Origin of the sequence: Ferrimonas sp. SCSIO 43195 (assembly GCF_023716685.1) — a bacterium.
In the GTDB taxonomy this organism is placed as follows: domain Bacteria; phylum Pseudomonadota; class Gammaproteobacteria; order Enterobacterales; family Shewanellaceae; genus Ferrimonas; species Ferrimonas kyonanensis.
Window position 1 is genome coordinate 2,513,793 of sequence record NZ_CP072679.1, and the last position, 922,746, is coordinate 3,436,538.

A 922,746-nucleotide genomic window follows, 5' to 3' on the forward strand; every position below is an offset into this window, starting at 1 on the left:
ACCGCCGTGGCGCTGTTCCGCTACCGCTTCAAAGGCAAGATTGCCCTCAACGGCATGCTGTTCGTGGTCATGACCTCTCCAGACATCGTGATGGCGGTGTCACTGCTGGCCCTGTTTGTCAGCCTGGGAATGGCACTGGGATTCTGGTCGCTGCTATTTGCCCACATCACCTTCTGCCTGCCGTTTGTGGTGGTGACCGTGTACGCCCGGCTAAAAGGCTTCGACAACGCCATTCTGGAGGCCGCACGGGATCTGGGCGCCAGCGAGTGGCGAATCTTTAAAAAGATCATCCTGCCGCTGGCCACCCCGGCCATTTTTGCCGGCTGGTTGCTCAGCTTTACCCTGTCACTGGATGATGTGATCATCAGCTCGTTTGTGACCGGTCCCGGCTATGAAATTCTGCCCCTGAAGATCTACTCCATGGTCAAAGTGGGCGTGTCGCCTGAAGTCAATGCTCTGGCGGCGTTGATGCTGGTGTTGTCGCTGCTGATGGTGGCACTGGCCCAGCTGATCCTGAAACGAAAATCGGCTTAAGCTTCGGCTTGAGTCATACTTGCTTTGAATCAATGAACAAGGAATCCACCGCCATGCTCCGCACTCTGGCAAAAACCGCCTCAGCCGCGCTGATTGGTCTGTGCAGCCTGACCGCCCACGCGGCCAGCGACGTCGTCTACTTCTACAACTGGTCCGAATACATGCCGGAAGGCCTGTTGCACGAATTTGAACAGGAAACCGGCATCAAGGTGATCTACACCACCTACGACTCCAACGAAGCGATGCACGCCAAGCTGAAGCTCACCGGCGCCAAGGGCTATGACCTGGTGGTTCCCTCCACCTACTTCGTTGCCAAGATGCGCGATGAAGGCCTGCTTCAGCCCATCGATCACAGCAAACTGCCCAACTTCAAGCATCTGGATCCGGTGATGTTGAATAAGGCCTACGATCCCAACAACCAGTACTCCATTCCCTATATCTGGGGCGCCACCGGCATCGGCATCAACACCGATTTTGTCGACGCCGACAGCATCAACAGCTGGAAGGATCTGTGGAACCCGAAATGGAAGGGTCAGCTGATGCTGATGAACGACCAGCGGGAAGTGTTCCACATGGCGCTGCGGATTCTGGGCTACTCGGCCAACTCCACCGACGAAGCGCAAATCAAAGAAGCGTACAAACTGCTGAAAAAGCTGATGCCAAACGCGCTGGTGTTTAACTCCGACACCCCTTCCCTGCCCTACATGGCCGGTGAAGTGCCCCTGGGTATGATCTGGAACGGCTCCGCCTTTGAAGCCAACAAGAACGATCCGGCCATCACCATGATCTACCCCAAAGAGGGTGCCATCTTCTGGATGGACAACATCGCCATTCCTGCCGGGGCTGAAAACGTCGACGCCGCCCATAAGCTGATCGACTTCCTGCTGCGCCCGGATGTGGCCGCCAAGGTATGCGAAGAGGTGGGCTACCCGACCCCGAATAAGACCGCCAAGGAGATGTTGGATCCGGAGTTTGCCAACAACCCCATCATCTTCCCACCTGCGGAAGTGATTGAAGCCGGTGAATTCCAGTCTGATGTCGGCGATGCCGTTCGCCTGTACGACAAGTACTGGCAGATGCTGCGCACCGGCAACTAAGCCGCTCGCACTTCGCACAAAGACAACGCCGCTTTTACAGCGGCGTTTTTTGTGGCCGCAACCTATCCCGCCGACTCAAACGCCGCCTCGTCTGCAACATCCGCAAAATGAGGTAACACCCCATTGCGGCGAACAGGTGTTTCAAGGTGTGGCCACTGACAACGCCCTGAGTACTGGAAAAAATCGCCTCATCGTAGAGTTCGGCCACCTTGGCCACCAGGTAGCAACCCCATGCCAGGACCAACACCCCCTGATGGGAGTAGCCGCTTGAAAACAGCATCATCAGCACAGGAATGGTCAACAGCGGCAGCAGTTGCACCCAGATATAGAGCCTCAGATCATCGCGCCAATGCCAGTACGCCACAGTGGCCGCCCCCAACAGCAACGCCGGACCCAGCAACTTCGGAATAAGCCGGCTCGCCAGGTATTCACTGGTCAGGGCGATGAACAGCGCCATAAAGCCAATGGTCATCGACAGCCGATCCCACACCAGAGTAGCGTTGGAAGGGTTGAGGTGATAATAGGCCGAAGTCAGCCCTACCAGGGCTACCCCCGCAAAAAGCCCCCACCAGGGCGGGTGAGCTGGACCGGATGGTGTCCGCAGGCAATAACGCAGGCCCAGGATTCCAACGATCAGGAACGGCAGGCTGGACAATACATTGAGCCCGTTGGCCACCCCAAGCAGGGTTCTAACATCGGCAAACGAATGGTAGGCCAGGCTCTGAGCGATGGGAGCCTGGGTCAATAGCGCGCCAAGAGGCCCAAACACAATGCCGAGCAGCACGGCGTGTCGCCAACTAAACCTTACTCGGTCGCCAGGGTAATCCAGTTTCGGTTGGGCCATCCTCGCTCTCCGGCTGACCAGACCACAGACTCAGAGAGTATAGGACGTTCCGCTACGACCATGGGCCGTCTCGGACGCTGAAAACTGCCACCCGAAGCACAAGCAATCGACGCTGACTCTGGCAGGCCACGACTCAGGATCAGGCTACTGTCAATCGTCACCTGAAGTCAGCGCCTGCCTGACCCTGGCTCTTAATGCCTTATGATCCGGGTTGGACTGCAGCGAACGGTGATACAGCATGGAGATGGGGGCGCTTTTCATCGGCATTGGGAATGACAGCAACTTGACGCCCAGCCGAACCGCCATCGACTGCAACCGTTTTGGCGTCACCGCAATGGCATCGGAGTTCGCCACATAGGCCAGCTGGGACGCATAGGAGCTGGCCCTGTGGGCGATGGTGCGAGGCCTGGGTTGCTCACACAACAGGGTAAAAATGTCCTGCTTATGCCTGCGGGTCGTCACCGCCACATGGCGTTCGCCATAGAACTGCGTTTCAGTGAGGGCATCGCCAATTCTGGGATGATCCTGGCGCACCGCCACCCTGACCTGCTCTTCCACCAACAGCTCGTTTACCACGCTGGCGTCGTTGATGGTCACCAGATCCAGCACCAGATCCACCTGGCGGTTTCGTATGTCGTCAAACAGTTGCTGCTGCTCATCCGGCGGAATGGACACATCGACATCCTCGTGGGCCAGATCGTACGCGTACAGGTCCGGCGCATACACCTTGTGCTGCACCTTAAACAGCGCCTCATCAATCAAGCCGAACGCCGGTTCCAGCTTGGTGGCCATGTAGTTGGCATGGGCGGTGGCTTCGATAGAGCGCCCCTTACGCACAAACAGTGGCTGGCCGATGCCCTGCTCCAGTTGCTTGATGCGCATGCTCACCGCCGCCTGGCTGATCCCCAGCTGCCCGGCTGCCTTGGTGTAGGAGTTCAGCCGGTACACCAGGGTAAAGGTATTAAGCAGATTCAGATCCATCGACGCCTCCCAACATAAGCTGTGCTTATGTATTTTATCAGCTGGCGCCCATTTATCACCAGTATGACTTATCTAATACTGAACTCATCCCGTCAACGACGCCAGCGAAGACTCCGACGGCCCCCAAGGGGTCCCCAGGCGAACTCTGCCTCGGAGCAAAGATGTAGCGATGGCCGTTGGTCTTCAAATGAGCGATGACTTTGAGGTGATTATGAAAAAATCCATTATTGCACTGTCGGTGGTGATCAGCATCAGCACTCCCCTAATGGCCGATCAACACGGCCATGGTGCGGGCAAAGACGAACACGCCCTGACCTCCACGTTTAGCTACCAGGGCAAGCCCGCCACCCAGGCCACCATCGACGCCAACCGCCAATTTGCCAAGCAGCTGGATTTCGCCAACAACAAGGGCTTTGAGGAGACCCGCAAGGGCCTGATCGCCGAGTTCGACCAAGAAACCGCCGCCATCATCTGGAACGACTACCGGTTCCTGGAAGGAGACACCCCGGATACGGTTAACCCCTCGCTGTGGCGCCAGGGCCAGGTAAACCACGAAGCGGCCGGCCTCTACCGCGTGACCGATCGCATCTATCAGGTGCGCGGCACCGATCTGGCCAATATGAGCCTGATCCGCAGTGACAGCGGCTGGATTGTGCTGGATCCTTTGACCACCCCCATGGCCGCCGAAGCCTCGCTGCGTTTCGCCCTGAACAACTTGCCCGAGGGTGGCAACCTGCCGGTGGTCGCCATGGTCTACTCCCACTCCCACGGCGACCACTTCGGCGGTGCCCGCGGGATTCAGAAACTGTTCCCCGACGTCAAAGCCTACGGCTCGAAGAACATCACCAAGGAGATCGTCGATGAGAACGTGCTGGCCGGCAACGCCATGTCCCGCCGGGTCTCCTACCAATACGGTACCGTACTGCCAATCGGCGAAACCGGCATCGTCGACGCCGCCCTTTCCAACGCGGTCACCAAGGGTGAGCTCAGCTATGTGAAGCCCACGGAAACCAACCACACGGCCAGCATCGAGTCCTGGGACATCGACGGCGTCGAGTTCATCTTCATGGACGCCTCCGGCACCGAGGCCACCTCGGAGTCGGTGGCCTACATCCCAGAGATGAACGCCATCTGGGGGGCAGAGCTGACTTACAAAGGGATGCACAACGTCTACACCCTGCGTGGCGCCAAGGTGCGCGATGCCCTGTTGTGGTCCAAGACCATCAACAAGGTGATCAACGAGTTTGGCGGCGATGCCAAGGTGCTGTTTACCGCCCACTCCGCCCCCATCTGGGGCAATGAGGCGATCAACACTTTCCTCAAGCTGCAGCGGGACAACTACGGATTTGTTCACAACCAATCCCTGCGCCTGGCCAACAACGGCGTGGTGATGCAGGACATCGGCTGGGAGATCCAGAAGATCATTCCCGACAGCATTCAGAAGGCGTGGCACACCAACGGCTATCACGGCACCTACAGCCACAATGCCCGTGCGGTGTACAACCTGTATCTGGGGTACTTCGATATGAACCCGGCCAACCTCAACCCTCTGCCCAGCGGCGAAGAAGCCAGCAAGTTTGTGGAGTACATGGGTGGCGAAGAAGCGATTCTGACCAAGGCCAAAGCCGACTTCGACAAGGGCGAGTACCACTTCGTGGCCACCGTCCTCAACAAGGTGGTAACCGCCAACCCGGACTTCAAGCCCGGCCGTGACCTGCTGGCCGATACCTACGAGCAGCTTGGTTACCAGAGCGAGGCCGCCGGCTGGCGTAACGTCTACCTCAGCGGCGCCTATGAACTGCGCAACGGCATCCAGAAGACGGTGCTTAAGGCCAACTCTGCCGACGTGGTCAGCGAGATGGACATGGGCATGATGCTGGACTACCTGGCGGTGCAGGTGGATGCCTCGGTCGCACAGCACAACAGCTTTACCCTGTCTGTGGTCCTGCCCGACATTAAAGAGACCTACTTCGTAGAGATGAGTAACGGCAACCTCAACAACATCCAGGTCACCGAGCCCAGGAAAGCCGATGCCACCCTGACCATCAACAAGGCCGACATCGACCGCATCAACCTGGGGCAGGCCAAGGCCACTCAGTTGCTCGAAAGCGGCAACGCTCAGTTAACCGGTGATCAGAGTGTGCTGGTCAAATTGCAGCGCTCCCTGACCAAGGCGGATTCGGCATTTTCCATTGTCCCTAGCCAGAGCCAGAGCACCGCTCAGCACTCACACCAGCACTGATTGGTACCAACAGAAAAGGTCGCTCCAGGGCGACCTTTTTCCGTGTCTAGGCGCGGCTCTGGCTAATTCAGTCCACGGTTCATTGCCGCGATGACGCCCGCAGCCTGGTGGTGAAGTTCTGTTGCGGGCACAACCTCAAACCCATGCCGGCGAAGTTGCGGCGACTCAATCCACAATCGAGGCGCCCTTCCAGGTTATCGACATGGACTTAGCCTAAAACCATGCTCTGGCTGCCATCGTGCCCCTTAGGGTTTGGGCTGATCATCGCGGCGCAATCCCTTCTTCGGACTAAAAAAGTCACACGCCAATCGCGTCGCCGTTGTCGGTTGCTCCCAGGCTCCGCACTGATCTCGTTGATGTTCCGGCATTCTGGTAAATTGCCGGCATTGTCCGCATCGATTCATGATCCCTCCCCGTAAAAAAAACCGCACCGTGGTACCCAGCTGTGAACCCTGCTGACTGCTCCATCAACAGCATCGACGCGAGTCAGTCAGGTTATCAGCCACAAGGTCAATAAATCGACAATTAAACAGCACCCGCTCGCTTCGGTGAGATCTGGCCTGCAAAAACAGCCCTTTCAGCTCGATGCCGACCCGCCAAGGTTACTGATTGCAGGGCAGTCAAACCGTCGGCCGCTTCAAAGCGGTAAAATTGCTACCCCAGAGGCGATAAAACTGCCATTACGGTCACGATATCAGCCATTGCATGTCAACTTACAAGCGGTTTATTTCGGAGTAACTAGCTGAATAACCGATATTAAGGTAAAATTGCGCCCCCCTTTGAGCCGCAAGGCTCCCCCTTCTTTTTGTAATGCGAGTAAAAATTGAAAACCCTGGGTTTTAAACGATCCATCATCTTATCCGTGGTGGTCCTGGTGACCTTGTGTCTGGTCGCCGCCAACTGGCTGTCCTATCTGAACCTTAAGAGCAGCGTCATCGACAGCGTAAACCGCCAGTCTGAAGCGGTCGTTCACTACGAAGCTCAGAATATTGAGACCTGGTTCGAATCCAAGCAAGAGGCGGTCTCCGCCATGGCCGAACACTACCAGCCTGGGCTAAGCGCGGAGGAATACGTCGAGGACGTACGAATGATGCGCAGTGCCAGCGGCGTCAGCGAACTGCTGGTCGGCCTGGAAGATGGTCGCGCCTTCTCCACGTTCGAGGGCGGCTACTGGCATGACGGTGTTGCCGATACCGCTCGCTACGATCCACGAGTGCGTCCCTGGTATCGCCAGGCGATGGCGGCGGGCGTACTGGACGTCACCGACATCTACACCGATGCCAGCAACGGAAACCAGGTGGTATCTGTGGTCAAAAAGGTCGCCGATGGCGTCATCCTTGGTGACATCGAGCTGAGTATCCTGCAGAAAACCGTCAACAGTGTGGACTTCCCCGGCTCCGTCGCCGCCATCATGGACGGCAAAGGTAAGGCGCTGGTCTCCACTTCACCGCTGCTGTCTCAGGGTACACGCTTCTCCGAACTGGGTATGGATAACGTCGGGGTTGCCATGCTCGGCAGCCAGGAGGCCACCACTGACTACGTATTGAAAGGCGTCGACAAGCTGGCGTTCACCCGCGAGATCCCTCTGATCAATGGTAAGAGCTGGTACTTGTTTGTCGGAGTGGAGAAAGCGGTAGCCTATGCCGCCCTGGACAAGGCGCTGCGCGATGCGCTCATCCTGTCTGTGGTACTGTTGGCCATCGGTGTGGCGCTGTCCCTGGCGATCCTAAACGTACTGTTCAGACCCATTCTCTCCCTCGATGAACTGGTGACCGAGCTTGGCCAGGGCAACGGCGATCTGACCCGCCGGCTACCGGTGGAAGGCGATGACCATCTGGCGCACATCGCCCAGGGCATCAACCGCTTTATTGGTAACCTGCAAACCATGATGCATGAGGTGTCCAAGGCCTCCGACCACATCACTCGATCGGTGGAGTTGGTGCAAGCCCAGACCGAATCAAACAACGGCGTGCTAAAGACCCACACCACCGAGACCGAGCAAGTAGTTACCGCCATCGAAGAGATGAGCGCCACCGCCAACGACGTTGCTCGAAACGCTGCCGAAGCGTCCCGTTTCACCACCGACACCAACGTCAAGGTCAACGACTCCAAGGCCATCGTTACGTCGGCTACCGAGACCGTGTCACAGCTGGTCATCGACGTCGACACCACCTCGGACAACATCACCAACATCGGCAAAGACACCGACGACATCACGTCTGTGTTGAAAGTGATTGGTGAGATTGCCGATCAAACCAACTTGTTGGCGCTGAATGCCGCCATCGAGGCAGCCCGCGCCGGTGAGCAGGGTCGAGGGTTTGCCGTGGTGGCCGACGAGGTGCGCGCCCTGGCAGCCCGCACCCAATCAAGCACCGCAGAGATCGAAGCCACCCTGGCCAAGCTGCATCAGGGTAGCGCCGCAGCCATCGAGGCGATGGGCATCACCAAGACCAGTTGCGAGCAGACCGCGACCGGAGCCAATGCGGTGTCCAGCGATCTGGATGACATCGTTCAATCGGTGGCGCGCATCAACGATCTCAACACCCACATCGCCACCGCAGCAGAGGAACAAAGCTCGGTCGCCACCGAGATCAGCCGCAACATCACCACCATTCGCGAAATTGTAATGGAGCTCTCCTCCAACGGCCGGGCGACGGAAGCGGAAACACTCAACCTTTCCGCGGCAAACAGCCAACTGAAAGCAGTCGTAGGCAAGTTCAAGCTCAGCTAACCCTCTGCCGGAATCACAAAGGCCGCAAATGCGGCCTTTTTTCTTGGCTACCGACAACCACGACCGATTCGCCCCCCATTCTCCCCCTTCAACGCCCCCATAGCATGACACCCATATTAATTTCATGCCCCTTCACATGACACCCAGAATACATACCATGACACCCATACCAGTCTGCTAGATGTCCCTTCACACGACACCCATAAAACCTTACATGACATCCATACCAATCTGGCTACATTGGTGTTCATCTACACTGTACTTTTGTGAGTTTCAAGGATGAGACCATGCCCAAAGCCAGAAGCCAGTTGATATCACTGCAGGATACGCCCTTCTACCATTGCGTCAGTCGTTGTGTTCGCCGCAGTTATCTTTGCGGTGTCGATGCCTACACCGGCATCAGTTACGAGCACCGCCGAGACTGGGTTGAAAATCGGTTACTCGAATTAAGTCAGGCGTTTGCCATTGAAATCTGTGCCTTTGCGGTGATGACGAATCACACCCATGTGGTACTGCACGTAGATGAGCAAAAGGCCAAGGCCTGGAGTACTCTGGAAGTCCTCACTCGATGGCACCGACTGTTTGCGGGTACGGATTTAACCCGACGTTATTGTGACGATGAATTACGCAACACACTCACCAGCGCTGAACTGAGTCAGGTGGATAACAAAGCCTCGCTGTATCGCAATCGCTTAGCTGATTTAAGTTGGTTTATGCGTTCGCTTAACGAGTACATTGCGCGCGAAGCCAATAAAGAAGACGAATGCACCGGTCGGTTTTGGGAGGGAAGATTCAAATCACAGGCGCTTTTGGATGAACAGGCGCTGTTATCGTGCATGGCTTACGTTGATCTCAACCCCATTCGTGCCGGCATGGCGAAGACGCCGGAAAAATCCGACTTCACCAGCATTCAGATGCGCATTCGAGCGGCCCTAAAAGGAAAGCAGCCAGAACGATTAAAACCTTTTAGTAGCAATGACCTAGGTACACATTCCTTGCCCTGCCACCTTAACGATTATTTAGAGCTGGTGGAGTTCACCGGCCTAGCCCTCAAAGAAGGCAAAGTCGGCGCTATTCCTGCTTGCAGTGGCACGCTGTTGCAGCGACTGAACATCGACTTGAGCAGCTGGATTGAATTGACCGAGGGCTTTGAAGATCAGTTCTGTCATCTTGCAGGGCGATTGCACAGCCTGCAGCACTGTCGACAAACTGATGGTTTGCACCGAATCCGTGGTTCTGGAAATGCAAGGCGCCTTTTTGGTGCATAGTCAGTTTAGTTCATCACCATTTTTTCAGAACTCTGTCATTCTTTAAGGAATACAGAGCCCTCCCCCTGTGCAGACCTTTCTTGAAACTCAACCAAGCGTCGCTTTTAAGTGTTGTTTCTGCTCGCGACAACTCGATACGGCGCCGCGCAAACTCCCCACCTGAAGTCAGCTAGCTCCGAGATTCATAGTGGTTATTGGGCTTAGAAGGTTGGGTGTCTTTTCATGTTCCGGTTGGGTGTCTTTATATGTTTCTGTGCCTGAAAGCCCGCTGCGGCCTGATTTTCCTCTCGATTTAACCTCCCAAGATACAATCGGTTACAGAGATGTAATTCGGCTGTGATTACACTTCGCAGCAACAATTACTCACTGCCATAGCGGCAAAGGCTGTAGGCCAACACGCCCCCGGGTTGAGGTACTTCCGCCCAGATTCATGTTTTAAAGGAGAGAGTTCACCATGCGGATACTACTATCGATGCTCATTGCAAGCTGCATCCTGCTACAGGGTTGTTCGTCCCACCCGGCCTTTGACGACAGCGGCTACACCCAAAGGTTGGATGCGGTTGTCGACAGCATCAAGAAGAATCCCTCCTACAAGCGGGTGCCCATCGACACCGATGCGCAGGTAGAACAGTTCACCGAACTCACTTATCAGCTGTATAAAAAGCAGATTTCAAACGATCAATTTGTCCAGCAGATGCTGCTCGAATACCCGGACTACCAAACATCGATTCGTTGGTTGGCCACCCAGTTTCAAAAATAAGGCCAACGCCGAAACCACACCCGGTGCCTTGGGGCGCCGGGATGCCCTCCCCCAATAACTAGCTATTGCCCCCGCAGCGGATTGCTCCCCCTGTTGACCGTGCGTCAATACGGCCCGGTCAACCGCCATCGCACTGCCACCGGCGACACCATGATTGTGGCCAGGGATAGCACGGCGGGACGGGGATGACCGCCACAAAAACCACCAGGTAGGACAGCCATGACAGAGATAACCTTTGATCGCGTAAACACGGTACCCCACCCCAAACTCGAGTTGCGCCTACTTCACCCCAAATACTGGTGTGTGTGGCTCGGTTTCGGACTACTGGCGTTGCTGGTCAATGTGCTCCCGTATGGAGCTCTTAGACGGATCGGCTTCTTGATCGGGGATCTTGCCAGGCAACTGCTGAAGAAACGAGCTCATGTCGCCAGGACCAATCTCAGCCTGTGCTTTCCCAACCATTCCGACGAAATTATCGAACAGTGGGTTAAACAGAATTTTCAAAATGCCGGCATGGCATTGATGGAGACAGGATTCGCCTGGTTTTGGCCATCGTGGCGAATTCACGCCCATACAGACTCTTTTGGCAAAGAGGAGCTATTGCAACAGCAGCAACGTCAGCGCGGCGTGCTTATTATTTGTGGCCACTTCTTTCACCTAGAAATGACCGCACGAATCTTCAGTACCTTTGCTCCGGGTTATGGCGTCTACCGCCCCCATTCCAATCCAGCCTATGAGTTTATCCAACACTGGGGACGAACTCGAAATGGCAATCAACTGGTCGATCGAAAGGACATAAAATCCATGATAAAGGTGCTGAAATCTGGTGAACGACTCTGGTACTTACCCGACCACGACTACGGCCCCAATGGTTCGGTGTTCGCCCCCTTTTTTGGTATCCAGGCCAGCACCGTTGCCGGCCCAGGGGTACTGATGAAGTTAACCGGCTGTGCGGTGGTATCTGCCGTTAGCATGAGACAGGAGGACACCTACATTCTTGAGGTCGACCCGGATTTTAGTCAGCAAATCCCCCCCAACCCGATAGAAGCGGCAACGGTAATTAACCGCCGTCTCGAAGCCATGATTATGAAAGGGGTGACTCAATGGATGTGGCTGCACAAACGATTCAAAACCACTCCGCCGGGAATAGAGTGTCGCTACTAGCCCCTCGAATCGCCATCCCCAAAAACGGCCACAGCTTAAAACGGGCCGCGATGGCGACCCGTGCTGTATTGCCAATTACTGATCGAGCTCCACCCAGGAGTGCCACTCGTAGTTGCCGGCAATGGGTTGAGAGTCTTTCGATTCCCAACGGGTCCGCCACAGCTTACCCTCAAAGATCACCACCTCACCTTGCTGATACAGTACGTCAGGGTGCCACTGCTGAACGCCCCCCTGCTCAATAAGATATTGAGTCGAGTACTTCTCGTCCTGATTGGCATACTGGCACTCAGTCAGCCAATACACACTCTGGCTTTCGTCGGCGTATTCCACGGGCGTCGCCCAACGATCCAGGCAGACTTCATCCTCAAACAACTCTGTCTGCCCTTTGATCGTGCCATTGGAGTCGATAGCCAATGCCGATTCGCTGGCTAAAAACAGCGATTGAACGTCCCCCGAAAGCGCCAGTGTGGTATTCAGCAGAGGCGCAACCTTGGTCCCCAGGTTGACCCAATAGCCCTCGCCGCTACCACAACCTTGCAGCGTAATGACTGCCCCTTCATTGAGTTCGCTTGGCGTTAAACACAAGCCGGACTCGGTATCCAGAAGACGAAACACACTGCGCTCATAAGGCACTGCATCGTCGGCCATCACTGCAAACGCACACAGCAAGCCAACTCCTATTGCTGCTCTTTTCATTTGACCCTTTCCTTATTATCAGATTTATCAAAACGAATGTGACTCGGAGTCACAACAGGGATGGGCGACCAGATTTTTAATAAGCTTCTGATTAAATGGGAAATCTGTGACATTTCGAGCAAAATTGACATCGCACTCAGACGGGCATTTTGACTGTGAACTACCGCTAGGCCTTACAGCGCCTGCCTTCGCCAACAACCGGAGTTACTGTAACGGCTTTTCGTCGCCCAAACAGTGGCAACATTGCCATTGATGTTGATTGTTGCTAGCAATATGGAACAAGGGAGCCACCGCTCGTGACAGTTAACTCAATGGACACAGCGGTATCCCGATTACAACCCGGTCGGCCAACTCCATGGCGGCTGATCCAGCATCGACTGCCCCATCACCTCTGTCTCGCCATAAGGCTTATGCAGCTGTATTGAGTGGCAATTATCGCTTTTCTCTAGGCTGGCAATGAGTCTGGGCGCATGCGAGATCACCCACACCTGGCTGTGAGCCGACGCCTCAATGATTAACTGCCCGAGAGCGGGCAGAAGGTCCGGGTGCAGGCTGGTTTCCGGCTCGTTCAGCACCATCAAGTTCGGCGGCCTGGGGGTCATCAACGCCGCAGTGAGCAGAAGATAACGCAGAGTGCCGTCCGAGAGCTCGGCGGCGGTAAGCGGCCTGAGCATGCCGGGTTGCATTAAGCTCAGGGTAAAGCGGTTGTCTGCGCTGATGTCGATATTCAATCGTGAGCCGGGAAACGCCCGGTCTATGGCCTGATCCAAGCCCCGCTCATCGCCCACTTCACGTATGGTCTGCAGTGCCGCAGCCAAATCACGGCCGTCGTGGTGCAGAACCGGGGTTCTACTGCCAATGGAAGACTGACGCGCCGGCGCCTCCGGGTCGGTGCGAAAATGGTCGTAGAAGCGCCATCGCCGCATCGATTCCCGCAACGCAAACAGCTCTGGCGTCGCCTGTATGTCCGCGACCTGATCAAACATGCTGTCGTAAGCCGGTAGATGCTGGCTGATCACCCTGAAACTGCGTCCGTCACGGCTTTTGACCATCGGCCCCTGCCGCCCCACCAACTCAGCGCCGGGACGCCAGCGCTGCCCGGCCCAAATCGCTTCCCGCTTCACTTCCGGATCCAGGTTGAACACACTGCCTGGTACCGGCTCCGGCATACCCAGTCCAATGGCGTAGCTAAAGGGCTCTCCGGTAAAGCCCAGTTTCAAGCGCGAGTGGCGATTGCGACCCGAGCCCTGAACCTCAACGTCCCCGCGTCGCATCGCTGCCGTAATTTCATCGGGTCCGGCCCACATGGTAGAGATCAACCCGCCCTCACGGGCCAAAGCGCTGACTACGCCGCCCTGAGCGGTTTCCGCCAGCAACCGCAATGCCCGGTAGAGATTGGATTTGCCACAGCCGTTGCCGCCGGTGATCAGCGTCAGCGGCCCCAACGGAATACGAAGGTTACGAATGGAGCGATAGTTCTCAATGACAAACGCGTTCAGCATACTCTGGATGATGTCGGTCGACTCGAAAGGCCTACCTTAACATCCCGCTTGTGCGAGGAAAAACCGCCAACCGCCGTCGATTGCAAATGCGATTAAGCCTTAGAAACCGGTTATGACAAAGACTTAGGCCATTTCGGCTTGGCCCCGGACTAATTAAAAGTGCCCCTTACCGGGTAATTTTTGTCTCGAATGAAATCGATGCCGCTTAACAGCACATCGATCTCTGGACGCGCGAACGGGCCATTGGAGATATCCAATATCTGAATCTCATTGCGGTCATTAATGATGAAAACACCCGGTTCGGAGTAGAAGTGATTGGTCTCGCCGGTTGAGAGCGGACGAGAGATATACAGCCCGAGTTCCCGCATCATCTCTACGGTCAAACCGTAGGTTACCGGGTAGTTTACTTTCAGCTGCATGAAGTGCTCCAGCGCCTGTGACTCGTTGTCCGCAGAGGTGGCAACAATATCCACGCCCAGCTTGGCAAACGCCGGCTTAGCCTCGCCGATTTTCTTCAGGTATCGAGTGCACATCGGGCAGTGCCCGCCGCGATACACCACCACCATTTTCCAGTTGGTCTTTTTTTCCGGAGCACCAAGATTAAGTCTACCGCCACCCAGCTTTGGCAGTTCGATAGAGGGAAACTGAGACCCGCCTTTGACCTTGTTTGACATCATCACTTTGTCTTTCCCCTGATTTATCAGCGATGAAATCACGGCCATTTCATCACTTGTCGATCATTCGCATCACCTGAAACCTCACTGTCCAAGGCAGCGATGCTCGGTAATGAGCGAGCGTCTCCCCCCCCTTGCAGATGAAAGTGCAGCCGATGCGACAGTCACATCAGAGTCGGGGAGTGAAACAACTGGCAGTGTAGGGCCAGACCAGAAACCATAATAGACACAAAAGTAGCGTATTTATGCATAACAGATGTACTGAGGAACTGGTATGATCGCGACCACCCGCTTAACTGTGATGATGATAAGAGGCTAATCCCGGTGAAAAAGTACGAGGAGCTGATCAAGCAGGTCCGCAGCCAAATCCAGAACGAGGTCTGGCAAACCGGAGACAAACTCCCTTCCCTCAGGAAGCAGGCCGAACTGTCCGGAGTAAGCCTGATGACGGTGGTGCACGCCTATCAGGTGTTAGAAAGCCAGGGCTGGGTGGTCTCACGGGCGCGGTCCGGCTATGTTGTTGCTCCCAAGATTGAAAACAGTGACTCGGTTCCCGCCAATGAACCGGTTGAAAAGACCGAGTCTGTAGACATTAACGACTTTGTTTTTGAAGTGCTTCAAGCCAGCCGTACCCCCAACATCACCGATTTTGGCAAGGTGCACCCCGATCCCACCCTCTACCCTCGCCAACACATCAACAAGTCGCTGATCAATACCGCTCGCACCCTGCCCGCCTCCAGTGCCATGGATAACCTGCCGCCCGGGAACCTGGAGCTTCGGCAGCACATCGCCAAGCGTTATGCCGCCCAAGGAATGACGGTGCACCCCGATGAAATCGTGATTACCACCGGCGCATTGGAAGCACTGAATCTGAGCCTGCAATCGGTCACTGAGCCGGGCGATTGGGTGGTGGTGGAGTCGCCCACGTTTTACGGCGCACTGCAGTCACTGCAAAGGCTGAACCTAAGGGCCCTGTCGGTAAGAACTCACGCAACGGAGGGCATTGATCTGGAGTCGCTTGAAAATGCCCTGCAATCCCATCCGGTGAAAGCCTGCTGGTTGATGACCAATCACCAGAATCCATTGGGGTTCACCCTGTCGGCGGACAAGAAGAAGCGGTTAATGGCCTTACTGGCTAAGTACGACGTCTACCTGATTGAAGACGACGTCTACAACGAACTCTATTTCGGCAGCGATAAGCCGCTGCCGGCAAAAGCCTTTGATCGCCACGGCAAGACGCTGCACTGCTCCTCCTTTTCCAAGTCGTTAGTGGCCGGATTTCGTATCGGTTGGGTTGCGGCAGGTAAAATGGCCGTTCCCATTCAAAAGCTGCAGATGATGAGCACCCTCTCCACCAGTGCACCAATTCAAATGACGCTGGCCTCCTACCTGTCCACTCGCAACTACGAAAGACACCTGCGCCAGTTACGCAGAACCCTGGAACAGAGAAAATTTGCCACCTGGCAGGCACTGCGAAATCACTTGCCGGCGCAAGTAAACATCAATTGTACCGAGGGTGGGTACTTCTTATGGCTGGAGTTGCCCGCCGATCTCGACGCCACTGAGCTCTATCGACGCGCGTTGCAACACAACATCTGCATTACGCCGGGCAAGATGTTCTCTGCCGGCGATTTTCACAATCACTGTTTCCGTTTAAACGTCTCTTTCGAACTCACCGATTCAAGGTTGAACGCCATTAAAACCCTGGGTGAACTCATTAAAAGCCTGTTGCCGACGCTGCCCCGGGCGGTCTGATGGCTCGGTAGCGTTCAACCGCCATTTAGGAACAAAAAAAAGCAGGAGGACCCGATAGGATCTTCCTGCGAAATGACTGCTTTCCAATTTTGAGCAGTAGGAAATCAGCCCGAGAGACCGCCCTTATCAGGGCGTAAAAAAGCTTGAGAGACTGAGATTAAAATTCAACTTTGATGGGCCACTCCTTCTGTACGCGCTCCTCCAGGAACGTTTTCTTCTGGGCATCGAGCTTGGCTTTGTCCAGACCTACCAGCACCTGAGCTTTTGCCTTGGTTGAGTAGTCAGGGAAGCTCACTTTGGCAACGCCATGCTTCGACAGAACAGTCTTAAGGGCTGCGCGAGCCTCTTTACCAATCTTCTTGGCTTTGGCCAACTCTTCCAGAGCGAGCTCCGGGTTGTGGGCGTGGATGCCGTGAGAGGCGATGGCGTAATCCCAGTACCACTGAGCATGACGGATAAGCTTGAGCGCGCCCTTCATTTCCGCTTCGGTGGCACCGGCTTTCCAGGCTTCACCCGCTTCGAAGTGGGCCTTAACGATGACATCTTCAGCAGCCAGTTGAGCCTTGTGAACCGCTTTCTTGTTCATGGCGATGGTGTCAACCAGCTCGGCCTTGGTGTCGTGGCAGTTAGAGCAGGTCTGATCGAAGTTATCGATGGCATTGCCGACGTTGTGCTTGGTGAACTCTTTACCGGAAGCACTTTCAACCTTTGGCATGTGACAATCGATACAGGTCACGTCCATCTCGGCGTGCGCCGTGGGCTGCCAGGTTTCCCACTCAGGGTGCTGCGCTTTCAGCATCGGCGCTTTGGAAATCTTGTGAGTCCAGTCTTTAAAGTTGAGCGCGTCGTAGTAGGCCAGCATGGCATCTGGGTTCTGACCACCGTTCCATGGGAACTTCACTTTCTTATGGTCGGTGCCATCGAAGTAGTACTCGACGTGACACTGGGCACAGGTCATGGCCGCCTGGATGTTGGGCTCCTGGTCTTCAAACTTCTGACCCGCCGCAGCAAAACCGCGCATGGCAAAAGGACGCGCCGGAGTCGGTTTGCCGGTTTCGGCGTCGTGACAATCGGCACAGCCTACGTTGTTGCCGATCTCGTGACCGGTGGCGCCCCACTTCTTGTCGGAGAAGTTGGCTTCGCCGATCTTGTCGTACATGCGACCAAGATCCGGAGTCTTACAGCCCCAGCAGGAAGCCGGCATTGGACCTTCAGAGTCGGTCATCGGGCCGCCGGTACGCAGGCTTCGGGTCAAGTCAGCAACAGCAAACTGGTGACCGCGAGGCTTGTTGTAGTCTTTGGCAAAACCATAACCGCCATAGAGAATCACGATCATTGGATCGTGCTCCAGAATGTCGCCCTGCTCGGTGGACTCGATGGTCGATGCCCAGGAAGCGTACTGTTCAGGGTACTTATCCTTCCAGGTAATGTTGTTGGCATCTTCCGGGGCGTTTTTGGCCAACGCCGAACCGCTAAGTACAGCAATGGCAACGGCTACAGCGAGTTTATTCAGTTGTTTCATATCATCCTCTCCGAGGTTTTTATTATCTTTCGAGAAGAATCATAGGCAGGGGATTGAAGCGCATGCATACCCCTTTGGGGGTATTGGCCGTGAAACCGATTTAGGATCACTGTATAGGCCACTTTTTGCTGAAATTAGTTTGAGTTTTTGAAAATATTTACCGCCACAGCGCCAAAAACAAGACGGAGCTGGAGGTTCTCTATAAGTCACGTTTTATCATAGAGTTAATAAAGAAATAACCATGCTGGATGAGGCAAAAACACCTACCTCAGAGCGTTTGTCATCGCCTTCCAACTCGCCTGATAGCACATCAAAATTGGCCTAGAAGATGCCATATGCCGCCATCACTTAAAGCCAAAACTGGGTGAAGCAACGTTGTAAATCACCAATCTTTCAACCCGTATAGATTTGTCGAGGTAATGAAAATGTACATAGCCAATGGCTACTCTTTAGTATGCGAATGCAGGATTTTGACCTCAAGAATCCGACCGCGACTAAGGGGTCACTTATCGGTGACTTGTTGCTTCAAAACGCAATGCATACGGAAACGCCCAAAGTTGTTAGCTTTGGGCGTTTCTTCTAGCAAACTGGGTTACGACAACCGAGCTTTAACGTGACATATGCAGAATTGGAAATGGTTTTCCCATATCATCAAGGGGTGAGCGTGAAACGACTTTAAATCCCATATGCTCATAAAAGCCTACAGCCAGTGGATTCTGCTCATTTACATCGACTTTGGTTGCCTCTAGCTGCTCAACTGCGTATTGCAGTAGAGTCTTGCCAGTGCCTCGCCCTCTTGCCTCATCTAAGATGAACAACATTTCAACCTTTGCGTCATGGACACCCACGAAGCCAAGGATTGCCCCCTGCTCATTCTTGGCGCACATCAGCGTCACAGCAGGAAACGCCTGCTCGATGATAACGGGTTTAAAAAACTCAATATCTTCCTCTGTTATGAAGCTATGAGTTGCTCGGACTGAGTTTTCCCAAACACTAAGCATTTCTACGTAATCTTCAGGAAGCACATTTTCTACAATCATCGTAGTTTCTCTTGTAGTGACTGAAATCTATGTGCAGCCGCGAGTTGCGCACTTTACCCTTTAGACATCCTACCCACAAGAGGTTTGATCACAGGAATGCTCAGGTTGATTGACCGCTATTGGCGCCCAAAGCGAACTGCCACTGTGGCAATGGCTCGCTGTCCAACTGACAGGCTCCTGTCGCCACATTGCGGTCATTGAGGCTTTCAATGACTCTGACCCTTTGAACCCCGTGTAGCTTGTGAAGAATAAGCTATTTCAAACCAGTATCTTAAGCCTGTTAGATGATGGTTTAATCAAGTCTGTGAGAGTACAATGGGTGGTCATTTTTCGAACGTGGTTGCCCTGATGATTGATGAAACCCCAAATAGAAGTGCTGCTGAAGTTTTTGGTCAAGTACCACCTCCGCCTCCGCAATTGCCTCCACGGCAGGATATTCTAAAAGGAGAATTGGCTGTAAGGCTTTCAGGTTCAAGCCTCTGGCTGCCTTTGAATGAGGAAACTATGACTAGGGTTCATCACAATCAGCCTTTGAATGATGACCTAAAAGGTTTACTTGCAAACAACCGCCAAAAGGCTCTTGAGTTCCTCTCTAAAGCGTTACAGCTTCCCAATCTTGCATTGTTCGCTGGTAGTGGAGCATCGCTAGTAGAGCCTAGGGGACCATCAATGTGGGACCTATGGGTTCGATGCCTGTTCACCAATGGAGAGTACAACTCTAGTATTCCTGCCATTGAACAGTTTCGGAAAGATGCTCAAGCTGTTTGCGAAAAGGTGAGGTATACGGATTTAGAATCACCCAATATCGAGCATTTCTTATCTGCTTGTGATGCGTACTTGGTGGTTTATCCAGAGGATGAAGAGGTGAAGCCCTTTGTAAGCAGTTGCAAGGCAGTCATTTTAGAAGCTTGTTCTGAGTTTTTGGATGATCCTCAGTCTGACATATCAGCCTATACCGAAATGTTGAGGAAGCTAGCAAGGCGACGCACGAGAGATCCTCGGCTGAAGGTTTTTACTACTAATTACGATATGTGCTTTGAAACAGCTTCTTCTGACTTAGGCATGATGGTTGTTGATGGTTTCTCATACACCAGACGAAGACGTTTCGATGGTCAATATTTCAACTTCGACGTAGTGAATCGAGCGAGTGAGGAACAGGCGTTTATCCAAGGGGTAATTCAACTCTACAAACTGCATGGTTCTGTGAGTTGGGAGCGTCGGGGCGATGGTATTTTTGAAGTTCAGCACCCCTCTCCTGATTCTGCTTGCTTGATATACCCAGCGAAAGGCAAGTATCAACAAGCATTTATACAACCGCATTTGGAACTGTTGTCACGATACTTGGAATTCTTACGATTGCCGAATGCGTGTCTAGTCGTTAGTGGTTTTGGATTCAATGATGACCATTTATCTGAACCTGTTTTGTCAGCGGTCAAGGCAAATCCTAGCCTGAAACTGATTGTCTGTGATTATGCTGCTCGTGAACAAATTGGCGGGGCAGGGAGTCACTACTGGCAGAAGTTGGCTTCTAGCGGAGCTGATGTGACTTTTATCAATGCGTCCTTTAAGCAGTTAGCTGAATTGATACCAAACCTCACCGCACTGAGCCCTGCTGAGCAGTTAGGCAATGATGTTCAGCGTTTACTGGCGGGGGCGAACAGGTGATTGATTCCTTGGAGTGTGGCGTACTCAACTCTGCTCTTAAAATAGGTGTGATAGCCGGAGTCAACGCTAAAGGTATCACACTGAATCTCACGAAGGCTGGCTTGAAGTCTGCGAGCTATCACAATGGTGGTCGATATGGCAGAGGAGAAGTCGGAGAGGTTGTCCTAATTGAGGGGCAAACAGGTTTGACTCTGGGTAAGGTACTGGATGTAAGGCTGCCTGAAAGGGAACGACAAGGCCTTACGGGAGGCAATCCCGAAGATGAGATTGATGCTATTGGTTATATGCAGGTACTGGGCTCTGTGTGTCTGAGTTCCTTAGCTGTCTCCGCTGGTGTCACGACTTATCCGAGAATTGGGGATAGTGTTTATTCAGCACCTTCCGAGTTCATAGCAAAGTTACCAGAGCTGTCAGACAGTAGTATTTCAAACGATAATCCTAGATTGATTAACCTTGGTGCAGTTGCTGATGGCATTGCGAGTGATGTAGCCATCAGTCCTGAGAAACTTTTTGGAAGACACTGTGCAATTCTGGGTTCTACTGGCGGTGGTAAGAGTTGGACTACAGCTCGATTGATTCAAGAGTGTGCAAAGTTTTTCAATGCAAAGGTGATCGTACTCGATGCGACTGGTGAGTATCGCAGCCTCCCAGAGGCATATACGATGCACCGTCACTTAGGAAGCCCACTTCATACCAATGAGGCTTCATTACCTTTTAAAATACCACCCACAGATTTCACTGAGTCTGATTTCTTAACGCTATTCGAACCGTCAGGGAAGGTGCAGGGACCCAAGCTCCGGGAGGCGATACGTAGTTTAAGGTTGGTTCATCTAGACCCGTCTGTAGGACAAGATGGTGTTCTAATGAAGGTCAACCAGTCTAAAGCAGCATTTAGAGCATCGATGCGTAAGAGGCACCCTCAAACTCAGGTACCGTTTTCTGCTTTAGTTGATTTGCCGTCACAGCCATTCAATGTGAAAAAGCTCATGAAGCAAATTGAACAGGAATGCTGTTGGTCAAATAATGATTCATGGGGAAATCCTACAAACGATCTGGGCTATTGCTCCTCGTTATTCACCCGCATCCAATCTGTACTCAAATCTCCTTCGTTTTCTGTGGTATTTGAAGAGGCTCAAAGCCCTTCATTAGGGGATATTTTGGATGATTTTTTACGCTCTCAAAGCCAAGTTCTTCGATTGTGTCTAAGTGCAACAAGTTATGAGTTCAACGCCAGAGAGATCTTAGCGAACGTGATAGGTCGTAAGCTCTTGTCTTACGCTAGAAGCGAGAGATTCACTGCGCGGCCTTTGCTAGCAGTAGTGGATGAAGCTCACAACTTTTTGGGGAAAAAGGTGGGCTTTGAAGAGTATGCGATACGCCTTGATGCCTTTGAAATCATTGCTAAAGAAGGGCGTAAGTATGGTCTCAACATTTGTCTTACTACCCAAAGACCTAGAGATATTACAGAGGGAGTGATCAGTCAGATGGGGACATTGCTTGTTCATCGTTTGACCAATAGTAATGATCGTGAACTGGTTGAGCGGGCATGTGGTGAAGTAGACAAGTCTATGATTGAGTTTCTGCCGAATCTTAAGCAAGGAGAGATAGCGGTTGTAGGTGTAGATTTTCCGATACCTCTAACGATCCAAGTCCATAAGCCTGAGCCGAGACCAAAGTCGGATAGCCCAAGTTATCAAAGCTACTGGTAGAAAACTTCGTTCAGGGGGGCTGAGTTGGGCAATTGAAATTGCGAACGACCGCTTTTGGCGCCGAAGCGATCTATAACGGGATCATGTCCTTAGGTGTAGGGTTGGAAGCGCAGCCTGGTTGACAGGCAGCGCACGCCACATTGCGGTCACTCGTGTCCACTATTGCGGGTCAACCTCAGTCCTTGCTTGAGCTTTTTGTTATATCTTTTTTAAACTCATCTTTAGTTGTATAAATCAGAAAAGCTAGAAATGAGATGGCTTTATACCCATTTAGCTTAGTTCCAAAATCTAAGTGTTTTCTACTACCATGAAGTATCCCATGTCGATTTGGCCCCTTGCTCTTAAATTTCTTACTACTTTTTGAAGACCCATTGGATAGTTGAAGTTTTGTCTTGAATGGCTCCAATAGAAACTGAGTGAAGAAATTTAATTTCACCTCTCCATCTTCAAATTTTTCCAAAATAGTATCTGAAGCTTTTTTCTTGGTGTTCGGGTCTGCAGAAAAGAAATATGTAAACTCTTCTCCGCATACTCCATCTGCTTGTGAAAATATCAATGGAATAGATGCGATATAGTTTCCTTCCTCGTGAAGCTTAAAAATAACCTCAAAAACATGAGCTCGATTTGGACAGAATTCAATCATCTTCTCTTTGATTTCATTCCAACATTCATCGATATGCAAGACCATTAGTTCATCAAGAGATTCTACTTCTTTATCTGGGCGATAAAAGAAGGTAAACCAATTAGGAAACCATCCATTTTCAGCCATTAATGAGACTTCTACTTTTCTTTCCTCTTGCCACTTCTGGGCTTGAGCAACGACTTGCTCAATAGATTTTTGGATTTCTTGAGCCACAGGCGCAAGTGCTTTCTGCGCTCTATCAATTTCAGTTGAAAAAGCTTCAGCTATTGGTCGATACTTTTCAGCGACACGATTCATCGCATCAACGTATGGAGCCATTGCTGCATTCATATTTTTGACTATTTTATTAAATTCTTTAGACATACTCTCTCAGAGACATAACGCCCTGTTAAGGGGTGAGCAACGCAATACTGTTGCCGCCGCATACCACCTTAATCACTAAAACCAATGCATAATGAAAATTCCACGTGTTGCGAATCCCTCTTAAACAGTTTGTTAAACGATTTTACTCAGAAGTTCATCTCGCAGATTAAATACGAATTCTCGAACATCGTCTTTAAGCCTTGTGTAGTGATCATTAGTCTCTACTATTTTATCCCCAACATTCCACCCATTGAATTTCGAAAGTTCTTTGTTTGCCCTACCACTATGTTTAATACAGTTATTTATACACCTTAGCTCATCATAAGATCTATAATTTTTCAAACCATCTAAAGCACAAACTTTTTTGGACACCTCCTTTTTTAAGGCTCCTATTCGATAAAAACTATCCAACTGCTTTTTTGTAAACAGCCCACTGTATTTCAGCATGTCTTTGATCGATATTTCCACACTTTTATAAAGTGCTACAATCTGCATTTCTTCCGCTAGCTCAACTGTTTGCCGACTTAGATAATGATCATCTGAATAGCTATCTATAATGAAATATTTTTCGTCCTCTGAAAGTTGTTCATCACTTTCAACTTCCTCAACTTTTTTACTCAAACACTGCTCTAAATTTGATTTAGCACTTAAGGCAGCGTAATACATTGCATCTATAACTTCTTCATCATAGTCGGCACTAAATTTAATTTGCAGTACCTTTAATGATTCTAACTGATTGCTTTTCATTTTCTTAAATGCTGACATTTTAACTACTCCAATCGTTTAACAGTATATTAGTGCGAATTCGCACTAAGCCCGAAATCCACACCTCAGCAATTGAGTTACTTTACTCTATTTTCTCACATACAAACAATAAGTTAGCGAAGAGTTGCCGAAATTTTCAACTAACAATTGGTGTGGAAAGTGCGCATTCGTAGTTACTGACGTTTTGGGTATGGAGCCAATGACTGCTTCTGGCGCCATTGCAGCCATTGAACAACCGCCACACCAGTGAGATTTAACAGGCACCAATCGCAGTGCGCCGTTAACGCTAGCAGGCCAATAGCCCCGGCCGAAGCATCAATGGTATAGTGTCGGCAAGAATCACCAATGAGAACGCCGATGGCCGTAATCCCTAAGAACTATGCCTCGCTGGAGCAAGGCTACCGTGATAAAGCCCTGAAACTGTTTCCCTGGGTGTGTGGCCGCTGTGCCCGTGAGTTTGTCTACTCCAACCTGCGGGAACTGACGGTGCACCACATCGATCACGACCACACCAACAACCCCAATGACGGCTCCAACTGGGAGTTGCTGTGCCTGTATTGCCACGATCATGAGCACTCAAAGTACACCGATGCGGCTCAGTACGGCTCCACCGTCGAAGCCGGCGCCGATCTCAAGCATGAGGCCGCCACCAGCAACCCCTTCGCCAATCTCAAGGCGATGATGGAAAAGAAAAACGGCTAACCGGCCGTTATTGCGGCGCGTTCAGTGGAATACGAACGCGCCCGTTGCTGCACAGCAGTCGCCGTGACGCCAGCAGCAACGACATCGCCGCCGATACCGACACCATCACCAGAATCGCCACCATGATGACAATCTGGTATTTGATCGCCACCATGGGGTCGGTGCCTCCCAGAATCTGGCCGGTCATCATCCCCGGCAACGACACCAGTCCGGTGGTACTGATGGTCGCCAGCAGCGGCGCCATCGACTGGCTCAGGGCCGATTGCAAAAATGGTTGCACAGCCTGCGCCGGTGTCGCCCCCAGCACCAACGCCCCCTGATACTCCCCCTGACGTTCGCCTAGCGCCGTTACAAACCGTTGCAGGGCCATGATGTTGCCACTGAGGCTGTTGCCCAGCAGCATGCCGGCCATGGGGATCAGGTACTGGGCATTATAAAACGGCTGCGGCCTCACCAGCCCCAGCACCATCACAAACAGCACCGGCACCAACGCCAGCCCCAGGCCCAATATCACCGGCATCAATGCCAGTGACCGCGGCAGGTGAGTCTTACTGACCACCGAGGACGCGCCAATGAGCACCATCGCCAGCAACCACAACAGGTTCAGTGCCAGACTGTCCAGATCAAACAGAAACTGCAGATACAGGCCCACCAGAACCAACTGAGCCACCATGCGCACCACCGCCCAAGCGCCCTCCCCGCCCATCGACAGCCGAAAGTGGCGATTGATCCACGCCGGCACCAGTAAGATGGAGAGAAACAGCAGCAGTTGCCACCAGGCAATGTCGATAACGCCGGCCATGTTAATCGGTTTCCTGTACGTATAAAGAGATAAGCGATGGGGAGGTCTTGGCTATTGAAGCAGTTGCCACAGGTAAAAAGCAATTGAATTTACACCAGCCTGACCCAAGATTAATAAAGTACCGACAGCAGGTTAGTGAAAGTCAGTTGCGACAATACCGGTCTGTATTGTAAGCATTCACGCCATTTTCTTAACCAGGAACGCCGAGTTGCCATGACCCGAGACTACTCGATACTGCAAAGCATTAAGATCAGCGTGTTGTTTATCACCGCCTTGTGGGGCGTGCTGGTGCTCGACAGCCTGTTCAGCCTGCACCTGGGTCACCTTGGGGTGTACCCCAGAGTCGAAATGGGGCTGATCGGCATCGTCACCGCACCGCTGATCCACGGCCACGCGGAGCATCTGGCGGCCAACAGCCTGGGGCTGCTGGTACTGGGGTCGGCACTGATCTATGGCTATCCGAGATCACGCTGGCCGGTGATCATCATCATCTGGCTGGCATCGGGGTTTGGCGTGTGGTTGTTCGGCCGTTCCAGTTTCCATTTTGGTGCCAGCGGACTCACCCACGGGCTGTTTTTCTACCTGTTCTTTATCAGCCTGCTGAGGCGAGACAGGCGCTCCATCGCCTTGATGATGATCGCCTTTTTCATGTTTGGCGGCATGCTGATGAGCATCTTTCCCAGGGATCCGGACATCTCATTTGAATACCACCTGTTTGGTGGGCTTGCGGGGTTAGGCTGTGCATTGGCGTTTCGCAATTGGGATCCCCTGCCCGAGACCAAACACTACTCGTGGGAAAAACAGACCGACGGCAACGACGACGATGCCATCGGCGATCTCTGGCAGCAGTCACCCGAAGAGGTTGCAGCCCGGCACGACGATGCCGACAAACCGGGCCCGAAGCCCTGACTAGGCGGGCTCTGCGTCCGTCTCCGGCGCCGGTTCTACCGACTTGGCATCGTCGGCGCCCAACCACTCCACCACCAAGTTGGTAAAGCGCTCGGGTTCTTCGGCCATGACCCAGTGGCCAGTGGGAAACGCCTCGACCCGGTTGCCCGCTTTGGCGGCCATCTCCGCCTCCCATTTACGGGAGTGGAAGGTCACCTTCTTGTCGGCGCCATAAATGAACAGCAGCGGGCACTCCACTTTAAGCGGCAACACCCCCAGCGGCTTTTTGGTCAGGGTATGGCTCCACTTCCACCAGTAGGAATAGGTCATGCCACTGTGAATGCTGGCCGGCTCTCCCGGTGCTTTCAGAATCGACGCCATCTTACGGGTCATGGCATCACCGATGCCGCCGCCGATGTTCCAGGCGGTCGCCAACCACAGTTGATAGCCGGCAATAAACAGCTTGGCCTTGGTGGGGATCTCGTGATCCCGGGAACCGGCGTCGCCGATGTCCACCGCCACGATGCGTTTCACCCGTGAACTATGGCGCAGGTAGTATTGATAACCAAAGACACAGCCCCAATCGTGAATCAGCAGCGTCACCGGCTTGTCCGGGCTGACGGCATCGACAATGGCGGCGATCTGGTCAATCAGCGCCTGCAGATCATACATCCTGCGAACGTGGGCCCGATCGTAGCCCGGTAAGGTAAAGCGAATGCAGCGATGATTCGCCTGCAGCGCCTCCACCTGACGGTCCCACAGCCTGTGGGTGTCCGGCCAGCCGTGGATCATCACCACGGTGTCATCGCCCTGCCCCTGTTCCAGCACTTCAATGCCATTAACGTGAATTCGTTTTTCCATTATTCCGTTCCCTGCGACACATTAGAGTTATTACTCTAATTCCATTGTAGCTACTAAACCTTGATCTGGATTAGATTCGCCAGTGAAAAAACACAACCAATATCACACCCTTACGCCAGATACAAAAAAGGCGGCCCGCGGCCGCCTGTTTGCATGACTGAGCCCTTAACGGGTCAAAAACCACTCAAAGTGGCTGTGACTCTTGAGCGCCTTGGTCGAGCCTTTCAGGCTGAAGGGATAGCCGCACAGCTTAAAGCTGCCACGGCGGGCAATCTGCCGAATCAAGATCTCGGTATCCATCGGCGAAAACGTCGCTAAATAAAAGCCGTCGGCTTCCACGTCCACCCGATAGGGGCGGTAGGCACTGTCGTCATTGAACACCAGTTCGGCGCAACTGGTATCGCCCTTTGCGGTTTCCAGCGACCACAGTTCGCCAACGGGAGCATCGTCCCCCTGCCAGCGTACGCTTAAGGTGCCGTTGTCCAGCCACAGCCAGTACTGATCCGGCATCTCCAGAATCGCCTCGGCTCTGGGTTTCACCACTTCCGGCTTAGGGGCGACTTCGGGCTGGCTGACGCTGTCGCTGCTCTGCTCCGTCTCCCAGTTCAGCTGGCCGACCCAAGGCACCAGCATCGCCGTCACCAGCAGCAGCGCCACTGCGGCTTTCAGTGCCAGTGGCAACTTCAGCAGCGCCCCTAAGGAACGGCGCCACAGTGTCAGATAGAGCTGATGGGCGTCTGGCAATTCATCCTGTACCGCAGCGGTAACCGACGGCGGCGTTTCCAGTGCCTCGCCGCCGATCAGCGACGGCTCAACCCGGCGGGAGTACAGGGCATCGCCACGGTCATTGGCCATCATCGGCCCACAATACCCCCCAACCATTGCGTCGCCGTCGCCCTTACCGGGACGAATCGCCAGTTGGGCGGTGGCCAGCAACCACACCAGCGCCATGATGATAAATACCGTCATGGTCAGGTAGGGCAACGCCACCAACAACACCATTGAGGTCGCTACCGGCGCCACCACCGGCCAGCCCGTTAGCCTGGCATCACGGCCCCGGCGCCAGGCAGACTCCTTGAGCACGGGGTACAGCAACAGGGCCACCGCCAGCGCCACATAGGGCGCCACCAGAGGCAATGCCAGAAACAGACTGATGATCACCAGAGACGCAAGCAAGCCGCCAGCCTGAATGGCGACAAATCGAAGCGGGTTGTCCTGACCCTGATGGCAAAAAAGAGTTTTCAATGAGGTTCCCAAAGCACTGTTCAAAACTACCCTACAAGGGTACCGAAATCTGGTAAAACTGTCAGTGCAAATTGTCACCAGTCAATGTTTCAGACCGCTGTGGCCACTTTCAGGGGAACAAATTCGGCAATTGGCGCCAGTGTGGTTTGAGCAACTACACTTACAACTTATTGCTTCATTGAGGATTTGTATGATCAGAGCCTGGCTTTTGCTCCTGTGTCTGCTCAGCCCGTCCATCGCCGCCGATCCACAGGTGGCGCCGCTACCGGCCACCCCCAGCGACGACACTTTTGCCGATGTCTGGCCCATCATGGCGTCGCCCATGACCGGCGACCTCGATGCCATGATCGCCCGGGGGGAGATTCGAATCCTGACCACCTTCAGCCTCGGCTGGTATTATATTGATGGTGGCCACCCGATGGGCATCACCTATGAAAACGGCCGCAATTTCGAAGCCTTTGCCCGCCGTATTCTGGGGGCTCCGGCCAAACTGCTGAAAGTCACCCTAATCCCGGTGCGCCGTGATCAGCTTATCCCCTACCTGATGCAGGGCTATGGCGATCTGATCTTTGCCAACCTCACCATTACCGAGCGTCGCCAGAGCCAGATCGCGTTCTCGGCCCCGGTCAGTGACGACACCCAAGAGCTGATCGTCACCACCGACCAGTTCGGCAAGATCGATTCGCTGCACCAACTGGCTGGAAAACGGATCACCGTACGCCGTGAATCGAGCTATTACGACAGCCTGATGGCCATGAACGAACGGCTAAAGCGTAAGGGGCGCCAGGAGATACAGATAGAACTGGCGGATCCCCGGCTGGAGGATGAAGACCTGCTCAAGTTCGTTAGCAGCGGTGTGTTAGGAGCCACCGTCATCGACAAGCATAAACTGCCGGTATGGCTGAAGCGCTACCCCAACCTGGTCACCCTCGACGCTGTGCCGCTACGCAGCGGCGGCCATGTCGCCTACGGCCTTCGCAAAAACAGCCCGCAGCTGCAATCCTTGATGGATCGTTATGCCACCACCTATCGCTCCGGCGGTCACACGGTCAACGTACTGCACCACCGTTTTCTGCAGAGTGATCGCTGGCTGACCCACGCCCGCTCCTCCAACAATCTCGACACCCTGGCCCAGTTGCAGACTTGGTTCGAGACCTACGGCGAACAGTATCATTTCGACTGGGTACTGCTGGCGTCCTTTGCCTATCAGGAGTCAAAATTCAAACAGACCGCACGCAGCAGTGCCGGTGCGGTGGGGATCATGCAGGTGCTGCCCTCCACGGCCGCCGACAGGCGGGTGGCCATCAAAAACATTCATGAACCAGAAAACAACATCCACGCTGGCACCAAGTACCTGTCGGTGATTCGCAGTCGCTACTTTGATGACGAGGCCCTGACCCCGTTTAACCAGATGATCTTTAGCATCGCCGCTTACAACGCTGGCCCCAACCGCATCAATCGACTTCGGCAACAGGCGGCCCAGCGGGGACTGGATCCCAATCGCTGGTTTGGCAATGTTGAGTATCTCGCTGCTGCCCGAATCGGTGCCGAAACCGTTAACTACGTGGCCAACATCTATCGCTATTACATTGTCTACAAGCGAGGCCTAAGCGAACTTGGGCAGAAGCGTCAATTGCAGCGCGCCATGGAGGGAACGGGCAACAGCGGCAATTTGCCCTAAACTGATAGACAGCATCACTGACAACAATAGTGAATAAAACCAATAAGGAGCGGCTTTGATTCCAGTTGGGGACGACAGCAAAGCGCCAGTGACATTCAAGCCGTGGCTACCCGGCTTGCTGCTGCTGTGCCCCGCTGCCCTGGCCTCCTCCGTTAACCCCAATCAATGCCAACCGGAACAGGTGGTAATCACCACCAACAATGTGTTTGAGCAGCAGGAAAGTGGCTTTACCTGGATTCACGAATGGGCCAACTGGCTGCACCCGGTTACCCGCACCGTTACCGTTGAGGACCAGATTCAAGGCTTCGACCTGTGCAGTGCCGACGAAGACCTCTATGAGGTGGAGCGCCACCTGAGAGAGCTGAGCTACCTGCGCAGCGCCACGGTCACCCGCAAGGTCGACGCCGGCGAAGAGCGGCTGGTGGTGGAAACCTGGGACACCTGGTCTTTGCTGCCCAAATTTGACTTCTCCCGTCAGGGGGGCGAGTCCAAGTTCGGCATCGGCATCATCGAATCCAACCTGCTGGGGTTCGGCGCCCAGACCGAACTGGCCTACTTCTCCGAGACCGATCGCACCGGCTACGTCTTCGATCTGCAGACCGGTTTGTTTCAGGGCAACCACCTCTCCGCCCGCATCACCCTGATCGACTCCGACGACGGCGAACGCCAGTTTCTGCAGCTGAAACGGCCATTTTACTCCATGGACAGCCGCTGGGCCGGTAACCTGTCTCTGGATCAGGAGCAGCGCGAGGATCAGGTCAAACAGGGGGGCGACACCATCAATGAGTTTGCGGTGGAACTGGACAACCACGACGTGTCTCTCGGCTGGTCTGACGGCCGGGTCGGCGATCATACCCTTAGATGGCAACTGGGATTTCACTATTGGGATCAACGTTTCGCGGCCATCGACGACACCACGCTGGTGCCCGATGACCGCAAACAACAGCAGTTGTGGTTGCAACTCGGGCTGCTGGAAGACCACTACGCCGAGGTGTATAACCTCTACCTCATCAACAAGGTGGAAGACGTCAACTTTGGTATCAACAGCTGGCTGCGTCTGGGCTGGGATTTTGAGCACGACGCGCCGGCACTGACCACCGGCTTTCAGCGGGGCCATCAGATAAATGGCCACCAGCGCTGGTTCTACTCCCTGTACCTGCAAACCGACCCCATCGACGGCGATCGCTATCGAACCCTGGCCAGTGCCCGCACCGAATGGTTTCATGCCCTCGCCGACCAATGGGCGTGGTTTAACAAACTGGAGTTAATCGCCAGCCACAACCAATATCTGGACGAGCCGGTGGCGTTGGGAGGAGATACGGATCTGCGCGGCTACCCGGTGCAGTTTCAACACGGCGACCATACCGCCCTGATGAGCAATGAGCTGCGCTACTACCCGGGCATCACCTGGTACCAGCTGCTAGAAGTGGGCGGAGTGGTGTTCTGGGACCTGGGCCGCACCTTTGGTGACACCCCCTATCAGGAAGAGAATACCGAGTTGCTGCAGAGTGTCGGCATCGGCATGCGCCTCTACTCCTCCCACTCCAGCAACAACGTCATTCACATGGACCTGAGCCACCCCATCACCGACCAACAGGGAGTCGACAACATCGAATGGCGGCTGCAGGTCCGCAGCTACTTCTAGTTCAGGCCGGACACCACTTCGGCGGCCTGTCGAATGGCACGCTTGGCATCCAGCTCTGACGCCAACTCGGCGCCGCCCACCAGAATGTAAGGGATCTGCGCCGCTTCCAGATCCGGCACCAGGCCGCGATTGGACTCCTGGCCGGTACACAGCACCACGTGATCCACCTCCAGCACCTTGTCCTGATCGTCGTGGCGAATGTGCAGGCCCTTATCGTCTACTTTCAGGTACTCCACCCCAGACATCATGGTCACGCCACGATCCTTAAGCACGGTACGGTGGATCCAGCCGGTGGTCTTGCCCAGCCCTTTGCCGGGCTTGGTGGTTTTGCGCTGCAGCAGGGTAATGTCACGGGCCGATTCAAAGGCGGTGCTGTCCCGTTCGGTCAGACCGCCGCCTTCGGTGTAATCCGGGTCTACGCCCCACTGCTTCAACCACACCTGGGGATGCAAGGTGGCAGATTCATGGGCCTCAGACAGGTATTCGCCCATATCAAAGCCGATGCCACCGGCTCCCATCAAGGCCACTTTTTTGCCCACTTCTACGTCGCCGCTTAACACCTGCTGGTAGGTCACCACCTTCTGATGATCCACACCCTCGAGTTTTGGCACTCGCGGCGTCACCCCGGTGGCCAGCAATACATGGTCAAACGCCTTCAGGGTGTCGGCGTCCGCAGGACAGCCCAGCTTCACCTCCACACCGAGGCGATTCAGGCGTTGACGGAAATAATCCAGCGATGCGGTAAATTCCTCTTTGCCCGGGATCTTACTGGCAAGATTGAACTGGCCGCCCAGGGTATCGCTCTTTTCAAACAGGGTTACACTGAAGCCACGCTCGGCGGCATAACAGGCACTGGACATGCCCGCCGGACCGGCGCCCACCACCGCCACCCGCTTACCAGAAGCGGTCGGCTCCAGTTTCAGCTCGGTTTCGTAACAGGCAAAGGGGTTCACCAGGCAGGTGGCCCGCTTCAGAGAGAAGGTATGATCCAGGCAGCCCTGGTTGCAGCCGATGCAGATGTTGATGTCTTCCGCTTCATCTCGGGCCGCCTTGTTAACGAACTCCGCATCCGCCAACAACGGCCGGGCCATGGACACCATGTCTGCCTGACCACTGGCCAGAATCCCTTCGGCCACTTCCGGGGTATTGATGCGGTTGGTGGCCACCAGAGGCACGCTGACCTCCTTGCGCATGCGTTCGGTGATGAAAGAGAATGCCGCGCGCGGCACGCTGGTAGCAATGGTGGGAATGCGGGCTTCGTGCCAACCGATGCCGGTGTTGATGATGGTGACGCCGGCTTGTTCCAGCCACTTGGCCAGTTGCACCACCTCCTGCCAATCATTGCCGCCTTCCACCAGATCCAGCATCGACAAACGGAAGATAATGATAAATTCGGGACCGACTGCCTCACGAATCGCTCGCACCACTTCCAGCGGGAACTTCGCCCGCGCTTCGATTTCGCCGCCGTACTCATCGGTACGCTTGTTGGTGCGGTTACACAAAAACTGGTTCAGCAAATAGCCTTCGGATCCCATCACCTCGACACCGTCATAACCGGCTTTCTGAGCCAATTTGGCCGAGCTTGCGTAGTCTTTTACCGTGCCTTTGATCTGGCGAACACTGAGCTTGCTGGGCTTAAACGGGTTGATGGGCGCCTTGATCTTGCTGGCGGAGACACTGAAGGGGTGGTAGCCATAACGGCCCGCGTGCAGTAACTGCATGCAGATTTTGCCCCCCTCCTGGTGCACGGCATCGGTGATTTTCCGGTGACGGGACACCTGCCAGGGGAACGACAACTGACTAGAGTGCGGTGCCAGACGACCGCGAAAGTTCGGGGAGATCCCCCCGGTAACGATGAGGCCTACGCCGCCTCGCGCCCGTTCTGCGAAGAAGGCAGCCAATTTATCGAAGCCGCCCTTCTCCTCTTCGAGCCCGGTGTGCATGGAGCCCATTAAGACGCGGTTTTTCAATGTGGTGAAGCCCAAATCCAGGGGCTCTAACATGTGCGGGTAAGACATCGCTCTACCTTTAAACATCCATTTAAAACAGGTGTCCAGATTACCTTGGGGTGATCAAGATCACAACACTTGTATAGGTGTTTGAATAAAAAGGGTTACAATTGAGTCATGCAACTCGCGGAAGGGTTTTGTAGCATACACACTGATGCTATCAGAACATTGTTCCGCCTGTCGGCAGCCAAACCAGCCCTGACAGGCGAAGCACAAAACCGGCCAGCACCATTTATTGGCCGTATTTTAGAAAAGGATTGCGACACCTATGTCTCAAAAACGACCGTTGTTGGTAAGAATATTCCGTTTTATCTGGTCCGCCTTTAACGGCATTCGCCGAACCATCATCAACATTGTGTTCTTCGGCCTGCTGGCCGCCATTGTCATTGGCATGAGCCAGGACAAGGCACCGACCGTACCAGAAGGCGCCGCGCTGGTGCTGAACCTGAACGGCAACCTGGTCGAGCAGAAGAAAGATCTCGACCCAATGCAACTGCTGGCCCGCCAGGATGACGACCAAGAGCAGGAGATCCTGCTCGACGACTTGCTGATGACCATCGACGAAGCCGCCAGTGACGACCGCATCTCCGCCATCGTGCTGCGTCCCGGCGGTGTGGCCGGCGGCATTGCCAAACTGCAACAGGTAGGCGAAGCACTGCAAGCCTTCCGTGCCAGTGGCAAACCGGTCATCGCCCAGTCCGGCTGGTACAGCCAGAACCCCTACTTCCTAGCCAGCTACGCCGATGAAATTCAGCTCAACCGCAGCGGCATGGTGTCCATCGAAGGCATGGGCATGTACCGCCTGTTCTACAAAGAGCTGCTGGACAAAATTGGGGTGAAAACCCACCTGTTTCGGGTCGGCAAGTACAAGTCGTTTGCCGAGAGCTATACCCTGAACGAAATGTCCGAACCGGCCAAAGAGGCCAACCGTGCCCTGCTTGGCGATATCTGGGGCCACTACAAATCCACCATTCACGCCAACCGCGACCTGCAAGACGGTCTGTTTGATCGCAACCTCGACCAGCTGGAAGCGGCCCTGAAGGCCTCCAACGGCGACTTCAGTCAGTACGCCTTCGACAACGGCCTGGTGGACTCGCTGATGACCTCGGTCGAGATGCGCGACGCCCTGATTGAACGCTTCGGCACCCTGGCGGAAGACGACAGCAAGTTCAACGGCATCGGCTGGCAAGACTATCTGAGCCAGATTCCACCAAAACTGGACCTGTTGACCAGCGACACTCAGGTGGCCGTAGTGGTGGCCCAGGGCACCATTTTGCCTGGCAACCAACCTCCGGGCACTGTCGGCGGCAACTCCATGGCCAAACTGCTGCGTGAAGCCCGGGAAGACGCCAAGATCAAAGCCGTGGTGATTCGCGTCGACAGCCCCGGCGGCAGCGTGTTTGCTTCGGAGCAGATTCGCCAGGAGATCCTGGCTCTGAAACAGGCCGGCAAGACCGTGGTCTCCTCCATGAGTTCGGTGGCGGCTTCCGGCGGCTATTGGATCTCGGCCAACACCGATCGCATCTATGCCATGCCATCGACGGTCACTGGCTCCATCGGCATCATCGGCATGATTCAAACCTTTGAAGACACCGCCGCCACCGTTGGCGTCAACATGGATGGTGTCGGCACCACCGAGATGTCCGGTTTGAACGTGTTCTCACCACTGCCAGAACAGTTCAAGTCCATCATGCAGATGAATCTGGATAAGGGCTATCGCGACTTCATCGAGCTGGTCTCAACGGCCCGAGGTCTGGATCTGGATCAGGTAGAATCACTGGCACAAGGCCGGGTCTGGAGCGGCATCGCCGCCAAAGAGCTGGGGCTGGTGGACGAGCTGGGCGATCTGGATGACGCCATTGCCGGCGCCGCCGAACTCGCCGGACTGGAGAGCTTTGATACCGTGGTGATCGAGCAACCGGTCAGCCCAGAGCAGGAGTTTCTGCGCGAGTTTCTCGGCAGTGCCGGTATCGAACTGCCCAGTGGCGGCCCCAGCCTGTTGTCTCAGCTGAAACAGCAGTTGCTGGCGCCATTGGAGCAGCGGTTGTCGCTCACCGATCCGGCCAACACCTACCTGTTGTGCCTGGAGTGCGGTGAGTTGTAATCACAATCTCAGCGTTTAACAAAGGCCTCCGTTCGGAGGCCTTTTTGCTATCTTGAAGAGGCGCGCTATAATCCGCCCATTCTCGCTAAGGCCTCTGACAATAATGACAAAAAAACGAATCTACATCGCCTATACCGGCGGTACCATCGGCATGCAGAAAACCGACCAGGGCTACGCCCCGACCGCCGGCTTTCTGACCCAGCGAGTCAAGGCCAACCCGGAATTTCAGCGCCCGGAAATGCCGGAGTTCGCCATTACCGAGTACTCAGATCTGATGGACTCGGCCAACATGACCCCACAAGACTGGCAGATCATCGCCGACGACATTCGCGACCACTATGACCAGTTCGACGGTTTTGTGATTCTGCACGGCACCGACACCATGGCCTTCACCGCGTCGGCGCTCTCCTTCATGTTAGAGGGGCTGACCAAGCCGGTGGTGGTCACCGGCTCACAAATTCCTTTTGCCGAATTGCGCTCCGACGGTCAGCACAACTTGCTCAATGCCCTGTACCTGGCGGCCAGCCACCCGGTGGGCGAGGTGTGCCTGTTTTTCAATAACAAACTGTTTCGCGGCAACCGTACCACCAAGGTCCACGCCGACGGCTTCGATGCCTTTGACAGCCCCAATTTGCCGCCATTGCTAGAAGCAGGAATTCACATTAAACCCAGCCCTGGCGTACAGGCGCTGGCCGCCAGTGGGCCTCTCAAGGTTCACCCGATCACCCCGCAGCCCATCGGCGTGGTCACCCTGTACCCAGGCATCGACTCGACGGTGATCGGCAATATCCTAAAACAGCCGGTCAAAGCGTTGATCCTGCTCTCCTTTGGGGTGGGTAATGCACCACAGCGCCCGGAGCTGCTACAGCTGTTCCGGGATGCTCGGGATCGGGAGGTGATTGTGGTGAACCTGACTCAGTGCCTGCAAGGTAAGGTCAATATGGCCGGGTACGCCACCGGCAATGCCCTGTCTCGGGCCGGTGTGATCAGCGGCTTTGATATGACCACCGAAGCCGCCCTGGCCAAGTTACACTTTCTGTTGAGCCAGCCGATGAGCTTTCAACAGCGACTGGACGCGATGGAGATGAGCCTACGGGGCGAGTTAAGCGACTGAGCCCTAGCCGACCGACAGCGGTCGCCTCGGTGACGGCGCCAATTCACTGGCCGGTACGCCGAGACTCAGTACAATCTGAGGTCGGCTTCCCTCCAGCAAACCGGACAGTTCATCGCGCAATTCAGGCACCTGAACCGCTTGATTCAAAAAAGACGCCTGATAGCCGTGATGGTTGGCGGCCAGCAGCAGTCGCTGCAGCGCTCGCCCGGTGTCGAGCCACAGCCGTGGCGTATCGGCGTCGGTGGACAAGGCCAGCAACAGCGGCGCCGACTGTGCCTGTTGACGGCTGGACAAGGCCAACAGCCGCCCCAGGTTAAACGTTCGTACCGCCCATCCAATTCCCCTACCCCAAGGCGAAGGCACCACCAGGCCGTCGCCTTCTGTGGCCGGTCGCATCCAGGCCGCCAGCTCCCGGCGCCAATCGACGTTGGCCCACAGTTGCCTATCACCTTCGGCCACCAACGCCGCCACCAAGGCGCGTCGACCGGGGGTGTTCAGGGACGTCAGGCTCACGCCCGTCCCCTGAATCGCCTGGTGCAAACGGGGAAACAGACGCGGATCCACCGCCGCCTCATTAAACCGGCCACGATGGGTATGCCGACGGCCGATGCAGCGGCTCAAGGGGCTCAGCGACCGAAGATGGCGACCGCTGCGGCTAAGGGTGACGGTCGCCAACAGTTGCGCTCGGTCGGGATCGGGCAAGGGCTGAACCTGCGCCGTCATGCCCGCCTCGTTGGCCGCCAACACCAGGGTTTCCAGGACGCAGCCGCAACTGATGGTCAGTTCGCGGTTGTGGGGGTCGTTGACCGGCAGCGCTCGGGAGTCATCCGCCAGCAATTCAATCACAGACTCAAACACCCTAAACCGCCATGGCTGTGTGTTGTGGCTGGAAGGGGCCAGGCAGGCCCGTTCCAGAATCTGAGTAACGCTGGCATTCCAGTGTTGCGAGTCGTCCATGTCATCGCTCCCGCTGATCAGTCCTGAGTAGACTCTGCGCTGGCCTGCTCCGCCGCCCGAATCCGATCCAGGGTATCGGGGTGGGTACTGAAGTAATCGTCCCAATGCACCTCGGGGCCGGCCTGGGCAGGCGCCTTAGTCGAGCCGGAGCTCAACAAGCGCATGGCGTCGGCAAAATGCCGCGGCGACAACCCCAGCTGCACCAGCTTGTCGTAGGCGTACTGGTCGGCTTCGGTTTCCATCTCTCGGGAAAAGGCATTTTCCACCAAGCTGGCTCCGGCGCCGATGATCATCTCGCCAGCCCCTTCAATATCCCCCAGCAGCACCGCAAACAGCAAGCTATTGGCGCTGGCCCTGGCCAGTAACTTAAGCCCATGCTGGTGCTGAACATGGCCCATCTCGTGCAAAAGCACCGCGGTCAGCGCCTTGGGGTGATCCTCCATCAGGGTCACGATGTCATCCAAGACCACCACGGTACCATCGGGCAGCGCAAACGCATTGGCACCGATGGGACCGCTGCGAAACTGCAGCCGATAACCGTTGTCTGTCATCGCCAGTGTCGACAGCGTTGAGTGCCAGTTCTGGATGACCGCGTGGCGCTGCTGCAGTGACAAGGCACTGGGCTTCAACATGGTTGTGTCCATCAGATACAACGTATGCTCACTGACGGTATCCGCAACGACTTCCGGCAGTAACGACACCGACGCGTCCGCCGCCGCCGGCACCGCCCGGGTCAACATCAGCCACAGGAACAGCGGTACCAGCACCACCGCCACCAGCACAGCGCTCCAATGGCCCTCCAGCCAATGAATCAGCCGCTGTGACGTCGCCATTCCCGGCCAGCGGAAATCGACGTCATCGGGGGTGAATCGGGCGCCATCGCTAAACTGCAACTCCACCGCCAGGCCGGGCAACAGATCGCCAATCTGGCACTGCTCCAGCATCGCCTGACGATGCACCTGCGTCTGAGCCTCCAGGGTCAGCACCACCTGGCCGTCGGCCACTACAACCCGGGCCGCCTGACAGACGTTGCTGTCTGGCGCCACATAACTCCCTGTGATGCTATCGACCATCGTTGCCCCGCTCAGGTAATGGACAGATCGAGGTCAAACACCCCGGCCGCCTCTTCGCCGAACGCCGAGTCGTCGCCGCTGACGGTATTGGTTAACGCCTGTGCCCCGGGATGCAGCGCCACCCCTACCGACTCGGTGATGAACGCCATCTTTCGTACCTGAGTCACGGGATAAGCCAGCCCCAGAGTACCCAGCAGCATCGCCGCATTGGTGGTCATCATGGCCACATAGCTCCCTACACTGATCTTCGGTTCGAAACTCACCACGTTGTCGATCTGTGTCTGCTCAAACACATGATTGAAGATCATGCCCTGATACAGCGAGCGCACCAGGAAACTCACCAAAAACGCGCCACTGTACATCAGCAATATCGGCAACAGCTGAATCTGCGCCTCTGCGTCTCCGCCAACCTGGGTGACCATCTCGTTGACCCCGACCAGGCTGAACAGCGCGATGAAGCCAACAATGGCCAGGCCCGCTGCGGCCAAGGATGCGCCGTAATAGGGGCCAGTGTCAGTCGTCACCTCGAACCGTTTGCCGCCAAAACTGCTGTTGCCGTACAGGTACTGGTCCATCTTCTTAAACACCCAGGGCATGGCCAGGTACAGGGTAAATGCGCCGACCATGGGCAGCAGCACAAAGGTCACCAGGGTGCCGAAGTACGATCCCTCAAAGGAGAAACGCACGTTCTTATAGGCGGTCATGCGCATTGAAAACCGCATTCCCTGCAGAATCAACCAAGGGGTGGCAACCAGCAGCCCCAGAGTCATCAGCAAGCCGGCAAAGGGCGACAACTGTGACACCAGGGTAAACAGCACCAGCACCACAACGGCAACTATGCGACCTTTGAGGATCTGCATCGGCTTAGCTAGGTAGCGAAACGGCTGGCCATCCAGTTTGGTGTGTCCCAGCATATACTGGCTGTTGCGAACCTTGGCCCAGGCGCTGTAGATCCCCAGGGTGACAATGCTCAGCAGCAGGTTGACTATCCACAGCTTAAAATACGCGCCTTTTTGACCGGTAAACTCAAACCTAACCAGGCGCTTAGCCGCGCTAGAATCGCGCTCTGCAGCTAATTGCTGATCGCGCTGGCACCGCAAATCAATCTCCTGCTGCAGGCGCTGCGCCCGTTGTGGATACTGAACTGAGTCGAGATGCTTTTGCGCATCCAAAAGTTCGGCCAGCGAATAAGCACTGTAGTTGGGTTCCATGGTGCCTCTCTTGTCCCTGGATAGAATAATCTTCGAAAAATCAGGCCTATAGACTACCTGCATCCACCTGTGACTAAAAGAGACGGAGTTTCAATTTTCTTAGTAAAATCAGTATATTTTGTCACTGTTACCGCAGTTTTGTTATCGCCACCACAGTCAGCACCAGCAGAGGCAGGTTGGAGAGCACAAACACCGCAAACCGCACTTCAATGCGGTTACCCAGCGCCTGCACCAAACTGTGGATCACCCTTAACACCACATAGCTCCAGGCCATGACCAGCACCAGAGGGCCATCGGCACCAACGCGCTCCAGTACCTACAGCAACACATAAAACAGCAGCGGTTGTTCCAGAAGGTGGTTGTAGTTGTCTGCTTTCCAGCGCACCGGCGCCGGTAATTCGGCCATCTGCTGCCCTCTGGGGGCATCGGGATCCAGCCGCATTTTGGCTCGCTGGATGGCGGGAATTCGAGTGGCGTACATCCACAGCCACATGACCAGTGTCCAGGCAACCAACACTGCCGCTGGCAACAGCAACGGCGAATGCGTCTCCATATAACCTCCCTGTCCGTTGTGATCCCATCTTCCGGTTGAGGGATGCCGCTATTACTCGATGCCAATCAACGCAAAGCCGGCAACGGCGGGCCATGTATCGAGCAAAGGCTCAGCGGTCAGACTCATCAATAAAGGTTAACCACTGTTCCAGCGCCTCAACCAGCATTCGCCGCTCAAACCGACACACCTCATCGCTGAACAGGCTCTCCAGCACCGCATCATCCCCATCGAGTAACAGGCAGTGGGCATTGCCACTGACCTCCCCCACAGAATGATCCGCCAACGCCAATAACTCCTTGGTGGCCACCACATCGGCCTGCACGTCGCTGGTAAGAAACTCCGCCAGCATGACGGGTTCATTGTCGACTTCGGCCCGGGCCGTCCCCTGTTGATCTCGATACAGCTTCATGACCACCCTCTACTGATAAATGGGGTACGCAGTGTTGATGTTGCCTTTAGGACAATGACTTTGCCCTTGATTACACATATAGCCTTCAATGGTGATCCCATCCACTACCCCGGACCATTTTCCGTATTCCGGTTGACTCGACGCCCCATGGGCCCGAAGGATGGCCTCCACCACCTGCTGGTGGCTCCAGCTGTCGGGAAAGAAGGTGCTGTTGGCCCGTTTATCGGTCCAGCCCTGGCCATGACACAACGCCACCTGGCCACGATAGATCCCATAACGATTGGCGGGCGCCGTTATCCTGATCAACCGGGCCCCCTGAGGATCCTTGCCGCCAGAGCGACTGTGAAACCCCACCGCCCGACCTCTTTTGTTGATCTCGCCGGTGATCACATGACCGAGGTTGACCGAAGGCTGGGTATCACTCCAGTGGGTGTAGTTCTGCTGACAGTGTTCGGCCCAGGCGGGGTGGACTGCCACCGCCACCCATGCCATCAATCCAACGAGCCATCCCTTTCTCATAACCTGTATCCTGTGCTGGTTAGGGGGGCGCCACTAACAATGGAACCCAAATCTCTTTAGTGCCAATGATGGGTTCCTCCCACTAAGGACAACCACCGGCCCAAGGCTAGATCAAAAAAGCGCGCCCGAAGACACGCCTTTATTGAAACATCGAGGACTGCCTATTTACCCTGCCGGGGGCACGTATGCCTCGGTGCCCCACAGAGGTACCGTAGACAAGCTGTGTTTATAGCTGCCCTTGGTTTCCTTAGTGCTGTAGGCAATGTACAACAGAGTCTGGGTTTTCTGATCCAGGATGCGGCGGATCTTCAAAGTCTTAAACAGCACGCTTTTGGACTTCTTAAACACCACCTCGCCAGACTTGCCGGTATCAATCTGACTCAGCATGGCCGAGGTAATGGGCCCGGTCTGACGACAGGCGATGCCCATGTCGCTGGGGTCGGCAAAGTCCAGATCCGCTTCGATGTTGGAGATGTGGCAGGTCACGCCGGTAACCACCGGATCCTGCAACACTTCGACTTTAATGTCTTTGGTGGTGAACAGGCCCAGAGACACATCCCCCACTTCGTTATTATCGCAGCCACTCAACAGCAGGGTTGCGGCCAGGGCCGCCCAAACTGGTTTCATCGATTACTCCGGTTTGATTCGAGCAATTTGCTGTTCATCAAACTGATGCTTCAGCACGTCTTTCGGCAGGTGGTTAATCTGACCGTCCTTACCGACGGTCAGATGCTGGTTATCGGTGTTGTGATTGGCCTGCCACACGATCAGCGCCTGCATCGCCGCCTCCCGTTGTTCGTCACTGACCAATGAGCCATCGGGCCACTTGCCAATCTCAACCGCCGTTTGCAGCCGCGCAGCCAGTTCGTCGTTCATGCCGGCGGCCAGTTGTTGCCAATCCATGCCTTAACTCCTCTTGTCCAATGCCAGGCGCACCCGGGTAACCAGGTAACCCACAAATCCTGCGGCCATCAGGCCGATGCCGGTGGGCTGGCGCCAGTTTGCGGCGGCCTCCCCGCCCCAGAACCACAGTGCAAACCCACCGACAAACGCCAGCAGTGCCACAAAGCTGTGATTCATCAGTTGGGTGCGTTTATTGATGGCAGAAATACGTTGCGCCGATTCAATGGACTCGGTGTCCGCGGTCAGATCCACCTTGCAGTGGGAGCAACTCTTAGCCTTATCGGAGATTCGTTTACCACAGGCGGGACAATCAATTAATGCCATTTCCACTCCTTTGTGTCTAAGTTTACGGCAATGGCATAACAGGGGGTAAGCCGTAAACAGCAGTGCGCCGCCTACTATTACAGAGGCGGCGCACAAGGTAAAGCCCTATGGCGGCAGATTCCGGCCTAGTCGTTGGCGGACTCGATCTTACTGGCCTTTGGCTTCACATCCGGCGACGTACGCCAGTATTCGGCCACGGTCTGCTTCATCTCCTTGGACAACAACAGCAACCCCACCAGGTTCGGCAGCGTCATCAACACGATGGACACCGCCGCCAGATTCCAGACAACGGTGGTATCGGCCACTGCGGCCACCATGAAGCCCGCTACATAAAACACCCGATAGGTGAGAATCCAGCGACTGCCAAACAGGTAGGTCACCGCCCGATCACCGTAGTAGGACCAGGCGATGGCGGTGGAGAAGGCGAACAGCAGCAGGCCGATGGACACCACGTACTGGCCGTAGTCACCGAAGTAGCCTCGAGTAAAGGCCTTGGTGGTCAACTCGGCGGAATGAATCAGCGATCGCCCTTCGATGGTCACGTCCAGATCCAACGGCTTGCCCTTGCTGATCTCCAGGTTGCCACTGAACGGGAACCCCTTGACCGTATAGCGCACGTCCTCGGCCACAGAGCGGGCGGCGATGAGGGTAAAGTCCTGGTTTACCGCCTCGCCATCGCGAATCACGATGACACCATTGTAGGCGTTCACCTCACTGTCCGCGCCGGTGAGATAGTGGAACAGTTCCGTCTTGTCCACATCGCTGCTGTCGCTGTAATGGCCACTGATGAATTCGAGGTCGGCAGTCTGGAAGCTGTTGTGATGCTTCTCGGTCCACACCCCGGAGGAGAGAATCACCATCCCGGTCAGGGTGCAGACGATGATGGTGTCGATGAAGGGTTCAAGAATCGACACCATGCCTTCGGAAACCGGCTCATCGGCTCGAGCAGAGGCGTGGGCGATGGGCGCACTACCTTGACCCGCTTCGTTGGAGAACAGGCCGCGGTTAACGCCACGGTTAAAGGCGTAGGCAAAGGTCGCCCCCAGGAAACCGCCGGTGGCAGCAGAGCCGGTAAAGGCGTCGGCGAACACCGACAGGAAAGACGGCACCAGGTTTTCGATATTGAAAACGATCACCGACAGTGCGCCGATGACGTACAGCACCGACATCGCCGGCACCAGGGTCGAGGTCACCTTGGCGATGCGGCTAATGCCGCCGAGAATCACCAGGGCCAACAGCACCGACAACACGCCGCCGGTCATTACCGGCGCGATGCCAAAGGTGGCTTCCATGCTGACGGCAATGTTATTAACCTGGGGCATGTTACCGGTACCGAATGAACTGACGATGGTCGCCAGGGCGAAGATCACCCCCAGCCACTTCATGTTCAGCGCCTTGTCCATGAAATACATCGGGCCACCGGCCATGGTGCCGTCATCGGTCTGTTCCCGGTACTTATGGGACAGGGTCACCTCGACGAACTTGGTGGTCATGCCCAAAAATGCGGTCATCCACATCCAGAACAACGCCGCCGGACCACCAAGGAAGATCGCCAGCCCTACCCCACCGATGTTACCGGTACCGACGGTGCCGGACAGCGCCGTCGACAAGGCCTGGAAATGACTGGTATCGCCGGGAGCACGTTTATGATCGTGCTTACCACCGACAATCTGCCAGGCGCGGCGGAAGTAGCGGATCTGCGGAAAACCCAGGTACAGCGTAAAGAACAGACCGACACCCAGCAGCACCCACGGGAACCATGGGGCCGAACCGAGTATGCCGTCGAGGGACAGCAGAAAGTTGTTGATTGCCTGCAAAACGAATTCCTTATTATTGTGTTCGGCCACTCCAGGCCATCAAAAGCTGCATCGGTTTCAGGGCTATCTCGGACAGAGGTTCTGACTGTCCTTGGGGGCAAAACGATCGAGTGCCGCTTAATTTGCCAATAGAAACACCCTGTTACAGAGCAGTTAAGACCCTACACTATCAACAACAAAAGGGCAGACTCAAGGAAGGGTCAACTCGGCAAAGCTGAGCATTGTGCCAGACTACCGCCATCAGGCAGCAGGTAGTGCTGGCCCCCGGTCTTTGAGGGCCGAATCCCTCGCTAAAGCCCGGCAAATGGCGGGTATTGCTCCAATTGCGACAATCTCAACTTTCCTGATCTGAAGCGGGATTATCCGCCGCCGCCTGCAGCATGAAGTCGCCGGCTGGCGCGGTATGACTCAACTTGGCGGCCACGTCGAGAATGCCGTCCAACAGTGGGCTGTCCTTGCGGTACGCCAGATACACCGGCCGCTCTATCAGGCTCTCGTGAGCCACCTGGTACAACTGACCACTGTCGACAAACGGCTGGACCATGGACTGCGGCAGGTAGGCCGCCCCGCCCCGGCTCAGCAGCACATCCAGGGCGATGCGGGCCCCGGAGGTGCGCATCGACGGCGCGCCGAGATTGGGGTGTCGGCGTGCGTGCTCCTGGGAAAACGCCACCCCCCAGTCCAGATACACGTAATCCTGATTCAGGGCCTGCTCCAGTTGCTGGCTGCGGGTACTGACCAGCACCAGTGGCAATGTTGTCATCTGCCGGCACTCCAGCAGTTCCGATTTCACCGGCTCAAACAGGATCCCCATGTCCAGGGTGCGTTGCAACAACGCTCGGTTCACCTGCTCCTGACTCAGGGTGTCGGCACAAAACGCGTAACCGGTCAGGGTCTCGGTGATCACTCCCAGGCAATGCTGCAGATAGGCATCCCAGATGTTGGGGGTACCGGCGATGGTAAGCTGAGCCTGCTCCTGATGAGTCAGCTTCAGGTCGTCTTTGGCCTGCTGCAGGGTGCTGACCATCACCTCGGCATAACGGACCAGCCGCTCTCCCGACGACGTTAGATGGATGTTGTTGCGTTGACGAACAAACAAGGTGGTATCGAAATACTCTTCCAGCTGTTTGATGCGGGCACTGACGGCAGCCTGAGTAATATTGAGTCGCTCTGCCGCCCGGCCAAAGTGGCGCTCTCTGGCCACTTCCAGAAAGGTTCTGAACCCTTTTACGTCCATTTTTCACCTCACACATTTGTGGTGAAATAGTAACAACCGAATTTTGTCGTGACGATAGAAATATACCGTTTTTCTTTTCTTGGCCGACGCCCTATCTTGCGCCGATTCTCCACATCGGAGCCACCCGGTAACCCATTGTAAGGGTTTCATTTAGATAGGGTCAGTTAGGCCAAATGTCTGCAGACGACGCCGATGACACCAAAGAGTGACGCAAGCTTCCCAACGCAAGCGGGCAAAAGCGACCATTTCACCCCACTCAAACGCTGGATACTGGGAAGATGGTCCGCTAAGCCAAGGAAGAAAGCCCTTGGGAGCGGCCTTCTCGATAATGAACTGCTCAACAACGCCGCGCCCTTCTGTACAGAAAGGTGGTCAAGAAACGCTCACGCTTTCGCCCTGGTGCATTGATGCCTACAACGGTGAGCCGTTCCAAGCTCCAGTTTTTTTCTTTAAAAATTATCGAATTAGCTAGAAAGATCTCTATCTATGTATTTTACTTAAAACAGGCAACCACGATTCACGGATGAGAAACATGGCGAACAAAAAAAGCGTCGGGGCAAGCGGGAAAAAAGCAACCAGCAAAGGTAAGAAGAGTCACGGGTTAGAACAAAAGCAACCAACAAAAAAAAAGAAGCTCAGACTGCATTCACACCTAAAGGTTAATATCCCACTTTTTCAATCACTCATGATGATTCTGCCATCATTGGCTAAACAGGTTGCTGCCGAGAGTGCAGGCAATTCCGCTGATAACTCAGATCAAGTAACCGCCGATAGGGTGACAGAAAAAGATGCTATCGACGACCATGGAAAAACGGACTTATCAGCAGTTACTCATCAAGAGGCTCAAACGAGTGACAACGACGTAAACTCAACCTTAAGTGCCAGTCACACTCCCCGTGGATCCCACGCTCACTTTGTTCCCTCTCATCATTTATCGGCGCTGTCTCACCCTCAAGTCCATTACATTCCTTCGGTATCGATGCCGACCATCTCATCAGGAAGCAACAGCCATCCCACTCATTCGAATGGGGCTACGACACCCGATTTACCCGTTACCTTCATGCCAGAAGTCATAAAAGGTACGTACGGAGAGCTCCATGTCGATGCCAATGGTCAATACACATTTGTATTGAATCCAGATTCACCTCACTACATCCTGTTGAATCAGCACCAACAAGGCACTGACCATTTCTTGTTGCATCTCTCTAATGGCTCGAGCGTCATTGTTCAAATTCCGGTCACGGGTAAGCAAGACACGCCAACGATTTCTGGTGATTTAACCGGTATCGTTACGGAAGATCATAATATTGATTCACAGGGCTTGTTACATGCGAACGGTAAAATTGATGTCATAGACCCTGATCAAAATGAAAGCTCGGTGAAGCCAGAGGTCATCTCTGGGAAGTATGGCTCATTGACGATCGATGCCGATGGACGCTGGAGATATCAAGTTGATAACTCGCTCTCTACTATCCAAGCGTTAACCGAAGCCACTTCATTGCACGAAAGCTTCACTATTCACACCAAAGACGGCACGCCTCAAACGATTGATATGACGATTGGCGGCAACGACGACAATGCCGTAATTACGGGTGTGGATGCGGGTGCGGTAACAGAAGATTTAACGACGCACGTTCAAGGCCAGCTTTCAGTAACGGACTCCGATCTTAGCGAGGATCATTTTCAGGCATCACAACTGACTGGCAATTTTGGTACGTTAGTTATCACGAAAAATGGAGCGTGGACCTACGATCTCGATAACACCAACCCAGCCGTACAAGCCTTGGGCAAAGGCGCGACGGCCACCGATACCATCACCGTTCACTCCGCAGACGGTACGCCCCATCAAGTGACGATTACGGTTAACGGCACTAACGACAAAGCCATCATTGCTGGCACAAGCTCCGGCGCTGTCACCGAAGAATCTCAATTGCAAACATCCGGAACGCTGACGGTCACTGACGTCGATACTGGCGAAGCGCACTTCTCCAATACCGATGTTGCAGGCTCGTTTGGTACCCTCCACCTCAAAGACAATGGCAGCTGGACCTACGATCTCGATAACACCAACCCCGCCGTGCAAGCCTTAGGTAAAGGAGTAACCGCTACCGATACCATCACCGTTCACTCTGCAGACGGCACCCCCCATCAAGTGACGATTACGGTTAACGGCACCAACGACAAAGCCATCATTGCTGGCACGAGCTCAGGCGCTGTCAGCGAAGAGTCTCAATTGCAAACATCCGGAACGTTGACGGTCACTGACGTCGATACTGGCGAAGCGCAGTTCTCCAATACCGATGTTGCAGGCGCTTTAGGTACGCTCCACCTCAAAGACAATGGCAGCTGGACCTACGATCTCGATAATACCAACCCCGCCGTGCAAGCCTTGGGCACAGGCGCGGCGGCCACCGACACCATCACCGTTCATTCGGCTGACGGTACCCCCCATCAAGTGACGATTACGGTTAACGGCACCAACGATAACGCTGTGATTGGTGGCACAAGCTCCGGCGCTGTCACCGAAGAGTCTCAATTGCAAACATCTGGAACGCTGACGGTCACTGACGTCGATGCAGGCGAAGCGCAGTTCTCCAATACCGATGTTGCAGGCGCTTTAGGTACGCTCCACCTCAAAGACAATGGCAGCTGGACCTACGATCTCGATAACACCAACCCAGCCGTACAAGCCTTGGGCAAAGGCGCGACGGCCACCGATACCATCACCGTTCACTCCGCAGACGGTACGCCCCATCAAGTGACGATTACGGTTAACGGCACCAACGACAAAGCCATCATTGCTGGCACGAGCTCAGGCGCTGTCACCGAAGAGTCTCAATTGCAAACATCCGGAACGTTGACGGTCACTGACGTCGATACTGGCGAAGCGCAGTTCTCCAATACCAATATCGTAGGCTCGTTTGGTACCCTCCACCTCAAAGACAATGGCAGCTGGACCTACGATCTCGATAACACCAACCCCGCCGTGCAAGCCTTGGGCGCCAACAAAACAGCTACTGACACCATCACCGTTCATTCTGCGGACGGCACACCCCATCAAGTGACGATTACGGTTAACGGCACCAACGACAAAGCCATCATTGCTGGCACAAGCTCCGGCGCTGTCAGCGAAGAGTCTCAATTGCAAACATCCGGAACGCTGACGGTCACTGACGTCGATGCAGGCGAAGCGCAGTTCTCCAATACCAATATCGTAGGCTCGTTTGGTACCCTCCACCTCAAAGACAATGGCAGCTGGACCTACGATCTCGATAACACCAACCCCGCCGTGCAAGCCTTGGGCGCCAACAAAACAGCTACTGACACCATCACCGTTCATTCTGCGGACGGTACCCCCCATCAAGTGACGATTACGGTTAACGGCACCAACGACAAAGCCATCATTGCTGGTACTAGCTCAGGCGCTGTCACCGAAGAATCTCAATTGCAAACATCCGGAACGCTGACGGTCACTGACGTCGATACAGGCGAAGCGCATTTCTCCAATACCGATGTTGCAGGCGCTTTAGGTACGCTCCACCTCAAAGATAATGGTACTTGGACGTACGATCTTGATAACACCAACCCAACCGTTCAAGCCTTGGGCAAAGGCTCGACTGCCACCGACACCATCACCGTTCACTCTGCAGACGGCACTCCCCATCAAGTGACGATTACAGTTAACGGCACCAACGACAAAGCCATCATTGCTGGCATTAGCTCCGGCGCAGTCAGCGAAGAGTCTCAATTGCAAACATCCGGCAAATTGACGATTACTGACGTCGATACTGGCGAAGCGCAGTTCTCCAATACCGATGTTGCAGGCGCGTTTGGTACCCTCCACCTCAAAGATAATGGCAGCTGGACCTACGATCTCGATAACCCCAACCCCGCTGTGCAAGCCTTGGGCAAAGGCGCGGCGGCCACCGACACCATCACCGTTCACTCTGCAGACGGCACGCCCCATCAAATCACCATCACTGTTAACGGCACCAATGACCGCCCTGTTGTATCTGGCACCTCAAGTGGCGCAGTCATCGAACAGGGCTTAAACACGGCAGGAACCCCTGATGCATCCGGGAGTTTAATCGCGACGGATATAGATAAGTCCGACACCATTACATGGGCAATCAACCAACCCCAAGGCCAATGGGGAACGCTATCGATTGATCAGCATGGTCAATGGCACTATCAGCTAGATAATTCAACCGGCGGTGCGGCAGATAAGCTAGCGACTGGTGAACATCAGTCAGAATCATTCTGGATTACCGCAACCGATTCAGCCGGGGCGACCGTCCCTCATAAAATTGTTATCGATGTGCAAGGTAGCAACGACAAACCAATCGTCAGTGCGTGGACTCAGCTTCCTGCGGGAAAAGAGGATCAACCAGTCACCATCAAGGCTTCTGACTTACTAACACATGCCAGCGATGTCGATACTCGCGATGTATTGCATGTGACGAATCTTCAAGCCACCCACGGTAGCCTGACTGACAACAAAGACGGCACCTATACCTTCACGCCAGACAAAGATTTCAATGGTGAAATTCGACTCACTTATGATGTGGTTGACGGGCATGGTGGTAGCGTCAGTACTCAAGCTAAGTTCGGCCTTACCGCCACTCCAGATAACGCGATTATTACCGACGCACAAACCAAGGCAGACTTAAGGGGAGTGACTGAAGATCGTGGTTACATCGATACCCACTACCAATTGCATTACGACGGCAGATTAAACATCCAAGACCCTGATGCGGGAGAAGCACAGTTTGATCCGAATATTGGTCCGCAAACCTATCAAGGTATTGGCTACGACACCAAATTAGGTGGGCACATACTGCTCATGCGTGACGGCCACTACACCTATACGCTCGACAACCGCAATATACAGAACTTAGCGCAAGGTGAAGTTAAACACGATTCAGCGGTTATACGTTCTGCAGATGGCACGACACACACCATTGAGCTAACAGTTCACGGAACCAACGATGCCCCAACCATCAATGCACAGTTCCACTCCGTGACCGAAGGTGGAAGCACTCTAAAAGGACAAATGGTTGGCCACGATATAGATACAGGTGCGACATTGACGTACAGCGCACCGCAGATTGATGGTTTGGTGGTTAATCCGGACGGCAGTTATAGCTTCAACCCTGCTCACTCGACCTATCAATCGTTAGCATCAGGTGTCACGAAAACCCTGACTGTTCCCGTGACAGTCACAGACGAACATAATGCGAGCAGCACACAAAACCTCTCAATTACGATTACAGGGGTTAATAACTCTGCCGTTATCGGCGGTGTCGACACTGGTGACGTAACCGAAGGTAATGCTGGACAGAACATGTCCCCAGATTATGCCCAACCAGGCATGGCGAAACTGGGACAGGCTGCATTAACAGCTGACGGTAAATTGAATATTGGCGACCCAGATAGCGATGAATCTCAATTCGATACTAAAGGCGGCGCTTGGAATAACTCTTATCATGGTCAGTACGGACATTTACTATTAAATACTGATGGCACTTGGCATTACCATGTTACCGCGGGAAGTGTTGATTGGGTTGGTAATCGCAAAACAACCGTTGGCACAACCATTGACCAGCTTGGTGAAAATCAAACCCTGACTGACACCATTACCGTGTATTCAAAAGATGGCACAACGCACGATATTGTCATTACTATTCACGGTAGCAACGACCGACCTTACTGCGCTTCTGAAGTACAGCTCAATTCAGGCAAAGAAGACCTGGCTCAAACCATTACAGCAACCGAGTTATTGGCAAATACTGTTGACGTAGACGCCAACGATACAGGTAAGCTCACCATCGCGAATTTGCATGCTGATCATGGCTCGATTCAAGATAACCACGATGGGACCTTCACCTTCACTCCAAGCCATAACTACAACGGCAGCGTCCACTTCACTTATGATGTGAAAGACGCTCATGGTGGTACCACACACACTGGCGCAAATACCTCTCTTGTAGCAACCCCAGACAAAGCCATTATCTCTGAGGTAACCACTGGAAGTGTTATTGAGGATGGATCACATGCGACCCACAACAACGGCACCACAACAGAGCTTGCCAATGGACAACTTCAAGTCATTGATCCAGATAGCGGCGAAGATAAGTTCCAATACAGCCAATTTGGTGAGACTCGCATTCGCGACCCATTTGGCGGCATGCTTCGAATTGATAGCGCGGGTAATTGGGGATATAGCGTCGACAACGCGGCTCTTCAACACCTAGCACAAGGGCAAGTTGAAACGGTCACCTATCGCGTACACAGCTTCGATGGTACCGCCTACGACCTGAACATCGATGTCATCGGTACCAACGACGCACCCACCGTCACCAGGGTGGTGCTCAGCAACGGCACAGAAGATACACACTATCAAATGCAGGCGAGTCAGTTCGGTTTCACTGATGTCGACACTGGCGATACGCTGCATTCAATCGCCATCACAGATCTGCCGCCAGCGGCTCAAGGTAAGTTTGTACTCGATGGACACGACATCACGGCAGGTCAAAGTATTGCTACTGCCGATATCGCTAAGCTTCAGTTTGTGCCTACAACGGATTTTAACGGTGACGTTCAATTTAAGTTCACCGTTAATGACGGACATGTCGATTCACAAAAAGCCACCAACACACTGCATATTGACGCGGTTAGCGACACTGCACAGTTCACTGGCAGCGATACTGGGGATGTTCAGGAAGGACATACCTATACGGCACCAGACGGTACAATGTCTGGCGGCTACGTCGATGATCGTTCACCAGATCATATGCATGGAAACATCGGTAAATTATGGAACGATGAAATACACACGGATGGTCATTTGAACATTGTTGATCCAGACTCCGGTGAAAGCCATGCTCAAACAGGCACTTACCAAGGTACACACGGACATGTGATACTTCAGAGTAACGGCGATTGGAGCTACTATGCGTCCATAGGCCAAGACGCAACGGGTAGAAAGATAGATCATCTCGGTCAAGGAGAGTCCATTACGGATACTGTCACCGTCAAATCGGCTGATGGCACTACTCACGACATTCATATCACCATTCATGGCGACAATGACCGCCCGTACTGCTCTTCAGAAGTTCAGCTCAACAGCGGAAAAGAAGACCTCGCACAAACCATCACAACAACCGAGTTGCTAGCCAATACCGTAGACGTTGATACTAACGACGCTGGGCAACTCTCTATCGCCAACTTACATGCGGATCACGGCACTGTCGTCGACAACAAAGATGGCACATTCACCTTCACGCCAGACCATAATTACAACGGTCAGGTGCACTTCACTTATGACGTAAAAGATGCACATGGTGGGGTTACTCATACAGGCGCTTCTACAACGCTGTTGCCGAGCAATGATGCTGCCACACTGCAATCGACACAAACGTCCAATTTTGTAACTGAAGACCATCTAAAATCAGGTACGAGCACCAATGGACTATGGTCAGGTTGGAAAAACCTTGCTATTCAAGACATTGACTCACCATCAGAGGCAAAAGTTACTCAAATAGAAGTCAACGGTGTTAAGCACAGGGTACCCGCAAATTTCGCTATGAATCTTGCAGGCGTGCACGGTACCTTCAACTTCACTCATTCAACCGATGGCCACGATAAATGGAGCTACAGTGCGAATAATAGTCACGCTGAGGTTCAATCACTGAGTCATGGCGAATCATTGACGGATACCATCACACTGATCACAGCGGATGGGACGCGAATCCCGCTGACAGCCAAAATCGTAGGCACCGATGATCATGTGATCATTGATACGCCTGATGCGTTAACGGCTGCATTAGGAACGGCCGTTGAAGATAAGATCACCTCTATTTCAGGCACCCTAGTCGCGCACGATTCCGACAGTAAAGATTCCGTCACGTTCAGCGCGGGCGATTCTACCGGCGCCTACGGTACGCTTCATGTGGATAGTAATGGCCAATGGCATTATGACCTGGACCACTCAAAGGCCAATGCGCTACAACAAGGTGAGACCAAAGCAGAGGGCTTTGATATCACAGCGACATCGACTGACGGCTCAACCGCAACCAAACATATTGAAGTGCTGGTTCAAGGAAGTAATGACCAGGCAACGATATCTGTTACATCGAATCCCGATGTCCATGAAGATGGCTCTTCAACGCCTGTCGAGATGATATCAGGTAAACTGAGTGCCCTGGATCCTGACCACGACCAATCTGCATTCTCACCGGATGTGGGCAAACGCCATGACCCATTTAACAGTGGTGTTCACGGTGGCCTTCATATAGCCAAAGATGGCTCTTGGACCTATACCGTTAACAACAGCCAAATTCAGCAACTCGCCGCAGGTCAAGAAGAACACGTTCAATACAACGTACATACTGTTGGTGGTGATTCGCATGTCATTGATATTAAGATCGTAGGGACCAATGATATACCAACCGTGTCGGCAACCACTCTTGCCCACGGCACAGAAGATACACACTATCAAATGCAGGCGAGTCAGTTCGGGTTCACCGACATCGATACCGGCGATACCCTGCACTCAATCGCCATCACTGATCTGCCACCAGCAGCCCAAGGTAAATTCGTACTCGATGGCCACGACATCACCGCCGGTCAGAGTATTGCTACTGCCGATATCGCTAAGCTTCAGTTTGTGCCTGCTACGGATTTTAACGGCGATGTTCAATTTAAGTTCACCGTTAATGACGGACAGGTCGACTCACAAGAAGCCACCAACACACTGCATATCGACGCGGTTAGCGATGCTGCACAAATCAGCGGGCAATTGACTACCGAAGACCGTTCTCACGTCACTGAGGATGTCAGAGTGAGCGGTCATATGTTGTCTTCCGATTCGATGACCCTGCACGTGCATGACCCTGATTCAGGTCAAAATTTCTTTATTCCAACAGGAGCATCAGGCACCACCAACGCACAATCAACCGGAACTTGGGTCAATGGTGACAACAATGTGGGCCAGTTCATTCTTCATGCCTCTGGACAGTGGCTATTTAGGGCAGATAACAACAATCCCAAAATAGACCAACTCGGTGCTGGGCAGCAAATCCAAGACACCATTACAGTGCAAAGTGCCGATGGTACAACTCAGCAGCTCATTGCCGTCATCCACGGAACTAATGACGCTCCAATTGTTTCGACACAGGTACAACTGGCTGCAGGGCAAGAAGATTCCGTTCAAGTAATCAGTTCAACAGCACTACTAGCGAATTCTAGCGACGTCGACCTCAATGATGTTGGCAAGCTGTTCATCGATAACTTACATGCTGATCATGGCACAATCGTCGATAATAAAGATGGCACATTCACCTTTACTCCAGATCATAATTACAATGGTCAAGTGCACTTCACTTATGACGTTAAAGATGCACACGGGGGAACAACGCATACAGGAGCAAACACTTCCCTAGCCGCAGTCAATGATGCTGCCACTATCACAGGTATTGACGCTGGCTCTGTCACAGAAGATAAAAATGTTCACCCTTCTGTACAAGGCAACTACTCCAGTAAATTAAAAGCTCAGGGGCAGCTTACGGCCATCGATCCAGATGCTGGAGAATCAGGCTTTGACTACCACACGCTTATCAACGCTCCCTCACATCCTAATTGGGCACCTTACCAATCCGTACTTGGTGGTGAGTTAGAAATCGATCAACAGGGCAGATGGCACTATTACATCGATAACCGTAAGCCTGAAGTACAGAGCTTAGGCGCAGGTGAGACCCTCACGGATAGCGTCACTATCCATTCCAAAGATGGAACGCCACATGTTATTACTCTCACAATTAATGGCACCAACGATGCCCCTGTTTTATCGGTAACTCAGACAACACCAACAACTGGTACGCTTACCGAGACCGATGTTGACGTGAATGACACTCACACCTTCTCTGTCGTCAGTTCAACCGGGCAATTCGGTTCGCTATCGGTCGACCCGGATTCAGGCGCTTATGTATACACGGGCAATGGTTCGGTTGCGGGAATGAGTTATAACTCAGCGACGCACACCTACCATGGCACCGATGTATTTGAAGTAAAAGTGGCCGACAATCATGGTGGTGAGTCGTCGAGGTTCATCACGTTTGATGCCAACGGTCACGTTTCCGTTGTACCAGGACAATCACCGACGATTTCAACTTCAGTGCCTGCCAATCCATTGGTCACCACCACGCAACCAAGTTTACCAACCGGGACAAACTCTCCGCCCACGAATGCAGTCACTGTCGACTTAGCAGCATCGAGTGACACTGGTCTCTCTGATACCGATAACCTCACTAAGGACAGCACACCAACAATCACTGGACACACGGATATTCCTTACTCACAAGTCACCGTTTATGATGGCTCCACACCTATTGGACATGCGGTGTCTGATGGCTCGGGGCAATATGGTGTAGCGGTGAGCAGTTTATCGAATGGCGATCATAATCTTTCCGCCAAAGCACTGGCTCCTTGTTCAGTTTTACCGGCAACATCATCAATCCTTTCACTGCATGTTGATACTGGCATTGCGCCACTGCAAGTGTCATTAACCCATGACACAGGAAGCAACTCGACTGATTTGGTCACTAACGATGGCTCGTTGACAATCACTGGGCAAGAGGCAGGCGCAACCGTTGAGTATTCGACGGACAACGGACACACATGGACGTCTAGCTTCACCCCACAACAAGGCTCGAATACAGTCAGCGTGAGACAGATTGATACCGCGGGAAATGTGTCGGCCGGCACTTCGATGAGCTTCACTCTAGATAATACGATAAACGCCCCCGCTGTCTCACTGCACAACGATACTGGGCGACACTCAATCAACACACCAGACTCGATCACCAAAGACTCACAGCTTTCCATTCAGACGGAAGCCGGTGCAAGAGTAGAATACTCGAATGACGGCGGACACACCTGGACAGCTGTGTTTAATCCAGTCGAGGGGGTGAATGACCTACAGGTAAGACAGACTGATATCGCTGGCAACGTATCTCCAGCAACACACTTTAGTTTCACCTTAGACACCACTCCAGGCACAGTCACGGTGAATCCAATATCACAAGATAATGCGTTAAACGCGGCCGAAAACAATCAGCCACTGGTGATCACCGGGACGACCTCTAATATAGCGCCTGGAGATGTTGTCTATGTCGTTGTAGGTAATAATCATTTTTATGATGCGACCGTAAAATCGGATGGTACATGGTCATTGACCTTAAATGCTTCTGAACATCAACGTATATTGGCGACTGATCGCGATTACCCAATCCAGGTGGGTACTGTTGATACGGCAGGTAATTCAACGCCTCGTATTTCGACCCATCTGCTAATTGATACGCAACGTCCGATCCCACATATTGCTGTTGACTCAGTGACACAGGATAACGTGCTCAATGCTCTTGAGTCTGGTCAAACTATCTCGATAACGGGCACAGTAACTGGCGATTACCACCCTGGTGACATAGTCCGTTTGAAGATAAACGGTGCAACCATTTCATCGCTTACCGGCTCAGTTGATGCGAGTGGACACTTTTCGATTTCTGTGGCTGGTAGCGTATTGGAACATGCCAATATTCATACTAGCTATGCAAATGGTCAGGCTGGCTCGATACACTCAATAGAAGCCACAGTAATAACAACCGATGCCGTCGGAAATGTTGGTAGTGCAACGACAGGTTCCCAGGTATTCAGCGTTGATACTCAAGTTAACCTACCGACAATTACCTTTGAAAACCCTGGACCGGATGGCCTTTACAGCAAGGCTGAAATTGCCCACGGACACCCCAATACAGTCACCGCGACAATTACCCCACCGGGCGATGCTAAGGTTGGTGAACACCTCGTTGTTAATGGACAAGATCACGTACTGGATGCCCATACGCTCCAGCATGGATTACAAATTGAGGTTAGCCCTGGCTCTCAAGTACAAGTCACCATGACTGACGAACACGGAAATACAGCGGGCAGCCAAGGTGTTGCCGCCAGTGCAATCCCAGAACCGATCGTTGTTAAACCGCCATCGGGAAGCCATCAAGTGTCCGCTACCCTTGGTGTTCCGCCTCTTGCCCCATCTCAAACGCCTGTTCCATCGGCACAAAACGGCTGGCGTATCCATCTAGCCAATGGTCAGTATGTAACAAGCCATCATGGGCAATATGGAACTTTAACCATTGATCCTCAAACCGGTCATTTACATTACCAGGAGCAAGCCCAAGTCCACACGGGACCACATGGTAGTGCTTCGGGTACTGGCCAGCATGAGGATAAATTTGAAGTCGCGCTTCAAGGGACAAATCAGGATGAAGTGGTTGCCCACGTAAATGTTCAGATACTCAGTCATGGACCAGGGCATAGCGGTAAACTTACGATTGGAACTGAGGTGGTTGATATGACGATCACACCTATTGTCCATACACCTCACCCTGCTCCACCACCACCGCCAGTTCAGCATGACGAGCCTGAAATTGCGTCTCACGAGGACTTTACGGTTACGCTAAGCGATGAGAGTTCTCTCGATCTCTCTCAGCATTCTCATCTAGAGCCAGATCAGAAAACTGACCGCCAAGGTTCAGCGGCTTATTTGGATGCTCTCGGTATTCAGCCGAATGCGTCACCTACCACTGGTCACGATCAACCCGCAGACATGGACATCGTGCTTGCACAAGTCGACCAACAGCATGCGCTAGATTACGACCAAGCGCACTTGGATACGTCGGATGCAATACAACACCATGATGCGACCACTGATCACAACCAAGATAGTGATAAACACCACCATAATGACTTAGATGGGCTACCCGACATAGACCCAAATAACTAATGGTTGGTAGTTAGTATTAATGGAGTAAAACAAAAGGGAGCACGCTATGTGCTCCCTTGTTAATGATGGTTACCCGCGCCGATTGGAACAGAGAAACGTCTGCAATTTTTTGAATTACCTTTCTCCAAAGGCAACGCTGATGTTGGTGTAGATCGGCTTCCAAAGGTATTGGAACACTGACTTCTCGCCGGTAGTGATATCCACCTCACCAGTCATACCGGGAAGAATAGAAAAGCTCTCAGGGTTATCACGGAAGTATGGCGTTTCAACAGACACCACCACTTCATAATAGATTTCACCGCGTTCACTTTGGCTTGTGGTCGGTGAAATACTTTCAACCTCCCCTTTTAACGCACCAAAACGGCTGTAATCAAATGCATCAATCTTGATTCGAGTTGGCTGGCCTACGTTCACGAAACCAATGTCTCTCGGTGATAAGCGAGCTTTAAAATCCGCTTTACCGCCGACAGGAACAATCTCAACCACTGTCCCGCCCGGTTGAATAACGCCACCGTTCTGTGTACTTGGCAGGCTTTGTACCAAGCCTTGTAGTGGCGACACTAACATGGTGTTGGTCAATTTCGCTTGGCTTGAACGCACCCTTGCATTCAGCGCAGATAAATCAGATACCGCTTTGGATCGATCGTCACTCACTTTGGCTTTTGCCTCGGCAAGAAGTTGGGCGATTTTTTGCTCATTGCTGTCTGCCTGCTTGATGAAAACCGACTTCTTACCGCGGGTTTCTTCTATTTTTTGCTCAATACTGGCCAGCTTTTGGCTCATTTCAAGCACACGTAAACGAGAGATGTTCCCGGCTTTGTAGCCTTTTTCCAACAGGTTCAGCTCTTGTTTAGTGGCATTCAGTTCTTTCTCATAGCTAGGTAGAGACTTTTCTACGACACGCAGCTGCTCAGCGATCTGCTCACTGTCCTTTTCCAGCACAATGCGTTTTTGATAGTAAAGCCCTTTCTGAGCATTCAGCTGCGCCTTTTGTTGGCTAACGATCTCTGGGAAATCAATTTCAAATTCCCCAAAATTCGGTTCACGGTTATCCAATAAAGCGTTCATACGCTCGATACTGGCAAGCAAGGTCACTTGTTGAGATTTCAATTCTTCAAGGGCCGTGCGCTGGAACGTAGCATCAAATTCAACAAGCGGTTGCCCTTTCTCGACCAATTGACCTTCTTTGACGAGAATTTGCTTTAACTTGCCACCGATTGCACTTTGTAATACTTGCTTTTCCCCTTCCGGAATCACTGCGCCCTTTGCTTTAGCGATTTCATCAACTTGAGTAACCACCGACCAGGTGACAAAAGCAGCGATACATAAGGCAACAGACCATGTCGCCAGTGCCAATGTACGAGCCGTATTTTGTGATTCAACAAGCTCACCGTAACGCTTGCCGGTCTCAATAGGGTGTTTAGCCATTAGCGACTCCTTGCTTTGACTCTGGTTTATCTGGTGCTGGTTGCTGCGCCTTAGATAACGATTGCCCCTGGGATAACGGTTGCTCCCGAGTCGATTGGGGTTCTGAAGGCTGCTCTAATGGGCCAGCATAAACGACTGCCCCCTCATCCAGTACCACGACCTTATCAGCAAGCTTAATCAAATCAGGATCATGCGATGAATAGATCACCGTTGCTTTTCCTTTTTTTGCCGCCAAAAACTCACCAAATACACGCTTGGCATTGGGATGGGCATCAGGCACCGGATTATCCATTAGGAACATTGGGTAGTCATAAACCAAGGCTTTCGCATCAATGAGAATCTGAGCGACTGTGCCTGATAACATATCAAACAGGCTATCCGGTTGAATGCTGCTTATCGAAGTATCCAGTCCATCTGGTAATGTGGAGAACCAGCGCTTACCTCCGACCATTTCGATCGCAGAGATCATTTTTTGCTCTTCAACTTTATGTCCATCGCTCAACCACTCTCGAATACTCAAGGTAAGCAAATCAGGATAAGCTGCTCGAATGAAACACCAGTGACGATAAAGCTGCGGGTCGTACTGAGCAAGATTTACCCCTTTCAGTTCTACCATGCCGTTTTGAATAGCCTGTAACCCCGACAACACTTCAATCAATGTCGATTTACCACTTCCTGAGGGGCCAGTGATCGCCACAATATCGCCAGCTTCAACATCAAAACTGACTCCGTTCAATGCAGGGCGACTCTGCTTAGGGTAACGGAGAGTCACCTGATCTAACTTCAAATTCGGTGCGACCGTTGGCAGTGGGTGATGCTGGTAGCTAAATTCACGTTCAGACGGCTGAGACAGAATGCGATTCACCTGCAGTTTGGATTGATTAAAGCTATTAAAACGCATCGCGCTGTTTGCCAACACCTGTGCAGGCCCCGTCACTTTGGATATCAGCATCATTGATGCAATCAAGCCACCCGGCGTCATCACTTGTTCAAAAATGAGCCCAATACCCAACCCCATCACGGCCAACGTTGAACCCACACCAATAAAGTAATACATCGAGGTATAGCGACTCTGCAGAACCGATTGATTGAACGCCACCTTAGAGGCAAGCAGGTTGGCCTTTTGGAATCGTTGGATCCAGTACTCTGAAAACCCAGCACTACGAATAAAGGTAAGCTTAGATGACAACTCATTGGTCATATTTTGACGATTAGTTCCTGCAACCGTCGATTGCATAGCGCATTTACCGCTTGAGCGTATCGCCCGCTTTGCTAACAGGTAATATAAAACTAAAGAAACGATAGGAACCAATACCAACCATCCCCCCAAAACACCTATTGCCAGTACAAAAATGGCAATGAAAGGCAAGTCAAACAACGCATTACCGAGTGGTCCAGATAACACTCCTGAAATACGTTCGGACAACATCACTTGGTTTTGCTGACTAGAGGAGGCCGTTTGCTGGTTTTGAGCATAACTATTTTTTAGTAGGCGTTGAACCAGAGATTGAGATATTTCACGACTGACTCGGTTGGATACTGACGCAAACACACGACTACGCAATGTTCTAAGCCAACCCATCATCACAAACAACAAGGCTGCCCCAATGGCAATGCCTTGCAGTTCGTGCCCAGCATCACCACCGATAACATGGTCATAGATCGACATCGTGATGAATGGCACTGCGAGAGCAAACAGATTGGTAATAAAGCTGACCAAGAGCAATTTAGGAATGATAGGACGAAAGGCGTGTAGCCGTTCACCGACCCAGTCAGGAGAGGCCTTCTCCAATGGCTCTCCTTCTATCACAATGCAAAATTGAGGAATGTCAGCAACCTCTGCATTGCCATCAACAGCAACAAACTGTTTTGACTCTAAATGGCCAGAAACCAATTCAGTTTCCCCAAGAACCAGCAAAACTAATTTGTGCTCGCCTACCTCATCGAGGTTAGCCACTAACCGATAGGGCAATGCAAGCCGATCAAACAGGGAAAACACATCGTCTAGTGATTCAATGCCATTCTCATCGACCCATTGCTGGGCAAACAGTTGGATATTCGCATTTACCTCCAGCTCCTTGAGAACAGAAAGGCTTTCAGCTTCCAGTCGGTTCATCGCCTCGTGTTGATTGTCTGTTTCTGTATGGCGACTCGCATCTAAACGATTCATGCAATAGCCTCCTGCTGATTTGTACTTACTTCGGTCATCGAACCGCTTTCCACAGTTATCGTTCGACTCGCCAATTCGCGAAGTTTGCCATGATAGCTCACCATCAGTATCGTGCGTCCTGCCAACACTTCGTCTTGTAACACTTTAACCAGATTACCGAGTGCATTGAGGTCCAGCGAAGAATCCGGTCTTTCTAGCATGATAACGGGTTTGTCACTCGCTAATTGAGCCGCGATATTGAGCATCTTCACGTTGCCCATACTCAACAATGACGCACTCGTATGGCCAATTTGTGTTTCTAACCCATCAGGTAAACGCGTAATTTCTTTGGTTAATCCCAAGCGCTTAGCATAATCATTGGCGCTTTGCGTTCTCTCAGGGTCAAAGCCACATAAGTTGTCCAAAATCGTGCCCGAGACCAATTGCCCTTTCACACCGCAGTAAGCTGTCACTTGAGCGACAGATGCAATGGAAACGGCTTTGCCATTAATTAGGCATTGACCCGCGGCCAAGTCATCAATCCCTGCTATCGAAGACAATAGGTGACTATTGGTATGGCGATCTTCACTCTCTAACAACACCAATTCGCCTTTGTTTAGCATCACATCCGCACGAGCGAGTTCACCGTATCGTTCAACCGTTGCTTGCTTGATTTCCAAAGTCTTAAAGTCAGACAAATTAAGCTCAGAACCTGAATACTCAGGTAGTGATAAATCATCCAACTTTTCTATGGCCTGGTTAGCACTGTGTATCGAATTAAGCTTTATGCGAATCCCAACCAAAGCGCTTAACGGTGCCACTGCTCTGCCTGATAAGATAGAACATGCCGCTAATCCACCAGTGGTTAATTGACCATCCAATACCCACAAGCTGCCGGTAATCACCAGCAAAACGGAAGTCGCAAGTGCCGCAAGCTGAATACACTCTTGAGCGAAAGCACTCTGCTCTTCTTCCCGAGCTTTAGATTGGGCGCGGACATTATTAAGCGATTTAAACTGATTAAAAATTCGAGACTCAACAGCCTGACGTTTAATACCCTGAATGGTCTGGCTAAGAATAATCAAGAAAGCTTTTCTCTCCTGTTCATCTTTAGACGCTTCTTCACTTAAGCTTTTAACGCGAACAGAAGAAAGCCAAACAATGCCGAGCGTGATGAGCCAAACTGCCAAAGGAATCGCCACTAGCTCACCGCCGATATAGGCCACCAACCCCAAAAAGATCAGTGCAAAAGGCAAATCGATAAAGCCAGAGATTATCCCACCAGAATACCAGTCCTTAACTTTGGATACCGATCCTAGCCCCTCTTCGACACCACCCACACCGAGCTGGCGAAGGTGAGCTGAAGATGCAGTCGTCACCCTTTCAACCAAGGTTTGGTAAGTCGCTTTTTCGGTATTGCTAGCCGCCGCTGACAAAAGCCAGGTACGAACAAAACGTATGAGCGCTTCCATGGCTACCGCGAGTGTCGCCCCTGCTAAAAGCAGTGTGGCAGTACCATAACTGTGATTGGGAAGAATGCGATCGTAGATCTGGAGAACCGTTAATGGAACGGCTAATGACAAGAGGTTAATAAGCAAAGAAGGCACTAAGGCTTTCCTCACTACCCCTTTGTTTTTTAATGACGTTACAGGCATACACAATCCTTATCCATGCTCATGAAATAAGATTGGTACATTCCACGTGGTTATGCAAGATAAGATGCTGATTTAATTTAATTTAAACACATCGCTAAATTTTGTTGTTTCGATCAAACCTTACCGCCAAAATCGCGTGTTATCTCTATTAAGGGCGATGTTGAACCACCCCCAGCAAACATCGGCCTGTTGGTTGATCTGATCCTGTGACCATCAATCGAGGAGTCGCGTTGGCTGGCAACAAAGCGATGAACAACGTCATAAGACTAGGTATGCCTGCGCACCAGATGATCAGCTAAGCCAAGGAAAGCCCTTGGGAGGGCCCTTGTCGAGATTCAATTGCTCACCACCTTGACCCACAAGCAAAGTGCTATCGAAATACCCCACCAGCTAGTTGATGCGGGCACTGACGGCTGACTGAGTAAAAGTGAGTCGCTCTGCCACCCGGCCAAAGTGGCGTTCTCTGGCCACTTCCACGAAGACTCTGACCCCTTTTACCTCCAGTGTTACTTCACACATTTGTGGCGAAATAGGAACAACCGAATTTTGTCGTGACGATAGAAATATATCGTTTTTCTTTTCTTTGGCGGCGCCCTATCTTGCGCCCATTCTCCACATCGGAGCCACCCGTTAACCCATTGTAAGGGTTTCATTTAGATAGGGTCTGACTATGTATGACAGTGAATTCAGAGCTGGCGTGCGCGACTTTGTCGACAGCCGCCGCTTTGGCCGCGGTTTTAGCCGCAGTGGTGATTTCACCATTAAGGAAAGCGAATTGCTCACCCGCTATGGCCACACCATGGCTCAGCTGGCCAGTGGCGAGCTGACACCAGTTGGCGAGCAGGAGCATCGATTTGTCGCCGTGGTGGCGGGGCTGCGTCCCCCCACCTCGGCATTGGAGAGGGTGTGGCTGAAATACCGCCAGCTTAGCGAGTGCCGTCGACGGCTGTTCTGTGTGCAAGACAGCCGGTCCGTGCCACCGCCCTCAGACCCTTATCTGTTTTATGACGACTGAATTGAGTAACCCATGAATATCTGTTTTTTGATGTACCCCTGGCACCGAATCGATCCGGCCTTTGACTCGACCCTGCGGCTTATTCACGAGTGCGTAGTACGAGGCCACACGGTAGCAGTCACCACCCCCAACAGCCTGACCATGCGCGAGTCCACCGTCTATGGGTTTTGCGACGTGGTCACCACGGGCAAAGGGGTTTCCGACAAACCGGAACGCTTCTACGCTCAGGCCCAGCTTAAACGGGTGAAGCTGCCAATGGCCGGATTTGACTGCATTTTTATGCGTGCCAATCCACCGCTGGATACTCTGGCACTCAATTTTCTGGACTCGGTGAAACAGGACACCCTGATCATCAATGATCTGGAGGGGTTGCGCATCGCCAACAACAAGCTCTATACCGCGGGCTGGAGTGGCGCAGCGGGTCAGTATATTCCGACTACCCATGTGTCAAAAAACAAAGAGTACCTGCAACAGGTTCTGGCGGAAAACCAGGCCGACAAGATGATTCTTAAACCTCTGAACGGTTTTGGCGGCCAGGGCGTGATTGTGATTGAAAAACGGGCTCAGCAAAGTGTCAGCTCCCTGCTGGACTTTTACATCGGCAGTGGCGACCGCACCCATTACGTGATCCTGCAGGACTACATCGAGGGCGCCGAAGAGGGAGACAAACGGATCCTGATGCTCAACGGCGAACCCATCGGTGCCATGCGCCGAGTGCCCGCGGCCAACGACGTGCGCTCCAACATTCACGCCGGAGGCAAAGAGGTAAAACACAGCCTGAGCAAAGAGGAGAAACGCCTGTGCGCCACCGTCGGACCACAACTGGTGCGCGATGGCCTGTATTTTGTGGGACTGGACGTCATTGGTGACAAACTGCTGGAGGTTAACGTGCTGAGCCCCGGCGGCATTACTCGGATTAACAGACTGAATCGCACCCGGCTGCAACGTCAGGTCATCGACTGGATGGAGAACATCGTCCATAGCCGAGAGTTGTTGTTGCAACGTAAGACCATTTATCGTCAGGCCATTAATGATGCAAACGTTATCGCTGTCTGAGGCTTTGAGCCTGATTGCGCGTCGCCAACCCTTCCATGCCGAAATCGATGGCGTTGCGCAGCTGAAAATTGAGGCTTACCTGCCTGTGGTCAGCTGCGCCATCCACGCCGGCCATCGGCTAAGCACGAAGCTTACCGACCAATGCCTGCTGAGTGCGGAAGAGCGCCGATTTGAAGAGGATCCGGCCACCGACCTCTTAATTGCCTCCCAGCCCATCACCCTGGTGGGGTGCGATTCCCGATTCGAATACGACCTCAATCGGGCTCAGGCGCTGTCGACCTATTTTAAGTCGGCCTGGAGCAAGCCAGTGTGGCGGCGACCGTTATCGGCCCGTAAACGCAACCAGTGCCAGCAGAAACATCGGCGCTTCTATCAGCTCTATGACGGGCTGATCGCGGCCTTGGAGCAGCAGTTTGGCCACGTGCTGGTATTTGACCTGCACAGTTATAACTACCAGCGGATTGAGCGCAAGGTGCCGGTGTTTAACATCGGTACCAGCCAGATCGATATGGAACGTTGGGGCCCGGTGGTGCAGCGGTTTAACCGAGAGCTGGGCCGAATTCGCCTGCCAAACCTGAGTGTGGAGTCCAGGCTGGACGAGGTGTTTCAGGGGCGGGGCTATCTGATTGCTCATACTACTGCCCGGTTTGATCGCACCCTGGTGCTGCCGACCGAAGTCAAGAAGGTGTTCATGGATGAACACAGCGGCGAGCTGTACCCCCAGGTAATGGCAGCGCTGGCCCTTGGGTTAAAAGAGGCGTTTACTCAAACCTCAGCCCGATTTGAGCGTCAGTTTAATCGCCGCCGTCAGGCCAGCAAGCACCAGATGCTGGCCTCGCGCATCGACCCGAACGTGGTGGCACTGGACAACGCGCTGTACCAACTGGCCAAGGGCATGGAAACCCTGCCCTACATCAACCCGGTGAACCTGCAGCAGGAGAAACAGCGGTATCTGGCAAACCCGAACCGCTATCGGCCTGACTTTCGCTACCGCCAGCAACGTCTGAACCCGTTTGCATTCCGGGAAGGGTTGTACCGGCTGCCATTTGACAGCGTTGCCGATGTGGGGGTACGCCAGTTGTATCAGCAGGTGGCTGACAACCTGTCGCTGCGGGTCGAACTGATCACCTCCGTGGGCAGTGACCGGTTCCGCTACAACAGCCTGAGGTATTACGGCAGGCCCGATGAACGCACGCTGAAGCAGGCAGGGTTTCTGTTGCAGGCCGCGACGATGCCCGAGGTCGATGACACCAGACTGACGGTAGACCAGGTGTGTGAACGGCTTAGAGGGCATGCCCGCGAGCATGGTATCGCCTGCCAGGTACAGACCAGCGGCACCCTGGCCGCTAAGGCGATGGTGATGAGCGAACAGGCCAGCCTGATGATCAACCGCCATGCTCGATTTAGCGAGCGTGAAGCGAAGGCGTTGGCCCATCATGAGCTTGGGGTACACATGACCACCACCATCAATGGTCGGGCGCAGCCACTGAAACTGCTGTCGCTGGGGTTGCCGGGGAATACCGAAACTCAGGAGGGACTGGCGATACTGGCAGAGTACCACGGTGGTTGCCTGACACTGGGCCGGTTAAGGCTACTGGCGGCGCGGGTGGTGGCGGTGGACTCCATGCTCAGGGACGACCACCTGCCGACCACGGTCAACCGGTTGATCGAGGAAGCGGGACTGGACCAGGACGACGCCTTTACCGTGGCAGCCCGTGCCTATCGCGGTGGCGGCCTCACTAAGGACTATCAATACCTGAGCGGGTTTTGCACCATGTTGTCACTGCATCAACAGCGAGATTTGAGTCCGCTCTACACCGGAAAGTGCGCCTTGGCCTACCTGGATATCCTGGAAGAGTTGTGTCAACGAGGTTGGTTGAATTCGGCGATGCCACTAACGCCTGCCGATTCCCCCGACAGTGAACCGGTGATGACCTTTGTGCTGAACAGCCTGACTCAGGCGGCCTGATCGATCTAATCCCCGTTTTCGGGCGGGGATTCTCTGGGCTTAACCCGGCGACTTGGTTATCATTCGGGTATGACTGACATTAAGGCTCCGCACATGATAATTAAGGACAACGCCGTCGTTTCCATCGCTTACACCCTGTACCTGGAAGATGGCCAGAAAGTCGACGTGGTGTCGGCCGACGACCCGGTGATCTACACCCACGGCAGTGGCATTCTGGCCGAAGGGTTGGAGAACGTGCTGCTGGGTCACAAAAAGGGCGACCAGCTGAAAGTGACCCTGACGCCGGATCTGGCGTTTGGTGATCACGACCCACAGATGGTTCAAACGGTGCCTGCCGACATCATCAAGGGGGCCGACGAGCTGAAGGTGGGCATGCAGATCGCCGCCGATACCGATCAAGGCCCGATGGAGTTAACCCTAACCGCCATCGAAGGGGACACCATTACCCTGGATGCCAACCATCCGCTGGCCGGTAAGACCGTCATCTTTGATGTCAAAGTATGCGACGTGCAACCGGCACAAGAGGACGACAGCGCCTCGCTGCAATAAACACTGCAAGACCGAAGTGAAGCGAGCCTTAGTGCTCGCTTTTTTCTCTTCTGCACCATGGCAACGACTACACTGATAGTGTTCCGTCCTCACTCAGGAGGTGACCCATGGGTGTCGCTATCAGTGTCATCGATTATCTCGAGGAGCTTGGGGTGCAATACCAGCTGGTTCCTCACGCTCACAGCCAATCATCCATTCAATCTGCCCTTTCCGCCGGCGTTTCCGCCAGGCAAACCGCCAAGTCGGTCATGTTGGAAGACAATGAAGGCCGGCGAGTAATGGCCGTGATTCCTGCCGCCAACCGGGTGGTGATTCAACAACTGAGTCAACAGCTGAAACGGGAATTACACCTGATCCCCGAGTCCAAATTAAAGGGCCAGTTTGACGACTGCGAACTGGGCGCCCTACCCGGCGTCGGTGATCCCTACAATGTGCTGGCGGTGTACGACGATGCCCTGGAAGGGGAAGACCATGTCTATTTGGAAGCCGGTGATCATGAACACCTGATCCGCATCAGCAACCGGGGCATGAAGACGCTGATGGCCGACCACCCCCACGGTCGCTTCAGTGCCACCGCGGTCTACAACGAAAAGCCCCGCCGCGCCTGGGACTGGCAATAACCCGAGGGCGGCGCCTGGCGTCGCCCGTTGATTCGTTGGCGTTGTGAGCCTGGCGCAGGCTCACAAGGCTCGTACTAACGTCATTACCCGATGATCACTGCCACCAAACCGGGCATTGATGGTCGACTGCCAGTACAACTCGTAGCCACCTCGGCAGATCTCCTCCCCGCCCTGCTGAGCACACACCAGCGTCACCGGCTGTTCCAGCCACCAGCTGACATCCTGCTGAATGCGGCCACTGACACTGAGCTTCTTAATGCCACACAGATCGACTCGGCTGGGCTTGCCGACCTCATCCAGCATCAACCGACAATCGAAACGCGCTTGCGGAGCGAGTATCGACAGCCGCAACTGACCGCTGACCTCCAGCGCGATCTCCACCGGTGCCAGCCTCGCCCGCTCATGATAATGCCCGGTCACCGCGCCCGGCGACATCCAGCCCGCCTCATCATCGCCTGCCACCGCCCCGGAGCACACTCCCTGAACAATCAGGGCTATCAGCAGCCTTACCGAGTTTCTGTTCATATCCGTCACTCTTATGGTTGTAGCGACGACCGGGAATCGCCCCGACCAACACCGAAACAGCACCAGAGGCGCAAGCACCGCTGGCGCTCACTTTCCTTCCATGAAAGTAAAGCGACAGAATCGGCCATAAATGGTAAAAACAACGCCGTCATTGAGGCTCAGAATAGAACGGCGACGGTGGATTCCGTCGCCCTTGGCGCCGAACTCAGCCTGAGGTCTGGTTTCCAGGCTGATGGCAGCGTTGCAGCAGGTCTTCAAAAAAAGCACTGCCCTTGCGGCGGGCAAAGGCAACATTGCGCTCAGGAATGGTCTCGGGTTGTTGGTAAGTCTGCAGCGCCTGCTCCATGCTGGCCTCGCGAATCAGGTGGATCAACGGCAGTGGCGAGCGATTGGTGTAGTTGGAAGGATCGTCCATAGGTTCGCCGTCGAAGCAATAATCCGGGTGAAAACTGGCGAGCTGATACCGGCCCTCGTACCCCTGCTCGACCAATAGCGCCTCTGCCAGTTCCACCAGGTCCAGGTAGGCATAAAAACCCTCGAAGCCCCGAGGCAAAATGCACAGCGTGGTCTCGGTTTGCGGGTGAGAATCCAGGTGCTCGCATTCCGCCACCAGTCTGGCCAACACCGCTTTTACCTTGGTCTGTTCAATCACCGCATAACGGATGCTGTTTCGCTCCACTTCACGGCGGGCAAAAGGGCACAGGTTATACTTCATGATCACCCGTTCTACCCAATGCCGAGTGGCAACTATCGATTCTGTGTCTGGCACCCTCTGCTCCCTTGGAATTGACGCGGCAGCCGAGCTGCCTAAGCGGCGCCAGCATAGCACAGTAGGGTGATCCTGATCACACCGTTACAGCACCAGCATGCCCCCATGGCTGACAACGGCCACCGAAGTCAGACTGAGCCGCAGGGTTCGATACCCCGGTGGCTGCCTGCCAATCCAGCGGTCGGCGGCCATCATCACTGCAAACGCCAGTGCCAAAACCCCTAATGCCACCGGAATCGGCGCCAGCACCAATGCCAACCAGCCGACAATACTCGGCCACATGGAAAAATGGATCTGCCAGTTACCGGAGCCGGCTAACAGCCCCTGGTACCAATGAATGCCACCGAGAAAGGACAGAATGATGGCACTGTATTGCACAAAGCCAATCTGAGCCTGAACGGAGTCGATCACCCCGGCCATCAGCAACAGTGGCAATGTAACGAAAGGAATCAGCCCGGCGATACCGAGCCAGAGAGCGTGGCGGGACATAAGCGGCTCCTGATGGCAATAACCTTAATCAGTACGAACGCCGCTTGGAGCTGGATCGGTGTTACTGAGTCACCATTTTGGCGATTGCCTCGGCCTTTTCCTCGTCGGTCATCTGCGACGGTGGCGGTGTCATGATGCCTTTCTGATAAGCGGGCCGAGCCGCCAATTCCGTCATCCAACGCTGCAGATGCACCAGACCGTCTATCTCGATGCCGCTCCATTCATGAGTCCGCACCCAGGGCCAGGTGGCAATATCGGCAATGCTGTATTCCCCCGCCAGGTAAGGCGTCTTGGCCAATTGCGTGTCCATCACCTCAAACAGGCGACGCCCCTCTTTTTGATAGCGCTCGATGGCCGCTGGAAGGGTTTGCGGGAAATAGCGATAAAACACGTTGGCCTGCCCCATCATCGGCCCCACTCCGCCCATCTGGAACATCAGCCATTGCATCACCACCGACCGCTGCTTGGCATCACTGGGTAAAAATAGGCCACTCTTTTCTGCCAGATACAGCAGGATGGCACCGGATTCAAACACCGCGAAATCATCATTACTGCGATCGACAATAGCAGGAATACGGCCATTGGGGTTGATGGCAAGGAATTCAGGCTGCTTCTGCTCCAAGGCACTGAGGTCCAGAGCATGGACCCGATACGCCAACCCCATCTCCTCAAGAGCAATGGAAATCTTATGGCCATTTGGGGTGGCGGCAGTATAAAGATCAATCATCGAACGCTCCTTATTGATTAAACGCCGGGCGACGGCCAACACGCTGGTACCATCGCTGAATATTGGGCCACTGATCGTCCAGGGTAATGCCCAGGTTGGCAATGAATCGAATGAACACAAAGCCACTGATGTCTGCCACGCTGAAGCCAGGGCCCGCCAGGTGCAACGACTCGCCCAGCCGCTGCTCCAGGGTCGGCAGAAACTCCTCTACCCTCAACCGACTCTCCTCACCCCAGGCTTTGACGCAGCGCTCCCGATCCTGGTACACGCCGGTCAGATTTCGAAATGCCTGAAACCCCACCATCAATCCCTGCAACTCCACCATCCGCAACCACATCTCCACCTGGCCTTTTTCCAGGGCCGTGGTGCCAAACAGGGAGTGTTCTCCGGGATGCAGGGCATCGAAGTAACGGCAGATGGCAATGCTCTCGCACAAACTGGTGCCGTCATCCAGCTGCAGTACCGGTATTCGGCCATTGGGGCTCAACGCCATGAACTCATCGGACAGATTCTCGCCGCCGCGAACATCCACCTGCACCCGCTCGACCTCCAGGTTCATCTCTGCCAAAAACAGGCTGACCCGTTGAGCGCTTGGGGTCATTGAGGCTTCGTAAAGTTTCATAGTGAATCCTTTAACAGAACGATCGTTTAGATTAGAATCTACCCATAACAGAACGAGCGGTCAAGAATTAACTCATACGGAGGTCCCGTGGCCAGACAGTGTCAATTTGAACGTCACCAGGTGCTGGAACAAGCGATGCAGCTGTTCTGGAAACAGGGCTATGAAGCCACCTCGGTGGCAGACCTGGTGTCACAGTTGCAGATCAACCGGTTCAGCCTGTACAACAGCTTTGGCGATAAACAGCAGCTCTATCACCTGTCACTGCAGCACTACCTGAACGAGCATTCGCTGCCACGACTGAAGCCTCTGTTTGACGCCAATGCGGACCTGACCACGCTGGTCGAGTTCATCTCCGCAATGGCGGCGGATCCCGATAAAGCCAGCCTGGGCTGCTACGTTCAGGCAGCCCTACTGGAGCGGCGACATCAGGATCCTCATGTCAAAGCCCTGGCCGATCAGTTGTTTGCCACCTTGAGGGAGGGGTTTGAACATTGCCTCGGCCAGGCGCAGCAGCGGCGACAGATTGCCGCCTCCCACAACGTCAAGGAGCTGTCGGCCTGGCTGCTGCTGCAGATGCAAGGGATTCGAGTACTGCTGCGAGCCGGCCAGCACCAGGCCCTGAAACTGGCGGTGAAGCAAATTGTTACGTTTTTAACCCATTGCTGAAATGACTCATTCAGGTGCAGTTAAGTGGTTGCCGGTCTATCCTGTTAACCATCTGATTCCTTGCAAGGAACTCCCTATGCGAAACACACTGCTCGTCGGCGCCGCCGCGCTGGCCGCCACCCTCTCCGGCTGTAGCACCACACCGGATACGCAAACCCTTGACGGTGAGGTGTTCTACCGGGAACGCATTGCCATCCCTCAGGACTCCGTCGTCAAGGTGGCCCTGCAGGACACCTCCAAGATGGACGTGGCCGCCGAGACCCTGGCCAGTACCGAGTTTCAAGCCCAAGGCGGCCCCCCTTATGCCTTTTCACTGAGCTACCCGGCCAAAGCCATCAAGGCGGGAATGCGCTACACCATCAGTGCCCGCATCGAGTCGGCGGATGGCCAGTTGATGTTCATCAACACCGAGTCCGTCGCGGCCTTCGGTGACCAACCTCTGAGCGTACTGGTGAATAAGGTTGCCGCCCCAGCCACCACGGCCCTGACAAAGACTCAATGGCAACTGACCGACATCGACGGCCGCCAGGCGGAACTCGGTATGGGGGACAAGGCGGTAAGCCTGATGCTCAGCGACGACGGCATCGCCTCCGGCTTTGCCGGCTGTAATCGCTATCAGGGCCGTTTCGATATCAAGCCAGACGGCATTCAAGCCGGTCCGTTTGCCGTCACTCAGATGGCATGCCCCACTGGCATGGAGTTGGAACAGCACTACCTGAGCACCCTGGATCAGGCCGCCGCCACTAAGGTGGTGGGCAACAGCCTGCTGTTGATGGACAGCGACGGCAAGGTGCTGATGAGTTTTCGCGCCCAATAATTCGTTTCGTCATTGCTGCCACCGTTCCACTGCCTGGTGGCAGCAGTGACTTTTTCCACCCCTAGCCCCGCAATTTTCCTTATTCCCCTAAGTCCGTATACTGACCACTCCCCCCTGCATGGAGTGCTGAAGATGTCTCTCTCCCCCCTTGAAGGTGGTTGCCAGTGTGGCGCCATTCGCTACCGTACCTCGGCCGCCCCCTTTGCCTCGGAATATTGCCACTGCGGCCAGTGCCGCAAAGCCGTGGGCGCAGTAGCGGTGGCCTGGATGGACTTTAAACGGGATCAGGTGCACTGGCTGGGGCCAGTCCCCACCGAATTCGCCTCATCGCAACACGTATTGCGAGGGTTTTGCCCTCAATGCGGCACCAGCCTGAGCTTTCGGGATGATCGCCACCCGAACTTCCTGACCCTGTCGGTAGGCTCGCTGGACGACGTGAATCGGGTCACGCCCAGCTATCACATCTACACCGATGACCAACCGCATTGGCTGCACATCGACGACGACGGCCCCCGCTTTGGCCAGAATCGCGGCGCCCAATAGCGAATGCCAAAACGACCTGCGCTTGGCGCCATCCTCAGGTACCATGACCGGGATAAAATCAGAACTCAAGGAGACACGATGAAAACCACCCTGATCACCTTAACCATGCTACTGATGCTAGGCGGTTGCAGCCCGGAAGTGGGCAGCGAAGCCTGGTGCAAAGCGATGAAAGAGAAACCCAGCGGTGACTGGACCGCCACCGAGGCTAAGGATTACGCCAAGCACTGCGTATTCTAAACGGCTGAACTGACCAGCAGGTTGCCGTCAAAGTCCAGTCTCTTTGTCGGCCACCCCAGAGCAATCAAATCGCACCAGAGTGGATTAAAATCCCCTGCCGGATACTATAGAATTCAGTGTTCTCAAAGAGATCCCCGGTATGAATTGGTCCTTGTTTACGATTCTGGTGCTGTTGGTGGTTCTCGGCATACAACAGATTCGATATCGACAAGCGATAAAACAAAGCCAACGGTTTGGCTATATCCTCGATCACGTCGAAGCCTTCATCTACGTTAAAAATCGCCACCGACGCTATACCTACGCCAATAAACCGACTTTGACCCTGTTTGACATTACCAAATGCCAATTGGCCGGCTTCAAAGATCAGGACTTCTTCTCCCCAGAAACCGCAAAACGAATCGAAACCCTTGACCTTAAAATTTTAAACCGGTCGCCATTAACCCATGAAGAGGTGGTTTCAAAGGAAAATGGCAACACCACGGTGTATCTGGATACCAAGCGCCCTTTGCTCAACCGAAAAGGAGACGTTGAAGGGATTCTTGGAATTTCCACCACTGTCACCGAGACTTGGAACCTTCGTAAGACTCTGGAACATCAAGCACATATCGACCCATTGACTCAACTCTGCAATCGGCAACAACTCGACAAGGTCTTTGCCGTGGAGATGCAGCGCTGCCAGCGGTATCAGCATCCGCTGAGTATCATCATCGCCGACATCGACCACTTTAAAGAGGTCAACGACAACCACGGTCACCAGGCCGGCGACGCCGTCCTAAAGCAATTTGCCAGACTGCTAGAATCACACTGTCGCGTCAATGACTGCCTGGGCCGGTGGGGAGGCGAGGAGTTTTTGCTTATCTGCCCGCAAACCCATTTGCAGCATGCCAGCCAACTGGCAGAGCGCATTCGCCATCAGGTCGAGCTGTTTTCCTTTCACGGTATTGGCCGGCGTACGCTTAGTCTGGGAGTCTCAGAATTTAAGGCCAACGATACCCCGTCCAGCCTAACGGCACGGGCCGATGAGGCGCTTTATCGCGCGAAACAGCAGGGACGAAATCAGGTCTGTACAGAGACGTCAGCGCTGACGCCGGTGTAAATCAAACCGGTTGCTCATGGGTCACCACGCAGTTGCGCCCTTGTCGCTTTGCCTGATACAGCGCCACGTCGGCGTCCTTAAGCCACTGCGCCACTTCGGTATGGGCGAAACTTGACTGAAGACCGGCGCTGATGGTTACAGACACCTCACTATTGAAGTGTTCAGACTCGATTGCTCGACGAAGCTTATCGATGATCAGGGCGGACTGAGCCACATCGGTGTGGGAAAACAGAATCAAAAACTCATCACCGCCGAGGCGAAACACCAGATCGCCTTGACGCGTATGCCGGTTGATGCAGGCCACCACCTCGGTGATGACCCGATCGCCAACATCATGGCCATGGCGGTCGTTAATGGCCTTAAAGTTATCGATGTCCAACATGGCGATGGTGGCCTGTCGCTCATACGCAAGGCTGCTGGACAGAAACGACTCCAATTGGGTTCGGTTGAGGGCCTGGGTCAGCGCATCTCGAGTGGACAAACTCAACAATTCGGTGTGCAATCGAACCACGGCGTTCATGACAAAATGGGCCACACAGACGCAGATAATCAATGCCACCATCATCCTCAGCGCCAGCAATGGCGGCATTTGCGAAAAGCCAATTACCGCGCTGCCGGCGATAATCCACAGGTTCGCGGTCAGCGACACCCGTGGCGGGGCGAAAAACACCAGTCCCATGGCAATGGGAAACAACCAATAAGAACCCAAAGGGCCCAGGGTATAGAGAGTCAACAAGGTCAAGGCCACCAGCAACATGGCTGGAATGGGATACCCCAGCAGGCCTTGATTTCGCTTCAGCACCGACAACAACTCCGCCGACAGCACCACCCCAAACAACAGGCAACCTGAGGCCAACAGCCACTCGCCAATCAGCAGATTCTTAATGCCCAGAGGGTAAAATGTCAGCAAGGTGACCAGCAGCAGCAGTTTTAACGCTCGAGTACGGGCGCTGTTATTGACCAAGCCGTTAAAGTGCACCTGCCAGAACGGCGAATGTTCCGGACCGCCACTTTTTGCCAGCAGCAATTGTCTGCCGCGAGACAGCGCACGGCCAACACCATGGCTTAGGGTTTTCCAATCCATTCCCCCCCCTTCTCAGACCGAAATGGCATCGGTCTCGGATGGTTAATCCCCTGTAATAATTAACTTAATCATAGTCAATTCTCACCGTCCCTACACACCGTTGGCCCAAAGATACAGCGACAGCAACCACTCCGGCATATAGCCCACCCGTTTCGATACCACGGTACCCTGGTCGTCGACGATCAAGTAGGTAGGAAAGGCCACCACATCCAGATAGCGGGACAACTCGGCACTGCCAAGCAACACCTGCTGAGGGGCCTGATCGGCAAACGGGGTCAGAAAATCGGAAACCTCATCAAGATCCGCATAGGACAATGCCACCGGCACCACATTTTTTCCCTGCCCCTGCCACTGAGCCAGGTGCGGAAAGGTGACCTTACAGATGGCGCACCAGGGCGCAAACAGATACACCAAGCGGCGATCACTACCGCTGAGATTGGAAAATTCACCACTCGGCTGCCAGCGCCCTTGCTGCTGGCTGATTTGCGGCAGGGTCAGCGACGGCAGTTGATCCGATACCGGCTCCATCATCAGACTTCGAATCCAGCCCCCTAACCACAAGGCCAACAGCAACACTACGACCAGTTGCACGCCTTGCTTTATCCATCCAATGCCTTTTTCCACAGAGATCCTTAAAAAAACGGCCCATATCCTAATGATATAGACCGTTCATTGACGATGAAATTTCACCGGTTCAATCCGTTTTTCCCAACCCGAAATGCAGGAAGGTCTTATCGGTGGCCATTCGCCCCCGGTGGGTGCGCTGAATGAAGCCCTGCTGAATCAGAAACGGTTCGATGACGTCCTCGATGGTTTCTTTCTCCTCACCGATGGCGGCGGCCAGGTTGTCCAGCCCTACCGGCCCGCCGGCAAATTTCTCGACGATGGTCAGCAGCAGTTTGCGATCCAGAAAATCAAAGCCCTCACTATCGACGTCGAGCACCCCAAGGGCTTCGGCAGCCACCTGTTTGTCGATGTTGCCCTGGTATTTCACTTCGGCAAAATCCCGTACTCGTCGCAGCAACCGGTTGGCAATCCGCGGCGTGCCGCGACTGCGCTTGGCCACTTCCACCGCCCCTGGCTGGTCCAGCTCCAGGTTCAGCACCTGGGCGCTGCGGCTGACAATGGAAGTCAAATCGCCAACATTGTAGAACTCCAGCCGCAGCGGAATGCCAAAACGCGCCCGCAGCGGCGACGTCAGCGCCCCGGCGCGGGTGGTAGCGCCAATCAGCGTAAACGGCGGCAGGTCCAACTTAATCGAGCGGGCCGCCGGGCCTTCACCGATCATGATGTCCAGCTGATAATCTTCCATGGCGGAGTAGAGGATCTCTTCCACCGCCGGGCTGAGCCGGTGGATCTCATCGATGAACAGGACATCGTTAGGTTCCAGGTTGGTTAACATCGCCGCCAGATCACCGGCTTTCTCCAGCACTGGTCCCGAGGTGGACTTAATGCTGGCATCCATCTCATTGGCAATAATATTGGCCAGAGTCGTCTTACCCAGCCCCGGAGGGCCAAAAATCAGGGTGTGATCCAGCGCTTCTCCGCGCTGGCGGGCGGCGGCGATGAAGATCTCCAGCTGGCTGCAGACCTCCTTCTGACCGGTGTAATCGGTGAGTTTCTTCGGCCGCATGGCCCGATCGATGACCGATTCCTGAGTGTCCTGCTCTTGTGGGGCAATCAGCCTGTCTGCTTCAATCATCCACGGGCTCCTACATCATCGCCTTGAGGGCGTCTTTAATCAGTTGCTCGGAGCTGGCTCCCGGGGCATGGACCTTATCCACAGCCTTTTTCGCCACCGTGGCTTTGTAGCCCAGGGCCTCCAGCGCGGCAATGGCGTCTTCAGTGGCATCCGGTGCGGTGATGAAGGTGTCCTCCACCGCGTTGCCCAGGGCAAAGCTGTCGGCGTTGGGAGTCGCCAGCGACGCCGCAAAATTCTTCATTCTGTCGCGCATCTCCACCACCAGTCGTTCGGCGGTTTTTTTGCCGACCCCAGGAACCTTGGTGATACCGGTAATGTCTTCCCGCTGTACTGCCGCCACAAACTGCTCCGCCGACATGCCGGAAAGGATGGCCAGGGCCATCTTGGGGCCGATGCCGTTGGTCTTTATCAATTCACGAAACAGGGCCCGCTCCTGCTTGGACGCAAAGCCGTACAGCAGCTGTGCGTCTTCACGCACCACAAAGTGGATAGACAGCACACAGGGCTGTCCCAAATCCGGTAACTGGTAGAAGCTGGTCATGGGCAACTGCACTTCATAGCCAACGCCATTGCAGTCAATCAGCACTTCCGGTGCTTGTTTTTCAATCAGAATTCCGCTTAGTCGTCCAATCACATCGTGTCTCTTTATCGTAACCGGCCGCGCACTCGGGCCGTAACTTTTCCTGCCATGGCTACCATACTCTCTCGGGTATGGCTGTGGCAAAGGGCGATGGCCAGGGCATCGGCGGCATCGGCTTGCGGGGTGGCTGGCAACTTGAGAATGCTCTTCACCATATGCTGAACCTGGGATTTCTCCGCCCCACCGGTACCCACCACCGCCTTTTTGATCTCGGTAGGGCTGTACTCGCTGATGGGCAGGCCCAGGTTGGTGGCAGCCACAATGGCCACTCCCCTCGCCTGCCCCAGCTTCAGCGCCGAGTCCGGGTTGCGCGCCATAAACACCCGCTCGATGGCGAACTCATCGGGCTGAAACTGGCGCACCAACTCACTGACGCCGTCGAAGATGCACTTCAGACGCGCCGGCAGTTCACCGTCCGGGGTGCGAATGCAACCGCTGCCCAGATAGGTATGGCTGCGACCCACCTTGCGAATCACCCCGTAGCCGGTAATTCGAGAGCCCGGATCGATGCCCAGGATGATGGTCATTCGCCGAGCTGCTCCATGATGTCATCGGCGATGTCGGCGTTGTGGTACACCTCCTGGACGTCGTCGTGATCTTCCAATACGTCGATCAGGCGCAGGAACTTGGGCGCCGTGGCGGCATCCAACTCCGCCTTGGTAGAGGGAATCATGGTCACTTCGGCGTTGACCGATTCCAGTCCGGCCGCATCCAGAGCGTCTTTTACCGCCCCGAATTCCACCGGGGTGGTGTACACATCGATGCTGCCGTCGTCGTTGGTTTCAACGTCATCGGCTCCCGCCTCAAGGGCAATCTCCATGATTTGATCTTCATCGGCACCCTCGCCGTAGGAGATGACCCCCTTCTTTTCGAACAGGTAAGACACCGAACCGTCGGTACCGAGGTTGCCGCCAGACTTAGTGAAGGCGCTGCGCACACCGGAGACGGTGCGATTGCGGTTGTCGGTCATGGTTTCCACCATCACCGCGGTTCCACCGGGTCCGTAGCCTTCATAAATGATGGTTTCCAGCACCTGGCCATCCAGCTCACCGGCGCCGCGCTTCACCGCCCGATCCACGGTATCCCGGGTCATGTTGTTGGACAGCGCCTTATCGATGGCGGCACGCAGACGTGGATTCGACGCCGGATCCGAGCCGCCCTCGCGGGAAGCCACGGTCAGCTCACGAATCAGTTTGGTGAAAATCTTACCGCGCTTGGCATCCTGTGCCGCCTTGCGGTGCTTGATGTTGGCCCATTTACTGTGACCTGCCATAATTTCTCTCCTGTTACCGGAATTCACTTCCGGCCTGAAACAATAAAGCTGCCCGCAGGCAGCTTTGTTATTCGTCTTACTGGTCCTGCTTCGGTTCCTGTTTCACCAGGTCGATGGCCAACTCCTCCAGCACATCCGGATTGGCCGGGCTGGGGGCGTCGGTGAGCGGACAGGCCGCCGTGGTGGTCTTGGGGAAGGCCATCACGTCGCGGATGGAGGTGGCACCGGTCATCAGCATCACCAGACGATCCAGACCGAAGGCCAGGCCGGCATGCGGTGGCGCACCGTAGCGCAACGCTTCCAGCAGGAAGCCGAACTTCAGTTGTGCCTCTTCGTCATCGATGCCCAGAATGCGGAACGCGGTTGCCTGCATCTCCTGGTCGTGGATACGCACCGAACCCCCACCCAGCTCACAGCCGTTCAACACCATGTCGTAGGCGTCAGAGATCGCCCCTTCAGGGTTGGCTTGCAACTGTTCTGGCGTCATGTTTCGAGGCGCGGTAAACGGGTGATGCAGGGCGTGGAAACGACCGTCGATCTTCTCAAACATCGGGAAGTCCACGACCCACAGCGGCTTCCACTCGTCCACGGTCAACCCGAAGTCTTCGCCGGCCTTCAGGCGCAGCGCGCCCATGGCATCGGTCACTACCGAGTAGCTGTCGGCGCCAAACAACAGGATGTCGCCGGCTTCGGCGCCGTTACGCTCGACAATGGCATTGATGATGTCGTCGGTCAGGAACTTGGCCACCGGAGACTGAACCCCGTCGATGCCGTTGCCCGCTTCATTGATCTTGACCCAGGCCAGACCCTTGGCACCGTAAATGCCGACAAACTTGGTGTAGTCGTCGATCTGCTTACGGGACAGCTTGGCGCCACCAGGAATACGCAGAGTGGCAACACGCCCTTCAGGATCGTTTGCCGGGCCGTTGAAGACCTTGAACTCCACCTCTTTCAGCAGATCGGCTACGTCAACCAGTTCCAGCGGGTTACGCAGGTCCGGCTTGTCGGAACCAAAGCGGCGCATGGCATCGGCGTAGGTCATGTGCGGGAACTCGGGCAGGTCCACGTCCAGCATCTTCTTGAACAGAGTGCGAATCATCGCCTCGGTGCTGGCCATCACCTGCTCGGCGCTCATGAAGGAGGTCTCGATGTCGATCTGAGTAAACTCAGGCTGACGATCGGCACGCAGGTCTTCATCACGGAAACACTTGACGATCTGATAGTACTTGTCCATGCCGGACATCATCAGCAACTGCTTGAAGATCTGTGGCGACTGCGGCAGTGCGAAGAACTCGCCCTTGTGAGTGCGGCTTGGCACCAGGTAGTCACGAGCCCCTTCCGGAGTGGCCTTGGTCAGAATCGGCGTTTCCACGTCCAGGAAGCCGGCATCGTCCATAAAGCGGCGTACTTCGGAGGTCACCTTGGCACGGAAGATCATCCGTTCGGTCATCTCGGGACGACGCAGGTCCAGGTAACGGTACTTCAGACGCAGGTCTTCGTTAACGTCGGTGTTGAAATCGATGGGCAGCGGCGCCGCCTTGTTCAGGATGGTCAGTTCTTTACCCAGCACCTCGATGGCACCGGTGGTCATGTTGGCGTTAACCTGACTGTCGGGGCGGGCACGAACCAGGCCTTTAACCTGAACACAGAACTCACCGCGCAGGCTGGAGGCGGTTTCGAACACCTCTGGCAGGTCAGGATCGTAAACCACCTGAACTATGCCCTCACGGTCACGCAGATCGAGGAAAATCACACCACCGAGATCACGGCGGCGGTTTACCCAACCGACCAGGGTAACTTCTTGGCCCACCAGGGCTTCAGTAACGAGTCCACTATAATGGCTGCGCATCGACGGATCCTATCTAAGTTGTTGGCAGTACGGGAGCCTTGCGCCATCGCCAGGCCCATACAGGAAAAATTCGGCAAAACCGGGATTATAAAGAAAAGTCACCACTTTAAGAAGTCGTGGTCGCCTTTGTTTCGACTCAGTTGCTCAGTTCACAAGCAGATGAGCAGATTTACAGCAGTTTGCAGGGGAAAAGCAGCGTCTATTATCAGTTTACTTGCTGGCGTCAGGCGTCGGCACTACAATCGGCGCGTCACCTGAAGAGAACCGTTCCAAGATGCCAAAGCACGATAAGATTTTTGCGACCCCTCAGCAAGATATCCCTGACTTCAGTTTCAATGAGCAGGTCGTTTCCGTTTTCCCCGATATGATCTCCCGTTCCATTCCCGGCTACGGCGCCATCATCGATGGCATCGGCGCCATCTGTGCCCGAGTGGCGCAGGATCACACCCGGCTCTATGATTTGGGGTGCTCACTGGGCGCAGCCACCCTGTCCATGCGCCGTCATGTGGGCGAAAACCACTGCCGCATCATCGCCGTCGACAACTCCGAAGCGATGGTCAGCCGGGCCCAGGAGCACCTGAATGCCTTTGTCAGCGGCACCGATGTGGAGTTGGTGTGCGCCGACATCCGCGATGTGGCCATTGAAAACGCCTCGATGGTAGTGCTGAACTTCACCTTGCAGTTCTTGCCACCGCAGGATCGCGCCGAGCTGATGAACAAAATCTATCAGGGGCTGGTGCCCGGTGGTGTGGTCATCGTCTCTGAAAAACTGCGTTTCGAAGGCGAACGTCTGCATCAGTTGCTGGATGAGATGCATCTGGACTTTAAACGGGCCAACGGCTACAGCGAACTGGAGATCAGCCAGAAACGTACCGCGCTGGAGAACGTGATGAAACCCGACAGCAAGCAGCAACACTACCAACGCTTCAAGGACGCCGGTTTCAGTGAATACAGCAGCTGGTACCAGAACCTGAACTTCACCTCGCTGATGGCCATCAAATGATCGAGTTTAAACAGTTCTTCCAACGCATCGCCGATTCCAAGCTCAGCCACTGGCTGGAGACCTGCCCGACCCAGTTAAGCCAATGGCGCAAGCTGCACGCCCACGGCGATTTCCCCAAATGGGAAAAGGTGGTGGCGAAGATGCCGATCATGGAGCTGGACCAACAGGACATCAAGACCCAGGTGATGTTTGGCAGCGGTGCCCAGCTGGACGACGGCCGCACACAGAAACTGCACAACCTGCTCAAGTTCTTCCATCCCTGGCGCAAAGGCCCCTACCACCTGCACGGCATCCACATCGATACCGAGTGGCGCAGTGACTGGAAGTGGGATCGCCTGCTACCCCACATCAGCCCACTAAAGGGCCGCACCGTGCTGGACGTGGGCTGTGGCAGTGGCTACCACATGTGGCGCATGCTCGGCGAGGACGCTGAACTGGTGATCGGCATCGACCCATCGGATCTGTTCCTGGCCCAGTTCGCCGCCATTAAAGCCATCGCCGGAAATCCGGACAGCATCCACCTGCTGCCTCTGGGCATTCAACAACTGCCTGAGCTGCGAGCCTTCGATACGGTGTTTTCCATGGGCGTGCTGTATCACCGCACCTCCCCCATCGATCACCTGTTGCAACTGCGCAACCAATTGAACAAAGGCGGGGAACTGATTCTGGAAACTCTGGTCGTAGAGGGGGACGAAAACACCATACTGGTGCCACCAGGGCGATACGGCAAGATGAACAACTGCTGGTTCCTGCCCTCCTCAAAAGCCTTGAAACTGTGGCTGGAAAAGTGCGACTTTAACGATGTCCGCATCGTCGATGAGGCCGACACCACCCTGGGCGAACAGCGGCAAACCGACTGGATGACTCACCAATCGTTACAAGATTATCTGGATCCGACCGATTCCAGTAAAACTGTCGAGGGACATCCGGCCCCCAGACGTGCCATACTGATCGCCACAAAATAGAACAAAATCATGAATATCGACCTTACCCAAGGATAAGGAATCAGAGATGAAGATGAACCACCTGCTCGTACCCCTCGCGACGTTGTCCCTGCTGGGCGGCTGTGCGAACCTCAACGGCGACAACGAGGCCGCCAAGCAAGCGCAACTGGATCAGCTGGTTAACCAGCAAACCGAACAGCTGCAAACTCTGATAGTCGATACCTGCACCCCTAAGGCAGACCCCAACCAACCCTACATGGAGCAGTTGGTCACCGAGATGGCCGGGGTCAATGCCCAACTGACGGCACTGGTAGAGAAACAGGCGGTGCCAGTGGTGACCTGCCCGGAAGTCAGCACCGAATCCCCCATCGGGGACAAACTGATTCTGGGTGAAGTCGAGCGTACTTATGTGCAAGAGGTGGGCATGGAGTTTGAAACCCGGGTCGACACCGGCGCCGAGTCCTCCTCCATCGACGCCCGTAACATCACCCTGTTTGAGCGCGACGGCAAGCAATGGGTGCGTTTCGATGTGCCGAACCGCGAAGCGCCGGACACCGAAGCCAAAACCATTGAAGCCAAGGTTGAGCGCATCGCGCAGATTAAAAAAGGTGCCGCCGACGGCAAACAGGAACGTCCGGTGATTCGGGCCCGCCTGAAGATTGGCGACTACGTTGCCGACACCGAACTGAACCTGAACGATCGCAGCCATCTGGATTACCCACTGCTGCTGGGGCGTAAGTTCATCAAAGACATCGCCGTGGTGGACGTCAGCCGCAGCCATGTCCAAAGTAAAAAACCGGCCAAAAAGCCTGCTAAACCCACTGAATAACGGACCTGTTCTCAATGGCCTCTAAGAAACCCTTCTACTTCCTGGTCGCGTTGCTGCTGTCCTTGGGCATCGGCTCCTCGATCTACCGCCACGTCGTCGACGGCATCCCCCTGTTTCCCGGCGCCCAGACCACCAACTGGACCGTAGAAGCGCGGGTTGCGTTTCAGGCGAATGGCCAGCCCATTGAGGTGTCCCTGGCCCTGCCTGAAGATCCCGGCTTTGAGATCCTGTCTGAAAGCGCCGCCTCTCCAGGCTATGGCCTGACGGTTGCCCGTCAACAGCAAGCCCGCCGCGCGGTGTGGACCAAGCGGGAAGCCATGGGACAGCAGGAGCTGTACTTCACCGCCAACCTGGTGGCCAGCGGCCGTTCCGGTCTGGCCGAATCAGTCCCACCGTCAGAGCCACAGGCAGAGACCTGGGCCGAAGGTGTGGACACCGCCGCCCAGGCCCTGATCGATCTGGCCTGGAGCCGCAGCGCCACCAACCTGTCCTACGCTCAGCAGATTGCCAAGATGCTGTCCGATACCGAACAGGCTCAGAATGTGGCCCTGCTGCTCAGTCACTACAAGCCGGAAGATCTGATGGTGCAGCTGCTGCACTCCGCCAAGATTCCAGCCCGGGTCGGCCACGGTTTGCGCCTGGAAGACGGTCGTCGCCGTCAGTCGTTGGTACCCATCGTCGAAGTGTATGACGACGGAGCCTGGCACCTGTTTGATCCCCTGACCGGCACCAGTGGCCGCGAAGAGAACATGCTGCTGTGGCAACGCTCCAGCGCCTCAGTTCTGGACATTACCGGCGCCGCCAACTCCACCGTGACCTTCTCCATCATTCGTGATACCCGTCCGGCAATGGCCACCGCTCTGGATATGATGAGCGCCAAAGGGCTGGCGTCGTTCTCGCTGTACTCGCTGCCTCTGGAAGAGCAGAGCCTGATTCGAGGCCTGATGCTGGTGCCCATCGGCGTGCTGGTGGTGGTGTTCCTGCGTGTGCTGGTGGGACTGAAAACCTCAGGCACCTTTATGCCGGTGCTGATCGCGCTGGCGTTCATCCAAACCACCCTGCTCACCGGCTTGATTGGCTTCTTGCTGATTGTTGCCGTCGGCCTGTACATTCGCGGCTACCTCTCCAACCTCAACCTGTTGTTGATATCGAGGATCAGTGCGGTGGTGATCGTGGTGCTGGGGATCATCGCCGGCTTCACCGTACTGGCCTACAACCTCGGATTAACCGAAGGTTTGACCATTACCTTCTTCCCGATGATCATCCTGGCCTGGACCATCGAGCGGATGTCGATCCTGTGGGAAGAGGAAGGCCCTAAAGAGGTCGCCATTCAGGGCGGCGGCAGCCTGCTGGTCGCCACCATCACCTACCTGTGCATGGTCGCGCCACTGGTGCAGCATTGGGTGTTCAACTTCCTGGGCATTCACCTGGTGATTCTGGCCGGGGTGCTGATGATGGGCCAATACACCGGTTACCGCCTGTTGGAACTGCGCCGCTTTAAGCCTCTGGCAGGAGACGACTGATGCTGTTTTGTCACCCATCCAAGCTGAAAACCAAAGGCATCATGGGGATGAACCAACGCAACATCTCCTACATCGGCCGCTATAACCCGCGCTCGCTGTACAAACTGGTGGACGATAAGCTGCGCACCAAACAGATTGCCATGAAGGGCGGCATCGACGTGCCTGATCTGATCTCGGTGATCGGTCAGCAGCACGAAATTAAAGACCTGACCAACCGCATTCGCGGCTTCGCCGGCTTCTGCATCAAGCCGGCCCAGGGTTCCGGCGGCAAGGGGATTTTGGTGATCACCAAGGTCTCGGAAGGCCGGTATTTCAAGCCCTCCGGCGACGAAGTCACCCTGGCCGAAATGGAACGCCATGTCTCCAACGTCCTGGCGGGGCTGTTCAGCCTCGGCGGCAAAAATGACGTGGCGGTCATCGAGGCCCTGATTCAATTTGACCCGGTGTTTGAAGGCTACTCCTTTGAAGGGGTGCCGGACATTCGGCTGATTGTCTTCAAAGGCTACCCGGTGATGGGGATGCTGCGCCTGTCCACTGCCGCCTCAGACGGCAAAGCCAACCTGCACCAGGGCGCCGTCGGGGTCGGCATCGACATCGCCACCGGACGAGCCCTGAGGGCGGTGCAGTTTGACCAACCGGTGACCCACCACCCGGACACCAACAAACGGTTGTCCGACATGGCGGTTCCCCACTGGGATCGGTTGCTGACCCTGGCCGCCGGATGCTACGAGATGTCCGGCCTGGGCTACCTGGGCACCGACATGGTACTGGACACCGAACGGGGTCCTCTGCTGCTGGAACTCAACGCCCGCCCTGGGTTGGCGATTCAGATCGCCAACGGGGAAGGCCTGTTACCACGGCTGCAACAAGTCGAATCACTGCCCGCCCATCCTGTGGATGTGGCCACTCGAATTGCCCGTTCCAAGGAGTGGTTTGGCCGTGAACGCCAATTGGATCAGACCGCCTAGCGCACTGATTCTGATCGGATTGCTGGTAAGCCCCTCGGGGCTTGCCGGCACTACCCTGGATCTGTGTCAACAACTGATTACCCCGCCCGAGTCCAACAGCGTCATTCAACAGCAGCGTTATCTGGCCCAACTGGTACAACTGACCGATCAACTGCGCGCCGCACCGTCGCGAGCGCAAGAGCTGGCTCAGTGTCATCACCTGGCCAGCAAAGCGCTGGCGACGCTGGACCACCAAGCCAGTCAACCGGTGACCCAATTGACCGCCGAGGCGGCCTACCTGAATCTGACCACCGCCAGCAAACGGCAACTGCGACTGGATCGGGTTGACTGCCAACTGGATGAAGCGACGGATCCGCAACCGGCACTGCTGCCACTGCGACGTCAGGATGTTGGCCGTTACCTGTACCAAAGCCCCGGCGAGCGCTGCAGCCAGTACGTATGGCTCGGCTGGGAGAATCGCGGCGGCAACGACACCCGACTGCTGCTGGATCGCATTCTGCAGGCCGCCAGCGACCATGCCAAGTCACAAGGCTACAGCGACAGTGTTGAGCATGCGCTGGCGGGTAACTACCTGGACTCGCCACAGAAAGTGTCGCGCTGGCTGCAATCGTTGCCGGTATCACAGGCGGAATTGCCCTGGCAACCCCATGCGGTCCCCCGCTACCGCAACCTCAATCCCGCTCAGCTGAGCCAGGCCGCGTTGCAAGCCCTGACCGCAACCCTGGGGCTGACTCTGGCCAAGCTCGATAATGGCAGCTGGCAAGTGTGGGATCAGCGCCGTTACCTGGGGGTGGTAACATTGACCCCGGGCAAGCGCACCGAACTGAGAGTGATTCAACGGCACATCGTCGGCCACCATTTTGGTGTCGCCGAGGTGGTCTATCGCAGCAAGACCAAGTGGCGCTTCAGCCACGTCGAGCAACTGCTGGCCCGCCAATCTCAGGCGCTGTATGCCCTGGCCGGCCAGCCATTGGCAACCCACCAGGGCCAACGGTGGGAAGCGGATCTACAGGGACTGACCGCCGCCCTTGGCGAAGCGCTGGCCCACAGCGCCTCGTTCAGTGCCCCATTGGGCCCCTTGCCTCCGGCGACGCCCCAGGGGTTTCAGGCCAGCGAATTGTTTGACGCCGAGATGGCGCTGGTGGTCTGGCGCCAGGATAATCTCGATGAAGCCGGGTTAATGCAGGCCCAATCCCGGCTGTTTCAGCACTATTTTCATCACCCGGCGCCGTCACACTGGCGCTGGTGGAACTCCCGTCCGCAACTGATCCGCCAGGGACCGCTGCTGTACCGCAAACAGCTGAGCCGCCAATTGGCGGCTCAGCTCATCAGTCGGTGGCAGCAGGGCCAACTCAGTGGCTCACAGCTGTGGCGGCAACTCTATGTCGACACCAATCACCAGCCCATGACGTCCACGTTGGACGCCCTGGGAGTGGGTTTACACCAGCGCCAGTAACTGCTCCTGGGCCTGGTCAACCACAGCGGCGTCCATGGCCACCCCGCCGGCAGAGACCAGAGATACATCGGTAATGCCAACAAAACCCAGTACCGTCTTCAGATAGGTGTCGTTGTGGTTCAGGTGCGCCATCGGGGTGCCATCGGCGTAGTTACCACCGCTGGAGGCGACAATCACCGCCTTGCGTCCGGCCAGCTCCCCTTTTGGCCCTTGCTCGGTGTAGTTAAAGGTGCGACCGACGCGACAGATCTGATCCACCCAGGACTTCATGCCGACCGTGACAGAAAAGTTGTGCATCGGCGAACCCAGAACCACTTCATCGGCGGCAAACAGCTCATCCACCAGCTCGTCGGATTGAGCCACGGCCTGCTGCTGCGCCTCGCTGCGCTGGTCTTCCGGGGTGTAAAAGGCGCCAATGGTATCCTGGCTCAGCTGGGCCACGGCATCGCCGCTGACATCACGGCGAATAACCCGGCTGCCCGGGTTGGAGGCCAACCAGGCATCGGCATAGGCGGCCGTCAGTTTACGGGTGTTGGACGTGGCAGAGTTAGGGCTGGCATCGACAATCAACAGGGTTTTCATGGTCTGGTATCCTTAATCGGTATCTCAATGGGATTGATGACTATATTAATTGCAAGAAACAGAAATAAAATTGCATAATATCGGTCAAACCTATCTAAGGATTAGAACTATGTACCGGCCTCATTCGACCCTGGAGCAGTGGCGCATCCTTCAGGCCGTGGTGGATTATGGCGGTTACGCCCACGCCGCCGCCGCCCTGAATAAAAGCCAGAGCTCCCTCAACCACGCCGTCGCCAAACTGCAACAGCAGTTGGGCGTGCAGTTGCTGCGGGTCAAGGGGCGTAAAGCGGAGCTCACCGATGAAGGTAAGGTACTGCTACGCCGTTCCAGGCAACTGACTCAACAGATCGAGCAGCTGGAGCAACTGGCCAATAACATGGAGCAAGGCTGGGAACATGAGCTGATCATCTCCCGCGAAAGCATCTACCCATCCCAGTACCTGTTTGATGCCCTGTCCCGCTTCTATCCGGAAAGCCGTGGTACTCGAGTGACCGTCATCGACAACATCATCAGCGGCAGCAGCGATGCCATTAGCAGCCGCAGTGCCGACCTGGTGATCACCGGCCATGTGCCCCCCGGCCATCTGGGCACGCCACTGGCGATGATCAAGATGATCCTCTGCTGTCATCCCAATCACCCGCTGACCCGGGAACAGGAAGTGGACTCCGGGCGACTGGAGCGCGAATTGCAGATCGTGATTCGGGACACCGGTACCGCCGCCCGCGACAGTGACAAAGATGTGGGCTGGCTCAAGGCCAAGGAGCGTTGGACCGTTAGCCATTTTTTCGATGCCATCGACATTCTCAAGCAGGGCGTAGGCTTCTGCTGGATACCGGATCACATGGTTGCCGAGGCATTGACCAACGGCGATCTGGTGTCGCTGCACTCCAGTGTGGAAAAACACCTGATTCCTCTGACTCTGGTGATCCCCAACCCGGACAACCTGGGGCCGGCCGGAAAACGCTTCGCCGAAATCCTACAGCAATGCAGCCCCCTGACCAGTTCTCACCCCATCGTCGGCACCCCTGTCTCGGCTCGAGGACCGGACTTTGGCCCCTGAGCCGCAGGGTTACACACCGAGCAAAACCGAGTCCTCACCGCTCTGCGGCTGATCGCCGAGGCCGTCAATCAACCATTGATGTAACTGACGCACCGCCGGGCTGAGGCGGCGGCGATCGGGACAGACCAGATTCAGCGGCGCCGGTTCACCGAGCCAGGGACCGGCTATCTCCAGCAATCGACCAGCGCGCAGATCCTCGGCCACATCCAGCCTCGACTTATAGGCGATGCCCGCCCCCATCAGCGCCCAGCGATGCACCACATCGCCGTCATCGCTGCTGCGATTACCAGAGACTTTGATCTCCCGTAACTGACCCTGCTGCCAAAACCGCCAGCGATCGTAGTGGGACTCGCCCAACATGAAACAGAGACAGTTTCTGTCTGCCAACTGCTCCAGACTCTGTGGCTGACCATGGCGACGCAGATACTCCGGTGAGGCGCACAACACTCGGCGGTTTTGCTTCACGACCGGCAACGCGACCAAACTGGAATCTTCCGGAATTCCGTAGCGAAGCGCCAGGTCCACCGGCTGCGCATACACATTGGCCAGCCGATCCGTCATCTGTATCCGCACCTGTAATTTGGGGTGTTCACGTTGAAACTGATCCAGCAGCGGCAGTAACCGGTTCCGCCCCAGGCCCGAGGGCATCGACAGCTGCATCAAGCCGCTAAGACCATGGGCTTCAGACTGTAACTCGGCGGCGGCGGCCTCCAGTACCTCGACCCCGTGCTGACACTGAATCAGAAACCGCTCTCCCTCCGGGGTCAGGCGCAGGCTGCGGGTGGAGCGAACGAACAACACGGTGTTGAGTTCAGTCTCCAACCGTTTGACCGCCGCACTGACTGCCGCCGGCGTTAATGCCAGTTGTCGCGCTGCCGCCGACAGGCTGCCCAGTTGGGCCGTTTTCATGAACAAGGTCAGATCCTGCAGAGCCTTCATTTTCAAATTTTATTTTAAAGAGATGATGGCCAATGCTAGTTTTTCAATCATACGGCGTCAAATAGACTGAGTTCAGCGTGCCGAAGCCCAGCGGCTACGGCATTAATTTGAATAGCGGAGAGCCCCCATGAAAGCCATCGGATACCGTCAGCCCCATCCACTGAGCAGCAGCACCCAGCTGCAATCCATTGAACTGCCCATGCCCGGCGCCAGCGGCGACGATCTGCTGGTTCGCGTGCACGCCATCTCGGTCAATCCGGTGGACACCAAGGTTCGCCAGCGGGCCGGCGGCGTCGACGGCCTCAATGACGGCTATAAGATCCTCGGCTGGGATGCTGCGGGGGAAGTGGTCGCCATTGGCGATAAGGTGACCGACTTTAAGGTGGGCGATCAAGTGTGGTACGCCGGCGATCTGACCCGCCCGGGCAGCAACGCCGAATACCAGTTGGTGCACCAGGAGTTGGTTGGTCGCAAACCCGCTAACCTCAGTTTTGCTCAGGCCGCCGCCCTGCCCCTGACCACCATCACCGCCTGGGAGATCCTGTTCGACCGGCTGAAACTGGATCCCAACGCCGATCTCAGTCAGCGGACCCTGCTGGTCATCGGCGCCGCCGGTGGCGTTGGCTCGATCCTGCTGCAACTGGCCAACCACCTAACCGACATTCGAATTGTCGCAACCGCGTCTCGGCCGCAAACCCAGGATTGGGTCAAGCGCTTAGGGGCGGATGCGGTTATCGATCACCGCCAGCCACTGTCCGAGGCACTGGCCGAGGCCGGCATCGACGGGGTCACCGACGTCGTCAGCCTGACCCACAGCGAACACCACTGGCCAGAGATTGCCAAGCTGATCGCGCCACAGGGACAACTGGCACTGATCGACGACGCCCCCAGCCTGGACATCATGCCCTTTAAGCAGAAGAGCATCTCATTGCACTGGGAGTTTATGTTTACCCGCTCGCTGTTTTCGACTGCGGACAGAGTCAAGCAACAACAGTTGCTGAACAAGGTGGCGGACCTGGTGGAGTCCGGCGCGGTGATCAGCACCGCCGATGCCCACTTTGGTTCCATCTCGGTGGCCAACCTGCACCGGGCTCATACCCTGCTGGAGTCGGGCACCGCCAAGGGCAAAATAGTGCTCGAGGGGTTTGAGGATTAAAGTTTCCTCAGACAAATGAAAAAGGCGCCCATGGCGCCTTGTTTTAATGTCCGGTCAACGCCCGGTCCCAATCCTTCCACACCGGCGTCAGCCCGGCTGCCTCAATGGCACTGGCCACCCGTTCTGGTGACCGGGCATCATCAATGGAAAACTGGGCCAGATCCTCGCTGGCGTCGGCATAGCCGCCAGGCCGGGTGCTGGACCCGGCACTCATGGTGGTCGGCCCCAGAGTCATCACGTTGTCCCTGAAACTGGCGGATTCCCGGGTCGACAGCGACAACTCCAACTCCGGACCAAACAACCGCAGGGCACAGATCAACTGCAACAACTCCCGCTCACCCACAGGACTCACCGGTTCGACACCGCCGGTACAGGGACGCAGTCTGGGGAAGGAAACCGAATAGCGACTGCGCCAATAGCGGCGCTGCAAATAGTCCAGATGCAGGGCGACCATGGCCGCTTCCACCCGCCAATCGGCCAGGCCATACAAGGCGCCAATGCCAATTTTGTCGACGCCCGCCTGCCCGAGGCGATCCGGCGTCTCCAGCCGAAAACGAAAGTCCTGCTTATTGCCCCGCAGATGATGCTGGCCATAGGTGGGACGGTGATAGCTCTCCTGGTACACCATCACCGCGTCCAGGCCCAGCGCCCTGAGCTCGGCATAGTGTTGGCTTTCCAACGGCTGTACCTCCATCATTACCGTCGAAAACCGAGCCTTGATTCGCGGCAGTACGCGCCGAAAATACGCCATTCCCACCTTAGTCTCATGCTCGCCGGTCACCAACAGGATCGCATCGAAGCCCAGCGCCTTGATGGCATCCACCTCCCTGTCCAGTTCATCGTCGGTCAACGTATGGCGCTTTATGCGGTTGCTCATGGCAAAGCCGCAGTAGTCGCACTCATTGGCGCACAGGTTGGACAGGTACAGCGGCACATACAACCCCATGGTGTTACCGAAACGCTGGCGGGTCAGAGCCTGAGCCCGCGTGGCCATCTGTTCCAGGAACGGCGTGGCCGCCGGTGAGATCAGCGCCATAAACCCCTGCCAATCCAGGCGTGGGCGTGCCAGAGCCTGCCGAACCGCCTGTTCGCTGGTGGCATGGATGCTCAGAGCCAGATGGTCCCATTGCTGCTGTTGCCACAGGTCATAAAAACTCATGGACTACCCCAGAAATCCGGTCAGCGGACTGGACGCGCTGGCCTGGAAGGACACCTGACCCAAGCCCGCCTCGTAGGCCTGACGGCCGGCCTGCACCGCCAGCTTGAAGGCCGTCGCCATGGCCACCGGATCCCGGGCAACGGCAATGGCGGTGTTCACCAATACTGCGTCGGCCCCCAACTCCATGGCGTCGGCACCCTGTGAGGGCGCGCCGATCCCGGCATCCACCACCACCGGCACACCGGCCTGTTCAATAATGATCTTCAAAAATTCACGAGTCGCCAGCCCTTGATTGGAGCCGATCGGCGCGCCTAGCGGCATCACCGCGGCACACCCTACCTCCTCCAATCGTTTGCACAGCACCGGATCGGCGTGGCAGTAGGGCAACACCACGAAGCCTTCCCGGCACAACTGCTCCGCAGCCTTGAGGGTTTCGATGGGATCCGGCAGCAGATAGCGGGGATCCGGGTGGATCTCCAGCTTAAGCCACTGGGTTCCCAGTGCTTCCCGGGCCAGGTGCGCCGCGTACACCGCTTCCTCCGCGGTCTTGGCCCCCGAGGTGTTGGGCAGCAGATTGACGCCCAGTTCACGAATGGGGCCATAGAGATCGCCCCGTCCGCCACTGAGATCGACCCGTTTCAGGGCCAGGGTGACCAGTTGCGAGCCGCTGGCCGCCAAGGCGTCAATCATCAGCGTCTCTGAAGCAAATTTTCCGGTGCCGCTGAACAGCCTGGAGTCAAAGGTTTTATCGGCAATGGTAAGCACATCAGCCTCCTGCAATTACACTGAAAATATCGACGCTGTCACCTTCCCGAAGTGAAGTCTGTGGCCAGCTGTTTCGTGGCACGATGCGGTTGTTTACCGCCACCGCCACCCCGGGCTGTTGTTGATTCAGTTGAGTGAGTAGCCCGGACAGGGCCATTGGGGCAATGGCCCGAGACTCACCGTTGACCTCTATCTTGATCATTGCGGTTCTCCACACACAGGGCAGTGCGGCACTCGTTCGAGATCGAACGAACGCCAACTCAGGGTTTGAGCATCAAAACGCTGCACCCGATCGCCGGGCACCGAAAGCCCCAGCAACCGACGAATGGCGATTAACGCCTGCATACCGGCTACCGATGTCAATACCGGCCCCGCCACACCGGCCTCGCGGCAGCTTCGGGGTGTGGCCTGATCGTTAACCGGGCTGAAACAGGCGAAACACGGCCCCTGACCATCTACCAGTTGCAGTTGCCCCTGCCAGCCCACCGCCGCCGCCGTAACCAAAGGCAGTCCCAGGGCGACACAGTGACGGTTGATGCAGTGACGGGCCTCGAGGTTGTCGGTGCAATCCAACACCAGATCCACCCGCTGAAGCAGCGCCGCCATAGCGCTCTCCTCCGCCATCGCCACCATCGCTTCGACCTGCAGGGCCGGATTGTGGGCCAGGGCCCAGGCCTTGGCCGCCTGCACCTTGGCCATCCCCTGCTGCTCTGGCCGGTACAACCATTGTCGCGGCAGGTTGGACAGCGACACGGTATCGGCATCGATCAGCCGTAACCGGCCGACGCCCGCCCCGGCCAGGTTGACCAATGCCGGCACCCCCAGGCCACCGAGACCGAAAATAGCAACGCACTTGTCCGCCAGCTGCTGCTGGCCTTGCTCGCCCCAGTTCGCCAGCAATATCTGCCGACCGAAGCGCAGGTAATCGGCATCATTCAGCATACAGCGCCTCCCGTTGCGGCCGCCCCTGCTCAAAGGCGTGATACAAGCCCTCCAGCGCCCGGTTGACGTCCGGCGCCTCGGTAACCGCCCGCACCACGGCCACACTGCCCACGCCACAACGGGACACGGGCTCGGCCCGGTGCAAATCGATGCCGCCGATGGCCACCGTGGGCCACTGGCCCGCGAGCAGGCGGTTGTATCGCCTCAATCGCGTCAATCCCTGGGGCTGAGAAGGCATCTGTTTGGTGGTGGTGGGAAAGATGTGCCCGAGGGCGACGTAGCTGGGATTCAGCTGCACCGCCCGCAGTATTTCGAAGTAACCATGAGTCGATAGCCCCAGTTTCAGACCCGCCCGGGCAATGGCTTCCAGATCCGCATCCACCATGTCTTCCTGCCCCAGGTGAACGCCGTAGGCGCCACAATCGATGGCCAGTTGCCAATAGTCATTGATAAACAACCGAGCCTGGCAGCGCCGGGCCAACGCCACCGCCTGTTGCACCAACGGCCGAGCCTGAGTCTCATCCAGGCCCTTGACTCGAAGTTGCAAGGTTCGAACTCCCTGGGCCAACAGCCGCTCGACCCAAGCGACGGAGTCCACCACCGGATAGATCCCCAGGGTCAAGGTATCGCAGCGTGCGAACGGGGTCAGAGGCTGACGAAACGGGCCCGCAAACCCAAACTGCTGCTCCAGTGCGTCCCCGGCCAATGGCACTCGAGGAAACGCCGCCATCTGCTCGGGCCAACCGGTGCGCGCCAATGGCCCCTGTCCCTGCCCAGGGCGATAGCTTTGAAGCAAGCCCTGATGCAGATAAGCCCGGGTCAACACCAGCGCATCCTCACGGTCGTAGCCCAATGCCAGGAAGCAGGCCAGAGCCGACGCCAGGGTGCAGCCGCTGCCATGGGTGTTGTCTACGACCAGACGTTCGCCATCCATCAGAAAATGCCGTTCTGCGTCCAGATAGAGATCGATGCAGCGGCCAGGGATCAGGTCGAAATGGCCCCCCTTTGCCAGCACTGCCGGCGCTCCCTGGGCCATTAGCGCCCGGGCGGCGTCGGTCATGGCCCGGGGCGATGGGATCGGTTGCCCGGTCAGGGCCGCCAGTTCATCGCCATTGGGTGTCACCACATCCACGAACGGCCACAGTGGGGTAAACCGGGGTTCGGCCCCCATGCGGCCGCTGAGCCTGGCGCCGGACGACGCCACCAGCACCGGATCCAGAATCACCGCCGGCAATGGGTCTCTGGCGGCCAACCAGTCGGCCAGCAACTGAATCTGTTCGTCGTCGGCCAACAGACCGATCTTGATGGCGGCCGGACGCAGGTCATCCCAGAGCGCATCAAGCTGGGCCACGAAGGTGGCATTGCTGACTCGCTCTACGGCGGTGACGGCCACCGAGTTTTGAGCGGTGATGGCCGACACCACACTGCAGCCGTGGCAGCCGAGATCGGCCATGGTCAGCAGGTCGGCCTGTAGGCCGGCGCCACCGCCGGAATCCGAGCCGGCAATGGTCCAGACGATGGGCCGCGGCCCCTGTTCGGCCCCGGTCACGACTGCGTCTCCAGGGTCTCCTCGCCGCCCAGGGCATGGTACAACTGCCCACCCTGGTCCCGAAACGCCTGGGATTGCTGAGCCATTCCCTTGGCAATCTCGGCGTCATCCTGAACTTCGACCACCTGGGCCAATGGATCTCCGCTGCCATTTTTGGCGGCGTAGTCACGCACCTCCTGGGTGATTTTCATCGAACAGAATTTCGGTCCGCACATGGAGCAGAAATGCGCCACCTTAGCGCTTTCCTGCGGCAGAGAGGCATCGTGATAGGCACGGGCGGTTTCGGGATCCAGTGACAAGTTAAACTGGTCTTCCCAGCGGAATTCAAATCGTGCCAGAGACAGGGCATTGTCTCGAATCTGTGCCCCGGGATGACCTTTGGCGATGTCGGCGGCATGGGCGGCAATCTTGTAGGCGATCAAGCCCTGTTTCACGTCCTCTTTATCCGGTAATCCCAGGTGCTCTTTCGGCGTGACGTAGCACAACATGGCGCAGCCGTACCAGCCAATCATCGCCGCGCCGATGCCGGAGGTGAAGTGATCGTAGCCCGGTGCGATGTCGGTAATTTGTGGACCGAGGGTGTAAAACGGCGCTTCGAAACACTCCTGCAACTGCTTGTCCATATTGACCTTGATCAGCTGCATCGGCACATGGCCGGGGCCTTCGATAATGGTCTGAACGTCGTGTTTCCAGGCGATTTTGGTCAGCTCGCCCAGGGTTTCCAGTTCGGCAAACTGGGCCCGGTCGTTGGCATCGGCCACGCTGCCAGGGCGCATGCCATCCCCGAGAGACAATGCCACGTCGTATTGAGCACACAGCTCACAGATAGCCTCAAAGTGTTCATACAGGAAGTTTTCTTTGTGATGAGACAGGCACCACTTGGCCATGATGGAGCCACCACGGCTGACGATGCCCGTAACCCGCTCTGCGGTCATGGGCACATAACGCAGCAGCACACCGGCATGGATGGTGAAATAATCCACCCCCTGCTCCGCCTGCTCAATCAAGGTATCGCGGAAGATGGGCCAGGTCAGATCCTCGGCAATGCCATTGACCTTTTCCAACGCCTGATAGATGGGCACGGTGCCGATGGGCACCGGACTGTTGCGGATGATCCATTCGCGAGTCTCATGGATGTGGCGACCGGTGGAGAGATCCATCACGGTGTCGGCCCCCCAGCGGCAACTCCACACCAGTTTCTCGACCTCCTCTTCGATGGAGGAGCTCACCGACGAGTTGCCGATGTTGGCATTGACCTTGACCAGAAAATTGCGGCCGATGATCATCGGTTCCGCTTCCGGGTGATTGATGTTGGCCGGAATGATGGCGCGGCCGGCGGCTACCTCACTGCGAACAAACTCGGCGGTAATGTTCTCCGGCAGGTTGGCACCAAAGCTCTGACCCGGCTGGGCCTGGGTCAGAATCTCATTACGCAACCGCTGCCGACCCAGGTTTTCCCGAATCGCCACGTACTCCATTTCCGGTGTAATAACGCCGTTTCTGGCGTAGTGCAACTGACTGACATTAGCCCCGGCTTTGGCCTTACGCGGTTTAGGTAACTGTTCAAAGCGCAGATGGTCAAAGCCGGCGTCCGCCAGTCGTTGCTGAGTATAATCCGAACTCACCGACGTCAGTTCTGTGGTATCGCCGCGCTCCAGTATCCACTGGCGCCGCAACGGCGCCAAGCCGACACGCACATCGATGTCACTGTCAGGATCGCTGTAGGGGCCGGCGGTGTCGTACACCGGAATGGATTCGTTATCACGGGTAATGGGGTTGGCGCGGTCGCCACCGATCACCGACGGTGTCAGGTGTACCTCACGCATGCCAACCCGCAGATCGTCGCGGCTGCCGGTCAGGTAGAGTTTTTCTGAATTGGGAAAGGGGTGGCCTTTGAGGCCATCGAGGTAACGCTGGGCGTGTTCACGATTATGACGTCTGTTCGACATGAGCAATCTCCAAAATAGGTAGGGGAAATTGCTTGTCGGACGGGTTCCTGAAACGAGAATTGAGCCAGGGCAATGCCCGAAAAATCCACGGTCACTTGTAAGGGATCTCGGGCACACTCTGGCTGTAGCTTGTTTTCCTACGCAGGTACTAACCTGTTCAGGTTCCACGGATTCCGCAACGCGGTCTCAGCCCTAAGGCACTCCGACAAGACCCGAGCAGTATAGGAACTTGATCCAGGGGAAACAAGCCCCTGATTTCAGGTTTATGGCAATCGCGGCGTCGATGCCCTGTGGCCGTCACAACACTCAACGGCCGTGCAGGAGGCGCCAGGGCAAAGGAATCGAACTCAGCGGGTCGCTGCCGACGCCTGCAGCAATTCGGCCATTTTCTGGTGCACCAGGTTGATGGCCTTTAACGGACGAATCATCACTTTAAATTCGGTGATCTGGCCGTCATCGTTGCAACTAATCAGGTCAACACCGTTGATCTCGATGCCATCGATCTCGGTAACAAACTCCAGCGACAAGCGGTTGCCGCCGTCGATTTTGTTGACGTAACGGAACGACGGCGTCATCAAAATTGAAAATGCCGCCTGCAGGTAGGCGGTGGTGATCGCCTTGCCTCGCTGCGGGGTGTGTACCACCGGGCTGTAGAAACACACCTCATCGGCCAGAAGTTGTGGCAGGCTCGATACGTCGCCGCTGCTGATCAGGGTATTCCAGCGCTCCATTGGGGTCATTGTTTGCTCTCCATCCATGCGATTGATTCAAAATCCAGTCACCAAGATTACCGAAGATAGCCCATAGTTCAAAACAGATGGCGACATATCGCTTCATCATCATCCTGCTGGGGTTAGCGAAAATATGCGGTAAAGGGCAACTGCGGCAGTGATTTCCCGTTGCCATTTTTACTCCGGTCACAGCCAATCTCTTGAGAGCGGGCCATAGACGGTATATTCTACCCGGCTAATTATAAGGAGTTTGCCATTGAGCCCCCTGCAAGAACGCCCCGTTTTTCTGTTTGATCTCGACAACACCCTGTACCACCCCGATGCCGGAATCCTTGATCAGGTCGGCTCGCGCATGAAGCACTACGTTGCCGACAAGCTGGCTCTGAGCCCGGAGCAAGCCACCGAACTCTGTTTTGGCTACTACCACAAGTACGGCGGTACCCTGCGCGGATTGCAGCAGCACCATCCGGAAGTGGATCTGGACGATTTCAGTGTCTACGCCCATGACGTCGACACCAGCAAACTGCATCATAATGCGGATCTGGCCGAGCAGTTGAACGCCCTGCCGCAAAAGCGCTACATCTTTACCAACGCAGCGCTTCCCTATGCCCGTCGTCTGATGGGCATCATCGGCATTGACCAGTGCTTTGACGGCATCTTCTCCGTCGAAGATACCGGCTTTAAGATGAAGCCGGACCCCCATGCCTATGAGCAAATCGCCGCCAAGTTTGGTTTTCGAGGCTGCGACGCGGTGATGTTTGACGATCAACCGGCCAACCTGGACACTGCCCAAGGTTTTGGCATTCGCACCGTGTTGGTAAATCGGCCGGACGTGCGCCAGCATAACGCCTGCTATGCCACCAGCTCGCTGACTCACTTCCTGCGCAAACTGAACCAGTCTCACTCCTGACCCGGTCATCAAAGCGCTCCATGGAGCATGGTTTAACATTGCCGTGTGATGCCACTATGCCCTATGCTCAATGAGGCACTAAGACTCACCCCAATGAGGGTGGACACCGACTGATTTCACCTTCTGGGATCGCACATGGACAGGCAGAGACCGAGACAACCGTTACCGGCCCCCTACCACTGCCCCCCGCATCATGAGCCGGGGACAGGCTCATGAGCACACTGCAGCAGGATCTCAGCCGCCGTTTTCAGCAACAATACGGTCGGGATCCCCATGCCTGTTATCACGCCCCCGGCCGGGTCAACCTGATGGGCGCCTCCACCAGCAACCAGAACGGTCTGGTGCTGCCCTGCGCCATTGAGTTCGGCACCACCTTAATGCTGGCCCCAACCCGAGGCAACATGGTTCACGCCAGCCTAAGCGACGACCTGTCACGTCAAGCCAACTGGAATCCGGACCACTTCCCACCGACCTCGGACAAAGATCCCATGTGGATCAATCACATTCAGGGGGTTTTGATGGCCCTCAAAGCCCGGGGCTATCGGCTCAACGGGCTGAACATCATGGTGCATGCGTCCTTACCCCCTGGGGTCGCCCTCAAAGACAGTGCCTCTCTGGGCGTTGCCCTGACCTATGCCCTCAATGACCTGTTTCACCTCGGACTGTCGCCACAAGGCATCGCTCAGGTCAGCCAACAGGCCAAGCGCGAGGTTAATGCCCGTCAGGACAGTCTGGTGGATCCGTTGATCAGCGCCATCGCCACCGAGGATCATGCCACGCTTATCGATTGCAAAAGCCTCAGCTGGCAAGGCATTCCCCTGCCCGATTCGGCACAACTGGTGGTGTTCAATATTCAGGGCGGCACCAGCCCCCACTGGCAAAAGGAACTACAACGACAGGGCCAGTGCCGGCAAGCCGCCCGCTTCTTTAACCAGCCCACTCTGCGGGAAGTCACCATAGACCAGCTCAATGGTGCCCGTCAGCAGATGCACCCCGAGTTGTATCAACGGGCCCGACACGTGGTCAGCGAGAATCAACGGGTACTGGAGATGGCCGATGCCTTGGTGCAGCAGGATTACCCTGCCATTAGCCGCTTAATGGCCAGTTCACACCAGTCTCTGAGTGATGACTATGCCCTGGCCAGCCCGGCCATCGATGCCCTGGTCAGGGTGGTTCGCTCTGCTCTTGGGGAGCGAGGCGGGGTTCGAATGAATGGCATAGGCTGCTACGGCGACGTGGTTGCACTGATGCCTGCGGCTATAAAATCAGCAGTTATTAAGCAAGTTATGCAAGAATTTTCCCAACAATCCGGGCTTTATGCTACCTTCATCAGCACAAGAGCCAGTTCAGGAGCCTGTCGTGTCCGTTAAGATCACCCCCCTGTCCCCCTGGGAGCATTACCGCGTCGGTGAGCTGCCAAGAATTCAGATTGAAAATGATCACCTTCGCCTGGAAGTACTGGCGTTGGGTGGCATCGTCCGCAAGCTGGAGTTAAAGCGACCGGATGGCCGCTGGCAAAACCTGGTTCTTGGATGCGACAGCGCCGGCGATTACCTGTCTCAGAAAGCCTGCCTGGGATCGGTGGTGGGTCGCTGGGCCAACCGCATCGCCAATGGCCGCTGCCTGGTGGATGGCTACGAACTGGAGCTGGATGCCAACCTCTATCCCCACCACCTCCATGGTGGCCTGGCGGGATTCCATCACAAGGTGTTTGCCCTGACCCCCATCGACGATGGCATCAAGCTCAGCCTCAGCAGTGCCCACGGAGAGGCCGGTTTCCCAGGTAACCTGCAACTGGAGGTGTTCTACCGTCTCAAAGGCAGCCAATGGCTGGTAACCATGAACGCCGAAGTGGATCGCCCCTGCCCGGTCAACCTGACCCAGCACAGTTACTTTAACCTCGGCGGGCCAATCACCGGCTATCAACTGCACAGTGACGCGCCTTACATTGTCATGACCGACAAAGAAGGCATTCCGGTCACTCTGGAAGAGACCAGCCGTAATCCCCTGGATCTCAACCCCAACCCCAGCATCGGCGAGCTGATGGACCAACCATTGGAAGCACTGCGCCAGGTGGGCGGTCTCGACCACTGCTACCTGTGGCCCGACGACGATGCCCAGCTCAAGACCCGGGCACAGCTGCTGTCGCCGGCCTCCGGCATCAAGCTGACGCTCCTCAGCGATCAACCTGGCCTGCAGTTGTACACAGGTAACCATCTGGGAGGCACCCCCGCCTATGACGGCAAGTGCTACAAGCACCACCAAGGCATGGCGCTGGAGCCCGGCCTGTGGCCCGATGCCCCTAACCAACCGGGGCACACCAAGGGGATTTTACGCCCCGGCGAGACCTATCAACACCATACGGTCTACCAATTCGACAACGTCTAAGTCCCTATCCATATTAAAAAATCCGCCAGCTGGCGGATTTTTTTTGCCTAATTAATTGTACAAGACTTGCAAAGCTGTACAACTATGGTCTAGCTTTATCGTTAAAGTTATACATGAGGAAAGGCCATGTACAAGTTTAACCAACACCGCATTCAAGTGGGGATCAGTGCCTGCCTGCTGGGAGAGAAAGTGCGCTTTGACGGCGGCCATAAGCAGAGCCGCTTCTGCCAGGACGACCTGGGCCAGCATGTGCAGTTTCGCCCCATCTGCCCCGAGGTCGCCATCGGCATGGGCACCCCGAGGCAAACCATTCGCCTGGTGGCCGCCGACAAGGTGCGGGTTAAAGCCTCCGACGGCAGTTTCGACGTCACCGAGCCGCTGAACGACTTCTCCCGCGCCACTTCCGCCACCCTGGGATACCTCAGTGGTTACGTATTCTGCGCCAAATCCCCCACCTGCGGCATGGAGCGGGTTAGCCTGTACCAGCCAGACAGCAACAATTCGGTCCGGGAAGGGATCGGTGTCTTTGCCCGGCGCATCATGATTGACCATCCCAACCTGCCGGTAGAAGAGAACGGCCGCCTTAATGATCACAACCTGAGAGAGAACTTTGTCACTCGTGTGTTCGCCTACCACGACTGGCAGCAACTGCGTCATCAAGGCCTCAGCGCCGACGCCCTGTACCGCTTTCACGCCAGATACAAATACCTGTTGATGGCCCACGATCTGCAGGTGTACAAGAGCCTGGGCAAGGAGCTGGCCAACGCCGGCTCCGACCTGACCACCTTTGCCGACCGCTATGAATCTCAGTTTATGGGGGCGCTGAAACGGCACGCCAGCCGCAAGGCCCATACCAACGTCCTACAGCACATTCAGGGCTATTTGAAACGGGAACTGAGCAGCCAGGAGCGAGTCGCCCTGGCCGAGTGCATCGATAAATATCGCCGCGGCCTGCTGCCTCTGCTGGCGCCAATCGCGCTACTGAAGCACTACATGACCCTGTATCCCAACCCCTACATCAACGAACAGGTTTACCTGAATCCTCACCCGGAAGAGATGCAACTGCGTTATGAACACTGATTACACCTTGGCGAAATACCCGATCCGTGAGGTCTCGGCCCGCACCGGCGTCAACTCGGTCACCCTTCGGGCCTGGCAGCGGCGCTTTGGCCTGCTGAATCCGCAGCGCACTGCCAAAGGCCACCGGCTCTACAGCGAGCAAGACATCGACACCATTGAGACCATCGTCGGCTGGTTGGAAAAGGGGGTGGCCATCAGTCAGGTCAAGCCCCTGCTCGACACCCCGAATGCCGACGTCGATGCCGATCACTGGCAGCAACAGATCGATGGCTTAATGGCTCAGGCTCTTAACCTCAATGGCGAGGGATTGCAGCAGCAATTGGATCACCTGACGGCCATGTACCCCTTTTCCCTGGTCAGCAACCGGGTGCTGCAGCCCTGGCTGTCACAATGGCACAAACAGATTCAAGCACGGGCGGATGCCGAGGGGCTGGACAGCTGGCTACTGACCCAACTGTCACTGCGGCTGTCGACCCGGTTTACCCTGACCAACCAGAATAATCCCGGCCCCGCCGTCGCCCTGATTCACCTTGGCATAACGCCTGCCATCTCCCGGCAACTGCTGGATCTGGAGTGGACACTGGCCGGCGTCAGGGTACAGCCCCTGCCCCTGACCACCCTGACCAGCCTGCCGCTGATACTTGATAGGCTACTGCCGCGGCCACTGCTGCTGAACCTCGGGGCCAAGCCGGCGGCCAGCGACCTCAACGTTATTCGACAACTGACTCAGGCCGGCCACAGCCTGCTGTTGACTGGCGAGTTCGCCCAGATGCACAGCCAGAAGCTGGAGCTGGCGGCCGTTCCCTGCCACAAGGAGGCGTTGCAATGACAGTGATCTGGTTTCGGCGCGATCTGCGCATCGAGGACAACCCCGCTTTAACGGCCGCGGTGGCCAGCGGCGCTCCGGTAACCGCGCTGTACATCAGTTCACCGGCCCAGTGGCAGAGCCACCATGTGGCGCCGATACAATTGGATCTGACCAAACGGGCACTGAACCTGCTAGGCCGGCAACTGGCGGCCATTGGCATACCCCTGCACCACCTGGTGGTGCCCTGGTACCGCGACATTCCGGCGGCACTGAAACAGTTCTGCCAGCAGCAGCAGTGTCAACGGGTGTTTGCCAACCGCGACCACGAAGTCAACGAGCAGCAGCGGGATCAGCGGGTGGCCGACAGCGGCATCGAGCTGTCCCTGCACCACGGCGACTGCCTGGTGCCGCCTGGCAACGTCACCACCGACAGTGGCGACATGTACCGGGTGTTTACCCCGTTTCGGCGCCGCTGGCTGCAACAGCTGCGGCAAACCCTGACGGCGCCACTGCCGGCCCCAAGCGCCGGGCCCGCCCTTGCGGCTCCGGTACCGATTCAATTGCCGGTCCACACCACAAGCAGCGGCGCCTGGGAGGTGAGCGAGTCAAACCTTCGCACCATGCTGGCCGAGTTTGTCGACCAGCGGGTCAACCTGTACCACCTGCAGCGGGACCTTCCCGCGATCGACGCCACCAGCCGTCTGTCTCCCTATCTGGCTTTGGGAATGATATCGCCGCGACAATGCCTGCACCAGTTGCTGCTACGAGCCCCCTGGGCTCTGGAGCAAGCCGAGTCCGGGCCCTTCACCTGGCTCAGTGAATTGGCCTGGCGAGAATTTTACCGGCACCTGATCGTAGCCTGGCCTAAACTCTGTAAAGGTAAGAATTTCAATCCTCTGGGTGACAATATTCAATGGAATGATCGACCCGATCTGTTTGATGCCTGGTGCCAGGGACGCACCGGCTACCCGCTGGTGGACGCGGGCATGCGCCAACTGCAACACAGCGGCTGGATGCACAATCGCCTGCGCATGGTAACCGCCAGCTTCCTGACAAAAAACCTGCTGATCGACTGGCGTCACGGTGAGCGCTGGTTCTCACAACACCTAGTCGACGGCGACCTGGCTGCCAATAACGGGGGCTGGCAGTGGTGTGCCAGCACCGGCTGCGATGCGCAGCCTTACTTTCGCCTGTTCAATCCGATTCGGCAGAGCGAAAAATTCGATCCACAGGGTGACTTCATTCGTAAATACGTCCCAGAGTTATCTGATTTAGATAACAAAATGATTCACATGCCGAACGATGAACGGCGCCCTGACGATTACCCGGCACCGGTGGTGAACTACCGTGACAGCCGGGCACTGGCATTGTCGCGCTTCTCGGTGATGAAAAAAGGAACTTAACTTATGAGCTCAGCGGTCACGTCCATCAACGACACCACCGACGCGTCACTGGTTCAGCGGTTTGTCGCCCTGTATCAGCACCTGGACTACGACTCGCTGTCGCAACTGGCCGGCGTCTACGCTGACGACATCGAATTCGTCGACCCGCTGCATCAAGTGCGCGGCCTGGCTCAGCTGACCGATTATTTTTCCGGCCTCTACAAAAATCTCCACCACAGCAGTGTCGAGATCACCGACGTCATTCAAGGGGCCAATGAAGCGGCCCTGTATTGGCGCATGACCCTGATCCACCCCAAACTCAACGGAGGACGAGCCGTCGTCATCGACGGGCACAGCCATCTGAAGTTTTCTAACCGCATCCACTACCACCGGGATTACTTCGATGCCGGTCAGATGCTGTATGAGCAGTTGCCTTTGTTGGGCCCGGTGATCCGGGCGGTAAAACGCCGGGCCAGCCAATGAAACGGGTAGTGATCACCGGCGCCACCTCCGGCATCGGCAAACAGTTGGCCAAGGATTACGCCAAAGACGGCTGGCAGGTGTTTGCTTGCGGGCGCAACGCCGCCGCACTGGCAGAGTTAGACCAACACCCAAACATCAGCGTCCGTCAGTTCGATCTGACCAATGCCGAGCAAACTCAGGCGCAACTGGCGAACCTGCCCGAGCTGAATCTGGCGATTCTCAACGCCGGTACCTGCGAGTACATCGACGATGCGCGCCAATTTGACGGCGCATTGCTGGCGCGGGTAATGACCGCCAATGTCATTGGCGTCGGCTATTGTCTGCAGGCGCTGTTGCCTCAGCTGGCTTCAGGCAGTCGCTTAGCGTTGATGGGGTCCATCGCCAGCACCCTGCCGCTGCCCCGGGCCGAAGCCTATGGTGCCAGTAAAGCCGCCATTGCTTACCTGGCCCAGACCCTGGCCATCGACCTGGCCGGTTCCGACATCGGCGTCAGCCTGATCACGCCCGGGTTTGTGCGCACACCACTGACCGACAAAAACCAGTTCGACATGCCCATGCGCATCGAAGTGGAAGACGCCAGCGAGCGGATCAGGCGGGATCTGGCCCGAGGCCGTCGTCAGATTCACTTTCCAAAACGATTCACTCTGGCACTGAAACTGTTTGGTGCCCTGCCACAAAGACTGTGGCACAGCATCGCCTTAAAGGGACTTAAGCAATGAGAAAACGGATCGCCATCATCGGCAGCGGCATCTCCGGACTGACCTGCGGCCACTTGCTGCACCGACAGCATGACATCACCTTGTTTGAAGCGGCCGACACACTGGGAGGCCACACCGCCACCGTCGAGGTAAACGTCGGCGGCCGCACCTGGGCCATCGACACCGGCTTCATCGTGTTCAACGATCGCACCTACCCCAACTTCCGTCGCCTGATGGCGCAGTTACGGGTACCCAGTCAGGCCACTGAGATGAGTTTCAGTGTCCACAACCCTCTTTCCGGGCTGGAATACAATGGCCACAGCCTGTCGACGCTGTTTGCGCAAAAGCGCAACCTGCTGAGTGTGCAATTTTTGACTTTTCTACGAGAGATTTTGCGCTTCAATCGCCTGTGTAAAACCGAACTGCGTGACAACACCCTGGGCAGCGACGAAACCCTGGGCCAGTTCCTGGCGGCGCATCAATTCAGCGACTACTTCGCCGAGCATTACATTCTGCCCATGGGGGCAGCCATCTGGTCCTCGAGTCTGACCCAGATGCGCGACTTTCCACTGCTGTTTTTCATTCGATTCTTCGACAACCACGGGCTACTCAACGTCAGCAACCGGCCCCAGTGGTACGTCATTCGCGGTGGCTCCAGAGAGTACATCGAGCCGATGGTCAAAGGCTTTGAGCAACAGATTCGATTGGCGACGCCGGTAACCGCGGTGACTCGCCTGGATGACGGTGTGGCCTTGACCCTGGCCGATGGCAGTAAGCCACAGTTTGATGAAGTGATCTTTGCCTGCCACAGCGATCAGGCCCTGGCGTTGCTCGCCGATGCCAGTGAGCAGGAACAGCACATACTCGGGGCCATTCGCTACAAAGACAACCAAGTGGTGCTGCACACCGACACCAGCCTGCTGCCGCAACGACGCCCAGCCTGGGCCGCCTGGAACTATCGTTTGAACCGTGATCCCGGCCTGCCGGCACAGGTCACCTACAACATGAACATCCTGCAGCAACTGGACGAGGCCGCCCCGACGTTTTGCGTGACGCTCAACCAAAGTGGTGACATCGATCCTGCCAAGGTGCTGCGTACCTTTACCTATGCCCACCCGGTCTTCGACCGAGACAGCCTGGCCGCACAAGCACAGCGTGAGCAGATTTGTGGCCAACGCCACAGCCACTTCTGCGGCGCCTACTGGTACAACGGTTTCCACGAGGATGGGGTCAGAAGCGCCCTGGACGTCTGTGCCAGGTTGGGAGTGACGTTATGACCCTGCACAGCGCCCTCTACCACGGCTGGGTCAGCCATCACCGGCTCCGGCCGGTGAGCCACCGCTTTCGGTACCGGCTTTTCACTCTGGCCATCGACCTGGACGAACTGCCACAGCTGACTAATGCCAGCCGTTGGTTCGGAGTCGATCGCTGGGCGCCGCTGAGCTTCCACCACCAAGATTACCTCGACGGTCAGGGGCTGACTCGCACGGCGCTGTGGCAAAAGGTGGAGCAACTGGGTGGGGAAAACCTGGGAGGCCGAGTGCTGTTTGTGGGCCAGGGCCGCTGCTTCGGCCTCTATTTCAGCCCGGTGAACTTCTTCTACTGTTACGACCAGAATTCTGAACTGAGGTATCTGTTGGCCGAGGTCAGCAATACCCCCTGGGACCAGCGCCACTGCTACCTGGTGGATCTGGCCCAGCAACGCCCGACCCCGAAAGCCTTTCACGTGTCACCGTTTATGCCGCTTGAGATGGAGTACCACTGGCGAATACAGCCGCCCGCGGAGCAGCTCAGGCTGGAGATGGAAAATCATCAACAGGGCAAGGCATTCGTGGTCAGCCTGAAGATGCAACGACGGGCGTTCGATGCCGCCGAACTGCGTCGTACCCTGCTGGCCATGCCGATGATGACCCTAAGCATGCTGGTCTCTATCTACTGGCAGGCACTGAAATTGTGGTTAAAACGCGTTCCTTTCATTCCCCATCCTGGGCAAGCTTCGGAGAAATAACATGGACAATACCCTGACTCAGGTGCCGCCCAGCTGGCTGGACACCACAGCAAAACGCACCCTGTTTGCCCTGCTGCCGCGCCTTCAGGGCGGCTGCCTGGTGATTCAGGATCAGCAGGAGCACCAATTTGGCGATGGCAACAGCCCGCTCAAGGGAGTGATTCGAATCCACCACCCCAGGGCCTATCGGCAAATTTTGCTGGGCGGATCCATCGGTGCCGGAGAAGGTTACATTCAGGGCCACTGGAGCAGCCCGGATCTGGTGGCGGTCATTCAGGTGATGGCTCGAAACCTAAGGGTGCTGGAAGCGCTGGAGTCACGACTGTCCTGGCTGACTCGCCTGTCCAACCTGCTGGTGCACCGGCGCAACCGCAACAGCAAGGCCGGTTCCAAGCGCAACATTGTCGCCCACTATGATCTGGGCAATGACCTGTATCAGACCTTCCTGGACAAGCAGATGGTTTACTCCAGTGCCATCTACCCGAATGACGACGCCAGTCTCGACCAGGCTCAAACCCACAAGCTGGATCTGATCTGCCAGCGTTTGCAACTTAAGCCCGGTGAAACCCTGTTGGAGATTGGAACCGGCTGGGGCGCCCTGGCCATCCACGCCGCGCGCCACTACCAGGTTCAGGTCACCACCACCACCATCTCCGACGCCCAGTACGAATACGCGCAACAACGGGTGCTGCAGGAGGGGCTGTCGGATCGCATCACCTTACTGAAACAGGATTATCGGGAGCTGCAGGGACAGTTCGACAAACTGGTGTCCATTGAGATGATCGAAGCCGTGGGCCACGAGTACCTGAGCACCTTCTTCAGCACCTGCCGCGCCCGCCTGCATGAGCATGGCCGCATGCTGATTCAAGCCATCACCATTAGCGACCAGCGCTACGACGCCTACCGCCGCGGGGTGGATTTTATTCAGCGCTACATCTTTCCCGGTGGTTGCCTGCCATCCATCGAACGGCTCAGCCGCCACATCGCCGCCGACACCGACATGGTGATCAGTGCCCTGCACGACATCGGTCAGGATTATGGCCGTACACTCAAGCACTGGCACCAGCGCTTCAATCAGGCGCTGCCGCAGGTTCGTAAGCTAGGCTATCAGGAAGACTTCATTCGAATGTGGCAGTTCTATCTGGGTTACTGCGAAGGCGCATTCTACGAACGCACCATCAGCACCGTGCATCTGGTGGCCAATAAGCCGCTGTATCGCGGCCACCCCTGAGCGGCAACAACTTCGGCGCTGGTTACAGCCAGCGTCGAACCCGTTGACAATACTGGCGGTAGGCATCACCAAACAGCTCGGTCATCACCCGCTCCTCCGGCCCTATCTGGAATCGGTTCATATACAGGACAAACAGCGGCACCGCTGCCAGGGCCAACCCGTCCGCCAACACCAGGCTCCAGGCGCACAACCACAGCAACAGCGCCAGATACATGGGGTTACGGCTGAATCGATACACCCCAGCGGTCACCAAAGTAGAGGCATCACCGGGCCGAGTGGGGTTGACCGTGGTGCGCTGTCGGCGAAAGCCCAGCACCGCCATCACTCCAAACACCAGCCCTAAGAATACCAGCACCAGCGGCACAGCCAGCGCCCCTGCCCCGGCCAGAGCCATCGGCATAAACGCACACTGTGCCAGCCACCAGGCGGCAAGGCCGTGCAGCAACACCACCACCACCGGCGGTAATCTAAGTTCCAATTCCTGCATGTTTCATCCTTGAACTCGTACCGGGTTGACTCGGGCTCAACGCCGGGTTTGTTTCTTCTCCAGTCGACTCAGCTCGGCATCGAACTCGTCGGGGAACAACACCACCCCTTCCTCCTGTTGATGAGGAAAGGCGATTACGGCCAGCTGATCCTGCTCCAGGCCGTTGGTCCAGCGGCTGTGCCATTTGGCCAGTGAGATCGGCTCCGCGGTGCAGTGAGACCACTCACCGGTGGCCCATTGCTCCGCCAATTGCTGATGGGGCCAGACCGGCACCCCATCCTCATCGTCGGTATTAAACATGACCGAGCCATATTCATCAATCAGTAACCACAGACGACGGGTGTCTACGGCGGTTTTCAGCAGATACTGCAACCGCTGCTCGGCATCAAAGCCATTCAGTTGTTGCAGCAGTTCGGCATCGATGACATTGGACATCGTTCTCTTTCCTTACAAAAAATGCCACCGGCCCTCGGCCTGGTGGCACAGATTAAACATGACAATCGCCATGACCGGCGGCCACGGACGTTATTCGGCCTCGTAAGCAGACAAGGCGGCTTCCAGGGCGTCGATGTCGTTGCTGCACAGCAACGGTTTCAACGCCTCAAACTTGTCCTGGTCCCACTCATAAATTCCCAGCGCCAGCAAACGATCAATGACCGACTGGTCAAAGCGGGTTTTGATCACCTTGGCCGGCGATCCCCCCACCATGGTGTAGGGAGCCACCGAGCGGGTCACCACACTGTTGGCCGCCACCACCGCGCCCTCCCCCAGAGTGACGCCGGGCATGATCATCGCCCGCATTCCAATCCAGGCGCCACTGCCAATGTGGGTGTCGCCCTTACCCTGATAGGCCTCGGTTATGTGTTCCATAAAGGGGTACAAACAGAACCAATCGGCCCTGTGGGTATGATTGCCCCCCATCAGAATCACCGCTTCGGCGCCGATACAGACGCAATCGCCGATGTACAGTTGATCCACCGGCCAGGGCGGCAGACGATCCCGAGTCTGTTCATCGCCATGAAGGTAACGCACCACACTGCGCTCAAAGCCCTCATCCCAGTAATCGCTGTAATAACTGCGGGTACCGGTAATATGAATATGGGGATTCTGAACCGTCTGGTGGAGTAACTCAAACCGGGTCCAGTGTTTTTGATTGTTGGTCATCTGATTCTCTCATTACACTCATTCTGAAAGGTTCCCGTGCGGGAAAGTTCAACACAGAGCAAGAGAGACGCTAACCAATTCTGGGCTGTTTAAGACGAGGGTTCATCGACGATCACTGCAAGTTGCTTACATTCAAGATCGCCAGTCTAACACCTATGGGATCAGGCAACCATTATTCTGTCCCGCCAATGACGCTGACGTCCACCTGAACGCCGGACAACTGCAGTGAGGAGGGACGCCCCGGTGACACCAACACGCTGGTCGACAGTCGATTGGTGCCGGACAGCATCTCGGTGCTGACCTTGATGCCGCCGCTGCTGCTCTGGGTTAACGCCATAAACGCCAGGCGGCCACCGTGGCCGAGCTCAATCACCTCCGGCTCGCCGCTGATCAGGCCGATGTCATAATTGCCATAGTCAGAACTGATCTTCACCCGGGCGCAAGGATCGTTCGCCATCGCCGCTATCGGCACCATCGCCGCCAAGAGTACACTCCATACACTCATCGTTACTCCTTGTGAATACTCAGTGTGTTCACCACTCGTTTATCACCCTAGCGCAAACCGCCACCGATGCCTATGGCAACCGAATGAGACCATGGTCGAATTGCCGTGAAGACGATTCATCGCCGCTAATAAAGGGATATGAGACGTGGTAAACGAAGGGGGCGCGGTGGCCTTCAGGCACACCGCAATCAAGGCTATTTCTTGTCGTCGTTGAGCAAGGTGACATGCCGCTGCGGGAACGGAATATCAATGTTGTTAGCCTTTAAGGCTTTAAACAGGGCCAGATTGGTCTGAAACTTGATTTGGTAGTACTGGGTATAAGGCACCCAGTAGCGTACCCCCAGGGTAATGGCACTGTCGCCAAAACCGTTGATGCCAACCTGAGGCACCTGGTGCTTGTCCACCAATGGGCTGTCACCGAGCACCTCCAGCAGACAGCCGATGGCCTGCTCCGGATCACTGCCATAGGCGATGCCTATCTCGGTCTCAACCAACAGCGTCTCGAACGAGTTGTACAGCACTTCACCGACAATGTGTTTATTTGGAATGCTGATCAACTGGCCATCTTCATTGGTGAGCATGGTCAACCCCAGTTGAATCTCTTTCACCACCCCGCTGACCCCTTGCACCGTGATGGTATTGCCCACCACAAACGGCCGGGTAATGATGATGGTGATGCCGGCGGCGTAGTTGGACAGCATCCCCTGCAATGCCAGCCCGGCCCCCAGTGACGCGGCACCGATGGTGGCCACCAGCGGCGTTACACTGATTCCCAGTTTGCCCAGGGCGATGATGCCAATCAGCACAATCACCAGCACTTTGACGATGTTGGCCACAAAAGTCGACAGGGTGACGTCGATCTCGTGGCGGGTCATCAGCGCCAGTACCGCCCTGGAGACCTTACCACCGATCCACACCCCCAGCAGGAAGATGACCACCGCCCCCAACAACTGGAAGCTGTAATTCACCAGAAACTCAGTGACCAACCGGTACACGGTTTCCATTTGGGCCAGTTCCTGGCCCAACATGCTTTCATCCATTCGCGGTTTCTCCCTTACTCGTTGCCGCTGACCCTGTCTTTATAGATTAGCCAACGCATTCCACTTCCCCAACCTCGGTAACCCGATAGTCTGCCGCCAATCGACTGACGCCCAGGCCATTGACCTTACTCACTTTGATCTGCACCCCGATGCGCTCTTTCATCGCTTCGATGTGGCTGATGACGCCGATCATCTTACCGGACGCATTTAGCGCATCCAGGGCATCCAGGGCGGTATCCAGAGTTTCACCGTCGAGGGTGCCAAAGCCTTCATCCAGGAACAGCGAGTCGATGCTGGTCTTATGGCTAACCAGATCCGACAACCCCAGTGCCAGCGCCAGGCTCACCAGAAAACTCTCACCGCCGGACAGCGTACGGGTATCCCGAACCACGTCCCCTTGCCAGGTGTCTTTGATCTGCAGCGCCAGATCGTCACCGAGGCGACGACTGAGCTGATAACGGCCATGCAGCCGCTGTAACTGCAGATTAGCCAGATACACCAGATGATCCAGGGTCAGCCCCTGGGCGAACTTGCGGAACTTGTCGCCCTCGCGGGAGCCAATCAGGCTGTTGAGGTGGGCCCAGTCATCGACACTGGCTTTGCTGGCCTCGATCTCTGCCAACAGATCCGACAGCGACTCCCGTCGACGGGCGTCCTCATCCAACTGCTGCTTAACTTCGCCCATGGCGCTGATCAGCACTCGACTGGACTCACTCAGTTCAGCCATGGTGTCGTTGATCTGTGCCAGGGTTAACGTCGCAGCCAGAGCCTGCGGCCGTTGTTCCTGGTGGGCCTTCAACCGCAGCTGGGACTCCTTCACCAGAGCGTCACAGCCGGCCTGATCTCGCTCCAGTTGCTGTTTCAACTGCTGCAATTGTGCCTTTTGCTCCGGCTCCAGCAGCGCTTGTTCAAGCTGGCTTTGACTGGCGAACATCGACAGCGCCAACTCGCCCTGCAGCGCTTTTCTGGCTTCGGTCCAGCGGTCGGTCAGCTTGTGGCCGTCCTGCTTAAGCTGCTCGCATTGCCCCTGCAGCTGGGCGCTCTGTTGCTGCGACTGCTGTTGCAACTGTTGCTGCTGCTGCAATTGCTCGGCAGTCGCGGTCAACGCCTCGGCCACACGTTGGCGCTCGGCCTCCACCTCGGTGTCGCCGAACAGCTCGGTACGCTGCGCGGTGAGCTGCGCCTGCTGCTCGACAATCGCCGTTACAGCCGCCTCGGCGCCCTGTTGTTCCAGCGCCTGCTGCTTAAGCTGCTCCTGTGAGGCGGCCAGTTTCTGCTCCAACCCGGTGCGCTCGGTCACCAGTTGCTGCTGAGTCTGACTGGCCTGCTGCCAGCGCTCCCAAGCTTGGGTTTGCTGCGCCAGCCACTGGTCAAAATCATTCCCTTCTGGCAGCGTCAGTCCCACCCGTTGCAGCTGTGGCTCCAGCGTCTGTAACAGTTGGTCACTGTCGGCCTCAAGCTGTTGCAGCTGAGTCTGCAGAGTGTGTTGCTGCTGCTCCAGGGAAGCCACCGAGGAGCGAGCCTGATTCAGGGCCAACTCCTGCCGGTGTTTGGTTTCGGCGGCGCTAGCGGCCTGCTGCTGCGCCTGTTGCTGTGCCTGTTGCAACTGGGCCAGCTTGGCCAGTTGCGCCTCTATCTCGGCCTTATGCTGCTTACAGCGCAGCAGGTAGGTCTCCAGGCGCTGGCTGTCGCGAATGCTGGGGCCACTGGCGATTTTCAGCTCCAGGCATTGCTGCTGCCACTGCTGCTCCAGCTCCGCCAGGCGCTGACTGGCCTGCTGATGCTGCTCCTCGGCGGTTTTCAGAGCCTGCAGCCCATGCTCCTGGCGGGTTTTCAGCTCGACGCCGGCACTGCGCAAGGCTTCGACCTGTGTCTGCAGCGCATCCCGGCGGCGTTCGGTGTCACTGATCTCGATGGCCTGGTACTCGGCAATGGCCGGATGCTCGGTGGCACCGCACAGGGGGCAAGCCTGGCCGGACTGCAGCTGTTGCCGCTGTGCCTCCAGCGAGGCGATCTTCCGCTCCTGCTCCAGCAGCGTGGTCACATCTTTAAGCTGCAGCGCTTGAGCCTTGTAGTCCTGGCGCTTCTGCTTTAACTGGGTCTCAATCTCGGACTGGGCCTGCTGCAGGCTGTTACGACTGGCCTCCAGCTCATCGGCCTGTTGGCTCTGCTCGATAAACTGCCGGTTTAACTGGGTCAACTGCGCCCGGCCATCGACCCCGTCATCGAGCTGAGTCAGCTTGTGCCGCAGCGCCGGCTCGTCCATTTCGGCCTGCGCCTGGGTCAGTGCCTGTGAGGCTTGCTCAAGCAGCGTCTGGGCCTGCTGCCAGTGTGCCTGGCTTTGCTCACACTCGGGGGCCAGTGCCTGGGCGGCCTGCTGCTGTTCCGCCAGACCGGCGGAAACGCCAGACAGTTCTGGTTTTAGCTTGTTTTGCTGCTGCTGCCACTGCTGCAATTGAGTCAACTGAGTCCGCCAGGCGGACAGATGGCCGCCCAACTCACTGTGGTGTTGGTGGGCCTGCAGATAGGTTTCGCTGTCACTGAGCTGTTCCAGTAACTGGCTCAGGCTGAGCTCACTCTGTTTTACCCGCTCCTCAGACTCCTGCCAGGCAAGGTGACGTTTCTCCAACTGCGCTTTGGCCTGCTGGTGCTGGGTATCGAGCTGGGCCAACTGGGTATCGATAGGAATCACCTTGGCCAGCAGCGATTCACACCGCTCTTTATCGGCCTGGGCCGCCGCCTGCGCCTGCTGGGCCGCTAGGTACGCCTGCTGGGCCTGTTCGCCCTGCAGTTTCCACTGCAACAACGCTTTCTTACGACTCTCTAGCTCACGATTGTGCTCTGCCACGGCCAGCTCATGCTGACGCACCTCATTAAGACGGGGTCGCAACCGTTCGGCGGGTTCGCTGCGAGCCAGGGTGGTTAACGCCGGTTGCTGCCGCTCGGCCTCATCCTTACTCTTTTGCAGCTGCGCCAGCGCCTGCTCTTGGGCGACTTCCAGATCCGCCTCAGTCTGCAGCCAGCGCTGCTGACCTTTGAGCTCGGTGATCTGCACCTGCAGCCCCTGCTCCTTGAGACGATCGGCACCGCGGCGCGACTGCAACTGCTCGCGTTGCTCCTCGTCGAGCAGATTCACCCCTTCGGCCCGAGCCTTAAGGGTCTCCAGCTGCTGACGCGCCTGTTTATGGTTATCAAACACCTGCTCTGAAATGCGGCCGTAGATCTCGGTGCCGGTCAGCTCCTCCAACAATTCGGCCCGCTCGTTGGCACTGGCGTTGAGGAAGGCGGCGAACTGCCCCTGGGACAGCAACATCGATTTGGTAAAACGGGCAAAATCCAGGCCAGTGAGGCTGGACACCAGCTCCAGCTTATCTTTGATCTTCTCAGCCAAAATGCTGTCGTCGGCCACCCGCGCCAATTCCACCATTGGCGGCTGCAGTTTGCCATCGGCGGCCAGGCGGGCGCGGCGCTGACTCCAGTAAGCCCGGTAGGCCTCGCCTTTGACTTCAAACTCCACCTCCGCCAGGCATTCACCACAACCGCGGGTCATCAATTCATTCTGGGTAGGCGACACCGACAGCCTGGGTGTCTGGTGGTACAGCGCCAGACAGATGGCATCCAGCAAGGTGGTTTTACCGGCGCCGGTGGGGCCGGTAATGGCAAACAGGCCATTGCTGGCAAAGGGCTCCTGGGAGAAATCAATTTTCCACTCGCCCTTAAGGGAGTTGAGGTTTTTAAACCGCAGCGACAAAATTTTCATGACGACGCCTCCTGCTCGGTATCGGTGTGTTGCAGCTGCTCGACCACCTGAGCAAACAAGGTATTAAGCCGCTCTTTTCTAACCTCACCCTGATCGCCATCAAAGGTTTCATTCTGGAGCCGGCGGGCAAACACTTCATCGATGCTGAGCTCCGCCAGCGTCTCCTTCTGTTGCTGCGCCAATGTGCCCCTAGGCTGGCTTCGAGCCCGTCTGAGCAACAGCACCTCCACCGGCAGCTCGGCAATCATCGCTTCGATGCGCGGCTGAAGATCATTCAGGTAATCGTCACTGACCACCTCGATATCCAGCCACACCGGCGCGGCGCCGTCATGATCGGCAAACTGCTGCAGCGATTCCTGTATCTGTCCCAGATCGCCTTTCACCACCGCCATGGGCTGAAAACGGGGGATCTCCACCGGCGTGACCGACCCCAGACGCCCCTGCTCGAACTCCACCATCAACACCGATTTGGCACTGGAGAGTTCATCGAAACTCAGGGGAATCGGCGAACCGCTGTAGCGAATGTGCTCCGACTCGGTAACCCGCTGACTGCGGTGAATGTGGCCCAGAGCCACGTAATCGGCCTGTGGAAACTGACTGGCAGAAAACGCATCCAGAGTGCCCACATAGATGTCTCGCACCGAGTCACTGCAGGAAGCACCGATGGTGGTCAGGTGGCCAGTAGCGATGATTGGCAGCGCCCGATCCAGTTCGGCGCGGCGCTGCTGCGCCAGCGCAAACACCTGCTGATAGTGATCGGCAATGCCCTGTTGCAGCGCCTGACGCTTTTGCTGATCGTCCAGCCCGGCACTGCTGCGCATCACATCACGGGGACGCAAATACGGCACCGCGCACACCAGCGCCCCAACCTGGCCCTGCTTGTCTTTTAGCTCAAGCACCTGCTGACTGAGATCATCGGCGGGCGCCGCGACCACCTGAGTGTTCATGTACGCCAGCAACTCCCGGCTCTCATTCAGCGTGGCGACCGAGTCGTGATTACCGGCCAATACCACCAACTGGCAGCCTTGTTTCTGCATGGCGACCACCAGCGCGTTGTACAACTCGCGGGCATAGGAAGGCGGGGTACCGGTATCAAAGATGTCTCCGGCGACAATGACCGCGTCGATACTCAGTTCATCAATCTGGCCCATCAGCCAATCAAAGAAAGCGAAATGCTCGAGTGCCCGGCTTTTATTATAAAAATGCTGACCCAGGTGCCAGTCAGAGGTGTGGAGTATGCGCATCAGGTTGGTCGCGAAGCATAATGGAAAAACAAAAGGATACCCCTAATCCGGACTCGGATACAGGGTGCGACGGGTCAATATTTCGGACTCATGACCTCCATGAGCCCGATTAACCTGTTACAGCAGTTTTACGAACCGAGCCCCATCCAGAGCCCGCTTTGGAGTCACCTTGCTGACCGGGGTACCCAGATACAAAAAGCCAACAATCTGGTCCTCGCCGTCCACATTCAGCGCCCGGCGCACCACAGGATCGGTGGCGTAACTGCCAGTACGCCAGATCCCGCCCAATCCCTGAGCCTGAGCCGCCATCTGCATCGCCATCACCGCACAACCGGCGCTAAGGTGCTGCTCCATGGCCGGTACTTTCGGGTGCTCCGATAATCTCGACACCACAATGACCACCACCGGCGCCCGGGTCGGCAACAACCGGGCCCGCGCCAGTGCTTCGCCCTGCTCTCCCCTGGCCTGGGCGGCATCGAAGAAAATCTCACCCAGGCGGTTTAAGCCTTCCTCCTGGGCCAGAATGAATTCCCAGGGCGTGAGGCCGGCGTGATCCGGCACTCGGGCGCCGGCATCGAAAATCACATCCAACTGCTGGGGCGTCGGCGCAGGAAACGTCAGGCGGGGGGTGGAGTGTCGAGTGGTCAGGAGTGTCAGGGCATCCATTGCCTTTCCTTATTGAGAATCAGTTACCGGAGTACTCTAGCAAAATCCGGCGGCGTTTCCTAAATCGATGAGGCACTTTGGCAACGCCCTTGGCGGTTCGCCCATCCCCTTTTCGGCAATCAACAGAGGCACTGGCACTGCGCCAACACCATCAATCGGTCAAACGACCACAAGGCTCGGGTTCAAGCCCGTTTCCTTAAAGAAAAATGGAAGGAAAACCTCACCGACTGATGCGATTAAACGAATGTAACCACCGATGCCACACTTTGCCCCGCATGTGCTTTAAACCATTCACCTAAGGGTGTAGCGTTAACGCCCATAAAAATCAGCTAGATAGCTGAGAATACAGTCACTATGGGGTGAAATCATCGTCGCCCTACGGCGGAGCTCGGCCAAAAGACCCATTTGCGAATGCCATTACCCCTATATTTCATTAAGTTACAGGTTTGCGGCCGCTAACGAACGGTTTTGACTGTGCACCCACACCGTTCCAGTAAACCGCCGCTTTTTATCAAGCACAATCCGCCTTTGGTGCTGTGGCGACAACAGCCAAATTCCGTGTAAGGCATTTAAGAACAAGCCGTTGCCCCTGAACGCCGCAGATCCACCGGGAATGATAGACGGCAAGATTTCGAAGGATGATAGGCGCACAAGCGCCGCATAGTAGATGTTAAATTGAGAGGCATAGTATGGAAACTATGGCCATAAACATCATAGTTTGTGGATCTATGGTTTGGCTTTTATTCTTCTGGCGGCATTACTGTTTGATGTTTTAGATAGTTCTACATTGGCAGTAATGAGCATCGAGGCAAAAGAGGAGGCAGTAGCTAAAGAGTTAAAAGAGGTTAAATCAAACTTAGCAATTTGGACCTATATCGGTCCAGCGGCTATTGCTGCTATTGGTGTTAATCTTATTAGCGAGTTCTTATAGAGAAAGAAGCCTAAGAGCTAGAGTCTCCAATTTAACAAGGCTCTGTAGACGGACTTCATCCAGACCGGCTTCGCTCGTTCCTCGCTGAGTATCGCCGAGCGGTCTGCTTCCGCTAAGAGGAGCGTTATAACTCGATGTCATTCGCAAAATTCGTTTACATACTGGCAGCCATTCTAGGCTAATACACTGTTAATCATTCATGAATTAAATTAGGTGAAATAATGAAAATTAAGCTATTTGTATCATTGGTGGTTTTATTTGGTTTGGCTGGATGTGCTTCTAAACAAGATATTGCAAAAGCTGAATTTGAGTCAGTGTTAAAGGATTCAGGATACTTCCAGTGTTCCTACGAAGATTTCAAGCTTCAAGGTGGAAAGTATGTCAAACATATCGCACACCAGGCTCTAATATTTGACAAATTTAATCATGAACTCACGGTTCTTAGTTTATCGAAACCGTCACCGAATGGTCAAGTTGAAGAATCTAATATTACCGATTCTTTTGTAAGCGGTTATTCCGTTAGAGGAGATAGAAATAGAGGCTTTGATATTAAATACTATCGAAACACTGCAAATATGCACTTTGATTATATATTTAGAACTAATGGCAAAGGTGAATCAGAAAGCTGTATTTTTATCGATAAATAGAGTTATGACAAAGCATTTAAGACAGATACCAAACGCATGATCCTTTTCATTTCATCGATAGAATCTGTATTTATTAAATTAAATAACCACCCATTTTAAGATCGACCTTAGCCCACTAGAAAATCCCATTTAGTGGGCATTATGCATCAACTGAGAAATCGTTATGACTCTTCGTTTTAGCTATGAATGGAACCCGCGACCTAAAATTCATTTGGCTATTGCAGTATCAATAGCTTTGTTTACAGGCCTTCTTTCTTTCTATCTATATTTTGATACGATTAAAAATTTGTCTGCTTCAACTGTAACTAAGGGTTTGGTAGTCGAGTCAAAAATAAGCGCTAGCGGCATGCATACACCGATAATTACTTTTCAAAGAGGGGAAGGTGAAACAGAGCAGTTTGTATCAAGTTTATCATCGAGTCCTCAAAAATATTTTATAGGAGACACCGTTGATGTCATCGTTAGTGAAGAAACAGGAAAACCTAGATTACTGAATTTCTTCTCTATATATGGGCTAACCTCTTTTGCTGCTTTGTTTTCGACAGTCTGTTGGCTAGGCTCGTTGAGTATTTATTTTTTAAGAGTCCGCAATGCGTAAGATGCGGTAGCTTTAGAGCTCCCTCATAAGGGATGTCTGATTGAAATATTCCTTATGGTCAGAACTCTTCGAATAAGTTGGCTCGATGCCGCTTTGCACCATACTTTATCCAACTGCTAATCACCGCTTACGGCGGCATTAAGCACCTACTAAGATTATGAAAAAAATTATAATTTGGACTCTAGGTTCGTGCCTTCTGGGGTTGTCAATTCTAATGATGCTGCGTATTGCATTAAGCAGCTTCGTTGGTGAATGCGATAATATTGAGTATGCCTCTATTCCTAATCCAGACGAAAGTTATCGAGCGGTTATTTTTCAAAGAGATTGTGGTGCCACTACTGGCTTCAATACACAAATTTCAATCTTACAGTTTAATGATGACTTAACCGACTCCGCTGGAAATATCTTTATCATAGATGGTCACCCAAAGGACGTTGCTCCTACAGTAAGCTGGGCTTCTGAAAATACATTAATCATTCATCATGTGCTAGACGGATCTGAGTACAAGTCAGAGCGAGTGTGGGGCTGGTTTGGCTCAGTAACAGTAAATTACAGCACAAGTGGTAGTTAACAAGCCACCGTAGGAGATTTTCAGCCAGCCCGGCTGCATTCGTGCCTCGCCGAATATAGCCGGACAATCGGCTCCAGCTAAGTGGAACGTTATGTGTCAGGAGGTAATTTGAAACCACTGAATTATCTGATAGTGTTTTTTCTATCAGTTCCTGCATATGCCGAAATACCTAAGTCTATTCTTGGGCATTATGAGAGCTCAGCACCAAGTTCATGTAATCTAACGATTGAGTTGTCACAAGGTAGCAATGACAACCTTTATAAGGTTACAACAGATGCACGCTCTATTACTGGCCATGCCATCCTAAAAGAACAGTATATGTTTTTTTCTGGTTTAGTTTCTTCAGAGTCTGTCGGTAATAAAGAGATAAGCGCTTTGATGGAAGATGGAATTTTGCTGATTCAAAACTATGGCAATAGCATTAACCCATATACGTTTTTTGCTGAGTGCGAGGAGAAGTATCTAGTGCTCGAAAAAGTTCACACTCAACAATCACTGACACCTGACAGTGAAGCCGACCCGTTTTAGTGGACACCAAAATTCAAGGAAGTAAATATGCCCCAACTAATAGAACATATAGATAAAATTGCAAGGATGAAGAACAGAGATGTTCTTTACCTTGTCTTCACCAATGAAAACAAGTGTGAAGACGACTCTATTTTAGGTGATTTACTATTTGATTACGAAGATCATGTAACTAGAGCAAGTGTTATACGATGGTTAGAGGAAAACAATATCCCTTACCAACCCTGTGCCGGAGAAGCCAGTGAAAATGGTTACTCGTCATACAGTGGTTCCTTGTATCTAGATGTACCCTATGATGAAAACAATAGCGATTTTATTAAACTATCCGAATATCTGGAAAACCCAGATGGAACGATGAAAATAAAATATGTTTTATTCGGATATTTCACACTGGAAATGGCTAATAAGAACAAGCATCACGATGAACCTGGCTTTTGGTCGAAATGGGCCGAAAATCTTTAGGAGTAAACAGGCGTAGCATTTCTCACTTAATGGGTTAATTGTAACCGACCCGACAACTACAGAACGGATTTTAAAGCTAAGAACTCTCTTAGGCTTCAGAGGCAGATTTAGCCTCCTAAGCGGTCCTGGCTTTGACCTTACTTAATTAAAACAATATTTACAAGGTAATAAACAGAGAGAAAAAATAGATTACAGACTCTTAATGAATAAGATTAATCTGTTCTTTAATATGGATTTTTAAGTAATGCGTAAACTCTTTATATCAATGTTCTTTGTCATGCTACTATCTGGCTGTGACTTAGATGTGGCCATTCCTGTTCCCAACAAGATTTTTGGTACTCAGAATTTTGTTTCTGCAGTTTCAATCATTGAGCTCCATAAAGTTAGAAATGGTTCATACCCTTCTAATTTAGATGAGCTTGAATTTTTAGGACAATGGGACAGCATCTGGCTGTCTGCAGTTCGCTATGAAAAAACAAACAATGGTTATAATTTGTTTGTTGAACGTGGTTGGGTCGGAAAACCCAACTTAACGTTTCCAGAAAAATTTAAACAGGGGCTTGGTATCGAGAAAACCAATGTGACCTGGATAGAACCATAATTGTTAAAAGTACTCCTGGCTGAAATTGAAGTTGTCCCTTGCAATAATCCATTAACTGTCAGTGCCCTGCCCCATTCGAACTCAGAACCGGCCATGCTATGATGCCGATTCTATTCCAGCCACCGAGGCCCCTTATGCCCCACTTTGTCATGGACTGCTCCGCCGAGGTCCTGCATCACTATGATGAGGCCAGCGTCCTCGTCGACTTACACCGGGTTGCCGTTGATAGCGGTCTGTTTAATGAAGCCGACATTAAGGTACGGGTTCGCCCCTTCTCCAGCGGTTTGGTGGGTGGTTCTGACGCCACCTTCATCCACGTATTCGCCTCTATTATGAGTGGACGCAGCACCGAGCAGAAAGCGGCGCTGTCGCGAGCCGTAGTTAGCCTGCTGAGCCAGCGCTATCCAGAGGTTGCCAACATCGCCATGAACGTGTCTGAATTTGAAAAAGCCAGCTACTGCAATCGGCGCATGCTGACCTGACCCAGGGTCAGGCCGAACGGCGCGGATTCAGATAGGCCTCTACGTCCACCTCATCAATCTGCGCCTCAGACAGATACTCACGGGCGTATGTCAGGTACACGCCACTGGACAGGAACAGCGAAAATACCTTGGGATCCACGTGCTCATCCAGCACCATCTTATGCAGAATGTCGATAGCGACACTCAGTGGCTTGGCCTTTTTATAGGGCCGGTCGTCGGCGGTTAACGCCTCAAACACATCCGCCAGCACCAAGATGCGTTCGCCAATAGACAGATCTTCGGCCTTTAACTGTCTGGGGTAACCAGTGCCCTTCAGGGTTTCATGGTGGGTTGAAGCAAACCGGGGCACATTGGCCAGCTCCGGAGGAAACGGCAGGCTCTCGAGGATCTTGATGGTGCCCACCATGTGCTCGTTGATACGGAAACGCTCTTCGCTATTGAGCGTGCCCTTGCTGACACTTAGGTTGTACAGCTCACCCAGTTGATTCTGCAGTTCTGTTGGCTCCAGGGTAATCCCCAGTTTCGGGTCATACTCCGGCCGACGTGGCCAGGAAATGCGGTGTTCCGGCTTGTCTGCCAACAACCTTTCAGTCACCGGCAACCGCTTATTTGCCGACACCGGAGGCTGAAGACGCCGCTCTTCCGCTGGCGACAACCCGAGCCGGTCGTCGAAATGGCGAGTCCAGGTGCGGTCACCGATGCGGTGCAGGCGCTGCACTTTGTCCTCACCCATAAACTCACTGCCGACGTTGCAGTTGGCCACAAACTCAAACTCCTGCTGCAGCGTGTTCTGTTCACTGAGCTTGCGGGCCAAGGCGGCCTGGTGGTCATCGGGGCGCTCAAGGCAGGCATTCAAATAGGCAATCTCACAATCACGCCACAACACCTCGAACCGAGTCCGAATCTCATGGATGCGGTTGTAGTTAGTCTCCAGCTTACTGCCCTTATCCACCACGTGTTCCGGCGTGCTGATCTTGCCGCAATCATGCAACCAGGCTGCCAGCCTGAATTCTCGGTATTTGTCTTTGTTGTCGATAGAAAAGCCGTCAAACGGTGGCGCGACGCTGCGGCTGGCTTGTTCAGCCAGCATCAGCCCGAGCTCCGGCACCCGCCGACAGTGTCCGCCGGTGTAAGGGGATTTGTCATCGATGGCCTGAGCAATCACCTCAATGAAGGAGTCCATCAACTTTTGTTGCTGGGCCTCATGGGTGGCTATGGCGGTGGACATGTCCACCAAGGAATCGGCCAGATCATCAATTTCCTTAATCACCGAATGGCGCTTGCTGACCAGATGATACTGACGCCGTTTAATTTTGCGGTTTTCTGCGGCCAAATCCCGTATCGGATTAACGATGGGGTTCGCCAGCACGTAGCACAGCGGCAACATTAGCAGGATGATCAACGAGCTGACCGCGATAGACAGGTACACCTCCTGACGGCTGGCCGCCAGCACATCATCGGCATCGAGCACCAAGCCAAAGTAGCTGTCATGGCCATAGCCCAGAGGAGCGATCAGCACAAAGCGATCTCGCCCATTGATGGACATCTCCACTAACGTCTCCTGGCTGTCCGGAGCAGCGGCCAGAGCCGTCAGCGCCTGATACGGCACGGTGTTGGACAGGCTGGCTTCGGTGGCGTCATCGGGGTTAAGCCAACGATTTTCCAGGTAAGCACGATCCTGGTCGCTCACCCGAGCCAGGGCGCGATTCATCAGTGGCGCCAAGGGCGCCAATTCAGGCTGAAATACGAACCTCAGGTCGGAATCAAACGCGATGTCGCCAACATCGATGCCGGTATGAATCGTTAACCCGGACAGGTAAAACACTCGTTGGTGGTAAGTCAGGGTGACTTCGGTTTCCAATGCCGCCTCGGCGTCGCCCTCAATCACCGCCCGCATAGCTTCGGCTACCGAGGCCACCTCCAAAATCCCGATCTGTGGATGATGGCGGCGAATCTCCGGCACGATGGACCACCCAGCCGGCACAGCAATGATCCGGCCACGCAAGTCGGCAAGGCTGGTATAGGCCGGTGCGTCACTGCGGGTTGCCAGTGCCATCGGCATCGCCACCAACGGGTCGGAAAACACGCCCCAGCTTCGGTTTTCATCGGTGCGGTACACCGGCGCCAGTACATCGATGTGGCCGGCATCAAAGTGCGCAGTTAACTCAGACCAGGACACGCCATTGATGTATTCCACATTCAATCCCAGGCTGGCGGCCAGCATTTGGGTCAGCTCCACCACGTAGCCTCGAGGCTGACCGGAGATGGCGTAGTCCAGCGGCGCCCAGTCACGCTCGTTGGAGACGGTCACCGGGTTGATGGATTTCAGGTAGGCGCGCTCGCTGTCCGTTAGCGGTACCGGCGCCAGAGTTCGCCGCTGCTCAACCGCCACCGCCTGATTAGAGGCAAACAGACGACCGTCGCCGGCAAACAGGAAGGCTTCCCCTCCGTGAATGGGCGTGCCGTTGTTCAATTGTGACGATAGGAAAGCCGACATGGTCGACAAGGCAATGTCGACCGCCACCACTACCCCGCTGTCGGCATTCTTCATGGAGAACGTCTGCCCCGGGGCTTGAAGGTGCTGAAACAGGTAGGGTTCGGTGCGCTTGGCCTGATAGGTTGAGGCGATCTGATACCAGGGCCGGGTGCGGGCATCGTAGTCTGACACCACTTCTGTGCGGCGACTGACTCTAAGGCCGTCGTCCAGAAACAGGGTCTGCTTAACGCGCTGGCCCTGACGGTCCTGAATGATCACTTTGACGAATCTGTCCACCAAGGATGCGCCCAGCCGCTGCCGGATCTGAGGGCTGGCTTCCAGGTTAATCAGCTCATAGAAATCGCCATTGGCCAGCCCCAGATAGACCGCGTAAAACTCCCCGTTATTTTCCAGCAAACTGGCAAACAACGGGTCCACCTCACCCACCTGAACCTGACCGTTATCAATCAACGCGGCATTGTGGGCCAACAGTTCGACACTGTGAGCGGCTTTGGTGCTGACGTCATTCACCCGATCCCGAGTGGTATTGGCCAGCATGGTTGCTTGCGTGGTCACCGCTTCGGTAGCCAGTTTGGAGGCGAACAGATACTGCAGCCCAATGGCACAGGCGGCGGTGATCAGGGTGCCGATAACAAACACAAACACCACGGTAACCCGAATGGACACGCCTTTGGGCGCAGTATGGGACATAGAACCGTCTCCCTCTCCGTTAGTCCTTTAATCGAGGGTGTGACGCAAGCCATCTAAGGGGACAGAATGAAGGAACGATGGCAATCCACTGCCGGCGCCCATACCTGCTCACAATCTCTTGTCTATGGTTCTAAAACTAACTGGATTTGGGTGGCATGAGAAGAGATAAATGCCCATTAAATAGACAATTATTGATTTTCGGGAATCGGCGAATCGATGCTGGCAGCACTCGAGTGCACCGCGCCCGCTTGCCGCGGGCACGGCCTAGGAGAAGCTAACGCTGTTTAGGGCCAAAGAAATGATCCAGGCTGGTGTATTTGCCACCGCCCAGGAAATAAAGCGCCAACAGCATCACGAAATAGGTAATGGAAAACTCGATGCCGTTATTGAGAATCACCAGCTTGCCAGAGGACGTCAGCCAGTCGTAGTTGCCGTACTCCTCAAGAATCGCCTTGGCCCGATCGAGTTTTTCCGGGGCCGCCATTACCTGCTCATTGGCCAGCCAGCTGGAGGCATCGGCAATGGCCAACCAGCCATTTTCCCAGTGCACGGCAAACGCCGCCACCAGCATGGTCACCATCAACGGCAAGCTAATGAGCCGGGTGAACAAACCCACAATCAGCAGAATGCCGCCAAAGAACTCGGTACCGGCCGCCAGACCGGCCATCAACTCCGGAAACGGCAAACCCAATCCCCACTCCGGATTACCGAACCAGGCGGCGGTGTCTTCGAAATGACTGAGCTTGTTGTAACCGGCCTGAATAAAGATTGGGGCCAGATACAGCCGAAGGGCCAAGGGCGCCAGCCCTTCCAGAGATTGGGTTGCGCGAAAGAATCCTTGCCACAGGGAGATCAGAGCCTGCATAACCGTGTTCCTTTAACTTTGACTACTGACAGGGTAGACCGGTACCGCGCTCTCCGGCTTTCAAAAAAAGCTATTTTTTCGATAAATCAGCGAGATCATCTATCAAGGATCCTAGTTGACGATTCAGTCTTTTGCGCTGTTTTCCTGTCAGGCTGTTGTTGATCTCCACCAACGACTCGGCGAACAGGTGCTGATTGACGCTCAGCTGGTCTTTGTATTCCTGCGGCCGCACGCTGTCCGGGTTCACCAGCAGCACCGCCAGTTCGCGTCGCAGTTCCGCCCCATCGGCTCGATTGAGCATCGCCTGATGAAAGCGCTCCTGCCACGCTTCCCGATAGGCCACCCACAAGTCCATCGATTGATGGCGCTGACGATTAAAGTCATCCACCGCCTGCGCCTGCATCGGTGTCAACTTACCCACCCAGCGCTTCAGGCTCTTGGCCATGCGCTTGTTGGAACTGACAACCCTGTCGTCCAGATCCCGCTTCAGATACCGGTCGATGTCCTTCTGATTCTCCTCCCTGATCACCGTCATCATCTGTTGCACCTGAGCGTCGCTGAACGACTGCAGCAGCGGCACCAGCTTGGGCATCAGATGATCAAAGATACCAAACCAGTGTTGTTCGAGCTGAGTCAGGTGCGCCTGGGCATCCTCGGCGCTGAACCCCTGATCCAACTGGGTGCGGAGCTGGTGCAGTTGGGCATGGTATTTAGGCAGCTCATCGTATCGGTGCCACTCCAGCAAATCGTCGATCATCCGCTGCAACTGGCGTTCCTGATCACGATCGAGATCGACGTAATCCTCGACCTGCCACTCGATGATCCAATCCAGCCAGTTATAGACAAACTTGGTGCTGCAGCCGCTCAACACTACCGCCAGAGCAACAATCACTAACCCTCGTGCCTTCACTCACTTCTCCCTATTGGTGCCACATCGTACTCCTTCGATGCCAATCATCTATCAGTTGGAACCATCAGATTCCTCAAAAGTTCCATGGCGGCCGGCGCCTTGGCGAAAGCGACGCGCTCCTGCCAGCCCTTCCTGCTGAAGTACGGTCGCCGCACAGCGGCCCTCAGCCTCCAAGGCACGCTCCAACGGCAACGACCACTGCGCCAGGCAACTGAGTCGATCGGCCTTCATGCATTGCTGAGGAAACTCGGTCAGCGACGCCGCCAACTGCAACGCCTGTTCCAGCGCCTGGCCCTCGGGCACCACCCGGCTGACCAGGCCCCAGGACAAGGCTTCGGCCGCGGCCACCGACCGGCCGGTTAATATCATGTCCAGGGCCCGGCCCTGACCAACCAAGCGTGGCAACCGCACGCTGCCACCATCGATAAGTGGTACCCCCCAGCGGCGGCAAAACACCCCAAATTGAGCCGTGTCGGCGGCCACTCTCAAGTCGCACCACAGCGCCAGCTCCAACCCTCCGGCCACAGCATAGCCCTCCACAGCGGCAATCACTGGCTTACTGAGCTGCATTCGAGTGGGCCCCAGAGGCCCACTCCCCTCAGGTTCGATGCGATTACGGCGGCCAGGATCGTCTACCGCGTGCAGATCCGCACCGGCACAGAATTGGCCGCCGGCACCGGTCAGCACCGCCACCTTAAGCTCGGCTCGGGAGTCAAATTCGATGAAGGCGTCCTGCAGCGCCGTGGCTGTGGGGCCATCTACGGCATTCCTGCATTCGGGTCGATTGAGAGTCACGACCCAGATTGAGCCATGACGGGCGGTGTGTACCGCGGTTGCAGTGGTGTCCATGGCATCCTGCCTGTAAGGTCCGCAATCCTTTACCCTAGCGGATTCCAGAGATGAATCAAGCCAGGGGTTCAGTACCGATCTTGATCAAGCAGACCCTGGTAGCGACTCAACCACGGTTGCAACTGAGCCTGGTCTCCGCCCTGAGCCAACGCGTGTCGGCACCAGTCGATAGCAGTAGCCAGGTACAAACGGCGAGCACCGGCCAATGCCCTCAATTCGGTGTCATTCAGCGGCTGGCCCACTGCGACGTAATACTCTCGCCACAGCGGAGTCGCGATCTGCGGTCCCCACTCCACCTCAAGGCAAGCCAGGTCCCACAGCGGGTGGCCCCAGTCGGCATACTCAAAGTCGATGAGTCGATATTCACCGTCCTGGCTCAACCAGTTGCCCCGACCGGGGTCGTGATGGCACAGACCGGCGGGCAACGCGCTGGCCAGCAGCTGAGCCTGCCACTGGCGGGCCATTGGCCAGCGCTGGGCACACAGTCCTGCGGCATAATCCCAGGGCTGTGGCGCTGCGGGCAGGCGGTGAAACGCCAGCAGCACCGCCGTGGCGTTGGCGGCGACCAGGGTGCCTGCCGCCTGGCCCCAGCGCTGCATCAGACAAAAGCGGTGAGCCGAATCCCAGTGAATCAACGTTGGCGCCAGCCTCTGTTGACCGGCCAGCTGCCACAGCCTCGATTCCCGTTTGCGATCGACCCCCATGGTGGCCCAGGCATCGTGGACCCGCATCAAGGTAGGCTGCGCCGGGCCAACGACCTCAAACAGATTGTTGGCACTGCCGCGGGCAAACGGCCGCAGACTGAAGCCCTCATAGCCCTTCAGTTGATGGAGCAATGCTTCAGGCCGCAACGGCATTATCCTGGCTGCGATAGGCACTGCGCCAGCTGAAATAGCTTGCCAGTGCCAGACCGACGTAAATCACGAACAAGCCACTGGTCAGAACCAGCCCCTTGCTCATGTACAGATAGATGGACACCAAATCGATCACCACCCAATAGAGCCAGTTCTCAACCACCTTGCGGGCGGTCATCACTGTACCCACCACCGCGAAACAGGTGGTGGCCGAATCCAGGTAAGCCAGGTCCGCGTGGGTGTAGTTGTCCATCACGTACCCCAGTCCCAGCGCCGTCAGCGCAGTCAACCCAATCAGACGCACGTGGGTACTGGCCGACCAGGTCTGGTAACTCAGACCATCACCGCGACCGCCGTAGCGCCACTGCCAGAAGCCGTACAGTGCCATCAACAGGTAGTAGCCATTGAGCACCGACTCCATCAGCAGCGACACCTCCCAAAACAGGACGGTGTAGATTAGGGTGCTGAAAAACGCCGCTGGCCAGCACCACAGGCTGCCACGCATGGCAAACAACAGATAGGCCAGGGCCAGCACCACGGCCACCCCCTCCCACAGGTTCATGGCACTGGCCTGAGCCAGTGCCTCGGTCAGGGCATCACTCACTGTGGTCAAGATCGACACCGCCAGGAATGAATTTACACACAAACACCCCCTTGCCCCACTGCTGATGGGCGGCCTTCATCTCGGTGGCTAGCAGCGCCATCACGGTATCGTAATCGCCGCCAATCTGGGTGCTCATGGCATTGGTTTTACGCTGAATCTCAGGATAGGAGTCCAGGCGGCCGATGAACCATTGAATCGGTGCCAAATAGTTATCCTGAAGCGGGTAAAGGCTGATTTCTACTGACAATTGCATTGCCAACTCCTTAGAAATAGTCGTAGTTAAAGGTCACGCCGAACTGCTGAGGATCGCCGTAACGGATGTACTGTTTGTCGGCCCAGTCCTGATCCGGCTCGTTACCGAAGTAGAAGCCACGCACGCCGTATTTTTCATCGGTGAGGTTACGCCCCCACAGGTACAGCGACCAGCTGTTGGCTTCGTAGCCAATTTTGGCGTCCAGCACCTGGTAGGGGGCGGACACCGAATCGTTGCTGTCGGAGTAGTAGAATTCGTCTTTACCGGACAGGTTCACATTGGCAAACCAGCCCTGGTCGTGACGGTAGGTGGCGCCGACGGCAAACTGATAGTTGGGCGCATGGGCCAGCTCGCGGCCACTGAGATCCCGGAAACTGTCTTCTCCCAGCTGCAGCACGTAGTCACCGTACTCGGTTTCCAGCCAGCCGACACTGCCGTGCAGCTGCAATGACTCCGTCACCTGGTAATTCAGCTCCAGTTCGGCGCCGTAGTTATTGGAGTCGGTGGCGTTGCTGGTGTACAGCACAAAATCGCCACTGCCCGGCTCCTGAACCGACGCTTCCACCTGCTGGTCCTGACGGTCCATGTAGAACAGTGCCAGCGCCGACGTCAGCGCCCCGTCCAGCCAACGGCTTTTCAACCCGATCTCATAGTTATACAGGGTCTCGGTGTCGTACTGGGTCTTGTCAGACAGAAACTCCGGCAGCCCCATGTTAAAACCACCGGCCTTGTAACCTCGGGCCACCCGTACATAGCCGTTATGGTCGGCATTGAACTGATAGCTGGCCGACAAGTGACCGCCCCACATCGACTCGTCGGTGTCGAAGGCCTCACCTTTGCTGTCGCGGTAGCTGGCATCGCGCTGTTCTAGGCGCAGGCCAGCGGACAGGGTCCAGCGACCCAGGCTGCTGTCCAGCTGACCAAACACCGCTTGGCTGTCGGCGTCGTAGTCGGAGCTTTGATCCGAGAAGTAGCTGCCGCTGGCGTCGTAGGCTTCGGTAATGGCCAGGTAGTTCGATTCTTGCAAATCGTTGGCATACACCCCCACCAGCCAGTCGGTGGTACCGGCAAAGATGCGTCCCGCTTCGCGGGAACTGAGGCGCAACTCCTGGCTTAGGGTGTCGCGTTTCAGAGCCTTGCTCCAGTTATAGACATAGACACAGGGCTCGCCATAGCAGGTGCGGTCGGCCCAATAGTCGTCGTTGGCCCAGTCACCGTCGTAGGCGTGAGTGGCGTGAGTATTGCTCCAGCTGGTAATGGCCCGCAGCGCCAGCGCCTCATTGATGTCGTAGTTCAGGTTCAGCGATGCGCCATTGGTGCGCTGAGAGTCCTCTCCCGGGTTGTCGGTGATGGTGTCAAAACCATTGTTGTCCAGGGTCCAGGCGTCGTAGCCGTTATCCAGATCCGCGTGCAGGAAAGTCAATTTGGCCTGCAGTCGGTCGCTGGGTTGCCACAGTAACTTGGTTCTCAGGGTCAGTTCATCGCGGGCGTTGGTGTCGTCCCGGCCCAGATAGAGGTTGTCGCGAAAGCCATCCTGCTGGTTAGAGTGCACCATTACCCGGTAGTTGAGGGTGTCGGTGGCCGCGCCGGAGACATAGCCACCGTAGGTCTGTTGGTTGTCTTCGGCCAGGGTGGCGGTCAGGCCAGACTCAAATTCGTCGCTGGGATCCATGCTTTTCACATAGATAAGCCCCGCCAGGGCGTTGGCACCGTACTGAGTACCCTGAGGGCCACGAAGCACCTCTACCTGCTGCAGATCATACAGACTGGCAGCCATTCCCAGCCCGGACAGATCGATGTCATCGACGATAAAGCCGACCGAGCTGTTGGGCGCCCCCTTGTAGTCCTCCTGCTCACCGACACCACGGATCTGGAAGTAACGGGGACGGGAGGTGGCACCGGACCAGTTCAGGTTCGGAATCGAGTCCAGTATCTGTTCGAAGTGTTCACCACCTTCATCTTTGATGGCCTGGCTGTCGACCACGGTGGCTGAGCCAGGCAACTGCTCCAGCTCGATGTTGCGAAGATCGGCATTAACGGTGATGGTTTCGATCTCTTGGGCATGAACCGCAAAGGAGACCGCAAGGGCAATCAGGGAAACTTTGGTACGCATGACTTTTAGACGTCTCTTAAAAACTAAAAGGGATACGACCGGATTTTGGGCAGGGATATCAAAGGTTAGACCTTTCCTACGCCGGTATTATCCGGATCAGGTTCGCGGGTTCTCCAGTTGGAATCTCAGTATCTGTCGTGATACACCCCGAGGCAGTCGCCAGTATATCAGAGTTGTAACAACAACGAACTCTGAATCGAGCCTGAACCGGCTTTCCGGCCAATATTTCCGCAACAAGCCACCTCAGAGCGATAGCCGCTGACGATTCTGATCCAATTCAGTGTTGTAAATTTCACTATTATTGAATAGCTTGAAACTCAAAGTGCGAATACGGCCGCTGGGGTTCGGTAAAGGAGTCTGAACCCGGCCGGAAGAGTGCAGACGCACAGGCTCGGCCTGTCGTGACACCAAAAAGGATGCTCGCTGATGAAGATAGGGATTGTCTGCCACCCCAGTATTGGTGGCTCGGGCCTGGTGGCCACCGAGCTCGGCCATGAATTGGCCCGTCTTGGCCACGAGGTGCATTTCATCTCCAGCGCCCCACCGTTCAAACTCAGCCGCAACCAACCCAATGTGCATTTCCACCTGGTTGAGGCCATTCACTACCCGCTGTTTCAGGACCCGCTGTACACCTTTGCGTTAACGGCCAAAATCGTCGAGGTGGTCAACCAGTACCAGTTACAGGTGGTGCACGCCCACTACTCCATTCCCCATTCCTTGTGCGCCTACCTGGCCAGTGAGATCACCGACCAGCCGTTTCCCGTGGTCACCACCATTCACGGCACCGATGTCACTGTGGTCGGGCAGGATCGGCCGCTGTACCCGCTGAACCAGTTCAGCATCAACCGCAGCACCCGGGTAACCACGGTGTCGAATTTTCAGCGCCACTACATCCATCGCCATTTTCAGGTCGATGCCCCCATCGAGGTGATCCACAACTTTATCGACCTGCAACGATTCAGCCCGGATAACCCGGCGGTAGTGGCCCGGCACACCCTGGCGAAGGGCGAAGAGAAAATCGTCATGCATCTGTCTAACTTTCGGCCGGTAAAAAATACCCAGACGGTGATCAATGCCTTTGCCCGGCTCAGCAGCGCCCTGCCCGCCCGGCTGGTGCTGTTGGGCAGCGGCCCCAGCCTGGAGCCTTGTCAAACCCTGTGCCATCAACTGGGGATCAGCGAACGGGTCCACTTCATCGGCGAAGTGCGCAACGTCGAGCACTACCTGCCACTGGCCGATTGCGTGATTCAGCCCAGCTACCGGGAATCGTTTTGCATGGCGCTGCTGGAAGCCATGGCCTGCGGCGTTCCCACGGTCAGCAGTGACGTGGACGGCATTCCGGAGGTCGTCGAGCATGGCGTCAGCGGTTACATGGCCCCCGCCGACGACGTCGAGGCCCACAGCCGTCACCTGCTGGCGATACTCACCGATCCGCAGCGCCAACGGCGCTTTGGCCAGGCCGGCCGTCGCCGCGCCGCCGAACGCTTCCATCCCGCCGAAAAGGCGGAGCAGTACCTGGCGTGTTACCGCCAGGCCATCAACGCTTGCCTTCTGCCAACAGGAAATCACTAAGTTATGACTACCGCCACCGCCCAGGCCCCCACCGCCAAACCCGGAATGAGCATGTCGACCCTGGTGCTGCTGTCCTTTGCCGCCGGCATCGGCGCCGGGTTGTTTTTCGGCGAAACTCTGGCCTGGATGTCCTATATTGGCGATGCGTTCGTCAAGCTGCTGCAGATGACCATCATTCCGTACATCATGGTGTCGCTGATCTCCAGCCTCGGCAACCTGTCCTATCAACAGGCTCGCAGCCTGGCGATGCATGTCGGCAAATTGATGGTGGTGATCTGGGCCCTGGGATTGCTGGCCATGTACCTGATTCGCTATACCTTCCCCGAGTGGCAGGCGGGCGACTTCTTCAGCTTATCGGTATTGCAGGATCCGCAGGCCGTCAGCTTGATGGACCTCTACATTCCCGCCAACCCGTTCTTTTCTATGTCGAACAGTTACATTCCCGCCATTGTGCTGTTTTGCGTTGCCACCGGCATCGCCCTGATCGCCATCGACGATAAAGAGGCGCTGCTGAAACCGATGCAGTTGCTGGGCGAAGCCTTCAATAAGGTGACTCAATACATCGTCAAGCTGATGCCACTGGGGATCTTTGCCATGACGGCGTCCACGGCCGGGACCATGGAGATCGACGAATTTCAACGCCTGCAGGTCTATTTCGCCGCCCATGTGGTAATGACGCTGATCCTAACCTACTGGGTGTTGCCCGCCATCGTGGCGGTGATGACGCCTTTTTCCTACCGTGACATCGCCGGCATCGCCAAAGACGCCATGATCACCGCCTTTGCCGCCGGCAACATCTTCATTATTCTGCCGTTGCTGATTGAGCGAACCAAACAGCTGTTCCATAAATACAACATCGGCAGCGACGAGACCGACGACTACGCCAATGTCATCATTCCGGTGGTGTTCAGCTTTCCCAACCTGGGCAAACTGCTTACCCTGGTGTTTGTGCTGTTCGCCGCCTGGTTCGCCGGCAGCGACCTGGATTTCGTGACCTACCTGCCCATGGCCATCAATGGCCTGATCAGCCTGTTTGGCAGCGTCTATCTGACAGTGCCGATGCTGCTGGACTCGCTGGAGTTGCCGTCGGATCTGTTTCAGCTGTACATGGTGTCCAGCCTGTTCACCAGTCGCTTTACCTCGCTGCTGGCGGCCATGAACCTGTTTATTCTGGCCGTCGGCGGGACGGCGATGCTGGCCGGTCACGCCCGCCTAAACCCGGTGCGGCTGATGCTATACGCCGGCTTAACCCCGGTGGTGGTCGGGGCGGTGTTGATTGCCACCGCCGTCACCTTGGATAAGGCGGTAAACACCGACTACGTCATGGATGAGGTGGTGGCACAGATGCGCTCCGCTCAAAGCCTGCCGGAGGAGGTGAAAAACTACCAGCCGGAGCAACTGGATTCGACCTCGGCACCACGAACCCTGGAGCAGATTAAAGCCAGTGGAGTATTGAGAATCGGCTATAACCCGTTGCAGGTGCCGTTTTCCTTCTACAACGCCAACAACGAGCTGGTGGGGCTGGATATCGAAATGATGAAGAAGCTGGCCTCAGAGATGCAGTTGGACATCGCCTTTATCCCTTATGCGTCCAGCACGGTATTGGACAACATCAATCGTGGCACCTTTGACATCGTGGTCTCCGGACTGCAGATGACCACCAAACGCATTCAGCACGTGGGCTTCACCAATCCGGTGCTGACCCTGCATTACGCCTTTGTCGTCAAAGACCATCGCGCCGACGAGTTCGACCGCGATGAACTGATCCGCCGCGCCGGGGCGCTGAAAGTCGCCTCGGTCGGTGAATACGCCATCATCCCGGCGCTGGAAAAGAAGTTTCCCAACCTGGTGTTTGAACGGATCGAATCGGATCGGCTGTTCTTTGAAGATGACGGCCAGAACTACGATGCGTTGATGATCAGCCTGGAAGCCGGGACCACCTGGACCATGCTCTACCCCAGCTACACCACCCTGTACAATCGAGAAGAGGTCAAATCCTTCCCGGTGGCCTATGTGGTCGCCCGCAACAACATTGAGCTGCAGCTGTTCCTTAACAGCTGGCTGGAGATGCAGCAGGCGTCCGGCTACGTCGATACCCTCTACAACTACTGGATTCTGGGTCAGAACGCCAAACCGAAACAGCCGCGCTGGTCGGTGCTCAAAGACGTTCTGGGGTGGGTAGAGCCGGCGCCCTAAACAACACCGCCGCGACAAGGCGCGGCGGTAATGGCAAATCGGGCAACGGCCGTTATTCGTCGACGATGCGACGCACCGCCACTTCAAACTCCACCGCCTCGCCGCTGAGCGCCAAGGCGCTGATCTGGCGACGCTCTCCACCGGCCAGGTTGAGCTGCTGCCAGCCATCGGTGGCCGACTCCAGCTCCTTACCTGTGGCATCGAAGAACACGAAACGGTATTGAAGATACAGGTCGCCGGACGCTTTTGAGGTCAGTTCCGCCCTGGCCTGCAACCGGCCGCCAACCATGGCTCGATTCAGACCAGACAGGGACAAATCCCGGCCCAGGGTGCGGTTGTTCACTTGCACTTCGGTGTCATTGGAGCGAGCCATCAGGCCGGAAGTGGTAGTAGTGCAACCGGCCAGTACCAGTGCAGAAACGACTATCAGGGTCCATGGGCGCATCGACGATCTCCTAATCTATCAAAAAATGAGCGCGGGCAGTCGAAATGGGCTGCTTACGATTGGTCTGCCAACAGCTTACCGAAACATTGGCGACACGGCGACCCTGGCGGGTGATCTTGCACTCGGCGTAGGTCTCTCTGGCGTAGCCGGCGCGCAGATAGTCAATGGAGAAATCGACAATCTTAGGCACTCGGGAGGTGTGCAGCGCCACCATTAACTGCACCATGGCCGACATCTCCATAAAGCCGGCAATCACACCGCCATGCAGCGCCGGCAACATCGGGTTGCCCATGTTGTCGCCGCAATTGGGCAGACGGAAAACCAGCTCCTCTCCCAACTGGTCGCAGTTCATGCCCAGGTGTCTGGCATAGGGGATAATGGCCAGCAGCTCGGTGTAATCCCGATCGGCAATCGCCTGTTCAATAACCGGTTTAATATCGACCATTAGCCTTGCCCCTCACCCATCAGTGCAGTACGAAACGACTCCGTGACCAGTTCCGGACCGATGCGCATAAAGGAGCACACCACCTGGGCAATGGGATCATCGATGGAGTCCTGGTAGGCCATGCCCCGAGTAAAGGCTACCGACGACGTCAGCTTAAAACACTCCACCATGGCAAACACCGGCTCACCGGGCTTGGCCGCTTTCATGTAGTCCACTCTCAAGTCCAGGGTCGGACACAGCTCAAGCTGCTTTTCCTTGGCAAAGATGGAGCAGATCACCGCCGCCCCGGAGGCAGTATCCATCAAGGTGGTAATCACCCCGCCATGGAGCACCTGGGTTTCCGGGTACCCCACCAGAGATTCGTGGTAAGGCAGTTTCAGTAACACATGGTGTTCACTGGCCTCCAGCGCCTCGATGTTGAGCTTTCGACACTGGGCCAGCTCATCGACAAAGCGACCGGCTAAATCGGTCAAGGGGAAAAATTCGGGGTTCACCGGTTGCATCACGCGGCTCCTCGTTGTTGTACAAGGTGGAGACCATCCTGATGGGCAGATTCAGCATACATAGTGCCAACAATTCCTTATCGTTTGCCTGATACTTCAGGTGCCTGTGGCACCGTCAAAGCAAAATACCTGTTGCGTGTTACTCCCGACCAAGGCGGCCGGATTGGACGTCAAAGAATATCATTACTGCCTGAGTCAGGCCACGTCACCAGTGCACAAAGCCGATGCCGGCTCGGCCCCGGCTGGCAAGCTAACGCTACGCTTCGGCGCTATTCCGCCAGATTGCTTAACACTTGCTGGCACAAGGATTTGAGCTGCTGAGCCTGCTGCGGTGACAACTCGACCTTACAGCCCACCTGCTGTGGAATGGCGGCCGCCCGTTGCTTGAGCGCCATCCCGGCCTCGGTTATGGAGATGATACGAACCCGTTCGTCCTGCTCGCTGCGACGTCGCACCACCAGCCCTTTTGCTTCCAATCGCTTCAACAGCGGCGTCAGCGTACCGGAATCCAGGTGCATCCGTTGTCCCAGGGACTTCACGTTTAATGATCGTTGCTCCCAAAGCAGCATCAACACCATGTATTGCAGGTAGGTGATGTCCAGCTCCGCCAACGCCGGACGATAGGCCCGCACCACCGCATTGGCGGCGCTGTAGAGTGGGTAGCAAACCTGATTGTCAAAATTAAGCTGTGGCAGATCATCGTTACCAGTGGCCATAAGCACTCCGAAGCATAAAACATTGTGCACAATATACTTGTCATCATGACAAGTCTCAATTAATATTGCGCACAATCTAATTGCGAAAAACCAAAGCGCGGAGTCATGTCATGTTTGATCACTACTTTTATACCCAGGCCGGTTTGCTGTTGATGTTAGCCACCATGTTCGCCCAAACCACCATCGCCATTGTCGCTCACCGGCGCCAGAGCCGGTGCGTTCCCGGCGTAATGGATGAATCTCTCGGGCATGAGTCCTTTGTTTTTCGCAGCCATCGCACCTATCAAAACTCGCTGGAAAACGTGCCGATGATGGCCGCCACCGTGTTGCTGGCGATGTTCATGGGACTGAATGCGGTAACCCTGGCCATTGTGGTGTGGGTGTATGCCCTGGCACGACTGGCGCACATGGTGTTGTACTACGCCATCGCCACCGAGAAAAACCCCAGTCCAAGAAGCTATTTTTTCATCATCGGTTTTATCACCAACCTGGTGCTGCTGGTAATGGTTGCCCTGCAACTGCTGAAATAAGGAGTTAAAATGCGAACTGCGCTGATGCTGCTGGCACTGGTTGCCTGCAGCCCCTTCACCCAGGCCGGTGACAAGTTTGAGGTCAAGGCCGAGGATTTCAAATGCATGCTGGACATGACCCCGGTACGGGGCTTCTATGTGGACAACCTCGATCCGCACCAGCTGGCACAAACCGTGGCGATAGCCGAACAGGAATCGGGCCGCTACCCGCCCGGCTCGGTGGTGCAACTGGTGCCGCTGGAGGTGATGGTGAAACAACCCGTCGGCAGCAACCCGGCCACCAATGACTGGGAGTTTTTTGAGCTGGACGTCTCTGCCGACGGCACCGTCATCCGCAACCGGGGCGTCGAGGAGGTGGTGAACCGGTTTGGTGGTAACTGCCTGGAGTGTCACCAAAAAGCACGACCGGAATACGACCTGATCTGTGAACAGAGCCACGGTTGTGATCCGATTCCTCTGACCCCGCAGATGACCACGCTGTTGCAAAACACCGATCCACGATGTGGGGGGCGCTACCAGCCCAGCGCCGACGAACAGGCACTGCTGCAACAGCTGTCGAAGATACTGACCCCGGTTCAATAATCGACCACAGCGCCTTTAACATTAAAGGCGCTTTATTTTTCATTTTAGAAACAATACAGTCGCTTTATCAGGGTAAAATTTAAACTCCGTCGCCCCGTCGGTGACACAGACCCAGGCCAACGCTCATGATTCTGCACCACTATTCTCTCTCCCCGTTCGCGGAAAAATGCCGCCTGATGCTCGGCTATTCCGGCATCAAGTGGCAATCGGTGCTGACTTCTCCCATGCCCCCACGCCCGGTGGTTGATGCACTGGCCGGTGGCTACCGACGAATCCCTGTGGCTCAGATCGGAGCCGACATCTTCTGTGATTCGCGGTTGATCGCCGAAGAGATCGCCGAATTGGCAGGAAAGCCGGAACTGAGCACCAAGGAGATCACCGATAGCCAATGGCGGTTTATCGACCATGTGGAGAAAGAGGTGTTCTTTGCCGCCATTGGGTCTCTGCCCCCCAAGCGAATGATGAAAGTGCTGCTAACCCACCTCTCGCCCCTACAGACGATTCGATTTCTCTGGGACAGGCTCGGCATCGCCCGGGAAACCACTGCCGATGGCGACAAACCGTCGGCCCGTCAATTTCGCGGCCATCTGAGAGAGCTAGACCAGCAACTGCTGTATCCATTTTTCTTTGGCAACACCGTGCAACATGCCGATTTCGCCCTCTATCACGCCCTGTGGTTTGTGGTCGAAGTGGGCGGAATGCCCCTGCCATCGCGGCTGCAACGCCTGGGCAACTGGTATCAGCGCATGCAGAAGTTTGGTCACGGACACGCCGCCGCCATTGGCGGCAAAGACGCCTTAGCCATGGCATCGGCGTCACAGCCACGGCTGATTCCCCAATCACACACCGTCGACCCGTTGATTGGCAAAGCCGTCAGCCTGGCCCCCAGCGATTACGCCAAAGATGCCGTTCGCGGCATACTGGTAGGCAGCAGCCGTCACCGCTGGATCGTCAAACGAAACAGCGGCAAATACGGCACCTTGCATGTGCACTTCCCCAAGCGCGGCTACCAACTTAACGAACTGGATTAACTGATTTTTCGACAAATCCGCCAACGCCAGCTATACCCTGTTAGGGCGAAATGACCTCCCTGCACCGTCAGCGAAGTCACGCCCGGTATGCGTCAACGGGCTGGCATTCACCTCGAAAGATGGATTTTGGTTAAGTGTCTGTTTAGCTAATGTGCACTAGCCTTGCTGACCCATTTTGTTCACGCCTTGAGCAATCGTCACTCATCAGGAGGCAAACATGCACTTTAGTTCACCCAGGTTACTGGCCTTGACCCTTAGCTCAACGCTGCTGTGGGGCTGTGCCACCGGGGATACGCCCCAGGCTAAAAAGGCCAACGCCCACAAAGAGACCCAATCCGCCCTGTCGGAGATCTTCACTCAGCACCCCGAAGCACGCGACGACCTGAATCGCGGCATCGCTCATCTGGTCTGTACCGGCAGCGACAGCTACCTGTTTGCTCTCTCCAGCGGTGGTGGCATCTGTGAGCTCAATGAAGGCGGGGGCCTCTCTTATTGGCGTTTCGCATCCGCTGGCGCGGGTGCCGGCATTGGCTGGAAAAAGGTGGCTTACGTGCAGATTTTCCTCAACCAGGATGCCCTGAATCGATTCAAGGAGGGCGGCTTTGACGGCCAGGCCCGAGCAGAGGCCAGTGCCAATGTGGACGACACCAACAGCCAGGCTTCGGCCAATCAATCGGTCGACGTGGATGGCATCATCACCTACCAGGTCAATTTGATGGGGGCCGCCGCTCAGGCCACGGTGCAAGGCTTTAAGTACTGGCAAACGGATTTTACCGAAGACTTTGTTGAAAACGACGGCTAATGGCCGTCGGCACTTGGCCATAGTCACTCGCCTTTACCCCCAAAAAAAAGAAGGAGCCTGGGCTCCTTCTTAAATCAACATCGATTGGGAAAACACCGGTTACAGTGACAACATCGGCCCCAGGGGTTGACCGCCCACCAGGTGCATATGGATGTGAAACACCTCCTGGCCGCCATGCTGGTTGCAATTCAGGATCACCCGATAACCGTCCTCATCGATGCCGGCCTCTTTCGCCAATTTCGCCGCAACGGTCATCATTCGGCCCAATGCCGCTTCATCGGCCGCCTTGACATCGTTGAGCGTGGGAATCAGGGTATTGGGAATGATCAGGACGTGAGTCGGTGTGCGTGGATGAATGTCTCGAAACGCGGTCACCAGATCGTCCTGATACAGAATATCCGCAGGGATTTCGCGACGGATAATTTTGGAAAAGATGGTTTCCTCAGCCATTACCGGCCCCCAAGTTGTTCAGATTTGTCTAAGTGTGTCAGTATACTTGCCAATACTGAGTTAGGGAAACCGACGTTTCAATTGCGCCTGTCGCCGACGCACGGCCCCGGACGCCCGCTCATAGCCTAAGGCCATCATAACCCCAACCAAATAGATGGCGATAATGGCCAGAAACGGCGCCGCCAGAGGACCTAAAGCGTCTAATAAATCAAACAAAGCCGGATCCTGCCCTTGTCAAACTCGGGAAATTACCCAGATACTATTGAGAATGGGTCAGTAATACTCCGATGATGATCAAAAATCGCGGAATCGTCCCATTTTCGTTTTTTATGCACTGTAAGGAAGTCAGTACACCATGATCCAGTACCGCATCTGCCCCATCGATCCCCTGGCCCACCTTTTTGAAGTAGAGCTTCTCATCGGCCAATCCCACAAAGGGCAACGGCTGTCGCTGCCCAGCTGGATTCCAGGCAGCTACATGGTGCGCGACTTTTGCCGTAACCTGATTGCTGTCAGCGCCTACGATGACCACCAGAGCATCGAGCTAAAACAGCTGAATAAGCAACGCTGGGAAGTACAGCAGGATTGCCACAAGCTGATTCTGCGGTACCAGGTGTACGCCTGGGACATGTCAGTGCGCAGTGCTCACCTGGATCAAACCCATGGCTTTTTTAACGGCACCAGTGTCTTCCTGAAAGTGGAAGGGCGAGAAGCGGAACCGGTGAAGATGCAGTTGCTGCCCCCTCCAGGCGACCACTACCGCCACTGGCGAGTGGCCACCGCCATGACTCCGGCTCCCGACAATCAGCGTTACGCCTTCGGTGCCTACGTTGCAGACAATTACGATGAACTCATCGACCATCCGGTGGAGATGGGCGAGTTCACCCTGGCAAGTTTCGACGCCTGCGGTGTACAGCATGACCTGGTGCTGACCGGGCGCCACTGGGCCGACACCGATCGCATCTGTGCCGACCTGAAAAAGATCTGCGAGGCAGAAATTACCCTGTTTGGCGGCACCGCTCCCTACGACTATTACCTGTTTATGACCATGGTGGTCGGCGCCGGCTTTGGGGGCCTGGAGCACCGCTCCTCCACCGCCTTGGTGTGTGGCCGCTCGGATCTGCCCGCCATCACCGAGACCGGCATGACCGAAGGGTATCGCACCTTCCTGTCCCTGTGCTCCCATGAGTATTTTCACAACTGGAACGTCAAGCGGATCAAGCCTGCCCGATTCGTTCCCTACGACCTGGAACAGGAAAGTTACACCACTCAGCTGTGGGCCTACGAAGGCATCACCTCCTACTACGATGACTGGCTCACCTACCGTGCCGGTTGTGTCGACCGCAACGACTACCTGGTGATGCTCGGCGAGTTAATGACCCGGGTAACCCGCGGCCAGGGACGCTTTAAACAGACCCTGCAGCAAAGCTCGTTTAATGCCTGGACCAAGTTCTACAAGCAGGACGAAAATGCACAGAACGCCATTGTCAGTTACTACACCAAAGGCGCCCTGTTTGCTCTGTATCTGGACCTGTCCATTCGCCTGGAAACCGACCATCGCCACTGCCTGGATCACCTGATGCAGCGCCTGTGGCAGGACTACGGCAGCCAGGGGATCGGGACGGAAGACGACACTCACCAAAACCTGGTCAGTGAACTGATAGGCCGCGATGCCAGCGACCTGTTTGCCTGGTTAAGCAATACCGACGACCTGCCGCTGGCACCACTACTGGCGCAATTTGGGGTGCAACTGAGCCAGCGTGCCGCCTCGGGCAACGACGATAAAGGCGGCAGCGACAATCCCGCACTGACCGCCGAGCTGGGAGCGAAATACACCAGCGCCCCGCTGGGGGTCAAACTGGTCAATGTGGTTCAGGACGGACCCGCGCACCGCGCCGGGCTGGCAGCCGGCGACGTACTGATCGCCGTCAATGACCTGCAGGTGGACACCAAGCTGGACAAAACCCTGAATCGCTATGGCGTCGGCGCCCAGTTGCGCTGCCATTGGTTCCGACGCGATGAGCTGATGACCGGCACGCTGATCCTGACTGAGGCACAGGCCACCAGCTGCGTGTTGACGGTGGTGGACGACAGCCTGCTTCACGGCTGGCTCTAAGATCTTTCAGCCGGAGCGTGCTCCGGCAGGCCATCGACGATGCTCATTACCCAATCACCTCATACCGACTTCAGCGGCTTCGCCACCGCCTTGGGGCTCAGCCCATCGGCGCTGCAACACGGGCTGAGCCGCTGTCAGCCTCTGGAGCTGGAGAGCGGCAGTACCCTGCTGGCTCAAGGAGAAACCCAGCAGTTCGGTTTCTTTTTGATGCAAGGGGTACTCAGAGCCTGCCACTACTCCAGCGAAGGCGAAGAACGCTGCAAGGAGTTTTACTTCCCCGGTGAGCTGTGTTTCCTGTACGCCAGCTGGCTCGACGCCAGCCCGGCGCTGTACCAGATAGAAACGCTGACGGCGGCCAAGTTATTAAAGGTCCCCTTGTCACTGCTGGATCGACCCGATTGGCAGGTATTGCAACTGCCGCTGTTGCGCCAGCAGCTGCTGTACAAAGAACAAAAAGAAGCCCTGTTCCTGCTCCACAGCCCCGAGGAGCGTTATCTGGCCCTGACCCGGTTGTGGCCCCACTGGAATCAGGTGCTCAGCCAGGCGCAACTGGCGCGCTACATCGGCATCAGCCCCATCAGCCTGTCAAGAATCAAGCGACGCATTAACTTAGGTTAATGGCAACGACGGCAAGGATTGCCACACTGGGGCCATTGTTGAATCACTGAGCCTGTCATGTCGACCTATCTACTGTCTCAATGCCTGGTGGCAGTGGCCATTGTGCTGGACCTGTGTTCATTCCAATTCCGGCAACGCCACTGGGTGCTGCGCTGTTTGTGTCTGTCCACGTTGCTGACCGCCATCCACTTCGCCCTGCTGGGCCATTGGACTGGCGCGTTGTTAATGGCGCTGGCGTGCGTGCGCTTTGCCGTCTCGCTGATCACCACCCGCCCATTCTGGTGTTGGGTATTTTTACTGTTGACCCTACCCCTGACCCTGCTGAGCTGGGCCGGATTACCCAGCCTGCTTAGTGCCACTGGCAGCGCCCTGCAGACCCTGTCAGCCTTCCAACGCGACGACAAACGCCTGCGCCTGGGCATGATCGCCGGCATCAGCTTCTGGCTGGCGCACAACATCGTCGTCGGTTCACCGATGGCCATCGCCATGGAGACCCTGTTTATCACCAGTAATCTCATCGGCCTGTGGCGCTTTCATCGGCCGAGCCAATTTTCGGTTTTCAGGCGGCAGTCACCAACGCTGGCTCCTCCCCGGGAGTAACACGGTTATCGCCTCATAAACCACGGCTGTCGCATCAGCCGTTTTTTTTGGCTAATTCAGATTTAAACTCTTTGAATTTCAATACTGTATACCAAAACCCAATTCAACTAGGCCTTGCAGCTCTGCTCCGACCTGTCAATAAAACAACAAAAACCGAGGCTTTTTCCGATGGATTCCTTGGCCTTTAGCGAGCAAATTTGATACAAATTTGACTACGGGTTTCGATACCAGTTACTGAGCGTCCAGATTTCTGGAATTTATGCCGAATGCGGCCATACTTGATAGCTCAGTGGGTCAAGGAGGTAACTGATGCACTCAAGCAAGTCTAATCTCAATACCCTGTTACACAGTCGGTTTAAGGACGCCCAGAACATCGCCGAACTGCGAGAACGCCTCCGCGACATCGAAGAAGAGTTGCATTTGGTGTTCGCCGATGAGCTGGCACAGTTTGTGAGTCATAATGACGAGCATCAAAAAGTTTCCTGATAACCGTACCTCGGTGTAAACGCCTCGCCCATGCGGGGCGTTTTTGTGTCTGCGATTCTGGCAGGGTTTGCTATACTCGCCCGCTGCTTATTCATCAGACCGAGTGCCACACTATGAACTTCCCCCTTTTGGGCATCAACGAGCCGTTTTCTCATGCCCTGCAAACCCTGGGCTACAAGGGGCCAACCAAGGTTCAGGCGGCGGTCATTCCGCTGATCTTCGACAGCGAAGACCTGCGAGTTCAATCGAAAACCGGTTCGGGAAAAACCGCCGCCTACGCCCTGCCGATTCTGCAGCGTCTCAGCGGCCGGCCGACCTCCTCATTCCGCACCACCACCGCCCTGATTCTGGTCCCCACTCGAGAACTGGCCTCTCAGGTGTCCGTCACCATGAAGCAGTTTGCCCGCGCCCTCCCCGGCGAACTCAAGGTCACCGCCGTCTATGGCGGCGTCAAAATTAATCCGCAGATGATGGCACTGCGGGGCGGCGCCGATGTGGTCATCGCCACCCCCGGACGGCTGCTGGATCTGGTGTCCTGCAACGCCCTCAAGCTGGGTAAAGTGGAGACTCTGGTACTGGATGAAGCGGATAAGATGGTCAATGCCGACTTCAAAGCGGAACTGGACGCCATCGTCGCCCTGCTGCCGCGTCAGCGACAGACCGTGATGATGTCGGCCACTTTTCCACCGGAAGTCGATGCCCTGTGCGATGCCCTGCTGAACAACGCCAAAACCGTTGAAGTCTATGACACGCCCATCGAGCAGCATGAGGTGGAGGTACGTGCCATCGAGGTCGACCGCAACCGACGCAATGCCCTGTTGCAGTCCCTTATTGACCAGCATAAATGGCACCAGGTGATGGTCTTTGTGGCCAGTAAACGCACCGCCAACAATCTGGCCAGCAAGCTGCATAAAGCCGGCTTCGATGTCGATACCCTGCACGGAGACATGACTCAGGGGGCCCGCAATCGCGCCTTAGCCGATTTTCGCAGCGGCGAATTGCAGGTTCTGGTGGCGACGGATCTGGCAGCTCGGGGCATTGACATCATCGACCTGCCCTGCGTGGTCAATTTTGACCTGCCCCGCTCGGTCTCCGATTACACCCACCGCATCGGACGAACCGGCCGTCAAGGCAGCACCGGGGTGGCCATCAGCTTTATCGGCATTGATGATGAGCATGGCTTCTCGGTAATTGAAAAGAAAAAGGGCTATAAGGTTAAGCGGGAGCAGATCGCCGGATTTGAGCGAGTGATCACCACCCCCACCGACAGCGCCTTAGGCAAGGCGCCGGTAAAAGGCAAACGGATGAGTAAGAAAGACAAGGCCCGGGCTCTGGCGGCGCAACAATCCCGGGGCGATAAGCACTGAGGGGGTCGACGCTTCGCGCGTCGATTAATGGACGGCCTGATAGACGGCGCTGTGGCCTTTGACCCACTCGCCCTGTTTCAGGTAATACGCCTGCTGCAACATCTGGCCGTCCACCAGGCGCACCTCCGACTTGACCTCGGCGATGCCATCGCCGCTGCCAGCGACCTTTTCATGAAAATAGAACACGCCATCTTCGCTGTAAGCCTTACCCTGAGTGTAGAACCCGGCGGTGGTGAAGTAGTAGAACACGATGCTCTCGGCCTGGGCATCCCACACCATCAGGGTTTCCCCTTCATACTGGCCCTGATTCAATGAATGGGTGATGCGAACCGCTTTGCCCTGCAAGGCCGGTTGCCATTGAGACACATCAACTACCGGCTTCTCTGGAGTCGAATCGGAAAATTCCCCCCGCCACACTTTTCCCAAAAACGGTCGCAGCGGCTCCAGGTGCGGATCCAAATCCCAGCAATACGCCGGCAGCGCCAGCACCATCACCACACAGGCAATCCATACGCGCATCAGGCACTCCTTCGTTGTTGATTAAAGTGACGCTCCATGGCCTTTTGCCAACGCTGCATGAACTGGGCCCAATAGCTGTCGGTCAAGTTCTCCAGCGCAGACACGCCGCGGGGACTGAGTGAGGTGTAGCGGTAATTCAGTTGGATCAGGCTGCCTTCCGGGGCCGGAGAGACACGGATTACAATGCGGGTGGCCATATGATCGGCGACGGTTTTCAATAACTCCAGCACCCCCTGTTCGGCACTGGCCTGCACCACATACCAAACGGCGTGGCCGGCAGGGTCTTGAGTGGTGAACACGCAATCGGGCTCTATCACCCCGGAGTTGGTCCACACCAACAGCGGATCCCAGCCCGGCACCCACTCACGCTCACGCACCGGGCAAAACAGGGGAAAGACCTCTTCCACCGGCCGGTTACTGCGTATGTCACCGCTAAACGCACGGGACTGTCTGGGACGAACGATCATAAAGGCTCCAAAGTACGGCGGTTGAACCACACTTTCTGCCCGCTGAATGCGGGCAGAAAATTCAACTACTAAGGAGACTATAGCAAGAAATTAGAAAGAGATAGCTAACTGTTGATCGCTTCCATGGCGGCCTTCCTGGCGCCAAAGACCTGACCACGACCATTCACTTTCAGGCCGAGATCATGGATGTGTCCATCCTTCAGACCATAAATCCAGCTGTGCACCGTCAACTCCTGACCCCGATCCCAGGCGGCCTTGACGATGGTGGTCTGGCAGACGTTGGCAGCTTGATCGATGACGTTGAGCTCACACAAGCGGTTGGCCCGCTCCTCTTCGCTCATCTCATCGAGAACCAGTTTATGATCCTCATAGGTATCGCGGACATGACGCAGCCAATTGCTGGCCAAGCCAAGATAATCCGCTTCCATCGACGCCTTAACGCCACTGCAGCCATAATGACCACAAACGATAATGTGCTTCACCTTCAGAACATCAATGGCAAATTCAATCACCGACAAGCAGTTCAAATCGCTGTGCACCACCACATTGGCAATGTTGCGGTGGACAAAAATCTCGCCCGGGGCCAGATCGATGATTTGATTCGCCGGCACCCGGCTGTCGGAGCAACCGATCCACAGGTACTCTGGATTCTGCTGCTGAGCCAGTTGGCTGAAAAACTCTGGGTTTTCTTCCTGAATCCGGTTCGCCCATTCGCGATTTCGCTGAAACAGATGTTCTAGGTTGGACATGAATCTTTCCTATTTTTCATAAATGCCGGCAAATTATACCGACAAAATAGCCTTCAAGTGGTCGAAACAGCAACCCTAATCATTCGCTTTTTTGGCACATTTCAAACGGTTAACTACCATTAAACCAACTTGTCTCACATTTACAGGCCACTTAGTGAGTCCAATTCAGTTCCGCCTTGCTCAACATTACGACATCGCCGCCATTCAAAGCGTGCGCCGCTCGGTATCGGAAAACCGCCTCAGTCATTCCGGCTCTGTCACCGACACCGAAGTACTCGGTTACCTCAGCCGCCGGGGGCGCGGCTGGGTCTGCACTCAGGAGCAGCGAGTGGTGGCCTTTGTGATCGCCAACGGCAGCGACGGCAGCATTTGGGCCCTGTTTGTACGACCGGAATTTGAGAGCCGGGGCATTGGCAAACAATTGCTGAATCGTGCCTGTCGTTGGTTGTTTGGCAACGGCGTCAAGGCGATACGCCTGTATACCGACGCCAACACCCGTGCCCATGGCTTCTACCAGCATCTGGGCTGGCAGGTCAGTCACCGCACCGCCAGCGGCGACGTCAGTCTGATCCTGAAACGCCGGAAAGTGCCGGTTCACTATGGCGCCAATCGTTCAATGTGCCACTGGTCATCGTCACGGCTGTAGAGAAACCGGTCGTGCAGACGGCGATCGCCCCCTTGCCAGAACTCCAGGCTGTCGGGACTGACCCGGTAGCCGCCCCAAAAGTCCGGTACCGGCACTTCCCCTTTGGAAAATTTTTGCTTTAACTCTAAAAACTTGGACTCCAGCACCTGGCGCGCCGAGATTCGGCTACTTTGCTGGGACACCCAGGCGCCTATCTGGCTGTCTTTGGGGCGAGTGACAAAATACTCCAGCACTTCGGTCTTGGAGAGTTTCTCGGCGCTGCCGGTAATGTGCACCTGGCGTTCAATCTCGTGCCAGGGCATCAACAGGCTGACTTTGGGGTTGCTGGCCATGTGCTTGGCCTTACGGCTGCCAAGGTTGGTGAAAAACACCAAGCCATTGCGATCAAACCGTTTCAGTAACACGATGCGCTGATAGGGCTGGCCGTCACTGTCCACCGTCGCCAGGCTCATGGCGGTGGGGTCGGTCAAGCCAGACTCGGCGGCTTGTTGCATCCAACGTTCAAACAGCACCAGAGGATCCCCGGGCAGATCTTTGCGTCGCAAACCGCCCTTAAGGTATTCCCGACGTACATCACTTAAATCAGCCACAATTCCCTTTCCTTGATATCTACAATTCACTCTCAGGCGACCGGCGCCAATCTGTCGTACAGTGTACCGGCTCCCCCGTCGTTGTTTAAGCGCCGCTTTGGCGGCTGCGCTGAATTCGGTATTGCTCCGGGGTGGTGCCGGACAAGCGACTGAACATGGTAATGAATGCCGACGGACTGCTGTAACCCAGCTCCAGCGCCACCTGGTTGACCCTCATGCCGGAACGCAACATCCCCAGAGACGCCAGGAAACGGCGCCGCTGGCGCCAGTCAGAAAAGCTCATCCCCAGTTTGCGCTGAAAATGACGGTTTAAGGTCCGCTCAGTCGAGTACACCTGCGAGGCCCATTGGCTCAGGGTACGTTTATCCGCCGGGTCCAGCTGCAGTGTGGTCAAAATGGGCTTGATCAGTGGATCCTCACTCAGCGGCAGATAGGCCACCATGGGTTCGGCCTGGGCCAACTGATCCACCATCACCTGAGCCAGGCGCCGATCCGCCTCGGTGTTGGCGTACTCCTGCTGGCGATCGGCAAAATCCTCGATAATGGCCCAGAACACGCTGCTGAGACGAATCATGCAGGCCTCCTTCGGCAATTGCGCCGATAATTCCGGACACAGGTACAGGGCTCGGTAGCTTACCCGCTGGCGGCTGTAACTGGTGTGTTCCACCAGCGGCGGAATCCAGATGGCGTACTGAGGCGGCGACAGAAATGGCCGACCATCGACGCTGATCTCCATCACCCCGGCCACCACCACATTGAGCTGGCCCCAGGCGTGGCTGTGTGGCAGAAACGTGGTGTTGGCAGAAATGTCTTCCTGATGCAGATAGATATCACTGGTGGTTGCTTCGAAAGGCAGTGGATAGCGCTCCAGGAGTGATACCCCATTCGCCGGTTCCATGTAATTTGACCCGAATCTCAGAAAACTGTCCTGACAGCATAACATCATGTCCGATAATCGTTATATGGTTTTTTGGAGACAGGGTAGAATGCCGGCATTATTCGTTCGAGATCTGTTGTGGAGTCGTTGCCTGTGAGCAAATCCGCGTATCTGTTTCCCCTGGTCGCCGTGGTGGCGTGGGCGGGAAACGGCATCGTCAGCAAGATGTCTGTGGGACTGATCGATCCCGCTGCCATCGCCTTTTATCGCTGGATGATTGCCGCCAGTATTTTGCTGCCTTTTGTACTGCCCACTCTGTGGCGACAGCGAAAGCTGGTGCAAAAACACCTGTTTAAACTCAGTATCCTTGGTGGACTGGGTATGGTTGCACTGCAAACCCTGACCTACGTGGCGGCGCAAACCACCTCTGCCACCCACATCGCCTTGATTGGCTCTGTGGTGCCGATGATGGCGATGTTGTGGAGCATTGTCGTGCTGCGCGAACAACCCACCCAGGGAATGGTGGCCGGATCCCTGCTGTCCTTTTTGGGATTGTCTTACCTGATCACCGAAGGGCATCCCCTGTCGCTGTTTCAACATCAATTGAACCAGGGCGACCTGTTGCTGCTGCTCGGCGCCACCTGTTACGGCCTCTATGGGGTACTGATTAAACGCTGGCAACTGCCGTTTTCCACCTGGCCGTCGCTGTTTTTGCAGATGGCCATGGGCGCCATCTGGCTGCTGCCGGTGTTCCTGACTCAGGCGGACAGCACGGTTAGCGCACAGGCGCTGCCGCTGGTGTTGTTTGCGGCCATCGTCGCCTCATTGCTGGCCACCTTTGCCTGGCTGAAAGGGCTGGAACATCTGGGACCAAACAAAGCCACCAGCTTTATGAACCTCAACCCGGTCATCGGCACCCTGCTGGCAGTGGGGCTGCTGGGAGAAACCCTGTCATTGCATCACTATCTGGGTGGCAGTTTGACCCTGATTGGGGTGTTGATGGCCCAGCGGCTCAAAACCCCGCTGCGACTGCGCCGCAAACGCGCACCGGCGGCCTAATCCTTAAATTGGACTCAATAAAAAAGCCAGCCCGAAGCGGCTGGCTTTTTCCATGCTGGTCGCCGAACTACAGCTTCACACCCAACTGCAGCATGGCGCCACGCTCGTCGTCGTCACCAAACTGGCCGGCCAGATCCAGGCTGATGGTATCCCAGGGCGAGATCCCCAGCCCCACAGTCAGCAGATCGCCGTAGTTACTGGACAAATCGGTCTGATAACCGGCCCGCAGTTGCAGGTGGGAGAAATCCACCTCCATACCAGCCCGGGCGTACTGACGGGCCAGCAGCAGTTGCGGGGCATCGCCTTTCACCACAAAGGACTCATCCTCGATCAGATCCAACTCCATGGTGCCGGTGAACATGCCCTGACTCCAAGCCACCGCCCCAACGACGGTCGGATCCAGTGAAATCTTGTCTCCATCGATGTTCTTGATCGATTGCTTGATCAGATTCCGGGCCACCAGGGCAAAGCTCCAGTTGCCATAAGGCTTGTAGATCCCCAGATCCATATTGAACGCGCCTTTGTCGTTCATGTACTGATCATCGAAGTAGTCGTCGTTATCGTAGTTGTTGATGTTCGCGGTATAGAGATAGCTGTCGAAACGCTGGTACTTGGCACTGAGGCCAAAGGCGATATCGCCGACCCGAGGCAGGTTGGCCTGGTGGGCAAACGACAGGGCCAACTCACTGACTGCCACCGCATGGGCGATGCCCTCAGATTTGAGGTTATCCGGATCAAACACCCCGGTGGTGAGCGCGTCGTTGACCAACTGACCATCGGCAGCGTCGTAGTTAAAATCGCCGTTGGCCACCACATAGCCACCGATGGTTACGCCAAACCCCAGCGACTTACTGGGCACGAATACGCCGAAGTCCAGATTGGCCTCCCCAACCAGGGTGGTGTCGTCCAGCGCCTGCAACTCCTTGATCAGAGCATCCGCATCCGCCTGAGTCGGTGGGTTGGCCGGATCCATCGCTTCAATCTTGGCTTCGAACGCATCGATGGCGTCCTGGGTGGCATCCACCTGATCGAGTGCGTCTTCATACTCTTTAGCCAGCGCCCCAACGCCCAGCCTCAGATAGACATCATCGCTGTCTTTAAACTTGGTCAATAGCGCCGGGTTCAGCGGCGCCCGGGTGAAGTCACCACTGGCGATGCCGGTGTTGGCGGCGCCGCCGCTCTTCGCATCCATACCCACAACAGCCACGGCGGGCGCGGCAACGGCGGCCAGCGCCAGACTCAATACGGACAGTTTCATCATCTCATCCTAATTTTATAATAATGGTGTTAATGCAATTGCACGCAGGCAATCCACGGTCGGCTCGGTTGCCCGTCTGCAATGCAGCCGGCACGCCCAAGCCCAAATCATCGGTCCCCTACTGTGTCGATAAGGCGACCCGATGCTCTCCCCAATAAAGGCTCAACATGTCGTTGGCCTCATATTTGTTAAGACGCTGAAACAAAAACACCCCGCCGAAGCGGGGTGTGTTACATCAGCGTGACGCTAGATTACCAAATCTTTACGCGCTTCTCAGCAGGCAAATACATGGCATCGCCCTGCTTGACGTCGAAGCTGCTGTAGAACTCGGTCATGTTGGACAGAGGACCATTGGCTCGGAACTGAGACGGGGAATGCGGATCGGTCGCAACCCGGTTGCGCAATGCCTGCTCCTTGTATTTACCACGCCAGATCTGACCCCAGCCGATAAAGAAGCGCTGGTCGCCAGTCAGATCATCGATGATCGGGGCCGGCTTGCCTTCCAGAGACATCTTGTAGGCTTTGTAGGCGATGGTGGCGCCGGACAAGTCGCCGATGTTCTCACCCAGGGTCAGCTTGCCGTTCACGTGCAGGTCGTCGAACACCTGATAGCCGTCGTACTGAGCCACCAGGGCACTGCCGCGTTTCTGGAATGCCTTCAGATCCGATTCGGTCCACCAGTTTTTCAGGTTGCCGTCTTTGTCGTAACGCGCACCCTGATCGTCAAAACCGTGGCCCATTTCGTGGCCGATAACCGCTCCAATACCACCGTAGTTGACGGCATCGTCGGCGTTCATGTTAAAGAATGGCGGTTGCAGAATGGCCGCGGGGAACACGATCTCATTCATTACCGGGCTGTAGTAGGCATTGACGGTTTGTGGGGTCATGTGCCACTCGTAGCGACGAATTGGCCCGCCCAGCTTCTCCAGATCCTTGTTGTGAGCCAGGGTGGCAGAGCGCATCACGTTACCCACCAGATCGTCCGAGTCGATGCTCAGGGCCGAGTAATCTTCCCACTGGTCCGGGTAACCGATTTTCGGGGTAAAGGCTGCCAGTTTCTCTTTGGCCTTAACCTTGGTTTCCGGGCTCATCCACTCCAGCTGATCGATGCTGACCGCATAAGCTTTGCGCAGGTTTTCAACCAACTCCTTCATGCGAGCCTTGGCTTCGGCCGGGAAATGCTTGTCGACATACACTTTGCCAACCACTTCACCCAGGTTGTCACTCACCAGGGCAACACCACGCTTCCAGCGCTCTTTCTGCTGTTCCTGGCCGTTCAGTTTACGGGCGAAGAACTCAAAGTTTTCGGTGTCAAACTCCTGGGACAACATGCCAGAGTAGGCAGTGAGCAGATTCCAGGTCAGGTAGGTTTTCCAATCCGCGACCGAAGTCTCGGCCACCACCTTGTCCAGCGCTTCGATGTAGCTTGGCTGGTTGATGATGATGTCAGACTGGCTGTCGCCGCCGATGGTTTTCAGGTAGACCGCCCAATCGATGTGGCTGGCCAACTTGGACAACTCTGCGGTCTGGTACTTGTTGTAGCGTTTTTCACTGTCGCGGCTTTCAACCCGGGTCCAGTGGCCCTTAGCCAGTTTGGTCTCGATGGCCATCACGGTCTTGGCAGACTCGGCCGGGTTGGCGACGCCAGCCATGGTGAACATCTTCTCCATGTGCGCCAGGAAACCCTCGCGCAACTTCACGAAGCGGGCTTCGTCGTTGAAGTAGTAGTCGCGATCCGGCAGGCTCAGACCCGCTTGCCAGATGTGAGTGGCATAACGCTCAGAATCTTTGGCGTCCACATTGATGTAGAACGCCAGCGGTGTGCCGGCTCCGATGGTCTGGCTGTGGGCAAAGTAGGCCACAACCCCAGCTTTGCTGTCGATGGCGGCGATGTTGGCCAGTTCCGGTTTCAACGGGGTCAGGCCCAGTTCATTGACCTTGTCGGTATCCATAAAGGAACGATACAGATCACCTACTTTTTGCTCATCGCTGCCCGCCTTCAGGTTCGACTTGGCAGCCAGGTCTTCGATGATCACCTTAACGTCATCGCGAGCTTTTTCACGCAGATCGTAGAAAGCACCGGAGCTGGTGCGATCGGCAGGGATCTCGCTGGTCTTCAGCCAGGTGCCGTTGACGTAGGAATAGAAGTCGTCTTGCGGACGCACACTGGTATCAAAGTTGGCGAACTCGATACCGGAACTCAATTGCTGCTGCACTGCTTCGGCCACGGCGGTGGGTTGTGACGGTTCATTTTGTGCACAGCCGGTCAGTACCAAAGCTGAGGCGCACAAGCCACCAATAAATAAGCGTTTCATCAGCATATCCTTATGAATTGTTGTAGCTAATTAGTTTTAAACAGTCAGATACTAGCGGCAGGACAGCAACAGGTCAAAACCGACTTTGTTACAACTCTATTCCAAAGGAGTGACAATAACGCCCCGAAGGCGGGGCGTAAAAGGGTTATTCAGGATCAATGAGTTGCATCAAGCTGATAGCCAAAAGGGTCATCCACAGAGTGCGATGGGGTGGTAAACCAACGAGGACCGGACGCAGTCATGTAAAAGTGGTCCTCAAGACGGACGCCAAACTCCCCCGGGAGAACCAGCATCGGCTCATTGCTGAACACCATGCCCGGGGCCAGTGGCGTCCGATCGCCCTTAACCAGATAGGGCCATTCATGGATGTCCAAACCACAGCCATGGCCGGTGCGATGTGGCAGCCCGGGTACCTGGTAGTCAGGACCGAGTCCATGGGCTTGCAACACCTCGCGGGCAGCGGCATCGGCGGCCTCACAGGGCTGTCCCAGTTGCGCGGCCGCAAAGGCAGCCGCCTGGGCGTCTTTCTCCACCTGCCACATCTGCCGCTGGCGCTCGCTGGGCTCACCAAAGCAATAGGTTCGGGTAATGTCGGAGTTGTAACCATGAAGCAGACAACCGGTGTCGATCAACACCCAGTCATTGCGCTTCAATCGCTGCGGCTCTTTAACGCCATGTGGGAAACTGGTCGCCAGCCCAAATAGCACGATGCAAAACGACGAGCCCCCCGGCGCCCCAACCCGTTTGTGAGCCTCATGAATGAAGGTGGTCACTTCGGTGGTGGTGATGCCTTCCCGCAAGATGCGGGCGGCGGATTTCTGTACCTCTAGAGTCATGGTTTTGGCGGTCTGCATCAGGGCGAGCTCCGCCTCGCTCTTAATCATTCGGCACCGGGCACTGATGCAACTGCCATTAACCCACTCAATCTGAGGGCAAGCCCGGCGCAAACCATCAAACAGGAAAAAAGCGGCCGATTCATCCATCGCCAACTTGCCGGTTTCGATGCCCCGCTCTGCCAATAACGCCGCCACCCGTTCGGCAGGGTTTTCATGTTCATGCCAGCCATGAAACGGGGCTTCAATCTGCATGAAATCTCTCAAAGAGTCCCGTTCAAACTGGGGCGCGATGTACAACAACTCGCCGCTGTCCAGCAACAGCGCGCCGACCATTCGTTCGCTCGCAGACCACTTGAGGCCGGTAAAATAGTACAGGTTGGTACCCGCATTGAGATAGATGCCTCGCAGGCCCTGGCGCTGCATCAAGGTCACCGCCCGCTGCATTCGAAATTTGAACTCGCCATTACTGATAGAAGGCGCCTTGTCGCTGAGATTCGACAGTCGCGCCCACTCCTGCTCTGCCGTAGAGCCTCCCACACCCACTGTCATCGTTACCCCTAACAAAAATAGAATATTGTATGCAAATTTTGACAATCCAACAGCGGAAATGCAAGCGCCTTTATTGATCGACTCAAGGCCACAACTGACTCAGCTATCGACAGAAAAGTTTCATTGAAACCGTCACTTAAATGGTAAGAGCCTTAGATTCCTGCCGAAATAATCGACACTCAAACCAACAAACGAGTGATTGCGATCACAATTTAATGATAATGAGAATTGATCTCATTATCATTTGATCGCACTATGCCGCCACCTTTTCGACGGCAACGTAAACTCATCATGAACTGGTTTCCCCTCTGCCTTAGCCTCGCCCTGGTCAGCAGTGACACTGTGGCCAATCAAGACACTGATTTCAATTGGCTAAGAGACGACAGCCGCAGCTCGGCTCAAGTACTGGACTACCTGAAACAACACAACAGCCGCAGTGATGCTTATTTTTCAGAGCACCATGCCCTCACCGGCGCACTGCTGCAGCAATGGTCCGACACTGCCGCAACCAAAGCCTCGAAACCCTGGGTAATCCGTGGTGAGTTTGAGTACGGCGTGGTGGTGGTCGATGGCCAGCGCACCCTGATCGAGCGACACCGCAATGGCGGTGAACAACGGTCACTGCTGAATCTGGACCAACGGGACGACGCCCTCGACTATTACCAACTTGGCGCCTGGAGCCTGTCCCCCGACGGCCAGTCGCTGGCATTGGCCGAAGACATCAGTGGCAGCGGCGAATACCGGGTCAGCGTCCTCTCCTTGGCCACTGGCCAGGAGTCCCAGCTGCCAGAACGATGGGAAAGCTATCTGCAATGGTCCGGGGACTCCAAGGCGCTGTACCTGATTGGCCAGGAAACCCACACCCTGCGTCCCGACGGCCTGTACCGGCTGGCACTATCAAGCCCACAGCCAAAACGGTTGTGGCATGAAACCGATTCAGGCTGGCTGATGTCGATGTACCGCAGTGCCAATCCGAACTATGTCGTCATTCAGAGCAACAGCGAATTGGCCACCGAACAACGACTGCTCAATCTCAAAGATGGCACCCTGAGCCCGGCCTTGTTGCCGCGCCAACAGGGTATTGACTACTACGCCGATGTGGCCGGAGACGCTCTCTACCTTAACAGCAATCATCAAGGCGAGTTCGCTCTGTACCAGGCGCCACTGACTCAGCCGGAAAAGTTGTCATTGCTGTACCGGCCGCAGAAAGGCCAACAGTTGGACAACTATTACCTGTTTAAGGCGGCCACCGTAGCCGTGACAAAACTCGGTCCCAAGCGCTGGCTGCAGATTCTGAGTCCCGATGGCACACTGGTGAAGTCGATGGCCATTGGCGAAGCCAATGGCGTGGCCTGGGTCAGTCGCAACGGTGATTACGCCAGCAACCGTTTGCGCATCCGCTCGATGTCGATGATTACGCCACCAAAATGGCGCGAGCTGAATCTCACCGACCTGTCCTGGCAGACCTTGTCCCAGGATCACTATCCACACTTCAATGCCGACCTGTACCACAGCGAGCAGATACAGGTCGACTCCGGCCATGTGAAAGTCACCGTCACCCTGGCGTACCGCAAAGACGCCATGACGGCTACTTCACCTGTCATTCTGTACGGCTACGGCGCCTACGGCGTCACCATGCGCCCCTATTTCATGCCACAGATCATCAGCCTGCTGGATCGGGGCGCCATCTACGCGGTGGCCCACGTTCGCGGCGGTGGCTATCTGGGCGAGCCCTGGCATCAGGATGGGATTGGCGCCAACAAACAGCATGCCATCTCCGATTATCTTGCCAGTGCCAAAGCCCTGAGGCATTTCAACGGTGGCGACCACCCCATCGGCGCCATTGGTGGCAGCGCTGGCGGTACCTTGGTAGCCGCAGCACTGAATCAGGATGTCAATCTGTTCGATGCCGTGGTGCTGCAGGTGCCCTTTGTCGATGTCCTCGCCAGCATGAGTGATTCGAGCCTGCCGCTGTCATCGCAACAGCACCAGGAGTGGGGCAATCCCGCCGTGCCCGAGCAACTCGAGTTCATAAAAGCCTACGACCCCATCAGCAACCTGAGGCCACTGCCCTACCCGCCCATGCTGGTGCGGGTCGGCCTCAATGATCGCCGTGTTCCCTATTGGGAAGGCGCCAAATACCTCAGCCGCCTCGAAGCCATCAGTACCGGCCAAGGCCCCTACCTGCTGAGTACCGATTTCGCCGGCGGTCACAGCAGTGACCATCGCAACGCCTCGGAGCAGCAAGCCCGTGAGTACGCCTTTTTGCTGATGGCCACTCAATCCAATAAGCGGAGCAGTCAATGAAACTTTCCCCCTTGAGCCTGGCGCTGATGAGCGCCATGGCCACCACCGCCGCCTGCGGTGAAGAAGCCGCCACCGAGTTCAACGAAGTGGTGGTCACCGCCAATAAAGTCTCGCAGTCACTCTCCAAGACCGCCGGCTCAGTTGCCGTGATCGATGCCGACACCATTGAACGAGAAGGGGCAACCGAGCTGTATGACGTTCTAAACCGGGAACCTGGCGTTGCCGTAACCGGTGGCGCCGGCCGCCCACAAAACATCGTCATTCGAGGCATGACCGGCAACCGCATTGCCGTGGTCAAGGACGGCATTCGAGTGACCGACGGCTACGGCGCCAACGATCTGAACAACAACGTTGGCCGCAACAGCTTTGACCTGAGCGAAGTAAAACAGATTGAGGTGGTCAAAGGCGCCAGCTCATCGGTATTTGGATCCGGCGCCATCGGCGGCGTGGTCATGGTTACCACCAAAACCGCGGAAGACTACCTGAAAGATAAGGATCTCTACATCGGCGCCGACGCCACCTATACCGGCATCAGCGATAAGGCCCGTGGCACCGCTACCCTCGCCACCCGGTTTGGTAATACCGACAGCCTGCTGCGCGCCGCCTACTGGAATGGCTCGGAGTCCAACAACCATGACAGCAGCAACTACAACCGCGACATCGACGGCTACAGCGGCGCCTTTACCCTGTCCCACTACTGGAGCGACGATCTGCTGCTGCGCGCCAAGGCCAGCTACTACCGGGAGCAGATGACCCGCAATGAGGGCACCGCATTGATGCAGCTCGATGGAGGTTGGCATGCCGAAACATTTTGGGAACAGACATTAAGCGATTCGCTCGAAGCCTATGTGGGACTCGAGCACGATCGCGTCGACGGTTTCTATGACAGCCTGGAGAGCAAACTCTATTGGCGCGACAGCCAGAACGATGCCGATAAAAACGTGCTGATGTACCAACACCGTAACGACATCACCGTAAAACGGCGGCAAATAGAAACCCGAAAGTTCAACGACCAGCTCACCGGCCTGTCGGCCAACTTGCTTAAGCAGGTCTCTTGGCTGGGCTACGACCATCAGATGGCCTATGGTGTGCTGGCCGAATCTACCGAACATCAGCGCCCCATTCACAAAACCATCATCGACTGGAACGGCGTTCAGCCAACGGAGTACGTGCCGTTCGTACCGGCAAAGTCCAACACCCTGGGCGTGTACTGGCGCGACGTAATCACCAAAGGTGGGTGGACCCTGACCCCGGGGCTGAGGTTCGACCTGCATCAACTCAAACCTGACGGTCAAAACAGCATCGGCGGCGTTACTGTTGACGACAACACCAGCCAGGAGCTGTCGCCAAGCCTGTCTCTGGCCTACCAGTGGAACCCTTCGTGGAACCTGTACGCCAGCTACAACCACGGCTATCGGGCCCCGAGCTACGACAAAGTTTTTGGGTACAACAATCATGATTTTGTGCCCATAACTCCCTTCATTCTTATTCCAAACCTGGACCTGAAAGCGGAGACCAGCGACAACCTGGAGATCGGCAGCAAATTCGATGACGGCCGTTGGCTGGTCTACGTGGCCGCCTTCTACTCAACCTTTGATGACTTTATTGATGTTCAAGATATTGGTCGAGACCCAGAACATCAGGAACTGACTCTCAGACAATACGAAAATCTTAACGGCGTTAAAACCTATGGCGCCGAGCTGACGCTGGGCTATCGCTTCACTGACCACTGGCAACTGAACAGTAAGGCCGGCGTGGTCTGGGGCAAGGACGACCAGGACAACTACATCCGCACCATGACCCCCATTGAAGGTTCACTAACACTGGACTACGCCGATGACACCCTATCGGGTTTTGCCCGAATCAACTGGGCCGCCGCCATGGACAAAACCCCCAGCTGCAGCAGCGATATCGGCATTGAAGTGGCCTGTGCGTCTACCTCCGGCTGGGCCAGCGTGGACATGGGCGTCAGCTATCAACTGCTGGACTCACTGGATCTCAGCCTCACCCTGTTCAACCTGTTCGACCGCAAATACACCCGTTATCAGGATGTGGCCGGCACAGCGGCGGACCAAAGCTGGTATTCCACCCAGCCCGGTCGTTACTTCACCCTCAACGCGCGCTACGCTTTTTAAGGAGCTGACATGACTTATCGTTTTTCTCTGCTGTCTCTGGCACTGTGCAGCTCCATGGCCACTGCCGGTCAGTGGGACCATTTCGCGCAGCCACAAGTGCTCAGCAGCGCCGATAGCATCGAGGCCTTCCTCGAGCAACGTTACCCACAAGCTGGCGACCTGAAACTCAGGTACCAATCGCAAAGCCCGCTAGGCCGTCACTACCATTTCGATGTCTGGAAACAGGGTCAATACCAGCAGCAGCGGACCTTGGTGGCCACGACCAACAACGGCCATGAACTGGTTAAAGTTTTCGTCAGCTTAGAAGACACCATCCTTCGCGACGGCAAACCCACCACCGCCGCAGAGCTGGAGCACCCCAGAACCCTGGTGGCTACCGAAATTCCCGGTCCTCTGGTCGCCGTTGATGCCACCCTTCAGGTGTTCGATCCCGATTTGCGCACCATGAACCGTTCCGAGGCGCCGGAAAGCCCTTATAAGCAGCTCAGCGACTACCCGTTTGCTGCACAATACCAGCAGGTTGCTGCCGTCGTTCATTCCGCTGAAGACGGCTTCTATCTGGCCAACGACCGGGTTCGGGAGGTGGATATTCAACACCTTCTGACTCCGGCTGTGGGCGAGGCTGACGCCGACATCGACAGCGACTATTTGCCTCAAGAGGGGCTGAGTCGATTCGATAGCTTGGCGCAACTGGCCGCCGTCGACATGAACAACGACCGCTTTGCCCACACCATGGCCTTCCACCACCTGGACAGTGCCCTGCAACGATTGACCTCACTGGGGTTTTCGGTATTCAGTGAGCCTCTCAAATTCGATGGCCGTGGCATCAACAAAGACAACTCCACCTACCTCATCGATGTGGATACCCTGGTGTTTGGCATCGGCGGCTCTCCCGATGCCTTCGATGCCGACATCGTGTTGCATGAACTTGGCCATGCCATCAACTACCACATCGTTGCGGACTGGGCCTATGGCCATTCCGAGGCTCTGGGAGAAGGGTTCGGTGATTACTGGGCCGGGGCGCACAGCTATCGCCAGCAACACAGTCAGGATACCGCTTTTGAACTGGACACCGTGTTCAACTGGGATGGCTGGTTCGGGTTTAAACAGCACACCCGCAGCCTCAACAATACTCGCGCCAGGTACATCCCCACCGCCGAATACCGAGCCCACGAAAGTGTCGCTGGCGAGTTGGGAGACGAACTGTGGTCGACACCGCTGTTTCAAACATTGAAGGCCGCGGTTGCCGCCGAAGGCTCCGATGCCTTCGATGACATCGACAGCATCATCCTGCAAGCCTTCTATGGCGTCGGTCGCGGCGTAAAGATGGCGGATATGGCCGCCAACATCGTGACCCTGGCGGGAGAGATGTTTCCGACCAAGAACTATCAGAGCCTGTTCCAGCACCACTTCAGCCAACACGGCCTGATGTCCGCGCCCTTTATCCTGACCAGTGATGCCCCCTTTGTTGAACCGGGTCAACCTGCCAAGGTCTCCCTGCTGGCCACCCATCGTCAAGGACAGGTTATTGGCACACTGTCCAACTCTGCCGGCGGCAGCCAGGATCTGGATGAACAGGACTTTGAACGCCTGGATCTCACTCTGCCTCTGCCCAATGACCTGGCCTGCGGCGCCCCCTTCACCCTAACCGCGGAAATGAACGTTCAATACGGCGACGATCTCAAACCGGAGCAGCACGGCGCCAGCCAGTGGATGATCAACGGCCTGCCGCAACTGGATCAGGCTCCCCAAACCGGCAACCTGATCCTGCCCGACGCCGTTGTCGGCAGTGATGGCCGTCAGAACGCCGGATTCAAATCGCTGAATTTCATCATCAATGATACTGAGGCGGTCGTGGATGACGAGTTTGCCGTTCAGCTGAGCCTGCAGCATGACAACATGGAAGACCTGACCATTAACCTGGTGTCCCCCTCCGGCACTCGCGTGACACTGCGCTCGGCCTCCTCCAGCCTGGACAGCACCTTAACCACCACCCTGTTACTCAAGCACCATCAAGGACTGGCAAGGCTCAAAGGCGAGCCCCTTCAGGGCGCCTGGCGTTTCGAGTTTAACGATTATCAACCCGGGGATGCCGGCACCCTGACCCGCTGGGGCGTGGGTCGCATCAGCGATTATGACTGCGGCACTCCCCCAACCCCGACTCCATCCGGATCGTCCGGTGGCGGCGCTCTGTGGCTGGCACTGCTGGCACTGCTGCCCCTGGCCTTCCGTCGTTTTTCACATCAATAAACAAGAAGAGAACCCCATGAAACAGACTCTACTTTGCATGGCCATTAGCGTCGCCCTGGTCGGCTGCGGCGGATCCGGTGGCTCCGGCGGCTCTGACAATCAGGCGCCCACCTACAGCGTGAGCGGTGAGGTCACCAGTAACAACGTGGCTCAGCAAGCCCAGGTGTGCGCCGATTTGAACCAGAACTTCCGTTGCGACAGCGGCGAACCGGCCAGCACTGCCAGCAGTGGCAGCTTTACCCTCACCAGCACCGACAAGAACATTTTGACCTCACCACTGGTGGCCGCATTTGACAACGACGTAGCCGGGGCCGCCGCCAAAGCCAGTTTGGTGGCGCCGGCCCGTAAGCTGGAAACCGGCAACGACATCAACGCCATCACCACGGTAATCGCTGGCCTGATCAGCACCGGCGTTACTCTGGAGCAAGCCACCGAACTGGTGGTCAATGAGATACAGCGCCTCGGCGTTCCCGTCCCGGCGGCTTTGCTGGACAACAGCGATGACGCCGGTCTGGCGACTGTGGACGCCAATCTGGTTGGCCTGCTGAAGCAACTGAATGACAACAATCGGGAGACGGTGCTGGCCTCACTGGGCCTGACATTGGCCGTTGCTCCCAGCCTGGCGCAAGCCAGCAGTGATAACGGCGAGATCACCGCGTTGATCGCTCAACTTGAGCAGCTTGAAACTGAAACGGTGGCACTGAATGACACCGGGGTCTATCGGTACTTCAGCGACAGTTCCGCCAGCGAAGATGTCATCGAACCTCAGCCTGACTACCCAGGCCAGGATGCCGAACACGGCCTGGATGCCAGCGATCCTCAGGGACAGAGTAAAGCCGGTTTTAAGCTGGTCAAACTGGATAAAGACGGCAATGAACTGGCCGCCGACGCCTCGGAATGGCGCTGCGTGCTGGATAAACGCAGTGGCCTGATGTGGGAAGTAAAATCCGACGTCTCCAGTGACCTTCAGTACAAAGACCGGCTGTTTGCACTGCAGATCGACGGCCACTTCAGCCCCTACGCCGACGACCTGGCCAAAGCCGGTTGCCAGCAGGCTGGCGATAGCATCTGCACCACCGCTGACTATGCCAAGCAACTCAGTACTGACCAACTCTGTGGCAGCGACCGCTGGCGTCTGCCCACAGGCAACGAGTTCTACAACTTGCTCAACCTCGGGGTAACAGAAACCAATAGCAACGACGATGTCATGGCTCTGCCCACGGCCCTGTTCCCCCACCAGAGTCTGGGCAGCCCGGACGTCGAACAAGGCAGCGTCTGGACCAACAGCCTGTCCTACAACGCCTACTCCGCTTATCAGACAGACGGCAGCGTGCAATACAACCTCGTCAGTTCGATGGGAAGCTATCGCGGATACATTGAAACCATCGAACTCTACACTTCAGATTCCGCAGCAGATCAGGGCTACTCCTACCTGTTCCCAACTCGTCTGGTCGCCACCAAGGATTAAATCATGAAACGCATTATTATCACCTCCATTCTCGCCCTGTTGAGCAGCGCCGCCATGGCACAGAACTGCCAATCGGATATGGACATGACCGCGCCCAATGCTCGGTTCGCAAAATACGACTCCGGCATCGTCAAAGACCTGAAAACCGGCCTCACCTGGATGCGTTGCCCCATTGGCAAAACCTGGGATAAAGCCAGCGGTCGCTGCCAGGGCAGCAGCAGCGGCATGCTGTGGCCATCGGCGCTCAATGAAGTGCAGGCCATCAACAGCAGCAGCGGCCACGCCCTGCACCAGTTTGCCGGCATCCAATCCTGGCGCCTGCCCAACATCAAAGAGCTGGTGTCGCTGAAAGAGGCCGCCTGCCATTACCCGGCCATCAACGATCAGGCCTTTGCCGGTGCGTTTGACAGCTACCTAGGCAATGTTCAGGCCAGCTTCTGGAGCAGCACCCCGGCCGGCACCGGCAGTGACGTGTTTGTGTTTGATGCCGCCGATGGCCTAGTGATAAACCAGGGGCCGACATTCAGTCAGGGTCAATACGCCGTGCTGCTGGTCGCCGATCAATAAGCCTCTGCTCCCCCCGACAGTTATCCTGTCGGGGGGATGCTGGCTCTCTGTCCATCCTGGTGCTTTTCTCCCGCCACCATTTGCTGTATAACCCTCTGCCTCAGGTTTCAGCACTAGGTTTCCCATGTCCAAATTCTTCTACAAAGGCCGCATCGAGAAAAAGCCCAAGCACGAAAGCTACGGCTACAACACCAACCGCACTGCCATCCTCGGCACCAAAGAGCACCCTCTGACACTGAGTGTTCAGACTCAGGCGCGCCAGGAAGAGGTTCAGGCACAGATTGAACAGCACCAACTGGTTGCCACCATTACGGTCAACCCTGATGAAAATGAGAACTTGCTGGAATTAGAAAGCTGGCTCAACAAGCCTACCACCACCACGTTCGAGAAGACGCCGGGCCGCAATGACCCCTGCTCCTGCGGCAGTGGCAAGAAGTACAAAAAGTGCTGCGGCTAACGGCATTCCCCCAAAGGACTTAAGCGGCCCTTTGGGGTCTCAGCCCTAAGGCTCAGGACCCGACCTGTGTCTGCTGCTGTCGAACCTGATAAGCGGCGCTGTAGACAAAGGTTCGTACCTCGTTGACAAAGTCATCCACCGCGCCTTGAATCTGCTCAAACTTAAGCGTGGAATGATCATTTTCCAGCACGCCTGCGGCGGACATTACCGCAATGCGTTCGGCCAGAGGCGCCTTGGTCACGCTGTCCACCAACTGAGCTTCGATGACAATCCGAACCGACTCGTCCCGGGTGCCCGCCGCCATCTTCAGCGCACCGATCACGGCGCCGACAGGGATCACTTCGGTCAATCTCATGTCTTCGGGCACCGCTGAGGCACGACTGACTCTCAGATTCAGTTGTACTGTATGCTCGCCTGGGCTTGTCTCCAGGGTAACTGGCGCCTTAACCGACGCCTGCAGCCGCTGTGTCAGTACCTGCCCCAGCTTAGTCAGTACCGCCACCGGAATTTGTTTCTCTCGCTTTGCGTCCGCAGCCAACTGCACCGGCGCAATCAGCAGCGCGGTATAATACTCCGGGTCAATGTCGGCAGCGATCCACTGCACGCCCCGTTCATCCTGACTGTAATCCACTTCCTTCAGTGCCGCCTTTGACGGCACATTGGCGAGGGCCAACTCCTCTTCGGTCGGCGCCTTGCTGGAACAGGCTGTCAATACCAAAGCACCGACAATGGGAAGTAACCAACTTAAATTTCTATACATCTGGAACGCTCATTCATTAAAAGTTAAGGAAAACACAATGCGTAAATAAAACATCACGACGATTAAATAAAATAGAAAACAACTACAGGCCTGCAGCGGAATACTCAACCACGTAAGCCACACTCTCTTTCACATAAGCCGTTTCAGAGTAACCTTTGTATAGGACTATCGAAAAATAATCCGGCCGGTCCCTTTCCAGTTGGGTAATAATGCTTTTGGTCAACATTACGGTACCCACTCCACTGTAAACATAAAAAGACCGTTCTATGGTCAAATTCATTTGCCTAGCCTTGGTGACTGTCACTCTGGGCACCTCAGTAAACTGCGACAGATAATTCGTTGAGTCTGAGACTCTTTTATACCCGGAAGAGTTGCTCGAGATTATGATGTCTGTGCAATTATCAGGCACCTCTACCTGCTGTATTTGTTTATTAAATATTGGAAGTTCATCTTCACTAATCAGTCTCGCCGAAGCGCTACCGGATACAACAAAGAGAATCGAGACCAATATGGATTTCATTTTCACCATACCTTGCCTCCTCATTCAGACATTGTGTCTGCATCATTCTGCTACTGACTACAGTTGATGCTGGCCTGCCATTACCAACGGCAACACAAACCATCATCGCTAAGACAACCTTACCTCTACATTAATTCAGGTCAGAATAAATAACCTCATGAGTATCTAAAGTTTAATAAAATTTCACTTTATAATTTTTATATTGGCCATAAGGCCTTAAAATACAAACACTTGAGTGAAGATTGCAGTTTTGAGCGAAAAATACACCATGCATTAAAGTTGAAATATAACATCACTGATTATGAAAGCATTACCCTTAGATGATACATTTTATAATCAAGGCGAATACCATTCTTTTATTCCATTTAAAGGGGAGTGACGCACCGAGCGCCACTCCCCCAATCATTTGAGACAGAGAGTCGGTAATGTCAAAGAGATTCACCATCAGCATTGTGCTGGCGATACTGCTTATTCTGGTAGCCGTATTTGGCTTCTATTTTCTAAAGCAATATAAGATTCAACAAAAGGTCAAGGCGTTTACACCTCCTGCCGTGCCCGTTACCACCCTAGAGGCACAGTCAGAACAATGGACATCGACGCTGACTTCAGTAGGCCATATTACTTCGGACAAGAGTGTCAGCATTACTCCACAACTGGCGGGACAGATTCTTTCTATCAATGTGGAATCCGGCAGCGAGGTACAAAAAGGCGATGTTTTGGTTCAATTGGACGATCGTCTGCTACAAGCGAACCTGGCAACCAGCAAGGCCAATTTGTCTCTGGCACAGTTAGAGTATGACCGGCAAAAGCGGCTATTAAAAACTCATAGTGTTTCACAAGACGCCGTGGATTCCGCATTGGCTAAATTGCAAACCAGTCAAGCCGATGTCCAGTATATCCTGACGCAAATTGATTTTATGAAAATTAAAGCGCCGTTTCACGGTACCGTCGGTTTACGCCACATCAATATTGGCGATTTTATTCAGCCAGGGGAAAGCCTGATTGAACTGCAAAACCGCGATAAACAGTACATCGATTTCTCACTGCCAGAGCGCTACATTCCACAAATTCAGGTGGGTCAGACGGTGTCTTTCAACACCGACGCCTATGGCAGCAATCGCTACAACGCTACCGTCAGTGCCATCGGCTCCTCCGTCGACGATGTCTCCCGTAACATTGATGTTCGCGCCACCATTAACGACAGCACCGCTCAATTTGTCGCCGGCATGTACATCGAGGCCGAAGTGGTCACCCACAACAGCCAGACGGTGATTCCTGTACCTGTGGTCGCGGTCAGCTACTCCCTCTATGGCGACACCGTGTTTGTTGTCAGCCACCCAGACGCGACAAACTCACGGCCTTCAAGCAGCTCATCCGCTGATGCCGCAGCACAGGAAACTGTGGTAGAGGCACGAACCGTCACCGTCGGCAGTCGCCGCAACGGCTGGGTCGGCATTCTTGAGGGGCTGCAGCCCGGCGACCAGGTGATCACCTCCAATCAGCAGCAGCTGAAGAAAGGCACCGTCGTTGTGGTCAATAACAGCCGCCCCTTCCCTGCTCAGGCAGGCAGCAAGACTTCCGGACAATAGGATCGTAAACAATGCATTTCACCGATGTTTTTATTAAGCGCCCGGTGCTGTCTGTGGTGCTCAGCCTGGCCTTGCTGGTCTTGGGCTTAAAGGCGTTCGATATGTTGCAGGTGCGCCAATACCCCAAACTGGAAACCGGCGTTATTACCATCAGCACCAACTACCCAGGCGCCAGTGCGTCCAGCGTTCAAGGTTACGTCACTCAACCTCTGCAGGCCCAGGTCGCTCAAACCGAGGGCATTGACTACATGACCTCTGAAAGCAGCCTGGGTAAGTCGCTGATCACCGTGTACCTGAAGCTGGATTATCCGTCAGACAAAGCGCTGACGGAGATTCTGTCCCTGGTGCAACAGGTCAAATATCGCCTGCCCGCCGGTGTACAGGATTCCAGTATTCTTAAGTCCACCTCTGAATCCCCGATTTTGTACCTCTCTTTTGCCAGCGACACCCTGGCAACCGAGCAGATCTCTGATTATGTTAGCCGGGTGGTGAAGCCTACCTTCTCCACCGTCAATGGCGTCTCAAAAGTTGATCTGCTGGGACAACGGGACTTTGCCATGCGCATCTGGTTGAACCCGGCCAAGATGGCCGCTTACGGCATCACCGCTGCCGACGTGCAATCGGCCATCGCTTCCAGCAATACCGTCAGTTCGGCCGGTAAGGTCAAAAACGACTTCATCGAGATCGACATCAATGCGCACACCGATGCCAGTTCCGTCGAGCAGTTTAAGCGCATCAGCCTGCACGCAGCCGACGGCCGCCTGGTGCATATGGACGATATCGCCAGCATAGAGCTGGGTGCCAACAGCTACGACGCCATCGTTAAGTTCGACGGTAAGCAGAGCATCATGGTTGCCATTAGCAACACCTCCAGCTCCAACCCGCTGACGGTCGTAAAAGAGGCGTACACATTGCTTCCCGAAGTGATGAGCAGCTTACCATCAGGCATCGAATCCCAAGTGGTGTACGATTCCACTCAGTTCATTCAGACCTCCATCGACGAGGTGGTCAAGACTCTGACCGAAGCGGCCATTATCGTCATTCTGGTGATCTTTGCATTTCTCGGTTCTCTGCGCGCCATGCTGATCCCTCTGGTCACCATTCCACTGTCACTGGTGGGGGTCCTGTTTTTTATGATGATGCTGGGTTTTAGCATCAACCTGCTGACGCTGCTGGCCATGGTATTGGCCATCTCGCTGGTGGTGGATGACGCCATTGTGGTGGTGGAAAACACCTTCCGTCACCTTGAGGAAGGCGTGGCGCCGCTGCAGGCGGCGCTCATCAGCGCCAAAGAGATCGCCGGGCCGGTGATCGCCATGACCATCACCCTGGCCGCCGTGTATGCGCCCATCGGCTTCATGGGCGGATTGACCGGCAAGCTGTTTACCGAATTTGCCTTCACTCTGGCAGGTTCGGTGATCATCTCCGGATTCATCGCCCTGACCCTGACGCCAATGATGTGTTCAAAGATCCTGTCCAAAGCCACGCTGGACGCCCCACTGGTGAAGAAGATTGATGCCGTGGTCGCCTCGGTCACTCATCAATATCAGCGGGCCTTGAGCCTGGTGCTCGACAACCGAATCCTGGTGTGGCCACTGGCCGGTGCCCTGCTGGTGTCACTGGTATTCATGTTCACTCATACCGCCTCGGAGCTGGCGCCTCAGGAAGATCAGGGCGTGATGATCATGATGGGCAAAGGGCCGGCGTACGCCAATACCCACTACCTGGATCAATTCACCCGCCCATTAACGGACATCGTGTCGCACTACCCGGAAACCGAGATGAACATGATGGTCAACGGCTATCAGAACAACGCCACCTTCTTCGGCCTGGCGGTGCTGTCTCCCTGGGCCGAACGGGACCGGGATGCCAAGCAGGTCATGGGGCAATTTCAACAAGACAGCCGCACCCTGCCCGGCGTACAGATCTATACCTTCTCGCCGCCGGACCTGCCGGGTACGCCCCAGGGGCTGCCGTTTCAGATGCTGATCAAGACCGCCACCGGCAGTTATCAGGATCTGTACCAGTACGCCGAAAAGATGAAAAGCTATGCCATTAACAGCGGCAAATTCGTCTACGTGCAAAATGACTTGAGTTACAACAAACCCCAGTTGGAGATCGAGATTGATCGGGACAAAGCGGCCTTGATGAACGTCGATGCGGCTGACATCGGTGTGGTGTTACAGCGTTTTCTCAGCGAGGGGTTCATTAACTACTTCGCCATCAATGAGCGCAGTTATCAGGTCATCACCCAGGTCGCGCAAGATGATCGCAATACCCGCGACGCCATCAACCACTATTACGTCAAATCCGGTAACGGTCAGATGGTGCCACTGGCGTCATTGGTTACCATCAGCCAGAGCGTACAACCGTCGGCGGTGGATCAATTCCAGCAACTGAACAGCGCCATGCTGGAAGCGAAGATGATGCCTGGCGTCAGCATCGGTGAAGCCTACGAGGTGATGCAACAGGCCGCCAAAGAGATTCTGCCACCGTCTTACGGCCTGGATGCCTCCGGCCAGTTACGACAATTCCTGCAAGAGGGAGCGTCGCTGGTGGCCACCTTCTTCCTGGCGCTGGTCATCATCTATCTGGTTCTAGCCGCTCAATTCGAGAGCTTTCGCGACCCATTGATTGTACTGACCAGTGTGCCATTGTCGATTTTCGGTGCCATGCTGCCGCTGTATTTCGGCGTGGATACCCTGAACATCTACACCGAGGTCGGCTTGGTGACTCTGATTGGGCTGATCAGCAAACACGGTATTCTGATTGTGGAGTTTGCCAACCAATTGCAGCAGGAACAGGGGTTATCCAGGCACGCTGCCGCCTTGAAATCCGCGTCCGTGCGTCTGCGACCGGTGTTGATGACCACCGCCGCGATGGTCATTGGCGTAGTGCCGCTGTTGCTGGCATCCGGTGCCGGTGCGGAAAGCCGCTTCTCCATCGGCCTGGTGATCACCGTTGGCATGTCCATCGGCACCCTGTTTACCCTGTTTGTAGTGCCGACGGTCTATACCTTCCTGGCTCAGGATCACCATACTGTGGCCGACCCCGCTCACGCCACCAGCGCCTGATTTCACTCACTGTTGCCCGCCGCAGCCGCGGCGGGCTCTGTTCTGTTCGCGCCTGCCACCGCAGCTGAAAGCCGACAAAAAGGATTGTAATACCACAGGAAAACTCTAGTCTTTTAAGGAGTAATCACAGAGGGCGACAATCAGAATGCAAAAGCAGCTCTACCAAATCGATAACTGGCTGTTTATACCGCACGAAAATGCCTGCGTACTGGACGGAGAACGCATGGAGATCGACAACCGCCTGTCGAACCTGTTGCTGTTTCTGTGCCAGCACCCTCACACGGTATTCAGCCGGGATCAACTGATGGAGTCTGTCTGGCATGGTGCGGTGTTGACCGATCAGGTCATCACCCAATCGATCTTTGAGCTGAGAAAAATCCTCAAAACCAATCAAAGACACCCTCAGGGGTACATCATTACCGTGCCAAAACGCGGCTATAAGCTGGACGCAGATGTGACCCTGCACCCCAGCAGCGCAGAAAAGGGAGCCTCAGACTCTGGCTCGATACATTCACAGTCAACCTTGACCCCACAGGACGCCACCCCAAACGGGGATGGCCCCGGCTCGCCGATTCGGAACCCGCGCTCAATCGGCCTGGCGGCCGTCGCCATGGTGTTTGGCATGCTGATTATGATGGCGATCCATCAACTGGCTCCGCCCGCCAGCCCTGCGCCATCCACGGCGAGATTCAGCAAGCTGGAGCCCCGGGTGATCAGCATCTCTTACGTCGACAACGTTGCCAACTCCCCCATCGAAAATGGCATCGTCTTCAAGATTCTTGAATACCTGAAGTACAATGAAAACTTCAGTCTTGCCAGAAACGGAGACCCTCAGGGTATCGCTGGCAAACAGCTGTCCTTTATCATCAGCCAGCAGGACGGCGACGACTACATCAACATTGAGTACTTCAATAACGTCTCCGAATACTTGCACCTGGATCGAAAGTACCGCATCGATCCGGACAACCTGCTGCCGGTGATGAAACGGATGCTGACCGATCTGTTGCACGCCCTGCAGCTCGACATACCGGAACAACGGGTCGATGCCATCCTTCAAGAGTTGCCCGAAAATCCGCAGGCGCTGGCTCTGGCCATCAGTGCCATCGGCGTGACCTTTGATCGTAACGACAGCGATAAACTGGATGCGGTGGACTATAATCGCCGCGCCCTTGCACTGGAACCGAATAACCAGTTTCTCATCGCGACCAACTATCTGTTCTCGATGGCAACGCTCTATCTTGACCCTAAGAGCCGCGATATCGAAGCCATCGACACACTGAACCGCGAGTTTGAGCAGCGGATTCCGGCGCTATTACCTGAACCCAGTTCCTACAAAGCCTACGAAGCCCTGGCCCTCAATGCGCTGTATCACAATGATGAGCTTCAGGCACTGCAATACGCCGAGCGCATCCCCCATACCCACGACACCATTTTAGGGCTGCTGATTCAGGCCAAAATCGCCGAGACCTTTGGTAATACCGCCTCGGCCACCGAGTATTACTACCGGGCCATCCATGAATCCGGTACAGCCAAGGTGCTGCTGGTCGCCGAAAACCTGTTGTTCTACAGCGATCTCAGCCACATCAGGCAGAAGCTGGGCATAGATGGCGTTCACTGACCACCAGGACGGCCGCTCAATGAGTGGCCATCGACCACAGCGCCGCAAAACTTAAATTCAATAGACTGTTTTTATTAACTAATTTCTTATTTTATAACTTTCGTTTTTGGCTTGACTCAGGGATAATCGGCGCCGTCGGCCCACTGCCGAATTCACCGCATTACAGGATTTCCCGCTGAATGAGTCACAATAAACAAGTCACCGCCAATATTCGCAAGATCAAAGAGCAGGTCGAAAAAGCCAGTGGCCAACAAGATCTGGTCACCTTGATCAATGAGATCAAAGTTCACCCTGGGCCACTGGACTACGATGACCGCCTGTTTCATGGCCTCAAGTGGGCTTTGGTGTACGTCTGTACCATTGGTCTGTTTCAAAACTACGTGTTTTACGGGTCTTTCATTAGCAGCTTCGGGTCGATAGTGGCCGAAGTGCTAAGAAACAGCAGTTACCTTGCTCCCGCCCTGATTGGTATTGTTATCGGCCAGCAGTGTGAAAAGCGCAACAAGCTTATCCCCCTGCCGCCGCTGCTGGCCCGCCCCTGGCTCAGGATCGGGATCATCGCCCTGGGATGCACGATAATCACCGTGCCCTTCGATCTCTGGCACCAGGGCTACTGGTTCTGTGTCGGTAACCTGATTTTCTTCGCCAGCGGCGGCGGACGCCTTCAGCCACCGGAGTTAGTCACCATCGGTCTGGGGATTATCGCCATCGGTTTGTGGATGTGGTTACGCAAACGTCAGCACTGGCGCGATCCGGTCTCCGATCGCATTCATCTGCGCGATCGGCTATTTAACAACGAACTGACCCCGATATCCATCGACAAAGAGGGCAAGGCCAAGGAGCTTGAAGGTTACTTCAGGGAGTTTGACCGAGGGAATTATCGCAGAGAGATCATGGAGATGTATCAAGGACATCACCAAGGCGATGTCCACAGCTTCGATTTTCAGGTGTATAAGTTCCATTACGTGGACAAGCGCACCGAAACCTATACCGACTCCGAAGGCAGAACCAAGACTCGAACCACCTACGATCATTACTACCGTCACGGATTGCTGTTGCAATTTCCGTTTGCTAAATCCATCGCCATCGACGGCGATAGGCGGATAAGCTATCGAGGCGAAAAGTACACCACCGCCTCCAATGAGTTTAACCGCCATTTCCGGGTCAGAGCCAAACAGGAGATGACCGCCGCACGCTTGCTGACGCCGGCGGTGGTAGAGTTGCTGAGTGAGTTTGGTCGCGATTACAAACGCCCCATCATCGAGGTCAACGCCAGTGGCTACACTTGCATCGCCTTCGACGATAAGGATCTGTTGACGCTGAAACGCCAGTTCGGGCTCGATCAACCCGATGCGTTTGCCGAGGAGATCGCCGGCCACGCCGAACTGAAGAAACTGACCGCCATCAAAACGCTTGTTCATCACTTGATGCGCCTCAGCGACAACAATTTCGCTTGACACATCGGCGCTCTAAGCCGGGCGCCGTAGACACACAAATAAGAGAGACACCCATGGAAATCAGCTACGTGATACTTGGCATCATCGCCTTTGTAATACTGTCCATTATCCTGATCTACAACGGCATCATCGGAAAATTCAACGCCGTTGATCGTGCCTGGGCTTCGGTTTTGACCCAGGAGCGTCAGAAAAACAAGATCATTCCTCACGTCGAAAAGATGGTGGAAAAATACAAGCTGCACGAGGCCACGGTACTGTCCGATGTCACCAAGCTGCGCAGCGCCATTGACGGCCTCAACAGCGACACTGTCGATGCCGGGCAGTTGGCCGAGGCGGAAAAGCACACCGCCGGCCTGATGAAAGGCCTGAACATCGCCGTTGAAGCCTATCCAGAGCTAAAGGCCTCCGACACCTATCTGAAAATAATGGCGGAGATCTCCGAACAGCAAGAGCAGATTGGTGCCGCCATTCGCATCTTCAACCGCAATGTGGAAGATTTCAATAACGGCATTCAGATGTTTCCCGGCTCGGTGATCAACAACCTGCTGCTGCGCAAACAGGCCATCAATAGCTTTACCGATCCCGAAGCTCAGGCCGGTTTTGACTACAAGCCAAACCTGTAATTCCAATCCTGACGGGCTGCACTGTGCAGCCCGCTGTTGATCTGAACCCGCCAACCTGGCCAGTGACCGCTGTCACTCAAGCCCCCCACCTTCTCTATTTTCCATTCAGTATCAACTTAACCGTTGACAACCCAGGGCCCTGAAGAAAACGCAGGCTTGGCTAAAAAACCGATGGCCGTGCACTTCAGTGGGCGCTGCGTCCCGGCGGATGTGCTCGGTCTAAATCCGCCAGCTTGGCCGCCTCGGTCCCCGGAGACGTGGTGTTTACCGCCATCAAGCGATACAGCCCCGGTGTCACAATCAAGGTCATCAGGGTCGCCACCAACACCCCGGAGAAGATCACCACCCCAATGGCAAACCGCGATTCATGACCGGCACCACTGGCCAGAATCAGCGGCACCGTACCTGCCAATGTCGTTATCGCCGTCATCATGATCGGTCGTAATCGCTGCACCGACCCCTGAACAATGGCCTGAGAGAACTCTAGCCCTCGATCCCGAAGCTGATTAATAAATTCAACAATCAAAATGCCATTTTTCGTTGCCAGGCCAATCAGCATGATCAGCGAGATCTGGGCGTAGATGTCCAGGGTCAAATCCACCGCCAGCATGCCGGCAAAGGCACCGGTCAGCGCCAATGGCACAGTCATAATGATCACCAGAGGATGAACAAAGCTCTCAAACTGGGCCGCCAACACCAGATATACCACCACCAAGGCTAACGCAAACACCAGTCCCATCGAACTGCTGGAGCGCTGGTATTCCAGTGACTCGCCCTTGTAATCGATGGTGGCCTGATCCGGCAACTCGTCTCGAACGATGGTTTCCAGGTACTCCAGCGCCTGCCCCAAGGCATAACCATCGGCCAGATCCGCCGAGATGGTGATCGCCTTGCGCCGGTTGAAGTGTTTAAGCTGATTGGGTTGGCCTTCAATCAGCACCGTCACCAGGCTGTCGAGACGAACCAGATCACCGCTATGGTCGGATCGCAGGTGAATATTGGCCAGATCGGTGATGCCGTCAAAGAACGCCCTGGGGGCGCGAACGTTGACGTCATACTCTTCACCGTTCTCGATGTAAGTCGTGATGTCACGCCCAGCGAGCACCGTTTCCAGCGTATTGGCAATCTCGGCCACCGAGATCCCCAGCTCGTGGGCATAAGCCTGATTGATGGTGGTACGAATCCGCGGCGTGGTTTCCTCATAGTCGCTGTCCAGGTCCAGCAGATTGGGGTTGTCACTGGCCTTGGCCAGCACTTTGTCGACCCAGGCTTTCACCTGCTGATAACTGCCGCCTCCGATCACCAGTTCCACCGGCGCTCTGGCTCGACTGCCAAAGCTGCTTTTTACCATCGGTGACACCTTGAAATCTGCCATCGGTGCCAGCCGTTTGCGAATCTCATTGCCCACCTCAAACACCGACTGTTGACGTTGATCCCAGTGAACCAGATCGATGATCAGCATCACTTCGTGCTCACCGTTTCGCCCGGGATTACGCACGGCCATGGAAGCGATAGGCCCGGACGGTGCCATCATCGGCACCATTCGGCGTTCAATCTCATCCAACTCAGGTTGAATTGCGGCAAAGCCGGTGCCTTCGGTGCCCTTCAGAGTCACAAACAGGCGCCCCTGATCCTCTTTGGAGACGAACGACTGCGGCACGACCTGATAACACCAGCCAATGAAGCCCAGGCTCATCACCACCAGCGCCACCGCCAGCCAACTCCTGTTGGTTATCCGCACCACCAGGGCGCGATAATGGCCTTCCAGCACCTGAAACAGACGATCCATCAATCGGTGCAGCGCCGACGGCTTTACGTTCATGGTTAATAACCGGTTGCCCAGTACCGGTCCCATGGTCAATGCCACAATGCTGGAGATGACCACCGCCGCAGACAGAGTAATGGCGTACTCCCTGAACAACAGTCCCACGGTGCCGCTAAGCAAGGTAATGGGTATGAACACCGCCACCAGTACCGCGGTGGTGGCAATTACCGCCGTGCCCACTTCTCGGGTGCCCCGATACGCCGCCAGCATCGGCGGTTCTCCGGCATCAATGCGCCGGACAATGTTCTCCAGTACCACAATGGAGTCGTCCACCAGCAGCCCCACCACCAGAACCAGTGCCAGCAAAGTAATGAGGTTGATGGAGAAACCAAACAGGGCTAACACCGCAAAGGTTGCCACCAGAGACACCGGCACACTGACCGCTGGAATGAGTGTGGCACGGGCACTGCCAAGGAAGGTGTAGATCACCAGAATCACCAGCACCGAGGTAATGGCCAAGGTACTGTAGACCTCGCCGATGGCACTCTCGATGAATACCGAACTGTCGGACAATGGCTTGATCGACATCCCTTGAGGCAGAAATGGCGTTAACCGCTCCACCTCCGCCTTGATGCCATTGACCACCTCCAGGGTATTGGCTTGAGATTGCTTCAGAAACTCCATCATCACCATCGCCTGGCCATCGACCCGCAATACCGTCTGGTCGTCCTTGGAGCCGGTCGTCACCGTGGCGATGTCACTCAGGTACAGGTTGGATCCATCCTCATTGCGGCGTACGATCAGGCGACGATAGTCTTCCACCGACAGGTAACTGCGTTCCAGCCTCAGCGCATAGCTGCGCGCCTGATCCGACAAATTGCCGGCCGGAGCCTCCAGGTTCTCATTCTTCAACGCCGTTTCCACATCGGACACCGTCACGTTGCGACTGGCCATCGCCACCGGATCCAGCTGCACCAACAAGGCATAGGGCTGCTCCCCCCGCAGTTCGATGGAACTGACACCATCGAGAAGACTCAGCGGCTGCACAAACTGGCGACTGACGTAGTCGCTAAGCGCCACCGCCGATAGGGTGGTCGAAGACACCGCGTAACTGATCACCCCATCGCCGTCGGCATCACTTTTTTCCACCGTCGGGGTCTTCATGTTTACCGGCAGGCTGCGCTGAGCCTTGGCGACGGCATCGCGCACGTCGTTGGCGGCCGCTTCTATGTCACGGCTGGCATCAAACTCGACCTTGATGCGACCGCGCCCGGCCGAGGCCGAAGAGTCAATGGTTTTGAGACCGTCAATGCCGGACAGCTGATCCTCGATGACCTTTAGTACTCGAGACTCCATGATGTCGGCCGATGCACCGGAATAGTCGGCGCGAATCGACACTATCGGCGCCGCCACATCCGGGTACTCCCGCAGCGGCAACTGATTCAACGCCAGCACGCCAAACACGATCAACAGCAGGTTGATGACACACGCCACCACCGGACGTTTAATGGCCAGATCCGACAAACTCATGGTTGTTGCTCCTGGTCATCCGCCACTGCCACCGGACTGCCATCACTCAATTTACCCACACCAGCGCTTACGACTCGGGCTCCCGGCGCCAGCCCTTGCAGGACCTGAGTCAGGGTGCCACGACTGGAGCCAACCTCAATGGCCACCGAGTGAGCCCGGTTATCCGGCTTAACCTGATACACAAAGGCCTCAGTGCCACGATAGAAAATGGCACTGGTAGGCACCACAACCGACGGCGACGACGCCAATTGGACATGAATCTGCACCAACAGGCCGGGACGCAACATTTGCTGGGGATTATCCAACTCGGTGCGCACCCTCAGGTTGCGGCTCTGAGTGTCGATGACCGGATCGATGCTGCTGATGGTGGCGGTAAATTCCCGATCCGGCCAGGCGTCAAAGTGAAGATTGGCCAATTGCCCGACTTGCACCAGAGACAGGTAGCGACTGGGAAGGCCAAAATCCACATACAGGCTGTTAAGGTCGGTCAGATTCAACAGCGCCTCTCCACGCTGAATGTACTGCCCCTGGCTCAACTGACTCAGACTCAGTACGCCGTCAAACGGCGCCTTGATGCTGTAGTAAGAAAGAGACACCTGGGCGGCATCAACCCGGGCTTTTGATATCGCCACTTTGGCCTGCTGTTCCAGCAAACTGGACTCTGACACCGCATTACTGCGACTCAACTGGCTAAGTTCAGCCAATCGACGCTCATCATCCTGCAACTGAGCCTGTGCTTCCGCCAATATCGCCTGTGGGTAACTGGGATCGAGCTGAATCAGCGACTGGCCCTTTTTCACCACCCTGCCATCGCCCACATCGACGGAACGGATCACGCCTTCGGTCTGGCTAATCACTTCGATGTGATTGCGTGCATATACGGTCCCGACCCCCTCCAAACGATCGCCCCAGGGTTCGTTGACGACCTCAAACAGTTCCACCAGTTGCGGCTTATCGCCCGCGCCCTTGGCGACAGCCGATGTGGTCATGGCCAATACTATCGAGCCTAACAGGGCAGCAGCAAAGACCGGCTTTATCAATCGGTTCATGGAGTTTGTTCCGGTAAGTGAATCGGTTATAGGATTAAGCTAGCACACAGAGGTGCAACAAAATGTCGACACCGGCGACAGAACACCGATACCGTGTCGGCAGTGTAATGGTCTCAGGGGGAAAACGGGGTCAAGGCCAGGTAAGGATAGGTAAAGTCGAGCCGTACCAAGCTGACACAGTTACTGAACAAAACAACTCTGCAACTCTTTAAAAACCTGCCACAGGGTTCTAACGGTACACAACTTGGTTAGGCAGACCGTCTGGGGTTAGATACTGTCTTTCGCTGCGCTCTGGGAAAGACAACCCAAATCAAGTAATGCCCTATTGGCAACTCTGAAAGCTCAAACAAAGGGCATCCCCACAAGACAGCAGATCATCCAGTTGTTGCTGCTGGCAGGCAAAACCGATGTATTCATCGCCGCCTTGCTCCCAAAGTACCAATCGATACCCTCTCTGACCCAACCAACCTCCAAACTCTGCCAAGGCAGTTTCGATGGAGGCCGGATCGTCGGACAACGTCTTTGGCACAAACCGGCCTTCGAGGCCCAGTTGCTTAGCCAGAGCATCGGTTTGAGGCTCGACTTCATCGGTTGCCGCCCAGTCGATTCGAAGGTAAAACCAGCCACCCTCGCCCTGCATGGATTCCAGAGTCTGCAGCAGAAAGACCTCGAACTGTGCTTCGGACAAGTTTGCCAGCCGCTTTAATGCCCCCGTCTCCCTGTTGCCTTCAGCGGTACTGTGGCACAACGCCGCCCGCCCCCGCGTCAGCAGTGACAACAGTAGCAGACGCCGGTCACGGCGTTTACGCTTGTTTTTCGGATACCAGATGGGCGCGGTAACCAAGGTCCCTAACAGCACAAAGGGGGTGAACACCACGTAAAAGGCTAGCTTGATGAGCTGTTTAGCTAGAGTAAACATTTGAAGGTCGAGTCTGAAACCGGGGTCATTTGAAAAAAATCAGCCCCCCTTTGCTTATTCAGTCGCTGATGTCGCGAAATCGACCTTATCGCTTGGGGACCTCAAATTCACAGCCGAAGATAAAGGGTCGTAAAGACCCTATCCTAATGCCATAGCATCCTAGTTTGTAAGTCTCAGTCACCAATACTGTCCTCACGTTGCCTCGAGAGAAGTTAACAACAACACAATGTGCCAAAAGAACCGGCTCGGGAGTGCTACAGCTTGAAACTGATATCTCCTACTCTAAAACGCGCCAAGCATTGCAAGCATGGCAATGGCAGAGTAGGTAATAATTGCGGCAAACGTGGTACCGGCCACCAGGGCGGTCGTTTTAAATACCGACGTTTCTCGTTTTTTGATCTCTTTAATCTCATCAAACTGAATCACTTCATCCCCTGCGGCGACGCTGTGATCATCGATGTTGTCGACCACCCACTTAAATTCGTTACCGTCTAGTGTGGTAATACTGATCTCATCACCCACTTTGACATTCTCTATGATCGCAGAAAAATCATGTCCACTGGCATCTATCTGACGGTTCGAGGTGCAACCCGACAGGATGCCAATCAATAAAAACACCAGCAATCGCCTCATAATACTTCCCTAATTTATGAGTAAAAACACTCCCTGCAAAACTGCTTTCACAGGATCATTGTAATTTTTGCTTAATCCGCCTCGGTACGAGGCACGGTTTGAGTTCCTATTTCTTAAAAGGACTGACGCCCTCTACCCGGGCGCCGCACCAATAACAATTAGCTCTTCTTTTACCGATGGTCTTTCCGCATTCCGGACACGCCATGGCCGTTAATCTGGAGTTGGATAACTTGCCATCCAGTTTGCCGTCTCGAAGATCAATCTCGTTCATTCGAGTAACCAGTTCGGCATCCGACACATTCAGGCGTTCAGACAGGATCTCCCACATCGCCTGGTTCGCCAGGACTAAGGTATCCAACTGATTTCGTAATTCAGTCACCGAAGTGCTGCTGGAAACCGCCAGGCCTGAGGCCGATTGTGCATCGGCTTGATTTCGAGCAATCTGCCCCTGTTGAATAAGATCCCATACAATCTGCAGCATTCTCTTCCCTTTTGAGCAGTCACCGGCGTGCTGGGTCGACAAGGCAACCTGGCAGCACCCTATTTCACATATCTAACTGATTTTAAGAAAAATTAACACTACATGCCCTGGCGAGTCTTTTGCGTGAACGACGTCACAATTTCGGTTACACGTACCTGACCAGATAGCTGTCGGGATCTCCGGTCATCTGCCGATACATCACGTACAGAATCGGCGCCAGCACCAGACTGAAAATCACCAGGCCAACAATCATAAACGGGTGCATGGTCGGGGTAATGACCGCGGTATCGTGTGCGCCAGGCTTATAATGCACCTCGATCACCTTGCCCCTGGGATACTCGGCCACCAAAGACTGCGCTTCCTCACGGGAATAGCCGGGAATCGCGCCATTGATGTCGGTCTTATTACGCTTATGGTGAAACTCCTCGCCAATGGCATACACAAACTCGATGCCCACTTCGTAGTGCGGATCGGCACTGCTGCCTTGAGTGTGAATCTCCTCTATCCAGGTATCCACCACCATTCCTCTGGTGGTAGGCCAGTTGAACGAGGCGTGAAACTCGTGCACCACGTAGGCGGCCAGCCCCACTGCGAAAGAGAAAAGCGTGAACATAAACCAGATGAAATAGGACACCTGAGACAGCCGAAAACGCCTCATGATTGCTGCTCCTGCGGCGCCCTGAGGCGCTGAAAACCCTTCACCAACCGCACCAGTGTCCACACCGTGCCCACTAATGCCAGTAGCAGCCCCGCCAGGCCATAAACAATCAACAACATAAAGTCGTTAGCACCGCTGCCGCTAAACAGACCGCCCCGATTGTGCTGCGCTGCCAGCATCAAGGCCGCAACCGCCAACAGGTTGAAACTCACGTACACGCCCAGGGTCTTGAGCACACTTAGGTAGCCGGCTTTAAGCGGCTCAGATTCATTCCTGAGCCAGGCAAACAGGCACCAGAGCGCAAATGGAATCAACAGCCCACTCAGCGGCCAGTAGAGCCAGCTTGCAACAAACACCAGGATGGCAAAAAGATGAGCCCGTTGAAGCTGACCTCTGTGTCGATTGCTTATGGATGTCATTTATTTCCCGTTGCTACTCATGATCACCTGGCATGATTGATGCCAGGCGTCGCCGAAGATCATTGTCACAACCGAGGCTGCCCTGGTGGGCAGCCTCGGTACCCGCCACCACTAATAGAAATCCTTAAAATCCCTCCAGCGATGGCCGGGCAGAGAAGACGGATCAAAGCGATAGCGTTCGCCATCGTACTTCAGGATGTAGCCGTGGCTGCGGGATTTGTCCCTCTGACGGGTGATGGGCTCATAGTACATTTTGCCCTTGGTTTTTACCTTGATGTCGGCAAACCCGTAGTGCTTGCTGGGCAGCATCTGCAGTTGCGACTTGCCCACCTCTTTGTCCCAGCGTTGTTTGTCCCCGCAATCCTTGCCATCGTGTACTCGGGAATACGCCATAGGCAGACTCTCCAGCAGTGGCGTCAGGATATGGTTCTGATAGACAAACAGGTTAAAAAACTGACCTCGATACTCCTTGGCACACTCCGGCTTTCGGCCGATGTTCAGCCGGACACCAAAGGCGCGCACCTGATCGTTCAACGCATAGTTGGCTGTATCCAGCCAGATGCTGTCGGGACGTACTTTGGTGTAGGCGTCTTCAGAAATCTCCTGCCGGTGCCTGGCCAGCACGGTGTTGGAGTCACTGTCCATCATCACCGTGTGCCACTGGTAGCTGCGCTCCCCGACCCGGCCGCCATCGGTCCAGACGAAGTAGGACGCCAGGGTCAACTCCGGACGATTCGGCAACGCCTTACACACCGGCGACGACAACGGCCCAAACAACTGCTTATCTTCCTCCAGCATCTCATACTGTTGCGGAGTACAGGTTTGAGCCGCCATGACCAAGGGAGAGGCCAGCGCCAGGCCTGCGGCCAGGGTTATCAAGGGTTTGTTCATCCGGACTCCTTTCATCATTGTCATTGCTGCCACCACGCTTTTGAAGGAAGTTGCTGCCACTCAACCGGGTAACGGTGACCATCGAACTTAAGGGTGGTGTCAAACTGGCGGGTCTCGGGCTTAAACGAAGCCTCCCACTGGCCGGGGTCGGTTTCATCCACCTGTTGCTGAGACAGCTCATCGTAACTTTCATAGACCGCAGTAGTGGTGAATTTGAGATCGCGATAGCCGTTGGTTACGGTGTCCAACAGCGTCAAGCGACCTTCTCCCCGAGCGGTTTTGCTGTAGTCATAGCGGCTGCAAGGGCTGCCCTCGACCACCAGGCTTTGCTTCAAAGGCAGGTGCTTTAGCACTGGCTTGAGCTGGCGGCCATCACGAACAAACAGAGTGACAAACTGATCGCGACTGACGTCGCGACAGTAAGAGTCGGGACCCAGGTCGGCACGGACGGCAAAGGCATTGGTGCTGGCATTCAGGGGGTAATTGGCTTTATCGACGAAAAACAACGGTTCCTCTACCTCTTCCCGCAGCACCATGTTGGGCCCTTCCCACAGATTCAGGGTGGCCGAAGCGACCACGTCTGGCTTGTCGGCCTTAGTCAACAATACCCGCCAAATCAGGTGGCGTTGCCCCATCTCTCCATCCGCCCAGGAGGTATAGGTGACCACCCGCAATGACTCATCCGCCGGATAAGCGCCGCAGTTGCCAAAGGTGCCGCCACCGAACTTATTGGTGTCATTCTCAAACACCCAAACATCGTTACCGGTGCAATCGTTACCGGCCAGCGCACTGCCGCTAAGCAACAGCGCTGACAACAATAGTGTCGGTTTCATCAAAACTCTCTCTTTCCTTTTACGGCTCGATAGATGCTGACCCGGTAACCCGGGCTGGGTACCCCTTTTCTCAGGGGAAAACTGTAGGCTGGCTCTGGACGTGCCACGTAATCCAACAACTGCGGCGTGGCATAGAAGAACACCCCCATGTAGTGTTGAGGTAATGCGTCCTGCGCCAGCAAATCATACTGTTTGTCGTAATACTGGACCGGTAGCGGCTCCACGGCCTCTCCAACACGCTCGGCCAAGCCCAGGCTGGCCCGGGCAGCGCCACCGTTTTCAACCCAGTTAGGACGCAGTTGTCCGCCGCTGTCTCGCTTCAACGGCATCAAGAAGTAGTCCACCATCATTTCCGGTTTGCCCACTCGCGCCAATTGATCCTGACGATGCCAGATCCGCAGCCGCTCAAACTTATCGACTTTCTTCAGCTGGGGGGCATTAATGCCCATCACCATCACCTCGCATTGTTGCGAATCCCATTGTCCAAGCGCTTCGCACTCCCGTCGCCAGGCCGGCGTGCGAATCTTCACCAGCGCAGCACCATAGCCGTCCTTTTCGAAATGGCTGCCCAGCACCTCAAAGCGAGTGTGTTTGCGACTGTCCAGGAAGCGGGCATCAAAACGGGCACTGCGCTCGCCCTCGCAATACAGCAAGGGGTATGGCGTCTTGTTGCCCATTCTGGCGGCGTCATACATCCGCTTGCGCTCAGCCTGGTCGTATTGACACAGGTTGAGTTGGCCCAACAGCACCAGGATCTGCTGCTCATCGCGGCCGGGCCCAAAAACGGTGCAGCCCCCCAGAGCCAAAGCCATCAACGTCACGGTAAGCGTGATGCCGGGTCTCAGCATGATTCGTCTTCCAGAATTTCGCAGTGAGGGAAGGCATCACGGAAACTCTGTGGGGCCCGCAACGGCTCATAGCCGTTGTCGGTGTCATAGCCCCAGCGATACAGGGGCTCTGAGCCACGGCGCAGATCCAGTTTCTTGAGGTTCTTCAGCTTGAACAACACTTTGGGAAACTCACAGAAGTGGTTGTAGGAGAGATCCAGGGTCTCAAGCTCTGTCAGACTGGCCAGTTTCGGTGGCAGCTTTTCCAGGTGGTTAAACTGCAGGTTGAGGGTCTTCACCTGCTGGTAATGTTCAAAGTTGGCCGGCAGGGCCGCCAGATAACAGTTGTGCAGATCCAGTTCGGTGATCAGGGTTTCGCTGGGCAGCTTCTCAGGCAACCGGGTCTTGGGCGAACCAAGATCAAAGCAGTGCTGCATGTAGATATCCGGCGAGCCGTGACAGTTGGTAAGCCGCTCCTCATCGGCCCCCTCCAGCACCTGGGCAAAGCCGCAGCCTTTGTGCCAGTTGAGGGTCTGCCCCTCCACCAACTCGCGGGTAATGGCGAGACGACGGGGACACTCCAGTTTCTGGGTCAGCAACCACATTAAGCCTTCACCGAAACGATCGAAATAGGCCTTGGAAAAATCGATGCACAGCTCACGGCCCCAACGCTTGGTCAGCCCCTTTATTTTTTTGAACATCGGGCCTTCGCCCTTGGGATGGCCCTCGTAATCCAGGCCGCGCAAGTCGGCCTCGAAGAACACTCGGTCGCCAACGGCCAACTGGAACAGCTCATCGCCCTTGCCCGCCAGCAGTTGCTGAATGGCTTTGCGCAATGCCTTGTCACTGGTGGTTTTCAGAATCAGGAACAGTGGCATCTGCATCGCTTCGGTAATGCCGCCCTGGGCCAGCATCTCCACCGCCACCTGGTGAGAGGCTTCATCGGGAGAGTTGAGCATGGTCATGACGGTGTCGATCATGCCACTGTCGACCGCCTGTGGCTGCTGCAGAAACTGCGGCGCCGACTGTTCGAACCATTGAGTCAGTGCGGTATCGTCGATAATCAGGTGCCGGTCAGGATCCAGCAGCTGGGTCTGCTTGGGATTGGCCCCCAGCAGCACATGGGTGACGCCGTCATCCAGTTTCTTGCTGATGGTAAACCCCAGCTCCGTGGCCTTGGCCTTGAGTTCACTGACCTTGATACCACTCTTTCCACACACAAACAGCACCGTCTCCTTGCTCAAAGGACGCTGCAGAATCGCCTGTTGGGCATTGTGCCTCAGCCACGCATGGGCCGCCTTCTTAAAGGCACTGTATTTGGCTTCCAGAAATGTCAGGTGGAACCGGCCTTCCATCTGCGGCAGATCTCGCGGCTTGGGCGCATGATAGAGCACCTGCCAGTAGGCCTGTTTCTGAGCCTGAGTCAGGGGCGCCTGCAACAAGATGGTGCGCTGCTTGTTCAGTTGCTCCGAGCGGGCCACGTGGTCGTAGATGCTAAACGTCAGTTCGACCTGCTCAGGCAACTGCATCAGGATGCCGGCGTCATCGCCGGGTTGAGGGGTCAATCTCAGCCGCAGCTGTGCCAATGCCGGCAGCGTAAGCAGATCATCCACCTGAGGCAGGGTCGTGCAGGGGCCGTGGTAACTGTACTGCTCAATCTCCACCTGGGTCAGTGCGCTCATGCCACTGAGATCGCCCAGACGCTGCAAGGGGCTGTTGTGCAGCGCCAGCCGAGTCAAGCCCTGGTGGGCTCGCAGGCTCTGAGGCAATTCGTCGCCCACAACGCCTTCTAACTGCAGACGGGTTAACTGCGGAAGCGCGGCCAGCAATGCCCCGTCACCCAGTGGGCCTACATCACGAAGATCAAGGTGTTCAAGCGCCGTTGAGTGACGCAGGCCACCCAGCTGAGACAGCGACGCCTGGGTGGCATAGAGATGGGTCAGTTTCGGCAGATTCAGCTCGCCAATCTCGCCATTTCCCTTGGAAAACAGGTACAGGGAACGGACTCCGGAAATGGGCGCCAGCAACCGGGCCAGGTGAAAGTTGGCGTCCTGGGGCAGAAACATCAGTTGCCCCACACTGCCCAACCCACAGAACAGGTCGTCGGGTACTTGCTCAGCCTGTTGACCGACATTGACATGAAGATCGCCAATGGCAACGGCGCGAGCGAGGCCACCAGGGGCAACCCTAAGCTCTCTCGCTTCAACGCGAAGCTCGTCCAGATTGGCCTGTTCCGCGTCGATACAATGACAAAACTGCAGCGGGCCACTGGGAGATAACGACACCTTTTTTACCGAATTCGGCAACAGCAGTTGCTCCACCGTCAACGGGTCAGCATCGTCGCCGTAGTTCAACGGGCCGATGTACAACTCCGTCAACTGAGCGGCGCCAGCCAGATTCAGTGCCAAACGGCCGTTGTTCTCGACCCGCAGATGGAGCTGTTTCAGGCGGCTGTCGGCATGCAGTTCAAACACCACCGGCACCTTGGGCACCTCCAGGTGCAGCTTCAGTAAGTCGTGGCAGCGGCTCAACAGGCTAAACTGGGTCGGGTCTTCCACCCTGGCGCCTTGAATGACCCGTAGGTTGGTCACCATTGAGGGCTCCACCCCCTGCAGCTGCAACGGATTGTCCTGACAGTACAACCGCTTCAAATTGGGAAAATGGCGCAGCAACTCGGTGTCGATGGGTCGCACCGTCTCCAAATAACTGCCGAACTGAATCTCCTCCACAGCGGGAAATGCCCGCCCCAAATCGGCCCAGTCGGGCAGTTGCTCATCCAGTCGGTATCGGAGAACCGTCACATCCTGGTGCACCTGTTGCAACTGATCGATGTCGTAATCGTGCAGGGATAACTTACTCATTGTTTAACAATCCTATTCAATCTGGGGCTGCATCAATCCTGCAATATGTCGCAGTTAGGGCAGGCGTCAATAAAGGCCTGGGGCACGGCAAGAGAGCGGTAACCTGCGCCGTAATCGCTGTCCAGATCCGGCCGCGAGGCGCGCCGAATGTCCAGGGTCTTAAGCCAGGTCATCTTCATCAGCACCTTGGGAAACTCTCGGAAGTGGTTGTAGGACAAGTCCAGACTCTCCAGTTCGGTAAACAGCACCAGTGAGGCCGGCAGGGTCTCCAGACAGTTTTTAGTCAGACTCAGGCGGCGAATATGGCGGAAGTGTTCCATTCCTTTCGGCAAGGCAGACAGCAGGCAGTTACCGAGATTCAGTTCACTGAGGGTGTGCCGCTGGGCCAGTTCGGCAGGGAGTTCTGTCTTGGCCGCCCCAAGCAAGCCGCTGTCATTGAGATAGAAACCCGGGTGCCAGTGCAGGTTGATTTGCGAGTCATTGTCCCAGAACTCGAGAATCTGGTCGAAGCCGGCGCCACGGCGCCAATTCAGGCACTCTCCTTCCACCAGACTGTCGAGAATGGCCAACCGCTGTTCACTGGCTTCCTTTTGCATCAACACGAACATCAACCCTTCACCAAAGCGGTCGAAATAGAGCTTGGCAAACTCGTTGCACAGCACTTGGCCCCACTTCTTTCGCTGACGCTTGAGCTTGTCCACCATCACCCCCTGCCCCTTGAGGTTGCCGTACTCATCGCGGCCACGGCAGTTATGGAACAGAATGCGGTCATTCACCGCCAGCTGAAACGCTTCATCGCCCATCCCGGCCAACAGGTGCTTGATCTGTTTTCTGAAGCCATTGTCGGTGGTGGTTTTAAGAATGAAGAACAGCGGCAGTCGCATCGCCTCGGTAACCCCGCCCTGCTCCAGCATCTGTACCGCAACCTGATGGGATGCCTCTTCCGGTGACCTCAGCATCTCCAGCACACTGCCCTCCATCGCCTGATCCCCTTGCTGAAGGAACTTGGGCGCCCGGGCTTCAAAGCACTGTTGCAGCACGGAATCGTCGATGACCGCAAATCGCTGCAAGTCGATTCGGTGCACCTCTTTAGGTGCCGAGCCCAGCAACACATGGGTGACGCTGTCATCCAGTTTCTTACTGAGGCTAAAGCCCAACTCTTCGGCCTTGGCTCTGATCTCACTGGCTTTGAAGCCGCTGCGACCGGCGACAAACAAGGTGGCACCCGGCCCGAAAGGCCGCTGTTGATGATTGCTCTGGGCCAGCTCTGCCAACCAGGCCTTGTGCTGAGCCTTGAAGCGGTTGTGTTTGGCCGCCATCATCACCAGATGAAAATTGGCCGGCATGGTTGGCAATTGTACCGGTTTGCGAACCGATGCCAGCGTGGTCAGATAGTCCAGCGTCTCTGCGTCACTGAGGTGAGACTGTTTAAAGATCTCCCAGGCCATAGCCAATTTGTCATCGCTGATGTCCAGCTCCAGATCCTTAGGCAACCCGACCCAGGCGGGATCGAACCGGGTTAACTCAATATCCAGTCGCAAGCCGCTGAGCGACGGTACACTGAGCAGATCGCTTTGCCGCGGCAGTTTATCCTGCTCATGTCGCCAGGGCTGAATCCACACTTTGCTCAACTTAGTCATGGCCGCCATGTCGCCGAAACGCGGCAGGCTGACCGACAACAGGTTCAGGGTTTCCAGAGAAGCGCAGTGACGAATGCCCTCGGGCAACTCCACCATCTCTCCCCCTCTGAGGGTCAGCCTGGTCAACGCAGGCAGTCGCGGAAAATGACTGAGCTCACCGCTTAGCTGAACATTCAACTCCTGCAGGGACGGACTGTGAGCCAGCCACCCCAGTTGATCGCCATCTAAACCAAACATCCAGGCCTGCTGCAGCTTAGGAAGACGCAAACAATTGGCCTGGGCCAACGCACCATTGGCATTGCTGTAAAACAGGTCGTTGATCTCCAGGCCGTCGGGCAACAGAGCCTCCGGAATTGGCGTGTTCTCAAAGCGCAGTTCCATCTTATCGGCCCGTTTCAATCCGGCGAACAGGCTTGAAGGCAATGGCGCGGTCTCTTCGTTCAGAGTCAGGGAAAACTGGTCCACCTCTGTCAGCGCCCCCAATAACTGCGGCGGCAGATCAACCTTGCCCGGCTTGATGGTCACCGATGCCATAGAGCGATTGCCAACCAATAGTGGCGACGGCAGCGATCCCTGACACAGCATGTCCAGTGTCAGAGAGTCCAGAGTGTCAGGCAACGACAGGGTACCAATGGCCACCGGCTCGCCCTGATCATCGTAGTAATCCAGTTTGCCCAGCGTCAGGCTGGTGAGACGGCTGTCAGACAGGGCGCAATCCAGTTGCCTCACTCGGCTGCCCAAACCCAATGCCAGGTTGGTCAGAGCCGAGTCAGCACTGAGGTGGAAGTTCACCTTGGTGGCATCAACTCGCAGGGTCAGCTTGGTCAGCTTAGGCAGGGCACACAGCACCTGCAGATTGTCCGGTCGACACCGAGCCAGAGACAAGGTGGTCATCTGTGCCAAATGATCTTCGGTCACGCCAGTTAGATCGGCGGTAATGTAACGCCGGGGTCGAAGCGACGTGGTAAGCTCAACCAAGTTAGGAAAGCGTTGAAAAAAATCCGCATCCAACAGCCGGCGGCCGTTGACGTTACCCAAATCTTGGAAATGGATTCGACGCAGATTGGGAAAGGCACGTGCCAATTCCGCCCAACTGCCGAGGGGCTCTTCACAGTCAAAGGTCAGGGACTCGATGTCGGCATGAATACCGGCCAATGCCCCCTGAATATTAAAATCGTCCAATTCCATGGCGTGCATGGCAACTCCTGGCGGTATAGTCACTGCGGCCTGATCAGGCAACGCAGCTACGGGCAGCCTAACGACAGGCAGCCTCGAGAAAACGGATCATGAGGTTAGTGTGCCGGGCGCGTCGACGTCCCTATGGATGACCAACACCGGCACACAGTGGCGGAATCGCGACATCGCGGCTCCGAGGCCCAAAGGGGGGAAGGTGACATCGTTACCGGGCACAACCAGAGCGGAAGGCAAGGGATCACGTCAAAATCATTCAACACTAACTGACTCAACGTACTGCTCCTGACATTAACAACACAGAGTGGATTGACCACGGAGGCATTGTATGGATAATTTCACCTAAATCATATAGTTAAACGGTATGAACCCATAAACAACCCCACTTTGTCACGAACCTTAGTCAAGTTAATGCTCAAAGAGCCTTTCTATGGCCATTACTTGAGCAGCTTTCACAAGGCTACTCAGCAACACAGCGACACAAACCCGCCGCTGCTTGAAATAAAACCAATAGGAAACAGTGACATTCAGATTAGTTACTGCCAACAACAGTGGCAGACGCTGAGTGACGACCTGGCACTCGGTGCCCTGAAGCATGAAGCATTGCATCTGGTTCTGGGCCACGTTTTTCTCCGCAGCGCTTACAGCGACTCGGCCCGCTTTGACCTGGCGGCGGATCTGGTGGTCAACCAGTACCTGAGTGCCGAGCAGTTGGCGCCAGATGCTGTCTCCCTGGCAGCGGTCAATCACTGGCTCGAAGCCCTGGGACGCCCGTCCCTGGAGGCCAACCGGGAGCTTGATTACTACTATCAGGCTCTGCCGCCCAGTTCACAGCAGCCCCAGTGTCCCGGAGTCGGTCAGTCAGGACAGGGGCATGGCAGCTGGAACCGTCTGAGCACCCAGTCACAGGCACAGCAGTCCCTGGTCCGGCAGCAGTTGGAGTCCAAACTACTGCAAAGCGCACAACGAACTGAGGTGAGTAACGCCCAATCGCGAGGGTTGTTACCGGCCATGGTGCTGGCGGCGGTCGAAGAGGCCCTGAGCCGGCGGCGTCCGGTGGTCAACTGGCGTCGCCTGCTGCGCTTGTTCGCCGCCAGTGCCCAGCGCACCTTTGTCAAAAATACTCTCAGGCGGCCATCGAAACGGTACGGCACCACCCCGGGCACCAAGATCCAGCCCCATCAGCACATTCTGGTGGCTGTAGATACCTCCGCCAGCGTCGATGATCAACAGCTGCAGATCTTTTTTGAGGAGATGCATCATATCTGGCGAGCTGGTGCCCAGTTGACCGTGGTCGAGTGCGACACCAAGATCAATCGCCAGTACGCCTACCAGGGCAAGCCCCCTGAGGCCGTCGTAGGCCGAGGAGGTACCGACTTCAACGCGGCCATCGACACCGCCAACCGACTGCGGGTCGATGCCACCATCTACTTTACCGACGGCGAAGCCCCCGCCCCCGAGGTACGTCCCCGGGCGCCGCTGCTGTGGTTGATTCACGGCCTTCGCAGCGACGACAGCGCTCACTCTCTCAGTCACTGTGGCCGGGTGATCCCCATGGCCACAGACCCACATCGATAACGAGTATCCGATGACACAATCCCATAACTACACCTACTACGGCCTGACCTGCCAGGCCCAGGAAGTCCGCCAGTTTATTGAACATCTTCTGCCCGATGCCGATCACCACAGTGTGCCGGTATGCATCTGGGGACGACACGGCATTGGTAAAACCCAGATGGTAGAGCAGATTGCCCGCGAGCAGGGAATGCACTGGCGTGCCATTGCACCGGCCCAATTTGAGGAGATGGGCGACCTGTTAGGCATGCCCCAGATCAGCCAGGATGAAGACGGTAACAACGTCACCCACTTCGCCGCCCCTCACTGGGTGCCCACCGAGCCGGGCCCGGGCATTTTGTTGATCGATGATGTCAACCGCGCCGACGAGCGCATTCTTCGCGGCATCATGCAGCTGCTGCAAAATCACGAACTCATCAGCTGGGCGCTGCCCAAAGGCTGGCAAATCGTCCTGACGGCCAACCCGGATGGTGGCGACTATTCGGTCACCCCCATGGACGATGCCATGCTGACTCGGATGATGCACATCACCATGGAGTTCGACGTCAAAGCCTGGGCACTGTGGGCCGAGCAGGCCGGTATCGACCCCCGTGGCATCGATTTTGTGCTGACCTACCCGGAACTGGTGGACGGCGAGCGCACCACCCCGCGGTCTCTGGTGCAGTTCTTCCAGGCCATTGCCGCCATCGACGACCTCAAGCAGCAACTGCCGCTGATCAACATTCTGGCGCGCTCCTGCCTGGATGACACCACCTGTGGGGCTTTCATTGCCTTTGTCGAGCAAAACCTGAGCAAACTGGTATCGCCTCAAACCATTGTCAGCTCCGGTGACTTTGACAAGGAGGTGGCCGCCAGGATCGAGCGAGTCGCCGGCGGCGCGGTGCCCCGCATCGACATTCTGGCGACCCTGTGCACCCGCCTGCACCATTACTTGAAGCTGGGCCAACAGCCCATCAACAAAACCGCCATCGGCAACATTCAGGCATTTTTGAAGATGCCACTCCTGCCCAATGACCTGCGCCTGGGGCTGATGCAAGATCTGATGAACTGTGGGCAGCCGGCCTTAAAAGGCGTGCTGGCGGACGCCGAACTGGCCAAGCTGTTCCTGACCCAGGCGGCCTGAGCCTGCGCCAGGAGGCAGAACGCCGATTGGTTGTAAGAGATCGACCCAAAACCATGCGGGCAAACTCGGATAAGCCGGCGCCCATTCGCCGGCGCCGGCACGGGCCTCTATAGTGTCAGCAGCACCCGGTTCTCAAGACAGCAAAACAAAAGGAGCTTGTTTATGTCTCAACGCCCGCTTATCAGCTATTTCTGCAATGGCAGCGTGCCTTTGGTCGATGCCCTCAACCGCCCTTACACCCATATCATACTGTCGTTTCTGACCAGTTCGGCGCAGTCTCCGTTTACCCTGGCCCTGAGCGGCGCCATGGCCGCCCAGGCGGTGCCTCCGACTCTGACTCAGAGCTCACTGACGGCGATTCGCCAGCTTCAGGCCAAGGGGATCAAGGTGATGGTCGCCTACGGCGGTGCCACCATGCATTCCCGGGACTACGCCGCCGCAGCCGGACAGGAGGAACAATTGGCCTACGCTCTGGCGGAGTTTGTGCGCCAGTATGAACTCGATGGCATTGATATCGACTGGGAAGACACCGCGGCCTTCATGGGCAATGGCGGCTATGACGGCAGCGATTTCCTGATTCGGCTGACGCAGGCGCTGCGCCAGCAGCTGCCTGCGGGGCGCTATCAGATCTCCCATGCGCCTCAGCCCCCCTACATGGTGGCGGGCAGCGGCATGGATGGCTACATCAAGGTGATGGCGGAGGCGGGTAAGGCCATTGATCTGGTCAACATGCAGTTCTACAACAATCCGCCCTGGAGCGGTAATCCACAGCAAATCGTCGAGTCGTATCGTCAATTTGCCGCCTTGCCCGGCGTCGGCACCGACAAGCTGGTTCTGGGCCTGCCCGCCGCCCCGCACAACGCCGGCCCGGGCAGCTACCTGCCCGCTTCGATCATCGCCCAACAGATCATTGCGCCTCTGCTGGCCGAAGGCGGCATCGGCGGAGCCATGAACTGGGAGTTCAGCGGCGATGCCGACGGCCAATGGGGTCAGGTCATCAGCCAGGCACTGGCTCAGACGGTAACCGCTTAACGCTCACAACCGGGCCATGTTCAGGCCCGGTCTCCTCTAAGCATCCTCGGAAGTTACCTCAACGCAAATCCGCCGGCACCGGATAGTCAGGGTGATCCACCGGGTGGGTGGCCCAAACCGCCGGCAACGGCGGCTCTTTCAGTGCCATCATTTTCGTCACCAACGCCTCCAGGTCAGCCTCTGGACTGCCATAGTAGTGCTGCCATACCGACGGCACCTCAGCGGCATCGACCACGGACAGAACCTGAGCCATCCACTGCTTTCTTAGCTGGGCCCACTGTTCGGACTGGGCCCCACTGGTCAAAATCGCCTCCAGCGGCCGCAGTTCGATGTAGAGGGTACGCCGGGTTCCATCGCTGCGCTTAGGCTGAGAGCCATGAAGAATCATCATATCCTGGATCAGGATGTCACCAGCCTGAGCCGGCTGTTCGACCACGCCGGGCACCTCCCAGCCATGTTGCTCAGACAAGGTCTGAATCGGCTCCAGTCCATGCTGGGTGCCGGGCACGTAGCGCAAACAACCGTCACCGGCGGGGGCGTCATCCAGATAGACACCGACATTCAGGTAGGGATGCTGGCGATCGTGCTGTGCCCCTTGGTGCCAGTTGATAACCGGGTGCGGGTGCTGATGCTTGTAAAGCAGATCCATCTGCAGCGGCACGCACCCCAGGCCACACAACTGACGGGCAACCGCCAGCATGGCTGGACACCCCAACAACTCGGTGCAGGCCTGAGGGTGATAGCCAAACAGGTTATCAAAACGCATCAGCCTGGGGCCGACCGGGTCTTCGACCACACAGTAGTCGTTGCAATAGTGTTGTTGCCGATGTTCCGACAACGCCCGCTGCTCCAGCGCCTCGGCATGGCGTCGCCAGGCCGCGAGTTGAGCGTCGGGCAAAGCATTTTTCAGTAACAGGTATCCGTCACGCTGGAATTGCGCGATCTGATCGCGGCTTATCTCATAACTGGGCATGGATGCAATCTTCCTTAATCGACATCAACAAATTGGCGCCACAGGCGATCCTGCCCGTGGGATAGGTTCGCAGGCTACACAGTAATCTGCCCCTCACTACGAGCTTGCCTGATTCTATTGCCGTGATCAATCCAGCGACGAAGGGGCACGCATGTTTCAGGCAAACGACCAAAAAAAGGGCCGCCTCAGTGGGCGGCCAAAATTACAGCTCAGGAATGAACGGGTGACTTAGGCGCGTCGGCGCATTGGCAGCAATGCCATCAGCAGCATTAACCACAGGCTCAAGGCGCCACTGTCACTCTTAGAAGACTCAGGTTGAGGGTTTACCTCGGGCTCTGTTTCCACCTCCGGGGCCGGCGCATCGACACCATCAGAAGTTACCGTCAACTGGAATTGCGTCGTGGCGGCATCACCCGGATTCGCTTTGTCGTACACCGTCACTGTCACCTCGGTAATGCCATACCAGTGCGGCTCCGGAACCAGGTCGAAGGTGGCACCAGACTCACTGCCATGAATCACTGCCGTAAGATGTTCGCCACTGACATCAATGCCGTTCTCCGTGCCCTTCAGGTCGTTGTACATCACGGTGATACCTTCAAGCACCGTGTTCTCCTGCATCTGCTGATCGCGTATCTCGGCCATTGTGATGTTTGCTGGCACTTGCAGAGTATGGGCCAGCGTCACGGCTTCGGAGTCGCTGTAGTGTGACTCAACTTCCACCGTGGCTGCGGAGCCCACCGCTGAGTCCGAGATCCTCGCGCTGAACGACAGGGTGACCGCCGATTGTTCAGGACCACGGTAATCAGCACACACCACGCTGCCTGCGGCCACCTTGCTATCGACATCATTAAACGCGAAGCCATCGTTGTTGTAGCCGTAGACAGGGCTGAAGGTATGGCGCTCTCCCCAAAATCCATGCAAGCCGATAGATCCAAAATGGGCGTTATTGGTTTCCAGTGCGTCATAGGCAAACACCACCTCATAATCGCCCGGCTCAAAGTTGATCTCCGTTGAGATGATCGTCTGGACGTTAAAGTAAGCACTAGGATCCGGACTGTCATTACCCACCATCCAGTTCATCACCTCTTCACCGCCATCCCATTGGAAGACGTAGTGCTTGTCGGTCACGATGCCGTACACCGCATTCCGCCAACGCAAACGTTCATAATCAAAGTACAACTCCTCTGGCATATTGACATCACCCCGCCACAGGGGAGCGATCACGGTGTCTGGAAATCCCTGGAAGGCTTCATTCAGCTCGTAGTGCATTGGCCAGAACATCCAAAGTGGATCGAACTGAACATAGCCAAACGGCGAAATGGCCAGAACATCCCATTGGTACTTCTCCGGGTTGCCGTAAAGGGGGACCGAAGGCAGTCCATTGGCGGCCAGAGGCAACTGAATCGGACGATGGTTATAGCCCCATACTGCCATCGGCGACGCACCGGTACTGGCCAGATCATAGAACGCCGGGTCATCCCCATAAGGCACTCGGCACAGGTCATCATTGTCATTGGTGGTAAACACGTAGTGTCTTGGCATCTCTGCCGAAGAGGGCTGAACCCCCGCCAGTGTCAGCAAGCCGCCCTCGACAGTGAGATCCTCCATAGACACCCCGACACCTCCGAGGCTGACGCTCTCCTCTAGCAATTGCAAGGAGGCCGGCAGTTGAGTGATCAACCGATAGTCTCGCTCTCCCCCCAACAAGTTGGCCGCCAGTGACACGGTGTAATCCACAATATCCCCGGCTTTGGCCGCCGTCTGAGAAGCCGCAATCTCAGTATCCGAACCGATGTGGCTCAGCTTAACGGCAAAGTCGCCAAGGTTATCGTTGTTATAGTGATCAGAGCCTAAGCTGACCACGCCATAAAACACATCCTGGTCACTGGCTTCGGGCAGATCGAAATTCAGGCGCAATTGGTATGGCGTGATACCGTCGTTACTGGCGGGGCCCTCAACAGTCAAGCTGCCACTGTCCTCTTCGGCGACAACCGCCAGGCTGGTGACAATGCGATCCGCCTGATTGTCCGGGTCTTCACTCTCAAACTTCAGATTGGTGATCACTCCCCAATAGCGGCCTGGCATCGGATCATTAATGGCACAAAAGTCACCCGCATCGGTATAGGAGTAGCACAGCGCCTCATTATCCCAGCTCAGGTCACCATCACCATTGACATCCATCCCCAGAACAATGGCGGTATAGGCTAACTTGTCGGCCTCCAACACCTCCCAAACGATACGCCGAGTCCCTTCTGGGACATCAAAGAACACCGCTTCGGTACCCGGATCCGGGCCGATCTCAGCCATGGTATCGCCATCGGCAATCCAACTTTCATTGCGCTTAAGATGACGTTCAACTCGCTGACCTTTAGTCAAGCCGGAAACGGCGTAATTAAACGACTGGATCTCTCCGGTCTGGAACTCAGGAGTTAAGGTGTGTCCCGACTGACGGTGAATCACGCCCGCCACTTCAGGGGGCAGCGAATCGCCGCTGTAGCGCACGCCCACAGGCAGGTACTGATGGGACAAGCTATCGTCCGCCGGGGTTAGGTCCACTCGTCCCAACAGCTGTATTTGCGAAGAATCCGCGCCAATGGCCTCTACTTCCACGATCTTAGCCGTTACCATGATCGACTGAGTCTGCCCGGCCAGGAGAGTAAACTGGCTTGGAGAGGCGCTGACTTCCAGCATGGCGGCCCCCTCCATCGGCAGCGCCTCGGCACTGACGGTCCAGCTGCCGTCTTTACTGGCAGTAAAGGTGCGCATCCAGCTACAGGTGCCTGAACAGTTGTCGTTATACAAGTAAGGCAGGTTCAGTGTGGTGACATTACCGCCGTTTCTGGGGTTGGCGGCTCGGTAGTTATCTGCGGTCTCATCCAGCAGCAAACCGGCATTTTGAGCCCGAGCGACATTAATGACACCAGACCCTGCATCAGAATAACCCGCCGCAACCGGTTCAAAAGGCGAGGCGTCATCAGAGCGCGTTACCGTACCCAGCGAGGCAGTGGTCATTAATGCTGACTGGATCTGAGCCGGACTCCAGCCTGGGTTGGCCTGTTGCAGCAAGGCCATGGCCCCGGCAACATGAGGCGCCGCCATCGAGGTACCACTGATGGCCGCATAGTCAGACGGTGCGCCATTAAGGCTGAACGGCATCTCATCGGCATAGGCTGCGTAGATATTCACCCCGGGCGCCGCCAGGTTAGGCGACATCACGTCTGGGTTAGCCAAGTTTGGCCCTCGGGACGAAAAATCAGCCACATAGTCAGCCACCGCAGACTCGGTCCCTACGGTCGACTCGGTAATGGTGGCGCTGTGGCCGCTGCCATTGGCCAACCAGGTTGTCAGTTCTACTCCCGCTTGATAGTCGACGTGAATGCCAGGTATCACATAGGCGTCGTTGGCAATCGACGCACCACTGCCGCTGGTGGTGGTGTTGTACAGAATGAAACCGCCGGCGCCGCCCGCAGCGGCGTTTGCGGCCTTGGTCACTCGGGCTATCTCACCCCGTTCACACGCCACGATAGGCGCACTCTCAAAAGGCTGACCATTGGGATCCAGGCTGAACGTGCCCTCGGCAAACGGGCTGTTACAGCGAGCGTCGCCATACTCTGCCGCCATCACTACCGGGCCGGTGTACGCCGGAGTAATACCGCCCCCGTCAAGATCCGACGGCACCTCCCCGTCTCCACCACTCATGGCCGTCAACTGCTTGTCGCTGACGCTGATGGCTCGACTGTGAGTGGTCGCCGCAACCGAGGTCAACCAAGGCGAAAGGTGATCGATGGCCCCTCGGGCCTGGCTGGCATACTGAGGCGAATAGGAGTTTCCAGCCGATGCGGAAACGGAAATCCCCGCTTCTCGAGCGGCAAGAAAGGCCATCTCAATGGGGCTCTCCCAGGGAAAGCTGCCATAGGTGCTACCGATGGAGTAGTTGATGACGTCCACCCCATCGGCGATGGCATCCTCAATACCTGCCATCAACGCCGATCCGGGGCAGCCGCCAAAGTCTTCACCATGGCTGCCGTCGTTTGGCCAACACACCTGATACATGATCACGTTTGCATGAGGCGCCACCCCGGAGATCATGGGAAACTTGAAGCCGGTTGCAACGCCATCGGACTGCTCCCCGGCGCTGGGAACCACATAATCGACCTCATACAGGGTATTCCCTGCCGCCGTCGAGGCGGTGTGGGAACCGTGGCCATTATAATCTTCTCCATTTTCAGGCCGTTTAGGCGCGTCGATCTCCCACGGAGATTTATCGGGCTGAAATACCGGATCCCAGTACTTGTCGGTAATCACCTCGTAAGAGCGAACGCCGATGAGCTTATCGTTACACATGTGAGCAAAATTCTCCTGCTCACAATCCCCGACAAAGTTATTGGCGCCATACGGGTTGATATGCACATAACCGGTCTCGGTAACGGCTGAGAATGAGGGGTGATCGCTGTTGATTCCGGTATCCAATACCCCGATGATCATCCCCTCTCCGCGGTATTGTTGCGGACCCGCAGCCCCATTCCACATCTTATGGGCACCGATGTGTTCCGGCCCCACATCCGTAACCAATTGATGCACCTCTTCCAGTGACACACTCCGCACTCCAGGCTCTGATGCAACGCGGGCTGCCTGCTCCTGGGTCATAGTGACTGCCATGCCATTAAAGGCAAGCTGATAGCGGTGTATGACCTCTGCCGGCCCTCCCACGATGGCGCCAATCCGACTGATCGCGGTCTCCTGTTTCTGTGCCAGGTAGTCTGAGTAGCGGCCGACAGCAGCGCTGCTTAAATTCAGCTTGTGATGGCCGTGAGCATTGATGGCGTAAGGCGTCGAGGCCCCTCTTGGCGAGGTGCCCTGAAGGCCGGCAACGCCTCCTCGATACAGCGCAACCGGCGCATCGCTCAATTCGACAATATACCTGTGCTCACCGGTCATGCCGTTCTTAAACTGAAACGGCAACTTATCGGCACCGGCAACCGCAATACCGCGATGAATGTTCTTACCATTGCTCAAAGGACGTACTTCTCCATTGAGCCGAGAACGCCCCTCGCCGTTTCTCAACTGTTCATTGAAGCGCAAAATCTCATCGGTGATCTCAATCGTTGTGAATGTTGGATGAGAGCCACTTGACTCTGACGCCATGGCAGAACCGGCGACATACAGGGCCGTCAACGTCATCAGTGTCGTTTTTTTAAGTTTCATATATGCAAACCTTATGCATCTGTAACAGATGCCTCCCTGGTTATTGCTGTTATTTTTCGCCCCTTTAGCGCCTGACGGCCCCTCCTGCAGGAACGTTGGAACTGGCATAATCGACGCCAATTCGTTCATGTTGTAACCTCCACCCAATTTTGTACAATGCATATCAGGGCTGTTAGGTATGCTTATGATGCATAATAAAGAACTGAGTAAATCATCTAAAAATAAGAAAATAAGCTGATGAAAAACTGACTGGATTTGTTATTCCAACCAATCAGGAAGACTCAACATCCCCCACTCAAAGGCAACGAGGTCCAATTTCAAGAAAACAAAGGCAAAACGGAGCAGCATTAGGGTCTCCCCCCTTAAGAGCCAACTCCCACACAACGCAAAAGGTGCATAATTATGCTTTTAAATAAGATCGAGATTCGACACCTGCGTCACTTCAATATGCTGTGCCAAAAAGGCAGTTTCAGCTCAGCGGCCGATGCACTCCACCTAAGCCAACCCAGCTTAAGCCGCAGCATTCAAAGAATGGAGGAGTTGCTGGATGCCCCCTTGCTAGACCGATCTCGTGCTGGCATAACGCTGACCAGTTGCGGTCAGCTCGTCCACCGTCACAGTGAACGCATTCTTCAAGATCTTCGCGCTCTGTATGATGAGCTGGAGATGCTGCAGGCAGGTGACTGGAGTGAGATCGCCATCGGCGCCAGCCCAATCCCGGCCCAGACTCTGCTAGGCCCCGTTATCGGAGCACTGACTCGACGCCACCCGGCGCTGAAATTGGATCTCAGGGTTGACGGATGGAAGCGCTCCCTGGCACGTCTGGAGGCTGGCACCCTGAATTATTTCGTCGACGAAGTTCAGGCAACCGGTCTGAACCATCACCCCGATCTGGAGATTGTGCCCCTGGCACCGCAGTCCGTTTTACTTTGCTGCCATCCCTCTCACTCACTGCTGCGCCTCACACACCCGACTCTGGAACAGCTGTTCGAGTACCCTCTGGCCCTGCCCCGCAATCTTCCAGACCACTTTTTGCAACAGCAAATTCCCGGTCTGGACACCAGCAAGGTGACCGCCGGACGCAGAATCGTTCGTTTTGATCAGTTTCTGTCGGTCAAATCTGCCCTCTATGATTCTGATTTGATCGCCCTGACTCCCCTGGCCAGTGTTCATAAGGAACTCTCAACCGGAGAACTCGCGGTAGTACCGATTCAGGACCTGCCAAAGATTCAGGCCCATTTTGGCATCGTCTCTCTCAGCGAAAGAAACGCCCCTCCGGCAGCCCAAAAGCTGATTCAGGCCATCGTTGACGAAGCAAACAAAATTCAGCAGACAACGGCGTCTCTGTTGAATCAAAGTCACGGAGTTGCCCGCCAGCCGTTGCCCAAAAAACAAACCGTTGAATAGATCGACTGACGGTCGGTATAGTGAATACACATCCTGGACAGGAGGTCAGATGGGCAAGTCGAACCAACGAGGCCATGGTCGCCATCGCGATCTGCTCAGTGGCGCACACAGGCTGCTTTTTCGACCCGGCTACCGAGTCACACAGACTCAGGACTTGGTGGCTATTGGCGCCCTTGAGCGCCCGTTACTGTCTCAATTAAGACTTGGAAACCTGCGCCCCATCGCCCTGCTGTTCGCCTGTTTGTTTTCCATAGCCATTCAGGCCCAAACCGCCACCGACATCGTGCGCCAGTCGGATCAGCAACTGCGTGGGGATTCCAGTTACACCGAGATGACCATGTCGATCATTCGTCCGGACTGGCAACGAAGCATGCGCATGAAAAGCTGGAGCAAAGGGCTGGAGTTATCACTGGTGCTGGTGACCGCGCCCGCCAAGGACAAGGGCAGCGCATCCCTGAAGCGACAGCGTGAGATGTGGAACTGGATTCCCAGCATCGAGCGGGTCATTAAGATTGCGCCCTCGATGCTGGGGCAATCCTGGATGGGCTCCGATTTCACCAACGATGATCTTATCAACCAATCCTCGATTGTGGTCGATTATCACCACCAACTGGTGGACTCCGCCCTCATCGATGGCAGTGACTGCTGGATCATTGACGCCATCGCCAAACCGCAGGCGCCGGTAGTCTGGAGCAAGGTAAGGCTGTGGATAGCCAAAGACAACTACCTACAGCGCAAACTGGCGTTCTATGACGAGTTTGACGAGTTGATCAACACCATGAACAGCTACGACATCAAAACCCTCGGAGGAAGGGCGGTGGCCACCCGGCTGGAGATGATTCCGGCGGACAAACCGGGACAGAGAACCGAGATCATCACCCACCGGGCCCAGTTTGATTTTGCCATCGACGACGGCTTCTTCTCCCAATCGCAAATGAAATCCCTGCGGGACTGACTCAGGAGCCACGATGCTAGTCACTCTGGCCTGGCGCAACCTGTGGCGCCAGAAACGTCGAACTCTGCTGACCGCCTCCGCCCTGGCGTTGGCGCTGCTGTTGTCGCTAACCACCCGCAGCCTTCAGGAAGGCACCTACGCCAACAACATCGATAACGCCGCCCGCTTTTCCACCGGGCTGCTGCAACTTCAACACCCGGAGTTCAAAGAGAGCCACAGCATCGACGATCTGCTGCCCGGCACACCGGCCTTCATTGCCCCGGCCAAGGCCATCGACGGCATCAGCCATGCCCTGCCACGACTGGAGTCGTTTGCCCTGGCCGCCGGGGCCAGCCGCTCGAAAGGCGTGATGGTCATGGGGGGCCAACCTCAGGCTGAAGCCGATTACGCCAAGGTGGACAAGCGCCTGACCGAGGGCCACTATCTGAGCCAGGACGATCAGGGGGTGCTCATCGGCGAAGGGCTGGCACGCTACCTGTCGTTGTCGGTTGGCGATCAACTGGTCCTCTATGGCCAGGGCTACCACGGCCAGACCGCCGCCGGCCTGTTTCCCATTCGCGGAATACTCAGTTTTCCCATGGCCGGTATCGATAACCAACTGGTGTACATGCCCCTGTCACTGGCTCAGCGGTTGTACGGCTGCGAAGACCGGGTGAGCAACTGGGTGTTGCACACCCACAGCCTGGCCCAATTGCCGGCAGTCACAGACGCGCTTCGAGGCCACTACCCCGACGCGGCAGTATGGGACTGGCAGGCTCTGTCCCCGGAGATGGCACAACAGATTCAGATGGATCGGGCCGGCGGCCTGTTTATGATCTACCTGCTGTACGGCGTGGTCGGCTTTGGCTTATTTGCCACCCTGGTGATGATGATTCTGGAACGGCAGCGGGAATTCGGCGTGATGCTGGCCACCGGTATGGTACGACGGCAGCTGTTACTGCTGGTCATCATCGAGTCCGGACTGTTGGCGCTGGTCGGTGTATTGCTGGGGTTGGCCATCGCCACACCGCTGCTGTTATGGTTTGCCTACCATCCCCTCAGCCTGACCGGAGACGCGGCTCAAATGGTGATGGAGATGGGGTGGGACCCGCTGCTGCCGGTGTTGTTGTCGCCCCGACTGGTGGTCAATCAAGTCCTGATCGTACTGGGGCTCCTGAGTCTGTGTCTGGCCTATCCGCTGTGGCGGGTGTATCGCCTCAATCTGGTTCAGGCGCTAAAGGGAGGCGGCAATGATCATTAAGCTGGCCTGGCGCAACCTGTGGCGCAACCGCCTGCGGACCGGCATCATGCTCAGTGCCATGGTATTTGGCCTGGTGGGGGTGGTGATCTTGATGGGGTTTCTCAGCAGCATGTACGCCAACATGATAGAAAACGCCATCGCCTGGCAAACCAGTCACCTGCAGGTGCAGCGAACCGGCTACATCGACAATCCCGATATCAACGACACCCTGATTGCGCCGCAAGCACTGCTGCAGCACCTGAACCAACAGGCCGAGGTCGCCGCCAGCTCCGGCCGTTACCTGGCCGAAGGCATGGTGGCCTCGGCCCGAGCCACTCGCGGCGTGCGCATCAATGGCGTCGATGCGGACAGTGAAGCGGCGGTCACCCCCATCGCCAGTCACATTCTCCAGGGGCAATGGCTGGATGCCCAAGGTCGCCATCCGGTGGTGGTATCCAGCAAAACCGCCCAACGGCTGAAACTGACCCTGGGGTCCAAGGTGGTGCTGACGTTTACCGATGCCCACGGTGAGGTGTCCGGGGCCGCCTTTCGGGTTCGAGGCCTGTATCGCACCCCTTCATCGGCCTTTGATGACAACAACCTGTTTGTGCGCATCGACGATCTTCAGGCCCTGGCCGGCGGTCAGGGGATTCACCAAATCGCCATACGACTGGCGGACAAGGATTACCGCAACATCGCCGCCCTGCAGGCACTGCGCGACGCGCTGCAGCAACACACCAACCCGGATAACCGAATACGAGACTGGCAGCAGATTCAACCATTATTGGCATCGATTCTGGCCCAAAGCGGCACCAGCAATGCCATTATCCTGGCCATCTACGTGATCGCCATGGGCTTTGGGATCGTCAATATCATGCTGATGTCGGTGTTTGAACGGACCCGGGAGTTTGGGGTGCTGATGGCCGTTGGCATGCAAAAACACAAGGTGTTCGCCCTGATCATCGCCGAGTCGTCGCTGCTGGGGTTGTGCGGCGGCGTCATCGGCATCGTCGTCAGCATGGGGGTTATCGCCCTGCTGTCCTACACCGGCATTGCCCTGGGAAATCTGGCCGAGGGGCTCAATGCCTTTGGTGTCGATACCCTGCTCTACCCCCAGGTTACTCCAGCGGAATACCGGTTTATCTTCCTGACCGTGGTCATCGCCAGCATTCTCGCGGCCCTGTACCCGGCCTGGCACATACTGAAACAGCGCCCCGTGGACGCCATGGCGGAGAAACACTGACATGACCATCACTGTCACCGAACTGTGCAAAACCTACCACGCCGATACCGACTTTCCGGTGCACGCGGTCGATCACCTGTCGCTGGTGATTGAACAGGGCGAATTTGTGGCCGTCATGGGCCCGTCAGGATCCGGCAAAACCACGCTGCTGAATATGATGGGCGGCATCGACACCCCCACTTCGGGCCGGGTCGACATCGACGGCCAGGCCATCACCGAACTGAGCCAACAGGCATTGATCGCCTTTCGGCGTGACCACGTCGGTTTTATCTTTCAGGACTACAGCCTGTTGCCTGTGCTGTCGGCACTGGAAAACGTGGAGTTTGTGATGCAACTGCAGGGACGCAGTCAGCAGGAATGCCGACGCCGCGCCACCGAACTGTTGATTCAGGTCGGCCTGAAAGACCACCTGAATAAGCCCCCGGCAAAGCTGTCGGGGGGACAGCAACAACGGGTTGCGGTGGCACGAGCACTGGCCCCACGGCCGCGTTTTATCATGGCCGATGAACCCACCGCCAACCTGGATGCCCGCAGCACCGCTGAGTTGCTGGACATCATGCAGGCGCTCAATGAAACCGAAGGCACCACCTTTATCTTCTCTACCCACGATCCCCGGGTGATCACCCGGGCCAAGCGAGTGTTGGTCATCGAGGACGGTCGCCTGACCGAGGATCGCAATCAGTGATCGCAAGAGGCGTGACTCTGGCTTTGACGGCACTGCTGCCGACTGCGCTGCAAGCAAGCCCCATTCCCGGCTTGACGCCGGAGACGCCCTGGACTGTGGACGGCTACCTGTCTTACATGGCTACCACCACCCTGCCCGACGACCACAATTCACTGCTGGATCACCTGCTGCACCACAGGCTGAATGTCGAACACCGGTTCAGCGATCAGTTGCGGATCAAGGTGGGAATGCGCAACCGAGTGCTCGCTGGGGACAGCAATGAACTGCCTGGGTTCAATGACACCGTCGGCAACGACAACGGCTATTGGGATCTCAGCGGCAACTGGATAGACAACAGCTCGGTAATCGCCACCACCAGCCTGGATCGGCTCTATCTGGACTGGCACAACGATCGCTGGCAGTTGCAGGGAGGTCGGTTTCGCATCAACTGGGGCATGACCACGGTCTGGAATCCCAATGACCTGTTCAACAGCTACTCCATCTATGACGTCGACTACCCGGAGCGTCCTGGCAGTGATGCGGTGCAATTGAGCCGAAAGCTGGGCTTCGCTAGCGAGTGGAACCTGGTGTACAACCCCGACGACGAGGCCAGCCTCGACAGCTACGCCGGCCGCTACCTGAGCAATGCCGGCGGCTGGGACTGGCAACTGCTGTTGGCCAAGTCTCGTCGCGACAGAGTGGTAGGCGCCGGGCTGGCCGGCGACGTCGGCGGCGCCGGCGTCCGTGCCGAGCTCAGCTGGCTGGATCCCATCGATAGTCAGTGGCAGGGCCAGCCACAATCGGCGACCAGTGTCAGCAGCCTGGAGGGGGATTTCAACTTTGCCAGCCAGCGGAACTGGAGCCTGAAAGGGGCACTGCTGCATCTCTCCAATCCCCTGGCCATCGATAGCGGCAGCGACTACCTGAGCCAACCACTGACTGTCCGCAGTCTCAGTTTTACCGAATGGACCGGCTATCTGGAATCCGGCGTCGACCTGTCGCCACTGTGGCGATTAACCCTGTCCGCCAGCTACTATCAGGACCACTCCTACTTTCTGGGCGCCAGTAGCAGCTACTCACTGGCTGAAAACTGGACCCTGCAAGCCATAGTGCAGCGCTTCGACGGTCGGGGAGATGCCCTGTTTGCCAACACGCCAGCCACCTTGCTCTACGGCCTGATCCGATGGAATTTTTGACCACCATCGTTGCCGCGAGTGGATGCATCGGCCGGGTGGTAGGAACAATGGCTTATCAACATCTGATCCAGCCTTCGCTGTTCCACCTCAGGGGGTCAGCCACCGACCAATGGACTCCCCTGTTAATACAGATCGATAACAAACAGACAATCAAAGACGATAGGGTCTCCGGGGTTACCGGCAAAATTAGTCATATCCACCATTCCGGAGAGCCGCACCGTCCCCATGGCACCGGCAAAGCGATTGCTTCCCCACAAAATGGCGTTCCCCGTCCCCGAGGCGCCGGTAATGTGGGTGATCATCTGCCCGGACGGCGTCATGGTGTTTTGAATCACCGGCTGCACTGTAGTGTTGCCACGGGTGACCAATGTCCCCTGAGGAAGATGGAAGTAAGTGGTGCCAACCAACGAAATCCCGGTCCCAACCGGAGTCACCATGGAGAGGCAATCGGTCGCCGTTCCGACCAGCCGGCGGTTGTTGGCATCATACAATTCGACATCAAAACAGATAGCGGCGTCATCATGGCCATCACCATCGATATCAGGTACCGTACTTTCATACATTGCTCCCGATCCAACCAGGTTCAGTACCCAGTGCTTTCCTGCGCCCCTATCCTTGGCCTGGGCCTCGAAACCTCCAAGCATGATTAATGATACAATCGTGGCAAGCATAAAGAGTCTGTTCATTATCTTTCTCCATCCACACTCATTAAACGTCGACCGTCCGCTCACGGACATCACAGCAATATGAGAGCGTAGTAGAGCCTCAGTTCGGCAACCAATCGAAGTTGTAATAATTAACAACGGAAGCTCATAGCCTGACGTTTTTCCCGGGCCGAAGTCATACTCCAGAGCATCAACTCACCGATGTTATATCACCAGCCGATGACGCACTGCCTGGGCCATAAGCTGGGCAATGGTGCGGGCCTGAAACACCTCTTTCAATATGCCAATGTGGTAATCCACCCCCCGCAGGGTCAGATTTAATTGACGGGAGACCTGACCACGGTCCTCCCCCTGAGCCAGACTGTCAAGCACGCAGGCGGAAACCGGGTTGACGATGTTGTAATCGAGCAAAGGGTTGATGTCGATACCATGGTCGGCGGCGATGGCCAGCTGTTCGCTCTGCAACTGCCGTTTCACCTGTTCATAGTGGGTTTGCAGATACGCCACCTGAACCGGCCCTTGCAACATCAAGGTAAAGCGACCACAAAAACGGCTAGTCAACACGCAAGGCACGGAGACGGTCACCATCGACGCCACGCCCAGCCCCGACAGTTGCCGTTTCAGCCGCGGCGAGAACAGCGCCTCAGGCCAGACGTAGCATTCCTGGGAAAACAATTGCGAGAACTGGCTGCCCTCATTGGCAAACAGGGCCGTCTTGCGTCGCCACAGAGTCACTGCGGACTCGGAGCTGGCAAACAGCTGACGTCGTTTGACAAAACTCTTCAAAAATCGATCGTGAGTTTTCAGGCGACTGCGCCACTGCTCCGGCGTGGTCACGTCATAGCAGTAACACACATCCCGGACTCCAAGGTCATCGCGCAGCGCACGAAGCCGGGCCCTCATCTTGGTTTCCAGAAACTGCCTGGACATACCGATTCGCTCCCAAATGGTTCAAGACGGCCATGGTCTGCCATAGCCGGCGCTAAGCCCGACGTTTAAATCGGCCGGACTCAGCCCAAGGCGGCCTTTACCAGGGCCACCACTGTTGCCAGAAAAACAGGCCGATGACCATCAGGGTCAACGCCAACATCAGGCCGGTTGCCAGGCACTCGGTTCCATTAGCCGGTTGGCGTCGGCCTGAGGATGTTCGGGCTGTGGCCCGGCGATTATCGGGATGGGGTTTCACGTCCAACCTCCTTAATGGCGATACGCTGACGCTTCTTAACCTTTTGCAGGGTCCTGGCCCTAAGCTCAAGCCCATAACTCAGGAAACGACCCAACGGGCACAACAACTTGCACCAGAAATCGCTCACCAGAAAAGCGCCAAACAGGCTCAGCGGCAGGATGTACCACTGCACCCCCAGCCCATCCAGTGAAAACAGCATCGAGAACGGCTCGTAAGAGCCTATGGCCGGCGTCCGCGACAGAAAAATCAGCATCAATGACAGCCACAGCAAGCCGTTGGTCAGCCACTTGATGCGCTGCTTTAACCAGGGATAGAGCGCCAGATTCATGCCACTGAGGCGATGCAGCCACCGCTGTATCTGGTGAAACGGGCACAACTGACTGCAATACACGTTTCGACCCAGAAACAGGATGGCACCCAGGGTCCCCACCAGCATGATGTACCACAACAGATGCTGCTGTGGCGACGGCAGATAGCCAAGCAGCAACGAGCCAATCAGCGCAATGGACAGCGCCGAGTTAAGCCAGTAACCGATCAACCCCACCGACGCGACCGACAGTGCCTGATTGAAGCGTTTCTGGTGCTGTCGCGGCACCCGTTTGTTCATCAACGCCGCCGCAAACAGCAGAGCCGCCAACAACTCCTTGATGCCGGCATCAAACCCAGGCTCCTGCCAGCTCTCCGGCAAGCCGAAATGATCCACGCTGTTGTGAGCCGCCTGACGCACGGCAGTCGCTAACCCCCGGGATGTCAGGGTTGCCCCACTTAAGGCATCGATGTCGTCACCCAGGCGAAAATTATGGTTAACCGGCTGACCGGAGAACTGACGATAGTACTTACCTTCGTTAAATCGGAAGATGTATCCCGGTGTTTCTTTGTGCTGCAGCAGATGGGTCGCCACAATCCGGCCATTGGCCCCGATGGTCACCGCCACCGACATCGGCCCGCCATAGCCCTGAGACTCAGCCAGGCTGACCAGTGTGGTTTCCCCCTGCTGCTCAAGCCGGTATTGATCCCCTTGGGCCCCTTCGATGCGGGTGAGTTTGCCCTGAGGAAAGGCCTGCTGCAGCAACCCCTGATAGTTCGGCTGCTGCCAGACCAGACCCACAGCAAACGCGATGACCAGGGACAGCCAACTCGCCACCGTCAGCCAGGGCAAGCGGCCAGCCTGCCCGTTCGCCGACCTTGAGAACCGTTGAGACATAGAGTTCCTTAACAGTAGTGTGCCTTCGACTCCGAGCCGAAGGCACATTGAGACAAAACGGGTTAGGCCCGCTTCCAGGGGCGGATGTAGTTGCGCCAACTGAACGCCACCACAATCAGCGTCGGCAGACCAAAACAGATCAGGCCCATGGCGCCAGACTGAGGTTCACCCTCGGCAAACGAGCCCCACGACCAACCTACGCACAGCCAGGCCAGGGCGAAGCTGGACGCCAGTCCCAGGTGGGCTTTTCCGTTCAGGCGGTAACGGCCATTAAGAGCAACATATCCCCACACGGCGCCGGTGGTGGCCATGCCCATCAGGTACCACATTAATCCCATCATTGTTGTATCTCCTTAGGTAAAGTCGCCGCTAAAGCCGCTCTTCCAGAACTTGATCACCGCTTTTTCATCATTGACGTTGCCGTAGCCAAACAGGATGTCGGCCTTGGTCATCAACCCATGCACGGTGCCGCCGGTAAAGGTGTTGGAGGCATCAATCAGGCGGTGGTGCCAGAAATCCGGTTTATTCCACGGACAGGCAGCAATACAGGCACCGCAGTCACCGCCATTGTCGGCCCAGAACTTGAGGCATTTTTTGGGATCGCTGTAAAACTTGCGCACGCCTTTATTCACGTCCCAGGTGTACTCTGGATCGTCGCCTCCCGGGTAGGTGGGTCCCATGGAGGGTTTGTCGTCCATGCAGATGGCTCCGGAGGGGCAGGCCTCACCACAACGCTTACAGTTCTCGCAGAACTCCTGAATACCGAAAGTGCGCGGCTTGTCGTACGCCAGCTCATCCAGCTCCAGATCGGTGTACACCTTGCAGATACGAATCCGGGGACCCAGATTCGGTGCCACCATGGCACCGTTGCGGGACCCTTCACCCAGGCCGGCGGAAATGGCATACGCCACGGAGTTACCCAGGTCATTGGTGGCGCCCACCGCCTGGAAACCCAGGCCCCGAATAAACTTGGCCATCTGCCCGGCCAACATGGCGATGTTGCTGTAGCCTTGCGCGGCGGTGGCAGACTGGGGGATCATCGGCGCACAGGCGATCGCTTCATAATCCATGGGGACAATCATCACGATGACGCTCTTGGGCTTGAACGGGAAATCCTCCTCCCAGGTCAGCGTCTGCTCCGTTAGCGCATGATACAAGGGGTTGTAGTCCCAGCGAGGATCATGGCGGCAGATGCCCACCCTTGCCGCGCCAATGGTTTTAGCGGCGGTTTTAATGGCGCTGACCTTCTCGACCGAATCCTTGAAGGGGTACTTGTGCTCATGAACATCTGACTGGTCCCAACTCAGGATCCCCTGGCCCGGAACACCGGCCTGCACCAGCGGCGCCAACGACATGGAGCCATGCCAGCAGGCTTCCTCCAGGGCATAATCCAACTGGGTGTAGCCTATCTTGTCGTTATCGTAGCGCTCGGCCCCGGTCAGGAAACGGTGAAACGCCTCGCCCATATGCATGGGCTTTTCACCGGGTTGGATTGGCCCCAGGCTCTCGACGCCGAAGTTCAGATTACGCTCCGGATGTTGCGCCTGAAGTTTCTTGCTAATGGCATAAGTCTGGTTGACGTTGCGCTGATCCATGGGCTTGAAATCGGCACTGATCTCGTTGGGAAACCCATCGTGCTCAATGCCTTCCATACGGCCCTTAACCCAGGCTCCGGCCCCCGCGACCACGCCGACACCGGCGACAGTGCCGGCACTCAGCTTTAACAGTTGGCGACGCCGCTCATCAACATTAGGCTCATCAACAGGCTGTTGTTGTTCACTCATTATTTTCACCTTCACTCAGAAACTGGTTAATACCAATATCAATCTATGAGTTCAAAAGTGTATAGAGTGAATTAAAAACACGGTACATCAACAATTGAGAACTGGCTTTGCAAAAATTGCACAGCCTGCTTTTTACGGCAGTGACCGGCATCACAACCAAGTAAAAACAACCGTCACAATCACAATAAGACCACGCTCGTATGACAGGTCTTATCCGAAAGCTTTATTTTTTACAACAATCAGCATCGCCACAGGAAATAAAATTAAATACGAACGGTTCCAGAAATATTTCAATGGTTGACCTCAGAGAACAAGGTTTCTATTTTGTTTCTGCCTTCAATATAAATTGATTAAAGCAAGGCTAATAAAAATGGCGTCTGCAATATATTGTCGACAGCTTATAAGCACCACTAGGTTGATGAAATGAACAAGGATGACGCACTTCAGCGCTCATTCTGCCACTAACAGGAATCGATATGCACACATCCACGACCAGCATGACGACTTGGTTGACGCTCGCCGCCCTAGTATCATCGGCCCCGGTCGCCGCCGCCACCTCGGGCTCCCATTATCCCATGGGCGCCGAAGGCGTCAAAGCCGCTACCGCGCCACCTCCCGGTCTCCATTACCGCCTGTACAACACGCTCTACAGCGCTGACACCCAAACCAATAATGCCGGTCAGGACAGCGGCCTGGATTTCAACCTGGATCTGTTTGCCCAGGTGCACAGGTTTGTTCAGGTTACCGACACCAAACTGTTTGGCGCCAACTGGGGCTATAATGTACTGATCCCACTGATTGACAAAGAACTCTCCATCGAGCCACTCGGCGTCAATGACAGCCATAGTCTGGCTATGGGCGACATTGTCATCGAGCCCCTGTCCCTGTTTTGGTTTAAAGAACGATTCGATGCCGCCTTTGCCCTGGCGGTGATTGCGCCCAGCGGCGACTTCGATGCCCGCCAGGCGGTAAACCCCGGGTTTGGGTATTGGTCGGGGATGCTATCAGCAGGCGCGACCTATTATCTGGACGAGCAAAAATCCTGGTCGTTTAGCGCCCTAACGCGCACCCTGATTAACGGTAAGCAGGAAGATACCGATATCCGTCCCGGGGCTGAATTTATTATTGAGGGTGGATTAGGAAAGGAATTCAGTATTGATCACACCTGGTTGTTACAACCGGGCTTCAGTTATTGCGCGTCTTGGCAGATTAGCGATGATAGCAAAGATGGACATGGAACAATTGCCAATGAGAGAAAACGAGCATTCGGTTTGGGCGCCGAAATAAATGCTTTCTATCTGCCCTGGCTAATGCAAGTTAACTTCCGCTACGTCAAAGAGCTTGAAACAAAAAATACCACCGAAGGTTCGTCTGCAGTATTAACCTTCACCAAGTCATTCTAGAGCTAAAAATACTAAACCAGTTGGTGCTTTAATGACAAAGTACCAACTGGCTGCCCCTGCCCATAATTATAATGGTGACTATTCTCTAACCCTATTAATCCACTTGCTTAAACTCTTGAGCAAAGAAATCCAGCACCACCCGCACTCGGTGCGGCATATAGTGTCGGCAAGAGTACAATCCCCAAGTGGTAATTCCGGTGCCGTACCGACCATCAAATAGCTTCACCAATCGTCCCTGCCGCAGTTGCCGTTGACACATCGCCGGGGCCACCCAGGCGATACCGAGGCCATCTTCTGCCGCCGAGATACACAACTCATTGATCTCCGATTCCAGCGGTCCATTAACCTCCACCTCATGGAGGCCATCGGCGTCGTGCCAAAGCCAACTTCGGGCTGACTTGGTGCCCTTGGCAGACAGCAGGCAGGGATACTGGCCTAATTGCCTGGGGTGGACCAACTGAGGGTGGCGACGGACAAACTCCGGACTGGCAATAAAACACCGCTCAACCGTAGTCAGTTTACGCGCCACCATAGAGCAATCCGGCGGGCTCTCATGGCCGACAAAAAACACCAGATCCGCCTGCACCTCCATCGGGCTCTGCCGACTCTGGTAGGAGATGAATTTCAACTGCAGGTCGGGAAACTGCTGATGAAAACGCATCAGTGCCGGTCGGCACACCAGGTTAATGAAATCCAACGGCGCCGCCACGGTAATGGCCCCTTCGGGCCGCCCCTGCAACCGGCCGACGCTCAACTCCAGCTCATCCACTTCACAGAGAATAACCCGGCACCGCTCCAGCACCGCTTCTCCAGCCTCGGTTACCGTCAGTCCCCGGTGGGTCCGCTCCAGCAACCGGCAGCCAAGGTGTTGCTCCAACTGAGCGATGCGCCGGGAGACTTTGGAAACCGGAACGCCGAGGATGCGAGCGGCTTCGCTTTGGCTGCCATGCTCAACGACGGCGCTGAACAGGGCCAGATCTTCTGTCTTCATAATGGGTCGGGTAAGGTAGCAAAACTCTGCCGCCATGATGCGCTAAAGCGGACATCGATAGCGTGATCCACTGCCGGCTTTATTCGACTCGGCGCGGTGTTGGCCCCCCTAAAACAGGAGCCAGACAGCAGTTTTCAAAATAACTGCAGTAGCTCACACAAAACCAGCGAGGAACAGCGCAACAAAAAGGCGGCCTGAGGGCCGCCTTGATGTGGTCGCGTTTTAGATTCAGCGGTTGCCGTTCACGTCTGCGCGATTGCCTGAGCGACGATTGCCGGAGGCATTGGCCGATGGCTTAGCGTTCCCCCGGTTGCCGCCACTGCGACGCCGTTGACCAGCGGGCTTAGTGTCGCCAGAGTGATTGCCTTGACTACCGCGGTTGGCGCCAGGCTTACGGCGACGGGGTTTTGCCCCCTCACCGCCAGCACGCTCGCCCTCTCTTTGAGGACGGGGCTTCTTCGGCTTTTTACTTTTCGGAGGACGAATCGCCTTGGAGTCCGGCAACTCATGCGTAGGCTCGTGGCCCGGCATTACCTGGCGATCCAGGTGACGTTGAATCAACTGCTCGATGGCCACTAACTGCTCAATCTCATCGGCACACACCAGAGAGACAGCATGGCCGGAGGCGCCGGCTCGGCCGGTTCGGCCAATGCGGTGGACGTAATCTTCCGCTACCTGGGGCAAGTCAAAATTCACCACCTGGGGCAGTTGATCGATGTCCAGGCCACGGGCGGCAATGTCGGTCGCCACCAGCGCGCGAACATCGCCGGATTTGAAATTCGCCAACGCCTTGGTGCGGGCGCCCTGGCTTTTATTACCATGAATCGCCGCGGCGGTGATCTTACGCTCTTCCAGGTAACGGGTCAGGCGGTTGGCCCCGTGCTTGGTACGAGTAAACACCAGCACCTGCTGCCACTTATTGTCGGTAATCAGTTGCGCCAGCAGCGCCGATTTACGCTTCTTGTCCACCGGATGCACCATCTGCTCGACGGTCTTGGCCGCCGCATTGCGTGGCGTTACCGAGATCTCCACCGGGTTGTGCACCAGGCCTTTGGCCAGATCGCGAATCTCTTCGGAGAAGGTGGCCGAAAACAGCAAATTCTGCCGTTTGGCCGGCAGTAGCGCCAGAATCTTCTTGATGTCGCGAATAAAGCCCATGTCCAGCATGCGGTCGGCTTCATCCAGCACCAACACTTCCAGCTGGTCAAATCGGACCGCGTTTTGCTGATACAGATCCAGCAACCGACCCGGGGTCGCCACCAGTACGTCTACCCCTTTGCGAAGTGCCGTCATCTGCGGATTAATGCTGACCCCGCCAAACACCACCGCCGAACGCAGCGGCGTATTTTTGCCGTACTTTTCGACGCTCTCCTGCACCTGGGCCGCCAGCTCGCGGGTCGGGGTGAGAACCAATGCCCGGCACTTATTGCTGCGGGCACGCTGGCCATCGGCCAGACGATGCAGAATCGGCAGGGTGAACCCAGCGGTTTTTCCGGTTCCGGTCTGTGCCGCCGCCATGACGTCCTGACCGTTCAGAACCGCAGGAATGGCCTGTGCCTGAATCGGTGACGGGGTGTCGTAGCCCTGTTCGGCTACGGCATCAAGAATCGGTTGGGACAAACCGAGTTCAGTAAACTGCATAAATCGCGCTCTCTCGCTGTGACGGACCACAGCGGCCGTCAAATGAACCGCGAAGTGTACCTGATAGCGGAGGACACTGCCGACTTTTCTTGGCGATTGGCGCAATCTTTATCTAATCCGGGCAACAATAATGCCCTCCCCCAACCCGCTAAAAGGCAGAGGCCTGGGGCTCCTCTATCGACAAACACGTCCTCGCCGTCATTCCCCTGAGGTGATGGCGCAGGAATAAAAGGCTAAAAATGCGAACCAACCACCACAGGCCTTCCCTGTGACCGCTGTGACCAGAAGCTCGAAAACGGTACGCGATCAGAAGCGACCGATGGCAAAGGGGGCCAAATCAATATCCGTCGCCTGCCCCGCCATCAGTTGTCCCAACAATCTGGCACTGGTGGCGGCCTGGGTCAGCCCCAAATGCTGATGGCCAAAACTGAAGAAACAGCGCCGATGATGGCAGCCGCCGATCACCGGCAGCGAATCCGGCAGCGAAGGTCGACAGCCCATCCAGCGCTCCCCTTGTCCCTGACGAACATTAAGCTGAGGTAACAGCGCCTTGCCTTGATGCAGCAGGATGTCGGCACGCCTGGGGTTCATCGGCGCATCCCGCCCGGCAAACTCCACCGTCCCTGCCAGCCGAGTCCCCGCCGCCATCGGGGTAATGATGAACTTACGCTCCGCCGAGGACACTGGCCGGCGTAGGCCACTGTGCTGCGTCAACATCAGGTGGTAGCCTCGCTCCGCCTCCAGCGGTACCCGATAGCCCAACTGGGCCGCTAACGCCGCCGACCAGGCGCCGGCGGCCACCACCAGCCGATCGCCATGAAATTGCCGGCCATCGGCCAGCGTGATCGCCGCTTCGGGCGTAACGGCCGTCACCAGCCCCCGCTCAAAACGGACCCCACGCTGCAATAGGGTCTGCATCAGCCCCTGGCACCCGCCATAGGGATCCAGGGTGTGACCGGTTTCGGGAAACCACAGCGCACCGGACAGGGTCGAGGACAAGCCCGGTTCCAATTGATGCAGCTGCGCAGCGTCCAGCCAGTCACAGATAACACCGGCCTCTGAAAAAGTGCGTGCCTGGCGCTGCTGCTCGGCGATGGCCGTCTGTTCGTAGACCAACAACGACCCTTGCTGCTGCAACCACTGAGACTGGCCGCACTCAGCCAACACTCCTTGCCAATCTTCCATGGCTCGACGGTTGAGCGCGGTTATGGCCGCCTGATTGTGACGGCGCCGCGCCGGCGTCATGTTGGCCACAAATCGCATCAGCCAGGGTAACGCCTTGAGAAAATAACCACCACGAATACGAAACGGCCCCAGGGGGTCCATTAGCATCGCCGGTACCTGGGGCAGCAATGCCGGATCGGCCAGGGGAAATACCTGCTCGGTAGCGAAATGACCGGCATTGCCAAAGGAAGCCCCGCGACCCGGCTCATCCCGATCGACGACGGTCACCCGATCACCGGCCTGAGAGAGAATCCAGGCCTGAGTCAGGCCAATGATGCCAGCGCCAATGATAAAGGTGTGCGGGCGTTCCATGGTCACCTCAACAAAAATCCCTGAGAAAACGGGTCGTCCGGCTCCAACACAAAGGTATGTTCACCGGTAATCCAACTGCGGCCACTGACCCGAGGCAGCAGCGCCGCCTTGCCGTGATAGTCGACGGCATCGGTGGCCGTGACCGTCATTCGACCGCCAACGATGCTCTCTATCATCAAGGGTTGGCCCAATGCCACCTGGTTGCGGGCATGCAACAGCGCCACCCGACCGGCAACCCCGGTTCCGGTAGGACTGCGGTCCACTTCGCCATCGGCAAACACACACACATGACGACTGTGGCAATCCGGATCCCGGGTGCGGGCCGAAGTAAACAGGGTGCCGTACAGAAAGCTGAGGTCCGCTTCTTGAGGATGAGCCAGCGGGTGCGTCGCCATCACCGCCTGTTTGATCGCCCGCCCAGCGCTGATCAGCGTCGGCAGCCGCTCCGGATCACAACTCAACCCCAACGCATCGGCATCCACATAGGCGTAGTAGGCGCCGCCAAAACCGATGTCATACCCCACCGTCCCCAGTCCCGGCACCTCGACCCGACAGTCCAGGGCTTCGGCCCAGGATGGCACGTTGATGAAGCTGGCTTCGATGCCCCCGGCACCGTTGCGCCACACCTGAGCCTGAATCCGTCCGGCCGGGGCATCGATATTGATGGTTTCGGGCATGGCGGTGACGCTGAACCAACCGCATTTCGCCGCGGCCTGCACCACCGCCAGAATGCCATGACCACACATGCTGGAGTAACCCTCGTTATGCAGAAACAACACCCCGAAATCACCGTCCAGGGTGGTCGGTTCGGTGAGCAGCGCACCGTACATGTCCGCGTGACCACGGGGCTCATGCATCAACAACCGACGGTAGTGATCCAGATGGACCTGCAGGTAGCGACGCTTCTCCAGAATGGTGCTACCTGGGATCGGGGGATAGCCGCCGGTAATGATCCGCAGCGGCTCACCCTCGGTGTGGGCGTCCAGTGTGGTTAGAGCCTCGGCCGCCAATGGCGCCGGCAGGGTCAGAGAGAGCATAAACGGGTCCTTGTCCTTACTTCGGCGCCGGTAGCAAGTTTGAATTGCCCCGGCATCTTGCCTGTGCGATAACCTTAAGGTAACATAATTTTGGCTTTTGCATACAATATACATGGACACTCTGAACAATTCAGACAGTTACAATACGACACAGGAAGGAACCCCAATGAAGGTAAACTGGAACGGCGTCTATCCAGCGATTTCGACTCAATTCAACGACGATGGCAGCATCAACTTTGAAGCCAACGCTCGCATGCTTAACCAACTCATCGCCGAAGGCATCGATGGCATCATTGCCCTGGGAACCGTCGGCGAGAACTGCTCACTGAGCGCCGAGGAGAAACGCCAGTTTCTGCGCCATACCCTCAGCGTCGCCGCTGGCCGAATTCCGGTGATCAGCGGCTGCGCCGAAACCACCACTCAGTTTGCCATCGACTTTGTCGGCGATGCTCAGCAGATCGGCGTCGATGGCATCATGCTGTTGCCGGGTATGGTCTACCGCGCCAACCGGGACGAGACCCTGCACCACTATCAGCAGGTCGCCCGGGCCACCTCGTTGCCGATCATGATCTACAACAACCCGGTGACCTACGGCGTCGATGTCGACATCGAGATGACCGGAATCCTGGCCCAGGAACCAAATATTGTCGCCATCAAGGAGTCCACCACCGACACCCGCCGCCTGACGGAACTGCACAACGCCTTTAAAGATCGCTTCATCCTGTTCTGCGGCGTCGACGACATTGCCTTGGAAAGCCTGATGCTCGGCGCCACCGGCTGGATCTCCGGCCTGACCAATGTCTTCCCGCAGGAATCGGTAACCATCTACAAGCTGGCCCGTGCCGGTCGCTATGAGGAAGCCAAGGAGATTTGGCGCTGGTTCCTGCCGCTGCTGCGCCTGGACACCGTCCCTCACCTGGTGCAATGCATCAAATACGCCGAGCAGTTGGCTGGCCGCGGTAGCGAAAACGTTCGCGCCCCGCGCCTGCCCCTTTCCGGTGCCGAGCGCGCTCGGGTCACTCAGGTGTATAACGACGCCATTGCCAACCGTATCGATCTGAGTCAATACAACCTGGACTGATTGAGGAGCCGGCATGATCAAAGGCACTTTTTTCTGTATCGATGCCCATACCTGTGGCAACCCGGTGCGACTGGTAACCAGCGGCCACCCGCCGCTGCGGGGCCACACCATGAGCGAAAAACGCCAGGATTTTCTGGCCCATTACGACTGGATACGCCAGGCATTGATGTTTGAGCCACGAGGCCATGACATGATGTCCGGCGCCCTGCTGTATCCGCCCTGCTCGGCCAACGCCGATGCCGCCATCCTGTTCATCGAAACCTCCGGCTGCCTGCCGATGTGCGGCCATGGCACCATAGGCACGGTTACCGCCGCGCTGGAGGCCGGATTGCTGCAACCGCGCACCGAAGGACGACTGGTCCTGGATGTCCCTGCCGGCCAGGTGTCGGTGCACTACCAGCGCCGGGGCCATAAGGTCGAGCGGGTACGCATCACCAACGTCGCCAGCTACCTGGCCCACCGGGACGTGGTCGTGTCGGTGCCCGGACTGGGCCAACTGACCGTCGACGTCGCCTATGGCGGTAACTTCTACGTCATCGTCGAGCCTCAGCAACACTACCTGGGCCTGAAACACTGGGACGCCGACACCCTGCTACGCTGGAGCCCTCGAGTACGACAGGCCGCCCGCCAACAATTGAGCTGCCACCACCCGCACGACGCCAGTGTCGAAGGGATCTCCCATGTGCTGTGGACCGGGGAGCCCACCCAGCCGAACTCCGATGGCGCCAATGCGGTTTTTTATGGCGATCGGGCCCTGGATCGCTCTCCTTGCGGCACCGGCACCAGTGCCCGCATGGCCCAACGTCATGCCAAGGGGTTGCTGGCCACCGGCGAGCGTTACGTGCATGAGTCGATCATCGGCAGCCAGTTTACCGGCACCGTCACCGCCACCACCGAAGTGGGCCCCTATTCGGCCATCGTGCCGGAGATTGAGGGCTGGGCCAGAGTCACCGGCCATAACACCATCACCGTCGACGACGACGACCCTTACGCTTTTGGCTTTCAAGTTAAATAAGGAATTTTCATGTTAACCCTTCGCGGTCAGCACTTGATCAATGGACAGTGGGCCGGTCAGCCCGACAGTGACTTTCACAGCCTTAATCCGGCCACCAACGCCCCGCTGCCGTGGCAGTTTGCCGATGGCACCGAAACCGATGTCAGCCAGGCCACCGAGGCCGCCCGGGCTGCCTTCCTAGAGTACCGGCTGTGGACGCCATTACAGCGGGCCGAACTGCTGGAAGCCATGGCCGAAGCCATCGAGGCCCTTGGCGACACCCTCACCGACGTCGCTCAACAGGAAACCGCCCTGCCCGCCGCCCGGCTCAATGGCGAACGCGGCCGCACCTGCGGTCAACTGAGGCTGTTCGCTACGCTGCTGCGCCAGCCCAAACAGAGCCAAATCATCGATCTGGCCCAACCGCAACGCACCCCGCTGCCCAAGCCGGACATTCGACTCGACCACCTGCCCCTGGGACCGGTGGCCGTCTTTGGCGCGTCTAACTTCCCTTTGGCCTTTTCCGCCGCCGGTGGTGACACCGCCTCGGCCCTGGCCGCCGGTTGTCCGGTGGTCATCAAAGGCCACCCGGCCCACCCGGCGACCACCGAGATGGTGGCGACGGCGCTGCTTCGAGCCATCGAGCAATGTGGCGCCCCCAAAGGCGTGGTCAATCTGATTCAGGGCCGCTCGCCGTCCCTGTCACGGGCGCTGGTTCAGGACCCGTGCATACAGGCGGTGGGCTTTACCGGTTCATTTGCCGTCGGCCAGCAGTTGTCTCAACTGGCAGCCAGCAGGCCGCAGCCCATCCCCTTCTTTGGCGAACTGGGGTCGGTCAACCCCCAGTTTTTGTTAGCCGAAACTCTGGCACAAAACGCCGAAACGCTGGCTCAGCAGCAAGTCCAGTCGATGATGATGGGTCAGGGGCAGTTTTGCACCAGCCCCGGCGTGGTCATCGCGCCTCGGGGAGAGGGCCTGGACCGTTACCTGAGCGCACTGGCAACCGCCGTCAGTGAGCAGCCTTGTGGCACCATGCTGACCGCCGGCATTGCCACGGCCTTCCATCAGGGAGTGGCACAATTGGCGGCCACCGACGGCGTCGATGAACTGGCCCGGGGCCAGGCACTGCCGGGCACAAACCAGACTCAGGCCTGCGCCTTTGTCACCACGGCGGCGGTGGCGCTGAGCCGCCCCCAACTGCTGGAGGAGATCTTTGGCCCTGCGGTGCTGGTGATCGAGACTCAGGACGATCAGCAGCGACTGCAGTTGGTGGACGCCCTGCCGGGGCAGCTCACCGCGACGGTACACGGCAGTGACCAGGAGATGCAGCAGCAAGCCGCGCTGATCACTGCCATCGCCCACAAAGTAGGTCGCCTGATCGCCAACCAGATGCCCACCGGCGTCGAGGTCTGCCACGCCATGCAGCACGGCGGTCCCTGGCCGGCCGCCACCCACAGTCAATCGACCTCGGTAGGGGCGGAAGCGATAAAGCGCTTTACCCGGCCACTGGCCTGGCAGAACATGCCGCAGTCGCTGTTGCCAGAGTCATTGCGGGATGACAGCGATGCACCCCAGCTTCGCTATTGACCGCTAGATACGCCACTTTGTATACAAAAAGGGCCCAAATCTGGGCCTTTCGCTTTTCTTCACCCTACAAACTCGTTAACCTATAACCTGACTAATCAATAAGTAAGCAATCATGAGTCAGGCCAGTCCCATTGTTCATAAAACCCGCACTCAACTCGTCGTTGAAGTACTGCGCGAGAAGATCCTTTCCGGAGACATCAAGGCGGGTGAACCCCTGCGCCAAAGCGCATTGGCTCAGGAGTTGAACGTTAGCCGAATTCCGGTTCGCGAAGCCCTGTTGCAACTGGAAGCGGAAGGCCTGGTGAAGTTCGAAGCCCACAAAGGGGCCACCGCCACCGAATTGTCGGTAGAGCAAGCCAGCGAACTGTTTGAACTGCGCGCCCTGATTGAACCTGATCTGCTGCGCAAGTCGATCCCCAACCTGACCGAAAAACAGCTGAACCACGCCGAGGAGGTGTTGACCAAGCTGGAGTCGGCATTTCGATCGGAAAATGCGGTCAACACCTGGAGTGAACTCAATACCCAATTTCACGCCTGCCTGTATCTGGGCGCCAACCGTCCCCAGGCCATGGAAGTGATCAAAGGCCTTAACACCAATTCCGATCGTTACATTCGCCTGCAGCTGTTGCTGACCGGCGGCATTCCCCGAGCGGAAACCGAACATCGGCAGTTGCTGGAACTGTGTCGCTCCGGCCAGATCGACGCCGCTGCCACCCTCCTCGTCAACCACATCTTGCACGCCAAAGACGGCGTCAAAAAGCTGGTTGAAGAACACGTTAACAACGACAAATAGCCGCAGAGAGTCCGGTGATACAACCGTTTCCAGTCCGGGCTGCTACCTTTATAGCTATCGACCCTGTGAGCAACCGCGCCCCAGTTCTCGACGGCCATACTGCTGCGAAAATCCGATTTAAGCGCTCCCTTGGGGAGTGCTTTGCGTTTTTGGAGAGTCTCCATGCTTAATGCTCAAATTACCGGTTGGGGCAAATGTCTGCCTCAGGCCACACTCAGCAACCACGATCTGGCCACCTTTATGGACACATCCGACGAATGGATTCGCAGTCGGACCGGCATCGGCCAGCGTCACATCAGCCATGTCAGCACCTCAGCGATGGCCACCGTTGCCGCCCAACATGCCCTGGCGGCCGCTGGCCTACAGGGCAGCGATCTGGACATGATCATCCTTGGCAGCGCCTCACCGGATACGCTGGTGCCCAACATCGCCGCCACGGTGCAGGCCAACATCGACGCCCAATGTGCCGCCTTTGACATCAACGCCGCCTGCTCCGGATTCCTGTACGGTCTCGGTCTGGCCACCGCCCAAATCAAGAGTGGCCAGGCCAAGCGAGTGCTGGTGATTGGCGCAGAACGACTGACCTTCCTGCTGGACTGGCTGCAGCGCGATACCGCGGTGCTGTTCGGTGATGGCGCCGGTGCCGTGATTCTGGAAGCGGTGGAAAGCGAGGAACCACAAGGCGTACTCAGCTACGCCATGAACAACGATCCTCAGGCAAGGGAGATTCTCAAGGTAGCCGGCTTTGGCACCGATATGGACCGGCTCAGCCCAACCGCCACCGAGTTCCAGTTTCAGTTTGAAGGCCGCGAAATCTTTAAACGTGCCATTGCCGGCATGTCGGCACTGGGCAAGCAAGTTCTGGAGGAAAGTGGCACCGGTCTGGAAGATGTGGACCTGGTGGTGCCCCATCAGGCCAACGTGCGCATCATCGACACCCTGATCAACAAATTAGGACTGGCCAAAGACAAGGCCTTCATCAATATCGAGAACTACGGCAACACCTCGGCCGCCACCGTACCGATTGCCCTGTGTGATGCCCTGGATCAAGGTCGGATTCAACCCGGTGACACCCTGTTGTCTTGTGCCTTTGGCGCTGGCCTGACCTCCGCCGCCGCCGTCATCAAATGGGGCCCTCGCATTACTCCGATCAACCGGAGTGATGCCAGCCTGCCCGCCTGTGACAAGACCGGCCTGGAGCTGATTGCCGACGCCGTCGCCGCCAGCCAGAAACGCCATCAGCAACAAGGCTGAAGTCTCGTCGGGCTCACGGCGTTCGCCGCGTCGTGAGCCTCAATCCAGCCGCCTCACCTTAGCCGCATCCCAATACAGGTCCTGGCCAAAATGCTGGGCCAACGCCTGATTCAAAGCACCAAAACTGTCAAATCGCCGCTGTTTGCCCGACAGGCAGAACCACACGAACCGATAGCAGTTGTCCTTTAACAGATCGTAACGTCGATACTGATACAGCGACTGACCCGAGCGCTCAATGGCGCCAAGATCCACCAGGGGGCGATGATGGCGGTCAACGCACACAAACAAGCGTTGACCAGTGCGCCCCTGCAGGAAACGCCTTGGGGACACCACTCGAACCAGACCGCTGCCATGCAGCTCAACAATTTGATCGTCATCGACCCAGATCCCCACGTGTTCAATAGCCCCATACACATGGCAGGCCACCAGGGAACCTGGTTGGGGCGCTACCCGGGCCTTGCCACTGGCCCACTCACTGGGGCGCAGCACCATCTGTGGGCTGTCACTACGATCGTGATAGCGCCGCTGCTGCTTCTTGTCACGACTGCGCTTGTAATCCGCCGCCACCAGCCCTCCGGCCAGCGCTGCCAGTATCCAGGGTAATGCCATGGCGCCTCCCACATCGACTCCCATTAATCCTAGCAACTCCTGGGCCGGTTTCTGCAGTCACAAAGTGTATCCAGTTATAACACTAGGTTCAGAAGCCATAAGTAAGCACAGCTAAACACCCATTCAAGCTAGGTTCAGAATCTCTATTTTGGCAAATATATGACTTATAAATCTGATACTTAACCTATTTTTTAAGCCCTGGCGTAGGCAAACGGTTTCCGGCGGCATACTCTGACGCTAAAGCTGTGACCACATTGGGTCGATATGAACAGCAGGGCCACTGCAGCGTGGCCACAGATCAACCACAGAACAGCGGCGTTTACGCGCCGATACAGGGTAGTACCGACATGAAACCGCGCATCACACTTACCGCTCTCTTCGTCTCCAGCCTGATTCTGGGCGGTTGCCAAAGCACACCAAAAATCGTTGCCGAACAGCAAGCCGACGCCCAGGCTACCGAGTTTTTCATTCAGGCCCAGTCTGCCGTTGACGCCCTGGCGCAGCGACTGACCCAGGCGCAGGCCGATGATCTGGCCCTGCATGCCCCGGATCTGCTTGAGGAAGCCAAAGATCAGCACAAGGACGCTCAAGAGGAGTTTGACGACATTCGCTACACCCCCGCCGAAGCCGATCAGGGCACCGTTGACGACATTCTGGTGGCGGTACTCAAGGCCAACCAGGCCCTGGACAGCGGCTACCTGATCAAACAGACCGCCGAAAAAGTCCTCGCCGACGCCATGGCGATGCGCGCCCGCCTGCAACAACTGGATGCCGCCAGCTACTTTGGCAAGCAGATGCGCCGGGCCGAGCAACAGTATCGGGATCTGCTGGAGGAGGTGGCCGATGGTGACATCGAAGACGCTCAGGAAGGACAAGCCGAACTGATCAAACTGCTCAGCGCCATCGAGATCAAAACCGTGGAACGCCTGACCCTGACCGGAGTGAAAAAACAACTGGCCAGCATGCAGAAGAACCGGCTCGCCCGCTCTGCACCGCTGAGCTTCCAGCGCGCCGTGGCCAGTATGGAACTGGCCAAGTCGGTGATCGCCTCGGACCCGAGAAACGACAAAGCCATCGAGGCTGCCGCGACCCAGGTACAATTTGACCTAGACCACGCTCAGCACATCGCCCAGGCGGTCAAAAATCTCGACGCCCTGGATGAGGACGACTTCGAAAGCTACATCCTGGCCCAGGAAAACCGCCTCAACCAGGTGGTTCAGGCCCTGGGCAGCGACGACGTGCGCGATCGCCCTTTCAGCCAGCAAACCCAGGCCATTGTCGAGGTCGCCACCAAGCTGACCCACAGCGCGGCCCAACAGCACCTGGAGATTGAACGGCTGATGCTGTCACTGGCCAGCCACAAATCCGAAACACCGGTACAGGAAGCCGTGACTGAAGCGGTTGAATCTGATGCGGTTGAAGTTGAGGCCAAAGTCGAAGCGGATGCCGAGAATGTTGACACCGCTCCGGTCACCGCGCCACAGCCGGTGGCCAGTACCCCCGCGGTCAACTAAGGCACGATCAACTGCGCCAGCCCTGGGTTATGCCCCAGGGCACTGGCCTGAGCCAGCAGCAACTCGCCACAGGCCAACGCATCCACCAGGGCGTTGTGGCCCGGGTACACCGGCAACCCGTAACGCCGCCGACACGTCGCCAGGGTCAGGTCATCCCGTTGCAGCGTGTGGCCCTGACGCTGCAACCGTCGTTGCTCCAGGGCCAGGGTATCGATGGCCAGCAGCGGCTCCCTTTGCCCCAGTTCCCGCGCCAAGTCCCGGCGTAAAAACGCCAAATCCAGCCCGGCGTTGTGACACACCAATACCCTCCCCTGCAGCAGTGGCCATAGGGATGCCAGCCCCTGGTGCAAGCCCGTGGCCTGTTCCAGCTGGTGATCGACGATGCCATGAATGGTGGCCGACTGCCCTACGCTCTGGCTGGTCCGAACCAGTTGATAAAACGCCTGATGGCACCGCAGCCGCCCCTGGTCGATGGGGATGGCGCCAATACTGACGATCTCATCCTTGGCCGGGTCGAGCCCGGTCAACTCCAGGTCCAGTGCGAGTAGCGGCAGTTGCCGGTAACCCTGGCTCAGACACGAGGCCAAAGAGGAGCGGTGACCACCGCGCCAGTTTCGCCAGCGCCACCGCAACAGTCGCGGATGAAACAGACTCATAGTTGCTTGCCAAATTTCAGTTTGACCCCATCCTGGGCCTGCCCCAACACCACAAAGGCGTCTTTGAGCTGATGACGCACCAGTTGCGACAGGGATTTGGGCTCCAGATAGTTGCTGATTCGATCGCCCGCCAACCATTGTCGATGCTGGTTATCCAGCCGCTGAGCTCGAATAAACTCCAATGCATCGGCCAGGTTGAGGGCATCCTTACGGGTCAACAGCCCCGCCTCCATGGCCGCCTTTAGCCGCTTCGGCGTTTCCACTTCGTCACTGCCGCACGCCAGGGCGTACAGACGACCGATGTCGTTGATGATGGCCAGGCCTCGGTGCTTCAGATCCACCCCCGCTTTCTGCTCGCCGTCTTTATCCAGCACCCACTGACGAAAGAACCCCAGCGGCGGTCGCCGCGCCACGCAGTTTTGCGCCAGATAGGCCAGGAAAAACTCGCTGCGCTGAGCCTGCTCCAGCACCTGCAGTTGCAGTCGCCGCGCCAGTTCGGTGTCACCGGCCACGCCACGAATGTCAAAGAAGATGGAGCTGTGCATCACCGCCTTGGGCTCAGGCTCACTCATCCAGTGACTGAACTGCTGTTGCCAGCTTTGAAGCGACCGACACCACTTAGGGTTCATCGCCATAATCTCCCCTTTGCAGAGCACAAAACCACAGCGATCCAGCCCCCTGCAAACCGATTCCGCCAGAGCCAGGAAATAACGTTGCTGGGTTGCATCCGGCTCTTCGGCCAGCAGCAGGCCATTGTCCTGGTCCGAACCAATGACCTGGTCCATGCGAGCCTGGGAGCCAAACGCCAGCCAACACCAGTCCATGGGGGCTTCGCCCAGGGTTCGCTGCGCCAGGGCAATCAACCGCTCGGTCAAACGGTCGGAGATGGCGGTCAACAGCCGCCCCACCTGCTCCGCCGACACCTCGGCGGCCACCAACGACTTCACCAGATTCGGCACCCCGTCCATCACCTGAACCAATTGTTCCTGGTTCTGACAGCGGTTGAGCTGCTTAATGATCAGCGCCGGATCCGAGTCCAGTTGCCGCATCAGATCGTTGCTGGTCACCAGCCCCTTCAACTGCCCGTGTTCGGTGATGGGCAGGTGATGGATGTTAAACCGGGTCATCAGCAACTGGGCATCGAACCAGGTCTCCTGCGAAGTCAGGCAACGGGGCGACGCGGTCATCACCTGCTTGACCGCCACCCCGGGGTCGACGGCCTTGGCCAACACCCGATTGCGCAGATCCCGATCGGTGAGGATTCCCACCAACTGCCCTTCGGCGGTCACCGGCAGGCAGGAGATTCGGTGCTGGCTCATCAGCCGCGCGGCCTCTGCCACACTGGTGTCGCCGCCGCAACTGACCACCTTGGCACTCATCACCTTGGACAATCGCATGGCATTGGTGTGCCGGTGGTTGTCATAACGCACCCCGAGACGGATGCGCTGGCCATGTTGACGATTAAAGAAGCGTTCGAACTCCCGATAGCGATGACGCAGATCGTCGAAGGTGGCCAGCGGGATCAGGTACAGCAATCCGTCTTCGATGATGTGGATCTCGGCATCGGTCTGCTCGCCGGTCAACAGGGCCCGAAAGCCGAAACACTGATGGCTGTCGAGTCGGGCCAGCAACTCGCCATCGTTGTCCCTCAGCTCAAACACGCCGCTGGCGATTACGTACAAACAGGGGTTATCGGTGTCAAACTCGATGCGTTTGTCGCGCCGACTGGCGTAGGCGATCTCGATGCGGCCGGCGCACTGCTCCAGCGTCGCCTGGGGAAGCCCGTCAAAGGGCACGGTCTGTGACAAAAATTGGATGAGTGGAGCCAGGTCCATAACCACCGTCCTAATCCTTTAGTCTTAGATGGCTCGTGCCCACCAGATGACTCTGATACCCTCAGATCACCCCAGGCAAGGAGCCCTAAGAATGTTAACTATAATTGAGCCTATCCTAATCGTTTCCGGAATACTATTCGTCACTTACGCCCTGGCTATCTACAGCCGCCGCCAGCAGCACCTCAACGGATTCTGGCAGGTATGGGTCGGAAAACTCAAAGACTTCAACCGACGTGAATTCGGCCTGTATCGCATCGGCATCGTGCTGCTGTTTGTGGGGGTGATCCTCAGAATCGCCAACCTCACCTTCGGTTAACACGCCATCAAACAACATTAAAGGGGCGGAAATCCGCCCCTTTTTCATGCCTCAGTAACAGCCCGTTTCCGGGCTGACTCGGTCGCGCTAGTGCGCCTGGGCATCACCGGAACCTTTCGGGAAACGGATCTGCTCAACCAACTCCTGCACCTCCACCGGCACGGCGGCGGTCATGCGACTGACGACGAAGGCCACCGCGAAGTTCACCACCATACCCAGGGTACCAATCCCCTCGGGAGAGATGCCGAACCACCAGTTAGCAGGCACGTTACCGGCCGGGTTCACGAACTTAAAGTAGATGATGTAGGCGGCGGTAAAGGTGATGCCCGATACCATACCGGCGATGGCGCCCTCTTTGTTCATCCGCTTGGAGAAAATCCCCATGATAATGGCCGGGAAGAAGGACGACGCTGCCAGGCCAAAGGCGAACGCCACCACCTGGGCCACAAAGCCGGGCGGATTAATGCCGAGGTAGCCGGCGACCACCACCGCCACCGCCGCCGCGATTCGGGCATACGCCAACTCCTGCCTGTCGGTAATATTGGGCATCAGTGATCGTTTCATCAGGTCATGGGACACCGAGGTTGAGATCACCAACAGCAGTCCGGCCGACGTGGACAGTGCCGCGGCCACACCACCTGCGGCCACCAGGGCAATCACCCAGTTTGGCAGCTCGGCAATCTCCGGATTGGCCAACACCATGATGTCGCGGTCAATCTTCATCTCGTTGCGTTCATCTCCGGAGTAGAACATACGACCGTCACCGTTCTTGTCTTCCCAGCTGATGAGTCCGGTTTCACTCCAGTTTTCAATCCACTTCGGCGCCTGTTCGGCCACAATGCCACGACCATCTTCACCATTGATGGTGTTGATCATGTTGACTCGAGCGAACGAGGCAACCGCCGGCGCGGTGGTGTACAGGAAGGCGATGAAGATCAGTGCCCAACCGGCAGACAAACGGGCATCGCTCACCTTGGGCACGGTAAAGAAGCGCACAATCACGTGCGGCAGACCGGCGGTTCCCACCATCAAGGCGGCGGTAATGAAGAACACGTCAATGGTACTCTTGGTGCCGTCGGTGTATTGACTGAATCCGAGCTCCGTCGATAGCCCGTCGAGTTTATCCAATAGATACATTCCCGAGCCGTCGTTGAGGGTCGAGCCAAAGCCCAGCTGAGGGATCGGATTGTTGGTCATCATAATGGAGATAAACACCGCCGGTACCAGGTAGGCGGTGATCAGCACGCAGAACTGCGCCACCTGGGTGTAGGTGATGCCTTTCATGCCCCCCAGAACGGCGTAGAAGAAGACGATGGCCATCCCGATAATCACGCCGGTGGTGATGTCCACTTCCAGGAAACGGGAGAACACCACGCCCACGCCACGCATCTGTCCGGCCACATAGGTAAAGCAGACGAAAATGGCACAGACCACGGCGACAATACGGGCAACCTGGGAGTAGTAACGATCGCCGATGAAGTCCGGCACCGTGAACTTACCGAACTTCCGCAGATACGGCGCCAGGCACAATGCCAGCAACACATAGCCACCGGTCCAGCCCATCAGGTACACACCGCCGTCGTAACCCATGAACGAAATCAGGCCGGCCATGGAGATGAACGAGGCCGCTGACATCCAGTCTGCAGCGGTCGCCATGCCGTTAGCCACCGGAGGCACGCCGCCACCGGCAACGTAGAATTCATTGGTGGAGCCAGCCCGAGCCCAGATGGCGATGCCGATGTACAAAGCAAAGGTCAGGCCGACGATAATAAATGTGAGTGTTTGCAGTTCCATGACGCTCTCCTAGTCTTCCTGAACCTTGTACTTCTTATCCAGGGCATTCATTTTCGCTACGTACACGAAAATCAGCGCCACAAAGACGTAGATAGAGCCCTGTTGCGCAAACCAGAACCCAAGCTTAAAGCCGAACAACTTGATGCTGTTCAGCGGCTCTACCAGTAAGATGCCAAAGCCAAAGGACACCACAAACCAGATCACCAGCAGCGTCAGCAGCAGTTTCAGGTTTTCCTTCCAGTAGGCATTGGCCGATTCGTTGTTTTCGAACGCCATAATTGCTCCCCGTTATCTCTTCTTGTAATAGCGATGCAAGGCAGTAACTCTCTGGCCTGTGCAACTGTCCGCGCGCCAAGGTGATGCGAACCTTGGCGAGCGCCGACAACGCCAGGCCAGATGATTAATGTGATCTGCATCTCGACGGTTCTACACTAGCAAGGGGGAAGCGGTGCGCCTCTGAGACCTTAGTCTAAGGGCGGATTGCACTCGAATGAGGATTGAGCTTTAGTGCTATAAAAACAAAGGGATAGCACTATTTTTGAGGGGGTTTAGAGGGGGCTAGACTTTGGTCGTACAGAGAGAAAAAACGCCAGGAATGTCTCCCTGGCGCCGGTCATTAGCCTTTTGAGATTAAGTACTTAATCAATTCAACATAGTCACCCAAGGTTCGGCCGGGATTGACCACCATGTATTTGCCGTTCACCAGCACCGACGGCACCCCGCGGATTTGCGACAGCGTGGTTCTGGAATCGCCATCGGCAATGGCCAGTTTCAAATCGGCACTGTCGGCGGCTTTGTCATAGGCCTCGGGCGTTACCCCGTAGCTGACGAAGAACTGCTTCAGTTGCGCTTCGCTGGTAAACGGCTGGCCCAGACGATGAATCTGGTTGAAGAACGCCTGGTGCATCTGTTCGTTGGTGCCCAGAATCTCGGTCAGATAATAGCCCTTGGCAGCCAGTTTCCAACTGTCACGGCCAAAGCCAACCGGGGTACGCTTCAAGGTCACCTCGTCACCCAGAGCCGCCATGATCTGTTCCAGTGCCGGGTCAAACTTTTCACAATGACCACAGTTGTAAGAGAAAAACTCCCTCACTACCGGCGTGCTGGTCTCGGACAGGCCGTTAATCACCTTATAGTGAACCCCCTCCTTAAACTCCTGTGCCGACGCGGCAAAGGCACTGAACATCATCACTATGGCTATCAATCTTGCGAGCACTGGTTTCCCCTCTCTGTTGTGGTAGCGGCAAACGCTTGCCATGCCGGCTTGCCGCTTGGTAATCGGTTGTGGTTTCCCGTTGCATCAATGTTAACCCACTCACGGGTTTTGGCCAAAATTCGATTCTAAAACGGTTAGTTAAGCTCTGGCACACCTCTTGCTATAAACTCCTGAACCCGGTGCTGCGGCAATGGCCGTCACCGCTTCACCCCTTTGACCTACGGGAACCGGTCTATGCAAATCAATAACAATCAGTTGATGCCGGCATCGCCAGTGAAAACCACGGCGACCGCCATTGGTCAGGAGGCCAAAAACGCCACCTCCACCGCCAATGTTCATAAACAGCAGTTCGACAGTGAACTCAACAAACTGGTGGAGCTGAACCAGGAAAAATCCGCCGCGTTCATCAAAAGCGCCCAGCAGGCGATGAACATGCAAGGCAGCGGTTCACTCAGCAACCTGATTGGTGGTGGCAGTGCCGACCTGGAAGACCTGGCGGACAAGATGAATGACGTCCGAAGTGGTCTGGCAGATCGACAGCAATCGATGATCGCCAACCCCGGTTCCGGCAGCAACTCGCAGTTGCTGTCGATGCTGGGCCAGGCCCGCTCGGCACTGTTGTAACCTGACGGGTGGCGGCGGCGCGGCCGCCCCCATCCGTTAATCTTCCAGCGCCACCTTCAAGGTGATAGTGGTAGATATCGCCTGACCACCAGGCTGATAACTGCTGTCTGCGGCCATCCGCTCCATGGCCATCATCGGTCTCGGCATGGCACCGTGTTGTTCACTCATGGACAGCACTTCACCCAAGCTGTTGCCACTGGCCTTGGCCATCAAACCGGCTTTGGTCCAGGCATCCTCATAGGCTTTGATCAGCAACTGCTGTTGTTGCTCCTTGGCACTGCTGGACCAGTAACTGGGGTTATCCAACTCCGTCACCCCGTGTTGCAGCAACAGCGCGATCCACTGTCCCGAGTCGCCGGCATCCAGATCCAAACCGACACTGCGTGAGGCGCGATAGCCCACCAGGGTGCGGTTGCGATCTTCATACTGATATTCCGGCATCACCCGCAATGAGCCGGCGTCCACCTGCTCCTTGGTGATGTTCTCGTTACGGAACAAGGTCAGCAGCGCGGCCACTTTCTCATCCACCAGGCGCTTGGCCTCGACCGGATCACTGGCCACCTCCTCCACTCTCGATTGCAGATGCACCTTGTCTACCTGAACCGATGCCTGGGCGCTGCCCGTGACCTCGACCCAGCGTTCCCCGGCCACCGCCGTCAACGGCAGGGCCAATAGCAGCCAAAACCATGGTTTCATCGTGCTCTCCTTTTATAAAGCAATCATTTAACTATTTAACGGCAACGAGTACCATAAGACTTCACCGTCAGGGAGTCCGCCATGTCCTCATCTCAACAGCAACTGCTATCACTGCTCAAACGCCTGGGACCCAGTGCCATCGCACCTCTGGCCAAAGCGGTGTCGATGACCACCATGGGAGTCCGCCAGCACCTGGACAAGCTGGAACGACAAGCGCTGATCAGCCATTTCGATAAGCAGCAGGGCAAAGGTCGTCCTACTCGACACTGGCATTTGACCCAAAAAGGCCATCAAAGTTTCGGAGATCGGCATAATGACATGGCAATTCAACTGATTACCGGCCTGGTCGCACTGCAAGGTGAAGCAGCCATGGACGAGTTGTTGCGCCATCGTAACGATCAGCAACTGCAACTCTACCGCCAGAAACTGAGTAAGGACGAGGCGCTGCCGCAGCGACTGGAGCAGCTGGCGCGCCTGCGAACCGAAGAGGGCTACATGGCCCGCATCGAGCCAGACGGCGAACAGTGGCTGCTCATCGAGGACCACTGCCCCATCTGCAGCGCCGCCAAAAGCTGCCAGGGCCTGTGCCGAATGGAACTGGAACTGTTCCAAGCGCTACTGGCACCGGCCCGGGTCATTCGAACCCAGCATATTCTCGACCACCAGCCCCGTTGCTGCTATCGCATCAGTTCCGGCAGTTGATAGAGGTCATCGTAGCAATACTGCCAGTTCAGCTCACGGCAGATTCGGCTGCCATTGCACCAGCGGGGAGAGTCCTGACTCATCACAAACTGCGGTTGTTGCAGCCCTAAAGCCCGGGCACAAAAGCGGTAATAGTCGGCGCGGCTGGGGTGATGGGGACTGGCCAAGTTGTAAGTCCGTCCCCAGGCTCGTTGATCGATCACCGCGCAGATGGCGGCTATCACATCATGGCGGTGCACCAGGTTCACTGGCTCCAGGCCGCCAGCCACCTGGCTTTTCCCCGCCAGGAAACGACCGGGATGACGAGCGCCTCCCACCAGGCCGCTAAGACGCAGCACGGTCGCCTGACCGTTAAACTGCTGTCGGAACAAACGCTCGGCATCCAGCATGGTCAGGGCACGGCTGGAGTCATCGGTCTCATTGTCTTCATCCACCCAACCAACCTGACCACCATAAACACTGGTAGCGCTGGTAAAAATAGCCTGTTGAACCCCGGCCGCTGTCGCAGCCATCAACAACGGCTGCAACCGCTGCCAGAATGGCATTGACTGTTCGCCCCGCCCCGGCGGTATGCACACCACCAGCACCTCAATGCCGGACAACAACTCGGCGCTTACCTCACTGCCGTCAAGCTGCAGCGGCTGAGCGATTACGCCCTGTGCGGTCAGCGCTTGCAGCGCCTCCGGCCGACGGGCCGTTGCCACCACGCGATGGCCGCGCGCAACCAAGTGGGCCGCCAACGGCGCCCCCAACCAACCGCCACCGGCGACAAAAATGGATTGTTTGTTCAAGCTGTGTTTATCCTGTCAATGAGCTGATGCCCAGATACTCGAGCACCGATGACTCCAGATCCTGCGGTTTTACCGCTTCTTCAACCTGCAACTTCAGTGCTTCTAAGGTCACCACCGGCGCCTCCCGCCTCGGTACTGTCTGGTCAAACAGCATCACCCGGTAACTCAGTGCAGCTCCGGTATCGGTGCCCATCACCTTGGCCAGAGCACCATCACTGAGACGTACCAGGGTTCCGGGCGGGTAGATTCCCAGGGTTTTCACCAGCAGCTGCAGGTACTGGAGGTTGAGTTTATCTTTCTTGAATTTAAATAAGAAGGCCAGCGCCTGGTTCGGCAACAACTGTTTGTGGCTGCCGTTAACCAGGGCATCGTATTCGTTGGCGATGATCAGCATCTGAGTCAAGGGGCAGATCTGGTCGCCCTTGAGCCCTTGGGGATAACCACTGCCATCGAGCATCTCATGGTGATTGGCCACCATCTCTCGAATGCGGCGGTGACCCAGCGCCGCCCCCTTGAGCATCTCCAAGGCCAACTTGGGGTGGGCATCCACGAAACTCTGCTCCGCCTTGGTCAGCGCCAGGCGCTTGTTGAGAATGCTGTCTGGTACCCGCCGCTTGCCCACATCATGAAACAGCGCCGCCAGCGCCAGCAACCGAATCTCGGCGGTATCGAGCCCCGCCGCCCGGGCCAGTACCATCGACAAAATGCAGACGTTGATGGCATGGAATTGCAGCCCGCCGTTGCCCTGGTTGGCCGCCAGCAGTTGCAACACCGGCTCCTGACCGTGGGTATCCAGTTGTTCCAGCAGCAGCTCTACCGCCGAGCTGGCCTCGGCAAAGGCGCGATCCGGCGAGGAGTTCAGGTGCGCATAGGCACTGCGAAGCAGGTCCAAGGCCTTCACATAAGCCTGCTCTACCTTACGGATCTGGCGGTGGTACTCGATGCTGTCCTGGCGCTGCCGCTGTTGCTGCAACTGCGCCTCGGTGGGCTGTGGTGGTGGCGACGGCGCCGGTTGTACCTGAGTCGCGGACAAGGATGCCGCCAGGGCGCTGGCCTCGGCATCACTGCGACTCTGGACAAACACGTATTCCAGGCCCAGGTTGGCGATCAGCGCAATCTGCTGCGGATCCTTGATGGTAAATTTGTTAAACAGAAACGGGTGCTCTTTCCAGGCCAACGGCAAACGCACCGACTGCCCCACGGCCAATTGGCCGATTGGAACCCGTAACTCCTTTACTGCCATACCCACTCCGCACCTTCACTCCCGGCAAAAGGGGAGGACTAATAGTGCCAGCCGCGTTTTCTGAACACGAAACCCAGCAACCAGATGGGCCCAATCAGCAGAAACTGCACATCCTTAAAGAAGCTGGGTTTCTTGCCTTCCACATGGTGCCCGTAAAACTGCCCTATCCATGCCAGCACAAAGATCACCGCACAGATCATAAACAGGTTATTCAAGTTACTGATAATTAGTAACATAAACCCAGTCACTATGGCCATAGCGATGGCAATATTACGAGACAGGTTGAGATAGAACACCAGCGCGACCGCCACCAGCGCCCAAGTCAGCAGCGGCGACAGCGCCCACAACGCCCCAAGCACGCTGAAAGTGATTAACGGCACACAAATCCAATGAATCGTTTTGTTGGTCGGATTGCGGTGGCTTTCACCATACTCCGCAAACCACTGTTCGATGGTTTTCATAGGCTATTCTTTTCCTTCTCTTTTTAATCCATTCCGCCCGCTCCCTATTCGGGCTGTTTCTACATTATCTTAGCCCGGCAACCATTAACAGAAATTTTACATCCTTGCCCCCGTGAACTCAGCACTGACCATGGATCGCCGAACGTCGACGGTGACTTGTTTCACCTGGTTCAAATCCAGCAGCAGTGCCACTGGGCCTCAGCGGCGCGGTGCGCCAGTGCAACGAGTCTTATGGCATAAAAAAACCCGCAGTGGCGGGCTTTTGTATCGAATCAAGGTCAGGCATCAGCCATTGAGCAGCGCCACCAACCCGGCTTCATCCATCACCTCAATCCCCAGTTGCTGAGCCTTGGTCAATTTAGAACCGGCCTTTTCGCCGGCCACCACGCAGTGCGTGTTCTTAGACACACTGCCGCTGACCTTGGCCCCGAGGGCTTCCAGGCCGGCTTTGGCCTCGGTTCGGGTCAACTGGCTCAAAGTACCGGTCAGTACCCAGGTCTGGCCCTTCAGGGGCTGAGCGTCTTCGCTGATCTGCTCGATCTCAGGCCAGTGCACGCCGCCACGAGCCGGATCCACCAATGCCTCAATCACCTGCTGGTTATGGGGCTGACGGAAAAAGTGATGAACGTGGCGAGCGACGATCTCGCCCACGTCATCCACCTCGATCAACGCCTCGACGTCGGCCTCGGCCACCGCTTCCAGGCTGCGGAAGTGACGAGCCAGGTTGGCGGCTGTTGCCTCGCCAACTTCACGAATCCCGAGTGAATACAAAAATTTCGGCAGCGTCGTCAAACGCGCGTCTTGCAATGCAGCGACCAGTTTCTGAGCCGACTTGGTGCCCATGCGTTCCAGCATGGTCAGGGTCGATGCGCTAAGGGTAAACAGATCCGCCGGGGTCTCCACCAACTCCTTGTCCACCAGTTGATCGACGATCTTGTCACCGAGGCCATCCACATCCAGCGCCTTGCGGGAAGCAAAGTGCTTAATCGCCTGTTTGCGCTGTGCCTGACAATAGAGGCCTCCGCCACAACGGGTCACCGCTTCCCCTTCCAGGCGCTCCACTTCGGAGTCACACACCGGACAGCGGCTGGGGAACTCGATGGCACTGGCGTGCTCGGGGCGACGCTCAAGAACCACTGACACAATCTGAGGGATCACGTCACCGGCACGGCGGATCACCACATGATCATGCACCTTCACCCCAAGGCGGGCGATCTCATCGGCATTGTGCAAGGTGGCGTTGGACACGGTCACGCCACCGACAAACACCGGTTTGAGCCGGGCAACCGGGGTAATGGCGCCGGTACGCCCTACCTGGAACTCCACCTCTTCCAGCTCGGTGATCTCTTCCTGGGCCGGAAACTTGCTGGCAATGGCCCAGCGTGGCGCTCGGGCGACAAAGCCCAGCTGTTTCTGGCTGGCAATGCTGTCGACCTTATTGACCACCCCGTCGATCTCGTACGGCAGTTGCTGACGGCGAGACAAAATATCCTCAAAATAGGCGATGGCATTTTGTTGACCGGTCACCAACTTAATCTCAGGTGATACCGGCAAGCCCCAGCCCTTAAGGGTTTGCAGCTGCTGATAGTGGCTGCCCGGTAACGGAGTGCGTTCGTGCTCCACCACTCCCAGGCTATAGGCATAAAAACTCAGCGGGCGGGTGGCGGTAATTTTGGAGTCCAGCTGACGCAGGCTGCCGGCCGCGGCGTTTCGAGGGTTGGCAAAGGTCTTCTCCCCCTTGGCCAGCGCCCGTTCATTAAAGGCATCGAAACCGGCAGTCGGCATAAAGACCTCGCCGCGCACCTCCAGTACCTCGGGATAATCGTCGCCATGCAACACCAGCGGAATCGCCTTAATGGTGCGCACATTTTCAGTGATGTTCTCACCTGTGGTGCCATCACCACGAGTGGCAGCCGACACCAGTTGGCCCGCCTCATAAATCAGGCTGACCGCCAACCCGTCCAACTTGGGCTCACAGCAAAAGGGGATCGCTTCGTCCCCCACCAAGCCAGAGACCCGCTCGTAGAAGGCGATAAACTCGTCACTGCTCATGGCGTTGTCCAGAGACAGCATTGGCACCCGGTGAGTGATCTGGCTGAACTTATCCAACGCCTGTCCCCCCACCCGAGTGGACGGAGAGTTAGGCAACCTCAGCTCCGGATGCTGTTGCTCCAGTTGCTGCAACTGGCGCATCAAACGATCGTACTCGGCATCGGGCACCGTGGGCGCATCCATCACATAGTAGGCGTGGTTGTGGCGCTCAATCTCTTGACTCAGCTGTTCAATGGTGTGTTTTATCGATTCGGTCATAACTAATCAGGCCGCATGACGCGGCCTTTATCTGAATTGGCGGTGACGCGGCCAGGGGCCGCACCAGTAAAAAAGCGGGGTCAGGCCGGCTGGCTGTCGAACTTCTGAATCCGATCCATGTATCGATCTTTGCTCAGCTCGTCCCAGGGTTGGTGGGAGTCGTTCAGTACCTGGCCATTGTGCATGTCTGCCAACGCTTGGGCGGCGCCGAGCATCATCGAGAATCCGACGGTCTCGTCGCATTGATTTGGCAGGGTCATAAACAGCGACACCCCTTCGGTCTCAAACTGCTCCATGGTGTCGGGTTCAAAGGTGCCCGGATTGACCATGTTGGCCAGGGAGTACATCACCGGGCCACGCCCGGCGCTGTCCTGGTGGCGATGGAAGATGTTCATTTCGCCAAACTTCATCCCCAGAGTCAGGAAGTTATGCAGCAATTCGGCGCCCTGAAGCAGCTCGCCTTCGGCGGCAACCACATGCATCACCAACACATCTTCCGGAGCGTGTGCCACGGCAACAGGCTCCGGCTCGGGCTCCGGCTGTTTCAGCTCTTCGGCACTGAGCAGCGGCGCCATCTCATCGGACTCAGTCACGGCCTCCTTCGCATCCGCAGCGGGCAACTCGGCGACCAGTCCCAGCTCTATCTGCTCACCCTGAGGCTCCGCCTTGGTCACTGGCTTGCGTGTCGCCTTGGGGGCTTCCGGCTCCGGCTCAGGTTGTTGCAACTCCTGGTCGGCAAACAGATCCGGTTCCACCCGGTCGGCACAGGTGTTGATCACCGGCTCCATGGACAGGGTCGGTTCCCGCTCCTGCGGTTTCACCGTTGACTCGGCCGGGCCTTCGTGAGTGCTGATGGTGCGCACCCGGCCAACGCCATCGGCATCAAACCCCTGGGCATCGACACTGCGCTCGGCGTCTATGGAGGACATTGGACGAGCCTTCATCTTGCGTGGCTGTTGCCTTCGAATCGACCACAGACCATGGGCCAGCAAGCCGACAATCGACAGCAATCCAACGACAATTAAAATAATCCGAAAATCATCCATACTGATGCTAAACCTTGTTGTTATTACAATTGAGCCATTGCAGCGGCTTCTTCTACGTTAACGGCAACGATGCGTGACGCGCCTGGCTCATGCATGGTTACCCCGGTCAGCTGGTCAGCCATCTCCATACTGACTTTGTTGTGACTAATATAAATAAATTGCACCGTCTCCGACATCTCTTTTACCAAACGACAGAAACGGCCGACGTTGGCGTCGTCCAGTGGTGCATCGACTTCATCCAGCATACAGAACGGCGCCGGATTCAGACGGAAAATCGCAAACACCAATGATAAAGCGGTCAGCGCCTTTTCACCACCGGACAACAGGTGAATCGTGGCATTTTTCTTTCCTGGCGGCCGAGCCATGATGGTCACCCCGGTCTCCAACAGGTCATCGTCGGTCAGTGCCAGGTAGGCACTGCCGCCACCAAACACCTTGGGAAATAACTCGCCCAAGCCGCCATTGACCTCATCGAAAGTGGCCTTAAAGCGCTGACGGGTCTCACGATCGATCTTGCGGATCGCCGTCTCTAACGTCTCCAGTGCCTCGGTCAGATCCTTATCCTGTTCATCCAGGTAGGTTTTTCGCTGTGACTGTTGCTCAAACTCTTCGATGGCCGCCAGGTTGATGGCGCCCAATCGCTTGATTCGCTCTCGCACTCTGGCCAGTTCCTGCTGACACTGCTCCACCGCCGCATCCGCTGGCAGTTGCTGCAGTACCTGCTGCAGGGACACCTCGGCCTCAGCCAACAGATCCAATTGGCCCTGAGCCTGAACCCGCAGGCCTTCGTGCTCCATCTTCAGCTCGGTAATGGTGTCCGCCAGCGCCGTCAGTCGCTCAATCTGGCCCCGGTTTGCGTCATTGATGCGGGCAAGACGTTGCTCGACGTCGGCCAACTGCTCGTTGACTGTGGCGATCTGCTGTTCCTGTTGGTGACGCTGCTCCAGCCCCAGTTCCAACGCCATCTGCCATTCACCCAAGGGCTCCAGCAACGCCTGCTGAGCCTCCTCGGCCTCTTCCAGGCGACTCTGCCAGATGCCGGCATTGTCCTGCTGCTGAGCCAGCTGCGCCTCGATGCCCTGGCGACGGGTCATTAACGTCTGCTGCTCCAGCGTCATCGTCTGCAACTGTTGCTGGCGCTGCTGCAACTGCTGACGCAACTGGCTGACTTCGGCAGAGGCGCGGCTGCAACGATCTCCGTCACGTTCCGATTGCGCCCGCTGCTCCTGCAACTGCTCCGCCACCAGCGCTTGCTGCTGCTCCAGCTCCAGGCCTTGCTCCACCAGGGTTTCAGCGGTTTCCTGCAGCTCCATCAGCTGCTCTTGGGCCTGTTGACGTTGTTGCTGCTGATGCTCGCATTGGTGCTGCAATTGCTGCTGACGCATCTGCGCCTGCACCAGATCGCTCTGGCCCTGTCGCCACTGCAGCTCGGCGTCAGCCAATTGTTGCTTGGCCTGGCTGTGCTGCTGCTCGGCGTCGGTCAACAGCCGCTGCTGGCGCTGTTGCTGTTGCTCCGCTTCGGACACCAACTCGGTCAGCGCCTGCAGCTCCTCCGCCAGGTTCAACACCGACGGTTGGCTGTCTCCGGCGCGGCGACAAAAGCCATGCCCCATCCAGAGGCCGTCTGGCGTCACCACACTGTGGTCACTGTCCAGCTGAGTCAGGCGCTGCCTGGCCTCGGCCACAGAACCGGCACAATGAACCCTGGCCAGCCAGGGAGACAGATTCAGTGGCGACACCACCTTGGCCAGTAGGCTGTCTGGCGCCACCGCGGCCATGGATTCACTGGGCTGCAGCGCGGTCACCGCAGCAGGAATACCGGTCAGGTCGCTGCCGTCTTCGGCCACCACCGCCTGCAGCAGCGACGACAACACCAACTCCAGCGCTCCCTGCCACTGGCTGTCTATCTCCAGCTGCTGCCACAGCCGTGGCAGCCCATCATAGGGCACCGGCAACGACTGTTTGAGGCCAGTCAGCAAGGTCTCGATACCATGACGGCGGGCCTGACGTTCGCCCAGTTGCTGCTGCGAAGACAGCAGCTGTTGTCGGCCTTGCACCACGCTCTGCTCGCACTCGGCCAGCCATTGCTGACGCTGGCGTTTGTCTTCTTCTGCCTGAGCCTGCTCCGACGTCAGTTGCTCTTGTCGTTCCAGCGCCTGCTGCAGCTGACCCTGCAACTCTCCGTCTGAGGCGGGCATGCGAGCCTGAATCCGTGCCTGCTGTTGCTGTAGCTGGGTCTGCTCACGGCCCAGCGCCAGACGACGCTCGCCGATAACGTCGTGTTGCCGAGTCAGCTCCGAGACCTTCTGCTGCTGCAGTTGTTGCTGTTGCTGCTGAACCAGCGCCTGTTCCTGACAACTCTCCAGCTGCTGCTGCAGCGACTGCAGCGCTTCGCTGGCCATCTCCAGCTCCGGCTCCAACCGTTCGGTTTGCTGGTCCAGATCATCGCGTTCTGCGCTCAGTCGAGCGCGCTGCTGAGCATCCCCCGCCAGTTGTTCGGCGGTGCGTTCGCGCTCTTGCTGCAACTGCTGATGCCGCTGCTTACCGTGAAGGATCTGTTGCTCCAACCGGGTGACATCACTGCTGATGCGATAGAGTCCCTGCTGCTGTTGCTCCAGTTTGGCCTTGAGATCACTCTGAGACTGCTCCAACGTCATCAACGCGCTCAGGTCGCCCTGCTGCGCCTCCTGACACTGACGATGTTCGGTCTGCTTCTGTGCCAACTGGGTTTCCAGCACCGTCATGCGATCACTGACATCGCGCCAGCGCAGCGCCAGCAACTGATTCTGCAGGGTGTGCTCGTTGGCTTTGTGATTGCGGTAACGACGGGCGGCATCGGCCTGGCGCTGCAGCCGTTCCAGTTGCTGGCCCAGCTCGATGCGCACGTCTGCCAGTCGCTCCAGGTTTTCCCGGGTATGCTTGATGCGGTTTTCCGTCTCCCGCCGCCGCTCCTTGTACTTGGAGATCCCCGCCGCCTCTTCGATGAACACCCGCAGCTCCTGTGGCCGCGACTCAATCAAGCGGGAGATCATCCCCTGTTCGATGATCGCATAGCTACGTGGCCCCAGGCCGGTGCCCATGAAGATGTCGGTAATATCACGGCGGCGACATTTGTTGCCGTTAAGAAAATAGCTGGATTGAGCATCACGATTAACCTGACGCTTGATGGCCACCTCTTTAAAGGTGGCAAACTGGCCTCCCAGGCGCCCCTGCTCGTTGTCAAACACCAGCTCAACACTGGCCAGCGAACTGGCAGGTCGGGATCCGGAGCCATTAAAAATCACGTCGGTCATGGCATCGCCACGCAGATTTTTGGCGCTGCTCTCCCCCAGTACCCAGCGAACGGCGTCAATGACATTGGACTTGCCACAGCCGTTGGGACCGACAATGGCGGTCATCTGAGACGGGAAAGGGACTCTGGTGGGATCGGCAAATGACTTAAAACCCGCCAGTTTTATCTGCTTGAGTCGCATGCGGCGATTAAATTCTCAACAATTTCAAGGGAAAAGCTCAATGGGGCACTGTATCAAATGCCGCCCGCTTTTGTAACAGCCAGCAACAACCCGGTTGTTGACCTTTTACGCATTTAGCACTCAAAATGGGGGTAACTATCGATTATTTCAGCAGAGTTTATGAATCAATCTGTTATGCCAGAGAGCGCCAGCGGCGCCAGTTACTTCATCAAAGGCTTTGAGCTCATCCGCACCAAGGGCCTGCGACGCTTTGTTCTGGTCCCGCTTAGCATCAACCTGGTGTTGTTTGCTGCCGCATTCTACTGGCTGTTTCAGCAACTGTCCGGCTGGATGACCCAACTGATGGCCAGCCTGCCGAGTTGGCTTGACTGGCTGGACTGGGCCCTGTGGCCCCTGGCGGTGGTGACGGTGCTGGTGGTGTTCTCGTTTATCTTCAGTTCCGCCATGAACTGGCTGGCAGCGCCATTCAACGGCATTCTGGCAGAGCAGGTAGAACGGCGACTCACCGGGAAGAGCGTCAACGACGATGGTTTTGTGGACGTCATCAAGGACATTCCGCGGGTGTTGGGGCGTGAGTGGCAGAAACTGAAATACTACCTGCCGCGGGCGCTGGTACTGTTGCTGCTGTTCGTGGTGCCCGGAATCGGCCAGACCGTAGCGCCAGTGGTGTGGTTTATGTTCAGCGCCTGGATGATGGCCATTCAGTACCTGGATTATCCGTTCGACAACCACAAGATTCACTTTGGGGAGATGCGCACCGCCATCGGTGCCAGAAAAGGCCCCTCCTTCACCTTTGGCGCCGCCGTGGCGGCGTTTGCCATGATCCCCATCGTCAACCTGGTGGTAATGCCGGTGGCCATCTGTGGAGCCACCGCCATGTGGGTGGACAAGTTCCGCAACGACATCATTCGTTAACCAAGGGGCCGTCAGGCCCTTTTCGTTGACTCAAGGCAGAGATTTTACCAGCGGCAGAATGGCGCCAAACGCCTCATGGTTGGCATCCTGCATCAGCTCATACAGCGCCATCTCCACGCTGGTCAATGCCACCTTTGATGCCGACAATCGCGCCAGCGCCAGTGCCAGGTTAGCCGGATCTCGACTTGAGACCGCATCGCTGACCACCTCCACCTCATAGCCGGCCTGCTGCATGCCTCGAGCCGTCTGATAGACACAGATGTGGGCCTCGATGCCACACACCAGCCATTGGCGGCAATCGTGCCCCGCCAGGGCACTGAGCACCGCCGGTTCGCGGCAGCCATTAAAACTGTGTTTAATCACCGGATGGCTGTGCAGCAACTCCGCTGCCAACATCGGATGGGTCGGCCCCAGGCCGACGGGGTTTTGCTCCAGCCACAGCACCGGCCGGTTTAAAAGCCGCATCGCCTGCAGCAACCCCCTCAGCCGCGCCAGCACCGCTTCACTGTCATGAACCTTTTGAGCCAGTCGCCCCTGCACATCCACCAACACCAGACCAGTCTGATTCAACTCCAGCATCTTCGCCTCCTGCGCGCCGTTTCCCCTCTGCAAGCCAACCGCCTAATGGCTCAATTATTCGCCAGCTTGTCACTCCGTCGCCCAAGAGGCAAGCCTAAAGGCAGTCGGGGAAATCGCCATTTATTCAGCCTGAGTAAAAAGTGATTTAGATATGGCGCCAATTATTTAATTTCAGCATAAACCTATACTGGCGTCATTGCCTCATAGGCCCCCTGATACCGGAGAACACCATGTCCACTTCCCCCCTGTTTCACCCTCTGTCCCTCGGCGAATTGACCCTGCCCCAGCGGGTGGTGATGGCGCCAATGACCCGCTCCCGCACCGCACAGCCCGGCGACGTTCCTACGCCAATGATGGCGGAGTATTACGGCCAGCGTGCCGGGGCCGGACTGATCATCAGCGAAGCCACCCAGATATCGCCGCAAGGCAAGGGCTACTCCTTTACTCCCGGAATTTACTCCCAGGCACAGATCGACGGCTGGAAACAGGTCACCGATGCCGTACACCACAACGGCGGTCGCATCTTTCTGCAGCTGTGGCACGTTGGCCGCATGTCCCACCCATCGCTGCATGCCGACGGTCAACCGGTGGCGCCATCCGCTCTGGCCCCCGATGCCCAGGTCTGGATTGTCGGTGACGATGGCATCGGCCGCATGCTCGACTGCCCGGTTCCCCGCGCGCTGACCACCGACGAGATCCACGCCACCGTCGAGGATTACCGCCAAGCCGCCCTCAACGCCATGGCCGCAGGGTTTGATGGCGTCGAGATTCATGGCGGCAATGGCTACCTTATTGACCAGTTCCTGCGCCGCAGCGCCAACCAACGGACCGATGCCTATGGCGGCAGTCAGGCCAACCGCATCCGCTTTGTGACCGAGGTAACCGAGTCCATCAGCGACGCCATCGGCGCCGACAAGGTCGGAGTGCGACTAGCGCCCTTTATTACTCAACGGGGCATGGATGACAGCGAAGCCATCGACACCATCTTGTTGGCCGCCGGCGAATTTAACCGTATTGGCATCGCCTACCTACACCTGGCCGAAGCCGACTGGGACGACGCCCCCACCGTTAGCCTCGGGTTCCGACGCGATCTTCGAGCGGCCTTCAGCGGCGCGATTGTGGTGGCGGGTAACTACCACAAGGCCTCCGCAGAAGCCTTGATAAACGAGGGATTGGTGGACGCAGTCGCCTTTGGCCGTGCCTTTATCGCCAATCCGGATCTGCCATTTCGAATGCAGCGGAATCTGCCATTGGCCGACATCGGCGACCCGTCGACCCTGTTTGGCGGCAATCATAAAGGCTATACCGACTACCCGGATTATCATCAACAACTAAAACAGAGCTTGATCTAGATACGCCGTCCCGTTACGACTGGCTGTTCAATAACGCAAAAGTAACAATTCCTTACCAGGGTAACTCGAGGAATTCAGCGCGCTATGGCAACATGGCGCAGCCTTCTTGTTACATGGAATCAACACAATGCCCATCCGCTTGGCAGCACTGATAATACTAATAAGCTGCACCCATTCCGCCCTCGCCGCCATCGAAGTTCCTAACCACCAGGGGCCGATCCAAATCGACGGTAAACTGGATGAGCCGGCATGGGCCCATGCCCGCCAGGTCGAACTCACTATCGAAACCCGGCCGGGAGAAAACACCCCGGCGCCCGTCACCACCCAGGCCTGGCTGACCGCCGATCAAGACACCTTGTACGTGGCCTTTGAAGCCCTGGACCCCGATCCCTCCGCCATCCGTGCCAACCTCAGCGATCGCGACAAGGCCTGGGGTGACGACATGGTGGGGATCAAACTGGACACCTGGAATCAGGGCCGATTGGCCTACCAGTTTTTTATCAACCCCTATGGCGTTCAACAGGACTCCATCGAAAACGAGCTCACCGGCGAGGAAAGCGATGCCTGGGATGGCATCTGGTACAGCGCCGGCCTGCAAAATGAGCGCGGCTATGTGGTTGAAGTGGCACTGCCACTGCGGATGTTCAATTTCGACGACAGCCATCAACAGCAAACCTGGGGCATCGAGCTGGTCCGTTTCTGGCCCAGAGACAAGACCTACCGCCTGTCCAACACCGAGCTGGATCGCAACGTCGCCTGCACCCTGTGCCAGATGAGCGAAATGACCGGCCTGAGCAACCTGACCGCCAGCCGCCAGTTACAGATCACCCCGTCACTGACCCTGAGGCGGGACGAGGAGCGCGCCAGCCCACATCAGCCATGGGAGCAGACCGACAAGGTCGATCTGGGCGGCGACCTGCGCTGGAACCTGACTCCCGACACCCTGTTTAACCTGACCATCAATCCCGACTTCTCTCAGGTGGAAGCCGATGCCGGCCAGCTGGACGTTAACACCACTTTTGCCTTGTTCTTTCCGGAAAAACGGCCGTTTTATCTGGATAACTCCGACCTGTTTGACACCTACAGCACCCTGATCCACACCCGTAACCTGGCCGAACCGGAGTTCGGTACCAAGCTCACCGGCGGCCGCGGTGACCACAGCTTCGCCCTACTGCAAACCCGCGATGAACAGACCAACTTCCTGCTGCCGGGCAACCTCAGTTCCGACATCGCCGGACTGGACCAGCGATCCGATAACCTGGCCCTGCGTTACCGCTATAACCACAGCGATCAACTCAGCATCGGCGCCATCTCCACCGGTCGACAAAGCGATGACTACCACAACTACACCTTCGGCGTGGATGGCCGCTACGACTTTAGCAGCCAGACGTACGCCGAACTGCTGTTGGTGGGGTCAGACACCCGCTATCCGGATGATTTAGCGGATCAAACCGAGGGCGAACAGGCCAGCCGCAGTCGCCAGGGTGAACTGCGCGGTTACCATTGGGTGGCGGAGATTCAACACCAATCCCGCAATTGGGACGGATTTGCCCTGTATCGCTACATCGACGATGAGTTTCGTGCAGATCTGGGGTTCGTGGAGAACACCGACTGGGGCAAAGGGGTGGCCGGTGGCGGACACACCTGGTACCCGCAGCAAGGCTTCTTCCATAAAGTGCGTCTCGGTGGCGACGTGGATGAAACCCGCAACAATAATGGCGAGCGGCTGGAACAGGAGAACGAATTCCGTCTCAGCGGTGAAGGACTGTATCAGAGCTACCTGGCCCTGTGGGGCGTCTCTCGCGAGCGTCGCGGCCGCCGCGAACGGGAGGAGGATCTGGCGGTGGAAGGCAACGCACCGATGTTCGATGAGACCTTTGCCGGAGTGGACATCGAATTTGTTCCCCGCGGCGATCTGGAGTTGGAGCTGCACCTGACCTACGGCGACGACATCGATTTTGCCAATAATCAGCTGGGGACCCGCACCCAAGTTAACCCTTATTTCAAATGGCAACCGCTGCCGCAACTGGTGGTGGAACTGGACCATCTGTGGCGGCAATTAGCGGTGGACGGCGGCACCCTGTTTACCGCCAACCTGTCGGATCTTCGCCTGAGCTGGCAATTCAATGTGCGTAACTTCCTGCGCCTGACCGCCATCTATCGCGACATCGAGCGCGATCCCAGCCTGTATCAATACGATCAGGTGGATCCAAACACCCGTAAGCTGTCCACCGAACTGCTGTACGGCTACAAACTCAACCCGCAAACGGTGTTTTACGCTGGCTACGCCGATGGCCGCTTTAACGACGGCATCGACGACAGCATTGAGCAACTGGATCGCAGTGTCTTTGCCAAGTTCAGTTACGCCTGGTTGCTGTAGCCCGAACTCAATAGCGGGCCAACATAAGCTTGATATAACTTAGGAAAAATGCATAGAGTAGGCTGATCGCTCACGGACGAACGCTCCCCTATTGATAAAGGACTATCGATGAATACACACGCCATGGTTATGGCCTTGGCACTGCTTATCAGCAGTGCCCACCTCCACGCCCAAGACACTGTCGTCATCGACGGAGCCGTGACCGACCGTCATGGCAAAGCGGTACCTCTGTGCGACGTAATCTTTAATCCCAGTGGCTTTATCGCTGACGACTCGCTGTACTTTAAATGCGATGCCAACGGCCGCTACCGGGCCGAGATTCCGGCGGGCCACTACAACTCGCTGTACAGCCTCGACCTGCCCCAGTATGCCAAAACTCAACTGGAGTTCTGGGGCTGGAACCTGCAACTAACGGAAAACCAGACCATCGACATTGCCTTCGACACCATCGAAGTGTATTCGTTGGCGGTATGGGCCAGCAATGGCGGTTCCCAATCGTTGTTTGCTGCCTTCAGGCCGATGCACCTGGCCGCCGCCAAACTGCCCCGCCTCTACTACAAAAACGTCGACGGCACCCCTAAGGCGATAATGGACATCTCACCCACGCTGACTAAAAGCGACATTCAGGCCAGCATTGACGGAGAACCCGTGGTCCTGATCGATTTTCATTGGAGTTACGAACATGCCGGGCAGTGCAGCGCCGGCAAAGATTCGCCGTTTTCGGAAAATGAGCCCTGCTACATGCCGATGATCATCGCCCAGTTCCACAAACCCAAGCTGGCCCCGGGAAAACACCTGCTGAGGGTACGCATTCAAGACCATCTCAGCAAAGAGATAGGCGAAGGGGTGACCCACTTCAGCAGCAACTCCATGGGTCTTGGGTTTTAACCGCAGTCACGGCCATAAGCTAGGCCGGAGCGTTCGCCTGCTGGCGCAATATGGGCAAGGCATGCTCCTCGCCCCACTGCTTTAGCGCCAGCAGGATTGGCTCTAGCGACGCCCCGGTGGCGGTCAGACGATACTCCACCTTTGGTGGTACCACCGCGTACACCTGTCGATGCACCAAGCCCGCCGCCTCCAACTCCCGCAGTTGCTTGGTCAGCATTCGCTGTGTCACCGAGCCTAAGCGTCGTTTCAACTCATTAAAACGCAGTGTCCCACCGAGCAGATGATACAAAATCATCCCCTTACCTTTGCCACTGAACAACTCCAGACTCGCTTCTACCGGACAACCTTCTCCGGTATAGATTTTGCTGCGGCGCTTTTTAACAGTATCCATTTTGTACCTATGTATCACAGTTGTGCGTACTTGCTTTAAACGTTGGCACACCTATTATACCTCCACCAGCATCAGTTAAACCGATCATCAGGAGATCGAACCCATGAACCTTATCGACGTTGTACAGACTCGCTACTCAACCAAAGAGTTTGATGCCAATAAGAAAATTCCCGATGAACTGTTCCAGCAGATCAAGGCGCTGCTGCGTTACAGCCCGTCCAGCGTAAACTCTCAGCCCTGGCACTTTGTGATTGCCCACTCCGATGAGGCCCGCGCCACCCTGAGCAAGGGGACCCAGGGGCTGTACAGCTTCAATGAGGCCAAGGTTCTGAACGCCTCCCACGTGATCCTGTTTTGCGCCAAAACCGGAATCGATGACGACTACATTCAACACTTGCTGGAAACCGAAGATCAAGACGGCCGTTTTGCCGAGCCGGCCTTCAAGGAGACGGTCAACATGGGCCGCACCATGTTCATCAACATGCACCGCTTCGACCTTAAGGATGCCCAGCACTGGATGGAAAAGCAGGTATACCTGAACATGGGCACCGTACTGTTGGGCGCGGCGGCTCTGGGCGTGGACGCTGTGCCTATCGAAGGCGTGGATACCAAGGTACTGAACCAGGAGTTGGGGTTGCTGGAACAAGGCTATTCGGCGGTGGCGATGGTTGCACTGGGCTATCGCAACGACTCGGATTTTAATGCCGAGTTGCCAAAATCACGCTTACCGGAAACCGAGATCTTTACGCTACTGCCCTAATCCGACACGGCATTGGACCAGGCGGCGCTGACTCAGCGCCGCTGCCACACACGACCTCTCAGCACCCCGTTTTAACGGTAAAACACCGAGCCACCGTGGTTTTTTCCGCTCTTTCCCCTGTCTGCAATGAGTTATCAATTGTGTTCTGGTGAGTGACAGATATACTCGGCCGATAACACCGTTTTTTTACTAACTACCGCTATGTCTGACTCACAATACTGGCCTGAAGTCCTGGTTGAACTGCGCCGTATCATTCGCGCCACCGACCTGCAATCCAAACGAATGATCAAGGCCTGTGGCCTGACCATCCCTCAGGTGATGGTGCTGCGCTCCATCGACACGCTCGGAGACGTGACCGTTCGGCGCCTCTCCAATGAGGTGTCCCTGAGTGCCGCCACAGTGACCACCATCCTGAACCGACTGCAGGATCGCGGCTTTATTGAAAGGGTTAGAAGTCAAACCGATAAACGCATCGTCAACGCCAGGCTGACCCCGTCCGGCACCGACGTGTTGGCCTCGGCCCCCCCACTGCTTCACGAAAAATTCATCGACCGATTTGAAAACCTCAAAGAGTGGGAGAAAACACAAATTCTTTCATCATTACAGCGTGTTGCATATATGATGGACGCCGAAAACCTGGATGCGGCGCCGCTGCTGGACATTCAGTCTCCGAATCTGGAAAAGTAGAACTCTGATCATTTAAAGGCGGCCCAGGCCGCCTTTTTTATTGCCCTTTGGTCAGAAACTAATTTGAGTTCTAACCATTAATTCAGTAGCATACCCGCACACGCAACATTTTGACTACGGTTGCATTACACCCATCACACACCCCTCCTACTCAATTCGTTAAGGAAGTACAACGATGAAATCCCCTATCGCCATAGCTCTGGGACTGCTGCTCTCTGCCCCTGCCCTGGCCAACGATGCCGACATTGAAGCGCTGAAGGCGCGCATTGACGCCCTGGAAAAAGAGCAGCAGCAACAAGCCGAAGCGGCAGACGACAACGGCATTACTCTGGGTGGCGCAGTGCGATTCCAGTACAGCTACGAAGAGTACGATGACGACAACCAAGACCGTGGCGGGGATTTCGACTTTGACACCTTCCGGCTGGATGCCAATGGCAGCATCGGCGATCTGACCCTGTCGGCCCAGTACCGCTGGTACCAATACATGGACGTGCTGCACCACGCCTGGGTCGGCTATGACTTTAACGATCAGCACAACGGTAAAGTGGGTGTGACTCAGGTGCCCTTCGGTATCCTGCCCTACGCCTCGCACAGCTTCTTTTTCAGCTCCAACTTCTACACCGGGCTGGAAGACGACTACGACATGGGTCTGAATTACCAGTTTAAAAACAGCAATAACCAGCTGGACATCGCCTTCTACAAGAACGACGAACAGGGTGGCCTCGACGGCTATGTGTCGGATCGCAGTGCCCGTTACTCCTACGACATCGTCGGTGTCCGTCTGGCCGACGAGGGCACCTTCGACGCACCCAGCCTGGAAGCCGGTGAAACCAACACCTTTAACCTGCGTTACGCCCACACCTTCGACCTGAGTGGCGTGCAGCTGGAGCTGGGTGCTTCCGGTCAGTACGGCCAGCTGGAGATCGACAACAACATGGACGGCGACCACCAGGCCGCAGCCGTGCACGGCGTTATCAACTACAACGCCTGGAACGTACAGCTGCAGGTCACCGGCTATGAATACGACGTCGATGGCATGGACGTCGACCAGATGGTGGTGGGTGCCTACGCCTTCTACGACTCGATTCCAGCCGAAGCCCTGAGCTACACCGCCAACGTCTCCTATAACCTGCCGGTCTCTCTGGGTCCCATCAGTAACCTGACGTTCTACAACGACTACACCCTGATGACCGACAAGCCTCAGTCTCTGGATGACACCTTTATGAACGTCACCGGTGTCTCCATCACCGCCGGCGGCCTGTTCACCTATGTGGACTTTGTGGTGGCGGAAAATCAGCCCTTCATCGGTGGTACCCTGGTGGGTGACGGCGGCACCAATCAGCGCCTGAACATCAACTTTGGTTACTACTTCTAAGCCGTAGACGCCCCAGGCCGATGCATCAGCCTGTACGCAGAAAGCCCGACGCCACAACCTGTGGGGTCGGGCTTTTCGAAATTAAATGAGGAAGGCCCACGCTCAGAACAGCCTGCTCAGCGATGTTTACCCCACCGTTGCTACTGAAAAATAACCTTCATAGGTTCATAGACATGACTCCCTCCCCGTCCTCACTGGCTCATTTGGTGTTGATCGAATTAATGAACCCATGTATATTTATGACCCATCACAGCTAATGAACCATTCAGAAAGCCATGACCCATTACCTCTACACCCGCTATTCGCCCAAGAATCGGGCCTATCAACAACACCTGGAAAGCATGACTGCGGCATTCCCCGCTGCCGTGCATGTAGAAGACTCGATTCATGGTCAGGTGCCACCGCTGGAACGTCCGCAATTCAGCCGTTTGTTTGACGCTCTGGAGTCTGGCGATACCCTGGTTATCTGGTGGCTCACGGCCTTTGGCCGGGACTTCAACCAGGTACTGGCGACCGTCAACCGGTTATTGGGCAAAGGCGTGTCGCTGCAGCTGATCTGCGAACCTCTTCGGTTCGATCCGGACCACGAACAGACCAACACCCTGCTGTTGCTGCTGTCCGGCTACGATAAGGTTCAAACCCAGCACCGGCTGTACGCCGCCGAGCAGGGACGAAATGCCCTTAAAGATCAGCCGGAGCTGTGGAAGAAGAAATTTCGCGGCCGCCCGGCCGACAAAGCCAAGCACCAACGCATCGCCTCGCTGCTGCTGGATGGCCATACCCTTCAAAGCGTGGCGGAACGGTGTGATGTCAGCCTATCGACGGTCAAACGGGTAAAGGCCAGGCTAAACGAAGTCGATGACGAGGGCAGTTTGCGACGCCGGGGCGACATGCCCGCCGCAGGGAGTGACGCCTTATGAGTCGTCCTTTCCTAATCCGATCCATCTTACTGGTGTGCCTGATCGTCAGCATCGGTCAACTCAGCATGGGGCTGGTGTTCCCTTCACTGCCATGGATTGCCAAAGACTTTGGCATCTCGATGGATCAAGCCCAGTTGCTGATCAGTGTCTATCTGCTCGGATTTGGGCCCTCCCAGTTTATCTACGGCCCCGTCTCCGATGCCCTGGGTCGAAAAAAGGTTTTGCTCACCGGACTGCTGATTGCCATGCTGGGACTCGGGCTGATCATCCTTTTCGGCGACGCCTTCTCCGGCATGGTCCTCGGCCGTTTCCTGCAGGGGCTGGGCACCGGTTGTTGTGCGGTACTGGCCCGGGCCTCCGTCAGTGACCGATTCAGCGGCGGCGAGTTGCCAACTGCGATGTCGTACATCGCCATGGTGGCCGCCATTACACCGGTGATCGCCCCGGTGATCGGTGGCTTCATCAACTTCCACTTCGGCTGGAGCATGGTGTTTGTCTCGCTGCTGGGCTATGTCTCCCTGGCCTGGTTAGTCATCGCGCTGCGGTTCCAAGAAACCCTGACCGAGCGCTCGCCGATCCCCTCTGCGGCCAAGATGCTGCGACAATACCGGGACCTGCTGGCCTCACGCCACTTTATCAGCTTTGCCAGCATCGGCTGGCTCAACTTCAGCCTGATGATCACCACGGTGTCGACCATGCCATTTATCATGCAGAATCAAGTGGGCATGACCTCGGACGAATACTCGCTGTGGGCGCTGATCCCCGCGCTGGGAATGATCGCCGGTGCCAGTTTGTGCAACCGATATCGGCCGCGTTTCGGCAGCAAAAAGATGTTGCTTTCCACCCCTGTCATTCATCTTTGCTCAGCGCTGTGGCTGTTCTTTTGCCCGGTGGAGCCACTGTATCTGATGATAGGCCAGCTGTTGATGGTGATCGGTAACGCCATTGCCCTGCCCTGTGCTCTGGCAATGGTGATGCAGCCCTACCGTCAGCAAGCCGGCGCGGCGGCAGCCATGTCCGGAGGCGGACAGATGATCGCCTCTTCCATTATCAGCATGGCTTTAGTGTCACTGGGGCTAAACCAGGCATGGCATCTGTCGCTGGTGATCGCCATCTTCGCCATCATCACCCTGGGCAACATTCTGCGGGGTTTCAACAGCCCGGAAGCGCAAATGTCCTATTGAGCCTGCCACAGCTAAATCACTGAACCCGGGCACAGTGCAGGCAATTCGTGCCTTCCAATGGCAATGGCGTTTATGGCATATGCCAAGTATAATCCTGATCACTAACACCAAGGCACTGGCAGCACCGCCCCCGTTTACGGTGTACTGCAAGCCCGCTGGAGTAATCCAATGATAATGAGGACAGACAATGAATCCGCTCGATCGCCTCGACAGAACCCGAGTACACCATCAGTTTTGTGTGTTGTGTGGTGATCAGAACCCGTTGTCGTTGGGACTGCAGTTCCGAGCGGGAGAAAACACTGAGATCAGCACCTCCTTCAAAGGAAAGTCGACACTGCAGGGCTACCACGGGATTCTTCATGGCGGCGTGATCGGCGCCTTATTGGATTCGGCCATGACTCACTGCTTGTTCAACCAGGGCATAGAAGCGGTCACCGCGGAGATGAAAGTCCGCTACCTCCATGAGATACCGTGCGATGCCGAGCTGAAGTTGATCGCCAGGCTGATAACTCAACGAAAAGGGCTGTATCGAGTGCAGGCTGAGATTCGAATGGCAGGCAAGCCGATGGCCAGATCCGAAGGCAAGTTTGTTATTCGGCGGACCACTCCGGTCTGATCCCCTTCCTCAAAACACGGGTCAATTCACTAGGGCACAAAGCGACAACCAGCCTCGCCACCACGGTCGCTGCGACAAGTATCAATCAATCACCCGATGCCAGCCCAGATCCTGCCCTGACGGGCCACGACTCAACCGCTTTACAAAGTAGCGGCGAAGAAATGGCGTTGACGATTAGCCATGAAACCGCCAACACGGCCTGCGTGAGCTGTGTTTTCTGTCGAGAAGACTGACCTGCGTCTATAGTGTTACCGGAGTGTAATCATTCGGGATAACAATACCTTTAAAGGAGGTAATGATGCGAAGCCGCACGATAGCCATTTTGTTTGTAACATCAATAATGAGTGTCGTATTCAGTTCACCCGTACCGGCAAGTCTGAAAGCCAAGCTGTGGCCCGCATCCAACAAAGCCAAAGCCTTTGTTAAAGACAACATCGTGATTGGCATGATGGCCAGCCCATATGGCACCGGCTGGACCAAACCAGAACAACTGCTGGAATACTATCGAGAGTCACGCGCTGCCGGCATCACCGGCCATGAACTCACTCTCGCGGCCGCATCGCAAAACTGGGACGAACTGATGCGTCAACACAAAGCATTTCGCAGTGCTATGGCCAAGGAACCCGGAAATTACGTGTTTGCACGCTCCATAAGAGACATCGAGTCAGCCCACCTGAAGGGACAAACCGCCGTACTTTGGAACTCGCAGACCGCCACAATTCTCGAAGAGGACTTAAGTCGAATGGCGGCCATTCGGGAAATGGGCATTGTCAGCATGATTCTTACCTACAACGATCGATTCCGCGCCGGTTCCGGCTCACTGGGCGCCTACAATGGCATGGATGACGGTTTAACGGCTTGGGGCCGGGCCATCATTGACGAAATGGTGCGATACGGCATTATTCTCGATCTCAGCCATACCGGTAAACAAACGGCCATGGACGCCATGGACCACATGGACGCTCACTATCCCGGTGTGCCCTATGTCTTTACCCACTCAATTCCCGCCGGCCTGTACCGCGATGAAGCCAAAGCCTCTCCCCGCGGTTGTTACCGCAACATCACCGATGAAGAAGCCCTGCGAGTGGTGAAATCTGGCGGCTACGTCTCACCGACCTTTACAGAGTGGATGATGGATGGGATCTGGCCTGACGACATCACCCCAACTCAAGCTGCTGACATGATTGATTATTATGTAAAGCTGTTAGGAGAAGACCACGTAGGCTTGGCAACCGACGACATGTTCGACGTTTCCCTGGTGGTCGATTTCGCTAAGAAAAACGCCACCATGTATCAGGATGATGGCTATATGATCGACGCCTTTGAGCGTGGTGCAGACGATGCCGCCATGTTGGCGCGAATTCTGCCCGCCATCACCGATGAACTGTGGAAACGCGGCTACACCGATGCCCAATTAGCAAAAATCTATGCCGGCAATAAAATGCGGGTTTATCAACAAATCTGGGAAGGCGCTCCACAGGGTCAATGGGACAAGGAATACGAGCAACGAGTGAAAATTCGTCAGGAGTTCATGCAACGCTTTGGCACCCGATAGCCCGGTGGCAGGCAGTGCCTGTACCTTCGAAGCAGGCAAGTAGCGCTACCTGTCCAGCCGTCTACGATGGCGCCTTTGCTGGAACCGCCTGCGCCGCCGCTCAGTCTCGGTCAGCGTCGGCACAATCGCTAATCCTCAGGTTCGATCCCCGAAAGGGGACCGAATCCCGGTGCTGAGGCACCGGGATTTGCGTCACTAGCGGGTAAGGAACATGGCGGTATCGGAACCAAACAGCAATCGATGTCGGCCCTGCGGTCGCTGAATCAGGTGCAGGGACTCGGGTAACACGGTACCCATCAATGCCGGACTACGCCAAATGACCTTATTGTGGGCCTCGTTCAACTCGATGATGCGGCTGGCTTTGCCGTCTGCCACCAAATCCGATGCGGCGACCACAACGTTGCCGTTCTCCAGTGGTATCAATTGATTGATATCACTGATCCAGCCAAATTCCGCCGTTCTAAGGGCCGTACTTCGAACCAAACTCAGTTGCTTATCATAGCGACTAATGCCCTGATAATGGCTGCACAACAGCTCAGCCCCATCGAAGGCCATTTGCCGGCAACTGACGTTGGTATGACTGGACAATTGGCTGTAGTTACCGCCAGATCCCCGCAACAAGACAATCCCTGTGGTAGAGGTGCTGTAATCCGAATAGGTCATGGCGACCAAGGTGCTGCCGTCGTCATCGGTCTGCAGCGCCAGCGCCGTTACAAAGCCTGGCGCCACAAAACGGCCCAGTTCGGCCTGATTGAACAGATCAATAAATTGAAGCTCACGTCCCTCGACAACAATGGCATCGTCGTTGCCGTCATTATTAAGATCATGAACTTCGATCAGATCCACATCACCCTGCGGTACCGGCACACCGCCATACAACAGCTGGCCGGAGTCCACTTCATGGACAGCAAAATAGCCGTCGTAATAGTTAGCACTGCCAAACAGCAAATCGGCAAAACCGTCGTTATTAACATCGGTGAGTTTGCCAACCTCGATATCTTCCCAGTTGTTGTCAATCTCCGGGCTTTGAGTCAGGTCGCCGTTGCTGTCCATCTGAACATAACTCAGCCCCTCTCGAGTGTGTTGATTTCTGGCACTGAGAAACACCCCAGCCTCCACACCAGGTCGAATCTGGCCCCAGCCGGTTGCCAGGTGCCTTTCAACGCGGGCCAACTCACTGTTATCCCACAGAACAGCGGCGACCGGCTGAATATCGGCAATGGCCATCTCCGAACGCCCTGAACTCCAGATCAACTCGAGTTGCTGATCGTTATCCACATCGCCGGTGGCAAGCACGCTAATATTGCGACCGCCGCCATCGTGGTTTACCGACCACATCAGTTCGCTGCTGCCTGCGTCAATGTCGTAAGCCTGGACCTCGCCCCATTGACACGGCCCCAACAGCAGTTCCGATGCCGCATCATCATCCAGGTTGGCCGCAGCAATCTGGCAAAAGCTGCCATCGTCACGAACCAGTTGCTGCAACTGTTTCAACTCGGCATCAAACACCTGCACCGATCGGCCTCTCGGGCTGGCAATGATTTCATCCCGACCATCGCCATCGACATCGGCAACCAGCGTGTAATCACCAAACTCAGCGGTATGCTGCCACTGCAGACTGCCATCAAGGCTGTCGTAAACCGTCCCGTTTACCAGCACCAGTTCCAGTTGGGGATCGTCATCGATGTTGCCATAGTTGAGCCTGCTTTGGGTCGACCACTGAACCGGAAATTCAGTCTGTAATTCGCCAGACGACAGATCCCGAATCTGCACTCCATGGGCCCCCAGCAACAGCAACTCCATGTCACCGTCGGCATCGTTGTCGGCAATAGCAAAATCGACGGCAGAAAAGTCGCCAAGGGAGAGCAATAGCCTTGCGGGTTGAGTCAGATCCGTTATCTGGTACAGGCCTGTCGAGGTCAGCGCAACGATGTCGGTACGGCCATCACCGTTAATATCGTGTACTCGAACGGCAAGGCTATCGCCGTCTTTCACACCATCGATCTCAAATGGGTAGGCCCAGGATTGTTTGTACCCCTGCTCGGTGTGAGTCAGGATGCTCATCAATCGGTTGGTACCGGTAATCAACAATTCATTACGCTCATCACCATCGAAATCGGCAACAAACATCGATTGCTCACGGCGCTGGAGGAATTGAAGGTTGCCGCGGGTCACGGGCATGGCGGCATCTGCGGCAACCACCGTTAATGAAAACTCGCCGATGGCAAGGCTGTCATCGCTTTCAATGCCCACGTCGACGGTAAGGGAGCCACTGAACATCGGGGTTTTCAGGTCCCAAACCAGTTGGCCTTGATCGTTTACCGTTAGCCCTTCGGGGCCATACGCCACCCGAGCATTTTTGGCCCCGGAGTAACGGCCGCCTAATTCTATCGTCAGCGTTTGACCCGGGACATAGGAAAACTGAGTCTGCCCCAATTGCAGCGGATTATCGCGCTGATAACTGCCAATGGCCGCAGTGGCGGATGCGGTCCCGTACCAGTCCATCTTCAGGCTGCTTGGGAACTTAACGAAGACCTCGCCACTGCCTCCCGACAACTCGGAGAAATCGCCGCTGCAATCAACCGCATTGGACCAATCGGTTAAGGTCAACAACAGGCTGTGGGCGCTGCCAGACGGAACAGTGCCGGTAAAGGCATAGGAACCCTGGCTCCAAAACTCTCCGGACTCAACCCGAAACGTACCGTCATCGGCAAACTGGATGGTTTCCGTACACTCTGCGTTGACCGGGTAATACCAAAGCCCGCGAATATCATTGCTGACGTTGCTTGTGTCACTGCCACTACCACCGCCGCCACCGCTACCACCACAAGCGGCTAACAGAACCACCAATGGAAGTACTCCATGCTTTATCGACATCGTTCATCCCTAATACTGTACTGCAAAACACATTACCCAATCCTGGGGCCGATCATCCTGATAAGCGACTGAATAGTATGCTTTAATTTAACCAGTCAAGCAATTCATAGAGGGAGTGCTATAACCACTCACCAGTGAAGGCTCCTACCACGATAGGAGTCAGAGCCTAACTGCCTAGGTAGGGGATGAAGGTACACTAGGAACAAAGGCGTGCAGCTTCAAAACAAAAGTTTAAACGCAATCTTAACCAAACAACTGGTTTTTATTGATAAAAACATCACCAAATTAATCCACTGAGTTCCAGTCACCTTCATCTCCACAAACATCTAATCGGCGATGCTCTAATTGAATTCAAAAGACAACGGATTTCCAATCCACTATCGCTAATAGCAGAAGCCACTGGCAAGCTGTTCCAACCCAACGACATCTTTGAAACACTGCGGCCCTATATGAATTTGATCCAATCTAATGTAAACAGCCACCAACAAAAATGTTGTTCACAAGCAATACCATCGACCTACACAATGTGTTTTCGCATCAACTTGCCCACTGCGGCAAAGAGTTCACAAAGTCTTCAACCCAAACAAAAACCTTATCTTTGTCGATTGTTTCTTGAAAGTCTGGAAATATCCCATAAACCTCATGAGAAATAATATCAATAATGTCTCTGCTTTGTAGTTTGTGACATGGCTCTAAAGTATTCATCATCGTCAGCAGTAAACCTCGTTCTAAAGCGTTGAGTTTTACCTTAGCCATTTCTATCAACTCTGAAGAGTGCTCTGTTTCGTGCCGTGCCATTACCCTTTCAATAAAGTCGAAGTGCAGCTTAAACGCTGTTTTCATCTCCTCGTACTTATCTTTATCCAAACCGAGCCAAAATGGCTTGTTGTGCAACAAGAAGTGGACACCAATGTCATCCTTGTTGTTTAAAGGTTTTATTACACACAACGAATAGTAGGCAGCTATTTTTTCGGCTGCATTAAAGCACTCTGCATTATTGACCGACACTCCGGTGTTATACAACCCATAAAATAAATCTATCAGTACAGAGGCAACAATGCCTTCCCTGTTCTTAAACTCTGAATATAGACAGTTCTTGGAAACCCCTAATGTTTTTGAGAGCGCAAGAATAGAGATAGCACCAGGTCCACACCTCGATATCTCAAGTTTAGCTTCCCTGATCACATTCGCCCTCATTTCTAATATTCCCTGAAATTAATTCGTATCCAAGATTATTACACTAGGTGGCCCACACTAACAAGAGCTTTCAGCGAATAAAAAGATCGCTACCTTTGTCACATAAAAGACAGAACATAAAAAAAACCATTCCAATTTTTATTGACCCGTCTCTAATCATTCTGGAATTTTGCGACGACCGTCAATTCAAGCCGGACAGGCTTCCTGTTTGTATTAACACCGTTATCATTTTTTTCAACAAAATACCGATATCGTATTTTCGGCTCATCGAGACACTAATAACCAATCGTACATTGATGGCCAAATAGCAGCACCAACAGTAATCAAAGCTGATTTACAACTACGAGAAAATGATGATGAATAAAATTTCGAAAATTGCATTAGTTACCGCTCTATGCCTAGGTTCTGCAACCGCTATTGCCGCAGGCTTTAAACCAGCTCCCGCCGCCGGAAATTTAGGCGCCGTTCTGGTCGATCCCTATGGAACCTCGCCACTAACCGCGCTGATCGACCTTAACAGTAAACACCCGACAGATGTTGTGGTTACCGTCCATGGTAAAGGAAAGAAAGGCGTAGAAATCAGCTATCCCGTCGGCCAACAAACCATCAATACCCACGACGGCATTCCCCTGTTTGGCCTTTACGCCAATCACAGAAACAAGGTTACCGTCGAATACACGCTCGATGGCAAAAAAATCACGGAAGATTATAAAGTCCTGACTGGAACCATCACCAATAAATACGTCGACAACCGCAACATCTCACTGATGCAACAAATCCAGGTTAAGACCGTAGCCAAAGGCTTCGAGGACCGCCTCTACCTGGTTAACTCCAGTACCTACAATCATCAGGGTTCGGACCTGCACTGGTCTGGGCAAAAAACCAAAGATGCCGGTATCTTTGAGTCGTCACCCGCGTTAGGCTCGTTGCCGTTCGAGATGCCCCCCATCAACTACATCGTCGATACACAGGGCGAGATCCGTTGGTGGCTCGACCAGGATGCCACCTATGATGCCACCGACATTGATATCAATAAACGCGGCTACTTCATGGGCATTCATGATACCGGCAATGGTGATCTGACCTTCGTCTCTGGCCAGCGCTACGGCACGTTCAACCTGCTCGGCCAAATCGACACCAAACGCCTTCCCCGCGGCTACCAGGACGCCTCCCACGAGCACAACATCATGCCCAACGGCCACTCACTGGTCCGAGCGGCAAAAAGCAACTACATCAACGACCGAGGGGACATCGTGCATACCGTTCGCGATCATATCCTCGAATTGGACAAGGATGGCAACCTCGTCGATGTCTGGAATCTGGCGGAGATCATGGACCCCTATCGGGATGCGCTGCTGGAAGCACTGGATATGGGGGCTGTGTGCCTGAACGTCGATATGGACCACATGGGAGAAAAAGCAGGCGAATTGGCCATTGACGCCCCGTACGGCGACATCCCTGGAATTGGTGCTGGCCGAAACTGGGCGCACATCAACTCCATCGACTACGACCCCAAGGATGACTCCATCATTCTCTCTTTCCGCCATCAGGGCGTTGCCAAGGTTACTCGCGACAAAAAAGTAAAATGGATCCTGGCCCCCAAAGCGGGCTGGAAAGGCGAGCTTGCCACCAAGGTGTTGCAACCTGTAGACGCTAAGGGGCACAAGATTAGCTGCAGCGAAAAGGGCGTATGTGACGGCGAGTTCGATTTCACCTATACCCAGCATACCGCTTGGCTAAATGACGATAAAAACCGCCTCACCGTACTGGATAACGGTGACGGCCGCGGCTATGACCAACCGGCCCTGCAGGAGATGAAGTACACCCGCTTCGTGGAGTACAAGATCGACGAAGAGAAAATGACTGTTCAGCAGACCTGGGAGTATGGCAAACAACGCGGCTTCGATTGGTACTCCCCCATCACCTCGAACGTCGAGTACATGGCAGACCGCAACACCATGTTTGGCTTCGGAGGCTCTGTCCACCTGACCAAGCCCGGCGTTCCCACCATCGGCAAAATCAATGAGATCGACTACGACACCAAAGAGGTCAAGGTGGAGATCGATGTGCTGTCTGAAAAGAACAACACTCCCCACTATCGGGCCGTTCTGATCAACCCGGCCAGCCAGTTCGGTAAGTAACATCAAATACGGGGTACCCAGGTACCCCTCTATGGGGAATATATGATGAAAACACTATCCAGACTCACCCTGGCTTGCGCACTGGTGAGCCTTTGCGGGCCTGCCGCAGCCGGGAAAACGGTTATCTCGTTAGGATACCTGCTTCACGAAAGTCAGTCGCTGGACGATAACCTCAACCAGTTTGACCGTACTACCCTCTCTCTGGCTAACATCAATGCCGGTGACTGGGGAAGAATCGTTACCGTAGGTATCGTCGATAACCTCGAAAAGTCCGCTAGCTACAACGGACCGGCCAATGGAGGAGAAGATTGGTCCACCTACAAACTGGCATTTACCGGAGATTTCAAAACCGGTATCAAGGGCTTGAACACAATGTTCAAAAATGTCTCCTATTACAATGTAAATGGCTATGAGAATAATCTAGCCCTTGGCTTGTCATACGATATTAAAGCCCTGGACGCCAGCTGGTACTTTAGCGGCGGTTATATGTACTCTACGGGCTCTAACGCCTGGGGAACTGATTTTCAAGGTGATTGGGGAGGTTACCACCTCGAGTTCAAAATGGATAAGCCAATTACCGACAATACATCCATTGGCGTTCGATATATTGGCATGCATGACCGAACTCAACAGCACGCAGATATCATGTACGGTGGAATATCGGAAACCGACGGCAACAAAAATGGCTACTGTGCTGACATTAACCTCTCCTATCGCTTTTCCAACAAAATTCAAACCAATCTGGCATTGCGTCAACTTCATGCTTGGTATGGATATAAGAACACGGCCAATATCTTATACATGGGGGCACAATACGCCTTCTAATAGATAGGTCAGTCAAAAAAAAGCACTAATAACTCAATTAACTGCATTAGATAAATTATCTCTATTTCTTTCTCACTGAGAGGTCATAATTATGAAAAAATCTCTGGCTACATTACTGGCAACAGTCACGTTATCCTTTGGAATTCATGCTGCCGAGGTTATTCGCATTGACACCCCGGAGCTGGATAGTACCGTCCAAAAAGTCTACAGCGTCTATTGCCCCTTCTGCTACAAATACGAAAAAGCGGTTACTCCCAACATGATCAAGCACCTTCCTACCGGCACGACCTTTCAGGCCATCTGCCTTGAGAGTAAAGGCGAACTGGGTATAGAAGCGTGTCAGGTTTTGGCGGCCACGGCGACCATTGGTGAAATGCAATACAAAAAAGCCAAACTCGCCATGTACAGTGCCGTGCATGACAAAAAATTGGCCTCGGTAAAGGGAAAGACCGCGGTTGAGGGCACTCTGCGTGATATCGGACTGAAAGCTGCTGGCGTCTCAAAAGAAGCGTTTGAAACTGCTCTGAATACTCCCCAGGCTCAAGAAAAGCTGGCCTACGACCGTACCATTGCCAAAACGATTGCGCTGGAGAGAGGCATTCCAGCCATTGTCATCAATGGCAATAAACTGGTGAACACCGCCACGGTGGGTTCCTTAAAGGATCTTGACGACACCATCGCCGCCAACCTGTAAGGAGATAAGATGAACCAGATTATTCAATTTTTCCGGGACCTGTTTACCAACCCGACGGAACTTCAGGACACACGCCTGCCCTGGTGGGTAATGACCGGTATCGCCTTCTCAGCCCTGGTGTGCGCCAGCCTCTATTTCCAGTGGTGGCTTGAAGGCGAGCCCTGCGAACAATGCGTCTACATTCGGGAGGCCCAGTTCTTCATCCTGATCGCCGGCGCCCTGATTCTGGTAAATCCAAAGCAGGTTGGCCTGAAACTGGCCGGGCTGACTGGCGCCTGGGTCGGGGTCATTTACGGAATGGTGTGCTCTGTGAAGCTGGCCGGAATCGAAAAGGCGATGCAGAAGCTGAACGAAGGTGGCGATCTGTTCGCCAGCGGTGCCGGCGCCAATGCCTGCTCTCTGGAGCCCAAGTTCCTGACCGGTCTGCCGCTGGATCAGTGGTGGCCGACAGAGTTCAAGCCAGGCGGGATCTGCGGCGAATTTGAGTGGAGTCTGCTCGGCTTTGGCATGGCCGACTACTGCATCGTGATCTTTGCGGCGTTCGGCTTGTGCCTCGCTCCGCTAACCTACGGGTTTATCAAAAACATCGTTAAAGGTAAAATCGGCTCCGCAATCACCTCCTAACCAACCTTAGGATTACGCCTGAAAAGGCCCGCCTGAATCGGCGGGCCTTTTCAGCAAAAAGCACAGCATCAATACTACCGTAAGAATAATTCAATGGTCGCTTAGAACAACCAGACTGACTGTTGAGCCATCACTCGCAACCGGTTTTGACTGTGCTGATAACCGGCTCACCGGAAACTTTCCAGTGATAACTGAAGTAGCAATTGGTGGCTCTGACTTCGTTGATCGTCGGCTCTGCTTTATCCAGCACAGATTTTGGTGCTGCGGCCACCGCGTAACTGCCGGCTTCCACATAGATGCGATGGGACCACTCTGCGACATCGATGCCCGCAGCTTCAAAGATCTCCGGGTCTGAGCTGTATCCAGCAGTAAAACTGCTGCCGGTTGCCCCGGCCGCCCAGGGCTGGTAATGACTGCCTTTAATGCCCTCAAATTCCACTTGAGTGGCCATTTCATTGCCGGACGTCAGCGTCTTTGCTTTAAACAGTTGTACCGCAGATTTAATGGAACCCACGGCACCATCAATAGCCGCACGGTTTGCGTCACCCTGAAGACCAATGAATTTCGGTGCAACAATAACGGCCAACACTGCCAGCACGATGATAACGACGATCAGTTCAATCAAAGTGAAGCCTGAGCGACGTTTAGATGAATTGCGTGTTTGATTTATCATAAGCTGACACTCATGCCACGGTCGATTTCAATACTATCAATAGTATCCTCAATATCGAACAAGTCCAATTTCCTATAATTTACACGGCGTTATCTTAAATCATCGGTCACAACAATGGCCGTCGATGACTCAAGCCAACACGATTTTGTATTTACTGAGCCTGCTATTAAGCCAGCAAAACAATATTGCACTCTTGCCCCCCTAACACCGAAACGTCATGATGCTTTAAAGCGACTACTCAAGATGGCAACTTGGTCGGGGTGTCGTTGGCCGTCTGCTCAGATATTGGTTGGGAGTCTGGCTCAGACTCCGGTTTGGGCTCGGCCAGAATCGGAGCGATATCATCCGGCAGCTTACTCTCGGAAATGTCGATAATCTGAGACCGATTCATGGTGATCTTATAACGGGCAAAGGTGGGCGGCTGACGATTCTCCTTCAGCATCAACACCAGATTGATCTGGTAACGGCGCTCCACCGATTCGCTGCTGACTTTGCCGTCGGACTCCCGATAGATCTTGGCTTTACCCCGCTCAAGATAGCGGGCAAACGGCGCCAGACTGAAGTTGATCTGTTCCTGGATGGTCGAGTAACCGGACAAAAACTCCTTTTGCGCAATTCTGGAGCTGATGCCGTAATGTAGTATTTCCGCATCGACCTTGTTTTGGCTGTGACGCCGACTCAGGATGCTTCGTACCTCTTCCGGCAGGTCTTTTTTGTTAATGAAATCAGCCCAGATTAACTGTCGCCCAATGGCACTCTGACTGGTGGTGTCCCTCAGGGTGCGGCTCCACCTGGGGCGCCCCTTTTGAATCCGTCGCCACAACGCATTTCTCAGGTCATCTTTAAAAATTTCACGAAACGCGTAGATCACCGCCAGGGTCAGCACCAGAGCCAGAGTCAGGCCGCTCAGTGCCCCCTGCGCCTTGATAATCAGGGTCGACACAATCACCATGATTACCCCGGTGGCAATGCCCGACGTCAGTTTTTTTAACCCCACCCCCAGGGTTTTCAGCTCCTCTTTGAGTACCACCCCCTGCTGGATCAATCGACGCAGTAACAGCATTTTGTTGGAAACCCGGTTGGGATCGCTCTTGGTTTGTTCCGAGTTGTATTTTCTGCCATCACGGTAGGCGCTCTCGGCCCGACAAAGGCCGATGGCCTGCTCAACAACGCTGTTGTATTCGCTGCTTCGCGGCGCATGGGACACCAACTTAAGAAATCGCTGCTCACAGAACCAGGACAAATAGTTATCGGCATTTTCGAAGTAATGCTTCCACTTCGGTTCGCTTGGCTCGTTGCGACGAAACTTCTTAAGCAGCTGGGCAACGATGTCACACAACTCGTTCAGGGACTGATAAAACTGATCGACGTCTTTGATCTGCGCCAACTCTTTGCTGTCGGTTTCGATGGCGATGGAGAACTGGTAGGCAAACAGGTTCAGATAGAGGCGAAACTCCTCCACCGTGCGTTTATTCAGGCTGACAAAACGCCCCTGCACCAGCGGCAGGTGCAACCCGGTCGAATAGTAGGAGCGTCGCCCGACAACCGCACTGTGGCAGTAGGCCCCGGCATCCATATTTTGCGGGTTGACGCCCATGTCTTTGGGCAACATGAAATAGAGATCGATTCGACGATGATCGCCGTTCTTCATCTGGTGGAGGACTTTAAAAGACTGCGACTCCTCCTGCTTAACCACTATTTTTGACACGGTACCTCAAGGTTTATGAACAACATCCATCAGCTATCAGTTTATTGTAGCACTTTGTGTTCGTTAACTTTTATCGCTTGTTAAGAGGGCGACCGCTCTCGGCCAGTTGTAAATCAATGGCTTCAAGAAGTTCAAACGAATCTTACCGGAGACAGACCCCTCCTGGCGCCAGGGGATGCCCTGGTTAACCGAAGCATGCCCTGGCCGCTTGCGAAGGTCACAGGACGATCTTCCCGGCCTGGAAACAACAATGCCCGCCAGCAGGGCCGACGGGCATCCATCAAGAACACAGGCTACGACGCTGGGCCGCAGCCCATACGCGGTCCTTTACCGGCCCAGGGGCTCGGTCTTCATGCCTTTCACCAGACTGACGCACATCATCAACAGGATGAAGGTGAACGGCAGGGCGGTGGAGATGGTGCCCGCCTGCAGCGCCTGAATCGCTTCGGTTCCACCGACCCACAACAATACGGCGGCAATGGCGCCCTCGATGCTGGCCCAGAAGATGCGCTGAGGTACCGGCGCATCCACCTTTCCGCCGGCGGTGATGCTGTCGATCACCAGAGAGCCGGAATCGGACGAGGTGATAAAGAACACCATGATCAGCACGATAGAGATCACCGATAACAAGGTGCTCCAAGGCAGGGCATCGTAGGTGTAGAACAGGGCCAGGGTGATGTCCGACAGGCCATTGGTACCCAGTTCGCCCACCTTGTTGATGATCTGGTCGATGGCGATGCCACCAAACACCGACATCCAGATGATGCACACCGACGTGGGGATGAACATTACCGCAATCAGGAACTCACGAACGGTACGGCCCTTGGAAACCCGGGCAATGAACATACCCACGAAAGGTGACCAGGAGATCCACCAGGCCCAGTAGAATACGGTCCAGCCGTGCATCCAGGCTTCATCTTCTCGACCGTGGGGGTTGCTCAGAGGGATCAGGTTCTCGGCGTAGCCCAGCAGGGTTTGGCCCAAGTTTCCGAAGGCGACGGCGGCGCCCACCAGGGTGACGAATACCAGCAGTGCCAGGGCAACCAGCATATTGACGTTACTCAGTACCTTGACGCCGCCCTCAATGCCCCGAACCACAGAGACGACCGCCAGGCCGGTAACAAAGGCGATAACACCGACCTGCATGCCGATGCCGCCTTCGGTGCCAAACACATGGTTGATGCCGCTGGTGGCCTGCTGGGCACCCAGGCCCAGCGAGGTCGCCAGACCAAACAGGGTCGCCAGAACCGCCATAATGTCGATGACATGGCCAAACCAACCCCAGGTCTTGTCCCCCAGAATGGGGTAGAAGATGGAGCGGATCGACAGCGGCAGTCCCTTGTTGAAGGCAAAGAACGCCAGAGACAGTGCCACCACCGCGTACATGGCCCAAGGATGCAGGCCCCAATGGAAAATGGTGGCGCCCATGGCGACCTTGACCGCTTCCGGAGAGTTGGCTTCGACGCCCAATGGCGTCTCATACCAGCCGGTGAAGTAGGCAACGGGTTCGGCAACGCCCCAGAACATCAGGCCGATGCCCATGCCGGCGGCGAACAGCATCGCCATCCACGACAAGTTGGAGTGCTCAGGACGGGCATCGGCACCGCCGAGGCGGATGCGGCCGTATGGGCTCACCATCAGCCATAAGCAGAAAATCAGGAACAAATTCGCCGACCACATAAACAGGGCATCGAAGTTGTTTATGATTTTCCACTTAATGCCATCCAGCGCCGCTTTGGCGGTGGCCGCATCACTGATTAGAATGGCCGCCAGAAACAGCAACACCAAGCTGGCGCTGATCCCAAAGACCGGGTTGTGAACATCAAAGCCCCACTTCTGAACGTTATCCTGACCGACGGTGTAGTCGGTATTTTCAATACTGTATTTATCCACTGTCTTAGACATCTTCCCTCTCAAAAAGCTTACACATCAAGCTGTCATTCTCCGTGTTTGAATCCGGAGTTGGGCGCATGTTAACAGTTTCAATGGCTTGAACTCAAACGAACCTGCCCATTAACGGGATCACAGTCCATACAAAACTGGGCTTCAAGCAGGGTAAAAGCCCCGAAAACTCTGAAGATTAGCGTTGAAATTTATTTGGGCTAAAACGAAGTGCCCAAACAAGGCGGCCAAGAGGAATTATTAGAGGTCTAATCAAGTTGTCGGTACGGACCGAGCTGAGTTCGGTGTCGTTAAACAAACGGCAACAACACGGCGCGGTCAGTGCATGGCCGCGCCGGCTTCATTCGGGGTCAGAGGCCGGCTCTGGCCTCGGTGATCAACCGTTGCCATTGCGGGTATTTTCCGAGGCTGGCTTTGAGGTCTCCCCAGGGCATCATTACCTGGTGCTGCAACTCATTGCTGTCGGCACTGCCGCTGTGAAGCAGGTACAGGTAGTAAAACGCCGAGGCCCGCCAGTTGGCGGCGCAGTGCACCAACACGTCCCGGTCTGTATTGGCGTCCATCACTTCAAAAAAGCGCTGCAGGTTGGCCTGGGTTGGCTGTTTCCAATCCACTTCGATGTTGATGTAATCCAGACCGGCGGAAGCGGCCAGTGACGCCTCATCCGCATGGCCGCTGCGATTGCCAACGGGAATCAGGTTGATCACCAGATCAACCCCGGCAGCCTTCAATTGGGGAAATTGGGCTTCGGTGGGCAAACCGGCAGTAATGACCCGTTCGCTGTTGAACTGTACGTCTTTGATGTCCGCCAGAGGCTGTGGCGAAATGGCCGCCTGGGCACTGACACTCAGCAACGCGGCGGCAAAAAACAGGGCTTTCATAGGGGAGACTCCTTGGTCATGACGCCCCCTATCCTGACTTCAGCGGACTCAGGTTTCAACTCGTTGGTTTAGCCCTTGGTCTGCTGTGCCAGGTAACGGCGAGCCTCTGCGGCAGTGTCGGCCACCCCTTCGATCAAGGCCGAGCGCTGGTGATGAATCTCATCGAAGCTAAGCCAGTCACACGCCAGGGCATCGTCGTCGGCCTGCAGTTCACCACCAAGATAACGGCACAGTACCGGCACCAGGATAAAGTGATGATGGCGACCGCTGCCATCAAATTCGTTGACCTCCACCACCGTCAGCAGCGCCTGCGGCTCGGCGCGGGCACCGGTTTCCTCCAGCAACTCCCGCACGGCGGCATCCATCAACGGCTCCCCTGCGTCCACCGAGCCACCGGGAAACCCCCACCCCAGTGCTTGCGGCTCATTGGCGCGCTTCACCAGTATCAGCCGCTCCTGATGGTAGGTGACGGCCAGAACGGCCACTCTGGGCATGGACAACTCAGACATCGATAGTCTCTCAATCAGTAATTCAGTGGCTTGGCAGTGTAACCCCGGCCACAGAGGCAGACAATGACCCCCCCCACCCAGATGCGCTCAGAGCACGGTCCTCCACGACTCAGCACGGCGACGCTGATTCAAGAAACACAAAAGGCGCCCACAGGGCGCCTCGACCGTCTCGATGAGCAGGTTGTTACAACACGCCGTTGCTGCTCACCAGTTCGCGACTGGCCAGCTCTCCTTTCTCAATCTTCTGGTACTGTTGTTTCAGGTAGGCTTTGCCCATCTGCAGACGCTGCTTAAACGCATCCTGCTCCAGAACTTGAGGATCCACCGCCATCAACTTGGCTTTGGCCTGCCATTTGCTGATGGTTTTCGCTGATTCAGCGGCATCCATAGGCAGCAACTGCACGTGGGCCTGGTTCCAGCCCATGTCCACATCAAACTCGACCACGTACTCTTTTCCGGCTTCGACGTCGGCTTCAAGCACTGAGTAACGCTCAGACAATGCCACGAAAGTGTGTTTGCCCGGCTTAACCCGAACCTGGAAATAGGTGCCGGAGGTGGTGCTGCCGACATAACCTTGTTCCGACCAGATGTCGAATGGAACTTGGCCGATCAGTGTTTCCATGCGATAGAAGTTAATCACCGCACTGTCATCATCCGCCTTCATGGGTTGATTCGATTCTTTCATTACCGGGAAGCCCAGCAACGACGGGTTCACCAAGAGGTTATCGTAGGCGTCATTTTTCCGAGGTGCACCAATGTCTTTGGCTTTGGAGGTCTTCATCACCATGGTGGCTCCCAGGTCATGCTCTACCTCTTTGGTTTCGCCCTTGACGTAGTCGATGGCCAGATAGACGGTTTCACCGGGGCGATTATCGACCTTGGCAAAGCCGATGCCCGCCAGTCCCTGTACCAGATGCACCGAATTGATACCAGAATCTAACTTCAGCAATGCGTGGGAGCCATTAGACAGATCCGCCACCACATTCTCGTTGGCCGCGACCCATAGTCCCCTGGCCGCACCGGCAAAGTTGGACCCACGAATCACATACACAAACGTCTGCTCTTCAGTGGGCGTGGCTTCTGGCTTAAATTGACTGACCAGTTCCGGGTCCACCTTATAGCTGGTGGCACAGCCCGATAATAACAACACCATCGCCGCCAGACTCAGGCCGACAGATTTAGACAACAACTTACCTAGTTTCAAAATGAATCCCTTAATTAAAAACACCACAGTCACTTGTGAGGGTATGATGCAATTCTGAACTCGTCCTTATGCCTGTTTTTGCATATGGCCAATTTCGAATGTTTTAGTGATATATTTCATTAGCTTATAATGAAGCCGAAGCCGAGTTTAGCGTTCATTCGACTCGATTAGCAAGGAATGCGGCACGGTAAATTCCATGCCGAGTCACGAAGTGAATACAATGGAAGTAACGGCTTTTCTGTCACTCTCGTGACCTCCGTTCAAGCCTCGGAATTACTTGCGTACCGGCACCAGTCGATGCAAGCCGAAGAGCCGTGGTAACGGCAGCATTGGCAGTAAGATCAGGGCAATGCCGAACACTGTCAGTCGATCCGGCACCTCGGCAAACCACCAGACCCCAAACAGGGTGACGAACAGCAACCCACTGTACTCCGCCAGGGCGATCTGCGCCGACGGTGCTTTCTGGTAAGCCAATACCGCCAGCCCGTTGTAACCACTGATGCACACTGCACTGACGGCCACCCAGCCCAACTCGGTCATGCTAAGCGGCTGCCAATGAAACAGCGCTAAGGGTGCCGCCAGCGGCAGACACAGCAGATTGGTCCAGAACACGGTATTGGCCACCGGCTGTCGCTGAGGCAAGCGCCGAACCAATACATGGAACAGTGCCAGGGTGGTGGCAGTGCCCAGCGCGAACAACGCCGCCCAGTGGAAATGCTGTGGCCGCAGCACCACCAGAACACCGATAAACCCCACACCGGTGGCCAGCACCCGCGTCCAGGGCGGTCGCTCCTTGAGCAACCACAGTGACAGCGGCAACATCAGTAGCGGCGCGGCATAAAACAGTGCATTGGCAGTGGCCAGAGGCAGATAGGTGACCGCCACCATCATGCAACCGCTGCCCACCAATACCAAGTGCGCCCGAATCAGGGTGACGCCGGGGGCATGGAGGCGACGACCGGCTTTGGGCAACCTCAGTAACCACGGCAGCACCAGCAAGGTGGCCATCCCCTGGCGAATAAAGATGTACTGAAACGGCGAGATGCCGCCTTCGAGAAGCTTGACTGCCACATCGGACACCGACGCCAGCAGGTTGCCCAGAACCAGCAGGCCCAGAGCCAAAGGTATCACTGCAGCGCCGGACACTCAGGCTTTATCCAGTCGCATGTCAACGTGAGGAATGCCATCCTCCAGATAGGGTTCGGAGAACGCCACAAAGCCATGACTGGCGTAAAAGTCCTGAAGGTGCTCCTGGGCGCCAATCTCGACGTTGACCCCAGGCCAGAGGTCTTCACAAAGGCTCAGAGCCTGGCCCACCAGTTGGTGCCCCAGGCCGCGGCCACGGATGCTGCTCTTGGTAACAATACGACCAATGCTGACATTGTCATAAGTCAGCCCCGGCGGTAGCAATCTGGCGTAGGCCACCAGTTGCCCGTTTTCGGTCCCCATCAAATGGCGAACACCGTGCATCACGTCATGGCCATCCACATCCTGGTAGACGCAATTTTGCTCGACCACAAACACCTCCATTCGCAGGCGAACGATATCGTGCCAATGGCGGGCGGAAAGAGCATCAAAGTTACATAATTGCCAGGTCAACATAGAGGTCGTGTTCTCGTTATCAGGAATTTCCGCCACTGTATCTCCTCATTGAATCTCAGTCGTTATCCTTTGTTAATTTTGGCGCATTCGGGCTTTGATTCGACTGAGGCTGACATGAGTAATGCCCAGGTAGGCGGCGATCTGGTAGTCATTTAATCGTTGCAGAAGATGAGGATAGTCCTGACAAAACAAGGCGTAGCGCTGGGAAGGCGAATGCAGCAACATCAGCCGCTCCTTGCGCTCTTTATAGATCAACTGTTGCTCCAGCAGGGTGACGTGGGCCGGATGACGTTCGGTGCGCCACTGCTGCAGCACCGACATTGGCAGGCAGCGAAGTTGCACCTCGCTCAGTGCCTGAAGTTGAAACGGCGACGGCGTGCCGGCCAGCCAGGCTTCAAAACCGATGATCCAGTCCCGCTCCCAATAAAACTCCTTACTGAACTGCTTGCCCTGTGAGGTCAGATAACTGGCGTGGCACAGTCCCTGCTCGACAAAAAACAGTTCTCCTTGATGACTGCGCTGAGTCACCAGAACCTCTCCTGGTGCGCAGCGGCGCTGACTCGATTGCAAAAACAGCGCCTCGGCTTCTGCAATGGGCACTTCCAACTGCGTCAACGCGACGACAAACCCTTGCTCCATTCGGCCCCCTCTAAAACACGAGGTTATACCCCGAAGCCCGGTTCGGCTTCAAGGGCGGGTTCACCCGGATTCCTCTTCCAACAACACCAGGTTCCTACCGGCCTCTTTGGCCTGATACATCACCTCGTCGGCCCGTCGCAGCATGGTGTCGATGCTATCGCCTTGCTGCCCCTGACAGATCCCTGCCGAAAAGCTGACCGCCAGCGACAATGCCTCCAGTTGCAACGGCTGACCGGTCACCTTGCGCCGCACCGCTTCAATCAACCGCCATGCCTGCTCACCGTTGAGCCCGGGCATCACCACAGCAAACTCCTCGCCACCGACCCGACCGACCACGAACCGCTCCAGGCTCTGGCTCAGTTCCCGGGCCAGGAATTGCAACACCCGGTCCCCGACCTGGTGGCCATGCCGATCGTTGACCTGTTTGAACATATCCACATCCAGCATCGCCAGACACAGGGGCTGCTCCGCGGCCACCGCCTGGCCCCAGAGATCGTGTAATTGATTCATCAGGTAGCGGCGATTGGCGACCCCGGTCAGATAATCCAGATGCGCCCGCTGCCACAGCTTCTGGTTCAGCTCCTGAGCTTGAATCAGGTTATTGATGCGACAGTAAAACTCTTCGGCAAAAAACGGCTTACGCAAAAAGTCGTTGGCACCGTACTTAATAAACCGGGCCGACACCTCTTCCCGGCCCGACAAGCCGACGATGATCAGTTCATCCCGGTCAACCTGCTCCCGCACCTTGCAAATAAGCTCAACGCCGTTGATGGCGGGCATCTCATAGTCGGTGATCATCAATTTGAATTCACCGGTGGCCAGTTGAATCAGCGCCGCTTCGGCGCTGTCGGCCTCGGCCACCTGAAACTGATGCCGCTCCAACAGATCCTTCACCTGTTTGCGCGCCACCTGAGAGTCATCCACCACCAGCACCCGATAGTCGCCATTGCGCGCCAGTCGCTTCACCAACCCCACCGCGTATTGGTAGGAAAAACGGTTCTCCTTCAGCACATAATCCACCACCCCCAGTCCCTGCAGCCGAGTGCGTTCATCCTCATCCATACGGGCAGTCAGCACAATGGCGGGAATCCCTTTAGCCAGGGTCCACTCAATCACCTCACCGTTGGGCGCATCCGGCAGGCAACGATCGCACAGGGCCGCAAAGTAATCGGTTTTCTCCATCAGCGCCTTGGCGGTCTGAAAGTCCTTGGCAAACTCCACCTCAATGCCAACTTCCTGCTGAAACAAGTGAAACAGCACCTTACAAACGGTGACACTGTCTTCTACAACCAGGACTTTTATCATCATTATTCCTTATGATTGGTCGCCATCTGCTTGCGCACCGCTCGGGCACGCCGTCGGGCCTTGGCCCGTAAATCCACCACCACGGTGGAGGAAATTTTATCCTGAATCGCCTGTCGATTGGGATCCCAGAACATCTGCATAAACCCCATCATCCCGGTGGCAATGCCGGCACCATAGCCACCATAACGGCCAAACGCCTCCCACAGGGAGATGGGGGTGTTATCCAATTGAATCACTCGAATGCCAAACACTTTCTTGCCCAGGGTCTGGCCATGGAACCAGGCCGTTAGCACAGTGAAATAGACCGAGGCCCAACCTAACTCGGCCACAAAGCCATTAATCAGGTCTTCAATGGTCTTCACCCCCCCCAGCCAGCCCGTCTCTTCTGCCGGCTCGAGGGGCGTTGACTCATCCAGCGGCGTGATCTGGGGCCGCGATACCGGAGTCTGGGCATTCTCGAGGTCTTCAACGGACTGCACTTTCGACTCTGGCGAACTGACCGTCACGCCCACTTCGTCCAACGAGCCCTGATAGCCATCGAGCAGATCCGCCGCCACTTCGGCGGCGGCATCGTCTGGCAGGCCATAGGTCATGATCAGGTACGCAGTCATCTCCTGCTCCGTGCTCAGCTCACCGGTGACCACCTTGGCCATCAGATCCGAGGCCAGCTTCAGGGTACACAGCGCCTGATCCTCGGCATCACAGATTCGCGCCAACACGTCGTTATCCGTCTGAATTTCGATTCTTGGCGGCGGGCTTTTCGGCGGATTGTCGCTACCGGCGTTAAACACCATGGTAAACAGCAACCACAATCCCATAGCTAAATAGATGCCGGTCTGCATCTTGGCCTTGACCTTAATGCCGCGCCAGCGAATCCACACCACCGCCAACAAGATGGCCCATAGCAACTCCAGGGGTAACTCCGCCAGCATCACCACCATCAACAGATCCAGCATCAATGCCAGTCCCCGGCGCCAGGGGCTGGCCAGCGGGCGATTCAGCAGTTTGGGGGCAACTTCAAAAGCGGTAGGAGTAATGATGGTACGGGGATCCGGTAAACGAGCCACAACAGTCCTTGTGCCGAAGGAGAAGAATGTAACCGAACGTTAACACAAACCGCTGGTTTGCATCCATTTCCGCTTCATATAAATAAAAAGCACAGCGGTTATTCCATTCAGGAATATAGGATAACGAACCGACACTTCCAGTGTGGCCCGAAAACGCTATGCTGGCTGCTATTATTGCTTTGATACCTATCGAACCGAATCAGCAACGGAGCAGCGACAGATGGCGAAAATTTATCAAGATAACTCCCTGACCATTGGCAATACCCCTTTGGTGAAACTCAACCGGGTTACCGAAGGCAATGTGCTGGCCAAGATTGAAGCCCGCAACCCCAGCTTCAGTGTTAAGTGCCGCATCGGTGCCAACATGATCTGGGACGCCGAAAAGAGCGGCACCCTGACCAAAGGCAAAGAGATCATCGAGCCAACCTCCGGCAATACCGGTATCGCCCTGGCCTTTGTCGCCGCTTCCCGTGGCTACGGGCTGACCCTGACCATGCCAGAGACCATGAGTCTGGAACGTCGTAAGCTGCTGAAAGCGCTGGGTGCCACCGTGGTACTGACCGAAGGCGCCAAGGGCATGAAAGGCGCCGTGGCCAAGGCCGAAGAGATTCAAGCCAGCGACCCTGACAAGTACGTACTGCTGCAACAGTTCGATAACCCGGCCAACCCGGCCATCCACGAACAGACCACCGGCCCGGAAATCTGGGAAGACACCGATGGCGAAGTGGATGTGTTTGTGGCCGGCGTCGGCACCGGTGGTACCATCACCGGCACCAGTCGTTACCTGAAGCTGGCCAAGGGCAAAGACGTGCTGTCGGTGGCAGTGGAACCAGAAGATTCACCGGTGATCGCTCAAGCCAAGGCCGGCGAAGATCTCAAGCCCGGTCCACACAAGATTCAGGGGATCGGTGCCGGATTCATTCCCGGCAACCTGGACCTGGAGATGGTGGACAAGGTCATCAGCGTCAGCAATGACGAGTCCATGGAGATGGCCCGCCGCCTGATGGAAGAGGAAGGGATTCTGGCGGGGATCAGTTCCGGTGCCGCGGTCGTGGCGGTCAACAAACTGCTGGCAGAGCAACCTGAGCTGAAAGAGAAGACCATTGTCGTGGTACTGCCCTCTTCCGCCGAGCGCTACCTGTCTTCGGCCCTGTTCCAGGGTGTCTTTACCGAAGCGGAAAACCAGCAATAACTGATTGCAATTCAAGAAAGGCGGCCTCAGGGTCGCCTTTTTTTGTTATGGTGCCTGTCACTGAGTGTGAGGCACCGCATGAATTCACCATCTCGTCATTTTTTGATGGCGCCAGTCACCTAGTATATGGAAAGAACAACTTTTAATAAAAACAGACACATCAGGGAAATGTCATGTTGAAATTATTGCGCAGGCTGTCGATCTCGTTGCGCTTGCTTATCTTGTTAGCCATGGCCGGCAGTGCCACCTTGCTCTACACCTACTTCAGCCTGAGCGGCCAGTACTCACAACTGCTCAGCGCCGCCGAAACCGAAAATCGTCACCTGGGCCAGGCCATCGCCTCTCTCGACCAGGGCGATACCACGGCCGAACAGTTGCTGCAGAGCCTGAAACTGGGCGACAACACCAACCTGCTGGTACTGGATGGGCAGGGACAACTGCTTAACCAGCGTCAACGTGACGGCGATTTGAGCCGACTGATGGCCGCCGCCGACGCCCGGGCGCCGCTGCGCCAACTGGCCGCACAGGGCGGAGCCCGCACTTTGGTTATCGACGGCATGACCTACTGGCTGTATGGCATTCCTACCGCCACCAACACCCTGGTGATCCTGAGCGACTCGCACCTGGTGGCACAGCAGATGACCGACGTGCTGTGGGACTATGGCATCTTCCTGGCCCTTCTGGCTGGCCCGGTCATGGGGATCTTCCTGCTGCTTAACCTGTCCATCACCCAGCCACTGCAGCACGCCATCGCCACCATGAAGGCCATTGCCCATGGTGACGGCGACCTGACTCAGCGCCTGGACACCGAAGGCAACGACGAGGTCACCCGTTTCTCTGAAAGTTTCAACGAGTTCACCGCCAAGATTGCCGACCTGATTCGAGTGGTCAACAAAGACGTCCAGGATCTCGGCGGCAGTGCCACTCAACTGGACACCACCGTGGCCGAGTCCAACCAAACCGCCGGCCTGATGAACCAGGAAGCCCAGTCGGTGGCCTCGGCGGTCACCGAGATGCTGGCGGCCACCGAAGAGGTGGCCAACAATACCGGTCAGGCCTCCGAGACCGCCGCCGCCACCCAGGAGCAGGTCGGGCTGTGCCGCGACGCCATGCAGAGTAACCGTGCCTACCTCAATGAAGTGGCCGAAGGCATCACTCAGACCGGCTCCACCGCCGACACCCTAGCCCAGGATTCGGCCCAGATCGGCGGCATTCTCGACGTCATTCGTGGCATTGCCGAACAGACCAACCTGTTGGCGCTCAACGCCGCCATCGAAGCCGCACGGGCCGGCGAACACGGCCGCGGCTTTGCGGTGGTGGCCGACGAGGTCCGCGCCCTGGCGTCACGGACTCAAAGCTCCACCGATGAGATTGCCACCATCATCGACAACATTCAGTCAGGCGTAGCCCACGTGACCGACTCCGCCAGTTCGGCTCTGGAGCAGTTCCAGTTGCTGGCCAAGCAGTCTGACGACGCTGGAGAGACGCTGGATCAGGTGTTTGCCCGCATCGCCACCATCGGCGACATGAGCACTCAAATTGCCGCCGCCACTCGGCAGCAGTCCCAGGTCACCAGCGAAATCAATCAGAACATCAACAACATTGCCGATCTGGCCGAAGCCAGCGTCAAAGCCAACCAAAGCAATGCCAACGCCAGCCAGGCGGTGCAGAGCGTCACCGACGAGTTGTCAGTGCAACTGGGTCAGTTCCGAGTCTGACCCTCGACTCACGGCTGCCCCCGCGGGCAGCCGTGTTGACTCCGGCGCCACTCCCCGACCCGATTCCCTGCCACCAAAGTGCCGCTATGGCGGCGATAATATTGACCGAAACCTTGTGTAACAGTATCCTGAGCCCGTCGTTCCAGCACCAAGGCCAAGCATGTATCGTCAGTCCGTCACCATTGCCGCCAAGCAAGGCATTCATACCCGTCCTGCGGCCCTGTTGGTCCAGCAGGCCAAACAGTTTCCCTGCGATATCATCGTGTTTTGTAACGGCAAGCAGGCCAGCGCCAAAAGCTTATATCGGCTGCAAACCCTGAGCCTGGTCAGCGGTACCGAAATCGAAGTCACCGCCAGCGGTGATCAGGCAGAGCAGGCCGTCGATAGCCTGTGCCGCTTTATCGCCACCTTGGAATGACGTCGCCTTAACAGCAACCGAATACCGACCCTCGCCCAGCCGAGCGGTTCGCACCACCCGACATTGCACAGTGCGGCATCGCCGCAGGAGGACACGGAGTGTCACAGACCATCGTTGCACAGGTACTCTCTACCGGACTGATCCGGGGCAGCAGCTACCGATGTCACCGCCGCATTACACCGGTGGATCACTCTCGAGTCGATGAAAACGAAGTCGCCGGCGAAATCGCCCACATTCATCAGGCCCTGCAAGCCGAAGTCGCGGCCCTGGATGCCCTGTTGTCCCAAGCCTTGTCCGACGACGAACGTCAGTTAATGGAAGCCGACCGGCTGATGTTGATGGACGACGAGCTGGCCCAGGATATGTGCCACCATGTCGAGCTGCACCACTGCAATGCCGCCAGTGCCATCGAGCGGGTACTGTCGCCGATGGTGGATGAAATCAGCGCAATTGAAGACGCCAACCTGTGCAAGCGCGGCGTCGAACTGGCTCAGCTAAAACAGCGCCTCATTCAGCATGCCCTCGGCCACCGCTGTCCGCTGCCCACCAGTCTCAATGAAAAACAGGTGCTGGTAGTGGATTACCTGTCGCCAGCGGAATTCCTGCGTTATCCAGACATTGCTGGGCTGGTGGTCAGCCAGGCGACCTATCAGGACCACCTGGCCATCCTGGCTCGGGGCATGCAGATTCCGTTGATGGTGGTGACACCGGAACAGCTGGCGGGTCTGCCTCACCACCAAGAGATTCTGCTTGATGGCGAACAGGGCACGGTCACCATCAACCCCTCCCGAGTCCAGTCCGAAGCGTTCGAGGTCCGCTTCGAGCAATGGCAGGAGCGCCAACAAGCCATTGAAGCCGACGCCCTGTCTGCCGCCACCGATGCCGACGGCAACGAATTCAGCATCGGTGCCAACGTCTCGACCCTGGCCGAGCTGCCCCAGGTGGCCCGTTACGGTTGCCGGGAGATCGGTCTGCTTAGAACCGAACTGCTGTTTATGGATCGGCTCAGCCTGCCCAACGCCCAGGAGCAGTACCAGACCTACCGCACCATCGCCGAAGCGATAGCCCCCCACTCTATGACCATCCGCCTGTTCGACTTTGGCGCCGACAAGATGCTGGACGAGATGCCGGATGAAGCCAATCCGGCCCTGGGCCACCGGGGAATTCGCCTGGGATTGGAACAGCCGCAACTGCTGTTACCTCAGCTCAAGGCCATCGCTCGATTGAGCCAGGAGTTTGAGATCAAGATGCTGGTGCCAATGGTCAACCAGGTGGAAGAGCTGCAACAGCTGAGCGAACTGTACCAGCAGGCGGCAGCGGATCTGCCACTGGGGCCCCATAGCCGACAACCGCAGTTGGGAGTGATGGTCGAGACACCGGCGGCCGTAATGAACATCGATGCCATGGCGCCACTGCTGGATTTCATCAGCATCGGTACCAACGATTTGACCCAATACCTGTACGCGGCCGACCGCAACGATCCGACGCTGTCGAAATGGTACCGGCCGGTGTCACCGGCCATGATACGGGCTCTGGCCTACTGCTGCAGCCGTGCCAAAACCCACGGCCTGAACATCACCCTGTGTGGAGAGATGGCTTCTGACCCCAAGGCGTTGCCTCTGTTGCTGGCCATGGGCATCGATGGCCTGTCGCTGGTGCCGACCCAGCGACCACTGATTAAATCGGTGCTGGCACGGCTCAAAGTCAGCCAATGTCAGCAACTGCTGGACCGAGCCCTGAAGACCCAAACTACCCGGGAATTAGGCTCTATACTTAACTCGCTGTGATTTAAAATAAAAATCCGATAATATCAACGATAACAGGGATAAAGGAAAAGAGGTGGCCATGGGATTTTTCAGCCGCATGCAAAGAATGATGAAAAGCGCTTCCCCCACCGGTGGCATCGAGGTCATCGCCCCGGTGTCCGGCGAAGTGGTGGATATCGAAAAAGTCCCTGATGTGGTGTTCTCACGCAAGATCATCGGAGATGGCATCGCCATCGATCCTGACGGTGACACCATCTACGCGCCCATCGATGGCACCATTGGCAAGATTTTCGAATCCAATCACGCCTTTTCCATCGAATCGCCCCTGGGACTGGAGTTGTTTGTCCACTTCGGCATCGATACGGTGGAACTGCGAGGCAACGGCTTCGAGCGCATCGCCCAAGAGGGTCAGCGAGTCAAGGCCGGCGATCCGGTGCTCAAGTTCGATCTCGACTACCTGCGCCAGCACGCCAAGAGCGTATTAACTCCGCTGGTGATCGCCAATATGGAAGACGTTAAAGACCTTCACAAGGCCGAAGGCAAAGCGGTCGGGGGGGAGACTCCGGCCCTGCAAGTCTTCCTGTAAGCTACGCAAATATCTAAAAAAGGCCGCTGTTGCGGCCTTTTTTGATTCACAATTCTGACACCTGAGCTTAACCCATTCGACACACACCACGGCTAACCTGCTTGCGCTTACACATTAAGGACAACTACCTACAGGAAGCCGTTATGAAACACGTATGGGGCACCGTCGCCACTGCCGTGGCTCTGGCCATCAGCCACAGCGCTGTCAGCCAGGTTCTGCCAAACTACCAGGCCAGCAACCCTTGGTATCAGCAAAGCCAACAAACTCTGAACAATAAACTGGCGCCGGAAACTCGCACCAAGGCCAAGAACGTCATCCTGTTTGTCGGCGATGGCATGGGAGTTTCTACCCTCACTGCCGCCCGCATTCTGGAGGGCCAGCAGCAGGGGTTGCAGGGCGAAGAGAACGCCCTCAGCTTTGAGAAATTCGACCACACCGCGTTGGTGAAGACCTACAACGTCGATGCCCAGACTCCGGACTCCGCCGGCACCATGACGGCGATGATCACCGGCGTTAAGACCGACGTTGGCGTCATCAGTATCGATGAGGACATCAGCCGGGGCGACTGCAGCACCGTAGCCGGCAATGAACTGACCACCGCCCTGGAACTGGCAGAGCTGAAAGGCCTGGCCACCGGGGTGATCTCCACCGCCCGCATCACCCATGCGACGCCCGCCGCCACCTACGCCAAATCTGCTGACCGCAACTGGGAGGACATCTCTGACATGCCAGAATCGGCGGTCAATGGCGGCTGTCAGGACATTGCCGACCAGCTGATCAACTTTGAAACGCTGCTTGAGGCCCGCTTCGACGGCGCCGACGTCGATGGCATCGACGTGGTCATGGGCGGCGGCCGCCGCCACTTCCTGCCCAAAAACGAAGCCTACAACACCGACGACGCCGTCAGCGCCATCGAGGGCGATCGCACCGACGGCCGCGACCTAACCGCCGAGTGGCAGGCCAAGTACCCTCAAGGCAACTACGTCTACAACCAGGCCGGCTTTGACGCCATCGATGCGACTAGCGCCACTCAGGTACTTGGCCTGTTCAACGAGTCGCACATGCGTTACGAGGCCGATCGCACTAACGATCTCGGCGGTGAACCGTCCCTGAGTGAGATGACCGCCAAGGCCATCGACATACTCGACAACAACGACAATGGCTATCTGCTGGTGGTCGAGTCCGGTCGCATCGACCACGGTCACCATGCCGGCTCTGCCTACAACGCCCTCACCGACACCATTGAGTTCTCCAATGCCGTCGAACTGGCCCGCCAACACGCCAGTGACGACACCCTGATTCTGGTCACCGCCGACCACAGCCACGTATTCACCCTGGCGGGCTATCCCCGCCGCGGCAACCCGATTCTGGGCAAGGTGGTGGACACCTCAGGCAACCTCTCCACCGATGCCAATGGTCTGCCCTACACCACCGCCGGCTACACCAATGGCCTGGGATTCCGCGATCTGGGCGATGAAACCGACGCCGACGCCGGCTATGGCGAAGCCGCAGCCAATGGCCGCATCGACATCAGCGCCATCGACACTACCGCCAGCGGCTACCATCAGGAAGCGCTGATTCCGCTGAGTTCTGAAACCCACGCTGGGGAAGACATCAGCCTGCACGCCAACGGGCCTGGGGCTCAGTTCGCCCAAGGGGTGATGGAACAGAACCAGATTTTCCACCTCATCGACAATGCCCTCACCCTGGTCGCTAAGTAAGGAATGCCGACAATGAAAACCCTGACTAAGACTCTGCTGGCCCTGGCCATCACCTCCTCACTGACGGCCTGCAGCGACGACGATGACAACAGCCAGACCGGCGGCGGTACCCCACCGACGGGCGCCGTTGAAATCACCAAGGGCGACATCGCCACCAACACCGACAGCCCTTGGTACACCGATGCCGAACAGGCATTACAATCCACCATTGACCGGCCAATCAACGCCAAACGCGGCGGCGCCAAAAACGTGATTCTGTTTGTCGGCGACGGCATGGGCGTGTCCACCGTAACCGCCGCCCGAATCCTCGATGGCCAGCTCAAGGGCGGCAGCGGTGAGGAAAACAGCCTCAGTTTTGATGCCTTCCCCTACGCCGGATTGGTAAAGACTTACAACGTCGATGCCCAAACGCCGGATTCCGCCGGCACCATGACCGCCCTCATCAGCGGCGTCAAAACCGACGTCGGCGTCATTGGCGTCGATGAAGACGTGATTCGCGGTGATTATCGCACCGTGGCGGGCAATGAACTGATGACAGCCATCGAGATGGCAGAGATCGCCGGCATGGCCACCGGAGTGATCTCCACCGCCCGAATTACTCACGCCACCCCCGCCGCCACCTACGCCAAGTCGGCAGATCGTAACTGGGAAGACGTCTCCGACCTGCCCGACGAGGCGGTGGCCGCCGGCACCGCAGACATTGCCGATCAACTGGTCCACTTTGAGACCTACCTGGAAAGCCGCATTGACGGCCTGGATGTCGATGGTCTGGACGTGGTCATGGGCGGCGGCCGCCGCCACTTCCTGCCAAAGGATGCCGCCTACAACAGCCCCGATGCCGTCAGCAGCAAAGAGGGCGATCGCACCGACGGCCGCGACCTGACCGCCGAATGGCAGGCCAAATACCCAAGCGGCACCTATGTGTTCGACCAGAACGGATTTGACGGCATCGATGCCGCCACCACCAGCCGGGTTTTCGGTCTGTTCAACGAATCGCACATGCAATACGAAGCCAATCGCGGCAACGACGTGGCCGGTGAGCCGTCTCTGAGCCAGATGACCGCCAAGGCCATCGACATTCTCGACAACAATGATAACGGCTACCTATTGGTGGTCGAAGCGGGGCGCATCGACCACGGCCACCACGCCGGCTCCGCCTACGGCGCCCTCACCGATACCATCGAACTGTCCAAAGCCGTTGAGCAGGCGATGGCCCTGACCTCGTCCGACGACACCCTGGTGATGGTCACCGCCGACCACAGCCATGTGTTCACCATTGCCGGCTACCCCCGTCGCGGCAACCCCATTCTGGGCAAAGTGGTGGGCGTCGACGGCAAACAGGCCACCGCCGCCGATGGCAAGCCCTACACCACCCTGGGCTATACCAATGGCCGAGGCTTTATGGATCTGGGTAATGAAACCGACGCCGATGCCGGTTATGACCAGCCCATCGCCAGCGGCCGCCACGACCTGACCGAGGTCGATACCACCGCCGCCGGTTACCACCAGGAGGCGCTGGTACCCCGAAGCTCTGAAACCCATGCCGCCGAAGACGTCGGCGTGTATGCGTCTGGCCCCGGAGCCCACCTGGTCACCGGCACCAACGAGCAAAACTACCTGTTCCACGTAATGGAATACGCGGCGGATCTCAGCGGCCGTGCCCAGGCTGCCCTGGACTAACCCCCCACTGTCAACAAGGGGAGCACAAAGGTGCTCCCCTTAGGAGTTCCCATGACACTGACTCACATACTCTTTGCTCTGACCCTAGTGATGAGCCTGGGAGCCCAGGCCCAGTGCGACGCCCAGCCACAACGCCTGATCGCCCACTACAGCCTTGAACAACCCGGTAAAGCGGTTCGCTCCCTGGAGCTGGTGCGCCTGGACAATCAGGTCGCCCTGCACTGGGCCGATGACGGACTGACTGAACGCTGGACCCGGCTGACCGGCGGACAACTGCGTTTAGAACGGTTGTTCGATCAATACCAGCGCGCCATCGAATACCAACCGGAAGATCTCAAGGCGCTGAACAGCGAGCGCGCCTGGAAGCGGCAATGGCAACTGCTGGATCCTGTGGCCCTGAATGCGCTGACAGTGACCACCACCTCGGGCGACGGCTGTGATCACCACCAGCACCGCAGCGGCGCCGGCACCGAACTGGTGTGGCTACCGGATCTGCAACTGGTGCAATCCCTGAGCTCACCGTCACAGACTCTGACCCTGCTGCAGCTCAACCATAGTGACATCGATGTGCAGCAGCGCATGCAGCACTGGGATCAGTTTGCCGCCACCGATTATGCCGATGTCGGCGACAACGAGCAGGATCCACTGTTGTCGAAGATGATCATTCAAGGTTTCAGTCGCCGCCAGGCCAACACCATCAATCACCACCACGGTCACGACCACTGAGTCCCACCGGGCAGCAAATGCTGCGCCCCTTCGGCACCGCCGCATTCTGCGGTGGTCCACCTCCCCTCCCGTGGTGAAATCTGTCGGCCTGGAGGCCACCGCCCCTGCAATCGGTCAAATTCTTCGCCACAGTTGACACTCCCTTGACGTTTGCCCTAGCCTAGACCTAAAGCCGACTGACTGGTCGGTAGCAGGCAATGGCGCGCCCTCAGCCGCTGCCACATCGCCTGCAACCACCGTCAGCCAAGGAGCGGCCCCTGTAAGGAAACCCGACTATGACTCAGACCCACGCTTCGTCCAGCCCGATGTTCGCCCTTCGACAGCGCCTCTATCGTCTCTGGGCCGCCATCGCCAGACCAATTTTTCAGCGCCTGCCCATCGCCACCCCCGAGGTACTCAGCGGTGATCAGTCTCTGGATAACGCCATCGCCCGCCTGGCCGAATCCGGCTACCGGCGTCCGGTGGTGATCACCGATAACGTGTTTGTGACCCTGCCCGTGTTTGGTCGCCTGACCGAAGCGCTGGAACGGCACCAGCTCACCTATTCGGTATTCAGCGACATTGTGCCGGACCCGGATTTCACCCTGATCGAGGCCGGGATCAGCCACTGCCGACAGCATCAATTCGACAGCGTCATCGCCATCGGCGGCGGCTCTTCCATCGATGCCACCAAGGTGATCAACGGCTGCGCCCACAACCACATCGACCCGCGCAAAATCGTCGGCCTGCTGAAATTGAGAAAGAAAGGCGCCTTCTTCGTGGCCATCCCCACCACCGCTGGCACCGGCTCGGAAGCCACCGCTGCTGCGGTGATCACCGATGAACACAGCCATCAGAAGAAGGTGGTGGTGAGCCTGAGTGTGGTGCCGGATCTGGCGGTGTTGGACGCCTCGCTGATGATGGGGTTGCCGCCGGCAATCACCGCCGCCACCGGCATGGATGCGCTGACCCACGCCATGGAGTCATACCTGAGCCGGTTTGCGACTGCTGAGACCGACGCCATGAACCTGGCCAGCATTAAGCGGATTTTTACCTACCTGCCACGGGCGTTCTCCCAGGGACAGCATGACGTCGAAGCCCGCCAGGAGATGGCGTTGGCGTCTCATCAGGCCGGCGTCACCTTCACCCGAACCAGCGTCGGCTGGGTCCACGCCATTGCCCATCAACTGGGCGCTCGCTACGGCGTCCCCCACGGACTGGCCAATGCCATGGTGCTGCCCCACGTGCTGGCGTTCTACCTGCCTTTTGCCAGTGCCCGCATGGCCCAGATGGCCGACGCCATCGGCATCGAGGGCGACAGCGACCAACACAAGGCCGAAGCGCTGGTAACCGCGGTCAATGAATTGTGTCAGACTCTGGCCATCACTCCGGAGCTGACCATGCTCAAGGAGGCGGATCTGGAGAGCATGAGTGACAACATCATCAGTGAAACCTACCGCAGCCCCTACCCGGTTCCCGGTTACTTCGATTCACAGGGGCAACTGCAGCAATTTCTGCGCGGCATGATGGCCTGAGGCCCACGAGTCCCGCCAACTGACCAAGGGGCACAGCCTGTGCCCCTTACCGATTCAGGCGCTAGAAAAACTCTTTGCGGATCTGGGACACCAGGTTTTTGCCGGAGCGGTGGTCGCTGCTGGTTTTGGCCAGATTGATTTTATAACGGGGGTCGCCTTTGAACATCAGCTTATAGTGGCGATTCTCCTCCTCAAAGCTGAAGCCCATCTTCTCGATCTCGGAGCGGGTTTTCTTATCCATGCTCTGATACTGACTCAGGGTCTGTTTGACCGCCGCCAGCAAACGGGCCCGCTCCCCCACCGGGGTATTGGCCTGAATCAGGTCGTCAATAAGATCGAACATGCGCGTGTTCGGCTGCGCGTTTTTCAGTGCCGCCTGCAGGACCTCCTGCACCAGATCTTTGCGTTCGCCCGGGTACAGATCCTGCTCCTGGCCTTCGCACACCAGGCTGCTGCCGGAGTGATCCTTGATGGCCCGCAGGTTCATCAGCTCGGAACGAAGGGAGTTGATGGTCAACTCCGCTGCCGCCAACTGCTCCTCCTTGGCCTTGAGTTCATCATCGAAGGCCGCCACAAACTGCTCCAGCTCGGCGGAGTCCTGTTGCTTAAGGGCACGAATTTTGGACCGCGACACCCGCTCACGCAGCTGCGACCAGCTGCAGCCTTTGATGCTGCGTTGGGTCACCAGTGAATCGCGAATGGTCCGCGCCACCTCCACCGCCAGGTCATTGGCGCAGGCAAAACGATCGCCGGGCAGAACCCGGGTTAACCCGCCATTTGGCCAGTAGATTCCCACGGCCCCCAGATACACGTTCTTACCCCCGGTCGCCTCCTTAAGGTCGAAAGAGAAGCGTCGGTGCGGCTCAACCAGCACGTGGGCCATGCCAGACAGCCACTTGGCCAGATCGTCCGGGTCAACGCTACAGCGGTTATACTCATCGGCGCTGCAATACACCACCGGCAGCATGTTGTCCGAGTCGCCGTTGATGATGTGGCTGATGACCGAAAAATCCGCCTCGTTGTCCTGCAACCGGGTCGGCTCATCGGTTAGCGTCAGGTTGGCGTCCTGGCCGCCGCCGAAATGCTCCAGGATCAGGCGGACAATGTAGGGCTTTTTCGCTTGAGGCGAATGGGTCAACGGCGTATCGGAATCGCAGGACAGCAGCACCGAGATCCAGAAACGGCCGCCGATCTTGGCACCGACAATCTCGGTGACCCAGCGCACCTGCTTGTTGTCCAGGTTTTCGTGGCGAACGCCCAGCCCTTGATAGTCAGACTCATAACAGTGCGCCAGCTGAATCTTCTCGTTCCCCTGCTGCAGTGGCCCTGGCGTCTGCAGCGTCAACGCCTCCAGATTATCGCGATTGAAGCTGGAGTGGGGGCTGCCATCCAGCCAGGTCTTGGCCACCGCCAGAATCGCCTCCGGCTCATGACCATGATCGACAGAGAATTGGGTATAGAACTTTAACATCGGGGTCGTTCACTCCTTGGCTAGGGCCGGCCAAATGGGCACCGCCACGATCACCGCCGCCCAGTAGCCTGAGCCGCAGCAATCAAAAAATCGTTATTCACCTGAGGGTTATAATTAGGGTTTAGGGGCAAAAACCCAAGGGTTTTGTGCAACTTTTTGGTTTGATGAACGCAAACTCAGACGCCAGATCATCATGACGATGAGCTGGCGCCTCTGGATAGGTTCAGGCTTTCGAGTGAGGAGGTGGTGACGATTCCAACTCTTCCAGTTGAGCCTTAATGGTTCTGAGCAAATTTCCCGGGTCATTGGTACCCAGCCTCACCACCTTGCCATTCTTACAGGTTAGCTCCACCGCTTCGGTGCCCGAGACGTTGTACAGCCAACCCTTGGGGATCAGTCGTATGCCCAGGCCTTCGTACCATTGGTTGTGCACTACCCGTACCGATTTCACTTCGGACACCGGCAGAGTACGCTTCCAAAACCAGGGGCCGAAAAACCAGCTGATACGGAGGCGATTGACTTCGATGGTCAAAGAGGAAAACAGCACCGCCACGATGGCCAGAATCAGAAAGGACAGCCACATCATCTGCCCTGCCGGTGCGCTGGCCGCCAGTGACAGCAGCAAGGCGGCGGCCGCCACAATCAGCAGCACCGCCACACCATGTTGAGTATGCCTGTAGATCATCTCTCCCCCCTAGTCGCCTCTGACACCCAGCATCGACGGCGACCTTGACTACCTCAGGATCTCACCTAAGTGTATGCAGGGGAGAAACATCACGCAAAACGGCGATGCTCAGGTGGAAGACAAACCGCTGTAGGGGTAGCCATTGGCCAGCAAGCGGCAGCGCAGCTGATCGATGAGTTCGCAGATGCCGTTGTCCTCGGCGAGCTGGGCCAGATCCACCTCCATGGCGAACATCTCACCGTCCTGAGTCAGCGGCACCGGACGGCCATCGGCGGGGGGCGTGGGGTTGTCATTGACCAGGGATTGCCATACGCCGACCTGGTTCAACTCACTCAACGGGTGGTAGGCCACGAACGTCAGCCGCGTATGGCTGTCGTCGGGATCCGGTTGAATCTCGGTGGCGTCCCAGTTTTTGTGCTGCCTGAGCATCGACGTTTCCAGGCCGGAGTCGGTCACCAGTCGCACCGACAGCATCCAATCCTCCGGCGTGGCCCGCTCACAATCCCGTACCGTATCACTCAAAAACAGAAACCGGGCGTCGTTCATGGGCGAATGTTCCCAGCACCAGCAATCAAAAGGGTTGTGCCCGGCGAGGCCATGATAGGTCGGCTCCCAGGACAGGAACCGGCACTGCAGCGCTTTAGCCAGGTGGTCGATGATTGGCAGAAGGCGCTGATGGTACGCCACCAGTAATCGCTGCGCCCGGCGGACATCCAACAGCGCCTGCTGCATGGACTCAACGGTGTTCTCAATTTCCATAGGGCGTTCCAATGAGGGTATTGGTATCGGCTTGCCGACAGATACCGTTTTTAATCTCTTTTAATCAAGAGTAACAGCTGATTACGACTTACCATACTAGGCATCGTCACAGGAAAATCGACTGAAATTCCATTGTGACCCCACCTTAGTTCACCCCGGTGGCGATGGCGGTTCAGGCGTCGGTTCAGCCGGGTTCAGGCCATCATGGTTACTCGTTAACTAGCATAACAACTTCGGCTTGCTCCCCTATGTGGCCGATGTCACAATGATCGACCCTATCTGTATCGGAGAGCCATGGATGATCCTGTTTGGCATAAAAAACTGCGAGCTCTTTTATATAGAAATACCTCAAGACTAGTCTGCTACACTAAAAGTCTGTTTTTTAAGCAACCCGTAGTGGGGGTTTGTATGCAAAACGATGGCTTTTCGGAAGTCTGGGGCGGTGTCCAAAAGGTCTACAGTGAGGGGAGAACGTGGGCTAAGGGCAACCCTTTCAAGGCAAGCCTAGCTATAGTCGGCACAGTCGCCCTTGTTGCTTTCGCTATCGCAGCTTTTAGCAGAAGCTCAACCCCTTCTTCAAGCCATAATTCCTGGTCAAACTTCAATCCAAAACCCAATCGGCGACATTCCCCTAAAAAACCAGAGGATCCGCCTAGCACTTCGGGAACAAATTCGGCCGAAGACAAGACTAAAGCGAGTACGTCAACAAAGACCAGTTCAACTAAGGCATCATCTCCTCTCCAAAGAGGCAGACCTTCAAAACACACTACCTGGCCTGGTCGAGATAGCACGCTTCCAACTGAGCCATCAATCTATAGAGCGTACAATCGCACCGATAACTCATTGGATTACATTGGCAAGAGCGTCAATCCTAGACGCCGACTCGGCGAGCACTTCCGAGCAGCATCGAACCCGATCCGCCCTGACACTCACGTGGTGGATATAATACCAGCCAAGCCAGGCATCACTGACTCTGAGCTTCGCGAAGCAGAAAAGATGCAAATATTTAAACATCAACCACGATGGAACAAAACTGTTGGAGGTAATGGAAGGTAGTAAAAGAGGAGCCACTCGGCTGCCTCTAGGTCCCTAGCTGTCTAGCTGAATATACCTCCGTCTTTTAAGGGTTCATCTGCTGTAACACATCTTCCATGTCCAGCTCTCCATCGGAGGCAGCTCTATATGTATCGAAGAAGATGTCTTCCTTCAGGAACAGCTCTAGTCCATAAGGAAGGCCATCTTTGCAATCTGCTCCAATCAACCACCCTTGCGCTAGGTGTTGACCTTGCAAACGATACTTAACGACATACCGCTGAAATTGCTTAGACGACAACTTGATCCCTGCACGCTCGAAGCGATTTCGGAATGATGTCTCCCAAGCTTGATTGGTGACTTCAAGCCAGTGCTTTCGAATACCCCAATAACCACTTTGAAACTGAGGCTGCTCATGTTGGCATTTCTCAGCAATCCAAAGCCAACCTTGAAGCTGTGTGTAATGTTCTAAGCCTGTAGCTCCAGCCGATGAAGGATTGAGTAGAGCCAAGGATAGGAGAGTTGCACATAGAACATGTTTCATTGCTCTATTCGTCGCCATACAGCATTAAACCCTTTTGGGCTGATGTCTACATAATGCCCTCCTATGCCTAGTACGTAGTTCTTTCCGTTTCTGAGGCGATTCAGGATTGGGTCGCTTAAGAACGCTGGAACCATAGCAACACGGATGAAGTTATTCATACACCTGCTATCTGCCTCAAATCCAATCTTGTTGACACTGGGGTGATCGAAGTCGATTGTATAGCGTTTCTCAGCCCTTTTTCTTGCACAGGATTGGTCTTGGAACCCGACACCAATAGCTGTGGTTTCATGGTCAGCAAGCATTAACGCAAAGTTGTCACCAAAGGCATCAGGGCCAGTTGCAATGAACTGATCACTAGGGAAAGCACTGGGCAACATATCAGGATGAACCCAAGTCACCTTCACTGGTGTACGGCTTTCGGCCCAGGAGGTGACTCCTGCAATGATTACTATCAGGGCGCCTGCCGCCAGCAGCTTGGTACGTTTTTTCATGAATTACTCCTTGTTAGATTTTGCGATCCTCTGGACGCTGGATAACGAGATTCCGACTCTTCGAGCAATCTCAGGTTTGGGTATTCCTTGTTCCAGAAGGGGAACAACTTCTTTTTTCTTGAGCATTGCTGTGGGTTTACGTCCTTTGTACTTTCCTCTGAGGCGAGCAAGAGCGATGCCCTCAGCTTGTCGCTCTAGCATGAGTTCTCTTTCAAAGGTCGCGATGGCTCCAACCATTGTCAGCATCAGCTTTCCTGTTGGGGTCTTGGTGTTAATCCCTAGATTGAGTATCTGAAGGGAGACCCCTTTTGCTTGGAGGAACTCTGCGATCTCGAGTAGATGACGGGTGTTTCTTGCAAGGCGGTCCAGTTTAGTTACCCGCACATGGTCACCTTCACGAACGAACTCAAGCATTAGTTGAAGCTGTGGTCTGTCATCCTTAGCACCACTTTCTTTCTCCTGAAAAACCTTGTCGCAATCAGCCAGAGCTTTCAGCTGAGCATCTAGGCTTTGTCCTGTGGTGGAAACACGGGCGTAACCGATAACGGCCATAGGAAACCTCCTGGTCAATAGGGCAAGGTACACTGACCAAGCCCGTCAAAAGGTGGGAAAGGGCCCATGTGACACGGAAATCCCGCTGTTACGGGGTTGGTCACATGAGCTTGGTTTATTGACTTGTGAAACAAATAGTTATAACCGGTCGTCGTGATAGTGATCGTGGTCAGTTTCTTCGGGAAGGAATCTAGACATCATTGCACTTAGGATGACTGGAATTGCAGCAACCAAGGCCGCACGAATGGTGTCCTGAAAAAGCTGTTTCAGAAACGTGCTGTCTTCGTCTTCATCGTCTTGCATCGAGAATCTCCTATAGTCAGGTAGCACGAAGCCCCACCCCCACATAGGTAGGAGTGGTGACATCCGGCTGTGGTTTGCGGTTGGATCAGTTCTGGTGGGGGCAGTCGATAGAGGACTGCATCTGGTAAACCCCATTACTGAGGTAGTGAAGGAAGTTGGCTTCCCAGAGGCGGAACAGTTGAAGGCATCGCCGGATTGGGTGTTCTCCAGCATACGCCTGGTAACCCACACCGCTGGTGAAGTCGAAATCCAATTCCTTGGCGAGCTCCACATGGGGGCCGTCACCAAAGTAGGCGAAGTCGGTGATGTAGCACAGCCGCCAGCTGCCCTTTGCTCCATACCGCTCTAACCTGATTTCGACCGGATGATAACCACCGGTAGCAGAGCTGTAGCTCGGATCTCTGTAGTTGAGCGTGAGACTTGTGCTGCTAGGCCATGTTCTCAGTACCTCAGCAAGGTGAAACTCCAACTGCCGTAGCAGGGAAAGCTTCAAGCGGAACGGCAGTCCTGTAGTGTCGATATGGGCAATCTGCGTCATAACCACCCCCACTCGGCGAAGGAGGTCACATCGGGGTTACCTATGACCAGGTGGTCCAACACTGGCACATCGATCACTGTTAACGCCCGCTGCAACTTACTGGTGATCTGGCGATCAGCTTGGCTGGGCTCCGCATGCCCTGATGGATGGTTATGGGACAAGATCACCGCTGCGGCGTTACAGCCAAGCACCGCCTTGACCACCTCACGGGGATAGACGTTGGCGGCGTCGATGGTGCCTAGGAACAGCTCCTGATACTCGATAACACGGTGCTGGCTGTCGAGCATCAGAACGGCGAAGACTTCCCGCTGCTGTTCAGCCAACTTCAGACGCAGGTAGTTCTTTGCATCCAACGCAGAGGTCAGGGAATCTCCAGGCTGTTGCTGGCGGCTCTCCAGAATGGTCAACGCCTTATGGATGATGTGGTCACCTGGGCGATGACCGGGATAGATGTGTGGGGGTGTAGGGTTAGACATATAGCCTCCTGAGTATGAATGTGGTTCTCAGGATTCTTATGCCATCAAGATGCTCAATCGCTCAAAAAAGGTACAAGAAACTCAGGTGAGATCCTGCTTGTCACTTAACCTCCACTAGTAAAAACCCCCGAGAGATTCTCTGATCCGCCAAATTGCCAATCACAGCGTATCCTGTTGATATTAAAAGGCTTTAACATTGACAAGCATACTCTTTCTGAGGTATTCTGCGAACATGTGTCAGAAAAGATCCGGCACTGTAACTGGAGACATCAATGATGATCCCATTCACCCACTCAACCCAGCTGGGGGATAACAGCTGGAATAAGTATTACACCTCGATGATGGCCAAGGGCCTACCGGCAATCCGCATCATCAAACAATCCAAATACAAGGTCGAACTGCAAGGGGAATACCCCTCTGTGGACACTGAAGTCGAAGAACGCCTCAATAAGCTTCTCTGTGATGGGCTCGAAAAAGACGAGTGGTACCGTGCAGGCCAAGATGGCTTCACGCTTTCTGGGGTCTCACCGGAGGTCGCAGAAGCACTTGCAGTAAGAACCTTCAATCTGCTGACCTCTGGCGACAGTGCTTACCGTCGCTATACCGCTAACGAAGTAGCCTCTCTAGCCCGTCCCAGTCAGTAGGGTTCGGCTCCCTGCTGAAGGGAGATATCAAGCCGACCTCCTCAACTAGGCTGTCTAACCTGCCGTAGTTGCAAGGTGCACAGGTCAATACCAGATTGGAGAGGTCGTTGTTGCCACCTCGGGCATGAGGAACCAAGTGATCGTACTGCAGCCACATCAACTGAAGTGCAGCATGCTGTTCGATGTTACGGGTTCCCCATCGAGCTGCCTCTGGATAACACCTATTAAGTATCTGCCTCACCTCCTTGCGTATTAGAGGTGTACCGCAGAACCGACAGTGAAAGCCATCACGCTTATGCAATGCATCACGCTCTGCGGTGTTGGGCATCCTTACCGGCACCCTAAGCTCTTGAGGGAGATGAGCAGGAGCTCCTGGTATCTCCCGACGCTGAACATAAGGGCTATTCGCTCCCCAGAGCGATTCCGTCCACTCACGCAACACATCCATATCAGATAGCCTCAGGAGCTCCTCTGCGAGCTCCTGATGGCCACTCAAGTGGGCAGATACCGCAGCATCAAGGTAGCGAGCGGCATCGAAGATCTCAGGGATAGGCTCCCGAAGGCAGTGCTTAACGTCCATGTTATCCATCTCCATCACTATGACCCGGCAGATGCTCCGGCTACCAGCCCTTTCATCAACATCCCCAACACCAGTTTGTTGAACTCCTTGGCTACCTCTGGCTTGGACAGGTAGTCGGTAGTCAGCTGGGTGTAGGAGCCCATCGCCTCAATCATGGCGTTCTCCATCGCCTTGGGGAAGTCGCCCATCATGATCTGGGCTTCGGAGCTGTTGTTCTTCACCTGATCCATCACGGCGTCGTTCTCACTGATCTTAGAGACCGCCCCGTGAAGCAGGGTTAGCTTGTCACCGTCGGTGGTCTCAACCCCAAACAGCTCGTTCATCTTCTCCAGGATCTCCGACAGCAGGTCCTTCTTCTGCTCCTTGGGAGCGGCACTGCCCAGGCCGGTGATGCCTGTCAGCCCTTCCCCTTCACCCTCTTTGAGCTTCAAATCCTGGGTTCGCTTATGCTTTAGGTTGTAGTGGCTTAGCACCACCGCAGAGAGGTCGATATCCTCCTCCTCGATCACCTCCTGCTTCAGCAGTGGCAGCAGGTGGCGGCAGTAGACGTTCAATTGCTCCAGCTCCACATCCTGGAAGGGAGAAATCTGGGAGACGAACTCATAGAAGCGGATGAAGCTGTTCACATCCTTCTTGAAGATGTCCAGTTCGCTGCGGGCCTCTTCGGCCATCTTGACGCTACGCTCGGCGTTAGCCCTGTCGGTATCGGTGCCCTCCAGCCCAAGCAGCTTTAGCTGTTTCCTGGCCTCCCTCAAGGTCTCGTTAGCATGCCGGTAGCGTTTGCTGTACCTGTCCACTGCTGGCTTGATGTAGCCGGTCAATGCCTCGGCCCCTCGTTTGGGATCGAAGTAGGCATCGGCGAAGGCGATAACCTCAGAGCGGTTGATGACGGTGCTCTCTAGCAGCTTGTGCTGCATGTCGTACACCAGGTTGGGATCGGAGGGCTGTTCTATCTCAACCTTCTCATAATAGTCTTGAAATTGCTTCAAGATCTCCTCCGGCTCGTTGACGAAATCCAGAACGTAAGTGGTGTCCTTGCCGGGATAGGTACGGTTGAGCCGGGACAGCGTCTGGATGCAATCCACGCCGTTCAGCTTCTTGTCCACGTACATGGCACACAGTTTGGGCTGATCGAAGCCGGTCTGGAACTTATTGGCCACCAGCATCACCTGATACTCGTCGGTATCGAAGGCTTTACGCATGTCCCGTCCCTTAAGGCCAGGGTTCATGTTGAGCTCGGTAAAGGGCTCCGGACGTATCTTAGGGTCTGGCACCTCTCCGGAGAAAGCCACCATTGATTGAATGCGATCATAGCCCTGCTCGGCTACGTACTTGTCGAAGGCCAGCTTGTAGTGCACCGCCTCTATCCGACTGGAGGTGACCACCATCGCCTTGGCCTCTCCCGCCAGCAACGGCATCACCGTCTCCCTGAAGTGCTCTACAATCACCTGGGCCTTCTGGGCGACGTTGTGGGGGTGCAGGCGGACCCATCTGGCCAGCTTGGTCTTGGCCTTCTTGCTGTCCACCTCTTCGTCCGCCTCCTGGCCTTTCATTGCCAGTCGGTAAGCCATCTTGTAGTTGGTGTAGTTCTTCAGTACATCCAGGATAAACCCCTCCTCGATGGCCTGCCGCATGGAGTAGACGTCAAAAGGCTCAGCCGGATTTTCCTTAGAAGCAGGCAGAGTCTTGTCTTTTGGCCTACCAAATAACTCCAGGGTTTTGGGCTTTGGCGTGGCAGTAAAGGCAAAGTAGCTTATCTGGTTGGAGCCACCACGAGCCGCCAGAGTAGCGTTCATTACATCCTCAGCGGAGAGTTCCTTACCATCCTCCAGTTGCTCCGCCATCAATACTTCTCGCAACTGACGAGCGGTACTGCCAGTCTGGCTAGAGTGAGCCTCATCGGCAATTACAGCGAAAGTGCGATCCTTCAGGCCAGTGCTCTCCTGAATCGCCTTAAGCACATGGGGGAAGGTCTGAATGGTGACGATGATAATCGGCGTTCCCGTTGCCAGGGCATCAGTAAGCTGGCTGGACTTGCTGCCGGAGCCTTCGTCACGGTTGATTCGACCTACCACACCATCGGCGTGTTCGAATTGGCTGATGGTCTCCTGCAGCTGGCTGTCCAGCACGGTGCGGTCGGTAATGACGATCACCGAGTTGAAGATCTTATCGCCCTTGGCGTCGGTCAACGAGGATGCCTGATGGGCCAACCAGGCAATGGAGTTGGACTTGCCGGAGCCTGCAGAGTGCTGAACCAGATACTTACGTCCAGTGCCTTCTTCCCGCACCGCATCCAACAAACGATTAACCACCGTCCATTGATGATAGCGGGGGAAAATCATTGTCTCTTTGCGTTTCAGCGCCCCCAGCTCATCGTGGGTTTCTTTGACTTCCAGATGCATAAACCGCTGCAAGATTCGCAGCCAGTTGTCCGGCTGCAGCACCTCGTTCCACAGGTACTCAGTGGCATAGCCCTCGGCGGGCTGGTCGTTACCGGCTCCGCCCGCTTCTGTACCCCGGTTGAATGGCAGGAAAAAGGTCTCTTTGCCCACCAGTTTGGTGGTCATTACCACTTCAAACTGATTAAGGGCAAAGTGCACCAGGGCACCCCGGCGGAACTTGAGCAGAGGCTCGTCTTTGCTCCCGTGCTCTTTTGACGATCGGGGTGGCCGGTCATAGCGGTACTGACGCTTGGCGTTCTCCAGGCTCTGCTTGAAGCAGGACTTGAGCTCCAGGGTGGATACTGGAATACCGTTTAAGAACAGGGTGAGGTCGATGCGGCCTTCATAGCCGTTGGGGCTGTAGACCAGCTCCGGCACCACCCGCAGGATGTTCTTGCTGTAGCGGATGTTCAGCTCCGGGTTCAGCTCGTTGTCCGGCTTAAAGGTGGCGGCCTTGATCCGCAGTCCCCGGTCCTCAATCTGGTTCCGCAGCAGCCACAGCGTGCCCTTTCGCTCTAGCTGGCGGACGGCTGCGTTCAACAGGTGCCGCTCCGGCTCGCTGCCATAGACAGTGCAGAACTTCTCCCAGGTTTCCGGCTGGGTCTCCTGTACATAGGCCACCAGATCGTCCGGGTACAGTGCCCGCTCACGGTCATAACCGCCGGATTGGCCCACCAGCCACCCTTGGGCCTTAAGAGCATCGATAATGTGGTTCTGGAAGGTCAGCTCCAGGGCTTTAGCATCGTTGTTCATCTTAGTTTTCCTGGTAGGCCCTTTCGATGAGGGGTTGTACCTTCTGCCAGTCTTCATGGCTTCGAACCAGCACTTCAACATCCCCTGTGCCCCAATGGCCCTTATCTCGCACATCACTAACGAGGTTGGCCTCCAGGGTCACTTCATCGGGATTGAGCTTGAGGTACATCCGTATCTGAGGGTCTCGCTGAGGCGCCCAGATCTGAACACAGGCAAAATTGCGGATCTTCTTGAAGGCGGTGTACAGCTTGAGCTCCTTACGCTGCACCTCTTCTCCCAGGCTTTCGGTGAAGTCACAGATGGCCTCATACAGGCTCATAAGGGCATCATCAGCCTGTTCAATTCTGGCACTGTGGGTATCCCGTCGCTCTCCATTGACTGGCTTAGACTCGGTCTGAGTGCTTATCTGGCGGGACTTCGGTGAGGGCGTCGTTGTGATGGCATTGACCAGCTCCAACATCAGCAGGTCGTTGGCAAACAGCTTGTAGCGGAGCAGCTCAATGTTGCGGTTGATCTGCTGGACCGCGTGTTCATCGTACTTGGTGAAGTCACCGGCAATGCAGAGTAGGCGGGTGCCGTCCCACTCGATGTTGTCGGCGGCGTCTTTGCCCAGCTTCTCCATAACCAGCCAGCGAAACTCAGCCTGATGGTCCAGCAGCCAATCCAAATAGAACAGCCCCTGGTTGATGACGTTCTCATTGGTGTGGCGCTTGTACTCGATGATCACCGGGCAACCGTTCTCATCTAGCCCCAGGGAGTCGATGCGGCCCTTATGGGTCTTGCCCGTGCTGTACTCAGTAGCCAGGAAACGGACGCCAAGGAAGGCCTCCATCTGCTCCTCTATCAGCTGCTGCAGCTGCTTCTCCACTACGGCAGCCTTGCTTTCCAGTTCGGTGACGCTCTCCGCCCCATAGCGGAACAATTTAATATCGCTCATATTCCCCCTCCTTGGGTGCGATCCAGCCTCGTAGATCAATTTTCCCGGTGACTGCGGCGGATATGAGGGCGGTGCGGCGTTCTTGCAACAACCCGACAGCTACCTCCGCCCGACTTATCAAGTCTTCTATCTTGGCTGAAGCACGAACTACAGTTTCAACTATCTCCGCTTGCTCTTCTAAAGGAGGCACAGCAAGGTAAACGGAGCGCATGTGTTCGCCATTGATTTTGTATGTCCCGTTCGTGGTATTTGCCATATTTTCGATCTGGCTGCGGCTAGGTTTCGAAGACCACGCATTTACAAAAAAGTCGGTGAGAATCACCTGCTCATTCAGCTTCACACGAATAAGAATGTCTGGGTAAATACACCGCTTTGGGACTGGCTCTTGAACAAGACCAACAGCACCTACCATTGATAAGTTACCGTTGCCCCGGACAACTAAGGCATCCCCCGGTTGTACAGCAAACTGTTGCGCCGTCGAAGGATCAAGGCTGACCATTTTTAAGTTCTGCAAGATATTTACCTTCCCACCCCTTACAGCAGAGATGGAGAAAGTTGGAACGCCATCATGCGAATCAGTAACGGGTGGTGATATGCCATTTTTCGGTGACTGCGAAAATAGGTAGCTACTCTTTTTGACAACCCAATGCGCCGGTATCTCTCCTAGCCACTCGACGCCGGAGTCCTTCATGGGTGCATCGGGACTAAGGCCCTTGGTGACGGCGTGGGAGATCACCGCCTGACGCTTCTCCTTTAGCAACTCAATCAGGCGTTGCTGCTTGGCGATCAGTACATCAATGCGGGAGGTCTCGTAGTCGAGGAAGGCGATGATTGACATCAGTTCTTCTTCAGGCGGCATTGCAAACAACGTTTTCGCAATATCTTCAAGGGATAGATGTTTAACCGTCGTGTAATACGTGAGGTCGTTTACCACTTTCATGTTAAACGGCAACATGTAAAACAAGAAAGCGGTACGCACTGATGAGGTTGAGCGAACACAAGCCACCCGTTGATTAAGAGCTGCACTTTGTCCACGCCATTTAGCGACGTTAAACTCCCCGTCCATCCCGACCAGTACATCACCGGTATCAATGAGGGCTTCGTCTGGGACAACTCCGTTAAAGCGAACTACTGCTGTTTTCGAGTTGATATCTCTTATTCGGACCAGCGGTATCCCGAGCTCAGGATCAAACTTTTTTGAGTCAAATGGATAGCCACCAATAACTTTGGCGATATCTTTTACACGCGACAATTTCCAGTGACTCGGGACTTGCCCAAGCCACTCTACCCTGGAATCCACGCACTCCGGGTACGGCTGAAATTTGCTGTCACTAACAGTCTGCTTTTCGGTTATTGCGTCCATTAGGAGTGCACCTCCGCCAGCAGGGTCATGATCTCCTTAGAGACCGCATCCAAGTCGGCGTCAATCGCCTCCAGAGAACGCGGTGGCTGATACTGGTAGAAGTGGCGGTTAAAGGGGATCTCATAGCCAACGATGCCCACCTGACCGTCCAGTTCGTCGGTCTTGCCGGTGTCTATCCAGGCATCCGGCACGTGGGGCAGCACCTCACGGGCGAAGTAGTCGTCGATGTTTTCGGACAGGGGGACGTTTTCGTTGTCACGGAGGTCCGGGTTAGACTCGGGCTGTCCCTTGGTCTTACAGACTTCGGCGGCATCGTCCTGCTCGCCGATATGCTTGCAGATGAGCTTAAAGGCCGGAGCAGGCAGCTTGATGCCGTCCATTTGAGCGACCAACGCCTTCTTGAACTGATCGCGGGAGAGCAGCTTCTCTGCAGTGAAGCGGCCCAGAGCGGTGAGAATGGCGGACTGCAGGGTGCCATCCAGCTTAACCCAGGGCTTATCCGCCTTCATCGCCTCGAGGCGGTCGGTGTCGAGGGGATAGAAGGCCAGCTTCAGTGGTCGCTCCAAGGTGATGCGGCGATAGCCAAAGTCACGGGTACTGAACAGCTTGGCGATGCCGCTCTGTTCGATCTCGGCTTCGTCGTAGCGACTATAGAGGCTAACCAACTGCTCCAGTACATCATCATTCAAATACTTACGCTTGGAGCCCAGGGACTTCCGCATCGGGGAGTGCAGATCGGCGGCGTTTACCAGCAGTACCTTGTTCTTACGCTGTGCCGGTTTGTGGTTGGACAGCACCCAAACATAGGTAGCGATGCCGGTGTTGTAGAACATGTCCGTGGGTAAGGCGATGATGGCGTCCAGCAGGTCCTGCTCCAGGATGTAACGGCGGATCTCGCTCTCTCCGCTACCCGCACCGCCAGTAAACAGAGGGGAGCCGTTGAGGATGATGCCGATACGGGAACCGGGGATCTCCGCTGTGGGCTGCTGCATCTTGCTGATGAGGTGCATCAGGAACAGCAGCGAGCCATCGGAAACCCGAGGCAGGCCAGGACCGAAGCGGCCATCGTAGCCCCTCAGATTGTGCTCATCCTTGATGGTCTTCTCCACCTTCTTCCAGTCCACGCCAAAAGGCGGGTTGGAGAGGCAGTAGTCGAAACGGCTGCCCGGCAGTTGGTCGTTGGAGAGAGTATTGCCCAGCTTGATGTTGGAGATCTCCTGGCCCTTGATCAGCATGTCCGCCTTACAGATGGCGTAGGACTCGGGGTTGAGTTCCTGGCCGAAGGTCTTCAGCACCGCCTTGTCGTTCAGCTCGTGCAGGTACTCCATGCCACAGGAGAGGAAGCCGCCTGTGCCCGCTGTAGGATCGTAGATGGAGCGGATCACCCCAGGCTTAGTCAGAGCATCGTCGTCAGTGGCAAACACCAGGGAGGTGGTCAGGCGGACGATATCACGGGGGGTAAAGTGCTCACCGGCGGTCTCGTTGGAGCTCTCAGCGAAGCGACGGATCAGATCCTCGAACACCAGGCCCATGTGGTAGTTGTCCACCGCCAGTGGGGAGAGATCGAAGTGGGCGAACTTCTGCACCACCTTGTAGAGCAGGTCGGCCTTGTCCAGCTCGGTGATGAACTTCTCGAAGGCGAAGTGCTCGAAAATCTCGCGTGCGTCCGGGGAGAAGGCCCGTACATAGGCGTCCAAGTTATCCCAGATCTGGGTCTCCCCCAGCTTGGACAGGTCCAACTTGGAGGTGTTGTAGAAGGACTGGCTGGCGGCGTTCAAAAGCAGCTTGTTAGCGGCCTCCTCCGGCATTGACTTGGTGGTGTCCACCATACCCAGAACCTTATCCTTGGTGGGTGCGAGAACACACTCCAGGCGGCGAAGTACCGTGAAGGGCAAGATGATGCGGCCATACTGGGACTGCTTGAAGTCACCACGAAGCAAGTCGGCTACGGACCAGATCAGGCCCGCCAAAGAAGAGGTGTTGGCATTCATATGGGGTGTGTTCTCTATCAGCATACTGGCGTCCCTGCCGGAAGATGGGGGTAAAAACCGAATCACCGAAGTGTACCAGTTGGGCTACCCCGTGCAATGGCTGAAAGCTCACAGTTCCCCATTAAAATATCAACAGTGGCAATATGTTAACCACTGTTAACATCGGCGTCGTCGTGCTAGCTTGAACCTGAAGCGGTCAATGGATTGATACCGCTAAGGTATAACCGAAGCAGGACGCTTCGGAAGGAGGATCTACGATGGACCTGCTACTCATCCTGCTGGTGAAGGCACTGCCCCTGATACTGATGACAGCGGTAGCGGTGTATATGGTGTGGCCTGAATAGGAGGGGCAAACCGGGAATGGATAGGATTGACCTGTCCCCTTCCTCTCCGCCACCCTATACACCCACCACACCCTCTGCGGGTTCTGCCGATTTCTGCTGAAAACCGGCAGGGCCGATACCCGCAAAAGCTGGGAAGATTCCCCGATTCAACCTCCGTCCTCTGCCGATAATCTCCTTTATATAGAAATCTTTACGTCAGAGATCTCATCGTAGAAAGAGTTTCTATATATGCCGGAAAATCGGCAGAGATATAGGCCCTAACAGCCAGTTTGATGATGATGACGGGGAGATCACCGCTGCCGATTCTGCTGAAAACCGGCAGAGGGGATAAATCGTTCGCCCTAGTCTTGTGTTGGGGTATGAGCCTGGTTTATACGCTCCTGAAGGGCAGCAACCCGCTCCATGATCTTATCAAAGTCATCCGGGGCGTTGGTATACATACCGGCGTCCACCATTTCCGTTTGGTCTTGGCGTAGACTGTCGAGAAGTTCTCCTTGGGGTACTAGCAGAATCTCCCCCTTAGAGGCAAGCGTATAGTCCACCCCTTTCGCAGCCCAACGACAGGACTTCATTTCGATCACATCGTTCATGGCTTTAGGATGCTCGAGAGGGTCAACGATGCCCTTCTGTATGAGGCAATCAACGTCGTACCAGTGACGAGCCAATCGAGCAGCATCAGGTATTCTTTCCTGAGTGCAAAACTGATGCAGGGCGGTGAGCTTTTCCCAGATGATGTAACCTTCATCAAACACCTTTACGCCATCCGCCACGGGGAACACCATCTGTGCTGACAGCTCTTCCACTTCGGACATGTAGGTGTTCAGTTCACTAGGGGCGGTAGGCTCCCCTCTGTTTCGGGCACCAAACTCCAGTAACACGTAGTCCAGTTGATAATGGCCTTCGAGGGCAGCTACGGCGGGAAAGTGCACTTGAACCTTCCCACCACCGCTATCTGGGAGCAGTTCTGCTCTGAGATCTGCAATGTCATACTCTGAAAGTCTCTCAGCCAATCTCTGCACTAGGTCTTTGGACCACTCTTCTAAGCGAGGTCCCTGCTCCTTACGAAACCTTTTGATCTGAGCACCTGACCTAGTTGTTGCCTCCCAGACTTCCTCTTCTTCGAGATCGTCTGGGCAGAGTTCAAACCAGTGTACTGACAAGTCGATATCCTCCGAGAATCGCTCGATGGCCCGCCAGCGTTTGGAAAGAGCGGTCCCTCCCTTAAATGCCACTCTGGTGCCTCCGAGTAGTCCTTCAGGACCAAATAGGATGTTGAGCAGTTCGGTCACCCAGAGGTCTTTCTCAAGGAATGGAGCCGTTAAGCCGTCGGGGTGATTCTGCTCAGCAAAAACAAGCAGCTCACTAAGCTGAGTCCGCCCCTCATCAGAGCGGTACAGGTCAAGTATCGACATTGAAAGAAATCCGGTTAACGGGAAGACAGAGCGTGACGATGAGGCTGGTACTCACCCAGAGCCCTCTGGAAGCTTTCGCGACTCATATTAAGGCGGCTCTGTGCCACCTCCAGACTGGTGCTTTCCAGCTTGTATGACTTCATCACCGCCAAACCTCGACGAAGCCTAGCAGGAGCACTCATACCGCCTCGAATAAGCTCATTGGAGACATTCCGAACCTCGACCTTCTGGTTACCGATAGCAAAGACCTTACTCGGCCCATTGGTCCAGTAGATGGTTCGCATAGGAGCCTGAGTTTGTAATCCTAAGCGATACGCCTCCTCAACGCCTTGAGGCACCATCTTGTAACCGTGCAAGCGTACCCAGTAACGAGCCAGCTTCTCCGCCGTCGTTGTGGTTTTCACACTTGGCATCGCCTGAAGTGGCTTGGGACGGCAATAAATCCCACGCCCAACACGAGCCAATTCACCCTGAGCAACCAACCGGCTGAAGGCTTTTTGAACAGCCGCATTTGTACCCAGAGCATAGAAACTCTGAATAGCAAAAGGCTGGCCTTTCTGAAGACGCTTGATGCGGGACTCTACCCGAACTTGAATGCTCATCGTTACTGACAACTTGTGAGAAGGTTGACAACATCTTAACCAAGCATAGCAAGACTTTCAAGATAATTGATGTCAGCAAGCCTGACTTGTCCTGGCCACCAACAAAGTAGAGCAGATGGCGTGATGATGTTTTTTGAGGTCATGAAGTATCACTTCAGCTTCGTCATTAAAAAATTTTCTCGCAGTTTCTCCCGTGATGACGGCTCTTTTCATGATAGGTCATTATTTTTTCGATTTTTTTCAGTCTCGGTCCTCTCCAGCCACTTAAGATAAGTATGAATCACATAGGGTGGTCATCAGATGATCCCCCTAGGTGCCAATAGGGAGAAAAAAGATGTACGTACCTTTGACGGCGTTACCACACAACCTACAGCGGACCTGCTACGAAATCACCCGCATGGTGAACGAGCAGGGTTACCTGGCTGGCGGCACTCGAAGCGTCGCTAAACTGCTGGCGATTAGGTGTGATTACTCGGTGAGGACGGCAAGGCGTCATCTAAACCTTTTGGTTCGGGCTGGATGGCTCGGATACGAAGCCCAGAAGGCGGAGTGCGGGGCGTCTGGACCGACTCTCTATTGGATAAATACACTAAGCCGATAGGCATAAAGCCTTGAGGTAAAGGGAGCAAAAGCTCCCCATGAGATTGCTACTAAGAGCTTGACTAACATCTATATTTTAGCTTCGTCAGTAGCACTGATATAAGGGTATTCACGATGAATACATATAAAAATACTTCGCCCACTAAGGAGGGCATGAACGACGCACGCAAGCAACAATCTGGCTTTAACCATCTGGAGTTAGAACAACTCGGACTAGCCGGAGTAAAAGAGCAATTCGACATCCTAGCTGTCACCCAACACTTGACTGGCCTGGAAATCAAAACAACAGGCGGTAATTACTGTCGCCTCGAAGATGAAAGTTGTCCCATCTGCGGGCATAGCGGAAGTTTCACTCTCTTCCCTGAAAGCCAACGATTTGAATGCTTCTCAGCTTCCTGTGGTTCTTCAGGGGATGTCTTTGACCTATTGGTAGCCATGGGAACCGCTTCTACACCATATGATGCAGCCAATAAGCTCCTCAGAGGCGAGCTGGGGACGATTGAGCCGGTAAAGCTACCGATGTGCAACCCGGTGCCTCGGATAGAACACAACGTTGCTCCTGAGCGAATCCAGATGCTGTTTGCAGATACCGCCAAGTATTACCAGAGCCAGTTGGAAAGCAACGCATCTAAGATGAAAGCCTTACAGGATGCCCGCCATCACTCTGCCAGTGTCATCTTGGGCCTTAGCATCGGCTTCGCCACAGGCAACCTACATGGATTCCTATTCAAACAGGGCTACAGCGAGGAGGAAGTACTGGCCTCAGGGCTGGTGAAGAAACGTAAGAACACCTATCGGGATCTCTTCCCCTATGGGGTCTATGTATTCCCTCACTTCGGTAGGAACGAAGAAGTCTCCCGTTTCACCTTCAAAGACCCAAAGAAGGATAAGCAATGGCAACTCGCTCGGGCGTTCTGGCTCAACGGTGTCTGCTTTTACGGCGAAGACAGCCTGGAGCTACAAGGACCAGTGGTGCTCGTCGAAGGAGAGCATGACTTAATAAGCCTTGTCGATGCTGGTTGGAAAGGCCCTGTACTCGCCACCATCGGCACTCTGTCCCGAGACCAAAAAACGTGGATGACAGAGAACCTGGCTGAGCGTCAGGTGGTGACCTTCTTCGATACCGATGATGCGGGTGATGGATACCGTGAGGCCGTTGCGGCTCTGGGATTGAAGGACCTCATACAGGTGAGGCTACCCCAAGAACACAAGGATATCGATGAGTACCTGCACTCAAAGGCCCCTCTGCCACTATCGGAGATCGTGGAACAGTACACTATCTCAGTAGAACCACAAACAGCGGTTCCGGAAGTACAACGAGAGATCGCCCAAGACGGTGAGCCAGTGATCACCCCGATAGCCACTTTCGAGCCCACGGACTTCAACGATAGCCGCAATGCGGACAGGCTTGTAGCCCTTGTCGGTCATGACCTAAGGTATGTCGCCGAAATGGATAGCTACCTCATCTACAATGGCCATCACTGGGAAGTGGATAAGTCTAATCAGGCAATGAAGTATGCCCGCAAGGTGGGTGAAAGCATCGTTGACATTGGTAACCGTAAGCTCCGCTCTGCCCAAGAAGCTGAGAGTGATGCCCGCGAAAAGTTCGCCCGGAGTGTAGTCCGGTTTGGCAATGAATGCCTTAACCGAGGCCGCATGAGCTCGATGCTGGATGTTGCTCAGGCTTCCCTAGCTGTAGGTGCAGATGAGCTCAACGCCGACCCAATGTTGCTGGGCGTTGCCAACGGAGTCATCAACCTGTGTACTGGCCAACATGAACCAGCCCGCCGTGAACATCTAATAACTCGCTATAGTCCCGTCGCCTATGATGCAAATGCCACCTGCCCACGATGGGAGCAGTTTGTAAATGAAGTCTGCTGTGGAGACCCTCTGATGGTCACTTTTATGCAACAGTGTGTCGGATATTGGGTCACAGGGCGAACAGACGAACAGCTGCTGTTCTTCCTCTATGGCCATGGCTGTAACGGTAAGAGTACCTTCATGTCGGTCATTCAGAAGCTACTGGGCACCTATGCTCACCAAATCAACTCAGATGTTCTGCTTCAGAACAGGTTCGGACCAACATCTGGACCTAATGCAGCCTTAACGAAACTGGTAGGTTCCCGCCTGGTTGTGGCCAACGAGCTGCCCGAAGGGTCACGGATGAATGAGAATGAAATCAAGACCATGACCGGCGGTGATGTGATTGTGGCCAGAGCTCCTTACGCTAAGACTGAGATGGAGTATCATTCAACCTTCTCGCTGATTATGGTTGGTAATCATAAACCTGTGATTCGAGATACCAGTCACGCCATGTGGCGAAGAATGATGATTCTGCCCTTCGAAGCATCATTCGAAAAAAGCAAACTTGATCCACAGTTGATGGACAAACTGGAGGCTGAGCTACCAGGTATCCTGAACTGGGCTATTAGAGGAACAAAAAAGTGGGTAGCCAGGAGTATAAAAAACAGCATCCCTCCTCGTATCGCTAAGCTCCTCTGTACCTACCAAGATGAGTCTGATCTCTTGGGTCTTTTCTTGACCGAACGTACCGCCAGTGAAGAGGGGCAGTGGATTCACTCCGATGAACTGTACGATGCGTTCAAAGAGTGGGCGACCCGAGATGGGGAGTGGTCGATGACCCGCAGCATTATGACCAAGAAGCTGGGAGAACGAGGATTCAAGAAAGGCCGTAAGAATAACAAGGCGGCTATCTTAGGGTTGCGACTGCTCTCATCCTATGGTGATGCTGACAGCACCATAGAAACGCCACCAGAGCCTGCTGGCGGGTACTCGGTGTAGATATCGACGAGAAAGGGGCCGATTGGCCCCTTTACTACTTGTTCGACTCACCACCTGATGCTTGGGTGATCCTCCCTTCCCCGGTCTCCCAGTTGAAGACGCCCTCTTCCTCAATCTCTGGGTATGATGGCAGTTCCCCGAGTAGGGCTCCCTCGATCCAGGAGTCATCTATATATGGCGGCTCCCGAGTCGTACGGCAGACTGTTGTTCCATCGAGTTCCATTACATGACTCCCGCGTAGTTCAACGCCCCGCCTTGGCTTCCACTCCGTATTGAACACCTGCTCACACAGCAAGATGTGGTTGGAGGCGTAAAAACTCAGGGCAATGGTACCGTTCTCCATGATTAACTTTATGGATGACAACGTCTGCTTCAGCCGTGAGTTGAACTGCTGCCGCGACTCGGTAGTACTGAGGTTATCGGTGGTTAGCAAAGTTATCGTTCGCTCCGATTGCAACAACCGATCTCGCTCCGCCTCAAGCCCTTCAACCCTCTGTTTACACGCAGCGGCTTCTTCCGAGATCAATGCAAACTGTCGATTCAGCTTTTCGTTTGTGGGGTAGTTGATCAGTAAACGCAATGCGTTATCTTCTTTCTCACTCAGTTGCCTATGCAGTTCCTGAGTCTCCGCAATCTGCTGTATAACACGTTGTACAGCTACTTGATTGCCATGTTGTCGCTGAAACAAGGCTGGGAGATGACTGATAGCCACTAGCACCTGAGGCTCAAAATGATCGTACCTGAGGAACGGCATGTCACACTGCCCGGCAGTCTTCATCGGACAGACCAGATAGTGCCTGGGGGATTCCTTACTGCCCTTATTATGATGGCGGAGCAGCTCGCCACATTGACAACGAATGAGTCCAGAAAACAGGTACCTAAATAGCCCCTTTCGATATGACCCGCTATGATTGTTGCGGGTAGAGATGAGCCTCTGTACCTCTAGAAAATCTGCTAGCTCGATAACTGCCGGATAGTAATCGTGTATAGGCTCCCCGATAGGCTTGCGAACCCCATCCACCCTCTGATGAGGTTTATACTCGCCAATTAGAGCACGGCTTTTTAACAATGCACTTACGCCTGCTGGCCGCCATTGGCTGTGTTTTCGAAAGGTGGGTATACCATTACTATTGAGAAACGCAGCAATCTGCTCGTAGCCTGCCCCATCCAGTGCCTTATCGAACATCAAGCGTATCACTTCAACTTCCCGCTCCTTGAGTACGATGTCATTGCCCTTCCAAGCCAGCCAACCAGGTAACGCAGAGTTTCTTATCTTGGCACCCTCTTTCGCTTTTTGCCGTTGATATTCCCATGCTGCCGTCGCCCGACGGCTTTTCATTTCAGACTCTTCATTAGCCCGACTCATGTACACCAAGCTGGTTATCAGCTTCAACATATCGAGCTGACCGGCCCGATAAACCTGTCCATCGGATAGCGTTGCGATGACCACTCCCGCATTGACGACTTCCAGGAATTGAGAAAGAGCCCTCTCTACATGTTGACGACTCAACCGATCGTGTGACTCCACTAATAAGTACGATCCCTGTGGAACCTCTCCCGATTTCACCATATCGAGGAAGTGGCCGAGTGCCGCATCACGATTTGCTCCTTTGAAGGCACTCACACCTAGATCAGCAATAGTTGTATCTTGCAGCACCAACCCGTGACTTACAGCATACTGCCGAGCCAGTTCAATCTGCCGTCGGTAGCTATCCCCCCTCATCTGCCTAGGAGTGCTAAATCTCAAGTAGGAATACGCTCTGGTTATCCTGCCATTACTGCTCATCTACGTTCCCTCTGGTATGCTGGTCATCATCCGAATACCCGAAGGCCAGGAAGACGATGGAAGACCCAAAAAAGCCAACCCTAATAATGTACGGCATTTCTCCCAATAAATGCGACACCGTAAAAAAAGCCCGTAAGCACCTCGAGTCCCACAACACCTCATTCGACTTCCATGACTTTCGAGAGCAGGGTCTGAGCGCGGAAACACTCGAACAATGGCTGGACAAGGTGGAATGGACACAGCTGCTCAACACCCGCTCCACCAGTTGGCGTCAACTGAGTGCCGACGATAAGGCCGACATGACACAGGCCAAGGCGGTGACACTGATGCTGGCCAATCCCACCCTAGTGAAGCGACCGGTACTGGTCAGTGGCCAGACTGTGACCGTCGGCTTTAAGGCCGCCGAGTACGACGCGCTGGTGGCCAACCATGACTGATGCCCGCTCCGAGGTATTGACCCTGGCCATGGATCTGATTGGCCGTGAATCGGTCACTCCCGAAGATGCCGGCTGTCAGCCGATGATGGCCGGGTACCTGGCCGACCTTGGCTTTGAGATTGAATCCATGGTGTTTGAAGACACCACCAATCTGTGGGCCCGCAAAGGCAACCAGGGCCCGCTGTTCTGCTTCGCCGGCCATACCGACGTGGTACCTGCGGGTAAGCTCAGTGACTGGCATACGCCACCGTTTGAGCCCACCATCATAGACGGTGTGCTGCACGGTCGCGGTGCCGCCGACATGAAAGGCAGCCTGGCCGCCATGCTGGTCGCCACCAAGCGCTTTGTCCGCAAGCATCCGCAGCATCGAGGCAGCATCGCCTACCTGATCACCTCCGACGAAGAGGGACCGTTTATCAACGGAACCACCCGGGTGATCGATACCCTCGAAGCCCGCCAGGAAAAGATCACCTGGTGCATCGTCGGTGAACCCTCCAGCAGCGCCCGACTCGGTGACGTCATCAAAAACGGTCGTCGCGGCAGTCTCACCGGCGATCTGTGGGTGCAGGGAGTGCAAGGCCACGTCGCCTACCCGCACCTGGCTGACAACCCCATTCATCGGGCGGCGCCGGCGTTGGCCGAACTCAGTGCCATGAAGTGGGACAACGGCAACGACTTTTTCCCGCCCACCAGTTTTCAGATCGCCAACATCCATGCCGGCACCGGTGCCCCCAATGTGGTCCCCGGCGAACTGCATGTGCAGTTCAATTTCCGCTACTGCACCGAGACCCACGCGGCGGACCTGAAAGATCGGGTGCACAACCTGTTTGACAAATACGGCCTGGATTACCGCATCGACTGGGTTCACAACGGCTCGCCCTTCCTAACCGAGGACGGCGAGTTGCTCAGTGCCACCTGCGACGCCATCCAGGCGGTCACCGGGCGTCCCACCGATCCACAGACCAGTGGCGGCACCTCCGACGGCCGTTTTATCGCTCCCACCGGCGCGCAAGTCATCGAGCTGGGCCCGCTTAATGCCACCATCCACAAGGTCAATGAATGTGTCAGTATCGAAGATCTGGAGCAGCTGGCCTTGTGCTACGAGGAAATCATGGAGCGGCTACTGTGTTGAGCCAATCGCAACTGCTCGGGCTGGATCAGGGCCACCTGGTGGCTCTGGATGGCCAGCGTGTGGAGAGTCGCACCGCCATCGCCCTGCGCCAGTTGCAAGAAGCCGCTCACGGCGCTGGCTTCGACGTTCAGATCGCCTCAGGCTGGCGCAGTTTCGAGCGCCAACTGGCGATCTTCAACGGCAAAGCCCGAGGCCAGCGACCGCTGCTGGACAGCGTCAACCAGCCCCTGTGCGTCGCCGACCTCAGCGATGATGAGTGCCTGAACGCCATTTTAGTCTGGTCGGCCTTGCCCGGCGCCTCCCGCCATCACTGGGGAACGGATCTGGATCTGTTCGATGCCAATGCCATCGATGGTCATGACCTGAAGCTGGAACCCTGGGAGTACCAGGATGACGGCCCCAACGCGCCGATGCACCGTTGGCTGTGCGAGCAAGCCAGTCAGTTTGGCTTCTTTTTTCCCTATCGCCAGGATCTTGGTGGCGTCCAGCCCGAGCCCTGGCACCTGAGTTTTGCCCCAGTCAGCCAACCAGCACTGGCCCAGTTCTCGCCCTCGGCGCTGGCCACTCAATTGCAGAGCAGCGACATCGCCCTGAAACCTCAAATCCTGGCCCGATTGCCACAACTGGCAGAACAGTACCTGTACCGAATCAGCCCACCGCCGGGCCAGTGAGCCTCGCTCATATCAAAAACAAAAAGGCCAGTCCTGTTCAGGACTGGCCTTTTCGGTGCGCTGCCAGCACGATTATTTGTTGTCGGCGCGGCTCATAAACTTGGACTCGGCGGTGTTGACTCGAATCTTTTCACCGCTGGCGATGTATTCCGGTACCTGTACCGTCAGGCCGGTGGACAGAATCGCCGGTTTAGTCCGGGCACTGGCAGACGCGCCCTTGATGGAGGGATCGGTCTCCACAATCACCAGGTCCACGTGGCTCGGCAGTTCAATGGCCACTGGCACCCCGTCTACCGCCAGCACCTGAATCCCCTTGGTGTCTTCGGTGATGAACGGCAACTCTTCGACGATGGCGTCCTTATTGAAGTTGTACGGGGTGTAGTCGACGTCATCCATAAACACGTATTCATCGCCATCGATGTAAGAGAACGACGCGTCATGACGAGTCAGATCCGCCAGGGTGATCATCTCATCGGCTTTAAAGCTCTCATCCGCTTTGGCACCGCTGACCACATCGTACATCCGCATGCGATACAGGCTGGCGCCCGCCCGACCACTTGGGGTCAACTTACTGATGTCCTTAACCAGGTACACCTTACCATTGTGTTCAATCGCGGCGGATTTTTTGATTTCACTTGCCTTTGGCATGATTAGAGCTTCCTACAATGTACGATGAGCAGAAAGTACCACGAACTGGAAATTAGACAAGGGGCCCGGCTCAGGTACGACGCATTTTTCACCGCCTGCTGCCGGGCCGCACAACCCAAGCCGAGCATGACGGCGGGGAATAAATCCGCAATTTTGATGATTCCAGGTACGGGCCGCCTTGCTAGAGTGTCTGCTGTTGCCTGTTTCTTCCCTGTTTCGGCGTAATTCCCTGCCGGCGCAGCCACTCCGTTCGGAAGCGCAGGCAACGACCGCATTTAGGCCGGTGGCTGGTCCACCGGCTGTTTTTTGTCGCCCGTATCTGCCTGTCGACCCGTTCCAGGGCCGCCACCTTGACACCCCGAAGCGCACTTCTATTTTTCAAACACTTGTATAAATATCAAAAATCCGTTATCTCATAGAGTTATAAACAAAAAATTAACAACACGGACGAGAATTGACATGGAAAAGGTTTGGAATGGTTGGGGCGACGCCCAAAAACAGAAGCCCCTGCCCGCCATCGCGCACCAGGTACTGACCCAGCTGCTCGGCAGCGCCACCCCGCTGCCACAAGCCACGCTGGCGCAAACCGCCGCCCGCCTGCCCCCCTCGCGGTTACCGGAGCACGAGCTGTACCAGATCGATGCCGAAACCCGGGTTCGCTATGCCAGGGGCCAGAGTTTACCGGATTGGCTGGCCTTCAAAGCCGGCGATGTCGGCGTTGCCCCTGATGCGGTCGCCTTTCCACAAAACCGCGATCATCTGGAACAACTGCTGGCCTTCGCCGGCAAACACAACGCCACGCTGATCCCCTACGGCGGCGGTACCAGCGTCGTTGGCCACATCAACCCCAACGCCGGTGATCAGGCGGTCATCACCGTCTCCATGGAACGGATGAACCGGTTGCTGTCTCTGGATACCACCAGTCAGCTGGCCTGGTTCGAGGCGGGAGTTCGAGGTCCGGATCTCGAGGCCCAACTCAATGCCCGCGGCTATACCCTGGGCCACTTCCCTCAGTCGTTTGAATGGTCCACCCTTGGCGGCTGGATTGCCAGTCGCAGTTCCGGCCAGCAATCTCTGCGCTATGGACGCATCGAGCAGTTGTTTTCCAGTGGTGTGGTTCATACCCCGCAAGGGCCCCTGTCCCTCCCCAGCTTCCCGGCCAGCTCTGCCGGCCCGGACTGGCGAGAGATGATTCTGGGCTCTGAGGGGCGGTTGGGCATCCTGTCCGAAGCGGAGGTAAGAGTCCAGCCACTGCCAGAACAAGAGCAATTTTACGTCAGCTTCTTCCCCAGCTGGCAGGCGGGGCTGGCGGCCATTCGCGAAATTGCCCAGAACAACGTCAGCGCCAGCATGATGCGCCTGAGTCACCCCACGGAAACCAACACCCAATTACAGCTGGCCCTGCCTCAGCCCAAACTGGGACGACTGCAGCGGCTGTTCCGGCTGCTGGGGCTGGGGGATGAACCGGCGATGATGACCTGGGGCGTCAGTGGCAGCCGTCGACAGGTTCGCCAGTCGCGTCGCGCCATCAAAGCCATTGCCCGGCGCCATCAGGGTAAGCTGGCTCTCAAGGGACTGGGAGAGCATTGGCGTCAGAATCGCTACTCCGCCCCCTACCTGCGTCAGAGCTTGTGGCAGCACGGATATCTGGTGGACACCTTTGAGACCGCGGCCAACTGGGACAAGGTGCAAGCCCTGCAGGAACAGATGGAAGCGGCCCTGAAACAGGCCGCCGGCGACACGCCATTGCTGTGCTATACCCACCTCAGTCACGTCTATAAACAAGGCTGCAGCCTCTACACCACCTATGTGTTCCCGGCGCAGGCCGACTTCGAGGCCAGCCTGGCCACCTGGCAGAAGTTCAAGGCCGCCGCCAGCACCGCGGTGGTCAAAGGCGGCGGTACCATCAGTCATCAACACGGCGTCGGCAAGGATCACAGCCCCTACCTGCATCATGAAAAAGATCCCCTGACCCAGGCCGGCATTCAAGCGGTGTTCGATCGCTACGACCCCAAAGGCATCATGAATCCCGGTACCCTGATGGAGCGCCTATGAGCAATCTGGCCCAGCGAATTCAATCCAGTCAACGCGCCCTGGCCGCCGGCAAAACCGGCTACGACGTGGTGATTGTCGGCGGTGGCATCAATGGGGCAGCCGTCGCCTGGCTGGCTTGCCTGAACGGGTTCTCCACCCTGCTACTGGAAGCTGGCGACTTCTCCAGTGGCACCTCCAGCCGCTCCTCCAAGATGATTCATGGCGGCCTGCGTTACCTGGCCAAAGGGGACTGGCGCCTGACTCGGCAAGCGGCCCAGGCACGGGATCAATTAATGGCCCACCATCCGACGTTGGTGCAACCCTTGCCATTCTGGTTCCTGCATCAACCCCAGGGCAAACCCAAACCCTGGCAGATGCAAATCGCCTTAAAAGCCTATCGCCAGTTTGCCAAAGGCTGTCAGCCAGGCAGACTGACCGCCGAGCAGTTGGTCCACGCCACTCCCCACTACCAGCTCGACAATAGCCTCGGTGCCAGCCGTTACTTCGATGCCATCAGTGATGACTGTGCCTTGATCACCTGGCTGCTTGAAGCGGCAGTGGAGAAAGGGCTGGATCTATGTCACTACACCCCCGTGGAGACCCTGACTCACAACCACGACGGCGTCAGTGGCGTGCGCATCAGCCTCGATGGCCAGCCACACCCGATCACCGCCGGGGTGGTGGTCAACTGTGCCGGCGCCTGGTGCTCTGAGCTCACCGCTCTGCCGGACGACCAGGTGATTCGACCGCTGCGGGGCAGCCATCTGGTGCTGCCGGCCTGGCGCTACCCGGCTCCGGCGGCGCTGACGTTTGAACACCCGGATGACCGCCGCCCGGTCTACCTCTACCCCTGGCTGGGGTGCTCGGTACTGGGCACCACGGATCTTGACCACACCGCGGCACTTCGACGCGACATCGCCATGACCGAAGAGGAGTTCGACTACCTGTGGCGGGCGATGCTGACTCTGGACCCCAAGGCCAGGCAGCAGGACATCATCAGCAGCTGGTCTGGAGTACGGCCAGTGATCGTCCCCAAGGACAATCACAACGCCCCCTCGGACGCCAGTCGCGAACACCTGGTCTGGAGCGAAGCCGGTCTGGTCAACCTGACCGGCGGCAAACTGACCACCTTCCTCGATACCGCCCAGGAGATACTCAGCCACACCGCCACTCAGCTGCAACGGCCCCTGCGCCGCGCCGAGTTGCCGCCGGTATCCGCGCCGGTTCAGCGTGACTGGCCCATTGGCAACTCCACCTATACCTGGTCACAACTGGCCCACGCCGCCGAGCAGCAGGGAATACGCCATCTGGATGACCTGCTCCTGAGGCGTACCCGGCTGGGGTTGACTCTGGGCCAGGAGCTGCTGCGCTATCAAGAGCCAATTCTGGAGCTGTGTCAGCACCACCTGGGCTGGAGTGAGCAACACTGCCACTCCCAGTGGCAGCGCTTCTGGTCGATCTGGCACTCGTTCTACAGTCCGCAGCCATTCCGGAGCACGGCATCATGAGCGACAGCATACTCGCCATCGACAACGGCACCCAGAGTCTGCGGGCCCTGTTGTTTGATCGCCAGGGCCAGGTGTTACACAAAGCCCAGATTCACTTTTCACCGGCCTACCATACCCCGCAGGCCGGCGCCGCAGAAATGGACGCCGAACACTATTGGCAGGCGCTACTGGACGCCATTGACCTTCTCAAGCAGCAGGGGGCCAGGCTCAGCGGGATCAAAGCCATGACGGTGACCGCTCAGCGCACCTCACTGGTGTTCCTGAACAAGCAGGGCCGGCCACTGCGACCGGCGGTGTTGTGGACGGATCAGCGCCAGTGTCTGGATCTGCCTCCCCTACCCTGGCACCAGCGGCCCTTGACCTGGCTGCCGGTCATCGGCAAAGCCATACAAGGGTTTCGGCAACGGGCCTTCAGTAACATGCTGGCACGTTATGAACCGGAGTTGTGGCAACAATGCCACAAGGTGGTACAGATCGGCGGCTATCTCAGTTACCGACTGACCGGCCACTATCGGGACAGCATTGCCGGTCAGGTGGGTTACCTGCCATTTGATTACAAACGGCAGCGCTGGGCCTCTCCTCTGAGCTGGCGCTGGCGGGCACTGAGCCTGACCTCGGAACAGATGCCCGAGCTGGTGGCGCCTGGACAGTCACTGGGGAAGATCAGCAACGACGTTGCCCTGCAAACCGGCCTGCCCAATGATCTGCCGGTGATCGCCGCAGGAGGCGATAAAGCCTGCGAGATCCTTGGCAGTGGAGGCCACCAGGAGGGCGTCGCGTGCCTGAGCTTTGGCACCACCGCCACGGTCAATGTCGCCAGCCACCACTACCGAGAAGTGACCTCGCTGATGCCGGCCTATCCGGCGGCGGTGGCGGACCAGTATCTGCTGGAGGTGATGCTGTTCCGGGGATTCTGGATGGTCAGCTGGTTCAAAGAGCAGTTTGGCCAGTTGGAGCAGTTGTTGGCCGAGCAGCAAAATACCGTTGCCGAAGCCCTGCTGGACGATCTTATCACGGCCGTCGAGCCCGGCAGTGATGGTCTGATACTGCAACCCTATTGGGGCGCCGGCGTACGCCAACCCGGCCCGGAAGCCCGTGGCGCCATCATCGGCTTTGGCGACCAGCACACCCGCGCCCACCTGTATCGGGCAATGATCGAGGGGCTGGGCTATGGCTTGAAAGAGGGGCTGGAGCGAATTCAGCGGCGCTCTGGTCAATCCACCCGTTTGCTGAGGGTCTCCGGCGGCGGTGCTCAAAGCGATGCCATTTTGCAACTGACCGCCGATCTGTTTGGACTGCCGGTGGAGCGGGTTCACACCACCGAAACCTCTGGGTTGGGAGCGGCACTGTGTGCCGCCCGCTACCTCAACTGGTACCCGAACCTGAATCAGGCCCAGCAAGGCATGGTTCGCGTCGGTCAGCGCTTCGAGCCAGACCGCCTGCACCATCAGCGCTACCAATCCCTGTATCAGCAGGTCTATCTGAAGTTGTACCCGCGCCTGCACCCGCTGTATCAAGCCCTGTCTCGGGTCAACCGGCACCACTGAAGGGGTGGGGCTCCCGCCCCATTACCTTCCTTTCTGTAACTGTGGACCACCGCCTCGACGGCCGATTTTCGCGATATCTGCAAGCCAGTTTCTCATTGTTTGAAACAGTCCACAAGCCAACGCAAGCCATTGAAAATAAAGCATATAAATTCAATAAAACACCAGTTGAAACTGAATTAAGTTTAGGTTCAGCTGCCAAGGCCGGCAGTTCAGAATCGGTTAAGCTGGAAGGCGTATTGTTACTGCCAACAACCTATTCCAATGTTGGAGAATGACGATGAAAACACTCACCCTGTCCCTGGTTACCGCCGCTCTGCTGTCCACCCCGGCCATGGCTGCCGACATCGACTGGTTCGTCGGCGCCGGCGCCGGCTGGCAGCAAGACAGCATTTCCGGTGACACCAGCAAAGACAGCGATGACGTCACCTGGCAGTTCCGTGGCGGCATGATTGTTAACGATCACCATCGCATCAGTGGCAGTTACAGCTACAAAGAAGACAAGTTCAATGTCGGCGATGAGCGTTTCAAGCAGGAACAGAACCTGTTTCTGGCCTCTTACGATTACCTGATTCCAGTGGGCGCCTCAGACAAGATGAACCTGTTTGCCGGGGTCTCCGCCGGTCTGGCGGACAACAAACTGGCGGGCAATGCCCACACCAACTTCGTCTGGGGAGGGCAAGTCGGCGCCGAGTACCGCTTCACCCAGCACTGGAGCAGCGAAATCGGCTATCGCTACCTGGATCAGGATTACGAAGAGATGGGCAGCAGCGTCAACGGCACCTTTGCCCTGGACGATACCCAGCAGCTGTACGTCTCATTCGACTATCGCTTCTAAGGCCCAGGCTCACCACTTTTTCTTCCACTCCCTTTATTGGCGCAGTCAGCGGACTGCGCCCTTTTTGTTGCCGGCCTGGTTTTGGCGGATGGCCGATAGGCCCAGCGCAGCAGCAGGTAGCCCCCCACGGCCGAGATGGCCGATCCCAGCAGGATGCCAATGCGGGAGATCTCGCTGTAGTTTAAAGCCCCCACCTCAAACGCCAGCGACGCAAAAAACATCGCCATGGTAAAGCCGATACCACACAGCATCGCCACCCCGGTCAGAGGCAGCCAGCCCACCCCCTTGGGGAGAGTCGCCAGCCCCAACCTTACTGCCACCGCGCAGAAGCTCAACACCCCCACAGGTTTACCCAGGCATAACCCCAATGCGATCCCCAGCGTCAACGGACTGAACACCTGGGACAGCGACAGGTGGGTAAAGTCCACGCCGCCATTGGCAAAGGCGAAGATCGGCAAAATCAGATAGGTGCTCCAGTTATGCAGTTCCCGCTCCAGGAACTGGCTCGGCGACACGCCGTGACTGTCTGTGCCCAGGGGAATGGTAAAGGCCAATACCACCCCGGCCAGCGTGGCATGAACCCCGGAGTTGAGTACCGCCACCCACAGCACCATGCCCAGCAGCATATAGGGCACTAACTTCATGACGCCACAACGGTTTAGGGCCAGCAGCGACAGAAAAGCAAACAGCGCCAGCGCCAGGTTGACGGCGGACAAGGGCTCACTGTAGAACAGGGCAATGATCACTATCGCCAGCAAGTCGTCAATGATCGCCAGAGCCAACAAGAACACTCGCAGTTGCAGCGGCACCCGACTGCCCAGCAAGGTCAACACCCCCAGAGCAAAGGCGATGTCGGTTACCGACGGAATCGCCCACCCGGTCGCCGCCAGGGGGTTGTGGGCATTGAAGGCCAGAAACACCAGCGCCGGTACCACCATGCCGCCGATGGCCGCGATCACCGGCAGCACCGCCCGGCGCCCCTTAGACAAGGTTCCTTGCAGCAGCGCCCGTTTTACCTCCAACCCCACCAGGCTGAAAAAGAACGCCATCAACAGATCATTAATCCACAGCAGCATCGGTTTGTGCAGTTTGAACTCCCCCACCTGCACCGATACGGGCGTCCCCAGAAAGGCATGATACCAATGACTCAGGGGCGAGTTAGCCAACAGCATTGCCAAGGCCACCATCACCAGCAACAGAACGCCACCAACGGCGGAGGGATTTTGAAAATCGCTGGCCGAACCTTTGCTGCCCATCCCTTCTCCCGGTTACCCTCCCGCCGCTCACTCCCCGTCTCGTGAGCGGCAACTATTGAAATTCTAGTAAGAAATTCAATGGTTGTGGGCAAAATCGGCATTCGACACCGATAACAGGCTGCGCCTGAACGTCGCGGTATCAGTGGCCGAAGACCCGGCTTCAAACTAGGATTAATCTATGCTTGGGCATTGGAGTATGGCATGCCCCCCCATGCCAATGCTTCATGGGGAGACCCTTAGATGATGAAGTATCAGCATACTGTGACACTGAATGCGGACATCCAAACCGTCTGTCGGCTGTTTAGCGATCATCAGAGCCTAACTCACTGGCAGCCGGAGTTGCACGAGGTAACGCCACTCATCGGTATCCCCGGCGAGCAGGGCGCCACCTGCTTTATGGAGTATCAACTGGGACTGTGTCAATTTCTGGTACTAAAAACCATCGTCGACAATCATCCACCAAAGAAATTCGTTGCCACCTACCAGATCTATAACATCTGGAACCAGAAAGAGAGTCACTTCGTTCACCTCGATGATCACACCACCCGATGGGTGCTGATCAGTGAATTCCGCTTCAACGGCATCATGAAAATAGTGGGATTTTTCTTTCCGCTGCTGTTTCGCTACACCACCACCCGTTACATGAAGCAATTTCAGCAGTACATCGACCAGAAAAACGGCGCCAGCGCCTCGGCATCCATGTCGAGCCAAAATTCAAAATGACCACCCCACGGCATCGGAGGGCTTCGACAACCGCTTTGAGCTGTTGATATACTGGCGCCCCCTTACGTCAACGCCAACTCATCGTGACCCAATTTTTTCTTATTCGCCATGGCGAAACCCAGTGGAACCGACAAGGTCGGCTTCAGGGTAGTCAGGACAGCCCCCTCACCGAGACGGGCCTGGCCCAGGCGCACTCTCTGGCCCAGGATCTGCGTCAACAGCGACTCGATGCCCTGTACGCCAGTCCGCTGCTTCGAGCACGGCGCACCGCCGAGATCATCAATCAGTATCAGCGACTGCCGCTGCTCACCCATCCAGGCCTGAGCGAACGCAACTTTGGCGACCTTGAGGGCCGCCGCCGGGATGAGCGGCCGGAACTGTGGCAGGCAATGACACTGCGGTTTCAGCAAAACAGCGTCGATGTTCCCGGGTTTGAACCGGCAGACAGCCTTTCCAGGCGCGCGATGACAACCCTTGCATCACTGCATCAGTGCCACCCTGACGCCAGTGTGGCTGTGGTCACCCATGGTGAATGGCTAAGAGTGGTGGGCAACGCCCTGGCCGGCCACGCTCCGTGGTCGGACGCCACAGAGCTGCAGGGCAATGCCAGTGTCGTGATGCTGAACTGGCCAGTTCAGTAACTCCTCCGGTGCACTAAAGTGAGATCCACGCCGTTGCGACGTGACCGCCAGCCACCTAAAATTTCACAACTAACACTTTGACAAAAGTGGACTTATTCCATGCCAGCTCGACAAATGCCGACGCTGGCATCCGCTCTCAAGTCCACCGCCGTTTCCCTAGGGGGGACGACGCCCCATTCCGCCCGGAGTCCGATAATGATCTACTTTTCCGATCAGGAGCTAGACGCCCTGTTGCTCGAAGACGCCCCCAGAGGCGACCTCACCAGCCGCACCCTGAACCTGAGCCGACAGCCGGCCACAATGAGTTTCACTCGAAAATGCCCGGGCCGAGTGGCCGGAATCGATGTGGCCATGGCGATGCTCACCAAGCTGGGGTTGCGACCCAAAGCCCTTGCCGATGACGGCGACGACGTCGACGCCATGGCAACACTGATCGAGGTCCAGGGCCCGGCCGACCGACTGCACCTTGGCTGGAAGTCGGTGCAGGTGGTGCTGGAGTGGAGTTGCGGCGTTGCGCAATACACCGCCGATATGGTGGCGGCAGTGCAGCGGTGTAACCCACAGGCGGTGGTGGCTTGCACCCGCAAGAGCATTCCTGGCACGCGCAAGCTGGCCACGGCGGCGGTACTGGCCGGGGGCGGCCACATTCATCGCGCCGGCCTGAGTGAGTCGGTGCTGGTGTTTACCAATCACCGCAACCTGCTGGCAGAGGGCGTTAACGCCAGCGACATGGTGGCACAACTGAAGCGCCAGGCGCCGGAAAACAAGATTGCCGTGGAAGCGGACGACCTGGAGGATCTCACCACACTGCTACCTGCCAACCCGGACATCATTCAGCTGGACAAGTTCAGCCTTGATGAGGTGCGCCAGGCGCAGCGGTTGCGACGCCAATCCTGCAGCACCAGTACCCTGTCGGTCGCCGGCGGAGTCAACCGGGACAACGCTGGCGACTACGCCGAAACCGGCATCAGCCTGTTCATCACTTCGGCGCCCTACTACGCCGCACCACAGGACATTAAGGTCAACATTCGGCCCATCTAACCAGAATTCCTGCATGCCGATTGCTGCCGGCCGCCACCCAGCACACTTCGAATAAAAAAACAGCGACTTGAGTCACTTTTTCAAAGCGAATTAAGCCTTTGTTATCCATTAGGACTGCACAATGTATTGGCTTTGAAAATAAGCGACTAAGCTTAAAAACCAAGTCTTACACGCTGGGAATAACAACCGACACGGCCCGTTCAGGGTCGGTCATCGGAGGCTAAGCAATGAGCATCGACTATCAAACCATCAAGCATGAACTTCAGCGACAACTGGGGGAGAAAGCGGTCACCGACGATCCGGTACGCCGCTTTGCCTGGTCTACCGACGGCAGTTATTTTCGCATCGTGCCGCAGTTGGTGGTCACCGCCAACAGCATTCAGGATGTTGAGCACACCCTGGCGGTAGCCCGTCGTCATCAGGCGCCGATCACCTTCCGCGCCGCCGGAACCAGCCTGTCCGGTCAGGCTGTGGGTGAAGGCATTCTGTTGCGCCTGGGCTACGATGGCTTTCGTGACATTCACATCAGCGACGACCGCAATACCGTCACCCTGGGCGCAGCGGTCATTGGCGCCGATGCCAACGCTCAGCTCAAGCCCTTTGACAAGAAAATCGGCCCGGATCCCGCCACCCTGACCTCGTGCATGGTCGGTGGCATCGTTGCCAACAACGCCTCCGGCATGTGCTGCGGCACCACCGAGAACAGCTACAAAACCATCGCCAGTGCTAAGTTGATGTTCGCCGACGGCACCTATTTGGATACCGGCGACGAGGCCTCAAAGGCCGCCTTTTTAAAGCAATGCCCCCAGTTGATCCAAACCCTGACCGAGATGGCGGCGCAGACCAAGGACAACGAGGTACTGGCCAACCGCATTCGCCACAAGTTTTCCATCAAAAACACCACCGGTTATAGCCTCAATGCCTTGATCGATTTCAGCGACCCCTTCGACATCATCAACCACCTGATCGTCGGCTCCGAAGGCACCTTTGCCTTCGTCGAAGAGGTGACTTACCACACCGTAGTGGAAACCCGGTTCAAAGCCTCCGCCCTGGCGGTGTTCTACAACATGGTGGATGCCGCTTCGGCCATCCCTCCGCTGAAGACCGACGCGGTGGCCGCCGCCGAATTACTGGACTGGGCGTCCATCAAAGCCGTCACCGGCAAACCGGGCATGCCGGAATGGCTGTCGGACCTGCCCGAAGGCGCCGCCATTTTGCTGATTGAGAGCCGCGCCAATGATCCGGACAGCCTCAACGCCTATACCCAGCAGGCCATCGATGCCATTAAGCACATCGATACCGAGCGTCCCATTGAGTTCAGTACCGATCCCAGCGTCTACGGTAAGTACTGGGCCATGCGTTCCGGTTTGTTCCCCATCATCGGCGGCGAGCGCCCCAGAGGCAGCTCGGTGATCATCGAAGACGTGGCATTCCAGGTGGAAGATCTGGCAGCTGCGGCCGCGGATCTCAGTGACCTGTTCGACAAGCACAACTACCCGGAAGGGGTGATCTACGGCCACGCTCTGGATGGCAACTTCCACTTCATCATCACTCCACACTTCAAGCGACAGGAAGACATCGATCAGTTCGACCGCTTCATGCAGGACGTCGCCAAACTGGTGATCGATAAATACGACGGCTCCATGAAGGCCGAACACGGCACCGGACGAGCGGTGGCGCCCTTTGTCGAAATGGAGTGGGGCGTGGCCGCCTACGACCTGATGAAAAAGCTCAAGGCTGCCTTCGATCCAAGCGGACTGTTGAACCCGGGCGTCATCCTCAATGACGATGCCGAGATACACGTCAAGGCCATCAAACAAGCCGCCGTGGTAGACGACTGGGTTGACCGCTGCATCGAATGTGGTTTCTGCGAAAAGACCTGCCCCACCTCGGAGCTGAACATGTCGCCTCGGCACCGCATCACTACCCTGAGAGAGATTCACCGCCTGGAGCAGTGCGGCGATCACCAGGGCGCCGAGACCCTGCGCGCCCAGGCCCAGTATGACGTTATCGATACCTGTACCGCTTGCCAACTGTGTACCATCGCCTGTCCGGTGGACAACAACATGGGCATGTTGGTGAGAGCACTGCGTGGCCCGCAAATCGATAATACCGCCCAGAAGGTGCTGGATTTCCAGGCCAAGCATTTCGGCGCCGTTAACCAGGTACTGTCCACCGGCTTCGAGGTACTGCACGGCATCCACAAGCTGACCGGCAGCACCGTCACTGGCAAAATCATGGACCTGGGCCGTAAGGTCAGTTCGGAAGTGCCCTACTGGGACCCCAGCTTTCCCCGCGGCAGCAACCTACCCAAACCGACCCCGGCAGACGGCAGTGATAAGCCCACCGTGGTCTATTTTGCCGCCTGTGGCGGGCGCACCTTTGGCGCCACGCCGGAAGATCCGGACAGTACCACCCTGCCGGATGTCATGACCATTCTGCTGGAGCGAGCCGGTTATCAGGTGATCATTCCCAACAACACCCGCTCTCTGTGTTGCGGCCAGATGTGGGAATCGAAAGGGGACTATAAAAACGCCGATGCCAAGCGCACCGAGATGCTGTCCGCCCTCAAGGAGATGACCGACAACGGCCGCCACCCGGTGATCATCGATGCCCTCTCCTGCACCAAGCGAACCCTGGCAGACAGCGACATCGACTTCACCCTGCTGGATGCCGTCGATTTTATCCATGACCACGTCATGGACAAGCTGCCTCCGGTGAAAAAGAAGCCCAGCGTTGCCCTGCACGTGGGCTGTACCGCCACTCATATGGGCGCCGGCACCAAAATGGAGACCATCGTCAGCCGCTACAGCGACGAAATCGTCCGTCCCGATGGCATCTATTGCTGCGGCTTTGCCGGTGAAAAAGGCCTGTACAAGCCAGAGATCAACAAAAGTGCCCTGCGCCACCTCAAGGCCAAACTGCCGTCACAAATCAGTGAGGGTTACTACGCCAACCGCATGTGCGAAATGGGCCTGACCCGCCAAAGTGGCATCTCTTACCGCCACTTGGCGTACCTGGTAGAGGAGTGCACCCGCAGCTGATCCCAGACCAACAAAAACGCCGCTCAGAGAGCGGCGTTTTTTTGCCCGAGATGGTGCTATTTGTCGCGGCAGGACATCAGTTCCGCCAGTGCCTGGGACAACTCCTCCTGAGAGGTGATCAATCCCTGGCTGGCCAGGTCGTCCAGCGCCAATACCATCTGATCCCGCTGCGGAGACTGGCGCTCACAGATGGCGTCGTTGGCCTGTTTAAAGCGCTTACCACTGCGATACTTCAGGGCTCGATCGCTGATGCTGCTGGTAGACAACGCTTCGGTCTTTTGCAGACTTTGCAGTGCCAACGCCCCATCAACCGCGCCTTGCAGGTAGTTCAGGCACACTTCACCGCGCGGATCCTCCTGGCACTGAACCAGGTTAATGTCGTTGGCCAGGGCCGGTGAACTGAGCAAAACCGCTGCCAATACCGCTGTTACTTTTCTCATAATTACTATTCCTTATTTAACCGTCGACTTCAGCACCAGATAGCCACCAATGGCAGACAGTGCCGATCCCAACAGGATCCCCAGGCGAGACAGGTCACCGTAATTCATTACTCCCGCCTCAAACGCCAGCGATGCCACAAACATCGCCATGGTGAAACCGATGCCACACAACAGCGACACCCCGAACAACTGGGTCCAACCAATCCCCTCTGGCATCTTGGCCAGCTTAAGCTTAACCGCGATAAAACTGAAACCCATGATCCCCAGCGGCTTACCCAGTACCAGGCCCAGGGCAATGCCCAGCGGCAGCGGCGCCACCAGATCGCTCATCGACAAACCGTCAAAACTGACGCCGGCATTGGCAAAAGCGAAGATTGGCAGAATCATGAAGGTGCTCCAGGGGTGCAGCTTATGCTCCAGGAACTCACTGGGGCAGTCGCCATCCTCATCCTTGCCCAGGGGAATGGTGAATGCCAGCACCACACCGGCCAGGGTGGCATGCACACCGGACTTCAAAACCGCTATCCACAAGATGGTGCCGACCAACATGTAAGGTACCAGGCTACGCACACCGCTGCGGTTAAGAATCACCAAGCCCACCACCGCCAGCGCGGCAATCACCAGGTTGATGGTGGACAGCGAACCGCTGTAGAACAGGGCGATAATAATGATGGCAAGCAAGTCATCGATGATCGCTAACGCCAACAAAAAGACCTTCAGCGCCACCGGAACCCGACTGCCGAGCAGGGCCAGTACCCCCAGGGCAAAGGCGATATCGGTGGCAGCGGGAATGGCCCAGCCGTTGGCGGCAGTGGCATCGCTGGCGTTAAACGCCAGGAACACCAGAGCAGGAACCACCATGCCGCCGATGGCCGCAACCGACGGCAGGGCGGCCTGGCTGATGCTGGACAGGGTGCCTTGCAGCAACTCCCGCTTCACTTCCAGACCGATCAACAGGAAGAAAAACGCCATCAACAGATCGTTGATCCACAGCAACATCGGTTTATCCAGGTCGAGGGCACCGACCCGAATCTGAACCGGGGTATTTAAAAAGGCGTCGTACACCACATCCAGTGGTGAATTGGCCATGATCATGGCCAGCGCCACCATCAGCATCAGAATGATGCCTCCGGAGGATTGCTGGTTGAGAAAATTCTTAATGGCGGTCTTCATGTAATGGCTCCAATAAATCGTAAATACAGTTTAGATACCGCTAATGATTCAGAAAAATCGTTTCTTTAACTTTTAGACGTCGGAATTTCCGATGTATTTACGCGTATAGCACGGTTATTTCTTAACCACAAGGTTCGCTGTGACTCCGTCTACAATCCGGGAGTGCCCCGTTTAATTTTGTACCACATTTATCGGGTCAATCTGCGCCTAATCACAACTAAATAGCTAAAAATAAACAGAATAGTCTTCAGAGCGGTAACTGCCACACAGAGCACATAAAAAAAGAGCAGCCAGGCCGCTCTTGATCATCTCTGCTCAGTCAATCGTCGTCAGTCCGGCTGCTCCGCCGCATGCTGCGCCGCCAAACGCTGTGCCACATGGCCCGGTGAGCGGGTTGAGGCGGCAATCAACCGATACATGGCCGGTATCACAATCAGGGTGACCACCGAGGCGAACGCCATGCCAAAGAACACCACGGTTCCCACCGCAATGCGACTCTCGGCTCCGGCGCCGCTAGACAGGATCAGCGGGATGGCACCGGCCAGGGTGGTCAGGGCGGTCATCATGATGGGACGCAGGCGGCGACAGGCGGCGTCGGTGATTGCCTGTTCAAAGGCCATGCCCCTATCCCGCAACTGGTTGGCAAACTCCACAATCAATATGCCGTTTTTGGTTACCATACCGATGAGCATGATCATGCCAATCTGGCTGTAGAGATTCAGCCCCTGGCCGGTGAGGTACAGCCCGGCCAGGCCACCAAAAATCCCCATGGGCACGGTCAGCATCACCACCAGCGGATTGATGAAACTCTCAAACTGAGCCGCCAGAACCAGGTAGGCCACCAACAGCGCCAAGCCAAATACCATTGCGGTACTGGACTGATTCTCCTTGAAGTCCTTGGACTCGCCGGTGTAGCCGACGGAGATGTCTTTGGGCAGCATTTCGATGGCCTGCTGGTCCAGGTAGTCCAACGCCTGGCCCAGGGTATAACCGTCGCTGAGGTTGGCCTTAAGGACAATGGATTTGCGCTTATCGGTATGGCCGAGCCGCTGAGCCGACGCCACTTCGGTCAGGGTCGCCAGGGTATTCAGGGTCACCAGTTCACCGTTTGCGGCTCGCAGGTAGATACGACTGAGATCACTGCTGGCGTTAAAGGCGTTTTCATCACCGCGCAGGTACACATCGTACTCCTCGCCGCGATCGACGAAAGTGGTTTCACTGCGGCCTCCGAGCATGATCTCCAGGGTATCCGAGACCTCGGCTACCGAGATACCCAGTTCCGCCGCCCGCTTCCTGTCGACCTCCACCACCAGCTCGGGTGTGGTTTCGGCGTAATCCAGTTCCACGCCGTTCATGTATGGGCTGTCCTCGGCCAGATGCTGCAGTTGTTGGGCCCAGGTAAACAGCTCCTGATAGTCGGTACCACCAAGGACAAACTGCACCGGCTCACTGGAACGGCCTCGAAAACCGGGCATCATCGGCCGCACCATGACATCGGGCAGATCACTCAGGGTTCGACTGATCAGTCCCAGCGCCTGCTGGGCACTCATGTCCCGATCCTGCCAATCTTCCAGTTGCATGATCACAAACCCAATCTGATCACTGGTTCGCCCGCCAAAGGCCGGAGTCTCGGTACTGAATGACTTCAGCACGCCCTGCCCCAGTAGCGGCAGCAATCGCTGCTCAATCTGGTCCATATTGGCGGACATGCGATTGAAACTGGTGCCCTCGGCGCCCTTAACAAAGGCAAACAGCACGCCCCGGTCCTCTTGCGGTGCCAGTTGCGCCGGCACCTGTTGCACCAACCAGCCACTGCCCAGCACGCAGGCAACAATCACCAGCGGTGCCGCCAACCGCCACTTCAGGCCGTAGACCAGCAATCGTCGATAGCCCCGCTCCAAAGCCGTAAACAGACCATCGACCGCCCGGGTCACGGTATTGCGCTTGGGGTTGGGGCGCAGCAAGCTGGAACCCAGTACCGGCGTCAGCGTCAGAGCAATCAGCGTCGAGAAGATCACCGACAACGACAGCATCATCGAGAATTCGGTGAACAACAGCCCAACCATCCCATCCATAAAGGAGATCGGCAGGAACACCATCACCAACACCAGGGTCGTGGCCAGCACTGCGAAACCCACCTCCTTGGTGCCGCGGTACGCCGCCAACAGCGGCGGCGTGCCCTTTTCGATGTGGTGGTAGATGTTCTCGACCACCACAATGGCGTCATCCACCACCAAACCGATGGCCAGAATCAGTGCCATCAGCGTCAGCAGGTTGATGGAATAGCCAAAGGCGTAGGCACCGATGAAGGCGGCGATCAACGACACCGGAACGGTCACCGCCGGAATCAGCGTTGCCCGCGCCTGACCAATGAACAGATACAGCACCAACACCACCAGGGCACCGGTGATCATCAAGGTGGCGTACACCTCGGAGATCGACTCACTGATGAACACCGTGGAGTCGTAGTCCACCTGCAACTGGGTCTCATCCGGCAAAAATGCCTGCATCCGCTCCACTTCCAGGTGCACATCCTGGGCCACCTTCAACGGATTGGCGTCGGACTGGGGCACCACCCCCAAACTGACATTGGCGATGCCGTTGCTCTTGTAGCTGGAACTTTCGTTCTCGGCGCCAATGGCCACATCGGCAACGTCTTTCAGATAGATAGGACTGTCGTCGTCGCTGCGCCCGACCTCCAGATACTCAAAATCCCGGGACTGGGCGTACAGCCTCTGAGTACGCACCGGCATCACCAGAGCGTCGTTGCGCACTTCACCACCGGGACTCTCCAGGTTTTCTGCTCGCAGTGCCGCCACGATGTCACTGCTGGTGACCTGGCGACCGGCCATCCGCATCGGATCCAGCTTGACGTACATCACCTTGTACAGTCCGCCGGCCAGCTGCACCGAACTGACGCCACTGACCAGATTGAGCCGATCCTCCACCACCCGTTGGGCGTAATCGGTCAGTTCGGTTCGATCCATCAGGGTCGAACTCAGATTCACGTACACCGAGGGTTCTCCGGTGCCGTTGTCCTTGGACACCACCGGCTCGTCGGCCTCATCCGGTAACGAGCGCTGAGCCCGGGCGACCGCATCACGAACGTCACTGACCCCTTCGGTCAAGTTCCAGCCCAGCTCAAACTCGATGGTAATGCGAGACATGCCGTTACGGGTCACCGAGGTGATCTCTTTCACCCCGCTGATCCCAGACAGTTGGTCCTCCAGATTGGAGGTCACCTGACTCTCCATGATCGACGCCGAAGCGCCGTCATAGTTGGTCATGATGGTCACCACCGGATTTTCCACGTCCGGCATCTCGCGCACCGCCAGCTTGGACACCGACACCAAGCCAAACACGCACAACAGCGCACTGAGCACCATGGCCACCACCGGCCGTTTCACCGCGGTATCAGAGAGCCACATCAGCGTGCACTCCTGCCGAGGCGGTTGCCAAACTCAGATCCTTGATCCGAATGCCATCTTTCATGTTAACCAGCCCCTGAACCACGATTCGGTCGCCCACGGCCAAGCCCTGTTCAATCAACACTCGATTGTCGACCCGAGTGCCCAGGTGCACCTCACTGCGTTGAACCCGTTGCTGGTCGTCAATCAGATACACATAACGCTTGGTTCCGGAGTACTCCAGCGCCTGCACCGGTATCACCGGGTGCTCCATGGGAGAGAACGCCAATGTGACCTGCGCCAACATGCCCGGTTTCAACAGCTGCTGCGGATTATCAAACCGCACCTGCATGCGCAGGTTGAGGCTTCGTTGCTGCACCCTGGAGTCGATGGCCACCACCTCGCCGCGAAAGGCCTGCGACGGCCAGGCGGACACACTGGCTTCTACCGGCATGCCAACAAACACCCGCGACAGCAAATGCTCGGGCACATTGAGATCCAGTCGCATACTGGACAAGTCATCCAGCGAGATCAGCGCGTCGCCGGAGCCGACCCTCTGGCCAAGATTAACGTCCACCAGCCCCAGAGTGCCGGCAAACGGCGCCTTAACGCTGTGGTAGTCAAACTGAGCTTGGGCCGCGGCCAGTCGCGCCCGGGCAATGTCGACACTGGCCTGCTGGCCATCGATTTCGGTTTGAGTAATGGCCGCGTTGGTCACCAGACGCTGGTACTCTTGCAGCTTTCGGGATTCATCGGCCAGGTAGGCGCTAGCCTCAGCCAGGGTGGCTTTCGACAGGCTGTCATCCAGGGTTAGCAGCACCTGTCCGGCGGACACGGCCTGATTCGGCGTCACCGCGATGTTGGCAATCCGCCCGGCCACTTCGGCCGCAACAAACACCGACTGCTCGGCCTGCAGGCTGCCCACCAGTTCAATGGACTCGGCAATGGATTGCGACGACACCAGGGTGCTGCTCACCGTCACCACCCGCTCCGGCTTGTCTTTTCGGGGTTTGCCCGCGGCGCTGCCATCGCTGTTGCAGCCTCCCAGAACCAACAATGCGCACACTGCCACTACAACTCTTTTCATTACCTGCCCTCAACCTGTGTCTGGGGCTATTGTAAAGAAGCCATCGGCTCAGTAGCGTAAAGCAATGTAAAGTCCGGTAAAGTCCAGCAACACTCTGGCTAAATAGCCCGCACCATTCATCAACTGGACAGGGTCGACAGCGGGTCGTGCAGCGGCGTGACCTTGGGGTTGCAGCGCGCCAACGCCTCGGTTGCCCGCTGCTGCGCCTGCAGGTGGCGTTTGGCCAATGCCAATTCACGGCGGGCGGTGTCCGCATCGGTCAACACGCCATTGAGGCTGGTGCTGATGGTCCCTAATTCATCCGGGCTGTCCGCCATCAACCGAACCTGGTAATTTTTCTGTTGATCGACCGCCCTCAGGGCCAAGGACAGGCCACTGATTCGACGATACAGCTGAGTGGCGACACTGCGGCAACCATAGCCCAGCGCCATCAGCAAGCCGGCTGCCACCAGCAGGTAGCTCACCCAGTTCGTCAGGCTACGTTGCCAGGCCGCCAACAGGCTGCCCCGGGTTAACTGATGCTCAATGGCCACGTGCCACGCCAAGCGCTGTTGACGCTGAGTCAGGGCCTCACTGTCTCCGGCATCCGCCGCGGTCAGTGGCGCCAGCCCTGTCGGCGGCACCCGCGCCCCCAAGCCGGCAGATTTCGGATTGAGGCGACTGCGATACTGAGCCAGATGGAGATTGAACTCGGCCTGAAGGTGCCGAGCCTGTGCTGGCGCCGGCGCCAGCGGCAACTGCGCCAGCCGCTCCGACGCCCGCACTGCCGCCATCAGGGCGCCACCTCGGTTCACGCCCTCCGCCTCGGGCCCGGAGGCCAGCAATCGCGACAAAAAGCCATGCAACTGTCGCTGAATCTGAGTGTACAATCCGCGCAATTGCTGATCCGACACCCCACCACGCTGATGGCCACTGCGCATCACTGGCAACTGAGCCAGAGATTGATTGAGGGCGGTATGGCTGGGCCAGAACGCCTCATTGCCGCCCAGCCAACGTCGCTGAGCCAGGTCGAAGTCCCGTATCGCCATGTCGGTCCTCAAGACCATGGTCATCACTTCGATGGGAGTATTGACGGAGGGAAGCGCGCTGAACTGGCGTCGCTCCTGCTGCAGTAACGATGACAGCGTCATCCCCTCTTGCAGCAGTTGCGCCGTTTCCGGCAGTTGCCAGTGACGCACCAGAGCCTCGGTGCGGCCCCAGGCCCCCAACAGCACCCAGGCCAGCAACGCCAGCAAGGGCAGCAGATACAGCATTGTTAACTTGGACTGCACCGTAAACGCGTCGAACCAATCCTTCATAGGGAAACACCAAATCCATTTGGGCATTCCCTTAGCTTAGACCGATTCCACTGTCTCGCCAGCGACCTTGGCCAGGATCATCAAATCGACATCTTTTCCTTGTGCTTGCGTCGCTTAGTCTCGTTGCAGAGCCACGATGGGATCCAGTCCGGCGGCCTTTTTGGCCGGGTACCAACCGAACAATACCCCGATGATCATGCAGACCCCCACCGACAGCAACAGTGAATAGGCCGACCAGGCCACCTGCCAGTCGGCGTACGCCCCGATCACCAGTGACAACAACATGCCGGCGACGATGCCGATCAGGCCGCCAGAAGCGGCAATCACCAGCGACTCGATGATAAACTGACGGGCGATGTCGGCCTTGGTGGCCCCTAAAGCTCGCAGCAGGCCAATCTCGGTGGTGCGCTCCATCACCGTGGCCAGCATGATGTTCATAATGCCGATGCCACCGACCAACAACGAAATTCCCGCCACGCAGGCCATCACAATATTGAAGATCCGTTGCGTCTGTTGGTATTGCGCCAGCAAGTCCGCCGGCACCACCACCTGGTAATCAAACTCACCGCCGTGGCGACGCGACAACAAATGATCGATGCTGGCCGCCGCCAACGGCGCATCGATGCCGGGACCCAGTTGCAGCTTCACTGCATCCAATTGATCATCAAGCGGCTTAAACGCCAGTTTTTTCAGTGCGGTAAGTAGGGGAATAAACACCTGATTGCGCTCGCCCCCCAGTTTAACCCCTTCGATTTTCGACTTCTGCTGCCCCTTATCTGCCAGCACGCCCACCACTTCGAACCACTGGTGATTGACCTTGATGCGCTGACCGATGGCCTCACCAGAGGGAAACAGCCCCTGGGCGGCTTCGGGGCCCAGCACCGCCACCTGACGATAATGACGGTCCTCCGCCTCGGTAAAAAAGCGCCCGTTTTCCAGGTTCATACTGGCCAGACCGAAGTGGCTGGGTGTCACCCCACTGACCCGGGCATCGCTGCGGCCGTGGCGGCTGAACAGGGTAAACACCCTGACCTGCTTTTCCGCACTCCAGTCGTCAATGAAGGTCAGGGTATCCAGGGCGCTGTGGACGTCTCCCAGCGACAGACCAACACTGTGTTCGCGCACCGACTTGCGTGCCTCGCCTTCACTGGGGCGGCTCTCCACCACAACGTTACGCAGCCCCATCGACTCGATCATCGACAGCGCTTCCCGCTCCGCCCCTTCGCCAATACTGAGCATGGCAATCACGGCTCCGACCCCAAAGATCATCCCCAGCAGGGTTAACCCGGTACGCAGTTTGTGGTGCACCATCTGTCCCAGAGCCTGACGAATTTCACTCCACCCCATCATTGGCGCACCTCCCTGGGCTTCACCAATGCGATGGCATCGCCGTCACCGAGCCCATCGACAATGACCGTACGGTTGACACTGCGGGCTCCGGTGGTGACCGTGCGCTCGACAAATCGGTCTCCCTGCTGCAAATACACCCAGCGACGACCGTCTTTCTGATACAGCGATTGATTGGGCACACTGATCACCTGCTTTTGGCGCTCCACCTCAACCTGACCGGTCAACTCCCGTCCGGGAAACATCACCTCGGTATCGGTGTGAGCCAACGCCACGGTAAAGCCAAAGTAGTTCACCGGTGAATTGTCCTCCCTGGGCTTGGCCAGAGTATCCACCTGGGTGATGGCACCCTGGATCATCCGCTGCGGGTAGGCATCCAGGTACAGCTTCACCGACTGTCCGACCGCCAGGCCAGCGGCTTCGGACTCCAGCACATACATTCTGGCTTCCATCCGCGACAGGTCCGGGATCTGGCCGATGGACATTCCTGACCAGACGGTATCACCACTGACCACCGGGCGGCCCCTGAAGCCGCTGCTGAGTACAAACAGTCCATCGGCAGGGGCCACGACCTCCATCTTTTTCAGGTTGCCCTGAGCCCGGTCCACCTTGGCCTTATGACCCCGTTGCTTGAGCTCGATCAGCTGCTGCTCCGCCGCCGAACGATGGCTCTGCTCACCCAGGTCCCACTCCAGGTAGCCCAGTTTGGCATCCAGGTAGCCCTTATTGCGCATGTTGTCGATCACCTCGATGCGGGAGTAGACCCGCGGATCGTCACTGAAGAACCGCTCTGCCAACTCTCGCTCCCGACGGGTCACAACCTGGCCAGTATCGATCTCATCCAGCAAGTTGCCGTCTTTTCCCTGTTGAAGCAGGCCGTCGATCACCAACTTGTCGATCTCAAACTGAGCCATTCTGGCATCCAACTGCTGACGACTGGCATCGAGCCTGGCCACCACCTGCCCTTGTGTTACCGGGGTAAAGTTATCCGCCACCCAGGACAAGCTCTGCGGGCCACGCAGCGACGACGGCACCGATACCGACACCGCCGTGGCAGGCTCTAGCTGACCGCGGGCATCGATTCGATGTTCAAACGGCCCCGGGGTCACGGTCACCGTCAGCACCGCGTCCCGCTGCGGTTGACCACAGCCACCCAACAGGCCCAGGGCCAACATCATGATTGCGGCGTTCCTCACGGCAGTATCTCCACTTTGGCGGTCATGCCCGGGCGCATCAACTGAGGATCCGGGGTATCGATGGTCGCCAGGGCATCAAACACCACCACAGGCACCTCCTGATTCTTGCGCCGGAATACCGGGCTGATGTCGGTCAGTTGACCGTAGAACGGCCGCTCCGGGCTGGCGTCGAGTTTAATTTTCACCTTTTGACCCTTGTTGACCCGGCGGGCCTCGACCTCGGGAATGGCCAACTGCACCGCCATCTTCGACAGATCCGGCAAGCGCACAATGTCATCACCGGCGTACACCGAGGCACCGGGCTTGAGCTTTGCCCCCTCCATGGAGGTGCCAACCACCACCATGCCGGCCCTTGGCGCGACGATGGTCATCCGTCCAATGTCGGCGCTCAGCTGATTCACCTGGGCCTGCCAACGCTGACGGTCCCCCTCCAACATCGCCAGTCGCTGTCGCACGCCCTGCCGCTCCAGCACCAGCTTTTGTTCGATCAGCGCCACCCTGGCCTCGGCGATGTCGGCATCACGGCGGTATTTCTGCCGCTCGAGCGCCGCCACGCTGTCGTCCTGAATCTGGTACTTTCTCAAGGCTTTCTCTTGATTCATCTTGGCTTCGGCCAGTTGCAGCTTCAGCTCCTGCAGTTGCTTCTCATTGCGAAGGGTCGAGGTTTCGATGTCCTGTTCCACCTCATCCAGATCCGCCTGACGCAGTTGCAGCCTCTGCTCCAGATCCGAGGCGTCCAGAACCACCAGTAGCTCCCCTTTGGCAATGGGCTTTCCTTCCGGCGCCAGATACTTAATCTGATACTGCCATTGGCGACGGACCGGCGGAGGCGATACCCCCAGCGAATCGACCGACACCAGCTCACCGCTGACCTGAATCGGCGTTTCCACCGTCGCCGTCTCAGGCGTCTCCGTGACCGGCTGAGGCTGACAGGCACACAGCAGAACCAGCATGGCGGCCATCAATCCAACTCTCATTGGCTCACCTCCAGCGCCACCAGTACGCTCATTCCGGGCACCAGCGTTACCGATTCGCCCTGGTTCAGGGCCACATTGACCAAAAACCAATTGCTTTCGCCCCAGCCATTGCGGCGCTCGGCTTTGAGAGCCACCTTAGTCACGGTTCCGCTCAATTGCCGATCCTGCCGGGCATCCAGAGTCAGTTGCGCGTCCATACCGACCTTGACCCGATCGATGTCCACCTCATTGGCCCAGGCCTGCACCTGCAGGCCGTCGACGCCGGGAATGGTTGCCACCTGGGTTCCGACCTGGACCGTATCCCCAACTTCGGTCTTAGCTCCGTCCCAAGGCTGACGGGCGTAGATCATCGGCCCATCGTGGTTAGCGGTCAATTCGAGGTTAGTCATCAGTTGTTCGGCATTGCTGAGCTCCAGCTGCGCTTTATCCCGATCGATGGTGAGCTTTCGCATCTCCTCCAACGACGCCCGCTCAACCTCCGCCAGCGCCCGTTTCGATTTCGCCAGTTCGGCGCCGGCCTTCATCAGCTCAAACTGCTTGTCGGCATACTCCTTGGGGCTTTGAAAGTCCGCCGGGACCTCGGCGTCCAGCTGCGCCTTCTCCCTCAACAATCGCTTCTCGGTCACCTCAAACTCGGCCTGTAACCGCTGCTGTTTCAGCTCCACCTGCTTGGCCTGCACCGCCGCATCCACACGAATCAGCGCCGCCTGAAACTGATCGATCTGCCCCGACACGCCACTCTTGTCAAACACCACCACAGGATCACCGGCGCGGACCATCTCTCCCTCCGGCGCCATCCATTGAATCTGATAGCGCCAGGCCCGGCCGGCCCTGGGGACCGTCAGGCTCTGAGCCTGAGAGGAACTGACCTCGCCAGTGAGCAGCAACGACTGGGCCTGGGCCAGCAGCGGCGCCGGAAAGACCATGAGAACCAGCAGCAACCCACTAAGCCGCATCATTGGCACAGCCCTCCAGCTTCTCAATGCGACCGTCACGCATCCATACGATCCGTCTGGCATGGCGGGCCACCTCCTCTTCATGGGTAACCAGCACCACGGTCTGGCCCTGGGCATTGAGTTCTTTAAACAGGGCCAAGATGTCGTCAGAAGTGCGGCTGTCCAGCGCACCGGTGGGTTCGTCAGCCAGCAAAATGGCTGGCTGATTGATCAGCGCCCGGGCAATGGCTACGCGCTGACGCTGACCACCGGACAACTGATTAGGGCGGTGATTCAGCCGGTCGCCCAGACCGACCCGGGTCAGCAACTGCCTGGCTCGCTCGACATCGGCCTGGGCATCGCCGGCGCTGCGTCGATAACGCAGCGGCAACATCACGTTATCCAGAGCCGTCATGCGTGGCAGCAGATGAAAGCTCTGAAACACAAAACCGATGCGCTCATTACGTATTTGGGACAAGACGGCGTCGTCCTGCTGGTTAACAGGCTGACCGGCCAGCAGGTAATGGCCGTCACTGGGTTGATCCAGACAGCCAATCAGGTTCATCAGAGTGGACTTACCGGAGCCCGACGGCCCCATGATGGCAACAAATTCACCCTCATCAATGCTGAGATTGACGTCATTTAAGGCGTCCACTGTGCTGTCGCCCATGGCGTAGCGCTTGGACAGGCCGGAGATTTTGATCATGTGTGCGTTCCTGGCGGCCATCCCTGGCCCCCATTCGAAAAATTCAGAGATGGAAAATTATCAGCTCTCATCGGTGCCGCCAACCGGCTTAGGCCCCCACGATGAAGGTAATTAGTAAGAGTTTGTATTGATTGATTAGTTCCTCAGCACTGACGCGCCCCGAAGCCTGAGAATAAAAAACGGATCCCAGTCACAGCCCGGTACCAACAGGGCGATTTTCACCGATTGTTTGCGCCAGATTCAGGTTTGTGCCGCCAATCTGGGTATTATCACTCAAAAAGTTTATACCTATTCGTACATTTGTGGCTTTACTGATAAAGGACATCATCATGACTCCACACCGATTATCTCTGGGGAAACGCTTTGCCCTACTGCTGTTGCCAGTACTGATCCTGGGGTTCGTCCTCAGCAGTTTCGTCACCACCAGGATCGGCGTTGAACACCTCAACCATGCGATGGAGCGCGCCATAACCTCCCGAGGTGAACTGGTCAGCAACAACATCAGCAACTGGGTGCTGCAGCAACAACAACTGCTGCAATCACTGGCTCAAAGCCCCTACCTGTCCGATGCCCTCACCGATGCCGAAAAGCGCCCAGCCCTGTCTGAACACCTAAAAACTATCAAAACCAGCTTCAAGCTGAGAAATATCGCCCTGTTGTCGCCACAAGGGATCGCCATCGCCGCCAGCAACCCGGGACGGATCGGCCAGAGTTACGCCGCACTGGACTACGTCCAGCTGGCCCGCGAGCAGCAACGACTGGTGATTTCCGAACCCCGCCCCAGCCGGGTTGACGGCCAACTGCTGGTCAGTTTTGCCCTGCCGCTGGAGCAGCACCTGTTGTTTCTCAGTGTGTCGCTGCAACACTTCTATCGCGACTATGTCGACGCCAGCAGCGTAGACAGCAACGCCTACAGCTTTGTGCTGTCGTCCCGGTGCGCACCGCTGGCCCACCCGAGGCTGGCTGAGGTCCAGGCGCAGCCTCGGGCACTGGCCAGCCTGTGCCAACACCCGGGCCTGCAAGCCTTTGACGACGCCGGTATCGACTACCTCGGATGGGTGGAACGGGAGTCACGAACCGGCTGGTACATCGTCAGTGCCACCACCGATGCCGTCTTCCAACAGAGCCGAAACGACATGACCTCCTCGGCAATGGCGGTGGCCTTGGGGGCCATCCTGGTGATCACCGCTGTGGTGCTGTGGCTGGTCCGACTGATCACTGGCGGACTGCAGACCATGGCCATGGCGGTGCGGGATCTGGCCGCCGGTGACATCGCGTTGAGTCACCTGAATGCCAGCGCCTGGGCACGGTTGCTGCGACGTCAGGATGAGCTGGGGTTAATGGCCACGGACCTGCATCAACTGATCGACAGCCAGCGCAGCCAGGCGCGCGCCGCCGATGCCATCGCCACTGGCGATCTCAGCAGCACCATCGTCTGCCTGTCGTCCCGGGATCGACTCGGCACGGCGCTGAAGGAGATGCAGGCGCAACTGCGGGAGCTGGTCGGGGCGGTACAGCGCAGCGGCCGCGAGATCGGCACCACCAGCCAGACTCTGGACAACGATGCCCGCACCCTGTCAGACAGTGCCACCGAGCAGTTCGCCTCCATCTCCTCCATCAGTGCCGCCCTGCAGCAGATCGACGGTCAGGTACGCGTCACGGCCGATTCCAGCGAAAAAATGAATGGCCAGGCCCAGGTGGCCCTGACTCAGGCACAAGCGGGCAACCAACAGATGCAGGATCTGCTCAATGCCATGGCCGCCATTCGCAGCAGTGGCGAGCAGATTGCCACCATCATGGAGGAGATCACCGCCATTACCGAACAAACCAACCTCATCGCCCTCAACGCCGCCATCGAAGCGGCTCGGGCCGGCGAGCACGGACGGGGCTTCTCGGTAGTGGCGGAGGAGGTCCGCAGCCTGGCGGCCCGCAGTGCCGACGCCGCCGCCAAAACCCGGCAACTGGTGCAGGGCAACCGGGACAAGATGGACTGGGGCAGCGAAGTGGCCCGCCACACCGAAGCGGCCTTTGGCAGCATTGTCGATCATTGCCACCACTCCGTCGACCAGCTGGCGTCCATCGCCCAGGCCTGCCGGGAGCAATCCCAGGCCACCGATGAACTCACCGAGGGACTGTCGCAAATAGACAGCGCCGGTCAGCGGGTGGCGGAAGTGGCGGATGCCGTCGCCCGGCAATGTCGGCAGCTGCACCGGTTATCCGACGCCCTGCAACAGGACACCGATCGCTTTACCACCGACACGGTGTCGTCACTCTAAGGAGGTTAACGACGCCAACCGCTGCGACAGTCCCGACGCCCGTACCGTGCGCCGGCCAATGGCGGCGACAAACAGTCGCGGTGTCGGCGTCAACAGCGTAAACCAGTGACGGGCCCGGGTAATGCCGGTATACACCAACTCCCGGGTCAGGATGGGGCTGTCGCTGGCCGGCAGCACCATGGCGGTGTGAGCAAACTCCGACCCCTGTGATTTGTGCACCGTCATGGCGTACACGGTCTCGACACTGGAAAGGCGACTCGGCATAACGGTTTTCACCCCGCCCTCGGCGGTCAGAAACGCCACTCTCAGCCGTCGTTGTCCCTGCTCATCCCACACCGGCAGACACAGCCCCACATCGCCGTTCATCAGCTTAAGGCCGTAGTCATTACGACTCAGGATTACCGGTCGGCCGGCGTACCAACCGCTGGCCTGACTGATCAAGCCACGCCGGCACAGGGCTGAGGCGATGCGCTGGTTGAGGCCGCTGACGCCGTAATCGCCGTCACGCACCGCACACAGAAGCTGGAACTGACCAAACGCCTTAAGCAGCGATTTGATCCATTGCTCTTGTCGGGCAAACAGCGCCTGCCACTGCGAGGGCGACTGGCATTGAGCTGCCAGTGGCTCCAGGCTGGCTAGCCCTTGATGCATTTCACCGAGGTAATGGCCATAGCCCCGAGGGCTGCAGCCTGACTCCATGGCGCGCCGCTGCGCCTCTTGTGGCTCCCCTTCGCCGTCGATGCACAGCCGTTCCAGGTAGCTGTCGTCGGCAGCGGTCAGGCGCCGCTGCAGCAGATCCCGCCAGCCTTGATGCCAGAGGGCATTGGCCCGATCTGGCTGGCCGTCGTTCACCGCCTGGGCCAGATGGCCGATGCCGCTGTCGGCGTCGAAGCGATGACTCTTTCTCAGCAGCGCAATCTGTTGCTCCAGTGCCGTGCCCGGCCCCTGCCAATCTTGGAGTTGATAACCACTGTGGCTGTAAAGGTAATCGGTGGTGGCCGGCCAGTAACGCGGCTGAGCGGCCTGCTCACACAAATCCCCCAGCACCGCGCCCGCTTCCACCGACGCCAGCTGGTCTTTGTCACCCAACAAAATCAGCCTGGCCTGGGGCGGCAACGCCGCCAGCAGCGCCGCCATCATCTCCAGATCCACCATCGAGGCTTCGTCCACCACCAGCAGGTCCAGGTGCAGGGGGTTGCCTTGATGGTGTTTAAACTGACGGCTGTCCGGGCGCGAGCCCAGCAGCCTGTGCAGAGTGCTGACCTGGGTGGGTATCGCTGCGGCCACCGCTTGCGGCAACTGACTTAGCGCACCAGACAATGACTCCGACAACCGCGCCGCCGCTTTGCCCGTCGGGGCCGCCAACTTGATTCGCAGCGCGGTGCCGCTGTCCATGGCTAGCTGTTGCAGCGCCGCCAGCAGGCGCACCACGGTGGTGGTCTTGCCGGTACCCGGCCCGCCGGAGATCACCGTAAAGCGACTGCGGCACGCCAGCGCTGCCGCCACACTCTGCCAGTGCACCTCATCGCCCCGCTGCTCCGGTTCCGATTTCAGCGGCGCAAACAGCGACTGCAGCTGAGACCGCAGCGCCTCGGCCTCCACCGTCAGTGGCGTCAACCGGTCCGCCAGCCCCTGAGCAACCTGGCACTCATAACGGAAGTAGCGACGAAGATAGAGTCGCCCCTGACTCAGCACCAGTGGCCGGCTGGAATCCTGATCCCGACCGTCGACCGACACTACCGCGGCCTGAGTCAGCGCCGGCAACCAGGACTGAGGCGACCACTGGGCCATCAGCGCCGACGGCAGCGGCAGCTGGGTCGGTTTCCGTCCTTCCGGAGGCAACGCCAGTACCTGCTGAGGCAGACTCAGCAACTGCTCAATGTCCAGACAAAGATGACCCCGTCCCAACTGGTGGCTGGCCCAAACAGCGGCCAACAGTACCTGTGCCGAAGTCTGAGGTTCCTGCTCCAGCAACAACCTCGCCAAAGCCAGATCCAGTGGTCGCAACCAGCCCTCGAGCACATACTCATTCAACGCGTCAAACAGCTGTTCCGGGCTCATGCGGTTTCTCCGTGAAACAGGGCGTCCATGGCGTCCACCAACGCTTGATCTGGCTTAAGGGCGATCACCCCGTTGCCGGAGTCGGCCTCGGCCGCCCCCATGCCGCGAAGGAACAGGTACACCCCGCCTCCAAGGTGGCGCTGATAGTCGTAATCCGCCATGCGGGTTTTCAACAGCCGGTGCAAAGCCAGGGTGTACAGGGCCAGCTGCAGATCGTAGCGATGGGACAGCATCGCTTCCTGCATCGCTTCAAAGCAATACGCGCTGTCGTCCGGCCCCAGGTAATTGGATTTGTAATCGGCCACGTAAAAGCGTCCCTGATGTTCAAAGGTCAGATCGATAAACCCCTTGAGCATGCCGTGCAGCTGTTGGGGCTTGAGGGTGGGTCTGGGCAAACCGGGCCACAGATGCTCGCGCACCAGTCTGTCCAGCCGGGCCACATCCAGATCATCCACGGCAAACCAAAACTCCATCTCCGCCACCACGCTGCCCAACTGGCACAGTGCCACCTGCTGCGACTGTTCGGCGCCGGCGGGTAACCGCATCGGCTGGGCCAGGGCCGAGGTCACCCAGGGCTGCAGCACCGGCGGCCACGACTCGTAGCCCTTGTGATCGCAACGCTGTTGCAACTCCTGCGACAGCGCATCGGGGCTGTAGCGATCAAACCCCTGGTTGGCGATCCACTCCAGCCAGTCGTGCAAGAAGGTTCCGGGGCCGGCCCCACGGGGGAAAGCGTGAATGCTGTCTGGCTCTGGCTCCTGAGGCAGTGACACGTCCTGCTCGGCCATCAACTCGCCGATGCGACTCTGTGCTCCACCGGCATCGGTATCGGTACCATCTCGATGATGGCTCATGCCATGCAACAGGGCCGAGTAAGAGCCTACTCGCCAACCGGACGGCACGCGCCGCTTAGGCGTCCTGGCGCACAGCGTGTCGGCATCCACACTGGCCTCTTGCCACAGCATCTCGGTCACCGCGGGCAACGGGCTTAGCAACGTCTGTCCCGGGCACACCAACTCCTGCAGGCGGGCGGCCAAATCATGGGCGTCCATGGGCTCACCCTGACCCAGCAGATACCCCAGGGCACTGTGGTGCAGATCGCTGCTGTCCCGTTTGCCGGTCCGCCCCAGCTTCACCGGCGCCAGCCCCAGGAAACAGGCATACACCGGTCGGGTCAGGGCCACGTACAACAGCCGTAAATCTTCCGCCAACCGCTCGTGCTCCGCCTGCTCGATGGCCTGCGGCTCCGGGTTGAACGCCACCGCATTGTGGCCGTCGCGGTCGCGATAGGTCAGCAGCCCGTCCCGGGCCGCCGCCTGGCGAAAGCCAAACACAAACGGCAACAGCACCAGTGGGTACTCCAAGCCTTTGGATTTATGAATGGTCACCACCTGCACCAACTCGGCATCGCTCTCCAGGCGCAGGATCTGGTCGTCGTCACCCTGGCCGGACTCGATCTGTTCCGCCAGCAATCGCAACAGCGCCAGTTCGCCGTCCACGGTGGCCGACGCCGCTTGCATCAACTCAGCCAGGTGCAACAGGTTGGTCAGGCTGCGCTCGCCGCCCCCCTCGTGCATCAATCGGTTGGCGATGCCGTAATCGGCCATCAACCGGCGCACCATCGACAGTACCCCTTTGTTGTGCCAGTGCTGCTGGTAGCCACGAAACTGCTCCACCAGGTTATCCCATTGATGTTCATCCCCATTGAGACGGTCGAGGGTCGCCCAGTCCATGCCCAGAGTCAGACAGGCCAGGGCGGCGCGAATCCGCCGCTCTTGCTCCGGTGCCACCACCGCCTGCAGAATCAACAACAGATCCTGGGCCTCGGCGCTGGCGTAGACCGAGTCCTTATCGGACAGGTAGACACTGCGGATGCCGCGACGATCCAGGGCGGTGCGAATCGCCTTGGCTTCGGTAAAATCCCGCACCAGAATCGCCATGTCGGCAGCATTCAGAGGGGTGAGGGTGCCATTGCGCTCAAAGCCGGCCCGGCCCTGGGCGGACAAGGTCAGGAAACGGCACATCTCACTGGCGGCCGCCTCGGCCTGACGCTCCAGATAGCGGCCCTTGTTCACCGGTTCACTGTCCGGATCCAGCCACAGGTTGAGGCCGTTCACCTCTTCCCCGTCGATCAGCAGCCGATCCGACTTGCCGTTGGCCTCGACACTGATAAAGGGGATCTCGTCGGCAAACAGAAACGGGCCCTGGGGGTACCCCTGTGCCAGCTCAAACACCGAGTTGGCCGCCGCCACCATTCCCGCCGTGGAGCGGTAGTTGGTGCCCAGGGTGTAGTGACGGCCGTCGGTGTCCCGGCGCGCCTGAAGATAGGTGTGAATGTCGGCGCCGCGAAAAGCGTAGATCGCCTGCTTAGGATCACCAATCATCATCAGGGCACAGTGAGGCTGGTCCAGGTACAGGGTCTGGAACAACCGGTACTGGACCGGATCGGTGTCCTGAAACTCATCGATCAGGGCCGCGGGAAACTGTTGACGAATCAACTGCGCCAGCGCCGGACCGTTGTCGCCGCTCAGGGCCCCATCCAGGTGACGCATTAAATCATCGAATCCCAACACCGCCTGGCGCTGCTTCTCCGCCTCCAGGCGGTCGCTCACCCAGGCGGCGGCATGACTCAGCAGATTGCGCTTAAGATCCAGCGATGCCAGGGTATCCACCAGCCCCTGCATCGCCTCGAACGCCGGATTGGGCTCCAGGCTCTTACCCTTATTGCAGGCCGCCTGAATCCCCTCGCGACTAAAATGTTCACAGGCCTTGGAGGGTTTGCCTGCAGCGGTCTGAGGCAGGCTGAGACGATCGTCTTCCAGCCAGCGGCGAACCTCCTCCAGCAACACCGGCTTGATCTTGGCTTTGGACACCAGTTTGGCGGCCAACGCGGCGTGGATCTGCTCACTGACGGTTTCAAACTCCCGTCGCCATACCGTCTTGGCGTGCGCCACCGCCTGACACTGCTGCTCCACCACCTCGGCCGGCGGACGGCCTTTTAGGCCGCGTCCCAGCAACGGCATCAGCGCCTTTTCCAGCGCCGCCGGGGTCGAATACAGATCGTAGATGGGCTGCAGCGCCTGGCTGGTCATGGGATAGAAATGGCCTCGCCAGTAATCGCGCACCGCTTCCTGCCTCAGGCCGCTGAGATCAGTCTGCAGCTCCAGGCTGAACAGCGAGCCAGAGTCAAACGCATGCTCACGCAGCATCCGCTGACACCAACTGTGAATGGTATGGATGGCAGACAGATCCATCATCTGCGCCGCCAGCTCCAGCTTCAGGGCACAGCCCGGATGGGCGTCAACCGGGTAGCTGTCCCGCAGCCCGGTCAGGAACGGGTCCGGCTCAGCCAGCTGGCCACGGAAACAGCGTGCGCCCTCCACCAAGCGTTTGCGAATCCGGTCTCGCAGCTCCTCGGTGGCGGCGTTGGTAAAGGTCACCACCAGAATTTCCGGCGGCATCAAGCCACCGCTGGGGTGGCTGTGATCGCCGCCATGGCCCAGCACCAGTCTCAGATACAGGGCGGCAATGGTGTAGGTTTTGCCGGTGCCGGCACTGGCCTCAATCAGCCGGGTTCCCGACAGGGGAAAGCTCAGGGGTTGCAGTGTTGTAGTCATCTACACCTCCACCTGCTCGACCAGGTCGAGCAAGGGTTGATACAGCGCCTCGGCCAGCACCGCAAAACGGTCGCCGTCGAGACGGGAAAAATCGGGATATTGGCGTGCCAGGTAGGGGCTGTAGCCGAGATCGCCGCCGCCGAAGAAGCCCGGCTCATAGGCCGATTGCGCCTGCTGCAGACGATCGTGGTGGTCGCCGTCGGCGGCCAGATAGGCAAAGGCCGCCCGCGGTGCCACTGGCAACGGCTGTCGCATGGCATCGGCGTACAGGCTCATCAGCAGCTGCAGTCGCTCCCTGGCCTGCTGAGCCGGCATCGGCGCCAGTTGCCAGACGCCGTCGCTGCCAATCAGCACACTGGTAATAGGATGGTCGCAGGCGCTGGCCGCCAGGTGACCACAATAGAGCCGATTCAGGTGCAGCGGGTTTTTCAAGCCAGATTTGCCCCCCAGATTGCCGGGACGCACCTGCAGCTGGACCCAATGCCCCTCGGCGTCCTGATACAGGCCGGTGAGCCAGTCCTCCAGCACCAGCTCTTTGTGGCTGTGGCGAAGTTCCAGCGACGCCTCGGTCGGGGTCAATCCCTGCAGGCAATGCTGATAGTGTTGATACGCCTGCCAGGCCGGCTCGGCCAGATCCTGGCTGGCCAGGGCAGCAAACCCCTTCATGGGCAGTTGCCCACGACGAACCAACTTGCTGACGGTGATCTCCAGCGCGTCTCTGGCCTGGTCGGGATTGGACAGGTACAGCTGCTGCAACAGCTCGTCCCTGAGCAGGTAGCGCTGCAAGCCGTCCAGGGCAAAGGGTTCGAGATCCTCGCTGACCGACATCTCCTGAACGAACCACACCCCCAAGCGCTGATTCATGAAGCTGCGTACCGGATCCGCCAGCAACCCCTGCAGTTCAGACAACATCAACGGCTCATCGCGGCACAGCGCCGCCAGCCGCGCATCGGGGTCGGTCGCCGATGCCGATGGCTGATGGTGCACCTGCTGCCATTCACTGGCGTAGGAGAACAGCGCCGAATGCTGACCGTCGAAATACGCCGGCGCATACGGTTGCAGTGGGTGGATCGTGGTCAGGGCCGCCAGCACATCCTGGTCGGCCAGGCTAAAGGCGCTGCACAGGTAGTCCTGCAGCTGGCCCACCAGCACCGACGGCGTGCGCTCGCTGTTATCGCGAACATTGCGACCAATGTAGCTGATGTACAGCTGCTGGCGGGCGGCCAGCAGCGCTTCCAGAAACAGGTAGCGGTCGTCCTCGCGCCGGGACCGGTCCCCGGGCCGATACTGGCCCGGACGTGCCATCATGTCGAAGTCCAGCGGTGGCCGGCTCCTGGGGTAATCGCCGTCGTTCATCCCCAGCAAGCATACCTGCTGGAACGGAATGGCACGCATCGGCATCAGGGTGCAGAAGTTGACCTTACCGGCCAGAAATCGCTGTGACACCCCCTCGTCGCCAAAGGGCGCCAGCGCAACCTCGCGAACCACGGTGATGGGCAACTCCTGCTCCAGCCCGGCGTCGTCACAGGCGCTGAGCCACTGAGCCAGTGCATCCTGCATCCGCTCCAGCAACAGGGTCTCCTGCTCATCCTGCGGCAGGAACAACGCCGCCACCGCCGACCGCAGCAACTGATTCCACTGGGCCGGGGTATGACTCTGCCCCAGATGCTGCCACAGATCCGCCAACGCATCGATCAGCTGACAGACCTTGCCCACCAGCGCCGCGTCCAGGCCGCCCACCTCATCCAGGGGTTCGATGCCGTGCCAGTTTTCCCCCTGGCCTACGGCGTAGCCGAGCAGCATCCGTTTCAGGCCAAAACGCCAGGTGTTCTGCTCCAACTGCCCCGGCAACTGAAAACTCTGGCGCTGCTGACCGTCCAGGCCCCAGCGAACGCCGGCCTGCTCCACCCAACGGGCCAGCAGCGGCAGTTGCGACTCGTCGATGCCGAACCGGGCCCGCAGCGCCGGCACCGCCAACAACTCCAGCAACTCCGACACCGCAAACCGCGATTGCGACAGGTGCAGCAGTTTCTCCAGGGCCAGTACCACCACCTGATGGCCCCGTTCGGGGCGATCGGCAATGGTAAAGGGGATGTGGCGAGGGTCGTCCCAATCCAGGTGACCGAACACCGCCTCGATGTGGGGGGCGTACAGATCTACGTCCGGCATCATCACGATGATATCGGAGGGGCTTAAATCCGCTTGGTCGTTAAACCGTTGCAGCAACTGATCGTGCAGCACCTCGACCTCGCGCTGACGGCTGTGGGCCAGGTGAAACACCACCGAGCGGTCCTCGATGGCCAGCGGCTGCGGTGATGAAGGCATCGGCTCGAGATCGAAGATTCCCTGCTGAATCCGGTTAAGCAGGCTGGGCGCCGATGTCTCCGGCAACGGGCTTTGCCACAGATCAATGGTACGAAAATAGTCCCGGTACTGCTCGGGCTCATCGATGCCATACAGCAAGCCGATGTAGTCGCGCCCCTGCTTGCCCCAGGAGGCCAGCAACGGGTTGGCGTGCTGATGCATCGATTCCAGGTCGATCACCGCCGGCGCGCCGGGCTTGCGGCTGTGGCGGGCCCGGGCCAGCTCTCGCCTGAGCAGCTCACGGTCTTCGACAATGTCGGCCCAGAAATGCTGACAGGGGTTTTGTACGCACAGCAGTATCTGGCAATGCTTGGCCAGCGCTTTCAACGACTCCACCGCCTGCTGAGGCAAGGCACTGATGCCAAACACCAACACCCGCCGAGGCAACGCCGCCGGACGCTGCGGCGCCTGCTCCAGGGCATCGATAAAACTTTGATGCAGCCTGGCCCGGCTGCTGTCGCGCCATTGAGGCGTCATGTCATTGACCACCGCCCGCCACAACGCCGGCTGCCAGGCCTGAGGGGCGTCGATGTCACTGACCTCGCCGCTGGCGGACAGCAGGGTGTCGTCGCCCCGAGCCCAGCCATCCAGCCAGTCGGCCCGGTACACCTGATACTGGTCAAACAGATCCGCCAGTTGCTCCGCCAGCTGGTCCAGTTTGCGGCAATCGCCGTCGTCACGCAGAAACTGTTTCAGCGGCGCAAACACCGGCTGAGTCAGCAACTGCGGCAACAGTTTCATCAACCGCCAACGCAACTGCGGTTTGTCGTAGGGTGAGTCTTTCGGCACCGCCTGCTCGCCCAGTACGGCCCGGTAACTCTGCCACAGGAACCGCGACGGCAGCTGCATCTCCATGGCCGCCGCAATCCCCAGCCCCTGCTCCGACGCCAGGGCCAACTTGAGCCACTGAGCCATGCCGTTGCTCTGCACCAAAAAAATCTCGTTTTCCAAAGGCCCCAGAGGGTGGGCCCGGACCCACTCCACCAGCAAGGTTCGAAGGGGTTCCATCTGGTTGGCATGAATGATCGACAGGCCTGGAACTATGGACGCGGACATGGCGGCTTCCGTTATTAGCTAAGTGAGCTAATCATAACGAGTTTTTGTTTCGGTCTCTACGCACTGGCCGCCGTCTGGGGCCAAGCGACGAAATAGCCGCCACCGCATCGCTTTTAGCCGTTGAATCCGGTAGCTTAAGTTCGAATACCGACGTAACCGAATCAGAAACGCCATGACGCAGCCCCTCCAGCCAGGAAAATTCAGCAAGCGCTTGCGCGACCCGCGGTTAACGCCATTCTGCCAGGAGGGACTCGACCTCACCCTGCCCCTTCAGCGCCTGATGCGACCAAGACCATCACCGAGGAGTCCGTCATGACGCGGCCAATACTGTACTCGTTTCGACGCTGTCCCTATGCCATGCGTGCCCGCCTGGCCCTGGATTACGCCGGCATCGAGTTGGAGCTCAGAGAAGTGGTGCTGAAAAACAAACCAGACTACCTCAGGCTTATCTCGCCCAAGGCCACGGTACCGGTGCTGCAGTTGAGTGAACACTGGCTGCTGGACCAAAGCCTGGACATCATGCTATGGGCCCTGTCCCGCCATGATCCGCAGCGATGGTGGCCGCCACAGCCGCAGGAGCAGGTTCAGGCGCTGGCCCGAATCCAGTACAACGACGGCCGCTTTAAGCACTGGCTGGATCGCTACAAGTACGCCGACCGCTTTCCCGAGTACTCTGCACACCATTACCGGCAACAGGGCGAGCAGTGGTTACGCCAACTGGAACAGCTCCTGAGCCGTGGGCCCTGGCTCGGTGGCCAGCGGCCAGACCTGTCGGACATGGCGCTGATGCCCTTTGTGCGTCAATTTGCCCATGTAGACCCCGATTGGTTCGCCCAAGCGCCCTACCCCTGCCTGAGACGCTGGCTTGAACGTCTGAAGGCCAGCGCGGCTTTTGCTCGAATCATGGCCAAATACCCGCCCTACCAACCCGGCGCCGCCGCAATTGTTTGGCCAATTAAGGCGATCACGACTTAAAAAACGCCGTCGGGACGAGTACACTGCTATAAAAATTAAGTTCACTGGCCGCTGCGAGCGGCCTTTTTGTTGACTCAAGGATTCGATATGCGCCGCCTACTCGCCCTGATGGCATTGATGCTGACCCCGTTGGTCACCGCCCAGACCTTTACCTTTACCGCCATTCCGGATCAGGATGAGACCCGACTGAGAAGCCGGTTTGACCAGGTCGCCGACTACCTCTCAGCCGAACTGGGCGTCGAGGTGAAATACGTGCCGGTGAAATCCTACGCCGCCGCCATTACGGCGTTTCGCAACAATCAGGTGCAGCTGGCCTGGTTTGGCGGTCTGTCCGGTGTTCAGGCCCGGGCCCGAGTGCCGGGCTCCCAGGCCATTGCCCAGGGCTATGAAGACCAATTTTTCAAATCCTACTTCATCGCCCACACCAGCACCGGGCTTACCGCGGCCGAGCGCCTGCCCGAAACCCTGCGGGGCAATACCTTTACCTTTGGCTCGAAAGGCTCTACCTCCGGCCGCTTGATGCCGGAATTCTACCTGCGCCAGGCGTTCGAACAGGCCCCCTCTAAGACCTTCAGCAAGGTCGGGTTCAGTGGCGATCACAGTCGCACCATCGCTCTGGTTCAGGCCGGCAGTTACCAGGTGGGCGCCGTCAACTACAAGGTGTGGGAATCTGAGCTGGCCGCCGGCCACATCGACACCAGCAAGGTTCAGATTATCTGGGAAACCCCCACCTATCCGGACTACCACTGGACCATTCGCGGTGACGTCGATGCCACCTGGGGCGATGACTTTACCGCCAAGGTCACACAAGCGTTGCTGCAGATGAAACAACCGGCGCTGCTGAACGCCTTCCCCCGCAGCCACTTCGTGCCGGCGGACAATGATGATTATCAGCCGATTCTGGACACCGCCAAATCCATTGGACTGATGGATTGATGACGGCGCCACTGAGGCTGACCCAGGCCTCGCTGCAGCGGGATGGCGTTGCCATCCTGCGCAACGTCAGCCTGACCATAGACGCCGGCGAAACCGTGGCGCTGGTGGGCGCGTCCGGAGCCGGCAAGTCGTCGCTGCTGGAACTGCTGCGCCAGCAGCACTGCGACCAGGTGGCCTGGTGCCCGCAAGCGCCGGCACTGGTCCCCATGCTGAGCCTGTACCTGAATGTGTATATGGGCCAGCTTCATCAACAGTCATTGTGGCGCAATCTGAAAAACCTGATGTTTCCCTCTGCCCGTCACTGGCAGCAGGTCCACGACCTGGCCCGGGAGCTGGGGTTGCTGGGCCAGGACCATGCTCGCACCCAGAGGCAACGGATGCTGCAGTCGGCCGAACGCTTCTCCGGCGGCGAACAACAGCGCATCAGCATTGCCCGGGCGCTGTTTCAACAACGGCCGGTGTTTCTGGGCGATGAGCCGGTCTCGGCGCTGGATGAGGTGCAATCGCGACGAGTGATCGAACGGATCAAGTCCCATCATCGCACCTCGGTCCTGGCCCTGCACGACGTAGAGCTGGCGCTGGCCTGCTGCGACCGCATCGTCGGTTTACAGGACGGCCAGGTGGTACTGGATCGCGCCAGTGCCGAACTGGACAGTGCCACCCTGCTGGCTCTCTACCCCGAACATCCCCATGGTTAAGACACTTCGACAGGCCTGGGGGCGCCCCAAGGCCAACCGCGCGGCCGAATTCCGCCGCATCAGTCTGTGGTTGGCGCTGACCGCGCTGTTCTGCCTGCCGTTTGCGGATCTGACCATCTATCAGTTATCGCCAGCCACCGAATTGGGCCGGCTGCTGCTGGGCATGGCCACACCGGATTTCCTGGCCACCGAGTATCTGGCCGACGCGGTATTGACCACCCTGGCGTTTGCCCTGCAGGGCATCGCCCTGGCGGCGCTGTGTGGCTTCGGCTTGTCGCTGTTGTATCAGCTGCGCGGCGTACGCATCCTCGCCGCCCTGCTGCGGTCGGTGCACGAGCTGTTTTGGGCACTGTTGTTTCTGCAACTGTTTGGCCTTTCGGCGCTGACCGGCGTCCTGGCTCTGTGGCTGCCCTATACCGGCATCTTTACCAAGGTGTTTGGTGAGATTCTGGAAGAGGTGGATCGCCAACCGGAAGCGGCCCTGCCGAAGGCGAACACACTGAACCAGGGGATCGCCCTGTTGCTGTACAGCCGGCTGCCGCTGGCATGGCCGCACTTCAAACACTACGCCCGATACCGGCTGGAATGCGGCATGCGCTCGTCAGTGGTGCTGGGGTTTGTGGGGCTGCCTACTCTCGGCTACCACCTGGAAACCGCCTTTCGCCAGGGGCATTACTCCCAGGCGGCGGCGTTGCTGTATCTGTTTTATCTGCTGATCGCCACCATGAAGTGGTGGTGTCGGGGCCCCCTGTTGCCGCTGTACCTGCTGGCATCACTGTGGTTCCTGCCACCGATCGCCAACGTCAATTGGGAGCTGATTTTTCAGTTTGTCAGCCAGGACATGGTGCCGGCGCCCCTGCGTGCCGAGCACTGGCAATGGTCGGCGGATCTGCAGCCCTGGTTGATGATGCTGTGGCAAGAGCAGATCAAGCCCGGACTCATCGACACCCTGCTGCTCAGCCAGATGGCACTGCTGCTGACCGCACTGCTGGCGCTGGTTTGGTTTCCCCTGCGCAGTCGCTGGTTCCTGCCGACGCCATTGCGGGCACTGGGGCAGCTGTTTTTGATCGTCACCCGCTCCACCCCGGAGTTTGTTCTGGCCTTTGTCGGCCTGCTGGTGTTTGGCCCCAGCCTGCTGCCGGCGCTGCTGGCACTGGGAATTCACAACGGTGCCATCATCGGCCACCTGATAGGCGGATACAGCCAGACCCTGAGTTTGCGGCCCGACGACACCCCCAACGGGCTGAGCCGCCCCAGCCTGTACCTGTACCAGATTCTGCCCCGGGTCTATCCGCAGTTCGTTACCTGGCTGCTGTATCGCTGGGAGATCATTCAGCGGGAAACCGCCATCTTAGGAGTACTGGGCATCACCACCCTGGGGTTTTATATCGACTCGGCCTTTGAAGAGTTTCGCTTCGACCGCGCCCTGGTGCTGATCGCGGTCACCGCTCTGCTCAACCTGCTGGTCGATGCCACCGCCAGGCGCCTTCGCGCCCGGCTGCAGCAACCCAAACGTCTGCAGCACCGGGATGCCTGACGCCCAGGCGCCCTGCTGAGCTAGCCCAGCAGTTTGCTCTTCTGAGCCACAAACTCAGTATCGGTCAATACGCCCTGGCGGTGCAGCTCCGCCAGTTTCTGCAGTTCATCGGCCACGGAAACCGCCGCCGTCGCTTGAGGCTCTGAACTCATCGCCGCAGGCGCCCGGCGCTCATCGTCCCGGTCGGCACGTTGAATCAGCACTTCAAGCAGACCATGCCAGTGCCGAGCCTGCTGCATCGCCGCGTTATAAACCAGGCCGCCTTTTTGCGCCTCCGCATCCATCAGGTTGAGGTCGAGCAGCGGCCGTTCGGTGTTGTTCACCAGCAGGCGCAGATCGATGCGCTGCACCTTGTCGCTGGCGACTTTTTTACCGGACAAACCGCCGACAATGGCGCCGACGCCTCCCAGTGCCAGCCCGCCAATCAAGGCCCCACCGAGCTGACTGCCACGGGCGGTTCGGGTTACAGTGTGGCCATCCTCAAACACCTCGACCGACAACAGGTCTGCGTACTCCAGCAAGGTCAATTCCGGCTCCAGCGTTCCCTGTCGAATCAAGCACAGTTTCTGGCTCGATTCATCCAGGGCGATGCCGGTATTGCCATCGTTCGCCATCAATTGCTGGGAGGGGGTAAACTCCGCCAGCGTCTCTAAACTCTGACGCATCTGCTTCTTACTGGATGAGCGGCTCCAGGCCTGAATCACGGCCACCACCACTGCCAAACCAAAAATCACCCCAATCCACTCCATCAACCCCATCGTCGTACCGGCTCCTTTGCCAAAATCTAAAATCGCGCCATTCTAGAAAGTGACGGTACCAATGAACAGTCAAAGGCGGCCACAACCGCCAATCCGACTCAGAAAATTCACCCCTGAACAACATTCCTGCCGGATCGTTCACTCAGACTCTACATTCGCGGGGTGTCGTCCGCAAAGGTCGGGACAATCGCTCCGATTGCCGCCGGTCTTTGGCATTCGCCGCCGCCGGCCAGTACCACCAAAAGCCTGGCGACAGCCTCTGCCCACGCCGACAGAGATCCTACCTTAGCGACGCCCGAGATAACCCCGTCGATAGCGTGGCTGGCGTGCGCCGCGGCCTCTGCCACTGTGTCGGCGTTTGACCGGTGCCTCGCTGGCTGTCCGCTCCGGCCCGCGAGTCTCGCCTGCTGCGGTGGTATCTGCACTACACTGACTGTCCGGCCGCGGCTAAATGCACGGCCACTGACTCACAAGGACTGTGCATCGGCCCCCGCCGATGGCCGATGGCGGCGGAGAGCCTATGAACGACACCACCCAAACCAGCGATCAACTGCAGGGACTGCCCATGTCCCACCTCATCGGCGGCCCCCTGTCCGCCGTGTGTGAAGGCCAGGCGCAACTGGCCCGAACCACCCAGGAATACATTCAGGACGTGGGCATGACCGGTGATAACCAGCTTCGAATGATTGAGTTCAGTTTCGACCGACCGCTGGAACACACCAATGCCGACGGCAGCGTCGACGTCAAACTGCAGCAATACAAAGTTCAGGTGCCTTTCATCGCCATCGTTTCTGTCCCCAACCTGCAAGTCGAACAGGCGGACATCAACTTCACCATGGAGCTGAAATCCAGTCACTATGTGCAGCGCAAACCCAGTCCGGCACCGATGAACTCCCAGGCGGAACAACCGTCCTCAGGCCCGTCCACCAAGCGTACCGTGCTCACCGGTAGCGTCACCAGCAGTAACCACAGCCGCAACAGCGCCACCCTCGACATTCGCATTCAGGCGCGCCAGCAAGGCATGCCCGAGGGGCTGTCCCGGGTCATGGACATGCTGCACAAGAGCATTGTGCCGTTGGAAGTGGGCCAGCCCAGGCCTCTCGAGCAAGACAGTAAGGGGTAATCGATGAAACTGCATGAACTGGTGGAGGCGATCATGGACTCGGTCACCGAAGCCCAACAACGCATCGAACAGCAAAACATTCAGAACCTGTTGCAGTATTTCGATCACGACAGCAGCGACGACAGCCTGACTCCCAAGTCCATCGAGCTGAAGTTTCCCGGTACCAGCGTCGATCACCATGGCGATACCGTCATGGAAAACGGCTGCGTCAAAGTCGAACATCAGACGGTTCAGGTGCCTCTGTTGTCACTGCTTCAGGTCAACCCGATAAAAATCAAAGATATGTCCGTGCAGTTTGAATTGGGGCTGGGAGAGGTGGAAACCCTGACGCCGGACTCCGAGGGCGGACGAGGCCCGGATCCGCTGTCCAACCTGCTGAACCGAGATTGCCGTCGCAAGGTGATGAATACCGAACTCAACCCCAGATCCGTCTTTGGTCGCAACAAGGACCGAAACGCGGAGGTGACCATCACCTTCGAGAGTGGCGAGCTTCCAGAGGGCTATCTGAAAATCAACAGTCAACTGATGAAGCTGTTTTAATTCAAAGGAAGGAAACCAACCATGTCCAATCTTGTAAAAATGTCGGATCAGTTTCAGGGCCTGCCCATGGCCAGCCTCATCGGCGGTCCGCTGAGCGCCGCCTGCGACTCGCAGGTGTCCTTGGCACAGGCCACCTCAGATTTCATCGACAGCGTCGGCATGGAGGTGAATGCCGATACCAAAACCAAACAGGTTCGAATGGTCAACTTTGCCTTTTCCAAGCCGGAAGAGGTGGTGCAGGCCGATGGCTCGGTAAAGCTGGAAACTGCCGACTACGAACTCAAGGTGCCGTTTATCTCCATTGTGTCGGTACCGACCCTGCAAGTGGACAACGTGGATGTCTCCTTCAACATGGAGGTGAAATCCTCCTTCTCCGAGACCACCCAGGAGGAGATGAAGGCCTCGATGGAAGCGGAAGCCGAATACAACGCCGGGCTGTTTAAGGTCAGAGCCAAGGTTCAGGGTTCGGTCTCCTCCTCCAAGGAATCACAGCGCGCCAGTGACAACTCCGCCAAATACGCGGTTCGGGTGACGGCAAAACAGACCGGTACCCCGGAAGGTCTGTCGCGGGTGATGGACATCCTGCAGCAATCCATTGCGCCGACTCCGGTCAACAAAAGCTAACCCAGGAGGACTGCGGTGATCACCTCTCAATCCCACAGCGACACCTTTGACCTGACCAACGTCGCCTATGTGCATCGGGTCGTCGTCGGCAGTGTTGACCCGCAGTCCCTGCCCACCGAGACCCAGCGCCAGCAACAGATGGCGCTGATCAACCGCTGCTTGAGCGAATCCCCCAAGGGCAAGGTGCTGGGGATGGAACGCAGTTTTTCCATACTGCGCATCGGCGAACACCAAGTCGTGCTGGAATCGGTGGCCTACCACATCGGCTTTACCCGCCAACCGTATTGGCTGATCGAGATGCAAAAACAGCAGCAGCAACAACAACCAAAATTTGAGGTCGACCCGGACAAGGTCAATCAGATCATTGGCGGCTGAGGCCGTCGGAGTCGCCATCCAGGCGCACCGCCGACAACTCACCACTGGCATCCAACAGGTAGTGATAACCACAGACCGTCTGACAGGCGTCACAGCGGGCGGCGGCCATCAGCACCATGCGGTTCGCAGGCAGCGGCGATAGCTGGCCCCTGATGGCAGACAGCTTGATGGCGGCGGCACAGCGATCACACTGGGCCTGGAACCCATTAAACGCGGTTCCGTTGTCAAACAGGTAAGGCAGGGCGTCCGTGAGCGGGGGAAGCAGAATCCATTCCATTTGTTGACTGAATTCAGTGCTCATGAGGCACCTCAGTTGGCAAACAGAAACACTAAGCCTAGAAAAACCTCCCCGACTTTGCCAGCCGCAACCGGCTAGCCCTGGCCCTCACGACTGCCCTCACCGACCGGTTCGCTCTCGGTTGCGGCATCGATTGTCGCCCCGGACTCCGCCGCCACCCAGGCAACAAACAGCTTATACCCCAGCGCCAACACCACGGCTCCGACAAACAGGCCAACAATGCCGGACATCATCATCCCCCCCAGGGCACCAATCAGAATCACCAGCATGGGGATATCCACCCCGCGCCCCATCAACAGCGGTTTCAAGACCGCGTCACTGGCGCTCACCAGGATGCCCCAAACCATAAACACGACCGCCACCGTGGTCGATTCCACCGAAAACACATAGGCCATCACCGGGGCCAGAATCAGTATCGGCGGCAGTTGCACGATGGCCAGCAGCAGCACCAGTAACATCCACAACCCGGTAGCCGGTACCCCGGCCATGGCCATGCCCGCGCCGGCCAGCAGAGACTGAATCAGGGCGACCCCGATCACCCCCTGGACCACGCTGCGTACCGTGGCCACCGCCAGCGACGCAAAGCTTTCACCATGCTCGCCAGCCAGGCGAATCGCCACCCGGTGAAACGCCGCATTGGCGCCTCGGGCATTGCCCATAAACACGCCGGCAATGATGATGGAGATGACAAACTGCAGTACCGTGGCTCCCACCCCACCGGCGACCATGGCCGCCGACGAAGCAAACGCCTTGATCTCTGGGGCATAGGTATTCAGTACCCCGGCCAGGTTGGTCGAGGATCGGGACCAGAATTGGTACAGCTTCTCCCCCACCAGCGGCCAGTCAGCCACCGATGCCTTCGGCGGCGGAATCTCCAGCGTGCCCTGCTGAACGTCGCCGATCAGCTCCTGGGTCCCGGAAAACAGCGCGCCGGAAAACAGCAGTGTCGGCACCAGTAACAGCGCCAGCGCCAGCACCGTTACCGCCACACTGACCCGAGTCTGACTGAGCCCGGTGCGCAGCGCACCGGCCTGGACCAACGGGTACAGGGCGATGGCGATGATCCCGCCCCAGACGATGGGCAGGATAAAGGGCCGGACAATCTGAAAACACCAGGAAACCATCAGGGCAATCATGCCAATCTTGATGGCCGCATCCACGGCGGCGGAGGAAAACGATTCGGGCTCAACACTCTGCATACTTTAATACTCGCTCAGTCCTAATATCAGCAGCCAACCTTTATGACCGGCGTTCGCCCCCACTATCGATGACGGGGGGACAACCAGGCCCAGTTCCTGCTCTCGAGAAAGAAAGACGCCACCACCATATACAACCCCACCAGCAGCAGTTGCAGCATCCTCAAATAGAAATTGACGTCCACCTCTTTGTCCATGGAGGAGGTGGTCGACCCCACTACCACCAGCAACGCCGAAAAGATGCCGGCATAGATCGGCGCCTTGGCCGGTTCGGCGTAGATTCGGTGGCCAAACACCAGCGCCGCTAACATCGACAACGCCACGAAAAACGGCCACTGCGGCACAATCACCAACAGATTGTAAAACACCACCGCCAAGCCACCTCCGATGCCATTGGTCAGCAGCAAAAACAGGCTGACCTTAACGCTCTTGGCGCCGGCACTCTGCAGCGACAGTATGGCGATGAAGATCATGGTCAGCAGCGCCCCTGACACCTCCATCAGGTAGAAAAAAACGATCACCGGCAACGCCAGTATCAGGGCGCGAAACGCCTCGAACGCCCGCTCATCCTGACTGAGGCTTGCCCCGGGCGCGGGCTCTGGCGAGCCATCCGCGGCGGCGGATTCAGGTAACCACAGGTGCATCAGGGTAAACAGGGCCACCGCCACCAGGCCGGAGAAGCTCAGCCCCAGGCCGACCTGGAGCGCCAGACCGGGCTGCAGCAACCCCAGGTAAGGCAGCAACAGCACCGAGATGATCAGCATGGTGGCGAAGAAATTCCACCTAGGGTCGGTGAACAGGTAATAAGCCCACAGCATCAGTAACGCCAACAGTGGCACCAGCAGCAACGGATACTCGGTGAGGCCAAAACTCACCAGCCAGGCGATGGCTACGGTGACGCTCATCGAGATCACTAACTCATAGACCGTATGCAGAGTCGGCGCCTGCCGGTCGACCAAAAACTTGGCCAGGAACACCGGCACAATAAACGCCAGCGGCCAGGCCCACAGTGCCGAGATGGCGACACTCAACCCGATGCCTAAGGTAAAGCGCCACACTCGGCGGTTGACCCGGTCATCACTCAGCGCGCTAGCGAACATAAGACAACCAGCTGACCGCCCGAATCCACAGCTTGCCAAACAGGTTAATCACCCCACCGTCCTGACTGTAGACCACCACATCCACCTGGCCGCCAATCCGCCTGAACCCCTGAGCCTCGTCGGCGGCCATCACTATGGTCACCGGAAACCGCTGAGCCTGACGCAACCAACCGGTGTTGCCGGCCACCTGAGCCAGTTTGCCGGTTTGCTCACTCTGGCCCCAGTCGATGCCATAGTCGATGCTGCCGACCCGTCCCGAGAACACTCGCCCAGGCGCGTAATCCAGCGCAAATTCAACCTCGTCGCCGGCGTCGATGTTGCCGAGGCTGTTTTCTCTAAAATAGGCTTCTATCCACACCTCATCGACCGAGATAAAGGTCATGATGGGCTGGCCGGTGGTGGCATAGATGCCCTCCTTGAGGCGGAAGTTGGACGCCACCCCGTCCGTAGGCGCACGGATCTGGGTGCGCTCCAGATTCAGCTGCGCCTGTTGCAGGCTCAGCAACGCCTGCTTCATCTGGGTGTTATTGGCCCCTTCGGTCCCCAGTCGCTCTTCGGCCTTGGCCAGATCGGCGCGGGCACTGGCGACGCCGGCTTCGGCCTTGGTCAAGGCGGCGCGGGCGTTATCCGCGTCGGCCTCAGACATCACCCCTTTCTCCACCATGGTAAAGATCCGCCGCGACTGAACCTGGGCATTTTTCAGGTTGGCCAGGGCATTGGTGACCTTGGCCTGGGCCGCAGTCACGTTGGCGGTTTGGGCCCCCATATTCTGCCCCGCCTGCTTCAGCGCCTGCTCGGCCTGTTGCAGGGCAATCCGATAGTCGGTCTGATCGATGGCCGCCAGTACCTGGCCCTGACGAATCAAGGTATTGGGTTCAACCCGAATCGCTTCAACCTTGCCGGATACCTGCGGGCTGATGGGCACCACATAGCCCCGGACTCGGCCGAGATCGGTGCTGGGTATCAGCCTGTCGGCCACTAGGTGAAACAGGAACAACACCACCACCAGGGCCAGGATGGCATTGGTGGCCTTGCGGATTTTAGGGTTGACCCCGGACGGCGTGTCGTCGTTGGCGCTCGTTTCTTCGGCGCCGGCCGGCGCCCTCTCCTGCTGTTGTGTCATGCCCCTGCGCTTCCGTTACCATTGAGTGAAAACAAAGAGAGAAACCAAGCAGTTCACTCTCCCCTATACACTGTAGACCGAGGCAGACAGGTCGGTGTTTTTTTTGCTGGGGATGCCATTGACCACTTCAATGAGCTGGCTCACGCCAACGGCACGCCAAATTCGATACAGTGCCCCCTTTGACACGCACTCAAGGCACAAGATGACAGGCATTAATCAACAACGACTGGTGGATCACTTCATCGAACTGGTGAAAATCGACAGTGAATCCGGTAATGAGAAGGCGATTGCCGAGACCCTGGCAGAGCAGTTGGGGCAACTGGGATTTCAGGTACAGCGCCTGCCGGTCGACGACATGCTCTCCAACGGCTTTAACCTCTATGCCCGATTGCCGGGAACCTTGCCGGGCAGCATTCTGCTGAGTTGTCACATGGACACCGTCAGCCCGGGCAACGGCATCAGCCCGATGATTGAAGACGGCATCATCCGCTCCGATGGCAGCACCATCCTCGGCGGCGACGACAAGTCCGGCATTGCCGCCATCATGGAAGCGATTCGAGTGTTGCAGCACGACAACCGCCCGCATCAGACCGTTGAGCTGGCATTTACCGTGTATGAAGAGGGCGGCCTGCACGGTTCCAAGCAATTCGACATGTCGGTGATCGAGTCCCAACGAGCCATCGTACTGGACTCCGGTGGCGACATCGGCACCATCATCACCACCGCCCCGGGGCAACAGAATCTTAAGATCACCCTGGAGGGCAAACCGGCCCACGCCGGGCTGGCCCCGGAGCAGGGGATCAATGCGCTGACGGTGGCCGCCGAAGCCATCAACAACCTGAGCCTGTCGCGAATCGATGACGAAACCACCGCCAACATCGGCATCGTCCGGGGCGGCAACGCCACCAACATCGTGATGCCGTCACTGTACCTGGAAGCGGAGGCCCGTTCCCTGGATGACCACAAACTGGCGGCTCAGGTTCAGCACATGGTCACTGGCTTTGAACAAGCCGCAGCCAATCACGGCGCCAGCGTCAGCATCGACAGCCAACGGGCCTACAACGCCTATCGCATCGAAGATGACCACCCTCTGGTAACCCAGATCCACACCGCCTTTACCAGCATGGGCATCGAAGCAAAGACTCGAGCTACCGGCGGCGGCAGTGACGCCAACATCTTCAATGAAAAGGGGCTGACCACGGTCAACCTGTCCACCGGCATGGCCAAGGTTCACACCACCGAAGAGCAGATCGCCATTAGTGACATGGTGGCCATTTCACAATTCCTGACCCATTTCCTGGCCAGCTAAACATCAGGGCCGCCGCTTCGGCAGCGGCCCATTTATATATTAGAATAAGTGCATAACAAAACTAATATCGGCCTCGACGCTCCCCAAACCCTGCTATTTTCAAGGTAATAATCACTGAACTTTATCCCTTGATAAAATAAGTGTATTTAACTGCTTAGCCCCCCAGCATTTGCCCCAAACCAGACCATAAGCTCTCGAACCCCCTGCATAAACCACTGTTTTAGCGCAGTAAAGCCAGACGTAATGCTACAAAAACCTAACTAAACATTCGCAATAAATGAAACTTCAGTGCAAAAAAGAGATTGAATAACAGTATTTTGACCAGAGATTGATTCGAGGCTGTCCATATTTCTAACTGCTCTACAAAAATGGATCATTTAATACCAATTTCATTGAGAATGGTTCTCTTTGTCCGTATAATTCCGCCTCCCTTAATCACTCGGATATGACTCATGTATCGGCGCCTTGCTGTCCCTACTGGACTGACGTTCCTACTGCTATCTCTTCTGGTCGGCTGTGCCTCGGTCAATGCTCCGTCCGAGCGCAGCGAATTACCGGCCATTACCGCCAAGATTCAGGTCTCCGGCCAGGCCCGTGAATTGCCATCCAAAGCCGGCGACCAGAGAATCAAATACAAGCGCCGGGCCACCGTCGTTGCCCAGCTCGGTCAAGGCTTCGGTTTCAGCTACCGTCCTCGCCTGGCCGAAGGGGAAATCAGTCAACAAACCACTTTGCCCGTCACCATTACGGTTACCCATCCTCCGCTCACCCTGGCTGACGGCCGCGAGACTCGAGTCACGCAATGGGACAGCGAGATGGAGCTGGACAAGATTAACCACGGCGTGTGGATGTTTGAGTCTGAGCGAATGCTGGTTCCCGGCAGTTGGTACCTGAGCGTCGACTACAATGGCCAATCACTGGCCAAGCGTCACTACGTGGTCGACATCGTGCCAACCGCGCCGCAAAAACTGACCTCGGTCTGCAGTGCCGATGAATCCCGCTACCTGTCGGGGTTGGCCAGGGATCATAACGCCTGCTGCAACAACAACGACGCCCACGCCTGCTTCAATTTTGCCTGGCGCGGCGTCGAACGCAGCGGCGATACCCTGGGCGCCGCCCTCTATTACGGGCGTGGCTGTGAACTGGGCGATCCGTCAGCCTGTCGTTTTGCCGGCCGTCTGGCCAAAGATCACCAACAAAAGCAGCGCTGGTACAGCCTGGGCTGTGAACTGAATGATGCCGACAGCTGCCAAAAGCTGATGGACTGATCGCCGCCACCGAATCAACATGGCCCCTGCCATCGCCACAGCCATCATCGCTAGTGGCGAACCAAGGCCCAGGCAATGGCAAACATCATCAGTCCGACCGCCACCTCAAACCACTGCCAGGCCCGCGCCCGGCTGAACAGCGGCGCCAACAAACGGGCGCCATAACCCAGGCTGAAGAAAAACAGGAACGACGCCGATACCGCCCCCAGGGCAAACGCGGCTTTGGCGCTGTACTGAGTCGATACCGAGCCCAGTAACACCACGGTGTCCAGATAGACACTGGGGTTGAGCCAGGTAAACGCCAGGCAAGCCAACGCCGCCTGTTGCCAGCGACCAACCGCCATCCCCTCGGCGCTCATGGCATGGCGAGCCGTCAGCGCCGAACGCAAACTCAGGATGCCATAGAGACACAAAAATCCGGCGCCAGCCCAGCGCCCCCATTGTGCCACGTCATCCGACAGGCTGAGGACACTGCCAAATCCAAATACCCCGGCGCTGATCAGCAGTGCATCGGAGGCGGCACAGATGCTGACCACCAACAACACATGCTGACGCATGATCCCCTGACGCAGCACAAAGGTATTTTGCGCGCCGATGGCAAAAATCAGTGAAAGCCCCAGGGTAAAACCGGAGATGGCGGCCTGCAAAGCACTGTCGTTCATGTCGTGACTCAAAATCCTGATGCTGCCACAGTGAGTGGCTGAGGGAGCACCATGGTACGCCAAACCGGTTGCCACAGCGAAAAAAAAGCACCGCCGGAGCGGTGCTTGCAATGCGCTAACAAACTACGACATGCTTCAATCGCTGATGCTGACCACCGTCGAGTAGATCTCCCCTTGATTGGCACCAATTTCAGGTTCGTCACCCTCATAAGGCCCAATCTGTTGCCATAGGCTGTTGCGATAGAAGCCTCTTACGTCCAGCACTCCGCCGTCACTGGCGACAATGGCCAGTAACTCTTCATCGCTAAAGGTGTAGCTGCTGCCTGAATCACCGCTTTCCGTCAGCTCACTCAGGGCCAGCCTGAGGTAGCCGGCATCGGTAATCGACCAACCGATGGCAAACTGCTCATCTTCATCCTGCCACTGACCGGTGCCATCGGCATTGAGCAGCACCTGTTCATCATCAAACAGCGTCAGGGTTTTTCCGGCCACCATCGCCTCGGTAAAGGCCATAGCAGACTCCGAGTGTTGACGGCACAGCGACACCACCCGTTCAAAGGCGCGAATGCTGTGGAACGACGACACCGGACCACCAAACCCATCGTAGGCATCGTCTTCATAGCCGGACTCCAGCACACAGGCGTTGTCCGAGGTCACCTGATACTGATCCAGGTAAGCAAAGTCGATGGCCGCCAGCACCGCCTCGCCGCCACTTTGGTTGTAGACCCAGCTGGTTTCGGCATCCAGTTGTGGCGAATAGCGCATGCCCATCAGCACCGAGCCATCGTACTCGGCGGCAATCATCGACGTCAGGCGAGGCGCAAACGCCAGCGCCGGCTGGTAACTGGCCGGCAACTCCAGCAGGATCAGCGATTCGCCGTCTGCCAGTCCCGCCGGGGTCTGATAACTCCACACCGATGACGCCACCTTGTCGCTGGCACCGCTGGCCCACTGAATCCGGTAGAACTCCGCGGTTTTACTGTCGTCATCAACCAGTTTCACCACCAGGGTCTCGCCGGCCTCGCTGTCTACCACCACCGCTCCGGCCAGGCTGTCACTGCCTTCAGCCACCAGCAGACTCGACAACGCACTGGCGTTGGTCGGTTCCAGGTTATCGTTGAGCAGCGTCACCGGCACCGTGTCGCCGCCATCGGCAAACAACTCATAGTGCGCCTCGGTCACCGCGTCGGTGACTCGGTAGCCCAGATCACCGTCGCCAAAGGTGGCGGTTTCATCCACCAGATGGCTAAGCACCTGAGTTTGCGGCCGTACTGACAAAAACTCCATGATGCCGCGTCCCTGCAGATCCACACTCAGCTGCGGCGTTAACAAGTAACTGACCGCCACTGCCCGGTCGGAAAAGGTCACCGAGCCATCGTCGTTGACGCTGAGCAGTTGCCAGTTATCGGCGCTGAGTTGCCAGCCCTGTGGCGTCAGCACCAGGTTGCCGTCCAGAGACCCAGGCTCATAGGCCATCAGCTCGCCCCATTGCCCTTGCGCCTCATCCAGCTCGGCGTAACTGTCTGCGGTCGGGCTCAAGATGCCGTAATCCATGCCCACCAGCTGCACCAGTTCGGCGTCATAGACCCAGGAGTCAAACCAGGTCACCCCGGCACCGCCTTCGGCAAACTCGGCGGCCAGCTCACTGTTGGCCGCGGTGGTGATGTCGGCGACTGCCGCCGACACCACCTCATCGACCACCTGTTCCACCGCCGCCAGCAGGTCATCGATGTCGGTAAACCCATCCAGGCTGATGTTGCCGTCACTGAGCAGTTGATCGAAATCCTGCTGCACCTGATTGACCAGGGCTTCCACTTGCGCCACCGCATCGGCATCGGTGGGATCCAGGCCCAAGTCGGCAAAACTCAGATCCGCCTCGATGCTGTCCAGCAGTTGCTGATAGGCCGAGGTAGACGCCAGATCGACGTCCACATTCAGGGCCGTTGTCGGTGCATACAGGGTGTTATCCGGTAACGGTTGTCCCACCGAGATCACGATCTCCTCAGACAGGTCAAACACCACCACACAATCCAGCCTGGGATCGCCATCGATGCTGATCTCCCACACCCCGGCGGCTTCATCAAAGCGGAGATTGTCTGCGGTCAGCGTGACCCGCTCCAGCACCACCCCGTTGGCATCCACCACCACCAGGGCGATGTTGCCGGCGTCGATGTCGCTGGCATCCACCGCATGGGCTCGGGGCAACAGCTGCGACAGCAGTCCGCCCTGGTGGCCGCGCATCCGCTGCAGACTAATCAGGGCATCCGGGGCCGACAGGGAAACAGAAAAAGTGGTGAGTTCGGACGGTGGGTTACCGCCGTCACCACCGGGCTGATCCGGGGAACCGGGATCGGCGGCGGGTGAGTTATCATCGCTGCCGCACGCGGCCAATCCCAGTGACAGGGCGACAACCCATGAAGACAGCAACAGCTTACTGTGCATCGGAAGCTCCTTTTTCCTAGTTGAAAGCAGTGGTATGACCGGCATCAAGCAAGCAACGACAACTCCCTGCGCCTCGCTTCGGCCGACTAGAAATGACTCTAACCAACCGCGAATGGCGCCGCCAGCGCCAAAGCGCACTGGCCATCCCCCAAATGGTATAAGAAAGCCAAATTAACGCCCTTTGCGGTTTGCCTCATCGGAGATACGCCATTGATCTTCTGAAGCTAAAGTGCTTTAAATTCATCGCACTCTCTTCACCTTGGCTTCGAAACACGCGATACTGACGACTCCGCAGGGGCGGTTAACCCGTCCCACCATCGCCACCAGCTTCGGAAGAGACCATGAGCCTGTCCTCCCTGCCTCCGACCAATGCCGTAGCGCCACTGACGCCGATCCATAGCGGTCAGGCAGAGCCATCGCCCGCCAACCCGAAACAGTCGGAGCCGGTTCAGCCGGATGCCGTGACCGCCACTCAGACCGGGCAGAAAAGCGCCACCGATGCCGATGCGTCCCGCTCGCCCCATCCGGGTCAGACCCAGACTGACGCCGACTCGGCCCCTTCCAGCGCCGAGTCCCGCCTGGTAGAGCAACAGCTGCAGCAGTTGCAAACCCGGGATCAGGAGGTCAAAACCCATGAGCAGGCCCACGCCAATGCCGGCGGCCAGCATGCGGGGCGACCGAAGTACGAATTTACCCGCGGCTCAGACGGACGCATGTACGCCAGCGACGGCGAGGTCAGCATCGACACCGGCAAGATTGAGGGGGATCCCCAGGCCACCATCGATAAGATGCAAACGGTGATTCAGGCCGCCAACGCCCCGGCCCAGCCGTCCAACCAGGATCGCAAGGTCGCCGCCCAAGCGGCGGTGATCATGAGTGAAGCCCGCGCCGAAATGCTGCAAGAGGTACAGCAGGCCGAGCAGGAGGCCGACAGCGAGTTGACGGCTGCCTCTACCGAAAAAACCAGCGACACCCCGCCGACCACAGATACCAACGCCCAGCCTGCCGCCAAGCTCGACATCGAGGACAGCGACAACGACCAGGCCCAGTCGCGACTGCAAAACCAGATGGTCAAGGCCGGCGCCTACCAGCAGGCGTTCCCGCCGGGCACCGTCATCGACGACCGCCTCTGAGTTGCCGACGAAAAAAAGGCCCGTAACGGGCCTTTTTTGATCGTCAATGTGCGGCTGCGATTAGGCGGGGGCCACTTCGGCGTCCACCTTATCGGCATCCAGGCGCTTGATCACCGCGCCATAGATGATCAGTGACACTGCCGACAGTGAGGCAATGCCGGCAAACACGTACCAGATGTAGTGGGCATGGCTGGCCGCCGCCGCCCAGGCCTCATGGCTGTCAAACAGGCGCGGATCCGGGCAGTAGGCCTCCAGCAGGTAACCGGACAGGCCGAAACCCAGCAGCGAGCTGATGAACGAGTGCAGGTGCGAGAAACCCAGGTACAACCCCTCCTCGCCCTTGGGCGCCTGCAGGGAGAAATACTCCAGGAAGCGCGGCGAGATAAAGGACTCCGCCAGGCCCTGCAACACGATGCCGACGATCATCATCAACGCGATGGGATGGACCTGAATGAAGCCCAGGTCCACGTTGCCGCTCAGCATGTTGCCCGACGCCATGGCCAGCGCCGACACCGGCATGATGAACATGCCCACGGTCATGGAGAACAGGGCGCTGCGCTTACGCATCAATGCCGTCACCACACCGACGGTCATCACCACCACGAAGGGGTTAACGTTGGCGTACCAGCTGGGAGAGGCACCCTCGCCTGCCATCCGCAGCACGTACTTGGGCATGGTGGCATACAACTGGTGCTGCACCATCCAGAAACCGGAGATGATGAAGGTCAGGGTGATCAGGCGGGCGTTGCCGACCACCTTCACCAACGCCGCCCAGGTCTGGGACAGCGAACGTTTCTCGGTGGCATCTTCGGCGGTCTTAAAGAACATGAAGATGGCAAAGAACGCCACTGCCGTCATGGTGGCGGCGAAGTAGTTGAGGTTAATCAGGCCCAGATCGCCCATGGACTCGCGCAGCGGCTTGACCACGGTTTTGCCGGAAAAGGCGCCGATGTTCACCATCATGTAGAAGATGGAGAAGCCCTTGGCTCGGGTCTCGGCGGTGGTGGACTTGGCCACGGTGGCGGTGATCACCGCCTTGATGAAGGAGCCACCGATCATGATCACCACCATCACCGGCACAATGGCCCAGCGTTGATCCGACTCCATCAGGCCGGTAAACACCACCTGACGGCCGTACTCCACCAGCCCCTGAGACTCCATGATCGCCGGCAGCAGCGCCAAACTGGCATAACCGATGGTCAGCAGACCAAAGGCCAGCATCAACGAGTTTCTAAAGCCGATCTTGTCGGCGATGGCACCACTGAAGGTGGGCAGAAAATACAGGCCGGCGGAAAACATGCCGGAGATCCAGGCCGCTTCCACGTCGCTAAAGCCCAGGATTCGGGACAGATACAGGGTAATAACGATGAATACGCCGTAATAGGCCGCCCGTTCCAACAGCTCAACGCCGTTGGCTATCCAGAAGTTCTTCGGAAAGCCGCCGAAGAAAGAAGAAGATGAATTTGAATTCATTATAATTATTTCCAGCTACAGGATTGGTTGGCGAGTCACCTCGGCACCGGCCCGGGCGAGAAGCCCAGCACCTGGCACTGTCACTGCGCCCGCTTGTGCCGGAGAGTCTACCCTATTTTTACATTCACAGAGAACCTGGATGACAGCGGCGTTGCCTGAGTGTTACATCTGTAGCGATTGTCTAACCCGGGTTTGCCCCGGCAAAACGGCTCACAGCGCCGAACAGGCGAAACTAACCCTCACAAATATCGGGCTTTTCTTTCTGATCTGACCAGATTAGGGAAGTTTGGCGCGGGTCACACTGTCAGAATCGGTAGTGAATTTCAGCTTTGCACCCTAAGTTACGCTTATGTTAGACTCTGCCGAAAATTGCTTCATATAATCCCAATGATACGGTTTGGGAGTTTCTACCAAGAGCCTTAATATTCTTGATTATGAAGTCTGTAGCTTTATGTGCGCCGTAATAAAGGTAGAGACTCATGAATCATTTTAACCTGCCCAAGATCGATCTACATTGCCACCTGGACGGCAGCGTTCGTCCCCGCACCATTATCGAGCTTGCCCAACAGCAGGGACTGTCGCTGCCCAGTGACAATGTCGATGACATTCGCGCCTTAATGGTCGCCCCGCCGACCTGCCCCAACCTGGATGAGTACCTGAAACGGTTTGAATTGCCGTTGTCGGTGATGCAGACCGAAGCCGCCATTAAACGGATCTCCTTTGAGCTGTTTGAAGACGCCGCCCTGGAAAACGTCAAGTACCTGGAAGTGCGTTTCGGCCCGCTGCTGCACCTGCAACAGGGCCTGACCCTGGATCAGGTCATCGGCAGCGCCGTGGCCGGGATGAGAGAAGCGGAGCGTCAGTACGACATTCGCGGCAACTACATCCTGTCGATCCTGCGCACCATGGCCAAAGATCGCATCGATGACGTCATCGACGCCGGTGCCCGCTACCTGAACCGGGGCGTAGTCGCCTTTGATCTGGCCGGCAGCGAACTGCCGGGCTTCAGTCAGGAGTTCATCGCCTATGCCGATTACGCCCGCCAACAGGGCTATCGGGTCACCATTCACGCCGGTGAACAGGGCAGCGGTCAGAACGTGTTTGATGCGGTAACCCTGCTGGGTGCCGAGCGCATCGGCCACGGCATTCACATCAAGGGCCACCCTCAGGCGTATCAGCTGGTGAAAGCCCAGTCGGTGGCACTGGAAACCTGCCCCAGCAGCAACATACAGACCAAGGCGGTGGACGATCTGGCCAGCCACCCGGTCAAAGCCTTCCATAAGGACGGCGTACTGATCACCATCAACACCGACAACCGCACCGTGTCCGACACCACCATGACCGATGAGGTGCGCAAGGTGGTGGAGGAGTTTGACCTCAGCGAGGAAGAGTATTTCGAGATCTACCGGGTCAGCGTCGACAACGCCTTTGCCAGCGATGAGGTGAAGGCCCGTTTGCTGAGGTACCTGCCCTAACGGCTTGGCGGCAGTGCACCGGCCTCGGCGCCGCGGTTACGACTGGGGCTGGGGCAGGTGCAAACGCTGGCTGGCGAAACCGGCGCCGCCGCGCACCGGGCCGTAGGCCTCTCCCGTCAGCTTGGCCTCGATCATGCTGAAACCGCCGTAGGTCACCACTTCCACCTGCATGATCACCGAGCTGCGGCTGGGCAGCCACACCTGCAGCTCCCACACCGGCACCACCGACAACCTCTGGGTCATGGGCGCCAGCTCAAACTCGTCGCACACCAACTGGGCCTGTTCGGCCAACTCGGCCATCAGGGTGCCAATCTGCGGGTGACGCATCAGTGCGTTGGTGAGGTTGGACTCAAACGCGTCCGGAAACCGCTCAATCTCTTCCAGAGTTCGATAGGCAAACTCCGAGTCGACGGTAAAGCTGTCCCCCAGCTTCCAGGCCACCTGCCGCGACAACGATACGTAATCCACAAAGCTCTGCTGCTGCGAGGCTGCGGGCGCCACCACTGCCACCTTGTCCGATGCACCTGCGGGGCAAGCCAGCACACTCAGGCTCGCCTTGGCCACATTCAATACCGCAAACTGGGACGACGCCTCCAGGCACAGGGGACGCACCAGATCCTGAACCTGCTGCGCCTGGCAATGGTGGCAATTAAGCAGCAGACGCTCCACCGCCTGCGCACTGCTACCGAGCAGCAGACACATCACCATCGCCCATCTCATTACCGTCCCTCCCCGGTCGCCGCCGGAAATCACGCTACCTCTGCCGCTGGCAACCGTGTTGAACAACAGCGATACAAAGGCAAATAAATCAAAGAGTCCGGACATTATCACAAGAGAGTTTTGGTGCAATGTTGTGACAACAGGAATGCTAAGGCTGCCGCAAAAATCACCACCATCCATGGCCACTCCAAGCAATCTCGAACCGACAATCAGCCTCGACGACGCTTCGTAAAGTAAAGTTGCCAGTAGCGGCGCTTATGTAGGCTGGCGAATTCATCGGTTTGCGACACCGAGGTTACATCCCTTTAGCCCGACCGTGGTATTATTCGTAACTTATTGTAAACATTAACATTGTTTCTTTTTTCGCCACAATGCGAAAAAGTTCCAACAAAGAGAAGTAGTTATGTGGAACAGACTGAACAAGTCAATGATGGTTTGCCAGATGATGTTTGGCTTGTCGTTCTATGGCGTGATGATTGTCCTGACCCGGTTCTTCCTCGAAGACCTGAGTTACTCCGAAGCCGATACCATGATGGTGGTCGGCGCCTTTTCCGCCATCGGTCCGCTGTTTGCCATCGCCGGAGGCTTTATTACCGATAAGTTTCTCGGTGCCTATCGCTCACTGACGCTGTCTTACAGCTGTTTCGCCGCCGGCTACGGCATGCTGGTCGTGGGTGCTTCCATGAGCAATGTGCCCATCAGCCTGGCGGGCATCGCCCTGGCCAGTTACGCCCGAGGCCTGATGTTCCCCGCCTACTCACCGCTGTTCAAGCGCACCTTCAACAACGAAGAGGACTTTGAAAACGGCTACGCGGTCAACTACTCGGTCAACAACATCGGCGCCTTCATCGGCCAGTATATGTTCCCGCTGATTGTGCTGGTGATCGGCTTCAACGGCAGCTTCCTGCTGTCCGCCTCCATGGCGCTGCTGGCATTCCTGTTGCTGCTGGCTACCCGCAAACCCTTGCTGGACGTCAGCCAACCCATCGACCAGCAACCGGTGAGCGCCAAAAACTGGGGCCTGTTTGCGGTGATTTCGGTGTCGATGATCGCCCTGGTGTTCTTCATGTTTTCCAACATGGAGATTGGCAAAAACATCGTCTATGCCATCGGCTTGGGGGCCATCGGCTATTTCATCGCCTTGATGCTTAAAGCCGAAAAGCGCGACTCACTGAAGATGGGCACCATCCTGATCATGGTGGGCCTGACCATCGCCTTCTTCGTCTACTACGGCCAGATGATGACCTCCATGACCCTGGTGACCATCAACACCATGCGCGGCGACCTGTTTGGCTTCATTCCGCTGGCGCCGGAAGCGGCCATGGCGATGAACCCCATGTGGTGCATGGTTGGTGGTCCCCTGGTGGCACTGGTGTTCTCGGCACTGGAAAAGCGCAACATCCATTTCACCACCGCCACTAAGGTGGGCTTTGCCTTTATCCTGACCGCCATCGCCTTTGGAATTCTAACCCTGGCGGTGATGACCATCGGCGAAAGCGTGATCATTCGCCCAGAGGTATTCCTGGCCATTCACTTCTTCCAGGCACTGGCCGAAGTGATCGTCGGCTCCATGGTGGTGGCCTTTATCCTATCGGTGGCCCCGAAACAGATTGAGGCCTTCTGCGTCAGCCTGTTCTCCGTCGCCATCGCCCTGTCCGGCATCGTCGGGGCGGTGTTCTCCACCTCCATCGCCCTGGAGAAGGGCCAGGCGATCACCCAGGAGATCGTCAAGACCGTCTACGGTGATTACTTTGGCATGCTGACCATCATGGCGGTAGTACTGGTGGCCGTGGCCTTCAGCGCCTCGCAGCTGATTAAGAAGATGCTGGAAGGCAGCGAGCCTGAGGTTGAACCTGAGCTGCAACAGGCGGAAAGCTGATCCCTCGGCCGGACCCGAACAGTCGGGTCCGGCCTTAGCCTTAACATCCCCCTGACGCCCGCCTGCCGTTCGCCCTGCCTCACCGCGTCACTTCACACCCCAGCTCCAACACACGCCATTTTCGCCATCGTCTCCTAATTCATGCAAAAAAAAGTCCGGCCTGTAACAGGCCGGACCGCATCGGTTCACAGTAGCAAGTCTGATTACACTGCGGCGTCCAGAATCGCCCGGCTCTTAGCCAGATCGATGTCACCACGCTCACCCAGCTTGACCATGCCATGGCGTTCCAACTGCGCCATCAGGGTATCGACCACTTCGGCACCATGACCGTACTCACTGATGCGAGTCTTTACCTGCATGGTTTCGAAGAAGGCGCGGGTGTTGGCAATGGCCGCATCGATGCGGGTCTCTTCGTCGCCGTCGCTCAGGCCCCAGATTCGTTCGGCGTATTGCAGCAGCTTCTCGCGTTTAGGCTGCCGCTGTGCCTGCATCAGGCTCGGCAGCACCACCGCCAGAGTCTGGGCATGATCCAGCCCCAGCACCGCGGTCAGTTCATGACCAATCATATGGGTGGCCCAATCCTGAGGCACGCCTTTGCCAATCAAGGTATTAAGGGCCAGGGTCGCCGCCCACATGATGTTGGCCCGCACGTCGTAGTCTTGCTGCTCCGCCGGTTTACCCACATCCGCCATCGCCTTGGGCCCCTCTTCAATCAGGGTCAGCAACAGCGACTCGGCAAAGCGGTCCTGAATCGGCGAGTTCACCGGGTAGGTCAGGTACTGCTCGATGGTGTGCACAAAGGCATCCACCACCCCATTGGCCACCTGGCGGGCCGGCAGGGTATAGGTGGTGGTAGGATCCAGCACCGAGAACTGGGGGAATACCAGCGGTGAGTTGAACGCCAGCTTGTCTTCACCGCGGGTCACCACCGAGTTGCCATTGGCTTCGGAGCCGGTGGCCGGCAGGGTCAAAATGGTAGCCAGAGGCAACGCCTCGGTGACAGGCACCTGCTTGGCCAGGATGTCCCAGGGATCCTGCCCCTGATATTTCGCCGCCGCGGCCACGAATTTGGTGCCATCGGCCACCGAGCCGCCGCCCACCGCCAGCAGGAAGTCCACCTGCTGCGCTTTAACCACCTTCACCGCCGCCATCAGCTCATCGTACTTGGGATTGGGAGAGATGCCGCCGTGCTCAACCCAGTCAAACTCTGCCAGAGCATCGCTGACCTGCTGGTAGACACCATTGGCCTTGATGCTGCCCCCGCCGTACAGCACCATCACCTTACTTCCCGCAGGAATGTAGTTGCCGATGTTGGCGATTTCGCCTTCACCAAACAGGATGCGGGTGGGGTTGTGATAATCAAAATTGTTCACGGCAGACTCCTTGTTTTTGTCACCGGGATGATCAGAGAACACAGGCATTGTAGCCTCTGCCTATTGTATGTAAATCATCGTTTTTGCTATAACACTGTAAACCAGAACTGAACAATGCCAGGGTTAATGAAAACCACATCGGACAACATGCGCATCTTTGCCACCGTGGTCACCGAGGGCAGCTTCACCGCCGCCGCCAAAAAGCTGAAGTTATCCAAAGCCGCCGTCAGCCAACAGCTCAAACAGCTGGAGTCGCGGCTGGGGGTCAAACTGATGAACCGCAGCACCCGCAAGCTGAGCCTCACCGAGGCGGGTCAGGACTATTTTCACAGCTGCATTCGGGTTCAGGCAGAGATCCAGGCCGCCGAAGAGCGCCTGGCGGAACTGCAGGGGCAAGCCACCGGCACCCTCAAGGTCACCTGCTCCGCCAACTTTGGCAGCCGTCACATCGTGCCAGCCATCATCGCCTTTAAACGTCGCTACCCCAGCATCGGCATCGAGGTGATGATGAACGACCAGATGCACGAACTGGTGGCCGAGAACATCGATGTCGCCTTTCGTCTGGGCCCCCTGCCCGCCAGCCAACTCGTCGCCCGGCGAGTACTGCATTGCCCCTATCTGTTGTGCGCCAGCCCGGAATATTTTCAGCGCCACCGGCCGCCCGTCGCCATTGAAGATCTATCGGGACACAACTGGATCATTCATCAACTGGCCCGCCATCCCAACCGCATCAACGTCGGCATCGACGGTAAACTGGTTGAGGTAACGGTGGACGGCGACGTGATCACCGACAACTCGCTGGCGCGAAGGCAGTTTATTCTGGAAGGATTGGGAATCGCCCGGGTTGCCGAGGTGGACGTGCGTGACGACCTGGCCGCCGGCACCCTGGTTCAGGTGATGGGCGACCATGACTTCGGCTCCATGGATCTCTACGGTGTCTATACCGATCGCCAGCTGATGACCCACAAGCTGCGATTGTTTCTGGATTTTGTCCAGCAGTGGTTTAATCCAGACACTGGCGAATAAAGCGCGCACTCTGGGCCAGCGCCTGCTCCCCTTCCGGTAGCCGGTGCAGCAACGGAAACACATGGGGCATGCCCTGCCAGATGTCGAGGTTCACCTTCACTCCCGACGCCTGCATCTTGGCGCTGATCTGGCGGGCATCCTCCAGCAGCACCTCTTCGGTTCCCACCACCACCATCATCGGCGGCAAGTCATGGTGGCGACCATGATAGGGCGAGGTGATGGGATCCAGAGCCAGTTCAGGCCGGGTCAGGGCGCACTCCTTCATGATGGTTAAAAACGTCGCCGACAACATCGGGTCCCGGTCCAGATTGGCCAGTACCGCTTCCGCCGACAGCGCCAGGTTGGTGCTGGGTGAGAACAAAATACCGCCGGCGGGACTGGGCAACTCACTGTCGCGAATACGCATCAGGGTCGACAGCGCCAGGTTGCCGCCGGCAGAGTCACCGGCAATCACCACCTTGTCGGCATCAAAGCCCAAATCCAATACCCGCTCATAGGCGGCAAAACAGTCGTCGTGAGCGGTCGGCAGCGGGTGTTCCGGCGCCAGGCGGTAATCCACCATCACGCCACGAACCTTGGCCTGTTTGCACAGTTTCGCCAGCATGGCGGTGTGCATGTTGGGGGTCTTGATGCAAAATCCGCCGCCGTGAAAATAGAGAATGATTCGATCTTCTCTACCGCCATCCGGCGTCAACCAGTTGCAACTGAGACCCTTCACCAACTCGGCCCGTTGCGTCACTCCGGACGGCATCGGCGCCATCATGCCTATGTTGTCAAAACTGGCGGCAATATCGCGGATTCGGTGCACGTCGCCAACGCGCTGCATCCGGCGTTTGAACCCATGTTTAAGCACCCGGTTAAACACTCGGCTTTGCCAGCTTGGCTGAGCATTGACCACACTGTGGGCGAAATCATCCTGACTCATCAACGTACTCCGGAGGGTTGCCTGGATTCCAGAATAACGCCTTCTTGATTCGGGTGTAAACTGACCCTTTTGTTTACCAGGTGAGGTAAGTATCTGTCGAACATACTGGTCTTAGGCTGAGTCAGCGCTGCTAGCTCCAACTCATCCAGGGCCCTTTGCATATCGCTGGCCAACAGGCCGATGTCTGGCAGCACCTTGCGACACCCCAAAAGGCCCAGGCACACCTTACCGTTATAGGTATAGGCAGAGATGTTGAGGCATTGGCCCGGCGGCAACGCCGACATCGGCGCAACCTGCACCACCTCGGCCCCCATCAGGTAGCGGGTTTGCTCCAGACCAGGGACGGTGGAGATCACCAAGTTGGAGGACGCCGGCCATTTCGACTCCAGACCATACTTAGCGGCAATCATCGACACCGCCTGAATCAGCACCCCGTATTTCTCATACAATGAAGGCGAAAATTCGCGAATCTCATTTTTGGTATCCCTGGCGGCCGACTGAATTCGCCTCAGGCGTGGTAGCGGCAACAGTTCCGGTGGCTGCAGCTCCACCAGGCCGGGGACAAACTGGTTGTTGCTGATCATGTCTCCGGGCTGGCGCACATTCATCGGCATCAAGACCACCAGAGGCTTGTCCGGCAAGCTGTGATTGCGTTTCAGGTAGCGCTGCAGCGCCATGTCACCGCAGGTAAGAATGATGTCATTGAAACTGGCGCCGGTGAGTTTACCAATGGCTTTAACCCGCGCCAGCGACCACTGCTGCGTCGCAAAACTGCGGCCCGAAGCCGGCGTGGTATTGAGTATACTCCTGGGCGCCGTCAGCGGCGTCTTGGCACCGGATGGGACCAGCCCCAGGGCGCCGCCAACGACTCTGGCCCCCAGTCGTATCGCCTGGGGCAGCATCCGCGCTTGAGTCAGGGTGTTATCCAGTGACTCCAGTGCGCTTTTCAGCCGTCCCGAAGCGGGAACGTCCGGCCGTGGCGCATACACTTGATGCTGCCAGATCGGCACCCAGTCACTGTGGTCCGGCGAGCGTGTCAGCATGTTTTGGGCATAGCCATTGATGCGGGCACCATCGAACAGGGCATGATGCAGTTTCAGATACAGCACCACGGTGCCATCACTCATGCCATCGATGACGTACAACTCCCACAGTGGCCGAGTGCGGTCCAGGGGCTGAGACTGAATCCGGCAGATCAGCTCATTGAGCTGTGCCTGACGGCCGGGCGCGGGCACCGCCGCAAATCGAAGGTGATAGCCCAGATCCACGGCCACCTCCTGCCAGCGATGCTTGCCGGTGAGGCTAAAACGGGGGCGCCAGTTGAAGGGAGCCACCACATCCGTTTTTCCTTGCAGCTTCCGGTACAGGGTCAGCGCAAAGCCCTCCCGGTGCTCGGCATCCGGCTGCAACACCAGTAAAGGCGTAACGTGCATAGGGGTTTGCGCAGACTCGACGAAAAAGAACATCGAGTCCATGAAATTCATTGTCTGCATTGGCAACGGGTCCCTGTTCTGAATGATGGCGACACTTGGTTATTTTTTACCCAACCCTATTGAAGCTAGCAGAGGGTTTTAACCTAAGCAATTGAGCAGGCTATCATTTAGGCGGAATTTCTGGTCAGTATAAAAACCAGGCTGACAGTGCATAAAATTCATCAATGTCAAAAAAAAACACACAACCGTGAAAATATCAGAATAAAACAACCACTTCCCAACTGAGGTACGGCGGTTTTCCCTTGTACCCACGACCGCATTGGCTTAACGTTTCTGGCACGGATCCCCTATCAAGGAAAGCGTATGGAAGCCGATACTCCCATTCCGCCGCCGTCGTGGCGCCCCATACGACAGATTGACTACCAGCCGGTCTCTCCGGCCTACCTCACCCTGGTCACGCTGACGGCGGTGGCCACGATTTTGCTGCCCAGTGTGGCGTTGTTGACCATGCTGATTTTCAGACAGCAGGCGACGCTGCCATTAATAGGGGCAACCGTGTTGCTGTCGATGTTGCTGATGTTGGCGACGGTGGTGATGCGGCGCCTGAAGGCACAGCGGCTCGGCTATGCCCTGAGGCCGGGCGATGTGGTGGTGCAAAGTGGTCTGATATGGCAACAACGCATCAGCCTGCCACTTAGCCGGCTGCAACATGTCAGCGTCACCCAGGGGCCGCTGGAACGGCGGTTGAATCTGGCCACTCTGAATGGCTACAGCGCCGGATCGCCGCAGGCTGAGATCGTGTTGCCGGGACTGGAGCCGTCGCTGGCCGAACAGCTTCGGCAACAACTGATGGATCACGCAGGCGTCCAGTCCGATGAAAACTGACTCGCTATTGTGGCGGCGCCTCTCCCCCTGGGCCATCGCCGTGTTTTCGACGGCGGGCCTCATCGACAAGCTGAAATTCGGCATCTATGTGATACCGGTGGCCTTTACCGGTGCCATGGATGGGCTTCCCAAAGCCGCCTGGCTGACGGCACTGATGCTGTTGCTGGTCCACACCCTGGCACTCTCCTGGCTAAAGTGGTGGCGCTTTCACTACGCCCTGGACCAAGATCAGCAGCGATTTGAGCTGCGCACCGGCGCACTGTTTAAAACCGAGCAACGAATTCCCTTGGCCCGAATTCAAAATGTCCGCATCGACCAGCCGTTGCCGCTGCGGATCATCGACAAGGTCAACCTGATTATCGAGACCGCCGGCAGTCAAGGCAGTGAAGCCACTCTGTTTGCCATCAGTGGGTCTGAAGCCCAGGCGCTCAAGCTGCAACTGGTGCCGGCGACGCTGTCGCCACCGACCAGTGCGCCGGCGCCGGCTTGCGACGCCCTGAGGCGCACCCCGGCTCAGCTGTTTGCTCATGGCGTCTGTTTCAACAATCTGACCTGGTTAGCCGTGGTGCTCGGCCCAGTGCTGAGTCAGTCGGATTGGCTCATTGATGAACAATGGCTGGCACAAAACCCACAGTGGACGACAGGCACATCGGTGCTGATGCCGGAAACGCCCCTGTCTGTGGCGCTGGTGGCTGCGCTGTTTCTGTTGCTGTGCTATCTGCTGCTGTCGTTGGCCTCCGGGCTGGCCTGCCTGCTCAAATACCATCCCTATCGACTCAGCTTTGGCGACGCCCGCCTGCAACGAACCGGTGGCGTGATTACCAGGCAACAGGATCTGATGCAGACTCATCGCATCCAGTCCCTGCAGCTGCACCAGTCGGGCCTTGCCAGGATGGTCGGTCTGTGGCTACTGACCCTCAAACAGGTACAGGGATCCAGCCACGATGCCAACCACAGTAACGCCATGCATCTGCCGGCCCTGAGCGAAACCGAGACTCAGACAAGCCTGACGCGCATCGACCGTCGTTTTCGACTGCCCGAGCAATGGACGGCCATCAACCGGTTCTGGCTGTGGCGGCGTATCGGCTGGAGCAGCCTGGCGCTGCTGACGTTGACCGCACTGGTGGCCGCCATTACCGATCTGAGTGCCCTTCAGTGGGTGCTGCTTCTGGTGGGACTGTGGCCGGCCGTGGCGATGGCTTGCTGGTTGCGCTGGCGCCACTGGGGCTATGCCAGTGATGCCTGCGGACTGTGGATTCGCCATGGACTACTCGGACAGAGCCTGACGCTGCTGCCCTGGTCAAAGTGGCAAAGTGTCGCTACGGTGCAAACGCCGGCAATGACATCGCGCCAGCTAATGACCCTGAAGCTATCGCTGGCCAGCGGTCGCTATCTCCTCCCCTGCCTGAACCTCGAGCAGGCGGAGGCGCTGATGCAACAGGGGTTGAATCAGGTGCGGGGAGACCGACGCCCCTGGTTATAACCGGCTCGGCCTTCAGTAGGACAAAAAAAGGCCCGGCAACGCCGGGCCTAACTCATTCTCATCGGCCTGCCACCTAGGCATTGACCGCCCGTGGAAACGGCACCACGTTGTCGGCCTGTTGAAGCAACCTTTTACAGCGAGTATGGATCAAGGCGATGTTGGCCAGGGCCATGTCCAAACCATGCTGATCCGCATCGGACAGACCTGGGTGGTCACAGCAATTGCCGATCAGCTCCACACTGGCGGTAATGGCACCACTCAGTTGGTTCAGCTGATTGGCGCTTTTCGACATCACCAGTTCCATGGCACGGTTTTCACATTCATACAGACACGCCTGCAACTGAGAGTGGCGCTTCAGGCGTTGAGTCTCTTTGGGCAGTGTCATCACTATCGCAGCAGCTTGCTTAATCAGTTGACGGGCAAATAAGCCAAATTGTGCCATTTCGGTCTGTCGCATCTGAACCTCGTTTCTGGGTCCGGCCAGATCTCCTTATCTCAGCAGCGGAATCGGTTGGTCAATTTCAATGGTGAAAAAATAGACCATCACTCTCAGACCAGGCGTGATCCAATTCACTGTTTTGATCATTGATGAACAAAATCTATGCCAATACCCCTAGAACAATCAGGGAGATCGATCATAATGCGTAACATGCAATCACAATTGATAACATCTCATCAAGGGATGAGCGACTTCCTTTACTGATGAAATCCGGTATAACTGACTCTGAGGCTTGAAGCTGGCAGGAGGCGCAAATGGAGTGGCGTGTATTGACCGCCTTGGCGGTGCTGATGATTGGCAATGGCTACTGGGCTTTTCGTTACTATCAGACACAGCACAATAAAAACATCGATGGCCGTCAACGGATCAGCGAACTGGAAAATCTGCAGGACCACTGGTTGCAGTTTTCAACCGTGGCGATCCTGCTGATCATGCTGCTGGCCCCATTGGCCAGGCAGGCATTGCTGTCGGGCTAACCGCGGCTGATGGTGATGTCTGAGATAAAGCCCTTTTCGCAAGCCGCCAGCCCCTGAATCACCATAGCAGCGGCATCGTCGGCCGACATAAACACACTGGCATCCAGATAATCCCGACTGTCGTCGTGTTGCCAGAAACCGGTATCCATGCCACCTGGGTAGATCCCCACCAGGCGCAGCGGGCTGGCTTTCAACTCCGCCCGCAACGACTCCAGCATGCCGCGAACCGCCCACTTGGCGCCGCAATAGGCCACCTCATTGGCTTTGGCTTTCAAGGCCGCCGTCGACATCACCACGCCCACCTGCATCGGGGTCTCCCGGTAACGGCTGACCACCTGCTGTAACAGCAGTGCCGCCGTCAATACATTGTTGTCCAGCAACTGCCGAATCTGCGCCTCGCGGTGCTGCTCAAACGCACCAAACAAGCCACTGCCAGCGCAATGCAGCACCGAAGTCGGTGGCGTCGACAAGGAATCAAACAAGGCTGCCACCTGTGACTCACAGGTCAGATCCACGCTGTGCCACTGAGACTTGCCTGGCAACGACTCACTCAGCCGCGCCAGTCGCTGCGAACTGCGCCCCACCAGGCACACCTCGTTGCCCGCCGCCGAATACTGCTTCGCCAACGCGGCACCCAGGCCGCTGCTGGCACCGGTAATGACAATCATGGCTTCCCCTTTGTTAATTCAGTGCCGGAAACAACGTCTTCAGCCCGGCAGCGATCACCTCGATGCCGATGGACATCATCAACAGGCCCATAATACGGGTGATCACGTTAATGCCGGTTTTTCCCAGTACTCGGAAAATCACCGGCGCCGTCCTGAACACCAACCAGCTGAGAACCCCAAACGCCAGGATACACACCGCCATACCGATCATCGACTGCACGTCCCGGTGCTGTGACGCAAACACAATCACCGAACTGATGGCGCCTGGGCCGGCCATCAAAGGCAACGCCAACGGCACCACGGCAACCGACTCTTTGGCCGCCGCCTCCCGGTCTTCCTCTTTGTTGTGTTTTACCTCACCCAGCTTACCCTGCAACATCGACATGGCAATGAAGGTGATCAACACCCCACCGGCGATTCGAAATGCTGGAATCGAGATGCTGAACAGATTCAGAATCAACTGACCGGCCACCAGCGTAATGAGTAGAATGACCACCACCGACAGATTGGCCACCTTGGCAGTAGCCAGTCGCTCCTGTTCGCTTTGATGACTGGTCAAAGATACGAATACAGGCAACAGGCCAATGGGGTTAATGATGGCCACCAATCCCAGGAAAAATTGCAGCAGTAAGTAGAAGTCCACTCTGGTTCTAAGCCTCTAACAGGAGGGTAATTATCAAGGGGCATACTGTAGTGAAATTGCCCGGCTCGGAAAAGTGAAATTTTCCACTCCGCCATCGATGTTTCAATTAGTTTTACTAATCTGATTCGTCATTAAACTACATCTCTCTTGCCTCAAACGTGAGGCAGTTAACAGTATGTAACCGCATTAAGTGTAATTTTATTACACGTGGGGAGAACACTTTTCCTGACTCCGGTTTCCACTCCTATACTGAAGCCGCATTCAGAGGAAAGTGTTTTTAAAATTTGAGGATAGTTTAGATGGCTGATATGCACATTGCCGAACTTGATGCCCTGGTGGCTCGAGTCAAAAAGGCGCAGCAAGAATTTGCCAGCTTTAGTCAGGAACAGGTCGATGCCATTTTCCGGGCGGCGGCACTGGCGGCTGCCAATGCCCGCATCCCTCTGGCCCGTCAGGCGGTTGAAGAAACCGGCATGGGGGTGCTGGAAGACAAGGTAATCAAAAACCACTTCGCTTCCGAGTACATCTACAACAAATACAAGGATGAACTGACCTGCGGCATTCTCGAAGAGGATGAGACCGGCGGCACCATCACCATCGCCGAACCCGTGGGCATCATCTGTGGCATTGTCCCCACCACCAACCCGACCTCGACCGCCATTTTCAAGGCGCTGATCAGCCTCAAGACCCGTAACGGCATCATCTTTTCGCCCCACCCTCGGGCCAAAACCGCCACCAACGCGGCCGCCAAACTGGTACTCGATGCCGCCGTGGCCGCCGGCGCTCCTAAAGAGATCATCGGCTGGATCGAAACACCGTCGGTGGCGTTGTCCAACCATCTGATGACCCATAACGACATCAACCTGATTCTGGCCACCGGCGGTCCCGGCATGGTCAAAGCCGCCTACAGCTCCGGTAAACCCGCCATCGGCGTTGGCGCCGGCAACACCCCAGTGGTGGTGGACGAGACTGCCGACATCAAACGGGCGGTCAGTTCCATCCTGCTATCGAAAACCTTCGACAACGGCGTGGTGTGTGCCTCGGAGCAATCGGTCATCGTCGTCGACAGCATCTACGAAGAGATGCGCGAGCGCTTTGCCAGCCACGGCGGCTACCTGCTCAACAAGTCGGAAACCGGCAAGGTTCGCAAAGTACTGCTGACCGATGGCAACCTCAACGCCGACATTGTCGGCCAGCCTGCGGCCAAGATCGCCGAAATGGCCGGCGTCAAGGTACCATCCTGGACCAAGGTCCTGATTGGTGAAGTCAGCAAAACCACGGTGGACGAGCCCTTTGCCCATGAGAAGTTGTCACCGACTCTGGCCATGTACCGAGCCGAGAGCTTTGAAGACGCGGTACAAAAAGCGGAAGCACTGGTGGCCCTGGGAGGCATCGGGCACACCTCGGCGCTCTATACCGACCAGGATCTGCAGACCGACCGCATTCGCCTGTTTGGCCAGCGGATGAAAACCGCCCGCATCCTGATCAACACCCCGGCGTCTCAGGGGGGCATCGGCGATCTGTACAACTTCAAGCTGGCGCCATCGCTGACGCTGGGGTGCGGCTCCTGGGGCGGCAACTCCATCTCGGAAAACGTCGGCCCTCAGCACCTGATCAACAAGAAAACCGTAGCCAAGCGAGCCGAAAATATGTTGTGGCACAAACTGCCGAAATCGATCTATTTCCGCCGCGGCGCGTTGTCGGTGGCACTGGAAGAGTTGTCCGACCGCAAGCGCGCCTGCATCGTGACCGACAAGTTCCTGTTCAATAATGGCTATTGCGACGAAACCATTCGTATCCTCAAGGCCCAGGGCCTGGAAGTCGAGGTGTTCTACGAGGTGGAAGCAGACCCAACTCTGGACGTGGTCAAGCGGGGCGCGCAGATGCTGCAGAGCTTCAAGCCCGACGTGATCCTGGCCCTGGGCGGCGGCTCGCCCATGGACGCCGCCAAGATCATGTGGGTGATGTACGAACACCCCGAAGTGGACTTTGCCGATCTGGCCCTGCGATTCATGGACATTCGCAAACGCATCTACCGCTTCCCGAAAATGGGCACCAAGGCGGAGTTGATTGCCATTCCGACCACCTCAGGCACCGGCTCGGAAGTGACCCCGTTTGCGGTGGTGACCGACGAGAAAACCGGCACCAAGTATCCGATTGCCGACTACGAGCTGACCCCCAACATGGCCATCGTAGATGCCAACCTGGTGATGAACATGCCCAAATCGCTGACCGCCTTTGGTGGCATCGATGCCGTCACTCACGCCCTGGAGGCCTTCGTCTCCGTCATGGCCAACGAGTACTCCGACGGCCAGGCACTGCAGGCGCTGGATCTGCTGTTTAAGCACCTGCCGGACAGCTACCTCGGTGGCGCCGAAGCCCCCAAGGCCAAAGAGAAGGTTCACAATGCGGCCACCATTGCCGGCATCGCCTTTGCCAACGCCTTCCTGGGGATCTGCCACTCCATGGCCCACAAAATCGGCGCCGAATTCCACCTGCCTCACGGCCTGGCCAACGCCCTGTTGATCACCAACGTGATGCGCTTCAACGGCACCGACCTGCCCACCAAGCAAACCGCGTTCAGCCAATATGACCGGCCTCAGGCATTGTGCCGCTACGCCGCCATCGCCGATCACCTGCGCCTGGGTGGCAACAGCGACGAGGAGAAGCTGGAGCGGCTGATCACCAAGGTCGAAGAGCTGAAGCGAGTGCTGGAGATTCCGGCCTCCATTCAGGCGGCGGGCGTCAACGAAGCCGAATTCCTGGCCAAACTGGATGAAGTGGCCGAAGAAGCCTTCGACGATCAATGCACCGGCGCCAACCCACGCTACCCACTGATCAAAGAGCTCAAGCAACTGCTGCTGGACAGCTACTACGGCCGTCCTTATCAGGATCAGCACAGCTAAAACCCAGCTACAGCAACAAGGCCGCTTCGGCGGCCTTTTTTTGTCTGAATTTTCGCTCTAAACAAAGGTTAACCATCCTGACATCTGTTTGTCGGGCTGTTACCATGTTGGAAAAAATAAGCACCAGAATTCAAAACGATGCTCTCTTCCCGCCACATGTCTTTACCGATCATCATCAGTCTGCACTGGCTGACCCTGATCTCCACCATCGGTTTTGCCATTCACCACCTGGTCAACAGTGACCAGCCTCGCGCGGGAATGATCGAACTGCTGGCTGCACCGCTGCTCGCCATCTCACTGTGGCAATGCTACCGGCGCGGGGAGGAATCTCGGCCGCTGCTGGTGGGGTACTCGTTGTTGATGATGGTGGCGATCTCGATCTTCACCTACAGCCACGGCCTGCGCGGGCTGTTTTTCGTCTTCCCGGTGGCCGCCGGCCTGTTCTGCATCATGCCATTCAAGTATGCCGGTACCCTGGGGATCCTGTACTCTTTCGTCAGCTTTATGGCCGCCACCCACAGCGTCGAATTAGAATCACTGATCCGATACAGCATCTCGGTGATCATCACCTACAGCTTTATCTGGTTCTATGTGCATGGCCAGATTCGCAGCTACCGCAACCTGCAGCGCTCTCACCTGACCGATCCGCTCACCGGCCTGGACAATCGCCGCGCCATGGAACAGTGGATACAGAATCAACCACCGGCAGCACCACAGCTGTGTATGCTGCAACTGAACATCGATCAATTCAAAGGCATCAACCAACGCTATGGCCGTTCCATCGCCGACCAGGCCCTGACCGAAATCGCCAAGCGGCTAAGACGGTTGCCGTCGATACTCAGCCAGGATGGCTACATCATCGACGGCTCCAGCCTGATTGCCCGTAGCAGTGGTGACGAGTTTATCGTCGGCCTGTATCTGGCACCGAAAGTACGCAACGACACCCTGGCGGACCTGATTCGCCAGCAGGTCGTGGGCATCTACCACATCCAGGAGCATACCCTGGCCATTTCGGTGACCCTGGGGTACTCCCGCCGAGGCAATGAGTCCGCCTCGGAAAAACTGGTGCAGGCCAACAGCGCCACCACCCTGGGCAAACTGGCCCTGCCCGGGCATACCTACTGCTTCAGCGAAGAGATGGCCATCGAGATGAAGCGCGAAGCCCGCATTCAGCAAGGGCTGCGCAAGGCCATGGACGAAGGCGCCTTCGTGCTCAAATTCATGCCCATTCACCAGAGAGACAAACCTTGGTGCACCAGTGCCGAAGCCCTGATTCGATGCACCCATCCGGATCTGGAGGGAATTGGCCCGGACCTGTTCATTCCGGTTGCCGAAAAATACGGCATGATCTACGAGCTCGATCTGTGGGTCATCGAACTCTGTTTTCGACAGATCGGCGCCCTGAAAGAGGAACATCGCAACGACGTTCGCGATCTGAGGGTGGCCATCAACATCTCATCGCTGGAGCTCAATAACCCGAAACTGCCAGCCCAGATCATCATGCTGGCCAACCGCCATGACATTGATCTTAACACTCTGGATCTGGAACTGACCGAAACCGGGCTGGTGAGTCACAAACCCAGCGGGCTGAAGATGCTGACCGAACTGAGGCAGCACGGTATACGCATCATTCTGGACGACTTTGGCACCGGTTATACCGCCTTTAATCAGTTACAACACTACCCCATCGATCGCCTCAAGATTGACCGCAGCTTTGTCAACGAATTGAGCCTCAGTGGTCAGGCCCACACCCGCTCATTGGTGGATGTCATTCTGAGGGTGGCTGAAATCTATGGCATTCCGGTCACTGCCGAGGGGGTAGAAACCCAGGAGCAACTGAACTATCTGGCCCAGCGCGGCTGCCACTCGTTTCAGGGCTACTATTTCAGTCCGCCGGTGGCACTCAACGAACTCATTAGCACCCGCCGCCAGCAGAAGCAGTCCATCGAACACGCCTGCGCTATCGCAAATGCTGTCCCCGATTCAGCTTAATCAACCGATCCAGGATTCGATAACCGTCCATGCGAATGCCGTTGTGCTCGTATTCTGAGGTACGCCAGGCGTTGAGGTTGGCCACCTGCGCCAGGGTCTCTTCACTGTACGCGTACTCCACAAACATGTCGTCGGTGTACACCGCCGCCGCCACCGGCACCGGGTTCACCGCCAACCGGTCAAGATCGTACAGTTCCGGCCAATCGGCCTTAGTAGCAAGCGCCTGAGCCAACGGTTGCAGAGGCCGCAACCGGGAAAATTGCTCAAACATCCAGGGGAAAATCATCTCACCGGTAAAACACAGCGGCTTCCCGGGTTGATAGCAGAATTGCGGCAACCCCTGCCGAACCCGGTGTGCGGCCCAGTCTGAGGCGCGTTGCTGGTTGTAGATGGGTTCATGCAATATCGAAAACAGCGGGTTGGTATCGTAATCCAGCATCTGCATCACCCCATGCAGGAACAGCGGGTTGATGATCTCGCCCGCCGCCGTGGGCAGCAATGCCTGCTCGAGCAGATAATACAGTGCCTCCGGCCCCTCCTCGACACCGAGGTGAAGTCCCAGCAACTGAAATCGTTCCACCGTTAATCGCTCACCATCCGGCAGGCAGACTCGGTGTTGATCCAGGTAGTCGGCGATGCGATCGGCCATCCCCTGCGCCTTGGGAAAACGCCGGAAAAAGGCTCGATTCTTGTCCGCCACCCGTTGAAACGTGGCCTGATACACCTCATCGGCACTGCGCTGCAACGACGGAATGCCGCCGGTTATGTAGGCCTCGGTCAGAGACTCCGGCGCATAAGAGAGATAACGAAGTACGCAGAAACCGCCAAAGCTCTGCCCCAGAATCGTCCAGGGGGCATCCCCTATCAACTGCTGGCGTATCGCTTCCGCATCCCGGACGATGTTGTCGGCCCGATGCTGACTCAGGTAGGCCACCTGCTGAGGCAGGCTCATGCTGGCCAGGGCTTCCGCGTGGATCGGTGTCGACAGGCCGGTGCCGCGCTGATCCAGCAACAGCACCCGGTACTCCTGAAGGGCCCGATCGATCCAGCCACTGCGGGATAGTGGCCGTACCGCGGCAAAACCGGGGCCTCCCTGAAAAAACACCAGGAAAGGCAGACGCTCACTGGCCCGCTCAGGGTCGCACAACTCCCGGGCAAACACCTCCAGGGTCTGCCCCTGAGGCTGGGTATAATCCACAGGCAGTTGAAAGCGGTGTTCTCGGGTTATCAGACCGGCAACCGTGGTATCGCGCATCGTCCATGACTCCAAAATAGACAGGGCGATAATTGTATACAATTATCGCCCTGTACGACACCACTGCCGCAACGGCTCTAGGTGTCCGTTCGCCCCGAGTGCAGTGCCAGTCGGTTACCCTCGCTGTCGAGAATCAAGGCCCGGTAGCCGTGGGGGCCGATCTGGTGTGCCCCCTCGAGCACCGTGCCACCCATCGCCGTAACCTCGTCCAGCGCCTCTCCGAGGCGGCCATCCACGTTCAGGTACAACAACGGCCCTTGCTGGCTGCTGATGCGAACCTCATCCACCACCAGGCAACCGCCATTACCAAACTCATGGGCCAGAACGGCAAACCGAAAACCGTCCTGCTCCTCAAAGCTAACGCCGACGTTCATCACTCGGGAGTAAAACGCCGCGGCCCGATCCAGATCGGCGACCGGAATGTCAAACCACACCGCCCGGTTGTAGGTATTATTAAACTCACTCATCCCTCGCCTCCAAAGCACACTCTCTGTGCGCACGCGCTCCCGGTTGGCCCTCTGGGGCCTTGATTGTCGCTATTGTTCCGGGGACGGCGTCCATCATCCATTAAAACCGGTTACATTGTGTTAAAGCATGGGCAATAATTCCAGCAACTCTTATCACAGTCGCCGGTGAATTAAGTCCGCCACAATAAGCTATTGAAATTCGCTAAACCCACGCCAGCACTGGCTTGGCTCCCCTACCCTGGTCAAACTTACACCAAGCTGACGAGGTAAGACCACATAAAATACCGATAACTAACTGAGTAAATGCACGTTATATTCGAATAATCCATTTGCAGCATGGAACGTAATAACTTCATGAATTAAACAGTTTTTTTATCTATATTAGGGTTAAGGAAGACCAAGGAGATCCGCAATGATCAAGGTGCACCAGGTCAATCTGTACCGAACTCAGGGACGCAGCCAACGGCAGATTTTGGATCACTGCGACCTGGAGGTGGCCTCCGGCGAACGGCTGGCCATCATGGGGGAAAGCGGTGCCGGTAAATCCACGCTGCTGCACCTTATTGCCGGTCTGGAACACCCCGACAGCGGCCACATTCAGGTCGACGGTGACACTTTGGAGGGCCGCACTCCGGCCCAGTTGTGCCAGTACCGCAAACGCATCGGATTGGTGTTTCAGCAATTCAATCTGTTACCCACCCTGACTGTCGCCGACAACGTGTTGTTTCAACACCGCCTCAATGCGCTTAATAACGAACGCGCCGTCAAAGACACCATTGCCGCGCCACTGGGGTTGATGCCGCTGTGGGATCTGTACCCGGATCAATTGTCTGGCGGCGAACAGCAGCGCGTCGCCATCGCCCGCGCCCTGGCTCACCAGCCGACACTGATCCTGGCCGATGAACCCACCGGCAACCTCGATGAGCAAACCGGTGACGAAGTGATGGCGCTGTTTGCCCAGCTCACCCGGCAACTGGGACAAACTCTGGTGATGGTCACCCACTCCAGCCGGGTTGCGGCCACCCTGGAGCGCACCCTTCATCTTCGCCAGGGCCGCTTACATGATTGAATGGCGCTGGGCCCAGCTTACCCTCACCTCCCACTATCGCCGCCACCCCTGGCAGTTGCTGTTTCTGCTGCTGGGCCTGGTGCTCGGCGCCAGCCTGATGGTCGGAGTAGAAACCATCAACCAGGAAGCCAAAGCCCGTTATGCCCTCAGCGAGCAACAGGCCCAGGCCGGCGCCGGCTGGCAGATCGAGCCGAGGCAACGGGAGGGCTATCTGCCTCAGTCCTTGTGGGTGTCACTGCGACGCCAGGGCATCGATGCCAGCCCGGTCCTCAATGCCAAACTGATCGACGCCCAACATCGACCGCTGCTGATCCGCGGCATCGACCCACTGGCGTACCTGGCCCAGTTGGGCACCGGCAACGCCACCGAACCAGAGTCATCCCGAGCTTGGGTTGACCGTCAATTTGCCAACAGCAGAGGCTGGCAGCAAGGGACACAGGTTGAGCTGGACAGCGGCGCTACTATCGGCCCCATTGCCCTGGTGCCGGACCTTGGCCCCTGGATACTGATGGACATCGCCGACGTCGCCAGTCTCACCGGCAGCCAGGACCGCGTCAGCTATCTGACCCTGCCTACTCTGGCGGCAACGACCCGAACCGAGATCCGTCAGCAACTGCCGGCCGACGCCACCCTGAAAGCGCAGGGAGAAGCCACCCAGTTCGGCCAGCTGTCGCAGTCGTTTCACCTCAACCTGACCGCTCTGGCGCTGATGGCCCTGGCGGTATCGCTGTTTCTGGCGTTTAACGCCCTGCGCTTCAGCCTGAGTCAACGGGCCCCGCTTATCGCGCAGTTGCGGAGTCTGGGCGTGAGCCAGCGGGCCATTATGACCGCGGTGATCGTCGAACTGATGCTGGTGGGTGTGCTGGCGGTTCCCATCAGTGCGGTGCTGGGCAGCTACTTCGCCAGCGCCTGGATTCCCCAGGTACAGATGACCCTGGCCTCCCTGTACGGTTTTGAAGACCAGCTCAGCGTCCAAAGCCTGTGGATTCCGCTGCTGCTGTCCGCCTTGGTAACCTTTGGCGCCGTAATGCTGGTGTTGCTATCGCTCTATTTCGACCCCAAGGTGGCCCTGAGCCTTGGCATTCGCACCCGTCAGCGTCAACAGCAGCAGCAGGGACGATGGCTGCTGGGACTGGGGCTGATCTTGCTGTTGGCGCTGGTAGTGTTGGCCCCCCGGGTCAACAGCACCGCTGCCGCCCTGTCCCTGTGTGGGCTGTTGTTATTCGCCGGTGCCGCCATCACCCCATCCTGGTTGCAGGCCTGCTGCCGGGCCGTGGCCACCCTTCCCCTGCCGGGAGTCATGGGGCGGTGGATCATGGCCGATCTCGATGAACAGCAACGGACCACCCGCGTCGCCATGATCGCCATTATGCTGGCGCTGGCCGCGGCCGTCGGCATGCGCATGGTGGTCGGCAGTTTTGAGCTGGCTCTGACCGGTTATCTGAACCAGAGGATCAGCGCCGATCTCTATGTGCGGCCGCCGCCGGGGGAACATTCAGCGTGGTTGCAGCGGCTGAATCAGATGCCCGAGATCACCCGCATTACCCCGTTTCAGCACCAGCGGGCCCGCATCGCCGGCGTGCCTGGCAGCATCGCCAGCCTGGGGGACAGCGGCGAGCACTATGGCCATCTGCCGCTGAAAACTGCCCTGCCCCAGTGGCAGAGCCGACTGTTTGAAGGCGGCTGCCTGGTCAATGAACGCAGCGAGTTAATGGCCGGGCTGACGTTGGGACAGGCCATCAGCATCGACGACAGCGGCCACCCCGAGTTTCAGTGCCAGCTGGTCGGGGTATTTTACGACTACGGCAACCTCAATGCCCAAAGCTTCATCAGTCCGGCCATGATGCAGGCACAACTCGGCGACGTGCCCTTTGCCGGCTACAGCCTCAACGTACAGCAGGGACAGATCGACGCCGTCTATCAACGATTGCTGCAGTGGCTGTCGCCGTCGCAAGTGATTCAACGCAAGAACATTCGCGCCATTGCCACCACCATGTTTCACCAGACCTTTGCCGTGACCACCGCATTGAACGTGCTGACCCTGATGGTGGCGGCGGTGGGATTGTTTGCGGCGCTGTCGTCGGTGGAGCACCACCGCCTTAACCAACTGGCCACCCTGATGGCGTTGGGCGTCAGCCGCACCCAACTGTTGCTGGCCCAGTTGGCACAGCTGCTGATCATCGCGGTGTTTGCGCTGGTGGTCGCCCTGCCCCTGGGCGTCGGTTTGGGCTACCTGTTGCTGCAACTGGTCAACCGGGTCGCCTTTGGCTGGACCATGCCGGTCCACTGGCTGGTTGGCGACTGGCCCGGGCTGCTGGCCAGTCTGTTGCTGGCGTTGGCACTGGCCGCCCTGTGGCCCCTGTGGCGTCTCTCCAACAGCCCGATATCGAAACTACTGAAGGGGGTCACCTGATGAGCCGATCTGTTTTGGGTCTGCTGACCATGGCGCTGTGTGCCTGCCAACCTGACGCATCGCCGCCACCAACAAGCCAAGGCCTTGGCTGGCATCAATCGCTGCATCCGCAACTGCGACAGGTCACGCCGGAATACCGACTGACCTTTCCCCTGGATCACGGTGCCCACCCCGAGTACGGCTTGGAATGGTGGTACCTGACCGCCAACCTGAACGACCCGCAAGGCCAGCCTCTGGGACTGCAATGGACCCTGTTTCGCAGCAAGGTCTCCGCAGACACCGACACCAGCTGGAATGACGGCCAGCTGTGGTTCAGTCACCTGGCCATCGAGTATCAGGGCCGCCATCATGCCATCGAACGTTGGGCCAGGGGCGGCAGTGGCCAGGCCGGAGTTCGCGCTGCTCCTTTCTCGGCCTGGCTGGATCACTGGCAACTGGCCTCGAGCGGCAGCGAATTTCTGCCATTGCAGTTAACTGCCGATAGCCCCATGGGCAAGCTGAGCCTGACCCTGTCTGACAGCCCGCTGGTGCTGCATGGCCGTGACGGTTTCAGTCAGAAAACCCCCAATCCGGATCACGCCTCCCACTATTACAGCCTGCCCCACCTGTCTGCCACCGGGCAGTTCACCCCCAATGAGCAGACCAAGGCGCTGGCGCTCGAGGGCCAGGCCTGGATGGACAGGGAATGGTCCAGTCAGCTGATGGCCAGCGACTATCAGGGCTGGGATTGGCTGTCGCTTCACCTTGAGGATGGACGCGCCTTAATGGTGTTCCGCATGCGCAGCCCGGCACTGGGCGACTACTTTTCCGGTAGTCTTATCGAGGCCGACGGAAGGGTGACCCCGCTCAAGGGAGAGCAGATCCGCTGGAACGCCGATGCCTGGTCGACCCTGGACGGCGTCCGCTATCCGGTGGGCTGGCAACTGAGTCTGCCCGAGCATCAACTCAGCGGCCGCATTGAGACCCGCATGAGCGATCAACGTAACCGGCTGAGCATCCCCTATTGGGAAGGGCCGGTTCAGGCCGACGGTAGCCTGCAGGGCGAAGGATTCATTGAGATGACCGGTTACTGACGGAAACGGCTCTGAACCAGGCTCCAGGGCCGAGTCTGAGTCATGTCGGTCACCAATGCCTCACCACAACTTTGCCTGAGCCGATCCAGCGCCTCGGTCACCCGCGGCGGACGTTTGTCGATTCGATGGCTGTCGGTGGCCAGGTACCAGTAGCCCCCTTTATCCAACAACTCCCAGGCGACCCGCTTCACCGCATCACCGAACTGCCCCACAAATGCGCCAACCGTTCCCTGCAGGTAGGCACCGGTGGCCTTCAGGCTTAGCGCCAACGGCGGATGAGCCATGATCTCACGATTGCGCTCCGGGTGAGCAATCACCGGTAGCACCCCCTGTCCCAGCAACCACCGCAGCAGTTGCTCGGTACCCGCCGGCACATGACTGTAAGGCATCTCCAGCAGCAGCACCCGGCGGCCTTGAGGACAAGTACCCAGGCTAGGCAGAGACTTCCAGGCATCATTAAGCAGCAACTCCGGCGCCATTCTCACCTCCGCCGCCAACGCGATCTGCAACGGGCAGCCGCTGCTATGCAAGGCCTGTTGCAAGGCCTGAAACGGTCCTTTCAAGCTGTCGAGGCTATTGGGGTAACGGCGCAGATGAATGTGGGGCGTCATTACCACATGGGTAATGCCCTCCTCCCAGGCCATGCGCGCCATCTGCAGTGCCTCCTCCATAGTGCGGGCACCGTCATCCACTTCAGGCAGCATGTGACAGTGGAGATCGATCATCCGTTATCGCTCCCGGTACCGTAATAACTTTGATAGCGCTTGTAGGTGGCCAAGTCTTTGGGCACCGCATTGAGCACCACGCCATCGACCCTGGCCTGGGCCGTGAACAACCGAGCCAGTGAACGATTAATGAGGTCACTGCGCACCTTGCCGCACTTAACCACATACAGGGTGGAATCGACCCGGCGCGAGATCACCAGCGCATCACTGACCACATCCACCGGCGCAGTATCGACAATGATTCGGTCAAATTGAGGCTTGAGTTTTTCCAGCATCTGCTTGAACGCCTGCGATGCGATCAACTCCAGAGGGTTGGACACCGGCGTGCCGGCAACCATCACATGCAGTTGGGTATCCGGCACCTGAAACAGGCAATCGGACAGCTTGTGGGTGCCGGTGATCAGGTTCGACAACCCCGGCTGGTAGTTGGGCAGGTTGAGCATGCCCCCCATCACCGGCTTGCGCAGATCGGCCTCGATCAACAGCACCTTTTCCAACTGCGACAGCGCCAGTGAAAAGTTGTACGAGGAGGTGGTTTTGCCCTCTCCCGGCACCGTCGAGGTGATGCACAGGGTGTGAGCTTTGTCTTCGAGGTGCGACAGCAGATAACCGGTTCGCACCGTACGCCAGGCTTCGGAAAAGCTGCTGGCCTCCTTGGTAAAGAAGTGTTCCGGATCCAGCCGCCCCCGGTGTTTCTGCAGCGGAATCACCCCCAGCAACTTGCTGGACAGCTTGCTCTCGACCTGATCCCCGGAGGTGATGGTGTCGGTGATGGCGTTGTGAACCAGGGAGATCAGACAAGCGATGATCATCGACATCGCCAGAGCCCCGACGGCAATGGCTTTCTTGTTGGGTTTAGCGGGGTACAGGGGCGGCGTGGCATAATCGGTAAAACGGGCGTGGGCGGCATTAAAATCGGCCACCGCGCCGGTTTCCTTCATTCGATTGAGGAAGGTTTCATAGATTCGACGGTTGGACTCCACCTCCCGCTGCATCTCCCGGTATTCCACCTCAACCCGGCTCTGTTCCTGATACTTGCCTTTCACCGCAGCCATCTGTTTTTCCAGCGCCTCGGCACTGGCGGCCACGGTCTGATACTCCTGCTCGATGCCACTCACCAGCTTTTTCACCTGGCCACGCATACTGGCACGCACATCCGCCAACTGGGCTTTGGCGGCGATCATCTTGCTGTGTTTGGGGCCATAGCGCTTGGACAACTCCGCCACATTGGCGGCGGCGGTGACCTCAGACTTGCGTACCTCCTGAATCATTCGGTGACCACTGATTTCCGCCAACCCGTCTAAGCTGTCGATGTTATTGCTGCCTTTACGGCGCACCAGATCCAACAGCGACTTGGCCTCTTCCCGCCGCTGACGGGCCAGTGACAATTGCTCAGACAGCTCGGTCATCTCTTTGCTGACCAGGCCAACGGTACCATCGATGTCGAGCAGGCCCTCGCGCTCGCGAAAACTCTGCAGCCGCTCCTCCGATAACCTCAACCCCACCAGCAGCTCATCGAGCCGGGCACTGAGCCACTCCGAGGCTTTGCGGGTTACCGCCAGCTTGGCATCCAGATGGTTTTCGATGTAGATCTCGCCCATGGTGTTGGCCACCTGGGCCGCCAGGTTGGGATCGTGGGCGTAGAAGCCGATGTCCACCAACTGGGTGTTGGCCACCGGGGCCACCACCAGCCGTTTGCGAAACTCATTCAGCAGCAGTATCTGCTGGGTCGCCAGCTTCTGGGCTTCGTCCACCGGCTTAGGCGTCAGATCCATCGGCACCCAATCAAACCAGCCTCTGACCACTTCCATGGGGTCCTGGGCCGGCGCGGTGGGCACATAAGACAGCAGTTTCTGCAGCCAGGGCGCGCGCTCATCCACCACAAACTCCGGGTGACGCACCAAATCCATCCGTTCGATAACCCGCTCCGCCAGTTTGCGGGATTTGATGATCTCAAACTGAGTCTGCAGGTACTCATCCTTGGAGGAGTCCAGGCCATAGACGTCCTCGATGGACACCGCCTTGGCCTGCTCAGATTCGATAAGCAGCCTTGCGCCCGCCAGGTAGGACGGCGACACGGTCAGCAAAATGGCCACCACCACCGAAGTCACCAAGCCGGAAAACAGCAGGATGCGCCATTTGTATCGCCACAGCACATGAAAGTACTGAGCCAGATCGATGTCCTTTTCCTGGGAAAAAGCGTTCTTTTCCATCTGAATCGCCATGTTGGACATTCGGTCTCCACTCAAAAGAAGCTGTCTTTAATCAGGATCGAGTCGTCCGGGTAGACCGTACTGGACATGGTTACCTTTAACGTCGATGCGTTTCGATTGATGGTCATGTCACTTTTAGACGCCCGCTCCGTCAGGCCGCCGGCCAGTGCCACCGCCCGCTCAACGGTCAGCCCCGGTTGATAGGGGTAACCTCCGGGCTTTTTGACCTCGCCATAGATGTAAAAAGGCCGGTACTCGAGAATGCTGACATGAACGCTGGGGTTAATCAGGTAGTCGCCCTTTAAGCCGGTCACCAGCTTGCGTTCCAGCTCCGCCACGCTCAGCCCTTTGACCCGAATCATGCCCAGGTAGGGGTAGTTGATCACCCCGGACTCTCCCAGACGGGTCTCCAGGGTCAGATCCTCCTCACCATAAACATGGATGGAGATCATATCGCCGGAGCTAAGCCGATAATCGGAGCTGGCGGCCACCGCCTGCGTGGCACACAGCAGGCCGATGACCAGCAGCAGGCCTCTACAAAGAGACGCGCATCGATACCAGGAACACGTTTTTGTCATAGGTCACCAGTTGAATGTTGGAGTCCTGCTCGGCGTAACGGTACTCCAGCTCCGTTGACAGCCACCGTCGCCAAACCAGAGTCGCCCCCACCGACGCTTCAAGCCGTTCATCATCACGGTCAATACCAGTATAGCTATCATCCACATAACGAATTCTGGCACTGGTGGAGAAACGCTGGCGCCACTGGTGCTGCCAGTTCACACCATAGGTTTGCTCCTCCACGTAATCACCGAAGGTATCCGGGTCTTTGGCCCGGGCACCCGTTTCAAAGGTGAATTTGGAGTAGGTCCTGGGCAACCAGTCGATGGCCGCCTGCCAGGCCACACCGCTGAAATCTTCGCGGCTGCCGTCATCGAAGTTACGGTCTTCGTAACCGATCTTTACCTCACCGGAGGTCTTGCTGGTGGCATCCCACTTAAAGCCTGCCAGCAGCTGCTGATCGACGCTGTCTCTGGAGGTTTCGCCCACCGCGTTGCGGTCGTAGCCCTTGTCTTCACCATTCCACTCCAGCAACAGCGACGATTTGGCCCCAAGGCGCCAGTACAAGGTGGTCCGGGCTCGTATGGAGTCGTAATCTCTGAACTGAGAGATGGCCTCCAGGTTGGTGTAATCCTTATCATAGAAACCAAGCTCAAAGTCGGCATTGATGGTGGCGCTGGGCACCCCAAAGCCATAGATAATGGACGCATCGTGCAAGTTGAATTCGGCCACCGTATCGAAACTCTCACCTCGCCCTTCGGTGATGCCGGTGCCCCGGGCTTCGTGATCGCGGAAGTAGGTGTAATTGAAATCGATGCGATGGCGGCGGGTAAACTGATGGTTCACATCCACCTTAAACCGATGATCGGTATAGTCGTCTTCACTGCTGTCGAAGTAGTTGCCGTCGGTCAGAAGGTAGCCAATCTTGTAGCCGCTGACCTCGTTGCCCGCATGCACCAGAAACTCCGGCGTGACCTCCCAAAACCAGCTGTCGATGCCAGAGCCCGATGAGTAGGCGGTGTTATCGTCGTAACCGATTCCGGCGCTGAGCTGAGGCGTGAACTTCCAGCCTTTGCCCATCTCCACATTGGCGGGTTGATAGTCATTGGCGGCCGCAGACAGCGACACGCAGGAGGCCCCTGCGATCAACATGGACAGTAGAGTTCTCATTCCCTTCCCCTTCCTTAGTAAGCGTTCGAGCCAGTAAAGCCCTGAAAAACAGTCTTAAAGACAATTTTTATGTCAAACCACACAGACCAGTTACGAATGTAGGCAAGATCAAACTCCAAGCGCTTTTCCATCTTCTCAAGCGTATCGGTTTCACCACGCCAGCCATTAATTTGTGCCCAGCCGGTGATTCCCGGCTTCATGTGATGACGCAACATATAGCCACTGATCAAAGACCGGTATTGTTCGTTATGGGCCACCGCATGGGGCCGAGGCCCCACTACCGACATCTGTCCCTGCAATACATTGAAAAACTGAGGTAACTCATCCAAAGAGGTGCGCCTCAGAAAACCACCAAACCGGGTTACCCGCGGATCGTTTTTGGTGGCCTGAACCACCTTGCCGCCATTCTCCATGGTGCGCATGGTGCGAAACTTCCACACCATGATCTTGCGGCCATCCAGTCCATAACGGTGCTGCTTGAACAGTACCGGCCCGGCAGAGGTCAACTTGATGATCAGCGAGATCAACAGCATCGGTACAGACACCAGAGTCAGGATCGCACAGGACAACACGATGTCCTCCACCCGTTTCACCCACGTGGCCAAGCCGTCCAGCGGCGAGTCGTACACACTCAGGGACTGAACATCGCCCACCTCGTGCCACCGAGCGTGCAGCAGGTTGTAGACAAAGAAGTCCGGGATGATGTGCACCGCTGCGGTACTGTCTCCGCACAGCATCAAAATCTCGGTGATGCGCTCCTCGGCCCGCATCGGCATGGCGATGTACAAAATGTCCACCGCATTGCTGCGCGCCAGCTTAATGGCCTGATCGACACTGCCCAGCAGCGCCGGGCCATGTTCCTCCTCCAGCTCAATCCGCTCCGGTGCCCGGTCATCAAAAAAACCAATCAACCGAATCCCCAGTTGCGGGTTGTCTTCCAGATTGCGGGCCAGTGCTACCCCGGACTTGGTGATTCCCAGGATCGCCGCAGTCTGAGTATTAAAGCCGCGCCGCCGTAGCGAAAAGATCAAGTGGCGACACACCAACCGAAACAGACCAAACACCACAATGCCCAGCACACCCCAAATCAACATGGTCTGCCGGTCGATAACCACTTTGTTGGGCATAAAGTAGGCGCAGATCAGCAGAAACATCGACGCCAACATCCAACTGAGCCAGTTGGTCAGCAACAGCTCTGCCAACCGGGTTGACCGCCAGGAACGATACAGCGCCATGGATTCGGCAAAGAACATAAAGCCGACGGTCGCCAGGATCGCCACCAACATCTCATTGCTGCCCAAATCCTTGCCACTGAACCACAGCGCCACCTGCATGGTGACCTGAACAATGGCGATGTCGGCCAACCGAAACAGCACGGCAAACCCATGAAAGCGGGAATGGACGAATCCTTGCTGTTCCGGTGCTGTCTGCGACATAACCCCTCTTCCACTCATCACTGCTCGACCAGCCTCGGGGCGCATCCCTGCCCCGGCACCGGCCTGTTATGATTGCTTACCTCGGGTTCCGTCCGTGCATTTCGGTTTTCTAAAGCGTAGTTCAAGATTCGACAATCAAACCAACAGATAACGGATAAGAAACAGCAACATTGAAACCGGTCCCGGCCCAAAACCGCCAGCTCCCCCTACCAAAAGCCAAAATGCTGGCTTTTTCATCTTCGCCAATCCAGACGGAAAGAGGGTGTCACTGTTCCTCGCTGTTCTTTGTCTCTACACCTGTAACAACCGCACCAATGCCTGGGTCTGGCGCTGCATCAACGCCTGATTGCCCCGGGCTTCCACATTCAGACGTACCACCGGCTCGGTATTGGAGGAGCGCAAGTTAAAGCGCCACTCGCCATCGCTATCACAAAAGTTCATGCTGATGCCGTCGGTGTGATCGACTTCCCGGGCAAAGGGGGTCAGTTCGGTCACCACCCGCTCAATGGCCTCGCCCGGCGCCGACAAGCGAAAGTTGATCTCGCCGGAGGAGGGAAAGGCGGCGATGCGCTCCGCCACCATCTGCGACAGAGGCTGACCGGTCATCCCCATCAACTCGGCCACCAGCAACCAGGGAATCATGCCGCTGTCGCAATAGCCAAAGTCTCGAAAATAGTGATGCGCGCTCATCTCGCCACCGTAGATGGCGTCCTCTTTGCGCATCCGCTCCTTGATAAACGCATGGCCGGTCTTCGACATCACCGGTTGACCTTGCGCTCCCTGAACAATCTGTTGGGTATTCCAGATGAGCCGAGGATCGTGAATCACCTTGGCACCGGGGTGCTTATCCAAAAACGCCTGGGCCAGCAGGCCAACGATGTAATAGCCTTCGATAAACTCCCCACGCTCATCGAACAGGAAGCAGCGATCAAAATCGCCGTCCCAGGCAATGCCCATGTCGGCCTGATGCTCAATCACCGCCTGACGGGTATCGGCGCGGCATTCCGGCAGCAGGGGATTGGGGATGCCATTGGGAAAACGGCCATCGGGCTGGTGGTGAATCTTAATGAACTCCACCGCTACCCCCTGCCTGTTCAATACCTGCTCGATGGCATCGATGACATGACCGGCGGCGCCGTTGCCAGCATTCACCACCAGTTTCAATGGCGGTAGCTTGGCGGGTTCGATGTAGGTCATCAGGTGCTGAACGTACTCTGGCAACAGGTTGCGGTAGTGGTACTGGCCCTGAGTGTCGGCCGACGGCGGGTCAAACTGATTGCGCTCCGCCAGCTCACGGATGGCATTAAGACCGGAGTCACCGGAAATCGGTTTACTCTCCTCCCGCACCAGCTTCATACCATTAAAATCAATGGGATTATGAGAGGCGGTCACTTCGATGCCACCATCGACCTGCAGGTAACGGGTGGCGAAATAGATCTCCTCGGTGCCCACCATGCCGATGTCGATGACATCGACGCCGCTGTCCATCAGGCCTCGCGCCAGCGCTTGTTTAAGCCCCTCTGACGTGGGCCGAATGTCGGCCCCCACCACCACACAACTCGGTTTCAGAAACTCGGCAAAAGCGCGGCCAATTCGATACGCCACCGCGTCATTGAGTTCGGTGCCCAACTGGCCACGAATGTCGTAGGATTTAAAACAGGTTAAGCTTTCCATCATCATGCCCGTCCATATTTATCATCGAAGCGAACGATATCGTCCTCGCCCAGGTAGGTACCCGACTGCACCTCAATCAGTTCCAGCGGCACCATGCCGGGGTTTTCCAGCGCATGCACCACCCCGATGGGAATGTAGGTGGACTCGTTTTCGGTAACAAAAAACGTGCGCTCGCCATTGGTCACCTTGGCAGTACCGGACACCACCACCCAATGCTCGGCGCGATGGTGATGCATCTGCACACTGAGCTTAGCGCCGGGTTTTACCGTGATGTGTTTGACCTGATAACGCTGACCAAAATCGATGGAGTCGTAATAGCCCCAGGGCCGATACACCTTGCGATGCACCTGAACTTCCGAACGCTCATCCCCTTTCAATTTCTCGACAATGTGCTTCACCTCCTGCGCGCGGCCGCGCTCGGCCACTAACACCACATCCTGGGTATCCACAATCACCATGTCATCCAGCCCCACCGTGGCAATCAGCCGGTCTTCGCCCTGAATCAAACAGTTGTGAGTGTCATGGGTCACGGCGTCGGCGCGAATGGCGTTGCCGTTATGATCTTTGTCCCCCACTTGCCACAATGCCGACCAGGAGCCGATGTCATCCCAGCCGGCATCCAGCGCCATCACCACCGCATCGTCGGTGTGCTCCATTACCGCATAGTCGATGGACTCATCCGGGCAGTCGATAAACGCCTGTTCATCCACCCTGACAAAATCCAGATCCTGGCTGACGTCCGCCACCGCCTGGCGGCAGATCTGCACCATCTCAGGCCGGTGGCGTTGCAACTCCTGCAGATAGCGACTGGCGCGAAACAGAAACATGCCGCTGTTCCAGTAGTACTGACCCGAGTCCAGGTACCGCTGGGCAGTGTCGGAATTGGGTTTTTCCACAAACTCACTGACCTCAAAGCCGCTTCCGCTGGCCGGGCCGCGACGAATGTAGCCGTAGCCGGTATGAGGACAATGGGGCACCACCCCAAAGGTCACCAGCTTACCGGCCTCAGCCAGAGGCACCGCCGCCGACAACACCGTCACAAAGGCCTGTGGGTCTTCGATGACGTGATCCGCCGCCAGCAGCAACAGCAGCGGATCCTCTTCATCCTGGGTCAACAAGGCCGCCAACGCCGCCGCCGGGGCGGTATTGCGCCCCACCGGCTCCAGCACAATCTGCGCATTGACCTCCAGGGCGCGCATCTGTTCGGCGACGATAAAGCGATGGTCCTCGTTGCAGATCACCACCGGATCGGTGGTGTCGACGCCATCAAGACGCCTAGCCGTGTCCTGCAACATGGAGTGTTTACTGGAAAGAGGTAAGAATTGTTTTGGAAACAAGGTCCTGGAGAGAGGCCACAAACGAGTACCTGAACCACCTGCGAGAATAACCGGGACAATGCTGACCATAGTGATTTCCATCCTGAGAAGCCGCGGCTTGCGGTGCGCCCCGGGCAATTCAAAACCTAAAGAATAGCAGCACATAGAAAAGCCGAAGGTGTCATTGGCATTTTGCGGAGCAAGATAGAGCATCAGGGTCTAAGCTAAAAAATCAGACATTTGGATTCGCACAGGGTTACATCACCCTGATCGGGGTTGTTGAGGGGCGGCAGTTGAAAACACAGGTGATCGTTTCCACTGTTGATCAAGGGATACTCAGTGCGTTTAACTTTGCCCTGAATCTGGCTCTGATTAAGCTGTGGCAACCGGCCGAGTTTGGGGTCTACTCCATTGTCTTTATGCTCAGCTATGTGCTCATCAGCCTGCAAAATGCGCTGATCAATACCCCCTACTCGGTGCTGGTGCCAGCCTCCGACAACCCGGATCACCTGCGCAGTACCCTGTCTCTGAGTAATGGCCTGTTCCTCTTCATCCTGACCCTGATCTGCTATGCCCTATTGCATCTCCCCCTATTGCAACAGGACTTTTCCGGCAACCTCGCCATTACCACCTTCTTCGCGATTCGACTGCTGAGGGAGTTTCTTCGATGCCGCTGGTCATCAGAATTGATCCTGATGCCAGTGTTGGTGGCGGATCTGCTGTTCGTGGTGTTTTTTCTTGTGCTGATGGGGATCTGGCAGTCGCAACACCCGCTGCACCAGTTCTCGCTGGAGCACCTGCTGTGGTTTCTGAGCCTGAGCCAACTGTTGGGAATGGTCTATCTGCTTAAGCAGGAGTTTCCGCTGTTTACCCTGACCCGCTGGTCGGCGCTGCCTCGCCACTATGCGCCGATCTGGGATCAGTCCCGCTGGTCACTGGTGGGCGTCATCACCACCGAACTGCAAAACCGAGGCTACATCTTCATTGTCGGCCTGGCCTTTGGCCCCACGGTTGTCGGTTTCATTCAGGCCGGCCGAGTGTTTTTCGGGCCACTGAACATCATCACTTCGGCCTGGACCCGCATCGCCAAACCGACACTGGCCAAGTTGCATGCCCAGGGAAAAAGGCAGCAATTCCAAACGCTCACCAACCAAGGCGCCCTGGGGTTTTTGCTGTTCAACCTGGTGTTTGGCGTGCTGCTGTGGCTGACGTGGCCCTGGTTGCAGCCACAACTGTTCGGTGACCAGTATGCCGGCATTGGCTTCGTGGTCGCCCAATGGGCCATCGCCACCTTGTTGTTTCATCTGCGCTCCACCTACAGCGCCGCCATTCAGGCACAGAACCGCTTTAAGCCATTGGCCATGGCCACCATCTGGGGCGCATCGCTATCGCTGGGAATCCTGACCATTCTGGCTCTGGCACAGGCCTCTAACTGGGTCATCTTCACGGTGATCTTTGGCGAAATCGTCGCCTTTGGCTACATTCTGCTGCTATTTGCCCCTCAGCTTCAGCCTCGCTGGCTGCCGGAGCGCCGATGATACTACGGCGGCTATTGAACTGGCTGGTGGCAGACGACACCCGGCACTACACCATCAACAACCTGGTGGCCATCGTCATCATCACCTTGGTGTGCGCCTCCAGCTTCGATGTGCTGTCACCCAACATGGAAGCAGCCACACACCTGGTGGACATGGAGGTAAAAGATCATGCCGCCAGCACCTCTTCCGGCAATCTGATCAACCAACTGTTCTGGGTGGCGATGATCGGCCTGGCCGGCTACACCATCCTGCGGGATCCTCAACGGGCCAAGCGCATCGTCGTCGCCCAGTGGCCGCTGGTGATCATCTGCCTGCTGGCCTTTGCCAGTGTTACCTGGGCACTGGCGCCCAACATCGCATTTCGTCGCTCGGTGATGCTGGTGTTCGTCATCGGTTCGGTGTTTGCCGGCGTCAGTTACCTGCGCCGCCCGGAGCAACTGCTGCTGCTGCTGTATCGCATCTGCACCCTGGCACTGGCGTTTAACCTGATGGCCCTGGTGCTGGGCAATTTTGATAAAGACGGCTTCTTTTACGGCATTCATGGCAACAAGAACGTTCTCGGAGCCATTGCCCTGCTGGCGATACTGTTTGGCGTCGCCTCCCGTAAGTTGTTCACCACCCAGATCAATCGATTCTATAACGGCGTTTATCTGGGGCTGTGGTTGCTGCTGCTGCTCATCTCGGTCTCCAAGACCTCCATTGCCCTGTTGTTCGTCGTACCGGCACTGGTGTTCGGCGTACAGGTAATTGCCACCAACACTCGGCTCAATGTCGGCATGCTGATGCTGCTGGCCTTCACGCTGCTAACCCTGGCCATCTATATTGTCCTGAGTCTTTACAACTGGCACATCAAAGAGTTTTTCGCCCAGTTCATGTCCGATCCCGGGCTTACCGGCCGCGACTACATCTGGGCCTTCATGCTGGATCGCATCGACACCCGCTGGTTACTGGGCCATGGCTATGGCTCATTCTGGGGGATTGGTCAGCAGTCCCCCAATGTGGTCTATGGCAGAAGTTATCTGACCCTGCTCAATCAGGGCCACAATGGCTACCTGGACCTGCTGGCGAAACTGGGGGTCATAGGGATGGCCATCTATCTGCTGGTGCTGGTGCAGTTCGCCCGCCAGTCCGGTCAGATTCAATCCACTCATCCGCTGCTTTTTTTCCTGTTTTGGATCCTGCTGGTGATTACCTTGTTCCATAATATTACCGAGAGCAGCTTAATGAGGGGCAGCCACTCCATGTGGATCATTCAACTGTTGGTGCTGACCTCGGTCGCCCGCATCTGCGCCGATAGGAGACTGCAATGACCACCTCGATCACCGTCTGCCTGTGCACCTATCGCCGCCCCCACCTGGCCGAGACCCTGAACAGCCTGCAGCAACAACAGTTGCCGGACGACGTTCATCTGTCCATCTCCATCGCCGACAACGACCTGCTGGAGTCCGGCAGGGCGTTGGTGGAGGCGTTCCAGCAACACTCCGATCTGCAAGTGTCCTATGCCGTCCAGCCGCAAAAGAACATCTCCATGGCCAGGAATACCTCGGTAGCCAATGCCCGCGGCCAATGGTTGGCGTTCATTGATGACGATGAGAAGGCCAGCCCAACCTGGCTGGCAACCCTGCTGGCCTGTGCCCGCCAATTCGATGCCGACGCGGTCATGGGTCAGGTGGATACCCGCTACCCGGAGCAGACACCGGAGTGGATTTCCGCCGGCAACTATTTCAGTAAGTCGCTGCCGCCGACCGGCACTCACATGGATGTCGGGTCCACCTGCAATGCCCTGGTGAAACGATCGGTGTTGCCGCACCCAAGCGCCCCCTTTGATGTCAGCCGCGGCACCCTGGGGGGCGAGGACACCACCCTGTTCCATGACATTCATGCTCGGGGCGGCGTCATTGTCTCCTGTCGCGAAGCAGTGGTCAGCGAGTTGGTGGAGCCGCAGCGACTCAATCGCCACTACCTGCTGCAAAAGGCCACTCGCATCGGCGAGACCTATGCCGCCATTTTCTTTACCCCATTGTCTCCAGCGGGGAAAACGGTGCAATTTCTCAAGGCTTTCGCGCAAACCGTGATTGCGGCGTTCGGCGCAGTATTGCTACGCCCCATCGGCAAGAAACACAGCTTTCGCTACGTCATGAGAATGATGTCCAACTGGGGCAAAGTCCGATATTTCTTCAATACTCCACCGGTGGAGTTGTATAAGTAGGGGAGTTTTCGCAATGCGAGTGCTGCACATCGTCCGCCAGTTTCATCCCGCCATGGGCGGCCTGGAAAATTTTGTTCAGTCACTGGTGAAAGAGCAGCGCCATCAGGGGATCGACGCACAGGTGCTGACGCTCAACCGGCTGTTTCACTGCCGTCAGCCCCACCTGGCCGATTCCGAAACCGTCGACGGCATTCCGGTGCACCGCATCGGCTATGTTGGCAGCTACAAATACCCCATCGCCCCGTCAGTGCTCAAGCACCTGGCCGGTTATGATCTGATCCACGTTCACGGGGTCGATTTTTTCGCCGATTTTCTCTCGTTTTTTCGCTGGGCTCACCGAAAGCCGCTGGTGCTGTCGACCCACGGCGGCTTCTTCCATACCGAGTTCGCCGCCTCCCTCAAGCGCCTCTATTTTGCCACCATCAGTCGGCTGGCGGTCAAAGGCTACAAACAGATTTTTGCTTGCAGCAACAACGACTTCGAGCTTTTCCGCCCTCTGTGCAGCCGCCATTTAACCCTGATTGAGAATGGCGTCGACATTACTAAATTTGCCGACGCCGGCAGTCCGACACCCCAGCCAGCGCTGCTGTTTATCGGTCGGTTTTCAGACAATAAGCGATTGGACAAACTGCTGCTGACCCTGGCGCGACTGCGGCTGTTACTGCCACAGATCAAACTGACCATCATCGGCAAAGACTGGGACGGCAACGAGGCGATCCTCAGGCAACAGATTGAACACCTGGCGCTGGGCGAGTCGGTGCAGATACTCACCGGCCTGGAAGACCACCAGGTACGGCAACAGGTAGGACGTCACAGCTACATCATCAGCGCCTCCGATTACGAAGGCTTTGGCATGACGCTGATTGAAGGGATGGCCGCCGGCCTGCTGCCCATCGCCTCGCCCATCCCCAGCTTCCAGCGCATCATTGAGCGAGCTCAGCTGGGACTGTTGGTCAATTTCGATGCCGCCGATGAAGCGGCGCAGCGAATTCACACCTACCTGAATCAGACTGCCGACGACTATGAACCCCTGCGGCAGCGCGCCATGCAGGCGGCCAGCCGCTATGCCTGGCCCCAGGTGGCCCGACAATTTATCAACGCCTACAGCCCCATTGTCGGCGCCGAGCAGCGCATCATTCAGGGGGTCAGAATGGACAGCCGCAGCGGCGAGGCCATCGTCGCGCAACTGGATCAGGCCATCGACGACGACCAGCGCCTGACCATGGCCTACGCCAACGCCCACACCATAAACCTGGCCCACAAAGACGCCGGATACCGCGACATCCTCAACCAGTGCCTGGTGGTCAACGACGGTTTGGGTGTCGACCTGGCCAGTAAACTGAAGTATGGCCGGGGATTTGCCGAGAACCTCAACGGCACCGACTTTACCCCCCGCTTCTTTACCCGCAGTCGCCATCGGCTCAAAGTCTTTCTGCTGGGCGCCAGTGAAGACAGCGTCAGTCGCTGCTTCGATTTGTGGCAGCAGCGCTTCCCCCAGCATCAGTGGGTCGGCTATCACCACGGCTTTCTTGAGCAAGCGGATCATCAACGGGTGTGCGAGCAGATTCGGCGCAGCGGCGCCAACGTGGTGATTGTCGCCATGGGCAATCCACTGCAGGAACGCTGGCTGCACCAATACCTGCCCCAGTGCGGGGCGACCATTGGTATCGGCGTCGGCGCACTGTTTGACTTCACCGCCGGCAAGGTAAACCGAGCCCCAAATTGGGTTCGGGCACTGCGCAGCGAGTGGATCTACCGACTGGTGCACGAGCCCAAGCGAATGTGGAAACGCTACCTGCTTGGTAACTTGACCTTTCTGTACAACGCCCTGGGAGATCAATCGTGACCCAAGCTCCCTCTCAGCTGAATCAGCAGCGGCTGCACTCTGCCACTCGGCGGTGTGTATTGCATCTGGCGGTGGAGTACCCGTCACGCAACCGGCCGGACAACACGCCGGCGGTACGCCATTTCATTCAGGCCAACCCGCAGGTGGATTATCGGGTCATCGCCCTGCGCAGAACCGCCAACCCGTTTAAATGCAATGCGCTGGCTGGTGATGGCGAAGGAGACAACAGAGTCACCTCGATGCGCTATTGGGGACTGCCTCTGGGAATCGGCCTGTTCGCCAGCATGACGCTGGTCGCCTGGCGCATTCGTCGTCTGCTTGCCAAAGAGGGGATTCGGGTCGATCTGGTTCACGCCCATAAATTCAGTTTCGAAGGCATCGCCGGCTGGTGGCTGGCCCGCTGGCGACAGTGCCCGCTGGCGCTGTCGGTCCGGGGAGAAGCCGAAGCCAAGATTCTGCGCTTCAAACCCTACTACGATCCCTTCTTTCGACGCCAGCTGCAGGATGCGGCCCACATCTACTACGTCTCAGCCTGGTTCAAACCCTTGCTAAACAGCCGCTTTTCCCTGGACTCCGACAAGCAATCCCTGCTGCCGAATTTTGTCGCCGACAAACAGTGGCAGACCAGTTCGGAATTTACCGAGGACCACCTGGTTAGCATCATCGACCTGAACGTGTACCAGAAAAAGGGGCTGAATAAACTGCTGCAGGCCATGCAGGCCTTGCTAGCAGACTACCCCAAGCTGAAGCTCGACGTCATTGGCAGCGGCACCGACAAATCCCGGCGCGCCGTCGAAGCGCTGCTGACACAGATGAAGATGCAGGATCGGGTTACCCTGGTCGGTGGACTGTCCAACGCCGAGCTGCTGAACCGATTGCCGCAATACGCCGGCATGGTCATGCCCAGCGTCAATGAGACCTTTGGCATGGTCTACGTCGAGGCGCTACTCAGCGGGGTGCCGATTCTGCATTCCACCAATACCGGCATCGATGGCTTCCTTGATGACATTCCCGCCCGAGTGATGGCCGACCCACTCGACGTCGAAGCGATCCGCACCGCGCTCGATTCCCTGCTGCGCAACCAGCATGGCTTTCGTCAATGGCTGCTGGCCAACCATCAACACATCGTCTGCCGATTCTCACGAGACCGGTACATCGATGCCTACAACCAACAATTCCAATTGCTGGCGCCGCGGCCACAGGACCGCGATGACGGTCCCCGAAGCGCCAGTCAGTCTCCGGAGCCAAGGCGGCTTAAGTGAGCGCGGAACCCAAACAGGTCTTTGGCCGCCCGCAAACCGGCATAAGCCAGGATGACCAAGGCATGCCATTGAGTGAGCTGCTGCCAGCTTAAGCCGCCGCTGATCGCCACGGCGCCCAAAAGCAAAACCAAAATCAACAGATTGAACAAGTGATTGGGCATCCCTTTACGGGAGCCACCAAAGCGATACACCACGTAGGGAATCCACTTAGCCAAACCATGAGACACACAGAACAGCACTCCGACGATGGAGGTGGAGAACAGCACCAGGTACCCGGCCGTTCTGGCCAGTTGCAGTATCAGCATCGGCACCACCCTGCCGGTCTCCCTGATGCGATTAAACCAGGCAAACACACACCGGACCACCACTAAAAAGGCCACAAACACGGCCCATACCAGCAGGGTCGCCTGTGCCCCTTGCAGCGCAAACGCCTCAGGCAACCAACTGCTTCCCTGAGCCGCCAGCCAAGCCGGGAACACCGCCAGGACCAGTGCCCACATCCAGGCAAACCAGGGCCGAAACCCGCCCGCCAGCAAACGGTAGTTGTCACTGACCTTGGGCTTGTCTTCGTAGCGCAGCCCCAGGCGGTCGTTCTCAAAGTACCCCACTTCATAGGCACAAAAATAGGCCAGGACAAAACCCAGTAAGCACGCCGCGGTCTGCCAGGGATAAGGATTGGCGATGGCGAACACCAGCAGCAGGGTCAGGTAGTCATGCCCCAGTATCGCCCGAGTGAAATAGCTTTCAGTGGGCCGTTTCACTTTTTTGAGGTACACGAACGGCAGCATGGGGTCCAGCCCCGCCCTCTGCGCCACCGACTCTGGCCACTGCACCCAAATGCCGACGGAACAGCTCTCCAGCAGATCGCGATCCAGCAGGCTGTCGGTAACGCAAGCACTGCGCCGCACCGTTTCCCGACCGAGGGCTTCGATGGCCATCGCCCCCTTACCTTTAATGCGCAACTCGATGGCCGACCCCAGTTTCGAGGACACCACCAAAGGCCACTCGCAGCCCATGGCATCCAACAGCGGCGCCAGAATGAAATCGAAGCCATAACTCAACAGGTAGATGGGATTGTCGCGACTGAGCAGCAGGTCGTACAGCTCCCTGTTGAGGTAGCGACCACCGACTTCGGCCGCCTGTTTCTGCCACTGTCTTTTAGCCCACGGCGCCACAAACAGCACCACCTTGATGCGAATCAGGTCCCGGTAATGACGCTGTTCCTGGCCTCCAATCCAACGCCAGGGCCTCAGCAGATCCAGCAGTTGCAGGACAATCGAAATCAGCAGTTTCGGCGCCACCGAGGCAAGAAACAGCTCGGTGCTGTTACGCAGCCACAGCGTGTCATCGAAGTCCACCAGCAACGGCGTTGAATCAGGAAGCTGGGCCAGATTCTGCAAAGCCTGCTCCGGGGTCTGGCGGTAGTCTTCTCCGCTGCGCTTCTTCTCCCGAAACTCATCCAACCCCAGCACCTGATTATTCGTAACATCCTTAGTCATCCTGATTGATCCCTGCAATCCAATGAATTCCGGGCCGAAAACAGCCAAAAGAATACCTGTAAGTGTAGAGGGGCGTGGTCACCTTAGCCACGTCAGATCCGTAAACGGCCTACCTGACACGGTCAGCAGAAAAATAAAAGGGCTTTTTTAGAGAAATTATCATCGTTTAAATAATGAGCAACAGCAATTGAACATGGCTCACAGAAACTGAAAGTGGCATAGCAAATATCAAAAAAATAACCTTTGAGGATGTTGCTGTTTTAGCAGTACATAATATCGAAATGACAACCAATGGCCGCTGAATATAAAAAAGATCGGTTGTTTTATGATCAACCATTGGGCATTCTTGCCGCGGGCTCAGCTTATTCAAGACTGCGCCGAGTCAACAAGGTTAATGTTGTGTTAACCAATGTAATTTGAACTACGACAGCAGACAAAGGCAAACTTAACGAAAGTTAAGGACGCAATATCTCCGGTCTAAAGGCTTCGGCCAATGATAGCGGGATTACCTCATGTCAGTGGTGAACTGTTCGCATTAACTCTATGAAATAATTGAGGGTTTAATAATGCACTATAAAACAACGCCACAGCAGGGCCGAGATTGTCTGCCGATTTATGAGGCTTTTCATGAACCATCGGCATCACTTTTTGGGATCAATTTGGAGAAAGCAGGAGCGACGATCGCCATTCCTGATATTTCTATCCGTTATTCTAATTTCTTTCAGCTTTGGCGGCCAAGCTTCCAATGCCGTTGCGTTCAACGGAAAAAACGCTTACGCCGAATTTGACTCCTGGAAACCCAGCGGTCACTTCAAGGTCATTGCCTGGTTAGGCCAGGTTGATTCCAACTCAGAAAACAGAACAATTCTCCTGAGTGAACCCCAATCCACAGATTTTCTCTCTTTTACCCACCGAAATGTACAGGGTAAATGGGGATCCCAGTATCCGGGGATCTGGGGCCAGTTTCAGTTCAATGACACCCGCTATATTGAAATTGAAGTCCAACAGGGCAAACTGACTGCCACCGATGGTCAGGTCACCCGTTCGGTTCAGAACAGTGCCATCGATCCGACCTCCGTTGACTATCAGTGGTTGTTTCGCCGCGGTAAAACCGATTACTCAGAAGGCGGCATTCAAGGCCTGGCTCTGATCGATCTCGGCAATGCCGGCAACTCCCGCGCTTATGCCTTCGACAGCAGCCGAGGCATGGTCGAAGTCGGCGGCAGCGCCTCGTCCTCGGCATTGAAAAAACTGTCTAAGAATGCATGGTTTACCGGACCTCACAGCATTGAAAACCCGGCACCCGATCACTTCGATGACGCTCAGTGGAATGCCGCCTTTGGTAATGCGCCGGTGGATCCTGTCGACCCGGTTGACCCGGTTGACCCTGTCGACCCGGTTGACCCTGTCGACCCGGTTGACCCTGTCGACCCCGTTGACCCCGTTGACCCTGTTGACCCCGTTGACCCCGTTGACCCCGTTGACCCCGTTGACCCCGTTGACCCCGTTGACCCAGCGCAAAGCTACGCCGTCAATTTTAACGGCAGCAACAGCTACGCCGAAATTGCCCCCTGGCAGCCACAAGGCAAATTCCGCGTGCTCGCCTACCTGACCGGCATGGACGCAGCTCCAGATCAGCGCAACATCCTGATGAGTGCGTCTGACACTACCGAATTTCTGTCTTTCACCCACTCTGCGGTTCAGGGCCACTGGGACAACCAGTACCCTGGGGTGTGGGGCAAATTTGATTTTAATGCCAGTGGCCTGGTCGACATCACTGTCGATTACGGCAGCATGACCATCAGCGATGGTCGCATCACTCAATCGGTCTACAACAGCGCCATTAACCCCAGCTCTGTGGGATATGATCTGTTGTTCCGTCGGGGCAGCAGCGACTTTTCTCAGGCCGGCCTGCAAGGCCTGGTTCTGATGGACCTGGCCAATAGCAGCAACTCACGAGCCTATGGCGTCAGCCCGGATCAAGGGCTGGTGGAAGTCGGCGACAGCAGCGGTGCCACCAAGCTGTTCGGCATCGACAGCAGCGATTATGGCCAGGGTGTCCACGTTATCACCAACCCGGACAGCAGCGTCTTCAGTGACGACGAATGGAATGCCGTATTTGGCACCGATGCGCCTGTGGACCCGGTAGACCCGGTAGACCCCGTCGACCCAGTAGACCCCGTTGACCCCGTTGACCCAGTCGATCCGGTAGACCCTGTCGACCCAGTAGACCCTGTCGACCCAGTAGACCCAGTAGACCCCGTCGATCCTGTAGACCCCGTCGATCCTGTCAGCAACCAGGCCGTGCGTTTTGACGGCAACGGCAGCTACGCCCAAATTGCCCCGTGGAAACCGCAAGGCAAATTCAAGGTCATCGCCTGGCTGGCCGAGGTCGACGCGGACGCCGGTAACCGAACCACCTTGATGAGCTCGTCTCAAACTTCCGACTTCATCGGCTTTACCCATCACAACGTGCAGGGCAAGTGGGGCAGTGACTATCCTGGTGTCTGGGGCAAGTTTGATTTTGCCGCCAGCCATTACCTGGAAGTCACCGTTGAGCACGGCAAGCTGACCGCCTTCGACGGCACCAATTCCGGCTCGGTGAACGCCAGCAGCATCGACCCGACCTCGGTCAGCTTTGACTGGCTGTACCGCCGCGGCAACGGCTACTCCAAAGGCGCGCTGCAGGCACTGACCCTGATCGATTACGCCAACCCGAATAATTCGCGCTCCTACGCCTTTGATCCTGAGCGCGGCATTGTCGAAGTGGGCGGAGACAGCGGCCACAATCAACTGCACCAGATCGATAGTGGCGACTGGGTTCAAGCCCAGCACACCGTCACCAACCCGGATCCCCAGCACTTCCCTCAGGACCAGTGGGACGCCGTGTACGGCTCCGACTCTGGCCCGGTCGACCCCGTTGATCCGGTGGACCCCGTTGATCCGGTAGACCCGGTCGATCCGGTAGACCCGGTTGATCCAGTAGACCCTGTTGATCCGGTGGACCCGGTCGATCCCGTTGACCCGGTAGACCCTCCTCAGGGAGGCCCGCTGCTGGGCAACGACGCTCGAGCCATTCGCTTCAACGGCAGCAATGCATACCTGACGTTTTCCCCTTGGAAGGCGCAGTCTGAGCACCGCATCATTGGCTGGTTCTCGGCACTGGACAGCAACCCGGATGCCCTGACCTATGTGGCCAGTACCGCCAATCAAAGCAGCTTTATCGCCGTCTCTCATCGCTCGGTGATTGCCCGCTTCAACGGCAGCGAGGTGCGACTGGAAAACCGCTTTGCCTTTAACCAGACCGGCTACGTCGAAGTCAGCATCAGCAATGGTCGCCTGACCGCCTCCGATGGTCAAAGCAGCGCCAGCATCAGCAGTGGTGCCATTAGCGCCATCAGCTACGACCAGGCCCTGCGCTTCGGCAATGACTACAGCGCCGCCACTTTGCAGGCACTGGCACTGATCGACCTGGGTAACGACAACCAGGTTCGCGGCTACACCTTCAATGATCAGCACCAGATCATCGAGTCCGGTGCCCAGCCCAGCGACAACAACCAGCTGTACAATGTGGGCAACAATGACTGGCTGACCATCGACACCAACGTGGTCACCCCCAAGGCACTGATCGCCTCCCAGGCTGAGTGGGACGCCGCCTTCGAAGGCAGCTACGGCAACGCTCACCCGCTGCTGGACTCCACCAACGGCAACGACCAGAGCCAACTGGCCTGGGAAGGCCACTACTGGTTGCGAGCTTACGTCACCATGGCCAAGGCCTATAACGACGACAAGTACCTCGACTACGCCATCGAACTGATTGATCACATGATCAACTACACCGATGACAAACGCGTGGATCGTAATGAGCTGAACCTGAGTGGACAGCCCTACAGCATGGCCCCCAAGGCCTACCTCAACGACCGCTCCATGGCGGCTGCGGGTTGGCGTCGTCCCTTTGATGGCTGGCGCATCGAGGTGTTGTCCGACGGCCAGATCCTCAACGCCATCATGCGCGCCGTGGATTACATCAAGTCGGCCAATAAGACCGCGTACATGGCCAAGGCCGACCAGTACCTGGCGCTGACGAAAGCGATCATTGCTACCCACGAATCGTCTTACAGCCAGACCAAGAACGGCGCCATTCAAGGCTCCTACTTCTACGTCAACGTCAGTAACAGCGAATTCGGCGACTCGGGCCTGTACTCCAACCCCCTGCCCTACAACCACAATATGACCATGGGCATTGCCATGATCTATGTGAACAAGTGGACCCAGGGCGGCGATGCGGCCATGGCACAGAAAGTCACCGACATTCTGGGCTTCTTCACCGATAACCTGCGCTACAACAACGACGGCAGCTGCAGCTGGGACTACGCCTACAACACCAGTGGCAACAACAAGCTGGAAGACGTTAACCACGCTCACCTGGACGTTGGCTTTGTGGTTACCGCCCACAACGAGGGCTACACCAACGACGACAGCGAAGTGCAGTGTCTGGCTAAAACCCTGACTGACAAAGTCTTTATGGCACCCGCCATGCTGCACTACGACGTCGAGGGCAATGGCATCAGCAGCCGCTGGGATCAAGTGGCCACCGGCTACGACTGGTCTGATTTACAGCAGTTCGACTCACGAGTCGTGGACATCAACACCCACGTGCTTCGTCAGTACGGCCAGCCGACCTGGTCACGGCCCTTCCTGGCCTGGGCAGAAAGCCTGTACTGGAAACAGCAGCAATAACCTTACAGGGCGGCCACTAGGCCGCCCTTTTTATTCTCGATTCGGCCAGTGGCCACAGTACCGCTATCGCCTCTTCAACCCTCAGCGGTAGCATCGCGGCTGCCGCCATTCCCATTTCCCCACCACCGCGCTAAGCTGTGGACATGTTTACCTTTTTCTCCAATTGGCGCCGCCAACGGCTACTGGCCCGCTTCGACAGCGAGCGGCGGGCACGCTGGCAGCAGAACCTGAATGCCCTGCCCATTCTCGATGGCCTAACCCAGGATGAACAAACCCGGCTGCTGGAACTGGGCTGGTGCTTCTTGCACCACAAGCGGTTTACCCCGGTCATGGGCACCGAATTAACCGACGATCATTGCATCGACATCGCCCTGATGGCGGCCCTGCCGGTGCTAAACCTGGGCCTGGAGGCCTATGGCGTGTTCCACGAACTGCTTATCTATCCTGAAGAGTTTGTCACCGACCAGCCGTTCATGGACGACAACGGCGTAGAACATCAAGGGAGAGAGGAGCTCGCCGGTGAAGCCTGGGAGCAAGGGCCGGTACTGCTGTCGCTGTCGAAACTGGCCGACAGCCGCCAATGGAATGGCTATAACCTAGTGATTCACGAGTTGGCACACAAGTTGGATATGGCCAACGGCGGCATCGCCGATGGCCTGCCGGCGCTGCCTGCAGCGCTGCAGTCCGACTGGCTGCAGGTATTCCCGCAAGCGTACGCCGACCAAAGCCGCCAAGTCAGCCAGGCGCACCTTCTGGACGCCGGCACAACAGAAGCCATGCTGGCCTGGGACAGGATCTGGATCGACCCCTATGGCGCCGAAAACCAGGCCGAGTTCTTCGCTGTCTGCATGGAAGCGTTTTTCGCCGACCCCATCGCCCTGAACCTGGCCTACCCGTCGCTGTACCAACTGCTACGCAAATTCCTGCAACAAGACCCCATAGCCCGGGCGCCGCAGTGGCAACCCCTGCCCCACCTCCATACCTAGACAGTCATGAACGCGCCATTGCGCCATTAACCAGCCACCTGCTCCCTTAACCTGCCACCCATTTTTTGAACCTATTCAGGCATAGGCTCCCGACGACTAAACAAAAACCCTTTATGGTTTCGATAAAAACAATTTCATTTGGTTTCGCTCACCGAAGAACGACAATAAACGCGCAAACAAACAGTCTGGAACCCTTATGAAACAGCTACCAAATGAATGGTTTAAACCTGCAGAGAAGAAACGTAATCGAATGAAGTGGGACGATGACGACTCATTGCGCTCACCCAAAGCAAAACATCAGCGTCGCCACCGACAACAGCAATGGGCGCCCCAAGAAGAAGAAAATTGTGCCTGATAGTCAGTGGCCGCAACCCTAACGCGGCCACCGCGCTCTCAAGCCGCTGGTACAGACCTCCACCAACCACCTTGCCAGTCAAACGCCAACAACTCGGTTACTGACAAACAAACCTAAGCTAGGCGGCAGATCACTAAGCGAGGCCTTATCAAGGCACCCGACCCAACACACCAAATAAGCTATTTATTTATAAGAAAAATATGAAGAGTATCTCTGTAACCAGAACGAGATAAAACAAAAAATACAACTCCGCCAGGAGGTCCGATTTGAATATAATTTACCCCAATGGTCTTATAAGGATAGCCATCCTAACATGCTCAGTAAGATATTGATTTAAAAAACCATAAGATGGATGTCACTATAACCTCAATACCTGACCACCTACTTCCGGGCACTTAAAAATGCCAGCATAATCTCCGAACTCCTGACAACCGTGCTGATTCCTACTTCAATAGTGCGCTCCGAGACAGGGCTAGGGTCATCGTCACCACCGGGAATCGCAGGTATTACTCAGATGAATAGCGAGTTTAATTAGCTAATTGTAGAGCGCATTGCGTAGTTTAATTTGCTGGTCTATAGTATTGTCACTTTCAAAGACATCAGCAAGCATTTCTAATTTGTAAACCCCATTATCCAGCAACTCCACCGTGCCACCTGACGCTTCAATAATGTTTTCAATTTTACGGTTTATTTTGGATAAAAACCAATCAGAAAACCACATTTTAGCACCAATAGAAGCAACATAGCCGTCACAAATCAAACGCAAGCCTACATTTTTACTTGTATCTATTTCTAGTTGTTCTAATGGTGGTGGTAGACCATTTGATTTCATTGGAAGTCCTTCGTAACTCTTACCTGTCGACTTATATTCAAGGGGATCACTCGCGTTTTGCCAGTAGTCATATTCAACATCAACAATCCATGCTTGGACAAACCCTTTTAAACCTATGAACTCATCAATCCAACTGGACCAATCTATATCATCTTCTTGAGATTCAACTTGAAACAAAACATGATCATAATTGGCAACAGTTACCACATGAAAGGTTAAGTTACCACAAGAAACATTAAAAGAATCTCTGCCAGCAAGTTTACCACCTATGGTTTCCAAACTAACTTGAACTCCATAAAAAAACAGGCTGTCAATGCTTGTCATTCTCTCTAGAAGCTTAGAGATAGAAGCCCAAATTGAAGTTACTCCTTGCCCTCCCAGCCTATATATAAATTCAACTCTTTGCATATTATTAGAACTCTTTAACAATAACAGCAATTCCTTGCTGTCTTCCGCATTTAATTAAGCTTGATGCATCAGGACTTTATCAAGCCCCCCATCCTAACACGTTCAATAAGGTATTGATTTACAAAGACCATAAGATGGGTGTCTTTGCAACCAGGTGTCTTTGCAACCATTACCAATGGCCACTTTGCTTGATGGAAAATCGGCTTGGCTGGAGAAGTCGCTGAGCTGATTTTGGCCTGACAGTTTCATCGAGAAAAGCGGGTAACCGGCAGGTGACAGTCTGAGCTACTACATCTATAAACACCATTTTTCGTACAACTAAAGTGCTACTAAATTTGGTGTCCGTGTATCCTAATTATACGGTATTTACATAGATTTATTTACACTCTCGGCTGTGTTAGCTGGTGAAAAATGAGCATCCGAGTTATAGTTATATTTTCAAATTGTTTTTTAAGAAGGCATCCACGCCCTGATCAAAGCTATTTTGAATAAGAGATAATTTGTTTTTCTCTTTAGACTCAATTTTCTTATACAATATATCAAAGCAATCTCTTATCCCCTCAACCAAGAACAATCTTAATTCAGCGTTACTAGCATTAATCCATCGATCCTCAGGTATCGTAAAATCAATTGTATAAATGGCTTTGTCTCTGACCTTTTTTAACCTCTCTGGTCCATCAAATCCAAAGTCTCTTACTGGACCACTAACTCTAAAAATTATTGATAAATGCTCCAATGAATCAAAACAACGGCCAGCACCATCTTTCGTATTGCCGAAAAAGATCGCATTAAGTTCTCTTTGAAGTGGTGCTATTTTTTTTGAGGAATCACCACCTCCATACTGGCCACTAAACTGAATTAATTTCACTCCGTGTCACCTTCTATTTCGCCACGTTTAGATCGCCCTTATCAAGACACCCATCCTAACACGCTCAGTAAGGTATTGATTTACAAGGACCATAAGATGGGTGTTTCTATAAGTTCTCTGTCACCATACATCGTACAAAGGTCAAGTCCAACTCAAGCAAAACACGAGGATGAATGAAGTTTACGAGCGAATCCTACCCTCGAGCGCATGTATATTGTGATATTAAGGATTTTAGGCTAAAGGAGCAAAGATAAAATTGATATATAGGTCACACATTTAGGCATTCGAAAATCGTCCATCGATATCAATAAAAACCAAATCACATTCAACGGAATATCGTTCGACCCTCTAACTCATCGAACCTGACAGCAATGTATATCCAAAGTAAACAATTCATCATTATAAAATGAATTAAATTACTTCCTTCAAATTTCAAGGGAATCCAATTGCATAACGGAATGATCTTTTGTGTATTTTTATTCAGTTCGATAAAGGCTGCAAAGCAAACAATTTTAGTTTCATGTCAAATCAGTAAACAGTCCTTTTGTACGGGGCACTGGTCATCCAGTGACAAAGGCTCTCTAACTAATGACTAAATAGCTTTCAATTTTAGGCGGGCGCCTTATTGCATGATGTAGCGAAAAACATATCGGTCATAAGCATACAGTCTGACACTCTGCAGTGCCCAATTGACAACCTCCGGTTATTCCTTATCGGCTCCAGCTTCATCAAATCTGCACCTATCCACTTTCAGTTCGTGATGGGAGCAGCCGTAGCATAGTCCATTTGAGCTTTGCGCACGCCTTAACTAAGCTTGCCCATCGTCGCCCCGTTTATGCCACATGGGATCCTGTTGATGCCGCATCGATCACCGCCATGCTGTAGACCAACCACACAGCGGCTACTGCTGGCGTTACTGCTGTTTCTCTGTGCACCGGCATTCGCCTGCCCTCAGGCCAAGAAGTCAGGGACTCCTGCCTCAACAGCAGCCAGATTCGATGGCGTCGACGCCTACCTGAGCCTGCCCGCCTGGTCGCCAAAGGGCGCGTTTACTCTGGTAGCCTGGGTGGCCAAGGTACAACTGACTACGCCACTGTTTTTACTGAGCGATCCCGGCAGCGACAGCCATCTGGCACTGACTCAAGAGGGACTATCGAGCCGCTGGCACGGCCAACAACTCGACCTGGCAATGCCGTTATCCGCTGACGCCATTCGCTACATTGAGCTTCGCATCGAACCGGGCTTATTGACCCTGTCCGACGGTACTCAGCAGCGTCAGCTCAAACATCCGGCGATACTCGAAGGCAAAGTCCAATGGCAACAAGTGATGCGCAGCGGCAACCTATTCAGCCACGCCACCCTGCAGGCTCTGGCCCTCATCGACATCAATGACATTCCCTCCTCCCGCAGCTACAGTTTTGACCACCTGTGCCAACTCAAGCAATCGGCCGGTACCGCCCCTAAAACCGCCAGCCTGATGGGCAATGTGTCATGGCAACCGGGGATGGCAATGCCACCGGCACCGGCGCCCTTAATTGGCAGCCAGCAACAATGGGACGAAGCGTTCGCTCAAAGCTTTGACACATCTCGACCACTGCTCGCAGAGAACAACGGCAATGACGAGGCCAAGCTGGCCTGGCAGGGGTACTACTGGCTGCGCGCCTACATCACCATGCACCAAACCTTTGGCGACGGCCGCTATCTGGATTATGCGGTAGAGTTGGCGGATCACATGCTCGGCCACACCGATCAACAACGCTGGCAACAGAGTCGGTTAGATCTGGCTGCACAACCTTATGCCTCGGCCCCCAAGTACTACCTCAACCAGCCAGAAACCGCGGCCCCCGGCTGGCGACGGCCCCACAGCGGCTGGCGCATCGAAGTGCTCAGCGACGGCCAGATTCTCAATGCCATTACCCGATTGGCAGACCACATCAAATCCAACCCTGAATTGCCGCATCAGTCGCGGGCTGATCATTACCTCAGTCAGGCTAAAATCATCATCGACAGCCACGACAGCAGCTTCAGCACCAGTAAAAACTCGACCATCGGCGGCGCCTACTTTTACGTCAATACAGACAATCGCGCCATGGGAGATTCCGGGCTGTACGCCAACCCGCTGCCCTATAACCATCAATTGACCCAGGCCAGCGCCATGGCGCGGGTCAACCGGTGGCAGCCCGACCCTCAGCTCCAAAAAAAGGTGTCTCAGATCCTGGCGTTTTTTGAGGCTGGCGTCCGCTATCACCAGGATGGCAGTTGCGAGTGGGATTACGCCCTGAACCCGACCCGCCCCCGGCGCTCAGAGGATCTGAACCATGGCCATATGGACATTGGGTTTTTGCTGACAGCCCGGGATCTGGGGTATCCATTAGACCCTCGGTTGCTGCCCTGCGCCGCTCAAACGCTCAGTCAGCGCACTTTTCTCCCACCGGCGATGATGGCTCACGATCTCAAAGGCGAGGGCCTCAGTACCCGCTGGGATCAGGTGGCCATCGGTTACGACTGGTTTGAATTGCGGGAATACGATGCCGATATCGCCCTCATTAGCCAGCATGTGCTAAGGCAATTTGGCTCGCTGACCTGGGTAAGACCGTTCCTGGCCTGGGCCAACCAATTGCGCTGGCAACAACAACATCAGCCTCAAACCCTCAGGGGCTGGATTCTCCCCGAAGCGCCGCCGGCTAGCACGAGAACCGAAGATAGCCGCTAACCACGCTGTGCTATACTCAGCCCCTTGGTTTCACCAAAGAATGTCGAGTTGTTTCAGTACGTCAGTCTCCCTCTCTGACCCTGTTTAGGCGTCAGTGGTATCACTCAACCTGCGTCAAACTGCCCTTAGAACGTTCCGGCAGGCTGACGTACTGATGCTAAGGATACGCCAACCATGTACTACAAACTGGAGTCATTGCGAGGCGTTGCCGCCTGCCTGGTGGTGCTGTTCCATTCGCCGTATCACTTCGGCACCGAGCCCCTCCAGTTTCTCCACAACAGCTACCTGTTTGTGGATTTCTTCTTCGTCCTGTCCGGTTTCGTGATGGCCTTTTCCTACAGCGAAAAGATTGGCCGTACTCTGACCTTCAAACCTTACATTCAATTGCGCCTGGGGCGCATTTACCCGTTGCATCTGTTTATGCTGGTCGCCTGCATCGGCTATTTTGTGCTGAAACAGGGGCTGTTCATGTTTGGCTATGGCAACACCGATCTGTATCAGGGAGACGAGCTGTACACCATCTTAACTAACCTGCTGTTGCTGCAGGCCGCCGGCGCCAACGACGCCCTGAGCTGGAACACTCCCAGTTGGAGTATCGGCGCCGAGTTTTTTGCCTACATGGCGTTTTACGGTTTTCTGATCACCATCGATCGCCACAAAGGCCTGTGGGTGCCGCCTGTCATCAGCCTGGTCTGTTATGGCTTTATCCTGTCGCTGGGGCGGCCAAACCTCGACATCACCTACGACTATGGCGTTATTCGTTGTCTGGGGGCCTTCTACCTGGGGGTGTGGGTGTTCCGCCTCAACGCCTTTGAGGCCACCCATCGCTGGATCAGTCACCATATCGGCAAACTGGAATGGCTGCTGGCCATCGCCACCGTCGTCATCGTGACCGTGGCCGAGGAGCACATCTACCTGAGCCTGACGGCAATCGGCATCTTTACCCTGTCGATACTGGTATTTGCCAACCCGGCCAATGGGACGTTGGGCCAGGTGCTGAACAGCCAGCCACTGAGACTGGTGGGCCAGTGGTCCTACTCGATTTACATGCTGCACTACCTGATCATTCTGGTGTTCAACAACGTCATCGCCGCGCTCATCCCGGCCGGAGCCGTGCTCACCGGCCCGCCATCGTTGCTGCTCAATACCCTGATTGTGCTGCTGACACTGGCCGGCTCCTACCTCACCTTCGAGCAGGTAGAAAAACGCTATCGCGACAAGGTCAAAGCCTACGTCAAGCAGCGCCGCCAGGCCGAACAATCCCGCGTCAACACCGAAGTGGGCTAACCGATTCTGGTGACCGAAATTCACTCGGTCACCTACCCTCAATCAGTCACGACAGCAAGACTAAATCACTAATAAACATAAATTAAACATCTTTACTCCTCTCTCATGCGCGTCTAATTTATCGACATGACTCTTGCCAAAGATCAGTGTTGCGTTACAAATTTAGAGTATAAGCTCTATTTTTGGCGCACGGGACGATTCCCAGGCAGCCAAACAACTACAACAGTGGCGCCGCTTTCACAATACAACGGAGATGTAATGATGAAACGACTTCTAGGCTCGCTGTTGCTGGCCGCGTTGATGATGCTTCCAGGCATCGGATCTGCCGGCCAGCCTGCTCCTACCGCAACCGATACCGAGGCCCCATTCACCATGGGCCGCTGGCAGATCATCACTGAGGGTCCGGTGGGCTCGGGTGACGGCCTGTATCTGCTCGATTTTTTCAATGATGGTCGAGTGCAAGTGGAGCTGCAAAACTCCGACCGTAACGTCATCGACCAGAAACGGTGGTCGATGCAAGACGGTGCCTTGTTTATCCATACCCAACCCGGTGATGCAATTCAGGAATTCATCGATCAGCCCATTCGCTTGGTGGATGCCGATACCATGCGTCTCACCGTTGAAGGGGGCGAGGTCAACATGACCAAGCACTATGCGCTGGCCTCCTGGGTGCACCTGATCAGCTTCTTTATCGGCAGCATTCTGGTGTACGAACTGGCCCGAAAGTCCAAGCTGTTTATGATTGCGCTGTTCGCCGTCGCCCCGGTGGCACTGCTGCCCTACTGGCTGGACTCGGGCATCGACGCCTGGTTTAAATGGGCCAAACTGTACTCGCCCATCGTTCATGGCCTGTTCTTCATTCTGATGTCCTGCACCCAGATGTTCCGAAAAAACTGGGTTCGCTTTACCATCGCCGCGCTGTTCATCATCAACATTCTCGAGGCCGTGGGACAGGACTTCTCCATCGGTCACCTTCCCAACATCCTCAATGGCTTGGCGGGGATTTTCTGTGTTCTGGCGGTCACTCGCTGGGCCGGCATCAACCCCGATGACTCCAAAGAGAAAGACGTGCTGTGGCCCGGCATGACTCTGAGCTTCATTCTGGTGTACGACATGTGGAACATCACCTTTGTCTACCTGAGCTTCCCGGATCTGACCTCCATCCAGATCGCCGTACTCGCCGCCGCCACCCTGCCGGCGATTTTCATTAAGAAAGGCACCTGGATGCAGGCGCGGATCTTCACCCTGTCGATCTTTATGATGTACGGTTTCTCCTTCAAAACCTTTGTCGAGGTCCACACCGTCGCCACGCCCCGAACCGACGGCCTGATGTTGGCCGTGGCCGCCTTCAGCTTTGCCGTCAACCTGGCCTACCTGCTGTACTACTGGCGCTGGAAGTACCTGGGCAAAGCCCCCAAACGAGTCGAAGTCGGCCAGCACGAAGTGGCCTATTAACGACTGCTCACCGACATAAACAAAAAAACGCCCCCTTTCGGGGGCGTCTTAACATCGTTAGCCGCACTAACCAGACACCCATAATAAGACCTCAGTGATTCAGATAGTTGCCGATCTCCGCCCTCTCGGAAGCACCGCCCCCTTTCGAGATCGCACTAACCAGACACCCACAATAAGACCTCAGTGATTCAGATAGCTGCCAATCTCCGTCCTCTCGGAAGCAGCGCCGCCTTTCGCATCGCGCTAACCAGACACCCATAATAAGACCTCTAACCAGACACCCACAATAAGACCTCAGTGATTCAGATAGTTGCCGATCTCCGCCCTCACGGAAGCACCGCCCCCTTTCGAGATCACACTGACCAGACACCCATAATAAGACCTCAGTGATTCAGATAGTTGCCAATCTCCGCCCTCTCGGAAGCACCGCCCCCTTTCGCATCATGACTCCCACCAACACCAGTCACCAACGGGAAAGGCACACGACATAGCCCCCGCGCTCAGACCTGAATCCAACAGTCTCCTTAATGCCATCGACCAATAATCAGGCATAAAAAAACGCCCCCTTGCGGGGGCGTCTTTAAGGTCGGGTTTTATTCTCGTGCGTGTGAGAATGAGAGATTAAAACTCTACCTTTGTTGGCCACTCTTTCTGGACGCGTTGTTCCAGGAATTTCTTCTTCTGAGCGTCCATCTTAGACTTGTCCAGACCTACGATGGCTTGCGCCTTGGCCTTGGTGGAGTAGTCAGGGTAGGTCACCTTGTTCACGCCGTGCTTGGCCAGAATGGTCTTCAGAGCAGCACGTGCTTCGGCACCGGTCTCTTTGGCCTTAGCCAGTTGCTCCAGACCCAGTTCTGGGTTGTGGGCATAGATACCGTGAGAGGCAATCGCGTAGTCCCAACGCCACTGAGCGTGACGGATGAGCTTCAGAGCGCCCTTCATTTCCGCTTCGGTCGCACCAGCTTCCCAAGCAGCACCAGCGTCGAAGTGAGCTTTAACAATAACGTCTTCCGCAGCCAGCTGAGCTTCGTGAACCTCTTTCTTGGCAGTCGCCAGGGCGTCAACCAGTTCAGCCTTGGTGTCGTGACAGTTAGAACAGGTCTGGTCGAATGCGTCGATGGCGTTGCCAACGTTGTGCTTGGTGAACTCTTTACCAGCAGCGTTGGTGGTCTTAGGCATGTGACAATCGATACAGGTCACGTCCATCTCATAGTGAGTGCTCTGCTGCCAGGTTTCCCACTCAGGGTGCTGGGCCTTCAGCATAGGCGCTTTAGAGATCTTGTGAGTCCAGTCTTTGAAGCCCAGGGCATCGTAGTAAGCCAGGATGGAGTCAACGTCCATGCCGCCGTCCCAAGGGAACTTAACGTTCTTGTGGTCGGTACCGTCGAAGTAGTACTCAACGTGGCACTGACCACAGGTCATGGCAGCCTGAATGTTAGGCTCTTGCTCTTCGAACTTCTGGCCAGAAGCGGCAAATGCACGCATGGCGAAAGGACGAGCCGGAGTTGGCTTGCCGGTTTCGGCATCGTGACAGTCGGCACAACCGATGGAGTTAGCCATCTCATGGCCCCAAGCGCCCCACTTCTTCTCAGAGAAGTTGCCTTCGCCAACCTGATCGTACATACGCTTCAGGTCAGGAGTCTTACAACCCCAGCAAGAAGCCGCCATTGGGCCTTCGCTGTCGGTCATTGGACCACCGGTACGCAGGCTGCGGATGTTATCGATAACCGCAAACTGGTGACCACGTGGCTTGTTGTAGTCTTTCGCAAAACCGTAACCGCCAAACATCAGCACAACCATAGGGTCGGCTTCCAGGATGTCGGCTTTATCGGTAGATTCAATGGTGCTGGCCCAAGAAGCATACTGCTCAGGATACTTCTCTTTCCAGGTCAGGTTATTAGCGTCTTCTGGGCTGTTCTTAGCAAATGCAGAACCGCTCAGTGCAGCGATGGTTACAGCCAAAGCAATTTTATTCATAGGTTTCATCTCATCCTCTCCGAGGCTTTTTTTTATCTCTCGAGTTGCATGATAGTTAACTGCCCAAAAGACAGGCATACCCCTTTGGGGGTATTCCCCCAAAAACTTATTTTGGATCAAACTTTTGGGAAAAGTAAGAGCCAAGATTGAAACATTTTCCCGAAAAAATGCCACATTCTAGACTTGGGTCACCCATGAATTTAGCGCCAAAATTTGACAATTTTACAAAACCGCAACCGTACGGCTGGCCTTACGATAAAAAATCCGCCACCCCTGCCAACGCGGTAACTCCCAGCGCTTTGGCCCCGCTTTGCGGCTACCCTGTTCATAAACAACTGTGACCCGCTTACGGGAACAATCGTACTCCACCGTGAGCTTCAGCTCCGCCAGGGTGAGCCGAGACGGAAACCGCTCATCAAACTCCTGCCGCTGCCATTGGGGTATCCCCTCAAACACCAGCTCCTCCTCTTCGATGAGCTCAAGATCCTCGACAGTCTCCACCCCCAGCGACTGTAACCGCTGCCGCAGCCAGTCCGCCGCCGATGCCGGCAGCTCGCCTTGCCCCTGCCCCAGGGCCAGCCACAACTCCCAGGCCCACAGGTCCCGGCGCAGGCGTGCTCCGACGTCGACAAAGTGCTTACCACTGAGGATCTGTTCCACCAACAGATCCAGGGTCAAATCGGCGCTGTCGGTGCATTCCGTCTCCCCCAGGGTACGGCCAGCGTAGATCACCGACGCCATCAGGGTGACGCCATCCTCCTGCAGCACCGGCGCCTGCATCTCCCCCAGGCCAGCGGCCAGCAGGGATTTCAGAGTCACCGGCGCCATGCAGGTGGCCAGGTTCAGCGTCTGGCGGGTGCCTCGTCCCGGCAGGGAAAACTGGTCAAACACCACCGCCGCCTCATCGGCGTCATCGAAGCGGCTGTCGCGCCCTTGCTGAACCTCGGCAAAACCATTACCCAGCGCCTGACGCCGTTTCTGCCGCCGCACAAACACCAGATCTGGCTGGGCACGAATCACCGCCGCCAGCCACTGTGCCCGATCAACCGGGGTAGCCGCAGACAGCTGCGGCAGACTCAACGCTTGCCGAATCTGATTGGCCAGCAACCGCGCCTCAGCCAGCAGCTGAGGGTCACAGCTCAGCGCCTCCGGCAGTGGCCGTCGCAACAACTGCACCAGGGTCATGGCGTCGCACGCCAGCGGCTGCCAGGCTTTCAGGGCCTTCAGTCCCGCTTCCGAGGTGGGCGGCTGCCACAAGCGGGCACCGATACTCAGCGCCGCCGCCAGATCCACCATGGCTTCGCGACAGCCCTTGTCATCCATGGCGGTAATAAGATGAGCAAACTGGGTGTCGATGGGCAACGGATACAAACGCCGACCATGGTCGGTGACCCGTCCCTGGCCATCGATGGCCTGCATCTGCAGCAGCTTGTCCCGGGCCAGAGTCAGCGATTTGTCCGGCAAGCCATCCACAAACTGCAGCGACGCCATTACCTCACCAGAGCAAGCGGCCGCCAGCATCGGCTCCACCAGCTCTTCACGCTGCAGCTCTGGCGGCGTTAACCCTTCCAGGGGCGCATGCTGGCCCCACAGTCGATAGCAGACGCCGGCCTCAACCCGCCCGGCCCGGCCGGCACGCTGAGCGGCACTGGCCTTGGAGATGCGGTGCAACCCTAACACCGTGCGGCCGTTGCGCTGATGGGTTCGCCGCTCCAGCCCCGAGTCCACCACGCAGGTCACCCCGGGAATGGTCAACGAGGTTTCCGCCACGTTGGTGGCCAGAATGACCCGCCGCCGCGGCCCCTGCTGCAGTGCCGCTCGTTGAGCGTCGTTGCTGGCCGAGCCATGCAGCGGCACCAATTGCACGTCCAACTCGGTCAGCGCCGACTGACACTGCTGAATCTCACGCTTGCCCGGCAGGAACACCAGCACATCACCGGACGTCTGCGCCAACCCCTCAACCACCGCTTCCTTTACCCGCTGCGACAGGTTGCGATCGTCCGCCAGTTGCTGACCATCGCGGGCACGGTGCTGAATGGTCACCTCAAACTGGCGCCCCTGCGCCTGCAAACGCTCCCCCTGCAAGTACTCACACAGGCGGGCGCCGTCGATGGTGGCCGACGTCAGCACCAACCGATGGGCGGCGCGTTTTTTCAGCAACGCCAACAGCAGATCGGTGTCCCAACGGCGTTCATGAAACTCATCGATGATCACCGTCTCAAATCCAGACAAACCGGTTTCGCTGAGCCAGCGCAGCGCCACCCCCGGAGTGACAAAGGCCACCCGAGTGGCCTCATCCACCGTGGATTCAAAACGGATGGCATGGCCAATGGCCAGCGGTGACTGCCGATTCAGAAACTGCGACAACGCCACACAGGCCACCCGCCGCGGCTCCACCACCAACACTCGGCCGCGTTCGGCCGCCCACAGTGGCAAACGGGTGGATTTACCGGAGCCGGTTTGCGACTCCACCACCAGGTGGTGGTGCTCAAGCTGAGAGACAAATGAGTGGTGCAGAACATCGATGGGCAAAGACATGAAGGCGAACAAACAGAGGGAGTGATCCACGCAGTGTACCGCAGTTAACGCTGTGGCGCCCAGCCTGGTGACGCCCCTCGCCTCCTGGTGATCCCTGTCTACACTTAATAGGTTCGATCCTGACCGTGGCCAACGCCACTGTGGAGTACGTTATGCGTCTGGCTTTACTGCTTGCCTGGGCCACCGTGGTGGCCACCGCCCCGCTGCGGGCTGACGAAACCTGCATGTCGCCCTACATGGCCAAAATCACCGGCCAGGAAGATCTGGTGTACGTCTGGACTCTGGGCGTTGAAGGCGTAGGGGACGGCCAGGACAAACTGGTCACCATAGATGTCAACCCAGCCTCTCGGCAATACGGCACCGTCATCCACTCCCTGTCGGTGGGAGGCCGCCATGAAGCTCACCACAGCGGCTTCACCGACGACCGCCGTTTCCTGTGGGCCGGCGGCCTCGACAGCTCCAAGATCTTTGTCTTCGACATCTACAGCAATCCGGCCAAGCCTAAACTGCACAAGGTGATCGACGATTTTGTCAGCGCCTCAGGCGGCGTGATCGGCCCGCACACTCATTACGCCCTCCCCGGTCGCATGTTGCTCACCGGCCTGTCCAACAACAAAGATCAGGGCGGCCGCACCGCACTGGTGGAATACAGCAACAGTGGTGACTACATCGCCACCCACTGGATTCCGGATCAAGCCTCGCCAGACTCCCTGTTCAGTGGCGCCGATGGCTATGGCTACGACGTGCGGGCCCTGCCCCGGCTCAATGTGATGGTCTCCAGCTCCTTTACCGGTCACGACAACTACATGGCGCCACTGTCCGAAGTGGTGTCCAGTCCGGAGCGGCTGGCCCGGTTCGGCAACACCATGGTGGTGTGGAACCTGCACACTCGCCAGCCTCAGCAGGTACTGGAGGTGCCGGGGGCGCCGCTGGAGATTCGCTGTGCCTGGGATCCCTCCCATAACTACTGCTTTACCACCACCGCCCTGACCTCGAAATTGTGGCTGGTGTCCATGGACGCCAAACGCCGCTGGCACGCAGCCGCCGTTGCCGACATCGGCGATGCCGCCGCCATGCCGCTGCCGGTGGACATCTCCATCTCCAGTGGCGATGACCAGTTGTGGGTCAACACCTGGAACGACGGCACCACCCGCCTGTTTGACATTCGAAACCCCAAGGCCCCCAAACAGGTGTATCAGCTCAAGATTGGCGAGCAGGTCAACATGGTGTCGCAAAGCTGGGACGGAAAACGCCTGTACTACACCTCATCGCTACTGGCCAACTGGGACAAAACCGAGTCCGCCAGTGGTGAAGACCTGCAATACTTCAAGGCCTACCACTGGAACGGCAAGGAACTGCTACCTCAGTTCAGCATCGATTTTCACCAACAGAAGCTCGGAAGCCCGCATCAGATGCGGCTGTCGGCCTACGCTCTGTATGGGGCCCGCCCCCAAGACGCGGCCACCACTGCCGAGGTAAGCCCATGAGTATTGCCTCTGTCGGTCTAAAATGGCTGCTGCTGGCCACCCTGGTCCTACCCGCGAGCCTCTGCGCCAGTGAAGATCCACATCGAGACCATCAGGGCGCGGCCAAAACCGCCCCCGGCTACTTCCCACTGGCGTTCCCGGCTCCCGCTGCTGGCAGCTACTCCCTGCCGGTCATCGGCAGCGCCGCCGATGGTGAGGTGCTGCTGGACACCGGTCAGCGCCGCCGTTTGCACCAGATTTTTGACGACAAGCTGGTGGTACTGAGCTTTATCTACACCCACTGCCCCGACCCCAACGGTTGTCCGCTGGCCAGTTACGTACTGGCGCAGTTGCAGAAACAGATCACCCAACACCGCAGCCTCAGCCAACGGGTCAAACTGATAAGCCTGAGCTTTGACCCGGACAACGACCCGCCTCACATTCTGGCCGCCTACGGCCGCCATTTCCGCTCCCCCCTGGGCCAATGGGAGTTTGTCACCACCGAAGGCCATCAACAGCTGCAGCCGATTCTGGACAGCTACAACCAGTGGGTGACCCCGGTGATCGGCCCCCAGGGTCAGGCCACCGGCATGCTGTCGCACCTGCTGCGGGTGTACCTCATCGACCCGCAAAACCGAATCCGCAATATCTACTCCACCAGCTACCTGCACCCCAGGTTGCTGCTGGCCGACCTGCAAACCCTGGCAGCGGAAAAACCGGATTAGCTCAGCCGTAGCAATGAACAATTCGGCATCTCCGTAGCACTGAGGTGCCCTGGGATACTCCCTGCGACTCCGCTTTATGGTTCATACAAAATAACCTCACCGGCCCTGTCTAATAATCATTCAGGCAACCAAATTAAAAAGGCTATTTCGCATCAATATGCGAACAACAAAATAGTACTGCTCCCTTATTCACACACTATTGCTGTGATAATCGTTCAATCAAGTCGCCCTCAAACATACACCAAAAGACTCAATCCGAATCTGTCAAAAAGCCGCATTTATAAAATTCAAACCCAGCAGCAACTAGGACATTTCATAATGTTTTCTTATAGATGCGGCCAATACCACCCAATTGTTGATTAATTGATAACAGATCGTTAACATTCGCTTCGCTGGCAAAGCGGGAATCAAATACAAGACAATTTCACGTCAATTGTTAGCACGTTGCCAGGATATAAATAATGGATTTATTACTATGAACAGGAGCACAAGGATGCGCTTATCTCCAGTCGCAATTAGCCTTTTCTCGATCTCACTGCTTTCCGGATGTGGCGGCAGCAGTTCCAGCTCAAACAGCGAATCTCAACTTCCTGCGATAGAGATGGTGAATTTTACCATCCAGGGGCTGGCGACCGATGCCCCCGTAGCCAATGCGACCATAACCGGCACCATGGGGGGAATCACTGCCACGACCACTGCCGATGCTCAAGGTCGCTACCAGCTAGCATTCGAATATGAAAAGGGCAGCCTCTCCGGCTCTGAAATGGTAAGACTAAACGCCAAAGGGGAAGGAGAACAGAGCCACATCGAACTCGTGAGCCAATTGGGCTCCCTGGCCACCCTCGGTCAGCAAGCCGGTGACGATGCGGTGTTGGCGCAGACGGAATCCAGTCGCACCACCATTACTCAGCTCAGCACAGCGCTGCACCTTCTAAGCCAAGATACCGGCCTGCCTTTAACCAGCGACGCCAAATTGGCCGAAGCTGAGTCTCTGGTTAATGCCGAAACGGTGCTGGAGTTGGCAGCGATCATCAAAGTTCTCGCAGATAACCCGGACTACACCCCGGAACAGGGCACCATTCTGGATGCCCTCTCCTCGAACCAAGAAGGAGTGCAAGCCTCCGTCGATGACTATCTGGTGCAGCAGGGGTTGATGGATGAAGCTGGCGAATACACCGAAGAATTTGCCGATGCGGTGGAAGCCGCAGAAGCCGCCACTCTGGCCGATCCCGCGGTCACTCCAGGCTTCAGCACCGAAGAGCTAACAGGCATCAACGTCCTCACCAATTCGGTGACCCCGGGATGGACTGAGGGCCAAGGTAGCATGATGAGGCTTCATGAAGGGGGAGGCGCCAGCCTGACCAATCCCACCAGCTTCGCCAACTACATGGAGGATGATGTTGACGGTAGCTGGCAACTGTCAGATCAGGGGCAACTGGTGATCCAGTATGGTGATAACCAATCCACTCTGTATGAATACCCGTCCTATGAGGAGGTTGCAGAGCGTTGGGGGCAACAGGCTGCAAACGCCCTGCAAGAGTACCGAAACTCCAGCTATAACGATGAAGTCATCGTTCACAGTTCCTATAAGCAAAGCGAAATCATTCGGCTAACCACAGGTACACTGAGTAAAGTGGCAGTGTCCACCGAGATTGAATACACCCTGGATCTTGAGAGCCTCGGAATTACCTGGAATGGTGAACTGCCAACAGCGACTGAAGCATCTGACTCTGTGCAGACTTGGCGAATCGGCGCTGGCCACTCTAGCTTATGGAGCCAGGCCCCGAGTGGACATTGGGCCCTCCCAATTCCTGCACAGCTCAAAGGCTACTTTGACACTGCGCCTCAGGATTACCGAGTTCATCAGCACTTAGTTCTGAGTGACGAAGGGGCCATGCTCACTCCGGAAGGAGAAAGCATGGGCCAATGGTCTTTCGCACAGGGAGAGCTGGTTCTCAGTACCAATGAAGGCTGGCGCGTAACAGTCTTACCCTACAACCAGGTAGACGGGCTATACAGCGCTTTAGTTAGAGTCGAACAAGGGGACTTCCAATACAGCGCCATCACCTGGATTGCCCAGTACCAACAGTCAGACAGCACCCTGGAAGCAGACCTCATCCAGCCCGCTCCTCATATTCTTTCCGCCGAGATCAACAGTTGGATAGCCAGTGTAGAGGATGACACCAAGACCGACGTTAGTTACTTGTATGGCTATGGCTTTAACGAAGATGGCAGCCTAATCCGCGTCTCTGGCCACCGGGAAAAGGATGACCAAGGCATGGAAACCGGCAACAGCTTCTTTGGCTACGATGAGGCATTTCACCAGTGGAGCCAAGAAGGTAACTACCACTACAGAATGCTGGGCGAAATAGACTGGGGCAACGGCGACTTGACGACCCGCAATCGCAGCTGGGAGGTGATCGCTAGCCTGAGCGGTGGTCGCCACCTGGTGCTGGAGCAGTCGACCTGGACTTACGACTCGCTGAATGACAGCCTGGACGAGTCCAGCATATTCATCTTCCCGAGAATCAATGTCCTTACCAGCCGAGACTTATCCCAGTGGCAAGCAGCCTATCAGTACAGCGAGGAAATCTGCTCCCTGCCCTGGTTTGGTTGTGCCAACGCCGGCAATGTCGTAGAAGCGGCCGGCAAATCAATCGAGCCTCAACAATAACATCCTCTGTAATGGCGACCAGAGATACCATTAGGGCACCCCTGCGGGTGCCCTCTGTTTTTACTTACCAAAGAAGAACGCTCCTGACCGAGAAACAAGCACCTTTGCATACACCGAACCCTGGCAGCGGAAAAACCGGATTAGCTCAGCCGTAGCAATAATTTACAGGGCCTTCGTTAGCCATTATCCTGTAGTCAATAACACCCAGCACCAAGTTCTGAGACCATGGTTCACGCAACAAAGGAAGTCCTGTTTATGTCACGCTGGCAACTGCTGTTCTGGGGAGTACTGCTGGTGGCAGTACTGTCCCTGATGGCAATGCTACTTACGCCACAGACCAGCTTCGCCCATTGGTGTTTGCTGTCCATCAGCACCCTGTTGATCTACCCCTGTTTCGGCTTCGCCTACCAGGTGCCGATTGGTGCGCTGTGGATGGCGAGGCTGAATGCCGGACTGGTGATCGTCAGCTTTGCGTTCATGTTGCTGATGGGGTTGATCTACACCTTTGAGAATCTTGATTTACTGCATATCGCCGAATTTATCGTCATGTTCGCCGCGGTATTGCTGCTGATGCACCCACCTTACCAGTACGCGTTCCGCAGCCCGCACCTGTGGAAAACCAAGGGTATCGTGGTCGCATTCTAATGTCATTGTGGTCGCTCTACCTGGTTCGAACCCGCAGTGGCAGCCTGTACACCGGCATCACCACCGATGTCCCCCGGCGCTTCAATCAGCACCAAAATGGCACCGGCGCCAAGGCACTGCGAGGCAAAGGGCCGCTGACCCTGGCGTTTCATACCGAAGTGGGAAACCGCTCGGAAGCATCGAAGTTGGAATATAAGATCAAGCAACTGAGCAAACCCTGCAAAGAGCGCCTGATTCAAACCGGTGTACTACCGGAACCCTTGCTGGCTTCACCCCCCTCCTCTGAGGATGACTAGGGAAGACAACGCTATGATGAAACCCGTTTTACTGCTTTTACTTTGCCTTAGCCTCAGCCCTCAGACGTTGGCGGACCGATTTGACCTGTCCAGCTACCACAACAGCAATCAGCTGGTATGGGACAACCACTTCCGTCAACACACCCAGGCCTTTTTTGGCGACCACCAGCAGCAGTATTTCTGGCAAGCACCGACCCAAGAGCAGTTTCTGGCTGGCTTGGGGGGGCCACCGGAGCCGCTGGTGATGCTGGACAAACACACCTACCTGGCCACCGCTTGTCGGGCCCACTCCTGCTTTGAGAAGTCCGCCTACATCAGCAATGCCACTCAGGAACTGTACGCCATGCTGGCGTATCAGTGTCCTGATGGCGAAGGCCAGACCGACTACCGCCAGGCCGGCTGTTTATTGATCTTCTACCGCGACCAAGAGGCCCTGGCCAAGTTAAAGGCGCCACTGCTGAAATGGCAGGCCAGTCACGCCAAAGAGGCCAGCCTGCATGAAATCGCCCTGGGTGAATAGCCCACACAAACGGACTGGATGAAACGGAACGTCAACGGCATGGCCCAATCACTGACTCCCCTATTGCTCTTGCTGTGGATCGCAGGAGCCATCGCCGCACCAACCACCGTCATCGACTCGCGGCGGGATCGGGCGATCCCCATTGAGGTGCACCAGCCTGTCGCACCCCAACAATGCCGGCAGTCCGCCCTTTGTCCGGTGGCCTTGATTAGCGCTGGCTATGGTGTCTCTCATCGGGACTACCAGTTTATGGTGCAGCCTCTGATTAACATGAACTACCTGGTGATTACGGTTGGCCATGAACTGGCGTCGGATCCGCCGCTGGCAGTCAGCGGTAACCTGTACCTGCAACGACAGGAAAACTGGATTCGGGGGGCGGCCACGCTGGAATTCCTGCGCCGGTCTATGCAGCCCGACTATTCAAGCTTCGATTTTGACCACCTGCTGTTAATTGGTCACTCAAACGGTGGCGATCTGTCCAGTTGGCTGGCGACCCATCAGGGTGGCTACGTTAAGCAACTGGTTACTCTGGACCACCGCCGAGTGCCCCTGCCCAGAGATCCAAACATCGCCGTTTTGTCGATTAGAGCCAGTGACTTTGCCGCCGATGATGGGGTACTGCCAACCACTAACGAGCTGCCCTCAGGCCACGCCATTGAGGTGACCACCATTGCTCACGCCCGCCACAACGACATGACCGACCACGGCCCACTGTGGCTCAAACAGGCCATTACCACTCGCTTAGAGCGCTTTTTGCAGCCAGCAGAACGAACCTACGGAGTGGAATAGCCACAAAAAACAGGCAAAAAAAAGGCACCCTCCGTGGTGCTTTGGCCTCCCATGGCAATGGCTGCAACGGCAACCAGCGGGAATGAAGTACAGACATCCAGTCTTACAAGGGTTGATGAAATCGCCTTCCTAAATCCTTAGCTGACAGGTCAGATAAGCAGTTACGGCTCGGACTGCCTGGCAATCCGTACGCCTATCTTACCTTGCGCTGTTAAAACCTGTAGTATCAACAAACTCAAAACAATTTAAACTACCAGTTAAAAGCAATGAACATTGAACTGAGCCGCTACCTGCCGGCCTTCATCAGCGCCGCCCAGACCCACAGCTTTTCCGACGCCGCCCGTAAGCTTGGCGTCAGCCCCGCCGCCATCAGTAAAAGCATCAAGTCTCTGGAAGTGGCATTGGGGGTACGGCTGTTCCACCGCACCACCCACGACTTGTCGCTGACCGACGAGGGCCGCGCCTTCGCCCGAAAAGTGGCACCGGTGGTGAATGAGCTCAGCGACATTCTGGCGACCGCTCAGTCCTTTACCGAACGTCCCAGTGGCCGCTTGCGGGTCAGCCTGCCCTACAGCTATGGCCGCGAATACGTACTGCCCTTGGTTCGCCCCTTCCTCGACCGCTACCCCGAGATTGAGCTGGATCTGCGTTTCGAAGATCGGGTGGTGGATATGGTCAAGGAGGGCATCGATGTGGCCATTGGCAACCACCTTCAAGCCGACAGTCGCCTGGTGGCCCGCACTTTGGGACCGGTGAAACTGGTCACCCTGGCCTCACCGGATTTTCTGCACCGCTATGGCATCCCCACCCACCCGGACGATCTGGACCGCTTTAACTGCGTTCGCTATCGCATGGCCTCCAGCCAACGACTGGTGCCGTGGACTTTTTGCAGTCCCGATGGTCGGGCGTTCAGCAAGGATCAGATGAAATCCAATGTCTCCACCACCAATGTGGAGCTGGGACTGGAGCTGGCCAAAGACGGCATCGGCATCACCCTGGCCGCCGCCAAGATTGCCCAGCCCTATCTGGATGACGGTTCGCTGGTGCAGATTCTGCAAGACTACTGTGCCGACCGACCGCCGTTTATGATCTACTACGCCTCCAACAAACAACTGGCGCCTAAAACCCGGGTGTTTATCGACTACATTATTCGCCACATGCAAGCCGCCTGAGGCGACGACTGGCACCCGTCTCGGCGCAAACAACGTTCGACAGCCACAAAAAAAGCCAGCCCCGAAAGGCTGGCTTTTCTTTTGTCAGAGTCTCAGTCCAAATCGGACAGATCCTGCTCGTCACCGTCAATCACCGGTGCAAACAGGTACAGTGACGCCATGATGGTCTCAACCAGAGTACGCATGGTCAGTCTCCCGCAGTCTTGGGATTTGGCGGCTAACAAGCGGCCGCCCCAAAAGTGACTCTGAGTATAGTCAACTCTGCCTTGACCGCAGCTGACCAGCCTTGAGCTTGGCCACACTATTTCTTCAGCCCCAGCCGCCTGGCCAACCGGTGCAAATTGCCGCTGTCCATCTGCAGCCGCCTGGCCGCCGCCGACCAGTTGCCCGCCTCGGCGGTCAGCGCCTGCTGAATCAGCCGAGTCTGGAACTGATCGGTGGCGTCGCGCAACCCGCCGGCCTCAGTCACCTGCTGCTGCATCGCCTGTGGCTGTGGGCTTGCCGAAGCCTGCCCCAATCGCAGCATCGCCGGCTCAATGACAATGTGATCACCACTTTGGGCCGAACGGGCCACCACCGCCGCCCGGAACAGGCAATGTTCAAGCTCGCGTACGTTACCAGGCCAGGCGTAGCTCCGCACCGACTCCTGGGCAGCGTCGGTCAAACTCAACCCCGCCAGACCCAGCTTGCTGCGATTGCGTTCGAGAAAGAAGCCGCACAACAGCAGCACATCCTGACCGCGGCTGCGCAATGGCGGCACCCACAGCGGAAACACACTCAGGCGATGGTACAGATCGGCACGAAACCGCCCGTCGCTGACCTCCTGCTTCAGATCGCGGTTGGTGGCGGCAATAATCCGCACATCCACCTGAACCGGCTGGTCGCTGCCCACCCGCTGCAGATCGCCGTACTGCAACACTCGCAGCAACTTGGCCTGCAACGACAGCGGCAACTCGCCAATCTCATCCAGAAACAGGGTACCGCCATCGGCCATCTCAAACTTGCCCTGGCGGTGGCTGATGGCACCGGTAAAGGCCCCCTTCACATGACCAAACAGTTCACTTTCGGCCACCGATTCCGGCAGCGCGGCACAGTTGAGGTACACCAGAGGTTGGGCAGCCCGAGAAGACTGAGCATGAATCGCTTCCGCCACCAACTCTTTACCTACCCCGGTTTCTCCGGTCACCAACGCGGTCAAATCCGTAGACGACACAATGCCAATCTCTCGCTTCAAATCCAGCATCGCCGCCGATTGGCCGATGATCTCACCCGGCGGTGCCGACTGAGGCCGGCCGACGCGCTCACCGCCACCGGCAGACAACAGCTCCAGCTCCTCCACCAACAGCGCGTTGTTGAGGCTGGCGGCGGCCAGCGCCGTCACCGCCCGTAACTCGCGGTCGCTGAAACCGTCGAACTGATTGGGGTTGAAGCCGTCGATGGTCACCGCCCCTATCAAGCGTTGATTCACCAGCAGCGGCAAGCCGATGCAGGCGTGCACTTTCAGATCGCTGGGGTGGTTGGCAATCAGGCCATCGTAGGGATCCGGCAACTGGCTGTCGGCGGGAAAACGCACCACATCGCCGGCACGGGCGATGGCCTCGAGCCTGGGGTGATCGGCAATGACAAAACGCCGCCCCAGCACTTCGGCCTCCATGCCATTGGTGGCCAGGGGCTCAAAGTGATGGTCACTGAGCTTCAGCAGCGCCGCCGCATCGCAGGCCACCAGATCCCGAATGGTGGTCAATAGCCGCTGAAACCGGTCGGCATCGGAGAGGCCAGAGGTCAAATCCAACGCCAGTTCGGCAAACTCATCCAACTGCAAACTCATGGGTACCTTTCCTATGTCAAAATGACAAGCCACTGTCTTAATGACACTAGTCGATTAGTGTCGAAATGACAATGTCAATTTTAAATACACATTAAATTCAATTAGTTAATTATTGGCACGGACACTGCAATAACTCAGACAAGCAAACCACATTTGATTGAACTCTGAGGCTACACCATGGCAATTCACGTTAAGAACAACATCCACTGGGTCGGACAACGGGACTGGGAAGTGCGCGACTTCCACGGCACCGAGTTTAAGATGCCAAAAGGCACCAGCTACAACAGCTACCTGATTCGGGAGGAGAAGACCGTACTCATCGATACCGTCGATCACCGTTTCAGCCACGAATTTGTCCATAACCTCAGCCAGGAAGTGGATCTGAACAGCATCGACTTCATTGTCATCAACCACGCCGAAGAAGACCACGCCGGAGCCCTGGCCGCCCTGCTGGAGAAGATCCCCGGTACCCCCATCTATTGCAGTGAAAATGCCATCGATTCCATCACCGGCCACCATCACCGCCCGGACTGGAACTTCCACACCGTGAAAACCGGCGACAGTGTCGACATCGGCAACGGCAAGCAACTGGTGTTCATCGAAGCGCCAATGCTGCACTGGCCAGACAGCATGATGACCTACCTGACCGGCGACGCGGTGCTGTTCTCCAACGATGCCTTCGGTCAGCACTACTGCGACGAACATCTGTTCAACGACGAAGTGGATCAGGCCGAACTGGAGGAGCAGTGCCTGCGCTACTACTCCAACATTCTGACTCCGTTCAGCGCCCTGGTCACCGCCAAGATTAAAGAGGTGCTGAGCTTCAACTTGCCGGTGGACATGATCGCCACCTCCCACGGCATCGTCTGGCGTGACAACCCGGTACAGATCATCGAGAAATACCTGAAGTGGGCCGACGACTATCAAGAGGATCGCATCACCCTGTTCTACGATTCCATGTCCGGTAATACTCGAATGATGGCCGATGCCCTGGCTCAGGGTATTCATGACATCGACCCGAAAGTGGCAGTAAAAGTATTCAACGTCTCCAAACACGACAAGAACGAGATATTGTCCAACCTGTTCCGCTCCAAGGCGGTGTTGGTGGGTTCCTCCACCATGAACAACGTGATGATGCCCAAAATCGCCGCCATGCTGGAGGAGATCACCGGCCTCAGATTCAAAAACAAACGCGCCGCCGCCTTCGGCAGCTTCGGCTGGAATGGCGGCGCCGTCGACCGCATTCAGGTGCGGCTGCAGGACGCCGGTTTCGACACCGCCGCCAGTCTGAAAGTGAAGTGGAAACCCGATGGCAACGCCCTCAATGAATGCCGCGAACACGGCCGCCAACTGGCACGCCAGTGGGCACTGGCCCCCGTCGAGCAGCCTGCTCCTAAATCCGTCCCCAACGACGTCGTGCCCCACCCGGCCACCCCGGCTCAGGCTGAAGTAAAGAGCGAAGCCCAAACCGAGGCACCCACCAAGCAATGCGGCAACGACCAAGCGGACATGCTGTGCACCGTGTGCCAGTGGGTCTACCGCAGCGCCGACGGTGAACCCAACCAAGGGGTTGCGCCGGGTACTCCTTGGTCACAGGTACCGGATCACTTCCTGTGCCCGGAATGCGGCATCGGCAAGCAGGTGTTCGAAGCGGTGAAAAAGGAGGACGCAGCATGAGTGCCCCATTGGTGATTGTCGGCAGCGGCTTTGCGGCCTACCAACTGGTCAAGGCGCTGCGGCGCCTGGACAGCGACCGCCCCATTACCCTAATCACCCAGGGCAGTGGCGACGAATACTCCAAGCCTGAGATCAGCCATGTGTTCAGCAAGGGCCAGCCTGCCAAACAGCTGATTCAGCGCCGGGGCGAGGTGTTCGCCGAGGAGATGAACCTGACCCTGATGGCCCACACTCGAGTCAAGGCCATCGACACCGCCAACCAGCGGCTGGAGACCAGCGGCGGCAGCGTCGACTACCAGCAACTGGTGCTGGCCACCGGCGCCTCGGCCATGGTGCCGGTGATCGACGGTGATGCCGGTGGCAACCTGATTACCCTCAACAGCCTGGATGCCTACCACAAGGTGGAGCAGCGCCTGTCCCGGGCACAGTCGGTGATGGTGATTGGCGCCGGTTTGATCGGCACCGAGATGGCGATGGATCTGGCCAGCGCCGGGCGCCAGGTGGTGTTGTGCGACCGGGCCGAACGGGTGCTGCCACAGCTATTGCCACCGTTCATCTCCGCCCAACTGGCGGGCGTGTTGCAACAGCAGGGCGTCACCCTGGCAATGAATGATTCACTGCGACGCCTGAACCGCGATGGCGACGCCCTGGTCGCCACCATGACCAGCGGCCAGCAACACCGGGTAGACGAGGCCATCTGCGCCATCGGCCTGATGCCAAACACCGCCCTGGCCGCGGCCGCCGGCCTGATGGTCAACAAAGGCATAGTGGTAGACAACCAGCTGCGAAGCAGCGACCCTAAGGTATTCGCCCTGGGCGACTGTGCCGAAGTGGAGGGCAAACATGAACCGTTCCTGCAACCCATTCTGCTGGCCGCCAACGCCCTGGCTCAAACCCTGTGCGGCACCGCCACCGCCCGCCATGGTGCGCCGATGATGGTGAAGGTGAAAACGCCGCTGATGCCGATGCAACTGGCCGGTGACACCCACAGCGCCAGTCGCTGGCAGGTGGAGATCACCGACGGCGGCCTCACCGCCCAAGCACTGAACGACGCCAATCAACTGCAGGGGTTTGTGGTCAGTGGTGATCACCAGCCCCAGGGCTTTGCCCTGCTGCGCCAACTGAATTGCTGATTAATCCGAGTAAGGAGAACACCATGAGCCACTTACGCATTCCAGCCAACTGGACCATTCAACGCTCGACCCCGTTTTTTACCAAAGACACGGTACCGGCGGCCCTGCTCAACCACCACAACACCGCCGCCGGCGTATTCGGCCAGCTGTGCGTAATGGAGGGCAGCGTCACCTACTTCGGCTTTCCGGACAAAGACACCATGGAGCCGGAGCTGGTGGTCACCATTGAGGCCGGCCAGTTTGCCACCAGCCCACCGCAGTACTGGCATCGCATCGAGCTGTCCGACGATGCCCAGTTCAACATCAACTTCTGGTCCGACAAAGACAAGGGCGATGAAAAACTGGTGAACACCCAGTAAACCGCCCCAGTGATGCCATGGGCTAAGTCAGCGATGCCATAGGCTAAGTCAGTGATGCCATGGGCTGAGTCCGCTCAGCCCATGGCCGTAGCGCGGTTGTGCCAGAACGGTTGGTTGCCAAAACGCTGAACACTGGCATAGAGGGAGTGGCGCAGCTGCAGATACTGATTGAAGTCATCAAACACCTGCTGCTGATAGGGCAGCAGTGCCACCACGTCCGGCCGCTGTAGGTAGTCGGCAATGCTCTGCCCCGCCAGCTCGCCGTGCATCAAAGCCTTGGTGATTCCCGCCGACGAGATGGGGTCGTAACGACTGGCACAATCCCCCACCGCCAGCCAATGGCGCCCCACCACATTACTCAATATTCCCGACGGCGCCGAGCGGCGAAGCAGTGTCAGGCCTTCGGCCCGAGCCGCCGCCAACACCGGCGCCAGATGGGTTTGAAACAAGCGGTTGTCCTCAGCCCGCTGCAACCACACCGCCGGGTCGGCCAGCGACGCCGTCGCCATGCTGGCTTTATCGCAGCACAGCATCAGCATCACCTTCTGTTCCGGCAACCGGGCCGCGTACCACCACCCGTAGGACTGCGCCTCCACCAGGGTACGGTCGGTCATCGAACCGCCCGGAGTCAGCGGCAGCACCGCGCACAGGTACACCACTTCATCCAGAGTATTGTCGGCCACCCCCAGCGCCCGGCACACCTGACGGGCGCCGCCGCTGGCATCCACCACAAAGCGGCTGTGCAGCGGGCGAGGTTGTGCCGCTATGGTGAGGGCTACGCAATCCTCCTGCGGCTGCACCCCCTGCACCTTTACCCGTCGCCGCAGGCCGATGTCGCGGCGCTTAAGCTGACTGGCCAACTCCGATTCAAACCGGGCCCGGTCCAGGTGATAGCCCGGCCCGGACAGATCAAAGAAGAAATCATTGTGTCCGGGTTCGGGCTGCTGCCAGATGGAAATGGAGCCGGAACACACTTGCTGGCTGCGCAACAACCAGCGACTGTCTTCGCCCAGCAACCGGCTCAACACTTCGCCCGCCGCCGGCGGCAGGGTCTCCCCCAACTTGAACTGTGGCGCATCGGCGGCGTCCAGTATCTCGACTTTTAGCCAGGGGGCCTGTTGATGCAGGGACAATGCCGTCGCCAGCCCCGCCGGCCCGGCCCCCAAAATCGTTACGTCGTTATCGGTACGCATACTGCCTCCTAAAACAACGCTGACTGACCCCAGGGCCAGCCAGCGTTGGTGTTACTCCTATGGCTGGCTAGTCTTGTTTATCCAGCGCCGCCGTCGGCCAGGGCTGCACCACCTGGCCGTAGGAGTCGTACAGACTCTGTACCTCCAGGAATTTATCGCTGCCGTAATTGCCGCCCTTGGACGCCGGGATCTGCGAGCCCTGAATGATGAAACCGGTCTTATGCCAGTTAGCCAGAAAATCGAGGTACTCCTGATAACGGCCTTCGTTTTGTGGAAACGGCGAATAGGTCAGGTTGTCGCTGCCCTCTTTGTCGCCCCGAACACTGAACAACTGCCCACCCAGGTTCCATTGCTGCTTATGTTCATCAAACTGACACAACTGCGCCGGATACACCTGCACCGGGCGCTGGGCCGGCCACGACCAGTACAGGGTGTTGTTGCCCGCCGGGTTAGGATCCGGCGTGTGCACCGCACAGCTGTTGTAGTCGGTATGCCAGGGCTGCGACATGAACTTGCTCAGGTCGCCGGGCTCCACCGCCATGGGATTAAGGGGAATGTAGCCAATCCCCAAAAATGGCTGCGAACGGCTGGCACTGGCGTAATCCAGCGGCTGTTGGTTAATCCGAAACGGCCCGGCCACCGCCGGGTAACTGCTCTGATCGTCATTCCTGAGGTACAGGTTGACGTCGCGTACCACAAAGGTCAGATCGATTCCCGGTGAATAACGACCACCGAGGCAGTTTTCCAACACCACCTTATCGAGCTTTTCACCCACGCCCAGTTCCGGCGCCGCCTCCTGGCTGAGGCCTTCGTACCACTGCTGCAGCAGGAAGTACTGGGTCTTGGACAGCGACAGGAAACTGCGCTTGGCGTCACCCAGTGCCAACGGCATCTTGGTGCCCACCTCATCCTGTGCCGGGTCATTAGGGTCACGGATCAGCGCCTTGAAGTTGGGAATCTTCTGCTTCGGGTCATCGGTAGGCTTAATGCGGCCGATGAAGTTGTGGCCCTGCACCCCGGCGTTGGGCAGGTTGGTGTTCCAGCGTTGCAACAGGGCGCCGTGCAGCACCGGCAGCACATCGCCGTTAAACGAGGCCGGGAAATCGGTGTCGTACTGACCGCCGGCAAACAGCGACGGCATCAGTGCCAGTTCCTCGACCCAGGTATTGAACACGTCGTCCCAGGTGGAGACCACATTGCGGGTCTGTGGTGCGTAGGCCGGATCGGTAGACACAAACCAGCCGGCCACCACCTGCTGAGTGCTGCCATCATCAAACACCACGGTGGCATTGACCGGGCCATCGGCCACATCGTCAAACCAACCGTCGTTGTCGATGGCGTGATCCAGCGTCGGCGCCTGCCCTTTGGCATTGGGGAACGCAAAGGCGTTGCCATAACCGCCGGTGACCACCAACCGGCCGCTGCCTGGTTCGATCCGCAGCTGGCCCAGGGTGGTGATGTCTCCGGAGCCAGGATTCAGGTTGCTAAAGTGGTCGCCAGGAAAGCTGATGGGGTAGCTGTCTGCCGAGCAGATTCGACCGTTATCGTCGCAATAACTCGGGGTGGTATCGGCATCGAATTCGATGGCTTCACCGCCCTGCTGGCTGGAACAGATGGTGCGCGGTCCGGCGTCGATCACCAGCTTAGAACGGCGCTCGTCGCTGTCGGCCTGGGTGCCGTAACTGAGGTTGCGCAGCGGCGGCGTCTGGCCGTTTTCATAGCTGGCGATGCCCAGCTCCTGACCATCGGCATCTTCGATGGTGAAGTTGTTGTTCTTCTTGTTGGCCAGGTGCACGGTCCAGATGATGTCTTTGACGGTCTTGCCCCCCACCCGGCTGCCGATGCGAATCTCGGTGCCCTTGTCGTTGCTGGGGTAGCGGCTCTGAGGCTGGTCGTAGGCGAAAATCCGAAACCGGGCCGCCTGCCGTTTCACCTTCTGCTCAGCGTCGCGAAAGTCTTCGGCGGTAATGGGGGTATCTTCGGTGCCCCAGCGAATGGGCAGGCCACCAAACAGGCCGGTGTCCTGATCCAGCAGTTCGCCGGCGGCGGTCTCCGGTGCGATGTAAAAATCGTCACTGTTGCCCACCCGGGCAAAGTTAATGGCTGGGTGGACTCGAAAATAGGTTTGATTGCTCATAGTGGTTCCCTCACTGTTTCGCTGCGGCCGATTGGGCTTTGAGTTTCATCTCCTGATCCCAGAAATAGATGTTCATAAAGGCATGGCTGATGTTCAGGTTCATGCCCTTAAGGGGAGCCAGGTTTTCAGCACCACTGGGAGGGAAGCGCTGGCTGGTGTTGTGGCACCGAAAGCAGTTGTCCATGGTGCTCTGAGTCTGGGTGAAGGTTTCGATGGTGGAATTGGACAGGTGCAGCCCGCCGATCAGCAGTTGCTTGCCGTTGTCATCAAAGTCGGTAGCCAGGGTCATGTTGGGCTCCAGGCCGTCGTTGCGACGAAACCAGATGGCCGACACTTCGAAGTAATTTTTCAGCCAGTTGCGATCCGCTGGCAACTGCGCCTTACTCTGATCCAACAGGGACAGGGTGCTGTCGTTGAGTTGCTGCACCACCTGAATGTTGGTGGGCACCGCATAGGTCATCTGATTGGCGTTGTTGCCCCAGGCAAAGCGGCGACACACTTCGGTGGTGGGACTTAAGGTTTGGCTGGCTTCGTCCAGGGTCAACTGTGGCGACGACGCGTAGTTGATGTTGCACTGGGAGTACGGAGTATTGGCCGTGTAGAAGGTCCAATCCTTGTCAGAAACGACGGTGTCGGGTTGCACGTTGGTGGGCACATCCGGAGCGTTGTCTTTGTGCTCAAACGTGGCCCAGATCATCTCTGGGTGGCCCTCGACCACGCCGGCAATGTGAAAGCCCACCAGCGCCAGATACTCCTCACTGGACTGGTTCACATCCACGACGATTTTGCCGTTGCGGTTCACCAACTTGAACACCGACTGCCGGGTGATCAAAAACTCGCCGCTGTCGGCGGTGGCCTTGTCGACAATTTTCCAGGCGGCCTTGAACTCGGCCACGTTGATGTCAAACGAGGTGTTGGGATCGAACGCCTGCACCTTTTCGAAATCCGTCAGCTCATGTTCATTGATGAAATCGACAAATTCACGATTGATGTACTGGGAGTAGTACACCGGTTTGCCGTCCTTGCCCACCAGAATTCCTTCGGTACCCGCCTGCAGGTACTCGTCCATCGAGCGGGCGCCCCCCTGCTTGCTTAAGCGCGGCAACAGGCTTTCACGGTTGTCGATACCCAGCAGATCATAGGGGGAATCAAACCCCAGAAAACGGGGCTCGCCCTTACCGTCGTCCTGCATCAACCACAGGAACATCTGCCACGACCAGCGATGAAAATCACAGCTGGTGTCGGAAGAAAATTGGTTGCCATCGGGCATCTGTACCGCCTCAAACGGCGCCCAGTTGTCCTGGGCTACGCACAGGCTATCGCTGGCTGCAGGCATCGGCTGATTGGTCGGGGGCGTTGTCGGGCCGTATTCATCGGCGAAGACACAAGCGGAGCATAACATCAGCCCCGCCAGGAGTGGTCGGGTGATACTTGGGGTCATTACGTTCTCCATGTAATGCAATCTCAGTTCCTTGATTACCGGGCACGTTCCGCGCACCGATATACTTGGCGCCCGGCGCCACCGCGCCTCTCCCCCACTCCGCAATAGGAGATAGCCACAGGCCCATCAGTGCGATTATTGGAATTAGAGGTCGCGATTGCTGAATAGGGCCGAATGCCGGACAGTACTAAATCTAGGCGGTTGCGAATGTAAGGCAACGGGGCTAAGGTGCAGACGAGCAGGACCGCTGCGCCTCGATAAACAGAAAAGGTTGCCTCTGCGCTCGCATGCTCAAGCGCGCTTTTTAACGTCGAAGGCAATGCACTCCCCCCAACAAAGCCCGCCACCTAAGGGGAAAACCCGTACCAGCCACGCCCCATTGCAGGCCGCAACCGTGCAATGCCAGCAAACTTGGCGCCAGGGCCACCTAACCGGCCATGGCAAATGGCTTACAGCGACCAATGCCATTGACTGCCAGCAGATCTCGAGTTGTTCACTCAGCAGTGATTGCTGATATCACTCGGTGACGTAAACGCAGATAGGGAAAAGGCACAGAAAGTAAAAAGGGCGCGCCTTGCAGCAGGATATGCCGGGCACGAGGCTGGCACCACTTCACTGCCGCGACCCGGCTCATAATGAAAAAAAGAGGGGGAGTATTGACCTGAGCGCCTTCTGCCTCCTCCACTGGGCAAAGGGGCGTCGCCCCCAGTTGACCAGTCTAATCTCAGAGAGCCAGGCTGTCCCTGCCCGCTCTATTCACGACTTAATCTTTTAGATCGACAGCAATTGCGATCACCTGACCAGTAGCGGCGCTTTCTCTGGCAAGGCTGGGTTGATCGAACAATCCCGCGATGCGATTGCCCGCCACATCCTCCAGCACCGGCTCGACCGCCAGTTGATAGGCCCTTTGCCCCCAGGGACTGGCCGGGAAGAACAACCACTGCTGCTCTTGTTTTGCCAGCTCGATGCGACCGGGTACCGTATTGCCGTCGTCGTCCTTCAGCCGAATCCGATAGGCCAGGGAGACATGATCCATCTTGCCATCAAAATCGATGGTCAGCGGGTTGCTGGTACCTGGCTGAAGCTGGCTAATCTGCCAGCCATCCACATCCGGAGTTTGATAATCCGCCTCGGTCGCAAAGAACGACTTCACAAAGCGACTGCCCAGTGGACAGCCCTTGGCATCATAGGCGGAAGTCTCCACCACCAACTGGTAGTGTTTTCCCGGAGTCAGCGCCCGCCCCATCGCATTATGGGCCACCAACCCGGTCTTAACTCTTCCGGGATCGAATAACAGCGTCAAACGGCGACTGTCCGGGCTCCAGAGATCGAACTTGTTATCCAGAAACACTCCTTGCTGCCGGTTGCCCTGAGCGTCGGCCAAATAGACCGACTTCAGAATATCGCCGCGATCCATGGGGGCGGAGAAATAGACATAGAAACGCAGCAGATTCTCCGGCAGGCGGTCGGCAGTGGGGTAGACTGCCGACACCAGAGTCGCTTCCGAAGGGGCATCGCAGGAGACAGCCTGAGCAAGTGGGCTATTTAAGGCCAGCCCCACCACAACGCTGAACAGAAGCGGCATTCGCATTATTTTTCCTCCAGCTGACGAACCAAGTCGCTATACCCGGCATCGGTCTTCAACAGGTTCTGAAAGTTCCTGAACATCTCCTGCTCCGGCACGTACTTGTAGTCTGAGAAGTTGTACTCACTGATGAAGTCGTTAAGGCGGAAATAGGCGCCTTTACGGAAAGAGACCAGATCCATGTCTCCGGTTACCAGATTTCGTTTCAGGGTGGCGATAAACTGGGCATCCTGATCCGCCGCCTGAAGCACTCCAGCCAGCGGGACCGGGCGCGTCGCCACACCGGCCTTGGCCCACATCTCCGGGGTAGACAACCCTGGCTGCTTGTTGGCCGCCGCCAGATCCGCGACACGAATCAAATCGGCACTGCGCTCCTTGTGCAGCACCAGAACAAACTCCTCCATCTGTTGCTGCTGATTCTGGGCAGAGAAGTGAATAACATCCAAGGGGGTGTTGCCATAACCGAGCTCGGCCACGGTCTTACCCTTCACATGGGCGCCATCATTGAGCTTGCTCGCTGGAATGGTCACCAACGGGGTGCAGGTGTAGGCGGCGACCACGGTCTCAACGCCATCGAGCTCAAGCACGGTCATGGCACGAATCGGCGCCCGGGTTTCGGTCTGGTTGTGCACCGTGTGGTAGATCTCGATGTTGGAGCTGGTCGAGCTGTCATCAAACGGATAAGACACCTTACGCAACGTCGACGCAAACTCACCGGTGGACAGGCTGGAGACGTACAGGGTGCCATTGACGAAGTCCAGATCGGTGATCCCCAGCGTAGTGGCCGGGATGTCGCGCCAGAAGGTAACGTCATCGGTAGCGGTGGCGGTCAGCTTCTTAACCGTCTTCGGCAGAGACGCCAGATCCACCTTGGCAAACTCGCCGGCCTGATTGACGCGCACCACCACCGGGGTTCTGCTGCCCTTGAACTGAGTCGACAGCGAGATGTACGCCTCTTTGCTCACCGGGTGAACGGCTATGTCGTGGTAATCGATGGCAAGACTGTCCACGCCCAGCAGCTTGGCGATCTGACTGCCCGCTCCCTCCAGGTTGAAGCTGGTGGATGCGGTGGCCGGCTTAGCCTTCGGCAGCGAATAGGCCAATATCTGACCGCCGTCGGAGTCCGCGACGAACAGGGTATTGTCGTCGGCAAACTCCAGCACCGTGGCGGACACCGGCAAAGCGCCAGCGTTCACGGTCAAACTGAACAGGCCCAAAGACAGCCCGGCAGCTAATTTATTCAATAGCTTGATGTTTTTCATAACAAGACTCCTATTCGGCTGTGAACAGCGTGCTCATGGTCTGGGCAAGTTGTTGTTGAATGACTTCGCTCTTTAGTACTCCGGCCTCAAGGTCGAAGTTGTCGTAAAAACTGGGTATGGACAGGCTGCCCTTGACGTCTGCGCCGAAGAACTGGGCAGAGCCTACGGCCGAAGCCAATACACTGGCGGCGCCACCGGGGCCAGGCGACGTCGCTAGGTAGATCACCGGCTTTTGCTGAAACACCTCTCGATTGATTCGACTGGCCCAGTCGAACAGGTTCTTGTAAGCCGCGGTGTAAGAACCGTTATGCTCCGCCAGAGACACCACGATGGCGTCGGCACTGCCGAGCTTGTCCACAAAAGACTTTGCCGGTTGCGGCTGACCAATTTCCGCCTCTTTATCTTCACCAAACAACGGCAGCGGATAATCGTTCAAATCCAGCACCTCCACCTGAGCCCCTTCCACCATGGAAGCGGCATAGGTCGCCAGTTTCTTGTTAATGGACGCCTTGCTATTACTGGCGCCAAAGGCAACGACTTTCATTACAAACACTCCTGAAATTCAATCTGATATCTATGTTTTTTGACGCCGGGCCGTTAAGCGGCCCCGATAAGCACCAGACCAAACGGTTCGGTGGAAGACAGCGTCAAGCGCTCCCCTTCGATAAGGTCGCCCTCGTTCACCTCTTGGCCGTTGGCCATGGCGCTGCCCTGAGTAATCATCGCCACAAAGGGGCTGTCGGTGCGGATGGTTTGCCCTGTGGGCACGAAGCCGACCTGACAGCGCATGGTGCTGTCGAAACTGCCGTCGTTGTTGCCGCCAAGCACCGTCGTCAACTCCCCCGGCTTGAGAACATAGTTCTGATAGGCGGGCGTCAGCCCCACCTGTGGCGGGCGAAACCAGATCTGAATGATGTCAGCCTTGGTGTCACTCAGACTGAACTCGGCATGCTGCATGCCGGTGCCAGCACGCTGCACCTGCACGCCAGGTCCTTCGATGACGGTGCCGTCACCCAGGGTTCCCTTGTGTCCCACAGAGCCACTGAGGATGACACTGACAATGTCGACGTCGTTATGAGGATGAATGGGCGCGCCGTCGTTAGGCTTAAAATAGCCACTGGCAAGATAGATAAAATCTCCAAGCCCATGACTTAATTGGCTGTTTCCTTGTACCTGCGGCCACACCTTGGGGCTCATGGCCATGCGGGTCTCGACGATCCCGGCAAAGCCGCCTAGAGGAAGCGCATCACGATGTATGATGCGTAAAGAAGAACTACTCATTGCAAATCTCTCCGTCTCTGGGCACTGCTTGAATGCGCGCTTTGCTGCGCAGTAGATCTAGCCTAGCAGTGCTGGCTTTTCGTGCTGGGATTAGACTAAGCTATTCCTAACACAATAAAATCCAGCCCAATTTGAATAGTGGGCATTCCTGACAGGAATAAGACTTGCGATGGATATGATTATTGCGATGCGCTCTTTCGCCAGGGTGGTCGAGTCGGGGAGTTTTTCCGACGTCGCCAGAGAGGAAAGCACCACTCAAGCTACCATCAGCAAGAGAGTGGCAGCCCTGGAAAAGGACCTGGGGACACAGCTGTTGATCCGTGGCAGCCGGTCGCACAGCCTCACCGAAACGGGAAAGTTATACTACGACCGGGTGGTGAACATTCTGCATGAGATAGAAGAAGCCGAATCAGAGGTCAGGGCTGCCGGTGTCACCCCCAAGGGGAAACTCAGGGTGACGCTGCCTTCCATGTTCGGCAGCCTGTATGTCGCGCCGCTGATCCCCGAGTTCTTGTCGAGTTATCCGGAGATCCAGTTAGACCTGAAGTTTACCGAAAAGATGCTGAACCTGGTTGAAGAGGGGGTGGATCTGGCGATACGCCTCGGCAATCTGGAAGACTCCAGCCTGATCGCACGGCCCTTGGGCTCCGATGACCTGATTCTGGTCAGCTCGCCCGGCTATCTGGCCGAGCACCCTGCTCCACTGCACCCCAGCGAACTGACGAACCACAACTGCCTTGTTTACAGCTTGTCATCCGAGGGGGCGACCTGGAGCTTTACCAATCAGAAGCCCGATACCTCGGTACGAGCAACGGGCAACTTTCAGTGCGACACCGGCTCCGGGCTGCTGGAAATGCTGCTGGCAGACACCGGCATCGCCTTTATGCCCAGGTGGCTGGTGGGCAAACACCTGGAGTCGGGGCAACTGGTGCAAGTGCTCAACCAGTACTACCGGCGCTACCCCATCAACGCGGTGTACCCGCAAAACCGCTACGTGCCGCTGAAGACCCGCTGTTTCCTGGATTTCATGACCCAGAAGATCAAAGGTGACAGCATGCTAAACAACATCGGCTGACACCTCAGCCTTCGGCCGTTGAAAAAACGGGCAAACCACCTGTATTCACTAATTAGGGGGCAGCGGCTGGCGCCAGACGACAACTTCGATGCCAACAATAAGCCACGCTAATAATCTGCCTACAAAAACTTGCTTATTCATGAGGTTAGGAGTAAACCAGCAACTGCAAGCTCGTTGAATTAGATCGTTAGGAAGCACTGAACATGACAGATTTGGTATTGAACCCCGACTTTGTTAAATGGATTCAAACCCCCAGCGGCTGTGACGGTGGCAATATCAATAGCTCTGTCTGGTTCTTTGGTCTGGAGTGGGGTGGCGACGCGCATCAGATGCAAACACCCGATCTGGTGATCAACCAAGAGCACCCTTATGTAAGTGGTGACTACCGGAAAGTCTTCCCAGACGATTACCAATACAACAACAAGCTGACCAAACTCTATGCCGCTATGCTGGGTCAGCCAACGGAGCACTACGCCAGCGTGTTCCACGCTACTCGAATGTTTGATGCCGATTCAGACACCTACAAAGGCAACATCTACACCCTCACCTCACCCCGGGAAAACAATCAGTTCTTTACTTCGAATCTGCAGCAAATTACCGGCTGCAGAACAAAAGAGTCCTACAAACAAGCCCACCGGGATTATCGTTTTCCTATGCTAAGACGCTGGGTTAAAGAACACCAACCTCGGGTAATTGTATGTTTTGGCAATAGCTATGTTGACGATTACTGTTCGGCATTTTCCGGCCAGCCCATCACTTTCACCGCTAAGCGCTTTGCCGGTGTAAAACTGTTTTACGCCCCAATCAACGACGGCAATACCCTGCTGGTTATCTTGCCTTTTATCGCCTTCTATTCACACTGCCTGAACTCCGACTATCGCATCCGTCATGCAGGTGTTGTTGTCGCTCAGTTGGCTAACGAGCACTTTGGCAAAAACTGGTGCCAACACCTCGATCTCGCACTGCCAGTAATTCACAAGAAAGAACCACAGGACATAGCGGATAAGTTGGGCCAGGAGGTTCGGGCACAAGAACTCACCCTCCACGAATTTGCTCTATCCAATTCATTGCCGCTGGTGGAGCTTGAAGCGTTGCTGAATCGTAATATGCGGCTTTCCAAAGAGTTGGCTCAGGCATTAGCAAATGCGACACAAACCACAGCAAGGGAGTGGCTGACAATACAGCTTGATTGGGAATGCTGGTGGGCAGAAACCACCTGTAAGTAATCTCTTTAAAAGCGATAAGTTACGGTGAGTCAATAAGGTTTCGAGGCCATACTGCCAATAGGTAAAACTCAGCGACGAAGCACCGCGATCCATCGTCCCAAGTTTAACAAACTGGTCAGCGAGGCAGCGACATAGGTCAGTGCCGCCGCTTTGAGAATCTTCTCCGCATGCTTCAGGTCACCGTCGTGCAGGTACTGGCCTTGCTTCAGGAGCGGCAGCGCCTTGCCATAACTGGCATCGAACTCAACTGGAAGGGTAATCAGGTGCACCAGGGTACTGAGTGCCATCGAAACAATGCCAATCACTACCGTTAATGCTCCCGCTTGCGGAATGCGGGTTAGCACTAGGATAATCGGAGCCGCCATTAGCATAATGCCAGCAAGGCGCTCGCCGACCATTGCTGTCTTAACAAGTTTCTGCCGCGCCAGGAACAACGATTCGCCGCGTGAATCCTGAATGGCATGCCCCACCTCATGGGCGGCAACAGTTACTGCTGTCAAAGAGTATCCTGAGTAGTTTTTCGGCGTCAGACGCACAGCCTTAGCGACCGGATCATAATGATCACCGACAGGGGTCTCCTCTACCTGGACATGGACGAGGCCGTAACTGTCGAGCAGGTGGCGCGCAAGTTCACCACCGCTTCCCTGCTCGCGGTACCGATCTGCCGGCTGTTCGTACTTTTCCATCACATGTTTGACCCACATACCCGGCATGAAGACGCATAATGTGATGATGAGTAAGATAATTATCCAGAACATTTAAATCGCTATGTCATAAGTATTTGTGCGGCTACTGATTATTATACGCATAGAAATGAGCAGCAGATACTTACCGACGACGGCCTGCTTCAGACTTTGGCGCAAATAGGAAACGACGTTAGCAGAGCCTAACTGGCCACCCGCCTTTGCATCCGTGGGGTATCCACCTCGAGAAGCCCCGGCACTATCCAACGGCTTGCTATCCGTCCCAGCTTTGCGGGAACGTCACAAGCAACGAGAACCAAAGATCTTAGGGTGGATGTCCAGTTAACTCGATTAATCGCCACCACTATCTCGGCGGCCAAGGGGGCTAGACAAAGCTAGGCTCTGAGGCCGACAGCGCAGGCGACGAATCGTAAAGAGAGTGTGTGAGATGGAGCCTTTAAACGAGTCATGCCCCCCGATAATGCGGGGGCATGACAGCTAAGCGGGAAAGAAAGGTTTCGAGATTTCTATTCAATCACTCCGGCCATCTCTACAAGCTGACTGATTTCATCCCACATCCAGTAGTTATCATTCTGATTCTGTTGTAGCTGCCGAGCTTCATTAACAAATGCTCTGAATACTTCAGTGTGATTACTATAATCGAGCGGGTTCGAGCCATCAAATGCAACTCTTGTCCAATCAATAACCCATTTAGACGTTTGCCCTCTCAAACCACCCTCAATTGATCTTTCAACCAAAAACATAGCATTATGAGCTGCAAGAAGTACCTCTTTCCCCATACCTTCAAACAGAACATTGTTCTTAACTGCGAACTCGACTTGATGTTTTCCATTTAAGCTATGATTTTTAAATCTCTCTGGGTAAGTATCAAACTCAGCAAGCGCACTTAGTAATCCTAGTGTTGTGATTGCTTGCTTTCCGCTTTCGGATCGGGCTTCGATCTGGCTCATACATGCTCTAAATCTAGCTAAAAGCTGCTCAATATCTCTGAGTTTTAGGCTATATGCATCCGCAACTAGCTCTATATATCTAAGCAAGTAACCATGACTTCCTCCGGTCCAGTTATCCTTCAGGTCGTGAGCCACATTTGAGTTATCAAGAAATGAGAAAGTATGACTTTTGTACTTAAGGTAATCCATGACCGATAGGTTTGGTAAGTGAACCTTTCGGTCAAAAAACCTGCGCAGGTATACTTGTGCGTCGAAGTCAACACCATACGCAGATCTCACTGAGTGCTGCAACTGTTCAACATTCGTTGAAACCACAAACACCACTCCCGGTACCGCAAAGAAGTGCTTAATAGTCTCCAGTAGTTGGATGGCATAATCTGGTCGACAGCGATCGAGCTCATCCACAATCACATATAAAGGAGTTTCGCAAAACTTGTATTTACTGAAGGCAGAAACAAGCTTATTTAGATAGTCCCTCACCTCCTTTATGGAGTTTTTTTGTTGTCGATATTGCCCAACAAAACCATCGGCGACTTTTGAGCATTCATCAAGAGTAAGCTTGTCTTTAACTGCGTTAAAAACTTCTTCACCCAGTAAAACTTCGTCGGCCCCCCCTGCCGCCAGAGACGCTGCCTTTCTAAGGCTCGATATGGCATTTACAGTCTTGTTCCAGGAGTTTATCCAGAAATCCTTTATCTTCTCTAAGTCCTCAGGGTTGTTATAGCCTGAAGTACAATGCACCATTTGCTCCAACAGCTCACAACCCACCACCATAAGCGGGTCTTTAGCAAAATCCGAGGTCCAGGCATCGATAAACACTACGGGATGATTATCTGCCCTTAACTTGGCGTAGAGCCGACGCACAAACTCGGTCTTGCCAGAACCCCAATCTCCATTGAGGTTGAGGACATATCCTTTCTCCCCTTCACCATTGAGATAGTTGATCAGGAACTCACCATAACCCTTACGGTTTAGGGCGCAGTTTTCAAAGCTCCGTAGCTCTCCATTATCAAGTAACTCCCAATCGTGATAGGTGGGGTAAAGTAGCTCTCCTGCCACTTCTTTTATCGCGGTTTCGTGCACGACTCGACTCCATATCTTGTCTGGTTAGATAGATGCAGATTACTGAATTGCTTGCTCTTTGACCAATTAGGCCGACAGCAATGACGTTTAAACCCCTTTAAAACCATCATCACTTTCCCGGTGCCAACTAGGTAACCTCTGCCATTGCTGAACACCAAGCGATGGCTTACAACGTCACTGACTGAGGCTGCTGTTCCAACTAGCGACACGCACAAGGTTGGCATTTGGCTATCTTCACCACAGTCCTCGCCGCACAACCAGCTTTCAAAGACACCCATCTTATGGCCTTTGTAAAACAATGCTATACCGATACTGTTATCATGGGTGATGAGATGGACGCCCCTAAATTCGGCGTCAAATGCGCCAAACTGAGATTTGTACAAACCAGTTCACATTAGGAGCGTCACCTTAATGTTTTTGTTAGGCACCTTTATCTTCGTCTGCAGTGAAATGTACGATCTCTTCTGGTTTCAAGCCATCTTTTGAATTGTTGAGGAGATGCTTTCTCACATCAATTAAGATGGTCTTCATACTCACTTCATTATCGCCAGCCAAGTGATTAGAAAGATTTCGAGCAGTATCTTCTGGTAGCCAAAGCATTAACTCCCATGCTTGCTGATTTAGATTGCTGGCTCGTTCCCTGCTAAGTGCTACATCACCATTTCTCGCATCAGCTAGAAGCTTGGAAACTTTTGCAGCTTGTTCTCTTACTTTTTGTTCATACTTAAAGTCTTCAAGTTTTTTATCATATTCATGCTTTACTGATTGAACTAACCTTGATTTAAGCCATAGTGCAAGAATAAACTGTAGCCCCCCAACAATTAGGGCAAAAAGTCCAAAATCCTTCCAGCCTAGCATTAAAGCAAACTCTTTTAACGAATCTTCCACAATAGCTCCATTAATATGCGTTGTTATGATCTATACCAGTGCCTAACAGTGTATTAGTGCGAATTCGCACTAAGCCCGAAATCCACACCTCAGCAATTGGTTTACTCTACTCTATTTTCTCACATACAAACAATAGGTTAGAGAAGAGTTGCCGAAATTTTCAACTGGCAATTGGTGTGGAAAGTGCGCATGAATACATAGTGGGGTCTACATAAACACAGTTAGCTAGGAATTTTTCTTCCCTAATCATATGGATACCAGGTGGCTGTAGGTAAAAGTGAGAATTTTTACCGGTGAAAGTGCGCATTCGTAGTTACTGACGTTTTGGGTATGGAGCCAACGAGTGCTCCTGGCGCCAAAGCCGCCATTACCAAACCCCCTATGCCTTGCAGCCTGTCTATACCTATCCAGCTGATGACGTAGGGCTCAGCAACCAATTTCAGAACCAGCCCCACTGAGCCGCCTGTTGTTTACTATAGGGGCAATGACCACCAATTCAGTGATGTAACCCTCAGAAAAATAAGTAACAATACCTTATATCTATCCGCTAGTTCGCGTTTCTTCGGCACAAGGCATTCCATGCGATACTTTCCCACACTCCTGCTTATTGGCCTGCTCGGCGGCTGCGCCAGTCTGAACACCCCATCAACCACGGTTGTCTGTCACGACCAAGGCATTAACAGCACCTTTGTCCATGAGGGCCATCGCTACCTGGTGGTGGATAACGACAGCATCCGCGATCAGGACAACCTGGCGGCGCTGGCCTCGGGAGAGATCCGCTATTGCACCTCCCATGTTACCGACCTCTCGCGGCTGTTCTACATGATGACCGAGTTCAATCAGCCCATCGGCGACTGGGATACCAGCAACGTCACCGACATGTCGCTGCTGTTTCAACACGCTGCGGCGTTCAACCAGCCGATCAACCACTGGGACACCGCCAAAGTGCGGTTAATGCGCGGCACCTTCTACAGTGCCAAGGCCTTTAACCAGCCGCTGGAAAGTTGGGATGTATCTAACGTCAGCTCGATGCGCTCAATGTTTTGGGCCGCCTACTCCTTCAACCAACCCTTAGCCGGCTGGGACATCAGCAACGTCACCGACCTGGGGGCCATGTTTAAAAGCGCCTGGGCCTTTAATCAGCCGCTGAATCAGTGGGACACCCGCAATGTCAGCGTAATGAAGTGGATGTTCCGCGATGCCAGTGCATTCAACCAACCGCTGAACCAGTGGGACACCGCCAAGATAGACGACATGTCGGGGCTGTTTTTTCGGGCCAGCGCTTTCGATCAGGATCTGACCCAGTGGAACGTCAGCAAGGTGGTCGCCAACGGCTCGTTTGCAACCGAAAGCGGATTGAGCGATCTCCACTACCCTCCGGCGTTCATCACCTTCGTGCTGCCCGAAGGCCATGAGAGATACAGCGGCATTGGCATCTCCATCGACAAACCCGCCGACTACCTGGTGGTTAAGGTTATTCTCGATGGCGGCCCGGCCGACAAAAGCCAACAACTGACAAGCGGCGATAAGATCATCGCCATCGGCCAACAGCCGGATCAGCTGCACAGCGTCAGCCAATGGTCCATGGACCAGGCAATCGACGCCATTCGCGGCCCTTCGGGCAGCCCGGTATTTCTGGAAGTCATAGACCGTAAAGGCATCACCAAAACCGTGCGGATTGAGCGGGCGGCGATGTAACCCGGTGCGTAATGCGCCCCATGAAGTGATCGAACATTCACCGCGGTGGTGCGGCCACACTACACCACGGCATCATCAATCAGGGTCTTAACCAGATAACTGCGCTGGCCGGTCAATGGATAAGCCTGTTGCTGCCACACCTCTTGGTAGCCCCATTTTTGGTAGAAGGGCTTGGCCTGAAACTCCAGCGTATCCAGCAGGCACCAGCGGCAACCCCGTTGGTGCCCCTGGCGTTCAAACTCCACCAGTAACTGCTGCCCTAGCCCCTGCCCCTGCATGGCCGGGTCGACCCACAGCCAATCCAGCTGCAGCCAGTGACCAAAACTGCTGCCACTGGCACCGCCGAGCAGCTCGCCGTCATCACTGTGCACTGCCACCGCCAGCGGCTTGCGGGTCACTTCGGGCCAGTGCTGACGATTAAAATCACGAATGCGCGCCCTGAGGGTTTCAACCAACTGTGGCTGCGGCGCATCAAACACTCGCAGTTTCATGGCGGCGCGTTTGGTTTTCATTGCTACTGGGTCTCGACGTTCGGGGCTGGCGGGCGGCCGTAGGCAAAGGCCCGCACCACGATGCACTGACGGGCATAACCGATGTGCCACAGGGTTTCATCATCGATGGCCAGATCGGCCAGGTACTCGGTGCGGTCTATCTGCGCCTTGGCAGCTTCGATGGCCTGCTGAGTCGAGGGTGGCTCATCCATGGGAATGAAATACAGCGCCTGGGTCTGGCAGCTCTCTCCCTCTACCGGCCCCAGCAATACCGCCCCGGCGGTTGCGCCATGGCTGTGGCTAACAAAGGTGCCGTGCAGGCCAGAGGTACAGCCGCCCAGCGCCAAGAGAAGGGTAAGAAAGGCGCTTACTCGGCCCATGTTTGCCATTTTTGGCTCCCGCTGATGGATTCCTGTTCAAGTTAGCTACAGAATGGCCGTACATCAATCACTTCTTGCAGTTATTGGCCGGTGTTTCAGCGGTCTTTCCAAACGGCTAATCCAATAACCCCATGGTGTGGGCCATGCTGATCAGCTGGGCCCGGTTGCGAGCGTTCAGCAGCTCTTTGATGCGGTCCAGGTGGTAATTGACGCCGCTCTCGGTCAGCGACAACTGCTCGGCCACCTCCTCGCTGGAGTTGCCCTCCGCCGTTAACCGCAGAATCGCCAAGGCCCGCTCCGACAGGCAACTGAAATTGGCGATGGGGTTGAGTCTGGCGATGCACTGCTCATTAAACAGCGCCGCATACAGCGCCAGATGATGACCAATGTCGGCCTCGTTGGCACTCAGGTTGGCCAGCAGCGTGGCCCGGTCCAGATCCGAGAAGAACACAAACGCCGCCAGCCAGTCCGGGTGCTGTCGAATCGGCAGGTGCCAGACGCCGCGGCTGCGAATCTGATAGTCCTCCAGCAGCCGGGCAAACTGCTCGCCTTTGGCGCCGCTGAGATCCGGGTCCTGCCACACACTCAGCCCCAACGGGTGCTTGTTGAAGTAGGCCTCGTCGGTGGCGGCAAAGTGCTGCAGGTAGTGGTGGCGAAACGTCAGAATGGCGTCGCTGGAATAGACGCCGCACTTGGCCTGAATCATCTCCTGAGGCAGCCGCCGGCGCAGCTTCTTAAACTGGTGCAACGACGGAATCATCACCTTGGTGGTGATGCCGTAAAAGAAATGAGTAATACCAAATTGGGCCAGATAAGCGCTGGCTCGCTGCAGGTGATCCCCGTCGATGGGGCATTTTTGGGTCAGGACGGTACTCATGAATCGGTGACAAACGCAGCGGTTAAAACGGTTAGGGGCAAGTATAACCAACCTGCCCCGAACAATGACTATAAGATCTGCCAGTTTCCCCGCCACCGAGGTGGCGGGGAGAGCAATCAGTTGGGGTGGCAAGTCATGCAGGAGTACGGGTCGGGGAACACCCGGCTCATGTCCCAGTCGGAGTTCACCGAGCTCCACACCTGCTCATAGGGCTGATAGTTGCCATCGCTGTCCCGTGGCAGTGCATTCAGCTCATTGGGGTCGTTGTAGATTTTGTCGTTACTCTTGATGGCGTCGCCCTGATACAGGCGACGGGTGGACGCCTCACCATGGTGGCTTGGCGTGGTGCTATCTCCGGCGTGGCACCAGAAGCAGCGGGCGGTCTCGCCATGGCCCTTGGGCGCGCCGTTATTGCCGTGGCACGTGGCACAGTAGTACGGCTGGGTGGCATCAAAGCCGTCGGCGCTGTTCACCGGCCAGCTGTGGCCACCGTGGCCCAGTGGCTGTTTCTGCTCATTGTGACACTCGGTGCAGTCGGCGATGCCCCAGCCAAAGTGAGTCTCGGTCAACAGCGGACCGCTGCCGGACTCGGGCAGATCAAACGCCTGCAGGGTCATGATGTCGGAGCCATCCTCCGCTTCGCTGAAATCGCGCTCCACCCGCGCCTTGCCGCTGTACTCCTCCATGCCCCACAGCTTGTAGTGGTCTTTCACCAGAATCATGGTGAACTGCACCGGCTGGTTCATCACCCAGGTGTCGGCCATCATGTGCATCACGTTGCCACCAAAATTCGAGTTCCAGTCCAGGCGGCAATGCTCCGGATCCACCACCAGATCCATACCGCCGGTGGCCGGCGAGGCGAAATCGCACACCGAGGCTCGGGAGAAATCGCCGTGCACCGCCATGTCGCCGTACACCGTGGCCCAACCTCGGCCCACCTCTGAGGCGATGCCGTCTACCCGGAACAGGGCAAAGTGCTCCACCTTGGCGCCGGTAGACAGCGACGGCCAGTAGTTAAAGGCCACATCCAGACCGGCATCGGCGGCAGACAGGAAGATGTCCATCTTGGTGATCACCCCGGGCTGGAAGATATCCGGCCGCATGTTGTGTGCCGTTACCTCCAGGTTGGCAATCACCATCGGCTGGGGCTCGCCCGGTTTCATGATGTTCAGCTGCGGCAGCACCACCTTGCCGCCGTTTTGTGCCAGCCGCGCCATTTCCCGATCCTGAACCCAGCGACGACGCTCGGTCATCTCCGGCGAAAATGGCTGAAAGCGAAGGGTCATGCCCGGCTGCACCCAGATCTGGTCCAGTCGTTCGTAGTGGGCCTCCCCCTGTGGGCCCAGCCCGTCGAGGGTGCCGTTCAGCTTGATCAGCTCACCGCCATCGTATTTCACTCGCGTGTGCCAGTCGTGGCCCATGAAATTGGCGTAGACGTCGTTGTCCTGCTCGTCGAACACGCCATCGCCATTGCGGTCCCAGGACAGCACAAACTCAAAGGTGTCACGGCCGGTCAGCGCCGGTGGCTGTACCTGCTCCAGTTTCAGGTCCTGGCGGGTGTAGGCCAGGTAGCGCAGGGCATCGAAGCTGGAGTAATGGCCGTCAACAAAGATGTCGGGGCGGGCACTGCCGGCGCCGAGGCCATCGGGGTTGGTGCGCAGTACCCTGTCCATCTCCTTGGCATCCACCACGATGGCCGCCTGCGGCGGGTTGTAGACGCCATCCAGGTGGGCATCCCGCTCATCGATGCGGCCATCGCCGCTAAGGTCGCGGGCCTGGTCGCTCTGCAGCCAGTCTTTAAGCGGATCGGCGTATCGCCCCAGGTAGACCACAAACTGGCCTTCAAATTTCGCCTGCGGCTGAATGTCCAGAGTCAGGTAGGGGGATTTCGGCGGCGTCGGCTCCGGCGCTGGCGCAGTGGCGCCGTCATCATCGCTGCCACAACCAGCCAGCAATGCCGCCAGCAATAACGCAGACAGGGAGTGTATTTTCATCATCGCTTCTCTCGTTTTGATTTTCGGTCATTGGAACAACCTCGAGAGTAAAGGAGCTGCAATCTGCCACTACTAAGGGATCTGGCAGTGATTTTGAGGCAGAGGACGGAGTGTGAAGCCCGGCACGAATTGTTGCCGACCCAATGGAAGAAGCGTTCGCCGTTACTCTCGATGCTGCCGTCGCCACTGTTGCGGTGACAGTCCCTGAGATTTGCGAAACGCGCGGGAAAAATTGCTCAGATCCCGGTAACCGAGAATCTCCGCCAGCAGGGTGATGTCCATGGCGCTGTAGCGCAGCTGCCAACAGGCCGACTGCATGCGAATCTGCTGCAGCAGGCGGGAAAAATCCTGCTGCTCGGCCGCCAGTTGCCGCTGCAAGGTGCGCCGATGCAGCCCCAATAACGCGGCGATGTGGTCGATGTTGGCCTGCCCTGCCCCCAATGTCTGCTGAATCAACCCGCTGACCTGTCGTACCCGGTCCTGCCCCTGTCGCTGCAATTGCCGCTGTAACCGCTGCTCTGCCGTCGCCTTGGCAATGGCATCGCCCCGGTGCAGCCGCTGGGTCAGCAGCGTCGCCGGTAGCCACAGTATGTCCTGGGGCTGATTGAACATCACCTCGGTCTGAAAATGCTTGCGATAGTGTTCCAGGGGCTGCTGCGGTGCGTGACTGAAATCCAACCGGGCGGCACGAAATGTTGGGCCCATCAGACGCTGACACAAATGAAAACAGGCGCTCATCGCCAGCTCTTTGTACTGACGCGAGTCCGACTCGGCGTGAAAATTGTCATAACGACAGATGGCCAGCAGCTGCCCCTGCAATTCATGGTTCCAGTACTCCGACTGGTTATGAAACGCCATCAGACTGCGCACCGCCTTCAGTGCTTCTTGCGGCGTAGTGCTGTGCTGCAGCACCGCGCCTAGCCCCCCCAGCATGGCAAAGTCCTGCCCGGCTCCCAGTCGCAGCCCGAAATCCGGGCAGTTCAGGGCCTCGGCACAACGCTGCAATAGGTTGGCCAACTCGTCGATGGCCATAGTCCGGTGCTCGTCCTCAAGGGCCGCCCGAGTCAGCCTGGCGGTCGCCAGCAATGCGTCGCTGTCGCCGCCCAAAGCCTGAATCAGGCCTTCGATGCCCGCCAGGGCACTGACTCTGATCTGAAACTGCCGCGTCATGGCTGCACTCCGTTGGCCTGATGATTCGTTGCGGTCGCTTTATCTTTTCGCAGCTGTCACCAAATGACAAGCCGGACAACACTAATGCGAATAGGATGCATAATTATTGGAAGGCAATTGCAAGGAGCACGCTGACATGGCCCAGTACGACATTTTGATTCAACGGGGGCGCTATTTTGACGGCACCGGCGCCCCGTCCCAGATACGGGATCTGGCCATCAAGGACGGAAAGATCGCCTGCGTCAGTGAACAAGCACTGGCACCGGAGTGCGCCGAACGGGTGATCAGCGCCGAGGGCAAATGGATCACCCCGGGGTTTATCGACACCCACACCCATTACGATGCCGAACTGCTGGTCAGCCCCAGCTTGTCGGAGTCGGTACGCCACGGCGTAACCACGGTGCTGGTGGGCAGTTGCTCATTGAGCATGATCTGCAGCGATTACGAAGACGCCTCGGATCTGTTCACCCGGGTGGAAACCGTGCCCCGGGAAAAGGTGCTGCCAATCCTCAAGCGCAACAAGAGCTGGTCCACACCGCGCCAATGGGTGGAGCACGTCAACACCCTGCCGCTGGGGCCCAACCTGATCAGCTTCCTCGGCCACAGCGATCTGCGCGCCAGTGTCATGGGGCTGGACCGGGCCACTCGCCACGACACCCAGCCCGGCGAAGCCGAGATGCAGGCGATGGAGGCGCTGCTGCATGAAGCATTGGAATGCGGCTTCCTCGGCCTGTCGACCATGTGCCTGAAGTGGGACAAGATCGACGGCGAACGGGCCTGGTCCCGCAGCCTGCCCAGCACCTACGCCCACTGGCGGGAAATCGCCCGCCTCAACAAGCTGGTTCGCCGCTACGACCGGGTGCACCAGGGCGCCCCCAATGCCGCCACGCCGCTGCAGATTTTCGATTACGTGCGCGAGAGCATCGGCTGGCGCCGCAAGCCGCTGAAAACCACCCTCATCAGCCAGATGGATCTCAAGGGCAGCCGCTACCTCACCAACCTCACCAAACTGACCTCCTGGTTTACCAATGCGGTCAAGGGCGACTTTCGCTGGCAGGTACTGCCGACGCCGTTTACGGTCTACGCCGACGGCATCGATGTGGTGTTCTTCGAGGAGTTTGGCGCCGGTGAGATGGCGTTGGACCTTAAAGATGAGCTGGCCCGCAACGAGCTGCTGAAAGACGAAAGTTATCGGCGCAACTTTCGTAAATTCTATGGTGAAAAACTCAGCCCACGGGTGTGGCAGCGAGATCTGTCCGATGCCATCATCATCGACTGCCCGGACGCCAGCCTGGTGAACAAGAATTTCGACGAAATCGCCCGCGCCCGAGGCATCCATGTGGTGGATCTGTTCCTGGACTTGGTGGTGGAGTTCGGCCAGAAGTTACGCTGGTACACCACGGTAGCCAACCACAGGAAGCCGGTACTGAAAAAGTTGGTGGCCGATCCCAACGCCTTGATCAGCTTCAGCGACGCCGGCGCCCACATTCGCAATATGTCGTTTTACAACCTGCCGCTGCGGATGCTCAAACTGGTGCAGGAATCCATCGATGAGCAGCAGCCGATTATGTCCATAGAGCGAGCAGTCTGGCGCCTGACCGGCGAACAGGCCCAGTGGCTGGGGGTCGACGCCGGCACCATTCGCCGCGGCGACCGTGCCGACGTGGTGGTGCTGGACCCCGCCGGCTTTGCTCAGGACCTGGAAGCGGTACACTGGGCAGAGATGGACAATTTCGACCTCAAACGGCTGGTGAACCGCAACCCGGGCATCGTTAAGCAGGTGGTGATCAACGGCAAGCTGGCGGTGGACGACGAACGAATCCTGCCAGCGCTGGGCACCGAACCTGGCTATGGCCGCTTTATCGCCGCCGACAACCGCAAGGAAAGCGACACATGACACCCAACCACTCAGATTCGCCGCTGGCGCTGATCTCCGGCGCCTCCAGCGGCATCGGCCTGGACCTGGCAAAAGCCTATGCCGCCCGAGGCTGGCGACTGGCGCTGCTGGCCAGACATCCCGAGCGACTGGCGCAGGCGGTAAGCCAGTGCCAGTCGCTGGCGCCAACGGCCGAGGTCTGCGGCTACTCGGTAGACGTCGACGATGCCAAGGCGGTGCAGGATTCGGTGGCACAGATCCGCGCTCAACAGGGGCAGCCGCAACTGCTGATCCTCAGTGCCGGCATCGTTCAGAGCATCCCCTTCCTCGACCAAAGCGACGACGAGTTCGAGGCATTGATGCAAACCAACCTGCTGGGCAGTCGCCGCCTGGCCAAAGCCTGGCTGCCCGCCATGCTGGAACAGCCACAGGGGCAGATCTGCTTTGTCAGCTCCCTGGCCGGGCTCATTGCTCCCTATGGCTACTCCGGCTACAGCGCCAGCAAGTTTGCCCTGCTGGGCATGGCCGGGGCCCTGCGCCAGGAGGTGAGTCCCCAGGGGATAACCGTCTCGGTGCTGTGCCCGCCCGAGGTGGACACGCCGATGGTGGCCCAGGAGCGCACCTACATCAGCCCGGTAGCCAGGCAACTGAAGGATCTTGGCGGCACCCTGCAGGTCGACACCGTCACCCGCGCCACCCTATCCGGGCTGGAGAAAGGCCGCTTCCTGATCATTCCGGGGTTTCGCGCCAAACTCAGCTACCACGGCGCCCGGTTGTTTCCCGGCCTGTTTGGCTGGGCCATGCAGAGAATTGTCAACTGGGCCAGCAAGCGCTATTCCCGGCAACACCAGGCAAGATAGAGCGCCGTTGTTACGCCAGTCGGAGGCGACGATGTCGGCGATCTGACCTATCCTTTGATAGGTTGAATCCCGTTCCGCAATCGTGAGCCACAGTGGCCACTCAGGCCTCTGCCAACAAGGCCGAGGCCGGTGGCCTCTAATCCAGAAGGACGGAGGAAACAACGTATGCCTAAGTTCATCGACACTCACCCAATGGAGCCCTTTACTGAGCAGCAGCTAAAGGATCTGCAGAATGCACCGGCAGATGAATTCGGTGTCACTCACCACGACATCCTGTTCAGCAAGGCGGACAACCTGATCTACTGCGTGCTGGAGGCCCCCAACGCCGAAGCGATTCACAAGCACCATGCCAAGGCAGGCATCTGCTGTGACTGGGTTCGCCAGGTGGAATCCACCCGCTCGAAATAAGCGACTCCTACCGGCCGGCGCCTGCCTGGGCCCGGCCAACCCGTAGCCAGCAGACCTTGGCAGGCTCAATCATCGAGAATGGCAGCATCCACCATGCCCCGCTCTACCAGTTGCCCCAGCAGATCGGCACACTTGTGTTTGACGCTGTCCCGAAGCAGCCGCATCGCCGGCGTGATGGACTGGCGACTGGGGCAGATCAGCCATAGCTCCGACGCCGCCACCGGGTAGTCGGCCATCACGTTGACCACCCGCCCCGACAGCAAGTCATCGGCCATGTCCAGACCGGATTTCACCGCCAGCCCCTTGCCCGACACGCACCAACGCCGCACCAGATCGCCGTCGTTGCCGGCCCGGTTGCCCTGCATCTTAATCTTGAAGTCGCCGTCGGGGCCGGAAAACTCCCACACGTTATGAATGATGTCCTGCAGCTGGTAACACAGTGCGTTGTGACTGGTCAGTTGTTGAGGGTGGGTGGGGGTGCCGCAGCGCGCCAGGTACTCAGGAGAGGCACACAGCAGCCGGGGAACGTTGCAGATCTTAAAGCCGTACACGCTGGCATCGCTGGGGGAACCGTAGCGCAGCGCCATGTCTACCGCATCCCGGTAAAAATCGACGTTGCTGTCGCCGATGCTGGCACGCAGGCTAAGCTTGGGGTGGTTGTCCATAAATTCATCCAGCCACGGCATCACCAGGTTGCGGCCCAGATCCGACGACACCGCCAGCCTCAGCTCACCATCGACGATCGCCAGCTCATCTTTCATATTGAGCCGGGCCTGGTCCAGCATCTGCAACGCTTGCTGACATTGGGGAATGTAGCGCTCGCCGGCGGTGGACAATCGCAAATGACGAGTGGTGCGAATAAACAGCTCCACCCCCAATGCGGCCTCCACCCGTTTAACGGCGGCGCTGGCGGTGGCGGTGCGCATGTCCAGGCTGGCCGCTGCGGCGGTTATGCTTCGAAATTCGGCCACCTTGAGGATGACCTGCAGATCTTCAGTCAGCATATTATCTTCTTGTTTTTGATAATCTATCAAACATTATGAGGTTTAAACCGTAGCAATCAAGGTCTAACCTATGGGTCAATCAACACCTCACCGGAGCCCCACCATGACTCAATTGACCATCGTCGCCAACATCATCGCCAAGACCGACCAGATTGAACGGGTCAAAACCGAACTGCTGAAGCTGATCGACACCACCCGCGCCGAGGACGGCTGCATCAACTACGATCTGCATCAGGACAACAACAACCCGGCCCACTTCCTGTTTTATGAGAACTGGGCCTCCCGGGAACAATGGCGGGCACACATGGACAACCAGCACCTGAAAGACTACTTGGTCGCCACCGAAGGCGCCGTCGACAGCTTCAGCGTCAATGAGATGAGTCCAATCGGCTAGTCGATATCAAACCGCGTCATCGGCGGCCTGTGCGCCGCCCGTATAAGGAGACCCCATGTTACTGGATACCCCACTCTGCAATTTCGGCTGGCCGGCTCCGGACTTCACCCTGAGCGATCCCCACGGCATCCCCTTTACCCTGAGTGAACAACTGGGCGACAAGGGGCTGCTGGTGATGTTCATCTGCAACCACTGCCCCTACGTGCAAAAGATCATCGACCGCCTGGCCGAGGACTGCCGCCAACTGATGGCCGAAGGGGTCAACGTGGTGGCAGTAATGAGCAACGACTACCAGGAGTACCCGGCGGACTCCCCCGACAACATGGTGGCCTTTAGCCGCCAGCACAAGCTGCCGTTCCTGTACCTGGTGGATGAAGACCAGCACGTTGGCAAAGCCTTTGGCGCCGTGTGCACGCCGGACTTCTTTGGCTTTAATGCCCAGGGTCAACTGCAATACCGGGGCCGACTGGACGATGCCCGCATGGACGACCCGGCCAAGCGCACGCCGGAGCTGCTCAATGCCATGCGCCAGGTCGCCGCCAGCGGCACCGGCCCACAGACTCAGCACCCCAGTATGGGCTGCTCCATCAAGTGGCGCAGTGACGAATAATCATGAATCCAGGACGGGGCGCCCCCCCGTCCTTTCAGCCATTCGGCGATCCTTGACCGGTCAAACAACCTGAACTAGCCTCAATCAATTGCCACAAAGACACTGTGGTTACTTCAATGTTGTCTTGAATTCTGGTTGTACAGGACGCCGACTATGAACCCGTTCGTAGTGCCTCTGGTTACGTTGTTGATCGGCTTCGTTTTAGGCAGCCAATGGCATAGCCTGGCGGAGCGTATCAACTCACCGCCGCCGGAGCCCGGCATTGAATTTGAGTACGATCTTATTGAAGCCATTGCCCTCAATGACCTGCAGCAGGCGCAACACGCTCTCGATTCCAGTCAGCTGGCTACCGCCTCAGACTCTGACAGCACCACCGCGCTGGAGCTGGCCTTAATCAACGGCAACGCCGAGATGGTGACACTGTTGCTGGGCCATGACGCCGATCCTAACCGAACCACCTCCAACGGCATGGTGCCTTTGGCGCTTGCTTTGCTCGCCGAAGACATTCCATCCACTCAGGCGCTGCTTGATGCTGGCGCCGACCCTCACGCCATGGTGACCCTTGGCGAAGACCGCTTCTCGTTGACCGAACTGGCACAAAGCAGTGATAACCCCGGGCTGTTGACCCTGTTCGACCCTAACGCCGCCGACGCCCTGCAGGCTCGGCTCACTCAACTTGAAGCCAGCCAGGCACTGATGGGAGCCGCCGCTGGCGGAGAGCTTGACCGACTGCAGCAACTCATTGACGACAACGCGGATCCGAATGCAACCGACCGGGAAGGCTGGTCCCCGCTTCACCATGCCGCCGCCAGCGACCAGGGCCAGGCCGTCACCGCCCTACTCCGCGCCGGCTCCCGCCCCAATAGCCAGACCCCCACCGGCTTTACGCCCCTGATGTTCGCCGCCAGCCAAAACGCCATCGAAGCGGCAAAGGCGCTGCTATCCGCTAACCCGCAGCTGGATCAGAGCCTCACCAACCAGCAGGGACTGACCGCCTATGATCTGGCCAGCCTAGCCGGGCATCAACAGCTTGCCGCTCACCTGGAACCGAGCGGCCATCGGGACAATAGCCCCAGCCTGATGGACGCCATTTTCAGTGACGATATCGGCCAGTTTATGGCGACGTTGAAGGTGAGCGAACAACAACTGCTGGATGACGACGATCAAGGCTGGACGCCTCTGATGCACGCGGCATACCGGGGCAACACCGAAATGGTGGACGTCATTCTGAAACGTTCCCCCTCCTCGATCTACACCACCGCCCCCGATGGTGCCTCGGCGCTGGCCTTAGCCGTCATCAACGGACACGGCCTCACTGCCGACACACTGATTCGTGCCCGGGCCCCATTGGAGATTCGGGTTAAAGGCGTTGGCCTGCCGCAACTGGCGCAGCAGCGGGGGCATTCAGCCTTAGCCAACACCCTGACGGAGCAGTTGCAGTACCAAACCAAACAACTGCAACGAGAGTTGCTGTACGCCCAATACCCGGCGGGCAAACCGGACGGTGTATTTGGCAATCAAACTCGTCTCGCATTATCGCAGCTGGCCAAGGACCACCCCTCTACCAATGGCATGTCTCACCAACTGCTCACCAACTTCCTGTACCAGAAGAATCGAGACGGCGTATTTGTGTGCAACATCAGCAGCAAAGCGGCCCTGTGGACCGCCATCGCCATCACTCACAGAAGAACCCAGCAATCCAGCAGCCGCGGCTGGTACAAAACCGAGAAGAACCGCTGCCGACGTTTTGACATTAAATCGGACTACGACGTCTATGTCTGGACTCAGAGCGGCAATATCAAATGGCAATCCAACAACAAGCAGAATCCGTTCTGCATCGACATGATGGATGCGTTTCAATTCTCCTATCCCCGCAGCTGTGACGGTAAGAATCTAAAACATCAGTATTTTAGAAAGAAAGAGTTTGGTAATAGCACCCGGATCACCATTCGATATGTCGACTAGAGGGGAGGTAAGCGAATGAGGCTGGTAATGCGCGGCTGCCTGCTGTTCTGCATTGCAGGTTTGCTCACCATGGCGTCCGCACACGCCCGGGAAACCGTCCGCTTACCCATTGGCCCCGTTGCCCCCTGGGACCTCAGTCAGTGCCAGGCCTTACAACAAGAGTGGAAAGCCATCATCGACGAGGTTACTCGGCGCCATCACCATTGCCTGAATCGACACAAGTCCTGCAAACAAGCTCGTGGCGGCGCCTGCAGCTGCGGCCGCTGTGAAACCCTGCACACCAACATGTCGGCCCTGAGTAGCGGCCGTTTTGCCCGGCAACGCACTCAACAACTGACCGACTGCCGCAATTCGGTATTTGAGGCCAAACGGCGACAACGTCAACAACAGCAGCAACAACAACAGGCTGCCCGAACCCGTATCGCCATAGCACCGGCCCCGGGCCCGTCCAAACCGCGAGCCGACCAGGTCTATCTGCGAAACCTGGCCCAACGGCAACTCAAAGCCGAGGCCTCTCGGGTCGCCAAGCGCGCCGCCTATGAGCTGGCGAAACGCAAGTTCCGTGAAGTGCAGGACATCTTTGCCCTAAACCGAAAACTCAGCCGAATGACCGCAGACAAGACTCTGGTTACCGACCTGGTCTCCGCCTATCGACAAGGAGCCACGCCCCATCAAAAAATCCTGTTGATTACCCGGAGTGCCAATCGAATAAAACGAGAGCTTCCGGTTCATGCGCTGTCGAAATTTCTAATGGCCAAATCCCTGACCGAACTGGGCCTAATCACTACCGGCGCGCTCAGCTCTCTGGACCAAGCACTGCTGCAGTTTGATGCCTCACCAACGCAGCGCGCCGCCCTGAACCGGGCCAACGGCCTGATTCGCTTGCATCAACTCGGCACGCCGCAGCGGCTGAAACAGCAAAAACAGCGCTGGTACTCGCAGCAGAGCCACACTAGCTATCAGCAGACTCGCGACACCGTGGTGGCCGAGATCAACCAACAAAACCAGCGCCGGCAACAGGCTCGTCAACAGCAGCAGCGAGTGTCGCAGCAACGCACGGCACAGCCCAAAGCGGCGGCGCCGGTGACCCAACCGGTGCGCCGTCAACCCAATCCCCGATACACCCAATGCCGACAGCAGCGCGACCAGTTAAGTCGTGAGCTCAAGGCGCTCAGCCAGACGATGATAGAGATGGGTCGTAATCCAGATAGCTACACCTCCGAAGACTTAGAGCGGGTTTCGAGACAGATGATGGAATACACTCGCCGAAACCGCGCACTCAACTGCGCGCAGTATCGATAGCCGAGCCATCGATAGAGGCCTGTCAGCGCCAGCTCTGTAACCCACAGCTAGGGATCACAATAGGCCCAGAGTATGCGCTTGGCTGATCAACTGGACCCGATTTCGAGCACAGAGCCGCTCCTTGAGCCTCTCCAGATGGTAATAAACCCCACTTTCTGTCATCGACAACGTCTGAGCCACCTCATCGCTGGAGTAACCTTCTGCCGTTAACTTCAACACCTGCAACGCTTTGTCCGACAGGCAATTGAAGTTCACTATCGGGTTAAGTTCAGCGATACACAGGTCGTTGAAATGACAAGCGAACAGCTGCAGTTGATATTCCACTTGCTGCTGATGTTGATCCAGGCGACGCAAGAACGCCTCCCGGCCCAGGTCAGATACAAACACAAACTCCGAGTACCAGCCAGGGTGGTGACGTATGGGTAGGTGCCATACCGCAAGGCTGGAGACGCCATAATCGTCTAACAGACGCCGAAATTGATTGCGTTTGCTGTCCGATGCGTCCGGCGCGCCCCAAACGCTAAGGCCTAAACGATGATTATTGAAATAGGCTCTATAGGTAATGTCCGTGGTCGCAAAGTGGGTCAGGTAGCGATGCCGAAACTCTCTTAAGTCGTCTCGAGAACAGATAATACGTCGAGCTTTAGCCACCTCTTTGGGCAACCGACGCCCCAACTTCTTAAACTGATGAAGTGCAGGCCGATTGACATGAGTGATGATGCTGTAAAAAAAATCCGTTACCCCATAGGGCAACAGGTACTCGCTGACTCTACGAATATGCTTGGGGTCAATAGCGCAAGGCTGGGTCTCTATGCTCATATCATCTTCACGCACAAACAAAATAGCCCCCTCACTTGGGGGCTCAGGGTTACAGTTAGAAACGATCAACTCCGGTGGGAAACAGCATCACTGGTTGGGGTGACAGGTCATGCAAGAATAGGGATCAGGAAAGACCCTGCTCATGTCCCAGTCGGAGTTTACCGAGCTCCAAATTCGTCGATACTCACTGTAGTTACCGTCCTTGTCCCGTGGCAGAACCGAGAGATCATTCGGGTCATTAGGATCCGGCACGCCCCCATGAGACGAGTTATAGATCTTGTCGTTACTGATGATGTCGCCGCCCTGATACAGCTTGCGGGTCGACGCCTCTCCATGGTGTCCGGGAGTATTGCTGTCGCCAGCGTGACACCAGAAACAACGAGCCGTTTCCCCGTGTCCCACCGGCGCGCCATTGCTGCCGTGGCAGGTGGCGCAGTAATAGGGTTGAGTGACATCAAAGCCATCGACGCTGTTCACCGGCCAACTGTGGCCGCCATGCCCCAAGGGTTGCTTTTGCTCATTGTGGCACTCGGTGCAATCGGCAATACCCCAACCAAAATGCGCTGAAGACAGCGTCGGGCCCGTGCCGGCCTGGGGCAACTCGAACACCTGCAAGGTCACGATGTCGGCACCATCCTGTTGCGGGCTGAAATCCCGTTCAGCAGAGCGTTTACCGCTGAACTCCTCCATTCCGAACAACTGATAGTGATCCGCAAAGATGGCGATTGCCGTCTCTTCCGCCTGATTCATCACCCACACATCGGACATAATGTGCATCTTGGTGCCACCAAACGCCGACTGCCAGTCCACTCGGCAATGCTCCGGGTTCACCACCAGATCCTGCCCGCCGCCCATGGCAGAGGAAAAATCGCAGTCAGAGAGCGGCCCAAAGTCCTTATCGGTCACCATCTCTCCCCACAATGTGGTCCAGCCCCGAGCCACTTCAGAGGCCAGGCCATCCACTCGAAACAGTCCGAAATGATTCACCGGTGCCCCGGTTGACAGCGACGGCCAGTAATTGAACGCCACATCCAGCCCTTGATCTGCCGCAGACAGGAAGATGTCCATCTTAGTGATCACGCCTGGCTGGAAGATATCCGGGCGCATATTGTGGGCAGTCACCTCCAGGTTATCGATCACTATCGGAGGCGTAGTCTCCGATTTCATCACCATCAAGCGGGGCAGAACCACTTTGCCACCGCTTTGCGCCAACCGTGTCATCTCCCGCTGCTGTACCCAGTGGCGGCGTTTAGTCATCTCCGGCGAAAAAGGTTGAAAACGAATGGTCATGCCCGGCTGAATCCACATCTGATCCAAACGCTCATAATGCCCCTCTCCCTGAGGCCCGACGCCGTCTAATGTGCCGTTCAGGGTGATCAGCTCACCACCATCAAACCGAATCCGGCTGTGCCAATGCTGACCCTGAAAATTGCTATACAGGTCGTTGTCGCGCTCATCAAACACGCCATCGTGGTTGCGATCCCAGGAGAGCACGAAGTCAAAGGTATCACGGCCGGTGGCCTCCGGCCCGCTAACGCTGTCCAGCCGCAGGTCGGCCCGGGTCACCGCTAGGTAACGCAGAGCGTCAAAGATGCCATAATGGCCGTCAACAAAGATATCGGGGCGGGCAGAACCGGCCCCCAGGCCATCTGGGTTGGTCTTTAACAGCCGATCCATCTCATCGGCCTGAACCACTATCGACCGTTCTGGAGGATTGCGAACTCCGTCAAGGTGGGCATCCCGCTCATCGATGTGGCCATCGCTGTTTCGATCCTGAGCGCGTGCGCTCTGTAACCACGCTTTCAAGCGGTCATCATAGCGGCCAAGATACACTTCAAACTGCCCTTCAAATCGGGCATCTGGCGTTACATTCAGTGTTAGGTAGGGCGATACTTCAGGAGCCGGTTGCGGAGCCTCCGGCGCCTGAACGGAATCATCGCTGCCGCTGTCACATCCCGCCAGCAAGCACAGCAATAACGTCGCAGTTAACGCCTGTTTCATCATCATTATCCCTCAATCGAATTATTATGGTGGGCCCGACCAGCGGGCAATTGAGAGCATATTGAGAGTGGATACCAACATCCCTAAAGGTTTTGGTAGTGATTTCAATGGCCCGGCGTTGCCGTGATCAGGATCACTCGAACCGACACAAAAACAGAAGCAACGCCACCCCAAGAATCAATGGCCGTAAATCGCGTCTGCAGACTCCGCCGACGCTCGCAGTTTCGAGGCGTTTATTGGGGTAGAGTGACGCCTTTGCATCTACCTAAATTGAGCCAAATCGATGAAAAAAGCGCTGCTGTTTCTGTGTCAGGGGTTGGAGGAATACGAAGCCAGTGTGTTTACCGATGCCCTGGGCTGGACCACCACCTACGGGCTGGAGCCGATCCAGCTGGTTACCACCGGGTTTCACCAAAAAATCCGCTGCGGCTGGAATTTTACCATCGAGCCAGAGCGGCCGTTTGATGACATCGACGTCGATGACTTTGATGCCCTGCTGATCCCCGGCGGCATGAGCCGGACCGGTTTCTATGAGGATGCCTTCGACGAGCGACTGCTGAGTTTGATCCGCGCCTTCGACTGCCACAACAAGCTGATCGCCTCGGTGTGTGTCGGCGCCCTGCCCATCGCCAAAAGCGGCGTGCTCAAGGGGCGCACCGCCACCACCTATCAACTCAGTGAAAAACGCCAGCAGCAGATGCGGGAACTGGGGGTGCGGGTACTGCAACAACCGCTGGTCGTAGACGGCAACATCATCACCTCCACCAGCCCGGCCACCGCCATGGAGGTGGCCTTTACCGTGGTGGAAACCCTCACCTCTGCCGACAACTTGGCGCGCATCAAGCAGGGGATGGGGTTTACCCCGATGCCTTCGCTCACAACCGCCTCAGCGGCACCCTCGCCCTGAACGCCAGGATTCAGTCTGTGGCCGCTGCCGGGCTGACAATCAGCCCGGACAGGTCAAACCCCAGTTCAGTGGCGCGGCTTCGAAAGGCCTGCATCACCGACTCTGACACCTGTGGAGTACGGGCCAGCAACCACAGATAGTCACGGTTGTAACCGCTGACAAAGGCGTATTGATAATCCGGGTCCAGCTCAAACACCACATAGGCGCCATAGAAGGGGCCGAAGAAGGAGACTTTGAGATGACCGGTGGTCGATTCGCCGACGAAATAGGCTCGGCCTTCTGCTTCACTGATGTCACCACTGCTGCTGTCGATGCCACGGTTGAGCACCCGTACGCCACCGTCATCTCGGCGGGAATAGTGAGCACTGACATCACTCAGTCCCCGCTCGAAGCTGTGGTCTAACCGGGCCACCTCGTGCCAGGTGCCCAAATAGCGCTCCAGTTCAAATCCCTGAACCGGAGTGACGCCAGTCGGCACCGAAGTGCACCCGGCCAGCATCAGTAGGCTCACAAATATTACCCAGCGACCTGTCATCGTCTGCTCCTTGTGTTCTTTCACAGGACTACGAGAGTAATCCTGAACCGGTTCAGTCTGTTAAGCCAGATAACCGCCATCCACCGGCAATTCAATCCCGGTAATGTAAGCCGCCGCATCGGAGGCCAGGAACAGGAATGCCGGGGCGATCTCTTCCGGCACCGCACTGCGCCCCTGTGGGATCAGCGGCAATATCTGTTTCAGCAGCATCGGGTTGTCGGTCAGGGCCGAGGCAAACTTGGTTTCGGTGAGGCCCGGCAACACCGCATTGACACGAATGTTGTACTGGGCACACTCCTTGGCAAACGCCGCCGTCATGCTGTTGACCGCCGCCTTGGTGATGGAATAGATCCCCTGCCCCGGCGCCGGCTGCTTGCCGTTGACCGAGGCGGTATTGATGATCACCCCGCCCCCCTGCTCACGCATCATCTGCCCCGCCAGCTGGGCAAAACAGAAATAGCCAGCCAGATTGACCTGTACGGTCTTGTTCAGCGCTTCCTGGGGCGTATCCAGAATGTGGCCAAAATAGGGGTTGGCAGCGGCGTTATTGACCAGAATATCCAGGCGGCCATAACGCTGCTCAATGGTGGCAAACAGCGCCTTGGCCTGGTCGATGTCGCCGCCGTGGCAGGCGATGCCTTCAGCCTGACCGCCCTGATCGCGAATCGAGGCGGCCACCGCATCCAGCGCCTGCTGATCGCGACTGGAGAGGATCACCCGGGCGCCATGAGCGGCGTACAGCCGAGCCACCGCCTCGCCAATCCCGCGGCTGGCGCCGGTGATCAGCGCCACCTTACCCTGCAGCTGCAACAATCCGGGCTGGGTGATCTTCTGCAGCTGCTCATGACGTTGCTGCGCCGAGGCTAAACGGTCGATGTTGGTGGCCGCCTGATCCATCAGCCGGGCCGCCAGCTCACCGAAACGGGCAAACGCCGGGTGCTTGCGGCTGCTTTCCACATAGCGATACCAGATCTGCTGCACGATCACCGCCAGCCGGAACAGGCCAAACACGTAATAAAACCCGAACTGACTCACATCCAGCCCGGTCTGCTGGCCGTAATAGGCCACGATCTGTTCCCGGGACCACATACCCGGCAGGTGGGTCGGTAACTGCCGCAGCAGCTTCAACTCCGGCTCATCGCCGGCCTCAATCCAGTACGCCAGGGCGCAGCCGAGATCCATCAGCGGATCCCCCAGGGTCGCCATCTCCCAGTCCAGCACCGAAATAATCTCTGTGGGATCGCCGGGGCTCAGTACCAGATTATCGAACTTAAAATCGTTGTGGATCAGCGCCGGTCGTAAGCTGTCCTCAGGCTGATTGTCTGCCAGCCACTGCATCACCCGTCGGCCGCTGCGTGCGCCCGGAGTGACGGCATTGCGATAACGCCGGCTCCAGCCCTCAACTTGGCGGTTTACGTACCCCTGTGGCCGCCCCAACGACGCCATCGATTCACTGGAGGTATCGATGCGGTGCAGTGCCACCAAGGTATCGACCATGGAACGGCATAACTCGCCGGCCTGCACTCTGGACAACCCCAGTTCCTTAGGCAGATTCTTCCTCAAAATGGTGCCAGCCTCATAACTCATTAAGTAAAACGGCTGCCCAAGAATCACAGGGTCTTCGCAGTAGCCCAAGACCGTCGGGACTTTACTGAACTGCGGCCCAATGGCGCGCAGCATCCGCACCTCCCGGCCCATGTCATGGGCGCTGGCGGCCTTGGTGCCCGGCGGAGGCATGCGCAGCACCAGAGACTGCTGATCGCAGACCAGCTTAAAGGTCAGGTTGGAGGCCCCGCCGTCAAAAGGGGTAACGGACACCAGAGGCCCCAGTTGTGGGTGGCTGGCGCTTAGGTAACGGCTCAGAGCCTCGGTATCAAAGGGCAGCGAGGGTGCGGTCATTGGTTGTCTCTCCGTGACAAAACAGGGTAATTCGGGCAAGCAGATAGTCGGTGTACGCGTCCACATCGACACCGGTTTTCTGAAAATGGGCGCGGCGCAGGTACCAACCCTGCAACAGGTGTTTTAGCAGCCCCACGGCAATGATCGGCTCCTGCACCTCACCATGGGCATTCAGGGCCAGCAGCAGCTCCACATCCACCCGCTCACTGAGGGCAATGGCCTGCTTACGCAGGTCTGACTGCTGATGACGGGCTTCCATGTAGGCAAAGAAAAACCACGGCTGCATCAACTCACTCAAATACAGGTGATAGCGGCAGATGGCGTCCAGTCGCTGAGGCTCTGGCAGAGCATCGATCAGCGGCAGCAACACCTGCTCAAACTGATAGCGAATGAACTGATGAATGGAGGCGGCCAGTTGATCCTTACTGGCAAAGTAACCATAGAGGCCCCCGAGGCTCATGCCACTGGCGTCGCTAAGCTGCCGCAGCGACATGGCGTGAAACCCCTGACGATTGGCCAGGGTGAAGGTCGCCTCCACGATGGTCGCCAGTCGTGATTCGGTCCGGCTGGGGTTTTTCTGACTGAGCTGCGGCAAACACTGCCGATGAAAATCGTGCCACATTCGCTGCGGGTTCCAGCCAATCAACTGCTGGAACTCGGCCAGCGAACGGGCCATCTGGCTCATTGGGCCGCCTTGAGCAACTGCTTGGCCGCCGACAGCTTGTGCACCTCGTCCGGGCCGTCGTAGATTCGAGCCGCCCGCTCCTCGCGATAGATAAAGGCCAGGATGGTGTCATCGGTGATTCCGAGGCCGCCATGCATCTGCACCGCATTGTCCACCACCTGTTGCAGCATGTTGGCGGTGTGAAACTTAATCATCGAGATGGCGGCCTTGGCCTGGCCAAAATCGCCGTTATCCACCTGCCAGGCGGTGTGCAGGACAAACCAACGCGCCGCCTGCAGGCTGGCCACCGACTCCGACAGCATCGCCTGCGCCAACGGCTGCTGCCCCAGCACCTTGTCGGCGGTAATGGCCCGCTGATGCAGGTAGCGGGTCATCTCATCGATGGCCCGCTGTGCCAGCCCCAACCAGCGCATACAGTGGTGGATTCGTCCCGGCCCCAGCCTGGCCTGGGCCAGGGCAAACCCCTGCCCCGGTCGCCCCAATACCGCGTCCGCCGGCAGGGTGACGTCATCAAACACCATCTCGGCGTGGCTGAATGGACCGTAGCCCTCCGCCCCCATCACCGAGATGTTGCGCAGCCGCGATACCCCGGGGCTATCCATGGGCACCAGCAACATGCTGGCTTGCTGATGCCGGGCCGCCTCCGGCTCGGTTTTGGCCATCACAATGGCAAACTCGGCCCCTTCGGCGGCGGTGGTAAACCATTTATGAGCATTGAGGTGCCAATGACTGCCGTCAAACTCCGCTTCGCTGTTCATCAGCACCGGATTGGAACCGGCCAGGTGGCGTTCGGTCATGGCAAAGCAGCTGCGAATCTCTCCCCGGGCCAGCGGCGCCAGATAACGGGCCTGCTGAGCCTCACTGCCCACGTGCAACAGCAATTCGGCATTGCCGGCATCCGGCGCCTGGCAGCCAAAAGCCAGGTGGCCCAACGGCGAGTAGCCGATGCGCTCCGCCAGTTGGGCAAACGCCAGCAGCGACAAGCCCATGCCACCCACAGACTGAGGCAGGTGCGGGGCCCACAGCCCCAGCTCTCGCACCTTCTGACGAACCAGCTCAATCTCCTCCATCAGGCTGGGGTAATCGTGGCTGAGCAGCAGCGGCTCCAGTGGAATCAGCTGTTCTTGCACCAACTGGCTGGCCGCCTCCATGTGCGCCGCCAACGACGGGGTAACCGAAAAATCCATCTTTCGTTATCTCCAGGTGAGCATCTGCTGACGTCGCAGGTGTCCGTTTACATTGAACGCCTGCAGGTGCCATTGACCGCGGGCGTAGCGAAGGTGGGTGATAGAGCAGTTGTTGACCTGATGGATCAGCTCCGCCATGTGGGTCACGTCACTGCCCATGGCCTGGCTGGCCAGCAGGCTGATGACGCCGCCACTGGTCACCGCCACCGTAGGGCGTGAGCCGCAGGCATGGGTGGCGATGGCATCGGTAATCCGCTGTTGAAACTGACGAAAGCTCTCGCCCTTTTCCCCGGGGTGATCGGCAATCCACAGCCTCAGAGCCTCACTCATCAGCGGCAGAAAATAGCGCATGTCGGTACTGGCTTCCTTGGGGGTCATCGCCATTCCCAGGCGCTGGCAGGCGGCCGGCCAGTAACCGGGGATCAGCTCAGACACCTCCAGTTCATTGAAGCCAGCGTCCACCGCCGCCCCCTGAACCAGACCGGCACCTTCACAGACCCCTTCCAGAGTCTGTTGCTGGCGGCGCAGGTCACCGCTGACCAATGCCGCAGGGCCCAGCTGCCAGCTGCCAATCTCCTGCCCCAGGCAATGGGCCTGCCTGTGGCCAAGGTCGCTCAATCGATCGTAATCCTGACTGCCAAACATCGCCTGGCCGTGGCGTAACAGATAAAGGTCCATCGCAATCCGACTAAAATGTGACTTGCCTTCACCCTACAAGGTGTTTAGTTTATCGTCAATAACGAACGAACGTTCGATTTTTAACGGAGACAGACATATGGATGTGTTGCTGACCGGGGCCTGTGGTGGCCTGGGTACCGAGCTGGCGAAAGCCTTTGCCAAACGGGGGGCCAGGCTGTGGCTAATGGACCGGGATCCGGCGGCACTGGCCCAGTTGAATCAACAACTGGGCGGCAGTCACCTGACCCTGGCCGGCGACCTGACCGACCGAGATACCCTGAGCCAACTGGACGCTCAATGTCAGCAACAGCAACCGCAATTTGCCTGGGTACTGAACAACGCCGGCGTGGCGTCCGGCGGTGCCTTTGAATCTCTGCCCGACAGCGAATGGCAGCGCTGCCTCGACATCAACCTGATGGCCAGCGTTCGCCTCAGTCGGCTGGTGAGCCCGCACATGGGCAAAGGCAGCTACCTGGTCAACATCGTCTCCATGGCGGCGGTGGCTAACGCCCCTTACATGGCCGCCTACAACGTGTCTAAAGCGGCGCTGCTGAGCCTGAGCGAAACCCTGAGGTTTGAGTGGCGCCCCCGGGGAATTCAGGTCAGCGCCGTCTGTCCGGCCTTCTTTCAGACGCCGCTGCTGGACTCCCTCAATGCTCAGGGCAAAGCCATCGCCGCGCCGGCAGGTAAGATGATGCAGCGTTCGGAGTTGTCTGCCGCCGATGTGGCCGACTACCTGATCGAGCACGCCATTGCCGGCGAGTTCCTGATTCTGCCCCACAAGAAATCCCGCCAGGCCTGGCGAGTAAAACGCTGGCTACCGAACCTGTTTTTCAAGCAGGTGCTGCAACAAACCGTGAAAGGACACTGAGATGACTGCATCAAATTGGATGATTTATGGTGCCAATGGCTATACCGGAAAACTGATTGCCGAAGAGGCCAAACGGCGGGGCCTGACACCGGTGCTGGCCGGGCGCAACCCCAGCGCCATCGAAGCGCTGGCACAATTGCTGGATCTGCCCTATCGCTGCTTCGATCTGAATGCCATCAGCGACAGCGATCTGGCGGACATCGATCTGGTGCTGCATTGCGCCGGTCCCTTCTCCGCCACCGCCGAACCCATGATGCAGGCCTGCATCGCTCAGGGCTGCCACTATCTGGACATTACCGGCGAGGTGGCGGTATTTGAACTGGGGCAACGGCTGAGCGATCACGCCAAGGCGGCCAATGTGGTGCTGATCCCGGGCGTGGGTTTCGACGTGATCCCCACCGATTGCGTCGCCGCCCGCCTCAAGCAGGCGATGCCCGATGCCACTCGATTGACGCTGGCGTTTGACAGTCGCAGCGGCTTCTCCCGCGGCACCGCCAAAACCTCCGCCGAAGCCCTGCCCAAAGGCAGCATGATTCGTCACAAGGGCAAGTTGGTGGCCACGCCGCTGGCCCACAAAACCCGCACCATCGCCTTTGCCGACACCCCGAAACTGGCGGTCTCCATTCCCTGGGGGGATCTGTCCACCGCCTGGTTCAGTACCGCCATCGACAACATCGAAGTTTACATTCCGATGTCAGCGCGCAAGGTCAAACAGCTAAAACGGATCAACTGGGTTCGAGGGTTGATGGGGCTGAACTGGGTGCAGACACTGATTAAAAACCGCATCGAAGCGTCGTTGACCGGCCCAAGTGACCGCCAGCGAGCCCGCCACACCACGGTGATCTGGGGCGAAGTGCAGAATGATAAGGGCGAGCAGATTGAAGCACGACTGGACACCGCCAACGGCTATGACGTCACCGTGACCGGGGCACTGGCAGTCACCGAGTTCCTATTACAGAACCCGGGATACAGCGGCTACCACACCCCATCCACACTGATGGGGTGGCAGTTGGTGGAAACCCTGCCCGGCAGCGGTCAGATTCGCCTCAGCGGTGACATCGATGCCGGCGGCAGTGACGCTCAGGCCAGTTGACGCTGACGGAAATGAAACTGCAGCGAGGTCATCTTGAAGGTGCGGATGGCCTCGATCACTCCCAGTGCCGACGGCACCAGGGTCCAGCAGAACAGCAAGTACGCGGTGCCCTTGAAGGGTTGGCCGAGATAGAATTTGTGTGCACCAAAGCCGCCCAGGAACAGGCTCAGCCAGGCGGTCTTGCGACGGCTTTTCAGTTTTACGTCCGGATCGACACCGGCAAAGGCGTCCATATGCTGTCCGGCACCACAGCCGCTACAAACGATCATCTCCAGGCCCAGCTTAGTACCACACTGACTGCATGCGTGTTGCATTGTTCCACCAACTCACTGTCAAACTACGAGGTTCGACATTATGCGTACAGCTGTACACTGAAATCAGCTACCGGGATCACAGAAATGAAACCCCTTCGAAAAAAGTACAAAAAAACGCCCGCCCGAGCGACTCGGACGGGCGTTCTCTGATTCAGCGCTTAACTGCGGTACAGGGTCTGAATCAGGTGGTAACCAAATTTGGTTTTAACCGGGCCATGCACCTCCAGCACCGGCTTTTTGAACACCACGTTATCAAACGCCTTGACCATCTGCCCGGGGCCAAACTCCCCCAGGTCCCCTTGCTTACGCTTGGAGGGGCACAGCGAGTGCTTCTTGGCCAACTGACCAAAATCCGCCCCTTTGGCGATCATCTGCTTCAGTTTCAGGGCTTCCTGTTCGGTTTTCACCAGAATATGACGGGCCGATGCGCGTGCCATAGTGCTCTCCACAACTCAAAAACGGCGGGCATTGTAGCCCAGGCGTCGGGGTTACAGCCAGCCTTTACGCTTAAAGAACCAGTAGGTGCCCACCGCACTACTGAACATCAACCCCAGCGCCAGCGGATACCCCACCTCCCAGGCCAGTTCCGGCATGGCGGTAAAGTTCATGCCGTAGATAGACGCAATCAGGGTCGGCGGCAGAAACACCACCGCCGCCACCGAGAAGATCTTGATGATCTTGTTCTGCTGCAAACTGGTGAAACCCATGGCGGCATCCAGCAGGAAGTTGATCTTGTCGAACAGAAACTGGGTGTGCGGCAGCAGCGACTCGATGTCGGACAGCATCTCTTTGACGTCCTTAATCTCATCTTCCTGCAATTGGCGACGGTAATAACGCTGCATGTACCTTAACCCCCGCTGGGTATCGAGCAGCGACAGGCGAATTTTGCCGTTGCCGTCCTCCTGCAGGGTGATCTGCTTGAACACCTCATCCAGCTTTTCGTTGTCGAACACCTCTTCCGACAACTCGTCGAGGACGGTGTACACATCCTCGAGCTGATCCGACAGGTAATCCACCTTCAGGTTGAACAACTCCACCAGCAGACCCTGAGGCCGGTCGGCTTCGATGCGGCCGAGGCGCAGGTAGTTGCGCAGCAAGCGAATCAGGCCAACGTCCTCTTCGCGAATGGTAAACAGCCGAGTGGGTTGAATCAGAAAAAAGACGTTGATGGCCCGGACTTCGGAACCGACGCGTTGGGGAAACAAAGAGTTGATGTGTAAGCCATCGTTGTCGAGGTAGAAACGGGCCGAAGCCTCGATCTCATTGATGTCCTCTTCGTCCGGGGCTTCTTCATACAGGTAGCGGGACAACCACTGACGTTCATCGTCATCGGGACGGAACAGATCGATCCACATGGTGTGTTCGGGAATGCCGTCTTCGGGACTGAGGTCAACCATGTCCCAGACGCCTTCGCGTTGCAGATAAGCGGTGATCATCAAGTTCTCCTCAGCCGCAATCCTAACTTTCGCAACGATGATACAAGGATTGAACGAAATTGTTAGTGTTTATTTTAGCTGAGAAATTTCCATTCGCTCACCGGCGCCCAACTCGACCCACAACCCGTCTCGGGTGGTAAAACGACGACCGTCCAGATCTTTGCGGTACACCTCGTAGATGGTCACTTGTTGGTGCTCGGCATCGGTGATTTTTATCTGCAGTACCTGTTGCCCCTGCATCCATTGCCAGCCGGAATAGGCCGCCGCCAGCAACAGCAGCGCCGCCGCAATCGCCGGAGCCAGAAAGCGTAACCAGCTGGTGGCCATGGAGGGCGCCTTAAAGCTGGGCCGCTCCTGGGGCTTGCGCCCTTTCATACTCATCATGGCAACCACGATCACCAACAGGGTGACTAACAGCTTGGTAAACATCCGCTCTCCGGGGACCAACAATCAAAGCGGCAGTATATCCTGCCGGCTTGCCCGGCGGCGAGGACAATCCGGCAAAACATGCACTGGATCAGCCCTGACGCGCCACCAGTATAGAAAGCATACGACGCAGTGGCTCGGCGGCCCCCCACAACAACTGGTCACCCACGGTAAAGGCCGACAGATACTGCGGCCCCATGGACAACTTTCTCAGCCGCCCTACCGGCACGTCCAGGGTGCCGGTCACGGCGGTGGGCGTCAGCGCTGCCCGGGTGGCCTCCGGGGTGTTGTCCACCACCTTGACCCAATCATTGTGCTTCGCCAACAGGGCTTCAATCTCCGCCAGCGGCAGATCCCGTTTCAGTTTAATGGTCAACGCCTGGCTGTGGCAGCGCAACGCCCCCACCCGCACACACAGCCCGTCGATGGCGATGGGGCTGTCGGTGGCCAGAATCTTATTGGCCTCGGCCTCGGCTTTCCACTCTTCGCGGCTCTGACCAGAAGGCAGCGGCGAGTCAATCCAGGGGATCAGGCTTCCGGCCAGAGGCACCCCAAACTGATCCGTGGCCAACTCGCCGGAATTCATCTTGGCAGTCACCGCCTTTTCGATGTCGAGAATGGCTGAGTGGGGGTCGGCCAGTTGCTCGGCCACTTCAGTGTGCAACGCGCCCATCTGCCCCAGCAACTCCCGCATGTGGCGGGCACCGCCCCCGGAAGCGGCCTGATAGGTCATGGGGCTGACCCACTCCACCAGATCCGCCTCCAGCAAGCCGCCGATGGCCATGAGCATCAGCGAAACGGTGCAGTTACCACCGACAAAGGTGGTCTTGCCCGCGGCCAAGGCCGCATCGATGACACTGCGGTTGACCGGATCCAGCACGATGGTGGCCTGGGGATCCATGCGCAGGCTGGAGGCGGCGTCGATCCAGTAGCCCTTCCAGCCCGACTGTTGCAATTTCGGGTACACCGCGTCGGTGTAAGACGAACCCTGGCAGGAGATCACCACATCCATGGTGGCGATGGCATCCAAATCATGGGCGTCCACCAACACCTTGGTGCTGGCCTGCTCCGGTGCTGGCAACCCCGCCTGAGAGGTGGTGAAAAAGGTGGCCTCGATGCGTTTAAAGTCGCCCTCCTCCTGCATTCGCTGCACCAATACCGATCCCACCATGCCACGCCAACCCACTAAACCCACTCTCATGCCAACTCTCCTCAACAGGCAACAACCATTGCCATCGACACTATCATTTGGACGGCTAAACGTCCACAACCTCGGTGGGGATGACAGCATTAAAGAATTCAATGGCAGACGCACTAACGATTTCTGCTGTGTTTGACGCTTTCTAGTCTGTTAGAATGACCTCTCTTCAGAAAGTAGGCAGGCGATGAATTTTCGTGGAGCTTTGGTATTGGTGCTAACCGGCGCTGCGATCGGGTGGGTCTACCATCAGGACGCGGCTCAGTCGGCGATCCCCTCTGCCCCCGGTGCCCAAGAAAACGCCGAAGCCATAGCCCTGCTGCTGAACCCAACCTCGGAGGCAACCGCCAGCCACCACAGTGCGGTACTCGAGCACAAATTGCACGCCCACCAGGCCGCCATTGCTTCGGCCGTTGAGGATAAGGCCACCGTGGATGCGGGCTCTCCGCTCGCTGCCGAACAGGGTGACTCACCGCCTCACTTCGGCTACCGCCGCCAGGGCGCCAATGACACCGTCGACGCCAGCCCACAAGCGGACTCCCCCTACCAAACCGCCAGCACCGTCATCCAGCCCGGAGATCCCGACTATGAACGGCTGATGTCGATGATGGAACTGGACAACGTGCCGCTGGTGGTGGGCGAGATGATGTACGTGCGCAAAACCGTGGCGGGCGAGGTGTTTTTTGCCGAATACACCCTGGCCCAGGCCGAGTTCATCTACAACAACCCGGAGATCTTCGTCGACGAGCAGTTGTCGATGTTCTTTGAAGACCCGACGATGGGGCCCTGGGAGCAAAACTGGGGCGTTAAGCCGCCGCCAGGATTTAAAGAGGTGTTCCATTTCTGCCGCCATGGAGGCTGCATGTACCGGGCCACCTTTGACAGCCCGATGGAAGCCCGTCAGTACGTGCACCAGTTTATGAGAGACAACCCGGATCTGTGGGTCGACCCGCTCACCTGGGACGACAACCTGGTGCTGGCCTATTGGGACGCCGCCGGGCTGCTGCCACCGGACGCCATTGATGAACAGGGTAACACTACCCTGAGCAGCCTGCCTCTGGATGCCAATGGCGACCCGATCATTCCGGTGCCACCCTACCCGCCGATCGTGGATGAGAACGGCAACCCAGTGTACCCGGACATGCCATTCCCGCCGATCATGCTCGATGAGAACGGCGACCCTATCTATCCGGATACGGTGCTGCCGCCGCTGTTCGTCGATGAACAGGGCAAGCCCATCACCCCCAACCGCCCCCCGCCGCTGCCTGGCGGTTCAGATCCCGACGACGATGACGCCATGCCGTTTCCGCCGGTAGTGGGTGGCCACTATCGACACGATCCACCGATGCCGTTCCCACCGGTGATCAAGGCCGGCTAATCCGTCAGGCATTGCAGGGCCTCAATGGTGGCCTTGACCACCGGCAGCGCAGCACTGCCCGGCTGACACACCAGAGATAGCCTGCGATGCAGAGGCTGAGGCAGGGGCTGCTGCCTGACCCATCCCTGTTGAAGTGCCTGCTCACAAGCCAACCGCGATACCAACGACACGCCGACCCCGGCCATGACACTGCGCACTACCGCCTCCAAGCTGCCCAGCTCGGTCACGGCCGCTGCGGTGGTCAACTTCGGTGCCAGATGATAGTCAAACTGCTCCCGGCTGCCGGAATGCCGCTCTCGCAGCACCCAGCGCTGACGAGAAAGCACGTCCCAATCTATGGTCTCGGCCACCCAATCACTGTTGGGCGGGACAATCAGCACCATCTCATCCTGACGCCACAGCAACCGCGTCAAGGAGGGGGCGATATTTTCCGACTCCACCAGCGCCAGATCCAATTCATAATCCAGCAATTGTTGCTGCAGCTGGGTGCTGTTTCCCAGGCTGATCCTGGCCTGGCTCAGCAGCGGTGACAACGAGCTCGCCAGCAGATTCGGCAACAAATAGTTACCGATGGTGTGGCTGGCCCCCAGCCGCAGTTCGCCCATGGACTCGCCCGACACAAACAGCCCCAGTATCGATTGATGTTGCGCCAGCATCTGCTGCGCCAAAGGCCTGAGCAACTGGCCCTGGCGATTGAGGTACAGTCGCTGCTGGCGACGCTCAAACAGCTCGGTTTGCAACTGCTCCTCCAGCCCTTTGATCGCCTGACTGACCGCCCCACGGGTCAAAAACAGCTGCTCGGCACTGATCCCCAGGTTACCGCTGGCGGCGACTGAGCAAAACGCTTTGAGCTGTTTCAATGAGATCTCGGCCATATAGTTAACCTAAACAGATATGAAATATTGTTCGATATTATTAAATTAGCAAAGGGGAGACAATAGCCCCGTATTTAGAGCAACTCAGAGATCTATTATGTCCCAATCCATCGTCCATCGCCTGCAACGCCTGCCGACCCCCATGGCCGGCCTGGCACTCGGAATCGCCAGCCTGGGAGTCTGCCTGGATCAGCGTCTGGGCGGGGATCAGTGGTTACAGACCGGTGCCGCGGCCATCGCCGCCATCTTGCTACTGATGGTGGTCAGCAAATTCCTGTTTCATCCCGGGTTACTGAAGAAAGAATCCGCCGACCCTCTGGTCGGCAGTGTGATGCCGACCTTTACCATGGGCATCATGATGGTGAGCAAATCCCTGGCATTGGTATTTCCCATCGCCGCGACCGGCCTGTGGCTGACCGCCGTTAGCCTGCACCTGCTGCTGCTGGGCGCCTTCGTGTTCTTCCGCATTCGCGACTGGAATCTGTCCCACATGATCCCCAGTTGGTTTGTGCCGCCCATCGGCATCATCGTCGCCGCCCTGACCTGTCCGTCCAACCACTATGAGTCTTTGGCCCACGCGCTGATCATTCTCGGCCTGGTGAGCTACGCGATACTGCTGCCAACCATGCTGTACCGGTTGATTTTTCTGTCCTGGGACGAGCACCACACTCGCCCGACCTTTGCCATCATGGCGGCCCCGGCCAGCCTGACACTGGCGGGCTACCTGACCATCGAGTCTGCGCCATCGCCACTGCTGGTGATGATATTGCTGGGCATCGCGCTGACCATGACCACCCTGGTGTATCTATCGATGCTGCACCTGTTGCGACTGCCATTCAGCCCCGGCTATGCGGCCTTTACCTTTCCGCTGGTGGTCAGTGCCACCGCGCTGTACGAGTCGGCCAAGCACTTCCAGTTGTTTGGCCTTGGCGATGGCAGCCTGCTCCGGCAGATGGCGGACATTGAGTTAACCGTGGCCGTATTGCTGGTAAGCTACGTCGCCATCCGTTACCTGCACGCCTACTGGCCCCGTCCTCGCACGGCGTAGTCTAACCGTCCGCAGCCCACGGTCCGCTGCGGACACTTTTTAGCTGGTTATTGTTCCAAACTCACCGCCACCGAACCTTCCATACTGCGATCCGCCGCCCGGCTGCACCGACCACCACCGCTGTTTTCCAGCAATACGCAGGCCTGAGGTTACCGCGCGCACTGCGCAACAAACCAGCCACCCCCATCACGGTTCATTTGACATTTTTGATGGCGGTCACAGCAACACCAGGAACGCTCTGGTGTTGCCTCACTCCTGCTCATCGCCAGTGTGTGAACTCGATCACCACCGCAATCGCTCATTTTTGGAACAAAAACGTGACTGCCGCCGCACTTTTTTCGCCACTCTGTATACCATCCGCCCGATCCCAACCATGAGTGACAGAATGATTCACTACCCTCAATGATTCAGGCGGCATCAAGCTCGACCCCGGCGCCTTATGGGGCCATATTTTCTCTCTCAGGACAAAGTGTCCTAGAGGGTTCACCTTAATCAAAACAACTGAACCGGGTCATCAGTTGGCTAAAGGAAAATGATGACTCCTAACCCCAAAGGGTAAGAGAACTTAATCCAGCCCTCAATTAGATCAAAAGTGGGGAGGGAGTTAACAATATTCATTGATGGTTATGGGACTCACCCAAAAGAGTATGGTTATATAAATTCCACGGTAATAGCTCGTTTAATAACAGAGGTATATATGGAAGTCCTGGAATTGGTTGGAAGTTGTCTCGTATTATTCGCATGCTTGTGTCTTGCCGGTCTGGCACTCTTTTATATTGCCTCTCTGGTTGTTGCAGCATTGGTGTTCATTTCCGGCTTGTACAACAACGAAAACGGAACCCGTAATCCGGTGGTGATTGCCTGGGAACTCAATCGCGACGAACGTCGCTGGCCCCGACCCAAGAACTCTTTGAGCCCCAAGGGCTACAGCTAAGCCAATACAGATTCTCTCCCTGCCAGCTATCGGCAATTGCGGGTACCGCGCTGGGCAGACTGAACCGTGACCCTGTCGGGGTTCAGAATTTAGATAAAAAATACGAATTCAATAAACAAATCGAAAGTAAGGAAATAGTGATGGATCAGAACGTCAATCTTATTGAACTTGTTCATCATGTCGGCTGGGTATATCAATCTACAGCGGTCACCCAGGAACCCGATGGTAAATTAGTTTTTTGGAAAATACCCTTGCACGAAGTATTGGCGATTCGCAGTTCAAACCCTTCAAAATCACTTCGCAAAGAGATGGGAAAAGATTTTGAAAATTGCATCATCCCCACCGAGGGACGCAAGCAAAAATTGGCCCGCGACTGGCATAGCAGCGTTATCAGCGCCCTCAACTACATCGACGCCGAACGCACTCTGAATTAACCCCAGATTGGACTGACCGCAGACCTCGACCCTGCCACCTCTCTCTGCGGTCGGTCCTCCCAGTGTTCCCGAAAGACCGGCTTATGCCGTTGCAGTAACCTTTTGAACCGGCCACAGGCCTCGACAGTGCTACCTCTCTTCTGCGGCCGGTTCCCTTTTCCTCGCTGTGCAAAATCTAATTTTTACATCTGTTTTAGCAAGTTAGGCGTGATTCTAATTGGCTTGCAGGTGCAATTTCAGTACATTGAACTCAGGTAACTAGACTGAAATGTCGATCCCTTTGCCGCCAGCAGGAGTCGCCCATATGAATCACGGCCTCAACCCCGCCGCCCTTCCTGAGGACCTGCTACGCCAAAGTCGGCTGATGTGGGCACGGCTCGAACCCGACCTCACCGTCAGTCAGGCCAGCGAGTCATTCATGGACGCAGTCCAGGGGCCCGCCACCTTGCCGGCCCCCCTGACCGAGCTGATGCCTGCTATCACCGCACAGCAGTTGCAACAACTCGGGGACCTCGGCAGCCACACCAGCCTCAACCTCATCGATCGCCACGGCAAAGGGCTGCAGTGCGACCTGCATCCCTCCGACGATGGCCATGGCTGGCTGACACTGATTCGCTTCAATCTGGACAACCGCTGGTTGATGCAACTGCACCCGGATTACAACCATGCCCTGCAATCCAGCGATCAGTGGCTTGGCCACCTGGAATCGGTGATGCAATCGGCGCCGGAGCAGGTCTTTCAGCAGGCGATCCTAAATGCGGTTCACCTGTCCGGCTCCGAACACGGCTACCTGATGCAGCTCAGTGACAACCGCGACAGCCTGACACTCACCGCCACCACCCTTGATGACGCGCCGCTGCAGCACAGTTTTGCCACACCACAGTTGCCGGTACAACAGCAGTGCTTGCTCCAGCAACAACCGGTCATCGACAACGCCCCCGACAGTGCCACTGTTGCCCCCTGGCTCAACGGCCTTGGCATCCGCAATCACCTGTGTCTGCCGGTTAACTATCGCGGCCGCACCGTCGGCATTGTCGGCGTGGTCAATCGAGCCAGCGCCTACACCGACATCGACGCCAAAACCCTGTTGGTGTACAGCACCATCATCTGGCATGCCATTCAACTGCCCCGCACTCTGAAAGTGGTGGCTAGGCAATCGCAGTTGATTCGAAAGCAGAAACTGCAGTTGAATCAGTCACTGGTCAAACTGGTCAGCGCCATCTCCGACTCCCTGGAACTCAACGACCCTTACACCGCCGGGCACCAGCGAGCGGTGGCGGAGCTGGCCTATCAGATCGGCGAGAAGATGGGCATGAGTCAGCACCAGTTAGAAGGGTTGAAGCTGGGGGCGCTGATCCACGACATCGGTAAACTGGCCATTCCATCCCAGCTGCTCAGCAAACCTTCGCGCCTGTCCAGCCAGGAGTTTGAACTGATCAAAACCCACGCCGTTAAAGGCGCCGACATCATCAAAGACGTGGTCTTCCCCTGGCCCATCAAGGCGATGATTCTGCAACACCACGAGCGCCTCGACGGCTCGGGCTACCCCATGGGGTTAAAGGGAGAGGCGATCATTCTCGAAGCCCGCATCCTGGCGGTGGCCGACGTGGCCGACTCGATGCTGTCGCACCGCCCCTACCGTCCGGCTCAGGGCTTTGAAAATTTACGACAGGTGCTGATGGAGGGCCGAGGCAGCCTGTTTGATGCCACCGCCGTGGATCTGTGCCTGTCGATCCTTTGCAAACAGCAGTCAAGCAACCACAACCTGGTCAACGCCCTGCCCCTGAATAACGTGGTGATCCTGCACCTGGATGACACCCTCGAACAGGCAGAGCAACGGCTGCACAGTCAGGATGCCAGCGTCGGCTTTGTGGTGGACGACCACAGCCCCAGACTGCTGGGCTACCTGACCGCTTCCATGCTGACCTTCTGGCACAGCCCCCTGCTGGATACCGCCGCCGAACGCACCCTGGACAGGGAACTGCAACAACGTAAGCTGCACCAGGTGATGCGCCACAACATTCCCAGCATTCCCTGCTGTACCTCGTTGGCCAATGCCGCACTGGCGTTGCAGCAGAGCGACGAGCACTTCCTGTTAGTCACCGACAACGACGAGCAGCCGCAAGGGGTGCTGACCTGGCCCACTCTGGCCACGGCGCTGCAGCATCAACACCCCGCCGACAATCACCCCTGGACCGGGGTCAACCTGGGCTTCAGTGACTCCACCGCCAACTGAGCAACGGCGCTATTGGTGCGGCGACCAGCGAAAGCGCTTTAATCGATTGGCATTGCTGACCACGGTTACCGACGACAACGCCATCGCCGCCGCCGCGACCACCGGACTGAGCAAGCTGCCGGTCAGCGGATAGAGCACGCCGGCGGCGATGGGTATGCCCAGGCTGTTATAGACAAAGGCACCAAACAGGTTCTGGCGAATGTTGGACAGGGTTGCCCGTGACAAGGCGATGGTCTTTGCTACCCCGAACAGCGACGGCTTGACCAGGATGATGTCGGCCGACTCTTTGGCCACGTCGGTGCCGCTGCCCATGGCAAAACCCACATCGGCGGCCGCCAGCGACGGGGCGTCATTAATGCCATCGCCCGCCATTGCCACCTTCAGGCCCTGCTGCTGCAACCGGGCAATCACCCGGGCCTTATCGGCGGGCTTCATCTGTGCCTCAAACCGATCCAGCGTTAACTCGGTGGCGATGGCCGCCGCCGTGGTCTGATGATCTCCGGTCAACATCATGATCTGCAGCCCCATGGATTGCAGCTGTGCCACCGCTTGTCTGGCATCGTCCCGCAGCGGATCGGCAATGGCCAGCAAGGCCACCACCACCCCATCACGAGCCAGGTATACCGGCGTCTTACCCTGGGCCGCCAGGGAGGTCATCAGCTCGGCAACCCCTTCCACACCGACCCCCAGCTGCGCCATCATCTCGCCATTGCCCAGCGCCATGGCCACACCGTCGACCTCACCCTGCACTCCCAAGCCGGTAATGGCCTGAAACCGGCTCACAGCCAACAGTGGCAACTGTTGTTGCTGGGCCCGGGCCATCACCGCCTCAGCCAAGGGGTGTTCTGACCCCTGTTCCAGCGATGCGGCCCAGCTCAGTACCTCGGCCTCGTGGTAGTGCGCCAAAACCATCACATCGGTGACCACGGGTTGCCCCTGTGTCAAAGTGCCGGTCTTATCCACCACCAGGATATCCAGATCGGCGGCCTGCTGCAGCGACTCGCCAGTGCGAATCAACAGCCCCATCTGCGCCGCCTTGCCAACGGCGTTGATCACCGACATCGGTGTCGCCAGCCCCAAAGCACAGGGACAGGCGATGATCAGCACCGTGGTCAGCACCACCAAGGCGTGACTGGCCGCAGGTGCCGGCCCCCACAGATACCATAACGAGGCGCTGAACAAGGCAATGACCACCACCACAGGCACAAATACCGAGGCAACCCGGTCCGCCAGACTGGCAATGGGCAACTTGCTGCTTTGCGCGGTCCGTACCAAGCGAATGATCTGCGCCAGCGCCGTTTGCCGGCCAACCCGGGTCGCTTCCAGCACCAGCGTCCCCTGTTTGTTCAGGGTGCCGGCACTGACCGTGTCACCAACCCCTTTGGCCACTGCCACCGGCTCTCCCGTAAGCATGGACTCATCCACAAAGGTCTCTCCGGCAATCACGCTGCCATCCACCGGCACCTGCTCACCGGGCTTGAGCCTGAGCCGCTCTCCCACCCTGACCTGATACAAGGGGCGCTGTTGCTCCCGACCGTCCACCAACACCCAGGCGGTTTTCGGTGCCAGCGCCAGCAACGCCCGCAGGGCACTGTTGGTCTGGCGCTTGGCTTTCTGTTCCAAAGCCTGGCCCAGGTTAATGAGGCCGATGATCATCGCGGAAGCTTCGAAATACAGGTGCCGACTGACGGCAGGAAAGGCGTCCGGCATCAACACCACCGCCATGCTGAACAGCCAGGCACTGCCTGTACCCAGGGCGATGAGGGTGTCCATGGTGGCACTGCGATGACGCAGCGCCTGCCAGGCACCGCGATAAAAGTGGCCGCCGCAAATCGCCATTACCGCCAGCGTTACGACGCCCACCAGCCCCCAGGCCAGTTGCTGCAGCGGCGTATCGACGGTCATCGGCATGCCGGCCCAGGCCCACAACATCAATCCGCCGCCGAGCAGCAGGGCCACCGCGCTGTCCCGGCGCAGCCGGGTCAACTGCTGCTGTGCCTGTTGCCGCAGCGGCTCATCGTCTTGAGACTCCTGCCAGTGGCCCGGGTAGCCGGCTTGTCGCAACTGCTGCTCCAGTTCCACCGGCTCCAGGGTGCTGTGGATCAGCACCTGTTTGCTTGCCAGATCCGTGCGCACCTCGTCGACACCGGCAACGCCAGTCAGGGCCGACTCGATGCGTCCGACGCAGGCGGCGCAGCGCATGGCGGGCACCGAGAACGTCATCCAGTCGGTAAGCCGCTCGCTGGCGTCATACCCCGCTGCTGCCAGTGCCTGAATCAGGCTATCAACGTCGACGTCGCCGTCGACCTCAGCCTGCTTCAGGGCCAGATTGGTCCGCACCGAGGTCACTCCGGCGACCGTGCTAAGCGCTTGCTCGATCTTACTGACGCAGGCGGCGCAGCGCATCGGCGAAATCGTTAATTGAATGGACATGGGACTCTCCGCTTAACCGAATGCAAGCAGTATAAAGTCTCCCGTCACTGGAGGGTCAAAGGGAAAGGTCTCCCGTCACAGGAGCGTCATAGGAGAGGGTCACTCGAAGCCGGACGCTCAGCCCTTCGGCATCCAGGATGCCAAAGGGCGCGCTGACTCAGGAGGAGAGATCGATCTTACTGGCCTCAATCTGCATCTCGGCTTCGCGACTGGCCGCTTCCATTTGCTCGGTCAAACGCATCCGCTTGCGCCAAAACAACAGCACCACAATGCCAAACCCGAACAGCAGCGCATTGGCGCCGACCACGATGCTGATCACTCGCCAGCGGGCCGCATCCTCTTTTTCCTGCAACTGCTGCTGCACCAACGCCGCCCGCTCTCGTGGGCTTAACGTCGGCGGCGGTGGCGGTGAGACATAGAAATTCAACGCCGGTAACGTCAGGTAGAACTCTTTGCCGTCGGCAGTCGTACCGACGGCGATGCCGTTAATGACGTAGCTGCCCATGTCCATCACCATGGACAACGGATAGCTTTGCTGCGGCAGAGTGGGATCAACGGCCAAATCACTGACCATGCCAGAAGGGGCTCGAATCGACAGCGCCAGGTGCAACTCACCCGGCATCAGGTCCTCTTGATCGACGCTGACGTGGACCCGAAAATCCCGGGCATCGGCTCCAGGCTTCTCCGGCACCGACAGCCGCACCGGCTGACTGATGATCTCCATCTCCTGCTCGATCACCCGGCTGAATACCTTGTTGTTCACCATCAGTTTCAGGTCATACATGCCTGAGGGCTGATCAAAATCCAGCGTCGAGGTAAACAGGCCATCGTCAGGGCGCTCATCCAAGGAGGAGCCGTCGTCGATAAAGCCACCGATTTTGCGCACTCCGGCGGCGTAGTTTTCGTCGCCGGGACGGTTGGAACTGGTCAGCCGTACTTCCCAGCTGAGCATCTTATGAAAATCGCGGATGGCCAGGCGCTTACTGTCGCCCTCGATGCTGGCATTAAGCTTGATGCGCTCACCGCGAAATACCTTGGCAGGCAGGGGGTCCAGCTGCAGCTGAATGTCGCTGATCAGCAAGATCTTACTGTGTTCACTGACCTGGCCAATCAACTGCCACGGGCCGGGAGTCGGATTGGCGACCTTGATCATGTCACCGGCTGGGCCTTCACTCCACTGCACCGAGTCCGGATGGCGGGTGGAATACCACTTACTGCCATCGGGCAGCACCACGATCACCGGCGCGGAGCGCTCTTTGCGCTGCACCAGCATGGTGATGGCATCAATGCCATGATCCACCCGAAAACGGTTGTCCAGCAGTTTTAACGCCTGGGGCGACACCGCCCAGGCTGCACTGCTCATCCCCATAAGCAGCAGTCCGAAGACCGCCGCTGTCAATCGCCTCATCCGTTACCCTCGTTGCCAGATTGGATCGCTGACCAACTCCATGCGCGTGTCGTGTCTAGTTATATCATCGGCCGATGCCCGAATCACTTTAAGGGGACGTCGGGATGGATCCAGCCGAATGATGCCACCACCATCGGCGTCGGCTCCGGAGGCCAGCTCCAACGCCTTTTGGCCACCGGTCATAAACAGGAACACGTCCGCCAGGATCTCGGAATCGAGCAATGCGCCGTGCAAAGTACGGTGGCTGTTATCGATGCCGTAGAAACGACATAAGGCGTCCAGATTCAGGTTGCCCTGAATCTCACCCTTACTTTTTTTCTCCCGTGCCAGTTGCAGAGTATCGATGATGGTGCAATGGGCCTCAATGGTTTCATTGCGGCCCAGTTTCTCAAATTCATAGTTGATGAAGCCGGTATCGAACGAGGCGTTGTGTGCGATCAGTTCGGCACCGCGAACAAACTCGACAAAGTCATCCACCACTTCATGGAACATCGGCTTATCGGCCAAAAACTCATCGGTGATGCCGTGAACTTCGATGGCCTCCGGATCCACTTCCCGGTCCGGCTTGATGTACACATGGTAGGTTCGGCCGGTCAATTTACGATTGACCATCTCCACACAGCCGATCTCAATCAGGCGGTGACCCAGGTAATGGGGACCGGCATCCTGGTTCATACCGGTGGTTTCCGTATCGAATACGATCTGGCGAATTGGGCTATTTATGTCTGTCATAATCCTGATTAGCAACAAGTTGCGATATACTGGGGCGCTACGGCACACGCTATGGTACCAATTTAAATGACTCAACCAAAACATGTCACCCTATATACCGACGGTTCCTGTCTCGGCAACCCGGGGCCCGGGGGATACGGCGTGCTGATGCGTTATCAGCAACACACCAAAGAACTCAGTGCCGGCTACCAGCTGACCACCAACAACCGCATGGAGATGCTGGCCGCCATCGTGGCACTGGAGACCCTCAACGCTCCCTGCACGGTGGATCTGCACACCGACAGCCAATACCTGCGTCAAGGGATCACCCAGTGGATTCATGGCTGGAAACGAAAAGGGTGGAAGACTGCCAGCAAGCAGCCGGTGAAGAATGTCGACTTGTGGAAACGCCTGGACGCCGCCACCCAACAGCACCAGATTGAATGGCACTGGGTCAAAGGCCATTCCGGCCAACCAGAGAATGAGCGGGTGGATGATCTTGCTCGTGAAGCCGCCGGCCAGAGCAACCTATTGGAAGACAGCGGCTACCAGCCGGCCTGATTCCGCCCTAGCGGCTACAGCGGCGCTGACCCGCGGCCTCACGCCCCATGGCTGCCGGTGAGGCGATCAAACGCTTCTTCGGCCGCCACAATGGCCGTGCCGGCGTCAATGGCACTGCCAGCTTACGCGCGACGATCAGGTACACCGATGCCAATGACGGCGTCTGTTGCGCCATCCATTGTTGTGGCCACAGGAACCGATCCGGTGACCACAACAGCGAACTGAAGGCCAGCGGTTCGTGTCCCACAATCTGATACCCCAGCAGCCCCAGCCAATCTTTGATTCGATTGGGAGTGAACATGCGGCCGTTCCACGGGTAGCGTTTGCGACAACTGGGCGATAACAATCCCATCCCGGCAGGGCTGACCGGGTTAAAGCCGACGATGACCATATGGCCCCCCTCCACCAACACCCGATCGGCTTCACGCATCACTCCATGGGGATCCTGGTGGAAATCCATCACCAGCGGCAACAGGCAGGCATCGACGCTGCGACACTGCAGCGGCAGATCATCCAGGTCGCCCCACATATCGCCACCGGTGGCGGTGATCACCATCTGATGACGAATGGAGCACAAACCAGAATTCAGTTGCGGCGCCAACGGGCCCAGTTTCACCATGTGATAGCCGAACAGCTTCGGCCACCAGCTGTCCAGGCCAGCAGAGATCTGCTGGCATAACCAGTCACCCCAGGGCAGTTGCTGCCAGTTGGCGGGCGGTGTGATGGCGTTATGACTGTATGCTGGGCGCATCGAACTCCATGGATTGGCTAACCGACTCAGGAGTAAAGATAACTGACAATGTGGTGCCGACGCCAGCATACCGTCGGCAACCGGCGTGGTAATTGCCGCCCAAATCGCGGCAAAGAGCTGCAGCTCATGCCTGCGGCACACGGCGACGATTTCTCTTTGCTATGTCATTTTTCAGGCTTACACTGGTGACTCACCGCCCTTTCGGAATCCCATCATGCTGAGCATTACCCCGATCCCCGCCTTTACCGATAACTACATCTGGTGCCTGACTGTCGGCGCCAATGCCTGGGTCGTGGATCCCGGCGATGGCGACGCCGCCGAGCGTTACCTCAATCAGCAGGGGCTGGTGCTGTGTGGGGTATTGATTACCCACCACCATTCCGACCACGTCGGTGGCGTTGCCCAGTTGAAGCAGAGCTGGCCGAGCATCAGCGTGCTGGCTCCCGCCGGGTCGCCCTTTACCGGCGCCAGCGTCAGCGTCAATGACGGCGATCTGCACACATTGCAAGGGCTCGGTCTCAGTGCGCTGGTAACCCGCTGTCCGGGCCACACCCTGGATCATGTCGCCTACAAAATCGACAATCACCTGTTTTGTGGCGATACTCTATTCAGCGGCGGCTGCGGGCGGCTGTTTGAAGGCAGTGCCGAGCAGATGTACGACTCACTGCAACGGCTTCGGGATCTCGGCGCCTCCAACCTGCTTTACCCCGCCCATGAATACACCCTGGCGAACCTGGAGTTCGCCTTGGCGGCGGATCCGGACAATCAGCAACTGCAAGCCCACAAGGCCCGCTGCCTGAAGCTGCGCCAGGACGGCATTCCAACCCTGCCCACCAGCATGGCATTGGAGCTCGGCATCAACCCGTTCCTGCGCAGCCACCTGCCGGAACTGCAGCATCAGGTCAGCCAGCACATCGGCCGCGACTGTAAGGACAGCATCGACTGCTTCGCACAGTTACGCTCGTGGAAAGACAAGTTCTGACAAAACGGTTACAATCCCCGTCCATATACGCCTGGCGCAGTCTGTTATCTGCGCCTTTTTGTAGGCTGATAAAAACGGTATATAAATGATTAATAAGAGACTTTCTGCTCTTTCTCTGGCGGTTCTGCTGACCGGCTGTCAAAGCCTGAGCGGCGGCGAAGAGCACGCCTTGAACGACGCAGCAATCCCCGCCGAAGTTGCCCAGGACAACGCCGAACTGGCCCCTGGCAACAACAACGACGAGCAGGAAGCTCAGCAGCCCGTCATTCTGCCCCCCGACGACGTGTGGGAACGAATCAGCCGTCAAATGGCCATGACCGTCCCCGACAACGCCCGGGTCGAGCGGTTCCGTAAATGGTACAAGGCCAACCCTCGCCATCTGGAGATCGTCTCCGAACGCGCCGATCCCTACCTGTATCTGATTGTCGAAGAGGTGGAACGACGCGGGCTGCCCATCGAACTGGCGCTGCTGCCCATCGTCGAAAGCTCATTCGATGCCTTCGCCTACAGCCATGGCGCCGCCGCCGGGCTGTGGCAGTTCACCAGCCCCATGGGCCGCTACTTCGGCCTGCAGCAGAACTGGTGGTACGATGGCCGCCGTGATGTCGCCGCCTCCACCCGCGCGGCCATGGACATGATGGAGTACCTGTATAACAAGCTCGATCACAACTGGTTGTACGCCCTGGCCGCCTACAACACCGGCGAAGGCCGAGTATTCCGGGCGATTAAGAAAAACAAAGCCAAAGGCAAGCCTACCGACTTCTGGTCGCTGGACCTGCCCAAAGAGACCGAGCGTTACGTGCCGCAACTGCTTGCCGTGGCCGACGTGATCCGCAACGCGGAACAGTACGGCATCGAACTGGCGCCCATTGCCAACAAGCCGCAGTTGCAGGAGATCGACACCGGCAGCCAGATTGATCTGGCCCTGGCCGCCGACATGGCCGACATGTCCGTGGCCGACCTGCACCGCCTCAACCCGGCCTACAACCGCTGGGCCACCGCCCCCGACGGCCCTCACAAGCTGCTGCTGCCGGTGGACAAGGCCGACGGCTTTATCACCGCCCTGGCGGACACCGGCTCTACCGAGCGGGTCAACTGGCTGCGTTACGAAGTGAAAAATGGCGACTCTCTGGGCGTCATCGCCAAGCGTTACCACACTCGAGTGGGGATCATTCAGTCGGTCAACAACCTGGATGGCAACATGATTCGCATCGGCCAGCACCTGCTGATCCCGGTGGCCGCCAAGGATCCTGAACTGTACCCGTTCAGCGCCGACCAGCGTCTGGCTCGCAAGCAATCGAAAAAACGCGCCAACTTTAAGCTGGAGCACATTGTTAAGCCTGGCGACTCCCTGTGGACCATCGCCCGAGCCAACAAGGTCAAGGTATCTCAACTGGCCAGCTGGAACTCCATGGCGCCGTCGGACACCATCCGTCCGGGACAAAAACTGGTGGTGTGGGTTAACCGCATCAGCAAGAAGCAGGACAAGACCTCGGTGATGCGCCAGGTCAGTTACAAGGTCAAGAGCGGCGATTCCCTGGCGCGCATTGCCAAGAAATTCAACGTCACTGTGGCCGATCTGGTGCGCTGGAATCAGCTAGACAGCAACAAGTACCTGCAACCGGGCCAGGGCCTGACCCTGTACGTGGACGTGACCAAGATCAGCACCTAGCCGTCCTTTAACACGAAAAAGCCAGCGCTCAACGCTGGCTTTTTTTGTGGCCGACCGTCAGCGGAACAACACCGACTCTCGCCGGAACCACTGCACGCAGCACCACAGCAGCAGCGACGCCAGAATCAGGTTTGAGGCGAATACTGCCGCCAGGTCGTAATAGGCAAAAGTGCCTTTCAACAACTCCTTGGTGGCCAGCAACACGTTAAAGATCGGATACCAGGCATTTTGCCGGGTCAGCTCAATGCCGGGCAGGGTCGCCACCATGGCCGGAATGATGGCGACAAACTGCAGGGCTCCCATATAGTTCTGCCCCTCTTTGTAACTTTTGGCGAAGATGGAGATCGACAGCAACAGCGCCGCAAACACGCCGGCGATGGGCAAAAGCAACAGCAGCAACAAGCCGATGTCCATGGGGTTAAACAGTTTGGCCAGGCGAATAAACAGATTCAGATCCAGCAGGTAGCCGATGGCCAGTAACCAGAATATGGCACTGATCAGAGTCAGTAGCGCCAGCATCATCGAGGTGGTGGCGATCACCAGAAACTTGCCGACCACTAGGGTGGTTCTGGGCTGGGGCACCATCAGCAGCGTTTCCAGGGTGCCGCGCTCCTTCTCTCCGGCACCGATGTCCAGCGCCGGCAACATCGCCCCCATCATGCACAGAAACAGCAACAGGAACGGCAAGATCCCCCCTACTTTGTCGCCGACACTCTGACGCTCGGCGGCGGTTTCGACCCGGGCCAGTATCATTGGCTGCTCCACCGCTCGAATGACGTCTTCACCGACCCCCTGATTGAGCAGGTAACCGCTCATCCACCGCTGCTGCAAGGCCGACAGCGCCTGGCGTACCCGTACGAACTGACCATGGTCATCGGTCTGGTTGTACAGCATCTGCCATTGGCTTTTGGGGTTGGTCAGCGGATCGAAGCCCGGCAACATCTGCAAGACGAAATCCAGTCGGCCCTCGTTGATCAGCCCCGAGGCCCGCTGGCGGCTGACGCCGTCGATGCGATTCAGATTGGGGACCGAGGCCAACGCCCGTTCGACCTCTTCCACCCATACCGCCGGGCCGATAAGGCCATAATCGATGCGCTCGGCCTGCTTGGTAAGCAGCAACTGGTAGCCGATCAAGCCGACACAGAGGATCAGCGCCGGTAACATCATGGTGGGAAACAGCACCACAAAGCCCATGGTTTTGCGATCCCGCAGCACCTCTTTCATCTCCTTGAGCCAGATGCGGCGAATCATCCGGCCATCCCGCTCAGGCCGTGAGGGTGACGGGAAGCTTCGTGCTGACAGGCCACAAATGCTTCACGCAGGGCATCGGGATATCGGGTGCCGGCAAAGGCCGCCAAATCGCCCTCAAACACGCTGCAGCCGTACATGATCACCGCGATGCGATCGCACAACAGGCTCACCTCCTCCAACCTGTGGGTGGAGAAGATAACTGGCCGATTGGCCATTTTTTGGCTATGAATAAAGTCAAGCACCGCTTGGGCAGACATGATGTCGAGCCCGGTTGTCGGTTCATCGAGCACGACGACCTCGGGCTTATGGATAACTGCCCGAGCGATGCTTGCCCTCTGCTTCATCCCCAAGGACAACTCCAGCACCTTGCGCTGCAAAAACGGCTCCAGCTCCAACTGCTGCGACAACTCGGCGATGCGCTCATGAATTAACTCCGGCGTCATGCCATAGAGATGACCGAAAAACTCCAGATTCTCTGCGACGGTCAGGCGCTCGTACAACGCGGTGGACGCGGACAAAAAGCCGATTTGCTGGCGCATCTTTTCCGGCTGACGGTGCCAATTTCTGCCATTGATTTCGATGATGCCCTGATCCGGGCTCAACACCCCAGACAACATTCTCAGCACCGTGGTTTTGCCGGCGCCGTTGGGGCCAAGCAGTCCCAGCACTTCACCGGGCCGGGCATGGAAACTGACCGAACGCACCGAGTGAAACACGCCATTGCCCATTCTCGGGTCCTGCCCCGACAACTCCGGGCGCCGTTTTTGATCGGGCACGGCAAAGCCCTTGGCCAGATCCCTGACAATGATCATAACTCTTGCCATCCCAAAGCAACCCTGAATGAAATTAACTATAGTCCAGTCCGTGCTTTAGGGCGGGCCGAGATCCCCATTCCAGCAGGGGCAGGCAACAAAAAAACGCCCCGGCACTGGGCCGAGGCGGGGTCTGACGGGCAATTTAGTGTGGCTGTTATTTCAACTGAATGACCAGAGGCGCGGTTTTAGGGTGCGCCATGGTATTCAGCACGGCCTGCAAGGTGTACTTACCTGGCGCCAGATCAGACAGACGCTCACTGCCAATGGTAAAGCTCAGGGTCTTGGTGGTGCCGGCAGCGATGCGCCACTCCCGCAGCGCCTGGGTAAACATCATCTCATGACTGAACTGCCATACCACCCCTTCGGCCCCGGTCATCACCAGATCGGCGGTCATGCCCGACAGGATGGTCAACGCGGTGTCACTCTGGGTATCGTTGCTGATGGTCAGAGTGACCGGCAGGTCCTGCTCCCGGGGCCATGGAGTGTCCGGCACCTCAAGTGCCATCGTAAGTGCCGACATGGGTTTCTCCTGCACCAGGGCTGGGGTGTCCGCCGCCTGCAACGGCGCGGCGGGCGGCGTTACCGCTGCGGTCTCTGTGGACACATCACTGCCACAGCCGGTCAATGCCATGACCAACGCCAGGGTCCATAGGTATTTCATCAGCCTCTCCCGAATCCTTTAAACAGTTTGTCCTTCAGCTTGTCTTCCAGTTTTTCTTTCAGCTTATCGCCTTCCTGATCCAGCTTGTTTTGCAGCAACGCGTCCATGTCGATGCCAATGGAAGGCGACGCAAAACCGCCACCAATCTGCAGCGGAATCGCCAGGCCCTTGAGGTCATCCAGGCTCTTGCCGCCCTGGCCTTCCAGCGAGCCCACCACGGCAACCTCCATGTCGTAATCCAATTGCTGAGTCACCAGGTTAGAAGAACCGCCGCCATTCACTCTGAGCAGTGGCGAAGACAACGCGACGTCCGGGGTGGTCACCACCCCTTTGTCGATGGAGAACGCGGTGGCAAAGCTGGAAAAGTCCGTCTTCTGCACTTCGGCCGCGGCTGGCGCCGCACTGCCATCGAAGCTGGCTTTCACTTCACGGATCTTCTGTGCCACATTGATGCCGTAGACCGCGCCGTCGTCCAAGGCCAGGCGTCCCTTAGCCACCAGATTGGCCAGTACTTGGTCTGGTGCCAGGCTGGCGCCGGTGCCCGCTACAGTCAGCTCTCCGGTCCCCGCCATCACCTCTGAATCGATGGCGGCTTTCAGCAGTGGCTGTATGGACAAGTTGACCAACTTGGAGTCGAACTGGTAACTGACCGGCTGAGTGCGACTGTCCAGAGTTGCCTGGGTAGTCAGGGTGCCCTCAAACGCCGATGCCTTCATCTGCTTCAGAGTAAACAAGCCGTCCACCAGTTGCAGATCCAGGCTAGGCTGGGTCACCAACCACTGATTGGCCTTAATGGAGGACAACGACATGTTGGCATACAGGTCAAATTGCCTCAGCGCCGACAGGTCTGGCTCTTCATTGCCGCCCTCGGCGGCAGGCTTGGGCTCGGAGGCGGCGGTGCCTTGCTCGGAAGCGCCGGAAGCCGGCATCCACGGGTCCAGAATCAGGTCATTACCTTTAAGTTGCAGATTAAGAACCGGACGTACCTGATTCAGATCGACACTGCCGGAGCCCTGTAACTCGAAGCCCTCCTGGTCCAGTTTCAGGTTAGTCAGGGCAAACTGCTGCTGGCCCAGGTTGAAGTCGGCATCAAACTGCACCGATACCGTCAAAGGCTTACCGTTGGGCAGAGCCGGACCACTGACGTTAAACTGCTGCTTCCAGGCGTCCAACTGAATCCGTGAAAAATCCTTGGCCACGGTCAGCATCGAGGAAGCCGATGTCGACAGGGCCAACTGCGGGTCTTCCAGGCTGACCACCATCTCAAACGGGGCGGCGCGACCGGGTTCAAACTCCTCCAGCGACAACGACTCGATGGCCAATTTGCGGCTTACCTGAGTCTGGCGGTTATCGCTGTTGAAGCTGAATTGTTGCAGGTGCAGCTGCCCCAGCTTCCAACTCATGGGCGTCGGCGCCGAACCGCTGTCGGACGAGCCTTGAGTGTCTGTCGCCGCTGGCGCTCCGCCACCCAGCCCTTCGAGGCTGTTGCGACCGTCTTTCAGGGTGACCATGTTCAGGGCCACACCGGCCAGGGTCACCTCTTCAATCTGCACGTCTTTTTGAAGCAGTGGCAGCAGGTTCACCCCCACCACCGCCTGGTTTACCGACAGCAGTGGCGGCAGATTTTCTCCGGGAATGTTACCCAGAGAGATGCCGGCGATGTCCAACCCCACCTTGGGGAACAGGCTCCAGCCAATGTCGCCGTCGATGGACAAAGTGCGACCGGTGGCTTCTTTCACCTTGGCCTCAATTTCCGGTTTAAAGGCGTTTGGATCCAAAAAAACGCCCACATACACTGCGATCACCAGCACCAGGGCCAGTACGCCGATAAAAAACCATTTAATTGCTTTCATCACTTTTCCGTTCAAAATCGATAACGCCCGCCAGTGGTGGCCGGTGTTTATCTCTTTAGTGTATACCAACCTAAGGCTATGTTACTCAGATAGCGGCAATTCTCGGTTGCAAACCACGATGCCGTTATCATCGGCGTACAGATATTGACCCGGTTCGATGCGCCGGCCTTCAATCTCGATCACCACACCCTGTTCGCCCAGGCCGCGTTTATCGGTTTTCAGCGGCATGGCACCTAAGGCCTGTACCCCCAAATCCATGGTTCCAATGGTGGCCACATCACGAATGTAGCCGTACACCACCACACCGGCCCAGCCGTTATCCAAGGCCAGTTTTGCCAGGTTGTCCCCCAGCAAGGCTCGCCGCTCCTGGCCGCCGCCATCGACCACCAGTACCCGCCCCTCTCCAGGCTGAGACAGGCAATGGCGCACCAAGGTGTTGTCTTCAGGGCATCGGATGCAGTGAACCGGGCCCCAGAATAGGCTCTTGCCGCCAAATTGGCGGAATCGGGGAGGCAGTATGGTCAATTCTTCACTGAACTGATCACACAAGTCAGGTAACAGGTCCAACATCGCTCGCTCCTTTGCTGTCGGAATCAAATCCCATCCTGAACAATCGCCGTGACATTGACAAGTCATGGCCGCTAATGGGCTGAATTATTTCCGACTCTTTTCACCCTTGAGGTGTCTCAGCCCCCTGGTGTTGCAGCGGTGCCATCACCGACTACACTGAACTCAGGGGCCACGCAGGAGGCGCGCACCTGTTCTTAGCATTATGGGGACCGGACTGATGAACGTATTTCCTGAAAGCCAGCTTCACCTGAGTAAATGGACCGCCTACAGTGCCGTCAATGACGACACCCACTTCTGGGTCACCTACACCTTTACCGACAGCCACGGCCACGTCACCCGGGTTGGCCTGCAGGGGGTCAATAACCGCATGCCGGTGGAACTGCGTACCGAAGAGCTGCAAAACTCCGACCGCTGGCACATGGGGTGGGTCTGATCCGCCCCAACGCTCCCGTTAGTGCTGCAGCCGCTGGCAAAAACCTGAGAAAATTCAACCGAAGCGGCTAAAACCAAGGCAAACGGCCACAAACTCTTACATTGCTTCTTGACCCTCACCAACTCAGCCCGTAAAGTACGCCCCGTCTTCAGCGATACGTCGTTCGAGACAGAGCACGGTTGGCTCTCAAAACAAAAACCCAAAATTTGGTGAGGTGTCCGAGTGGCTGCACGCAGCGCAGCTTAATTACGCCACAGGCGGGATTCTCAGCCACCAAAATCACCGAAACAGAGCACGGTTGGCTCTCAAAACAAGAACCCAAAATTTGGTGAGGTGTCCGAGTGGCTGAAGGAGCACGCCTGGAAAGTGTGTATACGGCAACGTATCGAGAGTTCGAATCTCTCCCTCACCGCCATATTTGGTTAGGTGTCCGAGTGGCTGCACGCAGCGCAGCATAATCACGCCATAGGCGGGATTCTCAGCCACCTGGCATAGAGTTTGATTGAGCTCTTAAAACTCTCAATTGAAAATTGGTTAGGTGTCCGAGTGGCTGAAGGAGCACGCCTGGAAAGTGTGTATACGGCAACGTATCGAGAGTTCGAATCTCTCCCTAACCGCCATATAAGAAAGGCTCAATCGAAAGGTTGGGCCTTTTTTGCATCTGGCAAATTGGTTAGGTGTCCGAGTGGCTGCCACCGCGAAGCGGTAACAAATACACGCCTATGCGTGTGCAGCCCACACTCCTTACTAAATTGGTCCTCATGAAACGACTACTCTGGCCGTTGAATTTCTCACTGGAGGGCTGCCATGCATACCTGGAAAGTGTGTATACGGCAACGTATCGAGAGTTCGCAACGGAGCGAAGCATGAGCGCAGTAACGCCGAAGGCGATCATCTCTCCCTGATTCGGCGGCACGGCGGTAGTTCATGACTCCGCAGTTCCCCTTCACTCCGTCGCCCTTGCGAACGCGAGGGCCCAGTGGCTTTGGTTTTGATCCTGGAAAAGACACTGGATTCTCGCCTGCGCAAGAATGACGAAAGGCACAGACACTGGCTACCCGCATGCGCGGGCACGACGGAAGGGTGTAGCACAGACACTGGCTACCCGCGTGCGCGGGCACGACGGAAGGGTGTAGCACAGACACTGGCTACCCGCGTGCGCGGGCACGACGGAAGGGTGTAGCACAGTCACTGGCTACCCGCCGAGCGGGTACAGCGAAAGCGGTGTAACACGGACACACCGCGGCTCCATGGATTGGCGCAATGAATTTCAATGCATTAGAATCACAGTCGCGTGCAACACTCCGCCAGAACATCGCCGCCAATGCTGTGATAGAACGAATGCCCGTCGGCTGCAATAAGGATCTTTCATGACTCGGACACCTTCCAAAGGCTTTACCCTTATCGAACTGGTCATCGTGATCGTGATCGTTGCCATCCTTGCCGTGATTGTCGCCCCCAAGCTGATCGACCTCGCCGATGATGCGGAGATGACCACCTTCGAGTCGCTGGGCTCCGCCTTAATTGCTGCCGCCAACATGGCCCACTACAAACAGCGGGCTGCCGGGCTGCAACCCAATGACAGCATCGAAGTCAACGGCGTCCAGATCGCCATGATCAATGGTTACCCCACCGATGCCGCCATTGGCTTACTGGTGGATACCGATGGCTTTACCTATCAACCCAGCACCGGCTGGTTTGTGTGGATCCCTTCGGGCAACAACCTGTGCCGACACGACTACAACTACGCCGGATGGAGCGGAAACCCGACGCCGGACAAGCCCTACGTGATCATTACCCGCAGCGGCTGCCAATAATCCGGGTCGTTAAGTTCGCCAGCGCCCTACCTCTGAGCCGATAAAAAAACCGGTTCACCGCTCTCGGTTCTCACATCTAATACCTTGTATTATCGAGGTACATTTCTTCAGGTAAATTGTTATGGAAGCCATCTATCACGGCGTAATGCAGGCCCTGGGGCCGCAGCAAGCGCCGGCCATCAAGGCCATTCACATCGCCAGTAACGACCTCGACTCCAACCCCAGCGCCAAGTTTGGCGCCATTGAGTTGGTCGACGGCACCATCGGACTGACCTACACCAAGCTGGGCGATGCACTGGAACAACTTCAAGACCCGTCGCACTACCACCACTTCTGCCAGCAACCGGTTACCGAGCTGGCCAAGCTGTATCTGGCCGATGAGCCCTGGCAGCGGGTTCTGGGGACCGGGGCGTTGAATGCACTGAGCCAGTGGTTGCTGCAACAACAGCAGTATCAGTATCCAGATGCCGCCGATACCCTTGAGTTACTGAAAATCGACAACGGCGACAGAGTCGGCATGGTAGGATACTTCCCGCCACTGGTCGCCGCCCTGACCGAGCAAGGCACCCCGGTGACCGTGATCGAACTGAAGCCAGAATTGGCGCGGGAAGAAGGCACGCTTAAGGTGACCATGGATCCCAGTGAGTTACAGCACTGCCAGAAGATCCTGATCACCGGCACCACGGTGATCAACCACACCCTGTCCTCCCTGCTGCCCCATTGCCAGCAAGCGGCTCAGGTGGCACTCATTGGTCCCAGTGTCGGCTTATTGCCTCAGGTGCTGTTTGATCTGGGCCTGACCGCCATCGGTGGCCGAGTGATCCTTGACGGGCCGCTTTTCCTGGAGCGCTGGCAACAGGGACAGAAATGGAAAGGCGCAGCGCAGCGCTACAGCCTGACCGCACAATAGTCCCCACGACGCCATTGGCTAGCCACCTCACCAGTGCCGACGCTACTCGGCACTCATCGCTGCAATGGGCGCGGCGGTGGGGGCACTGCGCACCTTAGCCAAGGACACCATGCCGCCATAGAGGCTATTTTGGTAGGCAAGGCTACCCCAAAGGGCATTGGCCAGCGCCGTGCGTTGCATCTCCTGCGGCATTGGCGCTGCGGCTGGCAGCAGTTCGGTGGTGTCAGGGTGGTAGACAAAACTCTGAGCCTGACGCTGCGGCTGGTAAATCACCACATCATTGTCGGCATTCATCCAGGCGAAATTCTTATAGAACTGCATGATGGCCCGCTGCTTACTACGAGGTACCGGCTGAGTGAGATCGTGACCGATCATCGGGTGCTCGGCATCCACGCCAATCAATGACAACAGCGTCGGTGCCAGATCCAACTGGCTGGTCAGGCGCTGATCCTGGCGAGGCTCAATCCCCTCTCCCACGATCACCGCCGGAATGCGGAAATGATCAATCGGCACCAGCTGATCCCCCCAGGCCCGGGAATCGTGATCCGCCACCACCACAAACACCGTATCCTGCCAATAGTCCGACTGGCGGGCTTGTTTGAAGAACTCCCCCAGGGCCCAATCTGAATACTTAGCGGCATTTTCCCGAGTTTGAGCCGGTTGATTGTAAGGCTCGATGCGCCCCGCAGGGTAATCGTAGGGGCTGTGGTTGGAGGAGGTAAACACCAGGCTGAAGAACGGCTGGTCGTTCTGGCTCAGCGCCGTAAACTGCTGATGCGCCTTGATGTACAGATCTTCATCGGACGCCCCCCAGGCCCCTTCAAAGTTCATCTTGTCGAAGGTGGGAAAGTCCTGCATGTCTTCAAAGCCATTCCCTAGGAAAAAGCTCTTCATGTTGTCAAAGTGGCTCTCGCCACCATAGACAAACTGAGTATGGTAGCCGCGGCTCCTGAGCAGATCGGCAACGGTAAAGAACCCCTTCTGACTCTTGGTGAGTTTAACCACCGAGCGAGCCGGGGTCGGCGAAAAGCCGGTCACTACCGCTTCGATGCCTCGCACCGATCGAGTGCCGGTGGCGTACATGCGGTTGAAATTCCAGCCCTGGCGGGATAAAGCATCGAGGTTGGGCGTCAGCGGCAACCCACCCAGGGCGCCGACGTAACGGGCTCCCAGGCTCTCCTGCAGCAGAATCACCAAGTTTTTTGGCTTGCCCTGATAGCTGGCCGGGTGCCTGGCCAGCGACGGCATCGCCTCGGACAAAAACTGTCCGGGTTCGATGAGAGTCGATGCTTGCATTCGCTCAATGATCTCGGCTCTGGCCATGGTGGGGTAGTGCTTAAAGGCGCTGTCTTCCGACTCCATCTGCTTATAGGCGAACAGCATCGAGTACGCCGAATTCAGAGTCAGATCATTGATCAGCGGATCGGTGGAAAATGCCACCAAAGCCGGATTTAAAGGGCGATGCCCCAGAGTCGAACGGGCGCCGCCGACGCCCACTGCCACCACCAGCAGTGCCAATAACGGACGCCAGTACCATCGAGGCAGGGTCAAGCTTTGGGTCCAATCGCCGCTCCAGCGCCACGCCAGTCCCAGAGTCAGGCTACTGACCACCACGCCAATTGCCAGCTCCAGCTTATAACCGCTCCAGAGCATGCCAAACACCTCGTTAGGATAGATGAGGTACTCGAAAAACAGCCGGTTGGGGCGCACATCGTATTCCAGAATGAAACTGGGGGTGGCCACCTCCATAAACACCACAAACCACACACTGGCCACCAATATCAGCCGCAATAATCGCAGCCAGTTGCGGCCAATGACGCCGTTGCCCGCCAACAATGTGGTTAACAACGCAGGCAGAATCAACAGGTAACACAGGGAGGACAGGTCAATGCGCAGACCGCGCAGCAGGATTCGAGACCAGCCATCGGCTTCGGCCACCCTGTCTGCCTGCCACACGGCCAGGCCGAGTCGGGACAGGGTCATCACCAACAGACAGATGCCGAAGGTGACCGCGATGGGGTACAACACCCCGAATGAAGTTTTTATTTTTCTTGTCATGATGCTATCGCCGTTATTGTTGGTATTTTTGCAACAGCCCAAGCAGCACCACGGCCCAGGTGGCCACCGCCATGATCAGGGTAAACAGCACCGCCGCTGACCCCATGTCCTTGGCCTGCCCGGACAGTGAGTGGTATTCGGCGCCAATGCGATCAACGACCGCTTCGATGGCGGAATTGAGCAGTTCCACCACCATCACCGCCACCAGAGCACCAATCAGCAACAAGGATTCGACCGGGGACACCGGCAGCCACAGAGCCAGAGGCCCCAGCACCAGAAAAGCCACCACCTCCTGACGGAAGGCGGCTTCACAGCGCCAGGCGGCGCGCAGGCCGAGCCAGGAGTAACGGGTGGCATGGATGAGACGGCGGACGCCAGTTTGACCAGGTTTCAAGACACTACTCAGCAAGTTGTTGCAATCGATAGCGAATTGTAGCCCTGAGGCATGAAAAAAAAGTGTAAGTGGAAGTAAGGGAGTGTCGTCAGGGCGTCATGTTAGCCTCTGACAGAAAAGCAAAAAGCCCCCGATAGGGAGCTTCTTGTGCGTGAAATATCTATGCACAACCGAAACCGGTTGTGTGGTGTGCATCCTTGCGGGTGGGGAGTGTGCGCCTATCGCCGTTTCGCCTCCAGAAAAAAAAGGATTTTCAGTACAAAATCGTGCATAAACTCACATTCAACTTTAAAGTGCGAAAAACCTCCTAGAACAGCAATGTTTTTGTCACACTTTTGAAAAAATTGCGTTAGGGGAATCAGATTCTGCGACTCCCCTGCCCGCGCGCCATTCAGTAACCCAGGGTTACCGCCCCTCGACGGCGAGGATCGGACGCACCCAGCAACCCTTGTTCGGTAACCATGATCGACTGAGTGCTGCCCATGGAAGCCTTCACCTTCACTTTATGCCCCATGGCTTCCAGCAGGCGCTTGGTGTCCGGATTCAGGCTTTTTTCGGCACGAATTTCATCCGGCCACCACTGGTGATGAATCCGGGACGCCGCCGTGGCTTCGGCGACGTTCATCCCATGATCGATGACGTTCATGATCACTTGCAGGGTGGTAGTGATGATTCTCGAACCGCCGGGACTGCCGGTCACCAAAAACGGCTGTTGCTGTTTCATCACTATGGTCGGGCTCATGGAACTCAGCGGACGCTTGCCCGGCTGGACCTCGTTGGCTTCGCCACCAATCAGGCCAAAGCCATTGGGCGTGCCGGGTTTGGCGGAAAAGTCATCCATCTCGTTGTTCAGCAAAATGCCGGTTCCTTGCGCCACCAGGCCAGAGCCATAACTGAAGTTCAGGGTATAGGTGTTGGACACCGCATTGCCCCACTTGTCCACCACCGAATAGTGGGTGGTCTGATCGCTCTCGTACGGAATCGGATTGCCGGGCTTAATGTCGCTGCTCGGGGTCGCCTTTTCGGGATTGATGGTGGCCGCCAACGCCCTGGCATAACGACGGCTGGTCAGGCCCGCTACCGGCACCTGAGTAAAGTCCGGGTCCCCCAGATACTCGCTGCGATCGGCGTAGGCGCGGCGCATGCTTTCTGCCATCCAATGCAGAGTTTGGGCACTGTTGGCCCCCATGCGACCAATGGGCTGCTGTTCCAGCATGTTCAACATCTGAATGATGTGCACACCACCGGATGACGGTGGCGGCATGGAGATCACCTCGTAGCCACGGTATTGGCCCCGCACCGGTTGCCGTTCCACCGCCTGATAGGCCGCCAGGTCGGCCTCGGTCATCACACCGCCGGCCTGGCGAACCGACAACGCGATCTGGCGGGCGGTTTCACCTTTATAAAAACCATCACTGCCGTGCTCGGCAATGCGTTTCAACGAGCGGGCCAAATCCGCCTGAACCAGGCGTTCACCGGCCTGGTAGTCACTGCCGTCCGGGTGATAAAACACCGGGCGAGTACTGGGCCATTGCCACAGGCGCCGCTTCAGTCCCTGCAGAGAACTGCTCAGATCCGGGGTCACCGTAATCCCCTTTTCAGCCAGCTCAATGGCCGGAGCGATCACCTGTTTCAACGGCAGGGTTCCGTAGTTTTTCAACGCCAGTTCCAGCCCTCGAACGGTACCGGGCACCCCCACCGCTAGCCCATGCTCTCGAGACAGTTTGGCCACCGCCTCACCCTGCTCATTCAAAAACATGTCACGATGGGCCCTGGCCGGGGCCATCTCCCGATAATCGATGGCCACATCACGGTTGCCCTCGGCAAGGTGCAGCAGCATAAAACCACCGCCTCCCAGGTTACCCGCCCGCGGCAAGGTTACCGCCAAGGCAAAGCCCACCGCCACCGCCGCATCGACGGCATTGCCGCCCTGACGCAGGATCTCGACCCCCACGGCGCTGGCCAGCGCTTCCTGGCTGGCCACCATGCCATTGGCCGCCCACACCGGATGGGCAACATCCATGTGGCTGTAGATGGAAGGCTGATCAGCCTGAACCGATTGCGCTCCCAGCATCAGCGGCAACGCCACCAACGCCGACAACAGGGGTTTCATCACCATTTTCACTCTTTAGTCCTTTCTGCCATTCCCGCTTCGCGCCGCATCTTCGGCCCAGCCGTAATGGCCGTGGTCGGGATCCTTCAAGATCCGTCCATCATATCGATTTTTTTAGGGATTTCAGCAACGGCTTAGGATTAATCGCCGCTAACTTATGCCAGAGCGGCTATCGCAATACTCACAACAAAGAGCGGAAAGTGGGATCGGACTCGAGTATTTGAGTCTTGCTCATTATCCCGGCGCTGGTTAGTCTGAATGTCCATCACAATCAGGGGTATACCGGATGATACTGGACACCGAACGACTGAGAATCCGCAAGTTAACCGTCGACGATGCACCCTTCTACCTGAGTCTGCTGAATCAGCAGAGCTTCATCGACGGCATCCATGATAAAGGCGTACGCACACTGGAGCAGGCACAGGAGCATCTGCGTCAGGGGCCCATGGCCAGCTACCAGGATCATGGCTTTGGCATGTACCACCTGAGCCTGAAAAGTAACGGCACCCCGGTGGGGATCGCCGGCCTGCTGCAACGTGACGGCCTCGACCATCCGGACATCGGTTACGCCATCAGCGATACCTACTTTGGCCTGGGCCTGGCCACCGAAGCCTGTGAAGCGATCATGATCTACGGCCAACAGGCTCTGGGACTGGGCACCATTTTGGGGGTGGTTGCAGAAGACAACCTGGCCTCGCGGCGGATTCTGGATAAGCTGGGGCTGGAATCCCAGGGCAGCATCGAACTGCCCCCGGGGGAAGAGCTGCTGTTGTATCAACCTAAACGGCCGTCAAGGCGACCGCGCTGATTCGGCAAAGACCCAGCGACTGCTGAGCAGATAATTCGACAGGGTGCCGGCACCGATGCCGGCCACCAGTGCCACCCAGGGGGCCAACGACCATGGACTCAGCAACGTCAGAGTCCATGAGAACAGGGCAAAGTTGGGCAGCGCCGACATCAGCGCCGCCGTCAGGGATTTCAACCACTGACGGCTGGCGTCCTGCAGCGGACGCTGGCGAAAGGTAAACCAGCGGTTGCCGGCCCAGGTGGTCGAGGCCGCCGCCAGAAAGGCCAGCACTCGGGCCGGGTAAGGGCCCCACTCCAACCCCAGTGTCAGCGCGCTGAACAGCGACACGTCCACCACGAAACCGGTTCCCCCCACCAGGGCGAACTTAATCCAGGCTGGCCAGCGCATCGGGGCCACACTCCAACAATTGACGCTTCAGCTTCACCGTCTGCACCCGACAGCTCTGCCGCGGCAATGACAGCTGCTGCCAGGACTGGCTGGACGGCATCACCAGAGAGTAGCGCCCCTGTTGCTGATTCAGGCGGGCCAGATCCGCCTTTTGGGCGCGGCCATCGGAATAGAACTGACCAGAGAAAGTGCGCTTGCCATAGTACAACAGCGGCAACGCCGGGTTGGCCTCGCTGGCCAGCAGCGCCTTGTCGCTGCGCTCATCCCCCACCTTGAGGTTTAACACCCCGGTGGCCACCAGCAACAACACTGGCATGGTGACCCCGACCTTAGCCAGCCAGGCCTGATCCGAGTCCTTGGCCAACGACGCACACAGCAGCGCCAGCGCCGGAATGCCGGGTAGCACGTAGGCCGGCAGGATGTTGCCCGCCATGGTAAACAACACCATGGGTGAGATCAGCCAACACAGCAGAAAGCTGCGCCACCCCGATGGCGCCGGTTGCCGACTTGGCTGACTGCGGCGACCGCGCAGATACAACAGCGGCAGAATCAGCGACCAAGGCAGGGCCGCCGCCAGCCAGAACAGCCAGATGGTGCCGCGAGGCTGATCATGGGCACTGCCGTACAGGTCGCCGGTCCAGCCACTTTCGACGAAACGCAGGAAGTGTTCCCCCACCAGGAAGTAGTTTAAAAACCCGGGTGTGGCCTGTTCCGCCGCCAGGTACCAGGGCGCGGCGATCACCAGCATGGCACAGGTGCCCAGCAACAGTGGGAACCGTTGCCACAGCACCCGAAATGCCCCCAGCCCATGTTGAATCAGTAGCCAGGGCGCCACCGCCAGTCCCATCAATACGATCACCAGTGGCCCTTTAGCCAACAAACCAATGGCCAGCCCGGCGAAACCGAGATAGCCGGCCCGATAGTGGCCTTGCCAGCCCAGATAGAAGCCCAACATCGCCACCGTCATCCCCAGGGTCAGCGCCATGTCGGTCATGACCGCGCCGGAAGCCACACTGAAGATGGCACAGGTCGCCAGCACCATGGCCGCCAGCAGCGGGTTTTCTCCCTGTCGACGCGCCATCCAGGCCACCAGGCCGACCACCGCCAATCCGGCCAGCCAATGGGGCAGGCGCAAAGCAAACTCGGTCATGCCCAGCATGGCAGCGGAACCGGCGCTCATCCAGGTATGCAGCGGCGGCTTGCCCCAGAAAGGCACCCCGAGATCAAACTGGGGCGTGAGCCAGTTGCCGGTGTCTACCATCAGTTTCGCCATGTAGCCATAGCGGGCTTCGGTGGTGTCCATGAGCGGGTAAAGCCCCAGGGACAACAAGCGCACCGCCAATGCCAGCAGCAGAACGGTCAGTAACGGGTTACGACAAATCCAGTTTTTCATCGACGCGCCTCAAGGGATACGACCGTGTCCAGGCCTTCTTGATGGGAAACCTCACGAATCAGATACTGAGGCCTTTGCTTCACTTCCATCACCACCCGGCCCAAGTACTCGCCGATGAGCCCCAGCGCCAACAGTTGTATGCCGCCAATCAGCAGCTGCACCACCATCATCGACGGGTAGCCAGACACTACCTCGCCAAAGGCCAGGGTCTTAACCACCACCCAGGCTCCGTACAGGAAGGCACTCAATGCGGTCAGCAATCCACACCAGGTTGCCAACCGCAGCGGTCGAATGCTGAATGAGGCGATGCCGTCCATCGCCAGGGCAAACAACTTGCCGTAGTTCCACTTGGTTTCACCCACGGCGCGAGGATCGCGATCGAACTCCAGCGTCACCTGCATGAACCCTGGCCAGGCGAACAACCCCTTCATGTAGCGGTTGCGCTCTGGCAACTGATTGATGTGATCCACCACCTGGCGGCTCATCAGCCGAAAATCACCGACATTCTCCGGCACCGGCACCTCGGATGCCCAGTTCATCACCTTGTAGAAGCTGGCCGCCGTCATTCGCTTAAACCAGCTCTCCCCCAGGCGAGCACGTCGCTTCATGTTGACCACGTCGGCGCCTTTGCGCCAGGCCTCCATCATCTGCGGAATCAGCTCCGGCGGGTCCTGAAGATCCGCATCCAACAGAATCACCGCCTGACCACGGCACTGTTGCAGCCCGGCACTCATGGCGGCTTCTTTGCCGAAGTTGCGACTCAGGGTGACCCCCACATGGTCGCTGCTGGATTCCGGCAGTTGCTGCACCAGCTGCCAGCTGTTGTCGTTGCTGCCGTCGTCCACATAGATGATCTCACAGCGCTCCACAATGGCATCCAGTACCTCAGTCACCCGCTGATGGGTGTACGCCAGTCCCTGGCTCTCATTAAAGACGGGAATGATCACCGACAGCACGATGGGCCGGTCATGATGGCGTTGTTGAGGCCGGGCTTTCAGCATGTTGCACCCCTGAAGTTCAGATAATTAGCGTGCCAATGCCACGCAGGCATTGCAGAATGACCGTCATTATCCGAAGCCGCCGTGAAATAATTGTCATCGACATTTTATCCACATCAACGGCATCATACTGAGTCACACTGATACAAATCCGGGCGCTCAATGGAAGATTTAAGCAACACCAAGATTCTGCTGGTGGAAGACAACCGCGAAATTGCCGGCATCCTGTTCGATTTTTTTGAAGCCAAAGAGGTGGAACTGGATTACGCCGACAACGGCGAACTGGGGTTGAAGCTGGCGCTGGAGACCCATTTTGATGCCATCATCCTGGATCTGATGTTGCCAAGAATGGACGGTTTCGAGGTATGCCAGCGGCTGCGCGACCAGGGCAAGAATACCCCGGTACTGATGTTGACCGCGCTGGACAACCGTCAGGATACCCTGTCCGGTTTTAAGCAGGGCGCCGACGACTACCTGACCAAACCGTTCGACCTGGACATTCTTGAAGCCCGACTGCTGGCGCTGGTAAAACGCTTTCGCGGCACTCTGGCCGCCAGCAAACTGACGGTCGGCGACCTGGAGGTAGACCAGAAAACCCGTAAGGCCCACCGCCAGGGCCAGATGCTGGCACTGAACCCCACCACCTTTAAAATCCTGCACGTGCTGGCACAGGCCGCACCGGACGTGGTCAGTCGCGACCAGCTGACGGAAGCGATTTGGGGTGACCAGCCTCCCAGCAACGATGTGCTGCGCAGCCACATCTATCAATTGCGCAACCAATTGGATAAGCCCTTCGCCCGGGCCATGCTGGTCACGGTACCGAAAATTGGTTTTCGACTGGATGACAGCCTGTGATACGGCATCGACTCTCTAACGTCCGCACCATGACCTCGCGGTTGATGGCGGCATTTTTCGTCATGAGCATTGGCATCAGCTTCACCATGATGACCCTGTTCAACACTGCCCTGCACTGGGGAGAAGATGCCGTCAACGAACGGTCGCTGCAGATTTCCAAAGACGTGGCCATCGCCCGCTACCTCACTGGCGCCAGCGGTCCGCTGGAGATCGATCGCATCACCTTCGCCTACGACAACACCGACGACGTACCCGATTTCATTCCCGATCGGCTGCGGTTTGCCGGTCATGCCCTGGAGGAGCTGATCGACGACGATCTGGGCTCCATCTACGTGCTGACCACCGAGTTTGTGAAGCACGGCCATACCCAACCGCTGATTCTGATTGCCAAAACCGAGCAGGTAGAGGTGACCGATCGGGAGACCGTGCTGCTCAATCTGCTGATCATCGCCGCCACCATCGGCATCATGCTGGTGGCCGGAGTGATCGTCTACCTGCTGTCTGTGCGCCTGATTCAGCCGGTAAAAGAGCTTGGGGATCAACTGGCGGCACTGAACAACGACACCCGCACGCCGCTGAGTGTGCCAGAATCTTCGGCAGAAGAGTTTGTGCAACTAACCGACGCCTTCAATGCCTACCGCCACCAGCTGGATCTGTTGATCCGCCGCGAACAGGCATTCGCCCGTTACGCCAGCCACGAACTGCGCACGCCGCTGACCATCGTCCGCGGCGCCGCCAACCTGCTGAACCACTCCGACAAACCGGAGTTTATCGGCCGTCAGCAGAAACGGATTCTGACCGCCACCGAAGAGATGCAGACCATGGTGGATGCACTGCTGTCGATGGTGCGCTATGAAAAGAATGAGCATCATCTTGAGCCCCGTCACCTTGAAGAAAATGAGCTCAGGGCCATTATCGAACATGAGCAAACCGGGGCCGACAACAAGCACGTCGGCCTGCAGCTGAGCCTGACTCAGGCGCCGCTGATTAAAGCCGAGCCGGCGGTGGTGAGGATGATCATCGGCAACCTGCTGCGCAACGCCATCGCCGCCACTGAGTCCGGCGAGGTCAAGGTCTGCGTCGACGCCGAAGCGCTGGAGGTGCGGGACCAGGGACCGGGGTTGAATCAAACCCACTGCGGAGGCCACGGCCTGGGACTGTTGATTGTCGAAGACCTGTGCCAACGCTACCACTGGCGGTTCAGCCTGACCGACATCGACGGCGGAGGCTGCTGCGCCCGGATTGAGTTTTAGCCGGCAAACTGGTCACGAATGGCCAGGATCTCCGGCAGACAACGCTGAAACAGCTGCACCAGCTGCGGATCGAAATGGCTGCCGGCATTGTCGACGATGAACGCCACCGATTCCTGCACCGGCCAGGACGGCTTATAGGGGCGCTCCGAAGTCAGGGCATCAAACACGTCGGCGATGGCCACAATGCGCGCCGACAAGGGGATGTCGGTGCCGCTGAGGCCGGCGGGGTAACCGCTGCCATCCCACTTTTCATGGTGGGTCAGGGCAATTTCCCGGGCCATCACCAGTAACTCCGAGGTGTGTTGGCGCAAAATGTCGGCGCCGTATTCAGAGTGGCGCTTCATCTCCTGCCACTCCTCCCCTTCCAGCCGGCCAGGCTTACGCAAGATGGCATCGACAATGCCGATTTTACCGATGTCGTGCATGGGCGAGGCGTTGAACAACAGGTCGACCCAGTGATCACTGACGTCCAGCTGCTGGGCAATCAGGCGCGAATAGTGGCTCATGCGAATCACGTGCATGCCGGTCTCGTTGTCTTTGTATTCCGCCGCCCGGCCCAGTGTCTGAATCACCGACAGCCGGCTCTGATTCAACTCTTCCGTTTTCTCCGCCACCTGCCGGGTCAGTTCCCGGTTCTGATCCGACAACGCCAGATGGGTGTGTACCCTTGCCCGCACCAGAGACGGATTGATGGGTTTGGTGATGTAATCCACCGCCCCCAGCTCCAGTCCACGGGTTTCATCTTCGACGGCGATCTTGGCGGTCACGAAAATCACCGGGATGTGGGCGGTAGTGGGATCCTTTTTCAGCCGCTCGCAAACCTGATAACCATCCATCTTCGGCATCATCACGTCCAGCAGAATCATGTCCGGTCTGGGCGTACGGGCCACGATCTCCAACGCCTTATGGCCGCTGGTGGCGGCCTTGACCTTGTAGTCGTTGCGCAGCACGGAGCTGAGTAGATTGATGTTGTCAGGATTGTCGTCGACCACCAGGATGACGGGGTTGTCCACTTACTCCTCCTCCAGCGGCCACCCCTGCGACAGTGCCAGTTTTCTCAGCAACGCCAGGGCCCGCTCGAAATCAAACTGTTCCACCGCCTCGCCAATCTTAGCCAAGCGCCGTTTCAAGCCCGGTTCCTTTATCTGAGCCAGCAATTGATCAATCCGATCCACTGCTTCTGTGTCGTCATCCTTGAGAAGGGATTGCAGCGCCCGCAGTTGTTGCAGCCGCTGCTCAGTATCAACCTCTATTAGTGTAGACTCGACCGGCATCTCCGTTTGCAGAAACCGTTCAATCTGCTGGCACAACGGCGCCAGCACCGTCTGCAACCGCTGCGCCAGCGACAACAGCTGGTCCGAAGGTTCCGAAGCCAGGCAGGCCTGCTCCAGTCGATCCGCCAGTTGCTGAACCTGGTTGGCTCCCAGATTGCCCGCCACCCCTTTCAGGGTATGGGCAAACCGAGTGGCCTCGTCCCGGTCCTGCTGCAGCAGTTGCTCAAACGGCTGTGAAAACTGGCCGTGATCCCGAACGAAGTGGCTAAGCAGTTTATGCAACAAACCGGTGTTACCCAGGGTAATGGTCTGCAGATGGTCGGTATCGATGCCGGGCTGCAAAGCACTCAATGCCATGGCGGGTTCGGGTGGCGACGATGGCACCGATTGCGGATCCCGACCAATCCAGCGGGCCAGGGTGGCAAACATCTCCTCCACGTCGATGGGCTTGCCGATGTGATCGTTCATGCCCGCCTCTCTGGCCCGCTCCAGATCCCGGGCCATCACATTGGCGGTCATGGCGATGATGGGCAAGGTTTCAAACTCCGGCCGCTGACGAATCGTCTCGGTGGCCCGGTAGCCATCCATCACCGGCATCTGCACGTCCATCAGCACCACGTCAAACTGATCTTGGTGCTGCAGCCGCTCGACGGCTTGCTGACCGTCGCCGGCCACCTCGACCTTCAGACCATTTTGCTGAAGCAGTTCCCGCGCCAACTCCTGGTTAAACTCGTTGTCCTCCACCAGCAGTACCCGCGCCCCCTGTAGGCGCGGCAACGAGTCCTGCATCTGGCTGCGCTTATCTAACTTACGGTTGTGGCGCACCACCGCCTCCCCCCGGGCCTCGCCGATGGCATCGAGCAAGTTGGAAGGGGTGATGGGCTTGCTCAGCACCGCATCCAGTTGCTGGCCGTTGTCCAGCCCTTCCTGCATCGCCTCTTCGCGGCCGTAGGCGGTGACCATGATCACCTTAGGCTCCGACTCCAGCCCACATTGACGCATGCGGCGAATGCAGCCGAAGCCATCGATGCCCGGCATCTTCCAGTCCACCAACAGCAAATCAAAGTGACGGCCCAGCATCAGCTTCAGCGCCTCATCGGCTGCCGGCGCATCCTCCACCTCCAGGTCAAAATTCTCCAGCATGTTCACCAGGATGTTGCGGGCCACCGGATTGTCGTCCACCACCAGGGCGGTCAGCTGCCGCAGTTGATTGCGATCGTAGCGGGCCCTCGGTTCGGCGTTTTTCTGCACCTCCAGGTGAACGGTAAAATTGAACACACTGCCCTGCTGGGGCTGACTCTCCACCCAGATCTCACCGCCCATCATCTCGGTCAGGGTCTTACTGATGGTCAGCCCCAGGCCGGTACCACCGTACTTGCGAGTAGTGGAGCTGTCCGCCTGGCTAAAGGCCCGAAACAATCGCTGTCGCTGAGCCGGGCTCATGCCAATGCCGGTATCGCGCACCGAGAACAGCAATTGCGCCTGGCCCTGAAACTGCTCCTGCAGGCGGATGGCGACCACAATCTCGCCGCTGTCGGTAAACTTGATGGCGTTGTTTCCCAGGTTGGTCAGGATCTGACCCAGGCGCAGGGGGTCGCCAATCAGGGCCTGAGGCACATCCGGGTCCACATTAAACAGCAGCTCCAGCCCCTTCTCTTCCGCCTTGAGGGCGATCAGGTTGCTGAGATTGCTGAGCACATCGTCGAGGTAGAACGGAGTGGACTCCAGCGTCATCTTGCCCGCTTCAATTTTCGAGAAATCCAGGATGTCGTTGATGATCCCCAGCAGCGCTTCCGCCGAGCGGTGCACCTTGTCGATAAAGGAGCGCTGTTTACGGTTCAGATCGGTCTCCAGCGCCAGGTAAGACATGCCGATGATGGCATTCATCGGGGTACGAATTTCATGGCTCATGTTGGCCAGAAACTCACTCTTGGCCAGCGAAGCGTTTTCCGCCTCTTCCTTGGCCTGAGCCAGATCCCGGGCCATCGCCTTACGGGCGGTGATGTCGCTGAACACCACCACCGCCCCGATGATCTCATCCTGCTTCAGCACCGGATGGGCGGCAAATTCCGCCGAAAAAGACTGGCCATTGCGCCGCACCAGCAGTTGATCGTCAATCTGCTCCTTCAGGCCCTGTTTCAGGGTTCGGGCCAGTGGACTCGGGGCCACCGGCCCGGCAGCCTCGGTGGTCGGAAACAGGATCGGCTCTATGGGTTGCTGCAGCAACTCGGCCTCCTGATAGCCCAGCATCGCCAGCGCCGCCGGATTGACGAAACTGACCCGGCCGTTGTTCTCGATCCCCAAAATCCCCTGCCCCACCGAGCCGAGCAGCAAGCGTACCTTCTCCTCCGACAGCGACAACTCCAGGGTGCGCTGCTTCACTCGCCGATCCAGCGATGCTTTGGATCGAGCCAAACGAGCATTGGCATTTTTTCCCAGGTTCAGGGTAAACAGGATCGCTGCCACCGCGAACAGCAAGGTCACTCCCAGCACCAGCGCCATGGTATTTTTCAGGGTGTTGTAAGACATCAGGGCTTCGGCCTCGTCCATCTCGGTCGCCAGCCCCAGCCCCAGTTTATCGCTCCATTTCCACACCCCCACCACCTTGACGCCGCGATAGTCCCTATAGCCCTGAATCGATGCCCCGCTTTGACCCAGGGCGATACTGGCCGCCATTCGGGTCAGGGGCCGCTTACCAGAGCGAACCGGTTGACCCTGGGTCAGATCCCGGCCCGGATCGCGCACCTCGATGGCGCGCATGCTGGGCTGACCCGGAGCCAGCAGTCCGCTCTCTACCAGCGTTTGTTCGAAACGACTGCTGGACAGCAACAACCCGCGCTTACTCAGGGCGTAGGTTTCGCCGGTTTCGCCGACCCGGCCGGTCTGAATGATGGCGTTAAAGCCCTTTATCGGGTCGAGCCGCTCCGCCAGCACCGCAATCACCTTGCCCTGGCTGTTAAAAATCGGCATCGCCACAAACATGGTGAAGCCACTATCACCGATGTCCGACGGCAGCGGCGGAATGAACAGGCTTTGCCCCGCCAGCAACTGAATAAACTGTCGAGTCTTGGCACTGGCGATGATGTTGCGTACGCCGATGTTTTCATCCCTGACCGCCGCCAGGCTGGTGCCATCCGGGGCGATGACGAAAAAGCCGAGATCACCGAGAATGCTGTTCAGGGCCGCCAGTTCCACCCGCACCGCAGCCAGCTCCTCAGACTGAATCAGAATCTGCGGGTGGCGGGGTAAGGCCAACAACCGTTCCACCAGTTGGATAAACTCCTGCTTTCGGCTCATCAGCGCCAGCGCCTGCTGACGACTGCTGACCTGGTTTTCCAGGCTCTCCTGCACCGAAGTGGCAATCACATCCAGAGAGATAAAGGTGCGGTCCTGCAGCACCCGCTTGTTGTAATCGAGCATCAACAGGCTCATGGCGATGACAAAGGTCACAAACACCCCCAACCCAATCAGCACCATATGGCTGAATCGGGGCGAACCAAACTGCAGTTCGGCCCGCTCGGAGCGGGCATAACGGGCCAGCAGCTTGGTGACCGCAAACAACAGGGCGATGATGGCCACCAGCCCACCCACTAGCCATTGCAGATTGAGGTAGGCCGATTCCTGAGGCTTCTCCTCGGACACCCCGGTAACCAGCCACTGATTCTGAATTGAGCGCATCTCCTCGGCGCTGATGGTGTTCAGCCCCTTCTGGAGAATGGACGCCAACTCCGGGGCAGCGACGCGGGAAATGATGTGCAGGGGAATGTCTTGAAAGGCGTGTTGCTGCAACCCTTTCAGGCCACCGACCATGGAATCGTTGAGGGCTTGCTCCACCACAATCTGAGACTCAAAGGTGGCATCGACCTCGCCATTGAGCACCATATTGATGGCTTGCAGCAGATCGTCCGCCGGTACCAGCTCGATATCGGGAAAACGCTTGGCCACCCGCACCCAACTGGTGTAGCCCCGTACCAACGCCAGTCGCTTGCCGTTGAGATCGTCAAACGACTGAATCGCGTCATTGCTGGCTTTAACGTACAGAAACTCCTTTATCTCGTAGAATGGCTCACTGAAGATGCCAAACGCCTCCCGCTCTGGCAGATGAAAAATCGCCGGAATAATATCGATTTCATCGTTTTTCATGCCATCCAGCAGCGCCAGCCACGGCCGGGATTCATAGCGGAAATTCAGTCCGGTTCGAGTCGCGATCAGCTCCATGTAACCGGCAGCCAGGCCGCCAATCTGACCGTCCTGCTGGCTGAAGGACAATGGCGCCCACTCTTCAACCCCCACCACCACCGTCGGGTTCTGAGCCATCCAGGCCCGCTCCTGCACCGTCAGGGTCACCGTAACCCCGGGCGGGGGCTGAGCCCAGGCCGAAGAGCACAGCAGAATCAGGCCACACAACCATACTCGCCCCATGGCCGCCGCCCCTAATGAAAGCGGTACAGTAGCGATACGTTGGCTCCCAGCAGATCGCTGTCGTAGAAGTCCACCTTGGCGCGGCTGTCAAAGTACATCACCCCTAAGCGCAGATCCCAGTGGTTAAGATCAAACAGACGGTGCACAAACAGGTTGCCGCTGATGCCATACTCATCGGCATCGGCTTCGCGTTCATAGATGGGGTTGGCCTCATCGTAGTCGCGCTCACCAAAATAACCGCTGAGGGTGCCGCTGATGCGATCGCCCCGGTAGACGTAGGTCAGCTGCACCCCCTTAGTCTGGCCACCGTTGGCATCGCCGTCGCTGTCGCGCTCGATGTACAGCAGCGCCGGCGTCAGGTGTTGATTCTGAGACAGTTTCCAGTGAGCAAACAGATCCAACCGATGCCGATTGCCATCCCGCTGCAACTGCGACGCCTGTTGCGGGGTTAACCGCCCCATCAGTGTCAGTTCGGCGCCGCTCAGTTCCTGATCGACGTCGATGCGGCGGTAGCTGTAATGCACGCCGATGGTGGAGTCGGCGATGTTGTCCCAGCCAAGGCGAAATCCCTGGGAGTCGCGATCGGTTTTGCTGCGCGGACTGTCGACCTGGAATGGGTCTTGCCACACCTCATTGGGTACGGCGGAAAACAGGTAGGCGAGCGAACCGATGCCCCAGGATCCGAACTGACGCCGCACCCCCAACTGTTCACTGAAATCCAGCCGCACCATGTCCTGCACCAGATTACCGAAAAACAACTGGGTCTGATGCTCGGCAAAGGTGTAGCGCAGGTCCACCAGAATTTCCGGTGCGACCTGGCTGTCACTGGCGGGGGACGATTCCAGCCCCCGACTCTGTTGATTATCAAAATCGACGAAGCGGTTGCCGGTAATGAAGTTAGAACTCAGATCAAAATAGGTCGCCCCCGCCCCCAGATAGCCACTCCAGCCACTCTGTTTCGGCAGGTGCAAGGGATCGCTGGCCAGCGCCGTTCCCCCGCCCATCAACATCAATACCGCAGTCACGGCTCGTAACATGGTGAATGCTCCGTTTTTTCAATAAGGATGCAGCCATTTGAGTATAGCCATCGATACCGCGCTCGCCGGTCGATGCCACCATGAATTCTGCCTAAAGGCCAAGGTGTTATTTCATGCGGTCTGGGCCTCGGCTGCGGCCTGACTCCGCTGCGGCTGCTGCCGGGCCCGATGACGCAACACCAGCAAATAACCGGCGGGAATCAGCATGAGCACCATCGGCGCGGTCAGCAATATTCCCCAGCCAATCACCAGTGAGATGGGAGACATCAGGTTGTCATAGCCTCCGAGGCCATAGGCCAGTGGCAGCAATCCCGCCACCGTGGTCAGGGTGGTGACCAACATCGGCCGCACCCGGCTGCAGGCCCCCTCCAGCAGCTGCTGAATTCTCAGGCTGTCATCGTCACTGAAGCTTCGGCCATGATAGTGATACAGCAGTACCAGCGCATTGTTGACCACCACACCGGTCATGCCGATGATGCCGACGGTGGCGAAGAAACTCAGCGGCTTGCCATGGAGCCACAGCACCAACAGCGCCGCCGCCACGCCCACCGGCACCACCAATAGCCCCACCAGTGCCTCGCCCAGTCGATCAAACAGCAACATCATCAGCACCGCGATGGCCAATACCGCCATCACCATGGCGATGGCTAGACCCACCAAGGCTTCGCGAGTGTCCTTGGCCTGGCCGCTGCTGACGATGGCCACCGTCGGATCGACACTGCCCATGGCCGCCAACAAGGCATCTTCGACGGCAATGGGATCGGTCAGGGCGGTGTCGATGTTGGCCGACACTCGAATGCTGCGCTCGCCGTTAAAGTGGTTGATCACCTCATCCCGTTGTCCCGGCTGCCATTGAACCAGTTTGTCCAGGGACACCAGCTGACCACCGCTGCCGCGGACATACAGATTGTTAAGCTCCTCCGGGCTGCGATCGTTGTCCTCCAGCACCACCCGGTAAAACACCTCCTCATTGCCTTTAAACACCCGCGACACCCGCTCGCCTTCGATGGCGATGCGCACCGTCCTGGCCAGCTGTTCCAGCGTCACGCCGTAACGGCTGAGCCAGGGATAATCGACGCTGAGTTTCAGCTGCGCCACCGCGTCGGCCTGGGACTGATGCGGCGCCAACACGCCGGGGTACTGTGCCAGCCACTGAGTGACCCGATCGGCCGCCTGCTGGCGGGCCTCGTCACTGCCGCCAACGATCTGCAGATCCACCGGGCGGCCACTGGGGGCACCGCCGCTGTCGACATCGAACTCCAGGCTGAGAATGCCGGCAAACTGTTCCCCCTGCTGTTGCCACTGCCTCGCGATCTCATCGGCACCGATGCGGCGTTCCGAGGCCGGTGTCAGGCTCACGGTCCAACTGGCCTGGGTCTCAGACACCTCACCGTACCAACTGACCACCTGCTCGGTATCCGCCAGCATGCGATCCACCGCCGCCGCCCGCCGCCAACTCTGCTCCAGGGTTTGATTGCCCTCCAACTGGGCGCTGATCTCCACCAGGTAGGCACCGTCGGTGGGGAAAAACAGCGTCGGCAACTGGCTGTACAGTGCCCATGCCAGGCAGGATGCCGGCAGTAAGGTCAGCAGCAGCAACCGCTTCGGATAACCCAGCGCCCAGCGCACCACCGGCGCAAAACGGGCCCCCCAGGGATCCTTTGCCGCCGGGGCTCGCCCCATCACCGACTTCATGTGGGCGGGAATGATCACCAATGCGTCGATAAAGGAAAACACCAGGGCGATGGAGATGGTCAGTGGCAACACATACAGCATCTTGCCGGCGTTTCCGGGCAGAAACAGCAACGGCAGGAACGCCAGCATGGTGGTCAGAATCGATACGGTAATGGCAGGAAATACGTCTCTGACGCCGCCGCTAACGGCGGTCATGACATCGTCTCCGGCTTGGCGGCGGGCGGTGATCCGTTCGCTGACCACCACTGCGTCATCGACGATGATGCCAATGATCAGGATCAGCGCCGCCATGGTGTAGCTGTCGAGGATCTGACCGCTCATCGACAACACCGTCATGGTGCCCAGCAGACAGAAGGGGATGGAAAAAGCCACCCAGGGCGCCACCTTGCGGTGCAGACACAAAGACAGCGCCACCAGCACCAACGCCAGACCGCCCAGGCCGTTGTACTTGACGATGTCAAACCTGGACTGAATCTCGCGGGCGATATCAAAGCCGATGGGCAATTGATAGTCCGGCCCCAAGCGCGCCTGTTCTTGCTTTAGCAACGCCTGCACCGCCTTAGAGGTGGCGATGACGTCCGCCGCTTCGGTGGCCCGCAGATCGAAGCCGATGGCCACCTGGCCATTGAGGGTTGCCAGGCTCTGGCGGCGCTCAAACCCCTGTCGAATGGCGCCGCTGACGTCCTTCAGGGTCACTTGTGGATTGGCTTTGAGCACCATTGACGACAGGTCACTCAGCGCCAGCATCTGCGCCGAGGTAATCAGCTCCAGATTCCCTTCCTCAGTTTGAATCGAACCACCGGTCATCAGTACGTTACGCTGGCCAATGGCATCGGCGATGTCGGTCAGGGTCAGTTGGTAACGTTTCAGTTGTTCCGGTTGCAGTTCCAGCCAGTACTCCGGAGTGCGCAGGTCGATAAGCTGAACCTCGCTGATCCCCGGTACCCGCCTCAGTTTCAGCTCCAGATGACGGGCTTGCTCCCGCAGTTGGCCATAGGGCAGATCGGCGCTGATCCCCACCACCATAAAGTCCAGGTTCGACGACTTCGCCACCCTTACCAAGGGCAACTCGGTGACGCCGGCCGGCAGATCCGACACCCGGTTAACCCCATCGCGAATGTCCTGATAGACCTCGGCCGGATTACTGACTTCGGGATCCAACGAGATGGAGATGCTGGACTGACCCGATGCCGACCGAGAAGTGAACTGCCGTATGCCCGCCACCGACAGCAACTCTTTCTCCAGCTTGCCGGTGACATTGGCTTCCACATCCTCCGCCGATGCACCGGGATAGAACGTCGACACCGATACGTGGCCAAGGTCGATGCGCGGCTTTTCCGCCATCGGCAGATCCCACAGTGCCACCAATCCCAGCACCACCACCACCACACTCAGCAGATTGGCCGCCAGACGGCGGCGGGTAAACCAATTCAGTAGCGCACTCATTGGCCGCCTCCCGCTAGCAGACTCACCTCAACCCGAAAACCGGGCTTTATGTGATGATTCGGATTATCCAGTTCCAGCTCCACCGGGTAGCCGCGACCATCATCGAGCAGCGACGGCGATACCCGCAGAACCCGGGCAGTGGTCTGTAGCGACAACGACGGCAGGGTCACCTGCACCTCATCCCCCAGAGTCAGGCGCACGTAATCCTGCTCCAGCATCACCACTCGCACAATCACCCGATCCACGTCCACCAACTCGTACAAAGGGTCGCCGGCATTCACCCACTGGCCATTGTCCACCAACCGGGCGGCCACGACCCCGGCGAACGGCGCCTGCACCCGGTTTTTTTGCTGCTGACGCAGTGACTGTGCCAGCAGTTGGCTGTCCACCTGCACCTGGGCGGCGCTGATCTGGGTAATGCGATCCTGGTCGTCCAGCTCGCTTTGAGCCAGGGTCTGCTTGTCAATCAGGGCCTGCAGCCGTTTCAGCTGCTTTAACTGGCTTTGGTGCTCGGCACGACTGAGGCTCAGTTGCGCCCGGCTCAGGGCCACCGCCAGGGTGGCATCGCGATCGTCCAGCGTCAGCAGCAACTGCCCCTGCTCCACCGCATCCCCCAGAGAAGCCCGGTAGGCCGACACCACCCCGTCCACCTCGGCGCTGACCACCACCCGCTGCAACGGCCGCACCTCGCCCACCAGGTAGTCTGCCGCCATGGCGAAGCCGCTCATCAGCAACGTCAGCAGCAAGGAGAGTGAAAAACGCGGTAACCAAGAGAACGAAGTTGGAGTCATGTCGCCATAGCCTATGAATGAGAATCACCCCCAGCATGACTCAAGGCACGTAAAACAAATGTCAACGCGACTGCCATCAGCGGCTTTGCGGTCGCGATCACACCGGCGTGGATTAAAATCTCTTTTGTGGGAACTAAATTTGCTGATAGGATTCCAAGCCGTGACTGCCACTGATTTACATACAGGTTGTAATGAAACGACTGGTTCTGTTGATTGTTCTGACGCTGCTTAGCCAGACCGCCAATGCGGTGCTGGAAGGCCGTCATGTGCATCTCGGAGACACCATCGAGTTTCACTTCGACACCGGCACTCACCAACATGACGCCGACGACCATCAACACGCGGACGGCGAAACCTGTGTCCACCACCACTGCCATGCCGGTCATCTTGGCATCACCGTGGCGTCGGTGACGTTGCCCCCTGCGCCTCAGTCGGGGCACTTTCATTATCTCGGCCGCTATCCCGACCCGGCCCCGTCGAATCTGCTGCGCCCCCCCATAGCCTGATCCTGCTCTGCCACTGCGTCATCAAAGCCAACCGCCCAAGTCGACCCGTTTTCGCGATGTCGTACTCAGCTTGGCGGCCAACATCCTAAGGAATGATCTCAGCTTCACCCCCTGAGTCAGCATGCCTTTGGTCACGCAGTGGTATCCCAAAACTTTCTGACATTCAGATCCATTTTGCAGGATATTACTATGCACCCAACTATTCGCATCGCCCTGGTGGCGGTGAGCGTCGGTGTCACATTTCAGGGGCAGGCCTCTGAAATGTCGCGATTTGCCACTCAGGCATTGAGCCAACTGGAGGCTCTGCCGCAGATCCGTGCCGAAGCCGAGCAGGTTGCCCTGGCCAAGCTGTCGATCAGTAGCGCCAACCAGGCACTGTACAACCCCGAGCTCGCTCTTGACGTGGAAAACATCGGCAGCGACAGCAGCGATGAAGATTACACCCTGTCCGTGGCTCAGGCCGTGGACTGGGCCGATAAGCGCGGCTATCGCACCCGCCTGGCGCAACTCAACGCCCTCAAGGCTCAGGCCGACTATCAGCAGTTACGCAATGACACCCTCGCCAGTTTGCTCAGTGCCTGGGTGAGCTTGCGTCAGGCGCAGCAACTGGACCAGTACGCCACCGAACAGCAGCAACGCACTCAGTCGATGCTGGCGTTGGCAGACAAAATGGTCCGGGTCGGTGAACTGGCCCCCTTGGACAAGCAACTGCTAACCCTGGAACTGGCCCGGGTCAGCGGCAGCCGCGCCGATGCCCGTCAGGCCCTGATCAGTGCCGAGTCACAATTAACCCTGTTTGGTGGCGACCCGGCTCTGGCCCTGCCGCCGTTTCGTTTCCCCCTTCCCAGTACCGAAGTGAATCAGCAACTGCCGGCGTTGAAGGGCCAGTATCAGGCCGTTCTTGCCGCCAAGGCCGGTTTCAGCCTGGCCAGACAGGAGGCCAAAGCCGATCCCACGGTCTCTGTGGGCGCCGTCACCAATGGCGATGACAACAGTGTGCAGCTGGGAATCTCCATGCCACTGAACATCCGCAACCGTTATCAGGGCGAAATCAACGAAGCCAATCAAGGCGTCATTGTGGCCGAGCAGCAATACCTTGCCCGCTCCCGCGCCCTCGAGATAGACCTCGAATCCCTGAGTCGCCGCTACGGCGCCGTTGCCGACAGCCTTAGCCGCTGGCAGCAACTGACCCAGGACTCTCTGGACAGCAGCCACGAACTGCTGCAGCGACTGTGGCGCGGTGGCGAAATGCCAACGTCACAGTACCTGCAATCCCAGCAACAGCTCACCGACACCTGGGCCACCGGCGCCATGCTTGAAGCACAGCAAACCAACCTGTGGCTCGAGATGATGGCCAGCCGTGGCGAACTGGAAAGCTGGCTGACTCAACAGGCTGTGAGCCAATAACACCGAATTCGAGGAATACAACATCATGAAAAATCTGACACTGTCCCCTATGGTTCTGGCCATGTCTCTGGCTCTGCCACTGACGATCGGCAGCCACAGCGCCCTGGCCGGCGACGACCACGGCAGCAGCACTGACCCGAAAATCCAACTGGCGCAGGACAACTTCCATGCCGAACACGACCACAACGACGCCTCACACCCCGAAGCGGACGGTGGCGATCACGCTGCCGAAACCGCTCACGGTGAAGAGGACGACGGTCATGGTCATGACGAAGAGGCGGAAGAGGAAGGTTTGCATCTGACGCCGGCCCAGAGCGCCATTGCCGGCATCGAAGTGGCTACGGCCGTTGAATCTCAACTGAACTTTGAGCATCCGGTGCCGGCACAGCTGTTGGCCAACCCCAATGTCACCAGCCAGCTGTCATTACCCGTTGACGCCCGGGTCATCGCCCGCCACGTCAACCCTGGCCAGGACGTGGCCAAAGGCACCCCGCTACTGACCCTGGCGTCCAGCGACATCGCCAATGCTCAAGGCCGCTACCTGCTGGCCCAGGCCGAGTGGAAGCGAGTACGCTCCCTCGGTGAAAAAGCGATCTCTGCCAGCCGCTTTCAGCAGGCGCGCATTGACATAGAAACCAGCTTGCAGGATCTGCTGGCCCTGGGCATGACTCAGGCACAAATCGATGGCCTCAACCACGAACAAACCCGACTGGGTCAATTTGAGCTGTTGGCCCCTCATGCCGGTACCGTTCAGCAAGACAACTCGGTGATGCAGCAGAACCTGCCGGCCCTGACCCCCCTGATGGTACTGGCCAACGAGCGAACCCTGTGGGCGAACGCTCAAGTGGCTCCCAGCCAGTCCGGTAATGTCCGTATCGGCCAGGCGATGACACTGGCGGTCAACGGTGAGCTGTTTCAGGCCACCGTCATCGGCCGCGATCATCAATTGAATCCACAGACCCGCACCGAATCCATCCGCCTGGAGGTGGCCAACCCCGACCATCGCTTGCATGCCGGGCAGTTCGCCACCGCCTATCTGGGCCAGAGTCAGCGCCAGGGCATTGTGCTGCCGGACTCTGCCCTGAGCCGAGGTCCAGACGGCGATTGGATGGTGTACCTGTATGACGGCAAGGAGTACCGGGCCCAGGAGATTCAGGTTATCAACGCCATCGAAAAGCAAAATCTGATCACCGGCATTCCGCTGGGCAGCCAGGTGGTCATCAAAGGGGCGTTTTTCCTGACTTCAGAGCAGGCGAAATCCGGCCTCAGCATCCACAACCACTAAGGCGGCGCCTCTATGCTCAATACTATAATCGCATCAGCGGTGCGCAACCGGCTGATCATTCTTATTCTGCTGATTGCCACTATGGCTGGCGTCGTCGCCATGCTGCCAAAGCTGAACCTGGATGCCTTTCCTGACGTCACCAATGTTCAAGTCACCGTCAACACCCAGGCCGAAGGCCTGGCATCGGAGGAGGTGGAGCAGTTAATCACCTACCCCATCGAGGCATCGATGTACTCGCTGCCCGCCGTCACCCAGGTGCGCTCCCTCAGCCGTACCGGCCTGTCGGTGGTCACCGTGGTGTTTGAAGAAGGCACCGACGTCTACTTTGCCCGTCAACAGGTGTTTGAACAGCTGCAAGCGGCCCAGGAGAACATTCCCGATGGCGTTGGTACCCCGGAGATGGGCCCCAACACCTCGGGTCTGGGTCAGGTCTACCAATACCTGCTGCGGGCCGAACCGGGTAGCGGTTTTGATGCCATGGCCCTGCGCGGGCTGAACGATTACCTGGTCAAACTGATGCTGATGCCAGTGGAAGGGATCACTCAGGTGCTGTCCTTCGGCGGCGAAGTTCGCCAGTACCAGGTGCAGTTGGATCCCACCAAGATGCAGTCCTACGGCTTAACTCTGGATGATGTGCAACAGACGCTGGAGTCCAACAACCGCAACACCGGCGGCTGGTTTATGCCCAGAGGGCAAGAACAGTTCGTGGTGCGGGGCTACGGCTTTATTCCCAGCGGTGAGGCGGGGCTGGAAGCGATTCGGTTATTGCCGCTGAAAACCATCAACGGCACTCCCATCACCGTTAATGACATCGCCTCGGTGCAATTCGGCAGCGAGATTCGGGTCGGCGCCGTGTCCATGAGCCGCCGCGATGACAACGGTCAGGTGCAGCAACTGGGGGAAGTGGTATCCGGGGTGGTACTCAAGCGCATGGGGGCCAACACCAAGGCCACCATCGATGACATCGAAGCGCGAATTCCGCTGATCCAGCAAGCCCTGCCTCAAGGGGTCACGTTTGAACCCTATTACGACAATGCCGATCTGGTGAGCAAGGCGGTCAAAACCGTCCGCGACGCGTTACTGATCGCCTTTGTGTTCATCATCGTGATTCTGGCACTGTTCCTGCTCAACATTCGCGCCACCGCCCTAGTGCTGTTGTCGATTCCGGTGGCCATCGGTATCGCCTTGATGGTCATGGCCTATTTGGGCGCCTCGGCCAACCTGATGTCTCTGGGCGGCCTGGCGGTGGCCATCGGTATGCTGGTGGATGGCTCGGTGGTGATGGTGGAAAACATCTTCAAACACCTGAGCCAGCCGGACCGCCGCCACCTCAGCCAGGCTCAGTCCCGGGCTAACGAAGCCGCCCCCCACAATGCCGGTGCCGACCATCACGGTATTGCCATGCGGGTCAAGGCGGCGGCTCAGGAAGTTGCCAGCCCGGTGTTCTTTGCCACCATCATCATTATTGTGGTGTTTGCCCCGCTGTTTACCCTGCAAGGGGTAGAAGGCAAGATGTTCCAGCCGATGGCGGTGAGCATCATTCTGGCGATGATGGCCGCCCTGGTTGTGGCCCTGTTTGTGGTGCCGGCTCTGGCCACCATGGCGTTCAAAAAAGGCGTCAGCTTTCGCCCCAGCCCGGTGGTCGCCCCCTTAGAGAAAGCCTACCGGCGCCTGCTGGGTCGCATCATCAACCGCCCCAAAGCGGTGATCGCCGCCGCCCTGATCGCCTTTACCGCCACCATGAGCCTGGTACCTAACCTGGGCACGGAGTTTGTCCCCGAGTTGGAGGAAGGCACCATCAACATTCGGGTCACCCTGGCCCCCACCGCCAACCTGGATACCGCCTTAAACCTGGTGGCACCCAAGCTGGAACGGATTCTGATGACCTTCCCCGAAGTGGAGTACGCCCTGAGCCGGGTCGGTGCCGCCGAGCTGGGTGGGGATCCGGAGCCCATCAACAACGTCGAGATCTACGTCGGCCTCAAGCCCGTCGAACAATGGACTTCGGCGTCGAATCGACTCGAGCTTCAACGGCAGATGAACGACAAGCTGAGTGTGTTCCCGGGTCTGCTGTTTACCTTCTCTCAGCCCATTGCCACCCGAGTGGATGAGCTGCTGTCCGGGGTGCGGGCTCAACTGGCGATCAAGCTGTTTGGACCGGATCTGACCGTATTGGCGGAGAAAGGCAAGCAGATCGAAGAGCTGGTGAAAGACGTCGACGGTGCCGTGGACGTATCGATGGAGCAGATTCAGGGGGAGCTGCAACTGGTGGTGCGGCCCAATCGCAGTAACTTAGCTCGCTATGGCATCAGCGTCGATCAGGTATTGCAACTGGTGTCCGACGGCATCGGTGGCCGTCAGGCCGGCCAGGTGATTGACGGCAACGCCCGCTACGACATTCAGCTGCGGTTTGCACAGTCGTTCCGCGACAGCCCGGAGAAACTGGCGGATCTGCTGCTGTACGGCAGTGATGGCAGCCAGGTACGCCTCGGAGACGTGGCCGACATCGGCATGGAGAGTGCGCCGCCGAATATTCGTCGCGACGATGTGCAGCGACGGGTGGTCATTCAGGCCAACGTCTCAGGACGTGACATGGGATCGGTGGTCAACGACATCTATCAACGCGTGGCCGACGGTGCCGATCTGCCGGCGGGCTACTCGGTTAAAGTGGGCGGCCAATATGAAAGCCAGCAGCGCGCCCAGCAACGGCTGGCCATTGTGGTGCCCATCTCCATTGCCCTGATTGCCTTACTGCTGTATTTCTCGTTCGGCTCGGTAGCGCAATCTCTGCTGATCATGGCCAATGTGCCACTGGCGTTGATTGGTGGCGTTCTGGCGCTGTTTTTGACCGGCACCTACCTGTCGGTCCCCAGCTCCATCGGCTTCATCACCCTGTTTGGGGTAGCCGTGCTCAACGGCGTGGTGCTGGTAGATGCCATTAACCAACGGGTGAACGCCGGCGAACCGGTGGCCGAAGCGGCGTTCGAAGGCGCCATCTCTCGGCTACGGCCGGTACTGATGACCGCCCTGACCTCGGCGCTGGGCTTGCTGCCAGTGATCTTCTCCTCCGGCGTCGGCTCAGAAGTTCAGCGACCGTTGGCGATGGTGATCATCGGCGGTCTGGTCACCTCCACGGCCCTGACCCTGTTGGTGCTGCCGACCCTGTACCAGCGTTTCCCACCCAAGGTGGACTGAGCCTGTACAACGGGGTCTGTCTGGCCCCGTTGGGTTTTTCCCCGGGTTGTTCGGGGAGTGTTAGGGAACCGGTAATCCTAACCTTTTCGGCCCCTGCCCCGTGTTCAGCGACCCGTGGATGTTGCGCCTCCTGATGGAGGCGCCTTTTTATTAACCTTGATAACATGCGTGCAACTTTTTGATCTGAGTCAGTTTATAAAGCCCTAACCGCCCCTACACTCAAACTAAGCCAATTGAGGTGTACATGGACTGGTTAAAACTCTACCCCTGGATCAACGATCTGAGCCACTGTCAGGGCCCGGCACACTTGCGGGCATTGCTGAACCGACTGCTGCCGATCGTCGGCGCCGATGCCTGCCTGTTGATGCTGATTGATTTGCGCCGAGGAGTGCAACACACCTTTTGTGCGGGCCTGTCGGCACGCTCTCAGGCCTTTGTGGCCGGCAACACCGAGCAAGATCGTTATCTTCATACCTACATGAGCAACAAGCTGGTGGGCGAGTCCGTGTGCCTGCAGGAGCTGCTGCCCCGCCCCAAGGCGGAAGCCGGCGGCTTTCTCGAGCGTTACCAACCTTACTTCGACTACCGTTTCTCTTATGGGCTGGTGCTGCCATTAAACGCTCACCAACAGGTGGCCATCTCCCTGCACCGACACCGCACCCCGTTTCAAAAACTCTACCAGCACGACATGAATGGCCTCGGTGCCGCCATCTTGCCCTGGGCACACCACTACCTGAAACTTCGGAGTCACTCGCCGCTGGCCGAGCTGTGCCTGGAGCCTTTGACGCCGGCCGAGCGACAGGTTCTCAACCTGCTGATGGAGGGGCTCGATGGCAGTGAAATTGCCGATTACCGAGGCGTCAGCAAAGAAACCGTTAAGTCTCAACTCAAAAGCCTGCTGCACAAAACCGACAGCCGCCATCAGAATCAACTGCTGCACCGCGCCTACACCCTGACGCCCCGTTTCGACTGAGCCGTTCGCCAGGCACAAAAAAGGCGAGCCGGAGGTCAACTCGCCAGGGGGAACGGGCTGAAGGGCTCAGCCCGTAAAGCTCTGAGATCTATTTCTGTCTCACCAGTACGGCGTAGGCATAAATCCCTTCTTGCTCAGGGTACAAGTTGACCGCCACGGTATAGTCGGCATTCACCAACCAGTAACCGTTGTACTGATCTTTGAACATGCCCTGTTTCAGCTCGACTTTCATGGTATCCACCACCTCCAGGTCGGCCTCGGGGTCATCGGTGGCTTTCTGGTGCCAGGCTGAGTTACCCGCGGCATCGAATACCACCTGATCCAGGCTGTAGTTAAACAACTTGGCGTCATTGGCCTGGGCCGGAATGTCCATGGTAACGGAATACCACTGCCCTTCCAGTTTCGCCAGTTCCAGCTGCTGCGGCTGTTTTACGGCCACCATCACTTCCTGCTGCTCGCCGTCCCAGACTGCGACCTGAACGATCACGTCCTTCTCGGCCGACAGTTGCAGGTAGCCTTCGTCCTCATCAAGGATGCGACCACGGTCGTCCATCGCGAAGGTAAAGTTATCGGTGGCATTGTCGTCGGTACCGCCCAGATCGGTAAAGGCTACCGCCCCGGCATCATCGATGACCAGTTGGTACACGCCAAAACCAAACTGACCCGGGTCGCCCAGAGAATGCGCCGGCGTGTACAAACTGCCGACCAGCCACTGGCCCTGCAGATCGCTGAGCTGATAGCTGTCGGCACGGCGAACCGACAGCGCCAACCGCTGCCGATGCTCTTCACCGTTCCACCACAGCATCATCTGCTCGCCAGAATCCATCTGCACCATGTCGGTCTCTTCATCGACGGTGATCTTGCCGGTGTTATCCATGGTGATGTCGTAGCTTTCATCCGGATAATACTCACCGGCAATGTTGCGCTCTTTAACGGTCAGGGTGCCGTCATTGATGAGCCAATCTGCCAGACGATAATCAAACGAGTCAGGGGAGTTGTGATCGTAACGAGGGGTCAGAAACTCAATAGACAACCAGTCACCGTCCAGATCGCCGGCCGTGAAGCCCGGGTTAACGGTTTCATCGAAGTGGTCGAGAGCGTCTTCGGCACTGACCAGATCGTCGGCGTCCATGCCTACGGCGTCCAGCGCCACGGTCATTTGAGTTTCAAAGGCTTCGGTACCTTCATCCAGTGTGACGCTAGGCATCGCCTGCGCCACCGCTTCGGCAATGGTGATGCCATTGTCCGGATCGCCATCGCTGTCCAGAGACTGCAGCAACCGCAGCGTATTCACCACCGCGGGCGTAGTGGCGTCCTCGGTGGCAAACAGGGTCAGCGGCGTCACTTCGGCGGCGGCATTCACCACCGGAAACTCGGTGGCACCCAGGCTGAAGTTCACCTGCTCCCCCTGCTGATAGACAAACTCACCAGCCGCATTGGTCACGCCCTGCTGAGTGCCGGTGGCGTAACTCAGTCCGGCAACCGGACTGTCCAGAAATACCCCGGTGTAAAGTTCAGGCTCCACCGGAGCCGGGCTGCTGTCGCTGTCACTGCCACAACCGGCCAGGGCCACCATGGCGGCGACCAGTGCACACAATTTGAATCCATTTTGATTTTTCATACTCACCTCCTGCTAGTTACTTCATTGATACGCAAATGAAATAACCGCTTCATCCCCCGTTCGGGGGATAAACGCCAGTAAGCTGATCTACCTCAATAGCCCGGCGTCGGTTTCCACCATTTGGCGGCGGCTTTATCGCCATTGCCTTTCGTCGCCAGCGCGTTACCATAGGCGCCCCAAACAGGCAGAGGCCGTCTATGCGACTGGATCGTTTCATCAGCAAAACCACCCGAGAGAGCAATCGCCGCATTCGAGACTGGATTCAGAACGGTCAGGTGTGGGTGGATGGACAGCCGTGCCTGGATGGAACCCGTCGAATCACCGAGTTCAGCCAGGTTCGCTGCAACGGCATCGAACTGCCGTTCAAGCAGGCACAATATTGGCTGATGAACAAGGCGGCCGGGATTCTGAGCGCCACCCGGGATGCGAATCACCGCACGGTGATTGAGGAACTGGCAACGCAACAGCCGGAGCTGGATCTGACCGAGATCCACATCGCCGGTCGACTGGACCGGGCCACCACCGGCCTGTTGATTCTGACCAACGACGGCAACTGGTCGAAACGACTGACCCGGCCGGAAATAAAAATTCCTAAGACTTACCTGGTGACCACCGCCCACCCCATCGACCCGGGCACCGAAGCCCGATTCGCCGAAGGAATTCACTTTCCGTATGAGGGAATCACCACCTCGCCGGCACAGTTGACCCGGCTTGGCTCTCAGCAGGCCAGGCTGACCATCTACGAGGGAAAATACCACCAGATCAAACGGATGTTCGGAGTGTTTCGAAACCCGGTGGTGGCCCTGCACCGAGAACGCATGGGTGAAATAACGCTAGAACCGTCACTGCCGCCGGGCAACTGCCGCCGTTTAACCCGTGCCGAGATTGACTGGCTGTAAAGCCGGACTCAGGGACCGGCGCACACCAACGGCTGATCAAACACCTCATTTTGCAGCATTGCCACGCCAGTTTTAGGGTTTAAAGTCAGCACCATATCGCTGCCATGGTCGCCTCCCGGAGCCGACCATGGAATGGCAAGGCCGACCACCACCAGATAGGGCCGGGTTGCCAATACCTCGCCTCGCCCCTGCCAACAACCACTGTAGGCGCATACCGACAGCGCGCCGCGGTCATCAAGACTGACACTCAGCGGGGTAAAATCCGCCGTGGTGGCAACCGAACATCCCTGCGACGAACAGCGGCTTTCAAAGTCGTTGCTGCACTGCCAACTGTCGGCACAGACTTCGCTGCTGATCAGCAGCAACGCCGCCACCGGCAGCACCATTAGCCTGCTCCTGCTAGTTTCCAGACGGGTAGCAATAAACATCGGCACCCTCACACCCGGCTTCCATTTCGCTGATCTGTCACCCATGAGTTGCTCCCTGATCTGACCGAGTCCGTCGCCGACGTCGTACCGCACCGGGCGTAGTGCCCGTCACCACTTTAAAGGCTTTACGAAACGCCGCTTCCGACTGGTAACCATACTGCTCTGCCAAGTGAGCCACCGAGCACTGCCCGGTCGCCAGTTGTACTGACGCGCAGTGCATTCGCCATTGGCTCACATAACGCATCGGTGACACGCCAACCAGAGACTGAAACCGACGGGCAAAGCTCGAGCGGCCCAGCGCGGCAATCTGCGCCAGACCATTGAGAGTCCATGGCTTCGTTGGCTGATTGTGTATCGCGGCCAGCGCCGGCGCCAAGTGACGGTCGAACAACGCCGCCAGTAACCCCTGCTCAACCTGGCCCGATTCAATTTGTTGCCTGAGCAGGGTGACAAACATCAACAGCGCCAGTTGATTCACCACCGCATAATGGCCAGGCTGCTGCTGTTTTAACTCCAGTATCATCAAGGCCACCAGCCGTTCCAGACGCGATTCGGTGCCCAGATTGTGCACCACCATCAGTGGGGCCAACGAATCCAGCAGCGGCCAGGCGGCGGCATTGCGAAACTCAAAAAAGCCACAAATTAACTGGGTTCGCGGCTCATCCTCCGCCGCACTCGACAGCGGTGCATTGACCAGAGCGGCATCGGGCTGCTGCGGCGAACTGGCCAGAATGTGGTGGTTGTCGTGGGGAAACACCAACAGATCCCCCGGCTGCAGCGCCAGCGCCGGTTGCCCCTCCATGTGCAACCAGGCGCGGCCATTGGCGATCAGATGAAAAGGGATGCGGCGACTGCCGGCGGTATCCACCGCCCACTGGCCGCAAAACTCACCATTAACGTACACCTCGGTCTGCAACTGCAAACTGGAAAGTACCGAACTCAGCGCATCCGGATTGTCCAGATACACACTTGGACGATCTGACATAAAACCAGCACCATTTGACGCAGAATAGAGCAATTGTGCTCACTATACTGGCTCCATCAAGGCTCAACAAGGACCTTGACTGCCCTGTTAATTTGGACCTTACGGAGACGCATCATGAAAGCACTACTTGGAATGACCAGCGCGATAATTCTGACACTGGGTTTGGCGTTTGGCGCAGCGGCCGCCACCCCTGAAACCCGGGACGATGGCGTAACCGTGATTCACCTCGACGAGTACAACGGCTACTTCGCCGCCGAAGAGACCATCGCCGGACTGAAGACCGGTGAGTACGAATTTGTCGTGACCAACCGCTCTGACAAACTGGTGGGCTTTCAAATCCAAAACCTGGCCAACCGCAACACGTTAGACAAGTTTCCTCTGGAGCCGGGCCAAACCCGCAGCTCCCGGGTTACCATTACCGAAGCGGGCGTGCGCTACCGCTGCCCCATCAACCCGACCCCCTGGTATGAACTGGACGGCATTAAAGCCCGATAGTTGAGCCAAACAGCAGCCAGGCGGAACAACCGCCTGGCTGCGACTGGTTACTGCGAACCAGGACGGTGAGAGCCAGCCCTAAAATTGTAAAAAAATTTCACTTAAGTCACATAAACCATACGAAATAGCGTCAAACCCGACCTAATCCGCCCAATAGCGTGATCGTGATCACTTGGATGTGAAAATAAGTAAGATACACTCCGTCATCTTTCTGAGATAACGACGAGACGATTACATGTCTGTATTGGTGGCGATTGCAATCACAACCGGAATACTGTCCGGCATCTGGGGCTGGGTGTCGGTGTCATTGGGTCTGCTGACCTGGGCCGGCTTTCTGGGTTGCACAACCTACTTTGCCTCCCCTCAAGATGGCGTAAAAGGGTTGGCACTGAGCGTGGCCACCAATATGAGCGGCGTATTCTGGGCCATGGTGATCATCCAACTGTCCACCATCGCCGGTGCCGAAGTGATTGGCTATGTGATTACCGGCATCGTCGCCACGCTGATGTGTGTTCAAGCCAAACAGACCTGGCTCAACTACATTCCCGGTACCTTTGTCGGCAGCTGTGCCACCTTTGCCGCCGCGGGCGACTGGCAGGCGGTGATTCCGGCTCTGATTGTCGGCGCCACCTTTGGCTTCCTGATGAAAGCCTCTGGTCTGTGGCTGCATCAAAAAATCAACCAACCGGCTGCAGCCATGGAAACCGCCAAGGCAGACTGAGCCTCATCGATTTTCAGACACAAAAAAACGGCACCCTAAGTGCCGTTTTTTGATCGTCGAGCCTAGTCGTAACGCCGCAACCTGCGGCTGTCTGCCTTCAGGGCCAAGAAGCCCATATACGCCATGCCCAAAGGGGGAATCAACGACAACACCGCCCCAACCAAGGTTACCAAAGCCGGGGTATCGCTGCGCTTTCTGGCCAGCAATGCAATCAATACCGTGGACAATACCAGCCACAACACCATCATCTGGCCAGCAAGGGTTGCATTAATAGACATTGAAACTCCTTTTCTGTCTGTCTTGCTCCAGCCCAAAGCATCATGCCGGACCCGTCTCGGAGCAGATCAAGAATAACGTCTGCCAACAAAGCAATGCAACGGCAACCGTGACCTCTCCTATGCTCCTGATGTAAAGCTGTTACAACACTAACGGGCGGAGCCAAAAGAGGAACTAAAGACCGGTTGCCCTTGCCAAAGGGGCAAGTTTCGATTCCATCAATCCGTAGCCGCGTTCAGCATCTGAGTATACCAATCGGGTTGGGGCCGAACTGTCCAGCGAGCAAAGCGCGACTTGTCCTGAACGTAGAAGCGCCGATAGGCCAGCACCGCATTGCCCTGAACTTTAAACGGCTCTGGCATCGCTTGAGCAAAGGGTGTCAGTCCACGGCGGGCAAACGGCATCGACTCAATGAGCGACAGCGTCGCCATCGACTTGTGGTCTTGAGGTTTACCGTAGCGAAACCGATATTCATCGTTCAGGGCCACCGCCAGATCCCGTAGCCAGCAAAAGTTATCGTAGGACTCCTCTACCCATAACACACAGGGATGCTTGAGGTGGGTGGAGCGATAAGGGGTGTCAAACCCCTTTTTGTTTAACGCCGTGCACAGCAGTTGCACGCTTTCGAGGATCATCTTGACCACATGCTGATCGCAGTGACTGCGGGCACAGCGCTCTATGTCATCATCCAGTACAAAAATGTTCATCACCCCTCCCCTACTGAAATCAGCCTGTGTCTCGGCCGAATGTCGCCGTTTGCAGCAAGCACCATCAAGTACGAGCAATCGGTCAAAGTGGTTTAGGGAAGCAACCGCCGTACAGGGGATGTGTTCAGATGCCAAACAGCCCGAATTCCAGCGACGCGAGCCGAATCAGCCCAAGAAAGTTAAATTGACAGGTAATGACCTCGATGAAGCAAAAACACTGGGACCTGGCCACCTCGAAGGAATCAGCTCTCGGCGTGCCGACGACAGAGCCAGCGTGTTGCCGCCAGCTTTTTACTGACCCAGGTAAACAGCACAATCCCCACCAGATCCGCCGCCAGGTCGGTAACATCGAAGGTGCGCCGAGGCAGAAGCAGTTGACTCAGCTCCTCCAGCAGCACAAACAGCGACACCAGCGTCGTACCGAGGTACCAGCGCCAACGGCCGACGGGAAGAGTCTTAAGGCCAGTGCCCAGATTGGCAGCCAGGGTTAACAAGCCAAACAAACAGAAGTGACCCAACTTATCGCCATACGGCAACTGCCGAACCAGATCGAAAAACACACTGTCGCCACCGCTGTTGGCCAGATAGATGATCCACAAAATAAACCCAAAGAAGCCAATGCCCAGCAGGCCAATGCTCTTTTGAATTCCGGTACTACTCATTCCTATCACCCTTTTGTATAAAATGGCCAATCGTCTCGTTACTGCCGCCATCCGCGATCATGGCCGCGATTCGGCCTAGCGGGCCCAGACCCACACAAGGGCTGGTGTCGATGGTCTTTGCAGGGACACAGCATAGTTAACCTCGGCCCGGCTGTCAGAATTAACTGACTGAACAGCGCCTGTTTCTGTACCCAGCAGGGACGATTCCGTATCGCTTGGGTTACTCGATACACTGAAGGCAGAATCTAAGCACCGAGATTCACACCCAGGGAGCGTTGCCTGCGTTGACACTTGTGGGCCGCCCTATATGCCTCTCTCATCATTAGCTCAATCTGCTTTATTGCCCTCTGAACGTAAAAGGGAAAACACCTTTAGGTCATGATAGGAGCCCTTCCATTTACCATGCTGCCTTAGTATGCCGTCACATTGAAAGCCTAACTTTTCAAGCACAGACTCCGAAGCACCATTGCCCAACATAACATACGCCTCAATTTTATTAATAAACCTTGGGCAGTCATTTGAAAATGAGTACTCGACAACTTTACTTACAGCTTCTTTAGCAAAGCCCTTTCCCCAGGATCTTTTTTGGAGTTCATAGCCTATAACCGCTACATCATTGCTTTCTTCGAAACGATTAATGCCACAACTACCTACAAATTCATTCGTTGATTTTTCTCGAATCGCCCATCGAACACTTTTTTGCTCTCTAAAGCTCTTATTATCATTTTCTATTAATTCAAGCGCTTCATTTTCCGAAGTGAAGTGTAAATCGTAAAATTCAGTCACTTCGCTATCAGAAAACATGGCGAAAATTGCTTTAGCATCATCGTTGGATTGCTCATCCAGGATAAGCCTTTCCGTTTCTACTATTGGGAAATTATTCATACATCTCCGACAATATATCGTCCCTTTAGAGGCAACTGCTTGTCTGGCTATACTCGGCGAGGCACGAGCGCAACCGGACTGATTGCTATCCGTCTTGAGTCTTTCGTTATCTTGCGCCTGCTCCGGGCAAAAAGAATTCAACCTTGCCGCACGATTCACAAGCAAACATATCGAGCGCTTGTTTATCGACTAACAGCTCGGCGAAATTGCCCAACGCGCCCCATCGAGTGCCCTCATGAAACTCCTTGGAGCCAAGCATCAGCATCGCTGACTCACAGCGAAGGCATTTCAGAGCTTGGGCCTTTGATTCAGCTGGCTTTAGTTGCCCTCTCTCACAGCCGCAGTTCCAGCAAACTTCAAAGCTGGACTCGTCGATCTCTGTACTACAGTTCTGGCATTTCCAAGCCATAGGACCTCCTAAAATTGGCTGTCTATTTTACAGAAGTGCCAGCACTGACAGCAGACACCAGCCCAACTAGAAAGCCAAAATCGTACCACACTCCCGAGTTAGGGAAGGTATAGATTCTGACATCAGAAAACAGGCTTGCGATAAAACTAAAAATAAAGAAAAAACCATGCATTAGGCCAGTGAAAAAGCCTGGAAGATCGTTACCATGCGTTTCGGGTTGAGATGCACAACCTGATAATAGAATCAAAACCGTTAGGGAAAAAGCAATGTAACATTTGTTTTTATTCATAGGAATTATTTACTATGTTTTAAGTAACTCGGTTTATATCAACCGGATTAAATCAATTATAACTTCTAGCTTTTTATTAAAGCAACCAGTCCTCAATGAGATGCACTCTTAATATGATACCCAATAAAGAAGAGTACTGCTAGCCAGTAACAGCTGCCTGCAGTGCATTGTCAAGAATCTTCATTGACTGTTATTTCATTGACAAGACACCATTCAAGCAACTCCCTAGTTACGGCCTTCTCTTCATATCGATACCATTCATCGAGCATGTTAGTTTGATCAAGAAGAACCTTAAACCTTCCGTATGCGCCACGCCGACTAAATATGTTATGCACAGTTTCAACGTGTTCTGAAAGGTGCTCTGCGGCAAACCTTAGAACTAACCGTTTACCCAAGTTCATATCTTGCTTCGATGGAATCTCTACGTAATCTGGATTGTCATAAAGATCATCAGGTAGCTCTTCATCGTCGATGAGATCGCCAGTGTAAACTATCTTGCCGCTGCACCTATTTAGATACGTACAACTATCAAACAACAGCCCAGACGATGAAAAATCAACGGCTAAGGCAAGGTCGCTGAGCTTAACTTCCATACTAAACCTCCTGAGCCATTTAACACCCCATTAAGTGAAAGCACGTTGGATAGCAAAAATCATCGAAGTACGAGCAATAGCCAACCAAACTAATACTACCCTCCTGCAGGAGTTTATTATAGATCAATCCGATCATTAAGACGTACCAAATAATAAATTGCGATAGGAACGAGACCAAATAGCAGACCGAAGGCACTCCATAGCAGCTTTCCATCATTGTTCTTCGACGTCACCCACCATAGCCAGGCGCAACACGCTAGATTTTGAAGCGAGACAACGAGTATTGATAAAGACTCCCACTGCTTCCGCACTGTATAAGGGATCTCGGTCACGCCGTACTCTACCGCTAAGTACATATCACGAAACAGAGGGAACACAGCAGCCGCTACGGCCAATACAATCGCGAGAAGAATAAACGGTTTAACCTCTTCCAAACACACTCCTTTGAGACCTCAATCTAACGATTTTGGTGTCCACTAAAGCGGGTCAACTTCAGTCCGTGTTTTCAGGCGCTTGTTATGTTTAGTCATCTACGCCGTAGATTTTAAAGATGTTAGAGTCTAAAGGTTTGTAAAAGTAAACTCTGTCACTTCCAATAGAATTAAAAAAATCAGCTTTTCTAGAGAAGTTTTCCATCGTCACACCTTCAATATAGCTATCATAAAAGCATGCAGACGCTATATACTCAAAGCTTCCCTCTTCTTTGTCATCAATACTTACAATAAAGTGCTTATCAAATATCTCTGGCCCATATACTTTCCACTTTGATTCAATTTCATTTCTTAAAGCCAAACATTTAGCCTGACTTTCGTTGGCTATTATTAGTCTCTTAGGCTCGCTATCATTCAAGATGTAATATGTATTCACAGTTAATGAAAGGGCAAGCATCAGTATCAGCAACGTGGATTTCACTACATCCCCCAATAAAAAGGCCTTATTAATTGGCGTATCTATGTTTTAAAAGTTAACGACAAATGAGCGCAAGCCAAGCGTCTTGCACCCTTTTAGAGGGCTAAAAGAGACACCAGGGCTAAAAGCATGGGCTAAAAGAGACACCCATACTAAGAGCGCTCTGAAGCCATCATCAGGGCTAAAAGAGACACCCATGCTAAGAGCGCTCTGAAGCCATCATCTATACTGTGATTTTGTTAGTTTCAAGGATGAGACTATGCCCACAGCCAGAAGCCAACAGGTATCGTTGCAAGATACCCCGTTCTATCACTGCGTTAGCCGTTGTGTTCGCCGCAGTTTCCTTTGTGGCATCGATACCTACACCGGCATCAGTTACGAACACCGCCGCGACTGGGTTGAAAAACGGTTACTCGAATTAAGTCAGGCGTTTGCCATCGAAGTTTGTGCCTATGCGGTGATGAGTAACCATACCCATGTGGTACTGCATGTCGATGCCCAACAATCCAACGACTGGAGCACCTTGGAGGTGCTGAATCGTTGGCACCAACTGTTTGCCGGAACTGAAGTTACCCGCCGTTATTGTGACGACGAGCAGCGTGACAATCTAGCCAGTGTTGAGCGCCACCAGGTTGAACGCAAAGCGGAGCTCTACCGCACTCGCCTGGTCGATTTAAGTTGGTTTATGCGCTCCCTCAACGAGTACATTGCTCGCGAAGCCAACAAAGAGGATGAGTGCACCGGACGGTTCTGGGAGGGCCGTTTCAAATCTCAGGCCTTGCTCGATGAGCAGGCTCTGCTGGCGTGTATGGCTTACGTTGACCTCAACCCTATTCGTGCAGGCATCGCCAAGACCCCGGAGCAATCGGACTTTACCAGCATTCAAATGCGCATCCGCGCGGCCCTTCACGGCAAACAGCCAGAGCCGCTAAAGCCGTTTGATGCCAACAATTTGGGCCTACATGCATTGCCCTGTCATCTCAATGATTATCTGGAACTGGTGGAGTTTACCGGTCGTGCCATCAGGGGCGACAAAACCGGGGCCATCCCAATCACCTGCGGCACGCTGCTGCAACGACTCGATATCGACTTAGACAGCTGGATGGAGCTCACCGAGGGCTTTGAGTACCAATTCTGCTATCTGGCAGGACGACTGCACAGCCTGCAGCACTGCCGACAAACCGATGGTATGCACCGAATTCGAGGCTCAGGAAACGCCAAACGCTTGCTAGGTGCTTAATCGGTAACTTCCCTCCTGATCAGATAAAGACACTTGCTCAATGAGTGGTGCTTAGCTGCCCGCTTTTCGGCAATTCTCATTAAAAACACGCCAAACCCCATCATCTCAACCACTGGCAATGAGTTTCATAAAGATCTAATGGGGCAACTACAAGTTCTGCCACCAGGTGCCTAGTGAGCGATTTTAAAAATGGGTGTCTATTTTATTTGTTACCAGCATTCAAATGCGCATCCGCGCGGCCCTTCACGGCAAACAGCCAGAGCCGCTAAAGCCGTTTGATGCCAACAATTTGGGCCTACATGCATTGCCCTGTCATCTCAATGATTATCTGGAACTGGTGGAGTTTACCGGTCGTGCCATCAGGGGCGACAAAACCGGGGCCATCCCAATCACCTGCGGCACGCTGCTGCAACGACTCGATATCGACTTAGACAGCTGGATGGAGCTCACCGAGGGCTTTGAGTACCAATTCTGCTATCTGGCAGGACGACTGCACAGCCTGCAGCACTGCCGACAAACCGATGGTATGCACCGAATTCGAGGCTCAGGAAACGCCAAACGCTTGCTAGGTGCTTAATCGGTAACTTCCCTCCTGATCAGATAAAGACACTTGCTCAATGAGTGGTGCTTAGCTGCCCGCTTTTCGGCAATTCTCATTAAAATCACGCCAAACCCCATCATCTCAACCACTGGCAATGAGTTTCATAAAGATCTAATGGGGCAACTACAAGTTCTGCCACCAGGTGCCTAGTGAGCGATTTTAAAAATGGGTGTCTATTTTATTTTTTGAATTTCAAATCCACAATTTTTCGACCTAACTTGACGATTGGATTCATTGAGCACCTAACGCCCTGTTAATGGGCAAAATTATATTGGCTAAAATGTGAAGCGGAGCGAAACCAAGCCAACGTAATTTTGTCCACTATTAAACAGCTTGTTAGCAGCATACTACACTACCAAACGATATTTCTTTCTTTAAAGTGACTATCTATCAGCGCCTTACAATTAGCGTTTACTCTGCCAATGTTTTTAGAGAAGCCTGAATGTAAAGTGATTTTCAACAATACTTCTTTCTCAAACGCGACAGATTCAATATCGGTAAACTCCGCTAGCCACTTCATATCTTCTAAGGTTGTACCTTTAAACGTCAAAGCGGAGTTACCAATGGAAACTGTTCTGCTAGCGGAATTACTAGCAAAACTCACAATCAAATAATCTTCGTTTAAGTACCCACAGTCAGTTTGAATAAATTCGGATTCAGCAGAACACCCCGATGCGATCAGGCTACATAAAGCGACTATAAAGTATTTCAAACGCTGACCTCTCGATTGTGCTGCTAACGCCCGTCTAAGCGGCGGAAACAAAGCTTGGCTACAATCCGTGAGGTACGAGCACAAGCCAAGCGTTTTGCGTCCGTATCTTAAGGCGCTTGTTATGTTCTCTTTCTATACAGGGTAATTCCAAGCATAACAATCATAATCGAAAGCATCCCGGTAGCTATGAAAAGTGAACACTTTAGCCAGTGAATTCTCATGGTGGCTCCGTCAATATAGTTCATGTTGTATTCACTTACATTTATAACAATTCCAGCTAAATCCTTTCTCTTCAGCTGGCTTAAATCCTCTATGCTTTCATTAGCCAAATTACTAGTTCTTACCGGGTTCCAATGTTCATGTGCAACTGGATCAAACAATACAACTAGAGCACCAATTATTGTTGTTAGAGACAGTAGTAATATGCACTTTGTCGCAGTTCTCAATTTTCCCCCTTAGAACATAACAGCTTATTATGCGGCGATTCGCCGCCTTTCATCCAACAAAACCTTGCCGCCTATCCGCCGCGGCCAGATTTCCCAATTTGACGTAAAAATCCTATAAATCAAAGTGATAGCATCACAAAAACGATTTCTTTCCTCGATTACTTGGCGCGCAAGGCGGATCCAGCTTGCAAAAAAGCGGCGCTGACCTATAACTGTATATTTATACAGTTATCAGGAAATGATCTATGACTTCGCCTTTCATCGCTCACCTTTCCGAACGAATGCGGGCTATGCGCTATCGAGAAAACACCATCCGCACCTACACGTTATGGATAAAGCGCTATGTGAATTTTTGTGGTCAGCAACACCCCATCGACGCGAATGAGCAACAGCCGGAGCGATTTCTGTCGTTTCTAGCCTCTGAACGCAATTTGTCTCCGGCCACCCAGGCCATCGCTCTGAATGCGCTGGTGTTTCTCTATCGAGACATTCTCGATAAGCCGCTGTCACTCACCCTCGCGTTTCAACGAAGCCAACGGCAGCCGAAACTACCAACCGTGCTCACGTGCAGTGAAATGGCCGCGCTGCTTGCTCAGGCCTCGCCTCGGTATCTGTTGCCCATGCAATTGATGTACGGCAGCGGCCTTCGCAAGAGTGAGGCTTATCGACTCAGGGTCAAAGACATCGATTTTGACTATTCGGGCATCCAGGTGTGGGACAGCAAGGGCGGCAAGCATCGCCGGGTCACCCTGGCTCGAGAACTCCACCACTCACTCAAGGTTCAGATTGCAGTGGTTCGACGGTATTTACAGCACGATCTCAAACGCCCGGAATTCAGAGGCGTCAACATGGCGTATGCGCTGGCAAGAAAATTCCCTAACGGCCAATTTGAGCTTGGGTGGCAATTTCTGTTTCCTTCCCCCTCCCTCAGCTTCGATCCTGATGGCGGCGCCCTTCGCCGGCATCACATTCATCCATCCAACTTAAGAAAAGCGGTGAAGCACGCCGCTCGTCAGGCCGGTATCGAAAAAGAGGTCACCTGCCATACGCTGCGCCATTCGTTTGCCACCCATTTGTTGCAACAAGGCATCGACATTCGCACCATCCAGGCGCAATTAGGCCACAGCAACCTAAAAACCACCCAAATTTATACCCATGTGCTGCAGATGGGCGCCGATGGTGTCACCAGCCCGTTAAGCCGGCTGACCAATCAAAAGTAAGCAGTCGCAAACTGCTATCCTATTGAATTGCAAAGGAGTTGAATTGTTTCGAGTAAAGGAATCGGCACAGCTCCGCCATGTCGCCCCTTCACAGAAGCCACAGAAAATGAACACGACGAAATGAGTAAAACGGAATTACTGTAGCGCAAAAAAGAGGCAACCGACAAACCATTATGATTATCAGTGAGATGACTCGTCTAGCGGCATCGCGCTTCAACCACGCAATGGCGCTAGAGATGCACCTCTACCGAGACTCGATCCCGTTTGGGAAGGGACTGCACCACCAATAGGAAGGAGTTGTCGATCATCCGCTCAACCTCCCCCTGAGGTATAGAGCCATCCAGAATCACGGTGTTCCAGTGCTTTTTGTTCATGTGGTAGCCGGCGATGACCGATTCGAAAATGTCCCTCAGTGCCAGCGCCTCATCCGGATCGCATTTCAAGTTCATCCAGAAATGACGCTTGTCCTGCCCTAACGACAGGGTGGCAAACATCTTCCCCTTAACCTTGAACACCTCCACCTCCGGGCCAAAAGGGGTATCCAGCAAGCAGTTGGGCTTGTTCAGCAAGTATTCGCGAACGGCTTGATGATCCATTAGGTTCCCTCCTTATTCGTCATTCGTCGGTCAGCTTGTTGCGTTCTGTCATGATGGCGGTCACCACCTCATCAGGGCAATCGGTTCCCAGACGAATGATCTTGCCACAACGCAGCATCAATTCGACAGAGTAGTGACCAGAAACCTGATAGGCCCAACCACTGCGACCCAGATGCACCGGCCAGCGCCCGTCTTGATCTCGGTTGACCACAGATACGGCGTCAATCTGGTTGATTTGAATCTGCCGCCGCCACACTCTGGGACCAAAGTACCAGCGAACAAATCCCTGGTGCACCTCGATGGTCAGTGACGAAAACAGCGCCCCCACCACCAGCACCAACGACGACAGCAGCAGCACCGGCAGGCTGTCACATCCCTGCCACCAGAACGTGGCGATCAGCAGGCTGAGCCCGCCGATCATCAATGCGCTGAACTGCGTCCGGCGATACAGTCTGCCCATCACCCTCTCCCTCGCTACACGGCTTCCCCCTATGCTAAAGAAGCCGATTCGATGGAGTTTTGATCCTACGCAGAGTTGCATTCGATAGGTAACAATCAATCACCCGGCCAATGCGGTCGCCATGGCGTCCACCAAACGCTTTAACTGCGAGTCTTCAATGACATAAGGCGGCATTATGTAGACCAAGCGGCCAAAGGGTCGAATCCACACTCCCTGCTCTACGAAGTGCTGCTGAATCTCGGCCACATCAACGGGCTGGTGGGTTTCCACCACTCCGATGGCCCCAAGCCAGCGCACCGACTTCACTTTTGGCAGTTGAGCCAGAGGCGGCAGCCACTGCGCCAGCCTGGTTTCTATTTTTGCGACCTGAGCCTGCCAGTCGCCCTGTTGCACCAGTTCCAGGCTGGCATTGGCAACGGCGCAGGCCAGCGGGTTGCCCATAAAGGTGGGCCCATGCATAAAACACCCGGCTTCGCCGCTGCATACGGTATCGGCTACAGATTGGGTAGTCAGGGTGGCCGACAGCGTCATGTAGCCGCCGGTCAGGGCCTTACCCAAACACAGAATGTCCGGGCTGATGTCCGCATGCTCACACGCAAACAACTTGCCGGTTCGGCCAAACCCGGTGGCAATCTCATCGCAGATCAACAGCACGCCGCTGTCGTCACACAACTGTCGCACCCGGCGCAGAAACTCGGGGTGATAGAAGCGCATGCCGCCCGCACCCTGAACGATGGGCTCCAGAATTACCGCCGCCAATTGGTGCTGATGGCGGTCAAACTGGCGCTGAAAATCGTCAAAATCGGCCTCTCGCCACGATTCAAAGAAGCCGCCCTGAGGCGAATCCGCAAACACGTGCTCAGGCAAAAAGCCTTTGTAGAGGCTGTGCATGGAGTTGTCGGGGTCGGTCACCGACATGGCGGCGAAGGTGTCGCCATGATAGCCATGACGCAGAGTAAGAAAGCGAGGCCGACTCTCGCCTTTGGCCGCCCAGTATTGCAGCGCCATCTTCAACGCCACCTCCACCGCCACCGAACCGGAGTCCGCCAGAAACACCTGCTGCAATGGCGCCGGCGTCATCGCCACCAACTTTTTGCACAAAGACACCGCCGGTTGATGGGTGATGCCACCAAACATCACGTGCGACATGTTGGCCAGTTGCCCGGTGACTGCCTGGTTCAGGTGTGGATGGTTGTAACCATGGATGGCGGCCCACCAGGAGGACATGCCGTCGATCAGGGTGCGGCCATCCTCCAGCTGCAACTCCACTCCGGTGGCCGACGCCACCGGGTAACACGGCAGTGGGTTCAGGGTCGACGTGTAAGGGTGCCAGATGTGTTGCTGATCAAACTCAATATCGATGGTCATTTTTTAACCGTTTGTAAATGTAGCAATTCCCAGTTGGTTGACAGTTTATCGACTTGCTTTAGACTAGCCAAGGACAAACCGATAACTACAACCTTTTTGGGGAACCGCCGTGGAACTGCGTCACAACTGGACCAGAGAAGAAGTCGATACGCTTTTTAATCAACCCTTTATGGATCTGCTGTTTCAGGCCCAACAAGTACACCGTCAGCACCATGACGCCAACAAGGTGCAGGTCAGCACTCTGTTGTCGATCAAAACCGGCGCCTGCCCCGAAGACTGTAAGTACTGCCCTCAGAGTGCGCATTACCGCACCGACATCGACAAAGAGCGCTTGATGGAGGTGCAGCAGGTGCTGGAATCGGCGCAAAAGGCCAAGGCCGCTGGCTCACAGCGATTCTGTATGGGCGCGGCCTGGAAAAATCCCAAAGCCCGCGACATGCCCTATCTGGTAGAGATGATCCGTGGGGTCAAATCCATGGGCATGGAAACCTGTATGACCCTGGGCATGCTGGACGCCGACCAAGCCGACGAGCTGGCTGAGGCCGGCCTGGATTACTACAACCACAACCTGGATACCTCGCCGGAGTTTTACGGCAACATCATTACCACCCGCACCTACCAGGATCGGCTCGACACCCTCAGCCACGTGCGCGACGCCGGCATGAAGGTCTGTTCCGGTGGCATCATCGGCATGGGCGAGAGCGCCAGCGACCGCGCCGGCCTGCTGGTGGAACTGGCCAATCTGCCCACTCACCCGGAGAGCGTGCCCATCAACATGCTGGTGAAGGTGAAAGGCACGCCGATGGAGAACCTGGACGACGTCGAACCGTTCGACTTTATTCGGCTGGTGGCCATTGCCCGCATCATGATGCCCAAGTCGGCGGTGCGCCTGTCGGCGGGCCGGGAAAACATGAATGAGCAGATGCAGGCGCTGTGCTTTATGGCCGGAGCCAACTCGGTGTTCTACGGCTGCAAACTGTTGACCACTCCCAATCCGGCCGAAGACAAAGATCTGCAGCTGTTCAACAAGCTGGGGATCAACAGCGAAGATCGAGTACAAAAGCCCGATGCCGTGGAAGCCGAATCACTGCTGGCTCAGGTTAACCACAACATCGCCGCTCGTCCCAACGCCGATGACCTGTTCTACGATGCCAGCCGCTAATCCGCTGGCAACCCGCATCCGCTCCGCGCTGGCGGAGCGGGATGCGCAAGGGCTATACCGACACCGCCAGGCCATTCAACGCCTCGATGGCGGCCAGATCCTGGTTGACGACCGCCCCTATCACCATTTTTGCGGTAACGATTACCTGGGTCTGGCGGAGTCGTCTCGTCTGTCCGATGCCTGGAAGCGCGGCCTGCGTCGCTTTGGTGCCGGCAGTGGCGCTTCTCCGTTGGTTACCGGGCACCACCAGGCCCATCAGCAGTTAGAACAGACCCTTTGCCAATGGCTGGGGTTTGAGCGGGCACTGCTGTTCAGCAGTGGCTTTGCCGCCAATCAGGCCATCATTCATGCGCTGATGCAAAAATCCGATCTGCTGCTGCAAGACCGCCTCAACCACGCCTCTTTGCAGGAAGCTGGCCACCTTTGCCCTGCCACCCAAGCCCGCTTTAAGCACAACGACTGCGACGATTTGGCGCGCCGGCTGCAGAGCGCCGCGCCTGAACAAGCCAAGCTGGTGATCACCGAAGGGGTGTTCAGCATGGACGGAGATCGCGCCCCGCTGGCCGACATCGCCGCGCTGTGCCAGCAGCATCGGGCCTGGCTGATGGTCGACGATGCCCACGGCTGTGGCATATTGGGCCAGCAGGGCCGAGGCAGCTGCGATGCCGCCGGCATTCAACCAGACCTGCTCGTGGTGACCTTTGGCAAGGCCTTTGGCTGCGCCGGAGCAGCGGTGTTGTGCGGTCACGACCTGGCCGAGTATCTGACTCAGTTTGCCCGCCATCTCATCTACTCCACCGCCCTGCCCCCGGCCCAGGCCTGTGCCATCGGCGAGGCCATCGAGGTGATCACGCAGGAGCCGTGGCGCCAACAGCGGCTGGCGCAATGGCAACAACTGTTGCAGGCGAGGCTGGATTCCGCCATTCCCCTGTGTCACACCGACACTCCCATCCAGCCGCTGATGGTGGGCGACAGCCAACGGGCACTGGCACTGTCTGAGGCACTTCGTCGCAAGGGCTTTTGGGTCAGTGCCATTCGGCCACCAACGGTGCCCGCCGGCAAAGCCAGGCTGAGAATCACCCTCAGTGCCGCCCACAGCCAACACCAGGTGCAGCAACTGGCCGATGCCATCAACGAGGCCTGGCATGAACAGTAAGGCGCTGCTCGAATCACCCAAACACGACAAGGGCGCCATCGGCGCCGCCTTCAGCCGCGCCGCCCACAGCTACGACAGCCACGCCGCGTTTCAGCGCCAAGTCGGCGAACGCCTGCTGGCCCTGGCCGGGCCTCAGGCCATCGGTCGCTGCCTGGATTTAGGTTGTGGCAGCGGCCACTTCTCAGAGCAGTTACAGGCCCAGGGACACCAGGTGATTGGCTTGGATCTGGCCATGGCGATGGCATCGGCCACGCAGCAGCGCTGCGCCGCCGCCCGGGTGGTGGTCGCCGATGCCGATGCACTGCCACTGCAAAGCCACGCCGTCGATCTGGTGTTCAGCAATCTGGCGCTGCAGTGGAGCGACAACCTGCAGCTGGCGCTGTCTCAATTGAAACGGGCGCTAACCCCCGGCGGACGGGTGCTGTTCTCCACCCTGGCCACCGGTTCGCTGTCCGAGCTGGATAAGGCCTGGCAACAGGCCCATGGCCGCCATCACATCAACCGGTTCCTCAGTCCCGAGGCCATTCGCATGCAGGTAGCCCAGGCGGGATTCTCACCGTCACAACTGACGTTTGAAGCCATCACCCTGCACTATCCCAACGCGTTGGCAGTAATGAAGGCACTGAAAGGCGTCGGTGCCAACCACCTCAACCACGGCCGGGCTCCGGGGCTGACCGGCAAAGGCACCCTGCAGCGCCTGCAGCAGGCTTACGCCGTTCAGGCCGATGAGCGCGGTTTATTACCCCTGACCTATCAAGTCTGTTTTGGAACTCTGAGCAATGACACTTAAGTTGTTTGTCACCGGCACCGACACCGATATCGGTAAAACCCTGGCCGCCCGCGCCCTGCTGCAAGCCGGCCACCAACGGGGCCTGACGACCGCCGGTTATAAGCCACTGGCTGCCGGATGTGAACCCGGTGAGCAGGGGCTGGAAAATGGCGACGCCCTGGCGCTTCAGGCCGCCAGTTCGCTGACTCTGACCTACGACCAGGTCAACCCTTACGCGCTGCCTGAGCCCCTGTCTCCTCATCTTGCCGCCCGCCATCAAGGCATCGCCATTGACACCGACCGGTTGACGCGCGGGCTCACAGAGTTGGGCCAAATAGCCGATATGGTGGTCGTGGAAGGCGCCGGCGGCTGGATGGTGCCAGTGGATGACACTGTGACGCTCAATCACTGGGTGGCCGAGCAACAGTTGCCGGTGGTACTGGTGGTGGGGATCAAGCTGGGTTGTCTGAACCATGCGCTATTGTCGCAGCGAGTGATCGAAGCCGACGGCCTGAAACTGGTAGGCTGGATTGCCAACCACGTCGATGCCGACAGCGCCTGCCAGCAGGAAAACATCGACTACCTGTGCCGCCATATGAAGGCGCCGCTGTTGGGGCGGATTCCCCATCTGTCCGACACCGAACAACCCCTCAACCAGCACATCGACCTGTCGCCCCTGCTCGCCTGAATAGCAAAACGCTCCCGCCAAAGCGGGAGCGTTTCTTAAACCATGGTCAACCGCGCTCGGCGCGCTTGAGTGCCCAGCTTAACCACAGTACTACGCCGATAAAGAACAGCGGGTCGCTCCAACCGAAGCCGCTAAACAGCCCGGTCAAACAGGCATACAGGGTCACCGCAGCGCCAATAAGGTTGGTCCATATCAGGCTTCTCAACAGGGTCAGAACCGCGCTACTGCCGGGCTCAAACCGAGAAAACTGCCAACCAATGATGGCAATGCCAGCCAGAAAAATGCTGTTGTGCTGAGACAAAAATACACTGTATTTATCGTCGATCATCAACCCATATTGCGGCCACAGCCAAGCGGGGATCAGCGCCAGCAAAACCGCAAAGACACCATAGATCAGGCTGTGCAGTTGTAACACTCGATTTGCAGACATCGGTTCTCTCCTGATTTAGGCTGGGTTTACCGGGCCCTGATTAATGGCCGTCAATGCCTCATTGATGTGAAACACCTTACCGGTGATCCCCTCAACGCCCATCTGCCGCAGACGAGCACTGTGCATCGCCAGGTACGCCTCGGCGTTGGCCTGATTATCGAATAAATACACGCCTCCGGCTTCCTTGGTCTGCTCGTTGATGGTCCATACCTTCCACAGCATGCCCGGCTCATCGTTGATCGACGCCGCCAGGTCGCTCATTTGCTCGGTCATGCGCTGGTCAAACGGGCCCGCATAGGGAAAGTCCACTTGCACAATTACCGCCATGGTGTCACTCCTCAATCTTAGTTGTCGTCGCCGATACCTTGTTTCGAAACCACAGCAGAGCGGAGTCTCGACCTCGGTATCGAGGTTGAACACCATGTTGAACTCAAAATTATGTACAATAAAGTTCAAATATCCGCACTAAAGTGTCAAAAAAATCCACCATGAGTTTAAAAACAACCTTAGATCAATGGCACACCTTACAGGCGGTGGATCAGGCCGGCAGCATTCAACGCGCCGCCGCCGTGCTCAATAAAAGCCACACCACTCTGATCTACGGCATCAAAAAACTGGAAAGCCAGTTGGCGGTGCCTCTGGTGCAGGTGGTGGGGCGACGGGCGGTGCTGACCGAACAGGGGCAGGCGCTGTTACGCCGGGCGGCACCGATGCTGGAGCAGGCCCGAGATCTGGAATGGATGGCCCGACAACTGGCCGAAGGCGCCGAGGCGCAGATCACCCTGACCATGGATCACCTCTGCGACCGACGCTGGCTGTACCCGCCACTATCCCGATTTATGGCCCGTCATCCCGGCACCTCGGTCCAGATTCGGGAAACCTCGCTGACCAGCACCCGTGATGCGGTGGAACAACAGCTGTGCGACCTGGCCATCATCAATGTCCCCATGGGCAACCATCTGGCAGAGGCCTTTGGCACGGTCACCATGGTGCCGGTAGTGGGCAACCAGCATCAACTGGCCAGCCGATCCGAGCTCAACAATGACGACCTGACCGGTCAAACCCAGATCGTCATTCGGGATCTGGGCGCCGACGAACAGGCCCAGGATGTGGGCTGGCTGAAAGCACAGCAGCGACTGACCGTGGACAATTTCGATCATGCCTGGGAGGCGGTGATCGCCGGCGCCGGTTTCTGCCGTCTGCCCGAACACCTGCTGGCCCAGCGAGACCCCAACCAGTTTGTGCGGCTCAACCTTGATGGCGGCCGCCGTTATCAGGTGCCGATGCACCTGGTTCGGCCCAAGCTGGCCCGCACAGGTTTGGCAGCCAATGCACTGTATCTGGAACTGATGCAGGAGGCACAGACACGACTCGCGGCCGACAATGACGAATCAGGCTAGCTGGCGGCCAGCCTGTTAATGCCCTGTCTACGCCCTGGTGTTTTTAGGACTACACTGAACCCTCGCTGACCCAAGTCGCATTATTCGGCCGAGTCCGAACAGTTTTCGGATAGTCTGGTGTCCCCAGCACTGATCCTGGGGCCAGATGAACAGGTAACAAGGAATTTTCATGACGCTTCGATTACGGTCCCACTTGCTTCGCCCCATGGGTGCCACACTCAGCCTGGGGCTGTGCCTGGCCACAGCACAGGCCAGCACCGATCCACTGCCTTCCTGGCACAACGGTTCCAGCAAGGCCGCCATCATCGCGTACGTCGATACCGTCACCACTGACACTAACCCGGCATTCATCCCAGAGGCCGATCGCATCGCGGTGTTCGACAACGATGGCACCCTGTGGAGCGAACAGCCTCTCTATAACCAATTGGCGTTTGCCATTGACCGCATTCATCAGATGGCCCCCGAACACCCGCAATGGAAGCAGACTCAGCCCTTTAAAGCCGTGCTGGAAAATGACATGGCCACCGCCCTCAAAGGCGGCGAACGGGCGTTACTCGACCTGGTGATGGCCACCCACGCCGGCATCAGCACCGCCGAGTTTGCCGCCCTGGTTCAGCAGTGGATCGACACCGCCACCCATCCCCAAACCGGTCGTAAGTACACCCAGATGGTGTATCAGCCGATGCTGGAGCTACTGGATTATCTGCAGGCACACGGCTTCACCAACTACATCGTTTCCGGTGGCGGCATCGACTTTATGCGCCCCTGGAGTGAAGCGGTGTACGGCCTACCGCCGCAACAGGTTATCGGCTCCAGCCTGGCGGTACGCTATGAGGTGATTGATGGTGTCCCCACCCTGATGCGTGATGCCGAGATTCACTTCATCGACGATAAGGCCACCAAGCCGGTGGCCATCCACTATCACATCGGCAAACGCCCGGTGTTCGCCTTTGGCAACTCCGATGGCGACAGGCAGATGCTGCAGTGGACCAAAGCCAGCCCTTACCTCAGCTTTGCCGGCCTGGTGCACCATACCGACGACAAACGGGAATGGGCCTACGACCGTCACTCCACCATCGGCAAACTCGACAAAGCCATGGACCAGGCGAAGTCCGACGGCTGGACACTGGTGGACATGAAACAGGAGTGGCGTCAGATCTTCCCTGACATTGACTGACGGTGAGTCAAACAAGCGCCATGGCCACCCATTTAACCGCACAGGCGGCGGCTGTGGGAATTCAGCTGCAGCTCAGGCAACAGGGTGGATGCCCACAGGCTAGTCAGAAAGCGGGGCCGGAAAAAGCCCATGTGGCCGACCGTACGGCCGTCACAATCCTCGCGGCTAAGGTGGTACATGGTGACCTGAGTGCCGGTAAAAAACCCATGCAGCGAGTCGATATTGGTGCGGGACAACAACTCGTCATCCTCAAAGCTAATGGCGGTTACCGGGCAGGCCAATGCCGCAAATCCGGCCTTGATCGGCTCGCCTTCGACCCCGACCGCATAGCGCGGGTGCAGACACCAGCGACGCCACTGGCGCATCACCGCTCCGGGCAGGTCTCCCACCATCTTCAGCCGGCCACCGGGAAAATACCCCAGAACCGCGGTGGTCAAGGGAGCCAATACGTACCACAACAACCAGACCCGACGTTTCAGCGACGGGGCATTGTCGAGCCAATAACCACTGCCACAGGCAATGGTGACCACCTTAGACAACAGCCGGGCATTGGGAATCATCCCCAGCAGCTGTCCGCCTAAGCTGTGGCCAATCCAATACAGAGGGTGGGTGCTGTCGTGGCGGTAGGCCGCATTGATGACCGCGGCACAATCGAAACGGGCCCAATCCATCAGATCGACGCCACAGCGGCTCAAAGGCCCCTGCCAGGAGCGGCCGCAACCGTAATAATCAAAGGTAATAACCCGGTAGCCCTGCTCCGCCAACCAGCGGGCCAGCGGCTGATAGAAGTCCTGTTCTACCCCCATGGCCGCGGCCAGAATCACCGTCGCCACCGGTTCGTGTGCCGGGCTGTACCAGGTGGTGACGATCTCGTAACCGCCCCCGGTCATTAATGGCTGCAACTCCTTTTGCATGCCGACTCCTTGCTGTGGTTAAAAACGCCTCAAACTGCCCTAAAATCGGGCACACAGTGGCACAGGCGGGTCTCTATTGGACGAATACGGAGCCGGCACCGGTCAATGCCGGTTTACCGAAATGGCGGGACAACATCGCTAACCATCGGCACTCCGTTGCCTGCGTTAACGCGGTCTAATATACGCACTCGTGCTGGCGGGGGCAAAGACTAAAACCCCTTAGTAACCAATACACTGGCATTCATCGACTTATGGCAGGCTCAGAAAGTGCTGCAGATCCCCGGCGACCACATTGGCGATCGCTTGCAGAAACGCCTCCCCCTTGGCGGCGCTGGCCTTGGAAGGAAAACCGATAATGCCCGACTCAGTATAGCCTTTCATGCCGGTAAGCGTCAGCAACGGCCGTTCATCGTGCTGATGATCCTGCATCCGTTCAGGGCGCAGATATTCGGGTGCCACCGCCATTAAAATCGAGGTTTCAAATTCGCCGCCGTGCATATCCTGATGCAAATCGGTTTCGATGCCGGCGATCCTGGCCGCCTGTTGATGATGCTGACGGGCGGGCAGCAGCAACACCTCGGCCGCCTTCACGTTCTGCTGCTGGGCAAAACTGTTGACCACGTAGTTCCCGCCATGACCGTTCACTATCACCAGCTTGCGGCAATCAGAGTGCTTCAGCGCCGCCAGGGTATCGGACAGTATCGATAGCAACGTGGTTGCCGACACCCAGGCGGTGCCGTAGAAGCCCGCGTGTTCATGGGAGCAGGATACCGTTACCGGTGACAGCATTGCCCCGCCATGAGCCTGAGCAATTCGGTGACCGACGGCGCAGGCGATCAGCGTATCGGTCACCATCGGCAGATGGGCCCCATGCTGTTCGAAAGCGCCCACGGGCAAGACCCAAAACTCCGGCTGCTGATGTTGCAGTTCCGGGGAACTGACGTTCGGCAATACCCAATCCATGTTGGTCACTCCTGCGGGCAAATCACGATCATAGCCTGTCCCAACTCTTGCCGCTGTGGCCAAAGTCGACTCATGAAGACAACAGCGCGTCGCAGTGCTAAAAAATAGTCGCTTTAATTACAGTGACTCCAATCACTCCCCTTCAGCGGCGCCTCTCAAGGCAGAATTTTGTTGCTAGGCTTTGCAGGCGAAAGGCTTCGCAGCGGAGCTGGAAGCAATCACTCACACCCTTTTCACCCTTTATCGTCCTCAAGGAGGCGAGTATGGCTTATGTCAGCATTAATGGGGTTCAGTATGAAAAAGAGTTGCTGGATATGGCACAGGCTCACACCACAGGTGTCGGCGAAGGTCGCCTGTCCAAAGGAGAGGTGATGGATTTGATCAACTCCGCCAGGGATGGCCACCGAATTACCGACACCGAACTGAGAACCCTGCACTACATTCGCGACAACTTCGATTTTACTGATGCTGCCGCCAACATTTTTGATGATGAAGTCGGAAAATTCTGATTGCCGTTCGAGGGGGAGGCCACGCCTCCCTCAGCCTTCTTTGATCCCGCTCACGATCGCAGTGACGATCAAAAACGAAAGTTATCAACCAATCAAAATCAAATATGCAAATTAATTGAAGATCGCTTATCAATTTTTTTGATAATTGATTTTGCCTGCTCATCACCTTAATCCGCAGCCACTTTTTGCCTTCGACGACATTCAACCCGGATTGACGACTGACTCACCTTTTAGACTCGGCCATCGCAGTAACTCAGGAACCAAAACCTATCGGTGATGGGCTTTCATTGCGGCAACCACCCCAAAAGCATGACCAAGATCACCCTTCAAAACAACCAAAAATCATCATTAAAATAGTCACTGTAAGCAACATTCATCAAAAAAGTCGATCACCTAAGTGGATGCCGAGCCGATTATGATCAACCTCTCAATCTGCCGAGATCCCGGCTGATTACCTACTCCCTACTCACTAATTGAGTGTAAAACCCAAATAACACAATAGTTAGCGAACAAATCCGGCCCTCACCCGCCGCAACACCCTGATGGTACTGACATCCACAATCCATCTGCACACCAAGATGACGACGTGAATTGGTAACAATCCAACGCCCTTTCAATCATTTTTATTTATTAATACACAATGATAAATCAATTTTTATTTGCCTCGGGGCGATCATAACGTGAATGGGAAATCACAACGACACACCCAAGAGTGACCCATAGGAGAAAACCAATGATAAATGCGACCCCAATCACACCAAAGCCGTATAAGGGATGCAGATGCTGACCGCGGTACCCAGTTCCCCACAACGGGATGCCTTGCTCAGCGGTGCCGAACAATTCGGCCACAGCAAGTTGGGGAAATCCGCCAGCCGAGTGTTTGCCCTGGCCGTTATGGCCGGGTTGTACATCGGTATCGCTTTCACCTTCTACATCACCGTTGTTACCGGCTCCAGCGGCATGCCCTGGGGACTAAGCCGACTGCTGGGCGGCTTGGTGTTCAGCCTGGGTCTGATTCTGGTGGTGGTCTGTGGCGCGGAGCTGTTTACCAGCACGGTGCTAACCATCATCCCTTGGGCCAACGGCCAGATCAGCGGCCGACGCTTGCTTAGCCATTGGGGACGGGTGTTTGCCGGCAACCTGACGGGAGCCCTGCTGTTGGTGGCACTGCTGGTTACGGCAGATCAGGCCAGTCAGTTTGGCGGCCAGTGGGGCCTGCAGGTCATGAGCGTTGCCCAGCACAAGCTGGAGCACAGCTTCTGGCAAGCAGTTGCGCTGGGCGTACTGTGTAACCTACTGGTATGTCTTGGGATCTGGATGAGCTTCAGCACCAAGGATCCGGTGGGAAAATCCCTGCTGCTGATTCTGCCGGTGGCGATGTTTGTCAGTACCGGGTTTGAACACAGCATTGCCAATCTGTTTCTGGTACCGCTGGGGATTGCCATCCACAGCCTTGCGGATGCCGCGTTCTGGGCCAACTTAGGGGTCAATGCCGATCAGTTCGCTGATCTGACCGTCAGCCACTTTCTCATTAACAATCTGATGCCGGTCACCCTCGGCAACATCATCGGCGGCGGCGTCTTCGTCGGCCTGGCCCATTGGTGGATCCATGGCCGCCACACCCCCGCTTCTGACACCGACACTCATTCGAATTCTGAATCCAAAGGAAACCACACCATGACTTACACCACCACCCCACTGACCGCCGCCGATCTGTGTGATCACCAGCCACTGACGCTGACCCCCACCACCAACGTCGCCGAAGCCAGCCAGGCTCTGCTGCGCCAAGGCCGCGCCGCGGCTCTGGTGCTGGACGGCGACCGTCCCGTGGCCATCGTCGATGACCAGGATCTGCTGCGAGCGTTTTACCTGTCTGAATTTGAAGATACCCAACTGATGGAGATCGCCAAGGTCATGCAGCCTTTGACCTTCTCCTGCAGCGCCGATGAACCACTGACCAAGCTGGCCTGCCGCTTGGCGGTGGATGAGGACAAACTCTACCCGGTCAGCTCCAGCGGGTATCTCACCAGTTTCAATGTGGAAAACATTGAGCAACGCGCCATGAACGCCGTCCCCAGAGCGAATGCCCTGGTGGTGGTGATGGATGGCAAAAGAGTGGTCGGAGTGATCGACCGTCGAAAAGTACTGGCTGCCCTTGCCGGCGAGCTTCAGGCAATGCAAGCCCCTGATATGCGAGGTGAAGCAAATGTAGCTTAAGCCAATAACGTTAGCCAGCGGTACGTCGCACCCCGCTGGCTAACGGAATTATCCGTCCCGGTTTGGCGCATCTGTTCTATCTTTTGAAGGTGCTCATATCAATGCGGTTATCGCCGATGCATTGATTTTGCCATTTTTTATAGGGACTCAGTATCGGCCAGGATGGGCTTTCACTGTGTGACTTCAGGGCCGCTCCTATGCACCAGCCAACGCTCAAGGTGGCGCACATCGTTCGTCAGTTTCATCCCGGCGTCGGTGGGCTTGAAAAGTTCGTCATGTCCCTAGTGCAAGCGCAGCGCCAGGCGGGTGTCAATGCCCGGGTCATCTCCCTGAACCGTCTGTTTCATCAACACCATGCTCCCTCTCTGCCGCAAAATGAGATCATCGAAGGCATCGAGGTGAAACGCATCGGATACCAGGGCAGTTACAAATACCCCATCGCTCCCGGGGTCCTGTTTGCCATCAAAGACGCCGACATCGTTCACGTGCACGGCATCGACTTCTTCTTCGATTACCTGTCTGCCACCCGTTGGTTTCACCATAAGCCCATGGTAGTCAGCACCCATGGCGGCTTTTTCCACACTCAATTTGCCGCCCGGCTAAAGCGGTTGTATTTTCGCACCATCAGTCGCTGGGCAATGCGAGGCTATGGGCGGGTACTGGCCATCAGCAACGGCGACTTCAGCACCTTCAGGAAAATCTGCGAGCCGGAGCGACTGCTGCTGGTGGAAAACGGCGTCGACATCGACAAGTTTGCCAATGCGGCGGCCCCCAGCCTGACTCGAAACCTGCTGTTTATCGGCCGCTTCTCAGACAACAAACGACTGGATCGGCTGTTGGATACCTTTGCCCGCCTGTGTCAGTACCACGACGACTATCACCTGGACATTGCCGGCCGCGACTGGGACCACAACCTAGGCCGAATGCGCCGGCAGATCTCGGCCCTGGGTCTGCAACAAAGTGTCAAGATTCATATCGGCCTGAGCGATCAGGGCATGACCGAACTGATGCAGCACAACAGCTTTATTACCAGCGCCTCTGAATACGAAGGCTTTGGCCAGACGCTGGTGGAAGGGATGGCCGCCGGGCTGATCCCCATCGCCTCTGACATCGACAGTTTTAAGCGGGTGGTCGACAAAGCCGGCCTGGGCCTGATTCTGGATTTCAGCCGCAGCGACAGCGCCCAGCGCATTCACCAGTTTATTGACCAGTGCCTGGCGCAACCGACCTCCCCCAGACAGGAGGCGATTCAGGCGGCGCAGCAATTTTCATTCACCCAATGCAGCAACACCATCATTCGAGTGTATCTGGACCTGATCAATCGACATGACATGCCAATGAATAACAACATACTGAATAAAAATTAGGCCGTCGATCTTCACGGCCCTCCACAGGATGTGTACGCGAGTTCTCCGGCGGCGGATGGCTATCCGTCACCGCCGGTGAGCGCAGACTCAACAGCGAACACCTAAGGAGCACACCATGCCACAGCACGTGCTGGTGACCGGCGGCGCAGGCTACATCGGTTCCATTTTGGTTCCCAAGTTACTGGCCCGGGGCGACACCGTCACCGTTATCGACTCCCTGATGTGGGGCATCGGTCCCATGCTGTCATTCCTGGGGCACCCCAACCTCAGCGTCGACTACAACGATGCCCGCAAGGAATCCAACCTTCGCCAGCACCTGAAGCGGGCAGACACCGTCATCAACCTGGCCGCCATTGTGGGCTACCCCGCTTGCCAGCATCACCCGACCACCGCCAAAGAAACCAACATCGGTGTGGTGGCCAGCCTGGCCCGGCACATGAGTCCCTCTCAGCAATTGATTCAGGCCTCCACCGGTTCCACCTATGGCGCGGTTGAGGAGCTGTGCACCGAAGACACCCCCATTAACCCCCTGACGTTGTACGGGGAAACCAAGGCGGAAGCGGAAAAATACGTGCTGGATGCCCAGGGCGTTCCACTGCGATTCGCCACCGTGTTTGGGGTGTCGCCACGAATGCGGCTGGATCTGCTGGTCAACGACATCGTGCACCAGGTGGTGCATAACCGCACCTTTGTTATGTATGAAGGCCACGCCCGGCGTACCTTCCTGCACAGCACCGATGCCGCCAACAGCATCCTGTTCAGCATCGACCATTACGATCAGATGAAAGGCCGGCCTTATAACGTCGGCGATGAGTCTCTCAACTTCACCAAGCTGGAGATCGCCCAGATGGTGAAGCAGCAGTTCGACTACTATCTGCATCAGGCGGAATTTGGCGAAGATCTGGATAAACGAGACTACGCCGTCAGTTACCAGCGCATTCGCTCTCTGGGTTACCGCGCCAGTGTCAGCATGGAGCACGGCATCGCCGAACTGCTGAAGGCCTGCCCGCTGATCAAACCCTTCTCCATCTATCGAAACTTTTAAGGAGCCGCCCATGATGCAGGACGACATTCCCTGGTCCCGACCCGAGGTCGGCGATGATGAACTCAATGCCATTGCCGCCGCTTTTAAGGATGACTGGCTCACCATGGGCCCGAGAGTCGCTCGCTTTGAGCAGGCCATGGCGCAGCGAATGCAGGTAGAGCACGCCGTTGCCGTTTCCAGTGGTTCGGTCGCCCTGGATATCGCCCTGAAGGTGCTGGGAGTCGGTCCCGGGGACGAAGTCATCGTCCCCGCCATCACCTACTTTGCCACCGCCGCCGCGGTCTCCCGAGTCGGTGCCACGGCGGTGTTTGTCGACGTCGACAGTCGCAACCTGAATCTCAACCCTCAGTTGATTCTGGAGGCGGTCTCACCACGCACCAAAGGACTGGTGTACATCGACTATGGCGGCTTACCCGCAGACAGCCAGCGGCTCATCGAGCTGGCAGACCAGCTGGGACTGTTTGCGCTGCAGGACGCAGCCCATTCCCTTGGCGGCCGCTACCAGTCTGCGCCTCTGGGCAGTCAGGCCAGCATCAGTACCATGAGTTTTCACATGGCCAAGACCATGACCACCATCGAAGGGGGCATGATTTTCGCCCACAATCAGGCCGATGCCGATGCCATGAGGGTGTATCGCAACCAGGGCGAGTCCGGTAAATACCTGCACGCCAGGCTGGGATACAACGCCAGAATGAACGACATCATGGCGGCAGTAGGCTTAAGCCAGCTCGGAAAACTGGATCGTTTTCTGGAAGGGCGCCGCCGAGTGGCCGACGCCTACCAACGCCACTTTGATGCCGCCGGCATCGACACCCTCGCCAATCCGATTGCCAATAGTGACGCCGCCCACTTTCTGTACACCATACTGATCGACGATCGGGATCAAGTGGCTCAGGAGTTGAAGCACCAAGGCATCGATACCCGAATCTGTTACCCCATGCCGCTGTACCGCCAGGAGGTGTATGCCAACGGGCACGCTCCCTGTCGGGCCCTGCCCTGCCCGGTGTCCGAGGCCGTGTCGCAGCGGGTACTGAATCTGCCGCTGTTTCCCTCCATGAGCCAGGCCCAGATCGATCGGGTGGTGCAGGCGGTGGAGCGGCAGCACCGGCAGCGGCTGGTCAGTGGCTTGTAGCCAGTCTGGACTGGGCTGACCGGGGTAAAGCCAGTATGCTGAAGTCAGGCAACGAACAACGGGTGGGGTCACTATGGAGCGACTCGATACTCTGGTGGTGGGCGCCGGAGTCGTGGGGCTGGCCATAGCCCGTCGACTGGCGAAGGCAGGCCACCGGGTCACGATTCTTGAACAAGAGGGAGCCATTGGCACCGGCATCAGTTCGCGCAACAGCGAGGTAATTCATGCCGGCTTATACAACCCCAGTCACTGGCTAAAAACCCGCCTCTGTATTCGAGGCCGTCAGCTGCTGTATCGCTATCTGGAGCAAAGAGGGCTGCCACACCGACGCTGCGGCAAACTGGTGGTGGCAACCACCCCGCAGCAAGTGCCGCAATTGCAAGCATTGCTCGAGCTGGGGCAGGCCAACGGCGTGAGCGATCTGCGCCTGCTCAGTGCCGGTGAGACCGGTACACTTGAGCCGGCACTGCGCTGTCATGGTGCCCTGCTCAGTCCCTCCACCGGCATCCTCGATGCCCACCAGTTCATGTTGGCGTTACTGGCCGATGCCGAAGCCAGCGGTTGTGATCTGGCGTTGCAACAGGGAATGGCGTCGGCCCGGGCCCTGCAACACGGCTTTGAGGTGACTCTCAATGACGGCTACCGGGTAGGTTGCCAGACTCTGGTTCTGGCCACCGGGCTCAATGGCATCCGTGCCCTGCGCAGCGTCTCCGGTATCCGCCAGCCCCAGGTGAGAACCGCCTTTGCCAAGGGCAACTACTACCGACTCAGCGCCGCGTCTCCGTTTCGGCGCTTAATCTACCCTCTGCCCGAACCCGGCGGACTGGGTATCCACCTGACTCTGGATCTGGACGGCCATGCCCGCTTCGGCCCCAATGTGGAGTGGTGCCAGTCACCGCAGTCCATGCAGGCCAGTTCCGGTCTGGCGAACGCGTTTTGTGAGGCGATTCGAGCGTATTGGCCGGATGCCGATGCCACACTATTGCAGCCCGACTACGCCGGCATTCGGCCAAAGTTAAGTGGTCCGGGAGAGCCGGCGCAGGATTTTGCTTTCTGGGGGCCCACTCAGGTGGGCGGCGCCAACCTGGTGGCTTTGGGCGGGATCGAATCGCCGGGACTCACCAGCGCCCTGGCCATCGCCGAGCACGTTCAGGCGCTGCTGACGCCCGCCTAAACCAAAGAGCAGATCAGCCGAAACTGGTAATAGCCGTCGGCTTTGCCCAGGTACGCCAGTTTGGCGCGCTCGCCATCGGACTCAAAGATCGCCTCGTCGCCCACTTCAAAGTTGGCCCGGCGGCCTGCCAGGCTGGTGGTGATGCGGGAACCAAACTCGCTGGTCACCGAAAAGGTAACGTCGTCCCCGCACAGGGAGGCGGCCTTTTTCTGCGGCAGGATAAAGTCGGGAAAACTGTTGATTTGGGCCAAACGCTCTTTTTCCGCCAGCCACAGAAAGTTGCTCTCAATGGCATTGGAGAAATAACTGACCTGGTTCAGGTTGGCACTCAACCGGTTGCCCAGAACGGTAATGTTATCGACCACAGACGACAGTTCCGGCGTGTTCTCCTGCAGCCGAGCCAGTTTGTCTAACTCTTTGAGTAGGGCCTGCTGATCGGACTCCACATTGCTGGAGACTTTACGCACCTCAGAGTTGATGAGGTCCACCGGTTGACTGTTGATGTAGCTCGATACCTCTGCGGCACTGATCCCCAGCATCACTCCGGCCAACACCATTATCGTCCCGTTAAACGCCCGATTCATTACTGCTCTCCCTGTCGTCATACTTCAGTTCATCCTTGAACTGCGGTGGCCGTCACCGTCAGATTGGGTCGGGTTCCGGTCGATGGTTGGCTGCAGATCCTCTGCGGCCAACATCATTGTGTCATAGCTGCGACTGACAACAAGGTCAAACGACGCAGAGTATCCGATGTACTACAGGATAACGGGCAAGATTCCGCCGCTTCTCCCCTTTATTATCAGTCAAATACCCTGGGGCAGGCACCATAGTCATTAAAAGCCGGATCCCAGCGACGCACGTCGTTGGCGCGCCGCCAGCGGCTGTGGAAGAACTCCATCAGGCAAACGCCCGAATCCAGCTGCACCAGAAAGGTGTCGTGCTCCTGAACCTGGTCATAGGGCGGATAGTCGCGACTCGATGGCCAGTGGACACTGCCCAGGGCTGCGGCTTCGTGGTCCCAGAAGGCCTCGACGCTGTCCCAACGGCTGAGGGAATGATTCCAGACCTGCCACTGCGCCTGCTCCACCTTGATTTGACCATGATGATCGCCCGGCTGGGCCTGTGCCAGGGTGCACCAGCACCCAAGAAGAATGATCAGCAACCGTTTCATTGGCTTCTCCTCTCTGTCGCGACCAAACTAGAACGCCTGGGCCTGGTCGGCCGAATCGGACTGACGGGGATCGCCACCATACTCATTGGCGCCGTGCTGGCCACTGAGCGCCATAAACACCAGCAGGACGATCACACCGACAATGGGAATCAACAGCAGCAGTAACCACCAGCCACTGCGATCGGTATCGTGAAGGCGACGAACCGCCACCGCCAGACTGGGGATCAGCACCGCCAGGGAATACAATGCCCCTAGCAGGCCGGTGCCCGTTTCCGGATCAAAGGTGCCCATGCTGGTGTCCACCAAGGCCAGTGCAATGGCAATGAGCACATTGAACAGCACAAAAAACCAGTACTCGCGACGACGAGCCCGGCCTCTAAATACCGCGTACTTTTTCAGAACAGTCAGATACCAATTCATCTCAATTCCCTTTAATACCCTCACCCGGGTGCGGCCCGGGGCCGTCAACCAACGCCTTGACGTCAACGCTGACGCCAGAACCGGTCGCCCGGTTGCCAAGGCGTCGGCTCCAACGCTTTCAGCAGTCCGCCACAGCCGCGAAACAACGGCAACCGGCGCCAGTCTGACACGCCATTGGGCGTCTGGCTGTCAAACCAGCGCCCGGCAAAATGCACAAAGGCGTGCGGAACCAAGCGTCGTATGTAAAAGATCTGGGCCGACGGACATTGCTGGTTCACCAGCTGGGCCCAATCAAAACATCGTCCCCGATTAATGGCATCCGGTGTGATACGCCAGCGGCGGCACACCCTTCCGGTAACCCCTTCAAAGGCCATCCTGGCCCTCCTTGGTGCTTCACTACACAGGTCGTATAAATTTGCACCACCTCGAGGCCAAGGTCAATCTCCTTAAGCCCTATCAATGACCTAGGCGGAAACCCTGCCGAAGGAGGCCATTTTGGCCTCCAACTTAAGGGCTCCTTAAGCTGTGATTACGTCAAAATTTTATTCATCACTGATACAAAAGCTTAGGCCGTTATTCGACCAAAGCCAGTTTCAACGGCCGAGCAAGGCCGGTCAAATTTTCTACACTAGGAGCTCATCTAAAGGAATAGACCCCGCTCGGTACGCAAAGGGGAGCGAATACGTCGTCGAGCAAGGAATGCGCTGTGTTACTCCGACAAGGACAGCAGCATGAACAGACTCAAGTACGCCGCCGACTGCATGAAACTGGCAGCCGACCATCAGGGATTGGGTAACCACTCTGAAGCCGGGTTCTGGCTGAAGGTGTCTATCATGATTCGAAAAGGGGAAGTGAATACGGTGGAGCAGCTGGATCAGCTTTCTGAGGCCATCAACAAGCTGCAACAGCCTGCGACCATCTGCGGTCCGGTCACCCGCGCCGCCGATCAGGCCGCTAGCGTCACCCCCACCACTACGCTGGTGTACCTGGCCCGGTTTAAACGCCGCAATCAGCGCCGACTGCAGGCCTGATGCCCGCGAAAAGCAAAACGCGCACCGACCTCGGTGCGCGTTTTCTTATCAGCCCTGGCCGGCTTCCTTAATCGCCATGGTGATGCGTTTGTCGGATATGGGGTATTTGGTTCCCAGGGTCTGGGCAAAACAGGAGATGCGATACTCCTCAATCATCCAGCGGATCTCCGCCAACTGCGCCGAAGGTGCCACCCCTTTGGGCAATTTATTCAGCGCCGCCTGATAACTCTCCTGCGCCTTCTGGATCTTGATCAGGTGCAACCGATCCCGGTTGGGATCCACCGGCAGTTTCTCCAGCCGACGTTCAACCCCTTTCAGGTAGCGGGCCAGATCATCCAGCCGTTGCCAGCCGGTATCCCGAACAAAGCCCTTATACACCAAGGCATCCAATTGCGCCTGAATGTCGGACATAGCAAAGGCGGTTTGCAGATCCAGTTTCCCTTTCAGGCGTTTTTTGATCTGATGACTCAGGGTCATCACCTGCTCCACCTTGATGGCGATGGCCACCACGGCGTCACCCAACTCACCCCGAACCTGTTCCTTAAGTCGCTCGAACTCGGCAGCCTCACGAACGTCGGTGCCATGCTGGTCAATCAACTGGTCCAGACCACACTGAATGCAGTCGTCGATCAGCAGGTCCACCTTGCCAAAGGGATTAAAGTACATCGCCAGCTTGGCTTTGTTGGGCAGTGATTTTTGCAGATACTTGACCGGGTTGGGCACGTTGATCAAGAGCAAACGCCGTAAGCCGGCCCGATTGGTATCGGCGGCCCGCTGCGGATCGTCGAATAACTTGATGGCCACCGACTCGCCGCTGTCCACCAGCGCCGGGTAGGCCTTGACCTTGTAGTTACCCTGGGTGCGTTGATAGCTTTGTGGCAACCGGCCGAAACTCCACTGGGTCAGACCATCGGACTCGATGCCTTTGTCAGCCACCTTGGCAATGGCGGTCTGCACCTTGCCTTGCAACTGATGCTTGAGATCGTGCAGATCTCGGCCCTGGGCCAGCAGTTTGCCTTTGTGATCCTCGACTTTGAAGTTCATTTGCAGATGAGGCGCCAGAGCGGTGAGATCGAAGTCCTCCGGACTGATGCGGGTACCGCTCATGCGCAGCAACTGTTTGCAGACGGCCTCCAGCAGTGGCTGCTCAAACGGCGTCATCGCCTGCAGCACCGCATCGGCGTAGTTGGGGGCCGGCACAAAATTCCGCCGCAGCGCCTTAGGCAGACTCTTGATCAACCCCACCAGTTTGTCGTGTCGCAGCCCCGGCACCAGGTAGTCAAACCCTTCCGCCTGAATCTGGTTGAGCAATGCCAGCGGCACATGCACCGAGACCCCGTCATCGACCTCGCCGGGCTCAAACGCATAGCTCAGCGGCAACTGCACCCCATTCTGGGTCCAGTGATCGGGGAAATCCAGCTTGCCGACGTGATCGGCGTCGCGCTGCATCAGCAGGGCTTTGGAGAAGTTGAGTCGATCGGCATCTTGGCGGCTGGCTTTACTCCACCAGCCTTTGAACAGCTGCCGAGTGTAAATGCCCTCGGGAATCCGCTCCTCATAGAACGCCTGCAGGGTGGCGTCATCGGCCAGAATGTCGCGGCGTCGGGATTTGTGCTCCAGATCCTCCACTTCGGTGATCAACGCCAGGTTGTCGGTCAGGAAACGTTCGACACTGCCGAGCTCGCCACCGACCAACGCCTGCTGGATAAAGATGGTTCGCGACTCCACCGGATCGATGGGACCGTATTGCAGCTTGCGTTTGGGCACCACGATGACCCCAAACAACGACACCTGCTCATAAGCCATCACCGACCCGGGTTTCTGCTCCCAATGGGGCTCGGAGTAGCTGCGTTTCAGCAGGTTCTCGGCCAGCGGCTCCACCCAAAGCGGGTCGATCTTGGCCACCATGCGGGCAAACAGGCGGCTGGTTTCCACCAACTCGGCCGCCATCACCCACTTAGGCGGCTTCTTGGCCAGAGATGAACCGGGGAAGATGTGGAAGCTGCTGTTGCGGGCCCCCTTGAAGTGTCCTTCCGGATCCTTGCTGCCGATGTGAGACAACAACCCCGCCAGCAAGGACTTGTGTACCGCCTCGTAGCCGGCCCGTTCACCGACACTGAGGCTCAACCCCAGATCCGACAATGAATGTCGCAGCTGGCTGTAGAGATCCTGCCATTCGCGAATCCGCAGGTAGTTCAAAAAGTCGCTGCGGCACTGGCGCCGGAACTGGTTGGTCGACAACTCCGCCCGCTGCTCCTTCAGGTAATCCCACAGGTTAAGCAGGGCGGTAAAATCGGATTCTTTATCGGCAAAGCGGCGGTGCTTTTCATCCGCCTGCTGCTGCTTGTCCATGGGCCGCTCACGCGGATCCTGAATGGACAGGGCGCTGGCGATCACCATCACCTCATGGACACAGCCGTTGGGCTGGGCCGCCAGGATCATTCGTGCCAGACGCGGATCGATGGGCAATCGCGCCAGTTGTCGGCCCTGCTTGGTCATTCTGGGCTGCCGCGCTTTCAGCTCGATGGCTCCGAGTTCCTCCAGCAAGCGCACACCGTCGTTGATGTGACGGCTGTCCGGCGGTTGCACAAACGGGAAGGCGCTGATGTCTCCCAGCCCCAACGCCAGCATCTGCAGGATCACCGACCCCAGGTTGGTGCGCAGAATCTCCGGATCGGTAAACTCGCTGCGATTGGTGAAATCCTCCTCAGAATAGAGGCGGATGCAGATCCCTTCCGATACCCGGCCACAACGACCGGCACGCTGATTGGCGCTGGCCTGGGAGATGGCCTCGATAGGCAGGCGCTGCACCTTGGTGCGGTAACTGTAGCGGCTGATGCGGGCGGTACCGGGGTCAATGACGTATTTGATCCCCGGAACCGTCAACGAGGTCTCGGCCACGTTAGTGGACAGCACGATGCGTCGGCCGGTATGGGAAGCGAAGATTCTCGCCTGCTCCGCATGAGACAAGCGGGCAAACAGCGGCAGAATCTCGGTATCCCGCAGGTTGCGACGTCGCAGCGCATCGGCGGTGTCACGAATCTCACGTTCACCGTTCATGAAAATCAGGATGTCACCCAGGCCTTCCCGACACAGCTCGTCCACCGCCAGGAAGATCCCCTCCAGTTGGTCGAGATCCCGCTCCTCATCACGAGCCAGCGGCCGGTAACGCATCTCCACCGGGTAGGTGCGGCCGGAGACTTCGATCACCGGCGCCTTGTCGAAGTGGTTGGAGAAGCGATCGACGTCGATGGTGGCCGAGGTGATGATCACCTTAAGATCCGGGCGCTGCGGCAGCAGTTGCTTCAGGTAACCGAGAATAAAGTCGATGTTGAGGCTGCGTTCGTGGGCCTCATCGATGATCAGGGTGTCGTATTGATCCAGGCGGCGGTCATGCTGAATCTCCGCCAGCAGGATACCGTCGGTCATCAGCTTGACGTAGCTGTCGTCGGAGGTTTGATCGGCAAACCGAACCTTAAAACCGACGTGCTTGCCCAGCGGGCTGTTCAGTTCATCGGCGATGCGACTGGATACCGCCCGCGCCGCCAGGCGCCGAGGCTGAGTATGGCCAATCAGGCCACGGGTGCCCCGCCCCAGTTCCATGCAGATTTTGGGTAACTGGGTGGTCTTACCGGAGCCGGTCTCGCCGGCCACAATCACCACCTGGTGGCTGGCAATGGCCGCCGCAATTTCATCCCGTTTGTCGCTGACCGGCAAATTGGGGTAATCGATGTTCGGCAGGTTGCTGCGCCGCTTCGCCACCTTTTCCTGACTGGTTTGACACAGGGTCTGCAACTGGGTCTGAATCGACTCCCGCTTGCCCGGGTCTTTGATTTTTTTCATGCCACTGAGTCGACGCCGAATGGTGGCGGCATCGCGTTGCAGGCACTGTGCTAACTGATCAGGGGAGAACGGGTTACTCAAGTTGGGCGTCCGATGGCTTAATGGAATCGAAGGATTTTAGCAGCTTGGCGGCCGCTTCTGAATCTTTGATGCTTGGCAAATGCCATGGTCGAATAAGTTTTGTGCGGCCAGGGCCGGCGGACTTGGCAGCGCGAGGGCCGTCGGTTAGGGTGAGACATTCGCTGACTGACGATCGATAACCATGCCCCTGGGACTGCTTTTCACCCTGGCTCTGCTGCCCTTGTTGTTGCTCGGCCCGCTGCTGAGCCGCTGGCCACAACTGCTGCTATTCTGGCTCGGTGCCAGCCTGGTTGCCTTTTTGGCCTACGCCATCGATAAACGTCGAGCCCGGCTCGGCCAATGGCGGATTCCAGAAAAGTGGCTGCAGTTACTGGCCGCCGTCGGCGGCTGGTCTGGCGCCCTGCTGGGACAACAATATTGTCGCCATAAAACCCGCAAACTCAGGTTTCAGATTCCGTTCTGGATCATCGGCCTGGTCCAGTGGCTACTGATGGCGGACTGGGGCTGGCTCGGCGGGATCTACAGCCAACGACTGTGGCAAACTGTGATCTCATGGGGTCTTTGATTCATTGCGCAGTTGAAATGCGTCCCACCTTTGCATAGGGTACGGCATAACCAAAGTGAATAGAGAAAAGGCATGACCAATATCGAAGAGCTGATGCGCGATCCCGACAACCGCGCCGCCGCTTCAAAAACCACCCGCCGCTCCATGTTTGTGTTTATTGCCACCTTGCTGGTGATGCTGTACTTCTCCGGCACCACCTCAGGTATTATCGGTGGCGTGCTGTTTCTGGCCATTGGTCTGTTTCTGATCCCCCTGAGCATCGCCGTGCCTTCGTTCATGCTGCAGCGCCAGCGCCCCAAGCTAAAGTGGCTGTTCATGGCTCTGGATGTGATAGCTACCGTGGTGGTGACCCGGGCCCTGTACCTGGGCATCTTTGGCTGACCGCGAGCGGTGCCGCGGCACCGCCCACTTCCGGCTTGATCATTTCACTGATTTAACGCACCTTAAACACAGACTTTCGTGACCATTAAGGATGCGCTGGTGAAACTCCAACTGATTGGCCTGACCCTGCTGGCCCTGCTGATGGGCTGTCAGGCGACCCCAGGTGACAGCCACGACGAGGCGACCGTGCTCGCCGACACCGCCCACAACGCTCGCAATGCTCTGGACTGGCCAGGCACCTACGTCGGCACCCTGCCCTGCGCCGATTGCGATGGCGTTGACACCGAACTGACCCTGAACCCCGACGGCAGCTACCACCTGCAACAGCACTTCCTCGGCCGGCGCAGCAAAGGCAGCCGCTACTCCGGAAAGTTCCAGTGGAACCCCGCCGGCAATCGCGTGACCCTGTTTCGGGATGGCGCGGCACCGGCGCACTATTTCGTGGCTGAGAATCGGATCCTCAGGCTGGACAACCAGGCCAAGCGCATCGAAGGACCCAACGCAGACCAATACGTGCTGCAAAAGCGCCCCTGACGGCCCGGGCGCAAGACCTGCACCTAAAAAAACAGCCCGGCAAGCCGGGCTGTTTTGAGTTTTACTGGCCCGCAATTAGCGAACGATGGGATCCAGGGTCAACTCCACTCGGCGGTTTTTAGCCCGCCCGGCTTTGTTGATGTTGTCGGCAATGGGGCGTGACTCGCCGTAACCGATGGCTGCCACCCGCTGGTAAGGGATCTGCTGGTTAACCAGGTAATGTGCCACGCTGCGAGCCCGGCGGTCGGACAGCGCCTGGTTGTAGGCCGCCTCACCAATGCTGTCAGTATGGCCAGCCACGGTCACCAGGGTATTTTCAAACTCCTTCAACACCAAGGCCACCGAGTTCAGAGTCGGGTAAAACTGACTCTTTACCTGATCCTGGTTGGTATCAAAGGTGACGTTGCCAGGCATGTTGAGAATGATCTGGTCACCGACGCGAGTGACGCTGACACCGGTTCCTTCCAATTGCTGACGCAATTTCATCTCCTGCTGGTCCATGTAGTAACCCACAGAGCCTCCGGCCAGTCCGCCGATGCCGGCGCCAATCAACGCTCCTTTACCACGATCGCTCTTGCTGGATACCGCCGCGCCGATAATGGCCCCGGTGATGACACCAATGCCGGTTCCTACGGTGGCATTGGAGGTTTTTTGTTCACGGGTGTAGGGATCCGTGGTGGCGCAGCCACTCAGCCCCAGAATGACGGCAAGACTCAAGCTCGCCATGCGTAATGATCGGTTCATCGTTGTTTCCCCAATAACAATTCAACTGCTTTCACCAGGCACAGTGGCCATCTGGCGAAATGAATCTGCCTTAGTTCTGTGTGTTTTCCATCCACAGTTAAGGCCGGACCAAAGTCACTGTGGGCCAGTATACCAACTCAGGTCCACCGCTGTCTGACTGGAATTCGCCCCCCCTGGCCAAAGGGTTAATAACCCGCCGCCTGACCGTCTTTGCGGCTCTCGGAGGCCCCCACGTAACTGCCGTTATCCGCATCCCACATGATGGCCTGATAACCGCCATAACTGCCTGAGTTTTCTTGCAATCGGTGGCCGCGCTGCACCAATTCACGCCGAGTGTCGGCCGAGAAGCCGTTCTCCAGTGACACGCTGCCACCGTCGCTCATGATCTCGCCCGTCGGCTGACTGGAGCCGGTATGCAGAATCCGTGGCGCGTCTCCGGCTTCCTGCAGGTTCATGCCAAAGTCGATGAGATTGATCAGAATCTGAGCGTGAGCCTGAGGCTGGGTGGCACCACCCATAACGCCGAAACTGAGCCAGGGCTTGCCCGCCTTGGTCACAAAGGCGGGAATGATGGTATGAAACGGCCGCTTGCCTGGCGCATAACTGTTGGCCTGCCCCGGAGTCAGGTTAAACAGCTCGCCCCGATCCTGAAGCACAAACCCCAGCCCCTCGGGGGTCATGCCCGACCCCATGCCGCGGTAATTGCTCTGAATCAGAGACACCATGTTGCCGTGGCGATCGGCGGTGGTCAGATAGATGGTATCGCCATGGTTCAGGGCCGGATTACCCGGGTCCACCGATTTGGCGGCCCGCTTGGGATCAATCTGTTGCCGCCGCTCTCGAGCGTAAGACTCCGACAACAGCTCGGACACCGGCACCTCGGCAAACGCCATGTCGGCGTAGAACTTGGCCCGATCGGCAAAGGCCAGTTTCTTGGCCTCGACAAAGGTGTGCACATAGTCGGCGCTGTCTCGGCCCATGGCCGCCAAGTCATAGCCCTCAAGCATTTTCAGAATCTGCTGCGCCGCAATCCCCTGCCCATTGGGTGGCAACTCCCACAGCTCATAGCCGCGGTAGCTCACCTTGACCGGGGTCACCCATTCACTGCGATGACTGGCCAGATCCTCATAACTGAGAAAGCCGCCATTGTCCTTCATGTAGGCGTCGATGCGCCGGGCAATCTCCCCCTTGTAGAAACCATCCCGGCCGTCACGAGCCAGAATTTTGTAGCTATAGGCCAGGTCCGGGTTGCGGAAAATCTCCCCTTTGGCCGGCATGCTGCCATCGGCCATGAAGGTCTGTTTAAACCCCGGGTACTGACCAAGCTTCGACGCACTGCGCTCGAGGTAATAGGCAATCAGCTCGGTCACCGGAAATCCCTGCTCGGCATAATGAATCGCCGGTGCCAACAGGGTCGCCATGGGCAGCTTGCCAAATTTACCGTGCAGCTCGAACCAGCCATCCACGGCGCCGGGTACCGACACCGGCAACGGCCCGTAAGCGGGAATCCGGCTTAGCCCTCGCCGTTCAAACTCCTTCAGCGTCAGGCTGCGGGGGCTGCGCCCGGAACCATTGAGCCCATAGAGCTGCTGACTGTCCGCATCCCAGACGATGGCAAACAGATCGCCGCCGATGCCACTGCCGGTAGGCTCAACCAGCCCCAGCATGGCATTGGCGGCAATGGCGGCATCCACTGCGGTACCGCCTTGTTTCAAGATGTCCAGAGCCACCTGGGTGGCCAGAGGCTGGCTGGTGGCGGCCATGCCGTTTTGCGCCAGTACCTCTGAGCGGGAGGCAAAATGATGCCCGGTCACCCGATCGAAGCCATAGCCGGAAGGCACCAGCAGGGAACCGAGCACTAAACTAACGGTTGCGAGGGTCTTTTTCATTGTCCTTATTGCTCCTCAAAATGGACCCGTGGAGCACACAGGCTAACACTGCGATAAGGTGAGAAAACATCGGCAGGAGCAACATAAGTATGCATAACTGTTACAAAGCGTTACGCATTTATTGCCAAGGTGACTAACCTGATGCGCCGGCTGCCTGAACAGCCGGCATTTGAATTATACGGCGTTCCTGAAGCAGGATTTCAGGTGGCCGCTGATGGCGGTCAGCACTCGGGAACGATCAATGATGCCCACCACCTTACCCTCGTCGACGACAGGATAGATTTTCGGCTTTTGACCCAGCATGATTTCCGCCAGCCCCAGTACCGAATCTTCCGGGCTCACCGACAGCACCTCATCACGCATGCAATCGGCCACCGTGGCAGTAATGTCGCAGTGGTAACTGCTTTTCAACAGCACCGACAGGCAGTCCTGCTCAGACACAAACCCCACCAATTTGTGGTTACCGTCCACCACAGGAGCGCCGGGCTGACGCGCCTCCAGCAACGTGTCCACCGCTACCGACAGTGACATCTCCGGTGTCAGCCAGACCGGATGCCGTTCCATGTAATCTTTCACTTTGACCGATTCCATCATATCCCCTTGAGTGTGGTGACTTTCTGTAACCATAGCGCTTACATGCGGGTTTTGCCTCAGGGAGAAAAAAGATTCGCCCAATCTGAATGTACGATTAGATTGCCGACGGCTCAGGAGGCTCTCCCCTGCTGCTGTCGAGCCTTGCTCGGGCAGGGTCCAAACCCGCCACTTTGATCACATTCCTCAAAAACCCAACAGCGCCACTGTGCGTTGACACACCCATTCGCATTGAGGCTGTTAACGCGATTGTTACCTTTGGCCATCCAATAACGACGCACGGCACCAAGCCGCTACGACTGGGAGAGAATGATGGCTCCCTTCATACCGAGAAACACCCTAGCCGGCGTTTTCAGCGCCGAGCGACCTTGCTGGTTGATTCGCAGCAGACACTTAAGCTAACTACTGCCCGCATTGAGCTTTGCCGCAACCGCCTCGGTCACCGCCCGCACCAGAGCTGGTGGCTGTTGATAGCCGTGCACCGCGAACACGCCCACAGGCTCGGTGGTGTAGCCCGGCAGCAGGGGAATCAAACTGGCTTGTCGCTGCATCAGAAAGGTGGGCACCCGGGCAACCCCAAGTCCGGCGCTCGCCAGGGCTAGGACACTGGGCAGATCCTTGGCGCGCACGCTGGGGGTAAAGCACAGTTGCTTGTGCTCTCCTTTAGGGCCAATCAGGTGACACACCACCTGACTGGCCTCCCAACCGTTGGCCACATAGTGATCCTGACGCACGCAGTCCTGGGCCATCACCAGGGTTTCGCGAAATTGGCCGATGCGCCTCTGCTTCAGACTGCTGCTGGGCATCTTGCCGACCCGGAAGGCCAGATCCACCCCTTCAGACACCAGGTCGACTTGCGTGTCCTCGGTCACCAGCTCGGGTTCAATGGCGGGATGGGCGATCACCAAAGCGGCCAATGCCGCAGCAACGGGCTCCATCAGGGCATGGGGCAGACTGATGCGAATGGGGCCCGCCAGGGTACCGCTGCTCTCCCTGGCCCGATCCCAGGCCAGAGACACTCGGTCACCGATGTCACAACATTGGCGGTAGAACTCCCGGCCTGTGGGGGTGAGCACCTGGGAGCGGGTGGTACGTTGCAACAACTGGGTGCCCAGGGCCCCCTCCAGAGATTTCAGGTGCTGGCTGAGCACCGATTTGGACAGCCCCAATGCCTCAGAGGCCGAAGTGAAGGAGCCTTTGTCCACCAGGGTGCGGAACAGCATCATCTGTCGCAAGTGATCCATTGCCACTGCCTTTGTTTAATTTAATTAAACAATATGTTCTCCTTTGCCCTGTTTTTCAAACTTAATTGTCATCCTATTCTGGCCTCAGTTGAAACCGATAAGGAACACCCGATGAGCCATGATGTGATTGATGCCGTGAAACAGGCCAGTGAGCGATGGAAGGCCGCTTTTAACCGCGGCGACGCCACAGGCTGTGCCGCCCAGTATGAACCGGACGCGGTGATGCACGCCCGCCCCTTCGGCACCTTCGAAGGGCGCGACGCCATCGAAGGATTCTGGCGCCAACTGATCGCCGACGGCTTTGCCGAGGTGGAGTACATCGAGCCTCAGTTGACCCAGGTGGATGAAAACAGCGCCCTACTCACCTCTGGCTGGAGCATGAATAACGCCAAAGGAGTGATTCACCGTGAACTGTGGGTGCTGGGTAGCGACGGAAAGGCACGGCTGCGCGAAGACGACTTCGAAGCCCTGGCCTAAAAAGTGAGGCCGGTGTATCACCGGCCTCCACGGTTATTCGTCCCAGATCTTCACCGACACCTGGCCGTCGGTGCCGACGCTGGCGCGGTACATGCCACCGGTGTTGTAGGGCATGGCGATGTTGCCCTTGGTGTCCACCACGATCACGCCACCGGTTCCTCCGGCTGGCAACAGCACCTCATCGATCACCGTTCGCGACGCCGTATCGATGCTGACCCCCTGATACTTGACCCGGGCACAGATGTCGGCAGCGACGTTGTAGCGAATAAAATACTCGCCATGGCCAGTGGCAGACACCGCACAACTGCGGTTGTCGGCGTAGGTACCGGCGCCAATCACTGGCGAGTCGCCGATGCGGCCCCAGCGCTTGGCGGTCATGCCGCCGGTGGAGGTGGCCGCCGCCAGGTTGCCTTGCTGATCCAGCGCGACCGCGCCGACGGTGCCGTACTTATAGCGGTCATCGAGCCGATCGACTGCCGCTTTGTAGTCTTTGGTGTGGCGCTGGTTATCCATGATCTTCTCTTTGGCGCGCAGCAACCCCTGGTAACGGCCCTGAGTATCAAAATAGTGATTGGGCACCAACTCCAGCCCCTGCTCCAGGGCAAACTCCACCGCGCCGGCGCCGGAAAGCATGACGTGGGGCGAATCGGTCATCACCCGGCGCGCCAATTCAATCGGGCTCTTGACCTGGCGTACGCCGGCCACGGCGCCCGCTTCCAGGGTTCGGCCATCCATGATAGAAGCATCCAGTTCGTGCGCTCCCTCATAGGTATACACCGCGCCCACACCGGCGTTGAACAATGGGCTGGCTTCGAGAACCTGCACCGCGCGCTGCACCGCATCCAGGCTGCTGCTGCCCTGCTCGAGCAATGCATGACCGGCCGACACGGCCTCCGCCAGCTTTTCCCGCACCTGGCGCTCGGTCTCAGCCGACATCCTGTCCGGATTGATGGTCCCTGCCCCGCCATGAATGGCGATGGCAATGGGCTGGCCCGCCAAGGCGCCCCAACTGACAGCGGCTGTCAATGTTATGATTCTGGTTAGTGTTTTCATCCCTTACTCAACCCCGGCATTGCCCTAAAAACCCCTACCTTAACATGCCAGTGCATCGACAACCGATCCCTACGCCAACGAGTGCAATGGCCATGCCCTAACCACAAACTGACGGCAACGCAAGCATCGACGGCGTTTGCCACTGGCGCCCATTGGCCCAATGCGGGTATCATGGCTTTTGTCGGCTCAGTATTAAGTTAATTTTCTGATTTTTAGCCATTAGTGAGCCGCAAACGCTATCTTTTATGTATTCCGTAGAACCGGTTGATCCGCACCCAATCATGACTTGTCGCCCCATACAATGCGTCCGCTTTTCAGCCCATGAGGTAACCGGGTGATTCTGGCGCCTTTGCTGTTGTCCATCGCCATCAGCCTGCCCCCCGAAGCGAAGGCTGACACCGGGGCGCTGGCGTCATTGTCCTGGGCCGTGGACAGCGAACCGGCTCCTGCCCAGCCAACCTCCGAAGCGCCCCCTACTGAAGCCAGTCCGCCCACTTCCGCATCGGCGCAGCAAGTCCCGGCCAACAAGGTTGAGCCTGAGACTGAAGCCGAAACTGGCACGCAGCAACAAGCCCAACCCGAAGTCGAGGAAGAATCCGCCAGCAATCAGGCTGCAGAGCCGAAAAAACGTAAGCGCAAATACCGGTTGCTTAAAGAGCGTGAGCAAGAACAAGGCCCCAGCGTCAGCCTCGTCATCTCCGGCGTTCAAGGCGCTCTGTACAAGAACATCGAACTCTATCTGTCGCCGCTGCCCACCACCCGGGCCGAGCGTAACGCCTTCGCCTTTACGCTTCAGGAGCGAGTGGAAGAGGCGCTGTCGGCACTGGGCTATTACAATGCCGACATCGACATCGACGTGGATCGCAGTGTCGATCGCTGGCCCATCAACATCACGGTCAAGGCGGGTGACCCGGTGACCTACCGTCACGTGATGATCTGGCTAGAAGGGGATGCCAGTGGCGACCCGATGATGAATCAACTGGTCAACAACGCCAGCATAAAACCGGGCCAGGTCCTGCACCATGGTCGCTACCAGTCACTGAAGAACAGCCTGCTGTCCGAGGGGCTGATACGGGGTTATTTCGACGCCAAATTTGCCGTAGCCAAGCTGGAGGTCGATCGGGACAACAACCTGGCCGACCTGCTGCTGGTGTACGACAGCGGAACCCGCTATCAACTGGGGGAAGTCAGCTTTTCCGAGTTTGATTTGGAGCCCCAGCTGCTCGACGCCATGGTGCCGTTTGAGCCCGGCGATCCCTACTCCAGCGCCGCCGTCGCCCGCCTTAACAGTAACCTGCTGTCCGCAGGCTATTTTCGAGATGTTCGAGTACTGCCGCAAACGGACCAGTCTCAGGATTATCGTGTCCCGGTGGACATTCAACTGACACCGGCGTCTCGCCATACCGTGGACCTGGGGGTGGGTTACACCACGGATACCGGTCCCCGGGCCACCACCACCTGGCGCACCCCCAAGATCAACCGAGCCGGACACAGCCAGGAGCTCTCCATCGAGTTGTCAAAAAACCCGCAGATGAACTTCAACTACCGCATCCCCTTGGATCACCCCATGGACGATCAGTTGATCTTCAGCGCCCTCATCGAGAGAGACAAGTTCGGCAATCTGGAGAGTGACCAATATGGCCTGAGGGTGGCTCGACAAACCCGAATGGATGACGGCTGGCTACGCAACTACTACCTCAGAGGACTGCAGGAACAGTGGCAATTTGACGGTGATAACCTGGAATCGCAGCTGTTGCTGCCCGGCATCAGCTGGTCCAAGACCAAGCGATGGGGCAGCCCATTGGATCCACGCCGCGGATTCCGTCAGATCTACACCGTGGAACACGCCGATACCAGCCTCGGCTCAGACGTGCGCCTGACCCAGATTAAGGGGCAGTTCAAATGGGTCGACACCCCCTGGGATCAACACCGGTTTGTGCTGCGCTTTGATGGTGGCCTGACCAAAGTGGACAACGCCGACCTGGAGCAAGTGCCGCCGTCGATGCGATTTTTCGCCGGTGGTGATACCAGCATTCGAGGCTTCTCCTATCAATCTCAGGGTCCCACCAAAACCATCATCGACAACAATGGCACCCCGCAACAAGCGGTGGTCGGCGGCCGCTACCTGCTGGTGGGCAGCCTGGAATATCAGTACTACGTCAACGACAGCTGGCGTCTGGCCACCTTTGTCGACGGCGGTAACGCCTTCAATACCAACGACTTTGAGCCCGTGTATTCCGTCGGCGTCGGCCTGCACTGGCTGTCACCGGTCGGCCCCATTAAGGCAGACTTTGGCTATGGCATCAGTGAAGACAAGCCGCCGTTTCGCCTGCACCTGACCATTGGAGCCGACTTGTGAACTGGCGCCGATTGCTCAGCGGCCTGCTGGCCACGCCGATCATTATCCTGATCCTACTGGCGCTGTTGGTGGCCACCACCCCGGGGGCTCAGCTGGTGGCGGCGATCGCCGACGCTGTGGTGCCAGGGTTGTCCATTGGCCGCATCAATGGCCAGATAAACCGCAACCTGCACCTCAGCGACGTGCGCTTCGACGCCATCGACGGCCTGGCGGTGCAGGTGGACAGCCTGTCACTGGACTGGCGCCCCCGTTGCCTGTTCAATCGCACCCTGTGCAGCGACCGCCTCAACGCCAACGGCGTCCAGGTCGACATCGACATCGATGCCCTTGGCGGCGGTGATGAAGCACCCGAGGCCGCGCCCCCCCAAGACACCACCGAGTCGGGGTTCTCTCTGCCCTTTACCATTGCCGCCCAGCTGATCGAGTTGAACCGGGTGCGGGTGCGGGTGGACGACATGCACTTTGCCGTCGGCCAGCTATCGGGTTCGGCCCGTTTCACCCCAGACGTTCTGCGGGTAAACCGCCTCAATGCCACCCAGATTGCGGTGTATATTCCCAGCGGCGACGCTGCCGAGACGGTCGACGAGGCAGCACCGGCCCAGACCCCGACGCCGGACGACGCAACGCCGGAACAACAGTGGGCCATGGCCCACCTGCCCAGAGTCAGCCTACCGTTTCCCATTACCGCCCACTCGGTCAACCTGAGCCGGGCACTGGTGACCGTCGCCGACATGCAACACCGGATTGAAACGGTGGAATTCGACGCCCAATGGGCCGATACCCTGTTGCAGGTGCATCAGCTTCAGGGGCAGCATAACTGGGCCGACATCGAACTCAGCGGCAGCCTGGATTTTGTTGGCAACTGGCCCATCGACGCCGAGGCCAAAGGCACCCTGAAGCAACTGCCGTGGACCCCGGGGCTCGACGGCCAACAGTTGGACGCCAAGGTCAGCGGCAGCCTGGGCGAGCTGAATCTCGATGCTCAGTTGCACGGCCAGCAACAGGGGCAACTGAGCGGCTCGCTGATGCTGAAATCACCGCAACTGGACTACCAGGTTGAGCTCAATGCCGAGCGACTCAGCTGGCCCTTTGGCACGGATCCCCAATACCAGTTACATAAGCTGACCCTGTCCAGCCAGGGCAGCCTGCAACAACAGCGCCTCAACGCCGCCGGGCAGGGACAGGCCCTGAGCTACCCCGAGTTCCAATTTCGTACCGAGCTTGAGCACCAGCCAGGCATACTGACCCTGAATCAGGCAGCGCTCACCAGCGAACAAGGCAATGCCAGCGCCAGCGGCACTCTCAACTACCAGGATCGACTCAGCTGGCAAGCCCAGCTGAGCAGTGAGCAACTGAACCTGGCGCAACTGTTGCCACAGGTGCCGTTGGTCATTGATGGCCACCTCAGTACCCAAGGGCACTGGCAACAGCACGATTGGAAAGTGGCCGTTGCCGACGCCGATATCAGCGGCTCCTATCAGCAACAACCGTTGACGGTGCGCGGCGATGCCAGTCTGGATCACCTGTGGCGAGTCAATGCCACGGATCTCAACCTGACCCTGAATGACACCGAGTTGACGCTCAACAGCAACAGCCAGCAACACTGGGATCTGAATGGGCAACTGACACTGGCTGACGCGTCCCGCTGGCTACCACAGGCCCAGGGCAGCGCCAAGGCCCTGATACAGGTACGGGGAGACCACGACGACCCGCACGTGCAACTGCAACTGCACACCACCGACCTGGCCTATGACCAGTACCAGATGGGCACTGCCAGGCTCGACGGCGACTACTATCCACTGCGCAATCACCAATACCGCCTGCAACTGAATGCCAGCGAACTGACTCTGGCCCAGTTCGGCTTTGACAGCCTCAACGCCCGCTCAGAAGGCAACAAGACCCAGCAGCAGCTGAGCGCCGATCTCGACGGCGACGCCGATACGCCCTGGGGGGGCGCCCTGACCTTGTCCGGGGTACTGGATCCGAACTTTACCTGGTGGCAGGGCACCCTAACCGACGCCAGACTGACCACCCCGGTCGGCCCATGGCAACAACAACAGGCGGCACCGCTGACCTTCTCGTTCGCCAGCCAGGCCTTCGTGGTCAGCGAACACTGCTGGCAGGGGCCGGCCGCCAGCTTGTGTCTGCCGATCCCCGCCAACGTGGGCACCAGTGGCGCCGCCGAACTGACCCTCAAGGCCAGCCTGCCCACCGCCATTGCGCCGCTGCTGCCGGCCGAGATGAAGCTCAACGCCGACATCGACGCCGACATCCACACCACCTGGCTGCCGGGACAACTGCCGAAAGTCCGCGCCTACCTGCGCAGTGAACAGGGCGAAGTGGTGGTCCAGAGTGACAGCCGCCGCACACCGGTTCACCTGCCGTGGCAACGGCTGAATCTGGATGGAGACCTGTCTCAACAGGGGCTGAACCTGAAACTGGCGCTGGACAGTGACCGGCCGTTGGTCCGCTCTGACATCACTCTGGCGCCTGAAGCACCCTATTCGATGCAGGGGTTTGCACGGCTGAACAACTTCGACCTGACCCCGCTGGCCAAGGCACTGCCGAAGGTGGCCGAACTGCACGGCATCCTCAGCGCCGACATCCGTCTGGAGGGGGATCTGGACACGCCGCTGCTCAACGGACAGCTTCAGTTGAAACAGGGACTGCTGACCAGTGCCGTCAACCCGACCGAACTGCACGATATCGACATTGCCCTGACACTGGATGGCCAGCGCGCCAACCTCAGCAGCGAACTCTATATCGGTGATGGGCCGGCCCAAGCCCATGGCTGGCTGGACTGGTCCAAGGAACAGCTGGAACTGGACATCAACCTCGACGGCGATCGTCTCGACGTACTCAAGCCACCGATGCTGATCGCCGAAGCCTCGCCGTCGCTGCGCCTGACCAAGACCCAACAAGCGATGTCGGTTACCGGCCGCATCGACATTCCCAAGGCCACCCTGACTCTGGCACAGCTGCCGGAGGGGGGTGTAGCGGTCTCGGATGATGTGGAGTTTGTGGATCTTCGCGCCGATACCGAATCGGAGCCGCCGGCTCCCTTCGCCATGGATCTGCAACTGAACATTGGCGATGAAGTGACCGTCTCCGGCATGGGAGTCAATGGTCGCCTCGGGGGCCAGCTGACCCTGCGCCAGAAAGCCAGCCAGACACCACAACTCTTCGGTGACATCAACCTGCTGGATGGACGCTTTGCCGCCTTTGGCCAGCGGCTGACCATTCGACGGGGCAAGGTCATCTTTAACGGCCCGCCGACCCTGCCAACGCTGGACGTAGAAGCCATCCGAGAGATCAAATCCGAAAACGTCGTGGCAGGCATTCGCCTCGGCGGCGCCGTTAATGCCCCGCAGATGACCCTGTTCTCCAACCCAACCATGGAGCAACAGGAGATTCTGTCCTACATCACCCAAGGCCGCGGCCTAAGCAGCACCGACGGTGGCAACGCCCTGTGGGCCTCGGCAGCGGTGAACCTGGGGCTGGCCCAGACCGGCGGCATGCTAACCACCATTGGCGAAGAGTTAGGATTTTCCAACGTCAATGTCGGCACCGAAGGCGATGGCGACGAAGCTCAGGTGGCGATCAGTGGCTACATTGGCGAAAAGATATTCTTAAAATATGGGGTCAATATATTTGAGCCCATCACCGAAGTAACCATTCGCTACTATTTGCAGAATCGGTTGTGGATTGAGGGGATCAATAACACACTAAAAGACTCTCTCGATATCTATTACAGTTTCGACATTGAATAACCGAACCAGTATTCGGTGGTTCTGGCGCTCGGTCTACGGCAGCGCCAAGGGACTGGATACGCCGCGGATGAGGATCAAGATTGTGGTCAACTTCATTCTGGTGCCCCGCTATCACCACAACTGTGCATTGGCGACTTAAGGCACCGGTTCAAGCCTCCTCAGGAAACAATGGAAGATGACACCTCCCTGGCCGGCGGTGTCGGCATCGTCCTGACCATCCCGCTGACTGCCTGGCTATCGCACCTGATATTTCGCCACAGCCCGAAGTGCTCCCCGCAAAGGCACACGGACAAAGAAACGCAAGCGATTGAAGGCAATAAGATTATCTCCAAAGTGGTAGGAAACTGAGACCGGAGTATGACTCCGCTCGCAGAAATGCAGGTCTAAAACGTAAGACAATACTGACCATCATTGACCCATGCCCTAGCCGGCTGAATCACAGCGGCTTTCGAGGGACTTTAAGGAGACTCTATGTGGTGGAGAATCACTCTGCTTGCCCTGGCCTACCTCGTCATGGGTGCCCACTTTCTTCGCTATGGCAATGCCATCGCCGCGGTGCTGATCACCGCCGCGCCACTGTTGCTCTTCAGTAAGCGTGCCATCACTGTGACTCTGCTGCAGCTGGGGCTGGTGGCGGGCACATTGTTTGTGTGGTTACCCACCGCCTACAGGCTGATTTCGATGCGGCTGTCTTTCGATCAACCTTGGATTCGAATGGCGATCATCCTTGGCAGTGTCATGCTGTGTAATCTGCTGATCGCCTGGGCTGCTGGCGCCTTGAAGCGGCGTTTTCAGGGCTAATTTACCTCCAATGAGGTAGCAGGGCCTCATCGGTGCTCATGGTAAAATGACGACACTGGGTTATCGCACAGACAGTGCTAACCAAGTAATCATCATTATTTTCCTGCAACCTATTCTTGCAAGCCGGCTCGATTGAGCCGGTTTTTTTATGCTTGGGGATCAGGCGGCTTTTTCGGCTGGCGCCTTGGCCGCCTTCTTGGCGGGAGCTTTGGCCGCTGGCGGGGCTTTCTTCTTGCCCTTTAGCGCCTGCATCACCGCCTCTTTCTGCTCCGCCAGGTACAACGCCAGACCTTCACTGACGCCGTCATCCTCTATCAGGCCACTGGCCCGCAGCACCCCTTCCAGCTCATCGGCAATGTCCAACATTTTGTCATAAGCATCCGCCTCAGCTTTGCTGGCAAAGGTCATTTTCTCTTCTCCATCCCGCTCAACTACGTATTTTACGATGACTGCCATTTCGGCTCCCCCGATCGATTAACTTTGCGCCAGCCTACCTAAATGCTGTATATAAATACAGGCTTTATAGGGTTCGATTTGATGGTCATCAAAAAAAGGCGGTTATCGCCAGTCAAAACTGCAACCCGACAGCGTACAACGAGCCTCTGAGTTCAACTCACGTGACCTAAGCCTCAGTATTTATGCTAGTTTTCAATGCATGTGGTATTGTTCAGGAAAGATTCAGAGCTTCAGCACTATGCTTTCACCCTAACATTGTGAGCACGCCGAGCCCTTATCGCCGATTTGAGGACAACATGAAAATACTGGTTATTGAAGACGATGCCCTGTTACGCCATCACCTTAAGGTTCGCCTGACCGAAATGGGCAATCAGGTCATGGCTTCCGAAACCGCCGGCGAGGGACGCTACCTGGCAGAAAACTACCCGGTCGACATCGCGGTGGTGGATCTGGGGCTGCCCGATCAGGACGGCATCGACCTGATTCAGCACCTGAGAGACAACGACTTCCGTCAGCCGATTCTGATCCTGACTGCTCGTGATCACTGGAAAGACAAGGTGGCCGGGCTTAACGCCGGTGCCGATGACTACCTGGTCAAACCGTTTCAGGTTGAGGAGTTGATCGCCCGACTCAACGCCTTGGTGCGCCGCAGCGCCGGTTTTGTCAAACCGGTGATCGAGTGTGAGCACCTGTCTCTGGACATGGGGGCCAAGCAAGCCACCATGGGCGGCGACGAACTGGAACTGACCGCATTCGAGTACCAGATTCTCGAATACCTGATGCGCCACCATCAACAGGTAATCTCCAAGCAGAGACTGCTGGACATCCTGTATCAGGATAAAGAGGGGGATCCCAATACCATCGAGGTCATGATCTCTAGGCTGAGGAAGAAGCTGAGCCTAGGCGGCCTGGACAACCCCATCGTCACCATTCGAGGGCAAGGCTACCGCTTTAATCTGGTATGCGGCTAATGAAGGCGCTGTTCTCCAAGCGTCCGCGGCTACAGCGTCGGCTGATGATGACCTCACTGGCCATCATCGCCCTCGCCTCCTGGGCGCTGGCCGAGGTGATCAATCAGCAGAAAGTGCAGGACTTTTACGTCGACCAAACCAACGACATCATCGCTCGGCTGCCAATGATTGCCGCCGAATTACGGCTGGAGGGGATGTTGCCGCAAAGCATCAACCCCATCGAGGACTACCAGTCCATTCCTCACAAAAGCGATTACCTGCTGATCACCTGCGTTAACGGCCTGCGTGATCACTACACCTCATCGGAAGAAGCCAGAAAGCGCAGCCTGCAAGACACCTGCAACCGCGTCCGACAGGAAGCAAAGAGCAACACTCCGCCCTACCTGATGACCCTGGCCGACGACCGCATGTACTCCATCGTCAAGGTGCCGGTGAGCATCAACCAAAAATCCTATGACCTGCTGGTGCTCAGGGATGCCGAGCGCATTCAGCGGAAACTGGCCGAGAGCACACGCAAGACCTATTTCCGCGTTGGCCTGTTTATTCCCCTGTCCGGGCTGTTGCTGGTGGGGGCCGGTTTCTGGGGGCTACGACCGTTGCGGCGGTTGTCTCAGGAGGTAAAGGGGATTCTAAAAGGCGATAATGAGCAGCTGTCGTCCGACTATCCGGTGGAGCTAACCGAAGTCACCCAGGCACTCAATGAACTGATAGATCAGGAGAAGCACCAACGCCAGACCTATCAGCACGCCATGAAGGATCTGGCTCACAGCCTGAAAACCCGCTTGGCCGCCACCAATGCCATTATGGAAGATCGCAACCTGAGCGAGAGCGGCCGTCAGCAGGAGATACTGTCGCAACTGGGACAGATGGACCAGATCATTCAATACCAACTTCGACGGGCGGTGGTCGGTCGCCAGGGCCTGACCCGGGAACAGGCCGAGATCTTGCCGACGGTGGAACAGCTGACCAATATGCTTGGCAAGGTCTACCAGGAGAAACGGATTCGGGTTGAGCTACAGATTGACCGCCTGGCCCGTTTCCCCGGCAATCAGGACGATTTGATGGAGATGCTGGGTAACCTGCTGGAAAACGCCTACCGCTTTGCCATCAGCACCGTTCGAATTCGCGCCTGGATCGGCGTGGATGGCGGACTGTGCATGGCCATAGAAGACGATGGTCCGGGTATCGAACCGGAAATGCGGCAATCAGTACTGGAGCGCGGTGTTCGCGCCGACCGCCGCAACCCCGGCCAGGGCATCGGCCTGGCGGTGGTGCACGACATCGTATTGAGCTACAAGGGCACCATGACCATCGATGACTCCGAACTGCGGGGCGCCCAGATTCGCCTCGATTTCGAGCCCTCCCGCTAGCCCCATCATTGCCCGGCACCAGGCCGGGCGATGTTTTTTTACGCTAAACTCATTTTATTGTGAACTCGATCACGAACTTTGCCGGTCTGTTTCTAAGAATCCGGTAAAGAATGAGGAAAATGAGATGAAAGCACTCCTGTTAATTGCAGCCACCACTCTTTCTCTGTCGTTGTCTGCAGAGACGCTGCACCTGGGCGATAACGTTCGAGTGATCGCCATCAACGGCAAGCCGGTACCGGCCTACGTCGATACCATCACCCTGACCAAGGGCCCACAACAGATCACCGTTCGTTACGATGTGCTGTTTGAACCCGATGCCGACAGCCATGCCTTTATTCGCTCAGAACTGCACCAGCTGCAATTTGTCGCCAAAGGCAGCGGCGATTACTACCTGAATGCCCCGAGCCCATCGACCGCCAAAGAAGGCAAGATGCTGGCCAACCAGCCACAGTTTACGCTTCAGGATCAGTCCCGCCAGACGGTAAACCATTCACTGAAATCCCATACCGAATTGTTTAACCAACTGCAGCCTGCGGGCAATCAGTTCTAGACAGTCCAAATCGATTGCGAGAAAATGCCGGTAACAGAATCAGTTACCGGCATTTATGAGCAGTTCTATCAGAAAAGTATCCGTCGACCAGTTGCAGGTTGGCAACTACATTCGACTCCCGATCTCCTGGCGCGAACACCCTTTTATGTTTAACAGCTTCAAGCTCAAGAGCCCGCAGCAGATCCTACTTCTGAAGAAACTCAACCTGTCCCATGTTCTGGTCGATGTGAAACGCAGCGACACTCAGGTATTAAGCTCGCCAGCCCTGCCGGACCTGGCCGAGTCCAAAGCCGATCTGGATAAGATCAATCAGCAGATGCAACAGCAGAAACAGCAGGGCATCGAAGAGCTGAAGCAGTTTCGCAAAGAGTTCAAGAAACACGAGCGCGAATACGCCGACTCCCTGACCCAGTTGCGGGCCATCAACAACAAGCTGACCCTCAAGCCAATGGATGCCCTTGGACAGTGCTCCAAGCTGGTAAAACAGATGGCCGCCAGCCTCAGCGGCGGCAGCCAGGTGACGCTGCACCTGATGAACGACGACATCCGCCCCGATGATCCCAACTACCACTACCTCAACGTCACCGTGTTGGCGATGATGCTGGCCAAGCAGGTGGGAATGACCGAGGAGGAGGTCATCTTGGTGGGTCAGGGTGCCATGCTGCACGACTGCGGCAAACTGCTGCAACCCAAATCCCTGACCATGAAGAAGCAACCCACCCGCAGCGAGCTGATTGAGCTGCAGCGGCATACGACCCTGGGCCAGGAGCTGTTGCGCAACCAGAAACACCTACCTCGGGCCATCACCGCCATGATTGGTCAGCACCATGAATTTCTCGATGGCTCAGGTTACCCCAAGGGGTTGAAAGAGAAAGACATCGAACCCCTGGCTCAGCTGATTGCCGTGGTCAACACCTATGACGACCTGTGCCACCCCAGGGACAAGAGTAAGACCCGTCCTCCGGGCACCGTATTGGGGCTGCTGTACAAGGCCTTTAAGACCAAGCTCAACAACCACTACGTTCAGCAGTTCATCAAGATGATGGGGGTCTACCCTCCGGGCAGCGTGGTTCAGCTCTCCAGCGGCCAGTTTGGCCTGGTAACGTCGGTGAACTCCCACAAGCTGCTGTACCCCTCGGTGCTGGTGTACGACCCGGCGGTACCTCGCCAAGAAGCCGCCGCCATCGCCATCGACACCCAGGGTCTGACCATTGAGCGTTCCATCCTGGCATCGGCGCTGACACCGGAAGCGTTTCAGTACCTGAGTCCTAAAGAACGGATGTCCTACTTCTACGACACCCGCCAGGCCTAATCGCCCAGGCTTTTCGCCGCGACCGGCCCGCCAGCCGGTCGCGGCCACCTTCCCATTTTCCTACGGCAAGATGCTCAATTTCATTCCCTTTCTCATTTGACCAATCTGTGATCAGGGTCAATATTTACTGCTGATAGTCGCAAACGCGATGCCCCCTCACTGAGCGACAGTCGGGCGCCGCGGCAAACGGCGTGACACGGTGGCAGGAGGTAAGGCATGACCACACTACCCAGTTTTGACGAGATGATGCGCATGGCAAAAGAGGAGCCCCAAGCCCTGGAAGCGTTGCGGGCCCGCACCATCGAGCAAACCATTGCCACTGCCAATCCCAGCAACCAACCTCAGCTCAGAGCCCTGCAACATCGCATCGACGTGACCATCAGCCGGGCCAGTGGCCCTTGCCAGAGCATGGTGCAGCTGTCCAACATGATGCACGACAAGCTGGCGCTGCTGAATACCGCCTTTCAAAACCCAGATGCCCTCAGGCATCAACAAGCCAGTGTGACTCCGTTTCGCCCTGGATCGCCTAGAAACTCGGCGGCAAACCATTGACACCAAGGGTTAAGTCGCGCTATCAACAAGGAAAGAGTGGCATCAAGGAGCGTCCAGTGAAACTCATCCCCCTCTGCTTAGCCTTGGTACTGGCCGGCTGCTCCGGCAACCGCACTGACGTCGATTATGATCCAGAATTCAACTTCGCCGCCGTACAGCAGGTCAGCCTGCTGCCCAGCCAGCACAACAACGATCCGCTGAACGCCCGCCGGGCCGACGATGCCCTGAAACGGATACTGACTCAGCAAGGCTGGACAGTGGAACCGGACAGTGCCATAAAGCTGCAACTGACTCTGTGGCAACAAACCGAAGCCAATGACAGTAACTTCTCCATTGGCATTGGCGGCGGCCGCAGCAGTGGCAGCAGCAGCATTGGCGGCTCAGTTTCGGTGCCGGTCTCCGATCCTGTGGCGGACTACCAGCAGTTTCGCATCGACATGTTCCACGACCAAAAACAGGTCTGGCGCAGCATTGACCGCTATAAAATCAACAGCAGAGACAGCGCCGAAAAACGCCAGCAAAAAACCGACGAAACCCTGCAGCGGATGTTCGCCTCACTGCCTCAGGTAAACGCTCAGTAATTTTAATCCGGGCAGCTGTCACTGCCCGGTGGTTCAGACCCGATTCAGCACCCAGCCCCTATCCTTGCCCGCTGATAACACCATTCACCCTCTGAGCACGCTTCCGGCATTACCGCCCGGCAAGGCATCATCAGACCAGCCGGCGCCGATCGCCTTCGGGTACCAAATTGAAAATAAAAGGGTTTGTACTTATTGGCGGGCTATATGGCTACTGCGCGACCGCCAGTGATCTCACCATGCCGTCACTGTCCGAATTGCAGCCCAGCATCGAAGCCGCCAAGCAGGGATTGGCACAACTGGAAGCTGATATCGAGGCACTGGAGCGGCGCCTGGACGACGCTTCTGTCCTCAACGACGAGCGACGTCAACTGGAACAACAACTGACCCATTTGCAGCAGCAGCGTAAGCGCTACATCGAACACCAAGGGCTGTCGATGCTATCGCTGGTCGGTGGGCCCGCCTACACCCCAGAACTGGGTACTCTGCTGGCCATCGGCGGCCTTTACTCCTTCAGCACCGACCGTTTGACGCCTGAGTTACAACGCTCCAGCGTCGGTGCCTTTTTCCTGGTGAATCAGGGCGAAGGCGACACCGGCTTTGCGGTGCGCTCCAAGCAGAACCTGTTCTTTGATCACAATCGCATTCGATTCACCGGGGAACTGCGAGCCGGAGTGCAAAGCAGCCACTTCTGGGGCGTCGGCTATCAGGCAGGCGAACGTCAGGACGCCAGCGACCAGACCCTGATGAAGGCCACCAACCTGGATTATCGCGCCAACCTCAGCTATAAAATCGCCGACGACCTGTACCTGGGACCGGCGTTCGCCCTCCACTACTACCGGCCGGATGAACAGAGCATTCCAGCGTCCGCCTGGGAGGACGACAATTTCCAGAGCTACTATCAGCAGCCATTGTCGGTGGGCATCGGTGCCACGTTGCAATACGACAGCCGCGATGTGGCCGTGAATGCCTGGCGGGGCCAGTATTTGAACCTGGAGCTGCTTGCTTATCGAGACGGCCTTGGCAGCGACCTTGAATTTGAAAAAGGACTGCTGGATTACCGCTACTATTGGCCTTTGGCCAAGGGCAGAGTACTGGCCTTCTACAATGCGCTGCAGTGGTCCGGGGGCGATGTCCCCTACTACGCCCTGCCCCAATTGGGTGGAATGCGATCCATGAGAGGCATCTACCTGGGGCGGTACCGGGATAACAATACCGTCGAGCACACCACCGAGTACCGGCATACCTTTCGTTATCGCGATGGGTCACTGACCAACCATGGCATGGTGCTGTGGGCTGGCCTGGGCTCAATTGCCCACCATACTGGCGACCTGTATCAAGACACCCTGTACAGCTATGGCATCGGCTATCGGTACGAACTGCAGCCGAGAATGAATGTACGGGTGGATCTCGGTGTCAGTGACAACGACACCGGCTTCTATTTCAACTTCACCGAAGCCTTTTAAGGCGTATTCGCCGTCTTCCATAAAGAGCCATCATGACAGCCACATTCCGCTACTTAACCGCCCTGACTCTATTGATTCAGTTGCCGACGGCCTACGCCGAACAACCACTGGCGACCACCGTCGACCAACAACTGACGCCGGCGCACTGGAGTCGGTTGCCACTGCTGGGTGAGCAAGCCAAAGCCAGGGGACACGAGTTGCCCTCTCCCATTGGGGTCAGCTTGTTCTTCAATCAGATCAACGCCGACTACATTGCCAAAGACGATTTCTCAGTCCAGGTGGATGGCGGCCTGCTCGGCGGCTGTACCCTCAAAGGCTGTCAACCGGACGGAAATTTCAACAGCTACCGCATTCCCGCCGAGGACGTCAGCATCAGCGGTGAAGATCGCAGCGTACAGTTGAAGATTGATGCCTGGATTCTGCCTTTCTGGAATGTGTACGCCCTGTTTGGCCACACCGAAGGCAGCAAGGACATTCGAGCCAAACTGGACAATGTCGAGGGCCTGCCCAACGTCCCCGACGGCATTGTGCTGCCTATCCCCATCGATTACACCGCCACCAACTATGGCCTGGGTACCGTCCTGGCCGGCCAGGTAGACTTAGTCGAGGGATGGCATCCATTCGTGGTCATGGGCGTGGGCGCACTGGTCAAGGCCAACACCAACACCACCGACAGCGTCATCAAAACCCGCATCGCCTCCCTGAGGCTGGGACAACGTTACGACGTCGGCGGCAATAAACTGGCCTGGTTCCTGGCCTATAACCATCAGAACGTCAATCAGCGGGTCAGCGGCTCCTACAACTTTGCCGGGGTGCCGCAGTTGGCACCGATCATGGAAGAGGTGCGCTTTGACCTGGATCTGGCCAAGGAGGAAACTGAAAACCTGGCCATCAGCCTCAACTACGACTTCGGCCACGGCAACAACTGGAACCTGTATGCAGAGTACGGCTTTCTCAATTGGCAACACCTGATCGTCGGTGTCGGCCGCCGCTTCTAATCGGCATCTGGGCGCCTGTGCGCCCTTTATTGTGCCGTCATGCCACTGAGCGGCCCCAGACACCGCCCTCAATCAACCAAGCCAAACAACCGACGCACAGACCGCTTAATTGCGGTGTTCAACAGCCAGACGCACAACGACTAGGGTGCCAACAGGTTTAAAACAGGGAGGGTCATCAACAACATGGCCAAGCAGGCTCGGCCAGCACCGAATTCAACGTCACAAAGGAGTACGCTACCACGGCAGCAGCCAAATGGCCTAAGGGGGAGTATTTCAAAGAAAATGGTGGGTCGTGAAGGATTCGAACCTTCGACCAATTGGTTAAAAGCCAACTGCTCTACCAGCTGAGCTAACGACCCAGGTTATCTTGTGCCCTGCCGCCCACCTGGAGTGCCGACAAGAAAGAAGTGGTGGGTCGTGAAGGATTCGAACCTTCGACCAATTGGTTAAAAGCCAACTGCTCTACCAGCTGAGCTAACGACCCACGTTATCTTGTGCCCTGCCGCCCACCTGAAGTGCCGACAAGAAAGAAGTGGTGGGTCGTGAAGGATTCGAACCTTCGACCAATTGGTTAAAAGCCAACTGCTCTACCAGCTGAGCTAACGACCCACGTTATCTTGTGCCCTGCCGCCCACCTGAAGTGCCGACAAGAAAGAAGTGGTGGGTCGTGAAGGATTCGAACCTTCGACCAATTGGTTAAAAGCCAACTGCTCTACCAGCTGAGCTAACGACCCACGTTATCCTGTGCCCTGCCGCCCACCTGAAGTGTCGACAAGAAAGAAGTGGTGGGTCGTGAAGGATTCGAACCTTCGACCAATTGGTTAAAAGCCAACTGCTCTACCAGCTGAGCTAACGACCCACGTTATCTTGTGCCCTGCCGCCCACCTGAAGTGCCGACAAGAAAGAAGTGGTGGGTCGTGAAGGATTCGAACCTTCGACCAATTGGTTAAAAGCCAACTGCTCTACCAGCTGAGCTAACGACCCACGTTATCCTGTGCCCTGCCGCCCACCTGAAGTGTCGACAAGAAAGAAGTGGTGGGTCGTGAAGGATTCGAACCTTCGACCAATTGGTTAAAAGCCAACTGCTCTACCAGCTGAGCTAACGACCCACGTTATCTTGTGCCCTGCCGCCCACCCGAAGTGTCGACAAGAAAGAAGTGGTGGGTCGTGAAGGATTCGAACCTTCGACCAATTGGTTAAAAGCCAACTGCTCTACCAGCTGAGCTAACGACCCACGTTATCTTGTGCCCTGCCGCCCACCCGAAGTGTCGACAAGAAAGAAGTGGTGGGTCGTGAAGGATTCGAACCTTCGACCAATTGGTTAAAAGCCAACTGCTCTACCAGCTGAGCTAACGACCCACGTTATCTTGTGCCCTGCCGCCCACCTGAAGTGTCGACAAGAAAAAAGTGGTGGGTCGTGAAGGATTCGAACCTTCGACCAATTGGTTAAAAGCCAACTGCTCTACCAGCTGAGCTAACGACCCACGTTATCTTGTATGCTGCCACGCACCAAGTGCGGACAAGCGAATAAGTGGTGGGTCGTGAAGGATTCGAACCTTCGACCAATTGGTTAAAAGCCAACTGCTCTACCAGCTGAGCTAACGACCCACTCGATTGTCGTCTGAGATGCCTCATCCGACGGGCGGCTATAATACCAATTTCGCTTTGGCGTGCAACTGGAAATCTGTCTTTTTTGGCCTTTTGCGCACAAAAACAACTAAGCGGTCAAAAAAGAGATTCTGCAGCCAGTGAAATTCTCTAACTTAGCCTTTTGACAGCTCTTTTTTCGCCAATTTGGCGGCATTGGAGTTGCCATATTCCTTCACCACGCGATTGAAATATTGCGTAGCACCGGCCTTATCTCCGCTCTCGGCGGCGATCAGTCCCAGCTTCAACAACGAATCGGCGCGTTTAGCGGAATCCGGATACTGAGAAACAACGGTATTAAAGGCCGTCTTAGCTTCAGTCAGTTCGCCCTTGTTGAACAGCAACTGCCCCAACCAATAGTGGGAGTTAGCAGTATAGGAAGACTGAGGGTAGTTTTCGATAAACTGCCGAAACGCCGGAATGGCATCGTCGTAACGACGCTGTTTCAGCACCAGATCCACCGCTTGCTGATAAGCCTCGGCTTCAGACAGGGACAGGTTAGGCGTCGCCACCGCTGCACTGCCGCCACTGGCGGGGGTGCCTGCGCTGGGTAAGGAAGCCCCGCTTTTCAGCTGGGTCTCGATGCGACTCAATTCCTGATACAACTGACGCTGGCGCTCGACCATCTGTTGAACCTGGTACTGCTGGCTTTCAATTTGACCACGCAATTCAGACACTTCTGCCTGAAGCTGATCAAACATCTGCTGCATCTGCAGTTGAGCCTGGTTGCGCGCTTTCATTAGGCGCTCAAGACGGCTAACGCGAGAATTCAGGTCGGTGCCGGAAAGAGACGGGGAGGTGTTTTCAGCTGCTTCTATAACGGGAGCGGGCGCAGCCTGAAGCTGCGCCCCCATGAATAGAAGAGCTGTTGCAATAACAGCTTTCTTCATAAGTTAACCGTATCGATTAGTAAACCAGTACCGCGCGACGGTTCTTAGCGTGAGCGGCTTCGGTAGCGGAACCGTCCAGAGGCTTCTCTTCACCGTAAGATACGATGGAGATTTGAGAGGACAGTACGCCCAGACCCTGCAGGTAACGGGATACCGCTTTAGCACGACGCTCGCCCAGGGCGATGTTGTACTCAGGGGTACCACGCTCATCAGCATGGCCTTCAATCAGAACTTTAACACCTGGGTTTTCAATCAGGTAGTTAGCGTGAGCTTCCAGCAATTCGCCGAACTCAGCCTGGATGTCGCTGCGATCGAAGTCAAAGTACAGGATGTGCTCTTTACGCAGTTCCTGGTACTTCAGGCGCTGTTGCTCAGCAGGAGTCAGTACTGGCTCAATGGCGCCAGTCTGTACACCGCTGTCTACGGCTTGCTCATTGGTAGTGTTACCAGTCTGGGACTGGCTGTCGCTATCAGAGGTACTGGAACACGCTGTCAGCGCCAGAGCCGGTACAGCAATCAGCATACCTTTGAGTAGGCTATTCAGTTTCATCTGAGTTTTCCTTTTAAATAATTTCTTTCCAATCAAAGATAAGGCGACCAAGAAGGCGCTTTCACACTGCCTACCTGAGTCGGAATTCGCGCCTTAAATCGGCCGTCCACCGACACGGCAGCCAGAACCTGGCGGCCATTGTGACTCGTCCCATAAATGATCATGGTGCCATTCGGGGCAACACTTGGGGATTCATCCAGATAGGTTTCGGTCAACACATCCATAAAGCCGGTAGTCAGCTCCATGCGAGCAATGTGGTAACGTCCGTTGGTCCGGTTCACCATCACCAAGTAACGACCATCCGGTGTAATAGAACCACCGAGGTTCCACTCCCCCTGGAAGGTCAAACGCTGGATCCTTCCGGTATCCAAATATACGCGATAAATCTGCGGTCGACCACCCCGTTCAGACGTGAAAATCAACGATTTACCATCCGGGTGCCAGCTGGGTTCGGTGTCAATGGCATAATGGTTGGTAATGCGTCGCAACGCTTTACTGGCCAAATCCATGACGTAGATCTCAGAGTTGCCGTCTTTTGACAGGCTCATCGCCATCTGCTTGCCGTCCGGCGACCACGCCGGCGAGCCATTGATGCCTTCAAAGCTGGTCAGCCGTTGGCGCTGCTGGGTGTACAGATCCTGAATGTAGATCTCGGAACGGTTCTTCTCGAACGACACGTACGCCAGTTTGCGGCCGTCTGGTGACCACGATGGCGACATCAGCGGCTCCTTAGAACGCAACAACACCTTTTCGTTATAGCCATCATAGTCGGCTACTCGAAGCTGAAACTTGAATGCATCGGCATCATCCACGGTCACGTAGCTGATGCGAGTCAGGAACGCCCCCTTGATGCCGGTCAGGGCTTCATAGACCAGATCGGAGATGCGGTGGCCGTACTGGCGGAACTGGCTGCCACGGATCACCGTGTCACGCCCCTCGAGGATGTGATCCTGAGTCTGCACCAACTTGCCGTTCTGCAGTCCGCGACTGTCACCGCCGGTCATCTGCGCCCGAACCAGGTCCACCAACTCAAAACTGACCTGGTACTGATCTGGACCAAACTCACTGACCTTGCCCACCACTACCGCTTCGGCGCCGGTCTCGATCCAGGCTTTGAGGTTCAGCTCGGCGGCCGATCCGACCCGACTGGGCATCAGCCCCTGGGCAATGGGGTTAAAGGTCCCGGAACGACGCAGGTCGGAAGAGACCACATCGGCGATCTGCTCAGGCATGGCGCCCTGGCCTTCCCAGACAAAAGGCACCACGGCAACCGGGCGGGCTGCATCGATGCCTTCGGTTATCACAATTTCCAATGTGGCCCGGGCCGGCATTGCCACCAGGGTGAACAGCGCCAAACACGCCATCATTACTCGTTGTTTTAATCTCATCTGGCCTTTCACTATTGCTCGGGTTGTACCGTTAAGTTGATATCTTTCAATTTGGCGTAGACGTCGGCCTCCGGCGACACCGGCAACTTACCGGCGGCATTGATGGCCGCCTGAGTCGCCCGGCAGACACTGGTGTCACCATCCAGGGTCTTACTGGAAATCACAAAACCGTCCGGTGCCAGTTTAATGTTCACTCGACACTCTTTACCACGCATGCTGGTGTTGGTGCGCAGGTTACGCTGGATGGTCTGGCGAATCAGTACCTCGTACCGCTGCACTTCCGACAACACCTGTTGGTTGCGGGCCGCCGACAACTGCGCCTGTTCGGCCGCCAATTGATCCGCCAGCTCCTTCTCTCGGGCACGTCGAGCGGCTTCTTCGGCCTCTTTGCGCTTGCGCTCCTGCTCTTTGCGCTTACGCTCGGCTTCCGCCTGTTCGGCTTTGCGTTTTCGTTCTGCTTCGGCTTTCTTGGCGGCGTCTTCCGCCGCCTTGCGATCCCGCTCGGCTTTCTGCTTCGCCGCTTCTTCGCGCTTGCGTTGATCCGCCAGTTTTCTGGCTTGCTCCTGCTCTTTCTTCTGCTTCAGCTTGGCTTGCTTGGCCGCTTCATTGGCCTTTTTGATTTCCAGCTCTTTGTTTTTACGATCCCGCTCCAGCTTACGCAGCTTTTCCTGCTCGGCCTTGCGCTTGCGCTCCAGTTCATTCTGGCGCTGACGCTCTGCCGCCGCCGCATCGGCCTTGGCTTTTTTGATTCGCTCAACCTGCTTTTGCACCTGGGCCTGGTCGACGACCACGGCCTGCACCACCGGCGCGCTGGCCTGGGGCTGGGGTTTGGGCTTAGATTGAAAATTCACACTCAGTGCCAGCAAGGCAAACAGGCCCACGTGGGCCAGCAAAGAGAGAATGAACGGCAGGGTCAGTTTCTGTTGCATTTACTGCTCCGCACTCTCGGTCATCAGTCCCACCGACGGCACACCGGCTTTCTGCAGGCTCACCATCAGTTGAATCACTTCATCGTAAGAAACCTGGCGATCCCCTTTCACCACCACCGGCCGCTGAGGGTCGAGCTGCAGCTCCGCCGCCACCAGTGCCGCCAGCTCATCGAGCATCAGCGGGCGATCGTCCTGGACGCTGCCATTATCAAGGAAATACTGCGCTTCGGCGGTTACCGATGCCACCAGCGGCGGCTTGGAATCCCGTTTCAACGGCTCCGCCTCTCCCTGGGGCAGATCCACTTTGACCCCCTGAGAGATAATGGGGGCGGTGGCCATAAAGATGATCAGCAGCACCAGCATCACGTCGATGTAGGGCACCACATTGATTTCGGCGACCTTACGCCGCCGCTTGCGCTGGAAGCCTTGCATCAACGGCCTTCCTTATCACTGAAGGCCTGGCGATGCAGAATGCTGGAGAACTCCTCGATAAAGTTGATGTAGCTGTTTTCCAGCTTTTCCACCTTCGTGGAGTAACGGTTAAAGAAGATCACCGCCGGAATCGCAGCAAACAGGCCCATGGCGGTTGCAATCAAGGCTTCGGCAATACCAGGAGCCACCATGTTGAGGGTGGCGTTTTGTACCGCCCCCAGGGCAATAAAGGCGTTCATGATGCCCCAGACTGTACCAAACAGACCGATGTAGGGACTGGTGGAACCAATGGTAGCCAGCAGTGACAGGTTGGACTCCAGCTTGTCGACTTCCCGAGACAGGGCAACCCGCATGGCACGCTGAGAGCCATCCATGATGGCGCCGCCGCTGGTGGCGGTCTGATTCAGGCGCATGTACTCCTTAAAGCCGGCGGTAAACAGCAACTCCATGCCGGTGTTGCGGTCGCCTCGGGAGGACAGCTCCTGGTACAGGCGGCTCAGATCGACACCGGACCAGAAACGGTCTTCAAATTTCTTGGCATTGACGGTGGCACTGTTCAGCACGTTACGGCGCTGAATGATCACGGCCCAGCCGGTAATGGACAACAGCAACAGCATCAGCATCACCAGCTTTACCAGTAAGCTGGCTTCCAGAAAAAGATTGATAAAGGAAATTTCAGCTGACACCCGTTAACTCCTGTTTAATATGCGAAGGGATCGCCACCGGCGTAAAACCGCTGGCATTAATGCAAACCACTTTGACGTCGGCCTGGCAGTATCGCTGACCTTCGTCATCCACCAAAGACTGACTGAACACCATGCTGGCGCCCCCCATCTTGGTGATCTCGGTCTCGACAGTCAGATGTTGGTTAAACCGGGCCGGACGAACAAAATCGATGTTCATGTTACGCACCACAAACAGCACGTCTTCAGCCATCAGCTGATCCTGCTCAAAGCCATGCTGACGTAACATCTCTGACCGGGCGTGCTCGAAGAAGTTCAGGTAATTGGCGTGGTAGACCACCCCGCCTGCATCAGTATCCGAATAGTACACTCTGATGGGCCAACGAAACGCCATTTCCCTTCCTGTTCACTGTCTAAAACCTGTTGGAATGACTGGCTACTATACCCCATGACCCAAAGTGATGGCAGTCCAGAAATGCTAAGTTTGAGTTTCAAATTGCGTCAGTTAACAAAAAAGGGAGGCCAAGCCTCCCCGATCGCACAGTTACTGAACAGCGGTTACTGGATTCGCTCCGGCAACGTCAGGCCGAAGTTGTGCCACAAGAAGGCGTAGATGTCGCGGAACTCGGCAATCTTCATGGCCGTCGGTTTACCCGCACCGTGACCCGCCTTGGTTTCGATGCGAGCAATGACCGGTGCATCCCCCTGCTGCTGATGCTGCAACTCGGCGGTAAACTTAAAGCTGTGAGACGGCACCACCCGATCGTCGTGATCGGCGGTCATCACCATGGTGGCCGGGTAGGCCTGCTTCACCACATTGTGCAGTGGCGAATACGCCCGCAGGTAACCAAAGTCCTCGGCATTGTCGGCACTGCCGTATTCCGAGGTCCAGGCCCAGCCAATGGTGAACTTCTGGAAACGCAACATGTCCAGCACGCCGACCGCGGGCAATACCGCCGCAAACAGGTCCGGACGCTGAGTCAGCGCCGCGCCCATCAGCAGGCCGCCGTTACTGCGTCCGTACGCCCCCAGCTTGCTGCTGTTGGTGTAGTTCTGGGCAATCAGATACTCCGCCGCCGCGTAGTAATCATCAAACACATTCTGCTTCTTCTCCTTCATGCCCCCCTGGTGCCAGGCTTCGCCGTACTCCGCACCGCCGCGCAAGTTAGGCACCGCGTAGACACCGCCCATATCCAGCCAGGCAATGGTGGCCGGAGAGAAACGAGGGGTCAGCGAGATATTGAAACCGCCATAGGCATACAGCAGCGTCGGGTTGTTGCCGTCCTTCTTCAACCCCTTCTTGTAGGAAATGATCATCGGCACCCGGGTGCCGTCCTTACTGGTGTAAAACACCTGTTCAGACACGTAATCTGCCGGGCTGAAGGCCACGTCCGGGATGTTGTAAGCGCTGACTTCGCTGCCGTTGAAGTCGTAGCGATACACTCCGGTCGGATGGATGTAGGAGTTGAACAGGAAGTACATCTGCTGATCATCGCGACCACCGCTGATGCCGACCACCCGGCCGGCTCCGGGCAATGCCAGGGTCTGCTGCAGCTCGCCCTTAAGGCCGTACACCTGAACTTCGGCCAGCACGTCTTTCAGATAGCTGACCACAAAGCGGTTGTTGATGATCGAGGCGTTGTAGATGGTGTTGTCGGTCTCAGCCACCAGTTCGCGCCAATGGGCTTTCTGCGGCTTAGTCAGATCAACCGCAATGATGCGGCCCTTAGGAGCCTGGTAATCGGTCTTGAAGTAAAAGGTATCGCCGTCGTTGCCCAGGAACAGATACTCCGCTTCCAGTTCCGACATCAACTCAACGGTGTTGCCGGTCGCCAGTTCTTGATAGAAGAACCGGTTGCGAGGATCGGTGCCCTGGGACACGGTGATAAGCAAGTACTTACCGTCGTCAGACAACTCGGTGCCAAAGCCCCAGTCTTTCTGATCCGGACGGTGGTACACCAGGGTGTCCTCAGACTGAGGGGTGCCCAACTTGTGGTAATACACCTTCTGGAAGTAGTTGGCCTGCTCCATCTTGTTGTCGCCGGCCGCCGGGGCATCATAACGGGAATACCAGACCCCCTCACCCTGCTTGTCCCAGGTGGCGGAGGAGAATTTAATCCACTCGAGCTTGTCGGTCAGGGCCTCGCCGGTGGCGATATTGACGAACTGCCACTGCTGCCAGTCGGAGCCCGATTGAGAGGTCCCGTAGGCCAACCACTGTCCCTGCTCGCTGATGCTGACTCCGGACAGGGCGATGGTGCCATCGCTGGAAAAGCCGTTGGGGTCCAGCAACACCTTGGCATGCTTACCCTGCTTATCGGCACGGTACAACACCGACTGGCTCTGAAGGCCGTCGTTGCGATAGAAAAACTGATTCTCACCTTTGACCTCCGGCGGGCTCAGTTTCTCGTAGTTCCACAGTTGCGTGATGCGATCCTCAATCACAGTGCGATTTGGGATCTGAGCCAGATAACGATCGCCATAGCTCTGTTGACGTTTTACCCAATCTGCCGTCTCGGCGCTGTCCAGGTCTTCCAACCAGCGATAGGGGTCAGCCACCTGAGTCCCATGCAGGCTGTCAACCACTGTACTGCGGGCGGTTTCGGGTACAGCACTGTGCTGCTCCTTATCCATCGACTGGCACCCGCTCAGCAGGGACGCGGCCAGCATAGAAAATGCCAAAATGCGCATTGTTATTCCTTTATTATGATTTTGTAGACCGGCTCACTATAACCAGCCATGGGATTTCAGCCAAGAGCGATCGTTTTCAATATTATTTTTGCTTACACACATAAGCCAGTGTGACTCAGCGCCCACTTTGCCACAAACTGTGCCCGCAACCCTTATCAAACGGCCATTCAGGTTTGAATCCAGCACTCCCTACGACCGAAATTGAATCAAAGTTAAATGAGAAAAACTAATGCAAAAAAGCAATTTTTCTTGGTTGTCCCAAGGGAAAGGGTTGCCATAGAATAGCGGTCATTGAGGAGATAACGACTCTCCGAGTCAACGATTTCCTACCGGGGTGACACCTAAGCAAGGTCAACCCGGGAATAAGGTTCTTTTGCTTAACTTCCTTCTTTTTTGTTGATTGCTATTCTGCCCGCTGAACTTCAGCGGGCTTTTTTTTGCCTGTCATTCAAGCCATTGCAGCATCCTGACCACAGGGGTATCCTCATACACGCTAGCGATGGTCAGCAACAATCCGTCGCCCTGAACCGCCACGGAGGACAGTTCATGCCAGCTCCCGCCTCAACCAACACGATGGACATCGGCTCCATTACCCTGCTTATCCGCACCCACCTGTGGGCACAAATTCTGCTGGCCATGGTGCTGGGTCTGAGCACCGGGCTGCTGTTGTCTCCCCATGGGGCCGCTCTGCTCACCGACAACACCAGCGCCCTGGCCGCCGATTGGCTGGCCCTGCCCGGAGCGGTATTCCTCAACCTGATTCAGATGATGGTGATTCCGCTGGTGCTCTCCTCCATCGTGCTGGGATTGTGTTCCAGTGGCGATTCCGGTTACCTGAAGCAGGTCGGAATGAGGATTCTGCCCTACTTTGTGACCACCACCACCATCGCCGTCAGTATCGGCATTGTGTTAACCCTGACTCTGCGCCCCGGCGACCACATCGATGCCAGTCTGGTTCAGCATGCCAGTGCCGCGGCCAGCCGAATGTCCGATCCGCAATTGATGCCGAGCCTGTCATTGCCCGAGCGCATCGCCCAATTGATCCCCACCAACATTAATCAGGCCATGGTCACCAAAGACATGCTGCAGATCGTCATCTACGCCATCATATTGGGGGTGGCCATTACCGCCCTGCCCCTGACAATGACCGCACCGCTGACGGCCTTGCTGCAAAGCGTACAAGAGGTGTCACTCAAAGTGGTTGGCTGGGCGATGATGCTGGCGCCGTACGCGGTGTTTGGTCTGCTGGCTGAGCTGGCGATTCGCCTTGGCCCCGACGCCATACTCGGCATGTCGGCCTATGTCGGTGTGGTGCTACTGGGCTTGCTGTTGCTGCTGAGTGTGTACTTACTGATGGTGGCGGTGCTGGCCCATCGCTCACCCCTGTGGTTTCTGCGCCAGGTTCGCCAGGTACAGTTGCTGGCGTTCTCCACCTCCAGCTCCGCCGCCGTCATGCCCCTGTCGATGAAAACCGCCCAGGATTCATTACAGGTGTCGCCGGGCATCGCCCGTTTCGTGGTTCCACTGGGCGCCACGGTCAACATGGATGGCACGGCTCTTTACCAGGTGGTTGCCGCGCTGTTTTTGACCCAGGTTTACGGCATAGAACTGAGCCAGGGGCAGATATTGATGCTGACCATTACCACCGTCGGCGCCTCCATCGGCTCCCCCAGTACCCCGGGGGTAGGCATCGTCATTCTCGCCACCATTCTCCATGGAATCGGCGTCCCCGCCCAGGGCATCGCCCTGTTGATTGGGGTCGACCGCCTGCTGGATATGTGCCGCACCGCCATCAACGTCAGCGGTGATCTGACCGCCTGCCTGATCATGGAACGTTGGCTCGGCCACCGGCTGTCGCCACAGCCACCGGCCTCGGCCGACGCTCAGGCCAGTGCGCCGTAACTCGCAGACAGAAAAAAGCCCCGGCCAAACCCGGGGCTTTGACTCAGCTGAGGGACAGACTGAATCGTAACTTGTGCTTACAGCCAGTAGGCCACACCGATCATGTAGTGGTCGTCGTCATACTCGTGGTAACTGGCTTCCAACAACAGGCTGAATGTATCCCAGAACGGATAATCGTAACGCAGCGCCACATCATAGAACTCATCCGCCGGGTTGGCTTCATCACCGTAACCGTAGTTTTCGGCATCGGTAAACCACCCGCCGTGCACCACCAGGGTGCTGTCCGCAAACAGGGCCACCGAGTAATTCAGCTCGCTGTACCAGGCTTTCACATCCTCGTCGTAATTGACGGTGGCGCTCAGGTTGCGGTAGTCCACCGACACCGTGTACTCCAGGGTGTCATCGCCGTCACCAAAGGTGTATTTCATGGCGCTGAGGCCCATACCCAGATCGTCGTTAAACATGTGGTAGTAACCACCGTAGTAATCGATCTCATAATCCTTGACCTCATCGGCTCCATCCTCATACCGATAGGTCTCATAGGAGACGCCACCATAGAGGCCGATGTCATGCTCCAGCATGAAGTCGGACTGCAGCGAGGGATTGTCCAGGCTGATGCTCTGACCGCGCCACAGATAGTTGCTCAGCCCCATCATATAGCCTGATGCCGACACCGGCGCTTGGGCCGCCAATGCCTGAGTACTCAACAATGCCAAAGCAGCAATGGTAATGGATTTCATAGTAATACTCCTGATAGTGACTTAGTGCTTAGGCAAACGGTTGGCAGGGACAATCCACTGGGTTTCCGACACGGGATCGGTGATGCCCAGCTGAACGTCGCTGTGTTTTAGGAAGATGTCGTTGTCGGTGTTATGGCAGTTCTCGCACATCCGCTTGCTGGTGCGGGCTTCCGCCGTGGCCAGCGGGTTCTTACTGACAAAGTGAGCGGCAAAGGGAACCCAGTAGGACTTGGTGGCCGGATCCTTAAGGTTCACTACCGCCTTGCTGTCTTTACTGACACCACCAGAGTGACTCAGCGGCACCAGTTTGCTGTGAGGATCGTTGGCAACACTCAGGCCCAGTTTAATGTTCTCATCCCCTACTTCGCCGACGGCGCCTTTAACGACCCGCTTAAGGGTTTCCCAGGTACCGACGGATTCAGGCGAGTCTTCATGGCAACCAAAACAGTTGGTGTAGGGCTGAGTATGACAAGCAGTGCATTTTAATTTTTCATTGTGATTAATTAACGCCGCCTTACCGGTCAGCAATTCGGTGTGATCGTCAATCTTATCCTGGTGACAGTCTTCACACTTAACTTGAATAATGTCCTTTTTTTGAGTCTGTTCAAAATGCCCCTTGGTTATATTATCCGGTCCGCCAGAATATAAATTACCTTCTGGAATCTCGTTAATATCTCGACCATGAAACTCTTGTTGAGCACTGTGACAATCGGTACAGCTCATGTTGTGTTTCGTCACGTGGGCGTCTAACTCTCTATGAGTTTCGGCATTTTCATAGTGACAGGTTTCGCAGGTTTGTTCCGGATCGGCATTTTTCACGAACGCGTGCTTATTCAACAACCCTCCGCCGACGTAATCCGGTTGGCTGATGTGGCACTGGCCACAGGTGGCGTGACAACTGTTACACCCCTCCACTTCGGCATGGTGCATCTCATCATACAGCTCCTGGGCATTAGGGGTTTGCGCCAGGCGCTCCACCAGCCCCTTGGCAATGCCGTTGACGGTGTAGTGCAGTGAGTGACGGAAGTTGGTAACCATCTCCTCGCCATGACAGTCACTGCACACCGAGCCACCGTCGGCAGTCGGGTCGCTCTGAATGGCCGGATGCCAGGATTTGGCCTTGCTGGCATCGGCCTGGTGGCAGTCGCTGCAATCAAGTTCCCCGTGGCTGGCCATGGCATCAAGACTCACTTGAAGCTGGGCGGCCCGTTGTTCGGCGCTTAACTCACCGGTGGCAAGCTGTTTCTTCTCGATCATTTTCTGCAGTAGTTTGGCGTTCTTATGGCAATTGAGACAACTGTCCTGGGCCAGTGAACTGGCACTAAACAGGGCCGCAACCACAGTCAGACAGACCAGTGGATTGGTAGTTTTCATCATCATTTCCTTGGTATTGCGCGACATCGAAATTTTAAATGACATTTAAACTTCGATTCTCGAGCAATAATTACAGTGGCATTTCCATCATCAAATTATCTTCGAGCACATTTAACCCGACAGGTTATTTGAAGTTATTAAGCAAGTTCGAATTACTCATCAAATAATTCCACTGTATTGTGGCGCCCCGCCATCGACGTCAACCGTGACAGTAATCACACACATGGATATTCAAATATTAAAACTGTTACCTGATTCCGAATATTAAATTGCCGGGAAAAGCGTTTCCCATATTCCGAAACCCACCCCAAAAACGTCTATTTCGAATCCAACTGGGATCCTGACCTCACCCTGCTCCCGGCCTCGAGAAAAAGATTCGCAGTGCCATTGAGAGGCTGTGGGCATTAACCACGCTCCGCCCCGGCATCGCCGCCCATCGAACCCTAACCCGGACACAAACAAAAAAGCGGACGCGTCAGCAGCGCCCCTGGCAGGAGTGAAATTAAGATCAGCGCGGAACTCGCCGTAACTGGTAGGGAAAAGAGTAGCCGGCGCCAGGCCGACTACCTGAGGGCGTCAGTAAAAGAAGAAAAAGCCAATCAATAACAACACAATTAGCAGAGTGCTGGCGGTGACCGGGTACAGCAGGTAGCCATCCCCGGCGCGCCGGGCCCGCATCAAGGTCAACTTCAACAGGAAAAACTGCAGCATAATGATGCCGCCACCGGCCAGAGTACCGGCCAGGAAGCTCAAACTGTCGATCTTCATCATCAGCAAGCCGGCCACCAGCCAGTTCACTAGGATCAGGTACAGGAACACCTTCTGCAGCCGATCCGGGCCATTGCGAACAAAGGCCGGATCCTCCTGATTAGCTTTGCTTTTTGGGGTATTAGGGGCGTTAGTCATTGTATCTCAACCTAGGGCTGTTGGACTCGGCTCGAGAGCGGGCTTGCTGCATCTGGGCGCCACTCAAACCATGCTGGTCAAACAGGGTCTGCTCCCCCTCATCACTGAGAATAAACAGCTCGATGCGCCGATTCTGCGCCGCCATCGGATCCGCGTCATTCAGCAACATCTGGTCGGCATAACCGGCCACCTGCAGTACCCGGCTGGCATCGACACCGCCAATCACCAGTGCCCGCCGAGCCTCCAGTGCCCGCATCGATGACAACTCCCAGTTGGTCTTGCGATTGCCCGCAAAGGGCGCCGAGTCGGTATGACCACTGACAATAAAGCGGTTTTTCACCGGTGCCAGAATCTCCGCCAGCGACAGCATCAGATCTTCAAAATAGGGCTCCATCTGATTGCGGCCACGCTTGAACATAAATTGATCCGACGAGTCCTGAATCACGATGCGCAGCCCCTGAGGCGTCATTTCAAAATCCACATGCTTGGCAATTTCACTGTTCTGAGTGACGTCGTGCACTTGCTGAGCCAGGGTCTGCAACTGGATCTGGGTATCACTGCTGCCCGGTACCATGGCATTGAGTTCATCGCCCTTACCGGCCAACGAGTCCACCTCACCTTCGGGGATGTTATTGAACATCGCCACCCCCGCCTGTTCCGGACCGGTACCGGTCGCCGGTATGGCCGCTTTGTCCAGGCTCGGTCTGCCCTCAAAGTCGATGATGGAGCTATTGACACTGGTCGCCAGTGGGTTGGCGCCCTGTTCAATCGGTGGCCCGTTGAGCTGCTGCACAATGGCCTGACGTTCCTGCTGATCGGCGATCTGCATCAGCCACATCACCATGAAGAAACACATCATCGCCAGGGTAAAATCGGCGAACGCGACTTTCCAGGCGCCACCATGGCTGCCCCCGTGTTTCCTTTTCTTACCCTTTTTAATGATCACTGGCGACTTTCCTTGCTGCATCAAAGTTGTTGTGCCTCAAGCCAACGTTCAACCTCGATAAAGCTGGGTCGATTCTCATGCTGAATCTGACGCCGCCCGGCATCAATGGCCAACAGAGGTGGCTTGCCTTTGGCGTGCATCACCAGAATGGCGGCCATGCACCTGAGTCGAGCGGTGTGCCGGTCCACCAGATGCTCCAGGGCGGTGGCCAGCGGGTCGAACATACAATAACAAGCGAAGATGCCGATGAAGGTCCCGACCAAGGCGGCTGCGACCTTGACCCCAATCATGGTCAACGGTCCATCGATGCTGCCCATGGTAATGATGATCCCCATCACTGCCGCCAGGATGCCGAAGCCCGGCATCGCCTCGGCGACTTTTGACAGCGCCTCGGACGGCCGAAGATGATCCTCGTGAATCCGTTCGATCTCCTCTTCGAGAAGCGTTTCCAGATCGTGAGGTGCCACCTTGGCCATGGATTGCATCCGCAGGTTATCGACGATGAACTGCAGCAGTTCCTCCTGCTTGAGTACCGCCGGATACATCAGAAACATCGAACTCTCATTGGGATTTTCGATGTGCTCATCCAGCACCTTCATCCCCTGAGACTGCAGTTGACTCAACAGCACATGCATCAAGCCAAACACCTGTGGGTATAACTCGGGATCCTCGGACTCATTGGCCCACAGATCTTTCAGCTGATGCCACATATCCTTGATGACGTCGATGGGATTGGCGATGAACAGCGCACCAATACCGGCGCCAAAAATAATCACCATCTCCGCCGGCTGCCACAGGTTGGACAGGTAGCCGCCGTGGGACGCGTAACCCCCGAAGACCGCCAGCAGCAAACCAATAAAACCTAACATTTTTTTCATACGTGTCGTCTCTTCTCGGGGGTTTGCCACTGCTGCAGAATCTGTTGCAGCTGACTGACAGCCAGCTTATGCAGCTGACACACCCTCGATTCCGTCAGCCCCAGGGTCAGGGCAATCTCTTTCAGGTTCAGCTCATGTTGGTAATAGAGGCCAAGCACCAGTTGTTCTCTCTGCTTCAACTGGCCCAGTGCCTTAACCAGCGTGCGTTTGTCGATAAAACGGTTCTGGCCGTCCTGACCCGCATCCGGTTCCACGCCGTTCTGAAACAGCTCATCCAGGCTCTGCATCGATTCAGCCTGGCTGGCGTACAGCCTCTCTCTGAGCTGTTCCGGCGTCAGCGCCATCGCCTCGGCCACTTCGCTGTCCCGGGGCGGTCGCCCCAGCTCTCTGGAGAGCTTGCGAACGATGTCGTTAAACTCATGAGCCTGCTGGCGTACCGGCCGTGGTCGCCAATCCAGGCGCCTGAGTTCATCGAGAATCGCGCCTCGAATCCGCTTGCTGGCAAAGTTGATGAAACCGCCATCCAGTTCGCCCGGATAGCGGCGCAGGGAATCGAGCAAGGCCATCATGCCGATCTGCTCCATATCCTGCACTTCCAACATGGTGCCGCAATGGCTACGCAACTGATTGACGGCCTTTTTCACCAGAGGCAGAAACTGACTCAGTTGTTCCGATTCCGAGCCGCTGCGACTCTCACTCTCGTAACTGCAAGCCTGAGCTAACATCGAACCTCCTACTGAACCACCAGGCGGGTAAACAACACGGCGTCCAACTGAACGCCAAAGCCATGCTCGGTTAACACGGTTTGCAGCGCCTGTTTGGCCTCCTGCTGCAACTGTTCCATGTTATGGGTGCCATTGAGCTCCTCTACCGACTTGCTGCCCATTAACTTGATCATGGTGTTTCTCAGCAAGGGATCACTCTGCAGCAAGATGGATTCAATCCCTTCCGAGGGGGACTGCAGCGCCATCTCCAGCAACAGGTAGCGGGGATAACGTTCTCCTGGCAGGGAAATCACCAGTTTGTCCATCGGGTAGAATTTATCCGGCTCCGCGGCCTTTTCACTGAGGCCAAACGGCAGATCCAAGTCTTCCGGGTTACCGATGCCGATGACCCCGAAGATCACCATGGCACCGGACCACACCACCAGCACGCTGAGCTGAAGTAGTCGTTTGATTCCTGTCGACATTGCCATTTTCTGTGCCCTTCTCTCTATGCCAACATATCGATGATGTCGTGTTCATCCTCTGGCCGGCTCATCTCATGATGCTCCGCGGCCAGTATGCGCTCATCCCAGCTTTGGGAGGGGTGTTGCTGTTGTCCGGGTTGCTGCTGACCAACGTCCACATCCACCTGGCCATCAAACTGCTGCATCATCTCCTGACGCAAGCGCTCCGCCCCATGAGCCAGCGCATCCCGAACCTGAGGATTGGCGGCGTGCAGCTGCACCGAGATCCGGTCTCCCTCCTGACGGATGGTCAACTCGATTCGCCCCAAATCCGGTGGATCCAATCGCACTTCGGCCCGCTTTATGCCCTGCTCCAGGTTGAAACGGATCTGGTCACCTAATGGCGCCAACATCTCCCTCGCCAACAATGCCTGATCCCCACTCTTGGTGACCGTCATCGGCCCCCAAACACTCACAGGGGCCTGTGAGGCTCCGCCATTGGCGACAGCGGTGTCGACCGCCGCCACCGGCAGAGCTTTACTGCGAGCGGCCGCCAGCTGAATTCGGGCCTCCAGTTGCTCCGGCATTACCGCAACGGGCGCGACCGAAACCGCCGCAGTGGCAGTCGCCGCTGCCGCCGCTACCGTGGTGTTCGTCTTCACTGGCGGATTCGGCGGTGTGACCGGCACCACCGATGCCGCAGTCGCGGCCGGTGCGGGTTCAGCACCGGTTACCATCGAGGTGGTGAGCGGGCGAGATATCGGCATCGCCTCCACCGCATCCATGGAAACCGACAATGCCGCTGGCGCCACCGGCGTCTCTGGTACCGGAGCCGGTGACACCACGGTGGCCGCAGTCAACTCGGCACCGATCGCCAGTGGCATCGATTCCTGCCCTGCCGGGTCCGGTTGAACCTCGACGTCGATGACGGCAAGTGGTGGCAGCATCTCGAGCGCACCCTCAACCAGCAGCGACTCACTGTCACCCGGTTCTGTGCTTGCCGCCTCAGTCTCCAACTCCGCGGTCATCGCAGCAGTCAGTTCTTGGGCCACCGCCGAGTAGGGCGACGAGGACACCGCAATGGCCGCCGGCTGCCCCTGAGGATTGGCACTAATGCCGGCCCCAGTGTCCACCGTTGCCGCTCCCGGCAGGTTAATTGGAAATGCGTTCACCGCTGAGCTCCGTGTGTCGGTAGGCCATTGAGCCTTCCCGCTGTAATTGAAATTGCCCCATTTCATCGACCAGCTGATCTCGCGCACCGATCAATTGGGACAGCACTTCCCGGTGAACCTTCGCCAGCGCCTTACGGGCCGCCAGTTGCTCTTCGTTCTGGGGCTTGCCTTCCTGAATCAGCAACGCCTGCAACTTAGTGTCAATCTGAGCCACTCTGGCCCAGTCCTGCTTAGCAGCGAACTGTTGCAGCGCCCTGCCAAACCGAGCCCACTGCTCAATTGAGATTTTGCCAACCTTCTCGGACATCGGAGATTACCTTTACTACTGGGACTAACATCTGGCTGTCATTCTTCATACTGGTCGACATCAGTTGTCGGCTACAATAGTCGTAAAGCTGGTGCAGGTTCTGCGCCACTTCACCGCCATTCTCCAGATCCAGCATGCTGTCCAGGCCATGAACGATGTTGATACAGCGCTGAATGCTGTTGCCCTTTTTTTCATGCTGCTTGGCTTCAATGTGGCCCTGAGAGCGAGCAAGCTCATCCATCAGGCCATCCAATAACATCCGCACCATTTCATGCTGATTGGCGGCGGCGGCCCTCGCATTCAGCGAGGTTTGCTTATAGGCATTAAAGGGGTCTTGGTCGTGTAACATTGGTTTATCCGTTAGTAAAACAATCCGGCAGAGCTGTTCATGGAGCTGATGTAGCCCTCCATGGCAGTGAACTGAGCGAGATAGCGGTCATAGGTTTGTTTCATGCGATAGTCATGACTGGCGATGTCGTCTTCAAGACGCTCGATTCGAGAATCGATGTTGTCTTTTTTCATGTCGATAAAGCCATCGCGCTTGGTAAAGGGATCCATCACCTTATCCAACCGGTTCAAATAGCCGTTGTCTGAAGTAAACATCTTCTCCACCGACGCTGAATCGCTCTTCAGCGCTTTTTCCAGCTTGTCTTCATCGATGGTTAACTTGCCATTGCGATCCAACTCGATGCCCACGTCACCCAGGCGCATGCCGTTGTCTGACGCTGTGAACAGCACATTTTGCAGAGATCCTTTCAGCATTCGAATGCTGGAATCGCCCTTGAGGACACCCAGCTGATCCTCTTCAATCTGCTTGGCGTCCTCGCTGTCTTCGTCCTCATCGTCTTTACCGATGTCAGACTCCGCTTCCACCGTGGCGCCAAGGCTCTGAGTCAACCCGGCAATCTCACTCATTAACTTGTTGTAGGAGTTAACAAAGTCTTTCACCGCGTCCATGGTGGATTCGGTGTCATTGTCGACGGTAATGGTGCTCGATTTGCCGGCTTCATGGGTCTCCATCAACTCCAGTGAAACGCCATCGATGACGTCTTCCACGTAGTTGGTGCTGCTGCTGATGTCGATGCCATTGAGCTTGAATTTGGCGTCCTGACCCACCACCAGATCGGTAAAGCCAAAGGCGTTGTCGTCCTGGGTCACGGAGATTTGATTGGCGACGCCGGTCTCGGTCGAGGTCAGCAACAACTCCACACTGCCATCGCCCTTACGCATTAATGACGCTTGCACGCCCATATCGACGGCGTTCTTGTTGATGTAGTCACGCAACCCTTCCACCGTGGCGGTACCGCCGGGGTTCATGGTGGCAAAATCGATGGTCAGCTTGTCGCCATTGACGTCAATCTCAAACACGCCAGACGTGGGCAACAGCGCATCTTCACTGGCGAAACTGGCGGTAACCTGGCTAGCTTGAGCCAATTGGGACACCTCCAGGTTGTAATTACCGGCAGGGGCATCCGGACCGACCGTGACCTTGGCGACCGACTCATCGCTGATACTGCCGGACTTGGCGTTAAAGGCATCGTCGCCCAGCGCTTCCAGATCGGCGGTCATCTTATCCAGAGAGGATTCCAGCAATTTGTAAGCGTCCAGTTGGCTGTCGTACTGAGTCTGCCGCGTCGAATAGAGCTGATCCTTTCCCGCACGTTCAACGGCAGTTAGCTGTTCCGCCCATTGCACTGCTGACATTCCTGAAATCATGGTTTCTCCTCATTGAACACAGGACTCTTGCTAGAATCGTGCCATCAATTATTTTCACTTTTAATCAACAAGTTATGTATCAAAGGGAGGAAGCTAAGTGGCGCCTGACGCTGTCGTTTCCGACGTCGGGGAAATCGCACTTCCGCCTGCTTTCCTTCCTTTGGCCCTACAGCCACAGAGCGACCTGGCGGAACAGAAACTTAAACCGACTGCGCTAAGCGCTGAAACCGCGACCAATGCTGCCGAAGGTCAACTCGCCACGGTCATCTTTACTCCGTTATGGTGCTATCGCCCCGGATCCCACCGGGATCAAATTGGCGATCGCAAACGATCGCCAAACAAAGGCTTAACCCATGAAAATAAACAAGTTTTTACCTTGAAAAGTCACCATGCACTTGCGACAATGACGGAAATTTCATCACCGGGATAGCTTCATGGCACTGATTGAGTTGCTGGGTATTGGCGCCCTGATTGCGGGTCTGGCTTTTGCATTTACCAACGGCCCTCGCCCCACTGAGGCGAGAGCGGCACCGAGAGACTTGTCCGGCTTTCTGGATCACCTGGAACAGATGCAGCAACAGGGAGTGGTGGATGAGCAGGAGTGCGGTGAACTAAAGCGCCTGTTTCAGTAAAGCAGTGATTGAGTCTGATTGCGGCTGGCGTTCGCCTGGGCCATCAAACTCTTCATCCGCTGATGAAACCCACCGGGATTCAACAGAACCTGCAACCGTTGCAGCTGCGAGTCCACCTCATGCTCCATCAAGCCTCCATCCGCAGAGTTCAACGTCTGCTGCATCTGCGCTTGAACGCCCTGGGTCATCGTCAACTGGCGGGCCAACTTGGCCACTACACCCTGAATTTTCGGTAAGCTCTGCTTCATCTCATCGACAGAGGTAAAGCGCCAACCTCGAGGGTCCTGCCAGTGAAATCGCTCCAACAGGCGTATCGGCCGCAGCTCGCCCGCAGGCAGACGTTGGCCCTGACCGCGCATGGCCACCTGGCCCTGCAACGACGTCCACAGCGCCGATGGCACGCTGAGCCGAGCGACGCCCTGTTCAACGCTGAGCTCGATGCCAACAGGCATTAACGCCTGGCGCACCACGGCTTCCAATTCTGCCGACGAAGCGTTGGCGGGTAACCCCATCTGTAGCCATTGCTCACCCAGCTTCATCTCCACCAGCTCGTCCCGAGGGCGGGAAGCCAGCAATGGCACCGACTTCAACTGGCACAGCCGCGGTGCCGGCTCACCATTGAGCGGAATCAGCGTCATTCGAACGTCCAGCAGTGGCCGGCCCCGGTACTGGCCCGGAATCTGAGCCAGCCGCTCGGCCAGGGCCTGCATCTTGGCGCTTTGGGACAGTTGCTGATGTGCGATTCCCTGCTCCACCAACTTTTGCAATTGGCAAGCCAGGCGCCAGACTCGGCTCAGGGTGGCTTCCGCCACCTGAGCGTACACCACCTGCTGATGCTCCCGGGTCACCCGCTCCCACTGCTGGTAACAACGCAGCCGGTGCCGGGACAGCGGCGTGGCCGGCGTCGGCCGGCGGCGGTCGCCCTCGGTCTTGCTGGCCACCGTCGAAGCCGGTCCCGGCCGCTGCTGAGGACCGACAGGGGTAAGTAGAGAGTCTGAAACCCGGGTAAGCATGGTCTACCTTACATCTCGTTAAACAGAGACAACTGAGCAATCTTCACGTAACTCTGCTGGGCAATTCTCATTGCCACCAGTGAGTTTTCATATTCAGTCTGGGCCTCGGCATAATCCAGGCCGGACACCTCTCCCATTAGCTGTTCGTTGAACAGCATCATGTCGGCGTGGGAGGACTCAATCAGCTCCAGGCTGTTCTGGCGACCACCAATGCTGGTCACCACACCACTGATGCTGGTAAGGGTGTCATCCAGGGTAGACAGCATTCCGGCGTGTTGGCCATCGAAAGTGGGATCACCCGGCCCCAATGTCGGATCCTCCAAAACCGCAATGTAATCACTCAGGCCATTGAAGATGTCGTCACTGGCGTTATTGAAGAACAGTTCATCACCGCCACTGTTGGCCGTGATCCAGGTGGAGTCAGAGACCTGCACCTCTCGAGTATTGCTGTCACCACTGTAGACATACTTGCCAGAGGCATCCTTGGTCACCGGTGCCGTATCGGTCTCGTTGCCAGAGAAGATGTAGTTGCCTTTGTCATCCTTGGCATTGGCCATGTCCACCATGGCTTCCTGCAACTCGGTCAACTCATCGGCGTAGGCCTGACGGTCCTCGGTGGACAACGAGCCGTTGCCGGTGGAGGTGATGATCTCCCGCATTCGATTCTGAATGTCGATCATGCTGGTCAAGTAGCTTTCACTGCGATCCAGGCTGTCGGACAAGGCGCCGATGTTGTCCACGTACTGGCTGGTGGCCGCCTGATCCCGCGCCACCGTCATCACTTGCACCGCACCGATGGGATCATCCGATGGCTTAAGAATGCTCTTGCCATAGGCCATTTTCTGCAACAGCTCGCCCAAGTTATTGGAGTTATTTTGCATGCTGTACATGTTATTCAGATACAGCTGTTGGTTAGAGACTCGCATCCCCTCTCCTTAAAATGCTTGCAGTACGGTTTGGAACAGTTGATCGGCGGTGGAGATCACCTTGGCATTCGACTGATACGCCTGCTGATACAAAATCAGGTTAGCGCCCTCTTCATCGGTATTAACACCGCTGACGCCGGCCCAGTCACTCTGGGCTCGAATCAGCGACTGCTCCGAAGAATCGGCATTCAATTTAGCCTGCTGACTGGAGGATCCCAGCTGCCCCATCTTGGAGGCAAAGGCGTCGCCCATGGTACTTTCCAGCCCTAGGGAGACAAAGGTCAGCGGCTTATTGGCCAAATCGATCAGGTCCTTAAGATTGCTGTTATCGCCGGGCGTGCCATCCTTGGCAAAAGCGAGTTTGTCCGCCGTAAACCCGTCGGTGACCTTCAGGGTACCGGCGGGGTTGGCCGGATCGTAACTGAACAGATCCTGGGTCGGCGGGTTGCCGTCAAGATCGGTGCCAGCCATCAATACGGTATTCATCTCATCGGCAATTTGCTGGGCCAGTTCATCGATAAACGCCTTGGAGTCTTTGAGGCTGTTGTCGCGGTAATCCAGCAGTGATCCCATGCTGCCTTCGATGCCCTCATCCAGGGAAAACTGGTTGTCGCCAAAACTGAGCGACAACAGGCCGAACTCCGGGTTGGCCGGATCCGGTGCCAACGACAGCTCGGCCGCCGTCGACCCCACCACCAGCGGCTGTCCCTGAGATAGCGCCACATTCAGGGTACCGTCTTTGTTTTCAGACACGCTCACGTCCATCAACTTCGACAGCTCGGCGATGACGTTATCACGCTCATCCAGCAACTCCGGCGGCGCGGTTTCCACCCCACCGTGAGATTTCACTTCGCTGTTGAGGCGGGCGATCTGCCCCAAATGCACATTGGCCTCAACCACCGAGGCGCCCAACTGGCTCTCAATCTGGTCAAACTGGCTCTGAACACCATCGTTGATGGCATTGAACCTCAGTGCTAAGCCTTCAGCTTCATTCAAAGCGGACTGGCGGGTGGCGATGTCATCGGGCGCCAGCAGGTTCGCATTCAGAGCCGCGTACAACTGGTCCAGGCCGGCAGAGATGTCTGACCCTTCGGAACCAAAGATCTGCTCCACCTGACCGAAATAGCTTTTCTGCACCGCATGAAACTCGGAGTTACTGGCATTGGACCACACCTGGTCCACCAGGTACTGATCGGCGATGCGCCGCACACCGGTTACCGCCACCCCGTTGCCATAGGCGCCGCCTGAGACGGTGGCCAGCATCGCCTGCTGACGTGAATACCCGGCCACGTTGGCATTAGCAATGTTGTTGGAGGTGACCGACAAGGCGGACTGACTGGCCAGCAGGCCGGACAAGCCTATATTGATCATGTTACTCATCGGGGTTCCTTAGCCACAAAAGGGAGTATCACCGCTTGCTGCATGGCAGCGGTTGTGGGTTGCTGCTGTGATACAGCGACCCCATCAGGCTGCGACTTTAATTGGCCGCCTAATTGCCGGGTCAGTGCCTCCACCAACCCGGTGTTGGCCTTACCGCTCAGAGACAACGCCAGCTCACCGTCATACAGATCCCGGTACACCCCGTCGTTCTGCGACGACAGCGGGCTGTCTTCGTCAGCCAGAACGTCCGAAGCCGCCCGCATGTGCTTGAGCACCGTCTGCAGGAACTGGGCTTCAAACTGCTCACTGACGGCACGAATCGCGCCCTGCTGACCATGCTGGGCCACAATCTGGCTGGCATCCAGCCGTCCCAGGTAACCTTGATTTGCCATCACTTCCATCACATCACCACCAGTTCAGCGTCCAGGGCCCCGGCTTCATCCAGCGCTTGCAATATGGCCATCAGATCCGCCGGTGCGGCACCGAGAGAATTGACCGCCTTGACGATGGTCTCCAGAGAGGTGCCTTCCGGCCAGACAAACATCGGCTTCTGCCCCTGGCTGATGTCGATGCTGCTGTTGTTGGTCACCGTAGTCTGGCCACCGGCGAAGGCGCCAGGCTGGCTGACCACGGGTTGCTCGGTAATGGCCACCGTCAGATGACCATGGCTGACGGCAGCCTTATGTACCTTGACATCGGCCCCCATCACCACGGTTCCGGTGCGGCTGTTAAACACCACTCGGGCAGGGCGCCGTCCGGGCTGAACCTCCAGCTCCTCCAGCATCGACATAAAGGTCACGCGCTGGCGCAGGTCCTTGGGGGCGTGCACCAACACCTTGGCATTGCTTTGGGCTCTGGCCACATCCGGGCCAAAGGTATCGTTAATGGCCCGCTCGACGTTGCGGGCGGTCTTGAAACTCTGCCGTTTTAGATTGAGGACAATGTCGCTGTTGGCGCCAAAGGTGCTGGGAATCGATTGCTCCAGCAGGGCGCCGCTGGGAATGGTGCCCACGGTGGGCACGTTCACCGTGACCGAGGTGCCATTGCGACCCTCGGCAGAGATGCCGCCCACCACCAGGTTGCCCTGGGCGACCGCGTACACTTCGCCATCCACACCTCGCAGCGGCGTCAGCAACAGCGTGCCGCCACGCAGGCTCTTGGCGTCGCCGATGGAGGACACGGTAACGTCCAACTGCTGACCCGGGCTGGCCAGGGGCGGTACCGTGGCATGAATCGCCACCGCCGCCACGTTTTTCAGCTTGGGATTGGAATTGCTGTCCAACTGAACCCCGAACTGCTTGAGCATGTTAACCACCGACTGACTGGTGAACTTCACCTGGCTCTTATCGCCGGTGCCGGTTAAGCCCACCACCAGGCCATACCCCACCAATTGGTTGTCCCGAATCCCCTGGACATCCACCAGGTCCATCATCTGTCGGGTTTGCAGCTCAGCCGACACCGGCAGCGCCAGCATCATTATCAGGGTCAAAAAGATTCGCATAGCGGGTCCTACATTGGAAACCAGGGGCTATTGAAGTAACGCGCCGCCCAGCCCATGGCGTTGCTGTCTGCGATGGCACCCTTGCCGCCGTAGATGATGCGGGCATCGGCAATGCGCTGCGATGACAGGTTGTTTTGGGTGTCGATGTCGTCGGTTCGAATCAGTCCCACCAGACGCAGGTACTCATCGCCCTGGTTTAGACGCAGCCACTTTTCCCCCCGAATCAACAGCACCCCATTGGGCATCACCTTGGCCACCGTCACGGTAATGGATCCGGTCAGCTGGTTTTGCTGGCTGGAGCTGCCATTGCCGCTGTATTCGTGACCGGTCCCCATGGCGCCACTGCCGGAGTAGCTGTCGCCACTGCCAAAGGCCGCCTCGCCATTGGCCTTGAGGTTGGTGCTTTTGCTGGTGGAGGTGTCGGCTTTTTTGCTGGCCTGAGTGCGCTCATCCAGGTTGACGGTCAGGATGTCACCCTCGCGGTAAGCACGCTTGTCTTTGAACAGGGTCAGCATGTAGCCCGGGCGGTACAGGCTGCCGTTTTCGGCGTTCGGCAGGCTGTAGTCGATGGTCGGCGGCGCCCACTCCTTGGCATTCGGCTGAGGCTCGGCCTCAGGAAAGTGAGACGCACAGCCCCCAAGCAGGGTCAGCAACAACACGGCAATCCAAACTCTCACGGCCAACTCCTTATACGGTCTGATTCAGGAACTGCATCATTTCATCGGAAGCGGTCAGCACCTTGGCGTTCATTTCGTACGCCCGCTGAGTCGAGATCATCTCTACCATCTCTTCCACCACATTAACGTTGGCCCCTTCCAGCGCCCCCTGGCGTAGGGTGCCCATGCCTTGCTCACCGGCCACCCCTTCTACCGCCACACCGGAGGCTCCGGTCTCGCTATAGAGGTTGTCGCCCATGGCTTCCAGACCGGCGGCATTGATGAAGTTCACCAGCGTAATCTGCCCCAACTCCTCGCCTTCCGCCTGGCCGGCAATTTGCGCCGTAACCCGGCCATCGGTACCGATGGTCACCGTCAGCGCTTCTTCGGGAATGGTTATTTGCGGCACCATCGGCAATCCGCCGGCGGTCACCATCATGCCGTCGGCATTGCGATAAAACTGGCCGTCACGGGTGTAAGCCAGATCGCCGGTGGGCAACTCCACCTGGAAAAAGCCCTGGCCTTCGATGGCCATGTCCAGTTGCTGTTCGGTGGTGACCATGGCACCGGTGGTGAACACCTTCTGGGTGCCCGCCACCCGCACACCGGTACCCAGTTGCAGGCCGGAAGGCAGGTCGTTGAGTTCATCAATCTGGCCACCGGGCTGGCGCTGCACCTGGTAGAACAGATCGTTGAATGCCACCCGGTCACGCTTAAAGCCGGTGGTGTTGACGTTGGCCAGGTTGTTGGCAATGGCCGTCATCTTGGTGTCTTGGGCCGTCAGGCCGGTTTTACTGATCCACAAAGCAGAGCTCATGGTATCTCCCTTATACGTTAGCTAGCAGACGATTCCCGGACTTGGCCAGGGTCTCTGCGCTTTTCATTAACTTAATCTGAACTTCAAACTGGCGGCTGAGATCCATCGACGCCACCAATTCGCGAACCGCGTCGACGTTGCTGCCTTCCAGGAAACCACTCACCAGTCGCACCTGACCGTCGGCGGGCAGAGGGACGCCATCGGCGGGGCGTAGCAGCCCATCCAGGCCTTTGACCATGTCGGCCAATGGCGCGTCCACCAGTTTCAACTGACCGATCTCTTCAATCAGTCCACCTTCGGCGGGGGTGATGCTGACCATGCCGTCATCACCGACAAACAGCTCTTTGTATTCCGGCACCACAATGGGGCCATCCACGCCCGCCACCACCCGGCCTTCGAGCATCATCTGGCCGTTATCATCCAGCACCATATGGCCAGCTCGGGTATAGGCTTCACCGTCGGCGGTCTGCACCACAAACAAGCCACTCTCCACCACGGCCAGATCCAGGGTGCGTCCGGTCGGGGCCAGCTTGCCGCCCTTCTCACTGATGCCGGCACTGCCCAGCTGCGACATCACCCGGGTCTCGGAGACCGTCAGCGCCTGAACCCGTTCCAGGTCGGCTCGGAAACCGGCGGTATCCACGTTAGACAGGTTATTAGCCCTCAGGGCCTGAGCTGCCATGACTCGATCGGCGCCGCTGGCAGCGGTATAGAGCAACTTATCCATGGGTCACCTAGATGGCGTTAAGCAGAGACTGGTTCATGGTATCCGCCGCCGTCAGTACCTTAGCGTTGGACTGGTAGTTTCGCTGGGCGGTCATCAGATTCACCATCTCGGCGGTCAGATCGACGTTGGAGCCCTCGATGTAACCGGAGGAAACACTGCCCAGGGTGCCGCTGCCCGGGGCACCAACTGCGGGAGCCCCAGCGGCCTGGTTGGCGGCCCATGAGGTGTTATTGACCGCTTCCAGGCCATTGGGGTTGGTAAAGCTCGCCAGCACCACCTGCCCCTGCAGCTTCTCTTCACCATTGGTGTAGGTGCCGTACAGGAAGCCATCTTCGTCCACCCGGACCCCGACCAGCTCACCGGAGGTGTTGCCATTCTGGTCGATGCTGGAGGTGTTGTAGTCAGAGCCGTACTGGGTGGTGTTCTTCCACTCCAGGGCCAGGGTCATGTCGCTGGCGCCGGTACCCAGTGTGGCACCGGTAATGGTCAGGTTGTCGATGGCGCCGCCGGTCATGTTGCCGTCGGTATCGAAGCTGACGTTGTTGACGTCGGTCAGGGTAGTGCCATCGACGGAGTAGTGCACGTTCCAGGTGTTATCGGCGGTTTTGACGTAGTACTGGGTCAGCGCGTGTTCGTTGCCCTGAGAGTCGTACACCGACACGGTGTTGGAAGAGTGGTAGGTGCTGACGTCGGTGGAATCAAAAGGCTTGGCCACCGGGTCAATGGCGGTCACTCGGGCGTCCAGGTTGGCGGTCATATTGATGTTGGTGGTCGCCTGGGCCGGAATGGAGCCGGCCTGAACCTGGATGTCGCCGACGTTACCGGTCATCACGTCACCGGTAGGACCGACCGGGTAACCCTGCAGCTTGTTGCCATAAGGGTCGACCACGTAGCCTTCGGCATCCTGATTAAACATGCCGGCACGGCTGTACAGGGTGGAACCGTCGCTGCCATTCACCATGAAGAAGCCATTGCCCTGAATCCCCAGGTCCAGCTCGCGCCCGGTGTAGGTCATAGACCCGCCAAGGGAAAAGTTCTGGCTGGCACCGGTCATGGCGACACCGCCGGCCTGGCCGCCGTTGTAAACGGCGGCAAACTCGGCCCGCGCACCACGGAATCCGGCCGTGGAGGCGTTGGCGATGTTGTTACTGATGGTGGAGAGCTCCTGGTTGGTGGAACGCAGGCCGCTCATGGCGATGTTATAAGACATAATTTCCTCAGGATTATTGTTGCGCGGACAGAGTGTCGTTAGCGCTTACTTCGCTGATTTCAAGTACGGAAACCGTACCCAGGCCGTTGCCCATCTCCGCCATCATCATTCCTGACGCACTGGCAAAATGGATCTTTTCAATGGGAGCCGATAAGAAAGTATTGACGCTCAGGTTGGCGTCGCCGGCGGTGGCCTTGGTATTGAGGCTGTATTCCCCCGGAGCCAGGCCTAACGCCTCAGGATCGATGCTAAAGCCCACATCGCCTTTGCCCTGAGCCCCCAGCTCCACCGTCGCCACAACCTGACCCCGCTCATCCAGAACCTCAACCTGCAGGTTATCGGCGTTGTTCTCCAGATAGACCTTACCGTCGATGGGCTCACTGCCCAGGGTAAAATCCGATGCCTTAACCATGGCATCTTTGCCCAGCAATGAGGCCGACTGCACGATGGCCGAATTCTCCATCATGGTCATCTGGGTGGACTGGTTCTCACGGATGTACTCCAGGCTTTCTACCTGGGAGAACTGAGCCAATTGAGCCACGTACTCGTTGGCATCCAGGGGGTCGGTCGGGTCCTGGTTCTCGATCTGGGCAATCATCAGGGTCATGAACTCATTTTTGAGATCCGCCCCGGAGTTACCCTGGGGGGCAACCTGGTTGTTGCCGCTGGTGCCGTTGGCACCGGATACCGCATTAACGCTCATCATTTACTCCCAAGTTGAAGCAGGCCCTGCTGCATGGAACGGGCCCGGTTCATCACATTGACACTGGCTTCGAAGCTCTGTGTGGCGGCCATCATGTCCGCCATCTCAGCCACGGGGTTAACATTGGAATAGGCCACAAAGCCCTTCTCATCGGCATAGGGATGATTCGGCTCGTAACGCATCTCCACCGGCGCGTCGGTGTTAACCACCGCCGCCACTTCGACGCTGGCACTGGGAACCTGGCCGACCTGGTTCATCTGCTCATACACCGCGCGAAACACCGGTTTTACGGCCCGGTAAGCCTGATCCGCCGATGCGGCGGCAGAATCGGCATTGGCCAGGTTACTGGCCACGGTATTCAATCGCAGGCTTTGCGCGGCCAAGGAACTGCCGGCAATGTCATAGATTTGATTAAACGACATGGTTACTGACCCTCAATGGCAGTACGGATGCCATTTATCTTCATATTCAGAAACGTCAGGCTGGTCTGGAAATCCATACTATTGGCGGCAAACCGCGCCTGCTCCTGATCCAGCTCCACGGTGTTGCCGTCGGCAGACATCTGGTGCGGCACTCGATAGCCCATCTGGTAATTGCGCTGAACTTCACCGCTGCTCTGGTAGCGCTGCATGGCGGCGGCAAAGTCGATGTCCACGGCCTGATAGCCCGGGGTCTCGGCATTGGCCAGATTGGCGGCCAAAATCTTGGTGCGCTCCACCCTTAAGTCCAGCCCCTGGGCATGCAGGCCAAGTGCTGATTCAAGGTTGATAGCCATGGCAACTCCTAGTAACGTGTGTGTACAACCGATGGCAGACACCTTACAAAAGTCATGCCATAATTTTTAATCCATAAAATACATAAGGTTAGACATTGCAGACGGCCAGAAACGGAAGCGGAATTTCCCTGTTCCTCCCCCTGATAATGGCGGCACTTCCGCTTGCCGGATCCGTTCCTGCCCTGGCTTCGCCGGCGAAAGCTGGCGAACAGATTGGCGCCGCTGTGGAACAGCAGCTGCAACGGCAGGTGCAGCAATGGCAACACGACCAACCCGGCCGTTGGCAGCCCACCTCGATCACTGTGGTACTGCCCCGGGGCGTTGAAAGGTTGTCACCCTGTGAGGCGCCGCTGTCGGTCGACGGCAACGCCAATGGCTTTCCCGGCGGCCAACAGCAGCGGCAGGTCAGCTGCCCGACCCCGGCCTGGTCGCTGTTTGTCAGGGCCAAAGTCGTAATGACCGCCACCATTCCCGTGGCGCGGCAAAAACTGGTGGCCGACCAGCCCATCAGCGCCGAGCAACTGACCTGGCAGCAACACCAATTCCGACAGCGGGATCGGGCCACCCTGATGACCCCGGATGCCATCGACGGCCTGCGCCCCAAACGCAGCATTCGCGCCGGCGATCCCATCAGGGCCGGTCAGCTGCAATCGCCGCTGTGGGTAGAGAAAGGTCAGGAGGTGATCATCGAAGCCAGCGACGGCAGCTTTGTGGCCAGCACCAAAGGCGTGGCCCTGGCCGCGGGCAGCCAGGGAGAGGCCATTCGAGTACGCAACCTCAGCTCAGGTAAGCAAGTGTCCGCTTACGTGGTGGCCCCCGGTAGGGTGAAAACAAATTTTTAAGTTTCGCTAATTTGGTGTCGCTATTAACAAGCATAAGGCCCATTGAACGAGAGAGTCCCATGGAAATCAGCCCATTAACTCCCCAATTAACCGCGGTGCAACCGTCAGACACTAAGCCGAATGAGGCGCCTGTCAGTAAGCACCAGACCGAGAACCAATCCCAGACCGTGAGTCAGGAGTGGCAGCAGCTGAACCAGGCCAGCAAAGAGTTGGATGAGATGGACAGCGTCGATTACAACAAGGTCGCCCAGTTGCAAGCGGAATTGGCGACGGAAGGTTATCCCATCGATCTGGACCGGATTGCCGAAGCAATGCTGGAAGAGCATGGACCTAAACTGTGAATAAAGCTGACCAGGTCCGACAACTCGTAAAAGGCATTCAACTGGATGTGAAAGGCTACCAGCAGTTGAAAAGCTTGCTGAAGTTTCAGCGTGAATTGATGCAACGCCGTGACATCGACGGACTGCAACAGCACAATCCCCGCCAGGATAAGCTGTGTCAGTCGCTCACGGCCAACGCCCGCACTCGAAGCACCATTCTACAGTCGTTGGGGTTACCCGAAGACGACAAAGGCATGAATCGGCTGTTGGCGGCGATTCCCGGTGATTCCGGTAAGAAGGTGTCGCTGATGTGGCAACAACTGCAACAACTGGTGGTGCATTGCAAGGCCGAAAACGACGCCAACGGGCGACTGTTGAGTGGTCAGCAGCGCACCCTGAACCGGTTGGTCAATCCTGACGCCGAGGCCGCTCGCCAGAACGACTATGGCGCCCCGCGGCCCTAAGGCCGCTCTCATCCTGCTGCCGTTGTTCGGCACGTCGCTGCCCCGCCTGGTGCTGTTGCAACCTGTGTTGCTCTAACCAGGCCAGTCCCTGCCGTTTTGACAAGGCGTTCTGCCACAACTTCCCGACCCGATTAAGCTCTTGTTGTGCCAATTGCTGCTCCCGCAGCACCTTTCCCTGGGCCGGAATCAACTGTCCCTGCCAGTGAGACCGATTCTGCCAGCTCATGGGATTGATGCCGGCAGACTCGGACTGAGCTCGCTCCAGAGCCTGACTGAGGGAGTGTTGACGCCGCTGCAGTTGCTCCAGTCGATGCTGGTTACGCTGACGCTGTTGCCCCAGCTGTGCCATCTGCTGTTCATGTCGCTCTTTCAGCCGCTTGATTTTGGCATCAACCATGTTCGATCTCCGATAACAACGCCATCAACTGGCTCTCTGATTGGTGCAGATCGACCGGCTGAGACCGATCCTGCTGCAGGTACTGTGACAGTTGCGGATAATGGCGCACCGCCATATCCAATTCGGCATCCTGGCCTGGCTGATAGCCTCCCAGAGGCAGCAACTCCCGCACCTCCTGATAACGACCCAACAAGCGTCGAATGCGCTGGGCTCGCTGCAGTTGTTCCTGGCTGTGCAGTTGATCGGCGACTCGGCTGGCCGAGGCATTGATGTCGATGGCAGGAAAGTGCCCCTGCTCCGCCAGAGTACGGCTGAGCACGATGTGGCCATCGAGGATGGCCCGGGCCGCATCGGCAATGGGGTCTTGCTGATCGTCTCCTTCGGCCAATACCGTGTACAGGGCACTCAGGCTTCCTTGAGGGTGGTCGCTGTTACCCGCCATCTCAACCAGAGACGGCAGCGTCGAGAACGCCGATGGCGGATAACCCCGGGTTGCCGGCGGCTCGCCAAGGCTGAGACCGATCTCCCGCTGCGCCTGGGCATAGCGGGTCAACGAGTCCATCAGCAGCAACACGTCTTGGCCCTGATCCCGAAAACCGGTGGCGATCTGATGGCACAATCGAGCCGCCCTGAGGCGCATCAGCGGAGTGGTGTCTGCCGGCGCCGCAATCACGATGGCACGGCGACGCCCCTCCTCGCCGAGGGCGTGATCGAGGAACTCGCGTACCTCACGGCCCCGCTCCCCGATCAACCCCACCACCACCACATCGGCACGGGTGTACTTGGTCATCATGCCAAGCAACACGCTCTTACCGACACCGGAGCCGGCAAACAGCCCCAGCCGCTGGCCTTTGCCAATGGGCAGCAGGGTATTGAGGGCACGCACCCCCACATCCAATTGGCCGTCGATGGGTTTTCTCAGCAATGGGTTGGGTACATTCAGGTGGGCCGCCTGCCAATGGCAGGCGGTCAGCGGCCCCTGATTGTCGATGGGGCGGCCATTGCCATCCAGCACCCGGCCAAGCAGGCCGGCACCGACAGGAATCTGCGCCGCAGAGGGGATGGGACGAACCCGAGCGCCGGGCATCAGGCCTCGAGTGGCATGAATCGGCATCAGCAACAGGGTGGCGCCTTCAAACCCCACCACCTCCGCTTCCACCTCGCTGCCATCACGGCAGGACAGCAGGCAGCGGTCACCGGTGCCCAGTTGGCAACCGACCGCTTCCAGCATCAACCCGTTAACTCGAACCAGGCGGCCATAAATGGTGGCTACCGGCACCTTGGGGTGGATGCTGAAATTAAGCACCCGCGCCATGATCATCCACCAGATGCTTGCCCACCTGCTCCATGCAGGCATCCAGGCGGCTTTGAGTGGAGGCATCCGCTTCACACTGTTCGGTGATCACTTTAACGTCACCCACCGCCAGCGTCGCATCCGACTGCAGCTTCCAGTTGGCGACCTTATCGGCGGCCAGCTCATTCAGGGTCGCCACCACCGACGGCTCCAACACGATGGTCGGATCTTCACGGCCATCGGGCAGCGCATCCAGAGTCTCTTCAATCAGGCTGAGAATCTGCTGAGGATGCAGGGTCAGTTCGCAGCGAACCACCTGCTCGGCCACCCGTTTCACCAACTCGAGAATCAACTCCTGCTGACTGTTTAGTTGCTGTTCGTGACCTTCTCTTAGCAGTTCCTGCAGCGCGGTCATCGGCGTCAGCAACTGATTCAATTGCGCGTCCATGGATTGGCGGGCGGCGGCCAGGCCATTGTGCTCACCCTGAGCGAAACCGGCTTTTTCACCGGCCTGACGCCCCTGCTCCAGCCCTTCCTGGTAACCGCTTTGGCGGCCCTGTTCCAGGCCCTCCTGATAGCCTTGATCCATCGCCTGTTGAAAACTGCCGTACTGACTCTCTTCCTCACCGTGACTGGCGGCTTGCGCCGCTAACGGCGGAAAGTGAAACAGTCGCGCCCGGGACGGATTCATACTCCAGCGATTCTGACTCATTATTCCACCACCGGTTCTTCAAACAGTTGCAACTCAAGCTCTTTGGCTTCCATCATCGCCTTGGCTTTCTCCATCACCTCCATTCTGGCCTGATCGGCCCGGCTCAATGCCACCGGCCCGATGGCCTCGACTTGAACCTCAATGGAGGAGGACATCCGCTTCGGCAGCGCCTTGAGAATCGCCTTCTTCAAGTTGCCATCGACCCCTTTCAGAGACAACGCCAGGGTTTCTGGTGCCACTTCTGCCAACAGTTTCTGCAGGGTTTCATCCTTCTGGCGACCCAGAATGATGTAATCAAACATGTTGTCTTCCACCTGAGTCGCAAGACGGTTGTCGTGCAGACGCAGTACCGACATCAGCTGTTCGCGATCGCCTTCATAGCGGTTGAGGATGTCGGCCACCTGCTTAACGCCGGCAACCTGGGTGTGGCTCTTCTCCATGGCAATGGCCACGCAGCGCTCCACCAGTTGCCGCAACTCTTCCACCACATCCCGATCCAGCTCGCCAAGCGCAGCGATGCGCAGCAACACTTCGTCATGGCAGTGGCTGGGCAGGTGCTGCAGCACCAGCGACGCATTCTCCGCCGGCAACAGCCCCAACAAAACCGCCTGCAACTGGCTGTGCTCATGGGTGATTTCGTGGGCCAGCAATTTGGCGTCGACCCACTCCAGCCGGCGAACCAGGGTCTGGATTTCGTCACCGTAGATGTTGTCGATCAAGCCTTTGGCAACCCGATCGCCCAGGGCAATGTCCAGGGTTCGTTGCAGGTACCCCCTGGAAGCCCGGGCAATGCCGGACTGACCACGGTACTCATCGAAGAAGCGGCTCAACACGCCACCGGCCTGATCCTGGGAGATGTTGCTCAGCCGTGCCATCTTGTGGCTCAGACGCTGCACATCGGCCCGGTCCAGGTGCGCCAACACCTTGGCGGCGCCCTCCTCGCCCATGCTCAGCAGCAGCATCGCCGCCTGCTCAATGCTCTCCATCTGGTTTTGATTCGAGGCTTTAGTCACGTTTGTCTGCTCCGATCCACTTGCCGATCACTTCCGCCACTCGGGCCGGTTCTTCATTAGCCAACAGGCCCAGGTGTTCCAGCTGCACCGTCAGCGGTGAGCCGGGCTCAGGCAGTCCCAGCGCCACGATGGCACTGGCCAGCCCCTTCGAATCCTCTTTCTGCTCCACTGGGGGTTCCAGCTCAGGCAGGGGTTCATCCGCCACCGGTGGCACATAGGCCGGTAACTTCTCCACCTTAATCAGGTGGCCGACCAGCGGCCGCAGTACGAAGAAGATCAGGCACAGCGCGACCAGGGCACCCAGAAGGTAACGCAGGTACTGCTGGTACTCAGGCATCTGCCACCAAGGCAGCGGCTCCACCGGCGTCGCCGTTACTACGGCAAACGGGAACACCGTCAACGAAAAGCTGTCACCACGGACCTGGTCGAAGCCGATGGCGTCTTTCACCATCTGTCCCATCTGTTGCAGTTGCGCCTGTTGCCACTGACTGCCGTTGGCCACCTCTTCGTTCACCAGTACCGACACCGACAGCTGCTGCAGCTGCGCCTGCTGATACTTGGTGTGGCGTACCGAACGACCGACATCAAAGCTGCGGCTGGCCTCCTCGGTGAGGTTGGTGGAGACATTTTGCTTCTCCTGTCCGTCCGGCTGTGGCGGCTGATTGGACAGGGCTCCGGGAATACCCAACGCCATGGAGCCGCTGTTTTGCATGCTGCTGGTCTTCTCTTCGCGAATCACCGAGGTGGGATCGACACTCTCCTCGGTCTCCTCCACCTGGTCGAAGTTAACCTTGGCGGCGACCTGGACCCGAAACTGGGATGGCCCCAGCACCGGCAGCAGCATCGCTTCGGCGCGTGCAATCAGCTGTTGCTCCAGGCTTTGGGTGTATTGCACCTGCAGATCGCTCAGACCATTGATGCCATTGCCTGCGGCATCATTGCCACTGAGCAGCTCACCATACTGATTCACCAACTGCACTTTGGTGGCATCCAGCCCCGCCACGCTGCCGGCCACCAGGTTGACCACCGCAGTCACCTGGGCAGACGTCAGGTTCTGCCCTGGCTCCAGATCGATCATCACCGAAGCCGAAGCTTGGGTGTCCTGTTTTCGAATAAACAGCGTCCGCTTAGGGATGGCCAGATGCACCCGGGCGACTCGAACCGCATCCAGCGCCATGATGGTGCGGGACAGCTCTCCCTCCAGGCCATGGCGATAGCGAGCCTGCTCCATAAACTGGCTGCTGGTAATGTCACTGTTGATGTCATCCAGGCCAGAAGGCAACTGGGCCTTGATGCCTTTGGCGGCCAGTAACATCCGCACCGCACCGACTCGGCTCGACTCCACCAGAATCTGTCCGGTGGTCGGTGAAATCTGGTAGTTAAGGCCTTCGGTTTCCAGAACCTCAATGATCTGGGCGCTGTCGAAGCCTTCCTGGTTGCCGTACAGCGGCCGATAACTGGTGCTGGAACTCCACAGCACCATGACGATCACCATCGCCGCCACCACCGCCAGTATGGAGACCACAATGACTTGCTTTTCCCCACCGCTGGACTGGCTCAGCTTATTCCAGCCACCTTTAATGCCATCCCAGGGGGAGGCTACCGACGCATCGGGATTTTGAGTAATTACCGTTGACATCTGTTATCCCTACATCGGCATCTTCATGATTTCATCCAGCGCCTGAACCAGGCGATTTCTCACCTGAACCATGGCACTGAACGACAGACTGGCCTTTTGGGAGGCCACCATGGCACCGACCAGGTCGTCGGATTCGCCAGATTCCACCGCCGCCGTGCGCGCCGAGGCGATGTTCTGGGCCGCGTTGACCGCTTCCACTTTTTCCGACATCAATTCAGAAAAACTGCCGGCCCGGTGCGGGCCCTGATCCGGGTTGGGCCGAATCTCACCGGCCGCCCGCTCCTTGGCCGCCGCCATGGTCGACAGCATCGATTGCTCTGTAATGGTCATCATCTTTACTGACTCTCTGGTTAGGCAGCGCAATCAGCGCTTTTTAGAATGGCGTCCACATCGATCCCCGCCTCGCGCATCTGCGCCATCTTGTAGCGCAGTGCCCGGGTGGTCATCCCTAATGTTTCGGCACTGCGGCTGCGATGGCCGCCAAAACGTTTGAGGGTATCAATAATGAATTGAAACTCCGCCTGCTGCTTGGAGGCCTTGAGGCCGGTACCGGCGCTGGCAACCGTCGTCAGCGCCTGTTGAGGCAAACCCAGCTCCAGGGCTTGCAGCGCACAGCCACGGCGCATCACCAAGGCCCGCTGCACACAGTTATCCAGTTCGCGCACGTTGCCGGGCCAGTCGTGAGCCACCAGTGCCGCTCGCGCCGATTCACTGAAGTAGCAACGATCGTTACCGGCCAGATTCTGGTGCCGCAGCAGCAGATGCTCTGCCAGTGGCAAAATGTCGTCTTTGCGCTCTCGCAGCGGCGGCAACGTCAGCGGCAGCACATCCAGGCGGTAGAACAGATCTTCGCGGAACTGGCCTTCGCTGACGGCCTTGCGCAGATCCTTGTTACTGGCGGCGATGATGCGGATGTCCAGTGCCACACTGCGGTGACAACCCAGGCGCTCGACTTCGCGCTCCTGCAGCACCCGCAACAGCTTGGCCTGCAGCATCAGCGGCATCTCGCCAATCTCATCCAGCAGCAAGGTGCCACCGTTGGCCAGCTCAAACTTGCCGGCCTTATCGGCATGGGCGCCGGTAAAGGCGCCCTTGCTGTGCCCGAACAGCACCGACTCCAGCATCGATTCCGGAATGGCGGCGCAGTTGACGGCAATGAACGGCTTCTCGGCCCGGCTGGAGTGGCGATGGATGTAGCGCGCCAACTGTTCCTTGCCGGTTCCGCTCTCACCACTGAGCAATACACTGGCCTCGGTGGCCGACGCTCGGTGGGCCAGCATCAACAGTTGGCGACTGGCCGCCGAAACGGCCACCAACTCCTGGCGGCTGGACTCAATGCTGATCAAGCGGGTGATCAACCGGTGCAGCTGCTCCACATCCAGAGGCAACAACAGGTAGTCCTGAGCACCGGCACTGAGAGCGGCACTGGCCAGCTCACTTTGCTCCGGCTCGACCAGGGCTACCTTCAACTCTCCCTTGACGGCCCCCAAGCGCTCGGCCACCTGTTCGGGAGCACACTCGGTCAGCCCCACCAACGTCAACCAGGCCGGCTGTGTACAGTCCGCCGACAGCAATGAAAACCCTTGCAGATCCAATTGCTTCTTATCACGGCTGCCGAGCTCGCAACCGACGACGCGAATGGAATAGTCACTCATTTTACTGTTACCTGACCGTTGAGGGATTTTGGCAGCGTGGCATTCAGATCCAGCTCATCATCCGTTGAAATGGGGGTGTCGTCGTTATTCATCACCAGGCGGATAGTGACCCGACGATTGGTGGCCCGGCCTTTGCGGGAACCGTTGGTCGCCAAGGGAAAGCGTTCACCGTGGCCTCGAATCTCCAGCTTGTCTGCAGGCACGCCGGCGGCCACCAGTCGGGCGGCAATCTCATCGGCCCGAGTGCGGCTTAACACCAGATTGGAAAGGCTGTCGCCCTGGTCATCGGTGTGCCCATCCACCAGCACCTTGGTAATGCGGGGGTCGGCCAAGGTGTACTGAGCCGCCGCATCGATGTATCTGGCCATTTTGGTGTCTGCTTCCACACTGCCGCTGGGGTAACTCAGTTGCAATCGGCGTACCTGCTCATAAGACATGGGCAACAACTGATTCCGGCAGCGGCGCATCGCCAGGCTAGCGGGCTGGCCATTGACGTTGGCACTGTTGACCCACCACTGCTGGCCCTTGCTGTCGCTCAGCTGGGCCTGCCAGTTCCAGCCCATCTCCAGTGACTGTAAAAATCCTTCTGCGGTCTGAACCATGGTGGCCTGACCGGACTGCCAACGCGCGCCAAAGCGTCGCTCAGCCTGACTGTCGACACTTTGCCACTGAGGCTGCAGTAAACGAAAACTGGCGTCGATGCCCGCGGCGGGCAACCAATCTGCTTTCAACTGCAACGTCAGCGGTCCGCCGGCATTTTGAGACAGAATGAATTGACCAAAATCACTGACATCATGAATTAAACGACACTGAAATTTGTCACCGTCAAAATTCCAACTGGCTCGCTCAAGCTCGGTCTGATATTTAATCACCGAGGCAAATGCGAGTGACGGAAAAACGACTACCGTCAAAAATAAACTATTTAAAAAAGCAGGCATGATACACACTTGGCATTTATTTTTAGGCTTGAAGATTAGTATTTATTCCGGGCAAAAATCAACAAGCAAAATTCAATTTATCGGCCAATTTTGAATTTGGCACAATATTAACCTCCCACCATTGAATCCAGCCACAAGTGCTGATACGGTTAGCCCCCAAGCTGATTTGAATGGCATTTACAGACACGGAATATTGACAATTGTCGATTTATTGACGAAAAAGAAACACTGTCAAAATACGAAGTAAAAAATTCTGGCAAATAAATGTACTGCCTATGCACAAAGATGAACCGGAGAGATTTTGGACAACAAGATGTCCGGACCATCAATAGCAAAAACTATTTTATCCAGCTTATAAAACGAATTCGAGTTCAAAAAATAGACGCGAAATGATGAAAACAACCGCTAAAGCAAAACTTCTTCCTGTTTCCTCAAAACAGTCGGTCAGGCCCGTTGTTTTAGTGCAGGAAAAACTCGCTCGCAGTCGCCTTTTGCGTCAGCTCGAGCAGGGGCACAGCCAGATGCTGGATGCCATATTGCAGATTTTCAAACCCCTGATGCGCCAGGGGCAAGCGACGCCCAGCAACATCAGTCTGGAGCAAAGTCCCGAGGATCCGGCCACCGGCACCGGCTATTTTGTGCTGTCGCTGGGCCGAACCCCTCTGGCCTGGTTGGCCATCGACCGCTGCACCCTGGATCAACTGGCCAGCAGCTACTACGGTGGCTCCAGTCAGAGGCTGGTCAGCCCGATGCGGGCCATCAGTCACTCGGAACTGAGGTTGGCGCACCGCATCGTCACCGCAGCGCTGGAAACCCTGCCTAAGACCAAACTCAATCTGAATCAGGTGGAGCTGGAAACCATTCCTACCCTGAGTGGATTGCAGGCACCGGTATGCTGGCAGTTCGGTTGGCCATCCAGTCACCCGTTTGAGCCGATTCGCCTGTACGTGTCCGACGCCCTGCTCGGCTCCCTGGCGGAGAAGCCGTCCGAACACCAGGTTCCAGAAGATCTCAAGCAGCGGGTTCAGCAGCGACTGACCCAGATACCGGTCAAGGCCCGAGTTGAATTAGCCCGGCAAGCGGTGCCGGTCAGTGTGCTCAACGCCCTGTCTCAGGGGGACATCCTGCCGATTCACATGCACGCCCGCTGTCCGGTCACCATTGGTGGCCGTCCCCAATTTTACGCCAGTGTCCATGCCCACGAAGGCAAGTTGGTAGCCAAGCTAAACCAGGACGCCCACAAACCAGAGGAGTATTAACGTGGTTGAAGACACCCTGCTCGATGAAGATTTGCTGTTGGACGATCTGCTGGACGACAGCCCGCAACCGATGACCCCGGAGTCCCAGCCGCGGCCAAAGCGCGACATGGGCTTTTTCCAGCAACTGCCGGTTCAGGTCACCCTGGAGCTGGCCAGTGCCGAGATGTCGCTGGGGGAACTCACCACCCTGGGCGAAGGCGACGTGATTACCCTGGATCGGATGGTCGGTGAGCCTCTGGATCTGCGGGTTAACGGTGCCCTGCTTGGCCGCGGTGAAGTGGTTGAGGTAAACGGACGCTACGGTGTGCGATTACTGGACGTAGAAAACACCCAATTAGCAGGAAGTCATGACGGCTAAGATGACCCGTTGGCTGCCGCTGCTGGCGCTGCTGTTGTGGCCAGTGGTCGGCCATACCGAAGGCCTGACACTGCTGACACTGGACGACGGCAGCCAGAGCCAGGCAATCAACATCAAGCTGGAAATTCTGGCTCTGATGACCGCCATCAGTCTGCTGCCGGCGCTGCTGCTGATGGCCACCAGTTTTACCCGCATCATCATCGTCCTGGCGGTACTCCGCCAGGCATTGGGGCTGCAGCAGAGTCCGCCCAACAAGGTGTTACTGGGCATCGCCCTGATACTGACGCTGTTCATCATGCGCCCCGTGGGAGAGACCATCTACGCCGAGGCAGTTCAGCCCTACGACAGTGGCGCCATCACCTTGGTGGAAGCGGCCCAACGGGCCGAAGTGCCACTGCGCGCCTTTATGCTGAGTCAGACTCGGGAAACCGACCTGGAACAGATGCTGAGAATTTCCGGCGAATCGCTGGACCTCAGCGCGGATCAAGTGCCGTTTCTGGTGTTGATGCCGGCCTTTGTACTCAGTGAACTCAAGACCGCGTTTCAGATCGGTTTTCTGCTGTTCCTGCCGTTTCTGGTGATCGACTTGGTGGTCGCCAGCGTGCTGATGTCCATGGGGATGATGATGCTGTCACCACTGATCATCTCTCTGCCCTTTAAATTGATGGTGTTTGTTATGGTGGATGGCTGGGCCATGACCGTATCCACCCTGGCCGCCAGTTTCGGATAGCCCATGGATACTCAGGTTCTCAGTACCCTTTTCGCCGACTCCATCGCCCTAGTGGTCAACATGGTCGCCGTGCTAATTCTGCCCGGTTTAGGGCTGGGCGTGCTCATCGCCGTATTTCAGGCCGCCACCCAGGTTAACGAACAAACCCTGAGCTTTTTGCCCAAACTGATCATGACCCTGCTGATGGTATTGTATGCCGGACACTGGCTGCTGCAGCAGATAACGGATCTGTTTCAGCGTTTGTTCAATGACATCCCCTACCTGATAGGTTAGACGTGCTGAGCCTTACCAGCGCCGAACTGGGCAGCCTGCTGGGCCACATCTGGTGGCCGTTCTGCCGCATCATGGGCGCGTTCCTGATGCTCCCTATGTTCTCCAGTGCCCACATCAATGCCCGCACCAAGATTCTGTTTGCGCTGTTGCTGTCGGTGGTCATGGCGCCCATGGTGCCCACCCCGCCGGCGCTGGACGCCCTGTCGGTCACGGCAGTGTTAGTGGCCGCCGAGCAGGTGCTGACCGGCATGCTGATGGCGTTTCCACTGCTGCTGCTGCTGCATGTTCTGACCACCTTAGGGGGCATCGTCTCGATGCAGATGGGCCTGTCCATGGCCATCATGAATGACCCGGTCAACGGCACCAGCCAGGCGATCATCAGCCAATGGTTGCTGCTGTATGCGATCCTGATGTTTCTGTCCCTCGAGGGGCATCTGGTGGCTTTGGGCATACTGGTGGACAGCTTTCGGTTATGGCCGGTGGGCAGCGGCATTTTCACCCTGCCGCTGCGGGAACTGTCGCTGCGGTTCGCCTGGATGTTCGCCTCGGCATTGGCGCTGGCGCTGCCGGCGGTCTGTGCCATGTTGCTGGTCAACCTGACCTTTGGCGTACTCAGCCGCGCCGCCCCCAGCCTGAACGTATTTGCCCTGGGTTTCCCGATGTCGATGATGATGGGGCTGGTGTGCATGCTGCTGGTATTCAGTGGCCTGCCGGAGTTGTACAGCGCCCTGGCCACCGACGCGCTTAAGGCGATGCTGACCTTTGTCGGAGGCACCCCATGAGCGATCAGCAGGGCGCCGGTGACAAGACCGAACAACCCACGGCCAACCGACTTAAAAAGGCCCGTGAACAGGGCCAGGTGGCCCGCTCCAAAGATTTTGCCAGCGCCATTTTGCTGGTGGTGTCGGCGGCCATTCTCGACGCCAGCAGCGATCATCTGGCCCAGCATATGCTGAGCATCGCCAGCAATAATTTTGCCCTCTCCGGCGCCGACCTCAGGCAACCAGGCATGATGCTGCAACACCTTGGACTGGCGGTGGTACTGCTGCTGCAGATGCTGATTCCGGTGCTGGCAGGCATCTATCTGCTGACCGCCGTGGCCGCGGCCATGCCGGAAGGACCACTACTGAATCTGGGTAATGCCGGTTTCAAGCTCAGCCGCATCAGCCTGATCGCCGGATTTGGTCGGCTGTTCTCGGTCAACTCCCTGGCCGAACTGGGCAAGTCGATCCTCAAGGTGACACTGGTGGTCACGACCATGCTGGTGTACCTCAACCAGGTGTGGGAGACCCTGCCGCTGCTGGCGCGCCAGCCATTGCCCCTGGCACTGGAACGGGGGGCTCAGACGCTGATTTCCGGCCTGTACTGGCTCGGCGGCGCCGTGGCCATTGTCGGTGCCATCGACCTGCCGTACCAGGCCTGGAGCCATCGTCGCAAGCTGAAGATGAGCAAGCAGGAGGTCAAAGATGAACACAAGCAACAAGACGGCAAGCCCGAGGTCAAGGCGCGCATCCGTCAACTGCAGCAAAAGATGGCCCGAGGCCGGGCGGAAGTGGCCCTGCCCAAGGCCGATGTCCTGCTGATCAACCCCAGCCACTACGCGGTGGCGCTCAAGTACGAGCCGGACAAGGCCGACGCCCCCTACGTGCTGGCCAAGGGAGTGGATGAGGTGGCGCTGTACATGCGCTCGCTGGCGCCGAAATACGATCTGGAGGTGGTGTCACTGCCACCGCTGACCCGGGCCATCTACTACTCCACCCAGATTGAGCAGCAGATTCCGGCCCCCTTGTATCAGGCCATCGCCCACGTACTGAGCTACGTGCTGCAACTGAAAGCATTCCGCAAAGGTACCCAGGCCAAGCCGGCACCCTTGCCCCATTTCCATATCCCCGACCATCTGCGTCACGATTGAGGATCCATTGATGAACCGGCTGTTACAGGCATTCAAAGACAATCAGAGCTTTATCGGCATTCCGCTGATGCTGCTCGCCATTTTGGCAATGGTGATCTTGCCGCTACCACCCTGGCTGCTGGACATCATGTTCACCTTCAACATCATTCTCGCCATCCTGGTGTTGTTGGTGTCAGTGTCGATTCGACGGCCGCTGGAATTTTCGGTGTTCCCGACCCTGCTGCTGCTGGCCACCCTGATGAGGCTGACCCTCAACGTCGCCTCTACCCGGGTGGTGTTGATTGAAGGCCACCAGGGCGGTGACGCCGCCGGTAAGGTGATTCAGGCCTTTGGTGAAGTGGTCATCGGCGGTAACTACGTGGTCGGCGCGGTGGTGTTCCTGATTCTGATGATCATCAACTTCGTGGTGATCACCAAGGGGGGAGAGCGGATCTCGGAGGTGTCTGCCCGCTTTACCCTGGACGCCCTGCCCGGCAAGCAGATGGCCATCGACGCCGATCTCAATGCCGGAACCCTGACTCAGGATCAGGCCCGCAAGCGCCGGCAGGAGGTCGCCAGAGAAGCCGATTTCTATGGCGCCATGGACGGAGCCTCGAAGTTTGTCCGTGGCGATGCCATCGCCGGCATCCTGATCCTGGCCATCAACATCATCGGCGGTATCTGCATCGGCATCTTCATGTACGATCTCAGTGCCGCCGAGGCCTTTAAAACCTATGCCCTGTTGACCATCGGTGATGGTCTGGTGGCCCAGATCCCGTCACTGCTGCTGGCCACCGCCGCCGCCATCATTGTCACCCGGGTCTCCGACGCCGAAGAGATGCCCAAGCAGCTATCCCGACAGTTGTTGGCACAGCCACGGGTACTGGCGACTGCCGCCGGAGTGATGACCATACTGGGCCTGGTGCCCGGCATGCCCACCCTGGTGTTCCTTTGCTTTGCCGCGGTCATCGGCTTTGTGGCGTTCCGCCAGACCCAACTGGCTCCGGCCGCGCCACTGGATGAGGTCAAAGAGAAAGCGGATCAGGTGATCAGCGAGCCCAGCCAACCCAGCTGGGAAGCGCTGCCTTACACCGACGTCATCGAACTCAGCGTCGGCTACCGGTTGGTGCATCTGGTGGATCGCAGCAAAGGCGCCGAGCTTATTAAACGACTGACCGGAATTCGCCGCACCCTGTCGGAACAGGCGGGATTCCTGCTGCCAGAAGTGCGGGTTCGCGACAACCTGTCGTTGCCACCCAACGGCTACCAGATCAGCATTCTCGGTACCCCTCAGGCCCAGTCAGAACTGCAGCCAGAGCGGCTGATGGCGATTCAGAGCGGGCCGGTGTACGGCAGCATCGAAGGGGTGATCACCAAAGATCCCGCCTATCAGATGGACGCCACCTGGATTGAACCCAATGACAAGGCCCGAGCCCTCAACCTGGGCTACTCGGTGGTGGACCACGCCACCATCATCGCCACTCATGCCAGCAAGATCATTCGTGAGGCGCTGCCGGAGATGCTGCAGCACGACGACATCACTCACCTGAATGAGCGTCTGGCCAGCCAGGCGCCGAAACTGGCCGAGTCCCTGTCCACCGCCCTGACCCCGGTGCAGCAGCTGAAAACCTTCCGACTGCTATTGAGGGAACAGGTGTCGCTCAAGGACATCCGCACCATTGGCACTACCCTGCTCGAGAGCAGCGATGCCACCAAGGATCCGGTCTTGCTGGCCGCCGATGTTCGCTGTGCCATCAAGCACAACCTAGTGCACCAGATCGCCGGCGATGCCACCCGCCTCAACGTCATTACCCTGGCACCTGAGTTGGAGCAGGTGCTGCTGGGCGCCCTCAACCAAGCCCAACAAGCCGGTCAGGTATCGCTAGACAGCTTCCCGGTGGATCCGCAGGTGCTGGCCAAGCTGCAACAGGCGATGCCCGAGCATCTGGCGGCGGCCCGCCACAACGGTCAGCCACCGCTGCTGTTGGTGGCACCTCAGCTGCGACCGCTGCTGGGTCGCTATGCCCTGGCCTTTGCTCGGGGCCTGACGGTGCTCTCCTACAATGAGATTCCGGAAAACCGTGAGCTGGAGATCGCCGCCCAGCTCGCCGGTCAGTAACCACTTACCTTGGGTCGGCGCCTGCGGGCGCCGACCCTCTGGCAACCCGCCCGCAGATTCCGTACAATCGCCGCTCTCGTTTCAGGACCCGGATACCCCATGCAACTTCTCCAGCGCACCCTTCACCCCGATGCCGTCGAAAACGGCAGCGAATTCCTGCGCACCGCGGTGCGGGCGATCATTCGCCAACAGGACGACATTCTGCTGCTGTACACCGAACGCTACGACGACTACAGCCTGCCTGGCGGCGGTGTCGATGACGGCGAAGCCCTGGATATTGCCCTGATTCGGGAGGTGGAAGAGGAAACCGGCGCCACCAATATCGCCATTCTCGGCAGCATCGGTACCTTTGAGGAGCTGCGCCCTTGGTACAAGAAGGACTACGACAACATGCGCATGCTGTCCCACTGCTTTGAGTGCAGCGCCGACCGGCAGTTGGGCCCCACCCGGCTGGAGCACTACGAGCAAGCCAATGGCATGAGGCCGGTGTGGGTCAAGCTGAACGACGCCATCGCCCATAACCACCGGGTCATGGCCAGCAGCGACAAACAGGGGATGTCCATCGCCCGGGAGACCTGGCTACTGGAATACATCGCCGCCGGCAACCTGGACCACCGGGTTGCCTGACCGGCCTCAGTCGCTCTGCAGGGCCACCCCAGATGCCAGCAGGGCCTGAACCGCTTCCGGAGTCAACCCGGCCTCCAGCAATACCGCCTTGGTGTGTTGTCCCAGCTCCGCCCCGGCCTGCGGCTGGCCTTGGCTCTGGCGGAACTTGACCGGCATCGCCACCTGCAGCAGTTCCTGCCCAGCCACGGCCACCGGTGTTAGCATGTTCCGCGCCTGATACTGAGGGTGCGCCGCCGCTTCACTAACAGTCAGTACCGGCTCACAGCAGCAATCGACGTCGGCAAACACCCGGCGCCAATGCTCAAAACTGTGCTCGGCAAAACAGGTGGCGATGTCCTGCTTCAGCGCCTGCTGCTGGCCAGGAGGCGCCGCCGCCCTGGTGAGCCACAGCGGCCGCCCTAAGGCATTAAAGAACTCTTTGGCAAATTGCGGCTCCAACCCACCCACCGCAAAATAGCGATCATCGGCGGTGCGGTAATAATCGTAAAAGCCGCCACCATTAAGCATCTCCTGTCCCGGCCCGGGGGCCTCGCCACTGGCCAACGCACCGGCGCCATAGAGGGCGTTCATCGCCAGGGCACCATCGGCCATGGCCACATCCAGGTGTTGGCCTTCACCACTGACACTCCGGCCCAGCAGCGCCGCCAGAATGGCGACCACCGCCTGCTGAGATCCCCCGGCCAGGTCCGCTACCTGGGTGCCTGACAACACCGGGCCGGTGTCCAGGCGGCCGCTGTAACTGGCCAGCCCAGACAAAGCCAGGTAGTTGATGTCGTGACCGGCCTTCGCCTGCATCGGCCCATGTTGGCCATAGCCGGTGATGGAGCAGTAGATCAGCTGCGGATTGATCGCCTTCAGGCGCTCATACCCCAACCCCAACCGCTCCATGACACCGGGGCGAAACTGCTCCACCACCACATCGTATTGCCCCACCAGGGTATGCACCGCTTCGATGGCCTCGGGCGATTTCAAATCCAGAGCCACGCTGTGCTTGTTACGATTCATCGTCAGGTGGGCCGCCGATCGCCCGGCCACCATCGGCGCCATGCTGCGCAGCAGATCCGGACGAGTCGGTGACTCAATTCGGGTCACCTGCGCCCCCATATCCGCCAGCATCATGGTGGCAAACGGGCCGGGCAACAGGGTAGAGAAATCCAGCACCCGTATCCCGGTCAGCGGCCCTTTCATTACCCTTGCTCCAGCATCTGGCGGGCGATGATCAGCTTCATCACCTCGCTGGTACCGGCGTAGATCCGCTGAACCCGGGCATCGGCCCAGGCGCGAGCCACCGGGTATTCCCACATGTAGCCGTAGCCTCCGTGCAACTGCAGGCACTCGTCGATCACCTGACCTTGCAACTCGGTGGTCAGCAACTTGGCTTCGGCGGCCATGGCTGCATCCAGCTTACCCTCAAGGTGCAATTCGACGCAGCGGTCCACAAACACTCGAGTGGCATCGACCCGGGTTTTGCACTCCGCCAGTTTGAACTGGGTATTTTGAAACGCGGCGATGGGCTTGCCGAAGGCCTTGCGATCCGACACATACTGTACCGTCTGTTCCAAAATCGATTCGGTGTTACTGATGGCGTTGGTGGCCACGGACAAACGCTCCTGCGGCAACTCCTGCATCAGGTACACAAACCCCTGCCCCTCGGCGCCCAGCAGGTTTTGAGCCGGCACCCGCACATCCTCAAAGAACAGCTCGGAGGTATCCTGGGCTTTCATGCCCACCTTTTCCAGGTTTGAGCCTCGACTGTAGCCATCACGACTGGCTTCCACCAAAAACAGGCTGATGCCCCGAGCGCCGGCACTCTTGTCGGTCTTGGCCACCACGATCACCAGATCCGCATGTTGACCATTGGTAATAAAGGTCTTGGAACCATTGATGATCCAGTCATCGCCGTCGCGGACCGCGGTGGTCTTCACCCCCTGAAGATCCGAGCCGGTTCCCGGCTCGGTCATGGCGATGGCGGTCACCAGCTCGCCGCTGATGCAGCCGGGCAGATACCGTTGTTTCTGCTCCTCGGATCCGTAGTTAAGGATGTAGGGCACGGCAATGTCGGAATGCAGCCCCCAGCCGATGCCGGAAGCGCCGGCGCGGGCGATCTCCTCGTTGATGATGACGTTGTAACGAAAGTCGACTTCAACCCCCCCGTAGGCTTCCGGCAGCGTCGGGCACAGGAAGCCCTGCTCACCGGCCTTATTCCACAAGGCTCGGTCGACGCAGCCGTCCTTCTCCCACTGGGCATGGAAGGGGGTAATCTCGGTCTCAATAAAGCGGCGTACGCTATCGCGAAACAGCTCTTGATCACTGTCAAACAGGGTTCTTGGAAACATGCATCACTCCTTGATATCAGTATTGTTGATTGGCATCGGCACGCGCTCTGAGCGAGTCCGGCACCAGGAACCGGTCACCGTAACACTCGGCCAGTTCATCGGCCCTGGCAACGAAACGACCAAGGCCATATTGATTGATAAACTGCAGCGCACCGCCGGTCCAGGCCGGATAACCAATACCAAAAATCGAGCCGATGTTGGCGTCCCCACTGCTGGTCAGCACCTGCTCCTCGTAACAGCGGGCGGTTTCTATGGCCATGATGAACAACAGCCGATCTTTGATCTCCTGCAGTGGTAATTGCGCCTGTGGACGATAAAACTGCGCCTTGAGCCCAGACCACAACCGTTTTTTGCCCTCGGGCGGATAATCGTAGAACCCCTGACCCGCCAGCTTGCCGGGCCGCTCCAGCTCGATCATTCGGTCGATGGTGGCGTCACCGGCCTTTGGCAACTGAGTGATGCCCTCATCGGCCAGATCGGCAATGGTCTGGTTACGAATCTTCTCCATCAAGGTCAGGCTGACCTCATCGGAGACCGCCAGCGGCCCCACCGGAAAGCCACACAGGAAAGCCGCGTTCTCAACGGCCGCCGCCGACACCCCTTCTCCCAGCATGGCGATGCCTTCGTTAGTGAAGGTGCCAAACACTCGAGAGGTGAAAAAGCCTCGACTGTCATTGACCACGATGGGGGTTTTCCCCAGTTGCAACACAAAATCGTAGGCCTTGGCCAACGTCGCCGAGTCCGTCTGCTCACCGCAAATGATCTCCACCAGCGGCATCTTGTCCACCGGGGAGAAGAAATGCAGGCCGATAAACTGCGCCGGCCGCTCTGACGCCTCAGCCAGGCCGGTGATGGGTAGGGTCGAGGTGTTGGAGGCAAATACCGCCTCCTGAGGCAGATGCCGCTCCGCTTCCTGGGTGACTCGAGCCTTGAGCTGACGCTGCTCAAACACCGCCTCAATCACCAGTTCACATCCCCCGAGATCCGCCGCCTGCTCGCTGGGGTGAATACGCGCCAGTGTCTGGGCTTGCTGCTCTGCGGTAATGCGGCCTCGCTGCAGCTGCTTGGCCAACAGGGCCTCTGAATAGGCTTTGCCTTTGTGGGCATTGGCCAGGCTCACGTCCTTGAGCACCACCTCGATGCCGCGACTGGCAGCCGCATAGGCGATGCCGGCCCCCATCATGCCGGCGCCCAGCACCCCCAGCTTACTGACCGTTGCGGCCTCAATGCCGTCGGGACGGCTGGCTCCGGCCTTAATGTCATTAAGCTGGAACCAGAAGGTGTTGATGAGATTCTTGGCCACCTGGCTGGTCACCAGCGACACAAAATAACGGGATTCGATGCGACAGGCGGTGTCAAAATCCACCTGAGCGCCTTCTACCATGGCGGACAGTATTGCTTCCGGCGCCGGCAACACCCCCTTGGTCTTCAGCTTGAGCATGGCCGGAGCCACCGCCAGCATCTGAGCCAACTTGGGTGAATTGGGGTGACCTCCCGGAAGGCGGTAGCCCTTGACGTCCCAGGGCTGGCAACTCTGCTCATTGGCTTGAATAAAGGCGCTAGCCTGTGCCAGCATCGCCTGCTCACCATCGGCCAGTTCGTGCAACAATCCCGCTTTAAGCGCTTTTTCGGCGCCAAACTGTTTGCCTTCAGTAAGCAATGGCATCGCCGCCTGCAAACCAAACAGGCGCACGGTACGGGCAATGCCACCGCCACCGGGCAACAGCCCCAGAGTCACCTCGGGCAACCCCAGCTTCACCGACTTATGCCTGAGGGCGATGCGATGGTGACAGGCCAGTGCCACCTCCCAGCCGCCGCCCAATGCGGCGCCGTTGATGCAGGCCACCACGGGTTTGCCGCCGGTTTCCAGCGCTCGCAAGCTGGCTTTGATGGACTCGACCATGGCAAAAAACGGCTGGCTGGTCTCGGCGGTAACCTCGGCAATCTTGCCCAGGTCGCCACCGGCAAAAAACGTCGATTTGGCCGAGCGGACAATGATTCCGCAATAGGTCATCTGTTGCAGTTGAACCACCGCCTGGGCCAGATCGGCGGCAAACTGCTCATCCATCAAATTGGCCGAAGCCCCCTGGCGATCCAGAATCAAGTGGGCAATGCCATTGTGGTCTTGCTCAATACGTAAGCTGTTCATGGTTTGGCTCCCTTAAACCCGTTCGATGATGGTGGCAATGCCCATGCCGCCGCCGACACAAAGTGTGGCCAGGCCGCGTTTCAGGTCGCGGGCTTCCAGCTCATCCAGTAAGGTACCCAAGATCATGGCGCCAGTGGCCCCCAACGGGTGGCCCATGGCGATGGCACCGCCATTGACGTTGACCTTGTCATCGCCAATGTTCATCTCCCGCTGGAACCGCATCACCACCGAGGCAAACGCTTCGTTAACCTCAAACAGGTCGATGTCCTCAACATTGAGATTGGCCAGCGACAACGCCTTTTGGGCCGCAGGGGCCGGCCCGGTCAACATGATGGTGGCGTCGGTGCCGACCACGGCAGTGGCGACAATGCGGGCCCTGGGGGTCAGTTGGTAACGCTTACCCATGGCGTCGCTGCCGATCAGCACCAGGGCGGCGCCGTCGACAATGCCGGAGGAGTTAGCCGCAGTATGCAGGTGGTGAATTCGCTCCACCTGAGGGTATTTCTCCCGAGCCACCGCATCAAAGCCCATCTCACCCACCGCCTGGAACGACGGCGTTAATCCTGCCAGGGTCTCGAGACTGCAATCCGGCCGAATAAACTCGTCCTGCGCCAGCACGGTAAAGCCATTTTGGTCCATCACCGGCACCACCGAGCGATTAAAGGCACCCCGCTGCCAGGCCGCTGCCGCCCGCTGATGCGACCGCACCGCAAAGGCATCCACCTGCTCACGGCTGAAACCTTCCAAGGTGGCGATCAGATCGGCGCCAATGCCCTGAGGCATAAACCCAGTCTTCAGATTGGTGTGCGGATCGTTGGCCCAGGCACCGCCGTCGGACGCCATCGGCACTCTGGACATGGACTCGACGCCACCGGCAATCACCAGTTGCTCCCAACCAGAGCGCACCTTCATGGCCGCCATGTTGACCGCCTCCAGGCCGGAGGCACAGAATCGATTCAGGGTGACGCCACCAATATCATCGTCCCAGCCCGCCGCCAGCGCCGCGGTCTTGGCAATGTCGGCGCCCTGATCGCCCACGGCGGTGACGCAGCCCAGAACGATGTCGTCCACGTCCTGAGTCTGAAAGCCGTGGCGACGCTGCAACTCATGCAGCAATCCCACCAGCAGCGAGATGGGCTTAATTTCGTGCAGGCTGCCATTGGCTTTGCCCCGTCCCCTTGGGGTACGTATGGCATCGAACAGGTAGGCGTCTTGAGTCATGAGCAATCCTTGCAATAACGGAAGTCTCACCACTCTATGAAAAAACACCTGGGGGATGAATGACCATTTCGGTCAACAGCAGTGACAAAAATCGGCAGCGGCGCAACTGGCGCTTGCAAGAAAGCAGGTCAACGTTGAATGATCAGGGGAGTGATTTTCTGGCAATGAAAGAGACGAAAAACAGCGACCGGTACGCCCACCCACTCCAACAACCAGTTCCCGTTGTCACCGAATAGCGGTGATTACCAAAGTTCTGAAACGGACTGCTCGACTTCGGAGCGCAATGCCAACAATATGAGTCTCTTATCTGCCCTGCCCTCTTCGCCCTGCCAGTCCAGTTGATCCAGCGTATGACAACACAGACTGACTAGGTCTTCGATTTTAAATACTTCTTGGGGAATAAATACATGATTGGAAATCACCATGCCGCCCCGACCAATGATGGTCATCTGTCTCAGCACTTGATAAAGCAGCTCCTCGTCGGCTTTGACCTTGCCGTTCTCAACCAGATCCGAAAATTGCTTCCTTATTTTTACCGACGACATGTCAAAAATATGCTGGAACTTTTCCCTAGTCTCCGGCCTAGCCTGATCAAACATTGCCTTATTGGTCCCGATAAGATCCAGTGATGCACTGTCTGGGTAGAACTGTCTCAAGTAGAATTGGTAGCAATGAAAACAAACAATCTTCTCTTTTGCCGACAGTTCCATCCTGCTAAATTTATACATGGATTCGGCGAGTGTTTCTATTACCGAGCTGAACAAATAAACCAGCAAATCATCTTTAGAAGCGAAGGTACGATATAGGGTACCTGCGGTTACCTCCACCTCTTTAGCAAGCTCATTCATCGAGAACTGCAAATAGCCCTGTTCTCTGATCAGTCTCATGGCGGCTTTGGCAATCTTGACCTTTCTTATCTGAGCTTTATTAAACATATTAACGTCCAGTGTTGCGTTCTAATACCGTTCGGAGCACCGCCCCGTCATTCGCATGGCTTCACTATAACACTGAACTTGGCTACCGCTAACTGGGCCCATAATGGTCAAAACTCCACCCGCCCCTAATTTAAAAACCCCAAGCAACATCCTAAGTGAATGTTCTTAAAGGCTTTATTGCTATTTCTAAGCCAAGCGTATGTCGCCTCTAAAAATGGAGAAACTCTCCACTTCGAAACAATGCAGCGTCTGTGTCAAACCACAGTTAGCGACCTTTGTCACGCTGTGTGCCCCGGCCCTGAAAGAATCCATCAGTTGAGCCGATGCAATTGCGACTCTCATCACATCAGCGTGGCACTGTTATCACCTTAATGAGTTTTGCGAATGCCACTCCTAAATCATCTTTACATTTTCCCTACAATGGCAACCATCCAATACCGTTAGAGGAGGAAAGTGATGCAATCAGAATTAGACTGGATCTGTTTTAGTACACATCATGACCACCTCTCTATCCGATGCTATTGGCGATGTCTCAATATATCGAGATAGAACAACCGTTAACGAATAATGTCAATCCAAAATAAAAACTAAGCTCATAATTTAAAAAACAACACACTTAGCTTCCATGAAGTTAAATTGGGCAACTTCCAACCAAGGATGAACATTCAAGTTCAAACCTGTTGGCCACTGATAATTACAACTATTACAACAATGCCAAAAACCATTTTGGCAACAATGGAGCGTCGATGATGATCAAAAAAAGAAAGGCACTGCCAGGCCTATTAGCATTAATACTTGCCGGTTGTGGCTCTGATAACTCTACACCTGACACACCTGAGCCAGGGCCGGGCCCAACTCCGGATAACCCGGCTTGGGAATATGTTGAGAGCGGTAAAATGGAGCTCAATACCAATGGATTAAAAGGCCATATCAATGTGACTTTTGACTACATGAACGAGCAGGTCTGGAAGTGGATCCGAGGCATTACTAAGGATTCTGACAATTTCTGCTTGACCTTGCCAGATAATGTAACTCAGCCGTGCAACACCGATGTCAATGGCGACGGGTTTGTCAATGCGCTCGATGCAAACCTTGCGGGCATCGTTAATCAACAGACAGACATATCTCGAGTCTCGGCTGAAGAGATCCACCGAGTATTGTCAACGAACCCTGATGGTTTAGGCGCCGGTACCGCAAGACCAGACATCTTCAAAGAGGGAAGCTACTCTGTTTTTGACCTACTACGCTATATGGTCGCCACTCGTGACGACCTGAAGTTCATCGGTGAGATCACCACACCTGACGACTCTGAGTACAATACGCATGAATTTACCTTAGCCTATGACCGAAACGGAAATGGCAGCTTTAGCGATGAGGGAGAGGAATCGAGTAACTGGCACTTTAGATTCACTCAAAGCATGGGCAAGGCCGGGTTGTACCGAGACCACAGTGGAGAAATTCCGTTCAATCGAATGGATATGTTCCTGATAAAAGAGGAGCAGCGCATTCGCTTCATTGACGCCTCTTCATCCTTCAAGGCCCGGCTGAAACACCTTTGGAAGAGCGAAGCTGACCGGCTGGCCTCGAACAATGGCAAAGTCATTGTAGACAGCATTGGCTGGAGCGACGATCCAGAAAACCCCATTGCCACCAACTTTGAAGTCAAGGCACACAACCTTAGGAATGACGTGTTCCAAGAGGGCGTGATTACCAACATGGACGTATTTTTAACCCTGGCTGATATGGGACACGACTTCAGGCTCACCTGGTGGCCAACCCTGGAGACTGGCGCTATTGTTAATTCCTTCGCCTTATCCCGAGCCCCGGTTTTGGGTAAGACCGTCGGCCTGCGTTCCTTCGTCACTACAACTTCTGTCCTGAACGAGTTCGGCAATGACATCTTCTTCTCAGACCGTATGCCTGGAGTCTGCAACTTTGATGCGGTTACGGGTCGCTCCGATACCATCAACACCCCAGTGCCAATGACAGATTGCGTGCGAGATTTCTGGAGTGCATTTGGCATCGGAGGCTATTTCGGAAACATTAACAACGATCTGTGGCTGATGCCTTTTGGTGCCGAAAATGTAGTGTTGTCGAAACAAGATCTAAATAATGCCGGATACCATAGCCTCGGTACCAAGATCGATAGCTTTTCGAAGAACGAAACCATCCAGTGGGATTACAACTGGCGCCACAACGCCCTGGTAGAAAAAGGCGTTAAGACAGGCTTCATTGACTCTGACATTGTCACCTTGCGCACCCTGACTCCGGCAACTGAAGAAAGCCAGCATGGCAAGGCTCCGCTGTTGAACGAAAACCACTTTGGCTGGAAAGTGGCTGACTGCACCCTATGCCATAACGAAGAGGCAGCGCCTCAAGGGCATGGAGGCTACTCCTGGCCTGTGAATGCGGCCGACGGATTCGATGAAATCCAGCCCTACTACTGTTCCACTTGCCACGGCAACAATGGGGCTCCAGAGGCCCACGGCCGGGAAGCCCGCTGCTTCTGGTGCCACTCGGAAGACATGTTACCCAAAAATCATGGTCCAGCCAGCACTCGCAAACTGCTGAAGCATGAAGATAACTGGATTAATACAGTTACCACGCGTCGCAAAGCAGGAGATGACAACAATATGTATGGATTCTCCGACAACCATAGTGAAGTCCTGGAAGGAGACGAAAAAGGCTACGGTGATCGCTGGGTATCTTCAAACAATGATTATGATTTCACCAAGAAATTCCCAGACCCATTCTCCTGTGGTACCTGCCACCAGGATAAGCAGTAATTAACGCCAGATAGCACGGTAATAAAGCCCCTTACCCGGGGCTTTTTTAGCAAAGGATGATTCAACTCACTGCCGCTCTCTCCGGTCTAACCAAACGTCGCGATTGTAATTTTTGCCGGTACGGCAATGCTTGCGCAGGCGCAAGGATGAAGTCATGGCTTCCATTAAGTTGTCTATTCCGACTCAGCAATCAAAAGATGGAGAGGCTCTCCACTTAAAAGAAAGATTCCGACTGTGACAACACACATTTAGTGATCACAATCACGCCACGCCCCACCTTTAGGTAAAAATCGCACCGCACACAACCCAAAACCAAGACGCCGATCACACTCAAAAGGCTCTGTTATCGACTCAATGAGTTTTGCGAATGGCCCTCCGAAATCGATTTTATGCTTTTCCTACAATGGCAACCATCACATACCGCTAACGGAGGACAGTCATGCAATCAGAATTGGGCTGGGTATTTTTCAGTACAGGTAATGAGCATCTCTCCAGCCCGGCGCGGGTAATAGAGATTCAATTAAATGAGATAGAACAATCACGAGTGACCGCCATTTCGGTGTCCGACCATAAGCTGAGAAAAGCCGGTGCCGGAATTATTCTTGGGCTTAAAGACTGCCTGAAAGGATCCGACCGAATCACCATAGGCGGACACACATCACCGGTTAAATCCTACTCTGTTTTTTCGTCTGAGTCGTCCATGCCGGTCGGGTTCATTGTCATCATCTCGAACAAGAATCAATGCCAAAAACTTGAACAGTTTTCGACTCTCTCGGCATTACGCCTGCTGCGTAACACCATCCTTAAAAGCAGCCGCCCAGAGGGCGATTCCAGCGAGTTAAAACTGAAAACGCTTCAAGTCGTGAAAATGACCGCGCTAGGCCTGAATGCCAGTGAGATCGCCGATGTATTGCACCTAACCAATCGAGGTGTCGATTATCACCTGTCTCTGGCCAAGCAAAAAATTGGCGCCATAAACAAGCCCAACCTAATCTTCGAGGCCAGAAATCTTGGCTGGGTCTAACCCTGCCAGAGAAACTTCCCAGTAAGTTAGGTGACACGTTCATTGACGAACACCAAGGCAACAGCCGCCACCATTTTGTCACCTTGATCAAATCCATAAAAAGAGCCACTCAGGCTCTGAATCTCAATGAGTAATGCAACAGGAAAAGCAAATGATGAGAAGCCGGTATAGTTTATTACCAGCCTTGCTATGTGTTGGCCTAGCAGGCTGTGGTTCGGATGACTCCTCCACTCCCAACGTGCCAGAACCCCCAGTCGATAAACCGGTCAATGAGGCTTGGAACTACATCGAAACTCCGCCCTCCGAAGACTTTAACTCACCAAAGCTGGCTGGGAAATTCGACGTTTTCTTTGGAGAAAGTGAAGAAAAAGTCATCCAGTACATTAACGAAGGATCGGCACTCGCCCAACAGGGCGACATGAGTTATGACCTGAACGGCGATGGCTGGATTAACCGTTGGGATTCCTCTGCCGCAGGCGCTCGAGTGGAGCTTGGGCTTGAGGTCAGTACCTTGGGCAGTGAAATTGACCGCGTGTTAAAGACCAACCCCGATGGTCTTGGAGCCGGTACGGCTCGTCCCGATATTTTCGTAGAGGGACACTACTCCGTCTTCGATCTGCTGCGCTATTTCGTCGCCACCCGCAGCGATCTGCGCTTTGACAACGTCATTAAGCCAGAAGAGTCTGACTATAAGACTCACGAATTCACCCTCTCCTGGGATGAAAATGGCGACGGTGACTTCACCAATGACGGCGTACATTCAAACAGCGATCTGTGGCACTTCCAACTGATGGCTTCCAATGGCGACAACAAAGATTACGTCGGTGGACTTACCTTCCACATGTACAGTCGCATGGATGAATATTGGCTTAAAACCGGTGACGTAGTTCGCTTCCTGCCGACCTCAGAAGCGATGAAAGGACGTCGCACCCTGGCATGGAAACACGAAATCGACAAAAAAGCCCAAAATGGCGGTAAAGTCATTGCCGATGCACTGCGCCTGATAGTCGACGATCACCCGGACGCCGCTCCGGGCGACAGTGGCATCATCGCCACTCAAATCGAAGTGCGCCCATTCAACTTGCGCAGTGACGTATTTCAGCCTGGGGTGATCACTGGCATGGATTACTTCCTCAGCGCCGCTGCTGACTACAATATTGATCTTGGATTCAGCTTTTGGCCAACCTTAAGCACAGGCGTTCCTTTCAATAGCTTTGTTTTGTCTAAAGGCCCGCTGGGCCAGGGTGGCGGTTTCGGTAACTGGTTTGGGCGCCTCATTCAAAACCCGGGCAGCATGATGGGAGACTTCAGCACCAACCCCAACTGCATGCACATGAACGACCAAGGTGGGCCATCTGCCGCCATTGGCGGAACCGGGATGTGGACCCAAGGTCAGGCTGAATGCGATCGTTGGTTCAACCAGCACAACGGCAGCGGCGGTTATATGACTAATACCGACCACTACACCACCGTAAACAACTACGGCGTCGATTTCCTGTTTCTGGGCTTCCAGCAGATCATCGGCAACGAACTGGATGCCGATAAGCAATTGCAGGTGTTTGTCGACAAAGACAAGTTGCTGCGCAGCGATTTTGGTAACTACGATATCAACTCGTGCAAAGGTGGAAAGTGCGATACTGCGGTACTTCGAACCCTAATTCCAGCAACAGACTCCAACCCGGTGGGCAAAGCCCCAGTGCTAGATTCAACCCACTTTGGCTGGAAAATTGCTGATTGTACCCAGTGCCACAACGAGCAACGCGATCCAAATGGTCACGGCGGCGCCTCCTGGCCGGTGAATGCAGCCGATGGTTTTGATGTGCAACAGCCGCACTACTGTGCTACCTGCCATGGCAGCAATGGCGCGACTCCTCGTCACGATCAGGAAACCCGATGCAGCTTCTGCCACAACGCCAAAAATGACTCCAGCCAGGACTATGCTCCGGTGATGCCTAATCATGGCGAAGCCAGTGCTCAGTTCCTGTTGCAGCCCGATGACAACCGCAGTAACCACGACACCGTTTCCTACTACATGGGGGAGCCCCATTACGAGACTGGACAACACTACGTGCCTCGCGCTCCGACGGCGCTCGATGGCGAAATTGAGTTGTTTGGCCCGTTATGGGTACCCCACAACAATGCTTACAGCCTAAGTAAGAGTTTCCCTGGTACTTACTCTTGCATGACCTGTCACCAGGCCAAGCAGTAACCCAATACAAACCACCTCATATGCAGGTGGTTTTTTCTTTTCAGACCGACCATCGTGACAGTGGTCGGTCCAAGCCAACGATTCTGCTCCATAGTCCGCGACAGAGACACGGTGTAATTAGATGGAGAGCTTCTCCACTTTTTCACTTCACTCACCGACTAACCGTCAGAAAATCGTGACGAGCATCCATCATTATGCGCATAACGGTGAAGTGTTTTCGTCGCCTCCGGGTGTATGTGAACGAAATGTCACATCTCCACCCCAACCTTTAGTGACCCTTCTGATCTCTGTCAGCCCGCTCACTCAACCCAATCCAGCTTCCATCGTACGATCTCATTGAAAAAATAATGACAAAGGACAACAAAATGATGATGAAACGAACTACACCTCTCATGCTGGCGCTGTCAGTGGGCCTGGTTGGTTGCGGCAGTGATGATGACAACACACTGATACCGCTTCCCGACAACCGCGCTCCTATCGCCCAGCCCGATTATGTCTCAGTCAATCGCGGCGATACCGTTATCATCGACGCCCTGGCCAACGACTCCGACTCCAACGGCGACACCCTGAGCCTGGTGTCCAGTGACCTGTCCATCACCGACGATGGCAAGTTGAGCTTCAGTGCCGCAGCCGATGCGCCGCTGGGTGAGTCCAGCTTCAGTTACACCATTTCCGACGGAGAGCTGCAGGCAACGGGGACCGTCTACATCACCATAGAAAGTGGCCAAACTGAACCCACTGAGGCGACCTTCGTGACCGCCAAGACCTGTAAGAGCTGCCACTCCAGCCACTTTAACGATTGGCAGCCTACCAAACACGCCCAGGATTACCGTCGCCTCTATACCCAGGAAAACAAAACCATCGAGGCGATCATCCCGGAACTGGACTGGGGCACCGAAGCGGATCCAAAGCACCACACCATGTATGGCAAACCCAACTATCGCTTCTCCACCTATAAAGGGGCGGACGGTAAGTACTACGCCGAGCTTCACGATGCCATCAACACCGACGAGTCTGTGGTGTACCGTATCGACGGCATATCCAGCACCACCTCCAAGCAATTCGTCAGCTACGACTTTCCCTCCGACGACGATCCCAACGTGGAAAGCAGTTATGGCCGGATGATGCCCTTTGCCTGGTTTAACGACGGCAACGTCGCCCGGTTCACCTCCTTTTACACTACCAGCTCCTACTGGCATCAGGATGGCAGCTTGGTTAAAGAGGGGGATATTGTTAACTCGGCCTTTGTCGGCCCCATCGAACAGCGTGAAGAACTCAAAAAGATGAGCTGGGACAACCAGTGCTTCACCTGTCACACCACCGGCGGCAAGATTGAGAAATGGGACGTCAGCGAAAAGTACACCATGCTGGCTGCCCACACCAACTCTAAGGACTCCGATGCGGTAGAAGATGGCATCAGCTGCGAACGCTGCCACAACGAGGGCTCCCTTCACGCCACCAGCATGAGTGGCGACGACATCACCAACCCCGCAAAAATGAGTTTCCAGCAATCGGTAGATTCGTGTGCGCAGTGTCACCAGATGGCCAAGCATCCAGACATCTACCACTACTCTCAGCCCTACCTGCCTGAGTTCGATGAAGACGGAAACATCACCACCAACCCCGGAAAGCACTACCGGACTGGCGATGACCTGAGCCTGTTTACCGAGGTGGATACTCAAGGCGTGTTCCTTGGCACCGACTACCCCAAGGGGCAGAAGAATCAGGTGGCCACCTACATGACCTCCAAGCACTTCGAGATGCAGATCGACTGCGTGACCTGTCATGACCCTCACGCCATGGGCATGCAGAAACAGGGGGATGCCCTGTGCACTCAATGCCACCAGGATCGTGGCGCCAACCACACCCTGCCAATCCACGACATGGTGGGGGTCTCCTGCGTCGACTGTCACTTCGTCGCCACCGAATCGGTTGCCACCCGCTGGAGCAACGACAACCACAGCTTCGATGCCATCAGCCCGGCAGAGTCTCTGGCCAATTTCGACGCCCTGGCGCCCTACTCACGCGGCGAAGGCTCCGATCCGATGATGACCAAGTGGTGGGGTTACATTCAAGCCATGGGCGGCGCCAATGGACCTTGTTACAGCGATGGGATCTATCGCATAAGCCAGGTGTGTGATTTCTTCGATGTTCTGCCCAATGCCTGCAGCAACTGTCACGACGACGAATACCCTAAGCCTGGGGTATTTGACGACACTGAACGTGCCAAGCTGATTGAAGGCACAGAGCGCTATCAGCGCTTCCTGGACCAGCAGAAGTAACGCCTAGACACCCGCCTAATTGACAGGGTAATCCAGGGCACCGGCAACGACCGGTGCCCTTTTTGTCTCTCCAGCCTTAAAGCTCCCGCCCATTAGTCGATCTAGCTCTGGTCCAGTAGACACAAAAAAGGCGCCGTGAGGCGCCCTGTTGCAGAGTGGGTGCGTGGTTATTTTATCGCCAGCAACTCCACATCGAAGATCAGCAGCGAACCCGGCTGAATGGCACCGGCACTGCGATTGCCATAACCAAGCTTGGCCGGAATGTACAAACGAGTCTTTTCACCGACCACCATGTATTGCAGGCCCTCAGTCCAGCCCGGAATCACCTGCGTCAGTTTAAACTCGATCGGCTCGCCTCGCTCCACTGAACTGTCAAACACGGTGCCGTCCAGCAAGGTACCGTGATAGTGGACCCTTACCTTACTGCTGGCGCTGGGGTGCTCGGTGCCGGTTCCGGGCTGCAACACCTTATATTGCAGTCCGGAAGCGGTAGTTTGCACCCCTTCCTCTGAGGCATTCTGCGCCAGAAACTCATCACCCAGTCGAATGTTCTCTGGCGCCACCTTGGCGTTATTCATGTTCTTAAAGACAAAGTAACCCACCAACAGCACAACCATGGCAATGATCAGAATTTTAGACACGGAATATCCCCGTTTTCAGAAAGTTGTCTGAATGGTAGCAAGCATCGATCCCCCAGCTCAAGAATCCACGCTGCGATCTTGGTTAATTCTGTTTCGTGGCCCCATGGCTACCATCGACTTATTCAGGCCACAGAAACGCTCCACCTGCAGCTCCGCCTCAGGGAACAGCGTCTGCAACATTTTCCGGTTGAGCAAACGGGCACTTTCCACCGTTTGTACCGCCTCGGCCACAGTCTCGGCCCGAGGCCAGTTACCCAAAGCAAATTGCTGTACCAACGCGATACGAGCCGGCTTCGGCAGCCAATGAAAAAATGGTGTGACACAGTGAGGTTCGACGGGAAACCAGTAGTTAGGGGTCTGCACGAAATAACGCTCACCGACTCGAGTCACCTCCCGGGCAAAACGGACCATGTTGGCCCAGTCCCCGACATGCTCCACCACCGAGTTGGAATGCACCACATGGAAACTGTTGCGCTCGAATTGGTGCAGATCGCAGCCGTCCGCCACGACGAACCGAAACCGATCATGATTCTCAGGCTTATCCTGCTGAGGCAGATTGGACAAGGTCAGGCAGACCCGATTCCGCTCAAGAAATTCGTCGGGCAGCACCTGCCAGTACTCCTCCATGCCACCGACATCCAGAATCCTCACCTCATCGTGGCGCCGTGACAGTTGCTCAATCAACGTCATCAGTGGCTGCAGGCGCTTTAATCGGAGTCTGGCCCCAAAGCAATCACGATTTTCATAATTGGTCAGGTTACGTGCTATTACCCGGGTCAACGACACATCTGCTCCTCACAACCCCTGCGGCCGCCTGCAATGGAATATCAAAGCATAGACCTTGGGTAGCCTAACACCTCAAAAATAGCGGAAACGCAGGCCTGAATATCGTCGTTGTTGCGCAGGCGAGAATCCCGCGCCTTTCCCAGGGTCAAAACCCAAGCCGCTGGGCCCTCGCGTGCGCAAGGGCGACGGTGTTATTGGGGAGGGGGAGGAGTAAACGAGCAGTGATTGCGGTGTCGGTAGTGCTCGGTGCTGGCTGTTCTTTTCACCAACCTTAAACGCCCCTCCGTCGTGCCCGAGCACGCGGGTACCCAGTGTCTGTTTTCGCATCAAAATCAAAGCCGCAGGGCCCTCGCGTTGGCAAGGGCGACGGTGCTAATGGGGAGGGGGAGGAGTAAACGAGCAGTAATTACGGTGTCGGTAGTGCTCAGTGCTGGCTGTTCTTTTCACCAACCTTAAACACCCCTCCGTCGTGCCCGCGCACGCGGGTACCCAGTGTCTTTTTTCGCATCAAAATCAAAGCCGCTGGGCCCTCGCGTTCGCAAGGGCGACGGTGCTAATGGGGAGGGGGAGGAGTAAACGAGCAGTGATTGCGGTGTCGGTAATGCTCAGTGCTGGCTGTTCTTTTCACCAACCTTAAACAACCCTCCGTCGTGCCCGCGCACGCGGGTACCCAGTGTCTGTTTTCGCATCAAAATCAAAGCCGCTGGGCCCTCGCGTTCGCAAGGGCGACGGTGCTATAGGGGAGGGGGAGGAGTATGATTGCGGTGTCCGTAGAGCTCGCTGCTGGCTGTTCTTTTCACCAACCTTAAACACCCCTCCGTCGTGCCCGCGCACGCGGGTACCCAGTGTCTGTTTTCGCATCAAAATCAAAGCCGCTGGGCCCTCGCGTTCGCAAGGGCGACGGTGCTATAGGGGAGGGGGAGGAGTATGATTGCGGTGTCCGTAGAGCTCGCTGCTGGTTGTTCTTTTCACCAACCTTAAACACCCCTCCGTCGTGCCCGCGCACGCGGGTACCCAGTGTCTTTTCCAGGATCAAAATCAAAGACGCTGGGCCCTCGCGTTCGCAAGGGCGACGTAGTGAGGGGGGAAACTGCGGAGCCATGAACCACTGCCGTGCTGCCGAATCAGGGAGAGATGATCGCCTGCGGCGTTACTGCGCTCATGCTTCGCTCCGTTGCGAACTGGAGAGTTTGAACCAAGATCTCCACAACGCGCATAAACGAAAAAGCCCCTGCACTGCGCTTCGTTTCATCTCCGTGCTGCCGAATCAGGGAGAGATGATCGCCTGCGGCGTTACTACGCTCATGCTTCGCTCCGTTGCGAACTGGAGAGTTTGAACCAAGATCTCCACAACGCGCATAAACGAAAAAGCCCCTGCACTTCGTGCAGGGGCTTTTTCGTTTATATGGCGGTTAGGGAGAGATTCGAACTCTCGATACGTTGCCGTATACACACTTTCCAGGTATGCATGGCAGCCCGGAAACAACAGTTTATCTACCACGATATTCATTTTGTGTGGAAGTTCGATTTATCAAGAGTGGGCTGCACACGCATAGGCGTGACCATTTATCCGCTTCGCGGAGGCAGCCACTCGGACACCAAGTTACTTTCTGACAAATGCAAAAAAGGCCCAACCTTTCGATTGAGCCTTTTCTTTATATGGCGGTTAGGGAGAGATTCGAACTCTCGATACGTTGCCGTATACACACTTTCCAGGCGTGCTCCTTCAGCCACTCGGACACCTAACCAGCTGAGGCAATAACGATGGCTTCATCGTTGCTGCGGATGCGTATATTAGGGAGGCTGAGAGGGGATTGCAAACCCTTTTTTACAATTGACGGCCGACTGGTCTAATTTTGCTCAGGAAAATGGCCCAGTGCCGCCAATTGCTGCTGTCGGCGATGTTCGAGCTGTTCGAGTAACTGTCGCAGCGCCGGCTGAAGCTCGGTGGCCAGTCGCGGTTGTTGCTGCTCCAAAAACGCAATCTGACAACAGCAGTCATTAAACGCCCCCAGGGTATCCTGCAGCACCTTGTCCTCTCGGTAGCTAACGCCGGGCTGACACTGCTCTTTCAGATAACGACGGCGCTTTATGATAATCCTCAACCGGTGCCAGTCTTGAGGGTGACCTCCCAGTAAGGCGCGCTGGTGAACCTGAGTTATTTTCCCTTGCAGTTTCAGCGCCACGTCCTGAGTGGCCTCGGCAAACCCTATCAGTGCCTTGGGCCAGGGCAATGCCATGATCGATACACACAAGGCCCGCTCCCTCTTTAGTTGCCCCAACTGTAAGAACAGCTCAGTAAAAGCCTGCCGGCGCCACGCCTCGACGGCAACTCTTAGCGGCTGCTGTTCTGGCAAGGCCTGCTGCAATACATCCAGATCCCGCATTAAGTTAGTCACTCTAGCCTGCTGACCCAGGCTGATCACCAGTGAGTCATACAACGCTTCAGGCAACAGTGGGCGGTACAGTTTCAGCAAGCTGCGGCATTTCCTCAACCCCACCCGATAGTGGTGCAGCGGCTCGCCATCGCCCTTCAGATCGATGGACTCCCCCTGATGCAGCGCCTGCTGATACAGGCTTGCCAATTTCGGCTGCAGTACTCGCACTACGTCTTCCGACATTGTCCCCCCAACGGCCAGTAACCCAGCCCTCAGTCTAGGCCAATCACCAGCGAACGGTATGCCGATGTGACAAAACCCTGAGGTTTTTGGTCACCTTAAAGGTGAACGCGGTTTACCCACCACCGCAGACCGCGCTACCATCCCCTTATTCGAGTTAAACTGAATCCCGACAGGATCTGCCATTGAGTAACCGCGGTTTTACCCTGATCGAGTTGATCGTCGTCATTGTGGCCTTAAGCCTGCTGGCCATCACCGCCCTGCCGCGGCTGATGTCCCTCTCCAGCGAAGCCCACGATGCCAGTGCCAATAGCGTCTTCGCGGCGTTTAAAGGGGCGGTGTCTCAGTTCCACAGCACCTGCATGGCCAGGGGCGGAGACATTCCCGGTCAAGGGGCTTTGGGGATCGGTGGCGGACTGGATTTCCCCGATCTTGGAGTCCGTTCCAGCACTTCGGGCTCCTGTTACCCGGAAGCCGGCCTGGGGGACGGCCGCATCAGCGATTTCGCCGACTGCCTGCAAACCGTCGAAGGACTGCTCTCTCCCCTGCCCCGCCACAACGACACTAGCCTGCCTCACACCCAGGCGGCCTATGAAGCCGCCGCCGACAGCATCGAGATGGTGATTCACTATGCCGGTGTACGCCGATGCGATCTCATCTACGTCGCCGGCGGCGCCGGCCTGAATGGCCCAACCCTCAGCTACAACGGCCAGACGGGCGCCATTCAGATCAGTCATCTTTAAGCAGGCAGGATCAAAAAACGCCCCCGAAGGAGCGTTTCATTGCTGCGACCATTCAGACTCAGGCGTTGCCTTTCACCTTAAGTTTAAGCTCGGCGGCAAAATCCAGCATCCGATTCAGCGGCACCATGGCCTTCTCAGCCAGCGCCTCATCCACAAACACCTCATGATCGGTCAAATCATCGGTATTAAGACATTTTTCAATGGCCTGCAGACCATTCATCGCCATCCAGGGGCAGTGGGCACAGCTGCGGCAGGTGGCACCGTCACCGCCGGTAGGCGCTTCCATAAAGGTCTTGTGCGGAGACAGTTGCTGCATCTTGTAGAAGATGCCGCGATCGGTGGCCACGATGAAGGTCTCGTTGGGTAACTCCTGGCTGGCCTTGATCAGCTGAGACGTCGACCCGACGGCATCGGCCATCTCGACGATGAAGTCCGGAGACTCGGGGTGAACCAGTACCGCCGCATCCGGGTAGGCCTGCTTCATCTCGGCCAGGGCACGGTATTTAAACTCATCGTGCACCACGCAGTGGCCTTGCCACATCAGCATTTCGGCACCGGTCTGCTTGGCGATGTAGCCCCCCAGGTGGCGATCCGGTCCCCAGATGATCTTCTTGTCCTCGCTGTCCAGGTGCTCAACGATCTCGAGCGCAATGCTGGAGGTCACCACCCAGTCGGCACGGGCTTTCACCGCCGCCGAGGTATTGGCATACACCACCACAGTATGGTCCGGGTGCTGATCGCAAAACTCGCCGAAGCGATCCGCCGGACAGCCGATGTCGAGAGAACAGGTGGCTTCCAGGGTCGGCATCAGTACCCGCTTCTCCGGGGTCAGAATCTTGGCCGTCTCACCCATAAACCGCACGCCGGCCACCACCAGGGTCTTGGCCGGATGCTCATTACCAAATCGAGCCATCTCCAGCGAGTCGGCCACGCAACCGCCGGTCTCCTCCGCCAGAGCCTGAATCTCAGGATCGGTGTAGTAGTGAGCCACCAGTACAGCGTCTTTCTGCTGCAGCAGGGTTTTGATTCGATTCCGATAGTCCGCTTTTTCAGCCTCTGTCAGCTTGGCTGGCTTGGGCGGAAACGGGTAATGGGTGTCATCGAGCAGTGGAGCGTGATTCATCGCTATTACAACAGCCTATTTAAGTGGTAGATCGCCATTATACGAAACTCTGAGCCCCATGCTAAGCGCGAAAAGCAATTTGCCTACATCGGATTTATCTCAGCCATAACAAAAACGCCGGTCCTTCCGCTCTGCGGAGGGACCGGCGCCAGCCGAGCCAGGTAATCAGCTCAGGTGCAACATCATCTCAGCGGGATTTTCCAATAAAGATTTCCACAGGTTACAGAAGCGGGCAATGGTTCCGCCGTCGATGACTCGGTGATCACCGGACCAGCTCACCTGCATCAGAGTGCGGGCTTCCACTTGCCCTTGCTCATTGAAACGCGGCAGGGTCTGCAACTTACCCAGGGCAACAATTGCCACCTCAGGCTTGTTGATGATGGGCGTTGCCACCGTGCCCCCCAGGGCACCGATGTTGGACACCGACAGCGTCCCGCCCTTGAGGTCTTCCGCTGCCACCCGGCCTTCACGGGCCGCGGCGGAGAGCCGGGTCACCTCGTTGGCCACCTCGATGATCGACTTATTCTGCACCTGCTTGATGTTTGGCACCATCAGGCCCAGCTTACCGTCGACCGCCATGCCGATGTTGTGATCGCCTTTGTAGGTGATCTCGCTGCAGTCATCGTTGACCTGAGCATTCAATACCGGGAACTCCTTGGCGGCCACCGACATCGCCTTGATGATGAAGGGCATCAGGGTCAGCTTTACGCCCTTATCGGCATACCGCTGCTTCAGTTTGGTTCGTAAGGCCACCAGATCGGTCAGATCCAGCTCTTCGCAATAGGTAAAGTGCGGAATGGTCTGCACCGAGGCCGTCATCTGCCGGGCCATGGCCGCCTGAATGCCGCGAATCGGCACGACGCTGTCCTCAGCACGCTTGTCGGCAACCACAGGCGTCGGCGACAACGCCGGTTCGGAGCGTTCGCCATCCACAAAACTCTGAATGTCCTGCTTGTACACCCGGCCATTCTTACCACTGCCGGGCACCTCGGCGATGTCGACGTTCAACGAACGGGCCAGTCGACGTACCGCCGGACTGGCCACCGCTTTACCGCTGCGAGCCACTGGCTCGGAAGAGGCCGTTGCCGTAACGCTGCCTGGCGAACTCTCGGGCTGCTCAGGGGCCGAAGACGCCACCATTGCATCAGAGCCTGCGTTAGCGGTGGTTGCCGTGGTTTTCAGGGCGAACAGGGGCTGATGCACCTTGGCAATCTCGCCTTTCTGGTAATACAGCTTATGAATCACGCCATTGGCCACCGCCGGAATCTGCACCAGCGCCTTGTCGGTCATCACATCGCAGATGGGCTGATCTTCCACCACAGCGTCGCCTTCGCTGACCAACCACTCGGCCACTTCACACTCGACAATGCCCTCACCGATGTCTGGCAGAATAAAGTCCTCGATGGTCTGAGCCCCATTGTCAGTGACAGCTTCAGCCTCATCTGGACTCACCACCTCCGATTGAACCGGCGCAGCGGCAACGCTTGGCTCCTGCGCCACTTCGGCTTCGGCCAGCTCCACAGAAAACAACGGGCTGTGCACCTTGGCCACCTGGCCCTTGTTGTAAAACAGCTTGACCACCTTGCCATCGAACGGCGCGGGAATCTCCACCAACGCCTTGTCGGTCATCACCTCGGCCACCACCTGATCTTCTTTGATCTCATCGCCTTCGGCGACCAGCCAGTCCATCACTTCGCATTCGACCACACCTTCGCCAATGTCCGGCAGAATAAAGTCTTTAATCATCGTCGCTTCCCTTAAAACTCGACACTGGCCTTAATGGCTTCAAATATCTTCAGGTGATCCGCCATATGGGCCTGCTCCAGCGCCAGCGGGTACGGGGTGTCCATGCCACAGACCCGGGCAATGGGCGACTCCAGGTGCAGGAAACACTCCTGCTGAATGGTGGCCGCAATCTCGCCGGCAAAGCCGCCAGTCAACGGGGCTTCATGGCTTATCAGCAACCGGCCGGTACGGCACACTGACTTGGCCACGGTGTCCACATCCCAGGGCAGCAGCGTACGCAGGTCGATGATTTCACAGCTAATGCCAAGATCGGCAGCCATCTTGGCGGCTTTCTCAATCAACTCCATCTGAGCGCCCCAGCCCAACAGGGTGATGTCGGTGCCGTTTTGCACCACTTCCGCCTTGGACAGGGAGATGCTGTAATCGCCTTCCGGCACCTCCCCCACCGAGGCCCGGTACAATCGTTTCGGCTCAAAGAACACCACCGGGTTGTCGTCACGAATGGAGGCCAGCAGCAAACCTTTCGCCTCATAGGGGTTGCGTGGCACCACAATCTTCAGCCCCGGGGTGTGGGTGAAGTAAGCTTCCGGTGACTGGGAATGGTAGTGGCCACCAGCAATGCCGCCGCCATAGGGAGTGCGTACCGTCAGGCTGCCAACATTGAACTCGTTGCCACTGCGGTAGCGGAATTTGGCAGACTCATTCACCAGCTGATCAAAGGCCGGGAAGATGTAATCCGCGAACTGAATTTCAGCAATGGCGGTACTGCCCTGGGCCGCCAAACCATTGGCAAAGCCGATGATCCCCTGCTCGGTCAGCGGGGTATTGAAGCAACGATCCTTGCCGTACTTCTCCTGCAGCTTGGAGGTCGCCCGGAACACACCACCGAAGTGGCCCACGTCTTCACCGAAGACCACCGCACTGTCGTCGCTGGCCATGGCGATGTCCATGGCGCTGTTCACCGCTTGTAATAGATTCATCTGGGCCATGATTACGCCTCCTTATCCGTGTCTTGAGGGTACACGTCGGGGTAGCGTGCCATGTGTTCCCGGGTCTGACGCAGCTGCTGCTGCAAATGCTGGGGCACCTGATCGTAGACGTCGGTCACCAGGGTGGCATAGGCCGGGCGTGGCAACTTCTCGGCCACCTTGACCGCCGCCAGCACCTCTTTTCGATAGCGCTCATGCAACTCGTTGTCCTGTTCCTCGGTCCACCAACCCTGATTCATCAACCACAGTTTGAAGCGCAGCACCGGATCGTGTTCACGCCACTTGGCTTCCTCCTCACGAGAGCGATAGCCAGACGGGTCATCAGAGCTGGAGTGGGCCCCAAGACGATAACTCATCGCTTCGATCAGCACCGGCTTGTTCTCCGCCACCGCAATGGCCCGCGCCTGCTGGGTGGCTGCCAGCACCGCCAGCATGTCATTGCCGTCAACGCGGATGGTATCGATGCCATAGCCAACGCCGCGAGGCGCAATGCCGTCGCCGGCAAACTGCTCTTCGGTCGGCGTTGAGATGGCGTAGCCGTTGTTACGACAGAAGAAGATCGCCGGGCAGTTCAACACCGCGGCCATGTTCAGGCCGGCGTGAAAATCCCCTTCGGAGGCGGCGCCCTCACCGAAATAACACAGTGTTACTGCGTCATGGCCGGCCCGTTTCTGACCATAGGCGTAGCCGGAGGCTTGAGGGATCTGGGTGCCGAGGGGGGATGACACCGTCATGTAGTTCAGCTCACGACTGCCATAGTGAATCGGCATCTGCCGACCCTTACCCAGATCTTTCTCGTTAGAGAACATCTGGTTCATAAACTGTTCGGTAGTAAAACCGCGGTAGCGCAACGCTGCTTGCTCGCGATACTGGGCCATGATCATGTCCTTGTCACCCAAGGCCGCCACACTGCCCACCACCGCCGCTTCTTCGCCGATGCAGGTCATGTAGAAGCTGATGCGTCCCTGACGCTGGGCGGCGAGCATGCGCTCATCCAACACTCGGGTAAACACACTGGTGTCGTAGATTTTCAGGGCCAATTGCTGATCGATGTCCGGCAAAGAGGCATCGGCATAGGGGGTTCCGTCGGATTGCAGTATCTTAAGTACAGGGATCTTAAGGGCGTGACCAGAGGTCATCACGGCCTTGTGCACCTGATGCTGAGGTTCGAGGCTCATCGGTCGCTTCCGTCTTGTGTCTGGGGCCAGTGTTCCTGGCCATTGTTATACCCGGCATGGTCTGATCCTGAGGTGACCGGCCTCGCGCGGGGCTTGTTATAGTTAGGCTAAAGAGTACTGCCGCTAACCGGGGCGCTCAACTGATTGTCGCCCCTTGATCGTGATCACATTTTTTCGACTGTATCGCATTATTTACAGCCCGGTTGCCATCCGCATTAGTGTCTTTATTCAAATCTGTCGTCAATGGCAGTAGGGACCACCGTCAGCAAGGCCCGCTGGCCCAACGCCACCTTGGCGTTTGGAAAAACAATGGACTCTGCCACCTTGCCCACTCGGACGTCGGTCTCCCCATCCTGCGCCAACAAGGCACCCGGCGGGTATTCGGTAAAGTTGGCCTGTGCATCATCGAAGCTAAAGTGGAACGCCTCGTGCTGTTTGTTGACCACCTGACAGACGTCAAACACCACGCTCTGTGACAACGGCGGATACTCGAGAGTCTGGGCAGCAATCAGCCTGGCCAGCTGTTTTTTGCAGGCCTCAAACCGGCTCATGTCATTCTGGCCAAACGGGTAGACCTTGCCCAACTCCACCGTAAAGGCATCGGCACCAAATTCATTGGAAGAGTAGTAACTGTAGGTCGTTGTCGGGTTGTGAGAAAGCAGAATGGTCTCTACCCCGCAGCCCGCCAGGAATCGAATCTGCTCGATGCTCCAGGCACGCCCTGGACGGTAAGGATAAACCGCAAACTTTTCCCGCTGCGAGTCACGTATGGCGGTATGCAGGTCATAGTGGAAGCGCTTGCGCCCGCGTTGGTGGTAGAAATCGCGTACGGTCTGCTCCAGCAAACGGGCCCGCACCTTCTCGGAATTTTGCTCCCCCAGGGCATGGGCGCCGCTGAACAAGCGATTCATGTTTTCCTTCACGCCACGGGTTCCCTTCAGCATCGCCTCGGGGTTGCCCAATTGCACCAGCAGTCGCTGTCGGCACACCAGGTCACCGCTGAGGATGGCGTTCACCAACTCATTCACCAACTCAATGGGGGCGGTTTCGTTTCCATGAACGCCACAGGACAGCACGATGTCGCTGTCACCGGGCTGGGGCGGCTCTATCGCCAGAATGCCGGTATCAATCAGGGTCAGTTGAGTGCCGTCCTTCAGGGTACGGCTTTGCGGTTGCTTGTGGGGCTGGGGATGCGCCAAGGTCAGCGCCAATAGATCCTGGTGTTCAAATAACACGTCGCACTCCAATTGCTTTTTTCTTGTGGCGGCCATTGTAGCCTCTGTTGCCTCATTGTCGCACCCCCGCCGATTAAGATTCGAGGTTGCAATCTGTCACGGAGCTGATACAGTTTGCAGACACTTAGATGTTTAGACGTCTAGAAGTTCGAATCAAGGAGTCATACTATGGCCATTGCCACCTTTGGTGCAGGATGTTTTTGGGGTGTTGAGCAGTTCTTCAAACAGCTGGATGGGGTCACATCGGCGGTCTGTGGCTACATGGGCGGCGAACAGGCCAACCCAAGCTACGATCAGGTCAAAACCGGCACCAGCGGCCACGCCGAAGTGGTCCAGGTGGAGTTCGATGAGTCCACCATCAGCTACCAGACCTTGCTGGAGACCTTCTGGCAGTTCCACAACCCCACCACGCTCAATCAACAGGGTGACGATCACGGCAGCCAGTACCGCAGCGTGATCTTCTTCCACGACGACACACAACGCCAGCTCGCAGAGGCCTCCAAGGCCCATCAGCAAGCGCAGGGCTACTGGAAAGAAAAAACCATCGTCACCGCCATTGAGCCGATAGCGCCGTTTTATCCCGCTGAGGAGTATCACCAGGGCTATTTCGACAAGCACGACCTGCCCAGCTGTCACATCGCCCTGTACTGAACGGCAACGCCAGTCCTGCCAAGTTGCACCGTCGCCCTTGCCAACGCGAGGGCCCAGCGGCTTTGATTTTGATCCTGGAAAAGACACTGGATACCCGCCTGCGCAAGAATGACGAAAGGCACAGACACTGGATACCCGCGTGCGCGGGCACTACGGAAGGTTGTTGCGAGATGAGTGCAACACTAACGCTGATGACGTCTACCTCCACCTGCCACACCACCTCACCCTCACCGTGTCGCCCTTGCGAACGCGAGGGCCCAGCGGCTTTGATTTTGATTCTGAGAAAGACACTAGGTACCCGCGTGCGCGGGCACGACGGAGGGGGGTTAAGGTTAGTGAGGAGAACAACCAACTCCAAGCTCTACCGGCACCGCAATCACTGCTCGTTTACTCCTCCCCCTCCCTATTGGCACCGTCGCCCTTGCGAACGCGAGGGCCCAGTGGCTTGGGTTTTGATCCAGGGAAAGACACTGGCTGCACGCGTGCGCGGGCACGACGGGAAGGTTGTTGCGAGATGAGTGCAACACTAACGCTGATGGCGTCTACCTCCACCTGCCACACCACCTCACCCTCACCGTGTCGCCCTTGCGAACGCGAAGGCCCAGCGGCTTGGGTTTTGATCCTGGAAAAGACGCTGGCTACCCGCGTGCGCGGGCACGACGGAGGGGGAAGAGTGGTCGCTCATTGCCAACGCGAGGGCCCAGTGGCTTGGGTTTTGATCCAGGGAAAGACACTGGATACCCGCGTGCGCGGGCACGACGGAGGGGAGGAGTGGTCGCTCATTGCGAGCGCGAGGGCCCAGCGGCTTGGGTTTTGATCCAGGGAAAGACACTGGATTCTCGCCTGCGCAAGAATGACAAAAAGCGCGGTCACTCCCCTAGAGGAAGTTCGTCGATGCTGGGGCGCTCAAACCGCTGATCCCACATCTGGCGATCCTCATTGTAGAAGCGCTTACTCAGGGTAAAGCCAAACCGCTGCAAAATCCGGGTCGACGCAATATTGGGCTCAAAGACCTCGGCCACCAGCCGGGCTTCGGGGTGGTGCTCCGCCACCCAGGCCATCAGCGCCGCCATGGCAGCGCTGCCAAGACCGAGTCCCCAGTGGCTCCGCCCCAGCTTGTAACCCACTTCATACTGTCCTGACTCCCCCGGATAGAATGCCACCGTGCCGATGTCTCCCAACTGTGGATGGGTTACTACCCACAGCTTAAGGCCTTGCGGGTTGTCATAGCCGGCCAGCAGAGCGGGCATCTGCTGCTGGATCTGCGCCAAGGTCTGCGGGCCGCGGTCGGTGTAACGCATCACTTCAGGATCCCGTTCCAGCTCAAACAACCAGGTTTCATCGTCGGGCATCAGTCGCCTTATGCTCAGGGCCTTTCCCTCTGTCATTACCGCCTCTTTGCCAAGTAGCCAGATTCCGAATTTGCAGCAAACGCAGGCATAAATCAACGGTTCTCATCCGCAACCGCGGCGGGCACATCTCTGCCGTGCACCATCGCAAAACACTGGCACAATTTCACACCCAACAAAGATTGCAGGAGCCTGAAAAATAAAGAGATAGTACCAAAGCCCCGGAAAGGACTGGCCAATAACCCACTCACTTTCCGAGGAAGTAGTATGCCAGTTTCGTTGCGACGACACGCGGGCCACCTGCAGCGGCGCCACCGCCCTAAAAACGAGGGCGACCGCTGCTGCCGCAGTCATGCTGCAATGATTTCACGGAAATTTTAAAAAGGACTTCACCATGTTGACCAAAAAACACCTTGCCGCCCTGATCATGGCCGCCAGCGCTGCCTTTGGCGCCTCCATTTTCGGCGCCTCAGCCATGAACAGCTGCGCCTGGCAGTGCATGTTGGAACACAACGCCTGTGTCGAGTCGGGCACCAGCGAACGCTACTGCGAAAACCAGTACAAATCCTGCCGCAGCCAGTGCTGATGTTACCTCGGCCGCATTAGCCGGCGGCACAAAAAACGGCAGCCCGAGGCTGCCGTTTTTTTGTGCGTGATGATAGGACTACTCCGCCTCAAACACCGCACTGACCAGGGCCTTGGCGTCCTCAAGCAGCAGTTCGAGATGCGCCTCGCTCTTCAGACTTTCGGCGTAGATCTTATAGATGGCTTCAGTACCGGATGGACGAGCAGCAAACCAGCCGTTTTCCGTGGTCACTTTGAGTCCACCGATGGCTGCGCCATTTCCCGGAGCCTGGGTCAGTCGCGCCACGATGGCTTCGCCTGCCAGAGTATCGGATTGCACCTGCTCCGGCTCCATCGCCTTAAGCAGGCTCTTCTGCGCGTCATTGGCCGGCGCATCGAGTCGGCGATAAAACGCCTGTCCAAACGTCTGCTCCAACTCACGATAGCGCGCTGCCGGCGACTGGCCGGTCACCGCCAGAACTTCGGCCGCCAGCAGTCCCAGAATAAAGCCGTCCTTATCCGTGGAAAAGGCCTGCCCTTGCTTATCCAGGAAGCTGGCTCCGGCGCTCTCTTCTCCGCCGAACGCCAGATTGCCCTGGTGCAGGCCGGATACAAACCACTTAAAGCCTACCGGGACTTCCATCAGTTGACGACCATAGCTGGCCACCACCCGGTCGATAATGGCGGAAGACACCAGAGTCTTACCCACGGGCAGATCGCCCCGCCAGTTCGGCCGGTGTCCCAACAGGTAATCGATGGCTACCGCCAGGTAGTGGTTCGGGTTCATCAGGCCGCCATCACGGCACACAATGCCATGGCGATCGAAATCCGGATCATTGCCAATGCTGATATCAAAGTCGTCTTTGAGTTTGAGCAGATTGGTCATGGCAAAGGGCGACGAGCAATCCATACGAATCTTGCCGTCTTTATCCAGGGGCATGAAGGCAAACGCTGCATCCACCACCGGGTTAACCACCTCGATGTCGATGTTGTACTTGGCCGCAATCCGTGGCCAGGTGTGCACACCGGAGCCCCCCATGGGATCGACACCGATCTTCAGTTTGGCACCGCGAATGGCATCAAAATCAATGACATCGGCGAGATGTTCGACGTAGGTGCCGATGATGTCGACCGATTCAATCAGCCCGGAGGCCATCGCCACATCCAGGCTAACCTGCTGCACGCCGCTAAGACCATCGCTCAGGTAAGCGTTGGCCCGTTCGGCGATAAATCCGGTGGCATCGGTATCCGCCGGGCCGCCATGGGGCGGATTGTACTTAATGCCGCCGTCTTGCGGTGGATTGTGAGACGGGGTCAAGATCAGCCCGTCGGCCCGATCGCCCCCCTGGCGGTTATGATTCAGAATGGCATGGGAGATCACCGGCGTTGCTACAAAGCCCCGCCCCTCCTGAACCCGGGCGGTCACACCGTTGGCCGCCAACACCTGCAATACCGAAGTGAACGCCGGCTGACTCAGGCCATGGGTATCAAACCCCAGGTACATGGGGCCATCAAACCCCTGCATCTGGCGATAATCCACCACCGCCTGAGCAATCGCCAGGATGTGCGACTCATTAAACGAGCGGCTAAAAGCGCAGCCCCGGTGGCCCGAGGTGCCAAAACTGACTCGTTCGGCGCTGTGCTTGGCATTGGGTTTAAGGGTGTAGTAACTGCTGACCAGATGGCTGATGTCGGTGACATCAGCCGGGCTGGCCGTTTGGCCAGCTCGGGAGTGGTGTGCCATAGATTTTTGTCCTGCTTAACGCGTCCGTGCTTCGATGTTCTTTACGTTAGCGACCTTAGATGCGCGCTGCAACGTCCTGAGCCACCTCATCGGGGCACCCCAGCTTAACCGCGACCGATTTCAGCAACGTGCGCTTCTTAGCGGTATTGTTGTTGGACGTCACCCAGTAGGTGCTATCACCGATCTGCTTAGGGTTGGCGGTCTTACTGGCCGACAACAACTCCTCTTTGCTGGTGGCAAAGTAGAGTCGGTCACGGCCGCGAATCTCCAACACACCGGAAAACGCTTCCGGCTGCTGCCGGTACAGGGCATCCAGCAGATACAGGAAACGACCAACCGCCCCTTTCTGCTGGGTCAGCAGCGCATCGTCCAGCAACTCGCTGAACTGGCCCGCTTCGGCGACCCGGGAGCGCACCTCCAGTTGAGGCGCCTCTTCAACCACGACACTGCTGCGCTGTTCCAGCCCCGGCTGACTGATCTGCTCGGGAATGGCCGCCTCAACGTTGCTCGTCTGCAGATTCAGCAAACGACGCAAAATGTCGGAGGCACTCTCGCCAATACGCTGAGTGTTACTGGCAATGTGGCTATACAGTTCGTCGTCGATTTCGATATATTTCATGGGCTTTCCGATCGCCGGGTTGATGTCGACAGGCATTATAACCACACCAGACGAAATCAGGCTACGCCACCGTTTGCATTTTGCCGTTTGCGTCAGCACAATTTGCGCCACCAAAGCACTTCGCATCAGGACGCTATGCTGAACTTCATTGACCAGGGACACGGGCCCGCCGTGGTGTTAATCCACGGGCTATTTGGAAATGCCGATAATTTAGGCCGCCTAGGAGCGGCACTGCTGGCCGAGCACTGGCGGGTGATTCGAATTGACCTCCCCAACCACGGCCGCTCGGTCATGGGGTACCCCATGTCACTGGCCAATATGGCCGAAGCCCTGGAGCAATTGCGTCGGCAACTCAGTCTCGACCGCTGGGCCCTGGTGGGCCACTCATTGGGAGGCAAGGTGGCGATGACCTACGCCCAGGCCCATCCGCAACAGGTGAGCGCCCTGGTGGTGGCCGACATCGCCCCGGTGGGGTATCAGACTCAGCGGCATCAAGCGGTTCTCGCCACCCTGACCGAACTGAATCAGCAGCCGCAACTGACCCGAAAATCCGCCCAACAACACTTCAACCAAGCCGGCATTGACAGTGGCACCAGCGCCTTTCTGCTGAAAAACCTGCGTCCGGACAGTGACGGTGACTATCATTGGCAGCTGGACATCAACACCATCGTCCACCACTACCCGGACATCATCGGTCCACTGCCGGAGCAGCCGCCCTATTCGGGCCCGGTGTTGTTTGTGAAAGGGGAGCGCTCGGATTACCTGCTGCCGGAACACCGGCCGGAGATCGGCCGCCGCTTTCCCCAGGCAAAAGCCCGGATCATTACCGGCACCGGTCACTGGCTGCACGCCGAAAAACCCGATCAGTTCAACCGTCATGTGGCGCAGTTTCTGGCGCCTTATCAAGGGTAAATCCCATACGGTTACTATGATAAGTTACCGCTGAAAACCGTTCTAACCCCAGTGAGGTTATGCTATAGTAGCCCGCCGGTTTCGCCAGGATGGTAAAAGGATGTTAGTCACAGACGTAGCACAGCTCGAAGCAGTAGGGTTAAACCTGTTTTTTGCAGCGGTGTTTTTTCTGATTGGAATGTCGATCCGGGACGTATTAAACAAAGGCGATGTTCCTCCTTTTGGTCGTGGCATCGTCTGGCTCGTGCTCTTTCTCGGCTGTGCCGGCTTTATCGCCAAAGGCATTATTCAGCTGGTATGGGAAGGCGCCGGGATTGGTTAAGTAGCGACAATGCATGGCAGTAGAAAAGACGGATAGAACCACCATGGATCTGTTCGCGACTGAGAAGCGTCGCGGCAGGCCCAGAAGCAACCCGTTGCCTCGAAAAGAGCAACTGCGTGTCAACAAGCGCAATCAGATTCAGCGCGACCGCACCCTGGGGTTGAAACGAATTGAACTTAAAGTTTCCGATGAACTCTATACTGCATTAAATGAGCAGGCGACCCTGGACAATGTCAGTCGCGGTCAATTGATAGAGTCCATTCTTCTGAAACAGTTTCAACAAGTTGGTAAGGCTGACGAGACACTGTCAGCCGCAGTTATTGACGAACAAATAGGTAGATAAATGGCAAGCGTAGGTCTGTTTTTTGGCAGCGACACTGGCAACACCGAAGCCGTCGCCAAGATGATCCAGAAAAAACTGGGTGCAATCTGTGATGTGAAAGATATCGCTAAAAGCACCAAAGAAGAGATTGATGAGTTCAGCCTGCTGCTGTTCGGCATTCCGACCTGGTATTACGGCGAAGCCCAGTGTGACTGGGACGACTTCTTCCCCGAACTGGAGCAGATCGACTTTACCGATAAGCTGGTAGCCATCTTTGGCTGTGGCGACCAAGAGGATTACGCCGAGTACTTCCTCGACGCCATGGGTATGGTGGGTGACATCGTTCGCGATCGCGGCGGCATCATCGTTGGCCACACCTCCACCGAAGGTTTCGAATTTGAAGCCTCCAAGGCGCTGGTTGATGACAACACCTTTGTAGGCCTGGGCATCGATGAAGATCGCCAACCTGAGCTGACCGAAAGCCGTGTCGACGCTTGGGTTAAGCAGATCTACGAAGAGATGTGCCTGGCGGAGTTGGCGTAAGGCCGGCCTTCCACCCGCACAAAAAACGGACCTCGGGGTCCGTTTTTTTATGCCGCTTTTTGGTCTTTACCGGCAAACACCTTACGTACGTACAGCACTCGAGTCAGGCGGCACACCACGTCACCGCGGCCATCTTTCACCTCCACCACGAACTTGGGCAGGTATTTACTGCCATCCGCAGTCGCTTGCCGTACCTGGCGAATGGTGTCGGCATCGATGATAAACTCCGCCGTCAGTCGCCCTTTGCCGGGCTTAATGAAATCGATGTCGGCGGATTTGTCCCAGACCCGGTAGCCCCGCCCCAACTTTCCCATCAACAACAAGGCATAAAACGGGTCGGTCATGGAAAACAGACTGCCGCCATAATGACTGCGGTTGATGTTGCGATTCCACGGGCGCTCTCTCAGCGCCACCCGACAGTAACTGTAGTCCGGTGCCAGTTTTTCAATCTTGATGCTGCTGAACAGCAGCGGTGGCCAAAGATTCATTATGCGACGAAAGGTTGCCGCCGAAACCGGGATTGCCATATCTCTCCATCTGGTATGACCTGCATAGAGGCCGTGTTATACCCTAACAACGGTGAAAAGTCATCCAGTCAGAAGCCTTTGAAAATCAGAGCATCAAGGAGGAAAATCAAACAACGACCTCAAGGTAACGCCAGCCAGCCCCAAACCAGGCAGTGAAAAACACCATTCATCACCCTCTGACTTACGCCTATCGCTACTCAGGCCCCATTTTGTAAGGCTTTCTTTAGCCAGCATAATCCGCTAACTTAACCACACTCTTCCCCTCTCTGCCGCTAAGAGGTACCTGTGGCCATGCACCCGATATTAAAGTCCGACAAACTCAGCACCGTCTGTTACGACATCCGTGGCCCGGTGGCTCGAGAGGCAAAACGGCTGGAAGAGGAGGGGCACCGGGTTCTGAAACTGAACATCGGCAACCCCGCCCCGTTCGGCTTTGAAGCCCCGGAAGAGATTGTCCGCGACGTCATTCACAACCTGCCTGAAAGCCAGGGCTATTGTGATGCCAAAGGGCTGTTTTCCGCCCGCAAGGCGGTGGTGCACTATTTCCAGCAGATGGGCATCCACGATCTGGATGTGGACGACGTCTACATTGGCAACGGCGTCTCAGAACTGATTGTGATGGCGATGCAGGGTCTGCTCAATAACGGTGATGAAGTGCTGGTTCCGGCACCCGACTACCCGCTGTGGACCGCCGCCGTGCACCTGGCCGGCGGCGCTGCCCGTCACTACCGCTGCGACGAACAGGCGGATTGGTTTCCGGATCTGGACGACATTCGGGCCAAGATCACTCCGCGCACCAAGGCGCTGGTGTTGATCAACCCCAACAACCCCACCGGCGCGGTGTACAGCAAAGCGGTGCTGCTGGAACTGCTGCAGATTGCCCGAGAACACAATCTGGTGGTGTTCTCCGATGAGATCTACGATAAGATCCTTTACGACGGTGCCGAGCACATTCCCACTTGCACCCTGGCCGACGATTTGCTGATCATCACCTTCAACGGCCTGTCCAAGGTATACCGGGCCGCCGGTTTCCGCGCCGGCTGGATGGTACTGACCGGCAACCGTGGCATCGCCAAGAACTACATCGAAGGGCTGGAGATGCTGGCGTCGATGCGATTGTGCGCCAACGTACCGGTGCAGCACGCCATTCAGACGGCCCTGGGTGGCTACCAAAGCATCCAGGAACTGATTCTGCCCGGCGGCCGCCTGCTGGAACAGCGGGATCTGGTGGTGGATCGCCTCAACGCCATTGATGGCGTCAGTTGCACCCGCCCCAAGGGAGCCATGTACGCCTTTCCCAAACTGGATGTGAACAAATTCAACCTGATTGATGACGAAAAACTGGTGCTGGACCTGCTGATGCAGGAGAAGATTCTGCTGGTGCAGGGCACCGCCTTTAACTGGCCCGAACCGGACCACCTGCGGTTTGTGTTCCTGCCCCACATCGAGGATCTCGGCCGGGCACTGGACAAGTTTGAAGCCTTTCTCAGCCGCTACCGGCAGTGATAGACTGAACCAACCCGTTGATCAAAAAGCGCCTCAGGGCGCTTTTTTGTTAATCGACCCGATGCCCAGCGGCAAGGCTGATACCCAAGGAGCCCAACATGAGCCACAAGTTTTTAAACCTCGCCCTGCGGCAACGACTGCTGAAGCGCTGGAGCCTGATGTACTCGATGCAACCGGAATCCGTTTTGGAACACTCAGCCATCGTCGGCATTCTGACCTTTCTCACCGGCAAAATCGCCGAGCAACAGGGGCGGCAGGTAGATCTAAGCAAAATGCTCTCCCACGCCCTGCTTCACGACATGTCAGAAACCATTACCGGTGACGTGGTCACCCCGGTCAAGCGAGCCAACGACACCCTGTACAGCGAATTCAAACAGCTGGAGCGCGCCGCAGAAAAACGGATTCTGCAAACGGCGCCGCCAGCGCTGCACAGCGCCATCGAAGAGGCCTTTAACCCCGGTGGCATTGAACAAGAGCTGGTGAAAGCCTGCGACATCTATTCCGCCTACCTGAAGTGCCGACTGGAAGTGGCCTTTGGTAACGCCGTCGAATTCGGTGACGCCCTGGCGCGCATGGAAGAGAGTGTGAAACAGGTCTGCGATCGCTATCCCGAGATGGCCATACTGCACCAATGGTTCGGTGAAGACAGCGACTGCTCAGTGGATCACCTGATAACCTCAAACGATTCCAACAGTTAGCCGCCGTCGTCAAAAAGTCGTCACCCGACAATTAAATGACGCAAAAACAGCTTCAAAATCAAAGGTTAAGCTTATTCCGAATCGTTCTAGCCACCGACAGGACAAGCAAACTATCTCTCTTATACTTTGAGTGTCATCGCGATGCCTGCAATGGCTCAGGACAAGGAAGTTAGAATGGATTGTCTCGCATCTCCCTGGACGCAACTGCTCCCGTGAGTCAATCCCGTCCCTACCCAGCCCTTCCTCTTGGCCTACAGCCATCGGCACGCGTCCATTCGCTCATCAAGGAGGACCGCACTCACGGAAGAGACCATGCAACACCGTGACAACCGGCTCACACTTCCCGGTTGCTCACTCGTCTTCGGCGGATCAGCGAAGACCCCCATCCCAAGCAGTTCGGTACTCTGATCCAGTTTGACCCAGCCATAATTTGGGCCCCGTCACATCGGGGCCTCTTTTTTGGCCGCCAGCACCTCGCGAGCCTGATCCAATGACTGGCACAACTGCTCCATCCCCAGCAATATTCGCGGTCCGGTACGATGGAGCCAATCACTGTTGACCTCGTACACCAAGCCCTTGTCGATGGCCGGAATCTCCGGCCATTGCTGCCACATGGCAACGTCATTACCACCGAGGCCGTGATTGGTCGGCACAATCAGCACCTGCGGAGACGCGGTAATGACCTGCTCGGTACTGACCTGGGGGTAGTCGGCACGGGCATCGGCAAACAGATTGACGCCACCACAACTGGCGATCAGCTCGTCCATCCAGGCGCTGGACGCGGTCATCAACGGCGTCGACCACAGCTGATAAAATACCGTCACCTCGGCGCGATGCTGATAGCGGTTCAACAAGCGCTGATGGCGCTCGGTGAACGCCGCCGCGGCGCGCTGCCCCTGCACGGGATGGCCGGTTTTCTGGCCTAATGACGCCATCAACGGGCCAATCTCGGCGATGCTGGTCACACTGGTATCGACCACCGTTAACCCCAGCGCCTTGAGGCGTTCGACAAAATGCCGCGACGTATCGCTGATCCCCAGCACCACCAGATCCGGCTGCAACTGCACCAAGGCTTCAAAATCCAGCTCATCGTGACGGCCAATACGCCGAATCTGCTGTGCCGCCTCGGGGTAATCCGCGTACTCGATGGTGGCAATGATTTGCTCTCCCGCGCCAACCTGATACAGCAGTTCGACCGAATGCGGCGTTAAAGCGGCGATGCGCGGCAACGGCGCGCCCTGCGCCCAAGCCACACCACTCTGCACAGCCAGCAACCAGATAGCCAGCGTTCGAGCCAACATGGGGGGTATCCTTACTCTCATGGAAGACAAGCGTACTGTATCAGGGGCCCACTGCCCGGGCCAGCCTGAGGTGGCACTCTCTTTTTTGCGCCAAATGATAATGATTATCATTGACAACCCATCCCTGACCGTTACACTGATACCACTAACGACTCAATCCGAATGAATCAGCCAGATCGAATGAGGGAACCGCATGTGTGATGCTCAAACCACCGCCACCGGAGCATTGGTCCTAAGCAGCTTCAAAGGCAAGCGCAAACTGTGGGAGCTGACCAGCAAGCTGCTGTGTCCCGTCATCGGTACCTGCCTGACCACCACCGAGATCCGCAAATTGGCGGAGAAAATCGCCGACAAAGAGGTGGCCAGAAAGAGTGACTACTGGCTGCACACCTGGGTGGTCTCCAACTGCGACAGCAAGCACCGGTTGTCTGTGGCCGTTCAAAAACACCTCGACAAAAAGTTTGCCGCCGCCATTAAACGATTTGGCCAGGTAAAATGCCGGGATGAATTAAAACGGGTCTGGCAGCAACACATCGAGCGCGGAGCCAGCGCCGAAGCCCTGTGGGCGTTGCTGACTCATCCCCTGTGCGACCTGCCCACACAAGACATGGCCTACGAGACCATCCACATGCTGTCCCACCAGATTGGCGCCGGCCAACGGGCGGACCTGAAGCGACTGCACGACGCCGAAAAAGAGTTGCTGGCACTGAAAAAAGCGTTGGAAAAGAGCCAGCAAAAAGCCCATCAGACCATCTCCGACAAAGATCGGCAATTGCAGGCAATGCAGCAGCAACTGGCGGAGCTGAAGGCGGAAAACCTGCGCCTGAAAGAACACAATCAGACACTGGCACTCCAGGAGGCGCCCCACCAGCACGCGCCGCAATTGCAGCAACTTCGCAATGAACTGGCCAGCAAAACCACCGCCGTCGAAGTGCTGGATCGGCAGAAGGTGCAGTGGCAGCAGAAATTGCAGGCCAGTGAAAACAACGTGCTCGACCTGACCCAGAAACTGGCGCAGCAACAGCAGGAAACCCGAGCCCTGGAAGGCTTCGTAAAGCAAAGCCTGTCCCCCTGCAATGGCTGCAGCGCCGACAGTTGCCGTGACTGTCCCGATTTAAAGGGGCAGAAGATTCTGTGCGTAGGCGGACTTCATCGCATGACCGACCAATACCGGGAATTGGTGTCGCGCTGTAACGGCGAATTCAGTCACCACGACGGTGGAGTCGAAGACAGCCGCAAGCGCCTGGATGCGTTGCTGTGGTCCGCCGATGCGGTGATCTGCGCTACCGACTGCATTAGCCACGACGCCTACTACCGCCTCAAGCGCTTCTGCAAACAGCACAACAAGCGCCACTTGTTTATTCCCTCCTCCGGCCTGTCCAGCTTTGCCAAGGCCATGGACGACGTCGCCAATGAGGTCAGCTGCATTAGCCTCTAATCCTCGACCTCACCCCAGGAGTCGGTAATGGCTCGCTTGGCCACGTAACGGGCCAGGCTGGCCAGCAAGTGTGTCTGTACCGGCGTCATATCGATGACCGCGGCATTCTCCATAAAGGTCTCGAAGTGAGGGAAATTGTCCAACCCATAGGGGTCCCAATCGTCTTGCCCCTGCTGCCGAATCTCCTGCGCTAACCGCTCATCCGCCAGGGCATTTTCCCAGGCCTGGCTGCGCTGATTGTACACCCAGGTAATGGTGACCTCACGGCCACCGGCAATGCCGTACACCGGGTTGTCCCGAGTGACCAGCGTCTGAGTGGCGAACAGACCTTTGTGGGCAACACTGGCAAACGGTGTGCGCTGAACCCGGGCATCAAACAGCGCTCGAAGCTCATTGAGCTTGCTCTCCCCCTGCTCAAACACCAGATTATCCCGAAACTGGCCCAGGCCCAGGTTGTCTCGCAGCGGTACAAACAGCGCCTTGAGTGACTTGTTGATGTTGGTCGACTCGATGTCGTCTCCGGGAATGTAGGGACACTTGGTGTTGATGAACACCAGTAACCGCGTCACCCCTCTAGCCAGCAGTGGCATGATCCCCAGGTTCTCCATGTGGCCACCGTCGGAATGAGCATACTCTTCGGCCAGTCGCTGTACCCCGTCCGGCACCTGAACCGGCAGGTGATAAAACTCCGGGAACCCCAGCGCCCCCAGGCCCAGGGCATTGGTTAGCTGCTGCGGTGCCGCACCGGAGCTGGCCATGATGTCGGACAGAGAGAACGCCTTTTCGTTGGTCCAGTCAAACAGAGTGCGCGGCGACCGCTTAACGGTCATGGTCAGGGTTCCCTCGCCGGATACCACCCGATAAGGCCCGGCGCAGTCGTAACCATAGCTGCTGAGGTAGCCACCACCGAAATGCTCGTCGTCACCTATGCCATCACGATCGCGGTGGGATACCCGAACTCCGCTGTAGTACGGGGTGTACTCAACGTGATAGCGCTGAGTGCGGCCGATGCCATCGCCATTGAGCAGGGTGGCGCCGACCAGCAAATAGGGCACCCCATCCCGTAGCCGCTGAAACTGATCCGGACTGAGGTTGGCGTTAGCGTCACAGGCTTCAGCCACCGAATGCAGATCGTAACTGAAGGCCATTTGCGGCTGATGCAAACCAAACGGCGCCAGGAAGATACGACCAATCACCTCGGCGTAACTCTCGTCCCCCCGGCCCTGCAAGGCGGCTCCTAGCAGGCGCGTCACCACCCCGGCATTCACCAGGCAGTGTTGAAACGACCGCTCTGGCACCGCCTGAATGTCGCGCTCGCGTAACTGCGATGGCGGCAAGATCGCGCCCCAGAACTGCGGCAGTTGGTGAGCCGGCAGAAAGCCATAAGGCACCGACGCCCAGCTGCCGCCGGAAACCGCCGACAGATAGCCGACCCGCTTGATCACCCCGGTGTCGTGCAAGGCCTTAAGCTGGCCCAGAGTGCAGCAGGCGCTGCGGGTACCGCCTCCTGAAAACGCGACCCCCAGGGGTTTCTCGTTCAAGCGCTGCCGGAACCCAGGCAGTCGGTGCTCGGGAAACTGCTGCGGCTGGGCCAGGTTGTCCATGGGAAAAGCCAGTACCTGATATCGAATCGCCATCATGATCTCCTTATTCCTGACGAACGGCGGCGCAGACGGGCGGCGGCCAGTCCATTTATAGTACGCCAGTCGGGCAAAATCGCCACCGGCAGCGCCGCTCGGGGTGCACAACGGCAAATTTAGCGTCGACGGTTGTTAAGTAATTGAATAACAGCGTCAGTTCACCGACACTAATACAACACCGAGCCATGAGTAGAATGTATGGATATCGACAGCCACTGGTTAGCGCGCCGCTTCGCCGAACATAAGCCCAGACAGGATGACCAGCGCTCGCCACTGCAGCGAGACAAAGCCAGAATCATGCATTCGGCAGCGTTTCGTCGCCTGCAGGCCAAGACTCAGGTGTTGGGGGTTGGCATGAACGACTTCTACCGTACCCGCCTGACCCACTCGCTGGAGGCCGCGCAGATTGGTACCGGCATTGCGGCGCAACTGCGCTGCAATTCACCGGAGTTTGCCGATCTCATCGGCAGCGACAACCTGATCGAGTCGTTGTGCCTGGCCCATGACCTTGGCCACCCCCCTTATGGCCATGGCGGCGAGGTGGCGCTGAATTACATGATGCGCGACCACGGCGGCTTTGAGGGCAACGGCCAGACCTTTCGAATCCTGACTCGTCTGGAGCCCTACACTCGGGAATACGGCATGAACCTGACCCGGCGCACCCTGCTTGGCATACTCAAATACCCGGTACTGATGAGCGCCCTGGGCAGCAGCGCCCCCCGTCAGGGGGTGGACAACTTTCGCCAGCTTAAGGCGGAGCAGTGGCTGCCTGGAAAAGGGGTGTTTGATGACGACGCCGACCTGTTGAGCTGGGTGCTGGAGCCGTTCAGCAACGCCGATCGGCAGCGACTGACCCGCACCCGCAGTAACCCGGCGGGTCAACAACGCGCTCAGTATCATTCGCTGGACTGCTCCATCATGGAGTTGGCGGACGACATCGCCTATTCGGTGCACGACCTGGAAGACGCCATCGTGATGGGCATCGTTAACTACCGCAGTTGGCGGGAAAACGTGGCCGACCCCATTGCCGGTATCGATGGCACCTATCTGGCCGGGCAGATGGAGACCATCGGCAAGAAGCTGTTTTCCGACGAACACCACCTGAGAAAAGACGCCATCGGCACCTTGGTCAACGCCTTTGTCACCCACAGCCACATTGTGGCCCAGGGTGAGTTCGAATCACCGCTGCTGTCCCACCATGCGGTGATTGAACCGGCGTACGCCGAGTGCCTCGGCTACCTGAAACGGTTCGTACTGCGGTACGTCATTCAAAAGCCCGAGGTGCAGATACTGGAATACAAAGGCCAGCAGATCGTAATGGAACTGTTCGAGGCCTTCGCCTCTGACCCCAATCGTCTGTTGCCCCGCTCCACCCAGAAGCGCTGGCAGGCCGCCTGCGAGCAGGGCCACAGCGGCCACCGGGTCATCGCCGACTACATCTCCGGCATGACCGACGAGTTCGCCGCCCGCTTGCACCAGAACCTGTTTACCCCCAAAAGCGGCAACCTGGCAGAACTGCATTCGCCATTTTAACCCTCAAGGGGAGCCCTGGCCGAGCGCCGCCTCCCCGTCCCGATTCAAGGAACACACGCAGTGAGTGACGCACAACTGCTTCAACTTCAAAAACTCATCCACGCCCAGAGTAAAACCATGGGCATCGATCATCTCTACTCGGTGGTCGAGGCTCACTTTCGTCAGCACCATGGACGAAGCATCAAAAAGAGTACATTTCACAACAAGATCAACCCAGATCGATCCGAGCACAAGCTGAACATCGAAGAGTTCAGCCTGATTCTGATGGCGTTAAAAGAGCACAATCTTCACGCCCCAATCTTGGAAGAGTTTATGTCGCTGTATCAGATGCGTCCCGAATACCTGCCCAACCTGTCTGCAGCCAAGGAGCACAACTACAAGTCCTTTATGGGCGACTGGATGGATCTGAATAAGGAGCACGGTGACGTTCAGGTGGCACTCACCTCGGCGTTGAATGATTACAAGATTACCGAGCACGAACTCAACGGCATCAAGGTGGAGTTATCAGAGCACATTCAGGCGCTGACCACCCTGCGACAAGCTCTGGACCACGTGGCCGGGAGGACACTGGTGTAATCCGGTCCCCTCCCCTCAATCCACCACCGGCGCCCTAGGGCGCCGTTTTTTGTGCCCTCCCCTCAGTAGGCGCCTGCCGCATCAGTGAGAAAAACCGGCCCGTTTTCTCGTAGATGGGTCAGCGGCGCATTTGTACAGTGTTTCCATCTTGAGAGCGCGGCATTGGTTCAATGCCAAGCCTCTCCGGCAAAGACGATAAAGCCACAGCCGCACCGGCACGCCAATGCGCTGAAAATGGAACTTAACTTGCGATAACTCCGCCGGCCTTATCGACAATTCGTTACCCAGACAATGAGAAAAACCATGATTCAGACAGGTCAAAAAGTGTTTTACCAGGCACTGTGTGGCGCCTCACTGGCACTGTTAGTGGCCGGGTGTAATGACTCCAGCAGCGACTCAAACAGCGACAACGCCAATGCACTGCCCACCGCTAAGATCAGCGCACCCTCATCACTGCTTGAGCGGCAGGACTACACACTGTCTGCCGCCGACTCCGATGACAGCGATGGCCAGATTGTCACCTACCAGTGGCAGTTGGATAGCGGTGACTATCAGGGCGATCAGATCACCCTGACAGGCAACGGCGAGCAGGCTCAGCTCAAGGTGGGTGAGCTGAAACAGGATCAACGTGTAACCGTGATCCTGACGGTTATCGATGACCAAGGCGACAGCAACAACGATTCCATTACCCTCAATCTGCAAGAACGCGACCAGGCGCTTTTGCCGCCTCCGCCCCCTCAGCCGGACGCAACCGTGCCTGGAGTCGATAGCGACCAGGACGGGGTTCGTGACGATGTTGAGATCAAGATTCTGGCGCTGTTTCCGCTGTCAAAACCGGAGCGTGAACTGTACCGGCTGGGCGCCAATCAGTTTGCCGAAGTGGTCATCGCTGGCACCACGGATGACGACATCAAACAGACACTGGCCACTCAGGAACTGGCCAAAATGAGTGCCTGCTTTGTGGAGTTTTACGGCATGGACTCGCCGCGAAATACCGCTCAACTGCGGGCGTTGATCCTCAACACTCGAGAGCGGCAACAGGCCTACGAGGCATTCAACCGCGCCAGAATGGGCACCGTCAGCGACAGTGTCGACCCCGCCACATTGGATTGCCGTTTACCTCAGGAATAAGCAGGAAAGATGATGAACTACGCCCTTATAACCACACTTGCCATCAGTGCAGTCAGTTTTCCTGTGGCGGTGCAAGCCAGCCTCAATGGCTGCAGCACCCCCATTTCCGACAACAAGCAAACCAATGTCTATTTTGCCAATGGCATCAATACCACCCTCAGCGAGGCCCAGGAGGTTACCGCGCTGTTGCTCAAGGTCTACAAGGCGCCGCTGGAACAGACTGAAGCCAACAGCACCTACCACTTTAAAACCGCCTACAACTACAGTCAGGGGTTTGTCACCGATGTGGTTCAGGTATTTCAACAGAAGATCACCGAAGACCCGGACGGCAGCATTGCCTACATGGTGTACGACTTGCTGCGCTCCGGCTTGTCCAACGACGAGATTCGGGCCACCGTCTCCCTTGCCCTTACCAACGGCAACCTGGTCGCCGCCCTGTTGACCAATGAGTTGCTAGAGGAGCTCGGAGACAGTCTGGCCCAAACCGCCGCCGACGCCATGGCCGACGGCGATCTGGTCAACACCAACCACAGTCGCCTCTATTCCGATGCCCTGATAAACGGGCGCAGAGTGCTGGTGGTGGCCCACAGTCAGGGCAACCTGTTCACCAACACTGCCATCGCCGCCACCCTGACTAAACACCCGCAGTACGCCGACAGCATCAACTACTACGGCGTGGCTTCACCGGCGGCAACCACCGTCAATGGCGCCGATTACGTCACCGCCGACGATGATCGGGTCATCAACCTGCTTCGGCTTACCGAAACCGTTATGGCCGCCAACATCGACAACGACCCAGGCCTGCTCAACGACCAGCGCGAACTGCTCAATCACAGTTTTTTAAGCAGCTACTTTGACAGCCGCCTGGCTTCTCGAGCCCGAATCAATGCCGGCATTACCACCCTGTCTGAGCAACTGGCGTACCCCGAGGTCATTGCCGGCGAAGGGGCCATTCGAGCCACCCTGTCCTGGGGGGATCAACCGGACGTCGACCTGCATGTGTTTGAACCCGGTGGCAGTCACGTCTATTACCGCAACAAAACCGGTCAGGATGGAACTCTGGATGTGGATGACACCACAGCGGTGGGACCGGAAAACTACTTCGTCGCCTGCGACCGGGTCAATGAAGGCACCTACTCCGTTGGCGTCAACTACTTCAAAGGCTACCAGCCAGAAAAAGCATTGGTGACGCTGTATCTGGGCAACGGCACCACCTTCGGCCCCCGCGCCGTTACCCTCAACAAGGCCAGAGGTTCAGCCGGTAACAGTTCACCCGTTGCCGTGTATGACATCGTAGTGAACCAGGACGACAACGGCAACGCCCTGTACTCGGTGCAATAATCGCCACACCGTCGTCCACCGCAGTTCCAAGGCACCCCACACCAAAAGGGCCAGCAGATGCTGGCCCTTTTCTAATCAAAACCGAGTGTTATCGCAGAAAGCTGACGTAAGTCTGCAACACAATCAGGTTGGTGATGTCGATGAAGAAGGCCCCCACCACGGGCACCACCATAAACGCCTGCGGCGACGGACCATGGTGGGACACCAGTGAGCCCATGTTCATCACCGCCGTCGGGGTCGCGCCCATGCCAAAGCCGCAGTGACCGCCGGAGATGATGGCCGCATCGTAACTGCCCCCCATCACCTTAAAGGTAACAAAGTAAGCAAACAGCCCCAGCACCAGCGTCTGCACACACAGAATCACCAACATTGGCAAGGCCAGGTCCAACAAGTCCCACAACTTGAGGCTCATCAGTGCCATGGCCAGGAACAACGACAGCGAAATGGTACCGAGGGCATCGACGGTTTCCTTGTTGATTTTATACACCTTGGTGGCTTCGCACAGGTTGGTGATCACCACCCCGACAAACAAGGCGTAGACAAAATCAGGGATCCGCAGCCAGGCGATACCAAAGCCATCGACAAAGGTCTTGATGTAGGCGGCACTGGCGACACACAGCAACAGAATGAACAACACCTCGATGCTGTTTTTAGCGGTGATGCGATCCTCTTCATGATCACTGTAAGTCACCAGGTCCGGATGCTCAATGTGGTGATTTTCGCCATCACCAAAAGCCGATTTCAATCCGTGCTTGCGAATCAGTCGCTGCGCCACCGGACCGCCGATGATGCCCCCCATCACCAGACCAAAGGTGGCCGCCGCCATGGACAACTCCAGCGTCTGCAAACCAAACTCGCTGGCAAACGTCTGCGACCAGGCGGCGCCGGTACCATGACCACCGGACAGGGTTATGGATCCGGCGATAAGCCCCAGCAATGGATCCAGGCCCATCAAAGAGCTCAGACCGACGCCGACGCTGTTTTGGATCAGAATGAACACCGTTGCCAGTCCCAGGAACAGGAACACTCGCGAGCCCCCCTGAGCCAGCAGCTTAAAGCTCGCGGCCAGGCCAACGGTGGCGAAAAACATCTTCATCAGGGTGCTTTTGATGGCCAGTTGGAATTGCAGGTCGATGCCATACTGATGCACCACGGCAATGATACTGGCCACGATCAACCCGCCGACAATGGGCTCTGGAATGTTGTACCGTTTCAGTACCGGTACCTTGCCATTAACAAAGTATCCGAGGAACAGCACCACAATGGCGATCAGTAAGGACTCAAGCTCATTAATTACAATCACTGAATTCATTTGGTCTTCTTTTCTTACTGTTACAAACAGGTTCACAACCCCAAACATCACGCCCACAGCGCCGTCAGCCTGGATGGCGACAGGTGAAAACGAACGTCCAATTGGGGAAACCACTGGCGACAGGGATCTGTGCCGAAGTTAGCTGAGTTGGCCGGCAATCCGGCTGACTGGCAGGGAGCGGGTTAGCCGCCGCCGTCAAAAAAGAGGAGGTGAATCTTCATCATCATGGTAGTAATTTTACCGACAACCTCCGACCTTGACCATATTGCCAACGCCAGGCTGTTGGTGTAGGCACCCCCCTGGGCGCCATGGCCGAATGCAAGCAAAGGTGGGCGAAAGTGAACACCTGCCAGCATCCTTTGCGTCAAGGTTGCCGCCGCGCTGCACAACTGAGCATTCCCTCCTTTAACAGGCAGAGTGACGGCGGCAACGACACCTCCGCCGCCAGACCGACACCATCAAGAGAAATAGCTATTTAATTCAGAAGCTTAAACAATAGAAAAGAAGATATGGTCAATCAAACGCCACCCAAGAGTAAATGCCAGGTTACACCCGGGTTGCATTGCGGATTTTCCGGCAATAAAACCGGATCCAGATAACAACTCTGCCGAAACAGGCGCTTGGCTGAGCAAGAATTGACCACCATTTTGGTAATCTTTCAGAATCGATGGCCAATTGAACGCCAATCAAGCTCTTTGAGCGGTTGCGGTTGCCACCAACCTAGGCCAATAGCGACCGACGACACCCCAAACTTGACTCCGTTGCCCTCTCCCGGGAATCAAAAAAGAGAGGCGATGCACCTCTCTGATGTTTAAACCCGTCCGAAGTCTGAGCGCTACGCCAGTTCGGCTTGCGCCACCGGAGCCGGATTGCGAATCAGGTGATCGAAGGCTGCCAGGCTGGCCTTGGCGCCTTCTCCCATGGCGATGATGATCTGCTTGTAAGGCACGGTGGTCACATCCCCGGCGGCAAACACCCCCTCCAGGCTGGTGGCACCGCGAGCATCAATCTCAATCTCACCGCGGGCAGACAATGTCACCTGGCTGTCTTTGAGCCACTCACTGTTGGGCACCAGCCCGATCTGCACGAAGATGCCGGCCAACTCAAGCCGGTGTAACTCGCCGCTGTTGCGATCCCGGTACTCCAACCCGGTCACCCGCTCACCGTCTCCCAGCACCTGAGTGGTCTCGGCCAGGGTAATGATGTCAATGTTGGCGGTGGCATTGGCCTTGTCGATCAGCACCTGGTCGGCACGCAGGCTGTCGGCAAACTCCAGCACGGTGACGTGCTCGACAATGCCGGCCAGGTCGATGGCCGCCTCGATGCCGGAGTTACCGCCGCCAATGACGGCGGTGCGCTTGCCCTTGAACAACGGACCATCGCAGTGGGGACAATAGGCCACGCCCTTGTTGCGATACGCCTGCTCACCGGGCACCTTCATCTCGCGCCAGCGGGCCCCGGTACTGGTGATGACGCTGCGGGCTTTGAGCACCGCGCCGCTCTCCAGTTCCACATGGAGGTAACCATCCGTGGTCTCTTCGACGCCTTTAATGTTGGCGGCGCGCTGCTCGGTGATCACCTCGACACCATACTCCTTCACGTGCTCCTCCAGGCTGGCCACCAGCTTGGGTCCGGTGGTGGTTTTCACCGAGATGAAGTTCTCGATGGCCATGGTGTCCTGAACCTGCCCGCCGAAGCGTTCGGCCACCACGCCGGTACGGATGCCTTTACGGGCGGCGTAAATGGCCGCCGACGCCCCTGCCGGACCGCCGCCCACCACCAGCACATCAAACGGCGCCTGCTGGTTGAGCCTGGCCGCCCGCTTCTCGGCGGCGCCACTGTCCACCTTATCGAGGATCTCCGCCAGGGACATGCGGCCCTGACCAAACAGCTCACCGTTCACGAACACACTGGGCACCGCCAGAATATCCCGGGCCTTGACCTCATCCTGGAAAGCGGCGCCGTCGATCATGGTAACGGTGATCAACGGATTGATGGCGGCCATCATGTTGAACACCTGCACCACCTCGGGACAGTTCTGGCAAGAGAGGGAGATGAAGATCTCCACGTTCAACGGCGTATCCAATGCCGCTATTTGGGCAATGGTGTCATCGTCCAGCTTAATGGGATGACCACCGCTGTGCAGCAGTGCCAGCACCAGAGAGGTAAACTCATGGCCCATGGGCAGACCGGCAAAGCCGATGGCGCTGCCCGTCTCCAGGTTCTCCACCAGCATCAGCGGCTTGCGCTCGCTGTGGCTGTCATCCCGCACCACGCTGATGAGGCTGCTCAAAGAGGCGATGTCCGCCGCCAGGGCCGCCAGTTTGCTGCCGGTGTCGCTGTCATCCAGGCTCAGGCGCAGCTGCACATCGGACTTCAGGTTGGACAAGTAAGATTGTAATTGCTGCTTCATCGCTTGGTCTAACATGGTGAAACCTCAGAAATTCGGTGGAAGTAAGGTTGATGGCAAGTCCCCCCCGCCGCATCAGGGCGGCGGGGGACACTGGCAAGAGAACCTGTTGGAATTTAGATTTTGCCGACCAGGTCCAGGGAGGGAGCCAGGGTCTGTTCACCCTCTTTCCACTTGGCGGGGCACACTTCACCTGGGTTGTTGGCCACGTACTGCGCCGCTTTCACCTTGCGCATCAGGTCTTCGGCGTCACGGCCGATGCCCTCAGCGGTGATCTCCATCGCTTGGATGACACCCTCAGGGTCAACCAGGAAGGTGGCGCGATCTGCCAGGCCCTGGCCTTCACGCATCACGTTGAAGTTGTTAGTGATGGTGCCGGTCTGATCCCCGACCATGAAGTAGTTGATCTTACCGATGGTATCGGAGCTGTCATGCCAGGCCTTGTGGGTAAAGTGGGTATCGGTGGACACGGAGTACACCTCAACACCGCGGCGCTGCAGCTCTTCGTAGTGGTCCGCCAGATCGCCCAGCTCGGTGGGGCAGACAAAGGTGAAGTCGGCGGGGTAGAAGAAGAACACCGCCCACTTGCCTTTGACATCCTGCTCGGTAATTTCTACAAACTCGCCCTGTTTGAAGGCGGTGGCTTTGAACGGCTTAATTTGAGTGTTGATCATGGCGTATCTCTCTTATTTGCAAAGTTTTTGTAGTGACGCTTACCGCGTCGATGGAGCTATAGTGCCCCAAGCCAACAAAACACAAAAGCAATTACAAACTATCACTGCAAACGAAAAATTCGATTGAATGAAATAACGAAGAGAATACGTTGGCCACGGGTATAACAGAGCCACCCCACGACTGGAGGATTCACCGGCTTCGAACGCTTCGGGAAGGCCAGGCTCGCGCCATCAACAAAGACGATAACGACTCCCCCTGGCAGGCCGTTCGCGGTAAACTGGCGTTTATTGGCTGGTGGACTGTGAATAAGGCGGCCGGTAGCGCCTCACCCTCTGCGAGGACAGCAGCACTGCATGGGAAAACTCAATGCGGCTACAGAGAAAATAACTGATTGATCTTGTCCACATTATCGCCACCCTGCCTCAGAGCAACACACGTGTGAGTATCGGTAACCCCCAGATTCTGGCAGACTACAACGAAACAACAATGGAGACGCTATTGTGCTGACCCAATCCCAGCTCATGGGCCTAGAACAAACCCACCTGATGGAGGTGGAAGACCAGCTGCTGGAGTGCCGCACCGCCGTGGCCTTCCGCCAGATGCAAGAGGCCGCCAGCAAGGTTGGGCTCGACCTGCAGTGCGCCTCGGGATGGTGCAGTTTCGATTCTCAACTGAGCACTTTCAATGGCAAGGTGATGGGCAAACAGCCCCTGGTCGATGAAGAGGGCCGGCCGCTGAACCCGGCTAACCTCAATGACAACGAACTGCTGCGGGCCATTCTGGCCTGGTCTTCCCTGCCTGGTACGTCGCGCCGGCACTGGGGCTGCGACTTCAATTTTTACGACGCCAATGCCATTAGTCGTGACAACCTCAAGCTGGAGCCTCTGGAATACCGTGGCCGCGGCCCCAACGGCAAACTCAACCGCTGGCTGGACGAGCACATGACCGAATATGGCTTCTTTCGCCCTTACACCAAGAACCTGGGCGGTGTGCAGCCAGAGCCCTGGCACCTGAGTTTTGCCCCGGTGGCGCTGCCAGCCCTGGCCGCCTTTGATGAGCGCGCCCTGGCGGAGCACTTGAAACAGAGCAAGCTGGCACTGAAATCCCATATTCTGGAGCGATTACCGGAACTGCTCCGCCGCTACTTCTACCAGGTCACCCCGGCGCCAGCGGCCACGCTGAGAAACCGCTGACTCCATCTTGACTTCAGAACCAAACAATGCGGCTTGCCAGATGGCAAGCCGCATTGTTTTAGCGCTCAGTTGCGATTACAGTGCCCGCAGTTCCAGCGCGACGTCATGGGCCAGCAGGTGCTCCTGCGTGCGGGTCTGTTTGTGTCGGTCCATGGCCAACAATGCCTGCTTCACCGAGTCAGGCAGCTGCGAATCATGCAGCCGCTGTGCCTGGGCCCGTTGCTCAAACCAGCGGGTCTCAGGGCCTTTGAGGCCCTGCCAGTCGGCAGACAACAGCGCCGGCCACAGAGACCGGGCTGGAAGCAGCAGCTGTTCGGCACCACAGCCAAGGCCGATTTCCAGCCCGGCGGGATCAAAATCGCCAAAGTACACCAGCGGCAACTGCCCCTTGAACGCCCTGAAGCACTGATAAGCGCGACTGACCTGCCTGTCGGCAGCAACGTCACCTCGGTAGAGAAACAGCGCCTGGTTGAGGCTATCGGGCAGATTCAGGCGATGGAGCTCAGCCATCAGTGCCAGGTTCTCCACCAGCACCAGGTGGGTATGGCCAAGCCGTTGCCCCAACTGCTGTAGAGAAGGCCAGTTCAGTAACTGACCCGCTTGCATCAAGGGTGGCAGGGCCAGGGGGGTGTCGTCGATGTGCCAGTGAGTCAACGGCCGGCACAACACCAGCTCCTCGGTCACGGCCTGGGCGCCGCCCTTCTCATCGGCTTGAGTTTGTGCCTGTTGAATACGGCTTAGACCCTCGCCAACAAAGGCCGGCTCGCAGGGATCACCGAGACCGTCGCGCCTGAGCTCCTGCCGTAACGCACTGAGATGATCGCGACTGATATGAAGCCGGGCTCTGGCGCGGCCATCACCGCGCACCTCGCCAAACCCGTAGTCACGATGCAGCCGGCTGGCCAGAGCGCCAAACGCCACGTCCTGCGCTCTCCAGGGCCGAGCAAACCAGCCTGCCAGAGTTTGACGCTCGCGACGATTCAACGCCATTCAGGCCACCCGAATCCGCACGTCACTGTAGGTAAAGTTATTGTTGGTGCCCGCCACCAGTTGCTCCTCCATCTCCATGGCAAACAACTGCTGCTGCTGAGGAGAGAGGTTGCAGTAATAACCAAACACCAGCTCAATCCACAACTGCGGATCCAACTGCCACTCGTTACTGAGCCAGGCAGGCTGCTGTCCTTGCCAATGTTCCAGGGCGGAGAGGGCCCCGTCCTTGATCACCGCCAGCTCAAAGAAGTGTTCCACTTCATCCAGTACCCAGTCACTGAGGTAGGCCAGAGTCTCCAGATCGTCGCTTTCGACACTGACGCCGTCCCGGTCGGCCACCACCGGAGTGGTCGGCTGCTGGCGGCGCAGATGCTGGACAATCTCGATCAACTCCTGCTCGACGGCACTGCTGCGCACATCCACCAGGCCGCCCATCTCCATCGCCGGCGCCAGTTTCAGCTCCCGGGGCAGATCGGTGGCAAAAGCCAGGTCTTCACGCAGCTCATACTCGGGGTGCTTGCGCAGGAAGCGGGCCATGCCCCGCAACTGGTTGGCCTGTTTAACCTGGCGCCGCAGGCGGAACAGGCTCTGTCGCATCTTTTCGATGATGTGCGCCAGTCGGCCCAACACCATGCGAAACCAATGCACGAACCCGGTGATCTTGCGAGCAAACTCGGTGGGCGCACCGTCGAAGATCCACTGGTAACAGGTCTCAGGGTCAATCTGCTGCAACTCGTTCAACAGTTTCTGGGCGTAATCCAGCGCCTTCTGGTTTTCCCGCACCTTGGCGGTCAGGGTCGCCACAAAACCAAACTGGCTGGAGATGGCATAGTGCATGTTGTCCAGGCTGGTATTGAGGCTATCTCTGGCATCAAACAACAAATCGTCAAGCTGATCGAGGTAGTGATCGGCGTCGTCCATCTGGCCACCGATGAGGGAGTCGCGATAGTCGATGATCACGTCGTCCATGGCATCGATGACTTTGCCCATGTCGGTCAACTGGCGATAGCCGCTCTGCTGGCGCATCAACTTGTTGAGCAACCGCTTCAGGTCGGCGGTCAGGCGGTAGTTGCCCGGTTCATCGTCGGGGCGCAATAACTTGGCTTTCTGCAGGTTGCGGAGCTGGCCTTCGTTGTCCTCATCGGCACTGACGGCGCCAAAGACGTAAGCCTGGGACAACAGTTCGTCGGCCTGTCCCATCTGTCGCAGCAGCGCGGCGACCTGATTGCTGTCATAGAGGCTCATTACAGCAACAGCTCCTCTTGTGGATCCGGCTCCTGCACTTCCGGCAGCTCCAGCTTCTCACTGTCGTTGAGGAACTCGATCAGCAGATAGATCAAATCAAAGCGGGCGGTGGCGTACCAGGTGTTGCTGCCCGGAGCATGGCGCACCAAATAGCCCATCTCCTCCAGCTTGGCCAGCACCGTACCCAGTTGGTCGCGAATCTCCACCCGGTTGGTCTTAAATGGTGCCATGGTGGTCAAGCGGCGCAGCTGCTCCGACAGGGTCTGGTCGTGCTCAAACGCCTCCAGCAACGAGGTAAACTTAATGCTGTCCTTGGCGTGCAGCGGCGCGTCGTGGCCGGTGGCCCGCAGCAGCATGTCCAGCCATTCCACCAGCGGCCGGAAATGACTGCGCACCGAGCTGAACAGCTGACTGATGGCGCGGCGATTGCTGTCGTCGATGCTATCAAAGGTACAGTAGTAGGCGCCGGCCGCCTCGAAGTGGGTCAGGCTGCGATCCAGCTGGCTAAGAAACTCATGCACCCGCTCGGCGTTGGCCGGCGCCTGCAGATACTCGAAGTGGTCCGGGTAGGCCGTCTGACAAATCACGGCGCCAGACAGCAGGGTTTCTACGGTATGTTTGAAGATCATTGTCCGGCTTCCTCGGTTTCAGGCTGCTCGCGGCGGGCACGACTGGCCAGCAGTTGTTCCAGTTTCGACAGCGGTACATGGGCGCTGTAGATTTTGCTGTCTTTGAGCTTGTAGTGGGTTTTGTACAACGCCAGCACCTGCCGGTCGGTGGAAGGCGACGCCGACAACATCTGAATGTGGTTGTCGTTGAACATCCCCAGCAGCAGTTCAATATTCTCTGCCGCCAGCTCACCCAGTTCATCCACCGGCAGAATGATGGTGCTGGGACGCTCACCATCACCACGCAGCATCCCCAGCAGACCGGCGAACAGCGACAGCATCGCCAGATAGGAGAGGCCGGTGGAGCTGACTTTCTTCAACTGACGGGCATTGCGGGCCCGTTTCACCTGACCTTTCTCGGTGATCACGAACTCCAAATCAAACAGGTCGTTGTGCTCCAGTTCCAACCCTTCGGCTGGCAATACCCGGGCCAGCTCACGCATGGCCCGAATCAGCTCTTCCGGAATCTCGGCCACCCCATCACGCAACTGGTCCCGCGACTGTTCAAAGCAATCGGAGAAGCTGCGCAGCGGCTGCCAATACTCCAGCTGTTCCAGCTTGGTAACCGTGCCCACACTGATGTCCGCCAAGGCTTCAAACTTGGCCAGGGCGGTCACCCGCTCCGACAGGTTGCGACCGACGGATTTAATCCGGCGATCAAAGTTCTCCAAATGCTGATAGAACTCGTTGATCATGGTGGCATTGACGATCACCAACTGGCCGGTGGACTTGGCAAGCTGAGCGGCACTCTGCAACAGATCGCCAATGGGCATACGGTACTTGAGCACGGTTTCACAGCCTTCGAAACGGTCGTTGTCGGCCACCAACTGAGTCCAGGTGTCAAACAAGCTGCTCTTACCATGCTTGGTTCGCAGTACATTGGAGAAGTGACTGATCTCTTTAGTCAGCTTCTTCTCCAGGTGGCTGAAGCCCTGATGATTCTGCTCAATAAAACCGGGCAGCATGTCCGCCTGGTAACTTTGCAACTGTGAATTGCGGCTCGGCTCCAACCCTAAGGGATCGCACACCGCCTGCACCCGTACCAGCCGAGCCAGCAAATCATCACTGCGCTCCTGCTGTTCTTTGTTTCGCTTAAGCACCGCTTTGTGTTCAGCCTGCTGATGACCAAACTGAGTGCGGGCCTGCTCCAGATCACTGCGAGCCTGAGACAGTTGCTGCTGCAGCTGCAAGACATCGGCAGCCAACGGCTCCCGCTGGTTGTACTGACTGGAGAGGAAGTGCTGATACTCACGGGCTTTCTGCTCAAACCTGGCGCAATCATCCAGTGACTGCTGCAACTGTTTGCGCTCCTGCATTCGCTTGTCGATCTCGCCATCGGGGTCGATCTTATCCAGCGCCTGCTTCTGCTGCTTCTTGTAATCCCGGCGCCGCTCCTTGACGCTGTCTCGCAGTGCCTCCAGCTGATGAGACAGGGTCTCGAGCTGGCTATCGCGGTCGGTTTCCAGAATCAGGCGGCGCTCCAACGCGGCATTGTGCAGCTCATGCAGTTCCTCTTCGCCCTGCTCTTCCAGCTGTTCCAATTTATGGCTCAACTGCTCCTGCTGCTTCAGTAGCTGCTTGTGCTCCTCCTCCAGTTGCCGTCGCTGTTGCTTAATGTTCTCGTCGGCCTGAAGCTGTTGCCGCTCCTGCTGTTGCCTGAGCTGATCGATCTCGGCACTGACACGGCGCTCCTGCTGCTGCAACTGCCCCAACTGGCTCTGATGCTGCTCAAGCTGACGCCCTAGCTGCTTCAGCAATTCGTTGATCTGGTCAATCTGCTCGCTTTGCTGTCGGCACTGTTGGTCCAGGGTCTCTAACTGTTGCTGTTGTTCCGCTTCGGTCCGGGCCAGTGGGTTGTTGTGCTGCAGCGGGCTCAGATCCAGGCGCACGCCGTACAGGCTCTGAAGACCATCACCACTCCAGTTCGGAGCCAGATCAGTACGAGCCAGCAACTCTGGAGACAACAGAGTACCGATGGTCTGCTTCCAATCACTGGCTTCAGTGCGCCCCTCTAAAAAGGCCTGCAAAGACCCCTCTTCGGGGTGCAGTTGTTGCTCCAGCGCCTGATGCTGAGCCTTGAGATCATCCAGGCGCCGTTGTTCGATGCTTAGGCGGCTAAGCTGCTGATCACGCTGACGCTCTAACTGAGCGCCATTGTGCCGTTCATCGGCCATCAATCTCAGCATCTCGTTATGACGACTCTGTGCCTCCCCCAAAGACTGGGCGGTAAGCTGTAACTGTTCGGCCATGGTCGCTGGCAAACGGGGGTGGGCTCGGTTTTCCCCATTGACGCGCTGAGCATGCTGCAACTGAAGCTGCTCATCTTTCAGTCCCAGGCTCTGAGACGCCAGCCGCTGCTCCATCTGACGGCGATTGGCCTGATACTGCTGCTCCACCTCCGCCAGCTTGTGGCTGTTCTGCTCGCGAATGTCGGCCATCTGCTGCTGCTTCTCACCCTCGCCTCGAGCCAGTTCCAGATCCAGCTTACCCAGCAGTTCCTCGAACTTGCGAGCCACCTTGGCGGTGTCGCCTTCAAAGCTCTCGATGATGCCATTGACCTCTTTCAGTCGCTGGCTGAAGGTGACCTTTTCATCGGCACGCAGTTGATAAGATGCCGCATCGTCATCGTCGTAACGCTGCTTGTCGTCATCCAGGCGTTCAATGGTGATCTGTTTGGCGTGCAGGCGATCACTCTCGGCAGCAATGGTCTGCTTAAAGCCGGTTTCGGTGGCATCGAACTCGCGCTCCAGTTGTCGCAGGGACTCGCGTTGGCTGGCTTTCTCCTGCCCCAACTCCTTGAGTTTGTCCTTGAGTTCGATTTGCTGCTCATCGCACAGCGCCAGCAGATGGCGCAACTGGCCCAGAAACTCCTCCAGCTCACTAAATTGCCCCTGCCAACGCTGAATCTTGTCGGCAACCGCGTGCACTTCACGGCTGGCCTGAATGTCGCTGAGCCAGCGACCAATCTCGTCCTTGTTCAGTTGCATCTGTTCCCGGTTGTCACCGGAGCGGCTGCGGGCCAGATAGTCGGCGGCAATGGCCACCAGCATCTTTTTTACCGCCTCAAAATCCAGGTTCTTCTCGATGGTGCCATTAACCACCTTATCGATGTGAGGCATGGCGACATTGCCGAAGCTGAAGCGGCTCTGCAGCTGGCGAATTTCGCTGGAAGCACGACCGCCACGCAGGTTTTGAATCACCTGGCGGTATTTGTCCACTCCCAGGTAGTTGGAGCAATAGGTGCCATGAGCGCGTTTGTAGTTACGCTCGATCTCCCCCACCTTAAACGGCTTGTGATCCGAGCCGATAAAGTGCTGCTGGCAGTAGGGGGCATCGATCAGTTTATAGTGCACGCTGCGGCCATCTGACGAGGCCACCATGCAGCACAGCTGCGGCTCGGCCAGACCGGGGCGCTGATATTCGTACACCAGCAGGCTGGATTCCCTGGGCAGGTAGTAGTTGGCAAAGTTCTTAGCCTGATCGACCTTGGAAACGATGTCTCCAGGGCGCATGCCGTAAAACAGCGGCAGCAATCGCATCAAGGAGGTTTTACCGGCGCCGTTGGTGCCCTCTAACTGGGTGTGACCATCAAAATCGATCTCATTGACCTTCCCTTTCCAGAAACTGTCGATAATGATGATACGACGCAGTCGAAACGCCTCTTGAGCCATAGGAGATACCTTTCAAAACCGGGGACACTCTGGCGCAGGGCCAAAGTCAGACACTAAGCGGGTTAGAGTACCGTAGCCTAGGGGCGGGAACAACAAATTGGCGGGTGTGCAGGCCCGGGAGTCCGCCGACTGATTCCAAAATCATCAGTCGGGGGCCAGATTCGGGCGCGTTAACGGCCTGACTCGAGGTGCGGGGCATCGTAATCCGCAGGCTGATCGCTGTAGACACAGACATTGGACTCGGCCACCAGCCCCTCGTCGGCCACGCAGTGAGCTTCGAAGAACGCTTGAATCTCGCTGCGCTGACAGTGCGCGGCAAACGCATCGTGATCGGCCCAGATCTCATTAAACACGATGGGGTAGCTGTGGCCCTGAGCAAAGGGGCTGTCGATGTGGCGAGTGACGATGTACTGCAGACAACCGGGCTCCCTCAGAGTATTGGGCTCCAAGGCTTGCAGCACTCGAAATAACGCCTCCTCTTTACCAGGCTTGGGGCGAAATTGGGCGAGACAGTAGATACGCTGTGACATGAGTTCCCTCTTCATCTATCAACCGATACCGCTCTACTGTATGCCTGCGGCGACAAAGATGCCAGCAGGCTCCCCCTACCAGGGCTCCAGTCGGCCCAGACTGTCGGTCAACGGGTACCCCAGTTTGCTGCTGAGCTGCTGGGCCTGCTCCCGCAGTTGCGACAGTGAAGCGCTCAGCGGCGTGCGTCCAGCCAGAATCACCAGGTTGCCGTCTGCGGTCGGACAGCTATGACAGTGGGGAAAGTGGGCCGCCAACGCGGTTTTAAGCCCATCATGGTGGCGGTGCTCTTCCCAGCAGTTAAGCACCAGCATCCCCTGCTCTTTGACCAGGGCGGCGGCGTCATCAATAAAACCGGATTGCAACTGCACGTCATCCACCGAATCGGCGCCATAGAGATCGGCAAACAGCAGATCCACTTTCTTGTGCTCGCCGGCGGCCAGGAAGGCGCCGGCTTCCTGATGAACGATGTCGATGCGCTTGCTTTGTGGCATTCGAAAATGGGCCAGTGCCATCTCCGTCACCAGAGGCCGCAATTCAACCCCGGTCACCTTGATGCCCTTGACCACATGCGCCAACGCCGAGATCAAGCAGCCGCCGCCCACCCCCAGCACCAAGGCCCGCTTGGGCTGGCAAAACAGCAGTGCCAACATCATTGCCCGAGTGTATTCATGTTGCAGCACCCAGGGCTGCTTGGTAATGATGCGGCTCTGCTCGTCAGACGGACCAAAACACAACAACCGCTGTGGCCCCTGCTCAATCACCTGAACCTGGCCCCATTCATCGTGGCCGTCAAAAAGAATGTTATCGCTGTTCATGCTGCCCTCATCATTAAGGGGCGCATTATGGTCGAGGACAACCAGAGACTCAATCAACAAGTGTTCGTTCGCTAATACTGAGTCAATTAATGAATATATTTTCCCAGCTCCCCTTTGCTATTCCCGCCGGAATCACGGATAGGCAGGCTACAAAATTTGCGTATTAGAAAGCACAGATAAAGCAGGGCCGGTTTTTCTTAGCCTGATTGAATACCAACAGCAATAAGGCAAGATGATGAAAAAGAGACCCTGTAATCCCGCAATCCCTTTGTGCCTGCTGGCAGCCCTGCTTAGTGGCTGCGGCGATGATGACAACGAGGTCATCAGCCAGCCCGCTGAGCCTGAGACGCCAACCGAACCAACGCCGCCGCCCATTCGACCGGCGGCCAACATCTTTGGTCACGTCGATGGCACCTTAACTCAACCGAAAACCATGACCCTGAGCATCGCCAGTTCCATCACCCGCCAAAACCCGGACTGGCACCACCCGGTGTACGACTGTGCCTTTAACCCTGCTCAACACCAGTTCTGCAACGATGGCGTCAATCCGGCCGCCAGCCAAATGTCCGACGTCGACGTGGCCGCCCTGTACGGCGTAACCCCACATTTTGACTATGACTATATTCTCGAAGACGTGCAGGTCGACTTGACCCGTCGCGACTGGACCACTACCCGGCCCGAGCTGTTTCAATCTGGCTGGGGCTCTGTTCTGGACCTGCTGCTGCTCGCCGCCGAACAATACGACCTGGATGTGGAGTACTTTTACGACCAGGAGTTAGACACCTATTGGGTGACTTCGATCAACGGCATTAAAGGGCAGGATCCCGCTAAACTGCCTAATCCCTCTCAAACCAGTGTTCCCTTTGCCCAGTGCAGCGAACCCGGCGGCTGGAAATTTGCCTATGCCGCCTCTCCCTGGCCGACCGAACACGGTATGGAGTTCCATACCGAGGAAAGCTACAAGCAGATCGACCGCATGCCCATCGGCGATCAAGCCAAGACCTTTTTGATTCCCGCCTGTAAAGAGGAGATCGAACTCAGAAAAGAGATCTACCAAAAAGAGCAAAAACGCCTGGCCACCAACGGCGGCAAGATGATTGTGCCTGAGATCGTCATTGACTGGGCCTATGGCAACAGGGCCACATTCCGAAATCTCGAGGTAACCGCCCACAACAGCCGCCCCGACATCTACCAACCCGGCGTGATCACCACCATGGACATCATGCTGTCCCTGGCCGACCGCTATCCAGGCATCGATGTGCACTTCGCCTGGTGGCCGGAGCTGAGCAACGACACCATGGTCAATGGCTACCTGATGAACGCCATGAGTTTTGACACACTGGATGACGACGGCAATCTCATCAACGGCCATTACCGTGCCAGCGGTACGGCTGGATTTGTTCACAACAGCGGCGAGTGGGCCCGCTACAATGACTCAGGCCTGACAGCGGTGATGTACAAAAATCTGATGTGTAATCGAGAGCACACCGGCAGTGAGCTGTGGGGAATGCCTACCACTCCTTGCACCGGCGGCACCTGGCGTCAGTCTCTGCCCGGACAAACCAGTTGGACCCCGGCGCATTGGGGCGACAAAGTGCCGCTGACGCCCTTTGGTTCAGAAGGAGAGGAAAATAAAACCTACTTCAGTGATGCCTTTGGTGGCAATGACGTCCATATGACCATGGACCTGTACCCTCAGGTCAGTCCGGAGTACGTCAATCTGTACCGGGTGAGTTTTCAGATGTCCGATGAATACAGCACCGAACTGATGACGAACGGTGAAAATTTCATGGGCGCGGATCTGGGCAGCCCGTTGCCACCGGAACTGCTGTTCTCTCCCTTTGACATCAACGACGCTAAAGCAGCCCTGACGCCGGATCACTTCGGTTGGCAACAACCGGACTGTGGCACCTGCCACAACACCGAACAGGGAAGCGGTCACGTCTCCGAATCAATGAGCCCGTTTGAATGCGCCCAGTGTCACGGCAACAATGGCGCCCCTGACGGTCATGGTGAAACCACCACCTGCGGCTTCTGTCATGCCAAGTCCTTAACGCTGCATGGCAATGCCTACCAGACGGGTCTGATCCCAGAATCCGGTTGGGATGAAACTCTGTACGAGCTACTGCAACTCGGGTTCGATACTCAACCGGCTCAGTATTTTGGCCTGTATACCGACTACCCTGAAGCGGCCAGTTGCCTCACCTGTCACCCTAATCGCTAACCTGCATATAAAACGGAAGCCCCCATGGGCTTCCGTTGACTGTCGCTCCAATACCCCTTAGTGCTAAATCAGCCGTTGAGTGCAGGCCTGATACATCAACTCGGGCATGTTGGCGGCGCCAAACAGGCGTTTGAGCGCATCGACATGATAATCCACTCCGCGCTCGGTAATGTTACACCCCTCAGAGACCTCCAAACGCGAGCAGCCCAGGGAGAACAGCTTCAAAACCTGCTGAGCCATGGGGCTGACCAGGTGAAGATCCAGCAAAGGGTTTATCGACTCGCCAAAATCCAACACGGATTGAATATGGAAGTGCTCAAGCGCAGAAAACAGCAGAGGATTATCACGATCCCGGCAGATGGGATCATCAATGATGACAAATCGAGCGACATAGCGCCCGGAAAATGGGCAAGGTACCGAAAAAGACGACACTCTGGAGTAGCCGTGATTGTGGATGATATTGATGGCCCTTGCACTGTCAGGAGACTCGGGAGAATAGTGCCAATCGTACACAGAATGATGGTGGGAGCGATTAAAATTTCTGTCTGAAGCCAGGCAGTTAGAGCGCCAACTGTCGAAGCACTGAGACAAATTAACAGAGCTGAAGAACACCTGCTTTCTTTGTTGCCAGCGCCGATGCAATTTACTCTGGCTAGCAAAAAAGTCTGAATGGCATCGGACATCGATGCAATACGCCATATCCGCGGCACCAACCTCGCGACACAACTTGGTCAGTCTCTGGCGAATCAACTCCGACACCCCCAGCTCTCCTCCAGACATGATATGCCTCCCAATGGCCTGATTTTTCGCTGTAGGCTATAGAAACCAACTCTGTGTTTCTCTGTTACTAAGCACACAAAAACCCGCAGGGCGACGCAGATCGCATCTATACAGAGGCATTGCGCACGCTGCTTGAGCCGACTCTGAGCAGCGTCAATGGAGGGGAAACAATCGAGAGTTATCGCTCGCCAGTTACGACCAGTTTGGTCTGAATAAACTCGCTATGGCGCAAATACAGCAGGTCCGATACCTTGCGAATCATCGCCTCTTCATGGGGCTCAAGGATGTTGTCTTCGTAGGCCACCCGCCACAACCCTTCGACCAGTTGCAGCTTCTGTTTCAACTTGAGGTTTTTCTTCACCACATTGGTAAAGTTGTGGATGGAGTTGGCCTGCTCAGTCTGCACCAGCGCTTCCTCTATCAACTCTCGCGCTTCCCTATCCGACAGTTGGTGCAGCCCTTTGACCAGGTGCCACACCGCCTCTTTCTCTTCATGGCTGATGTGAGAATCGGCCCGGGCCACCTCGAGCAGCAACGCGGTGCTGGCCAGCTCCACATTCAATGCCTCGCCGCAATCTGGCTGGTCAGTAAACAAGGATTTAAACCGGCTGATCATAAACATCTCCTTCTGGGCTAACCTGATTTTTGACCCTTGAGTCCTAAACAGGTTCCCGTACGGTGGTTGAGTTGGAAAAATAACGCTTCACCGTCGCAATCACTGCCTCCACCTTTTCCGTGCGTTGTCGATTGGGTGTCACCAGATAGAAAGGCATTCCCGGTAACTGCCAGCCCGGCAGCACCGGCAGCAACGCCCCATTCTCTAATGCCTCGCTGGCTTCGTGTTCTGGTAACACCGCCATTCCCAAGCCCTGACGAGCAAAACGATGCACCACCTGCAGGTTGTTGGTCTGAATACGAGGGGTAATGCGCACCCGCCTCTGCCCCAGTGTCGGGTGCGTCAATTGCAATCGGCCGCTCCCATGCGTCTGGCTTTGCACCAAGAATGCGTGCGTCTGCAACGCTTCCACCGTCTCTGGGATACCCTGTGACTCCAGATAGGCGGGCGAGGCACACAGCCGAGCCGGAAAGTCACACACCGGCGTAGCCACCAGAGTTGAGTCCTCCAGCGGTCCGGCTCGAAACGCAATGTCGAGCCGATGCTCCACCATATCCAGACACTCATCGGAAGCCAACAAGGTCAGATTCAGCTTTGAGTGCTGGGCCAACAGCGGCGCCAACGCCAGGGGCAACTGTCTGGCCGCCAGCCCCACAGGCGCCGTCATCCTTATCTCTCCGGCCAATTGATGCCGAACCGCCGCCAGCGCCTGCTCGGCCTCTTGAGCCGATTGCACCATCTGCTGACAATAGTAAAAGTACGCTTGCCCCGCCTCAGTCAGGCTGAGTTTACGGGTGGAGCGGTGCAACAGCCGGGTATCCAGTTGGGTCTCCAGCTGACCAATCTGCTGACTGACGGCCGCCGGCGTCATCCCCAGCGACAGGGCGGCGCGACGCATGGCACCTTCCTCAATAACCCGAACGAATATTGCCATGGCTTTTAGTCGGTGAATCGAAGTCTGCATAACCTTGCCATTATAAAGTACAGGTTAATAAAGTATGTGAATTTCCGGGGCTAATCAACGAAACCATTCCGAGTTAACTTATCAATCAACCCGTTCACACTCTCTCGGAGTAACATTATGAAGTTGTTTATCATTGGCGCTACCGGCTTTGTCGGCCACGCTCTGGTTAACGAAGCAGTGGCCCAGGGCCATGAGGTTACGGCGCTGGTTCGCCAAACCGGCAAACTCCCCAGCCACACCGGCTTAACCGAAATCATCGGTGATGTACTGGATGTCCACTCTACCGCCGCCGCCATGGCTGGCCACGATGAGATCCTCAGTGCCTTTAACGCCGGTTGGAGCAACCCCAACCTGTACCAGGACTTCATCACGGGCTCCGACGCCATTATCGAAGCGGCCAAATTAAGTGGCGTGCGTCTGCAGATGGTCGGGGGCGCCGGCAGCCTGTTCGTCGCCCCAGGCGTGCAACTGGTGGACACCGACGGCTTCCCTCAGGAGTATCTGCAAGGCGCCCGGGCGGCACGCGACGTACTGACCCAGCTGCAACAGCGAACCGACCTTAGCTGGAGCTACGTATCACCACCGGCACTGCTGGCTCCCGGTCAGCGAACCGGCAGCTTCCGCGTCGGTGGTGACAGCCTGCTCATGGACGGCGACACCCCGGCCAATGTGTCGGTCGAAGATCTGGCCCTGGCGGTAGTCAACGAAGCCGAGCAGCGCCAGCACAGTGGCCGCCGTTATACCATCGGCTACTAAGCGGTCATTACTCAGTCCAGTGCACCGCCAACCAGACGGTGGTCTGCTCCGGGTCGGTCCAACTGACCCGGTGTCTGCGGTGCGCCGGCAGTAGCAGGTGGTCTCCCGGCCCCATCACGACCTCGTTGCCATCCTCAAAGACGATTCTGGCCGCACCGGCCACCACCATCACCCATTCGTGCTCATCCTGGTCATACCATTCATCGGCGGGGGTATGCTGGCCTTTCGATAAGATTCTTTCGATTTTTACCGATTTGGAATCAACCAGGGTTTCAAACAGCTCATTTGTTAAGTTTTGTGGCAGATTCGTTAGCAAGTTTTGCAGCACATTGTTTCTCCTTTTGATTTAACTCATAGCATTGGCCATGGCGGTCAAACTGGCGTGCAATGACCATCAGCAGTGAACTGATCCGACCTATGGCATCGATTTTTAAGATGCTGCCATAAGCAAAGGTTGTTTCAGTTTCGGGTCGCAGTAAATAAACAGACAAAGATCAATCTAAATCCAGTTTCCGGTGGACAAATCACTAACAAAATTGTTAAAAACCCATGCAACGATGGCGCAGTCATCGACTATAAAAATAATGCACTAGGCAAATCATGAAAAAGAAGCAATCAATCATCGCAAAACTGGCCAGCGGCAGTCTGGTACTCCAGATTCTCGTCGGCATCCTCGCCGGTATCGCCCTGGCAGTCATGGCACCAGAGTTCGCTCTGTCCATCGGCTTCCTTGGCAGCCTGTTCGTCTCGGCCCTGAAAGCGGTCGCGCCGATCCTGGTATTCATTCTGGTGGCGTCTTCCATCGCCAACCAGAAACGCGGCGAGCACACCAACATGAAACCCATCGTGGTGCTGTATCTGTTTGGCACCCTGGCCGCGGCCATGACCGCCGTGGTACTGAGCTTTATGTTCCCAACCACTCTGGTTTTGGCAACCAACGAAGCCGCCCTGGCACCGCCTGAGGGGATCGCCGAGGTCATGAGCACCCTGCTGTTCAAGGTTGTCGACAACCCTGTCAATGCGCTGATGACCGGTAACTTTATCGGCATTCTGGCCTGGGGCATCGCCCTGGGGCTGTCGCTGCACAAAGCCTCTGACGCCACCAAGAAGGTGTTTCACGACATCTCCGAAGGGATCACCAGCATCGTTCGGGTGGTGATTCGCTTCGCCCCCATTGGTATCTTTGGCCTGGTTTCCAAGACCATCGCCGAGACCGGTTTCGATGCTCTGGCGGGTTACACTCAGTTGCTGGCGGTATTATTGGGTGCGATGGCCATCATCGCTCTGGTGATCAACCCGATCATCGTGTTCGTGAAAACCCATCAAAATCCCTACCCTCTGGTATTCCAATGCCTGAGAGAGAGTGGCGTCACCGCCTTCTTTACCCGCAGTTCGGCCGCCAACGTGCCGGTGAACCTGAACCTGTGTAAGAAACTGGATCTGCATGAAGACACCTATTCGGTGTCGATTCCTCTGGGTGCCACCATCAACATGGGCGGAGCCGCCATTACCATTACTGTGCTGACCCTGGCCGCAGTTCACACCATGGGTGTACAGGTAGACATGGCCACCGCGCTGCTGCTGAGTGTGGTGGCCGCGGTGTCCGCCTGCGGCGCCTCGGGCGTTGCTGGCGGCTCACTGCTGCTGATTCCACTGGCGTGCAGCCTGTTTGGTATCTCCAACGACGTCGCCATGCAGGTGGTGGCCGTTGGCTTTATCATCGGCGTGATTCAGGACTCCGCAGAAACCGCTCTGAACAGTTCTACCGACGTGATCTTCACCGCCGCGGCCTGCCGCGAAGCGGAGCGCAAAGCCGAACTGGGCTAACCGCCACCGCAACGCACGCCACCCGTACGGGTGGCGTGCCACTCTCCTCGTGTCATTGGCTTTTCTGCCACAACTGCTGTTATAACATCCTCAGACACTCTGATCTTTGGATGCGATCATGCCGCCCCCATCCCCATTTGAACTGCAGTGGCTCAGCCGCATCGATCAACTGAGCGCCGAGCAGTGGGACGCCCTGTTCACCGACGCTCCGCCCTTTTGCCGTTACGCCTTCCTGCATGCGCTCGAGCTCAGCGGCTGTGTCGGCGGCCAATCTGGCTGGATGCCCTACCACCTGTGCATACGCCGTCAGGGACAGATTGTAGCCCTGGCACCGGGATACCTGAAACGTCACTCCTATGGGGAATACGTCTTCGACTGGAGCTGGGCCGATGCCTATCAACATCATGGCCTGGCTTACTACCCGAAATGGATCAGTGCCGTCCCCTTTTCTCCGGTTACCGGCCCCAGACTGGCGCTAGCCCCAGGGATACAACGCCAAGCGCTGCTCGCCGCCATCACTCCGCAACTTCACCAGCATGGGCTGGCGCTGGGGTTATCGGGTATGCAGTGGCTGTTTCCCGGCCGGGAGGAAAGTCTGGCGTTATCCAGACAGCAGTGGCGCCAGCGGCTGGACATTCAGTTTCACTGGCACAACCGGGGCTATGCCAATTTCGAGCAGTTTACCGACACTCTGACCGCCCGGCGTCGCAAGGCGATCCGAAAAGAACGCCGTTGTGCCGAGGGCCTGAGCATAGAGCGATTCGAAGGCGCCTCCATTACCCCGGCCCTATGGCAGCAATTTTTCCTGTTTTACCAACTGACCTACGCCAAGCGCTCCGGCCATGGCGGCTACCTGAATCAGGCCTTTTTCGACGCTCTGGGGCGAACGCTAACCGATAACCTGGTGCTGATCATGGCCCGGCGGGGCAGCCACTGGCTGGCGGGCGCCCTGTATCTTAAACACCAAGGGTGTCTCTACGGCCGCTACTGGGGCTGTTCCGAAGCCATCGATGATCTGCATTTTGAGTTGTGCTACTACCAAGGCATTGACTACTGCATCGACCACCGCCTGTCCCGATTCGATGCCGGCGCTCAGGGGGAGCACAAATTAAGGCGGGGCTTTGAGCCGACGCTAACCTATTCCAATCATTGGGTGTTCCAGCCCCAGTTTGATCAAGCTATCGCCGCCTTTGTCGACCAGGAAACCGAGCGAGTGCAGCAACGCCTGCACGAATACCGTCGGCTGCTTCCGTTTAAATCCACCTAGGCTTCAGCCTTGGTAAATTGCAGCAAGCGGTTATTGGCTGGCATGGCGTAATTGACGCTCAGTTGCAGGCCATGGCGCGCCGCCAAAGCCACCACCGCCTCCAGGTCACGAATGCCGCTATCAGGATCCCGCTGCTTCAGCCACTGATCAAACCTGGCGTTGCTGTCACTGGTAAAGCAGCCCCCTTCATTGAACGGCCCGTAGACACAGAATGTGCCACCGGACTCCAGGCTGCGGGCCACGCCGGCAAACAACTTTTCAACCAACGACCAGGCCATGATGTGGCAGGTATTGGCCGTAAACACGGCGTCAAACCCCTGGCTTGGCCAGCGTCCCCCGACATCCAATTCAATCTCCGCGGCCAGGTTCGGCAAGGATGACGTCGCCAGCCGCAGTGCCAAGCCAGCCAAGTATTCGCCCTGGTCGCTGGGTTGCCAGTGCAGGTGAGGCAAGTGCTCGGCGAAATACACCGCATGTTGACCGGTGCCGCTGCCGATCTCCAGCACTCGGCTGGCGTCGATAAACGCCTGTCGCAGGCAGGTTAAGATGGGGTCTTTATTGTTTTCGCAAGACTGAGAAAAAGGCAATGACATGCTGTGGCTCCGTCAAAATAACCAGTGTGCCTCAGACCATGGCGATCCGCATCACAATTCAATCGGATTTGCGATTTTGGTCAAGGTTTATTAGTGTCAGAAAACAGACGTAAATTCAGGGAAGACGCAATGAAAAGCCCACTCATCATCCTAGGCACTCTCTTACTTGGCATCGGCGTCGCCGGGTTTGTGCTGCTCAGCCAGCCTCAAGCCGGTGACCACAGCGCCGCTAACTCGGCACCCTTGGCCCCGAAGGAGCAGGCGCTGCACGACCAACTGGTGCAGTGTGCCGCCTATTATCAGATCGCCTCCGAAGCCATCGCCGGCATGAATGCGCCGCAGATGAAAGCGGTGGGCGAACGACTGGCCCAATCCGCCGTCACCGCCGAGAGCCGGATCAGCGATCTGAGCAGCACTCAGCAGGCCGCGGCCCAGATCGCTTCAGCCAAGCAGGCGCAACTGGCCAGCCTCCCCTCCGCCAACTCGTTGGGACCACTGATGGGCCGCTTCAAACAACCCTGCCAATCGCTGCTACAGGGATAACCGCAGGCCGGTGCAAACCGGCCTACCCTTTCTGAAAGAAATCTCCAGCAACTCCGGTCTCCTTTGTCACTGAGCATTCACTCTTTGAAAAGGACCTCGTAATGAAACTTTGGGGAATTCTGATTACTCTGTTTTTATCGCTGCCGGTTCGGGCTGTCATCGCCCCGTCGGCCACCGAACTCACCCCGCTGCTCAACGGCATGCAGGTGCCCTCGCCGCAACTGACCAGCCCCGAAGGCCAGCGCCAATCACTGACCCAGTGGCGGAACGGCAAACCAGCGCTACTGGTGTTTTACCGTGGTGGCTGGTGCCCCTACTGCAACGCGCAATTGTCGGGTTTGCGAAGCATCGAAGCGGAGCTGAAACAGATGGGCATTGGCATCATCGCCCTGTCACCGGATCCGGCCGAGCAACTGCGAGATGGTCCCGATGACGTCAGCTACCAACTGCTGTCCGATCGGGACCTGCAAGCCAGTGAAGCCTTTGGTATCGCCTACACCCTGGACGCCAAGCTGTCCGACGCCTACAAGGGAAAGATGGGCAAACGTCTGGTCACCGCCGAAGGCAGCGAGCGGGTGGTGTTGCCGGTACCGGCGGTGTATCTGGTGGACGCCGATGGCCTGGTGCATTTCTCCTATCTGAATCCCAACTACAAGGTTCGAGTAACCCCGGAGCTGATCCTTGCAGCCGCCAAAGGGATGATGGGCCAACTCAGGTAGCGGAATCCCTCGACAGATATGTTATTCAGTGGTCGGATCTGATAGCTTGGGGATAGTACCGCAATAGGAGTATGCCCTTGCTATCTTCGCTGTTTAAAGTGGTCAGCCTAAGCGACTGGCAACACACTCAGAAAACCGATACCGTGCCGCTGTGCGCTTCCGATCGCCAGCATGGTCACATCCACCTGAACCAATTCGATTCCCTTGAACAGGTAACCAACCACTATTTCAGTGAACAGGACCAACCCCTGGCACTGCGCATCGATCCGGATGCCATTGCCGACAGTCTCAGCCATTACCCGCCCAGCGCCGACAAGCCCTGGCCACAGCCCTGTGCCAATATCGATGCCCTGACGCTGTCCATGGTCACCGAAATCCTGCATTTCGACTACCACCCGGAGAGCGGATTTACCCTGCAACCCTAACCACCGCCTACGCCAGCCAAGGAGTTTAGGATGAACCCCATGAACCTCACCGGACTGCAATTAATGCAAGCGATGATAGACGGCCAGTTGCCCGCGCCGTCCATCAGCCACACCATTCCCATGGTGGCCACCGAAGCCGAAGCAGGAAAAGTGCGCTTCGAAGTGCAGGCGGATGATCGCCACCTTAACCCTTTAGGGGGCGTTCATGGCGGCTTTACTGCCACGGTGTTGGACTCGGTCACCGGCTGCGCCGTGCATACCCTGCTCAGTGCTGGTGTTGGCTATGGTACCGTCGACCTCAATGTCAAAATGGTTCGCCCGGTACCTCGAGGGGTGACCCTGATCGCCGAAGGCAAGGTGATCAACCTGTCCCGCTCGCTGGGGATCAGCGAGGGCACCCTGACCGACCGCGACGGCAAGGTCTACGCTCACGCCACCGCCAGCTGCCTGATTCAGGCCATGGCCTAGCCAGCCTGGGCCAGACCGTGGGGGGCCGGGCGCCCCTGTTCATTGAGGTTCACAAACACCATCTTATCGATGACAACAATCACCCTGGCGGTCAGCTTGTTACGCACCTGGCAGCGGACGGTGACCGAAGTGCGCCCCTGCTCTGCCAGCTCAAGACCGAACTCAATGATGTCCCCCAACTCTCCGGCAGAGACGAAGTTAATCTCAGAGATGCATTTGGTCACCAAACGGCGGCTATTCATCTGGCAACTGGCAAAAATGCCGGCCTCTTCATCTATCCAGGCCAGCAACCGACCACCAAATAACCTCTGGGCCGGATTTAAGTCTTCCGGTTTCACCACCCGTCGAGAGTAATACTTCATCATGCTCTCCTTCAGTCTGCGAAAACAAACACTAAGCCAGCAGCGTGCCAAAATTGTAAATTATTGATAAAACAAAGCATTAGATGATTACTGCTGAGCCGAAGCCGAAGTCTTGCGCCAACCTGGTGCAATGGCTGCCCTTGAGAAAGCCCTGTCTATGGGGTATAGATCCGCTATGACTCGCCCTACCCCCTCTTCAGCCCTATCCCGTGACTACTATCGACGCGGCCCGGATTACCGCTTTGGTGACGACGTATCCTTTGCCGACATTCGAGATCAGTTTGGCCTCGCAGGCGTGCGGCTGGGGCGCTGGGTAAACAAGCAGGAACAGCAACTGGCCGCCAACCTGGTGTTCGATGCCATGGCCGACCTGGCCTACATTCTCAACGTACCTCCGGTGGTGATTGGGCTCAGGGGTAAGCTGCATCTGGCTTTTGGCACCGAAGGCAGCCGCCACAGTCAGGCCCATTATGAGCCGGCCGCCCACACCCTCGCCCTAGCCAAAAATGCCGGTGCCGGCGCCCTGGCGCACGAGTATTGGCACGCATTCGATCATCACATCGCCACCAAGGCGTTTATCCCCCCCACCAAGGCCAGCGCCTTTGCCAGCAATCTGTGGCTGTTGCAGCAACCGATGCAGCCTCACCCGCTGAACCAGAGGCTGTCAGAACTGTTCAATGCGGTGTTTGCGCCGGACAACGATGACCACGGCGATTTTGTCGAGCGCGCCCTGGCACTGGATGAGCAACTGGGACGACGCTACTTCAGCCTGCCCACCGAGTTGATGGCCAGAGCTTTTGAGGCCTGCATCCAGGCCCACCCTCAGGTGCGAAACCACTATCTGGTCAGTGGTACCCAGGCTGGCAAATTGGCCGGCGCCGGTGCCTACCCGTCTTCAGCGCACCGACAACAGATTCAATGCCGACTCCATGACTACTTTTCCCCATTGGGAAAAGCCCTTTACTCACAGTGATCCCGATCACGTGACCAAGCTCAAAAAAACGATCGAAACGACACTTTTGTGGCCTGCGGTGATCCTACCAGCAATTGCTGTTTTTTATGCTTTGATAAGCATTGGTCACTGATTGACCCCCCGAAGGTTACTCAGTAGTGTGGAGCTTCGAACATGATTTGGTGATGGACATGACCCAACTTCGTATCGATATCGTTTCCGATGTTACTTGCCCCTGGTGCATTATTGGTTACCAGGCCCTGCAACAGGCACTGACTCAGCTTCAGGGAGAGATTGACGCCGAGCTTCACTGGCAACCTTTCGAGATCAACCCGAACCTGGGTCCGGAAGGCCAGCCCAAAGTCGACAACCTGAAAACCAAATACGGCTACACCGACGCCCAGATCGGCCAGAATCAACTGGTGATCACCAAGCGCGCCGCTAACCTTGGCTTTGACATGTGCCTCGACCGCCAGCCCAATACCTTTAACACCTTCAAGGCCCACCGGCTGCTGCACTGGGCCGAGAGCCAGGGCAAACAGACCGAACTGAAACTGGCTCTGTTCAGCCTCTACTTTACCGACGGCGGCAACCCGGATGACTGCGACACCCTGCTGCAGTGCGCGGTTGAGGCCGGTCTGGACAAGGCCGAGGCTGAGGGAGTTCTGGCCGGGGATGCGTTTGGCGAACAGGTTCGAAAGCAGCAACAAAAATACGTCCGCATGGGCATTACCTCGGTGCCGGCTTTCATCATTAATGATCAATACGCCATCAACGGCGGCCAACCTGTGGACACCTTCATCAATGACCTGCGAGAAATTGCCGGCCACCTGAAACAGGCCAGCTGAGCCACTGCATCACCATAAAAAAAGGGGAAACGCCTGGCGTTTCCCCTTTTGAGTTTGTTTGCTGTCAAGATGATCAGTGACTGGCGCCCTGAGGCATCACCTGCAATGCCTGAGAGATGGCATCATTGCCGGCGTAATCTTCCGGCAGTCGGTGGGCAATGCCTTTGTGGCAGTCGATGCAGGTTTTACCCAGCTCGCTGGCCGAGGCGTGCATGCGACCGGCGACGCTTTTCTGTTCGGTAAAGTCCATATACTCGAAGTTATGACAATTGCGGCACTCCTGAGAGTCGGTTTTGCGCATCCGCGCCCACTCCCGTTCGGCCATTACCAGACGGTGATCACTGAATTTCTTCGGCGTATCAACAATCCCTATCGCCTTGCCCCACAACTCTTTTGATGCCTGGATCTTGCGGACAATCTTGTGGGTCCAGTCTTTAGGTACATGGCAATCCGGACAGGTGGCTCGCACCCCACTGCGGTTGTTGTAATGCACCGTGGTGATGTACTCCTCGTAGACGTTCACCTGCATCTCGTGACAACCGATGCAAAACTGCTCCTGGTTGGTCATCTCCATGCCGGTGTTAAACGCCCCCCAGAACATAATGCCGCCGACAAACCCCACCAGCAGCAAGCTGCCCAGGGCCCGGCCGCTGGGCCGGCGCAGCCAGCCCCACAACCCGGTAATAAAGCTAGGTAGTTTCATGCCCTACTCCTTGTCCTTGGCAAACTGGCCCATGCCCTCAAAGGTATTGGCCACTGGCGGATTCACATCCGCCTGGGTCACGTGACACTGCAGACACAGATAACGCCGGGGCGCCACATGAGGCTGAACCACCCCATCACGGTCGGTGAAGTGGGTCGGGCTGACCCGAGGTGCACCTGTGGTCAGGTAGTTCTCCACATCGTGACACTGCAGGCAGCGGTTGGTGGATTGAGAGATCTGGTAACCCTGAACCTTATGAGGAATCAGCGGCGGCTGATTCACGTAGTTCAGCGGCTGCCGATCCATCTCCTTACGGATTTTCTTCAGATCAGGCGCCTTATTGGTTTGCTCCAGCGGCACATCGGCGCGCATTCCAAATTGTGTTTCTTCGACAGCGGTGGCCAGCAGCGGCAGCACCAGTGCGCCCAGTACGGCAAATCGCAGTTTCATGGTGTTCTCCAACTCTTCAGATACGGGCCCAACCGGGCCCATCACAATCAGGCTTTACGCACTTTGACGGCGCACTTTTTGTAATCGGTCTCTTTGGACAGCGGGTCGGTGGCGTCCAGGGTCAGCTTATTGACCAGGGTGCTGGCGTCGAAGAACGGCATGAACACCAGGCCCTGTGGCGGCTTATTGCGGCCTCGGGTTTCCACCACGGTCTCCACTTCCCCGCGACGAGAGCTGACAATCACCTTATCGCCCCGTCGCAGGCCCCGCTCCTTGGCATCCAGCGGATGCATAAACACCACGGCGTCTGGGAAGGCCCGGTACAGTTCGGGAACGCGCTGGGTCATGGTGCCGGTGTGCCAGTGTTCCAACACCCGGCCGGTGGACAGCCACAGGTTAAACTCCTGGTCCGGTGACTCGGCCGCAGGCTCGTACGGCAGGGCAAAGATCACCGCCCGGCCATCCGGCTTGCCGTAGAACTGGAAGTCGCTGCCGGCTTTAACGTAAGGATCGCTGCCCTCTTTAAAGCGCCACTTGGTTTCCTGACCATTGACCACAGGCCAGCGCAAGCCGCGCTCCTGGTGATAGCGTTCAAACGGCGCCAGGTCGTGGCCATGATCGCGACCAAAGATGGCGTACTCCTCGAACAAGCCCTTCTGCACATAGAAGCCGGCCGCCCGGGCATCGTCATTCAGGCGCTGCTCCGGCACCTGATCCAAGCCATACTGATCGACCTGACCGTTGGCAAACAGCACGTCGAATAAGGTTTTGCCTTTGTATTCTGGCGCCTTCGCCAGCAAATCGGCGGGCCACACCTCCTCCATCTTGAAGCGCTTGGAGAACTCCACCAGTTGCCACAAGTCTGACTTGGCCTCACCGGGAGCCTGAACCTGCTGATACCAGAACTGGGTCCGGCGTTCGGCATTGCCGTAGGCGCCCTCTTTCTCCACCCACATGGCGGTAGGCAGAATCAGGTCCGAAGCCATGGCGGTCACGGTCGGATAGGGGTCAGAGGTCACCACGAAGTTGGCCGGGTCCCGGTAGCCGGGCAGGCGTTCTTCATTGATGTTGGGGCCAGCCTGCATGTTGTTGTTGCACATCACCCAGTAGGCGTTGAGCTTACGATCTTTCAGCATCCGGTCTTGCAACACGGCGTGGTAACCGGGCTTCGGCGGGATGGTGCCCTCAGGCAGTTTCCAGATCTTCTCGGCGTAGGCGCGGTGCTTGGGATTTTTTACCACCATGTCCGCAGGCAAACGGTGAGCGAAGGTGCCCACTTCACGGGCGGTACCACAGGCGGAAGGCTGACCGGTCAGGGAAAATGGACCGTTGCCGGGCTCGGAGATTTTGCCGGTCAACAGGTGGATGTTGTACACCAGGTTGTTGGCCCACACCCCACGGGTGTGCTGGTTAAAGCCCATGGTCCAGTAGGACACCACCTTGCGATTGGGATCGGCGTACAGCTCGGCCAGGGCGATCAGCTTGTCAGCCTCGACTCCGGACAGTTTGGCGACACTGTCGACATCGTAATCGGCCACGTAGGCTTTAAAGGCTTCAAAATCGATAGCCTCAGAGCTGCCCTTACCCGGGTTCTTGGCCGCCTGCTCCAGTGGATGTTCGGGGCGCAGGCCGTAACCGATGTCGGTGGTACCTTTGCGGAAGTTGGTGTGCTTGCTGACAAAGTCGTGATTTACTTTGTCGTTTTGAATGATGTAGTTGGCGATGAAGTTAAGAATCGCCAGGTCGGTTTGCGGCGTGAACACGATCGGGTTGTCTGCCAACTCGAAGCTGCGATGTTGATAGGTGGACAACACCGCCACCTTCACATGCTCGGCTGACAACTTACGGGCACTGAGTCGCGACCACAGAATCGGGTGCATCTCGGCCATGTTGGAACCCCACAGCACAAAGGCATCCGCCTGCTCGAGGTCGTCATAGCAGCCCATGGGCTCATCGATACCAAAGGTGCGCATGAAGCCGCCCACCGCCGACGCCATACAGTGGCGGGCATTGGGGTCGATGTTATTGGAACGGAAGCCGGCCTTAAACAACTTGGCGGCAGCGTAGCCTTCCCACACGGTCCACTGGCCGGAGCCGAACATGCCCACCGAAGTCGGCCCCTTGTCCTTCAATGCCTGCTTGAACTTGTCGGCCATCACGTCGAAGGCTTCGTCCCAGGAGACCGGGGTAAACTCACCATTTTTATCGTACTTGCCGTTACTCTTGCGGAGCATCGGCTGAGTCAGGCGGTCTTTGCCGTACATGATTTTAGGCAGGAAGTAACCCTTGATGCAGGTCAGGCCTCGATTCACCGGGGCTTGGGGGTCACCCTGCACCGCCACCACTTTACCCTGGTTGGTGCCCACCAGTACCGAACAGCCGGTACCGCAGAAGCGACATGGTGCCTTGTCCCACTGAATCTTATCGTCACTGCGGGTCGCAATAATGCCCTTGGCAGAAGCGGGGACGGAAAGCTCCGCGGCCACCGCACCGGCGGCAATGGCCTGTGCCTTTACAAATTCTCGACGAGTTAATTTCATCATCCATTCCTTGAAGCGAGTAATGGTCAGTCGTTAGAAAGCCGTTGGTGATAGATCAATGAGGTGGCGCCCACCCCGTCCAAGCCTTTAATGTGGTCAATACACTCCACCTGAGGCTGCTGTTGCCGGTGCTGCAGCAGCACCACCAACTTGCCGCTGGGGTCGTTAATCTCGACACTGACCCCATCAAGCTGATTCAGTGCGGCTTCCACCTGAAAGCGCGCCTCGGGGACCGCGTTCACCACCAGTGAACAGATGTGTTCAGTCATGGCTTGGCTCCTTAAGCTCTTGTTTTAGTGAGAGGGATTGACTGGGACAACGAGATAGGCAGGCACCACAGCCTGTACAAGCCGTTGAGAGAATAGGATGAGAGATGCCAATGGCAGGCTTGAACACGATGGCGGCTTCTTCGCATGCGTCGGCACAACTGCGACACTCAATGCCCTTGAAGGTAAGGCAAGAATCCGACAGTGCGACCGCGTAAGGCCAGGGTGCGTCTTCCGCTGGCAGAAACAGGGGCTCGGGACAGGCCGCGGCACATTGGCCACAAAAACTGCACTCCGCCTTATCAAAATCGAGTTCAGGAAAGCCCCCGGTACCAATGACGATGACCCCGGTTTCGCAACGCTCAACACACTTCTGGCAGCGACTGCAGCCATCGGTGAAGCGCGTTTCAGAAACCAAATGCGGCATTCGAATCACCTCGGCAGGCTTGCCGGTCATTCGTCGCCACAAAGGAGCTCGTCCCATCTTGTTGTCCCAGTCAAAAAAAACAGACAATAATCTGATAAATCTTCATTGTTTGTGAGAATGTAACTTCAGGGTTAACGGGGTGATATACCCAATAGGAAATAGATGGAAGTTCGATTGATCCTTATCAATAAAATGCACCGTTTTGGTTGCTTTTTATCCTCACGTTTTTACTTCAGAATTTGAGCTAACGCACACCCACCTCATCTTTTTTAAAGCACTGATAAAAAAGGTGAAAGAAAAGGATCAAACGGAAAAACACTCGCGGTCGACTGCAGCCAACGGCCAAATCGATACGTAAACAGGGCGGTGCGTCATGTGCATAGGGGACGTTGAACAATGACGACGCGCTTAGAAGGTGGGGTTGAATTGATTCAACGACCGCACCAGTTCCAGCCAGAAACTGGCGCAATCGGACGCTTAAGGCTGACTCAGTTGAGGATTGCCAGCACTTCGCCGCTGAGCTTATTGATCCGCAACCGGCCACCATCGGCCTCGATGGTCACTGAATTGGCGGCCTTGTTGCGCTCAACAACGGTACTGCGCTGGATAATACGGGCATCCAGAGTGTCGCCGACCTTAAGCTTGCGCTGCCATCCCGGCGGCAACGGCTCACCACGCGCCAGTTTTTTTTCCAGGCCATAGGGCAACGGCGTGGTTTCCCCTGGAATATGCTGCTGCCGGTGCAGGGCAGACTTCCCCTTCTGCTCCACCGACTTGTGCTCACTTTTAGGCCCATTAGCCAATGCCAAAGGCGATAAAAAAAATCCTACTAACAACAAATAACGTAAAGACATCACTCTTCCTCCCTTGGCCTCAGTCTAGATCATCAAGGAAAAGCCTGCCGATTGACACTAAAATGTGTTTACTCAACGGGAGAGTCCAGATGCCTCATCTTCGAATCAGCGGTATGGAACGCCAACACATCATGCATATGAGCACCGCGCTCATCGACGCCTTGGCAAAATTGGTCGAGTGTCCACGAGATCATTTCACCATCGAGTTAGTGCCGACGGAGTTTATCTTCGATGACCAGATGGATGCCAACGGCTACCCCATGGTCGAGGTGCTGTGGTTTGCCAGAGACACGCTCATTCAAGACGAAGTGGCCGCTCAAATCACCGATGCCATACGCGCCCAACTGGCCGACGACGACATCGACATCGGAGTGCGTTTTACGCCGCTAAGCCAACGTAATTATTACGAAAATGGTCGCCACTTTTGACCTCTCACCGGGGGTAAGATAGCCTGAGCGCCTCATCGATACCGGCGTTGTCCACAACTTCGCCAGTGTCATTGCTATTTTGACCCACTCAGGAGACCCCATGCTGGCCGTCATCTTTGAAGTTACTCCCAAAGCGCAAGGTAAACAGGCGTATCTGGACCTCGCGGCCTCCCTGCGCCCCTTGTTGCAGCACCAACCCGGACTCCTCTCCATCGAGCGATTTCAAAGTCTGGTCGAGGAAGGCAAACTGCTGAGCCTGTCGTTCTGGGAGAGCGAGGCTGCCATCGCCAGTTGGCGCCAGCAGATGGATCATCAGTTGGCTCAGAAACAGGGACGTGACTCTCTGTTTCACTCCTACCGAATTCGAGTCGGCCAGATTGTCCGGGATTACACCCACGATGAACGCCAGCAAGCTCCGCAGTAATCATCAGGCACAAAAAAAGGACCCTCAGGGTCCTTTTTGTAAACTTGAAAGCGCCTTATTTAACGGCGATTTTCCCGGCAAAGATGATCGGTGAGAAAGTTCGCTTCAGGCTCTTGCTCTCAAAGCTAGGCAGGTTCATCTGCTCATCAAACTCGACGGTGTCGCCCTTTTTAACCTGAGTCTGAGGCGCAGCCGCCCAAACCAGCTTGCCCTCTTCCTTGATCTGGACATAGGTGTAGCCACCGGCGTTCATGGTCTCAACCACTTCACCTTTATGCAGTTCCGCCGCCTGAACGCCCGCAGCCAGGCCCAGAGCCAGAATGGCGGAACCCGCTACCTTAACCAGTGTCTTAAACATGTTCATCCCTTATTTGGATTCAGATATGTGATGGTGCAATTAAAGCAGTTGAGATGCCACAAAACCACTCTTCCTCCATCAAACGTTATCTGCGCCCCAGAACTGAAATATTTTCGCCGCTACGGGAACTCGTCGAGGTTGGAGAGATACAATCACCCAAGGATTAAAACTGCTTGTGTCTATCAACTACGGCTTTTAGACTTGTGACGCTTTTGTTGTAAAATCAAGGATGTTTAAGATGAAAAAGCGACTATGGGCCTCGCCTTTACTGCTGTGTTTGTCTCTCGGAGCCTTTGCCGGGAACGATGCTTCCGAGGCCTATCAAGCCTATCTGTCTGCCGTTGAAACCGGCAACTCGAAACAGATCGCCGAAACCGCCAAGCTGGCCTACGAGCTCGGCAGTAAAGAGTATGGCGACGACTCCATTAACACCGCCACCCTGGCACTGAATCTGGCCAACCAGACTCGGGACCACCAAGCCGCCACCCGGCTGCTAAAACCCGCACTGCCGGTATTTATACGCACCTATGGTGACGACGCCGTCGAACTGCTGGATCTCTATCTGGCGCTGCAGCAACACAGCGACGGCCAACACAGCAGTTACTACCGCAATTACGTTCGCATCAGCGAGCGTCATTATGGCAAGGACAGCTTCAGTCACGGCCTAATGCTGATGGACCTGGCCAACGCCATGACAGGCAATAACGCTCGTCAGGGGCGCACCTATGCCCAACAGGCATTGCCACTGATTGCCCAGCAGGCGCAAGGCAACACCATTGAGCGGGCCGAGGCCGAATTCCTCAATGGCGTCTATGCTCAGGGGTTTAACGATTCCGAGCAGGCCATCGACCACTATGAGAAGGTGGTGGGGCTGTTTCAAACTCTGGACTACTCTCACCCCTATGCCCTGGCGGCCCACTCTCGACTGGTTCCCTTGCTGGAGAAACAGGGCCAGAGCGAGGCGGCCACCACCCACTGCTTGGCCATCGGCCAGATGGTGCCCTGGCAAGACGATATCGAGGCCAGCCCTCTGTATCGCGTCGAGCCCCACTGGCCAAGAAGTACCCTTAAACGCCATCAGGAGGGCACCGTGGTACTGAAATTGACCATTGACGATAACGGCTTTGTCTCTGGCACTGAACTGGTGGAAAACCGCGGTAGCCGCCTGTTTGTCAAAGCGACCGAGAAGGCGGTCAGCCAGTGGCGCTATGCCCCCAAATTTGAACACGGCCAGGCGGTAGAAGCGGTCACCATGGTCCGAGTCGATTTCAAAACCCAGTAACTGCCCTGCCGGCAAAGCCCAGATCTTTACCCATAAAAAAACGGGCCCCGAGGGGCCCGTTTTGCTGTCAGCCAGTGAGTGAGCACTGACTCGGGACAGCGGAAACCAATGTCACTCACTCTCGGTTCACGACTGCCGGATGAAATTGTCCCAACTGACGGTAAGCGCCACCAGCAGAGGCGTCTTACACCTTAATTGGAACAGTTTCTCCTTCGCAGTAGATTGAACGTCTGGCTAGTGAAACTGGCCTTACCAACCGGTGATCTCGCGCAGCGCGCTGCCGATCTCCGCCAGGGAGCGTACCGTCTTGACGCCGGCGTCTTCCAGGGCGGCGAACTTCTCATCGGCGGTCCCTTTACCACCGGCGATGATGGCACCGGCGTGGCCCATGCGCTTACCCGCTGGGGCAGTAACACCGGCGATGTAAGAGACCACAGGCTTGGTAACGTTGGCCTTGATGAACGCCGCCGCTTCCTCTTCGGCGGTACCACCGATTTCACCGATCATCACGATGGCCTCGGTCGCCGGGTCGTCCTGGAACATCTTCAGTACGTCGATGAAGTTGGAACCCGGAATCGGGTCACCGCCAATGCCGACACAGGTGGACTGACCGAAGCCTTCGTCGGTGGTCTGCTTGACCGCTTCGTAGGTCAGGGTACCGGAGCGGGACACGATGCCCACCTTGCCAGGCTGGTGAATGTGGCCAGGCATGATGCCGATTTTGCACTCCCCCGGAGTGATCACACCGGGGCAGTTGGGGCCAATCATCCGCACACCGGCTTGATCCAGCTTCACCTTCACGTCCAGCATGTCCAGGGTCGGGATCCCTTCGGTGATGGTCACGATCAGCTCAATGCCGGCATCGATGGCTTCCAGGATGGCGTCTTTACAGAACGGCGCCGGTACGTAGATGACGGTTGCGGTTGCGCCGGTGGCCGCCACCGCTTCACGAACGGTATTGAATACCGGCAAACCCAGGTGCTCGGTGCCGCCCTTACCGGGGGACACGCCACCCACCATCTGAGTGCCATAGGCAATGGCCTGCTCGGAGTGGAAGGTGCCCTGACCGCCAGTGAAGCCCTGACAGATGACCTTGGTGTCTTTATTGATTAGAACGCTCATTACTGACCCTCCGCGGCTTTTACTACTTGCTGCGCGGCGTCGGTCAGACTGGTGGCAGCGATGATGTTCAGACCCGACTCAGCCAGACGCTTCTGGCCCAGCTCGGCATTATTTCCTTCCAGACGCACCACCACGGGGACGGCGACGCCAACCTCTTCCACGGCACCAATCACGCCGTCGGCAATCAGATCGCAGCGAACGATGCCGCCAAAGATGTTGACCAATACCGCTTTGACGTTGTCGTCGGACAGGATGATCTTAAAGGCTTCGGTCACCCGCTCCTTGGTGGCACCACCGCCCACATCCAGGAAGTTGGCAGGCTGACCGCCATGCAGGTTGACGATGTCCATGGTGCCCATGGCCAGGCCGGCACCGTTGACCATGCAACCGATGTTGCCATCCAGTGCCACGTAGTTCAGCTCCCACTGCGCCGCATGGGCTTCACGAGCGTCTTCCTGAGACGGGTCGTGCAGTTCGCGGATGGAGGACTGACGGTACAGCGCATTGGAGTCGATGTTGATCTTGCCATCCAGGCAGTGCAGGTTGCCTTGATCGGTGATCACCAGCGGGTTGATCTCCAGCAGGGCAAAGTCCAGATCGATGAACATCTGACCCAGACCCATAAAGATTTTAGTGAACTGCTTGATCTGGTCACCCTTGAGGCCCAGCTTGAACGCCAGTTCACGGCCCTGGTAGGCTTGCGGCCCTACCAGAGGATCGATGGCGGCTTTATGAATCAGCTCCGGCGTCTCTTCCGCGACCTTTTCAATCTCGACGCCACCTTCGGTGGAGGCCATAAATACGATCCGTTGACTGCCACGATCCACCACGGCACCCAGGTACAGCTCCTGATCGATGTCGGTGCAGGACTCCACCAGAATTTTGGTGACCGGCTGACCATTGGCGTCAGTCTGGTAGGTCACCAGGTTCTTACCCAGCCAGTTCTGTGCAAACTCGCGGATCTCATCTTTGCTGGAGGCCAGCTTTACGCCACCGGCCTTGCCCCGGCCACCGGCGTGCACCTGACACTTGACGACCCACTTGTCGCCGCCGATCTTATCCGCCGCTTCGGCCGCTTCCTGAGCGGTGGAGCAGGCGTAACCCTCTGAAACTGGCAGCCCGTATTCAGCGAACAGCTGCTTAGCTTGATACTCATGCAGATTCATATGTTCTATCCATATAACGTCTTGTTATTCCGGCCTAAACTCCGACCGGGCATGGGGTGGTCGCCCCTGTGTCGAGGGCGACCGCTTTTTTTGGTTAGATGTCCAACAGCAGACGCGTAGGATCTTCCAACAACTCTTTAATGGTAACCAGGAAGCCGACCGACTCCTTGCCGTCGATCACCCGGTGATCGTAGGACAGGGCCAGGTACATCATCGGCAGAATTTCGACCTTACCGTCCACCGCCATCGGCCGATCCTTGATGGCATGCATGCCCAGGATCGCACTTTGAGGTGGGTTGATGATTGGGGTGGACATCAGGCTGCCGAACACGCCGCCGTTGGTAATGGTGAAATTACCGCCGGTCAGCTCTTCCACGGTCAGCTTGCCGTCGCGACCTTTGATCGCCAGCTCTTTAATCCCCTTCTCGATCTCCGCCACCGACAGCTTGTCGGCATCGCGCAGTACCGGCGTCACCAAACCTCGGGGGGTAGACACGGCGATGCTGATGTCGAAGTAGTTGTGATACACCATGTCATCGCCATCCAGCGACGCGTTGACCTGAGGATAACGCTTCAGCGCCTCAACCACGGCTTTGACGTAGAAAGACATAAAGCCCAGACGAATGCCGTGGCGTTTTTCAAAGATGTCCTGATACTGCTTGCGCAGCACCATGATCGGCTGCATGTTGACCTCATTGAAGGTGGTCAGCATGGCGGTGGAGTTCTTCGCCTCCAGCAGTCGCTCGGCGATGCGCTTTCGCAGACGGGTCATCGGCACCCGCTTGTCGGTGCGACCCGACAGCTCGACCGCCGGTGCTTCTGCCTGGACCGCAGGCGCCGCCGCGGGCTTGCTCTTCAGGAAGGCTTCCACGTCTTCCTTGCTGATGCGGCCACCGACACCGGTGCCGGTGATGGCCGCCGCGTCCAGGTTGTGCTCGGCAATCAATCGACGAACCGAAGGACTCAGGGCATCGTTGCCCTCGCCGGCTTCTGCAGCCACGTCGGCAGGGGCATCAGCCTTGGCCTCGGCTTCCTGCTTGCTGACTTCGGCACCCGGAGCGGCACCGGCCTTGAACAGGGCAATGACTTGCTCGCCGAGCACGGTATCGCCCTCTTCATGCTTAATTTCGCTGATGACGCCGTCTTCCGGTGCCGGAACTTCCAACACCACTTTGTCGGTTTCAATGTCGACCAGTACCTGATCGCGGCTAACGCTGTCGCCTGGCTGAACGTGCCATGTGGCGATGGAGGCATCGGCGACTGACTCTGGCAGTACGGGAACCTTAATTTCGATGCTCATCTGAACCTTTCCTTGTGCAATTATTCTTTAATATTCAGGGCGGCATTCACCAGCGCCTGTTGTTGTTTGTTATGAACGGAAGGATACCCCACCGCCGGAGCTGCCGAGGCCTCGCGGCCGGCGTAGGTCAGGTTGGCCCCGGAAGGGATCGCCTGCCAGAAATGGTGCTGACTGGAGTACCAGGCCCCCTGGTTTTGCGGCTCTTCCTGACACCAGACAAAGTCGGTCACGTGCTGGTACTGGTCGAGAATCTTAGCCATCTCGTCATGGGGGAAGGGGTACAACTGCTCGACCCGAATCAGGGCAACGTCGGTGATTTCGTTACGGCGACGCTTGTCCAGCAGGTCGTAGTACACCTTACCGGAGCAGAACACCACCCGGTTCACCTGACTCGGTTCCAGCTCATCCATCTCACCAATCACGTTCTGGAAGGTGCCATTGGCCAACTCCTCCAGGCTGCTTACCGCCAGCGGGTGACGAAGCAGGGATTTCGGCGACATCACCACCAACGGCCGCCGCATCGGGCGCACCTCCTGGCGGCGAATCATGTGATACACCTGAGCCGGCGTGGACGGTACACACACCTGCATGTTGTGGTCGGCGCACAGTTGCAGGAAGCGCTCCAGGCGTGCTGAAGAGTGCTCCGGTCCCTGGCCTTCGTAGCCATGGGGCAACAGCATGGTCAGGCCACACAAACGGCCCCACTTCTGCTCACCTGAGCTGAGGAACTGGTCAATCACCACCTGGGCACCGTTGGCAAAGTCACCAAACTGGGCTTCCCACAGCGTCAGGGTCGCGGGCTCGGCGGTGGTGTAACCGTATTCAAACGCCAACACCGCTTCTTCCGACAACACCGAGTCGTAGATCTCGATCGGTGCCTGCGTGTCACTCAGGTGGCGCAGTGGCATATAGGCCGTCGCGTCGTTCTGGTTGTGCAGCACGGCGTGGCGATGGAAGAAGGTGCCCCGGCCGGAGTCCTGACCGGTAATGCGGATGCGGGTGCCGTTATCCAGCAGCGTGGCGTAAGCCAAGGTTTCGGCCATGCCCCAGTCCAGCGGTTTCTCGCCGGCAGCCATCAGTTCCCGATCTTTGTAGATCTTGGCAACCCGGGACTGCAGTTTGTGGCTGGCGGGAATGTCGCAGATCGCTTCACCCAACTGCTGCAGCTTGGCCGTAGGGACTTTGGACTGATAGTCACAATCCCAGTCATGGCCCAGATACGGGGTCCAATCCACAGAGTGCTGGGTCATGGTGCGCCATTCCGGCACCACACACTCGCCCTGGTCCAGCAGATCCCGGTAACCGTTCACCATCTCGGTGACCTCGGAATCAACCATCACGCTTTGCTCCACCAGGCGATCGGCGTAGATCTTACGCGGCGTCGGGTGCTTCTTAATCTTTTGGTACATCAGCGGTTGAGTGGCATTGGGCTCGTCCGCTTCGTTGTGACCGTGGCGACGGTAACAGATCAAATCAATCACCACATCGCGGCCAAATTCATAACGGTAATCCACCGCCAGTTGCGCCACAAAAGCCACCGCTTCCGGATCGTCGGCATTAACGTGGAAAATCGGTGCCTGGACCATCTTGGCGATGTCGGTGCAGTATTCGGTGGAGCGGGTATCTTCCTGGTTGGAAGTGGTAAACCCGACCTGGTTGTTGACCACCACCCGCACGCTGCCGCCGACACTGAAGCCACGGGTCTTGGACATGTTGAAGGTTTCCTGCACCACCCCCTGACCGGCAATGGCAGAGTCGCCGTGGATGGTTACCGGCATCACCTTCTGACCGTTCTCACAGCCGAGGCGATCCATGCGGGCCCGCACCGAACCCATCACCACCGGATTCACGATCTCCAGGTGCGACGGGTTAAACGCCAGCGCCAGGTGGACGTTGCCCGACGGGGTAGCGAAATCCGACGAAAAGCCCTGGTGGTATTTAACGTCACCACTGCCCAGGGTTTCATCGTGCTTACCGGCAAACTCGTCAAACAGATCGGCGGGCTTTTTGCCCAGCACATTGACCAGCACGTTGAGGCGGCCCCGGTGCGCCATGCCCACCACCACCTCTTTGGTGCCGTGGTCACCGGCGCGATAGATCAGTTCGCGCATCATCGGAATCAGGGCATCGCCGCCTTCCAACGAGAAACGCTTGGCACCGGGGAACTTGGCACCCAGGTATTTTTCCATTCCTTCGGCGGCATTCAGACCGGACAGAATCCGCTTCTTATGCTCGGCGTCAAAGCTGGCTTTGCCCGCCACCGGTTCCAGGCGCTGCTGAATCCAGCGCTTCTCGTCGGTGTCGGTAATGTGCATGTACTCGGCACCAATGGAGCCGCAGTAGGTGGATTTCAGTGTCGACAACAGGTCAGCCAGCTTTAGGGTATCGCTGCTGGACACGAACGAGCCGATGTTGAACTCCCGCTCCATGTCATTGTCGGTGAGGCCGTGAAACTCTGGGGTCAATTCCACGACCGGTTCCCGTTTCCACAACCCAAGCGGGTCAAGGTTGGCGGCCTGATGGCCCCGGAACCGGTAGGCGTTGATCAGCTGCAGGACTTTTACCTGCTTGGCGGTGATCTCAGGATCGACCGCGGTTTTCACTGAACTGGTTTGCTCCATGGCCACCTGACGGAAGTAGTCCTGAATGCGACGATGGTTCGCTTCCTGGGCCGTTCCATTTTTAGGCAGGTGGTCGAAGATGTCTCGCCACTGTACGCTGATGCCATCCGGATCATCCAGATAGGCTTCATACAGCTCTTCGATATAACTTGCGTTGGCACCGGCTAGATGGGAGCTATCCAGCCAATCCTGCAGTGAGCCTTGTTGCATCTGTATTCCTTTATAAAACCAAGCCTGGCTATACCTGTTGCCTTTCTACGGCATTATTGTTGTGTTTTCCACTGCCCTTTAGTCGTAATTATGGCGGGCGGTGTCAGGGGCACTATACAAAAAGGTCACACTCTTCGCAGCCGAAGAGGTGACCTTAAATTCAAATACAACGATAACCAACTCGTTGCATATCGCTACACGGCCCGTTGCAGCAGCATGGACTTGATGTGACCGATGGCCTTGGTGGGATTCAATCCCTTAGGGCACACGTTCACGCAGTTCATAATGCCATGACAACGGAACACACTGAACGCATCATCCAGATCACCCAGCCGCTCTTCGGTAGCAGTATCGCGACTGTCTACCAGGAAGCGGTAGGCATGCAGCAGACCGGCCGGACCGACAAACTTATCCGGGTTCCACCAGAACGACGGACAGGAGGTGGAGCAACAGGCGCACAGAATGCACTCGTACAGGCCATCAAGCTTGGCCCGCTCCTCCGGCGACTGCAGGTTTTCACTGCCGGCCGCGTCCTGATCGTTGATGAGATACGGCTTCACTTTTTCGTACTGCTTGTAGAACTGGCTCAGATCCACCACCAGGTCCCGCACCACCGGCATGCCGGGCAGCGGACGAATGGTCAATTTCTTGCCCTTAAAGGCAGAAATTGGCGTGATGCAGGCCAGGCCGTTCTTGCCATTCATGTTGAGACCGTCCGAGCCACAGACGCCTTCTCGGCAGGAGCGCCGGAATGCCAGCGCCGGGTCCTGCTCTTTGAGCATCAGCAGAATATCCAGCACCATCACATCCGAGCCTTCGGGCAGGTTCAGGGTGTAGTCCTGCATCCGCGGCTTGGCGTCGGTCTCCGGGTTGTAACGGTAGACAGAAACTTCAAAGTTCATTCTCTGCCCCTCCTTAATAGGTACGCTTTTTCGGCGGGAAGGCGTCCCGCAGCTTGGGAGTCATGTTGACATCACGCTTGGACATCTCGCCGTTGACCGGGTTGTAGATGCTGTGGCACAGCCAGTTGGCATCGTCCCGTTCCAGATAGTCTTCACGGGAATGAGCACCGCGGCTCTCGGTACGGAAATTGGCCGCCTCGGCGGTTGCCAGCGCCGTCTCCATCAGGTTGTCCAGCTCCAGGCACTCGATGCGGTTGGTGTTGAACGCCTTGGAGCGATCATCGAGCTTGGCGTTGTCCAGGCGGGCCTTGATGGCTTTCAGCTCCTTGAGGCCTTCGGCCATGGAGTCACCCTGGCGGAACACCGAGAAGTTCAGCTGCATGCACTGCTGCAGATCTTTGCGAATCTGAGTCGGGTCTTCGCCATGCTCGTTGCCTTCCCAGCGCTTCAGGCGAGCCAGAGAGGCCTCGATGTCCGCTTCGGTGGCTTCTTTATGAACCTGCTGGGCAGACAGGGTCTCGCCCAGGTGCTTACCGGCTGCCCGGCCAAACACCACCAGGTCCAACAGCGAGTTGCCGCCAAGACGGTTGGCGCCATGCACCGATACACAGGCGATTTCACCCACCGCCAGCAGCCCTTGCACCGGCTCTTCGTTGATGCCGATCACCTGGCCGTTCACGTTGGTCGGCACACCACCCATCATGTAATGGCAGGTTGGAATTACCGGAATCGGTTCCTTGACCGGATCGACGTGGGCAAAGGTACGGGACAGTTCACAAATACCTGGCAGGCGAGACTCAAGGACCTCCTCGCCGAGGTGATCCAGCTTCAGCTTGGCGTGTGGTCCCCACGGGCCATCGCAGCCACGACCTTCTCGAATTTCGGTCATGATGGAACGAGCCACCACGTCGCGACCCGCCAGGTCTTTGGCGTTGGGCGCATAACGCTCCATGAAGCGCTCACCGTCTTTGTTCAGCAGGTAGCCGCCTTCGCCCCGACACCCTTCGGTCACCAGCACCCCGGCACCGGCGATGCCGGTAGGGTGGAACTGCCACATCTCCATGTCCTGCACCGGCACACCGGCACGCAGGGCCATGCCAACGCCGTCACCGGTGTTGATGTGGGCATTGGTGGTGGACGCATAGATGCGGCCGGCGCCGCCGGTGGCCAGCACCGTGGCCTTGGCTTTGAAATAGACAATGTCGCCGGTTTCGATCTCGATGGCGGTGCAGCCTACGACGGCACCGTCTTCGTTCTTGACCAGATCCAGGGCATACCACTCTGAGTACACCTCGGTTTTATTCTTAACGTTCTGCTGATACAAACAGTGCAGCAGGGCATGGCCGGTACGGTCTGCGGCGGCGGCGGTTCTGGCTGCCTGCTCACCACCGAAGTTCTTAGACTGGCCGCCGAACGGGCGCTGATAGACGCGACCGTTGTCGAAGCGGCTGAACGGCAGGCCCATGTTTTCCATCTCGGTGATGGCTTCCGGGCCGGTTTTGCACATGTATTCGATGGCGTCCTGGTCACCGATGTAATCGGAACCTTTAACGGTGTCGTACATGTGCCATTCCCAATTGTCTTCATGGGCGTTGCCCAGGGCAACCGTAATGCCACCCTGTGCCGATACCGTGTGCGACCGGGTTGGAAAGACTTTAGACAGCAAGGCACAAGACTTGCCTTCCTGGGAAATCTGCAGTGCGGCACGCATACCTGCGCCGCCGGCACCAATGACAATTGCATCAAACTCGCGAACTGGAATACTCACTTACACACCCCACAGTACAACAACGCCGGTAGCCAGATACGCCAACAGCACTACGTTGATAACGAACAGCAGAAAGGCTCTCAATTTGGCGGGCTTGATGTAGTCAGTGACTACCTGCCACATGCCAATCCAGCCATGGATTAGTACGCTGAATAACGCCAAAAGGGTGAACACTTTCATCGCCACCGAAGCGAACAGCCCCTGCCAGGCGGCAAAAGTCAGTTCCGGGGTGGTCACCAGATATCCCACGAGAAAAAGGAGGTAGGCCAGCATTACCAGGGCGCTGGCGCGGATCAATACGAAGTCCTGAACGCCACTGCGTCCGAACGTTGCGGCGTTCTTTACCATAACCAGGCTCCTGCCAAAATAGCGACGACCAGGGTAAGAGCAAAGCTGGCTTTCGCCGAGGCATTGCCTGATCCCATCTCTTCAAAATGTCCCAGATCCTGGAACAGATGACGAATGCCACCAATGACGTGGTATGCCAACGCCGTCAAAATGCCCCACAGGATCACTTTAACGGGCAACATCTGGAAGTAGGACTGGACTTCGGCGAACCCCTGAGCGCCGCTCAATGAGGTCGACAGAAGCCACAACAGAATGGCAAGGGCAACGAAGGTAATTACACCACTGACGCGATGCAGGATTGATGCTATCGCCGTGGCCGGAAACTGGATTTGACTCAAATCCAAATACACAGGTCTTTGCTTATTCACAGCTGCTCACTCAGCTCCATTGAGCATTTTTTGTTATATCCACCGAGTATGGGATTCATTCCCAACTCCAAGGTAGGCTTTTGGAACAGAAAATAGGCAATATTTTAGCCGAGTGTTTGCCGGAAAAACCCGCATGACCTCACCGCTCTACTGCCTCTTTTCAGCGGCCCGGGCCCAGTATACATATCGCTGATTTTGATTACAAACATCACATTTTGCCGATTTATGGGATTTTACACACACAAGTATTTGTATTGTGGGTGTTAGCCCGAAATGAATAAAAGTCGTGCTTTTTCGACTAAAGCTCCGACCAGACAATTGCTTTTTGTGATTCGTGTCTCGTAAAATGGGGGCAACGTTATGGATAGATAACAATAATGTAGTAAGGAGAACAAAGTATGGCTGAATCTAAAGCCACACTGCAGGTTCCGGGTCAGGAAGCCTTCGATTTGCCGATTAAATCGGGCACAGCTGGCCACGATGTGATCGACATTAGCAGCTTGGGAAAGCAAGGATTCTTTACCTTTGACCCTGGCTTTATGGCGACCGCCTCTTGCGAGTCTGAGATCACGTTTATCGACGGCGCGAAAGGCGTACTGCTGCACCGCGGCTACCCCATCGATCAATTGGCAACCCGCTCCAGTTATGTCGAAGTATGCTATCTGTTGCTGTACGGCGAACTGCCAAATGCCGCGCAACTGAAAAAGTTTTCCAGCACTGTGCGTAACCACACCATGGTTCACGAACAGATCTCTACCTTCTTTAAGGGGTTCCGTCGCGACGCCCACCCAATGGCGATTCTGTGTGGCGTAGTGGGTGCCCTGTCCGCGTTCTATCATGATTCACTGGACGTGAATAACCCCACCCATCGCGAGATCTGTGCCTACCGCCTGATCTCCAAAATGCCAACCCTGGCGGCGATGGCCTACAAATACAACCTGGGTCAGCCATTCGTTTACCCGCGCAATGATCTGTCCTTCGCCGGTAACTTCCTGCACATGATGTTCTCTGTGCCTTGCGAGGAGTACCACGTTAACCCGGTCATCGAACGTGCCATGGACCGCATCTTTATTCTGCATGCGGATCACGAGCAGAACGCCTCCACCTCCACCGTACGTCTGGCAGGCTCCTCCGGCGCTAACCCGTTCGCCTGCATCTCAGCCGGGGTTGCCTCGCTGTGGGGCCCGGCTCACGGCGGCGCCAACGAAGCCTGTCTGGAGATGCTGGCCGAAATCGGCAGCGTCGATCGCATTCCCGAATTCATCGACAAGGCCAAAGATAAGAACGACCCGTTCCGCCTGATGGGCTTTGGTCATCGGGTGTACAAGAACTTCGACCCTCGGGCCACCGTGATGCGGGAAACCTGCCACGAAGTTCTGAAAGAGCTGAACATTCAGGATCCATTGCTGGACGTGGCCATGGAGCTGGAGCGCATCGCTCTGGAAGACCCGTACTTTGTCGAGAAGAAGCTGTACCCCAATGTCGACTTCTACTCCGGCATCATCATGAAGGCCATCGGCATTCCGACCTCCATGTTTACGGTGATTTTCGCCTTGTCCCGCACCGTGGGCTGGATTGCCCATTGGCAGGAGATGCTGAGTCAGCCCGGCCACAAAATCGGCCGGCCTCGCCAGCTTTATACCGGTGCGCCGATGCGCGATTACCGCGAAGTCAGCGACCGCTAACCCGTCCTTGGCAGCAAAAAAAACCCGGAATCTCGATTCCGGGTTTTTTATTGGCCGTGACTCCGGGGCATTTACTCTAGAAAAATCGATTGCCTCTATCGGTTTTTCTCCAGCGTTTGGTGCCATTTCTGCTGTTCAGGGCAGCACATCCATCAATTCCATGGGGTGATGAATGATGGCCCTGGGAGCCGCCTGCTGCAACTTGGCCACCGACGACGCCCCGTAAGAAACGCCAACCCCAACCGCCCCGGCTCGATTGGCCATCTCCAGATCAAACAACGCATCTCCCACCATCACCGCCGCCGCAGGATCGCAGCGCAGTTGCTGGCACAGCTGCAAAATCATCTCCGGATTCGGTTTAGACGCCGCTTCGGTGGGGGTGCGACTGGCATCAAACAACGCCCCGAGACCGGACTGAGCCAGCACCCGCTCCAACCCCGGCCGGCCTTTGCCGGTGGCTACCGCCAATTGATACCCTCGCCGCTTGAGGGTATGCAACAGCTCCTCTGCCCCATCAAACAGGGGTGTCTCCACCTGGCTACGTTGCAGATACCACTGGCGATACTGATGTTGAAATGCCTGATTCTGCTGCGAATCAAGCTCCGGTGTCAGTGCCTCAATGGCGGCATCAATGGACAAACCGATAATGGAACGAACCTCTTCGCCATCGGGCACCCGCAACGCCAGCTCGGTGGCGGCACGTTGCCAACTGTCGACGATACGGTCCACCGAGTCCATCAGGGTGCCGTCCCAATCAAAAATCACCATCTGGCAAGGGGTCAAAGCGGTCTCTTCCTCTATTTACTGTTCAGTGCTTTCAGCGCCCGCTTGAGTCGCGGCTCCATCGGCGCTTCCAGCTCGATGGTCGTTTCCTCGCCCGGATGAATAAAGCGCAGCTTATGAGCGTGCAGGAACAGCCGATCCAGCCCTCGCTCTTTCATGTTGCGATCAAACCCGTCATCGCCGTAACGGTCGTCACAGGCGATGGGGTGGCCCTTACACTGAGCGTGGACCCGAATCTGATGGGTACGACCGGTAATGGGACTGGCTTCCACCAGGGTGGCCTCACTGCCAAAACGCTCTACGACCCGGAAACGGGTTTCAGAGGGTTTGCCCTCACCGTCGACCCGCACCAGCCGTTCTCCGGATTTGAGGGTATTTTTCAGCAATGGCTCGTTGACCACCTTATCGCGGTCCTGCCACTTGCCTTTCACCAGCGCCAGGTACTGCTTCTTCATGGTCTTGCTGCGCAGCTGGTTCTGCATGTGCTTGAGGGCCGAGCGCCGCTTGGCCAGCATCAGCAGCCCTGAGGTGGCCCGATCCAGTCGGTGCACCAACTCCAGGTTTTTCTCTTCCGGCCGCAGTGCTCGCAGCGCTTCGATGACCCCGAAATTCACCCCACTGCCGCCATGAACGGCGATGCCGGAAGGCTTGTTGATCACCAGGATCAACTTATCTTCATAGACAATGTGCTGCTCCAACTCGGCCACTTTACGCAGTTTCGCCGACGGGGCCGTGTCCTCATTGCTCTTTTCGGACACTCGAATCGGCGCAATGCGAATCTCATCGCCGCCAATAAGTTTGTATTCCGGCTTAATTCGCTTTTTGTTGACTCGAATCTCGCCTTTTCGAAGTAGTCGATAAATAAGGCTTTTAGGAACGCCTTTAAGGAAAGTGCGCAAAAAATTATCAATCCGCTGGCCTTCATAGTCCGGCTCGACGGTCACCCACTGCACTTTGGGTGTTTTTGGAGTCTTTGAATCAGTCATGGGCGCCATTGTACTACGATTCCACTTTCTATCGATAATATCGCGATTGACGATTGCCGCATTGTGGTGAAATTGCTATATTCTTTTCGTTGTGGACGGGTTTGAACTGTGAATTTTAAACCGTCGGCAATGATTTGGTCCTGCTATCGGTGATTTACAGACAAAATTTGTCGGTGCCAGGCCCCGGAAAGCGATGAAACACTTCTTGCCACCGGAGCGGCACTTACCTTCCCTAGCAGTCGACCCATTAATAGGAATGCATAATCGGAAACCGATTCAGGTCATTCGTCCGGAACTGTAGCCGGAAAGAATTTTCAGCCTGAGCGCACTGCGCTTGGGTAGCAGTTGTAAGCTGCACAAAAAGTGGAACAAGGGTTGAAGAGAGCATCTGCGGCGCGCCCGCAGCCAACCCTTATAAACCTTAATGTGTTGATTGGCATGGCCCCAGTCAACCAGTCGTGAGACTGCAAAAAATTGATACTGGGGTGCCGGTGCAGCCGACGCTCGACCTGAAGCGGTGACCAACTTAATTGGACTAAGAGTCACCCAAAATGAAAAGAATGCTAATTAACGCAACTCAATCCGAAGAGTTGCGCGTTGCCCTGGTAGATGGGCAGCGCCTTTACGATCTGGACATCGAAAGCCCAGGTCATGAGCAGAAAAAAGCCAACATTTACAAAGGCAAAATCACTCGAGTAGAGCCTTCTCTCGAAGCCGCTTTTGTCGATTATGGTGCCGAGCGCCATGGCTTCCTGCCCCTGAAAGAGATCGCCCGTGAGTACTTCCCCGAAGGGTACTCCTTCCAGGGTCGCCCCAATATCAAGGAGGTGATCAAGGAAGGCCAGGAAGTGATCGTTCAGATTGATAAAGAGGAGCGTGGCAGCAAGGGCGCAGCCCTGACCACCTTCATCAGTCTGGCCGGCAGCTACCTGGTGCTGATGCCCAACAACCCTCGTGCCGGCGGTATCTCCCGTCGCATCGAAGGCGATGAGCGTACCGACCTGAAAGAAGCGCTGAGCAAACTGACCGTGCCCCAGGGCATGGGCCTGATTGTGCGCACCGCCGGCGTCGGCAAAGCTGCCGAAGAGCTGGAATGGGACCTTAAGGTACTGTTGAACCACTGGGACAAGATCAAAGAGGTTTCCGGCTCTCGTCCGTCTCCGTTCCTGATTCATCAGGAAAGCAACGTCATCGTTCGCGCCATCCGTGACTACCTGCGTCGCGACATCGGCGAAATTCTGGTGGATCATCAGCGCATCTATGACGAAGCCATTGAACACATCGGCCTGGTTCGTCCCGACTACGTCAGCCGGGTAAAACTGTACAAAGCCGAAGTACCGCTGTTTACCCACTACCAGATCGAGACCCAGATTGAGTCTGCCTTCCAGCGTGAAGTGCGACTGCCTTCTGGCGGCTCCATCGTTATCGACCCCACCGAAGCCCTGACGGCCATCGACATCAACTCCGCCCGGGCAACCAAGGGTGGCGACATCGAAGAGACCGCACTGCAAACCAACCTGGAAGCGGCAGACGAGATTGCTCGCCAGTTGCGCTTACGCGACCTGGGTGGCCTGGTGGTGATCGATTTCATCGACATGGGTCCAGTCCGCCACCAGCGCGAAGTGGAAACCCGTCTGCGTGACGCCGTTCGTCAGGACCGTGCCCGCGTACAGATCGGTCGCATCTCCCGCTTCGGCCTGATGGAGATGTCCCGTCAGCGTCTGCGTCCTTCTCTGGGTGAGTCCTCCGCCAACATCTGCCCACGATGCAGCGGTCAGGGCGTGGTACGTGGCACCGAATCCCTGGCGTTGTCGATTCTGCGCCTGATGGAAGAGGAAGCGATTAAGGACAACACCGCTCAGATTGAAGCTCAGGTGCCTACCGACGTGGCCGCCTTCCTGCTGAACGAAAAGCGTAAAGCGATTCGCATCATCGAGGAGCGCCACAAGGTTGAGGTGTATGTGATTCCTCACCCTCATATGGAGACCCCACACTACAAAGTGGTTCGTCACCGTAAGGATGACACCATCACCGAAGCCAGCTACCAAATTGCCGAAGCGCCGGAAGCCGTCTTGTACGAGCCGCGCAAGCTGGAGAAGCAGGTCGCCGATCGTCCGGCTATCCGCACCATGGCAGCCCCTAAGCCAGAGCCTGCCAAAGTGGCAAAAGCCAAGCCTGAGGCGAAAGCCAAACCGGCGAAGAAGGCCGAACCCGAGCCATCTCTGTTTGCCAAGATTGCCGCCGGTCTGAAGTCGCTGTTCGCGACCGAAGAAGAGGCGAAGCCCGCCAAGGCGAAAGGCAAAGGCGCGAAAGACGCCAAAGAGGAAAAAGACGGTAAGCGCGGCGACAGCCGTCGCCGTAATGATCGCCGTCGCGGTAACCGCAACGAGCGTGGTGAACGCGGTGACCGTAAAGATCGTGGTGAGCGCGGTGAGCGCAAAGAACGTGGTGACCGTAAAGAGCGGGGCGAACGTAAAGATCGCAACGAACGAGGTAACCGCAGCGAACGAGGCAACCGCAATGAGCGCGGTCGTCAGCGGGACGACGAACTGAAGACCGATAAGGGTCAGGAGCGTCGTCGTAATAAACCTGAGCAAACTCAGGGCAACGAAGACAAACGCAATGAGCCGCGCGCTGAACAGCGCAGTGAGCAACGCGAAGACAAGCCAGTTCGCCAGCGCCGTATGCGTCGCAAAGAGCAGGATCCCGCTCTGCGCGAACGCGATACTGTCGACGCCCCGGTTGACGCCATCGCCGACACTCAGACTGAGGCTGCACCGCAGAAAGAGAAGCGTGAACGTGAAGTAGTCAAGGAGCGTCGTCAACGTCGCAAACTGGACCGTTCCGTGCGCCTGAACAGCGAAGGTAAGCCGACCGCCATCAAGGAAGCTAAAAAGCCTGACGCGCCAAAGGCAACCACCGAGGTCGACACCGAGGTCGCCGCTGCCGAGGCACCTGTAGTTCAGGAAACTCAGGCACCAGCAGCAGCCGAAGCCCCGGCCGTGGCCGCAAAAGCCAAAGTCGAAGACACCAAGGTCGCCGAGGCGGAAAGCCAGGACAACAACGGTGAAGACAACGGCGAGCGTGATAACAGCCGCCGCAGTCGTCGCAGCCCTCGCCATCTGCGCGCCGCTGGCCAACGTCGCCGTCGCCAACGGGACGACGAGCCGAAGGAGCTGGAAGACTCAGCAGACCTGGAAGCCAAGGCCCAAAAGGACCCGGTGACCGCCCGCTATCCGGAAGACGCCGCCGCTGAGACTCAGCTGGAGATGTTTGAGGCCACCGACACCAAAGAGACTGCCAAGGCTGTCGAGCCGAAACCCGCCTCAGAGCCTGTTTCGGCCGAATCTAAGCCCACGGTAGAAGCCAAAGCGGCCAAGCCTAAGCCGGCTGCACCTAAGCCAGCCGTGGAAGCCAAAGCCGCCGAGCCTAAGCCGGCTGCACCTAAGCCGGTCGTGGAAGCCAAGGCCGCCGAGCCTAAGCCGGCCGCACCTAAGCCAGCCGTGGAAGCCAAGGCCGCCGAGCCTAAGCCGGTTGTGGAAGCCAAGGCCACCGAGCCTAAGCCGGCCGCACCTAAGCCAGCTGTGGAAGCCAAAGCCGCCGAGCCTAAGCCGGTCGTGGAAGCCAAAGCCGCCGAGCCTAAGCCGGTCGTGGAAGCCAAAGCCGCCGAGCCTAAGCCGGCCGCACCTAAGCCGGTCGTGGAAGCCAAAGCCGCCGAGCCTAAGCCGGCCGCACCTAAGCCGGTCGTGGAAGCCAAAGCTGCCGAGCCTAAGCCGGCCGTGGAAGCCAAAGCCGCCGAGCCTAAGCCAGCTGTGGAAGCCAAAGCCGCCGAGCCTAAGCCGGCCGCACCTAAGCCGGTCGTGGAAGCCAAAGCTGCAGCACCGAAAGCCACCGCCGGGGCCAGCCGCTTTGCCAAAGCCGCCTTTGCTCAGGCTGCCGCGCCTGCCGTGGAAGTGCCAGAGTTCGAAGCCGTGAAAGTGCCTCAGAGCGACGCACCAGCGGAAGCAGAAGCCAAGCCCAACGACTTTGCCAAGAGTCGCTACCGCTTCTCTTCCAACGCCACCATGACCAAACCTGAAGACTCAGAATAAGTCACTGGCTCGCGTCGATTAAAAAACCGGTAACGGCAACGTTACCGGTTTTTTTCTGCCCATCTCTTACACAACTCTGACCAGTGGTTCGCCAGCAGGTGAAAAAAATGTGCATTAGATAACATCTCGGTTAAATACCGTTACCGGCGCTGAACCAACCCGCTTAAATTGAACTCTTAACCAGTACTTTCTGTGTCTTAGGAGTGATTCTCAATGAATCCGATTAGGGGCCTGCTCTGGGGCCTGTTACTGTGCGTTCTTTCTCCGCTGGCCACCGCGGCCGATGCCGATTGGTTTTCTAAAGGCGCCGACGATCAGCCTGTGGTCAACCTGTATTTCTTTTGGTCTGAAACCTGCCCGCACTGCGCCGAGGCTCACCCCTTCATCACCGAAAAACTGCTTGCCCACTACCCCTGGATACAGCTGAAAGATCACAAGGTATCGGATCCTGAGACCCGCCAACACTGGCAACACATCGCCCAACTGACCGGCAGCCAGACCAACTCCGTGCCCTTTATGGCGGTCTGTGGCACCCCCATCGTCGGCTACACCAGTGAGCAGACAACCGGTCAATTCCTGGAAGCGCAGCTGCGCAGCTGCTATCAACGCCTGGGGGGGGATCTCAGCGACAGCCCCGCCATCGCTGGCACCAGCGCCGATGCCGACCTTAGCCTGAACACCAGCCTGGATCTGTCTGCTCAATGCGGCGAAGGCGACGAGGGCACCTGCGGGGTCAGCGAACTGGCGGTACCGGCCGTGCAACCGGTAGAGCTGCCCTTCGTTGGTGTAGTGAATCCGGAAAAGCTGTCCCTTCCAATGCTGACCGTGGTATTGGCCGGCGTAGACGCATTTAATCCCTGCGCCTTCTTTGTGCTGCTGTTCCTGCTCAGCGTCATGGTGAACGCCAAGAGCCGGGGCAGAATGTTGATCGTCGGCGGCATCTTCGTATTTTTCTCCGGGCTGATTTACTTCCTGTTTATGACTGCCTGGCTGAATCTGTTCCAGCTGCTGGGCAACGGCTCTGACGGTGGCTGGATCATTCTCGCCGCCGGAATACTGGCGATCATCGCCGGCGGCATTAATGTGAAGGAGTTTTTCCTCAATCGCGGTGAGGTGTCACTGTCGATGTCGGCAGAAAACCGAACTGGCCTGATTAAACGCATGGGCAAGCTGTCCAGCGCCTCCAGTATGGCGGCCATGATTGCCGGCACCACCGTATTGGCGGTATTGGCCAACGCCTATGAGCTGCTGTGCACCGCCGGCTTCCCGATGATCTACACCAGTGTGTTGTCCATGCACGACCTCAGTGAAAGCACTCGCTACCTGTATTTGGTGCTGTATAACGTGGTGTACGTGATCCCCCTGGCAGCCATCGTGACCGTGTTTGCCATGACCATGGGCAAACGCAAGCTGACCGAGAAAGAGGGGCAAACCCTGAAGCTGATGTCCGGGGTAATGATGCTGGGCCTAGGTGGCACTCTGGCAGTCAACCCCAATGCCCTTCAAAGCCCCATCGTCGCCATCGGTATGATTCTGGGGGCCATCGTCGCCACCATGATCATTGTGCCCATCAAGCGCCGCTGGGAACGACGTCAGGCCTGAGTCTAACCCATAAAAAAACCGGCCCTACGGCCGGTTTTTTTGTGGACATCGACGACGATTCAGCGCAGCCGTAGCAACCAGTTATCGGCAGCCCCCTCCAGCAAGTCCAGCACCCGTTCAAACCCATCGCTGCCGCCATAGTAGGGATCCGGCACCTCAGCCCCGTCGATGATCATCGCCAGCTTGTAGGTCAAGTGGGACGGACACCTCTGGCGCAGATCGCTCATATTGGAGCGATCGGCCGCCAGAATCAGGTCATAGTGTTCAAAGTCCTCATCCCGAACCTGGCGGGCGCGAATACCAGAAAAATCGTAGCCACGTTGTCGCCCCGCCGCCGCGGAGCGCGCGTCCGGCGTCTCGCCGGCGTGATACGCCAGCGTACCCGCCGAGTCCAGCTCGATCCTCAGCCCGGCGGCCTCGAAGCGATGGCGAAACACCGCCTCGGCCGTCGGCGAACGACAGATGTTGCCCATGCAGACGAAAAGTATCGACTTTATTTGTTGGTTATTCAGGTGGTTCGCTGCCATTTCATGCCCTTTTGAGCGCTTCGAGGTACAAAATTAAAGATAAACTATATCAGACGCTTACCAATAGTTTGGGAGAAAAAGCTATTGACAAGCTCGCTAAATGCCTCTTAGACCTGGCTGTCTTAATCCCGAAAACTCAGTTTGGGTCCTATAATTTGCTTATAGTTATCGGCCCCCGTCTCAGATAAAGAACACTGGTAGTATTTTTCCAACTTTCGAGGTCACCTGATTTTAGTCCGTCGACAGACGTCATTTCACGGATAACCTTCTTCCCAATACCCTCCGTTTAAGCGAGGTGGAATCGTTAGCTTGGCTCCCTTTCGGCGCAGTAGGTTATGACACTCCTTTGTATCGTAAGCACCGTCAGCTGATACTTGGTCTATTCGGAGACTCGGTGGGTTCAGCAGCGTTGGTAGAACTTCATTGTCTGCGACATTGACTAGGCTCATCTCCGCGGCCACAATTTAGTGAGTATCGGCATCGATAGCAAGATTAAGCTTTAGCCAATTACGGCGATTTTCCTTGCCGCGCTTGCGAATTTTCCACTCATCTTCGCCATATACCTTGAGCCCGGTGGATTCAACGACTAGATGGGCAATGGGCCCTCGGCAACGGTTGCGATACTTCACCTCAACGGTCTTGGCTCGCTTGCTAATACAGGTGTAATCCGGAGAGTTCAGTGGTACGTCCATCAACTGAAACAGCGAGTTAAGAAACCCTTCTGTAGCTCGCAACGACAGCTTGAGTACATTTTTAAGCATTGGCGCTGTTTCGATTGCAGTGTCACTAAATTGAAAGCCTGGTCCACGACCACCGTGGTGCGCCAATTCTGGATAGCTGACTCATCTAGCCTGAACATTAACGTCCCATGATTTACTAGCGCTAGCGTGTATTGCTTCCAGTTAGTGGTCTTATGCTTGGACTTACCTATGTTGCTGCTTCTGGCTCAGTGTCATGAGATCAGGTCAGCGAGCTTGCAGATGGTTCCATTGATTTAGTCAACAACGTCCACAGAGAGAACCGAAGAGGATATCAAACAACGGGTAGTCTACCTTCGCGCTCTGACAGTCGTCCCGAACAACGCTGAAATGCGGTTTGATAGTCTCGGTGTCCATGTTTATGCCCAGAAAAAGAGGGGGTAAGATTACAGAGCGGGCGACTGGCCTATCACACATAGAAACTGTTCAAGTGTAGTAATTCAGATTTCACCTGACAGTTACCTACTTGGCTTGGTGTGACTGTCTAGTTTAAATCAATCTTTATTTATACATTCGGATTTCATCCGATTGGAATGTATGCGGCATTTATCTACAATATCCCTAAATCTTTTGCTTTCTTGATTAATTCAGAGCGGTTTGAACAGTCTAAAATAGCTTTCATTTTATCCACGTGATAACAGATTCCACGCTGAGTTAAGAACATTTCATTAGCGATATCATCCAAGCTATCTCCCTTGGCCAACATTTTTAAGATATTAACGCCTCTTGATGAAAGTCCGTTGTAGTTAACTGGTGGATTAAGTTTGCCTATGTGATGAAAAATAAAGTAAGTTGCATAAAGATCTAGAATGTGTTGCAATTGTCGCTTACCTTTTTCTAGAGAGCTTTCTATTATTGCGCATTCTTTAGAAGAGAATAAGTTAAAACTTGCAATGTATCCGTTAGGCATTGCAATAAGCCAGTGTATTACGGTCACTGCGCCAAGATTTTTGAAATGCTCCTTCCATTTTGAGCACAATTTTTTAGCATGTTTATCCACTGGGCACAAAGTTGGTCCTAATTTAAATTTAGTGCCAAAGTATTGGTTTCGATGTGCAAAGTGCTTGAAATAGTCTTGAAATATCTGAAGTGCTTTATTGTCAGAAGCAATAATGAATTTAATCTTCCTATATGTCTCAACATTATTGTATTTTACACTCGGCACAAGTGTTCTGTTTAAATCATTCTGTACTGGATAAATGTTAAAGCAAAATCTATCAATATGGTGAGCATTTAACTGATTTTGAAGTTGCTCTATTGCATTGGCATTAACGTTAGAAATTTTATTGGTCATAATCAAGTACATAATTTATAAATTAAAATAAATTGTAAAGGGTCACTAAGTGACCCTTTACAAAGTTTAAGCACAACCAATCATATAAGAGTAACTATTGATTAGGGTGGCATGTTACACAAGAGTATGCATCAGGCATCGACTTACTTAAAGTCCAATCGTTATTTATTGGGGCCAAGATCTCATTATAGTTCTTACGGTTGCCCCATCGATCTGTAGGTTCACCCCAGAACATAGTTGTTAATTGATTACCTTTAAGTTTTTCTTCACCTTTAATTAATTTTTTAGAGGAGGCGTCACCATGATTTTCAGGCTTTAAGTCTTTACTATGACACCAAAAGCAACGAGAAACTTCTCCGTGACCCATCGGGGCTCCGTTACTGCCGTGGCAACTAGCACAAAAATGAGGCTGTTGAACATCAGAACCATCTGCGACATTAATAGGCCATGCATGACCACCATGCCCTAGAGGTTCTTTGTTTTCATTGTGACAAAGAGTGCAATCAGCGATCTTATAGCCAAAGTGTTCTTTACTCAGAATTGGAGCATTGCCTATTGGCTCTTTTGGAAGATCGAAAGTTCGCAAAATGGCAATATCAGGCGTATGATTTCCATCATTAAGATTCAAGTTAAAGTCCCACTCAGTAGTTTCCAAACTTGTGTGCTTAGTTGCCCCCCAAAGTGAATAATGCTCACCCCAAGTTAATCGCATAGCGTCAATACCATAGTTCATGACATTCACGTCGGGCATAACATGAACCATATCGCCGCCAAAGTTTCCATACCAATCTTGTTCACACTCTGTTTGTGGCACTCGTTCTTTACCTTCAATCGGATTTAATGGATCCCTCTGAGAGCCATCTGCATAGAAGAAATCACAAGTAGGCAACTGCATATTGAAAAGAGTGAATTCTCCTTGGTGCATGACTTTATAAAAATAGGTATACCATCCCTCCATGCCAAAACTTCGTTTTTCACCAATTTTAGTCAGTGCATAATGTCCTACATCGGCATCTGTTGATAAATTTGGCCAATAGGTAAATTTTACACCGCCGATTTTATCGGAAGCCGACAAGATCATATCCATTGCCGTAATTACGTCAGGCTGAAAAATATCCGGACGCATGTTGAAAGGTTTCACTTCAACATCATATACCGAAAAGCCATCTTCATGATTTTTTGGTAGTACAAGAATTTCTGGAATGATGATTTTACCGCCATTAGCTTCACGACGTAGGACATCCTCTTTCATGAGCCATTGGCGACGGTTGGTCATATACTCACTGTAAGGCTGATAAGTAAAGTGGTGACCAGGTTGAACCCAAAATTCATCCATGCGGTAATAATTGGTTTCACCCGCCGGTGAAAAGCCTTGGCTATCTCCGCGAGCGCGAGTGAAATTACCGCCATTGGCGTAGAAGCGGAAGTGCCAGTCGTGACTGTTAAAGTTAGATTCACCATCCTTTTCATCAAATACCCCATCATCGTTACGGTCCCAAGAAAGGCTGAACTCAATGGTTTTGGTATTTGTGTCCTTTTCAGCAGTAATGCTGTCAAATCGAAGATCATCTCTAGTAGCGACTAGATAACGAAGTAAATCAAAAGCACTAAAATGACCTTCGACGAAGATGTCCGGCCGAGCAGTGCCTGCACCTAAACCATCAGGGTTGGTCATCAATACTTGTTCTACTTGTTTTAAATCCACCTCAAAATGAACATCGTGAGGTAAGTTCTTAATGCCAGATGCCTGCGCATCTTTAACGGTCGCAAAACCATCGGGTTGACCTGTGTTTGACGTTACATCGCATTTGGCAATACCTTCGCGAATACACTCCTTATACCAATTCGTTATGTTGTCTTGGTAAGCACCTAGCATAACGGTCACTTTCCCTTCAGTAATCGCCTGAGGAGTGATATTTACGTCAACAAAATCCGGCTTAGTAAGCTGTGGATTAGTTATCTCCGGCTGATTTGGAGTGTTGTTGTCATTACCACACGCCCAAAGCAAAGCGCAGGCTAACGATACACAGGTTAACTTCATCATCTTCATCTGCTTCTTCTCGTTGTATTGGAACAATGGTACCGATGGTACGAACAAGCGTGTCATCGATTCACTAGGTGGAATTGAAGCAAATTGGATGTCAGCGAAGTTGTGTGATCTATGCCTCTACATCTCCGTCTATACTGGCCAAACTCGATTGCGATTAATTGACACCAAAGCAAGGAGTAAAAAATGATGAAGGATCATCAAAGCTGGCTTCAACATTGAAAGAACCTCTACCGTAGTCATCGTTCTATAGCAGTAATAGTGCATTTTGCACTAGGTTTTACCGCCTTCAAGCTTGCTTGCGACATGGCGTTGTTGATCAAATCCAAGCCTAAGACGCAGATACCCCAAGGGGTTGCCGGAATTTAGGCAGCAGCCTGTCGAGCAGACATATCGTCGCTCCCTGCTGGCCACCCATTCACAAAAAAGGCACCGTCATCGGTGCCCTGAAATGATGCAATTCAGGCTATAACAGCGCCGTTTGCAGCTGCTGCATCAATGCCTGACCGCCTTCGCTATTCACATAGTCCAGCAGCACCTGGCTGAACTGCGCCACCATGGCCGAGTCCAGCCCCAGAGAGGAGAAAGCGTCATTGAGCCCTAGCAACGAAGTGGCGTTGCCGCCCATCAGACCACCCAGCAGGCTGGAGGTCCCCGATGACGCCCCGTCTCCGCCCAGCAACTGAGCACCGCTGGCCAGCAGTCCGTCCATATTGGGAATGATCCCCGACAGGGAGTTCATCCCTTCGGCGCTCATGTTCGGCTCAGCCGTCGCCAGCAATGCCCCCAGACCACCACTGGCCTGCTGCTCACTGACCCCGAGCTGAGAAGTCAGCATACCAATCAGATCCTCGCCGGCACTCACCGGTGCCGACAGCAGCACCATCATCAAAAACAACCCTCTGGATACCATCGCTTTCATCATTCTCTCCCTGACGTTATTGTCCTCATAGCATAGATGACTCAGCGCCCTCCGACTTACAAATCCTGGCGCCCATGCGGCTGCATCCAATCCAACCATGGACCAGCGGGTACCACAGCTGTGGGATTAATCATGACGTGAGAGCGGTAGTAGTGCTCCTTAATGTGCGTCATATTGACGGTCTCTGCAATCCCCGGCCACTGGTACAATTCACGGGTGTAGGCCCACAGATTCGGGTAATCGCGCAGGTCACGAAGGTTGCACTTGAAATGGCCGACATAGACAGAATCGAAACGCACCAGGGTGGTGAACAAGCGCCAATCCGCTTCGGTCGGCTGGTCACCGACCAGGTACCGCTGCGACTCCAACCGCGCCTCGAGCAGATCCAACCCCTGAAATAGCTGCTCCACCGCCTCGTCATAGGCTGCCTGGCTGGTGGCAAATCCAGCCCGATAGACGCCGTTATTGATACTGGGGTAAACCAGTTCATTCACCGCGTCGATCTCTGCCCTTAGCGGCTCTGGGTAGTAATCCCCCTGCAGGGCACCGACCCCGTCGAAGGCGCTGTTGAACATTCGAATGATTTCGGACGATTCATTGCTGACGATGCGCTTAAGCCGTTTATCCCACAGCACTGGAACCGTCACGCGACCGCTGTAAAGCGGGTCATCGGCGGTATAAACCTGATGCAGAAACTCGGCACCATTGATGTCATCGGCGACCACGCCATCGGCAGGGGCGAACGACCAGCCCTTTTCGGCCATCAACGGGTGCACCACCGACACGCTGATGATGGCTTCCAGCCCTTTGAGTTTTCGAAAAATCAGAGTCCGGTGGGCCCAGGGACACGCCATAGAAACATAGAGGTGGTAGCGGCCCGGCTCGGCTACAAAACCACCTTCGCCACTGGGACCGGCTGCACCGTCGGCAGTAATCCAGTGCCGGTGCTGAGACTCACTGCGAACAAACTTGCCCTGATTGGCCTCGGTGTCGTACCACACGTCGTGCCACTTTCCATCCACTAAACGTCCCATCGCCTGCTCCAGTAAAAGGGGAAAACCTGAGAATAGTCCTCAATAAATAGAATAAAAAGCGCATAAAATGGCAGGTTACTTTCGATTTTGTTGAAAAAGTGGCTCACAACCACTGATCGATGGCCTGCATCAGCGAAGCCCGGTGTATGGGTTTATGCAGCACCGCGTTCATGCCAGCCTCCATGCACATCTTGTGCGCTTCGGCGGTGGTGGTGGCCGTCAGCGCCAGTATGGGGGTGGTACAGCCTTTGGAACGCAGTGCCTCGGTGGCCGAGTAGCCATCCATCACCGGCATGCTGCAGTCCATCAGGATAAGATCATAGGGGTGATCACTGGCCTGCTCCAGCGCTTGACGACCGTTCTCGACGATGGTGACCTGGCACCCCTCTTTCTCCAGCATCAGCCTCACCACCAACTGATTGGCCTTGGTGTCTTCCGCCACCAGGATATGACCGTTTTTGCTGGCCTTTAACCGAATCTGACTCACCTCCGGCCGCACACAGGGCGTCAACTCCAAGGCAAAATAGAAGCGAGTGCCCTGTCCCAACTCACTGGCAACCTGCAGTTCACCGCCAAGTCGCCGCACCAGCTTCTGGCTGATGGACAACCCCAGTCCGGTCCCCTTGCCGCAGGCGTCACTCTCCTGAGTAAAAGGCTCAAACAGCCGCTGCTGAAACGCCTTGCCGATGCCCGGACCGCTGTCCTCGACACCGGTGACCACCTCAACCATCTCTCCAATCCGGCGACTCACCAGGGTCAAGGTCACTCCCCCTTGCTCGGTATGATTGACCGCATTGCCCAGCAGGTTTAACAGCACCTGTTTGTAACGGCTGGGATCGACGCGCACCGCCTCGGGAAGGTCGCCGCTAACGTCACAGGATAGACTCAGCCCCTTGTCACTGGCCATGGGGCGGACCACCTCGAGGGTGTCCCGGCAGAGTTGATGCAAATCGGTGGGTTTGTCATTCAGGCAGAATTGGTCGGAATCGATCTTGTTGTAATCCAGCACATCGTTGATCAAGGCCAGCAAGCTGTGACCGGACTGAGTCAGGACCTTCAATAACTGCCGCTGCTCTGCATCCAGGGAGGAGGAGGCCAGCAGATCGGCACAGCCCAGTACCCCATTCATGGGCGTTCGCAACTCGTGAGTCACCATTGCCAGAAACCGCGACCTCAGATTCGACATGCGGTGAGTTTCCTGCTCGGCCAGCTTCAACTGGGTGAACGCCAACCAGTTGTTATAGAAGGCATCGAACAGCAGTGCCAAATCCCTGAGCATGTCCTGATGGGGGGCGCGCCACTCCACCTCCTCATTGAACACCACCACCAATGACACGCCGGTGGCCACCGCCTGATAACCAACAGAGTGGTCACGCTCACTGAGCAGCGGCTCCTCCTTGGCCAGCTGCCCGCTCTGGCGCTTAGGCCAAGGGCCGCTATAAACCAGCGGCCAACAAAGCGACCTTCCGCGCCCCCACTCCAACCCGATCCAGGCTGCCGACAGCAAGGCGCCAAGGCGCGCCTGAGTATCACGAATGGTATCGAAAGGGGCGGACACATTGCAGGACAGCAGGTCCCGGCAAACCCCAAGCAAACAGGCGTCGGCCCGCTGACGCCATTTGATCTCTCCGGCTTGCAGCAGGTTGGTGGCCTCCAGTTGCCGATTCAGTTCATACAACTCGAGGCTTTTGCTTTCCAGCAGAGCTTCGGCCTGCTCACGAGCACGCCGCTCCCGCTGATAGCGTTTTTGCCAAAGGTCGCTCATTCACTGGCCTGCCTGGTCAACCGGAAGCACACTCGAGTTTTGTCCTGGCCACTCAGATCGGTCAGGTCGATGTCGATGGTTTCTTCGAAGTGGTCGCAGCAGCGGGCAATCAGGCCATGGGCGACATCCGCCAGTCCGCGCTTGGAGTTGTAGATCACCTCCATATGGTTCTCATCTCGCTTCGGAAACTCGAACGTGGGCACCTCGGCACTGACGTGGATTTTTTTTACGTGGGTGTGGATCTCATTTTCCACGGCATAGAGAAAATCGAAACTGTTGTCACAGTGACTCAACCGCTGCGGGTACAGCTCCATTAGCCGGGGAAACAAATAATAACCGTAGGTATAAAGCAGCTCGGCCACCGGTTTATTGACCCGGCCGCTCAGCGCCACCACCAGAGCCACAATCTCCTCATGATCGTAGTTGCCTACCCGGGTGTAGGCGCCGCCACTGGGCAACTCCACCTGCTCAAACAGCGCTTCGGTCACCTCGGGACCAAACGCCTCATCGACCAAGTCCAGAAACTCGGTAAAGATGATTCCCTGCATATCGCCTCCCTGGCAATTCTGTTGCTGTGGCCAGTGCCTGTCACCAGTTTAGTCTATTCATCGCCTTTCATCCTGTCGGCAAACCGCTGATATACCGATGCAACCTTGGGATTAATCACCATCTGACAATAGGGCTGACTCTGGTGCTGCTGATAATACTGCTGGTGGCTCAATTCCGCCGGATAGAAATCGTGTCCCGACTCCACCGCGGTGACGATCGGTTGGGCAAAGGCGCCACTGGCCTCCAGTCGCTGCACATAGCGACGAACCCGCTCGGCTTGCTCCTCTTCCTCACAAATCACAATGGAACGGTACTGAGTGCCTCGGTCGGCCCCCTGTCGATTCAGCGTGGTCGGGTCGTGGCTGGCAAAAAACAGCTCCAGCAACGAGTCCAGATCCACCACTGCCGGGTCATAGCTGATCTTAACCACCTCGGCATGACCGGTATCACCTCGGCACACCTGCTGATAACTGGGGCTGTCAATGCTGCCACCGGCGTAACCACTGACGACACGGCTCACCCCCCTGACCCGCTCGAACACCGCTTCAATACACCAAAAACAGCCCCCCCCCAGCATCAGGGTGGCGACCGTGGAATCCGACTCCGGCCGGAATGCCAGACTCAGTGAATTGACACAATGGCGCTCATTGGCCGGGGTCAAGCGCTCTCCCCGGAATACGTGCCCCAAATGCCCACCGCATTGACTGCACAGAATCTCGGTTCGTCGACCGTCGGCATCCACCACCTCGGTCACGGCCTGCTCCACTGGCACCTCAAACGAGGGCCAGCCACAACCGGCGTCAAACTTGGATTCGCTGCGATACAGCGGCGCATCGCACTTACGACAGCGGTAGCACCCGCCGCTGTCGTGGTTCAAAAATCGACCGGAGAATGGGGGTTCGGTGGCTTTATGCTCCAGTACCCGCTTCTCCTCATCGGTCAATGGTCGTCGTGGCATGCTGCGCTCCTCACCCTGGGGGCGTTAATGCGCCTCGAGCCGCCAACCTGCGCGTTCCATGCAGGCGGCAAAGCGCCCTTTGAAATCGGCCTGACTGTCATCGATAGCACCGTTACAACGGTCTCGATCTGTCATAAAGCCCTGATTGTCCTTTGTATCATGTACCCAGCTGGCTTCAGGCTGTCCACATCCCGCCAACACCACAATCGTCAGTGTGCCCAAAAGCAATTTTTTCATGATCTTTCCTTTATTAGATGTCACTCCCTGAGTGCCTACGATAGCAAACAATTCGCTGTTGCATCACTCTCGTCGCCGTGCCAAACTTCCGGCGCATTTTTACGGAGTCCATTATGTCTACTGAAATCTACAAAGAGTTTCATTTTGAAGCCGCACACCACCTTCCGAATGTTCCTGAAGGACACAAGTGCGGCCGGCTGCATGGTCATTCGTTCCTGGTGCGCATCTACATCAGTGGAGAGGTCGACGCGCACACCGGCTGGATAATGGACTTCGGCGATCTCAAAGCGGCCTTTAAGCCCATCTACGATCGCCTGGATCACTACTACCTGAATGAGATCCCTGGCCTGGAGAACCCCACCAGCGAAGTGCTGGCCCGGTGGATCTGGAATGAACTCAAACCGACACTGCCACAGCTGTCGATGGTGGAGATCAAGGAAACCTGCACTTCCGGATGTCGCTACCGCGGCTAACCTCCCCTTGAATCAAAAAAAGCAGCCAATGGCTGCTTTTTTTAGGTTCCAGCCGATGATTAAGACCAGATAAATTTCGAATGGTTCTTTAGTTTTATTCGGTTTTACCGCATCGGCAACTCGATGTTTGCGAACATCTCATCCACCTGTTGCTGATCCCGCAGCAACTGCGCCTGCTCGACCCGCTCCCGAGTCAGGTGAGGGGCAAACCTTTCCATAAATTCATACATATAGCTGCGTAGAAAACTGCCTTTACGAAAGCCAATCTTGGTCGTGTTCGGCTCAAACAAGTGACTGGCATCCACCACCACCAGATCCTGATCTTCCACTTCATCTATGGCCATGGTCGCCATCACCCCGACGCCTAACCCCAGGCGGACGTAGGTCTTCAGCACGTCGGCGCTGGTGGCGGAGAACACCACCCTGGGCTCCAGACCATTGCTGTGAAACGCTCGCTCCAAAGCGCTACTGCGGTTAAAGCCAAACACGTAGGTCACCAACGGGCACTCGGCCACATCCGACAGGCTGACCGTGCTTTTCGATGCCAACGGATGATCCTTGCGAAACACAATGGATCGGTTCCAGTGGTAGCAGGGCAGCATCAGCAGATCATGGAACATGTTCATGCCTTCGGTGGCAATGGCAAAATCCGCATCACCACGTACCGCCATCTCGCAGATCTGATCCGGGGTCCCCTGATGCATGTGCAAATTGACCTGAGGGTAACGTTCGATAAAGCCACGAATCACCTCGGGCAGCGCATAGCGGGCTTGGGTATGAGTGGTGGCCAGGATCAGATCACCACGATCAGGCTGAGTGTACTCCCGGGCGACCTTCTTGATACTTTCGACCTTGCCCAATACCTCGGATGCGATATCGATCACCTGCTGACCCGCGGGGGTCACATGGGTCAGGTGCTTGCCGCTGCGGCCAAAGATCTGAATGCCCAACTCATCCTCCAACATCCGCACCTGTTTGCTGATCCCCGGCTGAGAGGTATACAGACTCTCTGCGGTAGCAGACACATTGAGGTTGTTGTTCAGCACCTCGACGATATAGCGCAACTGTTGAAGCTTCATGTTGTTGTCAAACCCTTGTCTCTAATACCATAAAGTTATAAACCCGATGGTTCTAAAACGCAAATGGAATATAGCAAAGCCGTATCCGTTAAGATGCAACTCACTGGACAATAGTGTAACATTGACAAAAATTCTAACTCTTTGCTATTGCATGTCATTTTTTGCCGTTGTCGTTATGGTGTTGATTGCCCTGCTGGTTATCATCGCCATCAATCTGGTCTATCAGCACCACGAAGCTAAAGAAGCCAATCGGCGGAAAGAGCTGGCTCGCCAGCGGGCCATAATCGAAGAGTCCGAAGAGATCCTTTCCCAGGCCGCTTTGCTGCCCATGAGCAATGCCCTGCTGCAAACACTGAATCAGCGCATTCTCGATGCCCTTAAGACCGCCAAGCAGATGAGTCCGGCCAACACTGACATGGACTCTCGCATCGCCCAGACCATGGCCCAGCTAAAGGGGCTTCAGGATTCCAACGCCGGACAGGAAAGCATCGACCTGTTTCAGTTGCCCAGCAACGAGAAACAGACTCTGGTACTGATCCAGACTCTGAAAAAACTCAAGCCGGTGCTGCGCAATGAACACAATAAAGGCCGCATCAATGCCGATGTGTTTACCGACGAAGAACTGAAGATCGACAAACTGCAGCTGCGCATCCACATCGAGGTGCTGCTCAACCGGGCCCGTAACCTGGTTAACGCTCGCCAGCACGGTTCGGCCAAGATGCTGCTGTCGAAAATCACCTTGGCCCTCAATAACCAGGTGCTGGCCTCTCCGGATTACCGCGCTCGAATGCTGGCCAAAACCAACGAACTGCTCGACACCATCGAAGGCAGCAAGCAGCCGGTGGAAACCAGCAAACCGAAGCGCACCGACGATCTGGACGAACTGTTCCAACCAAAAAAGAAGTGGTAACTCCCCGCACTCGGGCCGGAACCCTCCGGCCTGCTTTCCTGTGTTCCCCCTGGCGTTAACCCGTCGGCTTAGGTTCCAATCTGAGATCTTTGCCGCGAATTTGTTTTCTGATCAAGTCGTTTGCCGGTTTGTCCATTGTGCCGCTGCCTCAGCGGGAGTAGCATGGCGGTGCCTTCGGGCAACTATTCTCAGGGCGGGGTGAAACTCCCCACCGGCGGTAAACTTCCTTATCGGGAGTGAGCCCGCGAGCGCCCACCTGGTGGTGGGGTCAGCAGATCTGGTGCGAAACCAGAGCCGACGGTTACAGTCCGGATGAAAGAGGATAAGGGCGCCATCTCTCATTGCTGGTGTCTCTGCAAGGCCAACGCTGCACTCGCAGCGGGCCCGTTTACCTGTGCACCTTGCCCGGGTAATCTCCTATGCCCTGATTCTGGTATCTCATTGTATTATTAAAGGAACTGCCATGAATCAGCCATTACTTGCCGGCACAGCCGAGCAACGCGTACTCGCCGCCATTGACGCCCTTAAACTGGGCCAGGGGGTGCTTCTGGTCGACGACGAAGATCGGGAGAACGAAGGCGACATCGTCTATGCCGCTCAATCCATCACTAAAGAGCAGATGGCATTGCTCATTCGCCACGGCAGCGGCATTGTCTGCCTGTGCCTGACCCATGAACGGGCTGACGCCCTGGCGCTGCCGCCGATGGTCGACCACAACTCCAGCCAGAACGGCACCGCGTTCACCGTCTCCATCGAAGCCAAGGTGGGCGTCACCACCGGCGTATCGGCAGCGGATCGGGTCACCACCATTCGCACCGCCGTCGCCGATCACTGCCAACCCGGTGATCTGGCTCGCCCGGGCCATGTGTTCCCGCTGCGAGCCAACCCCGGTGGCGTGCTGAGCCGTCGCGGCCACACCGAAGGCTCGGTGGAACTGATGCAACTGGCCGGACTCAAGCCGGCCGGCGTCATCTGTGAAGTCGCCCATGACGACGGCGACATGATGCGCCTGCCGGAACTGGTGAAATTCGCCAAAGCTCATCAAATGCCGCTGCTAAGCATCGAAGACATTGTGCAGCACCTGGCCCTGCAACAGCGCCAAAGTGCGTAAATTCGCTCTTTAGGGCGTTCTCAAGACCTAAAAAAAGCCCGCTGCATGGCAGCGGGCTTTTTTATTGGCTTAGGATCAGCAAAATCAGGCTTTCTTCTTTGCCGCCGGCTTGCGCTTTTTCGCCAGCTCTTCCACCCACTTACCATCCACGTATTTGGCGGTCCAGCCGGTGGCCTTGCCATCGACTTCGGTGGCAACGTACTGCTCTTTAGTCTTACGGCTGAACTTCAGCACCGCCAGGTTGCCGTCAGGATCCTTGGCCGGCGCTTCGGTCAGGTAGGTGAACTTCGGCGAGATGCGGTCCTTGAAACGCACCAACTCCTCCACCTTAGGAGCCCGGGTCTCACGACTCTTCGGGAAGGTACTGGCCGCCAGGAACAACCCGGCAGCGCCGTCTCGCAACACGAAGTGCGCATCGGATTTCTCACAAGCCAACTCCGGCAACTGGACCGGGTCCTCTTTCGGTGGCGCCACTTCACCGCTTTTCAGCAGCTTGCGGGTGTTTTTGCAGGCTTCGGTATTGGTGCAGGCAAAGTACTTACCAAAACGGCCGTTTTTCAGTTCCATGTCGGCACCGCAACGATCACACTCGATGATCGGACCGTCATAGCCCTTAATTTTAAAGGTACCCTGCTCGACTTCATAACCATCGCAGTTGGGGTTGTTACCACACACATGCAGCTTACGGGTTTCATCGATAAGGTAGCTGTCCATGGCGGTACCACAAACACCACAACGACGCTTGCTACGCAGCGCTTCCGTTTCCATATCTTCACCGGACAACACCGCTTCCGCTTCGTCTCCCGGGGTCAGGTTAATGGTGGTCTTGCAGCGCTCCTTCGGCGGCAGATTATAGCCACTGCACCCCAGGAACACCCCGGTGGTGGCAGTACGAATCCCCATGGGGCGCTCACAGGTTGGGCACGGAATGTCGGTCAGCACCATCTCATTGCCGACCATACCGCCCTCTTCCGCGGGCAACCCGGCATGATCAAGACGCTCGGTAAACTCGCCATAGAACTCGTTCAGCACCTGTTTCCAGTCGCGCTGATCGTCGGCAATTTTATCCAGGGTCTGCTCCATGCCGGCGGTAAAGTCGTAGTTGAGCAGATTTTCAAAGTTCCCCACCAGTCGGTCGGTTACGATCTCGCCCATCTTCTCGGCAAAGAAACGGCGATTTTCCACCTTTACGTAGCCCCGATCGACAATGGTCGAGATGATGGACGCGTAGGTAGACGGACGGCCAATGCCTCGCTTCTCCAGCTCTTTCACCAGTGACGCTTCATTGAAGCGGGCCGGTGGCTTGGTGAAGTGCTGCTTGGGATCCAACTGCTTCAGACTCAGGCTGTCGCCAACTTTGACCGGCGGCAGGATCAGATCCTCTTCCCCTTTGCGGCGCAGTGGCGGCTGTACCCGGGTCCAGCCATCGAAACGCATGATGCGGCCCTTGGCCTTGAGTTCATAGTCATCGGCCACCACGGTCAAGGTGGTCGAGTCGTACTTGGCCTCGGTCATCTGGCAGGCAACAAACTGGCGCCAAATCAGGTCGTACAGTCGCTCGGCATCTCGCTCCATTCCCTTGAGGCTGTCGGCCTTAACGGTCACATCGGAAGGACGAATCGCTTCGTGCGCTTCCTGAGCGCCCTCTTTGCTGCCATACACCTTAGGGGAGTCAGGCAGGTACTCGCTGCCGTACCACTCGGTCACATAGTCGCGGCAGTTGGCCACCGCTTCTTTGCTGAGGTTGGTTGAGTCGGTACGCATGTAGGTGATGTAACCGGCTTCATACAGGCGCTGGGCCAGGGTCATGGTCTTTTTCACCCCAAAACCCAGACGGGTGCTCGCCGCCTGTTGCAGGGTCGAGGTGATGAACGGCGCCTGGGGCTTGCTCTTGCTGGGCTTATCCTCCCGGCCACTGACAGTGTAAGAGGCGGCTGTCAGTGCCGCCACCGCCGCCTTGGCCTGGGTTTCGTTGGTCAGGGCCAACTTATCGCCCTGATAGCGGCTTACCTGCATCCGCAAGGCGTCGCTGGAGGCGCAGCTCAGGTCGGCATGCAGATCCCAGAACTCTTCCGGCACAAAGGCGCGAATCTCACGCTCACGCTCCACCAGCAAGCGAACCGCCACCGACTGTACCCGGCCGGCGGAGAGGCCGCGGCCAATCTTCTTCCACAGCAGCGGCGATACCATAAAGCCCACCACCCGATCGAGGAATCGGCGGGCCTGCTGAGCATTAACCCGGGCCTGGTTCAGCTCCAGAGGGTTGGAGAAGGCATCTTTAATGGCACTTTTGGTGATCTCGTTAAACACCACCCGGCGATAACGTTCGTCATCGCCGCCAATCACCTGTTGCAGGTGCCAGGCAATGGCTTCCCCTTCGCGGTCCAAATCCGTTGCGAGATAGACGTGATCCGCCTTGGCAGCCAGAGTTTGCAACTCCTTGACCACCTTTTCTTTGCCAGGCAGCACCTGGTAGTTGGCTTTCCAGTCGTGCTCGGGGTCGATGCCCATGCGGGCGATCAAGCCCTGGTATTCACGATTGCGCTTGTATTCTGCCTTCTCTTCGGGCGACATCTTTCGTACTTCGGCAGCGGGCTTGGCCGGCACTGACGAGGTCGATTGACTGGCGGAAGTCGGAAGATCACGAATGTGGCCCACCGACGACTTTACGATGAAGTCGTTGCCGAGATATTTGTTAATGGTTTTCGCCTTGGCGGGCGACTCCACAATTACCAGTGATTTAGCCATGACGGAGGAATAGGCACCTGTTAACAAGCTGATTCAAATAAAGTGGCTCCATATATAGAGGGAACATCCGCCAGTTTCAAGCTTTGCCCCGCTTTCAAGCCACTAGTTAGTCGATTTTTGTCCAACAAATTTTTTTTGGACTAAAAACGCACCTAAAAAAATTACTAATGCAATGCCGCGCTCAACGCAAGTAATAGTTATGCAATTGTAAACGCCGGAGGCAATTTTTCCCCTTGTCCATCACAGTTTCCTCTTTATACTGTTGACTTCCCGATCCCGGACCGCTTGCCGGTTTCCCCATCGGATTCAGGACCTCAACTATAAATAAAATAAGGAATTTTCATGCGTGCATTTGAAGCCAACTTCGATGGCCTGGTAGGCCCGACCCATAATTACGCCGGTCTCTCTTTTGGCAATGTGGCCTCCCAATCCAACGCTCAGGCGGTTTCAAATCCGAAAGCGGCAGCCCTGCAAGGGTTAGAAAAAATGTGGTCAGTGAAGCAACTGGGCCTGCACCAAGGCGTACTGGCTCCCCAGCAGCGCCCGGACATCCATACCTTGAAAACCCTGGGATTTTCCGGCAGTAACGGTCAGATACTGCAGCAAGCCTACGACACCGCACCGCATCTGCTGATGGCCTGCTACTCCGCGTCCAGCATGTGGACCGCCAATGCCGCCACCGTCTCCCCCAGTGCCGACAGCCGCGACAACAAGGTGCATTTCACCCCCGCCAACCTGGTCAACAAGTTCCACCGCGCCATCGAGCATGACGTCACCGGACGCATTCTGGGCGCGACCTTTAATCATGCGGATCATTTCCACCATCACGCCGCCCTACCGGCCCACGACATGTTCGGCGATGAAGGCGCGGCCAACCACACCCGCCTGTGCCGGGATTACGGCCAAGCGGGGGTGCAGTTATTTGTCTTCGGTCAACACGGCTCGGATCCCAGTCAACCTAAACCACAGCGCTACCCGGCCCGGCAAACGCTGGAAGCCAGTCAGGCCGTGGCCCGCCTGCACCAACTGGACGATGCCCGCACCGTTTACCTGCAACAAAACCCTGACGTCATCGATCAGGGGGTCTTTCACAACGACGTCATCGCCGTCGGCAATCAGAACGTGCTGTTCTATCATGAACAGGCTTTCCTCGACACCGAGGCAAAACTGGCGGAGATTCAACGAAAATTCGGTGACAGCGAGTTGCATTTCATTCGCGTCGGTACCGATCAGGTCAGCATCGACAATGCGGTTCGCAGCTACCTGTTCAACACTCAGATTCTGACTCTGCCCAGCGGCGAAATGGTGATTGTTGCCCCCACAGAGTGTCAGGACAACGCTCAGGTTAATCAGTACCTGCAATCCCTGGTCGCCGCCGCCAACCCCATAAGTAACGTATTGTTTTATAACGTTAAGCAAAGTATGCAAAACGGCGGCGGTCCCGCCTGCCTGCGCCTACGGGTGGCACTGACCGACACCGAGTTGGCGGCGGTAAACCAGGCGACCTTGTTGGATGCGGGGCAACACCAAGCCCTGCAAGACTGGGTCAACGGCCACTACCGCGATCAGTTGACACTGAACGACCTTCGCGACCCAAGCCTGCTGGAGGAGTCACTGACCGCCCTGGATCGGCTGACCCAGATTCTCAACCTGGGTAGTGTCTACCCCTTCCAGCGCGACTGAATCGCAGGCACAAAAAAGCGGCTGTGGAGCCCCCACAGCCGCTTTTTTTATGTTACCAATTTACAGAATGGCAGGAATGCCAGGCAACTGCCCTACCAGCGCCAGGGAGCCCACACAGACGATAAAGGCGATCAGCGGAATCACCACGCGGTCGGCAAAGGACAGCGATGCACTGCGCTTCTTGTCGCCAATCAGGCCCATATTGTCCAGCAGCATGGTCAATGCCCAACCGAAGACCGGGTTCACAAAGGCACAGGAGAACATGCACACGCCGGCACTCTGAGCACTCTGGTTGTCACGAACCATCTGCATGCCCGCTTCCAACAACGGCAGGAACACCCCCACCAGCAGCGCCACCCGCAATACCGGTTCCCACATGGCCAGATCCATCGGATAGCCCAGCACCGCCGCCAGCACGCACATCACACCGGTGAGTAGGGCGCCGCCAGGGATCGGGCGCTTGGCGATGGCCGCGGGAATCATGTAGGTGCCCCAGGAAGACGCCAGGTTACCGCCACCAAGAACAGAGCCGACAATCTGACGAATGGAGCAAACGGTCATGGTGTCGTCGACGTTCATCAGTACCCCTTTGGCTTTCTTGGGGTAGTTCAGTTCCTGGAACACACGATGACCGAGGAAATCCGGAGACCACATGGCCACCGCCAGAATGGCAAATGGGATCACCGCGATAAAGTGGTTCAGATCCGGCCAACCCAGCTTCCAACCTGTGGTCTCTCCCCACCAGAAGGTCGGACTCATCGGTGGCAACCCGGGCTCGGTGACAAACTCAAACGGCGTGCCCATGGCATAGGCCACGACGCCAGCCAGGAACGAGCACAAGGGAATCGCCAACCAGCGCTTCTGCACCCGGGCCAGATAGGCGTAAATCACCACGGTCGCGAAAATCACCCCAAAGGAGACAAAGCCCATGCCGATCCCTTCGGACCACAGCTCCAGTTTGCCAATCTGGCCCACCAGTCCCATGGCGCCCAAGTAGATCAGCAGTCCGCCCCGGACCCCTTCTCCACTGAGAGTCACCAACTTGGAGCCCCCTTTACTGAAACTGAGCAGTAAGCCAAACACGCCCACCATGATCCCCAGCGCCAGTGGATGGCCCCCGGCTGCCGCAATCAACGGAATCAGCGGAATCATCGGCCCGTGAGTTCCGGCAAGGTTGGTGTTGGGATTGAGCAGCGCCGAGAACACTACGGCAAACAGCACCCCGGCGATCAGCAACTCGTAGCGCACGTTTTCAGCGACAAACTCTGCCGACAGGCCAAACTGGGTGGCAAACGCCGCCGCCATGGCAGTCACCATCACCACCTTGCCGATGGTAGCGGCCAGGGCCGGCACCAGATCTTCCAGCTCAATGCCGAAATCCCGGAAAGGAAGGTGCAGGCGCCAGCGCCTGAAGTTCATGATACTCAGCTCGTTTTCCAGATAGCTGTCTCTGGACTCAAACTCACTGGCGGGCTTTCGCCGCTGTTGATAGGAGGATTGCGTTGACATCGATAACCCCTGCGGTTAATCCAACATTGTCGAAACAGACGCTCACGCAAATTCAACAAGGCGCCTGCATTTCGTTTTCGTTATCGGCGAATTCTATGTAGGCAAATTCTGCAAATCAAACCCTGCAAAACCCACCCAAATGCCGAAAAATCTCCATCCCTGTCACGCTTCGAAAGCAGAAAAAACAACAACAAACAAAAAATACAGCTTTAAAATCAGAATATTACAACCAGCTTAAATTATGCATAAAGAAATGTTTGCAACCCATACAAAACATCAATAATGGAAGGTATATCAGTGCATTACGCCGCGCCGATGTAACCGGATTGTTGCGTGAAAAAGTTTCAACTGCCGAAGGCGTCACGGGTTCCGGCAAAACGTGATCGGCTGCACACCAAGACAATTATAGGAGGGATTTAATGGACGCTAACTCCATCAATAAACCACGCTATTGTGACCCAGCTCGGGTAGAGGAATTTTTCCCGAGCGCGATCACAAAAAGGAACATTGATTAACATTTGCTCGGCGGCGTGCTCAACTCCTGCACCATCAACAAACCGCGATGATCGCCAGCAACAAAAACGCCCGGCAATTGCCGGGCGTTGGGATGACTATGCCACCGAGTTACAACGAGCGGGCGTTCTTCTTCATGTACTGAGCAAACTGCTCATACAAGGAAGTCACTAGCTCATCATCCAGCGGTTGACCGTCGGCATCCTGGAAGCTCAGGGCGGAGACCCCACCCTCTTCGCTAAGCTTAATTCGGTAAGCCCCGGATTTCAGCGCCAGCAGGTCGTTATCACCCCATAGGCTGGCCCAGAACCCCTGGTTGGGATCGTAGTCGACGTAGTAGGTGCCCTGGCTCTTATCCAGATCCTTTACGGTAAAGCCAAGTACAGGCAGCACCTTGTCCAAGCGGCTCCAGACTCGCTCAAACTCGGCGTTCGCGGTAAATGCGGCGTTGCCGTCGGCGTCTTTACCCAACGACAATTCCATGCCTTCAGAATCCTGAATCTGACGTATCTTACGCTCCTGCTTTCGCTGGAAGTTCATGTAAGAGATGGCATTATTCAGCATATCAATGGAATAACGACGCTTATCCGAGTCGGTCAGAACCACGTCCTGGTCCTGTTCATCGATCAACTCTTCGTGGTCCGTCAGCTCGATGGTCAGGGCCCCGGTACGACCGTTGTCCTTCACTTCGATATTAAATTGATAACGCTGACGCAGGCGGTACTCGTCTTTACCCCAGATAGAACCACCGAACTCCTCCACCGTCTCGATCCAGTCGGTCTTCAGAACACCGGCGCTGTTGTCGGTGTCGGTGACCGGAATTGACTTGTGAGCCAGGAATTTCGTCAGGTTCTCCAGCATCTCCTGTTTCAGGTTGATGTCTTCAAACTGGTTTTCAATCAGAACGGTAACGCTGTCTGCGCCCTCTTGCAGCCGAGTGCCCGGTGCCAAAGGCAATACCTGCAGCGGCGGACGAACGTCGACGCGGGCGCCCATGGCCTGGCTGCCTGTGGTTGGCCCAGGCAGCTGATACTCAGAACTGATGGCAGGCTCTTTCAACTGCTTAGGCACCTTCATCGGAACCGGTTCAGGCTGAGTGGTGTAATCGTAGCTGCCACTGGCCTGACGCCGCTCCAGCGGAGTGCTGCATCCTGCAAGTGCAGATACTACCAACACTCCTAGTAAAACTCGCTTCATTCTTTTTTCCTTTTTATAGCACGCCGGCCTGCACCAACGCGTGACGCACCGTATCATAGTGCGCTTCAGATAATTCAGTTAACGGCAAACGCAAGGTTGCCAGTGGCATTTTGCCCATCTCCGCCAATGCCCACTTCACCGGAATCGGATTGGCTTCGGCAAACAGCGCCGAATACAGCCCAATCAGCTTGTCATTGCTGGCTTTAGCCGCCGCCATATCGCCGCGGGCAGCGGCGTCGCACATCGCCTTAAAACAGGCTGGTGCCACATTATTGGTGACAGAAATGACGCCGTGGCCACCGAGGCCGATGAACTCCATGCTGGTCGGGTCATCCCCACTGAACAGCAAAAAGTCATCCGGACACAGCTGCTGCAACACTGGCACCCGGCTCAAGTCACCCGTAGCGTCTTTGATTGCAATAATCCCGGGAAGTTTCGCCAGCACGGCGGTTGTTTCCGGCAACAGGTCGCAACACGTGCGGCCCGGTACGTTATAAAGGATGATCGGTTTGGTCGCGATCGCCTCGATGGCACTGTAATGAGCGATCAGCCCAGCCTGGGTTGGCTTGTTGTAATAGGGGGTTACCGACAGGGTGGCATCCACGCCCACGGCCTCACAACGACGAGTCAACTCAATGGCTTCGGCGGTCGCATTGGCACCGGCACCGCCGATCACAGGAATGCGCCCGGCCACCGCCTTGACCACGGCCGCCACCACCTGGATATGTTCGTCGGGATTCAGGGTCGCGGATTCTCCGGTGGTGCCCACCGCGACAATGGCATCGGTACCCTGCTCAATATGAAACTCAACCAACTCATTAAGAGCGACATAATCTACGGCGCCATCCGCCAGTAGTGGAGTCACCAGCGCTACTATACTTCCGCTAAACATCTTCTGAAATCCCTAGACCTTTGAACAAGCTATGGTACTTGTGCCAACCAGCATTGACAAGGGATGGAGGCCGGTTAGACGGAGCTTAATCCGATGGATTTTCCTCATCCTGATTTCGACCCCTGACAGGGCTGCCGCCGTCCCCTTCCGGTTTCGGATAACCTGGACTCATAAGTTATTCTCATCCATAGAGTAAATTTATTGTGCTAGCATGATCGACTTGCATCGATTCGATGGCCTTCAATCACCTGCCAAGAAAGGACCACCATGACCCAATATCTTGCGGTTACGGCAATGGGCACCGACCGCCCAGGGATCGTCAACCAACTGGCTAAACTGACCGCCAGCTGCGACTGCGACATCATTGACAGCCGCATGGCTACCTATGGCAACGAATTTAATCTCATCATGCTGGTTGCCGGCAGTTATGCCGCCATCGCCCTGATGGAAAATGAGCTGCCCGCAAAGGCGGCACAGCTGGATCTGCTGACCATCAGCAAACGCACCAGTGAACACGTACCGCAGCAGCACATCGCCCGCCTGGCAGTGGAATACTCCGGCGAAGACCGCCGCGGCACCATGCGCCAGGTCACCCAGTGTCTGGCCGACCTGGGGCAGGATCTTGCCGGCATGCGAACTCATGCAGGCACCGCAGAAGATGGCAAAGCGTTGCAGCAACTGGAACTGTTCATTAATATTCCGGAGAACACCGACATCGATCATCTGGAGCAGCAACTGACCACTCTGGGTGAACAGATGACACTGGATTGCCGTATCAGACGGATGGATACCAACGAAACTACCAATTAGGGACATCATGAATCCATTACAGGCGGGCGCGGATGCCCCACAATTCGAACTCAAGAACCAACACGGCGACGTCGTTTCCCTGGCCGATTTCCCCGGCAAACGGGTGCTGGTGTACTTCTACCCGAAAGCGATGACTCCAGGGTGCACCACTCAAGCCTGCAGTTTGCGTGATTCCAAGGCCGAACTGGCAGCCCTGAACACCGTCGTGCTGGGCATCAGTCCAGATCCGGTTAAACGGCTGGCTAAGTTCATCGAGCGGGACAATCTCAACTTTGATCTGCTCTCCGACGAAGATCATGCCATCGCCGATGCCTTTGGTGTCTGGGGACTGAAGAAATTCATGGGACGGGAATACGACGGCATTCACCGTCTCAGCTTCCTGATCAGCCCAGAGGGCAAAGTCGAGCACCTGTTCAATAAGTTTAAAACCAAGGATCACCATCAGGTGGTGCTGGATTATCTGGCGGCTCACTGAGTCTCAACACTCAGACACGCACAAAAAAACCCGCCAATCGGCGGGTTTTTACTGTCACACCAACTTAGTTAGCGGTGCGGCCGTCATCATGACAGGCATCACAGGTTGGGTGTTGACCCACTTCCTGCTCATGCACCATGTGACAGTCGGTGCACTCCAGCATACCGTCGTGGGCCGGGTGTGGCGCTTCCATGTCGGCCAGGCCGCCATGACAATCCGCACACTGAGCCGCTTCATAGGCGCCGTCTTCAGACGGAGCACCATCGGCATGACAGGTTTCACAACCGGACATCTCTGCATGCATATCGGCAATGACATCGGCAGCAGATACACTGAATGCCAGACCCATACCAAAGAATAGGCACAATAATTTCTTAAACATTTATCTCATCCTCACACGCTGTCAGGGCAGTGAAAAACCCGCCCCATTTTTTTTATCCCCAATTAACCTAGTTGATCGCCATCAACCACGCAATTGAAAGGCGGGCTAACTTTATCAGTTGAGAGGGTGGAAAAACGGTGGTCAGATCAAAAAAGAACGTAATTCTTGGCCTTAGACATCTAATTTTACAAAGGATTCGGTTTCAGTTCAGAAAACGAAAACAGGCAGCGAATGCTGCCTGTTTTCTGAGCTAAGCCGGTATTAGCCGTTGGCCTGAAGTTGGGCAATCCGCTTTTCCAGAGGCGGGTGACTCATCATCAACTCGCTCATGCTGCGCTTGCCACTGATGCCAAAGGCCGCCATGGTCGCCGGCATCTGGCTCTCCTGACCACCACGCAGACGCTCCAGCGCCGCAATCATCTTATGGCGTCCCGCCAGGGCGGCACCGCCGGCGTCAGCCCGAAACTCACGCTGACGGGAGAAGTACATCACGATAAAGGACGCCAGGATACCGAAGACGATCTCCAGTACCATGGACACCAGAAAATAGGTCATGTAACTGGCTTCCTCACCGCTGCCCTCTTCATCTCCGGACGACAGCACATTGCTGACGGTACCGGCAATCAGGCGGGCGGCAAAAATCACGAAGGTGTTCACCACCCCCTGAATCAAGGCCATGGTCACCATATCGCCGTTAGCGACGTGGCTGACTTCATGGGCCAACACCGCCTCGACCTCATCCCGGTTCATGCCGTACATCAACCCGGTAGAGACCGCCACCAGCGAGTTATTGCGGCTGGGACCGGTAGCAAACGCATTCATCTCTGGCGCGGAGTACACCGCCACTTCCGGCATCTTGATTCCGGCCTGCTGGGCCTGACGAGCCACAGTCTCCATCAGCCAGGTCTCAGTTTCATCCCGGGGCTGGTCAATCACCTGCAGGCCCATGGAGCGCTTGGCCACCCACTTGGACATCTGCAGCGACAGAATTGAACCACCGAAGCCAAACACCGCCGCCAGCACCAGTATGTAAGGAATGCTGTTGTGCTGAATGCCCAACGCCGAGGTCAGCAGGGTCAGTACAATACCCAACACCAGCACTACCGCCAGGTTGGTCGCCAGGAACAAGAGTACGCGTTTCATCTATTCTCCTAAAAAGACACGTCATCAATGGCTCACACAGGGTGAGTCATCCTATAGACAACAGATGGGGGCGAAATATCTCTGATTCAAGTCACATTTTTCCAAGTAAAAAACTGACGCACACCTCGAAATTCCCGATCTGGGCCGAAAACAGGGCCATTCTCTCAGCAATAACCGCGATGGGAGGGCGATCAAAATTCAGAGGAAAAAAAGCCACCGTTTGGGGCGGTGGCTTTCTGGTGGTTTGGGAAACCAATTCACACTTCGAAATACAGTATATGCCACTTTCAGCACTCTTCAACCACAAGATGCGGCATTATCCGACAGTTGGGCTATAATGATATAACCAAATACTATTCGAACTCCGGCGAGTTGGCACCTGGCCCTATCTTTTTGATCCCTAAAGAGTTTTCCACTGGTCGTTTTTCTTCGGGACATCCGTCGATTTTCGTCTTATTATCAGGCGGATAGCGTGAAATAAGGAATTCGCTCCATGAGTCAATCAATGTTATTGCTAAGCAGCTCCCGCGTCGATGACACCCCCTACCTGAGCCATGCCCTTCCCATGCTGGAAAAGCTGGTAAAACCAGGCAGCCGGTGGTTGTTCATTCCCTATGCCGGAGTCAGCATCAGTTACGACGACTACCAGCAACGGGTTGCGGAAGCCTTAGGTTCCCTGGGATGCCAGGTATGCAGTGCTCACGAATGCCCGGATCCGGTGGCAGCACTGGAAGAGGTCGACGGCATCATGGTCGGTGGGGGCAACACCTTCCACCTCTTGCACGAACTGTACCGTCACAACCTGGTTGAGGCGATTCGCGACAAGGTCAAAAACGGCATGCCTTATGTTGGCTGGAGTGCCGGTTCCAACGTGGCCGGCAAGTCGATTCGCACCACCAACGACATGCCAATCATTGAGCCGCCCAGCTTTGATGCCCTGGCTCTGGTTCCGTTCCAGATCAACCCACACTACAGTGACTATCAAGCCCCAGGCCATAACGGTGAAACTCGAGCCCAGCGTCTGCAGGAATTCACCTGCATTGACCCGCTGTCTCCGGTCGTGGGCATCTGCGAAGGCTCAGCCATTTTCCGTCAGGGCGATGCGCTGGTCCTCAAAGGGGACAAGAGTGGTTACCTGTTTGAAGGCACCACCCAGAAGGAAGAGATTCAACCAGGCAGCGACATCAGTTTCCTGCTGTAATTGCCTGCCGCTAATAAAAAAGGGCCTCGTGGCCCTTTTTTGTTTCTACACGATCTCCGTCAATGGCACTCCGCGGGCCAGACAGTCCGCCAATCGCGGCACCATTTCGCTGGCCTTACCCCGCAGATGATGCTGAAACTGACTTTGAACCTCGGACGGCTCGAGGTTGATCTCCAGGGTCTGAGCATGCCCCTGGCTGGCCATGTCGACGAAGCCTGCAGCAGGATAGACGGTGCCCGAGGTGCCGATGGCTACAAACAGGTCGCACCCGGACAGGGACTGATAGATCTGGTTCAACTGCAGCGGCATCTCTCCGAACCACACCACATGGGGGCGCAGTATCTCCGCAGGGATGCAACAGGTGCAGCAATTGTCGGCGGCAAACGGCATCACCATGGGAAACACCTGTTGACTGCGGGGGCAGCGGGCCTTGGCCAATTCACCGTGCATATGAATGACCCGGCGACTGCCGGCCCGCTCATGAAGGTTGTCGATGTTCTGGGTAATCAGAGTCAGCTCAATCCCATCTCTGGCCTCCAGCTCAGCCAGGGCACTGTGGGCCGCGTTGGGTTGAACCTGAGCATCGCCTAGCTGCTGCCAACGGGCATTATAGAACTCCCGTACCAGTTCTGGGTTGCGCTCATACCCCTCCGGCGTGGCCACCTCTTCGATGCTGTGCTGCTCCCACAGGCCATCTTCGGCACGAAACGTCTTCAGACCCGACTCCGCCGAGATCCCGGCCCCGGTGAGCACCACTATCTTCATTGCCATCCTTCCATCCCTGATTTTTGCACGCCTTTGTCATCTTAACCGTCGCTCCCGACAAGGGCGATCGATTTTTGACGTTTGCCTTCACTTTCAGTTTGCCGTATTTTCAAACGCATCGGGCTCATTTTTTGCCACAATGAGCATCGAATCGCAAATCCTTGCAATATCGAAGGTTTAATGTTGCGGACAAGCTACCTATAATGGGTCTAATTACAAAGTGTCAGAACCCTCTGACTTTATGCAAGAGACTGCCATGACGGACGAAAACCAAGCACTAAAAAAAGCAGGCCTGAAAGTCACCCTGCCACGGGTTAAGATTCTCGAGCTGTTGCAGCACCCGGGCAATCAGCACATCAGTGCCGAAGACCTGTATAAATTATTGCTGGACCAAGGAGAGGAGATTGGACTGGCCACGGTATACCGCGTACTGAACCAGTTCGATGACGCCGGCATCGTCACTCGCCACCACTTCGAAAGCGGTAAGGCGGTATTTGAGCTGGCCAGCCAGCATCACCACGACCATCTGGTCTGCCTCGATTGTGGCAAGGTGATTGAGTTCAGCGACGAGACCATTGAGCAGCGTCAAAACGAGATTGCCATGAAGCACAACATTAAACTGACCAACCACAGCTTATACCTGTACGGCGTCAGCACCGATGGCAAGTGCGACCATTAAATAGACCGGCAGTCTTGTAATAACGGACAAGCACAAAAAAGCGGAGCCTGTGGCTCCGCTTTTTTGTGCCTGAAAGGGCCCTGACAACGGGCCCATCCAGATTAACCGCTGATTTTGGCCCAAGTATCACGCAGACCAACGGTGCGGTTAAACACCAGCGCGTCGGCGCGGCTGTCGACGCTGTCGGCACAGAAGTAGCCGACCCGCTCAAACTGGAACGCTTGCTCGGCTTGCGCCTGTTTCAGGCTGGTCTCGACAAAACCACGCTTCACCACCAGAGAGTCCGGGTTCAGCACCGCTTCGAACTCCTCCGCTGCACCGGGATTTTCCACGGTGAACAGACGATCGTACAGGCGGAACTCGGCTTCCAGGCCGGCACTGGCAGACACCCAGTGAATCACCCCTTTCGGTTTCACACCATCGGCTGGATCCACACCCAGGCTGTCCAGATCCACGGAACAGTAGATGGTGGTTACCTCACCATTCTCGTCCTTGTCGACGCGCTCTGCGGTCAACACGTAGGCACCGCGAAGACGCACTTTCTTCCCGAGAACCAAACGCTTGAATTTCTTATTGGCTTCTTCCCGGAAGTCATCACGCTCAATCCAGACTTCCCGGCTGAACGGCACTTCACGGCTTCCCATGGACTCATCTGAAGGGTGGTTTGCCACATTCAGCACCTCCACCTTGTCGGCAGGGTAGTTTTCCAGTACCACCTTAACCGGATCCAGCACCGCCATGGCCCGGGGCGCATTGACGTTCAGGTCATCGCGCACGCACGACTCCAGCGAGCCCATCTCAATGGTGTTTTCCTGCTTGGTAACACCAATGCGCTGACAAAACTCCCGAATCGACGCTGGGGTATAGCCTCGGCGACGCAGGCCAGAGATGGTCGGCATACGCGGGTCGTTCCAGCCATCCACCAACTTGTCGGTCACCAGCTGATTCAGCTTGCGCTTGGACATAACGGTGTATTCCAGGTTCAAACGGCTGAACTCATACTGGCGAGGCTGACATTCAATGCTGATGTTTTCCAGCACCCAGTCATACAAGCGGCGGTTGTCCTGGAATTCCAGAGTACACAGAGAGTGGGTAATCCCCTCGAGGGCATCGGAGATGCAGTGGGTAAAGTCGTACATCGGGTAGATGCACCACTTATCACCGGTCTGGTGGTGGTGGGCAAACTTAACCCGATACAGTACCGGATCCCGCATCACCATAAAGGAGGACGCCATGTCGATTTTGGCCCGCAGGCAGACCGTGCCCTCTTTGAACTCACCGGCACGCATCTTTTCAAACAGTGCCAGGTTCTCTTGCGGGCTGCGATCCCGGTACGGGCTTGGCTTACCGGCCTGAGTCAGGGTACCGCGGTATTCACGAATCTGCTCCGGAGTCAGTTCATCCACGTAAGCCAGACCTTTATTGATCAGCTCAACGGCGTACCCATACAGCAGCTCAAAATAGTCTGAAGAGTAGTGGATGTCTCCGTGCCACTGGAACCCCAGCCACTGCACGTCCTGCTTGATGGACTCGACGTATTCGACGTCTTCCTTTTCCGGGTTGGTGTCATCGAAACGCAGATTACACAGACCCTGATAATCCTTGGCAATGCCAAAGTTCAGGCAGATGGACTTGGCATGACCAATATGAAGATAGCCGTTGGGCTCTGGCGGAAACCGGGTCTGAACAGCAGAGTGTTTGCCCGAGGCCAGATCGGCATCAATGATATTGCGAATAAAGTTGCTTGGACGAACGTCGTTGTCCGGCTGGGTCATGGTTGCCCTCGACTAACTGCAAAAAAACGTATAAGGGGACTATGATCCACTATCAGGGGGATCGGAGCAAGACCCAAAACTCCCTCCCACGGTGACTTTTTTGGCTTTTTGGCCAACATTTGCGCCCAACGGCCAAACTGATCGCCCAAAGCCAGAGCTGGCAGGGTTTAACCGGCTAAAAATCCCCGGGTTCAACGACACCGCAGAAACCAAAAAGGCAACCCGGAAGGGCTGCCTTTTGCATCTGTCATCGTAGCTCGGCGCCGGGCGCGCCGCTCATGACATTACTCTTTAATGGCCACCGGAATGTCACCGACACCCATCTGGCTCTTCTTGCCCACACGGCGCAGGTAAGCGATACCAGCCACCACCAACACCACGATGGTACCGATGTGGAACAGGGCATGAGCCGGCTCTATCGCCAGTCGGGACGCCTGATAGAACAGGGTCGCGGTGGCATAGGCCAAGGCGAAGGTGTATACCGCACTGAACGCAGTCCAGCGGCTGCCAAATTCACCGGCCATGGCCCCCAAGACCGCAGCACACGGAGTGTACAGCAGGATGAACAGCAGGTAAGCAAAGGCGGCGGCGCGGGTTTCGAAGCCGGCTTCCAGGTTGCTCAGGGTCGCGGCTTCAAAGCCAAACTCTTCTGCCATGGCGTCAGTATCGTGGGCATCACCGATGTTCAGGCCCAGAGGATCGTCCCAGGCAATACCAAACATATTTTCCGGAATGGTCGCCAGACCTTCGTTCACGGCGCCCAGCAGGCTGTATTCACCGCCCTCTTCCTCACCGCCCTGGCTGTACAGGCTGTTCAAGGTGCCGACCACGGCTTCCTTGGCGAAGATACCGGTAATGACACCAACGGTCGCTGGCCAGTTGTCTTCCTTGATGCCCATGGGGTCAAACAGCGGCGTTACCACCTGGGAGGCGGCAGACAATACTGACTTATCCGAATCCTGGTTACCGAAGCTGCCGTCGGTGCCCATGGAGTTGAAGAAGCTGAGGATGGTCACCACGATCACGATGGTTTTACCGGCGCCCAGCACGAACTGCTTGGTGCGCTGCCAGGTGCGGCGGCCAATGGCGCCCAGGGTTGGCATCTCATAATCCGGCAACTCCATAAAGCCCTGGCTAGCCTGGCCCGGCAGCAGGGTATGACGCAGCAGCAGGCCAGTCAGGATTGCGGCAACGATGCCCACCAGGTACAGCACAAACACCAGGTTCTGACCGTTATCCGGGAAGAACGCCGCCACAAACAGGGCGTACACCGGCAGACGGGCACCACAGGACATGAACGGCGCCATCATGGCGGTGACGATACGCTCACGCTTGGTATCCAGAGAACGGGTGGCGGTCACCGCAGGAACGTTACAGCCGAAACCGACAATCAGCGGCACAAACGCCTTTCCGGGAAGGCCAATCTTCTGCATCACGCCTTCGATTACAAAACCGGCGCGAGCCAGGTAACCGGACACTTCCAGAATGCTCAAAGCGATGTACAGGAATGCCACCACGGGAATGAAGGTTGCGACGGTCTGAATACCGGCACCCACACCGTCGGACAGAATGGCCGACATCCAATCTGGCAGGCCGGCATTGCCCATCAGCAGCGCGGTGCCGTCGACAAAAATGGCACCGGCGACGATGTCGAAGAAATCGATGAACGCCGCCCCGACATTAATGGCGAACATAAAGGTCAGGTACATCATGCCCAGGAAGATGGGCACCCCGGTCATGGGGCTAAGGGCGTACTTATCCAGCTTCTCGGTGACCGAGTGATAGATGCTGGGCTGAGACACGGTCTCACCAACCAGGTCACCGATAAATTGATAGCGTCGATCGGCAATGTGCTCCGCCGGGCTGAGATCCGCAGCAACCAGCTTGTTGTAAGCCTGTTGAGCATCGGCATCACTCTGTGACAGCAACTTACTGATGGCACGGGCACGGATGCCGTCGAGGCGAGTCAGTTCCTGCTCAATGCTGGCATCAATGCCAATGGACAGCACCTCGCCGGCAGGTTTGGCGGCCATCTCGGCCAGCGCCTGTTTGACCAGCTTCGGTCCCTGCTCGCTTTTGGCACTGATCTGAACCACTTTGCAACCCAGCTTGGCAGACAAAGCCTGGGTGTCGACCTCGACACCACGACGCTCGGTCACGTCGCCCTTGTTCAGCACCAACAGCATCGGCACATCGAGCTCGCGCAACTGGGTGGTCAGGTACAGGTTGCGCTCCAGCTGAGACACATCCACCACATTGATCAACAGATCAACGTCGCTACCCAACAGGTAATCGCGGCTGATCTTTTCATCAATAAAGCCTTCGCCATCCGCCGCTTCCAGATCGTACAATCCGGGCAGATCGGTGATTTCCACCTGAACGCCGTCCAGATCCAGTTTGCCGACCTTTTTATCGACGGTCACACCGGCCCAGTTGCCCACGGACACATTATTGCCCGTCAGTGCGTTAAACAGGGTTGATTTGCCGGAGTTCGGATTACCGACAGCAACACAACGCATAGTAGTCATTCGTTATCCCTCTACGTGAATCTGCGCAGCCAGACGATTGTTGAGGCACAAGCTTGCACCCCGAACTTTAAGTTGTACTGCGCCACCCAAAGGTGCCGAACGTACCATCTGCACTTCACTGCCTGTTGTGAAGCCCAGTGCCATCAAGCGGCGCTTCAGGGTCAGAGGCATGCTCTGATCACCCAAACGCTTCACACTTGCACGTTGTCCTAACCCCAACTCCGATAAAACCATTGTGCTACCTGTATCTAAATGGGAATTGATTTCATTTACAGTCAAGTATACACAAGGAAATACAAAAATCCTTGACCTAGCTCGCCGTTTTGCACCTCAAATAATAATAATTCCTATTTTATTAAGTTGTTCGGCCTGTTTTTTTTATTGCCGCTCTGGCCAGTGCGATTCCAGTGGATAAACCGGGATCTGGGTCACAGGCAAAAAAAGGCATGGCGAATGGAATTCAAAGTTTTGCGACTCCCCTCAATTTGCTGGTACAGCCGTGACCCCTGTCACATCGAAAAATCAAATGACCATTTTATAATCCGCCACTAATTCAGGCGTTTGCGCCACAATTTATTAACATAGTTTAGGTAAACTCATGACACAAAAGATTGCAAACCCGGCCCCACTGGGGCTGATGGGGTTCGGCATGACCACTATTCTGCTTAACATCCACAACGCAGGATATTTCCCTATCGATAGCATGATCCTTGCTATGGGTATCTTCTTTGGTGGCATCGCTCAGATCATTGCCGGCATTATGGAGTACCGCAATGGCAATACTTTTGGCACCACGGCCTTTACCTCCTATGGCTCTTTCTGGCTGACTCTGGTAGGGCTGATTCTGATGCCAAACATGGAAATCGGTGTGGCCGGCAGCCCGCATCACTTCATGGGCTGGTACCTGAGCCTGTGGGGCCTGTTTACCGGCTTTATGTTTATTGCCACCCTGGCAAACTACCCTCGTGCCAAACAGTTTATCTTTGGCAGCCTGACCGTGCTGTTCTTCCTGCTGGCGGCTCGTGACTTCACCGGCAGCGCCCTGCTGGGCACCATCGCCGGTTTCGAAGGCATCGTCTGTGGTGCCAGTGCCGTCTACCTGGCAATGGCCACCATCATCAACGGCGAGTATGGTCGCACCATCATGCCCATCGGCGAACTCAAGCGTCCAGCCGCCGCCCAGGCCAACGTGGCCATGGCCCACTAAACTGGCTTGCAAACAAAAAAACCGGCTCAGTGAGCCGGTTTTTTTTACCTTCAGATATCATCGCCTTCCAGCAGACTCCTGAGCGTTTGCGGCTCAGGCATTCGGTAGCGGCCGCGGCCTAACCGAACCAGGTGGCCCTCTTTGATCAGCGTATTCAGCAGCGACGACGCGGTTTGTCTGGTGGTGCCGATCAACAAGGAGATCTCCTCCATGTTGAGGTCGCAGCCAAACTCGGTGCCGGTTTCCGTGTGCTTGCCCTGCTCGTCCGCCAGCGACAGCAAGAACTCCACTAACCGGTAACGAACATCGTGGAACATGATCCCCTCGATAACATCCAGAGTGCCGCCCAGCACCTGACCGAGAATGCCGGTCATCACCAGCGACACCTCAGGAAAGCGCACCACCTCCTCCCGAAACCGCGCCACGCTGATGGACATGATGGTCGCCTCTCTGCAGGCCTCAATCATCACCCGGGTATGGGTACTGAACAGATCCCCCGGCTCCAGAAAGCACAGAGTAAACTCCTTGCCCTCGTAGGAAAGGAAGATCCGCAGTCGCCCGGACACCACGATAAACACCTCATTGCTTTGCTGCTCCGGCGAGCTCACCAGGTTGCCGCGGGCAAACTGACGCGCCTGAAAGCCGGAAAGAAAGCCTTTATATTGAGGCGCCTTTAACAGTTCAATCATGTTGAACCTAGACAGTCTCATTTTTGATTGCACCACCGCGCTCCTGTGTTCTTCCCTATGTACCCTGGCCGCTAGCCGAATGGCTGGATGATGACAAGCCGCGTCGCTCTCCCCGGCACTACCGCTCTGTGCATGAAATGCAAGGATCGATGCTGTTCACCATCAACGGCACATCGGCGATCTTCTCCCCGGCCATCATGGTCTGCAATGCATCCCAGTTGGGGTAACTGGGTACCCGCCACTTCAGACGTTCCGGCTTGTCACTGCCATCGGTCCGCAGATAATAAATTAACTCTCCCCGGGGTGCCTCACTTTTTGCGATCGCTTCCCCGGCGGGAATGCTGGGCAACGTAGTGATGGCAATGGGCCCCTGGGGCAGCTTGGCCAGGCACTGCAAGATCAGATCCAGCGCCACCAGCACCTCATCGATGCGCACCATGGCCCGCGACCATACGTCACCGCCACTGCGGGTCTGAATCTCCATATCCAGTTGATCGTAGATGGCGTAACTGGCCTGAACCCGAACGTCGTACGCCAGACCCGACGCCCGCGCCACCGGCCCCACCAAGCCGTAGTCCTTGACGTCCTCCAGAGTCAGCACCCCAACCCCCTGAGTTCGCGACACAATGAAGTGATCGCTGTTGTACAACGCCTTAATCTCCTCCACCGCCGGTATCATTCCCTGAACCTTTTCGGTCAGGTATGCCACCTTATCGGCATCCAGGTTGTATTTCACCCCACCGATGCAGTTGGCGCCCAGATCCATGCGGTTGCCGTACACGGTCTCTTTGACGTCCTGCATCACCTCCCGGGTTTCCAACACGTGCATAAACAGAGAATCAAAGCCGATGATGTGGGCCATGATCCCCACATTAAACAGGTTCGATGCCACCCGCTTGACCTCATCGGCGATCACCCTCAGGTACTGAGCCCGCTGCGGCACCTCAATGCCACCGATGGTTTCCAGGGCCATGCAGTAGGTGGTCGGGTGGCTGTTGGAGCACAGGGAACACAAGCGTTCGGTCAGGGTAATGTTCTGATAGAAGTTTCGCTTTACCGCCAGGTACTCCAGGCCTCGATGCACATGGCCGGCGGTGATGTCGATGCCCTTGATGGTTTCCCCCTCCACCTCGACTTTGAAGTACATGGGCTCTTCCAGCGCCACATGCAAAGGGCCCACAGGTACCTTATAGCTGCTCATTGCGTGTCTCCCTTGGTGATCATAATTTTTTCCCACAAAGCCTTGGTGCTGGCGGCGTTAACCAGATCGGAATAGGGAATAAAGCGTTGCAGCACCGCCGGGTCGATGTTTTCATCGATGAACAGGCGCCGAGGGTTCGGGTGACCGGTCACCTCGATTTGATACAGCTCCATAAACTCACGTTCATTCCAATCGGCATTGCGAAACACGCCGGTCAGCGACGGAATGATGCGCGGCGCGGCGTCCACCGTGACGGTGGCGGTCAGCGTGTCGCCATCCAGATCGAAGTGATAGGCAATTTCCAGCCCGTCAGGCTGCTGCTTAATCTGGTAGGCGGTAATGGTACTGAGGCGACCATCCAGTACTTTGATCAGGCGTGCCATCGGCAGGATCTGGGCCGCATCGCTCAGTCGGCACCAGGCCACGGTGACGCCTTTGCCATTGGTGCTCTGCGACCAGTCGGCCGGTTGGCTCAGGCTGTTGCCCAGGCTGGCAGCCACACTTTGAAACATCGGGGTCATAGCAATTCTCCTTTGGTCAACTGCCGAGCCGAGCGTTGGCGGCGGCAGTCCGGACATAAGCGGGACAGGGATTCAATGGCGGCGTTGGAACCGGCATATGCGCGGCCAATCAGGCGCTCGGTGGTAGGAACCATCGCCGTCCGGCAACCCTCACAAGGCAAGCGCCGCACCACCCCTTGCTCCACCATGGTGTACTTCTCCTGCTGCGGGTGCGCCAGGTGCCAGTCCTGGGTCATTTCAATGGCGCCGGGTACGCAGTAGTGCTCGCACAGGCCACAAAAGGCGCAGCTGTTGTGCCACAGGTGAAACTTCAAGCCCGCATCGGTTTCCTGAAAACGGATGGCACCACCGGCACACACGTACTCACACATGCGACAGCCGGTGCAGCGACTGGCATCAAACTCGATGCGGCCCCGCAGCGCCTTCGGCGTAAAGGTGTCGCCGAAAGGAAAGGGATCCGTAGACGGCCCTTTGAGCAGATTTCGAAACAGCAGTTTTACAATTCCCATGGGACCTCCTACAGCCGGGTTTTCCAGATTTCAATCGCCTGGGCAATGCCTTCGATGATCGCCTGCGGTCGCGGCGGGCAGCCGGGCACATTGACGTCGACATCGAAATAGCGATCGATTGGCCCTTCAATGGCATAGCTGTCCCGGAACACCCCTCCTGAGATGGGACAGATCCCCACCGCCACCGTGACCTTGGGGTCAGGAATTTCGGCGTACACCCGTAAAACCTTGTCTTTAACCCGGGCGGTCAACGGCCCGGTGATCAGTACAATGTCGGCGTGCTTGGGACTGCCGCAATACTGACACCCGAGACGCTCCACGTCGTAACGGGGAATGCAGGCGGTGGTCGCCAGCTCCACGTCGCAGCCGTTGCAGGAACCGGCGTTGATGCGGTACAACCAGGGTGAGCGCACCGCCGTGTTGGAAAACAGTTTCATAGATACCTCTCACTCATACGGTGGCCACCACCAGAATCAAACTCAGCACCCCAAGCAGCTCCGGCCATTTGAAATAGAAAATAAACGCCTGATCCATCCGCATTCTTCCCACCGACGCCCGCAGCGCGGTCTTGGCCAGCAGAAACAGGCCCAGGCATTTGAGCAGGTGCGTCAACAGCGGCCACAGCCCCTCCCCTACGGAAGGCCAGAACATCACTACCCCCAGGCTCAGCACCAGCATGGTCTTGAGGGTCGACATCAGCTTGAACATTGCCAACGCCGGGCCGGAATACTCCAGCAGCGGCCCTTCGAGAATCTCCGACTCCGCCTCAGGAATGTCGAACGGGGCCACCCCCAGGTTGGCCGGTATCACGCTCAGAAACGCCAGCAGGGCTGGCCACATCAATGGGTCGGTAATGAAGGCGCCGTGGCCCTGTTGCCAGGCCACCACCTCATTCAGCGACAGGCTGATCGGCTCCCCCAGACCCGCACCGGTACGAATGGCCACGCTGATCAGCACCAACAGCAACGGGCCTTCGTACGCCAGCATCAACGACATCTCACGGGAGAAGCCAATGGCACCGAAGGTCGAGCCGGAGGCGGAGCCGGCCAACATGATGACGATGGCTGGCACCGCCAGCAGATACAGCAACACCAGCAAATCCCCCAGCGCCTGCGGCGGCTGATACATGCCGGGAATGGGCACCAGGGCGACGGCCACCATCATGGCGCAGACGCCGGCCGCCGGCAGGTACAGGAACAACCCGGTCATCGCCGGTTCCGGTACCATGGATCGCTTTTGCATCAACTTGGCAATGTCATAAAAAGGCTGCAGCAGCGGCGGACCGATGCGGCGCTGCAGGCGCGCCACCACAATCCGATCTACCCCCTTGAACAGCAGCCCGACGAACAAGGCGCCCATCCCTAATGGCAGCACCCACAGGGGTGACAACAAGGCCAACAACTCACTCATGGTTCACTCCTTGAGATGGTTTGGTTCGTGTGATGGCGCGGATCAGCGCCTTGGGGGACTCATACAGGCTGGAGGCCGGCAGGTGAGCCTGTGCGGCATCGATGTCCTCAACCCCGCAGGCGTGCAAATGCACCCGCTGCCGCACAGGGTTACTGAGACGATAGAAGCCCCAACAGCCCCAGGCCAACAGCGCCATTGCCAGCGTCAGGGTGGCTGGATGCCAGCCGCCATTGCCCGGCAGGCCGCCAAACCAGCTGACGCTGATGCTTGCCATCCCCAGGGAGTCGATGACCGCCGCCACCGGCACCAGCACCATGCCGGGAAACGCACCGATGATCAGACTCACCACCATCAGCACCAGCATCGGCAGGCGCATGGACCAGTCCGCCTCCTTAAGGTGGGCCACCTTGGGGTTGAGCTGGCCCATAAAGGCCACATGGGCAAACTTCAATACCGCCGCCAGGGTAAACAGGCTCGACATCAGTGCCGCCAGACCCAGCAGGTAATGCCCGGACTCGAAACTGGCCTGATAGATCAGCCATTTGGACGCGAATCCATTCAGCGGCGGTACGCCAGACAGGGACAGGCCGGCGAACAGGAACACGCCGAAAGTCACCGGCATTCGTCGCCCCAGGCCACCCAGTTCGTCCAAGCTCTCCAGGTGGGCCTGTGCCAAAATCACTCCAGCAGCCATAAACAACATGTTTTTTAATAGCATGTGGTTAACGAAGTGCATTAGGCCCCCCGCCAGTCCCAGGGGCGACATCAGGGCGATGCCCAGCAAAACGTACGCCAGTTGACTGACGGTGCTGTAGATCAGCAGCCGCTTTATCCCGGTTTGAATCATGGCCATAGCCCCGGCATAGAGCAGGGTTACCGCCGCAATCACCGCCACGCCATACGTCAGCCAGGGCAATTCGGCAATGCCACCCAAACGGGCGGTGAGCGTGGTCACTCCCAACGCTGCGATGAACTTCAGTACCCCATAAGGGCCACTTTTCAGCAATACCGCCGAGATGTAACCACTGACCGGTGTCGGCGCCGTCGGCGGGTGCATCTGTACATCGATGCGCAGCGGCAACTGGGCCGCTTTCATCAACAGCCCGGCCATCACCAACACCAACGCCAGCGCCAGCCAGGAGACCGGCATGAAGGCAGTGGCGGCCTGGAGCGCCGCGAAGCTGAATGAACCGCTGTAGGCGGTCAGCATTACCACGCCCAGGAACAGGGCACTGGCCCCAACCAGGTTAAACAGGAAATATTTGAAGCCTTCGCCCAGGGCCTCTTCGCTCTCCTCGTGAATGATGACGAAATACAGCGTCCAGCTGCTCATCAGCTCCCAGAAAGCAAAGAAGTTAAACAGATCCTCGCTGGCGGTCACCCCCAGCAGGCCGCCGATCATCATCAGGAAAAAGAAGCTGAATCGGTGCGGGCTGTGGCTGTGGGCCATGTAGCCCTTGGCGTAACACAGGTTCGCCCCCCCCATGGCGGCAATCAATATCGCAAACCACCAGGACAGCAGATCGTAGCGCTGAGACTCCAGCAACACTCCGGCCAGCGCCAAGGCCATCACTCCCAGGGCCGCCCAGCGACTGCCGGGCAGTTGCCAGCGGCCCATCAGATACACCACTATGGCTCCGCCACAGGCCAACAGGGCACTCAGCGGCCAGGCCATGGTGAGCGTCGGCACACTGATGGTGCCTGGTTCAGGCGCCAGCAGCGCCGCCGCCGGACGTACCCAGTTCACCACCGCGTCCGGAAACAGGCCTCCCAGCAGCACCAAACTCGCCAGAAACACCAGGGCCAGCAGCATCGAGGCCGGAGCCTCGTTCACTCGGACCCTGCCCGGCTGGAAATACAGCACGCGAAACAGGCGCAGATAGTAGATGGCACCGATGACGCTGCCCAGCAGGATCGTCGCCGGCAACAGCAGTTGCCCGGCGGCGACAGCGGCATACAGCATCATGAACTTACTGAAGAAGCCACTAAACGGCGGTAACCCCATGATCGCCAGCAAACCCACCGCCATGCACAGGCCGGTCACCGGCATCTGCCGGGCCACTCCCGCCAGATCCGACAACCGCTTACTGCCGGTACGGTAGATAAAGGCGCCGGCGGCCAAGAACAGCAGGCTTTTAAACAGGGCATGATTGGCCAGATGCGCCAATCCCCCCACCAGGCTCAGATACGTTCCCAGGCCGAGGATGGCGGCAATCTCCCCCACCTGAGCCAGGGTTGAATAAGCCAGCATCCGTTTCAGGTTGTCCTGCCTGAGCGCCATGATTTCGCCATACAACAGGGTAATGACCCCCAGCAGGCTCAGCAGCAGACCGAACACACTCCAGTCACCGACTCGTCCCATCTCCATCAGGGTCGCGGTGCCAAACACCATCATGCCCAGTTTCAGCAAGCCAAACAGGCCCGCCTTGGTGAGAATCGCCGACATCGGTGCCGAAATCGAAGACGGGGCCACCGGGTGGGCATCGGGCAGCCAACTGTGCAGCGGCCACAGGCCGGCTTTCACCCCCAGTCCCAGCATAAAGCAGCCCAGGGCCACCCAGGCCACCATCGGTGACAGCTGCGCGACTCCGGCCGAGATCGCCGCAAACTCAAAGCTGCCGATCTGAGCGTGCAGCAACAGGATGCCAAAATGCATCACATAGGCCCCGCTGGCGCACATCAGGAAGTACTTTCTACCGGCACGCAAGGCAGAATCGCTCTGTGGGTGGATCACCAACAGATACGACGTCCAGGTCATCAACTCCCAAAACAGGTAAAAGTTGCCCAGGTTGTCGGCGGTGGCCACCCCGAGCAATGACCCCAGCATCAGCATCAGGAAAAAGTAGTAGCGATTGCTGTGAGCCTGCTGCTTCATGTAGGCGGCGGAGTACACCACCACCATCAGCATCACCAGGGCAAACAGCACCGCAAACAACCAGGATAAGCCATCAAGATCGGTTTGATTCCACACCAGTACCAGGGTCATCGCCGCCACCCCCTGGGCCAGCCAGTTTCGCAACCGGTGACTGAAATGGCCAAACACGTAGAGACCAAAACCACTTAGGTAGGGCAGCAACACCAAGGGGTGCCAGGGGGTTTCAAACGTCGGCAGGCCATCGGCCGCCGTCAGCCCCAGGTACTGGCCAATCCCGTGCAGCAAAGGCTCGGGATCCAGGCTCAGCAGCACCGTCATCGCCGCCAGTGACACCATCAGCAACCAGGAGCGACTGCCAAACGCCCACTCTCGCCAGCGCTGACCGTCCGCCTGGGGCCCAAAGCACAGAGCCTGAATCACCGTGATGGTGTACACCGCCGCCACCACGCTGGCCAGCGTCGCCGTCAGGGCCAGAGCCCAGTGCCCCAGATCCACCGCCGAATACAAAATAATGAACTTGCTGAATGCCCCTTTAAATGGCGACAGCCCCATGACAGAAAACAACCCAAAGCCCAACATCAATCGGGTCAGGGGTAACTGCGGCGCCACCTTGGCCACCTCGGTCAGATCGGCACTTCCGGCGCGACGAATCAACCGCCAGGCCGCCACGATCACCAGCAGTCGCATCACCACCTGCAACGACAGGTGGAACCAGGCACCGGTCTCCCCCAGGGTGGTGTCCAGGCCCAAGCCCAATCCCAGATATCCCATCTCGGCGACGGTGGAAAACAGCAGCAACTTCCCCAGATTGCGATAATGCAACCAGGCCCATAACTCTCCGATTAATAACAGCGCGGCCCCTCCCCAGGCCCACACCGATAACTCACCCATAGCAATCCTCATCCAAGCAACAGTGCCATAGGGGCAGTGTCCGGTATGGTGAAGGGGATTTCTGTCAGCGAGCCGACAGCCGCGCCGGTATGTTGCCTAATCGTTGCCCCCATCACGCTTTTACCGAGGAGGCGGGTTTCGGCCGCCAAACACAAAAAAGCCTGAGCCCCTTCACAGGGACTCAGGCAAGGCTCACATTGAAACACTCAGTGAACGAAGAGGATCAGGCTCAGTGGCCTATCTGATGGATGTATTTCATTAACTCAATGCGGGTGGCATCACTAACCTGGCTATGCCAGAAGCCGCCGACATAGGCCACCAATGGCACTGCAAACATCAGCAACAACAGGATGATCAGCACCCCTCGAGCCGACAGGGTCTGCCCCCAGCGAGTCGACACCTGCAGCGCCTCTTTCTTAGGACAGGCCGCCACGCAGCGCATGCAAGCCTGACACTCATCGGAACGTACGGTGCTCTCGGTATGCACCTGGATTCGCGCCGGGCAAGCGCGAGTGCACTTATCGCACTTCATCCCTCGGGACTGAATCAGGCAGTGGTTGGTGTCCCGTCGCACCTTAAACGGGCTGAGGAAGCTCAGCAGCCCCAACAGTGCACCGTAGGGACACAGGTAGCGACAAAATGCCTGCTGTTGCCAAGCCGCCAGCCCCAGAATCACAGCAATGACCACCAGAGCGAGCACACTGGGATTAGCAAAAAACAGTCCCATTTTAAGGTCGGCTATCTTTTGATAGTTGCCATCGAGATAATAGGGCAAAGATTCCGCTGGCATACCAATTACGATGTAAAACAACCCCAATAATAAAAGGTATTTCAGCATTCTTAATGGCCAATCCAACCATTTCGGAGCTAAATAAGCGCCCTTAATAAAACGCACCCTCAAATCGTACAAATATTTACCAGCCAGACCTAAAGGACAGATCCAACCGCAGAATGCGCGCTTACAAATCAATCCACTTAATAATACTGAGGTCAGCATAACAGCCGCAGCTGGGTGGTTTTGGTCCCACAGGTTCAACATGATGATGGCTTTCAATTCGATGCCACCGGCAATCGGCAAAAACGCATCCACCACATCCGGTCGTCCCAATCCGGTTTCCACTCCCTGGCCCAGCAAACTGTAATACAGCACATACTGGATGCCCACCAACACCATCGCCAAGGACATCGAGTGATGCACCCAATCCCTTAGGCCATTCTCCCGTCCCTGGCCACGGGCAATCTCCGGTCGCCAATGGTGCAATGCGACCAGCGCCAGCATGGCAACCGCCGCCCCCAGCAACAGCGGCCAGTACAAGGTGAGCGCCAACGCCGTCACCATCAAGGCGGCGGTTAACAACAGTCCCCACTTCTGATTACTCCAATAGAGCAGGCTTAAAGAAAACACCAGGCCGAACATCAGAGTGATGGATTCGATTACAGTCATAATTCAGTTCTTAATAACAAGTCGTAATTATATTGAGTTCAAAATAGTCTTAACGTTCATCGCTTAGTGTCTATTCGTGACCATGATCAACAAAATAAAACCCATAAGAAAACAAACAATAAAAAGGCAAAAAAACAGAAATAACTTTATTTTTGGCAGCACAATAAGCGCCCACACAATATAGCCTGGGCGCCGATAATCATTGCCGTGAATTTACCCTATTTCTTCACTAACTCTGCCAACCACGCCAACCACGCTTCCAATCCCTGTCCGGTTTTTGCCGACACCTGCCACGCCGGTTGCGCCAGCCCCAGTTGCTCCAGATTGGCCTGCGCCCGGTGGGCATCAAAGTCATCGAAGTGGGCCAACAGATCGACCTTGGAGATCAGCACCCTATCGGCGCTGCGAAACATCACCGGATACTTACAGGGTTTATCGTCCCCCTCGGTGGCCGACAGCAACACCACATCCTGATGCTGACCCAAATCAAAGCTGGCAGGACACACCAGGTTGCCCACATTTTCAATAAACAGCAGGTCCAGTTCCGCCAACGGCAGATAATGCAGGGCGTTGTGCACCATGTGGGCATCCAGGTGGCAGGCCATGCCAGTGGTGATTTGCAGCACCGGCACCCCATGCTTGCGGATACGAGCCGCGTCGTTCTCGGTCTCCAAATCCCCCTCGATCACCCCAACCCGAATGCCCATCTTCGCCAGTTCTGGCAGGCAGGCCTCAAGCAGTCGGGTTTTGCCGCTGCCCGGCGAAGACATCAGATTGATGGCCACGACCCGATGCTGGTCCAGGTGCTCGCGGTTGTGCATCGCCTGATGATCGTTTTCATCCAGCAACCCCTCAAGCACCTGAATGGTTCGCCGTCCCTGACTGTGTTCCAGTTTGCCCCCGGCCTCCAGCAGGTGGCGATTGCCCGACGTCACATTGCATCCACAGTTATTGCACATGGCTGACTCTCCTCTGCCTCCTGAACCGACTAGGCACTCTTGTCGGAGTAAGTGGTCACTGTGTCCTGAGCCTGCTGCAGGCGCTGACCGGTAGTTTTCATCTGCACCACCACATCGGCAATCGACTGTGCCAACTCAGTCAGTTCCTGAGCCAGCAACTGATGCTGCCACCGCTCCATTTCATTGATGTGCTCATCGTTATGCTGTTGCCAGTGGGGCAGCAACCGCTGCATTTTTTGCAGCAAAATTTGCCGTTCGTTACTCATGGTTGTCTCCTGATTTCTGTGGCTGTTCCAGCACGATCTGTCGTTTAAGAAAATCGGCGCTCACCAGCCGATAGCCAGACAGCTGGCGCGGGGGATCAAAAAAAGTGGTGATCACTAAGGCCTCTCCGTGCACTTCGATGCCGGTGACCTCTTCAATGGTCTCTGCCGACGTCGGGGTCACCAGCGTCACACTGACGTTACACATGAGCCGCCTCCTCCATCCTCGGTACCAGGGCCAGCAGCGCCCGCTTGATGGCATCGACTTCCTCGATGAACGGGCCGGAAAAATCAAACGGAGATTGGCCGGACTTATCGGCACGACGCAGGGTGTCACTCCAGCTCAGTTGCCCCAGCAGGGTTCGCTTCGGGCCCAGAGCCTGACGAATGAACTCCAGGTCGTCGGGACCGTCGACCTTACTGGCCACAAACCCCACTCGGGCGATGGCCAGTTGCTGTGCCAACTGCTCTACCTGCAAGGCGGTCTGCACGCTGCGACTGCCAGGCTCCACCACCACCACCAGCAGATCCACGGCATCGGCGGTGCCCCGGCCCAGATGTTCAATGCCCGCCTCCATGTCCATGATCACCATCTCATCTCTGTCCAGCAGCAGGTGTCGCATCAAGCTGCGCACCAAGGTGTGTTCGGGACAGACACAGCCGCTGCCGGCATGGTCGACGGTACCCATTTTCAGCACCCGTACCCCCTGATGCTCCAACCAGAATTGCTGCGGCAGGTCGTCCACCCTGGGATTGAGTTTAAACAGGCCACCGCTGTTCTGATCGGCGCCGGTGCGGGATCGGGCCAGCTCGGTCAACTTGGAAAACGGCAAGGGTTGCGGCGACCCGGCAGCAACTCCCACCGCCGCCGCCAGGTTGGCATCGGGATCGGCGTCCACCGCCAGCACCCGCAAGCTATCCTCGGCCAGACTGCGGGCCAGCAAGCCAGCCAGGGTGGTCTTTCCCACTCCCCCTTTTCCAGTAATGGCTATCTTCATGTTGCACCTCCACCCGGGAAGGCCGTGCCTTCCCGGGCTATGTTGGTTAAATTCCCAGGCCAAGGCGTTTGTTGCGAATCACCTCTACCAGTTTTTCGCCGGCCAGATCCGGATCGGTTTCCACCAGGAAGTAGCCTCCAAACAGATCCTTAGCCCCTTCGGTCATTAACTCCGTCACCACCTGAGAACCGGTCACATGCGGCATGGTGCCCAAATGAGTCGGAATCCCCAGGCCCACGCTCCAGGAGGCGATGGCCACCGCTTTTTCCGACATCGCTTCCGGAGCCGACGCCACCAATGGCAGATCGCACAGGTCCACATTCAGGCGATTGGCCAGTGCCGTTGCCAGGGTAATGGCACGGCTGTTGTCGACGCAGGAGCCCATGTGCAGTACCAAAGGCAACGGCCCATTGAGGCCGGCCGCCTCACCGACGGCGGTCAACACCGCCTTCAGTCCCTCACCGGCGTACAACTCGGTGGCCTGCTGATTCATCAAACCATTTTTGGCGAAAGCGCCGGCACCACAGCCTGTGGCCAGCAGCAGCACGTTGTTGGCCGCCAGAGTTTTGGCGATCTTCTGATAGCTTTCATCCTGTACGCTCTGGGTGTTGTTGCAGCCGGCAAACAAGGCGATGCCCTGAATGTTGCCGGCCACCACGTGGTCCAGCAGTGGCTTCAGTGGGTCCTCGGCGTCGACCTGTGCCAGCGCATCCATCACCGCTTCGGCACTGAAGCCCACCACGGCGGTGCGTTTGATGTCAGGAATGTTGATCTTATTGGGGTCCCGGCGGCCAAAGGCATCGATGGCAAACTGAATCACCTTGCGGGCAGTGGCGCTGGCGTTCTCCTCACAGAAGTCCACATGACGCGCTCCCTGCATCTTGTTGTCGGCCATGGTGGTGATCACTTCGGTATGGAAGCAGTCACCAATTTGCGGCAGCGACGGCATGATGCACTGCACGTCAACCACCATGGCATCCAGGGCTCCGGTCAGAATCGCCATCTCCTGAGACAGGTAGTTGGTCGCCAATGGAATACCGTGACGCATCATGACTTCGTTGCCGGTACAGCAGATTCCGACGATGTTAATGCCTCCGGGCGCACCGGCCTCGATGGCGGCCTGGTTCATCTCGCGGGAGACATCGCAGATCACTTCGCTGAGCAGCGGGTTATGGCCATTGACGGCAATGTTGACCGACTGACGGTCGATCACGCCGATGTTGGCTTCGGTCACCACCGGCGCAGGGGTGCCAAACATGGCGTCCGACAACTCGGTCGCCAGCGACATGCCATTGAAATCAGCCAGTGCGCCTCTCACCCCGCCGAGAAAAACGTTGCTCGGTTCGGCGTCACAGCCGATGTGAGTGCGGGCCATGATCTGAGCCACGGTGGCATCGATGTTGTGTGGCAACACCCCCAGCTTGGCCAGTTTGTCGAGGCGCTTTTTCGGCACCGAAGCACTGATCCAGTGACAGCCTTTGTGATGATCCTGGTTCTGATAGTCCTCCAGCGTCCTGGTGGCGACCTCGTGCGCCAGTTGCAGTACGGATTTGTCGCCGGTATCAATCTGCAGTCGCTCGGCGATGGCGGTCAGTTTTTTCGGGTCCCGAATCTGATAAGCCGGCAACTCGCCTTTGCCTACCCGCTGCATCGCCAGCGCGATGTGGCGGCCATGCTCCGAATGGGCCGCCGCCCCGGCCGCCATCATTCGGGCCACATTGCGGGCCACGATGGTGTCGCGATTGGCACCACAGATCCCTTCGCTGGGGCCATCGCCAAAAGGGTCGACCCGACAAGGGCCCTTCCAGCAGATGCGACAACACAGCCCCAGAGAACCGAAACCACATTGAGGTTGCTGGGCCTTATAACGGTCAAACACCGTGGCAATGCCTTCGCTTTCTGCCACCGGGCACAAGGCTGCAACGGCCTCGTCGCTGGATTTTACGATGATCTCCATCAGGGTCTCCTCAGGGTCAGGGTCATGTGTTTTTGAGATTGAGCCAGCTCTTTCGCCCTGGCCTGCACCAGGGCGGTGCGGTAGGTTTGCATGTTTATCAGGCTGATCGCCTTGGTCGGGCAGGCTTCGACACAGGCGGTCTCACTCTTGCCCTGCTCGGCACACCAGCTGGTACACAGGTCGCATTTCAGTGCCACCCCCTGATTGTTGGTGTCTTGCTCCTGTTGAAGGCTGTCCCGCCGCACGGTAATGGCCCCGAAAGGGCACACCATCACGCACAGCTTGCAGCCGACACAGTTGGCCTCGACGATCTGCACCTGACCGTTTTCCTGACGACAGGCGCCGGTTGGGCACACCATGGTGCAGGGGGCATTCTCACATTGGCGGCACTGCATCGGCATCATTACCTCATCCGCCACCACCACCTTGGTGCGTGAGTGAAGCGGCAGTCCTTTGACCACCGACCCCACCAGGCCGCCTTCGCCACCATGAGCGACCGCGCAGGCCAACTCACAACTATGACAACCCAGGCATCGCTCTGCGTCGGCATAGATAATGACGTTCTCCGTTTGTTTCATAACTTCAGCCTCTAGGTCTCAAAGCTTTCAATGAACAACTCTTCGCCTTGAATCAGTTCGATATCCCGGCTCTGGCACGTGTCACAACGAAAACAGAACCGGGAGATATCGAACGATCGCTGGCATCCATGGCAGGTTGCCCGAGCGGGGACGTGATCGATAACCAGCTGCGCCCCCTCAATCAGAGTGTCCTTTGCGAACATCTCAAAACAGAAACTCAAGGATTGGGGCTCCACCGCCTTTAACTGGCCAACTTTGACCGTAACGCGAGAAATGGAGTTCGCCTTAACCCGTTCAGCCTGGGTCAACAGCACCTTTATCAGGCTTTGGGTTAGGGCCGCTTCATGCATCTCGTTACCTGTGTCGTGGGTTTCTCATTGACCTGAGGCTATGAAACACCAGCGATGGCGGGAATTCTGTCAGCTGAATGACACTAGCGAAGGGAAAGTTGGCAACTGCGCCCGAGGGCACATTAAAGGGAGAAATGAGGGGCAGGTAAAAAAAACGCCGGGCAATGCCCGGCGTCGTTTAACCACTCAACCTTTGGCTGAGTCGTTTATGGCTTCTTGTGAGCCACCTTGTATTTGTGACAATCGATGCAGGTCTTGCCCATCTTGTCCATCTTCTGGTGCATCTTGGCCGCCACTTTCTTCTGTTTGTCGAAGTTCATGCGGTTCACATCGTGACAGGTGCGGCATTCGCGGGAGTCATTGCTCTTCATCTCAGCAATGATGCGGGCGGCGCCGTCTTTTTTGTAGGCCAGGAACTCTTCCTTGGTGGTGATCTCGCCTTTCAGCTCCAGATACACCTCTTTCATGGCAGAGATCTTACGAATCATTTTTGGCACGAACTCTTTGGATACGTGACAATCGGCGCAGTTAACCACCATGCCAGACTTAGACATGCCGTGCTTGCTGACCTTCACCTCTTCAGCGGCAAAGGACGGCACGTGACAGTTAACGCAGAAAGCGTCGCTGCTGGTGGCGTGCAGTACGGTGTTAAAACCAACGGTACCTACGGCACCGACAGTCAGGGCCAGGAAGGCGCCCAGTGGAATACCCAGCAACCATTTTGATTTGGGTTGCTTCCACAACTTAGCCCAACCGGACTGTTGATTGTTGTCTACCATCTCTCATCCTCATGAAATAAAGCAGTGGCTCAATAAATTAGGAGCCACAAATTCTCAATTCCAAATTTTACTTGTCACATAATTGGAAGGTGATGATACAAGTCACAGTTCTTCGACTGCTGGTCAAAATTGGCACGCACACTGCGATCCAGATCATCCTTTTTCAGGGCGATTTCATGACGGTTTTCAAGTGCGTAACGACAGATACATTACCTATTAAAAATCAGCAGTTAGCCACCAGAATGTTGCTGATGAACTACAGTTGCTTAACAGATTTCGTACGAAACTGAACCAGAAGGCCGATACAGGTCGAATATTTGATTATTCATATGGGAATGTTGAGTTGGATCACGTTGCATTCATTCGACTCTGAGTTATCTTTCTGATGTTGGAAGTGCATACCTCAAAAGAGATATTTGCATAGCCAACCCTTAATACATTGCAGGGAAATAGTAATGATGATGATGAAACAATCTGCCTTATGGCGCGCAATGGCGTTTGCCGGAATCGGGGCTTTCGCCCTGGCTGGCTGTGGTTCCGACGGATCTGATGGCTCCGACGGTGAAGATGGCAAGCCCGGTCCCGTTGGCATTGCCATCGGCCAGGCCACCTCTGTGCAAGCCACGGTCAACTCCGCTTCCGTCAGCGAAGATGGGTTCCTGACACTGAACTTCAGCCTGGCCAACGCCAATGGCGTTGCGGTTTATGGCCTGACCAACGCCGACATCGGTGCGGTCTCCTTCGGCCGCCTGGGTAATGAAGATGAAGTGGGTACCACAGACATCGAGGGTGAGCCTCGCGATATCTGGTTGAGCTACTTCAACAAAGACAAAGGCGACGGCCACTTCACCGGTTCCTCCTACTTTAAGGGCAGCAGCTGTGAAGACTGTCTGACCGACAACCAGGACGGCACCTACAGCCTGACCCTGAACATGGCCATCGATACTCTGGGCTATGACTACGGTTACCAGGCCGACGCCACCAACGGCATTTACCTGGGCGTGAAAGCGACCGGTGCCGCCGGTGCCACTCTGGTCGAAAACAGCTTCTACTACTGGCAGCCCTCTTCCGATACGGCCCAGCCGCGTCCGAAGGAGCTGATTGCCGACACCACCTGTCAAAGCTGTCACCGGCCGGGCCATGATGGCGCCCTGTCCATGCACGGCGGCAAACACGTGACTCTGGAGTCCTGTACTTTCTGTCACGCCGACTACAACAGCTACAACAAAGACATTGAAGACGCCGATGGCAATGTCACCGGCACCATGGTGTTTGATGGCTCCATCAAGGGTATGGCTCACGACATTCACAGCCACTCCTTCTTTGCCGACGACGGTATCTACCCTCAGAGCGCCGCCAACTGTCAGACCTGTCACCAGGCCGACGAAGCTCTGCCTCTGGCTGACCACTGGAAAGCCGACAAGGACAGCGCCACCTGCCTGAACTGCCACAACAGCGCCTACGCCGTACCAAGCTGGCACTGGGGCGATGACGCCATCAAGCCGGAATACACCAACTGCGTGTCCTGCCACAATGCCGACGGTGCTCGTGGTGCCGAAGCCGGTCACTACACCCAGAACGACAACGCTCGTTCCACCACCCTGAAAGTGGTCTTCGATGAGATGACCGTCGCTGCCGACGGCCTGTCCATCACCACCATCTTCCAGGTTCTGGATGGCGAAGATCTGGTGCCGCTGACTCAGATCGACCCACGGGATTACTCCCATGGTGGTAAGAACAGTGCCATCGTTCTGAACGGCGTGCTGGGCGATGACTTCCTGGTCAACTACCAGAAGGTTGGCGTCGCCATTGCCGGTGTGGGCACTCAACCTACGTTTGCCACCCAAGAGCCCGATGGCCGCATCAAAGTGGTCATTCCTGATGTGTCCGTCGACCCTGCCGGCTTTAAAGTCAAGGAACTGGTTGACGCCGGTGCCACCCTGGCCCTGAGCAGCCAGCTGCACGTCTGCTTCGAAGGCAAAGGTGTGCGCGCCGACTGCGTGGTTGACGGCGACGGCAACCTGGATGGTCAGGAAGCCCCTTACCTGGTCAGCGACACCTTCTACTTCAAACAAGACGGCACTGCAGTTGCTGATACCCCTCGTGTTCAGCACGCGGAGATGAGCGCCTGTCAGGATTGTCATACCACTGACATCAAACACCGCTTCACCAACGACATGGACGGCTGTGCCACTTGCCACAACGGTACCCGCACCACCTATGCTGGTGCCACCTCCAACCTGGCTAAAGTGGTTCACGGTAAGCACTACATCGGCGACTTCTTCAAGAAGACCGACTGTGCCACCTGTCACGGTGAAAACGGCTTCTCCCTGTCCATCATCGCCAACACCGCCGATGCCCAGCCAGTGGCCTTCGGTAAAACCGCCGATGGCAGCGAGCAACTGGTGGTCTCCCCACAGACTGCGGCCTGCGTAAGCTGCCACATGCCTCCGTATGGCCTCAATGCCTCCACCGTTGCCCACATCGAGGGCATGGGTGGCGTTATCGACCATGACGGCGACATCAACACCATTGGTGTACCGGCCAGCACTTACAACCCTGCTGAAGTGAACGAAAGCTGCGCAACCTGTCACAGCGACAGCCAGTTGCTGGAAGCTCACTCTAACTGGGGCACCGGTCACTAAGATCGATGACAACACAGTGTAAAAGCGGCCTTCGGGCCGCTTTTTTATTCCCCGATAAAACTCGAATATTTCACGCCGACCCCTCTTAAATTTCCGAACAAAAACCACGGCCATTTCCACCAGGTTCAGCTCAGGTTCAGCCCCGGCGGCGAATTCTGTTCACAAATGCAATTTTTACAACTAAGTTATTGCAGGGAGACGAAAATGTGTCCCTTACCCCTTTTGGGGTAAAGCAATGTAAATCACTGATGCACATCACAGTAATAGACACTGGAAGTTGATATAAATTACCTCGTAGAAGTGCTTTAGCGAATCTTAATCGAGACTAAAGCACTGATTGGCAAGGTGGTTACTTCGTTACGTAACCCCCTCCAAAAAAAAGCAGGGAAATTGATGATGATGATGAACAAACCTAACTGGCGTCTGCTGGCTACCGCTGCGGTAGTGAGTGCTGCGCTGACCGCCTGTGGCGGCGATGATGGCAACGACGGTAACTCCGGCGAAGATGGCCGTCCCGGTGGCGAGCCTGCCACTTCTGTATCCACACTGAACCTGAAAGTGACTGACGCCAGCTTCAACAACGGCTTGCCGGTATTTACCCTACTGGCCACCAACGAAGACGATGAAGCGGTTGTCGGCCTGCAGGGGCTGAAGGTCAATGTGGCCCAGTTGCTGCCCGCCGGACACCAGGTTGTTGGCGACCCCACCAAGTGGCAGTTTGCCGGCGATGACAGCCGCAACGGCGCCGCAGAGATCGTGGATCAAAAAAACGGTTACTACACCGTAACCTTCACCAGCCTGGATAAAGCCCAGCTGGATCCGAACTTTACCCGCCGACTGAACATCGTGTCTCCGGCCGGCACCCTGATTGACGGCACCACCGAAGTGCCAAACGGTCAGGCCTCCTTTGATTACAACGCAGCAGGCGCGGCCGCCGATTACACTCGTAATATCGTCGCCACCGACTCCTGTGCCGCCTGTCACGGTGAAGGCAATGGCATTCACCACAGCAACTACATTGAACCCGAAACCTGTGCCACCTGCCACGATGGTCTGAAAGCCGAAGGCGGCCGCACCAGCCGCTCCTTTGCGGTACTGGTACACGATGTGCACAAAGTGGCCGCTGAAAAAGATGAAAACGGCAAGAGCGAATACCCAACCGAGCTGAGCAGCTGTAACGTCTGTCACGAAACCTCCGCTCCAGCGGAAGAGTTAGCGATCACCGAGTGGGGCAACTGGTCTGCGGTTCCATCCAAAGAGAACTGTGCCAGCTGTCACGCCGACAACAACCACATCATGGAACAGGCTGACAGCTCCCGTTGTGCCTCTTGCCACACCGCCGAAGGTACTGGCGTGGTTAAGGGCACCATCGACGCGCACCTGGGTGAGTGGAACGATGCCGCCGAGGTGATCAGCCAGTGGGGCAGCGATGTCGAGATGGCCTACTTCGCCGACACCGACACCACCACGGTAACCGTGTCTATCACCGATGCCAACGGTCAGAAACTGGCCGCCGATCAGGTACTGCCTCAGATCAAGCGCCTCGAAGTGCTGACCAACCTCGGCCCGAACTACCCGGTTCTGAGTTACTATACCGGCAGCCATCTGGATGCGGTCAGCAACGGTGAACTGGCCAACAACACCACCATCGTCGATGGTAACTTTGTCCTGCCGATTACCGGTCTGCCTTACGGCGCCGAAGGCACCGATGCCGACACCGCCTTCTCCTTCGTCGGCCTGGCTGCCTGCTCCAAGGGCAATGCCATTGTCGCCTGTGCCGATGTGGCCGACCCGGACAACACCGACAACTACACCGGCATGAAAGCCAACATGGCGTTCGTGACCAAGTCCGGCTTTGCCCCATCCAAGCGCCACACCGACTCGCTGGAGTTCAGCAAGTGTGAAGGCTGCCACAACGACAACTGGCAGATTCACAAAGGCCACCACTCCGGCTTCGTGATGACCGAGCAGGTTGCCCACGACGAAGAGGGCAAGGTGATTGGCCTGGACGGCTGCGTGACCTGTCACACCCCTGACGGCACCTATGCGCCTACCAAGAACGGTGCCTGGGAACAGAAGCTGCACGTGGTACACGGTGATAAGAACATCATCAACGACTGTACCCAGTGTCACACCAGCTTCAACCTGAATGCCTTTGCCAAGAAGGGCGCCATTAACACAGGTGTGACTGTGGACGGAAACGCAGGGTATGGCACGCCAATTACCGCCACCTGTGCCAGCTGTCACAGCTACCCAAGCGCCATCGACCACATGACCGGCGAAACCTTCGGTAACGGCAAATTTAACCTCGACAAAGCCGATGCCCAGCTGGCTGTTTCTGCAGAGAACTGCTTTGTTTGTCACGCCCCTGATGTGGCTGACCACAGCAACGTGAAGTTCTAAGCCGATGGGGAGGGCCTGGCCCTCCCCTTCTGTGGACCCGAGTTAGGAATCCTTTATGAAACAGATGAAATGGTTAACCACCCTGCTGGCCGGCGCTGCGCTGGTTGCCGGCTTTGGTGCCACCGCCGCACCATGGGACAAAATGCCCGACGCCGAGGTTGAGCAGATTCTGGACACCAAGTTTGCCGAAGGCAAATACTCCAAGAAAGGCGCCGATGGCTGCCTGATGTGTCACCGCAAGAGTGAGCAGGTCATGGGCATCTTCCAGGGTGTTCACGGTCAAAGCACCAGCAGCAAGAGCCCCATGGCTGGCCTGCAGTGCGAAGCCTGTCACGGCCCCCAGGGCAAGCACAACCGTGGTGGCAAGGAGCCGATGATCCAGTTTGGCGCCGACGCCCCGGTACCGGCGGCCAAGCAAAACAGTGTCTGCCTGTCCTGCCACCAGGACGGCGAGCGCATGGCCTGGCACTCCAGCACTCACAACCTGGAAGAGGTGGCTTGTGCCTCCTGTCACCAGGTCCACGTTGAAAAGGATCCGATCCTCGACAAGGTGACCGAAGTCGACGCCTGTACCGCCTGTCATACGCGCCAGAAGGCCGATATGAACAAGCGCTCTTCGCACCCACTGAAGTGGGCCGACATGACCTGTACCGATTGCCACAATCCTCACGGTTCCATGTCCGAAGCGGCGTTAAATCAGGTTTCCACCAACGACACCTGTTACGAGTGCCACGCCGAGAAGCGCGGCCCTTTCCTGTGGGAGCACGCCCCGGTTGCAGAAGACTGCTCAGCCTGTCATAACCCCCACGGCAGTGTGAACGAAGGCATGCTGACAAACCGTGCTCCTCAGCTGTGTCAGCAGTGTCACACCAATCCTCACAGCGGCAACAACATCAACGGCAAGCCCAGCGTCTTCACCGCCGGCCAGAGCTGTTTGAACTGCCACAGCCAGATTCACGGGTCTAATCACCCCTCTGGCAAAGCGCTGCAGCACTAAGGAGAGGTAACATGAGATTTCGTTTAAATCTGATCACACTGGCCCTGGCCGGTGTCTCCAGTGTTGCCATGGCCGGCGGGTACAGCCTGCAGGAAGCCAACACTGACAAGGTCAACACCGACAAGTGGGCCTGTAAACGCTGTACCGTCGAGTACGGTACCCGGGGTTCGGTCGGCATCGCCGCCGGCATGGTAGAGAGCAATAACGAGCGCTCCGCCAACACCTTTGGCGCCGAAGACGGTGCCGTTGGCGCCGTTAACTCCGACCTGCACTACCTGGCCGAGTCCGGGTACCAGGCTTCACTGGAAGCCCGCAACTTGGGTATGGACAATGGCGAAGCCACCCTGTCCGCCGGACACGGTGATACCTGGAACGTGGCGCTGGAATACGGCAAGCTGGTATGGGTGGATAACGCCAACGCCCAGACCGAGTACCTGCCCGTGGGCGACACCCTGGTGAAGGGTGACCTGACCGACGTCGAACTGAAGACCGAACGCGAGCGTTATGGCATGGCGTTCGATTTCGGCGGTGAGATGTGGCAAACCTTTGCCAGCTTCAAGCGCGAAGACAAAACCGGTCGCCAGAAAGCCTCCATCTATGGTGGCACACCGACCAACATCGCCAAGCCTGTCGACAGCAGCACCGACAACTGGAAAGCCGGCGTTAAGCTGAACGGTGAGCGCTGGTTCACCAGCCTGGCCTACATCGGCTCCAAGTACGACAACAACGTCGGTGCCCTGAACTTCGGCAGCTTTGCCGGTGCCTATCAGGATGCGCCAAGCAACGAAGCCCACCAGGTGCTACTGAATGGTCAATACAGCATCGGTCGTACCCACCTGGCCGGTCGTTTCTCTACCGGAGAGATGACCCAGGACGACGATCTGCTGTCCATCAACAACGGCATCACCGGCTTCGACGGCAAGGTGGAAACTCTGGACGCCAACTTCAAGGTGACCTCCCTGGTGACCAACAAGTTGCGCCTGGGTGCCAGCGTTGATTACAGCGACCGCGACAACAAGTCGACCGTCCTGACCACTCAGATCGCTCTGGATCCAAACTCCGGCAATGCCAGTGAGTATGTGGCTTACGACACCGAACGCACCACCTATAAGGTCAACGGCAGCTATCGCATCGCCTCCGGCTACCGTGTCGATGCCGGTTACGACCGCAAGGAAGTGACCCGCACCGGCCAGGATCGCGAAGACACCACCGATGACGCCGTCTGGGGTCGTTTCCGTGTCACCGCATTCGATGCCTGGGACATCGCCCTGAAAGGCGAATTCAGCAGCCGCGACGGCTCCAGCTACAGCGTAACCGGTAACAATAACGACCTGATGCGTCGTTACTACCTGGCCGATCGTGACCGCTCCGAAGTGGAACTGCGTGTCAGCCACACGCCACTGGACAAGCTGTCAGTGGACTTCACCGGTCACTATGCGCTGGACGACTACGACAAGTCCGATGTGGGCCTGACCGAAGCGGAAGACTACGGCTATGACGTGACTCTGGCGTTCCAGCACACCGAGCGGTTCTCTACCCACCTGTTTGTTGGCCAACAGTGGATCACCTCAGAGCAAGGCGGGTCCGTAACTGGCCCTGCGGTCTGGGAAGCCACCATTGAGGATGACTTCCTCAATGCCGGTCTGGGCTTCAGCTACACCGGCTTGCTGGCCGATAAGCTGGTGCTGGGTGGCGACTACGTGTACGCCGACTCCAACAGCGATACCGTGTCTGGCTTCAGCGAGTACGACGACTACTACGCCACCAGCCACAACTTCAACCTGTATGGCGATTACGCCCTCAGCACCAGCATGTCGCTGCGCCTGGATTACCGCTATGAGCGCTACCAGGATGCCGACTACGCCGTGGTTGAGGCCGATACCGTTGCCGACCTGATCACCCTGGGTGATCTCAACAGCAACTACAACGCCCACATGGTGATGTTGTCGTTCAACTACAAGTTGTAACCACAACGACAGTGATTAAGGCCGGCATTGCCGGCCTTTTTTGTGCCCCCGACGCCGCGGCCTTAACCCAAACTGAATCACTCGTGCATTGAATTACCTCAATCGTTGCCTGAACACCTGGGCTACGCCATACTCCCTCCCGAATCGAAACAGACCGATCTGACAAGGAAACGCGTCACGGCTACCCGCCGACGCATCGATCGGCCCACGCTCCGCGCTCCCAATGGACACGAGAGTCGCCAGCCCTGAGACTCAGGAGACTGACATGACCGATTTAATCAGCCCAGTGCTGTTCGACAGCCCCAATGCCCTGCTGGTCGCCAAGATCATGCTGACCGCCGGCCTGCCATTTCTGGCCTACGTGCTCTACGACATGGTCAATACCGAACGCCAGCCCAAACTCTGGCAGCAATATTCATAAAAAAACCGGCCTCAGGGCCGGTTTTTTTCATCTCTGGCTTGTCGTCAGCCCAGCACTGTGTCCGCCACATAGGGGTTCAGTCGGCGTTCGCGGCCAATGGTGGAGTTTGCTCCGTGCCCGGGGACAAACTCGGTCTCATTGCCCAGAGGCCACAACTTGTCGGTGATGGAGGTTAGCAGCTGCGCCTGGTTGCCGCCCTCAAAGTCGGTGCGGCCAACCGAACTGGCAAAAATCACGTCCCCCACAAACACCAGACCGGCACCGGGCTGATGAAACACCACATGCCCTGGCGTGTGCCCCGGCGTGTGCAAAACCTCAAACCTCAGTTGGCCCACACTCAGCTGATCCCCATCATTGAGATAGCGATCCGGCACGACCTTGGGGTGCACCGGAAATCCGTAGGTTCTCGCTTCCTGCTCCAGATCGTCCAGCAGAAACTGGTCATCCCGGTGCGGCCCAATCACCGCCACCTTGAGGCGATCCGCCAGCACTCTGGCTTCTCCTGCGTGGTCGATGTGGCCATGGGTCAGCCATACCTGAGTCACCGTCACGCCGTTGGCTTCAGCCGCCTTCACAATGTCATTGTGATTGCCGCCGGGATCGATGACCGCAGCCTGCAGCGTAGTCGTGCACCACAACAGGATGCAGTTGGTCCGGTACGGAGTCACCGGTACGACCTGATACTTCATTTGGATTCCATGTAAGGGTGGTAAAAGGCTCAGCCTAACACGATGTCAGGCCGATTCGAGGCGACGGAGACCGTCAACGGCTTCCGGCTTGATCTCGGGCAAATGAAGCACGCTCATTGAACAGGATTTAAGCGTCAGTCATAAAAAAGCCGGCTCAAGGCCGGCTCTTGTTCACGCTGTCGTCAGCATCAACCGGCCAACACGGCGTCGGCCACGAACGGGTTGGAGCGCCGCTCGGCACCAAAAGTGGAATTAGGCCCATGGCCGGGCACAAACTCGGTCGCATCCCCCAAAGGCCACAACTTCTGAGTGATGGAGGCGATCAGATCGCCATGATTGGACATCGGGAAATCGGTTCGGCCGATAGAGCCGCTGAACAGCACATCCCCCACGAAGGCGGTGCCGCTGTCGGCATCATGAAACACCACATGACCCGGCGTATGCCCCGGCGTATGCAGCACATTCAGGGTCAGGTTGCCCACGGTTTCCGCCTGACCATCCTCCAGGTAGCGGTCCGGCTGAAACGCCTGGGTCAGGGCCAGGCCAAACATCTGCGCCTGCTGAGGCAGTTGGTCCAGCCAGAACTGGTCGGCCTTATGAGGGCCAACCAGAGGAACCTGCAGTTTATCCGCCAGCATCCGTGAAGCTCCGGCGTGATCGATGTGCGCATGGGTCAACAGCACTTTCTCAATCTCAATGCCTTGTGAAGCGATGGCGGCTTCGATCATCTCAAGATCGCCACCGGGATCAATCACCGCCCCTTTATTGGTCTGCGAACACCACACCAAGGAACAGTTTTGCTGAAACGGGGTAACAGGAACAATCTGGTATTTCATAACTACACAAACTCGACGAAATCAGTCTCTTTAGAGTATCACAGCCGCCGCGGGTTGCGGTGCCAATGTTGCCGATCCAACAGTAGGACGACGCCCCGGAAATCCGCAGCGCCAGCCACCATGGTCTATTCGTCGATGCCGACGATGTTGCCCTGCTCATCGATGTCGATACTGAGGTAGGCCGGTTTTTCCGGCAGACCGGGCATGGTCATCACATTGCCGGTCAACACATAGATAAATCCGGCACCGGCGCACAGGCGCAGGCCGCGAACCGGGATCTCAAAGTCGGTCGGCACCCCTTTCAGGGACGGATCATGGCTGATGGACAGCGGCGTTTTCGCCATGCACACCGGCAAGTCACCATAGCCCAGCTCGGTCAGGCGTTCGATGTCGGCCTTGGCCTGCTCCGACAACTCGATGCCGTTCCCCCCGTAGGCCACTTCCGCCATAGTCAGCAGTTTGTGCTCCAGCGGCTGGTCACACCGATACAGAGGGGCAAACTCGGCCGGTTGGCTGAGCGCAGTCATCACCGCCTGAGCCAGCTCGGTGGCACCCTCGCCGCCTTTGGCAAACGCTTCGGACAACGCCACCTGGGCACCGGCCTGTTTGACCTTGTCAGCGAGCCACTGCAGTTCGGCATCGCTGTCATCGGGGAATCGGTTCAGTGCCACCACCACCGGCACGCCGTAACGAGCGGCATTGTCGATGTGCCATTTCAGGTTGGCAAAACCGCCAGCCAGGGCCTCGGCATCCTCGTTAAAGATCGACTCCGGCAACGGCTGACCCGGACGCAGGTCGTAGCGACCGGAGTTGGCCTTGAGACCACGCAGGGTAGCGACCACCACCGCCGCATCCGGTCCACGCCCCGCGGCACGAGCCTTAATGTTGCAGGCCTTTTCAAAGCCCATGTCGGAGCCAAATCCGGCTTCGGTCACCACCACATCCGCCAGCCCCAGGGCCATGCGATCGGCAATGATGGAGGAGTTGCCGTGAGCAATGTTGGCGAACGGACCGGCGTGCACCAGGGTCGGTACCCCTTCCAGAGACTGCATCAGTGTCGGCTGAGCGGCATCGCGCAAAATCGCCGCCATCGCGCCGGCGACCCCGATGTCTTCGGCGGTGACCGGCTTGCCAGTGTTGCTGTAGGCCAGGACCACACGACCGAGACGAGCCCGCAGATCGTTCAGGTCGCTGGCCAGGGCCAGGATGGCCATCAACTCGGACGCCGCCGAGATGTCAAAACCGGACTCGCGCTCAATGCCGTTAATGGTCTTGCCCGGCTCGTTAAGCCCTATCTTGATCTTTCGCAGGGCCCGGTCGTTCATGTCGACCACACGTCCCCACACCACCGAGTCGGCTTGCAGCCCCAACGGCGTCAGTCCGGTTTTGGCTTCAAACGCTTCGCCGTGACGCAGCTCGTGATACAAACGGGCATCGATGGCCGCCGCTGCCAGGTTATGGGCCGCCGTCACCGCATGAATGTCGCCGGTCAGGTGCAGGTTCAGCTCCTCCATCGGCGCCACCTGGCTGTAACCGCCACCGGCTGCACCGCCTTTTACGCCAAACACCGGCCCCATGCTGGGCTGGCGAATGCACGCCATGACCTTCTTGCCAATGGCCTTCAGCCCCTGAGACAAGCCGATGGTAGTAACCGTTTTGCCTTCGCCTAACGGAGTGGGAGTAATGGCCGTCACCAGCACCAACTTGCCCTGTGGCGCGTTGCTGGCACGGTGAAGCAGTGAATAGCTCAATTTGGCTTTGTATTGCCCCTGGGGGATCAGTTCTTGTGGCTGAATGCCAGCGGCGGCCGCAACGTCAGTGATTGCGGATAAACAAGCAGATTGAGAGATGGCAATGTCTGATTTCATTATTATTTTCCGGGTACCACGCTAGAATCGCCGACATTGTACTGGATCAATGGCCAATTTCAGACAATTTTACGATAAAAAGTGTGTTCCGCTTCAATCGCCTGGGCCGGGGCAGCCGCCACGATAAATTTTCTTTAAAATCATAAGGTAACAACATAATCGTCGCCCCAGGTGGCGGCTAATACACTGTCACCCTATCGAAACACCAACTTGGAACCGACTGAAAAGTATGTCAAAAAAGAGTAAACCTGATAACTCTCAAGGAATGGAATGAATCAGTCCCGCTGGCTGCTGACCGCCGCCGTGGCCTGCGCCGTCGCCTACACCCTGACGGAAGCCTGGCGCCCCTACCCACTCAGCTACCTGCTCAAAGCCCTGCCGGCGCTGCTTTTGGCCGCCTACTGCCTGAGGCACTTGCCCCATCGTGACCGCAGCCCCTGGGTCATCGCTCTGCTGGCCGCCGCCGTTGGTGATGTTTTTCTGGACTTTGGCCACCACTCCCACCTGCATCTGGGCCTGGCCGCCTTTGCCATCACCCAGTTCGGGTTGTGCTGGCTGTTTTGGCGCCGTCCTGGCCGGCGGCCAAGCTGGCAGTGGCTGGGAATGCCGGTGGGTACGGTGATCTTCCTGTGGCTGTTGTGGCCGTTCTTCGATTGGCGAGCCCCCCTAATCGGCCTCTACAGCCTGCTGCTGACCGCCATGGTCATGGGCGCCCTGCGTGCCAACCTCAATCCGGCCACCCAAGCCGGCGCACTGCTGTTTCTGCTGTCCGACAGCTTTATCGCCTTCGACACCTTCTACTGGCACAGCCAGTTAGGGATGAGCACCATATTCATCAGCTACTTTGCGGCGTTATTGCTGCTGGTGACCGGCTGGGTGTCGGCACACCGGAGTGAAACCGAAACTGAGTGTCTGCCGACAGGATCAACTGACGCTCCCGTGCACCGATGACCTCGATCCGGGGGTCGATGACCTCCGGGCTGATCTGCCGAGCCAACACCAGATAATCCTCGAAATGGCGCGCCTCGGAGCGCAGCAACGACAGGTAAAAGCGCTGCAGCTCTCCGTCCAGATGCGGAGCTAGGGCCGCAAAACGCTCACAGGAGCGGGCTTCGATGTAGGCACCGATGATCAGTTTATCCACCAGCGCCTGGGGCTCAAAGGTGCGCACCTCAGCTAACAGACCCGACGCATAACGAGAGGCAGACAGCGGCTGCACAGCGATGCCCCTGGACTGCATTAACTGGTGTACCTGGTTGAAATGGTGCAGCTCTTCTTTGATGAGCCGAACCATCTTCTCCAGCAGCGCCTCAGACCCGACCCCACCCTGCCGTCGCGACAACTCAGACACGCTGAGCTCGGGCCGAGGCAGTTGTGCTAATCGCTGCGGCTGATACACGGTGGCCGAGTAGGGAGCGAGACAAGCTTGCAGCCGCTGGCTGCTGCGCTCATCAAGCACATAGCGACGCAGCAACCAGGCCGCCGACTGCGCGGCCTTCAATTCACACAGTAGATGGTCCTGCAGAATCAACGACTGAGACTGGGGTTGACGTGCCAGCTCAATCCAGGCCCCCGGGGTGGCACAACACAAAAACTGCCTGATGGGCAACAGCAACGATTCCATAGCACTCCCTTGCCAGCTTAACACTGGCCCCATGGTAGCGGCTGCGCCCCATAAGACAAGGCCAAGACACCGCGGCGAGCTTATGACACTTTCTGCCTCTACGTTCAGTAGCCTATAAGAAATCAATGGTATGATTCAGAGTTCGATAGGGAGAGCAACCTCATGAAAACCGAAGATCTAAGCCTGTTCCATCTGGTCGCCGACTGCCAGAGCTTTACTCAGGCCGCCACCATCTCCGATCTGCCGGTGGCCAATGTCAGTCGTCGCATCAAGGCGCTGGAACAAGATCTCGGCTTCATGTTATTTCAACGCACCACCCGGCAGTTGAGAATCACCGAGGCCGGTGACCAGTTTTATCAACGCACCCGCCCGTTACTCAATGAGCTGAACAACACCCTGCAGGAGCTGCAAGGTGCCCAACAGGAGCTTAAGGGCCGACTGCGAATTCAGATGTTTGCCGACTCCAACCTGATACTGCCGTTCCTTCAACAGTATCAGCAGCTTCATCCCGGGGTGACCTTTGACATCGTGGTTTCCGATCGAGAGCTGGATCTGGTTGAAAACGGCTTTGACCTTGGCATGCGTCTGGGCAAACAGCGGGACTCCAGCCAGGTGGCCCGCCTGGCAGGGAAGTTGCGCCGGCTGGTGGTGGCCACCCCTGACTACCTGGCCAAGCACGGTCGTCCCCAGCGCCCGGAGGAGCTGGCACAGCACAACTGCGTGCTGTTCCGCATGCCCAACGGCCAACTGGACGACGACTGGCAAGTGGACCCCCACAATCGGGTCAAGGTTCGCGGTGACTTCATCGTCAACCAACAATCGCTGCTCGGTGACTTACTACTCAGCAATCATGGCATCGGATTTTTACCCAACTTGATCGCCTTCCCTCTGATTCAAGAGGGCAAACTGATTCAACTGTTTGAAGGCGACCCCAGCTTTGGTGAGGATATCTGGCTCATCTATTCCAGCCGGCAACTGCAGACCCGACTGCTGAAGGACTTCATCGAGTTTATCCTGACCGCCACCAAAAACGACCCGGCACTTTATCACATTCTGTAAAAGTGATTCTGCTCAAAGAGGGTTAATGCCGAGTCGCTCCGGGCTTACCATAAACACCATCCCGGGTCGTGTATCATCAACTCCCCAATCCGTGCACTCTCCCTGCATTGATTCAGGTTCACGGCCCGGGCTCCCCTGCCCCAGTCAGACCAGCCAGTAGCAACTTTCGTCGGCAGTGAAGACTGCCAACCTCGCCAGCCGCCACAGCAACGGCCCTCAGCGGTTGATGCCGCCCAGCCGCCGCCGTTGCCTGGTCGCGGATTTTATCGAATAGCTGTTCAATAGGCGCTGAGAACCCGGCCTATTTTATCAATTATCGTGAAAGTGATTCTTAGTGATGACGGTTCATCGGCACCGCATCGCTCTTTACACTTGCCCCCAATATTCCCAATCAAAGACACCACTATGAAATCCCTGTCCACTCCGATGCTCCTCAGCAGCCTGGCTCTGAGCCTGATTCTGGCAGGCTGCAGCCACGAAGCCCCGCATTACGCCGACAAAACCCCCCGTCCCATTCGGGCCATCACTCTGACCGCGGCCCAGCAACAGGAAACACTGACCCTGCCCGCCATGCTGGTTCCCATCGATACCGCCGAACTGGCATTTCGCGTGCCCGGGCCTGTCGCGGCGATCGGAGCCAAAGAGGGCGATACGGTGGCCAAGGGACAGCCGTTGATGCGACTGGATCCTCATGATTTTGATGTCCAGATCACCGAGTACCAGGCGCGACTGAGAGAAGCCAAGGCGCAGGCAAAACAAGCCCGCCAGGAGCGAAAGCGAGTGCTTACTGCCAATGCTGAAGACGCCATTGCCCGAGTCGAACTGGATCGTGCCAACACCGCCGTCGAGCGCAGCGAAGCCTCAGTCACCGTGGTGGAGCAGCGACTGCAGATGATGCGCGATGCCAAACGCTACAGCGTACTCAATGCACCGTTTGACGGCATCGTCGCCAGCATCAGCATTGAGCCCCACGAACAGGCGATTCCCACCTCACCGGTGCTGACCCTGCATGGACTCAGCGGTTACGAGGTGCAAATGGACGTGCCTGAACAGATCGCCCAGCGGCTGATGCCGGGCCAGAAGGTTCGCTTTAACGCCACCGGTCAACAGCAGTCTCTCAGTGCCTCCATTCATGAAATTCGCCGCTCGGCCAATCTGCTGTCTCGAAGTTTTCGAGTCACGGCTCGACTCGACGACCAACCCAAGCATGGGTGGCCGGAGCAAACCGGCTTGCTGCGGATATCGCTGCCCATCGACAATCACAGTGGCCACCTGGTGCCCAGCAGTGCCGTCCAAAGCGACGGAACACACCACTACGTCGCAGTCCTCGATCATCAGACTTTGAGGCGGGTTGCGGTCACGGTCAGTGGCTTAGAAAGTGATCAAATTCGGGTTAACGGCGCACTGAACCAGGGCGATCAACTGGTGATCTCCGGCGCCGCCTATTTTGACGACGGCGCTCCTGTCGGCACGGTTCTGCTGGATGACCAGCAGGCGCAGTTGTGAGAGGAACGCCATCGATGAATCCGGCTACCCTAACCATCAACAAACGCTTCTTTGCCAGTTTTCTTACTACGCTGCTGTGCTTACTGGGGCTGTACGGCTACAGCGCCATGGGCAAACTGGAAGACCCTGCCTTTACGGTAAAGACCGCCGCCGTGGTTACCCTCTACCCAGGTGCCAGCGCCGAAGAGGTCGAATCCAGAGTCACCGACGTCATGGAGCGCAAACTGCAGCAGATGGGCAAGTTGTGGAAACTGCGTTCCGTCAGCCGCCCCGGCCAGTCGATGATTTTCGTCGAACTGGTGGAAACCACCACCGGCGCCGAGTTACCCCAGCACTGGGATCTGCTGCGACGTAAAGTCAACGACGTGAAACTGGAACTGCCGCTGGAAGCTCAGGTCTCGGTGGTGATTGACGAGTTCTCCGAAGTCTATGGCATGCTGTTTGCTGTCAGCGGCGACGGTATTCCTGCGCTTGAGCTGAATCACTATGCCCGCCAACTGCAGCGCCAGTTAAAGGCCGTAAACGGCGTCAACAAGGTGCTGCTACAGGGACTGCGTGAACGATCCATCCACATCGAAATCGATGAGGCCAAGCTGGCTAAATTCCGCCTGACGCCGGTACAGCTGTTTGATCAGCTGCAGAGCCAGAACCTGGTCAGCCACCCGGGACAGATGACCCTGGGCTACGAGCGGATTCGCATCACTCAGACCGACACTCTGGACTCCGTTGACGCACTGCGAAACCTGACCCTAAGAGGCGGAGCCGGGCCAGTGGGCGACGACCGCTTCCGTCTTGGTGATGTGGCCAAGGTGCATGAGGCGGACAGCGACACCCCGCTGTCCATGAGTCGATACAACGGCCAGGCAGCCATTACCGTTGCTGTGAATCCGAAAAATGGCATCAATGTCGTCGCCATCGGCGATACTCTGAAACAGGCCATCGCCGACTTCGAAGCCAGAATGCCCGCAGGTGTTCAGGTTCATACCATCGTGTTTCAGCCAGACGAAGTGCAAAAATCCGTCAATAACTTTGTCGGCAATTTACTCAGCTCCATCGCCATTGTGGTACTGGTACTGTGGCTGTTTATGGGCTGGCGCAGCGCCAGCATTGTCGGTGCCAGTCTTGCCGTTACCCTGTTACTCACCCTGGTGTACATGAAGATAGGCGCGGTGGATCTGCACCGCGTATCCGTGGGTGCCTTCATTCTGGCCTTGGGCATGCTGGTGGACAACGCCATCGTCATCACCGACCTGTTTATCGCCAAGCTTAGAACCGGCACCGACCGTGACCGGGCCGCGGCCGAAGCGGTAAAAGAGACCGCCATCCCCTTGCTGGCCGCCACTCTCATCGCCATCGCCGCCACCACGCCGGTGTTGTTCAGCCAGACGTCGGCTGCGGAGTTCGCCATTGACCTGTTCAAGGTGATGGCCTCCTCTTTGATGCTCAGCTGGATCGTCGCGGTTACCCTCACGCCGTTGTTGTGTTGGCAGTTTTATCGGCCCGCTGCCGATGCCCAGCCAGAGCCCGCCTGGCAGCGTCACTCGCGCCGGTTGATCACCCGAATTCTCACTCATCGCAAACGAACTCTGGCCGTAGTGGCCCTGGCCCTGGTGGCTACCGGCCTGCTCAGTACTAAGATTCTGGTCAACTTCATGCCCGGTTCTGATCGAGCCATTACCTTTGTCGACTACTGGTTGCCTCAGGGAGGAGACCTGCAGAACACCGCCGCCGACATGGCCAAGATAGAACAGTGGTTACTGCAACAACCCGAGGTGACCCACATTGCCAGCTTCATCGGTGGCGGCGCCCCCCGCTTCACCGTGACCTATGAACCGGAGCCGAATGATCCCGCCTATGGTCAGATTCTGGTCAGCCTGCAGCGATTCGACCAGATTCCGGAATTGCGCCGTCGAGGCAATGCCTTCCTCAAAGCCGAATTTCCCCAGGCCGAACCTCGATTCCGACCGCTGAAGCTGGCCACGGTGGATAAATTCAATATCGAGGCCCGTTTTTCCGGCCCCGATCCACTGGTGTTGCGCCAGCTTGCCGCGCAGGCTAAAGCGATCATGCAGGCTCACCCCCACCTGCAGTACATTCGCGATGACTGGCGCCAGCCCAGCAAAGTGCTGATCCCGGCGTTTAATCAGGATAACGCCCGTCTGGCTGGCGTGACTCGCAACGACGTCAATCTGGCGTTGGCCCGCGCCACTGACGGGCTGCTGGTGGCCAACCTGTATCAGGGTCAGGATCGACTTCCGGTGCTGTTGCGGCAACCGCCCATCGAGCGCAATGATTTCAGCACCCTGCTGACACTTCCGGTCAAGCCGCTGCTGGGGGGACACTCGGTTCCCATGGGGCAGGTGGTGGACCGCTTTGACCTCGGCTTCGAAGAGGGCCAGATTTGGCGCCGCGATCGGGTTCGAACCATGACCGTTCAAGCCGATGTCGAAGGGATGTTTGCCTCTCAGGCTCGTCAGCAGATTGCCGATGCCATCGACGCCATTGAACTGCCGGACGGTTACACCATGGCCTGGGGCGGCGAGTTTTACGACGAAGATCGCTCGGTCAAAGACATCTTCGCGCAACTGCCCAAGGCCGGAGTAATGATGCTGATCCTGATGGTGGCCATGTTCAACGGCCTGCGACAACCCTTGGTGATCGTCATGACCATTCCGCTGGCGTTGATGGGGGTGATCCCCATGCTGCTGATGGCCAACATGCCCTTTGGATTTATGGCGTTGGTGGGGGTCATCGCCCTGTCGGGGATGATCATCAAAAACGGCATCGTGTTGATGGACCAGATCAACATGGAAATTGCCAATGGCCGCAGTGCCTTCGATGCCCTGGTGGAGGCCGCGGTCAATCGTACTCTGGCCATCAGCATGGCCGCTTTAACAACCGTGCTGGGGATGATTCCGCTGTGGTGGGATCCCCTGTTCGGGCCCATGGCAGCCACCATCATTGGCGGCTTGTCGGTGGCCACCTTTTTAACCTTGCTGATTATGCCGGTTTTCTATGCGGTGCTGTATCGGGTGCCCGTACAACAGGAGCAACACAATGCGTAAGCTGATTCCCCTCACTCTGGCGCTGCTTCTGAGTGGCTGCGCCGTCGGCCCGGATTATCACGGCCCAGGCGCTCACAGTGAACAACCCGACAGCTGGCAGACGTCGGCCTCGACTCAATCGGCCAGCATCGAGTTGAGCTGGTGGCAACAGTTCGACGATCCGATGCTCAACCAACTGGTGCAACAGGCACTATCCCAAAACCTGCACGTGCTGGCTGCCCAGGAGCGGGTCAAGTTGGCGGACAGCTACCGTCAGGCCGTGTCCGCTACCTCGCTACCACAAATCGGCGTCGGCGGCGGCTTCAGCGCCGGTATGCTCAGCGAGCAAGGGCCAATCGGCGGGCCACTTCGTCACCCCTCAGTGGGTGGCCAACCTCTTGGCATGCCTCTGGCCAGCCGGCACTTTCAGGCGTCTTACCTAGGCTTGAGTGCCGCCTGGGAGCCGGATCTGTTTGGTAAAACCGCCCGCCTGGTGGAAGCCACTCAGGCCAGGGCCGATCAAGTTGCCATCGTTGCCGACGGCACACGCATGTTGGTGGTCAGTGCCGTGGTCAATAACTACCTGCAACTGCGCAGTGCCCAACAACAACAACGGATTGTCATCAGCCAGCAGCAGGACCTGCAGGCCCTGTTACAGCGGGTGGAGAGCCTCTATGACAGTGGTCTGGCTTCGGGGATCGAACCGGCACAAGTCCGCGCCCAGCAGGCACAGCTGCAAGCGGTGCTGCCCCAGTTTGACAGTGTCATCGATGCCCACAGTCGTCGTTTGGCCATCTTAACCGGCCAGCCGTCATCGGCTCTGCTAACGAGTCTGGCCTCGCCGCGGCCTCTGCCCCAGGTTAGCGGTGTGATTCCGGTGGGGCTGCCGTCGGAGTTGTTGCAACGCCGACCGGACATTCGGTTTGCCGAACGGCAGATGAAGGTCGCCAATGCCGAGTTAGGGGTCGCCATTGCCAACCAATACCCCAGCTTCTACCTGACCGGCGCCCCGGGTGTGGCCGCCAGCGACTTTGGTGACTTGTTTGCCAGCGGCGCCAGTGCCTGGAGCTTCGGCGCTGGCGTGAACTGGAGCCTGTTTGACGGTGGCCTGAGGGATGCACTGGAAGCCGTGGCACAGTCACAGGTCGACATCGCCGCCTTGGAGTACCAACGCACGCTGCTGGCCGCCTTTGGTGAAGTGGAAACCCTGCTGAACGCTTACGGCAACAGCCAGGCCCACCTGCAGTCGCTGTCCCTGGCCAGGGCTCAGACCAGAGAAGCGGTCACGCGCACCGACGCTCTGGCCAGCAGCGGCCTGGCCAGCGGCATCGACCGCCTCAAGGCAAGAAGCGTCGGTCATCAGGCGGACCTTGAACTGTTGCAGGCACAGACTCAACATGCCCAGCTGGTGGTGGCACTGTACAAATCTTTGGGGGGACGCTGGCCTCAGCCAGGCTAATGGCAACTGGGTGCCCGCCCTTCCCGGCGGGCACCACTGTGGTACACTTGAACCAAGGTTCCCACAGACAGAGTCCTCATGGAAAATTGGCAAGCATGGCTTCTGATCGCCCTGATCCTCGGCATCATTGTCAGCAACATCATGGTCATCAAACACACGGCTAACTTTAAGATGCCGCAGTTTGGTAAACCCAACCTGCCTAAACCCGATTCGAAGCCAGACTCTGAATCCGGCGACGACAAACAAGGGTAAGGCCGACCCACAGCCCCCACCACCCTAACGAACCGCCACCGCCGCCACCAGAATCCGGTGCGGAAGTGGCCGTCAGTTCGAGCCGCACCTCCGATTGCTGGCCCCCGGCCGACGTCAGCCTGAGCAGCAAGGCGCTGTCCTGATCACCGCTGAACGTCGTCACATCGACGCTCTTTGACACCTCACCCTCGGCGAACGTCACCGTGGTATCCAGAGGCGCATAGTCCTGCCCCGCCACGGCGGTCAACGCGATGGTCTGCAGCCGCACCGTCAACAATCCCTGGCTCCCGCCAATCCGGGACAAGCCAACCTGAACACGCTCACCGGCAGAGACCTGATAGAGGCTTTGGGAAAACACGATGCTTCCCGGGCCGCCATTGGCATCCGCGTCCGCCAGAGCGACCACCGTCGTACTCTGGGCACCGACGCCACTGCCCGACGGCCACAACAATTCCAACAGCAACTCTCTGTCGGCGTTGATGCCATCCACCGAGGTAACCAGTTCAACCATGGCCTCTTCCACACCGGCCTCAAAGGTCAGTGCCAACAACGCCGGCCCCTGATAGCCGTTGCCGCTGACCCGCACCGCCGCAGCGGCAACCTGGCTGACGTCGGTTCGCCGTACCGGTACTGAAACCGCACTGCCCTCATCGGCTTGCAGCCTGGCGGCCACAAACGCCAGGGTGCCCCGCTCCGTCAGCGGCTGGGCCTGATCGGCGATAAAGTCGGCAGACTCACTCAGGGTGCGGCCATTGTCTGCGGTCACCGCATCGCCGCAGCCCAGAGGCGCAGACAACCCCGGAGAGGAGAAGCTGGCCAAGGTGGCATTGCTGACAAACGACCACATCAAGGTACGGCCAAAGCCACAATCAATGGCATGGCTGTAAGGAAACAAGCCATTGGCCTCCCCCTCGTGACCGGCGCCAAAGTTATGCCCCAGTTCATGGGCGAACACCGCATTGCGAATGGAATCGGCAAAGCCCTGGTAGGACACCACCGATGCCTGCCCCGGCAAAAAGGCAATGCCGGCGGCATCGTCCATGGCCGGCACCAACAGCATGGCCAGATCCGCACCATAGTAACGATTCAGTGCCGCCTGGACCTGAAGGTCGTCGGCAAACAGATTCAACAGGCTGGCCGCCTGAGTCGACATCGGCACCGCCGACGCCGGCAGCAATGCCCGCAGCCTCAGCTGCAGTTGAGCGCCCGAGGTGATAAACGCCTGATTGGTGGCCGCCACTCCCTGTTGAGCAATCACCAGCATCTGTTCATAGCTAAGACGAGGCTGCGCCCAGGAAGGGGCAAATACCAACAGATCCACCTGGCGATGGTTGGCCGCCGCCACCGAGGGGGTTGGCATGGGCACCGATTGGCGATGGTCATTCAGCCGCTGCCGGAACGCCTCATCACTCAGAGTATCGCCAATCAGAGGCACCGGTGTTGCCATCACCGCTGGCACTGCCATCAGCGCCAAAGCCATCAACCACTGTCTCATCGCTACTCCTCCGCGGCCATACCGATGCCCCAACGGGCGCCGTCTAGTAAGGCTAGACCAAGAAGAAATAAGTACGGCGCTAATCGCCAAACAAAGGGATACGCAGGCCGAACCAACAACGGGGGAAGCAGTCACAAAAACGCCACCGAAACGGTGGCGTTTTTTCACTCTGCCTGGGCCGCGCTAACGATTACCACGCCGCTTCAGTAGATACACATCGTCGTCCGCCAACTCGCTGTCCAGTTGCCTGGCCACAAACTCCGGCGACTGGGTATAGCGCGCCAACAGGTTGTACACCACCGGAATCACCAACAGGGTGAAAAAGGTGGCCACCAGAATGCCGGTCAACACCACCACCCCAATCACAAAGCGGGTTTCTGAGCCGGCTCCGGACGCCATCACCAACGGAATGGCGCCTGCCGCGGTGGTAATGCCGGTCATCAGAATCGGCCGCAGTCGCTGCACCGAGGCGTCGATGATCGCCTGCTCAAACTTCACCCCTTTGTCCCGCAACTGGTTGGCAAACTCGACAATCAGGATGCCGTTTTTCGCCGCCAGTCCCACCAGCATGATGATGCCAATCTCGGAGTAGATGTTGAGGCTTTGGTCGGTAAAATAGAGTCCCAGCAAGGCGCCAAAGGTCGCCAATGGCACCGTCAACATGATCACCAGCGGATGGATGTAGCTTTCAAACTGAGCCGCCAGCACCAGGAACACCACCACCAGCGCCAGGGCAAAGACGAACACCACGGCGTCGCCCGACTCCTCGTAGTCCTGCGAGGCACCCTTGTAGCTGACCACCGCATCGATGGGCAGCAATTCGTTCACCAGGCCATTGAGGTAGGCCAGCGCCTCCCCCTGGGTGTAACCATCGGCCAGGTTGGACTCGATGGTGATGGCGCGCATGCGGTTATAGCGATTCAGCCTAGGCGCATCGGCGTACTCCTCTACCCTCACCAGGTTGGCCAGCGGGATCAATTCACCGGTTGAACCGGAACGCACATACAGATTGCTCATGTCGGCCGCGGTGTTCTGGTTGTCCCGCTGCCCTTCGATGATAACGTCGTACTCCTTGCCCTGTTGCTCAAAGGTGGTCACCACCCGCGACCCCAGCATCGATTCCAGCGTCCGGCCGATGGTGTTCACCGATACGCCGAGATCACCGGCCCGATCCCGATCAATCACCACCCGCAACTGCGGCTTGGTTTCCTTGTAATCGTGATCCAGGCCGATGAGGTTGGGGTTGTTCTTGGCCTCGGCCAGGATTAAGTCCCGCCACTGGGCCAGCTGTTCATAACTGCCGCCGCCGATCACAAACTGCACCGGCTTGCCCACGCCCCGCCCAAAGGCCTGGCGCATGATCGGGAACGCCCGCACTCCACTGAGGTCTGCCAGGCGACTGCGAATGTCGGCCATGATCTCAAAGGCGCTGCGACGGCTGCCCCAGTCCTCCAGATTGATGATGGCCATGCCACCGGAGAAATCGGCGATGCTGCCCCAGCCACGGGGGGCGCGAATCAGCAACCGTTTGATTTCACCGGCTTCCACCAGTGGCATCAACCGGTGCTCAATCTCGTCCATGTAGTCTTTCATGAAGGTGTAGCTGGCGCCTTGGGGGCCGTTGATAAACACAAACATCGAGCCCCGATCCTCCTTCGGCGCGAACTCCGACGGCACCTTGGAAAACAGAAAGCCGCTGCCCGCCATGGCCACGATCACTATGGTCACCACCAACAGCGGGTGTTTGAGCCATTGCTCCAGCGAACGCCGATAGCGCGCCTTGGCCGCTTCCACCGCCTGGTCGACCTTTTTCACCAACCAGGGCTCCTGATCCGCCGGCTGCAGCAGTTTGGAACACATCATCGGACTCAGGGTCAACGCCACCAGTGAGGAAAATGCCACCGCCGCGCTCATGGCGATGGAGAACTCTCGAAACAGCTTGCCAAGATCCCCCTCGAGGAAACCGATGGGCATAAATACCGAGATCAGCACCAAAGTGGTGGCCACGACCGCAAACGCCACCTGACGGCCTCCGAGAAAGGCCGCCTTCAGGGGCGACTCCCCCTCCTCGACCCGGCGGTGAATGTTTTCCAACATCACGATGGCGTCATCCACCACCATGCCGATGGCCAGAATCAGCGCCAACAGCGTCAACAGGTTGATGGAAAAGTCCAGCGCATACAGCACCACAAAGGTGGCCAGTAGCGATACCGGCACCGTGACCGCCGGAATCAACATCGCTCGCACACTGCCCAGAAACAGATAGATCACCACAATCACCAGCAGCATGGCGATACCCAGGGTGGTGTACACCTCGTCAATGGAGGCCTGCACAAACACCGACGCGTCATAGGAGCGCTTAATGGCCATTCCATCCGGCAGCGTCTGGTTCAGCTCCGCCACCAGTTTGTGCACCGCCCGGGCCACCTCCAGGGTGTTGGCGGTGGACTGGCGACTGACCCCCAGGCCGATCATCGACTCGGTATTGCCCCGAAACGCAATCCGCTCCTCCTCCGACGCCAGCTCCACGTGAGCCACGTCCGCCAGGCGGATCAGATACCCATCGTCACCGCGGCCAACCACCAGCTTGGCAAAGTCTTCCGGGGCGATAAAGCTGCGCTGAACCCGCACCGAAAAGTGGCGATTCTCAGACTCGATGCTACCGGCGGGCAGTTCGACGTTGTCCGCCCTGAGCGCGGTCTCGATGTCCGCCACCGTTAAACTTCGGGCGGCCAGCGCCTGGCGATCCACCCAGATTCGAATGGCGTACACCTTACCGCCGCCAACGCGAATGTTGGCCACACCGTCGATGACACTCAACCGGTCCACCAGGTAACGGCGGGCATAATCGGTCAGTTGCAGGGTGTCCATGCGCTCTGACTGCAGGTTGAGCCACATGATCACTTCCGAGCTGCCGGAAGCCTTTTGCACCTCCGGAGGATCCGCCTCATCCGGCAGGTTGTTGAGCAGTCCAGAGACCCGATCCCGAACATCGTTAGCCGCCGCATCGATGTCCCGCTCGATGTTGAACTCCAGCGTCACCGACGATCGACCGTCACGGCTGGATGAGGTGATGTTCTTGATCCCTTCGATACCGGCGATGCGGTCTTCGATGATCTGGGTAATCCGGGTTTCCACTACCGCCGCCGAAGCACCGCGGTAGTTAGTGGAGATGTCCACCACCGGCGGGTCGATGTTGGGGTACTCCCGCAGTGGCAGCTTATCAAAGGAAACCAGGCCGAAGGCGATCAGCAGCAGGCTGATCACCGAAGCAAATACCGGCCGCTTGACCGACAGATCCGTTAATACCATCAGCCCACTCCCTGGACGCTGAAGCGTTCACTGGTCCGGGTCTTGACCTCCTGACCGGGACGCACCTTCATGATGCCCCGGGTGACCACCTGCTCGCCGCCGTCCACGCCGGAGAGGATTTCCACCTTGCCGCGGACCCTCAGGCCCACCTCGACTTCACGCTGTTCAATTTTATTGTCGGCATTGACCACAAACAGGTAGTGACGCTGCTGCAGGGGAATGATCGCTTCTTCCGGCACCACCAGCGTGTCCCGCTGCTCGGTAATTAACTTTAGGGTCATCAACATTCCGGGTCGCAGTGCCAGGTCGCGGTTATCGATGTTGGCTCGAACCACCAGCGCCCGGGTCACCGGATCGATGCGGCTGTCGATGCTGGCGACGGTACCGGTAAACACCCGCCCAGGGAAGGCGGCGGCGGTGGCCTCTACCTCGCGGCCTTTTTTCAGACGCGACAGGAACCGTTCTGGTACCGGAAAGTCCAGTTTTACCACGTCGATGTCATCCAGGGTGGTGACCTCGGTTCCCGGAGTCACCAGGGCGCCGGGGCTGACCTCTCTAAACCCCAGTACTCCCTTGAAAGGGCTGCGCAGATAGCGGGCATCCAGCTCCGCCTGATACTGTGCCAGCGTCGCCCGGGCCACATCGATGGAGGTGGCCCGCTTATCCAGCTCGGAACTGGCGATGGTTTTGGCCTTGACCAGGCCTTTAATGCGGTTGTATTCGCGGTTCTGCTCCTGCAAGTTGGCCTTGGCGGCGCGCAACTTGGCTTGCTGCTCTCCGTCTCTGAGGGTCACCAGCAGGGTATCGGCCTCGACGATCTGGCCGTCTTCGAAGTGCACCGCCTCTACGGTCTCGGTGACTTTCACCGACAACACTACCGACTCCCGGGCCTTGACGGTTCCCAGGGCTTCCACTTCCCGCCGCATCGGCTCCCTTACTACGTCGGTCACCACCACCGAGGGCATGGGACGTTGGCCTCGCTGGCCGGGATCCGCCTTGCCGCTTTCCTTGTAATACACCGCTGAGCCTAACGCCAGGCTCAGCAGTACTCCGGCAACGATTGTTTTTTTCATTGTTATGGGCCTAAGTTGATTGCTTGTTGTTGGTACTACGTAAAAACGCGCCACACTAAGGGTAACAAGCCGCCAGCGGATTCTCAGCAGCCGCTTGTGAAGCAGTTAACACTCTTTGGTAACGAACTGTGACAGAAAGGTAAATAACGGATGGACTGAGCAGAAATGCAGCAAAAAGCCCACCAAAGTGGGCTTTTTGCGATTCAGACTGAATAGGCAGTCAATCGATAACCGTTATGGTCAGATTTTAAAGCGACCGACCAGCAGTTCCAAATCTCCGGCCTGCTCCGACAAAGCCTGGCTGGCACTGGCCATTTCGGCCGCGGTGCGAGTGTTACGCTCGGTACCATCGTTGATGTTGGTGACGTGTTCGGTAATCTGAGTCACGACGCTGGACTGCTCCTCGGTAGCGGTAGCCACCTGAACATTGAGGTCGGCGATGGCCCTTATCTGCTCGGCAATCTGGGTCAGAGAGTCACGGGTGCGCTGCGCTGCCTGAGTACCATCGACGGCCTGTTGGCGACCGCTGGCCACCGCGTCCACCGCCCGGCCGGCTTCGCTCTGCAGGGTGCCAATCATCTGCTGAATCTCTTCGGTGGACTCGTTGGTTCGCTGTGCCAGGTTGCGGACCTCATCGGCCACCACCGCAAAGCCACGTCCCTGCTCTCCAGCCCGAGCCGCTTCGATGGCCGCGTTCAGGGCCAGCAGGTTGGTCTGTTCTGACACCGAACGAATCACCTCCAGCACCGAGCCGATGTCATTGCTGTGGCGGGCAAGGGATTCGATCACCTCGCTGGCGCGCTCCATCTCGGCCGCCATGGTGTTGATGGTGGTGCTGGACTCCTCCACCACCACCATGGCATCACCGGCTTCCCGGTTAGCCTGTTCGGCTACATCAGCGGCCTCGGCGGCATTGCGGGCGATCTCGCCAATGGTCAGCCCCATCTCTTCAATGGCGGACGCGGCTACGATGGTTTCATCACGCTGGGTCTCACTGTCTTCTCTTGTCGTCTGGGCACTGGCCGAGACCTCTCCTGCGGCGGTGCGCAGCAGGCTGGAGGTTTCTGACACCTCGCCAATGGCCAACTGAATCTTGCCAATAAAGCTGTTAAAACCGGCACCGACCCGGGCCAGCTCAGAACGGCCCTGATCGCTGAGGCGATGACGCAGGTCCCCTTCCCCCTCTCCCATGTCATGGAACACATCGGCCAATTGGTTGATGGGACGGGACAGAGAGCGGGACAGCACCACGCCCAGGGCAGAACACGCCACCAGAACCAACAGGGCCCACAAAGCAATGGTATTGCGCGACGCATTCAGTTCGGCATACAACTCTGCCTTAGGCACCTCGGAGATCAGGTACCACCCCAGGCTGTCGACGTAACTGGAGGCGATGATGCGCTCATCGTCTTCGACAAAGCCAAACTCCTGTCGGTTGAGCAACTGCTGCCAGTCAACGTTACCGTGCAGGCCTGCCAGACTCAGGGAGTTGCTGCCGGTTTTCTGCGGATGCACCATCACCTCACCCTGGGCATCCACCAGGTAGACGAACCCGGTTTTCTCAATTCGAAACTGATTCAGATAGGTCAGCATGTCATCGAAGGAGCGGGAGATACCGGCAAAGCCGCGTCCATTCAACTGCTGGTAGTTAACGAACAGATCGGTGTTGCCTTCCGGATAGGTGTACAGGCTAGCCTGACTGGCCTTGCCGCTGTCGCGAAACGCGTAAAACCAACCATCCAGCTGATCGCGCTGCAGACGACGCAGGAAACCCTGCTGATTCCAGTAATCTGCGGTCTGGCGGTCGCCAAAACTGGCATTGCTGAGATCGTATTTCTGGGCAATACGGCCCAGATAGGCCACCAGTTGCTGTTCGTCGAGGGCATCGGCCCCTTGCTCTAAGGCCTGCAGGGCGAACTCGTTGCTGGCAATGCTGTAGGAGATGGCGTTCATCACGCTGATCTCGCGGTCGATGGCATTGCGAATGCGCAGCGACAGGCTCGGCAGTTCAGACTGCTGCATCCGGGTTACCAGCAGCTTGCGAGCTTCGAACTGGCTGATGGCGCCGATCACTACCGTCGAGGCCAGGACCGCCACGATCACGATCATCATCAGCCGTTTTTGAATGGTCAGGTTGTGCAGATTAAACATAGGTGGTTTCCGTCTCTGGGCTTCCCATCACGGGACTCTCTGGCATTCACCCCTGAATCGGAACTGAACGCATCTCAAACAGAGCGGCAATTATGAACAAAACTTTCAGAATTGAAAGCAAAAACACATCAGAGCTGATGTTTTAGACGATAGTGTCAACCGAATGGTGAAAAGTGCTGGTTATTTGCCCAAAATCAAAAATGAACAGCATTTAATTACAAGCCGCAAACAGAAAAAAGCCCCGACCTGGTCGGGGCTTTACCATCAAACAAAAATCGACTTAGAAAGTGACTTCGGCAGACAGGTAGAACTCACGGCCAATCACGTTGTAGTAACCGCGATTGTAGTGAGGCCAGCTCTTCTGAGTGGCATCGATTTCCGGCTCGGCGTCAAACAGGTTGTTGATACCACCGGTGAAGCGCCAGGCATCGTAGTTGTAGCTGCCCATCAGGTTCACTTCAACATGGCTGTCAACTTCGACGTCGTACTCGTCTTGAATGCCCCACTCGAGGAAGCTGTCCTTGTTTTCGGCGTGGTAGCTGTCGATGTACTTAACCAGCAAGTTGACGCCGATGTCATCGTAGGTCCAACCGGTGTTGAAGTTGGCACGCAGTTTCGGTGCGGAATCTTCACCACCCAGTTTGTTGATAGGGTCAGACTCGGCAGTCAGCTGCTCTTCCCACTTGGTCAGGAAGGTCCCGTCCAGAGAGAACTTCAAGTCGCCCAGATTACCGGCTTCCAGCAGGTAAGAGACACTGAAGTCGATACCAGAGGTTTCCTGGCTGGACATGTTGATGGCCTGGGTGTTGACCTGCACCAGTTGACCATTGGCGTCACGCTCGATCTTATCGGCATATACATCAGCGTGATCCAGGATGTACTGAGCGGTAGGATCGCTCACCAGATCGTCAATTTCTACGTTCCAGTAATCGACGCTCATGTTCAAGCCTTCGTAATCCCACACCACACCCAGGTTCCAGTTGGTACCGGTCTCCTCTTTCAGGTTCGGGTTGGCGCCAATGGTGATAGGCAGGGAATCGATCTTCTGACACTCAGGAGAGTCTGGATCACCACTGGCTTCACAACGTGGGGTATCGACAACACCAGCATAAGCCCGGGTGGGGTCGCCAAACAGGCGCTGCATATCCGGAGCACGGAAGGTTTCCGCAAACAGGCCGCGAAGCAGCAACTCATCCATCGGACGGTACTCGAACGACACCTGAGGAGTGAATCGGCCGCCCACATCAGACAGGTCGTCATAGTAATCGTAACGACCGGCAGCGGTCACCACCAGCTCATCGATCACCGGAATGGCAAATTCGGCGTAACCGGCGTACTGCTTACGAGCACCTTCGGCAGAGCTGCCGCCCTTACCCAACACACCACCAACAGAGGTGAAGGAGTCATCGGCGCTGAAGAACCACTCACGGCCGTATTCCACACCGGCGGCGTAGGCGATAGGACCGGCTGGCAACTCCCATGCTTCGCCGCTGATGCCAAAGGAGATCACGCTCAGGGTAGACTCACCGCGCTTATTGCCCTGGTAGCCTATGGCCGCCGCGTCTTCCGCGGAGATCTCGTTCAGAATAGACTGACCGCCATCGGAAACGATGTAATCAAACATGCCTTGAACCGTCGGGCTGCCTTCGCTGACGGTGTTGACTTTCTGGCGGGCAAAAGACCAGCTCAGATCGTATTCGATGTCTTCGGTCAGGTAACCTTCCAGTCCTGTCAGGAAGGAGAAGTTGTTGGTCTCAAAGTCGGTACGGCGTGGGCCCATCTCCAACAAGCGACGGGTGTAGTAGTACTGACCATCGTCAAAACCGGCAAAATCGCCACCGAAGGCGGTAGAGCCTGCTGCTGCCGCGCCAGTAATGGTCTGCTGCATGTCAGGGAAGGCCTGAGACTTAACGATCACGTCGTCGCCAACCACATTAAACAAAAAGTCGTTGTTACCAAAGGTCGCCGGCTCGATCTCGGTGTACACCTCGGAGTGGGTGTAATCCATGCGGCCATACAGCTGGTGATCCGCATTCAGCTCACGGGTGAAGTTGATCATGGTGGACAGACGCTGCTGCTCCGGCATGAAATCACGCATGGCGGAACGATCGAAACCACAGCGGTCGCTATGATACTTCATGCCACGATCGGTACACTCTTGCTCGCTCAGAGTCTTGAGCACTTCATCATTTGTTGTGGCAGGAATATCCTTGTACAGGGTCGCGCCATAAGTACTGTAGCCGGCATAGGCTGCACCTGGAATGAGATCTGTGCCCCACTCTGGGCGATCGGTGCCCTTCAACGCTTCCCGATCATCGTATTCCACAAAGAAGGTGACGTTAGAGGTGTCATTACTGGTACCGGTCAGGAAGGAGATGTTGTTGCGCTGCATTCCACCGTCTTCGGTATCGCTGAAGCGATACTTAACCGTGGTTTCATCAACATCTTTCTTCAAAATGATGTTAATTACCCCGCCCATGGCATCGGAACCATAAATCGCCGAGGCGCCGGTAGTCAGGATCTCAATACGTTCGATGGCACCCAGCGGCATATTGGCGGTATCAACAAAGTTGTCGGTACCACCCGCTGCGAATGGGTATTTAGGCACACGTTTGCCGTTGATCAGGGTCAGAACACGACCGGCACCCACACCACGCAGGTTTACGGAAGAGGCTGCAGGAGTAAAGCCATGCACTTCCTGCTGGCTCATGGAGCCGCCGGAGTTCTGGGACAGGTTGTCCAGTACATCCTGAACGGAGTTGAAACCGCCCTTTTCAATGCTCTCTGAGCTGATAACCACCAGCGGAGAAGCGGTTTCCATGTCGGTACGCTTAATGCGTGAACCGGTTACTTCAATGCGTTCTACGTCTTGACTTACTTCTTCTTCAGCAACAGCCACGCCGCTCACTAAAGTTGCGGTTGCCAAAGTGCCCAGCAACGCTCCCTTAACTGCTCGTGACACAATCGATTGCATCATCATCGTTATTATCTCCATTTAGCGACTTTGCGCTAATACATCTGATTAATTGTTATGCAAAGGTTACTCCAACCTCACGATGATGCTGCATTTAATACCACCTCCTGTCAGTGATCCAAATCACACTCAATTTATTAACAAAAGGTTGAATCTGTCACCACAATGTAAAGTCGCCGCTATTTTTAAAGCGGAAAATCAGGCAACAACGACGAACGCATCTATAAATTAAGCGCGTTAATTAAAAGTTAATTATTGATGAGTTGAAGACAGGGTGTAGAAAAAAATAAATCAGATTCGAAATTTAAGTGCTGCTTTTTTAGCCTGAATGAAAAGAACTTTCTTTGTCACTAATGGCATTGAGGATCTGAATTCGGTCACATTCCAACCACAGGTGATTTGTTTTTCATTCGAAATATTCTCGGCTTGATATCGCTCCCGTTTATTTAGTCATACTGTTTTACATATTAAGTACAAACCAGATCGACCTTCTCATCATAAAAAAGGCGACCCGAAGGTCGCCCTTTTAAACACTCAACGTTAATTAGAACTTAACGCCGGCCTTCACGTAGAAGTAGCGGCCCAGTACGTCGTAGGTGTACGGGTCAGTGTTGGAGTCGTTGTTGCCAGAGTAGTATGGAGGCTCTTCATCCAACAGGTTGTTAATACCACCGGAGATGGTCACGGTATCGGTCACGTGGTACGCACCTGAGATATCGTGGTAGACGATGGAATCCACACTCGGCGCGTAACAGTCGCTCGGATCATCCTTACAGCTGAAGGAATCCATGCCATCGATGTAACGCAGCTCGTAGTTGGCGCTCCAGTCATCGCCGGCGGCAGTCAGAGTGAAGTTACTCTTGAACTCGGCGTAAGCACCGCTGCCAGACGTGATGTAACCGGTGTAATCAAGGATGTTGCCATCCTGATCGCGCTCTTCGAACTCATCCAGGATGGAGGTATCCAGGCTGGCACGCCAGTCCAGACCCGCGGCTTCAAATGCGTACGCAATGTTGATGTCGTAACCAGAGGTTAAGGCACCACCCAGGTTCTGCAGGCCGTTGTCAAAACTGATGCGACCACTGCCGTCGATGGCAATGTTCGATGCCTGACACAGGGCGGTAGACGCGTTGATCAGGTTACCGCCGGCATCCATACACTGGTTAGCAATGTAGTTGGAATCCACGGAGCTGATGGCGTTGGAGATTTCAATGTTGTAGTAGTCCAGTGTCAAAGACAGACCGTCAACAAAGCTTGGCTCATACACCACACCGACGGTGTAGATGTCGGCTTCTTCCGGAGTCAGCAACTCGTTACCGCCCACGGTCACTTCGGCCTGAGTCTGGTCAGTTGCCGGGTGAGTGATCTGGTCAAACGAAGGAGACTTACCTCCGTAGAGCTCATCAACGGTCGGAGCACGGTAAGCGGTAGACGCCACACCACGAACCATCAGGTCGCTGTTTACCCGCCAGGTCAGACCCAGCTTCCAGGTGTAATCATCACCGAAGGTGCTGTAATCGAAGTAACGTGCCGCTGCACTCAGTTCAACGTTTTCGGCCAGGAACATGTCGGACAGAACCGGAACCAGGAATTCAACGTAGGCTTCGTCAACGGTGAAAGAACCTGAAGTTGGCTCAACACGCGGATCGTTGGCCAGGCCCTGTGCGGTCAGAGAATCGGGAGTGTACTTGGCAGACTCACGGCGGTGCTCGTAACCGGTGGCAAAACCCACGTAACCCGCAGGCAGTTCAAACAGCTCACCGCTCAGTGTGGCGGCCACGATGTCCATCTCACTGCTACCGGCATTCAGCTCGGTGTAGATGAACGGCGCGATGCTCTCACCCTGCCAGGAGGACTGCAGGAAGGGGTCAAAATCGCCCGCCTGTACGGCGTCGTTGATGGCACCGATGTTGTGCAGGTTCGCCAGGGTATCGATGGAGTCGTTACGGCCCTTGTTGTAGGACACGTCCCAGCCCCAGCCATTGTCGAACTCACCTTCAAAGCCGACAACAACACGCAAGGTATCAACGGTCTGAGAGAATTCACGGTTACCGGTATCGCTCATACGACGGCCGTAGCTCAGTTCTTCACCAGGCTGGACCCAAGGCAGCAGGTCGTCGGTCATCCAACCGCCGGCGCTGATTGGATCGTAGACCCACGCTTCGCTGTTCCAGATAGGCTGAGGCGCCATCTGCTGCTCGGACCAACGCTTGGTGTACATCACTTCGGAGAAGAAGGTTGCATTGTCCGCTACCTCGTAAGAGCCGTTGGCCGTTACGTTGATGCGCTGCATGGGGGTGAACAGGTAGCTGGTCGCCGAGTAGTTGTATTTGTCGGCGTTAGTGAAATCGTGGTATTCGCCACCACGGCCACTCAGGTCCGCTTCACTCATGCCATCGTGGTACTCGAATACCGGAATCTGATTGCCATCGTCGTCCAGTACCGGGTTACCAGCATCATCCAGCTTGGCGACATAACCGCCGTAAGTGCCAGAATCGCCAATGGCATAGGCGCCATCAGGGCCAGTACCGACGATACCAAAGTTGTTGTCGCCCCAGATGTGACCGCCTTCGGCGTAGGAGCTACCACCACAGTAAGGTGCGCTACCGTCGCCAGCTTCGTTCAGCGGACATTTTGAGAAATCACGGTCGGCCTGAGACGCTTCACCGCGGTCGGTGTACTGAACACCCAATACCAGGTGACCTTTGTCGAAAGCAGTACCCAGGGTAAAGTCGATGCTGGACTCTTTGGCATCGCCTTCACCGGACATGCCGTACTGAGCGTTCATCTCAAAGCCTTCGAAATCACGCTTGAGGATGATGTTCACTACACCGGCAACCGCATCGGTACCGTAAACCGCAGAAGCGCCGTCCTTCAGTACTTCAATGCGCTGAACCATAGAAACGGGGATGGTGTTCAGATCCACAGTGGAGGCCGCACCGGTACCGGACGCAATCATACGACGACCGTTAACCAGAACCAGCGTACGCTGAGAACCCAGGCCGCGCAGGTTAATGCGGGAGTTACCGCCAGAGCCGTTGTTGATGCCGGGGTTGGTCATGGCACCGCCGGCGGCGGTCAAGGTTTGCAGCACGCCATCAATGGAGGTGGCGCCAGATGCAGAGATGGCGGATGAATCAATCACGGTAACCGGGCTGGATCCTTCCATGTCGGCACGCTTAATGCGAGAGCCGGTTACTTCAATACGTTCAACACTGTCTTCGCCTTCAGCAGCTACGGTAGTAAAACCAGTAAATGCTGTTGCGCCGGCTGCAACCAGCATGGCGCGACGAACTGCCTTAGAAACAGTCGAATGGGTTGTCATTATAATTCTCCCTGAACAGCACTTTTCAGTTAACGAAAGCGCCTACTTATTCATTTTTGTTGATAAAGAGTTATTCACTCTTTGTTAAATGCTGCACCGACAGGCAACATTGTGTCAACCTGATGACAGTTTCATAAATGTTAAAAATGTATGAGAATTGTTTTTAACAGATTAGTAATTGCCCCATCAAATTGAGTTAAACCTCACAAAATCGAATGTAGGGGGTAAAAAACGTCAGTTTCGCCCGCATTACCAGCAACATTTGCGCAACAAAAAAGATCGCTTTTTTTATGTAAATTTCTCGAACTGGATAATTGACTAGTTATTCGCTGCATCAGACGATTACGCCCAAAAAGCAAGCGTGATCAAGATCTAATATTTGCTGCAGAGTGTGAGCGCAAAAGGATCTCGCGTATGAACTGAAATGAAAGGAGAAATCACTATAGAGAACCGCCGGCGGTAGAAAAAGCCAGCAGGAATATTAACTATCAACGACTTCAAAAGAATAAAAACGGGCATCCGATAAGCAGGTTTGGCACCATAAACCCCTACCGAACCAACATCACGCACTGGCGAAATATGAGATCCATGCACGCACTGGGTGAATTTCGAACCGCCTTGATGTTTTTTACCTCCACCTACCTGTACACATAAAAAAGGGGCAGCGTCTGCTGCCCCTGCCAATCAAATCTCAGCTTAGAAACGAACCGACACACCACCGAAGTAGGTGCGACCGATGGTCTCATACACCTCAGGTACGGTGCCCGCATCGTTGCCATTTGGAACCATTGGCGGCTCCTCGTTGGTCAGGTTACGAACACCAATGGTGGCGCTGACCGAATCGGTAAAGAAGTAGGTACCGGACACATTGTGATAGGTAATGGAGTCAATCTTCTCACCAGAGTTCAGTTCGTCCATGGAGCCGATGTAGCGAGCCGAATACAGCACCGAGAAATCGTCGTAGGCCGCGGTCAGGGTGAAGTTGTTCTTTACCTCCGCGTAGCCACCGAACATACCACCAACGGTACCGGTGTAATCGACACCATCCTGCTCAAACTCGATCAGGTAGGTCAGATCGTTGTTAATGCGCCAGTCCAGACCCAATGCCTCAAAGTTGTAGTGAGCATTGAAATCCACACCGCTGGTGTCCTGATAGCCAACGTTGGTCAGCGGGCTGGTCAGGTTCTCCAGGTTGCCATCTGGGGTAATGTTGAAGGTTTCACAGGCACTGACATCACCATCATGACAGGCGTTTAAACCGGCTTGTACATCCATACGGGCAATGGCGTTATCGATCTTGAACGACCAGTAGTCCAGGGTAAATGACAGGCCATCCACATAGCTGGGTGCGTACACCAGGCCGACCGTCAACGAGTCGGACTCTTCCGCCTGCAGATCCTCATCCGAGGTTCTATTAACCAGAATCTGCGGATCCTGGGCATTGCCCCATGGGTCGATGAGGTAATCGTAGGAACCGGTATTACCGCCGTACAGCTCGGAAACGTTAGGGGCACGGAAACCGGTGGCGACGACGCTACGCAGCATCAAGTCATCGGTCGCTTCCCAGGTCAGACCCACTTTCCAGGTGGTGGCACCACCAAAGGTGTTGTACTCATCGTAGCGAAGCGCAAATTCCGCCGTCAGCGAGTCGGTTACCGGAATCGCCACCTCTTCATAGATGGAGAAAACGTTGTAATCACCGTCGGTGGGATCCTGCTGTGCCGCGGTGCCTTCACCGGCAACAATCACCGGATCCGGGTTGTAGTAGCCACTTTCATAGCGGTACTCGGCGCCCAGTGCGAACGACACCATACCGGCATCCACTTCAAACAGATCGCCACTGATGACACCGGCGACGATGTGCTGATCATTGCCACCGTCGTTGGTTTCAACAAAAGAGATATCATCAATGTAACCGGCGATGTCATCGGGATTGCCACTGAACCAATCATCCTGATTGGCGTAGATGGAGTCTTCCATCTTAACCGCATTGATGGAGTTCTTTACCCTGGTATCGGCACGGTTACGGCCATAGGTGTAGGACAAATCCCAGTCCATGCCTTCATTGATGTCCGCCACACCAGACAACCCGGCGGAGGCACGAATGGTATCGGTTTCCTGCTCATAGATACGTGGGCCAGCTTCCACCATACGGCGACGGTAGTTAACCCGGCCGGTGTCATCGGCGGTGATGCCGGCAGCCAGCATCTCATCGGTCAGGGTGATGCAACGATCCGGGTCCGCACCGGCTTCGCCACACACATCCAACATCACGTCTGCCGGCTGCGGGGCCATCTGCTGGCTGGATTCGCGGCGGGTATACAGCACATCAGCGGTAAACACCATGTCGTTGTCCAACTCCTGAGTGGTGTTGGCAAACACACTGTACTTGGTGCTGGGGGTCTGCAGATAGCTGTCTTCGGTATAATCGTAACCGCTGTCCCGCTCTTTCCAGGTGCCATCCTCATTAGGCACGTAACCGCCCAGGTTGCCACCAGGCACAAAAGAGCTTGATCCAGGCGGAACCCAGGCGCGATCGGCCTGCATCACTTCACCGCGATCGGTGTAGGAGAAACCCACGGTGTAGTTGGCGCTGTCGGTAGAGGTACCGTACAGTGCGGAGATCTCGATGTTCTCGCCATCACTCTCTTCGGTAATGTCGCCGTTAACATCAAATTGGAAGCCTTCGAAGTCGGTTTTGGTGATGATGTTCACTACCCCGGCAATGGCGTCAGAGCCATACACCGCAGATGCGCCATCTTTCAGCACTTCGATACGTTGAATCATGGCGACCGGGATGGTATTCAGATCCACGGCACTGTCGGCGCCAGAGCCGGAATTCACCATACGGCGACCATTGAGCAACACCAAGGTGCGGTTGGCACCCATGCCACGCAAATCCACCTGAGCCACGCCATCGGCGCCATTGTTGGTGGTCGAGCCTACCGCTGCCCCAGCCATCGATGGCTGAGATTGCAGCACCTGATCCACCGAGGTGTAACCTTCGGCTTTAATGGTGGCAGAATCGATCACCGTTACCGGTGACGCGGTTTCCATGTCCTGGCGCTGAATACGAGAACCAGTGACCTGAATGCGCTCCACATCCTCCATGCCCTCTTCGGCATTGGCCATGCTCACCGCCATCACCGGCGCCATGGCACCGGCCACCATTCCCAAACGCACGGCTCTAGCCAGAATCGTCTGATTCTTCATCCCTTACTCCCTAATGTGCTTTTTGTTGTAATCGTTAACGGTCCGCCGTTATTTGTTTAATATTCTGCGAACCACCCCACGATAGTGTTAAACACCATGAATAAGATCAAGAAACAGAGTGCTATGCTGGTGTAGCGACCTTGTTAAACATAAATTGCGTTTGGTGTGACATCCGCATGCGCATACTTTATTTACAGTTAATTTGCTTGCGAAAGGAGGCTAATCCACTGGGTCGTGGAGTTTTATGCAGAGAATCCGACCGTTAAGTCAGTTTAACAACTCGCTCGCGGCAAAAAACAAAACCGTGATCGAGATCACGGTTTTGTGAGAGTTGAAACGTTGGGAAAATTCGCCGGGGCTAATTTTTTGACTGGGCTCGCAGATTGTCGACCCACAAGTAAATTTTTTGTTCCAATACCGCCATCGGCAGTGATCCGGAAGTCAACACTTGATTGTGGAATGACTTGATATCAAACTTGTCACCCAACTGCTGCTGCGCATAGTTACGCAACTCCAGGATCTTCAACTGCCCCACCTTGTAGGACAACGCCTGACCGGGTATCGCCATGTAGCGCTCAACTTCGGCGGTAACATCCGACTCCGCCATGGGGCTGTTATCCAGCATGTACTGAATCGCCTGCTCACGACTCCAACCCTTGGCATGCAAACCGGTATCCACCACCAGACGCATGGCGCGAAGCATTTCGTCGGATAACTTACCAAAGTACTGATAGGGGTCACTGAACAGCCCCATCTCTATGCCAAGGTACTCGGCATACAGTGCCCAGCCCTCCTCAAAGGCGGTGTAGCCACCAAAACGCTGGAAACTGGCCACATCGTCCAGCTCCTGCTTAATGGCGATCTGAAAATGGTGGCCCGGTGCTGCCTCATGCAACGACAGCGTGGTCATCCCCCATTTGGGCTGGGCCTTCAGGTTATAGGTGTTAACGTAAAACACGCCGGGACGGCTGCCGTCCGGTGCTGGTGCTTCGTAACTGGCGCCGGCGGCAGAGCGTTCACGGAACGGCTCCACCGGCTTGACCACGTAATCGGCCTTCGGCGACACATCGAAATAACTCGGCAGCACCGCATCGATCTTGGTTTTCAGGGTCATGTAGCCATCGACCAGTCCCTGCTTATCCTCGAAGAAAAATTCCGGGTCAGAGCCCAGGTGCTCAAAAAACGCGGCCAGGTCACCGTCAAAACCGACTTTTTGCCGAACCTTATCCATCTCTTCCAGGATTCGAGCCACTTCCTGCAGCCCCAACTCGTGAATCTCCTCCACCGGCATGGTGGTGGTGGTGTGCAGGTTGGCCAGATGCTGATACCAGGCCTTGCCATTGGTCAGTCCCCACCAACCGTGAGAGCCGCGGGAGGCGGCCAGGTATTCCTGCTTCAGGTAGGTATTCAACTTCTGCAATGCCGGCATCAAAACCGTCATGATGGCATCGTTATAACGGCTTTGCAGCGCCTGCTGCTGAGCCGGGGTCAGGTTGTCTGGCAACTGCTGCAAAGGCTGAGCAAAGATGCTGTCTTGCGGTTGTGTCACCAACTGAGCCTCAATCTGAGGAATCATCCGTTCAACCAGCACTCGAGGTAACACCACTTTTGAGTCAATCCCCTGCTGCATCCGCTCGATGGCGCTGTCGACCCACTGGGAAAACCCATTCATCCGGCCGATAAAGTTATCGAAATCCTGCTCAGTCTCAAACGGCTGAGCCGATTCGCCACTGCCCAGCTGCACCAGGGTAAACACCTTGCTGTAAAACTGGTTCAAGGGTAGCCATCGTGATGGAAAAGTCTCGTCCTTCAGCGCCATCTGCACGTCATAGCCGATCACCTGATAGCCAATTTGATGCTGAGGTGACAGCGACTCAATCTCAATTCGAGCCAGATCCGATTGCATCTGAGTATTAAGGTCGTGACGCTGTTTCAGGTACTGCTCTGACAGCTCGTTACCAAACAGGTGGTTGTATTCGCTGCGACCCACAAAGGTGGCGTTGATGGGGTTCAGCGCCAATTGATCATCAAAATAGCGCTCCACCAGCTGCATATACTGCTGGTCGGCTGACTGAGAAACTTGGGAAGCAGGAGACGGGGCTTGAGACTCTGGACTGGCGGAGGGATTGCAGCCCCCGAGTCCAATGGTCAGGGTTACCGCCAGGGCCAGTTGTGCCATTCTCATGAAGGGCTCCTTGTTATTGTTATTCCATGGGCTGGAAGGGAATGAAAAAAGCCCCGCAAGCGGGGCTTTTAATTTAGATGGAAACCTTTTTCCGCTTGGCGGTGTCCTCGATATAAGACAACCAGCTGGTCGCAGCCTTCTTGGTTTTCTTATCCTTGGTCGCTGCCTTACAGGCCTTGTACGCTTCCTTGAACTGGTCGTTATAGAAGTACGCCTGAGCCAGAATCATCTGAACCTGACCGGCACTCTTCAAACCGTCCGCCTTCAACGCCTTCTTACCCGCAGCCTGTGCCGCCTTGTACTTCTGGGACTCCAGAAGCAGGGCAGCCTGCTTGGTGTAATGCTTGGCGCTGTTGGTCAGAGCTGCGGCTTCGCCGTAGTACTTGGCCGCTTTGGCAATCTCTTTAGCCTGGTGGTAGGTGTTGGCCAGCATCGACAATGCCGACTCATCTTTCTCTACCATGCCGTTGCTCAGGTACTGCTCCTGAATCACGGCCGACTTATAAGGGATCTCGTTCTGAGCGTACAGCTGGGCCAGCATCTTATAGTGAGATGGCTTCTCCAGCAGATTCTGGCGATAAGCGACGTCCATGGTGTACAGGGCCTTGGTGTAGTTTTCACTCAGCATGTACATCTGAGCCAACTGAACCCACAGCTTGCTCTCTTCCGGGAACAGCTCCACCATATCTTCGACGACTGCCGCCGCTTTCTTGTACTGCTTGGACTCATAGTAAGAGCCCATCTTCAGAACGTAAGCGTTTTTACTCGGCTTTTTCTGCAACCGAATGGCGTGATCAGCCAGAGGAATTACTTTATCGAACTGTTTCAGCTCAAACTGGGCACTACCCATGCGCAGGTAGACATTCATGTCTTCCTTACAGGTAAACGCCATCCAGTCTTCATAGCCTTTCAGAGCCGCCTTGTAATCCTTCTCCTGCATACGCAGGTCGGCCAGCAGACGCATCGCCTGAGCCTGATCGGTTCCGCCGAGAAGGTCCGCATCCACAGACAACTGCAGGTGCTTCATGGCGACTTTGGCCTTACCCTCTTTGCCGGCGTAGATGTTGCCGATAAAGCGGTTGACGTAGGCTTTGTCAAAGTCCTTCCGAGGGTCGATCTCCAGCAGCAGCGCCAAAGCCTCATCCAGCTGATCGGCGCTGTACAGCTCGAACGCTTTCTGAATCTTCTTACCGACTCGCTCAGAGACCACTTTGGTCTTGCGCTCATCGGCGGGGCACTTTTCTGCTGCCAGGGCTGCAGGCGCTACCGCGCCGGCGCCTAGGGTTGCCAGCAACAGAGCAGGCAGCAGTTTGCTTTTCATGCGCATGATACCTCCTCCTTAGCCTTGGTCTTTATTCAGTTTGAAGTCCAGACGAACCGTGATGCCAGGCTGTTTAACCGGCTTGCCATCAACAATTTTCGGCTTGTACTTCCACTTACGCAGGGCGCGCTTCGCTTCTTTATCGAACAGGCGCTTCGGCTCAGCTTCGATGACCACGATGTTTTCAGGCTGACCCAACTCGTTGATGGTGAACTTCATCACTACGTAACCTTCTTTGCCCTCTCGGAGCGCTTTCATCGGCCACTTAGGTTCCATTCGAACAATCGGAGTTGCATCACCGTCGCGCATCATGGCGCCGCCCACATCACCCATACCGGCATTAACGTTACCCAGGTCTACACTTGGGACATTAATGGATACAGCATCTGAAACGTCATTGGTTTCAGGTTGCAGATCGATAGGCTCTGGCGGCTTTTCCGGCGGCTTAGGCGGCTTAGGCTTAGGCCGGTCTCGGTTCTGGGCTTTCGCGTCCTGGCGATCCATCACAATCTCAATTGGCGGCAGGTCGACTGAATTGGCGGCGCGCTTGGCGCCACCATCGATCAAAAACGCCATGAAAGAGAACAGAGCGAAGGTCACCGCTGCGCCGAGAATTAGGGCTAACAGTGATCGCTGCATAATTACTCTTCCTTCGCTGCGACAGAAATGGTGTTGATACCGGCGGCTTTCACCTGGTCCATCACCTTAACAACGACGCCGTGTTTGGCGGCCTTGTCTGCCTGGATCATGACAGAAGCTTCTGGCGATTCGGCCAACATCCGCTCTACGTTTGCACGTACGCGTTGAATGTCGACTTCCCGTTTCTCCATGTAAACGATGCCAGCTTCGTTAATTGCGATAAAGATGTTAGCCGAAGGCTTCTTACTCGCCTGTTGCGCCTTAGGACGATTCACGTCAATACCAGACTCCTTCACGAACGAGGTCGTTACAATGAAGAAGATCAGCATGATGAAAACGATGTCCAGCATCGGCGTCATATCGACTTCCGCACCCTCAGAGGCGCTTGCATGCTTTTTGCGTGCCATAAAAAACTCTCTCTAGTGGTGTGACAAACTATCTTGCAGTTTCTCAGCAGACACCTTCAGGGATGCGTTCAGCCTGGTGCTGAAGAATACCCCTGACAGTGCTGCCACCATGCCCGACATAGTCGGAATAGTTGCCATCGAGATACCACCTGCCATCAAGCGGGGGTTACCTGTGCCTTGTACTGCCATCACTTCAAATACTGCGATCATGCCGGTAACGGTACCGAGCAGGCCGAGCATTGGACAGATGGCCACCAGCGCATTGATAAGCCCCATTCGGGCAGTTAACTGTTCTTTGGCCTGGGAAAGCCATGCTTCACGGATTCGGTGAGCATGCCAGGAGGTTTTATCCTCACGGGCGTGCCAGTTGTCTACCACCTCTTTGCGCACCTTAGGGAACACAAAGCTGAGGTAGAGGTAACGTTCCAGCATCAGCACCCACATCAAAAAGAGGGCACCTGCTACAAGCCAGAGAACGTCACCGCCTGTTGCCATGAAGTCCCTGACAGATTCCCAGAGCTCTATCAGGTAAAGCATATCACTTGCTCCTTGTTTCAGCGTGTGCTGCTACAATTCCGGCGCTTTGCTCTTCAAGTACATCCACTACCGCGCGAGCACGGCCGGCAACCAGAGCGTGAGTCAGAATTAGAGGCAGTGCTGCAATCAGACCCAGAACAGTTGTAACCAGAGCCATGGAGATACCACCGGCCATGATCTTCGGATCACCAGTACCAAACAGGGTGATGTTCTCGAAGGTCTTGATCATACCGGTTACGGTACCCAGCAGACCCAGCATAGGAGCAATGGCCGCCAGTACCTTAATCAGTGGTACACCACGTTCAATTTTCGGAGTTTCTTTCAGAATCGCTTCGTCAATCTTCAGTTCCAGAGTTTCAACGTCAACGTTGGTGTTCTCTTTGTAAACCTTCAGAATGCGGCCCAGAGGGTTGTTACCTGGGTTATCCACGTTCTTGATTTGAGAACGAATCTTGGCAGAAGTTGCGGTCAGGGAAACCACTTTCCATACGGCAATCAGCAGGCCAAAGGCCAGCAGGGCTGCAATGATGTAACCCACGGTGCCACCCTGGTGGAACTTCTCTTCCAGAGAGGCTTTCTGAGTGTACACCGCCAGCAATGCGCCTTTAGAAGGATCCACGAAGGTGTCGGTGACTTCACCGGCGCCCGCGCCCAGGAACTTCTTAACGGTCGCAACCTTGAAGCCTTCTGGCTGCTTAGGCAGTTCCAGTACGGTACCGGTCTCGGCGTTGTAGCTCAGGTACTCGCCGTTGGCCAGCAGGGTGAAGGGACCAACACGGGTCACTTTCTGCTCGGACACGTTACCGTTAGAATCGGTAACCGGCGCGTTGAAGCTAACCACCTTGCCAGACTCAGTCATCTCAGTTTGCAGGGAGATCCACAGCTCTTCCAGCTCTTTGATGGTAGGCAGTTCTTTAGCCTGAGCCAGTTTGAACATCAGGTCTTCACGGCCAGGGTACTGAGCGCTGATCAGAGAAGCATCGATCAGGCCGGCAGTGTCGTTGGACACCTGACGAACCACACCGAACATCTCACCCAGGTCACCTTTGGCGGTTTCCAGGTCCTTGTTCAACTGGTTGATGGTCTGGTCGTTGTCGCTGAAGCGACGAACCAGATCTTCACCACGTTGCTTTTCAGCAGCCAGTTGCGCCTTGGCTTTCTTCAGCAGCGCCGCCTTATCGGCACGCTCAGAAGTAAACTCGGACTCACGCTTCTTGTTCAGCTTGGCATCGGATTGACGCTCGGTCTTAACCTGGTTCAGCAGTTGATCCAGAGACACGGCTTTCGGCGCTTCGGCAGACAGGGCGGCACCACTGAAAGACAGGGCGGCCGCTACCATAGCGGTAGAGATTAACTTTTTCATTATTCTGCTCCCTCCGCGGTACGAACAGGCAATTTCAGCAGATCAGGAGCGGCTTGCTTACGCGCCATCTTGATTGCGTTGGCAACGCTGCGCATGGACTCATCAGGCAGGGCTTTCCAGCCGCGGGATGCATTATCCCATACCCAACCGTTCTTCTGGTCCAGAGACTGAGCCAGGAACACCACGCGACCCAGGTGGAAGAAATCCACGGTCAGCTCTTTGCCTTCGATGTTCAGCTTACCTTCGTAAGCGGCCATCTTGTTGCCGTACTCGTTTTCGATCTGGTACGCATCCAGAACCAAACGGTACTTCTCCGCAGTGGAAACGTTGGAGTCACCCATCACTTCTTTCAGGCGAGCCACACGGGCACGACGCTCATCGATGGAGAAAGGCACGTCCAGTTCAACGAACTGGTCCATGGTTTCAATCATCTTGAAAGTCAGTGGAATAACACCTTGCTTGGTCTTCTCGATACCACCAATCTGAGTTTGCAGAGAAGCGATGTTGGCTTCTTGATCCGCTACCAGACCGGCATAGTAATCGTTGTAAGACTTCAGGGTTTCATACTCGTCAACAACCAGGCGGTAGTCGAACAGCATGTCCTGAGCTTGGTCATACAGCTTGTTAATCTTCTTCTGAGACTTAACTGCATCTTGTTGAATTTGGGCATCAGCTTTCTGAATGCCAGCCAAATCGGCTGCCGAAGCGACGCCTGTTCCTGCCAATGTCATTGCAAAGGCAGTTGCTAGTGCGGTTCTTTTACTAATCACGGACATAGTTCCCAACCAGTCTTGTTGTGAGTTTGCGACTCTGAACACTTCAATTTCCAGTGTGTTCGCTAAGCATTGCGCCAGAGCCAGTCCTACTTTATTGGTCTATTTTTTATATATCCCTTGCTCTCTTTTCCTATATAAAGGTGAGCGCACTCGCATCTTTCCACAGTTTACCAAGGTGTGTCAACCGTGTTACTAACACTCGCAGGGCACTAAGATTGTGTAAACAAAAAGGATTGAGCAATATTCGCTCAAAACGGGATTTTTCCCTATTTTTCCTCAAAAAATAGTCCGTTGCGATTGGATTATACTGCGCCCAGACCCACCCCTCAGCAGGATAATGTATCGCCATACCCCTATGCCCAGATGATGACTCCATCAATTCTGTTTACATAAACGAAATCAACATCGCCGTTTGAGAGCGGGATTTCACCATCTTTGATGATGATGAATCGATAACGTCACCTCATAGTTAGCTGTTGATGTAACTAAATTTTTCCACCCCAGGTTCGGGCAGAGTTTTATCCCGGTGTTGGCATCAGCTTTGGACAGAGACCCAAGGTAGCCAGCGACTCCTTTCTGCGCCCATGGAAGGTCAGAAAACGGCCCAAAATCGTGCAACCACTGTCGTCCTTAACCACCGGCAGTCGCCGATTCAAAGCTATCGCGATTCGAATAACTTATTGTGCTTCGGTCTGAAGCCACGGGTCACCATCAACATCAGCGCCTACTCAAACCAGCAGTTCATTGCCACGCAGATTCGCTCACCTTCCCCCATGAACGGTGCCACCTCGTGCATCAGATAAGAGGGGAAAATCAGCAACTGACCGGCTTTTGGTTCAAAAGAGAGGGTTCCTTGATGAAAAGGGGCTGAAAAGCTGGTGTTTCCCGCGTCCATAAACATCTGATTAGAGGAACTGGGATGAAAAAACCGAATCTGCCCGGACTCCGGGTAGTCCGGGTTGGCCTCGCCAACATCGACGTAATACACCGCCGACCAGGACGCCAGCGGATGGTTGTGGTAGGCGATGTAGCCATGCTTGCGGGTAATGTGAAACCAGGCATGGTTTTTCAGTTTCAACTGTCGCATCTCATCGGCACTCTTACGGGTCGTGCTGGCGACAATGGACATGACTGAGGAGAGACAAAACTGCCGAAGCTGCTGTAAAGGAGGATCCTGCAGGGTAAACAGGTCCATGTTACTTTCAAAAATATTCACCCGGGTGGTCGGGGTGTGGGTCTCTTCAAAACCGGCCTGCTCCAGTTCAAAAAAGCGCTTTTTAAGTTGGGGGTTTAGCTGCTCGGCGCCCTCCAGAGTAGCGGTCGCCATAGGCACGGCAAAAGCCGGAAATAATTGTAATTGACTCATAATACGTCCCTGAACACTGACACCCGGATGACCAGACACCTTGGTCCGGAGTGGTCCCCACTCCCTGGGTCATCTCACAGGCCCACTACTATATACCAGCCACAACGGCTTTTCCTACCCAACAGCGCGGTCAAATCCAGACAGTCAGCCATGAAAAAGGCCACCCCAAACCTTCAGGGTGGCCTTCACTATCGCTCTGTTATCTGAGACGGCTCAGAGCTTAGAACTTAACGATGGTCTGAACATACCAACGGCTGCCCAGTACGTCGTAGGTGTAGGTATCGGTGTTACCGTCGATACCGTTGGTGACGTATGGAGGCTCTTCATCAAACAGGTTATCGATACCCGCGGTTACAGTCACGTAATCGTTGACGAAGTAGCTACCGGAGATGTCGTGGTACATAACCGCATCGGTGCTGTCACCCAGCTTAGGCTTGGCAGGGTCGGCTTCGAAGCGATCCAGGCCTTCCAGGTAGCGCATCTGGTAGTTGAACGCCCAGGTATCACCCCGTACAGCGGCGTTGAAGGAGTGCTTCCACTCAACGTAGGAGCCACCGGAGGAGAACACCTGGCCAACGTAGTCAAACGGATCCGCACCGGCATAAGGAGTGAAATCGTACTCCAGCAGGTAGGTGGACTCGTAATCTACGCGCCAGTCCAGGCCAGCCGCATCGAAGTTATAGGCCACGTTGAAATCCAGACCGCTGGTTTGGATGTTAGCAACGTTTTCCAGAGTGGCGATCACGCCGTCAATCTGACCTACCGCATCACGACCGATGTCGTTACAGAAGGTACCGGTACCGTCAACACCACCGTTGGCGGAGTTGTAGCACACGTCGACCTTAGTGTTCACGTCAACGTTACTGATGGCATCTTCAATCTCGATGTCATAGTAATCAACGGTCATGCTCAGGTTTTCGATGAAGGTTGGCTCATACACCAGACCCACGGTAAAGGTATCGGCAGTTTCTGCCTGCAGATCTGGGTTACCACCCACCTTGGCACGGGTCTGTTGGTTCTGCTGCGGGGTACCTGGAGTCACACCATCGGCAATACAGTTAGCCTTGACCGTGGCGTTGGCATCGGCGTTGCTACAAGGATCGGCGTAGTTCTCGTACGAGTCAGACTGACCACCGAACAGCTCGTTTACGGTAGGCGCACGGAATGCGGTAGAGGCTACGGAGCGCAGCATCAGGCCGCCACCGGTACGCAGGGTGGCACCAATCTTGTAGTTGGTGTCGCTGCCAAAGGTGCTGTAATCGGAGTAACGAACCGCCGCTTCAATATCGAAGTTCTCGATGAAGCCAGCGTCAGCGACAACAGGAATCGCTAATTCAACGAAGGCTTCGGAAACGTCGTAACGACCGGAGGTTGGATCCTGTGCGTTACCTGAACCCAGACCCGCAACCGTCAGTGCGTCAGGCTGGAAGCCGGCGCTTTCACGGCGGTGCTCGATACCGGCAGCAATGCCGACGGCGCCCGCTGGCATATCAAACGCATCACCAGAGATGTGCGCTTCGATGATCTCCTGCTGGTTAAAGCCGGTGCCTTGGTCGGTGTAGGCGATGTACTTAACATCATTTGGCGTCAGCGAACCTTCACCAAAGTAGTTGATACAAGGCGCGTCCGGGTTGTTACCGGTACCGTCTGGGCTTACGCCTTCACAGTTTTCAGTAACGGACTTAACCACACGGTCCATGTTGATGTAGTTGTCAGAGACGTCTTTGGCGTCGTTACGACCGGCCATGTAAGACACGCCCCACTGCCACTCATCGGCCAGGGTGCCTTCGAAGCCGACCACGGTACGCCAGGTGTACACGGTCTGCTCGAAGATCCGTGGGCCCACCTCGGTCATACGACGCAGAGGCCACAGTTGATCCTGACCGGTCACCGCTTCACCGGTAACCGGGTTGATGGTACCGGCAGTGATGCCGTCTGGCAGGAAGCTGTAGTTCTGCGCGTACGGGTAGTTGGCTGGCAGGGTCCAGTTATTCAGCGTGTAGTTGATTGGCTGAGGAGCCATCTGCTGATTGGAGTGACGCCATACGAAGCTGTTTTCACTGATGAAACGCAGGTCATCATTGAACTCGTAAGTACCGTTAACGGAGAAGTTAGCGCGCTCTGCCGGGGTGGACAGGTAGCTGACTGCCGCGTAGTTGTAACGGTCGGCATCACTAAATGGGTGGTAGCCCTTGTCGGAAGAGGAACCGTCACCGCCTGGCTCGAACTGCAGCCATGGCTCATAGGAGCTTACGCCCTCATCAGACAAGTGACCGATGGCGGTCCCCGCCTGGTCAAAGATCTCGTAGGTGGTGGCATCCGGATCGTCGGAGTTCGGATCGCTGACCTTGGTGTCGCCGATGTAACCGAAGAAGTTACCGTCGGAGCCGATGGCCAGGCCTTCGCTACCGTTGACAAAGGCGCCCATGCCGATGGAGTTAGCCGAACCGGCACAGTAAGTGCCATCGGCGTTCTCAGACAGAGGACATGCGGAGAACGAGCGGTCGCCCTGGCGAACTTCGCCACGGTTGTAGTAACCGACGTTAACAACGACGTTACCCTTTTCAAAGTTGGAGCCGAAAGTGGCGCTCAACTCGTACTCATCACCATCGCCTTCGGTGGTTTCACCGTATTGAGCGGAGAACTCGAAGCCTTCGAAGTCGTTCTTGGTGATAACGTTAATCACACCGGCGATGGCGTCAGAGCCGTACACCGCTGACGCACCGTCCTTCAGGACTTCGATGCGCTTCACCATGGAAACCGGGATGTTGTTCAAATCCACAGAGTCGTTGGCACCGGTACCAGAGTTCACGAAACGGCGACCGTTCACCAGAACCAGAGTACGCTTGGCGCCCAGACCACGCAGGTCGATAGACAACTTACCTTCACCACCGTTGTTGACGGCGGTAGTGATGCCCCCCTGAGCCGCACTCAACTGCTGCAGTGCGTCAGAAACTTTCACAATACCGGTTGCTTGTAGTTGTTCTGCGGTAATCACGGAAACAGGGCTGGCACCTTCAATGTCGGCACGCTTAATGCGGGAACCGGTAACCTCAATGCGCTCTACATCTTCTTCTTCAGCCCAGACAGCCGGAGCAGTCAAGGCTGCAGCGGAAGCGCCGGTAATCATTGCTAATCGAACAGCTTTTGAAACGATGCTGCTTTGCATGTTTATCTCCCTAGACACATCAATGTGTTTATTGTTTTATCCGTCACGTCAGTTTTTCCTATCTGACACTGCGGCTTGGGGCTGGCCCCGTTGCAAGCAAGATACTAATCAATGCCGCAACAAATACGCAACCCCAGCATCACGAGATGGACACAGAAAGGAAATTCAAAAAGAAGTGTAAGGAGAAATAATTAGAGAAAGGCACTGCAAAACCACAGCCAAAGCAGACCATAAGGCCAGTTAATGACAAAAAAACACCACAGACGTTCAAATTGTTCAGTCATAACAATTTCGACACAAGAGTGTGCAAAATCCGTTCATTGACAATTTGCAATAACATTTACCAAACAATGTTCACAACAAAAGAAACACATGAGTTTGTCGCCAACCAAAGTAAGCATAGTCAGCAAATTCACTTCTGCATAAAAAATAGTCAGATTTTTTTGTCGCTATTAAAACAGCCGCAAAACCGCCCTTTTAAAACGGCACTATCACCTCCAACAAAAAGTCAAAATCACGATCAAAAAAGCCACCGCAAGCGGTGGCTTTTTCTTATGTAACCCGCTCAGGAATTACATGTAGTAACGGATACCGATGGCAAATGCGTTGTCATCGTTGTCGTCGCCCAGGCCGAATTTGTATTCGCCGTACACGGTGGCATTGCTGGACAGGTTGTAGCCCACACCGGTGATCAGCTGAGATTCGTCGAACTTGCGACCCAGTTCAGCGATGACTTCATCGGATTTAACGAAACGGTACTGACCGTACAGGTTAGTGCTGTTTTCGAAACCATAGGAGACCATGGATTCAAAACCTTCGGACTCACCTTCGAAGCGGTAGCCGGCTTCAACGTTGTCGCCCTGCATGTAGGCAACCGCACCGTAGAGGCCTTTACCCCAGGTACCGTAGCTGGCGGACACGATGGTCGCTTCCAGGCTTTCGCCGTCGGCCAGTTGCACGCTGCTGCTGGCGTCAAAGCTGCCGTCAACGTCGCCACCGTAGTAGGCGGCACCCAGACGGATCTCACCAATGGTGTAGACCAGGCTGCCGCCCATGCGATCGTCCAGACCGTTGTCGGCGCCCTGCCACTGCAGGCCCAGGGTCAGATCGCCGGCGTTACCCAGGCTCAGGGTGTTGTGGTATTGCAGCGCCTTGTCGGCACGGCCCAGGCCAGATTCACCGCCGTCTTTACCGAACGAGTAGATACCCAGGTGGTCGGCAGCAAAGCCGTACGGGTAATCGGTAACCAGAGCAACGTCATAGTAAACAGACCACTGTTTACCTACAGACACACGACCGTAATCGTCATGACCGATGCCGATGTAACCCAGTCGGGATTTAAAGCTCTCGCCACCTTCAACCAGGTTGATGGAGGTTTCCAGCTTGGCATCCAGGACATAACCATTGCCCAGTTGGTTCACAAAGCCAAAGTTGATGCGAGGAGAGTTATCATTAATCTCTGCGTCACCTGAAGCGTCATCCAGCTGAATGGCCAGGTAACCGCCCATGGAAACGGAATTGACACCGTCGTTATACAACTCAACGGCTTGAGCCTGAGCGGCCAATAACGCTGGAACAGCAACTGCAAGAAGTGACTTTTTCATCTAACCTAACCTTTGTGTGTCTGATTCTTAATATGTCTCCCAATCCGTAGCGAGCATCGTTCATCCAGTGAAGGCAGACGAGACTAGCAAGAATTTCTCAGAGCACATATAGATCACGATCACACTTTTGATGGTCAGATTGAATTTATCTGCCTTTTACACCTTCAAATCACAAACGTTATCACTATAACCGCACAACTTTTACAACGCATTAACTATTGACCGGTTTTAAAACAGACCTAATTGCCCCATTAATAATCGCTCCAGTGTGGTTGGTGGCGTTAAATGGGCCAATATCGGCTCAACAATAGGTTGTATCTGTTTTTCCAAATAATGGCCGTAATCCGGCGTTAATACGCAATTTTCTGCTGGTTCCGCTCCCTGAGAGGTCATTATATAGGCTATTTGACTGCCCTTGTGATAACGCGCCCGCCCAGCCAGTGTATTCGCCTTTTCGGCGGCGATGACGTGCGGGCCCCTGGAACGATAACTTTCCAGGGACTGCCTCAGTCGCTTCCGGTACACCAGCAACTCATCACACTCCCCGGCCATCAGCGCCTGCACCTGCTGGCGAATCAACGCCTCGACCGGCCGCCCCTCGAACCAGCTTTGGTACAACCGCTGTTGAAACTGCCTGGCCAACGGCGTCCAGTCGCTGCGTACGGTCTCCATCCCTTTAAACACCAGGGTCAGAGACTCGCCGTCACCGACCGCACCAACGTAGCGCTTCTTCGAGCCCGTTTCGGCACCGCGCAAGGTGGGCATAAAGAAGTGATCAAACAGGGTTTCGAACTCCAGCTCCAGGACACTCTCCAGCCCGACCTCCTGTTGCAGCTTTTGCTGCCAGCGCCGGTTGATGAGAGTGACCAGCTCACGGCCAATGCCATTAGCTTGCGCCCGCGTCGCCCATTGGCCGACATGAACAAAGGTGGAGTCGGTATCCCCATAGATCACCTCGTACCCGGCCTCTTCGATCCAGGCTCGGGTGGTTTTCATGATCTCGTGGCCTCTCATGGTGATGGAACTGGCGAGCCTGGGATCATGAAAACGACAACCGGCCGCCCCCAGCACACCGTAAAAGGAGTTCATCAAAATCTTAATGGCCTGGGACAGCGGTTTGTCGTTATTGGTCTTAGCCAACTCCCTCTGGCGCCACAACGCTTCGATGATGGCCGGCAATCGATGTTGATGGCGATGGAAAAAAGCACCGCGGAATCCGCGAATGCGGGCCTCATCCGGCGCCGACTCCGCCGCCGCCATGCCCATGGGATCGATGAGGAAGGTGCGAATAATGCTGGGGTACAGGCTTTTAAAATCCAACACCAGTACATTGCGGTAACGCCCGGGAACCGAGTCCATCACGTAGCCCCCTGGACTGGGGGCGATATCGGCCTCGTTCAGATCCGGAGCCACATAGCCGGCTCGGTGCAGTTCAGGCAAATAGAGATTATTAAATGCCGCCACCGATCCGCCAAGCCGGTCCATCTCCAATCCGGTCAACTGGGCTCGGCTACAGGCAAACGCCAGCAGGTCCAGCTTCTCGAAGATACGCCAGACCAGCTCACAATCCATCAGGTTATAATGGGCCAGCGCCAACGGGTCATGATGAAAGTTGTGCTCAATCTCGGCCATGCGGTTACCACTATTCTGGCAAGCCTTGCCTTCTCCCAGCAACGCTTGGGCGACGTTATCCAGGGCGTAGCTGTCATAATGGTAAAACGCCGCTTTCAGCCAATCGATGCCATCGAGCACCACTCGGCCTTCCAGGCCGTAGCCACGCCCCGGCCCGGCCTCCTGTTGCCACCTGGGTTCGGTCTGGCCTCGGCCCAGCGTCAGCGCCATTCCATGCTGTTCAGCCCGGCGTTGCAATAATTTAAGGTCAAACCCCACCACATTCCAACCAATGATGACGTCGGGGTCGTGGCGTTCAAACCACAGCAGTAAGGCCTGCAGCAGGGCTTTCTCATTCGAGTACCAGGAGAGATATTCAGGCGACTGGGGCTGGGGAGCGCCTCGCATCAACACCCGCTTATCGCTGTCGGCGTACAAACCGATGGAGTACAGCTCTCCGTCTCGAGAACACTCGATATCCAGGGACACCACCTTCAGGCTGGGACGCCACTGCAGCGGCCTTAACTGAACCCCCTTGGGGCCCTGTTTCCACTCCAGCGCAGCCGTCACCCGGCGTTCCATCAGAAACCGGTCGCAGCTGCGCACATCACTCTCCAGCAACGGAATCCCCCGGCTGGCACAGTATTTCTGCAGCTGCAGCCACAGTTTGTGGGAATAACAGTAGAGGGCACACTGGGGCTGACCATCGAAACTGATCAGCTCAATGGCGGCCAGCGACCACTGGCTGGCTGGCCAGGGAAACAACCACTGGCGCAACGCCGCCTGTTGCTGCTGGGGCACAAACCCCAAAAACCCTTGCCCGGCCACCTCCAGTCGATACGGCCCGGAATCGGTTGCCAGCCAGTAAACCAATGACAGGCCGCCAGGGCCGCTGTGCTGATGGCGGCTTAATAACCAGCCACGGGAGGGGGTTGAATCGGTCATACAGGCATTCTGACGTAAACACTGGTATTATGTACAGCTGACTTTCCCCATATAAGCCGCAGCATGCTCAGTGACAAAACCAAAAAAATGACCCGCCAGGCCTATAACGGCATTGCGGAAGCGATCCCGAACTTCGTCCGCCGCAAGGAGCAGAATTTCCTGATCGCCGAAATCGCCAAGACCCTGGCCGGTGAATATGAAAAGTCGCGCCGCATCATGGTGGTTCAGGCCGGCACCGGCACCGGTAAGTCACTGGCCTACTGCCTGGGCGCCATTCCTCAGGCACTGGCATCCGGCAACAAGGTCTGCATCGCCACCGCCACCGTCGCCCTGCAGGAACAGTTGATGTACAAGGATCTGCCTCTGGTGCAGCGCCACAGCGGCATGGAGTTTAAATTCGGCTTGGCCAAGGGACGCCAGCGCTACGTCTGCTTATCCAAGCTGGAACTGCTGGCCGGTGAAGCCGGCGACAATGAGCAGGGGCAGCAGGCGCTGTGGGAAAGCAAACCGGCCAGCGCCGACATCGCCCTGCTGAAGCGATTGCATCAGGCCTACCACAACGGCAAATGGAACGGCGAGGTCGACAGTGTTCCTGAGCCGGTAGCGGATTACCTGTGGCAGCAAATTGGTTCCGACAAGCACAGCTGCAACAAACAGCTGGCCGCCCACCGGGATTGTCCGTTCCACAAGAGCCGCGACGACATGGACAGCTGGGACGTGTTGATCGTCAACCACAGCCTGTTGCTGGCGGATCTCGAACTGGGCGGCGGCAAAATCCTGCCCGATCCCGACAGCATGTATTACATCATCGATGAGGCCCACCACCTGCCTCAGGTCACCCGCGACTTCTCTGCTGCCAGCGCCAATATGAAGAGCACCGCCGACTGGCTGGGAAAACTGGAAAAGTCTGCCCATAAGCTGGCCCGAGAACTGCGCAGTGATCGCGCCACCAATCAGGCCACCGAGCTCACCAGCGACATCGAAGCCATTGGCGATAGCCTTGGCCAGGTGGTGGAATTCTGCGAAGCCAATCCGGCCATCTTTGACAATCCAGAGCTCAGGCACCGGTTCGAAGGCGGCGAACTGCCGCCGGTGCTGATCACCCTGGCGGAAAATCTCAAGCTTGCCACCAATCAGGCCCTGAAGCGCCTGACCAAGTTGCAGCAACAGTTGATGGAGTCGGTGAAAGACGGCGACATCAAAGGCTGGCAGGCTGAGCCTCTGGTGGCCGACATCGGCTTTCATCTGCAACGGCTGGAGGGCTTGTCGCAGCTGTGGCTGATGATGGCCCGGGAGACCCCCAGCAGCGGCGCGCCACTGGCGCGCTGGATAGAGCGGGTGGAGTATCAGCAGCGGGCCGACTACCTGGTGTGCACCTCCCCCATCGAGATCGGCTTTATGCTGGAGGAGATGCTGTGGAGCAAGGCCGCCGGCGTCGCCCTGTTGTCGGCCACGTTGATGGCCCTGGGCAGCTTTGATCACTACCGCCATCAGGTCGGGCTGCGCAATAACGACGGCACCCGCTATACCGCCCTGCCCTCCCCCTTTGATTACCAGCAGAGCGCCACCCTGTTTCTGCCTAAAGTCAGCGTTGAACCCAGCGACGACCGCTTTGGCGACATGCTGATCAAGACCATCCCCGAACTGCTGGAGGAGGAAACCGCCAGCCTGGTGCTGTTTACCTCCTACCGACAGATGGAAGCGGTGGCCGACACCCTGAGGATGCACAAGAAGCTGCCGATCCTGGTGCAAGGCGAAAAGGCCCGCTCGGAGCTGATTGCCGAACACCGTCAGCGCATCGATGATGGTAAGGTCTCCATCCTGTTTGGCACCAGCAGCTTCTCCGAAGGTCTGGATCTGCCCGGTGAGTACCTGACTAACCTGATCATCACTCGGTTACCGTTCGCGGTTCCCACTTCCCCGGTGGAACAGGCCCACGCCGAGTACATCAAATCCAAGGGCGGCAATCCTTTTTTGCAGCTGGCGGTTCCCGATGCGGCCAAAAAACTGGTACAGTCCTGCGGTCGTCTGCTTCGAAACGAAACCGACTATGGCAGAATCTCCATTCTGGATCGGCGCCTGGTCACCAAGCGCTACGGCAGTTCACTGTTGGACTCCCTGCCCCCCTACCGTCGCCATATAGAATATTGATAGCCAAATGATTGAACTGGGTTTAGACCTGAACTTGATGTTGCTGTTGTCGGCAGTGGCCTTTGCCGCCGGCTTCATCGATGCCGTTGCCGGCGGTGGCGGCCTGCTGACCATACCGGCTTTGCTGACCGCCGGGCTGCCTCCGCACCTGGCACTGGGCACCAACAAGCTGGCCGCCAGCTTTGGCTCTCTGACCGCCAGTTGGACCTATTATCGCAAACAGCTGTTTAACCCCTCCTTCTGGCGAAAGTCCTTTGTCGCCACCTTTATCGGTGCCGCCGCCGGTACCCTGGCGGTGGATCAGTTTTCCGCCGACATACTGAACCGGCTGTTGCCTCTGGTGATTGTGGCCATCGCCCTGTACACCCTGTGCGCTCCCAGCCCCAGTGACGAACACAAGGGCCTCCCGGAGCGCACTCTGGGGTTGAAGGTAAAACAGTGGACTCAGGGGCTGGGGCTGGGCTTCTACGATGGCTTTGCCGGCCCCGGAACCGGCGCCTTCTGGACCGTTTCCTCCATGATGCTGTACAAAATGAATATTCTGCTCTCCTCCGGGCTGGCCAGAAGCATGAATTTTGTCAGCAATGCCACCTCTCTCGGGTTCTTTATCGCCCTGGGACACGTCCACTTTGGCATTGGCATCGCCATGGGGGTCTGCCTGATGGCCGGCGCCTGGATTGGCGCCCACTCCGCCATTCGCTTTGGCAGCAAGTTCATTCGGCCGGTGTTCATTACCATGGTGCTGATCATCGCTGGCAAGCTGGCTCTGGAAGCCTGGTTATGAGTTTTCGTCGCCAAAGCGAATTGATGCAGCTGCTGCGCCAGCGCTTTGCCCAGCTGAAACAGCAGGTTCAGGACTACGACCGCCAGCTGAATCAGAGCACAGAAAAGGCTCTCAACCACAGCCATCGCTTCCATCAGGGACTGTTTGAACAAACCGGCGCCTCGCTGAGTCAGTGCATCGCTCAAATGGACAAGGACATGACCGCCCTCGAGCGCCTGTCCCACCACCCAGGCTCCGAGGCCACCTTTGAGTACCTGTGTCAACAGTTCAGCGATCGCTATCAGGCGGTCACTCAGGCCATGGCGGCCACCGGCGTTCAGGTGGCCGGCACTAAGCTCAAAAGCCGCCGGCAATGGCAGCAGCGCCCCCACAACCAGTACCAGTGGATTGCCCAATCGGTGATGAGCAACAGCAACGGCGCCTACGCCGAGCTGCGCAAACACCAGAACTGGGCCAGTCGGCTGGAGCAGAAAATCCGTGAACTTGAGCAAAAACTGGATTTGCATCAAGGACAAGAAAAAATCAAACTACAGAATGATATTCTGGCAACCCACAAACGGCTCGGCCAATGTCGCCAGGCTATGACCTATATTGAAGAACGTATCGCTCAGCTTGAAAAGCGCGGGCACAGATAAAAGGAGCGCAGGATGAATAAGGCCTCGGTATTGGCGGCAATGATCGCCGGGGGAATGAGCTTTGGCAGCCTGGCTGCAGAACTGACCATTCCACTGTCATTTGAGTTTATTGCAGTCAATGGGCAGGAAGTGAAGTCCAACTTTTTCAGCCATAAAGACGAAATTGAGTTGGAAAAAGGGCAGCACACTATCGCCCTGGTCTACAAAGATCTGGTGGAAGAACCCTTTGGTGACGGCCATCAGCGGGTCAGCTCCGACCCCTTCCTACTGCACATCACCATCGACAGCGATGGCGAGTACAAGGTGCGCCCCCATGAGGTGATTCGGGATCTGGACCAGGCCAAAGCCTTCGCCCAGAAGCCAGTTCTGAACGTCACCCAGGAAAATGGCCAGGCCGTCACCTACAAAGTTGAGATGACCTCGGTCAAGCAGGAAACCCTCTTCGACACCCTCAACAAGGGCCTGTCCCCGGAGCAGGAAGCCAAAAAGAAAGTGATCGCCGCTACCGCACCGGGCGCCGTGGTCGCCACCGGCGCTGCTCAGCCTTCGGTCAATATGCAGGGCGACGACGTCACCAACCCGCAGATGATGCTGAAGTACTGGTGGCAACAAGCCGACGAGAAGACCCGCAAGGACTTCATGAGCTGGGCCATCCAGAACATGTAACCCGAAGGGGCCGGCAACGGCCCCTTTTTGCCTCATGATCCATTGCGTCTATCACCCCTGCTATTCCCAGTTGGTTCTGCCACAGAATCACGGTTTTCCCATCACCAAATATCAGCACCTGTACCAGCAGTTACAACAGCACCCGCAGCAGCACCGGCTGCGCTGGCACCAACCCGATGCCGCGCCACTGGCGCTGATTGAACGCTGTCACCATCCCGAATACCTGCGACAGTTTCTCGGCAATGGCCTCGCCGCCGCGCCGCTGAAACGGATGGGCTTCCCCTGGAGCGAGGCGCTGGTCAACCGCACCCTGACCTCGGTAGGGGGCACCCTGCGCACCACCGAGTTGGCGTTGGATCATGGCATCGCCCTGCACCTGTCCGGCGGCTACCACCACGCCCACTATGATTTTGGCAGCGGCTACTGCGTGTTCAATGACCTGGTGATCGCCGCCGAGATGGCCCTGCTCCGGCCGGAGATCCACAAGGTGGTGATCTTCGATCTCGATGTTCACCAGGGAGACGGCACCGCTGCCCTATGCCAGGACCGAACCGAAATCATCAGTTGCTCGGTGCACTGCGACAGTAACTTTCCCAGCCGCAAGCAGCGCTCCGACTTCGACTTTGGCCTGCCCAAAGGCTGCCAGGACGACGATTACCTGCAGAGTGTCGGCGAGGCACTGCAACTGGTGACCCGCCTTCATCAACCGGATCTGCTGATCTACGATGCCGGCGTCGATGTCCATCATCGCGACAGGTTGGGACACCTGAGTATCAGTGATAGTGGATTACGTCGGCGCGAACAGCTGGTACTATCCTATTGTCTGGACAAGAAGCTGCCGCTCGCCTGCGTCATCGGCGGCGGTTACGACCGCGACCCAGAGGCCCTGACCCACAGGCACCTGCAACTATTCGACGCGGCGCTGGAACTGCAATAAAGGAGTATGACATGGATGCAGACATCAGAAATTATTACGAAATTCTGCTGGAACAAACGGTCACCGACCGTAAACTGGCCGAACAGTATAACGACAGCCAGTTGGCCGACCTGTTCTGCCTGACTTTGAACCAGATGCCCTGCCGCTATTTCCGCCACCGGGTGGACCTCAGCGCCTACGCCTCCAGCGACGAGCTGGTTGCGATGCAGAAGAACGTCGATGAAGCCCTAACCCGAGCCCTGAACTACATTGAACGCCATCCCAGAGAAGAGTAAGCCCTCACCCTACCGGTTGCTGTTGATTGGCCTGTTGCTGACACCGACGCTGCAGGCCCAGCAACCGGCGCCCTTCATCGCCCACTATCAGGCCACCAGTAAAGGCCTACCTTGCGGTGGTGGCTCGCAGCAACTGGTTATCGACGACGGTCAGTATCAACTGCTCAGCAAGGGCAAGTTCTGTCTTCTCGGAGGCCGAGTGGACAACCGCAGTCTGCTCAGCTGGCAACAGGGACGCTGGCAGACGCTCGCCTTCGATGCCACGGTGTCCGGCTGGTTCTCCCAAGATGACTATCAAGCCAGCCGAACCCCTGAGGGCCTGATGGCGGTCAACAAGGATGGTCATCCCCTGGTTTATGAGGAGCACGCCCCGGCCAGCCAGGGCGCCGCGACGATGCTGCAGAACCTGGCTCTGGATGTCGAACGCCAACGCCAGGACCTCTATGCCGACTACACCTGGGGCGATGAAACCCGGGACTACCGCTTTGAGTGGCTGGGAGAGGAGCAGATTGAGTTTGATGGGCGCGCCTACCGGGCCCATCACCTGCGGCAAACCCACCCCAAAAAGTCCCGGGTGGCTGACTTCTGGTTTGCACCGGCACTGGAACACCAGTTGATCAAGATGACGGTCCATCGCCTCGGCATCAAGATGCTCGACGTGCGACTGTCTGACTTCGAACGTTCAGACCCCATCACTCGATAACGGCCATTGCCGTTCAACGTTGCCCTTTCTCCTCCCGACTTCTACTTTTTATAACGGTCGGCATGCTCATTAGCCCAGGCACCGGATGCCGCTTCAGCCTTAGCCGTCGACCCCAGAAATAGAATCAAACTGACATCAGAATGAAACGTTTGCTTTTCATTCTATCCTCAGGGCGCCGAAACGGCGCCTGGGTTCATGGATGAACGCGGTCGCCACATCGGCCGCCAAGACAGGGTGATGGAAGACAGGGTGATACCGGAAAAACTGTTTTACCTGCAAGGGATAGGCGCCGACTACCAAGACAGTCAGGGACAGTGCGTGGCTATCGACCCCGAGGTGCGACGGCGGTTGCTGTTCGCCATGACCGGGCCTCCAGCCATCGGAACCGACCCCTGGCAGCAACGCATCGACGCCCTGGATGCCCACCCCTGGCTGCAACTGGCACCGGCGTTTCAAATTACCGACATCGACACCCCCACCCTTGAGGTGTATCAGCCACAGGAGCTGACCGCTCACTTTAGCCTGAGTCACCCTCAGGCAACGCCGCTGCAGATTGAGGCCAGGCCACACTGGCAGCACGGTGAGTACTGGTACCAACAGCGCCGCTTTGTCCGCTACCATCTGCCCCTGCCTCCTGACTGGCTGAGCACCGATGCCACCGACACCGAACTGACGGTGTATCAACAGGGGCGCCAACAGCGTGTCACCCTGTGCCGCACGCCGGCCCGCTGTTATCAGGCCCCGGCCAGACCCGAACGCAGCTGGGGACTGAACCTGCAACTGTATCGACTGCGAACGTCCCGGCAGTGGGGCATCGGCGACTTTGCCGATCTGCACCGACTCATCGACTGGCTGGGTCCCCTGGGGGCCGACTTCATTCAGCTCAATCCTCTGCACACCCCGGATCCGCACCTGAAAGGCAACGTCAGTCCCTATGCCGCCGCCGACCGACACTGCCTCAGCCCCCTCTATCTGGCCCCGGAGTGGATTGAAGAGTACTCGTCGTTAGCCGCCGAGTTTCAACGTCCCCAGTGGCTGGGCCCCAGGCAACGCCTGGCTGAGGCGGACTGGCTCGACTACGACGCCATCGCCAGGCTCAAGTTTGCCCTGTTCGACCGACTGCATCAGCAGTTTCTGCAGACCGTCTGCAACTCAGGCGCTGAGCGCGACCAGGCCTACCAGCGGTTTGTGCGTCAGCACGGGGAACGGCTGCAGCAATACCGAAGTCAGGAGCATCAATGGTTGTGGCAACAGCTGCAGCTGGAGACCCATCCGGATCTGCCCCTGTTCCTGCAGTTTGAAGCCCGACGACAACAGGCTCGTTGCCAGGCCCGTTGCCAGGCTTTAGGGATGGTCACCGGTCTGATTGCGGATCTCCCGGTAGGGGTTCCCCCCACCAGCTGTGAGGTGGCCGCCGACCCGCAGCACTTTTGTCGCCACGCCAGCATTGGTGCGCCGCCAGACCCCTTCGCCGCTCAGGGGCAGGACTGGGGCCTGGCACCTGCAGACCCAGTCATCATGAAACAACAGCACTTTCGTCATTGGCGGTCGTTGCTGGACGCCAATATGAACCACTGCGGCGCCCTGCGCATTGATCACATCATGGGCCTGAGACGGCAGTGGTGGTGCCTGCCCGGCGAGGCCCCTGGCATCGGCGGTTACGTCTATTACCCCCATGAGCAGCTGTTCGATCTGCTGGCCCTGCACAGCCACAATCATGGGTGTGAAGTGATTGGCGAAAACCTCGGCATTGTGCCGCCCGAGATCGACCAGCAGATGCAGCATAAAGGCATCGCCGGTACCCAGCTGCTGCACTTCTGTCTGGACTCACAAGGCCGCTACCTGGCCCCGGATACCTTGGGGAACAACCTGATGCTGATGACCAGCAACCATGACGTGCCACCACTGGCACAGTGGTGGCAGGGTGGGGATTTGCATCTCCTTCAGCAGTTGCAACTGCTGAGTGCCGAGCAACTGCCGCAACGATTGCAGCAGCGTCGGCGGCAAAAGCAGGCCTTGCTGGAGTGGCTGACGCGCTTTGGTGACAGCCCGGCAACCGATGCCGAGCAGGATTGGAACTTTGAACTGATGGCCGCCTCTTTGCTCACCCTGGCCAAAAGCCGGGCCAACCGCTTTGCGCTGCAACTGGACGACCTGCTATTGAGCTCTCAGCCGGTCAATATTCCCGGCACCTGGAAGCAGTACCGCAACTGGCAACTGCGCTTAAGCCAGCCATTGGCCTGCCTGGAACAGGACCCGCAAATCCATGCGCTGCTGCAGCAGATCGATCAACTCCGTCGCCAACCGAGGCCCACCCCATGACCCTGACCACCCTTGCCCCACCGGCTCCCGAGGATGACGTGCTGACCCCCTCCCAACTGGGGATGCACCCAGGTGCCGATGGTCGCCGACTTCAGGTCGGTTGCTATTTCCCCGGCGCCCTGTCCGTTCGAGTCGTCGACCTCAATAGTCAGCGTGCCGTGGCCACCCTGGCACCGAGAGGAAATCTTGGCTACTTCCTGGGGCCTCTCGGGCGCCGCATTCGACGATTCCCGTATCGGCTGCAGGTGGACTACCCCCAGTCACAGGCGTCAATCATCGACCCCCATCAGTTCGGCTCACTGCTCACCGAGCAACAGCGTTACCTGTTTGCCGAAGGCAAAGAGGAACACGCTTACCGTTTCCTCGGCGCCAACCATCGCTGCGTTCAGGGTATCGACGGCATCTGGTTCAGCCTGTGGGCCCCCAACGCCAGGGCGGTGGCGTTAATCGGCGACTTTAACCATTGGGACAGCCGCAGCCATCCCATGAAAACCCACCACCACAGTGGCATCTGGGAGCTGTTTTTGCCCCAGGCCAGTCCGGGCCAGCATTACAAATACCGCCTGACCCTGGCCGATGGCCGCACTCAGGATAAGGCGGACCCCTACGCCCGGGAGATGGAATCGCCGCCCCACAACGCCAGCCGAATCGGCGCCATAGCCGACTACCCATGGCAGGATCAGTGCTGGATGGCACGCCGGGCCCAGTGGCCTTCCCACCAGCGGCCGCTGTCCATCTACGAGGTCCACCTTGCCTCCTGGCAACGGCAACAGGACAACCAGCCTCTGAGCTATACCCAGCTGGCGCAGCGCCTTATCCCCTATGTCAAACGGATGGGGTTCAGCCACATTCAGCTGATGCCCATCGCCAGTCACCCGTTCGAAGGCTCCTGGGGTTATCAGCCCATCGGCCTGTTCGCTCCCAATCAGCGCCTCGGCGACGGCGACGCCCTCAAGGCCTTCATCGATCAGTGCCATCAACAGGGGATCGGTGTCATTCTCGACTGGGTCGCGGCCCACTTCCCCGGCGACGCTCACGGCCTGGCGCAACTGGACGGCACCGCCCTGTATGAACACGACGATCCCCGTCAGGGCCATCATCCGGACTGGGACACCCTGCTGTTCAACTACGGCCGCAACGAGGTCAAAAGTTATCTCATCAGTAACGCCTTCTACTGGCTGGGCGAATACCACTTCGATGGCCTGCGCCTGGACGCCGTCTCCTCCATGCTGTATCTGGACTACAGCCGCGAACCCGGCCAGTGGGTCCCCAATCGCCATGGCGGCCGTGAAAACCTGGACGCCGCCGAGTTGCTGAAGCAGCTTAACCAACGCTGCCATTTCAACTTTCCCGGCCTGTTGATGATTGCCGAAGAGTCCACCACCTGGGACGGCATTACCCGACCGGTGGACCATGGCGGTCTCGGCTTTGGCTACAAGTGGAACATGGGCTGGATGAACGACACCCTGCGTTACCTCAACCAGGACCCCATTCACCGCCGCCATCACCATAGCCTGATGAACTTCAGCATGCTGTACGCCTACAGTGAGCACTTCATCCTGTCCCTCAGCCATGATGAGGTGGTTCACGGCAAAGGGTCATTACTGAGCAAAGTGCCCGGCGATCCCTGGCAGAAGTTCGCCACCCTCAGGGCCTACTTCGGCTTTATGTGGACCCACCCGGGAAAGAAGCTGTTGTTTATGGGCAATGAACTGGCCCAGTGGGACGAATGGTGCCATCAGCGCTCCCTCGACTGGCACCTGCTCGACAGCCCGCCTCACCTCGGCGTGCAGCACTGGGTTCGCGACCTGAACCAACTCTACGCCAGTCAGGGCGCCCTGCATCTGTGGGACCATCAACCCCAGGGGTTTCAGTGGCTGGAGTGCAACGACTACCACAACAGCGTATTCAGCTTCCTTCGGCGCGGACCCGAGCCGACATCACCGCTGTTGGTGATCATCAATATGACGCCGCAGGTTCATGAGCAATTTGCCGTCGGCGTGCCACAACCGGGCCGCTGGCGCGAGCAGCTCAACAGCGACGCCGGTGAGTATGGCGGCAGTGGCGTGACCAATCCCGAACCGCTCAGTAGCGACGATCAGCCGCTGCATCAGATGGCGCAGCGGTTGACCCTGCGCCTGCCGCCGCTGAGCTGCGTCATTCTGGCGCCGGAGTCACCGTAATGCAGACCCGGCCGGGACGCCCCTACCCATTAGGCGCAACCCTGACGGAACGGGGCGTCAACTTCGTCCTGTTCAGTGCCCATGCCGACGCCGTCACTCTGTGCTTATTCGATGACCAACAGCAACCGCAGGCGCAACTGCCACTGCGCCCCACCCCTGGCGGCCTGTGGTGCATCGAAGTGGCCAACCTCGCCGAAGGTCAATATTACGGCTATCGGGTTCATGGCCCGACGGCGCCCCATCTCGGTCACCGCTTCGCGCCCCACAAGCTGCTGCTGGACCCGTACGCCAAAGCCCTGTCCGGACCGATGCTGTCCCCGGACAGCGAACCCGCCCCCCAGCTGGATAACGGCCACTGGATGCCCAAATGCCGGGTCACCGCCCCCCTGGCAACCCCGGACTGCCGACCCCGAATCCCCCTGTCCGACACCCTGATTCTGGAACTTCACCCCAAGGGGTTCAGCATCAATCTTCCCGGGCTGGCCCCCCAACATCGCGGCAAACTGTCCGCCCTGGCTCAGCCACAAGCCATTGAGTATTTTCACCGCCTCGGGATCACCACCCTGGAACTGTTGCCCATTCACCCCTTCGCCAGCGAACCCTTTCTGACCCAACGCTCCCTCAGCAATTACTGGGGCTACAACAGCCTGCAGTTTTTTGCCATCCATCCCGACTACCTTAACGGCAACGATCCGGCCGAGTTTGCCGAGGTGGTACAACGCCTCCACGACGCCGGGTTGGAGGTCATTATGGATGTGGTGTTCAACCACAGCGCCGAGGGCGATGAACAGGGCCCCACCTACAGCTTTCGTGGCCTGGACAACGCCAGCTACTACCGTCTCGATGATCGGGACCCAAGCCGCTACCTCAACTTCAGTGGCTGCGGCAACAGCCTCAACCTCAGCCACCCCAGGGTGCTGCAGATGGTGACCGACAGCCTGCGTTACTGGGTCAGGGACATCGGCATCGACGGCTTTCGCTTCGACCTGGCGACCGCCCTGGGACGGGAAGCCCCCCACTTCGACGCCGGGGCCGGCCTGCTGGATGCCATCGGCCAGGATCCGCTGCTGAGCCAGGTTAAGCTGATTGCCGAGCCCTGGGATCTCGGCCCGGACGGCTATCAACTGGGCCAGTTTCCACCACCATGGAGCGAATGGAACGATCAGTATCGCGACACCGTGCGCCGGTTCTGGCGCGGCGATGCCAATCAACTGCCGGCCCTGGCCAACGCCCTTCACGGCAGTGCCAGATGGTTCGATCACCATGGCCGCGGCCCTGTGGCCAGCATCAACTTTATTACCAGTCACGACGGTTACACCCTGGCGGATCTGGTCAGCTATGAACAGCGCCACAACCACGCCAATGGCGAACACAACCGAGACGGCCATGGCCACAACTTCAGCCGCAACCATGGCACCGAGGGCCCGACCGCCGCCAGCGACATTCACGCCCTGAGGCAGAGGCAGCAGAAAAACCTGCTGGCCACCCTGCTGCTGTCTCAGGGAGTGCCCATGCTGCTGGCCGGTGATGACCTGGGTAACAGCCAGCAGGGCAACAACAACGCCTATTGTCAGGACAACGCCATCGGCTGGCTCGACTGGAGCCCGGCCCCGGAGCAGCAACACCTGGGTCAGTTTCTGCGCCAGTTGATCGCCCTGCGCCGCTCGCAACCCCTGCTCAGACAATGCCGTTATCAGCACAACCACGGCGATGTCCGTTTCCACTGGTACACAGAACAGGGGCACAAGATGCAGGAGTCACACTGGCATCAACCGCAGCGCCGTCACCTGATGGTGCAGATTCAATCCACAAACGACGCCCTGTTGATGATGTTCAACGCCGGGGCGACGCCAGTGACTTTTCAGCTACCGCCCCCCCGCTACGCCCAGACCTGGCACTGCCGGGTGCACACCCAGGCCGACGGCCTCGAAGACGGCCATGCCCTGTCCCACAACACGGTGACCCTTTCGGAACACAGCCTGGCAGTGCTGCAGGCTTCATTAAAGGACCAATGAGATGCCCAAAGTCAGCCGCCCGACCCCACCCAAGTTCAGCGCGCAACCCAAGGAGTGTCTGAAAGCCGGTTTCGACCATTACATCCGCTACAGCCTCAACCGTGACAAGCCCAGTGACCAGGATCTCTACCAGGCCCTGGCGTTAAGTGTCCGCGAACAACTGATGGACAACTGGCGCGACACCCGGGTTCGCAATAACCAGTTTTCCGATCGCAAAGTCGCCTACCTGTCGCTGGAGTTCCTGATGGGACGGGCACTGGGCAACGCCGCCCTCAACCTGAACCTGACCGACGACGCCCGCCAGGCTTTGAAGGGCTACGGTGCCCGGCTGGAGGAGGTCGCCGAACAGGAGCAGGATGCCGGCCTGGGCAACGGCGGGTTGGGGCGACTGGCCGCCTGCTTCCTGGACAGTTGCGCCACCCTGGACATGGCGGTACTGGGGTACGGCATTCGCTATGAATACGGCATGTTTACGCAACAGTTTGTCGATGGCCATCAGGTGGAGCAACCGGACCGCTGGCTGCGCAACGGCACTCCCTGGGAGGTCAAAGTCCCACACCACAACGTGCTGGTGCAGTTTGGCGGCCGGGCCGACACCTTCTGCGACGATCAGGGCCGGCGGCGCCACCACTGGGTCGATACCGAAGAGGTACTGGCGGTGGCCTACGATGTGCCAATCCCCGGATTTAACAACCGCCGGGTCAACACCCTCAGGCTGTGGAAAGCGGAGGCCACCGACGAGTTTGACCTCAGTGAATTCAATCAGGGGGATTACAGTGAGGCGGTCGCCAGGAAAAACCAGGCGGAGCAGATCACCATGGTGCTGTACCCCAACGACAGCAGTGAGAACGGCAAAGAGTTGCGATTACGACAGCAGTATTTCCTCAGCTCCGCCAGCCTGCAGGATCTGCTGCGCAGCTACCTCGGTCAAGGTGGTGACGTCGGTGATTTCGCCAAGCACCATGTGATTCAGCTCAACGACACTCACCCCAGCATCTCGGTCGCCGAACTGATGCGGCTGCTGATGGATGAGTATGGACTGGGCTGGGATCAGGCCTGGTCGGTCAGCAGCCGCACCCTGGCTTACACCAACCACACCTTGCTGCCCGAGGCGTTGGAGAGCTGGCCGGTGGCGCTGATGCAGCGCCTGCTACCTCGGCTGATGGAGATCATCTTCGAGATCAATGCCCGCTTCCTGGAGCAGGTGGCCCAGCGCTGGCCCGGTGACGGCCACAAGTTACGGCAACTGTCGATCATCAGCGACGATGCCGATCCGGCGGTGCGCATGGCACACCTGGCCATCGTCGGCAGTTTCTCGGTCAATGGCGTGGCCATGCTGCACACCACACTGTTGACCCAGGGGTTGTTTCACCACTTCCACCAGCTATGGCCACAACGGTTCAACAACAAAACCAACGGCGTGACGCCCCGGCGCTGGCTGGCCCACGCCAACCCACGCCTCAGCGCCCTGCTGACCGAGCGGCTGGGCAAGCAGTGGATTACCGATCTGAGCCAACTGACCGCCCTGAACGCCTACCTGAGCAACGACAGCTTTATTCATCACTGGCGCGAGATCAAACAGGCCAACAAACAACGGCTGGCACAGTTGGTGTACCAGCGCTGCAACGTCGAGTTTGACACCGGCATGCTGTTTGACGTCCAGGTAAAACGCATCCATGAGTACAAGCGGCAATTGCTGAACCTGCTCCACGTCATCCACCTGTACCGGCGCATTACCGCCGGCGACACCGCCAATATGACCCCCCGCTGCGTGCTGATTGGCGGCAAGGCCGCCCCGGGCTACGCGCTGGCCAAGCGGATACTGAAACTGGCTAACAATGTGGCCTACATGATCAATGCCGACGCTCGGGTCCGCCCCTTCCTGAGGGTGGCGGTGTTACCGGACTACAACGTCAGTGCCATGGAGATCATCTGTCCCGGTGCCGACCTGTCACAGCAGATCAGTACCGCCGGCAAAGAGGCCTCCGGCACCGGCAACATGAAGTTGATGATGAACGGTGCCCTGACTATCGGCACCCTGGATGGGGCCAACATCGAGATACTGGATGCGGTGGGTTCGGAGAACTTTTTCCTGTTCGGACTCAATGCCCAGGAGGTTGAACAGGCTCGGCAGCACTATCAGCCCGACACCTACCTGCAGCGTTCGCCGGCGCTGCGGGGGGTCATAGAACTGCTGCAAAGCGGCCACTTCAACCTGTTGGAGCCTGGGCTGTTCCAGCCAATACTGGATGCCCTGCTCAGCCCGGCGGACCCCTGGATGGTACTGGCCGATTTCGACGCCTACCTTCAGGCCCAGGAGCGGGTCGCCGAAGCCTACCTCAACCCCGCACACTGGACCCGCATGAGCATTCGCAATACCGCCGCCAGTGGCCGCTTTTCCAGCGATGCCACCATCAGCCGTTACCGGGACGAGATCTGGAGCCTCGCCCCCGCCCGCCCTTGCCGTCAAGGAGAGACGCCCGATGCTTAATTCCAATCCACGCTACGTCAGCAACCTGACCCGGGATACCTACGCCATCATCCTGGCCGGTGGCCGTGGCAGCCGCCTGCATGAACTCACCAGCTGGCGGGCCAAACCGGCGGTCTATTTCGGTGGCCAGTTTCGAATCATCGACTTTCCGCTGTCCAACTGCGTTAACTCCGGCGTGCGCCGCATCGGTGTGGTGACTCAGTACAAATCCCACAGCCTGATCCGCCACCTGAGCCGAGGCTGGGGCCATTTCAAGCGCGAGCTGGGGGAGTCAGTAGAGATTCTGCCGGCTTCCCAGCGCTACTCCGACAACTGGTATCAGGGTACCGCCGATGCGGTATTTCAGAATCTGGACATCATTCGTCACGAGTTGCCCAAGTACGTCATGATCCTCTCCGGCGATCACATCTACCGCATGGACTACGCCGGCCTGATCGCCGCCCACGTTGAATCCGGTGCCGACATGACCGTTTCCTGCATCGAAGTGGCGGTGGCCGAGGCCGCCGGTGCCTTTGGGGTGATGGCCGTCGATGCCGAGCAGCGCATCACCGGCTTCGAAGAGAAACCCGCCCGGCCACAGGGGTTGGCGGACGACCCGGAGCGCTGCCTGGCCTCCATGGGCAACTACGTGTTCAACGCCGAATTCCTGTTTGACCAACTCAGCCAGGATGCCCGGCGCCAAAACTCGGATCGAGACTTCGGCAAGGACATCATTCCCGCCATCATCGAGAATCACAAAGTCTTCGCCTACCGCCACCGCAGCGCTCTGGACAATGAACCGCCCTACTGGCGCGACGTGGGCTCTCTGGACTCCTTCTACCAGGCCAACATGGAGCTGCTGCAACCGACTCCGCCGCTGAACCTGTATGACTCCCGCTGGCCCATCTGGAGCTACCAGGAACAGCTGGCCCCGGCCAAGTTCGTGTTCGACGACGACCATCGTCGCGGCACCGCCGCCGATTCCATCGTGTCCTCCGGCTGCATTGTCTCTGGGGCAACAGTGCGCCGCTGCGTGCTGTTCAACCGGGTTCGCATCGACGATTACGCCCTAGTGGAAGACTCGGTGATTCTGCCCAACGTCCACATCGGCCAGGGCGCACAGATTAAAAATGCCATCCTCGAGCGAGGCTGTGAGGTACCTGACAACATGGTGATCGGCTACGACCGCCTGCAGGATAAGAGCCGTGGCTTTCGAGTAACGGAACAGGGACGGGTGCTGGTGACCCGGGAGATGCTGGGCTTACAGGTGGGTTATGAAGACTGAACACAGAATTCGAGTACTGATGGTTGCGGCGGAAAATGGCGCCCTTCCCGCGGCCAAAGTCGGCGGCATGGGCGATGTGCTGCGGGATCTGGCCCCTGAGCTGGCCAAGGCCCAGGTGCAAGCCGATCAGATCATGCCCGCTTACGGCCGCTTTCACCGTCACCCCCACGCCAGCCAACTGGCACGGTTGACCGTCCCCTTCGGCGGTCGTCATGAAATTGTCACCCTGTACCAGCTGGCCAATCCGGCCCACCCCGAGTCCAGGTTGTTTCTGCTCGATCACCCGCTGTTCAGCAACGCCGGCGACGGGGTCATCTACCACTGCAATGACCCCGAACCCTATGCCAGCGATGCCAGCAAGTTTGCCCTGTTTTGCGCCGCCGTTGCCGTCGCCCTGTGCCAGCGTCACCTGAGCCGACCTGAGGTACTGCACCTGCATGACTGGCATGCGGCCCTGCTCACGGTGCTGCGGGCTTTTGATCCCCGCTATCAGCCGTTGCAGGCGCTTCGCTGTGTGTACAGCATTCACAACCTGGCCCACCAGGGAACCCGGCCGTTTCGAAACAGTCACTCCAGTTTTGGTCGCTGGTTTCCGGAATTGGCCGCCAGCCTCACCGATGCCCAGACCCGCCGAATCGAAGACCCCAGCTACCCTCAGTGTCTGAACCCGATGCGGGCCGCCATCAACCTGGCGGACAAGGTGCACCTGGTCAGCCCCAGCTACGCCAGCGAAGTGCTGCAACCCAGCGACCATCGACACGGGATCTGGGGCGGAGAAGGCCTGGAGCAGGATCTCAACCGCCGTCATCAACAGGGAGGGCTCTGCGGCATTCTGAACGGCCTGGTCTACCCGGATACCCCGGCGCCACCTCAGAGTTTTGAAGCGCTGCTGAACGCCATGCACACCACCCTGCTTGGCTGGCAGGGCCACGGCACCCACCTGCGCAACGTCGATTTCATTGCCCATACCCGCCTGCAGTTGTGGCAGCAGGCGAAGCGGCCGCCGCCGTCGATGCTGCTGACCACGGTCGCCAGGCTGACCGAGCAGAAAGTGGCCATCCTGTGCCACCGCCTCGACAATGGCGATACCGTACTGGAAACCCTGCTGCGCCGGTTTAAGCAACGTCAGCCTCAAGGGCTGTACGTCTGCCTGGGCAGCGGCAATCACACCATCGAAGCCGAACTGCAACGGGTCGCGGCCCATCACGACAACTTCCTGTTCCTCAACGGCTATCAGGAACAATTGTCGGCACAACTGTACCGTCAGGGCCAGTTGTTTATGATGCCCAGCTCCTTTGAACCCTGCGGCATCAGTCAGTTGATGGCGATGCGGGAAGGCCAACCCTGCCTGGTACACGCGGTTGGCGGACTGCGGGATACGGTGGTGGACAATCAGACCGGCTACTGGTTCGAAGGCGATAGCCTCGAGCAGCAGGGGCTAGCGCTGCTGGCCAGGTTTGATGAACTGCTGGAAGCATTTGGCAGCGACGACTGGCAACGGGTCGCCGCCAATGCCAAAGAGCAGCGGTTTGGCTGGCAGTCCCCCTGCCGTCTCTATCGGCACTCTCTGTATCTGGAGTAACAGCCAGGCGCTCCGGCGATGTCGGAGCGCCCATGGCTTACGGCGGCAACGTCGCCAGGGCCTGAATCTCGTCCCCGGTCAACGCTCGATCGTAGAGACGCACTTCATCCAGGGTTCCGCTGAAGAACTCGGAGACACCATCGGCGCCACCGAAGATCAGGTCGCCATTGCCATCGGCTGGCTGTGCCGAGCCCGAGGCCACGGCGGCGCCATCGCGGTACAGGGTGCGGGTTCCTGCGGATCCGTTTTGCACCAGCGTCAACTGAGTCCAGCCGCTACTGATGCTGCCGTCAGCCAGGTTTGCGGGCCCGCCAAAGACCCAGGCATTCCAGGACGACACCCAAAGGCCATACCAGGGAGCGCTGTCACGGGACTTGGTCACCACTCCGGACCAGCCCCCCTGAGGCCCATCGGCGTTCACCCACACCGACAGGGTGAAACTGTCGCCGACGGCAAAGGCCAGCGCCGATTCATGGCCGATGCGAACCTGGTCGTCGCCGCCATCGAAGCTCAGGCCGCCCCCGGCCCAGCCCGGCACTCGACTGGCGCCGCTGAGGCTGCCGACCCGACCGTTGCCTGAGGCATCCAGCACCGAATCACCGCCTGTTTCATCTAATGGCCAGTAACCCACCAGGCCGACACTGGGCAGGCCACCACCGCTGAGATCAATGTCAAACTGAGCGCTGCTGATGCTGCTGTCTGACAAGCCGTCGGCCAGGGCGATGGCCTTGAGGGTCACGCTCTGATCCAGGGTCAACACCGACAGATACTCATCAGAGCCCGCATCGGGATCGCTGCCGTCCAGGGTGTAATACACCCGCGCCAGCGGCGTCGACGAACTCAGGGTCACGGCCACCGGACCGGAGAAACTGCCTCCTGCCGGCGAGATCACCGGCGCCGCCACCGTCGCCGGTGCGGCCACGGTAACCGTGATGCTGTCGCCGGACTCCGGATTGGTGAGCGGTTGATGATTCTCATCCACCAGCCACACCTGCACCAGGTGACTGCCCGGCGCCACCGCGCCAAAGTCATAGCTGGACAGCGACAGATCGTGCACAGGCACATAGGCCTGATCGTTCAGCTGCACATGGACATGGTTGTAGCCACTGGCATCGCCACTGCGGTTCCAGCTCACCACCAGATTGCCGCTGACCTCACTGCCATCGATAGGGGCGGTGATCACCAGCGCCGGAGCCTGGTACGGCTCGATGGCCACACTGACCTCGGCGGTGTTACTGACGACGCCGTTTTGATCCGCCAGCCGATAGCTGAAACTGTCGCTGCTACTGGCGCTGCCATCATGCTGGTAGCTGAGGCTGCCGGTTGCCCCGTCGTAATCGATGCTGCCGTAGGCCGGTGCCGATACCAGCTCAAAGCTGTCCAGGTCCCACCCGGCCGGGGCCGAATCGTTGGCCAAAATGGCAATGGTGACCGCCTGCCCCTGGGTGACCAGGGCGCTGTCATTGCCGGCGCTGGGGTTGCCACTGCCGGGCTCCAGATTCATCAGCGCCACCACCTCGGTGGCGCTGAAGCCGCGGCCATACAGGCGAACATCATCCAGCACACCGTCAAAGAACTCGCTGATGCCGGCGGCGCCACCGAACCATAACTCACCGCTGCCGGTGCCCTCCCGGGCCGGTCCGCTGGCGATCTCAACGCCGTTAAGGTAGAGGCTGCGACTGCCTGACGCCTGCACCAGGGCCAGGTGGTGCCAACCACTGCTGATGCCACTGCCGTACAGGGCCGATGGGCCGCCGAAAGTCCAGGCATTCCAGGAGGAGATCCACAGCCCGTACCAGGGACTCTGATCCCGGGACTTGGTGACCACCCCGCTCCAGCCGCCCTGGCTGGCAGCAGGATTGACCCACACCGACAGGGTAAAGGCATCGCCGGCGCCAAACGCCAGTCCGGCGTCATGGGGCACGCTGACCCAGTTGTCGACGCCATTGAAACTCAGGCCGCTGCCAAAGCGACCGGCGGTCAGGCTGGCACCGAAAGCAGTACCGCTGCGACCATTGCCCGAGGCATCGTTAACCAGGCCACCGGGCAGAGCGTCCATCGGCCAGTACCCCAACAGATCCGGATCGACGCTGCCGTCGACCACCTGAATCGTGATGGTCTGGGACGCCTCAGGGTTGGGCAACGCCACATGGCTCGAGTCCACCAGCCACACCTGAAGCTGATGACTGCCGACGCTCACCTGGCCAAAGTCATAGCTGGTGAGGGCCGTGTTGTGCAGGGTGACGTGGGGGTTGTCGTCCAGCTTGACGTGTATGTGGTCATAGGCGCTGCTGTCTCCGGACAGCTGCCAGTACACCACCAGATTGCCACTGATGTTCTGACCGTCGGCGGGACTGGTAATGGTCACCGTCGCAGGCTGATACCCCTGCACCGTCACAGACACCGGCGTGGCGGCAGACCAGTTACCGGCGTAATCCTGCACCCGATAGCTGAAGCTGTCACCGCTGCCGGTAGCACCATGGTGGCGATACAGTATCTCACCACTCTGGGCATCGATGGCGTCGATGGTGCCGGCTGCGGGTGCGGCCACCACCTCTACCGAGCCGGGATTCAGCCCGGAGGCGGCACTGTCATTAGCCAGCACATCGATGCCGACACTGGCCCCGGACACCACACTGGCGCTGTCGGATTGAGTCACCGGCCCCGGCGCCGGCGGCGCCGTGGTTGCCAGAATCAGCAGTTCCTGAGAATCCAGCGCCCGGTTATAGAGGCGCACCTCATCCAGTACCCCGGAGAAGAACTCGCCGACCCCACCGGCCCCGCCGAATCTCAGATCACCGCCGCCGGTTGCGGCTTGAGCAGCGCCGCTGGCCACCAGTTCGCCGTTGAGATAGAGACGACGAACGCCGCCAGAGCCATCCTGAACCAGCGACAGGTGCTGCCAGCCGGTATCGATGCTGCTGCCATACAGGTTCGACGAGCCACCAAAGGTCCACACATTCCAGGCGGAGATCCACAGTCCGTACCAGGGGCTCTGATCCCGGGAGTGAGTCACTAATCCGGCCCAGCCCCCCTGGGGACCATCGGCATCGACCCAGGCGGACAGGGTAAAACTGTCGCTGTCGGCAAACGCCATTCCAGGCTGGTGGGACACCACCACCTGGTCACCGCTGCCATTGAACCTGAGCCCCTGTCCGTCCCAGCCAGCGGTCCAGCTGCCGCCGCTGAGCTGGCCGTTCCAGCCACTGCCGGACTCATCATTGACGGTGCTGCCGCCGCCTTCATTCATCGGCCAGTAGCCCACCAGTCCCGCCAACGGAAACTGCGGGCCGGTTTGTTGGAGATCGAACTGGGCGGCCGCCACTGCGGAAGGAATGAAGCCCAGATGATAGGCCCACACTTTCAGGGTGGCGCTTTGGTTCAGCGTCACCGTGCCGGTCGTCGTCGGGGAAGACAGGTTGGGGTCGCTGCCATCGAGGGTGTAATACAGGCTGGCACCCGCTGTCGCCGAGCTGAGACTGACCGTCAGAGGCGCGGTATGGCTGCCGCCGTTGGGCGTGATCACCGCAGTGGCCACGGTGGCACTACTGCCATTGTCATACAGATCGATGGTCACCGTTGCCGGCGCCGACACATAACCGTCGCTGTCCTGCACCGTGTATTGAAAACTGACGCTGCCGGGGACGGCACTGCTGGGCTGATAGCTGACCCGACCGGTACCCGGTATCACGGTCAGCAACCCGGACGCCGGCTGGCTGATCAGGGTCAGGCTGTCGTAATCCAGACCGGCATCGTCGCTGTCGTTGGCGAGCAGATCGATGTCTGCCACGCTCCCCAGCGCCACACTGGCATTATCGTCATTGGCCACCGGGGGCGAAACGGTGCCGCAATCCGGATAGAGGGTGGCCACTTTATGGGTGGCCAGACCATGGGCATCGGTCACCGTCAGGTGAATGCGAAAGAAATAAGTTTCGCCATCGCAACCCACCGGGGCAATCTGCACCTGGCTGCTGCAGTTGTTGTCGATAGGGTCGGAGTGGGTGTGGTTGTTGTGATGCAGCACCGTCTGCCAGGCACAGCTAAGCTCCGCCAGGCTGTGCTCATTGTCGCTGAGCTGGGCCTGCAACGGATACAGGGTGTCACCGGACAGAGGGTAACGGCTGCCATCGACCGGGCTGGTGATGGTGACCGACGGCGGGGTGTTATTGACGCTCACCAGCACACTGGCGTCGTCGCTCTGCGCCGGCGAACCAGAATCGGTGACCGTCAGCTGCACCTGGAAGCTGGCGGGGCCGGCCCCGGGGGCAGAAAACTGATGAACCGGGTTGGCGCTGCCACTGCTGGCACCATCATCAAAGTTCCACCAGTAGCTGAGCGGCCCCCCTTCCGGATCGCTGGAGCCGCCAGAGGACAACTGCACCGACAGCGGCGATGGCCCGAACTGAGGCGTGGCCGAGGCCACGGCGGTTGGCGGCCGGTTGCCCCCTGGCGCGTAGCTGACCTTATGGATGAAACTGGCCCAGCTGATGTAGTACAACTGCCCTTCGGTAGGGTGAGTGGCCAGAAATACGATGCCGCCGCCCTGGCTCAGGAAGGGACGGATCTCCGCAGGACGATGATCCGCAGTCATCACAAAGTTACGAATCCACTGACCACCAAAGTCACCGTGGAAATAGGTACCCTGATAGCTGGTGGGGAAATCACTGCCCTGATACCAGACACCACCGGTTGAGGCATTGCCGAAAAACGGCTGCCCCTGAGTCAGCACATTACCGGTGCCCGGTACCGCATCCCCCACATCCACCGCCACGCTGTTACCGGCCCCGTCGAAGGCCGGATAGCGGGTGATCGCACCGCCATGAAACCAGTCCAGTTGCGGCCGCTGGTGCACATACACTGGCACCTGAGTAATGCTGCCGCCGCCACAAGGATTGGCAAAACCAGGGCTTGGTTGAGCCGCTTGCTTCAACAGATCGCCAAAATTGACGGTACACCCCAGCACCTGTGAGGCGATCTGGTTTTGCACCACCTTATTCTGGTACTCCTGTGACGGCTCAATCCCTTCAAACAGCGGCCAGCCAAAATTCTGCCCGGGGCCACTGACCACGTTAAACTCCTCCCAGCGGTTGTTGCCCACGTCCCCCACAAACAGTACGCCGGGATCGCCATCGGCAATGTTGTGCGAGCCGGTGCCCGGCTTCAGGCTCATGCGGTAAGGGTTTCGCAGCCCCAATGCCCACACTCTGGACTTAGGCGCTCGCGGTGCCGCAGCATCGAAATAGGGATTACCCGGCAGCCCATCTCCGCTTTCGGGATCCAACCTCACAATCTTGCCATTCAAGGAGTTTGGCATTTGCGAACGGTAAGAACCGACGTTCTCCTCCGGAGTAATAATGCCTTCATTAAGACCATCCTGATAGGCGGTTTCACCGGCGCTACCGGTGTCTGTGCTGGCGTAACTGGCACCATCGCCAAAGGCCGCCAACAAGCTGCCGTCGGTACCAAACACCAACTGACCGCTGCTGTGGGATTGGTGCAGCAGTGGAAAACCACTGGATGCAGTTTCCCCCAGCAACACTTTACGGCTGCTGTAATCCACGCTGGTGGCATTGCGATAATCCGCCTGACCGGCGGGTTTGATGGCGGTGTAACGGGTGATGCGACCGATGGTGGCCTGAGTCACCTGAATGGTGAGCGACGGGTCATAATCCTGGTCACACTGCGGGGCGCCAACCCCGGATGGGGGTTCGCTGCAGTGCAGCAGGTGATGCCGGTCGACGCCGTAATTCAGGTAGAGGTAACCGTTGTTGTTGAAGTCGGGATCCAGAGCAAAACCCAACAAACCGTGGTCACGCCAGGCCAACACCTCATCGCTGATGTCGAGGAGAGGCTGAGTCACCGGAGTCGCTTGATCAATAATCCAGACTTTACCGTCACGTTCCCAGGCGTAGATGCGAGAGCCTTCCTCGTTGAAAGCCAGACCTACCACACCAGACCACCCGGCCCCATCGGGGCGGGAGAGGGTCTCCTCCGTGAAATCCGAGTCTTCAAACAGTGCCGCCGATGCCATCATTGGCAACAGCCAGAGTCCTGAGAGCAACAGCATGCCCATTATGATTTGGCGCATACACATCACCCACTGCATTAGGGTAAGAATACCGGGCGCTGATCCCCGGCATGCAACATCCTGATTCGGCAATTCAAGCCGCCGAATGCAACTAGTCTAGTAAAGAAATAAACGCTGTCGAACCCGCAGCGGCTCGGCGCAAGGGCTGGCTTCAAGGATAAAAAACTGAGTGATTTTATCGGGTTTTAAAACTCTTCAATTAGAACAGCAACCTGTACCGGGGCAACGGAAAAACAATGGGGGCAACAGAAAAAATAAAAAAGGGCGCCCCTCAGGCACCCTTGTCAACGACACCACCGGCATCAGAACCGATAAGTGACACCCAGGCTGAATCCGGACACTTCCACGTCATTCTTGTCCAGGTACATCATGTATTCCAGACCCACGTCCAGGTTGTCGGTGGCCGCGAAGTCCACCCCGATGCCGTAGGAGAAATCGTTTTCGTCCTCCTTGGCTTTATCAAAGTCATTGCTGGCTTCCAGCTCACCCTTGGTATAACCGGCAATCACATAGGGAGTAAAACCGGAATCCATCGGCATCTGACCGCGCAGATACACGCCGTAGTAGTAGTTCAATTCAATGTCGACGCCCATCAGGGTATCGTCGGACACCCCCATGCCCAGACGTGCCTCGACCGCCACGTTTCGATTGAACTCATACCCCAGGCGCCCACTCAAGGCGCCGATATCGACACTGGGGCCGCCATCCACTTCCATAAAGTTATACTGGCCACCTACATAGACGGCAGGCTCCGATGCCAGGGCACACATCGGCATCAACAAACAGGCAAATACGATCTTTTTCATGCATCACTCCATGAGCCGTTCCGGAACTTCATAAGCCCAGAACTCAAGTTAAATCAAATAGAACACCAGCTCTAATTCGTGGTGTGTGCCCATATTACGCCCAATAACCTGCGCCGTTTTGCGCCCCGGATCACAGCCGCAAACAAATCAGTATCGAATTCGGTTCGACCCCAAGCCTGTCACCAGGCAGGCCGGTGCATTCATACCATCAAGGCGGCTCTACCTGCAGCAGCCACAATGCCACCGCCACAATGCACAACAGCAACAACAACGACAGTGCCACCCTCCAAACCCGCAACCATCGCTCGCCAGTCTCAAACAGCCTCACCCAATATGACAAACGCCGCTGCTCTGCCCCCCAGATAAGCCAGCGCGCCAGCATTGCGAACCCTGACTGCAGCGTCACCCGCCGCCCCAACGCGACACACGCCAGGTAGCAGCGCTCTATAGCCACCCTCTGTGGCGACACACCCACAGGCGTTGGCGCTCTCCCGCCCGCGCTCTGCCAGCCAGCAACCCCGAGGCTAGCCCCTATTCCCAAGGCCACCACCAACGGCCATGCCACGCCTCCATAGCGCTCCCAAAGCTCCGGGGTCACCATCGCCGCTCCCAGTGTCGTAACCATCCCCCCGGTCACCATAATGACCACATAGGCTGGCCGTCGTTGCCTCTGGGCCCCCACGGCCACAACCATCAGGCAATAGAGCATCGCCGCAACCCCAAAGGCCTGAAGCCCCCTCCCCAACGCCGGCGCAACCACCTTACCCAGCGGCAGCCAGTGAGCCACCCCGAGCAAGCCGGTGGCGACCGGCCCCAACCACAACAACAAGGATGTGGCCAACCGCTGCGGATGGTGCGCCAACGGCAGCCATTGATGAAACGGCCATAAACCGATTTTCAAAGCAAACCCCGTCATCACCAGGGCCAGATACAGTGTTGAAGAATCAAAGGTCGACAGCGCCTCGGGCAAGGAGGTAAACCCGACCGAGCCGCTGAACCCGGCCACGAGCAACATCGCCTCAAACAACAGCAGGTCTGCCACCACCAACGCCATCAGATAGAGGCGACCGGCGCTCCGGGCAGCCCCATCGCCTTGCGCACACAACACCCCGACGCAGGCATAGCCCATCAAGGTTGAAAACGACAGAAACACAATCATATCCATCGACAAAATCGCCCCTAACTGCCCCGCCATCGACAGCAACAACAGGCGATTTCCCCCCCCGGTATCCGTGGTTTTGCCACCGAGGAATGCCGCAATACTCCAAAACAGCACCGATACCGCCAACCACCACCATCGCTGCGAATCCAGCCCCATCCCTGCCCCCGCATACAGCCACGGCAATTTCACCATCAGCGGCTGCGAAACCAGCAACAATGCCGCGGCCGGCAGCAACGCCAGATGCGCAGACCAGAGCAGGCGCCGTGGCGATTTAGACAGCGCCAGTAGCAACGGCCACAGGGGGGAAAGTAGCACCAACAGATCGCTCATTCGCTCCCCGCCCGGCTGACAATCAAGCTAACCCACTCCACCAAACTGAAGGGGGCCGACGCCCACAGCCCCAGAACCACAACGGTAGTGGCGGTAATCAATGGCGGTATCAACAGCATCCAGGCCGTCTCCTGCTGCCCAAGACAGCGCTCATCAGGCCAGCGTGTGGGCGCAGGCTCAAACCAGGCGGCGTAGAGAATGGGCAGGAAATACGCGGCGTTTAACAGGCTGCTGCCTGCCAAAATCCACACGACCCAGCCCTGATCGGAGGCCAGCGCCCCCATGCCGAGATACCATTTACTGAAAAAGCCTGCCAGGGGCGGTGCCCCGATCATGCCGAACACCCCCACGGTGAACGCCGCCATGGTCCAGGGCATACGGCGCCCAACCCCGTTCATTTCACTGACTCGATGAATCCCCAAGGTCTCGGCCAGGTTGCCGGCACACAAAAACAGAGTGATTTTCTGAACCCCCTGGTGCACCAAGTGAATCAAGCCGCCAGTGGCCGCAACCGGGCCGGCGACACCAATGCCAAGGATGATGTAAGCCACCTGGCTGACCGTCGAAAACGCCAGCCGTCGCTTGAGCTCATCCTGAAACAGCGCCCGGAACGAACCATAGAGAATGGTAACCGCGGCCACCACCGCCAGAGGCAAGGTCAGCCCGAGGCTTTGAGAAAACTCAATGCCGTAGACGTCATACACAATCCGAATAATCCCAAATGCCCCCGCCTTAACCACCGCCACCGCGTGCAGCAGGGCACTCACCGGGGCCGGCGCCACCATCGCCTTAAGCAACCAACCATGCAGGGGAACCAGGGCAGCCTTAACCCCCAGGCCTGCAATACACAAGACGAATATCAGCATCAGCGTTGGATGCAACGAAGCATCGAGACCGGACAGAAAACCATGCGCCCGAAACTCGGTCGTACCGGACAGGGTATGCAGCCAAACCGTAGACAACAGCAATAACGCCCCTCCGCCGAGGGTGTAAACGAGATAGTCTCGCCCTGCCCGTTTCGCCATCTCGGTGCCGCGATGGACAATAAGCGGATAGGTACACAGGGTCAGCAGCTCATAAAACAACAGGAAGGTCACCAGGTTGCCGGCCAGGGCAACCCCAACCGTTGCCGTGACGCACACACTGAAAAACCCGAAGAATCGACTGCGGTAAGGGGACCCTTCCAGGTAGCCGATGGCGTACACCGTGGTCACCAGCCACAGCGCCGCCGACAAGCTCAGGAACAACATCGACAGTGGTTCGGCACTCAATACCAATTCGATTCCCGGCAGCAGAGGCAAGCGGGTCTGGTATTGCTGGCCATTTAACAGGCCAAAAAACATCACCCCGACCAACAGCAGCTTGACCACCGCGCCGGCCAGATTCAGCGTTGTTCGGGTTGCCACCCGCTCCTCAGGCAGGAAGAAGATGACCAGCCCCGGAACAAGGGAACTGCCGACCACCAATAGCGGCAGAGCCTCGCCCCAGTTCATAAGCAAACAATCCCGCCAAAAGGAACACCGATCTCCATCACGGCCAGCGGCCAGGGGGCAACCAACCCCAACACAACGGCCGCCATCGCCAACAGCAAGGCGGTCCACTCCATTCGAGCGACGCCCCCTTGGCTGTCATGGCCTGGCTCGGCCTGAGTAAAGGCATGAGCGATGATTTTGAACACGTAAGCCGCAGCCAATAACCCGCCGACAAGCAAAATCGCCCCCCACCACCACTGGCCAGACTCGAGTGAGGCCTCCAGCAACAACCACTTGGCAATGAAGCCACCACTGGGGGGCAACCCCATCAGGCTGATTCCAGCCAGTGCCAGTGCAATGAAGGTCAGAGGCATGCGCTGAGCAACGGGCGCTAACTCCGCGATGCGATCGTGGCCAGCCAACCGCTGTATGTTCCCCGCTGCCATAAACATCGCCGCCTTCGCCACTGCATGAGACAACAGCATATAAAGCCCGCCTTTCCAGGCGGTGCTCATACCAAGGGGAAAAGCCAGAAACAGGTAGCCCAGTTGCGACACCGTCGAATACGCGATCAGTAGCTTTAACCGCTGCTGACATAGCGCCAGGATCCCGCCCCACAAAACGGCCAACGCCCCCAAGGTCCCCAGTAACTGGGCAACATACCCATCCACTGCGGGGAAAACCTCCAGCCACAGACGCAACAAAATGTAGAACGGGGCCTTCACCACCAGCGCCGACAGCAGCGCACTCACCGGAGCCGGAGAAAAGGCGTGGGCAGCCGGCAGCCAAAAATGCAGTGGAAACAGTGCCGACTTAATCAGCAGGCCGACACTCATCACCCCTAGCGCCACCAGAACCGGCGGCGATGGCACTACTCTTTGTGCCAGTACGGCGATATCCAGGCTGCCAAACCCATGATAAATAAAGGCGATGCCTAATAGGTAAAACAAAGACCCCAGCTGGCTGATCAACCAATAACGCATCGCCGAGTTCAGGGCCTGTGCCCCGCCGTCCAGCGCGATCAAGGCCACCGCCGCTAATCCCAACAACTCAAGAGTGACATAGAGATTAAAGATATCGGCCGACAGAAACAGGGCATTGAGTGCGGCCCAAAGCAGCAGCCACAATGACCAGAAATGGACGGATTTATCGCGACCAAAGTAATCAAAGGAGTAGGCGCTGATCCCGAGCCCGACTACGGAGGCCACCGCCAGCATCAACAGGCTCAGCCCATCGGCGTAAAGATCAATCCCCAGAGGCGCGCCCCAGCCACCAATGGCATAGCGCTGTGGCCCCATCTGTTGCAACTGCCAGCCCAACCCCGCGGTCGCCCCCATCACCGCCAATGACGTGGCCAGACCCAAGACTCCGGCCTTGGTACGAAACAGAAAGCAGCCGATGCCGCCCAACAAAGGCACGACGATCAGTACCACGCCCCACGGAGTGTCCATTACTCCCCACAGCCATCAGACAATTGGTTTTTCCCCGTTGCCTGATACAGCCGCAACATCAACGTCAGTGCCAGCGCCGTCGCTGACACCGTGATAACAATGCCAGTAATGACCATGGCGTGAGGCACCGGGTCCACCGCCCCCGAAGTTCGGGACGCCAAGGCCACCAGCACCAGAAACACCCCGGAGCACATCACATTGACCGCCAGTATCTTGCGCAACAGATTCACATTGTGAATCAAGGCATGCAGGGCCAGAACAAACACGCTAACGCCAAGCAGTGCGTAGAAATAAGCGTGAGCCATTCACTCCTCCCCTGGGTGCCCGCCCAAAAACAGCGCCGCCAATGTCGCGCCGATGGACAGCGTCGCCATGGCCTCAATCACGACCACCAGTTGACCCGCCACCGAGGGCGGATACTGCAAAAAAGCGCCATCTGCCACGGCCAGGGCAACACCGGTCAACACAAACAATCCCAGCCCCGATGCCAGCAACAGCCGCAGCGGCAAACCGATAAACCGATTGTCGATACGCCAGCCACACAACAGCAGCAGTACCCCTGCTGCCCCCAATAGTGAACCGGCCTGAAAGGCTCCGCCCGGGGCGTTGGTGCCCGCCCAGAGCAGATACCCCGCCGAGACAATCAATACCGGAACCAGTTGACGGGACATGGTGTCCAGCACCTGACCCGGGTTCCATTGCCGCGACACCGAGGCGATGCGCAAAGACCACACCCCCAACAGAGCCGCCAGCAATACGGCCAACTCCAGTAAGGTATCGTAGCCACGAAAATTCAGCAGTACCGCGGTCACCGGGTTCGAGACCCCACTATCCTCCATCTTCGCCGCAACCGTTTCCGACAGGCTGACAGCGTGCTCTGGCAGAGAGACGACGGTGTACACCAGCCCCAACCAAAACAGCAGCAGTAACGGCCTGAGCCTAGCCTTCATGCCAGCCTCTTGCAGCCATCACTTCGACGGCGCCGACCACGACACCGCGGGGCGGGTCACTGCTCACTTTCCGCTCCCTTGACCGTCGATTGTTCGCCGGCCCCATCCTGCTCGGCCTTCGGTGCCGCCAGCCGGCTTCGCCGCATTCGCGCCATGGCTGCCAACAACAGGGCACCGGTCAGCCCACCACCTATCGCCGCTTCCGCCAAGGCGATGTCCGGCGCATTGAGCCGAACCCACACCAATGACATCAACAATCCGAAACTGACATAGAGCACGATCGCCTTAAACATCTGTTTAGTCGCCAATGCCAGCCACGCCAGCCACAACACCGCCACTGCCAGCAGTCCATCAAGCAACCAAAACAGCAGCGTCATTCCGTCCATGGCTTAATCCCCCGCTGCAACGCCCGCCGGGCGATCAAGTGGGCGATGCTTGCGCTGGCAAGCATCACCAACCCCCAAATGAGCAGCAGTTTACCCACGCCAAACCCATGAGGTGCCTGAACCGCCAACCCCAGGATCACCAACCCCAGGCCAACATTGTCGGCCTTGGTCAACGCGTGCAGCCGCGTATACACATCAGGAAAACGCAGCAAGCCGACGGTGCCTGCCACAAAAAACACACTCCCTGCCAGCAATAAAATGGCAGAGAACACCTCAATGGGGGTCATTCTTCTGCTCCTTAGTCCGCCAGGCCGATCTGACAAACGCCACGGCCGTGACCGCCGACAGCAAGGCAAAAACCAAAGCCACGTCAACCAGGGCCGAATGACCTAAGGCCTGCGCCAAAATCAACAAAATGGCCACCAGGGAAGTGCCTAACAACTGCACCGACAACATGCGATCGGCCGCCGTGGGGCCCCACACTACCCGCCACATACCGACAACCAGATTGATAAGCAGCACCAACACCAAGGACAGGTAAACGATTTGCATAAGGGTCAACCATCCACTTTCACCGGCGTGCTAAAGCCGGGTGGTTTCACAGCAAGCACGGAACACTGAATCTGACCCAGTATCGTCTCGGCGGTATTTCCCATGATCAATCCCGACACCCCGGTTCGGGCGACGGTGCCCATCACCACCAGGTCGGCATCAATCTGCTGACTCAGTGACGGGATCTGCTGACAGGCATCGCCCTTAATCAGGTGAATCGTCGGGCGAAGGTACTGCAGTGCATCGGCACCGATGCTGTGTTTCAGCGACTGCATCAAACTCTCCATGCAGGCCGAACGCTGGCGCCTAATTTGCTGAACATAAGCGTCAACCTCGGTCTGCCCGGTTCTCATGAATGCGCCATTTCGCATCGCGCTCTCGGCCGGGGCCTCCCATACATGGATGATGTGCAGCTCGGCCGATTCGGCCAGTGCTAGGGCGCTGGCCATTTCAAGCAACTGTCGGTTCAACCCCTCTACGGACGCGGCCTCATCCTGGGGGTAGGCATCATCAACATCGACGGCGGCCAGGATGACGCGACAAGGCTTGGGCGCCTGCGGTTTGATGATCCAAAGCGGACAGGGGCATTTCCGCAACAGGTGCATATCATCACTGCCAAATAGACGATCCAACCAATCCCGCTGCTCGGGAACCTTGATCACCAGGTCCCGGTGATGACGCAGGACTTCATGAATAATCTGCAAGAACGGAATCCCAACCAACACCTTGATGTCCATCTTGGTGCGCGTGGCAAAGGGCGCTATGAAGGCGTCCAGTTTCTGACGGTGAATAGTGACTATCGCATCCTGAAGGTCGACCAGATCCGGCCCGCCATCAGACACGCCAATCCCGACAGTGACATGCGGCACCACACTGACAACGGTCAGCCTGCCCTGGTTGCTATTCGCCAACTCAATGGCCCGCTCCAGCACCGGCACGGAGCTGCGCTCGGGCTCCAGCACGCAAAGAATGTTTTTAAACCGCTTCACTACTTGCCCCTGCATCACAGTCCAAGGAAACTTCAAACATTCGCGCCACCAACTGCTCCAATCTCATCAGTTCCGGCCAGACCGCTTTGCGCAGGTCAAGCACATGGATCTGTAAACGATTGGCACGCAGCTCCATTCCCAATGTGCCCGGGAGCAAACTGATGGTGTTCACCAGGCATACCCGAGGCAACCCCTTTGGCAATCGTATTGGAAACTCCACCACTCCCGGGAAGATGGGCAGGCCCGGGTGAAAGGCGCGCCAGGCCACGTCGATGGCCCCCAGCAGCGAGTGCCACAAGAAAAACTGGAGGAAGCGCATCGAGCCAACGACCGAACACGAGAACGCCGGCACCAGAGTCACATAGGCCAAGGTCGCGATACACACCACCGGCAGCCCCAGCCCCCATGACTGTGCCGAACCTGAACTGAGCACCCACCACAGCCCGGCAAACATCAGCGCACTGGTCGCGATGCGTCGACGGTCAACACTCGGCCCCTTTCCCAGCCCGCTCCAGCCAGATCGTCGATTCATGCCAAAGCCTCAATGTCGGTTAAGCTGCCCACGGGGGGCTCGAAAAACCCACGCGCCAACGCCGAAGGATGACAAACAGCAAGGTGGCCCGATGTCAGCCAGTCACAAGCGCGCCGATGCAACCACAACTCTCCATCTTCCCAAGTGTAGATGATGAATGCTGCGGGTCTGGCCAAGTTGGCCACCGCGACAACGTGGGCCGGCGCTTGTTTCCAAGGCTCATCGGCTCTCAGAGACAGAGGAGTTCGGGCCAGACACGGCAAAGGTCACGTCACCATTGGGGTCCACTTTCCCTTCTGTGTTATGGTGTGCCAGCACGGAGAAATAATTAAAAAATGAAGCAGTTTAACCAGTTAAAAACTAAGCAGCGGCAGCTGAGAGCCGGCTTTTCCGAGAACCTGAGCCTGAGGGTGCATCGCGCCCTGAGTTGGCTGCAGCGCTCGGAAGCCTGCGACGATGACCCCGACGGCGAATTCATCTTCCTGTGGATCGCCTTTAACGCCGCCTACGCCAACGACATGGATGCCCAGTACCGCGGCAGCGAACTGGATGCCTCCAATCGCTTCCTGACCCGGCTGTGCCAATTGGACCCCGAGCAACGACTCAGTGCCCTGGTCTGGCAGCAGTACCCAGGCCCCATTCGAGTGCTGCTCGACAATCAACACGTTTTTCAGCCGTTCTGGGATCACCTCAACGGCAAGCCAGGCAGCGAGCAATGGCAACAGCAGTTCAGTGAGGCCAGGCACCAGGCGGCTAAAGCACTGAGCCAACAAAACACCCCCAGGGTGCTGGCGATTGCCCTGCAGCGCATCTACACCCTTCGCAATCAACTGGTTCATGGCGGAGCCACTTGGAACAGTCAGCTGAACCGCCAGCAACTCAGGGATTGCTGCGCCATCTTGCGCAGCCTGGTACCCATCGTTATCGACATCATGATGGACAATGCCGATCAGATCTGGGGAGACCCTTTCTACCCGGTGGTGGCCTCCTGACTCAAGCAGAGCGATCCGTCGTCGAACCTTAACCTCGATGACGAACCACCACGCTGCCGTTGCCGCACCTGTCGTGTTTTCAGGCAGGTGCCCATTCTGCCTGCAAGCGAACCGCCGTCGGGCTGTGATAAGATTGATTCCACAAATAAAAAAGCACAGACCTGCACCTGATCTATGAATTCACCGGGCACTCTACCTGCACCCCTGAAAGTCCAACTTCCGGTCCGGCGTTACCGCCTTACCCTGCAGCATCAACTGCTCGACGCCTTAGGCAAGGTGTCGCAGTTTGTGCTGCAAGCGTTGGCCGAAGAATGCCGCACCCTGGCTGACATCAAGCGCATCACCGCCCTCACCGACGCCCACCTGACGCCGATTCTGACCCGACTGGAGGGGCTGGGTTGGTTCGATCTGGAGCGACAACAACTCACCGAAATGGGCCAGGAGATGGCACAGGCCTCGGCGCTGAATGGCCAGAGCCAGGGGCTGTGGCTGGACGTGGTGGATGGCATCAGTAGCCTGCATCACGCCGAATCGGAGCAACGACTGCACCCCGCTAGCGATGTCGATGACGCGGTGACGGTTCCCGAGTTTGAGAAGGACTGGAACATTCAAAAAGTGCTGCAGACCCGGCGCCTGACCAAAGGCCTGACCGACGACAGCGGCGAAGCCTTCATCGACTTTATGACCCGGCTATGGCCCCAGCATCATGACATTCTCCGCAGCCAGTGCCAGGGCTGGCAGTTTCAGCTCAGCGTCGACGGCACTGAGCAGACGCTGCGCTATCGCACCGTCGAGTTGGCAGCCGGCACCCCACTGGAAACCGACTATTGGCGAGGCATCACGGTACAACTGCCGGTGCTGCAGTGTCGCATCGAGCACCGAGTACCGGAGCTGATCGCCGGGGCACTGACGCCGCTACCGCCACTGAGCGAGGACATATGCCGGGTCACCGGTATGCCATTGGCCCAGTTTGAAGCGGCCATGACCCGCAAGACCGATCTGCACTGGCCCGAAGCGAGCTTGATTCCGGTCACCGAACTGGTCGCCACCGAAACACCACTGCCACCGCTAATGAGCCGCAGTGTATCTCTGACCCAGAGCAGCCGGGCCTTGATTCTCGGCCACCACGTCTTACGTCAGCAACTGCATGCCGACAGGGAGTCATCATGAAGACCGTCGAACTGTTCCAGTTCAATCAGTTGAATCTTGGCAGCAGCCGCCATGCCCGGGTCGTCAAAAACTCCCGAGCCGCCCTGCAACTGGTGCGCCACGGCGCCAAGGGCGCCAACCCGGTGGCCGCCTGGGTCGACGCCGCCATCTCGGTGGCCGATGCCATCAACTCCTACTGCAAACTGCAGCGGGCCAAGGCCATTACCGAACAACTGCAAGCCAGAAAGCAGGAGCTGACACGCAAGGTGGCCAACGCCAGTGAGGTGCTGGCCATTAAGCAGAACCTGTGGCAACTGGAACAGCAACACCGATTATCCCTGCTGGAAACCACGCTGGAGCAGCATCAGCAACACACCGAACGATTGCTGGCGCAGCTGAAAAGCCAGCACAAAAGCCTGGAGATGCTATTGACCCAGGTGCGGGCTCTGAGACGCCAAAGCCGCAGCAGTTGCCCCAGATTAACGACCCTGACCCACGCCGCCGATGCCCTGATGCAGGCGCAACTGGCGTGCCTGGTGTATGCCCTCAATGAGCCGTCTGAATGACCACCGCGCCCGTTGACCGTTTCAACTAATTGCCGAGAACTGATAATGAAAACCCCGACCAGAACCGTATCGAAAAAGACTAAGGCTACTCAGCAAGGCGCCGCCGCCAAGGCGGTCGACAAGCTGGACGGCCAGCAACTGGTGGAACTGGCCCAGGAGGGCGTCAAGGCCTACAGCAGCTACAACGAACTGCGCAGCGAGCGGGAGCGGACCATCCAGGTCAAAGCCGACGCCCTCAAAGAGATGCAGCAATCGGACAACGAGGTGCGCAAGCAGCAGACCGCCTTCCATCAGCGCAGCAAAGAGCTGGAAGTGGAGCAATACAACGCCGAAACTGAGCGACTGAGCCACAGCCAACGGCACCAGCAGTGGCAACAAGACCAGCAGAGTCGCGAGAAAACCATCGCCGTGCTTCGCGCCAAGGTAGCCACCGGAGACGCCAGTGCCGATGAAATTGTGCTGCTGCAACAGCTTCACAGCGCCAGCCAGGACTGACCCGCATGCTTGCAGCCCTAACCGCTATCGGTGTCGGCGTCGCCCTGACCGCCTCCGCCGCCGCCTGGTATTTCGACAAGGCCACCGAGGAGGAGCAGCGGCGCCACAGCCATTTACGAGCCGACATCGATGCCCTCAACCAACAGCTGGCCGCCCATGGCATCGAGCTGGAAACCGCCAATGCCCTGCACCTGCGCCAGGCTCTGGAGCAGGTGCTGACCAAACTCGGTGAAGAACATCAGCGTCAGCGCAGCAAAATTGCCGCCATCGATGCCGAGCTCAGTAAGCTGCCGCCCCAGCTGGCCAGAGAGTTGCAGGACGACAGCATCAGCCCCTACCGTCGCCGCGCCCTGAAGCAAAGCTACTGCCAGATTGAAGATGCCCAGGCCCGATTGCGGGCCTTTGGCCACTACCTGGACTGGTACCGCACCCAGCTCGACCACTATTGGTCGACCCTGGATCACAACCGCCACGACATCGAATCGCTGCAAACCCTGCTCGGCGACATTGAGCTGCCGTCGGCCACCCTGCCTCACGACTGGCTTTACGTGGGTAAGGTGGTGTTGATTGAGGAACAGGAGCTCGACAGCAACATGGCGTTTAACAGCCGTCTGCACCTGACCAACAACCGGGTGATGCAGGGCTGGAGCAGCGATTTTCAGGAGCGGCTGTTCTTCGACTACCCTCAGCGGGATGCAATTCCACTGCAGATCGTTCACCACAAGACCAGTGCCAAAGGCAAACGACTGTTTTACGGCTGCGTCGCCAAGGGCCGCCTCTGGGTCGACCACATCCTGGCGGGCGAGCCAATTCCACTGGAGGTGGAACGCAAAACCCGCCTCGGTTACCTGCTGCAGTCGGAGCTGGGCATCGTCCGCGCCAACTTGCCGATTCAATTGACCCATAACCCGCTGATTGAACTGCTACCCGGCCAGCAGGTGCATGCCTACGCCGATCAGTACAACCTGCTGCTGAGCGATTCGCCGGGCAACCTCAATCCCAAGTTCAAGCGGATTCAGGTGAGCATGCTCGACAGCGCTGAGCTGGGCTCAGAGGAGCAAGGCGGGCTGTTTCTGTTTCTGGACGCCAAGCTGCTGCAGCCCGGTTGGGAAGCGGCACTGGATGGTGCCGACACCACCCCGTGGCGAATGCTGGCGCTGGAGGGCAACCAGCTGGTGATCGCCCGTCATAATCTGCGCCTGCACTGCCACATGGACGCCTCGTTATCGGCGCTGACGGTACAGCACATCGACCCCTACCAGGATCACGGCCAGGGATTTGAACTGCCCCTGGCGATGGTCGCGGTGGACGCCCGCCTGGTTGGGCAGACCCCCACCAACCCTGACGCCTTCGAGCAATTGGTCAACCTAACCGCCCAGATTGCCGCCGCCGATGCCAATCAGCAGCAGCGGCTGGCTCAGGCCAAGATGCTGGGGCAGTGGCAACAGGTAATGGACTATCAACAAAGCCAGCTGCAACTAACGGTAGAAGGGATCGCCAGTGAACCGGACGAGCAGGCGGCACAGCTGCAGCTGTCGTTGCAGGCCGCTGCCGACGCACCGTTGGCGGAGTTCATCGACGCCTGCAAACAGATTCAGCGCAGCGGTTTCGAGCCACGCTGTCGCCTCAGCTACTGGGGCGATGACGGTCAGGGCCAACACCGTTGGCTGGAGCCTTTGCCGCCTCGAGCCCGGCATAAGCTGGAGCTGGTCATTCAGGGCAAACGTCTGAACCTAGGGCTGCCGTGGGCCCACGGTCGGCAGCTGCAACACACTTTGCAGCAACACCCGGGGTCCGTGGCACTGCAACTGACCCTGCACAAGTACGACGACGCCCTCAACCGCCAGCACACCGCCCTGGAAGCGTTTCGCCATGACGCCCTGGCCTCGCCGCAGATCAAACAGATTCTGCTGGCGCCCGGGCAGTATCAGGGCGAGCGAGATCCCTTCTGGCATCAGCATTTCAGCCAGCCGGTGCAATGGCAAAATCCGCAACTGACCCCAACCCAGAAACAGGTGATCGCCACGGCGCTGACCGAACGTCACCTGGCGCTGATTCAGGGGCCTCCGGGCACCGCCAAAACCACCAGCATCGTCGAGATGTTGCACCAGATTTTCAGCCAACAGCCGGAGACCCGGGTGCTGCTGGTGTCGCAGCAGCACGCCGCCGTCGACAACGCCCTGGACCGGTTCATCGATCTGCACCAGCCACAACTGGGCAGCGGCCAGGTCAAGCTGCTTCGCATCGGCCCGGAGAAGAAGGTGGAAGGCCAGCTGCGCAATTACACCCTGGGCAAGCGGCAACAAGAGTTTGTCGACCTCAGCCGCCAGGCGGCCACCCAAGCCGCCGTCAGCGCTCAGGCCGACGACCGAGCGCTGGCCAGTCATTGGCTGAACGGCGTACTGGGCCCGGTTACCGAAGAGGATGAACCAGCCCCGGCGCTGAACCAGGAGCTGACCTGGCTGCTGCTGCAAAACCACAACCTGGTGGGGGCCACCTGCGTCGGACTGGCGTCACGGCAACAGAGCATCGACCAGCTGCGCTTCGACGTGGTGATCATCGATGAAGCCGGTCGCTCGACGGTGCCGGAGCTGATGATTCCCATGCTCAGAGCCAAGAAAGTGATTCTGATCGGGGATCATTTTCAGTTGCCACCCAGCGTGGCGCCGCTGTTGCAGACCGATGAAGCCAGCGAGGAGCTGCCGTTTTTGAAAGAGACCTTTCTGGAGACCAGCTTCTTTGAAACCCTCTACGATGGCCTGCCGGCCCAGTCGAAGAGTTTCCTCGGCGAGCAGTTCCGAATGCCGAAACAGATTGGTGACCTGGTGGCAGAGCTGTTCTACAGCCCGAATGGCCAGCGGCAACTGCAGAACGGCCGCATCATCGACGAGTCCGAGTTTCTGCTGCCCCACACCCTGATGTGGCAGGACGTTCGCGGCCGGCAGCAGCGCGAGGACACCAGCCAGTACAACCGCGAAGAGGCCAGCGCCATCATCCGCTTCCTGAACGCGCAGCGGCACAAACTCAAGGGCGAGGACACCCGACAAGTGGCGGTGATCACCCCCTATGGGGCCCAGAAACGCACCATTCGGGCGATGATGGCCAAAGTCTGCGATAACGAAAGCCACGGCGAATACACTTGGGGCGGACTGAGCATTCGCATCAACACCGTCGACAGTTTTCAGGGCAGCGAAGCGGAGTTGGTGTGTTACTCCACCGTGCGCACCTACGGCAACCTGCGCTTCCTGCTGGACTGGAAACGGCTCAATGTGGCCTGCTCCCGCGCCAAGGAAAACCTGGTGTTCTTTGGCCACCTGCCGTTTCTGCGCCGCCCTTGCCGCAATGGCGAACGCAACCTGTTTGCGGAGATCATCGCCCGCATCCCCAAATGCGCCATCCTGCCTCCCCAGCCTCAGCCTCAACGTCCCAAGGCTCGACGCCCCGCCTGAGGCATAACACAACGGCCCGCTCATTCGCGGGCCGCCGTAATTTCCGGCATGACTGAGTAAACTTAGCCAGCACATTATAACTGCCATACACAGAAGCACTTTACTGGCTCCTTCAAGATACAAACAAGAAAGATGCTAACTCTGAGGCATTCTTCTTTCTACAGATGGTAAGGCTTCGTCCTGTCGAAAAAAGCAAACAAACTTCGTTACTTTTACTCGTAAATTCAATGTGTTAATCTAGACCTGACTGCTCTGGCATCAATGTGTGTCGAACAGCTAGTTGCCAAGGCGAGAGCATACCTGAGCTATCTGAACAACTAGAGACAGGTGGCTCATTACTCTGGCAATTAAGCGAATAGAAGCTTTTGGGACTTAAAGCAGCTCCAGTAACTGTAGTCCTTTGAATCAGCCCTAGCCAGGTTGAGATTTTAACCAAAAATTAAATAGACAGAATAGAGATGACAGCAACACCACCTAAAATTAATATGAGTTCAATTATGAAAAAACAACAACTTCTTGCTTCAGTTTCTGTATTCAGAGTCCTCAGCGACACTGATAGGGACATATATGATGTCATATCTGACTTTGTTAGGGGAGCTATAACAAAAAAAGCACTAAAGGTATTTTCTCTTGATGAATGCAATAGCCTTTTAGAAGAAGAGTTTTCGCTTGATATCCCACATGCCGTATTATCAACATGCCTAAGAAAACGTTTAACAAAAAAAGGAGAACTTGAAGTAAAGAGTGGTACTTTCACCATAACTAACAAATTTGGAAGTAATGATGAATTTTCAAAGACTGTAGACGAGCAAAACTTTTCTTGTGAACAAGTAATTTCTGAATTAATTAGTCACATTAAGGTTAGATCTAACCTTGATATTAATGAAAAGAAAATAAGCACTGAGTTTTATAACCACCTATTAGGAAGGGCTGAAAATGGTTATTATTTCGAGCAAATATGCAGGTTTCTTTTATCAAAAGAATCTGACGAGAAATTTCTAAAAAAGATCAAACTTATTGAGGAGGGCCTGATATTATACGAAGGAATTAGATACACGCCTGACTTAGCCACGCTTGGTAACTGGAGGGGAGATTTAAGAATTTTTCTAGATACCGAAATACTATTTAGTGCAACAAGCCTACATGGGTTATTACATGAAAAAATATTCAACCAATTTAACGAATTGATAAAAGAAGCAAATGCAAATAAAAGAGGTGGGAATATTACCCTTCATTATTTTGAAGAAACAGAAAAAGACATAGATGATTTTTTCTATGCTGCTACTCAGATTATTAAAAACAAGCGTTCTGTTGATCCTGCCAAAGTTGCTATGGTGTCAATTGTCAACGGATGTGTATTGCCTAGTGATATTACAATAAAAAAATCCAACTTTTTATCAAAATTAAAACAACTAGGAATAACAAAGGAAACACCTCAAAACTACTACAGCAAACCAGAGCTTAATGTAGAAGGAATAAAAACACTAGATGAAATAAAAAGCAATAGTGGAGTTACAGATACAAATAAAATTGCTCGAACATTGAAAATATTCACAAAGATAAATTTCCTAAGAGATGGAGTCAATAATATCGCACTCGATGAAATATCCGCAATATTTCTTACTGAGAGTAGGTTTGCACAAAGCTTGGCCTTCTCCGAAATAATAAAATCTGATAAAATAAATATCCCCTTCGCATCAAATGTTGAATTTTTAACTGAGAGGCTATGGTTCAAGTTAAATAAAGGGCTTGGAAATAGATCTGTCACCCCTGTCTCCTTTGATATAATTACAAGAGTAAAGGTTACACTTTCAAGTCATTTTGGCCATGAGGTCTCAGATAGATTCAAGCAAATTGTATCTGAGTTTGAGAGTGGAAGTATTGATGAAGATACAGCAGCAACCGCATATGATCAATTACGAAGAACTTTAGTCTCTCCAGAAGAATTCAATAAAGAAAATATCGACGAGCAATTTAACTTGCTAAGCACTGATACTATTCGATCGGCTAGCAACGAGAGAAGCAGATTAGAAAGAGAGGCAAGGGAAGGGAAATTAGCAATAAGTCGCTTGAAAGAGATTGAACATAAAGAGCATAGAAAAAAGCAGGAGTGGTCAAAATTAAAAGTTAGAACTCTATCCTTATCCCTAATGTTTTTATATTTTATTGGCATCCCTTTAATCATAACCACAATCGCCTATAATCTATATACACCAAATGACACGCCGCTCGCTAAAGCCTCATTTCTACTAGCAATAGTACCATTCATCGCTAGACCAAAAACAGTTTTCAAAAAAATAAAATCATTATGTAAAAAGTACTATTGCAAATTACTAGCAAAGCATAAAAAATGGAGTGAAATTGAATCGCATGAGTGGACGCTTTAATCTAACGATTTTAGTATTCACTAAAACGGGTTAACCTCAGTGTCTCTTTGTTCAAACTTGCTATCTACCAGAATGCGGAACTGAGTACGCTCAAAAGCACAGCCCCCCGCCAACAATGTCACTGATCATCCTATGGTCAGACAACTTTATCCACTTGTAGTGGCATAGTGAGTTTGGCCATCTGGTTGGTGGTGATACCATCGCCTTCGTAGCAAAACAGGGGACACAATGAGCAAACGTACAAGACCCTCCTTCACCGCCGAGGTCGGGCTTGAGGCTGCCCAATTAGTCGTTGATAACGGCTTTACCGTCAAGGCTGCGGCCAAAGCGATGGGCGTCGGTAAATCCACTATAGATAAGTGGGTTCGATAACTTCGAGAAGTGCGTAACGGTAAGTCGCCGAAAGCAGCTCCTATGACTGAAGAGAGCTGGAACGACGTATTAAACGCCTCGAAGAAGAAAAGGTGATTTTGAAAAAGGCTGCGGCTCTCTTGATGTCGGACTCCCTGAACAGTTCTCGATAATCGAGAAACTCAAGACGAGCCATGCCGTAAAACCGCTCTGTGATGTGTTTGAGGTACACCGGAGCAGCTTCAAGTACTAGGCGTCACCTGATACGCCTTACCCGAAGCAGAAGGCCGAATTAGCCACGATAATACGAAGCATACATACCGAGAGTAACGGCTCATCGGGAGCCAGAACCATTGCTGGTATCGCAACACAACGAGGTGTTCCATTTATCCGCTATCGAGCCACCAAGTTAAAGAAAGAGCTGGGGTTGGTAAGCTGCCAGCTACCCAAACACTCGTACAGAAAAGCGAACTAGGAGCATATTGCCATCACGAATTTGCTCGACCGGCAATTTGCCGTGACGCAACCTGATCAGGTTTGGTGCGGTGATGTCACTTACATCTGGGCTGGCACTCGGGAGGCATATCTAGCAGTGGTGCCAAACCTATTCGCTCGCAAGCCCGTTGACTGAGCCATGTCATTATCACCGAACAGTACGTTAACAGCCAAAGCTCTAACAGTGGCTTATGAAAGCCGTGGGGAGTCCAAAGACGTCATTTTCCAATCAAACCAAAGCAGTCATTACACCAGTCGTCGATTCAGGCAGTACATCTGGCGCTATCAGATGACGCAAAGCATGAGCCGAAGGGGGAATTACTGGGATAGCAGTCCAATGGAACGCTTTTTCCTCAGCCTTAAATCGGAGTGGGTACCATCAACGGGATACAGCATCTTTCGACAAGCAAAGTGCTCGATCATCGATTACATGAGCGGGTATTACAGCCAGGTTCGACCGCATCATTACAACGGCGGATTAACCCCGAATGAATCTGAGCGGTTATACCGGATTGACTCTAAAACCGTAGCCAGTTTTAATTGACCACTACAGTAGAACTCAACGTCACACCGCATGACATAGCTGTAGAGAGCATTTTCGGTTGCGTAGGTAGACCCGCTTTCACCATTCGCGCGAACGACACTCAGAAAGCGAACAAAGTGCGACCAGACAGCGTTTTGCCAGAGACTAGGTTGCTTACTACGAGGGTTGTCGAATGTTTTGCGCACACCGTTCAGATCAAAAATCCCGTCCTCGTTGACAGTGATAGTCACGGTCTTTTTGTTAAAGGGGATAATCTCAGAAAGACTGTACCACAGACCCCAGGTGTGCAAAATTATTGCTCTGAGGATGGTATGAACGTCAATAAACGTTCTACAAATTCCATGCTTATTTTTCTCAAAGAATCATTGAAACGATTTTCAGGTGGCTTGATCTCTTTCAACGAATCGATCATTTCCTGTTCAAGACGATAGATTGCATTCGCATACTTCATGAAGCCTTCCATTGCTTCTTCATCAGCGTAAAGGCTGGAAGTAAGCTCCTTTCTCACGTCATTGAGGTGTTCATGTAAATCAGCATGGGCTTGCATCCTCAAGCCAATGATGGCCTCGGGGTCACCCTCACGTTTTTCCTTAAGTCTTCGGAGTGACAGCTCTAGACGCTGCAAATTACTACCTATGCGTTCACTAGCCAGCCTCACTGCGAGTATCAAACTAGTCGCAGCCTGTTGCTTGCGTTTTGACTGCATGATGGCTTCACGCTTACGCTCCATGACGTGCCGAATGTATAAGATTAAAGGAGGCCCAAACAGCGCGACTAAAACTGTCGCCAGTTGAATCCAATCCCTAAAACCAAAGTCCATTTGCTGCCGTGCAACAGAAAGGATGCTCTGCACTGCATAGTGCAAACTTAATTGCGCTTGTTCGTCCATCACTAAATCCAATAAAAAGGGGCGGTTAAAGATTGTCCCATATCTGGAAGATGGGAGATATCACAGTGAAGGTGCAACCTTTCCCTCCATGTGATTTCCTGTGCATTACTGTCGGGCCGCGATGCGCACCTGAAGCTAATTAAGAACCACAACTCTCTATCCCTGTATCTCTGGCCCCATTTTCACCTTTCGTTCATTCAATCAGCCCTGCCCCGCCTACAATGGAACATCTCCAGTACTGTGGTCTTCAAGAGGGGGCTATGCTAGACCAAGCAAATACAGTGCTGTTGATTTAGAGGGTGACGTTCAGTAAGCCACTAAAACAACCGGTTGAGTTGAATGATGTTTAACCTCATCTTGTGGTTTCACTATCAAAACTAAGGAAACTCCAAATGTCGACAACTATGTATTTTGACGCAGACCTGTACCCAGCTAATAGTGAAGGGAGAGCTGACACTCAGAAGCCCAAAACTTACGTCGAAATTTTCCGAACCTCATACTTCGGTGATGACCAATTGTTTTTGAGAGTTTGCCCAAGTAAAGGAGAGCAAATCACACTTCACCTTACCAAAGAGCAAGCGAACGAACTGGCTGAAGGGTTAACAAATGCGACAAACTACATTGGGTACGACAATCGTTGAGTTCTCTGGAAAGGGTGCGGCTATGACTCCGCCCTTCCCCTCATTTTGAACATGTCTCTTCGCAGCATACTTACTAGTAGTCGATAGCCCGAATCAGAGGAGCAACCTCAACGACCCTGTAGTCCTTACCGTAGCGGTCAAAGGTAATAGACCCATGCCCATGCCCCACAAGCCCCGCAACTAGGTCACTGCTGTAGCCCTGCCGCTTGAGCTTGGTGATCACCGTGTGCCTCAAACTGTGGAAGGTCTCTCCGTCTCCCCAACCCAGCTTGGCTCTGAACTTGGTAAACCACAGGGATGGCTTATGACCAAAGCCTCTCCTGTTACCTGATGGCAACTCAGGGAACAGTCTCCGATGCCCCTCAGCCCTACGAGCCTCTACAAACTTCAGAAAGCCCTCATTGATGAGGTCTTGGTGAATAGGGATGATGCGTTCACTGTGGACGGTCTTCAGTGACTGGTCAGGCTTATCCGTTCTGATGTGGATACAGGGGAGACCATCCTGAACACAGAAGTCATCAAGGTAGAGCTGAGAGATCTCGGCGATACGAGCACCTGTGTAGGCACCAAGGAAGGGAAACCACCGCTTGAAGCTCTCCTTACCCATACTTCCAAATACTCTAGCTGCTCTGAGCATCAGACACCGCCTTACGCTGCTCACTGACCTTCACCTTCAGCTTGATGGTCATGCCAACCATCGGGTTGTGATTACCAAAATGAGGAACAGCCCATTGCAGCAAGTTCTTAGCCTTGCCTAAGCGTTTGTTGATGGTCGCTACCGAGAGCTTCCCTGCATCTAAGAAGTGCTGCTTGTACTTCAGACCTACCTTGCCATCGAACTGACTGAGCCTGATGTCTCCCACGATCTCCAGCAGCTCCCTATAAGCAAACTCGTTGTGTGCCACCTCGTGCGGCTTCCAAGCGTTGACCTTCAGCTTCTCAGCGGTAAAGAGCTTGATGACCTCTGAGAGCTTGGGAGAGTCATCTGCAGGCTTCCTGCTGATAGCTTCGATTCTGTTCCACTGAGTTGCCTGCCGAGGGACTATACGAGCTTCTTGGGTGTTATCTGAGGGCTGATCCCATGCCTAAGAAGTCAGCTCCTCAAGAACTCGCCAGGATCGCTGTATGGCTTCTCTGTGGCATTTGGTGCCCAAGGAGCGTCTTAGCTCAGAGCGTTTAGCTCCCTCATAGGAACCCTTGGGAACAACCACACGGGCATACCAAACACCATGTCTGGACTGGAATAGATAGGGGGTAGTTTTAGGGGTATTGAGTGAAGATTTGGAACCAGAAAAATCACGCATTGTGTACCACCTAGTGTATCACCAGCGGCTTCGTTTAGATTTTTCCTTTAAAGTCCAACTCTTAGGAAAAGAATTGGTGACACCCCCAGCCACATCCCGGCACATAAGTCATACGCTGCGGTTGCTCCCTTCCGGGCCTGGCCGAGTTCACGTACTATTATTGCGAGAGGACCGGGGGCATCATAGACATGTGCCCCGAAGGCAGGCGCATTATCGCTAATGCACCTGTTGGTTGCAAGGGGCGGATGCGTATAGCCGTGCGTTTGCGCAAGCTTTAAGCACTCCCCCTACTCTGTCGCCATAGCAACGCCGCGTTCACCCCAGCCAGGTGGCGCCAATGGCATGATGCCGGACTCAAGGCCTGCCGACACCATCCCTAGCCGTTACCAGAGAATCAGCGACAACAGATAGATAACGCCAATGGCGATGGCATTGATCAGAACACCGGCCCGCATCATCTCGCTCTGTTTAATGTAGCCAGCGCCAAACACAATGGCATTGGGCGGCGTCGCCACCGGCAGCATAAAGGCACAGGAAGCGGAGAAGGCAATCACCATCGACAGCATCACCGAGGAGATCCCCAGCGCCTCGGCGATGGAGGCAAACACCGGCACCAACAGCGCCGCACTGGCGGTATTACTGGCAAACTCGGTCAGCAATACCACAAACACCGTGGTGGCGAGCACAAACAGCGCCATGTGCGAAGAACCAAACAGGTCGGTGATCTGATGGGCCATAAACACACTGGTGCCGGTGGTCTTGAGCACCCCACTCAGGGTCAGGCCACCGCCGAACAGCAGCAGTACGCCCCAATCGGTGGTTTTTTCGATCTGCTTCCAGTTCACCAGTCGCAAGATCCCCAGGGCGCCGACGGCGCTCAGTGCCACGAAGGTATCGAACTTGGCGATGCCTCCCAGGGCCGCGCTCAGGGGCTTGGAGAAGATCCAGGCACTGACGGTCAGCATAAACACCAGCAGGGTACACTTACCGTTGGCCGTCAACCGTCCCGCCGCCGCGCGATAGCTGAAGCTCTGTTTCAGGTTCGGCTTAAGGAAGAAATACAGCGCACCGATGGCCAGTGGCCACAGCAGCAGAACCACCGCAATGCCGTACTCCATCCACTCGAAGAAGCTCAGTCCCACCTCTGCGGCGGCAATGGCGTTCGGTGGGCTACCGACGATGGTACCGATGCCACCGATATTGGCACTGTAGGCCACGCCCAACAGCACGAACACGTAGGTGCGGTGATTGTCCTCTTTATCCAGTTGCGACAACATCCCCAAGGCCAGTGGCAGCATCATCGCCGCCGTGGCGGTGTTACTGATCCACATCGACAGCAACGCCGTCACACTCAGCAGCATCAGGGTCGCCACCCCCAACCGGCCGCCGGCCATGTTAATCACCTTGCCGGCAATCAGCTTATCGATCCCCTGGGCATGCAAGGCCGCCGCCATGACAAAGCCACCAAAGAACAAAAAGATGATCGGGTTGGAGAAGTTGGCCATCGCCGCCGGCATGGAGAACACCCCGAGGGCCACCGCCAATACCGGCACCAGCAACGCAGTAATGCTGATGTGAATCGCCTCGGTGAGCCACAAAATGGCCACACAAACCAGCATTGCCAAGCCTTTGTTGATTTGGGCGTCAAACGGAAGCCAGGCAATCAGTGCGGCAAACAGCGCCACGTCTGCCAGCAAAATGGCCATCTTTCGGTCCATTAAGCTGCTAAAGAAGCCAGGCTCGGTCACGCCCTGTGACTGTGTGATGTCGGACATAAAATTCCCTTAAACCTAGAGTGTTTTTTATTAGATTAGGGGAGCAGAATGTGATCAAACAAGAGTCCGAATCCTGAAACTGAGTACCAAATTCCTCGGACCCACCGCACAGTGACAACGGAATTGAAAGTCGCCACAGTGAGCAGCAATGGCGTTATCACGGTGCGATTAGACCAAAGTCGAACTGTGACCACTTGTGATTTTCTTTCAAAAGTCCCGAGTTTTCAGATTTTTGTTGCTTACCCCAAAAACCAGGTTCGGGATCGTGATCACGAGCCATCGAGCACCACCGCCGATCCTGATCACAAAAAATCACACTGTGAGTTACAAAGATGACCTGTGACAATCACAAAAAGTCACCTTGATGCAGATAAAACTCGGCTAGCTTGTCCTAAGTGAGCACTCGGAGGTGCCCACCACCCTAAACCGACTGAAGGAATAAAGGACTATGCTAAAACTCTTTGTGTTTATGGCAGCGCTGATGGCTGCACCCGCCCTGGTATTCGCCGCCGACGAACCGGCCCCGTCACAGATGGACACGATCACCAACACCATCAACATCAACACCGCCGATGCCGAACAACTGGCCAGCGGCCTCAAGGGGGTGGGCACCAGTAAAGCCGAAGCCATTGTCGCCTACCGTGAACAGTACGGCCCGTTCACCGAGTTGGCACAACTGGCTGAGGTCAAAGGCATTGGTGAACAGATCATCACCGCCAATAATGACCGCATTCAATTCTGAACGCCGGCACGGCACGTGAGACTCTGTTTCAGCGATGGTCGTAACGGCCATCGCTTGTTGTGTCCGGCGGCTCGACGCAAGGGGATGAAATCCCCGCTCAAAACGAATAAGATCGCCAGCGGTATTCATACTCGACCCAAAGGACACAGCCCATGCAGACTCGCTCAGTCAAGAAAGCGGTCATTCCTGTAGCCGGACTTGGCACCCGCATGCTTCCCGCCACCAAGGCCATTCCTAAAGAGATGCTGCCGGTGGTGGACAAGCCTCTGATCCAGTATGTGGTCAAAGAGGCCATCGAAGCCGGCATCAAAGAGATTGTGTTGGTCACCCACGCCAGTAAGAACTCCATTGAGAACCACTTCGATACCAGCTTCGAACTGGAAGCCACGCTGGAAAAGCGGGTCAAGCGTCAGTTGCTGGACGAAGTCCAGGCCATCTGCCCCAAGGACGTCACCATCATGCATGTGCGTCAAGGGGAAGCCAAAGGGCTGGGTCACGCCATTATGTGTGCCAAACCCCTGGTGGGCGAAGCCCCGTTCGCCATCATCCTGCCCGATGTGCTGATCGATGACGTCGCCAGTGATCCGAAAAAAGACAACCTGGCCGACATGGTTAACCGCTACCAGCAAGACGGCATCAGTCAGATCATGGTGGAAGCGGTGCCCGAGCAGGAGGTGTCCAGCTACGGCGTGGCCGACATCAATGGCGTCACCCTGGCCGAAGGGGAGTCTGCCGCCATCAATGCCTTGGTGGAAAAGCCGGCGGTCGAAGACGCGCCATCAAACCTGGCGGTGGTAGGGCGTTACGTGCTGTCCGAGCACATCTGGCCACTGCTGAGCAAAACGCCTCCGGGCGCTGGCGACGAGATTCAACTGACCGACGCCATCGACATGCTGTTGGCACAAGAGCAGGTCAACGCCTACGCCATGAAGGGCTGCAGCCACGATTGTGGCAGCAAGCTGGGCTACATGATGGCCAATGTGGAATACGGCTTGCGCCACCCGTCATTAAAAGATGACTTTAAAACCTACCTGAAACAAGTGGTTGACCGTTTTTAACGGTATTTCTCCCTAAAACAGCGGCCTGGTGCCGCTGTTTTTGTCTGGCTCTGAGTCTATTCTTATACAGATAATGCTGTACACCTTAGCTGGGTGATCCTATGGAAGTTCTGACCTTTGCGCCTCGCCACAGTCACAAAGCTCAGCCGCTGTTTCTGTTTGGTATGGTCAACTTGCTGGCCGCTTTGGGCCTGCTGATTCAATTCGGCCGTCAATACCCGCTGGCCATTGTCTGGGTGCTGGCCTCCGCCGTTGCCCTGTCGGTGGCCATTGCCAACATGCGTCAGGCCCGTCACAGCCTGGTGGCCGACGACCGCGGCCTGTTGCTGCTGATTGAGCAAACGGTCATCCCCATCCACTGGCAACAACTGCAGCGACTGGATACCGTCCCCGAGCACCAGGCGTTAGGCATTCGGCTGAGACCCGATGCCCACGTCTGGCAGCAGCTCAGCAATCGCCAGCTTCGACGCTGGTGCCAACTGACTCAGCAGAGCCTCAAACTGTACGGCGTCGCCGCCATTACCGATGGCCTGTTGGAGCAACCCACCCTACTGAAGCAGCAGTGTTACCTGTCGGAGCAGCTGGCCCAGAGCAGCGGCTTTCACATCCTGCTGCACCAAAGCCAGTTCGACGAACCGTTAATCGACATCGCGAATAAGCTACGACAAGCGCGTCAACAGGCCCTGTCGCCTCGTCCGCCCCCTAAGCCAGCGTCGACTTAAGCCGCAGCCACAGCTGCCCCAGGTACTCGTGCAGCGCCCGCTCCGACGTCAGTAGGTTGTCGGCACTGAAATTCCACCAGCGCCCGGTTCGGCCTCGAAAGTCCGTCGGGGCAGCAAGTACGTCCACCCCCAACTGCTCAAACAGCATCATGGCTCTGGGCAGGTGCGCCGCCGAGCTCACCACGGCGACGGTTCCGCCGTTTACCAACTGAGCCAGCCCCTCGGCCTCTTCCTGAGTATCTTTGGCATGATCCAGGGTGCGAATTCGGCGGCGATCCACCCCCAGCATCTCCGCGGCATCGGCCATCACCTGGGCATGGGGACGCGACTGCATCCCTTTGGCGCCGCTGAGCACCAGCAGGCTGCCGGGGCTGGCCTCAACAATGCGCACCCCCTCGGTCAACCGCGCCAATGCCGTCGCCATCAACTGCTGCGTCGGCAGATCGCTGATTTGGTCATCGTGACCAAAGCCCAGCACCAACACCGCCGCCACCGGCTGACCGTGCCAGCGTGAATATTGCTGCTCCAACGGGGCCGTCAACGCCCGACTGCCGGGCGTCGAGCTCAGCGCCAGCAACAGCAGCGGCCCAGCCAGGAGCAAGCCTTTGCCCAGCCAAGGGCGTCGTTTTAGCTGCCACAGCCCGGCCAACACCAGAAACACGCACACCGGGATGGGCAACAGCAGCGCCGAGATCCCCTTCTTAATCCAGAATCCGATCACCTAGCGCCCCCACAACCAGGCCGCACCGCGAACGCCGGAGCTGCAACCATGCTGGTTCTTTCGAATGAGGGTGGCACACTCGCCTCCCAGCACCTGCTTAGACAGGCGGGCATTAAGGCTGGAATAGAGTTCATCGATGTTGGACAGGCCGCCACCGAGAACGATGACGTCGGGATCCAGAATGTTCACCACGTGCGCCAGGGCGCGGGACAATTGACCCAGGTAGCGCTCAAACACCTCACAGGCGGCGGGCTCCTGCTGCCGAACCCGGCTGATGATCTCGCTGCCGCTGAGCTGCTGCGAGGTTAACGCCTGGTACTGGCGGCTGAATCCGGTGCCAGAGACAAAGGTTTCGATGCAGCCGCTGCGGCCACAGAAACACTCCGGACCGGGAAACTCGTCGGCGCTCATCCACGGCAGCGGGTTGTGCCCCCACTCACCACTCAAGCCATTGCCCCCGGTCAGCGCCTTGCCGTCGACGGCGAGGCCGCCGCCACAACCGGTGCCCAGAATCACCCCAAATACCAACCCCTTGCCGGCACCGGCGCCATCGATGGCTTCTGACACCGCGAAACAGTTGGCGTCGTTGGCGATACGAACCGGCCGCGACAGTATGGCGGCCAGGTCCTGGTCCAGCTGTTGGCCATTAAGGCACAGGGAGTTGGCGTTCTTAACCCGACCGGTTTGTGGTGACAGCACGCCAGGAATGCCCACGCCGACGGTCCCGGTGAGGGTCAACGTGGCTTCCGCCCGCTGAACCAGAGTGGCAATGGCCTCTAAGGTAGCGGAATAATCGCCTCGCGGGGTGGCAACCCGTTCCCGCCACAACTGGTTTCCCTGCTCATCCAGCGCTATCCCTTCAATCTTGGTCCCGCCAAGATCGATGCCAATTCTCATGCTCGATTCCTGCTAATTCACAATGAGTCAGCATGATAGCAAAGATTTAAGATAAAGCTGTGAACCCGCTTGTGCCGGCATTCGCCGCAATTACAGCAGATTGCTGAACAACGCGATGATGATCAGGGCCGCAACGATGATGGTGATAATGGGGTAGAAAAGCCGATCCGGCAGCGCATAGCGGTTCCTTTGCCACAGCTTAGAGCCACTCATTTTTTTGCGGGGGCTTTTGTCGGGTTGAGTGCTGGTCATACTGGCCTCCTTCGCACCTGAGCGGACAGGAAACCGGATTCCGGGGAGGGTTCCGAACGCCTCCTGACCACCTGCCTTCAGTATATCAAACTAAAGATGAACCCTTGATGACAAACCAAAAAAAAACCACTCCAACAAAGGGAGTGGCGGTACTGAATCTGTAGCAAAGAAAAGGAGATGATGATGAAAACAAGCTTAAAGAAACTGTGTTTACTGTTAAGTCAGAGTACCCAGGCCACAGAAAGTTCAGCCAAAAGTGAAAAAAATCCACATTTGGCCGCTTGCATCGATTCAGAGGGGCGTTTACAGTCATCTTGGGTTCACTTGTGGATTAATTTTATAATTCTTATTAGATAGTTAAATTCTGGAGTCGCATTATGTACTACCAAACCGATGACGTACGCATCGATAAAATAAAAGAACTGCTACCCCCCATTGCGATTCTGGAACGATTTCCCCTGGACGACAACGCCGCCGCCACCGTCTATCAGGCCCGGCAATCCATCCACAATATGATGAACCGTCAGGACGACCGCCTGCTGGTGGTCATCGGCCCCTGTTCCATTCACGACCCCAAGGCGGCACTGGAATACGGCCGCAAGCTCAATGTGTTACGGGAAGAGCTCAAAGACGACCTCGAGATCGTCATGCGGGTCTACTTCGAAAAGCCCCGCACCACCGTCGGCTGGAAAGGGTTGATCAACGATCCGCTGCTGGACAACAGCTTCAAGCTTAACGACGGCCTGCGCACCGCCCGCAAGCTGCTGTTGGAGTTAAATCAGATGGGACTGCCGACCGCCGGTGAGTTCCTGGATATGATCACCCCTCAGTACGTGGCCGACCTGATGTGTTGGGGTGCCATCGGTGCCCGAACCACCGAGTCTCAGGTTCACCGTGAGCTGGCTTCCGGCCTCTCTTGCCCGGTGGGCTTTAAAAACGGTACCGATGGCACCATCAAAATCGCCATCGATGCCATCAACTCCGCCAACGCACCGCACCACTTCCTGTCGGTCACCAAGTATGGCCACTCGGCCATCGTGTCCACCACAGGCAACCAGGATTGCCACATCATCCTGCGCGGCGGCAAAAGCCCCAATTACCAGGCCGAGCAGGTGGCCGCCATTACCGAGCAGTTGCATCAGGCTGCCCTGCCCGCCAACATCATGATCGATTTCAGCCACGCCAACAGCGAAAAGCAGTTCAAGCGTCAGTTAGACGTGGCCGACAACGTGTGTGAGCAACTGGCCGCAGGCAACCAGAATATCTTCGGCGCCATGATTGAGAGTCACCTGGTGGAGGGACGCCAGGATCTCGCCACGCCCGACAGCCTGACTTACGGCCAGAGCATTACCGATGGCTGCATCGGCTGGGATGACAGTGAGTCGGTTCTCAGAACATTAGCTACTGCCGTGCGGGCCCGCCGTCAGCGCTAACTGCGATGGCCCCACCACCGAGTGGGGTCGTTGACGGCCACTTTCCCGACAGCAAAAAAAACGCCACCTCAAGGAGGTGGCGAGCAACAAAACTGTCAGGGAGATGATGATGAAACTAAATTCGTTACCTTTCAATAGAGTCCTCCGTTTCCTAAAAGTTCACGCCTCGAAGTAATTTTTTTAAATTTAATTAAAAATCCGAATCTTATGAAATTCCACAACGGCATTAATGCGCTTACCTGAACCGTTGGCAAAAAAAACGCCACCTCAAACAGGTGGCGAACATTAAGGAATTCAGGAGATGATGATGAAACCAAATTCGTTACAGAAATATAGAGTCGAACCGGTCGCCAAAGTTCCATAGCAACCCCCGTTTTTTTCTTCTCCTGTTCTCGCCCAATGCCAACCGCGCTCGCAGCCCCGCTGCCAGCGGGCAGAGGCGCCCTGACAGCGAGCAAAAAAAAACGCCATCTCAAGGAGATGGCGGAGAATAAGGAATTCTGAGAGATGATGATGAAACTAAATTCGTTACAGAGATATAGAGTCGCCGCCATCAGAAAAGTTCACCGGGTCAGAAAAAAAACCGACTTTTTTTATTGGCAACAAAATCCGGGCAAAAAAAAACGCCACCTCAAGGAGGTGGCGAAGAATACTTTATTCAAGGAGATGATGATGAAACTGAATTCGTTACCCTTATATAGAGCGGCAAAAACAACAAAAGTTCAGCCGTCATGAAAAAATCATCAATTTTTTCGCCCCTGGCTGAAACAGGAGCCAAAGGTCATTAAAATCAACATATTACAATCACCTGTCATTACAGCTTCCAGTCAGTTCAGCGGCGATGTCGTTACCACGTACCCGCTACCTCCCTGCAACGGCGCAAACCAGACGCCCTCATGTTCCCGGTACGACACCCCATCCACCGTCACGGCCCGGCTGTCTGCCGGCAATCGTTGCACCCGCTGTCCGAGTGCATACTCCGGAGCGGCTAACACCGGCTGGGGCTCACCAGGCAGCACCTGATAACTGCCTGCAGGAGGCTGAGCCACGTACACATAGCTGTCCCCCTGCTGACGATAATAGGCGTTATCGACAATGGCATAGGTCACTCCGGCGAACACCGCAAAGGTGGCGATCCTCGCCAACTCATGACGATGATAAGAGTAGTGGTTTCGATAGGGTTTATGGTGATACCCCGGCTTCACGACGATGACATTCTTGCCCTTATGGGCCTTCCCCGAATGAGGTTTGGCCTGCAGTGCCGGGCTGGCCAGTAGTGTGGCGGTCACAATCAGTGCGATAACACGTTGCATAGGTCCTCCTGAGTGCACCCTGTTAACGGTAAGCCTAACGCCGTCAACTTCAACCAACGTCAACCCAGGGTAAAGTCGGGTAAATTCCTCGCCTCACCGAACGGCGCAATCTGCTATGATCGGCGCCTCATCAGCTAACCGCTGCATTTTTCACTGCCAGTCGATCACTATGTCACTTTCACCGCAAAAACTCCGTCACGCCATCAATCGTCTGCCGCTTCCCTGCGAAGCCAGCCTGAACTACTACTATCTGCATGGCTTTATCAGCGCCGTTGTCTGTGCGCCGACGCCGGTATTACCCAGCCATTGGCTGGCGATTCTGCTGGGCCCGGAGCAGGCCCTGGATGACGATCTGAGTCCGGCGCTGGTGCAGTTGTATCAACAGGCCGCCGCGGCACTCAAAACTCAGGCTCTGGTACTGCCCAGCCAATGCCGCCTGCCCCAGGCTGAGCCACTGCGAGGCTTTGCCCCAGACTCGCCCCTGGCGCAGTGGGCCGCCGGGTTTGAGCACGGCCTGCCGCTGGTGATGGAGCAGCTGGATCATCAGGATCCCGATCTGCAGCCCACCATCGCAGCCTTTGCCAGCTATGGCTGCTTTTTTGCCAACCTGCATCAGGTCCAGGCCCACTGCCAACAAAACGGACTCGATGACGCGGCATTCATCGCCGAAGCCAGACAGGTTCGACGCCACCTGTGTGAAGTGATCAATCAGGCCGCCGCCCTGTTTCTGGGCCAACACCCGGACGCAGACAACCAGCTCATGGAGCATGAATCCCTGATTGAGCAACTGACGCTGCATACCGGCGACCTGCCCGAAGCGCTGTTGAACGAACTGCAGCCGCCCTCGCCACTGCTGGTAAAACTGGCTCAGGAGGAGTTGCAGCTGTTTGTGGATGCACCGCAAATCGATCTGAACAATCAGGACTACATCGGTCACTGGCACAGCCTGTGGTGCCTGGCTGACGCCAACGCCCATCAGGATGTTCGCGATGCCATCGATACCCTGCTGCGCTTTCACTGGCACACCGACAGCCCGATGGCCCGGCTGTTTGAGCACCACTATGCGGCGCTGGCTCAATGCCTGGGGCAGCTGTTCAATCAGGCGCCAGGGTACTTGATGGGCCTGTTGAAACAAGAGCAGCTCGATACTCAGGCGCGCAGCCTGTGCCTGGGCGCCCTCGCCTGGCTGCATCAGCAAGCGCAACTGACTGACGCCCGCCTCGGCGAGGCGTTATCACCGCTGCTCGGCGGTGCCGCCGCTCAGGCCAACGAGCTGCGCTCACTGGCCAGAGGCGTCGCCAAGCAGTTACCCCAGTCTCAGCAGAGCGCACTGGGAGGCCCCTGGCCGGATGCCTGTGGACCCAGTCTGCCCCAAGGCGGCTGGCCCGGCGCGACGACGCTGATCCAACAGCTGTTCCAGCGCTACCAGCAGGGTGATAAGCGCCCGGTGGACACCGAGCCAGACTCCACGATCACCGCGACTCACGGCAAAACCACTGGCCGAAACGATCCCTGCCCCTGCGGAAGTGGCAAGAAGTACAAAAAGTGCTGTGGCTAAGTGCATGAAGGCAAAAGAAGAAATAAAAAGGGCGAAAAAATATCGAAAAAGATGGGTAAAAATTTGAACTAACGCAGCAATGGAGACTCTGACCTTATGTAACAAATTTGAACTGAAATTTGTTTCATCATCATCTCCATTATATTTAACCACCTTTTTTAAGGTGGTTTTTTTTATCCGTCGCTGCGAGCGATGAAGTGCGGGTTAAGCACCGATGCCTTGCCGTTGTAACCCAGCGGCTGGTCATCCAGGGTACGAACGCTGCCTCCGGCCCCCTCCAGCACCGCGTGTGCCGCCGCAATGTCCCACTCGCTGGTCGGGCCCAACCTGGGGTACAGGTCCGCCTTGCCTTCGGCCAACAGACACAGCTTCAACGAACTGCCCACCTCAACCAATGACACCTTGGGGTAACGGCTTAACCACTGTGCCAATTCGGCCGAGGGGTGGGATCGACTGGTCACGACTCTGGGCACCGCACCGCACTGGCCACCGCTAATGGCCCGCAGACCGGACTCGTCTTCCAGCCAGGCCCCCAGATCCCGGCCACCACTGTAGAGTTTTCCCAGCGCCGGTGCCACCACCACCCCAAGCAACGGCACGCCTTGCTCGATCAGCGCGATATTGATGGTGAACTCGCCATTTTCGGCGATGAACTCCTTGGTGCCGTCGACCGGATCCAACAACCAATAGCGTTGCCACTGCCGCCGCAGCTCCCACGGCGCCAGACCGGCCTCCTCTGACAACACCGGCCAGGAGTTGCCCCAATCGCGGATGCCCTGAACCAGGGCCTGGTGACTGGCCAGATCCGCCTGAGTCAGCGGGCTGTCGTCTTGCTTATAGCGGGTCTGCGGCTGGCCATAATGGGCCATCGCCGCTTCCCCCGCCTGCCGGGCCACCACGATCATCTGTGACAGCAGCAGTTGCTGCTGATGCCGGTCTAAAGGTTCCAGGGTCATGAGGGCAAGATTCCACGTTGGGTCAGATAAGCCACCATCTTGTCAACGGCAGCCTCGGTGTCAAGTTGGTCGGTCCGTATGTGGATCTCCGCCTCATTCGGCGCCTCATAGTCGGAATCTATACCGGTAAAATTGGCAATTTCGCCGGCACGGGCCTTTTGATACAACCCTTTAGGATCCCGCTGCTCACACACCGCCAGCGGCGCGTCCACAAACACCTCGATAAACTGTCCGGCGGGCAGTGCCGCCCGGACCCGCTGCCGATCCGCCTGAAACGGCGAGATGAAAGCCGACAAACACAGGGTCCCGGCGCTGACGAACAGCTTCCCCACTTCGCCGATACGACGAATGTTCTCCTCACGATCGGCGTCACCAAAACCTAAGTCTTGATTCAGTCCCAACCGCACGTTGTCCCCATCCAACAGAAAACTGTGCACCCCCATGGCAATCAGGCGCCGCTCCAGGGCGTTGGCCAGCGTCGACTTGCCCGAGCCACTCAGGCCGGTGAACCACAATAGGGCACTGCCGTGGCCCTTAAGTTGTTGCCGTTGTTCTGGCGTTACCGCGTGGTCATGCCAGGTCAGGTTGTTGGTCATACTCACCTCAAAATGGAAAAAACAGCGGCGTAGTCAGCAGCACCGCCGCGCTGTAGGCCAGCGACATGGGCAGCCCCAGCCTCAGATAATCACGCTTACGATAATCGCCCAGGCTCATCACCATCAGGTTGGTCTGATAACTGAACGGGCTGATAAAGCTGGCACTGGCCCCATAGGCAACCGCCATCACAAACGGCATAGCGCTGACCCCGAAGGCGTCTGCCAACCCCAGCGCCAATGGCAACGCCAGCGCGGCGGCGGCGTTGTTGGTCATCAGTTCGGTCAGAATCAGCGCCACCAGGTAGACCCCGACAAACGCCACCATCACCCCCTGACCATTGAACAGTTGATGCAGCCAGTTGGAAGCCACCAACGCCAGACCGGACTGCAACACACTGTCGGCGATGGCCAGGGCCCCGGTGATGATCATCCAGATCTCAAACGGAAAACGCTGGCGAACGTCCTGGCCGCTGAGCACGCCGCTGGTGAGCATCAGCATCAGCAGTACCGCCAGCCCGGCAACCAACTCAATGGCTCCGAAAGCACTCAGCGCCAGCACCGACACAAAGCCGCCGATGGCGATCCACTCCTGCAACGGGGTCAGGGTGGCAGACAACTGGGCATTGCCAATCACAAAGAAGTTTCGACTGACGCGGGAGTGATCAAACCCCTGCCCCACCGCCAGCACCAGCACATCACCCGCCTGAATCGGGATCTGGCCCAGCTTGCCGGATAAACGTTCGCCCCGGCGTCGCATCGCCACCACCGCCGCATCGAACCGGGCCCGAAACTCTACCGATTTCAGGGTTTGGCCGACGATGGCGGAGGTCGGGCTGACAATCACCTCGGTCAGGGTACGATCCAACTGCCCCTGCGCCGAGGCGAACAGGGTCAGGCCGCGGAACCGCTGCAGCACAGTGACCCGCCGAACATCGCCGCAAAACACCAGCTTGTCGCCAGCCTCCAGCACCGTGTCCGGACTCAGCGGCGAGATCAGCCTCTGCCCCCGAACCACTTCAGCCAAAAACAGTCCCTCCAAGGCGCGCAGGCCGTTGGCCTGCACCGAGCGCCCCACCAGCGGACTGTCCGGTTGCACCTTGGCTTCAATAAAGTAGGGATCCTCCTGCTGGGCCTGACGCGGATGGCGAGGCAGCCAGGCCGACAGCAGCACCAGTAACACCAGTCCCACCGAACACGCCACCAGCCCCACCGGCAAAAAATCAAACAGCGCCAGCGACGGCTTACCGGCCTCCACCAGAAAGCTGTTCACAATCAGGTTGGTGGAGGTGCCCACCAGGGTCAGGGTGCCACCGAGGATGGCCGCATACGACAGCGGTAACAGCAGCCGTGACGGCGAGTGATCCGGGTTGCTGTGCACCCGCCCCATCAAGGCCGCCACCACCGCGGTGTTATTCAGAAACGCCGACGACACCATGGTACCGGCCCCCATTCGCATCAGGGTGCTGGCGTAGGAACGGCGAAACAGGAACTGACTGAGCCAGGCCAGCAGACGGGTCTTCTCGATGCCTGCCGACACCAGCAGCAACAGCAGCAGGCTGATGACCGCCGGATTGGCCGCCAGAGTCAACAGCCGGGCCACGTCCAGCTGCTGCATCAACACCAGGGCGATGGCAGTGCCGCTGAACAACAGCACTGGCCTCAGGCGGGTAAACACCAGCCCGAAGAACATCGACACTGCCAGAGCCAGCAACTGACCATGGATCAGGGTCATTAGCGACGTCCGCTGTCAGCCAGTGCCTTCAGATCCAACGCATTCCAATGAGGGAAATGCTTACGCACCAATGCATTCAGCTCCAGCTCAAAGGCGGAGTAGTCCGCGGTCACGGCCTGAGTGTCGGCCGACTCCAGCACCATGCCCGCGGCAACCGTGCCGTTGCTGATGGGGTCAATCAGGATAAACGAGCCGGTATCACGCTGGTCTCGATAGGGGTCTATCGGCAACGGCTGTTCGGTTTGCAATCGAATCTGGCCGATGGCGTTGAGTGCCAACTGCTCGGTTTGGCGTTCACTCCAATCGTGAATGTCCACCTGATGATCGATGGCCGACACCTTTGCCCGTACCGTGGAGGTGGCCAGCTTCAGGCGATAATCCCGCCCCGGTTGCAGCGGCGTCTCCGACATCCACACCACCCTCGCCGTGAAGCTGTCGGACAGTGGCACCGAATCCGCCGCATGAACCAGCCAGTTGCCGCGGCTGACATCAATCTCACGATCCAGAGTCAGGGTGACCGCTTCACCGGCTTGCGCCTGACTGACGTCACCGCCGAACTGATGGATTCCTGCCACCCGGGCGGTCTTGCCCGATGGCAGCACCTGCAACTCATCGCCCACCCGCACCACACCGGCGCTGATGGTGCCGGCAAAGCCTCGAAAATCGAGGTTGGGCCTGGCCACCATCTGTACCGGCAACCGGAACGGCCGCGCCGCGGCTTCATCTGCCGGCAAAGCCTGCTCCAGCAATGCCAACAAGCTCGGGCCCTGATACCAAGGCATGGCCGCACTCAACGAGGCGACGTTGTCCCCTTCCAACGCCGACATCGGCACATAATCGATGCGCTCGAACCCCAGTGATTCTGCCATCTGAGCATACTGCGCCGAGATGGCGTCAAACACCGACTGGTCGTACGCTTTGAGATCCATCTTGTTGATGGCGACCACTATCTGCTTGATCCCCAACAACGACACCAGGAAGCTATGACGACGAGTCTGCTCCAGCAGGCCATAACGGGCATCCACCAGAATAATGGCCAGATCCGCCGTCGATGCACCGGTGGCCATGTTGCGGGTGTACTGTTCGTGACCCGGCGTATCGGCGATGATGAACTTACGTTTGTCGGTGGAGAAGTAGCGGTAGGCCACATCAATGGTGATCCCCTGTTCGCGCTCCGCCTGCAGGCCATCCACCAACAGGGCCAAATCCGGGCGTTCCCCGGTGGTGCCGCTGCGACGGCTCTGCTGGTTCACCGCCTCCAACTGGTCGTCGTACAACGCCTTGGTGTCGTGCAGCAGTCGCCCGATCAGGGTGCTCTTGCCGTCGTCGACACTGCCGCAGGTGATGAACCTCAGCAGCGCCTTGTTTTCATGTTGGGCCAGGTATTCCGTTACCCGTTGGGTAACGCTGGATGCGTGGGTGGACATAGTTAACTCCTGTATCTCAAACCTGGCCTAGAAATAGCCTTCCATCTTCTTCTTCTCCATCGAGCCGGCACTGTCGCGGTCGATGACCCGTCCCTGGCGTTCTGAGGTCGTCGCCAGCAACATCTCTTCGATGATGCCCGGCAGAGTGTCCGCCTCAGATTCCACCGCCCCGGTGAGGGGATAACACCCCAGGGTGCGAAAACGCACGCTGCGCAGTTGCGGGGTTTCCCCGTCTTCCAGGGGCATGCGATCGTCGTCCACCATAATCAAGCTGCCGTCCCGCTCCAGCACCGGCCGCGGCTTGGCCAGGTACAGCGGCACAATCTCAATCTGCTCGCGGTAGATGTACTGCCAGATATCCAGCTCGGTCCAGTTGGACAGTGGAAACACGCGAATGCTTTCACCGGGATGCACCTTGGCGTTGTAGAGATTCCACAATTCGGGGCGTTGATTTTTAGGATCCCAGCGGTGGTTTTTATCCCGGAACGAGTAAACTCGCTCCTTGGCCCGGGAGGCCTCTTCATCCCGACGAGCACCGCCAAAGGCGGCATCGAAACCGTGCTGATCCAGCGCCTGCCTTAACCCCTGAGTTTTCATGATGCCGGTATGCAGGGCACTGCCATGAACAAAGGGATTGATGGCCATCTCCAGCCCCTGCGGGTTCTTATGCACCAGCAGGTCAAACCCGTGTTCACGGGCCATGCGATCGCGAAACTCAATCATCTCCTTGAACTTCCAATCGGTGTCCACGTGCAGCAGCGGAAACGGAATCTTCCCCGGGTAAAACGCCTTGCGCGCCAGATGCAACAGCACCGACGAGTCTTTGCCGATGGAGTACAGCATCACCGGGTTTTCAAACTCGGCCGCCACTTCGCGGAAGATGTGGATGCTCTCCGCTTCGAGGCGATCCAGGTGAGTCAGGGGCTGTGGTTGTGACATCCTTGCGTCCTATTCAACGTTTTTCTGCCATTTAGTGAACGCCACAACCGCGATTTCAACAATTCAACTTCGGACTTTCATATAACCAAAACGGATTAATAGACACAACAACCAATCAAATTGGAATAAGGAGGGAATTTATCGTTCCACCGGGGAGGCAGAATCTGGCCGTTACACTATCCTTAAATCAGGATAGTCGGCTTTTGGTGTGAGCAAAGGCCGAACATTTGACGCAAATAACTGAAGTAACGGAAACAATGCCGCAGTTCGGCCTGACACCACCCCGGTTACACGGATCGTAACCGCCAGCACCGATCTGAGGTTGGAGGCAAGGATGCTCACCGATCGTACCTTTCTGATCATCGATCACTCGACCGATTTTATCGGGCTGGTGCGCTCGATCCTGCTCGATGCAGGAGCCAGCCACCCCAACATCACCAGCACCTCAGACACCCTCAAGGCGCTGCGACTGGTTCGCCAGCACCAGTACGATGCGGTGCTGTGTGGCTTCGACCCGGAGCGGCGGGTCGATGGCGGCCTGATTCTGGATGAGCTTCGCCATCATCAACACCTGTGTGGCAACGGCGCCTTCCTGTTTATCAGCGATGACCACAGTCGCGAAACGATCAGTCAATGCCTGGCCATGGAGCCGGATGACCTGCTGCTCAAGCCGTTCCGCTACCAGGAGCTGGAGCGACGGCTGATGCTGGCGTTGCAGCGCCGCCAACAGCTGTCTGAGCTGCATCAGGCCCTGGCGGATCAAGCCTACGGCGCGGCGCTGCACCTGACCCTGAGGCTAAGACGTACCTTTCCTCAGCACACGCCGTTCCTGGACCGGACCCACGGCAACTGTTTGCTACAGCTACGCCGATTTAGCGAAGCCCTGACCTTCTACCGTCACCACAGCCAGCGCAGTGATAAGGTCTGGCCACGCATCGGCGCCGGCCAGGCGCTGATCGGGCTGCAGCGTTTCGAGGACGCCACCCACATCTTTAATGAGCTGCAGCGCCGCGGTCCGTTTGAACCGGCAGCGCAACAGGGGCTGACCCAATCGGCCCTGCACCAGGATGCCTGTTCCGATGCCCTGAGCGCCATGACCCGACTGCAACGGCTGTGTCCGGCCGATCCTGGCTACCAGGTCATCATCGCCGACCTTCACGCCCAGCAAGGCGACTTCTGTGCCGCCGCCCATCACTATGACGATTACCTGGCACGGGTAAAAGGCAGCCACCGCTTTTCTCCAGAGCTGCAGATCCACGCCAACCTGTGCCGCTTGTTTGCCGCCCTTGCCGAGACCAGCCCGGCCCGGCGCCACAGCCTCATCGCCCAGAGCCTGAAACAGATCGCCCAGCTGAGCCAGGGCAGCGTTTGCCAACCCGGGCTGGAAAGCGGTCTCAAAGTGGCCGCAGCCCTGGCGGCACTGGTCGAGGGGCAACTGGATCACTGCGTGATGATCATGCAGGTGTTGGGCCCCGATACCCACCCTCACCCCAACTTCTATACCCAATTAAACAGCGCCAAGCTGTTTGCCCTGTGCGGCCTGACGGAACGGTTTGAGCAGGGCATTGAGCTGGCTCGAGTCACGGCCGAAGCGCAGCCGGATCCCACCCTCAGGCTCAGCCAGCTGGCATTGCTGGCCGCATACCGCCAGAACATGCAAGCCCGGCTGACACAAGGAGCACGGTTGGCCGATGTGGCGCTGGGTCACCACAAGGCACAGCGTTACCACCTGGCCTACGAGCGCGCCTGTCGAGCCTTCTTTCTGGTGCCCATGTACCCATCACTGAGCCTGATGTTGCTGGAGCAGGCCTCGGCAGCCCCGCCCCCCTGGATGGACAGCGTGACCGCCCGGCAGATGCTGGATGCCGCCCACTGGCTGTACCGCAGCCGCCACAACGAGCCAGCCCTGCGGGAACGGGCAGCCGTCCTGTATCAGCGAGCCATCGCCCACCTGGCCGAGCCCCCCCAGCCGAACCACTACCAGGATTCCGCGGCGCGCCTGGCCTGAGCCTGTCCGCACCTGCCTTTGTGCACCCCATCATGCAAGTCACTATTAACCCCCCTTGTCAGGGGTGGTATGATGGCCGATTGCACCCTGTTACCCGGCTGATCACTGAATGCTTTTATTCCGTCTAACTGATGTGGAAAACAACTTCGACGACGCGACCTTTAACCGAGGCAAACGCTACTTCGAGGAGGAGATGGTCCTGCAAGCCGAGCTGGGCCCTGGCGGCAACTCGGTCCATGGCACCACCCTGGGCCGACGGGACAACCAGTACGACACCAGCATTGAAATCAAAAAGCGCGGCGACCGCTGCACCCTGGAGAGCTTCTGCAACTGCCCGGTCTCTTCACAATGCAAGCACGCCGTGGCCCTGTTGCTGACCATCTTGGATCAACACCATGGCCACCAGGATCGTTATCAGGCCTGGCTGGAAAAATTCTCTGCCGTCCACCCCCCCAAGCCACAGCCCGCCCCGCCGGAGTCGCCGTTGGTGGGCCGCTTTCGAGTGGCACCGTCGTTAACCCGCAACGCCAGCGTCGGCGAGTCGATCGTGGTGGAAGTGGGCAACTGCCGACGACTGAAGCGCGGCGGATTCAGCAAATTTACCGCCAAACAGTTGTTCAACGTTGCCGCTCACTACGGCGATGGCTGGGCCAACGACGATGTGGTCACCTACAGCCGGCTGCTGCTGGCAACCCGAGGCAACACCTGGTATCGCTACGCCCATCTGGAAACGGATCTGGATCGCTATACCTATCAGAAGCTGCTGGATCAGCAGTTGGCATTCTGGGATCAACCCAACCAGACCCTGACCCAGGGCCCGGTCCAGACCCTGAACTTCCGCTGGGAGCACCACACCGATTACCAGCTGCACTCGCAACTGCAGTGCGGCGCGCCCTGGGTACTGGTGCCCTTCTCCCAGCCCTGGTACATCAACCTCGACGACTTCAGCTCCGGGCCGCTGGAGACCGAACTCTCCACCGAGGTGCTGTTCTGCCTGCAGCGACTGCCGGCGCTCCCCAGGGAGCAAGCCCGCCATTTTGGCGACACCATCGCCCTGCAGTTCAATGAACACACCCTGCCGCACCCGATTCAAACCGAGTACCAGCAGATTGAGGCGCCACTGACACCGGTGCTGAAACTGGTGCCCAGCGACGAAGGCATTCAGAGTTTTTTCTGGCTGCAGTACGACCAATTGCCATTGCCGAAAGAGGTCACTCAGCGGCCAACCCAGACCCGCTTCAGCAACGATCACGGCCACTGGCAGATTCAGCGCGACAGCGAGGCTGAACAGGCTGCGGTCGAACTGTACCAGCAACTGCAGCTGTCGGAGTTCGAACACGGCGGCGAGCTGGCCCCACAAGTGGCGTCGGCCGCCTATCTGAAGCTGGCCACCGCCGCCACCGATCTCTCCTTCTGGCAGAAGCTGCTCAGCCAGTTTCAGGGACCGATGAACCAGCAGCAGTGGCAGCTGCAAATTGACCCGTCATTGCCGTTGCTGCCCCATGAAATTCCCGCCTTTGATCTGATCATCGAAGAGGACGACTCCTGGTTTAACCTAGGGCTGTCGGTGGAGATTGACGATCAGCAGGTGGAACTGCTGCCGCTGCTGCTGACCTGGCTGGACCACAACAGCGACTGGCGCGGCGATAACAACCCGATTCTGCTGCACCGTGACGGGGCGATGCCGCTGCGCATTGCCAACCGCAGCATTCGACCGGTGCTGGCAATTCTGGAGGAGCTGGCTAACCCCAGTGGCGATCGCATTCGCCTGCCCAGCCATCAGGCCGGACTGCTGGAACAGCTGCCTCGCCAGGGCCGATGGATTGGCGGCGAGCGCATTCAACAACTGGCCCACAAACTCAACCACTTCAGTGGCATCGAGACCGTCGAGCCCCCCGAAAACCTGCATGCCACCCTGCGCCCTTACCAACAGCAGGGATTGGACTGGCTGGCCTTTCTGCATCAATACGGCTTTGGCGGTGTGCTTGCCGATGACATGGGCCTGGGGAAAACCCTGCAGACGCTGGCGCACCTGCAGCGGCTTAAACAGCGGGATCAACTGCCTCACCCGGCCCTGCTGGTGTGCCCCACCAGCCTGATCAGCAACTGGCGCAGCGAGTCGCAACGCTTCTGTCCGGATCTGTCGGTACTGGTGCTGCACGGCCAGGAGCGCCACCGCCATTTCGATACCCTGGGCGAGTTCGATCTGATCATCACCACCTATGGTCTGGTCGGTCGGGACATCGAGCTGTTTGCCAGCCTCAATTTCAGCCTGGCCATCCTCGATGAGGCGCAAGCCATCAAGACCCCGGGGGCCAAGATCACCAAGGCGGTAAAACAGCTTAACGCTGGCCAACGCCTGTGCCTGACAGGCACTCCGATGGAGAATCACCTCGGGGAACTGTGGTCGCTGTTCGATTTCGTGATGCCATCCTTCCTCGGCAGCGAAGGCCAGTTCAGCCGCTATTACCGCAAGCCCATCGAAAAAGAGGGCAACCTGGATCTGAAGAAGGAACTGCTGACCCGCCTGGCGCCGTTTTTGTTGCGCCGCACCAAGAGTGAGGTAGCACAGGAACTGCCGGCCAAGACCGAGATGGTGCAGACCATTCCCTTACCGCCTCAGCAGCGGATACTGTACGAAGGGGTTCGAGTGGCCATGGAAGCCCGGGTGCGGGAGTTGCTCAGCAGAAAAGGAATGGCCAAAAGCCAGATCGAATTTCTCGATGCCCTGCTGAAGTTACGGCAGATCTGCTGCGACCCACAACTGGTGAAACTGGAACAGGCGGCGCTGGTGCAGGAATCGGCCAAGCTCGACTTCCTAATGGAGATGCTGCCGCCGATGCTGGAGGAGGGCCGACGAGTGCTGATCTTCTCTCAGTTCACCCAGATGCTGGCGCTGATCGAAGCGCGACTGGAGCAACAGGGCATCCCCTTTGCCAAGCTCACCGGTCAGACCCGCAAGCGCGAGCAAGCCATCGACAGCTTCCAGAATGGCGAGGTGCCGGTGTTCCTGATCTCCCTCAAGGCCGGCGGCGTGGGCCTGAACCTGACCGCGGCAGACACGGTGATCCACTACGATCCCTGGTGGAACCCGGCGGCGGAAAACCAGGCTACCGACCGCGCCTACCGCATCGGTCAGGACAAGCCGGTGTTTGTCTACAAGCTGATCTGCGAACAAACCATCGAAGAGCGGGTCATGGAGTTGCAGCAGCAGAAACAGGCGCTGGCAGACAGCATCTACGACAAGGATGCCCAGGATCTTGGCAGCAGCCTCACCGGCGACCAGTTGCTGAGCCTGTTCGATACCCCGCTGCCTCAGCCGGAGTAGCCAACAAAAAGCCCCGCAATGCGGGGCTTTTTTAGGGGGGGTGAAGCTACACTCGCGAGCGCTGATTCAGCTCCGCCAGCTTCATGGTCACCGCTTCCAGCGCTTCGGAAGCGCCGCGGCCGAAGCGATTGGCCAGGTTCTTTTTAATCACATAGCTTAACTTCAGTACCTCTTTGTCCTTGGCCTGTTTCATCAGCCAGTCGTCGGAGGTGCTCAGCTCATCCACCAGCCCCAGATCCAACGCCTGAGTCGCAAACCAGTGTTCGCCGGTGGCCACCTTACCCAGATCCAGCTCGGGGCGATAGCGGCCGATGAAGTCCTTGAACAGACCATGGGTCTCTTCCAGCTCCTCGCGGAACTTCTCTCTAGCCGAGTCGGTGTTTTCACCAAACATGGTCAGGGTGCGCTTAAACTCACCGGCAGTGTGCTGTTCAAACTCAATGTTGCTCTTTTTCAGAAGCTTATTGAAATTCGGAAGCTGGGCAATGACACCGATAGAGCCGATGATGGAGAACGGCGCCGCCACAATGTGGTCCGCCACACAGGCCATCATGTAGCCACCGCTGGCCGCCACCTTATCCACCGCGATGGTCAGCGGAATGCCCGCCTCCCGCAGCCGCGCCAGTTGACTGGATGCCAGGCCATAGGCATGCACCATGCCACCGCCACTCTCCAGTCGCACCAGCACCTGATCCTGCTTGTCGGCCACCGTCAGCAAGGCACTGATCTCCTCTCGCAGACTGACCACCTCGGACGCCTCGATGCCGGCTTTAAAGTCCAACACAAACACCCGGCCATCGCGGGGCTTATCGACGTTGGCTTTCTCCTCTTTCTGGCGGGCCTTTTCGGCTTTCTTCTCCGCCTTCTCTTTGGCCTTCAGTTGCTCCTTAGTCAGCAGCGCACCCTCGAGGTGATGCTGATAGTCTTCCAACTGGTCCGACAGACAGGTGACCTGCAGCTCGCCCTTCTGGCCACGCTGCGAGCGCCCGACCTGGGCCGCCACCAAAATGATCGCCACCACGGCTACCACCAGGGTCAGGGCCTTTGCTAAAAACAGGCCGTACTCAAATAAAAACTCCAAAATCAGCTCCCTAGCTTTGTTTGGCCCTTATTCTATAACGAATCCAAAAAAAAGACCCAGCCTTGGCTGGGTCCTGTTCAGAGTTTACTCAGTTCAGGGACAAGGCTGAGTCACCACGTCGTTGCTCACCGGCAACGACATCCCCAGGCTGGCAGCAAATTCGGCCACCTGAGCCTGCATTTCAGCCGTAGTCGCGGCGGCATTGACGCCGTCGGTCACGCCGGGAATTTCGTTGGGGCTCAGCAGCGAACCGTGGTGGCCCTTGCTAAAGCGCACCGCACCACTGGCGTCGGCCCCCTGCAGAGTTTCATCCACACAGCCCAGGCCGATGGCGGCAATCAGAGGCTCGGTTCCCGACAGAGGCGCACCGGCCACGGTATTGGGCAGCACCTGGTCCGGCAGGTTGGTGTCGCCGTCGCCGACGATCTCCTGCACGTGCACCTTGGCATTGGTCGCCGCCAGGGTCGCCGCATGGTTGATGGGATCAATCGCCTCAATCTGAGTCTGAATCGAGAACATCAGCGGCGGAATCACCTCCTCCTGCACCTGTTTGGCAAAGGCTTCGTATTCAGGCGTACCCGGCTCGGGAACCGGTACGCCGGCTTCCTCCGCCAGCACCTTAATCAGCTCATTCACCAACAACGGGCCAAAAGTGGCACTGCCGGCAAACACTCCGGCCAGACCGGCGGCCGGCGCCGACAGCGACGCCGCCTGAATGGTGTAAGGGTTCATCTCGGCTGGAACGCCGTCGATTGGCAGGTTGGCGTAGGTGGTCAGGTCGGCACCGGTAATGGCACCCAGGCTCAGCCCCTGCATGGTGACCTTGGTCAAATCATAGGTCGGCGCACCGCCGGCTCCCACTTCGGCCATGACCATGCCAGTGACTGCCGCCCGCACTGCCAGGTGGTCAATCAGCGCCTGACGGAAGTTATCCCGTACGGTCAAACCGCTGCTGATGTTGATGAACACCAGACCAGAACCATTGGCAAACTGCGGCCCAAAACTCGGGTCACTGGCGCTGATCTCGTACACGCCGTCGCCATTGAAATCAAAGCCACGCTCACCGTGCAGCGGCATGTCGATGGCAATGGTAGCCAGACCCGCCGCCGACATGGCGCCAGAATTGGCCAGGGTGGTCTCCTTGGTGGTGCTCAATCCGTGCAGCGCCATGCTCAAAGGCCAGCCGGTGGCCGGCTTGGACACGGTAATGCCCAGCGCCGCCAACTTGGCCTCATTCGGCATGGTCATCAGCACAGGTACCGTCTGTGCCGACTTCGGAGCCGGTACCGGGTTGAAGCGGGTCAGGTGCTGCTGCACATCCAGATCGCTGCCGTCGTCGGCAAGGATGGTACAACCGACAATCTCGGCCGGGTTGGAGATCGCTTCCACCGGATCGCGACCACAGGCCACCACCTGCTCAGAGAACTTCTCCAGCGTCAGGGTGCCCGCCTGCAGCGCCTGCAGCACCGCCAACGGGCTGTCCCCCAGAGCACGCCAGGTGCTGGAGATGGTCGGGTCCGCCGGCGTCGGCGCGGTCAGGTAGTAAGGCAGAGTCAGTTCGGCCTTAAATACGTCGGTGGCGTCGGCCAACAGATAGGCGACACCGTCGGCCGGTGTCAGCGGCAAATAGTTGGCGGCGGTACCGGCTGGCATCGGCGGTG

At 56.9% G+C, this 922,746-nt stretch carries 795 protein-coding genes, 15 tRNA genes, 1 other RNA gene, 5 pseudogenes and 5 riboswitches (2 of these 821 running past the window's edge); of the genes and pseudogenes, 348 read left to right on the forward strand and 468 right to left on the reverse strand.

Going from position 1 to position 922,746, the window contains the following annotated elements:
- Positions 1 to 534, forward strand: the 3' portion of a protein-coding gene (gene potC, locus J8Z22_RS11845; RefSeq protein ID WP_028114861.1) for a spermidine/putrescine ABC transporter permease PotC. The gene continues 237 nt to the left of window position 1, outside the view; 534 of the gene's 771 nt are visible here — the last part of the coding sequence; the start codon falls outside the window, past its left edge; its stop codon occupies positions 532 to 534.
- A gap of 53 nt (positions 535 to 587) precedes the next feature.
- The gene (locus J8Z22_RS11850) at positions 588 to 1,631 is read left to right on the forward strand and encodes an extracellular solute-binding protein (protein ID WP_252006546.1); all 1,044 of its coding nucleotides are present in this window, start codon (positions 588 to 590) and stop codon (positions 1,629 to 1,631) included.
- A 34-nt stretch (positions 1,632 to 1,665) separates the two neighbouring features.
- Here J8Z22_RS11850 and J8Z22_RS11855 read toward each other — a convergent pair whose 3' ends face one another.
- Both J8Z22_RS11855 and J8Z22_RS11860 read right to left on the reverse strand, forming a co-directional pair.
- Complete coding sequence (locus J8Z22_RS11855; RefSeq protein WP_252006547.1) at positions 1,666 to 2,475, reverse strand: ceramidase domain-containing protein; 810 nt, start codon at positions 2,473 to 2,475, stop codon at positions 1,666 to 1,668.
- Positions 2,476 to 2,625: 150 nt separating this feature from the next.
- On the reverse strand, positions 2,626 to 3,456 hold the full coding sequence (locus J8Z22_RS11860; RefSeq protein ID WP_305881800.1) for a LysR family transcriptional regulator: 831 nt from the start codon (positions 3,454 to 3,456) through the stop codon (positions 2,626 to 2,628).
- A 211-nt stretch (positions 3,457 to 3,667) separates the two neighbouring features.
- Between J8Z22_RS11860 and J8Z22_RS11870 the strand changes: the two genes are divergently transcribed.
- From J8Z22_RS11870 to lpxL, 5 genes are all read left to right on the forward strand, one after another.
- A complete protein-coding gene (locus tag J8Z22_RS11870; RefSeq protein ID WP_252006548.1) occupies positions 3,668 to 5,698 on the forward strand; it encodes an alkyl/aryl-sulfatase in 2,031 nt (676 codons plus the stop codon).
- An 823-nt stretch (positions 5,699 to 6,521) separates the two neighbouring features.
- Positions 6,522 to 8,429 (forward strand): methyl-accepting chemotaxis protein, encoded by a 1,908-nt coding sequence (locus tag J8Z22_RS11875; RefSeq protein WP_252006549.1) that lies wholly within the window; start codon positions 6,522 to 6,524, stop codon positions 8,427 to 8,429.
- A 287-nt stretch (positions 8,430 to 8,716) separates the two neighbouring features.
- Positions 8,717 to 9,697, forward strand: coding sequence for a transposase (locus J8Z22_RS11880; RefSeq protein WP_252006550.1), 981 nt, complete (start codon positions 8,717 to 8,719; stop codon positions 9,695 to 9,697).
- Between the two features lie 454 nt (positions 9,698 to 10,151).
- Positions 10,152 to 10,457, forward strand: coding sequence for a hypothetical protein (locus tag J8Z22_RS11885; RefSeq protein WP_252006551.1), 306 nt, complete (start codon positions 10,152 to 10,154; stop codon positions 10,455 to 10,457).
- 219 nt (positions 10,458 to 10,676) lie between these two features.
- Positions 10,677 to 11,621, forward strand: a complete 945-nt coding sequence (lpxL, locus tag J8Z22_RS11890) for an LpxL/LpxP family Kdo(2)-lipid IV(A) lauroyl/palmitoleoyl acyltransferase (protein WP_252006552.1) — start codon at positions 10,677 to 10,679, stop codon at positions 11,619 to 11,621.
- 75 nt (positions 11,622 to 11,696) lie between these two features.
- On the opposite strand, the gene J8Z22_RS11895 is transcribed toward lpxL, so the two are convergent.
- The 3 genes from J8Z22_RS11895 to J8Z22_RS11905 form a co-directional block, all read right to left on the reverse strand.
- A complete protein-coding gene (locus tag J8Z22_RS11895) occupies positions 11,697 to 12,317 on the reverse strand; it encodes a hypothetical protein (protein ID WP_252006553.1) in 621 nt (206 codons plus the stop codon).
- Between the two features lie 332 nt (positions 12,318 to 12,649).
- The gene (locus tag J8Z22_RS11900; protein WP_252006554.1) at positions 12,650 to 13,819 is read right to left on the reverse strand and encodes an AAA family ATPase; all 1,170 of its coding nucleotides are present in this window, start codon (positions 13,817 to 13,819) and stop codon (positions 12,650 to 12,652) included.
- A 149-nt stretch (positions 13,820 to 13,968) separates the two neighbouring features.
- Positions 13,969 to 14,535: a redoxin domain-containing protein gene (locus J8Z22_RS11905; protein ID WP_252006555.1), complete on the reverse strand. Its 567-nt coding sequence runs from the start codon at positions 14,533 to 14,535 to the stop codon at positions 13,969 to 13,971.
- Positions 14,536 to 14,817: 282 nt separating this feature from the next.
- On the opposite strand from J8Z22_RS11905, the gene J8Z22_RS11910 reads away from it, so the two are divergent.
- On the forward strand, positions 14,818 to 16,248 hold the full coding sequence (locus J8Z22_RS11910; protein WP_252006556.1) for a PLP-dependent aminotransferase family protein: 1,431 nt from the start codon (positions 14,818 to 14,820) through the stop codon (positions 16,246 to 16,248).
- A 157-nt stretch (positions 16,249 to 16,405) separates the two neighbouring features.
- Here the strand turns inward: J8Z22_RS11910 and J8Z22_RS11915 are convergent, their stop codons facing one another.
- Entirely contained in the window at positions 16,406 to 17,770 is a 1,365-nt protein-coding gene (locus tag J8Z22_RS11915) for an ammonia-forming cytochrome c nitrite reductase subunit c552 (protein WP_028114873.1), read from the reverse strand.
- Positions 17,771 to 18,378: 608 nt separating this feature from the next.
- Positions 18,379 to 18,810, reverse strand: a complete 432-nt coding sequence (locus J8Z22_RS11920) for a GNAT family N-acetyltransferase (RefSeq protein ID WP_252006557.1) — start codon at positions 18,808 to 18,810, stop codon at positions 18,379 to 18,381.
- 348 nt (positions 18,811 to 19,158) lie between these two features.
- On the opposite strand from J8Z22_RS11920, the gene J8Z22_RS11925 reads away from it, so the two are divergent.
- Both J8Z22_RS11925 and J8Z22_RS11930 read left to right on the forward strand, forming a co-directional pair.
- Positions 19,159 to 20,475 (forward strand): SIR2 family protein, encoded by a 1,317-nt coding sequence (locus J8Z22_RS11925; protein ID WP_252006558.1) that lies wholly within the window; start codon positions 19,159 to 19,161, stop codon positions 20,473 to 20,475.
- Positions 20,472 to 22,184: an ATP-binding protein gene (locus J8Z22_RS11930; RefSeq protein ID WP_252006559.1), complete on the forward strand. Its 1,713-nt coding sequence runs from the start codon at positions 20,472 to 20,474 to the stop codon at positions 22,182 to 22,184. The genes J8Z22_RS11925 and J8Z22_RS11930 overlap by 4 nt, the downstream gene beginning before the upstream one ends.
- Positions 22,185 to 22,359: 175 nt before the next feature.
- On the opposite strand, the gene J8Z22_RS11935 is transcribed toward J8Z22_RS11930, so the two are convergent.
- Both J8Z22_RS11935 and J8Z22_RS11940 read right to left on the reverse strand, forming a co-directional pair.
- Positions 22,360 to 23,190 (reverse strand): hypothetical protein, encoded by an 831-nt coding sequence (locus J8Z22_RS11935; protein ID WP_252006560.1) that lies wholly within the window; start codon positions 23,188 to 23,190, stop codon positions 22,360 to 22,362.
- Between the two features lie 132 nt (positions 23,191 to 23,322).
- The gene (locus J8Z22_RS11940; protein WP_252006561.1) at positions 23,323 to 23,955 is read right to left on the reverse strand and encodes a hypothetical protein; all 633 of its coding nucleotides are present in this window, start codon (positions 23,953 to 23,955) and stop codon (positions 23,323 to 23,325) included.
- Positions 23,956 to 24,312: 357 nt separating this feature from the next.
- On the opposite strand from J8Z22_RS11940, the gene J8Z22_RS11945 reads away from it, so the two are divergent.
- Positions 24,313 to 24,657, forward strand: coding sequence for a YajD family HNH nuclease (locus J8Z22_RS11945; RefSeq protein ID WP_028114889.1), 345 nt, complete (start codon positions 24,313 to 24,315; stop codon positions 24,655 to 24,657).
- A gap of 7 nt (positions 24,658 to 24,664) precedes the next feature.
- Here J8Z22_RS11945 and J8Z22_RS11950 read toward each other — a convergent pair whose 3' ends face one another.
- The gene (locus J8Z22_RS11950; RefSeq protein WP_252006562.1) at positions 24,665 to 25,459 is read right to left on the reverse strand and encodes an ABC transporter permease; all 795 of its coding nucleotides are present in this window, start codon (positions 25,457 to 25,459) and stop codon (positions 24,665 to 24,667) included.
- A 213-nt stretch (positions 25,460 to 25,672) separates the two neighbouring features.
- On the opposite strand from J8Z22_RS11950, the gene J8Z22_RS11955 reads away from it, so the two are divergent.
- Positions 25,673 to 26,368 carry a rhomboid family intramembrane serine protease gene (locus tag J8Z22_RS11955; RefSeq protein WP_252006563.1) on the forward strand — a complete coding sequence of 232 codons (696 nt, stop codon included), beginning with the start codon at positions 25,673 to 25,675 and terminating at the stop codon, positions 26,366 to 26,368.
- On the opposite strand, the gene J8Z22_RS11960 is transcribed toward J8Z22_RS11955, so the two are convergent.
- Both J8Z22_RS11960 and J8Z22_RS11965 read right to left on the reverse strand, forming a co-directional pair.
- Entirely contained in the window at positions 26,369 to 27,208 is an 840-nt protein-coding gene (locus J8Z22_RS11960; RefSeq protein WP_252006564.1) for an alpha/beta fold hydrolase, read from the reverse strand.
- A gap of 165 nt (positions 27,209 to 27,373) precedes the next feature.
- A complete protein-coding gene (locus J8Z22_RS11965) occupies positions 27,374 to 28,453 on the reverse strand; it encodes a hypothetical protein (protein WP_252006565.1) in 1,080 nt (359 codons plus the stop codon).
- 190 nt (positions 28,454 to 28,643) lie between these two features.
- On the opposite strand from J8Z22_RS11965, the gene J8Z22_RS11970 reads away from it, so the two are divergent.
- Both J8Z22_RS11970 and J8Z22_RS11975 read left to right on the forward strand, forming a co-directional pair.
- On the forward strand, positions 28,644 to 30,134 hold the full coding sequence (locus J8Z22_RS11970) for a transglycosylase SLT domain-containing protein (protein WP_252006566.1): 1,491 nt from the start codon (positions 28,644 to 28,646) through the stop codon (positions 30,132 to 30,134).
- Between the two features lie 55 nt (positions 30,135 to 30,189).
- A complete protein-coding gene (locus tag J8Z22_RS11975; protein ID WP_252006567.1) occupies positions 30,190 to 31,779 on the forward strand; it encodes a ShlB/FhaC/HecB family hemolysin secretion/activation protein in 1,590 nt (529 codons plus the stop codon).
- Here J8Z22_RS11975 and J8Z22_RS11980 read toward each other — a convergent pair.
- Entirely contained in the window at positions 31,776 to 33,797 is a 2,022-nt protein-coding gene (locus J8Z22_RS11980) for an NADPH-dependent 2,4-dienoyl-CoA reductase (RefSeq protein WP_252006568.1), read from the reverse strand. The genes J8Z22_RS11975 and J8Z22_RS11980 overlap by 4 nt on opposite strands.
- A 259-nt stretch (positions 33,798 to 34,056) precedes the next feature.
- Between J8Z22_RS11980 and sppA the strand changes: the two genes are divergently transcribed.
- Positions 34,057 to 35,892 (forward strand): signal peptide peptidase SppA, encoded by a 1,836-nt coding sequence (gene sppA / locus J8Z22_RS11985; RefSeq protein ID WP_028114895.1) that lies wholly within the window; start codon positions 34,057 to 34,059, stop codon positions 35,890 to 35,892.
- Positions 35,893 to 35,995: 103 nt separating this feature from the next.
- Entirely contained in the window at positions 35,996 to 37,006 is a 1,011-nt protein-coding gene (gene ansA, locus J8Z22_RS11990) for an asparaginase (RefSeq protein WP_252006569.1), read from the forward strand.
- A 3-nt stretch (positions 37,007 to 37,009) separates the two neighbouring features.
- Here the strand turns inward: ansA and J8Z22_RS11995 are convergent, their stop codons facing one another.
- The 11 genes and pseudogenes from J8Z22_RS11995 to J8Z22_RS12045 form a co-directional block, all read right to left on the reverse strand.
- Positions 37,010 to 37,963, reverse strand: a complete 954-nt coding sequence (locus J8Z22_RS11995; protein ID WP_252006570.1) for a hypothetical protein — start codon at positions 37,961 to 37,963, stop codon at positions 37,010 to 37,012.
- Positions 37,964 to 37,980: 17 nt separating this feature from the next.
- Positions 37,981 to 39,009: a M48 family metallopeptidase gene (locus J8Z22_RS12000; protein ID WP_252006571.1), complete on the reverse strand. Its 1,029-nt coding sequence runs from the start codon at positions 39,007 to 39,009 to the stop codon at positions 37,981 to 37,983.
- A gap of 38 nt (positions 39,010 to 39,047) precedes the next feature.
- On the reverse strand, positions 39,048 to 40,247 hold the full coding sequence (locus tag J8Z22_RS12005; protein WP_252006572.1) for a YjgN family protein: 1,200 nt from the start codon (positions 40,245 to 40,247) through the stop codon (positions 39,048 to 39,050).
- A gap of 127 nt (positions 40,248 to 40,374) precedes the next feature.
- Positions 40,375 to 40,800 (reverse strand): annotated as a pseudogene (locus J8Z22_RS12010) (MAPEG family protein).
- A 109-nt stretch (positions 40,801 to 40,909) separates the two neighbouring features.
- Positions 40,910 to 41,209 carry a hypothetical protein gene (locus tag J8Z22_RS12015; protein WP_028114901.1) on the reverse strand — a complete coding sequence of 100 codons (300 nt, stop codon included), beginning with the start codon at positions 41,207 to 41,209 and terminating at the stop codon, positions 40,910 to 40,912.
- 9 nt (positions 41,210 to 41,218) lie between these two features.
- Complete coding sequence (locus tag J8Z22_RS12020) at positions 41,219 to 41,728, reverse strand: EndoU domain-containing protein (RefSeq protein WP_252006573.1); 510 nt, start codon at positions 41,726 to 41,728, stop codon at positions 41,219 to 41,221.
- Positions 41,729 to 41,893: 165 nt separating this feature from the next.
- On the reverse strand, positions 41,894 to 42,355 hold the full coding sequence (locus J8Z22_RS12025; RefSeq protein ID WP_028114902.1) for a CreA family protein: 462 nt from the start codon (positions 42,353 to 42,355) through the stop codon (positions 41,894 to 41,896).
- Between the two features lie 3 nt (positions 42,356 to 42,358).
- Positions 42,359 to 42,631, reverse strand: coding sequence for a YeaC family protein (locus tag J8Z22_RS12030; RefSeq protein ID WP_028114903.1), 273 nt, complete (start codon positions 42,629 to 42,631; stop codon positions 42,359 to 42,361).
- Between the two features lie 3 nt (positions 42,632 to 42,634).
- On the reverse strand, positions 42,635 to 42,955 hold the full coding sequence (locus J8Z22_RS12035) for a zinc ribbon domain-containing protein (protein WP_252006574.1): 321 nt from the start codon (positions 42,953 to 42,955) through the stop codon (positions 42,635 to 42,637).
- A 125-nt stretch (positions 42,956 to 43,080) separates the two neighbouring features.
- Positions 43,081 to 44,772: a sodium:alanine symporter family protein gene (locus J8Z22_RS12040; RefSeq protein WP_028114905.1), complete on the reverse strand. Its 1,692-nt coding sequence runs from the start codon at positions 44,770 to 44,772 to the stop codon at positions 43,081 to 43,083.
- A 334-nt stretch (positions 44,773 to 45,106) separates the two neighbouring features.
- A complete protein-coding gene (locus tag J8Z22_RS12045; protein WP_252006575.1) occupies positions 45,107 to 46,009 on the reverse strand; it encodes a LysR family transcriptional regulator in 903 nt (300 codons plus the stop codon).
- 532 nt (positions 46,010 to 46,541) lie between these two features.
- Here J8Z22_RS12045 and J8Z22_RS12050 point away from each other — a divergent pair.
- Complete coding sequence (locus tag J8Z22_RS12050; RefSeq protein ID WP_252006576.1) at positions 46,542 to 58,850, forward strand: VCBS domain-containing protein; 12,309 nt, start codon at positions 46,542 to 46,544, stop codon at positions 58,848 to 58,850.
- A gap of 114 nt (positions 58,851 to 58,964) precedes the next feature.
- Here the strand turns inward: J8Z22_RS12050 and J8Z22_RS12055 are convergent, their stop codons facing one another.
- The 4 genes from J8Z22_RS12055 to J8Z22_RS12070 form a co-directional block, all read right to left on the reverse strand.
- On the reverse strand, positions 58,965 to 60,278 hold the full coding sequence (locus J8Z22_RS12055) for an HlyD family type I secretion periplasmic adaptor subunit (RefSeq protein WP_028111993.1): 1,314 nt from the start codon (positions 60,276 to 60,278) through the stop codon (positions 58,965 to 58,967).
- Complete coding sequence (locus J8Z22_RS12060; RefSeq protein WP_252006577.1) at positions 60,271 to 62,448, reverse strand: peptidase domain-containing ABC transporter; 2,178 nt, start codon at positions 62,446 to 62,448, stop codon at positions 60,271 to 60,273. Before J8Z22_RS12060 ends, J8Z22_RS12055 begins: the two co-directional genes overlap by 8 nt.
- Positions 62,445 to 64,082 (reverse strand): ABC transporter transmembrane domain-containing protein, encoded by a 1,638-nt coding sequence (locus J8Z22_RS12065; protein WP_252006578.1) that lies wholly within the window; start codon positions 64,080 to 64,082, stop codon positions 62,445 to 62,447. Before J8Z22_RS12065 ends, J8Z22_RS12060 begins: the two co-directional genes overlap by 4 nt.
- Before the next feature lie 390 nt (positions 64,083 to 64,472).
- Positions 64,473 to 64,601, reverse strand: a complete 129-nt coding sequence (locus J8Z22_RS12070) for a LysR family transcriptional regulator (protein ID WP_252006579.1) — start codon at positions 64,599 to 64,601, stop codon at positions 64,473 to 64,475.
- A 151-nt stretch (positions 64,602 to 64,752) separates the two neighbouring features.
- On the opposite strand from J8Z22_RS12070, the gene maoP reads away from it, so the two are divergent.
- From maoP to J8Z22_RS12095, 5 genes are all read left to right on the forward strand, one after another.
- Positions 64,753 to 65,097 carry a DUF413 domain-containing protein gene (gene maoP / locus J8Z22_RS12075; RefSeq protein WP_028111989.1) on the forward strand — a complete coding sequence of 115 codons (345 nt, stop codon included), beginning with the start codon at positions 64,753 to 64,755 and terminating at the stop codon, positions 65,095 to 65,097.
- Positions 65,098 to 65,109: 12 nt separating this feature from the next.
- Positions 65,110 to 66,153 carry a glutathione synthase gene (gene gshB, locus J8Z22_RS12080; RefSeq protein WP_252006580.1) on the forward strand — a complete coding sequence of 348 codons (1,044 nt, stop codon included), beginning with the start codon at positions 65,110 to 65,112 and terminating at the stop codon, positions 66,151 to 66,153.
- Positions 66,128 to 68,122, forward strand: a complete 1,995-nt coding sequence (locus J8Z22_RS12085; RefSeq protein ID WP_252006581.1) for a flavohemoglobin expression-modulating QEGLA motif protein — start codon at positions 66,128 to 66,130, stop codon at positions 68,120 to 68,122. The genes gshB and J8Z22_RS12085 overlap by 26 nt, the downstream gene beginning before the upstream one ends.
- 93 nt (positions 68,123 to 68,215) lie before the next feature.
- Positions 68,216 to 68,671, forward strand: coding sequence for a peptidylprolyl isomerase (locus J8Z22_RS12090; RefSeq protein WP_051252407.1), 456 nt, complete (start codon positions 68,216 to 68,218; stop codon positions 68,669 to 68,671).
- Between the two features lie 107 nt (positions 68,672 to 68,778).
- The gene (locus J8Z22_RS12095; protein ID WP_028111986.1) at positions 68,779 to 69,291 is read left to right on the forward strand and encodes an aminoacyl-tRNA deacylase; all 513 of its coding nucleotides are present in this window, start codon (positions 68,779 to 68,781) and stop codon (positions 69,289 to 69,291) included.
- A gap of 60 nt (positions 69,292 to 69,351) precedes the next feature.
- On the opposite strand, the gene J8Z22_RS12100 is transcribed toward J8Z22_RS12095, so the two are convergent.
- The 5 genes from J8Z22_RS12100 to J8Z22_RS12120 form a co-directional block, all read right to left on the reverse strand.
- On the reverse strand, positions 69,352 to 69,816 hold the full coding sequence (locus tag J8Z22_RS12100) for a hypothetical protein (protein WP_252006582.1): 465 nt from the start codon (positions 69,814 to 69,816) through the stop codon (positions 69,352 to 69,354).
- Positions 69,817 to 70,021: 205 nt separating this feature from the next.
- Positions 70,022 to 70,531, reverse strand: coding sequence for a DUF1415 domain-containing protein (locus tag J8Z22_RS12105; RefSeq protein ID WP_252010479.1), 510 nt, complete (start codon positions 70,529 to 70,531; stop codon positions 70,022 to 70,024).
- Positions 70,532 to 70,669: 138 nt separating this feature from the next.
- Positions 70,670 to 71,074, reverse strand: a complete 405-nt coding sequence (locus J8Z22_RS12110) for a DUF3429 domain-containing protein (protein WP_028111983.1) — start codon at positions 71,072 to 71,074, stop codon at positions 70,670 to 70,672.
- 61 nt (positions 71,075 to 71,135) lie between these two features.
- Positions 71,136 to 71,801, reverse strand: coding sequence for a glutathione S-transferase family protein (locus J8Z22_RS12115; RefSeq protein WP_252006583.1), 666 nt, complete (start codon positions 71,799 to 71,801; stop codon positions 71,136 to 71,138).
- Between the two features lie 10 nt (positions 71,802 to 71,811).
- Positions 71,812 to 72,423, reverse strand: a complete 612-nt coding sequence (locus J8Z22_RS12120; RefSeq protein WP_252006584.1) for a glutathione S-transferase family protein — start codon at positions 72,421 to 72,423, stop codon at positions 71,812 to 71,814.
- A gap of 87 nt (positions 72,424 to 72,510) precedes the next feature.
- Here J8Z22_RS12120 and J8Z22_RS12125 point away from each other — a divergent pair, with 87 nt between their 5' ends.
- The 5 genes from J8Z22_RS12125 to J8Z22_RS12145 all read left to right on the forward strand — a co-directional run bounded on the left by J8Z22_RS12125 (position 72,511) and on the right by J8Z22_RS12145 (position 75,782).
- Positions 72,511 to 73,089, forward strand: a complete 579-nt coding sequence (locus J8Z22_RS12125) for a TetR/AcrR family transcriptional regulator (protein WP_028111980.1) — start codon at positions 72,511 to 72,513, stop codon at positions 73,087 to 73,089.
- Between the two features lie 76 nt (positions 73,090 to 73,165).
- Positions 73,166 to 73,906, forward strand: a complete 741-nt coding sequence (locus tag J8Z22_RS12130) for an META domain-containing protein (RefSeq protein ID WP_252006585.1) — start codon at positions 73,166 to 73,168, stop codon at positions 73,904 to 73,906.
- 132 nt (positions 73,907 to 74,038) lie between these two features.
- Positions 74,039 to 74,449 (forward strand): GFA family protein, encoded by a 411-nt coding sequence (locus J8Z22_RS12135; RefSeq protein ID WP_252006586.1) that lies wholly within the window; start codon positions 74,039 to 74,041, stop codon positions 74,447 to 74,449.
- 78 nt (positions 74,450 to 74,527) lie between these two features.
- The gene (locus J8Z22_RS12140; protein WP_084144324.1) at positions 74,528 to 74,686 is read left to right on the forward strand and encodes a DUF3012 domain-containing protein; all 159 of its coding nucleotides are present in this window, start codon (positions 74,528 to 74,530) and stop codon (positions 74,684 to 74,686) included.
- Positions 74,687 to 74,825: 139 nt separating this feature from the next.
- Entirely contained in the window at positions 74,826 to 75,782 is a 957-nt protein-coding gene (locus J8Z22_RS12145) for a GGDEF domain-containing protein (protein WP_252006587.1), read from the forward strand.
- A 1-nt stretch (position 75,783) separates the two neighbouring features.
- Here the strand turns inward: J8Z22_RS12145 and J8Z22_RS12150 are convergent, their stop codons facing one another.
- From J8Z22_RS12150 to aspS, 7 genes are all read right to left on the reverse strand, one after another.
- Positions 75,784 to 76,866 carry a GGDEF domain-containing protein gene (locus tag J8Z22_RS12150; RefSeq protein ID WP_252006588.1) on the reverse strand — a complete coding sequence of 361 codons (1,083 nt, stop codon included), beginning with the start codon at positions 76,864 to 76,866 and terminating at the stop codon, positions 75,784 to 75,786.
- 90 nt (positions 76,867 to 76,956) lie between these two features.
- Positions 76,957 to 77,457 (reverse strand): hypothetical protein, encoded by a 501-nt coding sequence (locus tag J8Z22_RS12155; RefSeq protein WP_252006589.1) that lies wholly within the window; start codon positions 77,455 to 77,457, stop codon positions 76,957 to 76,959.
- 103 nt (positions 77,458 to 77,560) lie between these two features.
- Positions 77,561 to 78,568: a Holliday junction branch migration DNA helicase RuvB gene (gene ruvB / locus J8Z22_RS12160; protein WP_028111975.1), complete on the reverse strand. Its 1,008-nt coding sequence runs from the start codon at positions 78,566 to 78,568 to the stop codon at positions 77,561 to 77,563.
- A 10-nt stretch (positions 78,569 to 78,578) separates the two neighbouring features.
- Complete coding sequence (gene ruvA, locus J8Z22_RS12165) at positions 78,579 to 79,202, reverse strand: Holliday junction branch migration protein RuvA (RefSeq protein WP_028111974.1); 624 nt, start codon at positions 79,200 to 79,202, stop codon at positions 78,579 to 78,581.
- An 11-nt stretch (positions 79,203 to 79,213) separates the two neighbouring features.
- Positions 79,214 to 79,735 carry a crossover junction endodeoxyribonuclease RuvC gene (gene ruvC, locus J8Z22_RS12170; RefSeq protein ID WP_028111973.1) on the reverse strand — a complete coding sequence of 174 codons (522 nt, stop codon included), beginning with the start codon at positions 79,733 to 79,735 and terminating at the stop codon, positions 79,214 to 79,216.
- Entirely contained in the window at positions 79,732 to 80,481 is a 750-nt protein-coding gene (locus J8Z22_RS12175; protein WP_252006590.1) for a YebC/PmpR family DNA-binding transcriptional regulator, read from the reverse strand. The genes ruvC and J8Z22_RS12175 overlap by 4 nt, the downstream gene beginning before the upstream one ends.
- 76 nt (positions 80,482 to 80,557) lie before the next feature.
- Positions 80,558 to 82,330, reverse strand: a complete 1,773-nt coding sequence (gene aspS, locus J8Z22_RS12180; protein ID WP_028111971.1) for an aspartate--tRNA ligase — start codon at positions 82,328 to 82,330, stop codon at positions 80,558 to 80,560.
- A gap of 274 nt (positions 82,331 to 82,604) precedes the next feature.
- Here aspS and cmoA point away from each other — a divergent pair, with 274 nt between their 5' ends.
- Genes cmoA through J8Z22_RS12210 form a run of 6 tightly spaced genes read left to right on the forward strand, consistent with a single transcriptional unit; the run spans position 82,605 to position 89,053 of the window.
- Positions 82,605 to 83,333, forward strand: a complete 729-nt coding sequence (cmoA, locus tag J8Z22_RS12185) for a carboxy-S-adenosyl-L-methionine synthase CmoA (protein WP_028111970.1) — start codon at positions 82,605 to 82,607, stop codon at positions 83,331 to 83,333.
- On the forward strand, positions 83,330 to 84,298 hold the full coding sequence (gene cmoB, locus J8Z22_RS12190) for a tRNA 5-methoxyuridine(34)/uridine 5-oxyacetic acid(34) synthase CmoB (protein WP_028111969.1): 969 nt from the start codon (positions 83,330 to 83,332) through the stop codon (positions 84,296 to 84,298). Before cmoA ends, cmoB begins: the two co-directional genes overlap by 4 nt.
- 46 nt (positions 84,299 to 84,344) lie before the next feature.
- Positions 84,345 to 85,106: an ATP-dependent zinc protease gene (locus tag J8Z22_RS12195; RefSeq protein ID WP_252006591.1), complete on the forward strand. Its 762-nt coding sequence runs from the start codon at positions 84,345 to 84,347 to the stop codon at positions 85,104 to 85,106.
- A 14-nt stretch (positions 85,107 to 85,120) separates the two neighbouring features.
- Positions 85,121 to 86,629 carry an inactive transglutaminase family protein gene (locus tag J8Z22_RS12200; RefSeq protein ID WP_028111968.1) on the forward strand — a complete coding sequence of 503 codons (1,509 nt, stop codon included), beginning with the start codon at positions 85,121 to 85,123 and terminating at the stop codon, positions 86,627 to 86,629.
- A complete protein-coding gene (locus J8Z22_RS12205) occupies positions 86,629 to 87,597 on the forward strand; it encodes an alpha-L-glutamate ligase-like protein (protein ID WP_028111967.1) in 969 nt (322 codons plus the stop codon). Before J8Z22_RS12200 ends, J8Z22_RS12205 begins: the two co-directional genes overlap by 1 nt.
- Positions 87,569 to 89,053, forward strand: a complete 1,485-nt coding sequence (locus J8Z22_RS12210; protein ID WP_252006592.1) for a hypothetical protein — start codon at positions 87,569 to 87,571, stop codon at positions 89,051 to 89,053. The genes J8Z22_RS12205 and J8Z22_RS12210 overlap by 29 nt, the downstream gene beginning before the upstream one ends.
- Here J8Z22_RS12210 and J8Z22_RS12215 read toward each other — a convergent pair.
- The gene (locus tag J8Z22_RS12215) at positions 89,036 to 89,635 is read right to left on the reverse strand and encodes an FMN-dependent NADH-azoreductase (RefSeq protein WP_028111965.1); all 600 of its coding nucleotides are present in this window, start codon (positions 89,633 to 89,635) and stop codon (positions 89,036 to 89,038) included. The two genes, J8Z22_RS12210 and J8Z22_RS12215, sit on opposite strands and share 18 nt — an antisense overlap.
- A gap of 109 nt (positions 89,636 to 89,744) precedes the next feature.
- On the opposite strand from J8Z22_RS12215, the gene J8Z22_RS12220 reads away from it, so the two are divergent.
- Positions 89,745 to 90,695 (forward strand): LysR substrate-binding domain-containing protein, encoded by a 951-nt coding sequence (locus J8Z22_RS12220; protein WP_252006593.1) that lies wholly within the window; start codon positions 89,745 to 89,747, stop codon positions 90,693 to 90,695.
- A 9-nt stretch (positions 90,696 to 90,704) separates the two neighbouring features.
- Here J8Z22_RS12220 and J8Z22_RS12225 read toward each other — a convergent pair whose 3' ends face one another.
- Positions 90,705 to 91,634, reverse strand: coding sequence for a LysR family transcriptional regulator (locus tag J8Z22_RS12225; RefSeq protein ID WP_252006594.1), 930 nt, complete (start codon positions 91,632 to 91,634; stop codon positions 90,705 to 90,707).
- Positions 91,635 to 91,761: 127 nt separating this feature from the next.
- Here J8Z22_RS12225 and J8Z22_RS12230 point away from each other — a divergent pair, with 127 nt between their 5' ends.
- Positions 91,762 to 92,790: a zinc-binding alcohol dehydrogenase family protein gene (locus J8Z22_RS12230; RefSeq protein WP_252006595.1), complete on the forward strand. Its 1,029-nt coding sequence runs from the start codon at positions 91,762 to 91,764 to the stop codon at positions 92,788 to 92,790.
- A gap of 43 nt (positions 92,791 to 92,833) precedes the next feature.
- Here J8Z22_RS12230 and thiH read toward each other — a convergent pair whose 3' ends face one another.
- The 7 genes from thiH to J8Z22_RS12265 all read right to left on the reverse strand — a co-directional run bounded on the left by thiH (position 92,834) and on the right by J8Z22_RS12265 (position 99,894).
- On the reverse strand, positions 92,834 to 93,949 hold the full coding sequence (gene thiH, locus J8Z22_RS12235; RefSeq protein WP_252006596.1) for a 2-iminoacetate synthase ThiH: 1,116 nt from the start codon (positions 93,947 to 93,949) through the stop codon (positions 92,834 to 92,836).
- Positions 93,950 to 93,952: 3 nt separating this feature from the next.
- Positions 93,953 to 94,714 (reverse strand): thiazole synthase, encoded by a 762-nt coding sequence (locus tag J8Z22_RS12240; protein ID WP_028111962.1) that lies wholly within the window; start codon positions 94,712 to 94,714, stop codon positions 93,953 to 93,955.
- Position 94,715: 1 nt separating this feature from the next.
- On the reverse strand, positions 94,716 to 94,916 hold the full coding sequence (gene thiS / locus J8Z22_RS12245) for a sulfur carrier protein ThiS (RefSeq protein WP_252006597.1): 201 nt from the start codon (positions 94,914 to 94,916) through the stop codon (positions 94,716 to 94,718).
- Complete coding sequence (locus J8Z22_RS12250; RefSeq protein ID WP_252006598.1) at positions 94,913 to 95,656, reverse strand: HesA/MoeB/ThiF family protein; 744 nt, start codon at positions 95,654 to 95,656, stop codon at positions 94,913 to 94,915. Before J8Z22_RS12250 ends, thiS begins: the two co-directional genes overlap by 4 nt.
- Positions 95,646 to 97,205, reverse strand: coding sequence for a thiamine phosphate synthase (gene thiE / locus J8Z22_RS12255; RefSeq protein ID WP_252006599.1), 1,560 nt, complete (start codon positions 97,203 to 97,205; stop codon positions 95,646 to 95,648). Before thiE ends, J8Z22_RS12250 begins: the two co-directional genes overlap by 11 nt.
- On the reverse strand, positions 97,202 to 99,154 hold the full coding sequence (thiC, locus tag J8Z22_RS12260; RefSeq protein WP_252006600.1) for a phosphomethylpyrimidine synthase ThiC: 1,953 nt from the start codon (positions 99,152 to 99,154) through the stop codon (positions 97,202 to 97,204). The genes thiE and thiC overlap by 4 nt, the downstream gene beginning before the upstream one ends.
- 116 nt (positions 99,155 to 99,270) lie before the next feature.
- Positions 99,271 to 99,369: riboswitch (TPP riboswitch) on the reverse strand.
- Between the two features lie 132 nt (positions 99,370 to 99,501).
- The gene (locus tag J8Z22_RS12265; protein ID WP_252006601.1) at positions 99,502 to 99,894 is read right to left on the reverse strand and encodes a nuclear transport factor 2 family protein; all 393 of its coding nucleotides are present in this window, start codon (positions 99,892 to 99,894) and stop codon (positions 99,502 to 99,504) included.
- 247 nt (positions 99,895 to 100,141) lie between these two features.
- Here J8Z22_RS12265 and J8Z22_RS12270 point away from each other — a divergent pair, with 247 nt between their 5' ends.
- The 11 genes from J8Z22_RS12270 to J8Z22_RS12320 all read left to right on the forward strand — a co-directional run bounded on the left by J8Z22_RS12270 (position 100,142) and on the right by J8Z22_RS12320 (position 110,873).
- Positions 100,142 to 100,795 (forward strand): pyrimidine 5'-nucleotidase, encoded by a 654-nt coding sequence (locus J8Z22_RS12270; RefSeq protein ID WP_028111957.1) that lies wholly within the window; start codon positions 100,142 to 100,144, stop codon positions 100,793 to 100,795.
- A gap of 212 nt (positions 100,796 to 101,007) precedes the next feature.
- Positions 101,008 to 102,165, forward strand: a complete 1,158-nt coding sequence (locus J8Z22_RS12275; RefSeq protein ID WP_252006602.1) for a galactokinase family protein — start codon at positions 101,008 to 101,010, stop codon at positions 102,163 to 102,165.
- Complete coding sequence (locus tag J8Z22_RS12280) at positions 102,155 to 103,183, forward strand: aldose epimerase family protein (protein WP_252006603.1); 1,029 nt, start codon at positions 102,155 to 102,157, stop codon at positions 103,181 to 103,183. Before J8Z22_RS12275 ends, J8Z22_RS12280 begins: the two co-directional genes overlap by 11 nt.
- Positions 103,184 to 103,309: 126 nt before the next feature.
- Positions 103,310 to 104,263, forward strand: coding sequence for a DUF523 and DUF1722 domain-containing protein (locus tag J8Z22_RS12285; RefSeq protein WP_028111954.1), 954 nt, complete (start codon positions 103,310 to 103,312; stop codon positions 104,261 to 104,263).
- Positions 104,253 to 105,092: a MerR family transcriptional regulator gene (locus J8Z22_RS12290; RefSeq protein ID WP_252006604.1), complete on the forward strand. Its 840-nt coding sequence runs from the start codon at positions 104,253 to 104,255 to the stop codon at positions 105,090 to 105,092. The genes J8Z22_RS12285 and J8Z22_RS12290 overlap by 11 nt, the downstream gene beginning before the upstream one ends.
- Positions 105,089 to 106,474 (forward strand): deoxyribodipyrimidine photo-lyase, encoded by a 1,386-nt coding sequence (phrB, locus tag J8Z22_RS12295; RefSeq protein WP_252006605.1) that lies wholly within the window; start codon positions 105,089 to 105,091, stop codon positions 106,472 to 106,474. Before J8Z22_RS12290 ends, phrB begins: the two co-directional genes overlap by 4 nt.
- Positions 106,475 to 106,477: 3 nt before the next feature.
- Positions 106,478 to 106,936, forward strand: coding sequence for a nuclear transport factor 2 family protein (locus J8Z22_RS12300; protein WP_252006606.1), 459 nt, complete (start codon positions 106,478 to 106,480; stop codon positions 106,934 to 106,936).
- Positions 106,933 to 107,655 (forward strand): SDR family NAD(P)-dependent oxidoreductase, encoded by a 723-nt coding sequence (locus J8Z22_RS12305; protein WP_252006607.1) that lies wholly within the window; start codon positions 106,933 to 106,935, stop codon positions 107,653 to 107,655. The genes J8Z22_RS12300 and J8Z22_RS12305 overlap by 4 nt, the downstream gene beginning before the upstream one ends.
- Entirely contained in the window at positions 107,652 to 108,911 is a 1,260-nt protein-coding gene (locus tag J8Z22_RS12310; RefSeq protein ID WP_252006608.1) for an NAD(P)/FAD-dependent oxidoreductase, read from the forward strand. The genes J8Z22_RS12305 and J8Z22_RS12310 overlap by 4 nt, the downstream gene beginning before the upstream one ends.
- Positions 108,908 to 109,642: a DUF1365 domain-containing protein gene (locus J8Z22_RS12315; RefSeq protein WP_252006609.1), complete on the forward strand. Its 735-nt coding sequence runs from the start codon at positions 108,908 to 108,910 to the stop codon at positions 109,640 to 109,642. Before J8Z22_RS12310 ends, J8Z22_RS12315 begins: the two co-directional genes overlap by 4 nt.
- A gap of 1 nt (position 109,643) precedes the next feature.
- Positions 109,644 to 110,873 (forward strand): cyclopropane-fatty-acyl-phospholipid synthase family protein, encoded by a 1,230-nt coding sequence (locus J8Z22_RS12320; protein WP_252006610.1) that lies wholly within the window; start codon positions 109,644 to 109,646, stop codon positions 110,871 to 110,873.
- 22 nt (positions 110,874 to 110,895) lie between these two features.
- Here J8Z22_RS12320 and J8Z22_RS12325 read toward each other — a convergent pair whose 3' ends face one another.
- From J8Z22_RS12325 to J8Z22_RS12360, 8 genes are all read right to left on the reverse strand, one after another.
- Positions 110,896 to 111,360 (reverse strand): isoprenylcysteine carboxylmethyltransferase family protein, encoded by a 465-nt coding sequence (locus J8Z22_RS12325; protein WP_252006611.1) that lies wholly within the window; start codon positions 111,358 to 111,360, stop codon positions 110,896 to 110,898.
- A 36-nt stretch (positions 111,361 to 111,396) separates the two neighbouring features.
- Entirely contained in the window at positions 111,397 to 111,795 is a 399-nt protein-coding gene (locus J8Z22_RS12330; RefSeq protein ID WP_028111946.1) for a DUF2750 domain-containing protein, read from the reverse strand.
- Positions 111,796 to 111,885: 90 nt separating this feature from the next.
- Positions 111,886 to 112,524: a CatB-related O-acetyltransferase gene (locus J8Z22_RS12335; protein WP_252006612.1), complete on the reverse strand. Its 639-nt coding sequence runs from the start codon at positions 112,522 to 112,524 to the stop codon at positions 111,886 to 111,888.
- A gap of 172 nt (positions 112,525 to 112,696) precedes the next feature.
- Positions 112,697 to 113,029, reverse strand: a complete 333-nt coding sequence (locus J8Z22_RS12340) for a hypothetical protein (RefSeq protein ID WP_252006613.1) — start codon at positions 113,027 to 113,029, stop codon at positions 112,697 to 112,699.
- A 194-nt stretch (positions 113,030 to 113,223) separates the two neighbouring features.
- Positions 113,224 to 114,069, reverse strand: a complete 846-nt coding sequence (locus J8Z22_RS12345; RefSeq protein WP_028111943.1) for a mechanosensitive ion channel family protein — start codon at positions 114,067 to 114,069, stop codon at positions 113,224 to 113,226.
- 46 nt (positions 114,070 to 114,115) lie between these two features.
- Positions 114,116 to 117,829 carry an AAA family ATPase gene (locus tag J8Z22_RS12350; RefSeq protein WP_252006614.1) on the reverse strand — a complete coding sequence of 1,238 codons (3,714 nt, stop codon included), beginning with the start codon at positions 117,827 to 117,829 and terminating at the stop codon, positions 114,116 to 114,118.
- Positions 117,826 to 119,073 (reverse strand): exonuclease subunit SbcD, encoded by a 1,248-nt coding sequence (gene sbcD / locus J8Z22_RS12355; protein WP_252006615.1) that lies wholly within the window; start codon positions 119,071 to 119,073, stop codon positions 117,826 to 117,828. The genes J8Z22_RS12350 and sbcD overlap by 4 nt, the downstream gene beginning before the upstream one ends.
- A 117-nt stretch (positions 119,074 to 119,190) precedes the next feature.
- On the reverse strand, positions 119,191 to 119,739 hold the full coding sequence (locus J8Z22_RS12360; protein WP_252006616.1) for an NAD(P)H nitroreductase: 549 nt from the start codon (positions 119,737 to 119,739) through the stop codon (positions 119,191 to 119,193).
- Between the two features lie 733 nt (positions 119,740 to 120,472).
- On the opposite strand from J8Z22_RS12360, the gene J8Z22_RS12365 reads away from it, so the two are divergent.
- From J8Z22_RS12365 to J8Z22_RS12400, 8 genes are all read left to right on the forward strand, one after another.
- Complete coding sequence (locus J8Z22_RS12365) at positions 120,473 to 120,670, forward strand: hypothetical protein (protein ID WP_156896933.1); 198 nt, start codon at positions 120,473 to 120,475, stop codon at positions 120,668 to 120,670.
- A 221-nt stretch (positions 120,671 to 120,891) separates the two neighbouring features.
- Positions 120,892 to 121,317, forward strand: coding sequence for a hypothetical protein (locus J8Z22_RS12370; protein WP_252006617.1), 426 nt, complete (start codon positions 120,892 to 120,894; stop codon positions 121,315 to 121,317).
- A 163-nt stretch (positions 121,318 to 121,480) separates the two neighbouring features.
- Positions 121,481 to 121,915 (forward strand): DUF3592 domain-containing protein, encoded by a 435-nt coding sequence (locus J8Z22_RS12375; RefSeq protein ID WP_252006618.1) that lies wholly within the window; start codon positions 121,481 to 121,483, stop codon positions 121,913 to 121,915.
- A gap of 214 nt (positions 121,916 to 122,129) precedes the next feature.
- Positions 122,130 to 122,486, forward strand: a complete 357-nt coding sequence (locus J8Z22_RS12380) for a hypothetical protein (RefSeq protein WP_252006619.1) — start codon at positions 122,130 to 122,132, stop codon at positions 122,484 to 122,486.
- Between the two features lie 108 nt (positions 122,487 to 122,594).
- Positions 122,595 to 123,014 carry a hypothetical protein gene (locus tag J8Z22_RS12385; RefSeq protein WP_156896930.1) on the forward strand — a complete coding sequence of 140 codons (420 nt, stop codon included), beginning with the start codon at positions 122,595 to 122,597 and terminating at the stop codon, positions 123,012 to 123,014.
- Between the two features lie 27 nt (positions 123,015 to 123,041).
- Positions 123,042 to 123,473, forward strand: a complete 432-nt coding sequence (locus J8Z22_RS12390) for a hypothetical protein (protein ID WP_028111937.1) — start codon at positions 123,042 to 123,044, stop codon at positions 123,471 to 123,473.
- 244 nt (positions 123,474 to 123,717) lie between these two features.
- Positions 123,718 to 124,074, forward strand: coding sequence for a hypothetical protein (locus J8Z22_RS12395; RefSeq protein WP_028111936.1), 357 nt, complete (start codon positions 123,718 to 123,720; stop codon positions 124,072 to 124,074).
- 134 nt (positions 124,075 to 124,208) lie between these two features.
- Positions 124,209 to 124,556 (forward strand): 5-carboxymethyl-2-hydroxymuconate Delta-isomerase, encoded by a 348-nt coding sequence (locus J8Z22_RS12400; RefSeq protein ID WP_028111935.1) that lies wholly within the window; start codon positions 124,209 to 124,211, stop codon positions 124,554 to 124,556.
- Positions 124,557 to 124,563: 7 nt separating this feature from the next.
- Here J8Z22_RS12400 and J8Z22_RS12405 read toward each other — a convergent pair whose 3' ends face one another.
- From J8Z22_RS12405 to J8Z22_RS12440, 8 genes are all read right to left on the reverse strand, one after another.
- A complete protein-coding gene (locus tag J8Z22_RS12405; RefSeq protein ID WP_252006620.1) occupies positions 124,564 to 127,743 on the reverse strand; it encodes an HD domain-containing phosphohydrolase in 3,180 nt (1,059 codons plus the stop codon).
- A gap of 274 nt (positions 127,744 to 128,017) precedes the next feature.
- Positions 128,018 to 128,608: a DoxX family protein gene (locus J8Z22_RS12410; protein ID WP_028111933.1), complete on the reverse strand. Its 591-nt coding sequence runs from the start codon at positions 128,606 to 128,608 to the stop codon at positions 128,018 to 128,020.
- A 70-nt stretch (positions 128,609 to 128,678) separates the two neighbouring features.
- Positions 128,679 to 129,518, reverse strand: coding sequence for a DUF6279 family lipoprotein (locus J8Z22_RS12415; RefSeq protein WP_252006621.1), 840 nt, complete (start codon positions 129,516 to 129,518; stop codon positions 128,679 to 128,681).
- A 51-nt stretch (positions 129,519 to 129,569) separates the two neighbouring features.
- Positions 129,570 to 130,367 carry a crotonase/enoyl-CoA hydratase family protein gene (locus tag J8Z22_RS12420; RefSeq protein WP_252006622.1) on the reverse strand — a complete coding sequence of 266 codons (798 nt, stop codon included), beginning with the start codon at positions 130,365 to 130,367 and terminating at the stop codon, positions 129,570 to 129,572.
- A gap of 68 nt (positions 130,368 to 130,435) precedes the next feature.
- Positions 130,436 to 131,218 (reverse strand): phosphotransferase, encoded by a 783-nt coding sequence (locus J8Z22_RS12425; RefSeq protein WP_169629212.1) that lies wholly within the window; start codon positions 131,216 to 131,218, stop codon positions 130,436 to 130,438.
- Complete coding sequence (gene pnuC / locus J8Z22_RS12430; protein ID WP_252010480.1) at positions 131,208 to 131,783, reverse strand: nicotinamide riboside transporter PnuC; 576 nt, start codon at positions 131,781 to 131,783, stop codon at positions 131,208 to 131,210. Before pnuC ends, J8Z22_RS12425 begins: the two co-directional genes overlap by 11 nt.
- Positions 131,784 to 131,817: 34 nt before the next feature.
- Positions 131,818 to 132,078 carry a hypothetical protein gene (locus tag J8Z22_RS12435; protein ID WP_028111928.1) on the reverse strand — a complete coding sequence of 87 codons (261 nt, stop codon included), beginning with the start codon at positions 132,076 to 132,078 and terminating at the stop codon, positions 131,818 to 131,820.
- Positions 132,079 to 132,088: 10 nt separating this feature from the next.
- The gene (locus J8Z22_RS12440) at positions 132,089 to 134,191 is read right to left on the reverse strand and encodes a TonB-dependent receptor (protein WP_252006623.1); all 2,103 of its coding nucleotides are present in this window, start codon (positions 134,189 to 134,191) and stop codon (positions 132,089 to 132,091) included.
- 56 nt (positions 134,192 to 134,247) lie between these two features.
- Positions 134,248 to 134,351, reverse strand: a riboswitch (TPP riboswitch).
- Positions 134,352 to 134,617: 266 nt separating this feature from the next.
- Between J8Z22_RS12440 and bshA the strand changes: the two genes are divergently transcribed.
- Complete coding sequence (gene bshA / locus J8Z22_RS12445) at positions 134,618 to 135,763, forward strand: N-acetyl-alpha-D-glucosaminyl L-malate synthase BshA (protein WP_252006624.1); 1,146 nt, start codon at positions 134,618 to 134,620, stop codon at positions 135,761 to 135,763.
- A 3-nt stretch (positions 135,764 to 135,766) separates the two neighbouring features.
- Positions 135,767 to 137,959, forward strand: a complete 2,193-nt coding sequence (locus tag J8Z22_RS12450; RefSeq protein WP_252006625.1) for a cation:dicarboxylate symporter family transporter — start codon at positions 135,767 to 135,769, stop codon at positions 137,957 to 137,959.
- Between the two features lie 52 nt (positions 137,960 to 138,011).
- On the opposite strand, the gene J8Z22_RS12455 is transcribed toward J8Z22_RS12450, so the two are convergent.
- The 4 genes from J8Z22_RS12455 to J8Z22_RS12470 form a co-directional block, all read right to left on the reverse strand.
- Positions 138,012 to 138,404, reverse strand: coding sequence for a YcfL family protein (locus J8Z22_RS12455; protein WP_028111924.1), 393 nt, complete (start codon positions 138,402 to 138,404; stop codon positions 138,012 to 138,014).
- A 10-nt stretch (positions 138,405 to 138,414) separates the two neighbouring features.
- A complete protein-coding gene (locus tag J8Z22_RS12460; RefSeq protein ID WP_028111923.1) occupies positions 138,415 to 138,849 on the reverse strand; it encodes a PaaI family thioesterase in 435 nt (144 codons plus the stop codon).
- Positions 138,849 to 139,352 carry a PaaI family thioesterase gene (locus J8Z22_RS12465; protein ID WP_035415246.1) on the reverse strand — a complete coding sequence of 168 codons (504 nt, stop codon included), beginning with the start codon at positions 139,350 to 139,352 and terminating at the stop codon, positions 138,849 to 138,851. Before J8Z22_RS12465 ends, J8Z22_RS12460 begins: the two co-directional genes overlap by 1 nt.
- 269 nt (positions 139,353 to 139,621) lie before the next feature.
- Complete coding sequence (locus tag J8Z22_RS12470; protein ID WP_028111921.1) at positions 139,622 to 140,068, reverse strand: MarR family winged helix-turn-helix transcriptional regulator; 447 nt, start codon at positions 140,066 to 140,068, stop codon at positions 139,622 to 139,624.
- A 110-nt stretch (positions 140,069 to 140,178) separates the two neighbouring features.
- On the opposite strand from J8Z22_RS12470, the gene J8Z22_RS12475 reads away from it, so the two are divergent.
- From J8Z22_RS12475 to J8Z22_RS12490, 4 genes are all read left to right on the forward strand, one after another.
- On the forward strand, positions 140,179 to 140,598 hold the full coding sequence (locus tag J8Z22_RS12475; RefSeq protein ID WP_252006626.1) for an MAPEG family protein: 420 nt from the start codon (positions 140,179 to 140,181) through the stop codon (positions 140,596 to 140,598).
- A 9-nt stretch (positions 140,599 to 140,607) separates the two neighbouring features.
- Positions 140,608 to 141,180 carry a hypothetical protein gene (locus J8Z22_RS12480; RefSeq protein ID WP_035415244.1) on the forward strand — a complete coding sequence of 191 codons (573 nt, stop codon included), beginning with the start codon at positions 140,608 to 140,610 and terminating at the stop codon, positions 141,178 to 141,180.
- A 176-nt stretch (positions 141,181 to 141,356) separates the two neighbouring features.
- Positions 141,357 to 142,211 (forward strand): glutathione S-transferase C-terminal domain-containing protein, encoded by an 855-nt coding sequence (locus J8Z22_RS12485; protein ID WP_252006627.1) that lies wholly within the window; start codon positions 141,357 to 141,359, stop codon positions 142,209 to 142,211.
- A 217-nt stretch (positions 142,212 to 142,428) separates the two neighbouring features.
- A complete protein-coding gene (locus J8Z22_RS12490) occupies positions 142,429 to 143,013 on the forward strand; it encodes a hypothetical protein (RefSeq protein WP_028111918.1) in 585 nt (194 codons plus the stop codon).
- Between the two features lie 99 nt (positions 143,014 to 143,112).
- Here the strand turns inward: J8Z22_RS12490 and hinT are convergent, their stop codons facing one another.
- Together hinT and J8Z22_RS12500 are read right to left on the reverse strand one after the other, a co-directional pair.
- The gene (gene hinT / locus J8Z22_RS12495; protein WP_028111917.1) at positions 143,113 to 143,463 is read right to left on the reverse strand and encodes a purine nucleoside phosphoramidase; all 351 of its coding nucleotides are present in this window, start codon (positions 143,461 to 143,463) and stop codon (positions 143,113 to 143,115) included.
- Positions 143,464 to 143,523: 60 nt separating this feature from the next.
- A complete protein-coding gene (locus tag J8Z22_RS12500; RefSeq protein ID WP_156896928.1) occupies positions 143,524 to 143,679 on the reverse strand; it encodes a hypothetical protein in 156 nt (51 codons plus the stop codon).
- Between the two features lie 139 nt (positions 143,680 to 143,818).
- On the opposite strand from J8Z22_RS12500, the gene J8Z22_RS12505 reads away from it, so the two are divergent.
- The 5 genes from J8Z22_RS12505 to J8Z22_RS12525 all read left to right on the forward strand — a co-directional run bounded on the left by J8Z22_RS12505 (position 143,819) and on the right by J8Z22_RS12525 (position 148,650).
- Positions 143,819 to 145,579 (forward strand): M61 family metallopeptidase, encoded by a 1,761-nt coding sequence (locus J8Z22_RS12505; protein WP_252006628.1) that lies wholly within the window; start codon positions 143,819 to 143,821, stop codon positions 145,577 to 145,579.
- A 39-nt stretch (positions 145,580 to 145,618) separates the two neighbouring features.
- Entirely contained in the window at positions 145,619 to 146,197 is a 579-nt protein-coding gene (locus tag J8Z22_RS12510) for a Crp/Fnr family transcriptional regulator (RefSeq protein ID WP_035415241.1), read from the forward strand.
- 57 nt (positions 146,198 to 146,254) lie between these two features.
- Positions 146,255 to 146,797: a YgjV family protein gene (locus J8Z22_RS12515; RefSeq protein ID WP_084144320.1), complete on the forward strand. Its 543-nt coding sequence runs from the start codon at positions 146,255 to 146,257 to the stop codon at positions 146,795 to 146,797.
- A 309-nt stretch (positions 146,798 to 147,106) separates the two neighbouring features.
- Positions 147,107 to 147,283, forward strand: a complete 177-nt coding sequence (locus J8Z22_RS12520; protein ID WP_156896927.1) for a hypothetical protein — start codon at positions 147,107 to 147,109, stop codon at positions 147,281 to 147,283.
- 113 nt (positions 147,284 to 147,396) lie between these two features.
- A complete protein-coding gene (locus tag J8Z22_RS12525) occupies positions 147,397 to 148,650 on the forward strand; it encodes a DEAD/DEAH box helicase (protein ID WP_252006629.1) in 1,254 nt (417 codons plus the stop codon).
- Between the two features lie 24 nt (positions 148,651 to 148,674).
- On the opposite strand, the gene J8Z22_RS12530 is transcribed toward J8Z22_RS12525, so the two are convergent.
- From J8Z22_RS12530 to can, 3 genes are all read right to left on the reverse strand, one after another.
- Positions 148,675 to 149,169: a hypothetical protein gene (locus J8Z22_RS12530; RefSeq protein WP_252006630.1), complete on the reverse strand. Its 495-nt coding sequence runs from the start codon at positions 149,167 to 149,169 to the stop codon at positions 148,675 to 148,677.
- Entirely contained in the window at positions 149,169 to 149,636 is a 468-nt protein-coding gene (locus J8Z22_RS12535; RefSeq protein ID WP_252006631.1) for a hypothetical protein, read from the reverse strand. Before J8Z22_RS12535 ends, J8Z22_RS12530 begins: the two co-directional genes overlap by 1 nt.
- A gap of 104 nt (positions 149,637 to 149,740) precedes the next feature.
- Positions 149,741 to 150,385 (reverse strand): carbonate dehydratase, encoded by a 645-nt coding sequence (can, locus tag J8Z22_RS12540; RefSeq protein ID WP_028111912.1) that lies wholly within the window; start codon positions 150,383 to 150,385, stop codon positions 149,741 to 149,743.
- Positions 150,386 to 150,539: 154 nt separating this feature from the next.
- Here can and J8Z22_RS12545 point away from each other — a divergent pair, with 154 nt between their 5' ends.
- On the forward strand, positions 150,540 to 151,031 hold the full coding sequence (locus J8Z22_RS12545; RefSeq protein WP_252006632.1) for an N-acetyltransferase: 492 nt from the start codon (positions 150,540 to 150,542) through the stop codon (positions 151,029 to 151,031).
- On the opposite strand, the gene pdxH is transcribed toward J8Z22_RS12545, so the two are convergent.
- A complete protein-coding gene (gene pdxH / locus J8Z22_RS12550) occupies positions 150,983 to 151,621 on the reverse strand; it encodes a pyridoxamine 5'-phosphate oxidase (protein ID WP_252006633.1) in 639 nt (212 codons plus the stop codon). The genes J8Z22_RS12545 and pdxH overlap by 49 nt on opposite strands.
- A gap of 85 nt (positions 151,622 to 151,706) precedes the next feature.
- On the reverse strand, positions 151,707 to 152,519 hold the full coding sequence (locus tag J8Z22_RS12555) for a helix-turn-helix domain-containing protein (RefSeq protein ID WP_084144318.1): 813 nt from the start codon (positions 152,517 to 152,519) through the stop codon (positions 151,707 to 151,709).
- A 132-nt stretch (positions 152,520 to 152,651) separates the two neighbouring features.
- On the opposite strand from J8Z22_RS12555, the gene J8Z22_RS12560 reads away from it, so the two are divergent.
- Positions 152,652 to 153,557: a DMT family transporter gene (locus J8Z22_RS12560; RefSeq protein WP_028111909.1), complete on the forward strand. Its 906-nt coding sequence runs from the start codon at positions 152,652 to 152,654 to the stop codon at positions 153,555 to 153,557.
- Positions 153,558 to 153,624: 67 nt separating this feature from the next.
- Here J8Z22_RS12560 and traF read toward each other — a convergent pair whose 3' ends face one another.
- The 3 genes from traF to J8Z22_RS12575 form a co-directional block, all read right to left on the reverse strand.
- Positions 153,625 to 154,818 (reverse strand): conjugal transfer protein TraF, encoded by a 1,194-nt coding sequence (gene traF / locus J8Z22_RS12565; RefSeq protein ID WP_084144317.1) that lies wholly within the window; start codon positions 154,816 to 154,818, stop codon positions 153,625 to 153,627.
- A 248-nt stretch (positions 154,819 to 155,066) separates the two neighbouring features.
- Entirely contained in the window at positions 155,067 to 157,130 is a 2,064-nt protein-coding gene (locus J8Z22_RS12570; protein WP_252006634.1) for a M13 family metallopeptidase, read from the reverse strand.
- Between the two features lie 155 nt (positions 157,131 to 157,285).
- Positions 157,286 to 158,515 (reverse strand): Xaa-Pro peptidase family protein, encoded by a 1,230-nt coding sequence (locus tag J8Z22_RS12575; protein WP_252006635.1) that lies wholly within the window; start codon positions 158,513 to 158,515, stop codon positions 157,286 to 157,288.
- A 291-nt stretch (positions 158,516 to 158,806) separates the two neighbouring features.
- Here J8Z22_RS12575 and J8Z22_RS12580 point away from each other — a divergent pair, with 291 nt between their 5' ends.
- The 6 genes from J8Z22_RS12580 (at position 158,807) to J8Z22_RS12605 (ending at position 167,699) form a co-directional block, all read left to right on the forward strand.
- Entirely contained in the window at positions 158,807 to 160,822 is a 2,016-nt protein-coding gene (locus J8Z22_RS12580) for a prolyl oligopeptidase family serine peptidase (protein ID WP_252006636.1), read from the forward strand.
- On the forward strand, positions 160,819 to 162,957 hold the full coding sequence (locus tag J8Z22_RS12585; RefSeq protein ID WP_252006637.1) for a TonB-dependent hemoglobin/transferrin/lactoferrin family receptor: 2,139 nt from the start codon (positions 160,819 to 160,821) through the stop codon (positions 162,955 to 162,957). The genes J8Z22_RS12580 and J8Z22_RS12585 overlap by 4 nt, the downstream gene beginning before the upstream one ends.
- A gap of 9 nt (positions 162,958 to 162,966) precedes the next feature.
- Positions 162,967 to 165,207 carry a proprotein convertase P-domain-containing protein gene (locus J8Z22_RS12590; protein WP_252006638.1) on the forward strand — a complete coding sequence of 747 codons (2,241 nt, stop codon included), beginning with the start codon at positions 162,967 to 162,969 and terminating at the stop codon, positions 165,205 to 165,207.
- A gap of 16 nt (positions 165,208 to 165,223) precedes the next feature.
- A complete protein-coding gene (locus J8Z22_RS12595; RefSeq protein WP_252006639.1) occupies positions 165,224 to 166,675 on the forward strand; it encodes a DUF1566 domain-containing protein in 1,452 nt (483 codons plus the stop codon).
- 3 nt (positions 166,676 to 166,678) lie between these two features.
- Positions 166,679 to 167,242, forward strand: coding sequence for a DUF1566 domain-containing protein (locus J8Z22_RS12600; RefSeq protein ID WP_028111901.1), 564 nt, complete (start codon positions 166,679 to 166,681; stop codon positions 167,240 to 167,242).
- A gap of 124 nt (positions 167,243 to 167,366) precedes the next feature.
- The gene (locus J8Z22_RS12605; RefSeq protein WP_028111900.1) at positions 167,367 to 167,699 is read left to right on the forward strand and encodes a PBPRA1643 family SWIM/SEC-C metal-binding motif protein; all 333 of its coding nucleotides are present in this window, start codon (positions 167,367 to 167,369) and stop codon (positions 167,697 to 167,699) included.
- A gap of 52 nt (positions 167,700 to 167,751) precedes the next feature.
- On the opposite strand, the gene J8Z22_RS12610 is transcribed toward J8Z22_RS12605, so the two are convergent.
- Positions 167,752 to 168,459 carry a DUF3313 family protein gene (locus tag J8Z22_RS12610; protein WP_252006640.1) on the reverse strand — a complete coding sequence of 236 codons (708 nt, stop codon included), beginning with the start codon at positions 168,457 to 168,459 and terminating at the stop codon, positions 167,752 to 167,754.
- 972 nt (positions 168,460 to 169,431) lie between these two features.
- Between J8Z22_RS12610 and J8Z22_RS12615 the strand changes: the two genes are divergently transcribed.
- The 5 genes from J8Z22_RS12615 (at position 169,432) to J8Z22_RS12635 (ending at position 177,340) form a co-directional block, all read left to right on the forward strand.
- Complete coding sequence (locus J8Z22_RS12615; protein WP_169629210.1) at positions 169,432 to 170,568, forward strand: efflux RND transporter periplasmic adaptor subunit; 1,137 nt, start codon at positions 169,432 to 169,434, stop codon at positions 170,566 to 170,568.
- Positions 170,569 to 170,579: 11 nt separating this feature from the next.
- A complete protein-coding gene (locus J8Z22_RS12620; RefSeq protein ID WP_028111897.1) occupies positions 170,580 to 173,642 on the forward strand; it encodes an efflux RND transporter permease subunit in 3,063 nt (1,020 codons plus the stop codon).
- A 145-nt stretch (positions 173,643 to 173,787) separates the two neighbouring features.
- Positions 173,788 to 175,260 (forward strand): winged helix-turn-helix domain-containing protein, encoded by a 1,473-nt coding sequence (locus tag J8Z22_RS12625; RefSeq protein ID WP_252006641.1) that lies wholly within the window; start codon positions 173,788 to 173,790, stop codon positions 175,258 to 175,260.
- A gap of 179 nt (positions 175,261 to 175,439) precedes the next feature.
- A complete protein-coding gene (locus J8Z22_RS12630) occupies positions 175,440 to 176,717 on the forward strand; it encodes a DUF3137 domain-containing protein (protein WP_028111895.1) in 1,278 nt (425 codons plus the stop codon).
- A gap of 53 nt (positions 176,718 to 176,770) precedes the next feature.
- The gene (locus tag J8Z22_RS12635) at positions 176,771 to 177,340 is read left to right on the forward strand and encodes a LemA family protein (RefSeq protein ID WP_028111894.1); all 570 of its coding nucleotides are present in this window, start codon (positions 176,771 to 176,773) and stop codon (positions 177,338 to 177,340) included.
- A 184-nt stretch (positions 177,341 to 177,524) separates the two neighbouring features.
- Here J8Z22_RS12635 and J8Z22_RS12640 read toward each other — a convergent pair whose 3' ends face one another.
- The 12 genes from J8Z22_RS12640 to J8Z22_RS12695 all read right to left on the reverse strand — a co-directional run bounded on the left by J8Z22_RS12640 (position 177,525) and on the right by J8Z22_RS12695 (position 193,043).
- Complete coding sequence (locus J8Z22_RS12640) at positions 177,525 to 180,635, reverse strand: efflux RND transporter permease subunit (protein WP_252006642.1); 3,111 nt, start codon at positions 180,633 to 180,635, stop codon at positions 177,525 to 177,527.
- Complete coding sequence (locus J8Z22_RS12645; protein WP_252006643.1) at positions 180,632 to 181,684, reverse strand: efflux RND transporter periplasmic adaptor subunit; 1,053 nt, start codon at positions 181,682 to 181,684, stop codon at positions 180,632 to 180,634. The genes J8Z22_RS12640 and J8Z22_RS12645 overlap by 4 nt, the downstream gene beginning before the upstream one ends.
- 322 nt (positions 181,685 to 182,006) lie before the next feature.
- Complete coding sequence (locus J8Z22_RS12650; RefSeq protein ID WP_252006644.1) at positions 182,007 to 182,603, reverse strand: hypothetical protein; 597 nt, start codon at positions 182,601 to 182,603, stop codon at positions 182,007 to 182,009.
- 282 nt (positions 182,604 to 182,885) lie between these two features.
- Positions 182,886 to 183,236, reverse strand: a complete 351-nt coding sequence (locus tag J8Z22_RS12655) for a hypothetical protein (protein ID WP_028111891.1) — start codon at positions 183,234 to 183,236, stop codon at positions 182,886 to 182,888.
- A gap of 106 nt (positions 183,237 to 183,342) precedes the next feature.
- A complete protein-coding gene (locus tag J8Z22_RS12660; protein WP_028111890.1) occupies positions 183,343 to 183,717 on the reverse strand; it encodes a hypothetical protein in 375 nt (124 codons plus the stop codon).
- A gap of 145 nt (positions 183,718 to 183,862) precedes the next feature.
- Positions 183,863 to 184,375, reverse strand: a complete 513-nt coding sequence (locus tag J8Z22_RS12665; RefSeq protein ID WP_028111889.1) for a DUF3592 domain-containing protein — start codon at positions 184,373 to 184,375, stop codon at positions 183,863 to 183,865.
- Positions 184,372 to 184,794, reverse strand: coding sequence for a hypothetical protein (locus J8Z22_RS12670; protein ID WP_252006645.1), 423 nt, complete (start codon positions 184,792 to 184,794; stop codon positions 184,372 to 184,374). The genes J8Z22_RS12665 and J8Z22_RS12670 overlap by 4 nt, the downstream gene beginning before the upstream one ends.
- Positions 184,795 to 184,905: 111 nt before the next feature.
- Entirely contained in the window at positions 184,906 to 185,685 is a 780-nt protein-coding gene (locus tag J8Z22_RS12675) for a hypothetical protein (RefSeq protein ID WP_252006646.1), read from the reverse strand.
- A 20-nt stretch (positions 185,686 to 185,705) separates the two neighbouring features.
- The gene (locus J8Z22_RS12680) at positions 185,706 to 186,518 is read right to left on the reverse strand and encodes a hypothetical protein (RefSeq protein ID WP_252006647.1); all 813 of its coding nucleotides are present in this window, start codon (positions 186,516 to 186,518) and stop codon (positions 185,706 to 185,708) included.
- Positions 186,518 to 187,366, reverse strand: coding sequence for a hypothetical protein (locus tag J8Z22_RS12685; protein ID WP_252006648.1), 849 nt, complete (start codon positions 187,364 to 187,366; stop codon positions 186,518 to 186,520). The genes J8Z22_RS12680 and J8Z22_RS12685 overlap by 1 nt, the downstream gene beginning before the upstream one ends.
- Entirely contained in the window at positions 187,360 to 190,206 is a 2,847-nt protein-coding gene (locus J8Z22_RS12690) for a BRCT domain-containing protein (RefSeq protein ID WP_252006649.1), read from the reverse strand. The genes J8Z22_RS12685 and J8Z22_RS12690 overlap by 7 nt, the downstream gene beginning before the upstream one ends.
- Positions 190,207 to 190,238: 32 nt before the next feature.
- Positions 190,239 to 193,043: a hypothetical protein gene (locus J8Z22_RS12695; protein WP_252006650.1), complete on the reverse strand. Its 2,805-nt coding sequence runs from the start codon at positions 193,041 to 193,043 to the stop codon at positions 190,239 to 190,241.
- Between the two features lie 405 nt (positions 193,044 to 193,448).
- Here J8Z22_RS12695 and J8Z22_RS12700 point away from each other — a divergent pair, with 405 nt between their 5' ends.
- From J8Z22_RS12700 to J8Z22_RS12710, 3 genes are all read left to right on the forward strand, one after another.
- The gene (locus J8Z22_RS12700) at positions 193,449 to 194,615 is read left to right on the forward strand and encodes a VWA-like domain-containing protein (protein ID WP_252006651.1); all 1,167 of its coding nucleotides are present in this window, start codon (positions 193,449 to 193,451) and stop codon (positions 194,613 to 194,615) included.
- A gap of 10 nt (positions 194,616 to 194,625) precedes the next feature.
- Positions 194,626 to 195,735 (forward strand): AAA family ATPase, encoded by a 1,110-nt coding sequence (locus J8Z22_RS12705; protein WP_252006652.1) that lies wholly within the window; start codon positions 194,626 to 194,628, stop codon positions 195,733 to 195,735.
- Positions 195,736 to 195,897: 162 nt separating this feature from the next.
- Complete coding sequence (locus tag J8Z22_RS12710; protein WP_252006653.1) at positions 195,898 to 196,767, forward strand: glycoside hydrolase family 18 protein; 870 nt, start codon at positions 195,898 to 195,900, stop codon at positions 196,765 to 196,767.
- 58 nt (positions 196,768 to 196,825) lie between these two features.
- Here J8Z22_RS12710 and J8Z22_RS12715 read toward each other — a convergent pair whose 3' ends face one another.
- Positions 196,826 to 197,740: a phytanoyl-CoA dioxygenase family protein gene (locus J8Z22_RS12715; RefSeq protein ID WP_252006654.1), complete on the reverse strand. Its 915-nt coding sequence runs from the start codon at positions 197,738 to 197,740 to the stop codon at positions 196,826 to 196,828.
- A gap of 228 nt (positions 197,741 to 197,968) precedes the next feature.
- A complete protein-coding gene (locus J8Z22_RS12720) occupies positions 197,969 to 202,945 on the reverse strand; it encodes a S8 family peptidase (RefSeq protein ID WP_252006655.1) in 4,977 nt (1,658 codons plus the stop codon).
- Positions 202,946 to 203,347: 402 nt separating this feature from the next.
- Here J8Z22_RS12720 and J8Z22_RS12725 point away from each other — a divergent pair, with 402 nt between their 5' ends.
- The 6 genes from J8Z22_RS12725 to J8Z22_RS12750 are packed head-to-tail and all read left to right on the forward strand — an operon-like array spanning position 203,348 to position 209,629.
- Positions 203,348 to 204,352: a LysR family transcriptional regulator gene (locus J8Z22_RS12725; protein ID WP_252006656.1), complete on the forward strand. Its 1,005-nt coding sequence runs from the start codon at positions 203,348 to 203,350 to the stop codon at positions 204,350 to 204,352.
- 49 nt (positions 204,353 to 204,401) lie between these two features.
- Positions 204,402 to 205,307, forward strand: a complete 906-nt coding sequence (locus tag J8Z22_RS12730) for an outer membrane lipoprotein-sorting protein (RefSeq protein WP_252006657.1) — start codon at positions 204,402 to 204,404, stop codon at positions 205,305 to 205,307.
- Between the two features lie 13 nt (positions 205,308 to 205,320).
- Positions 205,321 to 206,547 carry an ABC transporter permease gene (locus J8Z22_RS12735; RefSeq protein WP_252006658.1) on the forward strand — a complete coding sequence of 409 codons (1,227 nt, stop codon included), beginning with the start codon at positions 205,321 to 205,323 and terminating at the stop codon, positions 206,545 to 206,547.
- On the forward strand, positions 206,537 to 207,769 hold the full coding sequence (locus J8Z22_RS12740) for an FtsX-like permease family protein (RefSeq protein ID WP_252006659.1): 1,233 nt from the start codon (positions 206,537 to 206,539) through the stop codon (positions 207,767 to 207,769). Before J8Z22_RS12735 ends, J8Z22_RS12740 begins: the two co-directional genes overlap by 11 nt.
- A gap of 1 nt (position 207,770) precedes the next feature.
- Positions 207,771 to 208,454 (forward strand): ABC transporter ATP-binding protein, encoded by a 684-nt coding sequence (locus J8Z22_RS12745; RefSeq protein WP_252006660.1) that lies wholly within the window; start codon positions 207,771 to 207,773, stop codon positions 208,452 to 208,454.
- Positions 208,451 to 209,629 carry a hypothetical protein gene (locus J8Z22_RS12750; protein ID WP_252006661.1) on the forward strand — a complete coding sequence of 393 codons (1,179 nt, stop codon included), beginning with the start codon at positions 208,451 to 208,453 and terminating at the stop codon, positions 209,627 to 209,629. Before J8Z22_RS12745 ends, J8Z22_RS12750 begins: the two co-directional genes overlap by 4 nt.
- Before the next feature lie 122 nt (positions 209,630 to 209,751).
- On the opposite strand, the gene J8Z22_RS12755 is transcribed toward J8Z22_RS12750, so the two are convergent.
- From J8Z22_RS12755 to J8Z22_RS12780, 6 genes are all read right to left on the reverse strand, one after another.
- Entirely contained in the window at positions 209,752 to 210,315 is a 564-nt protein-coding gene (locus J8Z22_RS12755; protein ID WP_252006662.1) for a hypothetical protein, read from the reverse strand.
- A gap of 183 nt (positions 210,316 to 210,498) precedes the next feature.
- Positions 210,499 to 211,224, reverse strand: a complete 726-nt coding sequence (locus J8Z22_RS12760; RefSeq protein WP_252006663.1) for a hypothetical protein — start codon at positions 211,222 to 211,224, stop codon at positions 210,499 to 210,501.
- Positions 211,225 to 211,321: 97 nt separating this feature from the next.
- Positions 211,322 to 211,480, reverse strand: coding sequence for a hypothetical protein (locus tag J8Z22_RS12765; protein WP_252006664.1), 159 nt, complete (start codon positions 211,478 to 211,480; stop codon positions 211,322 to 211,324).
- Entirely contained in the window at positions 211,461 to 212,684 is a 1,224-nt protein-coding gene (locus J8Z22_RS12770) for an FMN-binding protein (protein WP_252006665.1), read from the reverse strand. The genes J8Z22_RS12765 and J8Z22_RS12770 overlap by 20 nt, the downstream gene beginning before the upstream one ends.
- Before the next feature lie 62 nt (positions 212,685 to 212,746).
- On the reverse strand, positions 212,747 to 213,025 hold the full coding sequence (locus J8Z22_RS12775) for a hypothetical protein (RefSeq protein ID WP_028111872.1): 279 nt from the start codon (positions 213,023 to 213,025) through the stop codon (positions 212,747 to 212,749).
- Positions 213,026 to 213,037: 12 nt separating this feature from the next.
- Entirely contained in the window at positions 213,038 to 214,468 is a 1,431-nt protein-coding gene (locus tag J8Z22_RS12780; RefSeq protein ID WP_028111871.1) for a reductive dehalogenase, read from the reverse strand.
- A gap of 476 nt (positions 214,469 to 214,944) precedes the next feature.
- On the opposite strand from J8Z22_RS12780, the gene J8Z22_RS12785 reads away from it, so the two are divergent.
- Positions 214,945 to 215,871 (forward strand): transporter, encoded by a 927-nt coding sequence (locus tag J8Z22_RS12785; RefSeq protein WP_252006666.1) that lies wholly within the window; start codon positions 214,945 to 214,947, stop codon positions 215,869 to 215,871.
- A 94-nt stretch (positions 215,872 to 215,965) separates the two neighbouring features.
- Here the strand turns inward: J8Z22_RS12785 and J8Z22_RS12790 are convergent, their stop codons facing one another.
- The 4 genes from J8Z22_RS12790 to J8Z22_RS12805 all read right to left on the reverse strand — a co-directional run bounded on the left by J8Z22_RS12790 (position 215,966) and on the right by J8Z22_RS12805 (position 221,076).
- Positions 215,966 to 216,862 carry a LysR family transcriptional regulator gene (locus J8Z22_RS12790; protein WP_252006667.1) on the reverse strand — a complete coding sequence of 299 codons (897 nt, stop codon included), beginning with the start codon at positions 216,860 to 216,862 and terminating at the stop codon, positions 215,966 to 215,968.
- 228 nt (positions 216,863 to 217,090) lie between these two features.
- Positions 217,091 to 218,503 (reverse strand): DEAD/DEAH box helicase, encoded by a 1,413-nt coding sequence (locus J8Z22_RS12795; RefSeq protein ID WP_035415231.1) that lies wholly within the window; start codon positions 218,501 to 218,503, stop codon positions 217,091 to 217,093.
- A 306-nt stretch (positions 218,504 to 218,809) separates the two neighbouring features.
- On the reverse strand, positions 218,810 to 220,039 hold the full coding sequence (locus J8Z22_RS12800; RefSeq protein WP_252006668.1) for an FAD-binding oxidoreductase: 1,230 nt from the start codon (positions 220,037 to 220,039) through the stop codon (positions 218,810 to 218,812).
- Positions 220,040 to 220,041: 2 nt separating this feature from the next.
- Positions 220,042 to 221,076 (reverse strand): proline racemase family protein, encoded by a 1,035-nt coding sequence (locus tag J8Z22_RS12805; RefSeq protein WP_252006669.1) that lies wholly within the window; start codon positions 221,074 to 221,076, stop codon positions 220,042 to 220,044.
- A 166-nt stretch (positions 221,077 to 221,242) separates the two neighbouring features.
- Here J8Z22_RS12805 and J8Z22_RS12810 point away from each other — a divergent pair, with 166 nt between their 5' ends.
- From J8Z22_RS12810 to J8Z22_RS12830, 5 genes are all read left to right on the forward strand, one after another.
- The gene (locus J8Z22_RS12810; RefSeq protein WP_252006670.1) at positions 221,243 to 222,157 is read left to right on the forward strand and encodes a dihydrodipicolinate synthase family protein; all 915 of its coding nucleotides are present in this window, start codon (positions 221,243 to 221,245) and stop codon (positions 222,155 to 222,157) included.
- A 13-nt stretch (positions 222,158 to 222,170) separates the two neighbouring features.
- Entirely contained in the window at positions 222,171 to 223,172 is a 1,002-nt protein-coding gene (locus J8Z22_RS12815; RefSeq protein WP_252006671.1) for a 4-hydroxyproline epimerase, read from the forward strand.
- A gap of 9 nt (positions 223,173 to 223,181) precedes the next feature.
- Complete coding sequence (locus J8Z22_RS12820) at positions 223,182 to 224,738, forward strand: aldehyde dehydrogenase (NADP(+)) (protein WP_252006672.1); 1,557 nt, start codon at positions 223,182 to 223,184, stop codon at positions 224,736 to 224,738.
- 112 nt (positions 224,739 to 224,850) lie between these two features.
- Positions 224,851 to 225,531, forward strand: a complete 681-nt coding sequence (locus tag J8Z22_RS12825) for a GntR family transcriptional regulator (protein ID WP_028111857.1) — start codon at positions 224,851 to 224,853, stop codon at positions 225,529 to 225,531.
- 162 nt (positions 225,532 to 225,693) lie between these two features.
- Complete coding sequence (locus J8Z22_RS12830; protein WP_252006673.1) at positions 225,694 to 226,785, forward strand: ketoacyl-ACP synthase III; 1,092 nt, start codon at positions 225,694 to 225,696, stop codon at positions 226,783 to 226,785.
- A 39-nt stretch (positions 226,786 to 226,824) separates the two neighbouring features.
- Here J8Z22_RS12830 and J8Z22_RS12835 read toward each other — a convergent pair whose 3' ends face one another.
- Complete coding sequence (locus J8Z22_RS12835; protein ID WP_028111855.1) at positions 226,825 to 227,394, reverse strand: hypothetical protein; 570 nt, start codon at positions 227,392 to 227,394, stop codon at positions 226,825 to 226,827.
- Positions 227,395 to 227,741: 347 nt separating this feature from the next.
- On the opposite strand from J8Z22_RS12835, the gene J8Z22_RS12840 reads away from it, so the two are divergent.
- Positions 227,742 to 228,908, forward strand: coding sequence for a hypothetical protein (locus J8Z22_RS12840; RefSeq protein WP_252006674.1), 1,167 nt, complete (start codon positions 227,742 to 227,744; stop codon positions 228,906 to 228,908).
- Here J8Z22_RS12840 and J8Z22_RS12845 read toward each other — a convergent pair.
- Entirely contained in the window at positions 228,905 to 229,564 is a 660-nt protein-coding gene (locus J8Z22_RS12845; protein WP_252006675.1) for a 3'-5' exonuclease, read from the reverse strand. The two genes, J8Z22_RS12840 and J8Z22_RS12845, sit on opposite strands and share 4 nt — an antisense overlap.
- On the reverse strand, positions 229,561 to 231,399 hold the full coding sequence (locus J8Z22_RS12850) for a DUF294 nucleotidyltransferase-like domain-containing protein (protein WP_252006676.1): 1,839 nt from the start codon (positions 231,397 to 231,399) through the stop codon (positions 229,561 to 229,563). The genes J8Z22_RS12845 and J8Z22_RS12850 overlap by 4 nt, the downstream gene beginning before the upstream one ends.
- Positions 231,400 to 231,490: 91 nt before the next feature.
- Here J8Z22_RS12850 and J8Z22_RS12855 point away from each other — a divergent pair, with 91 nt between their 5' ends.
- The gene (locus tag J8Z22_RS12855; protein WP_028111852.1) at positions 231,491 to 231,715 is read left to right on the forward strand and encodes a hypothetical protein; all 225 of its coding nucleotides are present in this window, start codon (positions 231,491 to 231,493) and stop codon (positions 231,713 to 231,715) included.
- An 87-nt stretch (positions 231,716 to 231,802) separates the two neighbouring features.
- Here the strand turns inward: J8Z22_RS12855 and J8Z22_RS12860 are convergent, their stop codons facing one another.
- From J8Z22_RS12860 to J8Z22_RS12870, 3 genes are all read right to left on the reverse strand, one after another.
- Complete coding sequence (locus tag J8Z22_RS12860) at positions 231,803 to 233,509, reverse strand: sodium:solute symporter family protein (RefSeq protein ID WP_028111851.1); 1,707 nt, start codon at positions 233,507 to 233,509, stop codon at positions 231,803 to 231,805.
- A 9-nt stretch (positions 233,510 to 233,518) separates the two neighbouring features.
- On the reverse strand, positions 233,519 to 233,785 hold the full coding sequence (locus J8Z22_RS12865; protein WP_028111850.1) for a DUF4212 domain-containing protein: 267 nt from the start codon (positions 233,783 to 233,785) through the stop codon (positions 233,519 to 233,521).
- 340 nt (positions 233,786 to 234,125) lie between these two features.
- Positions 234,126 to 234,698: a thiol:disulfide interchange protein DsbA/DsbL gene (locus tag J8Z22_RS12870; RefSeq protein WP_051252373.1), complete on the reverse strand. Its 573-nt coding sequence runs from the start codon at positions 234,696 to 234,698 to the stop codon at positions 234,126 to 234,128.
- A 261-nt stretch (positions 234,699 to 234,959) separates the two neighbouring features.
- Between J8Z22_RS12870 and J8Z22_RS12875 the strand changes: the two genes are divergently transcribed.
- Complete coding sequence (locus tag J8Z22_RS12875) at positions 234,960 to 235,349, forward strand: hypothetical protein (protein WP_252006677.1); 390 nt, start codon at positions 234,960 to 234,962, stop codon at positions 235,347 to 235,349.
- Positions 235,350 to 235,385: 36 nt separating this feature from the next.
- Here the strand turns inward: J8Z22_RS12875 and J8Z22_RS12880 are convergent, their stop codons facing one another.
- Positions 235,386 to 236,045 (reverse strand): SIMPL domain-containing protein, encoded by a 660-nt coding sequence (locus tag J8Z22_RS12880; protein ID WP_028111847.1) that lies wholly within the window; start codon positions 236,043 to 236,045, stop codon positions 235,386 to 235,388.
- 81 nt (positions 236,046 to 236,126) lie between these two features.
- On the opposite strand from J8Z22_RS12880, the gene J8Z22_RS12885 reads away from it, so the two are divergent.
- Entirely contained in the window at positions 236,127 to 236,747 is a 621-nt protein-coding gene (locus J8Z22_RS12885; RefSeq protein WP_252006678.1) for a metalloregulator ArsR/SmtB family transcription factor, read from the forward strand.
- Here J8Z22_RS12885 and J8Z22_RS12890 read toward each other — a convergent pair.
- The 6 genes from J8Z22_RS12890 to smc all read right to left on the reverse strand — a co-directional run bounded on the left by J8Z22_RS12890 (position 236,723) and on the right by smc (position 246,071).
- On the reverse strand, positions 236,723 to 237,538 hold the full coding sequence (locus J8Z22_RS12890) for an SDR family oxidoreductase (RefSeq protein WP_252006679.1): 816 nt from the start codon (positions 237,536 to 237,538) through the stop codon (positions 236,723 to 236,725). The two genes, J8Z22_RS12885 and J8Z22_RS12890, sit on opposite strands and share 25 nt — an antisense overlap.
- Before the next feature lie 7 nt (positions 237,539 to 237,545).
- A complete protein-coding gene (locus J8Z22_RS12895; RefSeq protein WP_252006680.1) occupies positions 237,546 to 238,781 on the reverse strand; it encodes an HD-GYP domain-containing protein in 1,236 nt (411 codons plus the stop codon).
- A 38-nt stretch (positions 238,782 to 238,819) separates the two neighbouring features.
- A complete protein-coding gene (locus J8Z22_RS12900) occupies positions 238,820 to 239,242 on the reverse strand; it encodes a DUF962 domain-containing protein (protein WP_252006681.1) in 423 nt (140 codons plus the stop codon).
- Positions 239,243 to 239,527: 285 nt separating this feature from the next.
- The gene (ligA, locus tag J8Z22_RS12905; RefSeq protein WP_252006682.1) at positions 239,528 to 241,552 is read right to left on the reverse strand and encodes an NAD-dependent DNA ligase LigA; all 2,025 of its coding nucleotides are present in this window, start codon (positions 241,550 to 241,552) and stop codon (positions 239,528 to 239,530) included.
- An 80-nt stretch (positions 241,553 to 241,632) separates the two neighbouring features.
- Positions 241,633 to 242,598, reverse strand: a complete 966-nt coding sequence (zipA, locus tag J8Z22_RS12910) for a cell division protein ZipA (protein WP_252006683.1) — start codon at positions 242,596 to 242,598, stop codon at positions 241,633 to 241,635.
- Between the two features lie 23 nt (positions 242,599 to 242,621).
- Entirely contained in the window at positions 242,622 to 246,071 is a 3,450-nt protein-coding gene (gene smc, locus J8Z22_RS12915) for a chromosome segregation protein SMC (protein WP_252006684.1), read from the reverse strand.
- A 159-nt stretch (positions 246,072 to 246,230) separates the two neighbouring features.
- On the opposite strand from smc, the gene cysZ reads away from it, so the two are divergent.
- Positions 246,231 to 246,986 carry a sulfate transporter CysZ gene (gene cysZ / locus J8Z22_RS12920; RefSeq protein ID WP_028111840.1) on the forward strand — a complete coding sequence of 252 codons (756 nt, stop codon included), beginning with the start codon at positions 246,231 to 246,233 and terminating at the stop codon, positions 246,984 to 246,986.
- 30 nt (positions 246,987 to 247,016) lie between these two features.
- Here the strand turns inward: cysZ and J8Z22_RS12925 are convergent, their stop codons facing one another.
- A complete protein-coding gene (locus tag J8Z22_RS12925) occupies positions 247,017 to 247,565 on the reverse strand; it encodes an isochorismatase family protein (protein ID WP_252006685.1) in 549 nt (182 codons plus the stop codon).
- Positions 247,566 to 247,795: 230 nt separating this feature from the next.
- On the opposite strand from J8Z22_RS12925, the gene J8Z22_RS12930 reads away from it, so the two are divergent.
- The 3 genes from J8Z22_RS12930 (at position 247,796) to J8Z22_RS12940 (ending at position 252,185) form a co-directional block, all read left to right on the forward strand.
- Positions 247,796 to 248,917, forward strand: coding sequence for an alkene reductase (locus J8Z22_RS12930; protein ID WP_252006686.1), 1,122 nt, complete (start codon positions 247,796 to 247,798; stop codon positions 248,915 to 248,917).
- Positions 248,918 to 249,044: 127 nt separating this feature from the next.
- A complete protein-coding gene (locus tag J8Z22_RS12935) occupies positions 249,045 to 251,297 on the forward strand; it encodes a carbohydrate binding family 9 domain-containing protein (protein WP_252006687.1) in 2,253 nt (750 codons plus the stop codon).
- A gap of 108 nt (positions 251,298 to 251,405) precedes the next feature.
- Positions 251,406 to 252,185 carry a hypothetical protein gene (locus J8Z22_RS12940; protein ID WP_252006688.1) on the forward strand — a complete coding sequence of 260 codons (780 nt, stop codon included), beginning with the start codon at positions 251,406 to 251,408 and terminating at the stop codon, positions 252,183 to 252,185.
- A gap of 19 nt (positions 252,186 to 252,204) precedes the next feature.
- Here J8Z22_RS12940 and J8Z22_RS12945 read toward each other — a convergent pair whose 3' ends face one another.
- A complete protein-coding gene (locus J8Z22_RS12945; RefSeq protein ID WP_028111835.1) occupies positions 252,205 to 252,576 on the reverse strand; it encodes a helix-turn-helix domain-containing protein in 372 nt (123 codons plus the stop codon).
- 103 nt (positions 252,577 to 252,679) lie between these two features.
- Between J8Z22_RS12945 and nfsB the strand changes: the two genes are divergently transcribed.
- From nfsB to J8Z22_RS12980, 7 genes are all read left to right on the forward strand, one after another.
- Positions 252,680 to 253,336, forward strand: coding sequence for an oxygen-insensitive NAD(P)H nitroreductase (nfsB, locus tag J8Z22_RS12950; protein WP_252006689.1), 657 nt, complete (start codon positions 252,680 to 252,682; stop codon positions 253,334 to 253,336).
- 201 nt (positions 253,337 to 253,537) lie between these two features.
- On the forward strand, positions 253,538 to 254,023 hold the full coding sequence (locus J8Z22_RS12955; protein WP_028111833.1) for a MarR family winged helix-turn-helix transcriptional regulator: 486 nt from the start codon (positions 253,538 to 253,540) through the stop codon (positions 254,021 to 254,023).
- Positions 254,024 to 254,198: 175 nt separating this feature from the next.
- The gene (locus J8Z22_RS12960) at positions 254,199 to 255,398 is read left to right on the forward strand and encodes a carbohydrate porin (protein WP_252006690.1); all 1,200 of its coding nucleotides are present in this window, start codon (positions 254,199 to 254,201) and stop codon (positions 255,396 to 255,398) included.
- A 275-nt stretch (positions 255,399 to 255,673) separates the two neighbouring features.
- The gene (locus J8Z22_RS12965) at positions 255,674 to 256,318 is read left to right on the forward strand and encodes a recombinase family protein (RefSeq protein WP_252006691.1); all 645 of its coding nucleotides are present in this window, start codon (positions 255,674 to 255,676) and stop codon (positions 256,316 to 256,318) included.
- Positions 256,315 to 257,502, forward strand: coding sequence for a multidrug effflux MFS transporter (locus J8Z22_RS12970; protein WP_252006692.1), 1,188 nt, complete (start codon positions 256,315 to 256,317; stop codon positions 257,500 to 257,502). Before J8Z22_RS12965 ends, J8Z22_RS12970 begins: the two co-directional genes overlap by 4 nt.
- Before the next feature lie 187 nt (positions 257,503 to 257,689).
- A complete protein-coding gene (locus J8Z22_RS12975) occupies positions 257,690 to 258,118 on the forward strand; it encodes a PaaI family thioesterase (protein ID WP_252006693.1) in 429 nt (142 codons plus the stop codon).
- 295 nt (positions 258,119 to 258,413) lie between these two features.
- Positions 258,414 to 259,673, forward strand: coding sequence for a dipeptidase (locus tag J8Z22_RS12980; protein ID WP_252006694.1), 1,260 nt, complete (start codon positions 258,414 to 258,416; stop codon positions 259,671 to 259,673).
- A 195-nt stretch (positions 259,674 to 259,868) separates the two neighbouring features.
- Here the strand turns inward: J8Z22_RS12980 and J8Z22_RS12985 are convergent, their stop codons facing one another.
- A complete protein-coding gene (locus tag J8Z22_RS12985) occupies positions 259,869 to 262,550 on the reverse strand; it encodes a VCBS repeat-containing protein (RefSeq protein WP_252006695.1) in 2,682 nt (893 codons plus the stop codon).
- A 537-nt stretch (positions 262,551 to 263,087) separates the two neighbouring features.
- Positions 263,088 to 263,735 (reverse strand): hypothetical protein, encoded by a 648-nt coding sequence (locus tag J8Z22_RS12990; protein ID WP_252006696.1) that lies wholly within the window; start codon positions 263,733 to 263,735, stop codon positions 263,088 to 263,090.
- Between the two features lie 362 nt (positions 263,736 to 264,097).
- Between J8Z22_RS12990 and J8Z22_RS12995 the strand changes: the two genes are divergently transcribed.
- The 4 genes from J8Z22_RS12995 (at position 264,098) to J8Z22_RS13010 (ending at position 268,031) form a co-directional block, all read left to right on the forward strand.
- The gene (locus J8Z22_RS12995; RefSeq protein ID WP_252006697.1) at positions 264,098 to 265,888 is read left to right on the forward strand and encodes an aryl-sulfate sulfotransferase; all 1,791 of its coding nucleotides are present in this window, start codon (positions 264,098 to 264,100) and stop codon (positions 265,886 to 265,888) included.
- Between the two features lie 42 nt (positions 265,889 to 265,930).
- Positions 265,931 to 266,713, forward strand: coding sequence for a hypothetical protein (locus J8Z22_RS13000; RefSeq protein ID WP_252006698.1), 783 nt, complete (start codon positions 265,931 to 265,933; stop codon positions 266,711 to 266,713).
- A gap of 91 nt (positions 266,714 to 266,804) precedes the next feature.
- Positions 266,805 to 267,407 (forward strand): thioredoxin domain-containing protein, encoded by a 603-nt coding sequence (locus J8Z22_RS13005; RefSeq protein WP_051252367.1) that lies wholly within the window; start codon positions 266,805 to 266,807, stop codon positions 267,405 to 267,407.
- A gap of 9 nt (positions 267,408 to 267,416) precedes the next feature.
- Complete coding sequence (locus J8Z22_RS13010; protein ID WP_252006699.1) at positions 267,417 to 268,031, forward strand: disulfide bond formation protein B; 615 nt, start codon at positions 267,417 to 267,419, stop codon at positions 268,029 to 268,031.
- Positions 268,032 to 268,161: 130 nt separating this feature from the next.
- Here the strand turns inward: J8Z22_RS13010 and J8Z22_RS13015 are convergent, their stop codons facing one another.
- From J8Z22_RS13015 to J8Z22_RS13065, 11 genes are all read right to left on the reverse strand, one after another.
- Positions 268,162 to 268,704: a type II secretion system protein gene (locus J8Z22_RS13015; RefSeq protein ID WP_028111822.1), complete on the reverse strand. Its 543-nt coding sequence runs from the start codon at positions 268,702 to 268,704 to the stop codon at positions 268,162 to 268,164.
- A 238-nt stretch (positions 268,705 to 268,942) separates the two neighbouring features.
- Positions 268,943 to 270,412: a hypothetical protein gene (locus tag J8Z22_RS13020; RefSeq protein ID WP_252006700.1), complete on the reverse strand. Its 1,470-nt coding sequence runs from the start codon at positions 270,410 to 270,412 to the stop codon at positions 268,943 to 268,945.
- A 327-nt stretch (positions 270,413 to 270,739) separates the two neighbouring features.
- Positions 270,740 to 272,317, reverse strand: a complete 1,578-nt coding sequence (locus J8Z22_RS13025) for a BCCT family transporter (protein ID WP_252006701.1) — start codon at positions 272,315 to 272,317, stop codon at positions 270,740 to 270,742.
- Positions 272,318 to 272,664: 347 nt separating this feature from the next.
- The gene (locus J8Z22_RS13030) at positions 272,665 to 273,195 is read right to left on the reverse strand and encodes a protein tyrosine phosphatase family protein (RefSeq protein WP_252006702.1); all 531 of its coding nucleotides are present in this window, start codon (positions 273,193 to 273,195) and stop codon (positions 272,665 to 272,667) included.
- A gap of 68 nt (positions 273,196 to 273,263) precedes the next feature.
- On the reverse strand, positions 273,264 to 273,704 hold the full coding sequence (locus J8Z22_RS13035) for an NUDIX hydrolase (RefSeq protein WP_028111819.1): 441 nt from the start codon (positions 273,702 to 273,704) through the stop codon (positions 273,264 to 273,266).
- 184 nt (positions 273,705 to 273,888) lie between these two features.
- The gene (locus tag J8Z22_RS13040) at positions 273,889 to 274,908 is read right to left on the reverse strand and encodes a DUF2846 domain-containing protein (RefSeq protein ID WP_245595549.1); all 1,020 of its coding nucleotides are present in this window, start codon (positions 274,906 to 274,908) and stop codon (positions 273,889 to 273,891) included.
- 273 nt (positions 274,909 to 275,181) lie between these two features.
- On the reverse strand, positions 275,182 to 276,054 hold the full coding sequence (locus J8Z22_RS13045) for a DMT family transporter (protein WP_252006703.1): 873 nt from the start codon (positions 276,052 to 276,054) through the stop codon (positions 275,182 to 275,184).
- The gene (locus J8Z22_RS13050) at positions 276,055 to 276,546 is read right to left on the reverse strand and encodes a GNAT family N-acetyltransferase (protein ID WP_371877969.1); all 492 of its coding nucleotides are present in this window, start codon (positions 276,544 to 276,546) and stop codon (positions 276,055 to 276,057) included.
- Positions 276,547 to 276,582: 36 nt separating this feature from the next.
- Positions 276,583 to 277,149 (reverse strand): Crp/Fnr family transcriptional regulator, encoded by a 567-nt coding sequence (locus J8Z22_RS13055; protein ID WP_028111815.1) that lies wholly within the window; start codon positions 277,147 to 277,149, stop codon positions 276,583 to 276,585.
- A gap of 60 nt (positions 277,150 to 277,209) precedes the next feature.
- The gene (locus tag J8Z22_RS13060) at positions 277,210 to 278,457 is read right to left on the reverse strand and encodes a diguanylate cyclase (RefSeq protein WP_252006704.1); all 1,248 of its coding nucleotides are present in this window, start codon (positions 278,455 to 278,457) and stop codon (positions 277,210 to 277,212) included.
- Entirely contained in the window at positions 278,457 to 279,521 is a 1,065-nt protein-coding gene (locus tag J8Z22_RS13065) for an RDD family protein (protein WP_252006705.1), read from the reverse strand. The genes J8Z22_RS13060 and J8Z22_RS13065 overlap by 1 nt, the downstream gene beginning before the upstream one ends.
- A gap of 220 nt (positions 279,522 to 279,741) precedes the next feature.
- Between J8Z22_RS13065 and cysK the strand changes: the two genes are divergently transcribed.
- The 9 genes from cysK to J8Z22_RS13110 all read left to right on the forward strand — a co-directional run bounded on the left by cysK (position 279,742) and on the right by J8Z22_RS13110 (position 290,842).
- The gene (gene cysK, locus J8Z22_RS13070; protein ID WP_028111812.1) at positions 279,742 to 280,713 is read left to right on the forward strand and encodes a cysteine synthase A; all 972 of its coding nucleotides are present in this window, start codon (positions 279,742 to 279,744) and stop codon (positions 280,711 to 280,713) included.
- 173 nt (positions 280,714 to 280,886) lie between these two features.
- Positions 280,887 to 282,431 (forward strand): methyl-accepting chemotaxis protein, encoded by a 1,545-nt coding sequence (locus J8Z22_RS13075; protein ID WP_252006706.1) that lies wholly within the window; start codon positions 280,887 to 280,889, stop codon positions 282,429 to 282,431.
- Between the two features lie 160 nt (positions 282,432 to 282,591).
- Positions 282,592 to 282,849 carry an HPr family phosphocarrier protein gene (locus J8Z22_RS13080; RefSeq protein ID WP_028111810.1) on the forward strand — a complete coding sequence of 86 codons (258 nt, stop codon included), beginning with the start codon at positions 282,592 to 282,594 and terminating at the stop codon, positions 282,847 to 282,849.
- Positions 282,850 to 282,947: 98 nt separating this feature from the next.
- Entirely contained in the window at positions 282,948 to 284,636 is a 1,689-nt protein-coding gene (gene ptsP / locus J8Z22_RS13085; RefSeq protein ID WP_028111809.1) for a phosphoenolpyruvate--protein phosphotransferase, read from the forward strand.
- Between the two features lie 58 nt (positions 284,637 to 284,694).
- Positions 284,695 to 285,201, forward strand: a complete 507-nt coding sequence (gene crr / locus J8Z22_RS13090) for a PTS glucose transporter subunit IIA (RefSeq protein WP_252006707.1) — start codon at positions 284,695 to 284,697, stop codon at positions 285,199 to 285,201.
- 143 nt (positions 285,202 to 285,344) lie between these two features.
- Entirely contained in the window at positions 285,345 to 286,922 is a 1,578-nt protein-coding gene (locus J8Z22_RS13095) for an alkaline phosphatase (protein ID WP_252006708.1), read from the forward strand.
- 12 nt (positions 286,923 to 286,934) lie between these two features.
- Positions 286,935 to 288,602: an alkaline phosphatase gene (locus tag J8Z22_RS13100; RefSeq protein ID WP_252006709.1), complete on the forward strand. Its 1,668-nt coding sequence runs from the start codon at positions 286,935 to 286,937 to the stop codon at positions 288,600 to 288,602.
- A 51-nt stretch (positions 288,603 to 288,653) separates the two neighbouring features.
- Entirely contained in the window at positions 288,654 to 289,328 is a 675-nt protein-coding gene (locus tag J8Z22_RS13105) for a hypothetical protein (protein WP_252006710.1), read from the forward strand.
- Between the two features lie 275 nt (positions 289,329 to 289,603).
- Entirely contained in the window at positions 289,604 to 290,842 is a 1,239-nt protein-coding gene (locus tag J8Z22_RS13110; protein WP_051252361.1) for an iron-containing alcohol dehydrogenase, read from the forward strand.
- A gap of 61 nt (positions 290,843 to 290,903) precedes the next feature.
- On the opposite strand, the gene J8Z22_RS13115 is transcribed toward J8Z22_RS13110, so the two are convergent.
- The 3 genes from J8Z22_RS13115 to J8Z22_RS13125 all read right to left on the reverse strand — a co-directional run bounded on the left by J8Z22_RS13115 (position 290,904) and on the right by J8Z22_RS13125 (position 293,757).
- The gene (locus J8Z22_RS13115) at positions 290,904 to 292,313 is read right to left on the reverse strand and encodes a hypothetical protein (protein WP_252006711.1); all 1,410 of its coding nucleotides are present in this window, start codon (positions 292,311 to 292,313) and stop codon (positions 290,904 to 290,906) included.
- 223 nt (positions 292,314 to 292,536) lie between these two features.
- Positions 292,537 to 292,998: a hypothetical protein gene (locus J8Z22_RS13120; protein WP_252006712.1), complete on the reverse strand. Its 462-nt coding sequence runs from the start codon at positions 292,996 to 292,998 to the stop codon at positions 292,537 to 292,539.
- Positions 292,999 to 293,106: 108 nt separating this feature from the next.
- Entirely contained in the window at positions 293,107 to 293,757 is a 651-nt protein-coding gene (locus J8Z22_RS13125; protein WP_028111799.1) for a hypothetical protein, read from the reverse strand.
- A gap of 408 nt (positions 293,758 to 294,165) precedes the next feature.
- On the opposite strand from J8Z22_RS13125, the gene J8Z22_RS22210 reads away from it, so the two are divergent.
- The gene (locus tag J8Z22_RS22210) at positions 294,166 to 294,813 is read left to right on the forward strand and encodes a GIY-YIG nuclease family protein (protein ID WP_371878134.1); all 648 of its coding nucleotides are present in this window, start codon (positions 294,166 to 294,168) and stop codon (positions 294,811 to 294,813) included.
- 64 nt (positions 294,814 to 294,877) lie between these two features.
- Here J8Z22_RS22210 and J8Z22_RS13130 read toward each other — a convergent pair whose 3' ends face one another.
- The 6 genes from J8Z22_RS13130 to radC form a co-directional block, all read right to left on the reverse strand.
- Positions 294,878 to 295,333 carry a hypothetical protein gene (locus tag J8Z22_RS13130; protein ID WP_252006713.1) on the reverse strand — a complete coding sequence of 152 codons (456 nt, stop codon included), beginning with the start codon at positions 295,331 to 295,333 and terminating at the stop codon, positions 294,878 to 294,880.
- Entirely contained in the window at positions 295,330 to 295,824 is a 495-nt protein-coding gene (locus tag J8Z22_RS13135) for a hypothetical protein (protein ID WP_252006714.1), read from the reverse strand. Before J8Z22_RS13135 ends, J8Z22_RS13130 begins: the two co-directional genes overlap by 4 nt.
- A gap of 3 nt (positions 295,825 to 295,827) precedes the next feature.
- Positions 295,828 to 296,376: a recombinase family protein gene (locus J8Z22_RS13140; RefSeq protein WP_252006715.1), complete on the reverse strand. Its 549-nt coding sequence runs from the start codon at positions 296,374 to 296,376 to the stop codon at positions 295,828 to 295,830.
- Between the two features lie 138 nt (positions 296,377 to 296,514).
- Positions 296,515 to 296,679, reverse strand: coding sequence for a hypothetical protein (locus J8Z22_RS13145; protein ID WP_252006716.1), 165 nt, complete (start codon positions 296,677 to 296,679; stop codon positions 296,515 to 296,517).
- A gap of 85 nt (positions 296,680 to 296,764) precedes the next feature.
- Positions 296,765 to 297,217, reverse strand: a complete 453-nt coding sequence (locus J8Z22_RS13150; RefSeq protein ID WP_252006717.1) for a DUF2787 family protein — start codon at positions 297,215 to 297,217, stop codon at positions 296,765 to 296,767.
- Positions 297,214 to 297,693: a DNA repair protein RadC gene (gene radC / locus J8Z22_RS13155; protein WP_252006718.1), complete on the reverse strand. Its 480-nt coding sequence runs from the start codon at positions 297,691 to 297,693 to the stop codon at positions 297,214 to 297,216. The genes J8Z22_RS13150 and radC overlap by 4 nt, the downstream gene beginning before the upstream one ends.
- A 272-nt stretch (positions 297,694 to 297,965) precedes the next feature.
- Here radC and J8Z22_RS13160 point away from each other — a divergent pair, with 272 nt between their 5' ends.
- Complete coding sequence (locus tag J8Z22_RS13160) at positions 297,966 to 298,337, forward strand: hypothetical protein (protein ID WP_252006719.1); 372 nt, start codon at positions 297,966 to 297,968, stop codon at positions 298,335 to 298,337.
- Here the strand turns inward: J8Z22_RS13160 and J8Z22_RS22215 are convergent.
- The 7 genes from J8Z22_RS22215 to J8Z22_RS13190 form a co-directional block, all read right to left on the reverse strand.
- Positions 298,300 to 298,932: an HNH endonuclease gene (locus J8Z22_RS22215; protein WP_371877970.1), complete on the reverse strand. Its 633-nt coding sequence runs from the start codon at positions 298,930 to 298,932 to the stop codon at positions 298,300 to 298,302. The genes J8Z22_RS13160 and J8Z22_RS22215 overlap by 38 nt on opposite strands.
- Before the next feature lie 2 nt (positions 298,933 to 298,934).
- On the reverse strand, positions 298,935 to 302,111 hold the full coding sequence (locus tag J8Z22_RS13165) for a type I restriction endonuclease subunit R (RefSeq protein WP_252006720.1): 3,177 nt from the start codon (positions 302,109 to 302,111) through the stop codon (positions 298,935 to 298,937).
- 1 nt (position 302,112) lies between these two features.
- A complete protein-coding gene (locus J8Z22_RS13170) occupies positions 302,113 to 303,048 on the reverse strand; it encodes a DUF5655 domain-containing protein (protein ID WP_252006721.1) in 936 nt (311 codons plus the stop codon).
- On the reverse strand, positions 303,035 to 304,411 hold the full coding sequence (locus J8Z22_RS13175; RefSeq protein ID WP_252006722.1) for a restriction endonuclease subunit S: 1,377 nt from the start codon (positions 304,409 to 304,411) through the stop codon (positions 303,035 to 303,037). The genes J8Z22_RS13170 and J8Z22_RS13175 overlap by 14 nt, the downstream gene beginning before the upstream one ends.
- Positions 304,411 to 306,426 (reverse strand): class I SAM-dependent DNA methyltransferase, encoded by a 2,016-nt coding sequence (locus J8Z22_RS13180; protein WP_252006723.1) that lies wholly within the window; start codon positions 306,424 to 306,426, stop codon positions 304,411 to 304,413. The genes J8Z22_RS13175 and J8Z22_RS13180 overlap by 1 nt, the downstream gene beginning before the upstream one ends.
- 661 nt (positions 306,427 to 307,087) lie before the next feature.
- Positions 307,088 to 308,158, reverse strand: a complete 1,071-nt coding sequence (locus tag J8Z22_RS13185) for a nucleotidyl transferase AbiEii/AbiGii toxin family protein (RefSeq protein ID WP_252006724.1) — start codon at positions 308,156 to 308,158, stop codon at positions 307,088 to 307,090.
- A 14-nt stretch (positions 308,159 to 308,172) separates the two neighbouring features.
- Positions 308,173 to 308,760, reverse strand: coding sequence for a DUF6088 family protein (locus J8Z22_RS13190; protein ID WP_252006725.1), 588 nt, complete (start codon positions 308,758 to 308,760; stop codon positions 308,173 to 308,175).
- Between the two features lie 714 nt (positions 308,761 to 309,474).
- Here J8Z22_RS13190 and J8Z22_RS13195 point away from each other — a divergent pair.
- On the forward strand, positions 309,475 to 312,162 hold the full coding sequence (locus tag J8Z22_RS13195) for a phage/plasmid primase, P4 family (RefSeq protein WP_252006726.1): 2,688 nt from the start codon (positions 309,475 to 309,477) through the stop codon (positions 312,160 to 312,162).
- Positions 312,163 to 312,196: 34 nt separating this feature from the next.
- Here the strand turns inward: J8Z22_RS13195 and J8Z22_RS13200 are convergent, their stop codons facing one another.
- Positions 312,197 to 313,948, reverse strand: coding sequence for a recombinase family protein (locus tag J8Z22_RS13200; RefSeq protein ID WP_252006727.1), 1,752 nt, complete (start codon positions 313,946 to 313,948; stop codon positions 312,197 to 312,199).
- 56 nt (positions 313,949 to 314,004) lie between these two features.
- On the opposite strand from J8Z22_RS13200, the gene J8Z22_RS13205 reads away from it, so the two are divergent.
- Genes J8Z22_RS13205 through J8Z22_RS13215 form a run of 3 tightly spaced genes read left to right on the forward strand, consistent with a single transcriptional unit; the run spans position 314,005 to position 316,188 of the window.
- Positions 314,005 to 314,385: an arsenate reductase gene (locus J8Z22_RS13205; protein WP_252006728.1), complete on the forward strand. Its 381-nt coding sequence runs from the start codon at positions 314,005 to 314,007 to the stop codon at positions 314,383 to 314,385.
- A complete protein-coding gene (gene dapE, locus J8Z22_RS13210) occupies positions 314,378 to 315,517 on the forward strand; it encodes a succinyl-diaminopimelate desuccinylase (RefSeq protein WP_252006729.1) in 1,140 nt (379 codons plus the stop codon). Before J8Z22_RS13205 ends, dapE begins: the two co-directional genes overlap by 8 nt.
- The gene (locus tag J8Z22_RS13215; RefSeq protein ID WP_211227265.1) at positions 315,511 to 316,188 is read left to right on the forward strand and encodes a M15 family metallopeptidase; all 678 of its coding nucleotides are present in this window, start codon (positions 315,511 to 315,513) and stop codon (positions 316,186 to 316,188) included. The genes dapE and J8Z22_RS13215 overlap by 7 nt, the downstream gene beginning before the upstream one ends.
- A gap of 72 nt (positions 316,189 to 316,260) precedes the next feature.
- On the opposite strand, the gene yeiP is transcribed toward J8Z22_RS13215, so the two are convergent.
- Positions 316,261 to 316,836 (reverse strand): elongation factor P-like protein YeiP, encoded by a 576-nt coding sequence (gene yeiP / locus J8Z22_RS13220; RefSeq protein WP_028111795.1) that lies wholly within the window; start codon positions 316,834 to 316,836, stop codon positions 316,261 to 316,263.
- Positions 316,837 to 317,295: 459 nt separating this feature from the next.
- Between yeiP and J8Z22_RS13225 the strand changes: the two genes are divergently transcribed.
- The 5 genes from J8Z22_RS13225 to J8Z22_RS13245 all read left to right on the forward strand — a co-directional run bounded on the left by J8Z22_RS13225 (position 317,296) and on the right by J8Z22_RS13245 (position 322,760).
- Positions 317,296 to 318,891: an FAD-binding oxidoreductase gene (locus J8Z22_RS13225; protein WP_252006730.1), complete on the forward strand. Its 1,596-nt coding sequence runs from the start codon at positions 317,296 to 317,298 to the stop codon at positions 318,889 to 318,891.
- Positions 318,888 to 320,378 (forward strand): FAD-dependent oxidoreductase, encoded by a 1,491-nt coding sequence (locus J8Z22_RS13230; protein WP_252006731.1) that lies wholly within the window; start codon positions 318,888 to 318,890, stop codon positions 320,376 to 320,378. Before J8Z22_RS13225 ends, J8Z22_RS13230 begins: the two co-directional genes overlap by 4 nt.
- Complete coding sequence (locus J8Z22_RS13235; protein WP_252006732.1) at positions 320,375 to 321,925, forward strand: FGGY-family carbohydrate kinase; 1,551 nt, start codon at positions 320,375 to 320,377, stop codon at positions 321,923 to 321,925. The genes J8Z22_RS13230 and J8Z22_RS13235 overlap by 4 nt, the downstream gene beginning before the upstream one ends.
- Positions 321,926 to 322,020: 95 nt before the next feature.
- Entirely contained in the window at positions 322,021 to 322,200 is a 180-nt protein-coding gene (locus tag J8Z22_RS13240) for a hypothetical protein (RefSeq protein WP_252006733.1), read from the forward strand.
- Between the two features lie 2 nt (positions 322,201 to 322,202).
- Complete coding sequence (locus J8Z22_RS13245) at positions 322,203 to 322,760, forward strand: porin family protein (protein ID WP_245595548.1); 558 nt, start codon at positions 322,203 to 322,205, stop codon at positions 322,758 to 322,760.
- Here the strand turns inward: J8Z22_RS13245 and nhaA (J8Z22_RS13250) are convergent.
- The gene (gene nhaA, locus J8Z22_RS13250) at positions 322,757 to 324,016 is read right to left on the reverse strand and encodes a Na+/H+ antiporter NhaA (protein ID WP_252006734.1); all 1,260 of its coding nucleotides are present in this window, start codon (positions 324,014 to 324,016) and stop codon (positions 322,757 to 322,759) included. The genes J8Z22_RS13245 and nhaA (J8Z22_RS13250) overlap by 4 nt on opposite strands.
- A 240-nt stretch (positions 324,017 to 324,256) precedes the next feature.
- On the opposite strand from nhaA (J8Z22_RS13250), the gene J8Z22_RS13255 reads away from it, so the two are divergent.
- From J8Z22_RS13255 to J8Z22_RS13270, 4 genes are all read left to right on the forward strand, one after another.
- Entirely contained in the window at positions 324,257 to 324,739 is a 483-nt protein-coding gene (locus J8Z22_RS13255; RefSeq protein WP_252006735.1) for an SRPBCC family protein, read from the forward strand.
- Between the two features lie 83 nt (positions 324,740 to 324,822).
- Positions 324,823 to 325,380 carry a histidine phosphatase family protein gene (locus J8Z22_RS13260; protein WP_252006736.1) on the forward strand — a complete coding sequence of 186 codons (558 nt, stop codon included), beginning with the start codon at positions 324,823 to 324,825 and terminating at the stop codon, positions 325,378 to 325,380.
- A 195-nt stretch (positions 325,381 to 325,575) separates the two neighbouring features.
- Positions 325,576 to 326,421, forward strand: coding sequence for a ModD protein (gene modD, locus J8Z22_RS13265; RefSeq protein WP_252006737.1), 846 nt, complete (start codon positions 325,576 to 325,578; stop codon positions 326,419 to 326,421).
- A 227-nt stretch (positions 326,422 to 326,648) separates the two neighbouring features.
- The gene (locus J8Z22_RS13270) at positions 326,649 to 329,465 is read left to right on the forward strand and encodes an FAD-binding and (Fe-S)-binding domain-containing protein (RefSeq protein ID WP_252006738.1); all 2,817 of its coding nucleotides are present in this window, start codon (positions 326,649 to 326,651) and stop codon (positions 329,463 to 329,465) included.
- Positions 329,466 to 329,521: 56 nt separating this feature from the next.
- Here J8Z22_RS13270 and J8Z22_RS13275 read toward each other — a convergent pair whose 3' ends face one another.
- The 10 genes from J8Z22_RS13275 to J8Z22_RS13320 form a co-directional block, all read right to left on the reverse strand.
- Entirely contained in the window at positions 329,522 to 329,905 is a 384-nt protein-coding gene (locus J8Z22_RS13275) for a hypothetical protein (RefSeq protein ID WP_252006739.1), read from the reverse strand.
- 12 nt (positions 329,906 to 329,917) lie between these two features.
- A complete protein-coding gene (gene nhaA / locus J8Z22_RS13280) occupies positions 329,918 to 331,078 on the reverse strand; it encodes a Na+/H+ antiporter NhaA (RefSeq protein WP_028111787.1) in 1,161 nt (386 codons plus the stop codon).
- A gap of 329 nt (positions 331,079 to 331,407) precedes the next feature.
- A complete protein-coding gene (locus J8Z22_RS13285) occupies positions 331,408 to 334,506 on the reverse strand; it encodes a multidrug efflux RND transporter permease subunit (protein ID WP_252006740.1) in 3,099 nt (1,032 codons plus the stop codon).
- Entirely contained in the window at positions 334,493 to 335,572 is a 1,080-nt protein-coding gene (locus tag J8Z22_RS13290) for an efflux RND transporter periplasmic adaptor subunit (RefSeq protein WP_252006741.1), read from the reverse strand. Before J8Z22_RS13290 ends, J8Z22_RS13285 begins: the two co-directional genes overlap by 14 nt.
- A gap of 119 nt (positions 335,573 to 335,691) precedes the next feature.
- Positions 335,692 to 336,870 (reverse strand): nitrate- and nitrite sensing domain-containing protein, encoded by a 1,179-nt coding sequence (locus tag J8Z22_RS13295; protein WP_252006742.1) that lies wholly within the window; start codon positions 336,868 to 336,870, stop codon positions 335,692 to 335,694.
- 114 nt (positions 336,871 to 336,984) lie between these two features.
- On the reverse strand, positions 336,985 to 338,220 hold the full coding sequence (locus tag J8Z22_RS13300; protein WP_252006743.1) for an ABC transporter permease: 1,236 nt from the start codon (positions 338,218 to 338,220) through the stop codon (positions 336,985 to 336,987).
- A complete protein-coding gene (locus J8Z22_RS13305; RefSeq protein WP_252006744.1) occupies positions 338,217 to 339,395 on the reverse strand; it encodes an efflux RND transporter periplasmic adaptor subunit in 1,179 nt (392 codons plus the stop codon). The genes J8Z22_RS13300 and J8Z22_RS13305 overlap by 4 nt, the downstream gene beginning before the upstream one ends.
- A 14-nt stretch (positions 339,396 to 339,409) precedes the next feature.
- Complete coding sequence (locus tag J8Z22_RS13310; protein WP_252006745.1) at positions 339,410 to 340,390, reverse strand: HlyD family secretion protein; 981 nt, start codon at positions 340,388 to 340,390, stop codon at positions 339,410 to 339,412.
- Complete coding sequence (locus tag J8Z22_RS13315; RefSeq protein ID WP_252006746.1) at positions 340,387 to 341,349, reverse strand: HlyD family secretion protein; 963 nt, start codon at positions 341,347 to 341,349, stop codon at positions 340,387 to 340,389. The genes J8Z22_RS13310 and J8Z22_RS13315 overlap by 4 nt, the downstream gene beginning before the upstream one ends.
- Positions 341,336 to 342,031, reverse strand: a complete 696-nt coding sequence (locus J8Z22_RS13320) for an ABC transporter ATP-binding protein (protein WP_252006747.1) — start codon at positions 342,029 to 342,031, stop codon at positions 341,336 to 341,338. Before J8Z22_RS13320 ends, J8Z22_RS13315 begins: the two co-directional genes overlap by 14 nt.
- A 329-nt stretch (positions 342,032 to 342,360) precedes the next feature.
- Between J8Z22_RS13320 and J8Z22_RS13325 the strand changes: the two genes are divergently transcribed.
- Positions 342,361 to 344,307: a methyl-accepting chemotaxis protein gene (locus J8Z22_RS13325; RefSeq protein WP_252006748.1), complete on the forward strand. Its 1,947-nt coding sequence runs from the start codon at positions 342,361 to 342,363 to the stop codon at positions 344,305 to 344,307.
- Here J8Z22_RS13325 and recD read toward each other — a convergent pair.
- From recD to recC, 3 genes are read right to left on the reverse strand one after another with little or no spacing between them, the layout of a single operon-like run.
- Complete coding sequence (gene recD / locus J8Z22_RS13330) at positions 344,299 to 346,368, reverse strand: exodeoxyribonuclease V subunit alpha (RefSeq protein ID WP_252006749.1); 2,070 nt, start codon at positions 346,366 to 346,368, stop codon at positions 344,299 to 344,301. The genes J8Z22_RS13325 and recD overlap by 9 nt on opposite strands.
- The gene (gene recB / locus J8Z22_RS13335; protein WP_252006750.1) at positions 346,365 to 349,985 is read right to left on the reverse strand and encodes an exodeoxyribonuclease V subunit beta; all 3,621 of its coding nucleotides are present in this window, start codon (positions 349,983 to 349,985) and stop codon (positions 346,365 to 346,367) included. The genes recD and recB overlap by 4 nt, the downstream gene beginning before the upstream one ends.
- Entirely contained in the window at positions 349,986 to 353,405 is a 3,420-nt protein-coding gene (recC, locus tag J8Z22_RS13340; protein WP_252006751.1) for an exodeoxyribonuclease V subunit gamma, read from the reverse strand.
- A gap of 312 nt (positions 353,406 to 353,717) precedes the next feature.
- On the opposite strand from recC, the gene J8Z22_RS13345 reads away from it, so the two are divergent.
- The 4 genes from J8Z22_RS13345 to J8Z22_RS13360 all read left to right on the forward strand — a co-directional run bounded on the left by J8Z22_RS13345 (position 353,718) and on the right by J8Z22_RS13360 (position 357,551).
- Positions 353,718 to 354,380, forward strand: a complete 663-nt coding sequence (locus J8Z22_RS13345) for a glutathione S-transferase (protein ID WP_252006752.1) — start codon at positions 353,718 to 353,720, stop codon at positions 354,378 to 354,380.
- A gap of 87 nt (positions 354,381 to 354,467) precedes the next feature.
- Complete coding sequence (locus J8Z22_RS13350; RefSeq protein ID WP_028111776.1) at positions 354,468 to 355,316, forward strand: putative selenate ABC transporter substrate-binding protein; 849 nt, start codon at positions 354,468 to 354,470, stop codon at positions 355,314 to 355,316.
- Positions 355,316 to 356,014 (forward strand): ATP-binding cassette domain-containing protein, encoded by a 699-nt coding sequence (locus tag J8Z22_RS13355; protein ID WP_028111775.1) that lies wholly within the window; start codon positions 355,316 to 355,318, stop codon positions 356,012 to 356,014. Before J8Z22_RS13350 ends, J8Z22_RS13355 begins: the two co-directional genes overlap by 1 nt.
- A complete protein-coding gene (locus J8Z22_RS13360; protein ID WP_252006753.1) occupies positions 356,007 to 357,551 on the forward strand; it encodes an ABC transporter permease in 1,545 nt (514 codons plus the stop codon). The genes J8Z22_RS13355 and J8Z22_RS13360 overlap by 8 nt, the downstream gene beginning before the upstream one ends.
- 20 nt (positions 357,552 to 357,571) lie before the next feature.
- On the opposite strand, the gene J8Z22_RS13365 is transcribed toward J8Z22_RS13360, so the two are convergent.
- Positions 357,572 to 358,309: an SHOCT domain-containing protein gene (locus J8Z22_RS13365; RefSeq protein WP_028111773.1), complete on the reverse strand. Its 738-nt coding sequence runs from the start codon at positions 358,307 to 358,309 to the stop codon at positions 357,572 to 357,574.
- Between the two features lie 520 nt (positions 358,310 to 358,829).
- Here J8Z22_RS13365 and J8Z22_RS13370 point away from each other — a divergent pair.
- Genes J8Z22_RS13370 through J8Z22_RS13385 form a run of 4 tightly spaced genes read left to right on the forward strand, consistent with a single transcriptional unit; the run spans position 358,830 to position 360,971 of the window.
- The gene (locus tag J8Z22_RS13370) at positions 358,830 to 359,432 is read left to right on the forward strand and encodes a DUF2589 domain-containing protein (RefSeq protein WP_252006754.1); all 603 of its coding nucleotides are present in this window, start codon (positions 358,830 to 358,832) and stop codon (positions 359,430 to 359,432) included.
- Between the two features lie 3 nt (positions 359,433 to 359,435).
- Positions 359,436 to 359,972 (forward strand): DUF2589 domain-containing protein, encoded by a 537-nt coding sequence (locus J8Z22_RS13375; protein ID WP_028111770.1) that lies wholly within the window; start codon positions 359,436 to 359,438, stop codon positions 359,970 to 359,972.
- A gap of 21 nt (positions 359,973 to 359,993) precedes the next feature.
- Positions 359,994 to 360,596 carry a DUF2589 domain-containing protein gene (locus J8Z22_RS13380; RefSeq protein ID WP_028111769.1) on the forward strand — a complete coding sequence of 201 codons (603 nt, stop codon included), beginning with the start codon at positions 359,994 to 359,996 and terminating at the stop codon, positions 360,594 to 360,596.
- 15 nt (positions 360,597 to 360,611) lie between these two features.
- A complete protein-coding gene (locus J8Z22_RS13385; protein ID WP_252006755.1) occupies positions 360,612 to 360,971 on the forward strand; it encodes a hypothetical protein in 360 nt (119 codons plus the stop codon).
- On the opposite strand, the gene J8Z22_RS13390 is transcribed toward J8Z22_RS13385, so the two are convergent.
- From J8Z22_RS13390 to J8Z22_RS13405, 4 genes are all read right to left on the reverse strand, one after another.
- Entirely contained in the window at positions 360,958 to 361,272 is a 315-nt protein-coding gene (locus tag J8Z22_RS13390; protein WP_252006756.1) for a hypothetical protein, read from the reverse strand. The genes J8Z22_RS13385 and J8Z22_RS13390 overlap by 14 nt on opposite strands.
- Positions 361,273 to 361,343: 71 nt before the next feature.
- Positions 361,344 to 362,468 (reverse strand): AI-2E family transporter, encoded by a 1,125-nt coding sequence (locus tag J8Z22_RS13395; protein ID WP_028111767.1) that lies wholly within the window; start codon positions 362,466 to 362,468, stop codon positions 361,344 to 361,346.
- Positions 362,469 to 362,530: 62 nt separating this feature from the next.
- Positions 362,531 to 363,565 (reverse strand): DUF2955 domain-containing protein, encoded by a 1,035-nt coding sequence (locus J8Z22_RS13400; RefSeq protein WP_252006757.1) that lies wholly within the window; start codon positions 363,563 to 363,565, stop codon positions 362,531 to 362,533.
- On the reverse strand, positions 363,555 to 364,688 hold the full coding sequence (locus J8Z22_RS13405; RefSeq protein WP_252006758.1) for an HlyD family secretion protein: 1,134 nt from the start codon (positions 364,686 to 364,688) through the stop codon (positions 363,555 to 363,557). Before J8Z22_RS13405 ends, J8Z22_RS13400 begins: the two co-directional genes overlap by 11 nt.
- A 202-nt stretch (positions 364,689 to 364,890) precedes the next feature.
- Here J8Z22_RS13405 and J8Z22_RS13410 point away from each other — a divergent pair, with 202 nt between their 5' ends.
- Entirely contained in the window at positions 364,891 to 365,997 is a 1,107-nt protein-coding gene (locus J8Z22_RS13410; RefSeq protein WP_252006759.1) for a M20/M25/M40 family metallo-hydrolase, read from the forward strand.
- A 452-nt stretch (positions 365,998 to 366,449) separates the two neighbouring features.
- Entirely contained in the window at positions 366,450 to 367,265 is an 816-nt protein-coding gene (locus J8Z22_RS13415; protein ID WP_252006760.1) for a DUF3859 domain-containing protein, read from the forward strand.
- Between the two features lie 50 nt (positions 367,266 to 367,315).
- On the opposite strand, the gene J8Z22_RS13420 is transcribed toward J8Z22_RS13415, so the two are convergent.
- Both J8Z22_RS13420 and J8Z22_RS13425 read right to left on the reverse strand, forming a co-directional pair.
- Complete coding sequence (locus J8Z22_RS13420) at positions 367,316 to 367,927, reverse strand: LysE/ArgO family amino acid transporter (RefSeq protein ID WP_035415199.1); 612 nt, start codon at positions 367,925 to 367,927, stop codon at positions 367,316 to 367,318.
- Positions 367,928 to 368,062: 135 nt separating this feature from the next.
- Positions 368,063 to 370,369 carry a hypothetical protein gene (locus J8Z22_RS13425; protein WP_252006761.1) on the reverse strand — a complete coding sequence of 769 codons (2,307 nt, stop codon included), beginning with the start codon at positions 370,367 to 370,369 and terminating at the stop codon, positions 368,063 to 368,065.
- A 341-nt stretch (positions 370,370 to 370,710) separates the two neighbouring features.
- On the opposite strand from J8Z22_RS13425, the gene J8Z22_RS13430 reads away from it, so the two are divergent.
- A complete protein-coding gene (locus J8Z22_RS13430) occupies positions 370,711 to 371,502 on the forward strand; it encodes a putative metalloprotease CJM1_0395 family protein (protein WP_252006762.1) in 792 nt (263 codons plus the stop codon).
- A gap of 60 nt (positions 371,503 to 371,562) precedes the next feature.
- Here J8Z22_RS13430 and J8Z22_RS13435 read toward each other — a convergent pair whose 3' ends face one another.
- Positions 371,563 to 372,975, reverse strand: a complete 1,413-nt coding sequence (locus J8Z22_RS13435) for an MFS transporter (RefSeq protein ID WP_252006763.1) — start codon at positions 372,973 to 372,975, stop codon at positions 371,563 to 371,565.
- Between the two features lie 354 nt (positions 372,976 to 373,329).
- Positions 373,330 to 373,430: riboswitch (purine riboswitch) on the forward strand.
- A 24-nt stretch (positions 373,431 to 373,454) separates the two neighbouring features.
- Here J8Z22_RS13435 and add point away from each other — a divergent pair.
- Positions 373,455 to 374,450, forward strand: a complete 996-nt coding sequence (add, locus tag J8Z22_RS13440) for an adenosine deaminase (RefSeq protein WP_252006764.1) — start codon at positions 373,455 to 373,457, stop codon at positions 374,448 to 374,450.
- A 36-nt stretch (positions 374,451 to 374,486) separates the two neighbouring features.
- Here add and J8Z22_RS13445 read toward each other — a convergent pair whose 3' ends face one another.
- Positions 374,487 to 375,170 (reverse strand): hypothetical protein, encoded by a 684-nt coding sequence (locus J8Z22_RS13445; protein WP_252006765.1) that lies wholly within the window; start codon positions 375,168 to 375,170, stop codon positions 374,487 to 374,489.
- 403 nt (positions 375,171 to 375,573) lie between these two features.
- Between J8Z22_RS13445 and J8Z22_RS13450 the strand changes: the two genes are divergently transcribed.
- Entirely contained in the window at positions 375,574 to 377,049 is a 1,476-nt protein-coding gene (locus J8Z22_RS13450) for an MFS transporter (protein WP_028111757.1), read from the forward strand.
- Positions 377,050 to 377,252: 203 nt separating this feature from the next.
- On the opposite strand, the gene J8Z22_RS13455 is transcribed toward J8Z22_RS13450, so the two are convergent.
- A complete protein-coding gene (locus J8Z22_RS13455) occupies positions 377,253 to 378,422 on the reverse strand; it encodes an iron-containing alcohol dehydrogenase (RefSeq protein WP_252006766.1) in 1,170 nt (389 codons plus the stop codon).
- Between the two features lie 126 nt (positions 378,423 to 378,548).
- Here J8Z22_RS13455 and J8Z22_RS13460 point away from each other — a divergent pair, with 126 nt between their 5' ends.
- A complete protein-coding gene (locus J8Z22_RS13460; protein WP_028111755.1) occupies positions 378,549 to 379,448 on the forward strand; it encodes a LysR family transcriptional regulator in 900 nt (299 codons plus the stop codon).
- Here J8Z22_RS13460 and J8Z22_RS13465 read toward each other — a convergent pair.
- Both J8Z22_RS13465 and J8Z22_RS13470 read right to left on the reverse strand, forming a co-directional pair.
- Positions 379,426 to 380,373 (reverse strand): alpha/beta hydrolase, encoded by a 948-nt coding sequence (locus J8Z22_RS13465; protein ID WP_252006767.1) that lies wholly within the window; start codon positions 380,371 to 380,373, stop codon positions 379,426 to 379,428. The two genes, J8Z22_RS13460 and J8Z22_RS13465, sit on opposite strands and share 23 nt — an antisense overlap.
- The gene (locus J8Z22_RS13470; protein WP_252006768.1) at positions 380,373 to 381,866 is read right to left on the reverse strand and encodes a wax ester/triacylglycerol synthase family O-acyltransferase; all 1,494 of its coding nucleotides are present in this window, start codon (positions 381,864 to 381,866) and stop codon (positions 380,373 to 380,375) included. Before J8Z22_RS13470 ends, J8Z22_RS13465 begins: the two co-directional genes overlap by 1 nt.
- Positions 381,867 to 382,169: 303 nt before the next feature.
- On the opposite strand from J8Z22_RS13470, the gene J8Z22_RS13475 reads away from it, so the two are divergent.
- Positions 382,170 to 382,691 (forward strand): PH domain-containing protein, encoded by a 522-nt coding sequence (locus J8Z22_RS13475; protein WP_252006769.1) that lies wholly within the window; start codon positions 382,170 to 382,172, stop codon positions 382,689 to 382,691.
- Positions 382,681 to 384,174, forward strand: coding sequence for a PH domain-containing protein (locus J8Z22_RS13480; protein WP_252006770.1), 1,494 nt, complete (start codon positions 382,681 to 382,683; stop codon positions 384,172 to 384,174). The genes J8Z22_RS13475 and J8Z22_RS13480 overlap by 11 nt, the downstream gene beginning before the upstream one ends.
- Before the next feature lie 73 nt (positions 384,175 to 384,247).
- Here J8Z22_RS13480 and J8Z22_RS13485 read toward each other — a convergent pair whose 3' ends face one another.
- The gene (locus J8Z22_RS13485) at positions 384,248 to 384,631 is read right to left on the reverse strand and encodes a hypothetical protein (RefSeq protein WP_028111750.1); all 384 of its coding nucleotides are present in this window, start codon (positions 384,629 to 384,631) and stop codon (positions 384,248 to 384,250) included.
- Positions 384,632 to 384,927: 296 nt separating this feature from the next.
- Here J8Z22_RS13485 and J8Z22_RS13490 point away from each other — a divergent pair, with 296 nt between their 5' ends.
- Entirely contained in the window at positions 384,928 to 385,149 is a 222-nt protein-coding gene (locus J8Z22_RS13490; RefSeq protein ID WP_028111749.1) for a hypothetical protein, read from the forward strand.
- Here J8Z22_RS13490 and J8Z22_RS13495 read toward each other — a convergent pair.
- Positions 385,146 to 385,817 carry an SDR family NAD(P)-dependent oxidoreductase gene (locus tag J8Z22_RS13495; protein WP_252006771.1) on the reverse strand — a complete coding sequence of 224 codons (672 nt, stop codon included), beginning with the start codon at positions 385,815 to 385,817 and terminating at the stop codon, positions 385,146 to 385,148. The genes J8Z22_RS13490 and J8Z22_RS13495 overlap by 4 nt on opposite strands.
- Positions 385,818 to 385,830: 13 nt before the next feature.
- Positions 385,831 to 386,460: a YchE family NAAT transporter gene (locus J8Z22_RS13500; RefSeq protein ID WP_028111747.1), complete on the reverse strand. Its 630-nt coding sequence runs from the start codon at positions 386,458 to 386,460 to the stop codon at positions 385,831 to 385,833.
- A 299-nt stretch (positions 386,461 to 386,759) separates the two neighbouring features.
- Here J8Z22_RS13500 and adhE point away from each other — a divergent pair, with 299 nt between their 5' ends.
- Positions 386,760 to 389,366 (forward strand): bifunctional acetaldehyde-CoA/alcohol dehydrogenase, encoded by a 2,607-nt coding sequence (adhE, locus tag J8Z22_RS13505; RefSeq protein ID WP_252006772.1) that lies wholly within the window; start codon positions 386,760 to 386,762, stop codon positions 389,364 to 389,366.
- A gap of 156 nt (positions 389,367 to 389,522) precedes the next feature.
- Positions 389,523 to 391,358 carry a bifunctional diguanylate cyclase/phosphodiesterase gene (locus tag J8Z22_RS13510; protein WP_252006773.1) on the forward strand — a complete coding sequence of 612 codons (1,836 nt, stop codon included), beginning with the start codon at positions 389,523 to 389,525 and terminating at the stop codon, positions 391,356 to 391,358.
- Here J8Z22_RS13510 and J8Z22_RS13515 read toward each other — a convergent pair.
- Together J8Z22_RS13515 and J8Z22_RS13520 are read right to left on the reverse strand one after the other, a co-directional pair.
- The gene (locus J8Z22_RS13515; RefSeq protein WP_252006774.1) at positions 391,327 to 392,613 is read right to left on the reverse strand and encodes an alpha/beta fold hydrolase; all 1,287 of its coding nucleotides are present in this window, start codon (positions 392,611 to 392,613) and stop codon (positions 391,327 to 391,329) included. The two genes, J8Z22_RS13510 and J8Z22_RS13515, sit on opposite strands and share 32 nt — an antisense overlap.
- A gap of 77 nt (positions 392,614 to 392,690) precedes the next feature.
- On the reverse strand, positions 392,691 to 393,080 hold the full coding sequence (locus tag J8Z22_RS13520; protein ID WP_028111743.1) for a VOC family protein: 390 nt from the start codon (positions 393,078 to 393,080) through the stop codon (positions 392,691 to 392,693).
- Between the two features lie 412 nt (positions 393,081 to 393,492).
- On the opposite strand from J8Z22_RS13520, the gene J8Z22_RS13525 reads away from it, so the two are divergent.
- Genes J8Z22_RS13525 through J8Z22_RS13535 form a run of 3 tightly spaced genes read left to right on the forward strand, consistent with a single transcriptional unit; the run spans position 393,493 to position 397,635 of the window.
- Positions 393,493 to 394,149, forward strand: a complete 657-nt coding sequence (locus tag J8Z22_RS13525; protein WP_252006775.1) for an ABC transporter ATP-binding protein — start codon at positions 393,493 to 393,495, stop codon at positions 394,147 to 394,149.
- Positions 394,142 to 396,562 carry an ABC transporter permease gene (locus tag J8Z22_RS13530; RefSeq protein ID WP_252006776.1) on the forward strand — a complete coding sequence of 807 codons (2,421 nt, stop codon included), beginning with the start codon at positions 394,142 to 394,144 and terminating at the stop codon, positions 396,560 to 396,562. Before J8Z22_RS13525 ends, J8Z22_RS13530 begins: the two co-directional genes overlap by 8 nt.
- Entirely contained in the window at positions 396,562 to 397,635 is a 1,074-nt protein-coding gene (locus J8Z22_RS13535; RefSeq protein WP_252006777.1) for a lipocalin-like domain-containing protein, read from the forward strand. Before J8Z22_RS13530 ends, J8Z22_RS13535 begins: the two co-directional genes overlap by 1 nt.
- Here J8Z22_RS13535 and J8Z22_RS13540 read toward each other — a convergent pair.
- The 7 genes from J8Z22_RS13540 to J8Z22_RS13570 all read right to left on the reverse strand — a co-directional run bounded on the left by J8Z22_RS13540 (position 397,629) and on the right by J8Z22_RS13570 (position 406,817).
- On the reverse strand, positions 397,629 to 398,360 hold the full coding sequence (locus J8Z22_RS13540; RefSeq protein WP_028111739.1) for a tyrosine-protein phosphatase: 732 nt from the start codon (positions 398,358 to 398,360) through the stop codon (positions 397,629 to 397,631). The genes J8Z22_RS13535 and J8Z22_RS13540 overlap by 7 nt on opposite strands.
- The gene (locus tag J8Z22_RS13545) at positions 398,357 to 400,594 is read right to left on the reverse strand and encodes a polysaccharide biosynthesis tyrosine autokinase (RefSeq protein WP_252006778.1); all 2,238 of its coding nucleotides are present in this window, start codon (positions 400,592 to 400,594) and stop codon (positions 398,357 to 398,359) included. Before J8Z22_RS13545 ends, J8Z22_RS13540 begins: the two co-directional genes overlap by 4 nt.
- An 11-nt stretch (positions 400,595 to 400,605) precedes the next feature.
- Positions 400,606 to 401,151 carry a polysaccharide biosynthesis/export family protein gene (locus J8Z22_RS13550; protein WP_252006779.1) on the reverse strand — a complete coding sequence of 182 codons (546 nt, stop codon included), beginning with the start codon at positions 401,149 to 401,151 and terminating at the stop codon, positions 400,606 to 400,608.
- On the reverse strand, positions 401,108 to 402,301 hold the full coding sequence (locus J8Z22_RS13555; protein WP_252006780.1) for an outer membrane beta-barrel protein: 1,194 nt from the start codon (positions 402,299 to 402,301) through the stop codon (positions 401,108 to 401,110). The genes J8Z22_RS13550 and J8Z22_RS13555 overlap by 44 nt, the downstream gene beginning before the upstream one ends.
- A gap of 14 nt (positions 402,302 to 402,315) precedes the next feature.
- Complete coding sequence (locus tag J8Z22_RS13560; protein WP_252006781.1) at positions 402,316 to 403,737, reverse strand: undecaprenyl-phosphate glucose phosphotransferase; 1,422 nt, start codon at positions 403,735 to 403,737, stop codon at positions 402,316 to 402,318.
- A 291-nt stretch (positions 403,738 to 404,028) separates the two neighbouring features.
- Entirely contained in the window at positions 404,029 to 405,411 is a 1,383-nt protein-coding gene (locus tag J8Z22_RS13565) for a phosphomannomutase CpsG (protein ID WP_252010481.1), read from the reverse strand.
- Positions 405,412 to 405,413: 2 nt separating this feature from the next.
- The gene (locus J8Z22_RS13570; RefSeq protein WP_371877972.1) at positions 405,414 to 406,817 is read right to left on the reverse strand and encodes a mannose-1-phosphate guanylyltransferase/mannose-6-phosphate isomerase; all 1,404 of its coding nucleotides are present in this window, start codon (positions 406,815 to 406,817) and stop codon (positions 405,414 to 405,416) included.
- A gap of 203 nt (positions 406,818 to 407,020) precedes the next feature.
- On the opposite strand from J8Z22_RS13570, the gene J8Z22_RS13575 reads away from it, so the two are divergent.
- From J8Z22_RS13575 to J8Z22_RS13595, 5 genes are read left to right on the forward strand one after another with little or no spacing between them, the layout of a single operon-like run.
- Positions 407,021 to 408,265, forward strand: coding sequence for a lipopolysaccharide biosynthesis protein (locus J8Z22_RS13575; protein WP_252006783.1), 1,245 nt, complete (start codon positions 407,021 to 407,023; stop codon positions 408,263 to 408,265).
- The gene (locus J8Z22_RS13580; RefSeq protein ID WP_252006784.1) at positions 408,262 to 409,575 is read left to right on the forward strand and encodes an O-antigen ligase; all 1,314 of its coding nucleotides are present in this window, start codon (positions 408,262 to 408,264) and stop codon (positions 409,573 to 409,575) included. The genes J8Z22_RS13575 and J8Z22_RS13580 overlap by 4 nt, the downstream gene beginning before the upstream one ends.
- Positions 409,572 to 410,474, forward strand: a complete 903-nt coding sequence (locus J8Z22_RS13585; protein ID WP_252006785.1) for a glycosyltransferase family 2 protein — start codon at positions 409,572 to 409,574, stop codon at positions 410,472 to 410,474. The genes J8Z22_RS13580 and J8Z22_RS13585 overlap by 4 nt, the downstream gene beginning before the upstream one ends.
- A 13-nt stretch (positions 410,475 to 410,487) precedes the next feature.
- Entirely contained in the window at positions 410,488 to 412,320 is a 1,833-nt protein-coding gene (locus J8Z22_RS13590; RefSeq protein WP_252006786.1) for a WecB/TagA/CpsF family glycosyltransferase, read from the forward strand.
- Entirely contained in the window at positions 412,317 to 413,582 is a 1,266-nt protein-coding gene (locus J8Z22_RS13595; protein WP_252006787.1) for a glycosyltransferase, read from the forward strand. The genes J8Z22_RS13590 and J8Z22_RS13595 overlap by 4 nt, the downstream gene beginning before the upstream one ends.
- Here the strand turns inward: J8Z22_RS13595 and J8Z22_RS13600 are convergent.
- Positions 413,552 to 415,081, reverse strand: coding sequence for a haloacid dehalogenase-like hydrolase (locus J8Z22_RS13600; protein WP_252006788.1), 1,530 nt, complete (start codon positions 415,079 to 415,081; stop codon positions 413,552 to 413,554). The two genes, J8Z22_RS13595 and J8Z22_RS13600, sit on opposite strands and share 31 nt — an antisense overlap.
- 428 nt (positions 415,082 to 415,509) lie before the next feature.
- A riboswitch (cyclic di-GMP riboswitch) is annotated at positions 415,510 to 415,594 on the forward strand.
- Between the two features lie 114 nt (positions 415,595 to 415,708).
- Between J8Z22_RS13600 and J8Z22_RS13605 the strand changes: the two genes are divergently transcribed.
- The gene (locus J8Z22_RS13605; RefSeq protein ID WP_252006789.1) at positions 415,709 to 419,821 is read left to right on the forward strand and encodes a hypothetical protein; all 4,113 of its coding nucleotides are present in this window, start codon (positions 415,709 to 415,711) and stop codon (positions 419,819 to 419,821) included.
- 143 nt (positions 419,822 to 419,964) lie between these two features.
- The gene (locus J8Z22_RS13610; protein WP_252006790.1) at positions 419,965 to 420,807 is read left to right on the forward strand and encodes a zinc-dependent peptidase; all 843 of its coding nucleotides are present in this window, start codon (positions 419,965 to 419,967) and stop codon (positions 420,805 to 420,807) included.
- 890 nt (positions 420,808 to 421,697) lie between these two features.
- On the opposite strand, the gene J8Z22_RS13615 is transcribed toward J8Z22_RS13610, so the two are convergent.
- On the reverse strand, positions 421,698 to 422,402 hold the full coding sequence (locus tag J8Z22_RS13615) for a hypothetical protein (protein ID WP_252006791.1): 705 nt from the start codon (positions 422,400 to 422,402) through the stop codon (positions 421,698 to 421,700).
- 430 nt (positions 422,403 to 422,832) lie between these two features.
- Positions 422,833 to 423,270: a hypothetical protein gene (locus J8Z22_RS13620; RefSeq protein WP_252006792.1), complete on the reverse strand. Its 438-nt coding sequence runs from the start codon at positions 423,268 to 423,270 to the stop codon at positions 422,833 to 422,835.
- Between the two features lie 856 nt (positions 423,271 to 424,126).
- Between J8Z22_RS13620 and J8Z22_RS13625 the strand changes: the two genes are divergently transcribed.
- The 3 genes from J8Z22_RS13625 to J8Z22_RS13635 all read left to right on the forward strand — a co-directional run bounded on the left by J8Z22_RS13625 (position 424,127) and on the right by J8Z22_RS13635 (position 428,725).
- Positions 424,127 to 425,983 (forward strand): hypothetical protein, encoded by a 1,857-nt coding sequence (locus tag J8Z22_RS13625; protein WP_252006793.1) that lies wholly within the window; start codon positions 424,127 to 424,129, stop codon positions 425,981 to 425,983.
- Between the two features lie 174 nt (positions 425,984 to 426,157).
- On the forward strand, positions 426,158 to 427,270 hold the full coding sequence (locus J8Z22_RS13630) for an acyltransferase (protein WP_252006794.1): 1,113 nt from the start codon (positions 426,158 to 426,160) through the stop codon (positions 427,268 to 427,270).
- A 258-nt stretch (positions 427,271 to 427,528) separates the two neighbouring features.
- On the forward strand, positions 427,529 to 428,725 hold the full coding sequence (locus J8Z22_RS13635) for a DUF5692 family protein (RefSeq protein WP_028111719.1): 1,197 nt from the start codon (positions 427,529 to 427,531) through the stop codon (positions 428,723 to 428,725).
- A gap of 621 nt (positions 428,726 to 429,346) precedes the next feature.
- On the opposite strand, the gene J8Z22_RS13640 is transcribed toward J8Z22_RS13635, so the two are convergent.
- Together J8Z22_RS13640 and J8Z22_RS13645 are read right to left on the reverse strand one after the other, a co-directional pair.
- Positions 429,347 to 430,702, reverse strand: coding sequence for an ammonia-forming cytochrome c nitrite reductase subunit c552 (locus tag J8Z22_RS13640; RefSeq protein ID WP_245595546.1), 1,356 nt, complete (start codon positions 430,700 to 430,702; stop codon positions 429,347 to 429,349).
- A 222-nt stretch (positions 430,703 to 430,924) separates the two neighbouring features.
- Complete coding sequence (locus J8Z22_RS13645; RefSeq protein WP_252006795.1) at positions 430,925 to 433,240, reverse strand: helicase-related protein; 2,316 nt, start codon at positions 433,238 to 433,240, stop codon at positions 430,925 to 430,927.
- Between the two features lie 152 nt (positions 433,241 to 433,392).
- On the opposite strand from J8Z22_RS13645, the gene J8Z22_RS13650 reads away from it, so the two are divergent.
- The 8 genes from J8Z22_RS13650 to J8Z22_RS13685 all read left to right on the forward strand — a co-directional run bounded on the left by J8Z22_RS13650 (position 433,393) and on the right by J8Z22_RS13685 (position 441,527).
- Positions 433,393 to 434,727, forward strand: a complete 1,335-nt coding sequence (locus J8Z22_RS13650; RefSeq protein WP_305881801.1) for a selenium-binding protein SBP56-related protein — start codon at positions 433,393 to 433,395, stop codon at positions 434,725 to 434,727.
- Positions 434,724 to 435,431, forward strand: coding sequence for an SCO family protein (locus J8Z22_RS13655; protein ID WP_252006796.1), 708 nt, complete (start codon positions 434,724 to 434,726; stop codon positions 435,429 to 435,431). Before J8Z22_RS13650 ends, J8Z22_RS13655 begins: the two co-directional genes overlap by 4 nt.
- Before the next feature lie 601 nt (positions 435,432 to 436,032).
- Entirely contained in the window at positions 436,033 to 438,105 is a 2,073-nt protein-coding gene (locus J8Z22_RS13660; RefSeq protein ID WP_252006797.1) for a carboxypeptidase-like regulatory domain-containing protein, read from the forward strand.
- A gap of 255 nt (positions 438,106 to 438,360) precedes the next feature.
- The gene (locus J8Z22_RS13665) at positions 438,361 to 438,750 is read left to right on the forward strand and encodes a hypothetical protein (protein WP_028111714.1); all 390 of its coding nucleotides are present in this window, start codon (positions 438,361 to 438,363) and stop codon (positions 438,748 to 438,750) included.
- Positions 438,750 to 439,046 carry a GIY-YIG nuclease family protein gene (locus tag J8Z22_RS13670; RefSeq protein WP_035415184.1) on the forward strand — a complete coding sequence of 99 codons (297 nt, stop codon included), beginning with the start codon at positions 438,750 to 438,752 and terminating at the stop codon, positions 439,044 to 439,046. Before J8Z22_RS13665 ends, J8Z22_RS13670 begins: the two co-directional genes overlap by 1 nt.
- A 13-nt stretch (positions 439,047 to 439,059) precedes the next feature.
- Positions 439,060 to 439,566 (forward strand): hypothetical protein, encoded by a 507-nt coding sequence (locus J8Z22_RS13675; RefSeq protein WP_252006798.1) that lies wholly within the window; start codon positions 439,060 to 439,062, stop codon positions 439,564 to 439,566.
- 18 nt (positions 439,567 to 439,584) lie between these two features.
- Positions 439,585 to 440,355 (forward strand): alpha/beta hydrolase, encoded by a 771-nt coding sequence (locus J8Z22_RS13680; protein ID WP_252006799.1) that lies wholly within the window; start codon positions 439,585 to 439,587, stop codon positions 440,353 to 440,355.
- Positions 440,356 to 440,621: 266 nt separating this feature from the next.
- The gene (locus J8Z22_RS13685; RefSeq protein WP_252006800.1) at positions 440,622 to 441,527 is read left to right on the forward strand and encodes a LysR family transcriptional regulator; all 906 of its coding nucleotides are present in this window, start codon (positions 440,622 to 440,624) and stop codon (positions 441,525 to 441,527) included.
- Between the two features lie 301 nt (positions 441,528 to 441,828).
- Here J8Z22_RS13685 and norR read toward each other — a convergent pair whose 3' ends face one another.
- Positions 441,829 to 443,355, reverse strand: a complete 1,527-nt coding sequence (norR, locus tag J8Z22_RS13690) for a nitric oxide reductase transcriptional regulator NorR (RefSeq protein WP_252006801.1) — start codon at positions 443,353 to 443,355, stop codon at positions 441,829 to 441,831.
- Between the two features lie 177 nt (positions 443,356 to 443,532).
- On the opposite strand from norR, the gene norV reads away from it, so the two are divergent.
- Genes norV through J8Z22_RS13705 form a run of 3 tightly spaced genes read left to right on the forward strand, consistent with a single transcriptional unit; the run spans position 443,533 to position 446,524 of the window.
- Positions 443,533 to 445,032: an anaerobic nitric oxide reductase flavorubredoxin gene (norV, locus tag J8Z22_RS13695; RefSeq protein WP_252006802.1), complete on the forward strand. Its 1,500-nt coding sequence runs from the start codon at positions 443,533 to 443,535 to the stop codon at positions 445,030 to 445,032.
- Positions 445,029 to 446,165: an NADH:flavorubredoxin reductase NorW gene (gene norW / locus J8Z22_RS13700; protein WP_252006803.1), complete on the forward strand. Its 1,137-nt coding sequence runs from the start codon at positions 445,029 to 445,031 to the stop codon at positions 446,163 to 446,165. The genes norV and norW overlap by 4 nt, the downstream gene beginning before the upstream one ends.
- A 23-nt stretch (positions 446,166 to 446,188) precedes the next feature.
- Positions 446,189 to 446,524: a DUF1971 domain-containing protein gene (locus tag J8Z22_RS13705; protein WP_028111706.1), complete on the forward strand. Its 336-nt coding sequence runs from the start codon at positions 446,189 to 446,191 to the stop codon at positions 446,522 to 446,524.
- Between the two features lie 74 nt (positions 446,525 to 446,598).
- Here J8Z22_RS13705 and J8Z22_RS13710 read toward each other — a convergent pair whose 3' ends face one another.
- From J8Z22_RS13710 to J8Z22_RS13740, 7 genes are all read right to left on the reverse strand, one after another.
- Positions 446,599 to 447,717: an NAD(P)/FAD-dependent oxidoreductase gene (locus J8Z22_RS13710; RefSeq protein WP_252006804.1), complete on the reverse strand. Its 1,119-nt coding sequence runs from the start codon at positions 447,715 to 447,717 to the stop codon at positions 446,599 to 446,601.
- A gap of 67 nt (positions 447,718 to 447,784) precedes the next feature.
- On the reverse strand, positions 447,785 to 449,854 hold the full coding sequence (locus J8Z22_RS13715; protein WP_252006805.1) for a LodA/GoxA family CTQ-dependent oxidase: 2,070 nt from the start codon (positions 449,852 to 449,854) through the stop codon (positions 447,785 to 447,787).
- A 10-nt stretch (positions 449,855 to 449,864) separates the two neighbouring features.
- Positions 449,865 to 451,295 carry a hypothetical protein gene (locus tag J8Z22_RS13720; RefSeq protein ID WP_252006806.1) on the reverse strand — a complete coding sequence of 477 codons (1,431 nt, stop codon included), beginning with the start codon at positions 451,293 to 451,295 and terminating at the stop codon, positions 449,865 to 449,867.
- A 763-nt stretch (positions 451,296 to 452,058) separates the two neighbouring features.
- Positions 452,059 to 452,886 carry a hypothetical protein gene (locus tag J8Z22_RS13725; protein ID WP_252006807.1) on the reverse strand — a complete coding sequence of 276 codons (828 nt, stop codon included), beginning with the start codon at positions 452,884 to 452,886 and terminating at the stop codon, positions 452,059 to 452,061.
- Positions 452,886 to 454,142, reverse strand: a complete 1,257-nt coding sequence (locus tag J8Z22_RS13730; RefSeq protein ID WP_252006808.1) for a hypothetical protein — start codon at positions 454,140 to 454,142, stop codon at positions 452,886 to 452,888. The genes J8Z22_RS13725 and J8Z22_RS13730 overlap by 1 nt, the downstream gene beginning before the upstream one ends.
- 10 nt (positions 454,143 to 454,152) lie before the next feature.
- Complete coding sequence (locus J8Z22_RS13735; protein ID WP_028111700.1) at positions 454,153 to 454,686, reverse strand: NADPH-dependent FMN reductase; 534 nt, start codon at positions 454,684 to 454,686, stop codon at positions 454,153 to 454,155.
- 53 nt (positions 454,687 to 454,739) lie between these two features.
- A complete protein-coding gene (locus tag J8Z22_RS13740; RefSeq protein ID WP_252006809.1) occupies positions 454,740 to 455,423 on the reverse strand; it encodes a pirin family protein in 684 nt (227 codons plus the stop codon).
- Positions 455,424 to 455,592: 169 nt separating this feature from the next.
- On the opposite strand from J8Z22_RS13740, the gene J8Z22_RS13745 reads away from it, so the two are divergent.
- Together J8Z22_RS13745 and J8Z22_RS13750 are read left to right on the forward strand one after the other, a co-directional pair.
- Complete coding sequence (locus tag J8Z22_RS13745; RefSeq protein WP_252006810.1) at positions 455,593 to 456,498, forward strand: LysR family transcriptional regulator; 906 nt, start codon at positions 455,593 to 455,595, stop codon at positions 456,496 to 456,498.
- 203 nt (positions 456,499 to 456,701) lie between these two features.
- Positions 456,702 to 457,724: a hypothetical protein gene (locus tag J8Z22_RS13750; protein WP_252006811.1), complete on the forward strand. Its 1,023-nt coding sequence runs from the start codon at positions 456,702 to 456,704 to the stop codon at positions 457,722 to 457,724.
- A 68-nt stretch (positions 457,725 to 457,792) separates the two neighbouring features.
- Here J8Z22_RS13750 and J8Z22_RS13755 read toward each other — a convergent pair whose 3' ends face one another.
- From J8Z22_RS13755 to J8Z22_RS13765, 3 genes are all read right to left on the reverse strand, one after another.
- Positions 457,793 to 458,482, reverse strand: a complete 690-nt coding sequence (locus J8Z22_RS13755; protein WP_028111696.1) for a zinc metallopeptidase — start codon at positions 458,480 to 458,482, stop codon at positions 457,793 to 457,795.
- 452 nt (positions 458,483 to 458,934) lie between these two features.
- Positions 458,935 to 460,461, reverse strand: a complete 1,527-nt coding sequence (locus J8Z22_RS13760) for a P-loop NTPase fold protein (protein ID WP_252006812.1) — start codon at positions 460,459 to 460,461, stop codon at positions 458,935 to 458,937.
- A gap of 420 nt (positions 460,462 to 460,881) precedes the next feature.
- The gene (locus J8Z22_RS13765) at positions 460,882 to 461,349 is read right to left on the reverse strand and encodes a hypothetical protein (protein WP_252006813.1); all 468 of its coding nucleotides are present in this window, start codon (positions 461,347 to 461,349) and stop codon (positions 460,882 to 460,884) included.
- Between the two features lie 579 nt (positions 461,350 to 461,928).
- On the opposite strand from J8Z22_RS13765, the gene J8Z22_RS13770 reads away from it, so the two are divergent.
- Positions 461,929 to 463,047, forward strand: coding sequence for a BspA family leucine-rich repeat surface protein (locus J8Z22_RS13770; RefSeq protein WP_252006814.1), 1,119 nt, complete (start codon positions 461,929 to 461,931; stop codon positions 463,045 to 463,047).
- A gap of 59 nt (positions 463,048 to 463,106) precedes the next feature.
- Here J8Z22_RS13770 and J8Z22_RS13775 read toward each other — a convergent pair whose 3' ends face one another.
- The 5 genes from J8Z22_RS13775 to J8Z22_RS13795 form a co-directional block, all read right to left on the reverse strand.
- The gene (locus tag J8Z22_RS13775) at positions 463,107 to 463,559 is read right to left on the reverse strand and encodes a GNAT family N-acetyltransferase (RefSeq protein ID WP_252006815.1); all 453 of its coding nucleotides are present in this window, start codon (positions 463,557 to 463,559) and stop codon (positions 463,107 to 463,109) included.
- A 2-nt stretch (positions 463,560 to 463,561) separates the two neighbouring features.
- Positions 463,562 to 463,927, reverse strand: a complete 366-nt coding sequence (locus J8Z22_RS13780) for a hypothetical protein (RefSeq protein ID WP_252006816.1) — start codon at positions 463,925 to 463,927, stop codon at positions 463,562 to 463,564.
- A gap of 106 nt (positions 463,928 to 464,033) precedes the next feature.
- Positions 464,034 to 464,795 carry a LuxR family transcriptional regulator gene (locus tag J8Z22_RS13785; protein ID WP_252006817.1) on the reverse strand — a complete coding sequence of 254 codons (762 nt, stop codon included), beginning with the start codon at positions 464,793 to 464,795 and terminating at the stop codon, positions 464,034 to 464,036.
- 116 nt (positions 464,796 to 464,911) lie between these two features.
- Positions 464,912 to 466,792: a hypothetical protein gene (locus J8Z22_RS13790; protein ID WP_252006818.1), complete on the reverse strand. Its 1,881-nt coding sequence runs from the start codon at positions 466,790 to 466,792 to the stop codon at positions 464,912 to 464,914.
- Positions 466,793 to 466,951: 159 nt separating this feature from the next.
- On the reverse strand, positions 466,952 to 467,959 hold the full coding sequence (locus J8Z22_RS13795; RefSeq protein WP_252006819.1) for an AraC family transcriptional regulator: 1,008 nt from the start codon (positions 467,957 to 467,959) through the stop codon (positions 466,952 to 466,954).
- Between the two features lie 136 nt (positions 467,960 to 468,095).
- Between J8Z22_RS13795 and J8Z22_RS13800 the strand changes: the two genes are divergently transcribed.
- The 3 genes from J8Z22_RS13800 (at position 468,096) to J8Z22_RS13810 (ending at position 471,103) form a co-directional block, all read left to right on the forward strand.
- The gene (locus J8Z22_RS13800) at positions 468,096 to 469,856 is read left to right on the forward strand and encodes an amidohydrolase family protein (protein WP_252006820.1); all 1,761 of its coding nucleotides are present in this window, start codon (positions 468,096 to 468,098) and stop codon (positions 469,854 to 469,856) included.
- Positions 469,853 to 470,695: an SDR family oxidoreductase gene (locus tag J8Z22_RS13805; RefSeq protein WP_252006821.1), complete on the forward strand. Its 843-nt coding sequence runs from the start codon at positions 469,853 to 469,855 to the stop codon at positions 470,693 to 470,695. Before J8Z22_RS13800 ends, J8Z22_RS13805 begins: the two co-directional genes overlap by 4 nt.
- A 165-nt stretch (positions 470,696 to 470,860) precedes the next feature.
- A complete protein-coding gene (locus tag J8Z22_RS13810) occupies positions 470,861 to 471,103 on the forward strand; it encodes a nickel-binding protein (protein ID WP_028111684.1) in 243 nt (80 codons plus the stop codon).
- 65 nt (positions 471,104 to 471,168) lie between these two features.
- On the opposite strand, the gene J8Z22_RS13815 is transcribed toward J8Z22_RS13810, so the two are convergent.
- Positions 471,169 to 472,107, reverse strand: a complete 939-nt coding sequence (locus J8Z22_RS13815; RefSeq protein WP_252006822.1) for a LysR family transcriptional regulator — start codon at positions 472,105 to 472,107, stop codon at positions 471,169 to 471,171.
- 103 nt (positions 472,108 to 472,210) lie between these two features.
- Here J8Z22_RS13815 and J8Z22_RS13820 point away from each other — a divergent pair, with 103 nt between their 5' ends.
- From J8Z22_RS13820 to J8Z22_RS13835, 4 genes are all read left to right on the forward strand, one after another.
- On the forward strand, positions 472,211 to 472,501 hold the full coding sequence (locus tag J8Z22_RS13820; RefSeq protein WP_252006823.1) for a putative quinol monooxygenase: 291 nt from the start codon (positions 472,211 to 472,213) through the stop codon (positions 472,499 to 472,501).
- A gap of 55 nt (positions 472,502 to 472,556) precedes the next feature.
- Complete coding sequence (locus tag J8Z22_RS13825; protein WP_252006824.1) at positions 472,557 to 473,111, forward strand: thioredoxin family protein; 555 nt, start codon at positions 472,557 to 472,559, stop codon at positions 473,109 to 473,111.
- 153 nt (positions 473,112 to 473,264) lie between these two features.
- Positions 473,265 to 475,076 carry an ankyrin repeat domain-containing protein gene (locus J8Z22_RS13830; protein WP_252006826.1) on the forward strand — a complete coding sequence of 604 codons (1,812 nt, stop codon included), beginning with the start codon at positions 473,265 to 473,267 and terminating at the stop codon, positions 475,074 to 475,076.
- Between the two features lie 15 nt (positions 475,077 to 475,091).
- Entirely contained in the window at positions 475,092 to 476,378 is a 1,287-nt protein-coding gene (locus tag J8Z22_RS13835) for a hypothetical protein (RefSeq protein ID WP_252006827.1), read from the forward strand.
- Positions 476,379 to 476,432: 54 nt separating this feature from the next.
- On the opposite strand, the gene J8Z22_RS13840 is transcribed toward J8Z22_RS13835, so the two are convergent.
- Together J8Z22_RS13840 and J8Z22_RS13845 are read right to left on the reverse strand one after the other, a co-directional pair.
- Positions 476,433 to 477,197 carry a LuxR family transcriptional regulator gene (locus J8Z22_RS13840; protein ID WP_252006828.1) on the reverse strand — a complete coding sequence of 255 codons (765 nt, stop codon included), beginning with the start codon at positions 477,195 to 477,197 and terminating at the stop codon, positions 476,433 to 476,435.
- 87 nt (positions 477,198 to 477,284) lie between these two features.
- Positions 477,285 to 479,204: a hypothetical protein gene (locus tag J8Z22_RS13845; RefSeq protein ID WP_252006829.1), complete on the reverse strand. Its 1,920-nt coding sequence runs from the start codon at positions 479,202 to 479,204 to the stop codon at positions 477,285 to 477,287.
- A 277-nt stretch (positions 479,205 to 479,481) separates the two neighbouring features.
- Between J8Z22_RS13845 and J8Z22_RS13850 the strand changes: the two genes are divergently transcribed.
- Positions 479,482 to 480,105, forward strand: coding sequence for a DJ-1/PfpI family protein (locus J8Z22_RS13850; RefSeq protein WP_252006830.1), 624 nt, complete (start codon positions 479,482 to 479,484; stop codon positions 480,103 to 480,105).
- 10 nt (positions 480,106 to 480,115) lie between these two features.
- On the opposite strand, the gene J8Z22_RS13855 is transcribed toward J8Z22_RS13850, so the two are convergent.
- The 6 genes and pseudogenes from J8Z22_RS13855 to J8Z22_RS13880 form a co-directional block, all read right to left on the reverse strand.
- On the reverse strand, positions 480,116 to 480,640 hold the full coding sequence (locus tag J8Z22_RS13855; protein WP_252006831.1) for a lipocalin family protein: 525 nt from the start codon (positions 480,638 to 480,640) through the stop codon (positions 480,116 to 480,118).
- A gap of 60 nt (positions 480,641 to 480,700) precedes the next feature.
- Positions 480,701 to 481,468 (reverse strand): glucose 1-dehydrogenase, encoded by a 768-nt coding sequence (locus tag J8Z22_RS13860; protein WP_371878135.1) that lies wholly within the window; start codon positions 481,466 to 481,468, stop codon positions 480,701 to 480,703.
- 354 nt (positions 481,469 to 481,822) lie between these two features.
- A pseudogene (locus J8Z22_RS13865) lies at positions 481,823 to 482,605 on the reverse strand (phosphotransferase family protein); the annotation flags it as partial.
- Complete coding sequence (locus tag J8Z22_RS13870) at positions 482,514 to 483,224, reverse strand: TetR/AcrR family transcriptional regulator (protein WP_051252327.1); 711 nt, start codon at positions 483,222 to 483,224, stop codon at positions 482,514 to 482,516. The gene J8Z22_RS13870 and the pseudogene J8Z22_RS13865, both read right to left, overlap by 92 nt.
- The gene (locus tag J8Z22_RS13875) at positions 483,221 to 484,411 is read right to left on the reverse strand and encodes an acyl-CoA dehydrogenase family protein (protein WP_252006832.1); all 1,191 of its coding nucleotides are present in this window, start codon (positions 484,409 to 484,411) and stop codon (positions 483,221 to 483,223) included. The genes J8Z22_RS13870 and J8Z22_RS13875 overlap by 4 nt, the downstream gene beginning before the upstream one ends.
- Before the next feature lie 6 nt (positions 484,412 to 484,417).
- Positions 484,418 to 485,089 carry a histidine phosphatase family protein gene (locus J8Z22_RS13880; protein WP_252006833.1) on the reverse strand — a complete coding sequence of 224 codons (672 nt, stop codon included), beginning with the start codon at positions 485,087 to 485,089 and terminating at the stop codon, positions 484,418 to 484,420.
- A gap of 97 nt (positions 485,090 to 485,186) precedes the next feature.
- On the opposite strand from J8Z22_RS13880, the gene J8Z22_RS13885 reads away from it, so the two are divergent.
- Entirely contained in the window at positions 485,187 to 485,960 is a 774-nt protein-coding gene (locus J8Z22_RS13885) for an SDR family NAD(P)-dependent oxidoreductase (protein ID WP_252006834.1), read from the forward strand.
- A gap of 1 nt (position 485,961) precedes the next feature.
- Positions 485,962 to 487,053, forward strand: a complete 1,092-nt coding sequence (locus J8Z22_RS13890) for a trans-acting enoyl reductase family protein (RefSeq protein ID WP_252006835.1) — start codon at positions 485,962 to 485,964, stop codon at positions 487,051 to 487,053.
- On the opposite strand, the gene J8Z22_RS13895 is transcribed toward J8Z22_RS13890, so the two are convergent.
- The 5 genes from J8Z22_RS13895 to asd all read right to left on the reverse strand — a co-directional run bounded on the left by J8Z22_RS13895 (position 487,041) and on the right by asd (position 490,430).
- A complete protein-coding gene (locus J8Z22_RS13895; protein WP_252006836.1) occupies positions 487,041 to 487,367 on the reverse strand; it encodes a TM2 domain-containing protein in 327 nt (108 codons plus the stop codon). The two genes, J8Z22_RS13890 and J8Z22_RS13895, sit on opposite strands and share 13 nt — an antisense overlap.
- A 158-nt stretch (positions 487,368 to 487,525) precedes the next feature.
- Positions 487,526 to 487,804, reverse strand: a complete 279-nt coding sequence (locus J8Z22_RS13900; RefSeq protein ID WP_028111672.1) for a peptidylprolyl isomerase — start codon at positions 487,802 to 487,804, stop codon at positions 487,526 to 487,528.
- 51 nt (positions 487,805 to 487,855) lie between these two features.
- Positions 487,856 to 488,803 carry a magnesium/cobalt transporter CorA gene (gene corA / locus J8Z22_RS13905; RefSeq protein WP_252006837.1) on the reverse strand — a complete coding sequence of 316 codons (948 nt, stop codon included), beginning with the start codon at positions 488,801 to 488,803 and terminating at the stop codon, positions 487,856 to 487,858.
- 69 nt (positions 488,804 to 488,872) lie between these two features.
- On the reverse strand, positions 488,873 to 489,232 hold the full coding sequence (locus J8Z22_RS13910) for a hypothetical protein (protein ID WP_028111670.1): 360 nt from the start codon (positions 489,230 to 489,232) through the stop codon (positions 488,873 to 488,875).
- Between the two features lie 88 nt (positions 489,233 to 489,320).
- Positions 489,321 to 490,430 (reverse strand): aspartate-semialdehyde dehydrogenase, encoded by a 1,110-nt coding sequence (asd, locus tag J8Z22_RS13915; protein ID WP_252006838.1) that lies wholly within the window; start codon positions 490,428 to 490,430, stop codon positions 489,321 to 489,323.
- Positions 490,431 to 490,614: 184 nt separating this feature from the next.
- On the opposite strand from asd, the gene J8Z22_RS13920 reads away from it, so the two are divergent.
- Complete coding sequence (locus J8Z22_RS13920; RefSeq protein ID WP_252006839.1) at positions 490,615 to 491,805, forward strand: hypothetical protein; 1,191 nt, start codon at positions 490,615 to 490,617, stop codon at positions 491,803 to 491,805.
- Here the strand turns inward: J8Z22_RS13920 and J8Z22_RS13925 are convergent.
- Positions 491,802 to 492,680 carry a LysR substrate-binding domain-containing protein gene (locus J8Z22_RS13925; RefSeq protein WP_252006840.1) on the reverse strand — a complete coding sequence of 293 codons (879 nt, stop codon included), beginning with the start codon at positions 492,678 to 492,680 and terminating at the stop codon, positions 491,802 to 491,804. The genes J8Z22_RS13920 and J8Z22_RS13925 overlap by 4 nt on opposite strands.
- 97 nt (positions 492,681 to 492,777) lie before the next feature.
- Between J8Z22_RS13925 and J8Z22_RS13930 the strand changes: the two genes are divergently transcribed.
- The 4 genes from J8Z22_RS13930 to J8Z22_RS13945 all read left to right on the forward strand — a co-directional run bounded on the left by J8Z22_RS13930 (position 492,778) and on the right by J8Z22_RS13945 (position 497,332).
- Entirely contained in the window at positions 492,778 to 493,728 is a 951-nt protein-coding gene (locus J8Z22_RS13930) for a TDT family transporter (protein WP_252006841.1), read from the forward strand.
- A 697-nt stretch (positions 493,729 to 494,425) separates the two neighbouring features.
- Positions 494,426 to 494,662 (forward strand): hypothetical protein, encoded by a 237-nt coding sequence (locus tag J8Z22_RS13935; RefSeq protein WP_028111660.1) that lies wholly within the window; start codon positions 494,426 to 494,428, stop codon positions 494,660 to 494,662.
- 140 nt (positions 494,663 to 494,802) lie between these two features.
- Positions 494,803 to 495,096 (forward strand): hypothetical protein, encoded by a 294-nt coding sequence (locus J8Z22_RS13940; RefSeq protein WP_156896913.1) that lies wholly within the window; start codon positions 494,803 to 494,805, stop codon positions 495,094 to 495,096.
- A gap of 304 nt (positions 495,097 to 495,400) precedes the next feature.
- The gene (locus J8Z22_RS13945; protein WP_252006842.1) at positions 495,401 to 497,332 is read left to right on the forward strand and encodes an HD domain-containing phosphohydrolase; all 1,932 of its coding nucleotides are present in this window, start codon (positions 495,401 to 495,403) and stop codon (positions 497,330 to 497,332) included.
- A gap of 9 nt (positions 497,333 to 497,341) precedes the next feature.
- Here the strand turns inward: J8Z22_RS13945 and J8Z22_RS13950 are convergent, their stop codons facing one another.
- From J8Z22_RS13950 to dnaQ, 3 genes are all read right to left on the reverse strand, one after another.
- Positions 497,342 to 499,765, reverse strand: coding sequence for a heavy metal translocating P-type ATPase (locus J8Z22_RS13950; protein ID WP_252006843.1), 2,424 nt, complete (start codon positions 499,763 to 499,765; stop codon positions 497,342 to 497,344).
- 157 nt (positions 499,766 to 499,922) lie between these two features.
- Positions 499,923 to 501,173, reverse strand: a complete 1,251-nt coding sequence (locus J8Z22_RS13955; RefSeq protein WP_252006844.1) for a TIGR03503 family protein — start codon at positions 501,171 to 501,173, stop codon at positions 499,923 to 499,925.
- Positions 501,174 to 501,176: 3 nt separating this feature from the next.
- Positions 501,177 to 501,905: a DNA polymerase III subunit epsilon gene (gene dnaQ, locus J8Z22_RS13960; RefSeq protein WP_156896912.1), complete on the reverse strand. Its 729-nt coding sequence runs from the start codon at positions 501,903 to 501,905 to the stop codon at positions 501,177 to 501,179.
- 66 nt (positions 501,906 to 501,971) lie between these two features.
- On the opposite strand from dnaQ, the gene rnhA reads away from it, so the two are divergent.
- Entirely contained in the window at positions 501,972 to 502,445 is a 474-nt protein-coding gene (gene rnhA / locus J8Z22_RS13965) for a ribonuclease HI (RefSeq protein WP_028111658.1), read from the forward strand.
- Between the two features lie 7 nt (positions 502,446 to 502,452).
- Here rnhA and J8Z22_RS13970 read toward each other — a convergent pair whose 3' ends face one another.
- On the reverse strand, positions 502,453 to 503,196 hold the full coding sequence (locus J8Z22_RS13970; RefSeq protein ID WP_028111657.1) for a class I SAM-dependent methyltransferase: 744 nt from the start codon (positions 503,194 to 503,196) through the stop codon (positions 502,453 to 502,455).
- A 214-nt stretch (positions 503,197 to 503,410) separates the two neighbouring features.
- Here J8Z22_RS13970 and gloB point away from each other — a divergent pair, with 214 nt between their 5' ends.
- Positions 503,411 to 504,178, forward strand: a complete 768-nt coding sequence (gene gloB / locus J8Z22_RS13975; protein ID WP_035415171.1) for a hydroxyacylglutathione hydrolase — start codon at positions 503,411 to 503,413, stop codon at positions 504,176 to 504,178.
- An 85-nt stretch (positions 504,179 to 504,263) separates the two neighbouring features.
- Positions 504,264 to 505,850: a LysM peptidoglycan-binding domain-containing protein gene (locus J8Z22_RS13980; protein ID WP_035415169.1), complete on the forward strand. Its 1,587-nt coding sequence runs from the start codon at positions 504,264 to 504,266 to the stop codon at positions 505,848 to 505,850.
- Between the two features lie 57 nt (positions 505,851 to 505,907).
- Here J8Z22_RS13980 and J8Z22_RS13985 read toward each other — a convergent pair whose 3' ends face one another.
- The 4 genes from J8Z22_RS13985 to J8Z22_RS14000 form a co-directional block, all read right to left on the reverse strand.
- Positions 505,908 to 507,101, reverse strand: a complete 1,194-nt coding sequence (locus J8Z22_RS13985; protein WP_252006845.1) for an ABC transporter permease subunit — start codon at positions 507,099 to 507,101, stop codon at positions 505,908 to 505,910.
- On the reverse strand, positions 507,098 to 507,913 hold the full coding sequence (locus J8Z22_RS13990) for an ABC transporter ATP-binding protein (RefSeq protein ID WP_252006846.1): 816 nt from the start codon (positions 507,911 to 507,913) through the stop codon (positions 507,098 to 507,100). Before J8Z22_RS13990 ends, J8Z22_RS13985 begins: the two co-directional genes overlap by 4 nt.
- Before the next feature lie 157 nt (positions 507,914 to 508,070).
- The gene (locus tag J8Z22_RS13995; RefSeq protein WP_252006847.1) at positions 508,071 to 508,577 is read right to left on the reverse strand and encodes a BsuPI-related putative proteinase inhibitor; all 507 of its coding nucleotides are present in this window, start codon (positions 508,575 to 508,577) and stop codon (positions 508,071 to 508,073) included.
- Positions 508,577 to 509,839 carry an AsmA family protein gene (locus J8Z22_RS14000; protein WP_371878136.1) on the reverse strand — a complete coding sequence of 421 codons (1,263 nt, stop codon included), beginning with the start codon at positions 509,837 to 509,839 and terminating at the stop codon, positions 508,577 to 508,579. Before J8Z22_RS14000 ends, J8Z22_RS13995 begins: the two co-directional genes overlap by 1 nt.
- A gap of 94 nt (positions 509,840 to 509,933) precedes the next feature.
- Between J8Z22_RS14000 and J8Z22_RS22220 the strand changes: the two genes are divergently transcribed.
- Positions 509,934 to 510,017 carry a hypothetical protein gene (locus J8Z22_RS22220; protein WP_371878137.1) on the forward strand — a complete coding sequence of 28 codons (84 nt, stop codon included), beginning with the start codon at positions 509,934 to 509,936 and terminating at the stop codon, positions 510,015 to 510,017.
- On the opposite strand, the pseudogene J8Z22_RS22225 reads toward J8Z22_RS22220, so the two are convergent.
- Together J8Z22_RS22225 and J8Z22_RS14005 are read right to left on the reverse strand one after the other, a co-directional pair.
- A pseudogene (locus J8Z22_RS22225) lies at positions 509,999 to 510,430 on the reverse strand (AsmA family protein); the annotation flags it as partial. The gene J8Z22_RS22220 and the pseudogene J8Z22_RS22225 overlap by 19 nt on opposite strands.
- 81 nt (positions 510,431 to 510,511) lie before the next feature.
- Positions 510,512 to 511,000: a putative 4-hydroxy-4-methyl-2-oxoglutarate aldolase gene (locus J8Z22_RS14005; RefSeq protein WP_028111651.1), complete on the reverse strand. Its 489-nt coding sequence runs from the start codon at positions 510,998 to 511,000 to the stop codon at positions 510,512 to 510,514.
- A gap of 217 nt (positions 511,001 to 511,217) precedes the next feature.
- Between J8Z22_RS14005 and J8Z22_RS14010 the strand changes: the two genes are divergently transcribed.
- From J8Z22_RS14010 to J8Z22_RS14030, 5 genes are all read left to right on the forward strand, one after another.
- Positions 511,218 to 511,433: a TIGR02450 family Trp-rich protein gene (locus J8Z22_RS14010; protein WP_169629200.1), complete on the forward strand. Its 216-nt coding sequence runs from the start codon at positions 511,218 to 511,220 to the stop codon at positions 511,431 to 511,433.
- Positions 511,434 to 511,760: 327 nt separating this feature from the next.
- A tRNA-Ser gene (locus J8Z22_RS14015) sits at positions 511,761 to 511,848 on the forward strand.
- A 117-nt stretch (positions 511,849 to 511,965) separates the two neighbouring features.
- Positions 511,966 to 512,053 (forward strand) — tRNA-Ser (locus J8Z22_RS14020).
- Between the two features lie 750 nt (positions 512,054 to 512,803).
- Positions 512,804 to 513,250, forward strand: coding sequence for a prepilin-type N-terminal cleavage/methylation domain-containing protein (locus tag J8Z22_RS22155; RefSeq protein ID WP_305881802.1), 447 nt, complete (start codon positions 512,804 to 512,806; stop codon positions 513,248 to 513,250).
- Positions 513,251 to 513,371: 121 nt separating this feature from the next.
- Positions 513,372 to 514,160, forward strand: coding sequence for a Rossmann-like domain-containing protein (locus tag J8Z22_RS14030; protein ID WP_252006849.1), 789 nt, complete (start codon positions 513,372 to 513,374; stop codon positions 514,158 to 514,160).
- 42 nt (positions 514,161 to 514,202) lie between these two features.
- On the opposite strand, the gene J8Z22_RS14035 is transcribed toward J8Z22_RS14030, so the two are convergent.
- The 3 genes from J8Z22_RS14035 to ggt (J8Z22_RS14045) all read right to left on the reverse strand — a co-directional run bounded on the left by J8Z22_RS14035 (position 514,203) and on the right by ggt (J8Z22_RS14045) (position 518,725).
- Positions 514,203 to 516,218: an LTA synthase family protein gene (locus tag J8Z22_RS14035; protein ID WP_252006850.1), complete on the reverse strand. Its 2,016-nt coding sequence runs from the start codon at positions 516,216 to 516,218 to the stop codon at positions 514,203 to 514,205.
- Between the two features lie 13 nt (positions 516,219 to 516,231).
- Positions 516,232 to 516,612: a diacylglycerol kinase gene (locus J8Z22_RS14040; protein ID WP_028111650.1), complete on the reverse strand. Its 381-nt coding sequence runs from the start codon at positions 516,610 to 516,612 to the stop codon at positions 516,232 to 516,234.
- A 391-nt stretch (positions 516,613 to 517,003) separates the two neighbouring features.
- Positions 517,004 to 518,725 (reverse strand): gamma-glutamyltransferase, encoded by a 1,722-nt coding sequence (gene ggt / locus J8Z22_RS14045; protein ID WP_252010482.1) that lies wholly within the window; start codon positions 518,723 to 518,725, stop codon positions 517,004 to 517,006.
- Positions 518,726 to 519,011: 286 nt separating this feature from the next.
- On the opposite strand from ggt (J8Z22_RS14045), the gene J8Z22_RS14050 reads away from it, so the two are divergent.
- Complete coding sequence (locus J8Z22_RS14050; protein WP_252006851.1) at positions 519,012 to 519,533, forward strand: GNAT family N-acetyltransferase; 522 nt, start codon at positions 519,012 to 519,014, stop codon at positions 519,531 to 519,533.
- Here the strand turns inward: J8Z22_RS14050 and J8Z22_RS14055 are convergent.
- The 3 genes from J8Z22_RS14055 to J8Z22_RS14065 are packed head-to-tail and all read right to left on the reverse strand — an operon-like array spanning position 519,516 to position 522,314.
- Entirely contained in the window at positions 519,516 to 519,920 is a 405-nt protein-coding gene (locus tag J8Z22_RS14055) for a GtrA family protein (RefSeq protein WP_252006852.1), read from the reverse strand. The two genes, J8Z22_RS14050 and J8Z22_RS14055, sit on opposite strands and share 18 nt — an antisense overlap.
- Complete coding sequence (locus J8Z22_RS14060; RefSeq protein ID WP_252006853.1) at positions 519,898 to 521,313, reverse strand: glycosyltransferase family 39 protein; 1,416 nt, start codon at positions 521,311 to 521,313, stop codon at positions 519,898 to 519,900. The genes J8Z22_RS14055 and J8Z22_RS14060 overlap by 23 nt, the downstream gene beginning before the upstream one ends.
- Positions 521,310 to 522,314 (reverse strand): glycosyltransferase family 2 protein, encoded by a 1,005-nt coding sequence (locus tag J8Z22_RS14065; RefSeq protein WP_028111646.1) that lies wholly within the window; start codon positions 522,312 to 522,314, stop codon positions 521,310 to 521,312. The genes J8Z22_RS14060 and J8Z22_RS14065 overlap by 4 nt, the downstream gene beginning before the upstream one ends.
- Before the next feature lie 159 nt (positions 522,315 to 522,473).
- Here J8Z22_RS14065 and J8Z22_RS14070 point away from each other — a divergent pair, with 159 nt between their 5' ends.
- The gene (locus tag J8Z22_RS14070) at positions 522,474 to 523,166 is read left to right on the forward strand and encodes a response regulator transcription factor (protein ID WP_028111645.1); all 693 of its coding nucleotides are present in this window, start codon (positions 522,474 to 522,476) and stop codon (positions 523,164 to 523,166) included.
- Positions 523,163 to 524,419 carry a HAMP domain-containing sensor histidine kinase gene (locus tag J8Z22_RS14075; protein ID WP_252006854.1) on the forward strand — a complete coding sequence of 419 codons (1,257 nt, stop codon included), beginning with the start codon at positions 523,163 to 523,165 and terminating at the stop codon, positions 524,417 to 524,419. The genes J8Z22_RS14070 and J8Z22_RS14075 overlap by 4 nt, the downstream gene beginning before the upstream one ends.
- Here J8Z22_RS14075 and J8Z22_RS14080 read toward each other — a convergent pair.
- The 5 genes from J8Z22_RS14080 to J8Z22_RS14100 all read right to left on the reverse strand — a co-directional run bounded on the left by J8Z22_RS14080 (position 524,416) and on the right by J8Z22_RS14100 (position 535,084).
- Positions 524,416 to 525,432, reverse strand: a complete 1,017-nt coding sequence (locus J8Z22_RS14080) for an HD-GYP domain-containing protein (protein WP_252006855.1) — start codon at positions 525,430 to 525,432, stop codon at positions 524,416 to 524,418. The two genes, J8Z22_RS14075 and J8Z22_RS14080, sit on opposite strands and share 4 nt — an antisense overlap.
- On the reverse strand, positions 525,433 to 530,115 hold the full coding sequence (locus tag J8Z22_RS14085; protein WP_252006856.1) for a response regulator: 4,683 nt from the start codon (positions 530,113 to 530,115) through the stop codon (positions 525,433 to 525,435).
- Positions 530,116 to 530,126: 11 nt separating this feature from the next.
- A complete protein-coding gene (locus J8Z22_RS14090; RefSeq protein WP_028111642.1) occupies positions 530,127 to 531,152 on the reverse strand; it encodes a DUF2860 family protein in 1,026 nt (341 codons plus the stop codon).
- Positions 531,153 to 531,263: 111 nt separating this feature from the next.
- On the reverse strand, positions 531,264 to 534,293 hold the full coding sequence (locus J8Z22_RS14095) for an efflux RND transporter permease subunit (RefSeq protein ID WP_252006857.1): 3,030 nt from the start codon (positions 534,291 to 534,293) through the stop codon (positions 531,264 to 531,266).
- The gene (locus J8Z22_RS14100) at positions 534,290 to 535,084 is read right to left on the reverse strand and encodes an efflux RND transporter periplasmic adaptor subunit (RefSeq protein WP_084144291.1); all 795 of its coding nucleotides are present in this window, start codon (positions 535,082 to 535,084) and stop codon (positions 534,290 to 534,292) included. The genes J8Z22_RS14095 and J8Z22_RS14100 overlap by 4 nt, the downstream gene beginning before the upstream one ends.
- 191 nt (positions 535,085 to 535,275) lie before the next feature.
- Between J8Z22_RS14100 and J8Z22_RS14105 the strand changes: the two genes are divergently transcribed.
- The 5 genes from J8Z22_RS14105 to J8Z22_RS14125 all read left to right on the forward strand — a co-directional run bounded on the left by J8Z22_RS14105 (position 535,276) and on the right by J8Z22_RS14125 (position 542,450).
- Positions 535,276 to 535,590, forward strand: coding sequence for a hypothetical protein (locus J8Z22_RS14105; RefSeq protein ID WP_028111640.1), 315 nt, complete (start codon positions 535,276 to 535,278; stop codon positions 535,588 to 535,590).
- 189 nt (positions 535,591 to 535,779) lie between these two features.
- Complete coding sequence (locus J8Z22_RS14110) at positions 535,780 to 536,997, forward strand: TolC family protein (protein ID WP_252006858.1); 1,218 nt, start codon at positions 535,780 to 535,782, stop codon at positions 536,995 to 536,997.
- 25 nt (positions 536,998 to 537,022) lie between these two features.
- A complete protein-coding gene (locus J8Z22_RS14115) occupies positions 537,023 to 538,282 on the forward strand; it encodes an efflux RND transporter periplasmic adaptor subunit (protein WP_252006859.1) in 1,260 nt (419 codons plus the stop codon).
- 12 nt (positions 538,283 to 538,294) lie between these two features.
- The gene (locus J8Z22_RS14120) at positions 538,295 to 541,477 is read left to right on the forward strand and encodes an efflux RND transporter permease subunit (RefSeq protein WP_252006860.1); all 3,183 of its coding nucleotides are present in this window, start codon (positions 538,295 to 538,297) and stop codon (positions 541,475 to 541,477) included.
- 244 nt (positions 541,478 to 541,721) lie between these two features.
- The gene (locus J8Z22_RS14125) at positions 541,722 to 542,450 is read left to right on the forward strand and encodes a helix-turn-helix transcriptional regulator (RefSeq protein WP_252006861.1); all 729 of its coding nucleotides are present in this window, start codon (positions 541,722 to 541,724) and stop codon (positions 542,448 to 542,450) included.
- Between the two features lie 88 nt (positions 542,451 to 542,538).
- Here J8Z22_RS14125 and J8Z22_RS14130 read toward each other — a convergent pair whose 3' ends face one another.
- Positions 542,539 to 544,071 carry a hypothetical protein gene (locus J8Z22_RS14130; protein ID WP_051252305.1) on the reverse strand — a complete coding sequence of 511 codons (1,533 nt, stop codon included), beginning with the start codon at positions 544,069 to 544,071 and terminating at the stop codon, positions 542,539 to 542,541.
- A gap of 197 nt (positions 544,072 to 544,268) precedes the next feature.
- Between J8Z22_RS14130 and J8Z22_RS14135 the strand changes: the two genes are divergently transcribed.
- Positions 544,269 to 544,970, forward strand: coding sequence for a pseudouridine synthase (locus J8Z22_RS14135; RefSeq protein WP_252006862.1), 702 nt, complete (start codon positions 544,269 to 544,271; stop codon positions 544,968 to 544,970).
- A gap of 8 nt (positions 544,971 to 544,978) precedes the next feature.
- Here J8Z22_RS14135 and J8Z22_RS14140 read toward each other — a convergent pair whose 3' ends face one another.
- Together J8Z22_RS14140 and J8Z22_RS14145 are read right to left on the reverse strand one after the other, a co-directional pair.
- Positions 544,979 to 545,356 (reverse strand): hypothetical protein, encoded by a 378-nt coding sequence (locus J8Z22_RS14140; protein ID WP_252006863.1) that lies wholly within the window; start codon positions 545,354 to 545,356, stop codon positions 544,979 to 544,981.
- 79 nt (positions 545,357 to 545,435) lie between these two features.
- Complete coding sequence (locus J8Z22_RS14145; protein WP_252006864.1) at positions 545,436 to 546,383, reverse strand: AraC family transcriptional regulator; 948 nt, start codon at positions 546,381 to 546,383, stop codon at positions 545,436 to 545,438.
- 114 nt (positions 546,384 to 546,497) lie between these two features.
- Between J8Z22_RS14145 and J8Z22_RS14150 the strand changes: the two genes are divergently transcribed.
- A complete protein-coding gene (locus J8Z22_RS14150) occupies positions 546,498 to 546,878 on the forward strand; it encodes a hypothetical protein (RefSeq protein WP_252006865.1) in 381 nt (126 codons plus the stop codon).
- Between the two features lie 235 nt (positions 546,879 to 547,113).
- Entirely contained in the window at positions 547,114 to 547,599 is a 486-nt protein-coding gene (locus J8Z22_RS14155; RefSeq protein ID WP_028111633.1) for a DUF1097 domain-containing protein, read from the forward strand.
- Positions 547,600 to 547,661: 62 nt separating this feature from the next.
- Here the strand turns inward: J8Z22_RS14155 and J8Z22_RS14160 are convergent, their stop codons facing one another.
- From J8Z22_RS14160 to J8Z22_RS14200, 9 genes are all read right to left on the reverse strand, one after another.
- A complete protein-coding gene (locus J8Z22_RS14160; RefSeq protein WP_252006866.1) occupies positions 547,662 to 547,877 on the reverse strand; it encodes a hypothetical protein in 216 nt (71 codons plus the stop codon).
- Between the two features lie 216 nt (positions 547,878 to 548,093).
- On the reverse strand, positions 548,094 to 548,582 hold the full coding sequence (locus J8Z22_RS14165) for a pyrimidine dimer DNA glycosylase/endonuclease V (RefSeq protein ID WP_252006867.1): 489 nt from the start codon (positions 548,580 to 548,582) through the stop codon (positions 548,094 to 548,096).
- Between the two features lie 242 nt (positions 548,583 to 548,824).
- On the reverse strand, positions 548,825 to 549,244 hold the full coding sequence (locus J8Z22_RS14170; protein ID WP_252006868.1) for a VanZ family protein: 420 nt from the start codon (positions 549,242 to 549,244) through the stop codon (positions 548,825 to 548,827).
- A 327-nt stretch (positions 549,245 to 549,571) separates the two neighbouring features.
- Entirely contained in the window at positions 549,572 to 550,129 is a 558-nt protein-coding gene (locus J8Z22_RS14175; protein WP_252006869.1) for a GNAT family N-acetyltransferase, read from the reverse strand.
- Positions 550,130 to 550,235: 106 nt separating this feature from the next.
- On the reverse strand, positions 550,236 to 550,538 hold the full coding sequence (locus tag J8Z22_RS14180; protein ID WP_252006870.1) for a hypothetical protein: 303 nt from the start codon (positions 550,536 to 550,538) through the stop codon (positions 550,236 to 550,238).
- A gap of 22 nt (positions 550,539 to 550,560) precedes the next feature.
- Positions 550,561 to 550,827, reverse strand: coding sequence for a hypothetical protein (locus J8Z22_RS14185; RefSeq protein ID WP_252006871.1), 267 nt, complete (start codon positions 550,825 to 550,827; stop codon positions 550,561 to 550,563).
- A gap of 170 nt (positions 550,828 to 550,997) precedes the next feature.
- Complete coding sequence (locus J8Z22_RS14190; RefSeq protein WP_252006872.1) at positions 550,998 to 551,420, reverse strand: UPF0158 family protein; 423 nt, start codon at positions 551,418 to 551,420, stop codon at positions 550,998 to 551,000.
- A 116-nt stretch (positions 551,421 to 551,536) separates the two neighbouring features.
- Positions 551,537 to 551,854, reverse strand: a complete 318-nt coding sequence (locus tag J8Z22_RS14195; protein WP_252006873.1) for a hypothetical protein — start codon at positions 551,852 to 551,854, stop codon at positions 551,537 to 551,539.
- 88 nt (positions 551,855 to 551,942) lie between these two features.
- Positions 551,943 to 552,332 (reverse strand): hypothetical protein, encoded by a 390-nt coding sequence (locus tag J8Z22_RS14200; RefSeq protein WP_252006874.1) that lies wholly within the window; start codon positions 552,330 to 552,332, stop codon positions 551,943 to 551,945.
- 256 nt (positions 552,333 to 552,588) lie between these two features.
- On the opposite strand from J8Z22_RS14200, the gene J8Z22_RS14205 reads away from it, so the two are divergent.
- Both J8Z22_RS14205 and J8Z22_RS14210 read left to right on the forward strand, forming a co-directional pair.
- Positions 552,589 to 553,569, forward strand: coding sequence for a transposase (locus J8Z22_RS14205; protein WP_252006875.1), 981 nt, complete (start codon positions 552,589 to 552,591; stop codon positions 553,567 to 553,569).
- Between the two features lie 193 nt (positions 553,570 to 553,762).
- A complete protein-coding gene (locus tag J8Z22_RS14210; protein WP_252006876.1) occupies positions 553,763 to 554,146 on the forward strand; it encodes a hypothetical protein in 384 nt (127 codons plus the stop codon).
- 376 nt (positions 554,147 to 554,522) lie between these two features.
- Here J8Z22_RS14210 and J8Z22_RS14215 read toward each other — a convergent pair whose 3' ends face one another.
- The gene (locus tag J8Z22_RS14215) at positions 554,523 to 554,882 is read right to left on the reverse strand and encodes a hypothetical protein (protein WP_252006877.1); all 360 of its coding nucleotides are present in this window, start codon (positions 554,880 to 554,882) and stop codon (positions 554,523 to 554,525) included.
- A 119-nt stretch (positions 554,883 to 555,001) separates the two neighbouring features.
- Positions 555,002 to 555,328 carry a hypothetical protein gene (locus J8Z22_RS14220; RefSeq protein ID WP_252006878.1) on the reverse strand — a complete coding sequence of 109 codons (327 nt, stop codon included), beginning with the start codon at positions 555,326 to 555,328 and terminating at the stop codon, positions 555,002 to 555,004.
- Positions 555,329 to 555,618: 290 nt separating this feature from the next.
- Here J8Z22_RS14220 and J8Z22_RS14225 point away from each other — a divergent pair, with 290 nt between their 5' ends.
- Positions 555,619 to 556,548, forward strand: a complete 930-nt coding sequence (locus J8Z22_RS14225) for an integron integrase (RefSeq protein WP_305881803.1) — start codon at positions 555,619 to 555,621, stop codon at positions 556,546 to 556,548.
- 230 nt (positions 556,549 to 556,778) lie between these two features.
- On the opposite strand, the gene J8Z22_RS14230 is transcribed toward J8Z22_RS14225, so the two are convergent.
- The 3 genes from J8Z22_RS14230 to bioA form a co-directional block, all read right to left on the reverse strand.
- Positions 556,779 to 557,144: an MmcQ/YjbR family DNA-binding protein gene (locus J8Z22_RS14230; protein ID WP_252006880.1), complete on the reverse strand. Its 366-nt coding sequence runs from the start codon at positions 557,142 to 557,144 to the stop codon at positions 556,779 to 556,781.
- A 19-nt stretch (positions 557,145 to 557,163) separates the two neighbouring features.
- Positions 557,164 to 557,604: a hypothetical protein gene (locus tag J8Z22_RS14235; protein WP_051252690.1), complete on the reverse strand. Its 441-nt coding sequence runs from the start codon at positions 557,602 to 557,604 to the stop codon at positions 557,164 to 557,166.
- 99 nt (positions 557,605 to 557,703) lie between these two features.
- Complete coding sequence (gene bioA, locus J8Z22_RS14240) at positions 557,704 to 558,972, reverse strand: adenosylmethionine--8-amino-7-oxononanoate transaminase (RefSeq protein WP_252006881.1); 1,269 nt, start codon at positions 558,970 to 558,972, stop codon at positions 557,704 to 557,706.
- Between the two features lie 169 nt (positions 558,973 to 559,141).
- Here bioA and bioB point away from each other — a divergent pair, with 169 nt between their 5' ends.
- The 4 genes from bioB to bioD are packed head-to-tail and all read left to right on the forward strand — an operon-like array spanning position 559,142 to position 562,747.
- Complete coding sequence (bioB, locus tag J8Z22_RS14245) at positions 559,142 to 560,134, forward strand: biotin synthase BioB (RefSeq protein ID WP_211227293.1); 993 nt, start codon at positions 559,142 to 559,144, stop codon at positions 560,132 to 560,134.
- Positions 560,121 to 561,290, forward strand: a complete 1,170-nt coding sequence (gene bioF / locus J8Z22_RS14250; RefSeq protein WP_252006882.1) for an 8-amino-7-oxononanoate synthase — start codon at positions 560,121 to 560,123, stop codon at positions 561,288 to 561,290. Before bioB ends, bioF begins: the two co-directional genes overlap by 14 nt.
- Positions 561,280 to 562,080: a malonyl-ACP O-methyltransferase BioC gene (bioC, locus tag J8Z22_RS14255; protein WP_252006883.1), complete on the forward strand. Its 801-nt coding sequence runs from the start codon at positions 561,280 to 561,282 to the stop codon at positions 562,078 to 562,080. Before bioF ends, bioC begins: the two co-directional genes overlap by 11 nt.
- The gene (gene bioD / locus J8Z22_RS14260) at positions 562,070 to 562,747 is read left to right on the forward strand and encodes a dethiobiotin synthase (protein WP_252006884.1); all 678 of its coding nucleotides are present in this window, start codon (positions 562,070 to 562,072) and stop codon (positions 562,745 to 562,747) included. Before bioC ends, bioD begins: the two co-directional genes overlap by 11 nt.
- A gap of 46 nt (positions 562,748 to 562,793) precedes the next feature.
- On the opposite strand, the gene J8Z22_RS14265 is transcribed toward bioD, so the two are convergent.
- Positions 562,794 to 563,177 carry a hypothetical protein gene (locus tag J8Z22_RS14265; protein ID WP_028113224.1) on the reverse strand — a complete coding sequence of 128 codons (384 nt, stop codon included), beginning with the start codon at positions 563,175 to 563,177 and terminating at the stop codon, positions 562,794 to 562,796.
- A gap of 15 nt (positions 563,178 to 563,192) precedes the next feature.
- Positions 563,193 to 563,504, reverse strand: coding sequence for a monooxygenase (locus J8Z22_RS14270; protein ID WP_028113225.1), 312 nt, complete (start codon positions 563,502 to 563,504; stop codon positions 563,193 to 563,195).
- Between the two features lie 161 nt (positions 563,505 to 563,665).
- On the opposite strand from J8Z22_RS14270, the gene J8Z22_RS14275 reads away from it, so the two are divergent.
- Positions 563,666 to 564,577, forward strand: a complete 912-nt coding sequence (locus tag J8Z22_RS14275) for a LysR family transcriptional regulator (protein ID WP_252006885.1) — start codon at positions 563,666 to 563,668, stop codon at positions 564,575 to 564,577.
- Between the two features lie 169 nt (positions 564,578 to 564,746).
- Positions 564,747 to 565,754: an HAD family phosphatase gene (locus tag J8Z22_RS14280; protein WP_252006886.1), complete on the forward strand. Its 1,008-nt coding sequence runs from the start codon at positions 564,747 to 564,749 to the stop codon at positions 565,752 to 565,754.
- Positions 565,755 to 565,786: 32 nt separating this feature from the next.
- Here J8Z22_RS14280 and J8Z22_RS14285 read toward each other — a convergent pair whose 3' ends face one another.
- Both J8Z22_RS14285 and J8Z22_RS14290 read right to left on the reverse strand, forming a co-directional pair.
- Positions 565,787 to 566,668, reverse strand: coding sequence for an alpha/beta fold hydrolase (locus tag J8Z22_RS14285; RefSeq protein ID WP_028113228.1), 882 nt, complete (start codon positions 566,666 to 566,668; stop codon positions 565,787 to 565,789).
- A 249-nt stretch (positions 566,669 to 566,917) separates the two neighbouring features.
- Positions 566,918 to 567,631, reverse strand: a complete 714-nt coding sequence (locus J8Z22_RS14290; protein ID WP_252006887.1) for a creatininase family protein — start codon at positions 567,629 to 567,631, stop codon at positions 566,918 to 566,920.
- Positions 567,632 to 567,894: 263 nt separating this feature from the next.
- Between J8Z22_RS14290 and J8Z22_RS14295 the strand changes: the two genes are divergently transcribed.
- The 6 genes from J8Z22_RS14295 to J8Z22_RS14320 all read left to right on the forward strand — a co-directional run bounded on the left by J8Z22_RS14295 (position 567,895) and on the right by J8Z22_RS14320 (position 575,075).
- Positions 567,895 to 568,140: a hypothetical protein gene (locus J8Z22_RS14295; RefSeq protein WP_028113230.1), complete on the forward strand. Its 246-nt coding sequence runs from the start codon at positions 567,895 to 567,897 to the stop codon at positions 568,138 to 568,140.
- A gap of 780 nt (positions 568,141 to 568,920) precedes the next feature.
- A complete protein-coding gene (gene focA / locus J8Z22_RS14300; protein WP_169629254.1) occupies positions 568,921 to 570,357 on the forward strand; it encodes a formate transporter FocA in 1,437 nt (478 codons plus the stop codon).
- A gap of 197 nt (positions 570,358 to 570,554) precedes the next feature.
- Positions 570,555 to 571,724 (forward strand): glycosyltransferase family 4 protein, encoded by a 1,170-nt coding sequence (locus tag J8Z22_RS14305; protein WP_051252691.1) that lies wholly within the window; start codon positions 570,555 to 570,557, stop codon positions 571,722 to 571,724.
- Between the two features lie 115 nt (positions 571,725 to 571,839).
- Entirely contained in the window at positions 571,840 to 572,769 is a 930-nt protein-coding gene (locus tag J8Z22_RS14310) for an NAD(P)-dependent oxidoreductase (protein ID WP_028113231.1), read from the forward strand.
- Positions 572,770 to 572,779: 10 nt separating this feature from the next.
- Positions 572,780 to 573,901 carry a DegT/DnrJ/EryC1/StrS aminotransferase family protein gene (locus J8Z22_RS14315; RefSeq protein ID WP_252006888.1) on the forward strand — a complete coding sequence of 374 codons (1,122 nt, stop codon included), beginning with the start codon at positions 572,780 to 572,782 and terminating at the stop codon, positions 573,899 to 573,901.
- 73 nt (positions 573,902 to 573,974) lie between these two features.
- Positions 573,975 to 575,075: an NAD(P)/FAD-dependent oxidoreductase gene (locus J8Z22_RS14320; protein ID WP_252006889.1), complete on the forward strand. Its 1,101-nt coding sequence runs from the start codon at positions 573,975 to 573,977 to the stop codon at positions 575,073 to 575,075.
- Here J8Z22_RS14320 and J8Z22_RS14325 read toward each other — a convergent pair.
- The 4 genes from J8Z22_RS14325 to J8Z22_RS14340 form a co-directional block, all read right to left on the reverse strand.
- Positions 575,072 to 575,659, reverse strand: coding sequence for a hypothetical protein (locus tag J8Z22_RS14325; protein ID WP_156897017.1), 588 nt, complete (start codon positions 575,657 to 575,659; stop codon positions 575,072 to 575,074). The two genes, J8Z22_RS14320 and J8Z22_RS14325, sit on opposite strands and share 4 nt — an antisense overlap.
- Positions 575,660 to 575,874: 215 nt before the next feature.
- On the reverse strand, positions 575,875 to 576,246 hold the full coding sequence (locus tag J8Z22_RS14330) for a hypothetical protein (RefSeq protein WP_252006890.1): 372 nt from the start codon (positions 576,244 to 576,246) through the stop codon (positions 575,875 to 575,877).
- Positions 576,247 to 576,273: 27 nt separating this feature from the next.
- Entirely contained in the window at positions 576,274 to 576,666 is a 393-nt protein-coding gene (locus J8Z22_RS14335; protein WP_252006891.1) for a DUF805 domain-containing protein, read from the reverse strand.
- Positions 576,667 to 576,728: 62 nt separating this feature from the next.
- Positions 576,729 to 577,040, reverse strand: a complete 312-nt coding sequence (locus J8Z22_RS14340; RefSeq protein ID WP_028113237.1) for a hypothetical protein — start codon at positions 577,038 to 577,040, stop codon at positions 576,729 to 576,731.
- 357 nt (positions 577,041 to 577,397) lie between these two features.
- Here J8Z22_RS14340 and J8Z22_RS14345 point away from each other — a divergent pair, with 357 nt between their 5' ends.
- Positions 577,398 to 577,697: a hypothetical protein gene (locus tag J8Z22_RS14345; RefSeq protein ID WP_252006892.1), complete on the forward strand. Its 300-nt coding sequence runs from the start codon at positions 577,398 to 577,400 to the stop codon at positions 577,695 to 577,697.
- A 48-nt stretch (positions 577,698 to 577,745) separates the two neighbouring features.
- On the opposite strand, the gene hrpA is transcribed toward J8Z22_RS14345, so the two are convergent.
- Positions 577,746 to 581,621, reverse strand: coding sequence for an ATP-dependent RNA helicase HrpA (gene hrpA, locus J8Z22_RS14350; RefSeq protein WP_252006893.1), 3,876 nt, complete (start codon positions 581,619 to 581,621; stop codon positions 577,746 to 577,748).
- A 181-nt stretch (positions 581,622 to 581,802) separates the two neighbouring features.
- On the opposite strand from hrpA, the gene J8Z22_RS14355 reads away from it, so the two are divergent.
- The 3 genes from J8Z22_RS14355 to J8Z22_RS14365 all read left to right on the forward strand — a co-directional run bounded on the left by J8Z22_RS14355 (position 581,803) and on the right by J8Z22_RS14365 (position 583,101).
- Positions 581,803 to 582,186 carry a DUF1294 domain-containing protein gene (locus tag J8Z22_RS14355; RefSeq protein WP_252006894.1) on the forward strand — a complete coding sequence of 128 codons (384 nt, stop codon included), beginning with the start codon at positions 581,803 to 581,805 and terminating at the stop codon, positions 582,184 to 582,186.
- Between the two features lie 72 nt (positions 582,187 to 582,258).
- Positions 582,259 to 582,567, forward strand: coding sequence for a hypothetical protein (locus J8Z22_RS14360; protein WP_028113240.1), 309 nt, complete (start codon positions 582,259 to 582,261; stop codon positions 582,565 to 582,567).
- Between the two features lie 99 nt (positions 582,568 to 582,666).
- Positions 582,667 to 583,101 carry a copper resistance protein NlpE gene (locus J8Z22_RS14365; RefSeq protein WP_211227291.1) on the forward strand — a complete coding sequence of 145 codons (435 nt, stop codon included), beginning with the start codon at positions 582,667 to 582,669 and terminating at the stop codon, positions 583,099 to 583,101.
- 75 nt (positions 583,102 to 583,176) lie between these two features.
- Here the strand turns inward: J8Z22_RS14365 and J8Z22_RS14370 are convergent, their stop codons facing one another.
- From J8Z22_RS14370 to J8Z22_RS14385, 4 genes are all read right to left on the reverse strand, one after another.
- Positions 583,177 to 583,845 carry an OmpA family protein gene (locus J8Z22_RS14370; RefSeq protein WP_156897018.1) on the reverse strand — a complete coding sequence of 223 codons (669 nt, stop codon included), beginning with the start codon at positions 583,843 to 583,845 and terminating at the stop codon, positions 583,177 to 583,179.
- A gap of 185 nt (positions 583,846 to 584,030) precedes the next feature.
- Entirely contained in the window at positions 584,031 to 585,734 is a 1,704-nt protein-coding gene (gene ggt, locus J8Z22_RS14375; protein WP_252006895.1) for a gamma-glutamyltransferase, read from the reverse strand.
- Positions 585,735 to 585,908: 174 nt separating this feature from the next.
- Positions 585,909 to 586,325: a CBS domain-containing protein gene (locus J8Z22_RS14380; protein WP_028113244.1), complete on the reverse strand. Its 417-nt coding sequence runs from the start codon at positions 586,323 to 586,325 to the stop codon at positions 585,909 to 585,911.
- Positions 586,326 to 586,723: 398 nt separating this feature from the next.
- Positions 586,724 to 587,569 (reverse strand): LysR family transcriptional regulator, encoded by an 846-nt coding sequence (locus tag J8Z22_RS14385; protein WP_252006896.1) that lies wholly within the window; start codon positions 587,567 to 587,569, stop codon positions 586,724 to 586,726.
- A 111-nt stretch (positions 587,570 to 587,680) separates the two neighbouring features.
- Here J8Z22_RS14385 and J8Z22_RS14390 point away from each other — a divergent pair, with 111 nt between their 5' ends.
- Positions 587,681 to 588,046: a nuclear transport factor 2 family protein gene (locus tag J8Z22_RS14390; protein ID WP_252006897.1), complete on the forward strand. Its 366-nt coding sequence runs from the start codon at positions 587,681 to 587,683 to the stop codon at positions 588,044 to 588,046.
- 33 nt (positions 588,047 to 588,079) lie between these two features.
- Here J8Z22_RS14390 and J8Z22_RS14395 read toward each other — a convergent pair whose 3' ends face one another.
- On the reverse strand, positions 588,080 to 589,099 hold the full coding sequence (locus J8Z22_RS14395; protein ID WP_252006898.1) for an isoaspartyl peptidase/L-asparaginase family protein: 1,020 nt from the start codon (positions 589,097 to 589,099) through the stop codon (positions 588,080 to 588,082).
- Between the two features lie 334 nt (positions 589,100 to 589,433).
- Here J8Z22_RS14395 and J8Z22_RS14400 point away from each other — a divergent pair, with 334 nt between their 5' ends.
- The 5 genes from J8Z22_RS14400 to J8Z22_RS14420 all read left to right on the forward strand — a co-directional run bounded on the left by J8Z22_RS14400 (position 589,434) and on the right by J8Z22_RS14420 (position 596,029).
- Positions 589,434 to 591,458 carry an autotransporter assembly complex family protein gene (locus tag J8Z22_RS14400; protein WP_252006899.1) on the forward strand — a complete coding sequence of 675 codons (2,025 nt, stop codon included), beginning with the start codon at positions 589,434 to 589,436 and terminating at the stop codon, positions 591,456 to 591,458.
- Positions 591,455 to 595,228, forward strand: coding sequence for a translocation/assembly module TamB domain-containing protein (locus J8Z22_RS14405; protein WP_252006900.1), 3,774 nt, complete (start codon positions 591,455 to 591,457; stop codon positions 595,226 to 595,228). Before J8Z22_RS14400 ends, J8Z22_RS14405 begins: the two co-directional genes overlap by 4 nt.
- A complete protein-coding gene (locus tag J8Z22_RS14410; protein WP_252006901.1) occupies positions 595,221 to 595,367 on the forward strand; it encodes a hypothetical protein in 147 nt (48 codons plus the stop codon). The genes J8Z22_RS14405 and J8Z22_RS14410 overlap by 8 nt, the downstream gene beginning before the upstream one ends.
- Before the next feature lie 29 nt (positions 595,368 to 595,396).
- Positions 595,397 to 595,576, forward strand: a complete 180-nt coding sequence (locus J8Z22_RS14415; protein ID WP_252006902.1) for a YibE/F family protein — start codon at positions 595,397 to 595,399, stop codon at positions 595,574 to 595,576.
- Positions 595,577 to 595,699: 123 nt separating this feature from the next.
- Complete coding sequence (locus J8Z22_RS14420) at positions 595,700 to 596,029, forward strand: hypothetical protein (RefSeq protein ID WP_028113251.1); 330 nt, start codon at positions 595,700 to 595,702, stop codon at positions 596,027 to 596,029.
- A gap of 159 nt (positions 596,030 to 596,188) precedes the next feature.
- On the opposite strand, the gene J8Z22_RS14425 is transcribed toward J8Z22_RS14420, so the two are convergent.
- On the reverse strand, positions 596,189 to 596,485 hold the full coding sequence (locus J8Z22_RS14425; RefSeq protein WP_252006903.1) for a YebG family protein: 297 nt from the start codon (positions 596,483 to 596,485) through the stop codon (positions 596,189 to 596,191).
- Positions 596,486 to 596,781: 296 nt separating this feature from the next.
- On the opposite strand from J8Z22_RS14425, the gene J8Z22_RS14430 reads away from it, so the two are divergent.
- The 8 genes from J8Z22_RS14430 to J8Z22_RS14465 all read left to right on the forward strand — a co-directional run bounded on the left by J8Z22_RS14430 (position 596,782) and on the right by J8Z22_RS14465 (position 604,282).
- Positions 596,782 to 597,456, forward strand: coding sequence for a response regulator (locus J8Z22_RS14430; RefSeq protein ID WP_028113253.1), 675 nt, complete (start codon positions 596,782 to 596,784; stop codon positions 597,454 to 597,456).
- Complete coding sequence (locus J8Z22_RS14435; RefSeq protein ID WP_028113254.1) at positions 597,456 to 598,826, forward strand: ATP-binding protein; 1,371 nt, start codon at positions 597,456 to 597,458, stop codon at positions 598,824 to 598,826. Before J8Z22_RS14430 ends, J8Z22_RS14435 begins: the two co-directional genes overlap by 1 nt.
- A gap of 124 nt (positions 598,827 to 598,950) precedes the next feature.
- Entirely contained in the window at positions 598,951 to 599,376 is a 426-nt protein-coding gene (locus J8Z22_RS14440) for a DUF2057 family protein (protein WP_028113255.1), read from the forward strand.
- 55 nt (positions 599,377 to 599,431) lie between these two features.
- On the forward strand, positions 599,432 to 600,688 hold the full coding sequence (locus tag J8Z22_RS14445; RefSeq protein WP_252006904.1) for an HD-GYP domain-containing protein: 1,257 nt from the start codon (positions 599,432 to 599,434) through the stop codon (positions 600,686 to 600,688).
- A gap of 216 nt (positions 600,689 to 600,904) precedes the next feature.
- On the forward strand, positions 600,905 to 601,240 hold the full coding sequence (locus J8Z22_RS14450) for a DUF3135 domain-containing protein (protein WP_252006905.1): 336 nt from the start codon (positions 600,905 to 600,907) through the stop codon (positions 601,238 to 601,240).
- A 56-nt stretch (positions 601,241 to 601,296) separates the two neighbouring features.
- Positions 601,297 to 601,821, forward strand: coding sequence for a DUF4136 domain-containing protein (locus J8Z22_RS14455; protein ID WP_252006906.1), 525 nt, complete (start codon positions 601,297 to 601,299; stop codon positions 601,819 to 601,821).
- Positions 601,822 to 602,057: 236 nt separating this feature from the next.
- A complete protein-coding gene (locus J8Z22_RS14460) occupies positions 602,058 to 603,284 on the forward strand; it encodes a BamA/TamA family outer membrane protein (protein WP_252006907.1) in 1,227 nt (408 codons plus the stop codon).
- Between the two features lie 32 nt (positions 603,285 to 603,316).
- Positions 603,317 to 604,282: a hypothetical protein gene (locus J8Z22_RS14465; RefSeq protein WP_035415854.1), complete on the forward strand. Its 966-nt coding sequence runs from the start codon at positions 603,317 to 603,319 to the stop codon at positions 604,280 to 604,282.
- 283 nt (positions 604,283 to 604,565) lie between these two features.
- Here J8Z22_RS14465 and J8Z22_RS14470 read toward each other — a convergent pair.
- From J8Z22_RS14470 to J8Z22_RS14560, 19 genes are all read right to left on the reverse strand, one after another.
- A tRNA-Lys gene (locus J8Z22_RS14470) sits at positions 604,566 to 604,641 on the reverse strand.
- 49 nt (positions 604,642 to 604,690) lie between these two features.
- Positions 604,691 to 604,766: transfer RNA gene (locus J8Z22_RS14475), tRNA-Lys, on the reverse strand.
- 49 nt (positions 604,767 to 604,815) lie between these two features.
- Positions 604,816 to 604,891 (reverse strand) — tRNA-Lys (locus J8Z22_RS14480).
- A 49-nt stretch (positions 604,892 to 604,940) separates the two neighbouring features.
- Positions 604,941 to 605,016, reverse strand: a tRNA-Lys gene (locus J8Z22_RS14485).
- 49 nt (positions 605,017 to 605,065) lie between these two features.
- Positions 605,066 to 605,141: transfer RNA gene (locus tag J8Z22_RS14490), tRNA-Lys, on the reverse strand.
- Positions 605,142 to 605,190: 49 nt separating this feature from the next.
- Positions 605,191 to 605,266: transfer RNA gene (locus J8Z22_RS14495), tRNA-Lys, on the reverse strand.
- Positions 605,267 to 605,315: 49 nt separating this feature from the next.
- A tRNA-Lys gene (locus tag J8Z22_RS14500) sits at positions 605,316 to 605,391 on the reverse strand.
- 49 nt (positions 605,392 to 605,440) lie between these two features.
- A tRNA-Lys gene (locus J8Z22_RS14505) sits at positions 605,441 to 605,516 on the reverse strand.
- Positions 605,517 to 605,565: 49 nt separating this feature from the next.
- A tRNA-Lys gene (locus J8Z22_RS14510) sits at positions 605,566 to 605,641 on the reverse strand.
- A 49-nt stretch (positions 605,642 to 605,690) separates the two neighbouring features.
- Positions 605,691 to 605,766, reverse strand: a tRNA-Lys gene (locus J8Z22_RS14515).
- A gap of 48 nt (positions 605,767 to 605,814) precedes the next feature.
- A tRNA-Lys gene (locus J8Z22_RS14520) sits at positions 605,815 to 605,890 on the reverse strand.
- Between the two features lie 155 nt (positions 605,891 to 606,045).
- Entirely contained in the window at positions 606,046 to 606,819 is a 774-nt protein-coding gene (gene ybgF / locus J8Z22_RS14525; RefSeq protein WP_252006908.1) for a tol-pal system protein YbgF, read from the reverse strand.
- A 16-nt stretch (positions 606,820 to 606,835) separates the two neighbouring features.
- Positions 606,836 to 607,369: a peptidoglycan-associated lipoprotein Pal gene (gene pal / locus J8Z22_RS14530; protein WP_028114972.1), complete on the reverse strand. Its 534-nt coding sequence runs from the start codon at positions 607,367 to 607,369 to the stop codon at positions 606,836 to 606,838.
- 32 nt (positions 607,370 to 607,401) lie between these two features.
- On the reverse strand, positions 607,402 to 608,757 hold the full coding sequence (gene tolB, locus J8Z22_RS14535; protein WP_028114971.1) for a Tol-Pal system beta propeller repeat protein TolB: 1,356 nt from the start codon (positions 608,755 to 608,757) through the stop codon (positions 607,402 to 607,404).
- Positions 608,758 to 608,768: 11 nt separating this feature from the next.
- The gene (gene tolA / locus J8Z22_RS14540; RefSeq protein WP_252006909.1) at positions 608,769 to 609,686 is read right to left on the reverse strand and encodes a cell envelope integrity protein TolA; all 918 of its coding nucleotides are present in this window, start codon (positions 609,684 to 609,686) and stop codon (positions 608,769 to 608,771) included.
- The gene (gene tolR, locus J8Z22_RS14545; RefSeq protein WP_028114969.1) at positions 609,687 to 610,121 is read right to left on the reverse strand and encodes a protein TolR; all 435 of its coding nucleotides are present in this window, start codon (positions 610,119 to 610,121) and stop codon (positions 609,687 to 609,689) included. It lies immediately after the preceding gene.
- Entirely contained in the window at positions 610,118 to 610,804 is a 687-nt protein-coding gene (tolQ, locus tag J8Z22_RS14550) for a protein TolQ (RefSeq protein ID WP_028114968.1), read from the reverse strand. Before tolQ ends, tolR begins: the two co-directional genes overlap by 4 nt.
- A complete protein-coding gene (gene ybgC / locus J8Z22_RS14555; RefSeq protein ID WP_028114967.1) occupies positions 610,794 to 611,195 on the reverse strand; it encodes a tol-pal system-associated acyl-CoA thioesterase in 402 nt (133 codons plus the stop codon). The genes tolQ and ybgC overlap by 11 nt, the downstream gene beginning before the upstream one ends.
- 164 nt (positions 611,196 to 611,359) lie before the next feature.
- Positions 611,360 to 613,492 carry a prolyl oligopeptidase family protein gene (locus J8Z22_RS14560; protein ID WP_371877975.1) on the reverse strand — a complete coding sequence of 711 codons (2,133 nt, stop codon included), beginning with the start codon at positions 613,490 to 613,492 and terminating at the stop codon, positions 611,360 to 611,362.
- 546 nt (positions 613,493 to 614,038) lie between these two features.
- On the opposite strand from J8Z22_RS14560, the gene J8Z22_RS14565 reads away from it, so the two are divergent.
- Positions 614,039 to 615,394: a dicarboxylate/amino acid:cation symporter gene (locus J8Z22_RS14565; protein ID WP_252006910.1), complete on the forward strand. Its 1,356-nt coding sequence runs from the start codon at positions 614,039 to 614,041 to the stop codon at positions 615,392 to 615,394.
- 77 nt (positions 615,395 to 615,471) lie between these two features.
- Here the strand turns inward: J8Z22_RS14565 and J8Z22_RS14570 are convergent, their stop codons facing one another.
- The 11 genes from J8Z22_RS14570 to fliD form a co-directional block, all read right to left on the reverse strand.
- Complete coding sequence (locus tag J8Z22_RS14570) at positions 615,472 to 616,134, reverse strand: TorF family putative porin (RefSeq protein ID WP_035416452.1); 663 nt, start codon at positions 616,132 to 616,134, stop codon at positions 615,472 to 615,474.
- Between the two features lie 21 nt (positions 616,135 to 616,155).
- Entirely contained in the window at positions 616,156 to 617,508 is a 1,353-nt protein-coding gene (locus J8Z22_RS14575; protein WP_252006911.1) for a hypothetical protein, read from the reverse strand.
- Positions 617,509 to 618,084: 576 nt separating this feature from the next.
- Entirely contained in the window at positions 618,085 to 618,414 is a 330-nt protein-coding gene (locus J8Z22_RS14580) for a hypothetical protein (RefSeq protein WP_252006912.1), read from the reverse strand.
- On the reverse strand, positions 618,407 to 619,360 hold the full coding sequence (locus tag J8Z22_RS14585) for a flagellar motor protein MotB (RefSeq protein WP_245595640.1): 954 nt from the start codon (positions 619,358 to 619,360) through the stop codon (positions 618,407 to 618,409). The genes J8Z22_RS14580 and J8Z22_RS14585 overlap by 8 nt, the downstream gene beginning before the upstream one ends.
- 20 nt (positions 619,361 to 619,380) lie before the next feature.
- A complete protein-coding gene (gene motA, locus J8Z22_RS14590; RefSeq protein WP_028114962.1) occupies positions 619,381 to 620,238 on the reverse strand; it encodes a flagellar motor stator protein MotA in 858 nt (285 codons plus the stop codon).
- A complete protein-coding gene (locus J8Z22_RS14595) occupies positions 620,235 to 620,963 on the reverse strand; it encodes an RNA polymerase sigma factor FliA (protein WP_028114961.1) in 729 nt (242 codons plus the stop codon). Before J8Z22_RS14595 ends, motA begins: the two co-directional genes overlap by 4 nt.
- Before the next feature lie 8 nt (positions 620,964 to 620,971).
- Entirely contained in the window at positions 620,972 to 621,427 is a 456-nt protein-coding gene (gene fliL / locus J8Z22_RS14600; RefSeq protein ID WP_169629341.1) for a flagellar basal body-associated protein FliL, read from the reverse strand.
- Positions 621,428 to 621,450: 23 nt separating this feature from the next.
- Positions 621,451 to 622,578, reverse strand: a complete 1,128-nt coding sequence (locus J8Z22_RS14605; protein ID WP_252006913.1) for a flagellar hook-length control protein FliK — start codon at positions 622,576 to 622,578, stop codon at positions 621,451 to 621,453.
- The gene (locus J8Z22_RS14610) at positions 622,559 to 622,885 is read right to left on the reverse strand and encodes a hypothetical protein (RefSeq protein WP_028114958.1); all 327 of its coding nucleotides are present in this window, start codon (positions 622,883 to 622,885) and stop codon (positions 622,559 to 622,561) included. The genes J8Z22_RS14605 and J8Z22_RS14610 overlap by 20 nt, the downstream gene beginning before the upstream one ends.
- Entirely contained in the window at positions 622,854 to 623,234 is a 381-nt protein-coding gene (fliS, locus tag J8Z22_RS14615; RefSeq protein ID WP_028114957.1) for a flagellar export chaperone FliS, read from the reverse strand. Before fliS ends, J8Z22_RS14610 begins: the two co-directional genes overlap by 32 nt.
- A gap of 11 nt (positions 623,235 to 623,245) precedes the next feature.
- Positions 623,246 to 624,589, reverse strand: a complete 1,344-nt coding sequence (fliD, locus tag J8Z22_RS14620) for a flagellar filament capping protein FliD (RefSeq protein WP_245595639.1) — start codon at positions 624,587 to 624,589, stop codon at positions 623,246 to 623,248.
- A 109-nt stretch (positions 624,590 to 624,698) separates the two neighbouring features.
- On the opposite strand from fliD, the gene J8Z22_RS14625 reads away from it, so the two are divergent.
- Complete coding sequence (locus tag J8Z22_RS14625; protein ID WP_252006914.1) at positions 624,699 to 625,031, forward strand: hypothetical protein; 333 nt, start codon at positions 624,699 to 624,701, stop codon at positions 625,029 to 625,031.
- 4 nt (positions 625,032 to 625,035) lie between these two features.
- Positions 625,036 to 625,233 (forward strand): hypothetical protein, encoded by a 198-nt coding sequence (locus J8Z22_RS14630; RefSeq protein ID WP_028114955.1) that lies wholly within the window; start codon positions 625,036 to 625,038, stop codon positions 625,231 to 625,233.
- Here the strand turns inward: J8Z22_RS14630 and J8Z22_RS14635 are convergent.
- The 12 genes from J8Z22_RS14635 to J8Z22_RS14690 are packed head-to-tail and all read right to left on the reverse strand — an operon-like array spanning position 625,227 to position 634,941.
- A complete protein-coding gene (locus tag J8Z22_RS14635; protein WP_252006915.1) occupies positions 625,227 to 626,246 on the reverse strand; it encodes a hypothetical protein in 1,020 nt (339 codons plus the stop codon). The genes J8Z22_RS14630 and J8Z22_RS14635 overlap by 7 nt on opposite strands.
- A gap of 8 nt (positions 626,247 to 626,254) precedes the next feature.
- The gene (flgL, locus tag J8Z22_RS14640; RefSeq protein ID WP_252006916.1) at positions 626,255 to 627,172 is read right to left on the reverse strand and encodes a flagellar hook-associated protein FlgL; all 918 of its coding nucleotides are present in this window, start codon (positions 627,170 to 627,172) and stop codon (positions 626,255 to 626,257) included.
- Positions 627,173 to 627,181: 9 nt separating this feature from the next.
- Complete coding sequence (gene flgK / locus J8Z22_RS14645) at positions 627,182 to 628,552, reverse strand: flagellar hook-associated protein FlgK (protein WP_252006917.1); 1,371 nt, start codon at positions 628,550 to 628,552, stop codon at positions 627,182 to 627,184.
- Entirely contained in the window at positions 628,549 to 628,944 is a 396-nt protein-coding gene (locus J8Z22_RS14650) for a rod-binding protein (RefSeq protein ID WP_245595638.1), read from the reverse strand. Before J8Z22_RS14650 ends, flgK begins: the two co-directional genes overlap by 4 nt.
- Before the next feature lie 8 nt (positions 628,945 to 628,952).
- Positions 628,953 to 630,029 (reverse strand): flagellar basal body P-ring protein FlgI, encoded by a 1,077-nt coding sequence (locus J8Z22_RS14655; protein ID WP_245595642.1) that lies wholly within the window; start codon positions 630,027 to 630,029, stop codon positions 628,953 to 628,955.
- A 32-nt stretch (positions 630,030 to 630,061) separates the two neighbouring features.
- Entirely contained in the window at positions 630,062 to 630,730 is a 669-nt protein-coding gene (flgH, locus tag J8Z22_RS14660; RefSeq protein WP_028114949.1) for a flagellar basal body L-ring protein FlgH, read from the reverse strand.
- Between the two features lie 10 nt (positions 630,731 to 630,740).
- Positions 630,741 to 631,526, reverse strand: coding sequence for a flagellar basal-body rod protein FlgG (gene flgG, locus J8Z22_RS14665; protein ID WP_028114948.1), 786 nt, complete (start codon positions 631,524 to 631,526; stop codon positions 630,741 to 630,743).
- 10 nt (positions 631,527 to 631,536) lie between these two features.
- Entirely contained in the window at positions 631,537 to 632,253 is a 717-nt protein-coding gene (locus J8Z22_RS14670) for a flagellar basal body rod protein FlgF (protein WP_028114947.1), read from the reverse strand.
- 7 nt (positions 632,254 to 632,260) lie between these two features.
- Positions 632,261 to 633,463, reverse strand: a complete 1,203-nt coding sequence (gene flgE, locus J8Z22_RS14675) for a flagellar hook protein FlgE (protein ID WP_028114946.1) — start codon at positions 633,461 to 633,463, stop codon at positions 632,261 to 632,263.
- A 13-nt stretch (positions 633,464 to 633,476) separates the two neighbouring features.
- Complete coding sequence (locus J8Z22_RS14680; RefSeq protein WP_028114945.1) at positions 633,477 to 634,166, reverse strand: flagellar hook capping FlgD N-terminal domain-containing protein; 690 nt, start codon at positions 634,164 to 634,166, stop codon at positions 633,477 to 633,479.
- Positions 634,166 to 634,588 carry a flagellar basal body rod protein FlgC gene (gene flgC, locus J8Z22_RS14685; RefSeq protein WP_028114944.1) on the reverse strand — a complete coding sequence of 141 codons (423 nt, stop codon included), beginning with the start codon at positions 634,586 to 634,588 and terminating at the stop codon, positions 634,166 to 634,168. Before flgC ends, J8Z22_RS14680 begins: the two co-directional genes overlap by 1 nt.
- 2 nt (positions 634,589 to 634,590) lie before the next feature.
- The gene (locus tag J8Z22_RS14690; RefSeq protein ID WP_028114943.1) at positions 634,591 to 634,941 is read right to left on the reverse strand and encodes a flagellar basal body protein; all 351 of its coding nucleotides are present in this window, start codon (positions 634,939 to 634,941) and stop codon (positions 634,591 to 634,593) included.
- A 146-nt stretch (positions 634,942 to 635,087) separates the two neighbouring features.
- Here J8Z22_RS14690 and flgA point away from each other — a divergent pair, with 146 nt between their 5' ends.
- The 3 genes from flgA to flgN are packed head-to-tail and all read left to right on the forward strand — an operon-like array spanning position 635,088 to position 636,567.
- Positions 635,088 to 635,783: a flagellar basal body P-ring formation chaperone FlgA gene (gene flgA / locus J8Z22_RS14695; protein WP_051252958.1), complete on the forward strand. Its 696-nt coding sequence runs from the start codon at positions 635,088 to 635,090 to the stop codon at positions 635,781 to 635,783.
- A 59-nt stretch (positions 635,784 to 635,842) separates the two neighbouring features.
- Positions 635,843 to 636,124, forward strand: a complete 282-nt coding sequence (gene flgM / locus J8Z22_RS14700) for a flagellar biosynthesis anti-sigma factor FlgM (protein ID WP_028114941.1) — start codon at positions 635,843 to 635,845, stop codon at positions 636,122 to 636,124.
- Positions 636,121 to 636,567: a flagellar protein FlgN gene (flgN, locus tag J8Z22_RS14705; protein ID WP_028114940.1), complete on the forward strand. Its 447-nt coding sequence runs from the start codon at positions 636,121 to 636,123 to the stop codon at positions 636,565 to 636,567. Before flgM ends, flgN begins: the two co-directional genes overlap by 4 nt.
- Here flgN and J8Z22_RS14710 read toward each other — a convergent pair.
- From J8Z22_RS14710 to J8Z22_RS14745, 8 genes are read right to left on the reverse strand one after another with little or no spacing between them, the layout of a single operon-like run.
- Positions 636,512 to 636,964: a flagellar FliJ family protein gene (locus J8Z22_RS14710; RefSeq protein WP_028114939.1), complete on the reverse strand. Its 453-nt coding sequence runs from the start codon at positions 636,962 to 636,964 to the stop codon at positions 636,512 to 636,514. The genes flgN and J8Z22_RS14710 overlap by 56 nt on opposite strands.
- A complete protein-coding gene (locus J8Z22_RS14715; protein ID WP_028114938.1) occupies positions 636,957 to 638,279 on the reverse strand; it encodes a FliI/YscN family ATPase in 1,323 nt (440 codons plus the stop codon). The genes J8Z22_RS14710 and J8Z22_RS14715 overlap by 8 nt, the downstream gene beginning before the upstream one ends.
- Positions 638,263 to 638,970 (reverse strand): flagellar assembly protein FliH, encoded by a 708-nt coding sequence (gene fliH, locus J8Z22_RS14720; RefSeq protein WP_028114937.1) that lies wholly within the window; start codon positions 638,968 to 638,970, stop codon positions 638,263 to 638,265. The genes J8Z22_RS14715 and fliH overlap by 17 nt, the downstream gene beginning before the upstream one ends.
- On the reverse strand, positions 638,970 to 639,956 hold the full coding sequence (locus tag J8Z22_RS14725) for a flagellar motor switch protein FliG (protein ID WP_035416459.1): 987 nt from the start codon (positions 639,954 to 639,956) through the stop codon (positions 638,970 to 638,972). Before J8Z22_RS14725 ends, fliH begins: the two co-directional genes overlap by 1 nt.
- Before the next feature lie 19 nt (positions 639,957 to 639,975).
- Positions 639,976 to 641,622 carry a flagellar basal-body MS-ring/collar protein FliF gene (gene fliF / locus J8Z22_RS14730; protein ID WP_028114935.1) on the reverse strand — a complete coding sequence of 549 codons (1,647 nt, stop codon included), beginning with the start codon at positions 641,620 to 641,622 and terminating at the stop codon, positions 639,976 to 639,978.
- Positions 641,623 to 641,631: 9 nt separating this feature from the next.
- Positions 641,632 to 641,955, reverse strand: coding sequence for a flagellar hook-basal body complex protein FliE (gene fliE, locus J8Z22_RS14735; protein ID WP_252006918.1), 324 nt, complete (start codon positions 641,953 to 641,955; stop codon positions 641,632 to 641,634).
- Positions 641,956 to 641,972: 17 nt separating this feature from the next.
- Positions 641,973 to 643,277 (reverse strand): sigma-54-dependent Fis family transcriptional regulator, encoded by a 1,305-nt coding sequence (locus J8Z22_RS14740; RefSeq protein ID WP_028114933.1) that lies wholly within the window; start codon positions 643,275 to 643,277, stop codon positions 641,973 to 641,975.
- The gene (locus tag J8Z22_RS14745; RefSeq protein WP_051252956.1) at positions 643,274 to 644,149 is read right to left on the reverse strand and encodes an OmpA family protein; all 876 of its coding nucleotides are present in this window, start codon (positions 644,147 to 644,149) and stop codon (positions 643,274 to 643,276) included. Before J8Z22_RS14745 ends, J8Z22_RS14740 begins: the two co-directional genes overlap by 4 nt.
- A gap of 527 nt (positions 644,150 to 644,676) precedes the next feature.
- Here J8Z22_RS14745 and J8Z22_RS14750 point away from each other — a divergent pair.
- From J8Z22_RS14750 to J8Z22_RS14785, 8 genes are all read left to right on the forward strand, one after another.
- The gene (locus tag J8Z22_RS14750; protein ID WP_169629337.1) at positions 644,677 to 645,474 is read left to right on the forward strand and encodes a FliM/FliN family flagellar motor switch protein; all 798 of its coding nucleotides are present in this window, start codon (positions 644,677 to 644,679) and stop codon (positions 645,472 to 645,474) included.
- 1 nt (position 645,475) lies between these two features.
- Positions 645,476 to 645,832 carry a FliM/FliN family flagellar motor switch protein gene (locus J8Z22_RS14755; RefSeq protein ID WP_028114931.1) on the forward strand — a complete coding sequence of 119 codons (357 nt, stop codon included), beginning with the start codon at positions 645,476 to 645,478 and terminating at the stop codon, positions 645,830 to 645,832.
- A gap of 1 nt (position 645,833) precedes the next feature.
- On the forward strand, positions 645,834 to 646,562 hold the full coding sequence (fliP, locus tag J8Z22_RS14760; protein ID WP_252010484.1) for a flagellar type III secretion system pore protein FliP: 729 nt from the start codon (positions 645,834 to 645,836) through the stop codon (positions 646,560 to 646,562).
- Positions 646,563 to 646,565: 3 nt separating this feature from the next.
- On the forward strand, positions 646,566 to 646,835 hold the full coding sequence (locus tag J8Z22_RS14765; RefSeq protein WP_028114929.1) for a flagellar biosynthetic protein FliQ: 270 nt from the start codon (positions 646,566 to 646,568) through the stop codon (positions 646,833 to 646,835).
- Positions 646,836 to 646,837: 2 nt separating this feature from the next.
- The gene (fliR, locus tag J8Z22_RS14770) at positions 646,838 to 647,617 is read left to right on the forward strand and encodes a flagellar biosynthetic protein FliR (protein ID WP_252006919.1); all 780 of its coding nucleotides are present in this window, start codon (positions 646,838 to 646,840) and stop codon (positions 647,615 to 647,617) included.
- Positions 647,614 to 648,747, forward strand: coding sequence for a flagellar biosynthesis protein FlhB (locus tag J8Z22_RS14775; protein WP_252006920.1), 1,134 nt, complete (start codon positions 647,614 to 647,616; stop codon positions 648,745 to 648,747). The genes fliR and J8Z22_RS14775 overlap by 4 nt, the downstream gene beginning before the upstream one ends.
- Before the next feature lie 10 nt (positions 648,748 to 648,757).
- Entirely contained in the window at positions 648,758 to 650,845 is a 2,088-nt protein-coding gene (gene flhA, locus J8Z22_RS14780) for a flagellar biosynthesis protein FlhA (RefSeq protein ID WP_252006921.1), read from the forward strand.
- Between the two features lie 99 nt (positions 650,846 to 650,944).
- The gene (locus J8Z22_RS14785; protein ID WP_252006922.1) at positions 650,945 to 651,472 is read left to right on the forward strand and encodes an NUDIX hydrolase; all 528 of its coding nucleotides are present in this window, start codon (positions 650,945 to 650,947) and stop codon (positions 651,470 to 651,472) included.
- Positions 651,473 to 651,478: 6 nt separating this feature from the next.
- Here the strand turns inward: J8Z22_RS14785 and J8Z22_RS14790 are convergent, their stop codons facing one another.
- The 5 genes from J8Z22_RS14790 to J8Z22_RS14810 all read right to left on the reverse strand — a co-directional run bounded on the left by J8Z22_RS14790 (position 651,479) and on the right by J8Z22_RS14810 (position 658,113).
- Positions 651,479 to 652,660, reverse strand: coding sequence for a CaiB/BaiF CoA-transferase family protein (locus J8Z22_RS14790; RefSeq protein ID WP_252006923.1), 1,182 nt, complete (start codon positions 652,658 to 652,660; stop codon positions 651,479 to 651,481).
- Positions 652,660 to 653,808, reverse strand: a complete 1,149-nt coding sequence (locus J8Z22_RS14795) for an acyl-CoA dehydrogenase family protein (protein ID WP_252006924.1) — start codon at positions 653,806 to 653,808, stop codon at positions 652,660 to 652,662. The genes J8Z22_RS14790 and J8Z22_RS14795 overlap by 1 nt, the downstream gene beginning before the upstream one ends.
- Before the next feature lie 16 nt (positions 653,809 to 653,824).
- Positions 653,825 to 655,957 carry a 3-hydroxyacyl-CoA dehydrogenase NAD-binding domain-containing protein gene (locus J8Z22_RS14800; protein WP_252006925.1) on the reverse strand — a complete coding sequence of 711 codons (2,133 nt, stop codon included), beginning with the start codon at positions 655,955 to 655,957 and terminating at the stop codon, positions 653,825 to 653,827.
- Between the two features lie 12 nt (positions 655,958 to 655,969).
- Positions 655,970 to 657,178, reverse strand: a complete 1,209-nt coding sequence (locus J8Z22_RS14805; RefSeq protein WP_252006926.1) for an acetyl-CoA C-acetyltransferase — start codon at positions 657,176 to 657,178, stop codon at positions 655,970 to 655,972.
- Positions 657,179 to 657,420: 242 nt separating this feature from the next.
- Positions 657,421 to 658,113 carry a TetR/AcrR family transcriptional regulator gene (locus J8Z22_RS14810; RefSeq protein WP_252006927.1) on the reverse strand — a complete coding sequence of 231 codons (693 nt, stop codon included), beginning with the start codon at positions 658,111 to 658,113 and terminating at the stop codon, positions 657,421 to 657,423.
- 746 nt (positions 658,114 to 658,859) lie between these two features.
- Here J8Z22_RS14810 and J8Z22_RS14815 point away from each other — a divergent pair.
- The 4 genes from J8Z22_RS14815 to J8Z22_RS14830 all read left to right on the forward strand — a co-directional run bounded on the left by J8Z22_RS14815 (position 658,860) and on the right by J8Z22_RS14830 (position 666,414).
- Positions 658,860 to 660,899, forward strand: a complete 2,040-nt coding sequence (locus J8Z22_RS14815) for a hypothetical protein (protein ID WP_252006928.1) — start codon at positions 658,860 to 658,862, stop codon at positions 660,897 to 660,899.
- A 439-nt stretch (positions 660,900 to 661,338) separates the two neighbouring features.
- Positions 661,339 to 661,923 (forward strand): LuxR C-terminal-related transcriptional regulator, encoded by a 585-nt coding sequence (locus J8Z22_RS14820; RefSeq protein WP_051252953.1) that lies wholly within the window; start codon positions 661,339 to 661,341, stop codon positions 661,921 to 661,923.
- A gap of 133 nt (positions 661,924 to 662,056) precedes the next feature.
- Complete coding sequence (locus J8Z22_RS14825) at positions 662,057 to 664,132, forward strand: hypothetical protein (RefSeq protein ID WP_156897149.1); 2,076 nt, start codon at positions 662,057 to 662,059, stop codon at positions 664,130 to 664,132.
- 365 nt (positions 664,133 to 664,497) lie between these two features.
- Entirely contained in the window at positions 664,498 to 666,414 is a 1,917-nt protein-coding gene (locus J8Z22_RS14830; RefSeq protein ID WP_252006929.1) for an Ig-like domain-containing protein, read from the forward strand.
- 167 nt (positions 666,415 to 666,581) lie between these two features.
- On the opposite strand, the gene J8Z22_RS14835 is transcribed toward J8Z22_RS14830, so the two are convergent.
- The 5 genes from J8Z22_RS14835 to J8Z22_RS14855 all read right to left on the reverse strand — a co-directional run bounded on the left by J8Z22_RS14835 (position 666,582) and on the right by J8Z22_RS14855 (position 670,462).
- Positions 666,582 to 667,031: an FKBP-type peptidyl-prolyl cis-trans isomerase gene (locus J8Z22_RS14835; protein ID WP_211227346.1), complete on the reverse strand. Its 450-nt coding sequence runs from the start codon at positions 667,029 to 667,031 to the stop codon at positions 666,582 to 666,584.
- Between the two features lie 81 nt (positions 667,032 to 667,112).
- The gene (locus J8Z22_RS14840; RefSeq protein ID WP_252006930.1) at positions 667,113 to 667,745 is read right to left on the reverse strand and encodes a methyltransferase domain-containing protein; all 633 of its coding nucleotides are present in this window, start codon (positions 667,743 to 667,745) and stop codon (positions 667,113 to 667,115) included.
- A gap of 1,502 nt (positions 667,746 to 669,247) precedes the next feature.
- Positions 669,248 to 669,352: transfer RNA gene (locus J8Z22_RS14845), tRNA-Ser, on the reverse strand.
- A gap of 149 nt (positions 669,353 to 669,501) precedes the next feature.
- Positions 669,502 to 669,589 (reverse strand) — tRNA-Ser (locus J8Z22_RS14850).
- A 102-nt stretch (positions 669,590 to 669,691) separates the two neighbouring features.
- Positions 669,692 to 670,462: a CHAD domain-containing protein gene (locus J8Z22_RS14855; protein ID WP_252006931.1), complete on the reverse strand. Its 771-nt coding sequence runs from the start codon at positions 670,460 to 670,462 to the stop codon at positions 669,692 to 669,694.
- A 182-nt stretch (positions 670,463 to 670,644) separates the two neighbouring features.
- On the opposite strand from J8Z22_RS14855, the gene J8Z22_RS22160 reads away from it, so the two are divergent.
- Positions 670,645 to 671,202, forward strand: coding sequence for a type II secretion system protein (locus J8Z22_RS22160; RefSeq protein ID WP_305881804.1), 558 nt, complete (start codon positions 670,645 to 670,647; stop codon positions 671,200 to 671,202).
- Between the two features lie 58 nt (positions 671,203 to 671,260).
- Here the strand turns inward: J8Z22_RS22160 and nadA are convergent, their stop codons facing one another.
- The 5 genes from nadA to astE form a co-directional block, all read right to left on the reverse strand.
- The gene (gene nadA, locus J8Z22_RS14865) at positions 671,261 to 672,325 is read right to left on the reverse strand and encodes a quinolinate synthase NadA (protein WP_028114913.1); all 1,065 of its coding nucleotides are present in this window, start codon (positions 672,323 to 672,325) and stop codon (positions 671,261 to 671,263) included.
- Between the two features lie 165 nt (positions 672,326 to 672,490).
- The gene (locus J8Z22_RS14870; RefSeq protein WP_252006932.1) at positions 672,491 to 674,071 is read right to left on the reverse strand and encodes a dihydrolipoyllysine-residue acetyltransferase; all 1,581 of its coding nucleotides are present in this window, start codon (positions 674,069 to 674,071) and stop codon (positions 672,491 to 672,493) included.
- A gap of 11 nt (positions 674,072 to 674,082) precedes the next feature.
- Positions 674,083 to 675,060 (reverse strand): alpha-ketoacid dehydrogenase subunit beta, encoded by a 978-nt coding sequence (locus J8Z22_RS14875; RefSeq protein ID WP_252006933.1) that lies wholly within the window; start codon positions 675,058 to 675,060, stop codon positions 674,083 to 674,085.
- Positions 675,061 to 675,062: 2 nt separating this feature from the next.
- Entirely contained in the window at positions 675,063 to 676,238 is a 1,176-nt protein-coding gene (locus J8Z22_RS14880; protein ID WP_051252951.1) for a thiamine pyrophosphate-dependent dehydrogenase E1 component subunit alpha, read from the reverse strand.
- Positions 676,239 to 676,462: 224 nt separating this feature from the next.
- Positions 676,463 to 677,509, reverse strand: a complete 1,047-nt coding sequence (gene astE / locus J8Z22_RS14885; RefSeq protein WP_371877976.1) for a succinylglutamate desuccinylase — start codon at positions 677,507 to 677,509, stop codon at positions 676,463 to 676,465.
- Between the two features lie 132 nt (positions 677,510 to 677,641).
- Here astE and msrA point away from each other — a divergent pair, with 132 nt between their 5' ends.
- Positions 677,642 to 678,124 carry a peptide-methionine (S)-S-oxide reductase MsrA gene (gene msrA, locus J8Z22_RS14890; RefSeq protein WP_252006935.1) on the forward strand — a complete coding sequence of 161 codons (483 nt, stop codon included), beginning with the start codon at positions 677,642 to 677,644 and terminating at the stop codon, positions 678,122 to 678,124.
- A gap of 869 nt (positions 678,125 to 678,993) precedes the next feature.
- Here msrA and J8Z22_RS14895 read toward each other — a convergent pair.
- Positions 678,994 to 679,512 carry a GNAT family N-acetyltransferase gene (locus tag J8Z22_RS14895; RefSeq protein WP_252006936.1) on the reverse strand — a complete coding sequence of 173 codons (519 nt, stop codon included), beginning with the start codon at positions 679,510 to 679,512 and terminating at the stop codon, positions 678,994 to 678,996.
- 355 nt (positions 679,513 to 679,867) lie between these two features.
- Here J8Z22_RS14895 and J8Z22_RS14900 point away from each other — a divergent pair, with 355 nt between their 5' ends.
- Complete coding sequence (locus J8Z22_RS14900; RefSeq protein ID WP_028112358.1) at positions 679,868 to 680,059, forward strand: hypothetical protein; 192 nt, start codon at positions 679,868 to 679,870, stop codon at positions 680,057 to 680,059.
- A 78-nt stretch (positions 680,060 to 680,137) separates the two neighbouring features.
- On the opposite strand, the gene pgm is transcribed toward J8Z22_RS14900, so the two are convergent.
- Complete coding sequence (gene pgm / locus J8Z22_RS14905; protein ID WP_252006937.1) at positions 680,138 to 681,781, reverse strand: phosphoglucomutase (alpha-D-glucose-1,6-bisphosphate-dependent); 1,644 nt, start codon at positions 681,779 to 681,781, stop codon at positions 680,138 to 680,140.
- A gap of 55 nt (positions 681,782 to 681,836) precedes the next feature.
- Positions 681,837 to 682,400, reverse strand: coding sequence for a replication initiation negative regulator SeqA (gene seqA, locus J8Z22_RS14910; protein WP_028112356.1), 564 nt, complete (start codon positions 682,398 to 682,400; stop codon positions 681,837 to 681,839).
- Between the two features lie 135 nt (positions 682,401 to 682,535).
- On the opposite strand from seqA, the gene J8Z22_RS14915 reads away from it, so the two are divergent.
- From J8Z22_RS14915 to fldA, 4 genes are all read left to right on the forward strand, one after another.
- Positions 682,536 to 683,312: an alpha/beta fold hydrolase gene (locus J8Z22_RS14915; RefSeq protein ID WP_035415568.1), complete on the forward strand. Its 777-nt coding sequence runs from the start codon at positions 682,536 to 682,538 to the stop codon at positions 683,310 to 683,312.
- Between the two features lie 100 nt (positions 683,313 to 683,412).
- Positions 683,413 to 683,634 carry a DUF2788 domain-containing protein gene (locus tag J8Z22_RS14920; protein WP_028112354.1) on the forward strand — a complete coding sequence of 74 codons (222 nt, stop codon included), beginning with the start codon at positions 683,413 to 683,415 and terminating at the stop codon, positions 683,632 to 683,634.
- A 13-nt stretch (positions 683,635 to 683,647) separates the two neighbouring features.
- Positions 683,648 to 683,977 (forward strand): LexA regulated protein, encoded by a 330-nt coding sequence (gene ybfE / locus J8Z22_RS14925; RefSeq protein WP_252006938.1) that lies wholly within the window; start codon positions 683,648 to 683,650, stop codon positions 683,975 to 683,977.
- Positions 683,978 to 684,499 carry a flavodoxin FldA gene (gene fldA / locus J8Z22_RS14930; RefSeq protein WP_028112352.1) on the forward strand — a complete coding sequence of 174 codons (522 nt, stop codon included), beginning with the start codon at positions 683,978 to 683,980 and terminating at the stop codon, positions 684,497 to 684,499.
- Positions 684,500 to 684,546: 47 nt separating this feature from the next.
- On the opposite strand, the gene J8Z22_RS14935 is transcribed toward fldA, so the two are convergent.
- Complete coding sequence (locus tag J8Z22_RS14935; protein ID WP_252006939.1) at positions 684,547 to 685,026, reverse strand: DUF4442 domain-containing protein; 480 nt, start codon at positions 685,024 to 685,026, stop codon at positions 684,547 to 684,549.
- A gap of 291 nt (positions 685,027 to 685,317) precedes the next feature.
- On the opposite strand from J8Z22_RS14935, the gene J8Z22_RS14940 reads away from it, so the two are divergent.
- Both J8Z22_RS14940 and yfbR read left to right on the forward strand, forming a co-directional pair.
- Complete coding sequence (locus J8Z22_RS14940) at positions 685,318 to 686,532, forward strand: pyridoxal phosphate-dependent aminotransferase (RefSeq protein WP_028112350.1); 1,215 nt, start codon at positions 685,318 to 685,320, stop codon at positions 686,530 to 686,532.
- Between the two features lie 98 nt (positions 686,533 to 686,630).
- Positions 686,631 to 687,230, forward strand: a complete 600-nt coding sequence (gene yfbR, locus J8Z22_RS14945; protein ID WP_028112349.1) for a 5'-deoxynucleotidase — start codon at positions 686,631 to 686,633, stop codon at positions 687,228 to 687,230.
- A gap of 440 nt (positions 687,231 to 687,670) precedes the next feature.
- On the opposite strand, the gene J8Z22_RS14950 is transcribed toward yfbR, so the two are convergent.
- Positions 687,671 to 688,531, reverse strand: a complete 861-nt coding sequence (locus J8Z22_RS14950) for a cobalamin-binding protein (protein WP_252006940.1) — start codon at positions 688,529 to 688,531, stop codon at positions 687,671 to 687,673.
- Positions 688,532 to 688,724: 193 nt separating this feature from the next.
- On the opposite strand from J8Z22_RS14950, the gene J8Z22_RS14955 reads away from it, so the two are divergent.
- Positions 688,725 to 689,969 carry a DUF2325 domain-containing protein gene (locus J8Z22_RS14955; RefSeq protein WP_252006941.1) on the forward strand — a complete coding sequence of 415 codons (1,245 nt, stop codon included), beginning with the start codon at positions 688,725 to 688,727 and terminating at the stop codon, positions 689,967 to 689,969.
- Here the strand turns inward: J8Z22_RS14955 and J8Z22_RS14960 are convergent.
- Positions 689,966 to 691,609 (reverse strand): patatin-like phospholipase family protein, encoded by a 1,644-nt coding sequence (locus J8Z22_RS14960; protein ID WP_252006942.1) that lies wholly within the window; start codon positions 691,607 to 691,609, stop codon positions 689,966 to 689,968. The two genes, J8Z22_RS14955 and J8Z22_RS14960, sit on opposite strands and share 4 nt — an antisense overlap.
- A gap of 198 nt (positions 691,610 to 691,807) precedes the next feature.
- On the opposite strand from J8Z22_RS14960, the gene J8Z22_RS14965 reads away from it, so the two are divergent.
- The 4 genes from J8Z22_RS14965 (at position 691,808) to J8Z22_RS14980 (ending at position 696,190) form a co-directional block, all read left to right on the forward strand.
- A complete protein-coding gene (locus J8Z22_RS14965) occupies positions 691,808 to 693,142 on the forward strand; it encodes an anti-phage deoxyguanosine triphosphatase (protein WP_252006943.1) in 1,335 nt (444 codons plus the stop codon).
- Positions 693,143 to 693,202: 60 nt separating this feature from the next.
- Positions 693,203 to 693,718: a phage regulatory CII family protein gene (locus J8Z22_RS14970; protein WP_028112346.1), complete on the forward strand. Its 516-nt coding sequence runs from the start codon at positions 693,203 to 693,205 to the stop codon at positions 693,716 to 693,718.
- Between the two features lie 303 nt (positions 693,719 to 694,021).
- Positions 694,022 to 694,849, forward strand: coding sequence for a PKD domain-containing protein (locus J8Z22_RS14975; protein WP_252006944.1), 828 nt, complete (start codon positions 694,022 to 694,024; stop codon positions 694,847 to 694,849).
- Positions 694,850 to 694,858: 9 nt separating this feature from the next.
- A complete protein-coding gene (locus tag J8Z22_RS14980; RefSeq protein ID WP_252006945.1) occupies positions 694,859 to 696,190 on the forward strand; it encodes a YfaP family protein in 1,332 nt (443 codons plus the stop codon).
- A gap of 88 nt (positions 696,191 to 696,278) precedes the next feature.
- On the opposite strand, the gene gltS is transcribed toward J8Z22_RS14980, so the two are convergent.
- The 3 genes from gltS to ahpC all read right to left on the reverse strand — a co-directional run bounded on the left by gltS (position 696,279) and on the right by ahpC (position 700,586).
- Positions 696,279 to 697,502: a sodium/glutamate symporter gene (gltS, locus tag J8Z22_RS14985; RefSeq protein WP_028112344.1), complete on the reverse strand. Its 1,224-nt coding sequence runs from the start codon at positions 697,500 to 697,502 to the stop codon at positions 696,279 to 696,281.
- Between the two features lie 835 nt (positions 697,503 to 698,337).
- A complete protein-coding gene (gene ahpF / locus J8Z22_RS14990; protein ID WP_252006946.1) occupies positions 698,338 to 699,930 on the reverse strand; it encodes an alkyl hydroperoxide reductase subunit F in 1,593 nt (530 codons plus the stop codon).
- A 98-nt stretch (positions 699,931 to 700,028) separates the two neighbouring features.
- Positions 700,029 to 700,586 carry an alkyl hydroperoxide reductase subunit C gene (gene ahpC / locus J8Z22_RS14995; RefSeq protein ID WP_028112341.1) on the reverse strand — a complete coding sequence of 186 codons (558 nt, stop codon included), beginning with the start codon at positions 700,584 to 700,586 and terminating at the stop codon, positions 700,029 to 700,031.
- 501 nt (positions 700,587 to 701,087) lie between these two features.
- On the opposite strand from ahpC, the gene J8Z22_RS15000 reads away from it, so the two are divergent.
- Positions 701,088 to 701,780 (forward strand): M15 family metallopeptidase, encoded by a 693-nt coding sequence (locus tag J8Z22_RS15000; protein ID WP_252006947.1) that lies wholly within the window; start codon positions 701,088 to 701,090, stop codon positions 701,778 to 701,780.
- Positions 701,781 to 701,855: 75 nt separating this feature from the next.
- On the opposite strand, the gene J8Z22_RS15005 is transcribed toward J8Z22_RS15000, so the two are convergent.
- The 6 genes from J8Z22_RS15005 to J8Z22_RS15030 all read right to left on the reverse strand — a co-directional run bounded on the left by J8Z22_RS15005 (position 701,856) and on the right by J8Z22_RS15030 (position 709,700).
- Positions 701,856 to 702,770 (reverse strand): hypothetical protein, encoded by a 915-nt coding sequence (locus J8Z22_RS15005; protein ID WP_028112339.1) that lies wholly within the window; start codon positions 702,768 to 702,770, stop codon positions 701,856 to 701,858.
- Positions 702,771 to 704,015, reverse strand: coding sequence for a hypothetical protein (locus J8Z22_RS15010; RefSeq protein ID WP_028112338.1), 1,245 nt, complete (start codon positions 704,013 to 704,015; stop codon positions 702,771 to 702,773).
- The gene (locus J8Z22_RS15015) at positions 704,015 to 704,644 is read right to left on the reverse strand and encodes a hypothetical protein (protein WP_245595565.1); all 630 of its coding nucleotides are present in this window, start codon (positions 704,642 to 704,644) and stop codon (positions 704,015 to 704,017) included. Before J8Z22_RS15015 ends, J8Z22_RS15010 begins: the two co-directional genes overlap by 1 nt.
- The gene (locus J8Z22_RS15020; protein WP_252006948.1) at positions 704,641 to 708,354 is read right to left on the reverse strand and encodes an ATP-binding protein; all 3,714 of its coding nucleotides are present in this window, start codon (positions 708,352 to 708,354) and stop codon (positions 704,641 to 704,643) included. The genes J8Z22_RS15015 and J8Z22_RS15020 overlap by 4 nt, the downstream gene beginning before the upstream one ends.
- A gap of 170 nt (positions 708,355 to 708,524) precedes the next feature.
- Positions 708,525 to 708,884 (reverse strand): putative quinol monooxygenase, encoded by a 360-nt coding sequence (locus J8Z22_RS15025; RefSeq protein WP_028112335.1) that lies wholly within the window; start codon positions 708,882 to 708,884, stop codon positions 708,525 to 708,527.
- 75 nt (positions 708,885 to 708,959) lie between these two features.
- Complete coding sequence (locus tag J8Z22_RS15030) at positions 708,960 to 709,700, reverse strand: spermidine synthase (protein ID WP_252006949.1); 741 nt, start codon at positions 709,698 to 709,700, stop codon at positions 708,960 to 708,962.
- Between the two features lie 232 nt (positions 709,701 to 709,932).
- Here J8Z22_RS15030 and J8Z22_RS15035 point away from each other — a divergent pair, with 232 nt between their 5' ends.
- On the forward strand, positions 709,933 to 711,924 hold the full coding sequence (locus tag J8Z22_RS15035) for a hypothetical protein (protein WP_252006950.1): 1,992 nt from the start codon (positions 709,933 to 709,935) through the stop codon (positions 711,922 to 711,924).
- A 63-nt stretch (positions 711,925 to 711,987) separates the two neighbouring features.
- Here J8Z22_RS15035 and J8Z22_RS15040 read toward each other — a convergent pair whose 3' ends face one another.
- The 3 genes from J8Z22_RS15040 to J8Z22_RS15050 all read right to left on the reverse strand — a co-directional run bounded on the left by J8Z22_RS15040 (position 711,988) and on the right by J8Z22_RS15050 (position 714,218).
- Positions 711,988 to 712,704, reverse strand: coding sequence for a hypothetical protein (locus tag J8Z22_RS15040; protein ID WP_252006951.1), 717 nt, complete (start codon positions 712,702 to 712,704; stop codon positions 711,988 to 711,990).
- A gap of 178 nt (positions 712,705 to 712,882) precedes the next feature.
- Positions 712,883 to 713,320 carry a TerB family tellurite resistance protein gene (locus J8Z22_RS15045; protein ID WP_252006952.1) on the reverse strand — a complete coding sequence of 146 codons (438 nt, stop codon included), beginning with the start codon at positions 713,318 to 713,320 and terminating at the stop codon, positions 712,883 to 712,885.
- 43 nt (positions 713,321 to 713,363) lie between these two features.
- Positions 713,364 to 714,218: a LysR family transcriptional regulator gene (locus tag J8Z22_RS15050; RefSeq protein ID WP_252006953.1), complete on the reverse strand. Its 855-nt coding sequence runs from the start codon at positions 714,216 to 714,218 to the stop codon at positions 713,364 to 713,366.
- 183 nt (positions 714,219 to 714,401) lie between these two features.
- Here J8Z22_RS15050 and J8Z22_RS15055 point away from each other — a divergent pair, with 183 nt between their 5' ends.
- The gene (locus J8Z22_RS15055; RefSeq protein WP_028112330.1) at positions 714,402 to 715,040 is read left to right on the forward strand and encodes an NAD(P)-dependent oxidoreductase; all 639 of its coding nucleotides are present in this window, start codon (positions 714,402 to 714,404) and stop codon (positions 715,038 to 715,040) included.
- Between the two features lie 7 nt (positions 715,041 to 715,047).
- On the opposite strand, the gene J8Z22_RS15060 is transcribed toward J8Z22_RS15055, so the two are convergent.
- Positions 715,048 to 715,368, reverse strand: coding sequence for a cupin domain-containing protein (locus J8Z22_RS15060; RefSeq protein WP_371877978.1), 321 nt, complete (start codon positions 715,366 to 715,368; stop codon positions 715,048 to 715,050).
- A gap of 272 nt (positions 715,369 to 715,640) precedes the next feature.
- Here J8Z22_RS15060 and sstT point away from each other — a divergent pair, with 272 nt between their 5' ends.
- Positions 715,641 to 716,867, forward strand: coding sequence for a serine/threonine transporter SstT (gene sstT, locus J8Z22_RS15065; RefSeq protein ID WP_028112328.1), 1,227 nt, complete (start codon positions 715,641 to 715,643; stop codon positions 716,865 to 716,867).
- Positions 716,868 to 716,985: 118 nt separating this feature from the next.
- Positions 716,986 to 718,134, forward strand: a complete 1,149-nt coding sequence (locus J8Z22_RS15070; RefSeq protein ID WP_252006954.1) for a GNAT family N-acetyltransferase — start codon at positions 716,986 to 716,988, stop codon at positions 718,132 to 718,134.
- Here the strand turns inward: J8Z22_RS15070 and J8Z22_RS15075 are convergent.
- The gene (locus J8Z22_RS15075; RefSeq protein WP_028112326.1) at positions 718,131 to 718,727 is read right to left on the reverse strand and encodes a DUF938 domain-containing protein; all 597 of its coding nucleotides are present in this window, start codon (positions 718,725 to 718,727) and stop codon (positions 718,131 to 718,133) included. The two genes, J8Z22_RS15070 and J8Z22_RS15075, sit on opposite strands and share 4 nt — an antisense overlap.
- Before the next feature lie 129 nt (positions 718,728 to 718,856).
- Here J8Z22_RS15075 and J8Z22_RS15080 point away from each other — a divergent pair, with 129 nt between their 5' ends.
- The 4 genes from J8Z22_RS15080 to J8Z22_RS15095 all read left to right on the forward strand — a co-directional run bounded on the left by J8Z22_RS15080 (position 718,857) and on the right by J8Z22_RS15095 (position 720,882).
- On the forward strand, positions 718,857 to 719,270 hold the full coding sequence (locus J8Z22_RS15080; protein WP_245595564.1) for a hypothetical protein: 414 nt from the start codon (positions 718,857 to 718,859) through the stop codon (positions 719,268 to 719,270).
- 101 nt (positions 719,271 to 719,371) lie between these two features.
- Positions 719,372 to 719,989 carry a peroxiredoxin-like family protein gene (locus J8Z22_RS15085; protein ID WP_028112325.1) on the forward strand — a complete coding sequence of 206 codons (618 nt, stop codon included), beginning with the start codon at positions 719,372 to 719,374 and terminating at the stop codon, positions 719,987 to 719,989.
- Positions 719,990 to 720,060: 71 nt separating this feature from the next.
- Positions 720,061 to 720,414, forward strand: coding sequence for a DUF952 domain-containing protein (locus J8Z22_RS15090; RefSeq protein ID WP_028112324.1), 354 nt, complete (start codon positions 720,061 to 720,063; stop codon positions 720,412 to 720,414).
- Positions 720,415 to 720,444: 30 nt separating this feature from the next.
- Positions 720,445 to 720,882: a PaaI family thioesterase gene (locus J8Z22_RS15095; protein WP_028112323.1), complete on the forward strand. Its 438-nt coding sequence runs from the start codon at positions 720,445 to 720,447 to the stop codon at positions 720,880 to 720,882.
- On the opposite strand, the gene J8Z22_RS15100 is transcribed toward J8Z22_RS15095, so the two are convergent.
- A complete protein-coding gene (locus tag J8Z22_RS15100) occupies positions 720,879 to 721,244 on the reverse strand; it encodes an acyl-CoA thioesterase (RefSeq protein ID WP_028112322.1) in 366 nt (121 codons plus the stop codon). The two genes, J8Z22_RS15095 and J8Z22_RS15100, sit on opposite strands and share 4 nt — an antisense overlap.
- 175 nt (positions 721,245 to 721,419) lie before the next feature.
- Between J8Z22_RS15100 and J8Z22_RS15105 the strand changes: the two genes are divergently transcribed.
- Both J8Z22_RS15105 and J8Z22_RS15110 read left to right on the forward strand, forming a co-directional pair.
- On the forward strand, positions 721,420 to 722,217 hold the full coding sequence (locus J8Z22_RS15105) for a CLCA_X family protein (RefSeq protein ID WP_252006955.1): 798 nt from the start codon (positions 721,420 to 721,422) through the stop codon (positions 722,215 to 722,217).
- 170 nt (positions 722,218 to 722,387) lie between these two features.
- The gene (locus J8Z22_RS15110) at positions 722,388 to 723,044 is read left to right on the forward strand and encodes a DsbA family oxidoreductase (protein WP_028112320.1); all 657 of its coding nucleotides are present in this window, start codon (positions 722,388 to 722,390) and stop codon (positions 723,042 to 723,044) included.
- 73 nt (positions 723,045 to 723,117) lie between these two features.
- On the opposite strand, the gene J8Z22_RS15115 is transcribed toward J8Z22_RS15110, so the two are convergent.
- The 6 genes from J8Z22_RS15115 to J8Z22_RS15140 form a co-directional block, all read right to left on the reverse strand.
- Complete coding sequence (locus J8Z22_RS15115; RefSeq protein WP_051252507.1) at positions 723,118 to 723,747, reverse strand: NapC/NirT family cytochrome c; 630 nt, start codon at positions 723,745 to 723,747, stop codon at positions 723,118 to 723,120.
- Between the two features lie 3 nt (positions 723,748 to 723,750).
- Complete coding sequence (locus J8Z22_RS15120; protein WP_035415558.1) at positions 723,751 to 724,197, reverse strand: nitrate reductase cytochrome c-type subunit; 447 nt, start codon at positions 724,195 to 724,197, stop codon at positions 723,751 to 723,753.
- A gap of 47 nt (positions 724,198 to 724,244) precedes the next feature.
- Positions 724,245 to 726,737: a nitrate reductase catalytic subunit NapA gene (napA, locus tag J8Z22_RS15125; protein WP_252010486.1), complete on the reverse strand. Its 2,493-nt coding sequence runs from the start codon at positions 726,735 to 726,737 to the stop codon at positions 724,245 to 724,247.
- A 26-nt stretch (positions 726,738 to 726,763) separates the two neighbouring features.
- Complete coding sequence (locus J8Z22_RS15130) at positions 726,764 to 727,006, reverse strand: chaperone NapD (RefSeq protein ID WP_028112317.1); 243 nt, start codon at positions 727,004 to 727,006, stop codon at positions 726,764 to 726,766.
- A complete protein-coding gene (gene napF / locus J8Z22_RS15135; protein WP_028112316.1) occupies positions 726,999 to 727,487 on the reverse strand; it encodes a ferredoxin-type protein NapF in 489 nt (162 codons plus the stop codon). Before napF ends, J8Z22_RS15130 begins: the two co-directional genes overlap by 8 nt.
- 431 nt (positions 727,488 to 727,918) lie before the next feature.
- On the reverse strand, positions 727,919 to 728,200 hold the full coding sequence (locus tag J8Z22_RS15140) for a hypothetical protein (protein ID WP_051252506.1): 282 nt from the start codon (positions 728,198 to 728,200) through the stop codon (positions 727,919 to 727,921).
- A gap of 173 nt (positions 728,201 to 728,373) precedes the next feature.
- Here J8Z22_RS15140 and J8Z22_RS15145 point away from each other — a divergent pair, with 173 nt between their 5' ends.
- Positions 728,374 to 728,712, forward strand: coding sequence for a DUF1904 domain-containing protein (locus J8Z22_RS15145; RefSeq protein WP_252006956.1), 339 nt, complete (start codon positions 728,374 to 728,376; stop codon positions 728,710 to 728,712).
- 100 nt (positions 728,713 to 728,812) lie between these two features.
- The gene (locus J8Z22_RS15150) at positions 728,813 to 729,136 is read left to right on the forward strand and encodes an antibiotic biosynthesis monooxygenase (RefSeq protein ID WP_028112314.1); all 324 of its coding nucleotides are present in this window, start codon (positions 728,813 to 728,815) and stop codon (positions 729,134 to 729,136) included.
- A gap of 55 nt (positions 729,137 to 729,191) precedes the next feature.
- On the opposite strand, the gene J8Z22_RS15155 is transcribed toward J8Z22_RS15150, so the two are convergent.
- Positions 729,192 to 729,494 carry a hypothetical protein gene (locus J8Z22_RS15155; RefSeq protein ID WP_028112313.1) on the reverse strand — a complete coding sequence of 101 codons (303 nt, stop codon included), beginning with the start codon at positions 729,492 to 729,494 and terminating at the stop codon, positions 729,192 to 729,194.
- A 238-nt stretch (positions 729,495 to 729,732) separates the two neighbouring features.
- Here J8Z22_RS15155 and J8Z22_RS15160 point away from each other — a divergent pair, with 238 nt between their 5' ends.
- Positions 729,733 to 730,776: an energy transducer TonB gene (locus tag J8Z22_RS15160; protein ID WP_028112312.1), complete on the forward strand. Its 1,044-nt coding sequence runs from the start codon at positions 729,733 to 729,735 to the stop codon at positions 730,774 to 730,776.
- Positions 730,777 to 731,025: 249 nt separating this feature from the next.
- Here the strand turns inward: J8Z22_RS15160 and sucD are convergent, their stop codons facing one another.
- From sucD to sdhC, 8 genes are all read right to left on the reverse strand, one after another.
- The gene (gene sucD / locus J8Z22_RS15165) at positions 731,026 to 731,898 is read right to left on the reverse strand and encodes a succinate--CoA ligase subunit alpha (RefSeq protein ID WP_028112311.1); all 873 of its coding nucleotides are present in this window, start codon (positions 731,896 to 731,898) and stop codon (positions 731,026 to 731,028) included.
- On the reverse strand, positions 731,898 to 733,064 hold the full coding sequence (gene sucC / locus J8Z22_RS15170) for an ADP-forming succinate--CoA ligase subunit beta (RefSeq protein ID WP_028112310.1): 1,167 nt from the start codon (positions 733,062 to 733,064) through the stop codon (positions 731,898 to 731,900). Before sucC ends, sucD begins: the two co-directional genes overlap by 1 nt.
- Positions 733,065 to 733,158: 94 nt before the next feature.
- Positions 733,159 to 734,364 (reverse strand): 2-oxoglutarate dehydrogenase complex dihydrolipoyllysine-residue succinyltransferase, encoded by a 1,206-nt coding sequence (gene odhB, locus J8Z22_RS15175; RefSeq protein ID WP_252006957.1) that lies wholly within the window; start codon positions 734,362 to 734,364, stop codon positions 733,159 to 733,161.
- A 20-nt stretch (positions 734,365 to 734,384) separates the two neighbouring features.
- Positions 734,385 to 737,195 (reverse strand): 2-oxoglutarate dehydrogenase E1 component, encoded by a 2,811-nt coding sequence (gene sucA, locus J8Z22_RS15180; RefSeq protein WP_028112308.1) that lies wholly within the window; start codon positions 737,193 to 737,195, stop codon positions 734,385 to 734,387.
- 194 nt (positions 737,196 to 737,389) lie between these two features.
- A complete protein-coding gene (locus tag J8Z22_RS15185; protein ID WP_252006958.1) occupies positions 737,390 to 738,097 on the reverse strand; it encodes a succinate dehydrogenase iron-sulfur subunit in 708 nt (235 codons plus the stop codon).
- A 13-nt stretch (positions 738,098 to 738,110) separates the two neighbouring features.
- Positions 738,111 to 739,865 carry a succinate dehydrogenase flavoprotein subunit gene (gene sdhA / locus J8Z22_RS15190; RefSeq protein ID WP_252006959.1) on the reverse strand — a complete coding sequence of 585 codons (1,755 nt, stop codon included), beginning with the start codon at positions 739,863 to 739,865 and terminating at the stop codon, positions 738,111 to 738,113.
- Complete coding sequence (gene sdhD, locus J8Z22_RS15195; RefSeq protein WP_028112305.1) at positions 739,866 to 740,213, reverse strand: succinate dehydrogenase, hydrophobic membrane anchor protein; 348 nt, start codon at positions 740,211 to 740,213, stop codon at positions 739,866 to 739,868.
- A complete protein-coding gene (gene sdhC / locus J8Z22_RS15200) occupies positions 740,207 to 740,581 on the reverse strand; it encodes a succinate dehydrogenase, cytochrome b556 subunit (protein WP_252006960.1) in 375 nt (124 codons plus the stop codon). The genes sdhD and sdhC overlap by 7 nt, the downstream gene beginning before the upstream one ends.
- Before the next feature lie 398 nt (positions 740,582 to 740,979).
- On the opposite strand from sdhC, the gene J8Z22_RS15205 reads away from it, so the two are divergent.
- On the forward strand, positions 740,980 to 742,266 hold the full coding sequence (locus J8Z22_RS15205) for a citrate synthase (RefSeq protein ID WP_028112303.1): 1,287 nt from the start codon (positions 740,980 to 740,982) through the stop codon (positions 742,264 to 742,266).
- Positions 742,267 to 742,401: 135 nt separating this feature from the next.
- On the opposite strand, the gene J8Z22_RS15210 is transcribed toward J8Z22_RS15205, so the two are convergent.
- Positions 742,402 to 743,034 (reverse strand): HAD family hydrolase, encoded by a 633-nt coding sequence (locus tag J8Z22_RS15210; RefSeq protein WP_252006961.1) that lies wholly within the window; start codon positions 743,032 to 743,034, stop codon positions 742,402 to 742,404.
- Between the two features lie 29 nt (positions 743,035 to 743,063).
- The gene (gene rluC / locus J8Z22_RS15215) at positions 743,064 to 744,035 is read right to left on the reverse strand and encodes a 23S rRNA pseudouridine(955/2504/2580) synthase RluC (RefSeq protein WP_028112301.1); all 972 of its coding nucleotides are present in this window, start codon (positions 744,033 to 744,035) and stop codon (positions 743,064 to 743,066) included.
- Between the two features lie 551 nt (positions 744,036 to 744,586).
- On the opposite strand from rluC, the gene rne reads away from it, so the two are divergent.
- Positions 744,587 to 748,126, forward strand: a complete 3,540-nt coding sequence (gene rne / locus J8Z22_RS15220; protein ID WP_252006962.1) for a ribonuclease E — start codon at positions 744,587 to 744,589, stop codon at positions 748,124 to 748,126.
- Between the two features lie 213 nt (positions 748,127 to 748,339).
- The gene (locus J8Z22_RS15225) at positions 748,340 to 749,728 is read left to right on the forward strand and encodes a cytochrome c biosynthesis protein (protein WP_028112299.1); all 1,389 of its coding nucleotides are present in this window, start codon (positions 748,340 to 748,342) and stop codon (positions 749,726 to 749,728) included.
- A gap of 59 nt (positions 749,729 to 749,787) precedes the next feature.
- Here J8Z22_RS15225 and J8Z22_RS15230 read toward each other — a convergent pair whose 3' ends face one another.
- The 10 genes and pseudogenes from J8Z22_RS15230 to J8Z22_RS15280 form a co-directional block, all read right to left on the reverse strand.
- Positions 749,788 to 750,255, reverse strand: a complete 468-nt coding sequence (locus J8Z22_RS15230) for a low molecular weight protein-tyrosine-phosphatase (protein ID WP_252006963.1) — start codon at positions 750,253 to 750,255, stop codon at positions 749,788 to 749,790.
- Positions 750,256 to 750,380: 125 nt separating this feature from the next.
- Positions 750,381 to 751,186 (reverse strand): annotated as a pseudogene (locus J8Z22_RS15235) (IS5 family transposase); the annotation flags it as partial.
- A 377-nt stretch (positions 751,187 to 751,563) separates the two neighbouring features.
- The gene (locus J8Z22_RS15245; RefSeq protein ID WP_252006964.1) at positions 751,564 to 752,307 is read right to left on the reverse strand and encodes a response regulator transcription factor; all 744 of its coding nucleotides are present in this window, start codon (positions 752,305 to 752,307) and stop codon (positions 751,564 to 751,566) included.
- Positions 752,308 to 752,401: 94 nt separating this feature from the next.
- Positions 752,402 to 754,351 carry a hypothetical protein gene (locus J8Z22_RS15250; RefSeq protein WP_252006965.1) on the reverse strand — a complete coding sequence of 650 codons (1,950 nt, stop codon included), beginning with the start codon at positions 754,349 to 754,351 and terminating at the stop codon, positions 752,402 to 752,404.
- Positions 754,352 to 754,820: 469 nt separating this feature from the next.
- Entirely contained in the window at positions 754,821 to 755,279 is a 459-nt protein-coding gene (locus tag J8Z22_RS15255) for a DUF2780 domain-containing protein (RefSeq protein WP_252006966.1), read from the reverse strand.
- Positions 755,280 to 755,332: 53 nt separating this feature from the next.
- Positions 755,333 to 756,310 (reverse strand): glutathione S-transferase family protein, encoded by a 978-nt coding sequence (locus J8Z22_RS15260; protein ID WP_252006967.1) that lies wholly within the window; start codon positions 756,308 to 756,310, stop codon positions 755,333 to 755,335.
- 103 nt (positions 756,311 to 756,413) lie between these two features.
- Complete coding sequence (locus J8Z22_RS15265; RefSeq protein ID WP_252006968.1) at positions 756,414 to 758,075, reverse strand: response regulator; 1,662 nt, start codon at positions 758,073 to 758,075, stop codon at positions 756,414 to 756,416.
- The gene (locus tag J8Z22_RS15270) at positions 758,072 to 758,623 is read right to left on the reverse strand and encodes a heme NO-binding domain-containing protein (RefSeq protein ID WP_252006969.1); all 552 of its coding nucleotides are present in this window, start codon (positions 758,621 to 758,623) and stop codon (positions 758,072 to 758,074) included. The genes J8Z22_RS15265 and J8Z22_RS15270 overlap by 4 nt, the downstream gene beginning before the upstream one ends.
- A gap of 53 nt (positions 758,624 to 758,676) precedes the next feature.
- Positions 758,677 to 759,582, reverse strand: a complete 906-nt coding sequence (locus tag J8Z22_RS15275) for a bifunctional methionine sulfoxide reductase B/A protein (protein ID WP_252006970.1) — start codon at positions 759,580 to 759,582, stop codon at positions 758,677 to 758,679.
- 24 nt (positions 759,583 to 759,606) lie between these two features.
- Entirely contained in the window at positions 759,607 to 759,819 is a 213-nt protein-coding gene (locus J8Z22_RS15280) for a hypothetical protein (RefSeq protein WP_028112294.1), read from the reverse strand.
- A gap of 113 nt (positions 759,820 to 759,932) precedes the next feature.
- Here J8Z22_RS15280 and queD point away from each other — a divergent pair, with 113 nt between their 5' ends.
- Entirely contained in the window at positions 759,933 to 760,292 is a 360-nt protein-coding gene (gene queD, locus J8Z22_RS15285) for a 6-carboxytetrahydropterin synthase QueD (RefSeq protein WP_028112293.1), read from the forward strand.
- A gap of 104 nt (positions 760,293 to 760,396) precedes the next feature.
- On the opposite strand, the gene cysB is transcribed toward queD, so the two are convergent.
- Complete coding sequence (gene cysB, locus J8Z22_RS15290; protein WP_028112292.1) at positions 760,397 to 761,371, reverse strand: HTH-type transcriptional regulator CysB; 975 nt, start codon at positions 761,369 to 761,371, stop codon at positions 760,397 to 760,399.
- A 151-nt stretch (positions 761,372 to 761,522) separates the two neighbouring features.
- Between cysB and J8Z22_RS15295 the strand changes: the two genes are divergently transcribed.
- Both J8Z22_RS15295 and ribB read left to right on the forward strand, forming a co-directional pair.
- Positions 761,523 to 762,281: a hypothetical protein gene (locus tag J8Z22_RS15295; protein WP_028112291.1), complete on the forward strand. Its 759-nt coding sequence runs from the start codon at positions 761,523 to 761,525 to the stop codon at positions 762,279 to 762,281.
- A gap of 180 nt (positions 762,282 to 762,461) precedes the next feature.
- Positions 762,462 to 762,609, forward strand: a riboswitch (FMN riboswitch).
- 135 nt (positions 762,610 to 762,744) lie between these two features.
- A complete protein-coding gene (gene ribB, locus J8Z22_RS15300) occupies positions 762,745 to 763,392 on the forward strand; it encodes a 3,4-dihydroxy-2-butanone-4-phosphate synthase (RefSeq protein WP_252006971.1) in 648 nt (215 codons plus the stop codon).
- Between the two features lie 84 nt (positions 763,393 to 763,476).
- On the opposite strand, the gene topA is transcribed toward ribB, so the two are convergent.
- The gene (gene topA, locus J8Z22_RS15305; protein ID WP_028112289.1) at positions 763,477 to 766,140 is read right to left on the reverse strand and encodes a type I DNA topoisomerase; all 2,664 of its coding nucleotides are present in this window, start codon (positions 766,138 to 766,140) and stop codon (positions 763,477 to 763,479) included.
- A gap of 342 nt (positions 766,141 to 766,482) precedes the next feature.
- Between topA and astB the strand changes: the two genes are divergently transcribed.
- Complete coding sequence (gene astB / locus J8Z22_RS15310) at positions 766,483 to 767,823, forward strand: N-succinylarginine dihydrolase (RefSeq protein WP_252006972.1); 1,341 nt, start codon at positions 766,483 to 766,485, stop codon at positions 767,821 to 767,823.
- Positions 767,824 to 767,883: 60 nt separating this feature from the next.
- On the opposite strand, the gene J8Z22_RS15315 is transcribed toward astB, so the two are convergent.
- The 3 genes from J8Z22_RS15315 to dapA all read right to left on the reverse strand — a co-directional run bounded on the left by J8Z22_RS15315 (position 767,884) and on the right by dapA (position 771,934).
- Complete coding sequence (locus tag J8Z22_RS15315) at positions 767,884 to 769,332, reverse strand: DUF3360 family protein (protein WP_028112287.1); 1,449 nt, start codon at positions 769,330 to 769,332, stop codon at positions 767,884 to 767,886.
- A gap of 624 nt (positions 769,333 to 769,956) precedes the next feature.
- On the reverse strand, positions 769,957 to 771,042 hold the full coding sequence (gene bamC, locus J8Z22_RS15320; protein ID WP_252006973.1) for an outer membrane protein assembly factor BamC: 1,086 nt from the start codon (positions 771,040 to 771,042) through the stop codon (positions 769,957 to 769,959).
- 13 nt (positions 771,043 to 771,055) lie between these two features.
- On the reverse strand, positions 771,056 to 771,934 hold the full coding sequence (gene dapA / locus J8Z22_RS15325; protein ID WP_252006974.1) for a 4-hydroxy-tetrahydrodipicolinate synthase: 879 nt from the start codon (positions 771,932 to 771,934) through the stop codon (positions 771,056 to 771,058).
- A gap of 267 nt (positions 771,935 to 772,201) precedes the next feature.
- On the opposite strand from dapA, the gene J8Z22_RS15330 reads away from it, so the two are divergent.
- Together J8Z22_RS15330 and bcp are read left to right on the forward strand one after the other, a co-directional pair.
- A complete protein-coding gene (locus tag J8Z22_RS15330) occupies positions 772,202 to 772,744 on the forward strand; it encodes a glycine cleavage system protein R (RefSeq protein ID WP_028112284.1) in 543 nt (180 codons plus the stop codon).
- A 7-nt stretch (positions 772,745 to 772,751) separates the two neighbouring features.
- On the forward strand, positions 772,752 to 773,219 hold the full coding sequence (gene bcp, locus J8Z22_RS15335) for a thioredoxin-dependent thiol peroxidase (protein WP_252006975.1): 468 nt from the start codon (positions 772,752 to 772,754) through the stop codon (positions 773,217 to 773,219).
- 64 nt (positions 773,220 to 773,283) lie between these two features.
- Here bcp and J8Z22_RS15340 read toward each other — a convergent pair whose 3' ends face one another.
- Positions 773,284 to 773,601, reverse strand: coding sequence for a cytochrome c3 family protein (locus J8Z22_RS15340; RefSeq protein ID WP_371877979.1), 318 nt, complete (start codon positions 773,599 to 773,601; stop codon positions 773,284 to 773,286).
- 261 nt (positions 773,602 to 773,862) lie between these two features.
- Entirely contained in the window at positions 773,863 to 774,744 is an 882-nt protein-coding gene (gene htpX, locus J8Z22_RS15345) for a protease HtpX (RefSeq protein WP_028112281.1), read from the reverse strand.
- A gap of 493 nt (positions 774,745 to 775,237) precedes the next feature.
- On the opposite strand from htpX, the gene pepE reads away from it, so the two are divergent.
- Complete coding sequence (gene pepE, locus J8Z22_RS15350) at positions 775,238 to 775,945, forward strand: dipeptidase PepE (protein ID WP_028112280.1); 708 nt, start codon at positions 775,238 to 775,240, stop codon at positions 775,943 to 775,945.
- A 45-nt stretch (positions 775,946 to 775,990) separates the two neighbouring features.
- Here the strand turns inward: pepE and cobB are convergent, their stop codons facing one another.
- On the reverse strand, positions 775,991 to 776,716 hold the full coding sequence (gene cobB, locus J8Z22_RS15355; protein ID WP_028112279.1) for a Sir2 family NAD+-dependent deacetylase: 726 nt from the start codon (positions 776,714 to 776,716) through the stop codon (positions 775,991 to 775,993).
- Positions 776,717 to 776,966: 250 nt separating this feature from the next.
- On the opposite strand from cobB, the gene fur reads away from it, so the two are divergent.
- Positions 776,967 to 777,389 carry a ferric iron uptake transcriptional regulator gene (fur, locus tag J8Z22_RS15360; protein WP_028112278.1) on the forward strand — a complete coding sequence of 141 codons (423 nt, stop codon included), beginning with the start codon at positions 776,967 to 776,969 and terminating at the stop codon, positions 777,387 to 777,389.
- Positions 777,390 to 777,490: 101 nt separating this feature from the next.
- Here fur and glnS read toward each other — a convergent pair whose 3' ends face one another.
- From glnS to J8Z22_RS22230, 3 genes are all read right to left on the reverse strand, one after another.
- Positions 777,491 to 779,164, reverse strand: a complete 1,674-nt coding sequence (gene glnS, locus J8Z22_RS15365) for a glutamine--tRNA ligase (RefSeq protein ID WP_252006976.1) — start codon at positions 779,162 to 779,164, stop codon at positions 777,491 to 777,493.
- Between the two features lie 284 nt (positions 779,165 to 779,448).
- The gene (gene feoB / locus J8Z22_RS15370; protein WP_252006977.1) at positions 779,449 to 781,692 is read right to left on the reverse strand and encodes a ferrous iron transport protein B; all 2,244 of its coding nucleotides are present in this window, start codon (positions 781,690 to 781,692) and stop codon (positions 779,449 to 779,451) included.
- A 3-nt stretch (positions 781,693 to 781,695) separates the two neighbouring features.
- Positions 781,696 to 781,926: a FeoA family protein gene (locus tag J8Z22_RS22230; protein WP_028112276.1), complete on the reverse strand. Its 231-nt coding sequence runs from the start codon at positions 781,924 to 781,926 to the stop codon at positions 781,696 to 781,698.
- Between the two features lie 364 nt (positions 781,927 to 782,290).
- Here J8Z22_RS22230 and J8Z22_RS15375 point away from each other — a divergent pair, with 364 nt between their 5' ends.
- Entirely contained in the window at positions 782,291 to 782,899 is a 609-nt protein-coding gene (locus J8Z22_RS15375) for a GPR1/FUN34/YaaH family transporter (RefSeq protein WP_028112275.1), read from the forward strand.
- A 50-nt stretch (positions 782,900 to 782,949) separates the two neighbouring features.
- Here J8Z22_RS15375 and J8Z22_RS15380 read toward each other — a convergent pair whose 3' ends face one another.
- The 16 genes from J8Z22_RS15380 to J8Z22_RS15455 form a co-directional block, all read right to left on the reverse strand.
- The gene (locus J8Z22_RS15380) at positions 782,950 to 783,588 is read right to left on the reverse strand and encodes a Crp/Fnr family transcriptional regulator (RefSeq protein WP_211227274.1); all 639 of its coding nucleotides are present in this window, start codon (positions 783,586 to 783,588) and stop codon (positions 782,950 to 782,952) included.
- Between the two features lie 118 nt (positions 783,589 to 783,706).
- Complete coding sequence (locus J8Z22_RS15385; protein ID WP_028112273.1) at positions 783,707 to 784,789, reverse strand: nickel-dependent hydrogenase large subunit; 1,083 nt, start codon at positions 784,787 to 784,789, stop codon at positions 783,707 to 783,709.
- The gene (locus J8Z22_RS15390) at positions 784,786 to 785,310 is read right to left on the reverse strand and encodes an NADH-quinone oxidoreductase subunit C (protein ID WP_028112272.1); all 525 of its coding nucleotides are present in this window, start codon (positions 785,308 to 785,310) and stop codon (positions 784,786 to 784,788) included. Before J8Z22_RS15390 ends, J8Z22_RS15385 begins: the two co-directional genes overlap by 4 nt.
- Positions 785,307 to 785,819 carry a 4Fe-4S dicluster domain-containing protein gene (locus J8Z22_RS15395; protein ID WP_252006978.1) on the reverse strand — a complete coding sequence of 171 codons (513 nt, stop codon included), beginning with the start codon at positions 785,817 to 785,819 and terminating at the stop codon, positions 785,307 to 785,309. Before J8Z22_RS15395 ends, J8Z22_RS15390 begins: the two co-directional genes overlap by 4 nt.
- A gap of 8 nt (positions 785,820 to 785,827) precedes the next feature.
- Complete coding sequence (locus J8Z22_RS15400) at positions 785,828 to 786,256, reverse strand: NADH-quinone oxidoreductase subunit B family protein (protein ID WP_028112270.1); 429 nt, start codon at positions 786,254 to 786,256, stop codon at positions 785,828 to 785,830.
- 13 nt (positions 786,257 to 786,269) lie between these two features.
- Positions 786,270 to 787,229 carry a respiratory chain complex I subunit 1 family protein gene (locus J8Z22_RS15405; protein ID WP_028112269.1) on the reverse strand — a complete coding sequence of 320 codons (960 nt, stop codon included), beginning with the start codon at positions 787,227 to 787,229 and terminating at the stop codon, positions 786,270 to 786,272.
- Positions 787,222 to 790,995: a proton-conducting transporter membrane subunit gene (locus J8Z22_RS15410; RefSeq protein WP_252006979.1), complete on the reverse strand. Its 3,774-nt coding sequence runs from the start codon at positions 790,993 to 790,995 to the stop codon at positions 787,222 to 787,224. Before J8Z22_RS15410 ends, J8Z22_RS15405 begins: the two co-directional genes overlap by 8 nt.
- Before the next feature lie 229 nt (positions 790,996 to 791,224).
- Complete coding sequence (locus tag J8Z22_RS15415; RefSeq protein ID WP_028112267.1) at positions 791,225 to 792,439, reverse strand: 4Fe-4S binding protein; 1,215 nt, start codon at positions 792,437 to 792,439, stop codon at positions 791,225 to 791,227.
- Positions 792,440 to 792,657: 218 nt separating this feature from the next.
- Positions 792,658 to 793,398 (reverse strand): hydrogenase nickel incorporation protein HypB, encoded by a 741-nt coding sequence (gene hypB / locus J8Z22_RS15420; RefSeq protein WP_028112266.1) that lies wholly within the window; start codon positions 793,396 to 793,398, stop codon positions 792,658 to 792,660.
- Between the two features lie 29 nt (positions 793,399 to 793,427).
- Positions 793,428 to 793,664, reverse strand: a complete 237-nt coding sequence (locus J8Z22_RS15425; protein ID WP_028112265.1) for a hypothetical protein — start codon at positions 793,662 to 793,664, stop codon at positions 793,428 to 793,430.
- Positions 793,657 to 793,869 (reverse strand): CooT family nickel-binding protein, encoded by a 213-nt coding sequence (locus J8Z22_RS15430; RefSeq protein WP_252006980.1) that lies wholly within the window; start codon positions 793,867 to 793,869, stop codon positions 793,657 to 793,659. The genes J8Z22_RS15425 and J8Z22_RS15430 overlap by 8 nt, the downstream gene beginning before the upstream one ends.
- Complete coding sequence (locus J8Z22_RS15435; RefSeq protein WP_252006981.1) at positions 793,862 to 794,659, reverse strand: AAA family ATPase; 798 nt, start codon at positions 794,657 to 794,659, stop codon at positions 793,862 to 793,864. Before J8Z22_RS15435 ends, J8Z22_RS15430 begins: the two co-directional genes overlap by 8 nt.
- Positions 794,660 to 794,705: 46 nt before the next feature.
- On the reverse strand, positions 794,706 to 796,616 hold the full coding sequence (gene cooS, locus J8Z22_RS15440) for an anaerobic carbon-monoxide dehydrogenase catalytic subunit (protein ID WP_252006982.1): 1,911 nt from the start codon (positions 796,614 to 796,616) through the stop codon (positions 794,706 to 794,708).
- Positions 796,616 to 797,194, reverse strand: coding sequence for a 4Fe-4S dicluster domain-containing protein (locus J8Z22_RS15445; protein WP_028112261.1), 579 nt, complete (start codon positions 797,192 to 797,194; stop codon positions 796,616 to 796,618). The genes cooS and J8Z22_RS15445 overlap by 1 nt, the downstream gene beginning before the upstream one ends.
- An 11-nt stretch (positions 797,195 to 797,205) precedes the next feature.
- Positions 797,206 to 797,544 carry a hydrogenase maturation nickel metallochaperone HypA gene (gene hypA / locus J8Z22_RS15450; RefSeq protein ID WP_028112260.1) on the reverse strand — a complete coding sequence of 113 codons (339 nt, stop codon included), beginning with the start codon at positions 797,542 to 797,544 and terminating at the stop codon, positions 797,206 to 797,208.
- 206 nt (positions 797,545 to 797,750) lie between these two features.
- Positions 797,751 to 798,323: a NapC/NirT family cytochrome c gene (locus J8Z22_RS15455; protein WP_252006983.1), complete on the reverse strand. Its 573-nt coding sequence runs from the start codon at positions 798,321 to 798,323 to the stop codon at positions 797,751 to 797,753.
- A 455-nt stretch (positions 798,324 to 798,778) separates the two neighbouring features.
- On the opposite strand from J8Z22_RS15455, the gene J8Z22_RS15460 reads away from it, so the two are divergent.
- The 5 genes from J8Z22_RS15460 to J8Z22_RS15480 all read left to right on the forward strand — a co-directional run bounded on the left by J8Z22_RS15460 (position 798,779) and on the right by J8Z22_RS15480 (position 806,756).
- The gene (locus J8Z22_RS15460) at positions 798,779 to 800,968 is read left to right on the forward strand and encodes a cytochrome c3 family protein (RefSeq protein WP_252006984.1); all 2,190 of its coding nucleotides are present in this window, start codon (positions 798,779 to 798,781) and stop codon (positions 800,966 to 800,968) included.
- A gap of 393 nt (positions 800,969 to 801,361) precedes the next feature.
- The gene (locus J8Z22_RS15465) at positions 801,362 to 803,371 is read left to right on the forward strand and encodes an OmcA/MtrC family decaheme c-type cytochrome (protein ID WP_252006985.1); all 2,010 of its coding nucleotides are present in this window, start codon (positions 801,362 to 801,364) and stop codon (positions 803,369 to 803,371) included.
- 55 nt (positions 803,372 to 803,426) lie between these two features.
- Entirely contained in the window at positions 803,427 to 804,368 is a 942-nt protein-coding gene (locus tag J8Z22_RS15470) for a DmsE family decaheme c-type cytochrome (RefSeq protein ID WP_028112255.1), read from the forward strand.
- Positions 804,369 to 804,379: 11 nt separating this feature from the next.
- Complete coding sequence (locus J8Z22_RS15475; protein WP_028112254.1) at positions 804,380 to 806,335, forward strand: MtrB/PioB family decaheme-associated outer membrane protein; 1,956 nt, start codon at positions 804,380 to 804,382, stop codon at positions 806,333 to 806,335.
- A gap of 265 nt (positions 806,336 to 806,600) precedes the next feature.
- Positions 806,601 to 806,756 (forward strand): hypothetical protein, encoded by a 156-nt coding sequence (locus J8Z22_RS15480; RefSeq protein ID WP_156896949.1) that lies wholly within the window; start codon positions 806,601 to 806,603, stop codon positions 806,754 to 806,756.
- A gap of 44 nt (positions 806,757 to 806,800) precedes the next feature.
- On the opposite strand, the gene J8Z22_RS15485 is transcribed toward J8Z22_RS15480, so the two are convergent.
- The 3 genes from J8Z22_RS15485 to J8Z22_RS15495 form a co-directional block, all read right to left on the reverse strand.
- On the reverse strand, positions 806,801 to 807,445 hold the full coding sequence (locus J8Z22_RS15485) for an MBL fold metallo-hydrolase (RefSeq protein WP_252006986.1): 645 nt from the start codon (positions 807,443 to 807,445) through the stop codon (positions 806,801 to 806,803).
- Between the two features lie 188 nt (positions 807,446 to 807,633).
- Positions 807,634 to 808,281, reverse strand: a complete 648-nt coding sequence (locus J8Z22_RS15490; protein WP_252006987.1) for an MBL fold metallo-hydrolase — start codon at positions 808,279 to 808,281, stop codon at positions 807,634 to 807,636.
- A gap of 125 nt (positions 808,282 to 808,406) precedes the next feature.
- Positions 808,407 to 810,149, reverse strand: a complete 1,743-nt coding sequence (locus tag J8Z22_RS15495; protein WP_028112251.1) for a formate--tetrahydrofolate ligase — start codon at positions 810,147 to 810,149, stop codon at positions 808,407 to 808,409.
- Positions 810,150 to 810,419: 270 nt separating this feature from the next.
- On the opposite strand from J8Z22_RS15495, the gene J8Z22_RS15500 reads away from it, so the two are divergent.
- Positions 810,420 to 811,100 carry a lysoplasmalogenase gene (locus tag J8Z22_RS15500; RefSeq protein ID WP_252006988.1) on the forward strand — a complete coding sequence of 227 codons (681 nt, stop codon included), beginning with the start codon at positions 810,420 to 810,422 and terminating at the stop codon, positions 811,098 to 811,100.
- Here the strand turns inward: J8Z22_RS15500 and J8Z22_RS15505 are convergent.
- The gene (locus J8Z22_RS15505) at positions 810,985 to 811,773 is read right to left on the reverse strand and encodes a tRNA-(ms[2]io[6]A)-hydroxylase (protein WP_252006989.1); all 789 of its coding nucleotides are present in this window, start codon (positions 811,771 to 811,773) and stop codon (positions 810,985 to 810,987) included. The two genes, J8Z22_RS15500 and J8Z22_RS15505, sit on opposite strands and share 116 nt — an antisense overlap.
- Positions 811,774 to 811,935: 162 nt before the next feature.
- Between J8Z22_RS15505 and J8Z22_RS15510 the strand changes: the two genes are divergently transcribed.
- From J8Z22_RS15510 to J8Z22_RS15530, 5 genes are all read left to right on the forward strand, one after another.
- Positions 811,936 to 812,832, forward strand: coding sequence for a LysR family transcriptional regulator (locus J8Z22_RS15510; RefSeq protein ID WP_028112249.1), 897 nt, complete (start codon positions 811,936 to 811,938; stop codon positions 812,830 to 812,832).
- Positions 812,833 to 813,237: 405 nt separating this feature from the next.
- Positions 813,238 to 814,338, forward strand: coding sequence for an efflux RND transporter periplasmic adaptor subunit (locus J8Z22_RS15515; protein ID WP_252006990.1), 1,101 nt, complete (start codon positions 813,238 to 813,240; stop codon positions 814,336 to 814,338).
- Between the two features lie 14 nt (positions 814,339 to 814,352).
- A complete protein-coding gene (locus J8Z22_RS15520) occupies positions 814,353 to 817,403 on the forward strand; it encodes an efflux RND transporter permease subunit (RefSeq protein ID WP_252006991.1) in 3,051 nt (1,016 codons plus the stop codon).
- On the forward strand, positions 817,396 to 818,841 hold the full coding sequence (locus tag J8Z22_RS15525) for an efflux transporter outer membrane subunit (protein WP_252006992.1): 1,446 nt from the start codon (positions 817,396 to 817,398) through the stop codon (positions 818,839 to 818,841). Before J8Z22_RS15520 ends, J8Z22_RS15525 begins: the two co-directional genes overlap by 8 nt.
- A 141-nt stretch (positions 818,842 to 818,982) precedes the next feature.
- Positions 818,983 to 819,093, forward strand: coding sequence for a DUF2897 family protein (locus tag J8Z22_RS15530; protein WP_252010487.1), 111 nt, complete (start codon positions 818,983 to 818,985; stop codon positions 819,091 to 819,093).
- On the opposite strand, the gene J8Z22_RS15535 is transcribed toward J8Z22_RS15530, so the two are convergent.
- The 18 genes from J8Z22_RS15535 to J8Z22_RS15620 all read right to left on the reverse strand — a co-directional run bounded on the left by J8Z22_RS15535 (position 819,041) and on the right by J8Z22_RS15620 (position 852,559).
- Positions 819,041 to 820,588: a reprolysin-like metallopeptidase gene (locus J8Z22_RS15535; protein WP_252006993.1), complete on the reverse strand. Its 1,548-nt coding sequence runs from the start codon at positions 820,586 to 820,588 to the stop codon at positions 819,041 to 819,043. The two genes, J8Z22_RS15530 and J8Z22_RS15535, sit on opposite strands and share 53 nt — an antisense overlap.
- A 183-nt stretch (positions 820,589 to 820,771) precedes the next feature.
- Positions 820,772 to 823,900 carry an efflux RND transporter permease subunit gene (locus tag J8Z22_RS15540; RefSeq protein ID WP_252006994.1) on the reverse strand — a complete coding sequence of 1,043 codons (3,129 nt, stop codon included), beginning with the start codon at positions 823,898 to 823,900 and terminating at the stop codon, positions 820,772 to 820,774.
- The gene (locus J8Z22_RS15545; protein WP_028112243.1) at positions 823,900 to 824,973 is read right to left on the reverse strand and encodes an efflux RND transporter periplasmic adaptor subunit; all 1,074 of its coding nucleotides are present in this window, start codon (positions 824,971 to 824,973) and stop codon (positions 823,900 to 823,902) included. Before J8Z22_RS15545 ends, J8Z22_RS15540 begins: the two co-directional genes overlap by 1 nt.
- Before the next feature lie 240 nt (positions 824,974 to 825,213).
- Entirely contained in the window at positions 825,214 to 827,124 is a 1,911-nt protein-coding gene (locus J8Z22_RS15550) for a methyl-accepting chemotaxis protein (RefSeq protein ID WP_252006995.1), read from the reverse strand.
- Between the two features lie 280 nt (positions 827,125 to 827,404).
- Positions 827,405 to 830,023, reverse strand: coding sequence for a TonB-dependent siderophore receptor (locus tag J8Z22_RS15555; RefSeq protein ID WP_252006996.1), 2,619 nt, complete (start codon positions 830,021 to 830,023; stop codon positions 827,405 to 827,407).
- A 619-nt stretch (positions 830,024 to 830,642) separates the two neighbouring features.
- Positions 830,643 to 833,423 (reverse strand): TonB-dependent receptor, encoded by a 2,781-nt coding sequence (locus J8Z22_RS15560; protein WP_028112240.1) that lies wholly within the window; start codon positions 833,421 to 833,423, stop codon positions 830,643 to 830,645.
- A gap of 696 nt (positions 833,424 to 834,119) precedes the next feature.
- Positions 834,120 to 836,636, reverse strand: coding sequence for a TonB-dependent siderophore receptor (locus tag J8Z22_RS15565; RefSeq protein WP_028112239.1), 2,517 nt, complete (start codon positions 836,634 to 836,636; stop codon positions 834,120 to 834,122).
- Positions 836,637 to 836,994: 358 nt separating this feature from the next.
- Positions 836,995 to 838,821, reverse strand: coding sequence for a DUF885 family protein (locus J8Z22_RS15570; RefSeq protein WP_252006997.1), 1,827 nt, complete (start codon positions 838,819 to 838,821; stop codon positions 836,995 to 836,997).
- 73 nt (positions 838,822 to 838,894) lie between these two features.
- Positions 838,895 to 840,148, reverse strand: coding sequence for a lipopolysaccharide assembly protein LapB (locus J8Z22_RS15575; protein WP_252006998.1), 1,254 nt, complete (start codon positions 840,146 to 840,148; stop codon positions 838,895 to 838,897).
- Positions 840,149 to 840,160: 12 nt separating this feature from the next.
- Complete coding sequence (locus J8Z22_RS15580) at positions 840,161 to 840,781, reverse strand: energy transducer TonB (protein ID WP_028112236.1); 621 nt, start codon at positions 840,779 to 840,781, stop codon at positions 840,161 to 840,163.
- A gap of 2 nt (positions 840,782 to 840,783) precedes the next feature.
- Positions 840,784 to 841,188 carry a biopolymer transporter ExbD gene (locus J8Z22_RS15585; protein ID WP_028112235.1) on the reverse strand — a complete coding sequence of 135 codons (405 nt, stop codon included), beginning with the start codon at positions 841,186 to 841,188 and terminating at the stop codon, positions 840,784 to 840,786.
- A gap of 12 nt (positions 841,189 to 841,200) precedes the next feature.
- Complete coding sequence (locus tag J8Z22_RS15590; protein WP_028112234.1) at positions 841,201 to 841,725, reverse strand: MotA/TolQ/ExbB proton channel family protein; 525 nt, start codon at positions 841,723 to 841,725, stop codon at positions 841,201 to 841,203.
- Position 841,726: 1 nt separating this feature from the next.
- Entirely contained in the window at positions 841,727 to 843,088 is a 1,362-nt protein-coding gene (locus J8Z22_RS15595; protein ID WP_028112233.1) for a MotA/TolQ/ExbB proton channel family protein, read from the reverse strand.
- Positions 843,088 to 843,864, reverse strand: a complete 777-nt coding sequence (locus J8Z22_RS15600; protein WP_028112232.1) for a DUF3450 domain-containing protein — start codon at positions 843,862 to 843,864, stop codon at positions 843,088 to 843,090. The genes J8Z22_RS15595 and J8Z22_RS15600 overlap by 1 nt, the downstream gene beginning before the upstream one ends.
- A 724-nt stretch (positions 843,865 to 844,588) precedes the next feature.
- Entirely contained in the window at positions 844,589 to 845,230 is a 642-nt protein-coding gene (locus tag J8Z22_RS15605; RefSeq protein WP_252006999.1) for a TIGR02466 family protein, read from the reverse strand.
- Positions 845,231 to 845,450: 220 nt separating this feature from the next.
- The gene (locus J8Z22_RS15610) at positions 845,451 to 848,399 is read right to left on the reverse strand and encodes a TonB-dependent siderophore receptor (protein ID WP_028112230.1); all 2,949 of its coding nucleotides are present in this window, start codon (positions 848,397 to 848,399) and stop codon (positions 845,451 to 845,453) included.
- Positions 848,400 to 848,971: 572 nt separating this feature from the next.
- Positions 848,972 to 850,003, reverse strand: a complete 1,032-nt coding sequence (locus J8Z22_RS15615; protein ID WP_028112229.1) for a porin — start codon at positions 850,001 to 850,003, stop codon at positions 848,972 to 848,974.
- A gap of 228 nt (positions 850,004 to 850,231) precedes the next feature.
- A complete protein-coding gene (locus tag J8Z22_RS15620; RefSeq protein ID WP_252007000.1) occupies positions 850,232 to 852,559 on the reverse strand; it encodes a DNA polymerase II in 2,328 nt (775 codons plus the stop codon).
- A 63-nt stretch (positions 852,560 to 852,622) separates the two neighbouring features.
- Here J8Z22_RS15620 and dinG point away from each other — a divergent pair, with 63 nt between their 5' ends.
- The 13 genes from dinG to J8Z22_RS15685 all read left to right on the forward strand — a co-directional run bounded on the left by dinG (position 852,623) and on the right by J8Z22_RS15685 (position 870,567).
- A complete protein-coding gene (gene dinG, locus J8Z22_RS15625; protein WP_252007001.1) occupies positions 852,623 to 854,710 on the forward strand; it encodes an ATP-dependent DNA helicase DinG in 2,088 nt (695 codons plus the stop codon).
- A gap of 7 nt (positions 854,711 to 854,717) precedes the next feature.
- Positions 854,718 to 855,494, forward strand: coding sequence for a TSUP family transporter (locus tag J8Z22_RS15630; RefSeq protein WP_252007002.1), 777 nt, complete (start codon positions 854,718 to 854,720; stop codon positions 855,492 to 855,494).
- Positions 855,491 to 856,129 (forward strand): primosomal replication protein, encoded by a 639-nt coding sequence (locus J8Z22_RS15635; RefSeq protein ID WP_035415548.1) that lies wholly within the window; start codon positions 855,491 to 855,493, stop codon positions 856,127 to 856,129. Before J8Z22_RS15630 ends, J8Z22_RS15635 begins: the two co-directional genes overlap by 4 nt.
- Positions 856,130 to 856,141: 12 nt before the next feature.
- Positions 856,142 to 856,795, forward strand: coding sequence for a DUF2057 domain-containing protein (locus J8Z22_RS15640; protein ID WP_252007003.1), 654 nt, complete (start codon positions 856,142 to 856,144; stop codon positions 856,793 to 856,795).
- Between the two features lie 34 nt (positions 856,796 to 856,829).
- Positions 856,830 to 857,732, forward strand: a complete 903-nt coding sequence (locus J8Z22_RS15645; RefSeq protein WP_028112224.1) for a histone deacetylase — start codon at positions 856,830 to 856,832, stop codon at positions 857,730 to 857,732.
- Between the two features lie 11 nt (positions 857,733 to 857,743).
- A complete protein-coding gene (locus J8Z22_RS15650) occupies positions 857,744 to 858,007 on the forward strand; it encodes a late competence development ComFB family protein (protein ID WP_028112223.1) in 264 nt (87 codons plus the stop codon).
- Positions 857,982 to 858,710: a DUF3108 domain-containing protein gene (locus J8Z22_RS15655; protein WP_252007004.1), complete on the forward strand. Its 729-nt coding sequence runs from the start codon at positions 857,982 to 857,984 to the stop codon at positions 858,708 to 858,710. Before J8Z22_RS15650 ends, J8Z22_RS15655 begins: the two co-directional genes overlap by 26 nt.
- A gap of 195 nt (positions 858,711 to 858,905) precedes the next feature.
- Complete coding sequence (gene malQ, locus J8Z22_RS15660; protein WP_252007005.1) at positions 858,906 to 861,032, forward strand: 4-alpha-glucanotransferase; 2,127 nt, start codon at positions 858,906 to 858,908, stop codon at positions 861,030 to 861,032.
- Entirely contained in the window at positions 861,029 to 863,215 is a 2,187-nt protein-coding gene (gene glgB / locus J8Z22_RS15665; protein WP_252007006.1) for a 1,4-alpha-glucan branching protein GlgB, read from the forward strand. The genes malQ and glgB overlap by 4 nt, the downstream gene beginning before the upstream one ends.
- On the forward strand, positions 863,215 to 865,230 hold the full coding sequence (glgX, locus tag J8Z22_RS15670; protein WP_252007007.1) for a glycogen debranching protein GlgX: 2,016 nt from the start codon (positions 863,215 to 863,217) through the stop codon (positions 865,228 to 865,230). Before glgB ends, glgX begins: the two co-directional genes overlap by 1 nt.
- Before the next feature lies 1 nt (position 865,231).
- Positions 865,232 to 867,721: a glycogen/starch/alpha-glucan phosphorylase gene (locus tag J8Z22_RS15675; RefSeq protein ID WP_252007008.1), complete on the forward strand. Its 2,490-nt coding sequence runs from the start codon at positions 865,232 to 865,234 to the stop codon at positions 867,719 to 867,721.
- Positions 867,714 to 868,985 carry a glucose-1-phosphate adenylyltransferase gene (gene glgC / locus J8Z22_RS15680; RefSeq protein WP_252007009.1) on the forward strand — a complete coding sequence of 424 codons (1,272 nt, stop codon included), beginning with the start codon at positions 867,714 to 867,716 and terminating at the stop codon, positions 868,983 to 868,985. Before J8Z22_RS15675 ends, glgC begins: the two co-directional genes overlap by 8 nt.
- Positions 868,975 to 870,567: a glycogen synthase gene (locus tag J8Z22_RS15685; RefSeq protein ID WP_252007010.1), complete on the forward strand. Its 1,593-nt coding sequence runs from the start codon at positions 868,975 to 868,977 to the stop codon at positions 870,565 to 870,567. Before glgC ends, J8Z22_RS15685 begins: the two co-directional genes overlap by 11 nt.
- Before the next feature lie 37 nt (positions 870,568 to 870,604).
- Here the strand turns inward: J8Z22_RS15685 and J8Z22_RS15690 are convergent, their stop codons facing one another.
- From J8Z22_RS15690 to J8Z22_RS15745, 12 genes are all read right to left on the reverse strand, one after another.
- A complete protein-coding gene (locus J8Z22_RS15690) occupies positions 870,605 to 876,655 on the reverse strand; it encodes a LamG-like jellyroll fold domain-containing protein (protein WP_252007011.1) in 6,051 nt (2,016 codons plus the stop codon).
- Positions 876,656 to 876,957: 302 nt separating this feature from the next.
- Complete coding sequence (locus J8Z22_RS15695) at positions 876,958 to 877,461, reverse strand: porin family protein (RefSeq protein ID WP_252007012.1); 504 nt, start codon at positions 877,459 to 877,461, stop codon at positions 876,958 to 876,960.
- Between the two features lie 208 nt (positions 877,462 to 877,669).
- Positions 877,670 to 878,953, reverse strand: coding sequence for a proton-conducting transporter membrane subunit (locus J8Z22_RS15700; protein ID WP_252007013.1), 1,284 nt, complete (start codon positions 878,951 to 878,953; stop codon positions 877,670 to 877,672).
- Positions 878,950 to 880,446 carry a proton-conducting transporter membrane subunit gene (locus J8Z22_RS15705; RefSeq protein WP_252007014.1) on the reverse strand — a complete coding sequence of 499 codons (1,497 nt, stop codon included), beginning with the start codon at positions 880,444 to 880,446 and terminating at the stop codon, positions 878,950 to 878,952. The genes J8Z22_RS15700 and J8Z22_RS15705 overlap by 4 nt, the downstream gene beginning before the upstream one ends.
- Complete coding sequence (locus J8Z22_RS15710; RefSeq protein ID WP_252007015.1) at positions 880,443 to 881,876, reverse strand: complex I subunit 5 family protein; 1,434 nt, start codon at positions 881,874 to 881,876, stop codon at positions 880,443 to 880,445. The genes J8Z22_RS15705 and J8Z22_RS15710 overlap by 4 nt, the downstream gene beginning before the upstream one ends.
- Positions 881,876 to 882,181 carry an NADH-quinone oxidoreductase subunit K gene (locus J8Z22_RS15715; RefSeq protein ID WP_252007016.1) on the reverse strand — a complete coding sequence of 102 codons (306 nt, stop codon included), beginning with the start codon at positions 882,179 to 882,181 and terminating at the stop codon, positions 881,876 to 881,878. Before J8Z22_RS15715 ends, J8Z22_RS15710 begins: the two co-directional genes overlap by 1 nt.
- A complete protein-coding gene (locus J8Z22_RS15720; RefSeq protein WP_252007017.1) occupies positions 882,182 to 882,826 on the reverse strand; it encodes a Na(+)/H(+) antiporter subunit B in 645 nt (214 codons plus the stop codon).
- A 56-nt stretch (positions 882,827 to 882,882) separates the two neighbouring features.
- Positions 882,883 to 883,212: a DUF4040 domain-containing protein gene (locus J8Z22_RS15725; RefSeq protein WP_252007018.1), complete on the reverse strand. Its 330-nt coding sequence runs from the start codon at positions 883,210 to 883,212 to the stop codon at positions 882,883 to 882,885.
- The gene (gene mnhG / locus J8Z22_RS15730) at positions 883,200 to 883,499 is read right to left on the reverse strand and encodes a monovalent cation/H(+) antiporter subunit G (protein ID WP_252007019.1); all 300 of its coding nucleotides are present in this window, start codon (positions 883,497 to 883,499) and stop codon (positions 883,200 to 883,202) included. The genes J8Z22_RS15725 and mnhG overlap by 13 nt, the downstream gene beginning before the upstream one ends.
- Positions 883,486 to 883,764 (reverse strand): monovalent cation/H+ antiporter complex subunit F, encoded by a 279-nt coding sequence (locus J8Z22_RS15735; RefSeq protein WP_252007020.1) that lies wholly within the window; start codon positions 883,762 to 883,764, stop codon positions 883,486 to 883,488. Before J8Z22_RS15735 ends, mnhG begins: the two co-directional genes overlap by 14 nt.
- Before the next feature lie 5 nt (positions 883,765 to 883,769).
- Positions 883,770 to 884,753, reverse strand: coding sequence for a universal stress protein (locus J8Z22_RS15740; protein ID WP_252007021.1), 984 nt, complete (start codon positions 884,751 to 884,753; stop codon positions 883,770 to 883,772).
- Complete coding sequence (locus tag J8Z22_RS15745) at positions 884,740 to 885,285, reverse strand: Na+/H+ antiporter subunit E (protein WP_252007022.1); 546 nt, start codon at positions 885,283 to 885,285, stop codon at positions 884,740 to 884,742. Before J8Z22_RS15745 ends, J8Z22_RS15740 begins: the two co-directional genes overlap by 14 nt.
- Positions 885,286 to 885,620: 335 nt before the next feature.
- Between J8Z22_RS15745 and J8Z22_RS15750 the strand changes: the two genes are divergently transcribed.
- From J8Z22_RS15750 to J8Z22_RS15780, 7 genes and pseudogenes are all read left to right on the forward strand, one after another.
- Positions 885,621 to 886,277 (forward strand): HEPN domain-containing protein, encoded by a 657-nt coding sequence (locus tag J8Z22_RS15750; protein WP_028112210.1) that lies wholly within the window; start codon positions 885,621 to 885,623, stop codon positions 886,275 to 886,277.
- A 174-nt stretch (positions 886,278 to 886,451) separates the two neighbouring features.
- Positions 886,452 to 887,447, forward strand: a complete 996-nt coding sequence (locus tag J8Z22_RS15755) for a hypothetical protein (protein WP_252007023.1) — start codon at positions 886,452 to 886,454, stop codon at positions 887,445 to 887,447.
- Positions 887,444 to 887,992 (forward strand): hypothetical protein, encoded by a 549-nt coding sequence (locus J8Z22_RS15760; protein ID WP_252007024.1) that lies wholly within the window; start codon positions 887,444 to 887,446, stop codon positions 887,990 to 887,992. The genes J8Z22_RS15755 and J8Z22_RS15760 overlap by 4 nt, the downstream gene beginning before the upstream one ends.
- Positions 887,993 to 888,037: 45 nt before the next feature.
- A complete protein-coding gene (locus J8Z22_RS15765) occupies positions 888,038 to 888,487 on the forward strand; it encodes a hypothetical protein (RefSeq protein WP_028112207.1) in 450 nt (149 codons plus the stop codon).
- Between the two features lie 5 nt (positions 888,488 to 888,492).
- A complete protein-coding gene (locus J8Z22_RS15770) occupies positions 888,493 to 891,936 on the forward strand; it encodes a DEAD/DEAH box helicase (RefSeq protein WP_252007025.1) in 3,444 nt (1,147 codons plus the stop codon).
- Positions 891,937 to 892,433: 497 nt separating this feature from the next.
- Positions 892,434 to 894,323 carry a hypothetical protein gene (locus J8Z22_RS15775; RefSeq protein WP_252007026.1) on the forward strand — a complete coding sequence of 630 codons (1,890 nt, stop codon included), beginning with the start codon at positions 892,434 to 892,436 and terminating at the stop codon, positions 894,321 to 894,323.
- Between the two features lie 228 nt (positions 894,324 to 894,551).
- A pseudogene (locus J8Z22_RS15780) lies at positions 894,552 to 895,713 on the forward strand (IS3 family transposase).
- Positions 895,714 to 896,005: 292 nt separating this feature from the next.
- Here J8Z22_RS15780 and J8Z22_RS15785 read toward each other — a convergent pair.
- The 6 genes from J8Z22_RS15785 to J8Z22_RS15805 all read right to left on the reverse strand — a co-directional run bounded on the left by J8Z22_RS15785 (position 896,006) and on the right by J8Z22_RS15805 (position 900,265).
- A complete protein-coding gene (locus tag J8Z22_RS15785) occupies positions 896,006 to 896,602 on the reverse strand; it encodes a hypothetical protein (protein ID WP_252007027.1) in 597 nt (198 codons plus the stop codon).
- Positions 896,603 to 897,316: 714 nt separating this feature from the next.
- Positions 897,317 to 897,880 carry a site-specific integrase gene (locus J8Z22_RS15790; RefSeq protein WP_252007028.1) on the reverse strand — a complete coding sequence of 188 codons (564 nt, stop codon included), beginning with the start codon at positions 897,878 to 897,880 and terminating at the stop codon, positions 897,317 to 897,319.
- Positions 897,864 to 898,148 carry a hypothetical protein gene (locus J8Z22_RS15795; protein ID WP_252007029.1) on the reverse strand — a complete coding sequence of 95 codons (285 nt, stop codon included), beginning with the start codon at positions 898,146 to 898,148 and terminating at the stop codon, positions 897,864 to 897,866. The genes J8Z22_RS15790 and J8Z22_RS15795 overlap by 17 nt, the downstream gene beginning before the upstream one ends.
- A gap of 180 nt (positions 898,149 to 898,328) precedes the next feature.
- Entirely contained in the window at positions 898,329 to 898,547 is a 219-nt protein-coding gene (locus J8Z22_RS22235) for a DUF6538 domain-containing protein (RefSeq protein WP_371877984.1), read from the reverse strand.
- 80 nt (positions 898,548 to 898,627) lie between these two features.
- Positions 898,628 to 898,724: signal recognition particle sRNA small type (gene ffs / locus J8Z22_RS15800), an RNA gene on the reverse strand.
- A gap of 206 nt (positions 898,725 to 898,930) precedes the next feature.
- Entirely contained in the window at positions 898,931 to 900,265 is a 1,335-nt protein-coding gene (locus tag J8Z22_RS15805) for a DASS family sodium-coupled anion symporter (RefSeq protein ID WP_245595566.1), read from the reverse strand.
- A 505-nt stretch (positions 900,266 to 900,770) separates the two neighbouring features.
- Between J8Z22_RS15805 and J8Z22_RS15810 the strand changes: the two genes are divergently transcribed.
- The 3 genes from J8Z22_RS15810 to J8Z22_RS15820 all read left to right on the forward strand — a co-directional run bounded on the left by J8Z22_RS15810 (position 900,771) and on the right by J8Z22_RS15820 (position 902,844).
- The gene (locus J8Z22_RS15810; protein ID WP_028112202.1) at positions 900,771 to 901,064 is read left to right on the forward strand and encodes a helix-hairpin-helix domain-containing protein; all 294 of its coding nucleotides are present in this window, start codon (positions 900,771 to 900,773) and stop codon (positions 901,062 to 901,064) included.
- A 152-nt stretch (positions 901,065 to 901,216) separates the two neighbouring features.
- The gene (galU, locus tag J8Z22_RS15815) at positions 901,217 to 902,122 is read left to right on the forward strand and encodes a UTP--glucose-1-phosphate uridylyltransferase GalU (RefSeq protein ID WP_028112201.1); all 906 of its coding nucleotides are present in this window, start codon (positions 901,217 to 901,219) and stop codon (positions 902,120 to 902,122) included.
- Positions 902,123 to 902,223: 101 nt separating this feature from the next.
- A complete protein-coding gene (locus tag J8Z22_RS15820) occupies positions 902,224 to 902,844 on the forward strand; it encodes a hypothetical protein (protein WP_028112200.1) in 621 nt (206 codons plus the stop codon).
- On the opposite strand, the gene J8Z22_RS15825 is transcribed toward J8Z22_RS15820, so the two are convergent.
- From J8Z22_RS15825 to J8Z22_RS15835, 3 genes are all read right to left on the reverse strand, one after another.
- A complete protein-coding gene (locus J8Z22_RS15825) occupies positions 902,825 to 903,565 on the reverse strand; it encodes an ElyC/SanA/YdcF family protein (RefSeq protein ID WP_252007030.1) in 741 nt (246 codons plus the stop codon). The genes J8Z22_RS15820 and J8Z22_RS15825 overlap by 20 nt on opposite strands.
- Entirely contained in the window at positions 903,566 to 904,462 is an 897-nt protein-coding gene (gene mak, locus J8Z22_RS15830) for a fructokinase (RefSeq protein WP_252007031.1), read from the reverse strand.
- A gap of 90 nt (positions 904,463 to 904,552) precedes the next feature.
- Complete coding sequence (locus J8Z22_RS15835) at positions 904,553 to 904,714, reverse strand: hypothetical protein (RefSeq protein ID WP_156896946.1); 162 nt, start codon at positions 904,712 to 904,714, stop codon at positions 904,553 to 904,555.
- Between the two features lie 377 nt (positions 904,715 to 905,091).
- Here J8Z22_RS15835 and aroG point away from each other — a divergent pair, with 377 nt between their 5' ends.
- Together aroG and J8Z22_RS15845 are read left to right on the forward strand one after the other, a co-directional pair.
- Entirely contained in the window at positions 905,092 to 906,147 is a 1,056-nt protein-coding gene (gene aroG / locus J8Z22_RS15840) for a 3-deoxy-7-phosphoheptulonate synthase AroG (protein WP_028112197.1), read from the forward strand.
- 507 nt (positions 906,148 to 906,654) lie between these two features.
- Positions 906,655 to 906,882: a hypothetical protein gene (locus J8Z22_RS15845; RefSeq protein WP_252007032.1), complete on the forward strand. Its 228-nt coding sequence runs from the start codon at positions 906,655 to 906,657 to the stop codon at positions 906,880 to 906,882.
- Positions 906,883 to 906,974: 92 nt separating this feature from the next.
- Here J8Z22_RS15845 and J8Z22_RS15850 read toward each other — a convergent pair whose 3' ends face one another.
- Positions 906,975 to 907,460: a hypothetical protein gene (locus J8Z22_RS15850; RefSeq protein WP_252007033.1), complete on the reverse strand. Its 486-nt coding sequence runs from the start codon at positions 907,458 to 907,460 to the stop codon at positions 906,975 to 906,977.
- Between the two features lie 169 nt (positions 907,461 to 907,629).
- On the opposite strand from J8Z22_RS15850, the gene J8Z22_RS15855 reads away from it, so the two are divergent.
- Positions 907,630 to 909,018 carry a UPF0149 family protein gene (locus J8Z22_RS15855; RefSeq protein ID WP_169629221.1) on the forward strand — a complete coding sequence of 463 codons (1,389 nt, stop codon included), beginning with the start codon at positions 907,630 to 907,632 and terminating at the stop codon, positions 909,016 to 909,018.
- 173 nt (positions 909,019 to 909,191) lie between these two features.
- Here the strand turns inward: J8Z22_RS15855 and cysQ are convergent, their stop codons facing one another.
- From cysQ to cysD, 5 genes are read right to left on the reverse strand one after another with little or no spacing between them, the layout of a single operon-like run.
- Positions 909,192 to 909,974: a 3'(2'),5'-bisphosphate nucleotidase CysQ gene (gene cysQ, locus J8Z22_RS15860; protein ID WP_252007034.1), complete on the reverse strand. Its 783-nt coding sequence runs from the start codon at positions 909,972 to 909,974 to the stop codon at positions 909,192 to 909,194.
- Entirely contained in the window at positions 909,971 to 910,570 is a 600-nt protein-coding gene (cysC, locus tag J8Z22_RS15865; protein ID WP_051252467.1) for an adenylyl-sulfate kinase, read from the reverse strand. Before cysC ends, cysQ begins: the two co-directional genes overlap by 4 nt.
- 7 nt (positions 910,571 to 910,577) lie before the next feature.
- Positions 910,578 to 912,302, reverse strand: coding sequence for an SLC13 family permease (locus J8Z22_RS15870; RefSeq protein ID WP_028112193.1), 1,725 nt, complete (start codon positions 912,300 to 912,302; stop codon positions 910,578 to 910,580).
- A complete protein-coding gene (gene cysN, locus J8Z22_RS15875; protein ID WP_028112192.1) occupies positions 912,302 to 913,729 on the reverse strand; it encodes a sulfate adenylyltransferase subunit CysN in 1,428 nt (475 codons plus the stop codon). Before cysN ends, J8Z22_RS15870 begins: the two co-directional genes overlap by 1 nt.
- Positions 913,730 to 913,756: 27 nt before the next feature.
- Entirely contained in the window at positions 913,757 to 914,668 is a 912-nt protein-coding gene (gene cysD / locus J8Z22_RS15880) for a sulfate adenylyltransferase subunit CysD (RefSeq protein ID WP_252007035.1), read from the reverse strand.
- Positions 914,669 to 915,002: 334 nt separating this feature from the next.
- Here cysD and J8Z22_RS15885 point away from each other — a divergent pair, with 334 nt between their 5' ends.
- Together J8Z22_RS15885 and J8Z22_RS15890 are read left to right on the forward strand one after the other, a co-directional pair.
- The gene (locus J8Z22_RS15885) at positions 915,003 to 916,676 is read left to right on the forward strand and encodes a response regulator (RefSeq protein ID WP_252007036.1); all 1,674 of its coding nucleotides are present in this window, start codon (positions 915,003 to 915,005) and stop codon (positions 916,674 to 916,676) included.
- Positions 916,677 to 916,785: 109 nt separating this feature from the next.
- Positions 916,786 to 920,004 (forward strand): DEAD/DEAH box helicase, encoded by a 3,219-nt coding sequence (locus J8Z22_RS15890; RefSeq protein WP_252007037.1) that lies wholly within the window; start codon positions 916,786 to 916,788, stop codon positions 920,002 to 920,004.
- Between the two features lie 46 nt (positions 920,005 to 920,050).
- Here J8Z22_RS15890 and sohB read toward each other — a convergent pair whose 3' ends face one another.
- Together sohB and J8Z22_RS15900 are read right to left on the reverse strand one after the other, a co-directional pair.
- Positions 920,051 to 921,085, reverse strand: coding sequence for a protease SohB (sohB, locus tag J8Z22_RS15895; protein ID WP_252007038.1), 1,035 nt, complete (start codon positions 921,083 to 921,085; stop codon positions 920,051 to 920,053).
- Positions 921,086 to 921,178: 93 nt separating this feature from the next.
- On the reverse strand, positions 921,179 to 922,746 hold the 3' portion of the coding sequence (locus J8Z22_RS15900; protein WP_252007039.1) for a VolA/Pla-1 family phospholipase. 850 nt of this gene lie beyond the right edge of the window; the window shows 1,568 of its 2,418 coding nt (coding positions 851–2,418); the start codon falls outside the window, past its right edge; its stop codon occupies positions 921,179 to 921,181.

What these genes read in the sequence shown, in the direction of transcription:
- J8Z22_RS11850 (WP_252006546.1), top strand. Translation starts at nt 588, where the DNA reads ATGCTCCGCACTCTGGCAAAAACCGCCTCAGCCGCGCTGATTGGTCTG.
- J8Z22_RS11855 (WP_252006547.1), bottom strand. Translation starts at nt 2,475, where the DNA reads ATGGCCCAACCGAAACTGGATTACCCTGGCGACCGAGTAAGGTTTAGT.
- J8Z22_RS11860 (WP_305881800.1), bottom strand. Translation starts at nt 3,456, where the DNA reads ATGGATCTGAATCTGCTTAATACCTTTACCCTGGTGTACCGGCTGAAC.
- J8Z22_RS11870 (WP_252006548.1), top strand. Translation starts at nt 3,668, where the DNA reads ATGAAAAAATCCATTATTGCACTGTCGGTGGTGATCAGCATCAGCACT.
- J8Z22_RS11880 (WP_252006550.1), top strand. Translation starts at nt 8,717, where the DNA reads ATGCCCAAAGCCAGAAGCCAGTTGATATCACTGCAGGATACGCCCTTC.
- J8Z22_RS11885 (WP_252006551.1), top strand. Translation starts at nt 10,152, where the DNA reads ATGCGGATACTACTATCGATGCTCATTGCAAGCTGCATCCTGCTACAG.
- lpxL (WP_252006552.1), top strand. Translation starts at nt 10,677, where the DNA reads ATGACAGAGATAACCTTTGATCGCGTAAACACGGTACCCCACCCCAAA.
- J8Z22_RS11895 (WP_252006553.1), bottom strand. Translation starts at nt 12,317, where the DNA reads ATGAAAAGAGCAGCAATAGGAGTTGGCTTGCTGTGTGCGTTTGCAGTG.
- J8Z22_RS11900 (WP_252006554.1), bottom strand. Translation starts at nt 13,819, where the DNA reads ATGCTGAACGCGTTTGTCATTGAGAACTATCGCTCCATTCGTAACCTT.
- J8Z22_RS11915 (WP_028114873.1), bottom strand. Translation starts at nt 17,770, where the DNA reads ATGAAACAACTGAATAAACTCGCTGTAGCCGTTGCCATTGCTGTACTT.
- J8Z22_RS11920 (WP_252006557.1), bottom strand. Translation starts at nt 18,810, where the DNA reads ATGATTGTAGAAAATGTGCTTCCTGAAGATTACGTAGAAATGCTTAGT.
- J8Z22_RS11925 (WP_252006558.1), top strand. Translation starts at nt 19,159, where the DNA reads ATGATTGATGAAACCCCAAATAGAAGTGCTGCTGAAGTTTTTGGTCAA.
- J8Z22_RS11935 (WP_252006560.1), bottom strand. Translation starts at nt 23,190, where the DNA reads ATGTCTAAAGAATTTAATAAAATAGTCAAAAATATGAATGCAGCAATG.
- J8Z22_RS11940 (WP_252006561.1), bottom strand. Translation starts at nt 23,955, where the DNA reads ATGTCAGCATTTAAGAAAATGAAAAGCAATCAGTTAGAATCATTAAAG.
- J8Z22_RS11945 (WP_028114889.1), top strand. Translation starts at nt 24,313, where the DNA reads ATGGCCGTAATCCCTAAGAACTATGCCTCGCTGGAGCAAGGCTACCGT.
- J8Z22_RS11950 (WP_252006562.1), bottom strand. Translation starts at nt 25,459, where the DNA reads ATGGCCGGCGTTATCGACATTGCCTGGTGGCAACTGCTGCTGTTTCTC.
- J8Z22_RS11955 (WP_252006563.1), top strand. Translation starts at nt 25,673, where the DNA reads ATGACCCGAGACTACTCGATACTGCAAAGCATTAAGATCAGCGTGTTG.
- J8Z22_RS11960 (WP_252006564.1), bottom strand. Translation starts at nt 27,208, where the DNA reads ATGGAAAAACGAATTCACGTTAATGGCATTGAAGTGCTGGAACAGGGG.
- J8Z22_RS11970 (WP_252006566.1), top strand. Translation starts at nt 28,644, where the DNA reads ATGATCAGAGCCTGGCTTTTGCTCCTGTGTCTGCTCAGCCCGTCCATC.
- J8Z22_RS11980 (WP_252006568.1), bottom strand. Translation starts at nt 33,797, where the DNA reads ATGTCTTACCCGCACATGTTAGAGCCCCTGGATTTGGGCTTCACCACA.
- sppA (WP_028114895.1), top strand. Translation starts at nt 34,057, where the DNA reads ATGTCTCAAAAACGACCGTTGTTGGTAAGAATATTCCGTTTTATCTGG.
- ansA (WP_252006569.1), top strand. Translation starts at nt 35,996, where the DNA reads ATGACAAAAAAACGAATCTACATCGCCTATACCGGCGGTACCATCGGC.
- J8Z22_RS11995 (WP_252006570.1), bottom strand. Translation starts at nt 37,963, where the DNA reads ATGGACGACTCGCAACACTGGAATGCCAGCGTTACTCAGATTCTGGAA.
- J8Z22_RS12005 (WP_252006572.1), bottom strand. Translation starts at nt 40,247, where the DNA reads ATGGAACCCAACTACAGTGCTTATTCGCTGGCCGAACTTTTGGATGCG.
- J8Z22_RS12015 (WP_028114901.1), bottom strand. Translation starts at nt 41,209, where the DNA reads ATGAAGCTGTATCGAGATCAACAGGGGACGGCCCGGGCCGAAGTCGAC.
- J8Z22_RS12020 (WP_252006573.1), bottom strand. Translation starts at nt 41,728, where the DNA reads ATGAGAAAGGGATGGCTCGTTGGATTGATGGCATGGGTGGCGGTGGCA.
- J8Z22_RS12025 (WP_028114902.1), bottom strand. Translation starts at nt 42,355, where the DNA reads ATGAAACCAGTTTGGGCGGCCCTGGCCGCAACCCTGCTGTTGAGTGGC.
- J8Z22_RS12030 (WP_028114903.1), bottom strand. Translation starts at nt 42,631, where the DNA reads ATGGATTGGCAACAACTGGCCGCCGGCATGAACGACGAACTGGCTGCG.
- J8Z22_RS12035 (WP_252006574.1), bottom strand. Translation starts at nt 42,955, where the DNA reads ATGGCATTAATTGATTGTCCCGCCTGTGGTAAACGAATCTCCGATAAG.
- J8Z22_RS12045 (WP_252006575.1), bottom strand. Translation starts at nt 46,009, where the DNA reads ATGGACGTAAAAGGGTTCAGAACCTTTCTGGAAGTGGCCAGAGAGCGC.
- J8Z22_RS12050 (WP_252006576.1), top strand. Translation starts at nt 46,542, where the DNA reads ATGGCGAACAAAAAAAGCGTCGGGGCAAGCGGGAAAAAAGCAACCAGC.
- J8Z22_RS12055 (WP_028111993.1), bottom strand. Translation starts at nt 60,278, where the DNA reads ATGGCTAAACACCCTATTGAGACCGGCAAGCGTTACGGTGAGCTTGTT.
- J8Z22_RS12060 (WP_252006577.1), bottom strand. Translation starts at nt 62,448, where the DNA reads ATGAATCGTTTAGATGCGAGTCGCCATACAGAAACAGACAATCAACAC.
- J8Z22_RS12065 (WP_252006578.1), bottom strand. Translation starts at nt 64,082, where the DNA reads ATGCCTGTAACGTCATTAAAAAACAAAGGGGTAGTGAGGAAAGCCTTA.
- J8Z22_RS12070 (WP_252006579.1), bottom strand. Translation starts at nt 64,601, where the DNA reads ATGTGTGAAGTAACACTGGAGGTAAAAGGGGTCAGAGTCTTCGTGGAA.
- maoP (WP_028111989.1), top strand. Translation starts at nt 64,753, where the DNA reads ATGTATGACAGTGAATTCAGAGCTGGCGTGCGCGACTTTGTCGACAGC.
- gshB (WP_252006580.1), top strand. Translation starts at nt 65,110, where the DNA reads ATGAATATCTGTTTTTTGATGTACCCCTGGCACCGAATCGATCCGGCC.
- J8Z22_RS12085 (WP_252006581.1), top strand. Translation starts at nt 66,128, where the DNA reads ATGATGCAAACGTTATCGCTGTCTGAGGCTTTGAGCCTGATTGCGCGT.
- J8Z22_RS12090 (WP_051252407.1), top strand. Translation starts at nt 68,216, where the DNA reads ATGATAATTAAGGACAACGCCGTCGTTTCCATCGCTTACACCCTGTAC.
- J8Z22_RS12095 (WP_028111986.1), top strand. Translation starts at nt 68,779, where the DNA reads ATGGGTGTCGCTATCAGTGTCATCGATTATCTCGAGGAGCTTGGGGTG.
- J8Z22_RS12100 (WP_252006582.1), bottom strand. Translation starts at nt 69,816, where the DNA reads ATGAACAGAAACTCGGTAAGGCTGCTGATAGCCCTGATTGTTCAGGGA.
- J8Z22_RS12105 (WP_252010479.1), bottom strand. Translation starts at nt 70,531, where the DNA reads ATGAAGTATAACCTGTGCCCTTTTGCCCGCCGTGAAGTGGAGCGAAAC.
- J8Z22_RS12110 (WP_028111983.1), bottom strand. Translation starts at nt 71,074, where the DNA reads ATGTCCCGCCACGCTCTCTGGCTCGGTATCGCCGGGCTGATTCCTTTC.
- J8Z22_RS12115 (WP_252006583.1), bottom strand. Translation starts at nt 71,801, where the DNA reads ATGATTGATCTTTATACTGCCGCCACCCCAAATGGCCATAAGATTTCC.
- J8Z22_RS12120 (WP_252006584.1), bottom strand. Translation starts at nt 72,423, where the DNA reads ATGAAACTTTACGAAGCCTCAATGACCCCAAGCGCTCAACGGGTCAGC.
- J8Z22_RS12130 (WP_252006585.1), top strand. Translation starts at nt 73,166, where the DNA reads ATGCGAAACACACTGCTCGTCGGCGCCGCCGCGCTGGCCGCCACCCTC.
- J8Z22_RS12135 (WP_252006586.1), top strand. Translation starts at nt 74,039, where the DNA reads ATGTCTCTCTCCCCCCTTGAAGGTGGTTGCCAGTGTGGCGCCATTCGC.
- J8Z22_RS12140 (WP_084144324.1), top strand. Translation starts at nt 74,528, where the DNA reads ATGAAAACCACCCTGATCACCTTAACCATGCTACTGATGCTAGGCGGT.
- J8Z22_RS12145 (WP_252006587.1), top strand. Translation starts at nt 74,826, where the DNA reads ATGAATTGGTCCTTGTTTACGATTCTGGTGCTGTTGGTGGTTCTCGGC.
- J8Z22_RS12150 (WP_252006588.1), bottom strand. Translation starts at nt 76,866, where the DNA reads ATGGATTGGAAAACCCTAAGCCATGGTGTTGGCCGTGCGCTGTCTCGC.
- ruvB (WP_028111975.1), bottom strand. Translation starts at nt 78,568, where the DNA reads ATGATTGAAGCAGACAGGCTGATTGCCCCACAAGAGCAGGACACTCAG.
- ruvC (WP_028111973.1), bottom strand. Translation starts at nt 79,735, where the DNA reads ATGACCATCATCCTGGGCATCGATCCGGGCTCTCGAATTACCGGCTAC.
- J8Z22_RS12175 (WP_252006590.1), bottom strand. Translation starts at nt 80,481, where the DNA reads ATGGCAGGTCACAGTAAATGGGCCAACATCAAGCACCGCAAGGCGGCA.
- aspS (WP_028111971.1), bottom strand. Translation starts at nt 82,330, where the DNA reads ATGCGCAGCCATTATAGTGGACTCGTTACTGAAGCCCTGGTGGGCCAA.
- cmoA (WP_028111970.1), top strand. Translation starts at nt 82,605, where the DNA reads ATGCCAAAGCACGATAAGATTTTTGCGACCCCTCAGCAAGATATCCCT.
- cmoB (WP_028111969.1), top strand. Translation starts at nt 83,330, where the DNA reads ATGATCGAGTTTAAACAGTTCTTCCAACGCATCGCCGATTCCAAGCTC.
- J8Z22_RS12195 (WP_252006591.1), top strand. Translation starts at nt 84,345, where the DNA reads ATGAAGATGAACCACCTGCTCGTACCCCTCGCGACGTTGTCCCTGCTG.
- J8Z22_RS12200 (WP_028111968.1), top strand. Translation starts at nt 85,121, where the DNA reads ATGGCCTCTAAGAAACCCTTCTACTTCCTGGTCGCGTTGCTGCTGTCC.
- J8Z22_RS12205 (WP_028111967.1), top strand. Translation starts at nt 86,629, where the DNA reads ATGCTGTTTTGTCACCCATCCAAGCTGAAAACCAAAGGCATCATGGGG.
- J8Z22_RS12215 (WP_028111965.1), bottom strand. Translation starts at nt 89,635, where the DNA reads ATGAAAACCCTGTTGATTGTCGATGCCAGCCCTAACTCTGCCACGTCC.
- J8Z22_RS12220 (WP_252006593.1), top strand. Translation starts at nt 89,745, where the DNA reads ATGTACCGGCCTCATTCGACCCTGGAGCAGTGGCGCATCCTTCAGGCC.
- J8Z22_RS12225 (WP_252006594.1), bottom strand. Translation starts at nt 91,634, where the DNA reads ATGAAGGCTCTGCAGGATCTGACCTTGTTCATGAAAACGGCCCAACTG.
- J8Z22_RS12230 (WP_252006595.1), top strand. Translation starts at nt 91,762, where the DNA reads ATGAAAGCCATCGGATACCGTCAGCCCCATCCACTGAGCAGCAGCACC.
- thiH (WP_252006596.1), bottom strand. Translation starts at nt 93,949, where the DNA reads ATGAGTTTTTATGACCTGTGGCAACAGCAGCAATGGGACCATCTGGCT.
- thiS (WP_252006597.1), bottom strand. Translation starts at nt 94,916, where the DNA reads ATGATCAAGATAGAGGTCAACGGTGAGTCTCGGGCCATTGCCCCAATG.
- J8Z22_RS12250 (WP_252006598.1), bottom strand. Translation starts at nt 95,656, where the DNA reads ATGCTGAATGATGCCGATTACCTGCGCTTCGGTCGGCAGATATTGCTG.
- thiC (WP_252006600.1), bottom strand. Translation starts at nt 99,154, where the DNA reads ATGTCGAACAGACGTCATAATCGTGAACACGCCCAGCGTTACCTCGAT.
- J8Z22_RS12265 (WP_252006601.1), bottom strand. Translation starts at nt 99,894, where the DNA reads ATGACCCCAATGGAGCGCTGGAATACCCTGATCAGCAGCGGCGACGTA.
- J8Z22_RS12275 (WP_252006602.1), top strand. Translation starts at nt 101,008, where the DNA reads ATGAGCACACTGCAGCAGGATCTCAGCCGCCGTTTTCAGCAACAATAC.
- J8Z22_RS12285 (WP_028111954.1), top strand. Translation starts at nt 103,310, where the DNA reads ATGTACAAGTTTAACCAACACCGCATTCAAGTGGGGATCAGTGCCTGC.
- J8Z22_RS12290 (WP_252006604.1), top strand. Translation starts at nt 104,253, where the DNA reads ATGAACACTGATTACACCTTGGCGAAATACCCGATCCGTGAGGTCTCG.
- phrB (WP_252006605.1), top strand. Translation starts at nt 105,089, where the DNA reads ATGACAGTGATCTGGTTTCGGCGCGATCTGCGCATCGAGGACAACCCC.
- J8Z22_RS12300 (WP_252006606.1), top strand. Translation starts at nt 106,478, where the DNA reads ATGAGCTCAGCGGTCACGTCCATCAACGACACCACCGACGCGTCACTG.
- J8Z22_RS12305 (WP_252006607.1), top strand. Translation starts at nt 106,933, where the DNA reads ATGAAACGGGTAGTGATCACCGGCGCCACCTCCGGCATCGGCAAACAG.
- J8Z22_RS12310 (WP_252006608.1), top strand. Translation starts at nt 107,652, where the DNA reads ATGAGAAAACGGATCGCCATCATCGGCAGCGGCATCTCCGGACTGACC.
- J8Z22_RS12315 (WP_252006609.1), top strand. Translation starts at nt 108,908, where the DNA reads ATGACCCTGCACAGCGCCCTCTACCACGGCTGGGTCAGCCATCACCGG.
- J8Z22_RS12320 (WP_252006610.1), top strand. Translation starts at nt 109,644, where the DNA reads ATGGACAATACCCTGACTCAGGTGCCGCCCAGCTGGCTGGACACCACA.
- J8Z22_RS12325 (WP_252006611.1), bottom strand. Translation starts at nt 111,360, where the DNA reads ATGCAGGAATTGGAACTTAGATTACCGCCGGTGGTGGTGGTGTTGCTG.
- J8Z22_RS12330 (WP_028111946.1), bottom strand. Translation starts at nt 111,795, where the DNA reads ATGTCCAATGTCATCGATGCCGAACTGCTGCAACAACTGAATGGCTTT.
- J8Z22_RS12335 (WP_252006612.1), bottom strand. Translation starts at nt 112,524, where the DNA reads ATGACCAACAATCAAAAACACTGGACCCGGTTTGAGTTACTCCACCAG.
- J8Z22_RS12340 (WP_252006613.1), bottom strand. Translation starts at nt 113,029, where the DNA reads ATGAGTGTATGGAGTGTACTCTTGGCGGCGATGGTGCCGATAGCGGCG.
- J8Z22_RS12345 (WP_028111943.1), bottom strand. Translation starts at nt 114,069, where the DNA reads ATGGATGAAAGCATGTTGGGCCAGGAACTGGCCCAAATGGAAACCGTG.
- J8Z22_RS12350 (WP_252006614.1), bottom strand. Translation starts at nt 117,829, where the DNA reads ATGAAAATTTTGTCGCTGCGGTTTAAAAACCTCAACTCCCTTAAGGGC.
- sbcD (WP_252006615.1), bottom strand. Translation starts at nt 119,073, where the DNA reads ATGCGCATACTCCACACCTCTGACTGGCACCTGGGTCAGCATTTTTAT.
- J8Z22_RS12360 (WP_252006616.1), bottom strand. Translation starts at nt 119,739, where the DNA reads ATGGATGCCCTGACACTCCTGACCACTCGACACTCCACCCCCCGCCTG.
- J8Z22_RS12370 (WP_252006617.1), top strand. Translation starts at nt 120,892, where the DNA reads ATGAAAATTAAGCTATTTGTATCATTGGTGGTTTTATTTGGTTTGGCT.
- J8Z22_RS12375 (WP_252006618.1), top strand. Translation starts at nt 121,481, where the DNA reads ATGACTCTTCGTTTTAGCTATGAATGGAACCCGCGACCTAAAATTCAT.
- J8Z22_RS12380 (WP_252006619.1), top strand. Translation starts at nt 122,130, where the DNA reads ATGATGCTGCGTATTGCATTAAGCAGCTTCGTTGGTGAATGCGATAAT.
- J8Z22_RS12390 (WP_028111937.1), top strand. Translation starts at nt 123,042, where the DNA reads ATGCCCCAACTAATAGAACATATAGATAAAATTGCAAGGATGAAGAAC.
- J8Z22_RS12395 (WP_028111936.1), top strand. Translation starts at nt 123,718, where the DNA reads ATGCGTAAACTCTTTATATCAATGTTCTTTGTCATGCTACTATCTGGC.
- J8Z22_RS12400 (WP_028111935.1), top strand. Translation starts at nt 124,209, where the DNA reads ATGCCCCACTTTGTCATGGACTGCTCCGCCGAGGTCCTGCATCACTAT.
- J8Z22_RS12405 (WP_252006620.1), bottom strand. Translation starts at nt 127,743, where the DNA reads ATGTCCCATACTGCGCCCAAAGGCGTGTCCATTCGGGTTACCGTGGTG.
- J8Z22_RS12410 (WP_028111933.1), bottom strand. Translation starts at nt 128,608, where the DNA reads ATGCAGGCTCTGATCTCCCTGTGGCAAGGATTCTTTCGCGCAACCCAA.
- J8Z22_RS12420 (WP_252006622.1), bottom strand. Translation starts at nt 130,367, where the DNA reads ATGGACACCACTGCAACCGCGGTACACACCGCCCGTCATGGCTCAATC.
- pnuC (WP_252010480.1), bottom strand. Translation starts at nt 131,783, where the DNA reads ATGAACCTGTGGGAGGGGGTGGCCGTGGTGCTGGCCCTGGCCTATCTG.
- J8Z22_RS12435 (WP_028111928.1), bottom strand. Translation starts at nt 132,078, where the DNA reads ATGCAATTGTCAGTAGAAATCAGCCTTTACCCGCTTCAGGATAACTAT.
- J8Z22_RS12440 (WP_252006623.1), bottom strand. Translation starts at nt 134,191, where the DNA reads ATGCGTACCAAAGTTTCCCTGATTGCCCTTGCGGTCTCCTTTGCGGTT.
- bshA (WP_252006624.1), top strand. Translation starts at nt 134,618, where the DNA reads ATGAAGATAGGGATTGTCTGCCACCCCAGTATTGGTGGCTCGGGCCTG.
- J8Z22_RS12450 (WP_252006625.1), top strand. Translation starts at nt 135,767, where the DNA reads ATGACTACCGCCACCGCCCAGGCCCCCACCGCCAAACCCGGAATGAGC.
- J8Z22_RS12455 (WP_028111924.1), bottom strand. Translation starts at nt 138,404, where the DNA reads ATGCGCCCATGGACCCTGATAGTCGTTTCTGCACTGGTACTGGCCGGT.
- J8Z22_RS12460 (WP_028111923.1), bottom strand. Translation starts at nt 138,849, where the DNA reads ATGGTCGATATTAAACCGGTTATTGAACAGGCGATTGCCGATCGGGAT.
- J8Z22_RS12465 (WP_035415246.1), bottom strand. Translation starts at nt 139,352, where the DNA reads ATGCAACCGGTGAACCCCGAATTTTTCCCCTTGACCGATTTAGCCGGT.
- J8Z22_RS12470 (WP_028111921.1), bottom strand. Translation starts at nt 140,068, where the DNA reads ATGGCCACTGGTAACGATGATCTGCCACAGCTTAATTTTGACAATCAG.
- J8Z22_RS12475 (WP_252006626.1), top strand. Translation starts at nt 140,179, where the DNA reads ATGTTTGATCACTACTTTTATACCCAGGCCGGTTTGCTGTTGATGTTA.
- J8Z22_RS12480 (WP_035415244.1), top strand. Translation starts at nt 140,608, where the DNA reads ATGCGAACTGCGCTGATGCTGCTGGCACTGGTTGCCTGCAGCCCCTTC.
- J8Z22_RS12485 (WP_252006627.1), top strand. Translation starts at nt 141,357, where the DNA reads ATGCTCGGCTATTCCGGCATCAAGTGGCAATCGGTGCTGACTTCTCCC.
- J8Z22_RS12490 (WP_028111918.1), top strand. Translation starts at nt 142,429, where the DNA reads ATGCACTTTAGTTCACCCAGGTTACTGGCCTTGACCCTTAGCTCAACG.
- hinT (WP_028111917.1), bottom strand. Translation starts at nt 143,463, where the DNA reads ATGGCTGAGGAAACCATCTTTTCCAAAATTATCCGTCGCGAAATCCCT.
- J8Z22_RS12505 (WP_252006628.1), top strand. Translation starts at nt 143,819, where the DNA reads ATGATCCAGTACCGCATCTGCCCCATCGATCCCCTGGCCCACCTTTTT.
- J8Z22_RS12510 (WP_035415241.1), top strand. Translation starts at nt 145,619, where the DNA reads ATGCTCATTACCCAATCACCTCATACCGACTTCAGCGGCTTCGCCACC.
- J8Z22_RS12515 (WP_084144320.1), top strand. Translation starts at nt 146,255, where the DNA reads ATGTCGACCTATCTACTGTCTCAATGCCTGGTGGCAGTGGCCATTGTG.
- J8Z22_RS12520 (WP_156896927.1), top strand. Translation starts at nt 147,107, where the DNA reads ATGCACTCAAGCAAGTCTAATCTCAATACCCTGTTACACAGTCGGTTT.
- J8Z22_RS12525 (WP_252006629.1), top strand. Translation starts at nt 147,397, where the DNA reads ATGAACTTCCCCCTTTTGGGCATCAACGAGCCGTTTTCTCATGCCCTG.
- J8Z22_RS12530 (WP_252006630.1), bottom strand. Translation starts at nt 149,169, where the DNA reads ATGCGCGTATGGATTGCCTGTGTGGTGATGGTGCTGGCGCTGCCGGCG.
- J8Z22_RS12535 (WP_252006631.1), bottom strand. Translation starts at nt 149,636, where the DNA reads ATGATCGTTCGTCCCAGACAGTCCCGTGCGTTTAGCGGTGACATACGC.
- can (WP_028111912.1), bottom strand. Translation starts at nt 150,385, where the DNA reads ATGTCCAACCTAGAACATCTGTTTCAGCGAAATCGCGAATGGGCGAAC.
- J8Z22_RS12555 (WP_084144318.1), bottom strand. Translation starts at nt 152,519, where the DNA reads ATGGAACCGGCGAATGGGGTATCACTCCTGGAGCGCTATCCACTGCCT.
- traF (WP_084144317.1), bottom strand. Translation starts at nt 154,818, where the DNA reads ATGATGAAACTGTCCGTATTGAGTCTGGCGCTGGCCGCCGTTGCCGCG.
- J8Z22_RS12570 (WP_252006634.1), bottom strand. Translation starts at nt 157,130, where the DNA reads ATGAAACGCTTATTTATTGGTGGCTTGTGCGCCTCAGCTTTGGTACTG.
- J8Z22_RS12575 (WP_252006635.1), bottom strand. Translation starts at nt 158,515, where the DNA reads ATGACAGTGGGTGTGGGAGGCTCTACGGCAGAGCAGGAGTGGGCGCGA.
- J8Z22_RS12580 (WP_252006636.1), top strand. Translation starts at nt 158,807, where the DNA reads ATGAACTGGTTTCCCCTCTGCCTTAGCCTCGCCCTGGTCAGCAGTGAC.
- J8Z22_RS12585 (WP_252006637.1), top strand. Translation starts at nt 160,819, where the DNA reads ATGAAACTTTCCCCCTTGAGCCTGGCGCTGATGAGCGCCATGGCCACC.
- J8Z22_RS12590 (WP_252006638.1), top strand. Translation starts at nt 162,967, where the DNA reads ATGACTTATCGTTTTTCTCTGCTGTCTCTGGCACTGTGCAGCTCCATG.
- J8Z22_RS12595 (WP_252006639.1), top strand. Translation starts at nt 165,224, where the DNA reads ATGAAACAGACTCTACTTTGCATGGCCATTAGCGTCGCCCTGGTCGGC.
- J8Z22_RS12600 (WP_028111901.1), top strand. Translation starts at nt 166,679, where the DNA reads ATGAAACGCATTATTATCACCTCCATTCTCGCCCTGTTGAGCAGCGCC.
- J8Z22_RS12605 (WP_028111900.1), top strand. Translation starts at nt 167,367, where the DNA reads ATGTCCAAATTCTTCTACAAAGGCCGCATCGAGAAAAAGCCCAAGCAC.
- J8Z22_RS12610 (WP_252006640.1), bottom strand. Translation starts at nt 168,459, where the DNA reads ATGTATAGAAATTTAAGTTGGTTACTTCCCATTGTCGGTGCTTTGGTA.
- J8Z22_RS12620 (WP_028111897.1), top strand. Translation starts at nt 170,580, where the DNA reads ATGCATTTCACCGATGTTTTTATTAAGCGCCCGGTGCTGTCTGTGGTG.
- J8Z22_RS12625 (WP_252006641.1), top strand. Translation starts at nt 173,788, where the DNA reads ATGCAAAAGCAGCTCTACCAAATCGATAACTGGCTGTTTATACCGCAC.
- J8Z22_RS12630 (WP_028111895.1), top strand. Translation starts at nt 175,440, where the DNA reads ATGAGTCACAATAAACAAGTCACCGCCAATATTCGCAAGATCAAAGAG.
- J8Z22_RS12635 (WP_028111894.1), top strand. Translation starts at nt 176,771, where the DNA reads ATGGAAATCAGCTACGTGATACTTGGCATCATCGCCTTTGTAATACTG.
- J8Z22_RS12640 (WP_252006642.1), bottom strand. Translation starts at nt 180,635, where the DNA reads ATGAGTTTGTCGGATCTGGCCATTAAACGTCCGGTGGTGGCGTGTGTC.
- J8Z22_RS12645 (WP_252006643.1), bottom strand. Translation starts at nt 181,684, where the DNA reads ATGAACCGATTGATAAAGCCGGTCTTTGCTGCTGCCCTGTTAGGCTCG.
- J8Z22_RS12650 (WP_252006644.1), bottom strand. Translation starts at nt 182,603, where the DNA reads ATGTTTACTCTAGCTAAACAGCTCATCAAGCTAGCCTTTTACGTGGTG.
- J8Z22_RS12655 (WP_028111891.1), bottom strand. Translation starts at nt 183,236, where the DNA reads ATGAGGCGATTGCTGGTGTTTTTATTGATTGGCATCCTGTCGGGTTGC.
- J8Z22_RS12660 (WP_028111890.1), bottom strand. Translation starts at nt 183,717, where the DNA reads ATGCTGCAGATTGTATGGGATCTTATTCAACAGGGGCAGATTGCTCGA.
- J8Z22_RS12665 (WP_028111889.1), bottom strand. Translation starts at nt 184,375, where the DNA reads ATGAGGCGTTTTCGGCTGTCTCAGGTGTCCTATTTCATCTGGTTTATG.
- J8Z22_RS12670 (WP_252006645.1), bottom strand. Translation starts at nt 184,794, where the DNA reads ATGACATCCATAAGCAATCGACACAGAGGTCAGCTTCAACGGGCTCAT.
- J8Z22_RS12675 (WP_252006646.1), bottom strand. Translation starts at nt 185,685, where the DNA reads ATGAACAAACCCTTGATAACCCTGGCCGCAGGCCTGGCGCTGGCCTCT.
- J8Z22_RS12680 (WP_252006647.1), bottom strand. Translation starts at nt 186,518, where the DNA reads ATGAAACCGACACTATTGTTGTCAGCGCTGTTGCTTAGCGGCAGTGCG.
- J8Z22_RS12685 (WP_252006648.1), bottom strand. Translation starts at nt 187,366, where the DNA reads ATGCTGAGACCCGGCATCACGCTTACCGTGACGTTGATGGCTTTGGCT.
- J8Z22_RS12690 (WP_252006649.1), bottom strand. Translation starts at nt 190,206, where the DNA reads ATGAGTAAGTTATCCCTGCACGATTACGACATCGATCAGTTGCAACAG.
- J8Z22_RS12695 (WP_252006650.1), bottom strand. Translation starts at nt 193,043, where the DNA reads ATGCACGCCATGGAATTGGACGATTTTAATATTCAGGGGGCATTGGCC.
- J8Z22_RS12700 (WP_252006651.1), top strand. Translation starts at nt 193,449, where the DNA reads ATGCTCAAAGAGCCTTTCTATGGCCATTACTTGAGCAGCTTTCACAAG.
- J8Z22_RS12705 (WP_252006652.1), top strand. Translation starts at nt 194,626, where the DNA reads ATGACACAATCCCATAACTACACCTACTACGGCCTGACCTGCCAGGCC.
- J8Z22_RS12710 (WP_252006653.1), top strand. Translation starts at nt 195,898, where the DNA reads ATGTCTCAACGCCCGCTTATCAGCTATTTCTGCAATGGCAGCGTGCCT.
- J8Z22_RS12715 (WP_252006654.1), bottom strand. Translation starts at nt 197,740, where the DNA reads ATGCCCAGTTATGAGATAAGCCGCGATCAGATCGCGCAATTCCAGCGT.
- J8Z22_RS12720 (WP_252006655.1), bottom strand. Translation starts at nt 202,945, where the DNA reads ATGAAACTTAAAAAAACGACACTGATGACGTTGACGGCCCTGTATGTC.
- J8Z22_RS12725 (WP_252006656.1), top strand. Translation starts at nt 203,348, where the DNA reads ATGCTTTTAAATAAGATCGAGATTCGACACCTGCGTCACTTCAATATG.
- J8Z22_RS12730 (WP_252006657.1), top strand. Translation starts at nt 204,402, where the DNA reads ATGGGCAAGTCGAACCAACGAGGCCATGGTCGCCATCGCGATCTGCTC.
- J8Z22_RS12735 (WP_252006658.1), top strand. Translation starts at nt 205,321, where the DNA reads ATGCTAGTCACTCTGGCCTGGCGCAACCTGTGGCGCCAGAAACGTCGA.
- J8Z22_RS12740 (WP_252006659.1), top strand. Translation starts at nt 206,537, where the DNA reads ATGATCATTAAGCTGGCCTGGCGCAACCTGTGGCGCAACCGCCTGCGG.
- J8Z22_RS12745 (WP_252006660.1), top strand. Translation starts at nt 207,771, where the DNA reads ATGACCATCACTGTCACCGAACTGTGCAAAACCTACCACGCCGATACC.
- J8Z22_RS12755 (WP_252006662.1), bottom strand. Translation starts at nt 210,315, where the DNA reads ATGAACAGACTCTTTATGCTTGCCACGATTGTATCATTAATCATGCTT.
- J8Z22_RS12760 (WP_252006663.1), bottom strand. Translation starts at nt 211,224, where the DNA reads ATGTCCAGGCAGTTTCTGGAAACCAAGATGAGGGCCCGGCTTCGTGCG.
- J8Z22_RS12770 (WP_252006665.1), bottom strand. Translation starts at nt 212,684, where the DNA reads ATGTCTCAACGGTTCTCAAGGTCGGCGAACGGGCAGGCTGGCCGCTTG.
- J8Z22_RS12775 (WP_028111872.1), bottom strand. Translation starts at nt 213,025, where the DNA reads ATGATGGGATTAATGTGGTACCTGATGGGCATGGCCACCACCGGCGCC.
- J8Z22_RS12780 (WP_028111871.1), bottom strand. Translation starts at nt 214,468, where the DNA reads ATGAGTGAACAACAACAGCCTGTTGATGAGCCTAATGTTGATGAGCGG.
- J8Z22_RS12785 (WP_252006666.1), top strand. Translation starts at nt 214,945, where the DNA reads ATGCACACATCCACGACCAGCATGACGACTTGGTTGACGCTCGCCGCC.
- J8Z22_RS12790 (WP_252006667.1), bottom strand. Translation starts at nt 216,862, where the DNA reads ATGAAGACAGAAGATCTGGCCCTGTTCAGCGCCGTCGTTGAGCATGGC.
- J8Z22_RS12795 (WP_035415231.1), bottom strand. Translation starts at nt 218,503, where the DNA reads ATGCAGTTTACTGAACTCGGTTTGTCCCAACCGATTCTTGATGCCGTA.
- J8Z22_RS12800 (WP_252006668.1), bottom strand. Translation starts at nt 220,039, where the DNA reads ATGGAACGCCCGCACACCTTTATCATTGGCGCTGGCATCATTGGCCTG.
- J8Z22_RS12805 (WP_252006669.1), bottom strand. Translation starts at nt 221,076, where the DNA reads ATGCTCTCTCTGACCCTGCCGGCGCCATTGGCGGCCGAGGCTCTAACC.
- J8Z22_RS12810 (WP_252006670.1), top strand. Translation starts at nt 221,243, where the DNA reads ATGAAGGTAAACTGGAACGGCGTCTATCCAGCGATTTCGACTCAATTC.
- J8Z22_RS12815 (WP_252006671.1), top strand. Translation starts at nt 222,171, where the DNA reads ATGATCAAAGGCACTTTTTTCTGTATCGATGCCCATACCTGTGGCAAC.
- J8Z22_RS12820 (WP_252006672.1), top strand. Translation starts at nt 223,182, where the DNA reads ATGTTAACCCTTCGCGGTCAGCACTTGATCAATGGACAGTGGGCCGGT.
- J8Z22_RS12825 (WP_028111857.1), top strand. Translation starts at nt 224,851, where the DNA reads ATGAGTCAGGCCAGTCCCATTGTTCATAAAACCCGCACTCAACTCGTC.
- J8Z22_RS12830 (WP_252006673.1), top strand. Translation starts at nt 225,694, where the DNA reads ATGCTTAATGCTCAAATTACCGGTTGGGGCAAATGTCTGCCTCAGGCC.
- J8Z22_RS12835 (WP_028111855.1), bottom strand. Translation starts at nt 227,394, where the DNA reads ATGGCATTACCCTGGATACTGGCAGCGCTGGCCGGAGGGCTGGTGGCG.
- J8Z22_RS12840 (WP_252006674.1), top strand. Translation starts at nt 227,742, where the DNA reads ATGAAACCGCGCATCACACTTACCGCTCTCTTCGTCTCCAGCCTGATT.
- J8Z22_RS12845 (WP_252006675.1), bottom strand. Translation starts at nt 229,564, where the DNA reads ATGAGTCTGTTTCATCCGCGACTGTTGCGGTGGCGCTGGCGAAACTGG.
- J8Z22_RS12850 (WP_252006676.1), bottom strand. Translation starts at nt 231,399, where the DNA reads ATGGACCTGGCTCCACTCATCCAATTTTTGTCACAGACCGTGCCCTTT.
- J8Z22_RS12855 (WP_028111852.1), top strand. Translation starts at nt 231,491, where the DNA reads ATGTTAACTATAATTGAGCCTATCCTAATCGTTTCCGGAATACTATTC.
- J8Z22_RS12860 (WP_028111851.1), bottom strand. Translation starts at nt 233,509, where the DNA reads ATGGAACTGCAAACACTCACATTTATTATCGTCGGCCTGACCTTTGCT.
- J8Z22_RS12865 (WP_028111850.1), bottom strand. Translation starts at nt 233,785, where the DNA reads ATGGCGTTCGAAAACAACGAATCGGCCAATGCCTACTGGAAGGAAAAC.
- J8Z22_RS12870 (WP_051252373.1), bottom strand. Translation starts at nt 234,698, where the DNA reads ATGATGTTCAGTGCCTTTGCCGCGTCGGCACAGGAGTTTAAGGAGGGG.
- J8Z22_RS12875 (WP_252006677.1), top strand. Translation starts at nt 234,960, where the DNA reads ATGCAAATCAATAACAATCAGTTGATGCCGGCATCGCCAGTGAAAACC.
- J8Z22_RS12880 (WP_028111847.1), bottom strand. Translation starts at nt 236,045, where the DNA reads ATGAAACCATGGTTTTGGCTGCTATTGGCCCTGCCGTTGACGGCGGTG.
- J8Z22_RS12885 (WP_252006678.1), top strand. Translation starts at nt 236,127, where the DNA reads ATGTCCTCATCTCAACAGCAACTGCTATCACTGCTCAAACGCCTGGGA.
- J8Z22_RS12895 (WP_252006680.1), bottom strand. Translation starts at nt 238,781, where the DNA reads ATGGCAGTAAAGGAGTTACGGGTTCCAATCGGCCAATTGGCCGTGGGG.
- J8Z22_RS12900 (WP_252006681.1), bottom strand. Translation starts at nt 239,242, where the DNA reads ATGAAAACCATCGAACAGTGGTTTGCGGAGTATGGTGAAAGCCACCGC.
- ligA (WP_252006682.1), bottom strand. Translation starts at nt 241,552, where the DNA reads ATGACCGAATCGATAAAACACACCATTGAACAGCTGAGTCAAGAGATT.
- zipA (WP_252006683.1), bottom strand. Translation starts at nt 242,598, where the DNA reads ATGGATGATTTTCGGATTATTTTAATTGTCGTTGGATTGCTGTCGATT.
- smc (WP_252006684.1), bottom strand. Translation starts at nt 246,071, where the DNA reads ATGCGACTCAAGCAGATAAAACTGGCGGGTTTTAAGTCATTTGCCGAT.
- cysZ (WP_028111840.1), top strand. Translation starts at nt 246,231, where the DNA reads ATGAATCAATCTGTTATGCCAGAGAGCGCCAGCGGCGCCAGTTACTTC.
- J8Z22_RS12925 (WP_252006685.1), bottom strand. Translation starts at nt 247,565, where the DNA reads ATGCTGGAGTTGAATCAGACTGGTCTGGTGTTGGTGGATGTGCAGGGG.
- J8Z22_RS12930 (WP_252006686.1), top strand. Translation starts at nt 247,796, where the DNA reads ATGTCCACTTCCCCCCTGTTTCACCCTCTGTCCCTCGGCGAATTGACC.
- J8Z22_RS12935 (WP_252006687.1), top strand. Translation starts at nt 249,045, where the DNA reads ATGCCCATCCGCTTGGCAGCACTGATAATACTAATAAGCTGCACCCAT.
- J8Z22_RS12940 (WP_252006688.1), top strand. Translation starts at nt 251,406, where the DNA reads ATGAATACACACGCCATGGTTATGGCCTTGGCACTGCTTATCAGCAGT.
- J8Z22_RS12945 (WP_028111835.1), bottom strand. Translation starts at nt 252,576, where the DNA reads ATGGATACTGTTAAAAAGCGCCGCAGCAAAATCTATACCGGAGAAGGT.
- nfsB (WP_252006689.1), top strand. Translation starts at nt 252,680, where the DNA reads ATGAACCTTATCGACGTTGTACAGACTCGCTACTCAACCAAAGAGTTT.
- J8Z22_RS12955 (WP_028111833.1), top strand. Translation starts at nt 253,538, where the DNA reads ATGTCTGACTCACAATACTGGCCTGAAGTCCTGGTTGAACTGCGCCGT.
- J8Z22_RS12960 (WP_252006690.1), top strand. Translation starts at nt 254,199, where the DNA reads ATGAAATCCCCTATCGCCATAGCTCTGGGACTGCTGCTCTCTGCCCCT.
- J8Z22_RS12965 (WP_252006691.1), top strand. Translation starts at nt 255,674, where the DNA reads ATGACCCATTACCTCTACACCCGCTATTCGCCCAAGAATCGGGCCTAT.
- J8Z22_RS12970 (WP_252006692.1), top strand. Translation starts at nt 256,315, where the DNA reads ATGAGTCGTCCTTTCCTAATCCGATCCATCTTACTGGTGTGCCTGATC.
- J8Z22_RS12975 (WP_252006693.1), top strand. Translation starts at nt 257,690, where the DNA reads ATGAATCCGCTCGATCGCCTCGACAGAACCCGAGTACACCATCAGTTT.
- J8Z22_RS12980 (WP_252006694.1), top strand. Translation starts at nt 258,414, where the DNA reads ATGATGCGAAGCCGCACGATAGCCATTTTGTTTGTAACATCAATAATG.
- J8Z22_RS12985 (WP_252006695.1), bottom strand. Translation starts at nt 262,550, where the DNA reads ATGTCGATAAAGCATGGAGTACTTCCATTGGTGGTTCTGTTAGCCGCT.
- J8Z22_RS12995 (WP_252006697.1), top strand. Translation starts at nt 264,098, where the DNA reads ATGATGATGAATAAAATTTCGAAAATTGCATTAGTTACCGCTCTATGC.
- J8Z22_RS13000 (WP_252006698.1), top strand. Translation starts at nt 265,931, where the DNA reads ATGATGAAAACACTATCCAGACTCACCCTGGCTTGCGCACTGGTGAGC.
- J8Z22_RS13005 (WP_051252367.1), top strand. Translation starts at nt 266,805, where the DNA reads ATGAAAAAATCTCTGGCTACATTACTGGCAACAGTCACGTTATCCTTT.
- J8Z22_RS13010 (WP_252006699.1), top strand. Translation starts at nt 267,417, where the DNA reads ATGAACCAGATTATTCAATTTTTCCGGGACCTGTTTACCAACCCGACG.
- J8Z22_RS13015 (WP_028111822.1), bottom strand. Translation starts at nt 268,704, where the DNA reads ATGATAAATCAAACACGCAATTCATCTAAACGTCGCTCAGGCTTCACT.
- J8Z22_RS13025 (WP_252006701.1), bottom strand. Translation starts at nt 272,317, where the DNA reads ATGTCTAAGACAGTGGATAAATACAGTATTGAAAATACCGACTACACC.
- J8Z22_RS13030 (WP_252006702.1), bottom strand. Translation starts at nt 273,195, where the DNA reads ATGAAAGCCCTGTTTTTTGCCGCCGCGTTGCTGAGTGTCAGTGCCCAG.
- J8Z22_RS13035 (WP_028111819.1), bottom strand. Translation starts at nt 273,704, where the DNA reads ATGTCTGAGTTGTCCATGCCCAGAGTGGCCGTTCTGGCCGTCACCTAC.
- J8Z22_RS13055 (WP_028111815.1), bottom strand. Translation starts at nt 277,149, where the DNA reads ATGGAGCAAGGGTTTGTCGTCGCGTTGACGCAGTTGGAAGTGCCCATT.
- J8Z22_RS13060 (WP_252006704.1), bottom strand. Translation starts at nt 278,457, where the DNA reads ATGATGATAAAAGTCCTGGTTGTAGAAGACAGTGTCACCGTTTGTAAG.
- cysK (WP_028111812.1), top strand. Translation starts at nt 279,742, where the DNA reads ATGGCGAAAATTTATCAAGATAACTCCCTGACCATTGGCAATACCCCT.
- J8Z22_RS13075 (WP_252006706.1), top strand. Translation starts at nt 280,887, where the DNA reads ATGTTGAAATTATTGCGCAGGCTGTCGATCTCGTTGCGCTTGCTTATC.
- J8Z22_RS13080 (WP_028111810.1), top strand. Translation starts at nt 282,592, where the DNA reads ATGTATCGTCAGTCCGTCACCATTGCCGCCAAGCAAGGCATTCATACC.
- crr (WP_252006707.1), top strand. Translation starts at nt 284,695, where the DNA reads ATGGGATTTTTCAGCCGCATGCAAAGAATGATGAAAAGCGCTTCCCCC.
- J8Z22_RS13095 (WP_252006708.1), top strand. Translation starts at nt 285,345, where the DNA reads ATGAAACACGTATGGGGCACCGTCGCCACTGCCGTGGCTCTGGCCATC.
- J8Z22_RS13100 (WP_252006709.1), top strand. Translation starts at nt 286,935, where the DNA reads ATGAAAACCCTGACTAAGACTCTGCTGGCCCTGGCCATCACCTCCTCA.
- J8Z22_RS13105 (WP_252006710.1), top strand. Translation starts at nt 288,654, where the DNA reads ATGACACTGACTCACATACTCTTTGCTCTGACCCTAGTGATGAGCCTG.
- J8Z22_RS13110 (WP_051252361.1), top strand. Translation starts at nt 289,604, where the DNA reads ATGACTCAGACCCACGCTTCGTCCAGCCCGATGTTCGCCCTTCGACAG.
- J8Z22_RS13115 (WP_252006711.1), bottom strand. Translation starts at nt 292,313, where the DNA reads ATGTTAAAGTTCTATACCCAATTCTCTGTCGATCATGGTCATGAGCCG.
- J8Z22_RS13120 (WP_252006712.1), bottom strand. Translation starts at nt 292,998, where the DNA reads ATGATCTACAGGCATACTCAACATGGTGTGGCGGTGCTGCTGATTGTG.
- J8Z22_RS13125 (WP_028111799.1), bottom strand. Translation starts at nt 293,757, where the DNA reads ATGGAAATTGAGAACACCGTTGAGTCCATGCAGCAGGCGCTGTTGGAT.
- J8Z22_RS22210 (WP_371878134.1), top strand. Translation starts at nt 294,166, where the DNA reads ATGCAAAACGATGGCTTTTCGGAAGTCTGGGGCGGTGTCCAAAAGGTC.
- J8Z22_RS13130 (WP_252006713.1), bottom strand. Translation starts at nt 295,333, where the DNA reads ATGAAACATGTTCTATGTGCAACTCTCCTATCCTTGGCTCTACTCAAT.
- J8Z22_RS13135 (WP_252006714.1), bottom strand. Translation starts at nt 295,824, where the DNA reads ATGAAAAAACGTACCAAGCTGCTGGCGGCAGGCGCCCTGATAGTAATC.
- J8Z22_RS13140 (WP_252006715.1), bottom strand. Translation starts at nt 296,376, where the DNA reads ATGGCCGTTATCGGTTACGCCCGTGTTTCCACCACAGGACAAAGCCTA.
- J8Z22_RS13145 (WP_252006716.1), bottom strand. Translation starts at nt 296,679, where the DNA reads ATGCAAGACGATGAAGACGAAGACAGCACGTTTCTGAAACAGCTTTTT.
- J8Z22_RS13150 (WP_252006717.1), bottom strand. Translation starts at nt 297,217, where the DNA reads ATGACGCAGATTGCCCATATCGACACTACAGGACTGCCGTTCCGCTTG.
- radC (WP_252006718.1), bottom strand. Translation starts at nt 297,693, where the DNA reads ATGTCTAACCCTACACCCCCACACATCTATCCCGGTCATCGCCCAGGT.
- J8Z22_RS13160 (WP_252006719.1), top strand. Translation starts at nt 297,966, where the DNA reads ATGATGATCCCATTCACCCACTCAACCCAGCTGGGGGATAACAGCTGG.
- J8Z22_RS22215 (WP_371877970.1), bottom strand. Translation starts at nt 298,932, where the DNA reads ATGGAGATGGATAACATGGACGTTAAGCACTGCCTTCGGGAGCCTATC.
- J8Z22_RS13165 (WP_252006720.1), bottom strand. Translation starts at nt 302,111, where the DNA reads ATGAACAACGATGCTAAAGCCCTGGAGCTGACCTTCCAGAACCACATT.
- J8Z22_RS13170 (WP_252006721.1), bottom strand. Translation starts at nt 303,048, where the DNA reads ATGAGCGATATTAAATTGTTCCGCTATGGGGCGGAGAGCGTCACCGAA.
- J8Z22_RS13175 (WP_252006722.1), bottom strand. Translation starts at nt 304,411, where the DNA reads ATGGACGCAATAACCGAAAAGCAGACTGTTAGTGACAGCAAATTTCAG.
- J8Z22_RS13180 (WP_252006723.1), bottom strand. Translation starts at nt 306,426, where the DNA reads ATGCTGATAGAGAACACACCCCATATGAATGCCAACACCTCTTCTTTG.
- J8Z22_RS13185 (WP_252006724.1), bottom strand. Translation starts at nt 308,158, where the DNA reads ATGTCGATACTTGACCTGTACCGCTCTGATGAGGGGCGGACTCAGCTT.
- J8Z22_RS13190 (WP_252006725.1), bottom strand. Translation starts at nt 308,760, where the DNA reads ATGAGCATTCAAGTTCGGGTAGAGTCCCGCATCAAGCGTCTTCAGAAA.
- J8Z22_RS13195 (WP_252006726.1), top strand. Translation starts at nt 309,475, where the DNA reads ATGAATACATATAAAAATACTTCGCCCACTAAGGAGGGCATGAACGAC.
- J8Z22_RS13200 (WP_252006727.1), bottom strand. Translation starts at nt 313,948, where the DNA reads ATGAGCAGTAATGGCAGGATAACCAGAGCGTATTCCTACTTGAGATTT.
- J8Z22_RS13205 (WP_252006728.1), top strand. Translation starts at nt 314,005, where the DNA reads ATGGAAGACCCAAAAAAGCCAACCCTAATAATGTACGGCATTTCTCCC.
- dapE (WP_252006729.1), top strand. Translation starts at nt 314,378, where the DNA reads ATGACTGATGCCCGCTCCGAGGTATTGACCCTGGCCATGGATCTGATT.
- yeiP (WP_028111795.1), bottom strand. Translation starts at nt 316,836, where the DNA reads ATGCCAAAGGCAAGTGAAATCAAAAAATCCGCCGCGATTGAACACAAT.
- J8Z22_RS13225 (WP_252006730.1), top strand. Translation starts at nt 317,296, where the DNA reads ATGGAAAAGGTTTGGAATGGTTGGGGCGACGCCCAAAAACAGAAGCCC.
- J8Z22_RS13230 (WP_252006731.1), top strand. Translation starts at nt 318,888, where the DNA reads ATGAGCAATCTGGCCCAGCGAATTCAATCCAGTCAACGCGCCCTGGCC.
- J8Z22_RS13235 (WP_252006732.1), top strand. Translation starts at nt 320,375, where the DNA reads ATGAGCGACAGCATACTCGCCATCGACAACGGCACCCAGAGTCTGCGG.
- J8Z22_RS13245 (WP_245595548.1), top strand. Translation starts at nt 322,203, where the DNA reads ATGAAAACACTCACCCTGTCCCTGGTTACCGCCGCTCTGCTGTCCACC.
- nhaA (WP_252006734.1), bottom strand. Translation starts at nt 324,016, where the DNA reads ATGGGCAGCAAAGGTTCGGCCAGCGATTTTCAAAATCCCTCCGCCGTT.
- J8Z22_RS13255 (WP_252006735.1), top strand. Translation starts at nt 324,257, where the DNA reads ATGATGAAGTATCAGCATACTGTGACACTGAATGCGGACATCCAAACC.
- modD (WP_252006737.1), top strand. Translation starts at nt 325,576, where the DNA reads ATGATCTACTTTTCCGATCAGGAGCTAGACGCCCTGTTGCTCGAAGAC.
- J8Z22_RS13270 (WP_252006738.1), top strand. Translation starts at nt 326,649, where the DNA reads ATGAGCATCGACTATCAAACCATCAAGCATGAACTTCAGCGACAACTG.
- J8Z22_RS13275 (WP_252006739.1), bottom strand. Translation starts at nt 329,905, where the DNA reads ATGAGAAAAGTAACAGCGGTATTGGCAGCGGTTTTGCTCAGTTCACCG.
- nhaA (WP_028111787.1), bottom strand. Translation starts at nt 331,078, where the DNA reads ATGAAGACCGCCATTAAGAATTTTCTCAACCAGCAATCCTCCGGAGGC.
- J8Z22_RS13285 (WP_252006740.1), bottom strand. Translation starts at nt 334,506, where the DNA reads ATGTGGCTCTCTGATACCGCGGTGAAACGGCCGGTGGTGGCCATGGTG.
- J8Z22_RS13290 (WP_252006741.1), bottom strand. Translation starts at nt 335,572, where the DNA reads ATGAAAAGAGTTGTAGTGGCAGTGTGCGCATTGTTGGTTCTGGGAGGC.
- J8Z22_RS13295 (WP_252006742.1), bottom strand. Translation starts at nt 336,870, where the DNA reads ATGAAGGATTGGTTCGACGCGTTTACGGTGCAGTCCAAGTTAACAATG.
- J8Z22_RS13300 (WP_252006743.1), bottom strand. Translation starts at nt 338,220, where the DNA reads ATGATGGGGTGGAGTGAAATTCGTCAGGCTCTGGGACAGATGGTGCAC.
- J8Z22_RS13305 (WP_252006744.1), bottom strand. Translation starts at nt 339,395, where the DNA reads ATGATGTTGGCCCTGGGCCTGTTGGGTGGCTGTGGTCAACCGCAGCGG.
- J8Z22_RS13310 (WP_252006745.1), bottom strand. Translation starts at nt 340,390, where the DNA reads ATGAGAGTTGGATTGATGGCCGCCATGCTGGTTCTGCTGTGTGCCTGT.
- J8Z22_RS13315 (WP_252006746.1), bottom strand. Translation starts at nt 341,349, where the DNA reads ATGATGCGGCTTAGTGGGTTGCTGCTGGTTCTCATGGTCTTTCCGGCG.
- J8Z22_RS13320 (WP_252006747.1), bottom strand. Translation starts at nt 342,031, where the DNA reads ATGATCAAAATCTCCGGCCTGTCCAAGCGCTACGCCATGGGCGACAGC.
- J8Z22_RS13325 (WP_252006748.1), top strand. Translation starts at nt 342,361, where the DNA reads ATGACTCCACACCGATTATCTCTGGGGAAACGCTTTGCCCTACTGCTG.
- recD (WP_252006749.1), bottom strand. Translation starts at nt 346,368, where the DNA reads ATGAGCCCGGAACAGCTGTTTGACGCGTTGAATGAGTATGTGCTCGAG.
- recB (WP_252006750.1), bottom strand. Translation starts at nt 349,985, where the DNA reads ATGACTACAACACTGCAACCCCTGAGCTTTCCCCTGTCGGGAACCCGG.
- recC (WP_252006751.1), bottom strand. Translation starts at nt 353,405, where the DNA reads ATGTCCGCGTCCATAGTTCCAGGCCTGTCGATCATTCATGCCAACCAG.
- J8Z22_RS13345 (WP_252006752.1), top strand. Translation starts at nt 353,718, where the DNA reads ATGACGCGGCCAATACTGTACTCGTTTCGACGCTGTCCCTATGCCATG.
- J8Z22_RS13350 (WP_028111776.1), top strand. Translation starts at nt 354,468, where the DNA reads ATGCGCCGCCTACTCGCCCTGATGGCATTGATGCTGACCCCGTTGGTC.
- J8Z22_RS13355 (WP_028111775.1), top strand. Translation starts at nt 355,316, where the DNA reads ATGACGGCGCCACTGAGGCTGACCCAGGCCTCGCTGCAGCGGGATGGC.
- J8Z22_RS13360 (WP_252006753.1), top strand. Translation starts at nt 356,007, where the DNA reads ATGGTTAAGACACTTCGACAGGCCTGGGGGCGCCCCAAGGCCAACCGC.
- J8Z22_RS13365 (WP_028111773.1), bottom strand. Translation starts at nt 358,309, where the DNA reads ATGGGGTTGATGGAGTGGATTGGGGTGATTTTTGGTTTGGCAGTGGTG.
- J8Z22_RS13370 (WP_252006754.1), top strand. Translation starts at nt 358,830, where the DNA reads ATGAACGACACCACCCAAACCAGCGATCAACTGCAGGGACTGCCCATG.
- J8Z22_RS13375 (WP_028111770.1), top strand. Translation starts at nt 359,436, where the DNA reads ATGAAACTGCATGAACTGGTGGAGGCGATCATGGACTCGGTCACCGAA.
- J8Z22_RS13380 (WP_028111769.1), top strand. Translation starts at nt 359,994, where the DNA reads ATGTCCAATCTTGTAAAAATGTCGGATCAGTTTCAGGGCCTGCCCATG.
- J8Z22_RS13390 (WP_252006756.1), bottom strand. Translation starts at nt 361,272, where the DNA reads ATGAGCACTGAATTCAGTCAACAAATGGAATGGATTCTGCTTCCCCCG.
- J8Z22_RS13395 (WP_028111767.1), bottom strand. Translation starts at nt 362,468, where the DNA reads ATGCAGAGTGTTGAGCCCGAATCGTTTTCCTCCGCCGCCGTGGATGCG.
- J8Z22_RS13400 (WP_252006757.1), bottom strand. Translation starts at nt 363,565, where the DNA reads ATGTTCGCTAGCGCGCTGAGTGATGACCGGGTCAACCGCCGAGTGTGG.
- J8Z22_RS13405 (WP_252006758.1), bottom strand. Translation starts at nt 364,688, where the DNA reads ATGACACAACAGCAGGAGAGGGCGCCGGCCGGCGCCGAAGAAACGAGC.
- J8Z22_RS13410 (WP_252006759.1), top strand. Translation starts at nt 364,891, where the DNA reads ATGACAGGCATTAATCAACAACGACTGGTGGATCACTTCATCGAACTG.
- J8Z22_RS13415 (WP_252006760.1), top strand. Translation starts at nt 366,450, where the DNA reads ATGTATCGGCGCCTTGCTGTCCCTACTGGACTGACGTTCCTACTGCTA.
- J8Z22_RS13420 (WP_035415199.1), bottom strand. Translation starts at nt 367,927, where the DNA reads ATGAACGACAGTGCTTTGCAGGCCGCCATCTCCGGTTTTACCCTGGGG.
- J8Z22_RS13425 (WP_252006761.1), bottom strand. Translation starts at nt 370,369, where the DNA reads ATGCACAGTAAGCTGTTGCTGTCTTCATGGGTTGTCGCCCTGTCACTG.
- J8Z22_RS13430 (WP_252006762.1), top strand. Translation starts at nt 370,711, where the DNA reads ATGAGCCTGTCCTCCCTGCCTCCGACCAATGCCGTAGCGCCACTGACG.
- J8Z22_RS13435 (WP_252006763.1), bottom strand. Translation starts at nt 372,975, where the DNA reads ATGAATTCAAATTCATCTTCTTCTTTCTTCGGCGGCTTTCCGAAGAAC.
- add (WP_252006764.1), top strand. Translation starts at nt 373,455, where the DNA reads ATGAATCATTTTAACCTGCCCAAGATCGATCTACATTGCCACCTGGAC.
- J8Z22_RS13445 (WP_252006765.1), bottom strand. Translation starts at nt 375,170, where the DNA reads ATGAGATGGGCGATGGTGATGTGTCTGCTGCTCGGTAGCAGTGCGCAG.
- J8Z22_RS13450 (WP_028111757.1), top strand. Translation starts at nt 375,574, where the DNA reads ATGTGGAACAGACTGAACAAGTCAATGATGGTTTGCCAGATGATGTTT.
- J8Z22_RS13460 (WP_028111755.1), top strand. Translation starts at nt 378,549, where the DNA reads ATGAAAACCACATCGGACAACATGCGCATCTTTGCCACCGTGGTCACC.
- J8Z22_RS13465 (WP_252006767.1), bottom strand. Translation starts at nt 380,373, where the DNA reads ATGAGTCAGGATGATTTCGCCCACAGTGTGGTCAATGCTCAGCCAAGC.
- J8Z22_RS13470 (WP_252006768.1), bottom strand. Translation starts at nt 381,866, where the DNA reads ATGCAGACAATGAATTTCATGGACTCGATGTTCTTTTTCGTCGAGTCT.
- J8Z22_RS13475 (WP_252006769.1), top strand. Translation starts at nt 382,170, where the DNA reads ATGGAAGCCGATACTCCCATTCCGCCGCCGTCGTGGCGCCCCATACGA.
- J8Z22_RS13480 (WP_252006770.1), top strand. Translation starts at nt 382,681, where the DNA reads ATGAAAACTGACTCGCTATTGTGGCGGCGCCTCTCCCCCTGGGCCATC.
- J8Z22_RS13485 (WP_028111750.1), bottom strand. Translation starts at nt 384,631, where the DNA reads ATGCGACAGACCGAAATGGCACAATTTGGCTTATTTGCCCGTCAACTG.
- J8Z22_RS13490 (WP_028111749.1), top strand. Translation starts at nt 384,928, where the DNA reads ATGGAGTGGCGTGTATTGACCGCCTTGGCGGTGCTGATGATTGGCAAT.
- J8Z22_RS13495 (WP_252006771.1), bottom strand. Translation starts at nt 385,817, where the DNA reads ATGATTGTCATTACCGGTGCCAGCAGCGGCCTGGGTGCCGCGTTGGCG.
- adhE (WP_252006772.1), top strand. Translation starts at nt 386,760, where the DNA reads ATGGCTGATATGCACATTGCCGAACTTGATGCCCTGGTGGCTCGAGTC.
- J8Z22_RS13510 (WP_252006773.1), top strand. Translation starts at nt 389,523, where the DNA reads ATGTCTTTACCGATCATCATCAGTCTGCACTGGCTGACCCTGATCTCC.
- J8Z22_RS13515 (WP_252006774.1), bottom strand. Translation starts at nt 392,613, where the DNA reads ATGCGCGATACCACGGTTGCCGGTCTGATAACCCGAGAACACCGCTTT.
- J8Z22_RS13520 (WP_028111743.1), bottom strand. Translation starts at nt 393,080, where the DNA reads ATGAGTGAGTTTAATAATACCTACAACCGGGCGGTGTGGTTTGACATT.
- J8Z22_RS13525 (WP_252006775.1), top strand. Translation starts at nt 393,493, where the DNA reads ATGATCAAGGTGCACCAGGTCAATCTGTACCGAACTCAGGGACGCAGC.
- J8Z22_RS13530 (WP_252006776.1), top strand. Translation starts at nt 394,142, where the DNA reads ATGATTGAATGGCGCTGGGCCCAGCTTACCCTCACCTCCCACTATCGC.
- J8Z22_RS13535 (WP_252006777.1), top strand. Translation starts at nt 396,562, where the DNA reads ATGAGCCGATCTGTTTTGGGTCTGCTGACCATGGCGCTGTGTGCCTGC.
- J8Z22_RS13540 (WP_028111739.1), bottom strand. Translation starts at nt 398,360, where the DNA reads ATGATCGATCTCCACTGTCACATGCTGCCTGAAGTGGATGACGGTGCC.
- J8Z22_RS13545 (WP_252006778.1), bottom strand. Translation starts at nt 400,594, where the DNA reads ATGTCCAACATGGCGATTCAGATGGAAAAGAACGCTTTTTCCCAGGAA.
- J8Z22_RS13550 (WP_252006779.1), bottom strand. Translation starts at nt 401,151, where the DNA reads ATGACAAAAACGTGTTCCTGGTATCGATGCGCGTCTCTTTGTAGAGGC.
- J8Z22_RS13555 (WP_252006780.1), bottom strand. Translation starts at nt 402,301, where the DNA reads ATGAGAACTCTACTGTCCATGTTGATCGCAGGGGCCTCCTGCGTGTCG.
- J8Z22_RS13560 (WP_252006781.1), bottom strand. Translation starts at nt 403,737, where the DNA reads ATGTCGCAGACAGCACCGGAACAGCAAGGATTCGTCCATTCCCGCTTT.
- J8Z22_RS13565 (WP_252010481.1), bottom strand. Translation starts at nt 405,411, where the DNA reads ATGGAAAGCTTAACCTGTTTTAAATCCTACGACATTCGTGGCCAGTTG.
- J8Z22_RS13570 (WP_371877972.1), bottom strand. Translation starts at nt 406,817, where the DNA reads ATGGTCAGCATTGTCCCGGTTATTCTCGCAGGTGGTTCAGGTACTCGT.
- J8Z22_RS13580 (WP_252006784.1), top strand. Translation starts at nt 408,262, where the DNA reads ATGATACTACGGCGGCTATTGAACTGGCTGGTGGCAGACGACACCCGG.
- J8Z22_RS13585 (WP_252006785.1), top strand. Translation starts at nt 409,572, where the DNA reads ATGACCACCTCGATCACCGTCTGCCTGTGCACCTATCGCCGCCCCCAC.
- J8Z22_RS13590 (WP_252006786.1), top strand. Translation starts at nt 410,488, where the DNA reads ATGCGAGTGCTGCACATCGTCCGCCAGTTTCATCCCGCCATGGGCGGC.
- J8Z22_RS13600 (WP_252006788.1), bottom strand. Translation starts at nt 415,081, where the DNA reads ATGACTAAGGATGTTACGAATAATCAGGTGCTGGGGTTGGATGAGTTT.
- J8Z22_RS13605 (WP_252006789.1), top strand. Translation starts at nt 415,709, where the DNA reads ATGAACCATCGGCATCACTTTTTGGGATCAATTTGGAGAAAGCAGGAG.
- J8Z22_RS13610 (WP_252006790.1), top strand. Translation starts at nt 419,965, where the DNA reads ATGTTTACCTTTTTCTCCAATTGGCGCCGCCAACGGCTACTGGCCCGC.
- J8Z22_RS13615 (WP_252006791.1), bottom strand. Translation starts at nt 422,402, where the DNA reads ATGCAAAGAGTTGAATTTATATATAGGCTGGGAGGGCAAGGAGTAACT.
- J8Z22_RS13625 (WP_252006793.1), top strand. Translation starts at nt 424,127, where the DNA reads ATGCCGCATCGATCACCGCCATGCTGTAGACCAACCACACAGCGGCTA.
- J8Z22_RS13630 (WP_252006794.1), top strand. Translation starts at nt 426,158, where the DNA reads ATGTACTACAAACTGGAGTCATTGCGAGGCGTTGCCGCCTGCCTGGTG.
- J8Z22_RS13635 (WP_028111719.1), top strand. Translation starts at nt 427,529, where the DNA reads ATGATGAAACGACTTCTAGGCTCGCTGTTGCTGGCCGCGTTGATGATG.
- J8Z22_RS13640 (WP_245595546.1), bottom strand. Translation starts at nt 430,702, where the DNA reads ATGAATAAAATTGCTTTGGCTGTAACCATCGCTGCACTGAGCGGTTCT.
- J8Z22_RS13645 (WP_252006795.1), bottom strand. Translation starts at nt 433,240, where the DNA reads ATGTCTTTGCCCATCGATGTTCTGCACCACTCATTTGTCTCTCAGCTT.
- J8Z22_RS13650 (WP_305881801.1), top strand. Translation starts at nt 433,393, where the DNA reads ATGCGTCTGGCTTTACTGCTTGCCTGGGCCACCGTGGTGGCCACCGCC.
- J8Z22_RS13655 (WP_252006796.1), top strand. Translation starts at nt 434,724, where the DNA reads ATGAGTATTGCCTCTGTCGGTCTAAAATGGCTGCTGCTGGCCACCCTG.
- J8Z22_RS13660 (WP_252006797.1), top strand. Translation starts at nt 436,033, where the DNA reads ATGGTGAATTTTACCATCCAGGGGCTGGCGACCGATGCCCCCGTAGCC.
- J8Z22_RS13665 (WP_028111714.1), top strand. Translation starts at nt 438,361, where the DNA reads ATGTCACGCTGGCAACTGCTGTTCTGGGGAGTACTGCTGGTGGCAGTA.
- J8Z22_RS13670 (WP_035415184.1), top strand. Translation starts at nt 438,750, where the DNA reads ATGTCATTGTGGTCGCTCTACCTGGTTCGAACCCGCAGTGGCAGCCTG.
- J8Z22_RS13675 (WP_252006798.1), top strand. Translation starts at nt 439,060, where the DNA reads ATGATGAAACCCGTTTTACTGCTTTTACTTTGCCTTAGCCTCAGCCCT.
- J8Z22_RS13680 (WP_252006799.1), top strand. Translation starts at nt 439,585, where the DNA reads ATGAAACGGAACGTCAACGGCATGGCCCAATCACTGACTCCCCTATTG.
- J8Z22_RS13685 (WP_252006800.1), top strand. Translation starts at nt 440,622, where the DNA reads ATGAACATTGAACTGAGCCGCTACCTGCCGGCCTTCATCAGCGCCGCC.
- norR (WP_252006801.1), bottom strand. Translation starts at nt 443,355, where the DNA reads ATGAGTTTGCAGTTGGATGAGTTTGCCGAACTGGCGTTGGATTTGACC.
- norV (WP_252006802.1), top strand. Translation starts at nt 443,533, where the DNA reads ATGGCAATTCACGTTAAGAACAACATCCACTGGGTCGGACAACGGGAC.
- norW (WP_252006803.1), top strand. Translation starts at nt 445,029, where the DNA reads ATGAGTGCCCCATTGGTGATTGTCGGCAGCGGCTTTGCGGCCTACCAA.
- J8Z22_RS13705 (WP_028111706.1), top strand. Translation starts at nt 446,189, where the DNA reads ATGAGCCACTTACGCATTCCAGCCAACTGGACCATTCAACGCTCGACC.
- J8Z22_RS13710 (WP_252006804.1), bottom strand. Translation starts at nt 447,717, where the DNA reads ATGCGTACCGATAACGACGTAACGATTTTGGGGGCCGGGCCGGCGGGG.
- J8Z22_RS13715 (WP_252006805.1), bottom strand. Translation starts at nt 449,854, where the DNA reads ATGAGCAATCAAACCTATTTTCGAGTCCACCCAGCCATTAACTTTGCC.
- J8Z22_RS13720 (WP_252006806.1), bottom strand. Translation starts at nt 451,295, where the DNA reads ATGACCCCAAGTATCACCCGACCACTCCTGGCGGGGCTGATGTTATGC.
- J8Z22_RS13725 (WP_252006807.1), bottom strand. Translation starts at nt 452,886, where the DNA reads ATGCGAATGCCGCTTCTGTTCAGCGTTGTGGTGGGGCTGGCCTTAAAT.
- J8Z22_RS13730 (WP_252006808.1), bottom strand. Translation starts at nt 454,142, where the DNA reads ATGAAAAACATCAAGCTATTGAATAAATTAGCTGCCGGGCTGTCTTTG.
- J8Z22_RS13735 (WP_028111700.1), bottom strand. Translation starts at nt 454,686, where the DNA reads ATGAAAGTCGTTGCCTTTGGCGCCAGTAATAGCAAGGCGTCCATTAAC.
- J8Z22_RS13740 (WP_252006809.1), bottom strand. Translation starts at nt 455,423, where the DNA reads ATGAGTAGTTCTTCTTTACGCATCATACATCGTGATGCGCTTCCTCTA.
- J8Z22_RS13745 (WP_252006810.1), top strand. Translation starts at nt 455,593, where the DNA reads ATGGATATGATTATTGCGATGCGCTCTTTCGCCAGGGTGGTCGAGTCG.
- J8Z22_RS13750 (WP_252006811.1), top strand. Translation starts at nt 456,702, where the DNA reads ATGACAGATTTGGTATTGAACCCCGACTTTGTTAAATGGATTCAAACC.
- J8Z22_RS13755 (WP_028111696.1), bottom strand. Translation starts at nt 458,482, where the DNA reads ATGTTCTGGATAATTATCTTACTCATCATCACATTATGCGTCTTCATG.
- J8Z22_RS13770 (WP_252006814.1), top strand. Translation starts at nt 461,929, where the DNA reads ATGCGATACTTTCCCACACTCCTGCTTATTGGCCTGCTCGGCGGCTGC.
- J8Z22_RS13775 (WP_252006815.1), bottom strand. Translation starts at nt 463,559, where the DNA reads ATGAAAACCAAACGCGCCGCCATGAAACTGCGAGTGTTTGATGCGCCG.
- J8Z22_RS13780 (WP_252006816.1), bottom strand. Translation starts at nt 463,927, where the DNA reads ATGGCAAACATGGGCCGAGTAAGCGCCTTTCTTACCCTTCTCTTGGCG.
- J8Z22_RS13785 (WP_252006817.1), bottom strand. Translation starts at nt 464,795, where the DNA reads ATGAGTACCGTCCTGACCCAAAAATGCCCCATCGACGGGGATCACCTG.
- J8Z22_RS13790 (WP_252006818.1), bottom strand. Translation starts at nt 466,792, where the DNA reads ATGATGAAAATACACTCCCTGTCTGCGTTATTGCTGGCGGCATTGCTG.
- J8Z22_RS13795 (WP_252006819.1), bottom strand. Translation starts at nt 467,959, where the DNA reads ATGACGCGGCAGTTTCAGATCAGAGTCAGTGCCCTGGCGGGCATCGAA.
- J8Z22_RS13800 (WP_252006820.1), top strand. Translation starts at nt 468,096, where the DNA reads ATGGCCCAGTACGACATTTTGATTCAACGGGGGCGCTATTTTGACGGC.
- J8Z22_RS13805 (WP_252006821.1), top strand. Translation starts at nt 469,853, where the DNA reads ATGACACCCAACCACTCAGATTCGCCGCTGGCGCTGATCTCCGGCGCC.
- J8Z22_RS13810 (WP_028111684.1), top strand. Translation starts at nt 470,861, where the DNA reads ATGCCTAAGTTCATCGACACTCACCCAATGGAGCCCTTTACTGAGCAG.
- J8Z22_RS13815 (WP_252006822.1), bottom strand. Translation starts at nt 472,107, where the DNA reads ATGCTGACTGAAGATCTGCAGGTCATCCTCAAGGTGGCCGAATTTCGA.
- J8Z22_RS13820 (WP_252006823.1), top strand. Translation starts at nt 472,211, where the DNA reads ATGACTCAATTGACCATCGTCGCCAACATCATCGCCAAGACCGACCAG.
- J8Z22_RS13825 (WP_252006824.1), top strand. Translation starts at nt 472,557, where the DNA reads ATGTTACTGGATACCCCACTCTGCAATTTCGGCTGGCCGGCTCCGGAC.
- J8Z22_RS13830 (WP_252006826.1), top strand. Translation starts at nt 473,265, where the DNA reads ATGAACCCGTTCGTAGTGCCTCTGGTTACGTTGTTGATCGGCTTCGTT.
- J8Z22_RS13835 (WP_252006827.1), top strand. Translation starts at nt 475,092, where the DNA reads ATGAGGCTGGTAATGCGCGGCTGCCTGCTGTTCTGCATTGCAGGTTTG.
- J8Z22_RS13840 (WP_252006828.1), bottom strand. Translation starts at nt 477,197, where the DNA reads ATGAGCATAGAGACCCAGCCTTGCGCTATTGACCCCAAGCATATTCGT.
- J8Z22_RS13845 (WP_252006829.1), bottom strand. Translation starts at nt 479,204, where the DNA reads ATGATGATGAAACAGGCGTTAACTGCGACGTTATTGCTGTGCTTGCTG.
- J8Z22_RS13850 (WP_252006830.1), top strand. Translation starts at nt 479,482, where the DNA reads ATGAAAAAAGCGCTGCTGTTTCTGTGTCAGGGGTTGGAGGAATACGAA.
- J8Z22_RS13855 (WP_252006831.1), bottom strand. Translation starts at nt 480,640, where the DNA reads ATGACAGGTCGCTGGGTAATATTTGTGAGCCTACTGATGCTGGCCGGG.
- J8Z22_RS13870 (WP_051252327.1), bottom strand. Translation starts at nt 483,224, where the DNA reads ATGAGCCAGATGGCCCGTTCGCTGGCCGAGTTCCAGCAGTTGATTGGC.
- J8Z22_RS13875 (WP_252006832.1), bottom strand. Translation starts at nt 484,411, where the DNA reads ATGGATTTTTCGGTTACCCCGTCGTTGGCGGCGCACATGGAGGCGGCC.
- J8Z22_RS13880 (WP_252006833.1), bottom strand. Translation starts at nt 485,089, where the DNA reads ATGGACCTTTATCTGTTACGCCACGGCCAGGCGATGTTTGGCAGTCAG.
- J8Z22_RS13885 (WP_252006834.1), top strand. Translation starts at nt 485,187, where the DNA reads ATGGATGTGTTGCTGACCGGGGCCTGTGGTGGCCTGGGTACCGAGCTG.
- J8Z22_RS13890 (WP_252006835.1), top strand. Translation starts at nt 485,962, where the DNA reads ATGACTGCATCAAATTGGATGATTTATGGTGCCAATGGCTATACCGGA.
- J8Z22_RS13895 (WP_252006836.1), bottom strand. Translation starts at nt 487,367, where the DNA reads ATGCAACACGCATGCAGTCAGTGTGGTACTAAGCTGGGCCTGGAGATG.
- J8Z22_RS13900 (WP_028111672.1), bottom strand. Translation starts at nt 487,804, where the DNA reads ATGGCACGCGCATCGGCCCGTCATATTCTGGTGAAAACCGAACAGGAA.
- corA (WP_252006837.1), bottom strand. Translation starts at nt 488,803, where the DNA reads ATGATCACCGCTTATCTGCAACGCGAAGGCGTCTGGGACATGGTTGAC.
- J8Z22_RS13910 (WP_028111670.1), bottom strand. Translation starts at nt 489,232, where the DNA reads ATGTTTACCAAGCTGTTAGTCACCCTGTTGGTGATCGTGGTTGCCATG.
- asd (WP_252006838.1), bottom strand. Translation starts at nt 490,430, where the DNA reads ATGAGAGTGGGTTTAGTGGGTTGGCGTGGCATGGTGGGATCGGTATTG.
- J8Z22_RS13920 (WP_252006839.1), top strand. Translation starts at nt 490,615, where the DNA reads ATGAATTTTCGTGGAGCTTTGGTATTGGTGCTAACCGGCGCTGCGATC.
- J8Z22_RS13925 (WP_252006840.1), bottom strand. Translation starts at nt 492,680, where the DNA reads ATGGCCGAGATCTCATTGAAACAGCTCAAAGCGTTTTGCTCAGTCGCC.
- J8Z22_RS13930 (WP_252006841.1), top strand. Translation starts at nt 492,778, where the DNA reads ATGTCCCAATCCATCGTCCATCGCCTGCAACGCCTGCCGACCCCCATG.
- J8Z22_RS13935 (WP_028111660.1), top strand. Translation starts at nt 494,426, where the DNA reads ATGGAAGTCCTGGAATTGGTTGGAAGTTGTCTCGTATTATTCGCATGC.
- J8Z22_RS13940 (WP_156896913.1), top strand. Translation starts at nt 494,803, where the DNA reads ATGGATCAGAACGTCAATCTTATTGAACTTGTTCATCATGTCGGCTGG.
- J8Z22_RS13945 (WP_252006842.1), top strand. Translation starts at nt 495,401, where the DNA reads ATGAATCACGGCCTCAACCCCGCCGCCCTTCCTGAGGACCTGCTACGC.
- J8Z22_RS13950 (WP_252006843.1), bottom strand. Translation starts at nt 499,765, where the DNA reads ATGTCCATTCAATTAACGATTTCGCCGATGCGCTGCGCCGCCTGCGTC.
- J8Z22_RS13955 (WP_252006844.1), bottom strand. Translation starts at nt 501,173, where the DNA reads ATGAGGCGATTGACAGCGGCGGTCTTCGGACTGCTGCTTATGGGGATG.
- dnaQ (WP_156896912.1), bottom strand. Translation starts at nt 501,905, where the DNA reads ATGACAGACATAAATAGCCCAATTCGCCAGATCGTATTCGATACGGAA.
- rnhA (WP_028111658.1), top strand. Translation starts at nt 501,972, where the DNA reads ATGACTCAACCAAAACATGTCACCCTATATACCGACGGTTCCTGTCTC.
- J8Z22_RS13970 (WP_028111657.1), bottom strand. Translation starts at nt 503,196, where the DNA reads ATGCGCCCAGCATACAGTCATAACGCCATCACACCGCCCGCCAACTGG.
- gloB (WP_035415171.1), top strand. Translation starts at nt 503,411, where the DNA reads ATGCTGAGCATTACCCCGATCCCCGCCTTTACCGATAACTACATCTGG.
- J8Z22_RS13980 (WP_035415169.1), top strand. Translation starts at nt 504,264, where the DNA reads ATGATTAATAAGAGACTTTCTGCTCTTTCTCTGGCGGTTCTGCTGACC.
- J8Z22_RS13985 (WP_252006845.1), bottom strand. Translation starts at nt 507,101, where the DNA reads ATGATTCGCCGCATCTGGCTCAAGGAGATGAAAGAGGTGCTGCGGGAT.
- J8Z22_RS13990 (WP_252006846.1), bottom strand. Translation starts at nt 507,913, where the DNA reads ATGATCATTGTCAGGGATCTGGCCAAGGGCTTTGCCGTGCCCGATCAA.
- J8Z22_RS13995 (WP_252006847.1), bottom strand. Translation starts at nt 508,577, where the DNA reads ATGAAATACCTATGGACCCTGGCGTTGGTCATGGCATTGACCGGCTGT.
- J8Z22_RS14000 (WP_371878136.1), bottom strand. Translation starts at nt 509,839, where the DNA reads ATGGTGGTCAGCCTGGAAGACCCGCAGTTGGCCCTGTCGACATCGGCT.
- J8Z22_RS14005 (WP_028111651.1), bottom strand. Translation starts at nt 511,000, where the DNA reads ATGTTGGACCTGTTACCTGACTTGTGTGATCAGTTCAGTGAAGAATTG.
- J8Z22_RS14010 (WP_169629200.1), top strand. Translation starts at nt 511,218, where the DNA reads ATGAACGTATTTCCTGAAAGCCAGCTTCACCTGAGTAAATGGACCGCC.
- J8Z22_RS22155 (WP_305881802.1), top strand. Translation starts at nt 512,804, where the DNA reads ATGACTCGGACACCTTCCAAAGGCTTTACCCTTATCGAACTGGTCATC.
- J8Z22_RS14030 (WP_252006849.1), top strand. Translation starts at nt 513,372, where the DNA reads ATGGAAGCCATCTATCACGGCGTAATGCAGGCCCTGGGGCCGCAGCAA.
- J8Z22_RS14035 (WP_252006850.1), bottom strand. Translation starts at nt 516,218, where the DNA reads ATGACAAGAAAAATAAAAACTTCATTCGGGGTGTTGTACCCCATCGCG.
- ggt (WP_252010482.1), bottom strand. Translation starts at nt 518,725, where the DNA reads ATGAAACCCCTGTTGTCGGCGTTGGTGGCGTTGCCGCTGATGCTGGGA.
- J8Z22_RS14050 (WP_252006851.1), top strand. Translation starts at nt 519,012, where the DNA reads ATGATACTGGACACCGAACGACTGAGAATCCGCAAGTTAACCGTCGAC.
- J8Z22_RS14055 (WP_252006852.1), bottom strand. Translation starts at nt 519,920, where the DNA reads ATGCGCTGGCCAGCCTGGATTAAGTTCGCCCTGGTGGGGGGAACCGGT.
- J8Z22_RS14060 (WP_252006853.1), bottom strand. Translation starts at nt 521,313, where the DNA reads ATGAAAAACTGGATTTGTCGTAACCCGTTACTGACCGTTCTGCTGCTG.
- J8Z22_RS14065 (WP_028111646.1), bottom strand. Translation starts at nt 522,314, where the DNA reads ATGCTGAAAGCCCGGCCTCAACAACGCCATCATGACCGGCCCATCGTG.
- J8Z22_RS14070 (WP_028111645.1), top strand. Translation starts at nt 522,474, where the DNA reads ATGGAAGATTTAAGCAACACCAAGATTCTGCTGGTGGAAGACAACCGC.
- J8Z22_RS14085 (WP_252006856.1), bottom strand. Translation starts at nt 530,115, where the DNA reads ATGGGGCGAGTATGGTTGTGTGGCCTGATTCTGCTGTGCTCTTCGGCC.
- J8Z22_RS14090 (WP_028111642.1), bottom strand. Translation starts at nt 531,152, where the DNA reads ATGTTACGAGCCGTGACTGCGGTATTGATGTTGATGGGCGGGGGAACG.
- J8Z22_RS14095 (WP_252006857.1), bottom strand. Translation starts at nt 534,293, where the DNA reads ATGAGTGCGCTACTGAATTGGTTTACCCGCCGCCGTCTGGCGGCCAAT.
- J8Z22_RS14100 (WP_084144291.1), bottom strand. Translation starts at nt 535,084, where the DNA reads ATGACTCCAACTTCGTTCTCTTGGTTACCGCGTTTTTCACTCTCCTTG.
- J8Z22_RS14105 (WP_028111640.1), top strand. Translation starts at nt 535,276, where the DNA reads ATGAAACGACTGGTTCTGTTGATTGTTCTGACGCTGCTTAGCCAGACC.
- J8Z22_RS14110 (WP_252006858.1), top strand. Translation starts at nt 535,780, where the DNA reads ATGCACCCAACTATTCGCATCGCCCTGGTGGCGGTGAGCGTCGGTGTC.
- J8Z22_RS14115 (WP_252006859.1), top strand. Translation starts at nt 537,023, where the DNA reads ATGAAAAATCTGACACTGTCCCCTATGGTTCTGGCCATGTCTCTGGCT.
- J8Z22_RS14120 (WP_252006860.1), top strand. Translation starts at nt 538,295, where the DNA reads ATGCTCAATACTATAATCGCATCAGCGGTGCGCAACCGGCTGATCATT.
- J8Z22_RS14125 (WP_252006861.1), top strand. Translation starts at nt 541,722, where the DNA reads ATGGACTGGTTAAAACTCTACCCCTGGATCAACGATCTGAGCCACTGT.
- J8Z22_RS14130 (WP_051252305.1), bottom strand. Translation starts at nt 544,071, where the DNA reads ATGAAAAATCAAAATGGATTCAAATTGTGTGCACTGGTCGCCGCCATG.
- J8Z22_RS14135 (WP_252006862.1), top strand. Translation starts at nt 544,269, where the DNA reads ATGCGACTGGATCGTTTCATCAGCAAAACCACCCGAGAGAGCAATCGC.
- J8Z22_RS14140 (WP_252006863.1), bottom strand. Translation starts at nt 545,356, where the DNA reads ATGGTGCTGCCGGTGGCGGCGTTGCTGCTGATCAGCAGCGAAGTCTGT.
- J8Z22_RS14145 (WP_252006864.1), bottom strand. Translation starts at nt 546,383, where the DNA reads ATGTCAGATCGTCCAAGTGTGTATCTGGACAATCCGGATGCGCTGAGT.
- J8Z22_RS14150 (WP_252006865.1), top strand. Translation starts at nt 546,498, where the DNA reads ATGAAAGCACTACTTGGAATGACCAGCGCGATAATTCTGACACTGGGT.
- J8Z22_RS14155 (WP_028111633.1), top strand. Translation starts at nt 547,114, where the DNA reads ATGTCTGTATTGGTGGCGATTGCAATCACAACCGGAATACTGTCCGGC.
- J8Z22_RS14160 (WP_252006866.1), bottom strand. Translation starts at nt 547,877, where the DNA reads ATGTCTATTAATGCAACCCTTGCTGGCCAGATGATGGTGTTGTGGCTG.
- J8Z22_RS14165 (WP_252006867.1), bottom strand. Translation starts at nt 548,582, where the DNA reads ATGAACATTTTTGTACTGGATGATGACATAGAGCGCTGTGCCCGCAGT.
- J8Z22_RS14170 (WP_252006868.1), bottom strand. Translation starts at nt 549,244, where the DNA reads ATGAGTAGTACCGGAATTCAAAAGAGCATTGGCCTGCTGGGCATTGGC.
- J8Z22_RS14175 (WP_252006869.1), bottom strand. Translation starts at nt 550,129, where the DNA reads ATGAATAATTTCCCAATAGTAGAAACGGAAAGGCTTATCCTGGATGAG.
- J8Z22_RS14180 (WP_252006870.1), bottom strand. Translation starts at nt 550,538, where the DNA reads ATGGCTTGGAAATGCCAGAACTGTAGTACAGAGATCGACGAGTCCAGC.
- J8Z22_RS14185 (WP_252006871.1), bottom strand. Translation starts at nt 550,827, where the DNA reads ATGAATAAAAACAAATGTTACATTGCTTTTTCCCTAACGGTTTTGATT.
- J8Z22_RS14190 (WP_252006872.1), bottom strand. Translation starts at nt 551,420, where the DNA reads ATGGAAGTTAAGCTCAGCGACCTTGCCTTAGCCGTTGATTTTTCATCG.
- J8Z22_RS14205 (WP_252006875.1), top strand. Translation starts at nt 552,589, where the DNA reads ATGCCCACAGCCAGAAGCCAACAGGTATCGTTGCAAGATACCCCGTTC.
- J8Z22_RS14225 (WP_305881803.1), top strand. Translation starts at nt 555,619, where the DNA reads ATGCGCTATCGAGAAAACACCATCCGCACCTACACGTTATGGATAAAG.
- J8Z22_RS14230 (WP_252006880.1), bottom strand. Translation starts at nt 557,144, where the DNA reads ATGGATCATCAAGCCGTTCGCGAATACTTGCTGAACAAGCCCAACTGC.
- J8Z22_RS14235 (WP_051252690.1), bottom strand. Translation starts at nt 557,604, where the DNA reads ATGGGCAGACTGTATCGCCGGACGCAGTTCAGCGCATTGATGATCGGC.
- bioA (WP_252006881.1), bottom strand. Translation starts at nt 558,972, where the DNA reads ATGACCATCGATATTGAGTTTGATCAGCAACACATCTGGCACCCTTAC.
- bioB (WP_211227293.1), top strand. Translation starts at nt 559,142, where the DNA reads ATGGATCTGCTGTTTCAGGCCCAACAAGTACACCGTCAGCACCATGAC.
- bioF (WP_252006882.1), top strand. Translation starts at nt 560,121, where the DNA reads ATGCCAGCCGCTAATCCGCTGGCAACCCGCATCCGCTCCGCGCTGGCG.
- bioC (WP_252006883.1), top strand. Translation starts at nt 561,280, where the DNA reads ATGAACAGTAAGGCGCTGCTCGAATCACCCAAACACGACAAGGGCGCC.
- bioD (WP_252006884.1), top strand. Translation starts at nt 562,070, where the DNA reads ATGACACTTAAGTTGTTTGTCACCGGCACCGACACCGATATCGGTAAA.
- J8Z22_RS14265 (WP_028113224.1), bottom strand. Translation starts at nt 563,177, where the DNA reads ATGTCTGCAAATCGAGTGTTACAACTGCACAGCCTGATCTATGGTGTC.
- J8Z22_RS14270 (WP_028113225.1), bottom strand. Translation starts at nt 563,504, where the DNA reads ATGGCGGTAATTGTGCAAGTGGACTTTCCCTATGCGGGCCCGTTTGAC.
- J8Z22_RS14275 (WP_252006885.1), top strand. Translation starts at nt 563,666, where the DNA reads ATGAGTTTAAAAACAACCTTAGATCAATGGCACACCTTACAGGCGGTG.
- J8Z22_RS14280 (WP_252006886.1), top strand. Translation starts at nt 564,747, where the DNA reads ATGACGCTTCGATTACGGTCCCACTTGCTTCGCCCCATGGGTGCCACA.
- J8Z22_RS14285 (WP_028113228.1), bottom strand. Translation starts at nt 566,668, where the DNA reads ATGCAAAAGGAGTTGCAGCCATTAATGACCGGGGGCGGTTACGAGATC.
- J8Z22_RS14290 (WP_252006887.1), bottom strand. Translation starts at nt 567,631, where the DNA reads ATGGATTGGGTATTGCCGAACGTCAGTTCCCCGGAACTGCAACATCAG.
- J8Z22_RS14295 (WP_028113230.1), top strand. Translation starts at nt 567,895, where the DNA reads ATGGCTTATGTCAGCATTAATGGGGTTCAGTATGAAAAAGAGTTGCTG.
- focA (WP_169629254.1), top strand. Translation starts at nt 568,921, where the DNA reads ATGCTGACCGCGGTACCCAGTTCCCCACAACGGGATGCCTTGCTCAGC.
- J8Z22_RS14305 (WP_051252691.1), top strand. Translation starts at nt 570,555, where the DNA reads ATGCACCAGCCAACGCTCAAGGTGGCGCACATCGTTCGTCAGTTTCAT.
- J8Z22_RS14310 (WP_028113231.1), top strand. Translation starts at nt 571,840, where the DNA reads ATGCCACAGCACGTGCTGGTGACCGGCGGCGCAGGCTACATCGGTTCC.
- J8Z22_RS14315 (WP_252006888.1), top strand. Translation starts at nt 572,780, where the DNA reads ATGATGCAGGACGACATTCCCTGGTCCCGACCCGAGGTCGGCGATGAT.
- J8Z22_RS14320 (WP_252006889.1), top strand. Translation starts at nt 573,975, where the DNA reads ATGGAGCGACTCGATACTCTGGTGGTGGGCGCCGGAGTCGTGGGGCTG.
- J8Z22_RS14325 (WP_156897017.1), bottom strand. Translation starts at nt 575,659, where the DNA reads ATGAATCGGGCGTTTAACGGGACGATAATGGTGTTGGCCGGAGTGATG.
- J8Z22_RS14330 (WP_252006890.1), bottom strand. Translation starts at nt 576,246, where the DNA reads ATGAAACGGTTGCTGATCATTCTTCTTGGGTGCTGGTGCACCCTGGCA.
- J8Z22_RS14335 (WP_252006891.1), bottom strand. Translation starts at nt 576,666, where the DNA reads ATGAATTGGTATCTGACTGTTCTGAAAAAGTACGCGGTATTTAGAGGC.
- J8Z22_RS14340 (WP_028113237.1), bottom strand. Translation starts at nt 577,040, where the DNA reads ATGGCCTTTGAAGGGGTTACCGGAAGGGTGTGCCGCCGCTGGCGTATC.
- J8Z22_RS14345 (WP_252006892.1), top strand. Translation starts at nt 577,398, where the DNA reads ATGAACAGACTCAAGTACGCCGCCGACTGCATGAAACTGGCAGCCGAC.
- J8Z22_RS14355 (WP_252006894.1), top strand. Translation starts at nt 581,803, where the DNA reads ATGCCCCTGGGACTGCTTTTCACCCTGGCTCTGCTGCCCTTGTTGTTG.
- J8Z22_RS14360 (WP_028113240.1), top strand. Translation starts at nt 582,259, where the DNA reads ATGACCAATATCGAAGAGCTGATGCGCGATCCCGACAACCGCGCCGCC.
- J8Z22_RS14370 (WP_156897018.1), bottom strand. Translation starts at nt 583,845, where the DNA reads ATGAACCGATCATTACGCATGGCGAGCTTGAGTCTTGCCGTCATTCTG.
- ggt (WP_252006895.1), bottom strand. Translation starts at nt 585,734, where the DNA reads ATGAAAAAGACCCTCGCAACCGTTAGTTTAGTGCTCGGTTCCCTGCTG.
- J8Z22_RS14380 (WP_028113244.1), bottom strand. Translation starts at nt 586,325, where the DNA reads ATGGAATCGGTCAAAGTGAAAGATTACATGGAACGGCATCCGGTCTGG.
- J8Z22_RS14385 (WP_252006896.1), bottom strand. Translation starts at nt 587,569, where the DNA reads ATGGATCACTTGCGACAGATGATGCTGTTCCGCACCCTGGTGGACAAA.
- J8Z22_RS14390 (WP_252006897.1), top strand. Translation starts at nt 587,681, where the DNA reads ATGAGCCATGATGTGATTGATGCCGTGAAACAGGCCAGTGAGCGATGG.
- J8Z22_RS14395 (WP_252006898.1), bottom strand. Translation starts at nt 589,099, where the DNA reads ATGAAAACACTAACCAGAATCATAACATTGACAGCCGCTGTCAGTTGG.
- J8Z22_RS14415 (WP_252006902.1), top strand. Translation starts at nt 595,397, where the DNA reads ATGGAAGATGACACCTCCCTGGCCGGCGGTGTCGGCATCGTCCTGACC.
- J8Z22_RS14420 (WP_028113251.1), top strand. Translation starts at nt 595,700, where the DNA reads ATGTGGTGGAGAATCACTCTGCTTGCCCTGGCCTACCTCGTCATGGGT.
- J8Z22_RS14425 (WP_252006903.1), bottom strand. Translation starts at nt 596,485, where the DNA reads ATGGCAGTCATCGTAAAATACGTAGTTGAGCGGGATGGAGAAGAGAAA.
- J8Z22_RS14430 (WP_028113253.1), top strand. Translation starts at nt 596,782, where the DNA reads ATGAAAATACTGGTTATTGAAGACGATGCCCTGTTACGCCATCACCTT.
- J8Z22_RS14435 (WP_028113254.1), top strand. Translation starts at nt 597,456, where the DNA reads ATGAAGGCGCTGTTCTCCAAGCGTCCGCGGCTACAGCGTCGGCTGATG.
- J8Z22_RS14440 (WP_028113255.1), top strand. Translation starts at nt 598,951, where the DNA reads ATGAAAGCACTCCTGTTAATTGCAGCCACCACTCTTTCTCTGTCGTTG.
- J8Z22_RS14445 (WP_252006904.1), top strand. Translation starts at nt 599,432, where the DNA reads ATGAGCAGTTCTATCAGAAAAGTATCCGTCGACCAGTTGCAGGTTGGC.
- J8Z22_RS14450 (WP_252006905.1), top strand. Translation starts at nt 600,905, where the DNA reads ATGACCACACTACCCAGTTTTGACGAGATGATGCGCATGGCAAAAGAG.
- J8Z22_RS14460 (WP_252006907.1), top strand. Translation starts at nt 602,058, where the DNA reads ATGCCGTCACTGTCCGAATTGCAGCCCAGCATCGAAGCCGCCAAGCAG.
- J8Z22_RS14465 (WP_035415854.1), top strand. Translation starts at nt 603,317, where the DNA reads ATGACAGCCACATTCCGCTACTTAACCGCCCTGACTCTATTGATTCAG.
- ybgF (WP_252006908.1), bottom strand. Translation starts at nt 606,819, where the DNA reads ATGAAGAAAGCTGTTATTGCAACAGCTCTTCTATTCATGGGGGCGCAG.
- pal (WP_028114972.1), bottom strand. Translation starts at nt 607,369, where the DNA reads ATGAAACTGAATAGCCTACTCAAAGGTATGCTGATTGCTGTACCGGCT.
- tolB (WP_028114971.1), bottom strand. Translation starts at nt 608,757, where the DNA reads ATGAGATTAAAACAACGAGTAATGATGGCGTGTTTGGCGCTGTTCACC.
- tolA (WP_252006909.1), bottom strand. Translation starts at nt 609,686, where the DNA reads ATGCAACAGAAACTGACCCTGCCGTTCATTCTCTCTTTGCTGGCCCAC.
- ybgC (WP_028114967.1), bottom strand. Translation starts at nt 611,195, where the DNA reads ATGGCGTTTCGTTGGCCCATCAGAGTGTACTATTCGGATACTGATGCA.
- J8Z22_RS14560 (WP_371877975.1), bottom strand. Translation starts at nt 613,492, where the DNA reads ATGCGCATTTTGGCATTTTCTATGCTGGCCGCGTCCCTGCTGAGCGGG.
- J8Z22_RS14565 (WP_252006910.1), top strand. Translation starts at nt 614,039, where the DNA reads ATGCCAGCTCCCGCCTCAACCAACACGATGGACATCGGCTCCATTACC.
- J8Z22_RS14570 (WP_035416452.1), bottom strand. Translation starts at nt 616,134, where the DNA reads ATGAAATCCATTACCATTGCTGCTTTGGCATTGTTGAGTACTCAGGCA.
- J8Z22_RS14575 (WP_252006911.1), bottom strand. Translation starts at nt 617,508, where the DNA reads ATGAAAACTACCAATCCACTGGTCTGTCTGACTGTGGTTGCGGCCCTG.
- J8Z22_RS14580 (WP_252006912.1), bottom strand. Translation starts at nt 618,414, where the DNA reads ATGACTAACGCCCCTAATACCCCAAAAAGCAAAGCTAATCAGGAGGAT.
- motA (WP_028114962.1), bottom strand. Translation starts at nt 620,238, where the DNA reads ATGAAAAAAATGTTAGGTTTTATTGGTTTGCTGCTGGCGGTCTTCGGG.
- J8Z22_RS14595 (WP_028114961.1), bottom strand. Translation starts at nt 620,963, where the DNA reads ATGTTAGCTCAGGCTTGCAGTTACGAGAGTGAGAGTCGCAGCGGCTCG.
- fliL (WP_169629341.1), bottom strand. Translation starts at nt 621,427, where the DNA reads ATGTCGACAGGAATCAAACGACTACTTCAGCTCAGCGTGCTGGTGGTG.
- J8Z22_RS14610 (WP_028114958.1), bottom strand. Translation starts at nt 622,885, where the DNA reads ATGTCCGAGAAGGTTGGCAAAATCTCAATTGAGCAGTGGGCTCGGTTT.
- fliS (WP_028114957.1), bottom strand. Translation starts at nt 623,234, where the DNA reads ATGTTACACGACCAAGACCCCTTTAATGCCTATAAGCAAACCTCGCTG.
- fliD (WP_245595639.1), bottom strand. Translation starts at nt 624,589, where the DNA reads ATGTCAGCAGTGCAATGGGCGGAACAGCTAACTGCCGTTGAACGTGCG.
- J8Z22_RS14630 (WP_028114955.1), top strand. Translation starts at nt 625,036, where the DNA reads ATGGCACTGATTGAGTTGCTGGGTATTGGCGCCCTGATTGCGGGTCTG.
- J8Z22_RS14635 (WP_252006915.1), bottom strand. Translation starts at nt 626,246, where the DNA reads ATGCTTACCCGGGTTTCAGACTCTCTACTTACCCCTGTCGGTCCTCAG.
- flgL (WP_252006916.1), bottom strand. Translation starts at nt 627,172, where the DNA reads ATGCGAGTCTCTAACCAACAGCTGTATCTGAATAACATGTACAGCATG.
- flgK (WP_252006917.1), bottom strand. Translation starts at nt 628,552, where the DNA reads ATGAGTAACATGATCAATATAGGCTTGTCCGGCCTGCTGGCCAGTCAG.
- J8Z22_RS14650 (WP_245595638.1), bottom strand. Translation starts at nt 628,944, where the DNA reads ATGGCAAATCAAGGTTACCTGGGACGGCTGGATGCCAGCCAGATTGTG.
- J8Z22_RS14655 (WP_245595642.1), bottom strand. Translation starts at nt 630,029, where the DNA reads ATGATGCTGGCGCTGCCGGTGTCGGCTGAGCTGCAAACCCGACAGATG.
- flgG (WP_028114948.1), bottom strand. Translation starts at nt 631,526, where the DNA reads ATGAGCTCTGCTTTGTGGATCAGTAAAACCGGCCTGACGGCCCAAGAC.
- J8Z22_RS14670 (WP_028114947.1), bottom strand. Translation starts at nt 632,253, where the DNA reads ATGGATAAGTTGCTCTATACCGCTGCCAGCGGCGCCGATCGAGTCATG.
- flgE (WP_028114946.1), bottom strand. Translation starts at nt 633,463, where the DNA reads ATGTCTTATAACATCGCCATGAGCGGCCTGCGTTCCACCAACCAGGAG.
- J8Z22_RS14680 (WP_028114945.1), bottom strand. Translation starts at nt 634,166, where the DNA reads ATGAGCGTTAATGCGGTATCCGGTGCCAACGGCACCAGCGGCAACAAC.
- flgC (WP_028114944.1), bottom strand. Translation starts at nt 634,588, where the DNA reads ATGTCGTTTAATCAAATCTATGACATTGCCGGCAGTTCCTTGGCCGCG.
- J8Z22_RS14690 (WP_028114943.1), bottom strand. Translation starts at nt 634,941, where the DNA reads ATGGCTATCAACCTTGAATCAGCACTTGGCCTGCATGCCCAGGGGCTG.
- flgA (WP_051252958.1), top strand. Translation starts at nt 635,088, where the DNA reads ATGGCGGCACTTCCGCTTGCCGGATCCGTTCCTGCCCTGGCTTCGCCG.
- flgM (WP_028114941.1), top strand. Translation starts at nt 635,843, where the DNA reads ATGGAAATCAGCCCATTAACTCCCCAATTAACCGCGGTGCAACCGTCA.
- J8Z22_RS14710 (WP_028114939.1), bottom strand. Translation starts at nt 636,964, where the DNA reads ATGGTTGATGCCAAAATCAAGCGGCTGAAAGAGCGACATGAACAGCAG.
- J8Z22_RS14715 (WP_028114938.1), bottom strand. Translation starts at nt 638,279, where the DNA reads ATGGCGCGGGTGCTTAATTTCAGCATCCACCCCAAGGTGCCGGTAGCC.
- fliH (WP_028114937.1), bottom strand. Translation starts at nt 638,970, where the DNA reads ATGAGTCAGAATCGCTGGAGTATGAATCCGTCCCGGGCGCGACTGTTT.
- J8Z22_RS14725 (WP_035416459.1), bottom strand. Translation starts at nt 639,956, where the DNA reads ATGGAGAGCATTGAGCAGGCGGCGATGCTGCTGCTGAGCATGGGCGAG.
- fliF (WP_028114935.1), bottom strand. Translation starts at nt 641,622, where the DNA reads ATGTCAACGGTAATTACTCAAAATCCCGATGCGTCGGTAGCCTCCCCC.
- fliE (WP_252006918.1), bottom strand. Translation starts at nt 641,955, where the DNA reads ATGATGACCATTACAGAGCAATCGATGCTGTCGACCATGGCGGCGGCC.
- J8Z22_RS14740 (WP_028114933.1), bottom strand. Translation starts at nt 643,277, where the DNA reads ATGAGTGACTATTCCATTCGCGTCGTCGGTTGCGAGCTCGGCAGCCGT.
- fliP (WP_252010484.1), top strand. Translation starts at nt 645,834, where the DNA reads ATGACCCGTTGGCTGCCGCTGCTGGCGCTGCTGTTGTGGCCAGTGGTC.
- J8Z22_RS14765 (WP_028114929.1), top strand. Translation starts at nt 646,566, where the DNA reads ATGGATACTCAGGTTCTCAGTACCCTTTTCGCCGACTCCATCGCCCTA.
- J8Z22_RS14775 (WP_252006920.1), top strand. Translation starts at nt 647,614, where the DNA reads ATGAGCGATCAGCAGGGCGCCGGTGACAAGACCGAACAACCCACGGCC.
- flhA (WP_252006921.1), top strand. Translation starts at nt 648,758, where the DNA reads ATGAACCGGCTGTTACAGGCATTCAAAGACAATCAGAGCTTTATCGGC.
- J8Z22_RS14785 (WP_252006922.1), top strand. Translation starts at nt 650,945, where the DNA reads ATGCAACTTCTCCAGCGCACCCTTCACCCCGATGCCGTCGAAAACGGC.
- J8Z22_RS14790 (WP_252006923.1), bottom strand. Translation starts at nt 652,660, where the DNA reads ATGAAAGGGCCGCTGACCGGGATACGGGTGCTGGATTTCTCTACCCTG.
- J8Z22_RS14795 (WP_252006924.1), bottom strand. Translation starts at nt 653,808, where the DNA reads ATGTTTCCAAGAACCCTGTTTGACAGTGATCAAGAGCTGTTTCGCGAT.
- J8Z22_RS14800 (WP_252006925.1), bottom strand. Translation starts at nt 655,957, where the DNA reads ATGAACAGCTTACGTATTGAGCAAGACCACAATGGCATTGCCCACTTG.
- J8Z22_RS14805 (WP_252006926.1), bottom strand. Translation starts at nt 657,178, where the DNA reads ATGACTCAAGACGCCTACCTGTTCGATGCCATACGTACCCCAAGGGGA.
- J8Z22_RS14810 (WP_252006927.1), bottom strand. Translation starts at nt 658,113, where the DNA reads ATGTTTAATAAAGCTCAGATAAGAAAGGTCAAGATTGCCAAAGCCGCC.
- J8Z22_RS14815 (WP_252006928.1), top strand. Translation starts at nt 658,860, where the DNA reads ATGATGATCAAAAAAAGAAAGGCACTGCCAGGCCTATTAGCATTAATA.
- J8Z22_RS14820 (WP_051252953.1), top strand. Translation starts at nt 661,339, where the DNA reads ATGCAATCAGAATTGGGCTGGGTATTTTTCAGTACAGGTAATGAGCAT.
- J8Z22_RS14825 (WP_156897149.1), top strand. Translation starts at nt 662,057, where the DNA reads ATGCAACAGGAAAAGCAAATGATGAGAAGCCGGTATAGTTTATTACCA.
- J8Z22_RS14830 (WP_252006929.1), top strand. Translation starts at nt 664,498, where the DNA reads ATGATGATGAAACGAACTACACCTCTCATGCTGGCGCTGTCAGTGGGC.
- J8Z22_RS14835 (WP_211227346.1), bottom strand. Translation starts at nt 667,031, where the DNA reads ATGGTTGTGCTGTTGGTGGGTTACTTTGTCTTTAAGAACATGAATAAC.
- J8Z22_RS14840 (WP_252006930.1), bottom strand. Translation starts at nt 667,745, where the DNA reads ATGACGTTGATTGAGCAACTGTCACGGCGCCACGATGAGGTGAGGATT.
- J8Z22_RS14855 (WP_252006931.1), bottom strand. Translation starts at nt 670,462, where the DNA reads ATGTCGGAAGACGTAGTGCGAGTACTGCAGCCGAAATTGGCAAGCCTG.
- nadA (WP_028114913.1), bottom strand. Translation starts at nt 672,325, where the DNA reads ATGAATCACGCTCCACTGCTCGATGACACCCATTACCCGTTTCCGCCC.
- J8Z22_RS14870 (WP_252006932.1), bottom strand. Translation starts at nt 674,071, where the DNA reads ATGATTAAAGACTTTATTCTGCCGGACATTGGCGAAGGTGTGGTCGAA.
- J8Z22_RS14875 (WP_252006933.1), bottom strand. Translation starts at nt 675,060, where the DNA reads ATGGCCCAGATGAATCTATTACAAGCGGTGAACAGCGCCATGGACATC.
- J8Z22_RS14880 (WP_051252951.1), bottom strand. Translation starts at nt 676,238, where the DNA reads ATGAGCCTCGAACCTCAGCATCAGGTGCACAAGGCCGTGATGACCTCT.
- astE (WP_371877976.1), bottom strand. Translation starts at nt 677,509, where the DNA reads ATGGCCGCCACAAGAAAAAAGCAATTGGAGTGCGACGTGTTATTTGAA.
- msrA (WP_252006935.1), top strand. Translation starts at nt 677,642, where the DNA reads ATGGCCATTGCCACCTTTGGTGCAGGATGTTTTTGGGGTGTTGAGCAG.
- J8Z22_RS14895 (WP_252006936.1), bottom strand. Translation starts at nt 679,512, where the DNA reads ATGACAGAGGGAAAGGCCCTGAGCATAAGGCGACTGATGCCCGACGAT.
- J8Z22_RS14900 (WP_028112358.1), top strand. Translation starts at nt 679,868, where the DNA reads ATGTTGACCAAAAAACACCTTGCCGCCCTGATCATGGCCGCCAGCGCT.
- pgm (WP_252006937.1), bottom strand. Translation starts at nt 681,781, where the DNA reads ATGGCACACCACTCCCGAGCTGGCCAAACGGCCAGCCCGGCTGATGTC.
- seqA (WP_028112356.1), bottom strand. Translation starts at nt 682,400, where the DNA reads ATGAAATATATCGAAATCGACGACGAACTGTATAGCCACATTGCCAGT.
- J8Z22_RS14915 (WP_035415568.1), top strand. Translation starts at nt 682,536, where the DNA reads ATGCTGAACTTCATTGACCAGGGACACGGGCCCGCCGTGGTGTTAATC.
- J8Z22_RS14920 (WP_028112354.1), top strand. Translation starts at nt 683,413, where the DNA reads ATGTTAGTCACAGACGTAGCACAGCTCGAAGCAGTAGGGTTAAACCTG.
- ybfE (WP_252006938.1), top strand. Translation starts at nt 683,648, where the DNA reads ATGGCAGTAGAAAAGACGGATAGAACCACCATGGATCTGTTCGCGACT.
- fldA (WP_028112352.1), top strand. Translation starts at nt 683,978, where the DNA reads ATGGCAAGCGTAGGTCTGTTTTTTGGCAGCGACACTGGCAACACCGAA.
- J8Z22_RS14935 (WP_252006939.1), bottom strand. Translation starts at nt 685,026, where the DNA reads ATGGCAATCCCGGTTTCGGCGGCAACCTTTCGTCGCATAATGAATCTT.
- J8Z22_RS14940 (WP_028112350.1), top strand. Translation starts at nt 685,318, where the DNA reads ATGCACCCGATATTAAAGTCCGACAAACTCAGCACCGTCTGTTACGAC.
- yfbR (WP_028112349.1), top strand. Translation starts at nt 686,631, where the DNA reads ATGAGCCACAAGTTTTTAAACCTCGCCCTGCGGCAACGACTGCTGAAG.
- J8Z22_RS14950 (WP_252006940.1), bottom strand. Translation starts at nt 688,531, where the DNA reads ATGTTGGCTCGAACGCTGGCTATCTGGTTGCTGGCTGTGCAGAGTGGT.
- J8Z22_RS14955 (WP_252006941.1), top strand. Translation starts at nt 688,725, where the DNA reads ATGTGTGATGCTCAAACCACCGCCACCGGAGCATTGGTCCTAAGCAGC.
- J8Z22_RS14960 (WP_252006942.1), bottom strand. Translation starts at nt 691,609, where the DNA reads ATGATGGCGATTCGATATCAGGTACTGGCTTTTCCCATGGACAACCTG.
- J8Z22_RS14965 (WP_252006943.1), top strand. Translation starts at nt 691,808, where the DNA reads ATGGATATCGACAGCCACTGGTTAGCGCGCCGCTTCGCCGAACATAAG.
- J8Z22_RS14975 (WP_252006944.1), top strand. Translation starts at nt 694,022, where the DNA reads ATGATTCAGACAGGTCAAAAAGTGTTTTACCAGGCACTGTGTGGCGCC.
- J8Z22_RS14980 (WP_252006945.1), top strand. Translation starts at nt 694,859, where the DNA reads ATGATGAACTACGCCCTTATAACCACACTTGCCATCAGTGCAGTCAGT.
- gltS (WP_028112344.1), bottom strand. Translation starts at nt 697,502, where the DNA reads ATGAATTCAGTGATTGTAATTAATGAGCTTGAGTCCTTACTGATCGCC.
- ahpF (WP_252006946.1), bottom strand. Translation starts at nt 699,930, where the DNA reads ATGTTAGACCAAGCGATGAAGCAGCAATTACAATCTTACTTGTCCAAC.
- ahpC (WP_028112341.1), bottom strand. Translation starts at nt 700,586, where the DNA reads ATGATCAACACTCAAATTAAGCCGTTCAAAGCCACCGCCTTCAAACAG.
- J8Z22_RS15005 (WP_028112339.1), bottom strand. Translation starts at nt 702,770, where the DNA reads ATGGCGTTGAATCGTCGCGAGCGTCAAACTCTGGCAGGCTGGTTTGCT.
- J8Z22_RS15010 (WP_028112338.1), bottom strand. Translation starts at nt 704,015, where the DNA reads ATGAGCCTCTATGACAGCAATCAGGTCGCCGCGCTGCTGCGACAGATG.
- J8Z22_RS15015 (WP_245595565.1), bottom strand. Translation starts at nt 704,644, where the DNA reads ATGATCTTCAAACATACCGTAGAAACCCTGCTGTCTGGCGCCGTGATT.
- J8Z22_RS15020 (WP_252006948.1), bottom strand. Translation starts at nt 708,354, where the DNA reads ATGGCTCAAGAGGCGTTTCGACTGCGTCGTATCATCATTATCGACAGT.
- J8Z22_RS15025 (WP_028112335.1), bottom strand. Translation starts at nt 708,884, where the DNA reads ATGTCACAGCGTATCTACTGTCTCGCCCAATTTCGCCCCAAGCCTGGT.
- J8Z22_RS15030 (WP_252006949.1), bottom strand. Translation starts at nt 709,700, where the DNA reads ATGAACAGCGATAACATTCTTTTTGACGGCCACGATGAATGGGGCCAG.
- J8Z22_RS15035 (WP_252006950.1), top strand. Translation starts at nt 709,933, where the DNA reads ATGATGAAAAAGAGACCCTGTAATCCCGCAATCCCTTTGTGCCTGCTG.
- J8Z22_RS15040 (WP_252006951.1), bottom strand. Translation starts at nt 712,704, where the DNA reads ATGTCTGGAGGAGAGCTGGGGGTGTCGGAGTTGATTCGCCAGAGACTG.
- J8Z22_RS15045 (WP_252006952.1), bottom strand. Translation starts at nt 713,320, where the DNA reads ATGATCAGCCGGTTTAAATCCTTGTTTACTGACCAGCCAGATTGCGGC.
- J8Z22_RS15050 (WP_252006953.1), bottom strand. Translation starts at nt 714,218, where the DNA reads ATGCGTCGCGCCGCCCTGTCGCTGGGGATGACGCCGGCGGCCGTCAGT.
- J8Z22_RS15055 (WP_028112330.1), top strand. Translation starts at nt 714,402, where the DNA reads ATGAAGTTGTTTATCATTGGCGCTACCGGCTTTGTCGGCCACGCTCTG.
- sstT (WP_028112328.1), top strand. Translation starts at nt 715,641, where the DNA reads ATGAAAAAGAAGCAATCAATCATCGCAAAACTGGCCAGCGGCAGTCTG.
- J8Z22_RS15070 (WP_252006954.1), top strand. Translation starts at nt 716,986, where the DNA reads ATGCCGCCCCCATCCCCATTTGAACTGCAGTGGCTCAGCCGCATCGAT.
- J8Z22_RS15075 (WP_028112326.1), bottom strand. Translation starts at nt 718,727, where the DNA reads ATGTCATTGCCTTTTTCTCAGTCTTGCGAAAACAATAAAGACCCCATC.
- J8Z22_RS15080 (WP_245595564.1), top strand. Translation starts at nt 718,857, where the DNA reads ATGAAAAGCCCACTCATCATCCTAGGCACTCTCTTACTTGGCATCGGC.
- J8Z22_RS15085 (WP_028112325.1), top strand. Translation starts at nt 719,372, where the DNA reads ATGAAACTTTGGGGAATTCTGATTACTCTGTTTTTATCGCTGCCGGTT.
- J8Z22_RS15090 (WP_028112324.1), top strand. Translation starts at nt 720,061, where the DNA reads ATGCCCTTGCTATCTTCGCTGTTTAAAGTGGTCAGCCTAAGCGACTGG.
- J8Z22_RS15095 (WP_028112323.1), top strand. Translation starts at nt 720,445, where the DNA reads ATGAACCCCATGAACCTCACCGGACTGCAATTAATGCAAGCGATGATA.
- J8Z22_RS15100 (WP_028112322.1), bottom strand. Translation starts at nt 721,244, where the DNA reads ATGAAGTATTACTCTCGACGGGTGGTGAAACCGGAAGACTTAAATCCG.
- J8Z22_RS15105 (WP_252006955.1), top strand. Translation starts at nt 721,420, where the DNA reads ATGACTCGCCCTACCCCCTCTTCAGCCCTATCCCGTGACTACTATCGA.
- J8Z22_RS15110 (WP_028112320.1), top strand. Translation starts at nt 722,388, where the DNA reads ATGACCCAACTTCGTATCGATATCGTTTCCGATGTTACTTGCCCCTGG.
- J8Z22_RS15115 (WP_051252507.1), bottom strand. Translation starts at nt 723,747, where the DNA reads ATGAAACTACCTAGCTTTATTACCGGGTTGTGGGGCTGGCTGCGCCGG.
- J8Z22_RS15120 (WP_035415558.1), bottom strand. Translation starts at nt 724,197, where the DNA reads ATGAAACTGCGATTTGCCGTACTGGGCGCACTGGTGCTGCCGCTGCTG.
- napA (WP_252010486.1), bottom strand. Translation starts at nt 726,737, where the DNA reads ATGAAATTAACTCGTCGAGAATTTGTAAAGGCACAGGCCATTGCCGCC.
- J8Z22_RS15130 (WP_028112317.1), bottom strand. Translation starts at nt 727,006, where the DNA reads ATGACTGAACACATCTGTTCACTGGTGGTGAACGCGGTCCCCGAGGCG.
- napF (WP_028112316.1), bottom strand. Translation starts at nt 727,487, where the DNA reads ATGGGACGAGCTCCTTTGTGGCGACGAATGACCGGCAAGCCTGCCGAG.
- J8Z22_RS15145 (WP_252006956.1), top strand. Translation starts at nt 728,374, where the DNA reads ATGCCTCATCTTCGAATCAGCGGTATGGAACGCCAACACATCATGCAT.
- J8Z22_RS15150 (WP_028112314.1), top strand. Translation starts at nt 728,813, where the DNA reads ATGCTGGCCGTCATCTTTGAAGTTACTCCCAAAGCGCAAGGTAAACAG.
- J8Z22_RS15155 (WP_028112313.1), bottom strand. Translation starts at nt 729,494, where the DNA reads ATGTTTAAGACACTGGTTAAGGTAGCGGGTTCCGCCATTCTGGCTCTG.
- J8Z22_RS15160 (WP_028112312.1), top strand. Translation starts at nt 729,733, where the DNA reads ATGAAAAAGCGACTATGGGCCTCGCCTTTACTGCTGTGTTTGTCTCTC.
- sucD (WP_028112311.1), bottom strand. Translation starts at nt 731,898, where the DNA reads ATGAGCGTTCTAATCAATAAAGACACCAAGGTCATCTGTCAGGGCTTC.
- sucC (WP_028112310.1), bottom strand. Translation starts at nt 733,064, where the DNA reads ATGAATCTGCATGAGTATCAAGCTAAGCAGCTGTTCGCTGAATACGGG.
- odhB (WP_252006957.1), bottom strand. Translation starts at nt 734,364, where the DNA reads ATGAGCATCGAAATTAAGGTTCCCGTACTGCCAGAGTCAGTCGCCGAT.
- sucA (WP_028112308.1), bottom strand. Translation starts at nt 737,195, where the DNA reads ATGCAACAAGGCTCACTGCAGGATTGGCTGGATAGCTCCCATCTAGCC.
- J8Z22_RS15185 (WP_252006958.1), bottom strand. Translation starts at nt 738,097, where the DNA reads ATGAACTTTGAAGTTTCTGTCTACCGTTACAACCCGGAGACCGACGCC.
- sdhD (WP_028112305.1), bottom strand. Translation starts at nt 740,213, where the DNA reads ATGGTAAAGAACGCCGCAACGTTCGGACGCAGTGGCGTTCAGGACTTC.
- J8Z22_RS15205 (WP_028112303.1), top strand. Translation starts at nt 740,980, where the DNA reads ATGGCTGAATCTAAAGCCACACTGCAGGTTCCGGGTCAGGAAGCCTTC.
- J8Z22_RS15210 (WP_252006961.1), bottom strand. Translation starts at nt 743,034, where the DNA reads ATGGTGATTTTTGATTGGGACGGCACCCTGATGGACTCGGTGGACCGT.
- rluC (WP_028112301.1), bottom strand. Translation starts at nt 744,035, where the DNA reads ATGACTGATTCAAAGACTCCAAAAACACCCAAAGTGCAGTGGGTGACC.
- rne (WP_252006962.1), top strand. Translation starts at nt 744,587, where the DNA reads ATGAAAAGAATGCTAATTAACGCAACTCAATCCGAAGAGTTGCGCGTT.
- J8Z22_RS15225 (WP_028112299.1), top strand. Translation starts at nt 748,340, where the DNA reads ATGAATCCGATTAGGGGCCTGCTCTGGGGCCTGTTACTGTGCGTTCTT.
- J8Z22_RS15230 (WP_252006963.1), bottom strand. Translation starts at nt 750,255, where the DNA reads ATGGCAGCGAACCACCTGAATAACCAACAAATAAAGTCGATACTTTTC.
- J8Z22_RS15245 (WP_252006964.1), bottom strand. Translation starts at nt 752,307, where the DNA reads ATGACCAATAAAATTTCTAACGTTAATGCCAATGCAATAGAGCAACTT.
- J8Z22_RS15250 (WP_252006965.1), bottom strand. Translation starts at nt 754,351, where the DNA reads ATGATGAAGTTAACCTGTGTATCGTTAGCCTGCGCTTTGCTTTGGGCG.
- J8Z22_RS15255 (WP_252006966.1), bottom strand. Translation starts at nt 755,279, where the DNA reads ATGATGAAAGCGATGGTATCCAGAGGGTTGTTTTTGATGATGGTGCTG.
- J8Z22_RS15260 (WP_252006967.1), bottom strand. Translation starts at nt 756,310, where the DNA reads ATGGGACGTTTAGTGGATGGAAAGTGGCACGACGTGTGGTACGACACC.
- J8Z22_RS15265 (WP_252006968.1), bottom strand. Translation starts at nt 758,075, where the DNA reads ATGAGCGACCTTTGGCAAAAACGCTATCAGCGGGAGCGGCGTGCTCGT.
- J8Z22_RS15270 (WP_252006969.1), bottom strand. Translation starts at nt 758,623, where the DNA reads ATGCAGGGAATCATCTTTACCGAGTTTCTGGACTTGGTCGATGAGGCG.
- J8Z22_RS15275 (WP_252006970.1), bottom strand. Translation starts at nt 759,582, where the DNA reads ATGCCACGACGACCATTGACCGATGAGGAGAAGCGGGTACTGGAGCAT.
- J8Z22_RS15280 (WP_028112294.1), bottom strand. Translation starts at nt 759,819, where the DNA reads ATGAAAAAATTGCTTTTGGGCACACTGACGATTGTGGTGTTGGCGGGA.
- queD (WP_028112293.1), top strand. Translation starts at nt 759,933, where the DNA reads ATGTCTACTGAAATCTACAAAGAGTTTCATTTTGAAGCCGCACACCAC.
- cysB (WP_028112292.1), bottom strand. Translation starts at nt 761,371, where the DNA reads ATGAAGCTTCAACAGTTGCGCTATATCGTCGAGGTGCTGAACAACAAC.
- J8Z22_RS15295 (WP_028112291.1), top strand. Translation starts at nt 761,523, where the DNA reads ATGTCATTTTTTGCCGTTGTCGTTATGGTGTTGATTGCCCTGCTGGTT.
- ribB (WP_252006971.1), top strand. Translation starts at nt 762,745, where the DNA reads ATGAATCAGCCATTACTTGCCGGCACAGCCGAGCAACGCGTACTCGCC.
- topA (WP_028112289.1), bottom strand. Translation starts at nt 766,140, where the DNA reads ATGGCTAAATCACTGGTAATTGTGGAGTCGCCCGCCAAGGCGAAAACC.
- astB (WP_252006972.1), top strand. Translation starts at nt 766,483, where the DNA reads ATGCGTGCATTTGAAGCCAACTTCGATGGCCTGGTAGGCCCGACCCAT.
- J8Z22_RS15315 (WP_028112287.1), bottom strand. Translation starts at nt 769,332, where the DNA reads ATGTCAACGCAATCCTCCTATCAACAGCGGCGAAAGCCCGCCAGTGAG.
- bamC (WP_252006973.1), bottom strand. Translation starts at nt 771,042, where the DNA reads ATGAAGCGAGTTTTACTAGGAGTGTTGGTAGTATCTGCACTTGCAGGA.
- dapA (WP_252006974.1), bottom strand. Translation starts at nt 771,934, where the DNA reads ATGTTTAGCGGAAGTATAGTAGCGCTGGTGACTCCACTACTGGCGGAT.
- J8Z22_RS15330 (WP_028112284.1), top strand. Translation starts at nt 772,202, where the DNA reads ATGACCCAATATCTTGCGGTTACGGCAATGGGCACCGACCGCCCAGGG.
- bcp (WP_252006975.1), top strand. Translation starts at nt 772,752, where the DNA reads ATGAATCCATTACAGGCGGGCGCGGATGCCCCACAATTCGAACTCAAG.
- J8Z22_RS15340 (WP_371877979.1), bottom strand. Translation starts at nt 773,601, where the DNA reads ATGTTTAAGAAATTATTGTGCCTATTCTTTGGTATGGGTCTGGCATTC.
- htpX (WP_028112281.1), bottom strand. Translation starts at nt 774,744, where the DNA reads ATGAAACGCGTACTCTTGTTCCTGGCGACCAACCTGGCGGTAGTGCTG.
- pepE (WP_028112280.1), top strand. Translation starts at nt 775,238, where the DNA reads ATGAGTCAATCAATGTTATTGCTAAGCAGCTCCCGCGTCGATGACACC.
- cobB (WP_028112279.1), bottom strand. Translation starts at nt 776,716, where the DNA reads ATGGCAATGAAGATAGTGGTGCTCACCGGGGCCGGGATCTCGGCGGAG.
- fur (WP_028112278.1), top strand. Translation starts at nt 776,967, where the DNA reads ATGACGGACGAAAACCAAGCACTAAAAAAAGCAGGCCTGAAAGTCACC.
- glnS (WP_252006976.1), bottom strand. Translation starts at nt 779,164, where the DNA reads ATGACCCAGCCGGACAACGACGTTCGTCCAAGCAACTTTATTCGCAAT.
- feoB (WP_252006977.1), bottom strand. Translation starts at nt 781,692, where the DNA reads ATGACTACTATGCGTTGTGTTGCTGTCGGTAATCCGAACTCCGGCAAA.
- J8Z22_RS22230 (WP_028112276.1), bottom strand. Translation starts at nt 781,926, where the DNA reads ATGGTTTTATCGGAGTTGGGGTTAGGACAACGTGCAAGTGTGAAGCGT.
- J8Z22_RS15375 (WP_028112275.1), top strand. Translation starts at nt 782,291, where the DNA reads ATGACACAAAAGATTGCAAACCCGGCCCCACTGGGGCTGATGGGGTTC.
- J8Z22_RS15380 (WP_211227274.1), bottom strand. Translation starts at nt 783,588, where the DNA reads ATGATTGAACTGTTAAAGGCGCCTCAATATAAAGGCTTTCTTTCCGGC.
- J8Z22_RS15385 (WP_028112273.1), bottom strand. Translation starts at nt 784,789, where the DNA reads ATGAGCAGCTATAAGGTACCTGTGGGCCCTTTGCATGTGGCGCTGGAA.
- J8Z22_RS15390 (WP_028112272.1), bottom strand. Translation starts at nt 785,310, where the DNA reads ATGACCCCGATGTTTCAAAGTGTGGCTGCCAGCCTGGGCAACAGCCTG.
- J8Z22_RS15395 (WP_252006978.1), bottom strand. Translation starts at nt 785,819, where the DNA reads ATGGGAATTGTAAAACTGCTGTTTCGAAATCTGCTCAAAGGGCCGTCT.
- J8Z22_RS15400 (WP_028112270.1), bottom strand. Translation starts at nt 786,256, where the DNA reads ATGAAACTGTTTTCCAACACGGCGGTGCGCTCACCCTGGTTGTACCGC.
- J8Z22_RS15405 (WP_028112269.1), bottom strand. Translation starts at nt 787,229, where the DNA reads ATGAGTGAGTTGTTGGCCTTGTTGTCACCCCTGTGGGTGCTGCCATTA.
- J8Z22_RS15410 (WP_252006979.1), bottom strand. Translation starts at nt 790,995, where the DNA reads ATGGGTGAGTTATCGGTGTGGGCCTGGGGAGGGGCCGCGCTGTTATTA.
- J8Z22_RS15415 (WP_028112267.1), bottom strand. Translation starts at nt 792,439, where the DNA reads ATGACTGTAATCGAATCCATCACTCTGATGTTCGGCCTGGTGTTTTCT.
- hypB (WP_028112266.1), bottom strand. Translation starts at nt 793,398, where the DNA reads ATGTGCAATAACTGTGGATGCAATGTGACGTCGGGCAATCGCCACCTG.
- J8Z22_RS15425 (WP_028112265.1), bottom strand. Translation starts at nt 793,664, where the DNA reads ATGAGTAACGAACGGCAAATTTTGCTGCAAAAAATGCAGCGGTTGCTG.
- J8Z22_RS15430 (WP_252006980.1), bottom strand. Translation starts at nt 793,869, where the DNA reads ATGTGTAACGTCAGTGTGACGCTGGTGACCCCGACGTCGGCAGAGACC.
- J8Z22_RS15435 (WP_252006981.1), bottom strand. Translation starts at nt 794,659, where the DNA reads ATGAAGATAGCCATTACTGGAAAAGGGGGAGTGGGAAAGACCACCCTG.
- cooS (WP_252006982.1), bottom strand. Translation starts at nt 796,616, where the DNA reads ATGGAGATCATCGTAAAATCCAGCGACGAGGCCGTTGCAGCCTTGTGC.
- J8Z22_RS15445 (WP_028112261.1), bottom strand. Translation starts at nt 797,194, where the DNA reads ATGAAACAAACGGAGAACGTCATTATCTATGCCGACGCAGAGCGATGC.
- hypA (WP_028112260.1), bottom strand. Translation starts at nt 797,544, where the DNA reads ATGCATGAAGCGGCCCTAACCCAAAGCCTGATAAAGGTGCTGTTGACC.
- J8Z22_RS15455 (WP_252006983.1), bottom strand. Translation starts at nt 798,323, where the DNA reads ATGGTAGACAACAATCAACAGTCCGGTTGGGCTAAGTTGTGGAAGCAA.
- J8Z22_RS15460 (WP_252006984.1), top strand. Translation starts at nt 798,779, where the DNA reads ATGATGATGATGAAACAATCTGCCTTATGGCGCGCAATGGCGTTTGCC.
- J8Z22_RS15465 (WP_252006985.1), top strand. Translation starts at nt 801,362, where the DNA reads ATGATGATGATGAACAAACCTAACTGGCGTCTGCTGGCTACCGCTGCG.
- J8Z22_RS15470 (WP_028112255.1), top strand. Translation starts at nt 803,427, where the DNA reads ATGAAACAGATGAAATGGTTAACCACCCTGCTGGCCGGCGCTGCGCTG.
- J8Z22_RS15475 (WP_028112254.1), top strand. Translation starts at nt 804,380, where the DNA reads ATGAGATTTCGTTTAAATCTGATCACACTGGCCCTGGCCGGTGTCTCC.
- J8Z22_RS15480 (WP_156896949.1), top strand. Translation starts at nt 806,601, where the DNA reads ATGACCGATTTAATCAGCCCAGTGCTGTTCGACAGCCCCAATGCCCTG.
- J8Z22_RS15485 (WP_252006986.1), bottom strand. Translation starts at nt 807,445, where the DNA reads ATGAAGTATCAGGTCGTACCGGTGACTCCGTACCGGACCAACTGCATC.
- J8Z22_RS15490 (WP_252006987.1), bottom strand. Translation starts at nt 808,281, where the DNA reads ATGAAATACCAGATTGTTCCTGTTACCCCGTTTCAGCAAAACTGTTCC.
- J8Z22_RS15495 (WP_028112251.1), bottom strand. Translation starts at nt 810,149, where the DNA reads ATGAAATCAGACATTGCCATCTCTCAATCTGCTTGTTTATCCGCAATC.
- J8Z22_RS15500 (WP_252006988.1), top strand. Translation starts at nt 810,420, where the DNA reads ATGAATCAGTCCCGCTGGCTGCTGACCGCCGCCGTGGCCTGCGCCGTC.
- J8Z22_RS15505 (WP_252006989.1), bottom strand. Translation starts at nt 811,773, where the DNA reads ATGGAATCGTTGCTGTTGCCCATCAGGCAGTTTTTGTGTTGTGCCACC.
- J8Z22_RS15510 (WP_028112249.1), top strand. Translation starts at nt 811,936, where the DNA reads ATGAAAACCGAAGATCTAAGCCTGTTCCATCTGGTCGCCGACTGCCAG.
- J8Z22_RS15515 (WP_252006990.1), top strand. Translation starts at nt 813,238, where the DNA reads ATGAAATCCCTGTCCACTCCGATGCTCCTCAGCAGCCTGGCTCTGAGC.
- J8Z22_RS15520 (WP_252006991.1), top strand. Translation starts at nt 814,353, where the DNA reads ATGAATCCGGCTACCCTAACCATCAACAAACGCTTCTTTGCCAGTTTT.
- J8Z22_RS15525 (WP_252006992.1), top strand. Translation starts at nt 817,396, where the DNA reads ATGCGTAAGCTGATTCCCCTCACTCTGGCGCTGCTTCTGAGTGGCTGC.
- J8Z22_RS15530 (WP_252010487.1), top strand. Translation starts at nt 818,983, where the DNA reads ATGGTCATCAAACACACGGCTAACTTTAAGATGCCGCAGTTTGGTAAA.
- J8Z22_RS15535 (WP_252006993.1), bottom strand. Translation starts at nt 820,588, where the DNA reads ATGAGACAGTGGTTGATGGCTTTGGCGCTGATGGCAGTGCCAGCGGTG.
- J8Z22_RS15540 (WP_252006994.1), bottom strand. Translation starts at nt 823,900, where the DNA reads ATGGTATTAACGGATCTGTCGGTCAAGCGGCCGGTATTTGCTTCGGTG.
- J8Z22_RS15545 (WP_028112243.1), bottom strand. Translation starts at nt 824,973, where the DNA reads ATGAAAAAAACAATCGTTGCCGGAGTACTGCTGAGCCTGGCGTTAGGC.
- J8Z22_RS15550 (WP_252006995.1), bottom strand. Translation starts at nt 827,124, where the DNA reads ATGTTTAATCTGCACAACCTGACCATTCAAAAACGGCTGATGATGATC.
- J8Z22_RS15560 (WP_028112240.1), bottom strand. Translation starts at nt 833,423, where the DNA reads ATGACAACCCATTCGACTGTTTCTAAGGCAGTTCGTCGCGCCATGCTG.
- J8Z22_RS15565 (WP_028112239.1), bottom strand. Translation starts at nt 836,636, where the DNA reads ATGAAGAATCAGACGATTCTGGCTAGAGCCGTGCGTTTGGGAATGGTG.
- J8Z22_RS15570 (WP_252006997.1), bottom strand. Translation starts at nt 838,821, where the DNA reads ATGAGAATGGCACAACTGGCCCTGGCGGTAACCCTGACCATTGGACTC.
- J8Z22_RS15575 (WP_252006998.1), bottom strand. Translation starts at nt 840,148, where the DNA reads ATGCGCATGAAAAGCAAACTGCTGCCTGCTCTGTTGCTGGCAACCCTA.
- J8Z22_RS15580 (WP_028112236.1), bottom strand. Translation starts at nt 840,781, where the DNA reads ATGCAGCGATCACTGTTAGCCCTAATTCTCGGCGCAGCGGTGACCTTC.
- J8Z22_RS15585 (WP_028112235.1), bottom strand. Translation starts at nt 841,188, where the DNA reads ATGGCACGCAAAAAGCATGCAAGCGCCTCTGAGGGTGCGGAAGTCGAT.
- J8Z22_RS15590 (WP_028112234.1), bottom strand. Translation starts at nt 841,725, where the DNA reads ATGCTTTACCTGATAGAGCTCTGGGAATCTGTCAGGGACTTCATGGCA.
- J8Z22_RS15595 (WP_028112233.1), bottom strand. Translation starts at nt 843,088, where the DNA reads ATGAAAAAGTTAATCTCTACCGCTATGGTAGCGGCCGCCCTGTCTTTC.
- J8Z22_RS15600 (WP_028112232.1), bottom strand. Translation starts at nt 843,864, where the DNA reads ATGTCCGTGATTAGTAAAAGAACCGCACTAGCAACTGCCTTTGCAATG.
- J8Z22_RS15605 (WP_252006999.1), bottom strand. Translation starts at nt 845,230, where the DNA reads ATGAGTCAATTACAATTATTTCCGGCTTTTGCCGTGCCTATGGCGACC.
- J8Z22_RS15610 (WP_028112230.1), bottom strand. Translation starts at nt 848,399, where the DNA reads ATGCAAAGCAGCATCGTTTCAAAAGCTGTTCGATTAGCAATGATTACC.
- J8Z22_RS15615 (WP_028112229.1), bottom strand. Translation starts at nt 850,003, where the DNA reads ATGAAAAAGTCACTTCTTGCAGTTGCTGTTCCAGCGTTATTGGCCGCT.
- J8Z22_RS15620 (WP_252007000.1), bottom strand. Translation starts at nt 852,559, where the DNA reads ATGACCGATTCAACCCCCTCCCGTGGCTGGTTATTAAGCCGCCATCAG.
- dinG (WP_252007001.1), top strand. Translation starts at nt 852,623, where the DNA reads ATGCTCAGTGACAAAACCAAAAAAATGACCCGCCAGGCCTATAACGGC.
- J8Z22_RS15630 (WP_252007002.1), top strand. Translation starts at nt 854,718, where the DNA reads ATGATTGAACTGGGTTTAGACCTGAACTTGATGTTGCTGTTGTCGGCA.
- J8Z22_RS15635 (WP_035415548.1), top strand. Translation starts at nt 855,491, where the DNA reads ATGAGTTTTCGTCGCCAAAGCGAATTGATGCAGCTGCTGCGCCAGCGC.
- J8Z22_RS15640 (WP_252007003.1), top strand. Translation starts at nt 856,142, where the DNA reads ATGAATAAGGCCTCGGTATTGGCGGCAATGATCGCCGGGGGAATGAGC.
- J8Z22_RS15645 (WP_028112224.1), top strand. Translation starts at nt 856,830, where the DNA reads ATGATCCATTGCGTCTATCACCCCTGCTATTCCCAGTTGGTTCTGCCA.
- J8Z22_RS15650 (WP_028112223.1), top strand. Translation starts at nt 857,744, where the DNA reads ATGGATGCAGACATCAGAAATTATTACGAAATTCTGCTGGAACAAACG.
- malQ (WP_252007005.1), top strand. Translation starts at nt 858,906, where the DNA reads ATGGATGAACGCGGTCGCCACATCGGCCGCCAAGACAGGGTGATGGAA.
- glgB (WP_252007006.1), top strand. Translation starts at nt 861,029, where the DNA reads ATGACCCTGACCACCCTTGCCCCACCGGCTCCCGAGGATGACGTGCTG.
- glgX (WP_252007007.1), top strand. Translation starts at nt 863,215, where the DNA reads ATGCAGACCCGGCCGGGACGCCCCTACCCATTAGGCGCAACCCTGACG.
- J8Z22_RS15675 (WP_252007008.1), top strand. Translation starts at nt 865,232, where the DNA reads ATGCCCAAAGTCAGCCGCCCGACCCCACCCAAGTTCAGCGCGCAACCC.
- glgC (WP_252007009.1), top strand. Translation starts at nt 867,714, where the DNA reads ATGCTTAATTCCAATCCACGCTACGTCAGCAACCTGACCCGGGATACC.
- J8Z22_RS15685 (WP_252007010.1), top strand. Translation starts at nt 868,975, where the DNA reads ATGAAGACTGAACACAGAATTCGAGTACTGATGGTTGCGGCGGAAAAT.
- J8Z22_RS15690 (WP_252007011.1), bottom strand. Translation starts at nt 876,655, where the DNA reads ATGCGCCAAATCATAATGGGCATGCTGTTGCTCTCAGGACTCTGGCTG.
- J8Z22_RS15695 (WP_252007012.1), bottom strand. Translation starts at nt 877,461, where the DNA reads ATGAAAAAGATCGTATTTGCCTGTTTGTTGATGCCGATGTGTGCCCTG.
- J8Z22_RS15700 (WP_252007013.1), bottom strand. Translation starts at nt 878,953, where the DNA reads ATGAGCGATCTGTTGGTGCTACTTTCCCCCCTGTGGCCGTTGCTACTG.
- J8Z22_RS15705 (WP_252007014.1), bottom strand. Translation starts at nt 880,446, where the DNA reads ATGAACTGGGGCGAGGCTCTGCCGCTATTGGTGGTCGGCAGTTCCCTT.
- J8Z22_RS15710 (WP_252007015.1), bottom strand. Translation starts at nt 881,876, where the DNA reads ATGGACACTCCGTGGGGCGTGGTACTGATCGTCGTGCCTTTGTTGGGC.
- J8Z22_RS15715 (WP_252007016.1), bottom strand. Translation starts at nt 882,181, where the DNA reads ATGGCTCACGCTTATTTCTACGCACTGCTTGGCGTTAGCGTGTTTGTT.
- J8Z22_RS15720 (WP_252007017.1), bottom strand. Translation starts at nt 882,826, where the DNA reads ATGAAGGCTAGGCTCAGGCCGTTACTGCTGCTGTTTTGGTTGGGGCTG.
- J8Z22_RS15725 (WP_252007018.1), bottom strand. Translation starts at nt 883,212, where the DNA reads ATGGACGGAATGACGCTGCTGTTTTGGTTGCTTGATGGACTGCTGGCA.
- mnhG (WP_252007019.1), bottom strand. Translation starts at nt 883,499, where the DNA reads ATGACCCCCATTGAGGTGTTCTCTGCCATTTTATTGCTGGCAGGGAGT.
- J8Z22_RS15735 (WP_252007020.1), bottom strand. Translation starts at nt 883,764, where the DNA reads ATGCAAATCGTTTACCTGTCCTTGGTGTTGGTGCTGCTTATCAATCTG.
- J8Z22_RS15745 (WP_252007022.1), bottom strand. Translation starts at nt 885,285, where the DNA reads ATGAATCGACGATCTGGCTGGAGCGGGCTGGGAAAGGGGCCGAGTGTT.
- J8Z22_RS15750 (WP_028112210.1), top strand. Translation starts at nt 885,621, where the DNA reads ATGAAGCAGTTTAACCAGTTAAAAACTAAGCAGCGGCAGCTGAGAGCC.
- J8Z22_RS15755 (WP_252007023.1), top strand. Translation starts at nt 886,452, where the DNA reads ATGAATTCACCGGGCACTCTACCTGCACCCCTGAAAGTCCAACTTCCG.
- J8Z22_RS15760 (WP_252007024.1), top strand. Translation starts at nt 887,444, where the DNA reads ATGAAGACCGTCGAACTGTTCCAGTTCAATCAGTTGAATCTTGGCAGC.
- J8Z22_RS15765 (WP_028112207.1), top strand. Translation starts at nt 888,038, where the DNA reads ATGAAAACCCCGACCAGAACCGTATCGAAAAAGACTAAGGCTACTCAG.
- J8Z22_RS15770 (WP_252007025.1), top strand. Translation starts at nt 888,493, where the DNA reads ATGCTTGCAGCCCTAACCGCTATCGGTGTCGGCGTCGCCCTGACCGCC.
- J8Z22_RS15775 (WP_252007026.1), top strand. Translation starts at nt 892,434, where the DNA reads ATGAAAAAACAACAACTTCTTGCTTCAGTTTCTGTATTCAGAGTCCTC.
- J8Z22_RS15785 (WP_252007027.1), bottom strand. Translation starts at nt 896,602, where the DNA reads ATGGACGAACAAGCGCAATTAAGTTTGCACTATGCAGTGCAGAGCATC.
- J8Z22_RS15790 (WP_252007028.1), bottom strand. Translation starts at nt 897,880, where the DNA reads ATGCTCAGAGCAGCTAGAGTATTTGGAAGTATGGGTAAGGAGAGCTTC.
- J8Z22_RS22235 (WP_371877984.1), bottom strand. Translation starts at nt 898,547, where the DNA reads ATGCGTGATTTTTCTGGTTCCAAATCTTCACTCAATACCCCTAAAACT.
- J8Z22_RS15805 (WP_245595566.1), bottom strand. Translation starts at nt 900,265, where the DNA reads ATGGACCGAAAGATGGCCATTTTGCTGGCAGACGTGGCGCTGTTTGCC.
- J8Z22_RS15810 (WP_028112202.1), top strand. Translation starts at nt 900,771, where the DNA reads ATGCTAAAACTCTTTGTGTTTATGGCAGCGCTGATGGCTGCACCCGCC.
- galU (WP_028112201.1), top strand. Translation starts at nt 901,217, where the DNA reads ATGCAGACTCGCTCAGTCAAGAAAGCGGTCATTCCTGTAGCCGGACTT.
- J8Z22_RS15820 (WP_028112200.1), top strand. Translation starts at nt 902,224, where the DNA reads ATGGAAGTTCTGACCTTTGCGCCTCGCCACAGTCACAAAGCTCAGCCG.
- mak (WP_252007031.1), bottom strand. Translation starts at nt 904,462, where the DNA reads ATGAGAATTGGCATCGATCTTGGCGGGACCAAGATTGAAGGGATAGCG.
- J8Z22_RS15835 (WP_156896946.1), bottom strand. Translation starts at nt 904,714, where the DNA reads ATGACCAGCACTCAACCCGACAAAAGCCCCCGCAAAAAAATGAGTGGC.
- aroG (WP_028112197.1), top strand. Translation starts at nt 905,092, where the DNA reads ATGTACTACCAAACCGATGACGTACGCATCGATAAAATAAAAGAACTG.
- J8Z22_RS15845 (WP_252007032.1), top strand. Translation starts at nt 906,655, where the DNA reads ATGATGATGAAACTAAATTCGTTACAGAGATATAGAGTCGCCGCCATC.
- J8Z22_RS15850 (WP_252007033.1), bottom strand. Translation starts at nt 907,460, where the DNA reads ATGCAACGTGTTATCGCACTGATTGTGACCGCCACACTACTGGCCAGC.
- J8Z22_RS15855 (WP_169629221.1), top strand. Translation starts at nt 907,630, where the DNA reads ATGTCACTTTCACCGCAAAAACTCCGTCACGCCATCAATCGTCTGCCG.
- cysQ (WP_252007034.1), bottom strand. Translation starts at nt 909,974, where the DNA reads ATGACCCTGGAACCTTTAGACCGGCATCAGCAGCAACTGCTGCTGTCA.
- cysC (WP_051252467.1), bottom strand. Translation starts at nt 910,570, where the DNA reads ATGACCAACAACCTGACCTGGCATGACCACGCGGTAACGCCAGAACAA.
- J8Z22_RS15870 (WP_028112193.1), bottom strand. Translation starts at nt 912,302, where the DNA reads ATGACCCTGATCCATGGTCAGTTGCTGGCTCTGGCAGTGTCGATGTTC.
- cysN (WP_028112192.1), bottom strand. Translation starts at nt 913,729, where the DNA reads ATGTCCACCCACGCATCCAGCGTTACCCAACGGGTAACGGAATACCTG.
- cysD (WP_252007035.1), bottom strand. Translation starts at nt 914,668, where the DNA reads ATGTCACAACCACAGCCCCTGACTCACCTGGATCGCCTCGAAGCGGAG.
- J8Z22_RS15885 (WP_252007036.1), top strand. Translation starts at nt 915,003, where the DNA reads ATGCTCACCGATCGTACCTTTCTGATCATCGATCACTCGACCGATTTT.
- J8Z22_RS15890 (WP_252007037.1), top strand. Translation starts at nt 916,786, where the DNA reads ATGCTTTTATTCCGTCTAACTGATGTGGAAAACAACTTCGACGACGCG.